Below are 794,932 nucleotides of genomic sequence, written 5' to 3' on the forward strand. Positions count from 1 at the left end.
TAGAACGCATATAAGGCTGGAGCCGTCCACAGCGAAACGCGCTCAGGCATACGGATCGCCATCGATTTAGGCGCCAGCTCACCGACGACAATATGCAGAAAGGAAATGACGAAAAAGGCGAAGAAGAAAGAGATACCATGTATCAGCTCTTGCGAGCTCACACCGATAGTCACCAGCAGTGGCTCCAGCAACCGGGCAAACGCCGGCTCACCGATCCACCCCAAGCCCAGCGACGCCAGCGTAATACCCAACTGACACGCAGAAAGATAAGCATCCAGATGTTGATGCACCGTGCCCAGCAAACGTCCGCGCACTCCACCTGTTTTGGCAATACTGCGAACCCGTGTCTGGCGCAATTTCACCAGGCCAAATTCAGCAGCAACAAAAAAACCATTTAATACCACCAACAACAGCGCGGCAATCACCAGCAAAAGGTTATCCAACACACACTTTCTATAAACGAATAAGCCAATACTGTAGTCGAAAAACAGGGCATTTGCATACCGTCTGTGGAACTTCTGGCAATTATCGGAGGTCGGACTAGAGCCAGCCAATCTGTAAAGTGACCATAGGCAAGAGCTTGACCGGGTATGCGCAGGATGCTGAACAGGTATAGTCCGGACTCACCTGCCGGTTTACTGCTCTGCGTAATAGATACGTAATAGCTACGTAATGGCTACGTAATGTTTAGAGATTCCTTAGCAAAAACGCCAATATAGCCGCCACAATCAATGTCAAATTGACATAAAATCGGACAAAGCTCTTTCGTCCGAAGGAACAGGAGAACATATTGTCCATAGATAGCATCCTCAGCCGTATCGCCGAAGCAAGATTGCAAGATCCCGCGTATCGCGACATCCGTTTTTTACGCGAGCTGATTGCCTGCCTGCGCCCTACCCATCCACATAAAATCGCTCAGGCGACCGATAATATTCGTGCCTTGTGTTACGTCTTGCAGCAGCATCCGGCTCAGGCCAGAGAACTGCGCGAATACCTTGCCTGTGTCCTGACCACACGCAAAACGGTCCATCTGCTGACCGATACCGGCATCACTCAAAACATCGGTTTCTGGGCCGCTGCATCTCAACGATTTGCAGAAAAATTCTTGCCACCACTGGTCAATGACGACTACATCAAGGATGTGTTTGGCCTATTGTTTGATCAAAAGATGGATCACCATTGGGTCGGCGGTGTCGCTGATCAAATCTGGCTGGATCTGTTTCAATGCCTGGGATCCAGGGTCAGCAATCCACGTGCTACCTACGCGGTTCTGACCAACGAAGTGTTGAGTGCGATACAGGTTTTATCTTATCGCATCACCACGATCGGGCTTGAAGCTGAACTGGTCAGAAATTATCCGGATATAGAAAAATTCGAATCGCCCTTCCTGCGCCAAAACGACGCCATCAATGATTACGTGACCCAATATAGCAGCTGGCTGATCGATAAAAAAATCAAGCGTGAGGATAGCTTGCAGATTGAGGTTCTGCTGACGCAATGCGAAGAGGTCGTACAAAAAATCCGCAAAGTAGCCGCACTGCAAGGCGTATCCGTCAGCCTGACGCGTCTGCTGTTACGTCTGACACAAAGTATTCGCCGCTTGAGGACGATACTGAGCTTATTAGATTCTCGCAGTACAAATAATGCCAACAAAATCGGCGTCGGCCTGTTAAAAGAACTGGTACTGGCAGACAACAAGAGCAGCAGCATTCGTGACCTGATGCAAACCAATACCGAACTCCTGTCTCTGCAAATGACGGAGCGCGCCGGCAAAAGCGGCGAGCACTACGTCACCAGCAACCGTAGCGAATGGTACGCCATGATGCGCTCTGCGCTCGGAGCGGGATTCATTGTCGGGTTTATGGCAATGATTAAAATTCTGTTCGGCAAACTAATCATGGCACCGTTTGGTTATGCTGTTTTGTACAGTGTGAATTATTCCTTTGGATTCATGCTGGTACATGTTTTGCACATGACGATCGCAACCAAGCAACCCGCGATGACGGCAGCACTGATCGCCAGATCGATTGATCAGGGCAAACAAAAACTCGATGAACTGGTCGAGCTGATCGTCCGGGTTTTGCGTTCACAGTTTATTGCAATCATCGGCAATATCGGCCTGGCGATACCTACAGCCTACGCAATTGCCTGGACCTGGTATGCGATCAATGGTCATCACCTGGTCTCGCCAGATAAAGCACATCATTTGCTGGAGGATATTGATCCCTTTCACAGCCTCGCATTACCGCATGCGGCGATTGCAGGCGTTTGTCTGTTTTTATCGGGACTTATTTCGGGTTACTACGATAACAAGGCGAGTTATTCGAATATTCCGGCACGCCTGCGTCAACTCGTCTGGCTCAAAAAATTATTAGGAGAGCAGCGGCTACAACGCACTACCGACTATATCGGCGACAACCTCGGGGCTTTGGCAGGTAATTTTTTCTTTGGCGTGATGCTGGGCACGATAGGTCAGCTCGGTGTGTTTTTTGGTTTGCCGATTGATATACGGCACATTACTTTTTCGAGCGCGAATTTCGCTTTTTCTCTGGTCGGGCTGGATCATGTGATGTCCTGGCAAGTCGTTGCCACGTCGCTGAGTGGCATTATGCTGATCGGGGTGGTAAATCTGGGAGTCAGTTTTAGCTTGGCGATGATGGTAGCTCTACGCTCTCGACGAGTCAGTTTTGGTCAGGGCAACACCTTGAACAGATTGCTCTGGAAACGCTTCATTACCGGCACCAGAGATTTCTTCCTACCGCCAAAGGATCTGGTCGCTGAGGTGGCGGACATACCAGCAAAATCCACAGAAAGAACGAACGACAAGCCACCCCGCTAAATGGATCTGTCGCAATCACCTTGACTATTGATCAGGACCAATCGCATGGAAATTTTGTATCAGATCGACGCATGGAAAATCGCCATCACTTTATTGATTTTTTTATTCGTCGTGATTGAATTAAGTTATCGGCTAGGTACCCGTAGTGATCCTCTGGCGTATGAAAAATCCAGTTCGGTATTTGCTACCTTGATGGGGGCTGCGTTAGCGCTACTCGGTTTATTGCTTGCCTTTTCATTTGCCATGGCATCAGCCCGATATGATTTACGCAAAAGCGTCATTCTGAAAGAGGCCAACGCAATTGGCACAAGCTATCTGCGCAGTGATTTGCTCGATCCGGCAGTGAAAGACCAAGTCAAAGCCAAACTGAAAGCGTATGCAAAAGTCAGGCTTGCGGCACATCAGACCGGTATCGATGCAAAAAAACAGCAAGACATCAGTCAGCTCACCAGTAAGCTGCAAGACGATATCTGGAGCATCGCCAGCAGTGAATTACGGCGCGAACGGCAAATCCATCATTCCCTCTTTGTGCAAGCACTTAATGACACCATCGACATCAGTGCAGAGCAAAACGATGCCCGTGAAAATCATGTGCCGGAGTCCGTATTCTGGCTGCTCTTTATCTCGGCCTTGCTGACTGCGGCGCTGAGTGGTTATGCCTGCGGTGCCATCGGCAACCGTAATCTGATGGCGACCAGTGTGTTTGCTTTATTGGTAGCTTTGGTCATTTTTTCCATCATTGACCTCGACCGGCCGCAACGTGGCCTGATTACTGTCAATCAACATCCTATGCAAATCCTGCTCAGCAGCATGCATTAACTCACCGGGCCGCCATACAATCACGGCACGCCTGAGAGTCAACCATGACCAGCTCTGGCGCGTTAATCACAAACGATGATCATCTGAATCGGATGGTCATTATCCTCCGCCTCTCTTTTTTGCTCACACCATAAGGGCATCATCCATGCAATTGCACCAGACCGCACTTACCCGCAGCAGCCTCGCATTCGCCATCGCACTGCTTGCCTCGCAAACCGCATTCGCCAACGACTACAGCGCGTTGTTTAAAGCAAAGAAATATGATGAAGTGGAGCGCCTTGCCAGCACAAAGTTGCGTACGGAGCCGAACAATCCTGATGCCTTGCTGGCGAAAATCGACCTGATTTTAATGGAGAATAAAGAGAGTCGCCTGGATGATGCCAGCAAGCTTGCTGAACAATGTATCAGCGCCAATCCAAGCAATTCAGAATGTCAGGAAAGCCTGGGGAAAGTACTCGGTACCAAGGCAATGATGGGTGGCATTATGTCCGCGATCGGTTACGCAACAAAAATCCGTGATGCATTCCAGAAAGCCGTCGAACTGGATCCGAAAAATTTCTCGGCCCGTGACGGACTTTTACAGTTTTACATGCAGGCACCGGGCATCGCTGGTGGCGGCAAGGGTAAAGCGCAAAATTTCATCAACGAAACCGCAAAGATCAGTCCTGCCGCCAGCGCATTGATGCAGGCTAAACTTGATTTATCTGACGAAAAATTCGCACGCGCCGAATCCTCTGCATTATCTGTCAATGTATCGGGATCTGACATGCTCAGCGACATGCAACGCGGTGTATTACAAAACATCGGCGGGCTGTATGTACAACAAAAAAAATATACTGAGGCAACGCGGATTTTTCAAGAGATTCAACAACGGTTTCCGGATAAGGATACCGGTGCTTACGGCATGGCAAGAACCTTGCAGGAACAAGGATTACACAAAGATGCCTTAAGTTATTTTGAAAAAGCGCTCGCCGTTGAAACGCATGCTCACACCTACTACAGGATGGCGCAATGCTGGCAAGCGATCAGCGATAAAGTGAAGGCGATTGCATCATTCGAAAAAGCACTGAACTTCAAACCACAGTTGCAAAAACGCATGAAAGAAGATGCCGAAACACAACTAAAAACCCTGCGCGGCTAAGCCTGTCTTGCCCGCTATATTTTCCGGGCAACATCGTCACGTATCAAGTGCCTGTCACCGATACGTGACAAATTCCGCACTATTCGGACGTTAAGGTCATTTTTGCATCAAAAAATTTGACCTTAGCTTCTGGTCAATACACAATCTCTGTGTCACGAGGGCATCATCATTGCCCAAAAACAAGAAGTCCTGCTAAGAGCCGTTGCCAAGAGACTTTGCGTGAAGCGAGATGGCTCATTTGGGCTTCACTGCATGCCAGTAGGCAAGACGACTCCCGAACTAACTAAATATTGCCAAGCATTAACTAAGTATTCGCACCAGAATGCTCCGGAAGGTTTTACATGGCACGTCATGCCAGACGATTTGCGAGCACCGCCCTAGCTGCTGTATGTATGAGCGGGATGCTTGCTGCATGCGGCCTGAATGCAACAAAACCGGATCAACAACTCTTTCACGAGAGTGCCCCGCAATGGTATGCAAAAGCCCCCGACGCTAACACCGATACCACTACAGCGGTGCCAGCAGAAACGAGCAACTCTCGCTTGGCAGAACTCAGCCACTGGTGGACAAGCTGGAATGACCCCACACTCAGCGCATTACAAACCTATGCACAGCAACATAGCCATACGCTGGCGCAAGCCACTGCACGTATCACGCAAGCGCGTGCGGATGCCAGCGCAGCAGGTGCGGCACTCTGGCCCAGTCTGAATCTGACTGCCAGCGTGACGAATGGCCGTAATCCGCAATTACTGCAAAGTACAAAACAAACGACCTCCATCGCCGGCCTCGACGCGCGCTGGGAAATTGATCTGTTTGGCGCTGTATCGATCGCCCGCAGCGGGATACTGGCACGCCTCAATGCCCGGGAACTCGAATGGCATGATGCAAGAATCAGCCTGGCAGCCGAGGTGGCAAATACTTACATCAACCTGCGTCATTGCGAAGCGCAAACCGGTTTACAGCAGGCAACCCTCCAATCGCAACGGCTCGCGCTGGAATTGATTGCACAAAAAGCCGCTGCTGGCTTTGTCTCACCACTTGATCTGGCACAGCAAAGAGCGGTACTCGCCAGTGCACAAACACAATGGCAACAACAAACGAGCGATTGCACCATCGTGCTAAAAGCGCTGGTCGTATTGACAGCAATGCCAGAGCCAGAACTGAGGGATTTACTGACCCGCTCACATGGTCAATGGTATGGTCAATTACCGCAGGTCCGTAGCTTCACCGTCGCCGCTATCCCGGCAAATGTATTGCTGAAACGTCCTGACTTACGCGCAGCTTTAGAGACACTGATTGCCAGCGCATCGGAAATTGGTGTTGCAGAAGCCAAGCGTTATCCCTCGATTTCACTACTGGGATCAATCAATGTATTTGGCGTACGCGTTGCCGGTCAGACGGTGCGGGATAATAGCTGGTCATTCGGGCCAAGTCTGGATTTGCCCTTGTTTGATGCGGGTAAGCGCAAAGCCGCGGTGGATAGTGCCTCGGCTCGCTATGCAGAAAATCTCTCTGGCTTTCGTCAGCAAAGTTTAGTCGCCGTCAAAGAAGTCGAGGAAGCGCTAGTCCGACTGGAATCAGCGAATCAACTGCTACTGCATTATCAGGCAATCGATACAGCACGGACACAAGCGTTACAAAGTGCAGAAGCCGGTCTGCGAGCGGGCAGTATCAGCACATTGGAAAAAGAAGATGCACTCAGACAGCAGCTCGCCAGTCAACAACAAAAATTGCAATTACAACGCGATCAGGCCAGTGCCTGGATCGCCTTGTATAAAGCGGTTGGTGGTGACTGGTCCGAGGCGGCCGGTTCACCAGACTCGCCCATCGCAAGCAACGTACAAAAATAAGAAAATTCATCCGGAGTCTGCATATGAAGTACGCACTCAAGCATATTAAATTGATCGCCATCGCAAGCGCCGTCTTGCTATTGTCATTGTTTGTCTTCGCCAGAAAAGCGCAGACGGCCGACCAATCCGCTGGCAGCCAAAGTGCCAGAGGCGTCGTCGGACGTCCGTCGCTGAGCGTCACGCTCGCGCCGGTACAAACAGCAAACTGGGCCAGCAGTTTATCTGCCAACGGCAGCATCGCTGCCTGGCAAGAAGCGGTTATCGGCGCGGAACTCAATGGCATCCGTCTGAGTGACATATCGGCGCAGATCGGTGATAAGGTAAAACGCGGCCAGGTACTCGCCCGCTTTTCAACAGACGCGATCAATACGGAGGTCGCACAGCAAGAAGCGCAATTAGCCGAAGCGGAAGCGAATCTCGCAGAAGCTCAGAGCAATGCCCGTCGTGCCATGCAATTAAAAGAAAGCGGCGCCATCAGCATCCAGCAAATCAATCAATATGCCACCTTGAGGAACACCGCATCGGCAAGAGTCTCCGCTGCAAAGGCCGGCCTGCAAGCGGCAAGGCTGCGCCTCAGACAAACTCATGTGGCCGCGCCCGATGACGGCATCATTTCAGCCAGGTCCGCAACAGTCGGCGCGGTCACACAAAGCGGGCAAGAGCTGTTTCGTCTAATACGTCAGGGCAAGCTTGAATGGCGTGCTGAAATGACCGCAGAAGAAAGCAGCCGGATCAGTATCGGACAAAATGTGACGATGAGTGCCAATGATGGCAGCAGCATCAAGGGTAAAGTCCGCATGCTAGCGCCCACGATCGATCCGCAAACGCGTAAAACTCTCGTCTACGTTGACTTGCCCGAAATAGGAAACACTAAAAACATCCGTGCAGGCATGTTTGCCAAAGGAGAGTTTTTGCTAGGTGAAAATAATGCAGCCTCCGTGCCAAGTGCCGCACTGGTATTGCGCGATGGCTATGCCAGCGTCTTCGTCGTTGATGCCTTGAACAGTAATGGCATAGGCAAAGCCCGGCAAGTCCGCGTCACTACAGGCCGGACGCTGGCTGGCCGCACCGAAATCCTGAGCGCTGCCGGTGATGCCTCAGGCGTCAATAAACTGAGCAAAGTCATTGATAGCGGCGCTGGCTTCCTCGCCGATGGTGACACTGTACGCGTCGTCGATGCTGCGACCATGAAGATCAATGACAACCCATCCGCCAGCGGTAAATAAGACATTCTGAAAACATACTGAAGACGCTCAGAAGACGCACAAAAGGAAGTACAGGGATACCGCATGATTAATTTTTCTTCTTGGTCGATCAAGACACCGATACCGGCGCTGTTGCTGTTCATCTTGCTGACGCTGGCAGGTCTGCTCGGCTTTCATGCGATGAAGGTACAGGATTTCCCGGATATCGAATTACCGATGATTACGGTATCGACCGCACTGCCCGGTGCGGCACCGGCACAGATAGAAACCGAGATCACCCGCAAGCTGGAAAATGCTCTCGGTACCCTGCAGGGCGTCAAGCATTTATATTCGACCGTGCAGGATGGCGTATCGCTGACGACGATAGAATTCGTCCTTGAAAAACCGATCATCGAAGCGCTCGACGATGTACGAAATGCCGTCAGCACTGTGCGCGGTGAATTACCTGGCGATGTCAAAGATCCCGTCATCAGCAAGCTTGAGTTCTCAGGCGTACCGTTTCTGGTCTATACCGTCGCCTCATCCAAGCTCGATGAGGAAGCTTTATCCTGGCTGGTCGACAATCAGGTGACCAAGGCATTGATGTCAGTACCAGGTCTGGGCAAAGTCGCCCGCGTCGGTGGCGTGAGTCGTGAAGTGCTAGTCGAATTACATCCCACAGACATGGCAGCACTGAATGTATCCGCCACAGAAATTTCCCGTCAACTATGGCAAGTACAGCGAGATGCATCTGGCGGCAGAGCCGGCGTTGGCAATAAGGAACAGGCTGTCCGTACCATTGCTACCGTCGCCAGTGCCAATGAACTTGCCAATCTCGAACTGAATTTAAGCGACGGTCGTCGCATCCAGCTCAAACAGATTGCGACAGTAAAAGATAGCGTAGCAGAACGCCGCTCCATCGCTCTGCTCGATGGTAAATCCGTAGTCGGATTTGAAGTCACACGAAGCCGTGGTGCTAGCGAAATCACCGTCGCCAAAGGTGTTCGAGAGGCACTCGACAAATTACTGCTATCACATCCCGATCTGAAGCTGGACGAAGCCTACGACATGGTGGAACCGGTTCAGGAATCGTTTAATGGTTCTATGTATTTGCTGTTTGAAGGCGCTCTGCTGGCGGTGCTGGTGGTCTGGTGGTTCTTGCGGGACTGGCGCGCAACGCTGGTCTCTGCGGCGGCCTTGCCGCTGTCGGTTATCCCGACCTTTTTGGGCATGTATCTTTTTGACTTTACGCTTAATACCGTCACACTGCTGTCGCTGGCCCTAGTGGTTGGTATTCTGGTCGATGATGCGATCGTTGAAATTGAAAATATTGTGCGTCATCTTCGCATGGGCAAGACGCCGTATCAGGCCGCGATGGAAGCCGCAGACGAAATAGGATTAGCGGTAATTGCAACCACCTTCACCCTGGTTGCGGTATTTCTGCCAACGGCGTTCATGAGCGGTATCGCCGGTAAATTTTTTAAACAATTTGGCTGGACCGCGGCACTAGCGGTGATTGCCTCGCTGGTCGTTGCACGCTTGTTGACACCGATGATGGCAGCGTATTTTTTAAAACCAATTGTTCACCCCGCCAGTGACAGCAAGCTGATGCAGCGTTATATGCAACTTGCTGACTGGTGTCTGGAACACCGGCTGATGACGTCGATACTGGCAGGTGTGTTTTTCTTTGGCTCGCTGGCATTAGTCCCCTTCTTGCCAACCGGCTTTGTACCACCGGATGACCGCTCACAAACGGTCGTCAAACTCGAGCTGGCGCCAGGGAGTAGTTTCCAGGACACCTTGGCGATTGCCGAGCAAGCCAGAAAATTACTCGAAAAACGTCAAGATATCGTCAAAATCTATACCTCCGTAGGTAGCGGTAGCGCAGGCTCAGATCCGTTTGGGGAAGGCGGTATCAGCTCAGTCAATAAGGCAAATCTGACGCTGACCTTAAGCCCGCGCTCCCAGCGCAGCGAGAGCAAAACCGCGATCGAAGCCCAACTTCGTCAGAGCTTGCAGGTCTTGCCAGGGGTACGCACCAGCATTGGTCTGGGCGGTAGTGGTGAAAAATTCCAGCTGGCGCTGAGCGGTGATAATCCGGAGACGTTGAATAGCGCGGCAGAGGCCGTATTGCGTGATCTGCGCACACTGCCAAACGTCGGTGCGATCAACTCCAGTGCCAGCCTGCTACGTCCCGAGCTTGTGATCCGCCCTGATAGCGCACGCGCTGCCGATCTCGGTATCAGCACGGTCGCGATTGCCGAAACGATCCGTATCGCTACCGTCGGCGATTACGATACCGGTCTGGCGAAACTGAATTTGCCGGAACGGCAGATACCGGTCGTGGTGCGCTTTCCGGTCACTGCGCGATCGGATATTAATCAGCTCGCACAGCTTTCTGTACCAGGTAAAAATACTCACGTTATGCTGGGTCAGGTTGCTGATCTGAGCATGGGCAGCGGCCCTACCCAGATCAGCAGAATGGACCGGTCTCGTAACGTCACATTCAATATCGAATTGAATGATCAGACCTTGGGTGAAGTCAGTGACGCCGTGGATCAGCTAAGTAGTTTAAAAAATCTGCCTGCAGGGGTTACACGCATGGAAATCGGTGATGCCGAAGAAATGAAAACGCTGTTCGCCAGCTTCGGCCTCGCCATGCTCACCGGTGTCCTGTGTATCTACATGGTGCTGGTATTGCTGTTCCATGATTTTATGCAGCCAGTCACGATTCTCGCCGCTCTCCCGCTGTCTATCGGCGGCGCGTTTGTCGCATTGCTGGTGACGCGTAGCGCCTTCTCGATGCCGTCGCTGATCGGACTGATTATGCTCATGGGTATTGCGACGAAAAATTCGATTCTGCTGGTCGAGTACGCCATCGTCGCCCGTCGTAACGGCATGTCACGCCGGGCGGCATTACTCGATGCCGGTCACAAGCGGGCACGCCCTATCGTGATGACAACCATTGCCATGGGTGCCGGTATGCTGCCGATTGCACTCGGTATCGGCATCGACCCCAGCTTCCGCGCACCGATGGCGATTGCGGTGATCGGTGGCCTGATCACATCGACATTATTGTCTTTGCTGGTGGTGCCGGTGGTGTTTACCTATGTCGATGATCTGCTGCAAAAACTCACGTCCCGGTTCAATAAAAAAGTATTGCCCACATCGTAAATCCGCTTGATTCGACGATCCGACAGGCGGGATAGCTAACGCCTGCGTCGTCAATACGCAATCACGTCCCAAACTACGCCAATAAATCGTTTAAACGATTTTTATGTTTTTTAGCACCAAGTTAGTGCCGGTTGCGCACAAATAATGGTCACTGAGATGTCACAAATTTGTGCATCACAACAAAACGTTTGAAATACGCAACAATATTTAACACTTTTTCTTAAATAAAACGCAAACCCTTGACTTGCCTGTTTAGACATCAGTTAATACGCAAACGTTTGCGCAAGCGATTGCGTATTTGGATAAAAAATCCTCTTTAAGTTGCACCAAAGAAGTTAGCTGATCCATCCGCTGTCACAGACTTTCACACAAACGTTGATAACGCCATGCTCTTTATCTGGCCGTCATGAGGTTCCTATGGACCACCACTATGACATCCGGTGCAGCGCTATTTGCAGTGCGTTATGACTACCGCGTTATCACTACCGGTTTCATAGGGTCGGTATCGGTCTGTAGTTCCGGCAAAAGGAACGCAGTCCACAACAAGAAAAGTCTGCTACGGGATCGCTTGCTCTCCCTCATGCAGTATTGGTCTTGTTGCAGTTTTTAGCAGTGAACTTGCTTCAGATTTACCCATGTAGAAACAAAATCAGTCCGGACGATCCCGGATCTATTTATAAATCGCTTTCAGGGAGAAACAATTCATGCAACATCCAACACAAGGTTTAACACAACATCCGGTACGAGGCAGTAAGCTCAAAAAGCTGGCATATCACCTCAGCCTGGTGTGTGCACTCGGACTCGGCGCAGGCAGTACCGCCTACGCGTCAATCGCGGACCATCACGAGTTTGAAGCGACACTGCACGTACCGTTTCGTGCGGATACCGCACTCCGTGCCGGTAACGAATCACGTTATTTCACCATGGAATTCGACTTTCCTCTGCTGCAAAAAGAGCAGTCCGTTACGTGGCGCCTGGAACTGGTCGCACCGGACGGTAAAGTTGTCGACCGCTGGTATGGCGTAGAAAAACTATTGAAACAAACCGTCACCGCCAAAGTCCTGTGGGCTGGCCGCCGCTTCGGCAGCACGAGTATGGTCGATGGCATCTACCAAGTACGTCTGACTGCAACGGCAAACGACACCGCGAAATTACCAGCACTCACCGCGGGTGCCAGCACACCGGAAAAAATTGTCGAAAACGTTCTGCACAAAGGCAAGGAAGAAATTATCACGCAAAGCTGGCCTATGCTGGTCGGCACCAAAGCTGCGCCAGTCATGCCTGCCTTCAGTGCTTTACCGACCAAGGCAAAAGCAGCTCAGGTCGCGGCAGTAAGTACGAGTAATACTGCGCGCAGTGCCAGCGCAACAACGCGCCAATTCTCTGCGGCCGCACCAAGTTCATTGCCATACACAGTCTACTTCGGCAATCTGCACAGCCAGACCAATCATAGCGATGGCGGCGGCGCACTGAGCTCCTGTACCGGCGCACAAAATCCGCAGTCGGCAGCCCTCGGCCCGACGGATGCGTATCAATATGCATTGAATCGCGGTCTGGACTTTTTGATGACCTCGGAACATAACCACATGTACGATGGCTCGGACAGTACCAATGCCTCGGCCAGCCCGGCTACCGCCAAAAATCTGTTCCAATCCGGCCTGGCAGCCGCGACCAGCTTTAACTCATCTCATCCAAACTTCCTCGGTATCTATGGCCTGGAATGGGGTGTGATCAGCAATGGCGGTCACATGAATATTTTCAATACAACGGAATTGCTGGAGTGGGAATACAACAGTAGCAATCAGCTGATTGGCGATACCTACACAGCCAAAAGCGATTACGCCGCCTTGTACACCTTGATGCGCTCACGCGGCTGGATCGGTCAATTCAACCATCCGTCCAGCAGCGGTCAGTTCAATGCGGGCGGAGTTGACCTCGGCTACACAGCGGACGGCGATCAAGCCATGGTCTTGTGCGAAGTGCTGAATACCTCAGCGTTCTCAACCAATACCACCGAAACGGAAACCAGCCGCAGCAGTTACGAAGGTGCCTGTAACAAAGCCCTGGAAGCCGGTTATCACGTGGCCTTCAGCACCGATCAGGATAATCACTGCGCCAACTGGGGTGCGTCTTATACCAACCGTACCGGCGTTCTCTTGCCAAACGGTAGCGCACTCAATAGCGCCAACTTTATTGCTGCCTTAAAAGCCCGTCGTGTGTTTGCGACCATGGATAAAAATTCACAACTTGTCCTGACCGCAAATGGTCATGTCATGGGTGAGCGCTTCTCCAATAGCGGCAGCCTGAACCTGGTCACCAACTTCGCCAGCAGCACAGGCCGCACAGCAGCGACGGTTGCGGTGTACGAAGGTGTACCAGGCCGCAACGGCACGGTCAGTCTCTTGTCCAGTACTGCATCGACGACCATTACGCCATCCGTCGGTGAACATTTTTACTACGCTAAAATTACCCAGGATGACGGTAACATTTTATGGTCAGCACCAGTCTGGGTAACGCAAACGACCGGTAGCGGTGACACGACACCACCGACCGTCAGCGCCAGCGAAACCGGTACGTCCGGCACGATCACCTTGGCTGCTACTGCCACGGATAATGTTGGCGTCAGCAAAGTGGAGTTCTATGTCGATGGCAGCTTAACCGGAACAGCAACCAGCTCACCATATAGCCTGGCGCTGAACTCGGCAACACTGAGCAATGGCTCGCACACACTGGTTGCCAAAGCCTATGATGCGGCAAACAATGTCGGCACCTCCAGCTCAGTCAGCTTCAGTGTCAGCAACGCTACAGCAGATACAACAGCACCGACGGTCAGCGCCTCGGAAAGCGGCAGCAGCGGCACCATCACTTTGTCAGCAACAGCGACAGACAATGTCGGCGTCACCAAGGTCGAGTTCTATGTCGACGGTACTTTAAAAGGTTCCAGCACAAGCTCGCCTTACTCAATGACACTGGCCTCCTCAACGCTGAGCAATGCAACGCACAGCCTGACTGCCAAAGCCTATGATGCGGCAAATAATGTCGGCACCTCCAGCGCCGTCAGCTTCACTGTCAACAACACCACCTCCACGCAACTGATACTCAATGGTGGTTTTGAAAGTGGCGGCACATCATGGACGGCCACCAGCGGCGTCGTCAGCTCCGATACCACGCAAGCATCACATGCAGGAACCTATAAAGCATGGATGAACGGCTACGGCGCGACGCATACGGATTCGATCTATCAGCAAGTAACGATCCCGTCCGCCAGCACATCGGCGACGCTGAGTTTCTGGTTGAAAGTCGTCTCGGATGAAACAACGACAACGCAGGCCTATGACACTTTGCAAGTACAGGTACGTAACAGCAGCAATACCGTACTCGCAACACTGGCGACCTATTCCAATCTGAACAAAGGCAGCACCTATCTGAACAAAACCTTTGATCTGAGCGCCTATAAAGGTCAAACCATCCGCATCTATTTCCTCGGTGTTGAAGGTTCAGTCACCGCAACTTCATTCCTGGTGGATGATGTCAGTCTGATCGCACAGTAATTGCCATGCGCTGATCATCTCATTCAAATAATGGGATGATCAGACACCAGAAAAACAGGACTTACGCAAATATTCAAACCTCTCACTACAGAGACACGGAGACACAGAGACACAAAGAAAAGGCAGGAGTAAGCGATTTCACGAAATATCGATTACATGGTTTTTAGAAAATTCTCAAAACAACTCCGCAAGCGGAGTGCGCCTGTTGGCACGAAATGTCTTGGAAAGCCGCATTCAGCCTGCGGATTCACTATTTGTGGTGGTAAATCACTTATCGTTTTGCGTACACCCTGAAAAAAATAAAAGCCGTCAATGCAAAACGCATTAACGGCTTTTTTATTGATCGTGGCGGCGAAATGACAACGTTAACCTGCTTGCCTCAATACAGGATGTAACCACACAATTTAGCGAAATCCCCGCACCGGAAATTCAGCACTACGCTGTATCCAGTTCTTTGCTGAATACGCGGTGCACCCGTCGGTCACATGCAAGGTATAGGCATGACGTGACACGGGCGAGCGGTTCGGTGCGCTGTAATGCGGCAGCAATCCATGAAAACACACCAGACTACCTGCCTTGACTTCGAGCGGCACGGCAGTGCTGTCATCAGGCCAGGGCATGGCATCCAGTTTCTCCACACTGACCTGATTGCCCTCACGGATGAACCGTTCACGCAAAGGCGTGCGATGACCGCCCGGCTCCGCCCACAGACAACCGTTTTCCAGCGAGGCATCTTCCAGCGCAAACCAAAAAGTTGTCACGCTGACTGGCGTGGTATCGAAATATGTCGCGTCCTGATGCCAGCGCACCTCGCCACCAATCCCGGGCTGCTTAAAGATATACATCGACTGCCAGATCTGCGGCTCTGCCAAGCCGATATCCGTTGCGATCTGTGCGAGTTTTTCATCTCGTGAAAAAGCGATAAATACGGGATCAATATCATGCAAAGCATGTCCGATCTTATTGATCGACAATGCTTTTGCCTGCTTCAGTTCACCGCGCTCGTCAAAGGCCTCTTCTTCAAAAAAACAATGGATCTTGTCCGCAGACTGTAAAAAATAATCGTCGGTCGCCTTCTCCTGTTCCTGTGTCGTAAAAATCGATCTGCTTTTAGACGGATCAAATTCATCGACAATAAGACCCGCACGCTCACGCAATACAGCGATCTCTGACAACGATTTAAAATCAGGCAAAATCAAATAACCGTCTTGGACGAATTGCTCTTTTTGTGCAGCACTTAACATCGTAATTTTTCCTCAATTCCTTAAAGCTCAATGGCATTCGCATCCCGAATGCCAGACCGAGACCCAGACAGTAAAAACCTGCTCATCTTGCCATGATACGGCAACTCAAATAAGGCAAGGTATTCATGCAAGCTTACAGATCCGTCAACAACCCACAATCAGTTCACCAATATAGTCGCTATGTGAACGGGACTATAACTTGCCATGTGGAACAAGCGCTCTATTCATGGCATGCAATTCCTTAAAGGGAGGCAATTTTGTGTAGAATTGAGCGACATCGTCGCGCAATTTTTTTGCTGCGCCTCCCTTATTATAAGAAAGACATCGAGATGAATACAGTCGTCATCAGCGGTACCGGTTTATTTACCCCATCGCTCTCCATCAGCAACGAAGAACTCATCGCTAGCTTCAATGCCTACGTCAACCAATTCAATATCCAAAACGCTGCGGCGATCGCCAGCGGTGAAGTGACTGCGCTCGAAGAATCCAGTGTCGGCTTTATCGAAAAAGCCTCCGGCATCAAATCACGCTTCGTCATCGACAAAGAAGGTGTGCTCGACATCAACCGCATGGTGCCGCGCATCCCGGAACGCAGCGATGATACGCCATCCGTCATGTGCGAGATGGCCGTCGCTGCCGCCACCCAAGCCTTAGAACGCGCAGGCCGCACCGCTGCCGATGTCGATGCAGTGATCTGTGCCGCCAGCAATATGCAGCGCGGCTATCCCGCGATGGCAGTCGAGATTCAACAGGCACTGGGCATCGAGGGCTTTGGCTACGACATCAATGTCGCCTGCTCGTCAGCAACCTTTGGCATCCAGGCCGCCGTCACCGCGATCCAGAGCGGACAAGCACGTGCCGTCCTGGTAGTGAATCCCGAGATCACCAGCGGTCATCTTAACTGGCGTGATCGTGACAGTCATTTCATCTTCGGCGATGCCTGCACGGCGATCTTGCTGGAGCGCGCCGACCTCGCCATCTCCGACAACCAGTTTGATATTGTCGGCATGAAGCTGAAGACGCAATTTTCCAACAACATCCGTAATAACTTCGGTTTCCTGAACCGTGCCGATGAATCCGGCATAGGCAAACCGGATAAATTATTCCGTCAGCAAGGTCGCAAAGTATTCAAAGAAGTCTGCCCGATGGCTGCCGCCACGATCACCGCCACGGTCCAAGATGCCGGCATCCAGATCCCCGAAGTCCAGCGCTTCTGGCTACATCAGGCCAACCTCAATATGAACCTGCTGATCGCCCGCATGATCCTCGGCCGCGACGCAACACCCGAAGAATCCCCGACGATTCTCGACACCTATGCCAACACCTCATCAGCAGGCTCCATCATCGCCTTCCACAAGTATCAGGCTGACTTAGCCAAAGGTGCAGTCGGCGTGATCTGTTCATTCGGCGCAGGCTATTCAATCGGTTGTGTCGTTGTAAAAAAACGCTGAATTTAAAAAGCAGGCATGCCCAACGCGCACTATTCATGCGGGTTTCCAAGGCAATAGGCTGGAAACCCGCATGAATAGTGCGCGTTATGACATGCGAACTTCTAAAATTTTATCGAATATCGACTACAGGGTTTTTAGAAGCTCCCGGAGGCATGCTTGTATGACGCATGCTCTAGTACACCGCACAACCGGCTATATCTCCATCAAACCAAGATTCCGGTCAAAATTTTGCAAGCGGGGCAGGATCGTATCAGTGGTTGCGGCATCCGCACCAAACCAGCGCGCCAGTTCGCCGTAGATCTGATCGGTTGCGGTACTTGGTATCCAAGAGCCCTGCCCTGCATCATCCCTGCCGCCGATCGTCATCTCAGGAAAACGTCCGATCAGACGGCCTCCTTTAACCGCACCGCCGACCACAATATGATGATTGCCCCAGCCATGATCGGTACCGCCACCGTTCGATGTCAGGGTCCGGCCAAAATCGGATGCGGTAAATAGCGTGACATTCTTCGCCAGACCCAGCTCCGTAGTTGCGGCGTAAAACGCGGCGACCGCTGCACTGATCTCATTAAAATTATCGTTCTGCCTTGGTAGCTGATCGTCGCCATGCGTATCGAATCCGCCGATAGAACAGAAGAAACATTGACGTGTCAGACCCAGACTGCCACGCGCGCTGATCAGGCGGGCGATCATACGCAATTGACGTCCGAGGTCGGTATCAGGGAATATCGTGGCAACCTGACTGCTGCTTAAGGCTCCGGTCAGAATACGTTGATTATCAATACTGCGTCCCATCAGATTGAGCCAGGTCTGCTCAAATGGATCGCTGCGTTTTTCGGCTAATACTTCGGAGATCGCTGCGGACAAGGGATCACCGCCATTAGGATTATAAAAATCAAAACCGAAATTACCGGATGAAGAGACGCGGTAGGGCGACAGGTTCCTATCACTGGTTTCCCAGAGATTGCTACCTGTCACGCTGATCGCGCTATAACCGCGGTTGGCGCTGGATTCGGCAACGGTGCGCTCCAGCAGGCGACCGCCCCAGCCGCTGCGGCCAGGCGCATCGACCAGCGCACTTTGCCAGGCTAATTGCTGATCAGAGTGCGAGAACAAATTCGAGGGCAGGGGCACGCTGCGCGCATCCCATTGCGCTTTGCTGGTCGGTACGATCAGCGGCCCGACATTCGCCACTACGGCGGCATGACCATCGTTAAATAATTTTTGTATACCTCCCATTGCAGGATGCAGGCCATAGGTCGCACCACCCGTGTTGGACGGCTTGACCGGCAGCACTGCATTGCGGTCGAGCGCCAGGTTGGGGCGTATTTTCTGATACTGACTGTAGGGTGTCGTGTCGGTCGGTACGATCAGATTATTGCCATCATTACCGCCAAACATAAACAGGCAGACCATCGCGCGATAATCGCTGCCGGTCGTCGACTGGGCGAGCGCCTGCATCTGCGCCCACGGACCTAACGCGGCACCGAGTCCTGTTGCTGCTGCATGGCGGAGAAAGTCGCGTCTTTGCATGATGTCACCTGGTCTCTCTTTATGGATACGTGCTGCTGATGTTGCGATCTTGGCTTGCCGCTGCGTGCTACTGGTGCTTGCAACCGCTACCTGTTACCGGCATTGCTGTTATCGGTGAATTATTCCGATGTCTAGTTTCTGATTTTTTCATTACTGATTTTTCATTTCTGAATAACGAAATCCGCCGACAATGCCGTCAGCGTCAGTGCTGCCTGTACGCGCTGCTCCGATGATTTGGCAGAGATCGCACCGATCATCCGGGTAAAACGATCGCGGCTACTGGCGCTCATTTGCTGATTAAAAAATAGCAGGTCGATCCGGTCTATCAGTTTGCTGACATCACTCGCTAGCGTCTTTAAGGGCGTGTAATCGAACTCCAGACGCGAATCTCCCCAGCCATAACCGCCGCTGTTAAAGAGCGAAGCAAAGAAATTCAGTGACCCGACAATCGTGGTTTCGCTAGTAATCTGGAACTCAGGTGCCGCCATGCCAGCGACAGTCAGAGGTCCCGCAGGCCGATATGCGGGCGCATAAAAATTGAATACAGACGGTGCCAGTAACGGGCTTTGTCCGAGAGCGTCATCGGCGCTGTCGAGGTAATGAATATTGTTGATGCCGTTTTTACTTTTTGCACCAAGCCCACGTAAAAAATTGGCAAACCGGATCACCGGTTCACGCTGTTTACCAAAACGTGACTGGCTTGCCGCGTTGTCGCCACGTGCCTCGGGATCAAGCAAAATCGCGCGTAGCACTGCACGCAAATCACCGCGCACGCCACTGCCATTATTGTTGAATACACTGGCAACACGACTGATATATGCCGCACTGGGATTGCTGGTGACGAGACGCTGTATCAGTTGTTTGCCCACGAAGGGCCCGACATTCGGATGATTGAAGATGTTATCGAGTGCGTCTTTCATATCCTGCTCCGGGGTTTGTCCGGCAGGCAGGCTGCGGCCATTCAGTAAGGTCTTGCTGTCCGCTGAGTGAAAGCCTGGCCAGGCCTTCATCGGAACAATCCAGAGAGCATTATCGTCAGGATTGTAATCATGAAATTGCGCGGGCTTACTATTGTCCAGCGCACCGAAGCTCCAGCCGGTAAACGCTTTGGCAAATCCTTTAACAACCGATTCGTCGTAACTCGCTATGGCGACGCCAGCGTTGTCGGTTTGCGGGCTGCCATCCTGATTTAACTTGACCAGTCCTATCGAAAATAACTGCAAGACTTCACGTGCATAGTTCTCGTTGGGATGAATGCCGGACGTCGTATCCTCCTTCTCGCTGCCTTGCATATTCAGGTAATAACCCATGGCGGGATGCAGGCTCACGTCTTCGAGCAATTGACGATAATTGCCGAAGGCATTGCGATTGAGCATATCCATGTAACTCGACATCGCATACGGACGGATATCCGGCGCAATATTCGAGATCACAAATAATTGCAGCAGCGCCCACGACATACGGGCACGTAATTGCGCATCGCTGGTGAGCCATTGCTGCCAGATTGCTTCATAGCTCATCTCTTCAGTCGCGCGCTGATTGCTTTCACGCAGTCGCTGCTGCTCCAGATATGCGAGATGCGAATCGGTGCTTTTATTAAACTGATCCGCGATCCAGCGCTCGAATCCATTGCTGCGGACTTGCTCGACTTCATCGGGAGAGCGTATGCCAAAACTCGTTTGCGTCAGAAAGCGGGCAGCGTCGCGGCTGGTCGGTGGATTAGTGGTCACAGGCGGTAATTCAGTGACGGGATTATTAATGGTGCCGCCAATTGCGGTGGCTGTTCCACCACTGCCACCACCGCAGGCTGACAATGTTGTCAGCGCGCTCAGGGCAGCCAGACTGAAGGGTGAAACCGGACTGACCGGAGAATCAGGCGAAATCGTTGCGACCGACGATTGATCCGTTAATGCAGCCGCTGGCGAACTGTCTCGCCTCGCATTTTCCGGTCCATGTTGTATCGCATCCTGCACCAGATCTGTGCCCATATCCGCCTCCCTGTGAGGTGTCAAGAGTAGGAAGAACAGAAAGTATCAGCAAGTACAAAAGCGTAAGGAAATGTTTCGCTTATCTAGCCGCACAGCAATCTTAATAGCATCAAGAAAGTATCACCGGCTTCACAACATCAGAATGGTGGAATGGAAAAAGCAGAGTAGAAATACGACAGAACAAATGTAAGCAAGCGTCACAATTCGCTTAAGCTTTGTAACGCTTTAACACATCTGAGGAAGTGGTTTGATTCAGGTCGCCAGCGCTTTTTCGAGCAAAGCGTGGAGTTCTGCAAAAGAGGGTTCGCCGACATAGCGTTTTAAAATATTGCCTTGCTTGTCGATGACATAGGTAGTCGGAGTCAGCTTAACGTCACCAAATGCTTTCGCTAGTTTACCGTCGACATCCAGTGCCACCTGAAATGGCAACTGACGCGTCTCGGTGTAGTTCAGCACGTAATTTGGCGGGTCATAGCTCATCGCGACGGCGACATATTCCAAACCTTGCTGGTGATATTTATTGTAAGTCTCTATCATGCGCGGCATCTCAGCAACACAAGTCGTACAGGACGTCGCCCAGAAATTCACCATTACGACCTTGCCACGCAGACTCTGGGTGCTGATTTTTTCGCCTTTCAGATTGACGAAGGTCACATCCGGCACCGGAGCCTTGTTCGACAAGGACTGATAAAACAGGGCGGCAAGCGTCACCAGTGCCACAGCGGCAAAGACAGAAAAAATCTTGAATTTACGGGGGGAAGACGGCGCTAACATAGAGGCTCGATCAGATAATTTGATTCAAGCCCTTGATTATACAGAGGATGCGGTAATATCGTTGGCGTGAAAATCAAGAACTTATTGGGGATAGACGCATCAGAGACCAGTACCGCTGGTACATCTGCATACTTAATTCGCCACACTTAGTTCGCTATACTTAATTTGTAACACTCTTATTGGTACAACATGCAATCGGGACAATTACCGCAATATCTACAGCAAACTTCTCTAGCAGCGTCGCTACCATCACTGCCGAATCAATCCCGCAGACGACTGGTTGCAGCCATCGCTGCATTGTGCACCCCAGCGATGGCCTGGTCAGCCAGAGAGCGCATCGTTCTGTTAATCGGAGAAGCCAATCCTGAGAAAAACACACAGATCCCAACCAATACTGGTTTTAATGCCACGCTGAGCTACATACAAAAAGAGCTCGATGCCGATTTCGAGATCCGGCATTACCCGTCAAACCGCTTGATACAAAATATCGTCGAAGGTGAAGGATTGGCATTTGGTTTGTCCAAAACCAAAGAACGACTTCGTACTTTGCATTTTTCGATTCCGGCCTATACGACCTATATCTGGATGGTCACCTTAAGCGACAGCGTATTTCCTTTCAAGTCAGTTCAGGACCTGAAAACCAAGACGATCGGCGTAGTACGCGGCGCCAGTTATGGCGAGGAGTTTGAAGCGCAAAAAAATGGTTTAACACTCGAAGAGGATACCTACTCGATTGTATCGCGCTTACAAAAACTGATACTGCGGCGAACCGACATCATGCTGCTAGGTTACCGGAGTGCAGATCCGGCGCAGGTGGAAACACTGATGAATAGTTTGATTCCTAAACTGATGCTGGAACCCTCGCTGCCTGCCGGCGTTAAATTTGCAGTGATACCAAAACCATTTAGTGTCGATCACATCCATTTTGCGATTGCCGCCAACAAAGATAAGGGCATCATCGATAGAATCAATGCTGCTTTGCGCAACGCAAAAAAATCTGGCGTCCTTGAGTGAGTTCCTGAACATATGACCAATACATTGAGCGCACTCCTCATCAGTTTATTCGTTGATTCAGTGTCACTCATTCCTAAGTCACTCCTCAGTCAGCTCTCATTCAACCCTACAACTTCATTGAGATAAAACAAGCCCGCAGATGAGCCAAACAACCACCACCATTCCACGCGCGATCTGGGTACTGGGTTTCGTCAGCATGCTGATGGATATTTCCTCTGAGATGATCCACAGCCTGCTGCCGATGTTTATGGTGGGCACGCTGGGCATCAGTGTCTTGGTGGTCGGATTAATTGATGGGCTGGCTGAATCAACTACTTTATTCGTGAAAGTATTTTCCGGCGTATGGAGTGATCGCCTGGGGAAACGTAAAGGTCTGGCGGTCTTTGGTTATGGTCTGAGTGCGTTGACTAAACCCTTATTCGCGTTATCGCAAGGCATGGGCTTGTTGCTGACTGCGCGACTGATGGACAGGATAGGTAAAGGCATACGTGGTGCACCACGTGATGCACTGATCGCCGACATTACGCCCGCCGGTATCCGCGGTGCGGCGTTCGGCTTGCGTCAGACTTTAGACACCATCGGTGCCTTCGCCGGACCACTGCTGGCAACTGTTCTGATGCTGTTATGGGCAAATGATTACCGGCGGGTATTCTGGCTGGCGGTCATCCCTGGACTGCTGGCAACTGGCTTACTGATTTTCGGTGTACACGAGCCTAAAACAAGCGCTGCTAAAACAGCCATCAATCCAATTAGCCGTCAGAATCTGCAACGTCTGGGCGCAAGTTATTGGTGGGTCGTGGTGGTCGGTGGCGTATTCACACTGGCGCGTTTTAGCGAAACTTTTTTGATCCTGCGCGCGCAACAACTCTCGATACCCGTAGCATGGGTACCGCTGATCATGGTCGCAATGAATCTGGTGTACGCAGCATCTGCTTATCCTTTCGGCAAACTCTCGGATCGTGTCTCGCACAGCAGCTTATTGGCATCAGGCCTGGTGGTGCTGATCGCATCTGACCTAATCCTGGCACACAACAGCAGCTGGACAGGCCTGTTCGCTGGCGTTGCCCTGTGGGGAGTTCATATGGGGATGACGCAGGGTCTGCTGGCGAGTATGGTAGCAGCTACAGCACCGGCTGACTTACGTGGTACCGCGTTTGGTTTTTTTAATCTGATCAGTGGCGCTGGACTGCTGCTGGCTAGCCTGGTGGCGGGCTTACTATGGGATCAGCTTGGTGCGGCATTTACCTTTTATGCCGGTGCCGGATTCGCAGTATTAACCTTGATCGGCGTGTTACTCTTTCCGCGAAAATATCAGGTTTAAATCCGCTTAAAAATTGCTTGATACCGGTTCAGAATTCATTCAGACCGTTCGGCTGGCGCAGAAATCGTTTTCCCTGATACATGCGTAGTGAGCACAATCGCCGTCGAGGTTGAACCAAAGGTATTGAGCTCATTGATGATCGCTTGCAGATGTTCGACATCTGTCGCCAGCACCCGCATCACCGCACCATCTTCCCCCGTCACTGTATAGCAGTCGATAATCTCCGGACAGTCTGCTACGTATTGCGCATAAGGACGGCCTTGCTGGGTGGACAGGCGTATCATCGCTGTGATCTGATAGCCCAAGGCCTTGGGATTAATCTCGGCGCGGTATGAGCGTATCACTTGCGTGCTTTCAAGCCGCTTGATGCGCTCGGATACAGCAGGCTGGCTCAAATGCACCTGACGACCAATCTCCGCATGCGACATACGTGCATCCTGTTGCAAGAGTTGCAGGATTTTACGGTCGAAATTGTCGATTTTTGGATTCATAAGCATTCAGTAAAAAATTCAAGGCAATCCCATGGTCAATCCCGTTTTTGCTTATGGAAAGCTATTTATGTCACCAGGATTGCTTGTTACATTATAGGTACTTTTTTGACCTTATCAGGGCTTACGAAAAATTATCCCGGCAAAACATCGCAATGAAGACAGCACTTTTAGTACGACTCGCTGGAACATAGCCGAGGCAATTTGGCGTTAATCCTGTAAGTCCCATTTATGCCCAGTAGAGAAATCATGATCACCCACCAGCAAATCGCTCGCATCGCCGAACAATTCCAGACCCCGTGCTGGGCCTACGATGCCACGGTCATCCGTCAGCAAATCGCACGTCTGCGCCAATTCGATGTGATCCGTTTTGCGCAAAAAGCATCGAGCAACATCCACTTGCTCAAACTCATGCGCGAAGAAGGTGTCATGGTGGATTCGGTCTCACTCGGCGAAGTGGAGCGCGCACTGGCAGCAGGCTATGCGCCGAATGCGCAGGCAGGCAGCAGCGAGCATGCGCCGATTGTCTTCACCGCCGATCTGCTCGACAGAACTGCCTTGAAGCGCGTAACCGAGCTAAACATACCGGTCAATTGCGGCTCACCGCAAATGCTGGAGCAATTGGGCAAAGCGCATCCCGGACATCCGGTCTGGCTGCGTATCAATCCCGGCTTTGGTCACGGACATAGTCGCAAAACGAATACTGGCGGCGAGCAAAGCAAGCACGGCATCTGGTTTGAACATCTGGGTGAAAGTCTGGCCATCATCGAGCAATATCAATTAACGCTGGTCGGCCTGCATATGCACATCGGCTCGGGAGTTGATTACGACCATTTGCAAAGTGTCTGTGACGCGATGATAGAGCAGGTCAAAACCTGTGGCCGCGATTTGTCTGCGATTTCGATCGGTGGTGGTTTGTCGATCCCTTACCGCGATGGAGAGGCGGTAGTCGATACCGATCATTATTTCCAGATCTGGGACAAAGCGCGTAAAGAGATCGAAGCGCACCTAGGCCACAAGATTAGTATGGAGATCGAACCAGGTCGTTTTCTGGTCGCCCAATCGGGCCTGCTGATTTCCGAATTGCGGGCACAAAAACAAGTCGGCAATAATTTCTTCGCGCTGGTTGATGCAGGCTTTAATGATCTGGCGCGTCCGGCAATGTATGGCAGCTATCACCGCATTACTACCTATGCCACAGACGGCACGCCACGTACCGGCGCTTTACGCCCGACCGTCGTGGCAGGGCCATTATGCGAATCCGGCGATGTGTTTACACAAGAGGACGGCGGCGTAGTCACCACCCAGGATTTACCGGCTTGTGAGATTGGTGACCTGTTCGTATTTCATGATACCGGCGCTTACGGTGCCAGCATGTCATCGAACTACAATTCGCGCCCGCTGATTCCCGAGATACTGATCGATGGGGAACAAATTAAACAAATCCGCCGGCGCCAGACGGTAGAAGAGTTAATCAGACTGGAACAAATTTAATACAGAAAATTCAATTTAAATCGAATCAGCTTATTCATTAGCAGGAATAATCTAAAATCAATACCGCACTGCTGATGCGGCTTGCGGCATGTTTTCATGCCACAAGCCGCATTCTACTTGGGCTTTTTCAAGGCCATGCCAACCGACGCCGGTGCGGTATGCACGAAGCCAAATTGCGCGTACAAGTCTTGTGCTTTTCCATCGGCGATCAGACTCACATACGCGCTCGGTAGCGCAGTCGTGTCAATGTAGTGGCGAATTTCTTGCATGATTATTTTGCCCAGACCTTTGCCTTGATGAGCGGGCAAGACCGCAATATCAACGACTTGATAAAAACAGCCGCCGTCACCCACTACGCGCCCCATACCAACGGCTAAACCTTCATACAGAATTTGTACCGCGAACAAACTCGCAGGCAAGCCGCGTGCCGCCGCCTCGCTCGTTTTAGGGCTAAGACCAGCGGACACACGTAAATGCCGGTAGGTATCAGCAGAGGGAATTTCATGGCTGACCTGATAGGGAAAAGTGGCGATCATTCATTAGCCTTTATGTGTAAGTTCTACTATGAGCAGTGGTTATCAGCAATTGCGATAACGTGCTGCACATCACGCCTTGATGAACTCGACCTTGCGAAAACGCAGCGCTGACCAGTCGTCATCAATCGCAACCATACGAACACTGTCATAACCCAGCGTGCGGATCACGTCCCAACCGGTATCACGATGGAATTCGCACTGATAGCGTTTCGATGATTTTTTTGGATAGACAAACCAGATAATCGCGTCGCCCTGTGCTTTGGCAGCGATTGCGGCGGACAGTTCATCCAGTTCTTTTTGAGCGATCACGAATGCCAGTGCAAAGTGAATGCCGCCTGCCTCTTTGACGCTGCGCAGTATCGTCAGGTCTGTGGCAGTCTCAGCCTCTCTCAATACGGTCAGCTCTGATTCAAAACTGGCAGGCGCATTCAGAATGACGATCTCAGGCTGATTTTTCCAATTCAGCTTCTTGAATAAGGGGGTCATCTTAGCTCCCTGATGAGGACAAAAAATCTGATTATAGCGTAGCAATACCCAATAAAAATGCGCCTTCTGGCGTGTTTTCGTGCCGGAAGGCGCATAGGGATTGCAGATTCAGTTGTGGAATTATCGTCTTCCAATATCTTCCATTATCTTCAATTAATCAGGTGCTGCCACTGAATTCCTGCTGACCCCAGTTTCTATTCACAACATAATTTCATCAATACTGGCCGAACGAGATCCCGCGACCGGCGGATTGTCCGCAGCCCGGTAAGTCGTCACGAAAGAAAATTTAATTTGCTGCGTCTGATTACACCCTGCGGCATGAAACAGATTGCTATGAAAGAGCAACACGTCACCCTGCGCCAATATCACGGGACGCGCCTGCGCGAGCAAATCTTGATTGCCCGGAAAATCCGTACGTAAAAATTGTGCGGCATCGAGCTGATCTGCATCGATAGACAGACGATGCGAACCGGGGATCACTAGCAGACATCCGTTTTCAAGCGTTTCGTTGCGCAACGCCAGCCAGACCGATACCAGTTCAGCACGCTGAAAATGCCAGTAACGACTATCCCGGTGCCACCCCGTCAGACTGGAAAATCGCGGCTGCTTGGTCATGATGCAATTGTGATGCGCCTGCACCAATCTCAATCCATCGCCTAACAACTGACGCAAAACCTGTACCAGTACATCGCCCGTCACCCAACTAGCGAGAGTCTTGCTACGGGCAACCGCCTGCAATAAGCGCCGTGCCGTCAGACCACCCTCGGCATTACGTGAGACAGGTGCGCCCGGATAACGTGTATCGGCTTCATATTCAATCGGCGCGATATCATCGTCCAATTGCTGTTGCGAAAAAGCGATGATCGCTTCGCACGTAGCGGCATCAACCTGCGCTGGTAAAACCAGGTAACCATCATGGTGAAACTGCTGAAGTTGTTCTTGAGAGAGCATAATCCTAACAAGCCAAATGAAAATCAGATTGCTTATTGTGACATGAAGGAGGGGATTGATAACAGATACAGTCTGCTACTAAAGCGCAAAACAGTTTGGTTAAAATTGTTGTGAAATACGTGCATGGCACACGTTCAATTTAAAACATGCCTACTCTCTATCTGGGACAATTTTATGCTCGGAGAGTAGCAATCTTGGTCCACAACCTAGTTCAGATAATTCGTCCAATGGGTTGCGTAGTTTGCAGGCTACCAGCGATAGGCAGCCACAACCTATGCAACCACTTAATTGCTCACGCAATTGGGTAAGGTTGGCAATTCTTTCGTCCAACTCAGCTTTCCACCTCGCAGACAGTCTGGCCCAATCAGCAACCGTGGGAGTACGTCCTTCTGGTAAAGCCATCAAGGCGTTATTGATCGACGCAAGTGAAATCCCAATTCGCTGTGCGACTTTTATCACCGCAACACGGCGCAGCACGTCGCGGGAATATCGACGCTGATTGCCTGCGCTACGCTTGCTTTTAATCAAACCTTTAGATTCATAAAAATGAATCGCAGAAATTGCCACACCACTACGTGCTGCCACTTCGCCGACGGCAAGACAGTGACTAATATCGCTAGGATGAATTGTAGACATAAAATACTCTTGACCTAAAGTTAAGTTGAGGTTTTACACTAATTCTCGTTGATTTTCAATCTCAATTAAGAAAGCCGATATGAGTACAGTCATTATTCTTGGTAGCGCCCGCAATCAGGGAAATACCCATCAATTAGCAAATTATGTTGCCAACGACACAGCGGCTGCTCTATTCAATTTATCGGACTATGAAATAAGTCCTTATGACTATGACCATGGAAATAGAAGTGATGATTTTTTACCCTTAATGAACGAAGTCCTGAAGTTTGAGCACATTGTCTTGGCTTCACCAATTTATTGGTATGCACCCAGTAGTGTGATGAAAGTTTTTTTAGACCGACTGTCTGATTTAATCACGATAGAGAAGAGTCTGGGCCGTCAACTGAGACAAAAGAGTGGATCGGTGATTGCGACCGGTTGCGATCAGGTACCACCTCTGTGCTTTGAACAAATGTTCCAGTTAACTTTCCGTTATCTAGGTATCTGTTATCGAGAGATGCTCTATTGCCCATGTATTGAGGATATAGAGATTTATAAGCATCACTTAGCGATCAATACTTTTATCAGGAAATCACATGCTAAATGACGTAATGGTAGCGCAATATCTCGAAAGAATCGGTTATCGAGGCAGTACAAGCCTTGAACTATCAACGTTAAGAGGACTTCATCTGGCGCACATGCAATATGTTCCATTTGAGAATCTGGATATTTTCCTTAGTAAACCAGTTAGCTTATCCGTCGATGCGCTTTTTGATAAGGTGGTGCTCAAATACCGAGGCGGTTTTTGTTACGAATTAAATACTCTTTTTTTTGAGCTTCTAACCGCATTAGGCTTTCAAGTCCATATGCTTTCCGCAAAGGTATTCAACGGAAGCTCCTATGGGCCAGACTTTGACCATATGCTGTTGACGGTAGCGGTGAATGACAAGCAAGTGATTATGGATGTTGGCTTTGGAGATTCGTTCCGAGAGCCTGTATTTTTGGACATTAGTCATTCAATTCAGCTCGACAGTGTTTACGATGTTGAGCAACATGGTTTGAACTTTATTTTATACCGGCGGAAAATCGGTATGGCTCGTTCACCGCAATACGGCTTCACTTTGAATACCCATCAAGTTCTTGCATTCCATACTATGTGCGTCTTTCAACAGACCTCTCCCAAGTCTCACTTTACACAAAAATCTGTGTGTTCAATTGCGACGAAATATGGAAGGAAAACAATATCGAATGGCCGCTTCATCATATCCGGCAAAAATAAGCGGACTGAATATATTATTGGTAGCGAATCTGAATACCGAGAAATTTTGAGGAAGAATTTTAAAATAGCGCTTTCAGAAGATTGCTGCCTCGCTAGATTGATGGCTAAATGATGTCTTAGCGAGCATAATTCTCCACATATAAATGTCTTCCCCCTCCCAGCCACAGTGGCAAGATTGGCCAGTATATTTGCAATAGAAATAGCAACCAACGAAGAGGTATCTCATGGCGTCAGGCAAGATTCTGGTGGCACAAGGCGGCGGCCCGACTGCCGTCATTAACCAATCGCTGGTCGGTGTCGTACTGGAAGCCCGGCGCTTCAAACAGGTCGAGCGCATCTACGGCGCGCTTCACGGTGTCCGCGGGATTATCGATGAGGACTTTATCGATCTGACCCAGGAGACCAGTCACAATCTGGAGCTGGTTGCCGGTACGCCGTCTTCTGCCTTGGGCTCTACCCGGGACAAACCGGATGCAGAGTACTGCCAGAAAATTTTTAAAGTCTTGCAAGCGCATGAGATCGAGCATTTCTTTTATATCGGCGGTAATGACTCTTCGGATACGGTGCGCATCGTCAGTCTGGAGGCGCAAAAAGCAGGCTATCCGCTGCGCTGCATCCATATTCCCAAGACGATTGATAACGATCTGGTTGGCAATGACCATACCCCTGGTTTCCCTTCGGCAGCGCGCTTTGTGGCTCAGGCATTTGCCGGTGCGAATCTGGATAATGCGGCGCTGCCCGGTGCGTATGTCGGCGTGGTCATGGGGCGGCACGCGGGCTTCTTAACTGCCGCCTCGGCCTTGGGAAAAAAATTTCCTGATGACGGTCCTCACCTGATTTACTTGCCAGAACGTGACTTTAGCATTGACCAGTTTTTAGCCGACGTCAAACGCACTTATGCGCGTCACGGCCGTTGTGTTGTTGCGGTCTCTGAAGGGATACACGATGCCTCGGGTACGCCGATATTAAGCCTGCTCGCCAAAGAACTGGAGCATGATGCGCATGGCAACGTGCAGTTATCCGGCACAGGCGCACTGGCAGATTTGCTATGTGAAGAAATCAAATCGAAGCTGAATATCAAACGCGTCCGTGGCGATACCTTTGGCTATCTGCAACGCTCGTTTATTGGCTGCGTCTCGGATGTTGATCAGCGTGAAGCGCGCGAAGTCGGTGAAAAAGCGGTGCAGTTTGCGATGTGGGGTCAGCAAGATGGCTCCGTCGCGATCAAACGTACTGGCTTTTATTCTGTTGATTATGAGCTAATCCCACTGGAGGCCGTCGCAGGTAAAACACGGGTCATGGAAGATGAATTCATTACGCCGGAGGGGACTGATGTGACTGATGCGTTCCGGCTGTATTTACGCCCTTTACTGGGCTCAGGTATGCCAGATGCGTTTCGACTGCGTTGTAGCAGGGTCGATAAAATATTGAATCAAGAACTACGCTAAGTCTTCCGGGTCGTTGACGTTCGTAGCATATTATTCATAGCGTGTTATTCCCAGCCCATATTCATATAAAGACTCTATGCAATCCCGACGTGATTTATTGAAAAAAACTCTCATGCTAACCGCTGCCGGCGTAATAATCGGCACCCGCCCGCTGAGTGGATTGGCAGAAGACAAGCCGAAGGAAAAGCCGCACGAGATGGAACCACCACCAGATCTGTTTGACTCGCAGGCGCTGGACATTGAATTTTGGGTCAAGCCACGGACGATTGATCTGATCCGCCCAGCCAGCGGTGAGCGTACCAAACTGCTGTACTGGAAAGATGGCGAGGTTCAGGCCTCCGCATATGAACAACTTTGCCATATTTTGCGCGACGTGAATGGCAAAAAAACCGCGCCCATTGATCCCAAATTAATTGAAACCTTGTGGGCGACTCAGGCGTTTATCGCCCGCTTTGGGATGACAAATCCGCTCGAAGTCTTGTCAGGATATCGCACCCCGGAATCCAATCAGCGCCTGATCGAGGAAGGCATACCGGCAGCAAGAAAATCCCTGCACCTGGAAGGCCGGGCTGCCGATATCCGTATCGCCAAATTGCATGAAGAGGCGCTGGGAGAATTGATACGCAGTTTCCGCCAGGGCGGCGTCGGCTTCTACTACCGCCCCAGTGCAAAAGGCGGCTGGATTCATACCGATACAGGCTTACAAAGAACCTGGAAAGCGTAGTCGCTGGTAGCAGGATTAGCCTGGCTGACGACGCCAGATCGCCCAGCGATGCGTAATCCCATACATCAATACCAGGACAACAAACCAGGCCGCATAACACATCAGCAGCGAGGCATGGTAACCGGCAGGGACAATCTGCTTACCGCCATCAAATTGGACCTGTCCGCCGTACAAAGTCTGCATCGTGATCCAGCCCAGAGCATGTATCAGTGCCACATGTACGCAATAAAAAAACAGCGGATGGCTGCCGAATAAAGACAGAACGGGCACTTCCCCTTTGACTCGCTGATCCATGAAGGCCAGCAACGCAAAACTGATGCTCAAAGTCACGCAAAGATATAGCACTGACGGTGGATACTTATGCACCTTTAAAAACGACATCAGGCTCAGCATCCAGCCACCCGCCTGCATCGTCCATGGTTCGGGATCGCCGTACCAGTTACCGCTACGCAGAGCAAGGAACAGCAACAATAAGCCGACGGAGGCAATCCATAAGCCACGCTGACGTTCGGCAGGCGATTTCAAAAACAAAGGGCCTATGCCATAACCGGCAGCCATCAAACCTATCCATGGCATCAGAGGATAAAGAACAAAGATACCAAAATGTTCGCCCAGCGGTATCCATCCGCCCTGGTGCCACAATTTCATCCACAAACTCGGATCAGGATGATGAAACTGATCAAGTAAATTATGCGGCAACAGCAAAGCAGCGGCGATCAGCAAAATCAAGGGGCGCGGTAAAAAGATCAGACCAGCAAGACTCATCATCCCAACACCGAGAACCCAGATCACTTGCAACATGATGCTCTCGAAGCCAAATTGCCAGCTGAAATTAATCCATGTCAGCTCCAGCACAACCAGCATCGCCCCACGGCTCAGCAGATAACGCGCCATCGCCGGCCGGTCAAATTTTTGTGCCCGTAAGAACCCGGACACCCCCGCCAGCAAAACAAAGGTCGGCGCGCATAAATGCGTCATCCAGCGGGTAAAAAACCAGCCGACCGAGGTCTGCGTCAAGTCCAGTGGATTAAACGGTGTCGGTGCAAAAAAGTCGCGCACATGATCAAGCGCCATCAAAGCAATCACCAAACCGCGCAATACATCGATAGCAGGCAAACGTCCGGGTTTTGTCATCATGTGCTTAGTTCCAGTGATTGATTGGTCGGTCAGACTTGCAGGAATTGGGTGAAATGGCCGTGGACATATTTCACCCTGTATTTCTCGGCTTATAGCCTTTAAGTTTAGTCGATAATATAGCGCTCGATCTGCGTGTTCAGCCATTTTTTTAGTAGCGTGGGTCTGCTACGTCAAGCGGTATCACACTCCTTTGCACATGGATCGGCCAAGCCTCTTTTCCAGTGCGTCCTTGATTTGCGACTGTGATCATGCTGGAGAATGACAGCGTGTTACAGCCGAAGCATGAAGGTCTATCTCGAGGACTTGCCTCAATCACTTACCTGAAACCCGTGCACCGGACACCACATCTGACGGGATCATGCTGAGGCAATTTGTGCCTTGCACAAAACATGGGCGATAATAGGGCTAACTATTGCTTATTTATTTCCCCATTGACACCTATGAACAGCCAAGATTTAGAAAATATTAACGTTACCTCCTTTGATGCGATGCCAACGCCGGAGGATCTGCATGCCCGTCTCCCCCTGACAGAACTCGCCGCCAGCGTCGTGAATGAAGGTCGCGAGCAATTGCGCAATATTCTGGAGCGTAAAGATCCGCGTCTGTTCGTCGTCGTTGGTCCCTGTTCCATCCACGATCCTGTCGCTGGACTCGATTACGCCCGTCGCCTGAAAGCCTTGCAAGATGAAGTGAAAGACCAGTTACTGCTGGTGATGCGTGTGTATTTTGAAAAACCACGCACAACAACAGGCTGGAAAGGCTATATCAATGATCCGTACATGGATGATTCTTTCCGCGTTGACCAAGGCATGGAAAAAGCGCGTCAATTTTTACTCGATGTCTGCGAACTTGGTTTGCCAACCGGCACCGAAGCATTGGACCCAATCTCTCCGCAATATCTGGGTGACCTGATTGCCTGGACTGCCATCGGTGCACGGACCACAGAATCGCAAACCCACCGAGAAATGTCATCTGGCTTATCAACCCCGGTCGGTTTTAAAAATGGAACCGATGGTGATATCAGTATCGCGATCAATGCGATTTTATCTGCATCGCATCCCCACTCCTTCCTCGGCCTGAACGGTCAGGGTCGTGTTTCCATCGTCCGCACCAGCGGCAATCCGCATGGCCATGTTGTCCTGCGCGGTGGCGATGGTCGGCCTAACTACGATACGGTTTCTGTCGCCATGGCAGAACAAGCCCTGACCAAAGCAAAGCTGCCTGCAAACGTCGTCGTCGACTGCTCCCATGCAAACAGCTACAAAAAGCCGGAGCTGCAACCACTGGTCATGGCCGACGTTATCAATCAGGTAGTAAACGGCAACAAAGCGCTGGTCGGTGTGATGATTGAATCGAATATTGTGGCGGGCAATCAAGCGATCCCCGATGATCTGTCGCAGCTCAAATACGGCTGCTCAGTCACCGATGCCTGCGTAGACTGGGCGACGACAGAAATAATGATACGTGAGGCAGCAGAAAAACTGCGTACACATAAGGCGTAAAATAACCAGAATTTATTGATCGACCTATAAAAAAGACGGCAATCATGTGCCGTCTTTTTCTACCATCAGACGATTATTCCATCGTCTCGACCATCTGCTTGATTTTGACTGCTTTCTCAAAATGATCAAGCTGATGCGTCTTGATCCACCACTCAGCAACCTCCATTAACAAAGCCGGATTACTATTTTTATTCGCAAAAAAAGCGTAAAAAGATAGTCCGACACGAGTTCCTTTGGCCGCAATTTTTGCTTCACATATCGCAATAATTTTTCTGCGTAATTCTGTATTCATCCAGCGCTTTCACCTTAGTTCAACTATTTATTCGTAACTATTATTCACGCTTACTACGCATCGCCCGCGTCTGCGTCATCGACTGATCGGCAATGAGTTTTTGATACTCCGCACTTTCCACAGGCACCAGCGCCAGCTTACCCACCGGATTGAAATGCAAACCCCATCCGTAGCTCTTAGCAAGCGGAGAGGTGCGCATGCATGCCATCGGTCTGGCAAAAAAATCCTGCCAGAGTTGCCCGCTTTTTTCTTTGAGCACCTTAGCTGTCAGGCCATGTCTTTGCGCGTACACAGCAAACTGTACGTCTTCTTGGGTGAGCAGATATGGCCGAGGGAAAATCAATTCATATTCCAGAACCGCAATCGTTTTTTTTTCAGAGCGGACTGGTGGCAGCATTCCATGAGATGCTTTGGTATCCGTGGCGACAGCAATAAATGTATTGTAGTAGTTCATCTCATCAGCTTATCCAACCGATTACCAAGGCTGAGTTATCAAAGCATCGCCGCACCCTTAGCCCTGCGTACAGGTATCGCGTCTGGATCTAAGCCGTCAAGACAAAACACATTGATGCCCAGATTGTCAGGCGTGACACGCTTGCGGTGGAAGGGATAAATACCGCAGGTTTTACAAAAAAAGTGTCGTGCCGTCTTGGTGTGAAACTGATATTCAGTCAGATAGTCTTCACCTGCAAGTAGCGTGAACTGGCTCTCATGCACTTTCACCATGAGTGCATTTTTCTTGCGGCAAATAGAGCAATCGCACTGAGTTAACTCCGGAAAATCTGTGGTGATTTCAAAGCGCACTGCGCCGCAGTGACAGCTGCCCTGATAGGTTTTCATCGTACGTTCAGTCATAACATTGTTTAAGTTTGATATCGGAAGAAGAGGTCAAAACATACCATGTAGGTTAGGCGACGTCTCGGGTACGGCTTGCCCTATATCCCATAGCTCGACAATACGCTGATCTGCAAATCTGAATAGATGCATAACCGCAACCTCGGAGTGTAGGTCATGCATTTTAATTTTTGAATGAACAGCGACCAGATCCCCATCCTGCAGCGCTCTCTGCACCTCAACTGTCTTATGTGGATGGCTTACCAAATTCTGCGCCATTGCGTGCTTCAACGCTGCTACGCCAGCAGGAAAGGCGGGATTGTGGTGAATCAGCTGATCGCTGACATAGAGCACATACGCTTGATGTACATCACCGCTTGCCACCAAAGTCAGGAAATGAATTGCACGCTCTTTCAGGGTCATAAACACTCCGGAATATCTAAGGCGATTGAGGCAATTAGGATGGTTGATCACTCAAGAAATACTGACTGGTCTGTTGAGCGTGTAATTGACTTCACTGTGATTTTTCATATCACCGCGCACCCAAGCTTGCAATCCATAAAAGCGATCTGCGCGGGTATTCGCTTGCGTACCTAGTTTGATGTGGTCTGCACCACGCTGAAATAGCCAGCCGGTAGCAAGCGTGAGTAAGCTTTTACCGATACCCTGACCTTCAAATTCAGGCAAAACAAATAGCGCCCAAATAGAATTATCCTGCGATGCGGCGTAAGAAAATCCGACTACCTGCTGATCGATCTCCGCTACCCAGCCATGTCCCAATTGATCCAGATAATCGATACACATCGCTGGCGTAACCGCATTTGGATTGGACAAAATATTTTCTTTGACGGCGAAGCGAATTTCCATAATGACAGGGATGTCGTCGATGGTGGCGTCTCGGTAAGTAATGGGCATGCTATTGACTTTGTTGATTGTAAAAAATCAAACAATAAGCTGTTCTGCCCAATAAAGCAAAAATCCCTTGAACAGCCAATGCTCTTCAAGGGATTTTTATCTCTTAGGTGCTACGTTTGATCGTCTTATTTTTTGCCACTTCCATCCAGACTCAATGCGCCGCTGCCGTGGAGGATGACAAATAGCAGTCCGCCCATCATTGAGATATTTTTCATGAAGTGAATCATTTGATTCTGTGCCTGGTCTGCCGGTACGCCCCAGAAGTTATGAAAAATCACCGCAGCAGATGCCGTAAATACCAGCATCGCAGCAGCGGCCCAACGCGCCTTCCATCCTACAATCACGGCGATACCACCACCCAGCTCAACAATAATGGCAGCGATCGCTGCCAGTTGCGGTAGAGGCAGGCCTTTGCTGGCGATATAAGCGACTGTTCCGTCGAAACCGGCGATCTTGCCAGCACCTGATGCAACAAAAATCAGGGCGATCAGGATACGTCCAAGCAAGGGGCCAAAACGATGTAATGTGTTCATAGTTATTACTTTCAAAAAAATTGATAAAAATTTCTCAAGCTGATAATACTTAAATTACGCAGCCAGTTTCCCTGCTCTGAAATCATTGATCGCCTGAAAAATCTCCGCCTGGCTATTCATGACAAACGGCCCGTACTGGACGATGGTTTCTTTTAAAGGCTGACCGGCAATCAACAAAGCGCGGCTAGGTCCATTTGCGCGCAAAATCACACCGTCGCTATGAGCTTCATTACGCAAAATTGCCATACGTTGTTGTGGCACGGCCTTTTCACCAATCTGCAATTCACCGCGGTAGACATAGACAAAAGCGTTCATGCTGGCAGCCATTGCCTGCAAAAATACTGCGCCATCTTCCAGATGCAAATCCAGATACAGCGGTTCGGTAACATCGCGCTGCATCGCCCCCTTGACGCCATGACTGGCACCGGCAATCACCCTGACTGTCGCGCCGTCAGGTGTGGTGAATTGCGGAATACTGTCGCTCTGAATATCTTTGTACCAGGGTGCGATCATCTTGTCTTTTGCACTCAGGTTGAGCCAGAGCTGAAACCCTTCCATGCGGCCATCTTCCTGCTCAGGCAATTCAGAATGGATCACGCCGCGACCTGCGGTCATCCATTGCACACCACCGTTTTGCAGCAGACCTTCATTACCGGCACTGTCATGATGACGCATGCGACCTGTCAGCATATAAGTGATGGTCTCGAAACCACGATGCGGATGATCGGGAAAGCCGCCGATATAATCCTGGGGGTCATCGGTACCAAAGGCATCCAACATCAGGTAGGGATCAAGCCGGTATTGCAAGCCTTGTGTTAATACGCGAGTCAGCTTGACACCATCACCATCCGATGTCGCTTGTCCCAGCACTAATTGCTCGACCGCACGCGCCTGCGTCACGATCTCTGGCTGCAGTGTGTTAGTTGTTACTGTATCGATTGTTGCTGATGTCATGATGATTTCCTTTGTGTTGCGGTCAGCGCGACGTTTGATGATGAGTACTATCCCTAAAGTCGCGCCTGGCCGATTTATGCCGCTACGGCTACATCAATTTCTGCAATCTGTTCACGGGCAGATGTCAATGCCGCCTGCTCTGCATCTGGCCCCATCGCCAGACCTTCGGCAAAAATAAACTGTACATCGCTCATGCCCAAAAAGCCGAGGAAGGTTTTTAAATACGGTGTTTGCGTATCATTCGGCGTGTTGCGATATAAGCCGCCACGGGTCAATACCACAATCACTTTTTTACCTGTCAGCATGCCTTCAGGGCCGTTTGCTGTATAGCGAAACGTAACCTGCGCACGAGAAATAGCGTCGATCCAGTTTTTCAGTTGGACGGACACGCCAAAGTTATACATAGGCACGGCGAGGACAACCGTATCGGCCGCCTGTATTTCAGCAATCAGTGCATCATCCAGCGCAACGCGAGCGGCTTGCTCTGCTGTCCGCTGATCAGCCGGTGTAAACAAGGCACCTAATGCAGCACCATCCAATGTCGGATGCGGGTTGCTGCCAAGATCGCGCACAGTCAGTGTGGCGTCAGGCGCAGCAGCACGCAAGCGCTCAACGACCGTGTTAGCCAGATTGCTGGAGTGGGAAGCAGAAGCGCGGACGCTGGAGTTAATTTGCAAGATGTTCATGATGGAATCCTTTTCGGTAAATTCGGTAACTTCGGTAACTTCGGTAACTTCGGTAGCTTCGGTAGCTTCGGTAGCTTCGTTTGTCAGTGTGTTCGTTCGCTGATGTAGTCGCGGAGAGGCGATGGACTCACTTTATACGTTCCGAAATCAAAGCAGAAGACCATAAAATGGATATGATTGTCCCATTAATGGCACAATAGAGGAGATACAAACGCACTTTGGAGATCACATGCAACTCGAAGCCAATGATTTATTGCTGTTCGCCCGCGTCGTGGATGAGGGTAGTTTTAGCCGTGCGGCAGAGCGGCTAGGCTTGCCGAAGTCGACCTTATCACGCCGGATTACTGAGCTGGAATCTCAGTTAGGTGAGTGCCTGCTCTTGCGAACAACACGCAAACTCAGCGTGACGGATTTTGGTCATGCCGTGTTATTGCATGCGCATCAGGTTACTGCCGAAGTCGAATCAGCTATGGCTCTGGCGCAGCACCGGCAAATTCAACCCAGCGGTCGCTTGCGTATCTCCATGCCAAACGATTTTGCGAATGATGTATTGGCTCACTTGCTGGCGGAATTCATTGGCCGTTACCCGGCGATATCTTTAGAGCTTGATCTGTCGGCACGGCGCGTTGATCTGATCGGTGAGAATTTTGACCTGGCGATACGGGTAGGCGAACTGGCAGATGATGCCACTCTGGCAGCGCGACGACTCGCCGTGTTTACTGTCGGTCTGTATGCGGCACCGGCCTATCTGCAAAAACGTGGCACGCCCTACGAACCCGAAGCATTGATGGAACACGACAGCCTGCGTATTCTGATGCGTACCGGCGAGCCGGAAATCTGGTCACTGAGTCGCGGAGAAGAAAACTGGCGCGGCTCGCCACCGGCTCGTGCCACGGCCAACTCGCCAGAGACCTTAATCCGTCTGGCACGCTCAGGTGTCGGCATTACGATGCTATCCGATTATTTTGCAGAACAACTCGTCAAAACCGGTGAGCTGGTGCAAGTATTGGGCGACTGGACTTTACCCTCGGTCACGATATCAGCTGTGTTCCCGGGGCGCCGCCTGATGCCAGCCAGAACCCGCGTGTTTCTGGATGCGCTGGAGACCCAGTTCTCCGGGCCACAATGCCAGGCAATTGAAGCTCAGGTAAGTCTGAGAAAAAAACAGTCACGACCTTAAATACAAACTTCATATCCATGAAGGCGGTGACTGTGAACTGGAAATAATCTGCTACTTAGAACTTAAAGTTACCGGCGTCCAGCACTAGAGTCGCTGCACCGCAGGCAGGTGTTACGGCTTCACGGTTGCCGCTGCTTGTGGTCTGATTGCTTTCCCACACATCAGCGACGGCACCATGTTTCACGAACTTATATTGTATGGCGGTCGACGGTGGCAACTGTACGGTGCGTGACCAGGGCACATTGGCACCGCTGCCTTCTATCGTCATGCTGGTAACCGGCGTCCAGTTGTTGAGCTCATTGCGGTTACCGACGACATACACATTTTGACCGACTACCGTATTCGCATTCGCTACGCGGAATTTAACATCCACCGTCGTGCACGTTGTGCCACCGCCGCTACCGCTTCCGGTGACTTTCTGGTTGATGTGCAAAGCCACCGCAGGCACGGTAGTACCTCCGTTAGCGGCAATATTTAGTGCGGCAATACCGTTGCTGCCAACCGTCACACTATCGCTGGTACATGCTGTTTTCGCTGCATTCAGCTGACCATGCACGACATTGCAATAGGTCCCTGCTGGCAATCCTGTTTGCAACGATGGATTCCATGCAGAAGCCTCATTATTGATCGCGACAAAACCGTTAGCACCGCGGCTGAATGCGATCTGGTTGATCGTGCCATTAGTAAAATTACCAACCCCTTGTCCGGAAGTCGCAGCACGGAATGCCACCATATTCGCGATGTCAGACCAGCGATGGATAAAGTCCCAATCGACGTTGATCTTAGGATTGCCGCTGGCATCGTAGGGACTGGCAGATGGCGCGTTCTGGTCTTTGTTACTGAAGCGAAAACCAGAGTGAACCTGGGCATGTCCATAAGGCCAGGCAAGCATGAAAATATTCGCCAGATCATAGCGCTTCGTTCCCTGCGTGTCATTGGTCACGCCGGTAAAATTGCTGGCATTCATTGAGTCGCCATTGCGCTCAGTGTCCCAGTTGTTCACGAATACGGTCGCCTTGGTGCTATCGACGAATCCCCAGGTTCCGCCCCAATTACCCGGCGTCCCCATGTAGGTACGGATTTGGGACAACTGGTTGCCGTTTGTCGAGCGAAAGGTTTCGCGCATCGCCGCGGCGAATTTGAATTCATTGATTGTCCCCGCTGGGAAGTAATCACCACGATTCACGGTACCGTCAGAAATAATTTCCTGCGTTACCCAGACCGGCTCACCTGAACTGGTCGTGCTGGCCACGCTGGTGACAAAGGCTTGCAGATCGGCTGGCTGCATGTGCTTCGCCGCATCAAAACGGAAGCCGTCAACCCCCATGGCGAGCAATTTATTCAGATAATTTTTTACCTGACCGCGCACATAGGTACCATCGGTCTTCAGATCAGGCAGGCCAACCAGGCGACACACGATGACGTTGTTGCGATTGTTATCGTAGTCACTGCCCTGGATATCACAGGCTGGATGAAAATCGCTGCTGCTGAAATTAGGATATTGCAGCGTCGTCGAGTTCCAGGTCGATCCGTCGGTCGCCGTACCGGAGCCAGCCGCCATGTGATTCACTACGACGTCCGCATAAATGCGAACTTTAGCGGTATGGCAGGTATTGACCATGCTCTGAAATTCCGCCTCGGTACCCATATTACTTTTCAGTGAAGTGAAGTTCACCGGCTGATACACGTCATACCAGGCACTCAGGCTCGCAGAGGCTTGCGGCGGCGATACCTGCACCGCACCGTAGCCTTGCGGTCCGAGAAAATTCGTACACTCCTTGGCGATGTCATTCCATTTCCAGCGGAACATCTGTACCGACGTATCGTTGGCATTAAAATTCGCCGCCTGAACAGGCAAAGACGCGCCGAGGCTACTGATTGCCAAAGCGCTGGCAAGCACAGTGCGTCTGACTAAGCGACGGCGGGGTGTTGCAGTTGTATCGATTCTCATGTCTACTCCAAAATTTTTATCAATGTGTGGAAAATATAAATAAAGCACCGTCAGCTGCCAGCCGTCTTTGCGGTGTGCAGATTGCGGTATGCAACAGTGAGAACGAAGAAATGCGTGGCGCGGATGAGGCCAGCATGATCGTCAAGGAAGATGGCAGGAGGGATTACCCGTAAAAAAATTAGCAACTTCCTGAGATTAATGTAGCATAACTACAAATAAATTCTATTGGCTAGGACGAACTTTCCATGCTGCATATGCGAAAAAATGGGGAAATTAGCGGATTAAATGTAACTAATCTACATAAATATTAATCTGCAAAGCTAGTGAAACTGATACAAACGAATCGCCACCGGAATCGCAGCGGCCGGCGTAGTGATAGAACCACTTTGCATTCCTGGCAAGGTTCATCAGGCAGATAGTGCCTATTTATCTTACCCATCTGATGCAATCCGGGGCACGTCAATAAGGCATGTCGCGCTCAGCGGCGAAATCTCTTATCGCTTTGCAACATCAAAAACCCTTATCCGGGCAGCAATCGTGGTGCTGGCCTATTGTGTAAATTGTTGCTTGTTGGTACCTTGCTGATACTTTGTTACAGCTTGCATCATGAGCAATAACTCCGTCCCTCCTCTGCATCACACTTCTGATACTTGATCTTCCCGACCAGGTGAGGCGAGTGTGACGTCCAAGGGGTATGTTTAAGGTTTTTCCAACGCTTCATTACCGATCAAGTCCATGTCGATAGCAGATCCTGCCCAATTACTACAACGTGTTCCAGAACTACACGCCCTGATTGACGATCCAAAAATCAGTCGCGCCATCGAGTCTGGCGACACTTTTAAAGTCTATCGGGCGCTGGTATTGGCAAAACTATTCCGTCGCCTGCCGCAGCACAGCGATGTCTTGCGCCTGCTGACTAGTGAGCGTCGCCTGTTTGCCAAACCGCTAAAAGGCAAACCCTCGCTGGGTAGTATTAATTCCGTCGGATTTGGTTTTATCGGCAAAGCAGAAAAAGATCTGGATGATAGCTATATCGCCCTGCACGCCTTCGTCATTCTGTTCGCGATTCCGCTAGTGCCACTGGGTGCGTATGTGGTGAAAAGTACTGGCACCCGTCAGTGGCAAATTTATGCGCGCGCCCCTCTGGGCATTCTGGGCTGGCTGTATACACGCGGACTCGCACTGCTGGCTGTCGTCCTGGTGTTATCCGGTGCAGCGCATAGCTATCATGAATCGAATACGCAGGATTTGATGATACTGAATGGTTTCGATGTCCCTGTCAGCGTGAGTTTTGACCGGCAGACGCTGAACCTGGCGCCACAGGCAAAAGCCACGATCAACCTAAAGGCAGGGCGGGTACACGGCGTCGCCACCGCAGGTCCCTCAGGTGTTATCGACACCTTAGACGAAACTCTCAACAGCAGCGACCACTATACGATCTGGAACATTGCCGGTGCCGCTCCGTTAGTCCAAAACACGATCGTCTACAGCAAAACTGCGCCCGCCAGTCCCGATACAGGCGGTGCGCAAACCGTGTATTGCGGCAAGCGTTTTCTGGAGCTGGACAACATCAAATATGCGTTTGAAGAACCGCCCAATACCATCAGCATGAGCAAGCACCAGACCAGTGTCAGCGTGAATCATCTGACGATCATTCACAGCGGCGACACACCCGGCGTGATGGCGTGCATGAGCTATGCGTTTGATCAGGGACACGAAAAAGATATGGCGAAGGCGGCAGAAGCGCTGGCGCAATTACATGACTGGGACATGCGTTATGCGAGTACCGCGATCCTTGCTGCAGAGGCCGTGTCTAGCAAAGAAGGCATGCGTGTTGCACAGCGCGTCATGCAAGCAAAACCCGGCCAGGTAATCTATGAGCGGATGGTGCAAGACATGCGCGACGAGGCCGGTCAGCATGATGTGCTGCTGGCAGAATATGCCGAGCGCGCTCGGCTACAGCCCGATTCAGCAAGTGAACAATATCTGTACGCCTCGCTGATGTCAGGGGTCGAAGGTATCAGCACAATGCAGGCACTGGCGCAAAGATTCCCGAAAGATCCGAACATTCTGCGTAGCCTGATCTGGCGCCGGGCAGTCCATGGCGACTATCCGAATGCGATCCGCGACATGGCTCGCCTGCGTCAGATTTCAGCCATTGACGCAGACCGCTTAATCGATCTGGAAGTACGCTTGCTGGTGGCGCAGCGCAAAGGATTCGATGCCATGAATCTGCTCAATGCGGTAGTGCGCGACAAGACCGCAAATAACCGTGCTGGCCATGCAGCGGACTTTGGCCTGGTCGCGAAATATTTCGGTGCCGACCCTGAGCTGTATCTCAAAGCCTTACCCGGTGACGAAAAAAATTCTGTCGCTTTAGATTTTTACCGGGTACGTGCAGGACTGGCACCGATTCTGCCGCAAAACACACTGGCACCGACCGTCAAACTGGCGCTTGCTTTGCGCAATGCACCTGCCAAAGCCTTGCTGGCAGCGCATGACGTCACCCGTTACCAGATCGGCGCACTAGGTACCGACCAGCTGACTTTACTGTATGGAGAAGCCGTCCGTACCGATGACAAAATCGTGCTCGACAAAACCAAGGGTTTGTTACGCTTGCCAAAATCCGAAGACGACTTGCTGCGCCAGTTTATGCGCGGTGATTCGGTGTCGCTCGATGAAGCGGACATTGATCTGGATGTGCAGGCAGCGGCATACCTGATCCGCTCACGGAATCCGCAATTGCCCGCGGCAGAACGGTCGGCTCTGCGTGCCCGCGCAGCAAGAACCGATCTTCTGCATGGCACCGTCAGTACGGCGTTAAACCAATGGCCAGGCTAATGAGTCATGAATGTATGTCGCACCTACTGCTTAGATCAATTGAGACCAATTCAGGTCCATTCAGCACGTATAAAAATTGTTCCAGCGAGAAACTGTAAGGTAACCAGCCGTGTTTAACGGAAGCCATGCAAATCCCAGATTAAATGATCGTTACAGTATTCAAGTCTATGAAAAAAAATGAAAAAAATTCTTCCAGCCGCGCCAATATCGCACAGCGTGCGAGCCTGGTTCTGGCCTTGTGGTTAGGTTTCTGGTTACTCGCGATCGGCTTGGTTTGCGGCTTGCTATGGATACCCTTCGCCCAGTTATCGTATCGCTCGTCGTTGCAATTTACCGGCATTGTGGCTGGCATCGCAGGACTGAGTCTGGCCTATTCACTACGTCCGCGCCGGCGTGCCAAAGAGAGTGCGTCCAGCGTCAAACCTTTGTCACGCGACACTGCAGCTGACTTGTATGCCATGGTTGAACACATCGCAAAAAAACTGGACATCCAGGCGCCAGTGAATATCCACCTGATCGGTGCTGCCAGCGCATTTATCAGCGGCAAACGTAACTGGCAAGGCAAAATAAAATCGCTGGAAGTCGGACTGGGTTTACCCTTGCTGGGCACGCTGTCTGAGCAAGAACTGGGGTCCGTTATTGCGCATGAATTCGGTCACTTTGTTGGCGGTGATCTGTCCCTGGGTCCATGGGTATACCGGACTCGCATGTCGATTGCTAATACGGTAACCGATCTTGATAATTCTCTGTTTTTTCTGGACCTGCTGTTCCGCTATTACGGCAAATGGTTTTTACGTTTATCCGCCAGCGTATCGCGTGAACAAGAATATGCCGCCGATGCGCAGGCAGCACAATATTTCGGCACAGCAGCGACCCGCAGCGCACTGGAAAAAGTCCATCTGATTGATCCTATGTGGTCGACCTATCTCGATCATGAGCTCGGTCCGGCCATTAATCGCGGCGCACGGATGCCGATTTTTGATGGTTTCCGTCGCTTTTGCCGCCCCGGGGTAAAACGTGCTGCGGTTCACAATGCCATCAAGCACGCAGAGTCGCATAAGAGCTCAGAATTTGACACACATCCATCACTGGCGGAACGGGTCAGCGCACTGGTGCCTGGCGCGAAACCTAGCTACCCGCCACTGTCCCAATGTATGCATCTGATTGGTGGAGAAAAAGCGACTGAGGATGCCTGGTATCTTCTGTTCGACCAGAGCAAATTAAGTCCGGCAGACTGGGATACTTTTGGCGAAACAGTCATGCAACCCCAGATACAGCAACGCTTTGCCGGTAGCTGGATGGATCCTGAAAAATTGCCTTTCACCGAACTGGTACAAATGGCCTTACGTCCCGAAGATTCCTGGGAGAGACTCAAGCCTGAAGGCGTAAGTTTCTTATCGCCACAGGGCAAGCGTAATCATGTACTGGAGATTTTAGAAGAGTGGATTGCCGCCTGCTTGATTCATCGAGGATTTTCTATCAAAGCAACTCCGGGACAAGCGATTAGCATGCAGCGACTGCTGCCAGTGCCGCAATCTGTACAGCCGTTTGAATTGTTGCAAATGGGTTTAACCGGCTCGCTGAAATCGACGTATCTGGCGCAATTCAATCTACCGGCAACATCACCAATGCAGGCTGCGACAGCACCAACAACCTCACCACAGCAGACACCTGCGCAAACTCCGGATACGGCAGCGTGATAGGTAGTTCGGGTGGCGGTAACATATTCTTCACCCGTACTACCTATCACCTGAAACTACAATCTACACAGATCTCAAGGTGCGCATGCAATCGAGATACGCAGCCTGTATCGATGCCTGCTGCACATGCCGTCCATGCTCCACCACCAGACGACCGCCGACGCGTACATCCCTGACCAGATTGTCGTTGCCCGCAAAAATCCAGGTATTCAATACCTCCGTAGCGGGCAAACCTTGCAGATTTGGATGCAGATGATCCAGCACCAAAAAATCAGCTCGCATACCACATGCCAGTTGCCCGACACGACGCCCCGCCGCTTGTGCACCACCTTGCAAACAAGCTTGCCATAAATAATCGCCGACACGTCGTTGTCCAAGCTGGCTGGCGATATTGCGGCCTTGAAGACGTAAGCGCTGCCCGTACTCCAGCCAGCGCAATTCTTCTATGGGACTTTGCGATACATGGCTGTCACTGCCGATGCCGAAGCGTCCATTGGCAGCAATAAAATCAGGTAGATCAAAAAAACCGTCTCCGAGATTTCCCTCCGTGGTCGTGCAAATACCTGCGACTGCCCGGCTTGCGGCTACTGCAGCCAGTTCTGCCTTATCCAGATGCGTCGCGTGCACCAGACACCAGCGCTGATCGATATTCTGCGTATCGAGCAGCAACTGCACCGGACGTTGACCGCTGTACGCAAGACAGGCGTCTACTTCTTTTTGTTGTTCAGCGATATGAATATGCACCGGGCGATCAGCGGGTAAGGCAGCAACCAGATCCCGTATCTGTGTCGTGCTGGCGGCGCGCAAAGAATGCGGTGCGACACCAACTTCCACCTGAGCATTACGTGCCGACTCAAGCTGCTGTACCAATTGCAAAATCTGTTCGGGATTGGTCGAAAAACGGCGCTGGTCATCACGCAATGCTGTCTCGCCAAAATCGGCATAGCTATACAGCACCGGTAACATGGTGATGCCCATACCCGTCTCATTTGCCGCAGCGATCACGCGCTCTGCCGTCTCCGCCATGTTTGCGTAAAAAGCACCGTCAGGTGCGCGATGCAGATAATGGAATTCACATACCGAGGTGTAGCCATGACGCAGACATTCGGCATAAAGCTGCGCTGCAATCGCCTGCATCTGCTCCGGCGTAATGCGCAATGCTGTCCGGTACATCAGGTCGCGCCAGGTCCAGAAACTATCCGGCCCTTCTCCTGCGATTTCTGTCATCCCCGCCATGGCACGCTGAAATGCATGTGAGTGAAGATTAATCATGCCGGGCACGATATAGTCTTCCTGCATCTCATGCGGCTCGACCTGCACATCCGGGCTGACCGCGGTCAGGTCGCCCGCATCATTCCAGGACAAGCGCACATTCTGCGCCCAACCGTCCGGCAGATAAGCATGCCGGGCAAAGATACGTCCACTCATACACCCGCTCCTGCCTGCTGCGAAGCCCAGTCAACGCAGGTCGTGAGCAATTGCGTCAGCGTGGGTTGTATCTGTGCGGCGAGATCAGGCCGGTAGGCAAAAGGCGCATGCTCATCCATATAAATACACTGACTCATTTCCAGTTGTACCGCATGGATATGATCATCGGGCCGGCCATACTGTCGTGTGATATAGCCACCTTTAAATCGTCCGTTAAATACATGGCTGTAGACTTGTGCTGACGTGGACTGATTCAGGCAATCTGCCAGCGCTTCTTGCAAGCCGATATGACAAGAACGCTGATCGGCGGTACCAAAATTCAGATCCGGCAATTTCCCCTCAAAGAAACGCGGTACCTGCGAAGCAATCGAATGGGCATCCCACAAAATAGCGATCCCATGCTGCGCTCTGAGCCGCGCCAGTTCCTGCTGCAACTGCTGATGATACGGCTGCCAGTAGCGAGTGATACGGCGCTGCACCTCGGCAGTATCAGGCATATGACCCACAGGATATAAAGCTTGTTTGTCGAAAGTATCGACCGGACACAAGCCCGTCGTATCTTGTCCCGGATACAGGTTGCTATCGTCAGGGGAGCGATTCAGATCAATCACGTAACGAGAATATTCAGCATGAATCACCGAGGCTCCGAGCGCTTGTGCCATGTTGTAAAGCAAGGGCAGATGCCAGTCCGTATCCGCCTTTTCAAACGCGACCGGCTGCAATTGCGCGCTGACCTCAGGTGGAATATTCGTCCCTGCATGCGGCATAGAAATCAATAAAGGCACACTGCCCTGATGAAAATGAAAAACTGGATTCATGATGTCATGCTCTCTAAAAAAATCATATTGCGTTTGTTGTTGCTGCTTGTTGGCAGAGTTACTATTCGGCTTATTGATAAGCTTGTTATGCCACTCCTTAGTCAGAACTGACGAACAACTTCTCTCAGCACCCCACATCCAATCCGCAGACTAGATGCGGCTTCCCAAGGTATTTCGTGCTAACAGCCGCATCCTGCTTGCGGATTCTATTTTAGGCATTTCTCAAAACTTCAAAATTAAAAAATCGTACCGATAGGACTGCCGCAAAAATCAAGACCTCTCACCACAGAGACATAAAAACAGAGGAACAAAGAGAAAAGCAGGAGTACGGTTTCCAAAAAATATCGATTCAAGAGTTTGTAGAAGCTCCACTCCATATCATTCCGGCTAGTGATCACGTAATTTTTGGCCAATGCGCGCTGCCGCTGCCATGGTCATCTGGATATAGTCAGCTTGGCGTTGCTGGGCACGGCTGACGGGTGCCATCAGAGACAGGCTCGCTTCCAGTTTATCTTTCGATGAAAAAACCGGCACACTGGCGCCCCAGACTCCCTCATCAATTTCGTTCTCAGTGATGGCGTAATGTTGCTGGCGTATTAGCAGCAATTGCGCTTGCAATACTTCCCGCTCTTTTTCCGGAAGCGAGCGCATCTGATCATCCTGAACCGCTTGCGGCAAATAGGCCAGCAAGGCTTTGGCTGATGCGCCACGCAGCAGTGAGTTCGCACTGCCTTTTGTAAATGAGCAGCGCAGGGCTTGCTGACTTTCTTGCATATCGAGGCAAATCACCTGACCGTTCACATGCACCAACAAACCGACACTTTCACCAGAACGCTGCACCAGTTGCTCGATTTCTGAGCGCGCCTCCGCCATCAGATACGAATGATGATCAAAACCCCAGGCAAGCTGCATTGCCAGCGGACCCGGCTCATACAAACCACTCTGTCCATGTTCTTGCACCAGCCCCCATTTTTTCAACGGCGTGAGCTGGCGATACACCGTGCTCAGCGGGATACCCGTCTGCGCCGCGATGTCACGTGCGGCAATACTCTGCCCCGCCCGGGCAATACAAACCAGCACCTGCAACAACCGCTCGCTTGATGGGATCGCACTCAATGCCGCCTGATGAATTGGATGAACGCTCATAGGATTACACGCCAGATGAAGATCTCATCCTAACAGTGTATTCCAGAATTTCAAGGATCGATTCCCGCTATGTGAGAATTTAAAACGAATAAATAGTTACGGCAGCGAGATCACAGAGACGATCTGACACAGTGGGATAGGGATTTATCAGGAATTCAGGGGAATTGAATGGTAGAGAAAAGCAAATTCGAATATAAAGCGGAGCACACAGAAACACACGCAGCATTGACGCGGCTTCCCAAGGCATTTCGGCCCGGAAGCCGCGTCGCTATTGCGGAGTCACTTATAAATACCGCAAGCAAAGTACAGATCATCGATCCGTTCTACATAGGTGCTTTTCTTTTCCAGCTCTTTGGTAGTCGGGTTCGGCCATTTATAGTCGACCCAGCCTTTGCCTTCTTTGCTATTGGCGACCTCATTCATTTTGCGGACAAAATAGACACCGTCGACATCTTTCAGATCGCCCAGCGATTTGCCGATCAGCTTAGGATTTGCGCCGTGTGCCATGGTTGGTCCGCCGCTCTTCAGTGCACCAGCAAAAATATATAAATCCTTAACGATAAATTGTCCCTTAGGGTCATTGATTTCCGCAAAGGTCTTATCCTTGCCGTTTGCCTTGTAATACGTGATGACTTTTTTCACCAGATCCGTTGCTTCCTGCGCGGAGCCATGTTCTACGGCGAACGCGGTGTGAGTGAAGAGTAAGCTGAGTAAAACCGTAACAATATATCTGCATGCTATTTTCATGTCGTCTCCTTTTTATCGTTCTGGATAGTCGCCTTTATTTGCTGGCGATTTCAGCATAATCCATAGCCGACAGGGATACAAACTTCTTCTGATTTCTTATGGCAAAGTGACTCAATGCTCATGGGCCAGAGCACAAAGAGGATGCATTTGAGATTTGAGGAGTGACAGAGAACGTGAAATATCCGGTCTGCCAGGAGGGCAGATCGCGGATAATTGAAGAAACAGCGGTAGCTCAGCGCAGGAGTAAAGTCGCTTAGCGGACTGCGTGCGCAAGTTTAAAGGTGCCCACCACTTGTGATAATTTGGCGGCTTGCTCGTGCAGGCTGGAGGCTGCTGCTGCGGCTTGTTCTACCAGGGCCGCGTTTTGCTGCGTCATCTCATCGATATGAACGATGGCGAGATTGATCTCGCTGATACCGACGCTCTGCTCATGTCCGGCTGCGGTAATCTGGGTCATGATCTCTGCCACATCATGCACAGACACGACAATATCGCCCATGGTTTTCCCGGCTTTTTCTACCAGCTGATTACCTGTGTTGACCTGACTCACCGATTCATCAATCAGCGTTTTAATTTCTTTCGCGGCACCGGATGAGCGCTGCGCCAGGCTCCTGACCTCGGACGCGACAACGGCAAAGCCACGACCTTGCTCACCGGCGCGGGCTGCCTCTACGGCGGCATTTAAGGCCAGAATATTCGTCTGAAACGCGATGCTCTCTATGGTCCCGATGATGTCGCCTATTTTGCGCGAACTCTGCTGTATCGTGCTCATCATATCGACCACTTGCGACACCACTTGTTGCCCCTGAGTGGCAACTTGCGATGCGGATGCTACCAGCTGATTGGCGCGCTGTGCGTTGATCGCATTCTGCTTCACGGTGGTAGTCAGTTGCTCCATGGTGGAAACAGTTTCTTCTAGCGAACTGGCCTGTGATTCGGTACGGGCTGACAGATCGTTATTGCCACTGGCAATTTCGCTGGTCACGACCGTCAACTGATCAGTGCCGCTACGTACGCTCCCGACAACGCCGGTCAATCCTGTACCAATGCCGTTGATCGATTGCATCAGCTGACCGATCTCGTCACGACGGCCTATGTGTAATAACATGGTCAAATCACCGGCAGCTAATTTTTGCGCCCCCTTCATCGCATCCCGTAACGGGCGACTAACCATTACCTTGATCAGGCTATTCATCAGCACGGACAATCCGCCCACGGCAACGATTGCTGCCAGCATTGCCCAATTACGCAGGCTGGCAATTTTTTCGCTTTGCTGAGGGACCAGTTCTTGCAGATTCCCGCTGAGAACGGCGATGAAAATGAGAACTAATAAGATGACCAAACCAAAAGCCATCAGGGATACCTTGGTACTGATACCCATCTGCGCCTGGTTACTGACATTGATGCCGACAAACAGAATCCCGATGATCACCCCAGAAGGATCCTTGATCGGGTTATATTGTGTGATGTACTGAATACCAAACAAAGTCGCGTAACCGGTATACGACTCGCCCTGGATCAAGCGCTTGTAACCAGGATGAGCACGGTCCAGCGGCGTACCAATCGCCCGTTCACCGTTTTCTTTTTTGATCGACGTAGATATCCGCACAAAATCATCGCCGTCTTTGACAAAAACGGTAGCGGCAGTGCCTGTCTGTTTAAAGAATCCGTCTACCAGGGAAAAATCCATGTTGATGACGGCAGAGCCATGTTGCAACACCGGCGTTAAACGTCCTCCGACCTCAATTAATTGCGTCCGGTCCAGCCTGATCTCGCCCTTCACAGAGTGCTGAAACTGTCTGGAAAAATGCTTAATCCGGCTTTTTTGAGAAAGGAGTTTATTCATCTTACTTACCTTACCTTGTTGGAATTTTTCTTTAGCAAATCCAGAATCGGGCTAAGACATCAGGACAGTATGGTGGGGCATAAAAATAAATATTTTTTGTGTGCAATAAAGTATCACTGATGCTGATCATTCCAGCAACACTTAAAGCCGCTATTTGTACAGATTTTTTGTGCGATGTGAATTGAAACGCCATTGATCGGACAAGCTCTATGACATGTCAGTGAAAATTGCACGGAAATTGAACGCGCCAGCCCCTAGCATGATCAGATGAATGCTGTAAGGCAAGACTGATGCCAGAATCTGCGCCAAGGGAGTGGTGCAACTATGCAAAATTAGGCATGTACGCTAATTTCATCTAAAAGCCAATGGCGATCTGGCTTTGCATCAGTAAAAACGAGAACGCTGCAACACATCCAGCGCATGAATAAAATTCATATCTTCAATAATCTCATGACCCGCACAGAGCTTAATTACGGCTATACGGTGTGGCCTGGCAGTTGCGGACTTCTTGCCCTGCGAAATCAAGTTTGATGACATCAAAGCGGGATTTTTCATCCGCGTTCAGGGCACGCAATTGGTAGGCGAACTTGTTGGTGGTAATGGTGCGCGGGCCGATGCGGGCGCTGTGTACGCCTTTGTTATTTAAATTGGCAAGGTGTGCTTTGGCGGCTTCTTCTGTTTTAAACACACCTAACGAAATACCAAATCGCAGGTTTGACTGATCTTGTACGATAAAAAAATCGGTAATGCCGAGACGACGTAATTCACCGGCTTTTTTCTCTGCACCTTCTTTACTGCCTTGCGATGGAATGAAGACCATATTGGTTGCGACATCCGCCACGTTAATACGCGATTGCCGGTCACCCAGGGCGAGCGTCTTTAATTTTTCTTCGACTTTTGGGGCATCTGTTTGCGGGAAATTACCGATCTCCAGGCAGGCAACGATATCGTTCTTTTTCTCAGCAGGGACTTCTGAAGGTGCCATGGCGAGACTTGCCGAGATCAGTTGCAGTTGATCGCTCTGGAGCTGCTTCGTCATACGCTGCGGCTCGTGGGTATCCATTTCCCAAGTACCGAGATAGCCTAGATTGAAGGCCAGCAGGGCTGCGTTGAGTACCAGCAAACTCCAGAAAAAAAATCTCAGCATAGGTTTATCAATTCTCGGTTGGGAGAGTAGCAATAGCAGGCACGTCGCCGGGAGCGCTCGTCGATGAGGCGACAAGCGCCAATCCGGTCAAGACCAGATTATCCACATGCTGACAAGAGATGCCAAGATGGGGCAGCAGATATGTTGCCGCCCCACCAGAAATGAGACAGATCACGTCTTGCTGGCGCTGTATTGCCCATCTGGCGACCGCTCGCTCAATCGCACCGGTCTGCGCATTGATGCAACCGCTGACAATCGCGGTCTCGGTGTGGTTGGCAAACAGATTGTCCAGGGTGATGCTTTCTGCGACTTGTGGTAATTGGGCGGTGTTTTTGGCCAGCGACATTGCCATGAGTTTCAGTCCGGGCAAAATCATCCCTCCATGGAATACGCCATCGGCACTGATCGCATCAATCGTGGTCGCCGTACCGCAGGTTGCTACGATGAGATTGTGACCTGGATATAAAGCGTGCGCGGCAATTGCGGCAGCAAACCGGTCTGTTCCCAACTGAGCGGGCTGAAGATAGGCATTATGAAGACCTGCTGCATCGCTGGATGACGCGAACCAGTCAGGCTCTACAGCGGGGGCGGCTAAGGCTAACTGGTCGGCAATACGGCTTTTGACCTCAGCTCCTGCGACATTGGAAATGAGTATCTGTGTAATGACAAACTGGCGCAAAATCACGGCCAGATTGTCGAGTTCGGCATGGCTGACAGAACCCTGATGCTGCCAAACAGGCGGCAGCGTCGCCGGTGAGCCGGGCAGCTCCGATATTGCCCATTTAATGCGGGTGTTGCCGGCATCAATCAATAACAGCATGGTGGCATGACCTTTAAGTATGTTGTCATTATCAGGGCTTACATATAAACCAAAAATTTTTTACCCGGATGGGAGAAAGCGGGAAAGCGAAAATGATGTCCGTTCCCACAGGTTGGCAACCTAAGCCGTACCAACAGAAATTTCCAAAGGGGGAGCTTGTAAAAATCCTTTAATCGATAGGCGATGAAACTGCTTACTCCTATCTTTTCTCTATGTCTCCGTGTCTCTGTGTCTCTATGTTGAGAGACCTTGGTTTTTGTATCAGCCCTATCAATCTAATATTCCAATGTGGAGATTTTTATAGGTTCCAAAAAAGAATCCGCAATCCAGATGCGCCTGTTGGCACGAAATGCCTCTGAAAGCCGCGTCCGGCCTGCGTATTCAATATGTTTGTCGCTAAAAGGCGTAATCAACTAAGCGGACGTAAGGATACATCACCGGCAAGTACGGTGACCTGACTGGCTTCCGTTTGCAGCAACAGACATCCTGACTCATCGACACCCAGTACCGTTCCTTCGTGTAATACCTCGCCTCTATCGACGATTCTGACAGCCTGCCCCGCATAAGCATGCAGAGCGTTCCAGCGCATCATAAACGCAGCAAATCCTTGCTGCTGAAATTCACCAAGCGCTTTTGCTAAGGCATTTAGCAAGTGCGCTAACAAGAGATTCCGGTCCATTTGCGCCAGCCAGGGTGCATCTGCTACGGCTTGTCCGATTGCCTCTTCCAAGGCATCTGGTACACGTAAATTTAAGCCTATGCCGATGACCGCCCACATCGCATCGTCATCCACATGGTCCGCTGCGGTCTCGATCAGGATCCCGGCAAGTTTTTTGTTCTCTTTGAGAACATCGTTAGGCCATTTTAATTGCACTGGTACGCCTAAGCTAATCAGCACTTCGGCGATGACCACGCCTATCGCCAGCGGCAAGCCAGACAAAGCTTGTGCGCTTTTGGTAAAACGCCACGCCAGGGAAAAGGTGAGCATGCCACCGGATACCGAGTGCCAGACGCGTCCGGCGCGACCGCGTCCTGCGGTCTGATTCTCGGCGACACGCAGGACAGGTGCATACAAATGGCCAATCCTGGCCAGCAAATCCGCATTGGTTGAACCTGTTTCCTGCACGACTTCGACATCCACTTGCGATCCGTAGTGATCACGTAGTAACAGAATTTGGCCGGTATTAAAAATACAGTTCATTGAGTTTTTAATCTGCTGGATAAAGATAAAAAAACGGCACCGGAGACTAGCTGCGGTGCCGTTTTGCTGACGATTATCTCGTCAAACGATGTTACGCGTCACCGTCTGCAACATCGGAAGAGGCAACTTCCGGTGCTGGCGCGAATGCCGCTTTTTCAGCTTGCAACAAGGCTGTGCGTTCATCGGCTTCCCAAGTTTCTTTCAACTTGCGAGCGCGATGGAATGCCAGACCTGTACCAGCCGGTATCAGACGACCCACGATGACGTTTTCTTTCAGACCGCGCAGGGTATCTTTCTTGCCCATGATCGCTGCTTCTGTCAGAACGCGTGTTGTTTCCTGGAAGGACGCTGCCGAGATGAAGGAATCTGTCGACAGAGACGCTTTAGTAATACCCAGCAAAATATTTTCATACGTTGCAGGAATACCGCCAGCAGCAGCCACACGATCATTTTCACCCAACAGATCAGAACGCTCAACCTGTTCACCGACGATGTAATTCGCATCGCCCGGATTAACTACAACAACACGACGCAACATCTGACGCACAATAACTTCAATGTGCTTGTCATTGATCTTAACGCCTTGCAAACGGTACACGTCCTGAACTTCATCAACGATGTAACGTGCCAGTGCTTCGATACCCAGCAAGCGCAGGATGTCTTGTGGATCGGCCGGGCCGTCAACAATCATCTCACCTTTATTCACGACCTGACCGTCATGTACCAGGACTTGTTTGTCTTTGGTGATCAGGAATTCGTGTTTCTCGCCGTCCATGTCGGTGATTTCCAGACGTTGCTTACCTTTGGTTTCTTTACCAAACGCAACGGTACCTGTGACCTCAGCCAGCATACCTGCATCTTTTGGTGAACGTGCTTCGAACAATTCAGCAACGCGTGGCAGACCACCGGTAATATCACGAGTCTTTTGTGATTCGGTCGGGATACGCGCCAATACTTCACCCACGTGAACTTGCTGACCGTCTTTCACGGTAATCAGCGCACCCACCTGGAAGCCAATTGTTACTGCATGCTCAGTGCCAGAGATCTTGACCTCTTCACCTTGCTCGTTCAACAGCTTGACTTGTGGACGCAGTGTTTTACCTGCTGCGCTACCACGACGTTTCGCATCAATCGCCACCAGAGTGGACAAACCTGTTACTTCATCAACCTGTTTAGCAACAGTAACGCCTTCTTCGACGTTTTCAAACTTCACGGTACCTGTGTACTCAGTGATAATCGGGCGTGTCAACGGATCCCAGGTTGCCAACGCAGTACCGGCTTTAATCACCAAACCGTCTTTGACGATCAGGGTTGCACCGTAAGGTACTTTATGACGTTCACGTTCACGGCCATGATCATCCGTGATCAGGACTTCGCCTGAACGGGAAATAACGATCTGGTCGCCTTTACCGTTCGTGACGTAACGCATCGTTGCTGTGAAACGAATCGTACCGTTAGATTTAGCTTCAACAGAAGAAGCGATCGCTGCACGGGATGCTGCACCACCGATGTGGAACGTACGCATTGTCAACTGTGTACCTGGTTCACCAATGGACTGCGCAGCGATAACACCAACTGCCTCACCCGCATTGACCAGAGAACCGCGACCCAGATCACGGCCATAGCACATCGCGCACAAACCGTAGCGTGTGTCGCATGTCAATGGCGTACGAACTTTGACTTCGTCGATACCCAGACGTTCGATTTCTTCGACCGCAGTTTCATCCAGCAAAGTACCGGCATCGTACAGATTCGCTTGTGTTTCAGGGTTGACGATATCATTGGCTGCCACACGACCCAGGATCAGATCACGCAAAGGCACATTCACTTCACCGCCTTCAACAATCGCCTTCATTGACGCACCATTCGCTGTACCGCAATCATCTTCGATGACGACCAGATCTTGTGTAACGTCAACCAGACGACGTGTCAGGTAACCGGAGTTCGCTGTTTTCAAGGCCGTATCGGCCAGACCTTTACGCGCACCGTGAGTGGAAATAAAGTACTGGAGAACGTTCAGACCTTCACGGAAGTTTGCAGTAATCGGTGTTTCGATAATCGAGCCATCCGGTTTCGCCATCAGACCACGCATACCTGCCAACTGACGAATCTGGGCTGCAGAACCACGCGCACCGGAGTCAGCCATCATGTAAATCGCATTGAACGATTCCTGTGTGCCTTTAGTACCATCGCGACGGACAACGTCTTCTACTTTGAGTTGTTCCATCATGGCTTTACCGACTTCATCACCGGTCTTGCCCCAGATATCCACCACCTTGTTGTAACGCTCACCCGCAGTCACCAGACCGGACGCATATTGCTGTTCGATTTGTTTAACTTCGTGTTCTGCATTCGCTACCAGAGTGACTTTTTGCGGCGGTACCAACATGTCATCGATACAGATAGAAATACCTGCACGTGTCGCCAAACGGAAACCTGACTGCATCAGTTGGTCGGCAAATACCACCGTTGCGCGCAGACCGCACTTACGGAAAGACGTATCAATCAGCTTGGAAATTTCTTTCTTTTTCAACGCGCGGTTCAGCACGGTGAAAGGCAAGCCTTTTGGCAGAATCTCGGACAGAATCGCACGACCTACTGTAGTTTCGTAACGTTTGATCGTTTTGACGAACTCACCAGTTTCCAGATCTTTTGGATATTCTGTAATACGAACAGTAATACGGGTAGTCAGTTCGACTTCCTTGTTGTCCCAGGCGCGGATCGCTTCTGAAACATCAGGGAACATCATGCCTTCGCCCTTACCGTTGATTTTTTCACGAGTCGCGTAGTACAGACCCAACACAATATCCTGAGACGGTACGATAGACGGTTCGCCGTTGGACGGGAACAGAATATTGTTCGATGCCAGCATCAGGGTACGCGCTTCCATCTGTGCTTCGATAGACAGAGGAACGTGAACCGCCATTTGATCGCCGTCAAAGTCGGCATTGAATGCGGCGCAGACCAGCGGGTGCAACTGAATCGCTTTACCTTCAATCAAGACCGGCTCAAACGCTTGAATACCTAAGCGATGCAAAGTCGGCGCACGGTTCAGCATGACAGGATGTTCGCGGATGACTTCTTCCAGAATATCCCAGACCACAGGTTCTTGAATCTCAACGAGTTTCTTCGCTGCCTTGATCGTAGTTGCCAGACCCATCAATTCCAGTTTATTGAAAATGAATGGTTTGAACAGTTCCAGCGCCATCAGTTTTGGCAAGCCGCACTGATGGAGTTTCAGCTGTGGACCAACCACGATAACGGAACGGCCAGAGTAATCGACGCGTTTACCCAGCAAGTTTTGACGGAAACGACCGCCCTTACCTTTGATCATTTCTGCCAAAGATTTCAGAGGGCGTTTATTCGCACCTGTCATTGCCTTACCGCGACGGCCATTGTCTAGCAATGAATCGACCGCTTCTTGCAGCATACGTTTTTCGTTACGCGTAATGATTTCCGGAGCGCGCAATTCCATCAGACGCTTCAGACGGTTATTACGGTTGATCACGCGGCGATACAGATCATTCAGATCGGAAGTCGCAAAACGGCCTCCATCCAGCGGAACCAATGGGCGCAGTTCTGGCGGCAGAACCGGCAGCACTTCCATGATCATCCAGTCTGGCTTAATGCCTGAACGCTGGAATGCTTCCAGTACTTTCAGACGTTTTGCGTATTTCTTGATCTTGGCTTCAGATTTGGATTCTTTCAACTCTGTGCGCAGGGTTTCTGCGTCACGGTCGATGTCGATGGAGCGCAACAATTCTCGGATACCTTCAGCACCCATAAACGCGGTGAATTCGTCACCGTGTTCTTCGTATTTTGCAGCGTAATCGTCTTCCGACATGATCTGGCACTTTTTCAGCGGAGTCATGCCTGGATCGGTCACAACGTAGGCTTCAAAATACAACACGCGTTCGATGTCGCGCAAAGTCATGTCCAATACCATACCCAGACGGGATGGCAGGGATTTCAGGAACCAGATATGCGCTGTAGGCGAAGCCAGCTCGATATGGCCCATGCGTTCACGACGCACTTTGGCCAGAGTCACTTCAACACCACATTTTTCGCAGATCACACCACGATGCTTCAGACGCTTGTATTTACCGCAAAGGCATTCGTAATCTTTGATCGGGCCAAAAATTTTGGCGCAGAACAAACCATCACGCTCTGGCTTGAAAGTACGATAGTTGATGGTTTCCGGCTTTTTAACTTCGCCGTAGGACCATGAACGGATTTTTTCTGGTGACGCAAGACCAATTTTGATCGCGTCGAATTGTTCATTTGGCTGAACTTGCTTGAATAAATCGAGCAGGGCTTTCATGTATCACTCCAGTTGGTGTGAAAAATTTGTTACTGAACCAGGCTTGCAAATCAACCACGATCATACCCGTGGTTGATTTTTTCCTACCGCATACTCGCTTATTCGCGTTCCAGATCGATGTCGATACCCAGCGAGCGGATTTCTTTAACGAGAACGTTAAAGGATTCCGGCATGCCTGCATCGATAACATGATCACCCTTGACGAGATTTTCGTACACTTTGGTACGACCATTCACGTCATCGGATTTCACTGTCAACATCTCTTGCAACACATAAGACGCACCGTACGCTTCAAGAGCCCAGACCTCCATCTCACCGAAACGCTGACCACCGAATTGCGCTTTACCGCCAAGTGGTTGCTGTGTAACGAGTGAGTAAGGACCTGTAGAACGCGCATGCATCTTGTCATCAACCAGATGGTGCAATTTCAGAACGTGCATATAACCAACGGTGACACTACGCTCAAACGCTTCGCCAGTGCGGCCATCGTACAGGGTGACCTGATTTTTCGATGGCGTCATGCCGAGTTGTTTGGCGATATGGTCAGGGTAAGCCAGATCCAGCATGCGACGAATTTCGGACTCATGCGCACCGTCAAATACCGGCGTCGCGAAAGGCACGCCATTTTTCAGGTTGGCAGTCAACGCCAGAATATCCGCATCAGACAAGCCATCGATATCTTCTGTCTTGCCGGACTCGTTATAGATCTGCTTCAGGAAACCACGCAGCTCTTCAACTTTGGCTTTTGCTTTCAGCATTTCGCCGATACGCAAACCCAGGCCTTTAGCTGCCCAGCCCAGATGCACTTCCAGAACCTGACCAACGTTCATCCGTGATGGAACACCCAATGGGTTCAGCACGATGTCAGCCGGTGTCCCGTCAGCCATGTAAGGCATATCTTCGATAGGAACGATACGGGAAACCACACCCTTGTTACCGTGACGACCCGCCATTTTGTCACCAGGTTGAAGGCGACGCTTAACAGCTAGGTAAACCTTGACCATTTTTTGTACGCCAGGCGGCAGTTCATCGCCTTGTGTCAGCTTGGTGCGCTTTTCTTCGAAAGCCAGATCGAACTGATGCCGTTTTTCAGCGATGGAATCTTTAATTGCTTCCAATGCTTTAGCCGCATCATCATCTGCCGGACGAATATCAAACCAGTGATATTTATCCAAGTCAGCTAAGTATTCCTTAGTGATCTTGCTACCTTTTGCCAATTTAGCCGGGCCGCCATTAGCGACTTTGCCTATCAACATACGTTCCAGACGCTCAAATGCATCGCCTTCAACAATACGTAACTGATCGTTCAAATCAAGGCGATAGCGTTTCAGCTCATCGTCAATAATTTGTTGAGCACGTTTGTCGCGCTGGATGCCTTCGCGAGTGAACACTTGCACGTCGATAACAGTACCGACCATGCCGGATGGCACGCGCAGGGATGTATCTTTGACGTCAGAAGCTTTTTCACCGAAAATCGCGCGCAGCAATTTTTCTTCTGGTGTCAGTTGAGTTTCGCCTTTTGGCGTCACTTTACCAACCAGGGTATCACCAGCGGTGACTTCGGCACCGATATAGACGATACCGGCTTCATCCAGACGCGCTAATTGATTCTCAGCCAGATTAGAAATATCACGTGTGATTTCCTCTGCACCCAACTTAGTATCACGGGCAACAACCGACAATTCTTCGATATGAATCGAGGTGTAGCGGTCGTCAGCAACAACTTTTTCAGAGATCAGGATCGAATCTTCGAAGTTGTAACCATTCCACGGCATGAACGCAACGAGCATGTTTTGACCCAGCGCCAATTCACCCAGATCGGTGGAAGCGCCGTCAGCCAATACGTCACCCTTCGCAACCATGTCACCAACCTTAACGATAGGACGTTGGTTGATATTGGTATTTTGGTTGGAACGTGTGTACTTGATCAGGTTGTAGATATCGACACCGACTTCACCAGCCTGTGCTTCCGCGTCGTTCACGCGAATCACGATACGACCCGCATCAATGTAATCGACTTTACCGCCACGCAATGCCTGTACGGTTGTACCGGAATCGACTGCAACAGTGCGCTCAATACCAGTACCGACAAATGCTTTCTCTGGACGCAGACAAGGAACTGCCTGACGTTGCATGTTGGCACCCATCAACGCACGGTTCGCATCATCGTGTTCAAGGAAAGGAATCAGCGATGCCGCAACAGAGACTACCTGACCGGTTGCCACGTCCATGTACTGGATACGCTCTGGAGAAACCAGAATCGTCTCGCCAGCTTCACGCGCGGATACCAGTTCATCAACCAGTGTGCCGTTGCCGTCAATTGTTGCATTCGCCTGAGCGATGATGTAACGACCTTCTTCAATCGCGGACAGGTAATCAATTTGCTGAGTGATTTTGCTGTCAACCACTTTACGGTATGGCGTTTCCAGGAAGCCGTATTCGTTCAGACGTGCATACAAGGCCAGCGAGTTAATCAAACCAATGTTTGGTCCCTCTGGTGTCTCAATCGGGCAAACACGGCCATAGTGGGTTGGATGAACGTCACGGACTTCAAAGCCAGCGCGCTCACGTGTCAAACCACCAGGTCCCAGGGCGGAAATACGACGCTTATGCGTGATTTCTGACAATGGGTTGGTCTGATCCATAAACTGGGACAATTGTGAAGAACCGAAGAACTCACGAATCGCAGCAGAGATCGGCTTGGAGTTGATCAGGTCATGCGGCATCAGGTTGTCGGCTTCAGCCTGACCCAGACGCTCTTTGACAGCACGCTCAACACGGACTAGACCAGCACGGAACTGGTTCTCTGCCAATTCACCGACGCAACGCACACGACGATTACCCAAGTGATCGATATCATCGACTTCGCCGCGGCCATTGCGCAACTCAACCAGAATCTTAATCACAGCCAATACGTCTTCGTTCGACAAAGTCATGGCGCCTGTCAGTTCATCACGGCCGATACGGCGGTTGAACTTCATACGGCCGACTGCGGACAAATCGTAACGTTCTTCACTGTAGAACAAGCCATTGAACAGGGCTTCAACAGAATCTTCTGTTGGTGGTTCGCCAGGACGCATCATACGGTAGATCGCGACACGGGCAGCCATCTGGTCTGCGGTGTCATCCGTACGTAAAGTCTGGGAAATGTAAGAACCCTGATCCAGATCATTCGTGTACAGAGTTTGAATCGTGCTGATTTTTGCATCGCGCAGACGACCTAACAACTCTTCGGTCAGCTCATCATTAGCGTTAGCAATCACTTCACCAGTGTCGCCATCAATAATGTTTTTCGCAATAACGCGACCGAGCAGGTAGTCTTCAGGCACAGAAATATGCTTGATTCCTGCAGCATCAATTTCACGTACATGTTTTGCATTGATACGCTTATCTTTAGCAACAATCACCTTGCCAGCTTTGTCCGCGATATCAAAACGCGCAACTTCACCACGCAAACGCTCGGAAACGAATTCCATTTCAGCGCCATCGTTATGCAGGGTGAAATTATCAAACACGAAGAAATTAGCAAGAATCTGCTCATTATTCATGCCAATAGCACGCAACAAAATAGTGACTGGCATCTTGCGACGGCGGTCAATACGGAAGAATAAAATATCTTTTGGATCGAATTCAAAGTCGAGCCAGGAACCACGGTAAGGAATAATCCGTGCTGAGAACAGCAATTTACCGGAAGAATGCGTCTTGCCACGGTCATGTTCAAAGAACACACCCGGGGAACGATGCAACTGAGACACGATAACGCGTTCAGTGCCGTTAATCACGAAAGAACCAGTTGTCGTCATGAGCGGCAATTCGCCCATATAGACTTCTTGCTCTTTCATTTCTTTGACGACAGGTTTGGTTGGAGATTCTTTATCCAGAATCACCAAACGCACCTTGGCACGTAAAGGAGATGCAAAAGTGAGACCACGCTGTTGACATTCCTTGACGTCAAAAGCAGGATCACCTAAAACATAGGATAGAAATTCGAGACGTGCGAACCCGTTATGCGACACGATCGGAAAAATGGACGTGAAGGCTGACTGCAAGCCCTCATTTTTGCGTGCTGACGCTGTTTTGTCGGCTTGCAAAAAGCCCAAATATGACTCGAGCTGGGTCGCCAGCAGGAACGGAACGTTGTGAACGTTAGCGCGTTTCGCAAAAGACTTACGAATGCGCTTCTTCTCAGTAAATGAGTAGTGCATGGACACTCCGTTAGTGACAAGGAAGGATGGAGAATTCAGGATTCCAATGGTAATTCAGCATTACAAAAGAAACCTCAAGTCTCAGCCCTTAACCTCGGGAACTTCAGAACCGGCAAAAAAATATTACCGAAACAACAAAACATGAACGACAAAGAAGCCAAAGAGGAACCTTCTCTTCCGAGAGGATTCCTGTCTTTGACTTAGGCAAATCCTGAGACTTGCCATGATACTGCGAAATTACTTGATGTCAGCTTTCGCGCCAGCATCTTCCAATTTCTTTTTAGCTGCTTCAGCATCAGCTTTTGCAACGGCTTCTTTAACAGCTTTTGGTGCGCCATCAACCAGATCTTTAGCTTCTTTCAAGCCCAGACCAGTGATTTCGCGAACTGCTTTAATAACACCAACTTTGTTTGCGCCAACTTCAGACAGAATGACATTGAATTCTGTTTGCTCTTCAACAGCAGCGGCAGCAGCACCAGCAGCTGGACCAGCGGACATTGCAGCAGCGGAAACGCCGAATTTTTCTTCGAATGCCTTAACCAGGTCGTTCAAGTCCATTACGGACATCGCGCCTACGGCTTCCAGGATATCGTCTTTGCTAATTGCCATTTGAAACTCCAATTTATAAATTACATTAATACGGTATTTGACGAAAAATCTTATTCAGCAACCGCTTCAGTAGCTTCCGCTACTGGCGCTGCAGGTGAATCAGATTCTTTCTTTGCTGCGAGAGCTGCCAGAGCACGTGCGAAGCCAGATACAGGAGCCTGCATCATGCCCAACACTTGCGCCAACAATACTTCACGGCTAGGAATGCTTGCCAATGCGATAACGCCAGCTTTATCCAGCGATTTACCAGCATAGTTACCTGCTTTGACAACCAGCTTGTCATTGCTTTTTGCGAAGTCTTGTACAACTTTAGCAGCAGCAACAGCATCTTCCGAGATCGCATAGATCAACGGGCCAGTCATTTCAGAAGCGAGGCTTGCAAATGCAGTTCCCTCAACGGCACGACGTGCGAGTGTGTTTTTCAACACGCGCATGTACACGCCCTGAGCACGTGCGTTAGCACGTAATTGCGTCAAATGACCGACCTGGATACCACGATATTCAGCTACGACGATAGTCTGTGCAGTTGCAACTTTTGCAGAGACTTCAGCGACGACAGCTTTTTTATCATTCAGATTGAGACTCACGGTCAACCTCCAATTATGATATTCAGTCTTTACATCAGGATGAAGTAAAGCCCTCATATCGTTTCGAACACGGCGTCCGAAGTTAGGAGTTTTACTGGAAGGCCAGTATGTAACTACAAAACTTGATCGGGTACACCATCTGCGTTGGGTACTTGAGAAAATTCTCTTGCGATTTAACTTTATGTTTTAGAACGAATTCGACACATAAAGCCCAACGGTCTTTGACTCTCTGCCCACCCAATTACTTGGTCGGACAGCCCAAAGATTCGCCATACATTTTGCAATGTATGGACTTAATTCTTTATTACGCAGCCAGGTTACCGTGATCTACACGTACACCGGCGCCCATTGTGGACGACAGGGATACTTTACGCAGATACACACCTTTGCTGGAAGCTGGCTTTGCTTTATTCAAAGCTTCAACCAATGCCAGCAAGTTCGCTTTCAAATCCGCGTCAGCAAAAGATTTGCGACCGATTGTCGAGTGAATGATACCGGCTTTATCAGTACGATATTGCACTTGACCAGCTTTTGCGTTTTTAACTGCAGTAGCAACGTCAGGAGTGACGGTACCAACTTTCGGATTCGGCATCAGACCACGTGGGCCCAAGACCTGACCCAACGTACCAACGATACGCATTGTGTCCGGGGATGCGATCACGATATCAAATGGCATGTCGCCAGCTTTGATACGCTCTGCCAAATCTTCCATACCAACGATATCAGCGCCGGCAGCTTTAGCTTCTTCAGCTTTAGCACCTTGCGCGAACACCGCTACGCGAACAGTTTTGCCTGTACCAGCAGGCAATACAACGGAACCACGAACAACCTGGTCAGATTTTTTAGGATCTACGCCGAGTTGTACGGAAACGTCGATGGATTCATTGAATTTCGCAGTAGCGCATTCTTTGATCAAAGCAATCGCGTTATCGAAAGAATATACTTTCAGACGATCCACTTTAGTTTTAAGCAATTTTGCTTTTTTGGATAACTTAGCCATTACAGTCCCTCTACCGTGATACCCATGGAGCGAGCAGAACCAGCGATTGTACGCACTGCTGCGTCCATATCAGCGGCTGTCAAATCAGGACGCTTCAAAGTCGCGATTTCTTCTGCTTGCTTACGTGTCAATTTACCGACTTTATCTGTATGTGGCTTAGCGGATCCTTTTGTGATCGCAGCAGCTTTTTTAATCAGATAAGTTGCTGGAGGTGTCTTCATCACAAATGTGAAAGACTTATCCGCAAACGCAGTGATCACAACAGGAATTGGCATACCTGGCTCAACACCTTGAGTCTGTGCGTTGAACGCTTTGCAGAATTCCATGATGTTCAGACCACGTTGACCCAATGCTGGACCGATAGGTGGAGATGGGTTTGCTTTACCAGCTGGCACTTGCAGCTTGATAAAACCGATGATTTTCTTTGCCATGATGGCTCCTTCATTAATTGAGTAGTAGCGCCCAACAAGACATTACTGCTTTGCTGGGCTCCTCTGTTACTTCATTTCAGTTTAAATACCTTACCTACAACGGCATTACGCACTGAAAAGCGCTAATTCTTTATACTTTTTCGACCTGACCAAACTCAAGTTCAACCGGAGTCGCACGACCGAAAATAGTTACCGTTACACGAACTTTTGATTTTTCGTAATTCACTTCTTCTACATTGCCGTTGAAGTCAGTAAATGGGCCGTCTTTAATGCGTACAACCTCACCTACTTCATACAATACTTTTGGCCTTGGCTTTTCAACACCATCTTGCATCTGCTGCAAAATCTTATCGACTTCATGCTGAGGAATTGGCGACGGCTTGTTAGACTTACCACCGATGAAGCCAGTAACCTTGCTTGTATTTTTTACCAGATGCCAAGTGTCATCCGTCATCTCCATCTCAACGAATACATAACTAGGAAATAAACGACGCTCAGTTACTGCTTTTTTACCATTTTTTACTTCAATGACTTCTTCGGTAGGAACCAGAATCTGACCGAACTTATCTTGCATCTCTGCGCGCTCAATGCGCTCAGTCAATGCGCGCTGTACGCTTTTTTCCATACCAGAGTAGGCATGAACTGCGTACCATCTTTTAGCGCTTTTAGGCACAGAAACCACCGGCTCTGTACCTTCTTGATTTTCCTGAATGTGCTCAGTCATTATTTTTTCCATCCAAGAATTACGTCATACAACAGAAACTCGAGAAACTTATCAGTACCCCAGAGGAAAATAGCCATCACCAACACAAAACCAAACACCACAGCAGTGATCTGACCAGCTTCCTTACGAGTCGGCCAGACTACTTTTTTCGTTTCACGCACAGCTTCTTTAGCGAACAAAACGAAATTGCGACCTGTTTCAGACATCGAGATCAAAGCAACTGCCACCAACAAACCTGCAATCAATGCAGCAGCGCGGATATATGCCGGCTGACTAACAAGAACATAAAAAGCAGCAACACCAGCAACCGCAGCAACTACCGCGAGAATGATTTTGTACTTATCATTCGAAGTGCTGACTGTTTGTACAGATTGGTTAGACATACTTTATTTACTTTCGGCGCCCTGCGGCCTTGATGATGGCAGGGGCGGTAGGAATCGAACCTACAACCTTCGGTTTTGGAGACCGACGCTCTGCCAATTGAGCTACACCCCTACAGCTTAGAACCACTTGATGAATATAGCGACCTTGGCAAGTCGCTATATTTATTTAGAACTAATTACCGCTATTTTTATTACTCAATAATTTTAGCAACGACACCAGCACCAACAGTACGACCACCTTCACGAATCGCGAAACGGAGACCTTCTTCCATCGCGATCGGGTTGATCAGCTTCACTGTGATGGAGACGTTGTCGCCTGGCATGACCATTTCTTTGTCTTTCGGCAACTCGATCGAGCCAGTAACGTCCGTTGTACGGAAGTAGAATTGTGGACGATAGTTGTTGAAGAATGGTGTGTGACGACCACCTTCGTCTTTGGACAAGACGTAGATTTCACCCGTGAAGTGGCTGTGTGGCTTGATGGAACCTGGTTTTGCCAACACTTGACCACGCTGGATGTCTTCACGCTTAGTGCCGCGCAACAACACACCGACGTTGTCGCCTGCTTGACCTTGGTCGAGCAGTTTGCGGAACATTTCTACGCCAGTACAGGTGGTTTTGACGGTGTCTTTGATGCCGATGATTTCGATTTCTTCGCCGACTTTGACGATACCGCGTTCGATACGGCCTGTGACGACTGTACCGCGACCGGAGATGGAGAAGACGTCTTCTACTGGCAACAGAAAGGCGCCGTCAACAGCACGTTCTGGTGTCGGGATGTAGGAGTCCAGTGCATCTGCCAGTTTCATGATGGCTTCTTCGCCCAGTGGTCCTTTGTCGCCTTCGAGGGCGAGCTTTGCGGAACCTTGGATGATTGGCAGGTCGTCGCCTGGGAATTCGTATTTGGACAGTAATTCACGAACTTCCATTTCAACCAGTTCCAGCAATTCAGCGTCATCGACCATGTCGCATTTGTTCAGGAATACGATGATGTATGGAACGCCAACTTGACGTGCCAACAGGATGTGTTCGCGAGTTTGTGGCATTGGGCCGTCTGCTGCGGAGCAGACCAGGATCGCGCCGTCCATCTGCGCCGCACCAGTGATCATGTTTTTCACATAATCAGCATGGCCTGGACAGTCAACGTGGGCGTAGTGACGACCGGCTGTTTCGTATTCTACGTGGGCTGTATTGATGGTAATACCGCGCGCTTTTTCTTCTGGTGCTGCATCGATCTGGTCGTATGCTTTGGCTTCGCCGCCGAATTTCTTGGACAATACTGTCGCAATCGCTGCTGTCAGAGTGGTTTTACCGTGATCAACGTGACCAATTGTGCCTACGTTGACGTGCGGCTTGGTGCGTTCAAACTTACCTTTTGCCATTTTAGACTCCTAACGATTTTGATGAGAATGTACAGGCACGCGCCCGACAACTTTTAGATTTGAAAACTTTGAAAACACCTGCGTACATGGTGCCCTTGACGTGGATTGAACACGTGGCCTCTCCCTTACCAAGGGAGTGCTCTACCACTGAGCTACAAGGGCAGCTTGTTTTGTGCACAAACTCTTGCACAAACATAAAACTGGAGCGGGTGAAGGGAATCGAACCCTCGTCATAAGCTTGGAAGGCTTCAGCTCTACCATTGAGCTACACCCGCAGGGGCTACCACTTCAGCCGCATCAATCACGCACACGATTAAGCAATTCTTTTCCTATGGTGGAGGGGGCTGGATTCGAACCAGCGTACTCAGAGAGAACAGATTTACAGTCTGTCGCCTTTAACCACTCGGCCACCCCTCCGTAGGGAACCCCGAATTATGGAGATGTTCGATTTCACTGTCAATACCTTTTTACGAAAAGACGTGAAATTTCGCAGTGAATCGAATCAAAAATGACAATCCCCTTGCTGTCTCAATACGGCAACAAGTCGACAAATTATTGATTTAAAAGAATTATTTCTTAATTTTTGAATGTAGCAGATTAATTTCTAATCATATTGAAGGACTGGTTATGTAAATGTTGGCTGCATATTAGTTGCGTGCATGAGCAAGATGATAATACTCAACGCCCTCGAATTTCGTGAGTTCCTGCGACAATACACTTAAGGGCACGCCAAGTTTGCGGCTGAGCGCGACTGCCACAAAACGCCATTCGGTTTTTTGTTCCTGGCAAGAAATCATGATGGTACCTGTCGCAATCTCATAACCGCGCTTAATGGCAATCGCGCGCAAGGTATTTTCATCGGGCACAAATCCATCCTTAAAGCGCATCGTGATCGCAATCGCCGGGCGGGACGGCAATAGCAATTCAAGCTTCGACACCCAGATCATGCAAGCGGCGGACAATAAGGCAAGCAGAATAGCTGCAGCATAGAAGCCAATGCCAACCAATATCCCAATCGCAGATGACGCCCACAAAGACGCTGCAGTTGTCAGTCCACTGATACTGAAGCCTTCCTTCATAATGACGCCAGCGCCTAAAAAACCGATGCCGGTAACGATACCTTGAATCGTTCGGGAAGGATCCAGATTAACCGGGTATTGCGAACGGGCACCGAACCAGAACTCAGGATAACCGGCAATCACGACTAAAGCGGCGGACGCCATGCACACCAAACCATACGTTCGCATACCCGCAGCACGTCCGTGATAATAGCGCTCGTAGCCAACTACAAATCCTAACAACATTGCCCCTGCCAAATTCAAAAAAATGATGAAGTTGGCATCCAGCTCTGCCGCTGACCAGTAATTCATTAAATTGGCCAAGTTGATCGTCATGATGATCCCGTGCTTGTTATTGACGAATTCAGTTTACTCCGAAGCAGGTAAAGTCTTGTTATTTGATATATATCATTTACTCAAATCGATGCGATAAACCGACAAATTTTTCCCACTTCCGTCATCCTCCGAAAAAATACTCAGGTTGATCAAGCCAAGTTGCCGCGCCAGATCCAGTTTATTTTTTGCACTGATATAGGTAAGAGGACCGGCAGTCCGAACTTTGCTGAAATGCCAGCTCCGCTCCATGCCGTTTGCTTTAAGGCTGAGTAGCGGATGCGTTTTTATGTAATGGATTAACACATCCCGACTGGCATCGGGTGAGGCGTAAATTACTTTAGTACTATCAATTCCCGGAAAGCCTCCGCCGCCACTAGCCCGGTAACTATTCGTCGCCACGATAAATTCCTGCGCCGGAGAAACCGGCTTACCCAAATATTCCAGATGACGGATACGCTGCCCAAGCGCTTGCGTCACATCAATCTCATACCGGATATCCGGAGAACTCAGCATATCGAAGTGATAGCCAGGCCACGGAGCAATCAGATTTTGTGTCGCGGTCTGCTCAGGATCAATTTGGTTGAAGCGCCGGGCAGCATGTTCCAGCCAGTTTTTTAATTCTTCGCCATTCACTTTAAGCGCGCTCACGGTATTCGGGTACAAATACAAATCCGCCGCATGGTTCAGAGCAAGCTCACCTGCCGTAATATCGGTGTAATCTGTCGCACCTGCCACGCCACTTTTAAACGGTGCGCTCATCGATAACACGGGTAAATCCCTGTATTGCGGCAAATTCGTTTTGATAAATGAACGAACATATTCTGTCTGTGCCTGATTCACAATCTGAAGCGCAGACACATCGCCGAGATCTGCGAAATAAGTCGACATCCGAAAATCTGTTTGCCCTATCGGCGTTTTCACATACGCGATAGTCGCCTCGTGCTCAGACCGCACCATGAGCGCTATGTCCGGCTCGGCAGTGACGTAGGATCCGTCAGGCTTTTTAATTCCTCGTGTCTGCACTGTAGTTTGCTGCGGATCGACTTGCCAGTGCTGCCCGTCAAATCTCAAGCCAAGCTTGATCAGACCTAAATTCTGTCCCCAAAAACTCGCCATCACCGCAGGCACGCCATGCACCCAGCCGCTGACTTTATCAACACCAGGCAAATTAAATTGCACGGCCTGACTCTTCGCATCAGGAAAAAGCTGATGCGCATGTCCCAGCAGCAAAGCATCAATTCCCGGCACTTTAGCAAGATGGTAATTCGCATTTTCCATGTCTGCTGAGTAAGCTGCCCCATCAAAGCTGCCATGAGAAATGACAATCACCAGATCCGCACCACGTGCACGCATCTCGGGAATATATTTCTCAGCCTGCTCCCGGATACCAAGGCCAACTACCTGACCGTCCAGCCAGCGCTTATCCCATTGCAGCACAGACGGCGGCGTGAATCCGATAACACCGACTTTGAGATGACTTTTAAAAGTCACGCCATCAGCGCTGGTTGCCTGTATCTCTTTTTCTAAAATCACATAAGGCGGAAAAATCGGCATGTGATCTTTGACGCTCAGAATATTCGCCAGCACAAGAGGAAATTGTGGCCCGGCACAACGCTCCTGCTGCTTATCTGGCAAGGCAGGCAGGTTGAACTGCTGCCCGGTCACCTGCGCCAACACAGGCAGACCGAAGTTGAATTCATGATTACCTAGTCCGGCGGCGTCATAGCCCAGAGCATTCATGACTTTATAAATCGCCAAAGTTTCTCGACATGTCAAAGGCTGTGCCGATAGCTGAAAATCTGCCAGGGCAGTACCCTGAATCGCATCACCATTATCAAATAGCATAGTATTGGCAAACTCCGCTCTAGCTTGCCGTATCAGGTTCGCGGTACGTTCCAAACCGATGCCTGGATTGGCTGCGAGTTTGTAGTAATCATAACTAAGTACATTCGCGTGTAAATCGGTGGTCTCCAGCAACACCAGCTCGGCAGCACTTCCCTTGCCCGCACTGCCTGCAAATGAGCTACAGGCAGAAACAAGCGATAACACGCTCAATAACGCGATGGAATAAACAGATTTCATAAAATTGGATTACAAAAAAGAATGCAGAAGATCATACAGGACAGTTGTGAGTTAACAATCAGACCGGCAGATGCGTTAGCATGCATTCATCCATCGACCAGACAGTCTGGTCTTGTCATTGATTTTTAACCTACCCATGACACCTAAATCGATTTTACTCATCTGCGCCCACCCAGCCTTACACCGCTCGCGCGTCAACCGCCGCATGCTGTCCGCCGTCAGCGATCTGCCGCATGTTCACGTACATGATTTGTATGAGACCTATCCAGACTTTCATATCAATTTACGACATGAACAAGCCCTGCTTGAGGCCGCAGATCTGGTGATCTTTCAGCATCCTATCCAGTGGTACAGCATGCCCGCGTTATTAAAAGAATGGATGGATGTCGTATTGGAATACGGCTGGGCCTACGGCAAAGACGGTAAGGCGTTGCAGGGAAAAGACTACTGGCTCGCGGCTACCACCGGAGGCGGCTTGAATGACTACAGTAGTGAGGGAACGCATCGCCACGCGTTTGATGCATTCTTGCCGCCGCTGGAGCAAACCGCTAATTTATGCGGGATGAACTGGCTTCCGCCATTCATGCTGTTCGGCGCCCTGCAAGTTGATGAGGCGAGTGTCCAGACGCACTGCCAACGTTATCGTGATCTGCTGCAAAGCTATCCAGACTGGACGGCATCGACATCGACATTAGCGTCACCACCGCCATCAACACCAATGCCAGAAATAAAGGAATCGTGATGGAAAATAATTTATTGTTCAACGCCCTGATCTATTTGCTGGCGGCAGTCATTGCCGTACCGGTAGCAAAACGTCTGGGACTGGGCGCCGTACTCGGTTATTTGCTGGCGGGCATGGCAATCGGCCCATGGGGGTTACGACTGATTGAAGATGTACAAGTGATCCTGCACTTCTCAGAATTCGGCGTGGTATTACTACTGTTCGTGATCGGACTTGAGCTTGAGCCAAAACGTCTCTGGTCGATGCGACGCCCTATTTTTGGCTGGGGAGGCGCGCAGGTCATCGGCTGCACCATCGCATTAAGCCTGGCTGGTATCGCACTGGGTGTCGGCTGGAAAACATCGCTGATCGCCGCACTGGGTTTATCACTGTCCTCTACCGCAATTGCTCTGGCAACCTTGGATGAGCGCAACCTGATGGCGACGCCGGCCGGTAGCGCAAGTTTTTCGATTCTGCTATTTCAAGATATTGCGGCCATTCCTATGATTGCCTTAATTCCCTTGCTGGGCGTAGCAGAGACTCAGGGGGAAACGGAGGGTTGGCTGGCCGGCCTCAAAGTCATCGGCGTGATTGCCGCATTGATTGTAGGTGGTCGTTACCTGATACGTCCGATATTACGCATCATTGCTAAAACCGAAATGCGCGAGATCTTTACTGCGTTCGCCTTATTGCTGGTCATTTCGATTGCACTACTCATGGAATCCGTCAATATGTCCATGGCGCTAGGCACATTTCTAGCGGGCGTCTTGCTCGCCGAATCCGAATATCGCCATGCGCTGGAGAGCGATCTGGAACCGTTTAAAGGATTACTGCTTGGCTTATTCTTTATCGCTGTCGGCATGTCGGTGGATTTCGGTTTATTCCTGACAAAGCCTCTGCAAATCATCGGTATCGTCCTGCTGTTTTTGCTGATCAAAATGAGCGTGCTGTACTTTCTCAGCCGTCGTTTCTCGATACCGAAAGCGCAACGCTCCCTATTTACATTTTTACTTGCACAGGGCGGTGAATTTGCCTTTGTGGTGTTCGCTACGGCGACCAGTGCCAAAGTTTTTTCTGCCGAGACCTCCGCATTGCTGGTCGTGGTGGTCGCCTTATCGATGGTCGCAACACCGCTCCTGCTGGTGATATACGATCAATGGCTGGAGCCGCGCTTGCGCAATCTGGAAAAACCGCCCGAGGATGAAATCACGTCACAGGACAACCCCGTGATTATTGCGGGCTTCGGCCGCTTCGGTCAGATTGTAGGCCGCTTGCTCTACGCGAATCGCATACGCTCTACCGTGCTGGATCACGACCCGGACCAGATCGAGTTATTGCGTAAATTTGGTTTTAAAATTTTTTACGGTGATGCTACCCGTGCTGACTTGCTGCATGCAGCAGGTGCGGGCAAAGCAAAAATTCTGGTGATCGCGATTGACGATGTCGAAGATAGTCTCGCGCTGGTCGACATCGCCAAAGAACATTTCCCTCACCTGACCATCGTGGCACGCGCCCGCAATATCAGTCACTGTTACCAGTTAATGGATAGAGGCGTGAGTATTTTTGAGCGGGAAACATTTGAATCTTCTCTGCAAATTGGCCGCCAGGTATTGCAACAACTGGGCTTCCGAGCTTATCAGGCGCGCCTGACTGCCTTGCGCTTTCGTGAACACAATGTCAAGACCATGCATGCCGTGTATCCTCATTACAAAGACCAGCAGCAAATGGTGTCACTGGCCAAACAGGCAAGAGATGAACTCGAAGAGATGTTTGCCAGAGATCGCGAAGCACGCGAAGTCGCGCATAAAAATGGCTGGGACGCATCTTAGCAATAGTCACTGGCATGCATGAGGTATAATCTACTACTTATTTCACTGGGGAGTAGCCCGCTTCAATCATCGGCAAGCTTAACGATATTGAAGTAAACGCATTAACATACTTGACAGCCGTCATGGTGCGTTTGACTGAAGGTTTGAAGATTTTTTTCAACACCAGTCCGGCAAGACCTTTGATATATGCAGCTTTTTGACCAGGGATAGGGCGAGAGGTGCATTTATCATTGCTCAACTCGCCCGATCCGCCTATCTCATGGAAGCTTTCCTCGTCTCTGCCTTAGCCATCACTATCGGTGAAATTGGCGATAAAACGCAATTACTCGCGCTGCTGCTCGCCGCCCGCTATAAAAAACCTTTACCGATTATTCTGGGGATCCTGGTCGCCACGCTTGCTAATCACGCGCTGGCTGCCTGGCTGGGGCAATGGGTCGCATCCCATGTGTCGCCAGATATTTTGAAGTGGGCACTAGGTTTGTCGTTTCTGGCGATTGCCGCCTGGACCCTGAAACCGGACGAAATGGAAGAAAGCACACTCAGCGAGAGTCGTTACGGCGTGTTCCTGTTGACCTGTGTTACATTTTTTCTGGCTGAAATCGGCGACAAAACCCAGCTTGCAACCGTCGCCCTGGCAGCCAAATACAGTAGCCTGGTTTGGGTTGTCGCAGGCAGCACACTGGGCATGCTGATTGCCGATGTGCCCGCAGTGTTTCTTGGTAAGATCGCTGCACCAAATTTTCCCTTCAAGCTGGTGCGCTGGATAGCCGCCACGATCTTCGCCATACTCGGCATCATCGTCTTGCTTGGTCTGGGTAATCGCTTTTTTTAATAAAGAATTCTATGACATCATTTACCTTACCTGCCGGCACTCTGGTGAAATACGGCAGCATCTCCACCAGCCTCTACCCCATATTGAGAAACGGCATTCATGCCGATACCCTACGCACCGGTCTGCATGCTGACACGGATAAAAACAGTGTCGCCAATGGTATTTATGTCGGTGAGCTGATGGCTTACTTTGCCGCCTGTGCCGCATTCTGTCAGGCAACCAGCAGTCTTCATGCAGCACATGAGGCAACGCTGGGGAATTTTGTCCAGGCACTGCAAGACGCGCACGGACAAAAACCACATATGCCGGAGCTGGAAGAAATTGCCTTGCAGGCAGGCTTGCCCGTGATCCTGGAAATCGAACTCGCAGAGGACTGTGCAGTGCATGCCGATGAGTTATTTGTCGATGCAGACAAAGCCGAAAGAAGTTGGAAACAATGGCGCAGCGTAGCGATCGTGCGGGAAGGTGGTATCCCCGCTGGCTGGATCAAGCAATTTTATTTCCCACGCTTACTCGACTACAAAGATGTCAGCAGCTCGCGCAATCCGCGCATGCTGGAGCAAACCACGGACAGCGCCCTGATGGTCGGCGGCCTGATGCAGTCGTGGCACAAGGATACGCCGGGAGATTTGTTGCTCGCCTTTAAAAAGCAATATGGCCACACGAATTTCTCTCAAAGCAGTGCCTTTACCGATACCGCGCTGGAGCGCTTCTTTAACCTGAACGCGATGCTGGATCCGGCGACACGCTTATTGAATCAGATGAGTATCTGGCAGGATCTGGATGCGCTGGCGAAGAAACAGGAAATCCCGTTGGGATAAATAGTTCGAGGGAAAGTCACCCCCGGGATCTTTGGCAATCAACGCTATCAGTCCCGGTGACCAATGCATCAGGTACCGGGGCTGCGCTTTACAAAAAACAAAGCCGCGCCGATCGCCATCAAGACACCACCGAAAAAGCGATTCTGCTTTTTTAATAAACGCGGGTCACGGAAAAATCGTTGCATCGATGATGCGGCAAATGCATAGCTGTGCATCACGACCAGATCAACCATGCACATCGTCACACCGAGTATCAGAAGCTGTGGCAACAACGGCGCATCGTGGCTGATAAATTGTGGCAGCACGGCGACCATAAAAATAATCCCTTTCGGGTTCGTCGCATTAGTAAAAAATCCAATCAAAAACCGTTTGCGCCAATCAGGTATTACCTGGCTCGCCGCCACGATATTGTCAGCCGCTATGTTATCAGCCGCGATGTTGTTAGTCTCCCCGTCGCTACCAGCCGCATCAACCTTGGCGCGCCACTGACTGACACCGAGATAAATTAAATACAAAGCGCCCACGGTTTTGATGACATTAAACGCCAGCTCGGAAGCCATGAGTATAGAACCCACGCCAGCACCGGCAATAGCAAATATCAGCAACAATCCAGCCTGCAAACCCATAATGGTGGCACTGGATTTTTTGACGCCGTATGACAATCCGTGCGACATGGACAGAACAGCACCAGAGCCGGGAGAAATCGCGATCAGACAAGCCGCGAAGAAGAAAGTAAGCCAGGTAGTCAACAACATAATGCATCCCAAAGTCAATCAGACCCTCATTTTAACTGGCCGCCGGCATTCGCGTTGATTCATGCTGTTTAACATTGATCAATGCTGGTTAGTGCTGACTTGCGCTGAGTGGTGCCAACCGAAAACCACACTGATGATTACAGAGCAAAACTAAGGGCGCATCATCGCGGCCAGTAATTGACTCTTCAGGGTTTTGATTAATGCGGTTTCGTCAGGTGGTACGCCTTCTTCCGCGGCGACGGCGCGGTCAGCGTAAAAGAATCCCAGCGGCTTTTTTTGAATCACCAGCGGCAGCACAATAAAGCTGCGCGTATCAGGCAAGAGCTGGTGGTGCCAGGCGGGTAGCAGTTTTTGTATCTTCGGTACGGTCGCATCTGAAATCATCAGATCAACGTTATTGCTCATCGCCAGATGAAAAACATCTTGTTCACTCTTCATCGGAAACACAAAGCCTCGCTGTCGCTCAGCATAGGATTCGCCGACCGACACCCGCGCAACATAGCGCGAGGTTTGTAGCTCACGCAGGCAAGCCGTGGCAAAACGAAAACCCATACTGCTATACAAGGTCTCCAGCACCAGCAAAATCATATCGTTCAACTTGATCTGATCCGACGCCAGCATCTGCGTGACGTCCTGCACGCCCGCCAGCAAGAGATCGCGCGCATTATGCGGCTTGCCGCTGGCATAGCGCTCAGCTTGTTGCATCTGTTCAGAGTCATAGGTCTTCAACAGAAATTCGCTAGGAACTCCCTCGTCATCCGCGGCAGCATCGCCCGCCTGTCCTTCGGCAGGCAGGGCTATGTCCATGCTCTCGGCGAGCTGCCGGGTTTCCTGCACGACTTTACTTAACAGTTCGTCGAGCTTGTGCTGATCAAGCTCCAGTACTTTCCCGAACTTCAGTAACAGAGGCTTACAACGTGCGCTTAGATTGTCGCTACCGGTCGTCAGTACCAGTCCTGCCACTTCGTCGCTGAAGCTGGCGACCTGTTTTAACCACTCGTTGCGGTGCGTCGCTTTTTTTTGCTCGCCCATCGGCAACGGACCGAGCGACTGAATAATCGATTCAGGGATTTTCCATTCCTGCAGCGCCAAACCACCCAACCTGTCGTAGCTGCATCCCATCAACAAGTTTGCTGCATTCCCGGCATCGGCATGACCGCTAAGCAGCATGGCCTCAATACGTCCGAAAAGGACATGATCGAACGAGGCGACCAACAGGCGTCCGATATTTTTGAACAAGGCCGCAACTGCCGCCTCTTCTGCGTCCTGATACCTGCCACGGTGCGCCATTTCACGCCCGATAATACTTGAGCACAAGGCATGCATGAGTTCCTTGCGCACACTTTGTGCCTGGCTTTTATCCTTAAAACAATCAACCAGCAACATTGCCAGCGCACTGGTTTTGACAGTATTAAAACCCAGCAAAAAAATCGCTCTGGAGATGGTCGTAACCGGTACGCCAGCAGCCGTACGGTAATGAATAGTATTGGAGAGCCGCAGAATTTTCTGGGTCAGAGAAACATCGGCCAAAACAAAATGCGCGAGCTTGGAAACCGAATCTTCACCGCTGGAAGTAATCTCAACCACTTTGGTAACCGCAGCACCCAGCGTCGGCAATGCCATGTCCTCGCTGATTTTTCGCATCAGCCGGTCACGCGGCGACTCGGGCGTATGCTGACCTAAATAAACTGAAGTGTCATTAGACATGAATATATTCGCTGGCGAACCCTGCTGGCTGTTGTGGGAATATTCTTCTGGTAGTGGAATACTTTTATCAGGATCATCACCGGAGCAAATGTGCTCTGAAGATCTCCTTATTTTGTATCGCGCTGACCTTAATTAGTTTTACGTATCACATTAATGCCATATTTCTTTTGCAGATCGTCATACAGACCTTGTATCGCTTTAAGTCGCGGATTCATCGGATCGAGGCGGCGTGCCGACTCAATCAGGTGTTTTGCCTGCTCACCGATCTGATGGTCCCAACCCAGGTTTTCCAAACATTTCAGGGTTGCCAGTGCCGCATTCATCACAACCTGCGGATTATCCGGCGACTTGCGTGCTGCGGTGGTCAACAATTCTACTGAGCCACGGAAATCACCCTGCTTGGCTTTTTGCACACCTTGCGCCACCAGGTCCATCACTTCTTTTTGACTTTGTTGCGCCAGTTCCTTGCCGAGATGCCCTTTGCCTGCACTCTCGAATACGCCCAGAGCCCGCGCCATGACTTGCTGATTCGTCGCATTGCGCATCACATCGAGAATAACCTCTGAGGCCTCACCTTCCTGATTATTGTCGAGACAGCTTTTAGCCAGTCCCAGCTTGAGATTGGTGGACAGACCGATGTTTTCTTTGCTGGCTGCAACGGCGGCACCCAGTTCTTCTGTCAGCCGGGCATCACCTGTCGAGGCATGGACTTTGGCAGCCGAAATCGCTCTGCAAGCAGCTGTCTTCTTCAGTCCAACCATGTTTTTTTCCATGTCGCGGATCACGGATTTAGCTTGTTCCGTATCGCCTTTTTTTACCAGCGCATCGACTAGCTTGACATGATCTTCTGGATCACGGAATTCTGAAAATTTGGCTTTCGCAACAACTTTTTTAAAGGTCAGCTCGGCCGTCTCTACATCGCCGGTTTCTAAAGCGATTTCACCGAGCTTGCGCAAGCGGCGCACGGCATGCGGTGAGACGCCGACGGCGGTAGTCAGTACCGTCTGCGCCTCTGGTAATTCGCCGATTGCCTCGTGGGTCTTGGCCAGCCAATCGTAGGCGTCCATATACTTGCTGTTCTCTGCGACCAGATTCTTGAGAATCGCCTCTGCTTCCTGGTATTTGCCTTGCATGAATAAGGTTTTTGCCAGGCCGAGTCTGGCCCAGGCAACTGCCTTCATTTCAAATAAGGCGGTATAGAGTTCTTCGGCTTCGGCAGCCTCGCCAAGGATCACATGTAACTCAGCGCGTATGCGCATGAAGTCGACCAGATAACGTGGAAAATCCCGTTCGCCGTGATGGCAGGCATTGATAGCCTCGACCAGCGCGCCCTGCTCCATCAGGCTATAAACTTCGACGAAGGCTTTACGTTTTTCAATCGCCTTCATCACTCGTTCCAGCAGCATGTCTGCGGTAAACGGTTTGAGCAGATAATCGGATGGCGCCAGCTCCGCCGCACTCACGACTTTGGCGTAGGCACGCTCCGCAGTGACCATGATAAAAATCGTGGAGAGAGGCGTAAGCTTGTGGTGGCGGACATCTTCGAGCAATTGCTGTCCGTCTTGGCCGACACCGAGATCGTACTCACATAAAACCAGATCAAATACTTTAGCCTGGATCGTGCGGATCGCCGTGCCCGCAGTCAGGGCATGTTCAATTTTGTTGATGCCGCATAAATTCAGCATATTGTGCAAACTGACACGCATACCTGCATGCGGTTCAATGAGCAGTGCTCTAATGTCAGCCAGGTCGCTCATGGGCACTTTCGGGAGTATCGTTATTGACAGAACTCATTACAGAGCTAATTACAACACAGATGCAAATTGTTTCCGCAAAGCGCATCGACGAAGACAGTGCAAGGAGTCCGGCGAGGAGATGCGCCACATAGGAGGCAGTTTTGTATCAGTCCCATTATGATGATGAAGGTCTGTAATGTCTGTAATGCCTGTTATGTATGTTTATTATTTGTATCTATTGTTTATATATTGTTTATATCTATTACTCATGCGCTTGCCTGCATCAGGCTCAGGCGACATCCGTCTCAAGCAATTCGTTTTCTTAGCAACGTCAAACCATGCCAATACATAAGGTGTCGTCGCAATTATGCTAAAACTTTAACCGATTCAGGCAAATCGTGAATAGAAATTGCAGCGTTTTTTGCGTCGCGGTTTACCAAAATGCCACGTTGTTATTTTTTCGCAAACTCATTTCAGAAAACGCGCAATCAACAGGACGAACAACGAGAGCAGAATCGTCGAGGCAAAGGGAAATGAAAAATTCCGGCCAAACAGCTTAAATCGCAGATCCCCCGGCAAGCGTCCTATGCCTAATTTTTCCAGCCAGGGCAGCAGAGTGGTGAACACAATCAGGGCCAGAAATATGGTGAATACCCAACGTATCATGTGCCTGCCTTCATGACTAAGGCGCATTCATTATTCATATACTCCCCTTCTATATTGATAAAAAAGGCTCAATCCGCTCATATTCATTAGTGTATTAAAATATACTAAGGGTGAGTATGGATAATTCAATCAAGAATCACAGCCGGTGACTGCGATCATGGCGCAATAACTGCGGATCCAGTTCTACGCCGCTGCCAACAATCAGCACTTTGAACAATTCCCCCATCTCCGCTGGCGAAATCAGCTTTTGCAAGGCATTCGCCTGCGGCAGATACTGCATGGGATCGTCTGCCGGGGTCCGCATCAGGAGTTGCGCAATCCCCGCTTCCAGCAAAAATCCCGCCTGACTCATATACGCCAGAACGTCCAGCCCGCCGGCCTGCGCTACCAGTGCCATCGCCGTGAAGTCAACGTGCGCAGTAATATCTTGCAAACCCGGCAAATAAAACGGATCGGGATGCGAGTGATGCCGATAGTGACACATCAAGGTGCCTTGCGCTCTTTGCTCCAGATAATACTCATACGACGGAAAACCATAATCGACCAAAATCGCAACGGCTGCGCTGCCGGGCTTTGCTATTTCTGGCTCTGCTGTAGTTACTGCGTCGACTGAGGCGCCTTGCGAATCTTGTTCTCCTGCCGTCAGCATTCCTGCCAGACTGCGCATAAATCCGCTACTGACTGCATGCAATTCGGTCAGATAACCCAGCGGCAGCTCGTCGTGATCCGGAATCTGCGCCTGTAATTGCGCCATCAACGCTGCATCACAATCGCGTTCGCTCCAGACAAAAGAGGCTGCCGTCGATGCCATCAATCCTATCAATGCCACCGATTCAGTTGCCGAAGCATCAAGCGCTAAAGCATCAGGCGCTAGAGTATTTTGCTCATCAGCCAGGCTGACGCCAACCTCGCGCCAGCCCTGCTCTGTCTTGCACACCAGTTGCACTGGCATAGCGTCGAGCACTTCATTGCCCAGCACGACGCCATTGAACGAGGCCGGCATTTGTTGCAGCCATTGCACTTGCGGGAAATTTTTCAGCAAATCTTCTTGCCTTGCTCTGAGCTCACCGGACAATTCCACGATAAAATAGCGTTCAATAGCAATGCCTGACACCTGACATTCTGACAAAAAATCGAAGGCCAGCCGCCCGGTTCCTGCGCCGAACTCCATCACATTGGCACTGGTTTGCGCGAATAAAGCGCCTGCCAATTGCGCCAGAGTCGCACCGAAAAGCGGTGACATCTCTGGCGCGGTTGTAAAATCACCGTCTTTACCGAGTTTTGCGGCACCGCCGCTGTAATATCCTAGATCCGGCGCATATAACGCCAGCTCCATGTATCGGGCAAACGAGATCCAGCCCGCCTGTGCCCTGATGTCTTCGCTGATCAGTTGTTGCAAAGCCTGCGACGCCGCCAAGGCATCGTCACCGGGGACAGGGAGTGAAAGTGGTGGTCGTGGAGAATGAGGTAGTCGCATACCCGCATTGTATAAAAATCGTCGCCATTGCAGGTGATAATTACAGGATCAATAAGTGAGAAACCAGTGAAAACGCATTTCCATGTCTAATTTAATCACCGGCGAAAAGCCGCGCGTCGCACTCGTGACCGGCGCGGCAAAACGCATAGGCCGCACGATTGCACTGACCTTAGCGCAGCGCGGCTGGGACGTGGCTGTCCATTACGGACAATCAGAAGAAGATGCACTGACGCTGGTTGCCGAGATCAAGGCACTGGGCCGTCGCTCGGTCGCTCTGCAATGTGATTTAGCCAATGAAAATGCGGTTCAGGCTTTACTACCGCGAGTGATCGCCGCTTTCGGCAGTGTCCATTGCGTGGTCAATAACGCCTCACTTTTTGAAGAAGACCAGATCGATAGCCTCACGCAACAATCGCTGGACAAGCACATGCATGCGAATCTGCTCGCTCCGTTGATGCTGGCAAAAGCCTTGCACGCAGCGACACCGGACGGTCAGCAAAGCTGCGTGATTAATCTGCTAGACCAAAAGCTGCAAAATCTGAATCCTGATTTTTTGTCCTACACCTTATCCAAAGCTGCTTTGCAATGTGCGACCACGACACTGGCGCAAGCGCTGGCGCCCAAGGTGCGTGTCGTCGGCGTGTCGCCGGGCATCACAATGGTGTCGGGTCATCAGACTGCTGCCGATTTTGCTCAGGCACATCAGGTCACGCCGCTGGGTCGCTCCAGCACCCCGGAAGATATTGCACAAACAATTTGCTTCGTTGCGGAGATGCCCGCAATGACCGGCACCACGATTACGGTCGATGGCGGCCAGCATCTGCTGCCATCAGCACGTGACATCATGTATGTCGTCACGGCAGATACCGCATTACCGAATACCCTATCACCCCTTTAATTGAGTCGACCATCTTATGTTATCTGTCCTCCACTACTCACAGCTCGCCGATTGCCGCCGCCTGTTTTTGCGCAACTACGAAGTCATGATCAATATCGGCGTGCATGATTTTGAAAAAAAAGGCGAGCAGCGCGTTCTCATCAACGTAGATCTGTATATCCCGCTGGCGCTGTCTACACCGACTGCTGATCATCTCGACGAAGTGGTGGATTATGATTTTATCCGCGAGACCATCGCCCAGCGTATGGCGCAAGGTCACGTACATCTGCAAGAAACCTTGTGCGACGATGTCGCCAAACACATGCTAACGCACCCGCGTGTACGCGCAGTCCGCGTCTCAACGATGAAGCCAGATGTCTATCCGGATTGCGAAGGCGTCGGCGTGGAAGTCTTCCAGATCAAAGCAGACATCTGATCACTCAGTCCGCCACATCAACTTATTGTTATTCGTATTGTCCGTATTGTTCTATTGTTTATTACAAAAACGTTTATTACAGAAACTGAAGCACCATCATGCAAGTACAAGAAACCAGCTTTGCCGATCCCGACACCGCCGTCACTGAAACTAACGTAACGGCCAGTCAGAAGTCGCAAGAAAAAATCACCTACGAGAACAACAAGCTGCACAAGCGCCTGTGCCGCCAGGTCGGCCAGGCCATCGGTGATTTCAACATGATCGAAGAAGGCGACAAGGTCATGGTCTGTCTGTCCGGCGGCAAAGACAGCTATGCAATGCTGGATATTTTGATGACGCTGCGTGAACGTGCACCGATCAATTTTGAGATCATCGCCGTCAATCTGGATCAGAAACAACCGAACTTCCCGGATCACATCCTGCCCGCATATCTGGAGCAACTCGGCATTCCGTATCACATCGAGAACCAGGATACCTACAGTATCGTCAAGCGCCTGATCCCCGAAGGCAAAACGACCTGCTCGCTCTGTTCACGCCTGCGTCGCGGCATTTTGTACCGCGTCGCCCATGAACTCGGCGCGACCAAAATTGCGCTCGGCCATCATCGTGACGACATCCTGGAAACTTTTTTCCTGAATATGTTTTTCGGCGGCAAACTTAAAGGCATGCCAGCGAAATTGCAATCCGACGATGGTAAACATATCGTGATCCGTCCGCTGGCCTATGTGAAAGAAGCCGACTCCGAACGCTATGCGCAGGTCAAGGGCTTCCCTATCATTCCATGTGATTTATGCGGCTCGCAAGAGAACCTGCAACGCAAGCAGATCAAGAACATGCTGCGCGGCTGGGAAAAAACCAACCCGGGTCGCGTAGAAAGTATTTTTTCTTCGCTGGCTACCGTTGCGCCGTCCCATCTGATGGACAAGAATTTATTCAACTTCAAGGACCTGACAATCGACGGCGTCGCCAATCCTGACGGCGACATCGCCTTTGATGATGAACCCTGTGCAACACCGGGCAAGAATGTGATTTCTCTGCATTTTGGTAATGACGATTAAGCTGACACGCAGCTCATTACGTCGTTAATGACATAGCCAATCAACGGCGTGTTCGCCATATCTGGCGACATTACTTTGCCTACACTAAGCAGTCATTCAATAAAAAAGCCACCTCGCGGTGGCATTTTTATTGGATGCTGTTATTTGATGCTATTTACCTCTTTGCTTCTTTGCTCCGTTTATTTATTCACGGACAAAGCAAGCGTCACACAAATGATATAGCCCGGTACAAATTATTTGCTTTTCGCAGTTTGTACTACATCACCGCTCACACGTGCTGGCGTCGCAGGAGCAAAAGCGACATAAGATTCGCCACCGACAGCCAGACCGTCGTGACGTGCCTGGCTCAATTCTGCCAGTACTTCTGAACGTGTTTTACCGTTAGTCGCATTGCTGGTTGCGATCGTTGTGTACGACTCGCCACCGACTTTTTGACCTTCGGCACGTGCCTGAACCAACTCAGCGCGTACTTCAGCAGTCGATTTAGTCATGCTAGGGATAGGGAAGCTGACATACGCTTCACCACCGACTTGATAGTCGCCTGCAAATGCAGCAGAACCAGTAGTAACACCAGCAGTGATCAGGGCAACAGCAGCAATTAATTGTTTCGCATTCATAATAATTCTCCGATAAATTAGGTTAATGACTCTAGGCAGTGGGACACAGTCCCTATGTTCTGCCTCGGTGAGTCGCGCACTGTTTGCTACTTTTACTGCGGTGTCGTGCTCATCGATGAAGCAAGTCTATACAAGCCGGATCAATCAATAAAGGCGACAAATCACAATGAATTGTTGCGCAATAAGGAATAATTGAACAATCCTTGATGACTGGATAACAAATTTCTTCACCTTATCGTATGATTTGTTCCAACTCCCTCTATTTCCAGACGAAACGGATCCTCAATTGTCCACCACCAAATTAGACTCAGGCCAGCTTCACATCTGGCTGGCAGGCGTAGCGCGCAAAGATGCCGCGGCATTTAAATCGCTCTACGAAACAACTTCGCCGAAACTGTTTGGCTTTGCGCTACGTATATTAGTTAAGCGCGAACTGGCGGAAGAAGTGTTGCAAGAGAGTTTTGTCAACATCTGGAACAATGCCGCCAGTTACCAGTCAAGTCTGGCCGCGCCCATGACCTGGATGACAACCATCGTGCGCAATCGCGCCTTTGACCTGTTACGCAGACTCGATCATGACGTAGAAATTGACGCGGATAACTTCGATATGGATGTCGTGCACGCACTGGAAAGCGGCGAACTCACCCCGATACAGTCACTGGAAATGACACAAGACGCCCAGGCACTCGCGTCCTGCATGTCACGGCTGGAAGGCTTGCATCGTCAGGCCATGGCACTGGCGTTTTATCACGACCTGTCTCATAGCGAAGTCGCCGAACAGATGAAATTACCGATGGGTACCGTCAAGACCTGGATACGCCGCGGATTAGACAAGCTGCGCACCTGCCTTGGCAAAATGGAGTTAGCATGAATATCCAGAACAAGCCCAACCTGCAACAGAAGTTGGCAGCCGAATACGTACTAGGCACCTTACGCGGTGGCGCACGCCGCCGCTTTGAAAGCTGGCTAAACCGCGACGCCCACCTGCAACAAGTCGTGCGTCAATGGGAAAGCAACCTCTTACCCATGGCCGAATTCGCCAAAAAAGCGCAGCCCTCCTCCAGCGTCTGGCACGCCCTGGAAAAACGTCTGGGACTCACATCATCATCATCGTCGTCCCTCAGCGAACGCTGGGCCTACTGGCGCAACCTGCGCGAAGACCTCGCCTTCTGGCGCGGCCTCGGCATGGTCTCCACCACTGCCGCAGTGGTGCTGGTATCGGTACTGATGTCGAAACAGCCAGATCAGGCCTTACCACCGGCCAGCAACTACGTCGCCACACTGTCTGACGACAAAGCACAACCTATCGCCGTCATCACTGGCGACACCAAGCGCAAGCAACTCGTAGTACGCATGGTCAGCGCCCAGAACATCGCCGCCGACAAGAGCCTGGAACTCTGGGCAGTCAGCAAAGAAGGCAAAGTCAAATCCCTGGGCCTGGTCGCCGACAACGGCAGCATCACCCTGCCTATGCCTGAGTACATGAACGCAGAAGCGACACCGCTGCTGGCAGTCACGCTAGAACCAAAAGGCGGCTCGGGCAATCCTGACAAACCGACCGGACCGATTGTGTTTAAAGGGAACTGGTTGCAGATTTAGGGGATGTTTGACCTGAATGTGGAGCGAGTGATATTGGCGGCGAATATAATTTCGCCGTAATTCAGGGCTGATGATTCAAACGGGAACTTCTAAAAACATCCAAATTGAACAATCGCGCTAATAGGACTGTCGCAAAAACCAAGACCTCTCACCACAGAGACACGGAGGCACAGAGAAAAGACAGGAGTGAGCGGTTCTATGCAATATGGATTAAAGAGTGTTTAGAAACTCCCAAACAGAACAACGCAGTATCCATGGGACTTTCAGCGCAAAAATGGCATGTAAGCCTCATGGATATTGCGGATTGTGTTTGATTCAGCAAAAATATGAGAGAAATGTACCGAAAATTGCGCTCCCGCAGAGACGGCGATAGCGATGTTAAAAGCATGATAATTTTTTAAACTACCACCATCTCTGAATTACCCCTCCCGCTTTGGCGCAGCAATTTGTGCATTCCAGAAAATGGATCAGAAGTGTCCGTTGTCTGAGCGCAGCGAGTTTAGGACATTTTCCATTTTTTGGGAGGCGCACATTGTTCAGGAGCCTGCTCCTGAACCCGCAGGGCAAGACTGTGCGGTCGCCTTCTTTTGCTTACTTTTCTTGGCGAAGCAAGAAAAGTAAGTAGCCACCGGGCTACCCCCGGCCGGCAATCTCAAAAGAACAGTACAAATAATTCACGGCCACCTATACAGCACAATGCACTAGGCAAATTGCGTCTGCAAAACATCACCTCGCATCGATACGCCACTTAGCCAATACGACTACCTCATGTTAAAATTTCAACATCACACTATCACCCCACAGGAATTTCCATGAACGTCGTTATTCTCGCTGCCGGTATGGGCAAGCGCATGCAATCTGCTCTGCCTAAGGTCTTGCATCCTCTGGCGGGCAAACCCTTGTTGTCGCATGTGATTGATACGGCGCGTAGTCTCGCGAATGACGGTCAGGCCAGCAATATCTGTGTGATCTATGGGCATGGCGGCGATCAGGTACCTGCGCGGATTGCGGCGGATGATTTGCGCTTTGCGAAACAGGAGCCGCAGCTCGGCACCGGACATGCCGTTGCGCAGGCGGTGCCGGTGCTGGATGAGAGCGTGCCGACGCTGGTCTTGTATGGCGACGTACCGCTGACCACGAGCGCGAGTTTGCAGCGACTGATTGCGGCGGCGGGTCAGGACAAGCTGGCGATTCTCACCGCAGAAATGGACGATCCGACGGGTCTGGGTCGTATCGTCCGTGAAGGTGACAAAATCGTTCGTATCGTCGAGCAAAAAGATGCAAGCGAGGCGGAGAAAACCATCACCGAGATCAATACCGGCATCATCATCGCGCCGACGGTGCAGCTGAAACAATGGCTGACGACGCTATCGAACAATAATGCGCAAGGGGAATACTACCTGACCGACATCGTCGCACGTGCCGTGGCCGATGGCGTGCACGTGGTGTCGGCGCAGCCCGATGCCGTATGGGAAACGCTGGGTGTAAACAGCAAAGTCCAGCTGGCCGAACTGGAGCGCATCTATCAGCGCAATCTGGCACAAAAATTACTGGAACAAGGGGTCACGCTACTGGATCCAAATCGCATCGACATCCGCGGCAGCCTGACATGCGGACGCGATGTGACGATTGATGTCGGCTGCGTATTTGAGGGCAAAGTCAGTATCGAAGACGGTGTGCAGATTGCCGCGCATTGCGTGATCAAGGATGCACATATTGCCGCCGGTGCCGTGATCAAGGCGTTTTGCCACATTGAGGATGCAACTGTCGGCGCGCAATCGCAGATCGGCCCTTATGCACGCCTGCGTCCGGGCACAACCCTGGCAGAAGACGTGCATATCGGGAATTTTGTCGAAGTCAAAAACAGCCAGGTCGCAGCGCACAGCAAGGCCAATCATCTGGCTTACATCGGCGACGCCACTATCGGTAGCCGCGTGAATATCGGTGCCGGTACTATCACCTGCAATTACGACGGTGTGAACAAATCGCGCACTATCATTGAAGATGACGCCTTCATCGGCAGCGACACGCAACTGGTGGCGCCAGTACGCGTCGGCAAAGGCGCAACGCTGGGAGCAGGCACAACCCTGACCAAAGATGCGCCGGAAGGCAAACTGACGGTGTCCCGCGCCAGACAAGTCACCATCGACAACTGGCAGCGTCCGGTCAAAATCAAGAAGTAAAATTGATGATTAAAATTCGGCATTAAGTTAGACATTAAGTTAGGTATAAGCGTAAGAAGTACCTCGTCGCCATCAAAACATCAGCACCCCAGGGGGAGTCATATACTCCCCCTATTTTTTAAAAAAAACAGGCTTACCCGCATTGTTTAATTGATGCGTTGAAATATACTAGAGGTGAGTATATTTATTTTGAAGGTATATTGACAGGCGTACGGGCGCAGATTATGGTCTGATAAAGTGCCAGACTGCCTGCCATGTCTTGCCCGTTTTTTGCATCGTCGCTGTCGTTGCGATTACCATTAAGATTGTCACTACCACGCGATTCTTTCGTTTTTTTTCGTGAGCCCGCCATGAGATCAGTTGTCCGGACGTTTTTTCGTTTTTTTAATTTGTTGTGCATCCTCAGCCTCAGCGCCCCGCTTGCTCTGGCGGGTGACTTTGAGGACGGCGTCGCTTTTTATGAGGAAGAAAACTACGTCGCCGCCTTCGCCGCCTTTACCAAGGCCGCCGAGAAGGGCAATGCCGATGCGCAATTCAACCTCGGTCTGATGTATGTGAATGGCGAAGGCACCCAGCGCGATTATAAAAAGGCGATGGCGCTGTATCTGGAATCGGCAGAGCAAGACAATGTGCGGGCGCAAGTGAATCTGGGGCGTATGTACGCCAAAGGTCTGGGCGTACCGCAAAATTATGGCAAGGCGATCTCTTGGTATAAAAAAGCTGCCGAGGCGGGCTATGCCGATGCGCAATACAGTCTTGGCGTGGTCTATGCAGGCGGCATCGGTGCGCGGCAGGATTTTCGCCTGGCCCTGTACTACTTTCAGCAAGCGGCCGATCAGGGCAACGCCAGCGCACAATACAATATTGGCCTGCTGTATTTCAAAGGTAATGGTGTCAAACTCGATTATGTCGACGCCTATAAATGGTTCACGCTGGCGGGCAGCTACAATGACGCCGTGTTTTATCGCCAGTATGCCGAGCGCAAAATGAGCAAAGAGCAAATCGCCGAAGCCAAGCAACTGGCAGCAGACTGGAAACCAGAGACGGACAAATAATCAGGATCTGCGCATAAAACGCCCGCTACCAATGCGATGCATTGCATTTGTTAGCGGCATTGTGTCATGCCTCATCCATCTCACATCACCCACATCCCCCATATCACCGCTTCACGCCGACTCAATGCGACAGAACCGGCTCTGGCTCTCCACCAGATGATTGCCGCAGCGCAGCATCCCATCTGTTGTTTCCACGCCCGCCCGCCAGACCACTAAAAGCAGTCGAAAGCAAACTGAAAGCTTGCGATCGCTACCATTTGCCTTGACTGTCGCGCATCAGAACCTATAACGACACTATCCTTGCTGAACACTGGCGTCAGGCGCCGCGCTTACCCAGCGTGGAATCCGGCATCCGCGACCAGTCACCTCGTTAGACATCATAGTTATCGTAGTCATTACCGTCATAGCACTTCAGCAAGTTCGGCGTCATTCACCGATTTGTCACTCATAATTATCAGGAGACTCCTCATATGAAACGTAAGGCCATTTTCCAAGCTGTCAGTGTTGCCATGCTGGCACTCGCGGCAAGCGCAGCATCTGCGCAAAGCAACGTCACCATCTATGGCTTGATCGATGCCAATATCGGTTACACCAATAACGCCGATGCCACGAAAAGCAGCGTATTCAAAGTCAACAGCGGCGGTATGAACACCTCACGTCTGGGCTTTCGCGGCACAGAAGATCTGGGTGGCGGACTGAAAACGGTCTGGCAATTAGAAAGCGGCGTCATTCTGGATACTGGCGCGGCAGATGGCGACATCTTCGGTCGTCAGGCCAATGTCGGCTTGCAGGGTGATTTCGGTCGCGTTGTCGCTGGTCGCTCTTACAGCACGACGTATGATTTTATTTTGCCGTTTGACCCAATGGGCTATGCGCCGCAATATTCATGGGCAACCTCAGCCGGTGCGACCGGTGCGCGTAAAGACGGCATGCTGACCGGCACATCCAACATGGTCAAATACCAGTTTGATGGCGATGGTTTTAAAGTCGGTGCGACTTATGGTCTGGGCGAAGTTGCTGGCGACACGACTGCCAGCGCCAAGTATTCTCTGGCAGCCAGCATGGCGAGTGGCCCTTTAGCCGCCGTCGCGGTGTATGACCAGGTCAACGGCGCGCCGACAGCAAACGGCAATATCGATAAAGCAAAGACAATCCATCTGGCAGGCTCATACCAGATCGACGCAGCAAAATTGTTCCTCGCGTATCGCAACTACAAAAAGACACTGGCATCCGGCGCCACTGATCTGCGCAGCGATTTGTTCTGGGCTGGCGTGAACTATCAGCTGACACCAGAATGGATACTGACAGGCGTGTACTACTATCAGGACATCAAGAATCTGCCAGCAGGCACCGACGCTGATCCGCGTATGGCCGTGCTACGTGCGCGCTATGCCTTATCCAAGCGCACAGACTTGTACATTGCCGGCGCTTACTCTAAAGCGTCTAACAATAAACTGGTCGGCGTATCCCGTGACGATGCAGGTTTTGGCTCATCGCAAAATGCAGCGACTGTGGGTATTCAACACCGTTTCTGATGATGCGCTGTCGTTAGTTTAGTTAGTCTCGTTAGCCTCGTTAGTCTGAACCGATGACGAGATTGATCAAAAAAAGCCGGAGCGATGCCTTATCGCCTCCGGCTTTTTTTATCAATACGCCGACCTCACATCAGGTATTACGGCAACAGAAATTAATGCGGCCGGACTTCTTTTTTCAAGGCCGCCATCGTCATCTTTTCGACCAGCCCCGGTGCTAATAATTTCAACCAGCGACCGAGTTTGCCTTTAGCGGACATGACGACATCGCGCTGTCTTTGTTCCATGCCTTTGATGATCAACCCTGCGCATTCTTCGACCGACATCGCGTCATCTTCCTTCAGCCCGCTACTACCGGCGGCAACACCTGAGGCGTTGTAACCGCGATAGCGAATTTGCGTCGCGACCACACCCGGATAAGCCAGCGTGACCGACACGCCTGCGTCTTTGACTTCGGCACGTAGCGCCTCAAAAAATCCATTCATCGCAAACTTGGTCGTGCAATACGCAGTACGTCCCGGCACACCCATCAGTCCGGCCAGTGAGGAGACCGCTACGATATTGCCGCGTGCCACCTTGATGTGTGGCAGTGCTGCGTGAGTACACCAGACGCTGCCCCAGAGGTTAATGCGCATCAGATCCTCATACCAGCCGAGATCTGTGACATCTTCCAACAAGGCTTGCGCCGACTTGCCTGCGTTATTGATCAGCGCATCAATCCGTCCGAATTGCGCGACAGTTTTTTCAATCAAGGCGATACATTGGGCTTGTACACCGACATCGGTTTGCACCACTAGCGTGGAGCAACCGGATTGCTGACAAGTCGCGGCAACGGCGTCCAGCATGTCGGTATTACGCGCTGCCAGCACCAGCGCTAAGTGACTGCCACCGCTGCGCGCAAGCTGGCGGGCAACTTCTGCGCCGATCCCGTCAGAGGCGCCCGTGATGATGATGACCCTGCGCTGCACGCTCATAATTTGTAGCTTTCATCAGCGCGGTCGAGTTTGCGTATCAGCGACGGCCAGACGAAGGCGCCGCCAAGCCCGCCCGTCTGCACCCGCATCGCCTCTGCTACACCTTTGACAATCAGCGGATTTACCTGCGTCAATTCACCACCCGCCTGCGCCGCCAACTGGATCTGGCAAGTCGCTTCGAAGGTGTACATCGACAAGAACGCGTCGGCAATCGATTTACCGGCTACCAGCAAACCGTGATTGCGCAGCATCAAAAAATTCGCATGCCCCATGTCGGCTTGCAGACGCGGTTTTTCTTCATCCCGAAACGCCACGCCTTCGTACTCGTGGTAAGCCAGAGACGCAAGCACAAAAGTCGATTGCTGCGAGATCGGCAGGACACCGCATTTTTGCGCACTGACGGCAACCCCGGCGCGGGTGTGCGTATGCAGGACACATTGCACATCGTCACGCGCTTCATGCACTGCACTGTGAATCACAAAACCGGCAGGATTAACCGGGAACGGACTATCGATGATCTTGTTGCATTGCTGATCAACTTTCACCAGTGATGAGGCGGTGATTTCATCAAACATCAAGCCATAAGGATTGATCAGAAAATGATGCTCAGGCCCGGGGATACGCGCACTGATATGAGTGAACACCAGATCGCTCCAACCGTACATGGCGACAAGGCGATAACAGGCCGCGAGGTCAACGCGGATTTGCCATTCTTCGGCACTGACCTGATCTTTTACTGAGGGAATATGCATGGTGTCTCCTGATGTATTTAAAATGTATTGACGATGTATTGAAGCTTAGGATTGACGCAAAACGACAGACCACTTACCGCAATGTAAATTGAAGCCGCTTTCTGGATGTGGCTTTCAGGCGCATTTCGTGCCAACAGGCGCACCCGGCTTGCGGATTCATTTGATATTTGACGATCAAACTGCGATGCAGCTAGTTGTTCTCTTGGTTTTTCTCTGCGCCTCTGTGTCTCTGTGTCTCTGTGGCCAGAGGTCTTGGGTCTTAGTTTTTGCTTAAGTCCCCTAAAGAGGACTTAAGAGGACTTATTGAGACTAATCTTGCAGTGCTACTTTATAAATCGTATTGCGTGGCCGCGCCAGAATACGTCCGAGCATCGGTTCAAACTCGCTGACCGGCAGCGTCTCGGCATTCGCATCAAACGCCGGATTGTCATACAGCTCGCAAAACTCGGCAGTCCGGTCAAAATGCGCATGGCCGCGAAATTGCTCGCGCATATCCCTGTCCATGCCGATGTGATGAAAGAAGTAATGACCCTGAAAAATCCCATGATGCTGCACCATCCACAGGTTCTCCTCAGAGACAAAAGGCTTGAGAATCGCCGCAGCAATATCCGGATGATTGAAGGACCCCAGCGTATCGCCGATATCGTGCAGCAAGGCGCAGACCACATATTCATCATCTCGTCCGTCGCGCCAGGCACGGGTAGCGGTTTGCAATGAATGGGTATACCGGTCGATCGGAAAGCCGCCGTAATCGCCTTGCAGGATTTGCAGATGCCGTATGACGCGATCGGGCAGCGTTTTAGAAAACTGCATGAACTCGGCACCGATAACTTGCCAGTCCTGCTGCGTGCTGTCCTGCATGCGGACAAAATTTGCGTGATTTGCCATGTGTCTCACTCCGTGGATAAGGATAGTTTTTTTGAACCGTATCGGTTTCATATTGTGCCTACACCTTACAGCCACGTTACACTAACAACTGTCAAATTTTTTACAATTCAGTTTTTCTTACCGGTAGCACCGCCAATGAAATCCCATCTCGATCTGATGAGCGACCTGTCTGCGCATCCCTGGTTTGGCTCTCTGCCTCTGCGGGACAGAAAAGTCATGCTCAATGCTGCCGAGTTATTACGGCTGCGTCCGGGCGAAATGCTGTTCAGGCAGGGCGATGCGCCGGGTGGCTTTTATGCCTTACTGAGCGGTACCTTAAAGATGTCTACCCTGAGCGAAGATGGCAAAGAGGCGATCCTGGTCGTGCTGGAAAGCGGCACCTGGTTTGGCGAAATCTCGCTGATCGATCATCAGCCGCGCACCCATGATGCGACAGCGCTGGGGCAGGCCGAACTACTGGTCTTGCCCAGTAATGTGTTTCAGACACTGATGCAAAGAACCGCTTTTTCACAAGCGATTGCACGGATGCTGGCAGGCCGGATACGCTTGCTGTATGGGATCGTCGAGGATGCAACCTTGCGCTCAACCCGCGGCCGGATTGCTCGTCGCCTGCTGCTGCTCGCGCACGGCGACGCCTCGCTATCCAGCAACGCCCGGCCACGTGTGCCCGTCTCGCAAGAGGCGCTGGCCATGATGCTAGGAATTACGCGCCAGACTTTATCCAAGGAACTAAAATTATTGGTGCAACAAGGCGTGATCAGCCTGGGCTATCGCTCCATTGAGATCGTGTCCCCCGATGACCTGGCTCGGCAAAGCGGTATGGCTTAAAGGCACGACTTGAGGATGTAACGACTCATAGCAGGACTTACCTAAAAACCAAGACCTCTCACCACAGAGACACTGAGACACAGAGAAAGGCAAGAGTAGAGAAGTAGCAGGGGTAAGCTGTTCTGGAGTATTGATTAAAGAGTTTTTAAAGTTCCTCCAAAACGAATCCGCAAGCGGGGTGCGCCTGTTGGCACGAAAACCCTCCGCAAGCCGCATCCAGCCTGCAGATCCTATGTCAGGAACCTCTAAAACCCTTTATTCGATATGTCGTGGAACCGCTTACTCCTGCTACTCCGGCTTTTCTCTGTGTCTCAGTGTCTCTGTGGTGAGAGGTCTTGGTTTTTTTGCGCCAGTCATGAATACGCATGACTATGCAGCTCGGCATTCATGCTTTACAGCAATTTGCACATGGATCAGGAGGCAACACCGGCTGTTCATCAACCGTTGCGCCGGTTCACTAGCAACAAATTTCCTCTTCCCAACGGTAAATTTTCAGGTATTGTTAAGTTATTCCAGCGAATTTTCAGTGATCTCTCAATGATATTTCAATGATATTTCAATGGTATTTCAATGGTATTCCACCGACTTTATCCAGTTCAACCAGTAAGGCCGTGTCCGATGCGCCGCCGTTTACATCTAAAGGTTTTTCTAGCTACTGCCTTGATCGCGGGCATGCTTGCTCATCGCCCTGTCTCTGCCGCCTGTTCGCGAGTCATTCAGGTGCCGGTCTCTGCGGTGGGACAAAGCGTCACCATCGATGGCAATGTGGTCGCCGGCATCTATCCGGACATGTTGCGCGAACTGAAGGATGAATGTGAATTCGCATTTATGGCAGTGCCAAGAGCCCGGCTAGAAAAAATGTTTGAAAACGGTAGCGCCGATTTACTGGTCCCCGCCAGCCGCACTCCGCGACGTGATGACATCGGTATTTTTATTCCCACGGTAGCAATCCGCGCCACGATGATTTCTATTGCGTCTGCGCGTCCGGCTGTCAAAAGCGTGCAAGAACTGCTGGAGCGCCATGATATTAAAGTCGCAGTCGTCCGTGGCTATGACTATGGCACCACCTATCAGGATCTGATTAAAGAATTGGGCAAGCGAGGTCGTCTGACCATGGAGGCGGATCCCGTCTCTATCGCACGCGTGCTAAAAGCGGGTGTCGCCGATGTCACGATCATGGCTCCTACAGTGCTTGTCGGGGCGATCAAAGAAAATAAAAAAATCTCGGACATGCTGGATAAATTACGCTTTGAGCCCATCAACGAAATCCCCTGGGGCCAGAGCGGTATCTATATTTCTAAATCCTCACTCAGCGCCGAAGACTCAGCAACTCTCAAAGACCTGCTGGAGCGCGCCGCAAAATCCGGTTCTGTCTGGAAAGCCTTTCAGCTTTACTATTCACCCGCCGTATTAAAAGAAAGCGCCCGACCGCGCTGACGTCCGGCTCGCATCACAAGCGTCGAGCTTACACAGCCAGCCGCGTCTCAAATTTGCTACGCAAAATAGAAAAAAAACTCCGCACGTTCCGTACATTCGCCTGTCCCGCAAACAAGCGGTGCGCGAGCACATGATAGGCCGCCATATCCGCCACCTGTATCACCAGCACAAAATCCGGGCCCGGCGACACCCGATAACATTGCTGCACCGCTGGCTCTTGCCCCACCCATTTTTCAAACGCGACCAACTGCTCGCTGGCCTGATTGTCCAGCGTGATTTCTACAATCGCGGTCAGTCCGAGTCCGATTTTTTCTGGCGATAAAATCGCGACCTGGCGGGCGATAACCCCCTCGTCAATCAGGCGCTTGACCCTGCGCAGACAAGTCGGTGCCGACGCATGCACCCGCTCTGCCAAGGCCTGATTGCTCAGTGAGGCATCCGACTGCAACTGTTGAAGTATGCGTTTATCCAGCTCATCGAGGAGCGTAGGCGTGTTTTGATCCGACATAATTCACCACAAATAGTTATTTATTGAAATAAAATTTCACGTCGATATTGCATATTCATTTTAATTCAAATTATTCATAATTTTGACAGTTAATTTCATTCGATATGACTTACGATGATAAAAATTCAGAAGATTAGTAATTTTGCAATCATTATCACCAGGACAGCAAAACCTGAACCGCAAAGTGTACGCATCTTCACTTTTATCCACATCGTCATTCAGAGGTCCTTATGTGCGGCATCGTCGGCGCAGTAGCGCAACGCAATATCACTCCTATCTTGCTCGAAGGCTTAAAGCGCCTCGAATACCGCGGCTATGATTCTTGCGGCGTGGCGCTGCATGTCGACGGTCATCTGCAACGCTCACGCAGCACCTCTCGCGTCGCCGAATTGCAGGCACAAGTCGAGCAAACTGGTCTGGCAGGTTTTACCGGTATTGCCCACACCCGCTGGGCAACGCACGGCGCGCCGTCATCGGCCAATGCGCATCCGCATTTTTCACGTGATGGCGACAATGCACGCATTGCACTGGTTCACAACGGCATTATCGAAAACCACGAAGAATTGCGCGCCGAGCTGACTGCGGTCGGTTATATATTTGAGAGCCAGACCGACACCGAAGTCATCGCGCATCTGGTCGATCATTTATATAGCGGCGATTTGTTTGAGACCGTGCAGATCGCTGTCAAACGTCTGACCGGCGCGTTTGCGATTGCCGTATTTTGCCGTGACGAACCGCATCGCGTCGTCGGCGCACGTCAGGGTTCACCACTGATCGTCGGCGTCGGTCAGGGCGAAAATTTCCTCGCCTCCGATGCGATGGCACTGGCAGGCACCACCGATCAGATTATTTATCTGGAAGAAGGCGACGTCGTCGATCTGCAATTGCAACGCGTCTGGATCATCGATGCAGCAGGCAAGCAAGTGCAACGCGAAGTACGCACCGTCCATGCCCACACCGGCGCAGCCGAACTCGGCCCGTATCGCCACTACATGCAAAAAGAAATTTTCGAGCAACCACGCGCACTCGGCGATACGCTCGAAGGCGTGACCGGCATCATGCCGGAATTATTTGGCGACAAAGCCTTTGGCGTTTTCAAACAAATCGATAACGTCCTGATCCTCGCCTGCGGCACCAGCTACTACGCCGGCATGACCGCTAAATACTGGATAGAATCGATCGCCAAAATCCCGGTCAATGTCGAGATCGCCAGCGAATATCGCTACCGCGACAGCGTGCCCAATCCTAACAGCCTGGTCGTCACTATTTCACAAAGTGGCGAAACTGCCGACACACTCGCCGCACTCAAACACGCACGCGAACTAGGCATGCCGCACAGCCTCACCATCTGCAACGTCAGCACCAGCGCCATGGTGCGCGAATGCGCGCTCGCCTACATCACACGCGCCGGTGTCGAAGTCGGCGTCGCCTCCACTAAAGCATTCACGACACAACTGGCCGCACTATTTTTACTCGCGCTGACACTGGCCCAGAGCAAAGGTCGCCTCAGTGAAGAGCAAGAAGCAGAACACATCAAAGCACTGCGCCACCTACCCGTAGCCATCGCCGCAGTCCTCGCACTAGAGCCGCAAATCATCGCCTGGGCAGAAGAATTCGCCCGCAAAGAAAACGCTCTGTTCCTGGGTCGCGGCCTGCACTACCCGATCGCATTAGAAGGCGCACTCAAGCTCAAAGAAATTTCCTACATCCACGCCGAAGCCTACCCCGCAGGCGAACTCAAACACGGCCCGCTCGCGCTCGTCACCAAAGAAATGCCGGTCGTCACCGTCGCCCCCAAAGACGCACTGATCGAAAAACTTAAATCGAACATGCAAGAAGTCCGCGCCCGCGGCGGCGAACTCTACGTCTTCGCCGACGCCGACTCCCGCATCACACCAAGCGAAGGCGTACACGTCATCCGCCTGCCAGAACACTACGGCATGCTGTCACCGATCTTGCACACAGTACCACTGCAATTGCTGGCGTACCACACGGCGCTGGCAAGGGGTACGGATGTTGATAAGCCTCGGAATTTGGCTAAGAGTGTGACGGTGGAGTGAGCGGGGATTTGATTTCTAAAAATGGCACAAGCCCGCTCACATTTATTCGATGCGGGTTGCCTGCCAAATTTGGCGAATTTAAGTTTGAATTATTCATATTGCCGACGCAATGTAAATTGATATGCTGGGCTTTGTAGCTCAGCCTACGATCTGGCCTTTCTTAATTCATTAACTCGATTGCGTATATAAATGTGTTCTTCGTTTTTTTCACGTAACGCCAATCCATAGAAAAACATTGAAAACCAATTATTTTTGGTGCCGTGCTCTTTGTCTGACATTTCAAATCTCTTACACAGCGCTAGTTGTACGTCGGCAGCGTTTACTAAACCGTCATGACCATCAAAAAATATCAAACTCTCGGGGTCTTCTTTCATTTTTTCCCATTTGGCTGACGCCCATTCCAAAATATTCGTCTTACGCACGATTGTATCAATATGAAATTTAACCGCAGAATTAGTCATTTCTTTCAAAGTCAATTCCACAGTTAAGTCTGGTTCCTTGACATCGCCAGAAAACGCGATGTAGGAAAGTCTCGTCGAAAGAATTTCCATGTCGTAATATGGATGCAGAACCCTTTCATCACCATTTCCTTTGAACGCAATACTTTTTTTTCCATTGCAAGAGCAAGCAGGAACCAAGTTATGCGAAAACAAGGCAAATTCTGGATAAATCGCTTTAGGAGCCAAGTGATCAACTTGAGAGCTCCCAAGACTCCCACACATTGGACAAACAGTTGGTGATAATTTTTTTCTAATCTCGCTAATGTATTTAAGAATGACCAATTTCTTTTTGTAATCTTGTCGCATTCCCTCTTTCAAATTTGCATCCATTTCGATGGGCTCATTTAATGCCAAGACGTTTCCGTTAATTTTTTTATAGTGTTTATACTCAGCTTCCACCTCGCTCAATGCATTAGCCAACAGAGGGAAACTGGCTAGATTGTCTTTTTTGGCCAACTCTCTAATGATATCAATGTCATCGTATTCTGGAAGTCCTAAATATTTCATATTTAGCTACCTTTTTTTGTACTTAGTAGCCGCTTAAAATACATTAAAGCTTCTGTTGAGAGTTCTTCAGCAAGCTCTCCTTCCCACGAAGAAGAGAATTCGGATGTTGACCTAATTTTCTCTAAGACTTGTTCACTAAATCGATTTACAAATCCATCTTCAAAAATAAAGTTTGATATCGCTCCTACATCAGCGCCAAATGTTTTAAGTCTAGGTCGATCAACAAAGACATACCCTTCATCGTCAACTGAAATATGATGTACTTGTGTGTTAGGTACCTCTCGAACTAAATATGCCGAGTGCGTCGCAATAATTGCGACAGAATGTGTCACCTCTAAAATACGATTCAACATCACGATAAAATCACTAACTAGATTAGGATGAAGATGAGTCTCAGGCTCATCAATTAAGACTACCGACCCTGGCCCGATGTGTAAACACAATTGGGCGGCCAATCGAAAGAAAGAAAGCTGACCACTACTTAATGGCATTTTTTGAGTATTGACATTTCGCATCAATATTCCGCTTTTATCCAACCTTTTCGCTGCTTCAAGTCGAATTTTTTCCCCTCGCGAATTCAATTCCTTCAAGGTCACGTCACCTACTTCGATATTATTTAATCCGGCAGAATCAATATTTGATGGAGTAACGACAAGCTCATCAAATGGAAGTAGGTTGGATATTGCCCTGTAAAATATATCCCAACGTAACCGTCCGGGTTCAAACTCGGCACGCCTTGATAACTTCTGCAAAACAACTGATAACGGTTCCCTATCTCCACCAGCGCGCTCTCCTGGCAAAGCCGACAAACGAATATAATTCACAAGCTCATTGCCATTTTGAATAGGTGGGAAAGTCGCTTCCGTTTCACCAGGAGTACAAACAGCAATTAAGGTCCGAATGATTGTATTTGTAATTTCCGTCGATGCCGACTTTTCATTGTGGCTCAATATTGATTTGGTTAATTCATGTAAGGTTCTACTTTTCCCAACACCATTTTTGCCAATAATTACAGCAATCCGTTTAGGCAAGAGCCCATCATTGGTAAAAAAGAAATTGAAGTCGTGGCTATTTTTAAATCCAGGCAAGTCAAAAGAAAATTTAAGTTCTGAAGGTGCATAACTCGGTTCTTTCCTGTTCGATACAGAAAAAGATTGGAAGCCGTATGAGTAAGCGATAAAACCTTCAGCGGATCTCAGGAAAGACATATTGAAGGCACCGGAGTTTAGTGCCGAGTCCAGCCAAACAGGGAGCACCTTTTCCCTCTCAACAATAACAAGATCATTCATCGAAAGTAAAATATCTGAAGCTAGCAGTAATCCAAATTCTTCAACCAAGAAATCGTACTTTTCAATGTTCAATTGAAGTGTGAAAAATTGCGGAAAATTATCGACTGCGAGTATTTCCGATGATTGTTGGTTAAAAATATCTTGAACTATCTTATTCTGAGATAGCTCTGCCTCACCTGGAAATGCCAATCTAAATTCATTTGATATCGATTTTTCATTTGTAATAAAAAGGGTATATTCGAATAGGGTCTGGTAACCGAAATCGTTCCAGCTATTATCGACTGGAGAAATCAAGATGGAACCTGGATTCAATCGTGAGTTTGAGTTTTTACTACGAGCAAAGTAAATTTGCGGAGTTCGCGGAAAGTCATGCATTACGAATTTCTTTCATTTCTCAATTTTAAAAAACAGGCTAAACGATAAAAAAACGCTCCAACGCAAAGCGCACTAGTATCTGATTGAAATCAACATTCTCTGATTTAGCTATCGCCAATAACCGGGTGCGAACAGAGGCCGTTAGATCTTTTGTCATTCCATCGCTTCCAGATAGGGACGCATGAGATTGGCGGCGCGACAAATTTTAGCGAAGTGCCATAGCTCGTCACTATTAATTTTCTTTTCGGATCGTGCCTACCGAAGTGCCTCAAGTGCCACATCGAGTCCAATTTTTTTGCGATGTTTAAAGCAGTCGGCGATTGTCTTTGCCACGCTATAGACCCGAAAAGTCACGCGGTCACGCTCAAAAATTTCTATCCCCTCGGAATAGGCTTCACTTGTGAACTGATTCATTTTAATCGGGGGATAGTCGATCTTTGGTGCATGACTACCACGTGGCATCGCAATCCATATTTGGAGCGGCAACTGCGTGGTCAGTTCATGGAATTGTAGTGCACTGAGCAGACAAAATACGGCCTGTGGCACCCTGGTTGCAACAACGAGTAAAGCCTCGTGTTCAGATCCTTGGTTATCAGGCAAATGATACAAACCTCTGCTGACTTTTTCTAATTGGCCGAGAGCAGGCATGCGCGTCAGTACGACACGAGGAACATTAATCTGATCAAGGTCGTTTGGGCGTAGCAGCCCCTTCTGATGCGCCAGAATAAGAACGCGTTGCCGATGACTGTTGGTTTTTTCCATGAATTGATGATGTTCATTTTTTTCGTCGAAATAAAATAAGTGGCGAATAAATGGAACAAATTAATGCAACTAATTGGCGGACTTGGTTCTTGAAACCGCAAAGTATATTGGCTTGATGGCAAGCTGAAAACGATTGCTGTGAGCTACTTTCAAGCAAACGAAGTGTGATGGGACCAACATCAGATCCCATTACCCGATCAGCTTGGAGTGAGCATCAAAATTTGCATTCCCACGGAAGCTTATCCTAAGGCACTAATCACTAAAAAAATGTCTCAAGTCATGGTCGCGCCAAAAGATGCGCATATTGCCAGCGTCACCTCTAATTCAATCCCTTGGCAAACGAAAGGATATCAAACAGAGAATCGGTAACTCCTTGATACCTCCCGAGTATCTTTCAAATAATTAATTCCAAAACGCGTCTTCAGCAGATTGATCTTCAGAAAAAAGCCAAACTTGAGCGATTTTCCCATCGATAACCTCAAACAAATCGCTACCATTCATATCAACTGTTTTAGCACCATTTTTAGCACTGAAACGAACAGGGCAAGAGACAAAATTTCCATTAACCATCATTGCTCCCGCTGGATTAATGACTAATGTCCCTTGTGTCATTTCCATCATGCTGCCAAGTATTTTGCCAATAGCATCGAGTCCGCTTTTTGTTCCAGAAAACTTGTTATCTCCGGGTTGGTGCCATTTTGCATCCGTGCTGAAATGCGAAAATGCGGCAGGGATGTCACCTTTTGAAAGGGCGATTGAATAAGCCACAACTACATCTTTTGCTGTCATTTTAGTTTTTCCTTTATGTTTAATTTATTTGGTCGTGCGTATAGTTAACAAGCTTAATGTCCAATTAAAACATCGGATTGTTATTTCCCCGAACATCAGGCATTGGCATCATGGCATCCCAGTGTTCAGCTAACTTTTCATTCTCTATGCGGTAAATATCGATAAAGCGCCATTCCTTTCCCGCCATTTCATAACGAGAATGAAGGATGACGATATCGTCCTCTGCCACAACGTGCTTAAAGACACTTTTTTGTTTTGGCACACCTTGCGAGATAAGCATTCGTACAAGTGCTTTTACGCCTTCTGGGCCATCCGCTATTGTTGGATTATGTTGTATGAAGTCTTTACTCATATACTCATCTACACCAGTGATATCTAAATCACCAAAAATTCTTTGGTAAGCTGCAGCGGCTGTTTGTTTGTTTGCTTCTGCTTGAGTCATATTATTTTTTGCCTAAATTAAGTGAAAGAACATTGATTTAATCTGTGCTAATCGTTCCTACGGATTACCTAAAGAAGGCTCCGTCGATTTCACTGCTGTTTTCTGTATCATCGTTTCCTTTCAAAAAAATTTATATATGGTTATTATTGGACATCTTAAGGTGATTTAAACGGTAATTTTGCGACAAAAAATGATACTTTTAGGACATTCCGCCCCGCCCACAGGACAATCAAAGCGACATAGTCCGCGTCAAGAAGCATGAAAGTGAACATGGATATTCAGCGACTGGGTTATCGGCCGCAAGCGCCCTACCAACTCGACCTGGAAGTCTTTTCTATGACGGACCTTAGACATCGGGGCAAAGAACAATTACGAATAACCCATAGGTACGAGTTCCACACTTTGGTGTGCGTCACACAGGGTAAATGCACCCAGATGGTCGACTTCAAGTCAATATCCTGTGAGACGGGGTCGCTGCTGGTGTTGCGAGCAGGACAGGCCCACAACTACGGACAGGACGAAGATTGGGACGGCTGGAACCTGCTGTTTCGTCCTGAATTCGTCTTACCCACTTCGACGACTTCGCACGATCTCAAGCTCGCGCTCGACTTAGAGAGACTTCCTGAACATATGATCCTAAGTAGCCAAGAGCAGCGGAAGGTCACGGACTTGCTTCAGCAAATGCGAGAGGACACGCTGATCGATGCACCGCAGGAAGATGTGCACACATTGATGCGCCATCAACTCCATACGCTCTTGACGCGGCTGAGTATTCTGCAAGGCAGACGGCAAGCACAGGAGCCAACGGCGTCTCCCGCATCGCAGCGTTTCAAGCGGTTCCAGCAACTTGTTGAGGAACGCTTCGCACAGTGGCATCAATTGGCTGACTATGCCAATCAACTCGGTTACACCGAGAAGACCCTGGCGCGCGCAATAACGGCATCAATGGGCATGACGGCAAAAGCCTTTATCTCAGCACGAATAGTTCTGGAAGCAAAGCGGCTTTTAGTACACACAGATTTTTCCCTAGTGACCATCGCAGAAAAGCTGGGTTTCGACGAACCTACCAACTTCAGCAAGTTCTTCAAGCGCGAGGCTGAATGCACACCGATGGAATTCCGCCGTCGACAAAAGCTTTCTATAGCGATGTCCGGGCTAAAGCAAGGCAGTAACCCGCACTCAATACGTCAATAGCCGCAGGCGTATTGCATCGTATGACATTGTTCACAGACGACAGACGGCACATTTGTGATTATTAAGTAAACAAGTTTTAAGATTTTTTAAAACAGTACTGCCCGTTCACGCACTATCCATGCGGGTTTGCCGCCACTCTGGCCTGTAAGGCGCGTGGATATTACGCGGTTGCGGTATTTATTTTTGATTTTTTATTTGCAACGGACTCGATATGAGCAATTTGAATTACTCATGTTGCTGACTCAATGTGAATTGAAATGCTGAGCTTTGTAGCACAACCTACAAGCTAATTTGTTTGGCATACAACGCGTAATCTGAGCTCTGGCGATAGGTCACTTTCAACCAGGCGACGACACCCAAGTAACAACAATTCCAGTTTCACCAAAACGCCGTCTTGTGTAATACTCCCCTGACCAAACATCGCGAAAAACGGTCTCTGTATCAGTTTGGCTCTTGAGCCACTCGATCAGGCGACCGCATATACGTCAACCAGCACTTGTGTGAGGTCGGCCAGCGTTTCCCCCGACATTTGTCGGATTTTATTGCGAGCTGTCGTGCTTTTGCCCGACTTGCCCGTATTTACTGGAACGCGCCATGAACCAACCTCTCAGCTTGTCGAAGTCACTAATCCATTCTCACATCATCATTGTCGGTGCCGGTCTGGGCGGCTTACTACTCGCCCGCGTCTTACACGTCAATGGCATCCGGTCGACCATCTATGAAGCAGATGCATCGCCGCATACACGTGCGCAGGGTGGCTTGCTGGATATTCACGACTACAACGGCCAAATCGGGCTAAAGGCCGCAGGTCTTTACGAGCAGTTTCTTGAACTAATACTTCCGAGTGAGGATGCTAAACGGGTGGTCGATAAGTACGGGAATATCTTGCTGGATAAGCCCGGGCTAGGCAGCTCTGCGAAGCCCGAGGTGGACAGAGGCGAGCTTCGCCAGCTTCTCATTGAGTCCTTACCTTTGAATGCCATCCAGTGGGGGCGCAAGCTCGCAAGAACAATGCATGTGGGTGACGGACAGCATCAGTTGCTGTTCGCCGATGGCTCTTCGGTCACCTGTGATCTGCTGGTGGGTGCTGACGGTGCATGGTCAAGAGTGCGTCCGCTTCTTTCTGCAGCAAAGCCGGAGTATGTCGGCACCACGTTTATAGAAACCCGTTTGTTCGATGGCGACACTCGGCATAAAGCGAGCGCGGAGGCAATTGGCACGGGCACGCTGATGGCGGTGGAGCCGGGAAAAGGCATCTTGGCACACCGTTATGCGAACGGGACTTTACACGCCTATATTGCGTTGAACCGGCCAGAGGCGTGGATCAGCACGATTGATTTCAGCAAACCGGTCACGGGGCTACAACGTATCGCAAGCGAATTTGACGATTGGCCGCCTCATTTGACAGCGCTGATTACCGATAGCGAGTCCGAGCCAGTTATCCGGCCGATATGCGCTCTGCCAGTCAAGCACCAATGGGGACGAGTGCCTGGCGTCACATTGTTGGGTGATGCAGCGCATTTGATGTCGCCATTCGCCGGTGAAGGTGCCAACCTTGCCATCTATGACGGCGCTGAACTGGGAAAAGCTCTCTGCGCCTCTCCTGACAACATCGAGGCCGCATTAGAAGAATACGAGCGGGCTTTGTTCACTCGCAGCGAGGCCGCAGCAGATCAAACGTTTCGGAACCATCAGCGCTTCTTTGGCGCAGATGCACCTCAGAGCGTGGTTGAGCTTTTTTCTGGGTATTAGTTAGTTTGAATGGAAATCCGGGACGAACACGATTATGCTTATTTAATACAATTAATCGTTACATAAATTGTTACGATTTTTTGTGTTATTTAATATTTTTACCTATGTATTTAATAAAATAAATCATAGAATAGTCGTTACATGAAAATTTCTAAAACAATCCTGGAAACGCTACGCACCTGGCACCGGCAACAATCCGGAGAGTTATTGACGCGCCTCGGGGTTAGCCGTCCAACTTTGATGCGGGCAATTGCCGGGCTGGATGGTCAGGTGGTCTCACGTGGCCGCGCACGGCGAACCACGTATGCGGCTCGCCGGTCGGTTCGGGGTCAGGTGGCTCCGATACCTTTGTACTACGTTGATGAAGCTGGCCGCACGCACGAGGCCGGGCTGCTTGAGCCTGTTTATCCGGAAGGCTGCGCGATGACTTTTGCGAAGGATTTTCCTTGGCCAATGGATGACGAGATGGTCGATGGTTGGTTTCGCGGATTACCTTATCCCTTGGCGGACATGAGACCGCAAGGATTTTTAGGACGCAACTTCGCACATCAGTTTGCGTCTATCTTGCAGGTAGATGAGGACGTGAAGCGCTGGAGTGAGGATGATGTACTACATGTATTGAGTGTGCTTGGCTGGGATCAGCCAGGTAATTACATTTTAGGCGAGCAGGCTCTGCGCCGTTTCTTAGAGGCGCAACAGCAAGGTAGTCACTTTCTTCGCGATGATGAGATCGAGACGACCTATCCGCTACGTGCTATGCAGGCGCTTAACTTCGGTGTTGCCGGCTCCTCCGCTGCAGGGGAATTTCCTAAATTCACTGAGCACAGGTTGATGGGCGTGCCGACGCATGTCATCGTCAAATTCTCGGGTGCTGATGGCTCACCGCCAGAGCAACGCTGGTCTGATTTGCTCGTGTGCGAGCATCTGGCGCTGACCACGATTGCCGACACGCTACAACTCAGCGCAGCAAAAAGTCGACTCTATCAATTTGGCGACCGTACCTTCTTTGAAGTCGACCGCTTCGACCGTCATGGCGAATTCGGACGCTCAGGGGTGTGTTCATGGCATGAATTGAATTTTGCCTTGTTTGGCGGCACGGGCTCCTGGTCAGATGGTGCAAAGGCGATGCTTGATGCAAGCTACATTTCCGAGGAAACCTCACGACATATTCATCTTTTTGAACATTTTGGGCGCTTGATTGCCAACACCGATATGCATGATGGCAACCTAGCCTTCGTGCCAGGTCTTGGCCTGGCGCCAGCCTATGACATGCTACCTATGTTGTATGCGCCGCAACGGGGAGTTGAGCTGATCGAGCGCAAATTTGCCCCCGCCTTACCGATACCGAGAGAACGCAGTGCCTGGCTGCAAGCGGCAGAGGCTGCCGCGGTGTTCTGGCATCGAGCCGCATGTGATGAACGTATCAGCGAGGAATTCAGGTCTATCTCCCGAGCGAATGCTGCCCAGGTCGAACGCCTGCTTGTGACACAACGGGATTAGCCTACCTCACGCAACTCAGCGCCCAGAGTTGGCAAAGCTTAAAAGTTTGAGTGGAAAATAAAAAAGAACCGAACGAACGATTGTGCCGAGAGTGAGCGGCCCTCTGCCAACAGACTTCATTAGAAATGTGGCTAAAAATTGATCGCAACTTAGGTTTTTATTAATTTACAATACAGTAATTAATTTAAGGGGAGAAATAAATGAATCCACTCACTGACCTATCACCAATCCTCATTCCGATAACGGCTCTGCTGATTCCGATTGTCAGCATTATTGCCTGGGTTATTCTGAAAATTACACGCCTGAATATGCTGCATGAAACAGTACGACTGTTGAGTCAGAACGGACAACCCATTCCACCCGAATTAATGAATAAAATTATTAACGATAAATCTTCTTAATCGTCTGGATTGATGCCGGTGATTTTTCATCAGAAGCAATCTGTCATCCGGTTGAAAAATCATACTGTTATCGCATTATGCATCTGAACTACGTCACACATCTTTGCGCAAATAACAGCGATGCAACGAGATGACTCGCTGGGCTGCACTCTTTCTGCATCAAGAATTTTGTGACGGTTGATTTTTTAATTATTCATGATGGTGCTGGCCCAGCATAAGGTTTTTTGTTCACTCTGACCCGCACAGGCAGTTTGAGCAAAAACTCAAAAAATCCCAGACAATGCCATCCCGGCGCTCCAGTCCGGGCTATTTTGATTTGTGCCTTTTGAGGTGAAGACTCGCAGGCTTACAGCCTCGGTGAACCGGTATGACGTGGCGAGTTCCAGTACCTGATAATAATTGGTGGCGGTTCCCGATGGTTGCGCCATATTAAAGCTGAACGTGGCGTTACTTTTGGATGTCAGCTCGGTGGCGAAGGCAAAATAGCCGGACCAGATATTATTAAAACGGATGTCTTCTATGATGCCGTTGACTTTAATTTTTCCCGGATCACCCAGAACAGAATACTTCACGCCGCCACTGACGACTGCGGTTTCAAACGGATAGCTGGCGGTCAGTCCGACGGTATAGTCGTTCTTACCGGTGCCGAGTCCCTTTGCGCTATCTGCGGTAGCTATCTTCATTTCTCCAACAGCATTCACCGCGATGGCGGTTGCCGGATCGGCGAATATTTCTTTATTGACTGACAGGCTTAGATCGCCAGCGCCGGAGGAGGAGACGATGCGCGGCGTGACTGTGACCACTTTTTTCACTCGGGCGATAATGGTACCGGCAGGTGCCGTCCGTTCGAGATAAAGCGTTGTGAACTGAAAGTCCATGTCAAATGCAGTCCACGACAAGGTCAGATTTTTTACCGTACTTTTGCTCTCAACCGCGGAGGAGTATTTGCCCTGGGTATAGACGTATCCGAACTCAATACCGATCGGATCCCGGCCTGCTCTGTCGATCGGTTCTGCAATGGTCTCATCGCACATGGCCAGATTCGATGCCTGTGCGAGTAGCGCAAAAATAAGCGCTTGCCACAACGAGCGCTTTGTCAGGGTGAGCCTTTGCATAGTTTATGTATTTTTTGTAAAGAAAATTTTTGCAGATGCAACATTTTATAACGAATAGCCGCGCCATCGTTCCGTATCTGCTTACATTTGATTACCTCTGAAACAATTGCGCTGTCGGTATTTGTCGATGCGAGTGCGTTATCTGACTACAAGTATGGAACTTGTCATCAAATGGAGAACAACATGGAACAGAGCCGCACAGTAAGTCGCCTTCACCCTATCGTCGCTACCGCAGCAGGATCGGTGATCCTGGTCAGCCTGCTGGGCGCTGCGGCGATTACGGGACTGTTACCTAGCTCACATGGAACGGTGGCACCTGCGGCAATGCCTGCTACGGCATCCGGTATCACACCATTAGCTCAGACAGCAGCGCAGCCACAGTACGAGGCGCCACAGCGCGTACCAAGCGCACACACGACGCATGCCGTACATCAGTCGCGTCTCGTGCACTCTGGGTCTCCGGTATCTTATGCTGCATCTAATCAGCAGCCTGAACAGGGCAACTCTGGCTACGCGAATTCGATGTCTTCAACACAGGCACCTGTCGCCCGTAATAGCTCGAATAGTCCGAATAGTCCGCTCGGTATAGGCATAGGTGCGGTCATCGGTGGCTTGCTAGGCAATCAGGTAGGTGGCGGCAATGGTCGCACCCTGGCAACGATTGCCGGTGCTGCGGGAGGTGGCTACCTGGGTAACGAGATCGCGAAAAGAAATCCTTGAGCTTGACAACAAGCTTCCGGTATTCATGATCGATCAATGATCCGTCATTGATCGATCAACGACAAAGATAGTGGCTTCACATTGAATTACACGTCCACTATCTTTTTTGATCCGGTTGCTTAGCTCCGTTTTAATTTAAATGTTTTTGAAGTATTCCAGATCCAGTCTAAGTCCTCGCTAATGCAGACTTATTTCACCAGCTCCCGAAAATAATCAACATCGACATTTTGATTTGATGAGTCGGATGTTGATACCAGGTTTGTCTGAGCAACGCTGGACAGTCCCATCTGCGCTGCGCCCCATCACCCAATGCGCCTTGAGTGGCGTACCCACCAAGATAACCGTGTGCTGATCCAGACCATCAGAGAACTGCACCATGCCACCGCTCGTTAACGCCATTCGTAAAAAGATGGGTCAAGTTTGATATCGGCAACGAAGTTCTCAACTTGCGCGATTACGCATGTCTGCCTGGTATCGCCTGAATTTGCCCAGGCTCACCCAATCCCCATTACTTACCTGCATTTGCACAAAAGCCGTGGTTTTAGTCTTAATTGAATTAATTGACGCAATTTATCTTCATCAGATTTATTTGCACTTCAGGAATATAAGTTGTACGATAACGTATAAATAAAACGACGGGCAAGCAATATCGCACCTCATTAAAAACTGGAGACTGTATGCTGAATTACCTCTTTCTATCGACGCATTGCGTCCAGCCTGTCCATACTGACTCCAGAACATTCGCCTTAAACGAGCAGTCATTCACAAGTAATCAGTAAGCACATAGCAAGCAAATAGAGGTTGTGCTCACCGCCTGCCTCTGAAAAAACACCAGTTCGATGCGGCCTGATCTTGTACTGAGATGATCATCCGGCAACTGGCACATTAGATTGTCAAACGTATTGAGATCGTCGCAGGTTTTTTCTCAATAGCAGAACATCAGGATCAGGTATGACTATGAATTCACAAGCGCTAGGAAAATATCGTTGGACCATCTGTGGTTTGCTCTTCTTTGCAACCACAGTGAATTATCTGGATCGACAAGTATTGAGCTTGCTTGCACCCGATTTGTCCAAGGAATTTGGGTGGAGTAATTCTGATTATGCGAATATCACGGCGGTATTTCAGTTCGTGTATGCGATCTCGATGTTATTCGCCGGGCGTGTGGTGGATAAGATCGGTACCAAGCAGGCGTTTATTCTGGCAATCAGTATCTGGTCTGTCGGTGCGATCATGCATGCTTATTCGATTCCGATGGGCAGCGAGATCGCTCAAATTCTCAGTTCATTCGGCATCGCCGCGGTGTCTGTCTCCGTTGCCGGCTTCATGTTGTCACGGGCAGTTCTCGCGCTGGGTGAGGCAGGTAATTTTCCTGCGGCGATTAAAGCAACGGCAGAATATTTCCCCAAAAGAGAACGGTCATTTGCAACCGGCATTTTTAATTCCGGTGCGAATATCGGTGCCATTCTTGCGCCATTGCTGGTGCCCTGGATTGCCGAAAACTGGGGCTGGCAATCGGCATTTATCGGTATCGGTGCGATTGGTTTTATCTGGATGCTGGCGTGGTGGATCTACTACGACAAACCCGAAGAACAAAAGCGCCTTTCGGCAGCCGAGCTGAACTACATCAATGAAACCGACGCGTCCACTGGCAGCACTACGACCGGGTCGTTTACCACGACAGCGGCAACAGCGGATTCAGGTAAAACGGTCTCCTGGCTTGCCTTGCTCGGCTACAAACAAACTTGGGCATTTGTATTCGGCAAGTTCATGACTGACGGCGTCTGGTGGTTCTTTTTATTCTGGCTCCCTAAGTATTTGTCCGCCCAATACGGTATGCAAAAAACCGAGATCACTTTGCCACTGGCGGTTCTCTATAGCATGACGATGATAGGCAGCATCGGTGGTGGCTGGTTTCCGACTTTTTTTATCAATCGCGGACACTCTCCGTATGACGGTCGCATGAAAGCGATGCTGGTGATCGCTCTGTTCCCGCTGGTGGTATTGCTGGCACAACCATTGGGCTACTTGAGCTTCTGGGTACCCGTATTACTGATCGGCATAGGCACGTCGGCGCATCAGGCATGGTCGGCCAATCTGTTCACAACGGTGTCAGACATGTTCCCTAAAAACTCCGTCGCCTCCGTGGTGGGCATCGGCGGCATGGCCGGCGGTCTCGGCGGTGTGCTGGTGTCAAAAATAGGCGGCTGGCTGTTTGATTATTACGGCGCACTTGGCCAAATTCAGACCGGCTATACCATCATGTTCTCAGGCTGTGCACTGGCCTACCTGATTGCCTGGTCAGTCATGAAATTGCTGGTTCCGCGCTATAAAGAAATTACGGATCTTTAAGCGTCAAGCCGATTATGTGAGCGCCATTCGCTAGTCTGAGCTAGTCTGAGTCGCGTCCAGACTAGCGGCAAAACCACATGTTGAACGCGAGAAAAAATACCTGAATCGCCATATGAGCAAGGCCAGCGGAAACAGCAACTCTATGACGCACGCAGGTATAATGCAGCGAATCACTCACTTATCAACCTCCGTTGATCGCTCCGGAACATGACAAATACCACTCCCGCACTAGCACTGCCAGTTCAAAGAAAGAAGCAGAGAAATCTCGCGCAGGGAGTGATTGAGAATATTAGTCACAACATCCAGATCGGCAGCCTCAAGCCCGGCGACAAGTTGCCAACCGAATCAGCGATTATGGAAATGCACGGTGTCAGCCGTACTGTCGTGCGCGAGGCGATTTCTCATTTACAGGCATCGGGCCTGGTAGAAACACGACACGGCATCGGTACCTTCATTCTGGATCAGGCCAGTGCGAATTTAGGCAAAATCGCTGACACCATGCTCACGATGCGTGATGTCTTAGCCGTGCTCGAATTGCGCATCAGCCTGGAAACAGAAGCCGCCTGGCTCGCAGCCTCCCGTCGCACTGACGAACAGATGGTGGCGATCCATGATGCACTCAAGGCGATGCAACATAAAACCAATACCGAAAACAGCTCGGTTGATGCCGACGTCCAATTCCATTTACTGATCGCTCAGGCGACCGACAACCGCTATTTTGTTGAGATCCTGAGTCATCTCGGCAACACGATTATTCCTCGCGCACGACTCAATACTGCCAGCCTGCTGCAGGACGATGCCGAAAAATATCTGGAACGCGTCAATCGCGAACACGAAGATATCTACGACGCTATTCTGCGCAAAGATCCGGAAGCAGCACGTGCCGCAATGCGCACACACCTCAGCAACAGCCGCGAACGCCTCAGAAAAGCCCATGACCTGATGGAATCAGCACGCGCCTGATTGCAGGCCGGTTCTGCCATCGTGTGAATTTACTCCGGTAAGACATGCGTAAAGCGGAAGCTGCTTGCAGGTACTCATCGTGCTTCTAGCAATTTTTAACATCAATCCGTAGGCTGGATGCGGCTTTCCAAGGCATTTCACCCCAAGAGACGCATGGGAATTGCGGATTCGGTTTTAGGGGACTTCTCAAAACCTCCAGCTGGATCCCTGCATTCGCAGGGATGACGACTTTAGGTCTCGGGCTTAAATGAACGGCATTACTGCTTACTCCCGCCTTCAGCCTTCACCTCAGCGCCGGACTCTGCTTTAGTCACACCGGTTCACCAACAAATAAACACCACAAATCCCCGCAGCACAAAATCCTCGAATAAATACTTGTTCAATTGAAGTTTTAGTTGTACGATGACGTATCACTAAATTCTAAAATCAATTAAAAACACCCATACCTTTTTGCCTAATGGAGAAATCATGAATCACCAAGACCTCAAAACCATCATGTCAGCTGGCCTGCTCTCTTTCCCAGTGACGGATTTCGACGAACAAGGGAATTTCAGAGCCAGCACCTATGCCGAACGTCTGGAATGGCTGGCCCCTTATGGTGCCAGCGCATTGTTCGCGGCGGGTGGAACGGGTGAGTTTTTTTCTCTGACACCGAACGAATACTCTGATGTGATTCAAGTTGCGGTAGATACCTGCCGTGGCAAAGTGCCGATTCTGGCTGGTGCCGGTGGTGCAACGCGCAGTGCAATCGCGTATGCACAGGAGGCTGAGCGCATCGGTGCACAAGGTATTTTGTTACTGCCGCATTATCTGACTGAAGCGAGTCAGGACGGTCTGGTCGCGCATGTCGAAGCGGTCTGCAAATCGGTGGATTTCGGCGTCGTTATTTATAATCGCGGGATTTGCCGCCTGACGCCAGACTCACTGGAAAAACTCGCAGCACGCTGCCCGAATCTAATTGGTTTTAAAGACGGTATCGGTGATATTGAGTTGATGGTGTCGATTCGCCGCCGCATGGGTGATCGTTTCACTTACCTGGGCGGCCTGCCGACGGCAGAAATTTTTGCCGGTGCGTACAAGGCGCTTGGTGTGCCGGTGTATTCGTCAGCCGTATTTAACTTCGTGCCTAAACTGGCGATGGATTTTTATCATGCGATTGCCAAAGACGACCATGCAACAACTAATCGCCTGATTGATGAATTTTTCCTGCCTTATCTGGAAATACGTAATCGCAAAGCAGGCTATGCTGTCAGCATTGTCAAAGCAGGTGCACGACTGGTCGGACATGATGCCGGTCCCGTGCGCAGTCCATTGACAGATTTGACCGGAGAAGAGAGTGAACAGTTACGTGCCTTGATTCTTGCTCAGGGCGCGCAATAATCATTGCGGCCGGATCATCTGCAAAACTACGCAGTAACACATCAACATCGTCAGAACTCATTACGTCAATTAATGGGTTCTGATAATTTCAGAAACACAAGGAGTCAGTAATGCACATCAAAGGTGAAATGGTCATCGGCCAACGTAATCTGTTCGGTAGCGCGGGCAGTATTCATGCAGTCGATCCCTCGCTCAACAGAGAAATCGAACCTGCTTTCGGTATGGCAACCGAGGCCGATGTTGCAGAAGCATGTGCATTAGCTGACCAGGCTTTTGATGCGTTTCGCGATACCTCGCCAGAGCAGCGCGCGGTATTTTTAGAAACCATCGCGAATGGCATTATTGCCCTCGGTGCAGAATTGCTGGAACGTACAGCAAGTGAATCTGGTCTGCCGATGGCGCGGCTGGAAGGCGAGCGAGGCCGCACTGCCGGACAACTGCGGCTATTCGCCGAGGTGCTGCGATCTGGCAATTATATGGACGTCACGCTGGATTCTGCCTTACCGGATCGTACGCCACCACGCCCAGACCTGCGCTTGCGCAAAATTGCACTTGGACCGGTTGCCGTATTTGGGGCGAGTAACTTCCCCCTCGCTTTTTCGGTTGCAGGCGGTGATACAGCCTCGGCACTGGCAGCGGGATGTCCCGTCGTGGTCAAAGCCCATAATGCGCATTTAGGCACTTCGGAATTAATCGCTAAAGTCATCCAGAAAGCAGCGGCAGACTGCCACATGCCGGAGGGCGTTTTTTCTCTGCTGATCGGTAACGGTAATCAGATCGGCCAGAGCCTGGTTAGCAATCCGTCGATCAAGGCCGTCGGCTTTACCGGCTCGCGTCGCGGCGGCTTAGCCTTGGTCCACGCGGCAGCACAGCGCAAGGAACCGATTCCGGTCTATGCGGAAATGAGCAGTATCAATCCCGTGTTCCTGATGCCTGGGGCATTGCAGGCGAATGCAGCAGGTCTGGCTCAAGGCTTCGTCGATTCATTGACACTAGGCTCGGGACAGTTTTGCACGAATCCCGGACTGGTCATCGCGATACGTGGCGAGTCCTTTGACAGCTTTGTCGATGCAGCGTCGAACATACTCCGGGCCAAAATACCGACGACAATGCTGACCCCCGGCATCCACCAGGCCTATGTCGACGGCGTCAATCGTTTAGCGGAGGCAGCAGGTGTAACGCATCTGGCAAAAGGAAAAACCGAAGAAAATCCGTGCTCCGCGCAAGCACAGTTATTCCTATGCGATGCGCAGCATTTCTTGAATACAGCAAGCCTGGGAGAAGAAATTTTCGGACCAAGCTCCTTATTCATCGAATGCCGTGACGCAGAAGAAATGAGGCTGGTTGCAGAATATGTCGAAGGTCAGCTGACATCGACGATTCATGCTGCAGCAGACGATCACGCCATCGCCAGACAGCTTCTGCCAGTATTGGAAAGAAAGTCAGGACGCATCCTGTTTAATGGCTTCCCGACTGGCGTCGAAGTCGCTTACTCCATGGTTCACGGTGGCCCGTATCCGGCGACCTCGGATAGCAGATCAACCTCTGTAGGCGCATCGGCAATCGATCGTTTTTTACGTCCTGTCTGTTATCAGAACTTCCCGGCAGATTTGTTACCTGACGCCTTAAGCGATGCTAATCCTCTGCAACTGACGCGACTGATCGATGGCAAGATGACGCTGGCGTCTCGCTCATAACACCAGGCAGCTTATGACTACAACAGAACGTATCACGGACACACTCTGCATCGTCGGCGAAAGTCCGGTCTGGGATGCGGCGCAAGCGGCATTGTACTGGGTCGATATTCCGGCTAAATCGATTGGTCGCTGGGACTCAAGGTCGGGAACTCATCGTCATTGGCAAGTCGATCAGATGGTGGCGTGTATCAGCCTCAAGCAAAGCGGCGGGCTGATTGCGGGGATGGAGACCGGGCTATTCAGCATTGAGCTTGGCGAGGCTGACGAAGTAAGTAGAGCAAGCGAAGCAGATAGATCACATCAATCGTCTGTTGCGACTCAGCGTCTGCTCGCCAGCCCGGCAAACATGCCTGTCGGCACCCGCTTTAATGATGGCCGTTGTGACCGGCAGGGCCGCTTCTGGAGCGGCACCATGTTTCTGGACATGGCGGCGGCAAGAGCCGAAGGCTGCTTATATCGTTATACCTGTGACACGGGTATTTCCGACGCTGTCGTCTCTGATCTCATCGTGCAAAATGGCTTATGCTGGTCGCCAGACGGTCGCACCATGTATCTGTCTGATTCACATGCCAGCCGCCAGCTGATCTGGGCGTTTGACTACGATATCGATGAAGGAGTCCCGAGCAATCGCCGGATCTTTGTTGATATGAACAACTATCCAGGACGCCCTGATGGTGCGGCGATGGATACCGACGGTTGCTACTGGATCTGCGGAAATGATGCCGCCTGTATTCTGCGTTTTACACCGGAAGGCAAGCTAGACAGAAAGATTGATTTACCGGTGACAAAGCCATCCATGTGTGCTTTTGGCGGCGACAATCTGGACACCTTATATGTGACCTCAATCTCCGCGGGCAAACCCGCTGGCGATGATCTGGCGGGTGCTATTTTTGCCGTGCGCACAGGAGTCCAGGGTATGCCGGAGACTGTTTTTAGGGACTAGGTTTGCCTGATTATTCCACCGTCTTGATTAATCAGGACTGACGCAACAACTCCAACCTCTCACCATGATGAAGATACGGAGAAAATGGCGTAAGCGGGTCAGTGAGATATCGATATCAAAATGAACCCGCAAGCGGCATGCGCCTGTTGGCACGAAATGTCTCTGGAAGCCGCATATAGTATGCGGCTTCCATTTAAATTGAGTCACCCATAAAAAAAACAGCAGAATCTTCTGCTGTTTTTTTACATTCAACTTCAACGCAATTCACTCTACGCCGACAGAACTGCATTGACGGTTTTATCGCCGACTTTGATATTTTTCAATGTCAGCCCTTTGACGTTATACAGATAAAAAGCCTGTTCTTGATTGGCTGGGCTACCAAAATCACAATCACTGACCGTGACATTCGAGACCGGGAATATCAGCGGTGATTTTTCATCACCGTTGTAATCAGAAGCGACCGGCCCCAGGATCACAATCGCCTGATAACAAGAGTGCTGGCCGCTCCGGGCTTGCACATTCCCTACCGTGATGTTTGAGATATGAACATCCGACACCATCGGCGGACGGGTGCGGACATTGTCACTAACAGGTGCATAATCGCAGTCGAAGGTAATGATGGCACCCGCAGCCGTCGCTACGGTTTTAGATTGTATCGGTGAGCCAGGCAGCGAGGAATAAAAAGACGGAGAGGTTTGAACACCATGTGGAATAGAGATATTTCTGACATAAAAATGGCGCAGATAACCGCCACGGTTCATATTGGTCTTCAAGCGAATCGCTGTGTTCAGAGGATTCGTTTTCCAGTGTCTGTTTTCGAATAAAAGATTTTGCGCGTAGACATTTTGTATGCCACCCGCCATCTCACTACCTAATGTCACCGCACCATGACCGCTTTGCATGGTGCAATTCTGGATCACGATATTCTGCGACGGGCCGTATTGTGTATCCAGATTTTTACCGGCCTTGATCGCAATACAATCATCACCAGAATCAAACGTACACGTATCGATCAGTACATGGTCACAAGCCTCAGGATCAAATCCGTCACTGTTCGGCCCATGGCTTTTGGCGAGTACGTTCTCGATGACGACATTACGACAATGCACAGGATGATGCTGCCAGAAAGGTGTATTCGTGACCTGATAGCCTTTCATGAAGACATTGGTACAGCCAATAAACTGTATCATCGGCGGCCGCAAATGATGTCCCAGACCAAAGATACGTTTACCCGTCGGGACGCCTGCTTCGGACAATGCTGGTAAATAATTGGCATCCGCCAGCCAGCGGTCGTCATCCCCCTGAATGCGCTTGATATAATGACGATCAAGCTGGGGCGCGAGCTGATCCAGCGCGGGATTATTGAGCGGATTCGCCGTATTCTCTGAGGCTTTGCCCTTCTTGTAATTTGGTGTTGATCCCTGCGCAGCGACTGCATTGATCGTTTTCAGTTTGCCTTTCCATGTCCACCAGCAATCTCCGCTGTCATCAAACGGGACACCGCCCTGTCCATCCACAATACTGGTCCAGTCATCACCGGTCAGTGCAATATGATCCTGGCCGTAGGCATAGATCATTGGTGAAAAATTCAGGCAATCATTACTCTGCCAGCGAGAAATCACGAGGTTGCCATTTTCTCCGCAGGCATAGTCACCGTACTTGGCATAATCGGCTGGATTATTGCTGAAATAAACATGTGCGCCCGCACTCAGATGAACGTTCACATGCGATAACAATACGATAGGACCTGCACAAAACCAGTTACCTGCAGGGATCACAACACGCCCGCCTCCGGCGGCATGACAAGCTGTTATAGCTTTTTTTATCGCCAGATAACAATCTCTGGCATCAGCTACAGGAGTCGCCACTTCCGCCTGTTCTTCAAATGACATCCACGCGATGGTTTTTCTGAGCTTGCAGGTGACCGCACCAAAGTCAGTGATCACATAGTCAACGGCACGAAAGGCTTCGCGCCTGGCGAGCCTGTCGACGATTGCCTGCGCCTTTTGCCAGGGATCCACGACCGGTGTCGCCGCCAATGCCCGCGCACTTCCTGAACCGGCCACCGCCAGACCAGTCGCTGATAATGCTTTCATAAAAGAACGTCGGCTCTGCTGCTTCGCTGATATCTGTTTCATCCAATTTGTCTCAGTTATTTGTTCGAGAATTTGTTCGAAAATTTATTCGAGACTTTTCCGGCACGTTCGCCTGGCTACTCTTGCGTATTATTGAACTCTGCAAGAAAAACTCTATCCGGCATCCATTGTCCTGAGTAGCCCAGCTGACCGACAGGATCAATATTGGCGGAGATCAGATTGTTCCAGTAATCATCTGAAGAAAATTGGGCAGGGCGGAAAGGCAAGGTCCCATTTTTGTTCCAGTTGGACCATGGTTGTATGGCATTGATGTGCACGCCGATACGTGAATTCATGACCACCATTTTGCCTACCGTCTCCAGCGTTGTTTTGCTGATCGTTCCTTTAGGCGGCGTGTATTGATCCACTGCGCCAGGCTCGCACGCATACCCTGGAATCGGTACCTTACCGTAAGGGGTACATTTCTGGTTATTAAACCATTGACGGGCCAGGTAGAATTTTCCGGCGAGCGCATACGGACTGCCATCATGGGTAAAGCGACATTGATCGAACACAAACCCATAGCGGGTCTTCACATTCGTACTCGGCGCGGCAACATAGGAGCTGCTTCTGTCACCCAGAGATTTAATCTCAGTCTGATAAAAATACGCGGTCGCATCACCGAAAATAAAATCAACATCGCCTTCGATGTAGGAATGCTGAAAAAAATTCCGGGTCGTTTCACCCGCTCTGGGTGCACGCATATACAAGGTATCCTGAAAACCCAGCAGCCGGACATGATCAAAATGCACCTTATCAGCACCGTCCAGCATCACCGCCAGCGCTTGATGGTGTACCAACAGCATTTGGGCATAAACACCGGTATCCGGACAGGTACCAGGCTGGCATTCAGCACGCGCATTACCTTTATCCTTGTTGTAGGCATTTTCTATCGTAATATTTTTTGCTTCGAACGCCGGATTTTTTACCCATAAAACTGCCGTACCAAAAGTCCCTAAAGCAGGCTTGCTTTTGATACTGTCATACATTGCTACGATGGTCGGATGGCTTTGCGCAAACTGTGCGCCAAACTGACTTGTGTATGTCGCACCTGGCAGGGCTGCATCAAGGTTGGCAGATATTTTGGTCGTCGCGGCATCCAGACCAAGTAAGGTAATAGGCGTTGCCAGTGCAGGAACATAGACCAACTCCTGATACAGGCCTGGCTTGACCAGGATAGTGATACGCCCGTTTGGATGAGGCGAATTTTCATAATCGATTACAGCCTGATTGACTGCAGCCTGCACTTGTCTGAAGGTTTTTTTGCGATCTTCCTGCGCGCTGGCATCAACAATGTAATCGGCCTTTACGTTCTCGGCTGCTGCAATTGGATGCGAGAGCGGATCCCAGGGATCAATCCGCTCACTGCCCGAGATACCGGTATATTTCAACACTTCGTTAAGCGAAAACTGCTTGGCCTGCGCCGCATCTAATTGCGGCCTTTTCTTCACGACAGCAGCATCAGGAAAAATGACGAATTTGTCCTGACAAGAGTATTCTGATGTCCCGGAAAACATCGTCTTCACATTGACGGTAGACGAGGCATCCAATCCGGCAAACTGAACGTGGTCGAATTGCGTCGTATATTGATCCTCATTACGACCACCTATCACCACGTCATGCAATGTCAGCTTCAACGGGTGCTGAGCATCAAGACCTTGCAGAATAATCCGGCCGGGTGTCACGCTATGAATATGAGACAAAGAAATATCTCTGTATTCAGGAATCAGGCTGCCTGCTGCACTGCGGTTGTAGTGGGTATCAATATCAATCGGTGCGCGGACATTATTGATGCAGACATTGTTATAGCTGACGTGCTCAACCAGACCGCCACGCGATACGTCGCTCTTGATACGCAAACCCGATGTTGCTCCATCGATAGTCAGATCATCAACCAGAATATGTCGCACCCCGCCATTTGTTTCGCTACCGATCGACATGCCATGTCCGGTATAAAAATGATTGTGTAAGATCGAGATATTTTCAGTCACACCACTATTACCCGCCTTGATCGCAATATTGTCATCGCCGGTACGAATATAGCTATGTGCGATTGTAATATTGCGGGAAGAGATGGGATCAATGCCATCCGTATTGCGGGCGGTAGCCGGCGTATCGATACGAATTCCCCATGCGGTAAAGCCATCGACACGATTAAGCGTCACGTGGAAATTCGGTGAATTGCGTAAAGTAATTTTATGCAGGGTGATGTCTTGAGACTGATTAATTTCTATCAGTCTTGGTACGTTCTGATGGCTATTCTCTTTTTGTGCACGACGGGCAATTTGCCACCATGATTCTTCCTGTCCGAGAATACGGCTACCACCCTGACCGTCAATCTCACCCTCACCATAAATACCGCTGGATTTAGTTTGATCGATAGAAATAAAAGGCTTGCAGCCTCGCCCTTGCTGGTCGTTGCTACCGCATGTCGATGTACCACGATCAAATTCTTTGGGATTACTTGAAGCAAACAAGGTGACATCTGCATCAATGATCAGAGAAACACCGCCACGCAATTGCAACGGTCCGGATAAAAAAGCAGACTGTGCCTGAGCGCTCGCAAGGCGAATTGCCTGCCCGCTTTTGCACTGATCAATCGCCTGTTGTATGCGGGCAGTGTCGTTGATATTACTGATGGTGGTGGCTGTTGGACTGCTCAGTTGTGCAGACAACACTTTGCATACCGGCGGTGTCACTGGCTCTTTGATCTGACGCGCATCCTGAGCGCTTGCTGAGAATGCAACGCTCAGACCGAGCATCACCCACAAAATAGTCAGATAGCGTGACGTGTCTGTAGATTTTGTCCAATTAAAAATTGAACTCTGATTCATTTTGCTCATGGCTTCACCTCAGTGCTCAGCTCAGTGCTCAGGTCGGCACGCAGTGAAGGTGCGACGATAAGTAATTCTTTCACCACCATGGCAGAAAAAACCGCAGCGCCTTTTTTGCCGACATGGGTACGATCAAAAGTACTGCGCGCCGCACCTGCTGGCTCAGTCTTGCTGCGATCCGAGTTCGGCATAGCAGCAGTTGTTCCATTGTTTGTATCAGGCGGTGCCACCGCCAGAGTATCCGCCTCTGCCTCGCCCATTGTCTGCACGGCACGGTAGCTGATCGCATTCAGGTCGATCCAGGGGATGTGACGGGATTGCGCAATCTGGATGCTGGCCTCAGCCCAGGGTCGTAAATCGTTTTGTAATACCTGATCGCGGAAACTACGACGCGTCAGAGGCGTTACCAGCACCGGTGTTGCGCCAGTGGCTTTTACTTCATCGACATAACGTGCCATGTTGACCGGAAACTCAGTCACGAGATCAGTTGATCGGCCCGGTTTACCGGGCTGATCATTGTGTCCAAATTGAATGAGTACATAGGTCTGAGCAAAGCTGGCATTGTCTTTCAATAATTTCTGTACCTGCTCCCATGAACCTTCTGCGCGATAGCTACCGGAACTGCGGCCACCCTTGGCAAGATTGAGACAGGTCAATCTGGATGTAAAGGTCTGGCATAGTGCATCGCCGTAACCGCTCCTGGTCGCCATGGTGGAGTCACCGACTAAAATCAAGCGAGCTGATTTTTCTGCGGCAGAGGCGACCGCGGCGGATGAGTTACTAAGTGAGTTGGCGAGTGAATTAATTGGCGAGCTGCTTTGACACGCGCACAAGGATACGGCAGCCATACCCGCCATGAAGCGTAATGTGGCTGCATAAACTGACAGTTTCATAGTGATCTCGATGATCGTAAAGTAGGTAGCGGAATTTTTGACCAGACAATCAAGAATCCCGTCACCGCATTTAGACGGACAATGTTTTATTGAGGACGGCATTGCCGATCTTGACGTTTTTCAGGGTTAAACCCTTGACGTTATAGAGGTAATACGGATTAGCCGCATTCACAGGATTGCCTAAATCACAGTCGCTGATCGTGACATTGGTCACCGGCAGAATCACCGGCGCAGGCTGGGATTTTCCGTTGTAATCCGAGCTGACAGGACCAAGAATCACAATCGCCTGATAGCAGGAAAATTGCCCGTCTTTTGTCTCCACGTTGGCGACCTTCACATTAGAGATATGAATATCTGACACCACAGGTGGACGCGTTCTGACGTTATCGTTATTCGGATCGTAGCCGCAATCAATCGTAATAACGCCACCTGCTGAAGTAGCAACCGATTTATTCGGAATCAGGGAGCCAGGCAAGGTCGAGTAAAAAGCCGGTGTCGTCCGTATGCCGTTAGGGATCGTCACATTACGGATATGCAGGTTACGCAAGAAACCGCCGCGGCTCATATTCGACTTAAGGCGAATGGCGATATTCAGCGGATCTGTCTTCCAGTGACTATTCTCAAACACAAGATTCTGTGCAAAGACGTTTTGAATTCCGCCGGACATGATACTGCCGAAGGTCATTGCACCGTGACCGCTATGCATTTTGCAATCTTGAATAACGATATTCTGCGAGGGACCAAATTGAATGTCCGGTCCTTTTCCAGAATCGACAGCGATACAATCGTCACCCGTGTTAAACGTACAGCCGTTTATCACTACATGATCGCAAGATTCAGGGTCGAAACCATCGCTGTTCGGCCCCATACTATTTGCGTAGATATGGTCGACGCGCATATTCTTGCAATTGACAGGATTATGTTGCCAGAACGGCGTATTCGTTGTCTGGTAGCCTTGGAACAAGACATTGGTGCAGCTAATAAACTGCACCATGTGCGGACGTAAATAATGTCCATGACCAAAGATGCGTTTTTCTACCGGCACGCGCGCTTCTGCCAGGGCGCGTAAATACGCCGAATCACGCCGCCAGCGATCTCCTTCACCTTGTATCATGGCCATTTCTTCAGCACTGAGTTGGGGTGCAATAGCGGCTAGTGATGTCAGGTTATTCGGGTTCACTGATTCTTCAGTCCGACCCTTCAGATGGGGAATATACTGTGCACCATCACCAGCGGCAATATCACCGGAACTGCTCGGTTTTTGCCGGCCTTTCCAGGACCACCAGCACTCTTGCTGCGCATTCCAGTCGACTCCGGCCTGGCCATCTAAAATGCTGGTCCAGTCTTCACCGGTTAAGGCAATATTGTCCTGGCCATATGCATATACCAGAGATGAAAAATTCAGGCAGTCATTGCCTTCCCACCGAGTAATCGATAATTTGCCATTCGCACCGCAATCAAAATTGCCATACTTCGCGTAATCATCGGGATTATTGCTAAAGTAAATATGGGCACCTGCCTGTAAATGCACATGAACGTTTGAGCGCAATACGATAGGCCCGGCGCAATACCAGTCACCTTTCGGAATCACGACACGACCACCGCCTGCCTGATGGCACGCGCTAATCGCCGCTGTAATTGCAAGGTAGCAATCGTGCGCACCGGATACCGGCGTCTGCATCGCTGCTTTTTCAACGAACGAGACCCAGGCCTTGACCGGTACCGTTTTACACGGCTGCGCATCAAAGCGGGTAATCACAAAATCTTCGTTACGAAATTTTAAGGGCTTACTCACACGATCAATAATGGCTTGCGCCTGCTTCCACGGATCTTGTTTTGCCGTCGCCGCCATCACACTGAGCGGTGTAGTACTTGCCAGGGCCAGGCTGGTGGCTGACATGGTTTGTAAAAAATTTCTACGCTTCATACTCAATTTCATACCTGGTTTCATACTTGGCACACTTTTCGTTTGATCATTCTGCATTGTGACGCCACGCCCCTCGAACCGGAGTTCAAGGGGTGGCTCTTGCTGCTCATCGTACAAACTTCGGACATCGACTGGACATCTCAATGATGTCCGAGCGATGGATCAGAAGTTGTAAGTCATGCGAGCATTAAAGGCACGGCCAATCGGGCTGGCTGCACTGCTCAGATAGCCATATGTATAAGCGCTATGGTTTGTCAGTGGGGGTTTGACATTCAGCAAATTCGTGATGCCTGCTGCCAGTGTCATATTTTTAAAACCACGATAAGTGCCAGTCAGGTTCCAGACAGAATACGGCTCGATATCACGGAAATATTGTGCGGCAACCAGATTCTGATCGTGATAACCGGTGTTGTAGTTCTCGGTCAATTGAGCAGTCCAGTCGCCTTTGCTCCAGCGCATTGCCAGCGTGTGTTTCCAGCGGAATGTCAGGATAGGGAAACTGCTGGTTGTGCCGTTACTCGCGACACCGAAACGACCGATATTAGAAACATAAGCGCTGTCTTTTTCAAGCTGATTATCAAACTGTGTCAGGTAAGTACCGTCGAGTTTGAAATTGAAGTCACCGTAAGCAGTTTTAGGAATGCTATACGCGAGTCCTACGTCGATACCGCTAGCTTTTTGTCCACCCAGATTCATCGTGATGTTCTTGATGTAATTCAGTGAGCCATCTGCATTGCGGACGAACAGATCTGCGTATTTAGTTGGATTCAGAAAGTATACTTGCTCAGGCAAATTTGCCAGCATGTCTTTCATTTCAATATGCCAGTAATCAAACGACGCTGTGAAGTTTTTGAGTGGCTCAATCACGAGACCTAAAGTGGCACCGCGTGAAGTCTCCGGCACCAGATCAGGATTGCTGCCAGTCTGGCGTGGCAAGGCAACATTACAGACCGTCGATGCAACCAGCCCCGGCAAGGCTTTACCGGTACCGGCAACCCCTGGCGTACCGCCCGGACATTGCACTGGATCATCCCATTTTGATGCCGTCGTCGTATTTGCACCAGCGACACGATAACCATAACGGTCAAATAATGTGGGCGCGCGGAAACCGGTATTAGCGGAGCCACGGAACATCAGTGTTTTAGTTGGTTCGTAACGGAAGCTGGCTTTAGGATTGATGGTATTGCCAAAATCGCTGAAGTGATCGTCGCGCACCGCCACGTTAAAACTCAGTTGCTTGCTTACCGGGATTTCCATTTCTGCATACAGCGCAGCGACATTACGTGCACCCTGACCATGTGACGGGCCGGATGCGGCATAGGTCACTACTGAGGTAATGTCAGTTTTTGTATCCTCGGTTGTATCACGGTGCAGATCACCGCCAATCGCTAGGGTCAGAGGACCGCCCGCCAATTGTGTGAGTTCCTTGGTCACCGTCAGATCAAGGCCGGTATAGGTGCTGATGGAATGCCTGTTGAGGGCACCGTCAACCGAGATACTGTTCAAATACGCAAGGCCGGTAGCGTCCTGCAACCCAAAAGGATTCAAGCTGCCATTCGCGATACCTTTTAATAATCCTGGACCATTCACATAACCAGATTCATAGTAATTATCGCGTTGACTATGTCCGTACACAAAACCAGCTTTGTACTCCCATCCGGCAAAACTACCTTCGTCGCTTACGCCGATGCGCTGATTGACCTGAATGTCTCTGGTTGTCGCTTCACCGAGATCAGCCACACTCCAGGTGACAGTCAAAGGTTCGCCTTTCAGGCCGGCGACTGCCGGGACACCGCCGCTACCGCCCGGATACCACTTGCTGGTCGATGGCAGTAATGCGCTGACACCGTTTGCCGTGAGACTGGTTGTCGGATTTTTAGTACCGAGAATGAATTCCTGACCGCGTGAATAATCGATGCTGATCGTGTGATCTTCACTAAGTTTTTTTGTGCCTCTTGCGTAGAAGGTAACCTGTTCATTACCGTACAAAGCAGTACCGTACTGGTTCGCATTGATGACGCAAGTGTTCTTCGCTCCCTGTATCGAATAAGGAGCTACGCAACCGGATGTGTAATACGGATTTGCCGCATTCTTATTCGTTGCCGTGGTGAAGTTCGCCGGGTACGCATAACCGCCGCTCGCAAGCGTCGGAGCGCGACCGATACTTGTCAGAATATCGGCATTACTTAGATCGGTACGATCAGAGGCAAGCAGGCGGCTTCTGCGATGTCCGTCTGCCGTCGCAAAGACATTCCAGCCATCCGTTTGTAGGTCCCCTGCACCGACGATAAAGCTAAAGCGCTGCTCATCGGCACCGCCGGTTTTTTCAGGTTTCACCATCTGTGCAGAAACAGAAGCACCTTTAAAGGTTTTCTTTGTGATGAAGTTCACCACACCACCGATCGCATCGGAACCATAGATCGATGACGCACCATCACGCAAAATTTCGACACGATCAATAGCACTCATTGGCAATACATCAAGATTCGCGTAGCCGTCAGCAATCGCTTCGTTTGCCAGGCGGCGGCCATTCAGCAAGACCAGAGTGCGATTGACACCCAGGCCGCGCAAATTGATATTTGTACCGGAGCCGGCATTCGACGGAGCGAGTGAGCTTGACTCAGGCAAGGCCATCATCAGATCGGCAAGCGTCGTCATGCCGCGCTTGTCAATTTCGTCCGAATTGATCATTGTCACTGGCAAAGAAGCTTCACTGGCGAGTCGCTTGATCGATGAGCCTGTGACTTCAACACGTTGGACTTCCTGTGCCTGCACCTGGCTGGCCAGCGTCAGGACAGCCAATGTGACTGCCGACAAGGTAAAGGCTGGCTTTTGTCGGTTGTTAGATTGTTTCATTTTGTCTCCTTCTAATTTTCTTCGTGAAGTTCTTATGTCCAGTTAGCACTGGATCACTAGTCGGAGCACCTCGCGTACTCTGTGCCACTGCAACGAGGATGAAAGCTAGGTTTCACCGAGGTCGCAGCCGGTCAAAATAGAAAATTCTTACACGGGAAATCTGTCGCAAATTATCTATTTTTGCTTTGACTGACTTCTCGCCTTACTACCTGTATTCTTTATTTACGCTTGTTCATCCTCTTGAAAAAGTTCGCGTCACTCTTTCTAAATGGGCTCGCATCGCACGTCTGGCTTCTGCCGGATCGTGCGCGGCGATTGCTTCCAGAATATTCCGGTGATCGGTCAGTGTTTGTTGACGTAATTCCTCGGTTTGAAAATGTTCTTTCAACTTGTGCCAGAGACGACCACGCTGATCCCACAGATATTCAATCGTGCCAACTAATGCACTGTTCCCCGTTGCTCTGGCGATTGATAAATGGAAATTACGATCCGCCTGTTCGTTACTCGAATAATTGGCGTGATTTTTTTCCATTTCCAGCACCGCTTTTAAAATCGCATCAATCGCTGAATCCGTGGCCACTCTGGCGGCAATCGCAGCAACTTCAGACTCAATCAGACGACGGGCGGATAACACCTCAAACGGACCAGGTCCTACTTCCAGCAGATCTGCGGGCACATCAGGTTTTTCACTGACATACACACCAGAGCCGCCGCGTACTTCAATCACTCCGCCCAATTCCAGCGCAATCAAGGCCTCCCGCAACGACGCACGACTGACACTAAGCTTGGCCGCCAGATCTCTCTCGGACGGCAGGCGCTCACCAGGCCCTATCTGTTCATCTGCAATCAGCCCCTGAATCCGGTCGGCGACAACGCGATACAAACGCGGCTCATGCACACCGGCTTCACCAGGGAGACTATTTTTTTTCAACATGATTCCAACTTTTAAAAAGTAAAAGAATGCATCCGGTCAGGCCATTCTAATTTGGTCAGACCAAATTTGCAATGTGGACTAGCCAGATATTTTTTTTGGTGGCATACTCGCCACAATATTTAAAATAAAACGCGCAGATTATTGCATCGTTTCTTCAGAAAAACGTCTATTGCGCTGAGTTATTTTTTGGTTTTCATAGGAAGAATGAACAAGGCACGCAAATTTGTTGTAATTAGTCCCAGATAAAACAAAATGACAGAAAAATTTATCTGGTATGACCAATTACTACAATTGTATTGCGTGACTGAGACATTTTCTTTGCAAATCAGGAAATAATTATGACTAAGGGAATCAGAAAATGACGAACGCCAACGGAAAAACCCCTCTGTACATCCAGATGCATGGCAATGACAACGTTGCGATTGTGGCCAACGATGGAGGGCTTCCCGCTGACACCATTTTCCCTTGTGGCCTGACACTCAAAGAAAATGTGCCTCAAGGTCACAAGCTGGCCTTAACCGATATCGATGCTGGCGCAGCGATCATTCGCTATAACGTCACCATCGGTTACGCAGTAAGACTAATTAAACAGGGTTGCTGGATTGAAGAGTCTCTGGTGCAGCTGCCACCGGCAAGAGGCTTAGAGGATTTGCCTGTCGCGACACGCAAAGCCCCTGCCTCAGACCCATTAGAAGGTTACAGTTTTCAGGGCTATCGTAATGCCGATGGCTCAGTCGGCACGCGAAATATTCTGGCGATTACGACCACTGTTCAATGTGTAGCAGGGGTCGTTGAACATGCCGTCAAGCGCATCAAGGCGGAGCTATTACCCGATTATCCGCATGTCGATGACGTCATCGGCCTGGAGCATACATATGGCTGCGGCGTTGCTATCGATGCGCCAAATGCGATGATTCCTATCCGTACGGTGCGCAACATCAGCCTGAATCCGAATTTTGGCGGACAAGCCATGGTGGTGAGTCTGGGATGTGAAAAACTTCAGCCCACCCGCTTGTTCCCGAAAGGATCAATCCCCATACATAACGGCGGCGACCCTGTCGTGGTTTGCTTACAGGATCAGGAGCATGTCGGTTTTGAATCAATGATCAACTCGATCATGTCAACAGCAGAAAAACAACTGAGCGAATTAAATAAACGCAGGCGCGAAACCTGTCCGGCATCAGATCTGGTGGTAGGCGTGCAGTGTGGTGGCAGCGATGCTTTTTCTGGCGTGACAGCCAACCCGGCAGTAGGCTTCGCTACCGACCTGCTGATACGGGCTGGCGCCTCCGTGATGTTTTCGGAAGTAACCGAAGTGCGCGACGGCATCGACCAACTGACCTCCCGCGCGGAAAATCCTGAAGTTGCCGCGGCGATGGTACGGGAGATGCAATGGTATGACGATTACCTGAAGCGCGGCGGCGTCGATCGCAGCGCCAACACCACTCCCGGCAATAAAAAGGGCGGCCTGTCGAATATCGTAGAAAAAGCCATGGGCTCGATTGTCAAATCCGGAAGCAGCACGATATCCGGCGTGCTTGCACCAGGCGACAAGCTCACACAAAAAGGACTGATTTATGCAGCGACACCTGCCAGTGATTTTATCTGTGGCACGCTGCAACTGGCTGCGGGAATGAATGTGCATGTATTCACCACAGGTCGTGGTACGCCCTACGGCCTTGCCGCCGTGCCGGTCGTAAAGGTCGCGACAAGGAATGAATTAGCCAGTCGCTGGCATGATCTTATGGATATCAACGCTGGCCGGATCGCTAGCGGCGAAGCCAGTATCGCGGATGTAGGCTGGGAATTATTTCAATTGTTGCTCGATGTCGCCAGCGGTAAAGAAACCTGGGCCGAACACTGGAAGTTGCACAATGCGCTGGTTTTATTCAACCCGGCACCGATCACCTGAATATATGCGGCATCAGCGCACTCCGCAGCTACGACCGCAACTACAGCCGCTATTTTTATCTACTTTCTTTGACCATGAATGAATCGCACGGGATTTTTATGACTACGCCTAGCTCAGCTAAACCTTTTAAACGCATTTTACTGACCGGTGCTGCTGGTGGTCTGGGAAAAATTTTACGGGAACGGATAAAAGACTGGGCTGACGTCGTGCGCCTGAGTGATATCAGCGATCTCGGCACAGCGGCACCTGGCGAAGAAATTGTGCAATGTGACCTGTCGGATAAGGCAGCGGTTATCGCGATGATGGACGGCGTCGATGTGGTCTTGCACTTCGGTGGTATCTCGACCGAATCAAATTTTGAAGCCATCATGCATGCGAATATTCAGGGCACCTACAATATCTATGAGGCCGTGCATAAGGCGAATGTGAAACGCGTAATTTTTGCAAGCTCCAATCACACCGTCGGCTACTACAAAACCACCGATGTCATCGATGCCGATATGCCGCCTCGTCCTGACGGCATGTACGGCATCAGTAAATGTTTTGGGGAGTCCCTGTCTCGTTATTACTATGACCGCTTTGGTATTGAGACTGTCTGTATTCGCATTGGCTCCTCATTCCCTGCGCCGCAAAACCGCCGAATGATGGTGACCTACTTTAGCTACGACGATCTGGTTGAACTGCTACGCTGTTCCATTTTCACTCCGAAAGTCGGTCACACCATCACATTTGGCGTATCGAATAATCCGGCAAGCTGGTGGGATAACACAAAAGCGGCACATCTCGGTTTTCAGGCGAAGGACAGCTCACTGGCATTCGCAGAGAATTTCCCTGACAGCGGCACTTATCCGGCTGCGGACGATATTACAACGACGTATCAGGGCGGCGCTTTTTTACTGACCGGGCCGCAATATAAATAGCGGATGAGGGGGCGCGCGCTCTATTTCCAGATGACGCGTGGTTGTCCCGCAATGATTACGGGACAACCAGCCCCTCGGCAACAGCCACACGAAACAGTGCATCTTCGAGTATCGCTCTGGCGTGTCCCGCAGCGTGTTCCAGGTCTTTGTGCAAAATCACGTCTTCCGGCCCGCGATTGGCGCACTCGGCACTGTAGCGCTCAAAAGCACTCATGCTTAGTACCAGCTCCACCAGATGACGCGGACATTCGCAATACACCGTATTGGACGCATTCGTCAGCGCAATTAACTCCTCTTCCGCAAACCGTGGCGGTCGCGGATTGCCAGGTAAAGGTGCCGGCGTTGCAGCAGCCAATTTGGATTCAACTGATGGAATCCGTAGCAAGGCACGGCATAGGGCTTCGATCTCAATCGAATCTGACGGTGCCCTGGCGACCTCATAGCCCACCATACGCAAACGACGTATCACTGCGCTCGGCGCAAACCGGTAAAGAACGATCACCTGGGTAGCACCACAGGCATTTTTGACGCTGGCAATGGCGTCTTGCGATGCCTCATTCAGGATAGGAAATTCTGTCACGAGAATATCGGCATCGACACGCTGCGGCGGATTACTGGCATCCGTCAGATTTACATAACGCTCGGCGATGACCAGCGTACTGTCGTGCAAAGTATTCTCAAACTGACGCGAGGATAACAAAGGGCCGACCAGGACTACTCTGGAAACTCGTGCCGCGACCTCGCCGCTATTACGCGGTGCCTCCAGCGTTTTGGTTGCGCTACGCATCGCGATCAGGGCGTCGGTAGACATTGTGGCGATAGAACCAATAGGGTGTCCCATATCAACCAGTTGCTTAATCAATGCCAGACGACGGATTTCGGCAGACGAATACAAACGCTGTCCGCTGGAACTCATGCTTGGCCCCACGACTTTGTAGCGGCGCTCCCAGACCCGCAAGGTTTCCACTGGCACTCCTGCCAGACGGGCGGCGACGCCACTGCGGTAGGTTGGCGTATGCGGGTCATTTACTGTATTTGTCGTGTTCATCATCGTATCCCATTCAGTTTAAGCAGTTCAATTCATTCAAAATAGATGCAATTGAACCGCTTTATATCATATTTTTCGATTCATTGACTGGACATGAAAAGTTAATCGACTTAAATTGGGAACAAGATTCTTGAATAAAGAATTTTTAAGGGACAAAGCAGAGACAAGGATGTTTCATCTTCGTCATCAAATTCATTTTGCCCCAGAACAACCACCCACCCTCAAGCCACTCGCCAAGGACGCATCATGACCACACGCAGACAATTCATCTTCACGACACTCCCGACCGCTGCCGTTTTATTAGGCAGTTCCGGCATGGCAACAGCACAAGCAGCCAAGCTTGAAGAAAGTGATGCCATCGCCACCGCGCTGGGTTACAAACATGATGCCAGCAAGGTAGATGCGAAAAAGTATGCAACTTTTGCCGCCGGGCGCAACTGTGGCAACTGCCAGTTGTTTCAGGGTAAAGCAGTTGATGCCTGGGGTGTCTGCGGTGCCGTAGGTGGCAAACAAGTAAATGCCAAAGGCTGGTGCAGTGCCTGGAATAAAAAAGCCTGATATGGCAGGCATGTCTTCTTTCAACGCAGGTGGAGTATGTGTCGTCATCGGCTCCACCGGCGGTATTGGTCATGCGCTGCTAACAGCGCTGCAAGCCGCGTCAGCCTTCGATCAGGTCGTTCCTTTGAGCCGGCAGAGCACACCAGCGCTGGATTTGCTCGATGAAGCGCAGATCGAGTCCTGCGCGAACCATGTTGCGGCATTAGGTGAGATACGGCTGATCATCGACGCCACAGGACTACTGCACAACGAACGCCTGCAGCCTGAAAAAAGTTTGCGGCAAATTGATGCGGTTCAGATGGCGGAGTCATTCGCCATTAACGCGATTGGCCCGGCATTGCTGATGAAGCACTTTTTGCCATTGTTGCCACGCGAAGGCAAAGCCGTGTTTGCCAGTTTGTCTGCCAAGGTCGGTAGTATCGGGGACAATCAGCTCGGGGGCTGGTACAGCTATCGCGCCTCAAAAGCGGCATTGAATCAGCTTGTTCACACAGCCGCAATTGAATTACACCGTCGCCAGCCAGCGTCGATTTGTGTCGCCCTGCATCCGGGTACAGTACAAACCCGTTTGTCGTCTGCCTTCAGTAAATCTGGTCTGGACGTGCAAACACCGGCGCTGGCAGCGGAACGACTTCTCGACGTGATTGATAGGCTGTTGCCAGAGAATTCTGGCGGCTTCTTCGATTATCGTGGTGAATCCTTGCCCTGGTAGCAGGCAGGTGCTGAACTTACCCGAGCTTGTTTACAGCGAGGTAAGCCAGAAACATATCGACGGCTGTTTGTATCACTGCCGCCTGTTGCGTATCTGTCAGAGGTGGCTGGCCCATTGCGATTTGAGGCCAAAACGCAAATGCCTTGATCTGCCCTTGTAACATGTGGGCAGCGAATTCCGGATCAATGTCCCGGATCTGTCCGTCGGCCTGCGCGGCGCGCAGCCAAGTGGTGACGCCTTCTTCGCGGGTTCCCATCCGGGCGATCATCTCTTGCGCACGCACCGGATCATGGATGGCTGTGGCAATCGCTACTCTGGCCAAGTCCATAAAGCTTTTGTCGTTCAGCATGCTCATTTTTTGCTGGATCAAGGCCATCAACTGCTCACGCAGCGCTTGGCCCGGCTGATAACGGATCTCGGTGAGCGCGGCGCTACTGTCCCAGAGTTGCAACAAAATTGCCTCAAACAAATCATCTTTGCTGGGAAAATGGTTATACACCGTGCGCTTGGAGACGGCGGCACTGGCCGCAATTTTGTCCATACTGGTCGCATCAAAACCATGCGCCAGAAACTCGGCAATCGCCGCTTGCAAAATAGCTTCGCGCTTACGGTCAGTCAGACGCAGGGGAATCGACATAAGAATGTTTTTGAATGCTTTTTAACCAGGGATTTAAATATTTTACACTGATTAGTTTACTTTTCGTGATTTTGCTTTTAAAATGAAACTACACTGTGTAGTGTAATTTAGGTAAAGCCCGGTTGAGATCGCGTAGATTAAGCTTAGTGAAGCCTAATCAGCTTCCATCATCCTGATCGCCTTTTTATCTCTGGCAACACACACCGGACCAGCAACACATAAATAACTAGCGTCTCTCTGACAGGATTATTGATTATGGCTACCCGCACGATGACCGTCTGCACCACCTCTCCCGCTTACACGGAATCGCCTCAACGCGCCGCGGGCAAATTCAGAAATGCCGCCTCCATGGTGCGCCCGGGATTTGTCAAAACCATGCAGATCATGTGGCGCTTTATGTTTCATAAGCCTGCCGGTACCGTGCCAGCGCAGCCAATTCCTGTGAACGCTCTAAGTCGCGACGATTTGCTCACAGCGCCGGATCGCTCCCTGTACCGCCTCGGTCATTCCACGATGTTGCTGAAATTACGGGGAGAATTCTGGCTGACCGACCCTGTGTTCTCTGAGCGCGCGTCGCCAGTGCAATGGATGGGGCCGCAACGCTTTCATCAGACGCCGATCAGCATTCAGGATCTGCCACCGATTAAAGCCGTAATTCTGTCCCACGACCATTACGATCATCTTGACTATGACGCTATCCTGCAATTATCAGAGAAAGTTGAGCATTTTCTGACGCCGCTGGGCGTGGGCGATACGCTGATCAAATGGGGCATTCCTGCCTATAAAATTCAACAACTGGACTGGTGGGAAAGCACACAGGTGCATGGCGTTCAGCTGGTGGCCGCACCATCACAGCATTTTTCGGGACGCGGACTGTTCGATGGTAACCAGACCCTATGGGCATCCTGGATCATCATGGATGACGATACCCGCGTATTTTTCAGCGGCGATACCGGCTACTTCGACGGTTTTAAAACAATAGGCGATAAATACGGCCCATTCGATCTCACTCTGATTGAAACCGGTGCCTACGATAAGGAATGGCCGGACATCCACATGCAACCGGAGCAAACGCTGCAAGCCCACCTGGACTTACGCGGCAAACAGCTCGTACCCATTCATAACGGCACCTTCGATCTGGCGATGCATGTATGGCAAGAGCCGTTTGAACGTATCGTCGAACTGGCAGAGCTGAAGCAAGTGAAGATCAGCACGCCAGAAATGGGCGAACGATTAGATCTGGCAGCGCCGCATTCAGGCCAGCATTGGTGGAATAAATCATTGAATCAATAGTTGACGGAGTTGGCGGAGATCGCCGCCTGACACACAGGACTGATCGGCGGAGTAGCGACTACCTATCAACATTTTTTACTTGCCACTATTTTTTTACACTCATCTGATTCGACACTTTCTGCACGCCCTCTACACCTTTGGCAACCTCGGTGGCACGTGCGATTTGTGTTTCGCTGTCGACAAAACCGCTGAGTTGCACATCGCCTTTGCTAGTCACAACGCCGATATCAAAACTTTTTACAGCAGAATCGGCGAGTAATACCGATTTCACCTTGGCAGTGATGACGCCATCGTCAATTTTGTTACCGATGGTTCTCGGACTCTCTTTAATCAGCAATTTATTATCAACGCCAGTCACACCCTCCACTACACGGGTCAGCGCAACGCTCTTGTCGATTTGCGTCTGATTGTCGACAAAGCCGCTTAACATTACTTCGCCTTTACGCACCGCAACTTTGATGTCATAGCCCTTGATATCGCTATCAGCCATCAACGCGGAGGATACTTTTGTGCTGACTACGGTATCGTCGACCTGAGTTCCGACAGTAATTGCCGGTGCAGAAGGTCCGGCGATATCCGTCGGTTTATTACACGCGGTCGTTGCTAGCAACAAGGCACTGGCAACACCGAAGGAAAGTACTTTAGTTAATTTTTTCATCGCGGTATGTCCGATCTTTATGAGGTAGGTGACCTGAGGTCTTTGTGCTAGCAGGGGTGAAAATAGTACTAAATCCAATACCAAATCCAATGATAAATATGTGCATCGCCGGGAAAAGTCCGGGCCGAAATAAACAGTGCTGCCCGCAATCGCAGCCTTGATGGAATTTGTGCTTCAGCTTGCAACTATGATCGCTGCTTTCCACATGGCGCTCTGTTCGCTAGCGTACCTACCGGTCGAAATAGTTCTGGCATGCTGCGAAGATGCACTCAATATGTCCGTGCTTCTTATACGCGATCACTATGCCTTTCCACATTCACCGTGCGCTGACATTCACCCCTTGTTAGCGGACTACACGAATCATTCACCTAAAACTGAGCTCCATGACGCCACACTATCGCCGCCTCTTACAACAGCTCACTTCATTCACGCGCACCGTGCGTGACACCATTGTTTTATTACCGACTTCCGTTAAGCTCATGTGCACCGTGATTGGTCGTGCCATCGAACAATGGATACATCATCGTGCAGCGAGCAAAGGTGCGGCACTGGCTTTTTATACCTTGTTTTCCATGGCACCGATTCTGGTTCTGGTACTCGCCATCGCCGGATTTTTTTATGGACAAAAAGCGGCGCAAGGCGAAATATTGAATCAGTTACAAAGCCTGGTCGGACGCAGTGGTGCAGAAGCGATCCAATTGCTATTAGCTGGCGCACGCAATCCTGAGGAGGGTCGGCTGGCAACGCTGTTAGCCACACTATTACTATTAATCGGCGCAACCAGTGTGTTTGCCGAATTAAAAGAAAGTTTGGATGAAATCTGGCAAGTCCCTAAACTAAGACAGCCTGGCCTGTGGCGATTATTGCGTACGCGCTTGCTGTCATTTGGCTTGATACTCGTACTAGCATTTTTACTACTGGTCTCACTCATCATCAGTGCGGCACTAGTATTTCTTGAGCATTACTGGAGCGGTATTCAGATCGATATCGCGCTGCTCCTGATTCCGATTTCATCACTGGTCGGCTTTGCGGTGATTGCCTCTCTGTTTGCCGTCATTTTTAAAATGCTGCCACAAGTGCGCTTATCCTGGCGCGATGTCTGGATCGGGGCGCTGGGTACGGCGGCACTTTTCTCTATCGGCAAATATGGGATTGGTCTCTACATCGGGAATAGCGGTGTCGCAACCAGTTTCGGTGCTGCGGGATCGATGATTGCATTGCTGCTGTGGGTATATTATTCGGCACAGATTTTTTTACTGGGAGCGGAATTCACGCGCCAATATGCGCTGGCATTTGGTAGTTTGCAATCCAGAAAAAAATAACATACTCCTATTCAGTATATTTTAAGTGCCTAATAAAACAATACGGAATCAAGCATATTTATTAAAACTATAGGGGAGTATATGATTTACTCTATAGATGCAATCAGTAGCTTAAGCAATAGTTATACTCATAGATTGCCGTCTACAACAATCTGACTATCTACGCGGTGACCAAATAAAAAAAGCCTCCCTATGACCAACTAGCGAGGCCTGAAAATCGTCACTAAGCTCAGTGACGACCGCTCTTACTCAATGACAATTACTGCACGCGGCGTTCTATCGTAATTTGCTCTACTTCGACGCGACGATTCGGCTCCAGACAAACGATCAGGGCAGCACGTTTTTTCTCTGTACATTGCACAACCGGATTCGATTCGCCCTTGCCTTGCGCGGATAAGCGAGTCAGTGCCACGCCTTTATCGACCAGATAAGCTTTCACGACATCAGCACGCCGTTGCGACAACTTCATATTGTATTTATCCGTACCCAGGCGATCGGTATAACCGCTAATCACGACATCACTGATCTGCACGTTGGTATTGAGGACGCCCGCGATCTCGTCAAGCTTTGGCTGTGGTCCATTCAACGCAGCACTGTCAAAACCAAATAATTCGGTCGCCGACAAGGTCACTTTCTCAAAGCGCGGTGGCATTGGTGCTGGCGCTGGCATCGGCATCGGTGCAGGGCGAGTCTCTGAAATGACTAAGGCGTCAGGTGCAGGAGCTGGCTCGACGCGAGCAGCACGTTGTACTGGCTTATCAAAGCTAAAAACCAGACCGACGTTCAGATAATTGTTATTCGCGTGACTGAATCCCAGGTCATCACCACGAATAAAACCATGCACACGACGCAGATCCGCCTGCATTGCTAGCTGATCAGTAAAGCCGTATTGAAAACCGACACCGGCATTCATATACGGCGATGTCTGTGATTTTTCTACCAGTGGTGTATTGATCTTGTCGTACTGCGCACCCGCGCCGATTAAGAGAAACGGACGCAAACTCTTACGAGAGAACATATACAGAGCATCGACACCCAAGGTATTTTGCTGATAACGCGTACCGTTATCACGCTGACGACCATAGCTGGTGCCAAATTGCAGATCCCAGTCAGGAGAATACGCACGACCAAAACGAATCGCCGCAGCTTCTCCATGACCCGTTACGCCAAAATGGGTATCGGCATCAATCGCACCCAGACTAGGTGCGACATACCATGATGGATTGTATTCATAATTTTCTGGCGAACGTTGTGCCATGCTACTGCCAACGACACCGCATAACAGTGACACGGCGAGTGCGATTTTATGGAATTTTTGCATTTTTAAACCTTTAGATGATGAACAAAACAGGAAATAAATTCGAGCAATACATTGCTGCTCAAAGAGAAAAAGTGGAGTAACTCTTGTCGTTCTCATGACAGCGCATGGGAACGGAGCTTACGGACAGACACACCGGGGCTCTGTTCGGTAACTCACATAGATGTAAAAGAATTCGATATGTAATATCGGTAATGTAGGTGGCATCCGTAGCAATTCATCGCCATGTTTACTCTGGATTTAACAAGCACTCGTAATGTCTGCGCCGCAATACGCAGGCCTCCTCCCTGTCGATGACATGAGTTCTGCGTCTTTGACAAACCAATAGAATCGACCAGACCGACAGGATCAAACTGGATAAACTCGCTGACTATCTGAATAGAGAAAAAATCTATTTCACCATGTAGTCAATGCGTAATTCCACCTGATGATCCTGACCATCATTCACCATGTGAAGCAATGATGACTTTTGTGCGACACCATCAAGCGTCAGCGACATTGCCTCACTCTCGCCGTGGCTCGTGGAGACAGCAATGTGATAGGTAGTCTCTCTGTAGCGATAATGGATTTTGAAATGCCTCCACTCAGCAGGCAGACAAGGATTAAAACGAAGCTGATCACCTTCTAGCGTAATTCCCAACAGAGATTCCAGTATCAGCCGGTACATCCAGCCAGACGAGCCGGTGTACCAGGTCCAGCCGCCGCGCCCTATATGCGGACTGACACCATAAACATCCGCTGCGACGACATACGGCTCGACCTTGTAAAGTGATACCTGATCGGCGGTAAGTGCATGATTGACAGGATTAATCATGTCAAATAACTCCCAGGCACGCTGACTGTCACCGAGCTGTGCAAACGCCATCGCTGCCCAGATCGCCGCATGAGTATATTGTCCGCCGTTTTCCCTGACACCTGGCACATAGCCACGGATGTAACCCGGATTCTGATCGGAGTGGTCAAACGGCGGATCGAGTAACTGAATCAGCAAATCTTTACGACGTACCAGCCGCTGATCGACTGCCAGCATCGCCGCACGGGAACGGACGGGATCACCGGCACCGGATAATACCGACCAGCTTTGCGAGATAGAATCAATCTGACATTCGTCATTGGTGGCAGAACCCAGAGGCGTGCCATCATCAAAATACGCACGACGATACCAATCACCATCCCAGGCATGTTGCTCAATATTTTTTTGTAGTCTCGCCGCCTCACTCCGGCAGCGATCCGAAAATACCTGATCCAGACGCTGATCTGCCAACCCGGCAAAACGCATCAATACCTGATACAGGAAAAATGCCAGCCAGACGCTCTCACCCTTACCTTCTGCACCGACTTTGTCCATGCCGTCATTCCAGTCACACGAACCGATCAGCGGCAAGCCATGTACGCCATAGCGCAAACCATGGGTAATCGCGCGGACACAATGTTCATACAGAGTCGCAGTATCGTTAGACTGGCCGGGTAAGTCATAGTAGGAATCTTCATCAAAATTAACTTGCCGCCCTTCTAGAAAGCTGATTTTTTCATCGAGCACTTTGTAGTCACGCGTGCTGCTCACATAGCGACAAGTCGCCAACGGCAACCATAGATAATCATCAGAACAATGTGTGCGGACGCCGCGATTGGTCGGCGGATGCCACCAATGCTGGACATCCCCTTCAATAAACTGATGGGCTGCACACAGCACCAGATGCTCGCGTGCGAGCTGTGGTTGCGTATGAATCAGCGCCATCACATCCTGCAACTGATCACGAAATCCAAATGCCCCGCCGGACTGATAAAAACCGCTACGCGCCCACAACCGGCAAGCAAGTGTCTGGTACATCAACCAGCCATTCGTCAATATATTCAGAGAAAGATCAGGCGTCTCTACTTGCACCGCGCCTAAAGTCCTCTCCCAATACTGCTTGATAACAGTGAGTGCATCGGCCGCAGCACTGGTTCCGCGGAAGCGTCGTATCAAATTGCTGACATCTGCACTACGCTGCCCTGCCGTACCGAGCAGAAAAATAATTTCACGCTGCTCACCATCGGCCAGATCAAACGGAATCTGGATTGCCGCACACGGGTCTAAACCCGCACCCAGCTTGCCTGACAAGCGTGTACGACTCATTGCGGCGGGATGTCGCAAGCTACCGTTACGACCGATAAACTCGGTACGATCGCCACTCATACTCAATGTCATCGCATCGGCATAGAAGAAGGCAGTGCGATCACAAAATTCAGCGTTATAAGAATTACGGGCAAAGATGGCACCGGTCGCAGGATCAGCCTCGGTCACGATATGCATCACCGATTTTTGCCGCACATCACCAAGCACCCACTCGACATAACCCGTCGCCGATAACAGCCGGGTTGTACCTGAGTCATTGCGTACTTTGAGCACCGAAAATTTAATGGCGTCGTCCAGTGCGACATACACGGACAGCTCAGATTTAATGCCGTCCTCCACATGCTCAAAGATACTGTATCCAAAACCATGGCGGGTCACATACTCACCCTGACCACGACAAGGCAAGGGAGTCGGCGACCAGTAATGACCGCTCTCCTCATCGCGCAAATAAAATACTTCACCGCCGCCATCCGATACCGGATCATTTGACCACGGTGTCAGGCGAAATTCATGCGCGTTCTCACCCCAGGTGTACGCTTGTCCACTTTCGGAGATCACGCTACCGAAATGAGAGTTCGCCAATACATTGACCCAAGGTGCGGGCGTTGTATTGCTGGCCGATGTGGTGATGACGTATTCGCGGCCATCGGGAGAGAATCCACCTAGACCGTTGAATAAAACAAGATCGTTGCGAGCGACCGGCATCGCCGGTACTGCTGTGTGCATCGGTGCATGTGATTTACTCAGGGTCAGTAAAGGCATACGCACTTCAACTTGCGCGCGACGATTAATCTGTTCAGCCAGTGTGCCGCGTGTATCAGATAGGATGGCGCGCGCCACGGATTGTAATAAGATACGATCGTCATTCGGTATCTGATCTGCCAGGCGGACAAAGATTCCACCAGGTCGCTCCATAGCATGCGGCTCGATGCCGGAGGCGACCAAGCCCATGATCTGGTCTTGCAGGATTTGACGATAACCAGCTCTGTCTTCATTCCAGATCACCAGATCAACAGCGAGGCCTTTCATACGCCAGTAAGCATGCGCCTGTACCATCTGACGGACCAGCTCGATGTTTTCAACATCACTAATCTGTAGCAACACAATAGGCAAATCGCCAGAAATTGCATAGCTCCATAAGCCGGACTGGCCGCGCCGGTTCTTGATCAGGATACTGGCGTCGGCACGCAATAAAGCATTCGAATAAATCACCGAATTTGCCAAACGACCATATAACTGGGCGTCGGCCTCGCTCGCATTCAACTGACGCAGGACCACATGACTATGCGTCCAGGCCAGCTCAAATACCCGATCCGCCAGATGCAGATCCTGATACTTATCGATCAGACCTAATACCTGATCACGGGTTTCTGCGACACCCGTGACCATATCAACAATAACGGTTTGCTCCGGCTCCAGCCGGATCTGGTGACGGATCGCGACGATAGGATCGAGTACCGAGCCCTGATTACCGGATAAAGCTTTTTGCGTCATTGCAAAAGGAGCCTGGTTCGTATTACCACGGCCAATGAAAGCCATCCGATCGGTCTCATATGATGTCGCTTCGCTTGCTGCACCGTGTACCGCCATTAAATGAAACATTGACGGCGTAAAGTCACTCTCAGAACGGGGACGACGGCGACAGATGATGGCACTCTCTTGCGGCAAAATTTCTGTTTGCACGAAGAGATTACTAAAGGCAGGATGCATATTGTCTGCCGCTGCCGGTGCTAACACGACCTCGGCATAGCTGGTGATATCAATCGTTCTGGTTACGCGCGACCGGTTGGTGATACGGGTACGGCGCATTTCAATATCGTCTTCGGGAGAGACAACTATCGTGGTGTAGGTCTCTAGTCCGTTATCCTGACGGCGATACTCAGCACGCCCCTCCGAAAAAATGACTTCATAAGATTTTGATGGCTGTAGAGTCGGTTGATGGGCGCTCGACCAAAAACTGTTGTCGGACAAATCTCGCACATAACAAAAACTACCCCAGTTATCGCAGGTACTGTCTTCACGCCAGCGTGTAATCGCCAGATCACGCCACCGGCTATAGCTGCCTCCATTATTCGTGACCATCACGTTATAACGACCATTCGACAGCAACTGCACCTCGGGTATCCGTAAATCGACCTTAGTGATAATGCGCATCGGCATTTCTTGCTCACTGGCGGCCGAACGGATGTCAGCAAGCTCTGTCGTATTGGAATAAAACGCACTAGGTTTTGGAATACGTTCCTTAAGCAGCAATAAGGTTGCCTGAAACAGAGGATCCGAGACGAAACGTCGCTGCATAGGGCGATCCAGCAACACATACTCCAGAGACAATAAACTCATCCCCTGATGGTGTGCCATATACGAACGGATCAGCGCCTGAGTTTGTCCGCGCGGCAGTCGTGAGGGTGTGTAATCAATCGCCTCATACATACCGAAACTACCTTCGGCACCGTCTCGCACCAGCCGTTGCAAGTTTTCACAAGCCTGTTCTGGCGCTACCATCATCGCCAGCATGGATGCATAGGGAGCAACAACCAGATCGTCACCGAGGCCTCGTTTTAAACCCAGACCCGGAACCCCGAAAGCACGGTACTGATAATTCAGACTCGCATCAAATGCATAGTAACCAGACTCAGAAATACCCCACGGAACAGCGCGCTGTGCTCCATATTCTATCTGGCGCTGTACGACGGACTTATATGTCTGATCGAGCAGGGTATTATCAAAATTAGGCATCACTAGCAAAGGCATCAGGTACTCAAACATCGAGCCGCTCCACGACAAGAGAATCGGCTCGCTGCCTGCCAGTGTTAATTGACGACCTAAGGCAAACCAGGTCTCTTGCGGTAACTGTCCCTGCGCAATAGCAACAAAACTGCACAAGCGAGCCTCAGATGCGAGCAGATCATAGCGTCCCGTATCCAGGCGACGGTCTGCTACGTTATAGCCAATCGCTAATAAATGCGTGGTCGGCTCATACAAAAATCCATATTCCATCCGTGCAAACTCCACCGCCTGTAATGCCAGTTGCTGGATCTCTGCAATACGTTCGTTAGCCCGCACGCTTCCCTGCGTCACCAGATCAGAAAGCCTTGCCCATAATTCGGGAGCATCTATTTCTGCGATACCAGAACCGCTCATACGGGCGATCATCGGTGGTATCTCTACGCCAAAGCGTGCCAGCTCACTCAATGTCGGAGCTAGCGTTAATACGGCGATGTCATTACTCATTTGTCTCAAACCAGGCTCCGCCAACCAAGGCGCAAGAAACAATAGGTCATCCCGGATATCCGCGCACTGACGCACCAGCGCCTGAGCCCAATACAGCTGTTGCTGTTTTTTCTCCGGTGCAGTTGGGACAAAGTTGACAGGAATAATCACCGACACAACGGCCTTATCTACCAACTTGTCCGCAACCAGACCACTATGCCTCTCGATCTGCTCCAGAATATCGGCCGCCTTACGCTCTAGTAAATCAAGCATCGCTATCGCAGCATACAAATCCTGCTGAACGGAAGTAGAAGCATTGCAAGCGTCTTCAATGCAGTGATGAAAAGCCTGTATTTCCTCGGTTGGTTCGACATCCATACTCTCAATTAGCACCTGGAACGTATGATTGATCCCCTGGAAAACAGTCGCTGAAAAAACCGGCTGATCCGGCAATTGAAGCAAGCCCACCTTCAGCGTTAACAGGTGGCCGGCAAGATTGCCGCTGTCGACCGTCGACACATAAACGGGGTGCAAGGGTAATAAACTGATCGTGTCATACCAGTTATAGAAATGTCCCTGATAGCGCTCTAGTCGCGCCATCGTCGTCAACGTATGAGTGCTGCGATCGAGTAGCCGTCCCAGCGAAATATACGCAAAATCATAGGCAGACAAATTGGCCAGCAAGGCGAGTCCAATATTCGTCGGTGAGGTTCGGTGAGCGACCACAGCGACAGGCTGCTCCTGCATATTGTCAGGTGGCAGCCAGTTGTCTGCCGGGCCGACATAGCTATCAAAAAAAGCCCAGGTTTTACGTGCAAGACGATGCAAAAATATCAGATGTCCGGCACCAAGCTCGGAGCTTTTTTTCATCACCGGACGGCTCACCCACCAGGCAATGACCGGTGACATCACCCAGAGCAATATAAATGGAAATGCAAACGGAAACGCAACCGGTAATGCCGCGGGGCGGCCCCACAGTAAAATGATGAGCAGGCCAAAGGCAAAAACAGGTGCGCTCCACATGCGCCGCAGGGAAGCGATCAGGCTGCCATTGGTATGCTGATTTGATTCGATGGATGGCTGCCATTCCAGCATGCGCTGATGAGAAACTGCCATACGCCAGACCGTACGCAGGATTGCATCCAGACTGTAAAACGCTTCATACGGCAAAAATGTCAGATGTAGCAATACATGCATCAGATGCCGCTGACTATTTCGTAAAGCGGCGAGCACGTGCTGCCGGATCAATACTTCACGGGATTTATTCAGCAAGGCAAGTAATGAGGCCGCCAGAGAAGGCAGGAACAGAATTACCACGACAGCCACACTGCCAACCCATGGTGATGGCAACAACAGCCAGGAAAAAACCAGCAAGGCGATCAGGACAGGTGCGATCAGACTACGGCGGACATTGTCTAGAATTTTCCAGCGTGACAGAATCGACAACGGATTCACTATCTTACGTGGTCGGACCTGTGTATTGGTCTTGTGGCTCTCAGAACTGAGGGCTGAGTCTAGACTTTTATCTAAGCTCGCGTCTACGTTCATACCTGAACCAGTAACCGCTTTTTCAACCACAGGAATACCTGGCAAGAGCCAGGTCAGTATTTGCCAGTCGCCACGGATCCAGCGGTGGCGGCGACTGACATCGGCGTAATAATGGGACGGATATTCCTCATGTAACTGCACATCGCTGATCAGGCCTGAGCGCGCATAGCAGCCCTCTAACAGATCGTGACTAAGGATGCGGTTTTCCGGCAGCCTGGTACCCAATGCCAGTTCAAAGGCATCAATATCGTAAATCCCTTTTCCAATAAACGAGCCTTCCTGAAACAGATCCTGATAGACGTCGGAGACTGAGCGTGTATAGGGATCGATCCCTGCTTCACCACCGATCAACTTTTCGTATAAAGACGCATTGGCACTCGGCAAGCTCGACACTATACGAGGTTGCAAAATGCCATAGCCTTCCACCACGCGCTGTTTGCTGGCGTCGTATACTGCCTGATTGAGCGGATGTGCAATCGTTGCAATGAACAACCGTGCAGAATCGCGCGGCAACTGCGTATCCGAGTCCAGAGTAATCACATAACGAATATCCGTCAGGAGCGAGACGTTACCAACGATATGGGTAAATAGGACATCGGTGCTACCTCGTAAAAACGCATTCAGATCGGATAACTTGCCGCGCTTGCGCTCATAACCCATCCAGCACTGTTCTTGCGGATTCCAGCGGCGTGGCCGATGCAAGAGAAAGAATGGGCTATGCGTGTCATTGCCATAGGTCTGGTTCAGTAAAGTAATTGCGGTCGCTGCAAGATGAATCAACATCTCATCCTGCGCGGTCGTCTCCGTCGGCGCGTCGGCCAAATCGGTCAGTAAACAGAAAAATAGATTCTCATCACGATTCGCCAGAAACCTAACCTCTAGTGCTTCACACAAACGATCAATCGTCAGTTCATGCAGCAACATCGTCGGCACCACGACAATACTGCGCGCTTTGCCAGGAATTCCCAGAGAGAAATCCATCCGGGGCAAAGGATTAGGCGTAGCCAGTATAGTCGCTACCCAATTGACCAGAGCAACGGCAAGCTGGCTGCCAGCAAAGAAAACCAGAACACTTAGTGTCGCTAAGCTCAGTTCACGCAATCCGTCGTCATAGGATTTTTTAATTAGCAGGATGGTGAACAAAGCAGTCAGTGTAAAGATGAGGCCAAGATAATACGAGGCAGATGAGTCCTTATTTTTATTCAGAATTTTTTTGACATAGCCGTACTGCACATCGATCGCCTGCTCCAGGGCAGGCAATCCCTTACCGACCAAAAAATAACCAATGTGTTCTTTACGCGACGACCCTTGTGCGCCGCTGGCTTGTCTACTATGTTCTGCATCGCCGGATTTCATCGGCGATGACAAACGCAGCGCCCACTCTGAGACCTCAACTTCACTGATCGCAGCATGTTTTGCAAGGCTCTCGATCACATGCCGGTAACGATCTCGCGTTGCGAAATCCATCTCGGCATAAACGCCGGCATAATCGCGTCGCAACACATGCTCGACATGACTCATGGTCTCGACAAAATCTCGCCAGTCCATGGCGCTTAAGAAACGCAGACTGCCGATGCTATTGCTGATGGAGACCTGATCCGCGGCCTGTTGCTGTGTCTCAAGTTGTACTAACTGTTCTATCGTCAGGCCGGTCTCGGATAAGCGTTGGGCGACCCAGGTCAGCGGCAACGTCAATGCCGGGCTCTGCCCTTGCAAACGACGCGCGACCTCAGCGACAAAGGAGCTATCAAGCAGAGGCTCAGACCGTGCCATATCGGCTACAAGCAAGATCAGGTTACTGGGTTCCTTATCAGCCGCATCGATCAGTTCATCAGCCCAGGTATTCGCCAGATTACGGTTCACCCGGCACGTCGCAATCCGTGTCGCCACGCGACGCAAGTTTTCGATTAATGCCAGGCGCAACATAATCGGGATCGCCCACAACTCCCCCAGACGCAGCATCGTGACTTGCTGATACGCAGCAACAAACCGACTTAGCCCCTCAGGATCAACCCGGCCATCTCCATGTGAAATCGTCTCTAGTGCAATGTCATACACACGCGGCTTACCTGCCGATGGTCCATTCGTCAGCCGCGGCAATTCCTTGCTATAGCCTTTTGGTAAATGCTGCTTGGCAATACGTATCTGTTCTTCAATCAGATAAAAATTATCGAGCAGCCATTCAGCGGCGGGGGTGATCTGGCGATTCTCTCTTAATGCAGTCGTCAGCGCGGCGCAGGCATCAATCAGAGCGTCTTCATTAGCGGCCAGACGTGGTAATAACTGATCAGCAGATTTATCGACACCGATTTTATGTCGTCCTGCCAGAACACGACCATGTGTCTCCATCTGGATAACACTGAACAACTCCGACCTCAATGGCGGAAGCTGGGGTTCAGCTTCCGAATAAGAACGGGATCCACTAGTAAGTTTTAACATGGCACTTTGATGAGGAGAAACCTGTAAGTGGCCATCTGACTAAGCAACATTAAGGCCATTCGCCTTTAACTAACGACGTGTTGCGCAATGCCTAGGCAATATGGGAGTCCGGTTCTGTTCTGCCGTCCCGGGACACAGAATGCAGATGTCTCTGTGAATAAAACAGCGATGGATAGTTATAGCCGAGTAAAGGGAGTTACTCAGTGCGTCAGCGCACACAGTGCATCAGATATACCAATGTACGATATCGAACAGACCAGCATCGGCTGGGCGCCTACTCTGATGTCACTGACGCTCTGCGCAGTGCATTTTCGAGGTAATGTCAATTGACCTGCCTTGAAACTGATATGTGTAATCTGTCTCTCATCCAAGGAAAAGATCATGAACAAAGACCAAATCAAAGGCGTTGCCAAAGATATGTCTGGCAAGGTACAAGAACGCGCGGGTAAGCTGGTAGGCAATCGAGAACAGGAAGCCAAGGGTTTATTGAAACAGGCGCATGGCAAAGCAGAGAAAAAAATCGGCGATGCGAAAGAGATCATCAAGAACGCGATCAGCAAGCATTAGAAAAAAAGCTAAGACCGATAGCGCATCAATCTCCCTCGACAAGAGAGATGCGCTGATCGCAACGATCGTGATTAAAAATGTAGTACATAGTCAATATACGAATAAGCAACCAATCTGAGCTTCATGTTTAATTATTACCACCGCGCTGGCCAATCTCGCGGATCAGGCGATAACAATCACAGGTCATATTCATCAGGCCTGATTCATCTAGGATTTTAATTTCACCGCGTGAATAACTGATTAACTGCAATCGCTGCAAGGTGACCGCAGCCTTTGTCACACCGACGCGTCGCACACCAAGTGACTGGGCAATAAATTCGTGCGTCAAATGGAATTCTGTTGATCCCAGATGATCCTTGGTAGTCAATAAATATCTCGCCAGGCGCGCTTCCAGCAAATGAAATTTACTGCACGCGGCAATCTGTATGGTCTGCGCTAAAAATTGATTGATGTACTCAAATAGGGCCATCTGCACCTGAGGATTTTTTTGCATTTCTAGTTGTAAAACGGCAGCACTGATTCTGACTGCGCTGCCAGGTTTTTGTACGACTGCCTTGGTGTAGTCTGGATTTTTTCCTGACATGGCTGTAATACCGACCAAACCATCTTTGCCGATCAAACCTAACTCGTGACTGGAATTCAAATTTAATTTACCTGACAGGCAGACAAGGCAGGTTTCAGGAAAATAGATCGTGCTGACCTCTTCACCAGCTTCATGCAATACTTGTCCGCTTTGCAGAAGCACGCGATCCTGGTCAAAACTGAGAGGATTTAATCCTGTTCGCAACAGGCGTCCCAGCAAGCTATTGACAACAGGTGGCCGGAACAGCTTATTCATCAAATTCTCCTGATGAGCTGCACACGATAATACGCGTTCAAACAGACTCAATATACTAGTCAGGATACGTACTTCATCGCTCGACGTATGTACGATGACGAACCAAAAATACGCTAAGAAATTGAATAGGCGAGTAATCGATCCTTTTCTTAAGCAATCAATCACAATCATAAAAAATCAATGAATCGAGGTACCGCCGACACCACTTCTCAATAAAGCGGTAAATTTTTCTGCTGTTATCGGGTGACAGAATATATAACCCTGTCCTTCCTCACAATGTTGTTCTTTCAAAAACACCAGTTGTGCCTGATCTTCTACGCCCTCGGCAATGACTTTTTGTTTAAGACTATTACCCATCGCAATGACGGCGCTGGCAATGATCCCGTTTCCTTTCACTGATCCGATATCGTGGACAAAAGATTTATCAATTTTGAGGACATCAATCGGAAATTGGTTTAGATAACTCAGACTGGAATAGCCGGTACCAAAATCATCCACGGCCAATTGCACACCCATGCCTTTGAGCTGCTTTAAAATCGTAATACTCGATTCGGCGTCTCGCATCAAGACACTTTCTGTAATCTCTAATTGCAGGCATTCCGGACGTAATCCGGTCTCAGTCAAGATCGCCCGCACGACGTCGATAAAATCATGACGACGGAATTCAATCGCAGAAATATTCACGGCAATCGATCCAGGATTTAATCCTGCCTCTTCCCATCTTTTATTCTGCAAACAAGCTTGACGTAATACCCAGCGTCCGATCTCAACAATGACACCGCAATCCTCGGCAACTGCGATAAAACGACTTGGTGGCACGATTCCCCACTTTGGATGTATCCAGCGTAATAGGGCTTCAGATCCGGTAATGGCACCAGTCATCAGATTAATCTTAGCCTGGTAATGTAAGACGAATTCTTTCCGTTCCAGGGCATAGCGTAAGTTCGCTTCGATCACCTGTCGTTCAACGGCACGAATATTCATGTCGTTTTTAAAGAACTGAAAATTATTTCGGCCTTTTTCTTTTGCCTGATACATCGCCGTATCCGCATTTTTAATTAATGTCTCCGCGTCGGAGCCATCTGCCGGATAAATACTAATCCCAATGCTGGTTGTGATATGAAGCTCATTGTTCGCAATAGAATGTACCGCTGCCAGGGCAGCCAAAATTTTATCCGCAGTTAGTGAAGAATAAGCACCTCCCTGATCTTCAGTTAATAAGATCACGAATTCATCACCGCCCTGACGGCTCACGGTATCAGATCCACGGACGCAGCTGACTAAGCGTTTAGCGACCGATTGTAATAACTTGTCGCCCGTCGCATGTCCAAGTGAGTCATTGATATGTTTAAAATTATCTAAATCCAAAAATAACAAAGCGACCTGCGTACCGCGACGCTTAGCGAGGCCAATGGCTTGCGCAATCCTGTCAGTCAGCAGAACACGGTTCGGTAAATTCGTCAAAAAATCATGTTGTGCCAGGTGCGCCATCTTGATCGCCATCGCTTTGGCGGCGGTAATATCATGGAACACAATCACTGCACCAGCCATGCGACCAGCGGAATCATGAATCGGCGAGGTCGAATCTTCAATCGCAACTTCGCTACCGTCACGCCGGATCATAATCGTTCCCGGCACTAAGATTGTGGGCTTGGCTTGTGCTAACACCACGGTGACAGGGTTCGCTTCAGGCTTACGCGTTTCACCGTCAATCAGAGGCATCACCTCGCTGATCGGCCGCCCGCGGGCTTCCTCACGCGACCACTGTGTCATACGCTCCGCAGCAAGATTAAGATAATCAACGTTATTGGCCATATCGGTGCCGATCACCGCATCACTAATCGAGTTCAAGGTAATTTCAGCGCGTACTTTATCGATATAAAAGCTTTCTTCCACCGCTTTACGCTGTATTACATTACGCAAAGATTGTGGTACCAGGTAGCTGGCAAAATGTCCTTTTGTAAGATAACCCTGCGATCCGCGCTGTACCGCCTCGCGTGCCAGTGACTCGTCCTCAACAGAACTCAACGTCAGGATTGGCAGATAAGGCACCTCAGCGAAGAGGCGAAAAAAAGTATCGATACCCCGGCTGTCGGGTAAGGACAAATCAACCAGCACGGCATCGATATGCCGGGACTTTAATACACTCAGTCCATCTGCAAGTCTGGTTGCGCGTTCTATGTCAAACGGCCCGTCGCTCGCTTTTTTCAATACGCCCTCTAACACATCAGCATCGACTATAACGTTAGTAATAATTAGAATACGGTTCGTCATGGTCGGGTCAATCCTTCAGCTACAGAGTGTAGTTTTATTAGTGAAAATACGAATAAAAATGCGACATGGAGCAGGTACGAAGGTAGTAGGAGAACCCGCATGCGACTCAAGTGCAGCAAAGAATATTTATGCTAACCGTGGCACATAACTCATGTCGAACGCCTGAGACGTGGATGTCTGCTCCAGCAGATTGAGTCGGCAACGCGCGTCCGCGAGGCGAGCGGAGATCAGATTGTGCAGCTCAACGACATCTGTATTCACCTGATCGCTCGTCACTCGCAAAAAAAATTCGGCGTCCGCCATCACCATCTTTATGTCACGAATCATTTTTTCGTTACTTAACAAGCTTGACGTAGTCATCTGAATTCCCCTTTGAAATGAGATCGAGTCTTCACGCTACATTTGTTTTAAAGTAACTTCTGTGCGATATCGAACATATAACCTAGCTGCATTTTTCATGGCTATTGCCTGGCTTATGCCGGACTTTTTCTCATGCCCTAAAGAATTTATTATTTTTACCGACTTATGTGTGCGCTGTCGCGCATAGTTTTTTTTATCTTCGTGATACGCTGCATTGCGTTAATTTTCTTTGCTTGCCTAACTTGTTTCAAATAGTTCTTGGCAAAGATTTCACCCGAAAAATCGTTGATATCAACCACAAATAGTCCGATGCAAAATCATCTTCTGGCAGCCCTGCCTGAGGCCGATTTTGGCCGTATTTCTAAGGATTTGGAACTCGTGCACTTAACGCACAATGTATCCCTGTACGAATCCGGCATGCGTTTACAGCATGTCTACTTCCCGACCACCTGCATTGTGTCGCTGATGTATGTACTAGAGGATGGCGCCAGTGCCGAAATCGCCGTAGTCGGCAATGAGGGGATCGTCGGCGTTTCAATGTTTATGGGCGGGGAGACCACGCCGAATCGTGCCGTCGTGCAAAGCGAGGGTTATGCGTATCGTCTTCGCGGCCAATTATTAAGAGATGAATTTGACCGGGCAGGCACGGTATTACGCATCTTGTTGCGTTACACACAGGCCTTGATTACCCAGATGACGCAAACTGCTGTTTGTAATCGCCACCACACGGTAGAGCAGCAGTTGTGCCGCTGGCTGTTATTGAGTCTGGATCGTCGTTCATCAAACTCGGTTGTGATGACCCAGCAAATGATTGCCAACCTGCTAGGCGTACGTCGTGAGCGCGTCACTGAAGCCGCCGGCAATTTACAACGTGCCGGATTAATCAGCTATAGCCGCGGTGCGATCGAGGTGTTGAATCGGCCTGCCTTAGAAAAAATCGTGTGTGAATGTTACGGTGTAATCAAACAGGAATTTGACCGCCTTCTGGCAGATATCCCCCAAGTCAATCCAGAATATTAAATCCCTTACTGGTGACTGATTCGACTTCTGAGAGTGAACCATTAGTTCATTTGATTGACCGCAAACAAGGGAAAAATAGAACCCGTGCTGGTGGTTCAGATAGTCGACTCTGATTTGAAAAATGCTGGGTAAACTACTACGTGTTTATACATACTAGGTGATGTATATCTTAGTAACGCTGTGCTTAAAGCAGCTTATGCTATATTTTGCTTATACTCCCCAATTTCAATGAGAAAAGATAATTTCCCCTCTTCAAAAAGAGGGTATCTGACTTATATGAGCGATAACGCACATACAAACATGGCGTTTCTGCTATTCTGATTTAAGATCAACCGATCTTGATGCGTCACGCCAAGTCTGCCACATGGACTGTTACTGAAATTCCTCAATGTCCACTCTCCATTCCCCCAAACAAAATCATTTGCTGGCAGCACTTCCTGCTGCGGAATTTGATCGTTTGCTACCCCATCTGGAATTGGCACCATTGAAACTGGGAGAGGCCATCTATGAGTCAGGCGGTAAATTACAGTATGTGTATTTTCCGACGACAGCGATTATCTCAATGCTGTATGTACTTGAGAACGGCTCTTCGGCAGAAATTGCGATTGTCGGCAACGAGGGCCTACTAGGTATTTCTCTGTTCATGGGAGGCGACACTACGCCAAGCCGTGCAGTAGTACAGAGCGCAGGTTTTGGTTACCGGCTTAAAGCGCAATTACTCAAAGATGAATTCAACCGGGCAGGGCCGGTGTTGCGTCTCTTGTTGCGTTATACACAGGCACTGATCACACAAATGAGCCAGACCGCAGTCTGTAATCGTCACCATACGATAGAACAGCAATTGTGCCGTTGGTTACTACTAAGTCTCGATCGGCTGTCATCAGACTCCGTAATCATGACGCAAGAGTTAATCGCGAATATGCTGGGGGTACGACGCGAGGGTGTGACCGAAGCCGCAGGTAAATTACAACGTCAACATCTCATCAAATATAGTCGTGGTCATATCGAAGTCATCGACAGACCCGGTTTGGAAAAAGTCGTCTGTGAATGTTATGCCGTTGTAAAGCTGGAGTTCGATCGTCTGATTTCTGATATTCCGGTTGGTGATCCGCAGCATGTACTGGGGCAGTCCGATCGCCGGCATTCAGCTAAGCGGGCATCCAGAGACGCGGTAGAGTCACGCCGTAAAGCCTGACGTATTGTTATAGCCATATTTTTCAAAGAGCCATTAAAAAAACGCACTTCATCATTAATGAAATGCGCTTTTTGTTTGAACTATCGCTACTATCCATACTCTTTTCAAAGCCTGAAACCTGAACGACAAATCAACAACTACTGTCAGTTCGAGTTCAAATTTTCCAGCTTAGCAAGCTTCTGCGAGTTCTTTTTTCTCTGCTGGCAATTGGAAGATGCGCAAGGCTTTGACTGCGTCACGTACTGCATTGATTTCCTGGGTGCCGTTCATCAGGTCAGAAATGTGATGCTCCAGCGCTGCTGTATCTGTCTCTAACATGAATTGCGCCGGCAATACCGTCTGCATGATGCTCCAGCGTGCGACCGGCGCGTCGCCAGTTTTGTTCAGCAGCGAGCGATCCATCATCCACTTTTCAAAACCACGTGTTGTTAAGTTCGCGTCGATCCAGACCAGATTGTCGGACGTCATTGTATTTTTACCTGAAGAGCGGATTAATAATTCGTAAATCATTTTGTTGTACTCCCTTTTTTATCGGAGCATTCCTTTCTCAGAAATGTCTTACCCTCGCAGCTAAAAGCGTTTATCCCCCCGGCTTGGTTGACAAATAAAGTGGATTTTTTTTGATTTTTTTCAAAAAAACCGCGTTTTATCTGTTTTTTGATGAAATTAAGTTAATATTTTCTGTTTATTTCTCAAATAATTTTGTAAGTATTTGTGAAGCTTGTAAAAATGATGATCAAAAATTAAAGCTAGTTTGCAGAAACATTACCGATGAATTAGAGGGTATTCAAGGTAAATAATTTGTTATTTTTACAAATACTTGCCCGCACTTTTACTATGCTGCGCATTCAAAAATAAGCTGAGCCAGCTAGGCGATGTTGAAAAAAACAAAAATCCGGTGCTCATCACACCGGATTTTTTTGCGGACATTTGCAGATATTGCGTGTATCCGACAGGTCTTGATACCGCGTCTTTAGTTCAAGTTATGGCTGATGGCTGAGTTATTGCGCATTTTCAGCGCATGCAAATCTGCCAAATTGCCTGCCCTTTTGACGAAGCAATTACTTCGCCGGAGAGGCTTTCACTTCTTCTGTTTTCGCCTCAGCTTTTACTTTGGCATGCTTCACATGCTTGACTGCTTTATGCTCATCACCTGGCATTGCTGGCTTGGCTTCTGCAGCGGCGGAAGCGGATGCTGCCGGTGCTGCGGATTTCGCTGGCGTTGCAGCAGATGCGTGTGCGGAGGCAGATGCGCTCACCGCTTTCACTGCTTTGACTGCGGCAGCAGGTGCTGGCGTTGCCGGCACGCTAGCGGCAGCGCTGGCAGCGACTGCAGCAACCGGTGCTGCTGGCGCAACGACCTTTGCCGGAGCTGCTGCTGGAGTTTGTGCGAACGCTGTACCCATGGCGAAGGTAGCAGCAACGAGGGAGGCGGCGATCAGCTTGTTCATGATTAATCCTGTTCTATGTTTGGTTTGTGTTACGTAGTCAATCTACGTATGCCAAGAACGCCACCCGACGCGATTCTGTTGACACACAAATTGTTGCGAATTGTTACGATACGACATCAACAAAAACAACAGGATCCCATTTAATTTCTGTTAGCAAATTTCTCAAGAATAAAAGCAGCGACCACACACATGCTGATAACGCTCGTTGCCACCGATCGCGACTTGCTCTCCTTGTTTTACCCGTTTGCCATTCGCATCCATACGAATATTCATGGTCGCTTTTTTCCCGCAAGCGCAGATGTTTTTTAATTCTTCAATATCGTCGGCGAGTGTTAACAAATATGCCGATCCTGGAAAAGGTTCGCCCAAAAAATCACTGCGCAAACCATAACAAATCACCGGCACGCCTTTGACCTGCGCGAGCTGATGCAATTGCTTGACTTGCTCCGCCGTGAGGAATTGTGCCTCATCGACGAGAACACAACTGAGCTTCGGTGTCGTTGTTAAAAAATTGTAGTCACTGTCAAATACTTCCGCCTCACGCTGCGGTCCGAGACGCGATGTAACCTTGCCTTGTCCATAGCGATGATCAATCGCTGCCGTATATAAACGCACCACCTGGCCTTGCTCTTCGTAGTTATGTGCGACCTGCAACATCGCCGTCGATTTACCTGCGTTCATTGCGGAATATCTGAAATAAAGTTTTGCCACTGTGCTTCCCTGATAAATTTTCTATATGAAATAAAAGCAAAAATAATGCGTTCGAGATTGTAATTATTTTCTTCAAAAAAAGCTCTTGAAATCCAAAACAGGTATGCCCATATCCGTAACAGCAGGTGCTCAGGAGAGGCCTGCCACACTTCATATCGCTTACTTTTATCAAGGATATATCATGCGTAATTTTGACTTTGCTCCACTATACCGTTCTGCTATCGGCTTTGATCGTCTCGCTCATTTATTTAATGAAGCGCAACGCCCCGATGCAACACCAAGTTATCCACCGTACAACATCGAATTGATCGCCGAGGACAAGTATCGCATCACGATGGCGGTTGCCGGTTTTGATCGTTCTGAACTCGATCTTGAAAGTGAAAACGACACACTAAAAATCGTTGGCCGCAAAAAAGTAACGCCCGAAACGCAAAGCACTTTCTTGCATCGCGGTATCGCTGCACGTGATTTTGAACATCGCTTCCGCTTAGCGGATCATGTCAAAGTCGTCGGTGCAAAACTCGACAATGGTTTGCTCAATATCGAACTAATTCGTGAAGTACCTGAAGTCTACAAACCACGAAAAATCGCGATTGATGGCGACAACCTCACCATCATCAAACAAGCTGAATTACAGGCAGCGTAATTAAAAAAGGGCGGCATCTGCAATAGATGTCGCCCTTCATTTTTTCAAGTAGCTTTGTCTGAAACAATAGCCAGATTTAACTAAGATCTGTTTTCAAATTCTCTTCTGCTTTTTGATCCGTCGTATCAAACAAATTCAGATACGCTATTTCAAGCCAACCAGGTTATGACGACCTACTTCACGGATATCCTTGGTCCCCGTCAATGCCATACTGACATCGAGTTCCTTGTACAGAATCTCTAGCATTTTTGTGACACCCTCTTCGCCCATCGCACCGAGTCCGTACAAAAATGCACGACCGATCATGCTGCCTTTAGCACCGAGGGCAGTCGCTTTTAAAATATCCTGTCCGGTACGTATCCCGCCATCGAACCACACCTCAGTCTGATGCCCGACGGCGTCCACAATCGCAGGCAAGGCTTGTATCGAGGACATCGCGCCATCGAGCTGACGCCCGCCATGATTACTGACCACGATGGCATCGGCACCAGCCGCTACCGCGAGCCTGGCGTCCTCTACATCGAGGATACCTTTCAGGACGAGTTTGCCGCCCCATTCCTTTTTAATCCAGGCGACGTCATCCCAATTCAAGGTCGGATCAAACTGACTTGCCGTCCATTGACTCAGCGTCAAAATACCATCACCGCCTTTGACATGACCGACCAGATTGCCAAAGGTTTTTCGTCCGGTCAGAGCACGTAAAGCCCATGCAGGTTTGGTTGCCAGATCGAGAATATTGGCGAGCGTGAGTTTTGGCGGGACCGACATGCCGTTACGGATATCTTTATGGCGCTGTCCCAGAATTTGTAAATCCAGTGTCAGGACTAACGCCGAGCATTTGGCATTTTTTGCCCGTTGTATCATCTCCTTCACAAACCCGCGATCCCGCATGACATATAGTTGAAACCAAAACGGCTTGGTCGTGACGCTGGCGACATCTTCGATTGAGCAAATACTCATGGTGGAGAGCGTGAAGGGAATGCCAAATTTTTCCGCTGCAATCGCGCCTAGCATTTCACCATTCGCCCACTGCATTCCGGTCAGTCCGGTTGGAGCAATCGCAACCGGCATCGTGACATCTTGCCCGACCATTGTTGTGCGAGTGGAGCGGTGGTCGACATTAATCGCCACGCGCTGACGCAACTTGAGCGCCGCCAGATCTTCGGTATTAGCGCGGTAAGTGCTCTCGGTATAAGAGCCGCTGTCGGCGTAATCATAAAAAGCTTTGGGAACGCGTTTTTTAGCGAGTAAGCGCAGATCTTCGACGCAGGTAATGACGGGCATGCTGAAACTCCCAGGTGACCAATAGAATGCGCAAAGTGTAGGTCAAAAGCACACATTCATGGCGGAAAAGCATTCAAGGCGAGGATGAAGTATTTTCACGACTACGTCTGCTTTGGGCAGATTTAATCCGGGTTTCATCCTCATTCAGCAAATTGCTCTGCGATAAAGTGTCTGAGCCATTGATTCCCCTCATCCTGATTGTAGCGGCGATGCCAGAACATATTCGTTTGTAGCGCTGGCAGGCGCAGCGGCGATTTGATGTAGCGCAAATTAAACGGACTTGCCGCGCGTTCGGCAAGTTTTTGCGGGACGGTCACCAGCAGATCCGTTGTACTCACGATATACGGTACCGCCACAAAATGCGGCACCCGAAACTGGGCGCTGGCAATCACGCCTGCCTTGTCCAGCAATTGATTAATTTTGTCGTAAGGACTCTCTTGCGAAGCGACAATCAGGTGACGGGCAGCGATAAAGTCCTTGAGTTCAATTTTTTCTTTCGCCAGCGGATGCTCATTGCGCAGCATACAGACATACTGTTGTTGAAATAAACGACGCTGATACAAAGCACCGGAAACCGTCTCAAACGCACCAATAGCCAGATCCACCCTGCCCGCTTCCATCTCAGTTTTTAAATCAATACTGCTCGCCCTGACCGTTGAAATCTGTAAAGACGGCGCATGTTGACGGCATGACTCAACCAGAGCCGGCATGAAATACACTTCGCCGACATCGGTCATTGCAATCGTGAACTGGCGCTTGCTGGATGCCGGATCAAAACTATCGTGCTGATTCAGCGCGCGCGATACGCTCCCCAAGGCATTGGCAATCGGTTCTGCCAGCGATTCGGCGAACGGTGTGGCCTGCATTCCCTGTGCAGTTCTGACAAATAATTCATCATCAAAAGTCCGGCGCAAACGTGCCAGGGCATTGCTGACCGCGGGTTGCGACAGACCAAGTTTTTTTGCGACAGAAGAAATTTGCTTATCCTGAAAAACTTCCTGAAATACTACCAGCAAGTTAAGGTCAATATCTTTAGGTTCTATCATAGGTAAACCAGTCAAAAATCAGCTGAAGTCAAAAGAGGCCACCGTTACCATTATTCATAAAATCAATGTAGTACATTTTTGTATTCTTATCGCGTATTTTACTAGACTCCACTACAGTAGCGGCTTACTCTGCTCAAACGCTGTGGCTGATGTCGCTAATAAGCTTGCGGTTATTGTTGCTAATAACGTCGTCTGTTTGAGTTCACGCTTCGTCATGAGGTCTTTATGAACACCCCGTCTCAATCATCTCAGCCCTCCCCGGCATTCGGCACTACCGGCAGCGATCGTGCTTATCAAACCGGCTTCGCCAACGAATTTGCGAGCGAAGCTCTGCCGGGAGCATTACCTAAAAATCAGAATTCACCGCAAAAATGCGCGTATGGCTTATATGCCGAGCAAGTATCGGGAACCGCCTTCACCGCGCCGCGCCATGCGAACCGCCGCTCCTGGCTGTATCGCATTCGTCCGGCAGCAATGCATCAGCCATTCGTACAAATCGATAACGGTGCGATAACCAATCAGTTCGATCAGGTACCCAGCACACCGAATCAATTGCGCTGGGATCCCTTGCCACTGCCGCCGTCTGAGGTGGCGACCGATTTTATCGATGGCTGGGTCACCATGGCGGGTAATGGTTCTGCGGATGCGCAAAGCGGTTGCGCGATTCATCTATACGCAGCAAACCGTTCGATGGACGGGCGCTATTTTTATAACGCCGACGCCGAAATGCTGATCATTCCTCAGCAAGGCCGCCTGCACCTGCGCACCGAGCTTGGCATCCTGGATATTGAACCGCAAGAAATCGCCGTCATCCCTCGTGGCATTCGCTTTGAAGTACACCTGCCTAATGGCGTCGCACGTGGCTATGTGTGTGAAAATTTTGGTGCGATGCTGAAGCTACCCGATCTCGGCGTAATCGGCTCGAATGGTCTGGCGAATCCGCGCGACTTCTTGACTCCGAAGGCAAGTTACGAGGATAAAGAAGGTGACTTTAGTTTAGTCGCCAAATTCAGCGGCCATCTGTGGTCGGCAAAGATCGGTCATTCGCCGCTGGATGTGGTCGCATGGCATGGCAATTTTGCGCCGTACAAATACGATCTGCGCCACTTCAATACGATAGGCTCGATCAGCTACGACCATCCCGACCCGTCGATTTTTCTGGTACTGCAATCCCCCAGCGATACGCCGGGGGTCGATACGATTGATTTCGTCATCTTCCCGCCACGCTGGCTGGCAGCGGAAAACACTTTCCGTCCGCCCTGGTTCCATCGGAATATCGCAAGCGAATTTATGGGACTGATCCACGGTCAATATGACGCCAAATCGACCGGATTCCGTCCCGGCGGCGCGAGTCTGCATAACTGCATGAGCGGTCACGGACCAGATGCACCGACTTTTGAAAAAGCCAGCAATAGCGATACCAGCGTGCCGCATAAAGTGGCCGATACCATGGCGTTTATGATTGAAACCCGCAACATCATCAAACCGACACGTGCCGCAATGACCTCACCGCAGCTCCAGCCGGATTACTACCAGTGCTGGATGGGCATCAAGAAAAATTTTAATCCGGAGCAAGCATAAAATGACACTAGCACTTAACGAAACCCATGATGCTCAACTGCGTAGCTGGATCAGCTCAGCGAATGAAGCGCAGTGCGATTTTCCGGTACAGAACTTACCTTATGGCGTGTTTCGCCGTGCAGGTAGCGCAGAGGCATTCCGGATTGGCGTCGCGATTGGCGATCAGATACTGGATCTGAAAGCAGCGCAGGCAGCAGGTATTTTTGCAAGCTTGAAGTCACCGCAATTTGATCATGCCATCACGAGTACCAGCCTGAATGCCTTGATGGATATCGGCAGCACGGCCTGGGGTATTTTGCGCTTGCTGTTGTCACGGGCTTTACGCGAAGGAAGTCCGCAGCAGGCGGAGCTGGCAGCGGCGCTGATCCCGCAAGCCGAGGCGGAATATGCCTTGCCCGCACAGATTGGTGACTACACGGATTTTTATACCTCAATCCATCATGCGACTGCGGTTGGTAAATTATTCCGGCCAGATAATCCACTGCTGCCCAATTACAAATGGGTACCGATCGGCTATCACGGCCGCTCTTCGTCCATCGGCGTATCGGGTCAGCAATTCCGTCGTCCCGTCGGACAAACCATGCCGCCGAATGCGACAACACCGGTATTCGGGCCCGCCAAACGCATGGACTATGAACTGGAAATCGGCATCTTCATCGGCAATGGCAATGCGCCCGGTGAGAACATCCGTATTGATCAGGCAGAATCCCATGTGTTTGGTCTATGCCTGTTAAACGACTGGTCAGCGCGCGATATGCAGGCATGGGAATATCAGCCTCTGGGTCCTTTCCTCGCCAAGAATTTTGCCTCGACAATTTCACCCTGGGTCGTGACGCTGGAGGCACTGGCTCCCTACCGTCATCAATGGCAACGTGAAGCAACTGATCCGCAACCACTCGCCTATCTGGAATCGGCAGACCTGCGTGCCCATGGCGCATTTGATGTCGAACTCGAAGTGCTGGTACAAACCAAGGCCATGCATGAACAAGGTGTGCCGGCGCAGCGTTTGTCCTTATCGAATTTCCGTCATTCGTATTGGAGCGTCTCGCAACTGGTGACGCATCACACGGTGAATGGTTGCAATTTACGCGCCGGAGATTTGCTGGGATCTGGCACTCAGTCAGGGCCTGCGCCGGAAGAAGCAGGATCCCTGCTGGAACTGACCGCCGGTGGCAAGCAGCCGCTGACATTGGCGAACGGCGAACAACGCGTCTTCATCGAAGATGGCGACACGATCATCATGCGCGGCTGGGCACAAAAACCTGGCTTACCGCGCATAGGCTTCGGTGAGGTGGCGGGAACATTGCTACCGGCCCGCACGCTCTAGGCCTTAATATTTTCTGGGTATTGTCTCAATACAGAGTCAACCCATGACACAAAAAAAACGCCTGCCGCTTGATACGGCAGGCGTTTTTTATTAGCGCCAATTTATAACTTGGCGATAGAGACTTCGGTGGCCTTGACCAGAGCCACGACTTCAGTACCGATCACCAGACCCAGATCATTGACGGAGCGTGTAGTGATCACCGAGGTGACGATACCAGCGGGCGTTTCTACATCGACTTCGGAGACGACCGGACCGTCGATAATCGCCTTGATCTTGCCACGGAACTGGTTACGTACATTGATTGCCTGAATACTCATGATGACTCCTGATAGTGTGAAATACAAAAAAACAATAGGAGAAATACATATACTCCCCCTATTTTTTATAAAAACTGCCTTTATCCGCAATAATTTATTAGCGCTTTAAATAATACTCATACCAAGTATGTAAATCCTTTAGACTGCCCAGCTCACCTGACTGACGCTGCGCAACAGCGACAAATCACCAAGCTCCTGATCTGGCTCTGAGGCGGGCCGTTTGAGTATCCGGCTCAGAATCCGCTCTTCCAGTTCAGCAAAAGCCGGGTTGCCACGTGCCCGCGGACGCGGCAAACTCACGCGCTCATCCAAAGTAATCTGACCATCCTCGATCAAAATCACCCGGTCAGCCAAGGCAATCGCCTCCTGCACATCGTGCGTCACCAGAAGCGCCGTAAAACCTCGTTGCTGCCACAAATGCTCGATCAGACTTTGCATCTCGATCCGGGTCAAGGCATCCAGTGCACCCAGCGGTTCGTCCAGCAAGAGCAAGGCTGGTTCATGCACCAGCGCGCGAGCCAGCGCAACTCGCTGACGCTGACCGCCGGATAACACGGACGGCCATTCGTTGGCCCGCTCGGACAGCGCAACCTTGGACAGTGCTTGCTTTGCCAGTGCTTTATCACCAGTCAAACCCAAGGCGACGTTATTCAACACATTTTTCCAGGGCAGTAAGCGTGAATCCTGAAACATCACGCGTGTCTCGGGCCTGGTATCTGATGCGCCAAAACTCAGGTCGCCGCTATCTGCTGTTTCCAGTCCGGCGATTAAGCGTAGCAAGGTGCTTTTGCCACTGCCACTGCGCCCGATCACGGCAATGAATTCGCCCGGCTGGACGTTGAGATCGAGGGACTTCAGTACCGTGCGACCCACATAGGATTTTTTCAAACCGCGTATCTGTATTGCGGTGCTGCCCGGTTTGCCGGCATCAGCAGGCGGCGGTGCCGTAGACAGGTCTGGTTGTTGCGACGGATATTCAGAATTCGCGGTGCTAGTCCAGTCCGCATCCAGTTCTTGCTTGAGCGCGACGATATTCGCTACGCCGCTACCGATCATTTCTGCACGAATAAAACTCATGATGACTTCCTTTGATAACCGGGATGCCAGCGCAGCCAATAATGTTCCAGTGCACGGGACAAGACGTCAGCCAGCTTGCCGAGTAAGGCATACAACAAGATCCCGACCAACACCACATCCGTCTGTAAAAACTCACGGGCATTCATGGTCATATAACCGATCCCAGCCTGCGCTGAAATCGTCTCGGCAACAATCAGCAATACCCAGACAAGACCCAGAGAAAACCGCACGCCGACCAGTATTGACGGCAAGGCACCTGGCAGTATCACGTCACGGTATAAAGCCCAGCCGGATAAACCATAACTACGTGCCATTTCAATCAGGCCCTGATCGACCGAGCGTATGCCATGAAAAGTATTCAGATACACAGGAAAAAACACGCCGACCGAGACCAGAAACAACTTTGCGCTCTCATCAATACCGAACCAGAGAATCACCAGAGGAATCAGCGCAAGTGCGGGGATATTCCGGATCATCTGCAATGTCGTATCGAGCAAAGTCTCTGCAGTTTTAAAACTCCCCGTCAGCAAGCCGAGCAGCAAACCCAGGCCACCGCCGACAGCAAACCCGGAAATCGCACGCCATAAGCTGGTCTTGGCATGCATCCACATATCGCCGGAGACCGCCAGTGTCCAGAAGGCCTTTGCCACGGCAAACGGCTCTGGCAAAATCCGGCTCGATAACCAGCCAATCTGCGCGGCAATTTGCCAGAACATGATCAGCAATACAGGCACCGTCCAGGGTAATAAAATTGGCCAGGACTGAACGATTATTTTCGTATATTTACCTACCTGGCTTGGGTGCTGCACAGCATCGACCTGACCTATAAATGAATATTGATTGCTCAACGAAGGCTCCTCTATGACCTCGGTAACTTCTGTAATGAAAGGCCCCATAAAACCTCATTAACTTTGTGACGCTTGAGGAACAAATTCGTTGGCGACAATTTCACCAAACGGACCGGTCAAGCTACTGACTTCTCGATTACTGCCTTTGCCAATCAACGGGAAAACCAGTTCAGCAAAACGATATGATTCTTCCAGATGCGGATAGCCCGAGAGGATGAAGGTGTCGATGCCCAGATCCGCATATTCCTTCATGCGTGCTGCGACCGTCTCCGGATCGCCGACCAGCGCGGTTCCTGCGCCACCGCGCACCAGACCAACACCGGCCCACAGGTTCGGCGAGACTTCGAGCTTGTCACGCTTGCCGCCATGTAAAGCGCTCATTCTCTTTTGCCCTACCGAATCCATCTTGGCAAACGATGCCTGTGCCCGTGCGATCACCGCATCGTCAACATGACTGATCAACTCCTCGGCCGCTTTCCATGCTTCGGCATTGGTTTCACGCACAATCACATGCAGACGGATGCCGAAGCGCAAAGTACGGCCAAATTTAGCGGCACGGGCGCGCATATCAGCGATCTTCGCGGCCACTGCCGCGGGTGGCTCACCCCAGGTCAGATAGACATCGACCTGCTCCGCAGCCAGCTCGTGCGCCGCCTCGGAGGAACCGCCAAAATACAAGGGCGGATACGGTTTTTGTACCGGCGGATACAAAGTTTTTGCCCCTTTGACAGTCAGGTGTTTGCCTTCAAAATCAAAACCCTGATCACCATTGGATAAAGCACCGCGCCAGATACGCAAAAACTCATCGCTGATCTCATAGCGCTCGGCATGATCGGCAAATACACCATCGGCCTCAAGCTCGCCCTGATCGCCACCCGTGACAACATTGATCAACAGGCGTCCGTTCGATAAGCGGTCAAAGGTCGATGCCATGCGAACCGCCAGACCAGGAGAGCTCAGACCGGGTCGCACTGCGACCAGAAACTTCAGATTCCTGGTGGCACCAATCAGGCTGGAAGCAACCACCCATGCATCTTCACAAGAACGACCTGTCGGCAGTAACACCCCGTCATACCCTTGTGTATCGGCAGCTACTGCGATCTGACGCAGATAGTCGTAATTGATCTCGCGTGCGCCCTTCGTGGTACCCAGATAACGGCTGTCGCCGTGGGTAGGGATGAACCAAAAAACATTCAGACTCATGATTGCTCCTGTATTTTCAATTGACTTTTTAATCTGGTTTTTTAATCTGGTTTTTTAATCTGATATTCAACAGAATTTATACAAAACGACAAACTGTCCGCCACTGCAGAGATTGAACCCGCAGGCTGGGTGCGGCCTCCAGAGGCATTTCGTGCCAACAGGCGCATTCCGCTTGCGGATTCGTTTGAAAATTCTCTAAAACCCTGTATCGATATTTCATGGGGCCGCTAACTCCTGCTCCTGCTCCTGCTACTGCTCCTGCTACTGTTCCTGCTCTGTATCTCGGTGACTCTGCTTCTCCGTGATGCGAGGTTTTAGTTTTGCGTAACCGCTCTGTTCAATACCCTTTTGTTCAATACATTGACAGCTTGCCAGTCGATACGCTGGCAGGTGGCGTCCAGGTTGCGTCTCGCACGTTGACGGACTTAGGAATCAGTTTTTGTTGGTAAAAATTGTCCGCGACACGCTGCTGTTCATCGATGATGTTTTGGGTCAGATAGACCACTGGCGAGCGCGGACGACGCTCCAGAAAAGCGGCGATCGTTGGCTTATCAAGACCGGTACTGGCTGCGACAATCGCAATCGCTTCCGTACGATTTTTTTGCACGAAGGTATCGCTCTTGGTCAGCTCTTCAAACAATAACTGGATGAGCTTAGGATACTGATCGGCGAAACTACGGCTAGACAGATAATGCGACAAATTGTTGACCAGCCCCACTCCTGTCACCAGCACTCGCGGCTTGGTATTTTGTTCAATCGCGGCCCAGTAAGGATCCCAGATTGCCCAGGCATCGACGCTACCGCGCTCAAAAGCAGCGCGGGCATCAGCGGGTGCCAGATACACCGGCGTGATATCCGACCATTGCAATCCTGCTTGTTGCACGGCGCGCAAAACGTGATAGTGGGCGCTCGATCCTTTTTGAAAAGCGATCTTCTTGCCTTTCAGATCCGGTAAATTTTTGATGACAGAATCTTGCTTGACCAGAATCGCACTGACCGCCGGTTTAGCTGGTTCAGCACCGACATACACCAAATTACTGCCTGCGGCCTGCGCAAAAATTGGTGGAGGTTCACCAGTCGTCGCAAAGTCAATACTGCCGACCGATAAGGCTTCCAGCATCTGCGGTCCGGCAGTGAATTCGAACCAGGTAACTTTAACGCCCTTTAATTGTTGCTCCAGTGCTTGTCGATGTTTGAGCAAGGTCAGATTGACCGAGCTTTTTTGAAAACCGATACGTAATTCTTTTGGTGTTTTTGATTGCTCAGCAGATTGCAATGCCGCCAGAGCGCTAACGGGCAATAAGGATGCTAACGTCAACAAGACGACAGGTAATGCCAGAGACATACGACGTAATAGCAACCTCATCGTTAACCTCAGAGCTTGGCTGAAAAAACGGCGTCCTTGATATTGATACGTTTCGGTATCAATTTCAGATCAGCAAAAACATCGGCAATACTTTGCTGCTCGCGAATCACTTGCTCGGTCAAGGGCTTCACGCCAAACGTAGCACGCTGAGTCGCGATATCAACAATGGCGGGATCAAGACCAACCTGAGCAGAAAGAATGCTGGTGACTTCCTTCAGATTCTTTCCACCCCATTCGTCGATTCTGGCCAGCTCTTCGAGCACGACTTTGACGACCTCAGGATATTTTTGTGCATATGGACGTGCTGCCAGATAGAACTGATGGTTGCTGACCACTCCTTTGCCATCAATCAGGATGCGTGCGCCCAACTGCTTTTCGGCAGCAGCAAGGAAAGGATCCCAGATAACCCAGGCATCCACGCTACCTCGCTCAAATGCGGCACGCGCATCGGCGGGTGGCAGGTAGATGATCTCGACATCTTTGTAGGCAATTCCAGCTTTTTCCAGCACTTTGACCAGCAGGTAATGGACGTTCGATCCCTTATTCAGGACAATTTTTTTACCGCGCAAATCAGCGGCAGTTTTTAACGTCGAATTCTTAGGGACGATCACCGCCTCTCCGCCCGGTGCTGGCGGCTCATTGCCGACATAAAGTAAATCTGCCCCGGCGGCCTGTGCAAAAATCGGCGGCGCCTCGCCCGTCGTACCGAAGTCGATACTGCCGACATTTAAACCCTCTAGCAGTTGCGGCCCTGCCGGAAATTCGGTCCACTTCACTTCAATACCTTGCGCTGCGAGACGCTTGTCGAGTGCGCCTGTTCCTTTTAATAAAGTCAGTGTGCCGTATTTCTGATAACCAATACGTAAGGTAGTTGCCTTGTTTTGCGCCAGTGACAGTGCAGGAAAACCGCCTGCGACACCCGCAGCGATGGCGGCAAGTACGCCCAGTGTGCGGCGCTTTTTATTTTGGAATAATGTGTTACTCATGATGTGTACTTTCCGAAAAGTGACAAGCGTCCCTGTCGCGCTTAACAGGAGGCGCAACATCTGGAACAATCAAACGAATGAGGGGACTGACAGTGCGTTGCTGATGCTGGTTACTTAGTGCTCAATTATCTAATTCAATATTTAACTCAATATTTAACTCAATAATCCATCATCATCCTGTGTCAGAGCGACATTGCTTCAGACACTACATCGCAGTGACTCTTGGATTGCCTGCCGGTCTGCACGTCCGCGTAAATTGATGGCGTCGGTATTATTTACTGCGTCGTTACGATCGGCCAGTCCCTGATGCAGTTGGCGCACGCCCTCGTGCAGACGCTCCAAGATGGCTGGATCAATCTTGATGCCTTGTTGCTCAGACCATTCGACCTGCTTGTCAGTGGCATACACGCTGGGCAGAATATGTGCCGCAGCAAGTGAGGCCAGCACAGGACGCAAAGCGTAATCGAGCGCCAGCATATGTGACTGACTGCCACCGGTCGCTACAGGCAATACCAGCTTACCGGCCAGTCCGTCTTGCGGCAAAATATCGAGAAAAGTTTTTAACAAACCGCTATACGCTGCCTTGTAAATCGGCGTGGCAATCACGACTGCCTGCGCTTCTGCCAGTTGCTGCTTTACTGCTAGCAGCTCGGGATTGGCGAAGTCCGCATGCAATAAGGCTTGCGCCGGCAAATCCCTGACCTGGACCGTCGATGTATGCAAGCCAAGCGCAGTAAGACGCTCGCCCACATAATGCAATAAGCGTGCAGAACGCGACGGCAGCGACGGACTTCCTGAGAGCAATAATATGGTCATACGATTTCTTTCACGCTAATTGTCTTTGCGCCGCTCAGTCTGCGTACCTGAACAGGGACCGGGCAGCGCCTTGGTACTGAAATTACTTCTTACCTGGCTGATAGATCTGATCAAACACACCGTTATCGGCAAAGTGTTCTTTCTGTGCTTTTGTCCAGCCACCGAAGGTATCGTCTACCGTAAACAATTTGATTTTCGGGAACTTGCTGGCGTATTTCTTCGCAGCTTTTTCTGTTGCAGGGCGATAGTAGTTATTGCCGATAATGTCTTGCGCTTCATCGGTGTACAGATAATTCAGATAAGCTTCTGCTACTTTGCGGGTACCGTGTTTGTCTGCCACTTTATCGACGACGGATACTGGCGGCTCTGCCAGCACACTGATGGACGGAGCAATGATTTCAAATTTATCTGCGCCGAATTCTTTGAGTGCGAGATGGGCCTCGTTTTCCCAGGACAACAAGACATCGCCGATACCGCGCTCGGCAAACGTCACCGTCGAACCACGCGCACCTGAGTCGAGTACCGGTACGTTTTTAAATAATTTTTGGACATACTCTTTGGCAGTCGCTTCAGAACCACCCGGCGCTTTTAATGCATAACCCCATGCAGCGAGATAAGCCCAGCGCGCACCGCCGGAGGTTTTTGGATTCGCTGTGATGACCGAGACGCCTGGCTTGGCGATGTCCGCCCAGTCTTTAATCCCTTTTGGGTTCCCTTTGCGCACCAGGAAGACGATCGTGGATGTGTAGGGTGATGCATTATGCGGCAGGCGTTTTTGCCAGTTTTTATCAAGCAGACCTTTTTCAGCAATCGCGTCTGTGTCGTAGGCCAGAGCCAGTGTCACCACGTCGGCATCGAGGCCGTCAATGACGGTACGCGCTTGTTTACCCGAGCCGCCGTGCGATTGTTTGATCGACACATTGTCACCAGTCTTGGCTTTCCATTGCTTGGCAAAGCCTTGATTGACTTCCTGATATAACTCGCGGGTAGGGTCGTAAGAAACATTCAATAAAGTCACATCCGCGGCAAATGCGGCACTGGATAGTAATCCGGCAGTAGCAAGAGCACTGACAATACTGAGATTCCGGAGATTAGAGACAAAGTGCTTGAGCTTCATTGAATATCCTTAATACAAAAAAATTGCGAAAAGTAATGAACGACTGAGGAATATAGACTAAAGCTTCACCACCTAAAATAAAACGAATCCTTTCGCGGTTGAATATGCGGTTTACGCATATACGATTGCTGCCGTAGCGCTTTATGTGTAATAAGCCGTATTGAGTTAACATCGTCTTTTCTTCTTTTCAGCCGAGTTAGCCATGAGCAAATACACATTGAACGTCAACGGTCAGGCACATCAGCTAGAATTAGAACCGGATACCCCATTGCTCTGGGCATTGCGTGACAGTCTGAACCTGGTCGGGACGAAATATGGCTGCGGCGTCGGGCAATGCGGCGCCTGTACCGTGCATATTGATGGTGCACCGACACGTTCATGCTTGTTACCGGTCTCTGCATTGGGAAAGAAAAAAATAACGACAATTGAAGGCCTGGATGCCAAAGCAATGCATCCCTTGCAGCAAGCCTGGCAAGAGCTCGATGTGCCGCAATGTGGCTATTGCCAGGCGGGACAAATCATGACCGCTTGCGCGCTGTTAAAAAGCACACCCCACCCCAGTGATGCCGATATCGATAGCGCCATGGCGGGCAATTTATGCCGCTGTGCGACTTATATACGTATCCGGGCAGGCATACACAGGGCGGCGGAGATCAGCGTAGCGAAGAAAGGCAACAAATGAAAACTTCTTCTCTGGAAAAATTATTGCGTGTCTCTATCAGTACATCAAGCAACACCACACCGGCATCATCAAGCCGTCGCCGGTTTTTACGTCACTCCGCGCTGACATCGACCGGACTCGTGCTTGGCCTTTATGTCAATGCAGGCAATGCCGACCAGATCGCCAAACCGGCAACACGGTCAAACACAGCGGGGACAGCCGACTTCACACCGAATGCGTTCATCCGTATCGCCGCAGATGGCAGCGTGACTCTGATCTCGAAACAACCGGAAATCGGTCAGGGAATCAAGACATCGTTGCCCATGGTGATTGCAGAGGAACTGGAAGTGAACTGGAAAGACGTACGTATCGTTCAGGGCGATCTGAATCCCGCCTACGGTAATCAAAGCGCAGGCGGATCGACCTCGACACTCAATAACTATAACGACTTTCATCGACTGGGCGCTACTGCACGTACCATGCTGGTCGATGCCGCAGCCCAGACCTGGGGAGTCCCGGTTAGTGAATGCAAAGCGGTCAGTAGCAAAGTTTTACATACGCCCAGCCAGCGCACATTGGGCTATGGTGCTCTGGCTGCAAAAGCAGCGACGCTCCCGGTACCGGATCCTAAGAATGTCATATTAAAAGATCCGTCCAACTATCAACTACTGGGAACCCGTATCGGCGGGGTCGATAATGCCGCCATCGTCAGTGGTAAGCCGCTCTTTGGTATCGATGTGAAATTACCGGGCATGCTGTACGCCGTATATGAAAAATGTCCGGTGTTTGGAGGCAAAGTGATCAGCGCCAATCTTGACGTGATCAAAACCTTACCCGGTGTGCGTGATGCATTTATGATCGAAGGCACCAGTAATTTGAATGGCCTGGTTCCCGGTATCGCGATTATTGCAACGTCAACCTGGGCCGCATTCAGTGCACGCAAACAACTCAAAGTGACCTGGGACGAGGGCGTATATGCCAAACAGAGTTGGGCTGAATTTGCCATACAGGCGCAAACCCAGTCTACGCAAGCCGGAGCAACGACCTTGCGCAAGGATGGTGATGCTGTCACTGCACTCGCGCATGCCAGCAAAACGGTGGAAGCTGCCTATAGCTATCCATTCATCTCGCATGCCAGTATAGAACCGCAAAATTGCACCGCCTGGTGGAAGCCGGAGGATGGCAGTCTGGAATTATGGGCTCCGACGCAAAATCCCGGTTCAGGACAGAATCTGGTTGCGACGACTTTAAATATTCCGAAAGAAAAAATCCTGATGCACATCACGCGCAGCGGTGGTGGCTTTGGACGTCGGCTCAGTTCGGACTATGTCGTGGAAGCCGCCGCAATCGCGCAAAAGGTTAAAGCACCGGTTAAGCTGACTTGGTCCAGAGAAGATGACATCCAGCATGATCATTTCCGCGCAGGGGGTTTCCATTTTCTGCGCGGTGGCATCGATGCCAAAGGTAAGCTGATCGCCTGGCATAATCATTTTGTCACCTTCGCAAACCGGGTGAATCGTGAGGGCAAGAGCATTCTGCAGCCGGGTAGCGGTGGTAGTTTGAGTGGCGATGAATTTCCGGGACGCTGGGTAGAAAACTGCCTGTTAGAGCAAACCCCGATTGAATGCGGTATTCCGATGGGACCCTGGCGTGCGCCGGGAAGTAATGTTTTTGCCTGGGTCTTTCACAGCTTTATCGACGAACTAGCGCATGCTGCTGGCCGCGATCCTCTGGCATTCCGCTTAGAGATTCTGGGTGACAAAGAGATTATTGCCGGGACAGGTGAACGCGGACAACCGTATCACGTCGGCCGCATGAAACATGTGCTGCAAGAAGTTGCAGAAAAATCCGGCTGGGGTAAAAAAACTCTCCCTCGCGGACAAGGTCAGGGCATCGCTTTCCACTTCAGTCACCGCGGCTACATTGCCCAGGTCGCTGAAGTGACCGTATCTAAAAAAGGTGAGCTTAAGGTAGATCGTGTGGTCGTGGTGTCCGATATCGGCGCGCAAATTGTTAACCTCAGCGGTGCTGAAAATCAGGTACAAGGATCCGTCATCGATGGACTCAGCACACTGATGTATCCTGAGCTAACGGTAGAGCGTGGACGTATTACGCAAAGTAATTTTCATGACTATCCGCTGCTTCGCATCGCGGATACGCCACCTAAAGTTGAGGTACATTTTTTGAAAACAGATTTCCCTGTCACGGGATTGGGTGAACCTGCTTTTCCACCGCTGGCACCGGCAGTATGCAATGCAATTTTTGCGGCGACAGGTAAGCGTGTGCGGCAATTGCCGCTGACGCACACGGATCTGAGTTGGAGTTAAAGAACATCAGCAGATGGTGTTCAGGTGCCAGACAACTGGTATCTGAACATTGCGCGTTAAAATTTAAAATTTCAAAAACTCGGCATTAAACACCAGCCAGTTTTTCTCCAGGCAGGTATCTTATTTCAGGTAGTTCTTACCAGTCCAGATCGCAGAATAGTTTTCCTTATAGTTCAGGATGGAATCAATCTCAGCACCTTTGAGCTGGTTGATCAGCGGACTCGTGATAACGATGGGCTTGCTGATGTAACCGCTAGGTGGCCAGCCAGAGAATGCCCGGTTCAGTTCATCGGCTAGTTGCCAGCCTTGCAGTGCAAAAGGCTCGGCCACCGTGGCTACCTGCTGCGAGATACCGGATTTAATACGGCTCAGCGCGTTATAAGAGCCATCACCCGCGGAGACGTTCTGTATGTCTTTACGATCGGCTCGCACCAGCGGTACGTTGATCGCATCGAAATAGGCATCATTAATTGCCAGCGTATGCGTCCATCGCTTGCCGTACAACTGGTTCAACCTGAGTACCGCACCCGGCATCTCTTGGTTCGCATGACCAATTTGCATATTCTCGACCGAGAGCAGTTTGCAGCGGGCGCAGCGGATAACGATGTCCATCATTACGGCAGTCTTGGCGTTCGCGATGCCAAAGCGATCATCGTTGAAAATAATAACGCCGATCTCGCCTTTGCTATTGTCGATGATAAACTCTGCCGCTTTTTTTCCGACCTCTTCGTATGGCGTCGTGATATTGACGAACAAATCCTTGGTTGGTCCCGGCTTCGCATTAGCATGCCAGCCTGCGAGGATGACTTTTTCCTGCTTTGCCTGCATGCTGAGATCCTGAAAACTGTCGTCAAACTCGATACCCCCGAGGATGATCGCGTCCTGATGCTGGCGCAACGCATCGCTGAAGAGAGAGCGTATCGTGGCTCTGTCATTCTTCCCATCGACAATACTCAGGGACCAGCCCAGCTCAATCGCGGCCAGATAAAATCCGCGGTAAGCAGAAGAGACGCCACCGTTGCGTGAATCCTGGGTGATAAAGGTGATTTTTTTGCCGGTTTGTTTCGGTGGTCCGTCAACCGGACCATCCCAGTTTGATTTTTTTACCGGAATATTGACCACACTCGTGTCGATGGCCGACGAAGTTACACAGCACATGCCAGTGAGCAGTGCGATCAAAATACTGATGCCATGTTTCAAAGAATTCATGATCATTCTCTATCCATGCAAACAGCGTGTTTAGTCCGGATTATCGGTTCACCGGCGCTATTCCGGCTCAACAAAACATCAATCGCTTAGAGGCGCATAATGTCCTGCGAACAGGTCTCTGTGGTTAGATAGTACACCCTGCCGAGCACGCCAGAAAAGCAGATATTGTCAATGAGGAATCGCAGATGCTGATGATTTTAGCTGATGAAGTGGATGAAAATTTCTAATAATAAATGCTGCATTGCGCTTATTTTTTGCATAAGCATATGAAAAAGCAGTCATTCTCAACAGGCGGTGCCTGTGAAAGAATCCGGGTTACTAACTCTTAATGATTCTGTGTAGCGCTACTTTCCCCTTGGATATATCATCATGACGCAATCAACTTCTATTTTCTCCCCGTACTCCCCACACACTGCGCGCAGCCTCAGCCTTACTGCTGCATCTGCACAACGCACGTCGATCAAAACCCTGATTTCAGCAAGCATGCTGGCAGCAATGGCATGTTTTTTCACGGCAAAACCAACTCAGGCAGCAGAAATTAATTTATTAAATGTGTCGTATGACGTAACACGTGAGCTGTTTAAAGACATCAATCCAGCCTTTATCGCGGATTGGAAAAAAACCAGTGGCGAAACCATTACCATCAATCAGTCCCACGGCGGCTCCAGCAAACAAGCACGCTCGGTAGCCGATGGTCTGGAAGCATCAGTAGTGACCATGAATCAGGCCAACGATATCGATTTTCTGGCAGAGCATGGCCTGGTCACGGGCGATTGGGCGAAGCGCTTCCCGAATGGCTCGGCACCGTTTTATTCCACCATGGTGTATCTGGTGCGTAAAGGCAATCCCAAGCAAATCAAGGACTGGGATGACCTAGTCAAACCCGGCATCAAAGTCATCATCCCGAACCCAAAAACCTCAGGCAATGGCCGCTATTCCTATCTTGCCGCATGGGGTGCCGTGATCAAAAAAGGCGGCAACGAAGCTCAGGCTCGCCAGTTTGTTGAAAAACTGTTCAAGAACGTGCCGGTACTCGATGCCGGTGGACGCGGCGCGACAACAACGTTCACGCAACGCGAGATCGGTGACGTGCTTGTGACATTTGAAAATGAAGTGCAATTAGTTCGCACCGAATTTGGCGACAATTTTGAAGTCGTCTACCCAAGTACCTCCATCCTTGCCGAATCGCCGGTTGCCGTTGTCGACAAAGTCGTAGACAAACTCCACATCCGCAAGCAGGCAACGGCGTATCTGCAATTTTTATATTCAGAAGCTGGTCAGGACATCATCGCCAAACACTACTTACGCCCGCGCTCGGCAATCGCCGCAAAGAAATACACGGCCTCATTTAAACCCGTCACTTTATTTACAGTAGATGAATTGTTCGGCGGCTGGAAGTCAGCGCAGAAAAAACATTTTGATGATGGCGGGGAGTTCGATAAGATTTTTAGTAAGAAATAAATTTTTACTGAGGATCATCTGAGGTTGAATAATTGATGCGCATCTCTTTGAAAAAAGGATGTGCATTAATTTTTTGTATGCGCAGGACTTGATAAGTCAAAAATCACGTACAGGCATGCAAATCAAGTAGACGCATAATCATTCAAAAACCTCATATTAAAACGCGAAACGATTCGTTTTCATTTCTAAGCACGCGCACTACTCTTCGCCTCTACAGGATATCGATCGTTGATACTCCGCATTGATCGTCGATAGATGAGGAAAGAACTATGCCGTCTCCAGCGTTGCAACAATATTTAAGTCACCTGAATAGCAGTCACAGTGCGAGCAGCACTATATGCCTCGATGAGACAGGACGGGCGCGTGGGCGGTATTTTAATTCGACGCTGACCAGTGCTTTTCAGGCGATCCGTTCTGCGGATGATCAGTGTGTAGTTGCCTATGAGGCGTATGCGCGCAGTTATTCTAGTGTCGATCAGGGTTTGAATATCTGGCGCTTGCTGGATCATGCGGCGAATGATGCGGAGTCGGTGGAACTTGACCGGCTCTGCCGGATTTTGCATGCGGTGAATTTTTATCGTCAGCCGGATTCGGCGCAGCGCGATCTGTATCTGAGTGTGCATACGCGTCTGTTGGCGGCGATAGAGGGCAATCATGGTATGGCGTTTCGCCGCATTCTGGATTTGCTTGGTTTGCCGCATCAGCAGGTTGTGCTGCAACTGCCACTGATCGCGCCAAGCCAGCGCTGGGTGCTGACGCATGTGGCGGACAATTACCGGCGTAACGGTTTCAGGATCGGCGTCAATGCGGCGAGCCTGGATCAGGCGCGCGAGTTACTGGAACGCGTGCAGCCTGATTCGATCAAAATCGATATTACTCATGCAAACAATGCAGAAGCTCAGCAAGAGTTGCTGGAAAAAGCGCAGCGCTTTAACTGCAAAGTCATCTTCAAACGGATTGATAATGACGCCCGTTTTAATACCCTTCAGCTCAGTAACACGGATCAGTATCCGTATTATCTGCAAGGCTTTTTATTCGATCTGCCACGCGGAAACCTGGCCGATACATTGGACTTGTCAGCGGCGTCACTCGTCAACAGTGCCTTGATCGCCGCCTGAACCGAGTGACTTTGCCGCCCCGGATCAGGCTAATCGCAACAGAAAATTCACTGTGAACCAATCGTTTATGCGTTTTTCATCTATAAACATGCAAAAAGATTCGTTTTTAATATAATAAAATCCTGCAATCATGTGCCATCTATAGTCATCTTCGTAATAAGGACTAAGCATGGCCCATGCTTTACACACAAAATCACGGTTTAAGCGGGTGATTCCGGGGTTTCAGCTCTCCCTGGGATTTACCCTGCTGTATCTGAGCCTGATCGTACTCATTCCGCTGTCTGCCATTTTCCTGAAAACCTTTACCATGACCTGGGAAGCTTTTTGGAATACGGTCACGTCGGATCGGGTACTTGCATCGTATAGGCTGACCTTTGGCGCCTCGTTTCTCGGTGCACTGATCAATGTTGTTTTTGGCGGCATCGTTGCCTGGGTGTTAGTCCGCTATAAATTCCCCGGTAAGCGCCTGATTGATGCGCTGGTCGATCTGCCGTTTGCCTTACCGACTGCGGTCGCCGGTATCACGCTGGCGACTTTGTATGCGCCGAATGGCTGGCTTGGTAAGTTACTCGCCCCCCTCGGTCTGAAAGTCGCGTTCACCCCATTAGGCGTGCTGGTCGCCCTGACCTTTATCGGTTTGCCGTTCGTCGTCCGTACCGTGCAACCGGTGCTGGAAGAGGCGGAAAAAGAATTAGAAGAAGCCGCCATCAGTCTCGGTGCGAGCCATTGGCAAACGTTTGTCAAAGTCATCTTGCCAACCATCTTGCCTGCCTTGCTGACAGGCTTTGCGCTGGCGTTTGCACGGGCAACCGGCGAATACGGTTCAGTGATTTTTATCGCGGGCAACATGCCTATGGTGTCTGAGATCACGCCCTTATTCATGATCACCAAGCTGGAACAATATGATTATGCAGGTGCCACAGCGATTGCCGTCGTCATGCTGCTGCTGTCATTCGTTCTGCTACTGACGATCAACTTATTGCAGGCCTGGAGTCGCAACAGAAACAAAAGTGAGATTGAATAATGACCAGCACCTCTCTCAATGCTACGGCGACAGAATCATCTCGTGCGACTCCGGCAGTACGACGCCGGATTGAGCCGGCAATTACGCCTGCCGCAACGCAAGAACCGCGCTGGGTTCGCGTGTTACTGACCGTCACGGCTTTTATTTTTTTGACCCTGTTCTTATTTGTTCCGCTGGCGGCGGTATTTGCCGAGGCATTTAAAAAAGGTTGGGAAGTTTATCTGAAAGCCATCATCGAACCTGATGCGTTATCTGCGATTCGTCTGACGCTGATTGCGGCGGGTATTGCGGTTCCGCTAAACCTGGTGTTTGGCGTGGCGGCGGCCTGGACGATTGCGAAATTTGAGTTCCGCGGTAAAAACATCTTGCTGACCCTGATTGATTTGCCGTTCTCGGTATCGCCTGTGATCTCTGGCCTGATTTATGTCTTGCTGTTCGGTGCGCAAGGCTGGTTCGGCCCCTGGTTACGTGAGCATGACATCAAGATTTTATTTGCGGTTCCTGGCATCGTACTGGCAACTATCTTTGTGACTTTTCCATTTATTGCCCGTGAGCTGATCCCGCTGATGCAGGCGCAAGGCAGCGAGGAAGAAGAGGCGGCACTGGTGCTCGGCGCCTCAGGATGGAAGACCTTTTGGTATGTGACTTTGCCGAATATTAAATGGGGACTGTTATACGGAGTGATCTTGTGTAACGCCCGCGCGATGGGGGAATTCGGCGCGGTGTCCGTGGTATCGGGACATATCCGTGGCGAGACCAACACCATGCCGCTGCAGGTCGAAATTCTCTATAACGAATATAACTTTACGGCCGCCTTTGCGGTGGCATCGCTACTGACCTTGCTGGCGCTTTTGACACTGGCTTTAAAAATGATCGTGGAATGGCGCACCGATGAGTCGCAAGCCATCCCTCAGGAATAGGAGTACACAATGAGTATCGCAGTGAATCACTTACATAAAAAATTCGGCAGCTTCACCGCGCTGAATGATGTCACGCTGGATTTTCCTAATGGTGAGCTGACCGCTCTGCTCGGTCCGTCTGGCTGCGGCAAGACCACGCTGTTACGCATCATCGCCGGGCTGGAACATGCCGACAGCGGTCAGGTATTGCTGGACGGTCAGGATGCCTCCGACCAACATGTGCGCGAACGTCAGGTTGGTTTTGTATTTCAGCATTACGCCTTGTTTAAGCACATGACGATTTTTGAAAACATCGCTTTTGGCTTACGCGTCAAACCGCGCGCTATACGGCCATCAGAAACGGTGATCAGAGAAAAGGTCAAACAGTTGCTGGAGCTAGTACAGCTTGACTGGCTGGCGGATCGCTATCCACCGCAATTATCCGGCGGCCAGCGGCAACGTATTGCGCTGGCACGTGCGCTGGCAGTGGAGCCTCGGGTTCTCTTGCTCGATGAACCGTTCGGTGCGCTCGATGCCAAGGTGCGTAAAGAGTTGCGCCGCTGGTTGCGCCGTTTGCATGATGAGTTGCATGTCACGAGTATCTTTGTCACACATGATCAGGAAGAGGCGCTAGAAGTAGCAGACCAGATCGTCGTGATGAACCATGGTCAGGTGGAACAGATCGGCGCGCCTGCCGAGGTGTATCAGCATCCGGCATCGCCTTTTGTGTATGGCTTCCTCGGGAATGTAAATCTGTTCAAAGGTCGTTTGCACGAGGGGATTCTCGATGCCGGTGGTGTGGCATTTGACGCGCCGGATCATGCGACTACGCGGGATGCCACAGGCATTGGTTATGTGCGTCCGCACGATCTTGAAATTGATCGCTATTCACCGGGTGCCGAAGGCTTGATGGTGCAATTGCGCCGCGTTCATAGCATAGGCCCGCTGGCACAACTGGAGCTGGAACGTGATGACAATGGTGATCTGATCGAAGCAATGATTTCCAGTGAGCGTTACCACCAGCTCAAATTAAAAGTCGGCGAAGCACTGGTGGTCAAACCACGACGTCTGGCCGTGTTTGTTGATCAGGCTGCAGGATAAAATTATGAATTTCCAACAATTACGCTCGATCAGAGAAGCAGCACGTTGCGGTTATAACCTGACCGAAGTCGCCAATGTTTTATTTACCTCACAACCCGGTGTGAGCCGCCAGATACGCGAACTTGAAGAAGAGCTCGGCGTTGATATTTTTGAGCGTAACGGTAAACGGCTGACCGGTCTGACCGAGCCGGGCAAAGACATTCTGAAAATTATTGAACGCTTATTAATCGAAGCAGAAAATTTACGCCAGGCAGGCGATGACTATTCTGATCAGACCAAGGGCACGCTGACGATTGCGACCACTCATACGCAGGCACGGTATGTGTTGCCTAAAGTGGTACAGGGATTTCGCAATGCCTTCCCGGATGTACGTATCGCCTTGCAACAAAGCTCACCTGAGCATATCGCTGAGTGGGTGTTGTCGGGCAAAGCAGACGTGGGGATTGCGACAGAGGGCTTATCGCAGTTTAAGGATCTGGTATCTTTCCCTTGCTACGAATGGAACCATGTGATCGTGGTACCGGACGGCCACCCTTTGTTGAGAAAAACACCGATCACACTCGAAGATTTATCGAACTATCCTTTGATTACTTATGATGTCGGCTTTACCGGTCGCGGCCATATTGATCAGGCTTTCCAGCAAGCGGGATTGCGTACGGATATCGTGCTCACTGCGATGGACTCTGACGTGATTCAGCAATACGTGGCGCTTGGATTAGGTGTGGGACTGGTGGCAGAAATGGCGGTGGAAACCGGGATCGATACACGCCGCTTCAGCGCGTTGCAAGCGCTGCCTGCAAGCCATTTGTTTGCACCGAATGTTACCCGGCTGGCGGTGCGGCGCGGTGCTTATCTGCGTAGTTATATTCTCGATTTCATCGTGCAATTTGCACCGCAATTGACTTATGAAGATATTCGCCAGGCATTAGCACCAGACGAAACATAAGCATCACGAGATAGTACGAACCGATATGAACCACAAGTAACGACCCCTAAAATATGAGTCGCTGCTTGTGGTTTTTTATTGGTGATAATGCTTTTGTCTGTATCAACAAGCCGTTACAAAAAAACCGGAATAAGTTGCTTTTCACGACATGTTTTATTCTATAATGAGAATTATTATCATTTAGAATGTTTATCTGCTGCCTTGCGACGGATAGCATAAGCGACATGCCCAATACCAGTGCCACGACAAAAGTCGCACATCATCGCCCCGATCCGAGTCAGCAGCAGAAGCGCGCCTTCTGGCTGCGCCACCTGCATCAGTGGCATTGGATCAGCTCGGCACTTTGCCTGATCGCGATGCTGTTATTCGCCGCGACTGGCATCACGCTGAATCATTCTGCGCAGATAGAAGCGCATCCGCAAATCACAAAAAAATCTGCCGAGTTACCACCAGCTTTACTGACGCAACTTCAGCAACATCAGCAAACGCCGCACAGTGATAAAGATCCGCTACCCGCCGAAGTACGTCAATGGCTGGAACAAACGCTGTCCGTTCGCGTCAATACGCAAGCCGCAGAATGGTCACCGGAGGAAGTGTATCTGTCCCTGCCGCGCCCCGGCGGTGATGCCTGGCTGCGCATCGCCCTGGATCACGGAGAACTCGAATTTGAACTGACGGATCGCGGCTGGATCGCGTATTTCAACGATCTGCATAAAGGCCGCAATGCTGGGAACGCCTGGAGCTGGTTCATTGATCTGTTTGCGATTGCCTGTCTGATTTTTTGTATTACCGGTTTATTCCTCTTAAAAATGCACACCGCTAATCGCCCCATCACCTGGCCGATAGTCGGTCTTGGCCTGGTCTTGCCCTTGTTGCTGGCGATCCTGTTTGTGCACTAGCCGCTTCCCGTTTTTTTTACTTGTTTCTTGAGTTTTTCCTGCTTATACGGATTCTATTTTCTTTCATTTTGTGAGGTGTTGTTCATGCGTAAATTGCTCCCTTTTGCGATCACCAGCCTGCTTGGCACAAGCAGCATGGCGGCGGATCTGACCGTCAAAATCGAAGTACCTCGCCTCAATGTCGCGGAATACCATCGTCCTTATGTGGCGGTATGGATAGAGAGTCCGGATCAGACTTTTGCAGGCAATCTGTCCGTCTGGTATGACCTGAAAAAACGCGACAACGAAGGGGCGAAATGGTTGAAGGATTTGCGCCAATGGTGGCGTCGTAGCGGTCGCGATCTGGCGATGCCGGTCGATGGTGTCAGCGGTGCGACCCGGGTTGTCGGTGAACAGAGTTTGAGTTTTTCCGGCGATAAGGGCACGCTGGCAAAGTTGCCTGCCGGTGAGTATCAGCTGGTTGTAGAAGCAGCCCGCGAAGGCGGTGGCCGTGAAGTCGTGAAGCTGCCTTTCCAATGGAATGCCAAAACAGAACAAACGGCAAAAGCCCAAGGCAGTCATGAGCTGGGTCAGGTCAGTCTCACTGTCAAACCATAAAAATTTAAGGCACCGACCTCATTATGAAATTCCATCTTAACATCGTCGCTCTCAAATTCCTCACTCTCGCATTCGCCGTCTCTGCACCATTCGCAGCGCAGGCTCATCGCGCGTTCTTGTTGCCGTCATCGACCGTCACAGCGGCCAATGCGCCTTGGATCACGGTAGATGCCGCCGTCGCCAGTGATATGTTTTATCTTGATCATGTACCGCTGAGACTCGACAGTTTAAAAATTATTGCGCCCGACGGCAGCATGATTAAAGAAGAAAACGCCAATACCAGCAAGCTCCGCAGCACCTTTGATCTGCGCCTGGCAACCACCGGCACTTATAAGCTGAGTATCTTGAACGACAATGTCATGGCAAGCTATAAAGACAAAGGAACGCCAAAACGCTGGCGCGGCCTGGCAGACAACATGAGCAAAGAAATTCCCGCTGATGCAGAGGACGTGCAGGTCACGCAGGCACAAGCGCGTATCGATACCTTTGTCACGAGCGGCAAGCCAAGCACCAAGTCACTGGAGATCACAGGCAAGGGCTTGGAGATGCAGGCAATCAGCCATCCGAATGATCTGGTGGCGGGCGAAAAAGCGAATTTCCGCATGATGCTGGACGGACAACCTGCGGCTAAAATTCAGGTCAGTGTGATCTTGGGCGGTATTCGCTATCGTCAAAAACTGGATGAGCAATTGCTGACCACCGATGCTGACGGCAAGTTCACTATCAATACAGCGAACGCAGGCATGTACTGGCTGGAAGCCACGGTCAAGGACGATAAAGCAACGGTGAAAGGGGCGAAAGAACGACGCGCAAGCTACGTCGCCACGCTGGAAGTATTGCCACAATAATCGCCATCTGGAATGACGAAAAACGATAGCCGACGGTAGCCACTCACGTCGCTACGTATATCGAATCCGCAGTCCGGATGCGGCTGTTGGCACAAAATGCCTCTGCAAGCCGCATCCAGCTTGCGGATTCGTTTTAAGAAAATGTCTGAAAACTCTTTAATCGATACATCATGGCATTGTTCACTCTTGCCTTTCCTCTGTGTCTCTGGGCCTCCATGCCTATGTGGTAAGAGGTCTTGGTTTTTTGTGTAAGTCCAGACCCTAACAAGATTCAAAACAAAGTCCGCTTTAATGAAACAGGTATTTATCCCACTCAGCTTCACTGAACCGCCCGCACTGCCGCCGGATGCGCAGCTTATGCAGTTATCCGGTCACACCATGGGCACTACCTGGTCAGTAAAGCTGGTTGTCTCCGGTGGACCACAGTTGCAGAGCAGGCTTCAGATGCTGGAACAAGGTATTCAGGCACAACTCGATCAGGTTGTTGTGCAGATGAGTACCTGGCTGGCGAGTTCTGATCTCTGTCAATTTAATCAGGCGGCTGCGGGTACATGGCATCACCTGCCTGCGGCATTTTTTAAGGTACTGGATTACGCCGTGTTTATCGCACAGCAAAGCGCCGGCGCCTACGATCCCAGTATTGGCCGGGTCGTGAATCTTTGGGGCTTTGGACCGGATAAACATGATGACTTGCCGGGTGATCCTGCCTTGCAAGAAGCAAAGCAATCCTCAGGCTGGCAGAAGCTTCAACTGGATCGAGTGCAACAGCGTGCTTACCAGCCAGGCGGGCTGGCAATCGATTTATCGTCGATTGCCAAAGGCTTCGGCGTCGATCAGGTTGCCCGATATCTGGAGTCGCAAGCGATCCCATGTTATCTGGTCGAAGTCGGTGGTGAGCTACGCGGCTTCGGGATCAAGCCGGACCATCAGCCCTGGTGGGTAGAACTGGAGCAGCCTCCAGTTACAGTACCAGCCACAACGCCTGCGCAGGACCGGATGAAGATCCTTGCCTTACATGGTTTATCCATCGCCACGTCCGGCGACTATCGTCGTTACAGAGAAAAAAATGGGCATCGTTATTCTCATACGATTGACCCACGCACCGCATATCCGGTCACGCATCCGCTTGCCTCTGTCACGGTATGTCATGCGGAATGTATGGTGGCAGACGCATTGGCAACTGCCATGATGGTTATGGGAGCAGAACAAGGACTAGCCTACGCCAATCAACTGCATGTCGCGGCGCTGTTTTTATCCTATGACGTAGTCCACGACAATACCGACAATCACTTTACCGAGCATATGAGCAACGCCATGCAAGCGATGCTGGAGGCATGAATTCATCTCTATGTTTGAACGATTACAACCATTCTTGCTGACCGGACTTTTTTTATTTCTGAGTTGTTGCGGCATCTATCTGGGTCACCATGCTCTGGGCATGATGCCTGCACAACAGGCTTATGCACTCGCCGCGCTGGTTGTCCTCGCCTATCTGGTGTTTTGTAGTGCGATCCGACAGGCACATCAGATGCGCAAACCCGATGTATTACCGGCACTGACATCCGACCATGCTCATCCGGCGATCGTCGTTGTGTACGCAAGCCAGACTGGTTACGCTGAGCAACTGGCACACCGGACAGCACAAAACCTGCATGACGCCGGCATGTCCGTGCAGCTCATACCGATCAAAGATCTGACGCCTGAGCGGCTCCGGCAGATGTCACTCAGCCAATCGCAAATGCTGTTTATCGTCAGTACCACAGGAGAAGGCGATGCTCCGGATCAGGCAGCAAAATTCACTCGCCATGCGATGAGCCAGCCACTTGATCTGTCTGGATTGCGCTACGGCATACTGGCGCTCGGTGATCGCAATTACCAGCATTACTGTGCATTCGGCCATCAGCTTGATCACTGGTTAAGGCAACATCATGCGTCCGGTTTATTTGACCTGGTCGAGGTCGATAACGGCGATGAAGGAGCGCTGCGTCACTGGCAGCATCATCTCGGCACCCTGAGCGGTCATACCGACATGGCGGACTGGAGCCAGCCCAGCTATGAGCGCTGGACCCTTAGCGCACGCCAGTTACTCAATCCGGATAGTGTTGGCGGTGCGGCGTTCCACATCGTTTTAACACCACCAGCAGACAGCGAGCCGCAGTGGCAGGCGGGCGATATTGTGGAGATTGGTCCAGAATTTCCTCCTGACCATATCAGAGCTTCCAGCGATCCGGTCACACTACCCCATCGTGAATATTCGATTGCGTCGATTCAAGAAGATGGCGCACTTGAGCTTTTAGTACGCCAGGTAAAGCAGGCAAACGGCAAGCTCGGCATCGGCTCTGGCTGGCTGACAGCGTATGCCAGAGTAGGTTCTGACATTGCTGTACGTATCCGTGAAAATCGCAGTTTTCATCCGCCCGCCACCGATCAGCCCATGATCTTGATTGGCAATGGTACCGGCTTGGCAGGACTACGCGCCCATCTCAAACAGCGGGCAGTGAACCGACAACAATCGAACTGGCTGATCTTTGGCGAGCGAAATGAGCATCAGGATTTTTTCTACCGCGAAGAAATCCTCACCTGGCAAAATCAAGGTCTGCTGCAACGACTCGATCTGGCGTTTTCACGCGATCAGGAAGAACGTATCTATGTTCAGGACAAGCTGCTGGACAACGCAGCAACGCTGCTGAGTTGGGTGCAAAACGGTGCCGCCATCTATGTCTGCGGCAGCCTGGCGGGCATGGCAGATGGCGTTGACCGGGCACTGAGACAGATCATTGGTGACGAGGTCTTGGAACAATTATTGGATGATGGCAGATACAGACGCGATGTTTATTAACAGGACCCGGGGAAAAACCAAGACCTCTCACCACAGAACTATTGAGATCCGGGAGACACAAAGAAAAACAGGCGTAAGCAGCTCCATCGAATATCGATTGAAAGGTTTTTAGCATTTCCAGATAATGAATCCGCAATCTGGATACGGCTTCCGGAGGCATTTCGGGCCAGCAGGCGCACCCAGCTTGCGGATTCGTTTTTAAAGTTAGTACATCAACGCTGCTTGCTCTTGTCTTGTGTTTTCTCAGCGTTGAGCGATTCTGGTTTTTGCATCAATCCAGATTACATTCCATCACGCTGGTCGCAATGGATCCAGCAAGGACCGCAGGTTATTGTGATCCAGCTCATACATCAAGGCGATCAGACTACCCAGCTCACCTTTAGGAAAACCCTCGCGCGCAAACCAACCGAGATAATGCCCTGGCAAATCTGCCAGTAAGCGGCCTTGGTATTTACCATAAGGCATCGTGCGCGTTACAAGGAGTTGTAAAGTTTCTGGAAGCATAAAAATAGTTGGAACCTGGTGTCAGCAGGATGCCATCGAATCATCAAACCTTTTTTACACGAAATGGAATGGCAGGTAGTTTAAAGCGCGCCAAACCAATTACACCATTGCACCCACGCCTCTACATGATGGATGCTCATAAAGCCCAGATGCTGCACGAGCAGTAATAGCAGCAATCCGACATACGGCAAGCGGATGCGACCTAGTCGCTTATCGTCTAGCAATAACAATACGACGATGAGTTCGCTGATCAGATAGCTACCGTGAACACCCATCTCAAACGAACTAATTCCTGGGACATAATTACCAAGGAAGCGGGCCAGCGCCGGAGGTAACACCAGTATCGCCGTCGACGCCATAAAGCGTGCATGCAACTGGATATTAGCCCGATAGTAAATCGCCGCAATATACGCAAAGGCAAAGTACAAGACCGTAGTGAGATCAAGAAAAGCTAAGCGCTTACCAAACATCTTAGAAAACGGACTATCACTCGCCAGCATCACGTGCATCACCAGCAAACCCGATACCCAAAACAAGGGAGCGATCACGATCGACAATTTACCGATGCTGCGATGTAGCACCATGTTCTTTTGCCGCATCAGCCACGCCTGTATCACTAGCATCAGCATCCATGCCGAGGCCATGATGCCATGAAAATGGTGAGCCACATCTGTGGAGCCTAAACGTGAAAAATACGAAGGAAAAAAACCGAGGAAGGCAACAAGCGTTGCCAGAGAAAAATAGATGTAAGCGCGCTGATACACAGACGTAAGCCTTTCAATATCAAGGTTGAGGAACGTCTGATTAAGTCACTAAGTGTGTGTAGTCACGGCCTGCTGCGATCAGGTCGACTTCTATACTTTGTCAGAATTTCCTTAAGCAAATAATCTCCATAATCATTGCTAACCATCTGTCAATATTTGGCATAGGCAGGTCAATGAGATCATTGTTCAAATAAATGTTATTCTTTTTTACACAAAAAAGATAGCTTAGAAATTAAAAATAGATAATGCCTCTATTCCGGCGAATGCTTTGTGATGGGATCGGCGACGCTAATCTCAGAATAAATTGCGCTCACTCTCGGACATACTGAAATGATTGAAGCGCTAGACTTTCTTCAAATAACAAGCCTTCAGCATAAAACTACCTGCATCCATTTTGCAATCGACTTCGTGATCGCCGCCGACTAAACGAATACTTTTGACCTTCGTTCCCATTTTCAAGGTGGTCGAAGAGCCTTTGACCTTCAGGTCTTTAATCAACACAACGGCGTCACCATCGCTCAAAACGTTACCGTTAGAATCTTTAACGATCCGGTCGTCGCTGTCCTCTGAGGCCGTACTGGCCACCATTGACCATTCATGACCGCAGTCAGCGCAGATATAGTTGTCGCCATCAGGGTAGGTATTTTCCATGGCGCATTGCGGGCAAGCTGGTAGTGTTGACATACATTCTTTCAAAGTGCGTTAAAGCATAAGCGAATAAGGCCGGTAGTATAACCGGACACTTTTGCTGGCCAGCAAGTTTGTGCGATCACTTTGAGATGAATCAGTCTTTATACAAAAACTGATTCCATATGCATGCTTAGTTTGTCGGACAAGTATCATCGAACGATGTGGGAGTGCGGCTCTGGATAGCATCGGGTGGCGCATACGGATTCTTAAAAGTGAATGCCGCCTCACTTGGCCCTGCGGATCTCAGCAACGCTAATTTTGCGATGGCTTCATCCAGGCCAGGACGATGTCCTTTGCTCACCCACCAGAGCACGACATACGACTCCTGCATGCGTTCGAACCACTCCTTACGACGGCGCATAATGTCCACATGTGCCGATCCGTACACATATTTATTGAGGGATTCAACATCGCGCCAGACCGACATATTAATTAGGGTTTCGTCTCCCAAAGGACGTACCGCAGTCGCATCGCCCTCTTCTGTTTGCAGCCGCCATACGAACCCCTCCGAACTCTCTGCGAGCGCATTAATACGATCAAGGTTCGCGACAAAATCAGCCATCACGGGCGAATCGAGCGGCTCTTTCATGACAGCGATATTCAGTTGTGCTAATTCATAGGCAGACATGCAACAATCCTTTCACGATCTGATTCCGATTCATTCCTATTGATTCGTAGAAAAGTAGCGCAACGTTTTCTAAGAAATACCAAACTCACACAAATACTATTTCTAATTCGCTACAGAAAATGCCGGAACGCACGCTGCAGTTCATTGTGTGCGTCCTGCTCAATGACAGAATTATGTGCCATGACGATACGCTGTATCGGCCACTCCAATATTTTGCCAGCACTCACTTTGGCCGCCGCCTTATCACGCACCAGCATCCTCACCGATCTCGGCACATCAAAGCGCTGGCGAACGCCTGTTAACCCATTCCACAATCTGGATTGCCACGGCAAATCACCCTGCCACCACTGGCACAGATCGGTCAGAACTAAGGTCTTGGTCGGCATGTGAAACCACACCGTTTCGTTGGCAAAAGGGATGCCGTTAAAAAGTAAATAAGCCAATTCCGGCGCCCATATCCCAGGCTCAGGTGCCAAAGTTTGCAAGCGCGTTAAATCAGGTCGCTTATCAGCAAGTCCCGGCGCTCCGAACAAATTGGCAGAAGGATAGTGTTCAGCAAATTTTTTCGCAAACAAATGATGTGCCTTACTCGGAGCAACAATAAATTCGACAGGCCCCAAGGCATCAATCTGCGCTTTAGTTGCGCTATCGACAGGCACTGGTGAATGCACCCAAAGTGCACCACTCGTCAGCCGGATAATCGTCATGCGCGAAGTGATCGGCACACCGCTCACAACAAATGCATGCTGAACATGCCAGATATTGTCGGTCAGAGAAAGGAGCATAAGCAAAACCTGTTAGTCAGGCGTAGGCGAGAAAGTTGATGAAGATTATCTTGCGGTAAAAATATTGATCTACTTTAGCACTTCTCACACTTGTAATCGCACCTGAAGCAAATGGAGAGCTTATTTGTGTAAAGCTAAAAAATTGAAAGCCATTTCGATATCCACAACTCAGATGTACGCGCACATAAAAAATCCCGGAACCAGTCCGGGATTTTTTGCTAACGAGTACAACCGTTTATTTTACAAAGCGTCTTACGCTGACAAACAGAAGCAGACCTAAGCCAAACAAGAACAGACCTGACGGCTCTGGAACGGCGTTAGTTGCAAACAATCTGAATGGAATGTTTAACCCTTGGTTTGGTGCATATCCGGTACCTAATTGAGATGCTCCAATTTGACTACCGTTACCTGTGCCCTGGAAGTGCATATCGTCGCCAGACAAAGACAACCAATAAGTACCTGCAGACAGATTAACGCCTGTCAGAGTAAATGCGGTCGTAATATTGGCTTGGGAATTGATACTGCCTGTGTTCACTGTGTAATAGTCGTTGCTCACAAAATTAGTATTTTTCGTGTACAACAATCCAGTGTTATTACCTGACCAGATTTTAATAATAATGTTTGTGCTCAAAGGATGAAAAAAACTCGCATCCCATTCAACTTGCAAATTGCTGTAAGCGTTCGTCAGCGTGAAATCATCAAACATCGTGTATTGACCCGCAGAACCGCATGAAGAGCAATATCCACCGATATTCGTAGTGTAAGAACCGTTGTTGAAAATTGGCGTAGCATTGGCAGACGCACCAACCAGCATGGCTACAGACAGTAGCATCGCAGCTTTAAATTTAGAAAATAAGGACATTTTTTTCCCTGAGTTTGTTTGATTATTAAAATAATAAAAGCATCTGATCGCCAACAATGAAGCATGCTTTACCTACCCTAAAGCAATAAGCAGACCAATTGTTACATCCCGTAAAAATATCTTTTACAAATCAAAAGCTTACCTCACAAAAAGTGTAACTGACCGGTTACATTTTCATAGAAAATAACTCAGTATGTAAAATTTTCCGACACATTATTTATTTCCTGAATTGCAATGCTCAAATCGAGAAATAACTCATTGATACAAAAAATCCCGGGTTGTCCCGGGATTTTTTTAATTCTTTACCCATCGCTGCAATACTGACACCGATCTCGACCTAGGCAGGATTGAATGCCGAAGGTGCTAAAACTACGCTTCCAGCAGCTTCACGCCTGCCGTTCGTAACGAGTGGCGCAATGATCATGTAGCTTCTATGTCAGCACGGAGCACCATAGATTCCACGGTAGATATCTTTGCAGCCAAGTCCTTATCTAGAGGTTGAAGGTTTCTTTTCATTGAAATTTAACGTTTGACATGAGGGGCAGCTGGAGGCCGGAAGCTGTCCCCTCAATGGAAGGGTTAGGCGTCGGCCCGCCAGCGGAGAGAGTAGCACTTGTGCTTGCCGCGCTATGCGTAGCCTCTTGATACTTGGTGCGCTACATCGCAGTCTTGGTGAATGAGGCGTGTATTCTCTTTCGTGTAGCCATCGACTGCGTTCGTTCTGTCGAGTACGGTGTAACTTTCGGGTAGTTCCTTCCCGCAAATCGCGCAAAGACCACGCTGCTCTTTCCACTTGAAGTCTTTCAGCTTGCGGCGAACCGCTGGCTTGTCGCGTTCGTCGTAGGTGAGTTCCTTGAACACTTTGCGACGATACGCGAACAGAAGCTCTCTGTCCCCGTTGCTCAACGCCTCCAGGCGGACGCGGATCTCCGCGAGCACGGCGTTTGCAAGAACGAGTTCCTCTGGCTTGAGCTGGCGATTCGGCATATTGTTCGACGCCTAACGTTTGACATGAGGGGCGGGCGACAGCTGGCGAAGCCAGATGTCGCACGTCCCCTCGATGGAAGGGTTGGGCGTCATTCGCGGAGAAACAGTTGTATGTCAGGTTCGTTCCGTTGCGACGGATATGGAGACCCAACAGGCTGAAAACCGAACCGCTTGAGCGCCGCATGCATCCGTTCGTTGTTCACCCTGGACGTCGCGTACGCGGGTGCACTGTTGAGCGAAGAAGCGAGTTCTCCGACAAGAACACTTGCGACACCCTTGCCACGTGCAGAAGGGCGAACATAGATCCAACCGAGTTCAAACTCGAATCTGGAAGGGTTCTGTGGCACCTGTGCCTTTGCGAACACGCCGGCACGATAGCCCGGATTCGGCCGCTTGATTGCCCCAACAGCAACAAGTTCTTCGCCGACTCTCGCGAGCGCTAGCGACAGTGCTCGCAAGACAAGGCCAGGCAGAGTTTGCGGATTGACTTCCCCGCCTTCGAGCACGAACTGCCTGAACGCGGAAAGCTCCTCGGCCGAGGCAGCAGCGGGCTCCCTCACGGTAACGATGACAGGTGGACCTGAATTCATGACGCCCAACGTTCAAGGTAACCAGACTGCGCGGCTTTTCGCGCAGGTCCGGTTGACTGCAGGGTTAGGTTGCGTTGTGGTCTGCGGAGCCAAGGTGCACTTTCCGTCTTGATAAGTTCCCCCTGACACTTGGCATTGCTCTTTGGTCGGATTTTGAATGCACCCGAGCTCTTGATGAACTACACCACCGAGCGTTTTGCATTCGTTCTCAGAGACTTTTGCCAAGCAACCGTGTTCTTTGTGCCAGCGTCCTCCTTGGCAGTTGCACTCCTCCTCACCCGGCATATAAATTTCTTTGCCTGTGTATTTTGATTTATCTGCATCGTTAAGCATCAAGCATCCGGCTTTTGTGGATGTGCCACCAACCTTCTCGCATTCAACCTTTGTTAAGTCAGCCGAAAATGCGCTGTGACAGAGAGCAAAGACCAAAATGTATAGCGGGACGTAACGCATAGCAACCTAACGCGATTTAATTTTCATTTTGCAAAGATAACCGACAAATTAAAAATAGACAATTTGTTTCAACTCGCTGGAAAGCCGCATAGATGCTGCGTGTATCTGGTTATATTGATCAAATATCCAGTATAACCAAATGGGCAAAAACATCACCTCCGCAAAACCGCGTTTGCTCGACCTAGTGTGCGAACGTTTGCGTTATAGGCGTTGCAGTTTGTCATCAGGCAAGCTGTAAGAGCATTCGGTACGCTTTTTAACAATGATCTGTTTGCACCATCCTGTTGATGGTGGTGCATCCAGAGTCGAGGCTTTTTTAACGATGCTAGTAATTGAGCGGCATGTTTTTGTGTCGACGCATGAGGTTACTTGAAGCCAAAAGGGTCAGTGCATGACAAACCTGCACATACAACCATTTGCGAGTTGCACCCACCCTATATGGCCAATAACAACTGGCGAGAAATAAACAGTTAGCTCGCAGGTTTCTTGAGTGCACGGTCGTTGCGGCAGGCACTGAGTGGCTTTGCTTTGGCAAAGATAATCTTGGTTACCTCATGTGACTCTGAATTGGCAACAAGCTTGATGCATGCGCAGCCATAGCCATAATTGTTGTTGGTACGAACCCATTGCGACGCCCCGAATTCTGGCCAGTCGCCGTCGGCTTGCGTCCCACCTTGGGTACTGATGAGCCATTCGCCATCGCGGTCAACAAGTGATGCGTTCTGAGGTGATGGATTGTGAAACCAGCCGCACCTGAGCTTAGCGACATCGGCACTCTCACTGGCGCTCGCCGTTAGTAGGAATGTTGCAGTAAATAGCAGTACGAGGATTTGTCTGTGTGCTTGTATCATGATGACTCAGTTTACAAAGGCCAATATAAAAGCAGGATAAGCCGCGCATTATGACTCATCAGATACATCAAAATATCACGGCTTTAAGCCTTGTAGGGCGGTTGCAACTCGCACCGTAAGAATTTTCAAGAATTCACGATGGTGATGTAATGATTGAAAGAATATTTGAACGATAAATCGTTGGGGTGATATACAGCGCAGGTTGCACCCGCCCTACATGGCTCTACATGACTTCGATCTTGCTAAGAGCGATACTACGTTCGTTAGCGACGAGGGACTTACACACGTTACGCAGTAGGTCGAGGTCAAGTTCCGAAGCCCGATCAAGATGAACTTGCACGCGAACCTCTGCAGGTAAAGAGGACATCATTGGTGCAGACGACGCTTGTGGCGTTGGATGGTGGGATGGCATCCGAGCCCTAACATCGAATTGAAAGAAGAGCACACCGATCAGTAACTTTAAAGTAAGCGTTTATGCGCGCATGATTTTCGAATAGCATGTTAAACATTAATTCCAAAATTTCCACCAAGATTTTTTTGACATCAGCCAGTTCGAATAACGCACATCAATTACATTTTTTAGTTTTTGGTAATTTTCTTCTGTAAAAACAACATGGAATTCCGAGGGTAGATTACCTTGAAGAGCTGCCTTGTAGTCTGCAATATATTTACCCTTCTCAAAATCGAAATAAAACATTCCAAAGGCATTTCCCTTATCTGAAACCATGTCACTAATTAAACAACAATCCCACCACTCGTAGAGTGCATGAGCAGAAAGTTGTCTATTCTTGAAAGAAGATAATTGTTCTACGCACTCCAACGTAAAAAAATCACTCATTAAATCGTTCTCAATAAACCATCGAAGGACTGGCACGGTGTGATTACACGCATGAGACTCAGGAAGACCGAGCTGTTCAATACTCTCGTAATGATATTTGGCTTTATCGTAAACGTATGGTGTCGTCATGCTTGATGTTTAACGTTTGACTTAAGCGGCGGGCCGTAGGCCCGTCCGCTTGAAGGAAGGGTTAGGCGTCGCTGTTCGAAGTGCCACTGAAGACTGCCTTCACTGCAGGACAAGGGGCCATTTGGAAGCACAAATGGTATGGAACATCGCGATTGAACCAGCTTCGTTGGCCGTGGAGAAAGTTCTCAAGTAAGTTCGTCATGAATTTTCTGTCTGCGTTGAACAAGGGGGAAGCATTGTCTAGGATGATCACGAGACCTGTCGAGCGGCTGCCGAGCGACAGCAAATCGTCCCACCATCTCACCCAATTGGGTTCGTGTTCTTCATCGTAGGGCGGGTGGTCAGTTCCGGCGGCGTAGCCAATGACATTCGGAATTTCCCACGTCTTGTCCACGTATTCGGCGCAGTCGAGATAGACGACGAGTATTTGCTTGACGCGAAGCTCTTCGACAAGCTCGCGCAGGTCTTCTGCGACTGGCTCTTCGTCGATGAAGTGGACAGACCTTCCTGTCGGTACAGATTGCAGACCGTAGTCACTCATGGGGTGTATTGCGACGCCTAACTTGATTTAATTTTCATTTTGCAAAGATAACCGACAAATTAAAAATAGACAATTTGTTTTAACTCGCTGGAAAGCCGCATGGATACTGCGTGTCTCTGGTTATATTGATCAAATATTCAGCATTGTAGGACGAGTGCGATCCGCGCCGTAAGAATTTTCAAGAACTCACGATGGTGATTTACAGCGCGGCTTGCACCCACCCTACGTGGCTACACGACGGTGGTGTGCCGCTGGCGCTCCGCAGGAGGAGTTAGGCGTCCGATTACCACAGCTCTTCCATCATAATGGGATAGCTTACTGGCCTGAAGGATGAAAAACTGAGGTCACGGACATGGGTGAAACTCGACCATAGCAGACGACCACCTTTCAGTCGCTTTACGGTCTGTACTCGGGCTTCGATGCGCTGCAATTCGTCTTCAGTTGCCGCGCGCAACGGGCCGGCCGTGCCGTAAAGCCGAACGCCCGGCGGACTACTAAATCTACCAAGAACAAGTGAACGCAGCCAGAAGGTCTTTCGTGAGTCAACCGCGAGCAGGCAGATGCGATTATTCGACTCAAGGTTTGCTGCCAACGCGCTCGTGTATCGGTCGAAGAAGAACCCACCAGGAGTCGAGTTCAAAAATACTGTGCCAATCGGCGTGACGTTTGGCACTCCGTCTCTGTCCACCGTTCCGATTGAGCAATACAGAGAGGAGCGCTGCCCAAGTTCGACGACTCGCCGAATCTCCGGCCACTGGCGAATGATAGATTCGTTTGTCACGGGATAAGGCACCTAATGTTTAAATTAAATGGTAAGGGAACATCGTGCGTCCCGGTCGGATGCATTGTTAAGTCTCATTCCGTGCATAATGAAAATGCCTTTTTATTCTGAGCCACAAATTCACTTTCATTTAGACGGATAGCTTTGTAGGGCGGGTGCAACCCGCCGTTTTGAGGATGTAAATTATTACCGAAATCGGCGGGTTGTACCCGCCCTACATTTTTGACTACTACATATTCCTGCGATACTGCCCCCCTACCTCAAACAGCGCCGTCGTAATCTGTCCCAAAGAACAGACGCGCGCGGCGTCCATTAATTTGGCGAAGACATTTTCATCATTGATCGCTGCCTGTTGCAATGCGGCCAGTGCTTTTGGCGCTTCGTGGGCGTGACGTTGATGGAAATCTGCCAGACGAGATAATTGGGATTGTTTCTCTTCATCTGTCGAACGGGCTAGTTCGATTTTTTGTGGGGTATCGTTGGCTTTTGGATTGCGGAAGGTGTTGACGCCAATGATCGGTAAGGTGCCGTCGTGCTTCAGGTGTTCGTAGTGCATGGATTCTTCTTGAATCTTGCCGCGTTGGTAGCCAGTTTCCATGGCGCCTAAGACACCGCCACGTTCTGCGATACGTTCAAATTCTTGCATGACCGCCTCTTCGACCAGGTCGGTAAGTTCTTCGATGATGAAGCTGCCTTGAATTGGGTTTTCGTTTTTCGCCAGGCCCCATTCGCGGTTGATGATGAGCTGGATCGCCAGAGCGCGACGCACGGATTCGTCAGTCGGTGTGGTGATCGCTTCGTCGTAGGCGTTGGTGTGCAGGCTATTGCAGTTATCGTAGATTGCGATCAGGGCTTGCAATGTGGTGCGGATATCGTTGAAGTCGATTTCTTGTGCGTGCAGGCTGCGGCCTGAAGTTTGAATATGGTATTTCAGTTTTTGGCTACGATCATTCGCACCGTATTTGTCGCGCATGGCGACTGCCCAGATACGACGTGCCACGCGGCCTAAGACCGTGTACTCGGGGTCCATGCCGTTGCTGAAGAAGAAGGACAAGTTGGCGGCGAAATCGTCAATATGCATGCCGCGTGCGAGGTAGGCTTCGACGAAAGTGAAGCCGTTCGACATGGTGAATGCCAATTGCGAAATCGGGTTCGCGCCCGCCTCGGCGATGTGGTAGCCGGAGATCGATACCGAGTAGAAATTGCGCACCTGATGATGCACAAAATATTCTTGAATATCGCCCATGACTTTGAGTGAGAACTCAGTCGAGAAGATGCAGGTGTTTTGACCCTGATCTTCTTTCAGAATATCGGCTTGCACTGTGCCGCGTACATTCATCAAGACCCATGCGCGGATTTTGGCTGCTTCGTCCGCTGTCGGTTCGCGCTTATTGTCAGCGCGGAACTTGGCCATTTGCTGATCAATCGCGGTGTTCATGAAGAAGGCTAAAATCGTCGGTGCCGGACCATTGATCGTCATAGACACCGAGGTCGCCGGATCGCAGAGGTCAAAACCGTCGTACAAGACTTTCATGTCTTCCAGAGTTGCCACCGACACACCTGAGTTACCGACTTTGCCATAGATGTCAGGGCGAATCGCCGGATCAGCACCGTATAAAGTCACCGAATCAAATGCAGTGGACAGGCGCTTGGCATCCATGCCTTGCGACACTAGTTTAAAACGGCGGTTGGTACGGAAAGGATCCCCTTCACCTGCGAACATACGGGTCGGGTCTTCGCCTTCGCGTTTGAATGCGAACACACCGGCCGTGAACGGGAAGGAACCCGGAACATTTTCTAACATCAGCCAGCGCAGGATTTCACCATGATCGACAAAACGTGGCAACGCAACTTTCCGGATTTTGGTGCCCGACAAGGTGCTGCTGACAAGCTGGGTGCGGATTTCTTTGTCGCGAATTTTAACGACATATTCATCACCAGAGTAGGCGGCCTGCATGTCGGGCCACATGGCGATGAGTTTTTTAGATTCGGCGTCGAGGTGGGCGTCTTTTTCTTCTGCGAGCGTATTCAGTTCAAACAGAATATCGTTTTCACGTAAACGCGTCTCCAGCGGCGAGCCGGGCGTCTTATCCCCTAACACAGCCGCGTTGCGCCCTACTTTATCCAGCGACTCACGCAGCATGCGGGATGACTCTTGCAATTGCTGGCGCTCGCGGGCAAAGACGACTTGCTTACCGGTGTGCTTATGGTATTGACGTACGGTATCGGCGATTTCGGCGAGATAGCGTGTCCTTGCGGCAGGTACGATAACGTTTTTTCCGCTGGAGAATTTGGCACTGACTGGCGCGAGTTTACTCGGCGTAATTTTCAGGCCGCGCTCAGCCAGCGCAGGCAAGATACCCTGATACAAGGCAGTGACACCGTCATCGTTAAAGCGCGATGCCTGCGTCCCGTAGACCGGCATTTCATCCGGCTTCTTGGTCCACATTTCCCGGTTACGCTGGTACTGCTTTGCCACATCGCGCAAGGCATCCTGTGCACCCTTGCGATCGAATTTATTGATGGCTACAAAATCGGCAAAATCCAGCATGTCGATTTTTTCTAATTGCGACGCAGCACCGAATTCTGGTGTCATGACATACATCGACAAATCAACATGCGGGACGATTGCCGCATCACCCTGACCGATACCAGAAGTCTCGACAATCACCAGATCAAAGCCGGCAACTTTACAGGCGGCGATGACATCAGGCAGTGCCTGAGAAATTTCAGACCCGGCTTCGCGCGTTGCCAGTGAACGCATGAATACCTTGAGCTTGCCGCCCCAGGGGTTAATCGCATTCATACGGATGCGATCGCCAAGCAAGGCACCACCAGATTTACGACGTGAGGGGTCGATAGAGATAAGCGCGATATTGAGCTGATCGTCCTGATCCAGACGTATGCGACGTATCAGCTCATCGGTGAGTGATGACTTACCTGCACCACCCGTACCGGTGATGCCAAAAGCCGGGGCAGTGATGTTGTCGGCGGCCTGATGCAAGGCGTGGCGCAATTCCGGTGCGACGCGATCATTCTCCAATGCAGTAATCAACTGGGCCAGCGGTCGATGAATCGCGACGATGTCATCACTTTGCAAACGATCGATGGTCGTCGGTGCATAGCTCGACAGGTCGGTATCACACGCTTGTATCATCGACAGGATCATGCCGACCAGACCAAGACGCTGTCCATCCTCAGGACTGAAAATCCGCGTGACGCCGTAAGCGTGCAGATCGGCAATTTCGTCCGGCACGATTACGCCGCCGCCACCGCCAAATACCTTGATATGCTCGCCACCACGCTGCTTGAGCAGATCGATCATGTATTTAAAATATTCGACATGACCACCCTGATAGCTGGAAATCGCAATCCCCTGCGCATCTTCCTGCAAAGCGGCGGTGACGATTTCCTCTACAGAACGGTTATGCCCGAGATGAATGACCTCTGCACCATTCGCCATCAAGATGCGTCGCATGATATTGATCGAGGCATCATGGCCGTCGAACAAGGACGCCGCTGTGACGAAGCGGACTTTATTGGCAGGTTTATATTCGGTCAGTTTTTGGGCTACGGACAGGTCGGTCATGTCTTCCTCAACAATCTGGATTTTCTAATAATTTCAGGATGGATACAAAACTGCTCCGGCAGTATTACAGCTCACGGCCATACCGGTCGCACGTGTCAATCTGGCTTCATGCAGGATGGTGCAATTAAGCGCCATGTCAATTTTGCGTCGGTCTCGGGTTGGATCACCTAAGTTATATGACGTTAACGTAAACGTCAATCTAAATAACAACTCAGCGTTTTAAAAAGGAAATACTAAAAAAACTACATTAAACCGGGGACGTCAGACGGCGTTTGCTCACGCCCATATCACCCGCTCGATCAGGTCTTTTTTAAAATTCTTAACATCAATCCGTAATATCCATGAGGCTTTCCAGCCAAAAGCACCTGAAAAGCCACGTCAACATTGCGGATAGCATTAAAAATATCTAAAAAACCTCTCATATTCGTCCTCCCGCAAGCATTTGCCGGAAGACGAATACTCAGACACCCCCAGGCAACTCAGGCAGCGCGGGTGATTTCACCAATCACAGGTGCTTTCGGCTTCTGCAACAGACGTGCCTGTTCAGCATAGTAGTTTTTCATGGCTTTTTCTTTGACATGACCAAAACCACGGACGTGCTCAGGCAAATTGGCAACGGCGACTGCTTTCTCCAGATTGTCTTTATTCAATCCGCTCAACAGGGTCGTGATCGTCTCGCGATAATTGACGATCAGGGCGCGCTCGGCTTTGCGCTCATCGGTGTAAGCAAAGAGATCAAACTTACTGCCGCGCACGCCTTTGCATTTTGCCAGCAGCTTAAACGCCTGCCAGACCCAGGAACCATATTGCGCTTTGATCAGATGACCCTGTCCATCTTTTTTCGATAACAGCGGTGGCGCAAGATTGAATTTCAAAGAAAAATCGCCTTCAAACTGTTGCTTCAGCTTGTCGGCAAATTGACCATCGGTGTACAGGCGCGCAACTTCATATTCATCCTTGTAAGCCATCAGCTTGAATGCATACTTTGCCACGGCGGTTGCCAATTTATTGCCAGCACCGAGCGAGGCTTCTGCTGTGCGAACCTGGCTGACCAGATCTTGATATTGCTGAGCGTAGCCAGCATTCTGGTAAGCCGTCAGATAGTCAACGCGACGCTTGATCAGGCTGTCCAGGCTTTGTGGCATTTGCACGATGACAGGCGAGGACGGGATCGCAATTTTTTCTACTCTTGCCAGATCAACGGCAGCACGACGGCCCCACAGGAAGGCTTTTTTATTCGACTCAATCGCAACACCATTTAACTCGACAGCGCGCATCAAGGCCGCTTCGGATACCGGAATGGCGCCTTTTTGGTAGGCAAAACCCAGCATGAACAGATTCGTCGCAATCGAGTCGCCCATCAGGGCAGTTGCTAACTTAGTGGCATTGATAAAGTCGACCTTGTTACCGACCGCCTCAGCAATCAGTTGCTCGACTGATTCTGCGGGAAACTGCCAGTCAGGATTTTTGGCGAAAGGGCCGGTCGGTTGTTCGTGCGTGTTGACGACGGCGCGAGTGCGGCCAGCACGCATCTTCGAGATCGCATCATGCGCACCGGCAGTCAGCATGTCACAGCCTAAAATCAGATCGGCCTCGCCAGTCGCGATACGCTGCGCACGTAAGCGCGCGACGTTGTCGGCAATGCGGATGTGGGACGTCACCGAGCCATTTTTCTGCGACATGCCGGTCATATCGAGCACCGACACGCCTTTACCCTCCAGGTGCGCCGCCATGCCAATCAGGGCACCAATCGTAATCACACCAGTACCACCGATACCATTCAACAGAATGTTGTACGGTGCTGCGCAGGCTGGCAACACCGGCTCTGGCAATCCGCCGAAATCATCGGTCTTGGCAGTGCCGGTTTTCGACTTACGCAAGGTGCCGCCTTCTACCGTCACAAAACTTGGGCAAAATCCTTTGACGCAGGAGTAGTCCTTGTTGCAGGAGGATTGATCAATCGTGCGCTTACGACCGAATTCGGTTTCCAGCGGCATGATGGAGGTGCAGTTCGATTGCACGCCGCAATCACCGCAGCCCTCGCACACGGCCTCGTTGATAAACATGCGCTGATTCGGATCAGGGAATTCTTTCTTCTTGCGGCGACGACGTTTTTCAGCGGCGCAGGTCTGGTCATAAATCAGCACCGTCGCCCCTTCGATTTCACGCAATTCTCGCTGTACGGCGTCCATGTCCTTGCGGTCATGCAGCGTTAAAAAATCGGTCAAATTGGAGCGGTCAGCATATCTCGATAAATCCTCGGTCACCAGTGCGATCCGCTTCACACCCTCGGCCGCCATTTGCTGTGCCATCATCGGTACCGTAATGGTGCCATCGACCGGTTGTCCACCTGTCATAGCGACAGCATCGTTGTACAAAATTTTATACGTGATATTGACCCTGGCAGCAACCGCAGCGCGGATTGCCAGATAACCCGAGTGAAAATAAGTACCGTCACCCAGATTCTGGAACACATGCGGCAAAGTCGAAAACGCCGCTTGTCCTATCCATGGCGCGCCCTCGCCACCCATATGCGTGGTGAGTTTATTAAATTCGGGATAAATCGCAGTCGCCATCACATGGCAACCAATCCCCGCCAGCGCGAGGCTGCCTTCCGGCACTTTGGTCGAGGTATTATGCGGACAACCGGAGCAGTAATACGCAGGACGCGGCGGCGTGTTCACGTCCTTGTTCAGCACCACATCTTTTGCTTCTAAAAAAGCCAGACGTGCCTTAATCAGATCACTGGTGTGGAAGCGGGCAATCCGAGCTGCAATGACGCGAGCAATTTGGGCGACTGAAAAATCAGCCTTGGAAGTTAGTAACCAGTCACCACGGGGATGGACCCATTCACCTTTTTCATCGAACTTACCGATCACGCGCGGACGCACATCGTCGCGCCAGTTATAAAGTTGTTCTTTGAGCTGATATTCGACCATCTGGCGTTTTTCTTCCACCACCAGAATCTCATCCAGGCCTTGCGCAAATTCGCGCACGCCATCAGGCTCCAGCGGCCATGGCATCGAGACTTTATAAAGACGAATACCGATCTCAGCGGCGAATTGTTCGTCAATACCAAGTTCTTCCAACGCCTCTAGTACATCGAGGTACGACTTACCAGAAGCCACGATGCCGAGCTTGGCGTGCGGGCTATCAATGGTGGTGTGATTCAGCTTATTGGCACGGGCATACGCCAGCGCTGCATAGATTTTGTAATCCTGCATCAGCGCTTCTTGCTTGCGTGCCTGTATTCCCAGCGTGTCCAGCGACAGACGGGTATTCAATCCACCTTCTGGCATCACAAAATCAGAGGGATAGACAATCTTCAGGCGGAAAGGATCGGCATCTACCGAAGAGCTGGATTCAACCGTATCCGCAAGCGCTTTAAAACCGACAGCACAACCGGAGTAGCGGGACATGGCCCAGGCATGCAAACCCAGATCCAGGTATTCCTGCACATTGCAGGGATACAGCATAGGAATCATGCAAGCCGAAAAAATATGATCAGACTGATGCGGCAAGGTCGATGAATATGCACCGTGGTCGTCACCGGCAACCAGCAAGACGCCGCCATGTTTCGAAGTGCCGGCATGATTCATATGTTTGAAAACATCACCGCAGCGGTCTACGCCGGGGCCTTTGCCGTACCACATCGCAAATACGCCATCGTATTTGGCAGGGCCGATCAGATCGACGGTCTGTGTTCCCCAGACTGCGGTTGCTGCCAGATCCTCATTCACACCCGGAACAAATTTAACGTGGCTGTCTTCGAGTAATTTTTTGGTTTTCCACAATGTTTCATCCAGCCCACCCAAAGGTGATCCGCGATAACCAGAAATGAATCCCGCCGTGTTCAGGCCTTCGGCCAGATCACGCTGGCGCTGTATCATCGGCAAACGGACTAAGGCCTGAATGCCGGACAAAAATATCGTGCCGCTATTCGACGTATATTTATCATCGAGTTTGACGTCATTCAATTTGACGTTAGGCGAAACAGGGGAATTCGGGGTTGCGGCGCTATCAGGTACTGACAGTGCTGACAGTGCTGACAGCGCAGACGCTGCAGAGGTTGAGGCGGACGTGAGTCCAGCAGACTCCATCGTGGGGTCAGATGACATAGTGGCTCCAAAATTTGTGATTTAGATCGCAAAGAACATGAGTCGCGTCCGGTAAGACACAATTTTGCTCGTCACCTATAGCGAGGTATCGGGTATAGGTTAGTTTGCGTTGGCTGAGATAGCAGCCATTTTATTCGAATCCGGCAAAAAATTCGATGTCAATCGGGCATGAAAGCGCACGAAAAAGCACATTCTGCATTGCTCATAACAAAGCAACATCTTGCTTATTCCATCGCTTAACAGCTAGTCCAACTGCTGTTCGCCCGACTGTCACCGGCTTCACCGAATCAAAGCAATATCAAAAGAAGCTTCATGAATTTCGCTGCAGCGCTTCTTCGACTTCCTTTGAAATCTGCTGTGTTGACAGTGTAGGTCGCTAAGCTGATTAAGGAAAATACGGAATTAAAATAGGGCTATCATAAATATTGATATCCCCTACTTATCTAATTTTTTGTAGGAATCTGGCATGAGTACTATAGGCCAGGGCTTACGCAAAAACGACAAGTTACCTGTCAGAATGCGCAGGCTGGATGCGGCTTCCAGAGGTTTTTCGGGCCAACCAGCACATTCCGCCTGCGGATTCGTTTTGAGAAATTATAAAAACCCTTGAATCGATATTTCATGGAGCCGCGTTCTCCTGCTAATACTGCTACCTCGGCTTTTCCTCTGTGTCTCAGTGTCTCTGTGTTTCTGTGGTGAGAGGTCTTAGTTTTTTGCGTAAGTCAGTATACGAGCTTATGCGTCGTGCTCTGTTGAATGAGACACCAAAACCTCATGCCGCCCGGGCAATAGGATCGTTGCAATCAAACCGCCATCAGGATGATTTTTTAACTGCAATTCACCCTCATGCGCCTGTACGATACTGCGGGTAATGCCAAGGCCTAAGCCCATGCCTGCGGCATTCTGATGGCGGCCATGCTCCAGCCTGACATAAGGTTCAAATAAACTCGCAAACGCATCTTCAGGTACACCAGGTCCGTGGTCGCGAATCTCAATCGCGATCTTGTCAGCCTGCTCAACAACATGGATCTCGACCTGTTTGCCGTAGTGAATTGCATTGTCCAGCAAATTACCCACCGCACGCTTGATTGCCAGCGGCTTGGCAAAAACGGTCAGGCCGGATTCGTTAAACGAAATCTCATGCCCCGCCAGGTGCGCACCTTTCACCATGCGTCCTAACAAGGCATCGAGACGTATTTCGGTAGGATTTTCGTAAATATCACTGTCTTTCACGCATTGCAGCGCGCCCTTGACCATCATATCCAGCTCATCCAGATCGTCATGAAACTCGGCACGAACAGCGTCATCGTCAAGTAATTCGGTGCGTAATTTCAAGCGCACAATCGGCGTACGCAAGTCATGCGAAATCGAGACGAAGAGACGTTCCCGGTCATCGATATATTTCTGGATACGCTCACGCATTTCACCGAATGCACGCGCGGTTTTGACGAACTCTTTACTACCGGTCTCTGGCAATGGTGGCGCATGCTCCCCCTTACCAAAAGCTTGTGCCGCCTCGGACAAGGCCGCCAGCGGACGCGTAGTCCAGCGCACGACGAGTATCGACAACACCAATACTGCAGCAAGAGACATCGCTTGCAACAGCACACGGTCAGGAGAAAAAGGATCACCGCTTTTGAAGAAATAAGGATTCGGCATCAACGTCGCCATATACAGCCAGCGACCGTCATCCATTTCTGTCTGCAATACGAGTATCGGCGCGGGATTGGGTTCGGTGATCAGGATATGTTGTACCCATTTTTCCGGGACTTCACTGATCAGCGATCCGTCATCAGAGACCACCAGATCGGTAGGCCAGGCAAATCCTATGTGTAGCTTGGATAACTTGGGCAACTCTTCTTTGAGAGAGGTTTGTATCTGCTGTACCGCCAATGTAGTGAGACGGTTGTCCGTCATCTCTCTGAGTTTGACGGGTTGCTGGTTGATATTGACGAAAAACCGGGTGCCACCCATTTCGCGGAATAGCTGAATGGTCAGAGGCCGGTAGTTTGAAGGCAGTCCAAAAAAATAACGCATGGTCGAGGCCGCACTACGGGCAACGTGCTGCGAGGATGCCTTGGTTTCGGCCTCGGATTCTATGCGCACCTGAGAAGTCCAGAAAGCGTTACCGACGACCTGGGTCAGCATGACGCCTGCCACCATCACTACCGTCAGACGTCCGAGCAAGGACTGTGGAAGGATGCGCTGTAACAGGCGCTGAGAAAGCGACTGACTAAGAGACGTCCCAGGAGATGGACTAGGCATGAGTACTGACAACATCGGCAGAAAAAACATAGCCGGCACCGCGTACCGTTTTGATCAATGCAGGCTGTTTGCCGTCATCATGCAAGCGCAGACGCAGGCGGCTGATCTGCACATCAAGCGAGCGGTCCAGCGGCCCCGCATCACGACCGCGCGTTTCTTCGCACAGCACATTACGGTCAAGAATATCGCCGGGATGTTCCACAAAATATTTCAATAATTGAAAATCCAGACCGGTCAGTGCAATCACTTCGCCATGACTGTCGCTGACGGTGCGCTCCACTGTATCAAGAGTAAATCCGACAAAACGATAGTAGCGTGGCGCAGCGGCATTTTCATTGCCTGTACGACGCAGAATCGCCTTGATCCTGGCAAGTAGTTCGCGAGGGCTGTAAGGTTTTGCAATGTAGTCATCGGCACCGAGTTCCAGACCGACAATCCGGTCCGTTTCATCAGAGCTGGCGGTGAGCATAATGATAGGCACATTCGAGCGGTTTCTGACTACCTTACATAGGGCAAACCCATCTGTATCCGGCAACATCACATCCAGAATCACTAAGGACAATTCATCGGCATAGCGCTGAAATTCGGTCAGAAACGATTCCCCATTGTGAGCGAGTTTGACCTCATATTGATTTTTTTCCAGATACGCTTTCAACAAGGTTCTGGTTTTTTGGTCGTCATCGACCACGAGTATCTTGCGTGTCATATTGTGCTACTCATGTTGTGCCACCTAAGTTTTTTTCAGTGACCGGGCAATCGCGCCGAGGCGGCGCTGTGTATCACTTACGGTAATTTGGTCATCCATAAAAAAGCGATAAATCTCCGCGATAATCGCATCTTTAGAAATTTCATCGGTCGCCATGCGATGCGCCAGACTCGGTACTTGTGCGGCACTGCCGCGGGCAAATAATTTCCACGAGGTGCGGGCACAACTATCCATTTTGCTCATATCGGGATTACGCAAAACCGGCACCGATCCTTTGATCTGATTGTAATCTCCCTGCACGGCAGGCGATAAAACGATCTGCGCCAGTTTTTCCTGAGCAGCTTTGTGGGAGCCGTCTCCTGCCAGCATGACCAGAGTGTCAATATCGTAGAGGTGATAATTCTCGGTCTGTGGTACTGCCATACAGGCAAAACCGACGTCCGTCGCCAGCCCCCATGCGTTCAGTTCTGCCTTGACCCAATCACCCATCACCATCATCGCGGCACCGCCATCGGCGAATTGCCTTGCCAGCTCATTCCATGAACGATCTTGCACCGGTGCTGCCATCCATTTTTTCATGGAACGGAAGCGCTTTAAGGCCTGACCGAAACGCGGATCTAAAAAACCAGACTGCTCTTTTTTGACAAAAATATCGTTGTAAAAACCGGCACCTGCTTCTGATAACACCAGCGTTTCAAATAAGGTCGCCAGTTGCCAGGGCTCGCTGCTCTGAGCGAGAGGGGTGACACCGGCTTGCTGCAATTTTTTTGCTGCAATTTCGAAATCATCCCAGGTATCTGGCAGGGCTAAGTCGTATTTTTTGAATAGCTTGCGATTAACGAACAGAGTATTGATGCGGTGAATACCCAGCGGGGCGGCAACTACATGCGCTTTAGATTGCGTCAGCGCCCAGACGCTGGGGAAGAGAATTTTGTCCCATTTATTATTGCTGCCTACCGCATCAAATTCCAGCAACAAACCAAGTTCTGCCCACTCACCGATCAAGACGCCATTGAGTTGCGCGACCTCTGGTGCATTACCGGATAAGACCCGGCTTTTCAGGACAATCCCGGCACTGACACCGGATCCGCTAGGGATCACTGCATCGCGCCAGACGATGTTTTCTTGCGCAAGTTTACCGGCCAGAAAATCGACAGCCTTATGCTCACTGGTGGATTTCCACCAGTGCAGTACCTGCAATGAATCCGCCCATGTTGATGAGCTCGCCACCATCAGCAAAATGAACCAGATCACCACGCGCAGCGCTTGTCTCCATTGCGGGGGGGAAGAAGATATGCATTCTGTATGGGGCAACAATCTTATATTTGTTGTTTGCACCTGAGGGTCCTTCCGGAGTCCTTCCGGGTCTTCTTTGTCTCGGCACAGACTATAGCCCATGTGAATGTTGTTGCGAAGGTAAATAAGCATCGATATTTGTAATGAAGTGTGAGCTTACGTTGCATTTTATTGCAGCTCTCGAAATGCGCCTGCGGACGGACAATTTCCCTATGAACAGATGTCACAACCAGCATGACATCGAGACAATTTTCAAAATCTCCAACGTAAAGTTATGTAACAAGAGCTCTTGTCATCATTTTTCATTTTTCCATATAAATCAATTACTTAACATCCATGCAGAGCGCAAACCACAGTCAGGTGGTGACACATAATCTGCGATGTTAATGTCTGCTCGCCGCAACAAAATGCAGCAACACCGTGAGAAGTTCCGACACGTGTTTTGCGCAAATGATGGTCAGAAAATTCAGGCAGCCATCAGCAATAAATGAATACCTAACCGGGATACACCGGGAATGACCGCATGCTCAACAGCAGCGTCAGCTTGCTAGCGAGCGATTAATTTATAACAAAGGAGACATTATGACCAAGGCCGTATTTCGTGCTGCCCTCAAAGCATTACCCCTCGCAATTTCCCTCACCTTGTCCGCCGGTCTGGCACATGCCAGTGACGCTGAAGGCGAATTCCATGGCTACTTACGTGCTGGTGTAGGTTCCAGCTCCGAAAAAGGACCGCAAAGCTGCTACGACCTGGGTGGCAACACCATGAAGTATCGTCTCGGCAATGAGTGTGACAGCTATTTCGAAGGCGGTTATACCAAAGAATTGGCAAAATCTGACAACGGCGTGAGCTGGGTTGGCACACTGTGGATTGATGCGTACAAAAATGGCTCGGACTTCGGCAACGCCAAACCGGAAATCGCCAAAGCCTATGTGGAAGCCAAAGGTCTGGACTTCCTGAACGGCGGTACGGCGTGGATTGGTAAGCGTTACTACTTCCGTCCTGATATCCATATGCTGGATTTGCAATACATCAATCTCAACGGTACAGGCGGCGGCTTTGATAAAGTCGGCGGTTTCGGTCCGGGTAAATTAGGCTATGCCGTCTTCAAAGACAATGACACAAACGAGATCGATGCGACGACTGGTAAAGTAAAAAATACTCCTGCCGCTGTACGTCAGAATTTCATCTATGAAGGCGTACCTGTCAATGAAAATGGCAGCGTCGATATGGCTTTCACCCTGATCAGTGCTCAGGGCGACAATCGCCACAACGGCTGGCAGTTCTCAGTCTTCCACAAGCAGGATAAAGTCTTTGGCGGTGCAAATACTTTCGGTATTCAGTACGGCGTTGGTCCGGGCACCGGTATTGGCGGCCCTTGCTGCGATCGTATCGGCAGCTCCGGTAGCACAACGCTAGGCTCTGACGTAACACGTTTGCGTATTTTTGATAACTTGGTCATTCAGCCTACCGCGCAATTCAGTACGGAGTTTATTGCATTGATGCAGCGTGACAAATCTGATGCTCAAGGTTCTTCTACCTGGACAACATTAGGCGCAAGACCTGTGTATGCCTTGACCAAGAACTTCAAACTGCAAGCAGAAGTTGGTACCAGCCGTGTCACACAACCAAATGGCGGCGATGCTTTGCGCTTGACCAAATTGACGTTTGCCCCGACGCTGTCCATGGGTGAAGGCTACTGGTCACGCCCTGAATTACGCGCCTTTGTGACCTATGGCAAATGGAATGATGCAGCAACAGCAGCCGTCAATGCGAGCAATAACTCAGGTCCAGTCTATGGCACTAAGACCAGCGGCACCTCTGTCGGTATTCAACTCGAAACCTGGTTTTGATTTGATATTTGATAGAACAGCGGGTTAAGTCAGACACAATAACAAAATCAACCGGAAGGAAGCGTAGTACTGCGCCTCCTTCCGCACATCCAGATCAATCTCATTGCGAACCAGTCAAAACGTCGCAAACTATGGAGAAGACAATCATGAAATTGAAACAAATCGTTCAGGCAACAATGGCAGTGACAGCACTGATCGCTGCCAATGCTCAAGTTCAGGCAGCTGAAGTCGAAGTGTTGCATTACTGGACTTCCGGCGGTGAGGCAAAATCCGTCGCCGAACTGAAAAAAATGATGGAAGCCAAAGGCGTTACCTGGAAAGACTTCGCGGTTGCCGGTGGTGGTGGCGAAAACGCCATGACCGCATTGAAAGCCCGTGTCATCGCCGGTAGCGCACCAACCGCTGCGCAGATTAAAGGTCCGTCGATTCAGGAGTGGGGTAAAGAAGGCGTTCTGGCGAATATCGATGCGGCTGCGACCGAGGGTAAATGGGATGCAAATTTGCCGAAGGTTGTTTCAACTATCATGAAATACCAGGGCCACTATGTCGCAGCGCCAGTCAATGTGCATCGCGTCAACTGGTTGTGGGTCAACCCGGAAGTACTGAAAAAAGCCGGTGCAAAAGCCCCTGGTAACTGGGACGAGTTTTTTGATGCTGCAGACAAGATCAAAAAAGCAGGCATGATCGCGATCGCCCATGGCGGTCAGCCCTGGCAAGATGCGACGGTATTTGAATCCGTTGCGCTGGGTGTAGGCGGTGCTGACTTCTACAAAAAAGCCATCGTTCAGCTGGATCAGGCGAGTTTAACTGGCCCTACGATGATCAAGACGTTTGATACGCTGGCCAAGATCAAAACCTACATCGACAAAGATGCCGCAGGTCGTGACTGGAATCTGGCAACCGCGATGGTCATCAATGGCAAAGCGGGTATGCAGTTCATGGGGGATTGGGCCAAGGGTGAATTCACGGCGGCTGGCAAAGTCGCAGGCAAAGATTTCTTATGCCTCTCTGCTCCCGGAACCGATAAGGCGTTCACCTTCAACATCGATTCTCTGACGATGTTCAAGGTAAAAGACGATCAGCAAAAGTCTCAGCTCACGTTAGCCAGCGCGGTGATGAGCCCGGAATTTCAGGAAGTATTTAATCTGAACAAAGGCTCAATCCCAGCACGGGCTGGTGTATCCCGCGCCAAGTTTGATAGCTGCGCACTGAAATCCATGGATGACATGGATGCGACGAGCAAGAGCGGTGGCCTGGTACCAAGTTTCGCCCACGGTATGGCAATTGATTCTGCCAAGGCTGGTGCGATTCAGGACGTGATTGCGAAGTTCATGAATTCCACCATGACGTCTCAGGCTGCGGTACAAGCTTTGGCCAAAGCGGCAAAAGCGAAGTAATCTGAAAAAAATTGGACGTCGGCTATGCTGACGTCCAACTTAAATATGTATAAGATCAATCAGACGATGTATGCCCATCTGATCGATCCGGAGATTTTTGATGTCAGCGTCTTCCCCCGCAACACCGGGTGTCTCACCCAATAGCAGCCCGCGTAAAACCCCACACGGCTTTGCCAGTTTCGCCGATGTCTGGCTTCCGCGCATCGTATTGTCACCTACCATCATCGCCTCCCTGATTTTTGTGTACGGCTTTATCGGACTGACCGCATATTTGTCTTTGACCGAATCTCGTCTGATGCCGAACTACACGTTGTCCGGATTCTCGCAATACGTCGCTTTATTTGATATTGATCGCTGGTGGGTATCTGCCAGCAATCTCGGTATTTTTGGTGGACTGTTTATCCTGATCTGCCTGGTAGTCGGTCTGTTACTCGCCGTATTTCTTGATCAGCGTATTCGTGCCGAAGGTGCGCTGCGAGCGATCTATCTGTACCCGATGGCGCTATCGTTTATCGTTACAGGTGCTGCCTGGAAATGGATACTCAATCCCGGACTTGGACTGGAAAAAATGGTAAGAGACTGGGGATTTCCGAACTTTACTCTGGACTGGCTGGTTGACTCCGATATGGCAATCTATACCGTCGTCATTGCCGGGGTATGGCAATCATCCGGTTTTGTCATGGCCTTATTTCTCGCGGGTCTGCGCGGCATTGACGACAGTATCATCAAAGCCGCCATGGTAGACGGAGCGAGCCTGCCGACCATCTACCGCCGCATCGTCATTCCATCCCTGCGTCCCGTATTCTTTAGTGTATTGCTGGTGTTGTCGCACATTGCGATCAAGAGTTTTGATCTGGTGATGGCACTGACTGCTGGCGGACCGGGTACGTCATCAGATGTTCCGGCGATTTTTATGTACCAGTTTTCTTTCACTCGCGGACAACTCGGCCTGGGTGCCGCATCTGCAATGATGATGCTGGCAACCGTACTAGCCGTGCTGGTTCCCTTGATTTATCTTGAAGCAAAAGAGGCACGACATGCACGCTAATTCGTCAACATCATCCGGTGTGCGGCTGGGTCGTATCGCTATCTATGTTTTGCTGGTTTTTTGCGCTCTGTATTATCTGGCGCCGCTATACGTCATGGTCACGACCTCATTGAAATCCCTCGATGAAATTCGCAGCGGCAATCTGCTTGATATTCCCTTGCATCCGAATACATCCGCATGGGCCAAAGCCTGGGGAGGTGCCTGCACTGGTGTGCAATGCGAGGGACTGGCGCCCTACTTCTGGAACTCAGTGAAGATGGTGATTCCTGCTGTATTGATCTCAACCTTCGTCGGATCGGTAAATGGTTATGTCCTGGCACACTGGCGTTTTCGCGGGTCTGAAATCGTCTTTACCGCATTGATGGTCGGCTGCTTCATCCCTTTCCAGGTGGTGATCTTACCGATGGCTCGCTTACTTGGCCTGATGCATCTGGCAAACACGACCTACGGCCTGATCCTGGTACACATCATCTATGGTATTGCCTTCACCACTTTATTTTTCCGTAACTACTATGTGTCGGTACCCGATGAATTGGTGAAAGCCGCAAGGATCGATGGTGCAGGTTTTGGCATGATTTACTGGCGCATTATTTTGCCGCTGTCTTTACCGATCTTTATGGTGTGCTTTATCTGGCAATTTACTCAGATCTGGAATGACTTTTTATTCGGCGTGGTGTTTGGCGGCTCTGATGCGCAACCGGTCACGGTGGCATTAAATAATCTGGTGAATACCTCGACTGGTGTGACGGAATATAACGTCAACATGGCGGCGGCCATCATTGCAGCGCTGCCGACCCTGGTCTTGTACTTGGTCGCCGGTAAATATTTTGTCAGAGGTCTGACTGCCGGTGCTGTGAAGGGCTGAGGCTGAGATTAATAGCCAATCACCACACTGATATACCAATTAACATCAATCAAAATAACGTCGTGTATGGCAAGTGCCTGACAAAATCAACGACAACACCTAGTTTCAGGAGACAGCAGGAATGGCAAGTTTATCGATACGCAACGTACGTAAGGTCTATCCAAACGGCGCAGAGATTTTAAAAGGTATTAATTTAGAGATTAAAGAAGGCGAATTTCTGATCCTTGTTGGCGGCTCCGGCTGCGGTAAGTCTACCCTGCTGAATATGATCGCCGGACTGGAAACCGTGACAGAGGGAGAAATCTGTATCGGTGACCGCTGCGTGAATAACGTGCCACCAAAGTCACGGGATATTGCGATGGTGTTTCAGTCCTATGCCTTGTATCCCACGATGACGGTCAGAGAAAATATTTCGTTTGGCCTTGGCATTCGCAAGGTGCCAAAAGATGAGCAGAAGCGTATTGTTGAGCGAGTTGCCGAAACATTGCAGATGACTCATCTGCTGGATCGCAAACCTGCCCACTTATCCGGAGGACAGCGCCAGCGTGTCGCGATGGGGCGGGCAATTGCGCGTAACCCTTCACTGTTTCTATTTGATGAGCCGCTATCGAATCTGGACGCTAAGCTGCGCGTAGAAATGCGTGCTGAAATCAAACTGATGCATCAGCGTCTCGGCACCACCACAGTCTATGTCACGCATGACCAGGTCGAAGCTATGACGCTGGGAGACCGCATCGCAGTGATGAAGGACGGTGTCGTACAACAGTTTGGCAGCCCGCAAGAAATCTACGATCAGCCATCCAATATGTTCGTGGCAGGCTTTATCGGATCGCCCTCAATGAATTTTTTACGCGGGAAGCTCGTCAGCGATACAGGACATGTCGCGTTTATGCTGGAGCACGCGGGTAAGACGACTCTCCTTCCTTTGCCAGAAAAATTAGCTCTGTCCCTGAAACACAATCTGGCTGGCAATGCGCCTGCCGACATCATTCTTGGAATCCGGCCTGAGCATGTCACAGATGCGGTCAGCGCACGCCGTTCTGAAACCGCCGATGGCTACCATCCGACTGAAGTTGACTGCGTAATTGAACTGACGGAGCCAACAGGCCCGGATACGCTGGTGTTCTCACGCTTCAACGGAGCAAGAATCACCTGCCGTACTCACCCGCGCGCAGCGGCAATGCCGGGACAAACAATGCGTCTGGCATTTGATCTTTCTAAGGCGGTATTTTTTGATGCAGTGAGCGAGCTGCGACTGGCTTGAAGCTGAGATTATCAAGTCGGTATTGCAGTCTGGCTTGTAATACATACTAGAGAATCTCTAAAATTGAATCCGCAGACTGGATGGGGCTCTTGAAGGTATTTCACGCCAGAAGGCGCATCCAGTCTGCGGATTCGCTTTAGGAAGTGCACCGCGTTCTTGCATCACTATTCGTTGTTCACTATTTACGATTCAGTATTAATTAATACACCTGCCATAGCATCAACATCGTCATGGTTAGGGTATTAAATTAGTCGTTCCCAGCCACTTACCGCTGACGCAAAGCTCGCGGGTGACGTTCAGCACCAGGTTCTCGACGGCCATTGCGGCATTGGTCAAAGGAATGTTTTTTGAAGCGCAGAGGGTGACGGTGCGCGATAGCTGTACATCGCTGATGGATGAAGCGCGCATCTCGCCGCGCTCGATTTCTGTGAGCAACGGCGACACAGGCAGGATGGTTGCGCCCATATCCGCCATTAACGCAGATTTCAGAATCGCGATTGAGGTGATGTCAATGACATGATCGATTTGCTTGCCTTGCTGCCTGACGACTTGCTCTATCCTGGGCCGGACGCCATGCTGAATACTGGGCAAAATCAAGGTTGCCTGCAACGCCTTTTCCAGGGTGAGACTTTTACGCTTACAGGCGAATTGAGAATCGCTGCGGGTGATATACATCAGCTCTTCTTCTACCAGCGGCTTAGTCGCGAAATTTCCTAGCTGACCATCGTCAAACAAGATCGCCAGATTCAATCGCCCTGAGCGCAACTGCTCGGTCAGGTTGCCGGTTAACTCTTCAGTCAACTGAAAAACAATATCCGGATAAGCGGCGCGGACTGCTTTGAGCAAAGGGAAGGCTAAGGCGCCGGATGCGCTTTGCGGTATACCGAGCGCCACTGTGCCTGTGGGCTTGTCCGTCGATTGTGCAACAGCGGATTTGGCATCACTGACTTGTTTAAGTATGGCTTGTGCATGCTCGTAAAACAGTTTGCCTGCATCGGTTGCCTGCATCCCCTGCGCTGAGCGGTGCAGCAACAACGTGCCCAATTCCTCTTCAAGCTGCTGTAATTGCTGGGTCAATGCGGGCTGCACGATATGCAGTACGCGTGCCGCACGGGACAATGAACCATGATCGACAATGGCGACGAAATAACGGAGTTGGCGTAGTTCCATGCAATTTATCCGGCTAGTTATGGCTGGTTATGGCTGGTTGTGGCTGGTTGTGGCTGTCTGAGTCTGTACAGCATCTATTCAGGTTTGATACAGGAAGCCTGATATAGACGCGGGCTTATAGTAATTAATTATGCAGAAGACGTGACCGGAGTAATCGCTCGCCGCTCTATCGACGAGGAGAGTATCAGGGACGTCGATGTGACGCCGCAGCGCGCCAGACTCACAATCACTCGCTCCAACTCTTTGACGGAGGGCGCAACCACTTTGACAATCACGCAATCTTCACCGGTAATCGCGTGACACTCGATGACCTCGGGCACCTGTTCGGCAATTTTAGTGACCGGAATATCGCTGGAGCGGCTGGCGACGCGGACAAACGCGGTGATGCCATAACCCAGTGCTTCTGGATTCACACGCGCATGGTAGCCCGTGATCACATTCGCGGCCTCCATACGTTTTACCCGCTCGGCGACTGCGGGCTGACTCATATGAATGCGTCGTCCGATTTCAGCCAGCGTGACTCTTGCATCGGCCTGCAAAATATCCAGGATTTTTGCATCCATCTGATCTAAATCCAATTTCATGGAAAATCACCTGTTTTTCAATTAATCTCAAAGTAATGTAACTGATTTACCTTGTTTCATCCATTCATAATCTGGTTTTAGTCACCTACACTAGTTGTACTCAAAGTCGTTTTTCCCGAAAGATTGTCATGTCACGTTTGCCACGCTCTGTTTTGCTTGCTTTACTCACGGTGTATATCGTTTGGGGTTCAACCTACTTTGCTATCCATGTTGCATTGACCTCATTCCCCCCATTTCTACTCATGGGGACGAGGTTCCTGATGGCAGGTGGTTTACTGTTTGCCTGGCAAAAATTTCGTGGCACCGCCAATCCAAGCTGGCGCGAATGGCGCGACGGCGGTGTTGTCGGCGTCCTGATGCTGGGTGGTGGCATGGGATTAACAGCGGTTGCGCAGCAAAGTATTTCGTCCGGCCTGACCGCAGTTTTTATTGCATGCTCACCGATGATTTTATCTTTCTGTGTGGGACTGTTCGGCGACTGGCCAAACAGACGCGAATGGACAGGTATCGTCATAGGATTCGCCGGTGCTGTCCTGCTCTCGCTGGGGGGCGAATTTTCAGCACGTCCTGCCGGCATTATCAGTCTGCTTGGGGCGATTCTTTGCTGGGATATCGGCTCCGTCTTATCGCAACGTAAGTTGAAGATGGCGCCAGGTGCCATGGGATTTGCTAGCGAGATGCTGCTGGGTGGCGTATTCCTGACAGCGGTTGGTTTTTTATCTGGTGAAAAATTCACTGCGCCCATCACCATGAACGCAATGTTCGCCTGGTCGTATCTTGTGGTTGCCGGATCTCTGCTGGCTTTCACGGCCTACATGTATTTATTATCTGCTGTACCGCCCGCTCTGGCTGGCAGCTATGCGTATGTGAATCCGGTCATCGCCGTGGCATTGGGAGTGATGCTGGGAGGGGAGCAGGTAGCGGCTCGTGAAATACTGGCGATGACAATTATTCTGGCTAGCGTATTCATGCTGACAACGGCACGCAGCAAACAACAGAACTGAGTTCAGCAGTACTGGTCCGTCTGCTGGATTTAGAAAAATTCAGCCGTATCGTTTGACTGCTCAGCGTGCAGGTCACCGCTGGTCACCAGGGTATCGTAGTAACAGGTGCGGTTGCGGCCATTACTCTTGGCAAAATACAGCGCCTGGTCAGCACGCCCCATGATTGCGACTGCAGGCTCAAATGCATCAATACGTGCGAAACCCACGCTGACAGTAACTCTGCCGACCTGCGGGAAGTTATATTGCTCCACATTCTCACGAAAACGATCAAAAATATGCTGGGCGTCTTCCTGGGAAGTCGAGCGTAATAAAATCACAAATTCCTCACCGCCAAACCGGAACAAGCGGTCTGTCGGCCGGAACGAAGAGCGCAATAAATTCGCAATCAGAATCAGAACTTCGTCGCCATACAGATGACCGAACTGATCATTCACGCGCTTGAAGTGATCAATATCAAGCACCGCCAGCCAATTTTGTTTTTCTGGTTCACTGGCACGACGATCCTGTTGTATCTCGTCACCTTCTTCACCGCCAACTCCATTCATTTGCTGGGAGCTCGCACGCAAAATTTTTGAGAAGTTATCGTCAAATGTTTTACGGTTAAGTAATCCTGTCAATGAATCGCGCTCGCTGTAATCCAGCAGGTTCTGGAAGTTGCGATAAACGATCAAAATACCTTCCATGACCTGCATGGTATTTTCTGAATATGAAGCGGGGTTTGCAATTTCAAGGCAAGTGTTGAGCTTCTCATTGACCCACATCGGGAGCCAGATCAAGCGCTTGCCGTCTTCTGAACGTCCTTCGATCAAGCTCATATGTTGCTTGATTCCCTCTTCGAGAGCCGGGTATTTACCAATCGCATCGCCGCCCTGACTGGCGACCGCATGTTCGGCCAGAGCGACAACCTTGCCATCTTTAATCGTAATTTGTGGTTGTACAAATATCTGCAAGCCTACCGTCGCAATATCGAGCACGCGCGCGTATTCCGCATTAGTCAACTCGCACAATGCGGAAATCACAGAAATATTGAGGAGATCATGGTCACGATGACCGGTGATTTCCACAAGGTGTTTAATGATGGAATCCATACTCTATCTAAGAGATGTCCGAAAAAAGCAAATAAAGTCGAACGACAATACCTTAGCTGCAACCAGGAAACAATAAGCACGAAAACATTTACAACAATTACAGTGTATTTACTTACGACGTGCAAGCCGGCGCCAAGTTAGGATACTTGCAATTTTATTCACTATCTCAATAAAACCTGAGGAACAAAGGTTTTTACATAGCAATTTTTACACTATTATAACAACGGAGATAGCAAGTAAGCGGTTTAGTCTCTGCAAGAAAACAAAGAAACCAGTAAAGTTGCCTGACACCAATGCAATCTGCCACCATTGTCGACTTCAATGCGCCATACGATAGCCTAATAAGGACAGCCACTATGTTATATGCCAAGAAATTTCAACGATTTGCGGCTATTGCCTTGCTTACGACGCAAATACTCCCTGCGCAGGCAAGTCAACTGGTGCAAGTAGTCGACAGCGCAGGACTGGCCGTTGCGGATGCCGTCGTGTACTTTGAAAATGGTAATGCAGAAAAAATAAAATCTGCGAATGCCGAAATTCAGCAAAAAGATAAAAAATTCATGCCACTGGTCACAGTCGTCCAAACAGGAACATCGATTAGCTTTCCGAACAATGATACCGTCCGGCACCACGCTTATTCATTCTCGCCTGCCAAGACGTTTGAGCTGAAGCTCTATGCGGGCAAACCCGAGGCACCAATTATCTTCGACAAACCTGGCACGATCGTTGTTGGCTGCAATATACATGATCAGATGCTGGCCTATATTCAAGTGGTCGATACACCCTATTTCGCCAAGACAGATGCCAGCGGCAAAGCCCGGATCGCCTCTATTCCCAATGGTAAATACACACTAAAAACCTGGCACTTCAAACAGATGAGCGGCGGCGCTATTAGCGAACAGCTGGTGAATATTAAAGATGACAATGCCACGATTACTGTCAAGCTTGGTTTCAAAGTAAATTAAGAAAACTTTTCTGTTCAGGCATTAAAATAGAAAATCTTTTTTTTTGAGCACTGAACGGCGTGGAAACTATTTATCTGAGCAGGCGACATTAGAGAGAAGCACGCCTGGGGCAGCAGTTTTTTCTGGTCATTGAAATACGTACTAATTGATCATTCACTTCATCACTACATCAAAAGTATTTTGCAAGGAAATTCATGCGTTTGCATAGTCTGGAAAGTCGTGTCGTTACTCTGTTTATCGTCTTGATTCTCGCTGTTCAGCTCGCGGGCTTTTTTGCTATTCGTAATGCGATAGATAGCAATGCACGCGCTGCAATTCAGGAAGAACTCAAAATCAACGAGAAAATTTTTGGTCATTTACTTGATCAAAACAAACAAAAACTAACCGAAGGTGCGCGCGTACTGGCCTACGAATTCGCTTTCCGCGAGGCGATTGCGACCAACGATACCGACACGATTATCTCTGCACTAAGTAACCTGGGTAATAGATTTGGCGCGAGTTTTTCTACCTTAGTCAGGTTAGACAAGACCATCGCAGCGTCTACCAATAATAGTCTCGCAAATAATGCGCTGCCATCGCTGCAACCTTTATTTATTCAGGCAGAACAATCTGAAAATAGTAGCGCCTTCAGTACCGCCATCGTAGAGGGACATCCTTATCAGTTAGTGATGATCTCTGTCAAAGCACCCGTCAGTATTGGATGGGTAGTAATGGCGATTCCTATCGATCAAAAAATCGTTGCCGATATGCGCGAGCTGTCCGCATTGCAAGTCACTTTACTCACCAGCGGTGTCGGTGGCAAATGGAAGCCGGGTGTATCAACATTGAATAACGAACAGGTTGAACAACTGGCTCAACTGGTACCGAGAATCAATGATAAAAGCCAACTCATTGCTGATCTTAAAATCGGAGATGAAGACTACAGCGCCCGGGTAGTGAAGCTTGCTCAAAATGCAGACTCAATGACAGTCGCCGTCTTGCAGATTTCGGTCAGTGAAGCGATTGCCCCTTACAAAAAATTGCAAAGAAATCTTCTGATCCTCACCGTGCTGGGCGTCATTATCGCCAGCATCATCAGTGTGCTCAGTACCAAACGCATTACCGAACCGATGCGGCAATTAGCCGATACTGCGAAACGATTAGGTGCGGGGGACTACACCGCCGCCATTACGGTAAAAAGAAATGATGAGATCGGTGATCTCGCGCAGACCTTCGCAACAATGCGCGACGGTATTGCCAACCGTGAAAAAGAAATCCGGCGACTAGCGTATTGGGACACCCTGACCAATTTACCTAACCGCGCTTTGTTTGTAAGCATGCTGCAAGATGCAATCAAACAGGCCCGTGCCACAGAGCAGGCTTGCTTTGTATTAATGATGGATCTGGATCGCTTCAAGCACGTCAATGACGTGATGGGTCATAGTTTTGGCGATCAGTTGCTCAAGCAAGTTGCTATCAGACTCAGTGATGAATTAGGTCAGGGCGGGACGAAGCCAGCACGCTTAGGTGGCGATGAATTTGCAATTCTTCTGCCAAGTTCTTCCATCAGGGAGGCGCAAGATCTTGCGGCAAGAATTTTACAATCCCTGGAAAAACCGATCTCCATTGAAGATCAGACGGTGGATCTCGGCGCAGGCATCGGCATTGCCGGTTTTCCTGATAATGCGAATGATGCAGAGTCCTTGTTAAGCCGGGCCGAAGTGGCCATGTACACGGCCAAACATGCTAACAGTGGTGCAGTGACTTATACGCCCGCAATAGACAAAACCAGTCAGCAAAGCTTGTCCTTATTAAGCGAGCTGAGAACGGCACTGGAGCAGGAAAATTTTCGCCTGTATGTACAACCCAAAGTCGCACTCGACAGCGGCAAAGTGATTGCAGTCGAAGCACTGATACGCTGGATACATCCTGAGCGTGGCTTCATTTATCCGGATCAATTCATTCCGTTTGCAGAACAAACCGGCTTTATCCGTCAACTGACACGCTGGGTACTGAACGAGGCTGCCCGTGTCTGCAGTATCTGGATTGCCGATGGTCGCCAGCTGAAGATGTCGGTGAACCTCTCTACCCGCGATTTACTCGATCAGGATTTACCCAATAAATTTGCAGATATTCTTGAGCGACACCAGATCACTCCTGCTGCATTTTGTCTGGAAATAACCGAGAGTGCGATTATGGATGATCCGGTTCGTGCGCAAAACACACTGGAACGACTGCACGCAATGGGTGCTGATTTATCAATTGACGATTTCGGTACCGGTTACTCATCGCTGGCATATCTGAAAAGCCTGCCAGTTGATGAACTGAAAATTGATAAATCGTTCGTACTGAAGATGGAACAGGATATTGATGATACAAAGATCGTCAAATCTACGATCGATCTGGGTCACAATATGGGATTGCGCGTTGTCGCCGAGGGTGTGGAAAACAAAGAGGTAATGAGCTTATTGAAAGACATGGGCTGTGATCAGGCACAGGGCTACTACATTAGTAAACCTATGCCGTCCGATCAATTTTTAAGCTGGTTGCAGACATGGGAATCCTCTCCGGACTGAGCCTCAACGGCTTTTTACAGAATGGCTAGCAATGCGTTGTGCTTGGCGTAACGGTTCTGTGTCAGACCAAATGCATTTGTTTATTTTTCCGGTCGCGCTTCCGTTTATACATGCGACTGTCTGCAATCTTAATCAGTCTCACATAGTCATCGCCATCTTCAGGATAACTCGCCCAGCCGATTGATACGCCGACACTGACAATCACGTCATCAAGTGCAATCGGCTCCTCTACCAGGGTAGAAATTTTCTCCACCATATTGTGAATATCGATCGAACTCTTTGTATCCTTCAGTAGCAACACAAACTCGTCGCCGCCATAACGGGCCACAATATCGGTATCCCGGATAGAGGCTTGAAGACGAGCTGCAATAATCACCAGTGCGCGATCACCGGCATCATGTCCATAATTGTCATTGATGTACTTAAACCGGTCGAGATCGACAAATAACAATGTAAATACCTCCAGACCATGCGCCTTGTTCAGGGCATTTTTTTGCAGATAATTAATTTGTGCGAATAAGGATTCCCTGTTGGCGACCTGCGTCAGCTTGTCAAAACGCAGCTTGTTTTCCATTTCAATCAGGGTCTGCGCCAGAATGCCGATTTCGTCATCACGTCGTATATTCAATTCGGGCAGAGGTTGTCCATCACCAAATTTTTCTGCGGCACTGGTCAGCTTGCGGATGTCCCGGATCACCCGATCCACAATCGTCAAGCCGATGGTTAAGGCAAACACGATACAGGCAATAGCGATCACCAGACTCTGGAAAAAACCTTGATTGATACTGCTCATAAAGTCCGAACGCGGCACAGCAACTACCGTCAACCAGTTCAAGCCCTGCCTGGTTCCTAATGATGACACGGCGACATCGACCGTCCCGATGGCGAGCTCTAACTGTTGGGTCGAAGAAACCGTTTTGTCTCCCTGCAAAATTTTGCGTTGCCAGGTGTCGCTTTTCTTATACGTCTCGCTGATCAGTGGCGATTTCATTTCTGAGGCAAGCAAACGCTCAGGCGCACCGTTCACCCGCTTTACCGCCTGCTCTTCACCCGAGGTCGCAACGATGTAACCATCGCTGTCAATGATATAGGCTACGCTGTTTTTACTGATATCCAGCGTACGCAAAAAATCTGACAAGACTTTCAAGGTGACATCCGTCGCGACAACACCAGCGAGGGACCTGTCCTGCTGATACACCGCTTTGGCCAGCGTCACCGTCGGTTCTGCGGACGTAAAATCATTATAAATTTTTGACCATACCGGCTTGTCAGTATGTGCCGCCGCCTGATACCACGGCCGTTTGCGCGGATCGTATTGGTCAGTACGCAATACTTCGGCACGGTCACCGGGAGCATTGACTCGATAAACCTGACGCAAAGCGGTATTTGGCTCATGCCAGTAGAGCTCGACGAAATCATTGCGTATCCGGAAGACGCCGACCATACGACCATCTTCGCCGCCGTAATAGACATAGTTGTTCACATCCATGAACAGGCCGCTGGCAGCCCATAATTTGACTTCAAGATTATGCAGATCATCGGAAAAATTCTGCGTCTTTGGCTGACGCTTGGGATCGGGAGCAACGGATTCCAGTGCGATCAGAGCACCATCAAGATGTTGCTCCGTTGCATGACTAATACGATTGACCATATCAATCAGCACCCGTTGCGTCAGTGTATGCACGGCATCGGTTCCTGCCTTCATCGACACCCAGGCAATCGCTGCGGACACGCCTATCACCAGTACGGTAATGGGCACAACCAGTTCGCGACGTAAGGAAGACTTGCTCATGCCTTTTGGGTTCCTGATGGTAATCCGACGATGTTCTGCTTGCAGTCGTATGAGAAGCAACAGATGCATTTCGCTTTACTTTTCTTTTATAGCAAAATGGCCTTACTTTTTTTACATACGGACAACTGATCGCTCAGCATAGATAGTCACAGCGACGCATCAGAATGTATCGAAATTTATACACAACTCAATAATATAGAGACTTGTCGCTGGCTGGTACGATTTTCCATGAGAGGTGTTGGTATTTTTTGGTAAAGTGTTGTCAAATTCGTTGCCAGATTCTGACTGTTGAAAGATGAATTCACCGAGGGTGTTTAACAGAGGTTCAACTGAACTTCAAATTAGTTTCAATTGCGTTTCAGGAAAAATTTTATCCTCCGGATATTGTTCATAGTACTTTTAGGCAATGACGAACTGGTGTCAAAGCGAGCATAAGCCTGCTACGCTTCATTGCAATGGTTTGCAACCGGCTCAAAGCTTGTTTTTCACGACGCATACAGGGAGTAATGAATGCATCAAAACACATTGCGCTCCATTAAGGTCGCTCTGCTCAGCGTCACACTATGCGGACTCGCAGCAAATGCCGCTGCTGAGAATTTTCCGGCACCGGATATGGGCAAATTCCTCGCCACAGGCGGCGTCAAACAACTTGAGGGAGCTGGCGGCGGCGGTATTACGCCATGGGCCTTGATCACCGGATATGGCACTGAAGATAGCTACGGTGTCAACGCGCACATTACGCAGGTCGGCACTCAAGATTACCGGCTCAAGACTTACGGGGTCGCCGTAGGTTTCGCAGATAAACTGGAAATGTCGCTCTCGAAACAAGAGTTCAGCGGTAGCCTGGCACCGCTCGATCAACTAAATATTCAGCAAGACATTGTCGGCATTAAATTAAAACTGACTGGCGATGCGGTATTTGATCAGGATAAATTACTGCCGCAAATCGCCGTTGGTGTCATGCTAAAACGCAATAACGGTATAGCCGGCTTGGGTGCTTTGGGAGTAAGCAATGTCAGGCAGCTCGGTGCCAGCAATGACACGGGGGTGGATTACTACGTCTCAGCGACCAAACTCTATCTGGATCAAAGTCTGTTGCTGAACGCGACCTTGCGTCTGACCAAGGCGAATCAAATGGGTATTCTCGGTTTTGGTGGCGATAAGAGCAATCATTACCAGGCAATGTTCGAAGGCTCCGTCGCCTATCTTATCCATCGCAAGCTGGTCGCCGGTGTGGAATACCGCATGAAGCCACGCAACCTTGGCGTCGACAATGAAAAAGATTTTTCTGATGTCTTCCTGGCGTATTTTCCGAATAAAAATTTTTCTGTGACTGCCGCCTATGCCAATCTGGGCGACATCACCATTTTTAATCCAAAAAATCAGCGTGGCTGGTACCTGTCGCTCCAGGTTGGTAATTAACAAACCAACAAACGATGACGCCGTCACTATTGGTCATACTGCAAAAAACAAAACCAAACACCAACATGGCTGGCATCGTACCGGTTTTAGTAAAGTAAAGTCACCTCAATTAACACGGATCAGCTTATGCGACCTACTGCTTTGTATCAACCACTAGCCGCCCTGTTCATCAGTCTGCCCTTACTGGTTGCCTCCCGTACGAGCTACGCACAGGCCAACCCTGAAGCCAGCGCCCTATATCAGGCCCTGGGCAATCAGGCGGGTATCGGTCTAATTGTGGATGATCTGATTGTGCTGGTCCTGGCTGATGCGCGCATCAAAGACTCATTTAAAGAAACTAATATCAAGCGCCTCAGTCAATTACTCAAAGAGCAATTCTGTGTCCTCTCTGGCGGGCCGTGTACATATACCGGTGATGATATGAAACTGGTGCACGACAAACTGGGCATCACGGCAAGCCAGTTCAACGCATTGGCAGAAGATTTACAAATCGCTATGGACAAACATCAGATTTCCACGTCAACACAAAATAAACTGATTGCCAAATTGGCACCGATGAAGCGGGATATCGTGACACCGAAAATGTGAAGTTTTATGGCAATGATGGCCGATATACAACGCCTTTCATCAACAGAAATGAGATGCGTTCTATTTGTTGTGATCTTGGCAGGATCTTATTGATTTTCTGCCCTACAGGCGGCGCGCTCTTTCTCAGCTATTGTCTTTTGCCGTTTTTTACTGCTGTTCTCAACTATTTTTCTCAGCTGTTTTTCTCAACCGTTTTTTCTGTTTTCTGCTGATTTATTAATTTTTTAAATTTATTGAATCCGATTTCTGTCCGGCAACGTATGAGTAGTCAGAGAACGCCGTATGTGCGTTGTGCTGACCAATAACCTAACGAGGAAATCAAGATGCTTCTCAGATCACTGCTTTTACCAACTCTCATGCTTAGTAGCAGTTTGTTACTGTGCCAATTCGCTGGCGCGCAAGACCTGACGCCAGATATGGGCAAACTGACCGCCACTGGCGGCGTCAGCCAGCTAGAAGGTGCGGGCGGTGGCGGCTTGACGCCTTGGGCGCTGATTTCCGGTTACGGCTCACGCGATAGCTACGGTGCTAACGTGCACTACACTCAAGTGAAAACGCAAGATTACGGTCTAAAAACCTATGGCGTTGCTGTGGGCATCGCCGATAGAGTGGAGTTATCTATCGCGAAACAGGAATTCACTGGCAGCCTCGCTCCCTTGAATGCGCTCAATATTCAGCAGGATATTGTCGGTGTCAAAGTCAAGGTATTAGGCGATGCAGTCTATGAGCAAGACAGCTGGATGCCACAAATTGCGGTCGGTGCCATGGTCAAGCGCAATAACGGCATCGGCGGATTGGGTGCCCTGGGTGTGACTAATGTCAAGCAACTCGGTGCCAACGATGACCGCGGGGTTGATTACTATGCATCAGCAACCAAAATTTATCTGGAACAAAGTCTGCTTATCAACGGCACCCTGCGCATGACCAAGGCGAATCAAATGGGGATCCTTGGTTTTGGTGGCGACAAGAAAAATAAGTATGAGCCAATGCTGGAAGGTTCTGCGGCCTATCTGGTGAATCGCAAGCTGGCAATCGGTGCTGAATACCGTATGAAGCCACGCAATCTTGGTGTCGATAATGAAAAAGATTACTACGACGTTTTTGTCGCGTATTTCCCGACAAAGAATCTGTCGATCACTGCGGCTTATGCGACGCTGGGCGATATCACTGTATTCAATCCGACCAATCAACGCGGCTGGTATCTGTCGCTGCAAGCAGGCTTCTGATTTCACGTATGTAGCTTGATGATGCGTACCCGCTCATCGAGCTGAACCACACCCCTTATTTAGAAAGACATGATCATGCGCACTCATTTTATCCGTCGTAGCTACTATCTTCTCACCCTGCTCGCCGCCTGTGTCTGCATCAGCACCAGCGCTGTTGCCCAGACGGCACCGGACGCCGTCTATCAAGACCTCGGCGGGAAAACCGGTATCAGTAAAATTGTCGGTGATTTTTTACCGATAGTCTTAGCCGACACACGCATCAATGCCGCCTTCAAAGATACCGATATGGAACGCCTGGCACTCATGCTAACAGAGCAGTTTTGCGAAGTCAGCGGCGGCCCATGCAAATACAGCGGCAAGAACATGACTGAAGCCCACAAAGGCATGAACGTCACCAACGCGCAATTCAATGCACTCGCCGAAGATCTGCAAATCGCGATGGAGAAAAATAATATCCCCTCATCTGTATCGAATAAACTCGTGGCAAAACTTGCACCGATGCAGCGACCCATCGTCAGCAAATAATTGGTGTACATTGGAGGGCACGTCGCCTTCGCGGCAAGATACAGAACGCGACGCGCCCTTCACTTATCTCTCTTACCGGAACCATCATGCTTTCACATCACCGCACCTCCTGGCTCAGGCTCTCTAAAACAGGCTTGCTGCTATGCGCATTAGGTAGTCTAGGATCGATCTCTCCGGCCTGGTCAGCAACGGTATTTGGTCTGGCGATTGATAAAAACAGCGCCGTCATGTCGGACGTCGTGGTGTATGCGACGCCGATAGGCGCGCCGATGCCAGCAACGGCGAAGACCGAAGCAGCGATTGTTGCGCAAAGCGATATGCAATTTACACCATATGTGATGCCGATCCGCGTGGGTTCGCAGGTCAAGTTCCCGAACTACGACAAGATGGAACATCACGTAAAGTCGTTTTCACCCTCCAAAGAGTTCGAAATCAAAACCTATGAAAAAGGGGTGACGCCGCCGCCAGTCTTGTTTGATAAAGCGGGTATCGTCGTGGTCTACTGCCTGCTGCACAACTGGATGCGTGCCTATGTGCTGGTGCTGGAAACTCCTTACTTTGCGAAGACGGATGCCAGCGGAGTGGCAAGAATAGAGAATTTACCCGACGGGCAATACGAGATCAAAGCCTGGCACCCGAACATGGGCAGCATCAAGCCGCCTCTGACGCAGACCGTCACCATCAACAATCAGTCCGCGCCCTTGAAATTTCAATTTGACTTCGTACCCATTCCCAGAAAGCCTGCACAATTACCAAAACCTAATACTGGGTACTAGTATAGCTATAAACAGTACTTTATCCGCATTATTTACGGCGTGATTTAAAAATACTCCCTATATTTCTAATATTACCAATATCAGTAATGGCGATAAAAAAAGCCGCTCAATCACCTTGAGCGGCTTTTTTCCATATCCTCAGTGAGGATGATTTTCATCTACGTTTAGAAGCGATATCCAATGCCGACGCCAAGCAGCCACGGATCAAGCTTAACCGCACTGGCCTTCACGCCACCGATCGTCACATCGCTGCGGATTTGTACTTTTTTCACATCAAAGTTCATGGACCAGTTTTTATCCAGCCTAAAATCCACGCCAGCTTGCAGCGCCAGACCATAACTATGCTGATCCAGGTCAGCAGCGCCATTCAGCAACGAGACGTCAGAAATACGGGTGTAGTTCACACCAGCACCGAGGTAAGGACTGATCTGCGCTTCAGGTGCAAAGTGATACTGAGCCGTCAATGTTGGCGGCAAATGCTTGAACGTACCGATTTTGACACCATCCAGCATCACATCATGCTTTTGCGGATACGTCAGGATCAACTCGGCAGACCAGTTTGGCGTGAAAAAATACGTGAAATCGACTTCTGGAATCGTTTTACTACTGACAGTCAGACGATCCGCTGCACCGGCACCGCCGACAGGATCAGAACCATTTGCCGGGCTAATATTCACCACGCGGGCACGGATTTCCCATGGACTTTGTTGCGCCAGTGCCTGAGTTGAGGCCATACCAAGCAGCGCGAAAGAGAGCAGAGACAATGTAGTCGCGATTTTTTTCATTTTAATTTCCTTTTGTTTTCAACAGTGATGAAGCAAGTGTAGTGCCGCGGTACATCAGACAATTTGCGCTAAATCAAGATTGGTGCGCAGCACAAATTTCGTCTCTTTACTCGTCTTCATTGCGGCATTGAGGTATCCTTGCGGGCATCGACCTCAACCACTAAAAAATTCAAAAAATGGCCAATTACGTCTACACCATGAATCGCGTCGGCAAGATCGTGCCGCCTAAGCGCCAGATTCTGAAAGATATTTCCCTCTCGTTTTTCCCTGGCGCCAAAATCGGCGTGCTGGGTCTGAACGGCTCCGGCAAATCCACGCTGCTAAAAATCATGGCAGGTATCGATAAAGATATTCAGGGAGAAGCGGTACCGATGCCGAATCTGAATATCGGCTATCTGCCGCAAGAGCCACAACTCGATCCTGAACAAACGGTACGCGAAGCAGTGGAATCCGCCTTGGGCGAGGTATTCGAAGCCAAAGCGAAGTTAGAGCAAGTCTATGCAGCCTATGCCGAGCCGGACGCCGACTTCGATGCCCTCGCAAATGAGCAGGCACGACTCGAAGCGATCATCTCCACATCCGCAGGCGACAACGTTGAGCTGCAATTAGAGATGGCGGCTGATGCATTACGCCTGCCACCCTGGGATGCCAAAATCGGCGTTCTGTCCGGTGGTGAAAAACGCCGTGTCGCCTTGTGCAAACTACTGCTGTCCAAACCCGATATGTTGTTGCTCGATGAGCCAACCAACCATCTGGATGCAGAATCCGTCGATTGGCTGGAGCAGTTCCTGTTACGCTTTCCAGGCACTGTAGTCGCGATTACGCATGATCGCTACTTCCTGGATAACGCTGCAGAATGGATTTTGGAGCTTGATCGCGGTGCTGGTATTCCGTGGAAAGGTAACTACTCTTCCTGGCTGGATCAAAAGCAAGCTCGCCTGAAGCAAGAAGAGGCGACCGAATCCGCACGCCAAAAAGCCCTGCAAAAAGAATTGGAATGGTCACGCCAGAACCCGAAAGCCCGTCAGGCCAAGAGCAAGGCACGTCTGGCTCGCTTTAACGAAATGAGCGAGCACGAGTACCAAAAACGGAACGAGACACAAGAGATTTTTATCCCAGTCGCCGAGCGTCTGGGCAATGAAGTCATCGAGTTTAAAAACGTGTCGAAAGCCTTTGGCGACCGCCTGCTGATCGACAACCTCAGCTTCAAGATCCCGCCTGGCGCCATCGTCGGTATTATCGGCCCGAACGGCGCAGGTAAATCGACGCTGTTTAAAATGATCAAAGGTCTGGAACAACCCGACAGCGGCGAAGTCGTGCTGGGCCAGACGGCGAAAATTTCTCTGGTCGATCAGTCACGCGAAGATTTAGGCAATACCAAAACGGTATTCGAAGACGTCGCAAATGGCGCTGATATTTTGAGCGTCGGTCGTTTTGAAATGCCGTCACGCGCCTATCTTGGCCGCTTCAACTTCAAGGGTGGCGATCAGCAAAAGATCGTCGGCAACTTATCTGGCGGTGAACGCGGTCGTCTGCATCTGGCAAAAACCTTGCTGCAAGGCGGTAACGTCTTGCTGCTCGATGAACCGTCGAACGATCTGGACGTAGAAACCTTGCGTGCGCTGGAAGATGCCTTGCTCGAATTCGCCGGCAGCGTCATGGTGATCTCGCATGATCGCTGGTTCCTTGACCGGATCGCGACGCATATTCTGGCGTTTGAAGGCAATTCTCAAGTCAGCTTCTTTGATGGCAATTATCAAGAATATGAAGCCGACAAGAAAAAACGTCTGGGCGAAGAGGGTGCCAAGCCAAAACGCATTCGTTACAAGCCTTTGACAACCTGATTCTTCTTCATCGCCTTGTTTCACTCAACTTATCTTTGCGGCAGTCGATCATGAAAAAAAATAACGCCTTTCACCAAGCTGTTTTATTTTGTGTTTTTTGTGCGTCACTGCTGCTCACGGGACTGGCATCAGCCAATTCCGGCGGTAAAGAAGCCAGTGCGTCCGGCGGCAGTGCAACCACCAAGTTAGAACCTTTCACCGTCAATTTATCGACCTCGGAACGCTATTTGCAAGTCAGCCTGACGCTGCAATTAGCAAACGCGGAGATAGGGGAAAAAATCAAGGTGTACATGCCTGTCGTCCGGCATTTTATTTTGCTTGGTCTGAGCAGCAAAGAACCGGCACCATTGCAGACAGGTGAAGGAAAACGCGAACTGATCGAGGAATTACGTAATGCCGTCAATAAAGCGCTGGACGTCAAAGAGCATGATGGCGTCACCGATATTTTTTTTGAAAATTTCGTTATCCAATAATGTTGGGACGAGATTGACGCCAATGTATTCCAGCGAGCTGAACGTTTTTCCGTAAATCTCGCAGGATGAAAGCATCGAATCGATGTACCAATTAGTCTCGCTGGCTACGGCTGAAATAGAAATTAAAAAAAGCCGTTTTCTCGGGCAACTTTATCCCGTCAATACACGTGCTGAAGCACGCTCCTTGCTTGTCAATATCCGCGCCACCCACCCCAATGCCGTGCATGTGTGCTGGGCTCTGATCTGTGACGGAGACTCCGGACTGGACGATGACGGAGAACCATCCGGCACTGCTGCCAGACCAATCTACAACGTTCTCGTTCACAAACAACTCCACAACATACTGGCTGTCGTCATACGTTATTGGGGCGGTACCAAATTAGGCGCTGGCGGACTGACCCGCGCTTACGGGCAGGCAATTTCAGACGCTTTTAAAACTGCAGAACTACAACAAGTGGAATCATATTGCGAACGCATTTGCCATTTTCAGTTCGCCGATGAATCCAGTCTGCGCCGCTTATGTGAGCAGCATCAAATCAGCATCGTCAGTGCTGACTACAGTGATACCGTAGAGCTGCGCCTTAAGCTGAAGCAGCAGCAAGTACAGGCTTTTGAACAGTTAGCATCCGACTTGTTACGCGGTTCTTTGCAGATAAGTGACCCTAATATCTGCTAAATCAATTACATCCATTTCAATTACATCAATTCACTCCGCCATTCTCTTCATTTCCTAGATCAGCCCCAGCACTGGCAAGCTCAGCTCAAAATGTGTCGGAAAATTTTACATTCCTTTACATTTTTTTCTATAAAAAAACATAAGTGCCTGAAAGAAAACATATTTTCATATATGGCATTGTTTTTGCATTAAGCATTTTCGCGAACAACGCAAACAACACAGATAACAAGCTAGTCTTAAATATCGATCATATAGAACGACCAATCTCAAGGAGAGGCAATGTTACGTCAGAACAATCTTTTTAATAAAGTAGTGGGAGTGACTCTAATCGCGAGTGCATTTTTCGCAGGTCAGACACAAGCATCTCCAATCGTCGGAGGTATTGTTACTCCAACTATTACCTCAGGCGCATTGCCTGATTCACCTGCTGCGCACGTTGATGCCAATACGCCTAATTCACCATTCTCCGGCGTTGTCAGTATCAATATCCGTTACGACGGACAGTCCTTCATTTGCTCCGGTGCATTGGTTGGCAAACGTTCGGTCGTATCTGCCGGTCACTGCGTTGATACAGACGGTAACGGTCATATCATCGACATTAACAAACCGGGCAATGACGTTCGTGTTGTATTCAACAGCAATGGCAATGTGAATGCATTGATTACTGCATCTGCTGTATCAATGAACTCTAAGTATGAAGGCTTCGGTAAATGTCCGGCAGGCGTTAATTCATTCTGCGTGAACGACGATATCTCTGTCATCACTTTGTCGACAGACGCACCTGCCAGCGCAAAAATCTACCGCGTCAGCTCCAATCCAGTGACATCTGGCACACATATCGTGATGGCAGGCTATGGCACATCTGGCGATGGCATCAACGGTTATACCGTCTCACCTAGCTTCACAAAAAAACGTAGCGGTGAAAACTATGTTGACCTGTTTGACGGTGATGATGAGCAGGGTTTTGGCGGCGCGAACGAAGTGTACTATGCTGACTTCGACGGCGTAGATGCTAACGGCGTGTTACAAGATACATTCTGCAAACAATATGGCGTATGCTCACCAATCCTGCCTAACAACAAAGAATCTGGCATCGGTGGTGGTGATTCCGGTGGTCCATCCTTCGTCATTGATCCAAATACTGGCGAATACATTCTGGTTGCCAACAATACTTTCAGCGGTAATTTCCAAGGTCAAGTTAAAGGATCCTTTGGTACTTACTTCGGTGGCATCTTGCTGGCCAGCTACACTGACTACCTGGTAGCTGCAACTGGTGGTGCGATTCAAATCGTTCCAGAACCAGGCAGCATCGCTATTCTGGGACTCGGTCTGGGTATGCTGCTGATGATTCGTCGTCGCTCTAAAGTATAAGTTTTCTGAGCTCTAAAAAAAGCGGCCTCTGGTCGCTTTTTTTACGCCTGCAGTCCTGATACCGTATCTCTATCACCTGTAAATAAAGCGCCACAGAAATTGAAATTGCATTGCGTTTTTATTACGAATCCGCTACGGTGAAGACTCTTCCAACTGGTAGATTTTCTCAACATCATCGCCATGAAAAATATCTCCCGCCATATCTGCCCGCCCCTCGTTCTATCTATTTTTTTTGCAACAAGTGATTGCCATGCACAGGACTTCATCAATACGGTCAAAGCCGTTAAGCCTTCTGTCGTTGCAGTCGGTACATTTAAAAAAACACGCAGTCCCGCCGTCAGCTTTAGCGGCACGGGGTTTATCGTTGGAGACGGTTTAACCGTCATTACCAATGCACACGTAGTCAATGGCAACAGCAGTCTGGAGGCGGATGAAACCATCGGCATATTGACAGGAAAAGACGATACCGCAGAATTTCGTCCGGCCACCGTCGTTGCTGTCGATGAAGAACATGATCTGGCACGATTAAAAATTTCTGGCACGCCTTTGCCTGCATTAATGTTGGGTAATCCCGATACGGTATCTGAAGGTCAGCAAATTGCATTTACAGGCTTCCCTCTTGGTGCTGCGCTAGGCTTTCATCATGCAACACATCGCGGCATTGTGTCATCCATTACCCCTGTTGCCAGACCAGCACAAGACTCCCGTCGCCTAGATCCCAAAGTGATTGCTCAGCTCAGGAAAGCTGCTTATTCAGTATTTCAGCTCGATGCAACAGCCTATCCGGGTAATAGCGGCAGTCCCGTCTACGAACCGGAAACAGGCGCCGTCATTGGTGTCATCAATATGGTATTTATTAAAGGCCTGAAAGAAACCGCCATTACGAATCCCAGCGGAATTTCATATGCTATTCCCGTTAATTACGTCAACGATTTACTCAAACGAAAGAATTAAAAAAGTAAGTTTGAAAAAGGTAAAAGCACTCAAATTCAGAATAAAAATTCTCACTGGAAACATTGCTGTCATTAAAAATTATTAATATAAAGCAAGGACTTAGGCAAAACCCGAGCATCGATATTGTGGCTTTTCTGAGTATCTGTTATATTGTCTGAATATCATTATCAAAATGGAAATCTTATGGATATAGTTGGCGTCGTTGGCTTGGGTTATGTTGGATTGCCTTTAGCCGTAGAATTTGGCAAAAAAATGCAAACCATCGGCTTCGATCTGTCAGCGAGTAAGGTTGCAAGCTACAAGCAATTTATCGATCCGACCGGTGAACTCTCGACAGAAGAATTACGTGCATCCACGCAATTAAGTGTGAGCACTGATCCTGCCGAATTATCACGAGCAAACTATATCGTGATCGCGGTGCCGACCCCGGTCGACCTAGCACACAATCCAGATTTTGGTCCTCTGATCGGTGCAAGTGAAACAGTAGGCAAGCATCTGAAAAAAGGAACGATCGTTGTCTATGAGTCGACCGTCTATCCGGGTGCAACTGAAGAAGTTTGTATTCCTGTTCTGGAGAAATATTCAGGACTAAAATGGAAAGAAGATTTCCACGTCGGCTTTTCACCGGAGCGGATTAATCCGGGTGACAAAGAACATACCCTGACAACGATTTTAAAAATCGTCTCCGGCGACGATGCAGATACATTGGATAAAGTCGCTAAACTGTATGAACGTATCGTTCGTGCTGGCGTGCATCGTGCGACCAGCATCAAAGTCGCAGAGGCGGCAAAAGTCATCGAGAATACCCAACGCGATTTAAATATCGCCTTGATGAATGAGTTATCCATCATTTTTGACATGATCGGTATTGATACGCTGGAAGTTCTGGAGGCCGCTGGCACCAAGTGGAATTTCCTGAATTTCCGCCCGGGCTTGGTCGGCGGGCATTGTATCGGCGTCGATCCTTATTACCTGACACACAAAGCGGACATGTTGGGCTATCACCCGCAAGTCATTTTGGCAGGACGTCGTATCAACGACGGGATGGCTAAATTTATTGCAGAAAAAGTCGTCAAAGAAATCATCAAATCCGGTCATCATGTCAAAGGTTGTATCGTTAACGTATTAGGCTTAACCTTTAAAGAAAATTGTCCCGATCTGCGTAATTCTAAGGTTGCCGATATGATTTTTGAACTGCAATCGTATGGCGTGGATGTGCATATTCACGATCCACTCGCAGATGCCGCAGAAGCGCAGCACGAATATGGCCTGAAGCTAGAAACCTGGGAACAATTACCTCTTGCAACCGTAACGATTGCAGCCGTTTCCCATCAGGAATTAATGCAACGTCCTTTGTCCGACTATCAGGCGAAATCCATTCCGAATGGCTGCTTCGTCGATATCAAATCGAAGTTTGACCGTGCCGCATTGCGTGATGCGGGATTCAGCATCTGGCGTCTCTAAAATATACCGGCATCAAAAACATGGCAACCTACCAAGCTATTCAAGAACAATTACAGAATCATCAGTCAACCTGGCTGATTACAGGTGTTGCAGGATTTATTGGCTCCAATCTCCTGGAAACATTGCTGAAGCTCAATCAAAAAGTAATTGGTCTCGATAATTTTGTAACCGGTCATCAGCACAATCTGGATCAGGTGAAAGAACTTGTCGGGCCGTCAGCCTGGTCAAACTTTCGTTTTATCCAGGGTGATATCCGGCATTTGGCAGATTGCCAGCTAGCCTGCACCGGCGTCGATTATGTTTTACACCATGCTGCGTTGGGATCTGTACCACGTTCGATTGAAGATCCTCTGCTGGCAAATGAAAACAATGTCACCGGATTTTTAACGATGTTGACAGCGTCTCGTGATGCAAAAGTCAAACGTTTTGTCTATGCTGCGTCCAGCTCTACCTACGGGGATCATCCGGACTTACCAAAAATCGAAGACGTCATTGGCAAGCCGCTATCACCTTACGCCGTGACTAAATATGTCAACGAGTTATACGCCGATGTGTATGCACGATGCTATGGAGTTGAATCGATAGGACTACGATATTTCAATGTATTCGGTCCCAGGCAGGACCCGAATGGTGCCTATGCTGCGGTGATTCCGCAGTGGATCGCAGCACTGATCAAAAACTCTACCTTGAGCATCAATGGCGACGGCGAGACCACGCGGGATTTCTGCTATGTCGATAACGTCGTACAAGCAAATTTACTAGCCGCATTGAGTCAGAATCCCGAGGCGGTCAATCAGATTTATAACGTTGCTCTCAATGACACGACAAGTCTGAATCAACTGTACAAAATGATGCAACAGTTATTGATGAGCAGCTTTGCACATATTCAAACACATCAGCCCAAGTACGAACCGTTCCGAGTCGGAGATATCAGACATTCACAAGCTGATATTAATAAAGCCAAAAATTTATTAGGCTATGCGCCAACACATAGCGTTGATGCGGGTCTCAGGGAAGCGATGGATTGGTATAAAGCGAATTTGCAAGCTTAAATTCCCTATTAGCCATCTCAGCAAATATGCCGGGTAACCATATACCGAGATGGCATCGACTATCCCGCTTGCCCTCATGAAGAGGGCGTCTGCATGAAAAATCTCTCCGTCCATAACGGCTTTGATGAATTTATCCAGTCCAATCCAGACGCCGTCACTGCCCGGGATGACGCAGATTTTTTCCTCACACTCATCTGGTTCAATAATTTAGCGAAGACCGCGTCTCCTGAACACCATCATGAACGTATCTATTCGGTAAAAAAATCAACTAACGGCAGCTCTAGCTACACCATCTGTCCAATGTGGGCAAACTACTCGACGATGTTCGGATGGCCTGTACGTCACCTGTGTTCCATGACAAATTTCTATACTTCGCTTTTTCGTCCGTTTGCAGCAGGAGAAAGTCGTGAAGTGATACCAGATATCCCCGATCTGATCGCCGCAATGACAGCGACAACATCGGATTGGGATACGATTCATTTTCACCCCATGGATACGAGCGATCCTTGCTTTGAGACGATCCAGTCAGCACTTGACCATGCTGGCATCGCGATACAAACTTATTTTTGTTTTGGCAACTGGTACCTCAACGTGAACGACAGGTCTTTCGACGATTATTTCATCGCTCTTCCGTCAAAACTAAAGAATACCATCGCCAGAAAAACGAAACAGCTTCAAAAGCAGCATCGTTTGACGCTCAAGATTATTCAAAGCGAAGACGAATTATCTGCGGCATTAAATGTGTATGAGCAGGTATATCAGGCCAGCTGGAAAACAGCAGAAGGTTTCCCGGAATTTATTTCCGGGCTGGTGACTAGCTGCGCTCGTCAAGGATGGTTGAGATTAGGTATCGCCTACATTGATGAACAAGCAGTTGCGGCGCAAATATGGATAGTTCACCACCGCAAAGCATCTATTTACAAACTCGCTTACGACAAACATTATGCGCAATTTTCGATAGGGTCGATTCTGACCGCCCATGTCATGCAACACGTAATTGATATCGATCAGGTAGATGAGGTCGATTATCTGACTGGCGATGATCCGTATAAAAAAGACTGGATGTCTGACCGTCGCGAAAGGTGGGGAATCATGGCATTTAATTTACGCACTATTGTTGGCGTTATCGCGGCGATAAAGCATCTGGGCGGTCGTTTTGCGCAATCCAAAATCAAGCGGATCCGGCAGATAGTCCAGTCGGGCAATTGATATCTTGCCTGGTAGAAAAGAGTATTGCCATGCCGGATACACCCAAAAGGTACATCACGTATTGAACCCATGGTATTTCAGATGCTCGCTATGGGAATCAAATCAAAAATGGTGTAAGCTCAAAAAATAATGACTTTTCATTAATAAAATAAGTTTTTCGCGGATTACGCAAATATTTCCTCATGAGTAGTTTTCTGAGTTAAAAGGATAAAAATATGTCACGCATCAGAAGCAAACGCACATCGATCGCCATACTCTCCGCATCTGCTGTTCTTATCGCAAGCTTAGGCGCATGCAGCAAAACGCAAAGCACGGAAAAATTATTAGCTGACGCGAAGCAATACCAGCAAAAAGGTGACAGCAAAGCCGCCATTATTCAACTAAAAAATGCCTTACAAAAAGATCCAGACAATAAAGATGCGCGCTTTTTATTAGGCTCAATTTATAACGAAACCGGTGATGCACTGTCCGCGGAAAAAGAAATTCGGAAAGCAATCAGTCTTGGCATCAGTCAAAATCTTGTTGTAATGGATCTGGCAAAAGCTTTACTGGCACAAGGCCAATTCCAAAAAGTACTTGATGAGACAGATAAAGATCCCAAATCCAAAACCGATGCTCAATTACTGAGCTTACGCGGAAACGCTTTTCTGGCACTGGGAAAAACGACAGAGGCTAAAGCCGCATTTGAGCTCGCTCTCAAAGACAAAGAAAATTATCCCGATGCGCTGATAGGACTGGCAAAACAGGCATTTGCAAGCAGAGACGTTGCAAGCACGAATGATTATGCCAATCTCGCCGTCGCAAAAAATCCTCAAAATACGGCTGCATGGTTGTTTAAAGGAGACCTGATGCGCATACAGGGCAAGCTTGACGATGCCTTGGCAGCTTACGGCGAAACAATCAAGTTACAGCCCGAGAATGTACAAGCCTTGCTGGTCAGAGCAAACTTGCAAATAGGTTTGAAGAAATTCGAAGATGCAAAAAAAGACATCGATGCAGCAAAAAAAGTATCAGGCGGCAATATTTTGGTGATGTACACACAAGCCTTGCTGGATTTCAGTCAAAATAAAAATACGGAAGCACATGAATCACTGCAACAGGTAATGCGCGTCGCTCCGGATTACATGCCAGCGGTATTGTTATCTGGCGCAGTCCAGTACGCCTTAGGGGCGACCAAGCAGGCTGAACAGGACTTAAGAAAGTATCTCAGCAAGGTGCCAAACAGCGCCTATGCGCAAAAACTCTTAGCCGCAACGCTCCTGAAGAGTAATCAGCCGCAAGAAGCAATTCCTGTAATCGAAAGCGCCTTGAAAATTGCGCCTGAAGACAGTCAGTTGATGGCGATGGCTGGTGAGGCACACATGATGAACCGGGAGTTCACCAAGGCTGCGGAATATTTTGAAAAAGCCAGTACCTTAGCCCCGAAACAAAGTGATTATCATGCAGCACTTGGCATGAGTAAGCTGGGGCAGGGTGATGGAGGTCAAGCGGTTGCGGAGCTTGAAAAAGCCGTGAATCTGGACGAAAAGTCGGTTAAAGCAGGCGTCCTCCTGATCATGACCCATTTAAAGCTAAAGGAATATGATAAGGCGCTCGCTGCCGTCAAGGTCGCTGAAAAAGAACAGCCCGCCAATCCACTGATACAAAACCTCAAAGGCGGAATCTATCTGAATAAAAAAGATATTTCTAATGCTCGCCTGAGTTTTGAGAAGGCAGTATCGTTACAAGCCAACTTCTTTCCTGCGATTGCAAATCTTGCCCGCCTGGATGTCTTGGAAAAAAAACCAGATGCTGCGAAAAAGCGTTTTGAAGCATTGCTGGAAAAAGACAAAAAAAATCTTCCCGCAATGACGGCTCTGGCTAGCCTGGCAATTTCTAACGGAGACAATGAAGGAGGAAAAGTTTGGTTAGAGCGCGCTAATAATGAAAATCCGGACAATCTTCAAATTGTACAATTGCTCGCAACCCATTATTTAAATATGGGCGATAAAAACAAGGCATTAACTTTCATAAAAAAAACACAGTCAACTAATCAAAAGAGCGTTGAGCTTATGAATTTTTTAGCGAAAATTCAAACACTCACAGGCGATAAAGCAGCTGCGCTGGACAGCTATACCAAACTCGCTGCTTTACTACCAGAATCAGCTCCGGCCCAATATCAGGTAGCAACTGCGTATATGGCAATGGGCAACGAAACTGCTGCTGCCGAAGCACTGAAGAAAACCTTACGACTCGATGAAAAATTTCTCGATGCGCAATTAGCAATCGCAAGTCTGGCTCTTAAAAACGGCAAATTTGACGATGCTCTTGGCGTCGCAAAACAAGTCCAGAAACAACAAGAAAAGTCACCTGCGGGTTTCTTGATTGAAGGCGATACACTGCTTTTACAAAAGAAAGCCGCTCCGGCAATTAAGGCTTATGAGCAAGCTATGAAGCTGGGTGCAAACGGTTCAATTGTGATTAAACTGCACAATGCTTTGATTGCTGACGGCAAAATCAAGGATGCCGATACACGCGTTGATCAATGGCTAAAGGCTCATCCCGATGACGGAGGAGTTCGCTTGTATTTAGGAACCTATCAGCTAAATACGCAAAAAAATCGGACTGCCGCCATTGAGCAATTTCAACTTGTTTTGAAAAATGATCCAAACAATATTCCAGCGCTAAACAATATTGCCTGGGCATATTCCGAACAAAAAGATAAGAAGGCGATTGACTACGCGGAGCGCGCTTATAAACTCTCGGGCGAAAGTCCCGCAATTATGGACACTCTGGCGTGGATCTTACTGGAACAAGGTAATACCGAGCGCGCCTTACCCTTGCTTGAAAAAGCAAGCGGCCTTCAGCCTGATGCATTGGAAATACGTTACCACTTCGCTGTCGCACTTGTAAAATCCGGCAATAAAACAAAGGCAAAAAAAGAATTGGAGAGTATTACCGGCCCAGGGAAAACTTTTGCAAAGTCAGACGATGCAAAGACACTCTTAAAACAGCTCTAGACGACCTGGCGGCTACCGAGTGAACCACTCGCCCGCCTTGATTAAAATGCGATGCTCTCTGCCGAAGAAAAGTCTGTCATTGATATGCGCGCTATTGCTTTTATCGCACAACTTTAAATAAGCTTATCTTATGCACAGGCCAGGAATAATATCTGCTTCAGTACAAAGCGATTGAGCTAGGGCCTGTTAACTAGGACTTACGCAAAACGACATATTGCCTATCGCCATATAAATGGAAGCCGCATGCTGTATGCGGCTTTCAGAGGCATATTGCGCCAGCAGGCGCATTCTGCTTGCGGTTCATTTTGATATCGATATTTCAAAGAACTGCTGAGACAGGTTTTTCTCTGCATCTCGTTGGCTCGCAGCCTCTTTCGTGAGCGGTTTTAGTTTTTGCATAAGTCCTGTTAACAATGAAATCAGGAGTGCAATTTCATTGTTAACAAGACTCAGCTCAATACGTTATTGCGATACCCAACACAAATAAAAAAGCCACTTCATCGAAGTGGCTTTTTTATTTAACAACACAGGATCAGAAGAAACTTTGTGGGATAACCAGAACATCACCGGGACGAACCGGAACGTTGGCAGAGATATCGCCGTCTTTAATCAAATCATTCAGGCGCACGTTCAATGTTTGCTGCTTGCCATCGATCGTACGGATGATATTTGCCTTATTACCAGAGGCGAATTCCGTAATACCGCCCACAGCGATCACGACGTCCATTAAAGACATCCCTTTACGATAGGCCAATGCCTGAGGTTTAGCGGCTTGTCCTATCACACGAATTTGTTCGCTATAAGGGCCGGAAAATGCTGTCACGATCACAGTGACCACCGGTTGCTGAATAAACTTTGCTAAGGCTTTCTCGATGTCACGTGCTAATTCGGTCGAGGTTTTACCGATTGCCACCACGTCCTCAACCAGAGGGGTCGTGATTTTACCGTCCGGACGCACCGAAACCACCATCGATACCTCAGGATTACGCCATACAATGACATTGACCGAGTCACCGGCGCCAATAAGGTAGTCATGATTAGGGGCTTGAGATTCAGCCGTCGGTGCAGGAGTGACGTTCGTCGCGCAACCGCTGACGATCAAGACAAATAATGTCGCGGTAAGGCATGACAGCCAGCTGGAAATTTTTGATTGAAGCTTGTTCACGTGAGTCCCCTATGTGAGATGGTTGAATGTCTTCTCACTGAAATTAGCATTCAACAGAAGTTAACATGAAAGCATGATATTACCATCAACGGATGGCAAAACAAGCTCATTTACTTGTTTTTTTTACATAATTATTTTTACACATTTTATGACGATCAGCTTGCTTGCAAAAGTATAGTACAGACCGTCGCAAGAGAACGACTTTCGACCAGCGTTCTGTGTAATTCTGATCAATTTTCCACAGAACACTTAATTTCCATATAGAAATAAAGTGTTTAGAATCCGACACTTAGCAAAATATGACAGGTAATTCTGCTTATCTCAGATTTCTCTACGAATATCATAAAAAGTATGGCGTCTTAATTCAGTAAACATCGAATTTACTTGTTTTTTTTACATTTACATAATATTATGATTCACAAAATATTCGTGCCTTTCCAAGTAATAAACTGGTAAGTTAGCAATATAGCGAATCGTCAATAAAATCACCTCATATGGAGAAGTCAACAAGATGGAGGAGCTGTTAACGCAGTTACAATCGCTGCTGAGGGGCGGATGGAAATATCGCTGGTATGCGGTCACAATCGCATGGCTGGTATCTGCAATCGGGTTCGGTGTTGTCTATACACTGCCAGACAATTATCAATCCTCCGCACGTGTATTTGTTGATACTCAAAGTATTCTGAAACCTTTGCTGGCTGGGATGACTAGCGTACCCAACGTCGAGCAACAGGTCTCCATCATGAGCCGGACACTACTTAGCCGGCCAAACGTCGAACGTGTGATGCGCATGGTTGATCTCGATATCAAAGCGAATACCGGTAAAGACCGTGAATTGCTGATCGAGAATCTCATAGCAAAAATCAAAATCGGCGGTACCGTACAAAACGACATCTATACGATTACCTACAACGATGAAAGCCCAAAATTAGCGAAGGATGTGGTTCAAGCGCTCCTGACTATTTTTGTAGAGGGTAGTTTTGGCGACAAAAAACAAGACTCCACGAAAGCCGTCGTTTTCATCGATGGCCAGATCAAAATTTACGAAGAAAAACTGATCGCAGCAGAAAATGCTTTAAAAGATTTCAAACTGAAAAATATAACTTTACTGCCGCGACAGGGTAGTGACTCGGGTACAAAACTGTCCGAAATGACCGAAAGCCTGAATCAGGCACGTTTAGAATTAGTTGAAGCTGAGCAGGCACGAGATGCGATCAAACGGCAAGTCGCCAGCACTGAAAATTCAATGAAGCCAGATCAGGCAACAGCAACCGTATCCAATCCAGAAATCGATGCACGGATTCAAACACTGAACAAAAACCTGGATTCTTTACGATTACAGTTCACGGACCAACATCCAGACATCGTGTCGACCAAAAGATTAATTGCGCAGCTAGAAGTAAAGAAGGCGGAAGAAGCAAAAGTTCGTAAGCCTGAGTCCGAATTGGTTGCGTCAAATCCTTTATTGCAGCAGCTAAAAATTTCTCTGTCGGCAGCCGAGGCTCGCGTAGCCTCAATGAGAGCACGCGTTGATGAATATTCAAACCGCAGCTCAAAATTAAAAACGCTCAGTATTGCCGCACCTGAAATCGAATCTCAGTTGTCTCAGTTAAATCGCGACTACCAGATCAATAAAGAAAATTACGAAAAATTGGTAGCAAGTCGCGAATCAGCCAAATTATCCGGCGATTTAAGTACCACGACAGAAATGATGACGTTCAGAGTTGTGGATCCGCCAACAGCGCCACTGACACCTGTTGGTCCACATCGTATTCGCCTGCTGTCTATGGTATTTGCCGCAGCAATCGGTATTGGCCTGGCAGGTGCCGTCCTGATGAGCAAGATACGCCCTACCTTCCTCACGCATATTGATCTGCTGGAAATCACTGGCTTGCCAATTCTCGGTACAGTGTCGATGAATTGGACTGAAAGCGAGAAAAGACGTCAAAAACAAAGTTTGTATGGCTTCGCCGCCTCCTCCTTTGTATTACTGGTGTTTTACGCCGGAGTGATGTCGTTCATGTACATCAAGCAATAACATTATTAGTATAAAAATATTTGTTGATCGTCTGGCAGTCGGAAATACGAATCTACTTGGAGTTAGCGTGAGCATTATTGAAAAAGCGGTTGGTAGACTAGAGCAGGGCAAAGGAATTGCAGCACACACCACAGAGGTGCCTGCAGAACCGGCTCCTCAGGTAATCGTTGCGCCAGTCGCTCCGGTTGTCGCACCAGAGTTGCCCGTCAAGACAGTACAAGCCCCAGTTGCAGCGACCGTTGCCCCAACTACGACAATAGCTGCGGCACCAACTACTACGAGCCAGACTGGCACTATTAACGCGTCATCACACTCAGCAGATGTACTTGGGAAAAACAGTCAGCGCAAAGTAGAAATTGACATCGCACAGTTACACCGCTTAGGCATGGTGACACCCGATGCAGAACGTACAGCGATTGCAGAAGAATTTCGCTTAATCAAGCGTCCCTTGATTGAAAAAGCATTCAATCAGAAAAAAGGTCCTCTGCATCACGGCAATCTCATCATGGTGACCAGCTCATTACCGGGCGAGGGAAAAACTTTTTGTGCCGTCAACCTCGCCATCAGTATTGCTATGGAGCTGGATCACACTGTGCTCTTAGTCGATGCTGACGTTGCCCGCCCTTCTGTACCGAGATATCTGAATTTGCTCCCTGGCGATACCAGTTCAGAAATTGGCCTGATGGATGTACTGCTTGACGACAAACTCGATCTCGCCGACGCCATGCTGAGAACTAATATCGATACCTTAAGTCTTCTGAGGGCCGGTAATAGCCACAAACGTGCGACAGAATTATTGGCAAGCCAGAGTATGAGTAGTTTGCTGTCTGAGATAGCCAATCGCTATCCTGATCGTATCGTTATTTTCGACTCACCGCCTTTACTCTTAACAACAGAAGCACGAGTTCTTGCGAACCAAATGGGGCAAATCGTCTTAGTTGTTGAGGCAGAAGCGACGACACAACATACCGTCAAAGAAGTATTGCGTCAGTTGAAATCGAAAGCTAATGTTAACTTAATTTATAACAAAGCTAGAGCATTCTCAAACGGGGATTACTATGGCCATTACTACAGCTAAGGCGATGGGACGCTGGCAAATACGTCCTCTTGCACTTGGGGTGACGTCGGTCATATCCTTGCTAGCGGTGGCGCATGCTAACAGTGTATCTGCGGCTGAATGGAAAGTAATACCGTCAATCAATGTAAGTGAAAGTTATACAGATAACGTCAAACTAACTCCCGTCGCAGAAAGTTCGTACATCACACAAGTCGCTCCGGGCCTGAGTCTCACAGCAACCGGAGCACAACTGCGCTTCCGTGCGGACTACGTGATGCAGAATCTGTACTACTCGGGTAATAACAACGGCATCAAAACCAGTCATCTACTCAACGCCAACGCCAATAGCGAGCTGATCAAAGATCTTTTTTTTTTAGACGGTATTGCGAATATTAGTCAGCAGAGTGTCAATCCGTTTACAGATCAGGCGACCAGCAATCTCAATCTGTCAGCGAACCGGACTGAAGTCAGGACATATAGTGTTTCCCCATATCTCCGGAAAAATTTCTCGCCTGAATTCACTGCAGAATTGCGTTATTCACGCGACTCAGTAAAAACTAGTTCGCAAAAAGTTTTTGATAGCACCGGTGATAAGATTTTGCTCGATCTGAAGAGTGGTTCATCTTATAAAACTATTAGCTGGGGATTTCAATTTGCCGATCAAAAAATTCATTATCCAAATCAGGCAGATATCGAGTTCCAGACGTCAACCGTTAACACCAGCTTTGCTCTTTCTTCACTGTTTAGTCTGACAGCAACAACAGGATATGAAAATAACACCTATGTTGCGTTAGGTGAAAAACCTTCTGGAATTTTCTGGACTACCGGATTTTCCTGGACGCCAACAGAAAGAACCCGTTTCGCCTTTAGTGCAGGCAAGCGTTTTTACGGTTCTACTTATTCCGCAACCATTAGCGAAAGAGCTCGTGCCAGTGTCTGGAGCCTAGGCTATAACGAAGACATCACAACGACTCGCGGCCAATATCTGATACCCGCGACCAACGATACATCCGCATTCCTGAATCAATTATGGAAAGCAAGCATTCCAGATAACAGTACGCGACAACAACTGGTTGATAATTTTATCCGTGACACCAATTTGCCCTCAGCACTTGCGCAGCCATTTAATACGGTGACCAATCGTGTGTTTCTGCAAAAAAACTTGCAGGCATCCGTCGCGTTTACCGGTGCGCAAAATACTGTTCTGCTGAGCGCATTGAACGTCAAAAGAGAAGCACAATCAGCAAGCCAGGCTGATATCCTGCTGCTGGGTATTTCTAATCCTGCTTTATTAGAAAAAGTCAGACAAACGGGTGTCAATGCACTGTGGAACAGGCAATGGTCACCTAGAACCAGTGCCAATCTCAGTACTGGCTATACGCAAACTGTGTCGGCCAATACCGGCATTAAAGACAATACCAAAACCGCGAGAGCATCTGTCTCGCGCCAATTACAAACCAAATTAAGAGCAACGGTTGAAGTACGGCGAGTAGAGAAACAGTCGAATCTCGCCAATGGGGCTGGCAATTTTAATGAAAATGCCGTCACCTTATTCTTGTTGCTAGGGTTCTAGCGGAGTTGATGAAGAGATGTACGAGTCCTACTACGGTTTCAATGCGAAACCATTTCAGTTAAAGCCCGACCCACGTTTTTTCTTTGGCAGCAAAGGGCATAAACGTGCGATGGCATATCTCGAATATGGGATATCGCAGGGCGAAGGTTTTATAGTCATTACCGGTGAAGTCGGTGCAGGCAAGACGACGCTGATGCGTAATTTATTTAACGAATTAGAATCTGACAAAATCCAGGCTGCACAAATTGTGAACACTCACGTCGGCTCAGACGACATTTTACGTCTTGTGGCTGCGGCATTTGGCGTGGAATATGAAAACGCCAGTAAAGCGACCTTATTGACTCGCCTTGAGCAATATTTACGTCAGTGTGATGTACAGGGAAAACGTGCTTTACTGGTCGTTGATGAAGCACAAAATCTGACGCCACGCGCAGTCGAAGAGCTACGCATGTTGTCAAATTTTCAGACCGCAGATAAATCATTATTGCAGACGTTTTTATTAGGACAGCCGGAATTCCGTCGCACCCTGTTGAGCGAGGACATGCAGCAGCTATTACAGCGCGTTATTGCCAGCTACCATCTTGGCCCGCTCGATCTGATTGATACGCGCTCTTACATCGAGCACAGGTTACATACGGTGGGATGGAAAGATGATCCTGTCATCAATACAGAAGCGTTCGCTGCGATTTTTGCTTACACCAACGGCATCCCAAGAAAAATCAATGCGCTCTGCGATCGCCTGTTTTTGATGGGCTATCTGGAAGAGTTACATCACTTTGGTGAGATTGAGGTAAATCAGGTGATTGCGGATATCAAGCAAGAGTTCCAGCTGCCCCCCTCCCATCTTGAAACAGGTAATCAAGTCACAGGCTTGAAAGATTTACCGAATATAAATCTGGAGCACATGGACGACAGAATGGCAAAAATGGAACGATCCATTTTATCCGTGATCGATGCCCTGAAGAAAATGCTTCCCAGCAATAAAGCGAATAACTACTCAGAGAAGGAAAATTAATGCAGGTTTTAAGCCCAAATCAACATGGTCCAAGCGAGATTATCTGCGTGGTGGGCGCTCGTCCAAATTTTATGAAGATCGCACCGATCATGGTCGCGCTCAACGCATTAAAACCGCATCTGAAAGTCACACTACTCCATACAGGGCAGCATTACGACGTTGCTATGAACGAGCAATATTTTGAAGCTCTTGGCATTCCATCACCAGATATTAATTTAGAAGTAGGTTCAGGCAGTCACGCCGTCCAAACTGCGGAAGTCATGTGCCGTTTTGAAACAGCCATGGGTGAAAATTTACCCGCGGCAGTATTAGTTGTAGGTGACGTGAACTCAACCATCGCTTGCGCGCTGGTAGCGACAAAAAAGGGAGTGCCAGTTATCCATGTGGAAGCTGGCTTGCGTAGCTGGGATCGTGGTATGCCGGAGGAAATCAATCGCGTATTGACCGATCAGATCTCTGATTTGTTATTCACAACGGAACCTAGCGGCAAAGATAATTTACTACGTGAAGGCGTTGCCGATAGCCGTATACATTTTGTCGGCAACGTCATGATCGATACACTGCGTAATAATCTGAGCCGTGCCATTGCTCCGGCACAGATTGCTGCCGACGCTGGCAATCCTCATTTCCTGAATGCCGGAAAAGGTTTTGTCGTGGTTACCATGCACCGTCCGTCGAATGTCGATGATCAGGCCATCTTGAGTGAGCTCATCACAACAATTATCAGCATCAGTGAACAAGTCCCCGTTATTTTTCCTGTGCATCCTCGTACCAAATCGATGCTGGAGAAATTTGGCCTGGACCAGAAATTAACTACGCCAAACATCCTCTTGCTGCCACCCATGGGTTATCTGGAAATGCTTGGGCTGATGAAAGAGGCAAAGCTGGTGTTAACCGATTCTGGTGGCATACAGGAAGAGACGACGGCACTGGGCGTGCCTTGCATCACGTTGCGCAACAATACCGAACGTCCAATTACCGTAGAAGAGGGTAGCAATACCATTGCAGGACAAGATCCGAAAAAGATCATGGAAATTTTTCAGGACGTCATGCACACCGGCGGTAAGGGTGGCCGTATCCCGCAATTCTGGGATGGTCACGCGTCCGACCGCATCGCAGCAGTCATTGCGACCCAGCTTGGCATCGCCATTCCTGTAACGGCTCAGTCATCATAAGGTCCCCATGTCCATCATTGCTCCCGCACAGGTCAGTACCCAGCCTATCCGTAATGCCATGACCATTGATGTGGAAGATTATTTCCAGGTCTCTGCATTTGCTCCCCACATTTCACGTGATAGCTGGACTAACTTACCATGCAGGGTTGAGCGGAATATCGACTGCATTCTTGCACTACTGAGCGCATCGCAAGTCAAGGCCACATTTTTTACACTTGGCTGGATCGCAGAACGTTATCCAGCTTTAGTCAAACGCATTGTGGCGGAAGGACATGAATTAGCCAGTCATGGATATGGCCATTTACGTGCGTCAGACCAGACACCGGACGAGTTTCGGGAAGATGTCAGCAGCAGCAAAAAAATTCTCGAAGATCTGGGTGGACAGGCCGTGCTGGGTTACCGCGCCCCAAGCTTTTCTATCGGTACTCAAAATCTGTGGGCACTGGATGTTCTGTTGAATGCGGGCTATCGCTACAGCTCCAGCATCTATCCTATTCAGCATGATCACTACGGCATGCCGAGTGCGCCACGCTTTAGTTTTTATCCTAACGGCCAGGATGGTTTACTGGAATTGCCGATTACCACAGTACGCTTCATGCAAAAAAACTTTCCTGCTGGCGGCGGTGGCTATTTCCGTCTGTTTCCCTACCAGCTTTCACGCTGGTTGTTACGACGGGTGAATCAACAGGATAAGCAATCCGGCATTTTCTACTTTCATCCATGGGAGATAGATCCTGAGCAGCCACGTCAGGAAAATATAGGCTGGAAAACTCGCTTCCGTCACTACGTGAATTTAGACAGAACCGAAAATCGTCTCAAAGCCTTGACCAAAGATTTCCAGTGGGATCGCATGGATCGCATCTTTTTACCCAACACATGAATTCCATGACTGATACATTGACAGCCAATCCAGCTGCCATGACTTTACCCACCTCCGCACCTGCCCAGATTTCTCTCAAGCTATTGCAACCACGAGATTACGCCCGCTGGGATGCCTTTGTGGTGCAATGTCCTGATGCGACTTTTTTTCACCGTGCTGGCTGGCAGCCTGTCATTGAAAAAGCATTTGGCCACCGCACCTGGTTTTATTACGCTGAAGCACACGGCGAAATTCTCGGTGTATTGCCGCTGGCGGAAATCAAGAGCCGCTTATTCGGTCATTCACTAGTTGCCCTGCCCTTTTGCGTGTATGGCGGTGTCGCGGCAATATCTGCCGAGGCCAAGAGTGTGCTAAGCCAAGCGGCACAAGCACTGGCAAAAACACTAAAAGTAGGTCACCTTGAATACCGCAGTATCACGCCACAAGAAAACGACTGGCATAGCAAAGAGCTGTATGTCACTTTCCGCAAAGCGATTGATCCCGACGAAGAAACAAACATGCTCGCCATCCCGCGCAAGCAGCGTGCAATGGTGCGCAAGGGTATTAAAGCTGGTTTGGTCAGCGAAATTGATCAGCAGATTGATCGGTTTTTTTACGCCTACTCCACCAGTGTGCATCGACTTGGCACGCCGGTTTTCTCAAAGAAATTTTTTCGCCTGTTAAAACAGACGTTTGGTGATGACTGCGAAATTATGACTATCGTCAGTCCACAAAGCACAACGGTCGCCAGCGTCATGAGCTTCTATTTCCGTGACGAAGTATTACCGTATTATGGCGGCGGCACGCCTGAGGCAAGGGATGTTGCCGGTAATGATTTCATGTATTGGGAATTGATGCGCAGGGCTTGTGCCAGATCATATAAAGTATTTGATTTTGGCCGCAGCAAAATAGGAACAGGTGCCTTTGATTTCAAAAAAAATTGGGGCTTTGAACCGCAAGCACTGCATTATGAATACCAGTTACATAGCGCAGCATCTTTGCCGGATAACAATCCGCTGAACCCTAAATACCAGCGATTTATCAAGATGTGGCAAAAAATGCCGCTTGCCCTGGCAAATCTCATCGGTCCCCACATCGTCAAAAACCTGGGTTAATCGTCCTATGACACAAAACCCCAAACAAGCTTTGCTATTGTTGGTGCACCGGATTCCATTTCCGCCCAATAAGGGCGATAAGATTCGCTCTTATCATTTGCTCAAACATCTGGCGAAAAAATATCAGGTTCATCTTGCTTGCTTCATTGATGATGCTAACGATATACAGCATATTGATACAGTCAAACAATGGTGTGGCGACACTCATTTCGAGAGTCTGAATCCAGCTACCGCAAAAATAGCCAGCCTGACTGCGTTGTTAAGTGACCGTCCTTTGTCGCTCGATTATTACCGTAGCAAGGCCATGCAGGATTGGGTCAATACCACCGTCAGCAAGCATCAAATCGACAAGCTTGTCGTCTTTTCTTCCGTGATGGCACAGTTTGCCGAACAGATGTCAACGCTCACGCGTGTCATTGATTTCGTCGATATTGACTCTGATAAATGGCGGCAATACGCAGAGAAAAAAAGCTTCCCCATGAGCTGGCTATACCGGCGTGAGGGTCGCTGTCTATTGCATTATGAACGCCGTATCGCACGCGAATGTGATGCGTCCTTGTTTGTATCGGAGGCCGAGGCTGACCTGTTCCGGCAACTAGCCCCTGAAAGCGCAGATACAATCGGCTTCTTCAATAACGGTGTCGATACGGAATATTTTTCACCCGAGCATAGCCTGGACAATCCCTACCACGCGCAAGATCTGGTCATCGTATTCACCGGCGCAATGGATTACTGGCCGAATATCGATGCTGTGACATGGTTTGCGCAAGCAATTTTTCCGCTGATTCGACATAAACATCCCGATGCCTTGTTCTATATCGTCGGCACCCGGCCGGCCGAACAAGTGAAAGCCCTGGCGCAATTACCGGGCGTACGGGTCACTGGCTCGGTGCCAGATGTCCGGCCTTATCTCGCTCACGCTAAAGTTGCCGTTGCCCCTTTACGTATCGCCCGCGGGATACAAAATAAAGTGCTGGAAGCGATGGCAATGGCAAAAACCGTCATTGTGTCACCGCAAGCGCTCGAAGGGATTGATGCCGCCATCGACGAAGAGTTAATTCTGGCGGAAGACGAAAACGGTTTTGCCGATGCTGTGTCTATTGCTTTAGAAAAAACCAATACGGCGCTAGAAAAAGCAGCGCGCCTCAGAGTCATCACCAGATACAACTGGGATGCGAACCTTCAGAAAGTAGATGCTGCATTGGAGTCGATATAGTAGTAAAAATGCAATATAATTAAACTATTCTATTCTTCACGGCAAAGGATCATCCTTGACTGCTACATCAACACCACCTTTGCCCTATCCGGCCTTGCTAGCGATACTAGTCGCATTGCTAGCGCCATTTCTCATTTATTTCAGTACCGCGCAATCGATCGTCTCTGTATGGAATCAATCAGAAACCTTCGCGCATGGCTACATCATTTTGCCTATCAGTCTGTGGCTCATCTGGAAGCGTAAAGCAACCATTCAGCGCATGACGCCACAACCGTATTGGCCAGGCTTATTCGCACTGGCGGCATGTGGATTTGGCTGGTTGCTTGCGGAATTAGGTGATGTACAGGTCGTCAGACAGTACATGTTTGTAGCGATGATTCCAGCAATTGTCATCGTAGTACTCGGCTGGCAAATCGCCTGGGCTCTCGCTTTCCCGCTATTTTTCCTGCTGCTGGCAGTCCCGTTTGGCGAAATATTTATCGCGCCTCTCATTGATTTTACTGCGGACTTTACCGTCATTGCGCTGCAATTTACCGGCATCCCCGTGTTACGTGACGGCAGCAGTTTTTCCATCCCCTCCGGTAACTGGTCTGTTGTCGAAGCATGTAGCGGCGTCAGATATTTGATCTCCTCGATTACTCTGGGATGTCTGTATGCATACCTGACTTATCATTCAGCCTGGCGACGCGTCTGGTTTATTCTGGCATCCATCATTGTGCCTATCATCGCCAATGGCTTGCGCGCCTATATGATTGTCATGCTTGGACATCTAAGCGGCATGAAACTCGCTGTCGGCGTCGATCATTTGATTTATGGCTGGATCTTCTTTGGCATCGTCATGTTCTTTATGTTCTGGCTAGGTAGTTTCTGGCGCGACGATCAGGATAGTGCCAACGATATTCCCGCAGCACTGACCAGCCACTCACTGCCCTCAACAAGTCGCCTTGCGTCCGCATCACTCGTGGCGATCTTATGTCTCGCCCTGTGGCCAGCGTATGCCGCTTATGTCTCGCAACTGAATATAAATCAAACTGCAATTCATATTGATGATCTGCCCGTGTCATGGAAGGAATCATCGTCCCTCACAACATGGCGCCCTAGCTTTTTACCTGGCAGTGCTGTGCTCGATAAATCTTATCTGGATGGCGCTCAGGCAGTCGGCGTACTGATCAACTATTACCGAAACCAGAATCGTGACTCAGCTGTCATCAGCACCCTCAATGAAATGGTGCAGGATCATGACCGTAACTGGCTCAGAACCCATAGCGAAACCCGTACCGTAAATCTGGATGGCCAAAGTCTGACCGTGCGTGAAACCTATATCAAAGGGTCGACAGAATCGCTGCTTGTCTGGGACTGGTATTGGATAGACAGTCAATTTACAGCCAATAAATATGTTGGCAAAGTATTGCAGACTAAAGCGAAATTCTTCTTACACGGTGACGACGCGGCATCCATATTGATCTATGCACCTTATGCAGAAAAACCCGATGAGGCACGCAAAGCCATGCAGCAATTTATGCAGACACACCTGAGCTCGATAACAAAAACACTGCAAGCGAATAAAAAGTAATGGCTGAGGACACAATTCCACTGGTGGTACACCTGATCTACCGGCTTGATTTCGGGGGACTAGAAACCTTGTTGGTTGATTGTATTAACCACATGCCTGTAAAAAAATACCGGCATGCCGTCATTTGCCTGACAAATCACAGCGTATTTTCAGAAAAAATAACGCGTAAAAACGTACCAATTTTTGATTTGAATAAACCAGCCGGATTAGGTTTGGGCACCCACATAACCCTCTGGAAATTGCTGCGCAAGCTGCGTCCGGCAATTTTGCATACGTATAACTTGTCTGCCAATGAATACGCCTTCACCGCTAGCCTGGCTGGCGTTCCTGTGCGTATTCATGCGGAACATGGGCGTGATATCAATGATCCCTTCGGACTCAACCGTAAACATAATCTGTTGCGCCGCTGGATGACACCGTTTATTGATCAATATGTTGCGGTATCACAGGATTTATATCACTGGCTTCAACAAAGCATTCATGTACCAGACAAAAAAAATCTGCTGATACATAACGGTGTCGATACCCAGCGTTTTTCACCTGATAATGACATCACCGCCACCACACCATGGCCTGCGGATTGTTTCGTGATCGGTACCGTCGGCAGAGCACAAGATATTAAAAATCAATCCGGTTTGATACGTGCTTTTATTCTGTTGCGCCATGCATTACCTGAGTATCAGGACAAATTACGGCTAAGCATCATCGGTGATGGCCCTCTGCTTCCCGATCTCCGGCAGCAAGTCGCTGACGCAGGTATCAGCGAGGTAGTCTGGCTGCCAGGTGCACGCTCGGATATTGCCAGCATCATGCGTGGCTTTAGTCTGTTCAGCTTGCCATCGCTGGCAGAAGGTACGCCAGTTACCTTGCTTGAGGCAATGTCCTCAGGATTGGCGGTCGTTGCCTCAAGAGTAGGTGGTATCCCTGAAGTCATACAAGACGGTATTCATGGCGCAATGGTCACTGCGGGTGATGATGCGGCTTTCAGTAAAGCATTCGCCAGCTACTGCCAGCAACCAGCCCTGCTCAAGCAGCATGGCGCCGCTGCAAGCCAATACGTCAGACAAAAATTCAGCGTCACTGCAATGGTGAATTCGTATGCGAATTTATACGATGCCTTATGCAAAACCAAATTCAAGGAAAGTAGTAAGCCATGTGTGGAATCGTAGGCATTTTTGATACGCTGGGAACGCGCGACATCGATGCGCAAGCACTTGCACGCATGAACGAAAGTCAATTGCATCGAGGGCCAGACGAGGGATCCCTGCATCGTGAGCCAGGCGTCGGTTTCGGCCATCGCCGCCTATCCGTTATCGATCTGGCCTTTGGCTTGCAACCGCTGTTTAACGAGGACCATAGCGTCGTCGTCGTATTCAATGGCGAGATCTACAACTACAGAGAATTAATGGCGGAGCTGACCCAGCTTGGGCATGTGTTCCGCACACGCTGCGATACCGAAGTCATTGTTCACGCCTGGGAACAATGGGGTGAAAGCTGCGTATCCCGTTTTCGTGGCATGTTCGCATTCGGCCTTTGGGACAGAAACCAAAAAACCTTATTTCTGGGGCGTGATCATATAGGCGTAAAACCGATGTTCTACGCATTGCTGCCAGACGGCCATTTTGTCTTTGGTTCTGAACTGAAATCACTGATGACCTTCCCAGCGCTATCCCGCAAACTGAATCCTCAGGCGGTCGAAGACTTTTTTGCTTATGGTTATATTCCAGAACCAAAAACTATTTTTCATGATGCGTTCAAACTCAGTCCTGGTCACACCATCACGCTTAAAGCCGGTGACAAGCAGATTCATCAACGACGTTTTTGGGATCTGCCATTCAAGCCCCTTGCGCCACTGACCGCGCAGGAAGCAACAAAGGAACTGGTAGACCGCTTGCGTGAATCGGTTCAAAGTCAGATGGAGGCCGAAGTGCCACTAGGAGCGTTTCTGTCAGGCGGAGTCGATTCAAGTGCTGTGGTTGCGATGATGGCTGAGCAAAATAAAGATATGGTCAACACGTGCTCCATCGCCTTTAATGACCCGAACTACGACGAATCTACGTTTGCCAATCAAGTCGCTCAACGATATCAGACCCGTCATCACACCGAAACCGTTGATACGAACGATTATGGACTGATTGACACACTGGCCGCTCTGTACGACGAACCTTATGCAGATAGCTCAGCAATTCCTACCTATCGCGTCTGCCAGCTCGCCAGAAAGCGGGTCACCGTTGCGTTATCAGGCGATGGCGGAGATGAAAATTTTGCTGGTTATCGTCGCTACCGGTATGCGATGGCAGAGCAAAAAGTCCGCTCGCTGCTACCACTCTCATTTCGTCAGCCGGTCTTTGGTATGCTCGGCAAAATCTACCCAAAAGCAGATTGGGCACCGCGTATCTTTCGCGCAAAGACAACCTTTGAAGCCCTGGCACGTGATTTGGTGGAAGGCTATTTTCACGGCGTGTCCATCATGCCGGACCGGGTGCGGGACCAGTTATTCAGCCCGCACTTCCGCAAGGATTTACAAGGCTATCAAGCAATCGAAGTCATGCGTGCTCATGCTGCCAATTCACCGACAGATGATCCGCTGTCGCTGATTCAATATCTGGATTTTAAAACCTATTTGCCTGGCGACATCCTGACAAAAGTTGATCGTGCCAGCATGGCGCATTCACTGGAAGTCCGTGTACCTTTGCTGGATCACAAACTGGTGGAATGGATCTCGGGATTACCATCGTCAGTCAAATTGCATCAAGGCGAGGGGAAATATATTTTCAAGAAAGCGCTTGAGCCGTATTTGCCAAATGATATTTTATATCGCCCTAAAATGGGTTTCTCGATCCCGCTGGCAAGCTGGTTACGCGGACCACTTAAACAGAGTACACGGGATGCGGTGCTCGGTCCTATGATGGCAGATACAGGTATCTTCAACATGAGCTTCCTGAGCGATATGGTAGAGCAACATCAGTCCGGTGTACGTGATTACACGGCACCGCTATGGACACTGCTGATGTTTGCGGCCTTCCTGAAAAACGTCTTGCCAGACGATGCCAATACCCGCGCCAACATCCGCGATTTGCTTAATCCTCAATTACACTCACTGAATCACCAGGACTGACAACTCTCATGCGTATCCTGCATATCCTCGACCATTCAATACCGCTACATAGTGGCTACACCTTCAGAACGATCTCTATTCTGAAAGAGCAGCGTGCCCTGGGATGGGAGACGTTTCATCTGACTAGCCCGAAACAAACGAATTATACGAAGTCTGAGGAAGACGTTGACGGATGGCATTTTTTTCGTACGCCGCGTAGTGCCGGGATGCTCGCCAAACTACCGGTACTAAATCAGTTAGCAGTGATCAACAGTCTTGCAAAACGTTTGCTGGAAGTTGCGAAAAAAATCAAGCCCGATGTCTTGCATGCTCACTCCCCCGCACTGAATGCGATCGCCGCTCTCCGGGTGGGACGCGCATTAGGCATCCCTGTTGTCTATGAAATCCGGGCCTTTTGGGAAGATGCTGCAGTCGATCACGGCACCAGCACAGAGTGGGGCCTGCGATACAGGCTCACGCGAGCGATGGAGACCTATGCGATTCGTAAGGTCGATGCTGTCACGACGATCTGCGAAGGCCTGCGCAGCGATATCGTACAGCGCGGCATACCGGCATCAAAAGTGACAGTGATCCCTAATGCGGTCAACATCGAGAATTTCCGTGTGGGAGAAACTGCGGACCTGCAACTGTCTAAAGAACTGGGACTGGAAGGAAAAGTAACGCTGGGTTTTATCGGATCTTTCTATGCGTATGAGGGCTTACTGATCTTGCTGCAAGCCCTGCCGCTGATGTTGAAGAAAAATCCGGATATCCGTGTTCTGCTCGTCGGTGGAGGACAACAAGAAGCCGCGCTGCGCACACTGGCAAATCAATTGCATATCGCCAGCCATATTATTTTTACGGGGCGTGTGCCGCATGATCAGGTGCAGCGCTATTACAACCTCGTCGATGTCTTGGTCTATCCACGCCTGCGCATGCGTCTCACTGAATTAGTCACACCCTTAAAACCACTTGAAGCCATGGCACAAGGCCGCCTGCTGGCTGCTTCTGACGTGGGCGGTCATCTGGAACTGATCAAGGACGGCGTGACCGGTGTGCTATTCCAGGCGGATAATCCACAAGATCTGGCAGACAAAGTAGTAGATCTGATTGAAAAACCAGAACGCTGGCCAGGACTACGCAAGGCAGCGAGAGAATTTGTAGAGACAGAAAGAAATTGGAAAGTCAGCGTGGCACGATACCAGACAATCTATCCGGCCCTGATCAAAGCAAAGAAAACCTAAACCTGATCTGAAGAACCGGCGTGAGCAGGGCAAAAAGATCTGAATTAAATGTACGTTGAATTAGCGCTGAATCAGCAATTAATCAGCAATTAATCAGCATGAATGAAACGTTGACAGGTATTGAGCAGGTGTCAAATAAGCGCCCTCACACTGCCATCAAGTTTTATCAAGTTTTCTGAGATTCACATAAGCGTAACAACTAAGGCAGGTGAGCCATTTCGTCGATATACCTGATGACGAATCGCAATTATGAATAAACCGTATTCACTTTATCTCGATATCGTCCGGTTTCTGGCATCGGTGTTTGTCGTGCTCGATCATTTCAACGGACAGCAAATTGTCAGCCGCGAGCTTGGCAAGTACATTCCTGAATTTGGTCGTGAGGCCGTGATTATTTTTTTCGTCTTATCCGGTTATGTGATTGCCTTTACTACCGAGGTAAAACAACAAAATTTGCGGGAATACGTGGTCGCGCGCTGCGCCCGTATCTACTCGGTTGCTTTGCCGCTCTTGTTAGCAGCATTTTGTTTGAATTATCTTTGCAATACCTATTTCAGCAGCCCATCGCAAGCGTATTATGAAGTTTCTAAAGCCTATGTGTACATCCCGTTTCATCTGCTTTTTCTGGGTGAGTTATGGAATTTGTCCGAAGTACCGCCATGGCTTATTCCTTATTGGTCACTGAGTTATGAAGTTTGGTATTACATTTTTTTTGCGACGCTGTATTATTTTTCGTCTTATAAAAGAGTACTTCTGAGCGCATTCGTTTTTCTGGTATTGGGGCATAAGCTATGGTTGTTGTTACCGGTCTGGATGAGCGGCGTTTTTCTTTACCACCAACAAAATAGATTTCCACTGAGTATTGCCACAGCAAGAATCGGCTGGGGTATCAGCATTCTGGTATTTGGTCTTTTTGAGTACCTAGATGCAGACAAAAACCTGACTATAGTAGGTGAAGCAATCTGGCCATTTCCCTCATTAATGCTCGGGAGTGCCAGCCGATATCTTGCAGATTACTTGGTATGCCTCATAGTATTGTGCAATTTTTGGTGTGCGCGTTATGCCAGATTTACGATTCTGGAAAAATTTACCCGCAGTATAAAAACGATTTCGTCCTATACCTTCACGCTATATCTCGCTCACATGCTGGTGATTTCAATCTGGCTGCACTTCTATCGACATGACACTAATAGTGTCATCGACATACTTAGCGTATCTATATTGATTGCCCTGTCCACTTATCTGATCGGCAGAGTGACTGAACATAAAAAGACTTGGTTTGCACGTAGCTTCGACAATTTGTGGGGATACCTGGCTGCTGTATTCAGTAAATCTTCCTCACCAAAACAGTATCAGGATTAAGCCTTGTGAGTCTGCTTGTGCGGAACTGACGGAACGGTTCGATTGAGGTATCGGGACGCCACTAAGGCTTATGTTCTGGTCATGTTTTTGGGCATACCAGTAACCGAATCCGCATTATCCATGCGGCTTTCGGACGTATATGCCTTGGAAAGACGCATCAACATTGGGGGATACGTTTCTTTGCTTGTAGAATTTGAATGAAAATATTGTAGACCATGCTATTTAATTCTTTTAGTTTTTTACTGCTGTTTTTGCCAATCACGGCCGTCGTATTTTTTGCTCTGGCAAAACGCAGTCATCAACTGGCGGCTGGCTGGCTGGCACTGGCATCTTTGTTTTTTTATGGCTGGTGGGACTATCGCTACCTGCCTCTGTTGCTGGCATCTATCGCATTCAATTATTGGATGGGCTGGCGTATTGGTCACACAGAACGCAGCAAGGCAAAACTCTGGCTGGTTGGCGCAATTGCGCTGAATCTTGTGTTGCTCGCCTACTTCAAATACGCAGACTTCTATATCACCAGCATCAATACATTAGCCGGAAGTAATTTTCCAGTATTACACGTCATCCTTCCTATTGGTATTTCATTTTTTACTTTTACGCAGATCGCATTTCTCGTCGATACTTATCAGGGCAAAGTCAAAGAGTATCGCTTCACACACTATCTGCTTTTTGTTACCTATTTCCCGCACCTGATTGCCGGACCGGTATTACATCACAAAGAGATGATGCCACAATTTGGCGATGCAAAAACCTATCGCTGCCTGCCTGAAAATATTGCCGTCGGTATTGCCATTTTTGCGATGGGTCTGGCAAAAAAAGTCTTGATTGCAGACAGCCTGGCTGTCCATGCGACATTCTTCTTTGATCAGACGGATAGTCCGTCTTTATTGGTCGCCTGGGGTGGCGTGCTTGCCTACACTTTTCAGTTATATTTTGATTTTTCTGGCTACTCCGATATGGCGATAGGTTTATCCCGTTTGTTTGGTATCCGCTTACCGCTGAACTTTAATTCGCCCTACAAAGCAGTGAATATCATCGACTTCTGGCGACGCTGGCATATGACCTTGTCCCGTTTTTTACGCGACTACTTATACATCGCACTGGGCGGCAATCAAAAAGGGCCAGTACGTCGCTATGCAAACCTCATGATTACGATGGTGCTCGGTGGTTTGTGGCATGGTGCAGGTTGGAATTTTGTGATCTGGGGTAGTTTGCATGGCGCCTACCTGATGGTGAATCATGCTTGGGCAGGACTAGCGCATCGTCTGCGATTGCCGCTGAGTTCGCGGTGGTGGCGGTTATGTAGTGTCTGCCTGACTTTTGCAGCGGTATGCTTTGCCTGGGTCTTTTTCCGCGCATCAGATTTCAGCAGAGCCAGTGCAATTATTCAGGGCATGTTGAATATGAACGGTATCGGGATTCCCGAAAATATCGGCACCCATCTCGGCGGACTAAAAGCAATGCTAGAGCACATTGGTGTCACGTTCTACCTGGGTGGCGGTACTCGTTTTGTCCAAACCTATATCTGGGTTCTGGTCGCCGCTGCCATCGCCTTTTTTCTGCCAAATACGCAGGAAGTCATGGACAAATTTAACCCAGCCCTGGATCATCAATCAGGGCAAATCCGCAGCTCGTTCGTTACGCGCTACCTGACCTGGCAACCTACCCTGGTATGGGCGCTTTGGATAGGCCTGCTTCTGGTGGCAAGTCTGCTGCTGATTAATCGCCCGGCTGAGTTTCTCTATTTTCAGTTTTAAGGAAACGACATGCAGACTCAACAAGCCTTTGTCCGTTTTCTTCGTCTGATCCTGATCGTTATTGCCTCAGGTATTTTCGCAGTAATAGCGATTGTCGTAACGATTGATCCCTACCGGCTCTATCACGTCGTGGAGATTGCCGGAATTAATCAGATTAAACCGCAACCAGATCGCTATCAGGAAGAAATCAAACTGAGTAACGCCCGGCAGCTTAAAGCTAATGCACTCATTTTTGGCAACTCGCGGGCTGAATATGGCTTGAATCCAGATTACGAGGGATTTGCCAAGGCGGGTTTGTCCGGTTACAACATGGCCTTGTCTGGCACCAAAATGGCAACAACCAGACGCGATCTCGCCTATTTACGCAGCATTGGTCAAAAACCAGATTTTGTCATTCTTGGCGTCGACTTTTTAGACTATCTGGTCGATGGATCGAAGATACCGGTATCACCATCAGTACACGAACTCAACACTCATCCGCATGATGTCAATGGGATTCAATGGCAATTTGATGCCCTATTCTCATTAACTTCAGTCAGCGATGCCATCAAAACGATAGAGATTCAAAACAATACTGAGGCAGAAACAATCAGTCCCCGCGGACTCAATCCTTTGCATGAATATAAAAAAATTGCGCGCGAAGAAGGCTACTACGTTATTTTTCAGCAGCGAGCATTGGAATATGCAAAAACGTTTACCCGTAAGCCGCATGATCTACGTTATCCGCAAACAAATAGCTCGCCAGAGCTCGACGGCTTGCGTGCTACGCTGGCCATGATTGCCACCGATAACTCGGAAGCTCATATCATCATCTATCCCTATCATGCGCAAATTCTGGCTTTATTTGAGGAAGTCGGGTTGTGGCCCTCATTTGAAGCCTGGAAAAAAATGCTGCTCACGGAAGTCAATACCGCGAATCAGGCTCATCCAGACGCCCGACTAACATTATGGGATTTCAGCGGTTACGGAACAGCGCAATGTGAAGTGATCCCGGCTAAAGGCGACATTAAGAGCATCACCAAATGGTATTGGGAAGCCGGGCATTTCAAACAAAGTCTGGGAGACATCATACTGAACCGTGTTCTGGAAAAACGTACCCGCCAGGTAGCAGGAAATACGTTTGGTACACCGCTCAGAGAAGACAATTTCTTAGAAAATCAGATCCGGATCCAAGAGGAAAAAGTTGCCTGCAATCACATTTATCCTGCCATATTCAGCCAGGCGAAGTCCTTGGTCGCAGAGGAATTAAAGAGAAAATAAACGTCGAAATTTTTTACAAACATCCACTGAAAAAATAAGAATTTTCACAAATACCTTTATATTTCAATAGGTTAGGGAATCAGGCTCAATTCTTGCTCTTTTCATATTAAAGTTTTTGTAAAGGAATATCATGAAAAAGCATTTAGTTAAATTAGCTCTGCTCGCCACATTAGCGCCATTATCTGTATGCGCTAGCGCAACGACTATTGGTTTCGATCCTCTGACAACTAGCGGTACAGGGTTCGTCAGTCCGGTCAATTACACCGAGAACGGCTTCTTGTTCACCTCAAATGCTGGCTTCGGCTCTGCCCGTACTGGCGATGTGAATTTTTTGTATAACGGTCACATCATGACCTGGTATTACGGCTCTACAAGCCTGTTTAATGATGGACTGGGTAACGGCGTCACGACACTAAGCAAGGTTGATGGCAGCGTATTCGAGCTGGACTCGATTGATCTCGCATCGTTGAACGATTACTACACGTTTGAAACCGGTAAAGACATTACCTTTACTGGTAACGTACACGGCGGCGGCACCATTACGCAATCGTTCCAGCTGACGACGAACCTGAGCTTCACTACGTTCCTGTTCAGTGGATTCGCAAATCTTGATTCGGTCACCTGGGGTCAGGGGTTTCCTTACCACCAGTTTGACAATCTGGTTCTTGATGCTGGTTCATCAAGCTTGCCAGGTGGGAACCCTCCAGGCAATCCGCCTGGTAATCCGCCCGGCACTAATGTACCGGAGCCGGCATCGATCGCCTTGCTGGGTCTTGGATTGGCAGCACTTGGAATACGCCGTCGTAAAGTAACTGAGTAATCACCAGATAATCAATTGAGTTAACACTTTATTCAGTCAATAAAAAAGCTTGCTCATGGCAAGCTTTTTTATTGCTTTTGGTTATCCGAAACCACATTGATGCAGAGCGTATTACCTATCTTCACGAATCATAACGATCTCTTTGTCAGCTGATTGCTTAATACGCTGCAGTGCGAGTCTGTCAAACCAGGTATCGACTCCTCGCCAAGATAAGGTCAATTCACCAGCGTGCTCTTTGTACAGTTGGTTGACGTGAGGAGGAAGCCCCTTAAGTCCACCCATCTTCAGGGGTGACTTAATCATCTTGTTTTGAAAATGTCTGAGGCTGTAACGAATTTTCCGGCGGTAATACAAGCGCAGATCGTGAAAGGAAAACATTGACAGCGGATCATAGCTAAATCGTGCCTGTTCACAAATAAAAATTCTATGCATATCCCAGCTTTGCTGAGGATTTAAATCCCAATATGCCAGTGCGCCAATCAAAGAATCATCGCCGATCAAACCCACTGGCAGTCGCACATTTGACGAACGCAACTGACCGACAAATCTGCCTGACAAAGCATAAAGATTGCCGCAGAGACCGCCTTCACGTAATAACAAATTCCTGTCTTCATCACCAATGCCATCAGCAGGTAAGGCTGCGGCGGCATGCGCTTCCGGATGTTGGTGCAATGCCTGCTCCAGCGCAGTCAACGCATCCGGTAAGACCTTGCAATCACCGTCCAAAAAATAGTAATGATCTGCTTGTATGTGCAGATCATGGATAAAAACATTCCAGGCATTCGACTTATCCCCGATCTGAATATTTTTCAAATTACAGAAGGGATTTTCTTGAGCGAATTTCTCCACCAGCTCTCCCGTGTTATCGCTACTCCCATTGTTTAACACCAGACACTGATCTCCGTCAGCAATCGCCTTTTTCACACTTTGTAAGCACGCAATAATATTCAGCGATTCGTTATGAGCAAAGATCGCGATAAATTTTCTTATTTTTTTATTTTGAACAAACATTGTGATTACTCCGGCATTCTCGCTAACAATCTCATCTGATCTCATTTCACGTCATTCGACATGACTTTGCTCCATCCATGTAAGGGTGCAGGATTCGCCCATCTCTCATTGAGCCAATGACGTACAGGATTCTCAATCAGGTAGTAAGAAGCAATCCCGCAAACAATAGCTAGGACAAGCGCGATGATGGCCGACAATCCATCCCTATGATGCGCCAGGTAAAAAACCTGCTGCCAAAGATAAATAGAAAAAGACCAAAGCCCTAATGTCTTTAAGGGCCACCATGAGAGGCAACGTTTTACTATGGCTGGCGCAGTACTGAGAATATTAAGGACAACTGCAAACAATCCGACTCCGATAAAACCTCGCAGCGGAATAGGCATAGACCACCAGTAACACATCAGACCAAACACAATCAAAACCGGATAAACCAGAACAGGCAAAACCGGGATTTTTACCTTTTGCAGACATAACAAAAGTAAGCCTGAAAACAGAATGCCGTAAGCGGAAATTTCCGAATGTGCCCACAGCTCAAATTCTAATTTCTGTGCCGGAAATAACATCCAATAGCTGAGGCCAAGAACAACTGAAACGGCCACAGCGATGGCAAGTGCCAAACGGGCGGTGAGATACTGTTTTCTAACGACGACAGCGACCAAAGTCAGGAAAATATAGGTATGTTCCTCTACGGACAAAGACCATATATGGCCGAAAGGCATAACTGCGTGTCCGACTTTTCCGGGGAAATAATTATTTAGGAACAGGCTCGCAACACCGGTCTCCGCCCAATCAATCAGCTTACCCGTTAGAAAAAAATAGATCAGCACTACAATCACAAAGCTGAAAAAAGCAGGAAATATCCGTGATATGCGACGTTGATAAAATGTTGTAATAGGAACTTCTTTGATGAAAAGAAGCCGGCACATCAGAAAGCCAGACAGCACAAAGAAAAAATCGACGCCTACCCGCCCAAAGTTAATTCCCGGTATAGGAAAAAAATGGCCTATTAATAAAAACAGGATTGCCAAGCCTCGCCAGCCATCCAGATAATCAACATGCTGATCGTTCATGACTACAAGCCTTATCTCAATTAGGTTTTACGCAAAAACCAAAACCTCTCACCACAGACACACGGAAACACAGAGAAAAGAACGGAGCAATAAGCGACTCCATGAAATATGGATTAAAAGGTTTTAAAAATTCTGTCAATTGAAACCGCAGGCTGGATGCGACTTCCAGAGGCATTCTGTGCCAGGAGGCGCACCCGGCTTGCGGGTTGTTTTATATAAATACGATAGCGCTATTCTCTTAGTATCCTCTGCTCGTCTTTAGCACGAGGTTTCGGGAGTGAGTTTTGAGATTGCAGTTTTTTATATCGGCCTAATCAATGACTCAATATCTGCGACGCAAAACTTGCTCGACCGTTCTGTGTGCAGTTTTCCACAGAGGTGAAGTAAGTACAGTGGAATGACCAGGCATGGTGTCCATCGACAGCTGCTGAAATCCACGCATCTGGAAGTCCGTTTTATGGTTCGCCATAAACTCACAAAAACGCCGGAAACGTTTGATCATAATCAGGTCGCCATTATTGCGCTGTGCATTCATCAGTTCAAAATTGTGCGAAAGAATTACAAAGGACTGGCGCTGGTTTGTTAAAGCCTGTTGCATCAAGCCTTCCAACTCCAGATTCGAACAGGCACCGAGCTGGGCATGCCGGTGTTTGCCTGTGCCGTCGTCAAAGATCGTCATCGGATATTCAAGCACTCCGTCGCAGAAGACAGGATCATGCAGTACCTGACCTGGCAACACGCCACTTTCTAGTCCCATCATGCTGGCGTTGTAGCTGCTATCGAAGGGAATATGATTCGCCGCCAATGCGTGCAAGGTATCGCGATTAAATCCAAAACTCCCCGCACGAAACGCATTGACGCGACCACCGTTCGCCTCTTCAATCAATTCCACGCCTTTGGCAATCAGGACGGTTTGTTCTTCCAGCGAAAACTGGCGCATGAATTGCCGTTTATGCTCACTGTTTTTGAGCAAGGGTTCACGCGCCTCATCGACCCATTCGGGATGCATGTGCAACTGGACTTCTTGGCCATATTCCTGCACCAGACCAATAATTTCTGCTAAAGGCTCGATACCAAAACGAGTAGCAAACAAAGGTTCAATGAAGAAGACACCATATAAACCGTGATCGCGCAGCTCTTTTAACTGGTAACGTAGACCGTATTCACCTCGCGGCGTACGGCCATATACATATTGCTGAAAAGCCTGCGGAAACCGGGCGTCGAGGTTTTTCCATCCTCCACACCAGATTTCTACGTCAACAGTAAAAAACACATTCAACATAAGCAGATAGCAATAAATTTAGAAAAAAACGGTAGATCGATCGCGTAAACGGTACCGTCCAGTACTTTCAAAGATCGCCAGGAGTTGGACTTATCCGATATTGTTCACTTTGTTAAACAACTGCTCCAACATCAATCCATCCATAAAAAATTTCGTTGCCCAGTTCGGATAACGATACGTCATATAGCCACCGTTAATCGGGTGTGAACCTTTCATCGCACCGCGCACATGCAAGTCACCGGTAGTCAGATTTTGAATACTCATGTTGAAGCGATTGGCTTTTTTTGCATATTCAACTAAGGCGGTCTCACCCGTCAGCTGCGCCAGACGCAACCAGTTGATCGCCATCTGTGAGTTTCCGGTGACACAGCTCCAGCTCACGGCAGTTTTCCATTCCGGCGTGTAGAAGGCATTCAATGCGCCATCGCCCCGCTGTTGCGCTGCGACCGCTTTCGCCATGCGTACTGCACGCTCGATATAATCTTGTCGTCCGGCAGCGACGCCTACTTCTAAAATGCCGCGAATCGAATAGGCAATCGTATGGGTTAATGCGGTCAAATCCTGATTGTCGGATAAACAGTTATCGGGCAACCAGTCGTTCGTATGCGCCCGCGCCAGTGTCCATTCGACATTGGCAATTGCCGCCTCCAGATAACGTGCATTCCCTATGGCTTCGTAAGCACGAACCAGACCGAAGGCTGAGCGTGTGTTGTAGCTATTGAGTTTTGACGTTGTAAAAGGAGATGGAAACCGGCGCCATGCACCGTCTTCGTCTTGTGCAGCAACCAGCCAGTCTGACGCTCTTGCCAGTGCAATGCGGAAGCGCTCATCACCCGTTTCCTGATACGCTTTGGCCCAGCCGAACAGTGCTTGTCCGGTATTAAAAATAGTCGGCGCAACAATCTCCGCATCCATCGTCCCGGCGCGAACACCACCATCCGGAAGCTGGATATCGCACTCCCATACGGTCATCTTGCGAGCGGCTTCTGCGTATTGAGGTGCATTGTAGTGCTTTGCATAATCATAAAGCGTAGGAATAACGTAACCAGTTGTTTCCGGATAAGACGCGAGCCACTTCTTCGCACGGATATCGTAACTATGTGCAACGCCGTCATCCGCTGTACCCAACTGCGCCTGAAGTATCCAGTCTGCCGCTGCTTTTAAATGGGTCTCTATAGATTGCGCAGGGAAAACGCTCAGCCCCAACTTATCTTTTACCAATTGCTTCATGTGATTCATTATCTTGTTCCTGATTCTTGTGCACGGCAGCGCGATTGATCGCTGCCTTGTTCACATATGGATTACCGTTATTAATTAACTTTAATATTGCTAATATGAATTTTACGAGAATCGCTGCGCTACTCTGTCCCACATAAAATATACCCAGGGCACAGGATCATTCCAGCGCCAATACGCATCGGCGACAGGTAATGAGCGCGAGCGCTCGTCAACGACATTTCCACCTTCTTCAAACGCCCAGCGGTCTGACTTAGGGTCGCGCCATACCATCGCCTGATCTGGTCGTTTCGCCGCTTGCGATGCCAAACCGTTCTCATACAAATACGCAGCGAGCGGCATATTGACACCATTGATTGTCGCGACCTCTTCCTGAAAATCTGTCCGGGCTACCGTAGGCTCGATCATATAAAACTGGCCGTCACGTTCATCGCGCTTGTATTCCATACTACCCATGCCGGTGAATCCGACCTGGTCAAAAAATGCCTTGGTCTTTTGCGTCAGTTCCTGATCGTATTCCCATGCAGAGGTACAGCTTGCAGTACCGCCAATACGGATTGGCCATGAGCGAATTTTTCTGCCAGTGAATGAAGCGACCAGTTCGCCCTGCTTGCCCAGATATTGCAGGCAAAAATAAATCTCCGAGTCCTTACCCTCGATCCACTCCTGCACCACCATATCGGCAAGTACGGGGTGAATCTCTGCATACATCGTTCGCAATTCTTCAGCAGAAAGTACTTTATAAGCCTTTTTAAACCGAGCACCGTAGGCATAATTTTTTTCACTGGGTTTTAACACGCAAGGGAATTTCAATTGCTCTGCCTGCGCAAGATCATCCAGACTTTGCAGCCTGACGGTCCTAGGAATAGGCGCATGGTTCGCCTCGGCCAACTCTTGAAATCCTTGTTTGTGCATGAGTGCCATCAGGCGTTCATGTTGCGGCAAACGCAGATGGTAAGCGGTACTCAACTGATCACGGTATTCGGATATTGTTCTGACCGTTTTTTCCTCGGTGGCAAACAACATCAGCGGTACCGCGTAGCCCGTGGCGAAGCGCAATAAGTGATCGACTAAGGCCTGACCTTCCAGCGTCGGTACACGTATTTTTTTACCGTAGCGCGACAGCATTGCCGGCGACTTCATATCATTGTCCATGACCACTACAGCGACACCTGCGCCGCCCAGAGAGCGCACTATCCCTAATGCATTAACGCCGCCACCGAGAACGACTGCTGGCTGATCTGATTTGTGATGTGACATGATGTTATGTAGGTTCTGTGTGGCGAATAAACGGCCAGCGGTTAAGGCGCGTTTCGGATATACCCAGATCAATTAAGGTCTGACGAATCTGAGCCAGCCCCTTTTTATCTAAATAGACTATCCAGAAAAAGTAACTGATCACGCCGCTGACAATCTCCAGAGCAAGCAAAGCATGTACCGAAGGAATAGACGAGATCGTGAGCTCACGCACGGCCAGGACAACTGCTCCCATCGCGACGGTGCCTGACAAGACTGGCAATAGAGTGCGATAGTAGGCCAGCATAGGCATGCCAATCACTGCACTAACATCACGTAATAGCTTGACCGACAATAGTGGATAGATCAGCACCCAGACAATAGACACGCCTCGCAGACCGTCCAGCATGGCACCAACCACAACACCGAGCAACATCACGACACTGCACATCGCGGTGTACGCCGACAGTTTTTTTGCGTTGCCGGTACTGGTGAGCACTTGGGACAATAAGGGATCAACGGATTTAATCAGTCCCATCAGACAGAGTGCGCGAAATGGTATCAGCACATCAATCCAGTCTGGACCAAGCAACACCATAATTAATTCATGTCCACACACCAGCATCCCGATCAGCATGGGATAAGTGACATAGGCAACGCCACGCGTGAGTTGCAACATGACCGACGATAACTCGGCAAGATTTTTTTGTAGCTTGGAAAATAAAGGAGAAGCGACATTGATCACTAAGGTCGTGATCTGGGCGCTGGGCAAAGTTGCTAATGAAAATGCCATGTCATATATCCCCAGAGATTTCGCTCCGAGCATTTTTCCTACAATGGCTTTATCTGCATTGGTGTAGAGATACCAGAAAATCCGCGTGCTCGTCACATGCAATCCGTAGATCACCAGATTGCTGGCTTCACGTATACCGTAAGCACCACGCGGACGCCAGGAAGACAGCAAAAAGAATCCTGTGCTGGTAACGATACTGGCCGTCACAAAACCCCAGACCAGAGACCAGACACCATAACCGAGCAATGCCAGCACCAGACTGACGATACTTTGTATCAGCGTCGCCAGAATATTCACACCGGCAATCGCTTTAAACTGCATGTCCTTGCGCAAGAACGCCATGGGTACTGTACTGAAAGCGCCAAAGATAAAACCGCTTGCCAGCACTGAAATCATTTTTTTTAATTGGGGATGTTCATAAAAATCCGCAATCAAACCACTTGATGCTACCGTCAGGCACACCAGCACGCTGCTGACCATCAAGGCAATCACAAAGCAGCCATTCACCTCGGTCGTGGTCAGCTCCGTTTTTTGAACAATGGCCGAGCCGATACCGACTTCATTAAAGAAGCCGATAAACCCGATAACAATCATCGCAATCGCGATCAGACCATAATCCGCAGGACTCAAAATACGCGCCAGGATCAGGGTCGTACCGAGTGACATCACTTTACCCATCGCGCTACCGAGACCGAGATGCCCCATCGCACGGATAGTCTTCGAGCGTAATTCATTACTCATGGGGTGCGCTCTTCATGATGATGGTCAGAATAAATTTCATCGCTTAATGGTGATGCGACATCATCAAAACAGAGTCAGCAGTGCTTTCACTGGCTTCTTCAAATAATTCAGAAAGCTGACGTGCACGGTGCTTGCGGGAAGAGGCATAGACCACGGCATCACTGGCAACATGAGCCTGCCCTGCATAAATTTTTTCAACGAAACCTAACAAAGCCTCCGTGATCGCATCAGCAGAATTCATCGCCGCCAGGTCATGAAATCCGGCAGCATTCAAGACACTCGCGGTATCGCCGGCAAGATCGAGCAAGCCAAAAATCGGTTTTCTGGCACGAAAGTATTCATAAATTTTTGCAGGAATCTGACGGTTGAAAGGCGTTCCCTGGAATAGCAATAAACCGTCGACTTCCAGCATTTCCGCCAATGCTTCGCGATAAGGAACCGGGTTGGCGACGCGCACCATGCCAGTCAGACCATGCTGCTGTATCATCGTTTCGAAGTGTGCATCATCACCAGGTGCGCGCAGAATCACTTCAAAATTGTTTTGGCTCAGCAAGCCCTTGGCTTTCAGGTTTGCAATTGCCGCAAAAAAAGCGCTTGGATCCCGTCCCTCGGTGTACAGCACTCCGCTATGTAAGAGCGTGATTTTGCTACGCTCTCCATTTACAGGTTGGTGTTTTGCAGCAGCTTCTGCTGCAGCAAAACCATCTTCGTCATAGCCATTTTCGATGACCATGAATTTTTCTTGCGGGATGTCGGGAAACCGTTTTTTATACGAGTTCGATGCACTTTGCGTGGTGAACATTACCCTGGTGCAGTGCTGCATGGTTTGACGCTCTATCCAGGCGTAAATTTTTCTTTGTAATTTACTCTTGGGATACTCGGATTGCAGCATAGGATCGCGGAAGTCGGCCACCCATGGCAAACCGGTCAGGCGCTGTAAACAGAGGCCGATCAGATGCGCAGTTGAAATAGGAAAGGTCGACCAGATCACTTTAGGCTGGTAGCAGCGGATCAGATACAGGCCGACAGGTACTGCCGAAAACAACCAGGAAATCCAGCGATCAGGCAAGGCGATCATTTCAGGATAGCGTCCGGCGATGCCTAGATGACGTTTGGCATCGAGAGCATACGAACGCTTGACAATAGTAGTCGGCGGCAAGTGATTCAGTTGCGAAGAATTCTTTTGCTCATACGCCATAGGATGCGCCGATAACACCATCGGCTCCCATCCGCATTCCGGCAAATTCCTCGTGAAACTCAAGGTACGTTGTATGCCACTACTTGCCGATTGTGGTGGAAAATGGAAGGCAATCAGCAAGGCACGTTTTTTTATATCGTGAATATTCCGGTCACCGTAAGAACCAAGCCCGGCAAGCCAGCGCAGCAAGCGTAGCTGAAACAGGAACGGTGTCACATCCCATGGACGACTGCGTGGAATTTGATAGAAATCGTCATTCTTCGATGCCGCTCCAATCGCGGTCGTGAATGCGGCGACGTAGCCAGCATCCTTCGCCATCGCCAGATGTCGTGCATCAAAATCTTTACCGACTTTGCCATTCGGATAAGCGAATAGACGCAGGGGCTTACCGATGATTTCTTCCAATACTTTTTTGCTGCCAACAATCTCATGGCGAGCGACATCGTCATCGAGTTTGGTCAGGATAGGATGGGTAATCGTATGACCGCCAATTTCAATACCAGCCTTGGTGAGATTGATCAGCATGTCACGCGTCAGCATCAAGCCAGCGCTGGATTTGTCCCCCGTGAGTTTCTCCAGTTTCAGGATGACGTTTAAACGATCGTCTGAGGACAGGTATTTTGAACCGTCGTTAATTTTTTTGATCAGTTGACGGCGGTCAGCAAGGCTATGCAATGCATGGATGCCCATACCGATTTCCTGCAGATCGAGAGGACCGTCGGGCACGCGGCGAATCGCTTCGATGATTCTGTCATTCCACATATTGCCCTCGCCGAGATAGGCCGTCGTAACAAATACGGTGGCGGGCAAATTGAATTCTTTTAAGATGGGCAAAGCGAGATCATGCGTAGACCGGTAACCATCATCAAAGCTAATGCAGACGGCGCGTGGCGGCAGACGATCTTCTTTCATGGCAATGACTGCCTCGTGCAGCGGCAGTACATTGAAGTGCTCTGCCAGAACTTTCATCTGCCAATAAAAAGTAGCGACATCCGGCTCGTTATCCAGCAAAGGATCGGCATGTTCGAGAATCCGGTGATACGTGATGATGCAGACACGCTTTTGTTTGCTCAGACGCGCAATACTGTTGCCCATGATGCGAATAAACGCAGAGGTCAGGAGGCCGTTCTTTGTATGCACAGTCATGTATTGCAGCCCCGCTAGTCAAGCATGGAAGTAAGTTGGCGAAAAGTGATGCGATTCACACCTTCAGCAAGCAATTTATTTGCAAAATGATATGAAACCGTAATGTTACAATAAATGCACGAAAATTCATATGCTCACGATGCAACGGACACGGCAATTGGCGGCATTTCTGTCACCTGCGCAGCGTCCTGCTGGCGCTGCTGGTCAGCCTTGATGACGTCTGGCAAGATTTTATGTTCGAGCACAATCACAATCGCAAAAAGCGCGTAAATCATGTCGAAATAGGCAAAGCTCAATGCAGCGCCACCGATGGCATATGCAAATATCGATAGACGTAACATCGTTGCCAGACTGAACAACCATTCCGGCCCGTTGGCTGCCCGCGTCTTTTTTGCAACGCGGCCTGCGTTCAGGAAAGACAGACCAAGAATAGAAACAAAAATAATCAGACCGCCAAAGCCGTGATCGCCGAGTACCTGAAAATAGATACTATGCGCAGCACGCGACAGGAACGGGTTTGGTACCGCAGAACCAGTATAGAAGAACGAATACAGATCAAAATCCTGAGACAAGGCATACCAGATCTGACCATTCTCCAGGGCTTTGAAACCACCGCCAAACAGCGGATTTTTGGCAGCCAGAATGAACGATAATTTCCAGGCAATCACCCGCCCCATGAACGAGCCGTCCTGACTGGCATTGCTAATCGTATCCATGCGCGAAAACCACTCTGCCGGAATCAAACCGATCATCGCACTGCCGATACAAACGAACAGGAAAGCGAATAGCAGCTTTCTTTTACTCTTGATAAACAGGTAGCCGCCAACCGACGCCAGAGCAATCATACCGCCGCGTGAACTGGTACCGATAATCGCCGTGACCACCAGCACGATCAGTCCCAGCAAACCGAATTTGAGCACCCAGGATTTTTTCCCGTACTCACCCAGTAAATAAAAACAGATAGGCAATAACATCGCCATCGCCAGTGACAGTTCGTTACGATCACCAAGGACATGGCCAGCCATCCCTTCGATATTATGTGCACCGCCGCTGGCGACATATTTCAAGCCTTCGACACCGGCATAAAAACCGACGGAAAAAATCATGCACCAGAGGAAAAAATCAATATGCAATTTCTTTTCCATGATGAGGAGAACGAATAGAAAGAGCGCCAGAACCTTGGCGAGTCGCCCCCAAAAATCCCAGGTCACCTCGGCAATACCGACACAAAAAATACTGCTCAGCGTGGTCCAGATAAAAAATAACAGTACCAGCCCGGCAACGCCGGTGAGTTTGACTTTGGGCTTGTTTTTTGAAAGGAAAAACACACCGATCGTGAGCGCCGCAAACAATAAGTTGTAGCGGATCGTGGTGGCCATGCCATAGACCCAACCGTTCGGATTGAATAAGGCTGTCCAGATCCACAAGCCAAGGCCGATAAACGGACGCCTGAAGATGGAGTAGACCAGGAGCGGCAAGATCGCCAGTAAAAAAATATCACGCATGCGGCTCTCTATTCAACGCTGTGTTCTGCTTGATGTGGCATCTGAGGTTGCGCCTGATGTTCCTCCTGACGCACGGCCCGGGCTTTGGCTAGTTCTGCCTGCGCCTCTTGCTCAGCGTTATCCTGACGAATCGCCCAGAAACACAAATACACCAGGGCTAACAGGTTGATACTCCACAGGGCGCTTTCCACAATATGTCCTCTTCAGATAGCCTGGAATCGACCGTGCGATATCAGGCAGGAGGGGAGGCAATGATCAGACCGTGCATATACTCCCCCTTATTTTTTATAAATTATGCCAATTCCGCACTATTTACCTACGCATTGAAAATATACTTAGTCCAGTATAGTTAACACTGGTTATTCGACTGACAGCAACTACGACCGTTTCCGACGCTTGTTATTCAGAATTTTTTCAAACAGCGCAAGCTGTCCTTGCGTGGTCGCGTCCCAACTGAACTGCTCCGCATAACGACGCGTCGCCGACCGGTCGGGATAATGCTCCTGCAAACGCCGTACCGCCTGCACCAGGCTGGCAGGCGTCCGTTCCACCATCAGCACACCGGCATCCGGCGACGCCACGACCTCCGGCGTACCCCATACAGTACTGGCTACTACCGGCGTACCGCATGCCATGGACTCCAGCAAAACATTCGCCCAACCCTCGCGCTCAGAAGCGAGAATCATAGCATCGGCAGCACCGTAATATCTTCTTAATTCATCTTGCTGCAGAGCACCTAAAAACGTAACCCGGTCGCTGACCATGAGCTCTTTCGCCAAATTTTCTAACGACTGTTTTAAGATGCCATTTCCGGCAATTAGCAACCTCATTTCCGGCAACAAGGGCAAAGACCGGATAATCAGCTCATGCCCCTTGACCGGTACCAGATGGCCGACCGTGAGCAGGGTGAACGTACTTAAACCCAGCTCCTTGCGAGCACTCTCTCTGTCAACCGGACGAAACAATTGCAAATCAACGCCATTGCGCAGAGAAACAACGTGGTCCTGATGCACGCCCAAACGCACCAGCTCATCTTTCAAAGCATTGCAGACAGTGATCACACCGCTGGCATTGGCGGCAGCCTCAAGGATTAATTTCCTGGGACGAGGATACGAGGGTAACAAGGTGATGTCCGAACCACGAGCCGTAATCACGACCGGTTTGTTGAAATACTTCCCCAGCTTGGTTGCGGCAACGCCATCGGGATAAAAATAATGCGCATCAATCAGATCGACGTCATATCCCTCGTCCATCATGCGGCCGATGCAAGGCCTGGCCGCCATTGCCAGCATATATGGTGCAATATGCATACCGACTTTAGGCGGCAAGAAATAACGCGGATGGTCAACCTGAATGCCAAAGCGCGTCTCACGCTCAGGCACTTTGGCAAAACTCGCATATTGACCAAACACGGGATGGGTCGCTGGAAACCACGGCACCGGCGCGACCACCCGCGATGTCGCCTGACCGCTCGCTAGCAGATGACGCAAACGGGTCTCTACGAAGATACCGTGACCTGGTCGCTGTGCGTTCGGGAATAGGGTGCTAAAAGTTAATAGCTGCATCGGTTTTGCATAGGTTTGTAGTTTTGCTCAGGTCGTGCCAGCTGACTTTTGATCCATGATTGGCACCTGTACCAAAACCGGCGCTAAATTAACTCGAAATGGACCTTCAAAGATGATTGCCTAATTTAATATCAAATTATAAACAAATTTGATCTGGCATGGTGAGTTTATGGGCATCGGGCAGTACAAATAAAAAAGCATGAAACCCCGCAGGGATTTCATGCTTTTCGCTATCCGGTACTAGCGAGGAATAACGGCGAATTCTGGATTCGTTGAATAGTCGGGCTTGACGCTACGGTTCATGAATATTTTCCATGCGTCTGCACCACCTGCCACACCAGAGTCCACGCTGTAAGCAAGCGCCGGTTGCATATTGGAAGGAAAGCCCTCTGTGCCGTAAGCGTAGCCCGTCATCTCTCCGACCTTCAGACCAAGATTAGCGGCCATTGCAGGACTATTACACGCCAGCGAAGTCAAGGTCGCAGGGCTGCTGGCGAGATAAGCCTGACCGATCGTCGTGTAATAACTGCTGGTTGCCGTATCACGGACGTTCATCGAATAGATCGCTCCCAGTATCCAGCAATAAGAAGGATCATTCATCCGGCTAATTGGGAATTTTGCTTTCCACTTCAACAGAGGCAAGGCCTGGCTGTAACCCAACTCGGCGGCACGTCCTGCTGCAGAGGTAAAGAAGTCGTCCATCCAGGGGGCAATGCCACGTTTGTCATTGTATTCCGTCGAGTACAGATCAAAGATGGCACCCAGCGTATTGTCTGGTTTCGGATTGTTGGTATAGCTAGTGTTATACCAGTCCAGATTGGTCGCTAAAAAAGTAGCGAACTGGCTCTTCAGGGCATCTTTATCCGGTGTAATAAATGCAGTCTCTGCCAGCGAGCGCAGAATCCAAGCTTGCCCACGTACTGGTGTGCGGTTGAACAAACCTTTGATGTTGTCACGGTAGCCGGGATTACTTTGAAACAGATTCCATATGGTCCAGAATTGCAGTTCTTCTAAGTGGTAATAATCTCCCGTCACCAGATAAGGCAGGTAAGAAAAATCAGGCTCATGGTTGGAGTCTGCGACATTCGGGTTCGTACACACACCGCCGCACGCTGGAAAAGCTTCGAGCTTTTTAGTTGCCGGATTAAAGGTGTCGCCAGAATTACCGAGTATGGTCATGTACGGATAATCGAGCAGGCTGATGGGACGATCGGTATTTTTATCGCGGTAATGCATAGACCAGCTACCCGCCAGATCCGCTGTACCCAAGGTTGCCTGTTTGGCGTCCTTATCCATACTCAATAAATAGCTTGCAGCCCATCCCGGCATGAGGCCGATATCCGGCCGGCCACCGGGGCTCGGCATCGATGGCAAGGCCATACCATTGCCCATGGGTTCAACAGCGGCACCGGTGAACTGAGTTTTAATCGTGGCAAAAGATGGTGTAGAAAATACGATGCTCTGATCGTAATTGGGTACCGCTTTAGACGCGATCAGATAGGCCGTGTTGTGACGGATATGCACTTGTGGCTCTGCGCCCCACCAGAACAGTTTGCGCCAGCGTGCGTGATGGTAGTGTGCCAGGGCAGACTTGGTATAGACCGACTGTCCCGCGACTTTGATTTGCGCATCATAAGTGATGTTTTGCGGAGCTGGTTCGTAAGCCCAGTTATTTTCTATCGTGACATCGACTCTGGCCTTATTTTGTCCGGTATATGAGCGAATCGCAAAACGCGCCGTCAAGTGGGGATGTGTTGCGCCTTGCGCGGTCTTCAGCGGTGCCGACACCAGCCATTCATTGACGACGGAACCTGCCAGCCAATTCGTGTACTGGCCGGACTTCAGTAAGTCGTCCGCCGATGCCGAATAGGTTACGCCGCCAATCACTGCAGTCGCCGATGCCGTAAAACCGGCAGCAAGTAAAGCCGACGGCGTCCCAGAGACGGGAGTGGTATTGGGTGCGGTGTTTTTCAGCAAGCTGATCGTCTCGGTCTGATTTGCCATGAGTTTAGGAAGGACACCCGACACCACGGCATGACGCCAGGAACCGTCGTCATGACTAGCCTTCACGTCAAGCTGCAATGGCAAGACGCTGCCGTCACTGAGCTTGGCACTAATGCTGCTGGAAGCAGGAACATCCCCCTTGGCAAAAACATGCCCGAAGCTGAACGGGACATTGCTTTGATCTGCGCCAGTATTCTGCATCTTGACTGAGGTAATCAAACCCACGGTCGTATCAGGCGCGTTGACCGGAGGAACCGGCGTTGTCGGCGTGGCAGGCGGCGTACTGACGACCGGAGGAATGGCGACAATAGGCGGCGTTGGATTTTGCGGTGTCGCACCGGAAACAGCAGTACCAGCACCGCCACAGGCGACGAGCAGAGCCGATATCATTAAACACATCAAGCGCAATCTGCTGACTCGTTTCAGTACAGTGGAAAATATTGGGGTAATCATAGGAGCTGCTTTACAAGAGGGGGAATATTGACACCTAGTCAGCATAGTTGTCACGGGGATGATGTCAATTGATTTCTTGTCCTGTCAGTGAACCATGATTTCATAAAGCTTTTATGAAGATTCAATGCCGACTCAATGAAAATCCAATCAAGATTCGATAAGTAATCAATGAGATCTGAACAAGAAATAAACATCCGCATGTAACGACTGCCAGAGTAACTTTTATGCGATAGAAATAGTTAACGGCAGGCCAGAAAATTAGTGAAGCAGGGTTACAACTTAGTTGACTCAGACCACTATTTCTTTCGGTCTGGCATGGCCTAAAAAATCAGTCGGACTTGCGGTTAATCCGTAAGCTCCCGACTGAAAAACTGCCACGAGGTCATCAACGTCGGCATGCGCAAGTTCCATCCGGTCGGCCAGCAAATCCAGCGGCGTACACAAAGGCCCGGTGATTGAAGTAACTTCTTTTACATCCGGATACATCTTCGTGGCGATAACGACAGGATAATTTTTACGGATGACTTGTCCCAGATTACCGGATGCCGCCAGGTGATGATTCATGCCGCCATCAGTGATCAAAAACACTTGTCCGCGTGACATTTTTTTATCCACGATTCTGGTGATATAGACTCCCGCCTCACCGACCAGATAACGCCCCATTTCTGTTGCGATACGCATACCAGGCAGACGCGTCGCCAGCTGATTGACCCAATACTGCAAATGCTGCCCGATAGGCGCAATATCCAAAGGCAGCTCGCCAGGAAAATAAGGAATACCGAATCCACCACCGATATTAATCAGTCGTGGTGTCACCGGTGCATCAGCGGATAAAGCCAGCGCCAGCTCAAAAGTCTTCGTCTGAGCTTCAATGATCGCGTCTGATTTTAAATTCTGAGAACCGCTATAAATCTGGAAACCATGCAATTCAACATTCGCCGCAGCTAGCTCCTTCATTAGGGCTGGCACTTGCTCAGCATCCACACCGAATTGCTTGGCGCCACCGGCCATTTTCATACCGGAAGACTTCAACTCAAAGTCCGGATTCACTCTGACCATGACATTGGCCTGAACACCGCAGGCATTTGCCAGCCGGTCTATGCGCCGCAATTCTCCGGCGGATTCCAGGTTGATGACAATACCGGCGGCGATAGCCTGAGCTAACTCGGCATCCGTTTTTCCCGGTCCGGTAAAACTGATCTTTGCCGGGGTAACAGGCGTATCGAGTGCAATTTTTAATTCGCCGCCCGAGGCGACATCCAGACCATCTACCAGACCCGCCATATGCTGCACGACCGCCGGCATCGGATTCGCTTTGAGCGAGTAGTGGAGCAATATTTCTCGTGGCAAATGACTGCGTACATGCGCCACTCTGTTAGTCATCGCCTGTCTGTCGTAGGCAAAGAATGGCGTGCTGCCAACACGTTGCGCCAGGCGACGGATTGACATACCACCGAGCTGCAACTCACCTTCGACGGTTGAAAACTGCGTTTGCATCACATGTACAGGTTTGACTTGCTTCATTGAGATACCGATACGAAAAGTTCATGAAAGCGTAGCTGCAAGAGTTTGCGATCAATCTTACCATTAGGATTGCGCGGCAAATTCTCCGCCGTTACGGCAATATGCGATGGCAGCATATAGCCCGGTAAGTGGCGCTGCATCTCCTTGCGTAGCACATTGATGTCGATACTATCCAGCTTGTCTGGCTGTATCACCAGCACAATGGCCTGACCTGATTCGGGATGCGGAACGCCGATCGCAGCCACTTCGCTCACGTGTTCAAAACCGGAGACCAGTTCTTCGATTTCTGTCGGGCTGATACGATAGCCAGATACTTTAATCATATCGTCAGTGCGTCCGATAAAATAAAGATAGCCCTCTGCGTCACGCCGCACGGTATCACCCGACCACACTGCAATTTCGGGAAAAACCAGCCCTGCAGCAATACCGGGAATCGGTTTGAAACGTTCTTGGGTTTTCGCTTCATCGTTCCAGTAACCTTGTGACACCAGGGCGCCTCTATGTACCAGCTCTCCAGCCTCATCAGGCGCACATTCGCTACCATCAGATCTGAGGACCAGAATCTCTGCATTCGGAATCGCTTTGCCAATCGAATCCGGTCTGATGTCTACCTGATCAGGCGTAAGATAGGTCGAGCGAAACGCTTCGGTTAATCCATACATCAGAAATACCTTCGCCTCAGGTAAAAGTTGCCGTAGTTTGCTCAGTGTTGCCCCCTGCATGGCACCACCAGAGTTGGTGATATAGCGTAAACTCGATTTTTCCGGCCAGCGTAGCTGTGCGAGCTGCAACCACAATGGCGGCACCGCAGCAAGACCCGTAATTCGCTCTTCGGCAACGGCATTGAGAATATCCCTCGGCATCAGATAGTTCATCAGCACGACGCTCGCGCCCACCAAAAACGCTGTAGTGAGCTGACTCAGCCCATAATCAAAACTAAGAGGCAAGACCGACAATATCCGGTCCGATGCGTTGTTATGTAAATACTCTGCAACACTCTCTGCACCGGCAATCAAATTACGGTGAGACAAGATCACCCCTTTGGGCTTACCTGTACTGCCGGATGTGTACAGAATCGCAGCCATATCACGATCAATACACCGGTGCTTCTGTGTGATGCGCGCAGATGCCATAGTCAAGACATCTTGCCAGAGCAGGACACGGCAATTCAATTCGTTAATTTCAGAGATGTGCTTACCGACGACGATCAAGGTTTGCAGCGCGTGGCAATCCTTCAGGACAGGTAACAAGGCAGAGAGGCGCTCGGACGACGTCACCAGAATTTTGACATTGCAATCCTTGAGAATATAAGCGACCTGCTCCGCTTTCAATAAAGGATTGACCGGAACAAAAACAGCGCTAGCAGCAGATGCTGCGAACAGCGCCACCACATTCTCTATGCGTTTTTCGAGGAATACCGCAACGCGGTCATGCCGAACAAGATCCAAGATCTGAAGCGCCTCGGAAACGAGTTGAATCTGCTGCGCCAGGTCAGCGTAACTGAGCCGCTGCTTTTGATAGCACAGAGCTTCCGCCTGCGGCGTGCGTTGCGCTGTATGGACGATCAATTCGTGGACGAGATAACTCATAAGCTCTGCAAGATCGGCGACGATGGATCAGGCATGTTGATGTAGGCCAGACTTATTTAATTGCGTGACGGTTCATTAAATCGTAGAGAGTCGGACGACTGATACCTAATAGCTCTGCAGCCTTTGCAATGTTCCCATCCATCCTGGCTAGTGCTTTGACCACGGCCTTATGCTCTGCCTCTTCGCGTATCTGACGCAGATTGATCGGCGCTTCCTCTACAGGCTCAGACGACAAGCCGAGATCCTCTGCGGTAATCTGTGGACCATCTGCCATGATCACGGCACGCTTGATACAGTTTTCCATTTCGCGCACATTGCCGGGCCAGGTATGACTCTCGATCATGGCCAGCGCATCTTGACTAAAATTTAAGCCAGGACGCCCTTCTTTTGCGTTAAATTTATTTTTAAAATGATGTGCCAGTAATGCGGCATCGCCATCACGTGCAGCCAGTGGCGGGATGTTAATCACGATTTCACTGAGCCGGTAATACAGGTCCTCACGGAATCGCCCGGTGGTAGCGAGTTCTTTAAGGTTCTGATGTGTCGCGCAGACAATACGCACGTCAACCGGAATTTCTTTATGCCCGCCAATACGCTCTACTACACGCTCTTGTAAAAAACGCAGGAGCTTGGCTTGCAAAGGCATAGGCAAATCACCGACTTCATCAAGGAAAAATGTCCCTTCGTTAGCCAATTCAATCTTGCCTAAATTTTGTTTTACCGCACCGGTAAAAGCACCTTTTTCGTAACCGAATAACTCACTCTCTAATAAATTCTCCGGGATCGCCGCACAGTTAATCGCCATAAAACGCTTGTCCTGTCGGGGACTCAACTGATGGAGTGCACGGGCTAATACTTCTTTACCTGTGCCGCTGTCACCTAACAACATGACCGATGCGGACGAAGGCGCTACTTTTTCAATATTCCGGCAAACCTTCAACATACCAGGGTCGCGACTGATAACGCCGGACATCGGTGATGCCGTCTGCATTTGCAGCATGCGGCGGTTGTCTTGTTGCAGTGCATGTAAATAAAAAGCCCGTTCGATCACTAAACCCAACATCTCCGGCTCGAACGGCTTTTGATGAAAATCATACGCGCCCAGCCCGATTGCCTTGACCGCATTTTCTCTGTCCTGATTACCAGAAAGTACGATGACTTTTGTATCCGGTGCTAAGGACAGGATTTGCTGCAAAATCGCCAGTCCTTCTGTCGCACCATCAGGGTCGGGCGGCAACCCAAGATCCATCGTAACGACCGCGGGTTCGTGTCGGCGCACCAGTGCTAAAGCACTTTCTCTGTCTCCGGCAACCAGGACTTCATATGCGTCGAAACTCCAACGCAATTGTTTTTGCAGCCCAAGGTCATCCTCAATAATGAGCAACTTTTTCTTTTCTTGGCTCACGATGTTACCTTTTGTATTTGAGCATCTTGCAACGCATGTGTGTCACCTAAAAAATAGCCGGGCAGAATGATCTTGAAGCTGGTGCCTACCGAGACACGGCTCATGATTTCCAGTTTCCCGCCTAACTCGTCTATATATTCTTTGGTCTCAAAAACGCCAATTCCCATACCAGCAACCTTGGTGGACACAAAAGGGCTAAAGAGTTTGTCCCGGATAAATTCCTCAGACATACCAACACCTGTGTCTTTAATTTCGATCACCGCATGACGATGTTGCTGGGAAAGCTTGACATGCACTTCGCCCTGTTTAGGTGTGGCTTCAATCGCATTCTGAATCAGATGTCCGATAACGCGCTCTAACCGTTCCCTGTTTGCAAACACTTGTACATCTGGACTGTTAATCTCCAATTTCGGCGTTGGCTCATATGGCGATTTGGAATCAACAGCATGTCTCAACAACGCATCCAGAGGAATCACGGCCAATTTATCTACCGATGCACCTCTGCTTAATTTTTGCAGCAATACCTTCATCTTTTGTACTGAGTGATCTATGGTATCGACCATGTCTTTTTGAAACTCAGGATTGTCTTTATGTTTCTCCGCATTTGATAACAGCAGGGATAACTGCGCTACCAGATTTTTTAAATCATGCACCATGAAAGTTGACATACGATTGAATGACTCAAACTGTCGCGCTACCATCAGTGCATTTGCCGACTGTTCTTGTGCAAGATAACTCGCTGCCTGCACTCCGGCGATTTTTAGCAAATCAAGGACTTCCCAGTTCAGTTTTATTTTGCTGCGAGCTTCTGCCAGCAAGATAAAACCAAAGAGTTTTCCATTAAAGATGAGAGGCAATACTAACCAGGCTTTCGGGTAATGTTGCAACCACTCCGGAATAGTCACTTCAGCATAAGGATTGGTCTGATCGTCGGCATGAGATAAGTCGACAACCCACTGCTTTTCTTCGAGCAGCTTGCTGAACGCACTATTTACTGGTTCGGTTGAATTCCCTAAAGGCATATTCCAGTTGTTCACTGGTTCGCACAATCCCGATTCGCGTCTGACAAATAACACGCCAGCAGGACTCTCAACTAAGCTTGCCAGGGCACGAATCACACGCTCACCCAAATCATCACCGCCAATCGAAAGTGTTCTGGTAAATCGTATCCACTCTTCTCGATAGTCGTAATTATAGTTGTAAAAATGCTTACTTATAAAAACTTTAAGCCATGATCTTACTGAACCGGAAAATAAAAGTACCACCAGTAAAATTATCGCGCCAAACAAGAAGGCGACCTGCATGACAGTTCCCCAGTTTCCACCGAAGAATCGCAAGTAATATCCAGCGGCAGCCATCGCGAGCAAATAAAACGCCGCACCAAATAAGGTGGCCGAATGGAAGAGCATACGGCGGGATACCAGAATACCCAGCGACCATTTAGGATTACGCGCAACAGATATCGCGATCAGAGGAACGCTGATCGCATCAACCAGACCGCGTGCCGCCCAGATCTCAGGGTTAATCGTCCGGAATAACATGGCATCGCTATACAAATAAAAATCGTAAGCGAACAGACCACCAATACCCAGACAGGCAAACTTGATACCCCAGCGACCTTGATCCGACATATTGCGAAAAAATTGCTCAACCAGCAGCAGGCCCATTACGGCCAAGGCAACACGGCCAAACGTATCAGCGATTAAACTGATTTTTGCGCTAAGAGGATCGCTGATCGTAGAATGCGCATAGATGGTTGAAAAAAATAACGCGCCCAAAAATATCAGGATGACTTGCTTGTAGGGTTTGCCACTCACCCAGGTAAACACGTTGCCGGAAGTTTGAGGATGAAGAAGTATGAGCAGGAAGATGATCCACGACGCACTTCTTGCAATTTCTAATGCATTGGCAAACGTGGATAGTGGCAAGCCAAAGAGAATATGAAATGCGAGCGTGGCGGCCCACGATGTAGTGATGATGCAGGCAGCGGCAAGCGTTTTCCAATGAAGTCGCCCGCGCCATTTAGTCATCAGAACAACTGACAGAATAAGAAATGCGAAGGCTGCGACAAGATAGCTTAGTGAAACAACGCTAATCAGCATCTACTCTACTTTCTATGAACGAGCATTATCTTGCTCCCTTACCCAATAAAACGACTTGTACTGTTTCCAGCAAAATCAAAACGTCTAAAAACAAGCTATTATTTTTTACGTAATACAAGTCGTACTGCAGTTTCTGCACGGAGTCCTCAACTGAAGCACCATAGGCATAGCGCACTTGCGCCATGCCGGTGATGCCTGGCTTGATACTGTGGCGCATATTATAAAAAGGAACGTCTTTACATAATTGGTCGACAAAGAATGGTCTCTCGGGACGCGGACCTACAAAACTCATTTCTCCGCGTAACACATTTAGAATTTGGGGTAATTCATCAATACGTAATTTACGAATGACTTTGCCGACGCTGGTTGTACGCGGATCATTGTTAGTCGCCCATTGTGGGCTACCGGATTTTTCTGCATTGATTCCCATACTCCGGAATTTCAGCACCATGTAAGTTTTTCCGTTTTTACCTACTCGCTCTTGTTTATAAAAAATCGGCCCGCGATCTTCTATATAAATCAGCAAAGCAGTAATCAGCATAATTGGTGAAGACAGTAAAAATATGATCGCGCTCACGGTCAAATCAAATATCTGTTTACCAAATCGTCTCAAAAAACTTTGATTGAAACCGTCACCGAAAACTAACCAACCCGGCTGCAAAGACTCAACACGAATCTGGCATGCTTCGCGCTCAAAAAATGCCGCAGCGTCAATGACCTTCACACCATTTAATTTACAGTCCAGCAAATCATCAATAGGGAACTGCGCACCGCGACGATTTTGTACAGCAACCACAATTTCATCCGCGTGGTATTTTCCCGCAACTGAACTAAGGCTCACCTCAGAAGACAAGAGATTCGTAACCGGCACCTGACATATCTCATCGGTGACAGGCACAAATCCCAAGATCTCGTACTCATGGTGCGCAGTGTTGCTCAGCGCCAATTCGTAACATTCTTTTGCCAGTGACCCCGAGCCTAGAAAAATGATTCTTGACCGCAGCAATCCTGATTCTGAGGTTTTGAAGATCAAGACCCTTGCTGTCAAGATGCCAATAGCGGCAATCACCAGCACGATGCCCAGTACACCGCGCCCAATGAATAACGTAGGAAGCACATAAAATGTCAACGTAACCAGAATGAGCGCTAAGGCTAAAGAAGGCATCAATCTTAAAAAGGTATTTCTGATGCCTTCTCGAAAATTAATCTGGTACATGCCCAGAGCACTCATGCTGAATACAACAATCGACGCAAAAACCAAAGCCGTACTGAAGAAATTATCTGATTTTTCGGAAAAAGGAAAAGCACTGTCTAATGTGCGGATGATGGCGCCCAAATAAACCGAAGCAAGTGCAATACTAAATTCAATCAATAGAAGAATTGATGTAATACGTGATACATGGTGATTAGCAATTCTGAACATCAACACTCCACAACCCGACAAATAAATTATATTGTAAAAATAACATTCTTTATGTGACAGATTACTATATTTTTGATAATTTTCACAGCGCTTAATGTGACTTGTTTTAAATATCGGAAAATAAATATCTCACAACAACTCTTTAGGCAGACACAAACAAAAAAGCTGCCTGGTTCACACCAGGCAGCTTTTACCAAGGTCGACTTGGATTATTTTCTTCTGCGACGGATACTTGCCAGACCAGCCAAGCCCAAACCGAGCAAGCCAAGTGATGCAGGTTCTGGGATTGCATTACCGCTCACTTGTGAGGAAGACTTCACAGTCCAGCCCAGCGCTGATGCCGCGCCATTTACATCATCATAATTTGTGGACAAAAACAAATCATGCTTACCACCAAGCGGGTCAGACAAAGTGTTTGTATCCAGTTGAGCCAGCCATGAACCAGCCGTCACATCAAGGAAGCCTTGGCCATGACCTGCAAAACTTGTACTGTCAAAAGTTGACTGGTAGGAGCCAGCAGCACCGAACGGTGTCGCATTTACGGCAGGGCTAAACTTGGCACCCAATACTAAGGAACCACTTGTAATACCTGTGTATGTTTGAATGCCAGTACGTCCGCCAGGACCTAAAGCAGGATTCCAGTCAGTCGCATTAGAGTACAGATTAACCCAGCCACCTTGCGAAAACGTATTGGTATTTTGCAATCCAGTAAAAGGATCAACTGGACTGACACCTACCGCATAATCTTTCAAACCACCAAAAAGGCCAGTAAGGTAGTCACCAGGACCTGCACTCCAAATTGTCGTACCAGTTGAAATTTTCGTGATGTTAGTCACAGAAAAAATACCCCATGTATCGTCACCGTAGCTATTCACTGCTGGTGTCGTTGCTTTTGTATCGCAAGAAGCAATGGTAGAGCAAACCAGGCCTGGAGTTACACCGTAGCCAACAGTACCGGAATCATAATTATTTAAGGTAAATTTTAAGTCGCCCGCCGTCAGACTTAAAGCGCTTGCTGAGCCAACTGCGCCTGTCACTAAGGCCAAGGCAACAACAGCTTTTGATATTTGTTTCATGTTCATTTGAGCTTCCCCTTTGATTAGGTCAAATCACTATCTCGACGCATAACTATAAGCACGAGGCGTGCCAGAAATAACTTTATATTATAAGTATTTGATTTTAATAGATAAAATGCTTTTTTTATTTAATCAAAAGATAATTAAATTACAGCCTTGTAAAAATATTCGACATAAAATATTTACCCCGGCCAATAAACAAATTTGCGCTCATAATCCAGCGATTTGCCGTATGGAAAATCATGGTACGGATAGCATATCGTTTCAACTTTTTCATGTGTCGCGGCAATGGCGTTTTGCAGTACCGATGCAATTTCTTGTGGGGAAGTTTTATTTCCATATTGCAATTGAACTTCCCATAACACGCAACCGCCAGTAAGAGTCAAACGAAAAGCCCCGCTCACGTGCACTGAAATTGAGGGATTGGCATAAAGCATGTGTTTGAAATAATCCAGATGCATGCCATCCGGCAGATAATCCTTGGCTCGCCCGTGCAGAGCGATTACAGGTAAAGATGGCGGGGAAATTCCCAGATTTATTTTTTCATACACTTCGTTTAATTCAACCGCACTAAGTAGCCTCGCTTTATCACCGGTTTTATATCGCATCAAAGGAATTGGGACATCCGGATCAAGCATGGAAACCAATAGATCGCCATTACCATGACTGTCCGTGTTAACGACCTCGACGAAAGTTCGCATAGGGTTAAAAACCATAAAGGACGGCACTGGTGCGTCAATTGCGCTGTTGCCAAATAAATCTACCAGCAAGTCCGGCTGAGCCATACATGCCCTGCGCATAGCAATGGTTTCTCTTGTTTCATTAAACAAGTTCAGTCCTAATTCGCCGACACCCATAGAGCTTCCAATCAGGCCACTGGCGGGATGATCAAGGTTGATGTTCAAAGCCAACGCAAGATAATCCCGGAATGACTCGCTAAACGTCTCTTCACCGACAATCACGTTCACTCGGTAACGACGCCAGTCAAGCCCCTTATTTTGAGAAAAATCACACAATTTTTTAAGAAAAATAGGGTCGCCACAAAGAATGATTTGCTCAAAAGCAGCACCCGCTTGCTCGACAATTGCACAAGCCATATCCTCTCTGACGCTGACGTTAGCTACACATACGGTGTCCGATTGAAATGTCACTCCCATCGGCAAACAATTGATCAACAAGGTTTTATAACGATCGATATCAAAAGCTAGCTCAAGCCCCATATCGATCAGAGACGCGGTTGACTTCAATTGCTTTCTGGTGCCGAGCCCAATCGCAAAACCGTTGCTCCCATGACCTGAGCTGGTGAGTATAGAGGCAAGCTGCGACTTATCCGTGTCGCTGGCAATCAATTGATCTATAGAAAAACGACGGAACGTATTAGCTTTTTCCAGCACAGGACAACGTTGCAAAAAATCATCCACAGTAGTAATGTCATTTACTGAAGCACCATGTTCACTCAGCAAAATTTGATAGGCAGATGAACATCTGGCGGCTCTGCGAAATGCACGAATCAACTTCTTTTTACCTAGTTGAATAAGCTGATCAGACGTAGTTCTTGCTAACTGATAGCGAATAATCCGTCTGCATAATCTGGCAAAAATTGGATTCATCTTTTACGTTTTTTAAAAATTGAATTTGTTTTGGCTTTCCTGTATTTCTGCGCTTATTTTTTCTTCTTTACCATCTGCCAAAATGAACCGATCATGGTTCTGATAATCACGTTATAGGGTATTTTTTCATCATTAAACCAGGCAGCCAGAAACTTATTTTCTTTATGCAACCGGTTGTTTAACTCATCTAAATCCACGACAAAAGGCGTAACCGGGCCGTAGTAATCGGTTTGCGGGCCTATCGGCACAAAACGAAATCCCATTTTATCCAGCGATTTTGCCAACGAGCGCTCCATCGCCGCATACCAATAGCGAATGCCATTTTTTCGGCTGTAGCGATACATCTCACGATATAAGCCTAGTAAGAGTAAAGGGCTGTTACCGTCCCGCTTTTTTCCTCCCTGATGCGGATGAATTGATGCGGCATTCCCTTTTTCCCGGAAGTCTTGCGATACACCTTCCATCGAATCGCCTCTGCGACGACGATGTGATTTGCGGACGACTAAGCGTGATATTTCACCCGCAGTTTCTCTGGCTGGCATGACATAGTCTTCAAAAATGCTACAGTGCCCCTCAAAAGGGTAATTCAAATCAGAGGATGGTTGCACTAGGCGCACTGTACCGACAATCTGGTTATCCATCGTGAAGGCGGCAAAATGCGTGGAACACTCGTCAAACTCATCACTTTCTAAACCATCTTTAAATTCTTCAGTCGGCAGAAAGTGACATTCAAGACAGTACACCTCATATCTCAGCTGAAAAATCTCTTTGAGTAGGGTGGACTCAATATTTCCACTTAATTCCTTACGGAAATTAAAGTAAGGAACCAGAATATCGCGCTTGCTAAGTAATCTCTTAATCAGCATGTGCCTTCCGATTTAAGGTTTACTGCTGCGGGTGGGGCGCATCACGATAGACGATGCGTCAACAATATTACGTTGAAACGGGTGGGTCGATTTTTGGTATAAACGATTAATTTTTTGCACGTAATCCATGGTCTCCAGATAAGGCGGAATTCCATGGTATTTCTCTACGGCTCGCTCGCCCGCATTGTAAGCAGCAGCTACCAATGAGACATTACCCCTAAAAAGAGCTAATAGCCAGCGTAAATAGGATAAGCCACCCTTGATGTTATCTTCCGCATCAAACGCATTTTTTACGCTGAAGCGCTGGGCAGTATCAGGGGTCAGTTGCATCAGACCCTGAGCATTTTTGGGAGAGAGAGCCTGCTCGTTAAAACCAGATTCTACAGAGATAACAGCCAACGCCAGATTAGCGTCAACAGAATATTTTGGCGCCCATTTTTCGACTAGCTGCGAAATCCGGCCTTTGGGGTATTTGGGTAAAAAGACCAGATCTTTTTTTTCATCCAGATTGATAATCTCAGAACTCAGGCAAGCAGGCAGTGCCGATATCTCCTCGGTTGACATATTGCCGATCATTCTCCGTGCCAGTTCGTGACCCTGCTCAGCAGCCAATTGAAATAATTGTGCGGCAGTAGCATCGTTGCGCTCAACACCACGCCCGTTAGCGTACATCCAGCCCATCGCATATTGCGCATCAGCATCGCCCAATTTCGCTGCCGCACAATATAAACTTAATGCATGCGAATAATCTTTTGGCACACCTTCTGCATGCTCATATCTGGCCGCCATTATCGTCAAGGCGCGACTATCCCCCATATCTCCAAGCGCTCCATAGAGAGCGCCGGGCGCACTCTCCTCGGCGAGCGCAATACTGCTCGCCAACACCAAGACAGAGAAAAATATAATTGAACGAGCGAACATAAAATACCTTGTATCGATTGAGCGCCTCAATGACATTGATCTGACAAAGATCATTTGTCGTTCTTGAGTGTCAATATCCCGATATTTTTTGTGATTGTTATTATTTTGTATACTACAGGCAAATCGGAATAATACAGTATTAAAAATGCAACTATATTGACTTTATTTCAACCTGATTAGCTATTTATAATTTGCTTTCAGGAACGCTTTGCAAGCAAAGTATTCCCCAAAAAAAATGTCCCTCTTTAAGCATCTCGAGGAGATATAAATGCCTTATGAAATAGATGGCGCAGTAGTAAAAACGGGGGCATACGCAGCCAGTTTGCGCGCACATACAACATATTTCTTGCCGTTTTTGTGAACCAGTCATCACAACTAAGATGGACAGGCAACAAGGCTCGCATAAATAAATGATCCATAAAAGCGACAAACAAGGCATGCGGTGCGCTGTCTTTGGCCTGTGCCATTACGTGTTGAGGAATATCGGCCTGCAGTATCAGGTGCATATAGCGAAGCGCATAGAATAACGGTCGCCCCAGCTCCAACTCCCTTGCCCGCGGAACAAGGGCAGACCAAAAAAATGGATCCTTACCAAAATGCGTAAACAAACGCTGAATATCTATTAAATCTCGCAATCCGTGATGAAACTCACCTTCATAGAATAGGTGTACCATGCTATGCAACACCATATCCACCGGTGCCAGCATCCGAATCTGTGAACCGCTTCCTACGCAAATTGTGGCATCAAGCAATTTTTTTGAATCCGGATGGACCGCGGCAGTTTCGGGCAAGATTGCATGGTGCAGATCAACGACCGTCATCCTCTTTACATGCTGCATGGGAGGCAATTCATGCATCCATTGCCGGTAATAGCGCTGATCATACTCATCGTGATGCGTAGACTCCCAGCCATGCAACATCAAAGCAGCCTCAACGGCACCTAGCGCATCTTTTGAGACGATGATATCAATGTCAGAAAACAGACGCCCCTGCGCTGCCGGTAAATCCGCCATGACATAAGCAGCGCCCTTGAGCAGAACAACAGGTACATCCGCATCCTTCAATGCATTTGCAATCATATGCACTTCCCACTGAACTGCCTGACGGTGTTTTTGTGCGACTTTTTCCGCCCATAACAGATGCCTGAGGGCTTGATCGGGGACTGATGGTAATAACTTTGTTTCTTTCAAAAGGTAATACAAACTGCCCAATATATTTGCAGCACGCGCCTGCCGAATCAGCAAATCCCAATCGGACAATGTGAAAGATTGAATGAGCACTGGCTCACGCAAGCACTGCAACAAAAGTCGTCGCGGATCGATGTCACTCTGGATGTTGTCACTCAAATACACTGTCATCCCTTAGACTCGACTAAGGAATCAAAAAATTGGATCGCCTGCTCAAGAGAGCTATAGGTAAATTCAAATGAGTCAGCACCGTCTATTACTTTAGTTAAAGCATGAAAGCCAGCAGCACCAAGCAAACTATAGTTGAAAGCATTATCTGCAACCCGGATAAATGCACGAGCCTTAGGAACCGTGTTAATGATCGTCTCAGAATTTACCTGAAACTGAGGGAAAATAATCCAAGCCGGGTGTGCCACTTCCCGTCCTCGCACGACACTGTCCAAAGTCGGCTTCATGTGCGCAACCGTGCCTTTAATCGTATCTCTCACAGGATTACTGAAGACTGCATCAGGAATGAATTTTTTTATGACGTCGATGGAAGAATTTTTCAAACTGACCGGCCGCGGCAATGGTGTTACATCGCCGTTATGCAGATTTATCAGCGTTAATTCGTCGGACAACAAACGCCAGCCATGATGTGTCAGCGCAGCACATAAGGTGCTTTTGCCAGATCCTGGCGGAGCAGGCAAGATAACAGCGCGGCCACCCCGCTCTAATACCGCAGCATGAATCATCAGGTAGCTATGCGCGTGACTTGACACGCACCAGTTCATGCCCCACTCGAGCAAAGGAAAGGCTTGATTATATGGTAGGGGTTTAAACGGCAAGGCACCGTCACACTCAAACAGAACTTGTCGTCGCAACCAACGCCGCATGCCACCTGAGGATTTCAACCGGACATGAAAATCAGCAAACTCACGACCGACCAATAAATAGTCAGCATAAATTTTGGCAAAGCTATGTATTGCCGTTGGAATTTGTGTTTGGATGTTGAGGACGAATGCCCCCATCTGCAGAAACAAACCACGCTTCAGTTCACTGCACAGTTCAGGATAAGATAAATCAGCTACTTTCAAATTAAACACGCTCAATCAAAACAAGAGCATGCAGACTAATGAGCACATCACGAACATAACGAACTAAATCGTCGTCGATCTCAACATGCCATAAGTCTGCCATCTTGGTTGCGACTGATTTTGCATCGCCAGGTGAAGTAGTTAGTTGGTCCAGAATTTGTCCTGCTGCGCGATCCAATAAGTGGGTAGCACCGGACTGGTAATTAAACAATACGACTTCATCACCCCAATCATGAGAATTGCTAGCGGTGCTTGCAAGCACTCTCCATTGCATACGAATTATCCACCCGGAACTAAAATTTGTTATTAAATGATAACGCGAAATCTATAGTAAGCCACTGTTGTAAATCAGGTCCAGGTAGCTTTCAAATAGGTAACGATTTGAGCCGCGTTCCAATATACACCAGGAGAGGGAGAGAATTTGCCCTTACTTTGCCACTGCGTGAACATATCACGTATCTTTTGCGTTGTAAGGAATGGCGTCCAATGGCTCAAGGAATTAAGGTATGCCGCCACCAAATACATTCCGACGTAATAATTACTGCTGTCAAATGACAAACCGGCGACCAGATCTGAGCAAGTTACGCCGTAGTATTTAGAAGATTTTGAGCAATCAGTGAAAACTTCCTGGAATTTGGTGCCGTTATTTTTTTTATCCGGATTATCGTGCTTCAAACCACCTGGCCAGCTAGTTGTTCCCGCCCAATAGCATGGCGAACAAGCATAACTAGTCTGAGGAACACCACGATGACTTTGATTGCCGGACTGGAAACCAGAAGGGGATTGAGTAGTACAGCCAAGAACCGGACGACTCGCCATTGTCATCAACACACCGGTGGTAGCCAGGCCAGCCTTTGTAAAGCGACGACGCGCCTCACCCGGAAATTGAGTACCAGGCTCATGCTTCAACTCTGAAGATGATCGCCCGTCGTTTTCTTTATGTTGATCTTGTATGGTCATGACGCTCTCCGTCCTACATTTTGATTTACGTTAAGCAGCATTTGATGTGATTTTAATGTCAGCAATGCGTATCTTCCATTAGATCAAGCAAATTTTATTCCATATTGGAATTAAAATAAATAAGCTTTTATATTCAATGACTTGAAAATAGAAATTAGCATAAATTTATGCGATTTCTATTTTCAAAAAATTTTCGTAAAAATTTTCGACAAGACAATTAAATAGCAAAAAAACACTTCACGTATTTATTTGCACTCAACGAACAGCCTGATTTGCTCTTTTAGATTGTTTTTTTGAAAACACTTGAGAGTTTCGCTTATTTTTTAGATAAAATCTAGTCTCAAATAATAAAAAAGCAATTTTAGCAAGATCAGCATCCAAGCTATCTTCCTGTAAGATTATCTCCACCTATCCTGATCAAATTTGATCGGACGTTCTCTCATTCATATCGTCATCTCTGGATTGCACATGCCATTATTAGAAGAAGTAAAAAATTTACTGTCAGATGTTTTGCAGCTCGGCTCAGAAAAAAATCACTTGGTAGCAGAATCAATTTTGCTTGGCAGTTTGCCAGAGCTGGATTCTATGGCAGTAGTCCATGTGATTACGGCACTTGAAGAACATTTTGGCATCCATGTTGAAGATGACGAAATTAATGGCGCAACCTTTGAGACGCTGGGAAGCTTAACTGCCTACGTCAGCAGTAAGCTGAATTAATGCTGAGCGTCGCTGCCTCATCTGCTGAAAGCTTTTTTCTTGATACCTCGTCAGGATATCGGTTTTGCCTCTATTTTTCACCCAAAAAAGATAAGCCATGTCTTGGCGGTATTGTCTATCTTCATCCGTTTGCAGAGGAAATGAACAAATCCCGCAAAATGGCAGCAATGCAAGCACGACGCCTCGCGGTAAGCGGCTACGGCGTCTTGATAATTGATTTATTTGGCTGCGGAGATAGCAGCGGCGAATTAAAGGATGCCAGTTGGTCTATCTGGAAACAGGACGTCCAGGACGCGATAAATTGGATGCGGGCCAGACTAAAGGCACCCATCAGTCTCTGGGGCTTAAGATTAGGTGCGTTACTCGCACTGGATATGGTTCAAAGTACTGAAAACCCCGTCGAGAAAATCGCACTGTGGCAACCAGTGTTGCAAGGCACCAGCTTCTTAAATCAATTTTTTCGATTACGTCTGGCAGGCGATATGCTGACAGAAAAAAACCCCTCCTCAACACAACCATCAGTCAGAACACTGTTGGATCAAGGACAAATTGTGGAAATTGCCGGCTATGAGATAAGCCATGCGCTTGCAGCTAGCATTGACGCACTTGATGCATCTGGGTGGCATTTTGGAGCAAGTGATCTGCACTGGCTTGAATGTCCTTCGGAGAACAGCACGGCACTACCGTTTGCACGACAAAAAATTCTGACCGGGTGGATGGAGAAAGGGACTCACATCAACATTCAGATGGTTTCGGGTCACCCGTTCTGGATGAGCCAAGAAACTACAGTCAACACGGATTTGGTTGATGCTACGACAGGAATTTTCCGTCAACCATGAAGACGCCCCAGGGAAATGCCATCGCAGAGAAAACCATATGCTTCAAGGTAGGCACGGACCTGCTATATGGCGTAATGTGCTTGCCAGCCAATTCTAGTAAACGAGGCGTTTTATTCATCGTTGGAGGGCCACAATATCGGGCAGGCAGCCACCGTCAATTCACTTTACTCTCACGTGATTTAGCCTTAAATGGTTTTAGTACCATGCGGTTTGACTATCGTGGGATGGGAGACAGCGAAGGGGATGCATACGATTTTTTAAATATCCATGATGATATCCAGTCAGCAATCAACAGTTTTCTCCTCAACAATCCGTACCTGTCAGAAATTGTATTGTGGGGGCTGTGTGACGGTGCTTCTGCCGCCATGCTGTATGCGTCAGGCGATCTAAGAGTTAAAGGACTGATTCTGATTAATCCATGGATAAGAACTGAAGCAGGTAGCGCTAAAGCCCATTTAAAACATTACTATAAAGACCGGCTGACCGATCCCTTGCTTTGGAAGAAAATCCTGCATGGTCAGTTCAGTTATCGTGCAACAGCGAAATCTTTGCTTAGCCAGATAAGTCAAATCCTCAAAACCGACAAAGCTTCAGGCGAAACAGCCCAGCAAGCGCACTTGCCAGACCAGATACTAACGGCAATGCAACAATTTACCGGAAAGACACTGATCATCCTGAGCGAAAATGATTTGACCGCCAGAGAATTCGCAGATGTGCTGCATGGATCCAAACAATGGAAAAACTTATCCATATCGCCTCAATTCCGCGTACATGAGCTAAAAAATGCCAATCACACTTTCTCCCAAAGAGTCTGGAGAGATCAAGTCGCTAGCTGGACAGATGAATGGCTAAAATCGTGGTGAGTGCATTACCGGCTTTACTCCGAGGTTACAATGGATATGTTATTTTTCCTTATTTACCCGTATGAATTCAGACGAATTGTTGCGCACCAAGATCAATCAAGAAACCTCCAGACTGCCTTGGTCAGAGTTACTAAAACATTTTGCATCCGGCACCGTCATTGCTGTTGCGTCAGAGCTGGACCTGGTCGAGGTTGCTTTCCAGATTTCTAGTGACAACAAAGCATTAGTGCAGGAATGGCTAAGTACATGCAGCGTGGCAAAAGTCAGTGATGAGCAGGCAAAAATCTGGTTGGAAACAGATACGCATTTATGGGCGGTCGTAGTGAAACCTTGGATTCTGGTTCAGGTTTGTACTTAAAAACAGTAGCAAGCTGCTACTTTCAAAACGCTACTTTTACAAGAAACACTAAAGGAATCGGGCATACCCAAATTGCTCAGATATAATGTATGACACGAGTAAAATCCTTGTCAGAGAGCAGCATTGTTTTGACACCGCAAAACTCACATCAGTATCCGGTTGTTTCCTGTCACAACACTATCTCAAGATAACGTTCATGAAAAAGAATTCATCACTTTTGTTAGCCGCTTTAATGCTGGCTATTGGTTCTACATCATTACCATTGACTATCTCCAGTGCTCAGGCACAAACCGCAGCGGCTGAGCCAGCAAAGTCCGAAACCGTACGTGCAGAAATGGGTAAGCCACTCGCGGAAATTCAGGATCTGCTAAATAAAAAACAATACGCCGAAGCACTGCAAAAAATCAATGCGCTTGACGCAATGGAAAACAAGACGCCATACGAGCAATTTGCGATGCACCGCTTACGCGCCGTGGTCGCCTCCGGCCTTAACGATACACCGCTACTGGCGACTTCATTTGAGGGTATGCTGAACTCACCATTTTTAAAGCTGCCAGAACAATTACGCCTGATCGAGGCATTGGCAGGCACTTACTTCAATGAGAAGAAATATACTCTCGCAAAGCAATGGGCTCAGCGATATCTTGATAAAGATAGTAATAACGAGCCTATGCATAATCTGATTATCCGTGCGATGTACTTGCAGGATGATTTCACAGGTGCAGCGAAAGAACTGAATCTCGTTTTAAAAGCAGATGACGAAGCCAAACGTGTACCTAGTAATGATAATTTGCGTTTGTTGGGAAGCTGCTACCAGCAGTTAAAAGATAATGCCGGATACACCGCCGTTTTAGAGCGACTGGTTACTCATTACCCTAAAAAAGAGTATTGGGCCGATTTGTTATACCGCGTCGAGCATAAACCTGGATTTGCAGAACGTCTGCGCTTAGATTTATACCGTTTGTTACTGGCAACAGACAATCTGGAAGAAGGTGCTCAATACTATGAGATGGCGCAATTAGCACAGTTAGCTGGCTTACCCGCGGAAGCAAAAAAAGTTGTCGATGCTGGTTTTGCTAACAATATGCTTGGCACTGGAAAAGAAGCTGCCAAACAGAAACAACTACGCGATCAAGTGAATAAGCAGGCGGCTGAAGATGCAAAATCCTTAGACGCTGGTGAGGCTGCTGCAAAAGCCTCAAAAACCGGTATCGGCATGGTTAATATGGGCTACAACTATGTAATCCAGGGTCAAGCAGACAAAGGCATCGCTTTAATTGAACAAGGAATCGTAAAAGGCGGATTAAAGGCGCCGGAAGAAGCCAAACTGCATCTCGGCATGGCTTATTTGCAGGCAAACAATAAGGTAAAAGCTGCCGAAATTTTCAAGACCATTCAAGGCAATGACGGAACAAGCGACCTTGGTAGATTATGGTTATTGGTTCGTTAATACAGCTCTCCGTTCAACTTAACTGACACGGACAACTTAATTCAGGTATTCAAAGGACATGCGCTGCATGTCCTTTTTTTCGTTCGTGATATGAGTAATTATGTAAATTTAACTTCATGTGTGCTGACGATACAATCGCCCCAAAAATACCTACTATATATTCATCTAAGCTCCACCCCATAAGATTCACAGGCATAAAAAAAGGCACCTGTAAAAGGTGCCTATTAAATCAGTCACATGCGCCCTAAACATGCACTGAGGATACTACCCTAGAAAACTGGAGAGCCATTACTGACTCTCTGTAATCGTCAACAATTACGAGTGGTAAGCAGACTCACCGTGGCTTGTGATATCCAGACCTTCGCGCTCTTCATCTTCAGGAACACGCAGACCAACCACCAGATCAACCAGTTTGTACGCAATCACGGATACGATAGCAGACCACAATATGGTTGTGCCGACGGCGGTAGCCTGAGTGGTTACCTGACCAATAATGGAATAAGGATCAGCAGACATTTTGTTTGTCACGTAGTCGAACACACCTTGACCACCAAGTGACGGGGCTGCAAATACACCCGTCAACAATGCACCCAAGATACCGCCAACACCATGCACACCAAAGACATCGAGTGAATCATCCGCGCCTAACAGGCGTTTTAATCCATTGACACCCCACAAGCAAATGACACCTGCGAGCAAACCAATGATCAGTGCGCCCATCGGTCCGACGAATCCGCAAGCCGGAGTAATCGCCACTAAGCCAGCAACTGCACCGGACGCACCACCCAGCATGGAAGGTTTGCCTTTAGACATCCATTCGCCAAACACCCAGGAGACAGTTGCAGCAGCAGTTGCCAATAAGGTATTAACGAATGCCAGAGCAGCTACATCACCGGCCTCTAAAGCGGAACCCGCATTGAAACCAAACCAGCCCACCCACAATAACGATGCACCAATCATTGTCATTGTCAGTGAGTGTGGTGCCATGGATTCTTTACCATAGCCAACACGTTTGCCAATCAGGTAAGCGCCGACCAGTCCGGCAACCGCTGCATTGATATGCACAACCGTACCACCCGCGAAGTCCATCGCACCTTTTTGGAACAAGAAGCCCGCTTTAGCACCTTCAGTAACCGCCGTTGCTGCATCTTTAATAGCGTCAGGACCTGTCCAGAACCAGACCATATGAGCGACTGGCAAATAGCTGAATGTGAACCACAACACCACGAATAACAATACTGCGGTGAATTTAGCACGCTCTGCAAATGCACCAATAATCAAGCCGCAGGTAATTGCCGCAAAAGTCGCCTGGAATGCCACATAAACGAATTCAGGAATAACGACGCCTTTACTAAATGTTGCCGCAGTAGAGAAGGTCGCCTTTGCCGGATCCCAAATACCGTTCAAGAACAAACGATCAAACGATCCGATGAAACGCCCACCTTCAGTGAAAGCCAGTGAGTAACCATAGACACACCACAAAACAATGATGACGGCAAAAATCATGAATACTTGCATCAGTATGGACAGCATATTCTTAGAGCGAACCAAACCGCCATAGAACAGTGCCAGACCAGGAATAGTCATCAAAATAACCAGCAAAGTTGACACCATCATCCATGCGGTATCGCCTTTATTCGGCACAGGTGCAGGTACGGCAGCAGCTGATGCTGCTGCGTCTGTAGTTACCGCTGGAGCAGCGGGTGCCGCAGCAACAGAAGCTACGGCGGGCGCTGCTTCTGCAGGCGCTGATGCGGGTGCAACAACAACGGCAGATGCAGCGGATGCTTCTACTTTAGCCGACGCGTCATCCGCTGCCATAGCAGACGACGATACAAAACCGACCGATAAAAGCAAGGCACTACTGATTAATGCTTTGCAAAATATTTTCTTCATGTGTGATCTCCCTGTGGATCTTAGAATATCGGTCAGAGTGCTTCGTTGCCGGTTTCGCCGGTACGAATACGCACAATTTGCTGTAAGTCATAAACAAAAATTTTGCCGTCACCAATCTTGCCAGTACGGGCCGCGGCTTCAATCGCTTCAATAGCGCGATCAACGATAGCGTCATCAACCGCTGCTTCAATTTTTGTTTTTGGTAAAAAATCGACCACATATTCCGCACCACGATATAACTCGGTGTGCCCCTTTTGGCGACCGAAACCTTTGACTTCAGTCACGGTAATACCTTGTACGCCGATGGCTGACAGTGCTTCTCGCACTTCGTCGAGCTTAAACGGTTTGATAATGGCGGTAATCAGTTTCATGCTGACCTCGATTAGATAATACGTTGCTTAAAATGATTTAAGAGCTGACAAAACGATACTTGTTTTTCCAGTAAATTTGCCTTGAGGTGTCACATATAAAGCACTATCTGCTTTGGTTGCAACCGCAGCAGCACTAAACGTCACGCCAGCATACTCAGTTGTTACACCGACCTTCCAATCTGTGTACGCATATGCCGTGTTGTTTTTTACTGTTTGATGGCCCGCATGTAAGTTCAGCGTATAGCCAGGGGTGAATTCAACATTGGCACCAATATCCAGATATCCACTATTTTTACTGTTGACGAAGCCGAAAAGATTAGTCACTGAGTGAGAATACTTTGCATAAACAGGACCATAACCAACCTGACCATAAATCTCCGTAGTATTCGCATTAGCAAATCCAGGAACGCTGCTCAGACCGTTGGATGGGTATACGTAAGAGAGTACGCCGACGTCGTATGAAATATCTTTGACGATCTCACCGCGCTTACCAGCGTAGATATCCCATTCAACGTTGCCACTACCGCCTGCGTCTTTCGTCCATTTAATGGTAGACAACCAGGTACCCGCATAAAAACCTGTCGGGTTATGGGTATAGTCTGCACCACCTTGTAAAGCTGGATCCAGACGTGTTTGTGAGATACCACGGTAACGGTAATCACTTATTGCACCAATATTGAAACTTACTTCATTGTCAGGCTTTGCATCTTCTGCATGTGCCAAACTGCCTGCTAACGATGCTGCAACTGCTGCGGCGAGTAATAGTTTTTTCATTGCGCGTCCCTTTTTTGGTTAATAAACAGATTAGAAAACGTAAATTCCAAGCTGGTATTAGCAGGAGTCGTGCCAACCAGACAAAGTGACGAAATAAAATTCGCCAAAATCTCAATACTCCCGCAGCAAACACTGACAACAACCGACAAAACGGCGTCATAAGTGCATTTGAGCCAAGGGATGCGCTATGATTCCATTGAAGATAAAATGCCTTTCACTATTTAGCAGACCATTTATTTTGAGTTACATCAGGTCGCCGCACCAATTTAATGCAAAACCTAAATAAATCACCCCACATTACCGCACCAGTATCGTGCAATTTTTAGTTATTACAAGGATTCTTATGAGTAAGCCTGATTTTTTCAATGAGCTTCAATCTAAAATCAATCAGGTTTTAGAAAACTCCCCCGCCAAAGATATAGAAAAAAATGTCAAAGCAATGATGAGTCAAGGCTTCTCCAAGCTAGACCTAGTTACCAGGGAAGAGTTTGATATACAGGCACAGGTTCTGGCTAAAACAAGAACTAAACTAGATGTTCTTGAAGCACGGATTGCAGAACTGGAAACTGCAGCCAAGAATAAATAATATCCTTGGCCGTTCCAAAAAACTGCCCTCCAGAGGGCCGCCTACTACAGTGTCATACAAAACTAATATACTTTTAAACTAATATACCGTTGTACTCAGCCTGCGGCAACTTTGGGCACGGCACGCTAAAAAACTGTTCCCAACACGCCCTAAATTTTATATAGCAAACCTTGAGCGCCCAAGACTTGTAAAGTGGTCTGGTACTACAGGTATGTCTGTTTTTGAATTCATCCGCACGTATTTACTCATTCGATATTGGCCCTCTCAGCGCTCTTGAGAGAGTCAATATTGTTCACGTAATCTGTTTTCGCACTGGCTTGAACAAGGTTCATCTCTATTTATTGGCTTTCGTCGGATAAGGGGCGTCGCTCTGAAACGTACTCGCTAAGCTTGGCGACAATCGCAATCATCAGGAAACCACCATGCTCACCAGCTTAGTATTTATTCTTCGTAAAACCTTTGGCGGGATGGTCATACTCAGTGTCTTCATTGTATTAGTGGTCAATGTGGTATTTAGATACAATCCACCGGATTGGTTTTTTCTGGTCCCCATAGTACTAAGTGCGTTGATTGCTGCCGTGGCATTCTCACACGTACGTCGGGTACGTTTGATTTCTACTGAAGTCATAGCCAGTACACTGGCCAACAGACAGCACCTTCAGATCGAGATTCCTTTAGAAGCAAGTCTAGCGTTTGCTTTAGTGGAGGCGGCGATACGCGAATTGCCCGGTATAGAACAAGTTGAAAGCGCTCACGACAGCCTGCAAGTGCGTGCCAAGATTAAACGCATCAATCCCTATCAAGATCATTTTTTTAATCAGATCAAGTATTTAAATTGGCTGGCGACTAAACGCAACCAGATACTGGCGACTGTCACACCTGGTGATGATGTAGGCAGCGTCAGCTTACTTTGCGAACCAGAAAGAGCCGTGTGGACCGATCTGTTTTTGGTCGATAACGGTACCAACTTAGAAAATATGCAGGCGATCAGTCGCGCTATTTTACGTCGGATGGCAGAACTGCGTCGTCAGGAACAGGCCGCTGTGCAACAAACCGTCAGTGAAAAAGAACTCACCGTCGCCAAACTCAATCTCTTGCATGCACAGGTAGAGCCACATTTTTTGTACAACACCTTAGCCAGTGCGCAAATTTTAACGCGCACCGATCCGGCTGGCGCCGATCACATGCTCGGTAATTTGATTACTTACCTTCGCTATTCCTTACCGCGCACAGAAAATTCTTTATCGACCTTGGGTGAAGAGCTAGAACGTGCCAAAGCCTATTTGGATATTATGAAAATACGCATGGGGTCGCGCCTGCAATTACAAATAGAAGTCACGGATAATTTACGGACGATTTTATTTCCAAGCATGATGCTGCAGACCCTGATTGAGAACGCCATTAAGCATGGTCTGGAGCCACAATCCGGTGGTGGCACGATCTGGATTTTTGCACGTCATAATGAGCAATCTGTTGCGATCACCGTGGCCGATAACGGCCGTGGCTTCAGCGCCGAGGGCGCGGGCACAGGTATAGGTTTGCGCAATATACGTGAACGTCTGCGTCTAGCTTACGACTCCGCGGCCTCATTCGCGATAGCCGCTAATTTCCCTAGCGGTGTCGCAGCCACTATCAATGTACCGGCGAACTTCTTACAGGGAACGAATCATGTCTAATATGTTAAAGGGGCTTAAGTGTGTAGTCGCCGAGGACGAAGATTTGCTTAGATTATCCTTGCTAGAGTCATTGGAAGAAGTCTGGCCTGATCTGAAAATTATTGCGGTCTGTGACGACGGTGGTAGCGCGCTGGAGGCGATAGCGATGCATCAGCCGGATATCGCCTTTCTGGATATCCGCATGCCAGGCTTAAGTGGTTTGGAAGTAGCAGAGGCCATGACAATGATCAGCCCGAAGACGCAAATCGTGTTTGTGACAGCCTATAACCAATATGCTATCGATGCATTTGAAAAGGGTGCGGTCGATTATCTTTTAAAGCCCATCACAAACGAAAGATTATTGAGCACTGCAAAGCGCCTGCAAACGCGCGCCATTAACGGTAATTACAGCGTCACCAATGATAGCGCTACGATGACTACCTTAATCAAGCAGCTTAGTTCCAGCTTATCAAATCCAGCTAGGCCAGAACCGTTGGTGTGGATTACCGCCAGTGCGGGAACAGAAACACGCTTGATCATGATAGATGATGTCGCCTACTTCCAAGCGGACAACAAATATACGGTAGTCATGACAGCTCAAGGCGAAGCCTTATTACGCAAACCCATCAAGGAACTATTAGACTTGCTTGATCCTGCTATTTTTAAACAAATTCATCGATCCACAATCGTCAATATTAAAGCGATCGCCTCCATCACACGTGAAGATACCGGCAAGGGAATTATCAAGCTCAAAACACGACCAGAAACTTTGAGTGTTAGCCAACCCTTTATGATTATTTTCAGGAATATGTAGACCAACAATACGCATGTAAGCCGAGCGTAATATGGATCACTGTATCCAATACAGTTTCAGTCAAGAGCGGTCAAAAACAGGTCATTATCAAATTCAAGTTCAACCGGCACAGACCAGCATCATAGGAATTTTTTATACCTCTTATTTTTGCGGTGGCTTTCGTCGGCAATTTTGCCTTTTAAGTAGTCAACAACTCGGTTTGGTCGGATACCAGATAACAAAATTTTTCTCTTGTTTACAGTAGATCTAATCAATCTTTTTATTGATTACTTTCGTCAGAAAACCGGAGGAGAAATGAAATTTATTCGTCACGCAGCCATTCTGTGCATCGCTCTCAATAGCGGTCTTGCATCAACAGTATTGTATGCACAAATTTTACCAACTCAAATCACCTCTTCCATCATCGGCCAATGGAACTTTGAAACCGCGACCGGAACCACAAGGACGGGAGACAAAGAAATTGATCTCATGGGCAAAGGTCTTATACAAATCGCGTACAAGGGGCAGGTCCTAATTGCCACAATCGGCTGGCTTGATGAACGTGGTGACGTACAGTCATTACGTAAGATGGAAGGGCGTATCAGCGAAGGAAATGCCATCTTTACTCACTCTGGTACAAGGACACATACCAGCCCACGTGGCAAAGAAACCAGTATAGAAGTCAATGTGATCTGGAAACTGCAGGCCAAAGACAATGTCTTAAGCGGCACACGCCTGATAGAGTATGGAGACGACGCGGCCAAGCCTGTCCTTGGGTCACGTTCTACTTATCCGATCAAGCCGCTAGTTATCACGTCGACGGCTCCCGTCGAGCGCGGCCCGTCCACTCTGGAAGAGCGGACACGAGTCGTGAAGATGGCGGCAGATTCAGAAAAAAATCCGACACAGATCCAGGCAGCGAATGACGAATGGTTGACAAATTGGGTGAATGACGTGCCTGACCTGACCTTAAACCGTGCAGCTACAGAGGACTGGCTGGCGAGAGCTGCCAAGCAAGAAATACGTGAGATAGTCAAGTTTCAGTTTATGGCAAGTGTGATGTCTTTTCAGATCCAAAACCCTACTCTGGCAAACAAACAAAGTGCCAACGATCTGGCAGGTATGGAGGGTGTACTACGGGCTTATGAAACGCTCCTTATTCAAAATCTACATCATCGTTCAGCCAAAATGGATGCGGCTTTAGCCGCGCGCGACAAAGGTGAATTACCTATATTTCTGAAAATTGTTTCAGGTCGAGACTAATTTTCAAACTCAGGTACACCTACATCTGGTTGTTCCCGCAAACAAAGAATAGCGAATATCAGCATCCTGAATTTCGCATTCAATCAAAATCTCATCGAATCATTTCCATATCAAGCAATCTCAACCGGAGTCAACATGCGTAGTATTTTTCTTCCCACCATTTTTCTTTTAATAACCAGTGTGGCGCAAGCACAAGATGCGACTGCCAGACGTATCGTCGATCTGGGAAAAACCGATCCACACGTCATGACCTGGCTTGATATGATAAGCAATCGCTTTGGTGGCCGTATGACGGGCAGTGATGCCTATACCCATGCGGCGCTGTGGGCTAAAACACAACTGGGAGTATGGGGACTGACATCTGAACTGGAGGAAGCGGGCACCCTGCCTTTAGGATTCAATCGTGGCCCCTCATCGGGTCGCATGTTGTTTCCTGCGGAGAAACCATTACGCTTTACTACTCCTGCCTATTCTTCAGGTACGAAAGGAGTCCAAAGTGGCGCTGTAGTTATAGCACCGCATACGTTAGCTGAGGCACAAATACGTAAGAATGAATTTAAAAACGCCTGGGTCATGATTGAAGGAGAAAGTACAGGGGAGGGACGCGATGGCAATGATGTGCATCAAACTAAACCGATGACGCGGCTACTCATCGAAGTTGGCGCATTAGGCACCATACAATCTGCCGAAGAACCTTTATTCTCGGCTACAGCAGCACCCACAGACTGGGGAAATTTACCGAACCTGCCCGATATAAAATTAGCCGAAGATCAGTATCTAGAAATAAAGAATCACATCAAACAGAACTTAAGCACACATCAAGAAGTGCGCCTGGAATTCGATATCCGCAACTGGTTTTACCCTGGGCCAGTGCCTTACCATAATGTGCTGGCCAAAATTACAGGAAGTGAGAGACCCGAAGAAATAGTGATTTTGGGGGCGCACCTGGATAGCTTCGATGGCGGTACCGGTGCAGCCGATAATGGTGCTGGTTTTAGCAGCGTGATGGAAGCGATGCGTCTATTAGCAAAGTCCGGTGTCAGACCGCGTCGCACTATTCTGATGATAGGTTTCGCCGGAGAAGAACTGGGCTGCAAAGGCGCGTATGCGTTTGCGCAACGTCATGCTGGCGAATTTGATAAGGTCGTTATGATGCTCAACCGTGATACCAAGCCAGGTGCGATTACCGGCATCACAGTTCCTACGAAGTGGCAAAGCGTGTTTGATCGTGTGGCAAACGATTTACAGGATGTGCATCCCGTGTTTGACTTTCAAGCAACGTTCAATGATATTCCCCGTGATACAGCAAAGGCATTTAGCGGCCGGGCTGGCAGCGATGATGCCGTGTTTACCGTGAACGGTGTACCCACTCCCAAGTTGATTAATACCAGTGATTTTGACTATACCAAGGTGCATCACACGGTGCTAGACACGTATGAACAAGTATGGCCATTTAGAACTGCACAACAATACTCAGCAATTACCTTAGCCATCATTGCTTATGAGGTAGCAAACGCGCCTGAAGAGATCAGCCGTAAAGGATATTACTTACCGCTGACTACTGCAACGAAGCAAATCTCTCCATAGCAGAGACATAACTCATGCGGAATTGCAGGCGGTCATCATGCACAACCGCATGGGCATTGCTTATCAAGTTATCCAGTAACCACAATTCTTTAAATTCAAACTCCAAACATAGAGAAGGCGCAAATAGGTACTACCGCTTTCTTCAGTATTTACATATGCCAGTGCGATATTAGTTGTGTCGCATTATATTGATCATCTCCAAAATTTTTAATCTCAAGACCTCCGCCTTCCTACGGAACTACTGGCGACTATAAAATCTCCTTGCTTGGATCAACATCATTACCTCAATTTTTTGTATAACAACCGTTTTTGACGTTTCAGCCCTGAGTCTGCTATTGTTGCCATTAACATTCAATCAACAACAAAAAACATGAGCTTAGCCGTCCTGAAAAGTCGCGCCCTGACAGGCATGGAAGCGCCGGAAGTTACCGTCGAAGTACACTTGGCAAACGGCTTACCTGCCTTCACGATTGTCGGACTTCCAGAAACTGAGGTCAAAGAATCTAAGGACAGAGTAAGGGCGGCACTGCAAAATGCACGCTTCGATTTTCCTGCGAAAAGAATCACTGTCAACCTGGCTCCCGCAGATTTACCAAAAGAATCAGGACGATTTGACCTCCCTATCGCACTCGGCATTTTGGCGGCATCAGGACAAATCCCCGGGGACGCACTAGATGAATATGAATTTGCCGGCGAGTTATCGCTGTCAGGAGAATTACGCCCTATACGAGGCGCTCTCGCCATGACATTTGCGATCTGCAAAAACACCCAGAGTCCGCGGGCTTTTATCCTGCCCCGGGCGAATGCGGACGAGGCGGCGTTAGTCAGTGAAGCTACTATTTATCCGGCGGATACTCTATTGCAAGTCTGCGCACACTTTGCGGGTTTTGACGCCGATGCAAAGCTGCAGGCACACCGTGTCAGCGCACCGGCACTTCGTCCGGTTTATCCTGACTTTAAAGAAGTCAAAGGTCAGACACAAGCCAAACGAGCGCTGGAAGTCGCCGCAGCAGGCGGTCACAGTGTGATCATGGTAGGGCCTCCGGGCACTGGAAAATCCATGCTAGCCAGCCGCTTTCCGGGGATTTTGCCAGGCATGACGGATCAGGAAGCGCTGGAGTCGGCGGCGGTTCAATCTCTGACTAGCGGGTTCTCGGTGAATAAATGGAAATTACGCCCTTTTCGCTCGCCGCACCACACTGCGTCCGGTGTTGCCCTGGTTGGCGGCGGCGGAACGCCACGCCCGGGTGAAATTTCATTAGCGCATCGAGGTGTCTTGTTCCTTGACGAGTTGCCAGAATTTGATCGCAAAGTTCTGGAGGTGTTACGTGAACCACTGGAATCAGGTCACATTACGATCTCCAGAGCAGCGCGGCAAGCTGATTTTCCGGCTAAATTTCAACTCATTGCAGCAATGAATCCCTGTCCGTGCGGCTTTTTCGGACATTTGAATGGAAAGTGCCGCTGTACTCCGGACAATATTGCACGCTATCAAGACAAAATCTCCGGCCCGCTGCTGGACCGGATCGATATGCAAATTCAAGTTGGTGCATTACCGCACCAGGATTTACTGAAGCAGGCGGATGGCGAGACGACTGAAATCATTTATGCCCGTGTTGAAGCAGCGTTTGAGCGCCAGATTCAACGTCAGGGAAAAAGTAATAATTACTTATCCACCACCGAAATAGACCAGTATTGCAAGCCAGATCAGGCGGCGGAGCAATTGCTGAGAAATGCCATGATTAAATTAAACTGGTCTGCACGCGCCTATCATCGCGTACTCAAAGTAGCCCGTACGATTGCAGATCTCGCCCTTGCCGAACAGATAGCGCAAGCACACGTTGCAGAGGCGATCCAATACCGGCGTGCTTTACGGGAACAATGAGATTTTGGCGATTGCCGTCAAGTCACATTATCACCCTTGAATTGAGCACAAACGCAGCCAGATAGTGTGCATGATCGTCCATTCAAGGAGAACATCATGTCACCAAACGAAATTCAATTACTGCAAACTTTTTTGACACAATTAGTAGCAACGCAGGCTCAGGGCAAAGATCCCCAGGCGCAGGCAATGATTGCCGATGCTGTCAGCAAACAAGCGGATGCCGCCTATCTGCTCGTGCAACGTAGTCTGTTATTAGAACAGGCCGTGGCTAACGCGCAAAATCAAATTCGTCAATTACAAGCAGAAAACGCCGAATTAAAAAATGGTCGCCCCAGCGGCTCCGGCAGTTTTTTACAGCCCGCTGCCAACGCGTGGGGGAATAGCGTCAACAGCCCGCCGCTAACCACCTCGGCAATACCAACATTGGTCACAGGTACACCACTCAATACTCCGGCGACTGCAACCAATATGGCGTCCCCGGTTGTGCAAAATATCGTACCTGCCAGCAGCTTTTTCGGCTCGAGTACCGGGAACATGCTGGGTACTGTTGCAGCGACGGCTGCCGGGGTCGCTGCGGGCGCGTTCTTGTTTCAGGGAATAGGAAATTTACTCGGCAGTGGTCATCACTCGCCAGTCACCGATGGCGCAGCCAGTCTGAATCCGGCAGACAGCAGCCTGCCCCCGAACTACTTTGACAGCGACCAGACCACTACACCGGCAAAGGCGGAAACCAATGATCTTGTCAATGCTGCCGATACGGATAGTCTGGATGATTACGCAGATTCCAGCGACTTTGATGACGCTTAACTATTCGACAAACGCATTACATAACAATTACTGAGCAGCCAGCAAGGCTGCTCGTAATACGCCTGCTGCAGGTCCCTTGTTTGCCCAGGTCTGACTCAAATCCAGATCACCATTGGTGCTGACCATCACCAGATAGACTTCATTCTTGAGATCGATCAGATTCAGCGTGCGCACCCCGCCGATCCAGCCCTGACGCTCAATGATCATACTGGGAACCTGATCAGGTTTCGCGGCAAAGGGATACGACCAGACACCCAGTGCAGCGCCATAATTATTCGGCTTCACCATCTCACTGCGGCTGGTAAGAGACATCAGTTTACCTTGTGTAAAAGCCTGATCGAATGCCAGCAAGTCACGCATGCTACCGAATGCCGCCCCGGCAGCACCATAGCTCGCAAAATTAATAGCAATCTCCGGTGCACCATTCATCATGCCACGTACATGGCGCGGATCGTCATGATAAGTCGCTGTATACATTCCAGAGCTTGTCATCTGCGCTGGTGCAAAGATTTTTTCCTGCAATAAGCTTGCAAAACTAGCACCACTCATTCTCTCCAGCAAAGCGCCCAAAACAATGTAGTCACAATTGTTATAGTCAAACCCAGACCCTGGCGCACGCTGCAATGCTGCAGCGCAGATGCCCTGTGCACTTACCTGCATATCACCGGAGGATTTACTACGTCGGGTGTAGAACTGAGGCACCTTATCCGGATTAGGTAAACCCGACATATGCATCATCAATTGCCGGATAGTGACGGCACGTGTCGCGACATTGGGAAAGTCAGGCCAGTATTTACCCAATGCCTGATCCAGATCGATTTTGCCTGCATCAACCTGCTGCATCACCAGAACCGCTGTAAATTGTTTGGTGATGGAAGCAAAACGAAAAATACTCTCTTTCGTCAGACGTTGCTTGGTACCCGTATTCATCACGCTGTCGCCAACGACAGTCTCTATCAAAATCTTGTCTTTATGTGCTGCCAAAACCAGGCCGCGAAAACCGTCGGCTTCCAGCTGGCTTATAGCAGCTGCTATGCCTGGCTGTACTGCATCGGTTGCGATATCCTTCGCAGCCGCCGCATGTGACAAGCACATACCGATTAAACCCAGCATCCACCGGTGGAACATTCCTCGATTAAAAAACATGCATCACTCCTGACATAGTCATTGCTACAAACACGCGTTACAGGCTGTTACCAAACTTTCAGATTTCTGCACAAGCGGTGATAACTTTTTTGGCAGTATTGCGTTGTATGCTAACACCACCTATATTCTCTTGCGCATACTGCCATCGACCACACTCAAGGCTCACCATGATTTCCAAGCTCCCACAAACATTACGCTGGACTCTACCGTTCAGTGCGGTATTGGTATTAGCAAGCTGTAGTAATCCACCACGTCAGACTTCACAGGTGATCACGCCGGCAGCGCCCGTAAGTCATGTGCTGGAAGCAGCGCATGTTGATCCCGAAAAACTACTGAATCGCATTACCTGGGGTGCCAACTCCACTTCGTCACAGCAACTTCAGATACTGGGAATGGACCGTTATCTGGATCAGCAGCTACGTGGACAAACAACACCACTGCCCGCAGCAATCCAGGCGCAAATTGACAGCATGACCATCGCTCAGCGCCCTCTGGATAAATTGATGATCGACATGGAAACACGTCGCATCACCGCCGAACAGCAAAAAGGAGTCGATGACACCTTGCGCAAAGAATATCAGCAAGAGCTTACCCGACTGGCACGTGAAGCTGCAACCCGTTCACTGCTTCGCGCGGTGTACTCGCCGAATCAACTACAAGAACAAATGACCTGGTTCTGGATGAATCACTTCAACATCCATAATGCCAAGCACAATGTACGCGCCATGCTCGGCGATTTTGAAGAGCGGGCCATACGACCGAATGCGCTAGGAAATTTCCGTGACCTCTTGCGGGCGACGGTATTTCATCCAGCGATGCTGCGCTATCTCGATAATGAACATAACGCCGCTAACCGTATCAACGAAAACTACGCACGCGAGCTCATGGAGCTGCATACCATGGGCGTGGGCAGCGGCTATACACAAGGTGATGTACAAGAGCTGGCGAGAGTGCTGACCGGCGTGGGCGTCAATCAGAATACGGATTCGCCTCGTGTCAAAGCAGAATTGCAACGGCTCTACGTACGTCAGGGAATTTTTGAATTCAACCCGAACCGCCATGACTTCGGCGACAAAATCATTCTGGGTAAAAACATACGCGGACGTGGCCTGGCAGAGGTCGATGAAATCATTAATGCACTGAGCCGCCAGCCTGCAACAGCGCAATTCATCAGCCGAAAACTCGCTACTTATTTTGTCTCGGACACGCCGTCAGATGCGCTGGTGAACCATATGGCACAACGTTTTTTACAAAGCGATGGCAATATCCCGGCGGTGTTACGCAGTATGTTTGAATCTCCCGAATTTATCGCTTCGCTTGGCAGCAAATTTAAAGACCCTATGCATTACGTCATCTCGTCCGTGCGCCTGGCCTACGATGGCACCACGATTGTCAATGCAGCGCCGATGCTGAATTGGATCAATATGCTGGGCGAGCAGCCCAACGGTCGCCAGACGCCTGACGGTTACTCAATGACAGAAAGTGCCTGGGCAAGCCCGGGTCAGATGACGGTACGTTTCGACGTTGCCAAGGCAATCGGCAACGGTAACCCCGGACTATTTAAAATTGAGAATCAAACATCGCAAGAGCGGCCGCCGCAACCAGCACTGGCAAACTCTGCTTACGTCAAAAACTGGGCAAAGAATTTTAGTCAGGGAACCCAACAGGCATTAACGCAGGCAAGCTCAGCACAAGAATGGAATGCCTTCTTCCTGGCGGCACCGGAGATGATGCGGCGCTAAATACCATCCCATGACATGCAGCCGATCACGTCATTCTCATACCGACTCTCTTCGATACAGACAGACTAAAAGAAAGATCCATCATGAACCGCCGCGACCTACTTAAAACTTTGACAGCACTCACTGGCGCCAGCATCAGCGGTATCAGCAGCAGCGTATTCGCCGCACCTGCAACCCAGAACCGATTATTGCTCGTGTTCTTGCGCGGCGGCTACGATGCCAGTAATTTACTGATCCCGACGTCCAGCAATTTTTATTACGAAGCCCGCCCGAATATCGCGATCGCCCGCCCCAGTGCCGATGCCAACAGCGCGCTGGAGATTAATGCCGACTGGGGTCTGCATCCCGCTTTGCGTGACAGTATTTATCCGCTGTATAAAAAAGGCGAAGCCGCCTTTATCCCCTTCGCTGGTACCGACGATGTCTCACGCAGTCACTTTGAAACGCAGAATAGTATCGAACTGGGACAGGCTTTAAATACGACGCGGAATTTTCACTCGGGCTTTTTAAACCGCCTGGCCGAAGTTTTGAATAACAATTCTGCGATGTCCTTCACCGATCAGTTGCCACTCATGATGCAAGGTAATGCACAGATCGCCAATACCAGCCTGCGCTCTTTAGGTAAGGGCAATGTAGATAGCCGCCAGAGTAAAATCATCTCCCAGATGTATAGCAAAACCGGGCTGGGACAGCAGGTCAGCGAAGGCTTTGCGGTACGTGAAGAAGTCGTACGTGAGATGCAGGACGAAATGAATGTCGCTAACCGCAATGCGATTTCGACTAAAGGCTTTGAACAGGAAGCCCGTCGTATTGCCAAACTCATGCGGGATAAATATGCCCTTGGCTTTGTTGACGTCGGCGGCTGGGATACCCATGTCAATCAAGGCGGCGCCAGTGGTGCCCTGGCGACCAAATTCGATGAACTGGGTCGCGGCCTGGTCGCCTATCAACAGGAAATGGGCGCTGCCTGGCGCAACACGACCGTGGTTGTGATCAGTGAATTTGGCCGTACTTTCCGCGAAAACGGCAAGCGCGGCACTGATCATGGGCATGGCAGTGTGTACTGGGTGTTAGGCGGCGGGATTAAAGGCGGGCAAATTGCGGGAGAGCAGGTCAGACTCGATGCGTCTAAACTCTTTCAAAATCGCGACTACCCGGTTCTCAACGAATATCGTGCGGTACTCGGCGGGCTGTTCGCCGGTATTTATGGCTTGAATGCGAAACAACTCGATCAGGTATTCAGCGGCGTGACATCACGCGACCTCGGGTTGATCTGATCCGCCTTGCGCGATAGGCAGCTCGATATAAAAACAGGTACCGTCCGCCACGCCACCGGGCTGATAACCGATCTCGCCCTGCATCTGTTGCATGATGGATTTTGAAATAGCCAATCCCAGACCCGTGCCGCCTTTGGCACGGCTATCGGAAGAATCTGCCTGCGAAAACTTCTGAAAAATCTGTTGCTCAAAATCGCCAGGAATACCGCTACCGTGATCAATCACTTCGACCCGCACCCGTTCCGTTGACAATACCCTTGCGACTACCTGGACATTTTCCCCTTTCGGCGAGTACTTGCAGGCATTTGACAAAAGATTGGCCATCACTTGCTGGAATCGCCCCGGATCAACTCTGACAGGCGCCAGCACCGGTGCGCCCGACAAACGGATACCGACGTTCAGATTCGCGGCAAAAGCCTGATTAGCCTGAACAGCCGTCTTCAGCAAATCATCCAGTGGCCATATTTCATAATTAAAATCCATTTTGCCCGCTTCGATTTTCTGACTATCCAGCAAATCATTAATCAGGCGTGTCAGGCTCTCGCTATTCTTATGTGCAATCGCAATCAGCTCCTGCGCCTTAGAAGGAAAATCGCCTGCAATACCGCCCAGCACCAATCCCAGCGCGCCGCGGATCGCAGTCAACGGCGTCCTTAACTCATGACTGACGGTAGAAATAAACTCACTCTTCATGCGCTCCATACGACGTCTCTCGCTGATGTCACGCACGATCACCAGATAACATTGCTGACCTGAAAAAGTGTATTCGCTGATCGACAATTCTGCGGGAAATAAGCTACCGTCTTTACGCATCCGCTCGTCTTCCATGTGCACGCTACCCTGCTGGATGAATTCTGCATGGCTGCTAGCCAAACCTAATAAATCCCGGCCATTTGGCGGAGAAAAATGACGGCCGTTCTTGCCTATCACCTCCTCTTCGTCATAGCCATAAATGCGCCGCCATGCAGGATTAGTCGCCTCTATCCGCCCCTCCTGATCGATCATGACAATGCCATCTGCCGCACTTTGAAACACCGCCTGAAAGCGATCAGCCGCTTCTTTTAACTCCTGTTGTTGCTTGGTAAGATCTTGTAATAACTGCGCCTGTTTGCGATTGATTACCTCTGCTTGCTGTTTCAGCTCGCTGGTAATCCGGAGATCGGTCTCACGGCGTTTAAGCAAACTTAGCAGCAAGGTAAATGCGACCATCACAGCAACTACGCTACCTGTCGCAACCGCAACGATAACGCGGCTGATTTTGCGCCAGTCCGCCAGATAAATCGCCTCCTCTATCGTAAAATTAATGATCAAAGGATATTTATCCAATACCTGAATAGCAGCCATCCTTGTCGGTGAGTCCTCGCTATCCGCCATGCGCTTGGCATCGGTAATAATGACGCCGGATTTTTTCTTCTGATCGTGTACTAAAGTATAAGTACTACCGGTCAAATTCTTTTTTCCCATCAGGTCGTCGCGCTCCGGCCAGCGTGCCAGGAATGTGAAGTCATCGCGGAGCAGACTGATGGTAGCTCGCCCATTCATACTGATTTTTTCATAAAAACGGGAGTAAAAAGATGGCGACACACCGATACACACTACCCCGATAAACTCACCATCGCTTCCTGTCAGGCGGCGACTAATGAAAAAAGTCCATTTACCTGTCGACTTACTGATCAGCGAACTGCTGACATAGGTTTTATTACTCGCATCGTCACGCTGCACACGAAAATAATCGCGCTCCTCCAGATTGATACTTGGGCTAGGAAAACTACGGGAATTCACAATTACCGAGCCCTTGGTATCCAGCACAAAAATGACGTCAATCTGTGAAGACAGGCTCTTTTTCTCCGCCAGCATCTGATGAAAATCAATATTCTTGGACAAACCACGCAAGTAGTCCTCGTCAATCGTCCAGCGATCCTGAATCCGTTCAACCACATTATCCAGAGCGAGATAAGCCGTGCCCATTTGTTGCGACGTATTTTCGGCCAGCATCAGGCTAAACGCTTCGCTTTGCTCTTTCCATTTTTCGATTTCTTGCTGATGCAAGGCCCATACCGATACGGCAGCAGACACAATAATCGTCAGCACCAGAAAAAAGCCGAGTGCAGTAGCTAAACGAGCCGTCTGTTGTCCCTTACTTTTCATGCATTCTCGTCCGGTTCTGTTTCCAGGGCTGGTGTCATTTTGTTTCCAGATTAACCGAGCCTGAATCCTCAGGCCATATTAGTACTGTCATGCAGTTTGCGAGCGGTAATGATCGTAAACACGCCATCACAGCAGGATTGATTTAGAAATCCAATAAGTAAAGTCTATGCTTATACTATCGTACACCTGCCAAGAATAATGAGACCAGACTTCATGATAAAACGCTTCTTTCTTTTTGTGCTTGTCGTATTGATGTGCCTGATGGTGGCGGTCCTCATTAAAACGGTCAGCACCGGTTCACGTCAGCTATCCGTTCAACCAGCCGCCCCTCTGGCGATCGACGAGAATGCTGCATCGCAACGGCTGGCGACTGCCTTGCGCTATCAAACCATCTCCCGCCTGGGAAAAGCAGGTTTGCCGGAACAAAGCGCAGACGAATTTAAACAACTGCATCAGCACATTGACCAGTCCTACCCGCTGATCCATGCCAGACTGGTGCGTGAAACTGTTGGTGCCGCAAGCCTGCTATACACCTGGCAAGGCAGTGATCCAAAAGCCTTGCCCATCATGCTCATGGCACATCAGGATGTGGTTCCGGTCGCACCGAATACCGAGCAGAACTGGCAACAACGGCCTTTTGACGGCGTTATCAAAGATGGTTTTATCTGGGGGCGCGGCTCATGGGATGACAAAGGTAATTTGTTTGCCATACTCGAAGCGGTAGAAAAACTCCTCGCCAGCGGCTTTCAACCGCGCCAGACCATCTACCTCGCCTTCGGCCACGATGAAGAAGTCAACGGCCTGCAAGGTGCCAAAGTAATGGCCAACCTCTTGCAAAGCCGCGCCGTCAAACTCGACTACATTCTTGATGAAGGGATGCTAATCACCGAAGGCATCCTCAAAGGGCTCGACCAGTCCGCGGCCCTGATCGGTGTTGCCGAAAAAGGTTATGCCACCTTCAATCTCAGCGCCACAGCGACGCCGGGGCACTCCTCCATGCCGCCCGAAAAAACCGCCATAGGCATGATGAGTGTGGCACTCGCCCGACTGGAGGACCAGCAATTCCCAGCGCAGATACGTGGCGTCGCACTCGATATGTTCGACACCATCGCACCAGAAATGCACGGACTCAATCGCATCCTCTTATCGAATCTCTGGCTGTTTCGTCCACTGGTACAGCAGCAACTCGCGAAGAGTGCCAGCACCAATGCCATGCTGCGCACCACCACCGCCCTCACTGTCATCCACGGGGGCGACAAGGACAATGTCTTGCCGGGCCAGGTCGACGCCTCGGTCAACTTCCGCACCTTACCGGGAGACACTCAGACCACGGTAGCGCAACATATTCACACGACCATCGCCAATGACGCGATTAAAGTCAGCGCCATGTCCAGCAATTCAGAACCGTCACCCATATCACCGATTAATTCCGCCGCCTACCAGCATCTGCACAGAACCGTGCGGGAAGTGTTCCCCAATACGATAGTGGCACCCGGCCTGATGCTGGGCGCCACCGACTCACGACATTTTTCAGCCTTGAGCCAGCATATTTTTAAATTTTCGCCAGTCAGGGCGACATCGGAAGACCTGCCACGCTTCCATGGCACGAATGAACGAATTTCGGTCAAGAACTATGTAGAAATGATACGTTTTTACCATCAACTATTGCTGAATTCGAGCAAGTGATTGCCGAGCGCGAATTTATATGCGATGTTTGCATGGAAAGTAAAAGATTGTTAAAAACATTTATCAAAACCGAGGAGCATGTTCAATGAAACCATTTATTCTGGCAAGCAGCTTGATTTTGATCTCCACCAGCAGCATGGCAGCCATCACGCCTTGTGTGGATATAAAAGAAAAAGTCGAGAAAAAACTCGAAGGCAAAGGCGTCAAGAACTACAGCCTGCAAGTCGTCAGCAAAGACGTAGAAACAAAAAACCGCGTCGTCGGTGTTTGTGAGGGTGGCAAAAAGAAAATTATCTACACCAAGACAAAATCTGTGAAGGCGGATAAAGAGGAATAAGCCGGAAGTTTTCTGGGTAGAAAATAAAACAGCGATTGATGGGTCAATCGCTGTTTTATTATGTGGATCTAGAAATTGAATTAATTGCTTCTGTTTTCACCATCTATTAATTTATCACTTCGTGATTTAAACCAAAGCAAGTCAGATTCGATAAAAAAACATACGGATTACACCTATGAACAACAACATATCCGTTACTTTCGTGGTCGGAGCCGGTGCCAGCAAAGAAATCAATATGCCAATTGGCAGTGAACTCAAAAGTTTAATTGCCCGCTCTTTAGACTGCAGACCAAACATTAGCCAACCAAATCAAGCATCTGACAAAATCAAAAGTTCTCTATATGAAATCACACAAAAAAATCAAGGAAAAACTGGCAATATCGAAGATTATTTAAGTGCTTCACAACTGATTAGTCGTGCAATGCCTTTAGCAATATCAATTGATAATTTTATTGACTCGCACAGAGACAATCATCGAGTAGCAGAAATCGGAAAACTTGCAATCACGAATTGCATACTTGAAGCTGAGCAAAAGAGCTTACTTTACTTTGATTCGACAAATAGTAAAAATCACATAAAGTTCCAGACGCTCGAAAATACCTGGTACACAAGCCTATTCCAGCTAATTACACAAAACTCTCAAAAAGAAGAGCTAATTGAAAAGTTAAGGCGCATAAGAGTTGTATCCTTCAACTACGACAGGACACTTGAACATTTTCTTTATAACTCGTTGAGACATTACTATGACTTAGACCTGAGTGAGACCACTAACATACTTAAAAATTTGATTGTCTTACATCCCTACGGAACGGTCGGCAACTTGCCTTGGCAAGATACAAACAATTCAGTGCCCTATGGAGGAGACACTAGCGTCCATGAACTGCTTCGATTGTCACAAGGGATCAAAACTTTCACAGAAGGAACGAGATTGGAAACAAGTCAGATATCAGAAATCAGATCTGTTGTTTGGAATGCCGATACGCTTGTTTTTTTGGGTTTTGCCTACCACGAACTCAACATGAAACTTCTTTTCGACGAGTCACGGGCTCCAGAAACAAGATATACGAACTCTGTGTTCGGCTCTGCATTTGGGATATCAGAAAGCAACAAAAAAGCCATCGCTCTGGAACTTAAAGGGATGGGTAAGTATTCTCAAGAAAAAATAATCCTTAGAAAAGAATTAACTGCAGCACAGTTAATTCCAGAATATTCTCGGAGTTTCAAATTATAAATTAATCATTCTGCATAGATGGCCGTTCATTACTCATCTTAATGAGATTAATCCATGCTGAAGTGACCCGAGGCAAACTATTTCTTACTACGAAATATCGCCAGCCCCTTCGCCGCCTGCGCTTGAATCGCACTTCTGACAATCGGTGTCCATCCCAGTAGCAAGCCTTTTAATCCCAGCGCCTGGCGTGACCATGTCCAGATATCGAAATGATCGTGGTGATTGACGATCTTGCCATCGCGGAAAGCGAAGTTCGCCTGGATGTCGTTGACCACGGTGCGACCGGTTTGCGAAAACGTGTAGGTCGCTACCCAGTGTGCCTGACCGCGCTGGTCATCGGCGCTGATGCCGTCAAAGACGATAGAAAAATTCTGCGCCTTCGAAGTCAGCATGCGCCACATATCACCGGCTTCACTGCCTTGCAGATTCGGAAAAACCGGATCAGAAAATTCAACATCAGCGGCATAACAAGCTGCCATCGTTTCAGCATCCAGACGTTGAAATGCGGAATAAAATTGTTCTAACAACTTGGCATTCGGGTGCATACATAATCCTTTGTGAACGGTAACAGCGATGCTCGCTGCTGTTGATGGTGCGGTCAGAGGTTTTTCCAATACGAAGCAGGCCCGGTGTAGGTCTCCAGACAAGCCTGCTGCTCTTGGTCGAGTTCTGTCTGTTCGGTATAGCCTTGTCGTTGCCAGAACTGACGGGTGCTTTGTACTGATACCAGGCAAGAATACCGCAAACCCATGGCATTCTGCAAAGCTGTTTGTACCAAGCCAGCTCCCGCCCCTTGTCCTGCCGCTCGCGGAGCGACCGCGAGATCATGCAGATACAGGCAGTCGGGGGCAGCAGCAATGGCAAAATCAGCGCCTAAACGTGTGATCTTGCCCCGTATCGAGGGATAGGCAAACAGGTAAGCGCAGATACCTTGCTCATCCTCAGCGACCCAGCTGGTATCGGGCGCCGAACGCCAGCGTGACTGGAGCAGAGCGAGTGGCTCGACCATCGCGGAGACGTAGCATAGGTTTTGTATGGCATAGACCGCGGGGAGATCCGCAGCCTGCATGAGTCGGTAGTTCATCACATGGCGGGGACAAATACTCCCCCTCTTTTTAATAAAATAGGCCTTAATCCGCGATATTTACCTGGTGGCCACAAAAATACTATAGGGGAGTATATAAAATATCCGTCGATGACGATGCAATCCGTGTGGATTTGCGGATTGCCTCGATGAGGCAGCTTGCACCACCTAGCTCAGTCAGCCCGCAAACTATTTAGTGAGAACCTTTTGAGGATTTGGCGCTTGCGCTGGCTGAGGCAGATGCAGAGGCGCTAGCAGAAGCACTCGCGTTTTCGCCTGATTTCGCCGGTGCTTCCAGTTCTTTTTCTGGCTTGACTGTCTCGATCTTGTTTTCACGCATGTAGTCGTTCATTTCTTTCCAGCCGGCGTAGACCGCAGCACGTGATGCATCGGGATTAAGGGCGTAACAATCCTCAATCGCCCTGCCAGAATGACGGCAGGCACTGCCGGTCGCACGGGCATCGGCTTCTTTGATGGCGGCTTCTTTAGCGGGGTCGGGCAGACCAAGACGATCACAAGCCGATAGCAAAGTCATTGCGCAGACGCATAAGCACAGGGAGTAACGGAGTGACATCGCGAGACCGATCAAATATGGGGATATGTCATGGTAACAAATCCTGCAGAGCATTTCATCTTTCTGGTACGAATTGTGTCATCGCTGGTAAAAAGCAGGAAACCCCTGGTAGACAGGTCAGGCGTTTCTACTCAAACCGCTGAAATATGCATCGCCCGAAAATGCCCGCTATAAATCCATCTGAGTTGATGAAGCAGTGTGATGAAAAATCTGGGATGATGTCGGGCTGATGATTAATACGACGATCCCGGTTGACATAGGCTCACACCTTCTGAGCACAAGGGATCATAGAGCCATCTATAAATCAGCTCATTCCAGTACCTCCGGGAAAACCGGAATCAGGTAACCAGTGACCTCAGTCAGCCAATGAAAAACTCCCGATTTCAAGGAGATATCTACATGAAAACTCTACTACCAACAACGACCATGACCATGTTATTTCGCACCCTGCCTCTCTTTTTCTTCAACGACATCACATGCTGAGCGGCGTACTTGCCGCACTAGGCGCAGGCTTGTTATGGGGACTGGTATTCATCACGCCGCTGATTTTGCCGGATTATCCGGGCGTTATTTTGTCGTTTGGCCGTTATGCAGCGTTTGGCCTGATCGCCTTGGTTCCTGCCTGGTTTGACCGTCAGCGTATCTTGCAATTACGTCGTCAGGACTGGCTGGCTGCGCTGAAACTCGCGCTGGTCGGCAATATCATTTATTACTCCGCGCTCGCCACGGCAATTCAGCTTGCGGATGCGCCGCTACCGACCATGCTCATCGGCACGCTACCCGTAGTGATCGCGATCTGTTCCAATTGGTCACCACATCATCCCGGCGACAGCATCGCGTGGAAAAAACTGGCCTTGCCTTTGCTGATTATTCTGGCAGGATTACTCTTTGTAAATGCGGCTGAGATGGCGCATTTCACCGAAGTAAGTCTCAACGGCCAGCGCAGTCTTGCTGATTATGTCAAAGGTGGTCTGATTGCACTGATTGCGGTCGCGGCCTGGACCTGGTACCCGATCATGAATGGCCGCTATATGAAGGTGTATACGCATATCAGCTCAAGCACCTGGGCAACGGCGCAGGGTCTGGCAACGCTGCCGCTGGCACTGATTGGCTATTTGGGATATGGGTTATACGCATGGCTGCATCGGGATGCTGGCGCTGCCGTTAGCGGAGCGGTTTTCGCGTTTCCGTTGGGAAGCACGCCATTGAAGTTTGTCCTTGTCATGACAGCCTTAGGTTTGCTGGCATCCTGGCTGGGAACGCTGCTATGGAATCTCGCCAGTCAAAAGCTCCCCACCAGTCTCGCCGGACAATTGATCGTGTTTGAAACACTGTCAGCCTTGTTGTACGCGTTTATACTGCGCGGCAGTTTGCCAGCACCGCAAATACTGATTGGTGTGATCTTGCTCTGCGCGGGTGTAACGCTGGCAGTGCGGGCGTTTCAGCCGGCACCGCATTGACGACCATTACATCTGCTGAAATAAATGTGAATGATTACGGCTGACTTCGAGTTTTTCAGGATGATTTTTGAGTTGCACTAATTGCCGTCCGCGAAAATCACGGACGACTTCTGTGATCGCATCCACCCGTACCAGGGTAGAGCGGTGGATGCGCCAGAATTCATCAGGATCTAGCTCATCTTCAAGTTCTTTCAGCGTTTTACGGATCAGCACTTCGGTGGTATCGGTTTGCACGCGGGTATATTTTTCATCCGATTGAAAAAATAAAATCTCACGGGTACTGATCATGCGCAAACTACTGCCGACGCTGGCCTGTATCCAGCGCAGATAGTCGCGCTTGGGCTGTTGATGCTGGCTGAGCTGATTCAGCAACCGCATGATCTGTTCGCTTTGCGATGCTGCCTGCGGCTTATTACCAGCGCTGCCGTTGCTAACGTTATTGATACCGGCACTGGTCTGAGACGACACAGCAATTCTCTGACGTATCCGTTCGCAGCTTGTGCGCAGGCGTTCGATATCTACCGGCTTTAACAAATAATCGACCGCGCCTTGTTCAAAAGCCTGCACCGCGTATTCATCATAGGCCGTCACAAAGACAATATGCGCCTGACCGACCAGCTGGCGCGCCGCTTCAATACCGCTTTGCCCTGGCATGCGAATATCGAGAAAAATAATCTGTGGACGATGGAGTGCGGTGAGTTCGACCGCTGCGACGCCGTTTCCCGCCTCAGCAACAATCTGCAATTCTGGCCAGGCCTCGTGCAAACGGGCACGTAACTGCTCGCGCATCGGCGGTTCGTCATCAGCGATCAGGGCGGTAATCAAGGGATTTGTCCTCCTATTTGTGAATGCATTGCGATTAAATCTAGCCCGGTGAATACGGTACAGAAATACTAACTTGCGCACCACCATCCAGCGGCGCCTCGATCAGAAGTTGTGCTTCTTGTCCGTACAGCACTTTCAATCGTTCACGGATATTACTCAAGCCTATACCGTCATCGGCATGTACGTCAAAACCAGCGCCATTATCCTTGACGGTCACCTGCAAATGCATGCCAACCAGAACAGCACGGATATCGATATGACCACCTTCAGTCTTTGGCTCCAGTCCGTGTTTAATCGAATTCTCCACCAGAGTCTGTAGCATCATCGATGGAAACGCCGCATCCGCCAGATACACAGGGACATCAAAACTCACCGTCAGGCGGTCACGCATACGTGCTTGCATGATGTTCAGATATGCACGGGAAAGCGCAACTTGCTGACCTAGCCTGCCGGTATTTTTTTCCCGCATCTGCGGCATGGCAGAACGCAGATACTGAATCAGATGCGTATGAATTTGTGACGCCTGCAAGGGATCGGTCTCAATCAATTGTCCGATCAGGGCCAGCGTATTAAATAAAAAATGGGGTTCTATCTGGGCCTGCAACGCGGCCATTTGCGCCTCCATCAGGCGTCGCTCCAGAGCCTCGACATTGGCCTTGCTGGTAGCTTCTGCGGCTTTCAAATCTGCGCTGCGCTTGCCGCCCGCCAGCACTTTGATGGCGACCGAAATCACCACAAAAAACAAGCCCAGTTCAGGCAATTTCAGCACAGGTGCGGCGATGATAAAGGCGGTCAATACGACCACCCCCAGCGTTTTCCACGACATCACGGCGACCCAGTCGAAGAAACGCCACCACAAGACAGTCGCGGTCTCAAAAATATCCAGAACGACCGTCAGGATATGGTTATCTCCATTGCGGGGATTCATTAAACGCCTTCATCCTTGCCTGCCATGACTGACTCAGCGGGCCGTGAGAACTCTAAACGGGTTCCGCGTTGACGCGCCTTGCGGGTCGCCAGTACGCTGCACAACAACAGCACTTTGATCACCAAAAACACCATGAACAAAGTTAAGGCCAGAGGCAAGATCGTCAGCAGTAATGCGACGCCAATTGCCAGCGATAACAACTGAGGCATAGGCAGACGATTGGCCCAGCGCAAACCGCGACGTGCCAGAGCGACGAATTCAGTCAGCAAGTCACGCAATAAGGCGGTGATTGCCTGTAGCGTCGTTTGTTCCTTGTTTTGTTCCTCATTTTGCTGGCCGCTTTTTTCATTCGCCTGACGATCTTGTTGCTGATTCATGATTCCATTCCTTCGCGTAGTGACATTGTTGAGATGGCATTCAACTGCCAATGAGCACACTGTATTTCAAACAAAAGTCTCTATCCATCGCCATGCGACCAATGGCAGAGTAGGGGGATTGAGCTGTGATTGCAACAGATAAGCGGTAAAGCATGTGAGGACTTATCTATGCGCAACTGCGTCCTCTGCAGGCGGAAAATCCGCTGACAGATGCTGACATCCCTTGTGTGGCATACAATACGTTTATCTTCTCCAGCAAACCGCCTGATAACAGGTGATGAGTTTATCGTGTCTATGCCCTTCTCATTATTCTCACTATCATCCTTGTCTTCGTTATTCTCCACATTCCGTTGCACTGCCCACCATCGCTCCGCCAGCCTCGCAGCACTATGTTGCGCAATGTTGCTCTGCGCCTGCTCACCTAAATTCGATTGGCGCGAAGTGCGCGGTGGCGATGCGCCTTACAGCGTGCTATTGCCGGCCAAGCCATCGACGTATTCGCGTACCATGCAATTGGAAGGTGTATCGCTGACCATGCAAATGACTGGCGCAGACACAGATGGCATCAGCTTTGCGATAGGCAGTGCGAAAATTGACGACGCGACTAAAATCCCCGCCGTATTGGCCGCAATGAAGAGCGGTATGCTCAGCAATATTCACGGTACCATCACCAGCGAAAAAGCCAGCACACCACTGCAAGGCAGCGACATCGAGGCACGCGGCAGTCTGCAAAATGGCCAGCCCGTCATCCTTGCTGCGAAGTTTGTCACACGCGGCCCCTGGGTTTATCAGGTGATTGTGATGGGGCGTGAAAAAGCGGTGACACGAGATGCCATCGACACCTATATGACCTCGTTTAAAATTAATTAGGCCGCCCGCATTTGAAAACCTTCCCCCTGCAAGGCCGCGCTGCGATCCGTGTTTTTCTGTGTTTTGCTTCCGGCTATCTGCTGTCGTACGCCTTGCGTGCGGTCAACGCGGTTATCGCACCGTCCCTGATCGCAGAACTTCATCTCGGCAATGCGGATCTGGGTTTGTTGTCGTCTGCTTACTTCGTGAGTTTTGGCTGCCTGCAACTGCCGCTTGGTATCTGGCTCGATCGATACGGCGCCCGTCGTACCGAATCCACTCTGCTCCTATTCGCGGCACTCGGCGCAGCGATTTTTGCCATGAGCCATAGCTTGCTCGGTTTATGGATAGGTCGCGCCTTGATTGGCGTCGGTGTCTCGGCCTGCCTGATGGCCTCATTTAAAGCGTATCGCCAGTGGTTCGCACCGCAACAGCAGAGCCAGCTCGCCAGCTGGATGCTGGTTGCAGGTACCTCCGGTGCACTGATCGCTACGGTACCGGTGAATGCGGCGCTGCCTGCCATCGGCTGGCGTGGCGTGTTCTGGATTACCAGCGGCTTGTTATTAGTGGTCGCGACCGCCTTGTTTTTCTTGCTGAAAGATGTAGAGCACTCGTTCAGCGCACCGGCGACAACTAGCACCGGCAAAGCGCCCGTGACTGGCGGTTATAGAGAGATCTTTAGCGATCCGTATTTTCGCCGTATGGGCATGCTAGGTTTTGTCGTGCAAGGTATTTTCGTCGCGTTTCAGACCTTATGGGCTGGCCCGTGGATGATCACCGTGCTGGGTATGGATAAAAATGCATCGGCGCAGGCCTTGTTTATGCTGAACCTGGTGCTGTTGCTTGGCTATCTGGCATTGGGATGGTGGGCACCACGCAAGATTGCGGCGCCTGGCAAAGCTGGCTGGCCGGTACCGGTTGTGGTGAGTATCGGTCTGGCCGGGTCGATTCTGACGCAAAGTCTGATCTTGCTGATCCAGACAGACTGGGCATGGATGCTGTGGCTATTGATGGCCTTGTTCTATACCGTATTGACGCTGGTGCAGACACATGTCTGCCTGACGTTTCCGGCAAGCTTGTCGGGGCGGGTCAGCACTGCCTATAACTTATTGATGTTTGTCGGGGCTTTTTCGACGCAATGGGGTGTTGGCATCGCCATTGATTTGTTTCAAAGCGCAGGCTGGACGGTCATCAGTGCCATGCGTGCCAGCTTTGGTGTCTGCGTGCTAATTCAGGTGCTGATCTGGCTGCTGTTTGTGACCAGCAAGGCAAAAGCGAGGGAATTTCACTAAAAAACATCAAGAATTTTGCTTCAAAATGAATAACACAATCTGGAAAGTGTTCTGTCCATTTTTTACAATTTGCTGCATTGCTAAACTTCCTAGTTCGGTTTTTAGGATTATTATTGAAACTAAGGCTGTGGAACTGAGATTCGCTTATCTGTACGGCTTAATCATTGAATGATCAAATCCCGTTTTAGTGACCCATTGAAACAACCCAAAGAGGAGTAGTTCATGTTAATCACTTTCAAATCTAAAGCATCAACCGAAGTCACAATGTATAAGGAGCATGCACGCCGTGTTCTGGAAATGCTCAACAAGAATGTCGATCAGGGCATCATCACACCTGCTGAAACAGCCAACGCGATTGCACTGATTGAAGCGGCCGTTGCCGAGAGCAAGGCGCATCCGGTATCTGAAGAAGTAAAGCGCGATATCGACGCTCATCACAATGACGACCGTGACGATAACGATCATGAAAAAGTAGAAACCGTGAGCTTCTCGACCCGCGTTTATCCTTTACTGGAAATGCTGCATGCCGCACACAAAATGCAACGTGAAGTGATGTGGGGCATCTGAATTCATGACATCGCATATCGATAAAACAGTCGAGTTCGACCTGATCGCCACGGACGGTACGTCTTTATTCGTCCGCGACTGGCCGCTGCCCTTGCAAAACGATAGTACGCCTGTGCATGACGGTATCGTGATCATGCACGGTCTGGGCGAACACTGCGGACGATATGCGCACGTTGCACGATTCTTTAATGCACTCGGTTTTACCGTGCGCACCTTTGACCATCGCGGTCACGGCAAATCCGGCGGCGTTCGCGGCGATTGTCCTGATGAGGAAACGTTGTTACGCGATGCACGCCTGGTCATCAACGACTTCAGCAAGCACCTGAGTGCCCCGCCGCTATTATTTGGTCACAGCATGGGCGGTCTGTTTGCCGCACGTTTTGCGACCGAAGGTCTGGCGCCGATCCGTGCACTGCTCCTGTCGTCGCCTGCGCTGGCAGTCCCGATGTCAGGTTTTCAGAGTGTTTTGCTAAAAGTCGCTAGCGTTCTGATCCCTGGCGTTGGCGTCCCGAATGGCTTAAAAACTAAATACCTCTCCCATGATGCCGAAGTCATCAAAGCCTATGAAGACGATCCGTTAGTCCACGCCAAAATCAGCGCACGGCTACTCAATAGCATGCTGTCTGCCATGGAGTATGCGCATGACCACGCAACACACTTAAAAATCCCGGTTCTGATGCAGGTTGCCGCCGACGATCATCTGGTGGATCCGGAAGGCAGTCAGCGCTTTTTTGCACGATTGCCACAGGACACTGCTCAGGCGTTTTTCTATGAAGGTTTTTATCATGAAATCTTTAATGAACTGGAAGCGACCAGAGTGTTTGACGACTTACGTACCTGGCTTGAGCAGCAGCATTTCACACCGACGCAGCAACATCTGACGAGCTGATGATCCGATGACACGGTCGTACCGGGCTTGTTATCTGAGTTGGCCAGCGATGATGCTAATTCGAATTTTTTACCTTTTTCCGGAGTCTCAAGATGTCTAGTTTCGGCATTGTCAATTTTGGTTTATTTTGTCTGGCAGTCATGCTACTCAATGCAACGCCCGGCCCCGACACCGCATACATTATTGGCCGCAGCGTCGCGCAAGGCCCTGCTGCCGGTCTGGTATCGGCACTGGGCATCTCGGTGGGCTGTTTATTCCATTCAGTTGCGTCGGCATTTGGTCTGACTGCCTTGCTCGCTACGTCAGCGACCGCTTTTGGCATCATCAAACTCGCAGGCGGCGCCTATCTGGTCTATCTCGGTATCCGGATGATGCTGGCTAAACCTGCTCACCCGACCGATGCGCCGGTGCCACAAGATATTCGCCCTTTGCAAAAAATCTTCTGGCAGGCAGTGGTGACAAACATCCTGAATCCCAAAGTCGTCCTGTTTTTTCTCTCCTTCTTCCCGCAATTTGTCCAGGTCGACTCGGATCACAAAACTACGGCATTTTTGATCCTTGGCACGACCTTTGTACTCATGAGCACGGCCTGGAATAGTGGAACAGCCTTTTTGGCTGGTACACTAGCGCGCCGCGCGGGTCGCAATCCGCAAATCAAGGTCTGGCTGGAGCGCACCGTAGGCGCTGCCTTTGTGGCATTAGGACTCAAACTGGCTTTAACTAAGAATTAATATGCTTCCTCCCCCAAGAAAAACCATTACCCGCCCTGTTGGCAAAACGGCAAAGGCAAAGACAACGACGACAAGGACAGCTAGCGGTAAAACCGTAGCTGCAAAAGCCGTTGTCAGCCGCCCGCCCCCGGTTCAGGAGACCCGGCAGAGGGAGATGGCACCAGAGCCGGACATGACCTATCTTGAGATCAAATCAGACTCTCTGGCATTTAGTCTGGTCGGTGCAGCGCAGGCAGTCGCCTACGTCCTGGAGGGCACCGCTTTGCCTCAAGCACTGGCGAAAGTCTTTGCTCAGACCAAAGCCACACCGCAAATACGCGGTGCGATTCAAGATATTTCGTATCGCACCATGCGTCAGGTAGGTCGGGTGGACGCCTTGCTGACAGCGATGACCACCAAAGCGCCTGAACCTGCATTGCTATATGGCTTGCTGTGCTGCGCGCTGACCTTGCTGGTCAAGAGCGACACCAGCGACGATGTGGAATTATCAGAATTGCCTTATGAAGCTTTCGTCGTCGTCGATCAGGCGGTCAATGCCGCTGCTTCGAATCCACATATGGCGCACGCCAAAGGCATGGTCAATGCGATTTTGCGCCGCTTTTTACGTGAGCAAGATAGCCTGCTGCCAAGCGTGATGAAGCAGCCCGCCGCACTCTGGAACTATCCGCAATGGTGGGTCGATCAGTGCAAAGCGGCCTATCCGGCACAATGGCAAGACATCCTGCGCACGGGCAATCAGGCACCACCACTGACCTTGCGCGTCAATCAGCGCTTAAGCACAACCGACGCCTACCTGGCGACGCTACAAAGCCAGCAAATCGATGCCACGCAAGTAGGCACTCACGCCGTACGTCTGGCGAAACCTGTCCCGGTTGCACAAATTCCCGGTTTTGAGCAAGGCGTAGTGTCGGTTCAGGACGCCGCAGCGCAACTGGCTGCCAGTTTATTAGATTTGCAAGATGGCATGCGGGTGCTCGATGCCTGCGCCGCGCCGGGAGGCAAGACCTGCCATATTCTTGAAACCGCTAATGTACAGGTACTGGCGCTGGATTCTGATCCGCAACGGCTGACGCGTATCCGTGAAAATTTATTCCGGCTGAAACTGTCTGCTGATATTAAAACCGGCGATGCTAGCCGCATTAGCTGGTGGGATGGCCAGGCGTTTGACCGGATTCTGGCCGATGTGCCTTGTACCGCATCGGGTATCGTACGTCGTCACCCGGATATACGCTGGTTGCGCCGTAAGGCCGATGCGGTTCAGCTCTCGGTATTGTCGGCACGGATTCTCGATAATCTCTGGAGCATGCTTAAACCCGGGGGCAAGCTGCTGTTAGTCACCTGCTCCATCTGGCCCATGGAGTCAGAATTGCAGGCTGCTGCGTTTGCGCAACGTCATCATGCGATCCGCCTGGATGCGCCAGGCCAATTGTTACCGACAGCATTGCCGGCAACGTCGGATGGCAACAACGATCATGACGGTTTGTTCTATGCTTTATTCCAAAAACCGGCAGTCTGATTCAAGTTCATGCGATTTCAAGGGACTTTCACGCTATGATGCAGCAAATAGCATCTTTCGCCCCTAGACAACCATGATCCTTGCTCCGCCTTTTCATACTCTTATGATCAGACGCTTTTGCTATCCGCTACGTCATGCGTTGCTGATGGCTTGGTTCATCTTGCTGAGTGTGCTTATTCTTCCGGTTGCGAATGCCGCCGAGGCCGAAGTGACCTCCGCCAGACTGGAAAGCAGCGAAGAAGGCTACCGGATCGCCACCAGCTTTGCTTTTGAGCTGGGGCATGGACTGGAAGATGCCATTACCCGCGGCATTCCTATGGTCTTCACGACTGAAGTCGAACTCAGCCGGCCACGCTGGTACTGGCTGGACGAAAAGACCATACGCTCATCACAAACTGTCAAAATCGCCTACAACCTCTGGACTCGCCAATACACGGCGGCGATCAATGGCAGTCTGCAACAAAATTTTAATTCTCTCGATGAGGCGCTGGCTCTGGTCTTACGCCCGCGTCGCTGGCTAGTCGCAGAACGCGGCGTACTGACTAACGGTGCGGTTTATAACGTAGCGGTGCGTCTGCGGCTCGACCTGAATCAGCTTCCCAAGCCTTTTTTAATCAACGCTCTGAATAACAGTGACTGGCGTCTGTCGTCTGACTGGAAAAGATTTACCTTCAAGGCAGAGGATAAGTGACTCGTTTTCTCCGGTACGCCCTGATTATTGGCGGTGCTCTGATGAGCATCTTGCTATTCTTCCTGACCACTGCATCAGAAAATTCTGCCAGCTTTGAGCATTTTTACGGCTGGCTGCTGGGCGCCAACGCCGTCGTCGCAGGTGCGCTGCTGTTATTGGTATTGACCCTGTTATGGCGTTTGTTCAGCCGCTACCGTACCCGGGAATTCGGTTCGCGCCTGATGACCCGGCTGGTGCTGTTATTTGCCATGGTCGGTATCTTGCCTGGCGCCGTCATCTATGTAGTCTCGGTGCAGTTCGTATCACGCTCGATTGAATCCTGGTTCGATGTCAAAGTCGAATCCGCACTGGAATCCGGCCTCACTCTAGGTCACAGCGCGCTCGAATTTTCGCTCTCCGATCTGCAATCCAAAGCGCAGAACATGGCGAGCCAGCTAGCTGAACCCTCAGAAACCTCGCTATCGATCAAACTCGGACGCTTGCGCGAACAGATGGAGGTCCAGGAAGCAACCATCGTCAACGGTAAAGGACGCTTGGTTGCGACTGCGACCGGCAATATGGGCAGCCTGGTGCCAGAACTCCCGACACCGGCAATGATACGGCAGGCGCGCGTATCGCGAGCGTATGCAGCAACCGAGGGAAATACCGAACCTAGCCTGCAAACCGATGACGCCGCCGCCAAAGCAGGTGCCAGCCGACCCGTGCTGGCTGCGGAGCCGCGCAATATCCTGCGCTCAAGGGTCGTCGTTGCGCTGCAAACCTCCAACGGCGGCCTGTCACTACAAAATGAACCTGTTTATCTGCAATTAATCCATCCTGTGCCGGCCTCACTGGCGACTCACGCCGAAGCCTTGCGCAGTGCCTGGGGTGAATATCAGGTGCGATCATTGGGTCGCGGCAGCTTGAAGACCATGTACATCTTCACGCTGACACTGACTTTATTGCTGGCGATTTTCGCTGCGATCACCAGTGCGTTCCTGATCTCTGGTGAACTCGCCCGCCCCTTGCTGCTGCTGGCAGAGGGCACCAAAGCCGTCGCCGAGGGCAATCTCTCACCGCGACCAATCATTACCACCTCGGATGAATTGGGTAGCCTGACACAATCCTTCAACACGATGACGCGCCAGTTGTTCGATGCCCGTGCTGCTGTCGAAAAAAATCGCAATGAACTTGAGAACGCCAAAGCGTATCTGGAATCCGTTCTCGCAAATATGTCAGCAGGCGTGATGGTGCTGGATCAACATTCGCATCTGGTGACCTGCAATGAATCTGTCGAACGTATCTTGCAACGCAGTCTGGAGCAAGAAATAGGCAAACCTATCGCCGAGATCGAAGGCATGAGCGCTTTCGCGGCGGCAGTTGATAAAGCCTTCTCGGAGCAACATGCACAATCCGCAGCAGGCGGTGAAGATCAAAACGCGCAGCACTGGCAACAGCAAATCGAAATTCCGCGTCTGCAAACCAATATGACCGAGAACACTGCCCCCAACAATACCGAAGAGCAGGGCATCACGCTGCTGGCGCGCGGCTCGCATTTGCCGGTCGCTTCAGGTAATGGCTATGTGGTGGTATTTGACGACATCAGCAGCATCATTTCCGCACAGCGTTCAATTGCGTGGGGAGAAGTCGCACGCCGCCTCGCTCATGAAATTAAAAACCCGCTGACGCCGATACAGTTGTCCGCCGAACGCCTGCAAATGAAGTTACGCGACAAACTCGGTGAAACCGATGTCGCCATCCTGAATAAAAGCACCAGTACTATCGTCAATCAGGTCACCTCCATGAAGCGCATGGTGGACGATTTCCGCGACTATGCCAAAACGCCGCCAGCGGTATTGACCCCGCTGAATCTGTCCGGCCTGATCGATGAAGTCTTGCATCTGTATATCGCCGGCGACGGTCGTGATGCGATCAAACTCAGACTCGCAAGCGACTTACCCGCCGTCATGGGCGACGCGACGCAGTTACGTCAGGTGATTCATAATTTACTGCAAAATGCGCAAGATGCCGTCGCGGATAACGCCAAACCTGATGTGTCGCCGCAAATCGATGTTGTCACGGAAGTTGTCCGTTATACCAGTGCAGACAAGGGCGAACGGGCTGCGGTCCGGTTATCGATTGTTGATAACGGACCAGGATTTTCCAGCAAAATTCTGGCGCGGGCATTCGAACCCTACGCGACTTCCAAACCGCGCGGTACCGGTTTAGGACTGGCAATGGTCAAAAAAATCATTGATGAACACGGCGGTAGAATTGATATTCAAAATCGTAGCGATACAAACGGTGCAAAAATATCGATTTTGCTGTTAAAGTTAGCACCGGATTCAAATGTCACTTAATTTGGATCTAACTGTTGCCATGTTTGATGGAACCCGGCAGAGGAACACAACATGGTAATGGCAAGAATTTAATAGGGTAGATTTATGGCAAACATATTGGTCGTTGATGACGAAATGGGTATCCGGGAATTGCTCTCGGAGATTTTGGGCGATGAGGGACACGTCGTACAACTGGCAGAGAATGCACAACAGGCGCGCGAAGCCAGAGCGGCAGCACGCCCGGATCTGGTCTTGCTCGACATCTGGATGCCGGACACGGATGGCGTGACCTTGCTTAAAGAATGGCAACGTGATGGCATGCTGACCATGCCGGTTATCATGATGTCGGGTCATGCCACGATCGATACGGCAGTTGAAGCGACCCGCATCGGTGCGCTGAACTTCCTGGAAAAGCCGATCGCCCTGCAAAAACTGCTGAAAGCGGTTCAACAAGGCCTGACCAGAACGCCCGAAGTCACCCGTCCCGCTCCACCGGCACTGCGTGTGATCACTGGCGAATCCCTCGGAAACGCACAGGGTAATATCAGCAGTAACTTCCCTTCCAGCGTCAGCAATTTTGAATCGCGTAATTTCGTCGCTCCACAAAATCCTGCACCGGTAGTCAATAATCAATTCGCGAACCTGTCGTTTGATCTCCCCTTGAGAGAAGCACGTGATGCGTTTGAGCGTATTTACTTTGAATATCACCTGAACCGTGAGGGTGGCAGCATGACACGCGTGGCAGAAAAAACTGGCTTGGAACGTACTCACCTGTATCGCAAACTCAAACAGCTCGGTGTCGAGTCCGTGAAATACGCCAAGCGCGGCGAATAAATCCTGCCTCCCCCTTGCCGTCACCTACTTCAGTCAACTCAGTAACTTCCGTTACCTCAGTTACTCTGGTCAGTGGCGGCAATTATCAGCAAAGAGAAGCCTTAATTGCGGATTTGATTGCGGACCTGATCGCACCGTCGACCAAGAGCCTCATCGAGACCTCAGTTGCTGATACCGACCTCCACATCCCAAAACACCGCATCGCCGTCATCCTTGAAGGCTTACCTGGCGGAGACTCCGTACTTAATAACTCATCCACACTACTGCTTCAGCGTATCGCACCAGGCTGCATGTGTTGCATTGGCAATCTCGCAATGCGTGTCACCCTGAATCGCCTGCTGCGCCAGCGCCCCGCCCAGCTCTTCATTGGTATTGCCAGTACTGAGCATATCGACAAGATCCGTGCATTTTTATCACAAGCGCCGTATCGCGATTTGCTTAGCCTCAATCCAGATCATCAGATTCTATAAAAAGATTCTATTAAATACGATTAAAGCTCTGCCCACATAACGCCGTAACCAGTAACAAGAGAGCCTTGCCGTCCTCCCTGATCGGACAATGACAGTATGCTGATCGTCGTGAGCGTCGATACACAAAAAATACGTAGACTTGAAATACCGCCAGTCCAGCACCATGTCCTTAACAAGAGAAATCAATGATTTCGTTTTTTGAAAGGATGCACAATGAACCTCATATATAACAGCGAACAATATAGCGTCGTGGAATACGGTGCGGATACCGACCATGAGGCTCTGCGCTTTGGCGGTTATGAAATTACCGACAAATCCGTGCATAAAGAATTATTCATCGGCGGCCCGCAAGTTATTAATTTCCGCAAAGATGTACACGAATTAATCGCCACCGAACCCAGCATCGAAGAAATTGATGAATTTCTTGCCCAGTTCGACGATTACATGGGGCAACGCGTCTGGTCACACTGATTACTCTCGAATCTGGCCGCATCGTATTCTCAGGACTTACTAACATCAGCTCAGGCAATACGCGACATCACTTCCTATTAATGACGGTCTGAGTGAACGGTGTTATCTTGATAAAACACCATTCGGCTCTATCGTCATGCCCACTATTTCACCTCAAAACTGGCTTACCGGACTACAAGCTTTGCCTGCCTCACGGCAAGCGGTGCTGGTCACGATTATCACATCGCACGGCTCTACACCGCGAGGCGAGGGCACGCGCATGCTGGTCAATGCAACTAGTCAATATGACACCATCGGCGGCGGTCATCTTGAATGGAAAGCACTGGCCATTGCACGCTTATGGCTGAACGAAGCGCCGGGACAAACAACGTCGCCACGATATGAGCGACTGGCACTCGGACCCAGTCTGGGGCAATGCTGCGGTGGCGCGCTGGAACTACGATTTGACCGGCTGGATCAATGGAGTGACGCAGAGTTTGACCGGCATCTTCAAGACTACCGGCAGCAGCAAGCGGCAGTCCCCCAACTCTATCTGTTCGGCGCCGGTCATGTCGGTGCCGCGCTGGTCAAGGTTTTATCCGCTACGCCATGCCAAATTCACTGGGTCGATGAACGCGATCATTTATTTCCTCCGGATACTTCCGCCAATGTGACCTGCGAAGCAACTGACACACCCGAAGCCGTGATTGCCCAAGCGCCTCCTGGTAGTTATTTTTTGGTGATGACACACCATCATGGTCTGGATCTGCGCCTCAGCGAACAAATCTTGCGCCGTCAGGACGTCGCCTGGTTCGGCCTGATCGGCTCGAAAACCAAACGCGTAAGTTTTGAGCACAGGCTGCGTGAGCGGGGATTCAGTGCCATGACTTTAGAGAATATGGTGTGCCCCGTCGGCATACCCGGCATCACCGGCAAAGAACCCGGCGTGATTGCCGTCGCAGTGGCGGCACAATTATTGCAACGATGGTCGGATGATGCTGCCGGCAATACCCATGCTACGGTACTGAATTGCAGATTCAGCGACAACAATAACATTCCAACCCACACAATATGATCAGCGAAGAGCGACACAATGACTAGCAACTTACATGACTTCATTCGCGGCTTGCCAAAAGCCGAACTCCATCTGCACATTGAAGGCTCGCTCGAACCCGAATTAATGTTCGCGCTGGCGCAACGCAACGCGGTCCAATTAGCGTATGCCTCGGTTGAAGAAGTACGCGCTGCTTATAACTTCAGCGATCTGCAATCGTTTTTAGATTTGTATTATGCCGGGGCGGCTGTACTACAAACTGAGCAGGATTTTTATGACCTGACCATGGCGTATATTGAGCGAGCTCTGGCAGACAATGTGCGTCATGTTGAATTATTCTTCGACCCGCAAACCCATACGGCGCGTGGTATCAGTACAGCAATCGTATTTGCAGGAATCGCCCGTGCTTTGCGCGAAGCGAAAGCAGCCCATGATTTTTCTGGCAGTATGATCCTGTGTTTCCTGCGTCATCTGAGTGAGGAAGACGCTTTCGCGACACTGGCTGCTGCTTTGCCTTTACGTAGCCAGTACGCGGATCTGTGGAATGGCATAGGGCTCGATTCTGCCGAAGTCGGTAATCCGCCTGAGAAATTCGCCGCCGTCTTTGCCCATTGTCGCGAACTCGGCTTCCGTCTGGTTGCGCATGCCGGTGAAGAAGGACCGCCAGCGTATATTCACAGTGCGCTGGATGTACTGCAAGTCGAGCGTATCGATCATGGTGTCCGCGCCGAAGAAGATGCGGCACTGATGCACAAACTTGCGCAAACCCAGATGCCGCTGACGGTTTGTCCGCTATCCAATCTGAAGCTGTGCGTCGTCAGCGATTTACAGCAACACAATCTGGCACGTATGCTTCGTGCGGGTTTGTGCGTGACGATTAATTCCGATGATCCTGCATATTTCGGCGGCTACATGACAACGAATTTCATCGCGACCGCCGATGCACTGGCCTTGACGCGTGAAGAATTAATCCAACTTGCCAAGAACAGTTTTTGCGCCTCGTTTGCCGCACCGGAGCAGAAACAACAATGGCTCAATGAACTGGATCGCTACGTCCAAAGTCATTAAGTAATACAAGCGATGGTGGACATCTCCTGTTGATAGTTAAGCAAACGACAAAATTTAGCTCTCTGCCAGCAAATACTCACGCGCCATCAGGCGTGCACGATGCAGACGGCTTTTGGTCGCAGCGGTGCTGAGTTGCAGTTCGCTGGCGATTTCGCTGATTGTCAGCTCTTCAAAATCACGCAATAGAATGATCTCGCGATAGTCCTGCGGCAAAGACTCCAGCGTCTGGATTAACTCCAGGCGCAATTGATCGGTGTTGCGAGCCACCAACCAGTTCTCCAGCTTTTCTTCTTCGTAGGGATCGTAGCGCAATGCGATCCGGCCGAGCCGCCGGCATTCTCTCTGTACCACCCGAAACATCCAGCCAGAGAACGCAGCCAGCACACGGATTGCGTCCAGCTTACGCGCCAGTATCAGCATGCTCTCTTGCACGGCATCATCAATATCGCTGATCATGCAGTGACGCTGCGCATATCGCCGGATGTCAGGCTGACACAGCCGCAACAAGCTCTCCAGCGCCACTGGATCACCAATACGGGCGGCGTCCAGCAGCGTGCTATCTTGCTCAGATAAATTCATCATAATGCAGGCAGCTTACCGCTGCCGCCTCTTTTAGTTGAGTGCGATTGTTAAGCCCGTTGCTGAACTGGTTGCCGAACTGCTCATTGAGCCAAATATTGAGCAGTGCATAAAATTACCGGTCACGCCGATCAAGTCGTCGTCCGACCATCGCACACATAGGGCAAAATCCGAATAAACCGCTCATCACCATCCCCGCTGCCGACAACGCCAGCATCAGCGCCAGCTTGCCATCGAAAAAATAGATGCTGGCCGCAATCGCGATGACGCCAGCGAGTATGCGCAAGACTCTTTCCCATCCTGGGACATTTTTTACATACAACATCATGTCATCCTTCTCAATAGTGGCTGAGGACATCCCTCATCTACTAAGAGGCAGCAATGGTATGAATGGATTCGCAGCGATCTCACTATTTTTAATCAACCAGACAATAAATTAAGACTGGCGCAAAAACTAAACCCCTCAGCACCGAGACACGGAAAAATGCAGGAGTATACGGTTCCGTGGAAATGCCTCGGGAAGCCGCACATAGCATACGACTTCATCTGTATGGTGATAGGCAATTGGTCGTTTTGCGTAGGTCCTACAAATGATGCAATACCTATACTCCCCATTATTTTGTCATCAATATACCTTTATCCGCATGTTTTATAAGGTGATGGAAAATATACATAGGTGAGTATAGTCATTTCCAGACACACACTAATCCGGTCTCGACGACACAACAATACCTGCGGCAATCAGCACAAACGCTAACGCGTGAAACCATTGCGGCCAGACACCTAGCATCAGTGCCGATAAGATCGCGGCAAATACCGGTGTCAGATTGCCAAAAAAAGCAGCGATCGTCGGACCGACTTCGGCCACACCCAGACCCCAGCAACGGTAGGCAATCACCGACGGGCCTATCGCCACATACAATAAGGCCAGGATCAGCCAGGGCGTCCAGTGCACGGGCGCGGCCGTTATGTGCTCCAGACCTGCCGCACTCCCCGCAAAAATCAGACCACAACTCGTCTGCACCAATAAAAATTCAGCCCAGCCCCAAACGGGACGCATCGCACCTTGCATCGACAGCGGCGGGCGCGCCAGCAACCAGCTATAGCCAGCCCAGGCCATCACCGCGAGCAGCATATACAAATCACCCGGCACAAACTGAACCTGCGCCAATGCCGACAACTGGCCACGCGACAGCACCAGCGCCACGCCGAGTAAGGAAAATACCGCCCCCAGAATTTGATTACGACGCGGCTTTTCGCGATAAACGGTCGCGCCTAGCAACAACATCCACACCGGCAAGCTCGCCGCAATCAGCGTCACATTCAACGGAGTCGAAGTGCGTAATGCCAGATACTGCAGGGCGTTATAGCAACCCACACCCAGCCCGCCCAACAGCAGCAGATAACGCCAGCGCACCAGCAGGTAGCGGGGATGCTGCAAAGCCCGCCAACCCAACGGCAGCAACACCAGCAGCGCCAGACTCCAGCGACAAGCGTTCAGCAATAGCGGCGGCATGCTGCCCACAGCCAGCCGTCCTACCACAGCATTACCTGCCCACAGCAGCGGCGGCAAAGTTAAGAGCAAAGCGGTGCGGGATGTGATTTTCATGAGCAGGCATCATAGGCAGAGAATCGCCAATATGCCATAGAACCTCAGAACACGAGGCTAACGGTGTCAGGTCGCCATCTCAAAACGATAGCCGACACCATACACCGATTGCAGGCAGTCGAGCTCAGGCAGGCGCTCAGTGATTTTTTTGCGGATATTTTTAATGTGGGAATCAACAGTGCGATCACTGCTATCGCGCAATTCGTCGCTGGAAATCGTCAGCAACTGCTGGCGCGAATAGACTCGCCCGGGATGTCGTATCAACTCCGCCAGAATACGGAACTCGGCAGGCGTCAGAGTTAAGGCCAAACCGCGAACCAGGATCAACATTTTGTCGGCATCGACAACAAATACAGAACTACTTTCCGGCAACGCAACGGCATGCATACCGCTGCGTCTAAGCTGCGCGTTAACTCGCGCAACGACCTCACGCGGACTGAATGGTTTGCAGACATAGTCATCAGCCCCGGCATCGAGGCCAATCAGCTTATCAATTTCTTCCACTCTCGCGGTTAACATAATGATGGGAATGCTACTGAACTGACGTACTGCCTGACAAACCTGTACACCATCAAGTCCCGGCAACATCAGGTCGAGAAGCAGTAAAGAAAACCCGCCCTGCCGCATCGCCGATACAGCATCCAGGCCATTAGCCACATGCTCTGTCAGATACGCACTGGCGTGCAAATAATCCTGCAACACACTGGCAATTTTATAATCGTCCTCGACAATCAGGATTTTGCTTGCTGGCATACGATAGTAGGAATAGTCAGTTTCTGGTTGCTAATGCAATCACTATGTTGACACCACCTAGCGGTGATGGCATCGCCTTTATTTCACCACGGTGCGCCTGAATCATCGCACGACAAATCGATAATCCCAATCCACTGCCGCTGCCGTCTCGCGTCCTCGCCAGATCATCGCGATACAAGCGGTCAAATAATTTCTCATGACTGCCCAGAGCCACGCCGGGAGCACTGTCTTCAATACTGATCAGCGCGAGACCTTTGTTTGTTATCAACTCCAAAGAAACCTGACCACCGGCGTCGGTATATCGCAAGCTGTTTTCCAAAAGATTGACGATAACCTGTGTGATGCGACTGGCGTCTGCGTCAATCATCACTGCTTCAGCCGGTATACGCAACTCGAACTGCAATTGCGCCTTGTGCATGCGCAAGCGGAAGCGCTCGCTTACCCCGGCAATCAATGCGGTCAAATTCAATGGCGAAAAATGAAAAACCAGGTTGCCCGCATCTGCCAGAGTGAGCTGGCGCAGATCATCGACCAGTTTATTTAATTGCAGCACTTCAGCATGCAGCGATACCATCGCCGCACGGTCAAGTACCCGAATACCATCGAGCAGCGCCTCTATTTCGCCCCGCATGACGGTCAATGGGGTACGTAACTCATGTGAAACATCTGCCAGCATCTTTCCTCTATGTTGCTCGTTAAGCTCAAGCGCCTGCGCCATAGAATTGACATGTTGAGCAAGATCGCCGAGTTCATCCTGATTGCCCACGTCAGCTCGTGCCTGTAATTTGCCCGATGCGATCTCGCGAGTGACCCGGCGCAATTCCGCAATCGGTCGTACTAAATGTGAACCCAGCCAGATACTGAAGAGCGTCGCAACCAGAATCAGACAAACCGCAATCCAGAATATATTTTTCAACTGCGCATCCACAAAACTAGCATTGGTCTTGTCCAACACAAACTGCGGTATCGGAGCAATCACCGTGCCGACCTGCTGACCATCCACGACAACCCGACTTTGCATTTGATTAGCCCCCATCCGCAAGGCGCCGAACACTGGCGTGCCATCCGCAGCGATCAGCGATACCCTTGGTGCCACACTAAAAATATCATTTACCGGTGAGGGCGGTAGCTGAGGGCTTGGTAGTGTGAGAGGTGGCTGCCTCACATTCTGAGCATCCGCTTGGGCCGGTGACTCTGCAGCGACTGCAGCAACCGCATCAGCCGCAGGAGCGGGGCGATTTAATGGTGGGCGATGCGGCGGCGGAAATGGCCGATCAGAATTTTTGTTGGCGAGCCTATGCTCTGGCCCAGGCAACACTCCTGGAGAACCGTCAACGGCAGGACTTACATTACCCTGGCCGGTAGCGTCGGGATCTCGTATCTCACGCGTTGCCTGATTGGCAGGATCACGAGGTGGTGGATGATTTTTCTGACGATATGGTTCGCGCTCTGCTCCACTCTCCAGGCCTCGTCCATGCTCCCGTCCTAGTCCGCGATCAATGACCCGCCGCACGCCGACCGAATTATGTTTGAGCCCATCAAAACTCGCATTCTCCCGGTAATAATTTGCCATTGCCGTACTCACAATTTGCAACTCCTGCTCTTGCTTTTGCTGCAAATACGTATTGAATCCCTTTTGCAAGTTGTTACTCGTCAAGCCAGCCATGACCACCACACTGATGACCAGTATCAGAATGACGGAGAAAGAAATTTTCTTTGCTATGGTGAGTCGCATAAAACCGGTTCGTCAGCGGATGGGAGCGTTTAATGGAGGGAATATTCGCACAATGTTCAGTGGGGAAGATTACTCCTCAATTGTGGATAAATCATGAAGCAACCCAAATGCAAAGTAAAATTCGAGTTTAAATGCGTCACGCCAATCTTTTTAATAAATACATCATGCAATTTAATTCTAGTCGGCCAAGACAACTGCGCCATGCGCGTACCATTAACGCCTTGCTCCTCGGTTTATTCAGTAGCTGCATTTTTTCGATGCAATCAGCTATTGCGGAGGTTCAAATTACTGTAACTGGTGGAGAGGATCGTTGGTCGCAACGTGTCAATCAAGAATTTGCACCTCGTAGCAAAAAAGCTTTACAAGCTCTGGAACTATTGGCAAAAAATGATTACGGTGTAGAGCTCGGTGCGCGCTTGCCACTAGTGATCGCAGCAACCCTGAAGGCTTCCTTACCCGACAACGCCGAAAAAAATAAAGTCGTTTATCTAGAAGCAGGTTTGTCGGAAATCGAAATCCGCGAACGCAGTTTGAAACAACCCTTGCGGCAAGGTGTCCATCTATTGATTGACGAACTCACAAAAGGGAACAAAAAAAATCTACCCGACTGGTTTGCGTTTGCACTCGCAGACAACATCGCCGCGAATATCATAGAAGGTTTGCAGCTCTCACCGCTGCCGTCCTATGCTAATGAGTTGCCTGTTGTTCGACCGATTAATTTGAGTGAAAAAAAAGCAGCGCAAAAAATCGCTGAGCAACGTCGGGCGATTCTCGGTGAAAAGGTGCGCCTAGGTATTTTTCAGATTCTACAGCAACAGAACGGGAGCAACTTCCACACGCGTGTAAGAGCCTATTTGCAGGCGTTTGCAGAAAAAGACAGCAATCCGGAACAAGTTTTTAATATGCAATTTGGCATTAGCCAGAATGCGGTATTTTAGCAAGTTGCTGAAACTGTGCTTGCGAATGACAAAGGTGAATACGACTCAAAACCTGCCCGTGGTATCAATCAATTAGATGTGAGTCGAGAACCCATCGAAATGCAGCAAGCATGGGCCGCATTTAAGCAGGCCAGCAAACCTCGTGCGCTCGCATGGTCAGCCAATGGATTTTGGGGATTGGCAGAAAATTCGCCGCGGATTATCGATGCTGCGCTGGCAGTCTGCCACACTAAGGGTGGCAAGAATTGCCGTCTGCTGGCAATTGACGATGAAGTTGCGACGTATGGTGGGCGTTCTTTTGTCGGCGTACAAATGGGTGACTACAACGTCGAAAACTATACCACCACTATTGAGCACGAATGGTTACCGATAGTTCGTCAGGCGGCTGCGCAATTTGATCGACTTGTCAACGACACCTTACAAGTCAAACTGATGCGAGACGCGACCATCTATATCGGCGTGGGTGAGGACGACTACCGACAAATTCTCATCAATGATATGCACGTCACCCCAGAACAAGCGGAACTTACTGCTGAGGTCAGTGGTGGACTATCGGGCCGCGACGGAAAAATCGCGCTTAAATTCACAGGCAAACAATCTCGTGAAATGCAATACTCGTTGGCAGTCAAAACGACTTTGCACGAGCTGACTCACGAATTACAAAAGCAAATAAAAAACAGCAACGCAGGATTTAATCCCCCAGCGTGGATAAAAGAGGGAACCGCAAATTTGATTGCCTATTTGCTTGCGCCACAAATGCAGATTAATGATAGTGCGGCAGAACCGCTACGTAATTGGCGCGTAAGTGCACGCAATTGGTGGCGCTACGAAAATCGGACCAATCTGCAACCGGAGGATATGATCAAAATTAGCCATACGGATTGGTTAAAAATGATGAAAGAAAAACGTGGCAATTATCAAATGGCTGATCTGATGTGCATCTATCTGCAAGCGATTAGCGGCGACGATTTTCTGAAGAAATGGGTGACTTACTTCCAATTATCTGGCGTGCCACGCAGCAACCATAGCACTGCATTTGAACAAGCGTTCGGCATCAATGAAAGCGAATTTCACGCTGATTTTAAACGTTGGTTAGCTCAGCTGTAAATCTTAAGCAAGCTACGTTGCCCTGGGAAATTCTGCTCCAACTACGCCACCCGACAGGCAACTTGTGACGACCACTAATCCATTCGGCAAATAAAAATGACGCCTCCAATACAGAAACGCCATTGATCTGGTTGCTTAGTGTAGCTTAGTTATTCAGCTTAAAAATGGTATTCAACCCTGACCATTGGCGTGCTGGCTTTATAACCTTTGCCAAAGGTCGTGGCAGAGGTATTACCGAATTTATTATTCCAGTACTGGTATTCCAATCCGACACGCAAGGTGTTTTTTGACAGGCTTATTTGCGATCCCAGGTCGTACATGATCTGGGCATCGACATTAGTCTCTGTGCCAGTTTCTGCACCGACTTCGTCCTTGCCTTTACTGGCGATCAGATTCGCATAGCCCTCAAAAGCCAGGCTGTCTGCCAGAGGAATACCCCAGCTCGCGGTCAGCATCGCATGAGTTTTATAGGTATAACGGCTTGATACGATGGATGGAGCATTGCTCTCACTCAGAAGCAGTAAGCTGGTATTCAAAAAACCAGGGACATCCCACATCAACGTAGGACCCGCCACCAGCATGCGTTTGCGTGAATTGTAGCCAGCATCATTTTTGGTGTTCCAGTCAAAACCGATCGTGGCACCGACGCCGCGGACCGGACCGAATTTGATATCACGCCCCTGTAGCTTGCCAAAATCAATGGTATTTCTGTAGACCACATAGGCTTCCTGGGCACCTGACTTTTGGGTCGCTGAAGCGGGGTCCTTGCTGTCCGATTGCAAAAAATCGACATTGAAAAAATTCGTACCGTATTTGTAGCCGCTGACGTGGGTCAGGGCAACAATATCTTTACTGATATCCGCCGGATTGAACGGTTCGGCAAACTGACTACCGTGTCGCCAGCTGATCGCCGTATCACTCCAGTCGGCGGCCAGCACCTGTGCCGTGCTGAGTGCCAGCAAGGTACCAACAAGAGATTTGATGCGGTATGGTTTAAAGAAATTTTTCATTGAATGTCCTTCATGGTTAAGTGAAATACTGCAATGGCCTATGACGTATTACTACGAACTACTGCGGATTTCGACTACAAAACGATCACCAGAAAGGACTTTTTTCAGGCTTCATGAGTTGTGAGCTGTAATGCCACACTCAAAAATAGCTTAGTCATGCACTACGTCCGCCAGACGAAATCCGCCTATTTTAATAATCTGCTCCAGGCATTCTTGTGTTTCAACCTCTTGCGTGGATTCCAGTCGACGTGAAAAATGTTCGATGATGCTATGACGATCATGACCACGTACCGCAATCACAAACGGAAAACCAAATTTGGCGTTGTAGCTGGTGTTCAGTTTTTGTAAAGTTGCAAATTCATCCGCACTGCATTCGCTCAACCCTGCACCACTTTGCTCACGCGTGGACTCTGCGGTCAGCTCGCCACGCACTGCCGCCTTACCTGCCAGCTCGGGATGTGCGCGAATTAAGGCGAGTTGCATTGGAAGCGATGCCGACATAACAACGTCTGCCATAGCTTGATGCAAGTCTCGTACCAGAGCAAAGGGGCGCTGCATGCAAGCACGCTCGGCAACCCAGGGTGAGTGTTCGAAGATGCCGCCCAGAAGTTCGACAAATTGCGCCGGACTAAGTTGATTGATGTCTTGTATAGATCGTTGAATGTTCATGATGGTCGATAGAAAAATTTACAGAACTCAGACGAGCTCAAACAGATGGTGCAGGATGTGTCGCAATCCAGTGTTGTGCGATGTCGATACGGCGACAAATCCAGACCTGATCATGTGACTGCACATAATCCAGAAAGCGTTGCAGCGCGCGGAATCTGCCCGGACGGCCAAGCAGGCGGCAATGCATACCGATGGACAGCATCTTCGGCGAATTTTGCCCAGCCGGATCTCCTTCGGCGTACAACACATCAAAACTATCTTTGAGATATTGATAGAACTGTTCGCCAGTATTAAAGCCCTGTGGGGTGGCGAAGCGCATATCGTTGCTATCGAGAGTGTAAGGAACAACCAGGTGAGAACGCTTGCTGCCATCAGGCAGATCAACTGCCGTCCAGAATGGCAAGTCGTCGCCATAATAATCGGCGTCATACACGAAACCGCCATGCTCGACCACAAGCTTGCGGGTGTTCGGCGAGTCACGCCCGGTGTACCAGCCCAGAGGTGCATGGCCGGTCAGTTCACGCAGGATTTGTACCGCTTCTTGCATATGCGCGCGCTCGCTAGCCACATCCATATGCTGATAATGAATCCAGCGTAAGCCATGGCAAGCGATCTCATGTCCCAGCTCCCCAAGCGCCTGCGTGAGTTCCGGATGCCGCTGCAAGGCCATGGCCACACCAAATACCGTCAATGGCAACTGACGCTGCTCAAACTCACGCAGTATGCGCCAGACACCGGCACGAGAACCGTATTCGTAGATTGATTCCATCGACATATGACGTGCTTCATAAGCCGCAGCGCCGACAATTTCAGATAAAAATTGTTCTGAAGCAGGGTCGCCATGCAGGACACAATTTTCACCACCTTCCTCATAATTGAGGACAAATTGCAGCGCGACTCTTGCCTGTCGCGGCCATTGTGCGTGAGGAGTGTGGCGACCATAGCCGATCAGGTCGCGAGGATATTGAGGGCTGACAGTTGGCTTCATGGAATTCGCAGTCATGATGATTTGAGTTGGGATTGAGCCAGCACGGCTCGCAGGTCGAAGCCTTTTTCTGTTGCCTTGGGTGTGCGGCAGGCGCAGCGATTCAGGTGTAGTGTCATCTCTTGCAAGGCGAGTTTTTTATCTTTACGTTCCAGCGCATTGACCACATTGAGATGCTCGTCAAATGAGCAAGGCTGACTGCCTGCACTTGGCGCTGCGGACTGATGAGAGATGAGTAGTGTGGTGCGCGATACCAGACGACGCAGCATCTCAACCAGCAATTGATTACCGCTCAGCTGCGCCAGTTGAATATGAAAATCTGCGGATAAACGTATCCACTGCGGCTTGTCACCACGCAGATAGGCGTCGCGTTCCCGCTCCACCAGATGACGAAGTGAGGCGACATCGGCGGCACTGGCTGTCGTCAGCACTTTTTCAATCGCTAGTTGTTCCAGCGTCTGACGCAACTCAAACATATCATTCGCCTCCTGTATGCCAGGGCTGGCAATGAAGGCGCCACGGTTCACCTCCAGATCGACCAGCCCATCGGCAGACAAGCGGCCCAAGACTTTACGCACACCATGTCTGGCCAAACCATAGATCTGGCTCAAAGATTGCTCGGTCAATTTGGTACGTGCAGGTAAGCGATGTTCCATGATGGCATCATAGATCTCGTGGTACATACGCTCTTCTGCATCGAGCGGTGCCGTGTCGGATAGAGTGGTCATAAATAAATGCGTGCTGCTCAATATGTAAAGTCGTGATGAGTAACATTTAAATCCAGATTGTCGACAATTGCAAATAATGTTGTAGCATCCCATTATCGACATCGGGTGAAAAATCTTTTTATATCAAGCATTTATTTGACATAAACAAAATTTCATCATTAAGATTGTCAACAATATTGTTCTACAACTAAATGGGGACGCATAACGCCGAGACGATTTGGCAGCAGTCCTGTTCATGCAAAAATGACCTGAAAGTGAGTGAAAAATAGTTATGGGACGAATTACAACGCATGTGCTGGATACCGCGAATGGCAAACCGGGTCAGGGTATCAGCGTGCAATTGCACCGGATCGAACAAGGTCAGCGCACTCTTTTACACAACACCAGCACCAATGCCGACGGTCGTTGCGACCATCCTTTACTCGATGCAGATGCGCTTGTCGCAGGTATCTACGAACTGGATTTCGATGTGGGTCAATATTTTGCACAGGCAGGCAGCAGCACACCCGATCCGGCGTTTCTCGGTGTGGTGACATTACGCTTCGGCGTCGCCCATCCGGAGCAGCATTATCATGTGCCGCTGCTGGTCACACCGTGGAGCTACTCTACCTATCGCGGCAGCTGAGATAAACGTCTTACCCATGTGAATTGACATCATGAGTTATCGCCGTTCACATCGTTTTTTCAAAATTTAGGACAATTGATGGAAGCTTATTTTTTAGACTGGGCCAATCTGCTATTGCGCTGGCTGCATGTGATCGTCGCGATTGCCTGGATAGGCTCATCGTTCTATTTTGTCTGGCTGGATAATCATCTGACACCACCGGTCGATACACAACTCAAAGACAAAGGCGTCGCAGGTGAATTATGGGCAGTTCATGGCGGTGGTTTTTATAATCCGCAAAAATACATGGGTACGCCGCCGACTTTACCGCAAGACTTGCACTGGTTTTACTGGGAGTCGTACAGCACCTGGCTATCCGGCTTTGGCTTGTTCACGGTATTGTATTTATTGAATGCAAAAACCTACCTGGTTGATCCGAATGTGATGTCGCTCTCTTCCAACCAAGCGATTTTTCTTGCTCTGGGATTTCTGGTATCGGGCTGGATCGTGTATGACCTGCTATGTCGTTTTTTCAGCAAGAACGACAAGTTACTCTCCTTGCTGATCGTCGGTGCCGTCATTGCAGCAGCATGGGCAGCGTGTCATGTTTTTTCCGGTCGTGCGGCATTTTTGATTACCGGAGCGATGATTGCCACGATCATGAGTGCGAATGTGTTTTTCTGGATTATTCCCGGCCAGCGCAAAATTATCGCCTCAATGAAAGCCGGTGAGCCGGTCGATCCCGTCCACGGTCAGCGCGGCAAGCAACGTAGTGTGCACAATACCTACTTCACTCTGCCGGTGTTGTTCGCGATGATGTCAAACCATTACAGCATGACTTATACGCATGAGGCGAACTGGCTCGTACTGGTCATGATCATGCTGGCAGGTGTGCTGATACGGCAGTTTTTTATTCTGCGGCATAAAGGAAAAACGCAACTCGTCTATCCGCTGATCGCCATTCTGATACTGGCGTGTGTGGCTGCCTGGATCATGCCAAAACCCACAGCACCGCAGGTTAATGACGTGACTGGGGACAGATTTGCGCAGGTGCAGACCATCATCAATGCGCGCTGCATACAATGCCATGCGACGCACCCGACATTGATGGACGCACCGGCCAAAGGACTGATTCTGGATCAACCCGCATTGATCAAATCCAAAGCCCAGCTCATTTATCAACAAGTCGTACAGACACGGATAATGCCTTTAGGGAATCTGACCCAGATTACCGAAGAAGAACGTACCGTCATTGCGCAGTGGTTTGAACAAAACGCTGGCAAAGATCCAGAACCCGGTCAACGGACAAATAAATAGACCGGCAAATCATCCTTCAATAAGTCAATCAATAAGCCAACAACCGCGAACGAGAACCATATGGCCATCATCACGACCGACCCCAACGCACCAGAATTTACCCGCCGCTATCCGAATCTGGCAGATCCTCGACTGGGTGCCAGGACACTTGCTTGCAGTGACGATTTTTTTGCCGAAATGGCACGCATGCTACATCCTGAACCAGCGGTTTTTATCCCTGGTAAATACGATACCAACGGTAAATGGATGGATGGATGGGAATCCCGCCGCAAGCGGGTGAATGGCTACGACTGGTGCGTTCTGAAACTGGCGCGTACGGGCATCATTCAGGGAGTCGATATTGACACTAGTCATTTCACTGGCAACTACCCGCCAGCGGCCTCAATTGAAGCTGCGATGCTGCCACATGGCGAGCCTGACACCTATACCAACTGGGAAGAAATCCTGCCGTCAGTGAATTTGCAAGGAAATAGCCATCACTATCATGCGATTCAAAGCGACAAAGCATACACACACCTGCGCCTCAACATTTATCCTGATGGCGGTGTCGCACGCCTCCGGGTATATGCACAGCCGCAAACCGATTGGGCAGCGGCCGATCGCCAGCAATTATTCGATCTGATTGCGATGGAAAACGGTGGCCACATCGTCGGCACGAATAATCAGCATTTCGGTCTGGCATCAAGCCTGCTCATGCCTGGCCGCGGTGTCAATATGGGAGATGGCTGGGAAACCCGTCGTCGTCGCGAACCCGGCAATGACTGGTGCATCATTGCACTGGCTCACCCGGGCATTGTGAAAAAAATTGAAGTAGATACCTGTCATTTCAAAGGAAATTATCCCGATCGCTGCATGATACAGGCGGCGTCTATGCAAGGCGGTACCGAGACATCCCTGATCACGCAATCGATGTTCTGGCCGGTATTACTGCCCGAGCAAAAACTACATATGGATCATCAGCATTATTATGTAGATGAGATCAGCGCAATGGGGCCAATTACCCATATCCGCTTCAATATTTTCCCGGATGGCGGTGTTTCTCGACTGCGTTTGTGGAGCCGACTGGAGTGACTATATAGTATGCCTTCCATCAAAATTGAAACACTCAGCCGCGCCGCCTTTGCGCCGTTTGGCGACGTCATCATGCTCAACGGTGCGCGCCACTACCCCATCAACGAGGGGACGACAGAACGCTATCATGCACTGACCTCCGCCGACACAGCAGAGCAGAATGGACAAACGATCCTCAGTCTGTTTCGCGCGCAGGCAAGAGCACTCCCTCTGGAAATTCGCGTGATAGAGCGCCATCCACTAGGGAGTCAGGCGTTTGTCCCCATGACTCATGACACGGGAGAAGAATACCTGGTTGTAGTCGCACCGGCAGGAGAGTTCCGGCTTGAGGGCTTACGCGCCTTCCTGTGTCAGGGATTTCAGGGCGTGAACTATGCCAAAGGCGTCTGGCATCATCCGCTGATTGCTCTGCACAAGATCAGCGATTTCATCGTCATGGACAGGATAGGACAAGGACATAATTGTGATGAACTCAATATGACCACAGACTTGTGGCTGACCGAAGCCGCGCTAGATCAGGCCAGAAACGTATAAAGTCCCTGAACCAGGGGCTGCAAACCATTAAGGTGGGCTTTTGGCTTACTGATTAATCTTCTTAGTTTTTCAGTAAATTTCTCGATAAAGTCACCCATAGACAATATCTTAAAAAAATTTTAAGCAAAAAAAAAGCCCGCTATTTGCGGGCTGAAATCCAAACCTTTGCGGTATTGGAGGAGACAGGTATAACTCTATCGCGATGCAGCAAATTCGTCTGCTTTATTATTCACATATCGGTTATTACTTTAGTGAATAATAGTTTTCACAAAGAAACTCTGCATTAATCCCACATATCAGGAAATTTTCGATTGGGCAAAAAAAAGCCCGCAGAGTGTGCGGGCTGAAATCCAAACCTTAGGAGGTGTTGGAGGAGACAGAGATAACTATATCGCAGTGCAGCAAATAAACCAAACACTATTTTTGCATATCACCCATTCATAAATCGAATATCAAATACGTATTTTTAATTCCACAAGGAAATTCAATTCCTCTCCTTTTTCAGTGTTTAGCCCTACAACATTAAAAACCCAAAAAAAAGCCCGCTACCTTAACGGAGCGGGCTGAAATCCAAACCTTTTACGGTGTTGGAGGAGACAAGTTCAATATATCGCAGTGCAGCAAATTATGCCTCTTTCTTTTTTGTATACCAGACATCACCAAAACAAATAACTTGGATGATTGTGTTTTCCTGACTACGCTCCATCCACATCACCTTAAAAACGGACGATAAATCACTTGGCCGGCGTACCAGGACGGGATAACAGATAGCGGTTGCGGAACGTCGCCACACCCGCTGCATCAATCTCATCTTTGCTCAATACGAACACATTTGCTCCGATCTCCAGCGTGTAGCGGTTGATACCTTTTTCTGAGCGCTTTTCGAATAAGAGCTTGCGACCTTTGTCGGTAACGTCGTCAGCCAGAATCTGATACGTCGACGATGATTTTTCGCTGACGCCACTACTCCAGATCAACTCTTTTTTCAGGGGGTAAATACCGATTTTCTCATACGAATACACAGTCTTCGCAGGACCATCTGCAAAAATAAAATGCAGACTGATCTCATCAGGCGCACTCAGACTAATAAACATCCGGGTAGGCAGCATGACCATTTTGTCGGGACTGCTGTAATCGCGGTAAGTTAAGCTACCGGACCATTCACCTTGTGCAGCAGACATGCTGGCATCCGGTTTTGGATCATATAAAGCACTGGCTGGCGAGACAAGCGTCAGGGACAACATGCCTGCAGCTAGCAGACGACATAGGCTAAAAAAACGAGAAGGCAAATAAGACACGCGAGATCTCCTTACTATGATGCACCTAGGATTAAGCAAACTTAATATAGCCCATAATCAGATCTGGCAGACTCAGTATTTCCGGGTCCAATTGCCTCACACAGTATTCAAATGACAGGCGGAAAAATGCTGTGGCGCAATTTCTGTCAATACAGGCTGCTCTTGCGCGCAGCGCGGCATCGCATGCGGGCAGCGCGGATGAAAATGACAACCAGCAGGCGGATTCAAAGGCGAGGGAATCTCCCCTTGAATAGCAACAAAAGTCGTTTTTCTGACTTCAAGTTTCGGTGCGGAAGCCAGCAACGCTTGCGTGTAGGGGTGATTCGCCTGACTAAAAATCTCTGCTGTCGGCGCGGATTCCACCACGCGCCCCAGATACATAATCACCACGCGATCGGATAAATGACGCACTACCCCAAGATCGTGACTGATAAACAGATACGTAAGCTTGAGCTCATCCCGTAAGCGGATAAACAGATTGAGTACTTGCGCCTGTATCGACACATCGAGAGCGGCCACCGCCTCATCGCAGACTAAAAATTCTGGCTTGACGGCCAGTGCACGTGCAATCCCGATACGGGCACGCTGACCACCCGAAAATTGGTGGGGAAAACGTGTTGCAATAGCCGGATCCAGACCAACTTTTTGCAACAATTGCTCGACATAATCTTGCTGTTCAGATGCCATGATCAACCCATGTACCAGCGGGGCTTCACCAATGATATGTTTAACCCGCATTCTTGGATTCAGCGAAGCATAAGGGTCCTGAAAAATCATCTGGATCGCCAGTTGACTATCGCGTTGCGCCTTCTTATCGAGACCCGTCAACTCCTGACCGCGCCACCAGCGCGAACCTTCCGTCAGACTATGCAAACCCACGGCCATCCGGCCCAAAGTCGATTTACCACAACCGGATTCACCCACTAGGCCCACAACTTCGCCGGCTTGTATGCTGAGGTTCGCGTGATCCACGGCATGCACAACTTGAGGTTGTATATCGGCACCGACGAGTCTGGCTAATTTCGCCGCGGCATCCAATGGTTTTACAAACCGCTTACTGACCTCACGCAATTCCAAAATAGGCGCTGAGATGCTTGTTGAAGTAGGTGCTGTCATCGCATCGGAAAATGGGTTGATTATGTTGGTCGGTGTCTGAGTTTGCGTCAGATTATGAGACTCATGAACTTCGTCCGCGCCAGGCGATACAGCGTGGCTCATGCGATCTGCTCGCTTTTCATCTCATCAGATACTGGATGCCAGCATCGAAGCAGGCGGGCATCGGATTCACGTATAGGAGGACTCTCATAACAGGCCGCATCGGCGCGATCACAACGCTCCCGAAAAGCACAGCCGCCGGGCAAATGCAGCAAAGATGGTGTCATACCGGGGATTTGATGCAGTGGCTGGCCAACCGAATTACGCGACGGGGCGGAGGCGATCAGGCCATGTGTGTAAGGGTGGCGAGGTTGATTCAACACCTGCTCCACAGTACCGCTCTCAACAATGCGTCCGGCATACATCACACTGATGGTGTCTGCCAGGCCAGCGATCACCGATAAATCATGGGTAATCCAGATCAGTGAGGTCCCGGATTCACGACACAGCTTCTGCATCTCAAATAAAATTTGCCCTTGTATCGTGACATCCAGTGCCGTGGTTGGCTCGTCGCAAATAATCAGATCCGGCTTATTCAGTAAAGCAATCGCAATCGCCACTCTTTGTCGCATTCCGCCAGAGAACTGATGCGGATATGAGAGCAAACGTTCGTCAGGTGAAGGAATCCCAACCCGTACCAGCGCATCACGCGCCATTTCACGTGCAGTCGCATGGCTAACCTGATGATGGGCATCAATCGCCTCCGTCATCTGCGTATCAATCCGCAAAACCGGATTCAGGGTCATCATCGGATCCTGAAAAATCATGGCAATGCGGTCACCGCGCACCTGACGCATCTGCTCCGCTGACATCGCGCGTAAGTCGCGTCCCTTGAGCAGGATTTTACCTCCGGCGACTTGTCCCGGCGCATCAATTAATCCCATGATCGAATAGCCGGTCATCGATTTGCCAGAACCGGATTCACCGACCAGTCCCATGATTTGACCCGGCATGACCGAGAAAGAAACGTCATTGACTGCCGTCGCGATGCCTGCGCGGGTGTGGAATTCGGTAGTCAGATTCTGGACGACCAGAGTAGCTTCTTGCGTGTGAGCGTCTTGCTGAGAGGCTGTTGTCATAGCGTCGTCCTTATTGTGTCTGCAAACGCGGATTCAGTACATCACGCAACTGATCCGCCACCAGATTAATCGCCACGACCGTCACCAGCAACGCAATACCGGGAAAAAAACTGATCCAGTATTTTCCCGACAGCAGATACTGAAATCCGTTTGCAATCAGCAAACCGAGTGATGGTTCGGTCACAGGCAAACCCAGTCCGAGAAAGGACAGTGTCGCCTCCAGCGAAATCGCCGACGCGACTTGCAAGGCGGCGATCACGATCAGAGGGGGAAGACAATTTGGCAAGAGATGGCGCAGGATAATGCGCGCCGGTGACAAACCCAAACCTACAGCGGCCTCGATGTACTCTTTCTTACGCTCGACCAGCGCGGCACTTCTGGCAGTACGCGCGTAATAAGCCCACTGGACGGCAACTAAGGCGATGATGATTTTACCGACGCCTTGTCCCGTCAGTGCCAGCAAAATCAGCGCGATCAGGATAGGAGGAAACGATAACTGGATATCGGCAATCCGCATGATCAGTGCTTCAGTTTTACCGCCTGCATAACCGGCGAACAGGCCGAGCGACAAACCGATGAGCAAAGCAATCACGGTACTGATCACACCGACAGCAACAGAAATACGCAAACCATAAATAATCGCCGATAGCATATCGCGGCCTTGCTCATCCGTGCCCATCAAAAAACGCAGCTTGCCATCTGCCGATAACTGACCCGGCTCCAGCCGTGAATCCATGACATCAAGATTGCCAAGATCATAGGGATTTTGCGGTGAAATAAAAGGCGCGAGTATCGCAGCGAATAGAATCAGCAACAGAATCACTAAACCAAGAGTAGCCATTTTGCTTTCAAAAAATTGCTGGACAAAGCGGCGGAACGGCGTGTCCTCCGGCAACGTCTTCCTTGTTGTCTGGTCTGGCGTAGTCATTGTCATATCAAGCCTTCGCTTCAGAAAGTCGGACTCGTGGATCAAGCAGCGAGTACAAGACGTCGACGATCAAATTGATCAGGATAAACAGAGTCACGATAAGTAACAGGTAGGCCACGATCACCGGACGATCAAGCACGCGGATAGAATCGATGATCAGCTTACCCATACCCGGCCAGGCAAATACGGACTCGGTCACAATCGCAAACGCGATGATGGAGCCGAACTGTAAAGCGATCACTGTGACGATAGGGATCAAAATATTTTTCAGTACATGGACACCGATGATGCGGCTGTTACGCAACCCTTTGGCACGGGCGAATTTGACATAGTCCTGCAATAAGGCTTCCTGCGCTCCGGCACGCGTCAGACGAATCACTAAGGCGACGTTGAACAGGGCCAGATTCAATGCGGGCATCAGGATATGCCGTAAGCCATCCCAGCTTAAAAAACTGACCGGTACGCCGAATAGCAAACTGGTCTCACCACGACCACTGGAAGGTAGCCAGCCTAGCTGTACTGCAAACACCATAATCAGCATCAGGCCAACCCAGAACGTGGGTAAAGAGAAGCCCAGTATCGAGACCGCCATAATCGTTTTTCCGGCAAAGCCGTTAGGACGTAAACCTGCCCACAAACCCAGCGGTACGCCCAACAGTATCGCCATCACGATAGCGCAGACTGCCAACTCCAGCGTCGCCGGCATGCGTTCAAAGATCAGTGCCAGCGCTGGCGTCGAAAAGGCAAACGAACGCCCCATATCACCGCTCAAGGCATTTTTTAAAAAGATCCAATACTGTTCTGGCAACAACTTATCTAGTCCGAACGCAACGATGGTGCGCGCTCTTTCTATCTGATCGGCATCGGGACTGAGCAATACGTCAATCGGATTACCAATCGCATAGACGCCGGCGAATACCAGCAAGGACATCACCAGCAGCACCATGACACTCTGTATCAGACGTCGAATAATAAAAACCAGCATGCAATATCCCTGTCACCACGTAAATAGTCGCTCTGTATCACTATGAAACAGGTGAGAGAGCGAACCGAATTTGCTTTTTTCTGAGGACCTGCGCTCGTTGAGAACTTGGCCGGGGCGACTCTTTACACGACACACCCCGGACACGATCGATTTACAGAATTACTTCGCACTAAATTCATAAGCGTGCGTACGCTCGTCAGTGCGCGGAATATAACTGATATTCTTCTTCATCGCCCAGGTCGTTACCTGCTGATGAATCGGAATAATACCGGCATCGTTGATGACAATCGCTGTCGCATCCTGCAATAACTTCAAGCGCGACTTGTCGTCGACAGTATTCAAGGCTTTGCTCAGGAGTTCATTGACTTTGGGATTGCAGTACTTGAGATAATTATTCCCGCCGTAACCTTTTTCCGGTTCATCACACGCGGCGATTGCACGCAATGGCGATGAGGCTTCACCAGTCTGGGCACCCCATCCCAGCAAACCTAATGAGTATTCACGCTTGACGCCACGCGCGGCGTAGACTGACATCGGTGCGCCTTCTACCTTGGCGACGATACCGATTTTGGACAACATCTGCGCAATGGTCTGAGTAATTTTTTCATCATTGATGTAGCGATTATTCGGCGTATGGATTGTGATGCCAAAACCATTTGCATAACCAGCTTCTGCCATGAGTTTCTTCGCTGCTTCGGGATCGTATTTAACGACTTTCAGATCGGGGTTATGACCGAACAAGGTCAGTGGCACCAGATTATTGGTGGGTTGCGACAAACCTTCCATCACACGATCCTTAATTGCCTCACGGTTAATCGCCATCGAGATCGCTTTACGGACGCGGATGTCTTTCAGCGGATTTTTATCCAGCGGCTTGCCATCTTTGTCTGTCACAAAGGGAGATTTGTCGCGGGAGGTGTCTGGATACAAATAGATCAGGCGATGTGAGACTTTAGAGGTCATCGCGAGGTTAGCGTCACTGCGCACACGGGCTATATCCGGCGTCGGCACATTTTCCAGTGCTTGCACATCACCTGCGAGCAAGGCTGCGATACGGGTTGCACCGTTCGGGATGAAACGTAAGGTCACTTTGCTCCAGTTTGCCGGTTTCTTACCCCAGTAGCCATCGAAACGATCCATCTCAATACGGTCATCACGCAAAAATTTGGCGAACCTATACGGACCAGTACCGACCATTCCCTTACCTGAGGCGAAGTCATCGCTGCTCAATCCTTGCGTGGCTTTTTTAGAGACGATGTAGATCGCGGTCAGATCGGATAGCAGGAGCGGATAGGGTTCTTTGGTCGTCAGACGTATCGTGTAAGGGTCGATGACTTTTTTATTAATGATGGCGCGGGTATAGACATCGAATTTGCCCGGACTGTTGACGATGGTCGCCGGGCGTTCCAGTGACCAGATCACGTCCTCCGCGGTCAGGTCGGAACCGTCATGAAACTTCACACCTTTGCGCAGCTTAACTTCCCAGGTCAGGTTATTGATCAGTGTCCAGGATTCCGCCAGACTGGGAATAAGGCGGCTATCGGCATCCATGGCGACCAGCGTCTCAAACATATGATCAGAGACATTCAGATTAGGAAATAAATTATAAAAATGGGGATCCAGTGATGTCGGCGGCGAACTCATCGCCAATTTGAATTCTTGTGCGAAACTGGCAGGTGCCAAGGCAAATAAAGCACTCAGGCTAGCCGCCAGCACAGCGGCACGAGGGGTGATTCGAATTGCGCGGAACATCGACATAGACAACTCCCTAAGGTTCAGAAAAATACGGACAGCAAGATGGCGTCCGTCATCTCGACAAAAAATGCTTTACACTAAAATAGTACAGAGGCTGAAACTCAGTACGACAATATGACAATCAGCCAGACCAAAAATTTACGCAATTACAACATACACTGCGCCCTATTTTGGCGCAAGACTTGAACGTTGTTGCACGGAGACCGACATGCAAATACTCGATCCTATCGACCCCATTCTCGCTTTTCACAGCGAAATACAGCAAATACGACGTGATATCCACGCCCATCCTGAGCTCTGCTTTGAAGAACACCGCACGTCAGATGTCGTCGCCGGCAAGCTGCAAGAATGGGGCATACCGGTTATTCGCGGTCTCGGCACCACCGGCGTCGTCGGTATCATCAAGCATGGCAGCAGTTCGCGCGCGATCGGCTTGCGGGCGGACATCGATGCACTGCCCATGCAAGAAATCAACAACTTCGCTCATACTTCTAAACATGAAGGCAAAATGCATGCCTGCGGCCATGACGGACATATCGCAATGCTGCTCGGCGCCGCACATTATTTATCACGCCACCCGGTCTTTGATGGCACGGTATATGTGATTTTTCAGCCAGCGGAAGAAGGCGGTGGCGGGGCGAAACGTATGATGGACGACGGCCTGTTTGAGCAATGTCCGATGGATGCGGTATTCGGCATGCACAATTGGCCAGGCGCAGCCGCCGGTAGTTTCGGCGTCACCGCCGGGCCGATGATGGCATCCTCAAATGAATTTGAAGTCATTGTCAAAGGCAAAGGCGCCCATGCAGCGCAACCGCATAAAGGTATTGATCCTATTATCGTCGCCATCCAGATCGCCCAAAGCTGGCAGACCATCATCAGCCGCAATGCCAGCCCGCTGGAGTCAGCCGTGCTGTCAGTGACCCAGATTCACTCAGGCAGTGCAACCAATGTAATTCCTGACGATGCAACGCTGATCGGTACCGTGCGCGGTTTTAGTACAGAAATGATTGATCTCATTGAAAGCAGGATGCAAAAGATCGCCGAACACACCGCCGCTGCCTTTGACGCTCAGGTGGATTTCAAATTCAAACGCAATTATCCACCGCTGATTAATCACGCCAGAGAAACGGCCTTTGCTACGGAAGTCATGCGCTCGGTGGTTGGCGAAGCGCAAGTCAATGACAAGGTTGAGCCGACGATGGGCGCGGAAGATTTTGCGTTCATGCTGCAAGCCAAACCTGGCTGCTACGTGTTTCTGGGCAATGGTGATGGCGAACATCGTGAGATGGGCCATGGCCTCGGTCCGTGCAATCTGCACAATCCCAGTTATGACTTCAACGATGATCTGCTGCCTATCGGTGCGACTTATTGGGTCAGGCTGGCGGAAGCCTACTTGAAAAAAACAATTTGATAGCCATCTATTTGGGTAAATTACCTCGACTAACTTACCTCAGCTAAATTTCAGACTTTTTCCCGAAATTTCACACTCACTTCACAACTAAAGCACAAGGGCATACTCATGGCAGACGATAAAGACAACAACGACGCAGCACGCAGCCCTTTTCTCGAAGAAAAAGCGTTTAAATCACGTACCGTACTGGTATTTGGAACGATCAACGACAAACTCGCCTCCGAAGTCAGCAAACGCCTGATTGCGCTGGCTGCCGAATCCAAGGATCCGATCACCATGCTGGTCTCATCACCGGGTGGCCACGTAGAATCTGGCGATGTGATCCACGACATGGTGCGCTTCATCGATGCACCGGTGAATATGGTCGGTACAGGCTGGGTCGGCAGCGCCGCGGTCAATGTCTTTTTATCGGTACCCAAAGAGCGTCGCTTTTGTCTGACCAATACTCGCTTCCTGATTCATCAGCCTAGCGGCGGCGCAGGCGGACAAGCAAGTGACATCGCCATTCAGGCACGTGAGATCGTCAAAGTCCGCGAGCGTATCGCCGGCTTAATCGCCCGCGAATCTGGCCAGACACTGGAAAAAGTAACCGCCGATATCGACCGCGATTACTGGATGACCGCAAGTGAAGCGCAAGACTACGGTCTGGTCTCGAAGATCATTGTCAAGCAAACTGAACTGGCAGGATAGAACATCGTTCAATACTGCGATTATTCATATACTGGATAGCAGTATTATTTCATGTACTAGGTAAGATATGCGGATTAAGGCATATTTTGATGCATAGCAGGGGGAGTATATTCCGCCCTGCTATTTTTTTGCCTGCACTGGGCAGTTTCTACATCGGGCCGGGATTGAGCGCTTCAAGCGCTTTATGCGCAAATGTAGTCACTATTTAAAAGAGCGGGGTTATCTGGATCAGCGGCCAGGGTGTTATTCAACACCACTTAGCCACCTGTCAGCTTTGCAAACTCAGAACTCTTCCCAATCATCTGTTGCCGCCGCGGTGGCTTTGGGTTTAGCTTCTCCGGTGCTGTTGCTACGCTGAGTCGCGACGGACGGCTTTGATAGGGCGCGGGCAGCGGGTTTAGGCTTTCCTGCAGCAGGCGCAGGACGTGCTGCAACGACTGAAGATTTACGGGTGGCAGGTGAATTGACGCTGACCTGGTCGAGTTTAAATACACTGACGACCTCACTGAGGTTCGCAGCCTGATCCTGCAAGGCTTTTGCCGCTGCCGCTGCCTCTTCAACCAGCGCAGCATTCTGTTGCGTTACCAGATCCATCTGGGCAATCGCCGTGTTGATCTGATCAATCCCTGAGCTTTGCTCGGCGCCAGCCGCCGTGATTTCGCTAATGATGTCGCTTACCCGCTTAACGCTTTCGACGACCTCATGCATCGTACTCCCGGCCTGATCCACCAGCCGCGACCCCTGATCCACTTTGTCGACCGAATCATTGATCAGCTCTTTGATCTCTTTTGCCGCACTGGCAGAACGTTGGGCGAGATTGCGCACTTCGGATGCCACCACCGCGAACCCCCGTCCCTGCTCACCGGCACGGGCAGCCTCAACGGCGGCATTCAATGCCAGAATATTCGTCTGAAATGCAATACCATCGATCACACCGATGATGTCGACGATTTTTTTCGATGAGGCATTGATCGACCCCATGGTATCGACCACTTGCGAGACCACATCACCACCTTTCATGGCGACCTGCGTCGCAGAGATTGACAACTGATTCGCTTGCCGCGCGTTGTCGCTATTGTGCCTGACGGTCGAAGTAATTTCTTCCATGGAGGACGCGGTTTCTTCCAATGAACTGGCCTGGGTTTCGGTGCGGTTGGACAGGTCCATATTTCCTTCCGCGATTTGCATCGACGCCGAGGCAATTTGATCGGTACCGCTACGGACTTCAATGACAACTTTCAGCAAACTGGCGTTCATTTCTTTCAGCGCCTGTAGTAACAGGCCCGTCTCGTCTTTGCTGGTGACATCGATCTGGCTGGTCAGATCACCGGATGCCACCGTTTGCGCCACCTTGACTGCATGCTGCAAAGGGCTGGACACAACGTCGGCAATCCAGTAAGCAAGTGTGAGGCCTAACACAATACTCGCGGTCAACACACCGATAATCCACAGACGGGAACTCTTGTACACCTCAGTGCCACGTTGATATGATGCCGCGCCGCCTTCACTGTTGAGCTTCACCAGTTTATCGACCATTGTGCGAATTTGGGCATTCAACTTGGACGACTCATTGCGTAAGATGGCTGTCGCATCCTTGGTGTTACCTTCACGCGCCAGCGTCGCCATTTTTTCAGAGATGGCAAGATAGTTACCCATTAATTTCAGGTACTCATCAAACTCGACTTTTTCTTGCGGTGAGCTAATTAAAGCCTGATATTTTTTTTCGTTTTCTTTGAGTCCGACAACTGCCTCTTTGACCCGTCCGGCATATTTGTCAGCCTCTTCCGGACTTTCAGCAGAGACCACTTGCGCCTCTTGTGAGCGGATGCGCGATACGCGCTCTTTAATACCCATCGCCGCATCGACGCTAGGCATCCAGTTGGTGCCGAGATCGGTCGTTGTCTGATTGACCTGCGCTAATTGATAGATGGAGAACACACCGAGAAAGCAAGTGAGCAACAGTAAGATGATAAAGCCCACAAACAGTTTTGCCGAAATCCTCAAGTCATAAAACAATTTCATGGTGAGTCCTTCCAATGAGGTACTAACAATGGGGAATTGCCAAACAAGATGCCGAAAACAAAAGTGCAGATAATAAATATACGCGTGATTACGGAAAAAATATATGTTTTGCAGCGCGAGATAAGAGTATTTTTCTACTAATACATCTACGAATATGCTGACGTAAAAAAACCCGCCTGGTCTATGTCAGGCGGGTTTTTAGCAAGAAGAATTATAGCTATTTTGATATTAATTTATGACTTTAATCCATCCCTATCGCTCTTGGCCGGTGGCCTTGCGTCTTAACTGCCGGACTCGCTGGACGGGCAATAGGGCCACGGGCGGATGAGGTTGCTGACAGTTTGAATACATCAAGTGCGCTGGTCAGATGATCGGCCTGCTCCTCGAGAGATTCGGCGGCAGCAGCAGCCTCCTCCACCAATGCGGAGTTTTGCTGCGTCATCTCATCCATCTGACCGATGGCAATACTGACTTCCTGGATGCCAGAACTTTGTTCCTGGCTGGCAGAGGTAATCTCAGCCATGATATCGCTGACGCGTTTGACTGATGCGACAATCTCATCCATTGTATTGCCAGCCTGATCCACCAGACTCGAACCGATATTCACTTTATCAACAGAATCACCAATCAGGGTTTTGATCTCTTTGGCTGCCGCTGCACTACGCTGCGCTAAATTACGTACCTCAGCAGCAACAACCGCAAAACCACGCCCCTGCTCACCGGCACGAGCCGCTTCCACCGCGGCGTTCAGTGCAAGAATATTCGTCTGGAAAGCAATACCGTCAATCACGCCGATAATGTCGACGATTTTTTTCGATGAATGATTAATCTCTGCCATCGTCGTGACAACCTGACTCACGACCTGACCGCCTTTTACCGCCACATCCGATGCGCTTTCAACCAGCTGATTCGCCTGACGCGCGTTATCAGCATTTTGCTTAACGGTATCGGTCAGGGTTTCCATCGAGCTTGAGGTTTCTTCCAGACTGCTCGCTTGTGATTCTGTACGACTGGACAAGTCGGCGTTGCCGGATGCGATTTCTGCACTGGCAACTTTGATGGTTTCTGCCGAGGTTTTGATATCTGCAACCATGTGTTGCAAACGCTCCTGCATTTCTTTGAGCGCCGCCAGTAAACTGCTGGTATCGCCCGCATCCATATCGATATTCATGCTCAAATCACCTGCAGCAACCGCTGCTGCAATTTCACGCGCATATTCCGGTTCACCACCCAATTGCTGCCAGATCGTACGCACGACGAAGAATGAGACAATACCAAGAGACACCGTTACGATCAGGGCAACCAAGATGCTGGTGTAAAGTACATTGCGCACATTGTCACCACTTTTTTCAACCCCTGAAGCAAATTGCTTTTGCGCGCTCTCTACCGTTTTTGCCAAATCAGCCTCTAGTATTTTTAAAGCACTTTGCATTTTGCCGATTTCAGCCTGAGGATCGCCTTGCTCAATCTCCATCATGATCTTGGCAACTTTGATGGCAGGTGCGTAGTAGGCGTCAAATTCACCAGTCAACTTATCTGCAATTGCTTTTTGCCCCGGAACTTCACCAAGTTTTTGCAGTTTTTCTTTAACTTTTTTGGCGCTCTCGGCAACCACATCAATACGCTTTTTATCGCCTTCGGATACAGCATCTTTGAGTGCATCGGTCAGGCCACGCACATCGGCAGAAAGAATCTTCGCTCTATCGAGTACCGGATAGTCCACATTTTCAGTTGTCTTAATTGAGGATATAGCTGTCGTAGAAAAATATACACTGACGGCAAGTCCCACGCCAAAGATTACTGTTGCGATGATTGGTAATGCCCAAATTCTGCGTTTGATACTCATATCGTGCGCCTTTAATTATGTCTGTATGTATTGGTTATTATTAAAAAGTGCTGATTAAATTCGTATGGATAAACTTATATGGATTGCATCTGGATGAATCATCAGGGAATAATCAAATCCACCACGCGGCTATGTGATTGATTTGATTGTTGCTTATATCAATCCCTCATCCACGATTGATCTGAGAGATGGCAAAGTCGTGTTCCGAGACGGGCAATACGACTTACACCGGTCATGCATTATTTTTCCATTATGGCAAAGTCGCGACTACTTTAACGGAAGAATCTACTGCTGATTTTTCAATATAACCGATGAGATTAGGGTCTGCAGCGACTGCTTTCTTGACGTCAGCACTCGATCCATACTCTTTTGGCAAAGTCCCTTTACCGGTAAAAACCAGTTTTGACCAGATCGCCTTTACCTGCGAAGCCTCTTTGTCAGCGAGCTTTTTATAAAACTCACCGCGTATCGATGAGCTCTCAGGTTGGTCGACCGGAGTCAGTGCCGTGGACTTACCCAAAAAGTATTGCGCCGCCTGCTCTGAACTCATTTGCGGCGCTGCATTTTTTGGATTGACGACGACGACGACCTCAGCAGCCATCACTGTTGCAGTCGCAGCAGTCAGGGTCATGGCCAACAGTATTGTTTGAATTGTTTTCATATCGGCTCTCTCCTTAAAATACAAAATCAATAGCAGCCGCGAACACGGTCACAGGACCCGTGAAGCCTGGCTTAGGATTGAGAAAAGTTCCAGATCCGCTATCCGGAGAAAAACGATCTAGTTGCAATTTCAGATCCGCAGATTTACTGAAATCCCAGCGCAGACCAACACTGTTGCTAGTTTGAATCGGCGCAAGGGAGGCAAACGTGTTCGCACCAGCAGTCAGCCCAGCAAGAGGGCCTGTCGTTGGCAAACCGGCGATTGTTCTTGGACTATCCTGCTTCACAGAAGCGTGGTGATAGTAAGGTGTAAATTTACCCATGCGATAGCCGAACATCGTGTACCAGGAAGTTGTGTCTGGTAGTGACAGGCTCTCAGATTTGCGAACACCGTATTCCGACTGAACAATCACGTTTTTCCAATCAACCCCTAAACCAAGCGAAGTAAAACTCGCCTTGTTATCGTGAATTTTCAAGCTATTCGCCGCAGACACAAAACCATATTTGGTCAAGCCACCGACAACAGCATTGAGGGATACGGAATCATCAACATCAAATTTGGTGGCGATATGACCAAAACGTACTGTAAATGGACCGTTTTCCAGAACCAGGTTAATCCCGGCAATACTGGTGAATTTAGCCGTATAAGAATTACCGTTACCTTTGGTTTCGGACTTGCCGATTGCGACTTGACTAGTCAGTGTACTGTCGCCAAATGAGGTTTGGTAAATCGCGTCAATACCGTCTACATTTTGCAAATTGACCTGGCTATACATTTCAACCGGAGGACGCAAATACGTATTTGAGTAACCGACATTGAGGTAATCGGAGATCATGTAGACGGGTAAACCCATGCGTCCTACGCGGATGCTCAGATTGTCAGTTGCCTTAAATTTGGCGAACGCCCAGGCCAGTTCTGCACCAAATTCATCGGTAACATGCTTGCTGACCAAGCCCTGTCCGGTCAACGATAACCAGTCATTCATCTTGGCTGTCGCCTGAATGCCAAAGTTAGAATCGACGCCCATTTTTGCACTCGATTTGACGCCGGCCAATTGCCCGACACGCGCGAATTCTGCGTCATCTGTATTTGACCGCGTCAGTGCAGCCGTACCAAAACCGCTGATAGTGACTGTGGGACCATCAGTCGAGTCGGCGTAGGCACTTGAGATTGCCAGAGGCAGTGCCAGCAAAGCCAGATAAGGTGTTAATTTCATTTTCTCTCCTTGAGTTTTTTCGTTCACGCGAATTTCTTCCTTGAACTACAACAATCATTTGCTGGCGGAAGATGCGCAGAAATGAGGTGAAAAGCAGAAATGTGCTAACGGCATTGGCACACTTCGGGCGAAGCCGAAGATTGCCATAAGGCAATTTTATAATCTAGCAAAGTTGACACTTTTTATCATTTCCAGCCCAGATTAGACGATTAGAAGTATTAATCAAGTTAACCCAAATTTTCCTAACCGTTTCACAACAAATTTGTGACTTTTGTTATCCTTTCTGGCCTGCCATTCAAGTTTGGTTTAGAGTAGTTAGTTAAGTATTTCCGGTTAAACCCGCATCCCGCCTCAGGTCTACTTCTGCAATCTGGTTGATCTCTGTTCGCAACATCAATACTCGCTTGCAAACAAATTTACTCCCTATAAATACCCTCATTGAAGTTCAATTATTTTGCTTCAATACGAACTCAATGATCGTTGTTTGCGGACTGGATATTGGCGCATAACGCCATTGTGAGGCCGCGGTGATAACGTCTTTATCAAAGTATTTCAAAGGCTTTGACTTGATAACATCGACCTGATTTACTTTACCATCAATACCAATATGAATACGTGCGCTAACTAGACCCTCAGTCACACCCGCCTGAAGTGCAGTCTGCGAAAATACTGGCTGTACGCTGGACATCAACTTCAATGCATTTTGAAAATTGAAGTCCACCACTTTAGTTTGTGGGGCAGTTAGCGGCGCATATCACCACTGCGATGCTGCGGCAATCACTTCTTTATCAAATACCTTGACTGGCCTCGCCTTAAGGATTTCGACTTGCGTGACTTTACCGTCGATACCGATGCTGAGGCGCGCACTGACACTCCCTTCTGTTACTCCGGCAAGTACCGCCGCAGCGGGAAATGCGGGCGGCGTACCCGAAATCAGCTTCGGCACCACCAGATCCAGTACAGGTTGAACCGATGTAGTTGGTAATGTAGTGGCTGGCGGAAGCACAGGTGCAGGCGGTAAAGCCGCTGGCTGGGGCATCTTCTGTACGTTAGAAGCAGCAGTAGCTGCAGAAAGCTGAACCGCAACTGCAGGCAAAGATTTGGGCTGATCATGCAGCGGCACTGATTTAATATCCGGCGATTTGGCTTCCGGTGCTGACTTGAGCTCGCGTTCTGAGAGAGTATCTTTTAGTTGTTTTTGCTTGGCCTCTTCCGCCAGTTGAGCCGGAGTTTTGGTCGATGCCATTTCCATCCATCTGGTCACATCGGCAGTTTCTTCAGTGTGCCGTATCGCGTTTTTTACCAACCCGGTCGGTGCCGACGGAGCCTGGGAAGAGTTGGACGCCGTGCTGGATGCCGATTCCGTTACGGATTTTTTTTGACATGCTGTCAGGATCGCAATGGTGCAAAAAAAGCACAAGCCTATTTCAACAGAACGTCTCATTGCCCGGCCTCCGTTTATCTTACTTATCGCGCGTTGACATCAACCAGTACCAGATTTTTTATACTTCTATCTATACCTGGCTCGTTGAGTTCATACTAAATCGATAAATGATTTTGAGCAAATAGTGTCGGGAGTGTGAGTTGTTTATCTAACGCATTCTAGTTCTTTAATTATTGTCATTGCAGGGCAACGGGTTAAAACAAAAACCCCTTCTTTTCAGGGAAGGGGTTTCGTATATTTGGCTCTGATCAGTTGTTAGAAATCGGCACTGATCGAAACGCCCCAGCTGCGCTCAGCCTGAAAACCGTATTGATCGAACGCGACACCTTTACTATTGGCAGATACCGACGTCACGTCCTGCTTGTTCAGCAGATTATTGATACCGATCTGTGTCTTGACGTTTTTGACCATGGCTCCGAGTTCTTTCCAGCGATAACCGATGGTCAGGTCGGTGGTCGTGTAGGCAGCGATTTTATATGCTGCCGGTTCACCGTCCTTGCCGTATTGGGATCCGACTTTTTTTGCAATCAGCGATCCATACAAACCGTTAGCTTTGTAAAGGACGCCAAATGCTGAAGTCGACTCTGGCGCTTTCGCGACCTGAAGATTGGTATCTTTGGTTTTTGCGCTGTTAATTGATCCATTCACATGCAAAGAAAAACCACTGCCTACATAGTAAGTCGCCGCCGCTTCCACACCTTTATAAACAACACCACCCTGGTTGTAATACACCAGATCATTGCCGGTACCCGTGGACGCAATTTTGTTATTGAAGTCGATGTAGTACACATCCGCATCAAATGTCAGGTTGTTAGACTGATGCACGGTACCCAACTGATAATTCGTCGAGGTCTGCGGTTTAGGTGTGCTCAGGTTAGGATTGTTCACATAGAACATCGACAAATCCGGCACCAAAAAGCCTTTAGCAACCTGCGCATATGCTGACCATTCTTTACTGACGCTGTAATTCACGGTCAGGAAAGGGAGCGTGGTCGAGTAGGTCTGATCTGCTTGAGTAGGAATACGCGTTGTCTGATTGACCGGGGCGTCCAAAGAGCGCTGGAAATTCACATACTTCACGCCAGGCGTTACTGTCCACTGAGGTGCGACTGCCCATTCAAATTCAATAAAAGGCTGGTACTGCTTCCATGAGGAACGCTGATCGTAAGAAACCGTTTTTGGTGCTGTCGATTCCTTCGGATTGGGCACGCCTAATGTCCAGTCAAGATCATACGTATGACGGTTGGTGTTTGAGCTTTCCAGCCAGATACCAGTGCGCAGCAAACCGGCGTCGAATCTATTCGTTGCCTTGAAAATATCACCGTTCACGCGATACGAATTCAGCTTGTTATAACCGGGAACATTCTTGTTGCCTGCCGGTCCGGCTTTTGTGCCGTTAGCGGTAGCACCGCTGGCATCCTGACCAGAATAGGTATCGTTGTTGTAGGCGTAGGTGTACAACACATTGTCGATGCCCCAACCTGCCAATTTTGTTTGCAGGCGGATATATTCAAAATCTGTTGTCTTATTATTGTAGTTATAACCAAAATAATTCTGGCTTGTTGGATCATTGTTCAAAGCGTAGTTTTTGCCAAACTGCGCAACCTGACTCAGGGTCGCGGGTCCTTTATCCGGCACGTAGCTATGGATTTTGTTATAGGTGGAAAATACCGTAACGACGGTGTCGCTGCCAAAATTGCGCTGCGCCTTAAACTGATAATTGTCTTCGGTCACGCCGCTGTATGACAGATAGCCGTCAGTGCTTAAACGCGAGGCGTTAAACATGAAGCTCATGTCACCGAAATTGGCGAGCTGGCCACTATCAATCTGTGCGCCCAGCATCTTGGTATTCCATGAACCAAACGTTGCGTACGGGGTGAAATGGAAGTCTGGCGATAATTCTTTAGAAAACAGATTGATAGATCCGCCAAAAGTCGCCTGCCCAAGATTGCTGGCGTTACCCGGACCGCGCTCAATCACCATGCCGCCGATAATCCGTGCCGGGAAATAGGAGGTGGAATGATGAGTAGGATTGTTGGTATCGCCAAAAGGGATACCGTCATACGTCATATTATATTCGCCGTCCTGAAAACCACGCAGGGTGACTTTCGTTTCTGCAAGACCAGGGCCATTTGCAGAAACGCCGCCGCCAACGCTAGGGGCGATACGGGCGACCGCATTAAAGTCGGCGAGCGGTGTCACGGCTTGTTCAATAAAGGTGGCGGTGATGATGGACTGCGGTTGCGTCGCTTTTAAGGACGCCTGAACCGGTGCACGATTAGCGGCACTGGAACCGGTAATCACTACTTTGTCCTTAATTGCATTGGCATCCAGTGCAGACCCGGATTCAACTATGGCATCTTGTGCCGGTATCATGCTCTGCGCCTGGGAATAGGTTTGCGCGGTCATTAAGCTGACGGCGACCAATACTTGTGCCGACATGACGCGACGGGTAAATTGCTGCTTGCGATCCATCATATTGCCTTCCTGATTATTTCTCGGTGGGTAAAAATTCCACGAGTGTAGGAAAGCGCTGTGACGTGATGATGAAAAAAAAATGACAATTCAATGACACTACAACAAAAAAACGGAGTACTTGACTCCGCTTTTTTGTTCATTTTTTGGTACAGCTTATACTTTGCTTATTGTGCTATGAGTTTGCATTTTGTCTTGCCATTCGACATCAGACATGCCGTCATGAGTTTGCCCGTCTTGTCCCAGGACTGCATTTTCCAGCCCTCAGTGATCCGCTCCATAGTCATGAATCCGACTTCATTCGAATTACTAAAATGATCGACCTCGGCAGCAGGAAAAGGTGTCGTACCAGCAGGTATCTGATTTGGCAACGCCTGATCCAGAGAGGACCCTCCGTTACCGGAGACGAATTGTGTCGGATGACCGGATGTAAAACTAACCGCCTCAAACAAATGCACATGGCCAGATAAGGTCGCCTGCACTTTACTTGGAAACAGTCGTACCGGATGATAATTTTGCATCAGGCTTTGCAGAGCCGGGTTGCCTGGTCTAAATTCGACGGCTTCCCCTTTTTTCCGGTCTGACGCAAATCCGAGTATCGGATGATGATTGATAAAGAAATTAAAATCCGCCTGCTCTGACAACTGATTTACCATCTGAAATTGTTGCATATAAATTGCATAGGCAGGATCCGTTTTCGCGATTGCTTTACCCGGAATTTTGGCAGAATCAAACACAATGAGTTGTGCGTTTTGTTCTCCAAATTTCCCTAATGGCACGGCATAAGGTGGACTGTAGTCACCGCGCATATCGTCCTGCTCCAGATTACAGTCACGGCCCGCCTGTATAGGTCGCGGGTCCATCATGCGCCACCAGCCTTGTCCTGCGCGGATACAGGATTCATGGTTGCCGCGGACAACAACCCAGGGAGCGACTTTGAGCAAAGGGGCTGCCGGTGTAAAAAAATCTGCCCTCCAGGTATCCCAGCCATAACCCCATGGACTGCCTGCGCATTCAGCGTTACCTTCAGGGCAACGATTCTCACGGTAGTGATAATCGCCGACGTGAATCACCAGATCAGGTTTGAATTCTGCCGCCGTTTTGATCACATCATAAAAAGCCCATTTAGTCGCATCATTGCATGGTTGAAAATAATTATCGGCTTTCTTCAGGCGACAACCGGTATCGCCGATCACCAGAATTTTTTGCGGTACCTGCTTCGGTAAGGGCAAAGCCTGGCCATTGATACTGGCTACTCTGGTTGCCGGATTGAGGATCGCTTCACAAGTCAACACAGGAAAATCTGATGCTTTGGAGTCCTCGGCACTACTCGCCGTCTTACGTTGTGCGACGCTGCCCGAGGCAGCACGTATCGTCATAGTCTGGGCAACGCCGTCTTGTATCAGAACTGGGCAAACAGTTGCTCCGGTAATACTGCGGGCAATCGCCTGGCCTTGTTCACCCAATACGACCCAGTTAAATCCTTGTTCTGAAACAGGCGCAAGTTGGGATACTGCCGATGTTTGTGATGATACAGAGGTGACAGAAGTCACCGGTGCCGTCGTACTACAGGCACTCAGTACGCCAATCAGGCCGACGCTAATGAAACGCTGAACGCGGTATAACGAGGTAAAAGAAAAACCATGCTTCATGAAATATCCCGGGCTATCAATGACGAAAAAAATGTGCAATATAGCTTAACCGTAATTTGTTTCCGGGAGATGAATCGGGATTGTATATTCTTGTAACCTGGGATTATTGATTAATCTGCACAGAGTATGTAATACGTCAGAAAAGTTTTTTCCTGACGACGGGTCAACAAAAAAGGAGCCATTACTGACTCCTTTTTTGCATGGCTCAACATTATTGCATGACCCAGGCGAAAGAAATATTGTCCCATTTATTCGGCTTGCTCTGACTGGCGAGGGACTTGAAATTACATTCTTTCAAGGCCGTGAGAGACGCATTATCGAGGCTGCGATAGCCACTGGATTTGACCACCTTTGCGTCAACCACCTTACCCTCTTCGTTCGTCATGAACTGTAATTTCACCAGACCTTCTTCACTCAGGATGATCGATTTATCAGGGTAAGCAGGAACATCGCAGCTCTTGGTTTCAAACGGATTTTTTGCCTCGCTGGCAAAAGCTTGCGCAGAAACTATAGACATAAACAAGGTAGAGATAACGCACAAACGGCGAGTGGTAATGAACATAAGTCCTCCGAAAATTTGACATGAGAGTGAAGTAAATAGGGCCGCAATAGTGGCTGCAAGATGTTTGATTCGTTCCCTAAAACACTGCAGGTAGATTCACTATAATGAGCAATTCATCTCATTAAAAATTGATTATTCGAATAGGAGGTATTCGCAAAAACCATAATAGTTGCCTTGCATCAAGACGGTGCGAGAAGGCGTAATGCTTGATATTACTTTTCTCCAGGCCAGTGCAGATATCGTCTGCGCGGCACTATTGATGCACTTTTTTTATCTGACTTGGTGCAATAAATTTTTCTGTTTTATTTTAAAAAAGACTGGCTTTTTACCTCAGGCGAATAAACGTGTGCCCTCTAACGCTAACAAGCGCTGCTTGTTTTGTATACCTCCGGCATACCCGGTCAATGCGCCATTGCCTGCAATTACGCGATGGCAGGGGATAATGATGGAAATAGGATTGCGCCCGTTGGCAGCACCCACCGCGCGTACAGCCGCCGGGTGATGAATCTGTTTCGCCAGTTCGCCGTAACTGAGGGTGGTGCCATAAGGGATGCGGCGCAAGACTTGCCAGACCGTTTGCTGAAATGCAGTGCCAGCCGAGCAATCCAGCGGCAAATCAAAGTCTTGTCTTTGCCCCGCGAAGTACTCAGCAAGTTGATGTCGTGTCTGCTGCAAGACAAGATGATCCGCTTGCTCATGCCAGCCTTGAGATCCTTTAAAATGTTTATGCTCTTCAAAATAAACGCCCGCCAAACCTTGCTCACTGGCGGCAATTAATAACGCGCCGACCGGGCTTGGATAATTCAAATAAAACATCGTCGTTTCCTTATTTATTAAATTCAACATTTTCTGCGCATGGACGAACCTGCTGGTCCTTACTCTTACTTATTACTGACTTGTTCCTCACTTATTCCTTGCTTAGCGAGTGCCATAACAGTAAGGCTGCATACGCGCGCCAGGGAGACCATACGGCAGCACGCACCAACAATTGTTTTTCAGTCAGACGGGTATCCGGTGCAATCGCCGCTGCTTTTTGTAAAGCCAGATCACCTGCCGGAAACGCATCGGGATAACGTAGTGCGCGCAAAGCGATGTATTGCGCCGTCCATTCACCGATACCGGCTATGGTTTTTAGCTCAGTGACGACATCGTCAAAACCCCGGCCTGATTGTCTTTGCAAACCTCCGCTCAATGCAAAACGGGCGACGTTTTGTATCGTCGCAGCGCGCGTCCTGGGAACACCAATTCCGGCGATGTCTTCCACCGGCAAGCCGGCAAGCCGCTCCGGGCTGGGAAAATGAAAACCTACTGCAGCAAACGGCGTGCAGAGCGGTTCACCAAATCGTTGCACCAGACGCCCCGAAACAGTCGTAGCACCGGCAACGCTGACTTGCTGCCCGAGTACCGCACGGATAGCTAATTCAAATACATTAAAAGCACCAGGCACCCGCAAACCCGGCGTCCGCGCTAGCTGTACCGCCAATAAAGGATCGGTCGCCAGATGCGCTTGAATCACGACAGGATTAGCCTCCAGATCGCATAATTGTCTGACCTTGGCAATCAGCGGCATCAGCACGGTGGACAGGCCAGGAGACACCTGTAAAGCAATCTGTTGTTTGTCAGGCAGGTGGCTGATTTGCAGCCAGCCGGTTTTACCTTCAAGCTGGACGCTGCGCACGTACGAGGCTTTACCGTTCTGCTCAATCACGGCTTCCAGCCCCGGCATGGCCCGACCGCGCAGATACGCCAGCAGGGCGTCCCAGGCAAACGGTGGCCGGTAAGCCAGGCGCAATACCAGTCCGTCGCTCTCCGCAGCAGCGGTACGGCGTATCGATCCGGGTGCCATTTTGTAACGCTCAGCAAATAAGGCGTTGAAGCGGCGCACACTGCCGAAGCCTGCGGCATACGCGACGTCCGTCATCGGCAGATGCGTCTCCTGCAATAATTTTTTGGCGAATAACAGACGCTGTGTCTGCGCTAATTCGACCGGAGTCACTCCAAACTGTTGCTGCAATACGCGTCGTAACTGGCGCGACGATAGGCCGACCTGCTCCGCAAGCGCTTCAATTCCACCTTCATTCAATGCGCCTGCAGCGATACGTTGCCACACGGCATATGCCAGATTTTGCTGAAGTGCATAGGGCGCTAATTCAGGGCGACAACGCAGACAGGGACGAAAACCTGCGGCTTCGGCTGCCGCTGCAGAGCTGTAAAAACTGCACGATGATGCGCGCGGCGTTCTGACGGAACAGATAGGGCGGCAATAGATTCCTGTCGTACTGACGCCAGTAAAAAAGACGCCATCGAAACGACTGTCTTTGGCAGACAACGCCCGATAGTAATAATGATCACGCTCAGCGTCATCCTGAAAATGTGAGGGGAAAGCGAAAGTATCCATAAACATCTTTATACGGCATTCTCCTGAGACGATCTAGCCGTTTTCGGACAGATCAGGCTGATGATGCCCGACTTTTCTGAGCAGCTGAGCAGCTAAGCATCTGGCTGTTACTGCATCAGATACCGTACCAAAGCGTCATGGTCAAAGCAGCAGTCCACATGACAATGCAGTTTGCGCTACACTCGATTTCCGGCTTTGCTTACTCGTTTTTTGCGAAATCTCTTATGACCTCCTCCACATCCCCCAATTCCACTGCGCCTGTCAGCGCCCCAGATCTGAAAACCGTTCTGCTGGCGAGCGGTTTTATCCTGACCCTGGCAATGGGTGTACGACACGGTTTCGGCTTCTGGCTGCAACCGATCTCACAGGCACATGGCTGGACACGCGAAACCTATTCGCTTGCCAACGCGATGCAAAATCTGATGTGGGGCGTCTTTGGTCCGTTCGCCGGAATGGTGATCGACAAATTTGGTACGGCACGGGTGATTGTGGTTGGCGCGTTCTTATATGTCGCGGGATTATTGTGGATGGCGACGGTTGATCAGCCGGGCTTATTTATCATGGGATCCGGTATCTTGATTGGTGCGGCGCTGGCATGTACCTCATTCGGTGCTGTCAGTGGCATCATCGGCCGCAGTGCGCCCGAGGCCAAGCGCTCATGGGCGTTTGGCATGTCCTCTGCAGCCAGCTCCTTCGGCCAGTTTGTGATGATGCCGGTCGAACAGCAACTGATCAATCACACGGGCTGGCAAAATGCGTTTTATATCTTAGCCGCCATGCTGCTGGCAGTCATGCTGCCTATGGCCTATAAGCTGCGCGAACCGCCGCTGGTGCATGCAAGCGGTCCACAGCAAAGTATCATGGAAGCGATCCGCGAAGCCTTTGCTTACAAGCCTTTTTTGCTGTTAGTCGCCGGCTATTTTGTATGCGGCTTCCAGGTGGTATTTATCGGTGTACATATGCCGGCATATCTGAAAGATAAAGGCATCATGGATCCGAATGTGGCGGTGATCGCTCTGGCGCTGATCGGTTTGTTTAATATTTTCGGTTCTTACTATGCAGGCAAACTCGGTAGCATGTTTCCCAAGCGCTATTTGTTATCGTCAATTTATATCAGTCGCAGCGTCGTCATCGGTCTGTTTCTGCTGGCGCCGTTATCTGCGTATTCTGTGTATGTTTTTGCTGCCGCGATGGGGGTGTTATGGCTGTCGACTGTGCCGCTGACTAACGGCGTCATTGCCGGAATTTTTGGCCTCAAATATCTATCAATGCTGTCGGGCTTCGTGTTCTTTTCGCATCAGGTGGGCAGCTTCCTCGGTGTCTGGCTGGGCGGTTATATCTATACCCGCATGGGTAATTATGATGTGGTCTGGATGGTCGTTCTGGCACTGGGAGTATTTGCGGCATTGGTGAATCTGCCTATCAATGAGAAATCCATCGCGCGCATGGCTGCCGTCGCGGCTTGATATGAAAATACGTCTGACATGGCCAGGCACCCTGTACGCCCTGATATTGGCAGCGGTGCTGTTGTTCACGTTCATGGCGTATTTACAGCCTTCATTTATTCTGGATCTCGCCAACCGTTTTGTACTTTGCTGACATAGCCTATGCAGAACACATCTCGCCTCTATGGATGAAATGTGCTCTCATTATTTGTGAACCAAGATAGTCCGTTTGACTAAGGTAGCTCATGACATTTCCCCAAGCTCGCCCCGTCGTCCAGCAGCTAGGTGCCTCACAAATTCGTGAAGTCGCCAATGCCGGTATCGGTCTCACCGACGTTTTACCGTTCTGGTTCGGCGAGCCGGATCAGGTGACGCCACCCTTCATTCGTGAGGCTGCCAAACAGGCTCTGGATGCAGGCGACACGTTTTATACCCATAACTATGGCATCCCCGCACTACGCACTGCCATTGCAGCTTATCTGTCGCACCTGCATCAAACAATCGCACCTGAGCGCGTCGCAGTAACCTCGTCAGGCGTATCCGCCTTAATGCTGGTGGCGCAAACACTGTTAAATCCTGGCGATCGCGTCGTTGCGGTAACACCGCTGTGGCCAAATCTGATCGAGATACCCAAGATACTGGGTGCCGAGGTAGTGAAAGTCGGTCTGGAGTTTGGTCATAGCTGGGAACTTGATCTGCAAAAATTACTGAACGCCTTAACGCCCGGCACTAAAATGCTGATGGTAAATTCGCCGAATAATCCTACCGGCTGGGTCATGCCGCGACAGCAACAGGAAATCGTGCTCGACCATTGCCGCCAGCATGGCATCTGGATTTTGTCTGATGATGTGTATGAAAGACTGGTGTACGCGGAGCAATCACATCAAGCACACTGCGCCCCGTCTTTCCTGGATATTGCCACGCCAGAGGATCGTCTGGTGTCGACCAACAGTTTTTCTAAAGCCTGGCTGATGACGGGCTGGCGATTAGGCTGGATCGTCGCCCCGGCAAGCGTGATGGATGACTTGGGCAAACTGATAGAATTCAATACCTCATGTGCACCGGGCTTCATCCAGAAAGCGGGAATTACCGCATTGGAACAAGGCGAAGATGTGCTGCGGCATACGCTAAGCCGTTATCAGACTGCCAGAGATTTTTTGTACCAGAACCTGAACGCCTTGCCGGGCATCACGGCACCTCTGCCTAAGGGTGCGATGTATCTGTTTTTTCGGGTCGACGGAGAGAAAAATACCTTAAACCTGTGCAAGCGCCTGGTCAAAGAAGCGGGACTAGGCCTGGCACCGGGAAGTGCCTTTGGCGCGGAAGGAGAAGGCTATGTGCGCTGGTGCTTTGCCAGCTCCGTCGACAGTCTGGCCTTGGGCGTCGATCGCCTGAAAAACTATCTGTTAAAGCGATAATTCTGGTTTTTCTTCATATCACAGGATTGAGTAAATCATCCATGGATGATGAATTCTGCGGAAATAGTCTGAACTCAGCGCAGTCCGACATGTCACAGCATCAGTCAGCATTTTCCATTGCGCAACCTGATGCTATGATGGACTTTCTGTTTTTCCCCTACACAACTTAGAAAAGACCACCATGTCCAAATCCCTGTTCATGTTGCTCTGTTCCAGCCTGGCAATCCATACCAGTCTGGCAGCAGATACTCCGCCAGCCAATCCGGCAAAAATCGATGGCGCAATGGTACGCAGTGCCTTCGCTGGCAACCCTTTCTACGCAGCTAGCACGCTGGCGTATGAAATGCCGGCATTCGACAAGATTCAGGATGCGCATTATGCGCCGGCGTTTGCCGAAGGGATGCGCCAGCATGCCGCGGAGATCAATGCGATTGCCGATAATACTGCCAAGCCGACATTCGAGAATACGATTGTGGCGATGGAGCGTTCCGGTCAGTTGTTGGGCAGAGTATCTACCGTATTTTTTAACATGGCGAGTGCCAACACTAATCCTGCGATTGAAGCGCTCTCCCGCGATCTGGCACCTAAACTGGCAGCACACCGGGATGCTATTAATCTGAATGCCAAATTATTTGCGCGCGTCAACGAGATCTATAACCAGCGTATGCAACTGGCACTGGATGCCGAATCACGTCGTTTGCTGGAACGCTATTACACAGACTTCGTCCGCGCCGGGGCCAAATTGTCTGACGCAGATAAAATCAAACTGAAATCACTGAACGCCGAACTGGCAAGCCTGGGCACAACATTCAGCCAGAACGTATTGAAAGAAACGAATGCGTCGGCCCTGATTGTCGACACCAAAGCAGAACTGAAAGGCTTGTCAGACAGCGAGATCGCCAGCACGGCAGAAGCAGCTAAAGCCCGCGGCCTGCCAGGTAAATACCTGATCGCACTCATGAACACCACGGGTCAACCTTACGAAGCACGCCTAAGCAACCGCGCACTGCGTCAGCGTCTACATGAAGCGTCTGTCGAGCGCAGCAACCATGGCGGTGAATTTGATAATCGTGAAGTCGCGATCAATCTGGCCAAACTACGCGCCGAACGTGCCGTCCTGCTGGGTTATGCCAATCATGCCGCTTATCAGCTAGAAGATGCCACAGCCAAAACAACGGATGCTGTGAATAAAATGTTGCGTGAACTTGCACCAGCGGCAGTCGCTAATGCAAAAAAAGAAGCGGCTGAAATGCAGAAGCTGATCGATGTGAAAAAGGGCGGCTTTAAGCTTGCTGCGTGGGACTGGTCGTTCTATAGCGAACAAGTACGCAAAGCTCAATATAGTTTTGATGATAGCCAGTTGCGCCCGTATTTTGAGCTGGACAATGTGCTGCAAAAAGGGGTGTTCTTTGCTGCAACACAGCTATATGGCATCACCTTCAAAGAGCGCAAAGATCTGCCGGTGTATAACCCGACGGTACGCGTCTTTGAAGTATTTGATGCCGACGGCAAGCCGATGGCTTTATTTCTGGCAGATATGTACGCACGCGACAATAAGCGAGGCGGGGCTTGGATGAATGCCTATGTACAGCAATCCGGATTATTTGCGCAACGCCCGGTTGTTGCCAATCACCTGAATATTCCGCAACCGCCAGCAGGTCAGCCAACCTTGCTGACCTACGATGAAGTCAGGACCGCCTTCCATGAATTTGGCCATGCATTGCACGGCATGTTCTCAAACGTCCGCTACCCGCGCTTCTCAGGCACCAGCGTGCCGAGAGATTTTGTCGAATACCCTTCGCAAGTCAATGAGATGTGGGCAGTATGGCCAGAGATTTTGAAGAACTATGCGCATCACTATCAGACTGGCCAGGAAATGCCCCCAGAGTTGTTGGCCAAACTGTCTGCAACGGCGAAATTTAATCAGGGCTTCGCCACCACGGAATATCTGGCAGCATCCCTGTTAGATCAGCGCTGGCATCAACTTACACCGGCGCAAATTCCAGCCGATGCGCTGGCATTTGAGGCAAACGCATTGAAACAGGCGGGTGTCGATTTTGCACCGGTGCCACCACGTTATCGCAGCACCTATTTTTCACATATTTTTGCGGGTGGCTATTCGGCAGGCTATTACGCATATCTGTGGAGTGAAGTGCTCGATGCCGATACGGTAGACTGGTTTAAAGAAAACGGAGGTCTAAGTCGCAAAAACGGCGACTGGTTCCGCCAGCAACTGCTGTCGCGCGGTGGCAGCGTGGATGCGATGGAATCGTTCCGCAACTTCCGTGGCCGTGATGCGCAGATCGAACCTTTATTGTTACGTCGCGGTTTAAAGGCAGATACGAATGCAAAATAAATTCGGTAACTGCCATGGCAGTTACCCTCTGCTGAACTGTATCGTGAGCGTCAATAAAATCGTATCGATAAAATTAAGTCCATAGCTTGTACGTTGAAGTAACCGTTGATGTTGTCTCGAACCCGCTTTGGCGCTGCCGTTTGAGCGGGTCAGAAAATGGAAAAAAGAAATGTCCGTTGTCTGAGCCGCAGGCGAGTTTCGGACACTTCCCATTTTCTGGCCTGCTCAAACGGGAACCCGAAGGGAAGCGACTGTGCGGTCACCTTCTTTTGCTCACTTTTCTTGGCGAAGCAAGAAAAGTGAGTAGCCGCCGGTCTACCACCGGCCGGCAATCCAGGCAGACAACATCCGTGATTCAACGAAAAAAATGGTGCGCACGGCGCACCTTACGACTGCAACCCAGAACAGATTTTATCCGTCAACATTTCATCATCAAGGACATTTAACGCAAACGGTACGCAACGCTATTACCGTTGCCTTTAAAGTTGTTTTTGAATTTGCAGTTGACCTGCAACCCGCTTTGGCGCTGCCGTTTGAGCAGGTCAGAAAATGGAAAAAGAAGTGTTCGCTGTCTGAGCCGCAGGCGAGTTTCGGACACTTCCCATTTTTTGACCTGCTCAAACGGGAACCCGAAGGGCAGCGACTGTGCGGTCGCCTTCTTTTGCTTACTTTTCTTGGCGAAGCAAGAAAAGTAAGTAGCCGCCGGTCTACCACCGGCCGGCAATCCAGGCAGACAACATCCGTGATTTAATAAAAAGACGGTGCGCACGGTGCAGTAAGCTTATTTAGTATATTTATTTATTACGTTTAGTTAGTTCGTTACCATAAAAAAAGGAGCCAATGGCTCCTTTTTCAACATCAAAATGTACGCAGAATATTTACTCAAGTTTCCAGACGAAATCAACTTTAGTCCAGAGCTGTTCTGCCTTACCGTCCTTGGTTCCGGGCTTGAATTTGCACAAGCTTAATGCGGTCAGCGCAGCTTTATCCAAGCTCTTGGAGCCGCTCGATTTTTCGACTTTAGACTCGGACACTTTGCCGTCGGTGGCAACCAGAAAGCCCAAAGACACCGTACCGGTTTCTTCGTTCATCAACGCTGCCTTAGGATACCTAGGAGGGTCGCAGGACTTATTATCAATCACAGGTGCAACATCTGCGGCCAGCGCGGAACTGGCGGCCGCCGCGAGCAAAAATGCACTGGCGATGGAAGATAAACATGCTTTCATAAGTTAACTCTTCTTTTTCAAATTGAGATCAAAATTGTGCCACAAACTACGCTAAACACAAACTGGCAAGCAAAGCATTGCCAGTTTGTGTGTTAGAACTCCTCCCACTCGTCAGCACTTGGGGCACTGTGACGGCTACCCGCACTGGCAGCACTGGATGCACTTGCTTTAGGGGATGCTGAAGGTGCTTTTTTGACGCTTGCTCTGGCAGCGGGCAAAGATTTAATATTCGATGCTTTTGGCCTTGGTTTAGCAGGTGCGGCAGCTTCTACACGACGAACTTGTGCAGGTGCCTTCTCCATCGCATGTTCAGCGGCATTGAGTTTAAAAATACTGACTACTTTTGCCAGCTCTGCCGCCTGATCCTGCAAGCTTTGTGCCGCAGCCGCTGCTTCTTCTACCAGCGCGGCATTTTGCTGCGTCATACCATCCATTTCAATAATGGCATGATTGACGTGTTCGATACCGACGCTTTGTTCCTGACTGGCGGCACTGATTTCGGCAATGATGTCCGTAACGTGCTTCACGCTGGAGACCACCTGATCAATCGTCACACCTGCCTGGCCTACCAGTTTAGTGCCGATGTCGACTTTCTCTACCGAAGTGCCGATCAGGGTTTTAATTTCTTTTGCAGCTGCTGCACTACGCTGTGCCAGATTACGCACTTCTGCAGCCACTACCGCAAAACCACGGCCTTGCTCACCTGCACGCGCTGCTTCAACTGCCGCATTCAATGCAAGAATATTTGTCTGAAACGCGATACCGTCAATCACACTAATAATATCGACGATCTTTTTAGAGGATTCGTTAATTGCACTCATGGTATCGACGACCTGCGCAACCACAACACCGCCCTGACGAGCAACTTCGGACGCAGAAGCGGCTAACTGATTCGCTTCACGGGCATTGTCTGCGTTCTGCTTCACAGTGGTCGTCAGTTCTTTCATTGACGACGTTGTTTTTTCCAGCGAACTGGCTTGCTGTTCAGTACGGGAAGACAGATCCAGATTGCCGCTGGCAATTTCGCTGGATGCTGTCGCAATCGTGTCTGTGCCCTGACGGACCTGACCAACGATATTGACCAGGCTATCGCGCATGGTTTTCATTTGCGCGATCAGACTGCTGTCATCACCTGAATTACTATCTATTGAAACCGCCAGGTCACCTGCCGCAATCCGGTTTGCAATGTGCGCAGCATAATCAGGTTCACCACCGAGCTGTTTCAGCAAACTGCGGGTAATCACAACACCAGCAAAAATACCGGCCAGCAAAGCTAAGCTGCCGAGGACCAGCATCAGATTACGTGCGGTACCAAAAGCCGATCTCGCGTCCTCTGAGCTTTGCTCATTCACTTTGTCTTTCAAGGTCACCATTTCATCCAGCGCATCTAACCATTTCTTTTGCACGGGGCGGATTTTTTTGATCAGGGTGATCGTCGCGACCTCAGGATTATTCGCCAGACCTAATTCCTGTGCTTTAGCAGGTAAAGATGCAGAGGCATTTTCCTGTTCTTTCAGCTTTGCAAGTAAGGCTTTTTCTTCCGCAGAGGTCGCCGTCTCTGACGCAAACATCGATGCTAATTTCGCTTCAGCTTCGGTGTATTTTTTTGACTGTTCTTTGATCTTGGCCAGCTCTGGCTCCATATCGCCAGCGTCATTCAACAAGGTCAAATTGCGCAGCGATACCATACGATCATAGACAATCGCACGCATCTCAATCACAAGGCGTGTTTCAACGTTATTGACGTTGACGATGCGTTCCAGCCGGTCCTCGATTTGTGACATGCCTCTGATGCCAAGTGCGGTCACGACGATCAGCAGGGTCAACACTAAAGCGAAACCCAATCCCAAACGCTTGCCTACCTTCATTTTTGCAAAGTTCATAATTCAGTCTTAGTGAAGTAAGAAATAAAAATCCACATCAATACTCAAGATGCCATTTCTGATCTGTTCATTTGCTGAACGGTCAGACATTTTTTTCATTGAACAATTGAGTGGCCATGCAATGCAACACATGATGCTTTTGCGACTTTTTTGACACAAATAATTGATTGCTCTTTAGTGTAAGCATAAAACGCTCCACAAGGGGAAATCGCGCATCCGAAGAAAAGAAATATACGCTATTTTTTCCGTGTGGCAAGTTTTTTTCTGTAATTCAAATACAGCGGTAAACGCCTATTTTAAATAATGAAATCAAAAAATATTTACTTTTAGCTACGTGAAAAAAACGACTTCAAGGTAATCCGTTTGCTACAAATATGTGCCCTCAAATCAAGCAATAGAACTATCGCGTCCGATATAACGGCATTACAAAATTTTGTTTGCTGCCGGTGGCCTGATGCAGATCAATTGATACCGTGCATCATCGTTCTGATATGGCAAGGTAATGCATGAGTGATAATCTCTTAAATGTCAAAATGGTGCTGAGATTTTTGGCAATTTTGTGCCAATTTTCGCAGCGAAGCAACACTCTGAAAAAAAATATTGTTGGAGCAATCATGCCGGACCTAATTCACTTTTATTTGCGCGGCAAAAAACATCAAGTGAGTGATGCAGCACCGACACAAACTTTATTGCAATACTTACGTGAAGACCTGCATTGCACCGGTACTAAAGAAGGTTGTGCAGAGGGCGATTGCGGTGCTTGCACGGTCGTTGTCGGGGAATTAAAACAAGACCAATTACAGATGAAATCAGTGAACGCATGCCTGCAGTTTCTACCGACCCTGGATGGCAAAGCTGTTTTCACCGTTGAAGATTTGAGTAACGCAGGATCGCTTCATCCGGTTCAGCAAGCGATGGTAGATTGCCACGGATCGCAATGCGGCTTTTGTACGCCCGGCTTCGTGATGTCTCTGTGGGATTTGTACTTAAGAGAAGTGGACACCGGAATAACAGATACCACAACAAATCGTGATATCGACACAATGCCGCTGGATCGTAAAAAAATCGATATCGCCTTAAGCGGAAATTTATGTCGTTGCACAGGCTACCGTCCGATCATCGATGCCGCTCATCAAATGGCTAAACTGCCAAAACAAAATTTTGATCGTGATGCCTTAAGCCAGACATTACGCGAACTGCAAAGAGAACAGGCTTTATCATACCAATACCGGGATCAGCGCTTTGATGCCCCGCAGACGCTGACAAGCTTACTCTCCTTACGTGCAGCCCGACCTGATGCTGTGCTGCTGGCAGGCGCGACCGATATCGGCCTGTGGGTGACCAAGCAGTTACGCGAGCTGAATGACATTATTTATCTCGGCGAAGTCGCGGAACTACAGCAAATATCTGTTAAAGACAATGTATTGAATATCGGTGCCACGGTCCCGCTTGATGACGCCTATCAGGCGGCGACAAATTACTATCCTCAGCTAAACGATCTCTGGCAACGCTTTGCCTCCTTGCCTATCCGTCATATCGGAACATTAGGCGGGAATGTAGCAAACGGATCACCGATCGGCGACTCCATGCCCTGGCTCATCGTTCTTAGCGCCCGGATCATCTTAAGCAGTTTATCCGGACAGCGCAGCTTGCCTTTAGAAGACTTTTATCTTGGCTACCAAAAGAAAGATTTACGTGCGGATGAGATGGTGACGGCGATCGAATTGCCTTTGCCATCAGCGCAACAGATTTTCCGTACATACAAACTCGCCAAGCGTTTTGACCAGGATATCTCAGCAGTGTGCGCTGCATTCTCCGCTGAATTAAAAGATGGCCGCTTAAGCAATGTACGAATCGCGTTTGGCGGCATGGCGGCAACACCGAAACGAGCCCCTGCAGCAGAAGCCTGTCTGGAAAATCACATCTGGGATGAAGTAAATCTGCTCAAGGCAATGACTGCACTGGTACAAGATTACGCACCGCTGTCCGATATGCGCGCCTCCAGCGAATACCGGATGACAACAGCACAAAATCTCTTACGCAGATTTTGGCTGGAAACTCGTCCTCATGCACCACTGCCAAAAGCTGCTCTCGATGTATTTGCCGCACCTGATCTCGCCCGTGAAGGAGCCCATCGATGAACTCGCTCACAGACATGAATGCATCAACACTGGCAACAGAATGGAAAGAAGTGGGACGAGCACATCCGCATGAATCTGCGATCCTGCATGTTTGCGGTACGGCGACATATACCGACGACATCCCCGAAGTACACGGCACATTGCACGCGGCACTGGGCTTATCACAAAGAGCACATGCAAAAATTATTGCCCTCGATCTGACACCAGTAAAATCGACTGAGGGCGTAGTGGCAGTGTTCACTGCCAGCGATTTTCCCGGTATGAATGATTGCGGCCCCATCTTGCATGACGATCCGATTCTGGCCGACGGCGTCGTTGCCTATGTGGGTCAACCGATCTTCGTTGTTGTCGCCAGCACGCACGACCTGGCAAGGCGCGCAGCACGTAAGGCAGTGATCGTCTACGAAGATTTGCCCGCGATTCTGACGCCACAGGATGCACGTGCCGCACAGTCATTTGTGCTGCCGCCGATGTCGTTGCAACGAGGGAATGCACAACAAGCGATGAACAGCGCTCCGCATCGCTTGCAAGGTCAGTTGCAAGTCGGCGGTCAGGAGCAGTTTTATCTCGAAGGGCAAATCGCCTACGCCTTGCCAAAAGAAGCAAAGGCAATGCAAGTCTATTGTTCGACTCAGCATCCGAGTGAAATGCAACACGTGGTGGCACATGCGCTGGCGATTCCTTCGCACCAGGTGCAAGTCGAATGCCGGCGTATGGGCGGTGGTTTTGGCGGTAAAGAATCGCAATCTGCCTTATGGGCAGCCAGTGCCGCACTCTGTGCAATGCACTTGCAAGTCCCGGTCAAACTACGCGCCGATCGTGATGACGACATGATGGTGACAGGCAAGCGTCATGAGTTTTATTATGAATATGAGATCGGCTACGATGAGCAGGGCTTGATCCTGGCAGCCAGGATCGAGATGGTGTTGCGCGCCGGGTTTTCCGCGGACTTATCAGGCCCGGTTGCTACGCGTGCGGTCTGCCATTTCGATAATGCGTATTATTTATCGGACGTCGACATCAAGGCGCTCTGCGGTAAAACGAACACACAGTCGAACACGGCCTTTCGCGGTTTTGGCGGCCCGCAAGGTGCAATCGCGGTGGAATATGTGATCGATGACATTGCACGTCATCTCGGCAAAGATGCCTTAGATATTCGCAAGATCAATTTTTATGGCCGCAACGACAGTGAAGGTCGCAACACGACGCATTACGGTCAAAAGGTCATTGATAACGTGATTCATGAAATCGTCGCCGAACTAGAGCAAAGCAGCAGCTATCAAGAACGGCGTGCCGCTATTCAGACGTTTAATCAGGACAGTCCGATACTAAAAAAAGGACTGGCGCTGACACCGCATAAATTTGGTATCGCTTTTAACGTCACCCATCTGAATCAGGCTGGCGCTTTGGTTCATGTGTACATCGACGGCTCAGTCTTGGTCAATCACGGTGGTACTGAAATGGGGCAAGGCTTGCATACCAAGGTGGCACAGGTAGTAGCGCATGAACTCGGTATTCCGCTGGCTCAGGTAAAAATGACAGCGACCGATACCAGCAAAATTGCCAACACGTCTGCCACGGCAGCATCGACAGGTGCTGACCTGAATGGCAAGGCCGCACAGCACGCGGCTCGCCAGATCCGGGACAGACTGGCGATCTTCGCATCGAATCTCTTCGGTGGTAATGCAGACGAGGTTCAGTTTTTCTCCGGACAGGTTGTCGCTGGAAACAACCAACTCAATTTTGCTGAACTGGTACAAAAAGCATATCTCGCCCGGGTCCAGTTATGGTCAGATGGTTTCTACGCGACGCCGCATTTGCATTGGGATAGCAAGACCATGACGGGCAATCCTTTTTCGTATTATGCCTACGGTGCTGCAGTATCTGAGGTCATCGTCGATACGCTGACTGGCGAATGGAAATTACTGCGCGCAGATCTGCTCTATGATGCAGGAAATTCGCTGAATCCTGCAATTGATCTTGGTCAGGTCGAAGGTGCTTTTATTCAGGGCATGGGTTGGTTAACGACGGAGGAATTATGCTGGGATGCCAAAGGCAAGCTGACTACGCATGCGCCTTCAACATATAAGATTCCGGCGATCTCGGACTGTCCTGAGGATTTCCGTGTGAAGTTATTCGGCAAGCACAATATTGCAGACAGTATTCATCACTCAAAAGCAACGGGAGAGCCTCCCTTGCTGCTACCCTTTTCCGTGTTTTTTGCGATCCGTGACGCGATAGCCAGTGTAGCCGGTTATCAACGTAATCCGCCTTTACAGGCACCGGCAACTTGCGAGGCGATATTAAAGGCCATCGACGCCATTCGCGTGTAACTCCGCTTTCCATCACGCCTGCTGTTGCGAGCCTCGTCTGGATATTCGTGATGGAGAAAAAGTAGAAGCTAGCTCTGTATTATTGTGATTTTTCTCTATCGGTTTCTGAGAGTTTATTATCGGTACGCAATCAATCACACGATGCGGTTACATAATATTTTTAAACATTTCCATATCAATTCCGCAGGTTTCATGCGCCTCTCAAGACCATTTTGAGCTGAGAGACTTATGAACAGGGCGGATTCAAAGTACACATTATGCATTTACAGTTACCAACAAAGCCGCAAGCCTATCGCGCCAGTCTGCTGCATTTTATTGACGATCCCCTGCTGAGTGATCAGGCGACGCAATGGTGTGAAGATGGATTGCTGATCGTTTGTGATGGACGAATCCAGGCCGCAGGTGATTACGCAATGCTAAAGCCGACCTTGGCTAATGACGTCGTAGTGCAGCATTTCCCCGGCAAGATCATCATGCCTGGCTTTATCGACAGTCATATTCATTACCCTCAGACCGACGTCATAGGATCGCCCGCATCCGGACTGTTGCCATGGCTGGAGCAATATACATTTCCGGCTGAACGACGATTTCAGGACCGTCATCACGCCGGTGAAGTAGCAGAATTTTTTCTCGACGAGCTGCTCCGTTGCGGCACCACGACAGCAATGGTGTATTGCACCGTGCATCCTGAATCTGTCGATGCTTTTTTTGAAGCCAGCTCATCTCGTAATTTACGCATGATTGCAGGCAAGGTATTGATGGACCGGAATTGTTCGGAGTTTTTACGCGATACAGCAGAAGGCGGCATACGCGATAGCGAAGCATTAATTCATAAATGGCATAACAAAGGTCGCCAACTGTACGCAATCACACCGCGTTTCGCACCGACCTCCAGTGAAGCACAGATGCAACTTGCCGGCGAGTTAGCCGCCTCCTATCCAGACACGTTCATACAAACCCATGTCGCAGAAAACCGCGACGAATGTACCTGGGCGAGAAGTCTGTTTCCGCAGGCGCGCAGCTATCTCGACATCTATGATCGCTATGGCCTAATGCGAGAACGTGCGATGTACGGCCATTGCATCTGGCTCGACAATGAAGACCGGGCGCGCATGTCCGCCACCCGTTCCGCAGTGGCGCTGTGTCCGACATCAAATCTGTTTCTGGGCAGCGGCTTGTTTGACTTTACAGCAGCAGAGCAAGACAAAGTCCTCTTGTCATTGGCAACGGATGTTGGGGGAGGCACCTCATTCTCCATGCTGCAAACCATGAATGAAGCCTATAAAGTAGCTCGCATGGGGGGACATCACTTATCCGCCACAAGGATGTTTTATCTGGCGACACTGGGCGCCGCCCGCAGCATGCGGTTAGACGGATGTATTGGTAATTTTACGGTAAATAAAGAAGCCGATTTCGTCGTACTCGATCCGCAGGCAACACCACTAATGGCCCGCCGCACATCACAATGTAATTCACTGGAGGAATTGTTATTCGCACTAGCACTTTTAGGCGATGATCGCCAGATAATCAGCACCTATGCGGCTGGTAAGCAAGTGCATGTGAGAAAGTAAGTGGCGTTAATTTGGTTTTGCATTAACGGCGTAGGTTTGGTGCGTTGTTCAAGTTCGGGTGACTAAAAGCCGTAAATTGCGGCGACGATATACAGAACAAAAGTCAATACAGTAACGACGAACTTAAATGTTTTTACCAATTTAATAAAGTGATTCTCCGGCGTACTTCACATGATAACCGGACATTGTAAAGCCTAGAAAAATCAGTATTTATAAAAAAAGCCCCGGAAGTCCGGGGCTTTTTAAGTTTCTAACTGGCACATCATATAAAGAATGTGATGTGCTCAACTAACATAATTCTATAGGATTAGAACTTGTAGTTGTATTCAGCTGTCAGTTTTGCGCTACGTGGTGCGGAATAGCTCAATACACCTTCGTAGATTGCATAACGTACGTTTGCGGTATTATAACGCTCAACCACTTTTTGTACGGTTTGCGCATCAAATACGTTAAATACGTCAAGCTTCAAAGACAAGCCTTTGACGAACGCTGGCTTGTAGACAACGTTCATATCCAGACGACGATCCCATTCTAGGTGACCTACTGTGCCACGTGGTGTTGGAACGTTTTGTGTACCAGTGACACCAAAGCAATAGTGGGAAGCAGAATTGTAGTTTGGAGAATCTGCCGGAGTAGGATTACTACCCAAACATGAACGTGGACGACCTGCGGCTAACAACAAATTACCACCAACAGTCCACTCAGGTGTCAAATCATAAAAGCCATAGGCTTTAACCTGATGAGTACGATCATTTGGCAGCAAACCATTTGCGTACAGCATCAACTCACGGTAGTCCCATGTCTGAGTAGCAGCAACGTCAGCTTGTCCAGTGTTTGTATCAGACAAAGTTTGACCTTCTGTATTACCTGTACTGCGCGACCATGTGTAGTTGACCTTACCATACCAACCATTACGGTATGGATGTTCTGCAAACAAATCTAATGCAGTGTATTTACGTTCAGCTTTTTCAAAGCCTAAATCCTCAGCCGACAAATGGACCTTGGTATATGATTTACGAGCAGTTGCTGGGTTTGCATCGTTAAAATCGACTAAGAAATCATTAGCCTCACCAGGGTTAAATGATGCACAACCGAAGCCATTCCAATTTGATGTATCGACGTTGTTGCGAGCAGCCCATTTATCAAACGGACGTTGATCACAGAAGTCATCAATTGTTGAACGCAATGTACGGTAAGTAACTTTTGCACCAAAGTTCAAATTAGCTGAGTAAGCTTTTTCGAAACCCAATGTAATCTCGTCCTGGAAACTTGGTTTCAAACCTGTTGCTGTGATCACTTTTGGATCTTTAGCTTGGCCATACTCATTGTTCGCAGACAAAACATTAGTCAATTGTGTCAAGCCAGTTGGCGTGCCATTAGCATCAGTTCCTGTGTACGCAAAGTATTGATTTGTGTTCAAAGAACCGTTTGCACCACGCAAAGCAACGACTGTAGGCATTTGAACAGCGTAACGACCTGCGCTACCAAATACTTTCATAGAAGAATCGCCATTGACGTCCCAAGCAGCACTGAAACGCGGTGCTAATTGGTTTTTCATTTCAATGTACTTCACTTTATCTTGGTTTGAGTTGGAGAACTGCTCATTACGCAGACCCAAAGTCAACAAGACATTTTTTGTGATTTGATAACGATCTTCAATATACTGCGCTGCTTGATCTGCATATGCATTAGATACTGTAGAACTCAAGATTTTTTCAACATAGTAACCTTGAGCAGCTAAGCCACCATACGGTGTCAACGCTGGCACTGTTCCACCTGCAACTGATGTTGGGAGATTTGGTGTAGTAGATTTCAGATACGTCCAGTTACCACCACCAGCAGACGCATCACCTGCATTCAAGGATGTCATGGAATTGTTATCCAGACCACCACGAATTGTATGCTGTCCTAACTTGTACTCCAAATCCAGACGGAATGCTTTAACAGTATCAGTAGACCCTGAAAATGGCAGATTACCTGAAAAACCTTGCGGACTAGCGTAGTTCAAACCTGGAACTTGGTTATTCGCATCTGCGGTAACTTGGAACACACTGGCGTTATATCCAGCTGGCAAATAAATATGCGTCGCCTTGCTTTGTCCATAAGATGCAGTCAAAGTCAGGTTGTCTGTCAAATTACCTGTGTATTTCAGGATCTGAACCTCACCACCATTTGCGCCATTGTTTTCTTGGTGATCAGATGAATTAACTTTTGAGCCAACCGCACGAGTAGTGTAGTCGTATGAATAATATTTATTATCTACTTTTGGCAAATCACCTAAAGCCGTCAATTCCAAGCGGTGGTCGTCAGTAATATTCCAGTCAAATTTGGAATAGTAGCGGTTCAGTTTAGTTTTTTGCTCTTGCCAACCGTTCACAGCATTTGTCGTAGACGTTCTACCGTTGAAAACACCAGAAAAATCCGTTGTCGTAGCTTCAGCAGCTAAGAACATGAACAACTTATCTTTGATAATTGGTCCACCAACATAAGCGCCAATTTGCTTTTGTTCTGTTGAGTTGTCTTGGCGGCGGAAGCGCAAAGTACCATCGGTCGTCTTGGTATTGGAAGCGCCAATAATAGGATAGTAGTAATCTAATGGTGTAGCACGCAAAGCATTAGGCGTAATCGATGCCATCGCACCAACCTCCCAATTGTTTGTACCGCTCTTACCAGTAATATTGACTACCCCACCCACGGAGCGACCAAACTCAGCACCGAAGCCGCCAACCAACACGTCAGCCTGAGCAATTGCACCAAACGGCAATTCAGATGCGCCAAGTTGTGTTAATGGATTTGTGACAGGAAAGCCATTGATGTAGTATGCATTTTCAGATGCACCACCACCTGCAAAGCTAGCACCAGCAGCATAAGTAGGATCACCACGTGTTGTGTTAGGAGCCAACTGTACGATTGCCTCTACGTTACGAGCCACTGGTAATTTTGCCAATTCTTTAGCCGTAAATGTAGCACCGTTGGTTGCAGTAGACACGTCAATGCGACTACGACGAGCAGAAACCTCAATCGATTGCACACCTGCGTTTGCAGCAGCACCAAAATCAGGCTCAACACCTTGACCAGCGAATACATCCAGTTCGGCATTTGCCAGAACTGTAGAGTCCTTCATCAATGTAGCTTTGTAGTGACCCGCAGGTAATGCTGTACCTTGAAATTTACCAGTAGCATCGATTGCGATAGTACGAGTTAAGTTTGTGTCTGTGTTTTTCAAAACAACAGATGTCGCAGAACCGGCAACAACTTTACCGAATACTGTACCAACAGTATTGGATTGCGCCATTGCATTAGGCACAACACCAACAGACAATACACCAACACCAAACGCTACAGTCAGCGCATGCGCGACTAGCGTTTTTCTAAACACAAGATTTTTCTTGGACATGTGATTTCCTAATTATGTAAATCAATAAAGCGTTGCACAACGTCGCGCCGATAAAACTGATCATTATTACAACTGCATGACGGGCAAACCCATACTAAAACCAACACCCTCCTTACGAATACCTCTTCCAGAAACGATATACAACACTAAAAATAAGTGTTTCTTTTGTAATTCAATGTAAATAAGGTCGTTTTTACGATCTTATTTATGTAAATTATTCTGTCAAAAAATACTCATCTCGCATGGAAACATCTTGAGCATATGGGTGTCAATACTGGGTTTTCTCTGATTCACAAAAAAACAACACCACTGTTTTCCAACTAAAATTAGGGAATCAAGGAAAGCATTATTTTTGTGCACCACAACAAATTATTACTTTAGATATATAAGAATTATTGTTTTTACGCATAAATTCTTTTGATATCGCCATCAGCAAAATTATATTTTTGTACTTTTAAAAAAGCTTCTAAAAAATTTTATCGATCAGTTTGTTTTTATGAATTAATTAATGAAATTTACATAAGAATTGAGTATAAAAAAACAATGAAAATATTTATGCTTTCATTTGGTGCATAAATATATTTTATTTATCCATCTTTCTTAATGTTGATCACTGTATGTAATGCAAGGAGAAATTTAACGAATGGGACTCCGATAAAAAAACGCTCAGATTTCTCTGAGCGTTTTTGTTGTACTGATACTTTAGTAATACTTATTAGAACTTATAGTTACCAACTAAGTAGAATTGACGTCCCAAAGGATCTGTGTAGCGACCATCGTAACCCAATTGATTACCACCACCGTTAATACGTTGTGAGAACGGTGGGTCTACATTAAATAGATTTTTGATACCGCCAGTTAAAGTAAAGCTTTTGGTCAGTCTCGCTTTTGTCTGCCAATCGAACACTGTGTAAGATTTAACATCACGCACTGAATCTACGTAATCACCCAATGTGCCATCAGCATTGACTTTACGAACAGCGCCATCATCAGCTGTAATTGGCGCATCGTGGTAACCGGAATGATAATTCGCAGTTAATGTATGCGTGTATGTCGCGGATGGTTTCCATGTCGCTGCAAGTTTAGAAATCACACGAAATACTACATTGTTGTACGCATCAAAACGACCGACACTCTTTTCGACATCAGAACCTGGAACAGCTTGTTCAGCTTTAAGCATGTAAGTACCAGTCCAGTTCAAAGCGACTTTACCAAATGACGTTGCTGTCGTAAATGTGTGATCCCAGTCAATACCTTGATAGTGTGAACTAGCAATGTTGAATGGAGTCAACGCCGCCACCAAAACGTTTTGCTTTTGGATAGGATCGTAGTAAGAAGAGAACAATCCTGCATAAGTTTTAGGATTGTCAAATACCAAACTCTCAGGCAACGTGGCGATCTGATCTTTCAGCTTAACATCCCACAAATCGAAACCAATAGATAAACTCTTTGTCGGTTCGACGCGGAAACCTATCGTTGACTGTGTCGATTTTTCAGGTTTCAGGCCAGCATCCCCAGTAAATGGATTGCCGCCTGTCAACAGACCGTATTCCGCTGTGCCATTACACAATGGCAGCAAAGGACCCGAAGTAATTGGGCAAGGATGGAAGTTAGAAGATCCACCATTTGACAATGGACTAGTGATGTTGGACAAAGACGGTGCTTTGAAACCTGTGCCATAGGAACCACGCAATAACACTTCATCGACCGGGCGATAAGCAACCGCTAATTTATATGTGGATGAACTCGCTTTGTTACCTTGCGTTGCAGGTGCAATCAAATTACCTGCCGTATCAAAGTTTTTGCTGTTTTTTGCTGCGTCATAGCTGTCATAACGAACAGCGGCTGTTACATCCAGATTTTTGATTACTGGAACTAATAATTCGCCGAAAGCGCCCCAGCTATTGCGTGATGTGTCGAAAGGCAATGCACCAGTGCCACCACCGACATTTGTATCTGTCCAGTTTGGTTGCAGGCTGTTAGGGCCTTGAGCAATCGCGCTTGGGCTATCTGCATAATTTTGTTTAGAAAAATCGGCACCAAAACCCAATTGAGAAATACCACCTGGTGCTTTGAAGAGTTCCATTGACCCGCGTGCGCTCAATACATCAAGTTTCGAAACAGTTTCGTCCAGAACTTGATGCAACACTGCTGGCGCCAAAGCGGCTTTAGTAGTAGCAGTTGGTGCGATAAATGGATTATATGCACCAGATGCAAACAACGCGGCCAACTTATCACCGCTGGTATAACCGGCAACTGCGTTATCAACAGATTTATTTTCTGAATGCGTGTATGACAGATTGTAGTCCACACCTTTCAGGTTACCCTCTAGACCGAGCACAACATGTTTTGCGTTAGTTTCCCATCCGTCAGTACGGCCACCAGCATCAACTAGACGAAGATTCATCGTGGATGACGTTACTTTTGTGGGATCTACACCGAGTTTAACAATTGCTGGAACAATATAAGTCTGATACAACGCACTGTTGATATCTACGCCCAATGGCTGCGCTGGCGGAGCAAAGCGTGCTGTACTTGTGAACTTGGAGTACAAAGCTTCTGCATAAAAACTTGTACTATCGTTTATTTTGTAATTCAACAAACCCAAGAAACCATCACGTTTCAACTGAGGCAAAGCTTCAACGGTGCTAGCAAAATTATAACGACAAGAGTTACCGACGTTGAATGTATTTGGTGCTGGGCATGCACCAGTCGTAACAAATGCAGGGTTAAACGATTTCGAAAAACCAGAACCTTTTACGGTAACGTTAGCTGGAATCGAATTGCCACTAGTCTGATACAACGAGTATTGTTGACCGTTGTTCATGAATTTTTGAACGCCGCCATTCGCACTGAACGCGCGATCACTTGCATCTAACTCAGTTTGTTCGTCGTGGCTATATGCGAGTAAAACGTTGTAACCGTCTTTTTCCAGATCGCCAAAGCCTTTAGATATTGCAACATTGGATGTTGCACCTTTAGCTGAGGTCTCAGGTGTGCTGTAAGTTACTTCCAAGTTCAAATCTTGTTGGTTCTTCTTCAGAATGAAGTTGACTACACCAGCAATAGCATCTGATCCGTACAAAGCAGATGCACCGTCGGTCAAGATCTCTACGCGCTCAACAGCTGATAAAGGAATACTTGCCAGATTAACTGCTGAACCTGTGCTGTAAGGGGCAATCCGGTGACCGTTTAGCAACACAAGAGTGTAGCTAGTACCGATCGCATGGATAGAGGCTGTTTGCACACCACCGCCACCACCATTGATCGATGTTGAAGCTGTAACAAAACCTTGCATAGAAGGCAATGAAGCAACTAAGTCGGCAACTGTTGTTGCACCACTTTGTTCAATTTGCGCTTTTGAAAGTGTTTGTACTGGCAAAGCACCTTCAACAGCGATACGTTTAATTGATGAACCAGTAATTTCAACGCGTTGTGGGGCTGCTTCTTGTGAGAATGCTGGTTGGGCAGCAAAGCCCATACCTGCTGCTACGCCGCTCGCGAATATCATTCTGACTGATCGAGACAGAATTTTTTCTTTTGTCATTGCTTAACTCCCTGAAAAGGTGTGGAGATTGATCTATCAAACGCAGATTCTTTGTTGTGTAAAGATTTGCAAATGGTCCCAAGGTTTTTTACAACACATGAAAATTTGTGTATCAAAAAACTTGATACAGCATGGAACCATTTCCTCAATATGACTGTCAATGAACGCTTGATTTCCGTATAACCAAAAAACAACAAGATAAAAGATCAAATAGTGCCGAACTTAAAGCATCCGCATTCTTTTTGTGCAGTGCAAAAATTCAACTTGCATATAATTTTTAGGACTATAGACAAAATTTAATTTTCATTCGTCTAAATAAGTTGAATTTAATTTCACCAGACGTACAAATACAGAACATTCATGTTCATCGGACTATTTTTTTAACTAAAGGAAACTTTTTCTTGATTCGGCATAATCCAATTGGCTGAATAAAGCAGGCATACTAAAGCGAAAAAATTCGTGTTTTTGCACAATATTGGTGCGATATTTGCTGACCGATCGTTACAATTTAATGTGTCGCTAAATGAATAAGTGAAACCTCTTTTTCATCGGTAATGCATTCAAGCAATCTGCCGTCCAGCCTTCCACACCCCCAAAATTACCGGGAAGTTCTCAATCAATCTCACCCGGATAAAATCAGCTCTTAAACCGTTTGCAATATCACCACGATCATGCAAACCCAATAAGGTCGCGGGATTACTTGCTACTGTGGCAATGGCTCTGGATAGCGAAAACCCTTGGCTTTGCAATAAAAATGCGGCGTGCAGCAGGCTAGCGGGGACGTAATCTGAGGATAAAACATCGAGTAAACCGTGTTTGGCCAGCTCTAAAGCGGAGACGTTGCCTGAATGTGAGCCGCCGCGGACGACGTTGGGTGCGCCCATGATGATTTTTAGTTTGTGCTGATGTGCGGCTCTGGCGGCATCTATGGTGGTGGGGAATTCAGACATGGTGACGCCCTCTCCGACACCTTCGCTGACATGCTCTATCGTAGTGTCATCATGCGTTGCAAGAGGAATGGGGGGTGTGGATTCGCGGCAGAGGCGTACGACCTCGCGCCGATTGGCCGCTGCATTTGTTTGCTGCCGCTCAAGCAAATGATCGAGCATGCCGTCGACCTTTTCATTGCTCCAGCCACGTTTACCTGTGACATAGACGCGGTAATGATGCATATCTGTCCATTGGCGCTGACCCGGCGTATGGTCCATCAGTGACACCAGCTTTAGACGGTCATCTTTTAAAAATGGGCTGAACAGGGAAATCAACTCCGGCTCAGCCAACTCCAGTCGTAAATGTAAAAAATGATCTGCACGCAGCATGCCTGCGTCGGCAGCAGTGCGTAGTCCGGCGATACTGGCATGCAGTGTTTTCATCCGCATACTGTCAGTATCAATATCACCGACAGCGATCGCATCGAGCACCGTCGTGATGCCGGACGCCGCAATCTGCGCGTCATGTGCAGCGATGGCAGGCAAAATCGGCCAGCTGACTTTAGGTCGCGGCATCAGATGTTTTTCGAGATTATCGGTATGAATCTCAACCAGACCAGGCAAGAGATAATCGCCGCCCCAATCAGTGCCCGTCAGTCCCTGATGATCTGAGGCGACATCATGAATGCAGCCATCCTCATAGGACATCTGGCCTAAAAATTCTTCATTGACAGTAACGATCCTGGCGTTGCGTACGGTGTGTATCATAGTGTTCTGGTCATCGATTTACGCGGGTACAGGTCAGCCTATAAAAATCTGGAACCCGCCAGGAAGCCTGGTACAGGCTCAGGTTGATTCTCAGATAAGTTCTATAGAGCTGAAGCAGAACCACTCTGGCAACATGCCAGCGCCTGGCTGGGCGCATATTGCGTCAGTCCTGTTTGTTATATAAATATTTTGTTCAAAAGCATAGCATGCGCCAATGACTACCGAATTAACTTCTCGTTATGCTGTGTATTTCAGCCCTGAGCGGCAATCGCCCTGGTTCAGTGCCGGTAATTCCTGGCTGGGCCGGGATGTGGAAACTGGCAATTCACTCGCGCAGCCAGAAATAAATCAGATTCCCCCGTATCGGTTCAATGAACTCACTGCCAGCGCACGGCGGTACGGATTTCATGCCACGATGAAAGCGCCATTCCGGCTCGTTGCAGGAACAAGCGAACAGGATCTTTTTGCTCGGCTTGCGCTATTTTGTGAGCATGCAGGTGCAATCACTGTTGCGCATCCCCGTCTGCATATGCTGGGAGATTTTTTAGCGATTCAGGCGGACGAACAACAGGATGAGATCGCTGCGCTGGCGCAAGCCTGCGTCGTACACGTTGATCCCCTGCGCGCCGCAATGACGAATGCTGAATTACAGCGTCGCCGGCAATCCCGCTTAACTCACCGGCATGAAGAGTTGTTGTTGCGCTGGGGCTATCCTTATACCGAAGAAGCCTATCGTTTTCACATGACGCTGAGTGACTCCCTTGCGCAGGTAGATGCAGATACTATTGAGCGTTTGCAAAATGCTGCCGAACGTCATTTCACTATCGCTGCGCCGATTGAGATAAACAATTTGTGCATCTTCAAAGAAGACACGCCGGGTGCGGCATTCAAGCTGATAAAACGGTGTCGTTTTAGTCATGCGGACGCTTTAGCCAGCCAGGCGTCTATATCGGGATGCGGATAATTTGCAGAAATAAAATTCACGAAATTTCTTACTTTGGCCGACAACAAGCGGCGGCTTGGGTAAACCATGGAGATCGATACTTCGCCCAAAAGAAACTCTGGAAATAAGCGCACCAGACGACCACTGCTGAGATCATCGCCAAGCATAACTGACGGGCGCAATACCAAACCCATGCCAGCTATTGCACATTCTCTGAGGATATCCGCGTTGTTGGAGATGACGCAGCTATGAATCGGGATCTGCTTGGGCGATGCTGGCTGCCCGCGGATGCCCTGGACTGCCCAGTTATCACGCATAAAATCATAGCCAAAATTCAGGCATTTATGATTCGAGACATCTTCGGCATTTTTAGGTGCGCCGTATTTTTTGATGTAGTCCGGTGAGGCACACAGCAGCACTTCCGACGTCACCAGTTTGCGGGCGATCATGCTGCTGTCGATTTTTTGCAGATCGAGGAAAAATCCTACATCAATCCCCTCCTCGACCAGATCGATATTTCTATCCGTGACACGCACGTCGAGAATGATATCGGGAAATTCTTTGGCAAATTTAGGGATCAGCGGAGCGAGCTGGCTTCGGCCAAAACTCGGATGCGAATAGATACGCAAAGTACCACTAGGCTTTTTTGCAGAATATGAGGCAACTGCGTCGGCATCGTCAATGTCAGCCAAAATTTGCCGCACACGCTCCAGATAAATCTGTCCAGTCTCGGTCAGAGACAGCTTGCGGGTTGTCCGGTTCAGCAGCCGCGTACCCAGATGCGTCTCCAGATCCGCCATATAGCGGGTCACCACGGCATTTGACATTTCCATCGCAATCGCCGCTCTGGCGAAGCTGCCTTGCTCGACGACCTTAGAAAAGATCCGCATGGATTGCAGTCTGTCCATATTTCAAGTCCTTTATTATTCCACATTCAGCAATAGTATATTCCTGATTACCACCTTTTTTGTTCAATCCGAAAAGCCTACACTGCTTTCATCGGTGTGCAGTGCAACATAAACAGCCCATCGATGCCGAATCCGAAGGCGTATTGCAGTTGGCATCGGAAGTGATGGCATCTCACTTCTCATGCAAATTGAATACCTGATGCGGACGCCGGCTAAACCGCCCTTTATTATTAATTTTCTGGAGAATGACCATGAACGCTAAACAAATTTTTGCTGCTGCTAGCCTGATCGCTTTGACAACTGGCGCCGCTTTTGCTGCTGACACTACACCAACATCCACCAAAACCCGTGCTGAAGTCGTCGCTGAACTGGCACAGGCACGTGCTGCTGGCGAACAAATCGGCGGTGAAGAATTCGCCTGGTTTGCAACACCAAAAACGGTTATCGCAAAAACAACGACAGAGCCAAAAACTGAAACAGCAACTGCACCTAAAGCAAAATCTGCCAGCACAACAGAGTAAATCTGCTGGTAGATGCAGGCCTGTCTGGCGATCAATTAGTCAGATAAATAGCTCTGCTGCGATGCACACATAAAAAACGCCACCTTCGTGGCGTTTTTTTATTTCTATGCGCGAAGTAAACGGTGAGAGCTCAGGCTCCGCCGCATTAACCGCCATAACAAGGCGTACACTATTCGCAAAATAGATACTCAAGAAGAGTATTTTTTAAACCTCCTTATAATTATTGCGGATAAAACCCTATTTGATTCAATTAATAGGGGAGTATGTGTAAATCTCTAATAAAAAGAGAGGCATAAGGTGATAAAACGGACATCGCTTCAACAAGGACTGTCGTATTAGAGTGCGCAACCTATCCGTAACCTATCCACAATCAGCCGCTCTTGTGTATTCTTGCCCCACACAACCACTCTGAGCGATATGATGCCAAACCAACACTACCCCAAGCTGCTCGCCCCGCTGGATCTCGGCTTCACCACCCTGCGCAACCGCACCATCATGGGATCCATGCACACGGGACTGGAGGACCGGTTTTATAACTATCCTAAACTCGCTGAATATTTTCGTGAAAGAGCGCGCGGTGGTGCTGGCCTGATTGTCACCGGGGGTATTTCGCCCAACCGGCGCGGCTGGCTACTGCCCTTTGGCGGCACGATGAATAGCTTGGGCGATATCTGGAACCACAAAAAAGTCACCCGCGCCGTACATGAAGAAGGCGGCAAGATCGTGATGCAAATCCTGCATTCAGGTCGCTATGGTTACCAGCCTTTCGTGGTGTCAGCCTCTGCCAAAAAATCACCAATTTCGATGTTTCAACCCAAAGCGCTGACCGAAAGCGGCATTGAAAGCACCATACGCTCATATGTGCGCTGCGCCCGGCTCGCCCAAAAATCCGGCTACGACGGCGTAGAGATCATGGGCAGCGAAGGCTATCTGCTCAATCAATTTCTATGTGCCCGCACCAACCTGCGCAAGGATCGCTGGGGTGGCAGCATTGAAAATCGTATGCGTCTGCCAGTCGACATCGTGCGCCGGGTACGCGCTGCTGTTGGCAGCAATTTCATCATCATGTATCGCCACTCGATTCTTGATCTGGTCGAAGGCGGCAATAGCTGGCAAGAAGTGGTCGAAGTCGCACAGGCACTGGAGCAAGCCGGTGTCACGATTCTCAATACCGGCATCGGCTGGCACGAAGCACGCGTACCAACGATCGTCACATCGGTCCCTCGCGCCGCATTTGCCAGCGTTGCGGGCCGCTTGAAAAAAGCCGTATCGATTCCAGTCGTCGCATCCAACCGCATCAATATGCCGGATCAGGGCGAAGCCATCATTGCGCGTGGCGACGCCGACATGGTCTCCATGGCGCGACCGTTTTTGGCCGACCCGGAATTCGTGAATAAAGCCGCCGCTGGTCGTGCTGATGAAATCAACACCTGCATCGCCTGCAACCAGGCCTGCCTTGATCACACCTTCTCGAATAAACGCGCCTCTTGTCTGGTCAATCCGCGCGCCGGACACGAGACTGAATTACGTTACATCAAAACTACGAAGCGTAAACGCGTTGCCGTCATCGGTGCAGGCCCTGCAGGCTTGTCTGCCGCCACCGTTGCCGCAGAATGCGGGCACGACGTCACCCTGTTCGACAGCAGCGACAGTATCGGCGGTCAATTTAAAATCGCCATGCAAATCCCTGGTAAAGAAGAATTTGCTGAAACACTGCGCTACTTCGGTAAAAAAATCGCCTCAACCGGCGTCAAGCTCCAGTTAAATCAGCGCGTCAGCCGAGAGCAATTACTGACACAAGGTTTCGACGACGTTATCGTCGCCACCGGCATCGTGCCGCGCACGCCAAAACTCGACGGCGTCAATCATCCTAAAGTCTTATCCTACATCGACGTCCTACTACACAAAAAAACGGTCGGCAAACGCGTCGCGATTATCGGTGCAGGCGGTATCGGCTTTGACGTTGGCGAATACTTGCTGCACGATCCCGCCATCACCTTACCTGTTCCTTTGCCACACTGGTTCGCCGAATGGGGTGTTGACCCGCAAGCACAAAGCAATGGCGGACTGATCGCACCGGAACCGACACATCCGTACCGCCAGATTTATCTGCTACAGCGTAAAGCCACCAAGGTAGGTGCTGGTTTAGGTAAGACCTCCGGCTGGGTACATCGCGCGACTTTGCAACGTAACGGTGTGGAAATGATGGCGGGCGTTGAGTACGTCAAAATCGACGATCAGGGCTTGCATATCACGGTTGGCGGTGAGGCGCGCCTACTCGAGGTTGACAACGTTATCCTGTGCGCAGGACAAGAGTCACTGACAGAACTGATGCCGGACAACGTCGCTGAGCAGGGTCCGCGTTTTCATAAAATTGGTGGCGCGGCACTGGCGTCTGAACTCGATGCGAAGCGAGCGATTAAAGAAGGGGCGGAATTGGCGGTTAGCTTGTAAACGACTGTAGGATCAGTGCAGGTCAGTGATGCCAAGAACTGACCTGATTCCGTTTGAAAACGTCCGTTCAATCGACCGCCCTCGGTTCCTCTCTCGCACACGGGAAAGGAAAAAATAAGCGGCTACAGAGCCACCTCAGACTTGTTGCATCGAGCATCCGCGCATCAGCGCCCAAAGATCACGATGGCTTAAGCGGATGCTGCAGATCCCACAGAGGTCGCCCCCATCGCCTCCCGCGATGCATCTGCCACAATCCGCCGCAGCCACTGCACTTCGGTCGCGGCATGCGAACGCTCATGCCAGAGCATGAAGAAGCGCATTTTGGGCATCTCAACTGGCATCGGCAACACCGCAATCGGATATTGCCCGACAAAATGCATGGCAAAACTGCGACTCGTGGTGAAGATCAAGTCGGTACGCGCCAGCACGTCCGGCACCATACCAAAATACGGAATCGTCATTTGAATATGGCGCTTTAAACCCTGCTCTGCCAGAGCGCTGTCGATGATGCTGCGGTGTCCCATCATGTAGGGCGTCGGTGCCAGATGTGGCATCTCCAGATAGTATTTGAGCGACAGTCCTTTTTTCACAATCGGATGCTGATGATTAACCATGCAGACCAACTCATCTTCAAATAAATGTGCAAGATGCAGGTGCGGTGGTTGTTCTGGCCAGTTACCGATCACGCAATCGAGCTCGCCGGTTTCTAATGCCGACGCGTAATCAAATCCGGCATTAAGTGAGTGAATCACCAATCCTGCATGCGGTGCCTGACCCCGGATTTTTTCCATGATGAGAGGGATCAGCAAGACGCTCAGATAATCCGGTGCTCCCAGATGAAACACTCTTTGCGTTTGCGCCGGAACAAAGCTTGGCGCCGGATGCGCGATGCTTTCTAAAACACTCAGGCCCTGTTTTGCGAGCAGCAATAACTCCTCGCCGCGCTCGGTTGCCGTCATGCCATTTTTACCGCGCACCAGAATCGCATCACCGGTGATTTCGCGCAAACGCTTGAGCATATTACTAATCGCGGGTTGTGACTGTCCCAGTTTCATCGCCGTGCGTGTGACACTGCGCTCGGTCAGCAAGGTATGCAAAACGCGCAGTAAATTGGTATCAAGATGATCGCTGGGACGGTGACTCATGATGGGATCTGATGGGATCAATAGTGAGATTAAGAATGAAACTAATGAACAGAGGCGACATCACCGTCGACAAAAACCAGGAGTTCGCCCGGCGCGAACTGCGTCCAGGTTTCGTTATTGGTCAGTGGCTCCGTGACGATGACCGCAACGCGATCTTGCGGTGTCGTGACCTCAGAAAAATCCACGGCAACTTCTTCATCCGACAGACTGGCGGTGGCAAACGGATATTTTCTGACGATGTAATGTAACTTGGTTGAGCAATGCACAAACAGTGCCTCGCCATTCGATAGCATCATGTTGAAGGTGCCGTACTGCGCAATCTCAGTCGCAATAATACGGAGAAAATTGGTCAGCTCGGCTATTGAGGGCAAGGCGTCACCGAACCGGCGACGCATCTCTTGCAGCACATAGCAAAACGCCTGTTCGCTATCGGTAGTGCCGACAGGGCGATACGCGCCGTCGAGTACGGGTGTAAAATTTTTCAGGTCGCCGTTATGGGCAAATACCCAATAACGCCCCCAGCATTCACGTACGAAGGGATGGCAATTTTCCAGCGTCACCTGACCCTGGGTCGCTTTGCGGATATGGGCAATGACGTTTTTGGATTTGATCGGATAACGCTTGATCAGCTCGGCGATCGGTGACGCGACAGCCGCCTGATGATCGACAAAATGGCGCACGCCATTGCCTTCAAAAAAGGCGATGCCCCAGCCATCTTTGTGTTCATCGGTGCGGCCACCGCGTGTGGCAAAGCCCGTGAAACTGAACACGATGTCGGTCGGGGTATTGCAATTCATTCCTAGTAGCTGGCACATAGTGTTTGGGGGGGGCGGGCAATGCTGCTATGCATAATATTCAAGCTTAGCATCATTGCGCCGTGCCGACTACGTGGAGACTACGGAGTCTTAGCCGATTGCCATCACCACTCGCGAATTGTGGTGTTGCTGTATCCAGCATCAAGGCGAATCTCATTTTCGCTGAAAGGTATCTTCAGCCAGTTCTTCGCCGCATACCGATCCGTATAGTTAACCGAGCGGACAGAGGCCGGATCGTCGGATAAAGAAAAGGTGAGGAAAGTATGCGCCTCGACCCCGCTGCTAGTAAAAGACACCACCTGCATATAGCTGTTGCCGTTGGGATTGCCGTCCATACTATAACCACCCTGATCCAGACGATTTTCGGAACAGGCAACGGTGAAGTAGCCGGCATTCTCACAGCCGCCAAATAAACCTATCTTGCGTTGATTGCGGGTCACAAACAGCGTATCGCCACGCACAGCGTTCATCGCGTAGCCGCTGTTCTGCACGCGCAACACTGCAGCGCCAAAGGCTTGTTGTAAGACCTGCGCATTCACAGGATTGATGTCACGGGGCGTGTGAATGGGATCGGCTGGATTGAACTGGACTTTGTACAACTGCGCCTCCGGTAGTAAAGAGGCGCGTCGCCAGAATTCATCCCAGACATGTGCGCCGCGTGCGCCGGGATTGCCGGTATTGTCCCAGGCGGACAAAGCGGCACAGGCGCTGCCCAGGCTGACGGAAGTTGATGGCAGGCTCTCACCGGTTTCAGGATCGGCGCTAATCGTGACGCTGGATGTCGCACAGATCAAAGGCAGGACCTGGGTCTTGAATAATTCTGCCGTCAGCACCCGACTGTTTAATACCATTTGTTTGACAATCTCGACGCTGGCTTTATTGCCCGCATAACCGTCAGTACCGTCAAGTCTGCCTTGCGCCATCGTGTGACCAAGCCGTGTGCGCATGCTGAGTGACTCCGTCCCTGCGCTGCCGATGATGTCGGCAAAGCCTGTCAACAGGGATTTGGGGTTGGTGCTCCAGTAGCTGTCGTTCATATTGGCGACATAATCGTTGCGCAGCAGGCCAGGCAATCGGGCGACACCGAACGCGCCTCGCTGTGCGGAGTCGGCATCGGTTTTCCAGTCACAGGCGCTGCGGGCACCGTCAAGAAAAGGAACGCGGGGCAAGTAGGCTGCCAGCGCCTGTCCAGTCGGCGTCGTGCAGCTCGCGGCCTGCGCATTGCTCACGTTCGGTACTGCACCCATGTCGGCATACCATGCCTTGCTGGAGCCACGGCCAATCGCGGTAGTATTGACCCACGGTGTTGCGAGCTCTTCTTTCTGGATACGGATAAAGTCATCCAGCGATTGCGCCTGGTTCCAGCGCATCCAGTTACGGAAGCTGTGATAGTTCGTCGCGTTGACATCGCGGATCGCAAAAGCCGTCGCCGGGTTCCAGGTCAGTGCCGGATTCAGCAAACCCAGATTCAGGAGCGGTCCGTATTCGCTGCGGTACAAGGTGCGCCTGACCACGCCAAGACGACCATCGGCCTGCCTGACGCTGACCGAAATGGTGTTCGCGGTCATGCGTACTTTTTTACCGTCTTTGATATAACTGGTGGTATCGCCGTTCGCCAGCGTCAATTCATAGATACCAAAGCGACGCGCAGTCGACACGGTATGTGTCCAGGCGACATTATCGTTAAAGCCGATCAGTATCACGGGCACACCGAGAAAGGATGCGCCGCTGACATTCAACTGACCCGGGATCGTTAATTGCGCCTGATAAAACCGGTCGCCGCCGCGCCAGTACCAGTGCGGGTTACCGAACAACAGAGGACTATTCGTTGTCACAGATGCGCTGCCATAGGCAATCATATTGCTGCCTACGCCCTGAGTACCGCCGACTTGCATCTGCGGCATGATCGTTTGCTCAGGATCAAAAGGTTGAGCTGCGATAGTTTTGGCCGCGGCATCAGGTGGCACTGCGCTCGCAATACTATTCACAAAATTGCTATAACCGCCTGCCAGATTCGCCGCGTACATGCGGCGATACACGTCGCTGGGACGAATCGGCTGCACCCAATCCGCATAGCGACAGGCGCTGTGGGCGGTATTACCACTGGTTCTCAGCGTGCGCAGATAGCGGTTATAGCCTGCAGCAAAACCTTGCACCATATTGCGTAAATCTTGCGGCTGCGCGCCGATCATGGTGTTCAGCACATCGCTGGTAATTACATGTTTGTGAAAAAAATCCGAGTCCAGATTCCGCGCCAGCTCCAATGTCGATGCCGCTACCGGAATCGCCTCGGCACTAAGATATTTAGAACGTTCGCCACGATACGTTAAAAAGGCATCCGCCATCGTGCAAAGATTGTCTTCAGCCTGCGCATAACCATAGCCATAACCAAGATCTGCCCAACTCGCCGCCTTGATATGCGGTACGCCCAGACTGGTGCGGCGAATATCGGCCTGATAATTACGGCTACTCACTGCATCAACATCATCCCCCGTAACACTCTGGGCGAACGCTGACGTCGTCAGCGACATTAATGACGCCATAGACACCATGGACACCACTGACACCAACGACAGCGCAGGGGGCATTGCGATTCCAAATCTCATCCAGCGTAAGCTCATCTTCACTCCTTGTTGGTCGTACGAAGAAACGGAACACAACACCGGATGACCTGAAACAGCAATCGGCTATTCCGTAAAGTTAGAATTATTGAAATACATTATCAACAAGTAATATGTTTTATGCAATTAATAATTGTTAAGCAAGCTGCAGGAATGAAGATACTCTGATAGAGCAATCCGCAATATTGGCGCGGGTTTTCAGGCAAAAAGACTTGGAAGCCCGCGCCAATATTGCGGATTGTATTGAGGAAGCTTCTAAATAGCGTTAATCCAGATGCCGCGCCAGATGCAAAACATTGCAATACCTGCGATGTGATGCTCTCGGGCAGGGGACTTATAGTTCTTCACGTGAAGATGAAGATACGGCGGGCGTAAGAAATATCACACCGCCCGATCAGCAGAAAAAATACGGCTTACTTGCCGATGCAAAAACGCGAAAAAATCACCCCAAGCAAATCATCGGAGGTGAACTCACCCGTGATGCTGTTCAGGCGGTCTTGTGTCAGGCGCAGCTCTTCGGCAAAGAGATCGAGGGACTGGTCGTTTTGTGCCGCGTAGTCAGCAGCATTTTGTAAATGTTCATGCGCTTGTTTCAGGGCGATCAGATGACGTTCGCGTGCCAGGTAGAGCGATTCACCAGTCTGCTGCCAGCCTGCGATGCGGAGTAATTCTTTGCGTAGCAGATCGATCCCGACATGGTCTTGCGCTGACAGATACACATGGGTGGCGTCATCCATCTCGTCGACACTGGCGTGATGGCCGGACAAATCAATTTTGTTCCAGATGCGGATGACCGGCACCTCATCGGGAAACCGGGCAACGATGCCTTCATCAGCCCGCGTCGGTCCGCGGCTGGCATCGAGCAGATGCAGGATCACATCGGCCTTACTGACCTCGGCCCAGGTGCGCTCAATACCAATACGCTCAACGGTATCAATGGTGCTGCGATGCTCGTCCGGATGCAGCTCGTCATCATCATGGCGGATACCTGCGGTATCAATGATATTCAGCGGAATGCCTTCGATATGGATGGTTTCGGTCACTTTATCGCGGGTTGTTCCGGCGATCGGCGTGACGATGGCGACATCGTCACCCGCCAGCGCATTCAGCAGAGAGGACTTGCCGACATTCGGTTGTCCGGCGAGCACCACATTCAACCCTTCACGCAATAAGGCGCCTTGCGCGGCCTGCTGAAATACGGCTTGCAGCGCTGCCTGTATCGTCGTGAGCTGACCACGCGCGTCTGATTTTTCTAAAAAATCGATTTCTTCTTCTGGAAAATCGAGAGTCGCTTCAACCAGCATGCGCAGGTGAACGACTTTTTCAACCAGTGCATGAATCACTTTGGAAAAAACTCCGGACAAGGACTGCGATGCGGATTTTGCCGCGGCCTCAGTCGATGCCTCGATCAGATCAGAAACAGCTTCCGCCTGCGCCAGATCGAGTTTGTCGTTCAGAAAAGCGCGTTGCGTAAATTCGCCAGGTTGAGCCAGTCGCAGTCCCGCTTCTTTACCGGCTTCGAGGCAACGCGTCAGCAACATTTGCATCACGACCGGGCCACCATGTCCTTGCAACTCAAGTACATCTTCACCGGTGTAGGAATGCGGTCCTTTGAAATAAATCACAATACCCTGATCGATCACGCTGCCATCCGCTTGCGTAAATGGCAGATACGTCGCATGACGCGGCGTCAAGGGCTTGTTCTTTAATACGCCGGCAAACAAGGCGCTGACGATGGGCGATAAATCCTTGCCGGAAATACGGACCACGCCAATACCACCGCGCCCGGGCGCCGTTGCAATCGCGGTGATCGGTGTGTTGTCGTAGTTGCCAGGCGATGTACTGTGTTGGTTCATGATGAAATTCTAACCCTGCACACAAATGGCGCAGAAAAATTGTCAGTCTTGTGACTCAAATGCCACATAAATAGCGTGTCTGACCATGTCGAAAAAAAAGCCCATGATCTGCATGGGCTTTTTAAAACTTAGTTTGCTGCGCGTTGTTGCTTAACTTCTTGCTTAGCTTCTTGCTTATTTTGCGGCTGATTTTATTGCTTATGTCGCTGCTGACATCAGCAGCGACAACATGCTTACTTCGCAGCCACCTTGTGTTCTGGCGGAATCAGCTTGTTATTGATCACCCATTGCTGCGCAATCGACAAGATGTTATTCACGACCCAGTACAGCACCAGACCCGATGGGAAGAAGAAGAACATCACCGAGAACATCAACGGCATGAACATCATCATCTTGGCTTGCATAGGATCCGCAGGTGCCGGATTTAACTTGGTTGTGATGAACATCGAAATTGCATAAATTACTGGCAGGATAAACCAGGGATCAGGTGCCGTCAGGTCAGTAATCCAGCCCATCCAGGGTGCGCCGCGCATCTCAACGCTAGCTTGTAATACCCAATACAAGGATAAGAAAATCGGCATCTGGATCAAGACAGGGAAGCAACCACCGAGCGGATTGATTTTCTCAGTTTTATACAATTCCATCATGGCCTGATTCATTTTTTGCGGATCGTTTTTATACCGTTCACGTACTGCGGTCATTTTTGGTGTGACCACTTTCATCTTCGCCATACTGCGATAACCGGCAGCAGACAGTGGGAACAGTGCGAGCTTGATCGTGAGTGTGAACACGATGATCGTCCAGCCCCAGTTACCCAGTAATTTATGAATCAATTCCATCAAAGCAAACATTGGCTTAGCGATGATCGCGAAGTACCAGTAATCTTTAACCAGATCCAGACCGGGGGCAATTTTCTCTAACTTGTCTGATTCTTGCGGACCTGAATACAGACGCGCGTTCAGACTTGTTGTCGCGCCCGGCGCAATACTGCCCATGGACAAGATATTGCCGACTGCATATAAATTGGTATCGACCTTTTTCGTGAAAATCTCACGTGCTGTTTTGTCTTGCGGAATGAAAGCAGAGACAAAGAAATGCTGAATCACGGAGACCCAGCCATTGTCGGATTTGGTTGCGTGACTGTCTGAACCTTTTTCGATTTTTTCGAAATCGAGTTTCTGGAAGTGCGCATCCTCGGTGTAGACCGCTGGTGCGTAGAACTCGGTCGAACCACTCAGCATACCGCCGCCTTGAGGCTTGGTACCATCATGTATCAGTTGCAAGTACAGCGATGGCGTAATAGCAGCGGCCGTATTATTGGTCACGTCATGTTTGACATCGATTACATAGTCACCCTTTTTGAAGGTGTAGGTCTTGGTCAGTTTGACGCCGTTCAATTCTGATTCGAGCACCAGTTGTACCTGATTGCCGCCATCCAGACTACGTGGCCCTGGTTTTGCGACGAAATTGGTTTTGTGGTTAGGGAATGCACCACCGAGCAAACCTGTCTGCGCCAGATAGGTACGCTGCGCCGTTTCAGTGAACAGCACAATATTATTGGTGGCAACCGGTACTTCTTTTTTGCCCGCCAGTTCAAGGAAAGCGTCATACCAGTGTTCACGGTGGACGGTTTCTTTGTATTGCAAGAGTTCCAGACGCTTCAGCTCACCGCCCAGGCTGTCGATGTCTGCCTTGAACACATCCGTGGTCACGGTAAAGACTTCGTGCTTGGCCGCACTATCCGCACCGGCAACGGCACTGGCGCTACTTGCGGCAGCGGCAGCGCCAGGCGCGGCGGTATTGGTAGCCGTAGCAGCAGATGCCGAAGCACTGGCACTGGCGTTCTTGCTCTGTTGCGTTGCTGGCGAAGGGAATAAAAATGATTGTTTGCCGTTATGACGCATCCAGTTGTCCCAGAGGATCAACAGCGACATCGAGAAAACAACCCACAGGACGGTACGTTTGATATCCATAGTGTGTTTAACAGAGAGATTTAAAAGAAGAACCAGAACGTTTTGACCAGGTCAGCAAACTGCGACTGTGAGCGGAACGTCCGTCGGATGTGGGGATGAATCTATATTTTTCAGATTTTTCTGAGGTTTGCGGCGTTTTTTGTGGCACCAGATCCACGCCACCCGGATGCCAGGGATGACATTTGCACAAACGCTTGCCTGCCAGCACACTGCCTTTAGCGGCACCATGTTCACGAATCGCTTCTGCTGCGTAGTCCGAACAACTGGGATAAAAGCGGCAATTTTGTCCCAGCATGGGACTGATCGCGAATTTATATACCCGCAGCAAGAGCAGCAACAAGGATTTCACGGGATTCATCATGATGCAGGCGGCGCTAATGGAGGTAGCATCGGCTGAGCAGACAATTGCTGCGCAGCGAACAGACGTACAATTTCAGCCCGCAACTCTTGCTTGAGGCGGGCTGTCGTCGCAGGACCAGACTTCGTATTGACCGGCTTGGACAAACGCACAATACAATCCACGCTCACCAGCGACGAACAACGAAAAATTTCTCTGGTGACACGTTTAATCGTATTACGCGTCACTGCACGCGGCGCAAACCGTTTCGCTGCGACCACACCCAATCTGGCATTCGGCAGATCGTTGGGTCTTGCATACAAAACAAAGTGCGCGGTTCTTTGTACCGGGCGCAAACGAAAAACGGATGAAAATTCATCCGTTTTAACGATGCGCCGAGCGCGTGCAAAATCATCGCTTGCGTTTGCTGGTGTCATTGCATTGAGCATAATAGAGTCATGCCAATTCATGCCACCAACCAACGCTGCCGCTGATTATGGCTTGATGGATCAAGCTGCCAAACGCTTGCGGCCTTTGGCACGACGTGCGTTCAATACAGCGCGGCCGCCACGGGTTGCCATGCGTGCGCGGAAACCGTGAGTGCGCTTGCGGCGAACGACGGAAGGTTGGTAAGTACGTTTCATGTTGGTCTCGCTATTTGAGCAAATAAAAAATCGGAATTACGGGTAAAGGCTTAAGTTAATTCCTACGTCAGGCTTTTCACCTTTACTGCCCCAAAACCGCTGCTCGGTGTGCTGCATCTAATTCAACAACAATGCACCATCAACTAAAAGAGGGTAGGGAACCCTGAATTAGACACCATTTTTGGCTTACGTGTCAATCACTTAGCACATTTTTTCATCATGTCATAGTCACTACCGGCAAGCAATCACAAGGTCTTTTGCCCCATTCTCATAGGAAGATATGCTACAGGCACAGACACAAATTAAGTACACAATAGCAACACAGAGCCGCAACACCAGTTTTATACCGGCCTCATAAATTTACTGCTCAGCCTGTGGATAACTCTGGCTGGCAAGGGTAGAATAGCGGATTAGTGTGGCATGACTGATTTGCACTAACGACAACATTTTAAATAACACCCAAGGTCTTGTTTATCTACTCCAGAGTTGCCTTCGATTGACCGAAGCCCATCCAACTGTAGCTTGTTGCCGTTCCAGTCCGCGTGTCAGTCTCATTCCATGTCTTAATCATGCATGTCGTTGTTGTCTCGGTTTAGCTGCCGGGATATTCGCCCGGGCTCGCATGATTTTGAAAGGGAATCACATCAGCATCGAACATAAGTGAATACATGGAAAATTTCTGGCAAGCCTGCTCGTCCCAATTAGAGCAGGAGTTAACGCCGCAGCAGTATAGCGCCTGGATCAAACCGCTGGCACCGCTCGATTTTGAAGACGGCCGGTTGCGTATTGCCGCGCCTAACCGTTTTAAACTTGACTGGGTAAAAACCCAGTTTGCCGGCCGCATCACCGAACTTGCCGCTCAGTTCTGGGATGAGCCCATCGATGTGCAGTTTGTACTCGACCCGCGCGGCAATAAAAAAACTCTCCCAACCGGACAAAGTGGCACCTCATCGAATGGATCAAGCCACCGCGAATTATCGCAACACGACGACGTCTCCGGACACATGCCTCAGCACATGTCCGAGCCTGTGGTTGAACCAACGCCGCGCCGTGATCAGAGCCGTATCAATGTCGATCTGACCTTTGACAGCTTCGTGACCGGTAAGGCCAATCAGCTGGCACGCGCTGCCGCGATTCAGGTCGCGAACAATCCTGGTGTGTCCTATAACCCGCTGTTCTTATATGGCGGCGTGGGTCTGGGTAAAACGCATTTGATCCACGCGATTGGCAACCAGATTCTGGTCGATAACCCTAATGCGCGGATTCGCTACATCCACGCAGAGCAATATGTGCGCGACGTAGTGACCGCTTACCAGCGCAAGGGGTTTGATGAGTTCAAGCGCTATTATCATTCGCTCGACCTGTTGCTGATCGATGATATTCAATTCTTTGGCGGCAAAAGCCGTACGCAGGAAGAATTCTTTTACGCGTTTGAAGCCCTGATCGCCGCCAAGAAGCAAATCATCATCACCAGCGATACCTATCCGAAAGAAATCACCGGCATGGATGATCGCCTGATTTCGCGCTTTGACTCTGGCCTGACCGTCGCGATTGAACCGCCGGAACTCGAAATGCGCGTCGCGATTTTGCTGAAAAAAGCGCACTCAGAGGGCGTGTATTTTTCAGATGACGTCGCCTTCTTCGTCGCCAAACATTTGCGCTCGAACGTACGCGAACTTGAAGGTGCACTGCGCAAGATTCTGGCGTACTCGCGCTTCCACGGCAAAGAAATCACGATCGATGTCGTCAAAGAAGCGTTGAAAGATTTGCTGTCGGTGCAGAACCGCCAGATCTCGGTCGAGAATATTCAGAAAACAGTCGCCGACTTTTTTAATATTAAAGTCGCTGACATGTATTCAAAAAAACGTCCGGCCAACATCGCCAGACCGCGCCAGATTGCAATGTATCTGGCCAAAGAATTGACGCAAAAGAGTTTGCCGGAGATTGGCGAATTGTTTGGCGGGCGCGACCACACCACGGTATTGCACGCAGTACGCAAGATCGCGGCAGATCGCGGCAAGAACCCGGAATGCAACCACGAGTTACACGTACTGGAGCAAACCCTGAAGGGTTAATGAACACGTAGGGTGTGTCATGCGCACCGGCAAACGCTGCGGCACATCCGATGCGTACGGCACACCCTGCAAAAACCGAACAGCCTGTCTAAGGGCGTCGATTAAAGTAAAGCAACAAGTTAGTAAAAACGAATTGCTAAAAATGGATTCGTAAAAATTAAATTGCATCACGCAATGTTGACGCGGCTCCCAGACCATAAATGCTCTGAGAACCGCATCAATACAGCGCAAGGCAATGCCAGGTATAAGTAATAAAAGCAATAAAGCAGCAACGATAAGAAGTTAAGTTCAGCATCCTTTATTAATTACAAATTTAGCGAGGATATACACATGCAATTGGTTAAAACCCACCGGGACACCATACTCCGGCCACTGCAAATCGTGAGTGGTATTGTCGAGCGTCGGCACACATTGCCGATTCTGGCCAATATCCTCATCCGCAAAGACGGCGAAAAAGTTTCCTTCTTGTCGACCGACATCGAAGTCCAGATCACCACGCATGCCGAAATCGGCTCTGGCGGTGACGTCACTGCCACCACGGTTGCCGCCCGCAAGCTGCTCGATATTTTGCGCGCGCTGCCGGACGACAATGATGTCGTGCTCAAGCTCGACAACAAAAAAATGACAGTGCAAGCTGGCAAATCCCGCTTCTCGCTGCAAACACTGGCGGCTGAAGAATTTCCGACGGTTGCGCAAGCAGAGCATTTCAATGCCAGCGTCAGCCTGCCGCAAAAAACTCTGAAGCACCTATTTAATATGGTGCACTTCTCGATGGCGCAGCAAGACATTCGTTACTACCTGAATGGCCTGTTGCTCGTAGTCGATGGCAAAAACGTGATCGCCGTAGCGACTGACGGCCATCGTCTGGCGTTTTGCCAGGTTGAAGTCGAACAGGAATTTCCGCGTCAAGAAGTCATCATCCCGCGCAAAACGATTATCGAATTGCAGCGTCTGCTCGAAGACAAAGACGATCTGGTGCAACTCGACATCGCCAACAATCAGGTCAAACTGACGTTCGCCGATATCGAATTGATTTCCAAACTGGTCGAAGGCAAATTCCCTGACTTCAACCGCGTGATCCCTAAGGGTTACAAAAACAATTTCACCCTGGGTCGCGAACAATTGCTGCGCTCGCTGCAACGCGCAGCAATCATGACCAGTGACAAGTTCAAAGGTGTGCGTTGTGTCGTCACACCAGGCAGCATGCAGATCATGTCCACCAATGCCGACCAGGAAGAAGCTGTCGAAGAAATCGAAATCGACTACGGTGGTGACAGTGTCGATATCGGCTTCAATGTGACCTATCTGCTCGATGTATTGAATAACCTCAAAGTCGATCAAATCAATATCGCTCTGGGTGATTCCAATTCATCGGCACTGATCACGATCCCTGACAACACCGACTTTAAATATGTCGTCATGCCAATGCGGATTTAAATCCTGAGGTAATTCCCCGATCCCGCTTGCGGGACCGGGCTGAAGTATTTTTTTGAATACTTTTGTTGAGTATTTTTAGTAGCCTATATCAGTCAGAACAAGCAACACCCTAATACAGAAGGTAGCCATGTCCGAGAACACCCAAGACAACACAGCAACGCCATCACCAGAAAAACCAGTCACGGAATCTGCCACGTCCGCTGGTTATGGCGCTTCGTCCATTCAAATTCTCGAAGGTCTCGAAGCCGTGCGGAAACGCCCCGGCATGTACATTGGCGATACTTCTGATGGCACCGGTTTGCACCACCTCGTATTCGAAGTTTTAGATAACTCGATTGATGAATCGCTGGCAGGTCACTGTACTGAGATCAACGTCACCATCCATACCGACAACTCCATCTCCATTACCGATAATGGCCGTGGTATTCCGACCGGTATCAAATGGGATGACAAGCACGAACCTAAGCGCAGCGCCGCTGAGATCGTCATGACTGAACTGCATGCCGGCGGTAAGTTCGATCAGAATTCATACAAAGTATCAGGCGGTCTGCACGGCGTCGGCGTCTCTTGCGTGAATGGTCTGTCTAAATTACTCAAGCTCACGATCCGTCGCGACGGCAAGCAATACGCCATGGAATTTGTCCGTGGTGTACCGCAAAATCGCGAAGTAGAAACCATCGACGGCGTACTCTGCTCACCGATCAAAGTCATCGGCGAAACCGACAAACGCGGCACCGAAGTCCATTTCTGGGCCGATGAAGAAATTTTCACGCATGTCGAATTTCACTACGAAATTCTGGCAAAACGTATCCGCGAATTGTCCTTCCTGAATAACGGTGTACGCATTAAATTAAACGACCATCGCACCGGCAAAGAAGAATTATTTGCCTTCGAAGGCGGCACCCGCGGTTTCGTTGAGTACATCAACAAAAACAAGAGCGTCCTGCACCCGACGATTTTTCAGGCAACCGGCGAAAAAGTTTCCGACCAGGGCACCAACATCACCGTCGACGTCTCCATGCAATGGAACGACGCCTACAACGAACAGGTACTCTGCTTCACTAACAACATCCCGCAACGCGATGGCGGCACCCATCTGACCGGCCTGCGCGCCGCGATGACCCGTGTCATCAACAAGTATATTGAAGAACACGAATACGCCAAAAAAGCCAAGGTCGAAGTCACTGGCGACGACATGCGCGAAGGCCTCACCTGCGTGCTCTCCGTCAAAGTCCCAGAGCCAAAGTTCAGCTCACAGACCAAAGACAAATTAGTGTCGTCTGAAGTGCGCGGCCCGGTCGAAGAGATCGTTGCCAAGACGCTGACCGACTACCTCGCAGAAAAACCGAACGATGCCAAAATCATTTGCGGCAAAATCGTCGAAGCCTCACGTGCCCGCGAAGCAGCCCGCAAAGCGCGCGAACTCACCCGTCGTAAAGGCGTCATGGACGGCCTGGGCCTGTCCTCCAAACTTGCGGATTGCCAGGAAAAAGATCCTGCTCTCTGCGAACTGTACATCGTCGAAGGTGACTCCGCGGGCGGCTCGGCCAAACAAGGCCGCGACCGTAAGTTCCAGGCGATCCTGCCACTGCGCGGTAAAGTATTGAACGTAGAAAAAGCCCGCTTTGAAAAAATGCTCTCCAGCGAACAGATCACCACCCTGATCGCTACGCTAGGCACCAGTATCGGCCCGGACGAATTTAACGTCGATAAACTGCGCTATCACCGCATCATCATCATGACCGATGCCGACGTCGACGGCGCCCACATCCGCACGCTATTGCTGACCTTGTTCTATCGTCAGATGCCACAACTGGTCGAGCGCGGTCACATCTACATCGCGCAACCACCGCTGTATAAAGTCAAAGCAGGTCGCGACGAACGCTACCTCAAAGACGACGCCGAAGAAGCCACGTACATGATGACCGTCGCCCTCACTGGTGCTGCGCTCACTCCGAGTACAGGCGCAGACCCGATCTCCGGCGAAGCACTCGGTGAACTGGTGCGTCAATACAATCTGGCTAACGCTATCATGATGCGCCTCACTCGCGTCATTGATCGTGCTGCACTGACCGCCATCATGACCGGCGTCACGCTCAAAATGGACAGCGCAGAACATGCAGAGCAATCCGCCCAAGAACTCACCGCCGCCATCAACGACCCGGCCGTCAACGCCGTCGTACGCAGCGATGAACTCTCAGGCATGTTCAGCCTGCGCATAGAACGTCTGTACCACGGCAATATCAAAGTCAGCAGCATCGACGCCGACTTCGTCGACAGCACCGATTACAAAGTCCTCGAAGCCGCCGCACAAACCTTCAAAGGGTTGTTAGGCGAAGGCGCCTTCATCCGCCGCGGCGAAGGCGAGCGCATGAAAGAAATCGCCGTACAAGATTTCCATCACGCCATGCTCTGGCTGCGCGACGAAGCAGAGCGCGGCGTCAGCAAACAGCGCTATAAAGGACTGGGCGAAATGAACCCAAGCCAATTGTGGGAAACCACCATGGACCCAACCGTACGCCGCCTGCTCAAAGTACAGATCGAAGACGCGATTGCCGCGGATCAGATCTTTACTACGCTGATGGGCGATGATGTAGAACCACGTCGTGCGTTTATTGAGTCGAATGCTTTACGGGCTGGGAATATTGACGTTTGATGTGAAACGTTAGCAAAAAAACCGCCCTATGTGCTGTTTTTTTGTTCGATCTAAATATTAAGAACAGTCCAATTTATAGCGTGCTACTGATGTAGGTTTCTGGCCATGTCACCTTGAAAAGCGCACGGATATTGCGCAGCAATCTGGTACTGTTTTGTTTTTCTGTTTTCGAAAAAATTTCCTGATGCCCCCAGTAGTTCATAAGGAGCATTAACTAAAGGCTAATGAATATCTGACCGATAGACTTGTTGCATGGAGAAAAAATTATGCCACGCGCAGACCTAATTGTTAATCTGGTCAAAGCTGGAAATGAAGGGGACCTGAAGCTATTTCGATCAACTGTCGAAGCGATGGCAGCCGAAGAACGCGCCAAACGTCACCATCAACTTGCAGACAAACTAATAGCAGGTTTAAACGCAACCACCACACGTCCGCGTCCAATAGAGTTGATGCGTGGTGTTGACAGTGGTCACGGTGGACTCCTGTTCGAAATCGAACCGCGCCGCAGCTACGATTCACTCATTCTGGACACAGAGCTTCGAACCTCGCTTATTGAGGTGGCGGAAGAACAACATCGCCGAGATCTGCTTCGATCATACGGTCTGGAACCCCGGCACCGAATTTTACTTTCCGGGCCGCCTGGCAACGGCAAGACATCTATTGCCGAAGCTATTGCTACCGAGCTAATGGTGCCACTTTTTGTTGTACGATATGAAGCGGTGATCGGAAGTTTTCTTGGCGAGACTAGTGGACGGCTAAAACGGTTGTTCGACTATGTACGTACTCGTGAATGCGTTCTCTTCTTTGATGAATTTGATACGTTGGGGAAAGAGCGAGGGGATACCCATGAAACGGGAGAGATTAAGCGTGTGGTAAGTTCGCTACTTTTACAGATTGATGCATTGCCTAGCCATGTTGTCGTGGTTACAGCAACCAATCATGCCGAATTGCTTGATCGTGCCGTTTGGCGACGATTCCAGATACGACTTACGGTTCCGCCACCGTCCTTGATGCAAAAGGAAGAATGGTTTTCCCAGTTTCAAGTCAGGATAGGTCTGGCACTTGGTATAACTCCCAAAGCTCTAGCAAAGAAATTGGATATTGCAAGTTTCTCGGAGCTTGAACAATTTTGTGAAGACATATATCGCCGCTATGTTCTTACTTTACCAAATGCTGAGCTGAAGGTGATCGTGGTTGAGCGCTTGAGGCAATGGCAGCATCGGGCAACAGCTAACTAACACAACTACAAATGCAAGTTAAGGGGAAAGATGGCCGCACATGAATACCCGCTTCTACTGTTTCCAGCTGTAGCCCCCATCGCACGAGATGGCTTACCGCCTGGGTTTCCAAACATGCATCGCCCTGACATTAGTCGCCAACGGGCGCGTATTGCGCCCAAATTCCAAGCGTTGCAACAGACTTTTGATGCTAAACGACTGAACCTTCAACAGGTAGCTCCAGGACAAGATCCCGAGTTGGTGGTTGTGTTTGAAACGATTGGTTCAGTTGATACGTTTGTCAAGGCGGCAGGACACGTAGCAGGACTAGAATGGCTCCTAGAGTCGGCTGAAGAAGGTATAACACCGGACGAGGATTTTTACGATAACAGCAACAGAGATAAATCAATCTCTGGTCGTTTATTTCTGATCGGGAGTAACCAACAGGCCTTGACCCAAGTTTTGTCGTTGTGGGACCGATATCAGGCTAATCCATCAGTACAGTTGCCGCGTGGCTTTGCCCCATGGAAACAGGTATTCGCCCAACTGAAGGATGTCCGTTTTTGGAGTATTCGCGACCGTATGGGCGTCGATGTCCTTGAATATTGGCGTGAACAGGTTGCGGCAGGCATTGATCCTATTCGTTTTGAAATCGAGATCTGGTATTTTCCAAACACCGTAAAAAATGATAGTGCGCGGGATGAAGTTGCAGCTTTGATCGCATCAATGTATGGACGAGTTTTGAGCCGTGCACTCATCTCCGAGATTGGCTACCACGGAATGTTAGTCGAAATGCCTGCTGCATCGGTATCTCAACTACTAGAGGATCAACTACCCGAATTGGTAATGTCTGAGAGAATTATGTTCTTCCGACCAAAAGGACAAGCCGCAGCGCCGTCCAGCGATCAGGAAGGAGCACCGACTGCAGACGGCGAGTTTCATCATGCCCCCACGGCCGGGACCCCAATAGTCGCACTATTGGATGGCCTGCCACTACAAAACCACCCACTGTTGCGTGGGCGTTTGACCATCGATGATCCTGATGAATGGGAAGCTAACTATGCTGTGCAGGACCGAATTCATGGAACAGCCATGGCATCACTAATCACTTATGGAGACCTGAACTCAGGCGAAGCGCCATTATTGCGTCCGATTTATGTAAGGCCAGTGCTGCGCCCCGACCCCAACTCATTGGTTTCCCCTCGTCCCGAGGTCACGCCAGACAACACCTTGCTTATTGACTTAATGCACAGGGTAATCAAACGCATTTGCGAGGGCGAGGCAGGCCAACCGGCGGCGGCTCCGTCTGTTAAGGTTATTAGTCTTTCCCTAGGTGATGCGGCGCGACCATTTGATCGTTACCTTTCTCCATGGGCTCGACTGTTAGATTGGCTGGCATTCAAATATCGGGTTCTTTTTATTATTAGCGCAGGTAACCAAGTTACAGATTACACATTTCAAATTCCTCGCGAATCGCTTGCGAATGTGGCCATCAATGAGAGAAACTTAATGGCGCTCACCGCAATGTGCGAGCATGAAGTTGATCGAACTATCTTGTCACCAGGAGAATCCATCAATGGTTTGACTATTGGTGCTCATCATACGGACTCGGCACAGTTCCCAACGGTACCTCGCTGCTACGATCTTTTTCCGTCTGGTGGACTTAGCCCATACTCGCGCATAGGTACTGGTTTCAGACGATCTCTAAAACCGGATCTGCTTTTTCCAGGTGGACGTATCCTTTTCAAGGAAGAAATTATTAGTCCAACTGAATCAACTCGAGTTTCACCGCTTTGGAGTACATCCGTTGAGCCAGGTCATCGCGTTGCAGCCCCACCCGTCGGACTCAACAACCACACGAAACATACTCGTGGCACTAGCAATGCCACCGCACTTGCAAGTCGTGGTGCCGCCATCGCCCACGAGGTAATCGAGGTGATCCGGGAGAATGATCCGGATCAACTTCCAGCTACCTACGATGCAGTCTTGCTCAAGGCGTTGATGGCGCACGGCGCACAGTGGGGTGATTTATTCGAACAAATAATTGCGACGAGGCCAGATATCACTGATAGAGACGCTCAACGCAAATTCGTCGGGCGCTGGCTTGGCTATGGTCCCGTTGATCTTCAACGCGCACTAATTTGTACGCAACAGCGAGCAACATTGATCGGCGTGGGCGAACTCAATGATGGAAAGGCCTATTCGTTCTCAGCACCGCTCCCGCCGAGCCTTGCCACAAAAGTACTATGGAAGCGCGTGACAATTACACTTGCTTGGCTCACACCAGTTAATCCCGCGCATCAGGCCTATCGACGAGCAAAGTTATGGGTGACGCCACCCGCTGCGCTCGATGTTTCACGACAAGAGGGTGAATGGAGACAAGTTCAAAGAGGAACACTTCAGCACGAAATACTTGAAGGGAATAGCGCTTTGGCTTTTGTTGATGGAGACCGCTTTGTTTGCAAAGTGAACTGCAAAGCCGAAGCTGGCGATCTGAGGGAATCCATTCCATTTGCAATTTGTGTATCGTTAGAAGTCGCTGAGGGAATTAACGTTCCGATCTATCAAGAAATTAAGGAAAGAATTGCTCAGAAGGTCAGCGTCCAGAACTAAAGCAACTAAAAGTGTAACGAAAGGAATCAGCTTCGACTATTTTTCGAAACTGATTCGTGTGTAACTTCAAGTTCAGACCACGCCAAAACATTTACTCCACAACCAATCAAGTACTTATAGGTCTCATCCAGATGTTCTGGGCACGCGCGTCGCGTCTTCTGCATTGCCTAGCGTTACAAAAAACACCATCCCCTGCCGCGCCCTTATCAGCAATACCCGATAAGCATTTTCAAGATAACGTTGCTGCTCTTCTTGCTGTCGCCTTTTCCACGTCGTGCCAGTGAACTTCCAATGTTCGAATTGCCCATTGACGTAACGGTAGTCCGCATCCCAGGCAACCAAACACCAGTCAAACTCTAAACCTTGAATGTCGAACTCGGTCGCCACATCTTCGAGGAAGTGGCAAGAGCGCACATCGTCCTGTTCGTTCAAGAACCAGTCCGCCGCTGACAATCGATTTTTAACGAAGATACCTTCTGGCTTAAGACGAACAGCGCCGGAAGAAGCAATCACGCCTTGCGAGAAGTTCTTTTGACCTCTCTTGGTGGTCATGAATTTTGAAGTATTTTCTTGATCCCAAGCGCGTTACGCTTCATCGAAAATGACTACGTGTTCGATCGGCGCAGATTGGTCTTTAATGTACTCGTCGCGAAACTTATGGATATTCTGTATCGATGCTGATGCAGCTCGAAGCGCGGTCGCTTTGTTTTTGTGCGCATTTCTGGATACTGAATTAGGGGAAGTCCAAAGGTTCAATCCAAAATTTCCAGCCCACAAAAACAAGAGAGCGAAATATTTTCAAATCCCAGAGAATCAGGTCAACTATTTATAGATAAAGAGGTTTTATGGCATTGAATTTAATGAATACGACAGAAACACTGGTGAATTGCTGACAAATTAGCGTCACCGTGCTGAACAGTTTCTACGCAGAGTTTTCATAAAATTCGACAACCTCATAAAACAAATTTATTTAATTCGTAAGCGTACGTTTGGTATAAATCCAACGCTGATTATAAATTTAACTCGTCGATGACCCTAATCAGATCAACTTATTGCTTAAGAGAGTTAGTTACGATACGAATTGAGTACTTTCTGATTGTCATATCAAAAATAAAGATCAATTCAGCAACAGATCCCTTAAGATCACAAGCATAATCTGGTAGCAAATTGCACAAAAAAAACATGAAACAACTGGACGCAGCCTGTTCCATTGAATATTCTTAACTATTCCCATGGAACGGCGTGTCTGCGCAAAGGCTTGCGCGGCGCGTCATCCGCGGCAACGCTGCCACGTAAAGGAAAACGACATGCCCGGCATAGCCTCTTCACCACAGAGCGATGCGCTGGAACAAGGCTTACTGGCACAGCACCAGATGCAGGATCCCGCGCTTCGTGCGCTGTTCCAGATACGCAAGCTTGAACGTGAGCTGATGGCCTTACGTAACGCCCTGACTGACACGCCTGCTCACCCAGCGCCAACAGAATCAATCAATATAAAACAGATGAGAGAACAGATCGCCGACCTGCTTAGCCGCATTGTGCTATTTCGCGTAGCACTCGCCGACCCACCAGCGCGACAAGAAACAGAATCCGACTCAGGTCGAGACGACGCACAATCAGTAGCGGATCGCGCACTGCGCGGATAAGATAAAAATCATTTCCAGGAAATATCTTTCAGGAGTTGCTCATGAGTACAGAAGAAAAAATGGTCGTCTACGGAACAGAAGATCTCTTGACCAGTTTATGCAATTCCGTCACACGCGTATTGAACGTGGCAACACAAAGCAAGATTCATTATTCGGCCATGGTGCAGCGAGTAACCAAGATCGGCCTGAAACCTGATATCGGTTGTTTTGTCTTGTTTGACGGTGGATTTTCTGGCCTGGTCGTACTGAATTTTGCAGGCAACGCCGCCTTGGAAATTTATGAGAAATACATGCTGAGCATGGGCATGCCCAAATCCGAACTCGCCTCCTCGTTCAGCTCTGATGAGGTCTCGAATATCCTGGGCGAACTGATGAACCAGATCGTCGGCGACTTCACCGGCAAGGTTCGCAGAGAACTACAAACCAACATCACCCAGAACCAACCCAAAATGCTGGTACTGAACAAACAAGTCATGCTCAGCGTCGACACCCCGCTAGACCGCCCCGAAATCCGCCGCGTCTCCTTCTTCACCGAAAATAATAATATTTTCTACCTGGAACTCGCCATCGACCGCACAGAATTCATTAAATTGCATGACTTCGACTCCAGCGAAATCACCGACCCAGACGCCTTACTCGACATGCAACAAGCGAGTCTGGCTAGCCAATCCAACGCAACACCACCCGCAGTATCAGCCGGAGACGATGCCAGTGACGAGTTACTGAGGTCTTTGGGGATGTGATTTCAGATGCCCGATACAGGGCTCACGGACAAACATTTGACACAATCAACTTACGATATCAATGTGAGTTGGTTGTACCTCAAATTGAACTAATTCTTACGGCCATGCTTCGTCCCCTCATTCATCACATCAGCATATAACTGGCGACAGACAACTTTGAGATTACTTGTGTTGAAAATGCGGCCCTCGTATTGCCAATTAAGTACTGATACTGCATAAGCACGCACTATAACTACAACGTCCTTTCCGCACCTTGCATTCCAAAAATTTTAGCGAGGCTCGCTGCGCAAACACAACTCAACGATGTGCTATGACAATTCCCATTTTCACCACACGCCATAACAATCTGCCATCTGCAGCAAGCATTATTGATGTACATTTACATACGATTTTTTCGTTTGCACAATCCCACCTGAAAGGATTCTGGTATGCGTTATGTTCTTCGTAGCTGTTTTTTTCTGGTGGCTCTGGCGGGTAGTGAGGCCGGTGCAATTACTCAGTCGCTTGGGATTGCGGCACCTAAGCAAGGTGGGTCGATTGCGAATGATATGAACGCGGCTGGTCAGGTTGCTGTGGTGATCGAGGATGAAAAAGGTGTGCCGCATGCGGCTTTTTTTGACAAGGGCAAGCTGATCGTGCTGGACTCACTGGGCGGGACAGAGAGCGAAGCGAAGCGCATCAATGACAAGGGCGAGCTTGTCGGTTCGTCGAACAAGAAGGACGGTAGCTGGACGGCTTTCCTCTACAGCCGCACCAATGGCATGCAAGAGCTGGGCACGCTGGGTGGTGTCAATAGCCATGGCATGGCGCTGAATAACGCCGGTGCTGCTGTGGGCTTTGCTGATACGGTGAACGGCGACTGGCATGCGTTCTTGTATCAACCCGGGCAGCCGCTTAAAGATCTGGGTACCTTCGGCGGCAAAATCAGCTACGCCAGTGGCATTAATAATGTAGGGCAAGTGGTTGGCACTGCGACGACGCCAGATGGCTCGCGTCATGCTTTCTTTTATGATGCTGAGCGCGGCATGATTGATCTTGGGACGCTGGGTGGCCGCTTCAGTACGGCGACCGCGATTAATGACCAGGGGGTCGTCGTCGGTGCATCGGAGATGAAAGACCGCACCTGGCATGCCTTTGTCTACGACGGCACACGCATGACCGATCTGGGCGCGATCATTGGCCGCGGCGATAGCTTCGCTACTGGCATCAACAATGCGGGCCATGTCGTGGGGACGGTACAACTGACCAACGAGCGTTTTGGCGACCGCCGTCTTTCCTTCGTCTGGCGGGATAACAAAATGCTGCTACACCCAAGCGGTAAGGGTCTGTACCTGACGAATGCCATCAACAATACAGGGCATGTGATCGGTGCGACCTATGACCGCGGCCTGAATGCTGCCACCATGCAGTCCAACGCCGTGCCTTTTGTTGATCTTGGCGGAACCAAAATTCTCGGCTTTAACCTGGTGATGCTGTTACTGGCTGGGACCGTCGTGATTTTTCGTAAGCGCTTCCGTGGATTGTTTTTCGGGAATTATGCGCACTGAGGGCGTACTGATTAGTTGAATCTGATATGAGCTTGCCTCTATGCGGTTGTGGCTTAGCATCTGGGATAGGAAGCTTCTAAAAGACCTCTGATCGGGGCAAGGCAATCAAGTAGTGTGTGCGCAAACACGATCAGAAGGTAAAGTCTACAAGCAGCAAGGTGTCAGCCTTGCTGCTTTTTTGCTTTGTAGAGAGTGGATACAGTTTGCGTACGTTCCGGTTCTGTCGAATTTTTCCTTGATCGCTGGTTGAGCGGGAGTCGATCATGAATCCAGAATTTGTCTGGTAACGATCATTCGGATCATTCATAGGCATGCCGGCTTGATTGCACTAGAATGCTGGACTTTGGTCGCCGCGATTGGTTTGTACAAGATGATGTGGAAAATCGTGCCCGCTGTCGCCTCCAACATGACACCCGCTTAAACCTGCTCCAGATTCCAACCCTGATGTACGTAGTTCTATGACAAAAACCCACTTACCCCATGCAGTATCCCGTCTTCGCACTGTCCGTCTGGAGAAGAGTACGCGGCCTTTTCTGGCGCGTGGCGGGCCGCATGGCGAGCGTTGCGGGGGCTGTCGTCTGATCCTGAGCCATTGCCTGTGCGCCTTGCGTCCGGTGGTGCCTACGCGGGCCGGAGTGTGCCTGCTGATGGCCGAGCATGAGACGCTAAAGCCCAGCAACACGGGCTGGCTAATTGCCGATGTGGTGCCGGACACGATGGCGTTCGGCTGGGCGCGGACTGAGGTGGATCCTGCGCTGCTGGCGGTGCTGGCTGATCCGCAGTGGCAGCCGTATGTGGTGTTCCCCGGGGAATTTGTCGCGCCGGAGCGGGTGGTCACGGAATTGCTGCAAGTACAGGAAGAGGACCGTGCTGGCAGCAAGCGTCCGCTGTTTATTTTGCTGGATGCGACCTGGCCTGAGGCGCGCAAAATTTTTAAGAAAAGCCCTTACCTCGCTCACCTGCCCGTGCTGAGTCTGATGCCGGAGCAGTTGTCACGCTACCGCCTGCGCCGCTCCAAGCGCGAAGAAAATCTGTGCACCTCCGAAGTCACCGCATTGTGCTTGCAACTGGCTGGCGACACTCTGGCCGCACAAACATTAGAGGCATATCTGGATGTTTTCACCGAACATTATCTGCGTGCCAAACTACAGCAAAAGCTAAACTGGGACGACGCCTTGCACCAGCGCCTGCGCGACTTGCGCTTACTTGCGTCTGCCAGCAGCGGCATAAAACAAACGTAAGAAAACCTAAGCAAATTAAAGCAAACGGGTCAGCATCGATAACCGATACTGACCCGCTTTTTACTGTATTTTTTACTGTATTTTGTCTTGATAAAAATCACATTACGGCGAATCTACACGCCACGAATGGCGTCAAAGATTAGCGATAAAACGCTTCGACCTTGCCTTTGACTTTAATCATCAGCGGCTTGCCTTTACGATCCAGGGCTTTGCCAGCGGCGACTTTGATCCAGCCTTCGCTGATGCAATACTCTTCGACGTCGAGACGTTCTTTGTCGTTGAATTTGATACCGACTTCGTGTTCAAACACGGCGGCAATATGGTAGGGGCTGCGAGGATCAATAGAGAGGCGATCGGGCAGGCTTGGAGGTGTCGTAGTATCGTTCATAGATCGGAATTATCCACTAGAAAGCCGATCAGTACAATTGCCTGTTTTTGGGCTGCCGCCTTGCTTGTCGATGAATCCGCTTGCCTGGATGACGTATTGACGACGCCTTGATGACGTCTTTTGAGAAAAGCGAAATCAAAATGTCCAATGAATATGTGGCTGCTGGCGGCTTTTATGCTGCAAACCCCCATGGACAGTGCGGGATCGTATCCGGGAACGTCTGACAACTCCACATTGAAAAATCACATCGACAGGCATCAGCCGTTCCATGGAACAGTGATTAAGCTTTTTAGCAATTTCCGTCCTCAGCTATTCACTCGCCAAACTTAGGCTCACTGACTTTGCCGGATAAGGAAATATCGGCATGCTCGCGGTTCGAGGGGGATTGCAGGTCAATGGCGAAGCGGCCACTGAGTCCGGCATTAGCATCAATCCATACATAGCCGGTAGTAGTGACGAGACCAGCGCTCATGCGGATGTCTCGCACCTGAATGCGATTGGCGGAGTAGGTGAAGTTGCCGCTCATATCGTTGAAGCTGGAACGGCCACCCATCTGCGCGTTTTTAAATGCGTTCATGATATCGACGCCGATAACCTCGCCGCTACCAAGATTGAAACTGCCATCGATACGTGATCCGGCAAAAAGTTTATTGCTGGTTTTGGCCTGCATGTTGTAACGGCCTTTGGCGCGCAACTTGCCGCTGCCAAACAGCCGCGGAGCGATGCCCGGGAGGTTGACTTCGATGGCGTTGAAACTACCGGTAAAACTCCAGCGCGGATCCCATTTCACAACACCACTGCCGCTGATGACGCCGTCATACAGGCCACCGCCAAACTCTTTAATATCGAGACGGTCTTCGTACATCATGCCGATGCTGTGAAACTGCTTCATTGTGACACCCGCGCCAAATAGTACGGCAAACGCATCCGCATTGATGTCGAACTTGACACCCGTGCCATCGGGGATCAGGGCTGCATGAAATTGGTGTTCCGTCGAATCGAGCACCATCTTGGCCCAGTGTCCGTTACGATCAAATTCGGCATGTCCGTCTAACAGCGCCATCGAAAAATTCGAAGACACCAGTTTGAGATCTTCGACATAGACAGGACCGATTTGCTCGTGCGCCTGTGCACGCGACTGGAACAAGAGCCAGCCTGCCGCCTGCTCATTCACTTGCGGGTAGCTGATATCAATACGTCCTAATGCGATCTTGTCATCGAAGAGAGTAGTAAGGTCAATGGCGATGGAAATTTCTTGTACCTGAATCTGCTGTTTGTCGCCAATAGTGACACCTTCGACACGCCAGTGCGGACGCGGCAGGAGCGAGAAATAGACACCATTCATCGTTACGGGTTGTCCGGTCGCGCCTGTGATCGCCCGTTGAAATATGAGCGCCTGACGGTCGAATGAAGTGAAATGCATCATGACCGTCACGACGACAATGCTGGCGACAACAATGACGCCGAGTTTCTTGATCAGTGTGTCTATGACGCTGTTGACAATTGCATCTCTGGTGCGGGCGAATCTGGCTGACCATTTTCTGGCGGCTTCGGCCTTTTTTTCTGCGCGAGCCTCTGCCCGCATTTGCTTGGCGAGCCTGCGCGCCTCGACCTGCGCATGCATTTCTTCGAGCTCTCTGGCTTTGCGGATCGCAGCTTCTTCTGCCTCGACTTTCAGGCGAGCTTCTTTTGCTTCACGCGCAATGCGGTCTTGCTCTTGCTGTTCGTGCTCCAGCTCCTCTTGCTTTGCCAGTGCAGCGATACCGCTGAGCACATCCTGGTCTTTTTCTTTACGGGCACGCTCGGCCTCGGCTTCTTTGGCCAGGGTCAGTTGATGCGCCTGTTCGCGATGCTTTTCCTGCTCGCTTTGTTCTAGACGCTGGCGCTCGCTGGCCTCATTGATGGCGCGTTCTTCCGCCGATTGACGTAGCAATGCTTCTTGTCTCTGGTGCTCTTCTGCGGCAATCTGCGCCTGCTCTTGTTCCAGCTTGACGAGTCGGGCGTGCTCTGCTGCCTCGCGCTCTTGCTGTTCGCGTGCCAGTCGTTCTGCTTCTGCTGTGGCCTCGGCATCTATGCGGGCCTGCAGTTCTGTTGCCTTGCGCTCTTCCTCGGCTCTGACCTGCGCTAACTCTATCGCCTCTTGTCGTGCTCTGGCTTCTGCTTCCTGCCGCAATTGTTCTTCTTGCGCGTGTCTGGCTTGCTCGGCTGCCTGACGTTGTAGTTCCTGATGTTCTCGTACGTATCTTTCTTTTTCCTCAGCCTCAAGACGGATCTGCTCTTCGCGCGCGAGGCGTGCTTCTTCGGCCATGGCATGCTCTAAGGCATCTTGCTCGGCTTTGGCTTCTGCTGCGAGGCGTTCCTGTTCTTTTTGTTGTTCTTGCTGAAGCAGTTCTTGTTCTGCTTTTTCTCTGTCGAGCGCTTCTTGTTGTGCTCTGGCTTTAGCTTCGGCTTCGGCTTTAGCTTCGGCTTGGGCCTCAGCCTCTGCTGCTATGCGGGCCTGTTCCTGTGCGATTCTTGCCTGCTCGGCAGCCGCTCTTTCTTGCTGTTCTCTGGCTTCGTTCTCTAGCCGGATCTGTTCTTCGCGTGCCTGACGTTCTTCGTCTGCTTTGGCTCGGTCCACTGCTTCTTGTCTTGCTTTGGCTTCTGCCTCCTGACGCTGCATTTCTTCACGCGCCAGACGCTCTTGTTCTACCTTTGCTTGCGCCTGGGCCTCTTGTCTGGCTTTGGCTTCTGCTTTGATACGGGCTTGCTGTTCTCTGAACTGTTGCTCTTCTGCGGCCTTGGTACGTTGCAGCGCGTCTTGTTTTGCTTTCGCTTCGGCGGCGATGCGTGCCTGCTGCTCTTCTGCAAGCCTGGCTCGCTCGGCGGCTTCTGCGGCTAAGCGCGCCTGCTCTTGCTCGCGGGCAGTCTGTTCTGCTTTGGCGATCCCGGCAATACGCAGGGCCTCTGCCTCGCGCTGCTGTTGCTCCTCAGCGTGACGTGCTGCCTCAGTTGCGACCTCAGTTGCAACTTTAGCTGCAACCTCGGCTTCTTGTAGCGCTACGAGTTCGCGTTGAGCTTGCTGTTCTTTTTCGATGGCAAGACGTGCTGATTCTGCGGCTGCCTGCTCGGTCGCTCGCTGAGCATGTTCTCCGGCGAGCTGACGGGCTTCTTTATCGGCGTGTTCACGGGCTTTTCTTTTTTCTTCTTCGCGCAGAATTTTCTTTTCTGCTTCCATACGGGCACGTGCCTGTGCGACTTTGCGCTGTAGCTCTTCGGCGACGTGCCGGGCCAGTTGCTCTGCTTCTTTTGGCGAATGCTCTTCTGCCTTGGAACGAGCGTCTTTATGGATTTGCTCGAGTGCTTTGAGTTGCTCTTGGGTCTGCTGTATTTGTTTGAGTGCCAGCTCTTCGGCATCCCGCTGCTTTTTTTCCTGAGCGGCTTTTTCTGCTTGCTGTTGTGCCTGAGCCAGAGCGTCTTTTTTTGCTTTGTCTTCTGCTTCTTTTTGAATTTGTTGTTGCGCTAGTTTTTGCGCGGACTCTTTTGCTTCTTTTTCCTCTGCAGCCTGTTTTGTCGCTAGGGCTTCAGCCTGCAACTTTGCTTGCGCCTGCGCGTCCTGATCGGCACGGATTTTGGCTTTTTTCATCTCAAGTTCTTGCGCTGCACGGGTGGCTTGCGCCTGTTCTTCTTGCAAGGCTTGTAGCTTGGCGAGACGTGACTCTTCGGCTTTTTTGCGGGCTTTTTCTTTGGCGTCTTGTTTGGCGCGCGCTTCGATCTCCAAACGTCCTACGAACTCGGCAAGCTCTTGAATATTCGGATCAATATCGGCAATCGCTTTGGGCAGGCGACTCAGTACGGCGGGATCGAGTTTGGCGGGTGGCGCTTCTTTCGCAGCAGGTGTTGTGGCCGGGATATCCGCGTCCGCAGCGGCACCTGGGTTGCCCTTACTATCCATCGCATCGGCAGCGTTCTGCGCTTCGACGGCATTGTAAAACGCGCTCATCGTGAGCTGGAGTAGCGACTCTTGAAAAGTGCCTATCGTAGAAAAATCAATGTCGTCGGGAGAAGGGGCTTTGCTGGCAATTTCTGCGGGCAGATCTTTTAGCGGACGGCGCTGCGCGTCGAAAATGCGGATGTAATTATCTTTGAGTAGTTGCGCCAGCGCCTTCTCTAATTTTTTGTCGGACAAATGATCGAGACTGACCTGGATCGCGCCCACTGACGCGTTGCCATCAATTTCCTTTAGCAGCATGCGCAGGCCGCGGGACAGTTGCCTGGTTTTACCAATGGCTTCTGTCAGTCCTTTTGCGGTCTTTGTATAAACGATGTGCTTATCCATACCAGTCAGTCCAAACGCTCCCTGTATTTACAACAAATTTCGTTTCACAATGACGCAACATGGTCAGATACATGGTGTATCTGCCTAAAATATCAGCATCAATATTGCATTTAATGCAAAGGATAACGCAAACTACAGCAGATAATCGACTGTTAATTTGTAAAACTGTTTTACCAAACCGCAATGCCGATGCGGGTTACTGAGCCAATTTGGCTGCAAACCCGCATGGAGATTGCGGATGTTGTTTGTTAGCCATGAGAATCCCGCTATACAATCTAAGCAATCTGAGCAAGGTAAGTCATCTGAACAATGTTAAGAAAAATCCGGTCCTTGTTCGGTGTTTACCTCACACCTATTCAGCAAATATAGTAATCCAGGAATACGTTTTTAAACCATGAGAACACACGCTACGGATGCTTCGTCCATGCAATCACGACTTGCCACCGCACTGACGATGCGCTTAATCTGGATCATGCTGGCTGCGCTAAGCTATATTTTGCCGGCGGGGCTGGCATTGGCTAATGGTCAGACAGATCAGACATTTCCAGTCAAACTCAGCCGGAATGACCGGCTCTTGCTGGAGCAGGTGGTCTGCGTCAAAAAATATCAAGTCGGTATAGCAGACATTGACGCACGATCATTTGAGCCACGCGCAGCCAATGCGAATTTCGCCGATGTGAAATGTCTGCCGCATGCCAGGCTCAAAGGACAGCCCTTGTACTACGTTGCGCAGTGCGTGCGCGATCAGGGACAGTGGAGTTGCAGCCGTGCCGAACTGGAAACTTCAGTACCGCTGAAGGAGCGGGAGCTGATGGTGCGGCCCGGGACGGTAGAACCCGGGCTCGCCTACGAGACCATACAAAAAATGAGCCGCTACGGCTATTTCCAGGCGAACTTGCTGAATGATGCGCTGGAATCAACCTGCAATATGGGGATGGGCGACGCGCCGGATCTGATAGAAATTTCTTGCCGCCGCTGGTCGATCACGGTGTCTTTCTGGTGCCCTCAGAAGAACGATCAGTCACCATGCCCGCGCGTGATTTATATGACCAAGCGATCTGGGTGATACAAAACCTTACATAAGTCCACACTCACCAACGTACAAAAACTAAAGCTCCCGGAGGAGCTGTAGTTTTTTGTCGAGTTCTGTCGAGAACGGATCTGGATTGTATGATTTATTACCCTTTAATTACCCTTTACGACGACGTGCTGCCAGGATTGCCAACGCGCTTCCTACTAATAAAATACTGGCTGGTTCCGGAATGGGATTACCACCGTTTTGCTGTAAAAAGCTAAACGTATTCAGCGCGTATATACCGTTGTTATTGAGCGGAGCGTAGCTGGCGCCGCAGAGTGGCTGACCGCATAAACTGGTGGTCGCAATCATGTCAATGTCGGCAATGATAAACAGGGAACCTGAGCCGGGTGCATATTCGCCAGCGTGCCAGAATGCTGAGGTCACCTGATTCTCAACATTGCGGCCGCCTACGTGACCGTTGTGCGCCAAAATAGCGGATTCATCCAATTGACCAACGGCATAAAACTGCTGGACATTGGTCGCGTTACCGAAAGGACCGTTAAACAGCGGTGCACCACCGTTAGAGACGGAGCCCGTGCTGCCCGTCGTGCTCATCCCCAGGGTACTCCCCAAAACGTCGTGACCGGAATCATCCTGCAACAGAAACAGGTCACCGCCACCGAGGAAATAATTCATGATCGCTGCCGAAAAACCAGCGCCTTCGCTATCCGCAACCCAGGTGCCGACAAACATATCGACGCCCGCCAGCGTGCTGCTATTGACCGCAGTGAGATTGGTTGTGGTAATCGTGCGATTGACAATACCAGCGGGCCCAAAGTAGGCCGCATTCTCTAACGCGCCGCGAAAGCCTGTCATGTAAGAACCGTTCCAGGCCCAGTTACCGCTGCTGGGAATAAGGGAGCTGGCAGCACCCCCGACGACGTAGGCATTGGCCGAAAGACAGGTAATCGCCAGCGCCAGGCCGGCAAATAATTTTGATAATGCGTTGGACATAGTATCTCCATTGGGAATTAAAAGGATCTACGCCTGTCAAAACGGCGGGCGCTCAACACGCATTGCATAATTTATACCAGTTTTGTTAAGTGATTGATTTTAATCATCTATTTTAATAATTATTTAACAACAACATGATGTTTGTAAGAACGCCCGACGTTACAAGTTATCGGTAGAACTCAGTTTTCTCACAGCAAGCTGATTTATTTTTAGTTTGTTCAGCTCGTAAGGGGTGAGCGGTTTAATGTGAACGGTTTCAATCGGACGCATGCCAGCTTGTCAATACTCAAATAGAAAACCAAAGTTAAATCCATGTCCTGCTTCTTGTGGTTTTTAGGGCTTTATGACAATGTGCACTACCTCAAATTGTTGCCCCTTTCTGCTGCTCTTTTTTGTCGCTGCTTTTTCTTTGAAATCATTTAATGCCTGTTGTTGATCTATGCCGGTAATTTTTTATCTATTCTGCGCGACCATCGTGGCCTGGTTCTGCCTGGCGGGGCAGCGCGTATGGATGAGTATGTTTGTGCTGACGATAGCGTGGGCGGTAGTTGCATCACATGTCACGCTGGCCGGTTTATTGGCCATTACGTTGATGAGTGCTGCTGGCTGGGCTGCGCTGCAAGCCAAGGGCACACGACGGCAACTGTTGATGACGCTGACAGGTCTGATGGGATTATTGCTGGCATTGCATAAACTGCCGGGATTTCCTGATATCGCTTTACCCGAATTGAGTGTATTCACAGGCACTGACGCCAAGCCATTTTATTTGCATCTGGATAAAGCGATTGCGGGCTTAGTCATGCTGGCGGTATTTTGTCGTGACGATGCCAGCCGGCGCGGCGCGATCTGGCGCAATCCCGGCCTGTGGCGCCTGATGGTAACAAGCCTGACCGGGATTTTTATCATTGCTGTAGTCATTGGCCTGACACTGCCGCAGTGGAAATGGTCCGCCAGCGCATGGGCTTTTCTGGGTGTGAATTTGTTCTTCACTTGCTTGGCGGAAGAAGCGTTTTTTCGCGCCGGAGTGCAACAGGGATTGCTCGCACTGCTGCCGAAACATCGCTGGCTCTGCATCGGTATCGCCGCCCTCCTATTTGGACTGGCACATGCATGGGGCGGCTGGCGACTGATCGTAGTAGCAACGCTGGCAGGCGTAGGATATGGCAGGATCTACGAACGCTCAGGTGCGATTGCGATGGCAATCATTCTGCATTTTCTGGTCAATGCGATTCATTTTGTGGGCTTTGTTTATCCGGCGATTTCTTATTAAAAATTTCCGAGAGCAATGACACCGGCGGCGATACACAAGGCACCGATAATACGTTGCACACGATCTCCTTCACCGAGCAAATGTCCGCCGATCAGGGCGGCAAACAGCATAGATACCTCACGCGCCGGTGCCACGTGACTGAGTGGCGCATTCTGCATCGCATATAAGACAAGCATGTACGAAACCGGACTGATCGTGCCGACAATCAGTGCATATTTCCACTCGCGATTCCATGATGCCCGGGTCGCCTGACGATCGCGTAGCAATGCTGGTGCAAGTAAAGCGATGCGGATGAAATTGCCGACATAATCGATCAAGATCGGTGATATCAACATCACCTTGACGGCATATCCGTCCAGTACGGTATAAGCCGCAATGAATAAGCCCGTCAGCAGACCGTAGACAATACCTTTTCGCACTCTGACATGCTGGACATGATCGCTGACCGAGCGGAACAATTTAGGTCCCCCTGCGATCAAAAATACGCCGCCAACCACGGCGATGATCCCAAGGCCACCGGTCAGGGATACTTTTTCTCCCAGAAACAGAATCGCGGCGGTCGACGACAGCAGGGGACCGAACCCCCGCGCGAGTGGATAAACCACAGTGAGCTCCGCTTTGCGATAACCGCGCAACAGCGTAATGAAGTACAGCACATGGAGGATACCGCTGGCAGTCACAAAACCCCATTCAAGCCAACCCCAGGTGGGCACAACATTCCAGCCAGCATAGATGCCAACCGGTGCCCACACCAGCATCATGATGAGACTGGTGAATCCGGCAAAGCGCACATCACCGCCCGCTTTTTTGGCGGCGATATTCCAGAGTGCATGTATGAGTCCAGCGAGAATGACGAGAAAAAATGCGGTATGGGACACGTAGATAGGGAAGCGATAAACAGGTGAGTCAGCATCACAGTGTAACAAACGACATCAGTAAATAAACTGCACAGAACGATAAAAAATCAGCGGGTACAGTGCTGGACACTACGTCATAGAAACGCTCTTTGCATCTGCATTATCCTGCATCGCCCTTCATAGCGTGAGTCAAACCTGCTGTTTTTTATAGCATGGTTTTTTTCGTCAATTTATGTGAAGTTAACGTCAATTTGCATGATGTATTGGTATTTTCAGATGATTTTGCCTGCTATGTTTGGACAAAACTTCGCTATATACTCATTTCACGTTGTTTGATTTATAAGGGCGCGTCGACAACTCTGTCCCGGCATGCAGCACCAGAAGCAAGATCTCGCAATACCTTCGTATTGCAGTCCTTTGCAAGGAAGTGATGCACTCAGATACAGGATTGCAGATGTTCTCGTAAGGTCCGGCGGGACTACCACATGAGGCGCCGTCCGGCGTCCGTTATTAAAATCTCAGGGAGAGTAATAGCATGCGGCATCATTCACGTTCTACTTTAGCGTCACTCATTTTCCTCGCCTATTCTGGCGTCGCAGTTGCTGGCAGCAGCGCAGTCACTGACAATCTCACCGTCTTCTCAGGTACTAAAGCCAGTTCGGCGCAGGACGTATTACGTCAGGTCGCCGCGCAATATGGTTTGCCAGCGGCACTTGACAATCTGGTGCTGACCAAGGTGCAGGATTCTCTGGTCGGCAAGCATTATTACTATCAGCAAATGCTGCGTGGCCTGCCGGTTGACCGCGCCGAAATTATTGTCTCCATCGGTCGTAATGGCGAGCTTCTGAAAATTTTTAATGAGACCAAGCACATCACCGATAAGATGGATGCTAATGCCGTCAATCAAATGTATGTGCAGGCCAGACTGACGCCCGATCAGGCGATGGATAAGGCTTGGACAAATATGAAAGTCCAGCATCCGCTGGTCGCCACGCCAAGTAGCAATCTAGTCTGGGTTCCGACAAAAGACGGTGTACAGCTCGCCCATAAAGTAGAAATCGCCGCGCAAATGCCCACCGGAGGTTTTATCCAGTACATCCATGCACAAAACGGCGTGCTGCTGGGTTCGCGCTCCACCTCCTTACCGCGTATCGGTAAAAACGGGGACCGCTCAATCGCCGCACGTGCAGAACTGGGAGGGCCAACGCTGGATCGTCAATCGGCGATGCAAGCGATGAATGCCAAAGGTAGCGCAACACTGACCGCGGCCTCGGCAGCGACGGCTACGCTGGCAACTGCAACACTGGCAACAGCCGCCTCTGGCATCAACGGCAGCGGTCTGGTATTTGATCCTGATCCGCGTACGGCGTTGAATACGGATTCGCTGACGGATACTTCACCGGCATCGGCATTTGATGCCGCTTATTCGACCAAGACTTTGCGTGATCTGACCGTGACTGGCGGTGTGTATAAATTATCCGGCCCTTATGTCAACATTACCAATATCGAAGCGCCAAACACCGCACCAAGCACAACCACCAATGGTGTGTGGACAGCTAAGCGGGGTAATAACGCGTTTGATGATACGAATGTATATTTCCATCTCGATCAAAATCAGCGCTATATCCAGTCACTCGGTTTTACCGGTACCAAATCGATCATCAATCGTCCGCTGAATGTCGATACCGATGGAGTGAATGGTGATGACAATTCTCACTACAGCGGTGGTTCCAGCGACTATCTGGCATTTGGTCATGGCTGCGTGAATGACACCGAAGATGCCGACGTGATTTTGCATGAATACGGTCATGGCATTCAGGCCAACATCAATTCCAGCTGGAGTGGCGGCGATACCGGCGGGATGGGCGAAGGCTTTGGTGATTACTGGGCAGCCTCGTATTCTTACAGTACACCGAATGGCAAAATCTATCATCCTGAATGGGCGTTTAGCTGGGATGGTCATGGCGCGTGCTGGGCTGGCCGCATGCTTAATCGTACCGATGCCAAATACAATAGCGCAAAAAGCTATGACGCCCACGTCTCGGTCACTGAAGGCGGCGTGACTTTCCAGTCAGATGAATTATGGTCCACACCGCTATTCCAGGCGATGGTGTCACTGATCGCTGCCGGCAAGCCACGTGCGAATATCGACCAGATTATTCTGGAAGCACATTTTGGTCTGGGATCGAATATCAAAATGCCAGCGATGGCAACCGCGATTGTGAATGCTGCACATAATCTGTTCCCGGCTGATGCGACTTACGAGAACACCTTCAAGGCAAAATTCCAGGCACAAAATATTTTATCGAGTACCACAACAGGTCCTACCATCAGCGAAACAGAAAGCAATAATACGACCGCCACAGCGAACGTGATCAGTACAGCGAACACCACCGTTAATGGCACGATGAGCGCAAGTACCGATGTGGATTACTACCAGATCAGCCTGCCTGCGGGAAAAACACTGACAGTAACACTGACGCCAAACGCGACGTCTGACTATGATCTGGAACTGTACAGCAGCACGGGGACTAAGCTGACATCAAGTACCGCGGGCACCGGTGCGGTCGATACTGTCACCAACAGCAATACCGGCACCACTACCAAAGTGCTGTATGCGAAAGTGATTTACTACGCTGGCGGCACCGGAGCAACTAGCGGTAAATATACCTTACTCGCTGGCTGGTAATGACGGGTAGTTCCTGCTGAATTTGTTGAGTCGGGACAATGACTGAACAGGCAGGGGATACTTAAGAAGATCTTTGCAGTCCAATAAAAAAACGCCGCATATCGTTTGATATGCGGCGTTTTTATTAATTACGGCAAGATGAATTATTTCGCTGATGCGGCTTTTACTGCTTCTGCTTTTGGCTCAGCTTTTTGTTCCGCTTTTGGTTCTGCTTTAGCTGCTTTGGTTGCCTTTGCATGCTTCACATGTTTTGCTTTTTTCTCAGTAACAGGTGTCGCTGTCGCAACAGGTTTTGTCTCTGTTTTCGTTTCAGCTTTAGTCTCTAGCTTAGCATCGGCAATCGGAGCAATCGCTGTTGGCATCGATGTTTTGGTACCAGCGACTGCTGTTGTCGCTGATGCTTTTACTGCACTGGCTGCCGGTGCGGCCTGCGCTACTACGGGTGTAGCAGCTGGCGCAACTGGTTTAGCCGGTGTAGCTGGAGTTTGTGCGAACGCTGTACCCATAGCGAAGGTAGCAGCAACGAGGGAGGCGGCGATCAGCTTGTTCATGATAAATCCTGTTCTATATTTAGTTTGTGTTACGTAGTTAATCTACGTATGCCAAGAACGCGCCCCGATGACGATGTGTTGACAAAGAATGTGTTGCGAATTGTTACGTCACATTTATATCGGATATCTCGCTGTATCTATGTGACAAAGCAAACTGAGAATACCAACTTAAAATATCGACTTAAAATAAAAAGCTACATTCCAAATTCTTATCAACGAACATAGGCATACGATCATGAGCTCTGAAAAAAAACTGGCGATACTTTTTGTCTGCATGGGAAATATCTGCCGTTCGCCAACGGCTGAGGGCGTATTTCGCGCTCGCGCCGACGCAGCGGGCTTAGGTCATCAGTTACAGCTCGATTCCGCCGGCACACATGCGTATCACATTGGCGAACAACCTGACCTGCGATCACAGGAATTCGCGATGAAGCGCGGGATCGATTTGTCCGGTCAACGCGCCCGTAAAGTCGTTGCAGATGACTTCGGCAAATTCGACTTAATCATCGCGATGGATAAACATAATCTCGCCATGTTAGAAAAAATCTGCCCTGCAGCGTATCAACACAAACTCAGTTTGATGATGAGCTACGCCACTCACAGTGATGCGGACGAAGTACCTGATCCCTATTACGGCGGCGCTCGTGGTTTTGATCAGGTACTGGATTACATCGAAGATGCGTCTGATGGTTTGATTGAGGTGCTTAAGATCGGGCGCCATGTTCAATAATGGTCGTTTAATACAAAAATCCGTCTCGCGTTAATCCTAAGAATCGCAGATCCTCAATATCTCTATCTACCGCCAAGTATTTTTTTATTTAGTTGGCATTGAAAATTTCCCTGTCAACTTTTTGTTCTTATTGATGGAGTTGCAGCTATGGGACGAGAAGGAATGAAGCAAGCAGCCGTTCTGATAACGGTAGCGGCAGTTGTGATGGTAGCTACGAAGGATGTAGCTGATTGAAAAACCACGCCGCTGTATTTATACGGCTTCTGGCCCGATATTGGCTTGAGAGGCTTATTTTACCTAGGCATTACAAAATGAAATCTCTTCTATTCCTTTCTTTACAGCACAGGCGCACAGCTTAGAGTAGCATCGCTTGTTAATCGTCAATGATGAAAGCGTTGCCAGTATATGGAAGAAGCACAATTACACTCGCTGTTAGAAGCGCTCATGCCAACACCGGCTTATCTCGCCGGTGCGATCTTGTTCGGTATTATTGGTTTTGCCGCCTACCGATATGGGAAAAAAACTGAGCGCAGTAAAGCCAAATGGACAGGTATCGCTCTGATGTTTTATCCTTACCTGACCGGTAGCGATACGCGCTTACTCTATGCGGTTGGCGCCGCTTTATGCGCCGTGCTGTATTTTTATCGCGATTAATCTGGTCTGTGGTGTTAGTTTACTTTGCCTGCTGTTCAGGTCAGGATTTTTTCCATTTCTTCGAATTGCAGATTTTCAACCAGCATCATTTCTTTGCCGTTATCAGACGGAAAAGGCTTGAAACGGCCAGTTCGGACATAGCCTCTGCGCTCATAGTAGGCAATCAACTCTTGTCGGATGCTGATCACGGTCATCCAGATTTTGTCTATACCCCACCGTTGCTGTGCCCGGGTCTCGGCAGTCTGCATGAACTGCTTGCCGATGCCATTGCCTTGCAACGTCGGCTGCACGACAAACATTCCCAGGTAAGCGGCGCCCTCGGTTTTTTGTAAATGGACACAACCGATCGTGATCCCGTTTTGCACACACAGCAAGATAAAAGACGCCTCAGCCAAAATCAGTTCGCGAACCTCTGCCGCATGTATTCTGGCTCCTTGCAACAAATCCGCTTCTGTCGTCCATCCCTGGCGACTGCTATCACCTCGATAAGCACTATTGACCAGCACCGCGATCTGCTCGGCATCGCTAATCACCGCATCACGGAACTGGATGTCACCCTGGGAAAACGTAATATCTAGACTCATCGCTGTTCGATTATTTTTGTAAAACCACAGGATAGTACAAGAGCGGGCATCTGACCAAGACCTGATCCGATCCTGGATTCTAAAGAAACGATCGCGAGTCTGAGGTCGGAACGGGTCTTTTCAAGAGCCTGGCTTTGCATTTCATGTCGCCAAAACCGCATTTCATCCCACAAAAACTGCAATTCGAAACTTATGCGGTTGAAGCCAGTCTGATACAGGCCGATACTGCGCCATCTGGTTAAGCTAGCCCATTTCCCCTCAATCACCCGCACAGGGATTCATCATGTTACGTAAAACACTACTCGTCCTCGCCATTGCGTCTGCCCTGGCCGCCTGCAGCAAAGAAAATAAAGATGCCGATAAAGCGAGTGCCAGCAACGCTGCAAGCGGAACCGCCAGCGCCAGCGCAACGGGAGACAAAAAATCCGCGGCACCGGTCGCCAAACTGACCATCGCACCAGAAGACATCATGACCGTGCAAAGCAATGCGCTGGCATCGGGGCCGGTCATTACCGGATCGGTCCAGCCAGAGCGTAAAGCTGATCTGCGCGCGGAAGTTTCCGCTGTTGTATTACAGGTCCTGAAAGAAAATGGCGACGTAGTAAAACGTGGCGATATTCTGGTCAAGATCGATGAAACATCGATCCGCGACAATCTCAGTTCTGCCGAAGATAATGCCCGCAATGCCGCCTCCGCACTGGATCAGGCTGACCGCGCCCTACAAAGGCTCAAGACCTTACGTGCGTCCGGCATGACCTCAATGCAGGCGCTCGATGACGCTGAGGTTCGCCGTAACAGCGCGCAAAGCGAGTTATCCGCGTCTAAAGCCCGCGCCGTTCTGGCACGTCAGCAATTGCAACGCACTGTCGTACGCGCTCCGTTTGACGGCGTCGTCAGCGAGCGCAAGGTATCTGCCGGTGATACAGCCTCTATCGGTAAAGAACTGGTGAAAGTCATCGATCCGACCAGCATGCGTTTTGCAGGCCGGGTTTCGACAGACAAAATTGCGATGGTCAAGGTCGGTCAGCCTGTCAGCTTCCGTATCAATGGCTATGCAGGACAAGAGTTCCGCGGCAAAGTCACTCGCGTTGATCCCGCGGCGAATGACGTGACACGTCAGGTCGAGGTGCTGGTCAGTTTTGCCGATACCAACCAGCCACGCGTCTCTGGCCTGTATGCCGAGGGCAATATCGAAGCCGCAACCGTCAGCGCCCTGATGGTGCCAGAAGCCGCCCTGGTCAAGGCTGGTGACAAATCCTATGCATGGAAGGTCAATGGCAAAACCCTGAGCCGTGTCGATCTGCAAATCGGCAAACGCGATCAGCGTACCGGCAATTATGAAATCCGTAGTGGCCTGACCGCTGGCGACATCATCATGCGCAGCCCCAGCTCCAGCTTTAAAGATGGACAGACCATAGAAATGGCTGCCGCTAAAGTCACACTCGCCGCCGCCACTTCAGCGCAAGGGAAATAATCATGTTCTTATCCGACTTCAGTATTAAAAGGCCGACCGCGACCATCGTCCTGATCGTCGCCCTGATGGCGCTGGGGCTGCTGGCACTGACCAAATTGCGGGTCAATCAGAATCCCGATGTGGAAGTACCAGGTTTGTCCGTCATCATCGCTTATCCCGGCGCGTCGCCAGACACCGTCGAACGCGAAATCATCAACCGTATCGAAAAATCTCTGCAAAGCGTCTCCGGCGCAACCGAAGTCTATGCCAGCGCAAGCGAAGGTACGGCACAATTTGACGTGATGTTTTCGTTCAAGAAAAACATGATCGAAGCAACGGATGAAGTACGCAATGTGATCTCCAGTGTGCGCTACAAGTTGCCGAGCGAAATGCGCGAACCCATCATCCAGCGCTGGGATCCGTCCGCACAGCCGATCATTAATATGGCACTGTCATCGGGCAAGCAAACTCATGCGGAGATTTCCCGTCTTGCAGAAGACAAACTCGCCGACCGCTTGCGTGGCATCAGTGGCGTTGCCACGGTCATCGTCAACGGCTCATTGAAACGCGAATTGTCCGTCCTGTTACGCGCAGAAAAATTACGCGAATTCAATGTCTCCGTCAGCGACGTAGTCGGTGCATTGCGCGCACAAAATACTAATGCACCGGTCGGTAAAGTACGCGGCACACTGGATGAAGAAAGCATCCGTCTGGTGGGACGAATCGAATCACCGGAAGAATTTCAGGGCATCGTCGTCAAACGTAACGGCGATCAGATTGTGCGTCTGGCACAAGTAGCGACGATTGAGGACGGATTTGCCGACGTGAACGGCTTAAGTATCCGCAGCGGTAAACCGAATGTCGGGATTCAGATTACACGTTCCCGTGATGCCAGCACAGTTAGTGTCGCCAAGTCAGTACGCGAGGCGGTGAAAGAGATCAATAAGGATCTGGAAAAAGAACAACTGGGTACCAAACTCGACATCACCCGTGACGGCGGTAAGGACGCGCAAAATAGTTTAAACAACGTCATCGAGTCCCTGATTCTCGGTGCGGGTTTAACGATTTTTGTAGTGTATGCATTCCTGAATTCCTGGCGCTCTACTTTGATTACGGCACTGAGTTTGCCGACTTCCGTGATCGCGGCCTTCATCGCTGTCTGGTTGTGCGGTTTTACGCTGAACTTTATGACATTGCTGGGCTTGTCACTCGCAATTGGCGTGCTGATCGATGATGCGATTGTGGTCAGAGAAAACATCGTACGTCATATGCAACGTGGTTCTGACCGTCGCACGGCAGCGCTTGAAGGGACAGCGGAGATCGGCCTGGCAGTAGCGGCAACCACCTTCTCTATCATTGCTGTCTTTATTCCGGTCGCGTTTATGCCAGGTATGCCTGGTGAATGGTTCCGCCCTTTTGCGCTGACGGTGACTTGCTCTGTCCTGGTCAGTCTGGGAATTTCATTCACGCTCGATCCTATGTTATCCGCTTACTGGGGTGATCCTGCCGATCATCACACCGCGCCGAAAAAAGGCATCAGCAAAGTTCTCGCCCGCTTCAATGACTGGTTTGATCATCAGTCAGACCGTTATGGCCATGTGATTGCATGGGCCTTACATCATCGTCGCTGGATGGGTGCGATTGCCCTGATCAGCCTGATCGGTGCGCTGGGATTGCAAGTGAAGTGGGGCGGTACCAGTTTTTTGCCAACGGCAGACTCAGGTAACCTGATGATCGAGGTACGCACTCCGGCATCGTCTTCACTGGAATATGCCCGCCTGAAAATGGAACGTGCCGCAGCGATTGCCCGTACGCTGCCAGAGACCAAGGACACCAATAGCAATATCAACCCTGCCGGCGGTCGTATCTATGTCGATATCGGCAAGCGAACTGAGCGCAAACGTACCGCCAAAGAAATCGCCGTCGAATTACGCGAAAAAGTACGGACACTGGTCGGTGCAGAATATGTCGTTCTTGACGATCTGAATAACGGTGCGCGTAAGCCAGTACAAATTGACTTCACCGGCCCTGATTCGCGCAAGTTATTAGAAATCACCAGCGCCTACATGGATAAATTAAGGCAGGTACCAGGCGCTGTGGACATCGGTTTGTCTGAACAAGATCCGAAAAAAGAACTGAAGATCGAACTCAATCGCGGCCTCGCCAACTCCATGGGTATTTCATCCAACGATGCAGCACAGGCTTTGCGGGTCGCTTTCGCCGGTATTGAAGTCGGTGACTGGGTCGACCCTACCGGTGAAACCCGTGACGTCGCAGTGCGTCTGCATCCGGATGACCGGGTCAGTAAAGAAAATATCGAACGCCTGCCTATCGCTGTGACAGGCACCAATCAGATGATCCCGCTCGACCAGATTGCTACCATCAGTATGGGCAAGGGACCATCCGGGATTGAGCATGCCAACGGCAAGCGTACGATTACCGTATCTGCAAACGCCCAGGGTCGCTCCAACGGTGAAGTCATTGAAGACGCGATGAAACTGGCTAAATCCTTTAACTACCCGCCAGGCTATGGCCTGTCACTGGGCGGCTCAGGTCAGGATCAGGAAGAAGTATTCGGCGCCATGCTGATTGCACTGTTGTCCGGTATCGGTTTGATGTATCTGATTCTGGTCATTCAGTTTGGCTCTTTTACCGCACCTCTGGGTGTCATGCTATCCCTGCCTTTGTCATTAATCGGCGTGGTACTGGCTTTGCTGGTGACGGGCAGCACACTGAACCTGATGAGCTTCATTGGCATCATCATGCTGATGGGACTAGTTGCGAAAAATGCGATTCTGTTACTCGATGCAGCACGTAAGAATGAGTCTGAAGGGATGAACCGTGAGGATGCGTTAATGCAGGCAGGCCGTGTACGTCTGCGTCCTATCCTGATGACAACCTTTGCACTGATTGCCGGCATGACGCCTGTTGCCTTAGGCCTCGGAGAAGGCGGCGAATTCTACCGTCCGCTGGCTATCGCGATTATCGGTGGCACGATCACCTCAACAATTCTGACGCTGCTGATCGTACCCACTTTTTACGACAGCATCGAGATCGCCCGCGATCGCATGATGATCAAGATGCATGCACGGATGGAGCGCTACAACGCTGTATCAGGATTCGCGATGACCATGCTGGAGGCGCTATTCACACTGACATTCTTACGTCTGATCTACCGTAGCCTGAAAAAATTAGTGGCGCTGCTGCTGAGGGGCCGTCGTCGCAAACCGGCACAGCCGATCACAGATACGATGAGCGCTGATCGCGTATAGATTCTCTTCCCTGTGCTGGGTCTGGATCAGGTGACCAAACTCAGCATTTTTTTAGCCTGCGTAGCGCACCCTATGCAGGCTTTTTTATTGCCAGAGTCAATTATGTTCAGGATTTCTATTTAAAGGATTTATACAAAAAAATCTCACCAAAGAGACAAAGAATACCGCTCAAAACCGCATCCAGCCTGCGGGTTCAATGTCTATGGTAGTAAGAAAACTGTCGTTTTCTCAGTCCTGACTTAGCATCGCTATTGCCGGGATTTAGCAAACGGGTCGTCTTTTTTCCAGAGTGGCATGGTCGCTGCGTTGGCAATTTCTCGTCCCAGATTTAAAGTAAATTGCGCCTGCTGCACCATGCCAGATAAATCCCAGGCAGGATCATATTCATCGGTCACCTGATGATAACGTTTGCCGTAAGCTCGGGCTTTTTCTGCGGAGGCTTGCGGATCATGTGAATAGTCACGACCACTCCCGACCGAAAAAGCCGGCACACCCGCTTTGGCAAAATTAAAATGATCACTGCGGAAATAACCACCGGCCGTATCAATTCTGGCTGGGGCAACCTGTAGCGACATCTCTTTGGCGACTTTAGCTGCGATTGTTGCCAGCTCGGTGCGCTCGCTACCCTGGGCGCTGATATCTCGGGTAGGCCCGACAAAATTCAGTGTATCGAGATTCAGATTCGCCGCAGTCTTTGCCAGCGGCCAGAGCGGATTCGCTGTATATGCCGCACTGCCCAGCAAACCTTGCTCTTCGGCCGCGACCCATAAAAACATCTGGCTACGTCTGGCAGGTTTTGCCACGCTTGCCTTCGCCATTGCCAGTAAAGCCGCAGTGCCAGAACCATTATCAATCGCGCCGTTATAAATCACATCGCCGCTGCCCTCTTGTTTGCCGAGGTGATCCCAATGTGCGCTGTAAATTACCAGCTCATTTTTTAATACCGGATCAGTGCCGGGGACGATACCTGCTACGTTAAATTGTACTAACTGGCGTACTGTCGATTTTGCCTCGCCCCTGACGAATGCGGGTAAAACGACAGGGACGAAATCAGGACGTTCAGCCGCTATACGCAGGCTGTCCAGATCCTTACCAGTTACCGCAAATAAGCTACGCGCCGAGGTCTCGGTAATCCAGCCTTGCAGACCAGTGCCGCCTTCGCTCGATGCTAATTGAAAGTGTTCGCTCACGCCTCCGTTTTTCACAACAGACCAGCCGTAGCCTGCCGAGGCGTCTGTGTGTATCAGCAAAACACCGGCGGCACCGCGTCGCTTGGCTTCTTCATATTTGTATGTCCAGCGCCCGTAATACGTCAGTGCCTTACCGCCAAAGCGATCCGGCTGTTCGGCGGTGGGTTGCGGATCATTGACCATCATCACGAGGATCTTGTCTTTGACATCCACCCCTTTGTAATCGTCCCATTGTTCTTCCGGTGCCGTGATGCCATAGCCGACAAAAACCAGCGGATGATCAAATTGTCGCTGCGCCTTGCCACCTCCCGTGTTCCAGACCCAGTCATCACCAAATGTCAGATTGAGTGACCGGCCATTGACGTTGATATGCAATGTACTTAGTAGTGGCTGTGCCTTGACGCCGGCGATCTTGACTGCCTGTTTAAAATCCTTGCCATTCGCGGCTTGCAGCCCCATTGCCATTGCCTGCGCCTCAAGATAGGCGACGGTCAGATCGCCGCCACGCTGCCCTGTGCCACGACCTTCAAACAGATCAGAAGATAACAAAGCCAGATGCGCCCGCAATGGCGCCTCTTCGACCAGTGGGTTGGCAGTCTCTGCATGTGCAGGCAAACCCGCAGCGAGCAAGCAACTGAAAGTGAAAGTTTTAAGAATAGGAAAAGTGCTTTTTTTCATGGATGTATGATGGATCTATAAGGAGCGGTTAAGGCGGCGCTTTGCTGAGATTAGATGGGATGACATTCATCAGATTCAGATGACGTATTTAATCAAAGTCCTTCCTGGCAATACCATCAACAGAGTGAATATGATCGAGTCGCACCGTCGTTACGCCGTCCAGCGACAGCCAGTCGGCACCGGATTTCGCGAACACATCGGTAATTACCGATTCCGCGCTGCGCAAGCTGCCGTCACCTGCATGATAGTGGACAACAATACGCTTTCGCCTGGTCGCGAGGGATTCCAGTACGTCATGGAATTCACAATTAACTGGTAAATAATCGTTCATCGGTGTCGTCCTTTCAGGAATGAGCAAAGTCCTGTTCAGCAGGTCAGGTTTTGGCAGGGCTTGCTCCTCATTTACCAAATTAACTTTCCAAACTTACTGGTTCAATTTATTTTCTAAACGCGCTTACTCAAAACAGTTCTGGCTATGATTTCGTCGCATCTTTGGCGTCGTCTTTGGTTGACTCTTTAGCTGTATCTTTAGCTGTATCTTTTGCGATATCCTTAGGCGGATCTTGCGGCATAGGCTTGCGAGGTAGTAACTCATTACGGTTTGCTGTATGCGCGACGAAGCTTGCCATAATCAGAGATGCCTGCATCAGATCACCCTTCTGGACTTTATCGTAGACGTCCATATTGGTATGATGCGTCCGTGTCATGTAGTCCATCTCATCCTGGATAAACTGAAAGCCCGGCACGCCCACCGCATCAAAACTCACGTGATCCGTGCTCCCCGTTTTACGCAAGCTTGTGGTAGTCGCACCCAGGTCATGAAACGGCGCTAACCAGGCATCAAAAATCGGTTTGACTGCGGCATTATTCTCGCCATATACACCACGGATCTTGCCGCCGCCATTATCGAGATTGAAGTAGGCTGAAATTTTCCCGTGCATCGGTTTGATGCTCAATGGTCCCGTTGATTTACGTAAAAATGACGGCATCTCTTTTTCTTTGGGATCGGTCGATTCAGGACGTGCCGCAATCCACTGACTGACATAGGCTCGCGATCCCAGCAGCCCTTGTTCTTCACCACCCCATAAAGCGATGCGTATCGTCCGGCGTGGCTTGAAACCGATTGCCTTCAACATACGCACGGCTTCCATCGCCACGGCGACGCCAGCCGCATTGTCTGTTGCGCCGGTTGCGCCATGCCATGAATCAAGATGCCCGCCTAGCATTACGATTTCATCTTTTTTATCGGTACCCGGGATTTCCGCCAAAACGCTGATAGCTGCGGCCGGGTCTTCATCAGTAAAACTGACTTTGACATCGACTTCCAGCTCGACATCTTTTTTCTTCTCTACCAGACGATACAGCCGGTTATAACTCTCCGCCATCACCACCAGATTGGCTGGGCCGGTGACTTCACCCTTTTTATACGAACCGCCACCCTGAACAAAAATCGTACCGTCCTCGCCGCGCGACCAGTTTAGCGTGGCCAGCACTTTTTCTTCCATCAGGAAAGGCATGAGTTTTTTACGAAATTCCAATTGCTTAACGATCATCGCCAACTCAGCGCGACGCGATGGTGCCGCATCCAGATCGATTTTGACCAGCTCCTCCAATTGCTCATCCGTATAGCGAGTCGCATCCGCTTTACTATGCGGCTTAGTCGCCTGCGGTTCATCCAGCATGACGATTGCACCTGCCAGCTTACCCTTCCATTTCGCCAGATCCTCTTCCGCCGCTAATTTGGCATATACCAGCTTGCCCTTGTGCGCACCATCGGTACCAGGTGTCCAGGCTTTGGGAATTGCCACGATATCGAGCTTATCCGGTGTCACCATGCGCAAACTTGCGTGTTCTAAAGTCCAGCTACGGCCAAACGGTGCAAAGCTCTCGGTATGTACATTCTGCAATCCCCAGTCCGACAGCCGTGTCTTTGCCCAGTCGCCCACTTTTTTTAATCCTGGCGATCCCGTCAGGCGCGGCCCCAGTTCATCGGTCAGCACGCCCAGCGTCTCCATGACCTTAGAGCGGCTCATCTCTTCATCGCGTAATTTTGTGACCAGATCGAGGTCGGCACGCTCCTCCGCGGCCTGAGCTGCACGAGCTACATGAACTGGCAAGGTGGAGGCAATCAATAGTGAACCCATTACTACGCATAGCAGTCGCATCGGAAAATTCCTTTAAACAGGATAAATAAGATGTTGGGATAAGGCTGTTGGATGTTTATGTCGGTGTTTTATGTTGGATTCTGAGTTTTAATTCTTGCTTTGACTTCTTCAGAGGGTATTTCCTGCCAATGCGATTTGTGATGATTATTCGTTCGCACCATGGCCGAGCGCTATTAGACGCGCTTTGCCTGATTTTGTTCCTTGCTTATGAGAAATTTGTTGAAGGCGTCAAGCCAGATCAAGATGATCGTTCAGCATTTTAAAAACCACCCCGGCCAACGCGCACTGTTTATGCGCCTCTCCAGCCGCTCTGCCTTAAGAGCCGCGAAATGATTGGGCGCTGGGCCTGCCTGCTTTAGATTGTTAAATACTGCATGAAGGTAGCGGTATTCGGATGTTCAGCCTGATCGCCTCCCGCTGGTTTGTCCCCATGCGGAAGGCCTGTTGACGATGCCTATTTGGCCGGTGCGGCGGCGGGACTTGCCAGGGGCTGACCTTTTTCAACGACGTATACACCGGTCAGCCTGGCGGCTACTGTGCCAGCGTTTCTGGCGTTATGAGCGACACCTGCGGGTATCACAAAGCCTTCACCCGCTTTAACGACGCGGGTAGCCTGACCTGCAACCATCAGTTCGGTCTCGCCTTCATTGACGTAGCTGATCTCGTCGCCGGGATGGGTATGCCAGCCAGACACGCCGCCCGGTGCAACCTCAACCCTGGCGATGACAGCTTCACGCCCGGGCACAGATACATCGGCCTTGGTGACCAGAGTACGGGTCAGACCGGTACTTTGTGCTGAGGCTGTTGTGCTCAAGAATAAACTGGCAACGCTGAAGCCAGCCAGTACGATCAATTTTGTGTTCGATGTCATGGGATCTCCTTTGATGAATCAAATCAATTTCGCGACTTTGTCTGCTGGCCTTGGTGTCGCCTGTTATGTAGACTTTTTTGCCATTTGGCGGATGTATTGTGTCTGTTCGGGGTGGCTGTGTCGACTGAATTATTCTCACTCTTTTGGCTCAAACATCCAGCGACTCACCCGACGCAAAAATCTATAGTGCACGGACGAATTTATTGTATTATCAAAAAGTTACTAATTTATCCGTATAACCCATCCCTTCTTTGAGGAGAGTTACATGAAACATCTGCACTTATCCAGTCTGTTACTCGCATCGTCTCTGACCATTGCCACGCCGGCTCAGTATGTTTTTGCCGCAGACGTAGCACCAGCAACAACGGGCAAAGCCGCCCCCAGCCAGGTGCATATCGGCAAGCTCGAACAGGATCTGGGGCTGGTCACACAAATTGGTACGCAAGTCACCGGACCGCGCGACTGGAGCGTGCGGCGCGACAGCAATATGCTGGTACTCGATGCGCCTGAAGCAGATACTCACGTCGCGCTGATTGATCTGGAGGCGGAGAATGCGGCGGCTGCCGTCAAGGCGGCCTGGCTGCAATATAAACCTGGCGAAAAACATCCGGTCAATCTGGTTACCAACCGGGCCGCCAAAGATGGCTGGGAAGAGCGCAAAGTCAGTGACTACGAAACATCGCCCAATGAGCGTATCGTGATCGAGGCAATCGCCCATCGTCGCGGCAAACAATGGAGCGTTGTACTGCTGGACGGGTCAGAACAAACTTTTGAAAAACGCGGCGCAGCGATTTCGCTGATTGTCCAAAGCGTGCGTCCTGCCGGCTACACCCGCGAGTCGTTTGCCGGTCGCACGCCACATCATATGGATGCCTCACGAGTTGCCTTATTACGCAGTTTTCTCAGCGATTCTATGAAGCAGCTAGGTGTGCCGGGTGCCTCGTTCGCCGTACTTGATGGCGGCAAAGTGGTCTATGAAGGCGGCGTCGGGGTACGCGAATTAGGTAAGCCCGCACCGGTGGATGCCAATACCTTGTTTATGGCCGCGTCGAATACCAAGGGCATGAGTACCCTGATGCTGTCGAGTCTGGCGGATGAAGGCAAATTGAAATGGGATCAGCCCGTCACGCAATTGTATCCGGGCTTCAAACTCGGTGATGCGGAGACCACGCAAAAAGTCTTATTCAAACATCTGATCTGCGCCTGTACCGGATTGCCACGACAAGATCTGGAATGGATATTTGAATACAAAAATGCGACACCAGAAAGCTCGCTGGCACTGCTCGCTACGAATAAACCGACCAGTGGTTTTGGCGATATTTTTCAATACAATAATCTGATGGCATCAGCCGCTGGCTATATCGGTGGTCATCTCGCGTATCCGGAAATGCCACTGGGTGCGGCCTATGATCTGGCGATGCAAAAACGGATTTTTGACCCGCTGGGTATGTCATCCACGACCTTTGACATGGCAAAAGCACTCAAAGGCAATCACGCCAGTCCGCACGGCATGGACGTGAATGGCAAGACCGCACTGGCAGGCATGGAAATGAATTATTCCATCATGCCGCATCGTCCGGCTGGCGGTGTCTGGACCACGGCGCATGACTTTATCCGCTACGTCAAGTTTGAGGCGGACACGGGCAAAGTCGAGAACGGTAAACAATATATTTCTGCTGACAATGTGCTGGCGCGCCGTCAGCCGCAAGTCAATGTCGGCGAGAACGCGACCTACGGCATGGGATTAGAGACCGAAGTCGCCTGGGGCGTACCGATACTATTCCACGGCGGTAGTATGTTTGGCTTCAAAAGTAACTTTTACTTATTACCGGACAGCGGCATCGGTGTGGCTCTTCTGACGAACTCGGATGAGGGAGGTCGTCTGCTACGTCCGTTCATGCGCCGTTTTATGGAAATCGTTTTTGATGGCAAACCCGAAGCTGCCGCCGACATCAAGGCGGCCGTCGCAACCACCAAAGCAGGATTGGCGCAGTTCCGCGATCGTCTCGTAATCCCTGCAGCAACGCAGCCTGTCAGCAAACTGGCAAAACGTTACCAAAGTCCTGAACTCGGCGAACTCATCGTGAGTAAAAAAGGGCGCGATACCATCTTTGATTTTGGTGAATGGAAAAGCGTCGTTGCGTCCCGCAAAAACGATGATGGCAGTATCTCCTTCATCACAACAGAACCGACCCGGCTTGGCTTTGAAATGGTGGTCGGTGAACGCCAGGGCAAGCGCGTCCTGATCACGCGTGACGGTCAGCATGAATATGTGTTTACCGAGGGTAGCTAATCCGGATTAGTGGATGGCGACATCCATTTTTAGCCAAATTTGTCCAGTCTTATCCGGACTTATGTAGATAAAAAGAACCGCCCGGGACTTAATTTCCCGGGCTTTTTATTGCTCCATCTGAACTGGCAAAAACCCATTTTTGCAGTCGAATAGGCTATTTCAGCTCGATTTAAGCGTATTTTCCGCGTAGTAAGCTGCTTCCCGGCCATATTCTCAGCCCTTTCGCAGCGCAAGAGAGTAAACTACGCGCCATATTGTTTCGCATTTGCGATACGAGCCCTAACGTGAATTGCTGAGAACGCCATGTCTGACACACCCATCCCCTTATTTTCCGATTTACACCTGAGCGAGCCCTTATTGCGTGCCCTCAGAGAAGTTGGCTACGAAGCACCGTCACCGATTCAGGCGGCGACCATCCCGCCTTTGCTCGCGAATCGCGATGTACTGGGACAAGCGCAGACCGGTACCGGAAAAACTGCGGCCTTTGCTTTGCCGATTTTGTCCCGTATCGATATCAAGCAAACCTCGCCGCAGGCACTGGTGTTGGCACCGACCCGCGAGCTCGCGATTCAGGTTGCAGAAGCGTTTCAGCGTTATGCGACACATATCCCCGGCTTTCATGTCTTGCCTATTTACGGCGGCCAGAGTTACGGTCCGCAATTATCCGCGTTGCGTCGCGGTGTGCACGTCGTAGTAGGTACGCCAGGCCGTGTTATTGACCATCTGGATAAAGGTTCGCTCGACTTATCCAAGCTCAAGACACTGGTGCTGGACGAAGCCGACGAAATGCTGCGTATGGGTTTTATCGACGATGTCGAACGGATTTTGCAAGAGACACCTGAGACGCGCCAGACTGCCTTGTTTTCGGCAACCATGCCGTCGGTGATCAAACGGATTGCCCAGACCTATCTGAACAAGCCTGCTGAAATTACCGTCGCGGCCAAAACCGGCACTGCAGACAATATCCGTCAGCGCTATTGGCTGGTCAGCGGTATGCATAAGCTTGATGCCCTGACGCGGATTCTGGAGGCGGAAACCTTCGACGGGATGATTATTTTTTCGCGTACCAAACTCGGCACAGAAGAACTCGCCAGCAAACTCGAAGCAAGAGGCTTCTCTGTCGCAGCGATCAACGGCGACGTCCAGCAACAGCAACGTGAGCGCACGATACAACAACTCAAAGATGGCAAGATCGATATCCTGGTAGCGACCGACGTTGCTGCCCGTGGTCTGGACGTGGAGCGTATCAGCCATGTGGTCAACTACGACGTACCGCATGATCCGGAAAGCTATACCCACCGTATCGGTCGTACTGGCCGCGCCGGTCGTAGCGGCGAGGCGATTTTGTTTATCACACCGCGCGAAAAGAATTTGCTCAAGGCCATCGAGCGCTCTACACGCCAACCTATTTCACCACTGGAATTACCAACGATTCAGGCCGTCAATGATGTCAGAATCGCCCGTTTCAAAGAGCAGATCACCGCAACGATCGCTCTCGGCGAACTCGAATTATTTCAGTCAGTCATCGAAGACTACGAACAGGAAAACAATATTCCGGCAATAGAAATCGCGGCTGCCTTAGCAAAAATGGCGCGTGGTAACGAACCCCTGCTGCTCGATAAAAATAAAAAAGTAGCCGGCGACGATAGCTGGGACAAAGAACGCGCAGCACAAACAAAATTTGACCGCCCTGAGCGTGGCGACCGCAATGACAGGGGTGACCGATTTGAACGCAGTGAGCGTGGCCCGCGTCCCGGCTATGAGCCAAAAGAACGCATCATCCGCGAAGCCGATCCTGGCATGCGTACCTTCCGTATCGAAGTCGGCTATGCCCATGGCGTGAAGCCGGGCAATATCGTCGGAGCGATCGCGAACGAAGCAAATCTTGATTCAAAAAATATCGGTCGCATCGAAATCTATGATGACTATAGCGTACTCGATTTGCCGCAGGACTTACCGCAGTCCACGCTGGACCAGTTACAGTCTGTTCGTGTTGCAGGCCAGCAGTTACGCATTCATGCAGACGGTGCCGCCAGCAAAGCACCAGCAAGCAGAAGTGCCCCGGCAGCAGCACCTGAACGCGCCATCAAACCGCGAGCCAGCAAACTCGATAGTACTGTAGAGCGCGCTGTACATGCGGATCCACGTGATGACCGTTTTGCTGACAAACACAGCGATGTCGCAGAGCGTCCGGCCAAATCAAAAAAAGACCGCCCTGCGAAAGCGATTGCACCGACCCAAAGTTATCGTATTGAGGTCGGTCGTACTCACGCCGTAACGCCGTCCAATATTGTCGGCGCGATTGCCAATGAGGCAGGCCTGGAAGCCAAACATATCGGCCGTATCGAGATTTTTGATCACTACAGTTTGCTCGATCTGCCACAGGGTATGCCGAAAGAATTATTGAAGCAATTGAAAACGGTCTGGGTGGCAGGCAAGCAGCTGGATATCAGCGAATCTGCTGAAAAACCATCGGAGTTCACCAACTCAGCACCGAAAAAACCGGCATTCGCAACAGAAAAACCACGTAGCAAACCGGCCGCAAAATATAAGACCGACCGCAAACCCGACGCAGCAAAACCGCACCGGAAAAGCGCGAAGTAATCACGGAAACTGAGATGGAACGGCTACGGTAAACTGATTGCCTATGACAGTACCAATCAACGTACTGTCATAGGACTATACGGTTATGCGATCAGGTGAGTGAGGTAACTGGGGCAGTTGGATTTCAGTTCTGCGGGAAAAATACTAAAGTGACGCTGCCGGCGACGGCGTCATACTTCCAGCGGCAAATCCAGATAAAAACTGGTGCCTTCACTGAGTACACTTTTGACCGTGATATGTCCGTGCAGGATCGATGTGACGATGTTGTAGCAAATGTTCAGACCCAGTCCACTGCCACCTTGCCCGAGTTTGGTTGTAAAAAACGGGTCAAAAATGCGCTTCAGATTTTCTTCAGGAATACCGACACCGTTATCCGCAAACTGAATCAGCACCCGATGAGGCTCAGGACGGGTTGCGCTGATCCTGAGTTTGCCGGGACCGCGCAGGTCAAATGCATGCAGAATCGCATTTTCAATCAAATTGGTAATCACCTGTCCCAGCGAGCCGGGATAACTGTCCATGCGAATGCCCATAGGAATGTCCTGCATCACCATATGTCCGGCATGCGCAATCCGTATATTCAAAGTCGCAATGATGTCGTGTACCACCTGGTGCAATTCAAACGGACGACGATGTTCTGAGGTGCGGTCAACTGCGACCTGCTTAAAGCTGCTGACCAGCGTCGCAGCACTGCTGAGGCCACGCATCATGATATCGGCAGAAAGCTTGGCCTCTTCACAAAACTGACTTAAATCCGACCGGCGTAAACTTTGCAGGGCAAGTTTTTGTACCAGCGTATTGGTACTATCCTGCAAGGTGGAGGCGACTAGCAGGCAGTTACCGATTGGTGTATTCAGCTCATGCGCGACCCCGGCAACAAGGGAACCCAGTGCCGCGAGTTTTTCCTGTGCGACCAGATGCTCCTGCGTCTGGGTGAGTCGCTGGTAGGCATCGGCGTTGGCCAGAGCAATCGCGCCATAAGCACACAGAGTACGAAAAATCATACGTTCTCTTTCGCCATACGCATGCTCACGTGAGGACTGGATGGTCATCACACCAAGTACCGTATCAGCACTCATCAGCGGAGCAAACAAGGTACTTAATACCGGCTCCGTGCCGGGAATCAGGCCAGGGATCTCGTTCCCCGGGGAGATCTCAACCAGGATATCGCGGCGCTGCTTGATACAGCGTACCGAGTTTGACACCATGCTCGACATATACACCGTATCCGGTGCAATCGGCTCACCATTTTCTACACCATAAGCAGAGGTCATACTTTGCTGGTCAGCATCCATCAGGTAGATCACGAATGCCGTGACATGCAGCAAACCATGGACATGACGGTTGAGTGCCTGGAATACAGCATTCGCGTCCAGACTACCGGTAATCTCCTGACCGACCTGACCAAGACGCTCCAGAATGGCACTCGATTGCTGTAAAACTTCCGCCCTTTCTGCTTCTGCGTTGGCGAGTTCACGTAAATGCTCGCCTTCGGCACGCATGCGTTCGGTCTGATGACTGATCTGCATGGCAGTGGCACGGTTGGTCGCTTCCTGGGTATGAATTTTTTCGCGTGAACTGATCGCCAGACGACTGAGGTTAAACGCCTCTTCAAAATGGCCAATCGCAGCCTGCGCATCAGCGACTTCGTCGAGCAGTTCACCGGTGACGTTGTAGCCACTGATGTTGGCCGCTAAATCCAGGGCTTGCTGAAGATAATGCAGCGGCGCGCTGGGCGCACTCATGTCCGCAGGCGCAGGCAAACTGTCCCGCATATGAATCGCCGCCAGCACACGCAATACATCAATCCGGCGATAATTATCTTTGCTGTACTTAGCCAGCATCAGAGCATGTTCAGCAATATTGATCGCCTCTTGAGGCTGTCCAAGCAAGGATAAGGCGCGAGCCTGTCCGCGCCGTGAGCCGATTCTGAAATCCAGCTGATCGCGCGCGTCTGCTTTTTCCTGCAATAAGCGAAAAGATACCAGTGCTTGTTCGTTATCACCGAGGTCAAGTGACAAATCGCCCTGATAACGCAAAGCCATCAAATAGATCCTGGCCTCTGACATCGGTGCCAGCGTCTCCAGCGCATCGCTCAGCAATTCTTTGGCAGCATCAAAACGCCCCAGCCTGCGCATGGTTTCAGCCATCTGCACCAGAGTGCCGCCGACATTGGCTGGCCATGCTTTGGGTTTCGCCAGGTCATGCGCTGTTTGCAGCCATTGCAATGCGGCCTGATGATCGTTCAGGCTATTAAAACCATCACCGATATTGCTGAGTAAGGTCACGGCACGCCTGAGTTCGCCATAGTTGAGACAAAATTCATAGGCTAGTATGGCATGCGAAATTGCATTGCCAAAATCACTCGATAACGACCCCACATAGAAAAAATATTCTTGCGCACAGGCTGCGACGATGGGACGCGGATCGTCGAGTTCGGTTTTGTAGCGGGTATTCCAGCGCTCTATGGCTTTGGGTAAATCACGAAAAATCATTTGCGTCGCCAGAAACGCATTTGCCATCGCTTCACGGTCGGCATCGCGGCACATTTGTGCATGGGCAATCGCCAGCTCTAATTGCTCAACCAGGGTGGTGATCTGACCACGGTTATGCGCAATGGCGGCCATCAAATAGTGCGCATCGCTACTACCTTGTTCGCGCTCAACGGCGTGAGCAGCATCAATTGCGGAAAACGCCTGCAAAGCCTGTGTAGCGAGGCGTTCTGCTTCATCGAACTTAGCGTACAGCCATAATGCTTCCGCTCTGACCAGCAGCAAGCGCGCCCGGGCAGCGGCACCTGCGCTGTAGGCTAATGCCTGGTCGTCGGATAAGACATAGTTCATCATTGCATCAGCATCGTCTGCCAGCAAGACTGCTCGCTGCGCGTCACGCTGTCGTAAGTGCCATGCCAATGTCACCATCTTGTCCAGACGCGGTATGCCCTGCAGGAAAGGAAGTTCATCCTCCCAGCAAGCGATTACGTCATTAGTAACAAGCAAATCCATAGCGGTCTGACCTGAGAAAATATCGTGGTAATACCTGATCGTGTCGAATCAGCACCATTCAGCACCATTTGATGTATTTACAAAATCAGCAAAAATAATAGGCGATCCAGTAACAGACGCTAGTGAATAGTACCGTGATTAATGCATCAGGGCTATGCCAATGGCATGGCGATATTCCTGACTTGTCTGGCGCTCAGTCAAAGCGCAGTAAGAGGATGTTAAATTAGGAAATCAAACGCGGTAGTTAATCCAAAACGCAGGACAGCAAGCGCATCATGTTTTTAGAAATTCCCGTTTAGAAAATCCTAAAGACCTATATTAAATGCACCTTACCCGACCAAATCAGGCTACGACCCGCATGAAACATGCGGATTATGTTTTACGAGCACCAAATTTGTTCAGATACATATTTCTGTCAGCGGTTTTCAGCAAGCTGATTGCGTCGTCGCCATCCATCGGAAAATACGCATCACCGATGGCGCCGCCCAGTAGCTGAGCGCTTTGTCCCTGCATAGTAGCCTCTCCCAGCCAGGGTGCATGCAAGGCATCCTCAATGTGCTGGCGGATAGGTTCCAGCGCCTCACGATCAGCGACGCCGTTGAGCATCACTACAAACTCATCCCCCGCATAGCGAGCGACCAGATCACCGGCGCGGATATTGGCTTTCAGGCGCTCACTGATCTCGATCAGCGCGCGGTCGCCAATGTCGTGGCCGTATTGATCGTTAATGAGTTTAAAGCCGTTCAAATCGATGAACAGAATCGCAAAAGGCTGGGCACGTTTATCGTGCTTCGCTTCTGTGATTTTATTTTCCAGCCGGCGCACAAAATTCTCGCGATTTGACAGCCCTGTGAGCCGGTCTGTTTGCAAGCGGTGCTGCATGAGTTCAAAACTTTTGGCGAGTTCGCCAATTTCATCACGCCGGTGGATACCAACCGGTGCATCGAGCTGACCATCACCCACCATCCCGGCGGCGACTGACAGGCGCTTCAGATCATTGGCGACCCAATTCAGGATCCTGAAACCAACCGCAACAGCGATCAGCGCGGCGATCACGCTGATCAGCACATTCAACATGACGTTCTCAATCACGCCGCCCATAAAGTCCTTGCGCGGCATCGCGACCACGTTAATCCATTCGAGTCCGGCACTGTCTACAATGCGGTCAAAGGCGACATGGATTTTTTGTCCGTCTTCTGTATAAAAACTAAGTGTTCTGGCGCCGGAAGGTCCCTCTGCCGTGCTCAGCGCATGTTGCACTTCGGTATATATCGCGGATTGCAGGGCATTGCCGCTATCGGCTGCGCTGATGCGTACATAGCTGCCATCCGGCAAAGGTTTTACATTTTGAGTCACCGAGGAGGCAATCAGATTGCCGTTCGGTTCAATGATAAAAGCCAGGCCATTCGGCGAGACTTTGAGCTTACGCACAAAATCATTCAGCGAGCGCAAGGACATGTCGGTCGCAACAACGCCTGCGGTTTCGCCATGGCTATCCAGCACACGGCGGGCGCGGGTGGCAACCAGATCCTGGGTGCCGAAATCGATATAGACCGAAGTCCAGGTGTCTTTCAGATTGGCTTTGGCAGCCTTATACCAGGGTCGTTCGCGCGGATCGAATAATTTGGTCTCACGGGAAGCAAATTTCAGCTCGCCGTCGATGCCGCTAAACCGGTATTTGGTCCGCATTTCTTCCGGCTTGATCTTGACGCGTAATTCGCCGTCTTGCATGGAATGACGGAACAAACCGATCGCCTGCCCATTTTTATTACCGTAATACACATAATTATTCGGATCAATATGCAACGAGGTCGCGATCCAGAAGCGCGTGCGCAAGTTATACATGTCGGATTCGATCGCTTCCGGTGCCACCATGCCATTCGGGAATGCCGCTTCGAGCGTCGCGCCTGAGCCGACCACATGGCGATCAATCGCCTGACCGATACGCCCCACCGTCTCTAGCAACAAATGCTCGGAAACCGTCAACACCGCGCGGCTACCGGCGCGATAAGACAGCAGGCCAATCACGATCGCCAAACCCAGCACCAAGGCCACATACGGGACAATCAATACCGTGCGTAAAGAAAAAGACGTACTAGACTGGGATGCTGCGGTCATTCAAAATCCACCAAAAAAAAGAGCGCACAGGTTGAACGCGCGAGCTCGCGTGTTCAGGGAAATCTGCAGGCAATAAACAGATCTTGAGGAACAACAGATCCAAAGAAAAGAACCCAGCGAGTTTATTTCGCCGCTGGCAATACCGTGACGCTAATCGTTTTGCTCATGCCGGGGCCATACGACTGATGCGCGCCGTTGCCGAATTGCAGGGTCAGCGTGTGCTTGCCTGGCGGCAGAGACAATTCCACCTCGGTCTGGCCTTTGCCAAAGTGCATATGCTTTTCATCGAAAGGCACCGGCGTCCCTGATGTCACCGCCACACCGTCGATGATCAGATGATGATGACCGGTCTTATCCGTCATATCGCCAAGCGGGGCGATCTTCATGCCCTCCAGACCAAATTTCACTTTAAACGGTGAAGTCACCTCTGCATTATCAGCAGGTGCCTCAAAAAAAGTCCGCTCTGCAGCCAGGGCTGACATGGTGGACAAACTGCTGATCAGCAACGCGGCGGCGGACTGACGGAACAAACGACGCAGTAGCGGTGAGGATAGTAAAGTTAGGGACGCAGTCATGATGATGGTTCTCCTGAATTAATATAATTAGTATAGCGAGCCCGGTGCTGGCACCAGAAATGAGCAAACTCAAGGCATATAGCTTTACTCAAGTTCTACTTGCGAGCTATTTTGCGCTTTTTTTTTACAAAATTCTTTACAAAACGATAAATCTTGCTAAGTTTTGCAATTACGCACTGTATCCTTGCCGAATATCGTCTATCTCGCCTTGAATGAAGAACATCATGAATAAATCCGAAGCCATCCAGATTGCCAACGACTCTCTGCAATTGAATCTGCTCAACGAAGGCAATACACAATTCTCCAAGGTCGTGCGCTACGTTAGCGATGAGGGCTGGTGGCTGAACATTCCGCTGGCGAATTTTCGCAAGGAATGCCACTTTCTGATCTGCAATGAAAAAGCCAAAACCATTCGCCACTTATGTATTAAAGCAAACAATATCCTGAGCCCGGCAACCAAATTCCGGGTCAAAGACGGTATCGCTGATATTTTTATTTCGGCAGCGAATCCGAAGAAGATGGTGGATGTTTTACAGGGCGGTACCAAATACAGTTTTACCAAGCATCTGGTGGATGAGCACCGGTATTAAAACTAGGACTTAAGCGGGTTCTGGCGGCGTTGCGTCAGTCGCTGCCAGCCGGTTTTTTTCGGCGATCCATTGCGACATATACTGCGTGCTTTTGTGCTGATGATGGCGCAACATCAATCCGACGAAATTCGCTTGCCGCCGTTCTGCGCAATGTTGCACGGCATCTTCCAGTGCCATGAGTAATTCAGCCGCAATACGCGGACGATCAAAGCGCTGCTGCACAATCTGGTCGCCGCGGGTCTGCGCCTGTTGCCATGCAGCGCGGTCCTGATACAAATCGACCGCCGCCTGCACAAAATGTTCCGCGTCATCGGCAATCACTCCGCCCCAGTGCGCGTCAGCACTGTTACCCGCCATGCCTTCGCACCCGATCGTGGTCGTCACACTCGGCGTACCACATGCCATGGCATCGGCTAATTTGCCTTTGATCCCCGCACCGAAACGCAGAGGCGCGAGACAAACCCGCGCTTGCCGCATGGCAGCGTGGGCATCAGGTACCCAGCCAATCATATGAAATCCCTGTGCCGGATTGTGCAAGGCGCTGGCCTTGGGTGGGGGATACGAACCGGCAACATGCAGTTGCGCCTGTGGCAGGCGCTGCCGCAATGTAGGCCAGAGCGCATGCTTCAGCCATAAGACCGAATCCCAGTTCGGCGCATGCCGGAAATTACCGATCGTCAGGAAATGCGCACGCTCATCAAACTCCGGGCGCGGCATGTCGCCAGCCGGTGAGATCAGCATTAGGGCACAGTGATGCAACAGATAAGCAGGGACGCCAAATTCGGTTTGCAAAAAAGCCTGCTCCACATCCGAGATCATCAAGCTGAGATCGCACCGGTAAATCGCAGCAATCTCGCGTTGGCTATGATCGTCACTTGCCATCACATGACGTAATTCAGCAAGGCTGGCTGTCACCGGCGGGACACTCTGACGCGTGATCTCGTTATGGCAAGACTGCTGCGACTGCTTCAGCAATAACTGGCGCGCGTGACGCAGGCTATGCAGATCCTGGGTGTCCAATACCCGCAAGGCCTGCGGACAAGTCCGCGCCACCCGCCAGCCGAACTGCTCTTCAGTAAAAAAACGGTCAAACACGACCATATCCGGCTGATACTCCGCCAGCATCCCATCGAAACTGTCGCAATTGAGTTGAATACTTTTTTCCTCGACACCCAGCGCCGACAAATCCGCACGGTGCTCCGACAAGGTCGCTGCCGAAGCAAACACCACCTGCCAGCCCTGCGCACGAAACAGTGTCATGAATTCCAGAGTGCGGCTACCTGCCGCCGATGACGCTGGCTCGGCCCAGACAAAACCGAGGATCAGGACTTTTTTACTCTTTTGCATAAATGCCGATGATGAATGTGGGTAAAGGATAGTGAATGAAGGTGACTATTGGTGATTTTCAGAACTCGTTTTACGGGTGATTAGTGATTGAGTTACATAAGAATAAGGGGAGTATTTTTTAATCCCTAGGTAAAACCTGCGCAATCAGCACTATTTTAAGCGATACACCTACTCAGTATATAAATTACATCAGCATAGTCGCCTCACAAAAATATTCCCTGGATACAGAACTGACGAAAGTCACGCCTGCTATTCCACTTCAGCGGAGGCTGCGGCTGGGACATCTCCCTTAATATCATTAGCAAACTTACCCATGAGCCGCACCAGATCCTTCACGTCCTGCTCATCCCAAGTGGCGAAAATAGCCTGTCCGATCCGTGCACGCGCTTCATCGATACGATCCGTCATCGCTTTGCCGCTCGCCGTAACAACGGCCACGCGTACACGGCGATCCGTCGTACTTTCCTGGCGGTCAATCAAGCTGAGACTTTCCAGCTTCGCGACTTGCCGGCTTACCGTGGTGTAGTCCCGCCCGACACGATCCGCCAGCTCAACTACACCGATGGGACCGAGCCGCTCCACCAGCACCAGCAAAGGAAATAAGGCGCGATCCAGAGATATTCCTGCCTCCCGGACCATTGCCTCATCTCGCTGAGGACGGTTCATCACGCTGACAATCTCAAGCAAAGCCCCATGAAGTTCGCGAAGCTGAGCATTAATATGTGTATTTTGCACTTTTTTTCTTGACGCCATTTTTCCTCCCGATTAATATGTGCATATTACACATATGAAGGTAGTGATGAAAGAGAAAGTTACAACCGACGTGCTGATTTGTGGTGCAGGTACAGCCGGATTGGCACTGGCGATCGATTTGGCGCGAAGAGGGATGTCCTTTCGTCTCATCGAAAAGATAGCGCATCCGCTCCACGGTTCGCGGGGTAAGGGTAAGCGGTTTTCACGAATACCTGGCGACGCTATGGCACTCAACATTAACGCAATAACGCATCATCAATCCCTAAAGGACTAGTCAACTTATGAACATCCAGGATCAGCTGCCGCCTTGGGCGGACTTCCAGGCTGCGAATCGCTTTCGCCGGGCAATTCGCGAATTTAACTCTACCCCGGTTCCTCAGGAGGACGTGGAGGCATTGCTGGCGGAGGCGGTGTATGCGCCCTCAAGCGGGAATCTGCAACCTTACGAGTTGCACTGGATTCGCACGCCGGCTCTGAAAGAGCTTATTGCAAAGGCTTGTAACGGTCAGAAAGCGGCGGCATCAGCCAAAGAGTTGATCGTCGTCGTCGCCAGTCCTGCAATAGCCCGGAAAACCGCCGCAACGCAACTCGCCCATCTAGATTCGTCCTCTACGCTGGCAGAAAAGTCCAAAAACTACCACCGCAAGCACATCGCTAAATTTCTAAAGATTATTGGCATCGGAGGACTGCCAATCTGGACGCCGCTTGTTTCTGTCGCCGCAATGATACGCCCAACATTGTCCTTGCTACCGGTTGGTCACATTGGCAGCCGCCATTGGGCTGCGCGTAATGCGGTTTTTGCTGCTCAAACGATCATGCTGGGGGCGGCAGCGAGAGGAATAGACTCATGCCCGATGGAAGGCTTTTCTGCAACGAAGGTCGCCAGGCTTTTAGGTCTGCCACGCGGTTCTGTCATTCCATTAGTTATCGCACTTGGATATCGTCATGATGACGCAAGGATTGAAGAGCGCTGGCGCCGTCCGATGAACGACGTTGTGATATCACACTAGAGCTTATTGGCATTCAAACGACGCGCTCCCGTCCGCAATATAGGATAGCAAAGTAAGCCCGTGGTCCATCAAGCAAAGAGGAACTTCCAAGAGCCATTTAATCGATATTTCATGGAACCGCTTATTCCTGACTGCTCTCTTTGTCTCTGTGCCTCTGTGATGAGCGGTCTTGATTTTTGCATCAGTCCTATCGGTGTGATTTTCACTATGGAAGCTTTAGAGGCTCGCAAAGCCACGGGCGCCTTGTAAACCGCCGGTATGCACCATCAGCACCCGCTTCCCGCCTTGCCACTGGCCGCTCTGGCACAGCTGCATCAGCGCATACAGGACTTTGCCGGTATAAACCGGCTCGATCGCGATCCCCGTCTCGGCGGTAAACGCATGACAAAATTCACGTAATACCGGTGGTGCTTTACCGTAGCCGCCGTGATGATGTTCCGTGAGCAAGGCATAATTCTCATAGGCCGGATAAGCTGCACGTCTGAGCAGATCGGCAATCTCGTCATGCAAATACGCCGCGTTTTTTAAAGCAGCAATACCAACGACCTGAGAGCGACCACGCAAACCGGCGAGGACACCCGCCAGTGTCGCGCCGGTACCACACGCGAGCACAATGCTATCCGGGACAAAACCGGTTTGCGCAATCGCCTCATCAACCAGCTCCGCCACTCCGTGCAGGGCATCGGCAGTACTGCCACCTTCAGGCAGCCACACGTAATCTGCCTCTGCGGTCTTAGCTCCCACTGCCACATCTGCCCGTATGTGCGATGCCAGCTGAGAACGCCAGGCCTCCGTTTGTTCACGCAGTACACGGTAAGCATCTCGTGTCACCGGAACGATCTGCATTCCTAAGGCACGACAATCATTGAGCGTCGCCGTCTGCATTTCAGGTGCTGCACGCACCAGGCCAATAGACGACCAGCCAGCCAGCGCCGCCGCATGCGCAGTGGCATGCAGGTGATTCGACCAGGCACCGCCCATGGTGACCAGCGTCGGCGAACGACCTGCGAGTTGTTGTAACGGGTATTTGAGTTTGCGGAATTTATTGCCCGAGACCTGAGGATGCAGCAAGTCATCGCGTTTCACCCAGAGCTCAATCCCCGGAAAAAAACGGGAGACCAGAAGCTGGCAAGGTGAGACAGAAAAAGTAAAAAGCGACTGGGGTTGCATGGAAAATTGCTGACAGCAAACATCAAAATGGTAGAGTAACCGTATTATCACCTGACTTATTGCCTGACACGCGCCTGATGCCAGGTTTACATCCGACCAGGCGTCTGACAATGAAGGTATCTGGAGAACCCAATGTCGAATGACAAAACCCCACCAAACCGGAAAGCTGAGCTGCAATTATCACAAGCCATTCATCAGCTCAAAAACGGCGGTGAAAAAGAAGCCGTGCTGCCTTTGCTGGAAACGGTAATGGCACATCTGGAGCGCATGACCAGACACGATCCGCTGACCGGCGCACTGAACCGTAATGCACTGATCGACAGTCTGAATGCTGAGCTAAACCGCTCACACCGTACCGGACACACCTTCTCGGTAGCGATTATCCGTATCGATGGTTTTCAAGAAATGATGGAGCGCTATGGCCGTCCCGTCGCGGTGCAGATTCTGCGCCGGCTCACACAAGAAACCCAGCTACTGTTGCGCACTCTCGATTCCTTCGGTCGCAATAATGCCGACGAATTCGTGATCGTCATGCCAACGACCTGGATAGATCAGAGTATCAAAGCGATTAATCGCCTCAAGCAAACTTATGGGGCAATTGACTGGACCGGTATCGCTGAACAAGTGCAGATTTCTTTTTGTACCGGCCTCACTACGAATGCGCAAGGCGACAGCGCCGAAGCCATGCTGGACAGGGCCCGTCAGGCGCTGCTGGCTGCGCAAGCTAAGGGACGTGACAGCGTCAGTCAGATCGAACCTGGCTTACCGGATTTTGACCCGGAAAAACTCTGAACAAGATCCGCTAAATTTTTTGCTGCACGGAACTTGTGCGCAGTGAGAAGACCTAAGGCCTGTTGATAACGAAATCGAATTGCGATTGCGTTATCAACAGGCCTTAAACCAATATAAATACCAAAGCAAACACCACAGGGAGAAGTGCATGAACAAAGCGTCACGCTTGTCATGGATCATTGCGGGCCTCGTCATGAGCGCTGCCTCGCCGCTGATCCAGGCTGGCACTATCGTTGGGAAAAGCGATCAGAGTAATGAGCAAGCACTCGATGAGCGCAGTGAACAGATCAAACTGCGCAGCGACTATGTGAGAAAAAATTACAGTAAGTTTGAATACCGCATCCCTATGCGTGACGGCAAGCACCTGTTCACTGCGGTGTATATTCCGAATGATGCCAGCGCCAGCAAACGCTATCCGATGCTGATGCAGCGCACACCGTATTCCGTCGGCCCGTATGGCAGTTCACAGTACAAACGCTTTTTAGGAGCGACTGCGGACTATGAGAAAGAAGGGTTTATTTTTGTTTTTCAAGATGTGCGCGGCACCACGATGTCCGAGGGCGATTATGTGAATATGCGCCCGCAGATCGACAAGAAGTCCAAGACCGATTTTGACGAAAGCACCGACACCTACGACACCATCGACTGGCTAATCAAAAACATCCCGAACAACAATGGAAAAATCGGCCAGTGGGGTATTTCTTACCCGGGATTTTATACTTCGGCTGGCGCAATCGATTCGCATCCGGCATTAAAAGCTGTCTCTCCACAGGCACCGATTGCCGACTGGTTCCGTGGTGATGACATGCATCGTAACGGCGCCTTTAATTTACAAATGGCCTTCGGTTTTTTTAGCGGCTTTGCCAAACCAAGACCAGTACCGACCGATGTCGACAAGGACAAGCCGTTTGACTACGGCACGCCAGACGGCTATCAGTTTTTTATCGATCTCGGCGCTCTGTCGAATGCCAATCCCAAGTATTTTAAAAATGCGATCCCGTATTGGAATGAAATTGCGCAGCATCCGAATTACGACAGCTACTGGCAAAGCCATAATCTGCTGCCGCATTTAAAAAACATTAAAGCCGCTGTACTGACCGTCGGCGGCTGGTATGACACAGAAGATTTGTATGGTCCTTTGCAAACCTACAAAGCCATAGAGAAGCTGAACCCCGGCATCAGCAATACGCTGGTGATCGGTCCGTGGACACACGGAGGCTGGACCCGTAGCGACGGGGATAAAGTGGGGGATGCACATTTCGGTTTTAAGACCGCATTGAGTTATCAGCCTGTCGAATTCGCGTTCTTCAAACATCATCTCAAAGGTGGCGATAAACCAAACCTGCCTGAGGCCTGGATGTTTGAGACCGGTGCCAACCGCTGGCGTGGCTTTGATGCCTGGCCACCCAAAAATGTGACGCCGAAATCGCTGTATTTTCACGCAAATGGCAAACTCGATTTCAGCGCGCCTGACGACAAGTCAAACAATACGGCATTTGACGAATACATCAGCGATCCGGCGAAACCTGTGCCTTACACCACAGAAATTTCGACTCGCTGGAGCAGTCAGTACGTGGCAGCAGATCAGCGTTTTGCTTCACGTCGTCCTGATGTCGTGAGCTACCAGACCGAGGTACTGGAACGCGATGTCACCCTGGCAGGGCCGCTAACTGCCGATCTGTTTGTCAGCACGACGGGAACGGATGCGGATTTCGTCGTGAAACTGATTGATGTGAACCCGGCTGAAATGACCACGCCAGAAGGAGAGATTAATCGCGGTGCGCAACAAACACTGGTGAGGGGAGAGCCTTTCCGGGCGCGCTTCCGCGAGAGTTTTTCTAACCCTAAACCTTTTGTGCCGGATCAGGTGACGAAGGTGAATTTCAGTATCAACGATGTGCTGCATACCTTCCAGCGCGGTCACCGGATTATGGTACAGATACAGTCAAGCTGGTTCCCGTTTATCGACCGCAATCCGCAAACCTATGTGCCGAATATTTTTGACGCCAAAGACAGTGATTTTATTAAAGCAACACACAAGATTTATCACGTCAAAGGACAGGCTAGCGCCTTGCAGGTACAGGTGTTGCCCGCACTCGATGAATAGACCGGCATAGAAAATTTTACGCTCTAAAAAATCAGGGATGTGGCACTGTTTTATCAAACAGCATCACATCCCTGATTTTCTTGATACCGGCAAGGAACTTCTACAATTCTCAAAACGAATCCGCAAGGAGAGTGCGCCTGTTGGCACGAAAAACCTTGGGAACCCGCATCCGGCCTGCGGGTTCCCATTGACGCCTCTTTTATTCCTTATCGCCTAACAATAAACGCTTGAGTTTATTATCTGCGACGTTTTCACCCAACCAGATTTTCAAAATCGCTTGCATGGTCAAATCGTCTTTCAGGGTTTCGCCGATTTGCTTATTGTTGGAACGAAATACCGTACCCTTGCCGCGAGTCCAGTCTATCGTCATGACGTCGCCGACTTTCCAGTCGCCGATTGTTGCAAAACCTTCCCCCAGCGCCAGCAACTGATGCACCAGCTGATTACGCTCTTCCTTGGTGGTACTGGAGCGGATGTCTGCCAGAAAGCGACGGCTCATTAATTCGCTTTCGACTTCTTTCAACATCACCAGCTTGATACGGATGGGACCGGTAGATGCTAACAATTCCTGGCTCGTGGTTCTGAGCTTCGGTGTGTAGATACCGATATTAAAAATCTTTACACGCTTGATCACATGCGGGCCGCTGCCGTTCAATAACAGGGTTTGTCCGTCAAGCTGTTGTGTCTCTTCCAGCGTCGCTGGTACAGGATCCTTGCCAGCATGCGCTGCTGGCACAGCTGTCAGGGATAAAAATAAGGCGATGCATGCAGTACGCATTGTCTGCACGAGGTAATTTGATGTGGTCATGATGTGTCCTTACTGTCCTGCTGCAACTGATCCCAGTGGCAGCAGGCGCTGGCTGATTAAAACAAACGACTCAAGGTCAACAGGGCGAAGCCGCCTGCCGGACGTGCGCGTGCGGAAAATTCCTTCAGATATTTGAATTCCACCTGTGTTTTCAAATCATCGGTCTGGTAGCTGACGATAGGGCCAAGCGATGCAACGTGGGCGCGATTGCCGTTCACGATGGTTAAGGCGCTAGTGCCGTTAGGATCCTGATCGTCCGTCACTTGTTGCAGGTAATACCCTTGCAGGCCTGCTTTGACATTGTTGGAGAACTGATAGCTGCCGATATATTCGAGATGCACGTACTGACCCGACTTGTAATCGGTGTCGCGGTTCGCCGTGCTGTAGTTATAAGCCAGCGATGCCGCCAGATCAAAACCAGAGTCAGTAGACCATGCCGCAGATACCAGAGGACGGAAAGAATAAGAATTCAGACCCAGATTAACCTGACTGTTTTTATCGAAAGAGCCGGTAGGCACATCGATGTTCATGGCGGCGACCAGAGACAAGCTTTCAAACTTCCAGCTGATGAAGCCGGCGAGTTCAACGTCACCCACACCACTGCGGCTACCGCTGGCGGCGGCGGATGCATCGGTGCTGATTTTTTGTTGTAAAGCGACTGGCAACGGCGTGTTGATATTGATGGTGATGTCGCGCTTTTTATTCAATAAAGGGACTGCAACGTAGCCACCGTAACGACCGCCCAAGATGGCGTCTTCGCTGACATAGACGAGTTTTGGAATAATCGCATCAACCTTGATACTCGCTTTGACAGAACCGTTCAGGACCACGGGAATGCCGGGTACCGATTTACGGAATACCAGATCATCGCCATTGCTATCTTTGACGGTATCAGAGCGGTAGCTCGGTGCAACGATCTGGCCGTACACGCCGGACAGCGGCAGGATAGCGGAATCCAGACCCCAGATGCCCATAGGCACGGCGACTTCGTTATTTTCAGCAGCAAATGCAGCAGGTGCGAATGCGCTCATACCGACAATGATGGAGCCGGTAGCAAGGCCTGCGATTGAAAAGCGAGATTTCATATTTTCTCCAGAACGTTGATGCCATCGACGCATCAGCAACGAGGCGAGCCAAAGCTGACGCCATTGCCTGCGACCGACCGCAAGTAAATTAAAAAGGAATAGCAAAGACACGAAACGCAGAGGAACTATCTAAAATGACAGAAGACCATTCAACGCATGTCTGTCTGATTGCGCGATTGGGAAGTCGATAAGCATCGACCATATTGCAGAGTAAGCGGGTACCACCTGATCAAAACGGTGGTCAACATTCCGGTTTTCGGGAAGAACTGACTAATGCAATAACGAATGCAAGTAACGTCTTTAAAATAATTCAAACAAACTTAGTGTGTTGCTTGGGCGTAATGATAACGTGATCCTCGTCAATACCGAAGCTGGCAAACCGGGCTCTGGGCCGGAATCATGCCCGGATACGTAGACGGATATTGAGCTCAAGGCAATATTCGTGGTTTTTTTGAACACCATTGAATAGGGCTTTCCCTAGGCAAACCGTTTGCCGCACGACGAACGTATTGGTCGCACCATCAAAATTTGGTTAACCCTACTAATCGCCCCAAAAGAATGCAAACTATTGTGATAAATCGCAAAAATGCGCTAAATCATGGCATTTTTTATTTTTTCCTGGGAAATCCCTGGTTTGGGGAATCCTGATAATCAAGAAAAAACACGACTTTTTTTTTAACCTGCATGAACTGGGTATCAGAAAAAAAAACCAAAAAATTCCAAAAAAATTCCAAAAACCACATGTTTATTCCATGTTTGCAAAACGCCTTTTGTTGACGCCTGGCAACGATAGTCTTTTTAAGCAACTACCGCTATCATTGATACAGCATCAGGCGAAATCTGCCTGGAGAATTCCTGATATTTCACCATCTAACTGATACGGCTTCGTGATTCAACAGCAAAGAAAATTATGCCAATCGCTGCGGGTCAGTATTGAAGATTTGCGCCTGGGTATGTTTATCTCGGAGCTCGACCGGCCCTGGGTAAATTCACCGTTCATGATGCAAGGTTTTTTACTTACCGAGACACTGGACTGGCAAACCCTGCAATCACTGGTGCGCGAAGTCGTGATCGATCCACGGCGCAGTGATCCTGCGTCTTTGTTGCATCTGCCCTGGGATGTGGTACACGAAGCACTCGGAGCGCCAGAACCGGTGAGAGCCCCATTAGCAAAAGCAGGACTAAAAGAAACCCTGGTGGCGCGCAAACGGTCTCCCGCTGACTCTGTTTCTAAAAAATATACGACCGAACTGACGACTCATGCCCTGATTGCCTGGGTCAGCAATCTGTTTAGCAGTGCTGCAAAACCAGCTAAAAGCACTAATCAGCGCCCCAAGCAGCCCAAGCCTTATTACCTGCGTTATGCCAGTTCTGAACGCCATCACAACAGCAAATCCGGCAACCGGCATGGCAGGAATGTACGCGCAGATCGTGCCAGTAAGCTAACGCCGGGATCCAGTCCACAGTTCAGCGCCCTGATCGCCAGCTTATACCCGCGCGACACCATTTTTGCGCCTTTGAGCTGGATGGAGCGCTGGCAAAACTGGCGCCAGCAACGTAGTCACGGCAAAGTAACTCAGCGGGGTAATAATTTCCGTAAATTGCCCGCCCGCAAACGCAAACACGATTACTTACCAAGTTCGATCCCTCTGGTTAAATACCAGGATGGCATGCCAATCGAGGAAGAACTAAAGTATGCACGCAGCGGTATCACGCAAGCCGATGCCATGCTGAAAAAACTCTCGCTGGATCTCAACAACGATCGCAGCATTGTTCTGGAAGAAGTACAGCCCGCAGTCCAGTTGCTGACGGAAAGCGTGATCTCGAATCCATCGGCTTTGATGTGGCTGATTCGCATGCAATCCGAAAACGCGAACGCCTATGCGCATAGCCTGAAAGTCGCGATTTATATGATGGCCTTGGGTCGTCATCTCGGTTTTTCACGCCAGCAATTAACCGAGCTTGGCTTTATTGGCTTGCTACTCGACATCGGCAAACTCGAACTGCCCGATGCGTTGCTCGAAAAACCGGAAAAACTCTCCGAAGATGAAAACTCACTGATGCAAACCCATGTCAGTGCAAGTATCGACATTCTGGAGAGTAAAGAACCATTAGCAAAAAACGTCATGCTCGGTATCAGTGAACATCACGAGCGCCTGGACGGTAGCGGTTATCCGAATGGACTGACGGGTAATGCAATCAGTATTTTTGGCCGTATGGCGGCGATTGCTGACAGTTTTGCCGCGATGACCTCAGCACGTCCGTATGACATCACCCGTTCCGCATTTGATGCGATGAAAGAATTGTTCAAACTGGCGGGTACACAGTTACATGCACCGCTGGTCGAAGAGTTTGTTCAGGCAGTAGGGATTTTCCCTGTAGGCAGCATGATAGAACTATCCACTGGCGAAGTAGGTATCGTGCTTGAGCATAATAAAATCCGTAGACTGGAGCCAAAAATACTCTTGCTGACTGCCGCAGATAAAAGTTTATTGGCAAAACCTGGTCTGATGGACTTAATGTTGCAGGAAAATGTCTCAGAAAATGAGAGAATGAAGATACTGCGCGGTTTGCCTGACGGTGCCTATGGTCTGGCTTGCCGAGATTATTATCAGGCTTAATCCTTCAGAAAAACTGAACAAACCCGACAGACCCAATCAAGCTCACCTGAGCGTAATCAGGCTAAACCGACCTCATCAGGCACTATGCATGTCTAACTCAGCAACCACGCCGGCAGTATCCCTGACTGAACTTGCATCCGTCAGCGTGTTTTTTTCCGAATTACAAAAAGAGATGGCGGCCGCGAATGAAACCTCGTCTGTTGCCGTACTGGTCATGTCGCTGCAACGCTCGGACCGGATTGCCGCACTCTTACTTGATGAATACGCTGAAGAAGTGAAACAACAGTTTTTACTGCGCGTCCATCCGGTCTTACGCAGCAAGGATAAGTTTGTCTTTGTCAATGAAAACGAATGCTGGTTCATTCTGCCACAACTGTCGTCCGAAGCCCTGTCTGTACTGGCTGTACACAGATTGCTCAGCGAATTGAATGTGCCGATCAAGGTCAATGACCACACTGTATTTTTAACCCCAAGCATCGGCATTGCCTGCGCACCTATGCATACGCATTCGGCATTTGCCTTATTACGTGCCGCAGACACCGCGCAAAAACATGCGCATGCTGCGAATCTGAAGTTCCTGATGGCCGCGACGGAAGAAAGCAATCAGGTCATTGCCGCCGATCTGCCGAAAATGCTGGGTGAAGTCTTAGATGCCAATAGTTTGATGGTGGTATACCAGCCGAAAGTCGATCTGGCCTCACGTCGCATGATTTCTGTCGAGGCACTGGTGCGCTGGCCTGGCGACCACCCGAAAACGGTACCGACAAATATTCTGATCGATGTCGCGGAACGTACCGGCATGATTGAGTCGCTGACGCTCAGAGTACTGAATAATGTCATGCGCGACTACTGCACCTGGAAAGCCGCAGGACTTGAGGTACTGATCTGGGTCAATTTATCGACCCGTCTGCTGGAGCTGGAGCAACTCCCAAAAATCCTGCAACGCGTGTTGAACATCTGGGATGTGCCAGCATCGGCAATCGGTTTGGAGATTACCGAAAGTGCGTTTATCCACGACATAGAACATAGTACCGACCTGCTGTTTGAATTAAAAAAACTCGGCTTCCACTTATCGATTGATGATTTTGGAACTGGGTATTCGTCACTTGCCTATCTGCGTCGCTTCCCGATTGATGAGCTGAAGATTGACCGCATGTTCGTACATGGGATGGCAAGCTCGATGCAAGACAAGCAAATCGTGCAAAGTATTATTGATCTGGGACATAACTTCGGTTTGCCGGTCATTGCAGAAGGAGTAGAAACTGCTGAGACTCTGGCTGAGCTCGACGCTCTAGGCTGCGATCAGGTACAAGGCTATTTCTTCGCCAAACCCATGCAAGCAGAACACATACTCGGCTGGCGTGAGCGCTTTCATGCGCAGGCTACTGACGATTAATTGATCAGTTCAGTTCATTCTTTTTACTCTGCTTCTTCAGCTCTGTCTTATGACTCAAGATTTCACACGTTCTACACGCCGCCTCCGCATCGGACTGATCGCCAATCGCGGTCATCAGGATGCGCCTGACTCTGCATTAGTCCAGTTATTGCGTGGTGCGAAAGCCGCTTTACAGACCCTGCAACCAGAAATGATCGTCGTCGGCCGCACTCTGGACGCGATGATTTCGCATGGTTTAATCGATTGTTGTCCTGTCCATGAGCGCTTCCCTTATGGCCGCGACGGCGGTTTGATGAAGCTGGTCTCACGCGTCGTCGACAGTGACCCGGCACGTGCCGTTGACGCGGTAATTTATCTGATCGATCCGGTCGATCCTTCGTCAATTTTCCCGGAAGCGCTGGCTCTCAAGCGCCAGTGCGTGATTCATGGCAAACCCTTTTTATCGACGCTGGCAGCAGCGCGTGAATGGCTGGAGCTTGAGGCCTATGCCTTGCAGGCGCCAGTCGATATCAGCGTAGATGCCAGCCTGAATTCCAGCTTCATATTTGCCAATGAAGGTATTGCGCTGATCGCCCACGACGCCATGAAAAACCGTATGCTGGCGCTGGCTGAAAAACACTTTACCTTGCTCGATCAGTTTGCCCACCGTTATGCCACCGGTACTACGGGCGGGCTATTGAATCAGCTCGCACAAAAAATCAAAGGGCAGGAAGCGGGCAAGCACTGGGTCCAGCCTTTTCTCTCCGGCCCTCTGGGCGGTGATGCGCAAATTGCCGAACTGGTACTGGACAAGCAAATACGCCGTATCCTGTTCCTCGAAGATCCCCACGTCGCCCGTCAGCATGAAGCAGATATCCAGTTGCTAGAACGCGCGGCACGCACAGTCACTGCCTACGCCACCGTGATCAGCGATGCCGACGGCAGCGACCGCTGGCTCAGTTTGCTGACCCGACGCGCTGCTCATTCTTAAAGCTGACCAATCACCCCAACGCGCCGACAGAGGCAGTGGAGATGTAAAACGTAATGACGATACAAAAAAGATGCAATCCGTTTTTACGAATTGCATCTTCATTCAAACAACCTCAAACTATTTCAAACTATTTCAAACCACCTCAGGCAATGACTCAACTAGGCGGCGGCGCTGATCTCCGCAGGTTTAGCTGACAAGCGCTGCAAGCGTTGCAAAGTGGTTTCACCGGCAGTATCTGCCTGACTCACCGATTTACGGATAGCCTCAATTTCTGCTGCCTGGTCAAGCGGCTTCTGACCGATGTCGGCGACGATGCGCATTCCTGCTGCCTCGTTGCTGACGGTTTGTGCACGACGGGTCAGGGCGTCCAGCGCGCTTGATTGCCCCTTCATTCCAGACAAATTCGCCAACTGACCCTGACGCTCTACACGCAATTCCTGCAAGTCTTTTTGCGCTTTGGCGCTGGCCAGATTTTGTAAGGCTTTCTTCGCTGCCGCATCGAAATCCGCCAGTTGTCTAGACAGAGCATCAACGATTTTTTGCAATTCGTTCATATACTCTTGTGCGTCAATTTCTTCTTGCAACTCTAATGGCAAACGCGATTTATTGGCTTCGAGCTCATCGCAAAACAGGCTGACGGTGGCTTCAGAAATCTGACCAGACGCCAGTCGCTCGGCCAAAGTACCAGAAGCTTTTTCGTCATTGGCAATCAGCTCACGCAGTTTGACGACGTCGGTGTGTTCTTTATCGAATGCAGCGCGTGCTGTCGCGAGTTTTTGGGCGCTTTCTCTGAGTGTGTCAGCCAGCCGATCACGGTCTGCTTCTGTTGCGGTCTCCGGGTCGAAATTGGCAATCGCTTCGGAGACTTTGTCGCCTAATACGCCAAAGTGTTTGGAGATCAAGCGTGCTGTCAGGCCCCAACCATTCAAATTGCTCATTTTGTATCCTCTCAAGGAAGTAAAGGTACTGCGTTGTAATATAAAAAAAGACCGCTCTGCTGTTGTATTGCCTTGCTACTTAACGATTACTGATGTGCCGCTTATTGGATCAGCAACCGATCCAGTTCTACTGGAATCCCTATCATGAAATCGACGTGAATCTGGCGGCGACTGCTGTCACCATCCTGACTTCTGACGATCTCGGTACTAATTAATAAACTCTCGCGCTGTCCGTCCAGTGCACGGCTATATGGCATAAAGATCAGATCCTGTATCAGTCCATGCTGACCGCCAGCGTCGTCGATCCGGCTTTCCTGCGCCTGAAACGGTGTGACAAAATCACTCAGCGGATCACCGGCATCACGGCTATAGTCGAGATGACCGGCATCACCGAAAATGCTATCCAGACTGGCCTCATCCCAAGCCAGGCCAGTAAGCTGCTCACGCCATAAGGTGTAGCTCCGGTCACCCAGACCGTAACCCGCTGATCCCGAATAGGCTTCCTGATCTTCACTACTTTCAGGTATCAAACGAGTCAGGCGGCTGTAGTACATGAGTTCAGAAATATCGCCTGCATCGTTTTGATACAACTGAATAAAACACTCCTTATCGTCCTGATCACCGGTCAGCAGGTAATAGCGGTACAAGCTACCTGCAATGTCCAGCCGTACCCGGCTGATGGCGCAGATCAACGAGTCTTTCTCTTCCGGCATGCTGATCAGCGAACCCTGACTTACTGCACGGATAAACGGTGTTTTTTGTAAGTTCACAACACCGCCGATACGGGCGCGTAAAGGCAGGTTCACATCTTCACGCGCTGCCTGCTGATGCTGACTTTCAGCACTGGCAACCGCGTTATTGCTATGTTTGCCGAATAATTTTCCGGCATATTGATAGGCGTCTTTCCAGGCCATGATGCGGTTTATACCTTTCCTAAAGTGTAGTTACTGCGAACTTCCTGGCGATGCTTGCTAACTTGCCTCCATTTGTAAATCATCCAGCCCAGCCCGCCTAGCAAGGCTGTCCAGAGCGTGACGCGTAATAGTGACCAGCCCAGGGATTCGGACTCTTCTGGTTTAGCTTTGGCATTCGTGGCTTGATCTGCGGTTTCCTTATTCGTCACACCGGAGGTCTGGCTGCTGCTGTTAGTGTTGTTGCTATCTATGGGGAGCGTGTCACGCGGACGGTTATCTACATTCACCGTGGTATGCGGACGGCTCAAAGCCTGACCCAGCATAAAGCCCATGAACATACCGCCCATCGAACTGTGTTCACGCTGGACGATGATGGTCTGCGGCGCTGCTGATATTGCTGGTGTCGCTACAGGCGTTGCTGGCGCGCCCGCGTTTGCATTACCAGTCCAGTTAGCATTCGCACCTGCGCCTGCTTGCGCTGCCGGTGGCGTATTACCGAAGCCAGTTCGTACTGGTTCCAAAGGCTTACCCGTCACGCTGAGGTTGCGCTCCGCATCACTATTTTTGCCATTGCGTGCATCAAGGTTTTTCATTGCAGTCGCTTGCGAGCGGCTATTGTCCATGTCGCGGTTCAGAGCTGAGGTCGATTTAGCCGGTGTGGCCGGTGTTACCGCAGACGACGAGCCAAAACTGCCGAAACTGCTGTTGCCCGCTTTGCGGTCGTTTGCGACATTGCCGTTACTGCCACTGATCGTGCCGTTATTACTGCTGCGGCTCATCGCACTTTTTTGCGAAGAGAAGCCACCTTTAAAACTATGTGAGGAACCACTCGAACGACTCGCCGTACCGGCATACGCGGCATGGCTGATCGAGATCACCGGCATCAGAACGATCAGGCTGGTGATCATCGCTTTGCTGAGCTGGGTTTTCAGTAAGTTCATTGCGTGCGTCCGTGGTTAAGTTATCTGCAACTCTGTACAATCTGTTCACTCAAAACATTGTGTGAAGATTTGTTAAAACGAAGCATAGTGAGCAAAAAGACAAATCGCATCGGTAATAAAAAGGGAAAATCACCATGACGCGTAAGTACTCGGATATGAATCAGCATGACGCTCTGTATAAAGTGGCGCGTGCCTATCCCGGCGGGCTGGAAGCGCTGGCTGCGCGCCTGGAAGTGTCAGTGAATGTGTTGCGAAATAAACTCGCGCCCGGCATCGAATCGCATTACCCATCATTTGAAGAGTTATCGCAAATCGTCGAACTATGTCGTCAGGCAGGGGTCAAAGATGCGCTGCTACCCTTGCATGCCTTGTTAGGACGGCATGGAATGGCCGCTTTTGTGGTGCCGGAACCGGATCAGATCAGCGACGACGATTTATCACAAACTGTTTGTCGCGTGATGAGCCAGGTCGGTAGTGTCGCCGAGGTCGTGTCAGATGCCTTGATGGATGGGGTCATTACCGTAGCAGAGGCTGACCTGATCGAACGTGAATTCCAGGGTGCGCTGACGGCGCTGGGAGAATGGCGTGCCAGAATCCGTGCTCACCATAAGCGGGAAGATCATAAAAAGTAAGCCTATTTTTACGTCGCCCGCATGGCCCTTGTCATCATCCCGGTATGCCAGAGGGCGGTATGTTGTCCGGCTTGCAGGGATCAATGATTTGCAAAAGAAATACGCGCCTGACGAGACACTCAGCGCTGCTTTACAATGAGAGATTACCGTCATTCTGCACCTCTCTGCAAGGATATACTCCATCTTAGTATATTTTAAATCCCTATATAAAACGTGCGGATTAGCCCTCTTTTATATAGTCGTAAGGGGGAGTATAGTAAAAATTCGATCTTGCCACAGTCATTGTAGCCGCAGTTTGCGCTTTTTTAACCGGAATTGTGCGTGAGGATTTGAGAAATGACGGACGTATTTGCCGAGGTGGTTTTGGCGTGATTTTGGTGTATTTAGCGTAAATGAGGCGTGCACGGCAAGTCATATGCAACAGAGAACGTCAGCATTCAAATCCTGTTTTGGATGCGCCTGATGAAAAAAATGGAAAATTCCGGTTTAAGTCTTATCTTCAGCGTCAACGCTTAGTTTATGAATCCAGATCCCGTCGTACCCCGCCCGCAACCAGCTTCTGTCCGCGATTTATTTATTTCCTTTACCTTACTCGCGCTGCAAGGCTTTGGCGGAGTGCAGGCGATCGTGCAGATGGAATTGGTCGAACGAAAACGCTGGCTAAGCCGCGAAGAATTCATCGAAGACTGGGCTGTCGCGCAGATCATGCCGGGGCCGAATGTGGTGAATCTGTCGATGATGATAGGCAACCGGTATTTTGGCCTGGCGGGTGCGATGGCGGCGCTGGCAGGCATGCTCACCATTCCTCTGCTGATTATCTTATTGCTGGCGTTGGTATATGCGCAGTTTGGCGATCACCCCGGTGTTACCGGTGCATTGCGCGGCATGAGCGCTGTCACCGCCGGTTTGATTATCGCGTCCGGCTTGCGCCTGTTTCCAGCGCTCAAATCCAATCCCGTCGGACTGACAATCTGCGTGCTGTTATGCGCGCTATGTTTCGTCGGGGTCGCCTTGCTGCATCTGCCGCTGGCCTACGTCCTGCTGGGTCTGGGCAGCATTGCCTGCACACTGGCGTATCAACGCCTGGGGAAATAAATGAGCAGCCCTGCAATCACCGGCCTGGTACAAAGCGCAGCCGCAGTCGCTCCCGCCTTACATTTCAGCATGCAAGCCAGCGACTGGCTCAACCTGCTGCTGCATTACATGATGCTGTCGATGCTGTCAGTAGGCGGAGCGATTTCTACCTTGCCCGACATGCACCGGTATCTGGTCACACAACAACACTGGCTGACCGATGCGCAATTCAATTCCTCCATCGCCCTGGCGCAGGCCGCACCCGGCCCCAACGTACTGTTCATCGCCTTGATGGGGTGGAATGTCGGCATGAACACCGGCAATAGCTGGAACGCTTTGCTCGGTATGCTCGTGACCATGAGCGGCATCATGATACCGAGCACGACGTTGACCTACATGGCGGCGAGCTGGGGTCACAAGAATCGTGATTTGCGCGGTGTGCGGGCGTTCAAATTAGGGATGGCACCGATTGTGGTCGGACTCTTGCTGGCAACTGGCTGGATCATGGCTGCCGCGCACAATATCCCGTCTGAAGATTGGCCCTTGTGGCTGCTGACAGCGGTCTGTTGCCTGGTGGTGTGGCGCACCCGTTTGCATCTGCTATGGCTGCTGGCACTGGGTGCGGTTCTTGGCTGGTTCGGGTTAGTTTGATAAAAGTGAATCCGGCTTTATTCAGCGTCTCATCAGCGTTGTACATTTACCTTAGTTGCTGATGTTAGTGACGACCTTAACAGTGACTTTAGCGACAACTTGATGGCTGAATTTATCGATAAATTTTGTTACATGTGTTTAGGCGGCAATCGGTTATCCTTGCCCCTTCTGAATTGGGTTTATTTTAGGTTTGGCATTATCACTACATGAAGTTTTACGTCGAGAGCAATCAACAGGAATTAGCTGAACCGGGCGAAATCCATCTGCACATCCGTTTCCGCCCAGCCAATGGCCTGGCGGTTTTGCTCGCGTTGCTGATCCATGCGCTGCTGCTCTACTTCATCCTGACCCATAAGCTGGTAAAAAAAGAAGGCGACAAGGAACAGCCTGAAAGCGCCATCGTACTGATGCTGGATAAAGATACGATGACCAAAATGGCAAACATCGAAAAACAAAAAGAACAGCCCAAGCCACGTCCGGCAGTTAAACCAAAACCGATCACCAAACCGCAACCACCGCAAGAAGCCGTGGCCGACGCGCCGCCAACACCTACGCCGCCGCCCGATGCCATTCAGCAGCCAGACATGATGAGCATGCTGACCGCCGCCCGCGAACGCCGCCGCGCCGCCGAAGAGGCTGCAGCCCAAGAGAATGAAGCTGCACGCCAGGGACCACGCGGCATGAGCCCGCAAGAAGTTGCCGAAGCCAATGTCCGGCGCAGTATGCAGCAAGCAAATAACCGCGAGGGTACCAGCGGAGTCTTCCAGATCCTGAGCAAGAGCACGCGCATGGCGACTTTCTCTTTCCGGGGCTGGAAACCAAGCCGTCAAAACAGCTTCAAAAAAGTCATCGAAGTCGATGCCGGTCTCGGTGGCAATATCGAACTCGCGATCATCCGTCGTATGATTTTACTGATCCGTGAAGAATATCAGGGCGACTTCAGCTGGGACTCACGCCGCCTGGGTCGCGTCATTAACCTGTCCGCCCGTCCGCAAGATACAGCCGAGCTGGAGAACTTCATGATGAAAGAGTTTTTCGGTAATCCGAACGAGCGCTAAGTCTATATGGCCGGAGCAAAAATATCCGGGCTGCACCCTACAAACAATACGACATTTACTCCTGCCGCTGATCCGGCGTGATATGACTAAACGCGGCATCGCCGTAAGACCGTATCACTTCAGAAATCACGATATGGAAGCCCGCATACCAGCGGGCGTATTGACGCTTGGCTTCCATATGCCGGGGATGTTCCGAAAATGCTGTAAGCGTATCCAGATCTTTCCAATAATAAATCGCATTATTCTTCTTGCCATCCGGCGAGCGCCAGACTTCTGCACCGAGAAAACCAGGTAAGGCATGTGCGACTTCTTCGATCAGTTGGTCCAGACGATGGTATTCATCGTCCAGATCTTTTACTTCGTAGATAAATGATGCAGAGTACATCGTTCTCCTTCAGGATAGGCGGGTGATTTGCATGCGTGCTTCATGCACAGAATGATCTTGCTGGCCTTGCTACACTCATTATGCATGCGTGCGCGTTGTCTGACTGTGCTTTCACTGGATTTTTAACAATCACCCACTAAGCACGCGCCCACAAGATCATGCAGCCAAACTTATGCAGCATCATTGCAGAATGACTCAAGCTCATTCAAGCGACTTATCCCAGACGAAGACGACGCGTGACGATGGCAAGGCCTTTGAGCGCAGTTTGTTTCATCCGTTGCAGTAGCAAGCTTGTCATGCCTGGTTCAGGCAATTCAATCAAAAATTCACAGGGTTTTTGCGCACAGATTTGCAGCCAGCCGCTGCGCTGCATCGTATAAGTTGATCCCTCGGTCAGCACAATCTGCGGCACATAAGCACAAGCATCCAGACTGCGTGAGGCCTCTTTGATGACGATGCTACCGACGCTCAGATGGAGTTGCGAGCCTTGGGTTAAATAGGTCTGATAGGACTGTGCGGACTGCAAGGTAGTGATGTGCATGAGGTGCTCCTGTTCTGGAAATCATGTGAATAATCATGTAAATGAGTCTGTCAGCGTGGTGAAAACAGATGTTGATCAGAATAGGGAAAGCCATGCGCACATAACAGGCACAAGAAAGTGCTAACTGCATCGGTGCAAACAGGGATTTTTACATCTGTTATTGTATGCATTTAGATCAACTGTATCTGTTCAGTCCACGTGACCGGGCGCATGATCACTGCATGAACAAACACCACACATTTCAGTCGCAGGCTCAGGAGTTACCTCTGTACCGGCGTCTGGCAGCGCATTATCTGTCAGCCATCAAAGCCGGTACGCTGACTACCGGTGAGCGTATGCCGTCGGTGCGCAAGCTGATGCAATTACACGATGTCAGCCTGTCGACTGCTTTGCAAATGTGTCGTCAGCTAGAAACCGAGGGCTGGCTGGAGGCGCGTCCGCGTTCCGGTTATTTTGTCCGTCAACCACGTCGCGTGAGTCTGGTGCCGGTGGCTGAGCCTGTGGTCAATGCGCCGATCGATCCGGCACAGTTTGTCGGGATACACGAGCGGGTGTCCGCCATCATTGCGCAGGGACAAAGGCCGATAAAAGTGAATCTGGCCAGAGCCACTGGCGCACCGGATATGTACCCGCAAGAAGAACTCAAAAACCTGGCGATACGCACGCTGCGTCAACGGCCGCAATTGCTCACCAAGGCAATCTCTCCCGGCGGCAATAAAGAACTCAAAACCGCCCTCGCCAAACGTGCGCTCGGTATGGGTGTCAGTATTGCCCCCGACGATGTGGTGGTGACGCTCGGTTGTATTGAGGCACTGAATCTGGCGCTGCGCGCCGTCGCCCAGGCTGGTGACATCATCGCGGTCGAATCGCCGACCTTCTACGGTTTGCTGCAAGTGCTGGAAAGTCTCGGCATGAAGGCATTGGAAATCCCGACCAGTCCGCAGACCGGTATTTCGATAGAAGCGCTGGAACTGGCGATGCAGACTTACGACAACATCAAAGCCGTGGTGGTGGTACCGCATTTGCAAAATCCACTGGGCAGCATCATGCCCGACAGCCATAAACAGCGGCTGGTTGAGCTCTGCGAAGCGCAACATATTCCGTTGATCGAAGATGATTCCTACAGCGCACTGGCAAACGTCGATAACGCCCTGACCAGCGCCAAACATTGGGATAAAACCGGCAATGTCATTTATTGCGCATCGCTACATAAAATTCTTGCTCCCGGTCTGCGCATAGGCTGGATGGTCGCTGGTCGCTGGCATGCGCGGGTCAGCATGCTGAAATATGCACAAACCCGCTATAACGAAGAATGGTCGCAGATTGTCCTGGCAGAATTCATCAACTCCAGCGCCTACGACCGTCATCTGCGCCGTCTGCGTCATATTCTGACCCAGCAACGAGAGCGGATAGCCGAAGGGATTGCCGCCTATTTTCCGGAAGGAACCCGACTCACCGTACCGGATGGCGGTATCTCGGTGTGGGTAGAAATGCCACATAAGCTCTCGTCCAAAGCGGTATTCGACGCCGCGCTGGAGCGGGGGATCTTGGTATCACCGGGCTTGTTGTATTCCAATTCAAATCGTTTTAACCATTTTTTACGTTTGAATTGCGGTATGCATTACTCCGACGAACTCGACAGCGCCTTACGCAGCTTAGGCCAGATCATCACCGGGTTGGCACAGCAGAGTCTGCATATCGCCGCCTGAGACAGCCAGCGGCCCGCACGATCTGTTTGTACGATTACTTGTGGCCAGATACGAACTTTCCGCAGTAACACGTGTGGAAACCCACAATAGGCACGATGTCACGAAGTTTTCATAATGGCGGCAGTTCAGGGATCCGTTCCCGACCACACTGTCGCGACAAGCTTGTAACAAAACCCTGTCAGCGGCAACCGATAACAACACTGGAGACACCAGATGAAAAAACCGCCGCTGTACCGTTCCCTCTATTTCCAGGTCATCACTGCCATCATCATCGGCGTGTTGCTGGGCCACTATTATCCAGAGTCTGGCGCTGCCATGAAGCCGATTGGTGATGGCTTCATCAAGCTGATCAAGATGATGATTGCACCAATCATTTTCTGTACAGTCGTCGTCGGCATCGCCGGCATGGAAGACATGAAAAAAGTCGGCAAAACCGGTGGCATGGCTTTACTGTATTTTGAGGTCGTCAGTACACTTGCCCTGATCGTTGGCCTGATCGTGGTCAATCTCTGGCAGCCTGGTGCAGGTATGCATATTGATGCGTCGGCGCTGAGCACGAAAGAAATCGCCAGCTATACGGCACCTGGCAAGATGCAGACAACGACAGACTTCCTGATGGCGATTATTCCGACGACACTCGTCGATGCCTTTGCCAAAGGGGAGATTCTGCAAGTCCTGCTGATCGCGGTCTTATTCGGTTTTGCCCTGCATCGCTTTGGCGGTCGCGGCACACTGGTGTTTGATGTGATCGAAAAATTCTCTCATGTGCTGTTCGTAATCGTCGGCTACATCATGAAAGTCGCGCCTATCGGTGCCTTCGGCGCGATGGCCTACACGATAGGTAAATTCGGCATCGCCTCGCTGCTACCGCTGGCGCAACTGATGGCGGCTTTCTATACGACCTGTCTGGTTTTTGTGTTTGTTGTCTTGGGTACGATTGCCAAAGTACATGGCTTCAGCATCTGGAAATTCGTTAAATACATCAAGGAAGAATTGCTGATCGTACTCGGCACCTCGTCCTCAGAATCCGCCTTGCCGGGCATGATCGCCAAGCTGGAAAATCTTGGTGTAAAAAAATCCGTAGTCGGCCTGGTGATCCCAACAGGTTATTCATTTAATCTTGACGGCACATCTATCTATCTGACCATGGCTGCTGTATTCATTGCGCAAGCGACTGATACGCCGATGAGCCTCATGCAACAGGTGACCTTGCTGGCAGTCTTGTTGCTGACATCAAAAGGCGCTGCGGGGATTACCGGTAGTGGTTTTATCGTACTGGCTGCAACCTTATCAGCCGTCGGTGGTATTCCGGTTGCGGGTCTGGCCTTGATCCTCGGTATCGACCGCTTCATGTCAGAGGCACGTGCACTGACGAATCTGGTTGGTAACGGTGTTGCAACGATCGTCGTCGGCAAATGGGGCAATGATGTCGATGAGCTGAAACTTCATCAGCGTCTGAACGGTGAAGTCGAGAATATGGAAGAACGTGACGACCTGAATATTCGCCTGACGACAGGTCACTAGAGCTTTACGTTGAAACAGCGGCAAGTGTGTATTTGATGAACTGGTTCGGCTGGTTGATCTGCTTGGTCCGATACGCAATTGCTGCTGTAACACCCACACTCGATTACAGCGCGATGTTAGTACTTCCCTCAACACGGCATGCTATCTGCGTTATTACGACGTATAAAGTAATCGCGATCTGACAGAAATCCGGGTTTAAGACAGGCGCCGCCCTGTGGAACTGTCGGTATTTCTTACGCCTCTTCAAAATTCCCTTCCTTTACTAAAGCCAAGATATCCTTCTCATAGGATAGTTATATTTTTGGCACCATTTTTGCTTTACGCCTGATAGCTCAATTCCAAGGCGAATTTCAGTCGGCATTCAGTCTGTGATCGCTCAAGACTTGATCAGTGCATCGGTCTCAGATATCCCACTTTGGCTCAAAACAGGAGTACTAACATGGCTCAACCTATCGTTTCCCGTTTGTTTTGTGCAGTCGCAGGCTTTCTTATATTCAGCAACGCACCTGCGTTCGCCATCACTGTCTCAAACGCAGCACATACCTTCTCTTTTGTCCGCGATTGCAGAAGCGCCGCCAGCCGGGCACTAGGCTCGACGGTGCCGGATAAATGCGAAGCTAGCGGTGATTTTTCCTCGACCAAAGTAGAAGAAACTTACGATGGCAATTATGGTGGCCTGGTCGCGTCGAATCTCACGACCAGTACGCTGGCAAGTTCGGGCACGGATCAAACCCGTTCCTATGTCGATGCCTCGGGCGCTCTGGGTGTGCTGACCATCAAGCAAGGTGCCTTCACTTCTCTACCATATGCACGCGTCTCTTCCCATTCAGAAGCCTTGCAAAGCTATAGCTGGGACGGTCTGGGCAGCAGCAATCGTACGCTCAATGCGGCGATTAATTTCACCGCCACCGGTTTGATCGGCAAATCCTTGTTTGATACCTCGGGGGATACCGCTGCCAGCTTCGTTACGGGTACGGTGCGGGTATTCTCTTTGCTAACTGCGAGTTTTGATGTGACGCCGTCTGCGGAATTTCAAAACTTTTCAGACCAGGCATTTTTGACCGGAACAGGGTATCAGCTGGAAGCGTCCTTTGATTCTGCCGACGTGCTTGGCAGCCCTTTGAGTAATAATCTTAATTTTAATCTTCAGACTGGCCGGTACTACTTCATTGACTCATATCTTGGCTTATGGGCCAAGTTCGGCGCGAGTATCGATGCGACGCACACTTTTACGACGACGATCGGTGACATGACCGGTTTGACTGCGGCCAGCCCATCGGATCAACCATTGGAAATTACCAACAAGGTGCCTGAGCCTGCTTCTATGGCATTATCCTTACTAGGTCTGTGCTCACTGATTGCTGTATCGCGTCGCCGAAAAGGATCTGACACGTCTTCCTAATTTTTTAGCTAAAAACGTGTCGTTAATAATCTTCAAGTCAATCTCGGCCTGGCAATAGCGCATTCAATAAAAAAGCCTGTCGGATACGTATTCGGCAGGCTTTTACGATTTGACAATACCGTAGCAAAGTCAGAAAAATATTCAGGTAGTAGCGGGTTTATACAAATGCCGTAATGCCAGAACCAATGCAATCATTTGCACGGTCGCCGCCATAAAAAACGGTGCGCCGAGCAGCAAACTCCCCTTGGGCTGGTGACTCACCTGACCCAGCAACGACGTCCCCGCCAGCGTAGCTGCCACACTCATGATACTGGCCAGTGCCGTCAGCGATCCCATTGCGACGCCTTGCGAACGAGCATCCACCGCGCGGGAGAACATTGCCTGTAACGCCGGTCCCGTCGCAAACGCCAGCACATTACACAAGATGAGGCCGTACATCATCCAGCCCTGATTCGCCAGTCCATACAAAGTTAATGCCGTTGCTGAAGACGCCAGCCCGATCAGAATTGCATTCGCATCCCCAACCCGTTTGATGTAGCGGCCTAAAAATACCCCTTGCATCACCACACTCGATATCCCGACGCAGAATAAAGAAAATCCATTTTGCATCGGCGTCCAGCCAAAGCGCAATTCGGTCGACAGTACCCAGGTCGTCTGCAAGGTAAATTGGGCAAACATCGTGAACGCATAGACCCAGACCAGGGCACCGACACCGCGCAAATGACCCAACCCCGATAAACCGGCAAACGGGTTTGCCGATGTCAGAGAAAAATTCTTGCGATTCTGCATCGACAGGGATTCTGGTAAAGAAAAATATCCGTAGATCACATTCGCCATGGAGATGGCTGCGGCCAGATAGAATGGATAGCGGATATTCGCCTCTCCCAATACCCCGCCCAACACCGGACCGCAAATAAATCCCAGTCCAAACATCGCACCGATTTTCCCCAGCGATTTGCTGCGCTCACTTGGCGCGGACACATCGGCGATATACGCACTGGCAACCGAGATATTTCCCGCAGTGACACCACCGATGGCACGAACCAGCAGCAGCCAGTAAATCGAGGTGACCGCGGTCATCATGAGAAAATTCATTCCCAGACCAAATACACAAACCAGCAACACCGGACGCCGGCCAAACCGATCACTCAGAGCGCCGATCACCGGTGCGCAAAAAAACTGCATCACGCCATAAATCGCCACGATTGCGCCGTACCAATACGCCTGCATGTCGGCTTGCGGCAAATACGCCCCAACCAGTCTCGGCAATACCGGAATGATGAGTCCGATACCGAGAATATCCAGAAATACGGTAATCAGTACGAAGCGGATATTGGTGGGTAAAGCCGGTGGTGCCGGGGGTGTCGCAGCGCTTGTTGGAGCAGAGTTCGCAGTCATGCAATCAGACTTTCAGGCAATTTGGGGAAGCTCAATAGTATATGATTCAAACAATGTATTTTGTAACGGAGTATGTATGGCTTTATTCGACCATTTCTTAATTATCGCCCTTCTGGTCGCGATCAGCGCCTTTTTTTCTATGTCAGAAATTTCTCTGGCAGCGGCACGCAAAGTCAAATTGCAAGTGCTTGAATCCGAGGGAGAGGCGCGCGCAGCAAGGGTCTTAGAGCTGCAAACCCAGCCTGGTCACTTTTTTACGGTGGTCCAGATCGGTCTGAATGGCGTCGCCATTCTTGGCGGTATTTTGGGCGAACAGGCATTGACTCCGTATTTCTCCAGCGTGTTCCACTCGGTGTTTGGGAGTGCAAGCTGGGTGGATACGGCGAGTTTTATGACCTCGTTTGTATTTGTGACCTCGCTGTTCATCCTGTTCGCCGATCTGATGCCGAAAAAACTCGCGATGACCGCGCCGGAAACAGTCGCAATGACCGTCGTCGGGCCGATGTTGTGGTGCGTGCGCCTGTTCAAGCCGCTGGTGTGGATATTCAATGGCTTATCAAACCTGATTTTCAAGTTGTTTAACGTATCGACGACGCGAGACGAACAAATCACGTCCGATGAAATTTATGCGATGTTCGATGCCGGGGCCGAAGCCGGGATATTGCAGGAACGCGAACATCATATGATCGGCAATGTATTTGAGCTGGAGAGTCGCACGGTTCCCTCAGCAATGACACAACGCGACAGCATCGTGTATTTCAGTTTGCAGGACAGTGACATCGTCATCCGTCAAAAAATCGCAGAACATCCGCACACCAAATTCCTGGTATGCGATGGACAAATCGATAATGTAGTTGGCTATGTCGAATCCAAAGATATCTTGAAGCGAGTTCTGACCAATCAGGCTTTTTCTAAAGTCCAGGAACTGTCTTTGCGTACCGCGCTGGTGGTGCCGGACTCTCTGACGCTGTCCGATATGCTGGAACAATTTAAAGGTACCCGGGAGGATTTCGCTGTCATCCTGAATGAATATGCGCTGGTCGTCGGCGTCATTACCCTCAATGACGTGCTCAGCACCCTGATGGGGAATCTGGTGCATCCGTTCATGGAAGACCAGATCGTGCAGCGGGATGCAAACTCCTGGCTGATCGACGGCGCGACGACCATTGAAGATGTCTGTCGGGCGCTGGAAATCGATGCTTTACCGGAACAGGGTAGCTATGAGACTATTGCTGGCTTCATGATGACCATGCTCAAGAAGATCCCCAAACGTACGGATTGCGTCATGCTTGGTCATTACAAGTTTGAGGTGGTGGACATCGATCACTACCGTATCGATCAGTTGCTGGTGGTCAGAATCGATAATGCAGGCAAGGTATCAGAATAATTCCCTCCGGGTTTAAATACACTATAATCGCTCCCCGCGTTTTTCATCAGGAAGTTTCATGTCGCATGCTTGTGGAGTAGATTTCGGTACCTCAAATTCAACCGTGGCCTGGCATAAGCCAGGTCAGCCTGAGCACACCCCAAGCTTGCTGGCACTCGAAGATGAAAAACTCACTTTGCCGTCTGTCGTATTTTTTAACGCCGATGAGGATGAGGTCAGTTATGGTCGTGCGGCATTAACAACCTATCTGGCAGGCTACGAAGGGCGCCTGATGCGCTCGATGAAGAGCTTACTCGGCACCAGCCTGATGGAAGGCCAGACCGAGGTGCTGGGCCGTTCGCTGCCGTTTCGTCAGTTATTAAGTCAATTCATCACTGAGTTGAAACACCGGGCAGAACGCTCGGCAGGCCAGCACTTTGAGCGCGCCGTGATGGGCCGCCCCGTACACTTCATTGATGATAATCAGGTCGCCGATCAACTCGCCCAAGACACGCTGGAAGAAATTGCCCTCGCTGCGGGTTTCAAAGAAATCCAGTTTCAGTACGAACCGATCGCCGCCGCATTTGACTATGAATCACGTATCAGTAAAGAAGAACTGGTCTTAATCGCCGATATCGGCGGTGGTACGTCAGACTTTTCTCTGGTCAGGCTGGCACCCGAGCGGGCGCACCGCATCGACCGCTATGACGATATTCTGGGGAATGGCGGCGTACATATCGGCGGTACTGATTTTGATAAATACCTGAGCCTGGCTCACATCATGCCGCTGCTGGGTCTGGGCGGGCGACTGGCGAGCAGCAGTGATATTCCGTCTAGCTATTACTTCAATCTCGCCACCTGGCACACGATCAACCTGACTTATACCCAAAAAGTCTGGCGCGAATTGCAAGATGTTTACCGCGATATCGGGGAAACAGAAACCCGGCTGCGCTTTGAACGTTTATTGCATCTGATCGAGCAACGTGATGGCCACTGGCTGGCAATCCAGGCCGAAGAAGCCAAAATACAATTGTCCGGCAATGCCACGATTGAGCTGGTACTGGAGCGCCTGCGCGGTAAGGTACGGCCTACAGAACCTTGCCTCCTGAGCCTGGACCAGGCAGGTTTTCAACAGTCGATCCAGCATCTGACCGGGCAAATCGGCAGCACCGTCAGTCAGGTGTTGTCTCTGGCGGATGTCAGTCCTGATGAAGTCGATACCGTGTTTTTTACCGGCGGATCGAGTGGTGTGCGTGGCCTGCGTGATCGCATCAGCGCGATCGTGCCGGATGCTAAAAAAGTCGAAGGCGACTTGTTCGGCAGTATTGGCGCGGGACTTGGGCTGGATGCGTATCGCCGTTATGCCTGACAACAGACTTTTGTGATGGGCAGGCCGGGCTTATCGGATATACTAAGAACTACCGACTTACATGTCATTCAAATAATCTTTTAAAACATCATTTCCTAATCCTTTCAGCGGGGGAAACATGTCTACGATGCCAGGTGATCCGGATGACGAGTTAGTCATCCTGGAAGACCACCAAGAGGTTTCTCCCCCGAATTTGCGTACCTGGAAAATCGCTATCGTTGACGACGATGAAGATGTGCATCACACCACTAAGTTCGCCCTGCTCGACACCAAAATTCTGAATCGCCCGCTAGAATTTATCCACACCTATTCCAAAAAACAAACCCGCGAAGTCTTTGCCCAACACAGTGATATCGCCGTCGTCCTGCTCGACGTCGTGATGGAAACCGAACATGCAGGTCTAGAGCTTGTCAGCTTCATCCGGAATGAATTGAAATGGCACGACACCCGCATCATCTTACGCACTGGCCAGCCCGGTTATGCTCCCGAAGAAGAAGCTATCCGCGATTACGATATCAACGACTACAAGACCAAAAGCGAGCTGACCCGCAAAAAGTTACTCACAGCACTGACCGCCGCAATCCGTTCGTATGAACAGATACGCACCATTGATGCAAGCCGCCGTGGACTGCACCAGATTATTACGTCCAGCGCCTCATTCACGGTGGAGCACGGGATACAGGCGTTCGCAGCAGGAGTGATTACGCAGATCGCCGCACTGTGCGGTGTACCGCCTGAAGGCTTGTTATGCGCGCAGGCCGATGAGCTTGATCACACTGGCAATAACCCGCGTTTCAGCGTGATTGCTTCGGCTGGTCATTACAGCAGCTTGATGAATTGCTCTATCGATGCGATTGGCGATAAAAAAATCCGGGAATCTCTGCAATATGTGCTGACACATCGTGTCCCTCAGTTTGGTGAACACGACATGACCTTGTTTTTTTCCGGTCAGGGTAATCGCCCCTTGGCAGCGTATATCGATTTACCTTATGCACTATCCGAAATCGATCAGCAGTTGCTAGAAGTGTTTTGCTCGAATCTCGGGGTCTGCCTGGATAATCTGAGTCTGGTCAGCCAGCTCAAAGTACATGCCTATCGCGATCAGTTGCTGATGCTGCCGAACCGGCTCAAATTTATCGAACAAATTGATCTGGCGCTCCATCAGGCACAATCGAATCGCGCTCTGGTCGCCCTGATCGATATTGACGATTTTGCTGAAATCAATGATGTACTCGGTCATCATTATGGTGATCTGTTATTGAAAGCCGTCGCCGATCGCCTGCGCACGGATCTTGGTGATACCAACTTCCTGGCACGCATCTCCGGCGATGTATTCGGACTGCTGGGTCTAGAGAGCGTATTGCATCCGGATAAGCTGAAACAGGTATTTGCCGACCCCTTCATCATCGAAGACACCGCGCATGCTGTATCCATGTCGATCGGCATGGTCGCTCTGCAAGGTTATGAGAGTGACGGCGCTGACGTCTTAAAAGACGCAAGTATTGCGCTCAAACGTACCAAAGGTCATCAACGCGGTAGCTACACTATTTTTACCCGTGAAATGGGGGTGGAAATCCGGGAGCGCGCGCGCCTGATGCAGCACTTGCACAAAGCCTTTGATGCTGAGCGCTTATTCCTGATGTATCAGCCGCAAGTCGATCTGCACACCCGCAAAATAACGGGACTGGAAGCGCTGATACGCTGGCGTACCGATGAGGGGCACATGATCCCGCCTGGCGATTTTATCCCGCTGGCAGAGCATTCTGGCTTGATCATCAGCCTGGGTGCCTGGGTATTACGGACGGCCTGTTTTACCATGGTACGCCTGCAACGTGCCGGTACAGCGCCGGACAAAATTGGTGTGAATGTGTCGGTGATTCAGTTTCGTCAGCCAGATTTTATCTCCGTTGTAGAAACCGCCTTACGTGACAGTGGACTGAGCCCTCACAACCTGGAGCTGGAAATCACCGAATCCGTCACCATGGCGGGCGTCAATGTGTTTGAAGAGTCTCTCACTAAACTCAAAAAAATCGGCGTACAAATTGCAATTGACGATTTTGGCACTGGTTTTTCTTCGCTGAGTTATCTCGATAAATTGCCGGTAGATCGCCTCAAAATCGACCGGGCATTTGTCAATCAGATCGATACGCCGGAAGGACCAAGAATCGCCGAACTCATCACTCAATTAGGAAAAAAACTGAACCTGCATGTCATCGCCGAGGGCATAGAAACCGAACACCACTGGGATGTTTTACGCACTATGGGCTGTCATGAGGGACAGGGATTTTTTATTGCCCGACCGATGGTCGAAGATCAGTTAAAAGACTGGCTCAGCAACTGGCGGTAAGCACGCCATTCGCCTCAACAGGTATGTCCCGCCTCATCTGCACCAGATGAAAAAAATAAGACTATGCTGCATGACATGAACGCATGGGATGGCTCCGGCTTGACAATCACTGTCTTGATCATAAGAGTCATAGCAAATACCAATTGACTTCATAATTTAAATTGAATTGATCTATCGTCAGTCGCCCCCTAGAATCAGTTTGGTAATAAATTTTTAATCAATTTAAGGAGATACGCATGTCAAACGAAGCAAAATGCCCTTTCTCAAGTGGCGCCGCTAAAAACACGGTCGCCAGAGGTGCGCCAGCCAATGCGGACTGGTGGCCAAATCAACTCAAACTCAATATCCTGCACCAGCACTCCGCCAAATCTGACCCTATGGGCGAAGAGTTTAACTACGCTGAAGCCTTTAAAAACCTGGATCTGCACGCCGTCATCAAAGACCTGAACGCGCTGATGACAGATTCACAGGACTGGTGGCCGGCCGACTATGGTCACTATGGTCCCTTCTTCATCCGTATGGCATGGCATGCCGCGGGTACTTACCGTATCGCCGATGGTCGCGGTGGCGCAGGCTCCGGCTCGCAGCGCTTCGCACCGTTGAATAGCTGGCCTGATAACGGCAATCTGGATAAGGCACGTCGCTTACTCTGGCCGATCAAGCAAAAATACGGTCGCAATCTGTCATGGGCAGATCTGTTCGTCCTGACGGGTAACGTGGCACTGGAATCGATGGGCTTCAAGACTTTTGGCTTTGCCGGTGGCCGTCCGGATATCTGGGAACCGGAAGAAGACATCTACTGGGGACCGGAAGGTAAATGGCTGGGCGACCAGCGTTATACCGGCGACCGGGATCTGGAAAATCCACTCGCTGCCGTGCAGATGGGCTTGATTTACGTGAATCCTGAAGGGCCGAACGGCAATCCAGATCCGCTCGGTTCAGCCCGCGACATCCGTGACACCTTCGCCCGCATGGCGATGAATGACGAAGAAACCGTCGCTCTTACCGCAGGTGGTCATACTTTCGGCAAGACTCACGGCGCAGCTGACCCGGGTAAATATGTCGGCGCAGAACCAGAAGGTGCGGACATTGAAGAACAAGGCCTGGGCTGGAAAAACAGTTTTGGCAGTGGCAAAGGTGTACACACCATTACCAGCGGTCTGGAAGGTGCATGGACGCCAAATCCGGTCAAATGGGACAACGGCTATTTTGAAACGCTGTTCGGCTATGAATGGGAGCTGACCAAGAGCCCTGCCGGCGCACATCAATGGAAACCCAAAGGTGACACTGGTGCTGGCACCGTACCCGATGCCCATGATCCCGCCATCCGTCACGCACCAATGATGTCCACAGCGGATATGGCGATGCGCATGGATCCGGCTTACGAAAAAATCTCACGCCGCTTCATGCAAAACCCGGCCGAATTCGCGGATGCATTTGCCCGTGCCTGGTTCAAGTTGACACATCGCGACATGGGACCGATCACCCGTTACCTCGGCCCGCTGGTACCAAAAGAAGAACTGATCTGGCAAGATCCGGTTCCGGCCGTGGATCACAAACTGGTCGATGAACAGGACATCACAGCACTGAAAGCGAAGCTGCTGACCTCTGGCCTGTCGATCTCCCAATTGGTGAATACCGCCTGGGCATCTGCCTCCACGTTCCGCGGCAGCGATAAACGCGGCGGTGCGAACGGTGCACGTATTCGTCTGGCACCGCAAAAGGATTGGGAAGCCAACCAACCGGCAGAACTGGCAACGGTATTGGCGAAACTCGACGCAATCCAGAACGACTTCAATGCGGCGCAATCCGGCGGCAAGAAAATTTCTCTCGCTGACCTGATCGTGCTGGGCGGATCTGCTGCGGTAGAAGCTGCGGCTAAAAAAGCAGGGCATGAGGTCAAAGTATCGTTCACCCCAGGTCGTACGGATGCCTCACAGGATCAGACCGATGTCGAATCGTTCGCGGTGCTGGAACCGGTTGCAGATGGCTTCCGCAATTACATCCGTAAAGGTCTTGAAGCACATGCGGCCGAGCTGCTGGTAGACAAAGCACAATTGATGCGGCTGACTGCCCCCGAGCTGACCGTGCTGATCGGCGGTTTGCGCGTTCTGGATGCGAATGTCGGGCATGCAAAACACGGCGTGTTCACCAAGCGACCAGAGACTCTGACCAATGACTTCTTCGTGAATCTGCTCGATATGGGTACGAAATGGCAAAAGTCCGCCACGTCGGCGGGCGTGCTGGAAGGCCGCGACCGGACAAGCGCTGGTACGGGTGACATCAAGTGGACTGGCACCGTAGTAGATCTGGTCTTTGGTTCTAACTCGCAGCTAAGGTCTTTGGCAGAAGTGTATGCATCAGGCGATTCGCAACAAAAGTTCGTCAATGACTTTGCAGCCGCCTGGACCAAGGTAATGAATCTGGACCGTTTCGATCTGGCTTAAAAGCTGCACCGGCTTTTCTCTGGCGTCCGTTGGCATGATGTTGTAGTGTGCCGGAGAGAAGCTAGAAAGCTCGCCCATCCGGTCAGGCAAAGTTCTTCCGACCAAATAAAAACTCCACCAAAACACCGCATGCGGCAGCCTGGTGGAGTTTTTTTATTCAGCGGCTAGCAAGAACGAGTGAGATTCAACACCAGCGCTGACGAATTTTTTAACAAGGTTTGCTGGCATGTTTGCCAGCGATTCCCGCTTATTTTTTGTCCATCATCGGCTGATCCGGTTTGCCGTCCTGTCCCATAGGACGACGCAACCCATGTTCCATGTCGCCGCCCATGCGGTGATGCATGTGACGATGGCTTTCATCAAAAGTTTTTTTCTGCTCCGGAGTCAGTACGCCGTAAAAAGTTTTCAAAGCCGCCAGATGCGCTTCGGCTTTGGACTGACGATCCTTCATCATGCCCAGCATTTTTTCCATACGTTCTGGGGTGCTTAATTTGTCCATTTCTTTAGGATCTGGGCGCATTGGCGGCGTGCCTGCCGGTGGTTTGACCGCGTCGATAAAAGTTTTCCAGGCAGGTTCTTGTGCTGCGCTGAGTTTCAGCTTGTCATGCAGTTCTGCCTGGTGCTTGGCCATACGCTCTTGCATTTTTTCGCCCCACTTGGCATGATCCATGGCGCCTTTATCATGCATAGATGGCGATGGCGGCGGGGCTGATGGGGCAGCAGGTGCTGACTGCGCAAACACAGCGCTGGTCATACTCAAAGAGATTGCCGTCAAAGCGAGCATCAGTGGTTTTTTCATTGTTTTCATTCGTTCCTCACGTGGTAATTGGATGCATGGGTATCGATGCATTGATGTCAAAGTTTGCCAGTGAATAGGGTGAGCCTTACTTTGCAATAACGCTCTGGTGTTCATCGCAAACTTTATGTGCCCTGCACATGGAACGTATGTTGGATCAATGATGTAACCGGCAAGTGTCGGTACCTACCTGCTTTGTATCGCACTGTAACAACCCGGGTGAATAGGCGACCCGCGTGTTTCGCATTGTTTCCACAAGGGTTTATCATAACAAGTCGATACAAAATCCATTTCTACGCTAACTTCAGACGGTCATAATGAGAACCATGGATACTTCAAGCAAAATTTTGATCGTTGATGACGATCGTGACATCCGCAGCCTGCTGGCAGATTATCTCGACGGACATGGTTACAGCACCATGATGGCCGCCGATGGTAATGCTATGTGGACTACGCTGGACAATAACCAGATCGATCTGGTGGTACTCGACTTGAATCTGCCTGGCGACGACGGACTGACTCTGTGCCGCAACCTGCGCGCCAAGTCGAGTATGCCGGTGATCATGCTGACCGCCCGCAGCGAACCGCTGGACCGGATTCTGGGACTGGAAATGGGGGCCGATGATTATCTGCCAAAACCTTTTGAGCCACGCGAATTGCTGGCACGCATACGCAGTGTATTACGCCGTACCCAATCTGCTTCGCTAGGCAGTAACGGTGAGCAGATTCAGCGACTGAAATTTGCCGACTGGACACTCGACCTGACCGCACGCCATCTGATTAGTCCTGACGATATGGTCATCGCTCTGTCGGGTGCTGAATTCCGTATGCTGACTATTTTCCTCGATCATCCGAACCGGATTCTGAACCGCGATCAGTTGCTGAACATGACGCACGGCCGCGATGCCGATCCATTTGACCGATCGATCGATATTCAGATCAGCCGTCTGCGCCAAAAGCTGCGCGAGGATGCGCGATCTCCACAGATCATTAAAACCGTGCGTAACGGCGGCTATGTCTTATCCGTCACCGTCACTGCGGAACACGGCGCATGAAGATCATGAAATCGATGTCTAGCCGCATCTTCGGCATACTCCTTCTCGGTGTCGTGAGTTCCACGGTATTGACCTGGTGGCTGGCGTTCGGCGAACGGCAAAAGACGATCGAACAATTTCGCGATTCACGTGCGGTAGAACGTGCCGAACAACTGGTGCTGGCGATGGATGCCTTGCCCGAAGCTAGCCGTGAAGCATTCCTGACGACGGCACCACGACTGGGTTTGCGCGTGACGAACCTGCCGATAACGAGTTCGACCGAGGCACCGCGTTCGGCCTATGCAGCGGCATTGAGCGAACGGCTGGGCAAGACTTTTCGCGTGCTGTCTTTGCCGCCAAATTCAGAGGGATGCACCAATCTGCCAGCGGAAGCGCGCACCACACGCGGCCCCTGTGAAGAACTGGGCATTACCCTGCATGATGGTACCGCTCTGCGCCTGACGGTATTACCACCACGCGGTCCTTTGCCGCCGTTGCGGCCGGATTTCGTGCTGTATTTGCTGCTGTTCCTGCTGAGTATTGCCGTGCTGGCCTATCTGGTATCGCGGATGACGATACGACCTTTAAAACAACTGGCGCAGGCCGCGACCGATCTGGGTAACGACATCAACCGTCCCGCTTTGCCAGAAAATGGCACGACTGAAATTTTGCAGGCGACCAGAGCGTTTAATTCGATGCAGTCGCGGATACGCCAGCACATCCAGCAGCGCACGCACATGCTGGCGGCGATCACACATGATTTGCAAACCCCGCTGACACGCTTGCGCCTGCGTCTGGAAAAAGTCGGCGACACCGAATTGCGCGATAAGCTGATCGGCGATTTATCGGCAATGCAAACCATGGTCAAAGAAGGACTGGATCTGGCGCGCAGCATGGACAGCAACGAAGCGCTGCGCCCGATGGATCTTGATTCGCTACTCGACAGCGTCTGTAGCGACGCCGCGGATGCGGGGCAGGACGTGAGCTTTTTCGGCAAATCCGGCATCACCGTCATGGCGCGACCACAGGCTCTGCGCCGCTGCCTGACCAACCTGATCGACAATGCCGTGAAATACGGCCAGTTCGCCAAAGTGAGTTTAGAGACCAGCAATGAGGCCGGTAAAAAACTCATGCACATACTGATACGCGACGGCGGCAACGGCATTCCCGAGGATCAGTTAGAAAAAGTGTTTGAGCCGTTTTATCGCACCGAGACATCGCGCTCACGCGATACCGGCGGTACCGGTCTTGGTCTGACGATTGCACAAAATATCGCCCAGCAACATGGTGGTAGCGTACAACTGAAAAATCTGCGCGAAGGCGGGCTGGAAGTGCAACTGATACTACCGGCTAAGCCAGCGTTATAGCAATTCTTCAAACTCAAATAAATCGCGATACCAATGCTACAGATATTAGATATTAAAATTAGATACTCCTATCTAGTATTTATAGCATCCGCTTATAAACAGTGCGGACTAAGACATATTTAACGAGGAAAACAGGGGAGTATCCTGTTTTCTGCTAAGCTATCTCCGCGGCTCAGGACACCAGAGCCGACATCATGCTGATCGCCCCGAGTTCCATCCCCTCGGTTGCGATCTCCAGTTTATCATCGGCAGATTTAGCGCCCAGCACATACAGCAGCGGTAAAAAATGTTCCGACGTAGGCACCGACAAACTCGCATCCTGACCCAGTGTCTGATAATTCACGACCTGATCAAAATCCCCGTCCAGCATCGCCTGACGCATCGCGTCGTTAAACCGTATCGCCCAGTCATACCCATTTGAACGCGGATCCATACGGCGCAGATTGTGCACGACATTGCCACTGCCGATCAGCATGACACCTTGTTCGCGCAAGGCCGCAAGTTTTTTACCTAGCTCAAAATGGAAGGCCGCAGGCTGATTCATATCCAGACTCAATTGGAGTACCGGAATATCGGCAGCCGGATACGCCTTGACCAGCACCGACCAGGTACCGTGATCAAGCCCCCATTGCTGATCAAGCTGCACGGGCAGAGGCGCCAGATGCTCCGCAATTTTGGCTGCCAGCGCTGGATCCCCGGGAGCCGGATACTGCATGTCAAACAATGCCTGCGGGAATCCGCCAAAATCATGGATCGTCGGCGGTGCGGCCATCGCCGTCACGCCGATGCCATAAGTGGTCCAGTGCGCCGAGATCGCCAGAATCGCTTGCGGTCGCGGGAAGCGTTCGGCAAAGCCGCGCCAGGCCTTGGTGTAGCGATTATCTTCCAGCGCATTCATTGGACTGCCGTGACCAAAAAAGATGGCGGGCATGCGAATGGTTTCAGCCATGATGTATTTCCCCTGATAGAGTGCAGATAGTCAGGAGTATGTCGGATTTTGCACAAATGTGTGCATCACGGCACAAAGATGCGACAACCGCTTCGCAGTCAGTTGAGCTTGCGCAAATCAGCACTCATTTCGCCGCGGTCCGATGACGTGGCGAAATGAGTTCTCAGACCTTGTTAGCTTCCCAGACGCACTTGCATTCCGGTGTCGGTATAGACCGGTGTTGCCGTAAAACCGTCCACGACGACACTGGTGAATTTGCCTTTAAAACTTGCGGCATTAATGATCGTCAACGTATCGCCCGCCGCTGGCTTATAAGGGCTTTGGAATTTGATATGCAGCGTGCCGCCGGCAATCGTGACCAGGCCGGTGGCCGTCAGTCTGCCTTGCTGGGCACTGCCTACATTCAGCTCCAGACTTGAACCGCTCAGTTGCGTGTATTTGCCGGTAATGGTTACCGCAGCCGCCGCGTTAGTGATCAGCGTACCGCCGCTGACATACACATCGCCCTTACCTAAGGCCGACGTTGCATCGGCCTGCAGCACACCAGCGGTTAATTCTGTTCCGCCGGTCCAGCTATTATTACCTGTCAATTTTAAGACGCCGCTACCTTGTTTGATCAATTTGCCCGTACCGGAAATATCGTTGCGCCAGCTATCTGCTGCACTGAAGCCACCCTGGCTCGCATCCATCAGCACCACCACATTGCCGGTGAACGTGCCGTAGCCATCAGCCGCCGCAAATAAATTCAGTCGCCCCCACCCCTCGGCATCGTCCATCACCGGATAGCCCGATGCAATCGCGGTTGTTTTCAGCACCACACGACGCTGTGCATCGCTTAGATAAGGCAGGCGGGTTTCCAGCAAGACCTCTGCGCCTTTCGGTACAACAGCGGGTGCCGTAGTCGCGCCAACCGGTGCAAAACCATAGGTCATGCGACGCAGATAATTTGCCTTGTTAGTCGCATAGTCGGCAAAGCGATCGTTGTCCACGCTAGCGGAATGCGCAAAAGCGTTAAACGTATCAGCACTAGTGCCGGTCTGTGCGATCAGCGCGCTATGTGCCTGCGCGACTGCCGCACTTTTTTTTGCGGCATTGGCAGAATCAAACAGATTGGCGGCAACGACGGCCTGTCCCTGTATGCGACCACTAATGACGTCTAGCGGTGAGTGCATGCCGGCCAGAATACGGTTTTCACCCAGCTCCAGACCACGGGTCAGAATTTCCTGAAAACGCTCAGGTACGGCGTAGGCCATTGCGACGGTATCGCGTGTCGCTTCCGCCGCATGGCCACTGGTAAAACCACCGTCTGTGGCGGGCGTTGCGCTTTTTGCCGGCACCAGAGCAGGGACAACGACAACACTGGTACTCCAGCGATAAGGGCGGGCGTATTTATAAAAACGCTTGGCTGGTTCGGTTGAGCCATTGGTACTCATCAGACCGATGAAATCGACCACGTTGCCAAATGTCGCATTGGCGCTGCCACCAACACCAATATTGTTGCCGCTATCGTTATACAAAACGCTGGTGGCATCTGCTGCAATTGCGGTAATGCTGGTGGTCTGCTGTGCGGCTGTGCGCCAGGCGCTTGTCAGCGGCCCCATGCCATCGGTCACGCTATATCCCTTGCCACGACGGTCATCGAGATAGGCTGCGGTCTCTTGCGCCGAAGTACGCGCAAGCGTTGCTGCGACAACGTATTGGATATTCGCATTATGGACGGACGTATTGAGTATCGTGCCGCCCGCAGTGCCATCATTTGGCAAACCTGTCCAGACTGAAGGCACGACAGCAGGAAAACTTCCGACCGCAGGAGCCGTGACACCCGCATCGACGATCTCGGTCAGTGGTTGCCAGATATCTTTAAAACCAGCCAGTACGCGCACCCCGGCGTTGGTGCTAAGCGTCGCATAACGCGCATCGCCACGCTGATTGCTCGCAACATTGTCAACAAAAGCCGGTACCGATGCAGCAACGGGTGCCGTATCCACAAAGCCCTGATCAAGCGGCGCGGCTGGAATCGTCAACGGGACTTCCGCCTGATTTGTACTGCCACCGCAGCCAGCCAGCGCCAGTGCGGTACTGATTGCCAATACGAGAGATGTCAGAGGTAGCAGCGGGAGTTGTCGGGTCGTGAATCTGTCTTGCATGTGAATACCTCTTTGGTTGCTATTGGTTACCGTTAGTTGCCGTTGGTCAACAGGTCTTAGGAAAGAGGTATCTTAGTTGTACGATGTTACAGACTCATGACGGGCGCATTGGTCGTTCGATGAATGACGCCAGGGATTAGTGGTATTAGCACTGAGGGTGCTGTGGGTGCTGTGCACCTTATTCACGTAATGTCAGCATTTTTTGCCTTCTGGCTCAGCAAAAGCACGATGCAAACTCAAGGCTGCTAAAATTGCGCATCGTCTTCAACCGTCTTACCACTACACGGAATCACTGTGATCAACTTACAACTAGGCGATGTCAGCCATATTATTCAGCTCGCGATTGCACCGGTATTTTTACTCACTGGTGTGGGTACCAACCTCACCGTGTTGACGAATCGTCTGGCGCGGATTATCGACCGCTCACGCCGCCTGGAAGATGTCTTTCAAGCCGATGCCAGCGCCATCGACAAACCAGGGCTACGTGAAGAATTGAATGAACTCTATGAACGTTCTCACCTGATCAACCGCGCCATCACGCTGAGTACCGCATGCGGCCTGCTGATCTGTCTGGTCATTGCGACCTTGTTTATGGGGGATGCGACGGATCTGCGTCTGGACAAACTGATTGCCGCGCTATTTGTCGGTGGCATTCTCGCGTTGATCGGCAGCTTTGTGTATTTTCTGCGCGAAATTTTTGTGGCCACCAGAACCTTGTCCAGACAACGCGAACTGGGATTAAAAAACCATCCCGATTCGCTGAGGAAGAACTAAAGCCGGTGCAGAACTAAAAACAATTTAACTAAAACAGTGTTCGGGAGACGCATGATTGCCATTCTCAGTGTCCCCGTCGGGATCCCTGTCGAGTCAATGCATTACGGCGTCACCTGCACCAACACATCCGTAGACACTGAGCCAGGGTTTGCCGTCGTAATCGGCTGATAACTCGCACTGACGCGAAATACCAATAAGGTCTTCGAGGTCACCGTCGGGGCAATAAAACCCGCATTGCTAGAACTGGCACTCGCCAGCACGACGCCAGGTCCTGAGATCTGGGTCCAGCTGTAATACACCGTATGTCCCGTCGCAGCAGATGGTGTAGCCGCCGTCAGCGTGACATTATTCCCGGACGCCACGGTCTGGGTCGGTACATACGAAGTAATCGACAGTGGCGGCAGACTATCGACAAAATACACAACATCTACCTGTTGTACCGGCTCAGTCGAGTTGCCACTGGCGTCGATAGGCGCATTCGATACGTTCAAGGTGAACAGGAAGGTAGTCTTGGTCACGATATCGCTAGGCAAAGCAACTGTAGCAATCGCACTGTTCGCATTGACAATGCTCACGGCAGGTCCTGATTTTTGTGTCCATAAATAATAAATCGCACCGGTCGTGACCTGATTGCCATTCACATCAAACCGCATGGTTTTACTGCCATCCAGTGATACGGCAGCACCCGCTTGCGCTACGCCACCGCTATACGAAATCGGCACGATGGTCGGCTTGATGACAGGATTAATCGTGACCGTCTGAATGGCGGTACCGGTTCTCGGTTTATCATCGGTAACACGACATTCAAACTTGACCACGGTTGGCGTCGTCACGATAGGTGCCGTAAAGTCGGTTATGGCGCTGCTTGCAGACGTAATTTTCAGCGTCAAATTCGCCGCATCGCTGATCACCCATTGATACGCGTACACGCCGGTATTCGTCGTGCCGCCGTTGCCACTGCAGCTGAGCGTTGCCTTACTGCCCGAGGTCACTTCTGAATTCGCTGCAACCTTGACCGCCGGATTCAGCGTGACTGAGGCTTCTTTACGCACGATCAGGTTCGTGCTGCTGGACGTCGAATTATTTTTAGCATCCACCACTGTAACGGTGAGTTTGTAAGTGTAATCTGCAGTGAGTTTAGCGGGGGGGGTCAGATTAACGACACAACTCCAGTCGCTGCCTGAAGTGCTTTTGGTCGCGACTTTGCAATCGGTATTCGACGAGGCGGCTAAGGCTGTGGCATCCAGCGTCAAGGCGTCTACGCGCCAGGTCACCGAACTAATCGCCGCCGCACTGCTGCTGACGCTGGCAGTAAAAGTCAGCGGATCGCCGGTACTCACCGAAGCAGGGCCGGCAAATGCAATCACAATCGGCGAACTGCTCGCGCCGCTGCCAGAACCTGAGGAGCCGCCACCACATGCAGCGACACTAATCAATAAAATGAGCGCGAAAATTCGGAAAAAAACTGACACCACATAGACTCCGTCTTAAAAGTTTGCTGCTTGTTAGCTAGCTGTTTGCTGCTAATTAGCTACTTATTAGCTACTTATTAGCTACTTCATTGTAACTTTAATCGATCTGTAGTTAAACCCAAGGCTTGCCAGGCCAAGATTTTTTACATTCCGGCCAGCCATCCGGGGCGATATGAATACGTCGTTGTAATTTGCGAACGCTCGTGCCAAAATGGGACTTAGGGGCAGCACTCTAAAAGCAAAATCCGAACGGAGACAAGACATGAACACCAAGCACTATGCGCACTGGCCACCTGGTCTGCCATATCATCTGATCGCACCGGAAACCAGCGTCTATACCAATCTGCACATTGCTGCCCTGCGCTATCCAGACAAACCTGCGATTATTTTTTATGACAGTGTACTGACGTATGCGCAACTGCATGCAGAAGTGCTGGCTCTGGCCGGCTATCTGCAAAAGGCCTGTGGCGTACAACGCGGCGACCGCGTCTTGCTCGATATGCAGAACTCACCTCAGTTCATCATTGCGTATTACGCGATCATGCGCGCCGACGCAATGGTGGTGCCGGTCAATCCTATGCTGATGACCGATGAACTTGCCCATTACATCGACGATAGCGGTGCGAAAGTCGCGATTGCGTCACAAGAAATTTTCTCACGCCTGCAACCTCTGGTTGGCAGTACCAGGCTAAAACATGCGGTGGTCGCCACCTACTCCGACCAGCTAACCACAGACACCACACTGACGGTACCGGACTTTGTCCGCGCGCCGCGTGATGTAGCCGTGCAAACAGGCGTCACCACGTGGAAAGACGCAATTGCGCAAGGCAGTCAGGCGGAGCATCAAGTTGGCCCGCATCTGGCGACACCCGACGATCTGGCGTGTATGCCCTACACCTCAGGTACTACCGGCAAGCCAAAAGGTTGCATCCACACGCATCGCTCGGTGATGTTTAATATTGCGGCCAGTCCGGTCTGGTCTGGCTCTATCGTACCGACCCATGTTGCCCTCGCGGTGCTGCCGTTCTTTCACGTCACCGGCATGCAATCGGTGATGAACAGCATGATCTTTTGCGGCGGCGCGCTGGTCATACTGCCGCGCTGGGACCGCGATGTTGCAGGTCAACTCATCACGCGCTACAAGGTCACCAACTGGACGCTAGTACCGTCCATGATGATCGACTTCCTGTCGAATCCACGACTCGCCGAATACGATATTTCCGGTCTGAACCGGGTCTCAGGCGGCGGCGCAGCAATGCCAGCGGCTATCGCACAAAAGCTGCTAGAGCTGTCGGGTCAAACCTATATGGAAGGTTATGGTTTGTCAGAGACAATGGCACCGTCCCACCTGAATCCGCCGCAACGCATGAAACAACAGTGCCTGGGAATTCCACACTTCAACACGGACTCACGCATCGTCGATCCGACGACCCTGCAAGAAGTACAGCAGGGCGAGACCGGTGAAATATGGATCAACGGCCCGCATGTCTTCCAAGGTTATTGGAACGATCCGCAAAAAACCAGGGAATCGTTTGCCGACCTTGATGGCAAGCGCTTCTTCCGTAGCGGTGATTTAGGTTATATGGATGAAGAAGGTTTCTTCTTTTTTACCGACCGGCTCAAACGCATGATCAATGCCAGTGGCTTTAAAGTCTGGCCAGCCGAAGTTGAATCCATGATGTACCAGCATCCCGCAATACAAGAATGCTGCATCATCGCCGCCCGCGACGCCTACCGTGGTGAAACCGTCAAAGCCGTCGTCGTCAAAAAACCCGGCGTCGAAGTCAGCGCCGAAGACATCATGACCTGGGCGCATGAAAAAATGGCGGCGTATAAGGTACCGAAGTTTGTAGAATTCGTCGACAGTCTGCCTAAGTCAGGTACCGGCAAAGTCATGTGGCGCTCGCTGCAAGAAAAAGAAGCAGCAAAATAGCCTTAGCAATTCTCTGCTTGGTTTTTTTGCTTCGCTTCTTGCTTCGTTTTTTTCACGTCTAAAAACGCAAAAAGCCCGCCAAAAGCGGGCTTACCATTCATTGCAACGACTCACCAGCAACCCATGCTATCTGCGTGGTGCCACTGGCCAGGTCAACAACCCGTGCTATCTGCGCGGTGCCATTAACGGATTGAGTCGCTTTTTACTGCTTATCCATATTCTTGCGAATATGTTGACGGTAGAACGAATGTTTTTATTTCACAAATCAACTAAACCACTTTCCGGTGCCACCGATCACTCACTGGCACGGCCGGTTAGAATTGATGCACGTTTGAAAATCAGCGCTGACATCATGCCAGTACGAATTTTCGCTGCGGTGACAACTCACTGAAGAACTAAACCATTTCCCAACAACCCATGCTATCTGCGTGGTGCTACTGGCCGGTAAGAATTCCTCTGCGCATTAGAAATCAAGCTTACGATCTTGTTCTAACTCGTGAAATCTTTGTCTTGCTGTGACAATCTTTTTTCACCGCCAGCCCATGCTATCTGCATAGTGCCAGCGGCCGGTATTACTGATTAAAGATAATCACCGCAAGACGACTACTTAATCTGCTGCGCGGCGACCAGTGATCGCCGCTGCCATCAATTAAGAAAGAATTTGAATATTGCCAGCTTTGTCGCCTTTAGGACCAACAGCAGCTTCGTAGGAAACGCGTTGATTTTCTGACAGACTCTTAAAGCCGGAAGATTGGATGTCTTGAAAATGGGCGAATAAATCCGGACCACCTGCATCTGGTGTGATAAAGCCGAAGCCCTTAGCATCATTGAACCATTTGACTATGCCTGTTTGCGTGCTCATGTTATTTCCTTTTATTTTAAATATAGGCTAGCTTGCCTGAGAGGCACTTGAAACCAAGAGATGAAACCGGAGGAAGTAAAACAGAACGACTAGAGGAACAGCCATGCAGAATTGGGACCAACAATATGACAACTTGATGCAAGTACAGGGCGGAATATACACGTTTACTTCTTAATCACCTAATTATATTTTCAGACGTCGTTTTATTTATCCGGCGACAAAATACTTGGCTGTGCCCAGAAATTTTCTGAGCACGAATGTGAAAAAGATAAAACTTGAATCTGGAAAAATTATTCAGCGTGTGGCATAAACGCACGCCCGGCGATTAGGCTATACGCCATCCACAACATGACTGCGCCGTAAAATATTTTCGGTAACCAGTCGGCCATTTGCTGTTGCAACGCCGATAGCGCGGCTGTTTCGCTGTTCGCATGGTGCAATATCATCTCAGGTAAAGTGCCACTGCTTTCACCTGTCTGTATCAATCCTATCGCCTCGGTGCTTCCCAGATAGCGGCACGCAGCCAGGGCGTCTGCGAGCGTCATGCCTTGTTGCAGGCGGGGTAGGATGTGAGAAAAGTCAGCGCGTATAAGCTGATTGCTGATGGTATTGCAGGCTTGGGGTAAGGCATCGAATACGGGTAGCCCAGCCTCAAGCATTAAGCCCAGGCTTTCAAAAAAATCTCTGGCATTGCGCCTGATATGCATCGCACCAAGCACTGGCAAGTTGATCAGACCTTTTTCTACGCTATGACGCAATGCAGAGCCGGCGTTACCATCTGACCAGTTGAGTAAAAAACGATAGCCTGCGAGGCCGAGAGCAAGTAGCAGAAACGGGCGCAACACGCTCCATAGATAAGAGGCCTTGCTGATCGTACCTGCGACAAGGGCCGGTAAAGGCTGCACCAGTAAGGCCAGGCCGAGTACCAGCAGCGGCATCCTCATGCGGGCTTTCACGGCTTTTTGCAGCCGGTCTTTTTCGGTGTAGGTTTCTGCCAGCCGTCGGTACATTGTCGCAGGACTACCGGCGCTGACGGCAGCGCGTAGCAGTTGCGCCTCGAGATCGCTGAATAAACCGGATTGCTGACCCGCAGTCGCAATGTCTTTGCCCCGCGCCAGCAACTTGCGGGTCGCGTCCACGCGAGCTTGCGCACCCGACGGTAACCTGATCAAAGTAAAAGCCCGTGCAGCGGGCAAACCAGCCTTTTCCAGCGCCGCGAGATGCGTGAATAATCCGGCACGAATGCTATAACGGAGAGGGGAAAAGTGATGGGATGACATGGGCAACTATTCTAGTTGAATGCTGCTCTGCCCTGACAGATTTTTAGCGTCGATTCACCGCAAAAGTTGAGAACGGAGAGGACGTGCGTAAAAAATCAAGACCGCTCACCTCAGAGACGCCGATACGCCTAGATACCGAGACACGGAGAAAAGCAGGAGTAAGTGATTCTTTGGAAGATCGATTACAGAGTTTTTAGAAGTTCCCCGTATTGAATCCGCAGGCTGGATGCGGCTTTCAAAGGTTTTTCGTGCCAACAGGCGCATTCCGCTTGCGGATTCGTTTTAGAAGTTCTCTTGATATTGATATTCGATGGAACCGTTTTCTCCGGCCTCTTCTTTGTGTCTCGATGTCTCCGTATCTCTGTGATGAGAGATCTTGGCTTGCGCGAAAACCCAGATGAGCATCTGCCGGCAATCAGTTTTTATGCCGCTTGTATTTCACGCAGCATAAACAGCTTATCGTTGCTGCGTGTACGCGTGCGTGCAGCCACTTCGTCATACCAGTAGACGGCAGTGTGCTGGATTTCAGTGGTCGGTTCAGCGTTGTCAGCATGGTCAGCGCGGTCATGCTGATTCAGTTCATTCCAGGTTTGTTCGCAAGCCTGCACCAGCCGGTCTGCAACGCCGTGTTGCATCCAGTCCTGCGCCAGTCCGCTTAAGTTCTTTTGATATAAGGATCCTAACCACAGTTGATGGTCAACGTCATGCGTCAATGGCAGCACCGCGCCATCTGCTTGCACAATCAGGATAGGTGCGGCGTCGGTGATGTTCGCCAGCGGATAAGCAGGGACCAGATGACGATGATAAGCGCTGAGTTGTTGCAGGCTGATAGCATCGACATGGACGGCAACGCCGAGTTGTTGTCCGATTCTTTTTGCTTCTGCAATGGCGACCAGTAATTCGAGTCCATCCGGTCTGGCATCGCTTAAGCTTGCTGCCGCACGCCCATACAAGGTCAGCGGATGCACCTGAACACTGCGGGCGCCTTGCTGTGCGGCGAGCTGTACCACGAACTCAAGGCTATCGACGTTGTGCTGCGTCAGCGTAAAGATCAGGCCAAAGGCTACGCCGGACGCGCGTATCACGGCCAGATGTGACAATGTTTTGGCGAAGGCACCTTGCTGGCCGCGCATCAGGTCATGTTCGGCCTCGGTGCCGTCAATCGATATGGCAACCACATCGAGCTGATCGCTAATCTGCGACCAGCGTTGCGGTGTCGCCAGCATGCCGTTTGTGGTAATGCTGGTCAGCATGCCAAGTGCGCGTGCCTGCTTCAACAAGTCCGGTAATCGCTTGTATAAAAGCGGCTCACCGCCGGACACGGCAAGCTGCCGGTAACCCAGCAGCGCCGCATCTTGCACACATGCCGACAACACATCCCAATCGAGTTGCTCACTCACCGCTGGCGCAGACAAGGTGTAGCAATGCGCGCATGCCAGATTGCAGCGGCGGGTCGGATGCACCTGCAATACCGGCGCAATGCCGGTCGGGCTTTCGAATAACTGTCCGCCGGATTGCGCACCGAAATGCGCATCGAGATGTATGTCGGTCGTCATCATGCCATCAGCCGCCAAAGCTGCCGCTACGGCCCAGCTTTGCCCCGATATCCTGTATCTCTGGCAAACCCGGCGTGACATCGCCAAAGTTCAGCTCCATCCTGACCAGATCCGGAAAAGGTGTGCCGTCGATAATGATTTTTGGCGGATGAACCTCACCACCATGCATGCGATGCCATTTCAGCCAGAACAAAATATCGTTGCCGCAGCGTGGCGTATCGTCGCCTGCATAGCTGAGCGACAGTTGCACACCGGTTGCGCTGCTACCACCGACGACGCGGGCACCCAGCACATGGGCAGGCGACTCGTCGAGAGCACGGGCAATTTCGCGTACCGAGTCCTCAGTCAGTGTCCGGTTTTTCCAGGCACTTAATAGTTTTTCCGAACCGCGTAATTTTTGGTTCGATATGTCGTTTGTCATCACAATCTCCTCGTGAAAAAAATTTCTGGAACACCAGCTTGCACAAATGCCCGCTGACGTGCTTCACATTAGATGATAAAAATGACAATGCAAATTAATTAACTAAATGACACCGGAGGATTGGATAGCTTTTTTTCAACTTTCCGATCTTGAGATGACGATGCTCAACGCAACTCTTTACGCAGAACAAGTTTGAGGCCAGACCAGACTTCATCGACGGCGCAGACCTTGATATCGACGAAGCCAACAGGCAAAGCGAACTCACGTATCGTATCCTCGGTCACGGTGCTCGGCACTTTAGACGCTTTTTTCGGCCAGGAGACCCAGATAACCGCATCCGGTTTCAACGTACCGCGAAAAGCCGCCAAAAGCGGCGCCAATACTTCTTTTTGCGTCACAAAGACATGCACCAGATCAACCTGCACATCAGGCTGAGTAACAAACTCCACCAGAGACGGGAGCGGCGCAAGAAGACTCAGGTAATGAGATGGCGGGTCCATCACGTACAAGCGATGCGACTCTTTGATACCGAGTTTTTTTGCCAGAGGCGTGCCGGAATAGCCGGAGGATAAAGGAGAGTTAGGAGAGTTCATGGGTCGCCTTTGCATTGATTGGCTGGAACGAATGAAGTCGCGCATGCCGCACGTCGGCTTATTCTCCCCAAATCGGTCATCTGAGTTTCTCAGAAGCAGGTAATAATGAGCAAACCTAAGAACTAATGTAACGGATGATCAAGCCTACAGCCTCTTATCAGTGACGACAAGCGACTGCGCGAATAAATTCCGCAGGACAAATTGCAGAGACGGTTAATCTTGCTCTGAATGAGCCTCGTGACATGTCTTCGCCTAACTTATTTAGTTTCCGAAAACTAAACGATAGATGTTCTTTGAAGGCACATTGCAGATTATGCTTAAACTATTGTTCGGCCAGCGCTAACTGGCAATCAACTACCAAACCAAATTTTCCAGCGACCCGAAGTAGCGACAAGTAGAAGATAAAATACGCCACCTACGACACAAAAATCTGCTAACCCTATGCCTGATCAAGTTTGGCCGGGGAAATATTTTAGTGCCGAGATACGGTTAATTTTCATAAGTTAATATCGTTTGATATTTGGATTGAGGATCCGCTCCTGTCCATGAATTTAATGTCCTATAATCTGCTGAACTAAGTCGTCAAGCCTTATATGTTCATCCACCCCATTCCAAGCTCCCAATAGTTCAGAGAGTGATTCAAGTTTCCAAGCGTCTGTCATGGAATTCATTTTGATGCAAATATTTGCTTTAGACAGCTCGCCGAAATCTTGCCTTAGCTCTGATAAAAAGAGCTCCAAAGAATCTACGTTACGAGTAGGCCAATCATTGATAGCAGCGGCCAATGCTGAGCTGATTCTGCGCACGCCAGGAGGCACAGAGACGTCAGAGGCTAGCTCTTCTAATTTTTTTAAGTTGATCAAATTTCGTACCTGTCTACTAAAGGCTAAAAGTGCCAAATCCCAACAAACGTCAACGTTTAGTCAAATGAGGAATTTATCCACAACCTCAAAATCATTGCTAAGAGTATGTCGTAGCATTGAAAAAAGTCCCTGCGAGAATGGCCGTCTGTTCTGGGGCGAATTATGTTAGCGACTATATAAAATCTAGAATTCAATTTGCATTTCGACCGAATATACCCGTTGTGTTTTTTGCCGTCTGTAGAACGCTAATCCATTCTGGTTTTTCAACTTAGTCTGGATCAGTAAGGTTCTCCTAAATTCAGACCCACTCGATATCATATTTTCTTAGACATTAACAATAAGTGGATTAATTAGATCATACGAAGACTCCGGAAGCACTTCGCCAGAGAACACTCCAAGCATTGCATGCTGAAATCTCTCTGTGAAAGCAATGAGTTCGTCTGGAGCCAAATTCTTGATCTGGAACGAATCATTCATGTTGTAATGAGCAGAAATTAAATTGAAGATTTTTGAGTAAAGTGTAACGACGCCCCACGCCAATTCTCTACTGATGACCACAGCCGAACCACCAATCTTTGCTGTCTCAATTAAATCTAAGTGGAGTTTCCAGAACTCATCGACAGACCAATTTCCATATTCAGTCAAGGTTTCATAAAACGAGCCTTCCCAATTGGGGTTTCCTGGTAGATTTCTAAATATTTGTTCGTACATGATAGTAATTGCGAAAAAGTGGTGGTATCTAACGAAGGCAACACTAATTTATCTAGACAAAATAGCGATAGCATACATATCCATATCCCCGACACATCCTTCAGGTTTTATCTTCTGCTCAAACTTTAGCCCAAGCTTTTTCAATACATGAACCGACGCGTTGTTGGCGGGCTCAACCAATCCGATAATTCGCTTGAGATTGTGCTCGCGAACGCCATGATGCATGAGCGCCAAAGCGCTCTCAGTCGCGTAGCCTTTGCCCCAGCAATCTGGAAGAAACCGATATCCGACGTCGACTTCTTTGAGGTCTTCCAGATACTTCAGGCCGCTGAATCCCACAAGGCGCCCAGACTCTTTTTCGATGCAGGCCATACGGCCAAATCCGTGAACCGTATAATCGCGTAGAGAGCGATTCAAAAGAGTTTGACGAACATCATCCAGCGACTCCAATGGACGCTCTCCCGTGAAACGCAAAATGTCAGGATGCGAAGCCAGCGGCATAAATTCCTCTGCGTCATCTACGGTAAAAGGTCTGATAAAAAGGCGTTCGGTATGCATAGACGATGAATATAGGACATGGCGTTATAGTGTATCTTGCCATATAAAAACTGACAATTAAGCACCCAATTCACGCAGTACCAGGATGGCTGTTTTTGGTCAGCCTGAGACCAGATCCAAGCTATCTGCGAGTTATACTTCATCAGGGATTAACAACACCAAGTCTGTCGCACCAACGTCGATCCCCGCTTGGGTCAGCATCGTTGTTATCTGTCCGCGATGATGAACTTGATGATTGAAAAAATGCATGATTAATCCGTAGAAGTCTTTTCTGCACTCGCCGCCTGACTTACGCTGGTAAGCCAGGACATGGTCTAAATCCTTATCGTTGATGGAGCTAACCCATTTCGAAATTGCTACGTCCAGCATCTTTCGTTGTGCGGACAATTCTGCGAAATCAACAAACAGAATTTGATCAAGCGACTCGGGCTTCGCAAGGCCTAATACTGGATTCAATTCTTGATAGTTAGCCGGGTGAGTAGCGAAGCGTCTTAACCACAAAATGTCTCCTACCATGATGTGATTTAAGGTGCCGAGGACGGACCGGAAAAATCCGCCATTGTCCTTTGCCAAATCCTCAGCCGACAAGGTTCCTGCCGCATCAACTATTTTCGAATTCATCCATTCGTTGTAGGAGGCCATGAGGATTAAATGTTGCGTTATTTTTGACAAAATCGGTTTTCCTTTTTAATTGAATCGACATCCGTTTAGCTGCGATCTTCTATCAGCAGCTCGTGGACAAAAATGCTCGTTGTTTGTACGTACTTTACACGAACGTACTTCATGCAATCGAAAGGGTCAGGTTCATTTTAAAAATTAATACAGCACGGTATTGATTTGCAACTAAAAGTGACCCACTTTGCCGCATAGTTTGCACACAAAACTGACGCACGTTTAAGACACAATCCTGCTCAGACGTTGAGTGAGGAATTGGAGTGATCGACGTGGTACTACTAGGCATTATTCGACGCTGGCACATTCGCGACCAAGTCCCACTAAGAGAAATCGTCGGACGCCTTGGCATCTCAAAAAGCATCGTCCGGCGATACCTTCGCTCGGAAACCATAGAGCCGTCCTACCCCGACAGGCGCACACTCAGCGCAATCGACAAGTATGCGTTCCAGCTATGGAGATGCTAAAGACCGAGAATGTCAAATCACGCAAACAGCGGTGCAATTTTGAAGCGGCGTCACGAGGACCTAAGGGAGTTGAACTTTGAGGGGTCTTATGACTGGGTTACGGCGTTCGCTCTGGTATGGCGGGCGGGTCAACCCTGCAAGCAAACGAACACATTATGATCCAAGGATGCAATCCTACCGTATGCCCACTCATGCGAAAAAATCGCGAACTTAGAAACAAAAAATAGTTCTACCGTCTAAAAATACTGCGCCAGTAAAGGCTTTGCAGTTTACTTAAAATGAAGCATTGAAGAACGATTAAGAAATTGCGCTTGCGCTTTAAAGCCAGCGAAGCGCTGTTCGCCGCTTATCTCAATACCAGCCCATAAAAGGTGCAAAAATTGGTGTAAGGGCAAAACATCCAAACGGCCCGTCATTAAAATTGCTAAATTTGGTTGATCGAAATGGATTGGAGTTGCTGGCTTAGTAATTGAGAAAAAGGAGCATCACAAAAAATTAATTGCGGTGCCGCCCCTTTTAGTTGTTGATTAATATTAGGCTCATGTGCCTAGCACAACCTTCTCCCGTGCTGGCTTGCAAGTTTCGACTAGGAAAATTTTATCTTCTGAATCACCGATTTCGTAGCTTTCCAAAATATTTTCAATTTCTATTTTGCAGCCATCACCGACCTTTGCAATAAGCATTGCGACTGCTAGCTCCTCTTGATCACTCACCACAAAATAAATTTGTGATATTCCATCGCCACCGTTTAGGGACGGGATCGTCACCTTAAAATACCATCCATTCATCATTTAATTTATTCCTGGCCAAAAATTTATCTATAAGTCAAAACAATATCATTGTTACCTCAGTTGCTATATTACTGGTTAGCGGTTTCCAAAAGAATTTTCATCCTCGCCTTATTCGAATCAATAATACAAGTCGCATCTCTGCAATTGTTTAGCGTATTTTTTAACCATTCCCGTTGATCTTGCCTCCACTTCGATAAATTTTTTGTCGTGTGTGTACCCATTACAAAAACCTCAGCCATTTTTCGATCCGATTCCGCGCTTTCCACATTAGAGCAAATGAGCTTTTCGCGTACACCAATTGCTCGGGCACAATCAAAACTTGCGTTTGGTGTATTAATTATTGTTGTCGATGCAGTTTGAGCGATAGGTGTTGGTGTTGGTGTTGGTGTTGGTGTTGGTGTTGGTGTTGGTGTTGGTGTTGGTGTTGGTGTTGGTGTTGGTGTTGGTGTTGGCGTCGGTGTTGGTGTTGGTGTTGGCGTCGGTGTTGGAGTCGGAGTCGGCGCCTCTGCGACAACTGTTGTTACTAACGCTGAAGAAGCGATCTGATTGTCTGCGCTAACAGAAGCAACACTGGGTAGTGTTTTGACTGGTGTTTCAGCGATTTTTTTTCGTGCACTGCCAATTGCTTCAACATAAGTTTCGAATGATCTAATCGCCTGTACGGTGTTCTTTTCAAATTGAACCTTTATATCAAAATTCTTTCCATTTGTAGCCTTATCTAGTTTGGAAATATTGAACGCAACATCGAAGTCAATTAATCGAGTTTCATTGTCCACGGTATTTAATACGTTTTGCAAAGAATTAAATCTTCTTTCGATTTCTATGGAATTCTGTGTGCCAGTTGAAGCTATTTGCATGATTACAATCATCGCGTCAGTATTAGGGTCGAGCCCATAACTGCGATTAAATTCACGCAAATATTCTGCTGCTTTCACTTTATTTTTGTTAGCATCTGCCTCATAAAAATTTTTCAACTCTATGTCGAAATCTTCTTTGATCGGCAAATCATTATATTTTCTCCAAATTTTTCCAAACTCTTTGGAGAGTGGTGATTCGGATGAAATATCTGTGGACCTAGAAATTTCAGTCATTTTTTTATCAAACGTGTAATGCGCTTTTGCTGTACAGCTTGATGCCTTTACATTTTCGTTTTTAGAAATAGTGATTACATTGTCTATTTTTAAATTAATACGACTCCTAATTGTTTTTTCTGCCTCTCCAGTATTCTTTGCGATAGCATTACTTAAAGCTTCGACAACCCCTTCAGTAGCTAAGTTATCTCCACACTCGGGCACGCGACTGCATGCAGTGACTAATAAATATGTGAGCGTCAAAAAGAATATTTTTAAACATTTGGTCATTTTTAATCTTTCTGGATTTATTGAAGAACGTGAATTTAAAATTAATTACTTTTTAATATATTGATTTAACGATGAGGCAATTGCAAAATTCTAGAATCAAGTCGAATTAAGTACTGCCAAGAGCTAAAAGAGGGAACGGGATTTGACCACAAACGTAGCAAAATGAATACTATCCTACGCACCTACTTAACGCAATTCCAGCCAAAGAGGTCGAGTTCGCTTTAAAAATCAGCAGTAAAAAAGAGGCAGCATCGCTCTAAATTTAAGCCGATGCCAACCCCGGCAGTTAGTGAAATAATTCTTAGTAGCTAGGATTGTCGGTAGCGTGATGTTCGATTTCTTCGTCACGCAATTTCCCCGTTATCACTGACGTGAGTGAAGGTTTGCAGATGCCATTTTTTAGCGCCACTATTTCAGCCATGATGGACAGAGCGATTTCTGCCGGCGTCTTGCTGCCTATGTACAGACCTGCTGGTCCATGTAGGTTTTAGAGTGCGAGTTCTGAGATATCGAAGTGGGTGTGTAGCCGTTCGCGGCGTTACTCGCTATTGCGCAGCGAGCCGATTGCGCCTACATAAAATGCCTAGTCACGCCATCGCGTTGGCCTGGGTGCAATTCAACCGTGCCGCTGTTTAAGTCCAATATCCGCTCGGTGCTGCGGCGCTGTTCGCAGGCCAGTAATAACTCATCCAGACAGCTAAGTGCAGAAACCGACTCCAGCACCAATTCTACCGTGCCACCACAGGGCAGGCCGAAGCGATGCGCCTGATCGGCCGAGATGCCATAGCGCAGTAATACCCGCAAATTGCCGGTGCAGACGACTGGCATGCCTTCTTCTTGAGTGCGGTAGATGAGATCGTCTTCGATGCAACCACCGGATACCGAGCCCACGGTTGCGCCCCGCCCATTGATTGCCATCAGTGAACCCGGTGGACGCGGGGACGAACCCCAGGTGCGCACCTCGAAAAGGTTTTTAGAAATCTCCCTTATCAAGCCTTACTGATCCATCTTGTTGATCAATGCCGTTGGCACCTCCTCCAAACGTATTTATACATACTTACTATCGTTAAATCGATGTTTACTTGCGTTTTTAAAATACTTGATATACATTGAGAGTAACAATTGATCACTTAAAAGATAGTAAGTACCCAAAATGAAAACATCCAAATCCCAGCAAGAGCAAACCCGGCGCCAAGTGATTCGTACTGCGGTCGATCTGATGACGGAGCATGGTTATGAGGCGACGACCATGAAGCAGATTGCGCGGGCGGCGGGGATTGGTGATGCGACGATTTATAAGTATTTTCCGACCAAAGAAAAACTTCTGCTCGCCTATTACGAGTTATATATCGACATCGTGCTGGAAGTCACGCTGGAGACGCCGGGTCTGGCGCAATTTAGTTTGCAAGAACGCTTGCAGAGACTGGTTGATGCCTTGCTCGAACTCTTGCTGGCGGATCGTGAATTTGTCGAGATCACGCGCACGGTTGTCGGCAAATCGCCGCTCCTGATGATGCGGGATCAGATGCCGGGACAGCAAGCATTGAAGACACAGATCGTGGCTTTTATCGATGCGGCGGAGCAGAGCGGTGAGATCGCTGCGTGCGATTTTAAAAACTTGTTAGGTGGTTTGTTCGCGGATTATCTGTTTGCGGTGATCGCCTATTGGCTCAAGGATGAGTCCGAAGAATTTTCTGACACTACCCAGCTAGTGGATCTGACGCTGGCAGTACTGGTACTGGCATTGAAGAGCGGCGTTGTGAATAAACTGTCGGAACTGGCCAGCTTCTTAATCCGTAATCAATTGTCGCGTGTGATGCAAAACGGCTCAGGTTTGCTGACTATGCTGAAGCTGGCTAAACACGGCCTCGGCGCTTGAGTAGATGTCAAAACACGGATCTGATTTGATGAGCAAAAATCCTCCTTCCAGCAAACTCGGTCGCAGCGCGGTCAGCGGACTGGCACTCGCACAGGTTGGCATCAGCCATGTCGGCCACAAAGCACGTCAGCTCACGCGCAGTGACGAGGCCAAAATCACGGCTCGGGATGAGCATGAAGCCGAGCTGGGGCGCATCTTATTTCGCGCTCTCAATCAGCTAAAAGGCACGGCGCTTAAAATCTCGCAATTGCTGAGCATGGAGGCAGATTTTCTGCCGGCTGGCATCCGGCGTGAATTAGCCAAAGGCTGCTATCAGGTGACGCCGCTGAACCGGGCACTGGTGCATAAAGTCTTCAGCCGCGAATTCGGACAAGCACCCGAACATGTGTTTGCTGAATTTGACGCGACCTCGTTTGCGGCGGCTAGTCTGGGACAGGTTCATCACGCGAGTCTGGCCGACGGCACGCAACTCGCTGTCAAAATTCAATATCCCGGCATTGCGGCGTCGATCAGCAGCGACGTCCGTATGTTGCGCGGCTTGCTGCATACCATGTCGCTTGGCTCTGATCTGATTCCGCGTAAGGAGCTGGTGGATCGCATCATGAGTGAACTCGAACATAAGCTCGCCGAAGAACTCGATTACGAACATGAAGCCGGGCAACTGCGCTGGTTTGCCCAACACGTGCGCTTGCGGGGCATCGTGATTCCGGTGCCGGTCGCAAGTCATTCCAGTCAGCGCATATTGAGCATGCAACGACTGGACGGATTGCATCTCGATGAGTGGCTGGCGACCAGCCCCGATCAGGCTGCGCGTGATCATTTTGGACAATTGCTATTCGACTGGTTCTGGCACAGCGTCTGCGAACTTGGTCGTCTGCATGCCGACCCGCATCCCGGTAATTTTTTGTTCATGGCGGATGGACAATTGGGGGTGCTGGATTTTGGTTGTACTAAATCGATCTCTGAGAGTTTTTGTACCTCAATGGCGAAAGCCTGGCGCGGATTATTGGATCAGAACAGAAGCTCGTTTGCCCCGGTGCGGCTCGCATATATCGAACTCGGACTGATACGAGCCGAGCTGAGTCTGGAGGATTTTGAATCACAATTAATACCCGCCGCGACCGCGCTGGTGGAGTGGCAGCTTCAGCCGTTTACGATGCAGCGTTTCGACTTCCGGCATAAAACATCCTACCCCGCACCAGATACCGGTCATGGAAAAATCCTGGTCAAACTCGCGCTGAGCTATCACGAGGACATGCCGTATTTTGACCGTGCTTACATGGGCATGATGCATATGCTGAAAAAAATCGGTGCCGTCGTTGATACCCGCAACCCCTGGCTGAATCCTGAGTTGCACTGATTAAATCACCACCACCGTTATCAAGGGAGTACTCATGCGTCGCGTCTATCAATATGCTTACCACGATGCTATCGCCAGCGATTTGCCAGAGCACTCGCGCATCGCCCATGTGTACGACAAGCCGGATCTGGCCGATGCGTATGCTGTGCGCCTGCCAGTAAACGCCATCGACAATCCGGAACTGCTGGCACGATTTATCTTTGCCCAGCAAGCGCCCTGGGTCACGTCGCTGATGGGTCTGCGCGATGTGCTAGTCGCAGGTTTTGGGCTAAAGACCTCACGCCAGCTAGGAGCTGCCGGTGCCAGTACCAGTGCCAGAGATGGCCAGCATATTCAGATCTTCAGGATCATAGAAAAAAGTGCTGATGAAATCGTCTTAGGTGAGAACGACAAACATCTGGATTTTAGACTATCGGTCATGTTGCATACGACAAGCACACATAATGAACTGCAACGGTATCTGACATTGTCGACTGTCGTGCATTGCCATAACATATTGGGCCATACCTACATCCGGCTGATCGCACCATTTCACCGTGCGATCGTGCAATCGTTCTTGCGCAGAGCGGCGTTAAAGGGGTGGCCGGTAGTCAAAGCGGACTAGGATTTATCTCTGTTTTATTGAAATAAATTCTAAAGGACGTATCGCTCTGGATCCTGCAATACCTCAGCGAATCTGCTCGACCAGATGCCGGCGATTCGCCGGTGCTGGGTAGGGTTCCGGCCAGTATTCGCGGATCGCGGTGATTTTTCCGTTCACTACTGTAAAGAAAGAAATCGCATGCGGATGCTGGACCCCATCCGTAATACTGACGTCGGACACGACCTCAACATCATTGCCAAGCAATTGATTGATAGTAAAAATCCAGCGCCCGTTGCAGGGATACTCGGCATTCATACGAGCAAAGTTATCTTTGCCGCGAATCCGCTCGTTCGACTGCGGCCAGTCTAGTAAAAAATCATCCGACAGCACCGCACCGACAGACGAAAAATCATTACTGGCCATTAGCGCCCAGAACTGACGTACAACGTCGGTAGCGGCCGGTATTACTTGTATTACACCTGCTTGTGTTACACCTTTTGTGTCGATGGTATTCATCAGCGTGATCGTTTGAGCGAATCAGTGGATTAAGAACGCTCAAAAGCATACCTGATTTATGGCAGTGGAAACACCAGGCAAGTAGTGGTCGCATGCGCATAGATTTTGCCGCTGGCGTCCACGATGCGGCCTTCGGCAGTACCGACCTGACGGCCGACCTGGATCACTTTGCCTTCAGCACGTACCGGTCCGGTTTTATCGGTTAATGCACGGATCAGATTGACCTTGATTTCCAGCGTCGTGTAACCCACGCCTTTTGGCAACATCGACTGCACCGCGCAGCCCACGGCGGAATCGAGCAGCGTACAAAAATAGCCACCGTGCACGCTACCTAGCGGATTGTAATGCTGACGTCCCGGTGTACCCTGAAACACGATGCGCCCAGCCTCGCCTTCAACCGGAAAAAAATCCAGCGTCTTGCCGATGTGCGCTACCGGAAAATCGCCTCTCAGGATGCCTTGCAAAAATTCCAGGCCGCTGAGTTCTTTCATTTTTTCCAACGGAATCACGCCGGGCTCTTGCATCCGTGCGCGGACTTCTGCTTCTTTTGCCAGCCATTGTTCGAGGACGGTGGTGTGGGCGTCAGTCATTTTGCTTCCTTCGGGAATAAGACCATTTGCGTGCAGCGGAATAAGGCGATGGTTTTGCCTTGGTGACTGACAGTGGCATCCCAGACCTGGGTCGTGCGTCCCAGATGAACCGCCTGGGCTTTAACCTCGACCAGGCCTTCGCGAGCAGTGCCGAGATGATTGGATTTAAGCTCAATCGTGGTAAAGCTGCTGGCGCCTTCCGGCAAATTGCTGATGCAGCCATAACCGCAAGCGGTATCGGCCAGCGTCACCACACTGCCTGCATGCAGGAAACCGTTCGGTGCCAGCAATTGTGGCGTGACAGTCAGTTCGGCGCTGACGGTATTACCTTCCAGCGCGGTGATGCGTATGCCCAGATGTCCGGGCAAGAACTGGCTGCCGAATTGGTTTAAGCCTTCAGGTGTGAGGCTGCGTTTGGTGTGCGCTGTATCCATGGGGTTCCTGGCGATAATGTGGTTGGGAGTCATTGTAGATATTGCGGAAAGGCTCGCATAGTGTCAGTATTGACGCAATTAGTGCAAATACTGACATACATTGAATTACTCCGTCAGGTTTTATGTAAAAACTAAGGCCTGTCAACAACCAACACAAGCACTCAATGACTCATATCGCCGTCTGGATTTACCCGCAATGTATGGCCTCGCCGGTGACTGCACCGCTGGATGTGTTCGCGATTGCGAATGCGATCTGGATCGCGCAGGGGCAGGCGAAGGAGCAACGCCAGCCTTTGTTTAGCTGGTCTATTCATTCTGCCGACGGAGCGGCGGTAAAGACACCGACCGGCGTGGTGCTACAAGTCGATGGCGATTTCACTGGCGATGTCAGCAACGATATCAAGGCGGATGTGCTGATGTTGCCGGGTATTTTTCTTGGAAACGGCATACAGGACCTGTGGCGTACGCTGGATGAGTTGCGTCCTTATTTTCCACTGCTCCGGAAAAAACATGCGCAAGGCAGTTTGCTGGTCAGTAATTGCAGCGCGAGTTTTGTGTTTGCCGAGGCCGGTTTGCTGGATCATGGCCATGCGACTACCGCCTGGTGGCTGGAACGGGTGTTTAAAGCACGCTATCCGCAGGTGGAGTTGCGTTTGGGTGAGGTGCTGGATGACTACCGTGACATCGTGACCAGCGGTGCCGCGAGTGCGTATATGAATCTGGCGCTCGATATCGTACGCCGCTTTGCCGGTCCTGAGGTCACCGCGAGCGTCGCAAAAACCATGCTGATTGATGCGAACCGGGCGACCCAGACACCGTACATGAATTTATCCGGCATGACCCAGCAAGAAAATCAGTCACATGCCGACGACCTGGTGATCCGGGCACAAAAATGGTTGCGGCAACACCGGCATCTGGCTTTCCGTTTGCCCCCGCTGGCCGCTTATCTGGCGGTCAGTGAACGCACGGTGATACGACATTTTCATCAGGCGCTCGGTACGACACCGGCGAGTTATGCGCAGTTACTGAAAATTGATCTGGCCAAGCGTTTAATGGAAACCACTACACTGACATTAGACGAAGTTGCAGAGCGCACCGGCTATACCGACCTGAGCTCGTTCCGGCGCCTGTTCAAGCGGCATACCAGCCTGTCGCCCGCGGCCTATCGCGAGCAATTCAAACCACAAAAATCAGTCGCCACCGCCACCACAGCCGCCGCTACAACCTGAAGAACCGCTGTCACCGCCACTGTCGCCGCCACCACCGAAATCATTGCTGTCGCTAAAGCTATAAGGACTGTCACTGCTATCCAGATTGCCCGAACTACCGCCAGCACCACTATCAGAAAAATCCCCACCGCAATACACGGTGCCATCACCGTTTTTACGCAACGCGCTGCAATCAGGTTCATAGCGAAAGCCATCGGCGATATTCCATTTGCCATCAAGCGCAAACAACAAAGGCAGACGCGTCGCACGACGCGGGTTGATGTTTTCTTCGAGACAGGCAAACCACCAGGTCCGGCGCAAGCCATCATTATTACGCTGGCTGGCACCTAATACTGCTGCCGGCGTGTGATGCATATAACGTCCAAAGGCTTTATTGCAAAACTGTTCGTAATGCTTGGTGTAGAGAATAAATTCATGCCACAGATCATCGACGACTTGCGAGGGCATCGACACATGCCGATAGCCGCTCTTCAGATACACCAGAAAATACTGCCGCAAGGCACGCGCCACGAGTTGCCGGTCTTTCAGCGATAACTCTGGCCGCAGCTTTATCAGGCGCTCCAGCAATCCGGTCGGAAACATATACGTGCGGATATAGTCGGCTCTGACGGCCGCGCGCCATTTCGACCACACCACGAACAATACAATCGACACAAGGACCAGCAAAACAATAAAAATAGGCATAGCGCAAGAGTTCGCAAAAGTTGAGGGTTATCTAAGGCCGGTGACAGCGAATGCAACAGAATAATGACACAGACAACACATATCCAGACAAGCCTAGTGCGGCGCAGTAATATTTGTCGTAACATGAAGATGGAAGCAAATTCAACAAGCAAATCTGGTGAGCCATAGCTTGTTTGCTGATCCGTACCTGATTCGAGATTTTCTACGCTATAAACTCTGTTACGTTATTGTAATGCGCATCGCCTGAGCTGCGATGAAGCGACATTCTTACATTAGGGAGCTGCTATGAATTTGCGCAATCTACGCATAGGAACCCGCCTCGCCGTTGGCTTTGGTGCAATCCTGGCGATGTTGATACTGTTGCTTATTACAGACAGTTTTTTTAGCGCAAGTAATCGCCGTCAAATGATTGCCGGTCTCGAATACTCAAATAGCAAAACCGCACTTGCTGCTGCAATGAAAAGCGGTTTGCTTGAGGGCGGCCTGGCATTGCGCAACATCGGCCTGCAAACCGACATCGCCGAAATCGACAAACAAAAAGCCATCGTCAAAACCCAACGTGCCCGCTTTCTGGAAGCCCGCGACAAACTCATCGCACTCGGCCTCAGCGATGGCGAAAAAAAAATCATCGATACCATTAATCAACTGGATCAGCAAACGGATGAGCCAAATAAAGAGGCTTATAAAATGATCCTGAATTTCAACAGCGAAGAAGCCGTTAAGGTCATTGCGACCAAGATTGATCCTTTGCAACAACAAGCTCTGGTAGAGATCAATAAGCTCGTTGATGTCCAGAGCAAAGCAGCGCAAGAATTATCCGGCGATATGGAAAGCAAAGGTAAGCGTCTGTCCACTCTGTTGTTTGGTGTCGGTGCTGTGATGCTGGTGATGGGCGCAGCGTTTTCTATGCTGATGACACGCAGTATCACAACACCGTTACGAGATGCGGTCGAGATTGCGAAACGCGTTGCAGCAGGAGAATTATCATTCCGTGAAACGACCAGCGGTTCAGATGAAATCAGTGAGTTACTGAACGCGCTGAAAGAAATGAATGACAACTTGCATCACATCGTAAGTGAAGTGCGTTACGGCACGGATGCAATTGCGATTGCATCGGCAGAAATTTCTACCGGCAACGCAGATCTGTCCTCACGTACAGAAACACAAGCCGGCGCACTGGAAGAAACGGCCAGCTCGATGGAAGAAATTACCGCCACCGTGCGACACAATGCGGACAACGCAAGACAAGCCAATACCCTAGTGGTGTCTGCGTCGAACTTTGCGGTCAAAGGTGGTCAGGAAGTCGGTCAGGTCGTCAACACCATGAGCTCGATTAAAGAAAGCTCACGCAAGATTGTCGACATCATTGGCGTGATCGATGGCATCGCTTTCCAGACCAATATTCTGGCGCTGAATGCCGCAGTCGAGGCAGCACGGGCAGGCGAACAGGGTCGTGGCTTTGCCGTGGTTGCGTCCGAAGTGCGCAATCTCGCACAACGCAGCGCCAGTGCGGCTAAAGAGATTAAAACCTTGATCGGTGACTCGGTCGAAAAAGTCGATGCCGGTGGCAAACTCGTTGACGCCGCTGGCAAGACCATGGGCGATATCGTCAGCTCAGTCAAGCAAGTCGCCGACATCATGGCAGAGATTACGGCCGCTGGTCAGGAACAAACTACCGGTATCGAGGAAGTTAACCGTGCGATTAATCAGATGGATGAAATGACGCAACAAAATGCGGCGCTAGTGGAACAAGCAGCGGCCGCGGCAGAAAGTATGGAAGAACAGGCCGATGCGCTGGCTAAAACTGTATCGACATTCAAACTGGATAACAATGCGCAACCTGTCCGCAAAACACCCATGGTGACATCATCTGTTGCCGCCAAGAACCATGAACCGTCTTTGGTTGTCAGTACGGCAAATAAGCTGACGAGTAAGCTGACGAAAGCATTGAAATTTGACAAGAATTTCTGACAATTTCCCTTGATTTGAGCGTTTTCGCTACGCTGATTACGCATGCGCGAGAGTATAATTTTACGCATGAAAAAGTCCGAAGCACTCAAAAGTATCGTAGTAGAAGCAAATCAAGGTGAGTTAGTTTTCCCCACCAATGTGAACGCATCTCTCAAAATCCAGCAATTGCTCGATGACCCGAATTGTAGTCTGGAGGCCGCTGCCAAACTCACCCTGACCGAACCCCTGCTGGCTTCACGCGTTGTCGCCATTGCGAACTCTGTTGCTTACTCGCGCTTCGGTGGCGGCGTGACGAATGTGAGAACTGCGGTCACGATACTCGGCTTCAGCACCCTGCGCTCTATCGTCGCCTCGGTCGTAGTCAAACAACTCAGTTGTGCTATCAACGACCCTGTTTTACGCCAAAAAGCGCATCAGTTGTGGGAGCATTCAGCGCACGTCGCAGCACTTTCACACATATTGGCGCGCAAGGTCAGTAACACCGATGCCGAGACTGCAATGTTCGCCGGTATCGTGCATGAAGTCAGCGGTTTTTATCTGCTGTCACGTGCCGATCAGCTGCCTGCATTGATGGAACCAGATAGTCAGGAAAATACAGACAGTAACGGCGAGCTCGCTGAGCCGGATGAAGTTGTGATCGGTCGTGCCGTATTAAAAAAACTGATGCTGCCAAAACGCATCATCACCGCCGTAGAAGCGCTATGGTCAGGCATCCGTGTCATGCCTCCGGAAAGTCTCGGCGATACACTGGTGCTAGCTAACGACCTGGCATCCGTCCCTTCGCCGCTGGACACCCGTTCAGAAGCAACTATCCGACAAGCTGCATCGGAAATAGATTTTCTGGTCGGCGACGGCACTATTCATCACATCCTTGAAGAGTCCGACAGAGAAGTCAAAGCACTGACCGTTTCGCTGATGACCTAGGAATCTACCCGCAGCTCAAAGAAACCGGTCGCGCAAAGCAGCAAATTCCGAAAGTCGGCATAATGGCGCCACGCTATTTTGCGCATATCGGAGATTTAACGTGACTACAGTTCACCTCACTAACCGTTTTTTGCGCGCCAGCAGTTTGGCGCTGATCACCGCTACGACCTCGTTCTCTCTCGCTGCATTTACTGCCGTCATCGCACCGGCAGCACACGCCGCCGCACCGATGGTCAAAACATCGGCGCCGGGCTACTACCGCGTCATGCTGGGCGATTTTGAAGTCACGGCCTTGTCTGATGGCACCGTGCAATTGCCGGTAGATAAACTGCTGACCAATTCTTCACCGGAAAAAATTGCCAAGGGTCTGAGTAAATTTCACCAGAAAAGTCCGCTAGATACCTCGGTCAACGGCTACCTGATTAATACCGGCACGAAGCTCGTATTGATCGATACCGGTGCCGCTGGTCTGTTCGGGCCAAGCTTAGGCAAGCTTGCCAGTAACTTGAAAGCTTCGGGATATCAGCCAGAACAAGTTGATGAAATCTATATCACTCACATGCACCCTGATCATGTGGGCGGTCTGGTCGATGGCGACAAACTGGTATTTCCGAATGCTGTCGTTCGCGCCGATAAGCATGATGCTGATTTTTGGCTGAGTCAGGCAAATCTGGATAAGGCTCCGGCAGAGTCCAAAGGCTTTTTCCAGGGAGCGATGGCGTCATTAAATCCCTACGTCAAGGCAGATAAGTTCAAGGCCTTTGAGGGCAACACCGACCTGGTACCGGGGATCAAAGCGATTGCCAGCCACGGTCATACAGCTGGTCACAGCATCTATCTGGTAGAGAGCAAGGGTCAAAAACTTATGCTCTGGGGCGATCTGATGCATGTGGCAGCGGTTCAGTTTGACCATCCTGAAGTCACTATCCAGTTTGACTCTGATAGCAAATCAGCCGCGGCAGAGCGTAAAAAAGCGTATGCCGATGCAGCAAAACAAGGCTATATGGTTGGCGCATCGCATTTGTCTTTTCCTGGCTTAGGCTATGTGCGTAATGAAGGCAAAGCGTATGCATGGACACCGCTGAATTACGCGCCTGCGCAGTAATCTGTTTTGATACCAAATAAAAAAGGAACCTTGATGGTTCCTTTTTTTACTAAATGAAATAGACAGATAGAGTCGTATTAGAGTCGCATTAAATTTCCTTCAGGTTTTTTAATAATGCGGCGGTCTTTCATCAATAATCCGCTGCTGGCTGGCATTGATCGCCATTTCTTTCATGCGCCCGACCAGCGCCGTACATAAGGCCTCCAGCTCAGCAATTTTTTTCTGTTGCTCATAAACGAGCTGATTTAAGGTATCTACGACATCTTCCTGGCGCGATATTTTGATTTCTAATTCTTCTAAACGATGATCGATTGCCTTGACGTCCATGATCTTACTTTCTGATGTAACAAACCACGAAGTATAAGGTAAATGCGATCCGTATCATGGATGCCATGGAACAAACGCATCCTGGCGGATAAGTGACATGCCAGATACCAGCCTTGGAGAGAAATCGTCTGGTATTACCCGAAACGACATCGCCAGCACGGAAAATTGGCACTGGTATGCAGCTCCCGAAAACAATCCAAAAATCTGTTGACCGGCCTCTGCGGACACCGCATTCTCACCATGTTAATGATGCGCTGTAACCCGATTGCAGCGCCAGTCAAGAGAATGAAACGTATGCGTCATCCATTTCTGCTTAATTTGTTATTACTCACAGCAACCCTGATGCCACTTACAGGCTTTGCTGACACTCACACTCGCCAGCATGTGGTGATCGGCTATTACCTGCTCGAAAAAGAGCAGATTAATCACTACCCAGAGGCTGCAGAATTTCCGGTGTCGTACATTACGCCGCGCAAAGCAGCGATGCTGACACACATCAATTTCTCCTTTATCAATATAAATGCCAACGGCGAATGCGATCTGCCCGAGGGAGTGGAGAAAGACAAAGCAGCAAAGGTATTCAGCGAACTAATGGCGTTAAAAAAGCATCATCCCAAGCTGCGTATTTTGTTCTCTCTGGGTGGCTGGACGTATAGCAATGACAGCAGTCCTACGGTAACGCGCTATCGCGATGCAGTCAGCACGCCAGAGCACCGGTTAAAGCTGGCGAACTCCTGTGTCGCATTCATGAAACATTACGACTTCGATGGAATCGATATCGACTGGGAATATCCACGCCCGCAAGACGCCGATCAGTTCGTCGCCCTGCTCACAGAAATCCGTCGCCAGCTGACGCAAGAGAATCTGCAAAGACAGAAGAAACCTTATCAGCTCACCATTGCCGGACCAGGCGATGTAGCAAATATGACGCGGTATTATCCGCAACTACCCGCAATCGTAGCGCAACTCGATTACATCAATTTGATGAGCTACGACCTGAACGGTGTCTGGCAAGCACGCAGTAATCACAATGCGCCCCTGTTTGGCCACCCCGATGAGCCGCTGATCACCAATCCCTTACGCAGCTTGTCTTCTGTGGCAGGAATCAGTCAGGCTAGTCTGGACAAACTATTTCCATCTCCTGTTGCCAGCACGATCGATACGGCCGTGACGCATTATTTACGTGCCGGTATTCCGGCGAAAAAGATGGTATTGGGCGTACCATTTTATGGCAGGGCATTTTTTCAGGTGACGCCGGCGAACCATGGTCTGTATCAGACATTTGTCACTGAATCCGCAGAAAATTATCAGGGTGATCCGGCTCTGCTGATCGGTTGCGATAGTTGTACCCGGCGCAAAGAACCTCGCATGGCAAGCTATGCCGAAATCCAGACCATGCTCAAAGCATCACTGGGCTACGTACGTTATTTCAGTCATGAGACGAAAGTTCCCTGGCTCTGGCATCCGGAAAAACATATTTTTGTCAGTTATGACGATACGGTGTCTCTGGAATACAAAATTGCCTACCTGAAACAACAAGGAATGGCGGGTGTCATGTTCTGGCATCTAGGTCAGGATGACCGGCAAAGCAGCCTGCTAGGCGTATTGCATCGAGGTTTGACGCAGAACGAAGCTCGCCCCGTCACGCGATCTGGCGGATTAATTCATTAATAATTTCCACGCAGCAATTTATGAGGTGTTTAAATACGTGACCTCGTGATCCGCAAGCTGAGATCGGCTCACAGTTCTCGCCAAACTTGTTAAATCACGAAAAATGAGGCTTGTGATAAAAGCGACATTGAGGAATACTTTGCTTTCTGCAATGAGATTTCTTTTGCAATACATCTGGCGCCACTATGACCTCATCTCTACCTGTTAGCTTCTACAAGAATAACGTCTTCATGCTCGCAGAACGGTTTTTCGTCCAGGATGAAAGTACCACCTTAAAACTGCATGCACACAAATATAATTTTGACATTATTTTTTTCAGTCAGATAGATCCCTTTGTTAAGGCAATCGCAACCGCAAATGATGACGATTTATTCGTTGTTGATTTAGACGTGCTACATGATTTGCATGCGGTAAAAGACAAACGCAATATGTTCCTGCAAGATCTGTTAAAGCCTTTACCGGATAACCGTCAATACGTTTATCTGGAGACCGCGAAGCAGGGCAGCCGGTATCTGTTGCAAAAAATGTTGCTCGATACGAATTGCATGGCATATGCAGAAAAACCGTTCAGCAGCGAGGATCTGGTCGACAACCTGTTTAATCTTTTTGCCCAGCGCAAACGCGACGATCAGGGCAAGATTCTGTTCCACGGCACCTCTATATGGCTGGATGAGTCGATGCTGGCAGAACACAATATCAGCCTGATCCGGCACGATGATTATCAGACCTTGCATACGCAGGTAAAATTTTCACTGCCGGATGTGGTGGTCATCGACAGTGAGAGTTATAAAAATGCTGAATCGATTGCCGAAATTATTCAAAAAAATATTGCCGCAGATCCGAGTTTAGAAATTGTCATGCTGCAGACAAGCAACGATAACGCGCTGTCTGAACGCGGTGTCAAAGCAGGATTTGATGTCGTGATGATGCATCAGACGAATCAGATTACGACTGCGCAACTGATCAACCGTATCAACAAAATCCGCACCAATAAAAACCTGATTTCGAGAGACCGGGCAACTGGTTTGCTGAATAAAGTCGGCTACAAAAAACGCGCGCAAGAAAGAATCTACGAAGCAGGCCAGGCAAAGGTTTCGCTTGCTGTTGTCATCTTCGATATCGATAAATTTAAAACGATTAACGACACCTGGGGACATCATTTTGGTGACGTCGTCATCAAGCGTCTGTCTATGTATTTAGGGCAGTTTTTAGAAGACAAATACTTGCTAAGCCGTTTTGGTGGCGAGGAGTTCGTAATGTTGTTCTGGAATGCCGATCATGACGCGGTGATGCGCAGCTTGGACGATATCCGCGAAGGCTTTAATCAGATCGAATTTGAAATCGCACCCGGCGAGATCAAACGCTTTTCGATTAGCGGCGGGGTAGCGTTTTATCCTAAACACAAAACTGAAAATGCCTTGTTTTTGCAGGCCGACGAAGCACTCTACCGGGCAAAAACAGGCGGCCGCAATCAGATTTGTGAATAGGCAGGAACCGGCATTTTATTCAAGATGCCGCCTGATTGCCGGTGACAATGAGGCCATGAAATCTTCAACGGCCTGCGTGTAAGAATTCTCCAGACCAAGCTGCTGATTAATATCTCCGTGACTGCGAGCCTGCGGCAATACACTGGCCCGCATGCCGATGGCGTTGGCACGCTTCACAAAATAGTCGGCCTGATCGCAAGGATGATCCGGACGTTTGCTGGAGCAGACTGCCAGAAAAGGCGCACCGGCAGTACTGAGCGCATGCAGAGGAGAGCTACGTCGCCAATAGACCGGATCGGTACCAAAGGCTTTGTCGTAGAAGCTGTAATGTTTGGTCGCCATGATCGCCGGAATATCATACGCGGCGCTGTCCAGCGATACACTACCCAACCAGGGGTGTACGCCGAACTGCGCGACCATATCCGGTGACGTGCTCAGCAAAGAAATCAGATGCGCTCCCGCAGAATGCCCCATGATAATAAACTGATCTGGATCGCCGCCCCATTCGGCTGCCTTGGATTGCGCCATTGCCAGAGCCCGTGCAACGTCCTCGGCCTGTTCTCTGGCCAATAACTGCGGCAACATCCGGTAATTAATCGAGATGAAAATGAAGCCTTTCGGAAGCCAGCGGGCGACTTTGTTTTCGACGACTTTATTATGGGTTTTACTACCGATGGCCCAGGCACCTCCATGAACCATAAAAATCACCGGCAACCTGACAGCGCTGTGATCACCTGCACTGGCCGGGAGATAGATATCCATTTTTTGTTTGGGATCGCTGCCATACGCGACATCGTCGAGCACTCGCGTTCCCGGTGGCAACTTAAAGCGGGGGCCGTTGGCAGCCGCCTGTTCTTCTTCCATCTCCGACTGCTGAGCGCGGCGCTCCATGAGTTTGTCGCTAATCACGCCAGCCTGGCTTAACTGACCGACGAACTGACCTACGATTAATGCTGCACAGCACATCAGCAATCTGCTGCTTTGACCTGGTCTGGACATGGTATCCCCTTTCAGATTGGTAATGAAACGACACATTAGCCTGACGATAGCAACAGGCTAACGCGGGTGAGGAAATTAAAGTTACACTGCACAAGACATCTCAGCAGCACCTGGCAAGCCTGTCTCATGACGAACTGAAAGGGATATTGTGCAGAATTTCCTGTCCAAGTTGTTCAATCAAGTGTTCAGCAAAACACCGCCGGCCGAAACCGCTCCCAGTGCAACTACGCCAGCGGAGGCTGCAGAGACACTGGCAACACCAGCCGCGGTATCCACGCCATCACAAGCCCTTATCGTAGCGCAAAGCGCGCCAGAGGCAAGTCATTCTGTAACAGCCATTACACCTGTTACAACTGCGGCAGCAGAAACTAAACCCGCCGTAACAGAAATCGCCCCTCCCGTATTGCAGGCATGGCGTCCGCAGATTGCAGTTGATCCTCTGTTTTTTTCCTGGCTCATGGGCAATCCCGGCGAAGGCAGCAATATGGACATCGAGCAAAAAGTGCTGCAAGCCTTATACGCTTTACTGGCATCCGATCTGAACGATGCGGTGGTCGTTCCCCGTGTGCCCACCGTGATCCCGCAATTACTAGGCAGCCTGCGCAATAAAACCGTGTCGGCAGGCGAATTGTCTTCGCATATTGTCAAAGACGTGGTGCTGGTAGGTGAGGTCATCAATGCCGTGAACAGCGCGCTCTATAACCCGGCAGACCGTATTAATAGCCTGGAGAAAGCCGTAATGGTGCTGGGAGAGGATGGCTTGCGCCTGTTGATCGCAAAAGTCGCTTTCCGTCCCATCATTAATCTGAACGCCGGCAACTTCACCCGCAGAGCCGCACCACATCTCTGGAACCAGTCTGAAAAATGTGCTCTGGCTTGCTATCAGCTCGCGACCGGACTCGATCCTTTTCAGGCGTTTCTGACTGGCTTGATGAAAAACGTGGGATTGATCATTGCGTTCCGCTTACTCGATCAGCAATGTGATAAGCCGAAATTCAACTACTCCGGCAGTTTTTACCATGCATTCACATCCGTCGCCGCAACCCTGTCATACCGGATAGCGCAGCGCTGGGAATTTCCTGCGACGGTAATACAAGCCTTGCAACAACAGGCGGGCGGCAGCAAAGCGCCTGTCTGGACGCCGTTAGGGCATCTGCTGCACAGCGCCGACCTGCTGGCAAAAATGCGTGTGATGGTCAATCACGGTCAATTGAAGTCAAGCGATGAGCGGCTCCTCGCCGGACTTCCGGCTGATGCCGTCGACTGTTTCGCTATGTTGAACCATGTTCAGTTATACGATACTGCGTCGGCACTACAAAAAAACCATGCCACCTCAGGCGCATGAGCGACCCGGGCGGCATCGTTTGTCTCGTGAAAGAAGTAATCAGGACGGTCTTGGTTCATGTCCAAATCAAAATCATCTGAATAAAAATGGCTTTGACTTGGATACGAACTCGTCTTACTGTGCCGTCCCGCCAGTGGCGATTATTTCTATATTCTTCACCGCGATGGTGCTGACGCTTTCGTTCACATTTTTTTGCATCTGATGGCTCTTGTACGCGCGGTGTTTAACCATTGTTTTGGGAAGTACGGATCGCTTTAGCGGCAATACCGTGCAATACCTGGTCTTCTTGAGCCATCGCCATTTTTTGTTCCTCAGTCAAACGTTTTGCGCTGATCACGACTGTTTGTACTCCGGCGGCTTCTGTATCGAAAGCCAGTTTTTGATCAGCACTCATGCGTTGAGCAACGATAGTGACGGTCTGTATCTGTGCTACTGGAGCAGGGGCGCTGACGGCAACCGGCTGGAAAGCTGCACCGACAGCGAAGATACCGGCAACTAAAGCTGTGCTCAATATCGCGGATGTTTTAAAAGTTGTTTTCATTTGATTTACCTCTGTCATTTACGGTTAATGTGGATCGATAGCGCCTGGTCTGAATCTGTATTTGCTCTATCGATGTATGTACTGTAGACAATGTGTTTGTCACTTGCGATGGCAATGCGACGAAATGCAAAAAGTGGAGGATGAAAGTCGCGAATCTGCGGCCGAGCCGTTTTGACAACAATGGGATGTCGCCCGGATTTCGCGATAGAGCAGCGTACAATACGGGCTTCCCCCTTATTGATCGCTGTACGCCCTGCCTCATGACCATATTGCTTTCCACTCTCAACGCCCGCTACGCCCACGCCTCACTGGGTCTGCGTTATCTGCTCGCGAACATGGGTGCCTTGCAAGAGCAGACCCGGTTGCAGGAATTTGTGACCGGCGCGAAAACCACCGAAATCGTGGAAAAACTCTTGTCTCATCGCCAGGCCGGAGAAAAACTCATCATCGGCTTCGGCGTATATATCTGGAATATCGAAGAAATCACCAAGGTCGTTGCCTTGCTGAAACGCGTGGCACCCGAGGTCGTCGTCATCCTCGGCGGACCAGAAGTCTCTTACGAAACCGCCGAACAAGACATCGTCAAATTAGCGGATTACGTGATCACAGGCTGGGGCGATGTAACGTTCCCGGAGATTTGTCGTCAGGTGTTACATGGTCCGCAACCCTTGATGAAAATCCACGCCGGTGTACAGCCGCCCATGGCCGACATCAACTTGCCCTACGATCTTTACAGCGATGAGGACATCAAGCACCGCACCTTGTATGTCGAAGCCTCACGCGGCTGTCCGTTTAAATGCGAGTTCTGTTTATCAGCGCTGGATAAAACTGCCTGGCCGTTTGACATTGACCGGTTCCTGGCCGAGATGGAACATCTGCATGCCCGCGGAGCACGGCTGTTTAAGTTTGTTGACCGCACCTTCAATCTGAACATCAAAACCAGCCTGAAGATCATGCAATTCTTCCTCGATAAACTGGAAGCACATCCAGAGGATCCGGTATTCGCGCATTTTGAAGTCGTGCCGGATCATCTGCCCGATGCCTTGAAAGAGGGCATTAAAAAATTTCCGCCGGGGACACTGCAATTTGAACTTGGCATCCAGAGCTTCAACCCGGAAGTGCAGGCACGCATCAGCCGCAAACAGGATAATCAAAAAGCCGCCGATAACATCCGCTGGCTATGCGACAACTCAGAAGCCCACTTACATGTCGACCTGATCGCCGGATTGCCCGGAGAAACCGTAGAAAGCTTCGCCGCAGGCTTTAACAAGCTGTACGCGCTTAAACCGCATGAGATCCAGTTCGGCATCCTGAAACGCCTGCGTGGTACACCGATCATCCGTCATACCGAAGAGTGGGGTATGGTCTTCGATCCTTATCCGCCTTACACCATTCTGGCGAACAGCACGATTGATTTCAGCACGATGCAACGCCTGGTACGCTTCGCCCGCTACTGGGATCTGGTGGCGAACTCCGGCCGTTTCGGTCATACCTTGCCGCATGTGCTGGGCGAAACGCCGTTTGAACACTTTATGGATTTGTCCGACTGGCTGTATCAGCGCACCGATGCTACTCACCGGATCGCGCTGGAACGTCTGGCGGCGCTGGTAGGAGAATGGTTACGCAGCGAACGCCATATGGAGGATGCCTTGGTTGAACAGATCCTGGGCAGCGATTACGCGGGTCAGGCGAATCGTAAAAATGTCAGCGATAAGTCTGCCGCCAAATTGGACAAGGTAGATAAAGGCACGCAAAAAAGCGCAGAGAAAAAATCCGATACCAAATCCCTGCCACAACGACAGGCAAGACATCTGGCGGCCTGATCACCTGTTAGCGTGATAGCTTGACCGTAAGGCGAATCAACGCCGGATCTTGCCAAACGCGTCGCCGGTCTTCCAGGTTGCCATGCGCGGCGCGTTAGCGACGGCATAGCCCAGATTCAGGGTAAATTGCGCCTGCTGCACCATGCCGGATAAATCCCATTTAGGATCGTAACGGTCCGTTTCCTGGTGATAATGCCTGGTGAAACCGTGCATGATCGCATTCGAGGCTGCATCGTTTTGTTCAAATTCAAAATGACCGTCGCCTGAAAATACGGCGGAACCCACATTGAATGCCGGAATCCCGGCACGCGCAAAGTTAAAATGATCGGCACGGAAATAACTGCCGGACAAGTCAGGCACTTGCGGTGCCAGATGCATGCCCATCTGCTTCGCTACGATCGCGGCGGTGGCATTGAGGCTGCTGCGCTCACTGCCTGCCACGCCGATATCGCGGGTCTTACCAACGAAATTCATACTGTCGAGGTTGAGATCGGCACTGGTTTTTGCCAGCGGCCAGAGCGGATTTTTCACGTAGGCGGCGCTGCCGAGGAGATATTGCTCCTCCGCGCAAGGCCATAAAAATATCAGGCTGCGGCGGGCCGGATGCGCCACTGCAGCCTGCGCCATCGCCATGAGAGAAGCCGCACCTGAGGCGTTGTCGATCGCGCCGTTCCAGATGTGATCCGCCTTTTCACCGACAGCAGCAGACACTTTGCCCAGATGATCCCAGTGGGCGGAATAAATCACGGCCTCTTCTTTCAGCTTGGGATCGGTTCCCGGCACAATTCCTACCACGTTGAATTGCTCAACCGTGCGCACTGCGACTTTCAACTCTGCCTGTACCGTAGCATTCAGCAAAACCGGCTGAAAGTCGCGGCTCTCCGCCTTCGCACGTAACACATCCAGATCCTGTCCGGCCGCGCTGAACAAGGCTTTGGCGGTATTTTCATGCAGCCAGCCTTCCAGCGCATTGCCCACACCATCAAGATGGAAGCGCTCATGGCTGAAACTATTTACCGGCACGCTCCAGCCATACGATGCTGACGCGTTGGTGTGGATCAGCAGCACACCTGCCGCCCCCTCGCGCAACGCCTGTTCGTATTTGTAGGTCCAGCGTCCGTAATAAGTCAGTGCCTTACCGCCAAAACGCTCCGGCTCAGCCAGCGTCGGTTGCGGATCGTTGACCATCATGATCAGCAGCTTGCCTTTGACATCGGCATTTTTATAATCATTCCAGCGCTCGTCATCAGCACGGATGCCGTAGCCGACAAACATGACCGGGGCATTGACACTGACCTCAGCCTGATTCCCGCCTGTACCGTACACCGCCTGCGTACCAAATTCCGTATTAATGCGCGTGCCGCCGCTCTCGCCAACATCAAAGCGCAGACTGCTAGCAGGTAAGGTTTGTACGCCCGTCAGCACTACCGACTGACGATAAGTATGCCCTGTCAGCGGCTGCAATCCTATCGCTGCTGCCTGCGTCTCCAGATAACGTACTGCCAGGTCACCGCCACGCTGACCCGTGCCACGACCTTCCAGCAAATCATCGGCGAGAAACGCCAGATGAGCGCGTAAAGGCGCTTCCTTCACGGTTTGTGCATGCACGGCACATGCGGTCAGGCAAAGCCCAGCAATCGCCGTGCGCAAGACTGCCACAGGAATTTTAAAATCGTTCATAAAAACCTCGTGAGATCGTGAGAATGAGTCTTGAAAGTGAGTCGTGAGAGCGAAACTAGCGGATGTGTTGATGAGTGATGTTGGGATATCACGCTGTTGCAGACAAAAGACCAGCAGCACTCCTGAGAAAGAACCGGTCTGGCAATATCCAGACACTCGCAGGACGGGATAAACGGACTAGCCTACACATCTGACGTCGCACAGCGTAAGGGCAATCAGACCGGCTTGTTCTGTCTCAGGCCTGGCGATCACGCCTGCAAGCCTGAGCAGACTACAAAGAATACATCAGGCAAATTTATCCAAAAAGGCAGATAAATGTTTCGCGCGTTCAACCGCGTCCTCAACGTTGGCAGATTTTTCCGCATGCGTGACCATGGAACTGGTCAGCAAAGTGACGAAAGAGCGATCCAGCGCCTTGCGCGCCGCCGACATTTGCTGAGCAATACCATCGCAGTCAGCCGGTTCCGCGGCCTTGGCAATCAGTTTCTGAATGCCACGTAACTGGCCCTCTACCCGCGCCAGCCGGTGCAGCAAATCTTTCTTCTGTTGCTCGGTTAATGCGGTGCCCTGAACGATCTTAAGTGGGGGAGTATCTGCCATAGTAGTGCTCCTGCGATTAGTTGATGTGCGGAAATAAGGTAATACAAGTCATACTCTACTGAGTATCGTACCGCATTTAAAAGCAGAACAGCAAACTAAGATTTAGCTGGCGATGTACAAAGGCATCAACACAGTCAGCCGTAAACCCGCTCCCTGCGCAACATCGTCCAGATGCAATTGCCCCTGATGAAGCGCCACAATATCCCGCACGATACTCAGCCCCAATCCCGCACCACCCGGGTTCATCTGACTTGAGGAAGCCGCGCGGTAAAACGGTTCAAACACCTTGTCGCGCTCGCTCATCGCGATACCCGGCCCGCTATCTTCGATCTCCAGCACGGCATAGTGCGAGCGGGACTTCACTTCGGTTCTTACCTGTATCGCAATCCTTCCATGTTCCGGTGTATAACGGATAGCGTTATCGAGCAGGTTTGTCACCATTTCATGCAACAATAATTCCTGTCCAGGCAGGACAATATCCTGATCGGCATCAAGCGATAAATCGATATGTTTTTTTACGGCGGGCAGGGCAAGCTCTACACAAACCTGCCGCACCACCTGATTCAGAGCGACCGGACTCATCGCCGCTTCTGCCGCGCCATGACCGGTACGGGCCAGACTCAGCAAGCGGTTTGCCAAGTGCACGGTTGCATCGGTGGTGTTGGCAATACTTTGTACGATGTGGCGCATGGCGACCACGTCATTTTCACGTAATGCCAGCTCTGCCTGTGTTTTTAACACGGTCAGCGGCGTACGCAGCTGATGGGAGGCATCGGCAATAAAGCGTTTTTGTCCGCTGATCAGGGCTTGCAGACGTGCCATATAACCGTTCATGGCATTAATCAGCGGCCGTATTTCCTTGTGCACCAGACTTGCATCAAAATCGGATAAGTCCGTAGGCTCACGGGTTTCCACCTCTTCTTTCAACTGCATCAGAGGATGCAGAACAAAGCGCACTGCAACCCAGACCATCAGTGCAACCGCCAGCACCAGCGCTGCCTGTCTCAACAAGGTATCAATCAAAATAGTCCGGGACAAACCGCGTCGTGCATCCAGAGTTTCGCCAACCTCGATCAAGGCAATGCCGCGCATCTGATCGTCATACACAGGCTGCAACAACGCTGCAATACGGATAGGCTGGCCTTGATAATCGGCATGAAAAAAATGGACTAGCGCCGGATAAATATCTGAGCGAGGTACATTCTTTGGCAAGGTCGGCAAATCTTCGTAACCTGAGACGAATTCTCCATTGACGCCGGTGACTTTGTAGTAAAGCCGTCCTAATGTGTCGGTTTCAAAACTATCCAGAGCCACATAAGGCACATTGGCCACGACTTTGCCATCCACAATAGCAACCCGCTCAGCCAGCGCCCGTGCGGACGAGAGCAGAGAACGGTCATAGGCAAGATCGGCGGCATCCAGTGCATTGCGATAGACAGAAAAGGCATTCAGCGCGACCAGAACAACCAGAGGTATGAGCAACCAGCGCAGAAACTGGCCACGCAAACTGCCTACGGTATCGGTCTTTCCCGGGAAGAGCCAGCGCATGAAAATGGATACTCCCGGTTCAGGATTTATTATGGTGGGAATTATTTTTATAAGACTTGATCTTCTGCCCCAGGCTCGAATCACGCAGTGCCCAGCGCGCGCGCAGATAGGCGTGTTTCGCCTGCCGGAGCAGGTCGGGATTACTGATCGCCCCTTCGCACAAAGCGACGGTACTAGTCGCAAAGCGCGTCTTATATGGCTGCTCGCCGCGACCAAGATCAATCACGCTCAACCCAGTTTCCTGCGCATGACTTGCGCACTCTTTCAGCAAGATCAGACCCGCTGAATACACCGCATAATCAAGCCGGTACCAGGGAAACCAAAAATGCAGCACCTTCCCCGCACGCATGCCAAAATGCGCAGCGATTAATTCGTCGCCGACATGCAACGTCGATAGCATGCCGCCGAAATCTGCCGTAGTGCGGGCACGAATCTGATCCAGCATTTGCCTGACCCAGGGAATCGCAAAAGTATCCCGCCCCTCACCGAGGGTGCGGATATATTGCGCCGACTTACCTTGCAAAAGCTGCTCATAATCCTGATCGCTGAAACTTTGCATCGTAAAGCGTAATTCGCCACGCTCGCGCAAAAGCTTTCTCTCCATCTGCCTGATGGTTTTCAAGACACCGGCCTGCTTCACGTTTTGCAAGCTTGCGAGTCGTTCGGCATATGCATCAAAACCGCCGTCGAGATCCAGCACTTGCGAGCGGCTGTGCTGCCACGCATACGCGCTAAAGTCCTGACGCGTTTGCGGCATATGATCAAAGCCCATATAACGCACATCCATCGCCCGCAATAGGGGCCCGGCTGGCAGCCGCACACCGGACGCCGTAACAGGTCCCTGATAATCGGCCAGGAATAAACCCAGCGGGCGGGCGTGCAGGGCGTCTAAGTGATGAAACGGCAAAAATCCCACTACTTGTCCGCCATCTTCACAGACCACAAGCCGCGTATCGTCCCGGACGTCCGCAGCAATTTGGGTAAAAGCAGGATGATAGTAAGGACTCTGATATTGCTCAGACGCCGTCCGCAGCACATGCCAGCGAGCGATCAGCGTTGCATCAAGTTCTTTACCGTGGATCAGGCTATATTTCATTTCAATATTAATCAGGTGACAGGGAGCAGATAATCAACGCACTTCAAGTAAATACCCTATCCCGCGTAAAGTCGTGATTGCCACGCTACCGGCACTAACTGCTTCTAGTTTTTTTCGCAGGCGATGGATATAGATTTCTATCGCATCCAGGTTTGCCTCATCGTCTAAAGCAAATACTTCATCAAATAATTTTTCCTTGGAGACGGCTTGTCCGCGACGTGTGATCAGCGCCTCTAGCACCGCATGTTCTCTTGGTGTCAGGGACAACGAGGCTGCATCATACGAGAATAAACGGGTGACGGTATCAAAACTCAGTGCACCGCAGGTCAGGGTCACGGCTTCGTTTCCCTGAGAACGGCGTAGCAAAGCCTTGACGCGGGCTTCGAGTTCTTCAAGTTCAAACGGCTTCGCCATGTAATCGTCGGCCCCCAGATTCAGTCCCTGCACACGATCATGCAAACCGCCGCGGGCGGTGAGTATCAGCACCGGCGTTTTGCTGCCCCGCGCGCGCATACGCTTGAGGACGTCGAGTCCATCCATTTTGGGTAGGGTCAGATCAAGTATCACCAGGGCATATTCCTGCGTATGCAATAAGGCATCCGCATCTGCGCCATTCATCGCGCATTCGACGGTCAGATGCGCGTCACGCAGCGCTTTGGCAAGCCAGCGGGACAGTTCTACATGGTCTTCGACGAGCAGGATGCGCATGTTGAATACTAAAAAACGGGTGTAAGAGAATCATTTCTGTTCTACATTATGCAATGACCGGGCGACGAAGCGCGGGTGACAACACGAATGACGAGAAATGGAATAGGGGAGTAACGCGTCTTTTTTATGATACAGAACTTCTGTGCCGTAATTCCACTGAAATGTATCTCCGCTACGCTTTGTTGATGCTGCATTGCACCCGCTGGCCGCAGATGTGAGATGAAAGCTTACTGAAAGACTGGAACGCGTACACTCTGCTGCGAACTTGAAAATTGTCTTTGCTGTGACTATTGTGATCCAACTTACGTCTGCCAACATGCCTCTATCAGCATCAAAATTTGCAGTATCCCTGGCAGGTTGCCTGCTCAGCCTGCTGGCATTACAGGCACTTGCGGGTGTGCCTGCGCAGTGCATCGTACCGGCAAAACCCGGCGGCGGCATGGATCAGACCTGCAAACTCGCACAAAAAGCGCTGGGCGCACATGCGTTGCAAGTCAGCTATATGCCCGGCGGCGTCGGCGCCGTTGCGTGGACCTCGATCATCACTCAGCGCAGTGCCGAAGCCAATACTCTGGTCGCCTACTCTGGCGGTTCCCTGCTGAATCTGGCAGAAGGCAAATTTGGCAAATCAACGACCTCCAATGTCCGCTGGGTGGCAGGCATCGGTACCGATTACGGCATGATCGCGGTACGTAGCGACTCCCCCTATAAAAACTTGCGTGAACTGATGGCCGCCATTAAAGATAAGCCGTCACAAGTTTCCATCGGCACTGGTGGCACCATCGGTAGCCAGGACTGGCTGAAAATGGCGCAGATTGCCAAACAATCGAATGTAGATCCAAAATCCCTTCGATTGGTAGCATTTGAAGGTGGCGGCGAATCCTTTACCGCCCTGCTGGCCGGACATGTTCAGGCAGTATCCGGTGATGCATCAGAAGCCAGCCTGCATGCGGTCGGCGACAAAATCCGTGTCCTCGCCGTGCTCTCCGATGCACGCCTGCCAGGTGCGCTGGCGAACGTGCCGACTGCACATGAGCAAGGCTATGACGTGACCTGGCCGATTATTCGCGGTGTGTATATGGGGCCGCAGGTCAGCGATGCTGACTACAAAAAATGGGTCAACGTATTTCAACATGCCATGGCACAGCCGGGTTTTGATGAAGACCGTAAATTACATGGTCTTTATCCATTTGCGATGACAGGCCAGGATTTGACGAATTATATTGATAAGGCCGTCATTAACTATCGCCAGCAGGCGAAAGAATTTGGTTTAGTGCGTTGATTAAGTATGTGGATTTAGTGCGTAAATTTACTGCGTCGATTTAGTAAATGGGTTCATCAGATAAGGTCGCACGAGAGAATTTCGTACGGAAAAATCTGATAGTAATCGAGTTAATTTGTTTCATCAGTTTTTATAAAAAACAACATTGGAGAAGACACATGATGTCAAAAAAATGGATTGTCGCCAGCATCGCAAGTATCGGTCTGGGCTTAGCGGGTTTCAGTCTTGCGCAGGTACCGGCAGGTTATCCGGCGGATTACAGCAAGATCATTGATGCGGCAAAAAAAGAAGGCAAAATCGTTATCTACAGCGCGACGGATACCAAAGCGGTCGAACCGCTGATTAAAGATTTCAAAAGTATGTATCCCGAAGTTCAGGTCGAGTACAACGACATGAATTCGACCGAGGTCTACAACCGCTACATTTCCGAAATGGCCGCTGGCGGTAACAGTGCTGACGTAATGTGGTCGTCCGCGATGGATTTACAGACCAAACTGGTGTCTGACGGTTATGGCTTGCAATATAAATCGCCAGAAGTCAGCGGTATTCCGCAATGGGCTGTCTGGAACGACTCCGCTTACGGCACCACATTTGAACCGGCCGTCTTTGTATATAACAAGCGCCTGGTCAGTGCCGATGAAGTCCCGAAAACACATGCCGAATTTGCCAAGCTGATCAATGCCAAACTGGACAAATTCAAGAACAAAGTCACGACCTATGACATCGAAAAATCCGGCGTAGGTTTTATGTTTATTACGCAAGACAGCCGTGAGAACAAAGACTTTTGGGAATTGGCCAAAGCCTTCGGTGCTGCCAGCGTCCGCGTACAGTCATCCACAGGCACGATGCTGGAACGTATTTCGTCCGGCGAAAACCTGATTGGCTATAACATCCTCGGTTCATATGCGCTGGTACGCGCAGCAAAAGATCCGTCAATCGGAGTTCAAATACCAAAAGATTACACTCTGGTGTTATCGCGCGTCATGTTCATCAGTAAGGCCTCCAAACATGCCAATGCGGCCAAGCTCTGGCTCGATTACACCTTGTCTAAACGTGGTCAGACACTCATCGCCAATGAAGCCAAACTGTATGCGATCCGTGCCGATGTGAAAGGCGAAACGACCTCATCCGATCTGGCAAAGCAAATTGGAATTGGCCTGAAACCTTTGCCGGTCAATCCTATGCTGCTGCAATATCTGGATCAGGGAAAACGCCTGGCTTTCCTGAAACAGTGGAAAGACACTGCAGGTAAAAAATAATCCTGTTGCTTGTTCGTGGCAGTCCTCCGTAGAGATTCATCCATCAGGACTGCTGCGAATCGATGTGACATTGATACCTTACTCCATCGCGCTCATCCTACTCATCTCCTACTCATCCCAGGTATCCACGTTCAAAACAGGATGCCGACTTTGAGTTGATGATACGGCGCAGGTAGAGTCTCTTTGCCGCTCACAAGACAGCTGATATCCATAAGGTCATTATGCAAACCCTCTCCCTCCCGCGCCACAGTAAGTGGTCGCAAGTCAACTGGCCACGCGGCGTGGTCGTAGTGCTGGCCTTGCTGGCGATTTTTACACCTCTCTCTTTAATCTTGTTCCAGAGTTTTTTATCAGCGCCCTTCTTTGCGCCGATCAAAATCTTTGGACTGGATTCTTACCGTTTTATTTTTGATGATTCCGATTTCCGCGATGCATTCTGGAATGGTCTGATCCTGGCAACCGGGCTGGCAGTAATCGCTGTGCCACTGGGCGGCTTGCTGGCTTTTCTGATGATACGTACCGATCTGCCTGGCCGTAGCTGGATAGAGCCGGTATTGCTGGTGCCGATTTTTGTGTCACCGATGGTGATGGCGTTTGGTTATGTGGTGTCGATGGGCCCGGTTGGGTTTTATACTCTATGGATCAAACAACTAACCGGTGTGGAACCGTGGAATATTTACTCATTTATCAGCATTGTCATCATTGCCGGTCTGACCCACGTGCCGCATGTTTATCTGTACTCATCTGCCGCGCTGAAAAGCCTGGGTTCTGATGTGGAAGAAGCAGCGCGTATCGCAGGCGCTTCGCCGTTTCAGGTGGCTCTGCATGTATCCCTGCCGATGATCATGCCTGCACTGGCGTTTGCCGCCGTGCTGGTGTTCTTCCTGGGTTTTGAAGTGTTCGGCCTGGTGCTGGTACTGGGCGACCCTGAAGGCCATCTGGTGCTGGCGACATATCTGTACAAACTGACTAACAAGCTCGGTACACCGTCTTACCATCTGATGGCCGCTGCGGCTGTCTGTCTGGTTGCCGTTACGATGCCACTGGTGATGGTGCAGCGCTGGATGCTGAAATCAGCAAACAAATATGTGTCCATTAAAGGCAAGGGCTCACGCCAAAAACCTCTGCCGCTCGGCAAATGGAAATGGTTAGCGTTTGCGGTACTCGCAGCCTGGCTGATCTTCACGGTCGTGATCCCTTTATCCGGTATCGTCTTGCGTGCGTTCGTCTCGTATTGGGGCGAAGGTGTGAAGCTTGCGGATGTGATTACGCTGCAACATTTCCGCGACATTCTTGAGCAACCGTCCCTGATGCGCGGGATCCTGAATACCGTATTAATCGGTATCATCGGTGGTGCTCTGGCGGTGATTTGTTATGCCGCGATTGCACTGGCAATGCATCGCAAACCCGACGGCACTACCCGCGTTCTCGACTACAGCGTGCTGGTTCCGCGAGCGATTCCGGGCTTGCTGGCTGGCCTCTCCTTCCTCTGGGTATTTTTGTTTGTTCCCTCATGGCTCGAGGGTGGTTTGCAGCACTTTGACAATGTTGTCGCGACCTGGCTGATCGATAATCTGATTCCGCAATTACGCGCCTTGCGTTCGACCATTTTCTCCGTCTGGCTTGCTTATTCTGTGGTCTGGATGGCATACGGTCTGCGCCTGATCTCTACCGCCTTGTTGCAAGTTGGTCCGGAACTGGAAGAAGCCGCCCGCGCCGTCGGTGCGAACCGCGGGCAGGTGACCCGTGATGTAACTCTGCCGCTGGTCAAATTCGGTCTGCTGGGTGCCTGGCTGATGGTGTTCCTGATTTTTGAACGTGAATATTCGACGGGTGTGTATTTGCTCTCACCAGGAACGGAAGTAATTGGCGCCCTGATTGTATCGCTCTGGGCGGGCGGTTCGGTTGATCTGGTAGCGGCTTTGTCCTTCATCAATATTGCGCTGGTCGCGATAGGGCTGGGACTGGCGTTGCGCTTTGGTGTGAAGTTAAGTCACTGATGGTGAGCTAATTTCACAGATCATCACAAACGATAAAAAATTATTTAAAAAATATTGAGACTACTGAGAGAACACTATGTCCGAATTAAGCGTAAATGAATTGACCCTGGAATACGGCTCAGGTGCCACTGCAAACCCGATTCTCAAAGGCGTATCGATGGAGTTGAAGCGCGGTGAAGTAGTTGCTCTGCTTGGTCCGTCGGGCAGCGGAAAAACGACCTTGCTACGCGCCGTCGCCGGTCTGGAATCACCAAAGACCGGCACCATCCATATCGGCGAGCGCAATGTCTTTGACGGTAGTAAAAACTGGGAAATGCCAGCCGAGCAGCGTAATCTGGGACTGGTGTTTCAATCCTATGCATTGTGGCCGCACAAGACCGTGACTGACAACGTCGGTTACGGTCTGAAGCTGCGTAAAATGAATTCCAGCGACATCGCTGCCAAGGTCAAGGATGTGCTGTCACAACTCGGCCTGGGACATCTGGGCGAACGTTTCCCGCATCAGTTGTCCGGCGGTCAGCAGCAACGCGTAGCGATTGCACGTGCGCTGGTCTACAACCCGCCCGTGATTTTGCTGGACGAACCCTTGTCAAATCTGGACGCCAAACTGCGCGAAGAAGCCCGTGCTTTTTTACGCGAGCTGATCGTCAGGCTGAACCTGTCCGCGCTGATGGTGACACATGATCAGGGTGAGGCGATGGCCATCTCTGACCGTATTCTTTTGCTCAACAACGGTGTCATCGAGCAGCAAGGTACGCCACAAAGCATGTACGAAACGCCGAACACCTTGTTCACCGCCGAATTCATGGGTAGCAATAACAAGTTGCGCGGCAAGATCATCAGCCGCGATGGCAACTTCGTCACGCTCGATGTCAATGGCAGTCAGCTCAAGGCAAGCCTGCGCGGCAAGAATGTCGCCGACGATGCGACAGCGATTATCCGCCTGGAAAAAGTCCGCCTGTCCGATACTCAGACCGATAACGCCATCAAGCTGCCGCTGACTACCTGCATGTATCTGGGCGACCGCTGGGAATGTCTGTTCGGGCATGCCGGTAGCGAAGGTAGCTTGCGTGCTTACTCACCGCATAAGCTGGAGCAGGGTGAGTATTGGTTGCAACTGGATGCGGATAAGTTGTGGGTATATTGAGTTCTTGCTTTAGCCTCAATATCTGACATATCAGGCGGATTAAAGCGCTGCAAATATGGCTGGTTTTGAGTTGGCTCCGGACCTTCATTCGCTGCGGCGCTGCCGCTTGTGATCGCTGTCCACGTTCCAGGAACGGCGTTTCTGGTGTTAAGTACCGGTCTCTTGTTTGTATTCGTACAACGGTAGACGCAGCGCAGCGCCAGCAAGTGATGGTGAAATTCCGAAATTTGTTGGTTCAGGCAAAGTTTGTCGCATAATGAGTGTGCACATCTGTCACTCATAGCTTGCCCATGCCATGTTCAAGATTCCAGCATTACAACTGACGGCTCCAAAAAACCTTCATGCGTTCATGGGACGCTTTTTGGTGTTGATTGTTGCTTATTTTTTCGCAGGGCGACTTGGCTTATTGATCCCCTACGTCAATCCCAATGTCAGCCTGTTGTGGCTACCGGCTGGTATCGCCGTCGCGGGGCTCATGCGTTATGGCAACCGCATGCTATTTGCGATCTATCTCGCCTGCGTCGGGCTGGAACTCAGCGCCGGCTTCAACATCCCGATCGCTCTGACCATGTCACTGGGGAATACCTTAGGTCCCTTGCTGTGTACACTCATTCTGCGACATCTGAAGTTCAACCGTCATTTTGTCCGGCGCAAAGACGTCGTCTGGTTCACCCTGGCATCGATGGCAGGCATGATGGTCTCAGCAACCGGGGGCAGCCTCACACTCTGGCAACATGGATTGATTCATGAAATATCCACCGTATGGCTGACCTGGTGGGCTGGCGATGTCGTAGGTACGCTGCTTATCGCGCCACTCTTGCTGTCGGTATCGCTACAATCAATCGCCTTATTGCACAATCGCGGCAAAGAAGTCATGGTCTTCATGGCTATCCTGTACGCGATCAATTGGTCCATTTTTTTAATGCAGCAGCACCAGCTTCACCTGACCTTTGTTGCTGTCGCGGCGATTGTCTGGCCCGCCCTGCGCTTTGGCGTAACCGGTGCGTCATTAACTGCACTGGCGTCTTCTATATTTGCGGCGTGGGCAACCTCGACTGGTCACGGGCCTTTTACCAGCACTGATTTGCACGGCAATCTGCTGATACTTTGGGTGTACATGACAACCATGGCAATCCTGGCGCTGCTAATCACTGCTTTACAGGCGGAAAGCACCAAGGCCACACACGAGGTAAAAGAAGCGTTTGAACGTATCAACAAAGTGGCATCCCGCTTGCCGGGTCTGGTCATGCAATACCGCATCCGGCCTGATCGCAGCGCCTGCATTCCGTATGCCAGCGATGCAATATTAAGCATCTTTGAAGTCTCTCAGGCGCAAGTGGCACAAGACGCCTTGTTCCTGTTTAAACGTATTGATGAACGGGATATAGAAAACGGCACCAACGCCATTCGCGAAGCCACCAGAACTCAATCAGCATGGCAGAGCGAATTCCGCTTTCACCGTCTGGATGGCTCGGTACGCTGGCTATACATCGACGGTTTACCGGAGCCTGAACCTGACGGCGCCATGTTGTGGCATTGCTTCGTGACCGACATCACCGACCGTAAGGATGCCGAAAGAGACCTCAGGATCGCCGCGTTTACCTTCGAATCACAAGAAGGAATTTTTGTCACCGATGCGCGATGGCATTTGCTACGTGTGAATCACGCGTTCACCTCAATTACCGGATTTGACGGTGAAGAGCTATTACATCAAAAACTTCAGCATTATTACACTCAGCAGCAAAACGACAATTTCTACGATGCCGTGCTCGATTCGCTGAAAGAACATCAGTTCTGGCAAGGCGAACTATGGAACAAACGTAAAAACGGCGAGATATATCCCCAGATGATCACGCTCACAGCGATCTCGGACAGCCGGGGAGAAGTCACCAACTATATTGGCTCTTTCACAGATATCAGTCGTCACAAAGGTTACGAGGCAGAAATCCGTAATCTGGCTTTCTATGATCCGCTGACACAACTGCCAAACCGGCGGCTGCTGATGGACAGGCTGCAACACCTGATCTCGCGCAGCAGCCGCAGCGATACACACAGTGCAATTCTGTTCATCGACCTGGATAACTTTAAGACCCTGAACGACACACGCGGTCATGATGCCGGCGATGTTTTACTGGTAGAAACCGCCAGCCGCCTGCAAACCTGCATGCGCGAAAGCGATACGGTCGCACGTCTGGGCGGCGACGAATTCGTCGTGGTACTCGAAGAACTCAGTACCAGCCGCGACGAAGCGATTCAGCAAACCGACCGCATCGCTGAAAAAATCCGCCAGCTATTGAGCCTGCCGTATCAGATCATGGATTTTGAACATCACGGCTCCAGCAGCATCGGCGTCTGTTTGTTCCAGGGCAACGACATCACGGTCAAGGATTTGTTCAAGCGTGCCGACACCGCCATGTATGAGGCCAAAACGTCGGGGCGCAATGCCGTACGCTTCTTCGATCCGGCGATGCAAGCCGTACTCGTCGTACGTATGATGCTCGAATCCAATCTGCGTCTGGCACTGGCAAATAATCAGTTTGAATTGTATTACCAGGTGCAGGTCAATTCTGACGGCAACCTGATCGGCGCAGAAGCGCTGCTGCGCTGGATCCATCCTGACCGCGGCTTTATCTCACCGGCAGATTTCATCCCACTCGCCGAAGAAACCGGCCTGATTATCCCAATCGGTTTGTGGGTGCTGGAAACAGCCTGCGCCCAACTCAAACAATGGGAAAACAATGAAGACACCCGCGACCTGAGCCTGGCCGTCAACGTCAGCGCCAAGCAATTTAAGCAAGCGGATTTTGTCGATACTTTTAGCGAAATCGTATCCCGGCACGGCATCGATCCTACCCGCCTGAAAATCGAACTGACCGAAAGCACCGTGCTCGACAACGTGGATGCCACTACCGAAAAAATGCATGAACTAAAAAAGCTCGGCATCTCATTTTCCATGGATGACTTTGGTACCGGCTATTCCTCACTCGCCTACCTGCAACGCCTGCCGCTAAACCAGCTCAAGATCGATCAATCGTTTGTACGCGACTTAAGCGATGACGAAAACGACGCGACCATCGTCCGCGCCATCATCTCACTCGGAACCAATCTGGGACTGAACGTAATCGCAGAAGGCGTAGAAACCTCGGCCCAGCGCAGCTTTTTGATCGAACATAACTGCTACGCTTTCCAAGGCTATCTGTTCTCTAAACCAGTACCGATGGACGGCTTCCTGAAACTGCTGAAACGCCCTGAACTCTTAAAATAAAGATCGTATTTTGGCGAGTCTGGCAGGCTTGCTACAGAACGTCGGTTTGATCGTCGCATTACGCATAGCCGACCGCTCCGGTCGCCAGCAAGTCTGACCCACCGATGCCCGCTTTCATCCCAGACTACTCAGCGAAGAACATATTTTGTCCAACATGATGGGACAATATTGGGGATTTCCAGATCAGGTCATCACCGCAATTACCGACCAGACCGACGACCAGCAAAACACCCCAACTGACCAACAAAATCCCTGGGGAAATTGTTACGCGACGCAGATGAACTCAGCCAGATTTGCCTCTTACAAAAATCCGGCATCGTAGAAGACGACGATGGTCGTATCAGTGAGGGTTTATCAATCAGCGCCAAACGGTGTTTACGGGCAATCAGTAAAAAAACATCTCATTACTCGATGTAGTTATCATCCATACAATTACACTTCATTTAAAAATTGTAGCCTTTTATGCTTCGATAGTAGTTATATAAGCTACATGAATGCTATCGCTGAATCCACACCTGTATAAGAAAATAATACGCGGAACAAAGGAAATTATTTAAGAGGGTGTTGTTTGTGATGCCTGCCATTCAGCTATGGTTCTGTCTTGAATTTCTTGAGCACACTCAGCAAACGATTTTCCTGATTTCTAACTTGATGTAATCCGGCGTAACCGCTATTAAATAATGCACCGAATTAGGCGGCATTGGATCAGGATCGTATAAGTCTAGATTATCGTTAGGTGAAGGAATGTTCACCTTTGCCTCGTGAGAAAATTTTATCAAATTTTTTGTATTTGACTGTTTCGGTAATCTTCAGCTGATAACACAGTATTGTATAGTCCAACAGACCTGTCTTTGTGCTTAGTGATACCTGTGTATTCTAAACTTGCGTCCTCGTAGCGTTTAAATTTATATACCGCATCGTTCATTAGACCACTATTAAATACCCCAAGGCTAACTAGTAATTCAAAGTCTTTTTGTATTAGACCTGTTACTTTTTTAAATAATGCGGGTTCAAGTTGAATAATCACATCCTTCAAACTACGTTCGCGATAATCTGTCAGATACATAAAAACAGGGACACGGGTAGCAAACTTAATTAATTTTTCCTGAATCTGTTTACGTATTAACTTGTATTCTTTTTCCTCTTCCGTGAGTTGTTTTTTCTCTGGCTTCGTTAAGTCACGCTCATTCGCCTCCGCCTTAGTTTTTTTAACTGAATCAGATTTATTGATAATAGTTTCAATATCCTGATTGAGATTACGAAAACCCTCAATACTCATCAATGCTCGCATAGCATCTTCGTTCTTCATGAGCTTTTCAAGCGTGCCATTGTCTACGTTAACTAATAGCGCGCTTTCCCAACGTCGTGCTAGCAGAGTCGCTGTGGTGCCGCTCATTGCCATGTCCAGGATTCCAGCAGCATCGATTTGCCTCATAGAGCTGCCGTCATAAGCTAACACCGGCAAGAAGTGAATGAACTCTGCCACTTTAGCTTCAGGATTAGATTCGTTCACATTCAGGCGACAACTGTAATCGGCGATCAGGGGCGAAGTCAAATACGTAGCATTCGTTTTTGACGATCAGTTCATTGTTCGGATCATTGGCGTCATGCCCGCGCACCACCCACGGCGTTTGCACGCGAAATGCTCCTTGAAAATATGTCTCGGGGCTAGTGACATTGCGTAGCATTAAAATCCCCGTCCACGGTGCGACCGATACGCCCGTGGTCAGCTTGCCGCAGGACAGCGTAATAGATTTGGTATTAAGGCCATTACCCAAAGCTTTTTTTACAGGTGGCAAAGCGGCCACACCTATTCCTGCATCACTGCCCGCTGCAACCACGACGCTGTAATCGTGATAAAACTTGTTTTGTCGTTGCGCGAGAAGATTGCCCATCGCATGGCATGCTGCCACGGATGGTAGAAACCAAAACGTGTGTGACAGCACATGTAGCAAACGCACATCAGCAAACGGCATCGGCGGCTTCTCTGCACCTAGTTTTAGATTATCAACGGTGGTCTCCAACATCGCGCCACGAATTAAATCTAGCCACTTTTGTACTTCATTTTCATACTTGAATTTCGCAACAATATCTTCGCCGTCAGCTTTGAAAAATTCATTCAAATCAAATTCATCAAACTCACCTTTTAACGCCACATCACGAATCGCAGGTGGCAATTGATACGTCAACATCACCATGCGCGGTAAGGCTGCGTAAGGATTGATCTGTACGGTAGGCCAGTTCTCTTTGGCGCGTTGCTCGTCAGAATATGTCCAGTTATAAATCTGCTCTTCGATAAACTCACCGGATGCAATCGCCCGGAACGGCGTACCAGACAAATACAAATACGCTCGGGTGGTAATCGGCATATTGCCTTCTTCAAAATACGCAATGCCTTCGCCTTCGGCAAAACCAATTTCGTTTTTATCCTCCGCCTCAAATAAATCTTTAGCATTCGTACGCCACGCGCCGTAATGGTATTCATCAAACACCACGCAATCCCAGTTGGTGGTGTGTACCCATTCATTTTTCGCCTTGATACCGCCAGCAGAATTTTTACCCAAATAATCTTGAAACGATCCAAAACAGACGATCGGTTTGTCTGTGTCGGCATCTCCGAACGCCAAGCCGTCACGTACAATAAACTGCCAACCTTCAAAATCCAGATGGTTCGCCAAATCCTCTGCCCACGCGTTTTGCACCGCAGGTTTAAAAGTCAAAATCAGAATTTTTGACCAACCCATTTTTTTCGCCAACTGATACGCGGCGAAAGTTTTGCCAAAGCGCATTTTGGCATTCCATAAAAAATGCGGCGTTTTATCAGGATTCTCAGCACTGTAACTATCAAAATACTGTCTCGCTTTGTCAACTGCCGCCTGCTGCTCCGGGCGCATGCCAAAATTCAAGGTGCGCCTGTCTTGATTGATACGACCTATTTTCACTTCCAAAATTGCCGCTTGCACGGCAGCTATATCACAGACAAACCACTCACCATTATCACGTCGCACCTGCTGACGTGCCAACACACGATGGACATCGTGATCGGTAAAGAAACTGCCATCTTCACGCATCGCCACTTCGTCCAGCAATATGGTGTAAGACTGATTGGGCAGTTTGACGGGATACTGCGCTTCTACCCGCTCCGACACGCTCTTGCTGGTGTAGCCGACTTTCAGGCAATCGGGATAACGACTGTCAGCATAAGCGTAGATTTTTGGCGTGCCGGGTGCTGGGAAGAAATCGTTGGCTTCGTTATGCATCCGTTGCCTCTTGCGATAAATCCATCGGGCGAATCATGGATTCGATGAACGCGATTTCATCGGACGTTAGGCCGTATTTGGCATAAAGTTTTTCGTCTGACCAAGGTTCGCTGTAATCTTGAATTGGTACGAATGAAAATCTATCTTTAGGATTGTCTTGTGATATTTTTCGTAGAAAGACCATAAACCTAAAGAAGCGCGTGCAAATGTAGCTACTCAAATTTTTTGCGTGCACGATATTTCCAAGCACATCGCAAACTATATAAGTCTCTGTGCAGCAGCTACCAGCTTCCGCAATAATTGGTTTGCCTATGATCTGATGTGGGTAAGTGTAGCCGCCGTTGTAGGAACGACTAACAATGACTTTATGCTTGTCTATCCAATGTGCATTTTGGACGACCTTTACTCTCTCAATATGGCCTACTTCCTTAAATGCAAAAATTTTCACGCTTTCAGGAAATGAGGTTTTTTTATAGTCTCTGAAATTCGTCCTAAATCCAAACGGCTTTTGTGATGACATTTTGGTGTCAAAGCTTGGCTCTGATAAACGCTGGACTTTTTCTAAAATTGGTACGGCGTCATTTAGCCTCACGAACACGTCATACGTTCCAATATCACGAATCAATGAAGGCTTGTATTCGTTGTTGATGACGGGTGTGACTTCGCAGTTACCTGAGTTATCTTTGTCCCATAAAAAATAGCAAACACCACCCTTTATCTCAACGCCAGGAAAACAATCTGCGGCGTTATGGAAGTCCACAATTTTCCTGATGCGCTTGTCCGCCAGCATGACTTCACGGAACGTATCTAGCCCCTTGCCGCCCGCAAACCATCGCGAGGGAATAATCATGGCTAAGTATCTTGGGCTTAGTTTTTTGGCTTGCTCCACAAATTTATGATAAATCGGCGACGCACTTGCTTGTGCTCCCCCATCACTTAACTGGTATGGCGGGTTGCCAATAATCACATCAAATTTCATGTCTGTTCCAAAGTGTTCTACGAGGTTGTCTGTGTGAATAAAAGGGTAAGCGTGGGTTTCTAAATCGCCTGCGCGGTCGTATACCTCTTGGCTCGCCCCGCAGTAGCTACATTTACCACTGGTCCATGTGTGTGCAATCCGTGCATAACGGATGTTGCCCTGCTCGTCATCAAAATTGTTACAGATCGACAGTGGGCTATTGGCGGCTTTAGCGCAGTACACGCTGCGCCGCGCCAGCAGACTGGTCAGCTCGGTAATGGCGATGCCGTACAACTGTTGTTGGAAAATATGGTTGGTGCGCGTTTGCAGGTCAGGCATCTGTCCTTCTAGTCCCTTAATCAAACGCTTGGCGATCTCGCGCAGGAACACACCTGATTTCGTAACGGGATCTAAAAATTTTGCATCGGGGTTTTCCCATAACTCAGCTGGCAAGGTATCGAGCATGTGGTTGACCAAGGCGGGCGGGGTGAAAACTTCGTCATTGGACAGATTCGCCAGGCAGGTGAGTACGTCCGGGTTGTAGTTGGTAGTGGCGCTTTGGGCTTCTATTAACTCGGTGTGAACTATGCTTGTGCTATTGGTTACGTCATTCATTTCTAGACTCCACACCAAGCGCTAAAAAATGGATCAGTGGATAGTCTTTAACGGGGTGAACTTCATATGAGTAATCGCCTTGATCAGACTGCTGCAAGCTGCCATTACTGTTGTGGTTGACCGTCTTATTAATATTTTCCGACGAAAACAAATCGTCTGGTGGAGGTGGGGTAGATAGTCTGACCAAATCGTCATATACAAAATCACGCCGCTTTAGCAGGCTGCCGTTAACAGCTGACCACTCTGCAAAGACGATAGATCGAGGTGGTTTATTGGCGTCTCCGACAGTTTTCAGCGTCAATGCGTCGCCATGCAAAATATTACAGCGCAGTAGGTAGCGAACGGCGTGGCGGCATTGCTCTTTGGCTTGGGTTTTGAAGAGCGCGCTGTATGCAGTGTTAAACATATCAAAAAGGCGCGTCTGGCAAGCCGCTACATTGTCGGCAAGAATATCAATTCCATAAATCGACGCCACCGCAATGACCGCATAGCGCTCGTATTCCAGCTGTGATTTGGCGTAGCGCATAGCGATAACGCTTAATTTTCGATTGAGTATTTCCACCAAAAAATTACCTGTACCACACGCAGGTTCTAAAAATCGGGAATCAATCCGTTCTGTTTCTGACTTAACGAGATCCAGCATGGCGATAACTTCACGTGGGTTTGTGTAAACCTCGCCATGGTCAGCGACACGCTGTTTAGAAACGACTTGCCGACACAGTTCTGTAGACGAAAGTTTTTTACCTGATATTTCGTTCAGGTTTAGCAAAGAAACTCTTGCTGAACTATCGGCACTTTCTAAAACTTCTGCTGCATTTTGATAACCATTAGAAATGCTTTCGGGTGGTTGCTCAGGCAGGCTATTAGACATTTTTATTGGGACATTAATTAACGTAACCAATAGTTTAGTTTATAACGTAACTAATTCGCCAGTTACGTAACTAAAAGCTGTCGCTAGTAACGTAACTACATGGATAACAAAAAAGAAAAATTCGCAGCCAGATTAACCGAGGCAATGAGGGCGCAGGGCTACAATGCAGAACCTGCTGTGCTTGAGAGGGAATTTAATTTGCGTCATTATGGAGAGCCAATGACGTTACATGGGGTACGTAAGTGGTTGATTGGCACATCAATTCCACCGTACGAAAAAATTGTAACGTTAGCAACATGGCTGAACGTGCCGCCTGAGGATTTAATTTTTGGTTTGGAAATAAAGCAAAAAATTAAACAAAAAAATGCGAACTGGAAGGACGCTATTTCATACAACGAGCGCGAGACTTTCGAAGCGTTTCTCAACTTACCAGCACCTCAACGAAAAATCGTGCGTGAAGTTATTTTAGCTTTCGCTATGGCTTATCCCCTATCAAACTGATACTTTAGCAATAGTTAAACGTATCGAATTATTCACTAGTTCAAAATCAGTATTTTGAAGTTCTGCATAACTAAAAAATAAGTGTAAATTTGTCTCTACCGAATAAATTTGCCTAGTGCTCTCCCATTTAAATACACCAAGCTCATTTCATCTTTTACGCTAGGAATCAGTGATTTTCTCCACTTTCATTTATATAAATTTTTTCTGACTGTGACACCATTGCTTCAAGTAAGAATAGTTATCAGTGCTAAAAAATTAATTTTTAGCCCTATTTATCAAGCAACGACAAATCAACCCGTCCGTCTCTCATCGCCGGACACCAGAAATAGTTGCCACTTACCGGATGGCTGAACTTGAACAGGGCATCGACGATGCCGTCTTCTGCGCCTGACATGCGGCGTAATTGTGCTTCAAATGCATAGAACGAATTGCCGAATGAGACGAAGTTCAGGCCTGCTTTGCCTTGTTCCGTCCAGGGCATGGAGCGGCGCAGTGAGAATGCTTCCGGGGCAAAATCTTCTTGTGCTGTGCGTTTGACATGGGCGGATTCTGGTGCGTCCTCTAGTTCTTCGTTATCGCTTTTGCGGCGGCCAATGGCCTTGTCCTGATCCTCGCCGGGCATAGCGTCAAATTTCTCAAACTGATGTAGCCATTGCTGTACGGCGACCATGCTGCTGCCGTCTAGTCCTGCGCCTTGTTCTTGCACGATGGCGGCGGTAAAAGCGGCGTCGTCATGAGGGTTTTCTGTGCCATCTTCGTAGCCGGTCAGATCGCGGCCGGTGTCGTATTTGAAGGCATCTAACTGATGCTGTAATTCAAAGGCATCTTGCAATGCGGTCTGGATGTGGCGAGCATGATGGACCAGTGCGCCGCGTTCAGGGGCGCGCAGCCAGCACCAGAGGTCGGCGGGGGTGGATGGCAGACGGACGCGACTGCCATCTATGCCATCAAAGTTACGTAATCCATTGATCGTGGCACCGAGTTTATCGGCCAGATTGGCACCAATACCCAGAACAATCTGTTCGCCGTCAACAAGCTTTGTCAAAGCGGCTAAGGCTTCGCGTATCGCGGTGGCATCGGCGCTCGCTTTGGCATGAAATGTGAGGTAGGACGCATGAGCGGATAACGCTTGTAGTATGCCTTTTTGCATAAGATATTCCGTAAAAATAGATGTGGTTTTTTTGGTGTGAGCGGCTGGCGGCTAGCGATTGATCGTTGGCTATTGGCAGTGGAGTATTTGTACTGAGCATTGACGACAGCAAGCGCGAATTTATGTACAAAGTCATTGGGGAGGCCGCTGGTAATACAAATCCCATTCGGTCTCGTGACTGAAGATAAAACCATGCTTGCGATAAAACCGGTTTGCCTCGCTATCGCGCAAGGCACCGACATGCAAGATTGCGCCTTGCTGATCAATGTCGCTAAAAATCTGCTGTAGCACCTGAGTACCGATTCCGCGTCCGTGGAATGCGGGATCGATGTAGAGATGGTCAAGCAAGATGCCGCCTTCGCAGGGTTGTAATGCGACAAAACCGACGCGTTGCTCATTGTGGATGATATGTCGGGTCGCTGCCGGATCGTAGCTGGCACGCAGGCGCTCACGCGCACGTTGCGGGTCAAAGCGACCCAGACGTTCCAGACTCGGCTGCATGGCGCGGATGCGCAGGGCGAGCAGGTCTTCAAAATCCTCTTTGCTGGCGGCGACCAATTTCACGATGCCGGACATAGGTTTATTCTTCTGGCCAGGCTGCGTTGACGATGTCTTCAATGTTGTCGGTGTTGCCGATTTTTTTGATTGCGTCATCCCAGGCCTGCGGCGCGGGCTTTTGGCGTGTGGTTTGTTGCGGCGGGACTTTATTAAATTGCAGGTCATACCATTTCGGTGACTCTAGCGTCATCTTGATCGCGAATACAACGGTGCCACGGGCGACAGAGAAGGCCTGGATTTTTTTCGCGGCGGTCAGTATATCGTTCTCGATCGCCTCGCTTACCGCTGGCTCCATGTCAAGCCAGGCAGCAGTTTTGCCATCGTCACGCACGGCCATCACGAGGTAGCCGCTGGTGGTGTCGACATTGGCTTTTTTTAATGCTTTCCAGATGAAGGACTGGACCTTGTTCGAGTAGCGGACGATTTCGTCGTTCTTGATTTGTTTGGCTTGCAGCACGTCTTCTGGCTGGAAAAAATATAGCTGACCAAAACGTACTTCTGCCGCCTGCGCCAGCGCAGCACAGGTCAGCAATACAGAGGCGAGGAGTAGTTTCATAGCGGTTCAGACGGGCGTTGGCAATTTTGATAAATGCTTAGTAGGCGGTTAGTAAGTAACTAAGCAGGATTGGTGACGAACACACCGGCAGTGCGATTTTTCTGTACATTGTTCCAGTTAAATACCTGTCCGTTCATGGCGACATACACGCCTGCCGGCAACAACTGTGCGACGCCGCAGGCGAAGCCGAGATTGAACAAGGCATCAGAATTGGCGATCTCGTAAGGGATCATCGCGCCGGTGAATACAATCGCTTTGTCGAGATTGGCTGCGCCTAAGACTTCGGCGGTTTCGCGCATGGTGTCGGTACCGTGAATGATCACGATGGCACGCTCAGCCGCTTGCTGGCAAGAGTTCAGAATACGTTGACGGTCTCCATCAACCATATCGAGCGAATCCATAAGATGGTCGGCTTCCAGAGCCACAGGTACGGTGATCCGTGCGCGCTTGAGCACGTCGGGTAAGTGGCTTTCGGCAAACCCGAGTTTGCCAGCCAGTTCATCATAATGTTTGTCGAAGGTTCCGCCGGTGGCAATGATGCGTAATGTCATGATGGTAGTTAAAATGAATGAAGAATAAATAAAGAATACGTCGATAAAAAATTCGTGCACTACCTGGTGCCGGTCAGCGGTAACAATCAGTGTGACATTTAAGTGTCACACCAGGTTGTCACATCAGGCTGTAACATCAACTAGATCAACTAGATCAATTAAGCCGATTAGCTGTTTCAATCAATCGTGTCAATCAACATCGTCGGCAAATATTGGTCATATTGTAGCTCTGAAGTTTGCTGTCGGCGACTTGGATTTGGATTAGACTAAGACCTTATTATTTGTTTGACCGTTTAATTTTCATCCTTTGCAGTCTCATGAAACCGATCGCTCCAGGTACTGTTATTTTTCATCGTCATCGTGGCTATGGCGTGCTGACCGCTGTCAATCTGTTGACGGGCTGGGTGGCGGCACGCTTTGGCAATGAGTCACGGACGCTAGACCTGAATTTATCGACGGATGAGATTCAACATGCCGATGGCGAGGCGATCCTGTTTCGCCGGCAGCCGCCAGAGCGCATGCCGCATGCGCGTCTGATGGCAATGGTGCGCGAGCTGCATGGCGCCGGTTATCAAAAACTGTACCTGTACAGCTGGCCGAAACCGTCAGGTCTGCACTGGCGCTGGCAATTATTTACCGGACCACGGCACTGGATGCAAAGACCGTGGCGCGAGGGCTGGTATGGCTCTGGAGCTGATTACAATTTTAACCCGGTGATGGGCTGGGGTGACGCGCCGGGTGCCACTACGGCAGAGCTGATCGCTGCGCTGGCACGGTTCGATCCTGCCGGTCTGGCGCAGGCTCTGGGACGAGATGAAGATCATACGCAATGGTTCGCTCAGATCTGCGATGCCTTGCTGCCAAATTATGCCTACAGCCTGGGTGCCGATACACCGGATGCCCCTTTGCCCGTGCACTTGCCGGTGTTTGCCGTGCGTCAGCGCATGCCGGATTATGCAGGTGAGCCGCTGACCTGGCCACCGGGATGGGAGCGCATCTGGGGGCCAAATGCCTTGTCCGGTCAGACCTCGCGCTACCCGGTCGTACGGCACGATGTGCTGCCTGCGGGAATGAATCTGTCTTTATTGCCTTAGCGGCTGTTGACATATACTCCCCCTATTTATCATTAAAATAAGGCTTACTCCGCAGGTTTTATAAGAACATTAAAAATATACTTAGGGCAGTATATTAATTTCTCTTCAGCGCCGGAGCAGATTGTCAGGATCTGTCTTCGTTTTTTCTTAGAAAAATCGGGTAAGCCAGACCATGACGACGACGCTCATTTCGCTACACCGCCTCCGGACTTTACAGCTGTGCTGGCTGGCTATCACGCTCTGTTTGTCCGCCAGCATTCACGCGCAGACCCTGGATATTTATACCGAAGACTGGCCGCCAGTCAGCTACGCCAATGCGGGTAAAGCCGAGGGCATGGCCGTCGAGGTGGTGCAAGCCTTGCAGGCGCGCCTAGGCAGCAGCCAGCCGATCCAGGTCGTCCCATGGGCGAGAGGCTACAAAGCCGTGCTCGAAGAACCTAACGTCATGCTATTCACCATGGGTCGCTCTGAGGAACGTGAAAAACTGGTCGTCATGCTCGGACCGATCGCGATTTCCAATACCGCATTGTTCACTCGCAAGGGCAACGCCGTGGTGCTGCGCAGATTGCTTGGCAATGACTTACGCAAATACACAGTGGGCGCATATCGCTCCAGTATTTTTGCCGATACCGCCAGAAAAAAGGGTTACCTGAATATCGATCAGGCCGCCACGCCGCATGTCATTGCGAATATGTTGCTGGCAAAGCGTTTTGATCTGTGGGTGGAGGGAAGTCTGGTAGTACCGTCGATTTTGAAAGAAATCGGTCATGCGCCCGACGAGGTCGAACAAGTGCTGGTACTCGATAGTCTCGAATTGTATTTAGCCTTCTCCAAAAAAACACCGTCCAGCATAATCAAGGCCTGGGAAGACGCGTTGCGCTGGCTGAAAAAAGAAGGTACCTATGCCAAAATTCATCAAAAATGGCTGCCGAACGACACGCCGCCAATGGACGTGATCCGTTTAGGTACATCGGATCTGCCTTAATGCAAATGCTGGGTTGGTTTTGCAGCGGGCTACCATGAACTGTCGTTACGCCATGTCCACGCAATCGTCTGTCTGTTTTGTCCTTTCCTTAACCAAGATGTTCTGTCACTGACCGTCACTCCGGAGCTTCCATGTTGCGTTTTGCCTCACGTCCTGCCGTTATCGCCAGCCTTCTGGCCTTTCCCTTGCTATCAGTCCAATCCATCATCGCAACAGCACAGAATGACACGACTGCGCTAACGCCCGTTGCTCGTCAGCCAGCAATTGAACAGATCGTCAAAGAAATTTCTCCGGCGCGGATTAACGCCTACATCAACAAGCTCGTCAGCTTTGAAACCCGCCACACCATGTCCGATACCGTATCCGACACCCGAGGTATTGGCGCAGCACGGCGCTGGATCAAAGCCGAACTGGAGCGCTGTGGTACGGTAAAAGGCAGCCCCGGACTGGCGGTCCGCTTTGACAGTTATATCGAACCCGCAGGCCGCCGCCTGACGCAGCCAACCGAGATCGTGAATGTCGTCGCCGAGTTAAAAAGCGCCGTACCAAGCGACCGCTACTATGTGGTCAGCGGCCACTACGATTCGCGGGCGACAGACGTCATGGATGCCACCTCATTTGCACCGGGCGCCAATGATGACGCCTCCGGCACGGCGGCCGTGATGGAAATGGCCTGTGTCATGGCGCAGGCAAACTACCCGCTTAACGCCAACCTGATTTTTATGGCTGTTGCAGGCGAAGAACAAGGTCTGTTCGGCGCGGCGCATTTCGCCAAGACTGCCCGCGCTGGCAAGATGAATATTGCCGGCATGTTCACCAACGACATCATCGGCAGCTCACGCGCGGACGACGGCCATCTCGATAACACCCAGGTACGCCTGTTCGCCGAAGGCATCCCCGCACTGGCAGACATGCCAGAAGCCTTGCGGACCCTGATCAGTACCGGTGGCGAAAATGATTCCCCATCACGCCAGCTGGCACGCCATGTCAAAGCCGTCGGCGAAGCCTATGTATCCGGCTTTAAAGTCACCATCGTCAACCGTCGCGATCGCTACCTGCGCGGCGGCGATCATATTCCGTTTCTGGAGCAAGGCTACGCCGCATTGCGCTTTACCGAACCGAACGAAGACTTCAATCACCAGCATCAAAATGTACGGGTAGAAAACGGCATCAAAATCGGCGACCTGCCCGAGTATGTCGACGTCAATTACACCGCCCAGGTCGCCAGAGTCAACGCTGCCGCCTTAGCCTCATTGGCAACCGGACCAGCAGCACCGGCACAAGTAAAAATACAGACTGCCCAGCTAGAAAACAGCACAAGCCTGGTCTGGCAAGCCAATACAGAAGCTGACCTGGCAGGCTACCGCATCCTCTGGCGCGAAACCACCGCAGCGAACTGGCAACACAGCCTGGACGTCGGCAACGTCACCAGTTACACGATGAAAAATGTGTCGAAGGACAATGTGTTTTTTGCGGTGCAGGCTGTGGATAAAAAAGGAAACGTCAGCGTTGCCAGTTATCCTCTGCCCTTGCGTTGAAGTTGTTAGAGGTTAGTAGCATTTGTCGGATTTTGTTGCTGGAGAGGGAGTTGCGCGAGTAATGTGCGAGTCCCTTATTTTGTTGTGCTGGGTATGTAGACAGATTCAGCGTTAGTGTTCATCCCAGCATCACAGCGTACGACATGCAGTCAACTGTGCATGCCTACGATTACGCGACGCTAATCGCATCGACATGAGCGGTTTAAGCATGTGTCAAGTTCACGCATGGTCGCTATGCCATGCCGCAATCAGTGCGTCAAAATTTTCAGGATTCCCCGTATACCGGAGCGCTTTTTCATCAATATGAATCCATTCCTGTTTGCTGTCAGTCCAAATATGCCCGCACGGTACTAAGTCTTTCGTATTGTTTAGTGTGCCAGGCTTAATACTGAGAATGTCGGATCCTATAACTTGATGAAATACGCGTGTACCGCATACCCCGCAGAAGCGACAAGACATTTTGCGGCCAGAAGGCATATGCCTGACCCATTCTTTTAGTTCCCCGCTTAGAACCTCAACTTGGGCATTCTTTATCCAGAGTGCCATGCCGAATGCACTTGCCGACTGGCGCTGGCAATCCGTGCAATGACAGGCAAACAGCGTTGCAGATGTTCCGGTCACAAGATAATTGACGGCAGCACACTGACATTGGCCGACAAATTTTTCTGTCATGATTTTTCTCCACGTGGAAGATGCGTGAACCGCACCTTTGTTTTGCATATGTACGATGATGCGGCGCTAGTCTTACCTAAGCGGACTTTTGTGTAAGACCCGTTGAATGATGGCTTAGGTGGCGGCATCAACATGGCGACTCAATGCTCGCAATGAAATCAATTTCGACCGAGGCGTTTTTGGGTAACTGATATACACCGACTGAAGTACGTGTGTGTGCACCAGCAGGACCAAGAACATTGAATAGCACGTCAGATGCGCCGTCTGCGACTTCACTCTGCTGAGTGAACTGTTTATCTGACTGTACGAATACGGTAATGCGCTGAATGCCTTTCACACGTTCCAGTGTACCCAGCGACTGCTTGAGTAGCGCAAGCGCTCTCATTGCACAGACCTTCGCACCGAGCTGAGCGTGCGCCAGTGAAGTCTCGGCACCGACAGCGCCTGTGACAACAACATCACTTCCGACTCGCGGAATTTGACCGCTGATATAGATGCGGTCGCCGTCCCGCACCAAGGACGCATAGTTGCCCCCGATCTTGATTTCGCCGTCGAAGCGGTATCCGAGTGCTGCTGCTTCTTCCACAAATTTTGTGTCGCGGGACATTATTGCTCCATGAGATTTGTGAACACAGATTCTGACGCCCGACCGTGAATTGATTGGCGCGCTCCATCCGAGTTGATTGTTGAGTTATGCATCGCTACCAATGTCATGTTTCTTTGCACCTGAGAGACGATGCATAACAGCGAGAAACATGACGACAGCAACAGAAATAATAATAAATGACCCGCCAAATTTTTCTCGTCACATATAGGCTTTTGGCTTGTGATTGCCAGATTAAAATTTACTAAGTAGTGCGCAAATGCTTCCATAAACAACACATTCAATAAGGTGATTCAAGTTAATGACACGAGTCTTTTTCGCATATGTTAAAGCTGCGTATTGAGTTGCATAGCGCTGAGTTACCGAGATCGTCGCCACTAGATAATTAATAGAGAAAAAATTGTCATTGGCGATTCTCTTCCGGCCGTCATGTTAATCGTCGAATTTACGTCCGTGCTATTTGCGACGACTCACACTTGAGTTAAGCCTCGCCGCGAGACAGCGTCGGCTTGGGCGAATTGTTAGCCCTTGCGTGCGGCACGGCAATATCCGCTTGCCTGGTGAAATAGAAGCCCCGGTTGACGACCGTAAACGCACAGGCCGCTGCAAGGTAGAACAGCCAGCCCGTCGAGCCACCGGGAAGGCTTCCGCCGTCTACAGAGGGCAACAGCACACGAAGAATGTCGGGATGCGTGTTGGCTGCCCAGTGGAGTGCAACCGCGGGCCAGACCGAGCCGCGCGCACGCTGCACGAGGAATACCGCAAAGATGGACCAGGTTTCCAGATAGGTCAGGAAGCGCAACGCCGAGGCCGGAGCAGCAAACACCGAATCACGGTAGAGAGCGCAGTGCCAAGCCCACCAGATGAGACCCGTCACGAGCGCGGCCCAGAACGGAGCCAAGCGACGCAACAGCGCTGGCTGGACATACCCGCGCCACCCGAACTCCTCGGCGAGTGGGCCGGTGACTAGAGCGGCGCCGAGCGAGAGACTTAGCATGGCCGCCGGTGACAGGACAACACTTGAAACGGGCACGCCTGTTGTGAACAGGTAGCTAAAGCCCAAGGCCAGCGGAATAAGCACCGCGACCAGCACGTACCGCGGGACCGATAAAACACCAAACACCCGCTGGCAGAATGCGACAAGACCTTGTGTCCCGCCGTCCGCAAATGCCGCAGCGAACCCAGCGATACTGGCGAAGAGTGGAAAAAGCCAAATGCTTAAATCCTCGTTCTGCACGAACAGCCATCCTATCCACGGAATACCGAACGCGACCAATACGAAAGTGAGTGGGCCGGCCATTGAGCTACGAGTCATGAACTTCCTTGTATTGAGTAATACCTAACGTTTGATATGAGAGGTTAGATTCGCGTCTTGGCAAGTGCGCTGACCATGAAGTCATTGGCATTCAGGCCACCGACCTCCTCTGTGCCCAGCGCCTGAGGGGTCACATGCGGGGCAGGCCAGAGAGCATGGATGCTGAAGCGCTCTATTCCCGCTTGATCGAGTTGCTCGGTTAACTCGTCTCTTGCACTTCGCGCCACCGCAGTGGCGAAGTAGGCAGCGGCACCAGCTAGCAGATCTGAAACTTGGAGTTGAGGAACGTTGCGAGAGTCGGAAAAGTTCAGTGTTCGGGCTCTCAACGGGAACTCAAATTTCCGGCGGTCATAACCAATCATTGTCGGAGCCACATCAGGATTTATCATTGCCGCCAGATTCTCGCGCTCGGCAAAGACTGGCTTGGACTCGTCGTGCGTAGCAACGAACGCTTGACCAATCTGAGTGCCCCACACGCTGAGTTGATGAAACAGCGTGCCGATTGCTGGGTCTAGGGCGATGTAGTTGACGCCCTGGAGTATTTTGTCAATGTCCCGCTCGGCGACGAGATACGGGGCGAAGGAGGCTTGATGCCGAGGGCTGCTGCAATTCTCGTAGAGCGCTCTTACTGACGCGAAGAAAGCAGCCTTCGTAGCTGTACTCGGAGTCCTGATCATCGCTACGAAGGTGGACAAGAAAAGATCGAACCGCTCTGCGCCGCAGAAGACCGGTGTCACATAGTAGTGAAGGTTTGCAATTGCAATGTTTGCACCCCTCGCGTACAGATCAATACCGTCACGATGAGCAAGTGTCTCTTCGATTAGGTCAACCGCTTTACAGATCGCCATGTAGCGCTTGTGCGTAATCGATACTTTGACTCGCTCTGGAGTCAAGAGAGGCGACGAGAGAAATTGCAGCAGCCTGCTCTTTCCGGCTGCCGACTTCTTCAGCGATGTGAACTTAACTTCACGAGTTTGTGGCGTTCGAACAAGATTCAGTAGCTCGTCCGCCTCCTCGCGACTGAAGTTAGTTGAAGCAAGTACGAAGACGGGTTGATCGGGATCGAGCAGCGCAGCCCCAGTATTTCCCGCTTCGTCGAAATGAACTTCGGATGCCATTGTGTAGTTGCGAATCTAACGTTTGAGATGAGAGGCGGCGCCCGGCTTGCCGGGTGACGTCCTCTCGATTGAAGGGTTAGGCGGCTCTGCTCGCATTGCCATGACTAAAGGGAATTCCATTCGTGCACCACGACCTGAAAGGCATCTTCGTAGTGAACTTTGCCAGGATTCTTGGAGCGCAGCATTCGTACTTGCAGGCCATGCTCTTCGAGAAGTGTGCCGATCGCGCGCAGGCGACGAATGGGTTCGACGGCGGTGTCTTTGAACCAAGCGGCGACAGTTTTCGGCCAGTTTGAAGATGAGTAAGGCGGACAAGGCAAATGCTTGTTGAGCCATTCGTAGTGCTCTTCGAGAATGGCTTCCTCGTTGGCGGTGAGCACACCGGACTTCCGTAGTAGCTTGGCTTCAGCAACGAGGCCAGTTAGGTGCTTGTGGTTTTCATGGTCGGCGCCGACAACTAGACGGATGAACATTTGAGACGCCTAACGTTTGACTTAAGCGGCGGGACAAGGGCGCAGCCCTTGGCACGTCCGCTTGAAGGAAGGGTTAGATTCATTCCGCGGCATCATCGGCTGCGGTATTTCCTGGCTTCTTGTCCCTCGCAACCTTGCTTCCAAAGTAGAAGCCGAGGATCGTAGTCAAGGCGTGGCTCAGGATTGTTGGTGGAGGTTGATCAACATGCGTGATCGCCAAGTAGCAGATGGTGACTGTGATGCCAATGGCAATAACTGCAGGCGCACCACCAACGGTAAACAACTCGCGGAGCAATGAAATAAATGGATTGCGCTGCCGCCGACCATTTAGAAAGCGGAACAGTTCAGGACCGTTGAAGAAGAAGTGCTCTTTGTCTCCGTCGAAGAAGACAAAACTGTCAACGGGTCGATTCTCCTTGCCGCTTTGCCATGTGACAGTGAAGATCGTCCCACCGAACATATCGGCAAGCTCGCTTCGGATGAATGCGTTCGACGGATCAGCGGTCTTGTGCGTCCTTAGAGTTAACGCCACTGCGCGTTCTTGTTTCTCTTGTGGGGTCATGGCAGTCTCCATATGAATCTAACGCTGAGCTGACTGGAACTGCGCACAACACACAGAAATCAGAGAGCAAGTAATCAAAAAAATGCCAAACGTCGAAATGCCTACATGCGCAGTTTCCGCGTCGAGCGTCGTGTTAGGTGGCATTGGCAGCTACCCCGTCCTTCATGACCGCAGTTCCATTCTTCACCTTGTAGCGCACGATCAAGTACCAGGGAAATCCGACAATCCAAAAGAAGGCGATAGCGATGAACAGAACTGGTGGCGAATAGGAAATACCGGACTTGTACTGATTGAGCCGCAACTTTGACGAATCGATGGAGGCCCACAGTGCGGTCACAAGAATCATTAACCAAGTCAGATTGAAACCAGCCAGCGCGGACGCCAGCAAGACTCCAACGAGCAATAGCAGTGTGAGCAATAGAGCAAGCCACGGTTTCATTTATGTTTCCTCCCAAAGAACCTTGAGCGCCATCTAACTTGATTTAATTTTCATTTTGCAATGATAACCGAAGATGCAAAAATAACAAGCTTGCTCTACATCTCTTGAAACCCTCATGAGCGCGAGCTGTATTTAGTTATACTGATTAAAAATACAGTATAACCAAATGGACAAAAACGTCACCCCGTAAAACCGAGTTGACTTGACCAAGTGCGCGAAAGTCTGTTCAAAAAACCTGAAACCTTTAGAGCAAAAAATAAGTCTATTTGGCGTTCTCAAAACGAGTCAGTTGCTGATTCGTTCTGGTTTGCGGTGAGCCGTCTGCGCCGAAGGATTCGAAGGTGGTCTGTACGCTTGATTTGGTGTCGGGGCTGTACCAGACGATATTTTGTGTGGTGCCGGATGACGTTGGGTTGTCCATGGTCCAGCTATTTTTGTAGACAATCTTGAGGGCTTTAAATTTGCCTGCGGGGACTTCGATGGTTTCCCAGCCGATGACTTCTGCTTTGGTGTTGGTGATCGATACCTGGATCTGCGCGCTGTTGGTGGCGGACGGGAATTCTTGTTTGTACTGGAACTCCCATTTTTTGCCTGGCTCGAGCGGCCATTTGTACCAGATCTGTTCCATCTTATCGTTCTTGAACATGACGGTCATGTTAAGGTCGGTGCGTACGGTGCCTTCTGATACTTGTGGTTTGACGAATTCTTCGCCTTTGCCCAAGGTGCGGGTTTCGTAAAACATGCGGGCATATTCACCGGATATGCCGATAGTTTTTTTACTGAACTGGGAGATCGGTTTGGATGACCACATATTGAGCGTTCTGAATTCCCAGGTGTCGCCTTCGGCAATCGCTGGTGCACGCACGCTCTGCGCCTGCACGGGTTGTGCGGCTAAGGATACGATGGAAAAAAGAGCAGAGACTACGGATAAGTGAATGAGTCGCATGGATGACATGTGTTTTCTCAAAAAAAATTAGTGGGGTTAATAATAGGACTTAGTAATTGTGCTTAACAATTGTGCTTAACAATTGTGCTTAAAAAATTATGCTTAACAATAGGTATTAATAACGGGTGTTCAGCAGGCATCGATGCTGATACGAATGCTAAGACTGACATCGTTTTGGCATCGATATCAGACAGCAATGAGTGTAATGCCAATAATGATGCTTTATTGCTCAGGGGTTAAAAATATTCTTTGGCGTGCCGTTGGCAAAGTCGACGACGTTCTGAAAGGCGGCGCGAAAATATAATTCATAACTGTCGCGCTCTACATAGCCGAGATGCGGTGTGGCGAGGACATTTTCCAGACGCAGCAGCAGATGCTGAGGAGCAAGTGGTTCGCTTTCAAACACATCCAATGCGGCAAAGCCGGGGCGTGGTTGAGATGCGGCGAGAGCGGCTTCCAGCGCACCACTTGCGACGAGTTCTGCGCGGCTGGTGTTGACGAAGAGGGCGTCTGTTTTCATCAGCGCGAGATCGGCTGCGGTAACGCTGCCGCGGGTTGCATCATTTAGGCGCAGATGCAGGCTGAGGATGTCACTCTGGGCAAAAAAATCTTCTTTTGAATTGGCAGCCTGATAACCATCCTGTAGTGCCTGTGTGCGACTGGCTTCGCGACCCCAGATCAGGACGTTCATCCCAAATGCGTTGCCATAGGCGGCGATCATTTTACCTATTTTGCCGTATCCCCAGATACCGAGCGTCCGGCGTTTTAGTACCCGTCCGAGAGAATTAGCTGCGGGATGAATTGAGGCGGTTTGCCATAAGCCTTGTTGGAGGTTGCTGGCGTAGTGCGGGATCTTGCGTGAGGCGGCCATGATCAGCGCCCAGGTCAACTCAGCGGGTGCAGTGGGATCACCGATACCTTCGGCGATCTTGATCCCCTGTTCGCTGGCGGCAGCGACATCGACATGACTGGCGAGTTTGCCAGTTTGTGAGATGAGCTTGAGATTCGGTAATTTGCTGAGTAAGGCACGTGGGAAAGCGGTACGCTCGCGTATCAGTATCAGGACATCAAAAGGCGCAAGGCGGATCGCTAGCTGGCCCAGACCGACGGCGGTGTTGTTAAAGACTTTGACCTCATGGCCTTGCAATAAATCGAAGCAGGCGAGTTGGCGTACGACATCTTGATAATCATCGAGAATCGCGATTTTCATGGAAATTCCTTTGTGGTTTTGGCTACTTTTTGCATTAATTCAAGCCAAGCTTGCAATTCGCTTTCAAATATCATGCATAAGTAATAACAATTTTGAAGCAAAATTCGCTCTGATCGAGTTGCGAGTGTACAATTACTGCCCACGTAGCTTTTTGATTCTTCCGCCTGCAACATCATGTCGGGCGTAAGTCTGAATGCAATATTACATTGTTGCTTTCGTAAGAGTGGGTCCGGCGTCAAAAACGATTAGCCAGATCAATTCTTCATCCGACAGAACCGCCGTCATCGAGCCTGTCCGCGCTGTGCTTGAGCCCGCTTTTTTAGCTGTTGCTCGCACCGCCCGACACCCCTAACGACGATCCTGCCGTGCCGCTACACAGATTTCTATTAAATGGCATTGGAGGTAGTATCGTGAATCAACCTATCATGCGTGGTGTGGCGACATTGAATGTCCCTGCCTACGTCAAACAGCAAAAGCTCATCAACTGGGTCGCCGACATGGCGGCGCTGACTAAGCCAGACAATATCTACTGGTGTGACGGCAGCGAAGAAGAATACGACCGTCTGTGCGCACAAATGGTTGCCGCTGGCACCATGAAAAAACTCAACGAAGCAAAACGTCCGAACAGCTATCTGGCTTGCTCTGATCCATCTGACGTGGCGCGTGTTGAAGATCGTACTTATATTTGCTCCGCCAAAGAGGAAGATGCAGGACCAACGAATAACTGGATGGCACCGGCAGAAATGCGTACGACGCTGAATCCTTTATTCGACGGCTGTATGCAGGGTCGCACTATGTATGTGGTGCCATTCTCCATGGGCCCGCTGGGTTCGCCAATCGCTCACATCGGCGTGGAATTGTCTGATTCGCCTTATGTCGCAGTGAATATGCGCATCATGACGCGCATGGGTAAAGCGGTATTCGACGTGCTCGGCACAGACGGTGATTTCGTCCCTTGCGTACACACGGTTGGTGCGCCATTGAGCGAAGGTCAGGCAGATGTTGCATGGCCTTGCAATCCGACGAAATACATCGTGCATTATCCCGAGACACGTGAGATCTGGTCCTACGGTTCAGGCTACGGCGGCAATGCCCTGTTAGGTAAAAAATGCTTTGCATTACGCATCGCATCAACCATGGGTCGTGACCAGGGCTGGCTGGCTGAACATATGCTGATTCTGGGTGTTGAATCTCCCGAAGGTAAAAAGCATTATGTGGCAGCGGCTTTCCCATCCGCCTGTGGCAAAACTAACTTCGCCATGTTGATCCCTGCGATCAAAGGCTGGAAAGTCACCACCATCGGCGACGACATCGCCTGGATCAAACCTGGTGCAGATGGCCGCTTGTATGCGATCAATCCGGAGGCTGGTTACTTCGGTGTTGCACCTGGTACAAACACGGCGACAAATTCGAACTGCATGTCTTCGCTGACACACAATACGATCTTCACCAACGTTGCATTGACGGACGACGGCGATGTCTGGTGGGAAGGCATGACCAAAGAAGCGCCAGCGCATGTCATCGACTGGCAAGGCAAGGACTGGACTCCGGCAATCGCTAAAGAAACCGGTCGTAAAGCCGCGCATCCGAATGCCCGCTTCACTGTTGCCGCAACACAGAATCCGGTGATCGATGCGGCTTGGGATGATCCTGCCGGTGTACCGATTTCTGCGTTCATCTTTGGTGGTCGCCGCTCAACTACCGTACCGCTGGTTACCGAAGCACGTGACTGGGTCGAAGGCGTCTACATGGCGGCGACCATGGGTTCCGAAACCACTGCTGCCGCTGTCGGACAACAAGGCGTGGTGCGTCGCGATCCGTTTGCGATGCTGCCATTCATGGGTTACAACATGAGCGATTATTTCCAGCACTGGCTGGACATGGGCAAAAAAATCGCGGCGATCGGCGCCAAGCAACCGGCAATCTTCTGCGTCAACTGGTTCCGTACGGATGCGAACGGCAAATTTGTCTGGCCAGGTTTTGGCGACAATATGCGCGTGTTGAAATGGATGCTGGAACGTATCGAAGGCAACGCCAACGGTGTTGAAAATATTTTCGGTATCACGCCAACTTTTGATGATCTGACTTGGGACGGTCTGGATTTTACACAAGCTCAGTTCGATACCATTACCTCGATCGACCGGGCGGCATGGCAAGCAGAGCTGGCGTTGCATACTGAGTTGTTCGATAAGCTAAACTATCATTTGCCAGCCGAACTGGTGGCAACGAAAGCAACGCTGGAGCAACGTCTGTCAGCGTAACGGCTTGATTGCAACACGATTACCCTGTGATCAGGTAGTCCGTTTTACATAAAAAGCGCAGCTAAATAGCTGCGCTTTTTTTATTACTGAGAAGTAAAGTCAACAGGACTTACGCAAAAACTAAAACCACTCGCCACAGAGACACATAGACACGGATACCCGGGCCACCGAGAAAAGCAGGCGCAAGCAGTTCCGTGAAACATCCATATTAAAAAGAACCCGCAAGCAGCATGCGCCTGCTGGCACAAAATACCTCTGGAAGCCGCATACAGCATGCGGTTTCAATTTAAATGGTGACAGGCAATTTGTCGTTTTGCGTAAATCCTGGTCAACATATCTAGTTGATAAGTTTTGTTATTTTTACTTTATTTGTTAAACTTATTACCACACCTTCCCAGGCGGGGTCACTTATGAGTGCATCGCGATATCTCAGCAAACTCTCGACAGTACTGCCACTGACGCTCTTGGCAGTAATCTTGTGTGCAAACCTTGCCTGTGCTGACACTCCACTACAAATTGGCGTTCTCGACGGAAACCGGCCAAGTATGACCGCAGCAAAAGAGGTCATGCGAATTGCGTATGCCCGCGCAGGTGTACCTGTCCAGTTCGTGACAGGTTCGGCAAAACGGCACACGGGCTTGCTTCAGGCGGGCAAACTCGATGGTTTTCTGTTCAGGCTGACGTTTGAACCGGACTACGATCTGCGTACAATCACCGTGCCGATTACCCGGGAAGATCTGGTGGTGTATTCAGCCGGCGTCAGTTTCGCAGTCAAAGGTTTTCAAAGTCTGGCACCATATTCTGTCGGCTATGTCGCTGGTGTCCATGTCATTGCAGAACAATTAAAAGAAGCGCAGGCAGAGGCTGCACCGTCGATTGACTCTCTATTCAGAAAACTAGATGCGGGAAGAACCGATATTGCAGTAGATTCACGCTTCAGCCTGTGTAACGTCAGACAGTTGGGACTCTCCCACATCGTGATTCTGGAGCCATCGCTCGCACAGCTTAATGGCTATCATGTACTGCACAAAAAATATCAGGATGTGTATCAAAAGCTGGATACTGTTTTACAAAAAATGGAAAAAGACGGCGAGATCAAAAAAATTAATGACACTGTCTTTCAACAATATGAAGAGCAATGTAAAACCCGACATCCATAAAAAAACCGCACCTATGTGCGGTTTGATCTGCTGTAAAAGCGTATATCACCGATGAACGAAGGGTTGCTGCAGCAGTTTCAGAGGCGCTGTCCGGTTGGCATGCTGAGACGCGGAATGTACGTCATGAAGAGATAAACCTTTGGGGCTGGTGATAACGACCTCAGGCTCAGCTACTTGGCTGACGCCACGGCTCAACCGATAAACCACAGGTTTCACCATGTAGGCAACCGGAAAAGCGATAGGCCAGGTAGTCAGCCATGCTTCCATCCAGGCGCCGAAGAAGTCATTGTTAAAACCTAGCCAGAGTAAACGCATGACCGCAGTCGCCACCAGAGTGATGACACCCGTAGTAAGGATGGTCGGCAGCATCGATGCCAGACTTTTGGATCCGGCGACAGCACGCACTGGCTGATTTTTACGATACCGCAACAACGCATCTGTGGAGTAAGTCGATTGCATGATTGTTTCCGTTGGGCTCTGGATTGGCTGCTAAATCAAGACTGAGACTGAAATCGATTTAACCGATTTAACCGCGTGCGGCTAAAGCACGCAACTCTGCAGCCATATTTGGCGATGTCGCATCCAGATCGCTGGCGATACGACGGATCGTCAGGATGTTGCGCAAATTGCGGTTGGCGCTTTTTTGCTCACGGGTCATTCTAGGCTTCAGTACGACCAGAGCAGCGCGCAGCATGCCGGCGATCATTGGCTTGAATACAACCAGCATTGTTGCCAGGATACCGACGCCTAACAATGGACGTGCGGCGGCGATCACGGTGCTGACAGCCATTTCTGCAACAGGGATGGCACTTGTCACTGGGAAAGCGATATTGAGGAAAGTCATAATATTCTCAGCATTTCTGTCTATTTATTTGATGATGGAATAATATTGCAGTGCAATATATAAATCTAATTTTGATTTCTCATATCTACTATGCAGTTTGTGAATAATTGTGCAAAGATTAGGTTTACTTATTTAGCGGACTTACACACCATCGCTGCGGTAACAGGCAATGACGAAGATACTCGCAATTAATACGGCAAAGCCTTGTACTAACGTCGAACTGATGATGGATTGCCAATGAGTAAGCCCTAACTTATGAAAGCTGCCTGGAGCATCGTCAATGAACTTTCTGACACTTGACTTGAATTTGTTACGGGTTTTTGATGCCGTAATGATTGAACAAAACCTGACCCGTGCCGCCGATAAACTGGCGATGACGCAGCCTGCCGTCTCCAACGCACTCAAGCGCCTGCGTCACTCACTCGGCGATGAACTCCTGATACGCACGGCATATGGCGTCAAGCCGACACCACGTGCGGAGACGCTGTGGCCGTCGATACGGCTCGCGCTGTCGAATCTGGAGGCAGCGATTGCACCAACCAGCTTTGACGTATCGAAAGCACAGGCAACCTTCCGGATGGCAATGGCCGATGCAACTGCCGCACTCTGGATGCCGACCCTGGTGCGCGCCATCGAGCGCGATGCTCCCGGACTCAATGCACGCATGGTACCGCTGACAACACGCGAGCCACGCCCGATGCTGATACGCGGCGATATTGACATTGCGGTCGGATTCTTCCCGGGCGTGGTCGCCCAACTCGCTGGCGGGCAGGGCGCGTCCAGCAGTCCGATACGCCATGAGCGCCTGTACTCAGGTCATTATGTCTGCGTGATGCGCAAAGACCATCCTCTGGCCGATAAAGAGTTGACGATGGATGGCTATTGCGACGCCAACCATTTGCTAGTGAGTTTCTCTGGACGTGCGCACGGGCTGGTGGATGAGGCCTTAGCCCATATCGGACGTGAGCGTCGCATTTTACTGACGGTGAACCAGTTTTTTACCGGCGGCAAAGTTGTCGCCAATTCCGATCTGATTACCGTATTACCGCGTCATCTGATTGAATCTACCGGGATGACTGATGCGCTGGTATGGAAAGAACTACCGTTTGATTTGCCTGAGGTTCATATTGACATGTTGTGGCATGAACGCGATGGACGTAATCCTGCCCATAAATGGTTGCGCGATAATCTGATCACTATGACCCAGTCAAACCTGATCCCTACTTTAGAACACGATACACGCCTGGATACCTGAACGGTAAAAACGCAAGGAGGACATCATGAGCAGCACAACTCTTCTGATATCATTATTTGGCTACAAAGCATGGGCGAATAAAGAATTATTCGCCTGCGTTGCCAGCATCGACGCATCGTCAGGCAAGGATGCCGCAGATACCGCGCAGGCGTCGGCACGGCACGCGGCACTCCGTCTGCTGAATCACATTTATGTGGTGGACTGTATTTTCTTCGCCAACCTCCAGCAACAAGCACACTCCTACACGGCGACCAATACACCGGAAACACCTCCGCTGAGTGATCTACAACAAGCGGTAGAGCAACTGGACACAGAATATAAGCGCTTTATTGAGAACATTCGTCCCGCCATGCTGGAGGAAAACATCATGTTCACCTTCACCGACGGCGACAAAGGATGTATGTCGCGTGAAGAAATGCTGATGCATGTCATTGCACACGGCACCTATCATCGCGGCGCAGTTGGCCGTATCCTGTCGCAAATTTCCATCGCGCCACCACGTGATCTCTATACCAAGTTTTTACATACCTCGGAACCTCAACGCCGTCAGTAAATCGTAAGTCCATACAGGCAAGTAGCATGTGCTGATCATGCGCAATCATGACCAAATCATTCAAAACAGATTGTGGTTGAAGTGAGCCTGCCCTGCTACCAGTAATGCTTTTAGGTTGCGCATCGATATAAATCTTGTTAGTCTGGTTTTTTCTTTTGCCACGATATCAAGCGCATGCGCATATCCAGCAAACTCTCAGTTTATCTGATCGCGCTAGTCGCTTGTTGCTTGATGACTAGTCCGGGGTTTTCCGCAAACCTGGAAATTAAAGCCGATACCCGGCGGCTTTCTCTCGATTCCCAATTCGATGTACTGGAAGACAAGTCAGGGCAGTTGTCTATTCAGGATGTGGTGCAGCCCGGGACAGCACATAATTTCAAAGCGCTTAAAGGCAATTTGAACGTTTCTTATACACGTTCAGTATATTGGTTGCGCTTTAGTCTGCAAAAAACCGATATCACGAGCGCCTCTGAGTGGTGGCTGGAAGTAAGTCCAGTGATGCTGGACGACATACAGTTATACCAGGTCAGTAGTGATGGGCAGATAGAAGCCAGCAGAGCCGGTGACCGGCAGCATTTTTCGGCGCAGGAAATGCAGCTTCGCCTGCCTACTTTCCGGCTGCATCTGAACGATCATCAAAGCAAATTCGTTTATCTGCGCATACAAACCACCAGTTCTTTATTCCTGCGCGCCAAACTATTCACGCCACAAAGCTATGCGGAAGAGTCGAATTTCATCTCGAATCTGATGGGCGTGTACTACGGCGCCATGCTGGCAATGATCGCCTACAACCTGATACTGATGCTGTCGTTTCGCGACAGAACCATGTTTTATTACCTGCTGTTGTCACTGAGTATTTTGTTTGCAGGCCTGAGCGTCAATGGACATATAGGGCAATACTTTGCGCAGGACTGGCCGTGGTTTGTGGATATCACTCCGGGCCTGTGTGTGCCGCTGATTATTTTGTTTGACTCGCTTTTCATTACCCATTTTTTGCAGTTACCTAAGCGCATGCCGCACATTGCAACAGTATTCCGGGTTATTCAGGTTTTATCGATGCTCGCTGCACTTGTTGTACTCGTTGGCTATAACCATGTGGTGGCGCCTTCTGTGCAGTTACTTGGTTTTTTACAGATTTTCCTGATACTGCCAATTTGCGTACTTAGTGCCAGGCGTGGTTACCGGCCTGGCTGGATTGTTTTTTTTGCGACGATCGCATGGATCGCTGGCGCGATGATGGTCGCTTTACGAAATTTGGGTATGATCGAAAGTAGCTGGTTCGCTGATTTTGGATTCCAGATCGGCTCAGCAATAGAAATTATTTTGCTGGCGCTGGCACAGGCGGACAAGATCAATATCATCAAACAAGAACGGGCATTGGCACAACATCAGTTACTTAGCATGGCGCAAAAAGCCGAGCAGGAACTAGAATCAAAAGTCTTGCTGCGTACGGGTGAATTAGCTGACGCCGTACAGCGTCTGAAGCAGCTCGATAAAGAGAAAAATGAATTTCTCGGTATCGCCTCTCATGACCTGAAAAATCCCTTGACCTCTATTATCGGCATGAGCGATTTGCTTCGCAAACTTGATCAGCAAATAGAGCCTGCGTTGCGTCACAGTTACCTTGAGCGTATTAGCAAAAGCGGGCATCGCATGATGCATATCATCACCAATTTGCTTGACGTCAACGCAATTGAAACTGGTTACTCCCCTGTTGCATTACAAACGGTGAGCCTGCACAAAATGCTGCAAGAAATCGTGCCACAGTTTGAGGCTCACTTAAAAGAGAAGAACCTTGATCTGCTTATTACGGCAGACGCGACCGTCAATGTCATGGCGGACGCCAATGCCACCGTACAGATTATTGATAATCTTTTATCCAACGCAATTAAATACTCGCTGGCAGGCCGGCATATCTGGATCACCATCTCGGCACAGGCCGAGCTTGGCAGGATTGTTGTCAAGGACGAAGGGCCGGGATTATCGGAAGAAGATCAGCAACATCTTTTTGAAAAATTCACCCGTCTCTCTACCCGGCCTACGGCAGGAGAACATTCAAGCGGATTAGGTTTGTCGATTGTCAAAAAACTCAGCGAAGCAATGGGTGGCCATGTCCATTGTGAGAGCGTCGAGGGACAAGGTTGCACGTTCACGGTAGATTTGCCTGTCGCTAAAGGTCATTTTTAAGCAGCAGTAAGCAAACACGTTAATGCAATGAATCTGTATGGTCATGGCAAACCAGCGAATCGTTTACAATGACATTGCCTTGGTGACCAGCATGTAAATCGCATGAAGCGCATCAGGCAGGCATATATTTCCCCAATTCTTGAATACCACTCCCCATGTTTACTGGCATCGTACAAGGCATCGCCCGCATTGCAACACTATCTGACAAACCCGGCCTGCGAACATTTAAGCTCGATTTCCCTGAAGGCTTCTGCAAAGATCTGGAAATCGGTGCCAGTGTTGCCGTAGATGGCGTGTGTCTGACGGTCACCGCCCTACCCGACGATAGCAGTGCAGAGTTTGATGTCATGCAACAAAGCCTGGCAATCACCACACTAGGCGCCTATCAGCAAGACGGGCGGGTTAATGTGGAAAGAGCCGCCAGAGACGGCGCAGAAATAGGCGGTCATCCGCTGTCTGGTCATATTGATTTCAAAGCTACGATCGCAGCGATCCGCGAGCTGGAAAACAACTATGTTATCCGCATCGCCGTACCACCAGAATGGTTACGCTATATCTTTGCCAAGGGCTATATTGCCATCAACGGCGCCAGCCTCACAGTTGCCGAAGTCAACCGCGAAGAGGGCTGGTTCGAAGTCTGGTTAATCCCGGAAACCCTACGCATGACCGTGTTCGCCGAGAAAAAAACCGGTGCCGCCTTAAATATCGAAATCGAGCGCGCGACCCAAGTCGTCGTCGATACCGTACGTGCCATGCTGACAGAAACCTTGGGGCCATTGCTGCCTGCGCTAGAGGCGTTATTAAAACAGCAGGGGGTTGCGTTAGAAGAGTTGGTGAAGCCAGGATCGATTAAGCCCTAGTATTTTGCCTGATCAGTCACTTCCCTGCGGGCGTGGATAAAGCTTATCTCCGTCCCATTGGTGAGATAAGTTCGACAAATAAAGTAAAAACAAATCGCCCATTTTTGAGTGATCTTGTCAGACCAGACAATTAACCTGGATCTTCACCCTCCCAATACGCCATCACTGCAGCTTTGTCATACCCTTCGCCAGTCAAACGCACGCTGACACGGTTGCTATCTGGATAGACAATCACATCATGTGGATTGCGGTCACCGATCAACACATAACGGCAGACCTTGTCTGTGTGATTAAAAATACTGTGTCCCAATTTTTGTCCCGCCGGAAAAACCACGTAGCTGCCTGCTGACATGACATAGGTTTTGTCACCCAGACGTAAAGTCAGGCTTCCTTCCATCACCATGAGCTGCTCTTCCTCAAGGTAATGATAGTGGTTAGGACAAGCGCGCATGCCAGGTGCCAACTCCTCGATGCAAACTCCGATGCGCTGACAGCCGCCATATTCCCCGATTTGCTTGTAGCGGGAACCAAAACTAGTGCCGTGCGCATAGCCGTCCCATGGGACATCATCGATTAAAAATGGCTCAGTATGTCCCTCGACATTGATCGCTTTTGCTTTGCTCTCGTTCATACAGACTTTTCTACGCCGGGGATCAACCCCATTTCTGACAAGACTTCTTGCGCGGAGCGAAATGCATCAATCGCCAGCGGCATGCCGCAATAGACGCTTGCGTGTAACAGCACTTCCTGTATCTCTTTCATCGTCGCACCGTTGTTGACAGCGCCACGCACATGGCCGCGAATCTCATGCGCGCGGCCGAGCGCTGTCAGCATGGAGAGCGTAATCAAGCTGCGGGTCTTCATATCGAGTCCGTCTCGGCACCAGACGGTACCCCAGGCGTTGCGTGTCACGAACTCTTGCAACGGTGCGGTAAAAGCGTCAGCGTTCGCAAAGGCTTTATCGACGAATGCATCGCCCATCACTTGTTTGCGCTTGTTCAAACCATCATCAAATTGCTGATCTGCTTGTTGTTTTGCTTTTTGATTTATTTCTTGATCCATTTTGTCTTCCTCCGCGGTCATGATGCTTTATCGTCAGGACTTACGCAAAACAACATATTGCTGATCTCCCTACATATTGAAACCGCAGGCTGGATGCGGCTTGCAGAGACATTTTGTGCCAACAGGCGCACTCGGCTTGCGGATTCATTTTGACATCGATATTCCACAAAACTGCTTACTTCTGCTTTTTCTCTGTGTCTGGGTGTCTCTGCGGTAGAGGTTTTAGTTTTTGCGTAGTCCTGATGATTGCGCTCATGGTAGCCAGCAGAATAGCCAGGGTCAAGGCTAATGCTAAGCCGGTCAGGCGAGCATGATTATCCGGCGATCTTGATCATCCTGAACACAATCGCCGCCACAATCATCCAGCACACCGCCATACCGGACAGGTACAAAATCGCACGCCAGGGTTGCAGGCCGCGCAAATAGACGATGGTATGTGCGTAACGAATCAGCACATAGCTGCCAAATAATCTTGATGCCGTATCTGGTTCCCCGCCGACTAACACATAGCTCAGTGCCAGCATTAAAAAAAACGGCAAGTTCTCCACATCGTTACGCCAGACATTGGCGCAACGTTGCACAAATGCGGACTCGCTTGCGACCGGAGTGGCTCTGGCCAAGGCAGCGTCTTCTGGCAATAAAAACCGCCGGCTACGAAAACGGCTGATGATCTGTATGACACTGGTGATGCTGGCTTTTACAAAGAGCGCCAGCAAGCTCAACACAAAAATAGACAAGGCAGGATAGTAGGGCATCAATGGCTCCTTAAAAAATCGATGTATATAGGCGAGATAGATAGACTTATTTTTGACTCGCTGCGGCATCGCGTAAAGCCACAAACTGGGCAATTGAGGCACTGTCTGGCCGGAGCTCACCCAGCGCGAACGATTCCGGTGGTCGCTCGTCAATACTGACCCATACCATCTTACGAAAATCAGGATTGCCGCCACCTTCGATATCGACCAGGGCATCGCTTAAGCGGGTAATCAAAGCTTGTTTTTGCTCAGAACTGAGCAGACCGCGAATCGTCGTGACATTGACATAAGGCATGAGGAACTCCTGTAATGATTGAATGAGAGTTCACATTATCGGCAGAGCATATCGCCACGACCATTGGCGCAATTGACATAATTATGATGTAATTCGCCAATGACTCCTTCTCAGCACATCATACGCATCGGAATCCTGGTCTATCCCGGCTGCCTTCTGAGTGGCGCGGTGGTGCCGCGTGACGTATTCTCGATTGCGAATACCCTGATGCAGTTGCGACCGCCGGGGCAGCAGATCCGGCTGGAACCGGTCTGGCTCAGTGCGCGCGACCAGCCAATAGAAAACCAGCATGGACTCAGCTTTGCAACCCAGCGACTGGACGGGCAGCGGCTTGACGCTCTCATGCTGCCGGGAATTGATCACCAAAGCGCTTATGACATTACCGAACGCATCGCATTAATGACGCAAGAGCAACTTGCGCTGCGTGACTACCTGTCGCGGGGCAAGTTGCTGATCGCGAGTTGCTCGGCAACCTGTCTGCTGGCAAATACTGGCGTGCTGGATGGTAAACGCGCTACGACGAGCTGGTGGCTGGCCGCTTATTTCCGACAACAGTATCCCAAGGTCATCCTCGAAGCCGAGGAATTAATCGTGCAGGACGGCAATCTGGTGTCCTCAGGGGGACTGACGTCGTATATCGACCTCTCTCTGTGGCTAGTCGCTCATTTTTGTGGTGAAACCTTGCGTCAGCTATGCGCCAAGATGCTGGTGATTGACGCCAACCGTAATAGCCAGGCCCCGTATATTGCGAGTGCCATGATACAGAATCAGGGGCATGTCATCGTAGAGCGGGCGCGTCGCTGGCTGAATAAACGACTGGATCAGCCGTGGTTAATGGGCGAGCTGGCAGAACATTGTCATACCAGCCAGCGCACCCTGCTGCGTCGCTTTCAAGAGAATGTGGGTCTCAGCCCTGCTCAATATGTTCAGCAATTACGCATAGAGCGCGCCAAAGCCTTATTGGAAACCACAAAAATCTCCCTCGAAGAACTGGCCGGACGTTGCGGTTATCAGGACGTGTCCAGCCTGAGTAAGGTGTTTAAACAATGGACTCAGGTAACGCCAAAAGAATACCGGCAACGGTTCGGCTTACGTAGCTAAGGTAGCTAAGACAATTATTACGGCTAGTGGGGTAATGCAACAATTAACTGTTTTCGTCTAGAAATAGTTTCGACAGAGACAACTCAAACAAGTAAAATAGTAGATTGACATGGAATTTGATGTAACTCTGTCAAATCGTTATGTGGCTCAGTCCAGCTGAGTACGTCCATTACCTATCATATAAATAATTGAGAATTACATGATCAAGAAAAATATCCTTGTTGCAGCACTGATGCTTGCCGGTATCGCTTTAAGCGCAACTGCTTCTGCACAAACCTATGTTGCCGCGACCGTTGGTCAGGCGAAAGCAGATGCAGATTGCGTTGGCGTGACTAACTGCAAAACGTCTGACACAACCGTCAAACTGCTGGGTGGCTACAACGTTACACAAAACCTCGGCGTTGAAGCCGGTTACTTCTCCTTAGGCAAAGCAACTGCGAGCATAGGTGGTATTGCGGGAGAATTTAAAGCAACTGGTGTTGATGTCGTTGGCGTGGTAAAGAGTACACCATCAAACGGCTGGGTTGGTTTCGGTAAAGTAGGTATTGCTTACATCCGGGCAGAATCCACTATAAACTCAAGCACAATCAAAGGTACCGTTACTAAAAACACTGCTAAGCCCGTGTTTGGTCTGGGTGCAACATACCAGGTCTCCAGTAACGTGAACGTCCGTGCTGAATACGAACGTCGCCAGGTGAGCGTAGTAGATGGCGTCAGCGATACAACGGTATCCAACTTCTCCGTAGGCGTTGAATACATCTTCTGATGCTGTGATTGCGTTACGCAGTCGATGATGTGAAAAAAGGTATGCTACGGCATGCCTTTTTTGTTTCTGCCTGATCACGGCATTGTTTTCGAATTCGCTCTTGGTTTTTTACAGGCTTTGCATCCTAGTGATCGTATTCTTCCGGCGGCTCTTCACCTGCCAGCACCCCCGTCGTTACTGGCAATCCTTCCCCTTTGCGTACCAGCTCATCCGCGTATTCAAATACGTTGGGACAGCCCGTTACCGTGATCAGGGTTTTGACGATGGTGACTTTCCATGCATCGACACCAGCAGCTTGAAACTGACAGACCAGATAACCCGGTGCTGTACCGTAATGATCGACCAGCAGGCCTGGCAGGCCGTCTTGTTCTGCATTAATCAAGCGACGTTGTTTGCCATCCGCTTTGACCGGCATCGGCTGTTTTGCCAGCGCCGCTTGCACACGCCGTTTAATAAAAGCATGATCAATCGCCTCAGTCTCATCAACACTCCAGACCCTCGCCTGTATCTGCGATTTCGGGCTCCAGGCAGCGCGGGCTAAAAATTGCCCCGATGATGAGCGGACCAGAGCGGTTGCTCCTGCTTTCATTTTTTCGTCATACTTGCCATCAACCCGCGCCACCATGGACACATAGATCCATGGCTCACCTTGCAGTATGCTTTTTTCCTTGCCTTGTTTAATCGTGATGATCAGCATGTGCTTGTCCTGTCCGGGTAAAAATGGTGTGGGAGCGGAATATACACCAATGCAAAAAGAATGAGGCTATTTATGCAGTATAGCCGCTGCAGACAGGTGATACTCGGGAATGAATCCGCAGTATTCATGCGCTTTTCCAAGCAAAAAGCGTCTGTGAGCCTCATAAACAAAGCGGATACGGATTAGGGGGTTCTAAAAACCTCCAAATTAAAAAATCACATCGACGGACTTATACAAAAACAAGACCTCTCACCACAGAGACACAGAGACACAGAGACACAGAGATACGGAGAAAAGGCAGGAGTGCGAGAGTAAGCGGGTCCGTAAAATATCGGTTCAAAGTTTTTTAAACGTTCTCTAAAACCTAATCCGCAATATCCATAGGCCTCATGGCGTGAAAAGCGTCTGTGAACCGCGTAAACAAAGCGGGTACGGATTAAAAATATTAGAAATAAATGCACTACTTATTGCAGGCAAGCCATTCTGCCCACATGTCAGGCTCTGTTAACATTGTTAACATATAGGCTGGATAATACATTTCATATAAACATCTGCCGCAACGACGTTCATCACAAAGGACCATTTATGTATCTCACTTATTTCAAAGGTAGCTGGAGCGAGGGCAATACGCCCCTGTTTGGCGCAATGGATCATGCTGTATGGCTGGGATCCAGCGTGTTTGACGGTGCCCGCGCTATCCGCGGTAAGACGCCGGATCTGCGGCTGCATCTGGCGCGCGTGGTGCAATCGGCGCAGCGTCTTGGCCTGCATTGTCCCTACCACGTTGATGAGCTTGAAGCCTTATGCCGCGACGGGATCAGACAATTTCCCGCTGATGCGGAGCTGTACATCCGTCCGCTGGTCTTTGGTACCGACGGTTTGCTGATTCCCGATGCAGATCAGTCGAGTTTTGCGCTGACGCTGTTTGATGCGCCTTTGCCACCGTTCTCAGGATTCTCGGCCTGTCTGTCTGCCTTGCGCCGGCCAGACCCCAGCATGGCACCAACTGATGCAAAAGCCTCGTGTTTATACCCGAACTCAACCAAGGCACTGCGTGAAGCCAAGGAGCGGGGATTTGATAATGCCGTGGTCTGCGACAGTCACGGCAAGGTCGCGGAATTTGCAACGGCAAACATCTTTTTGGTGACGGAATCCGGCGAAGTCGTTACGCCAGTTGCGAATGGCAGTTTTTTATCTGGCATCACCCGTGCACGCGTGATTGACTTGCTGAAAAACGATGGCACGCAGGTTATCGAACGCAGCGTGACAACGGAAGAATTATTGACGGCGACCGAAATATTCAATACCGGGAACTACGGCAAGGTAACGCCCTGCATTCGCTACGAGGATCGCAGCTTAGCCATCGGTCCGGTCGCAACGCGCGCCAGAGATTTGTATTTCAGCTGGATGGAAGCGCAGTAAATCGCAAAAAAAAGCCCCGCGCTCACGACAGACGCGGGGCGCTCATGCCAAACCGGACATCAATCAAGAAAATCCGAATACTCTTTTTGCGCATACCCTTTCAAATTCTGCCAGGGTAATTCACGTGTCAGCGTCGCAAGCGGCTTAACGTCAACGCGACGATAAAATGTTGCTGCCTTGTCGCCACTCTCGATCACCAGAGGAATCTGTTTTTTCTCATCCCACAATACGCGCTGATAAACACCATTTTTTTCACGTTCACGCCAGCGCGCACCCGCTACGGCGGAGACTTGCGCAGAGTACGGAATCGTTTGAACCAGCTTGGGATCCAGCAGGTAAAAACTATTGTCCCAGGAACCGTCGAAATTTACATTCTCATATTCGGACGGTGGAATTGCGACGACATCTTTACTATGTGCGTCGACGTATTCAACCCGGACTTTGTTATTCTCGAGGATGACATGACGTGGAATTACGACATGATTGAAATGCTTATGTTCTGTCGCACTGCTAGCCGGTGCTGTGCTCAACGCGACTTTTTTCTTGCTTACCGTCTTGTCGTCGTCATGAGATTCCATCGCATTTTTTGGCAAGACACGGACAACCCAGACATGACCAGGGCGACGTAACATTTTCTCTTCATAACGCGCCTCGCGTGTAACACCTTCAGCGGTCAATACTTTGCTGTAATACTGAATAGTCAGGTCGAGATCCGGCGCAGCGGCGCTCTGTGTACCTGGTACCGCTGGTGGAAAAGGTGCAGCCTGCACCGGGGGAGTGGACAGAATAAACAACGCAGTGATACTTGCTAACAATAATTCAGAGACCTTCGATACGGATTTCATACTTATCTTTCAAAAAACGAAAGGTGAGCCCAGGTTTTGAGGCTCACCTTATTGTCCAAGCGGCTTTTATGACCGCAAAGATCAGACTAACAAGAACTTAGAAACCAAACGCAGACTTCAACAAACCGAAGACCTTGGTATTGTCCAGTGTGCCTTTAAATACTTTGGCACCAGCACCGGTTGCAAACAATTTTACATCGCCGCCACCGTGCGTTTCGCTGGCCAGACGCACACCGGTTTCTTGCAGATAGTTATCTGCCAATACGGTGGCGCTATCGAGGCTGGTGCGCAGGTTAGGACGGTTGGGACCGTTGCCGAATACCAGTGTTGTGTAGGTATTGCCATCCGCATCCAGACTTGGCGTGCCGTCTTTGTAGTTGCGGTTGATATCCAGAATTGGATTGCCACGCTTGCCGTAACCGTTGAATGCCAGAGTGTGGTCATGATCAGCAGTAACAACGATCAGGGTATTTGCCAGTGTCGGGTCAGTCAGTTTTGCTTTATCGAGTGCGGCTTTAATCGCGTCGTCAAATGCGATCGTGTCAACCAGCGCGCGCTTGGCATTCGTGCCATGCAGGGCGTGATCAATACGGCCACCTTCTACCATCAGGAAATAACCGTTGGTATTTTGCGATAACAGATCCATGGCTTTGGTCGTCATCTCTGCCAGGCTTGGCTGTGTTGCACCTTCGCCTACCGGTGGTGTCGCAGAGCGGTCGAGTTCATATTCCAGATGGCTTTTACTGCTATACAGACCGATGAATTTTTTGTTGTTTGGGGCTGCGACCATATCCGCTTTTGTTGCTGCGACGGTATAGCCTTTTGCTGCGAGTTCGGTCAGCAGATTGCGTCCATCAACACGACCTAATTTACTTATGCTGGTCGCCGCATCGTAAGGCAGAAAGTGATTACGGCCACCACCCATCAACACATCGACACCGTCGCCCAGTGCCGTGTTGTAACCCGCTCCACCGGGTACTGCCTGCGCAGCAATCGCATATTGCGCGTTACGGTTGCAAATGTGAGAGTAAGTCGCAGCCGGTGTTGCATGTGTCAACTCTGTGGTCGTGATTGAGCCGACTGCTTTGCCTTTGGCTTTAGCGAGTTCGAGAATCGTTGCGACCGAAACGCCGTTACCTGTAGCTGCGCAGTTATTGATGCCGAGATTGCCGTTCGCATCTTTGGACGGAGGCGTAGCAACCGTGTCTGCTGACATGGAGATGACTTCGTTGTTCATCTTGACGCCAGTCATATACGCGGCCATTGACGGTGCGCTGTCAGTAGTTTGCGCATCGTTTGAATATGTCTTGATACGTGCTGTACGCTCCAGCTTGTCCATATTCAGGCTACCGTCTTCACCGTATTTGTAGATGCGGGATGCCGTAACCGTGGACGGGCCCATGCCGTCGCCAAGGAAGAAAATAATGTTCTTGGCTTCGCCTGCTGCATAAGCAGACGTGTTGGCGAATGCGGAGGCCAGAGCCAGTCCCAGCAAAGAGAACTTGAGTGTGTGTTTCATGGTGTTTTCCAATTCTTAATATGTGCGGACCGATTACAGACCAGAGGCCGTTTTGACCAGAGTGAATACCTTGGTGTTATCGATCGTGCCGAGGAAGGTGTCTGAGCCTTTGCCAATCGCGCCGAGGAAGACGTCGGTACCGCCATGCGTTTCGCTACCGACCGCAACACGCACAACCGCTTCCTGATGGTAGGTGTTGGCGCTGGTCACGGTTTCATCGAGGCTGGCCATGGTAGAACGGCTGCCCTGTGTGCGATTTTCACCGTTACCAAAACCGATGATGGAATATGGCGCACCATCCAGATCTTTGTCAGGAACACCGGTGACATAGTTTTTCACTACACCGAGCACGCCAGGATTGTCGGCGGCAGTCTTGCCTGTACGCTTGGCGTAACCGTTCAATACCAGAGTGTGATCATGGTCAGCGGTGACAACGATGAGGGTATTTTTCAGGTCAGGGTCAGCAATCTTGGCTTTCGCAATCGCGGCTTTGATGGCGTTATCAAAAGCGACGGTGTCTTGCAATGCTTTTTTCGCGGTTGTTTCATGCAGGGCATGATCGATACGACCACCTTCGACCATCAGGAAATAACCTTTAGAATTTTTTGCCAGGACATCCATAGCCTTAGTCGTCATTTCGGCCAGACTAGGTTCTTTAGCAGGATCACGGTCGAGGTCATAGCTCATATGACTGGAGGTAAACAAACCAAATAATTTGTCCGTCTTGGTACCGTCAATCGCATTGAATTCTGTGCTGTTGCTGGCGTAGGCGTAATTTTTTGCCTTCATTTCAGCGACCAGATCACGTCCGTCAGAACGCTTGCCGCCATCTTTAAACGGAGTAAAAAATTGCTTACCACCGCCCAGCAACACGTCCAGGCCGGTTGTGCCTAATGCGGTGTTGTAACCAGTACCGCCAGGTACTGCCGCTGCTGCAATATCGTTTTCCAGATCGCGATGGCAGATGTGGGAGTAGGTCGCAGCCGGTGTTGCATGCGTCACGCGTGTTGTCGTGACGACGCCCGTGGACAAGCCTTTTGCTTTCGCCAGCTCGAGCAAGGTGGTTGCGGGTGTGCCGTTCTTGGTACCGCAGTTGTTGACCAGCTTATTCCCGTTTGCGTCTACCAGCGGATCAATTGCCAGTGTGTCGGGCGACATCGACAACACTTCGTTGTTCATCTTTACGCCGGTCATGTAAGCTGACATGGACGGTGCGCTATCCGTGACCTGTGCGTCGTTAGAGAAAGTTTTAACAAACGCTGTTTCAGGCAATGTGTCCATGGTGAGTTCACCGTCTTCACCGACCGAGTAGATACGCGCTGCTGTCATGGTGGTCATACCCATGCCATCACCCAGGAAGAAGATCACGTTTTTTGGCGCATCGGCGACGGGTTCTGTGACGGGAGTATTGCTGCTGCAGGCAGCGATCAAAGTGCTGATTGCGACGCTGATTCCAGCGGCGTAGAAGGGTCTGCGTGTCATGTCGTCCATCCGGCTAGTGTGAAAAACCGAGACTGTAACAAGGCTGTGTGACTGGTTCGTGACGGACTTATTAAATTTTCATGACATGATTGCGCAGCGAATGATTTATGGACACACAATCTTTGTTATATTGAGGCTTGCGTTCAAGCAGTTAAGAGCATCAAAAATTCTTCACCGTTCTTTTCACTTACGTTCTGCGTAACAAGGATTGATCCGTATGGCATTCTTGCAATCGTCGTCCAAACTCCCTCCCTGGAAAGTTCTGCTTGTTGATGACGAGCCGGACATTCATGATGTCACCAAGCTGACCTTGAGCCGCTTCCGGCTGGACGGCCGCTCCTTACAATTCCTGCATGCGTATAACGGACCCGAGGCCAAAGCTGTGTTGAGCAAGGAAACAGATATTGCGCTGGTGTTTCTGGATGTTGTGATGGAAAGCGATGACGCCGGATTAGAAGTAGCCCGCTGGATGCGTCAGGATCTGGGCAACCAGTTCACCCGCATCGTCTTGCGCACCGGTCAGCCCGGACAAGCACCGGAGGAAAGCGTCATTGTGAATTACGACATCAATGACTATAAAGAAAAAACCGAACTTGATCGTACAAAGTTATTCACCACTACCTTCGCTGCCCTGCGTGCGTATCGCGACATTATGCAAGTCGAAGAAGCACGCCGCTTCCAGGCGACCTACCGCGAAGGCCTGGAACGTGTCATCGAAGCGTCGGCACATATTTTTCAGCAACGTAATCTGCATGATTTTGCAAACGGTTTGCTACAGCAAGTCGTTGCGTTATTACGTTTGGAGCAGAGTATGTTATTGCGCTTGCGTGGAGCCAGTGGCATCTCGGGTCAGCAAAGTTATGAGGTACTTGCCAAGATCGGTAATTTTGATGATGACCACCAGTTGTTCAGTCAGGATTTACTGACTCAATTAAATGATGCCACGGTCAACCGTATCTCGCGTTTGTATGGAGACGTGTATGTCGGTTACTTCCCGAATAGCAGCGGCAAAGCGTCTTTATTGGTGTTAAAGGGTGTGGAACAAGTCGGCGAAATTGACGCAAAATTGCTTGAGGTTTTTTCCTCCGGTGTTGCGATTGCGTTTGACAATATCTTGTTGAATCAAGAGATCAGCGACACGCAGGGTGAACTGATCATGCGACTGGGTGATGTGGTCGAATCACGTTCACATGAAGCGGGCAATCATGTACGACGCATGGCCGAAGTCTGCTATTTACTAGGACTTAGCTCGGGGATGTCGGCGGAAGAAGCGGGCGTCTTAAAGCAAGCCGCACCGATGCATGACATCGGTAAAATCGCCACGCCGGATGCGGTGTTACTCAAGCCTGGCAAACTCAATCTCGATGAGTGGAACATCATGAAAATGCATCCGCAAGTCGGCATGTCGATACTGGATGGTTCACAGCGCCCCATCCTGAAAGCTGCCGCGATTATCGCGTATCAGCATCATGAAAAATTTGATGGCTCTGGCTATCCGCAAGGTCTGGCAGGTAATGAAATTCATCTCTATGCACGTATCGTTGCTGTGGCCGATGTATTCGATGCACTGATGCATGCGCGGGTCTATAAACCTGCATGGCCTATCGATCAGGTGGTGCAACATTTGCGCGAGGTTAGCGGTACGCATCTCGATCCTGTTTTTGTTGAATTGATGATAGCGAATATTGATAAAGCCATAGAAATTAATCTGCGCTTTCCAGACTAGTTCAGACAAAATATGACGGCCTAAAACCTACGCCGGTTTGACGGAATTTTTTGCCACCATCGGAAAGCGTATCTGATAACTTAATCCGCTGCCTGGCTGGCTACTTGCCTTGACCGTTCCGCCAAGCACGCCGGTAATCAGGTTATAAATGATATGCGTACCGAGACCGCTACCTCCTTGGCCACGTTTGGTGGTGTAGAACGGATCAAATAATTTATCTAGTCCATCCTGATCGACACCGATGCCGTTGTCGGTGTAATCGAATTTTAAATTGCTGCCATCGGCTTCTGCGGTAATCCTTATCTGTCCCTCGGCATTATTCTCAAAAGCATGGTGTATTGAGTTCATCAGGAGATTCGTTACCACCTGAGATATGGCGCCCGGATAACTGTCGAGACGTATCTCTTCAGGACAATCAATCTCAACGAGGATAGGTCGCCCTTTGAGCTTGGGCTGCAAAGAGAGCAGGACTTCGTCGAGATACGTTTTTAACTGAAACAGCCGTTTGTCGTTCGATGTCTGGTCAACCGCCACTTGCTTGAAACTGCGCACCAGCGTGGCGGCACGCCGGGTATTGCTGGTCAAAATACGCAGCGATTGATCGACGATATCCAGAAACTCCTCCAGACTCTCTTGTGTCATGGTATCGGCTGCCATGTCTTTGCGCGTGAGCTTGAGCTCGTCAACCAGATGGCTGGTTGCTGTGACGCAGATGCCCAGCGGGGTATTAATTTCATGCGCAACACCCGCAACCAGGCGTCCCAGGGACGCGAGTTTTTCTTGTCTGACTAATTCTGACTGAGCTTCTTGTAGCGCAAGCAGCGCCTCGTTCAGCGTGGTGTTTTGTTCTTCCAGACGGGCTTTGGCATCGCGCATTTCGCGGTCGGCCTCAAGACGGGTAACAGCTACTGCAACATGGCTGGCGACGAAGGCAAGTAATTCGAGATCGGTCTCGCTGTACAAAATATGCGGATCATAACTTTGCACCACAATCACACCGTGGACGTGATCATTAGCAAGGATGGGCGCGCCCATCCAGCTGTATAACTCCATATTGCCCAGAGCTTGCCTGATCTGGCCACCGGCGACTAATTCAGCCAGACGCGTCTTGTCGATCAACTGGGCATGTTCGCAATGAATTACAAACGAGGTCATCCCGACCCCCAGCGGGAAACGCTTCATCGATGGATGTTCATCCTTTTCATCGACAAAATACTGAATACTGATTTCTTCCGTGTCCTGATGATACAGCGCAATCATAAAATTCCGCGCCACCAGTAGCTGACCAATGATCTGATGTAATTCGGCATACAGACTATTCGGGTCTGCTACAGAAAAAGACAATTCGGCGATCTGATACAAAGCCCGTTGCAAGGTCTCGGTACGTCGTCTCTCTGCGACCTCGTGTGCCAGTAACGCGGTACGTTCCTGTACCGCACGCTCCAGGCGATCTACACTCTGAAATCCTTGCAAGGCATTTGATACATGATTGGCGATGAGGCCGAACAGCGCCTGATCTTCCTGACTAAAAGTATGTTCGGTGTCATAGCTTTGAATAACTAAAGCACCCAGGGATTTTTTTTCGTGATCCAGCAAAGGATAACCCATCCAGTGCTCAGCCCGGGCGCCGCTACCCCAGGAATTTCCGGCAGCCTCTTGAGCGGCGTCTTCTTCGGCTGTCATAATCAGGGGCTGACGATGATAGATCACCCAGGCAGTGGGCGACGCCTCAGGCGATTCTAAAATAACGGGAATTGCCGGGTCCGGAGAGGGGTCGAATTCATCGACATGATAGGCAAACTGAATGCTGTTTTGCTCTGCCTTGTATAAGGCAACATAGAAATTCGCCGCGTACATAATACGGCTCAGCGCCTGATGCACCGCATGTAAAAATTCATTGATATTGTTGCAGTGGTTAGAAATCTGACCGATTTCCAGCACCATGACTTGTACAGCTTCAAGACGACTCAGACGGCTTTCCATCTTTCAACCTTTATGCTTTATAGGCAATGGGTCTCAACAAACATCACATCAATAAACAGGACTGACACAAAAGGAAACTTCTAAAAACTGCCAGATTAAAAATTACATGAATAGAGCTTACTTAAAAACCAAGACCTCTCACCACAGAGACACGGAGATACAGAAAAAAAGCAGGCGTAAGCGGCTCCATAAGATATCGATTCAATCGCTTTTAGAAGTTCCTAAAAAACGAATCCGCAGGCTGGATGAGGCTTCCAGAGGTTTTTCGTGCCAGCAGGCGCACTCCGCTTGCGGATTCGTTTTGCGTAAGTCCTAATAAAAAGGAACTCGCTGCCCGGGAGTTCCTTTTTGATTACTGCTTTGATGCTCAGTTTTTAATCAACAATATCTGGTGATGCCTGATCAGCGAATCGGCAGATTGGTCGTATTTTTGACTTCTTCCATCACCGCATAAGTATGCGTCTCGCGCACTCCATTCAATTGGAGAAGAGATTTACCGAGGAAGTCGCGATAAGCGTTCATGTCTTTGACACGGGCCTTGACCAGATAATCAAAACCACCGGCGACCATGTGGCATTCCAGAACTTCGGGAATCGCTTGCACGCCACGCTTGAAGGCATCGAAAACATCGGGTGTCGTTCTGTCCAATACCACTTCGATGAACACCAGCAGGGCAACATCAAGCAAATGTGGATTCAGTTGTGCGGTGTAGCCCAGGATGTAGCCGGACTCTTGTAATTTACGCACACGCTCAAGACAAGCGGCGGGGGACAGGTTGACCCGGGTCGCTAGTTCTACGTTACTGATGCGGCCGTCATTTTGTAATTCGGCCAGAATTCTTTTACTGATTTTGTCGAGCATAAGAAGTCAGAGTAGTGGTTAATAAAATTCGGTGTAATTTTCTCACAAAATAGAAAATTCCGATATACCTTGATATTTCCAGAATTAATCATCTACGTTCATCTATACAATCAAATCAAATTTGTTTTGATAAAAATTATATGAATCTCACTCAGACCTCTATGCCTGCCCAGACACCTTTCCAGCAATTACAAGCCGAAATTCTTCCAGAACAAACTGCATTAAGAACGGCAATTACTGAAGTATACCGCCGCGACGAAGTCAATGCAGTCCAATATTTACTTGCACATATTAATCCACATTCTGATTCGCAACAGACAGTGCATCAATTAGCGCATCAACTTGTGAGTTCGGTACGACAACAGCGTACCCGTGCATCAGGCGTTGATGCGCTGATGCATGAGTTTTCTTTATCGTCCGAAGAGGGCGTTGCCTTGATGTGCCTGGCAGAAGCCTTATTGCGTATTCCCGATCATCAGACCGCGGATCGCCTGATTGCAGACAAAATCAGCAAAGGTGACTGGGCAAAACATCTGGGTGAATCACCGTCCTTATTCGTCAACGCGGCAACCTGGGGTCTGCTGGTAACCGGTAAGCTGGTCAGTACAAATAGCGAACAGGGTTTAGGTTCGGCGCTGACACGCCTGATCGCCAAAGGCGGAGAACCTTTGATACGCAAAGGTGTGGACCTCGCCATGCGTATGCTGGGCAATCAATTCGTTACCGGTCAGACGATACAGGAAGCGATCAAAAATAGTCAGGACAACGAGAAGCGCGGCTATCGCTATTCCTACGATATGCTGGGGGAAGCAGCACTGACTGCACATGATGCGGCGTTTTATCTGAAATCCTACGAGACCGCGATTCATGCCATCGGCAAGGCATCAAATGGTCGTGGCATCAAAGATGGCCCGGGTATTTCAGTCAAACTATCCGCCTTGCATCCACGGTATTCACGCGCACAAAAATCACGTACCTTGAATGAACTATTACCGATTCTCAAAAATCTGGTACTGCTCGCCAAGCAATACAACATCGGCTTGAACATCGATGCTGAAGAAACGGATCGCCTTGAATTGTCTCTTGATCTGATGGAGGCATTAGCATTCGATCCGGAATTAGCTGGATTTGACGGTATCGGTTTTGTCGTACAGGCGTATCAAAAACGTTGTCCGTATGTGATCGATTATCTGATTGATCTGGCTCGCCGTAGTGGCCGTAAGTTCATGGTGCGTCTGGTAAAAGGCGCCTATTGGGATGCCGAGATCAAGCGTGCGCAAGTCGATGGTATGAGCGGCTTTCCTGTCTATACACGGAAAGTCTACACGGACTTATCCTACCTGTTCTGCGCACAAAAATTGCTGACAGCGACTGAGGTCATTTATCCGCAATTCGCTACGCATAATGCATTGACGCTCTCTGCGATTTATACCTGGGCGCAAAAAGCCGGTATCACCGATTATGAGTTCCAGTGCTTGCATGGCATGGGCGAAACTTTGTATGATCAGGTCGTCGGTAAAGACAAACTCAATAAGCCTTGCCGTATTTACGCCCCTGTCGGATCGCATCAGACTTTGCTCGCTTATCTGGTGCGCCGCTTACTGGAAAACGGTGCTAATTCTTCTTTCGTGAATCAGATTGTCGATGAAGCTGTCTCAATTGAATCGCTGATTGCCGATCCGATTGACGTAGCAAAAAAACTGGGCGGAGTTCCACATACAGGGATCAATTTACCTAGGGATTTATTCGGTCTAGAGCGTAAAAATTCTTCCGGCCTGGATTTCAGTAATGAGATTGAATTGCAAAAAATCAGTCGTCATTTTATTCAGGCTAGTCAAATCCAAATCCAGGCACAGCCTTTATTACAAGGTCAGGTCTCAGCAAGCCTGGCCCGCGCTGTGATTAATCCAGCCGATCATCAAGATATTGTCGGTAGCGTTATTGAAGCCGATGTGCAAGATGTACAGACGGCGCTGGCACAGGCTGAAGCGTATGCAATTGACTGGCAAACGGCAGCCCCTTCAGAACGCGCAGCTATCCTGAAAAAAGCGGGCGATTTGCTGGAAGCGCACACCCTGGATTTTATGGCCTTAGCAATTCGCGAAGCAGGTAAATCCTTACCGAATGCTTTGGCAGAAGTACGTGAAGCAGTGGATTTTTTACGTTATTACCCAGCGCAAGTAGAACACTTACCGAATACCCTCGCACTTGGCCCTGTCGTTTGTATTAGCCCGTGGAATTTTCCTCTGGCGATTTTTATCGGTGAAGTCAGTGCCGCTCTGGCGGCCGGTAACGTGGTTCTGGCAAAACCAGCGGAGCAAACACCGGTCATCGCTTATCGCGCAATCCAGCTTTTACATGAGGCTGGCATACCACGCGGTGCTTTACAATTCTTGCCCGGTACAGGCGAAGTCGTTGGTGCGCAACTGGTTGCCGATAGCCGTGTCAAAGGCGTGATTTTTACAGGGTCTACGGAAATCGCACAGATCATCAACCGCACCTTGACTAAACGCTCAGTCGCAGAAAACATTGACATTCCGCTGATTGCAGAAACAGGTGGGCAGAATGCGATGATTGTGGACAGCAGTGCTTTACCAGAGCAAGTCGTCAATGATGTTATTTCATCGGCATTTGACAGCGCAGGCCAGCGTTGCTCTGCCTTGCGTGTACTTTGTCTGCAAGAAGATATCGCGGACAAAACCATAGAGATGCTAAAAGGCGCCATGCAAGAACTGCGTATCGGCAAACCTGATCAGCTCGCCATTGATATCGGACCGGTTATCGATGCAGACGCACAGAAAGCACTGCAAGCGCACATTGATCAGATCAAACAAAAAGCCACAGCAAGTTATTCACTAAACCTTGCAGAATCCTGCAATAAGGGTACCTTTATTGCACCGACTGTCGTCGAGATTCAGTCATTATCTGAATTAACTAAAGAGGTATTTGGTCCGGTGCTACATATCCTGCGCTATCAGCGTGATCAGTTACCACAATTGATCGACAGTATTAATGCGACTGGCTTTGGACTCACATTAGGCATTCACTCCCGTATCGATGAAACGATCAACTTCATCAGTTCACGTGCGCATGTCGGCAATATTTATGTGAACCGCAATATCGTCGGTGCTGTTGTCGGCGTGCAGCCCTTTGGCGGTGAAGGTAAATCTGGCACAGGACCAAAAGCAGGCGGCCCTCTGTATCTGAAACGCTTACAAAAAAATCCTTCCGGCAATCTTGGCGGGCATACCGTATATGAGCGTCAATCACCATCAGCGTTAGAAGCACTCTTGGTCTGGGCTAAAACACATGGTCACGAAAAGATCGCCGAACTCGCCGATCACTATGCACACGCCAGTCCTTACAAAATTACTTTGGTATTGCCAGGACCAACTGGCGAGCGCAATACCTTGTCATTCGCACCACGCGGCAAGGTATTTTGTGCGGCAAGTAGTGTGAATTGTCTGCTAAATCAAATTGCAGCATTGCTGGCAACAGGCAATACCCCCGTTTTGCCTGCACAAACCTTGGCAATTCTGCCATCTGGCTTACCGGCAGAAGTTCGTGATTTAATCACTCAGGCAGAAGCGGGTCAGGAAGAGCTCCAGTTCGCTTTAGTTGAAGGCAACCTCCTGGGACACTACAAACCTGTCTTCGCAGCTCAGAACGGCGCTATCGTCTCTGTAATCGAGATGCATGAAGAGACTGAAGCTCCTTTATGGCGCCTGGTCGCTGAACGAGCCTTGTGTGTGAATACAACCGCAGCTGGCGGAAACGCCAGTTTGATGACCTTGCAAGATTGATGTTCAGATGATTTAGACAGCTTGATGAGGTCAGTAAGCGATTATTTGTAACTGTTACTGACCAGGATATGAAAAAGGTGAACATGCTTATCGGTATGTTCACCTTTTTTATTGCTCTGAGACTTAGTCTTTTTAGTTAGCACAAATTACATGCTTTGCCCAAGCTGGTATTTTTTTAAAAAACACATGAAATCCGTCGGAAAAACTAGCCATAGTATATCCATACCGTTGAGCAAGAATCATCAGGCTATTTTTTGAGAAAAGGCTAATGTGTCCATTACGAGGTGAAGCGTACCACCAACTTAATCTTTCATTTTTACGAATTTGTCCATCAGTTAGTAACGTTGAGAAGAGGAGTATTCCATTATTAGACAGTAACGAGCTTATGTTTGACATTAAATGATGAGGATCAGGCACGTGTTCAAAAACTTCATATGCTGTAATCAAGTCAAACTTTCCAAGCTCATTTATGTTAAAACTTCTATCAACAAAAGGATCATAGGTTGTCGATTGCCAATTAGATTCGTTAAGAATACTTGAGAGAAGACCACTTCCTCCTCCGTAATCAAGATGCTTAATAAAACGAGCTTGGCTGCCAAACATCGCAATTAAGTTAGCTGCGTTGCCTTTAGGTCTTACTTGTACATAATCAGGATCAACATTTATATAATCATTGTTATATATTTTTTCTTCGAATTCTTCTAACGACCAATTTGAAATTTCAGGGGAAAAACAAAATCCACATTTGCTACAAAGCGCGTAGTAGACAGGATTTCCTGACAATTCAAGAAATTTTCCTCTTGGTTCTTCGCACGATTTATTAAAATCTACAACATCGTATAACGGGCTTAGAGCACCGCAAACCGTACACTTTATATTTTTTTGCATGATGGTCCGTAAGCTCAATCAAATATTTTTATGTTGACTATGTCAGATAAAAAAATATAGCTTCTTTTATACAATTTATAAAAATTATTTCTTCTTAGCTTTTTCCATATCTACTGCAAGTTCTTTTGAGGCTTGTTCCATTTTTTTCATCATCGGCAGCATTTGTTTTTGCATTAAACCCATTGAACTTTGCATGATTGTTGGCATTTTTTTTATTAATGCAATACCAGCTTTAGATTGGTAAAAAACAATCATGCCATCAACTTCTTCTTGTGTCAGGCTATCTGAATAGATTTTGATAAAAGTGGGTTCTAGTTTATCCCAGCTCATTTCTTCTTTAAAAATTACAACTATTTTCTTCTGAAATTTATCCAAAGCTTTTTCTTGTTCTTCAGTCGGTTTAGAACCTTTAAGTGATTTGTCCCTGACGCTTTTCATCATTGCATCAAGTTGACTACTGACACTTTGAATTAGTGATCCGGTATTTGTCATAACAAAAAGCTGCTTAATCGATTCTTCAGTTGGCTTCGTGTCTTCCGCATGAGCATTGCTTAGAAACACACCGAGAGTCAGTAAAAAAACTAATTTAATTGATGTCATTTTGAGTAAAGGATGGTCTTTGCAAAAGTGCTTATTAATTTTATATGAATCCATCTCTTTTCAGGATTTTTCTGCTTGGTTTGCTTTTCTTTGTTTAAAACAATAAAGGTATATATATAAATAGTAGTAATAGTTAACGTAGCAATGTTTCTGTGGATAACCTGGCTTTTATCAACAGAATCAATGCACTGCGAAAAAGATAAACCCATGAAGAAGTCTTGTATGACGACAGAACAGTTATTGGATAATTTTTTCTGTTCTTGTTTATTTCATGGTTTCGCACATGCTATGCAGTGGATATCCTTAGACTTATCCACAATTGAATTTACGATATAGCCTTTTTCTATCTTATTTTTGCTTCAGTAGCTAAATTTACTGGTTTTTTTAAAACGACCTGATGGTAAAAAGTTGATCAGAGCCCTGCGCATGCAGTTCCCGACTACAGCGTCACTATCCTCTTTGGCTCACTGATCCGTGATCACTCGAATACGGTTGATGATTTTCATGATCATAAAATCTAGTTTTGTGGACATGCTGAAATTTTCTATATCGATTTTTTGGTCTTTAGCTACGCATTTTTTATTTCTCATATCGCTAGCCGGGTATTTGGAGTGGCATTTGATGTAAATGATTTTGATAGATTGGGTTTTTAAAAACAAAAAGAACAGAAGTCTTTGTTGTTTACATTAAGGTATATATATACATAGTAGTAATAGTTAACGTAGAGGTGTTTCTGTGGATAACCCGGTTTTTATCAACAGAATCAATCTTTTAGAGAAAAGATAAATACCCTGATAAGCCCTGTACTGTAAAAGAATAGATTTGGGATAAATAATTGAGCGTTGCAAAAGTCTGGGGTTTTGCATAGACTGTCCTGTGGATATGCAGACACTTATCCACAGTTGAATTCTAGGTTTTCATTAGATATTTATTCTTTTACAGAAATTCAGAAATAGCATAGATGCTATGACGATAGCGTCAGTACTGGTCAGCTTTGCGCAGTATGGCTGGCGCCAGCTTTTGTAGGGTTGTTGCCCACATTTGTGTCATGCATTGCTGATATCGGGATAAATGGCCGGTGAATACGGCGCTATATTCGAGATGTGCTTCACCGCCGCGAGCGCGTTTGAATTGACTGGCACCCGAACTGTAGTGAAGTTTTGCTTGTCTTTGTTTTGCCTGCTGCAACAGTAAGGCCATGAGGCGACGGTAAAGTCCTAATTCTTGCGGCAGGCTAGTGTCGTAGCCGATTAGTGGCGTTGTCATCCAGCCAGATTCAGGGTGATGATAGATACCAATGACACCAACCAGACGCTCGTGCCAGCGCAAGGCATACAGATCAAGGAAACCTGTTTCCAGACAAAGTTCAAAGAAAGCTGGCGTGAAGTCTGGATTTAGTCTCGAATGTTTATCGATAAACAGCTGGCGGAATAACGCACGCATCTTAGGCAGATCGCTGCTGCGTATTTGTTCTGGCGGAATAATCTGTATCTCAGTATCTTGTAATAGACGGGCGTCTTTTTTAATGTGATTGTGTTTCCAGACCGCGCTGTGACCCGGATCGCAGGTGTAAATCATGCGCGCCGGTATTAGTTGCCATGCTTGTTGCTGCAACGCTTTTGCCAGTTGCGGGCTAATCTCTGGACAAATATTGCGCATCATGAAAGGTCGGTCTGGGTAGACCTCACGTAAATGATTGGTCAGATCCTTGATGTCGTTCTCTTGCCAGTCGGGATAAAGATTGGTCGACATCAGGTGATTGCCGACAATCGCGGCACGGTCGATGCCGCTGGCGCTGATCATGCCGGCCATTGGACTAAACGCCAGTGTGCTGGCCATGGAGGCTAGCGTTTGCGTATATGCGGGAGCATGCCGTATTGCCTCGTCCCTGGCATAACGTAGCCAGGCAGAGCGCGGACTCGCTACATAACTGGTATTGCGGTTGCTGATGTCGAGTAAGCTGACCGGCTGCGTACTGTCAGCAATACTTACGCATTCAATCTTGCAATCAACATTACTCAGCCAATGCGCACCGCCACGGGCTTTTGCTGCGAGCAGCCATAGAGCATCAGCGCGGAGTTGAGGTGAAAGTGTCAAAGCGGCAGCGTCAAATACATGAGATGAATCAAACGAAGCAAACAGATTTAACTAATTAAGTGAATCGAATAAACGAATCTAATTAGATCGCTCAGACTTTTTGATATAAATGCATACCACCGTAAATCGCTGAACGATCCGTTGCATACAGAGCGCGATTATGTGCGACATCGGTGTGCCAGGCGGAGATCAGATGAGCAGGTAATTTCCCCTCCAGCGGAGATTCTTCGCCACCGGTACGGAACACGACTTTGGCACCCGGTGCGGCGGTACGGGTAACTTCTTCCCATAAATCTGTCAATTGCTGCTGATCCATCCAGTCTTGTGCATCAAGGAACAGATAGGCATCCATTGAGGCATTCGTCTGCTTGCGTAAAAATTCAGTCAAGGTAATGTGATGGGCATGCACCCGGTCAATGTTCAGGCGCAGGCTGGTGAAATACTGTTTTTGTAAATACATAGGTAACGCTGCTTGCTTACTCGTATCGTGGCGGCGTCCGAACGCTTGCTGGGCGAAGCAATTTTCTTCAATCGGAAAATCGCAGGCAAGGTGACGCATTCTTTCTTTAAATAACAGATGTAAGCCTTGCTTGGCATCATGTTTCAGCGCGGCGAATTGCGATGGTGGTATTCCTAGGCTATACAAAGCCACAGGCTGACGTGCGATGAAGCGGAAGATGGCGGTATCAAATACCGGTGCCAGATAACGGTCAAATAAACGACTTTGCTCCTCCGGTGTGCGCGCTTCCAGAAGTTTTTTCATATTGCCGCCCATTACGCGAACGAACATATGAGCAAAGCCGATGAAGTCGCCTAACAAACCATATTGATAAGCATTTTTGCTGAAATAACGATAGCGTGGCTGACCCAGTAAGGAACGGCTTTCCCAGAATGTGCTGGCTTCTTCACTCAGATGCGGACGAATATGGCGCTGATACCGTTTCAGATTATCGCTATGCGCTGCATTGCCCAGATAAGCCAGAACCGAATCGTAGTCCGGTAAATGCTTGATGGCTTTTTTCTTCATCTCCAGCATCGCCAGGTGGGCCGCGTTCAAATCCACCGCGTGCACCGCGGCCGGATTCGCCGACAGATACGCAAGCGCGTTGCAGCCACCCGATGAGATGGTCAGGATATTGGCGCCAGGCTTTAGTTGTAATGCATCAAGATCCGACTTTGGATCTTCCCAGATCTGTGCATAGACCAGGCGACTAAACCAATGCGTGAACAAACGATCAGCTAAACCTTTGCTACCTGACGTGGTAGAGTTGATAATTGCAGTATCGATAAGTGTCTTGGTGTTCATGCCATCTCCGCATATGGATAGAAGTTTTGTGAACTGTAGGTAATCAAGGTGACAGGCAAGTGACAGCTTGATGAAGAATTGATGAAATGACGGTCAATATGACGGGCGAACAACAGGATCAGTATGATTAGTCAAACCACGGTACCAGAAGCAAGCAATATCGCAGACTATGCGTATGACTCTGATTTTCAGCACGCATTTGCGATGAGCGTGGGGAGTTACAAAAAATCCGCGCTCGATTTGTATCTGGATCTGGTGGCGAAAACCCCGGCGTGGATCGATTTTGTCATCACGTCACGGAATAAGCTTGTGCGCCTGTTCGGCTTAAAGCATCTGGGAAATTTTCGCGGCATAGAACGCCGTCGCAAAATGTATAAGGTCGGCGATAAACTCGGTATTTTTTCTATCCTGGCAATGTCCGAACAGGAGGTGATACTCGGCGATTGCGACAAACATCTGGATGTCCGGGTATCGGTGTTTAAGTCTGACGAAGACGACACCGCGATTGTTTCAACCGTTGTCCACATTCACAATCTGGTCGGGCAGATGTGCCTGTTTTTTGTGGTCCCAGCGCATAAACAAATTGTTCCTGCACTGCTCAGGAAATGGACAGACCCGGGTAGCCGTTCGCGTCGATTTAACCGGGTGACGGATAGAACATAACTTTATCAAAAAGAGTAACTAATGCGTAGATTGCTGGTAATAGGAATACTAATTTTGACATCTAATTTAGCAATTGCTACGAAGGAGCAGTCCGTGCAAGTCAGACCCAATGCTGTCCATCAACTACAGATGCTTGTGAAAAGGGATAACTTCGCTTCAGATGATTTTCTTTACACGGGTGTGATTGATCCTATTTTTCGGGCAAAATTAAATTCTCAATTTAACTCAGTGGTCGCTAACTTTATTTCGGCGGTGGAGCGCCAATATTCAAAAAAAGAGTACTTAGCCTTGCTTGTTTCTGAAATTGAAAAATTTAACCGCGCTGAACTCGATACAGAGGATGCGGAACAAGTGGCGACCAATTTTGAAAAAATAATGGATTGTATAGGGCTAGAAAGTTCCGAAGGAGCACTGAATGAATGGATGTATGGGTTCAATCCTAATAAATTCTGAGGCATTATTAAATCGTTACGTGGAAGTTTTAGATTTTATTAGAGTTAATCCGCAATTAAAGACTGGCGTCGCTTGCGGAAATGACTGATCGATTTGACGATACGATTACGCCACCAGCCTTGTTCGGCAAACTGAATTTCGACATAGCTTGTGAGTTCCGGCCCCCAGCGGGTTTTTGATACATCTTCTCCCACCGACAGATTGATGCGCCGCAGTTGCGCGTCCATCGACCAGCAAATCACTTCGACCAGTAGCGTCGTCATTACACTGTACTTCGCATAAGCGAGATCGTAGCCGGAGTAATAGAGATACAGTTCATCCCCCATCAAAAATCCCAGGCGTACTGCGACAACTTGTTGATCGACATGCAGGCAAAACAGATGCATGCGGCTGGCGAAGGGCGATGCCAGCAGGGCAGCGATAAAATCTTTGTGCTGCGGATTTAAAAAATAGTCGGGATGTTTGACCGACGTGTCTGCTGCGGCCCGTGCCCCATGTAATTGGTAAAACAAACCGAGTTGCGCCGTGATCGCCGTTTGCCCTTGCAGTACTTGCAGGTGCGGTACTAACTGGTCGCGTGCCAGCGAGTTATAACAACGTCGTATCGATTCTTTGATATTGCGTTTTAAGCCAGCACGGAACTGATCCCAGTTAGCGGCCAGCGGCAAAATGAAATTAGGAACATGACGCTGATCAAGCTGATGTAATGACGGACGCTGTCTCAGAATTGGCGCTTGTGATGCTTCAGCGATGAACTGACGTTCTACAAGTCCTGCCGAGTATTGTTCATGCAGATCCAGAATCGCATTCGTCAATGCGGCCTCATAACCGGGTAAGACTAGCGGAATACGGATTTCCGTCAGATTGGGGTCAGAACCAAACGGCCGGACGTAGCGATACAGCGTCGCACCCGCAATACCAATGCGTGAAATGAGCAAAGGAGCGATCCCGACCAGACGATCCTGATCGTACAAAGTGACGATGGCTAACTGATCTTTGCGAACCAGCGTCTGGACAGCAAACACGCGCCACCAGCAACGGTTCCAGTCATAGGTCTGGAAGGGTAATAGCTGAATAAGTTGCTGCTCAAGGCTGCGCCATGACGGTTCTACAGCATCAAATTCAGCATCCGTCGTAAGCAGCAATGTTTGCATCGTGAAGAAGTAGAAGGAAAAATAAGGCGAATCTGTTATGGAACTGTTCAGAAACAAGGCGATTACGGTGAACTAAAAACCGGAACTAAACGAATACTACATGTACCAGAAGCACTAACTAATTAGCGTGTTTTCAGTACAATCGCAGATACTCCCCCTGTTTTTTCTTAAAATATGCTTGTTCCCGCGCTTATATCGGGAGCAAAAAATTATACTAGGAGCCAGTATATAAGCGCAGCTGATGAAAACTGCGCGTATCCGCCACAACAAACCGCCTGAAGATTGCAGCTTTCGCAACAAAGCTTGCTATTCTATTTCTATTCAACAAGTTTCTTCAAGTTATTTAATCCGGCGTCAAAATCTGGTCCTATCAGTTTGTCCATGAACGGTACAAATAATTTGGTAGACACGCTGCCCTCGCTGGTCCCTTTCATGGTCCAGGTGATTTTGGTGCTGTTGCCTTGCGGTTCAAAGATGAAGCTGCCGGTCGATGGTTTGCCCATGCCTTCGAAGTGCAGTTCGTAATCGATTTGCTGGTTCGCGATTACGTTGGTGAACTTCATACCACCATTGCCCTGACTTTTACTCTGCCAGTCCCAGGCAGCATCCTTGCCTGCTTCGGGACCGGTGAATGTCATGACCATAGCGGGATCACGCTGATTCCAGACCGACCATTTTTGCCATTCTTTAGTCGTGACGATCATGGGATAAATTTTTTCAGCAGGCGCTTTGATCACGATACTGCGTGATACGCCGTAGTCATTTGGCAGCGCAAAGGCAACGGCGAGAATAATAACAATCAGTGCAAGCAGAGTACCCAGAACGCGTTTTAGTAATTTCATCGTAATCTCTCCAGTGGAATTGACAGGACTTAAGGCGAAATCATTCTGCGCACATTTGGCAAAAATAACAAGTGTCATGCGGTTTTACAAAGGATTACAGATGACACATCTCTCGTCTATGTTTTGAACACAGGGACTTCTATACTAGGCTTGTTACAACTACAAAGGTCAAATATGGAAAACACATCATCTCCACGTCGTATCCACCCTTTGCTGGCCGCTGCTGCGGTATCTGTTACTTTGGTGTCTCTGGTCGGCGTCGCCGCAATTACAGGCGTGATTCCTAGCTCGCAAGGACATGGCAACCCACAAGATCCAATGGCCTCTGGTAGCAATCTGTCACAGCCGGAGAACATGACGCAAAATATAGCGCAAAACGGCACTGCCCCTGGCGACAATATGCGCGCGCCAGTAGTAGATCGCTCGCCATATCCGGTCGATGCACCGCGTCGTAATTCAGGCGCGTCGCATCAGTCCGCCGCTAATGCCGGAAATAATCAGCTCGCGTCTACCACGTCCAACGACACCGTAAGCAATCAAGCGATGTGCGCGAATTGCGGTCGTGTAGAAGCGATCCATACCGTTCAGCAACAAGCCAAACCGAGCGGTATCGGCGTTGCAGCGGGTGCGGTTTTAGGTGGCATTCTGGGTCATCAGGTGGGTAATGGCAACGGCCGGACGCTGGCCACGGTTGCCGGTGCTGTCGGCGGCGGTTATGCCGGTAATGAAGTAGAAAAAAGGTCAGGTACGAACACGGTTTATCAAGTCAAAGTCCGCATGGACGACGGCAGCCTGCGCACCTATCCACAAAACGGCTGGCGCGTCGGTGACCGTGTGAAGGCAGTCAATGGTGCACTGGAATCTTTGGGCTAATCGACATAGGTGCAGCACGAATAGCTTTTTGCCGGTGTGGTCTTTATCGTGTCTTATTGAATCAAGATTAGGGAACACGTAGCGAACATTTAGCGCACACGACCCACCGCGACATCCCACTGCTGCATCAATTCACCGGCCTGATCGCGGCTCATGTCTGGTAAAAATGTCCGTTCCATTTGCCATTGTGCCGCGCATTCTTCCACGCTGTCGTAGATACCCACACCCAGACCGGCAAGATATGCCGCGCCCAGCGCGGTGGTCTCGGTAACTTTGGGTCGTATCACCGGAATACCTAATAAGTTCGCCTGAAATTGCAATAGCAGATTGTTCGCTGCGGCACCGCCGTCAACCCGTAATTCGGTGATCGGCGCGACGGCGTCCCTGGTCATGGCCTGCAACAAGGCGGTGCTCTGAAACGCGATTGACTCCAGTGCGGCGCGGGCGATATGTGCGACCGTGGTACCACGCGTCAGGCCGAGGATCGCGCCTTTTGCGGACGGTACCCAATATGGCGCACCCAGTCCGGTAAATGACGGTACAAACACCACGCCACCCGAATCCGGCACGGTCGTCGCCAGATCCTCCACGTCCGGTGAATGCTGTATCGCTTTTAATCCGTCGCGCAGCCACTGCACCACAGCACCACCGATAAACACGCTGCCTTCGAGTGCATATTGGCGCTGCTCGCCGGTCTGACAGGCCGAGGTACTGATCAGGCCATTATGCGAGGTCGCACAGACGCTGCCAGTGTGCAGCAACATAAAGCAGCCTGTACCATAAGTATTTTTTGCCATGCCGGATCGAAAGCAGGCTTGCCCGAACAAAGCGGATTGCTGATCGCCAGCAATACCGGCAATCGGAACCGGCTGGTCAAAAATTGTCGCATTGCCGAAGCAATGACTCGATGCATGCACCTCAGGCAAAATCGCGCGCGGTATATCAAAACAACTGAGTAGCTCATCATCCCATCGACCCTCATGGATATTCCAGAGCATCGTCCGCGCAGCATTGCTGACGTCGCTGACATGCAATTGACCTTCGCTGAGTTGCCAGGCCAGCCACGTGTCGACAGTACCGAACGCCAGTTCACCCCGCTCAGCTTGCTGGCGGGCATCGTGGACGTGATCGAGCAGCCATTTGATCTTGCTGGCGGAAAAATACGGATCCAGAATCAATCCGGTTTTTTGCTGTATGCGTTCTGCCCAACCCTGACTGCGGAGCTCATCACAATACGCGGCGGTGCGGCGATCTTGCCAGACAATCGCATTCGCTACCGGCATCCCAGTCTTGCGGTTCCACAAGATACTGGTTTCACGCTGATTAGTGATGCCGAGGGCCGCAATCTCACTGGTGGCGATACCACTTTTATGTAGGACCTCCTTGCAGGTTGCCAACTGGCTTTGCCAGATTTCCATCGCATCATGTTCGACCCAGCCCGGTTGCGGAAACAGTTGCCGGAACTCTTGCTGCGCGGTCGCCACGATCGTCCCGGCGCGGTCAAACAAAATACTACGAGAGCTGGATGTGCCTTGGTCGAGAGCGAGCAGATAGGTCATGGTCAGTGCCTGTGGAGTTGATGGTTTTTTGTATTCAACCAGTAAGTGTAAGAAGTCAGTGTAAATCGTGCGAGGCACTTTAGATGCTGCACCGCAGAATCGATTGTTCGCGGATAACAACACAAATCATAATAAAAAAGCTAGCAATAATAACCAAGTTTGTTATAGTAAATTATCAAGAGTTTTAACAAACTTGATGAAAATGACAAGACCGACCGGCGTGATGCGCATTGAGACAGCTGCGAGACAGTTGCCACTGACACCGCAAGGATGTGGCTACATCCGGTTTAGCGAATTTATAGCAAACAGAAAAGAAAGGGGGACATCATGTTAGAAGCGATCAGTTTTACCTTGTCTGTGATGGTACTTGGCTGCCTGGCTGTCGGTGTATTACAGAAAAAACAGCGCCTGCTGAATTTCTCTTACGGCGGGATGATGGCGATGAGCATCATAGCCTGGTATCAGGCGATTTTCCCGACCGGATTAAGCTTCTGGTTTTTTGCCGGAACGATCATTACCGTGGTTGCGATCTGCGCTTTTTTTTACGCGATTTATTCAAACGAAATCATCTGGCAAAAACAGCGATAAATGCGACATGAGCTTATTGCCCTTTCGCCGCATTCAGACGACGAAGCAAAGCTCGGTTGATGTCTTTGGTATGACTGTTCCAGCGCTTCATGAGCTGATCAATCTCGGTCTGTAACTTGCTGGCAATCGCTGTATCACCGTTGTCGTATGCCCAGATGGCGTATTCGGCAGCGACTTCAAAACCGCCAAAATGATGCATGGCCGATTCGAACTCTGTCTTGGCATCGGCATGACGACCGGCTCCGGCCAATGCCCGTGCGAGTAGCAAGCTGACCTGGGAGGCGCGGAATCCAGCGTCTTTGTTGCGGATCTCTTGCAGATGGGTGATCGCCGTGGCATAACGGCCACTCTCGGTCAGTGCGCGGGCGGCGCAAAATTTGATCTCCGGGTCGGCAGCGAAAGGGCCTTTGAGGCAAGCCTCGTAGTTACTTGCGGCTTCTTCTGCGTTGCCTGTTTCCAGTAAGGCCAATGCCAGTCGCATTTGATTTTGTGCGGTGGGTGTGTACTCAAAAGCGGTACGGGCTTCGCGCAATTCGCGGGTCGGATCGAGCGTTTTTGCTGCTGCGGCAACCACTTTTTTTGCACCGAACTCCAGTCCGGAATTTGGCATATAGATGGCGAAGAAATAGACGATACTACCAAGCAGCGGGAAAGAAAAAAGAATCAGCAACCAGTAAATTTGCTGACCCGAGCGAATCGCATGCACAGCAAAGAACAGCGCGACTAAGACGTGTAAACCAATACCAAGAAATGGCATGCTTGCTCCTGTAGGATGAAAGAAATACGGTGCGTGAAGAAGAAAAATTAAGCCTGAAATTGTACCAATGTTCAAATCAGTATAATTATTTTTCTTGCAACAGCGACTTACATCCCGTAATCAAATTCCACTTTGCTAATCCGTGTTTTATACGAGGAATACCATTTTTCTTTGCCCAATTGTTGCGCCTCCAGATGGTCGGCATTGGCTTTCCATTGTTTAATGGCGTGCAAATCTGCCCAGTAGGAGACGGTAATCCCGACTTCTGCACGGGCGGATTCTACGCCCAGAAATCCGGGTTGCTGCACGGCCAGTTTTAACATGCGATCAGCCATGTCGTTATAGCCGTCGTCGCCCTCTGTGCGGTTAGATGTGAAGATGACGGCGTAGTAAGGAGGTTGCGGAGTGTTGGCAATCATGCTCATCAATGTCTTGCTTGTAGGTTGTCAGCTCCAGACCTCACCGCCGAAGGCGTCGATCTGTGTCAGGTAGAGCCGCAAATCCAGTTCGTACTGGTGATACTGCGGTTCCATGTAGCTGCATAGTTGATAGAAGGCTTTGTTATGCTCTTTTTCTTTCAGGTGAGCGAGCTCATGCACGACGATCATTTTTAAAAATTCTTCTGGCACCTGTTTGAATAAAGTGGCAATGCGAATCTCGTGTTTGGATTTGAGCTTATTACCCTGTACCCGGGAAATGAACGTGTGCTGCCCCAGCGCATGCTGGATCACTTTGATCTTGCTGTCGAAATGTACTTTGCTGATCTGATCGCCATTGCGCAGATGGGTGTTCTTTACATCTTGTACGTATTGATAGAGCGCTTTGTCGGTACGGATCTGATGCGCGCAGGCGTATTTTTTACGGAGCAGAGCGGCTAGCTGCTCGCTTGCGATCAGGTCTTGAACCTGCTGCTGAATTGCAGCAGGATATGCCGTCAGATAATTGAGTTCCCGTTTTTGCATGCGCCGCCGTGCGTCTTATTTGGCTATTGAACTATTTGACTTCAAGTAATTCAATATCAAAAATCAAATTCGCATACGGGGGAATCCGGCCGCCAGCACCACGCGCGCCATAACCAAGATCTTGCGGAATGATAATAGTGCGTTTGCCGCCGACTTTCATCCCGGCGACGCCCTGATCCCAGCCCTTGATGACGCGACCGGTACCTAACGGAAAAGTGAATGGTTTATCGCCGACCGAGCTGTCAAACATCATGCCGTGTTGTTTGTCGGCTTTCGGGTCAAGCAGCCAGCCGCTGTAATGCACGGTTACTGTATTGCCTGCGACGGCTTCTTTGCCGCTGCCGACCTTGGTATCGATTTTTTGCAAGTCCATTTTTTTCGGACCGGCATCGGCAGGCGCTGCGGTTTGTGCGCTGGCTGGTGCGAGCGCGATGAGACTGGCGATACCGAATGCGAGGCTGGTGACGACATTGATGACACGACGGTTCATGAGGCAACTCCTTAAAGTTTATTGCGTAATTTTGCTTCGAAAGCGATATCGAGTTTGCTGGCTTTTTTCGGTGCTTGTTTGCTGATGCCGTTGACGAAGGCGACGAAGGCATCCAGTTCTAAAGGTTCATTGAGTTTGTCATTATCGCCAGACGCATTGGCGAGTACCAGATAGAAGCGTCCGTCGGCAGTGCTGACCATGGAATACGGGGCATTATTGCTTCGGTCTTTCAGGCGCATGACGGCGGCACTGGCGCGCGTTGAGCGTAAGCTGGCCATTATCTGGCCCCGTAATTGCGAGTGATTTTTTCCATACTGCCTTCGCGATCAATTTCTTTATTCAGCTCATTAAACCGGTCAATGCGCTGCTTGTCCATTTTGGCATTGCAGAGCATATACAGATCCACATTGCGCCATTTGATGGCGCGTCTGATGTCACTCCAGAACCCTTGTTCCTGCGCCATTTGCATGCCGTGTAATTCGGACGTGATCCAGTAGTCGATCCTGCCATTCACCAGCAAACGCGGATTGTCATCATCTTCGCTGGCGAATTCTATTTTGTAACCTTGTCTGGCGAGCTCCAGGGCGGTCGCCGCATTTTTGTAAGAGCCGATGCTAAAAGACTTCGCGTCTTCAAAGCTTTTTAAACTGCGCGTATCGGATTTTTTGGTGTACAACACCCAGGTATCCGTGGTCAGCGGACCGACCCATTTAAACAGAGTTTCGCGCTCCGGTGTCCGGCGAAAACCAAACAGGCAGGTATTCTCTTCGTTTAACGTAGCCTGATAGCCGCGGGCCAGTGAGGTACTGACGATGCTTGGAGATTCGCCAGCGCGCTTCATGATTTCCATCGCTTTATCGGTCAGAAAACCTTTAATCTCATTGGTCTTCGGATCGGTATAGGTGAACGGGGCAAATTCCTGAATGACCAGACGTATGCTTTCTGCATGTGCCAGCAAGGGCAAGCTGAGCAGCAGGGCTGCCAGTGCTTTTACTTGCAGTTTCCTCCTTGAGCACATCAATAAGTACATCAGTAAGCCTTTTGTGGAACGCGAATTTGGAACGCGAAATCGATGAAGGATTATAGGGCAGAAATGAGGCCTTGTCTGTGTCCTTATTGGCATCGTTTCAGTCGCGTTATGCCTGATTGTTCGTGCTTATTCACGCTTATTCCAGACCCCAGCACAGTTTAAGCAAGGCAAAAACGGCGGCAATAGTTGCCTCGTTCCGGCGCTTTTCCAGACAGATAAAACTGAGTTCGGTCGACAGGCTGACGGCATCGGCAATGACTAGTCCATGTGCGTGCGCTTCACGGATGGCAATCGCGTCACGTAGCAAACTCAGGCCAACACCAGATTTAACCAGGTCGAGCATGGATGGCTCCTGATCGACCAGTGCTACTTTATTCGGCGTCACATGGTGGTCGGCAAAGACTTTGCTCAGCAGGCGGTTGTGTGTTGATTCGGGTGGCGTCCATATCCATGGCAGTTGCGCCAGCGCTGCCCAGTCCTTGCCGGCGACCCGGTTTTTCCAGCCCTCAGGTGCAACTACCCGGTAGGTGAAATGGGTCAATGTCAGCGAGTGGAAGTGCGTTTTGCCATCGTCCGGCGGCTGGCCCAGATAAAAGCCGACATCAAGCAAGCCCGCGCGTATTTGCTGGAGGACGGAGCCTGACATGCCGTGTTGTAATCGGGTGGAAAGCTGGGGATAAGATTCCACCAGTCGTTTCAAAAACACGCCTAGCCGTGTGAACTCAGGATCAAGTATGGTGCCGATCGCCAGTTCGCCTGTCAGGGTTGAATGCAGGGTATCGGCGGCTTGCTGAAAATCGGCCATACTCGCTAGCACGCGCTCCGCATGGGGTAAGAGTTTTGCGCCGTCATTGCTGAGGGTCATGCCGCCGGCTGAGCGATGCAGTAGTTGCAACCCCAGATTCTGTTGCAGCGATTTGATTTGCAGGCTCACGGCAGGCTGGGTCACATGCAGGCGCTCCGCCGCCCGCGTCAGGTTGCCCTCTCTGGCGACGGTGACGAAGGCTTTGAGTTGAACGAGATCCATCGTGCGGTCTCCATTATTGGTTAGGACTTAGGCAAAAACTAAAACCACTCACCACAGAGACACCGAGACACGGAGAAAGGCAGGAGTAAGCAATTGCGTGAGAGATATATATATCGATATCAACATTGGACCCGCAAGCAGTATGCGCCTGCTGGCACCAAATGCTTCCAGAAACCGCATCTAGTATGCGGCTTCAATTGGTAGGGTGATAGGGAGATAAGCAATTTGTCGTTTTGCGTAATTATTATTAGTGTTGCTTATATTGGATTTGATAATAACTCATTGGATTTGGCTTGAACACTGGGTTAGTCTCTATGAACATTTAAAAATTACCTAAAAGGTTTTCTTATGTCCATCAGCCCTTCCTCCAGCCCTTTGATCAAGCATTTTATAAACGGTGTTGTTCATCTATCCTCGGGCGAGCGTCAGCAAGAGGTGTTTAACCCTGCAACGGGGGCGGTTAGTGCGAAGGTCGTGCTGGCGACAATGGATGACGTGAATGCCGCCGTGGCGGCTGCCAAAGCTGCCGCACCTGCCTGGGCAGAGACAGCACCGCTGAAACGCGCGCGCGTGATGTTCAGGTTCAAAGAGTTACTTGATCAGCATCACAAGCAGATCGCAACGCTGATCACGCACGAGCACGGCAAGGTGTTGTCGGATGCGATGGGGGAAGTGACGCGTGGGATCGAGATCGTGGAATTTGCCTGTGGTATGCCGCAACTTTTGAAGACGCAATTTTCCGACAACATCGGTGGCGGTATTGATAATTACAACCTGCGTCAGCCGCTCGGTGTGACTGCCGGGATTACGCCGTTTAACTTCCCGTTCATGGTGCCGATGTGGATGGCGCCGCTGGCGATTGCGACCGGTAATACGTTTATTTTAAAGCCGTCAGAACGCGACCCTTCCTGTTCTTTATTGATCGCTGATTTGCTCAAGCAAGCGGGTTTGCCGGAGGGTGTTTTTAATGTGTTGCAAGGTGACAAACTGGCGGTGGATGGCTTGTTGCAGCATCCCGATGTGTCGGCAATTTCCTTCGTGGGATCGACCCCGATTGCAGAATATATTTACAGTGAAGGCACGCGCATGGGCAAGCGAGTGCAAGCGCTGGGCGGCGCGAAAAATCATCTGGTGGTAATGCCAGACGCGAATCTCGATCAGGCGGTAGACGCTTTGATGGGCGCGGCTTACGGCTCCGCTGGCGAACGTTGCATGGCGATTTCTGTGGCCGTCGCAGTGGGTGATGTGGCGGATAAATTGGTCGATGCATTAGTCCCGCGCGTGAAGGCGTTGATCGTCAAAAACGGCATGGAAGCTGATGCGGAAATGGGGCCGGTCGTGACCGCAATCCATAAGGCAAAAATTGAAGGCTATATCGCTGACGGTATCGCTGAAGGTGCAACGATGTTAGTCGACGGTCGCGGTTTGACGGTGCCAGGACACGAAGGTGGTTTCTTCCTCGGCGGTACGCTGTTTGATCATGTGAAAGAGGGCATGAAAATCCATCGTGAAGAAATTTTCGGCCCTGTGCTGTGCGTAGTCCGGGTACCGGATTTTGCCAGCGCCGTTGAGCTGATTAACCGTCACGAATTTGGTAATGGCGTGTCACTGTTCACTTCTGATGGCAACACGGCGCGTGAATTTTCTCGCCGGATTCAGGTCGGTATGGTGGGTATTAACGTACCGATTCCTGTGCCGATGGCGTGGCATTCTTTTGGCGGCTGGAAGCGCTCATTGTTTGGCGATCAGCACGCGTATGGCGAAGAAGGCATTCGTTTCTATACGCGATATAAATCGATTATGCAGCGCTGGCCTGACAGCATCGCCAAGGGCGCCGAGTTCACCATGCCGGTTGCGAAATAAGGTATTTTAGGGGAGTATCGCTAATTAAATGCCCATTCCGCTTTGTTTATATGCGGAATTGGACTAATGATACTGATACTCTCCCTTAGTATATAAAAATCGTGCCGGACGCTTACTCTGGAGTCAAATGCCATGAAGATCACGCAACTTTGTTCTCATCCGATTATTCAGGCGCCAATGGCTGGTGGTGCTACCACGCCTGAACTAGTCGCTGCGGTGTCGAACGCCGGCGCGCTCGGATCGCTTGCTGCGCCCTTGTTGACGCCGCTGGCAATCATTGAGCAGGCCGAGCATATCCGCCGTCTGACCGATAAGCCCTTCGCGATTAATTTGTTCGTCCAGACGCGACCACAAATTGATTATGCGGCGCTGGAATCCGCAAAACAATTACTGCAGCCGATCTGGATGTCGCTGGGGTGGAATGGCTTGCCGACGCCGACACGCTGGTGCGAGGACTTTGATGCCCAGCTTGATGCTTTGCTGATTGCACGTCCGGCAGTTGCCAGCTTCACATTTGACATCTTGCATGCGAGCCAGATTCAGCGTCTGCATGACGCAGGGATTCTGGTAGTCGGCACGGCGACCAACCTGGCGGAGGCGCAGGTCTGGCAAGCCATGGGCGCTGATGCGATCTGTCTGCAAGGCATTGAAGCTGGTGGTCATCGCGGCACTTTTATTGGCAAGCAAGAAGATGCAAGCCTGAGCGCTATGGCCTTATTGCAGCAAGTGAAACCGCATAGCGATGTGCCGCTGATTCTGGCGGGTGGCATCATGCATGGCGGCGATATTGCAGAAGCCTTGCGAGCGGGCGCCCAGATGGTGCAGATGGGCACGGCATTTTTAACCACCGACGAGGCGGCGATCCATCCTGCGTATAAGGCAAAGCTGCTGGAACTGGCTAACGCGAATGCCGCGGAGGGCAAAAATGCAACCATGCAGACCCGTGCCTTCTCCGGTCGACTTGCCCGTGGCGTGCGGAATCGTTTTATGCAAACGATGCAGGCGGTTGCAGAACAAGTTCCTGCTTATCCGGTACAAAACGCGCTGACAGGCAGCCTGCGTGCGCATGCCGCCAAGACCAATGACACCGAATTGATGTCGATGTGGGCAGGTCAGGGCGCGCATCGCGTGCGCAAGATGTCAGCTGCGAACCTAATCGCCACGCTGGCCGCCGAATTACAGCAACACCAATAAAATAAGAGACTATGCAATCCGCTGGCAAATACGATTACATCATCATTGGCGCTGGTACGGCAGGTTGCGTGCTGGCGAACCGCTTATCGCAGAATCCCGATAACGAAGTCTTGCTGCTGGAGGCTGGCGGCAAGGACGATTATGTCTGGATACATATTCCGGTCGGTTACCTGTATTGCATTAATAATCCGCGTACCGACTGGATGTTTCGTACCGAGAGCGAGCCGGGTCTGAACGGCCGCAGCCTGATTTATCCGCGTGGCAAAGTATTGGGTGGGTGCTCGTCGATCAATGGCATGATTTATATGCGCGGACAGGAACAGGATTACCAGCACTGGGCAGAGCAGAGCGGTGACGCAAGCTGGCGCTGGGATCAGGTATTGCCATTGTTTAAAAAAAGCGAAGATCATTATAGCGGTGCCAGCGCAATGCACGGCGCAGGCGGTGAATGGCGGGTCGAAAAGCAAAGATTGTCGTGGGAGATTCTGGATGCATTTCGTGAGGCGGCATCTCAGGTCGGCATTCCGAAAACTGACGACTTCAACCGCGGTGATAATGACGGTTGCGGCTATTTTGATGTGAACCAAAAACGCGGCATACGCTGGAATGCCTCCAAGGCATTTTTAAAACCAGCAGCAGGGCGCGGCAACCTGACCATCATGACGGGCTGCCAGGTCAAACGTCTGCAATTCACGGACAGTGCGCAGGGCAAGGTCTGTAGCGGCGTAGAGTTTATCGGGGGTGGTAAGGAGTGGTTCGCAGAATCCGCGCGCGAAGTCGTGCTGGCGGCTGGTGCGATCGGCTCTCCGGCGATTCTTCAGCAATCTGGCATCGGAAACGGCGCCCATTTACACCAGTTGGGCGTGCCTGTGGTCCATGATTTGCCGGGTGTGGGTGAAAACCTGCAAGATCATTTGCAAATCCGTTCTGCATTTAAAATCCGCGGTGCCAAGACGCTGAATATGATGGCGAATAGCTGGCTTGGCAAGGCCAGTATCGGGCTCGAATATCTGCTCAGGCAGAGCGGTCCGATGTCGATGGCGCCATCGCAGCTGGGGGCGTTCACCCGCTCCGATGCGAGTCAGGCCACACCGAATTTGCAATATCATGTTCAGCCATTGACGCTGGAAAAATTTGGCGACCCTCTGCATCCCTTCCCTGCTTTTACGGCGAGCGTCTGCAATCTGCGTCCGACATCGCGCGGCCATGTACGCATCGCCAGCAGCGACCCTTTATCCGCACCGAAGATTACGCCGAATTATCTGAGCACGGCCGAGGACAGAAAAATTGCAGCTGACTCGCTGACACTCACACGCAAAATCGTTGCTGCACCGGCCTTACAAAAATATGCTCCAGAAGAAATGAAACCCGGCGCGCAGTTCCGTACCGAGGAAGAATTAGCCCGTGCCGCAGGCGACATCGGGACGACGATTTTTCACCCGGTCGGTACGTGCAAGATGGGTGTGAGCACGGATAAGCAGGCGGTGGTCGATAGTGAATTGCGGGTAGTCGGCCTGCGTGGTGTGCGGGTTGCTGACGCATCCATCATGCCGACCATTACCTCGGGCAATACCAATTCACCGACATTGATGATTGCAGAAAAAGCCGCCAGAATGATACTGGCAGTTGCGTCTGCATAGTGTTTTGATGATGTCCATAAATAGACAATGCAACAGATGATTCAGCAAACAATTAAACAAGCCTTTCCTCATGGGACACCAGGGGATAGTATGTTTTAATACTTCAGGAAAACAGGAATAAAATCCTGTGGTTACTACTTACAGTAGTTATACCGTATTGTTGAATACTTACGGCGATGGGTAATATAAAAGGTAATAAAAACGCGATAAAAATCGCTAAAAATAGAATAAAAAGCCCCTTTGGTCATTAAAAAATAAAAAACCAACAGGGTTGTCATCGTGCAGTTCGTAATGAAACTACGCAGGCAAAAAGGAGACCAGATGACCGATGTCATCCTAGAGACAAAGCATTTGACCAAAGAGTTCAAGGGCTTTACCGCAGTGAGCGATGTTAACCTGCAAGTGCAGCGTGGACACATTCATGCATTGATCGGCCCCAACGGTGCCGGCAAGACGACCTGTTTTAATTTGCTCACCAAATTTCTGGTGCCAACCTCGGGACAGATCCTGTTTAACGGTCGCGACATCACGGCCGCCAAGCCAGCGCAGATTGCCCGACAGGGCATCATCCGGTCATTCCAGATTTCGGCGGTATTCCCGCATCTGAGCGTGATGGAAAATGTGCGGATTGGCTTGCAACGTCAGCTTGGTACATCTTTCCATTTCTGGAGGAGCGGGGCAAGTCTGGCGCGTCTGAATGATCAGGCCATGGCGTTATTGGCGCAAGTAGATTTGACCGAGTTTGCCGACACGATTACCGTTGATTTACCTTATGGACGAAAGCGCGCGCTGGAGATCGCCACGACCCTGGCGATGGAGCCGGAAATGATGTTGCTCGATGAACCGACGCAAGGGATGGGGCATGAGGATGTACACCGCGTGACGGAGCTGATCAAGAAGGTATCGGCAGGGCGTACGATACTCATGGTGGAACATAATATGAGCGTGGTCTCCGGTATCTGCGACAAAATTTCCGTCTTGCAGCGTGGTGCCATGCTGGCGGAGGGGCGCTACGAAGAAGTGTCTAAAAATCCGAAAGTCATGGAAGCCTATATGGGCAGCACCTCAGCCGAACTCGAAGGAGCACACGCATGAGTGTCGCAACGATGTCAGCGGACACATCCGCGAGTTCTGCCACATCCGGTACAACGCCAGCGTTACAGATCACGAATTTGCAAGCCTGGTATGGTGAGTCGCATATCTTGCATGACGTCAATCTGGTCGTGAATCCCGGTGAGGTCGTGACGCTGCTGGGGCGCAACGGCGCTGGCCGTACTACCACGATGCGCGCCATTATGGGTTTGACCGGCGCGCGCAAAGGCTCGATCAAGATCAATGGGGTCGAGGCAATTGGTCTGCCCACTTATAAAGTCGCTCATCTGGGCGTCGGTTATTGCCCCGAAGAACGCGGCATTTTTTCATCTTTGTCGACGGAAGAAAATCTGATGCTGCCACCGTCGGTATCAAGCAAAGATCAGGGTATGTTGATCGATGATATCTACGCGATGTTTCCGAATCTGGCGGAGCGAAAAAACAGTCAGGGTACGCGCTTGTCCGGCGGTGAACAGCAGATGCTGGCAGTGGCGCGTATCCTGCGCACGGGCGCCCGTCTGTTACTGCTGGATGAGATTTCTGAAGGTCTGGCACCGGTGATCGTGCAGGCGCTGGCGCGCATGATTACGACGCTGAAAGCCAAGGGTTATACGATCATTATGGTGGAACAGAATTTCCGTTTCGCAGCACCGCTGGCGGACCGGTTTTATGTGATGGAGCACGGGCAAATTGTCGAAACTTTTGCCGCAGCCGAGTTGCAGGACAAGATGTCGGTGCTGAATGAATTATTGGGTGTGTGATGAGGTTTGGAATCAGGTAGGCGATCAGTTTGGTAATAAGGTTGGTAATAAGGTTGGTAATAAGTTTGGTGATAAGTTTAGTAATGAGCACGGGTTGTGCGTAGTTGACTTAGTTTTCGTACTTCAGTTTTGTGCTTGGTTCTTGTAATGCATAAGCAGTTCAAATTGATAAAAATGATTGGAGAAGACACATGAAAACAACATATAAAGTAGCAGCACTGGCGGTCTCTGCCGCACTGGCAACATTATCCGGTACCGCCTCTGCACAGGTTTCTGGCGACGTCGTAAAAATCGGTTTTATTACCGACGTTTCTGGCCTGTATTCCGATATCGACGGTCAGGGTGGCGCCGAGGCGATCAAGATGGCGATTGCGGATTTTGGCGGCACGGTCTTAGGCAAAAAAATCGAACTCGTGACCGCTGACCATCAAAACAAAGCAGATATCGCAGCGAGCAGAGCGCGTGAATGGTTCGACCGCGACGGCGTTGATATGCTGATCGGCGGTACCAATTCTGGTACAGGTCTGGCCATGTCCAAGGTTGCTTTGGAAAAGAAAAAAACCTTTATCTCCATCGGTGCGGGCACAGCGCGTCTGACCAATGAAGAATGCTCGCCTTACACCATTCACTATGCGTATGACACGGTGGCACTCGCAAAAGGCACAGGCTCTGCGGTCGTCAAGCAAGGCGGCAAAAGCTGGTATTTCCTGACGGCGGATTATGCGTTTGGCGCATCGCTGGAAGGCGATACCACGGCCGTCGTGAAAGCGGCTGGCGGCACTGTCGCGGGCGCTGTGCGTCATCCGTTGTCGGCATCGGATTTCTCATCTTTCCTGTTGCAGGCACAGGCCTCTAAAGCGCAAATTCTGGGCTTGGCTAATGCCGGTGGCGACACCATCAATGCGATTAAAGCCGCGAATGAATTTGGCGTGACCAAAACCATGAAGCTGGCAGGTCTGCTGATGTTCATCAATGATGTGCATTCCCTGACGTTGAACCTGACTCAGGGCATGTATCTGACGGATAGCTGGTATTGGGATGCGAATGAAGAAACCCGCACCTGGGCACGTCGTTACTTCGGCAAAATGAAAAAAATGCCATCGAGCCTGCAAGCGGCTGATTACTCCGCTACCTTGCAATATCTGAACGCTGTGAAAGCAGCTGGCAGCGATGACACAGATAAAGTATTAGCCAAATTGCGCAGTATGAAGATCAATGACATGTATGCCAAAAACGGCACGATCCGTGGCGACGGCAGCATGATTCATGACATGTATCTGATGCAGGTTAAATCCCAGTCCGAGTCCAAGTACCCATGGGATTACTACAAAGTGGTACAGACGATTCCGGGTGAACAGGCATTCACGACTAAAGCGGAAAGTAAGTGCGCTGCCTGGAAGTAATGGGCTGCAAGTAAGTAAAAATAAGTGCGTGCTGAAGCCTCTCTTCTCTTATTTTGTCAGGACTCGGTTCTCTCTCCCGCTGGCGGGAGAGAGTTGGGATGAGGGTAAATAGAAGAGTGGTTTATTAGCGCAACATTTAGCAAAGCGCTTGGTATCGGAAGTCGAAAACGTCACTGCAATACGGGTGATCAACTGGTAATCATGTTGTAAGTCGCGTATCAATCTGCGTCAGGATGATTTGCCCGGATCAGGTTTTTTGAATCAGCTATCTATCCCGTTTGTTCGGGTTATTTTTCTTTAGAGTGCCATGGAAATATTTGGTATCCCGCTTCAAGCGATGCTCAGCCAGTTGTTGCTGGGGTTGGTAAATGGCTCTTTTTACGCCATGTTGTCACTCGGTCTGGCCGTGATTTTCGGTCTGCTGAATGTGATCAATTTTGCGCATGGTGCCTTGTATATGATGGGCGCTTTTCTGGCATGGATGGGCATGAATTACTTCGGTATTAATTACTGGATCATGCTGATTGCGGCGCCTTTGCTAGTTGGGATCTTCGGCATCGTCATCGAAAAAACCATGCTGCGCTGGTTATATAAACTCGATCATCTGTACGGGTTGCTGCTGACTTTCGGCCTGACCTTATTGCTCGAAGGTTTATTCCGTTCTTTCTATGGTGTGTCAGGACAGCCTTATTCAGTACCCGATGCGCTGATGGGGGCGACCAATCTCGGTTTTATGATTTTGCCTAACTACCGCGCCTGGGTAGTGGTGGCCTCACTGACGGTGTGTTTTTCGACCTGGTTTGTGATTGAAAAAACCAAGCTCGGTGCGTATCTGCGGGCCGGTACGGAGAATCCTAAACTGGTAGAAGCCTTTGGTGTCAATGTGCCTTTGATGGTAACCCTGACCTACGGCTTTGGCGTGGCTTTAGCGGCGTTTGCAGGCGTGCTGGCGGCACCGGTGATACAAGTGTCACCCCTGATGGGATCCAACCTGATTATCACGGTATTTGCTGTGGTTGTGATAGGTGGCATGGGTTCTATTCTCGGCTCTATCCTGACGGGGCTTGGCTTGGGCATTATCGAAGGTCTGACCCGCGTGTTTTATCCGGAACTGTCCGCGACGGTGGTATTCATCGTGATGGCAATTGTCTTGATGATCCGCCCTGCCGGTTTGTTCGGCAAAGAAAAATAATCGGAGCTTTTATGAATAAAAAAATTGGCTACGGCATCGCATTCGCCGTCTTGCTGGCAGCGCCGTTATTGATTTATCCGGTCTTCCTGATGAAGCTGCTGTGCTTCGCTTTATTCGCTTGTGCATTTAATTTGCTGATTGGTTTTACCGGTTTGCTGTCGTTTGGTCATGCGGCTTTTTTCGGTGGTGCAGGTTATGTCGCCGGATGGGCGATTCGTGATGCGGGGTTACCGACGGAACTGGGTATTGTATTGGGCGTCGGTGCTGCGGCCCTGATCGGTCTGGTGATGGGCTTGCTGGCAATTCGCCGCCAAGGTATTTACTTCACGATGATCACGCTGGCGCTGGCTCAGATGCTGTATTTCGTGTTTTTACAAGCTAAGTTCACGGGTGGCGAGGATGGTTTGCAAGGTGTGCCGCGCGGTAAGTTGCTGGGCACTCTGGATCTGAGTTCTGATCTGACTTTGTACTATGTGGTGTTGGCGATTGCGATTGCCGGATTCGCACTGGTAGTCAGGACGATCCATTCACCGTTTGGGCAGGTATTGAAAGCGGTGAAAGAAAATGAGCCCCGCGCAATCTCGCTGGGTTACGACGTGGATAAGTACAAGTTGCTGGCCTTTGTCTTGTCTGCGGCGCTGGCAGGTCTGGCGGGTGCGACCAAAACACTGGTACTCGGTTTTGAGACCTTGACCGACGTGCACTGGACGATGTCAGGCCTAGTCGTATTGATGACCCTGGTGGGCGGTTTGGGTACCTTGGCGGGGCCGATTGTCGGTGCCATCATTATCATCGCTTTAGAAAACAAACTCGGCGACCTAGGTAACCTGATCGCGGATCTCACGTCGGTTGACTGGTTCCGCAGCCTTGGTGATTCAGTGACCATCGTGACGGGATTGATTTTCATCGTTTGTGTACTGGCGTTCCGTAAAGGCATCGTGGGCGAACTGGGTGCTTGGCTGAGCCGATCGGAAAAGACCAAGACAAGTTAAATTGGCGCCGATTTAGCAGAGTTAGATAAGAGGTGAGTCAGATAAACAAAAGAGCCCCGCATTAGTCGGGGCTTTCTTGTTCTTAGCCGTCGATATTGGTTATTGTTGAAGTAGTCATGTGAAGTCAGTTTCTCAGAGTAATGGATGTTGTTACTGTAGTGGGAATGATTGCCTTACTGTTTGATCCATGTGAAAGCGTATTCAATGATCCGGTCTATTTTTGTTCTTGTCTTATTCCTGCTTGCTACTGACCCGGCTTGTGCGGCTCAGGCTCAAGTGCATATTTTCTACAATCCGGCCATGGATTCTGCATGTTCATTTTTGCGTGGCGCTACGATTAAGGATGAATGGAAAGCAGAACTGAGTTTGCGTAAGGCGGAATTCGAGGGAATCTGGCAGGAGCATGGTCCCCGCATGATTCTGGCTGCTGAGACGATCATTGGTAAGTCTTTCCCCGATGCGGATATCGATGCGCACTTGTCGCTGTGCGATCTGCCATCGCAATCGATGGTCGGAGTCCGTATCAATATGCGATATGCATTGAAGAGTTTTACCTCAACGCCTGTGCCGTTGCGTTACAAAGTGGATACTCTGTTCCACGAACTATTGCATGTGTTGTTAGGCCCTTACTCTTTGAACAACTCTAGTTTGCTGGCGCAGCACGCGACTGAACACGAAAGAGTGCGCTCGCATCTTCATTTGCTTGCGCTACAAAAAGCGGTTTTGATACAGCTTGGCGAACCCGACATACTGAAGCAGCTTATCGCCATAGACAGCCAGCTTCCCGGCGGTCATTACCGGCGCGCCTGGGACATCGTTAACGCCACTGATACGACGTATCTGAAATACGTCGAAGAGCTCAGGAACTGATCGGTTTTTATCGTGCGGGGCTGGTGGTCGGGTGGATGCAAGGCGCAGAGGTGTCAAGGCAGTCAAAATAGTGCGGTTGTACATTGAGCAGCCCTGAAGCGCACTATCCATGCGCCTTCTGGCAGGGACAGGCTGGAGAGGCGCATAAACATTGCGCGTCCAGCCACCCTTCTCATTTATCGCTTTTTATATCAACAGACTTTAGAGCGCTGCAGCGTAAATCGCACGGGCATCGGCTAAGCTGACCTCTCTCGGGTTGTTGCCTAGCAAACGGGTCTGTAGCATGGCATCGTTCGCCAGTTGGTCCAGGTCATTGGTCGTGATGCCGACTTGCCGCAATTGCGTTTCTATCCCAACCCGTTGCGCCAGCGCTTCCATCGCATGGATCAGGGCGGAACTCCGGGCTTCGTCACTACCTTCTGCACTTGGTGCAATGATGCTGGCGAGCTCGGCATACTGTCCCGCTGCATTCGGTGCGTTGAAGCGCAATACGTGGGGTAAGACCAGTGAGTTGGACAGACCATGGGGGACATGAAAGATGCCGCCGATCGGGTACGCGAGGGCGTGTACCGCGGCGCACGGCGCATTGGCAAAGCATTGTCCCGCCAGCATTGCTCCCAGTAACATGGCCTGGCGGGCGGCGAGATTGCTGCCATTCGTGCAGGCTTCGTCAATATTTCCCCAAAGTAAAGTCAGTGCCTGACGTGCCAGCATATCGGATAAGGGATTCTTTTTATGCTTGGTGGTATAGGCTTCGATTGCATGCACCATGGCATCGATACCTGTTGCCGCGGTGACTTTAGCCGGGAGTCCTATCGTCAGTTCTGCATCGAGAATGGCGATGTCTGCATACAGCTGCGGAGCGACTACCCCCATTTTTGTTGTCGCCCCGGTGGTGACGATGGAGATGGGCGTCACTTCAGAACCGGTGCCTGCTGTCGTTGGAATCTGGATCAAAGGCAGGCGTTGGCCTTTGACATTGCCGATGCCGTACATACTGCCGAGCGCCTGGGTGCTGCCTGACAATACGGCGATTAGCTTTGCCACGTCCATGGAGCTGCCGCCGCCAAAGCCAATGACCAGTTCGATCTCTAATTTTTCTGCGCTGCTGACGGCGTGAAGCACTACGGCTTCTGGCGGATCTGCGACTACGTCGGCAAATACACTGACGTGCAAGCCGCGTTGCTCCAGATTGGCAATCGCCGGCGCTATCAGACCAGTCCTTAAAAAGCCTGCATCTGTCACTATTAATACCCGTTTGATCTCGGGATAATGTTGCGTGATGATATCGCCCAATTGCTTGGCAGCGCCGGTCTGGCTGATGAGATAAGGGACGGTACGAAAATCAAAATTGTTCATGGTCAGGCTTCTCCTCTTGAGTCTTATTGTAGCAAGACTTGCTATGCTGTTAGCTTGAATAGAATTCAACTATTTGCCATCCGATGAGGATTGGCTTTGCGTAAATATTAATAAAAATGACAGATATCTTATTACTTGGTGGTGCCGCCTTTTTTGCTGGATTGGTTGATGCGGTAGTTGGTGGTGGTGGGCTGATACAGCTTCCTGCCTTGTTCGTGGCCTTACCGAATGCGGCTCCTGCAACTTTATTAGGTACCAGTAAGCTTGCGGGAATTTGGGGTACTACGGTTGCTGCCCGGAATTATATGAAGACAGTGAGAGTGCGCTGGGCGATGGTGCTACCTGCTGCTTTGGTCGCATTTGTCTTATCGTTTGCCGGTGCATTTACGGTAACTCATTTGCCGCCGACATATCTGCGTAAGGCCTTGCCATTCATTCTGGTGGCGGTAGCACTGTACACATTTAAGAAGAAAGATTTTGGTACGTCACATACACCTTTATTCAATGCGGATAAAGAACGCTGGATGGCGATGCTGGTGGGTGGCGGGATTGGTTTTTATGATGGTTTTTTCGGTCCTGGAACGGGTAGCTTTTTAATGTTCCTATTCGTCCGTTTGTTTGGATATGACTTTCTGAGCGCCTCAGCTGTTGCTAAAATTATCAATGTTGCGTGCAATGCGGCAGCTTTGTTGTGGTTTGGTTACAGCGGACACATTATTTGGCAAACAGGTTTAGCCATGGCGGTTTGTGGAGTGTTAGGATCGTTGTCTGGTAGCCGCATGGCAATTAAATATGGCAGCGGCTTCGTCCGAAAGATGTTCTTGCTGGTAGTGCTGGCGCTGATTTGCAAAACAACTTACGATGGTTTTATTAGATAACGATTTGTTTCACGTGAAACAATAACAAAGGGACGGACGTGGCATATTCAGATGCAGTCATATTTCAGCGTACGGATTTAGGTAAGGCAGAAATTAAAAATAAGCAGCATGGCTTAACGCAAAGTGAGCGCCTGGTACTGATTATTGCTGATGGCGTCAGCTCTTATGCCGAGTTGCGGGCTAAGTTGAAAAGCCTGGTAAAAGAACGATTTGACCGCGCGCTGCGCAGTTTGTCGGACAAGGGACTGTTGTATGAAGTGATGTTTCCGCTGGATAACCAGATGCCTGATATTGTTGAGGCAGATGCGATGGATCGCTTTCTGCGTCAAGAGGATTCTGATCCGGTCTCGGTGCTTTCTTTTCAGCCGGAGGAGGAATACGGCAGCGATGATTTGCGCGCTCAGGGTTTGGTGCCGCTGGATGAGGTTGAAGAGGTGGAGGTCGGTGAGCCTGTGCCGCCATATCCCGATTTGATTGAGAATACGATTGATCGCCTGGAAGAACCGATTATCTATACTCAGGAAAAGGTTTCGACAAGAATTGAGACTGCACATACGGCTGAGCCTGAGCAGGCAGGGCAGTTATCCGAGGTTGATTTTTATCTGCCGCTGACACTGCCATCCCCTGAAGTTCAAGCTCAGTCCCAGCCCCAGCCTGTAGTTTCGCCTGTAGAAAAAATAGCACCATCAGAACCGGTGTTGATTAAAGAACTGCCGGTCAAAACGATCATTGCTCCCGTGGCTGAGTCTAAGGTTCAGCCTGTGGCTGCCAGTAAGCTGCCAGAGCAAACCATAAAAAAGCCGCCGGTAGTGATACAAAAATTTCCGGAACCAAGGCCACCAAAGCCGGTTGTTCAGATAAAGAAAAAGACGTCCTTGCTCGATTATCTGGACTCTCGTTATTCCTTGTTGCTGGTATTGCTGGGTTTACTTCTTGCGTTCATGCCAGCTCTCACAAAATTCCTAAATAAATAGACTCGTAGATTTCACCGTCATAATGTAGATGTTTCACGTGAAACATCTAATGATCGATTTGATTGAAATTATTGATCAGCGAAGAATTTAAGCAAAAAACCTCTATAATCGTGCCTCCCTGAGAAATCCAAAAAAAGCAGATATTTCCTATGTATTATCCAAAAGAATTCGATGTCATCGTGGTTGGCGGCGGTCATGCCGGAACTGAGGCGGCTTTGGCTTCGGCTCGTATGGGGCAAAAAACCCTGTTGCTGACGCATAACATTGAGACTTTAGGCCAAATGTCTTGCAACCCGTCTATTGGCGGCATAGGAAAAGGTCATCTGGTTAAGGAAGTTGATGCCATGGGTGGTGCCATGGCAATTGCAACCGACGAGGCGGGCATTCAGTTTCGCATTTTGAATTCGTCTAAAGGGCCTGCAGTACGGGCGACCCGCGCTCAAGCAGACCGGATTTTGTACAAGCAAGCGATACGTAGCCGCCTGGAGAATCAGCCAAATCTCTGGCTGTTCCAGCAGGCGGTAGATGATTTGCTGGTTGAGGGTGACCGGGTGGTCGGTGCGGTAACGCAGGTCGGCATCCGTTTTCGCAGCCGTTCGGTAGTGCTGACGGCAGGGACTTTTTTAGACGGAAAAATTCATGTTGGCCTGAATAACTACTCTGCTGGTCGTGCTGGTGATCCTCCTGCGGTTTCCTTGTCGAATCGCTTGAAAGAACTGGCTTTGCCGCAAGGACGTTTAAAAACTGGTACGCCACCACGTATAGATGGCCGTAGTATTGATTTTTCGGTCATGCAAGAGCAGCCGGGTGATCTCGATCCGATTCCGGTGTTTTCTGTCATGGGCAATGTGGCGATGCATCCGCGTCAGTTGCCATGCTGGATTACCCATACGAATGAACGTACTCACGACATTATTCGGGCTGGTCTGGACCGTAGCCCAATGTACACCGGTGTGATCGAAGGAGTGGGACCGCGTTATTGTCCGTCGATTGAAGATAAGATTCATCGTTTTGCCAGCAAAGAATCGCATCAGATTTTTCTTGAGCCTGAGGGAATGACCACCAACGAATTTTATCCAAACGGTATCTCAACGAGCTTGCCGTTTGATGTGCAGCTGGAATTAGTGCGGTCTATGCGTGGCATGGAGGACGCTTATATCCTGCGCCCTGGCTATGCGATTGAATATGATTATTTTGATCCGCGTGGTTTAAAGACTTCGTTAGAGACACGTCAAATTCAGGGCTTGTTTTTCGCGGGGCAAATCAATGGCACCACTGGCTACGAAGAAGCGGCTGCCCAAGGGATGCTGGCCGGCTTGAATGCCGCCTTGATGACACAAGGTCGTGACGCTTGGGTACCACGCCGTGATGAGGCTTATCTTGGCGTGCTGGTCGATGATTTGATTACTAAAGGTGTGCAAGAACCTTATCGTATGTTCACCAGCCGCGCCGAATTCCGCCTGAGTCTGCGTGAAGATAATGCAGACATGCGCTTAACTGAAATCGGACGTCAGCTTGGCTGTGTCAGTGATGCGCAATGGCAGATGTTTGAGAAAAAGCGTGAGGCTGTCTCACGTGAAATGGAGCGGCTGCGGTCGACCTGGGTTAATCCACGTATTGTGGCCGACGCAGAAGCGGAGCGCATTGTGGGCAAGGCGCTGGAACGTGAATATTCACTGGCGGACTTATTGCGTCGTCCTCACGTGACTTATGCAAATTTGATGAGTATGCAGGGCAGTGAAGGTCAGGCATTAGCTGGCCCGGGCGTCACTGATGATGCGGTCAGAGAGCAGGTTGAAATTCAGGTCAAATATTCTGGCTACATCGACAGGCAGGCAAAAGAAGTGGAGCGTCACGCGCATTTTGAGAATTTAAAGATGCCTGCCGGATTTGATTACCTCGATGTGAGCGGTCTATCCATTGAAGTTAAACAAAAATTAAATAAACATCAACCGGAAACTCTGGGGCAATGCGGACGTATCTCCGGTGTGACGCCGGCTGCCATTTCGCTGCTTCTGGTGCATTTAAAAAAACGTGGTTTTAAAGGCTTTGCGTCAGCACCTGAATTGAGTGTTGCAGGTGAGGACGTATGAGTGGATTTGATGCCGTTGCATTGAGAGCTTCATTAGCGGAAGGTGTTCAGGCTTTACCACTGACCCTGAGCGATGCGCAGCTCGATCAAATGATTGCCTATTTAGCATTGTTGTCAAAATGGAATAGTGTCTATAATTTAACATCTATTCGCGATCCCAAAGAGATGGTAAGGCAGCATGTGCTGGACTCCTTGTCCGCCGCCGCTGCATTTAAAGATGCTCGCAATGTTCTGGATGTCGGAGCGGGCGGTGGTTTGCCCGGCATGATACTGGCGATTGTTTATCCTCACATCCGTATTTCCATGATCGATACCGTCAGTAAAAAGACGGCATTTTTGAACCAGGCAAAAACCGAATTAGGACTGAGCAACGTCACGGTATACACCAATCGAGTGGAGTCATTACAGCTCGCTGATAAATTTGACGTGATTACTTCACGTGCTTTTTCAGAGCTGAATAATTTTATTAACTGGTCGGAGCATTTGCTGGCAGACGGTGGTATTTACATCGCTATGAAAGGGGTGTCGCCCGATCAGGAAATCGAGCGTATGCCAAAAGGCTGGCAAGTGCAGGCAATACAGCCTTTATCCGTTCCAGGCATGGATGCAGAGCGGCATCTGGTATTCATTCACAAAACGATTGCTGAGCTTTGATTTCTTTCTCACGTAAGCTTATTTAAAGTGACTATGGCCAAAATTTTTTGTGTCGCCAATCAAAAAGGTGGCGTGGGTAAAACGACGACGACGGTAAATCTTGCCGCAGGACTTGCCAAACTTGATCAACGTGTTTTACTGGTGGATCTGGATCCTCAGGGCAATGCCACGATGGGCGCAGGGATCAATAAAGCCAAACTGACCTCATCGATTTATGAGGTTTTGCTCGGGATGTCGGATGTCGCCACAGCGCGTCAGCGCTCTGAAGCAGGGCAGTTTGACGTCTTGCCAGCCAACCGTGAACTAGCCGGTGCCGAAGTCGAAATGGTCGAGTTGGAAAACAGAGACAAACGTCTGCGTGATGCCTTGAGCAAAGTGAGCGCTGACTATGACTTCATTTTGATCGATTGCCCACCTGCTTTATCCATGCTGACATTGAACGGTTTATGTGCTGCACATGGTGTGATTATTCCTATGCAGTGCGAATACTATGCATTGGAAGGTTTGTCCGACCTGGCCAATACGATTAAAAAAGTATCCGTGAATTTGAATCCCGATCTGAAAATCGTCGGTCTGTTACGCGTGATGTTTGATCCCCGGATGACTCTGTCGCAGCAAGTCTCTGATCAGCTCGAGCAGCATTTTGGCGATAAAGTCTTTAAGACGGTGATTCCTCGTAATGTGCGTCTCGCGGAAGCGCCATCCTATGGCATGCCAGGTGTGGTGTTTGATCCAGCCTCGAAAGGTGCGCAGGCGTATATCGCTTTTGGCGCAGAGATGGTTGAAAGAATTAAATTGTTAGAAACTCAGTCGGATACAAAGTAATGGCAACGAAAAAGCAAAAGGGTTTGGGACGCGGCTTGGAAGCCTTGTTCGATGGTGCCGGTGATTTTAGTGAGGCGGTGCCAACGGTTGCCGGTGCGCCAAGCAGTCTGCCGATAAGCCAGATGCAAGCCGGTAAATACCAGCCTAGAACCCGCATGGATGAAGGTGCCTTGACTGAACTAGCCAGTTCGATCAAGGCGCAAGGATTGATGCAGCCGATTCTGGTGCGGCCAATCGGTCAGACAAATGGTGTTACCCGCTACGAAATCATTGCGGGTGAGCGTCGTTTCCGTGCATCGCAAATGGCTGGTCTGGACGAAGTACCTGTTCTGGTCAAAGATGTCGACGATCAGGCTGCGGCGGCGATGGCCTTGATTGAGAATATCCAACGCGAAGATCTGAATCCGCTTGAAGAAGCGCAAGGCATCCATCGTTTAATTACTGATTTCAGTTTTACACATGAGCAGGCGGCCAATGCGGTGGGGCGCTCGCGCAGTGCGGTGTCTAATTTATTACGCTTGTTGAACTTAGCGAAACCGGTTCAAACCATGCTGATGGCAGGCGACATTGATATGGGACATGCACGCGCACTTTTAGCGACGGACGCAGCGACCCAGATACAACTTGCCAACCAGGTAGTCGCGAAACGTATGTCTGTGAGAGATGCCGAAAAACTCGTCACCCGGACGACAGCAGAAATGAGCGCGCCAGCCAAAACACGCGACAAAGCCGAAAAATCACGTGACATCACTCGCCTGGAAGAAGAGTTATCTGATTTGCTCGCCACGCAAGTTACTTTAAAAATGGGCAGCAAAGGACGCGGGCAAATGATCATTGATTTTGCTGATCTGGACAGTCTCGACGGCGTCATTTTAAAAATTCGCGGCCAATAAAAATCGCCACAAACGATGAATATTCTCTTGCTCCCCGGTTTATATAACTCTGGCCCATCCCATTGGCAAAGTCTGTGGGAGCAACAATACCCCGGAGCCGTAAGAGTGCAGCAACAAAATTGGGATCAGCCAGATCGTCAGACCTGGCTGACCGGATTGACTGAGGCCATTAATCAAGTCGATGGCCCTGTCGTGCTGGTTGCCCATAGCCTCGGTTGTGCGCTTGCTGCTTGGTGGCTTAGTCTGGGAATGCCAGGTATTGAGCATAAGGACCGGATTAAGGGAGCTATTCTGGTTGCGCCACCTGATGTAGAACGCATTGAATTTCCGGCAAAAAGTTTTGCGCCTATGCCCAGAACGGCATTCAACCTCGATGTTCTGGTCGTTGCGTCAGACAACGACCCCTGGTGTGATATCGCTGTTGCCCGAGAATGGGCACATGCCTGGCGCGCTGATTTTCACTGTATTGGTGCAAAAGGACATATCAACGGAGATTCTGGCTTAGGAGCCTGGGAGCAAGGCCAGCATTGGCTTGCCGAGCTGATTGGCAAACACTGAAACGCACCAATGTCTCTTTTTGATGCATCGCATCAAACGTTTGACGATAAGACGCACTACCACGTATAATTCCGTGGTTTTGGTTGGCGCATAGTTGTGCTGGCTCAAACGAAGTGGTGGTTTTTTAGTTCTTATCAAGTACCATCAGCAAAATAAAGAGGAAATAGCATGGCGCGTATCGTCCTGCTGCAACTACTGGCAACGATTGTGGTTGCCGTACTGGCAGCGTTAATCGCTGGCACTTCCTCCGGAATATCCGCATTATTAGGCGGCTTGTGTTGCGCAATTCCCAATGCTTTGTTTGCTGCACGGCTTTATGCCAGTGCCAAAAAGCCCGGAGGCGCGAACCCGATGACGTTCTTCATCGGTGAATTTGTCAAAATTACGTCAACAGTTGCGCTCATGGCGGCAACTGTTTATTTGTACCATGATGTGAATTGGCTGGCGTTCGTCGCTGCCTTCATCCTGGTCTTGAAAAGTTATTTCATCTTACTCTTTAGGCATTGATCATGAGCTCAGCTGAACAAGTCACTCCGTCAGAATATATAGCCCATCACCTCGGGCACTTGACTAACCACGGCCATCAGGCGCAAACGTCCTTGTGGGACATGTCGTATGTCAATATTGATACGGTCATCTGGTCAGTCGTTTGCGGCTTGCTGGGTTCTTTCATTATGTACATGGCTGCACGCAAGGCAACTTCCGGTGTACCTGGCCGTTTTCAATGTGCAGTTGAAATGCTGATCGAAATGGTGGACAACAACGCAAAAAGCATCGTTCACGGCAATACCAGTTTCATTGCCCCTATGGCTTTGTCGGTGTTTGTCTGGGTTGTGTTGATGAACTCCCTGGATTTCCTGCCAGTTGATTTATTTTCTCAATGGTTGTTCCCGGCGCTTGGCCTGGATCATGAAATGCCACACCGTGTTGTTCCTACGGCTGACTTGAACGGTACTCTGGGTATCTCCATCGGTATCTTTGGCCTGATGATGTATTACAGTTTCAAGATTAAAGGCGTAGGTGGCTTCATCAAGGAATTGTTCAGCGCACCGTTTGGCCCGATGATGTTCCCGTTTAATTTTTTGTTGAACGTAGTTGAATACGCAGCGAAAACTTTCTCGCTTGGTATGCGGTTGTTCGGCAATATGTTTGCCGGCGAATTGTTGTTCTTGTTGATTGCAGCTTTGCTGGGTGCATCCGATTCCATTTTGGGCGGTATTGGTCATTTGGTACTGGGTTCTGCATGGTCTATCTTCCACATTCTGATCGTACCTCTGCAGGCATTTATTTTCATGATGCTGACCCTGGTGTACATGGGGCAGGCTCACGAAGCGCATTAATTTGAGTTTCAGGTTTATATGGTTTTTGGTTTTGTTATTTGGTTTGGTATTTTAATTTTTAACTTTTAAGGAGTTTTCTCATGACTAACGTCGCTTTCGTTGCTTTGGCTTGTGGCTTGATTATCGGTTTGGGCGCTTTGGGTGCATGTATCGGTATCGCTATGATGGGTGGTAAATATCTGGAAGCATCTGCTCGTCAACCAGAATTGATGGAAAAACTGCAAGGTAAAATGTTGTTGTTGGCTGGTCTGATCGATGCTGCGTTCATTATCGGTGTTGGTATCGCTATGTTCTTCGCAACTGCAAATCCGTTCAAAGGCTAATTGATTTTCCTTTTCCTACCGCAGACTTTGTCTGCGGAACGATCGATCTGATAAGGAAACAACTATGAATCTTAATCTATCAATGTGGTACCAGGCAGGGGTGTTTTTCATCCTTGCTCTGGTGACTGCAAAATTCATCTGGCCGCCAGTGATCGGCGCCATTGATGAGCGCATGAAAAAAATCGCGGACGGATTAGCAGCAGCCGATCGCGGTCGTGCTGAGATGCAAGCGGCTGAAAAACGTGTGCAAGCCGAATTGGCCGGTGCTCGTGATGAAGGTCAAAAGCGTATCGTTGACGCAGAAAAACGCGCTCAACTGATCATCGAAGAAGCTAAAAATACAGCCTCCGCTGAAGCCGCACGCATTCTTGCCGCAGCTAAAGCAGAAGCCGATAATCAAGTGACTAAAGCACGTGAAGAATTGCGCGACCAGGTTGCCACTCTGGCAGTCAAAGGCGCAGAGCAAATTCTGAAACGTGAAGTCAACGCGTCAGCTCACGCTGATTTGTTGAACCAACTGAAAATCGAGCTGTAATCATGGCCGAACTCGCAACGATCGCTCGTCCTTACGCAGAAGCATTGTTCCGTGTTGCTCAGTCCGGTAACCTGTCCGCCTGGTCGGAACTGGTTACCGAGATGGCGCAAGCTGCAGCACACCCGGATGTAGTCGCTCTTGCTCACAATCCAAAAGTCTCCGCTAGTCAAACAGCTGAGGCTTTCTTGTCTGTGTTGAAATCCCCGGTGAACGACGAGGCGAAGAATTTCGTCAACGCACTCACTGAATATGATCGCTTAACCCTGTTGCCTGAAATCGCTGCTCAATTTCAAGCTCTGAAAAATGCGCAAGAAGGCGCAGCAGATGCTCAAATTATCAGCGCATTTGAATTATCGGCAGCCCAGGTAAGCGATCTGGCGACAACGCTGGAAAAGAAATTTGGCCGCAAATTGCACCCGACCGTCACAGTGGATAATTCCCTGATCGGTGGCGTGCGTATCGTGGTTGGTGATCAAGTGTTGGATACGTCGGTTCGTGCCAAGCTGCAACAGATGCAAGTCGCCTTAACAGCTTAAATTCGCTGCGTAAATTGCACGAGCAAGTACTGAAACAATTTTAGGAGTTAGTATGCAACTCAACCCATCAGAAATCAGTGAGCTGATCAAGAGCCGGATTCAAGGCCTTGGCACCAGCGCTGAAGTTCGTAATCAAGGTACGGTTATTTCCGTTACCGACGGTATCTGCCGCATCCACGGTCTGTCTGACGCGATGCAAGGCGAGATGCTGGAATTCCCAGGCAACACATTTGGTCTGGCATTGAACCTGGAACGTGATTCCGTCGGCGCCGTTATTCTCGGTGACTACGAGCACATCTCCGAAGGCGATACAGTCAAATGTACCGGCCGTATTCTGGAAGTGCCTATCGGCCCGGAATTACGCGGTCGCGTAGTGAATGCGCTGGGTCAGCCTATCGACGGCAAAGGTCCTATCAACGCAAAAATGACAGCACCGATCGAAAAGATCGCGCCTGGCGTTATTGCTCGTCAATCTGTTTCTGAGCCTATGCAAACGGGTATCAAATCAATTGATGCGATGGTTCCGGTTGGTCGTGGTCAGCGTGAATTGATCATTGGCGATCGTCAGACTGGTAAGACAGCCGTAGCGATTGATGCGGTCATCAATCAAAAAGGCCAGAACGTTACTTGTATCTATGTAGCGATCGGTCAAAAAGCGTCTTCCGTGAAAAACGTTGTGCGCGCTTTAGAAGCACACGGCGCGATGGAATACACCATTGTTGTTGCTGCGACAGCGGCGGAATCTGCAGCGATGCAATTCGTTTCCGCTTACTCCGGCTGCGCGATGGGTGAATACTTCCGTGATCGCGGCGAAGATGCACTGATCATTTACGATGATCTGTCCAAACAAGCTGTGGCTTACCGTCAAGTGTCCCTGTTGCTGCGCCGCCCACCAGGCCGTGAAGCATATCCAGGTGACGTGTTCTACCTCCACTCACGTTTGCTGGAACGCGCTGCTCGCGTGAACCCTGACTACGTTGAAGCCTTCACCAAAGGTGAAGTCAAAGGTAAAACCGGTTCATTGACAGCATTGCCTATCATTGAAACACAAGCGGGTGACGTTTCTGCTTTCGTTCCAACCAACGTAATTTCGATTACCGACGGTCAGATCTTCTTGGAAACTTCCTTGTTTAACGCCGGTATCCGTCCTGCGATTAACGCGGGTATTTCCGTGTCACGTGTTGGTGGTGCTGCTCAGACTAAGGTCATCAAAAACCTGTCCGGTGGTATCCGTACTGACTTGGCGCAGTATCGTGAATTGGCTGCGTTTGCGCAGTTTGCTTCCGATCTGGACGAGTCCACACGTAAGCAACTGGATCGTGGTGCACGCGTTACTGAATTGCTGAAACAAGCACAATATGCTCCTTTGTCGATCTCCCTGATGGCCGCTTCCCTGTTCGCAGTGAATAAAGGTTACTTGGATAACGTCGAAGTGAAGAAAGTATTGGCTTTTGAAGCCGGTCTGCACAACTACCTGAAAACTAGCCACGCAGCATTGCTCGCTAAGATTGAAGAAACCAAGCAACTCGACAAAGATGGCGAAGCCGTTTTAGCCGCAGCTGTTGCTGATTTCAAAAAATCTGGCGCGTATTGATTCTTAACTCGAGCAGAAGGAGTAAGAACCGATGGCCTCAGGTAAAGAGATACGTGGCAAGATCAAAAGTGTAGAAAACACGAAAAAGATCACGAAGGCGATGGAAATGGTCGCCGCATCCAAAATGCGTAAAGCGCAAGACCGGATGCGTGCAGCCCGTCCCTACAGTGAGAAGATTCGTAATATCACTTCGAATTTGTCACAAGCGAATCCTGAGTACACGCATCCTTTCATGGTCCAGCAAGATCAGTCCAAGAAGGTCGGACTGATCGTTGTGACGACAGACAAAGGTTTGTGCGGTGGCTTGAATACGAACGTATTGCGTTTGGTCACCAGCAAGTTGCGTGAACTCGAAGCGAAGGGTTCAAAAATTGAAGCGGTCGCAATTGGTAATAAGGGTCTCGGCTTCCTGAACCGGATTGGCGCTAAAGTCGTGTCGCACGCAGTGCAACTCGGCGATACACCGCATCTGGATAAACTGATCGGTCCAGTGAAATTGTTACTGGATGCGTATCAGGACGGTAAGTTGGATGCAGTCTACCTGTCTTACACCAAGTTCATTAACACCATGAAGCAAGAGCCAGTGCTGGAGCAATTATTGCCCCTGACGGCGGACAAACTGGCAGCAGATAAAAACACCCATACCTGGGATTATATCTACGAGCCAGATGCGAATGCGGTGATTGATGAATTGCTGGTACGTTATGTTGAAGCGCTGATTTTTCAAGCAGTAGCAGAAAACATGGCATCTGAACAATCGGCTCGTATGGTAGCGATGAAATCAGCCAGTGATAATGCAGGTAATGTGATTGGTGAACTGAAACTGGTTTACAACAAAACCCGTCAAGCTGCGATTACCAAAGAGCTTTCCGAGATCGTCGCCGGCGCGGCAGCGGTCTAAACGAATTTTAATATTATTGAAGGAACGAACATGGCTAATGGCAAAATCGTTCAGTGTATCGGCGCTGTTGTGGACGTTGAATTTCCACGTGACGCGATGCCTAAGATTTACGATGCCTTGAAAATGGAAGGCTCCGAACTGACATTGGAAGTTCAGCAGCAATTGGGTGACGGCATTGTCCGTACGATTGCTCTGGGTACGTCTGATGGTCTGCGTCGCGGCATGATGATTTCAAATACTGGCAAACCTATCATGGTACCAACCGGCAAAGCAACGCTGGGTCGTATTATGGACGTATTGGGTAATCCAATTGATGAATGTGGTCCGGTCAGCCGTGAAACCACTGCATCGATTCACCGTAAAGCACCTGCTTACGACGAACTGTCGCCATCGCAAGAATTGCTGGAAACTGGCATCAAAGTGATTGATCTGGTTTGCCCGTTTGCAAAAGGCGGTAAAGTTGGTTTGTTCGGTGGTGCTGGTGTTGGTAAAACCGTCAACATGATGGAATTGATCAATAACATTGCTAAAGCACACAGCGGCTTGTCCGTGTTTGCTGGTGTTGGTGAACGTACTCGTGAAGGTAATGACTTCTATCACGAGATGGCCGACGCAAAAGTGGTTGATCTGGAAAATCCAGAAAATTCCAAAGTAGCGATGGTGTACGGTCAGATGAATGAACCACCAGGTAACCGTCTGCGTGTTGCTTTGACTGGTTTGACGATTGCTGAAGGTTTCCGTGACGAAGGCAAAGACGTTTTGTTCTTCGTCGATAACATCTATCGTTACACTTTGGCTGGTACTGAAGTATCCGCGTTGCTGGGCCGTATGCCTTCCGCCGTGGGTTATCAACCTACACTGGCTGAAGAAATGGGCCGTCTGCAAGAGCGTATTACATCCACTAAAACTGGTTCGATCACATCGATCCAGGCCGTGTATGTTCCAGCCGATGACTTGACCGATCCATCTCCTGCAACGACGTTTGCTCACTTGGATTCCACCGTTGTGTTGTCCCGTGACATCGCTTCCCTGGGTATCTACCCTGCGGTTGATCCACTGGATTCAACATCCCGTCAGCTGGACCCACAAGTGGTTGGTACAGAGCACTACGAAACAGCCCGCGCTGTTCAAGGTACTTTGCAGCGCTACAAAGAATTGCGCGACATTATCGCGATTCTGGGTATGGACGAATTGGCTCCTGAAGATAAGTTGTTGGTGGCACGTGCACGTAAAATGCAACGTTTCCTGTCTCAACCTTTCCACGTTGCTGAAGTATTTACCGGTTCCCCAGGTAAATACGTGTCACTGAAAGATACGATCAAGGGCTTCAAAATGATCGCTTCCGGTGAACTCGATCACCTGCCAGAACAAGCGTTCTACATGGTAGGCACTATCGACGAAGCAATCGAAAAAGCGAAGAAAATGGCTGCGTAATATAAGCCTTAGGGTGTAACAAGCTGCGTAGTTACATAACCACGAGTTACACCCTTCGTTTTTTGATCGAATGAAAAGGTCCGATATGGCACACACTATTCACGTTGACGTGGTTTCCGCAGAAGAGCTGATCTTCTCCGGTGAAGCCGAGTTCGTCGCGTTGCCGGGTGAGGCTGGTGAGTTGGGTATCTATCCAAAGCACACGCCATTGATCACTCGCATCAAGCCAGGTGCGGTACGCATCAAGATCACAGGTCAGGCAGAAGATGAGTTTGTCTTCGTCGCCGGTGGCTTGCTTGAGGTGCAACCGGATGCGGTTACTGTTTTGGCCGATACTGCGATTCGCGGTAAAGATCTGGACGAAGCAAAAGCGAACGAAGCGAAGAAAATGGCAGAAGAAGCCTTGGTCAATAAAGATTCTAAAATTGACTACGCGCAAGCACAGGCTGAACTCGCAGCGGCAATAGCGCAACTGGCAGCAATTCATAAATTGCGTTCCAAGCGTTAAAGTTAAAGCAAGCTGATTGATGTAGGACGTCATCATCTTACTCAGCCAGCACGCAGTACAATAAAAAGGCAGCTCAGGCTGCCTTTTTTGTTTTCTTTTACGCTTAATCACGAGCAGACTAAATTTTGCGGAGGCTACACGATGTCAGAGCAGGCACAGATTGCGCAACTACTACAGCACAGCAAGGTCATTGCCATCGTTGGTATATCCGCCAATCCGCAACGGCCCAGCTATCAGGTGGCCGCTTACCTGCAAAGTCATGGCTACACTTTGCTGCTTATTAATCCGCTGGAAGCAGGCAACACGATCTTAGGTTTGCCGTGCTACGACAGCTTGACCCAGGCTATACAAAAAACAGCTATCCAGATCGACATAGTCGATTGCTTCCGTCGTTCAGAGTCGATACCTGACATCGCTGAAGAAGCGATTCTTGTGAAGGCCAAGGCGGTCTGGATGCAGCAAGGCGTAATCAACGAGCTCGCTGCTGATATGGCACGTAATGCGGGTCTTATGGTCATCATGGATCGATGCATCAAAATCGATCACATGCTGTTATCCTGATCAAGTAGAAACAAAAATCCACCGGAGTCTCCATGAGCGTCAGTCAGCTATTTCGCACTAAAGAAAAATTAGTTTTGCAGGACGACAATGCCTCACTGAAGTTAATGCCTGCCAGCAAAGACGCCAAGCCCGACAGTAAAGCCGCCGATAAGCTCGCTACGATAAAGATCGCGGAAGACATCTCCGCCATGCAAGAGATACTGTATGCAGAGAAAAAGCATAAATTACTCATTATTTTGCAAGGCATGGACACCTCCGGCAAGGACGGCACGGTACGCGGCGTGTTCGGTCAGATCAATCCCCTCGGCGCACGTACGGCGGCATTCAAGGCGCCAACGGCGGTAGAAAAAGAGCATGACTACTTGTGGAGGATCCATCAGCAAGTTCCGGCTAATGGAGAAATCGTGATTTTCAACCGCAGCCATTATGAGGACGTACTGATTACCCGCGTGCATGACTGGATTGACGACGCCGAATGCAAGCGACGTCTCGCACAGATAAGAGATTTTGAGAGAATGCTGTCAGAAACTGGCACGGTCATCCTCAAATTTTTTCTGCATATCTCAGCCAAAGAACAAAAAGAGCGACTTGAAGAGCGTCTGGCTGATCCGGCTAAAAATTGGAAATTCGACCCGCAAGATCTGGTCGAGCGTGGCTTCTGGGACAGTTATCAACGTCAGTACGAAAAAGTGATCATGGCAACCGATGCCGATCATGCTCCCTGGTATGTGATTCCGGCGGACTCTAAAACTCAACGTAATCTCGCCATTGCCAATATCGTGCAGGAAAAATTAGTCAGCCTGAAATTAAGCTATCCGCCAGGCAATCCGGAATTAAGCAAAATCAAGGTAGTCTGAGCCATGCTGAGTGCCTATATGGCTGAACTGATCGCATTACCCCTGCTACCGTTGCTGAGCTGGCAGGGCAAGCGAACCAGAGCAAATACACCACGCTTACCCGAGGCAAGCGGACTACCCCACGGTCTTTGCAAGTTCACAGGAACTAACAATGCAAACTACCAAACTCTGCGACTCATCAGCATCGGCGAATCGACGGTTGCCGGCGTCGGTGTAGATACCTATGAGCAATCCATCACCGGACAATTTGCACATCAGTTATCGACCCAGCTAAAAACCAATGTTGCCTGGCAGGCGCTGGGTAAAAATGGCGCAGACATCGCCGAAGGAATCGCGACCTTGCTGCCGCAATTACCGGACGCATCCCCGAACCCTGACATTTTGCTGATTGCCTTTGGTGTCAATGACACGACGGCCTTCAGATCGAATGCGGCTTTTCGCACGAACCTCACGCAATTGACAGATGCACTAGAGAAGCGTCTCTCGCCTAAACTCATCTTGATTTCCGGCGTGCCGCCTATGCATGCGTTCCCGGCTTTGCCGCAGCCCCTGAGAATGGTACTGGGGCTCAAAGCCCGGTCACTGGATAAGGTGGCTCGCCAGCTTGCCAAAGAGCGGCCCGGGCTGCTACACGTGCCCACCACTCTCGATATTCAAGATACGACTTTGATGGCGCACGATGGCTATCACCCGTCTGCTAAAGGTGCACAGGCATGGGGTCGGCAATTGACAAATGCTTATTTAGACGCGCAAGCAAACCCGGCAATCAATAGGGGAAAAAATCCTTAAGCGAAGAAACTTATACACATTCTGAATAAGTAATTTATTTTCATAAATAGAAGCTATCGCAATAGTCCAAAGGAAATAGTGAACAAAAACAATGTGTTAAGGAGCAATATTCATTGCTTACTTTATTAATTGGATTGAGCGACTAGCTTGAGTAAATCTATCCACAAAGTTATCCACAGTTTCTTTGCTGAAATTTCCATGAAAATCAGCCTCGTTTTCAAGAGATTGTGTCAGATCAGATGCCAGCGTCCTGTGCATAGGCGATAATGTCGGTTTACCGCAATGAATCTGCCAACTTGTCCAAACCTGTCGCACATCCGGCATGGATTTCTTAGTTTGTAGCAACGATCTGCGCCCGGCATTCCCGCATCTGTTTTATCGAAAGTATTTATGTCTACACCCTTTGCTGCACTCAAGAACGACACGTTTCTCAAAGCCTTGTTACGCCAGCCGACCGACTACACGCCTTTATGGCTAATGCGCCAGGCAGGCCGCTATTTGCCTGAGTATCGTGCCACGCGCAAAGGTGCCGGATCCTTCATGAGTCTGGCAAAGAACCCTGATTTCGCGACCGAAGTCACGATACAACCACTGGACCGTTTCGAGCTCGATGCTGCGATCCTGTTCTCCGACATCCTGACGGTGCCGGACGCCATGGGCCTCGGCTTGTATTTTGAAGAAGGTGAAGGACCTAAATTCGAACGTCCCCTCAAAGACGAAAAAGACGTCCTTGCTTTAAAAGTACCGGAGGCAGGCAGTCTGCAATATGTGTTTGACGCCGTAACGCAAATCCGCCGCACCTTGAATGGCCGCGTTCCCCTGATTGGTTTTTCCGGCAGTCCGTGGACGCTCGCTTGCTATATGGTCGAAGGGCAGGGCTCGCGTGAGTTCCACACCGTTAAAACCATGATGTACAAGCGTCCCGACTTGATGGAGCACATCCTCAAAACCAATGCGACCGCCGTTGCCAGCTACCTCAATGCGCAGATTGACGCCGGTGCCCAAGCCGTCATGATTTTCGACAGCTGGGGTGGGGCGCTGGCAGACGGCGCCTATCAGCGTTTTTCACTGAACTACATGCAAGACGTCGTCAATCAGTTGCAACGGGAAAAAGACGGTCAGCGTATTCCGGCGATTGTATTTACCAAAGGTGGCGGATTATGGCTGGAGCAGATTGCCGGCATCGGTGCCGACGCGGTCGGCCTCGACTGGACCGTGAACCTCGGACAAGCCCGCGCCCGTATCGGAGACAAAGTCGCTCTGCAAGGCAATCTCGACCCGGCTGTGTTATTTGCCGATCATGATCAGATTCGTCAGCAAGTCATCAGCAGCCTGCAAGCCTACGGCACACCTGATGCAGGTCACGGTCACGTATTTAATCTGGGGCACGGCATCTCACAATTCACGCCACCGGATGCGGTGAGTGTGCTGGTCGATACCGTGCATGAATATAGTCGCCAGCAGCGCCAAAATATAGCGTAAACCGTAAATCAGGCACTTATCAGGGATGGTAAATTCGCCATCACAAAATGATAAGTCTCGGGATCGCTTGATATTTCGTCATGGTGCTATGCAACACCTACTATTCATGCGCCTGCCAGCCCATTATCGCTGGCAGAACCAATGAAATAGACGCAACAAAATCCTCATTTACATGCACACTTTTCGTTAGTTATGCACAAATATGAGGAGAATAAAAAAATCGCGAAAATTTATTTTCAAGCCTTTATGTGATTTTGCAAGTCATTGATTTTAAAAGAATTTATTTTTGCTTTTAGAATGGGCAGTTTATTGAAACCCGCATAAAACCTAGCGCAAAGCCATGTCAATACACCTTTGTCCACAAAGTTATCCACAGAATCTGTGGATATGTCAAAAAGCACTTATGAAACCGTTAGTTAGCGCACATCCTCACGAGTTACATTAAGTTCGTGGAACATTGCATCCTCCAAATCGTGCTTGACACGCCTCTCGACACCAGCTTCGATTATCGATGGCTGTTGCGCGAAACTGGGGCGGATTCCGACGTCTCCGCCACGCCAGCCACGCCCCACATTGGGCAGCTTGCGCTGGTTCCGTTTGGTCGCCAGCAAGTCATGGGATTGATCGTCGGCATCAGCGACCACACCGATGTTCCCGCCAGCAAACTTAAAGACGCGCTCGAAGTCCGCACCCAACTCGTGCCTTTGCCACAGGCCTGGCTGGACCTGTGCCGCTTTGCTGCCGATTACTACCAGCGACCGCTGGGCGAGGTTGCCTTGCCCGCTTTGCCAAAAAATCTCCGTGCTGCCAAAGTCGGCTCGCTGGAGCGCAATCTCAAAAAAGTCGCCAAAGACGCCACGTCCCAAGACAGCAGCCCCAACCCGGAACCCGCGCTCAATGCCGAGCAGCAACTAGCGGTCGATGCGATCGCCAGCGCCCGGAAGTTTTCCCCGCATTTGCTCTACGGCGTCACCGGTAGCGGCAAAACCGAAGTGTATTTACAGGCAGCCGCCAAAGTGCTGGCGCAAAGCCCCGATGCGCAAGTCCTGATTCTGGTGCCAGAAATCAACCTCACACCGCAATTAGAGAACCATCTGCGCCAGCGTTTTTCAGGTATCCAGATCGCCACTTTGCACAGCGGCATGGCCGAAGGTGAGCGTGTGCGTCACTGGTTGTCGGCCCATTTAGGGCAAGCCCGCATTATTCTTGGCACGCGTTTAGCGATCCTCGCGTCGGTGCCCAACTTAAAAATGATCGTGATCGACGAAGAGCACGATCCTTCTTACAAGCAACAAGAAGGCTTACGTTATTCGGCCCGCGACCTCGCCGTCTGGCGCGCGCGTCAGCTCGATATTCCCGTCGTCCTCGGCTCCGCCACGCCCTCGTTAGAAAGCTGGCTGCATGCCAAAACCTTGCGCTACCGCAAGCTCAGCCTGACCGAGCGTGCCGTCAAAGACGCGGTATTACCTGTCGTCAAGATCATCAATACCGAACACGAAAAACCCAGCGAAGGGCTGACGCAACGATTAGTTACCGCCATCCGCCTGCGTTTAGAGAAAGGTGAGCAATCACTACTATTTCTAAACCGGCGTGGTTATTCCCCCGTCATCGCCTGCGATGCCTGCGGCTGGATCAGCAACTGCACCCGTTGCACAGCGCATCTGGTCATGCACAAACTTGACCGCAAACTGCGCTGCCATCATTGCGGCTTAGAACAACGCATCCCAAGATCCTGCCCGACTTGCGGCAATATTGACTTACAACCACTAGGTCGCGGTACCCAGAGAATCGAAGAAAGCCTCGCTCAAATTTTCCCCGAGGCAAGAGTATTTCGCATCGACGCCGATTCAACCCGGCTCAAAGGCAGCGCCGAAGCCGCCTTCGACACCGTGCATCGTGGCGAGGTCGATATCCTGATCGGCACCCAGATGGTTGCTAAAGGCCACGACTTTAAAAACCTCACGCTGGTCGCCGCGCTCAATCCCGACTCAGCCTTGTTCTCGCAAGACTACCGTGCCAGCGAGCGCCTGTTCGCCCAGCTCATGCAAGTCGCCGGACGCGCCGGACGTGCCGCTCGCAAAGAAGGCGGCAACCTCAGCGAAGTCCTGATCCAGACCCGCTACCCCGACCATCCTCTGTACCACGCCCTGATGGCGCACGACTACGACAGCTTCGCCAACGACCTGCTTGAGGAGCGTGAGCAAGCCAGTATGCCGCCATTTATTTACCAGGCCTTGCTACGTGCCGAAGCCAAAGAGCTGCAAATCGCCCTCGACTTCTTGCATCAAGCCGCCGCTCTTGCTACCGATCCCGGCATCACCGTCAACGACCCCATCCCCATGACCATGACCCGCATCGCCAACGTCGACCGTGCCCAGCTACTGGTCGAATCCACGTCCCGTCCCGCCTTGCAATACTTCGTCAAAAACTGGATCAACGACCTGCGCGCCCTGAAATCCCGCGTCAAATGGTCGGTCGAGATTGATCCGGTCGATATTTAAGGCAGATTTACGTTTTGTAAATTGATCTGCCCCGACGCGCAACACTGGCGCGGGTCTTCAGGCACATGGCTGGAAACCCGCATGGACAGTGCGGATTGAGGCAGGTTGCGGATAACACCATCACCATGCTCTTTTGACCTCACTACACGGCATGCGTAGAATGCGATACATAGCAGCGACGTCCCGGTGATCTTCTAATACGCTTCCAATAAGTTTGCGACGAGGTTCCAATAACAAGCGCTGCCGCCCAATCATACGCACACGCCAACGCAGTTCAGCAATGAGAGGAGACGCATCATGCCAGCGCTTGATCACATCATCATGAAGGTCAACGACCTCCAGAGCAGCATTGCCTTCTACACCGAGATTCTTGGATTTACCGCCGAGGACACTGGCGGCCCGTTCACGCTGATCCAGGTGAACCCCGAATTTCAGATCCAGCTCGCCCCATGGGGAACCCCTGGCCTTGAGCACTACGCATTTGCGGTCTCACGCGACGATTTCACCAGCATATTCCAGCGCATCCAATCCGCCGGCATCGCCTACGGTCCGACATTCCATGCCGTCGGCACGAACACCGGACCCGGCGAAGAATCCGGCGCACGAGGCCGTGCACCAACGCTGTATTTCAACGACCCAAACAAGCACCTGCTAGAGATCAGAACATATGACGAATAGTTGGGTCGCGTAGTCACCGTCACACAATTCTCGTCGCACCGTGTACAAATGAGTACAACAAAAAGAAGCAATCCGCATTAGCAGTCTAGGGAAGTTGCCTCCGTATTGCTGATTTTGCACGAACATGTTAACGTCGGTTTTTTACTTTTAAACAAGTCAGGCGTCATCTGTATGCGCCCAGAGAGAGTCATGAATTCACGTCCTTCATTCATCGTATCGACTGGCGACTTGCCAGAACGTAGCCACATCTATCCGCAAAGCAACGAGGAGATGGGTCCGGTTCGTGCTGCTGGCCGCGCCGCAGGTCTGGTCCGTATTGGCATCAACCTCCAGCACCTGCCACCCGGCAAGCGTTCTTCATGGCCTCATGCTGAATCAGATGAGGAAGAGTTCGTCTACGTCATCGATGGTGAGGTCGACGCCTGGATCGACGGAGAACTTCATCCCATGCGCGCGGGTGACCTGGCAGCCTTCCCCGCCGGCACGGGAATCAGCCACTGCTTCATCAACAACAGCGAGAAAGACGCGTTACTCCTGGTCGGAGGAGAACCCGCAAAGCCCACCAATCGCATCGTCTATCCACTAAATCCCTCGCGCCGCGCAGACCTCAAGCCAGCCGACTGGTGGCACGATGCACCGTCAAGAGAGCTAGGAGATCATGATGGCCTGCCAGATCAACTGCGTGTTTCAAATCTATCGGGTAATGCCGTCTGATCCTTTCTTCGACACTGACGCGCCGCGTCAGTCAGGGAGCAATATGTCCGAACCGCACGATCTTGAGGATTGGTTGAATCGATGGGATATGCAATCTGTTCCGGATCTCGACGATAAGGTTCGAGAATGTGAATTCTTCTTTGAGTTGCTAACTGCAGAGGGAGATCGTAATAAATTCAGATGGTTCTTGTCGGGATTCCTGAATGCCGCTTATAGCTTCTTTGAGTCCTCAGCGCTTACCGCGTATTTTCGCTATACGGACCCGGAGGGCGAGTCTCACGAAGATGATGAAGGATTGGCAGTACTGAGTCGTCACGTGAAGGTGACGCAGAACAAGAAGAACCCGATTTTCGTAAAGACGGCAGGTATTACTCCACTAACAAAACAGCTCTACGATATTCGAAAGAAGAATACGCATCACTTTCCTCTTTCGATCATGGCAACAGGCGCTTCGCTACCAGAAGACTTTCATCTTGGTAGTATGCAAGGCGAAGGTATTCCTGCAATGCCATTTTGTCGAGACGTACTCCATTTGATCCGGATTGTCTATGCAGATCAATGAATAGGCGAAAACCTCGGATAAGTACGATTAGCTTCGCCTAATCGCACTTATTTGCTATCCCCCACCAACCTCAAACCTTAGCCAGAAATCCGAACATGAAAGCGGACAATCATGAGTAAAGTATTCGTCAACATTGGACTGAGCCTTGATGGCTACATGGCACCGGAGGGCATGACCATGAAGAATCCCGGATATAAGAACTGGGGTGCCAAGTGGGGTGCGTTGATGACCTGGCTTCTCAATACGCAGTACTTCCGCGAAAACCTCAAGTTCGGACCTGGGGGCGAGACTGGTCCGGTCAATGACCTGGTGCGCACCACCACGGAACGCATCGGTGCCAACATCATGGGCAAGCGCATGTTCGACCAGGGCGAGGTCGCCTGGCCGGAGCGCGCTCTGGTGCTGGCGCGGGAATCCGCAGGCAGCCGTGATATCCGCATCGCGGGAGGTGCCGATGTGATCCAGCAATACCTGAATTTGGGTGCCATTGACGAGTTGGAAATCGCCCTGGCACCGGTGTTTTTCGGTGGTGGACGGCGGCTCTTCGAGAACCTGCGCGAGCCCGGGCCGCAGTTTCGCATTGACAAAGTTCTTGATGGTTCTGCTGCCACACACTTACGCTATGTGCGTCAGTGAAATTGAACAGAGATCAAAGCCGGAACAGCGATGCGCACGCGCCCTAGCCATCCGTTCACCATTACCACCGATCACAGGAAGAATTAATGAAACTATCTGTCACCGAAGAGCAGCAACATGAGATGCGCTACGCCCACTATGACGGCGCGCCTGGCGTTTTGGTATCGGGCTTAGTCTGGATTGCTGCCGCGTTGGTGTGCTATCAGCTCGGCATAAACAAGGCCGTATGGACTCTGCTCATCGGCGGCGCATTCATTTATCCCCTGAGCCTCCTTGTGACAAAGGTGATGGGGCGTCCCGCGAAGACAAGCAAAGACAACGCGTTGAATCAGCTTGGCATGGCGTCGACAATTTGGCTGATCCTTTGCTGCGCTATGGCCTATGGTCTGTTCCTGCTAAAGCCAGAACTATTTTTCCCGGCAATGATGGCAACGATTGGAAGCCGCTACCTGATCTTTGCGAGCATCTACGGCAGATCAATTTTCTGGGTGATGGGCGTGAGCCTGATAGTCGCTGCAAATCTCGTCTTGTTCTTAGCGATAACACCTGTTGTAGCCGCAGGGCTTGGTGGATTGATTGAGATGCTATTTGCTGTCCTCGTGTTTTCAAAAGCTTCCAAGCCAGCGGTTTTATAATGAAATCAAGCGGACGCCCGATGTTGTTCCTCGCTCAAATCATCATTGGTGGCGCGCATTGTTTATGTCGTCATCAGACCTTTGGAAAGGGTATGCAATTGATTCGAATGGTAACTCTGGTGGCTCTTGTCGTCACAGCGCAGATGCCTGTACAAGCAGTCGCCCAGACTTTGGGTTACTCCGATGCAGACAATCCAAGTCAGGCGGTAGGGATGATGAAAACCAACGTCTTTTCGGCTCAGGTGTTATTGCGTGAGTGCTCGGCACGATTGCCGGGGCAAGCTGTTGATATGGCTGGTCAGCTAAAGTGGTGGCAGACGGTGGAGGCACACGACATCGAGAGAGCTGAACACTATTGGGCTGAAATGGCCGAGAAGCAGCCTGCATTTCGAGAGCAACTCGTGCAAACCGAAGCTTACCTAAAGTGAAATTTCACGCTTATCGAGAAAATGAACCCGAGCAATAAGGTCTATGCCGTGTCCATTTTTTGCCGTCAGCATTTCGCCTCTTTAGTTGACATGAATAACCAACATAATTTTTCATTCATGCCTGACGTTTATATCGACTTACAACTTAAATGATAAGAATTAAAATATTATGCGCATAAAATTTAACCTGTACCTTCTGGAGATAGCCGTAGTATGTATTGGGATTTTCCTGTCCGTTGGTGCATATTTTGTCGGCAAACATGTGCTTCGTATTCCGCCTGCAGAGTTGACTTACGTCTCAATAGCCGTATCTGGGCTTCTATTCGTTTTGGGTCACGTCTATAGCCGTCTCAAAGATAGACGAGACGGGAAGAGAAAGCGAGCTCAGGAACTTTTCCTCGAATGGCATTCGAAAGACATACGCGATAGTCGAATCTTCGTAAGTCGCTGGATTGAAGCTAGGGGGGAGTCAAACCTTCAGGCACTCAGAACTCTTGAAACTCTAGCCACACAGGCATACATTGACGGCGAAAGTTGGAAACCAAATACATCAATAGACAAGCATCCGTTAGATGATCCGGAGGCGAAGGAATTCCACTTTTTTAAGATCTATCAATTCTTTGAGAGATAGGCTGCCTTGATCGATCAGTATGACATCGACCCGGATCTAGCGAATCGCTATATGTCGTCCTACAAGCCGTGGTATCTGTCCACGTTTGTAAGACACTGGTACAGATTAGAAGATGACCAATGGATTAAGGCAAGCCTTCATAATATTCTCCTTAAGGTTTTTGCTGTCCGTGTTGATACCTAAGCCTATCAAGCGGACTTCCGCCAGCAGATTAGTACGTACCTCATAAACACCCACCGCTTCAAATTAACTAACAGAACTCAGGAGACATACATGAAAAGAGTCACAGGTATCGGAGGAATCTTCTTTAACGCGAATAACCCGGTCGAATTGCGTGCCTGGTACAAGCAGCATTTGGGGATTGATGTGCAGGAGTGGGGTGGTACGGCGTTCACCTGGGCTGATGCCGCGGGCAATCCGACGAACGGGACGACGGTGTGGTCTATCGGTGCTGCTGATGGGTCGCATTTTGCACCCAGCAAGTCGGCCTTCATGATCAATTACCGCGTCGAAGATCTGGATGCTGTGCTTCAGGCGCTGCGGGATGAGGGATGTAATGTTTTGGAAAAGGCGGACGATTCCGAGTATGGCAAGTTTGGCTGGGTCATGGATCCCGAGGGGAATAAAGTCGAACTGTGGCAGCCACCTCCGGGACAGTGAGCACCATGGCTGCGCGCCAAATGCCGGAGCGTGATCGCTTGTCCGGAATTACCACGCTTGGTATTAGGTTTGGCGGGTCACGGCCTGAGATGCAAGCCCAAGCTCTAGTTGATAGCACATAGAATTTTTCTAACGATCCCGGCACTTTTTTTAGTTACTAATCATAAGGAGACACCATGAAAATTACTGTAGAAACCATTGTCAACGCTCCCATTGCTAAGGTCTGGAGCGCGTATACAACGCCCGAGGATATCAAGCAGTGGAATACGGCGTCTGAAGACTGGCACACAACCAAGTCCAGTGTCGATTTGCGTGTTGGCGGCGTGTTTTCCTCACGTATGGAGGCAAAGGACGGTAGCTTCGGTTTTGACTTTGCCGGAACCTATACCAAGGTCGTGCAGAACGAATTAATTGAATATGCCTTTGGAGACCGCACGGGGATTGTCGAGTTTGCCCCTGCCTCAAATGGTGTGACAGTACGCGTGAGCTTCGATGCAGAATCCGAACATTCAATCGATCAGCAGCGTCACGGGTGGCAGGCAATTTTGAATAATTTTGCCAAGCATGTCGAAGCGCATCAGTGACCTAGTCACATCCGCTTACAGGTAATTCCGGAGTACGGATCTCTCAATTTATTCTTCATATATCCTTGAAACTATTCGGTTCGGTCTGCTTCTATATTCTTGCCTTTGGCATCGCAGGCTATGCGGCCTTTGCCTATGGCTTTATGCCGTTGGGGTCGCTGGTTCATCCTGACATGACGCTTAATTTTCTTGCGCATAAGACGGGTATTTATCTGCATGTATTTGCATCGCTGATTGCGCTATCGCTTAGTCCATTTCAGTTCTCTGGCTGGCTGCGGACAACCCGCCCACGGTTGCACCGCTTTATTGGCCGTATTTATCTCATTGGCGTTACTCTGGGTGGTCTGTCTGGTTTGTATATGTCAACATTGGCTTTCTGCGGACTGGTTGCTAAACTCGGCTTTGCTTGTCTTGCTGTGTGCTGGTTATTGACAGGCCTGCGCGCTTTCCAGACGATCCGCAGGGGTGTAGTACAAGAGCACCGCAAATGGGTCGTCCGTAATGTTTCGCTTACGCTGGCCGCCGTTACCTTGCGTATTTATTTGCCGTCGTCGATGATCGTTGGCATTCCCTTTGAGATTGCCTATCCCGTCATCGCATGGCTTAGCTGGGTTCCAAATTTGCTGGTAGCGGAGTGGATGTTGACCGGGACGTATCGCAATTTATCTCAGCCTCAAGCATTCCGGGGTTCTGCTTAATCCAACTTAGCGAATAAAACCATGTCTTCAGGCGAGATTCACCTAATGCACCTTATACACCTTATACGTCGATGGAAAAAAGCTGCATTCGCCTGCATGCTTTTGAGTTCAGTTTTTTGCTCATCAGCTCATGCTGCGGAGTCTGTCTCGGAATTACCCAGGCATCTGCTGATTGCCCGCGAACTGGCTGAGAATATTAAGCCTGCGAATAATCATTACAGTCTGGGTGGCCAATCGGTCGGTTTTCCCGGAGATGTATTTTCCAGCGATTATGTGATGCGGGCGGATTGCTCGGGGTTTTTGCTGGCGGTGATTGAGCGGGCGCATTATCCGGTGCGGACTCAGCTTGCTTTTTTGAACTGGACGCCGAGCAAAAAAAGGCCGGTTGCTGAGGATTTTGTTTTTTCGATTGAGACCGGTAAGGGCTTTCAGCAGATCAGCGATGTGCGCCTGATACAACCCGGCGATGTACTGGCGCATGCGATGCTGAATGCCGGTGACAAGGCGCAGACCGGGACCACAGGGCATGTCATGTTACTCGACAGCGCGGCCAAAAAAATCGAGCCGCGTAATCCGGTTGTTGAGGGCACCGAGCAATACGAGGTCGCGATCATTGATTCCAATGCAGAGTATCTGGGGGCGGACGACACACGGCTCGCTGATCCCGCGAATAAAATCACCGGCCTGGGACGCGGCACGATACGCTTGTATGCAGACGCCGACGGTGTGCTGGTCGGCTGGGCGAGAAACTTTAAAAATACCAACCGGTTCTTTTCTTACACACCCAGATTTCCATCCGATACCAAAGAGCGTAAAGCGGCGATCGGACGCTTGATCAGCCAAAGGTCGGGCGAGCATTGATCAGTGCTGATTCCAGCATGCAAGGATGCGTTAATTTTGTCTGGAAAAACTTGATTAAGTTGCTACAATTGTTTGTCTTGTGTAGTCCAGTGGATCAGCGAATCTGTGCAATATCCGAGATGCCCGTCAGATCCGTTTGCGCTACAGCATCGCCATCGACATTGATTCCGTACAACCAAGAGACACCCTGAACTTCAAAGCTGAGCACATGAAAAAATCAGAACCGGACGACAGCCAGTCAGCATCAGAACTCATCTCAAAAAGAATCACCGAACTCGGCGACTGGCGCGGCGAAACCCTAGCCAGAGTGCGCGAGCTGATACGGCAAGCAGATCCTGATGTCGTTGAAGAGTGGAAGTGGATGGGTACACCAGTCTGGTCGCACGACGGCATCATCTGCACTGGCGAATCCTACAAAGATAAAGTGAAGCTGACCTTTATGAAAGGTGCGTCACTGCAGGATCCGGTCCATCTTTTTAACGCAAGCCTCGACGGCAACGCACGCCGCGCGATCGATATCCATGAGGGTGAAAGAATTGACGAATCTGATTTCATGACACTCATTCGCCAAGCGGTCGCTTTCAATAGTGCGGGTAAGTCAAAAGCACCGAAGAAGGTCACATCCTGAGAGTTTGGGTGTGCGGATGTGCTATAGACGGATCTGCTCAAGGTGACGCGCGTGTGATTACGTTATCCTAATCGTCCCTATGTTCTGAATAAATCCGGTAGCGATACTGTCTATTGAAAATCGGGCAATCATCGCAGCAGAATAAGAGCTTCCAAAAAATTTAATCGAGACCAGATATCCATGCTAGCGTTCAACAACCTGCAACTAACAACCGAGCGACTGCATTTGCGGCCTTTGTGCATGGACGATGCGCCTGCTTTGTTCGGGATATTTTCTGATGCGCGGATCATGACGTATTGGAGTACGCCGCCGTGGACTACGATGGAGACGGCGACTAATCTGGTGGAGCGAGACCTGAAGGCCTTACCTGCTGGCGAGTATTTGTCGTTCGGGATTGTGCGGGTAGCTGATCAGCAATTGCTGGGGACTTGTAGCTTGTTCCGTTTCGTTGAGCAATGCCGGCGGGCTGAGATTGGTTATGGACTGGCTTATGATGCCTGGGGACACGGGTATATGCATGAAGCGCTGACGGCGCTGGTGGACTATGGGTTTGCCGCATTGGACCTGAACCGGATTGAGGCGGATATTGATCCCCGGAATACGGCGTCGGCGCGTAGCCTGGAGCGGCTTGGTTTTCAGCGTGAGGGTTTTTTACGTGAGCGCTGGTTTGTCGATGGGGTGGTGTCGGATTCGGCGTTGTATGGTTTGCTGTTAAGTGACTGGTCAGCGCGTAAGTGAGATCGTACAGCGTGGCCGGGATCGGTTTTGTCTCTGAAAGCACATATACTCTCCCTATGTATATTTTAAACTCCTAATAAAACAGTGCGGATTAAGGCATGTGTATAGAGAAATGATGGGGAGTATATGAATTGGCAGATTTTTTAAGCGTCTGCATCTTTGATCAGGCGACCCGCCGCATAGCCCGCAATACCGGCAACCGCGCTGGCAACCGCACCCCATAAGATATCAATCACCGTCAGCGATGCCGACCAGCCATGCAAGGTGGCGAGGTTGCTGAGGTCGTACGTGCCATACGCCACCGCGCCAAGCAGCGCGCTTAAACGCATCGCCTGTTGCCACTGACGTGTGCGCAATGCCGGAGCGATGGCGAATACCAGCAGGCCGAACAGATAGACTACATAGAACGCGACGGCTGGAATGAGCCTCGGTTGGGCCAGCATCAGCGATCCCAGTTCCGCACGATAAAAATCGATGGCAAGCACCGTCAGCCAGACAAAATCACAAAGGCAAAATACGACTGCCGCCACGGCGTAAGCGAGCAGGTATCGGCGCAGTGAGCTTGTCATGGCGGACTTTACTTGTGATGGATCGTGGCGGTTCTTTAACCGATTGTTGACTGGATTCCTCAGGCGAGTTCGGATTCACGCTTGAGACGGCGTACCACCTCCCAATCTAATTCGGTGTCGCGTTTTTTCTCCAGGGCGTCGATGTGTTTGAGCTTTTTGTCCTCGACAAATTTACCGGACAATAAGTGACGCGGCTTGGTCGGTGCAGACACAAAGCCCTGAGTCGGCCATAGTGAGCGGCGCAACGTGGTGCCCGCCAGAATTCCGAAGTCGTCACCGCTGGTGATGCCTTTTTCTGCTACGACAGATTCGCCAGCCTTGATGTAACGCGCTGCATAGATGGTCGCTTTGGTCGCGATCCAGCGACCGGCGTGGATCTCGCCGTTGAGGCTGCTGATCTCGCCTGTAGCGCGCAGGCTGCCCCAGGTGCTGATGTCGCTCTGACTGATGATGGCACCGGTTTCCAGATTACCCTGACAGGTGACGTTGCCTGCAAACAGGCTGCCGGTAACGGTGATATCGGTTTCGCTAAAGACTTCGCCTTTGCAATTACCGTCGCCTGCAATCAGGATTTCACTGGCGCTGAGGTGACCGCCGATGTACTGGACTTCGATTACATCGAACACATCGTCGAGCTGCACGCTGCCGTGGCAATCAAGCACGTCACAGGCAAGATAACCGAGTGCCTGAATATCGCCGAAACCGCCAAACATCTCATGATGGGCATCGCGTTGCAGGATCGCCGGATGTACGAATTTATCCATGTAGCTGCTGCCGTCTTTGCTGGCTTTGGCCTGATCGAGTTCCAGCATGCGTGCCATCCATTCGGCGCTGCAACCGGTCTTTAATAAAAATTCGACTTCAATATCGCCGCCGCAATCGAGCGCCTGACCGACGTAGAGCGACTGGACGCGGATATTGCCGGTAACAGTGAGTTTGCCCAGACAAAAGACTTCTTCTGCTTCGAGATCGCCGTCGACCAGCAGGTCGCCACCGACCAGAAGCTGGGTCGCAATGATCAGGTCGCCTTGAATATGCACGTCGCCAGTGCTGGCGAATTGCTTACGTTTCAGGCGTTTGGATTGAAAAGGAATGGGAGCGATCAACTTGGACATAGCGACTTTCGAAAGGCAATGAAGTCGCTATTATCCTCGCAGCGTGCGGCAGTTGGGAAGTTTCGTGCAGCGGGAATTTCTAAAAGCGCCTACTTGGGGGCATCGCGTCGTTTTGCTGGCATTTTTTTATTCTCGCAATACCACGGCTAAGCAAGTACTGGTGTCGCCGGTCTGAGCTTGAGCGCAATGATAAATTCAGAGTGCGTGACTAAATCTTGATGGAAAAGTGTTGCAGTTGTTCGCCATCTTCGCTGCGGCGTGAGGCCCGGCGTCTGACGGTTTTGGCACGGGTATCGAACATGACAGCGACCGACGAGGGTGCTCTGTCGTTGCGACGGCGATCACCGCCCTGACGACGGTCGCTGCCGCTGCGCAGGCTGCGGATGACGTCGTTTGCTTCGTTTGTATTGCCAGCTCTGGCTTGCCTTTCACCGTTGGCTGGCGGTGTTGTGTCGCTGCTAGCGGTTCTTTGATCCGATGGCTGAACCTGGGTAACGCGGGTGAAGGGAAACAGTTTCATACTACTCTACTAAAGGTGTTGCGCAACATTGCTTAAAGAATTAGCACCTCTAACGACAGAATTAGCGATAACTTGAATGATGTTTTAGTGGAAATACCCAAATAAGGACGAAGTTAGCGGATTTTTCCTATCAAAAAAGAGTGTTTCGATAGATTTTATCCGTGGTGCGTCGTCGCACGGCACTGATATCAGGATTGTCGATTACAATGCGCTAGCGCAAAATTAACGCTGCTATGGCAGTGTTTTTCATTTCCACATCATCTATGTTTCAGGCGAGAGCCGCGACGACATGTGATGTGAAAAATGGACTGATAGACCGACTTCTGGTACCACTTTTCATTATGACCATGCACCTTCAAGACCTCCCCACGGATATTCACGGCAGTTTGCCCGAGCAGGCCATTGCCACGGCGACCCGTCATATTGCCGATATTCTTGCCCTGGCGATCGAGCATGGTTCCGGACACAAGGCGCTGATTGTGGCCGATAGCGGCTGCGGTCTGACGCTGGCATTGAGTGAGGCATATCGACGTTGTTTACCGGATGCACAGTATGTCGATTTTGAGCAGGTCAGTCCGGATGAAATACACGCGATTTTTGAAACCATGGCGCCGTCTGATCTGGTGGTGCTGGTACAGACCACGAGTTTTCGTCTTGATGCTTATCGGGTACGGGTCGAATTATTTAAACGTGGTTTGAAAGTCATTGAGCATTTGCATCTGTCACGTCTGACGCAGCAAGAGGCGCTAATTTATATCGACAGTCTGGCCTATGATCCTGCGTATTTCCGCGGCGTTGGCCGGGCACTGAAGAACAAGATCGATCGTGCGCAGAGCGCCGTGGTGGATAGCGGCGAGGGCGCGCGTCTGGTGTTCGCTTCGCCTCTGGAGTCTGCCAAACTGAATATCGGCGACTATAGCGGCATGACAAATGTCGGCGGACAGTTTCCGATTGGTGAGGTGTTTACCGAGGCGCAGGATCTGGAGGCAGTCAGCGGTCGCGTGCGGATTTTTGTATTTGGCGATACCAATTTTCTGGTCAATAAACCTGCTAAACCGATTACGCTGATTGTGGCCCGGGGGCGTGTCGTGGATGTCGAGGATTCCACACCGGAGTTTGATCAGGTACTGGCAAATATCCGTGCGGTGGAAGGCGAGGTCTGGCTGCGCGAACTGGGATTCGGCTTGAATCGCGCTTTTTCGGCGGAGCGCACGGTGTGCGATATCGGTACCTATGAGCGCATGTGCGGCATTCATCTGTCGCTAGGTGCCAAGCATGGCGTGTATAGCAAGCCGCAGCTCAAGCGCAAAGACTCACGTTTCCATGTCGATGTGTTTGCCGTCACTGAGACGGTATTGCTGGATGATGAAGTGGTTTATCGTGACGGTGCCTGGATCGCATAAATCCGGAGCATTCTTCACTGCGTATGCTTATAGGTAATAGACGTATCGAGCAACTATCTCAAGTGCGGGTATGACGCAACAAGAGCAAGATCCGCTTGTGAATGTTCAGCATGCGCCTGTTCCACAGCCGGTTGTCCTGCGCTTTAAATGTGTGCAATGAGCGCATGTCCTTGATCTTGTCGTAGATATTTTCAATCAGCTTGCCCGTGGGTTTGCCTGCCCAGCTTGCGAGGTCACTTTTCTCTATTCCTTCATACGCCGGAATCGCATGGCGTTGTACAGAGTCAAAATCAAAGCCGCTCGCATTCAGGCGATCAAACACCACCGTAGAAAACGCCGGGATCACATCGGCAGGCGGCACCTTGTCTTGTACCACGCGAAAACATAGGCGGGAGTTCTCTTTGATCTCTTCGATCAGCGCGCGGACCTCACCTTTGTTTTTGGCACTCACATCCCGGAACCACTGCATTGCTTTCGCCGCAGTCGAGATGACGTTTAAAAATGGCAGGATATTTTCTATCATAGGGCGCAAGGGGGAAAAGTCAGCTTGAGCATAGCTTACGTAAAGATGATTTGCTTGTCTATTGGCGACGCCAGTGCGCTGTATATCTGGTGCTAGCCAACTTAGAGCACGTCATTCACCGATTTTTCGCCGCTCACCGAAGCACTGCTGTCACTCGCCGAAATCCGCGAGACATTTGATTCGCCAGCGATTATCTTGAGCCTGTCGACGCAATAAGCCAATAACTCAATTCTGCGGAACTTGCCAACAGCGAGCCGCACACGGACAAAGGAAGGAATCATGATGTGCTCTGATATAACGCAAACCAAGTTACAACAAACCATAAACGATGCCCGCAATGAGAAGCAGCGCGAATATATCGTCTGGGGTATCGCACTGATCGCCGTCGGTAGTCTGTTTTTTCTGGAACGCCTGGGCTTACTGGATTTACGCCCCTACATCGGCGACAAAATCCGCTGGTGGTATTGCTGGCCGCTGTTAGTTGCTCTGGTTGGTGTGGTGAAAATGCTGAGCGCCAGTACCTTTGAACAAGTCATGAAAGGCACCACACAAGTCATCATCGGTTTATGGTTATATGTCTGCCTGACCGAATTATGGGGCTGGACATTCAGAACCAGTTGGCCGATCATCCTCATCGCTTTCGGTGCAAGTACCTTGATCAGCGGTATCTATAATCTGACGAACAAATCAACTACAAATTCTGACAAGGAGTCACAATCATGAGCCGCTCATCTAACTCACATAACCAACGTCGCGTCCTGTTCGGTGCCATCGTCGTGATCTTTGGTGTACTGGCCCTGGTAGATAATCTGCACTGGTTCAATGCCCGCGACTATATTCAATTCTGGCCTATGGTGTTCATCGCGTTTGGTAGTTTAAAAATATCGCAAACCCGTAATGACTCCGGTTATCTCGTCGGCGGCGCTTTGGTTGCTGCGGGTGTGCTGATGACTTTATCGAACCTGGGTATTGTGTATTTCCGTATCCGTGACTGGTGGCCGATGTTTATCATTATTGCCGGTCTGGCCGTGGTGTTTAAAGGTGTACGCAAGCAAAAAGACAATAGCAGCAACGGCTCTGGTATCTCCGGTTTGTCCGACATGAGTGCCATGACGGATACCACGATTGATGCAATCGCTTTCATGAGTGGCAATAATATGAGCGTGGTGTCGCAGGATTTTCGTGGTGGTGAGGCGACTGCTGTGATGGGCGGTGTCGAGATCGATTTACGTCAGGCATCAATACAGTCAGAAGCGGTATTGCAGGTCTTTGCGATGTGGGGCGGGATTGTTTTAAAAGTACCGGCAGACTGGACTATCGTCAGCAATGGTATTCCTATCATGGGTGGTATCGATGATAAAACCGTACCACCGATGGCACCAACCAAGCGTTTAGTGATTGAAGGTTATGTAGTCATGGGTGGTGTCGAGATCAAAAACTGATCAGACAGTCACTCATCCGATAATGCAGACAAGCGCAACGACTGCTTTTTTAACTCACTCGCCAGACCATCATGATGAAACCGATGACCTCGACTATGCGTAAGCTGATGTGGTATCTGATGGCATGGCTGTTGGTGGGTGTGGTGATCGCTGCGCTGCTGGTGACGACGGCGAATACCAGCTGGCTGGCGGGGCTCGGGTTTGCAATACCGGTGAGTCTGATTTACGGATTTGTAGCTGCATCTGCTTACTATGTCTGCCGCTCTCTGCCCATGGCGAAGCGGCAGTTTTTTTTGACACTGCTGATCTTCGGCGGAGCGTCTCTGATCTCGGGGCTGATGTGGCTGGCGCTGTGCTATGCCTGGAATTATCTGGCCTTCGCTTTACGTCAGCTGATTGGTTTCGGACCTGTTGCGGGCAGCATGACGTTGTCAGGTAATCTGATCCCGGTGACATCGCAGATGTCGGTGATGTTGTTTGCTGCTGGTAGCTGTCTCTATCTGTTGTCAATTTTTGCCCATGATGTAGTGATCGCTTTTGAGAATGTCCGTCTGGCAGACCGTCGTGCTGCCGAGTCGCGGATACAGGCCAGGGACGCGGAATTGCAGGTATTACGTACACAGATTAATCCGCATTTTTTATTTAATAGTCTCAATTCCATCAGCGCACTGACCTCGCTTGATCCGGCTGCCGCACGCAATATGACGCTGGAGCTGGCGCAGTTTTTTCGCCAGACTCTGGCGTCCTCTGAGAAAGAACTAATTTCTCTTAACGAGGAGATCCGTCTGTGTGAACATTTTCTGACGATAGAAAAAATCCGCTTCGGTAAAAAATTGCAAAGCGATATCCAGATAGCCGATACCGCCCAGACTGCCTTGTTGCCACCGATGTTATTGCAACCGTGCATAGAGAATGCGATCAAGCATGGTATTCGCGATTTGACCGAGGGCGGCGTCATCGTCGTGCGCGCGCTGATCAGGGGCGACTGGCTACATATCACGATTGAAAATCCGGTCGATCCGGTGCCTGGCGACACGGTTGGCAATGGGCACGGCCTCAAAAATAGCCGTCTGCGTTTACAGTCTATGTACGGTGATAAAGCCCGTATCAACTGGACCCGCAGCAATGACACTTTCCTAGTAGAGATCGCCGTACCACAGGCGGTTAACTGAGCTGAGCGAATATGATGAACCCGATACAAGTACTGATCGTTGATGATGAAGAGCTGGCGCGTCGCCTGATGCGCGAGTACCTGAGCAAGCATACAGATATCGTCGTGATCGGTGAGGCCGAGCATGGACTCGATGCCGTAAAACAGATCAACGCACTAAATCCGGATCTAGTGTTTTTGGATATCCAGATGCCCAAGTTGACCGGACTGGAAGTGCTGGAGCTGACGGGGCGACAGTCCGGTGTGATCTTTACCACGGCTTATGATCAATACGCGCTGAAAGCATTTGACCTCCATGCGATTGATTATTTGCTCAAGCCGTTTTCACAGAGTCGCTTTGACGAAGCGCTGGCACAGGCGCGTAAATCACTCGGTCAGGCAGTGACGCCGCAAAGCATCGCGATCCAGCAAATGCTGACCGATACCAGCAAGCAGCTTGAGCGGATCTTGATCCGCGACCGCAGCCAGGTACATGTGATTCCTGTTGATAAGCTCGAATATGTCGAAGCGCAGGATGATTACATCAGCATCGTCAGTGAAGGAAAGTCCTACCTGAAAACCCAGGCGTTATCCGAACTCGAAGCCCAGCTCGATCCGGCAAAATTCGTACGGGTACATCGTTCTTATCTGATCAATATCGAGCAATTACAAGGCATTGAGCGCTATACCAAGGACAGTCATGTCGCGCTGATGCGTTCTGGCAAACAGATTCCGATCAGCCGGACCGGCTATGAGCGGATTAAGGACATCATGTAGGCGCAGCCTGAGGCAGAGGCCCGCTACTGAATGTTGCGTAAATCAAACGCCCTGTATGCATAACGGGGCGCTGAATGGCAAAAAATGCGGGAATAAAAATGCAGGGAATCTGGTCGTTCTGACCTGGCTTGCTGGCGGCAGCCTAAGAGTAATTATTTTTTGAATAGTTCAAAAAAATTATCAGGAAACGCGAAAAAAATCAGTTTCCTCGTCAGACTGACAATAAACTCAGGAAAACAAGCTCATTATCCCGGTTTTTGCATCGATTCCACATGAAAAATCAGGTAAATCAAATGTAAGTAATTGTATTGACTTCATTGTTTGGCGAACTGATACTGCGATGTTATGAATTTGAGACCTTCAATTTCACACCTCTTTGTTTAACAACAATCCCATAAAGATGTCGAGACCCAGATGAAAAAATCACTCGTATTAATGACGGCAGTCACTACGCTGACTGCATTAAGCAGCGCCATGAGCGTCGCTTATGCAAACGAAGGCATGTGGATGCCACAACAGTTGCCAGCAGTCGCTGCGCAATTAAAAGCGGCTGGTTTGAAGCTGGATCCGAAAACCCTGACGAAACTGACGGAGTTCCCGATGGGCGCGATCGTCAGTCTGGGCGGTTGCTCCGCGTCATTCGTATCGGATCAGGGTCTGGTCATCACGAATCATCATTGCGCCTATGGCAGTATCGCGCAAAACTCCACACCGGAAAAAAATTATCTGGCGAACGGATTCTTGGCAAAAACATTGGCAGAAGAATTACCGGCTCAGCCAGGCAGCCGCGTTTTTGTCACGACGGATGTCAATAACGTCAGTACCAAAATCATCTCACCTGAAGTCGCCAAACTGGCAGGTAAAGCACGTGTAGATGCAATCGAAAAAAATGAAAAAGCTCTGGTTGCCGAATGCGAAAAAGACGCTGGTCACCGTTGCAATGTGTATCCCTACTATGGTGGTCTGGAGTACTACCTGATCAAGCAATTAGAGATCAAGGACGTACGTCTGGTGCATGCACCGGCTGAAGGCGTCGGCAAGTTCGGCGGCGATACCGACAACTGGATGTGGCCACGTCACACCGGCGATTACAGCTTCTTGCGTGCATATGTCAGCAAGGATGGCAAATCCGCTGATTTCAGCAAGGACAATGTGCCTTACAAACCAAAGCATTACCTGCGTCTGGCGAAAGACGGCGTTAAAGAAGGCGATTTCGTGATGGTCACTGGCTATCCTGGCCGTACTAACCGTCACCGTTTGCCATCAGAAGTATCAAACACATTTGACTGGAATTACCCTGCCTATGTGAAAGCCTCCGGTGAACAACTCGCTATCATCGAACGCGAGACCAAAGGGAACGAAGACAAAAAACTCAAATACGCAGGCATGGTTGCAGGCGTCAACAATTACTACAAAAACCGTCAGGGCATGCTGGATAGCTATGCTGGCAGCGACTTCCTGGTACGCAAGCAAAAAGAACACGCTGCGTTGAAATCCTGGGTCAATGCCGATGCCGGACGCAAGCAGATGTTTGCGGCTGATATCGATGCAATCGAAAAACTCATCGCCGAACGCGATGCAGAAAATCGCCGTGATTTCTTGCTGGCATATTCTTCACCGCGTTTGCTGAGTTCAGCCCGCAGCCTGTATCGCCTGGCTAATGAATCCACCAAACCGGATACAGAGCGCAAATCAGGCTTCCAGACACGTGACTTGCCACGCTTTAAAGCAGGCGTTGCTGCAGTTGAACGTAGCTACGACGAAGCGGTGGATAAAGCCTTGGTTCTGAACTTCATGACGAAGTATGCAGCGCAACCGAGCAAGGACCGCAATGCGAATTTTGATGCAGCGATTGGCATCAAAGATGGCATGAAAGAAGCCGACATCAAAGCATTGCTGGACACGATGTATGCAGGCAGCAAACTCGGTACCAAAGAAGAGCGCGCACCTTGGCTGGAACGCAAGCCAGACGACTTCAAAGCAAGCAGCGACAGCTTCATCAAAGTTGCCGTGGCGATGTATGACGAGAGCCTGAAGCGTGAAGCCCGTGACGAAGAAATGTCAGGCAAAATCCAGCAAGCCTATGCGAACTACATGAAGGCAAAAATCGCTTTCATGAACAGCAAAGGCCAGGCTGTATATCCAGATGCGAATAGCACGCTGCGGGTAACCTTCGGTAAAGTTGCCGGTCGTCCAAACGGTGCCGATGGTACTAGCTGGACAGCCTTCACTTCCTTGCATGGCATCACGAAAAAAGCGACTGGCACGGGTGAATTCAATGCACCTCAGAACCAACTCGATGCAATCAAATCCAGTAACTTCGGTGCAGACAGCAAGTACTACGACGCTAAGCTGAAATCGGTTCCGGTCAACTTCCTCGCGACCTTGGACATCACTGGCGGTAACTCAGGTTCTGCTGCATTAAATGCAAAAGGCGAACTGGTCGGCCTGGCATTTGACGGCACGCTGGATTCCATCATCTCTGACTGGGATTTCAATGATGCGAACACTCGTGACATCCAGGTGGATTTGCGTTATATCTTGTGGGAAATGACGAATGTCGACAAAGCAAACAACTTGCTTAAAGAAATGCATGTCGAATAAATCTGTTTCCTGATACTCAAAAATGGACATCGTTTGGTGTCCATTTTTTGTTCTGGTCTGGCTTATTTTTGTGCTTATTTTTGTTTTTATTGTTGTCTCGGTTTTATTCTCCTGTCGTCACGTAATAAGGCAGGTTGCAAAGAGGAATCATCATGTCGTCAAAATTACTTTCCGCCAGCATTGCACTGGCATGGGCGGGCACTATCTCACTGGCTCTGCCACAAGAAGTCGCGATGGCCACGCCGTCCGCACTATTCATGTCTGCCAGCTCTTCTGCGGCTGTTACGCCGCTAAAACCTGCGGACCTGACGCTGGAACAACTGTACCGCGCCAAACCCTACGCTGGACAAACAGCCCGTCTTCTCAGCTTCAGCCACGATGGACGTTACCTTGCGTATATCTGGAATCCTTATGGCGAAAACGGTTCTGATCTGTATGTGCATGACATTCAGACCGGTGAATCCAGACGTGTCACTTCGCCAGCGGTGATGAAGAGTTTTGACGCACCCGAGGTCTGGGACAGATTTGATAAAAAAGCCGGTCAAAAAGACAAAGAAGACGCCGAGCGCCAGGCCAAGGCAGAGGCGCATGCCGCTTATCTGCGAGGTGAAAAAGTCGATCTGATGCAATGGGAAACCGCGGCACTCGATATCGTAAAAAAAGAACTTGCCGATAAAAAAGCCAAAGACGCAGCAAAGAAAAAAGAAACAGATGCCGAAGCTGCAAAAGAAAAAGCCGCCGTTGCCGCAGCGATCAAGCGTGGCGACATTAAAGCCGGCAGCGATACCGATAAAAAAGATAGCAGCAAAGATAGTACGGCCGACAAGTCTGACACCAAGTTAGCCAGCAGCGCTGACGATAAGTCCGATGGCAAATCAGACGCAAAAGAGGCGAGTAAAGACAGTAGTAAAGACAGTAGTAAGGACAGCAGCAAGGACAAAGCCAAAGAACTCTGGGAACTGCGAGACGAGCTTAAGAAAAAGCAGGAAAAAGATAAGCTCAAACTTAGCGATTTATATCTCGGCGTAGAAGCACTGGTCTGGGCTGAGAAAAAGAACGAACTGATCTTTCAGTACCGTGGCGATTTATTCCGTTTGCAAGCCGCAGATGGCAAGCTGGAGCGCCTGACAGAGACTGAAAAGAACAAGCGCATTCTCTCGTATCTGGCTGACGATAGCGGCTATCTGTTCATGGATGACAAGCGTATTTACAGCGCGCGCTTTGACAGTAGCGCCGTGCGTCAGCTGAACCATGAATTAATCCATCCCGATGATGCCGAGAAAAAATACAGCATCGTCGATACCGTCCTCAGCGAGAACAAACAATGGATGGCGATTTCCGCTACTGCGCCAGAAAAAGCAGAGCCGGGTAAGCCAGCACCGCCAGCAGATCGTCAGGTAGAGATCATGAACTACAACACGCGTTTTGCGACAGCGAAGAAGGTCGACCGTGAGGTCTCGGACGACAAGCGTAAAGTTCCGGCCAGCGCTTTATACATCCGTCGTGTCGGTGATATTAATGTGCGCCAGCCAGAGCCGGTGTTCACCAATGCAGGAGGTGACGTCTGGTTTGAAATGAGTAAGCTCAGCTGGGCCAAAGACGCAAGTCGTTACACCTTCTCTACCTGGGAACGTGAAAAAGAATTACTGCGTATTTATGTTGGTAAAGCAGAAGAGGGTGTCAAGCCAGTACTGGTGTTCGAGCGTCGCGGCAAGGTCGGGCATGAAGTCGTGAATGTACTCGCGCCACAGTTCACGCCGGATGGTAAAAACCTGATCGCGGTATTGGACGAGCAGGGTTTCCGTCAGCCTTATGTGATCAGTACCGATGCTGCGCTGCCAGGCACGGCGCGCCCGCTGTTGAAAGGCGATTTTGAAGCTCATAGCATCACCGGTTTTAGCGAAGACAGCAAATCCATGTTTGTGCTCGCCAACCGTGATGATTTTGCCGCGATGAATATGTACCGCGTGGATATTGCCAGCGGCGCAATGACGGCGCTGGGACTGCAAGGAGACTTCCATCGCGTCAGTGCGGTTACGGATGACGGTAGCAAAGTCGCCAGCGTGGCAGGGCAATGGAGTAGTCGCCCTGAGCTGAAACTGATGCAACTCACTGATGGCAAAACATCGGCACGCAAGACACTGACCCAGAGCCATGATCCGCTGTGGAATGCTGTCAGCCTGTTACAGCCGGAGCGCTTCAATTATCTCAACCGCCATGGCGATGCGATACAAGCCTATGTGTTTAAGCCGCCTCACTGGAATGCCGCAGACACGCGTCCGGCGATTGTCTACACCTATGGCGGCCCGCTGAATGATCGTCACATTATCGAGACCGACAGCTTCCAGCAAACCGCCTATGTGTTCGGCATGTACATGGCGGCAAAGCATGGTTACGTCACGGTTGCCGTCGATCCGCGCGGGCATTCGAATTACGGTCGTAAATTCAGCGATGCCAACTGGGAACAGCCAGGCAAACCGCAAACCGAAGACCTCGAAGACCTGGTCAAGTACATGGATAAAAAATTCGGCGTCGATCCTAAACGCATCGGCCTGACGGGCTGGAGTTTTGGCGGTTTCCAGACTCAGTACACGATGTACACCAGTCCTGATACCTTCGCCGCAGGGATTGCCGGTGCAGGACCGACCGAGTGGGAAAATTACAATAGCTGGTACAGCGGCCGCACTCTCGGCAAGACCGAGCGCAGCAAAGCCTCGTTGCGCCGTTTTTCCTTGCTGCCGCTGACCGTAGGTTTAAAAAAGCCGCTGTTACTGGTACATGGCATGCAGGACCCGAACGTCTTGTATCAGGACACCGTCAACGTCTATCGTGCCTTGCTGGAAAACGGTAAGGAGGGGCTGGTCGATCTCTTCCTCGACCCTGACGGCGAACACGCACTTGGTGGTGCAGTAAAACCGAAAGCCTTGCACAAGAAGTACGAAAGCTTCTTCTTGCAGCATCTGGGTAAGGCGCGTCAATAATAAGACGGATTTTCGATATTTTTAAATTCAAACCCGCTTATTTCATGCGCCTTCTGGCGTGAAATACCTTTGAAACCCGCATCCAGTATGCGGGTTTGTTTTTGCGAGTTGTAAAAATCTCTCAGTCAATATTGTATGAAGTCGCTTACTCCTAATGCTGTTCAGTCAAACCGTGCCCTTTACCTGGTCGTTCCGGCGAAGACCATAATCGAGTGACGTCGACGTCATTGCCAAAAGACAAAAGGCGCTGGATCCCTGCTTACTCCGGCTTTTCTCTGTGTCTCCGTGTCTCTGTGTCTCTGTGGTGAAAGGTCTTGGTTTTTTCGTCAATCCTGTCGACAGGGTTTTGCAATTGATAGATTTTTAGACGCTCCCTTTCAATCTTCAGATTTCGCTGAGAAGGTTTTCCTAGCCTCATTAATAATAAAACCACAAAAATACTTCTTTTCTCGCCTTATTCTTGTTCCCATGGATTTGCATTGTTATAATTGGAATCATTCTCATTTACATTATCGATTCTGGAACATTTTTCCACATCGATCCAACGGAACCAATAATGTCGCATCATTTCTCCAGGTTTCTGGCCGGTCGACCAGGCCATGTTTTACAAATTGTGGCTACACCAACTACGGCTTCACCAACTACCGACAGCAAGGTTTTTTTGTCTTTGGTCAGAACCAGCTTGTCCGCATTGATGTTCGGTGCCGCGTTGAGCCTGACCGCTTGCGGTGGCGGCTCAGGCAGCAGCTCAGCGGTTGCGGCGCCGGGCGCAGATGCCGGAATGAGCGCTGCAGCGTCCTTGGGTGAAAAGATTTTTAAGGATGTCAGTCTGTCTGCATCCGGCAAACAATCTTGCGCGACTTGCCACAATCCCGATAATGCCCATGCCCAAAGTAACGACCTCAGCGTGCAATTGGGTGGGCCGAATCTGGATGTCCCGGGTTTTCGTGCGGTGCCTTCACTGCGCTACCTGAACCTGACGCCGACTTTTTTCTTTGCTGCAGATGGCACGCCTACCGGTGGCTTCAACCGCGATGGTCGTGCACTGAATCTGGCTGCACAATCGGAACGCCCGTTTTTAGCGCCGCACGAAATGGCGAACGCTAGCAGGGGCGATGTCGTCGCCAAACTGCAACGCGCAGCGTATGTTGCCGAGTTCAAGAAAGCGTTTGGCAGTACGATTTTTGATAATCCCGATGTCGCTTTTGATCGTATTCAATTCTCTTTGCAGGCGTATCAAAAAGAAGATGCAGATTTTCATCCGTATGATTCCAAGTACGACCAGTTTCTGGCCGGACGCGTCAAACTCGATGATGCCGAATTGCGCGGATTGGCCCTGTTTAATAATCCGGCCAAAGGTAATTGCGCAGCCTGCCATATCAGCAACAAAACTACAGATGGAGCGTCGCCATTGTTCACCGATTTTACCTACGACAATATCGGTGTGCCGCGCAATTATGCGATCCCTGCAACTGCTGACGCGACGTATTTCGATCTGGGCTTATGCGGACCTGACCGTAGTGACTTGAGTGGACGTACCGATTTGTGCGGCGCTTTTAAAGTCCCGACATTACGTAATGTCGCCACCCGCAAAGTATTTTTTCACAACGGACGTTTTAAAAATTTGCGTGATGCCCTCGGCTTTTATGTACGTCGCGATACCAATCCAGAAGAATGGTATCCAACCGCCGCCGATGGCAGCGTACTGAAATTTGACGACTTGCCTGCGGCTTATACCGGCAACGTGAATGTCACCGAAGTACCCTACAACCGCAAGCGCGGTATGGCGGCCGCACTGACACCGGCTGAGATCGAGGACGTGATTAAATTCCTCGGCACCCTGAACGATGGCTACAAGCCGTGAGCATGACTGATTAAAAAATATTCCTATTCAAACGAAAGACCACGATGAAAAAGACCCTAGTAGCCCAAGCCTTGTGCCTCGCTTTTTTAGGCAGTGCCGTTGCGCTGCCTGCACATGCCGGTGAAGCTGAATTATTGCAAAAGATAGAAAAACTCGCAACGGAACTTGAGGCCATCAAGGCTGAGCTGGTTGCCACACGCAAGAAGACCGATAGCGTTGAGAAAAAGCAAGAAGACTTGATCGACACCGTGAATACCGCCGTCGCTAATAACGCCGTAGCAGCCAGTGCGGCTAGCACCACAATGGCATCGGCTGCCAGCAGCATGGCGCAAAAAACCGTGATCAGCAGCTATGGTGAAATCAATTATTCACGCCCGACCAACGCCACTAACCAAGCGCAGGCAGATGTGGGACGTGCGGTGATCGGTATTACCCATCGCTTTGACGAAAAAACCAAAATGGTGGCTGAGTTTGAATGGGAGCATGCGATTGCATCTTCCGGCGACAAGGGCGAGACAGAAGTCGAGCAGCTGTATATCGAGCATGAACTGAACAATAATCTGCGCGCTAAAGCAGGGTTGTTTCTGATGCCAGTAGGTTTGCTGAATACGGCTCATGAGCCGACGGCTTACTACGGTGTGCATCGCAATTTTGTTGAAACCGCGATTATCCCGACGACCTGGCGTGAAGTCGGTATCGGTTTATCCGGCTCGTATGATAATGGCCTCAGCTGGGATGCTGGTTTGACCACGGGTTTTGACCTGAGCAAATGGGATGCTGCTGCCAGCGAAGGCACAGAATCCCCATTGGCCAGTATTCATCAGGAGGGTCAGTTTGCCAAATCGCGCGACCTGAGCCTGCATGCGGCGCTCAACTGGCGCGGTATTCCGGGTCTGCTGGTGGGTGGTTCCGTGTTCAGCGGTAAAGCCGGTCATGCAACGACTGATTTTGCCGGTAACGATGCGCGGGTCACTTTGTGGGATATGCATGCCCGCTTCACTCCTGGCCGCTGGGATTTGTCCGCCCTGTACAGCCGCGGCACGATCAGTAACACAGAGGCACTGAACCTGACTTTTATCGGTCAGCCGACACCGGTACCGTCTTCATTCTACGGTTGGTATACCCAGGCCGCCTATCAGTTGTGGAAATCGAATGACTACAGCCTGACCCCTTTCCTGCGCTATGAGCAATTCAATACCGCGAACAGCTATGCCGCGGTACCGCAAGGTCTGGGCGTTGCCCCTGCAGGTACAGAGAAAGTCACGACACTGGGTGCGAGCTTCAAGATTGGTGAGGGTGTCGTATTGAAAGCCGACTACCAGAAATTTAAACTCGATAACAACCGTGACCGCCTGAACCTGGGTGTCGGTTATTCGTTCTAAGCGCTATGACGTGGGGGGCTGATAAAATCATGGTATGAATCAAAATACCTTTGCCCCCCTTATCCTTAGCGCGCTTGCAGGCGTCAGCGGCACGGCGTTCGCCACCCAATATCTGACTGCCGAGCAAGCGCAGCAAACGATCTTCCCCGAAGCGACCAGTTTTAAACCGGTCAACTTGCAACTGAGCCTAGAGCAGATGCGTCAGGTTGAGAAGCTGGCTGGCCTGCCAGCACGCTCTGTTGCCTGGCGGGTCGCGGCGGCGTATAAAGACGATAAATTATTAGGACATGTTGTTTTCGACGAAGTGATCGGTAAGTTTGAACTGATCTCCTACGCAGTGGGTTTGCAGGCCGATGCCAGCATTCGTCAGATCGAGATCATGACCTACCGCGAAAGCCACGGCATGGAAATCAAAAACGCTAACTGGCGCAAGCAATTCGCTGGTAAGACTGCCAGCAGCAATCTCGCGCCCGGTGACGGGATTGCCAATATCAGTGGCGCTACGCTGTCATGCAGCCACGTCACGGATGGTGTGCGACGCATCGCAGCGATCGCGCAAATCGCACTACTTCCGGCAAAAAAATGAAGCGCCGCGCCCAACCATGGTTGGGAACGCTGGTCGACATCCGTATTGCTGATGCGCTGCAGGACAGCGTTTTGCACGAGGCTTTTCATGCGGCCTTTCAGCGCATTGCCTTACTTCACCAGCTCATGAGTTTTCACGCAGCGGACAGTGAGCTGACGCGTATTAACCGGGCGACGACCGGCAGTGTGCTGGCGATTCATCCGCATACGTATGCGGTGCTTGAGGCCGCGCTGCATGTAACGCAGCTCAGTCAGGGATTGTTTGATGTGCGTGTCGCAAGCCGCTTGATGGCATGGGGTTTATTGCCACATCAGGATGCTGCACCTGCCTCTGTGCAGCCCTATCTGCCGCAGGTAGTCGCCTGTGAATTATTGCCGGACTACCACTTAAAAAAACTCAGCGCAGATTGGCTGGATCTGGGTGGTATTGCCAAGGGCTATGCGGTTGATCAGGCCATTGCTGTATTGCAGGAATACGGAGTCCGTGAGGCCTGCGTCAATGCAGGCGGCGACTTGCGGGTGATCGGCGATCAGGTGATGGAGATCGCGATCCGTCATCCTGCTGATCCGGCGCGGATGGCATATACAATCGGTTTGCAAAATGCAGCAATGGCGACCTCCGGCATCTATTTTTCTCAACGTCAATCCAGTTTGTATCAAAAAGAGAAACCCGGCGAACAAACCGCCATGCCTCAGGAAGAGATCGTCAGTGCCCTGATACACGGCATCAGCGGTGCGCCTTTAAGCAATCCGGGCAGCGTCTCGGTCAGAGCTGCCAGCTGCCTCTGGGCCGATGCGTTGACGAAGGTAGTCGCGGCGAGTGGCGATGCGCAGCATCCCTGCTTAGACGCCTTTGCCGCGAATGCTTTTATAATCCACGCTTAGTCCACATTTAATCCATATTAAATCCGCCGTCGCCTCATCCCACAAGCTTGCCCTATGCGCACCCACAAACACAGCCTGCACCACCCCGTATTACCGAGAAATCGCCATCAGCATTTTCGGCTGGAGCGCTGGCACCGGATTTCTCTGTATCTTCTGGGAGGTTTGCTGACCGCATCAGGCCTGGTCTGGCTGATTGCGCATTTTTTGCTGAAGCACAGTAACGAGTTTGGCGACAGCGTGCATCCGCTTGAACATCCCGCAATGCAAGTACACGGCGCGCTGGCGATGCTGACTTGTTTTGCCATCGGCACGCTGCTACAAATGCATATACGCCGTGCACACAGAGCGCACCGTAACCGCTGGAGCGGCTGGAGTATGATTAGTGTACTCGGCTGGCTGGTACTAAGCGGCTATGCCCTGTATTACCTGGCCAGTGAAGAGAGTCGGGGGATATGGTCCGTGGGCCATTGGAGCATCGGTCTGGCTTTGCCCCTATTGCTGATACTGCATATCGTGCTAGGCCGCAGATCCGGTGCTTGATCGAACTGACGTAAAAACCAAGACCGCTCACCACAGAGACACCGAGACACGGAGAACAGCAGGAGTAAGCTGCTCCATGGGACACCGATTAAAGGATTTTTAGACATTCCCCCAAACCACTCCGCAAGCAGAGTGCGGCTGTTGGCACCAATTACCTCGGGAAGACGCGCCCAGCCTGCAGATTCGAGATTAGAAACGTCCAATCAACTTGTAACCGATATTTCATGGGAACCAATCCAGCTTTTTTCTGTGTCTCGGTGTCTCTGTGGTGAGAGGTCTTGATTTTCGCGTCTGTCCTAAAAAATATCTCGTCTCTTTACGAAGGCAAGGCATTCAAACGACCAGCCTCAGCCATCTCGCGGATGATGCGGATGGTGTCTATATCGGACTCCTGATAGGCCGAGCGGCGATAGTCGTTGTACATCTCGTTTGCCGCGTCTTCCTCCTCGCTATGACCGTCGTCATACGCAAAACGTACAAAAAAAGCCTCAGGTACCGGTTCTTCTATCGTCATACGCAGCGAGGATTGCGGAATATCGTTTTGCGCTGCCACGTCGTAATGTATGTGTTCCAGATGTACAAAATTTACCTGATCGTTAATCACCAGATCGCCGTAGCGCAAGGTCCGTGTCATACGCGCTTCGGTGCGTTCTGTGATGTTGCATTCATCCAGATACGGCACGAACAGTTTCGGTGATTCTGCCCGCATCACCAGACCGCGCCAGAGTTGCTCGCGTGTGATGAAATCATTCAGCGGATTGGTCAGGTCGTTAATTTCAATTAAATGTTCAAATTTCATACGCATATTCCTATTAGATGGCGCTTAGTTTACTCCGCTTCCGTCGCAATTACCAAGGGGCCAAGTGAAAACTGACAATCCTGTCTCCTACGCGCCAGTGCTGGTGCGGTTCTCAGGGCAATGCTCTGGAAACCCGCATGAACAGTGCGCGCTGGCAGGGGTCTTTTTGCGTATCAGTACAGAACGGTGACAATCGCGGTGACCGGGCGGATTGCGGCTACAATAGCGCCTGCTACTACGTCACCCCTGCTGTTTATCCCCAGAAGCGCCAATATGTCCCACGGTCTGAACCAACCCCAACGCGATGCAGTGAATTATATGGATGGCCCCTGTCTGGTGCTGGCCGGTGCAGGGTCGGGTAAGACGCGGGTCATTACGCAAAAAATTGCGAATCTGATCGAGAAGCACGGGTATGACGCCAGACATATCGCGGCGCTGACTTTTACCAACAAGGCCGCACTGGAAATGCAGGAGCGGATTGCAAAATTATTGCAAGAGCCGAAAAAAGCCAAACAACTGACGGTCTCGACCTTTCACTCGCTCGGCGTCAAAATTTTGCGCCAAGAAGCGCAGGCGCTGGGCTTGAAGGATCGTTTTTCCATCATGGACAGCGACGATTGCTTTTCACTGGTGCAGGATCTGGCGATCACGACGGACAAGCAGTTGATACGGCGCATCCAGACCGATATGTCGCTGTGGAAGAATGGCCTGATCGATCCCGAGCTGGCTTTGCAGCAAGCCAAGGACGAGGAAGAGGCGATCTCGGCACGGATTTACCGCAGCTATGTGGCGACGCTTTCAGCTTATCAGGCAGTCGATTTTGATGACCTGATCCGCTTGCCGGTTGAACTGTTTCGTAGCAACGAAGCTGTGCGCGACAAATGGCAACGTCGCCTTCGTTATCTGCTGGTAGATGAGTATCAGGATACTAATACCTGTCAGTACGAACTGGTGAAGCTGCTAGTCACCGGTATCGGCAAGAAACCGATGTTCACTGCGGTGGGCGACGATGATCAGGCGATCTACGCCTGGCGCGGTGCGACCATCGAGAATTTAAAAACTCTGGGCATTGATTTCCCTGATCTGAAATTGATCAAGCTCGAACAAAATTATCGTTCCAGCACCCGTATTCTGCAAGCCGCAAACGCGGTGATCGGCAACAATCCCAAGTTATTCGAAAAATCCTTATGGTCCGAACACGGGCTCGGTGATCCGGTCAAAGTGCTGGGGATGCAGGATGATGAACAAGAGGCGGATCAGGTCGCGATCATGATTTCGGCGCATCGTTTTGAGCGTCGTGCCAAATGGTCGGATTATGCGATCCTCTACCGCGGCAATCATCAGGCGCGGGTAATCGAGAAGGCATTGCGTAAAGAGCGCATTCCGTACACGATTTCCGGCGGACAGAGTTTTTTCGATAAAGCCGAGATCAAGGACATCATTTCGTATCTGCGCCTGATTGCCAACGAGGACGATGATCCGGCGTTCATCCGTGCGATTACCACGCCGAAGCGCGGCGTTGGTCAGGCCACGCTCGAAGTGCTGGGAGCCTTCGCCGGACAATGGCAATGCTCGCTGTTTGAGGCGGTTTTTAAAGGCGGCATCGAGGCTAAACTCACCGATCGCCAGCTCACACCTTTACGCGGTTTCTGCAACTTCATTAATCAGGTCGAGGCCCACGCGCACCGCGAAGGACATGCGAGTTCGCTGCTGGACGATCTGATGAAAGAAATCAATTACGAAGGGTATTTGTACGATAGTTTTGATGACCGTGCAGCACAGGCCAAATGGCAAAACGTGCTGGATTTTACGAACTGGTTAAAAGAAAAAGGCAGTGGCGGCAAAGAAGGCACTGACGATCACCGTAGCCTGCTCGACCTGATGCAGATGGTCGCGTTGATGACCATGATGGAAGGCAAGGATGAAGAGCCGGACGCCGTGCGCATGTCTACCTTGCACGCGTCCAAAGGACTGGAATTTCCTCACGTGTTTCTGGTCGGTGTCGAGGAAGGCATCTTGCCGCACAAAGGCGACCCCGATGCCCCGGTCGAAACCATCGCCGCCCGCATCGAGGAAGAGCGCCGCCTGATGTACGTCGGTATCACCCGCGCCCAGCGCAGCCTGCACATCACCTGGTGCAAAAAGCGCAAACGCGCCGGCGCACCGGTACATTGCGATGTCTCGCGCTTTATCAAAGAGATGAAATTGGACGAAGGCACAGCAGTACCCACCGAAGAAGAAGCGATCACGCCGCAAAACCGCCTGGCGAATTTGAAGGCTTTGTTGAACCGGCCGAAGGAATGAGGTTGGTAAATTCGAAAAGTTTAGATATACTGAATGAATAACCAGTGTACTTGGTATTAAAATCCCTCATAATCTAAGTGTTAACTCTTGGAGAATCCTATGGCATACGACGCAAGAGCTATAGCTAATTACTTCTTGGATTTAGCTAAGCAAAAGGGTGTTCCTTTGACGCCCATGAAGTTGCAAAAATTAATTTACTTCGCTCATGGATGGAGACTTGGTCTTAATAATGAGGCTTTGATCGTAGATCCGATTCAGGCTTGGCAATACGGGCCTGTAATTTCTTCGGTTTACCAAGAATTTAAACACTTTGGTAGCGGTGCAATTACGAGTAATGCATCTTCTTTTGATTTCGATAAATTAGAGTTTGTGACTCCAGAAGTAAAATTGGAGGATAAAGAAACCCGTGCCTTGTTAAACCGTATTTGGGATGTTTATGGAAAGTATTCTGCGATGAAGCTTTCTAATTTAAGTCATATTCCAAATGGACCTTGGGATAAAGCTCGTAAGAAGTCTTCAGTACAAAATGTTGTAATTGATGATGAGTTGATTGGAGAATATTTTAGAAGTCTCGTAGCAAAAAATAAAGCGGAAGTCGCATGAGCGATATTAGAAATGTCGACGATTTGTCATTGATTGAAAGCGAATCGCTAGGTCCAATACCTAGCGATTCGTCTTTGTACGATCAAGAAGTCTTGTCATTAGAAGCGGATAGATCCTCTCCATCAAAATCGCTTGAAGATTTTGAGGCGAATCTAAGAGCTTGTGAACTTAGGCAAGTAGAACAAATAATTGAAGCTCGAAAAACTTATGCAGATAAAGTGTTTTCTTTGGTTCGAATTTGGTTAATTGTTGTAGGGAGTATTTTAATTGGTCAGGGTTTTAATCGATACGTTGGATTCGAACTATCAGATAAAGTATTGATAACTTTAATTGGTGGAACGACATTAAATGTAATTGGTATTTTTACTATCGTCGCGAATTTTCTATTCCCAAAGAATGGACATTCCCCTCACTCACTACTTCAAAATAAAGCTAAATCAAAAACCAAGCCAAAAACTAAAGCAAAAAATGAGGATTAGTAATAGTTGAAAACTACCTATGCTTGATCCTCATAATCATTCGCCTAACTTTCCCGACCATCCCTGGATCTCGCTAGAAACTCCGCAAGATGTAGAGGGCTGGATGGATTTACAGAATCGTGAATTACAGGAAGCGATAGCGAAGTTACCGGGTCATACTCAGCAATACGGGCAAAGTCTTGGTCAAGGCATTGCGTTTCGCCTGGGGCTGGGCGGCGATCTGTTTATGCATACCAATTCGGATGGCGATGTGCTGCTGTATGTGACGCCGGAGGCCGCCTGGGTGATACCCGTGATCAGTGCGGTGACGCAGGTTGATGTACCACGTGGCCAGGTCTGGATTTTACCTGCGCATGTACTGACGCAATTGGTTCTGGGCTTGAATAGCTTGATTGACTCTAGCTGGCTGGTATTGGGGCATCGCTTCCGGATGAAGTAATACTGCTTGTGCGCCGACGGTGCATGGCCGTTTATGTGTGATGTTTTTCGTTGTTCAGGGCTTGCCGCGAACAACTCATCCATACCAAAACTGTTCCGGCAAACGTCACAAACATCACAAACATCACAAACATCACAAACATCACAAACATCACAAACATCACAAACATCACAAACATCACAAACATCACAAACATCACAAACATCGCTGTCCTTGTTCCCAGGTCAAATCGGACTGACGCAAAGCGACAAGTTGCTGACAAGGGACCTTCTTAAAACCTTTTAATCGATATTTCATGGGGCCACTTACGCCTGTCTTTCCTCTGTGTCTCCGTGTCTCTGTAGCGAGAGGTCTTGGTTTTTGCGTCAGTTCTATTAGTCAGTCCTATTGAGATGAATGTTTAATTTGAAGGTTTTTGGTAGCTCTCACAAGTCGAATCCGCAGGCTGGATGCGGCTTTTAAAGGGTTTTCGTGCCAGCAGCCGCACCTAGCTTGCGGATTCGTTTCGTGTTTTTTCATAAATCCTGTCAAATTAAATAGAAATTCCCGGTTTAATTGACTAAACCATTTCTATCAACTCTAACGATGCGTGAGCCACCATCGCCGGTTTTGCTACCTGCGGCAGGATTTTGTTTGACGTTGACTTCCGCTACACCAGTGCCGGTCGCGTTGACTTTGGCACGTTCGACTAATAATCCGCTGGCATTCAGATCACCGCTGCCACTGAGTTTCGCAACCAGCAATTGACCTTTGCCGGATAAATCAAGATTCGATGTGCCTGTGATCAGCACGTCAATCTGCGGACTCTGGATATCGTTTGCCTGCATATCGCCGGAACCATGCAGCTCAATACTGAGTTTGTCGCGGATGGTATTGCTGCTGATGCCGCCTGTGCCGTGTGTTTTAAATTGTGCTTTGCCTGCGTGCAGACTCTTGCCATCAAAATCGCCGGAACCATTGACCTGCACATCGAGTTCGCTGGTGTCACCTGCCAGGCTCAGGTCGCCGCTGCCGTTCATGCGTACGGTTGTGCTGCCTGCTTTCAGGCCGCGCGCTTCCATGTCGCCGGAGCCATCAAGTTGCGCACCTAATTGTTTGATCTCGCCCACCAGTTTGACATTGCCGGATCCGCGGATGGTCGATTTAACTTGTGCCGATTTCAATTCTTTGACGCTGAGGTCGCCTGAGCCGTTGATATCGCTGTCGAGGCTGTCGCTGACGATACCCAGAGTCAGATTGCCGGAGCCATTAATCTGCACTGTTGCTTTGGTGGTTTGCCATTGGCTCAGATCCATGTCGCCGCTGCCATTGACATTGGTTTGCAGTTCTTTGCTTACCCCATTAGCGTGAACATCGCCGGAGCCATTGACGGATAACTCGAGCTTGTCGCCTTTGAATTTATTCAATTCCAGATCACCGGAGCCATTGACGTTGATACGATTGAGTTTGCTGGCGGCGACCTTGACGGTTAGCTGGCGAGAATTGAAATTGGTTGAAAGATGGATGATCGTTTTACTTTTTGAACGAATATGCAGGGTGTTACCGGTGACGACGGTTTCAACTTCTTTGACGAGTTTTTCGTTGCCGACGATTTCTAATGAAGGACCACCTTCGCCGGTGACGACGACATCATACGGACCTGTCATATCGATTTCAGTAAATTCGGTCACATCGCGTTTTTCCTGGATGACCGGACCATAATTAACGCTCGAGTCGCCGTCATGGAACTCGACGTTGCAAGCGCTCAGGGCGAGTAACAAAATAAGGCTGCTGTGTTTTAACATGATATTCCTCGTTTTATTCAATATGCCGCTAGCATACGTTAGCATTCTGTCAAATGGAATCAGGATGCGACAGACCGCAAAACCCGGCGACTAAAATGCGAATCTTTGGGATATGCGGTGGTCGGCGGTGGTCGACGTGATGACGGCTGGGGACTGAACCGATGGTGATGCACGGTGATGTGTTGTGATTACGCTCTGAGCGAACGGGTTTCCCAGATGGCGACCAGCAATAGGATGGCCGACATGCCGCCCGCCAGTCCGGTTGCTGTCATCGCTGGCCACACGAATGCCAGCGCACTCAAAGCGGCCATACATCCGAGTCCTGCTAAATGGGACAGCGGCGCATGTCGCTTTCCTGAGCTGATCCATTTAAATGGTAAATTTCCCAGTAAAAATAGCAGGGGGCCAGCAATCATGGCAATGCTGTGAGCCGGATCATCAAGTGAGGCATGCGGATGCGCCAATACCAGTTCGTCACCAACCGCACCAGCGATGATGCCCGCGACAATTAACAGATGAATGTACGTATAAACCAGACGGGCCAGACGGCCGGGATCGGCTGATTGAGCGATGTGTTCGCTGCCGCGTTCTGCACCGATGTTGAAATAAATCCACCACATGGCGACGCTGCCGATAAAGGCAAAGAAAAAGGCAAGTGTGTTGCTGGTAGTCCAATCGAGTTCGGCGAAGGTAGCACCGGTGACCAGGATCGATTCACCAAGAGCAATGATGATAAACAAGGAGCAGCGTTCTGCCAGATGCGCGCCCTCAACATTCCAGTCAGAGGTCAGGGAGCGTCCTAGCCTGGGTGTCCAGAAGCCCAGACTCGGCGAGATATATTCGATGCCTAAGGCGATGGTCCAGAGCAATAAGCGATACGCCTCATCGGCCAGGCCGCCACAGACCCAGAAGATGCCCGACAAGACTAACCACGCTGTAATGCGCTGGAAGTTGCGGATGACCGCGCCGTCCTCATGACGCAATGCCCATAGCATGAAGAGAGACCGGCCTACCTGCATTGCGACAAAAACGAGTGCAAACGCCAGTCCCTTATTACCGAACGCCTGCGGTAACGACGCCGACAACAACAGTCCTGCCAGCATCATCGCAAACAATAAGATCCGCACCGGAGTTTTTTCCGGGTCCAGCCAGTTTGTGACCCACGAGGTGTAGACCCAGACCCACCATACCGCCAGGAATAACAAGCTGGTTTGTATGGCGCCCATGAGGCTGAGATCTTTAAGCAAACGATGCGATAGTTGCGTCACCGCAAAGACAAACACCAGATCAAAAAACAATTCGATGTTGGTCACCTTGGCATGACCATGACGTTGTCTTAACAGCTTGTTGTGCGTAGATGTCATTGGAATAAGATCAGAAGAATAGGGAGAGCAGGATAGTGCAGGATTTACGCAAAACGATACTCTAATTATCACCAGTCACATGGAATCCGCAGGCTGGATGCGGCTTTCAGACGTTTTTCATGCCAACAGGCACACCCAGCTTGCGGATTCGTTTTGGGGAATTTCTAAAAAACCTTTATTCGATATTTTATCGATATTTCATGGAGCCGCTTACGCCTGTTTTTTCTTTATGTCGCTATATCTTTGTGTCTCTTTATCTCTGTACCTCAGGGGCGAGAGATCTTGGTTTTTGCGTCAGTCCTATTATTGCTAATAGTTGTTGCGTTGTTCAGCAGATTATAGGCGTGCCGCGAGTCTGGCGATAATTTGCTTGAAATTTTTACTGGCTGTTGCACAATCCCCTATACTGCTAAACGTTTTTTGTACCTACCGTTCACTACTACTCACTACCGCTAACAGAGTCGCATTAAGTCTGATGAATCCAATAATCTTGCAAGCCCAGGATGGTGCACAAGTTGCCATCACCGCGCATGGTGCGCACATCTGTTCCTGGATCCCGGCTGGTGGCGAGGAACAGCTATTTTTTAGTAAAACTTCCGAGATACGCGAAGGCGTGGCAATGCGTGGCGGTGTGCCAGTCGTTTTTCCGCAATTTGCTAATTTGGGCGCTTTGCCGAAGCACGGATTTGCCCGCACGGCGATGTGGCGTCTGGTCAAGGCCGGGCAGACCGCCAGCGGTGTTGCGCGGGCTGAGTTTGAGTTGCACGAGAATATCGCCAGACTGCAAATCTGGCCCTATGTGTTCCGTGCGGAGCTGGTGGTGACGGTGGTCGGCTCCAGTCTGGATATCCGTTTATCGATACAAAATACCGGCGACACCGGATTTAGCTTTACCGCAGCGCTGCATACTTATTTTGCGGTTGAGCAGATTGCCGATGTGACGGTGCATGGACTGGAAGGTTTGCAGTATCGTGACTCTGTCACGGGTGCTACAGGCTGTGTCGATCACGATCCTGTGCTGCGGATTCATGGTGAAATTGATCGTATTTATGCTAATGCGCCTCGTCTGTTGCTGTGTCAGCCGAAACAGACTACCTTGATACAACAAAACGGCTTCGCCGATGCCGTGGTCTGGAACCCGGGGGCAGAAAAGGCCGCGACGCTGCCGGACCTGGAGCCAGGTGGTGACCAGCGCATGCTCTGCATCGAGGCGGCGGCGATTATGCAGCCGGTGGTGTTAGCGCCCGGAGCATCCTGGTCGGGGAATCAATCGCTGACCGTCAAGCGCACCTGACACAATCTGGCGCTTACATTTGCCTGAACTGATGCTGATAAGCTTGCGATACACTCATCCAGTCCTTGCTGCCATGCAGGCGTAACGCAAGCCCGCCGTCGATTCTTTGTACCGCATCAATCGCGGCGACATTCACGATCGCGCTGCGTGATATCTGCCAGAATTTATCACCGTCGAGTTGCGTTACCAGGTCTTTAATCGGTGTCCGTATATGTGCGTCGAACTTTGCAGTGATGACGCCGGTGTATTTTGCATCCGCGCGAAAGCACAGCACATCATTGATATTAATGAAGCGTAGCTGATGCCCCGAGGATGCTTGTATCCAGCTTAATTGATTGACGGACTGACTGACGGGTTTGCGATCCTCAAGGGCGGATAAGTCAGCAGGCTGTCGCGCCAGCGTCGATTTCAGCCGCTTTACGGTGACTGCCAGCCGCCCCAGATCTACTGGTTTGAGCAGATAATCCACCGCACCCTGATCAAAGGCTTTTACCGCGTAGTCGTCAAAGGCGGTTAAAAATACGATATGCGATTGTTTCCCCGCCAGTCTGGCGACTTCAATGCCGGATAAGCCCGGCATACGGATGTCCAGAAAGGCAATATCAGGGCGTAATTCTTCTAATAATTTTGCCGCACTAATGCCGTCGTTCGCCTCCGCAACGATCTGAAGTTCTGGCCATAACTGATGTAAGGCGTGACGTAATTCCTGACGCAGCAAGATCTCATCTTCGGCCAGAATCGCCGTGGGTTTGTCATGGGGACTCATACCAGATCCTGTTCATGCTGTGTCATGGCGGGCAAGCGAATGCAGGCAGTGACGCCGCCTTCTGTACCGGCCATCATACTGAGCTCTGCCGTCGTGCCAAATAAGGCTTGCAAGCGCTCCTGTACATTCAGCAATCCTATGCCATTGCCCATTTCATTTTTAAAACCGGCGCCATCGTCATGTACGGCGATGCTGAGTATCGCCTGTTCGCAACGGGCGGTGATCCTGACATTGCCGCCATTCACTTGCGGTTCTATACCGTGTTTAATCGCATTCTCGACCAGCGTCATCACCGCCAGCGGCGGGATCAGACAAGCCCGGGCCTGCTCAGATGCCTCGATCTGAAACTGCAGCCGGTCACCAAGCCGCAGCTTCAAAATATCCAAATACGCATGAGCACGTTGCAGCTCCTGATCGAGTACGGCGGTATTTGCGCGCAGGTCAGGCATCGCTGCACGCAGATAGGCGATCAGATGATTCAGCATGGTTTCTGCAGCATGGGCATCTTGTTTGATCAGCGCCCGCGTATTTGCCAGAGTGTTATACAGAAAGTGAGGCTCGATCTGTCCTTGCAACGCGGCTAGCCTTGATTCGAGTAACTGACGTTCTATCCGGTGTCTGGCCTGTTCTGCGTCGAGAACGAGTCTGGCGCGACGTGCTGCTTCCAGGTTCATCTCCGCCGGAGCCAGATGAAATAAAACAAAAATGAGTCCCATCGCCGGCACCAGCCAGTCAGGGTGACGCATCTGACCTGCTGGCCAAAAAATTCGTTGCAAGCCAACAGCGGCAGTGATGGCAATCAGGATACCGGTGCAGAGCACCAACCAGCGCCAGGCAGGTCGTACAGTCCACTGTGCCCACCTCAGCTTCCCTACACTGACCCATATTATTTGTGTGATGGAGAACACCGTCAGCAGAGCAATCAGATCTGCCAGCCAAGTAGCGCGCCATCGCAGCAACTGGGAGGCCGATATCGCGATCAATACCAGCAATCCGGGAAGAACAGGCCAGGCGTTTTCGCTGATCGCTGGCGACGTGTCGGTTGTGATGTGTGTCATTCGATAAACTGTAAATTAGTCAGAGTTGTGGTGACAGGCCCTAGTGGGATTTCCTGATCAATCCGGCGTTTTTTTTCCAGTTCCTGTTTGGTCGATGCAGGCAGCGCCTGGAATTTGATTTCTCTTATCCAGATTTTTCCTGTGCCACGTAGTCCGAAACCAATTTGCAATTGACTGACTTTTTCGTCGATCACCATGCCTATCTTGGTTTCTTTCCAGCCTTTGCTGTTTAGTTTAGATGTGGCAACGCTGTTAAAGTGGCCAAGTCCTGCTGCACCATCACTTCCCCGCATCCACATTTCTGCTGCGGATGTGTCGTCGAGGGCTTTTGACGTTACGGTCAATTCAACCAGTTGTCCGTGCCAGGGCGTTGCATCTATCGTCTGAGTCAGTGCACCAACCTGATCTTTTACCCCTGGGTTACTTTCAATAAAAACGGCGTGATGACCTTCATTCTGTTCTGAGGGATCAATGCCAGTTGAGAAGTAAGTGCCAATGGCTTCACTGGTGGCCCATCCTTTTGGCGCACCCGGCTTGATGGCTCCGGCAAAGGATACATTCATTGCCGCGGAGATGGCGACAGCTGTCAGAATGATTTTCGCGTGTTTCATGGAATTCTTTCGTTCAGTGAGGGGAACCGTGAGCTTAGACAAAAGAGATGACTGGCGTAACATCCTTGCGATGAGTGAGAGGAAATGCGCGATCGTCAGGGAAATTTTTGCGATAAGCACTAATAAGTACTAGTTAGGAAATAGTCGGAGAGTAGTCGGCAAGCTATGCGAGCAAAAGCGTTGTTATCGCTGTTTGATAGAAGTGTGACGGCGTTTATTTGTACTTATTTTCTATCGCAGCAACTGTCCCGTCCTTCTCCATTTCACGCAGGATGTGATTGAAGCGGTCAATCCGGCTTTGCGCTATTGCAGGATTACAGGCCAGATAAAGCTCCACCTGATTGAACTGAAACAGCGGGACAATTTTCCCCGTCAGTCCCTGATTTTTGATCAAGGTCAGGCCAAGCCTGCCTCCGGTCGCCCAAAAATCGAAACGCCCGTACAGGAGTTTGCGAGGATTTTCTGCATCGTAGTTCGCAATATCGATATTAAATCCGTTGTAGGTCAGATATTCGCTGACCGCACCTTTACGATAGGCACCGATGACATAGTTGCGTAAGTCATCGAGCTTTTTTGGATGGCGCTTGTCATCGGCCCGTGCAAAAATGACCCAGTTATTTTTCACCAGCGGGCCTACCCATTTGAACAGGTTTTCGCGCTGTGGTGTTCTGGTGGTAGAGAAGACGCAGGTATTCGGATCCTTTTGTCCCATCTGGTAAGACCTGGCCCAGGGATAGGCATTGATGGTGATGCGCTCACCGGCACGGCGCATTAATTCGATGAGTTTTTCGGTAGAGATGCCGTTGATTTCCTGTGTATCTGGATTGATGATGTTAAACGAGGGATAGTCTTCGGTAGTCAGTATCAGTGTCGGCTCTTGTGCCTGCACGGTATTGTCAATCAACGCGCTACTCAGCAACAGAGCAATGAGACAATGACTACCGAAACGCGAGACACTGGAACAGCAGATACAAATCAGGCTTGATAGTAGTATCGACGTCATGCAGCGGGACATACGGTCTCCAGTGGTGTGCTCGAAAAAAGTTCTTCGCTTGCAATAATAATGCATCGTGTCCCCGAATTGATCATCGACCTTGCGCCATACGAAAAAATGCATGTAAAGATTATTCTGGAAGCTCTCTGTTTCGCAAAAAATGACCACGGGCACGGTTACAATAAGCGCATTTGTCCGCCAGGGAAGCAAGATGCAAATTGATCATTTGTCTTACGGGTCCGATCTATCCGGACTGATCTGTGGTTATGTGTTTGTGCAAGGGCAGGCGGGGCAGGGGATTCATACGCCGGAAGCGTTGGCGTGGTTAAAAAAATCACCGGCGGAGCAGGCGAATGCATTTGTCTGGCTGCATTTCAATCTCAGTAATGCGGCTGCTGAAAAATGGCTGCATGAGCATACACAATTGCCCGAAGAATTTTATGAGACCTTGCATGAGGGTTCGCGCTCGACCCGGATCGAGCGTACAGATGCCAGCCTGGTCGCGGTGGTCAATGATGTACTGCACGACTTTGCCTTTGAAGCATCGGACATTGCTACCTTGTGGCTGAGTCTGACGAATAACGTATTGATCAGCGCCCGCCGCAAGCCCTTGCAGTCTGTGGACCGGCTGCGCAATGCGGTGAATCATGGAGAACGCTTTCACTCGCCGACCGAATTACTGACACATCTGCTGCGTGATCAGGCCGATGTATTGACCGGCATCGTGCGCAATGCGATCAAAAAAGTCGATGATATCGAAGACAATTTGCTGGCCGACCGGCTCAACCATAAGCGTGCCAACTTGGGCGAATTGCGCAGGGTGCTGGTTCGCTTGCAACGCTTGTTAGCGCCAGAACCTGCGGCTTTATTTCGTCTGCTGCAAAAACCACCGGCATGGGTTGCCGAAAGCGATGTCCAGGAATTACGGCAATCGACCGAAGAATTCGCTGTGGTACTCAGCGATATGGCATCACTGCAAGAGCGCATTAAATTACTGCAGGAAGAAATTGCCGCCAGCGTCAATGAACAGAATAACCGTTCCCTGTTCGTCCTGACGATCGTGACCGTGTTAGCCTTGCCGATTAATATTATCGCGGGTTTGCTGGGGATGAATGTCGGCGGTATCCCGCTGGCGCAGCACGAGGACGGATTCTGGATCGTGGTGGCGATCGTCGCGAGTTTTACGGTGATTGCCGGATGGCTGGCATTTCGTAATCGTGACTGAGTTTGCCCCGCGTTGCAAAAACCAAGACCTCTCACCACAGAGGCACGGAGACACAGAGGAAAAGCAGGAGTAGCAGGAGTGGCAGGAGTAAGTGCTTCCATGAGATATGGATTAAAGGATTTTTTAGACGTCCCCATGTTAAATCCCTAAGCTGTATGCGGCTTGCCGAGGCATTTCACGCCAGCAGGCCCATCTGGCTTGCGGATCCGGTTTTGGAGTAGATAGTTTGTCTTATCAATGCAATCCAAATGGCGGGATATTATTTCCGCCATCATGTGAGGAGAAACTGGTGTGGTGAATCGCAGATACAGCTGGCACGCGGCAGCCGGTGCTATGGGTTTTTGTTTGATGCAATCGGTGTGCGCGGCGCTGCCTGAGCAGGATGATCTGGTGAGCCTGTCTCAGCAAATGCAGCAAGGTAAGCAAACGGCGGTTGGTTTATTGGATCGCTACACGCAGCGTATTCAGCGCCAGAATCCGGCATTGTATGCGGTCATTGCCATGAACCCTGAGGCCAGATCGCAGGCGCAAACGGCAGATCAGAAGAAGTCTCATCGCTCGCCTTTGCACGGTATACCGGTTCTGATCAAAGACAATATCGATGCGGCAGGTATGCCGACCACGGCTGGTTCCCTGGCACTGGCAGAGAATGTCGCGACAGCAGATGCGCCGCTGGTCGCACGTTTGCGCGCAGCCGGTGTTGTGATTGCGGGTAAAACGAATCTCAGTGAATGGGCGAATTTTCGCTCGACGACGGCGACCAGTGGCTGGAGCAGTGTTGGCGGGCAGGTGCGCAATCCGTATGCGACCGATCGTAGTCCTTGCGGCTCCAGCTCTGGCTCGGGTGCTGCCGTTGCGGCACGTTTGATCCCTGCGGCGATTGGCACCGAAACCGACGGCTCCATTGTTTGTCCTGCTGCTGTCAATGGACTGGTCGGCGTGAAGCCGACGCTGGGGCTGGTGAGCCGTTCGGGGATTGTGCCTCTCAGCCATAGTCAGGACACCGCGGGACCAATGACCTTGACGGTACGCGACGCCGCATTGTTATTGAATGTCATGGCGGGTAGCGATCCGGCAGACGTGGCGACCAGGGACGCTGACCGTTTGCGTACTTACGACTACACGATGGGCTTAAGTAAGACCGGCTTACAAGGCAAGCGGCTGGGTGTGGTGCGTAAATTAGTCGATAGCTATGATGCAGAGACTAAGGCGGTGTTTGAACGGGCATTAAAGACGCTGAAATCGCGCGGTGCGGTCATCGTTGATCAAGTGGAATTAGCGTATCTCGATGAGTTGGAAAAAGATGAATTGACAGTGCTTTTATATGAATTTAAGGCCGACCTGAATACCTATCTGGAACACGCACCGGCCAGTGTACAAACGCGCTCGATGGAACAGGTAATCGCTTACAACAAGCAGTATGCGGATAAGCTGATGCCTTATTTCGGCCAGGAGCTGATGGAGCAGGCACAGGCAACAGGCGACCTGAACACACCGGAATACCGCGAGGCAAGTGCCCGCCTGAAACAACGTGCGGGTACTGAGGGAATTGATGCCACACTCAAAAAATATCAACTTGATGCTTTAATTGCGCCAACTACCGGTACGGCCTGGGCCATTGACTACAAGGCCGGAGACGTGATCGAGGGCAGCGCCAGTTCACCTGCAGCGATTGCCGGTTATCCTCATGTCACGGTACCGATGGGTCTGAGTAAACAATTGCCGGTGGGACTCTCATTCTTTGCCGAGGCCTGGAGTGACGCTAAATTGTTGAAACTGGCGTATGCCTATGAACAGGCGAGACCCGCTTTGCCTGCACCGAAGATCGCTAAGTAACAGCTTATAGCGCGGGTAATTAGCTTATTTGCCACAAATTTTTCGTATTTTTTTAGATGCAGGATAAAGGTAAGCAGAAACTGTCAATCAGTCCAATCAAAAGAATGATTAACAGAATAGTCAGAGAGCGATCAGGAAAGCGATCAGGAAAGCGATCAGGAAAGCGATCAATCATTCGTGCTTTTCCGCACGAGTTGAATTGACCGTGCGGGCAACTAACAGCCACAATGTAGCCTTTGCAGCTCTGATGTTGATATTTATCTTTATGCGTTTTTTTCTCCTTACTTATGTTTGTGTCAGTGTGTTCGCCGTATGCGGGCATGCTGTCGCAATGGACAACAAGATCGTTCCCGTGCTGATGAGCGAGGAGCTGGACGAAAAAAATCAAATAATTCCGCTGTCGCAAGATAATCTGCGTTTGTTTTCTTATCTGGAAAAGACCAGCGGTTTGCAGTTTGACCTGCGCCGTTTTCCCTGGTTGCGTGCTTTGGAGAATGCTTACCGCGGCGATGGGGTGATTTTTGGTATTTCAAAAACACCCGAACGACAAAAACTGCTGCGGTTTTCTGAGCCATTGTTTGCTGAACAGGTCGTATTGATCAGCCGTTGCGACAGCGTCTTTCCGTATTCGACTCTTGCCGATCTGCGTGGCAAAGTCATCGGCGTTGCCCGTGGAGCGAGTTATGGCAATGAGTTTGATCAGGCAGCCAATCAAATATTCAAGGTGGAATACGATACCAATTCGAACGCCGCGCGTTTAAGAAAACTCTATACCCGCCGTATGGACGCGATCGTTTTTTTCAGCAGGTCGGTTGCAGCACAACGCCTGGTCGCGGAAGTGAACGCCGTTGCATATACAACGCTGGGAGCGGATCAGGCAGCGGGTAAGGCTTTTTGTGTATTACCGAAACCGATTACGTCGGTCGATATCCACTTTGCGATACGAGCAGACGCCGACCACGGCGTGATAGCTAAACTGAATGCGGCAATTTTGCGCGGCAGGTCGAGCGGAGAACTGGCCAGAATTTTTTCAGAAAAATCTGGCCAGTCCAGGCAGTAGAAAGCTTATCCAGTACGTCGCCTGTTAAGCTGGTTGCTGGCGTAGCAGATCGGCTGCTTTTTCTCCTATCATCATTGTCGGTGCATTGGTATTCCCGCCAATCAGGGTCGGCATAATGGAGGCGTCCACGACACGCAATCCCATCAAGCCATGCACCCGCAACTCGGGGTCGACGACGGCCATCGCATCAATTCCCATTTTGCAGGTGCCTACCGGGTGATAAACCGTGTCGCTGTATTGCCGCAAGGCGGCGCGGATATCATCATCGGTTTTGACCTTGGCGGTTTGAAAATCGCTGGTGCGCATCGATGCTAGTGCAGGGGAATCCATGAGTTGACGGGTGAGTTTAAAGCCTTTCAGTAAGGTCTCAATGTCGTCTGGATGTTCCAAAAAGCGCGGGTTAATTAATGGGGCTGCCAAAGGATCTGTATTTGCCAGGCTTAGTTCACCAATGCTCTTGGGACGTAACAGACAAACATGACAGGAGTAGCCGTGTCCCAGATGTAGCTTGCGAGCATGGTCATCAATCATTGCCATGACAAAATGCAGCTGTATATCCGGCGCGGGCAGGTCTGGGTCTGTTTTCAAAAAGCCGCCGCCTTCGGCTGCATTGGAAGTGATCATGCCGCGGCGCTGGGTCTTGTATCGCCAGGCTTCTTTGGCTAAATGTGCTGAACCACCTAGTGAGATGCCGACCAGGTCTGTGCTGCGTGAGCGATACTTGAAGACGAAGTCAGGATGGTCTTGCAGATTCTGTCCCACACCCGGCAAGTCATGGATCACAGGAATTCCCATTGCCTGCAAGGCTTTACCATCACCGACGCCGGACAGCATCAGAATTTGCGGGGTTTGCAACGCACCTGCTGCAAGCAGAATCTCGCGCCGGGCACGCAGGCTGCGTCGCTCTCCATGCTGGATAAATTCAACCCCTACGGCACGCTTTCCTTCAAACAGAATCCGCGTTACGTGGCAGTCGGTTTCCACATTGAGGTTAGTGCGTTTGCCCATATGCGGATGCAGATAGCCGCGAGCGGCGCTCCAGCGTTCACCTTCGTGTTGCGTTACCTGATAAATGCCGATACCTTCCTGATCTTCGCCGTTGAAATCATGGTTAATCTTAAAGCCCGCTTGCTTCGCTGCCTCCAGATAGAGTTGCTGAAACGGGTTGTCAGAGCGCAGATCGCTGACGCGTAAAGGACCTGACTGGCCATGCAGGGCGCCGCCCAGACTGGCATTGTTTTCTGAGCGTTTGAAGTAGGGCAGTACCTCATCAAATGACCAGCCGGTATTTCCCAGCGATGCCCAGTGATCGTAGTCCCAGCGATGGCCTCGTATATACACCATAGCGTTAATGGCAGAGGAGCCGCCTAATGTTTTACCGCGAGGCTGGTAGCCACGGCGATTGTTTAAGCCCGGCTGAGGCAGTGTTTCAAATGCCCAGTTATTCAGCTTGGTGGGTAGCATCGCGACCACTGCGAAGGGAGTTTTTACCACCCAGCTATCACCGTCGTTGCCAGCTTCTAATACGGTGACAGTGGTATCGGGATTCTCTGTCAGCCGGCCCGCAACGGCACAACCGCCCGCGCCACCGCCAACGACGATGTAATCTGCTATTGCTTCACTCATAGTGTCTCGTCCTCTGGATCAATTGATGTGTAAATGGTGGCGTCTTGTGCGCATGCTTCGTCAGCGGACTTGTTGCGTCGCATATTGATGCTTCAGCGAAAGCCGTGTACGTTAGAACCTATCTTATTTCTAAACGATGGTGGTGGTAAGGACATTTGCTGCCAACGACTGTGGTATTGATTTTAATCTTGGGAACCTGGGTCTGTTAATACATCGGCATCAACATCAACTTCAAGCCCAATCGAGTGATGTGCTTATTCCACAAGACAGGGTGGTAAGGCGCGAGCCATCACTATTGTCGGTACAGGATGTGTTTGTTCCTATGCATCCGTTTTCTGGCTTGTTTGCGATCGGTCGCGAACAGCAGTGGCGTTTGCATGAGATGTTTCCCGCTTTTTTCCGAGCAACAACACTCAATTACCCGTTGCCGCAAGAGTCAGTTATACCCAGGCACGGGAGGGATTGCTGCAGGCCAGACGACTTGGTGGTGCGGATATCGCGCTATTGTCCGGCAGCCGTAAGTCCATCGCGCATCTTGGCGACATGGGGGAGGGCATGCTGGCTCAGCCTAGTCTGGGGCGTGCACTGGCATTTGGCCTGGAATATCAGCTGATTGCCGGATCCATGTTGCAACTTACCCTGGAGACCGAGGCGATTGATATGAGTAAGGTGCGTGAAGTGCGGCAGGCTGCACTGGTATCACATGCTCTGTTTGATGATCAGGAATTACAAGATTTTCTGGATGTTGACCATCTGGCGACTGCGCTGAACGCCGCACGTAAGTTATCTTGCAAAAAATTCCTTCTCAGCCGTGTTGAATTACGCGGTAATTTAAATGCGAGCCGATCCATGCTGGAAGTTTTTTTTGCTTGTCCGGTGATCCTCGGTGCGGACAGCAGTCGTATGGTGTTTTCAAGCGCGATGCTCGATATTCCATTATCAGAGCGTAGCGATCATGCACAACGCATTCGCGATGCTTGCGACAGAGAGTTGGCTGGCATTGGCGTCCTGGGTAAACAAAGTCTGATACGCAAACTGGTTGCCATGCAGTGTGAATTTTTTAATGCGCAGGATATAGCATTTGCGCTGGGATTAAGTCCGCGATCCTTGCACCGCTTATTAGTCCGCGAAGGTACTTCTTATCAGCATGTGACCGAGATGGTCAGGATGGAACGGGCAAAGCGCTTATTGATCACGACATTAAGCATGGAGGACATTGCAGAGAAGCTCGGATACTCGGATGCACGCAGTTTTCGCCGCGCCTTTCAGCGCTGGACTTCGCTCACGCCTTCAGAATTTCGTCTCAGGTGCTAAGAGTCCGGAAAACTGAGCGCAAAAAGAAAGAGCCCGACATCTTGCGATGCCGGGCTCTTTCCGTCGAGACTGATTTTGTATTGCTTATGCAGCGTTTTTACGTTTGCGCAGAGATGCCAAACCAGCGATGCCCAAGCCTAACAGTGCCAGGCTGCCTGGTTCTGGAACGCCAACTGAGCCCAGTGGTACGGATGCAAAACGGAATGAACCACCAGCTACCAGGAATTCGCCAAAACCATCACCCCAGAAATCGATTGAAGTGAAAGTACCGGATGAGTCAATTGCACCGATGAAGTTAGTGAAACTACGGTCTAACGCATAGCCAGGATTGTCGTTTGCAGACAATGCGTTTGCTGGCAATGTTGCCGCGCCACCATTAAACGCAATCCATAAACCTGAGCCAAACTTAGGTACACCAGGAGTAGGGCGTGGGCCGCTGCTTGTGCAGCATGTTGCCCAGTCACCAATTTCGAAACCAAATGCATTTACAGCACTGGAGAAAGAAAAGTGCAAACCGCTGCTTTGGCCTGGAATAGCATCAGTACCATTGTTGCTTGGGTTGATGTTGTACACAGAACCGCTCAGAGAGTGGCTGCCGCTGGTATAGCCGCCAGATGCGACTGCAGCGCTGCCGTTGGCGCGGGTAACTGTCAATGTTTGTACAACGTTGTTGCTGTCGAGATAATGATAAGCAGCAGAACCGTTAACAACTTGTACAACCTGAACTGTTGAACCTGTTCCTGTGATTGTATTGTCAAATGTGCTGATATTTGGCAATGCCAAATCGTATACAACTGGTGAAGCATGAGATACCGCTGGCAGCATGGCAGCTAATGTCGCTACCGCTGTAATTAATTTTTTAACATTCATTTTTTGCTCCTGAGTTGACAAAGTTACTTCGTTACCTACAATAATTTATTGCTGATTATGATGTCTTTTTATATAGACATTCATCAACGACAATGAACATAAGCAAATCGTGTGCCAGATAAAAATATCTTTATTTATCATGTAGTTATATAAGTTTCTTTAATCCATTGTAAAGTGGGTCGACACTTATTTAATTAGTGATCAAACTTATCTAATGCCTTAGTTCAACTTATCGAATTGATACTATTATGTTTTGCTATATTGATATTTATTTTATTCGTTATGGCTGTGGCAGGCGCGGCCGATGTGACATTCTTTATTAACTAAAAAGATAGTGTTCGGACTGATGAGGAAGTCGTTTGGATTACAGTCAATTAAGAGGTAATGCTTGAGGCTTGATGTCGGATGGAGTGGTATGTGTTGTGATCTGGGGAGATTAAATTAAGCGGACAGCTTATTGAGTGAATACAACAAACTCGCACCAAAACTGAGTACCACTCCCAGACCCGGTCGTAAAACCCAATTGACCATTCATCTTTTCCACCAGAGTTTTGGTAATCGGCAAGCCCAGGCCGGTACCGCCCCGGCGGCGGGTGTCGGTGCCGTCTGCCTGAGTAAATGGCTCATAAAGATGGCTCTGGAATTCGGGCGGAATACCCGGGCCTTTATCGCTGACGGTGATGCGATAGCTTCGATGTTCATCGCGGGAGATGCCGGTGATCTCAATATCGACTACCTCGCCCTCCGGCGAGAACTTTGCAGCATTAGACAGCAAATTGGCCATCACTTGCATCAGCCGGTCGGAGTCTGCGAGCACCCAGGCAATCTCAGTGCTGGCAACAAATCGCAGACTGACTTTTAAGGTCTGCGCATAGGCTTGATTGGCCTCGATAGCGTTTGCCACCAGGCTTACCAGATCGACTGGTTCGGATTTAAAACGCATTTTTCCGGAAACCAGCTTGTCCATATCGAGGATATCGTTGACCAGATCGATCAGGCGCAGACTATTGTTATGGGCGATTTTGATGAGTTGCCCGACTTTTTCGGGCAGTACGCCGGCGATGCCGGAATCGAGGATGCCTAAGGAGCCGCGTATCGAGGTCAGCGGGGTACGTAATTCATGGCTGACTACCGAAATAAATTCCGATTTCAATTGATTGATGCGATGACGTTCGCTGATGTCCATGGCAAAAACGACCCACTCGCTGCGAGAATTTTCCAGATGACTAAGGCCGACCAGGATCGGTATGTCGTGACCGCCAGGATGTTTCAGGGTGACCTCAAACGGGGCAGTTGTCCCCGCACTCAATAACTCGGCGTAGGCTTGCCGGCACACCAGGATGTCTGCCTCTGACAAGAGTAATTCCCAGACTCGTTGCCGACTCAGTAAATGCTCACGTGCGTGGCCGCAGAGTTGGGCAAAGACATCGTTGACATCATTTAGCTGACCGTTCTCACCACCTTGTGCTATGCCAATCAGACTGGAATTGATCAGGCGTTGCAAGCGCTGCTCGCTCTGTTTCAAGGCATCCATGGTGCGTCTCTGGTCGGTAATATCCTCCAGCATCCACACGGTACCGCGTACGTAGTTTTCCGGTGGCAGGGCACGACCGGCGATCCGTGCCAAAAACGGTTCGCCGTCAATCCGCTTCACTCTCCATTCGATCTCAACCGGTTCATCCCTTTGCAGCTGCGGAATAACTTGCGCCCCAAAAGCCTCATAGTCAGTTTCATCGGCATACAGGAACGTCGTTTTTTTGCCGATCATCGCCTGCGCGTCGTCGAATCTGCATAAATCAGCCAGTACTTTATTGGCGCGGATGATCACGCCGTCACTGACAAACATAATCCCGACCGGCGCATTATTAATCAGGATATCGAGTTCCCGTGCCAGGAGTTTGTAGCGGTCTTTGCTTGCCTGCAGCAATTCCTGATTGACGCGCAACATCTCCTCACTCACTTTTCGCTCGGTGATATCGATGTGAGTGCCTTGCATGCGCACAGCTCTACCCTGACTATCACGTTCGACAATCCGGCCGCGTGACATGATCCAGATCCATTCGCCGGATTTGGTTTTTTGCCGGAATTCCGCCTGATAGTCGCTACCGTCCTTGGCCTTGATGTGGTTGCGTAACGCGGTCTTCAGGCGCGGTACGTCATCCGGGTGAATGCCTGACTTCCAAAAATTATTCCAGAACTCCGGCTGACCGGCGAACTCGTCCGCATCGTAGCCCAGCATCTTCGCGTACTCGGGACTGTATTGACCTTCGCCAGTCAGAATATTGACGTCATACAGCCCCTGATTCGAGGCTTTTAAAATCAGGCGGATTTGCTGTTCGGCTTTATACGCGCGCTCTTCCGCCTGTTTGCGTTCAGTGATGTCGCTTAAAAAACCATGCCACAAAATGCTGCCGTCAATCATGCGTTCCGGTATGGCATTACCCACATACCAGCGCACGGTAGCGTCATGTTGCAAGACCCGGTATTCGTGATGCCATTGCGATAGTTCCATTGCCGATACTCTGACGCCGTTCACCATTGCCGGTAAATCGTCAGGATGAATTTTGCTGAACAGCGCACTCGCATCTTCACGTAATTGTTCGGGCTGGATGCCGAAGACATCGACGACGGCCTGACTTGCATAAGGGAAGCAAAAGCGTCCGTCCGGGAAGCGTTGAAACTGATAAAACACGCCCGGCAGGTAGCGGGAAAAATTCGAGAGCAGCGTGTGGCTCTCTTTGAGCTGATCCGTCAGTTGACGGTTTTGCGTGATGTCGGTAATCAGACCCATCATCCTGACCGGCTGCCCACTGGCATTACGTTCAACAACGGCACCGCGTGAGCGTACCCATTTCCAGCTACCGTCACGGCACCGCATACGGTGCTCGTCCTCATAGTCGGGTGTTTGACCTTCCAGATGTTGTCTGGTGGCCTCCATCGCATGACCAACATCATCCGGGTGCACATGAGACAGCCAGTCGTCGATATGATGACCCAGCTCATGTTCGGCATATCCCAGAATTTTTTTATAACTACGAGAAAAAAAAGTCTCGTTGGTGATCAGATTCCAGTCCCATAAACTATCTCCGATGGCCTCCAGCAAAGCGCGCAAACTACTGCCCGCAGCACGCTCGCCAGTCTGCACCAGCGGACTAGCAGCATCGCTGGAGCCGGTGGTGCCAGCATCTGGCGGTCTGGATGGCATGATCAGAGAGACTTATGGATGCTGACTTGCAACCTGGCTGAAGAAATCATAAATACCCTGATCGCTCATCTTGCGTGCGTTCGACAATTCACCCGCTTTAGTCGCATACAGCAGAGTGTTATCCGGCTTTAATACGACGGCGGCAGGGATGCCTTTTTTGATGGGATTCTCGTAGCGGGTCGCGATGCCGAGATTGCGGTCAAATTGACCGACGTCCACTTTGACCACAATAAATTTGCTCGCAATCAATGCAGCACTTTGTCCTTTGATGGACTTGTCGAGTTCCAGACAATCTTTACACCAGTTAGCCCCAAAGATCACCAGCACCTTTTTATTCGCAGCCTGCGCTGCCGACAAGGCTTTAGTCAATTCTGCCTGAGCATCGGCGGCTTCATCATAAGGCTGGGCGGGATTGGCGAGTGCTGCTGTAAAAAACAGGCTAAGGCAGATAGCAATTAATTGTTTCATAGGAATTCTCTTTACACGATGCGCTCGCAGCGTTTCTGTCCGGCTGCCAGCATAGACGAGTGGAAAAACACACCGGAGTGATACTCCTGTCCGGTTTTACATGATGACGCAATTATCTGCATTTGTCATGAGCCGCCACACTCTGTGGTGAACCGCACAGAACGATGCCGGATTGCAGTTTATAAACTGGCTTATGGTCAAGTATTTCTCAAGCATCAGAAATTAATCCGTCTTGACCCTGTTGTTTAACGACGTACTTGCATTCGCAAGCTAATCAAACCCATTAAAGCTCAATAGAGCCGAGGAAATCATGAGCAATATATCAGAGCTTCAAACCAGAGATTTTCACTACGATCCAGATAATTTATTGGATACGCTGATCCACCAATTACATTTTAAAAATGACGCCGCCTTGTCGCGTGCGCTAGAAGTAGCTCCGCCTGTAATCAGCAAAATCCGCCATCGTCGTTTGTCCGTTGGTGCATCCTTGCTGATACGCATGCATGAGATTTCGGATTACAGCATCAAGGACTTACGTGCCTTCATGGGTGACAGACGCACTAAGTTCCGTATCAGTCCGCAACAATTTAAACCGAAGCAAAGCCACCTCGCGTCGGTCTCTCAGACCTGACCGTTTTTTTTGTGGGGGAGGTCAGTCAGGAGGTGCGATGTTAAGCGAGCTTGCTACGCAATACAGTGGATGTATTTACTGATCATATATACAGTTGATAGAGTAAAATACCGATTGTCTCGCACAGCCTAGCGTGTCATTACCGTGCCCCCTGTTTCCCGAAAAATTATCCACTGCGATTGTGATTGCTTTTACGCTGCTATCGAAATGCGGGATGATCCGCGTTTGCGTGATAAACCCCTGGCAGTCGGTGGTCGTGCTGATCAGCGTGGTGTCGTTGCTACCTGCAATTACGAGGCGCGACGCTATGGTGTGCGTTCTGCCATGCCGACATCATTGGCGCTGCGCCGCTGTCCTGATCTGGTGGTCATGCCGCCGACCATGGAAAAATACCGCGTCGCCTCCAAAGCCATCTTATCGATTTATCGTGATTACACCGATCTGGTTGAGCCTTTGTCGCTTGATGAAGCCTACCTCGACGTCAGCGACTGTACCCAGCACAAAGGCAGCGCCACACTGATTGCACAAGAGATACGCGCACGCATTGCCGCGACAGTCGGTATCACGGCATCAGCGGGTGTCGCCAGTAATAAGTTCCTCGCCAAAATCGCCAGTGACTGGAATAAGCCAGATGGCTTGTTCGTGATTTTGCCGGACCAGGTTGATGACTTTGTCGCAGCCTTGCCGGTCGCCCGCCTGTTTGGTGTTGGCAAAGTCACCGCGGCAAAATTGCATGCGCTTGGCATACAAGAATGCCGTGATCTGCGTGCCTGGTCTGTGCAGGATCTGGTGCAACAGTTCGGTAAGCTGGGCAATAGCCTCTACATGCTATGTCGCGGGATTGACCGGCGTGAGGTGATCGCTCATTCAGAACGTAAATCCATCAGCGTCGAGGAAACCTATACAAATGATTTGCCCGATCTGGCGGCTTGTCTGGCAGAGCTGCCTTTGCTCTATGCGTCACTGGTTGCCCGGGTGCAGCGAGTGCAGCCCGAAGAATCGATACAAAAATTAAACATCAAAATTCGTTTCAGCGATTTCCGGCAAACCACCGTCGAGTGCCGCAGCCATGAACTTAACGATCAACTGTTCCGGCAACTGATGGAAACCGGCTTCTTGCGCCGTAATTTGCCAGTACGTTTGTTGGGGCTGGGTGTTGGTTTGGGAGCCGTTCTGAGTACGCAGCAGGCGGCGATGAGAGCGGAGCAGATTCCCTTGTTTAACGTAGATGATTGCTGGTAATTCTCTATATGTCAGTAAAGTCAGTAGCGCTAGTAAAGCCGGTAAATATATATACTGCTACCTAGTATATTTATAAGCACTAATAAATTAATGCGGATTACAGGTTTTTTTTCAAAAAAATAGGGGAGTATATGTTTTTTGAGCGACGATCAGCGGCTACCCGTAGCGTCGGTTTGCTTAAAATAGGCATTCTCTAATTTTTTGATATCGACCTTTTCTAGCGCTGCATTAAAGCTTTTGCGCATCGCCAATCCACGCTCGGTATGCTGAAAGCAAATATGCATGGAGAAGTTCGTCAGTTCCTGAGTATGGAATTCAATCTGATCCCGATTGGCCTGCAAACCCGGTTCGGTGATCAGTAGCTGCCGTAAGACGTTTTTATCAATCACGATCACATCGATTCTTTGTACCAGCAGCTTGCGCAGATTGCTGACATCAGACGGAGCGGCATCGGTTCTCAGCAACCCTTTTTTGATCATGGCATCAAACTCTTCACCATTCGCATAGTCCTGCACGATACCGATTTTGTACGCTTGTAAATCACTCAATTTTAACCAGTCAAACGGTCGCTTTTTAAGGTAGGCAAAGCCGACAATGCTACGACCTAACAGACCTGAAAAATAACAGCTACTCTCTCGCTCTTTGGTATAAAAAGCCGGAAAATATCCTGCATAGGCAGGGTCGTTGCCGCCAACTTGTACGGTGCGGCTCCATGGCGCATAGCTGATTTTTGTATCAATACCGATCTGACGGGCAGCGACTTTCACAATCGATGCCGTCAGACCTTCGTCACGTAACTGTGAGCCGACATAGGGCGACCATTCCAGGCTGGCCAGACGCATCACCGTATCGTCGGCGGTTGCTGGCGATACGGCTGTCAGCACAATCATTCCGGTAATGGCGGTGAGGAGAGAGAACGCCCGGATTTTCATGGAAGAATCGAGTGAAAATAATAGGGCAGTGTAGCGTAATTTTTCTGGCTATCGTCAGGTCTGTTGGCAGCATGCATCGCCTGCAAGATATATGAATATCAACAGACCTGAACTTCTATCCGTCACTCTTAGCGCCCGACCCAAAAACCGAGTCAAGTTGTCCAGAGAATTTCTTCCGGACTTTTGTACTAGCTATGCAATCTGCTGAGCGGATCGCATAGACGCTGTGAAGGCATTGCTCTATTTAAAATCACCGGCAAAGACCGTCAGCATCTTGTCATAGCCCAGATATTTATTCATGGCTGCTTTGACATCGGCATTAGTCAGCGCCATGATTTTTTTCTCCAGCGCCGCATCGAATTGCATGGTGCGGCCGAGATACAGGTTTTGCACCAGTTCTTGCGCAAGTCCTGAGTCTTGACTACGACCTAGCTGCGATTGCTGGATCAGGCTCTTTTTACCTTCTGCCAATTCCGTCGCGGTAAAACCGTCTTTGAGCACGCGCGCGATTTCCTCCCGGAAGCCCGCTTCGAGTTTAGCGCGGTTTTGTGGCGCAAAAATCGCACCGGCGGTGAAGCTGGCGACCTCATCAATGGACGACGCATTAAAGAACGAGCCGCCACCATAACTGATGCCGTCTTTTTGACGGATACGATCCAGTATGCGTGAATTCGCGCTACCGCCGAGCAGATAATTCCCCATTGTCAGCGCCGCATAATCAGGATGCTGATCGCTGACAGGCAGGTTCAGCGTACCGAAGAAAAACGCATTTGCCTTATCCGGCGTGATCTGGCTCAAGGCCGCCGGTTTCACTGCCATAAAAGGTTTCGCCAGTCGGGTAAATTTTTGCCGGGCTTGCCAGTCACCGAAATCACGTTGTAACTGCGCTTTGATCGCGCTCGCATCGAAGTCACCAACCACCGCAAGCTGCGCATTATTTGCCCCGTAAAACGCCTGCCAGAATGCTTTGGCATCCGCTAATTTTGCGGCCTTGAGCTGCGCGATTTTTTCATCGGTGCTGCGGTAGTAACGCGCGTCATCGGCAGGCCAGGTGTTGGTTGCCTTGCGCGCCATATCAATCGCAATGGCTTGCGGATCTTTACGGGATTCTTCCAGCTGCGCTAATTGCGCCGTGATGAGTTGCGTAAATTCCGCCTCGCCAAAAGCGGGTTTGCGCAAGGCGTCGCGTACCAGTTCGAGGGCGCGGGTCAGATTTTCCCGTGTTGTTTCCAGGGTGATACTGACAGAATTCGCCGATCCGGAAATTTGCAGCTTGGCTTTAAGCTGGTCGAGCTGTTCTGAGAACTGCTGATGGCTTAAGCTCTCGGTACCGCGGCTTAGCATGGCTGCTGCAAGTCCGGCGTCATTCGCTTTGCCTTTCAGGCTGGTTTCGTCACCGAGATTGATTTCCATATTGAGAACCACGGTGTTGCCGCGTGTGGTTTTCGGCAGCAAGGCGTATTTCAAGCCATTGCTCAGGGTACCGGTCTGGGTACGTTTATCGATATTCTCTGGCGTCGTGACAAAGTTCTCTGCCTGTGCCATCGCGACACCGGGTTTGAACGTGTTGATTTGCTCTTGCAATGCAACCTTGGCAGGCGCGGGGGCACGTACTGGCTGGACTTCGGGAATGAAGCGGCCGGTGGTGCGGTTGCTTGATTTGAGCCAGGTTGTCGCGACGCGTTGCACATCGTCCAGCGTCAATGCGCGCACACGGTCGCGGAATAAAAAGAACAAGCGCCAGTCGCCGTTCCCTATGCTGTCAGACAACGAGACGGCAAATTTTTCAGGGTCGTTAAACACTTGCGCAAGATTGTTTTCCAGATTGGCTTTGGCACGCTTTAATTCATCCGCAGTGACTGGCTCTTTGGTAAATCCTTCAATCGTATCGATCAGGATTTTTTTCGCTTCATCGAGATCCTGTTCACTACGTAAATTCGCTCCCAGCAGGATGAACCCCGGCTCTTCGAGATTGGCCGCCCATGGGAATACGTCGGCGGCTTTTTTACTCTCGACCAGCGCTTTGTATAAGCGTCCGTTGGGAGAATCGCCCAAGATCACTGCCAGCGCCTCGGTCGCTACATAATCAGGATGAGCGGCTGGCATCGTGTGGTACAGCGCCATCACCGACGGCGACTCACCTACACGGCGCACGACGACATCGCGTTCGCCATCTTGTACCGGATCCAACGTGTAGGTCGGCTCGATGACGCGCTTGGGTTTCGGGATTTTGCCGAAATGCTGGCTGATCAATTTCAGCGTAGCCTGGTGATCAAACGCACCGGAGACGATCAGGATCGCGTTGTCCGGCTGATAGTATTTACGCCAGAAGGCTTGCAGATGCGGGATGCTGACATTCTCCACGTCGCTGCGCGCACCTATCGTGTCTTTGCCATAGTTATGCCACTGATGCGCGGCAGACATGACGCGCTGCATCAAGACCGAGGTCGGCGAATTTTCGTTTTTTTCCATCTCATTGCGTACGACAGAAAATTCCGTTTTCAGATCCTCGCCCGAAATACGCGAATTCACCATACGATCCGCTTCCATCGCAATGGCCCATGCCAGCGTCTCGGGTTTCGCCGCAAACGTTTCGTAATAATTGGTGCGGTCCAGCCAGGTCGTACCATTAAAGTTCACGCCACGCTGCGACATCTCTTCCCACAAACGCGGATGCGCTTTGCTTCCCTTGAACATCAGATGCTCCAGCAAATGCGCCATCCCTGTTTCACCATAATTTTCATGCCGGGAACCGACACGATAAGTGATGTTCACGGTAGTGGTCGGCTTACTCGCATCCGGCACCAGCAACACGCGCAAACCGTTTGGCATCAGGTATTCCTTGATCCCTTCAACATCCCGCACAAAGCTCAGACCTGCCGGCACGCTGGCAGTAGTGGCCGCTTTAACATCCGTGGGGGCTGCGGCCCCGGCCGCCCAGGTCGCCGGACTGGCACTCATAAAAGCGATTGCGATGGACAAGCTCAGGGTAGATAACTGCAAACGTGACGATGTCATATGAAGTCTGGCCTATGTAGAAGGTCGATAAAGAGTCAGACTTGGATATTAGCAGATAGACAAAATAATTTGTCGTTACGACTCGATGATGAAGATGACGTGCTAAGCGCCTCGTGCACAGAGCATGACAAGAGCAGAAGTCGGTATAAGGGACAAAAGACGAGGTAAGGGGATTTGGTGCGACCGACAGGAATCGAACCTGTATCGCCAGCTTCGGAGGCTAGCATCCTATCCGTTGGAAGACGGTCACATGCGCAAATATTTGCAGACCGCCATTGTAGCCGTTTGGGTTCTACTATGTTGGTAGAAAATGGACTAAATCTTTATTTCAACAGCGACTAATCAATCTTTTTGTTATTTTTTGCGCTATCCAAAACCAGTTTCCCCGTCGATGCACGAGATAATGTCGATTTCATCTCACCATAGGCAATTTTTTAACCCCCAACCTTGGGGCGTTAGCTGTCGGTCGAAAAAATGCAATTCTGTTAAGTTCACTGATAAAATAATATTTCCACGTTATGCACTTTTTCACGATTTGGTTATCACCAATATTTTTAAGGGTTAACCGATTTGAACTAGGAAACATAAGGGTTTCAAGGGGAAAGAAACCGACGGTTCTTTTTTTTATTGTCGGTTAATTTTGCAAAATGAAAATTAAATCACGTTAGGGCTTATTTCTGTCGCTTTGTTTAAGTAACTTTTTAGCAACTCAACTTTAGGATTTAGAAATTCACATGAAACGATACTTTGTTCTGATTTTTGTCATTGCTCTTGGCGCATGTTCAAAACCCACGGACACCGTGGTGCCGACCTCGATAGACAAGATGGAAAGCATCAAGCCGCAGATAGAGAAGCTGACATCCGAAGAGAAGGAATTGTTTGCCAAATACGTAGTGCGTCACACCATGGGCAGTGCAATGGGGGGGATGTTCGGCATCAAGGCCGACCCAATTCCTGAAGGGATAACCATCGGTAAAGCCATCGATGAGGAGCGTAAATTCCTGCAGCAGGCAGGCGAGTTGTTGAAGAAGCTTCGGGCTAAACGAGAAGAATGGCAATTCGAATCCACGGCAGATAAATTCACTGATGAGAAGACGGCATTTGCTTCAATCATGGCCGAAGAGGATGGTAAGGATGGGTTTATCGACGTTCGTTGTTTCCCTAGCGGAATTGAAGTCAAAATCGGTACTGGCAAGTACATTGGCGATAAGGAAATCTCTGATAACGTCAAATATAGAGTGGATAGCAATAATTATGTTGTCACCAAAATGAAACCGACATCGAAGGAATATGTGTATGAGAATGACAAGGATTCTAAATTTTTAACGGCATTGATGTCAGGGAAAAAAATCATCGTTGAGCTTACAAGTTACGATTACGATACATCGTCAGCCACCTTTTCATTAAATGGAGCAGAACCTGCAATCAGCAAAGTGCTAGCCCTCTGTAAAGATAGAAAGTAACAACAAGACAGCATGTTGAAAGTGCATATGCAGAAACAAATCAAGCTGGTATCAAAAGTATTTTTAAAAATGCTATGAAAAGTGCTTCCCTCAATTACAAAATCCCTAACCTAACATTCGAGAGCGACAGGCCAGAAGCGGCCTGCCCTTCAATTTGACGTTAGGCACCAGTAGATACGAACGGAGTGAAATGAAAGGCTCGCATAAAATCTCAGTCGAATCTGAGCCACAACCTAGCGACATGCATGCCGTCATCAAGGGGCTTACGGAGTTCAATGCACAACACACCGGTGGTGCAGTTCACCAGTACCTCCTCGTCACGGTTCGAGACAGTGAAGGCGCTCTTGTCGGTGGTTTGCTCGGCGCAACCTACATAGGGTGGCTGCAAGTGCAAGCGGTCTGGCTCTCCGACAGTTTGCGCGGGCAAGGCTACGGCCGCGTGCTCATGAAGCAGGCGGAGGACGAAGCTCTCCGGCGCGGGTGCGATAGGGCGCATTTGGAGACCTACAGCTTTCAGGCGCTGTCGTTCTACGAGAAGTGCGGCTATTCAGTGGTCAGTCGAATCCCTGACTTCCCGAAGGGTGGGGCCCGATACGCCTTGACAAAGACCCTTACGGAAGTTTTGCCGGCATGAGGCGCGCGGCACTGGTGCCTAACCCTTCCATCGAGAGGACGTCGCCCGGCAGGCCGGGCGCCGCCTCTCATGTCAAACGTTATCCATCATGAAAAACTCGACGCGTAGTTGGCTGTTTTCTGAAGGCGCTTCATCGACTACTCTTCGCGAATTGAGTTTACAGGTCGGTCCTTTACCGGATTCTTATCTAGAGTTACTTGGTCAAGGAAATGGCGGTGAGGTTGGGCTCAAAGTGAGTCCATTCAATTTCTGCCTAGACACTGCTGAATCCGCGCTAGACTACTGGAAAAGTGGAACGTACACTGCTAGTGGAGTATTTGTTTTTGGCTGCGATGGAGGCGGCTCACTGTTTGCATTTGATCTGAGTACCTCAGGTAAATGGCCAGTAGTGTGCTTCGATCCGATTGATCCTGAAGGTAGCATGGAAGCCGTTGCACCCGACTTTGAGAGTCTTATAGGGCAGTTGGCGGAAAATGGATAACAGGACTTTCGACGGGGAATCGCCAATGATGAGTTCATCTTTATTCACAAATATGGCGGCGACCCCGTCAAATCTGCGTTATCTTTATTTCTCTCCCAACATTTAAAGGAACCTATGAATCTCCCTCCAGAAGTTAAAAAAGTTTCGTCTTTATCTTACACGCCAAAATGTCCACACTGTAAGAAAGAAGCTAATTTTGATGTTGTACAAGATGAACATACATCAGGCGCTAATGGTATTTATGAGCTTGTTCTTTGCTCAGAATGTCATTGCGTTGTGGGATGTAGCTTAGCGAACAAGAAACTAGCTTCAGATTAAATATATCTTCTGGGCAGTTTTCTATAGGTGTAACGCAAGCGCCAAATTGCCCATATTCTGTCTGATCTTGTCTCATTAAATTACAGGCGTGTACTTCTGCATCAGACTCAGTGTTAAAAACCGCTTTAATCTTATCTCTTTTAACATTACTTACTGCAAATACCGTTTTAATCATTTGTCACTCCTTGTTAATTAATTTATAAGTTACTTACAGGTTTATAAGATAACCTTACAGTCGAAGGGACGCTTTGCGCCCTTCATCTACACGTTAAGTTTCACACAACATCGAGCATCAATATGACGCTGATCATCGCAGGCCATGAACAGGCGGCCGACCCTTGGCAAAAAGTCTGGGCAAAGTCCGACGAAGCTACGGAAACCAAGCTTGCAAAAGACGGCCTCTTTGCGGTTGCCGACAGTGTCATCACCATAATGGGTTCTGGCGGGCTTACGCCGATACTTAGCGGCCACCGGAAGATTCACGGTATTCCAATAAAGCTATGGAAGCCGTACTTCGTTGGCGAATATTTCAGGAGCTATCCTTCACCGCACGTTGAGACAGAGTGCTTCATGGCGTTTGCTGGTAGCACATTGACCGCCAGCCACTGCCTTAATTTGGTTTCAGAACACCTTTCGCAGTTGCGGATTAGCTATAAGCGCGCAACAACTCCTCTAACGCCTGGCACGTACATTGTGCAGCGTCACTGCGAATACAACATACTGGAAGACCCAAAGGTCTCAGGCCTCTGGAGCGAGGACATGTTCCTTGACTCCGACATTGAAGGCATCTTGACAGCCGAACATATTGCGCAAGTCGTAGAGCACTCTTTGAATAAAGCGGTTGAATCTGCAAGAAAACATCGCCTAAGTGAAGAGTCCCTCAGGAACATGCACACCGATTTTTTGTTGGGCGTTCACTGCCCCAGGAATAAAACGCATCATCTATTCACTTATCGAATGAAAACCAAGCTCGTTGAGGGCGTTTATGAGCCGTATATGGAGCGCGAAGAGATTGAGGAACAAAAGGTCGCAGTTTTAGGTCTTCGCAAAGAATTTGAAGATCATGCCCAGGTTGCCTTGAATACCGCACTTGCATCGGGAAAATCAACAGGAAATGCCATGTTCTCATTCCTAAACGATGCGATCACAAAGATCACAGCGACGGGCAGCCTCGCCATCGATCGCCCGGCTTTCCACAAACACTTCAATGGCGGGAAGTTAAAAAAGGTGCAAGTTACGCAATGAAACCTAACTGGTCGTTCAACAGGACGCCAACGTGCTGCGCACGTTGTCGTCTGTTAACTATGGCGTTAGGCGCCAAGGAGACTCCACATGGAACTTTCATTCTCGATCGGAAGCATTCCCGCAGTTCTAAAGCGAGGGCATTTTCTCGGTGGAATGAAAGTCGTCACTGAGAAGGAAGATGTTTGGCTTCAACATCCCCTGCAGCCGAGTACGCATTTTTCGTTGAAGATCGAGCGTAACTGGCAGCGCACTATTGAAGGCCACAATGTACGAATCGAGAAGAGTCGACCAGCGCTACTCGCCTTCGCTCGCCCGCATAGCTATCGAGTGCTCGTCGATGGAATGCTTGTCGCCGAAGCTCGCGGCTTCTAGGTAGAGAGTTCTCATTGACAGCGAGTCTGTGCGCGTTGGCTACTAACCCTTCTTCAAGCGGATCCGCCTACGGCGGTCTGCTTAAGTCAAACGATAAAACTAAACATGAAAATACCCAGCACCCCCATTACCGCAATGAACAACATAAAGTAGACTGAATTGCATTTGGCTAGCGCAAAACAGAGCTGCTTGTTACCCCATAATAGCGCTGCGCTTTCTGGCAAATGCCCGAAAATTGTCGGAATTTCGGCGTTTGTCACGTCATTCTTGTGGTGAAAGCGTGGGTTTTTCGTTCCAAACGGCACGCTTTGCCTCTATAATCACAGGTTTGATAGGCTGAACAAGCAATCTTTTCAGCCCGCAGCCAGTTACTATAAATTGCAATGAGGACACCATGAGCAACGCACACGACGAACACGAATCAGCGATCAAGACCCCAAAACAACTTATCGTTGCGATTGCGGCAGGTTTTATCGTTCCGATTATCATCATCGTTTTGCTGGTGAAATTTGTTTCCAGTGACAATAAAGTGGGTGCAGGTTCTGATGCACTGACACCTGAGGCGATTGCTGCCCGTATTCATCCGGTAGCTGATGACGGTTTCACATTTAAAGACGCTAGCGGCCCTAAGCAATTGCAATCTGGTGAAGCCGTGTACAAAGCGATTTGCTCTGCTTGTCATGATTCTGGTGCTGCTGGTGCGCCTAAGTTCGGTGATGCAGGTGCCTGGTCTGCCCGTATTGCGCAGGGCTACGACAAAGTGGTGGAACATGCGATCCTGGGTTTGCGCGCGATGCCAGCTAAAGGTGGTAACCCGGATCTGGACGATGTCGAAGTCGCCCGTGCGGTTGTTCACATGGCGAATGCCGGTGGTGCGAAATTTAAAGAGCCAGAAGTGAAAGCGGCTCCGGCAGCAGCGTCTGCTGAGGCTTCTGCGAAGTAATCCGTCGCTAGCATAATCAAAAAAAGCCAGTCGATTGACTGGCTTTTTTATTTCTCTAAATGTTAAGTTAAAATCAAGTCGTCAAGTCGTCAAGTCTTGAGCTTTTTCCCCTCATCCTCTACAACGCAGATTGATCTATTTGTGAGCAGCCAACATAAACCTGTCCCGAATTTGTTTGAAGTCGCCGGCATTATCACGATCTGTTTTGGATGGTTTATTTATTCCTCGGTTGCGGCGGCAGGTATTGATGTTCAGGAGCGTAGCAGCGGTGGCGGATTTTCGGACGCCAGCTTTGTGTATCTGATCCTGATGGAACTGAGTATGGCGGCAGTTGCCCTGCTGGTTTTACGCAGCCGCTCGTATCCTTTGTCGACGCTGTTACCCGTGCCCTCGATTGAGGGAACGATGATGGGGATGGTGCTGTATTTCGCCACGGTGCTGGCGAGCTGGATGGCCGTGATGCCATTTAGTGCGGGTCATGCAACGCAGCCGATTACCGAGATCATGAGGCAGTCGACACCGACCTTGCCGTATATTTTTGCTGTAGCGTTGGTGAACGGTACGTATGAAGAAGTGTTTTTACTCGGCTATCTGGTGCGTGGTTTCAGCACCTATAGCCGCTCATTTGCGATTGGCCTGAGTCTGCTGGTGCGCTTGTTGTATCACATTTATCAGGGGCCGCTCGGCGTGATGTCGGTGGTCGGATTTGGTCTGGTGGTCAGCTTGTTTTATCTCAGGACGCGGCTGCTATGGCCCACGGTTGTGGCGCATATGCTGGGTGACATACTGCCCTTTTTGTAAAAAACAGAATTGGAATCACATTGAACCCGCAAGCAGCATGCGCCTGCTGGCACGAAATACCTCTGGACGCCGCATGTGATGTGCGGTTTCAATTTATATGGCGATAGATAGGTAATTATCGTTTTGTGTAAGTCCTCATCATAAGCGGTGAAGCCCATGATCCTTAAACGCATCCATCACGTTGCCTTGATTTGTGCAGACTATCAGCGGTCAAAATATTTTTATACCGATATTCTGGGCTTGTCCGTGCTGGCAGAGCATTACCGCATAGAACGGGATTCTTATAAGCTTGATCTGGCCTTGCCGGACGGGTCTCAGCTTGAATTGTTTTCTTTCCCCGGTGCGCCACCACGCCCATCGCATCCCGAGGCGCAGGGCTTGCGGCATCTGGCTTTTGAGGTCGATAGTGTGCATGACTGGAAAGCCCGGCTTGAACATCTGGGTATCGCAGTCGAAGCCATCAGGATGGATGAGTACACCAAACGGGAATTTGTATTTTTTGCCGATCCTGACGGCTTGCCTCTGGAACTGTATGCTTCTGCTTAGGGTCTGTTCTTCATTGTGAAATCACATGATGTCCAACAGCTGCCATTCATCTTATGTAAGTTATGTAAGGATCACGCATGAAAATTCCTCCCAATTTGCCTCTCTGGTCAATCGCGGTACCGGTTGCTGCCTGGTTATTTTTGGCGGGTAGCCTGCTGGATCTGGGCGCGTTTTATGCGGTCTTTTTGACGCTGGCTTTATTCGGCGGGGTATTGACGGCGGTCTATCATGCTGAGGTGGTTGCGCACAGAATCGGCGAACCCTTCGGCACTTTATTACTGGCATTGGCGGTGACGCTGATTGAAGTGGCTTTGATTGTGTCGCTGATGCTGGCCGGTGGTGAAGTGACCGCCGGTCTGGCACGCGACACGGTATTTGCTGCAATCATGGTGATCCTGAACGGCATTATCGGTCTGTGTCTGCTGGCAGGTGCCAGCTTGCATAGAGAACAGAGTTTTGGCTTGCAAGGAGCGAGCACGTCACTGGCAACCCTGGCTGCGCTGGCTATTCTGACTCTGGTATTGCCGAACTTCACATCGACCCTTGCTGGTCCTTATTACAGCCCTAGCCAGTTAGCGTTTATCGCCGTGATTTCTCTGGTGTTGTACGGAACCTTTGTGCTGGTGCAAACCGTACGTCACCGCGATTATTTTTTGCCGGAAGTCGCGGCTAGTGATGAGGACGTGCATGCGCCTTTGCCGTCGAATAAGATGGCATGGATGAGTACCGTTCTTCTGTTGCTGTGCCTCGGCGCTGTGGTTCTGCTGGCGAAGGCACTGGCACCGACGCTGGAGCATGCCGTAGCTGCCGCAGGTGCGCCGAAAGCGCTGGTGGGGATCATCATTGCGATGGTGGTGTTGTTGCCGGAAGGCGTTGCGGCTTTTCGGGCGGCGCGGGCGAACCGCCTGCAGACCAGTATTAATCTGGCCTTGGGTTCGGCACTCGCAAGTATTGGATTAACGATTCCCGTGGTTGCTGTGATTTCGCTGGTAACGGGCTGGTCCTTGTCTCTCGGTATCGACGCCAAATCCACCGTGCTGTTGCTGCTGTCACTGATGATTACGACGATCTCGCTCGGTACCGGCAGGACCACGATCATGCAGGGAACCATTCATCTGGTGATCTTTGCGGTATATCTGTTCACGACGATCGTGCCCTAACGTTCCTCTTCATAATCGAATCAATCAAATTAATCAAACCGGTTCACGGATAAAAAAATGGCTGACAAATGTGTCAGCCATTTTTTATGTGATGCCGTAGTAATCAACAGATCAATAGATCAATAGATCAACATCAGTAGCGCGCTATGTAGTCTGGGTAGCAGCCAGAGATTTAACCCGGTACCTTGCCTTCAACACCTTCTACATAATAATTAACATTGTGCAGGAATTTGTCGTCACCGACCACATCTTTGCCCAATACTTCTTTGCCAGTATTGTCTTTAAGCGGACCTTTCCAGACCGGTGCGCTGCCGTCGATGACGCCTTGACGTTTATCTGCGACCAGCTTCTTCACTTCGTCAGATAAAGTCGCGTTGAAGTTCTTCAGGTCGATCATGTTTTCTTTCAGGCCCCACCAGGTCGTATCGGTTTTCCACTTGCCTTCCAGTACGTCACCGACGCGCTTGGTGTAATACACGCCCCAGTCAATGACCGATGCCGCCAGGTGCGCTTTTTCACCGAACTTCGTCATGTCGCTATCCCAGCCGAAAGCCAGTACCCCTTTTTCCTGTGCGGTCTGTACGACGGCAGCGGAGTCGGTATTTTGCATCAACACGTCAACACCCTGGCCGATCAGGGTGATCGCAGCTTCACGTTCTTTGCCCGGATCAAACCATTTATTCACCCAGACGACTTTGGTTGTCGCTTTGGGATTAACCGAACGTGCGCCCAGCGTGAAGGAATTGATATTTCGCAAAACTTCAGGAATCGGTAACGAGCCTACGACACCGAGCTTGCCGGATTTGCTCATTTTTCCTGCAACCACGCCTGCCAGATAAGCGCCTTCATAAGTGCGGACGTCGTACTGCGCCATGTTGTTGGCGGTCTTAAACCCTGTGGCATGTTCAAACTTCACATCAGGAAAATCTTTAGCGACTTTCAGCATGGCCTCCATGTAGCCAAATGTGGTGCCGAAGATGACTTTGTTGCCCTGGCTTGCGAGATCACGGAATACACGTTCGGCATCGGCGGCGCTCTCCGGAATGCTCTCGACAAAGCTGGTTTTAACTTTGTCACCAAACTTGGCGTCAATCGCTTTACGTCCCGCATCATGCGCAAAAGTCCAGCCTGCATCGCCAATCGGGCCGACATAGACGAAGGCGACTTTTAAGGGTTCGGCTTTGGCTTCTGCGGCAGCTACCGGCGTGGATGCAACGGAGGCGACTTCGGCTTTTTTGCCACAGCCAAACAGGCTCAGTACCGCCACAGACAAGGCGGCTGCCAGTATATGTCTACGTGTAAATTTCATGGATGCTTTCCTTGCTTAGTGAAGTGAATAACATGAGGTGAACGACAAACTAAAAAATCAAAAATAACAGAATAATTCGTAATGGGGATTACGCAGATCCAGGGCGAAACGGCTTGCCTAGCGAGGCGGGCATGTTCAATCGTATCCAGTCAGGATTACGCGAGATCAGCACCAGCACTACAATCGTTGCGAGGTAAGGCAGCATCGATAAAATTTGCGAAGGGATGGCGATCCCGATTGCCTGAAAATGAAATTGCAAAATCGTGACACTACCAAACAGTAAGGCACCGAGCAAGACCCGTGCCGGACGCCAGGTCGCAAAGGTCGTCAGTGCCAGTGCGATCCAGCCGCGACCGGCAACCAGACCCTCCACCCACATGGGCGTGTAGACCAGCGACAAATATGCACCGGCGAGGCCACAACATGCACCGCCAAATAGCAGCGCTGCGAAGCGTAATGTGCGTACCGGATAGCCGAGCGCATGAGCCGATTCCGGTGATTCGCCGATAGCGCGCAAGATCAGTCCGGCACGGCTGCGATACAAGAACCAGGTAATCGCAACACATAAGGCAAAGCTGAAATACACCATCCAGTGATGACTGAAAAAAGCCACACCAACGAAAGGCAGCGCCGATAAATACGGCAAAGCTGTGACTTGATTGGTAATCGACATTCCGACAAAGGACTGCCCGATAAAGGCCGACAGGCCAGCACCGAAAATAGACAAAGCGAGCCCGGTCGCTACCTGGTTCGTCGCCAGCATCAGCGCTAGCCAGGCGAACAGACTTGCCATCAGCATACCGGCAATGGCACCCGCAATAAACCCGAGTACAGGGCTATGAGTCTGGTAACCAACCGCAAAACCAACGATGGCCGAAACCAGCATCATGCCCTCGGCACCCAGGTTTAAGACACCCGCACGCTCATTGATCAGCAGGCCCAGCGCGGCGATTAAGAGCGGTGTGCCTGAGTTGATTGACGCAGCAATCAGTGCAGCAAAATTTTCCATCGTTACCTCTGGTTATCTCTATGTGATCTCTATTTTTCATCCGCTCCATTGAGCAGTGAGCGGGCGAGGGAGGAGCGTTCCCTATTTCCAGCGCAGGCGATAGTGAATCAAGGTATCGCAAGCCAGCAATAAAAACAGCAACATCCCCTGGAATAAGCCGGTGATCGCAGACGGCAAACCCAGACGTGACTGCGCCATTTCACCACCAAGATAAAACAGCGACAAAATGATGCCGCCAAACACAGTACCGACAGGATGCAGTCGCCCGATAAAGGCGACGATGATCGCGGCAAAACCGTAACCCGGAGAAATCGATGGCAAGACCTGACCGATAGGACCGGCAACTTCAAATGCCCCCGCCAGTCCCGCAAACCCGCCAGAGATCAGCAGCGAGGTCCACAGCGCTTTTCGACTGGAAAAACCGGCATAGCGCGCCGCCAGCGGCGCGAGTCCGCCGACAGTCAGACGATAGCCTGCAAAACTGCGATAGATAAAAATCGTCATGCCCGCCGTTGCGACCAGCATCACGATAAAACCAATATGCAAACGGCTTCCTGTCAACAATGTCGGCAGAAGATAGTCGCTTGAAAACACCTTCGACTGCGGAAAATTCATGCCATGCGGATCTTTCAGCGGACCGTTCACCAGATACATCAGCAAGAGTTGCGCAATGTAGGTCAGCATCAGCGATACCAAGATTTCGTTCGCATGAAAACGGTCTTTGAGTAAGGCCGTGACAGACGCCCATAATGCGCCACCCGCTATCCCTGCGCCTGTTGCGAGCACCAGGACCATGCCGCCGGACAGTGTGTGCAGGCCATTATCAAACATCAGAATCGTACTGCCTGCTGCAATTCCACCGGCGATCAACTGACCTTCTGCACCGATATTCCAGACGTTGGCCCGGTAACATACCGAGAGACCTAATGCGCACAAGACCAGCGGCGTTGTCTTGAGCAAGAGTTCTGCAATCGCCGCTTTACTCTTAACCGGTTCCAGCAAAAATACCTGTAGCCCGCTCACAGGATCTTTACCTAACGCGATAAACAAGAGTGCGCCTAGTAACAGTGTCAATGTGAGTGCCAGTAGCGGTGATAGATAAGCCCACGCTCTGGACGGTGTCGCGCGTACTTCCAGTGCGAACAGCGGCCTGCTCATACAGAGCCTCTGTCGGCGCTATGCGTCACTGCTTCATTGCTGGTTGCGTCTATATTTTGCTTACTTTGTTTCGCTTGCTTATCTTCCGCTGTGCCCGGCGTATTGATCCGTTCGTTCCATAGACCGCTCATCCACACGCCTATTTGTTCTAGTGTTGCGTCCGCTATCGGGACTGATGGAGAGAGCTTGCCTTTAGCGATGACGTGCAGACGATCGCATAGCGCAAACAATTCGTCGAGTTCTTCCGAGATGATCAGCACGGCGCAACCTGATTCTCTGAGCAGGCGGATCTCTTGATGAATTTGTGCGGCGGCACCGACATCGACGCCCCAGGTAGGCTGGGCGACGATGAATACATCGGGTTTGCGCATGATCTCGCGACCGACAATGAATTTTTGCAGATTGCCACCGGACAGGCTTTTTGCTAATGCATCCGGTCCGGATGACTTCACGCGGAAGCGATCGATGATCTGTGCCGCAAGCTGCGTCACCTGACGGAACTGGATCATTCCATGGCTGACCAGCGGGGCGGTCTGATGCGATAGCAACATATTGCCGGCCAGGCTCATCTCAGGTACCGCACCGCGTCCCAGGCGTTCTTCCGGCACCAGGCTTTGACCTGATGAGCGACGGGCTTTCGGCCCCAGATGCCCGACAGCTTTACCTTTGAGGCGCACCATATCGGGCTTGGCGCGCCGGTCCTCACCGGATAGCACGGCTAGCAATTCTTGCTGACCGTTACCGGATATCCCGGCGATGCCGACGATTTCTCCACCAAATAGATCTAGGTCAATGTTGTCTAATGCCGTGGCGAAGGCATGCGCTTTTGGCAGACTGAGCTGAGTGATTTTTAAGCGCAGATCGCCTGATGTTTGCGTGGTGCTGCGCGGATGCTGTTCCGGTTCGGCACCGATCATCATGCGTGACAAACTGGCAGCGCTCTCCTGCCGCGGGTCGCAAGTGCCCGTGACTTTGCCACCGCGCATGACGGTCGCATGATGACAGAGTTCGCGAATTTCATCGAGCTTATGGCTGATGTACAAAATGCTGCATCCTTCCGCCGCGATTTTTCTCAGTGTCACAAATAATTTTTGTACGGCCTGGGGTGTCAGTACCGAGGTCGGCTCATCGAGTATCAATAACTGCGGCCTGGTCAGCAAAGCACGCACAATTTCTACGCGCTGTCTTTCACCCACCGACAGCGTGTGCACATGCCGGTGCGGTTCCAGCGTCAGTCCGTAGTCGTCACCTGTCTGGCGTATTTGCATCGCGAGTTCAGCCATATCGATACCGGATGGCAAACCGAGCGCGATATTTTCCGTGACGGTCAAGGTATCAAACAGGGAAAAATGCTGAAACACCATGGCGATGCCAAGCTGGCGGGCTTCTTGCGGATGATGGATGCGGATTTCCTGCCCGTTCCAGCGCATCACACCGGCATCGGGTTTGACTGCACCAAAGATGATCTTCATCAGCGTCGATTTACCTGCACCGTTTTCGCCAAGTACCGCATGGATTTCTCCTGGGCCGACTTGCAGGTTAACCTGATCGTTGGCAATCACCGCCGGGTAGCGCTTGGAAATCCCCGTCAGTTCCAGCCTTGGCGGCGGTACTGGCGGCGTGCTGATAGCGGATTCAGGCAATATCAAAGTGAGCTTTCTGAAGCGACATAAGGGGAATGAGGGGGATGAACAAAAGGGGATGAACAAAAACCGGTTGCTGGCATTATAAATTGCAGCCAGCGTTTTTCGTTCTCTACACCGTGCTTATCCATTGATACGCCCCATTGCTGACGCAAGATTTGCGCCAGAGTGCAATGGTCGGTGTGATGAACTCGGCGCAAAAAGTAATAAATAGACATGATCTTTGTTAAAATGACAAATTCAAATTATTTGACCGCCGGATACGGCCTTTTTAACTACTCACGGACCCTTATGAAGACTTCTTTGCTCACCACGCTGTTCGCTACTTTATTACTGGCAACAGCTACGTCCCAAGCGGCTACTCCCGCACCAAAATCACCTAGTCCTTATGCAGAAATGTGCATGACACAAGGGATCAAGATGCCTGTCGAATATGGCGGCGAAGCAGATCTGAAGGGGAACCCGAAGCTCCAGGAATATTGCGAATGTTTTTCAGAATTGTTTACCGAGAGAGCGGCACGCGCTGCCAAGAACGCTGGCAATCCGCCGCCGCTGGAGCAGAGCATGAAAGAAGAAAAACAAATGCGTACCACTTGCCGTGCAAAATTCAACTTGCCTGCACCTAAATAATTACGGTCCGCATCGATAACATCGTCATCAACATCACTACCGGCGAACAATATCTGCGCACATTGCACTGATATCGTTCGCTGTAAAAAATCTGGGCTATCAGGGCTATAAGGGTGATCATGGCTGACACCTGTCAATCATGCCGGTTTTCCGTTGTACAGCATCATTGTGCAGCGTCGTTCTGCAGAGTGGTTAAGTAATCAGTATCGCTCTGAAATCATTCACATTGGTCAGCGTCGGTCCGCTGACAATCAGGTCGCCAAGCGCTTCAAAAAAACTATAGCCGTCATTATTGTCCAGCATCACCGCTGGCCGCAAACCCAGACTGGCTGCGCGTTTCACCGTGTCCGGGGAGCAGATTGCACCGGCATTATCTTCTGAACCGTCGATACCGTCGGTGTCACAGGCCAGCGCATAAATTCCCGGATGTCCATCGAGAGTGTTGACCAGACTCAGCAGAAATTCAGCATTACGCCCACCGCGACCTTTGCCTCGCACGGTGACGGTAGTTTCCCCGCCGGACAAGACCACACAAGGTTTGCTGAAGGGCTGATTTTTATCGGCAATCTGCCTTGCCAGTGCCGCATGCACCATGCCGACATCGCGTGCTTCCCCCTCAATTCCGTCTGACAATATGTAGGCTGTTATACCAGCGGCACGCGCTGCTGCTGCCGCCGCATCCAGCGCATTTTGGGCGGTGGCGATGATGTGGTGCTGATGACCGGCGAATAAGGGATTGTCGGGTTTCGGTGTCTCCGCTTGACCTGAGCGTAAGTGCTCTTGAACTGCGTCGGGGATGGTAATCGCATATTTATGCAGGATCGCCAGCGCCTGCTCACAGCTGGTCGCATCGGGCAGGGTCGGGCCGCTGGCGATCACGCCTGCCTCATCACCTGGTACATCCGAGATCAGTAAGGTTACGACTTTAGCGGCGCCACAAGCCAGTCCCAACCTACCGCCTTTAATTGCCGACAGGTGTTTGCGTACACAATTCATTTCACCGATGCTGGCACCGCTTTTTAACAAGGCTTTATTGATGTGCTGTTTCTGTTCCAGTGTAATCCCGGCGGCGGGTAAGGCGAGTAAAGCCGAACCGCCACCGGAGATCAGGCAGAGCACCAGATCGTCTGCCGTCAATCCTTGCACCATCTGTAAAATACGTGCGGCGGCCTGCTGGCCCGCGGCATCCGGCACGGGATGCGCTGCTTCGATGACCTCTATGTATTTGCAATCGGCACCATGTCCATAGCGGGTAACGACCAGACCCGACAGATCCGATGCCTGACCCTGCCAGTGCTGTTCAACGACTCGCGCCATCGCTGCTGCCCCTTTACCGGCACCGATCACCAGCGTGCGGCCATTGACGGGTGGTGACGGCAAAAAAGCCGGCAGGCATTTTTCTGCACTGACAGCGTCAACTGCGACCTGGTACAGAGAACGTAAAAAAGATTCGGGATTGTTGATCGTCATCGCGGGTTTTGGTCAGGGTGGGAGGGCTGGTGCGCACGCTCTGTGCTGCGAGAACAGGCTGAACAGTGGCGTCAAAGTTCAATTCAACAGTAGACGAGCCATCATAAACCAAACCAGGTGCGAACTGTCACGTACCTGACGTCAAGCAACCTGCGGCGTGTTTTGCCAGTGAGATGAACCCGATGTGAATAAGCGTTTATATGCTTTACCAAAGCGGATTTCTAAAACTCCTGCTTTCTTCCGTGTCTCCGCGTCTCTGTGGTGAGAGGTTTTTGGTTTTTGCATAAAGTTATCCATGTGATTTTTAATTGGGACGTTTGTAGAAACTCCCAAAATCAATCTTCAAGCACCAATCCGCAAGCCAGATGCGCCTGCTGGCCTGAAATGCCTTGGAAAGCCGCATCCAGCCTGCGGATTCAATATAAGAATCCTCAAAAACTTATATTGGAGCGCCGCCATGTTATTGAGTTCCTGCGTTGCTGAATTTTGCGTCTAGCTGTTATAGATTCGCAGAAACAACCAGGCTGGCACGCCAAGGTAAAGTATCGCCAGCCCGCACCGTTCGAGCACGCGGCGGACGCTGATGGCTTGCTCTGGTCGCACGAGTGCGCCGAGCAGAGCCAGTCCTTCAATCGTGGCGCGTAGCGCGGCACCCCCCAGCGCTACGCCGATTGTCCAGGCGGCCCACCAGAGTGCGAAACCCATGAGATAGGCCTTCATGCCGAAGCTATAGTATTCGCCGAAACCGCTGCCGTAAGCGATGTGCTGATGCAGATGAAAGGCCGGAAGCACGAGCACCAGAGGCAGCAGGACGAATTTCACCAGCGTCTGATCCAGACGTCCGCGTCGCATCGCAAGCCGGGCTTGCACATACATCGTTCCGCGTGAGCGGGTGTCCTCTTGCGTCGCGGTACTGCCTGCCATCCGCAGTGCGCGGATAAAGGCAGATGGATTGGCAAGTGCCAACCCGTAATGCCAGCGCTCACCGGAGTTGAGCCAAAGCGAAATGCCCGCGCCGGGGACGGGCAAGCGCCAGGCATCGGCTTTAGCAATATCGGTAACCGCGATCTCCATGCGCTGCGAACCGCGCGTGATTACCAGCATGCCGTTTTCGATAGTGAGCTGTGCGGCAAAGGCGAACAGGACACACCAGGCAATCGCCTCGGGGAGCAGGAAGATCGCCGTAAAAACGCGAATTTGCGCCAAGGTATTTCCCTGCAAAGTATCGCTGAACAGCATCATGGCTCCCATCCAGAGCAGTCCGCCACGCGCGATGCTGCGTAATATGCCGGTGGTCACACGGGCAGCCGGCGGCAATACCGTCACCCTCGCTGGAAATCGCATGACCTCGTTCGTTTCGGGTGCGTTTGCCAGCTCTTGTGTGCTGTGTCTGAGCCATGAAGAGAATGCGGCTAATACGGTCAGCGATATGAGAAATACGCTGCCTGCCAACCCCACCCAGTTACCCCATTTCACCATCAGCGTGCTCGGTGGTACAGGTACCGGGACATCGGCAATCACCAGCGTGCGTTCGCCCATACGTGCACCGGCCAGGATGCTGCCGCTGGCATCGATCACGGCGCTGTAGCCGTTGGTGGTGACCCGAAACTGAGGGAGCCGCGTTTCAATACTGCGGAAGGCCGCCACCGACTGATGCAGCTCTGCACCCTGCGGATAATTGGTGAACCAGGCATCGTTTGACATCGACAGGATGGCCTGTGCACCGAGCCGTGCGCCGTCGATGGCGAGGCCGGTATCGACATCATCAAGACAAATCAAAGGCAATACCGGAATATCGCGACCATCAGCGAGACGCAACGGAAAGACGCGGGCACCGTTACCGGGACGCCATGTACCTGTCCATGGCAACCAGCGCCGCAGCACTGCGCTGTCAAGCCATGCAGGCACGTATTCGGTAAGCGGAAACAAGCGGGTTTTCCGATAGAAACCTAGCAGACCCGCTCCGGGTACGACGAACGCCGCGGCATTGTATTCTCCGGCCGTATCGCGATCATAGGTGCCGAAGACGAAGGGTACGCCGGCCGCATTGACGATGCCCAGGATTTCCTGATCCAGTTCGGCTCCCGCTTCGCTTTTGGGATGGCTGAACGTGGTTGGATAAATAGTCTCCGACCAGAGTACCGCGTCTGCTCGCTGACGAACCACCGCGTCGTAAGTCATCGCAAAATGTTTGTCGAGCACCTCTCTCACGACGGCATGGGCGCCTTTCTCTTGCCGCTGGCGTTCGTAGTCTACGATATTCGCCTGGATCAATCCCATGCGCAGCGGTTTGCCAGCAGTTGCGGGTGCAGATATTGAGGAAAGTATGCTCAGGCTGTAGCCTGCCAGCAGTAGTGGCAACAGCGCGCTGAGTGCGAGGGGCTTGACAGTGGCGCGCCAGCCCTGCGCGCGACGCGCGATGGCAGCAGCGATGCCTTCATTCGCCAGTAATAACATGACCGTCAGACCTGCCGCACCGCCAATATCGGCAGCCTGGCGCAGCAGCCGGGATGGATAAAGTCCGTATCCGAGCGTGTCACCGAGGAGCTTCGGCACCAGCCATTCTGTCGCTACCCACGCCGCGGCTGCTGCAAATGCGCGGAGCACCGGACCATGCTGGCGGCCAGCCAGATACCGTACTATCGCAAAGGCCAGAAACTGCGGTTGAAACAGTGGCGCTGCCAGCAACAGCACCGACAAGCCGGTGACCGCGCCGAGCTGCGTATAACTGCCGATAGCAAATCCGAACCAGGCAAATACCGCTGCGGTATAGGCGACCGACATCAGATAGGCGGACACCAGCGTACCGGTCATTGTCTGCTGGCCGTTTAGCGTAAGCAACCAAGGCACAAAGAGAATAAAACCAAGCAGCCAGCCAGCGCCGCCAAGTGCATACAAACAAGACAGAAGCGCACTGGCGAGAATGCCCGTGGCAATACCTACGATGGGAGAAGAAAATAAGATCATGGAGTTCAGTGTCCGGATTTTTGTTGTTCGACAGGTGCAGGGATAACGATGTGCCGGATAGGAAAGCCGGGTGGTGCGAGTTCGGCCGGTACCACGCGATTCGCCGGGATCACGACGGGCTGTTTATTGGCGTCAAAAAACTGGTGATCAGGCGCAAACATCAGAATCGCTTCAATGCGCTGTCCGTCATCGGTGGCCTGATGATGGCGCACGTAGCCAGCAGGCAGCACGAAGTCTTCCGGTACCGCAAGCCCGGTCATCGGTGGACGGGTGCCAGGCAAAGAGAAGGCACCCAGACCCGAGTGAATACCAGCCTGATGCAGGCGTTCTATTACCTCGGGCATGGTCGGATTTTCACCGCGCATGACATAGCTGGACAGATCACGCGTCGGATCGGCATCACCTTCCGGTAAAGTCTTCGACATATCTTGCGCCGGGGTTATTGGCGTTACAGGCATCGGCGGTGGCCAGCTAGCCATACCACTTGCCGAGTTTGGCTGGGCGGCCATCCTGGCGGCGATATCGGCTGGATCCTCTGCTGAGGACAGCAACAAAAACACCAGACCGCCAGCGATTAACGCCAGCGCAATGGCGACAGCGAGGTAGGCGACGGACGGTCGCCAGGTGCGCCCGCCAGCGCCCTGTTTGGACGATGGCGGGCCAGAACGGCGCGGTGCGTTCATGGGATGGCTTGCTCCGGGTGATTAAGGTGTTGCCGGATTAAACGTCGATACCGCCCAGCCCATACGCTCATGCCCATACTGGTTCCAGATCGGATTTTTACCGCCAGTAATTGTGGTGTAGCGTGGTGCACCCGTGCCAGTGGTACTGCTAAACAGACCGGCGGAGACCGTACTGCCGTTATAAGTCGGATGGGTATCGTCAGACTGGATGTAGTCGTAGCTGCTGCTGGCCGAGACAAAGTGTGTGTTGGCGTCGCGGATAGTAGAGCGTAGTGTTGAGGTAATACGAGTGACGTAACTCGATTCGCTCTCGCCGTTCACATAGCGCAGCGCGTCGGAGTCGATCAGCCCGTCGCCATTGCTGTCGTAATCTGCACCCATGTACTGGGCAAAGTTATCCGCACACTGGAAACCTTTTTGGCGCGCAGTGTCGCACATCATGAAGTTCATCCGCGCGAGCACAGGCAGAAATTTGTCTTGCATCTTCACCGTCGCGCCGCTTGTTGCGTCTTTACATGAACTCTGTGTATTGTCCGCAGCATAGCCAGGATAATGCAGGTTCGAGACGACCTTCAGCTTGACACCGGCATAGGCGTTGGCGTTGATGTAATCCATCGCTGCCGCCACATTCGCTTTGCAGTTACTCTCTGCTGTTGTCAGCACGGTGTAATCGCAGGTGCCGGTCTGACCTTTGAAACTGGTACGTGCCTGCAAGCCATCGTTGCCACACATTTCGAACGTGACGACGCGGGTAGAGCTGGCCTGCATGTAGGATTTTTCCGCGACGATCTTGTTTTGATAAACATCTGAAGCAATTGCCCCGGATTTGGTGCGGCGTACGCTTTCGATATCGGCGTTCCATAATGCAGAGAGATATTCCGCGTCTACCGTCGGTGCTGAATATTTCGCCGCATTGCTGATCGAACCGTTGTAACCGGCATAGATAGAATCGCCATAGGCCACCACGCGGTATTTGGAGGTAGTGCCAGCCCGGTCAATGGTCCAGGAAACGTTTTGGTTCAGGGTGCTGGCCATTGCCTCCGGTCCAAACGCAAGCAGGGTAGGCAAGACAAGTGCGGGTAAGCATGTGTGTATCGCGGTACGGAATTTCCTATTCATGTTGTGTCTCCTTTGAGTGAATCTCTAGGTGGTATTTTTATCGTTATGTCGTAGTCCTATTTGCTGGCGGTTTAGTTATTGAAGATGGTCTCCTTTCAATTTTTTAGTGTGTCTGTAGCGCGGTAAAATTTTTAATTCCAGAAACGGACATGAGTACAAAAATCATCCGGTATCTGACCGGATCTGACCAGGTAAGATTTTTTTGATACGCTGTGACGTAGACCGGTGGCACAAAGACGTGGCTCGCCGATGTAGTTCGCTATCCGCGTTAGGGAGAGAGGCCTTTACCAGGGATAATTTGTGTAGCGCTTGCGGGCATGTGCGCACGGGCAGTGGCAAAGGCCTTACCGGATGTGGCCGGGGATGCGATGAACAGTACTTTTGTAAAAAGACGTATCAGCTTCATTATCAAGCTCCTGCGTGTAAACCATGGAAAGAAAAACCAGGTAAAACCGTAGAACAGAAACAGGAAAAGTGATCAGGAAATGCGTCTTTTTAGTGAGGAGATTTTTATTGGATTGAACGTGCATTCATCTCTAATCGCTGGCAAGTATCGAAACGAAGCAGCCATGTTGTCAATTTGCAATGCAACAAAAACCAGAAGAAAAAATGCCTATTTTGGACGAAAGCTTTATTCACAAACACTCTGCGTTGATTTAGTGCATCACCTCTAAACATGAATGCCGACGTTTTGATGAGTAAGCCTTGCAGTTGCAGGCGTGCGGATAGGACAAGCTTTTTTTGTACAAGCTAGGATGGCGAAGGGACAGATGAATGAAGGCAGCAAGTACTCAATTCTGTGAGAGCAAGATACATAACAATCAGAATAGTCAAAAAAATTTAAGAGAGATAAATCAAGGCAACCTATGACAAATCAGACTAAGCACGATTTTAGTAAAGTGCACCATGCCATGCAGCGTTACATCGATAAAGACATCCTGGCGGGGGTGTCAACGGCGATTCTGGCCGGACAGGATCTGCTTGATGTGCATTGCGCCGGATGGGCGGATAAAGAGAATCAGATTGCTTTACGCGAGGACCATTTATTCCGGGTGTTTTCGAATAGCAAACTGGTGACCTCGATTGCCGTATTGCAGTTAATGGAAGCCGGAAAATTACAGCTTGACGACGCCATCGAGCACTATCTGCCGCAATTAGCGCGGCGCCGCGTATTGCGTCCGGGTGCTACGAGTATTGACGATACGGAACCGGCACAATCTTCTATCACGATACGTCAGTTACTCAGCCATACGTCTGGTTTGAGCTATGGCTTACTTGATCATGGCAGTACGATTTATAAGGCGTATGTCGAGCGTAAGGTGATGAATGCGATGACGCCTCTGTCGGCGATGATTGATGTGCTGGAAGATTTACCTCTGACTTTTCATCCTGGTTCTCAATGGGAATATTCGATTGCGACCGATGTCTTGTCGCGTCTGGTTGAGGTGGTCAGTGGCATGCGTTTTGATGCATACCTGAAAGCCCATATTTTCGACCCGCTGGGTATGCATGACACGGGCTTTGTCGTTCCAGCTGATAAGCTGGACAGGCTGACGGCCTATTACGCTGGCAGCGATCCGGCCAATATTTTGCAGCGTGGCCTGAAACGTCTGGAAAAATCACCTTACCCCGGTGCTTTCGTCACGCCCGTACCTCGTTTATCGGGCGGCGGCGGACTGGTCTCCAGTTTGCATGATATGGTCGCCCTGATGCGCAGTCTGATGAATGGCGGTCCGCGTCTCTTGCGTGACGAGACCATGACACTGATGATGCAGAATCATTTACCGGAGGGCAGCGGTATCGCTTTTCCCGGGGTTGGCAATGTGCCGGGTAAAGGGTTTGGCCTCGGTGGTGCAGTGACCCTGCAACCTTCATCGATTGATCCTGCTGGTTCTGCCGGTGAATTTGAGTGGGGCGGTATCGCCGGTACGCACTGGTGGATTTCTCCGCGTCATCAGATTGCGGGTTTGCTGATGACGCAGCGCCAGATGAGTTTCTGGCATCCGTTTTCGTTTGAGTTTAAACGCCTTGCCTATCAGGCACTTGCGGTAGGTTGAGCACAGCAGCTTGATCGGATTGGCTAACCGGTTGGTTCGCATCCTGCAATTGTGAATGAGCTTGTTTGATTTTTGCCAGACCAAATAGCGGACGCAAGATCGCTATTCTGCGTACGATTTCAAACAAGCCGAAACTCAGCGTGATCGTTAGCGTGATCAGGATCACGCCTTCAAGTACGGGATTTAGTTTGGCTGGTTTGAAGAAATGCGCCATCGCGATGATCAGTGTCTGATGCAGGATATACACAGGGAAAACCGCTTCGGTTAAATAACGGCGTTTGCTACTGTCGAATTGCAGGTGCCGGTGGGCAAAGCCGCATACGGCGAGGATGGCACTCCACTGGCATAGCGCATACACCACACGTTGCAGGTGACGCCAGAATTCGATTTGCGCAGGGGGGATGATCTTGTCGCCGATGGCGTAATACACCATCAACAAGCTCCAGCAGCTCAGGGCAAGACCAAGATTTATCCAGCGTTGCTGATCGACATTGGCCCAGAATGTGGTCTGCGTCGCCATGAGTGCACCGAGTAAAAACACCATAAAATAGTTCGCATGGTTATACCAGTCGTTCACCAGCGCATGGGTAGACGGGAATTGCGAAAACAAGGTGATCCGTTCCAGTGCCAGGATTGCCAGCGGAATCAGAATAATTTTCCAGCCACACAACCAGCGTCCGAGAAACTCTGAGAACGCGTCAAAGCGCTTACCCAGACTCAGCATCAGTGCACCAAGTAATATGCTGTAAGTCCAGAGGTAAACGACGAACCAGAGATGATTCCAGGTGGGCAGGCGCAGGCAGCCGTCTTTGTCGCAAAAGCCGTGGTAGCCCTTCAGATACAGTTGCATGAAATCGAGATAGCTGCCCTGATACGCAATTTTCTCTACGACCTCAAAATAGGATTGAGGCGGCACGATTACCAGCATGCCAAACAGGAGTGGAATCAGCAGGCGACTGCTGCGTTGTCGCATGAACTGGCTGGCACTCAGCTTTTTCAGCATAAAAGCAGATGCCACACCTGAGATCATAAACAGCAGGCTAAGCCGCCACGGCGACGACAGCATCATCAGCGGCTCTATCGCATCGCTGGCAAAATCACTTTTGATATGAAAACCCCAGGTCACGTAATACATACCTGTGTGATACACGATCAATAGCATAAAGGCGACAATGCGTACCCAGTCCAGAAAGTACAGACGGGATGCCGATGTTATCGATAACGGTGTAGCGTGTTGATTCATGGTGATCACTTCTGAGAGGTGAGAACGGATTTCAGAATAAGTGCCACGATGCGACTGATCCAGCGGAATGGGGCGAAACGGGTGCTAGTTGGGGCGAGACGGATTCGCCTGTATTTTTTCGATGAGTTCTAGCCGGTACTGGCGGCTGCAAGCAACATGTTCACCAGAGCGCAGTACGATTTCTGCATCGCCTTTTTCCAGCGAAATAATCCGGTCTATCCAGTCTAACTGCACTGCAGCGCGGCGATGGCAGCGGGCAAACTGCGTACCCAAAGTGTCGAGCAGGCTGCTCAGGGTCTGACGCATCAGGGGATGCTCATGTTCACAATGCAGAACTACATAATTATCGGCAGTTTCTATCCAGCGTATCTGTTCGGTACGGACCACACGGGTGACGCCGCGCTCCGTGATCAGTAATTGCTGTACCGGGTACGCCGCCGTTGGCGGTGTTAGCAAAGGGAGCTGGTTATCTGACAGACGTTCTTGCAACCGGGTTCGTACTCTCATCAAGGCGCGCTGTAAACGCGCCTGATCATAGGGCTTCAGCAGATAATCAATCGCATTGGCATCAAATGCGCGGATCGCATATTGATCATAGGCCGTCACGAAGACGATCAGCGGTGCAGGCGAGGGGAGAGACGCCGCCAGCTCAATGCCAGTGACCTCGGGCATCTGGATATCGAGGAAGGCGACATCCGGTTGAAATTCTGCAATGATGTGCAGCGCTTCATAGGCGTCCCGTGCTTCCTGTATGGCGCTGATACCGGTTTCATGATTCAATAGCCTGCGCAGTTTATCTCTGGCCGGACGTTCGTCATCTACGATCAGTATGCGCATGGCAAACGCATTTCCGCCTGCACACCGGCAGGCTCAAGTTGCACGAGCGTCAGGCTGGCGGCATCACCATACATCAGCGCCAGTCGTTCACGTATATTGCGCAATCCAAATCCCGGATTAGCGCTGCTGGCTTTGAGCGTACCCTGATCGTCACTTAATCTGATTAGCAGCGACTGACCTTCGCGCTGCGCCACAATCCGTATCTGCGTGAGCTGTCGGCATTGCTCGACCGTGTGTTTGAAAATATTTTCCAGCAAGGGTTGCAGACTCATGACTGGCAATGTGCAGGCCAGTGCATCCTCGTCGATCTGCCATGTGATGGCGACTCTGTCTGCATAGCGTTCTGCCATCACCTGAGCGTAACCGCGCACCAGTCGTAATTCTGTAGCCAGTGGCGCTTCATGTAGTTCACTGACTTCCAGCGTGGCACGTAAGACATCGGCTAACTGGATTAAGGTCGCATCAGCGCGCTCGACATCGGTATGCATCAAGGAGGAGATCGTGTTCAGGGCATTGAATAAGAAATGCGGCTGCATCTGCTGCGACAGTCTTTGCAATTGCGCCTGGCGGAATAAAGCATTTGAGCGTTCGGTGGCGAGTTTTTCTTTGATCAGGTTAAAGTAAGACAAAATCCCGAACAGGATCACGGTAAACAATCCAAAAAATATCGAGAGTTTTAATGACTCATAAAAATATAACTGCGGCCAGGAGTCGTGCCGGTACGTGGTAGCCATCCAGTAATACACCAGATGGCGTATTCCAAACGTGAGAGGTACAAAGCTTAGGCATATCAGCGGCATGCACAGCAATTGCACGCCGAACCAGCGCCATGGGGTTGCCAGCAGATAGTCATACTTTTGCGTGAAGCATCTTTGCGTCAACCACAGCGACAGGCCGACCACCGCAGAGGAACTCTCCCACAAGATCGGTTGCCATATGGCGGTGCCGCCTTCACGGCGATAGTCCTGGATGGCGACCAGCACCATCAATAAGGTGAATAGTAGCCATGCAATACCGGTCGTGATTTTGCTACGGGTTGAGAACATGGCTGCCTGATCTTGGTTTCAGAAAATGATTAAACTTGAAATGATTCGACCTGCGACGACGTAAGCGTTTTCTGGCCGGATTGGCTGGCGATTTTATCCAGTGCCGATTGCCAGGCACGCATATGCCACTGGCAGTCGATTGTACCGATGACTTCACCTGTTTCGGCGATGCCCTCGACAGGACCATGAAACACGGCAAACATGACGGTACCTTCCGGACTGACAGGACGGTGTATTGCGCCATCTTTTTCAAGCAGATAATCGCCTGCAACAAAGCGAGTCACCGGGTCGTCGTGGTAATGGAAGCTACCTTCGAGAATATAGCCTTCGACCGCACCGACATGGCGATGTAAGGGTGCCAGGCTGTCTTTTTCGACTTTGATCATCAATGAGAAACGCCCGCTGTCCGGATCAGCGCTGAGTAATTTGAATTGCGCGCCAGGCATCGCCCAGCGCACCCAGGGTAAATCGGCGCAGTGGGTAGAGAATAATGTGGCAGAGGTACTGGCAGAGTGACCGCCAGGACTATGTAAGGTATTTGTATTCATAGCAATATTTTCGCATGTCAGCAGGGATTTCGGTCAGAAAGACGCTGTTACAAATATTTTGGTGCAGCGCACAAAAAACCGCTTGACCGTTAAAAATAAGCGTGTAGAATAAGAATTGTTGCGGTGCACCATTTGGTAAATGAGATGGAAAGCGCTGTGAAAATCCTCATTTTTTTATCATTTTTCCTCAGGAGAACACCATGTTTACAACACCAGAACAATTTATCGCTGCGACTAAATCCAGCCTCGAAGCGCAATTCGCTTCTTTGACAGCATTGAACAAAAAAGCATTTGAAGGTTTGGAGCAACTCGTTGCTTTGAACGTCAATGCGGCTAAAGCAAGTATCGAAGAAGGTACTGCCGCTGCTAAGCAACTCGTTAGTGCAAAAGATCCAAAAGAATTCTTTTCTTTGACAGCTGCTCAAGCACAACCAAGTGCAGAAAAAGCCTTGGCTTATGGCCGTCACCTGGCATCGATCACTTCCGCTACTCAAGCTGAATTCACTAAAGCAGTTGAAGCCCATATCGCTGAGACAAACACGAAAGTTGTCGCTTTGATCGACGAAGTCACAAAAAACGCACCGGCTGGTTCCGAGCAGGCAGTAACGGCGTTGAAAGCTGTTGTCGGTAATATCAATGCAGGTTACGAGCAATTGTCTAAAACTAGCAAACAAGCAGTACAGACGCTGGAAGACAATCTGGCAAAAGCAACTCAGCAATTTACACAAGCTGCTGAAAAAACTACTCGCAGCAAGAAGTAATCTGACGCAAGTCATGACTGTCAGGTGATTGTGCTGCGTTAATTAACGCTAATACCAAGGTAAGCACAAATTATCGCTACATCACTGACACTTCGCATCAAAAAAATAGGCCCACGGAAACGTCGGGCCTATTTTTTTGCCTAAAACGTCGATCCCACAGGCGCTATCTGCGCGCTGGCATTAAAATACCGTCACACATCAGGCTCTATGAAGAGCATTTCAACTAGGAGAATCAAATGCAAGACGTCGTCATCGTTGCTGCAGGTCGCACCGCAGTAGGCAAATTTGGTGGTTCACTGGCAAAAATCGCCGCATCCGATCTGGGCGCGCATGTTATCAAAGGCTTGTTAGCCAAAACGGGTTTGAGCGCTGATCTGATTAATGAAGTGATCCTGGGTCAGGTTCTGACCGCGGGCGTAGGACAAAACGCAGCGCGTCAAGCCGTCATCAAAGCGGGTTTGCCGACTATGGTGCCTGCATTCACGATCAATAAAGTCTGCGGTAGTGGTCTCAAGGCGACACATCTCGCCGCCCAGTCGATCAAAGCCGGTGACGCCGATATTATTATTGCCGGTGGACAGGAAAACATGAGCGCATCGCCACACGTGCTGAATGGCTCGCGCGACGGTTTCCGCATGGGTGACACCAAACTGGTCGACACCATGATCGTCGATGGCTTGTGGGACGTGTACAACCAATACCACATGGGTATCACTGCCGAAAACGTCGCCAAGAAATATGGTGTGACTCGCGAAGAACAAGACCTGTTCGCACTGGCATCACAAAACAAGGCAGAAGCTGCACAAAAAGCAGGTAAGTTTGCGGATGAAATTATTCCGCTGGAAATCGCCAGTAAAAAAGGCACAACCGTGTTCGATAGTGACGAGTTCATCAAACACGGTGCAACGCTGGAATCTCTGGCAGCATTGCGTCCGGCATTCGACAAGAACGGCACCGTCACCGCAGGCAATGCCTCCGGCCTCAACGATGGCGCAGCCGCTGTCATCATGATGTCAGCACGCAAAGCCGAAGAGCTGGGTCTGCCAGTACTGGCGCGTATCAAAGCCTACTCCTCCGCCGGTGTTGATCCGACCATCATGGGCATGGGCCCGGTACCCGCAGCACAACTCTGCCTGCGCAAGGCTGGCTGGACTCATCAAGACCTTGATCTGATGGAAATTAACGAAGCCTTCGCTGCACAGGCAATCGGCGTGAACAAAGAAATGGGCTGGGACACCAGCAAGATCAACGTCAACGGCGGGGCGATCGCAATCGGCCATCCTATCGGCGCATCAGGTGCTCGTATTCTGGTAAGCCTGATCCATGAAATGATACGTCGTGACGCCAAAAAAGGCCTGGCAAGTCTGTGTATCGGTGGTGGTATGGGCGTCGCACTGGCGATTGAGCGCTGATTTTAGTGGCTGAATTTTACTCAATACGGCCCAGTATTGCTTAGCCTTAACGGTTGTTGTTTAGTGTCAGCTAATTGCTGACCAGATATTAAAAAATCCCCGCCAGTGAACTGAGCGGGGATTTTCTTTTGATGCGTTGGACGACCTCTCTGAGGATACGTCAAACGCAAAAGCTGGTGGATGGTATTAGTGAATACCGTGCATTTTTCTATGCATCCATTTATTCAGCATCATGAATACCAGGCCGGCTGTAATCGGGATGATGGTAAAAATCAGGAAGAACGTCGACAAAGAATAAGTCTCAGAAATGTGATCGATATAGCTTCCGGTAAAACCAGCGAGTTTGTTCGCGATGGCCGTATTCACATACCAGACGCCAAACATCAGGCCCAGCAAACGCGGTGGCGCCAGCTTACTGATGTAGGACAGGCCGACAGGGGAGATACACAATTCACCCATCGTATGGAATAGATAGGCAACAATCAGGAAAACCATGCTGACGGACGCGGTTTTCGCACCTGCCGGGATGCTCGCTGAGCCGTAAGACAAGGCTGCGAAACCCAGACCCAGCAAAATCAAGCCGACCCCGAACTTTACCGGGCCGCTAGGATTCCAGTATTTTTCCCAGATCTTGGAAAACATCGGCGCGAGAATCACGATAAAGAAGGAGTTCAGAACACCGAACCAGGTGGCCGGTACGCTAGATTGATCAAGAGAAAATTCACGTGACAGCATCCAGATTACCAGCGACCAGATCAAGGCCATACAGACCACTAGCAGTATGTTAGACATCAGGTATTTTTTCGCGGTACCGCCGAATAATTTCACCAGCAACCAGGACAGGATGAAGGTCGGGATGATCGTGATCAGCGTATTGATGATTTTAAAAGTCATGCCGCTGGTACCGGCTAAAGTACGGTCGGTGTAGTCAGCCGCAAAAATCGTCATAGAACCACCGGATTGCTCAAACGCAAACCAGAAGAAGATCGTGAAGAATGAAAAGACGCAGATAGCTTTCAGGCGATCGGCAACAATATGGGGTTCGGCTTCTTCATGCACGACTTCTTCAGTTTTTTGCGATTTGGATAAACCGATCTGACCAAAAATACCTTGTGCAAAATAGAATTGCACCGCGCCCAGCATCATGAAGGCACCGGCGAGACCGAAGCCCAGTGACCAGGAGATTTTTTCGCCAATATAACCGCACAACAAAATACCGAAGAACGCACCGGAGTTCACGCCCATGTAGAACAGTGTGTAACCACCGTCGCGGCCGCCTTCATTGTCCTTGGTGTACAACTGACCAACGATCGCCGAGATATTTGGTTTAAACAAACCTGTACCGGCAACGACCAGACCCAGGCCGGTATAAAACATGGTCGGTGTGTCAAACAGCAAACACGCGTGACCGGCAGCGATTACGAAACCACCCAAAACCACGGCTCTGCGGCTACCGAGGATACGGTCGGCGATATAGCCGCCCAGAATCGGCGTCAGATAAACCAGGCCGGTGTACCAGCCATATAAGGCTGTCGCATCAGCGCGGGTCCAGCCCCAGCCGCCTTTTGCCACTTCCGTGACCAGGAACAGCACGAGCAAAGCGCGCATACCGTAGTAAGAAAACCGTTCCCACATTTCTGTGAAAAACAGGACAAACAGACTATCTGGATGCCCCAGGATAGTGTGCGCACCTGGCGTTTGAATTTTGTTCAAAGTGCTCTCCGTGATTTATTTTGGATAAAAAATTTGCGTTGTTCGCAAAGTTATTTTCATTAAAAGCTTCTAAATGATGTGAATTAGGTCAATTCGGCGCGTAGCTTAACATGCCAGTAAAAGCGGCTGAAACTAGATGTGTTGCGTCGCAACAAATACGTCGAATAAAAGACGCGAATTGTTGCGAAAGTGCAGGTAACGTGGATCATTTACCTAAACTAGATAAAGATAAACATTGCCATTTAGTTACTGCTCTGAAATAATCGTCCGCACTCTTGCTGACAATCTGGTGCTGGATTGTCATTAGCGTTACCAAATTGCGCATTGTGGAAAGTGTTCCACATGGTTTTCTTTCACTTGTAAGGCAGATGCTGCACATGAGTTCTTTGCTCCCACGTCCTTCTTTACCTTATGTCCAGCTAGAAGAGGGGCGGGATTACTGGATATTAGACAACGCGCTGGCTGATCCCGACGCGGTCAGGGCGCGTATTCTGGCGCGCAATGACTGGCAACTGGGTTTGCCCTATGCGCAAGAGACCTGGCCGGGCAAACGCGTACATGAAGCACTGCTGCCGGATGAAATTGCGGTCATCGAAGACTGGGTGAAGGCCGCGACAGGCAAAGATAAATTGTGGGTCACCACAGCACCGGGCGGACTAAAGCTGGATCACAATGTCGCGCAAATGGTCGGCGAAACCGAAAGTGTGGCTCGCCCTCATACGGATAGCCGGATATTTTGCCGCTATGCCGCGGTTATCTATCTCAATCCCGATGCACCGGAGGACGCTGGTACCAGTGTATTTCGCTTGCGTTATCCCGACGGCACTCTGAGCGGTAATCTGTGTCCCGCGCCACACAGAAACTTGGTCGATGCCCTGAAAGTCCGGTTTTTACCGCCACAAGCCTGGAAAGAGGATTTGCGGGTTCGAAATGTGTACAACAGGCTGATCGTGTACAAAGCCAATCTGGTACACAGCGCGACCCGTTATTTTGGTCATGATGATCAGAGCAAACGCCTGACCACGGTTTTTTTCTGGATGACTGACGACTAGACTCGCGATTTTTACCAGGTGAGGATTTACGCAAAATGACAGTTTGTTGACTATCCTACACATTGAATCCGCAGGCTGGACGCGGCTTTCCAAGGGTTTTCGTGCCAATAGGCGCACTGCGCTTGCGGATTCGTTTTGTGAATTTCTAAAAACCCTTTAATCGGTATTCCATGAAGCCGCTTACCCCTGTCTTTTCTCTGTGTCTCCGTGTCTCTGTGGTGAGAAGTTCTGGTTTTTACATAAGTCCAATGCTAATGAGTCACAAAAAGACGGAACGAATCCGTGTCCTTCCGTTCCAATAAGAGCATCGCTTTATCAACAAAGACATCAACAAAGACATCAACAAAGACATCAACAAAGACATCAACAAAGACATTAACAAAAATATCAACAACGTATTAATAACAACATCAACAAAAAAGGACATCAAGATGAAGTGGAAAACCCTACTTGTCTCCGGCAGTCTGCTCGTGAGCATGGCTGGTCTGGCGGGCAGTGCCCAGGCGTTGAGCGCCGATCAGGTCAAAACCTTTACGCTGCCGAATGGCATGAAATTTCTGGTGTTGGAGAGTAGCACCATCCCGAACGCGAATATGTACACCTACTGGAAAGTCGGATCGCGCAATGAAGTACCGGGCATCACCGGCTTGTCGCACTTCTTTGAACACATGATGTTCAATGGCTCAAAAAAATTCGGCCCCAAACAGTTCGATCGCGTCATGGAAGCCAGTGGAGGTGCCAATAATGCCTACACCAATAATGATTTGACGGTATATCAGGACTGGTTCCCGGCGGCGGCATTACCGACAATTTTTGATCTGGAAAGCGACCGTATCGCGAACCTGTCGATTGATCCAAAAATGGTTGAGAGTGAACGCGGCGTGGTGCTATCCGAGCGCAGCACCGGCCTGGAGAATTCGAACCTGCGCGCCTTGTGGGGAGAAGTTTATTCCGCAGCTTTTACCGCACACACTTACGCGATTCCGACAATCGGTCATGAGTCTGATATCAAATCATGGACGCAAGACGATCTGCAACGCTATTTTAATGTCTACTACGCGCCGAATAATGCGGTTGCCGTTATCGTTGGCGACGTCAAAGTAGATGAAGTCAAACGTCTGGCAGAACAGTATTTTGCCAAAATCCCGCAGCGTGCCTTGCCTCCGGCAGTACGGACCGTCGAGCCTGAGCAAAAAGGCGAGCGTCGTGTGTTTGTCCTTAAAGAATCCGCGACCAGCGCGAATCTGATGGTGTCTTATAAGATGCCAGCGACCAATCATCCTGACTACTACGCACTCAGCGTTTTATCCAGCATCCTGACCGATGGTAAAACGTCGCGCCTGTACAAGGTACTGGTAGATACGCGCCTGGCAACCAGTGTCGGTGCCGATCATGGCAAAGCTTTTGATCCTGGCCTGTTCAATTTCTTTGCCGTAGCTGCGAACAAAGTACCGGCTGGCAAAGTTGAGCAAGCGCTGCTGGCTGAGCTCGACAAGCTGATGAAAGACGGTGTCAGTGAAGACGAATTGCAAAAGGTGAAGAATCAGAAGCTGCTGAATTTTTATCGCGCACAAGAAACCATCAATGGTAAAGCCGCCCAGCTCGGTGAGTATGAAGTGTATTTCGGCGACTTCAAAAAATCCTTTGAGGCACCGGATGCCTATCGCAAACTGAGTGTGGCCGATATTAAAAATGTCGCTACAAAATATTTCAAAAAATCACAACGCACCGTCGGTGTATTAGCGGCGAGTGAGGAATAAGACAATGACTAATAAATTACTCAATATTCTGGTGCCGGGCATGACGTCCGTGATTTTGCTGAGTGCGGCGACTGTGATGACATCGGCCACTGCGGCTGATTTTCGCTTGCCGGCATTTGAAACCAGCAAACTGTCGAACGGTTTGACTGTCTATTTGATGGAACGCCATGATGTTCCCTTAATCGCAGTGCGCGCTGTAGTCAAAGCCGGCGCGGTCAGTGACGCACAGCAGAACGGTCTCGCCAACCTGACCGGAGATGCTTTGTTACTTGGCAGCGCCAGGTTTGATAAAAAAACGATCGATCAAAGTTTCGATTTTCGCGGAGCACGAATCAGCAGCGCGACCGGAGCAGAGTCAACGTCGCTGGTAGCGGATTTTGCCAAAGACGATGCTGCAGTGCTGATGCCGATTTTTGCGGATGTACTTCAGCACCCACAATTTGATGCGGAAGAATTTGGCAAACTGCGTGCGCGTACGGTCGATGGTCTCAAGCAAATGAAAGAGAGTCCGCGCAACGTTACACAGAACTATTTCCGCAGCATGTTGTTTGGCAACGGTGCCTATGCGAATGCCGGTAGCGGAACGGTGAATAGCGTCACCGCATTGCAAACCGCCGATGCACAACTATTCCATAAGAACTTCTATCGTCCTGATAATGCGGCACTCGTCGTGGTCGGTGATTTCAAGGCCACGGCAATGCGTGCGCAACTGGAAAACCTGTTTGGCAAATGGCAATCAGCAGGTACTCTGCCCAAGCCTGCCGACAATGGCAAAGTGCAGGCTGACAAAGCGCGGGTCTGGCTGGTGAATAAATCTGACGCGGTAGAAACGACTTTCCTGTTCGGTGGCGCAGGGATTGCCCGTAACGATCCTGACTATGTCCCGCTGCAAGTGCTGAACACGATTCTGGGCGGTCGGTTTACCTCCTGGTTAAACGACGAATTACGCGTTAATTCTGGCCTGACTTATGGCGCAAACAGTGCGTTTTCTCCGCTATCTCAGGCCGGAACGTTTGCCGTATCGAGTTTTACGGCCACGCCAAAAACCGAGGCGGCGCTGGCATTGGCCTACAAAACTTATCAGCGTCTGTGGAATAAAGGCGCTGATGCGGGCATTGATATAGCAACGCTGGATTCTGCCAAGGCCTATGTCAAAGGACAATATCCGCCACGCTTTGAAACCAACCAACAACTGTCTGGTTTGCTGAGTGAAATGTATGTTGCCAGAGTCGGTCGTGAACAGATCGACAATTTTATGCGCGACGTCGATAGTCTGACGCCAGAAAAAGCCAGACAATTAGTGGATAAGCACTTCCCTAAGGATAAGCTGCAATTATTATTAATCGGCAAGGCAGAAGCGATACGCGGTATTGCAGCGCAGTACGGCGAGGTCACTGAGCTGGATATTACGGCGAATGGTTTCGCACCGCCTGTGACAAAATAAAGGCATGTTAATGCGGCAGAATCTGACAGAGTTTTCCGCATTGACCCGTCTTGTTTTATGGTTCCGGTTGATCGGTTCGCCGGACCCAGTTTGCATCTAACCCGAATTAGATTCGAATCTAATTCGAATCTAATTCGAGCCTAAGGCGAGGTTAACAAAGGCAACGGCGGCAGCTCGCTGCCGTCTTTTCTTTTTCGAGGCATGATCATGATGGTTCCCACACCGATTCAATTATTTTTACCGCTGCTGACAGGCCTTAGTCTGTTGTTGCCCGCCTCAGCAAGCGCCGCCGAAAGTCCTGCCGTGAATACTACTTATCAGTTACCTGCCGCCGAATTACAAGCCGTAGTTGACGCGCCGCGTGGCCCGTCATTCCAGATGGGGCCGCAACGTAAAGTCGCCTTGCTGGTGAGCTTGCCTGGCTTGCCCGGGATTGCCGATGTTGCGCAACCGGAGCTAAAGCTGGCAGGTTTGCGCATTAACAGCAAACTCCGCACCGCCAGCCGTTTCGAGTTTGGTGACGGCATGTCCTTGCTGGATGTGGCTTCCGGCAAGATACGCACTATCACCGGGCTGCCTGCCAATCCGCGTATCGCCGATACTGCCTGGTCGGCAGACGAGCGCTGGATTGCGTTTAGTCGCTGGAGCGACACGGGTGTTGAGTTATGGTTGCTGGATGTAGACAAGGCCAGTGCACATCGCCTGATCAAAGAGCCTTTGAATGCCGTCGCGGGAGCCGGATTTAGCTGGCTGAACGGCCTTAGCCGTGCTGATAAAGCAGAAGCGCCACAAAAATTACTGGTACGTCTGAATCCGTTGAAGCAGGCTGCTGCCCCCGTCGCGCCCATCGCACCGGCTGGTCCGAATACGCAAGAAAGTCTGGGTGGCAAAGTCACGCAAAACCGTACCTATCCCGACATGCTGAAATCACCCGCTGACGCTGATCTGCTGGACTGGCAATTGCAAAGCCAGCTTGCCGTCGTCACGACTAAAGGCGAGGTGCAACGTATCGGTCAGGCCACGGTTTTGCTAGCGGCGCAATCTTCTCCGGATGGTAAATATATTCTGGCGACACAGCTGCGCCGTCCGTATTCCAACATGCTGCCGATTTCGCGTTTTCCGCAATTGGTTGAGATGTGGGATATGCAGGGGAAAAAACTGAAAACCATGACCGAGCGTCCATTACGTGATCGCCTGCCGCCGGGCAATGATGCGGTGCAGACCGGTCCGCGTAATTACGGCTGGCGCAGTGATCAGCCTGCTACCTTGTATTGGGCCGAGGCACAGGACGGAGGCGATCCGAATGTCGAGGCGACAATCCGCGACAGTCTGTTTCAGCAAGCCGCCCCGTTCGATGCAGCACCACAAAAATTACAAGATCTGGCAACACGTTTCGCGGATGTGGACTGGGGTCGGGATGATCTCGCTCTGGTGACAGAATTCTGGTGGAAGACCCGCGACCTCAAGACCTGGCGGATTTCGCCCGGATCGTCAGCACAGCAGGCACAGTCCACGCCGCCCGAGCTACTGTTTTCGCATAAATCTGAGGACCGTTACGCCGATCCCGGCAGTCCGTCCAAGCGTATCAATGAGTTTGGTCGTGCCGTGCTGCGTACGGCGGCGGATGGTCATAGCCTGTTCCTGATCGGTGCCGGTGCCAGTCCTGAGGGCGATCGTCCTTTCCTCGATAGCTTTGATATGAAGACCAGACAAAGCACGCGTCTGTGGCGCTCTGCCGCACCGTATTACGAGCATGTATTGACGGTATTGGATGATGCTGGCAAGCAGGTTATCACTAGCCGTGAAGCTAGCGATGAGCGGCCTAATTTTTACTTGCGCGATCTGACGGGTCATGCCGAGCTGCGCGCATTGACGCAGTTTCCGCATCCGACGCCGCAATTTAAAGGAGTGCAAAAACAGCAGATCAATTACACCCGCGCTGATGGCGTTGCTCTGTCGGCGACCTTGTATCTGCCACCTGGCTACGATCCCAAACGTGACGGCCCTAGACCCATGCTGATGTGGGCTTATCCGGAAGAGTTTAAATCTGCCGCAGCAGCAGGACAGGTCAAAGATTCGCCTTATAAATTTAACCGTATCAGTTACTGGGGGCCGCAAATTATGCTGGCGCGCGGTTACACGGTGCTCGATCATCCGGCAATGCCGATCGTCGGGGAAGGTAAACAAGAACCGAATGACACTTACCTGCCGCAACTGAAAATGGACGCCGAGGCTGCCGTCAACGAGGTCGTGCGTCTGGGCGTGGCGGACCGTAACAAGATCGCAATCGGCGGTCACAGCTACGGTGCGTTTATGACCGCGAATCTGCTGGCGCATACGCGCTTGTTCCGCGCCGGAATTGCCCGCTCAGGTGCCTACAACCGCAGCCTGACGCCCTTTGGTTTTCAATCCGAGGACAGAAATTTCTGGGAAGCGAAAGACGTATATCAGGCCATGGCACCATTCAATTTTGCGAATCAGATCAAAGACCCGATTTTGTTTATCCATGGCGAGCAGGATAATAATTCCGGGACCTTTCCTATCCAGAGCGAGCGCATGTATCAGGCTTTGCAAGGTCTGGGGGCAGTCACCAAACTGGTCATGCTGCCTAACGAGAGCCACGCTTACCGCGCGCGTGAATCGATTTTGCAGATGCTGTGGGAGCAGGATCGCTGGCTGGACAAGCATGTGAAAAACGCCCCACCACTAGTTGAGACAACAAAATAAGCATCAAGCCAGGTCTCAAACCTGGGCTGAAGCAGCGCTCCGGTGTGCTATCACCAGCTCAGGTTGTTACTATATGAGTGATGAATAGCGAAAAATAGGGGAGTATGTTGATTTCATCGTCGATTCCGCACTGTTTATATGCGGAATCGACGTGTTGTTATTGATACTCTACCCTAGTACCATTAATATCGTTGATCGATTTGTGTCTGGTACAAATTGGCACAAGTCGATGCTTTTCATTTATGATGTTTCTGACACCACAAATCCTATCTGCCATGCTAAAAGCGGTCATCCTAGATAATCAAGCGGTCGCACGTAATTTGCTGAGTTCGGTATTGACCAACGGCGGTCATGAAGTGATCGGTGACGGCAACATCAGCCCCGCATCCCTGGCGCGCATGGTCAAGCTCAGGCCTCAGGTAATTTGTGTTGATATCGGTGAAACCGATCAGGGTGGATTAAACGTACTCGATACCATCCGCGCGGAAATACCCAAGGCGCTAGTTTTTCTGGTCTCGGCAAAGATCGATGCGCAAACGCTGGAAGCCGCCAAGCAGCGCGGTGTTCAGGGTTTTATCGTGAAACCGTTTAACTCAGTCGCCGTCCTGACCTCGATCCGCAATACCATCATCCGCCTCGCCAAACAGCAAAGTACCAAGCCCGCTGATGAAACGGGTGGAACGGGAGGGGTAGCGGATAAGCTCAATAAACTGGATGAAAGCCCCGCCGCAGAATAAGTCCTCTGCTTCCGTCCCGACTTTGTGCAGGTTCATCCTGCCAGAGCAGATTTCATCGCATTCTTCCAACAGTCTCTTTCATTGCCTTACATTGGCAGCATCAACGTAAGGATTAGCCATGACAACGATTTTGCCCAATACTGATACTGAACGCCGTTTGCAAGACCAGCCCTTGCCCTCAGAAGTTTCGCTGCAAAGCGATACCTGGCTAACCCGTGCGCGTAACTATCCTGTGTTTTCCCGCACCTGGTATCGTTACCGCTCGCTGGCATGGTTTGGCGTGCTTGCACCGGCGCTGGTGGTGATTGCCGGTATCGCGTGGGTGCTGAGTTCCGATATGCGAAAGTTTTTGACGGTCGCGATTCCGACGACCTTGGGCTTTACCACCTTACATTTGCTCGGCACCGCCGGAGCGGTATGGGTCAGGCAAAAAGCCTATAAAGAAACCAAAGAAGCCATCCTGCTGATCGGCATCTTGTTACTCGGCGCTGCCGTGAGTTACGGCATATTTGACGGTACACGTTATCTCGCTAAATACATTTCTTATGGCGACGGCAATATCACCATCAGCATCGGCGCATCGTCAGGATCTGGTAGTAAATCGAAACATGCGGGCAATAAGCTGAATTCAGCATCAGCATCAGCATCAGCATCAGCATCAGCATCAGCATCAGCATCAGCGAGTGGTGGTCCGGCGACATCTTTAGATAGTAACGCCGATACCAAAGCCGAGACGGAAGACAAAGAAGAAGACCCCGCAGATGCCGGTGTGATGGTCGGTAAGTTCGTGAGTTTTGTCCTGATGGCGAGCGTCTTGCTCTATGTCGGTGGCGGCGTCGACTTCTGGCTATTTTTTCGTCAGCGTAAACGCCTGCTGGAAGCTTTGCAATTACAAGAGCTACAACTGGAGCAAAGTGCCAGGCGCGAGGCGGAATTGCGTTTATCGGTATTGGTTGCGCAGGTCGAGCCACATTTTTTATTCAATACGCTGGCAGGAGTGCGTTCGGCGATTTTGACCGAGCCTGCCCGTGCTACGGCGATCGTGGATCATCTGGTCGATTACTTGCGCGCCACGATTCCGCAGATGCGCAGCGACGGCAGCTCTGAGCAGGCGCGGCTGGCACAGCAGCTGGAGGCGGCGCGTGCGTATCTGGCGTTGATGCAAGCCAGGATTCCACGCCTGAGTTTTAGTGTGGAGTCTGATGTGAGCGATGCCGCCTTGCCGCCGCTTATGCTGATTTCGTTAGTCGAGAATGCGATCAAACATGGTATTGAACCCAAGATTGGCCCAGCCCATATCGCCGTCACAGCCCGCAGCATTATGCAGCAAGGCGAAGCGATGCTGGAACTGGTTGTCGCCGACGACGGCGTTGGTTTTGGCGGCTCGACTTCGGGCAGCGGCATTGGTCTTGCCAATATCCACGAGAGACTGAGCGCCATGTACGGCAAGCGTGCCGAACTGGTGCTGAAGGCCCGTGCCGAGGGCGGTGTTGCCGCGATTATTCGCCTACCTCTGACTCAATAAATAAGGACAGGTTATGACTACCGCTATCATTGCTGACGACGAAGATCTTCCGCGTAAAGAGCTGCGCCGTATGCTGGCCGAGATCTGGCCAGAGCTGGTGATTCTGGCTGAATGCGAGCACGGCGCTGATGCACTGGAAGCGATTCATCAACATGCACCGGATATCGCATTTCTCGATATCCGTATGCCCGGCATGTCGGGACTTGACGTTGCCCACGCCGTCAAAGGACGCTGCCATGCGGTATTTACCACGGCGTATGACAGCCATGCGCTGGATGCTTTTGCCGCCGGTGCTGTCGATTATTTATTAAAACCGGTTTCTGCTCCACGCTTAAAAGAGGCCGTGGCCCGCTTGCAAGAGCGCTTTGCCAGCAAACAGGTCGCCCCCGATGTCAGTCAGCTCATGCTGGAATTAGACAAGCGTCTGCGTGCCCCCGCGGCGGAGCGGATACGCTGGATCAGCGCCAGTGTCGGCGATACGATTAAGATGTTCCCGGTAGAGAAAATTCTCTTCTTCAGCTCGGACGAAAAATATACGCGCGTTGTCAGCACCGATGATGAAGCCCATGTACGCAAGCCCTTGAAAGAAATTGTCGATGGTTTGGATCCGGAATCGTTCTGGCAAATTCATCGCAGCGTCGTCGTACGCGCCGATGCGATCTCTAGGGCGCATCGGGATGAGATGGGTAAATACACCGTTGAATTACGTGGTTGCAGCGAAAAACTCAAAGTCAGTCAGGCCTATGCATGGCGCTTCAAGCCTATGTGAATTTGTGTCGTTGCCTTAATCCGGTTTTTCTCATAGACGGCATCATCTCCTTTAAAATTCCGGTTATATTTTTACTTAGAAATTAACTTACATGACCATACTCACTACTCAACGACTACGTCTGGAACCGATGACAGATGCGCATGCCGATGGTTTATTCGCGATGAACAGTGATCCTGAGGTGATGCGTTATATCACAGGCAAAGCAGATACCCGCGACGACACGCTCGCCATGATAGAGCGCGTCAAAGCACGCTGGCTGGAGTTCGGGTTTTCCTGGTGGAGCTTTGTCGAACTGGAGAGCGAGCAAATTATCGGCGCCGGCTGCATTCAGCATTTGGGCAGAGATCCGGCCAATCCTCTGGAGACCGGCTGGCGTTTGCGTCAGGATAAATGGGGTCAAGGCTTCGCATCAGAAGCAGCAGAGGCCATGGCAAGCTTTGCATTCGATACCCTCAAAGGCGACTTGCTCTGCGCTGTCTGCCATCAGGATAACAAGGCATCCGCTCACGTCATGAAAAAACTGGGTATGCAGTATCGCGGTATCGAACGATGGTACGAGATGGACACGGCGGTGTACGACATCACGCGTGCTGCCTGGAAGGCTCGCTCACATTAAGGTCTGTGTAAAGATAAAGAGACGTTGCTCTTTGTTGTTTAAACTTTTAACTACCAAGGTTACGCAAAGGTAAGACCGGAGCTATACGTTTTTCATTGCTTTCTTTGATTTTATTGACCGGAAAACTATATAACCCGTTAGTGACATAAAAAAGGTCAGTAAAGGGGTATTGCCATAACGCATAAATGGTGTCGACCCAGTAAACAATTGCACAGAGCCATCCAATACACCCGTCATATCCGCCGGCAATATATCGTGAATGATGCCATGCGTGTCGATGAGTGCGGTCATTCCTGTATTCGATCCTTGAATAAACCAACGCCCAGTTTCCAATGCGCGCATTCTAGCTGCCTGCAAGTGTTGAGCTGGTGCATAAGTTTCCGTGAACCAGCCAAAATTAGTGATATTTAATATTACTTCTGCATCTTGCGCCTTGCGTGCCATTGTTGTGTCAAATAAATCTTCAAAACAGATACTAAGGGCGACAATGGCACCTGGCAAAATTAATGGTTTCTGCATTTCTTCGCCTGGCACAAATGTCCCAAAATTTAAGTTCAACCGTTTTCCTATCCACTCGGCACCGCTTGGTATTGTTTCACCAAATGGTACGAGATGAAATTTATCATATCGGTAGTTGTAGGAATTCTCGGTAGCCTCTGGAGTGACTACGACGGCGCTGTTGGTGGTGTCGTCCGTTCCTCCGGATGAACCAGGTTTGGCGACTACTGTACCAATCACGATCGCCGTATTGCGGTCGCGTGCGATTTTTTTCCAAGTTGGCACCACGCTTTCTGGTAAAGAAAACCATTCAAAAGGTAAGGCCGTTTCAGGTAGTACAGTTAATTGAGCATTGCTATTGTTGGCTAAATTTCCGTACAGTGACAAGGCGCGATTGAAACCTTCTTGCGTAAATTTATCGTGCTGAGCCAGATTACCTTGTAACAGGCGAACAGATAAAGTACGACCCGTATCGTTGGTCCAGCTAATTGATTGCAGGTGTAAGCCTCCCATCCCAATACTTAAAATTACAAGGATGCAAAACGCCATTTTTTTCTTCCAGTTTTTCAGATCCCCCAGAATATTGGCGAATAAGGCAGCGACCAGTGCGTTTAAAAAACTCAGCCCAAATGCGCCGATTAGCGGTCCGAAACCAGCAAAAGGGCCGCTCACCTGCGCATAACCTGTTATAAGCCAAGGCATACCGCCAAACAGGCAGCCACGCAACCATTCCATGGATGTCCATACGACGGCAATCGCCGCACAATGTAATGTGGTTTCGGTAAGCTTAGTAGTTTGATTCCAGTGGTAATAACTTGACAGAGCTGTGGCTAGTGCCGGGAATAGGCTGAGATATAAAACCAGAATACTGGTTAAGAAAAATGAAAATACTAGACCACTTGCAGAATAGTGATTCAGTGCTGGTACCATCCACCAGAAACCCGAGGCAAACCAACCTAAACCAAAACTAAATCCGATTAAACTCGCTTGCCATACTGATGTCTCTGCTAGCAAAAGAAATAAACCCATCAGACAAAATGGTGAGAACCACCAGGCGTCCGACGGTGCAAAAGATAACGTCAGTGCAGTGCCAAACACGACTGCTAGTAGAATCTTTACCGACAGCCAGGACCAGTTATTCAAATTCTTTGAGTACGAGTACATAGGCTTATGCAAACTGGAAACACGGAAAAATCAAGCAAAGTTAAGGTGCTGCCGGTGCAAATTAGGGCGACGCCATACAATTGCCTCGGTATGGTAATGCATGAAGGTAAGCAGATAGATGATTGTTGCAAATAGCCAATGATGACTTGCCTGTAATAGGTAGGCGAGTGTGATAGAAATTGAAGGTAAGATCAGAAAAAAAGGTAATGGTAGGGATTGTGTAAGTCGGTATAAGTAGTTGTGCGGCGTGCACGCATTCCGGTTGCGGTCATGGTTGGCGTAGATTAAAAATGCTGTCAGATCGTGAATCACGCGTGGGATGATGACGATAAAAATCGTGTATCCGAAAACAAACGCAAAAAACACACTCCCTATCATTGCCACATTCGCCCATAGATAGCGTGCGCCGACGGGCGCAGTCACGGTCTTTAACAGAAAAAAAGAAGACCCGGTCAACAACAACAAACTGCTACCAGAAAAAATCACGCAAAGCGCATACGGATCATAACCGCCGATGGTGGCATCAGGAATATTCGCACCCACATACACTCCGGCATAGAGCAAAAAACCAGTGAGTAAGATCATCCACTTCCAGAACAGCATCAGGCGTGACGGGCGTAACATCGTGAAGCTTAACCCAATCTGTTGCGTCAGCAGATGGTAGATCGTATAGATGCCGAGCCAAGAGGGTACCAGAACACGCACTAGGGATGGTCCCAAAACGCCTGCCAGAGCAACCGTGCTATATAGGATTAGCGGTAGGATAAATTGCTTTCGGTAGTGCCGCAAATAGTCACTATCTACCATGGTCAGCGTGCCTGCCACCACGTGGGGCAAGCCAAAGATGATTACCCATAGTGGCCACTGCTCTGGCATAACTGGCAATATAGCGACACGTAGTATTTGCCCAAACACCCAATGATCAAGCACGATGGTAAGTACTGTAGCAGGAACAATTAGGTAGACTGCCAACAGCCAGCGTCGGTCAAGGCTCGCCATAACGGCGAGCCCGAGATATTGTGGCTGGACACAATCGCTGACGGAACCGCTTGTCTGCTTCTGCGTTAACATTTTCCAGTTGTGTCAGTGAGAATCAGGCGCTTGGGAAGGTCATGGTGATGACCAATGGAGTTACATTTCCATTGGGCGTGGTCACTTGAATTACGGCATTGCCTGTGGTGCGATTCGGACCGCCAACCACGCAGACGCCCGCACTTGGTTTCACAGGAATAAAGTGCACACTGCCTTGGTCGCCTGTCACGATACCGCCAACAAATTGAGGACTAATACTTGGAATGACTGACGGAAAAATATCGCTGACGTCCAGATTATCCAACGCGCCTGATGAAAGATTTGTCCCGCTAGGTAAAGGATTCAGGCGGCTATCGCTTAGACGTAGACGAACCGGCATAGAGCTGCAACCGTTATTGGTCAAGGCAATTGAGCCATTGACTGGGTAGGACGAGCCGTCTTCCAGAATCCGCGTGATGTTGGATGCAAAACTGCCACTCAGGAAAATCGCCAGTTTTCCGGTCAACGGTACATTGCTATTGTCAGAGGCAGACACGGTAATAGAGGCCAAACCTGCACGTTTTTGCGGTGCGGTTGCATCTGATGCATAGCGTGGGTTTTGGCTACGAAATACTGCCGTGCAACCACCGTTGACCGTCGTACATCCGCCACGATCGGAGCTGCCAATTGCACCGCTGTCGGTTTGGAATACAACAGCAGTTCCATCAGCAATAGGATTACCAAATTGATCGGCTAGCAAGATGTTCACATCTGTTTGCGTATTATCGTAATTGAAGCCTTCGATGTTATAGCTTTTTGCGCTCAATGAAAACGCGGCTTGTGTCGGTATGCCTGTCGTGACTGAAATGGTGTCGGAAATAGTAGACAAACCGTTTGGTAAAGTCGCCTGTACGCGCACAGCCGTTGGCTCAGTACCGGAATTGACTACGGTCACGACTTGGCCGGATGCGTCTGTGGTGTCAGACGTTTTATTCAGGGTGACTGCTTTGGTAGAAATCGTGTTGAAAGTGACTAGTTGATTCGCCAACGGATTACCAAACTGATCCAATACTTTAAATTTGATGATCGCTGTTTCTGTACGTCCGCTGGCACCCGCGCCTTTGATCACGATTGAGCGGTCGGCAGGCACGACGCTGTTAACTTCAATCGAAGCAATGTTAGGACTGCCGATCTGAAAATTAGTCGTGATAGATGCGTCGGTACCTGCCATTGAGGCTATCAGTGTGTCGTTCTGGGCGCAACCTTGATCACGATAAACGAATTGGGCGCGACCATTTATTGTCGTAACAGCGGTAGGTACTGTCGCTTTACCAATAGAACCGCACACAGACGTGATCGTAAGAGAAACAGGATCGGTCAGTAGCACGCCGTCGCTATATACATCCATCGTCACAACGGTTGAATCGTAGGCTTTTAGAACCATTGTATTCGTTGTAGGTGTCACCAGTTTCAGGGTGATTTTGCTTGCACCAACAGAGAAAACAACTTGCTGTAATACGGTCTTGTCACCGACCATCGCAACCGCTTTGAGCAAACCACCGCCCGCAGCACTCATTGATACCGGAGTTATTTTGACTCTTGCGATACCAGATGCATCGGTGGCGACCGTACCTGAAGAGGGAGAAAGCACTGCTAATGATGCATCTACATTAAATGCCACTAATGTATTCGAGACCGGCTGACCACGCTCATCCACTACCGTTGCTGATACAGACAAAGGCTTGGCACTAGTCATAGTGTTTGCAGGCAAACCATTCACATCTGTCAGAGTGAGTGTGACTTTAGGCGACTGTGAGCTTGTTGTAGGAACTCCCTGACCAGAATTGATTCCCGGAACCGTGCCCGCCGGGCCACTGCCGCCACCGCAAGCGACCAGTGCTAATGCGGTAATACTGGCCAGTACACTACGTATCACGACTAACTTGTTATTCAATGCATTCAATTTCATACACTTATCCAATAAAAAATCATTACTTGTTTTTTTGTAAAAGAGCGTTTGCTTTTTTTCGTTTAATTTTTTTCTTCTTGTCGCCGAAAATCGGATGGCAGATCAAGGACTAACTCGTTTGCTTCTTTATCGCATACCCCCGAGCTCGCGCTTCAGGGCTGCGATGTTTATCTGATGGCGATGCACGATATCTTCCGTCGCCCTCTGCGCCAAGGCTGTACTCAGAGCTTGCTCCTCAGACATTAATTCCTTGCGTAGAATGTCCTTACGTTCGACATCACGTTCCTTCTGGACTTCTGCACTGATGCGGGGGAAATTTGCTGCCACGTTTGTCACCGCACTGTTCACTGTGCTACCCGCTGCCCGAAGACTCACGGGCGGGATTGCATGCTGTGACAACCGCGCGTCTGTCATCTTGTCTGCAGCAGAACGAGCAGGTGTGTTGCTTACAATAGTGACGCCAGAACTGGCATCAACGTAGGTATAAATCGCCGCGTTTGCACTGATACAAAATAATGGCGGTATAAAAAACACCGCTGTAAACATTCTTGCGACATGGTGTAATGAGACTCGACGTTTTTTTTGTATATTCATGGTTACGTCACTTAATCAACTGCTGCCCAGGCTCTAAACCAAGGCGCTCGGCATTGCCACTGCTCAACTCAAGGCAGGAATGCGCGCGGCGTGCTACAGCAGCGCGCCAGGGGCGTAAACCGGGAACGATAGAAACGATAGTTCCGGCTTTGTCCAGAAATACGACGTCAATAGCAAACCGCATGAACCCCGTGTGTACGCTAGAACAGGGGGATAACCATAGTCCTTGATCCGTTGGAAGAGTGCGACGCCCCATCAAGCCAACCAGTCGTTGCCAGAAATGATGTGCGTGAATAACGTTCACGCCCTGTATGCAAATATTGGCTCTCATCAGAAATTGCTTTGTAAGGGCGGGGTCGTCATTCGGACAACTGCTTGGGAAATGATAGGAATTCCACGTAAATTATTTGGCGGTTTTCTGGCCATACATGCCAATTCGGCCGGCGAAAGAATTGCCGGTAGCTGAGTTAGCGGGTTAATTGTCATTGCCTTATAAATTAACTCGTCGATCACAGGAAATACCATTTCATAGCAATAACGCACCTGCACTTTCAGCAGCAGAGCATCGGCGCGGGTTTGATGTGACTTCGCACCCACTGCGTTATCGTTCAGAATATTGGTTGTTGGGATAATGCGGTTACCGCTCCTATCGGTGACCCCGAAATCGGCAAATGAGTTAGCCGTAGGATTAAGCTTGGTAATACTGTTATATGGCATAGAGACATCCGTTCTGGCACGTAGATAAGCAACACCCATGATTTGCGCATAATTACCATTGCTGACATCAGTAAACCCTGCGTTATTTAAAGCGCCTATCCCTTTTGCCACATACAGAGGAGACAAGGCCGTAGCGAAGGCTGTTGCCATTTCACCTTTATGCCCTTTAGATGCCGCGCCAGCGCGCGCTGTCGCCAGTGCGGCTAGGTTGACCGTATTTTTAGCGACCATGAACATGCCCATCTGCATCATTCCCATAATCACGGGAATGAGAACAAAAAATGACACAACATAGAACTCCACTGTGGCCGCTCCCAGTTGACGGCGAGCGGTGCTCATCCAGTAAAAGCGGCCAGCTCTCATTTGCTCACCGCTGCCGGTGTACTGGCGACGGGGCTCATTGTGTGGTCAACATCACGCAACAATGATTTGAGCGCGGCACGATTGGCTTCACTGACTTGGTCACTGTTGATTGCGGCAGTCGCTGCTGCGCGAAATTGGGTGATATGCACTAACGCTAAGTTCGCAAACGCCTTAGTCATATTCGGGTCAGCGCGCAGCGCCTGCTCAAACGCTTGTTGCGCGAGAATGGTTTGATTACTGCGGATGTACACCGTCCCTAACCGGAACCAGGCTGGCGCATTGTCTGGGTGTGCCGTCAGCACGCGCTTATACATCGCAATTGCACTGACCAAGTTATTCATCGTAATCGCTTGTTCCGCATTGGCGACTAACTGATCCATCTCTATACGCGACATGCTTTCATTTGGCGCAACTGATGCAGTTGGCGCTGTAACACACGCGGAGATCAAACCAGACGTCGCGACGACCGTTGCCGCCAACATAAATCGTTTTACTTTCAACATACAGTCTCACTCATTGAAATGCACTCATCATCTTCATCCCGATTGGGAAGCCGATTACGACGAAAGTGCAGGGAAAAATACATAAAATTAAAGGACCTAACATTTTTACCGGTGCTTCCATCGCCAATTTTTCAGCGCGTGAGAAACGTTCGTTGGTACGCTGGGTGGATTGCGCACGTAATACCGTTCCTAGGCTGGCACCGGTTTTTTCTGCTTGTACCAATGCACTCGTTAGTGATGTCACCGCAGGGATATCTAAACGCTCTTCCAGCGTGCGTAAGGCGTCTACCCGGGTACGCCCAGAACGTATCTCGCGCAACAAACGGGCAAATGCACGACGTAAAGGATTATCAGGCGTTTTTTCAACACCGATGGCAATGCCGACAGTGAGATTACATCCGGATTCAACCGCCAGGGTTAACATGTCCAGGAAGCTCGGTAGATTTTTCAGGATTTGAATTTCTACCGTTTTGGTCTGATCGCGTAACCAGATTTCCAGATAAAAAAATCCAAATAAACTGCCGACTAAAGGCACTGTCATACTGCGCGCCCCGACCCACAAGCCCATCAGAAACATGAATCCGCCTATCAGCAAAGCAAAAACAATCTTTGCAGCAAACCATTGCTGTGGCGACAGCGCATAATCCAACTCAACCTTACGTAAGCGCCGGATGGTTTTTTCGCGATACTCAACGGACAAATAAGGCCCAACATAGAAGGTGACGATTTCAATCAAAGGCCAAATGCGATTTAGTAACGGTGGTGGCTTATCTGCGTATGTCCGGTCTTCGCTTTTGACTGCGTTGACGATACGATATACGAACAAAATAATCGATACCACTGCCAAGGCAAACAAGGCGGGTAAAAGGAATTCAATTATGGTTGTCATGGCTACACATCAATCTTCACTATTTTTCGGATTAAAATAAAACCAATAAATTCCAGTAAAAAAATAACGAACAACACCATATACCCCATCAAGGTATTAAATAGCGGTGCCATTGATTCTGGTTCCATGATATTCAAGACCCACATGAGAAAAAGCGGAAGGCACCCAACGATAATGCCCTGTAGTTTTCCTTGTGACGTCAGTGCATCGATCTTGTCTTCCATGGCTAATTTTTTTCTCATGGTATCGGCCAGCCGTTCCAGAGATTCGGTCAAATTACCACCCACTTCACGAGCAATACGCATGCTTGTCGTGAACATGGTGTACTCCTGAGATTCAATCCTTTTTTCCAGCTCTTCCAGCACGTCATCCAGCGAGACACCCATACGTAATTTCCGCACAACCAAACCAAATTCTTGATTAGATGGCTTCGGTAACTGTTCCGATAACAAACCCAAGGCTTGCTGCAAACTCATACCGGAGCGTAATGCGCCGACCAATGAGTCGAGGGTATCTGGTAGTTGTCGAATCAAGGATTTGCGACGATTGGTTTTCAGTCTTTTATGAACAAAACCGGGGCCAAACAGGCAGACCACCGCACCACCAATCGCAACAAGCGGATTACGGGTCAGCAGTAATAACAAAATTGGTACGATGATGGTCGCTGTAATACTGACTTTCATCAGATAAGCAGTATCCAAAAAGATGAACATGTCAGACAATTTGACGCTGGTTGTACCTAATACATTGTCTCGATATTGGCTGGCAAAGCGACGAGCTACTGCCCAGATCGCAATTACCAACAGCACCGCCGTCAGCGCAAAGCCAAAGGCAAGTACACTAGGGAGAAATTCTTCAGCCATTGATGACATGTCCATTGGCAGTACGGTTCTTTACTTCATCCGCATCACCAAAAATGCTGAGATCCAGATCTACGCCAAATTCACGCAACTCTTCATAGAAGGTCGGAACATAACCGCAAGGCATGAACTGTCCGCGGATCTTGCCGCTATCGTAAAATCCCATTCGCTGGAATTTGAAAATTTCTTGCATCTGTATTACGCCGCGCTCCATACCGGTAATCTCCGTAATGCTAGTGACTTTTCGGGTACCGCAGGCAAAGCGGGTTTGCTGCACAATAATTTGTACTGCAGATGCGATCTGTTCGCGAATTGCAGTTACCGGCAAATCCATACCCGCCATCAAGACCATGACTTCCAGACGAGATAGCATGTCACGTGGGGAGTTGGCATGTGCCGTTGTTAAGGAGCCGTCATGGCCAGTATTCATCGCCTGTAACATGTCTAACGCTTCCCCGCCGCGACACTCACCAACTACAATCCGATCAGGACGCATCCGTAACGCATTTTTTACTAGTTCGCGGATCGATACTTGACCGCGACCTTCCACGTTAGCGGGACGCGCTTCCAAGGTAACAAGATTATCGTGATACAGCTTCAGCTCAGCAGCATCCTCAATGGTGACAATCCGTTCAAATGGGGGGATCAGATTAGAAATGATGTTGAGCAGGGTGGTTTTACCAGATCCGGTACCGCCAGAAATGATAATGTTCTTTTTTTGCTCAACACAGATTTTCAGAAAACGTACCATCTGTTCGTCTACCGAATCGTACTTGACCAGATCGTCGACTCCGAGACGGCGCTGAGCAAATTTACGAATCGAAATGGAGGGGCCTTTTAAAGCAATTGGCCGAATCACGATATTGACGCGGGAGCCGTCCTTCAGACGTGCGTCGCATAGCGGTGTTGACTCATCTACGCGGCGACCGATCGGCGAGACAATACGTTCAATGACGCCCATCATCGCTTTCTCACTACTGAAGGCGATATCGGAGCGACGAGTCTGACCGGCACGTTCAACAAAAATATCTTCCGCACCGTTGACCATGATCTCTGTAACGGATTCATCTTCCAGCAGACTTTCCAATACACCTAGTCCGACTGCTTCATCCAATACGAATTTAGCTAATTCATCTGGATCCGTTATTGCTGGTAATGGTATTTTCCTAATCAGTTCATCAATTAATTTACTGGCCATCATACGTAACTCTACATCGCCCATACGGGTAACGTCCTGACGGCGCAAGTCTAAAGTCTTGATGAGTTCGTTATGAAGAATTTCGGCATTTGTCGATAACGCGAGCTGATGCGCGCGCGCTTCATCACTGAACTGCATGGTGATGTGCGGTTCTGCTTTAGGCGTCACCGGTGCTGTAGCTACCAATTTGACCGGTTCCGCAATTACCGGCGCTGTACCCGCCGTGCGGGGTAATTGCACCACGGGGGCTTTTGCTGCTGTGACCGATGTTGCAGGTGCCATAGCAGGTTTTACTGGTTCTGGCTGGCGATGTGCTCCCAGCGTTTTTACACGTAATACCTGGCCAGCAAGCGTGATACTGTCATCGACTCGCAAGGGACCATATCGCACTATACGTTCACCATTCACAAACACGCCTGACGGACACCCGAGATCAGTCACTGTTGCTATGCCTGCGTCATCAAAAGTCACGCGTAAAGCGCGCTTGCCTACATTGGATGGCAGCGGAATTTTTGAGTCACTTTCGCTACCAAGGATTGTGCTTTGTTCCAATGAATAGTCGATTAACTGTCCATCTACACGCCTGTACTCAAAGGTCAACAAACTTACCATGGTTTTATTCCGTTATTGTCAAAGTAGACGGTGCATACGGTAGCAATTCGCGATCACGCACCCTCTTATCGAACTCATATAGTTTTTGAGAGTTCAGGTCTTTTGGCTGGTTATCCATATTTAAGGTAGGCTGAACTAAGCGCGGCGTAATGATGATGGCGACTTCCCGTGTTGATGTCGTGCTTCCCTTATTGCGGAACAGACCACCTATCAGCGGCACATCGCCAGCACCGGGTACCTTCTGTGTGTCACTGGATTTTTCATAGGAATACAATCCGTTTAACACTACGGTCTCACCTTCGCGCGAATTGAATTCAGCCGTCGATTTACGTTTTAGGAAGCCAGGGACACCCAGCACTGTCACTGATCGATCAATACTGCTAACTTCCACATCTACCTTGGCGTAAATCGCACCAGATTTATCGGTTACCGGAGTTACTTCAAGGATGATCCCGTATTCTTTATATTCAACGGACGTTTGTCCAAAGCTACTTACCTGAGGAATCGGAATTTCACCACCAGACACAAAGCGTGCTTTAGAACCACTGCGTGTTGTCAGGCTAGGCGCAGCTAATACCTGTGCTTCACCATCCTGAACGAGTAAATTGATTTTGGAGGTAATCAATGACGCCATCGTGATGAAACCTTTTGGTGGCCAGACGTTCCCTGGTAAAGGCACGTTAGTAAAATCTAAACCGCTTGATTGCACACTAGGCACATACCGATATAAAGGATTGCTATAGATATCTGCCAGTACCCCAGCGTGAGGCCCATTGATCGATGAGTCCCAGCGAATACCCAAGTCTCTCGAGCCTTTGCTACTCAGTTCGACGACTTTGACATCGAGATAAATCATTTTTTCCCAACCAACCTTACCGATGAAATTCACTACTTGTTCGGGATACATTTTGGAAATAGATTGCGCACGTTCCTGATTGATGTCGCTGACCATTTCACCTTCAAGAACAATTTTTGAACCGGCAATCCGCGCTGTGACATTGTCTACATTGCTCAATAAACGTTTGATATCTGCCAAAGTTCGTTCCATATTGGCTTCTTGCACAAACACAGTCAGATCTTTTTGTGAACCATCCTTGAGCCACAAATGCAGTGTAGATATACCCACACCTTCTGCCAAAATCAGCAACTGGTTATTGGCAATGATTGATACCGAAATCACTTTGCCGCTACCAATTGCCACACGAGTCACTGCTAACGGAAAAACCCGAGCCTGACCACTAAACATTTCAATTTCGTTTTGCGCGTTGTTGTTTGCCGCGCTGACATCCAAAGTAAACAAAATGCTCAATGCCAATACAAATGCTTTTATCACGTCACACATCCGATCATTACTTCAATTTAAAAGGGGAATTTTCAGCACGCGGTGGGGAATTGATTCCCAAGCGATTTTTGACGTCCAACGCACTAGCTTGTGGCTTCTCAGTGCTTGATGCTGGTAAGCGACCTGCACCGAGCATATCGCCCAACAAACGTTGACCTACTTCTGATTTCAATTTAACGCCACCAGCTGCACCCGTACCACCAATAATCATTTCCACATAATTGCCTACGCCCGCTGCCGGTGGTCCATCAACCAACTTGAACGTTGTTTCGTCTAACACCATTTTGCCCAATTCACCCTTGTCGTCCGGATTACGCAATACTGCAGAAAGTTGTCCTAGTTTTTGTGCGATCAATACTTGTTCGGCCTGCTGCGGGTTGACCTTTAAGGTGACGGTAGTAAAGTCCATATTGACTTCTTGCTGACCACCATTTTCTGTACGAACCATACGTTTTTGGGTTGTCTTACCAGTCGCCATGACGGGAACTGATTGCATGATCAGGCGCACGTGCATTAGATCTTTGGGGCCAGCACTAGTGCTTTCTCCTGAGGTAGCCGCGCCAGTGTTATACGAATTTTTAGTGGTGCCCGGTCCGGTGTAGAGCAAGTCAATCATGTCACCAGGAACTAACATTCCTGAGATAGAGCTAATTTCATCCACAGGAAAGGTAATCGCGCGCTCACCCACACCAACTGTTGTAGATAGGGCGGCACGGTCTGCACGTTCTAGCGCTCCACGATCAATTGGATCACCCGGTTTGACTGCCACCATAATTTTTTGCCCAGCAACCATATCTAAGGATTCCGGATCGACTACCGTACTGGCCAGATAGCGTTCGGGAATTGTACGAACGGCGAGATTGTCAGCTGATAGCACACCGCCAGCAGGGATTTCTACCGCAGCAACGACCACTTTTTTTGTCTTGTAAGAACCTGCCAAGCGCTCTTCTGCCTGCGATAAATAGGTTCGAAAATAATATTGCGCACCCACAAAACATAAGATGCCCAACGTGACGGCTCCGCCAAGTAACAGAGTATTTTTCGAGATTTTCAAGGGGAATATAGGAATGAAGTTTAAAAAACGGATACGAGAAAACTATAACCACGGAAAAAACTGCGTACCGCCTGAGCGATATATTCTGCTGGCGACAGATTGTTGGTGATCGCGTGCGGCGTAAACATCACAAGCACCATGACACCCGCCACAACGATGTATTCAATCATCGCCTGTCCACCTTCGTTGCGATGGAATGCATTTTTTAAGATACTAAATTTGTTTTTCTTGCCGACCATATCACGCACCTTGCTTATTATTTACCTTGGATAATCGTATTCATCATGACCAATGACCCTGCTTTTTGCCCACTTAATGTAGCGTCAAATTCTTGGGTACCTTTGTTTGCAGATAACAGGATAGAATTTCCATTTTTTTTAAACGCATGGCGTTCCCATCCGCTAGCTGTCAAGCTTGCTTCCAGAGCGTTGGCAGTTGCGTCAACCGAACGCGGTGACACGGCTATTACCTGTTGTGAAATCCGACCTTGATCAATTGAATCAATAATAGAAATTGACTGCATGTCATTCGGTAAACGCACAGCAAGTTTGGGTTCTCGCTTTAATTGTGGGGACGTGAGAGCGACATACCCCTCTGCTCTTGAAGGCGCTGTTTCTTTAATCTGGAAACTGCGATGTTCGTTGCCAACCGTTTGATTTAGTACGGTCCAGGTTCCTACTTTTGATCGTGTTACAACATTGCGGTCACGCGCCCGCTCCCAGCTGTCCTGAACTTGCTTAAGCACGGTTTCCATCGGTAGATCTGTAGTGAAGGCACGTATTTTCATCGGCGTGCCATTTAACTGCATATCTTCCCCAACAGCTTGTACGCTCAGGGTATCCGGCGTGTCTTGCCACCCCGCGTATACGGATGTCACGGCAAACGAGGCCGTGACGAAGAACAACAGTTTGGCGAACGATGTTTTCTTTGAAATTGGTTTGCCCTTTTGTTTTCGCAAGGCTAATAGCATCGTGATACACCTGAAGCTGGACCTCGATACACGGGCAAAATGCCATTCCCAACCCTGTCGTTTGGGACAATATCTGGACAAATCTGACCCGGTTTAAAGTCTTTAAACGCTGGCTCTATCCATGACAAAGCCCAAGTGATGGGTGCCAGAATGGTATTGACGCGTTGGAAAGCAGACGCCGGTGCAAAAGAACGCGTACGTAAGGCTGTCTGCGGCGCTCCATCTGCGTCCCAGCTATCTGTGACGAGTGCAGATTTTTCTTTGAGAACAAGAGGCGCAAAATTAAAGTCGGCTGGCTTTGTCGTTGGCAAAGCGGCGGCGTTCAATGCAACGCTGACTTCGCTGGTGTATAAACCATCTGCCTCCAGTGCTTGGCCACCAGTAATTGCGCCTAAGACGCCACTAACTTTACTAACGATATTCGTGATCGCACCTGCCGCATTACCCGGCAACTTACCTGCCGTTGCCGGTGTCGTTACGGTTACAGCAGCCGGATCTTTGATGAGTAGCTTAGAAGCAGAATCCGAATGGTTTCTCCACATTCTCGATTGTTGGCCCCATGCCTGGGTCCCCGATTTGCTGTCGGCCGCAAAAAATGCATTCTGATTCCACGTAAAAATGCGGGCACGGGTTTGATTTTCCAGCGTCGTGTTGCTAAGCGTAGCAGGCGTATGTACTGTACGCTCCCACGCAGCATAACGTGCTGCCTGAATCGTACTCGCCTGAATATCGTGGAATTTCCCGAGATACCAGACCCCAAGGAAAAGAGCGATGATAACGCCCGTCATAACGACGACTTCAACCATGGCTTGCCCGCGTTGCGTCGGTTTAATGGCTGGGATAGTCATTGTTTTGCGACGCCGATGGAAAAAACGGAAGGGTTAACCTGAATGCCAATTTTTGCCGAGACCGGCTCGGTCAACATCGCACCTTCTGCATCGTTGGTTGCCAGGCTACGTACATAAGCAGGAATAGGTTGTTGATCAAATGTCGTCAGCGCAACACCAGCCTCATCTTTGACAATACAGAATTCTGTTGCCAGACCTGCTAGCAGGTCATTGGTGTCAAGACAGCCCAGCGAAACGTTGTTGATTGCTTTGGCAAGTTTGTAAGCGCTTTTGTCTACCGCTGCAGCAGCAGCTATGTTGTATTGCTCAGGCGATGAGGAATTACTATGCCCATCCTTATCGATATCGACTGCATAAATATAGCCGTCATGAACGGATTGTGTTGATACTGTGTGTGCAATGCTGGTGGCACAGCCTTTATCCGGCTGGGTGTCGCTGATATCGATGCTCCAAGTGTCTGTTTTTGTATAAAACGCTTTTCCATCGCTGATATAGGTATCTTTTTGTCTGATGAAAGACGCGGGGATCGTCACAAAAGGTTTGTAAGACAGTTTGCTCAGTTGCGCTGAGCTGACGCAACCATCGTAGATTACTTTGGCGATCGCCTGATATTTGCTGATTGTTTCTGGTCGAATCGTTGTGACCACTTCGTAACTACCGGAAGCTACCGGTGGTTGTGGCGTATTTGCGGCTGCTGGTGAGTGACTGCCGCTGCCGCAAGCAGTCAAAAACACGATACTGAAAACTGAGCCAAATCGTGCTTTGTTAGTGGTTGTCAGGAACACGTGCTATTGCCTCCAAGGAGTGCGCCGATAGGTGGCAAAGCTTTTGCTGCGCCGACAATGGTGCGGGTTAATCTGCTATCTGTGGCAAGCGAGGCGCGCCAGTAAGGACTAAATAAACTTGGTAATTCTGTTTTGCCGTCTACGCGATCTGAACGATACGGGCGCTCGAAACTGACACAACCTGTAGCGATCGCATAAACACCAGCGTTGGCAGGGAAGTTGGGATCATGTTCCAGTGTGGTACCGTTGGGCAGCACGGCTTTTGCGTTGAATGCACTATTCGCTGATGGAATCGAACTGTTTGGGATGACTACTTCAATGGGGTAGGCCAGTTTGAATGACGGTTTTGTTGTCCCTTTTAAATCTGCCAGATCGCGGTAATTCGGGAATGGGTTGTTCAATTTTTTTGCATAAGTATTATTATTCGCATCGTTTCTTGCCAGGCGCCCATCAGTATCATTCCATTGGTTGAACTGCCCGTGGGTGCCAATTTTGGTGACTTTGTTTGGGTTGTATGCTTGTGCGCCACCCCAGCCTACTGGCACTTTGGTCGTCCAGTCGCCTTTAAGAGGGTTGTAGACTGTGCGTAGCTCAGCGGAGTCCAGACCTTTCCAGGCATCAAAATCGATCAGGTCGGTACCGCCTTGCTTTCTGATTTCAAATACCCAACCAAGGCCCATGCTCCAATCGCGTTCTGCGGTAAATCCATCGCGTGAATTCAGTGTGACCTCGCGTAAGCGGGTGCGACCATCTGTTCCAACCCTACCGCTAGATTTATTGTAATCTTTGGTGAAATTTAAAAAGTCGATGGCATTTTTTGCGAGTAATAGGTTGCCACCGTGACTCACTGTTGCTCCGTTTAAATTAGCGACTTTAGTTGCCAGATCAGCGGCAACGGGACCCGTGAAGTTAAAAGTAACTTGTAAAACGTTTTCTCCAACGTTTATAAAACGCAATCCCTGTTCTGCTAACGGAAGGAAATTTTGTACTTGGGTATTTACCTGCGACAGCACTTGCTGAATCGCCTGGGTTACCGTACCGGCATAAGGAATAAACCGGGTGATGTAATTGATGTTAGTGACAAACCGGGCGATGTAGTCGACCCAAGATCGTAAGCTGACCGACTGTGCGATAGTGACTTCATTGACGACCATGGCGCGATTCATGTATGCCTGAAAATTGAGTGTGCGGGCTTCCCATACTGCGCCACTGTAGGCTGCGGCATCGGCTGCATTCATCGCGCGCATTTTTGCGTTGGTTACCTGCCCCGAGTTAAAAGCGACCAACAGTAGCCCGACCATCGCAGCAGCAAAGCCCAAAAATACGATTAGTGCTTGTCCTTTGTCTTTTAACGTACGGCGTCGCATCACTTGACCTTCACATTTCTCGTTCTCAAAAAAAGCCGGAGGAATATCCTCCGGTTCACGTGCATTTCCCTTATGAAAACAGGGGAAAGCCGATTATTTTTCGAAATCTTTGAGTGTTTTTGCTTTAGCAGCGTTGTTTGCATTGGTTGTTTCTGTAGTAACCAATGTACGTGCCTGTGTGCTTGCTCCACCAGCCAGTGTTGATGCAGCTACCGAAGTTTGACCACGAATAACACCACCGAATGCTTGATATACGCCGATTGCTGCAATAGCGATCAAAGCAACAATAATGATGTACTCAGTCATACCTTGGCCGAGTTGACGATTACGCAAATTTAAATGTTTCATAATTTCTCCATGGGAATGTTTGAACTTGAGCGACATAATGAGGCTACGTCGAGCCGGATACTAATAAATAAAAAACAATTGTTTTTAAACAATTACATATTGTTACAATGTAATTATTTTTTTACATTTGTTTTTGACAACGCCGTGTTTTTTGCTGGATAATTTTTATCACTTAAATAAATTTAATTCACCGTAAAATTTATAAGCTATTGAATTTACATAGTAATATTTTGCTTTTAAGTAATAAAATTAGACTGAAACTATTTTGATTTTCTTGCCTTGACTCCATTTTTTACCTACAAGGACAAGCCTTATTACCCATGTTTTTAACTAAAAATTTTTATTTATGATCATTTCCAAGAAATTGCTTTATGGAACTTTCTTTTGTTTTGTGCTAGCACTTAATGCTTGCAAAGCAAAAAATGCAGAAGCACCCGCTAAAGCCGGCACGCCCACCCAAGAGATAGCGGAAAAAAATGGTAATTCAACAGCCGCTAACCCAGCCAACAATGCCTTTGATCCGGGATCCGTTCCGCGCACGACGGCTGTTTTACCGGCTTTTCCTTATGTGGATTACCCGACTAAGCTTGATGAGAGTTATCACCATATCGTTACCGATACGCAATTCGATAAGGCCTACATCGTTGCGGGTAATGAGCTGCGAGCGGTTGAGGGTAGAATTTCTCACCGTACGTTTCCTCATAACACCTTGAACATGTCGGCGTTGGCATCGCAGCGCAACTATGAAGACGTAATCAAATCGATTGGTGGGGTAAAGGTCAATAAATCCCAGCCGTCTGATGAATCGTTTGTGAAACAGCAGGGAGGTGATATTGAAGCAGTCTTTAAAAAATTACGCCTGGGCTATGCTGGCGCCAATTTTCAGGGTGGCGGTGTTACTTCGTATGATGTTTACCTGATACGCACAGATAAAACCAATATCTGGATTGCTGTTGCGACGTTTGATGATGGCATCAACACGAGTTTATTGGTGATAGAAGAAAAAGCACTGGAGCAAAATGTCGGTCTGATTAAGGCCGATACGATGGCATCTAGCTTGCAACAACAAGGTCATATCGCTTTGTACTTGTCGTTCGATACAGACAGCGATGTCATCCGTCCTGAAAGTACGCCAGTTGTTGATGAAATCGTGAAGTTGCTACGCACAGACGGTACGTTGAAACTGAAGGTTCAAGGGCACACCGATAACGTGGGTGATGCTGTCCATAATAAGACTTTGTCACTGGCACGAGCGAAATCGGTGATCAAGGCGATTACGGCGCAGAAAATAGAAGAGTCCCGCCTGATGGCTGCCGGAATGGGAGCGGAGCATCCGCTTACAGACAATTCAACAGAGAGCGGGCGTGCCAAGAATCGTCGGGTCGAATTAGTCAAATCTTGATGTGAAATCTTATTGAATCTGGAAGCAACAAATGGTGCTATCTCTCGATATCGAGACCGCACCATTATTAGTTTATCTGGCTGTTAGTCGACTGATGCTAATGCTGTGGGACACAGTTTGACCGGCGTCAGACTACCCGATCAGTGCTGATGATGTAGCGGCAGTCCTGGCATCACTTTGCGATACCAGGCTTCAAAATCATGGACCGACAGGGCCGGTGAATACAGATAGCCTTGTAGTTCGTCGCAGCCCAGGGTCTTGAGCTGGGTGCGTTGTTCTTCTGTTTCTACTCCCTCAGCAATGACTCTGAGTTTCAGCGCGTGTGCCAGGCTGATAATTGCCGTGACGATGGCGACGTCACTCTCGTCGTCTGGCAGATGCATGACAAATGAACGGTCGATTTTGAGTTTGCTGATAGGGAAGCGCTTCAGATAACTGAGGCTGGAATAGCCGGTGCCAAAATCGTCAATCGCGAGTTTGATGCCTAGTACAGAAAGCGATTCAAGTTTAATAATCGCTTCTTCTACATCACGGATCAGTATCGATTCGGTCAATTCTAATTCCAGGCAATCGGGCGTCAGGCCTGCATCGGCGAGCGCTTTGGCGACGTTGTCGACAAAATCGCTTTGCTGGAATTGTAGCGCCGATACGTTGACCGAGATGCGAAGTTTTCTGTCCAGATTCCACAGGGCTGCCTGACGGATAGCTGTGTGCATGACCCAGTTACCGATGGCGACAATCACACCGGTTTCTTCAGCGATGGGGATAAATTGTGCCGGACTGACTTCGCCCAGATCTTTGTCATGCCAGCGTATCAGCGCCTCGGCGCCGAATACTTCGCCGCTATCAATATTCACCAGCGGCTGATAATGCAGGCGGAAACCGTCATGCTCAAGCGCCTGACGCATTGCATGATCGAGCTTCATGCGGGATAGCAGACCGACATTCATCTGACGCTGATAAAAGCGAAAATCCGAGCGGCCTCTTTCTTTGACGTGATACATCGCGCTGTCGGCATTCTTGATCAGGTCGTCCATGTTATTGCCGTCTGCCGGATACAGCGCAACCCCGATGCTGCAGCTGACCGAGAAGCTCATGCCATCCAGAGTAAACGGTGCATTGAGTTCTTCCAGCACACGTCGTGCGCAAATTTCGGCACCGTGAGCATCAGCCTGATGCAAGAGTAAGACAAACTCGTCGCCGCCCAGGCGTGACGCCGTATCCACCTGGCGGATACATTTTTTTAGCCGTTCGGTTACATCAATGAGTACCCTGTCGCCGAAAGGATGGCCGAGCGAATCATTGATTTGCTTGAAGTGATCAAGGTCGAGGAACAGCAGCGCAAAGCTGGAGCTATTACGGCTTGCCGCACTGATCGATTGCTTGATACGCTCGGCGAGTAACAGGCGATTGGGCAGACCGGTCAGTACATCGGAGAACGCGAGCTCTTCGATTTTTTGTTTTGCAGTATGAGTCTCGGTCCGGTCTTTGAAGAAGCCGATGTAATGCATGGTGTTGCCGGTTTCATCCTGCACCCGGACCAGAGAAATCATACAAAGATAGGCGTGCCCGTTTTTACGCCGATTCCAGAGTTCGCCTTCCCAGAACCCTTTGGTTTCCAGATCTTCTAGTAGCTGTTTTACCAGCACCGCATTGCTCTCTTCGGAAAAGAAATCACTCGGCGATTTGCCGATCATTTCTTGTTCCGTGTAGCTGGTTAGCTGCTCAAAGCTAGGATTGGTGGTGATGATTTTTTGTTCTGCATCAGTGATGAAGATCGCATCCGTACTCGATTCAAATACCTTGGCGGCGAGCTGTAAGCGCGCCTCATCGGCAAGTCGCTGGGTGATATCGCGATAAGAATACACTCTGCCGATGGCCCGACCACGCGCATATTGTGGCAAGGTCACACGCTCCAGAATTTTGCCTGAACGCAGCACCAGCACATCGGTTGCTTCCATCAGCGGCGAGCGGTTGATGGCACCGAGCCGCTCACTGTAATGGCTGGCGTCGACCATGCATTTATCCATCCATGCATAGATTGCCTGATCGTCTCTCTGGGTCAGCAACTCGTCGGGCAACGTCCACAATTTTGCAAACAGATGGTTATAGCTACGGATACCTCCTTCGAGATCCGTGACCAGAATCCCGTCGGCGGTCGATTCCAGTGTTGCGCGTAGTTCAGCGATCAGTTTTTCAAGTTCATTTTCGACATGGCGCTGATTAGTGTGATCGCGAATCGCGACCACATACATATTGCTATCCATGCCGGTACGTACCAGCGTGACGCGACGCTCGACTTGAATCGTCCCGCCATCGGCGCGTTGCAATACCGTTTCGGAAAAAATATTATCCGACAGACCGGCCGCCGCGTCTTCCCAGAAAAATACATCTTCGGGAGCAGCTGCGAGGTCGATGACGGCTTTACCGATCAGCGTACCGCCAGGCACTTGCAACAGATCATGTGCGGAGCGGTTCGCCGCCAGCACCAGCAACTCAATAGGATCGACCAGTAACACGGCTTCCAGCATGCCTTCGATCAATGCCTGCCATTGCTGGGTTTTCATGCGCCGCCTTCCAAAGCTTCGATTTCCCGGCCGCGCTCAAAGAAATAGCACAAACGCTTACGCGGCGACAAATAGTCATAAGCGGCTTTGGGTAACTGCAAGGGTTTCAGGCTGCGATGGATGCCCAGACTTTGCTCGTATTCGAGATTGATCACCAGGGCATCGTCGCGCGGTATTTCGGGATTGTGGATCACGACACGCGGCTTGATCGGACGCGAGGAATTTACAGATACCACCAGCGCATATCGCTCATCGGTCAGTTGCACCACGGAACCCGGCGGATAAATGCCCATCATGCGGATAAACGCCGTCATGGTCGGCGCGTGGAATTGCGATTTATGCTGGGTGAATAATTGCGATAAGGCCTCATGCGGCGTAATCGCCAGCGCCGGATTACCGGGATTGCACAAGTTATCGTATTGATTGACCAGCGACACGATCTTGGCAAGCGGTGACATTTTATCCGCCAGAATCCGGGTCGGATAACCCGAGCCGTCGATATGTTCATGATGCTGCGCGACCAGCAGCGTTGCATTCGCAGAGAGCGCCAGTTTACGCGCCAGATTGACGCCATGCATGACATGGCTCTGATACAACTGACGCTCAGCGTGACTGAAATGATCTTCAGGCCAGCGCAGACGATCTGGTAATTCCATCTTGCCGATATCATGCAGCAACGCACCGATACCCAGTTCTAGCATATCGACTTTGCTCAGTTCCATCGCCTTACCTAAGAGCAGCGAAATAATTGTCACATTGATCGAATGCAATGAGGTGCGTTCACCGGCTTTTTCGGATAGCAGGCGAATCGCTGCCTCATCCTCGCCCAGCATGCCAGCCAAAAAGCCTTTTATCAGATTCTCGGTTTGCTCTCGGGCGACTTGAGGCTGAGCATGCACAATCTCGGTCACATGCTTGAAGGTCTGGGATGCCTGGCTGAACTGACGTTCGCACACCAGCAGGCTGGCTTGCTGATCGGCCAGCATCTCACGCCGCTTGCGCGCCTCGATCGATTTTGGTGATTCTGCGGGGGATGTGCTGGCTATATCAGTCGCTGCAGGACTTGTTTCCGCATCGGGATCCGGAGAGCTCTTGTCCGGTGCATAACGTATGCGCTCCAGGCCTAACGAACGTATCGTCGTAATCTGATCCTGATTACGAATTTCGAAGCTGTTCACCGGAAAAGGGTGATCCATCCAACCCATGTCGAGATAAACAAACATCCCTATCCGGAGCTGCGAAACGTCGATAAATTGTGTGTGAATATCAGTCATAGAGCTCGTCGCAGAATACCTAGATTCAAGAGCTGTTTTGTACAAGTTGTACTATTAACACGACACTTCTGAAAAATCCATCTTTTTCAACATGTCGACCCAGAAATAGTGAGAAACAAACAATGCCCCAAACGGCGAACCACAATCATGCTGCAGGTGCCGCAATATCGGCTGTTATCTCATATATAAAATCGAATCCGCAAGCCTGATGCAGGTTGTGGCGTGATTTCAGTCTGCAGGCCGCATGCAGACTGCGGGATCATTTTTGGAAATTTCAAAAAACCTCAAAATCATATCAATAGGACTGACGCAAAAACCAAGACCTCTCACTACAGAGAGATGGATACACAGAGAAAAGAGTAGAGTGGTTCGAGTAAGTGGTTAACTGAAATAGGGATTAAAGAGTGTTTAGAAGTTCTCTTTTCGATGTCTCTCAGAACCTGATAATCAGATATGTTGCGCTGTCTGTGATCTCGTTTTGAGACAAAACAGACACGAGCCATCATCCCGTTTATTCACGTCGGATATGTGACAGACGGTCAGTCATGACGTGCTCGCATAATTTAAACAGCACATAAAAAGCCATCGCTCCCAGCGCACTTCCGCATAACTCTAGGAACTGCTGCAACCCGCCATCCATCAGACCTGACCAGCCGTTACTGACGATATAGCTGGCATTCAGTGTCAGCACACGCACCAGATCCAGCGTCAATATGCCAAACAGTAAAAAACTGATGGTCATCAACATGAAGGTCAGCAAGATATGACGGTTTAAGCGGCGATACAGTTTGCTATGGGTGCTCATAGAAGTCTCCTGATGGGCTTAGATGTTGTTGTGTGGGTGCTGGAAGGATTGTGAATTGTAGCGCTTAGAATTGCCAGGGTTGGGGATAATGTTGCGGGAAGTTGCTTCCGTTCTGGTATGTGTAGTTTGCACTTCGTGCTGACAAGTCGGGAGTGGCCCGACAGACACTTACTTTTCTTTGCTTCGCCAAAGAAAGAGTAAGCAAAAGAAAGGCGACCGCAGACTTGCCCTTCGGGTGCTTACGCTACGCTTCAGCACAATTTGTGTGACGTAGAAAATGTGGAAGCTTCGAAACTGAGCTGAGGAGCATCTGCTTGTAAGCGGATGTCGTTACGCAGGCAAGATGCATGCATCTCGAAACCGCTGCTCTACCTCAGACAACGAAGCTTTCTTATCCATTTTTCGCCTCACATAAATTGCGTCGTCCCCAGCGGTTGAAAATCAACTACCACGTCAAAACCTAATAACTAATCTCGCAGTAGTCGTGCATTAATGAATCACATTTCCTCCTTATCCCCCTTACGGGAGAGGGACCGAGTGTGGCCGATGATCTGAAGCCTAAGGAATACAGTCAGAGCAGTGTTTGATTGCCTCCGCTCCTGCGCACCGTTTTGAGTAAAGGAAAATTGTGAGCTTATTGAGCGCCAGCAATCTGTGCGCATGGCGCACTATACAAAACCATAAATACGCACGCTACGCTTGATAACACACCCTAGAGGACTACGAATTTATCAGCAAAATCAAATCTTTTACGAACGATCCTACGGTAGAGATATTTCCTAGGATAGACAACGATTTACTGATTTTGGATTTGTCAAAATCTTTTGAATTCAGAATTCCTTTTAGATCACTTACCGCTAATGCGCCTTCCATTGCATCTTTCTTGCATATTGTGTCGTCTTCTTCGAGTTTTCTTTGAATTTCGTCTAATTTTTGTTTTATTTGAACTTTCCTAGTTTCATTTGAGCTGCTATTGATTTGAGTACCAATTACTAGATTTGTTATCTTCGAATTGAAATTATTGATAGTAGCCATATCTCTTTAGTCCTCTATTTTTTGGTTAATAATTTCAGAATCGAAGTTATTTATCGAATCACTTCCGCCGACATTTACAGTATCGATCATTACAAACGTTTCCCCAGAATCTTTGGCGTTCATTGACGTTTTTATGGCGGAATGCGCTTCGCTGATGCGAAGTTTGTCATATGAAAATATCGTCGATCGACTTGCCGCAGAGGTCTCAAGAACAAGACCATACAAGATTGGTGGGTTGTCTTTTTTATGCTTCCAAATTTCTGTCTCTTGAACGTATTTTTGTTGTTCAGCCACCCAGTCTTCGCGTGACCTTTGAACTTTTCTACGATAACTCTGCAAGTACAAACCGAAGCAGGCTACGCAAAGTAGCGTAAGCACTGTAAAAATTATTTTGTTGAACATGGACAGCGTTATTGTTGCAAATAACAGCACTATCAATGCCCAAAACGGAAACTTGAATTTTGGTTCTGAAATCTTGAAAGTTGGTGCAGTATCGTTAAAGTGAATGACTTTCTTGGTGATAGCAATGGCTACAAGGTTAGGTACAGACCAAACAACATCATTGAGTTCAATAATTTTGCCAGTAATCCGCAGCTTAGACTGCGCTCTTGAATCGAAATGTGCTCTGTCCATAGAAATGTCATTCGCTAAGTTAGAATTTGCAAATGATAATACTTAATAGTTTTATATTTGTCACCATCACAAATTCGGCGCCAACCAACGCTCAACTTCGTCCTTAGCCACCCCACGCCGTGTGGCCATATCCACCACCTGATCATCTGCAATTTTACCGACGCTGAAGTATTTCGATTCAGGATGTGCGAAGTAAAAGCCTGATACCGCGGCACCCGGAATCATTGCCCATGATTCCGTAATGTACATCTCAATCTCTTCACACTGCATCTGCTTAAACATCGCCGTCTTCACCGTATGTTCAGGGCAGGCCGGGTAGCCTGGTGCCGGGCGTATGCCTTTGTAGGATTCTTTGATCAGATCTTCGTTGCTGAGCGTTTCGTCCGCCGCATAGCCCCACAGATCTTTGCGGATGCGTTCGTGCAGGTATTCGGCGAAGGCTTCTGCCAACCGGTCGGCGAGGGATTTGAGCATGATGCTACTGTAGTCATCGTGCGCATCTTCGAAGCGTTTTTCGTGCTTCTCTATTCCCAGGCCTGCGGTGACGGCGAACATGCCGATGTAATCAGCGATGCCGCTGTCTTTCGGTGCGATGAAGTCGCTCAGGCACTGGTTCGGTCTTTGCACGCCGTCGATGACAGGTTTCTCGGTTTGCTGACGTGTGCCGTAGTAGGTGAGTGCGATTTCGCTGCGGGTATCGTCGGTGTAGATTTCGATGTCGTCATCGTTGACGGTATTCGCCGGTAACAGAGATACCACACCGTTCGCGGTCAGCCAGCGACCTTCGATGATTTTTTTCAGCATCGCCTGACCTTCTTCAAATACTTTGCTCGCTGCCTCGCCTACGACTTCATCAGTCAAAATTGCGGGGAATGGACCGGCCAGATCCCAGGTCTGGAAGAACGGGCCCCAGTCGATGTAGTGGGCGATGGTCGCCAGATCGACGTTTTTGAAGACGCGGCGGCCGATGAACTTGGGTTTGACCGGCGTATTTTTTCCGCTGAAATCGACGCGCATTTTGTTGGCGCGTGCTTGAGCCAGTGTGACCATAGGCACAGCTTTTTTATTGGCATGTTGGGTACGGATACGGTCATAGTCAGTCGCCAGTTCGTCGATGTATTGTTCGCGGCTTTCTGGTGTTAGCAGTGATTGTGCGACCGATACCGAGCGTGAAGCATCGGCCACATAGACGACGGGACCTTCGTAATTCGGTGCGATCTTGACGGCGGTATGTGCGCGGCTGGTGGTTGCGCCGCCGATCAGTAGCGGAATTTTTAGCATGCGGAAATGCGGATCACGCTGCATCTCTTTGGCAACATAGGCCATCTCTTCGAGCGACGGAGTGATCAGGCCAGACAGGCCGATGATGTCGGCATTCTCCGCTTTGGCTTTGGCCAAAATTTCGGAGCAGGGCACCATCACGCCCATATTGACGACTTCGAAATTATTACATTGCAAAACGACGGTGACGATGTTTTTACCAATGTCATGCACGTCGCCTTTGACGGTGGCGATAACGATTTTACCTTTGGGTTTATTGTCGCCGCTGAGACGTTTTTCTTCTTCGATATACGGCACCAGATGCGCAACGGCTTGCTTCATGACGCGGGCGGATTTGACGACCTGCGGCAAGAACATTTTGCCCTGGCCAAACAGGTCGCCGACGATATTCATGCCCGCCATCAGCGGACCTTCGATCACATGGATAGGGCGACCGCCGCTGTTCAACACATTCAGGCGTGCTTCTTCGGTATCTTCGACAATCCAGTTGGTGATGCCGTGCACCATCGCATGCGACAGGCGTTTTTCTACCGATTCATTACGCCATTCCAGCGTGGCTTCTTCGCGCTTGCCACCGGCTTTGAGTGTGGCTGCGAATTCGATCATGCGCTCGGTTGCGTCCTCTCGACGATTCAGAACAACGTCTTCCACACGTTCACGCAATTCAGCATCGAGTTCGCTGTACACGCCGACCATGCCGGCGTTGACGATACCCATGGTCATGCCAGCCTGAATCGCGTGGTAAAGAAATACCGTATGAATCGCTTCACGTGCGGGGTCGTTGCCGCGGAAGGAGAAACTGACATTCGATACGCCGCCGCTGATTTTTGCGCCGGGCAAGTTTTGATGAATCCAGCGTGTCGCTTCAATAAAGTCGACCGCGTAATTATTGTGTTCTTCGATACCAGTGGCGACCGCAAAAATATTCGGGTCGAAGATGATGTCATAAGGATCGAACGCGCATTCGTTTACCAGTAAATCATAGGCACGTTTGCAGATTTCGATTTTACGTTCGTAAGTATCAGCCTGACCTTTTTCATCGAAGGCCATGACGATCACGGCAGCACCATAACGTTTGCACAGTCTTGCATGATGCAGGAATTGTTCTTCGCCTTCCTTCATCGAAATCGAGTTGACGATGGCCTTGCCTTGCACGCATTTCAGGCCAGCTTCGATGACACTCCATTTGGAGGAGTCAATCATGATAGGTACACGGGCGATATCGGGTTCAGACGCGATCAGGTTAAGGAAGCGTGTCATTGCTGCCAGTGAATCCAGCATCGCTTCATCCATATTGATGTCGATGACCTGGGCACCGTTTTCTACTTGCTGACGCGCCACTGCTAGAGCTTCGTCGTATTGCTCATTCAGAATCAGACGGGCAAAGGCTTTGGAACCGGTGACATTGGTACGCTCGCCGACGTTCACAAATAGGGAGTCGTCGTCAATCGTAAAGGGTTCCAGGCCAGACAAGCGCATTGCCGGTGCGATCACCGGAATCGCTCGTGGTGTCTGGGTTTGCAGGATGTCTGCAATCGCCTTGATGTGCGGTGGCGTGGTGCCGCAACAGCCACCGGCAATATTGATAAACCCCGCTTCGGCAAATTCTTTGAGGAGTGCCGAAGTATCTGCCGGTAATTCATCAAAGCCGGTATCGCTCATCGGATTAGGCAAACCGGCATTCGGATAAATACAGACGAAAGTATCCGCAATCTTGGATAGTTCTTCCGCATACGGACGCATTAACGCGGCACCGAGAGCGCAGTTGAGGCCGATGGTCAGTGGCTTGGCATGACGAACGGAATTCCAGAAAGCCGGTACCGTCTGACCGGACAGGATACGTCCGGATGCGTCTGTCACCGTGCCGGAAATCATGATCGGTAAGCGGGTCTGGGTTTCTTCAAAATACTGATCAATCGCGAATAGCGCGGCTTTGCAATTAAGCGTATCAAAAATCGTTTCGACTAACAGGACGTCAGCGCCGCCCTCGACCAGACCGCGTACCTGCTCGTGATACGCGGCGACCAGCTGATCAAATGTCACGTTACGTGCAGCAGGGTCATTTACGTCGGGGGAAATCGATGCGGTCTTTGGTGTAGGACCAAGTGCACCTGCGACATAGCGCGGCTTATCAGCGCTTGAGTATTTATCACAAGCGGCACGGGCAATTCTGGCGGAGGCGACATTCATCTCATACGCCAGATGTGCCATGTGGTAATCATCCTGCGCAACGGTGGTTGCGCCGAAGGTATTTGTTTCGATCAGGTCAGCACCGGCGGCCAGATATTGCTCGTGGATTTCTTGAATCACATGCGGCTGCGTCAGGGACAGTAATTCGTTATTGCCTTTGACGAAAAGTTCACGCACACCCTCTGGACCAGTGAAGTCTTTGAAGCGTGCACCGCGATAATCTTCTTCAGTCAGCTTATAGCGCTGGATCATAGTGCCCATCGCGCCATCAAGGATCAGGATGCGTTGTTGTAACAGCTCGCGGAGACGGGTTTCGGTGGCGGAAACGGCAGGGGTCGTGGTCATGATGATTACTCGCAAAAACGAAAAACCCGATCGGCTCATGCATGCTGGCGGATCGGGCGACGTCCTTTTAGCAGCACTTATTACGCGCCCGCAATCTGAATCTCAAATCGGCGCTGTTGAGCGTGGATTATACCAGTTAGCCACCCGTTTCCGCCGCGCCGGGTAGCTGACGTCATCCGGTCTGAGGCGATGATCATGTCCGTCTGATAATTTTTGTGGAGATATTCACCGCTACCGCTCGGTTTCATCATATTAAATAAATATCGAAAAACCAATAAAAAAGGGCATGTCATCAACATCGATAACATGCCCAAAAGGGAACTGCCGGGTAAAACTTATTGTTTTTTACGTGTTGCAATCAGGCTGGCAACGATGGAGCTAATCAGAATGCTGGCAATGACGGTCAGTGAAATGGCGGTTGGTATATGCATCCATTTAACGATGAGCATCTTGACGCCGACGAACATCAGGACAAAGGCGAGGCCGAATTTGAGTAAATGAAACCGGTTTGCCATGTCAGCCAGCAGGAAATACAGCGCACGCAAGCCCATGATGGCAAAGATGTTGGAGGTAAACACTATAAACGGATCGGTTGTCACCGCAAAAATCGCTGGAATCGAATCCACTGCAAAGATGACGTCGGAAATTTCGATCAGGATTAACACCAATAGCAGAGGCGTGTAGATACGTTTACCTTGCTCAATAAAGCTAAATTTCTCACCGTGTAATTCGTTGCTGAAAGGTAGCCATTTTTTTGCAAAACGTAATATCGGATTCGCATCGAGATCGGGTTCCTTGTCGACAGCAACCAGCATACGAAAGCCAGTGATCAGCAGAAAAATTCCGAACAGGTATAAGACCCAGGCAAATTGGGTTACTACCCAGGTGCCAGCCAATATCATCGCAATACGCAAGATAATTGCGCCGAGCACGCCGTAGAGCAAGACTTTACGCTGGTACTGCAACGGTACCGAGAAGTGACCGAAGATCATTAAAAAGACGAATACATTGTCGACCGACAGCGATTTTTCGATCACATAGCCAGCCAGGAATTCCATCGCTTTGGCGTCGGCGATCGTGCGGCCTACGGTATCGCTCAGATACATCCACAGACCCAGGTCGAACAGTAAGGCCAGACTGACCCAGACTACTGACCAGATCGCGGCTTCTTTGATGCTGACTTTATGTGAGCGTGAACCGCCCAGGGCGAACACGTCGAGTGCAAGCATGCCGAGGACAAATGCAATGAATACGCCCCACATCCAGGGCTGGGCAACACTGTGTAACATAGTAAATCCTATTATTTTTATAAAAACCTGAGATCAAATTCGAAAGACCAATCTGCAATAAAGAGATTGCCGGATTGTTTTGACCATTCTTCTATCGACAAGAAAATTTGTGCGGCTGTGTCGCTTTGACTTGTACTGCCAATCTATGACAATTCCGCACCGGACGCTGCATTGATGCGGAATTGTGTGACTGATGAATCAGCTAGATTTATTCTTCATTGACGAAACCCAGTAATTGCAACAGGCTCATGAATAAGTTAAAGATCGTGATGTACAGACTCACCGTTGCCATGATGTAGTTGGTTTCCCCACCACGGATGATATTGCTGGTTTCAAACAAAATCATGCCGGACATCAGCAATACCATTACCGCTGAAATCGTCAGTGAGAGTGCCGGGATCTGGAAGAAAATCGCACCCAGACTGGCGACAAAAGCAACCAGCATACCGATCATCAGGAAGCCGCCCATGAAGCTGAAATCCCGTTTGCTGACCAAGACATATGCCGACAAGCTCAGGAAGATCAAACCAGTCAGGCCCATTGCGCCCATTACGATTGCACTACCGCCTGGCATGCCCAGATAACGGCTGATGACCGGTCCGATGGTCAGTCCCATGAAGCCAGTCAGGGCAAACACGAACAACAGGCCGAGACCGCTGTTGCGGAATTTTGTCGTCAGAAACAGCAAACCAAAATAGCCAACCAGAGTGATGATGATGCCGGGGCCGGGCAGCGCAAAGGCGACACTTGCCGCTGCGGTCAGAGCACTGAATAACAGTGTCATCGACAATAACATATAGGTATTGCGTAACACTTTATTGCCAGTACTGGCGCTGGAGTCGATGTAATCGACAGTCTGCGCATTGCGCAAGGCGGAACGATCTAGAATTTTCATACTTTTCTCCTGAAATGTTGATGATCTGAAAGAGAACGAGTCAGATCTTCACCTTCCCAACAGAAGGTAGCAACAGTGTAGTTCGCGTTAATCAACAATAAAAGTCGAATATAATTGATAAATTATTCGATTTATTCGATGTATTCTGCGTATTTGATCTATTTAATCTATTTGCCGTGTTGGTAAATTTTTACCCTAAATAGTTACTAGCCAGGGCCTTTCTGATGAGCAATCTTAATTACAAACATCTCCATTATTTCTGGACTGTCGCCAAAGCAGGCAGTATTGCGCGGGCCAGTGAGCAGTTGCATCTCACACCGCAAACAATCAGCGGCCAGATTAGTTTGTTTGAAGAAGTTCAGGGCGAACAGCTGTTTAAAAAACATGGCCGCAATCTGGAGTTGACCGAAGCCGGTCGCCTAGTTCTGGGTTATGCCGAAGAAATTTTTTCGCTGGGACAGGAGCTCGAAGAAGTTCTGCATCACCGGCCAACCGAGCGCACGGTGCAATTGCGGGTTGGCGTCTCAGATGCCTTACCAAAAGCGCTGGCTTATCGTCTGTTAGAACCGGCGCTGAAGCTGCCGCAAACCTTGCGCATCAATTGCCGCGAGGGAAAACTCGAATCTTTGCTTGCAGACCTGGCTATGCATAAGATCGACGTCGTCATGTCTGACAGTCCGATGCCGCCCACGGTGAACGTGCGCGGCTTCAATCATTTGCTCGGTCAGTGCGGTATCAGTTTTTTTGCCACGGCTGCTTTACGGCAGCAATATCCAGCCCCTTTTCCTGCTTGTCTGGAAGCGGCACCTCTGCTCTTACCTGGCGAGGACGCCGCCTTACGCTCTAAGCTCTTACATTGGCTGGACGCGCAGCAATTGCATCCACGCATTGCTGGGGAGTTTGACGATAGCGCCTTGATGAGTGCCTTTGGCCAGGCGGGGGCGGGATTTTTTGCTGCACCGTCAGCGATTGCCGATATGGTGATGCGCCAATATGACTTGATCCAAGTTGGACAGACGGATGAAATTGAAGAACAGTTTTATGCCATCTCGGTTCAGCGAAAACTAACGCATCCCGCTGTGCTGGCGATCAGCCGTGCTGCGCAACAAGATTTATTTGGTAGCGTGAGTAGCAACAGATCGCCGCACTTAAACCCAGAGAGATGAACGTTTTCTGATCCGCTTATTTCCTCTTATTTCAGGAAATTTCGGACAAGCTCGATTTGCTCAGGGACATTCAGTGCTGGTGCATGGCCGCAGCCTGCCACCGTAAATAAGTGTGCTTTAGGACCGCGCTCCGTCATGGCCTGTGCGACATCTTCCAGTAATAAATCAGAGTGCTCTCCGCGCAGTACCAGGGTTTTACAACTGAGGCTGTCGTATTCGTTCCAGCGCAGATAATCGTTATCGTGTTCAGTAAATTGCATGACCATTTGCGGATCGTAGTGCGGCGTAATCCGTCCGTCAGGTAAGCGGCGTACCGAGCTCTCCGCCATGCGTCGCCATTGCACATCGCTCAGCCAGCCATAGGGGGCGTAAATCTGGCGCAGATATTGTTCAAACTCAGTAACGTTTGAAAAGCTTGCAGGGGAGCCAGCATAGCTGCGGATACGCTGGATGGCTGCATCGGCCAGTTGCGGACCATTGTCATTCAATACCAGGTGAGTAATACGGTTTTTTAACACATTAGCCGCAGCGACTGTACCGATCGCTCCTCCCATCGAGGTACCGACCCAGCGCATGGTCGGGATATTGAGTTGATCTACTAAGTCGTTCGCCAGCCGCGCATAAAAATCGAGGCAATATTCCTGTGCTGGCAGAGGGCTCCATTGGGATAAGCCACGGCCGATCGTATCCGGAGCGATGACGTAATACTCTTCGGCGAGCACCATGGCCAGGTCATCAAAATCGCGGCTGGTTCTTGCCAGTCCGTGCCATAAGATCACCGCGGGTTTGTCTGCCGCACCCCATTCCATCATATGGAGTTCGCGGTCGCAACAACGGAGGTAGCGTGATATCGGTGTCATGAGATAGCTATCTAATAGGGGGTAACGCAAGTTGGCAAGTTGAATGGAAACGTAAATAGCGGTGAAAAAAATTCAGGATTTTCTGAGCTTGCCAACAATGCCCAGAGGCAGGTAATACACCGATAAGACAAACAAAACACCCAGCCACAATAACCAGCGATCAGGATGAAAAAAGTTCGCAACGAATGGCGCGCTTTCCAGACTCCCGTACAGGAGCTTCATGCCGTCTTGCAGATAATTTTGCGAGATGACTAAAATGGCGGCACCCAGTGCCGCGCCATACATCGATCCCATACCGCCGATGACGACCATCAGGAGAATGTCGATCATGATGTCAAAACTGAGCGCGGTATCCGGACCGGCATAACGTAACCAGATCGCATATAAAATACCCGCGCAGCAGGCCAGCAGCGCGGATAAGCAATTACCAACAGTACGATATTTCACCGGGTTAAATCCGATCGCAGCAACCCGGAAGTCGTTTTCACGTACCGCCTGTAAGACCCTGCCAAACGGAGAGTTCACGATGCGCAGGCAAAATAAAAACAGGAGCAACGCACAAAAATAGATCAGGTAATAGCTCAGTGTTTTACCCGTCCAATCAATACCGAACACCGGATTGTCGAGCAACTGAGTTGCCGGTGACAGCAGCTCGGGTAATTTAAAATTCAAGCCATCTTCGCCACCGGTAAAGTCCGAAAACTGCGAGGCCAGAATCGCAAAGAAATTTGCCAGTGCGAGTGACATCATGGCGAAAAAAATCGTTCGTACACGCAGTGATAACATACCTAGCATCAGTGCCAGTAGCAGCGTCAGCGTTAAGGCGCTGGCAGCTCCCCCAAATAGTACCAACCAGCTAACCTCGAAGCGGGACATGGCAATTCCGACTCCATACACACCGATACCAAAAAACATCGTATGCGCAAAAGAAACAATACCGGTATAGCCAAGCAAGAGGTCGTAGCTACTCGCCAGCACAATAAAGACACAAATTTTAGCCGCGACATTCAGTGCTCTGGTGCCCGGAAAGATCACCGGTGTCAGCAACAATCCGAATAATAACGCCAGCATCAGTATCGCTAGCACGCGGCTTCGCGGCGTATCGCCCGACAGAAGAGTTGAGGTAATCGATTTCATCGTGATGCCACCGGAAAAAGGCCTTGAGGGCGCCATAACAAGATCAAGACCATTAGCAAGATATTCGCACCCAAGGCCACTTTGGGTGCGAGGAAGCCGACATAGTTTGCCAGCAATCCAACCAGTAAGGCACCCGAAAAACAGCCACCAACCGAGCCTAGCCCACCAATAATAATTACAATGAAGATTAAAACCATGAGCTGCGCCCCCATCGTGGCGGTGACCGTTTCCTGATACAGGCCCCACAGTACGCCACCGACACCTGCCAGTGCTGAACCTGCGACAAATACACCGACAAACAGGCGACGTATTTTGTAGCCCAGCGTTTCGACCATCTCTGGATTCTCCACACCGGCGCGTACCAACAAACCCAGCTTGGTACGATTCAGTATCAGCCACATGGCAATAAAAATCAGCAGACCGAGTACGACAGCGATGACGCGAAATTTTTCAATCGCGACATCCCCAAAAATCCAGGAGCCACGTAAGCTCGCTGGACGTGTCAGCGGGATTTGCTCCGGCCCCCAGATCACATGAATCAATTGTTCTGCAATGATCAGGCCGCCGGTCGTGATCAGAATCTGTGTCAGATGCATGCCATACACAGGACGGATAATCACGCGCTCAAAACCCCAGCCGAGCAAGCCTGCAACGATTGCGGCAGCGGCCATTGCTATGCCAATTGCCAGCAAGTTGAGCGCTACATTATCGGCCTGTATCCAGCCCGCCAGCGGCAACATCACGCTGGTAGCAACGAAGGCGCCGATCGCGATAAATACGCCATGACCAAAGTTCATGACATCCATCAGACCAAATACCAGCGTCAAACCGCTTGCCATGATAAAAATCATCATGCCCATCGCCAGACCGGCGACCGTCAAGGTGATCCAGGTCGGCAGGCTGGGAAGTAAGACCAGCGAGCCTAGCATGACCGCGGGGATTAGTAATTTTGGCAAATTTTTCGTCATCAGGTTCATGCATGTGCTCCGGTTGCAGATCCTACGTTCAAACCCAGGTTCAAGTCCAGGTTCAAGCCCAGTAATTGCTGTTGCAGCTCCGGGTTATCGGTCAGCTCTTGCATGCTACCGTGATGCAGAATTTTGCCGGAATCCATGACCGCAACCTGATCGCCGAGGGCTTGTGCTACCGCGAGATTTTGTTCGACCAGTAAAATACTTGCGCCTTCTTTTTTGAGCTCACGCAAAGCGCTGATCATGCTGTTGACCATAACAGGTGCCAGCCCTTTTGATGGTTCGTCGAACATATAAAGGTGACGTTTTTCGATGATGGCGCGGCTGATGGCGACCATCTGCTTTTGGCCGCCCGAGAGCTTGCCTGCCGGTTTTTGCCAGAACTGCTGAAGTGCCGGGAACAATGAAAAAATCCAGTCCAGGCGCTGCTGGTCGATAGGCCCCGACCGTGCTGCCAGCAGCATGTTTTCCCGTACGCTGAGATCACTGAAAATACCCATGTTTTCCGGCACATAGGTGATGCCCTGTACCGCGATGTCGGCCGTGCTCATGTGTGTGATTGACGTCTGATCCAGCGTGATGCTGCCAGCGCTGGCGTGCCACAAGCCCATGATGGTGCGCAATGTGGTGCTCTTGCCTGCACCGTTGCGCCCCAAGAGCATCGTGAGCTGCCCACGTTGCACGGATAAGTCGACACCTTGCAGGATGTGATAAGGACCGATATGTGTGTGGACGCCGCTGAGTTGCAACAAGATATCGCTCATGCTGCGACCTCCCCAGATGCTGCGGCAACCCCGAGGTAGGCTTCTTGTACCACTGTCGATTGCATGACTTCGGCAGGTTTGCCATCAGCGACTAATTGTCCTTGGTTCAGGACGATGATGCGGTCTGCCAGCCGTTCTACTACATCCATTTTATGCTCTACTAAGAGGATGGTTTTATCCTGTTGCTGCTGTATGTCCGCGATTAAGTCGAGTATCACCGGGGCTTCGTCGTGGCTCATTCCTGCGGTTGGCTCATCGAACATAAATACGCTGGGTTGCATCGCGAGTAGCAAGCCGACTTCCAGCTTGCGCTGATCGCCATGCGGTAATTCGGCGGCACGCATATCGCGCCGCTTGATCAGCGCTATACGGGTCAAAATTTGGTCTGCTTCACTGATCCAGTCTGCATGAGAGAACCAGGTTGAGAGCAGTTGCAGGCCGCGCTTTTCCCGACTTTGCACGCGTGCCTGTATCGCCAGCCTCACGTTTTCCATGACTGTTAACCGGGGAAATAAATTCGTTAATTGAAAGGCGCGTCCCAAGCCATGTTGAGCGCGCGTAGCGGAATTGGCGTTACTGATGTCCTGACCGTGCAATAGTACCTGACCGCTGGTGACCGGTAGCTGACCTGAGATCAGATTGAAGTAGGTCGTTTTGCCTGCACCATTAGGGCCGACGATTGCGGTCAGTGTGCCCGGTGAAAACGCACAGGACACCCGATCAACCGCGATATGCCCGCCGAAATTGACTGTCAGCGCGCGGGTTTCTAGTGAAATGCTCATGGAGACCTTTGATGGGATACCGCAGCGTTCAGGCAGGTACGCAAGTCAGTCTTTGACTGGTACATATTGAGAACCTGCATCCGGTAAGAACAGACGTAGGTCGTATGCGCTGACTGCTGACATTGATTGCCATGTGTCAGCGCTGATACGATTACGCGGTTCGTTTTAGCGCTTGTTTTAGCGTTTGTTTTTTACCGGAACGGCCATCTCTTCGATCTTCAGCTCGCGTACCAGTTCCGGGACGCCCCAGGCAAATGCGGGATCGACTTTGATCTTGAAGTGATACATGGATTGCAGCGCCTGGTGATCTTCTTTACGGAATATCATTTTGCCTTTTGGCGTCTGAAATTCCATACCTTCCATCGTCTTGATCAGGTTTTCTGTGCCGGTATCTTTGCCTGCTCTGGTCAGCGCTTCTACTACGGCAATTCCTGCCGTCATACCGCCTGCGGTGAAAAAATCAGGTGGTGTTTTGTACTGCTTGTAGTGGTTAGCCACCAGCCACTCATTGACCGGATTTTTGGGAATGCCGAAGTAGTAATACGTCGCGCCTTCCATGCCGGGGAATTGTTTATAGGCTGTCATCGCTGGCAGGATATTGCCGCCAGTGGCGATCTCGATGCCGTAACGTTTCAGATCCAGATCGGCGATTTTGAATGGATTGCCTGCACCTGCCCACAGTACAAAAATGACTTTGCGACCTGGCTGATCTTTGAGTTTATCGATCAGGCGCTGCGCACCGGCGGTGAAATCGGTGGTGGATGTCGGCAGGTATTCTTCATGGATCAGTTTGGCGCCTTTGCCCGACAGCGATTGCTTAAATGCTTTGACGCCGTCGCGGCCGAATGCATAGTCTTGCGCCAGAGTGGCAATCACGACGCCCGGTTTGTCGAGCGCGACGGCGTTGGAAATCGCATCCTGGGATGAGTTGCGACCGGTGCGAAAGATATAGCGGTTCCATTTGTCACCGGTGATTGAGTCGGCAACAGCGGGTTCTACGATCAGCAGTTTTTTGTATTCCTCGGCAACGGGTAGCATCGCCAGTGCAACGCCTGATGAGGTGGGACCAATGGCCAGATCGACTTTGTCATCACCATAAGCCTGTGCGAGTAATGATTTGCCCATGTCGGGTTTGCCCTGGCTGTCTTTTTCAATCACCAGGATCTTGTTGCCATTGACCATCATGCTGCCTTTGGTGGCGTAATCCAGACCCATCATCAGACCGATCTGAGTTTGCTTGGCGTAAGCTTCAAGCGGTCCGGTTTTGTCGTAGACGTGGGCAATTTTGATGTCTTTGGCGCAGACATTGAGGCCGCAGGCGCTCAGGGTGAGCAAGGCAATCGTGCTGAGGGCAAAACGTTTCATGAAGTCTCCTGTCTTGATAGCAGTTGTAATGATTTTATTGTTTTGTATTGATCACTGTCGATGGCGACATGGGGACTCCGCGCTCATGCGTCGCAGAGGGACTCGGCAAGCAAATGGCTGCGCGTCTTTAGGGATGATGAGTGTCCCCGGTCTCCTGTTGCTCTTGTCTTTAAGATTATTCTGCTAACAAAAAAATATCAGGCGGTGCAGAATTTCCTTAGCTTGTTTTGTGCTTTTCGATACTATATTTGGCAACTGGCAAAGACAATACAGTAGAACTACTTGGTACGCGGGATTTGTTGCGCAGGAAGCGGGATGCTGGCTACAGCTATTGATAGTGAATTACTGTACCTTGACTACTTCACCCGCGGTGATCGCTAGTATTGAGAAGTAACAGAGGGAGTATGTGATAAAACATGCCTTCATCCGCATGTTTTATATAGGAGTGATGGATATACTTAGTGGGAGTATATCCATCATTGCCATAGGTAACAGCCTTTAGCTAAAACTTTGACTGGACTCGATTGGAAAGCCCTTGAGGAATTCGCTGGCAGGCAGTCGTTTGCCTCCCGGCTTTTGTAACTCTGTCAGACGCAGGCTCTGAGTACCGCAGGCGACAAGGACGCCTTCCTGTGCGTTGGCGCTGATGATGCTGCTAGGCGGTTTTCCTGAGGTGACATCGACGGCTTGTGCATGCCAGATTTTGACAGTTGTGCCAGCGATCGTGGCGTGCGCTCCCGGGAAGGGATTGAAGGCACGAATTTTTCTGTCGAGTTGTTCTGCGGGCAAATTGAAATCCAGGCCAGCTTCTTCTTTGCTGATTTTGGCTGCATAGGTAACACCTTGCTCTGGTTGTACCGTCGCGGGTATTGCACCTTGTTGTAGCTGACGCAAAGTCTCTACGATCATTTCACCGCCGAGTTGCGCAAGCTTGTCATGCAGACTGCCGGTAGTGTCATCTGCGGCAATCGGAACGCTTTGCATGTGCAGCATCGGACCGGTGTCCAGTCCTTCTTCCATGTGCATAATCGTGATACCGGTTTGCTCATCGCCACTTTCGATGGCCCGATGGATGGGCGCGGCACCGCGCCAGCGTGGCAGCAAAGAGCCATGGATATTGATGCAGCCGAGGCGAGGGATATCCAGCACCGAGCGCGGCAGAATCAGTCCATACGCTGCTACCACCATGACATCATGCGGTGTATTGCGCAGCAACTCATGTGCTTCCTGTGCTGTGTCAGGATATTTTCCGTCGAGTTTTAATGATATCGGCTGTGCCACCGGAATATCGTATTGCAACGCAAATTGTTTGACCGCCGAAGCGTGTAATTGCATACCCCGGCCAGCTGGACGGTCGGGTTGCGTCAGTACCAGCGGAACCGTGAAGCCCGCAGCATGGATGGCCTGTAAAGCAACCGCGGCAAATTCAGGCGTGCCAGCGAAGATGACGCGCATCAGCGACCTTTCGCTTTGCTGCGCTGCTCTTCGCGTTCTTCTTTGATCATCTTGGTTTTGATGCGATTACGCTTTAAAGGCGATAAATATTCAACAAAGACTTTGCCTTTGAGATGATCCATTTCATGCTGGATACAGACGGCCAGCAAGCCATCTGCATGGAGTTCAAATGGTTTGCCGTCGACATCAAACGCACGGACTTTGACCTCGGCAGGACGTTCGACACCGTCGTAAATGCCGGGAACGGACAGACAGCCTTCGTCGTAAACTTTCTTTTCTTCACTGGCCCAGATGATTTCCGGGTTGATGAATACCTGCAATTCGGTATTGGTTTCTGAGGTGTCGATGACCACCAGTTGTTCATGTACATCGACTTGCGAGGCAGCCAGGCCGACGCCCGGTGCGTCGTACATGGTGTCGGCCATATCGGCGGCCAGTTGCTTGATGCGGTCGTCAAAAATGCTGACGGGCTTGGCCACTTTATGCAAACGTGGATCGGGATAACGCAGGATATTTAGTATAGACATAAGGCTTTTCACAACAACGATAGGGCGTTGCGATGCGGTTTTTCTTGCTACTTCAATGATTTATAGGCAAAATTTGATTCACTTTGGCAAGTTAGTGCCTGCCTATTCGCTTCATCATCCTGCAGCATGCATCGGACAACATTCATGAAAAAGTTTAGCACAATCGCCTTGCTTATCGCTGCCGCCTTCCCAGTTATGGCAAGTTCTCAGGCTTTCGCGCAAGAAGCTGTCAACGCAGCCAAGGCGGGTAAATGCACATTTTTGCCCGATGCACCGGACAAACATGTGGTGGTGAAGGGCGATACGCTGTGGGATATTTCGGCCAAATTTTTGAGCAATCCATGGTGCTGGCCTGAAGTCTGGGGCATGAATCGCGACGAAATCCGTAATCCGCACTGGATCTATCCCAACCAGATCGTGTACTTTGACCGCGTCAATGGCCGCCTGCGTTTGGGGCAGACTGTCGGTGGCTCGGGTGCCGATGGCTCGGCTAAAGATGGCGGCAGACTGCAACCTCAGGTTCGCACTGAAGATACCGGTAAAAATGCGATTACTGCAATACCGTCGAATCTGATCGAACCATTTTTGTCGCAGCCTCTGGTCATAGAAAAAGACACCTTGCTGACCGCGCCACGCATCGTCGCAACCCAAGAGGGGCGTGTGATTCTGGCGAAGAATGATAAAGCCTATGTGCGCGGCGACCTGAAAGGCGGTACGTCATTCCAGGTATTCCGCCCAGGCGTTCCGCTCAAGGATCCTGAAAACAATACCGTGATTGGCTATGAAGCGGTCTATCTGGGCACATTGAAGCTGGAACGCACGGCGAAAACCCCTGATGGCGTGGATAGTTTTATTGTCGCCAGTGCCAAAGAAGAAATGGCCGTTGGTGACCGCCTGATGCCGATTCCGCCTACGCCGATCCAGAATTATGTACCGCATCCACCAGAGCGTGACGTACGTGCGCGTATCGTCTCGATTTATGGTGGCGTCAGTCAGGCGGGACAGAATCAGGTGGTCAGTATCAACAAGGGTGCGAGTGCTGGTCTGAATATCGGTACCGTACTGGAATTGTCCCGTTACGGAAAAATAATTCAGGACAAAACTGACGAGAAAAAACCGATTCGTCTGCCGGATGAGCACTACGGTAGTCTATTTATCTTCCGCGTTTTCGACAATATTTCTTATGGTCTGATTATGACGGTGACGGACACGGTTGCCGTTGGTGATCTGGCGACATCTCCAGAATAAACCGTCTGAAGCCGGGCCGTCAGTGACTCCACACAATGCGCTTGCCAGCGACTGGGCGGAGTGGCTGCGGCTAGAACAGACGCCCGGCGTCGGTCCCGAAACAGCACGTCAGCTATTGGCAGCGTTTGGGTTACCTTCACAAATTTTTGCCGCCGACTTTACGACTCTCAGTAAAGTTGTTTCTGCCAAAGTCGCTAAAGCCCTTTTGCAACCCGACTCCGGGCAATTGCAGCAGCGTATCGAGCTAACTCGGACCTGGTGCGCTCAACCAGGTAATCAGGTATTGACCTGGGCGGATGCCAATTATCCGCGTGCTTTGCTCGATATCCCTGATCCTCCTGTGCTGATTTATGTCAAAGGCCGCCTGGCTTTGCTGGATGCGCCGACGATCGCGGTTGTGGGCAGCCGCAATGCAACTGCGCAAGGAATTCGTAACGCCGAGCAATTTTCTGAAGCCTTGAGCAAAGCCGGCTTGACGATCAGTTCCGGCATGGCTGCCGGGATCGATGCGGCAGCCCATCACGGCGCCTTACGCGGCGCGGGTTCAACCGTCGCGGTGATTGGTACCGGTGCTGATATTGTTTATCCAGCGCGCAACAGGGCGCTTGCTCACCTAATTGCTGATGGCGGATGTATTGTCAGTGAGTACCCGCTTGGCATGCCTGCGATTGCGTCTAACTTTCCGCGCCGCAACCGCCTGATTTCCGGTCTGGCAAAAGGCGTGCTGGTGATCGAGGCTGCCGCACAGTCGGGATCGCTGATTACGGCACGCATGGCTGCTGAGCAGGGGCGCGATGTATTCGCCATCCCCGGCTCTATTCATTCGCCGCTCGCCAAAGGTTGTCACCAGTTGATCAAGCAGGGCGCGAAGCTGGTGGATACGGCACAAGATATTTTAGACGAATTACGTTTTTTACCCCTGATGCGCCCGGTCGCTGCCTCGTCAACGCAGGCGACGTCGGCATCTTTGTCAGACATCGTAAGCGCGGATCAGCGTCTGCTGGATGCGATAGGCTATGACCCGGTTCATGTTGATCATCTGGTTGAGCGCATCGCGATGGATGTCGCAGAGCTGAGCGGTGTATTGTTGACACTAGAGCTCGATGGCCATATTGAGCAATTGCCAGGCGGAATGGTAAAGCGTATCGGTTAGTGATGCGTACACTCGACTTCGGAAAACAGATAATTTCGTCGACTAAACACCAGATCAGGGGGGGTATAGGTAAAAACAAGGCTTGAGCCGCATAGTTTGCAGCGTGCTGTTAAAATACTGGGATATAGTATCTTTAAATAAGCAAGTTCTGCCTGAAATCCGTTCAAACGGGGCTTGTTTCGAATTCTCCTTGAGGCTACAGTAACGACATGTTCGATATTCTTGTATACCTCTACGAAACCTATTACCGTCCAGATGCTTGTCCGGATACGGCGGTTTTAGCTAAAAAACTCTCTGCCGTCGGCTTTGAAGAAGATGAAATCTCCGAGGCGCTGGATTGGCTCACGGTACTGGCCGACACCACTAACGAATTAGATAAGTTGCCCGAGCAAGATGCGCTTGCCTCAAAAGGCTTCCGCGTCTATGCTGCCCGTGAAATTGCTGCCCTGGGTACGCCTGCAATGGGATTTCTGCATTTCCTCGAATCGGCTGGATTAATTAATTCACAACAACGTGAGATTGTCATTGAGCGCGCTGTTGCCATTCATGATTCGCCAGTTCCTCTGGATAAACTCAAAGTCATCGTATTGATGATGTTGTGGAGCCAGGGTAAAGAACCTGACATGCTGATGTTCGACGAGCTCCTGTTGTCGGACGAAGAAAGCGAGCCTCGTTTACTGCATTAGAGACAAAATGATCGCCATGTGCTGTTTTGTGGCTAAAAAAGCATCTCATTGCAGTTTTTTGTAGTTCACGTTTATCATTCGCCTTTAATATACCTGCTGACGCACATGCTTGGTGCGCCTGCCGCAATCCTGATTTAGGCAAGTCTTGCTTGGTTTGGCTACATTTGCCCCGATCGAGTCCGCCCCCATACAGAGTCAATATAGAAACGACTGAGAAATAACACCATGACCAAAACCCTCATCATTGCCGAGAAGCCTTCCGTCGCCAACGACATAGCGAAAACGTTGGGCGGCTTCACTAAACATGATGATTACTTTGAGTCTGACGACTACGTGCTGTCCTCGGCGGTTGGCCATTTGCTGGAAATCACGGTTCCGGAAGAGTACGACGTCAAACGCGGCAAATGGAGCTTCACGCATTTGCCGATGATCCCGCCGCATTTCGCGCTGAACCCGATTGCAAAAACAGAATCGCGCTTGAAAGTACTGAACAAGCTGATCAAGCGTAAAGACGTGACCGCCCTCATCAACGCCTGTGACGCGGGCCGCGAAGGGGAGCTGATTTTCCGTCTGATAGCACAGCATGCGAAGGCCAAGCAACCGGTCAGTCGCCTGTGGTTGCAGTCAATGACACCGGCCGCGATCCGTGAAGGTTTTACTAAGTTACGCAGCGACGAATCAATGCTGCCGCTGGCCGATGCCGCTCGTTGCCGCTCCGAGGCGGACTGGCTGATCGGTATCAATGGCACCCGCGCCATGACAGCTTTTAACTCCAAAGAAGGCGGTTTTTATCTGACCACCGTAGGCCGGGTGCAGACGCCAACATTGTCGATTGTGGTTGAGCGTGAAGAAAAGATTAAAAAATTCGTGTCCCGCGATTTCTGGGAGGTGCGTGCCGAATTCGTTTGTGCGGCCGGTATTTACGAAGGTCGCTGGTTAGATCATCAGTTTAAAAAAGACGAGCACGATACCGAGAGAAAAGCCGAACGCTTGTGGAGCAAAGCAGCCGCAGAATCGATAGTGGCGGCTTGTCGTGGCAAGCAGGGTAATGTCAGTGAAGAATCCAAGCCAGCGACGCAAATGGCGCCAGCTTTGTTTGATCTGACGAGTTTGCAGCGCGAGGCCAACTCACGTTTTGGCTTCTCCGCGAAAAACACCCTCGGTCTGGCGCAGGCTTTATATGAGAAGCACAAAGTGCTGACTTATCCACGTACCGATTCCCGTCATCTGCCAGAAGATTATCTGGACACGGTGAAACAGACGCTGGAAACAGTGTCAGAAAATAATAATTACTATCAATTCGCTGCTCAGATTTTGAACAACAACTGGGTCAAGCCGAATAAGCGGATTTTTGATAACGCCAAGATCAGTGATCACTTTGCGATCATTCCGACAGGTCAGGCGCCAAAGAATTTATCTGAGCCAGAGCAAAAATTATATGACTTGGTGACACGCCGCTTTATGTCGGTGTTTTTCCCCGCTGCGGAATTTCAGGTTACGACCCGCATTACCGAAGTATCCGGTCATCAGTTCAAGACCGAAGGTAAGGTCATGACCAACCCTGGCTGGCTGGCAATTTATGGTAAAGAAATTCTTGACGACAATGATCCCGAAAACAAAGGCAATCTGGTTGCAGTCGCCAAGGGAGAAAAAGTCAAAACTGAGAAAGTCACTGCCAATAGCCTGGTGACCAAACCGCCTGCCCGCTATTCAGAGGCGACCTTGTTGTCCGCAATGGAAGGCGCCGGCAAGCTGGTCGATGATGAAGGATTACGCGAGGCAATGGCTGGTAAGGGCTTGGGCACGCCTGCGACGCGTGCGGCCATTATTGAGGGTTTGCTCAATGAAAAATATCTGCTACGCGAGGGCCGTGAGTTAATGCCGACTGCCAAGGCGTTCCAGTTGATGACGCTGTTACGCGGACTCGGTGTGGACGAATTGACCTCGCCTGAATTGACCGGTGAGTGGGAGTACAAACTCTCGCAAATGGAGCGAGGCAAGATCAGCCGCGAAGAATTCATGCGCGAAATCGCCCAGATGACACAAATCATCGTGAAGCGCGCTAAGGAATATGATAACGACACCATTCCCGGTGACTATGCGACCTTACATACGCCTTGCCCGAACTGCGGCGGCGTTGTCAAAGAAAACTATCGTCGTTTTGCCTGTACTAAGTGCGAATTCTCGATGAGCAAGACGCCTGGCAGTCGCCAATTTGAGGTGGCTGAAGTTGAAGAGGTTCTGAGCAAGCGCGAAATCGGACCGCTGCAAGGTTTCCGTTCAAAAATGGGCAGACCTTTTGCGGCGATTCTGAAGATCGTGCGTGACGAAGAGCATAATAATTTCAAGCTGGAATTTGACTTTGGTCAGAACCAGGACGATGAGGATGCAGAGCCGGTCGATTTTACTGAACACACATCACTAGGCCCCTGTCCTAAATGCGGCAGCGGTGTGTATGAAATGGGATTGACCTATGTTTGCGAAAAAACCGTCGCCAAACCAAAGGCATGTGATTTCCGTAGTGGCCGCATCATTTTGCAGCAAGAGATTTTGCCTGAGCAAATGAGCAAGTTGCTCAACGACGGTAAAACCGATTTGCTGCCGGGCTTTATCTCGCAGCGCACACGCCGTCCGTTCAAGGCGTTTTTGGTGCGCGGTAAAGATGGCAAAGTCAGCTTCGAATTTGAAGAACGCAAAGCGAAAGCACCTGCTAAAGCAAAAGCGGCAGCTGCTTCTGATGAGGCCGTCGCGAAACCCGTCAAAGTGGCTGTAAAGGTGGCCGCCAAACCAGCTAAAAAAACGACGGCTACCAAGAAAAAAGTAGCTTGACGATATTTAACAAAAATTATTAGCGGTTCGTCCGTATTGCCATATACATAATATAAGTATCTGGTTTATAGTTTGGATTGTTCTCCATGCAAGCCGCCCTGGCTGAGACTCAAGGAAGAATATGGATCCAAATGGTTTACTGGCGACCACGCGCGCAGAATTTATGCGCGCCTTCATTGCTGCCGTTCAAAAAACTTTACCTCGTAGCATAGAAGAGCTATTTAATAAAGCAGACGCGAGCTACTCGTCGTCTGAGCAAAGCCGTTATCTGAATGCCCGCACCTTGTTGCAGGACAAGGGCGAGTTCCTGGTTCAGCAAATGGCGCATAGTATGGAACATCTGCTAAACCGCAGCTTCCAGACAACCTACAACACATTCCGGCCCTCATCTGCATTAGCTGCCAACGCTGACAGCCTGTCTTTAATTGACTCGTCGGCATTTGAAGATGAATTGCGCATTAACGATATTACCAAGCGCTTCCGCAGTGAGGCCGAAGAGCAGTTGCGTGACCTGAATATCCGTGTCGCTCTGCTATTTGAGCAAGACACCATCAAGGAGCGGGAAAACCCGTTTCGACCTTATCTGTTTTCGCGCTGCATCGCGTCTGCGCTTGAAAATTTTGGTCTGACTGCTGAGTTATCTGCTGTTTTGCTGGAGCAATTGGCATCCAGTTTTGCGAGCTTTGTTGTTGGTATTTACAAGGATGTGAATACGCATCTGGCACAACATGGCCTGGCTGCACAATTACAATTCAAGATAAAAAAATCGCCGACCTCGGTTGTTGGTGACACGCTGCCTGAAGAAGCTTTGGCCGAAGAAAGTGAAGAACAGGTTTTTCAGAATAGCCGCGCAAGAATGGATGCCGCCAATTATGATATTGGTGGTAAGTCCTATAACGTTGATGCAAGAGCCGTATCGACGGATACGCCGAAGCGCAGAATGGAGCAACTATTTGCGTCGGTACGTAGCATGGCATCGGGCGTTTCCAGACGTAACGCTGAGACGGCAACCGGTACTTCCGCTCAACAATCTGGCACTTATCCGTCTTCGCAAGAACCTTCGCCAGAAGATATGTCCCAGAGTAAATTTGGCTGGTTATCCGGAGGGCAGGCGGTTGGCAGTGTATTGAGAAAATTCTTTTCCAATGATGTTGCCTTACCCGAAGATCGTGCAGCCGCCGCGGGATTTCGTCATAGCGGTATGAACGGTATGTCGGGAATGCCGCATATGTCTGGAGGACATGAGCCGGATGCTTCCGTGTATGCCAATACTGCAGGACAGGCTGGCGATTATGCCTCGGCAGGCAATCCGGCGCATTCTGCAGCTCAGACCCAGACTGGCCAGGGAGTATCTCAGCATGGCCAGGCAGGCCATTCGCAGGCACATGGCGGCATGTCTGCAAACGGATCACCTCTTGCTCAGTCCGTACACGGCATGCAAAGAGCGCAAACACCTTTAACGACAGAGATGCTGGACGGACATGGTGAAGTACGTAATCTGATCCTGGAGCAAAGATCTGCATTAAACGAGATGACTAAGGATGTCGATGAGCAGATGACGATCGACATCGTGGCAATGCTGTTTGAATTTATTCTCAGAGATAATCAGGTTCCGGCAGAAATTCGCGCCCAGCTAGGTCGTTTGCAGTTTCTGGTATTGAAAGTGGCTTTGCGTGATACCTCTTTACTCACGCAAAAAGGCCATCCGGCACGTATGTTGGTGAACCGTATAGGCTCTATTTCCTTGGGCTTAAAACAGCTTGATCCTACTGGCGTACATATTACGGCGGAGATTTGCCGTATCGTTGAAGCGTTATTGCAGGATGATAGTGAGGGTGTGATTCTGTTCGCAAAAATGCTGGATGAATTCGATGCTTTTATCGCCAAAGAATTACGAGCCAGTGATAAAAATATCGAACGTACGATTGATGCCGTCGAGCAAGTTCAAAATCGTACCTTGCGGTTCGCGCACACTGCCGCACAGCTGGCCGAGGCCTTGCTTGGGCTGACGATTGATAGCTATCTGAAGGATTTTTTGGAAAATACCTGGGTGCATGCGATCGAGCAGGCTGAGCGCAAGGACGTTAAGCGCGCACGCCGCTACCGTTTGCTGGTTCCCGATCTGCTATGGAGCATTATTCCGAAACTGAAAGAAGATGACAAAACGCAGTTATTTGCTTTGCTGCCCATCATTCTTAATACGCTGAGAGAGGGATTGGCTCTGGTGAAGTGGGATCCGGTCGCGCAGCAAAAATTATTGAACTGGTTAGTTGATGCGCATACCAGTGTATTGAGGGCTTCGCATTCGCAGACGTTGACGCATGTACCAACCTTGTCAGCGATTCACGAGCATTTTACCAATTTTGTAAATAATCCCGAGGCTACGGAGCAAGAGACTAACGAATATAAGGATCTGGCTAAAAATCAGAAATATCTGGATCAGGCGATTAAAGATCTGGATCTCAAAGTGCAGATGCTGGATCAGGTGTTTGACCAGGAGCTGCCGCATGAGAGCAAAGATATTTTGTTGCGCGAGAACCAGGTTGAATTAACCCCAGCGCTGATTCAGGAGCGGCTACGCAGTGGCATTGCCTTAGAAATTAATCTTGGTGGAAAGCCTAGTCAAGGAAGGTTAAATTGGGTCAATCCTAATTTGAGTAATCTGGTTTTGAGTCTCGAAGGGCAGGATGAGCCATCGATGGTCAGCATCCGTATGTTCCAGCGCATGATGAACCATGGTCGCGTCCGCTTTATGGAAAAAGAACCTTTGTTCGAACGGGCAGTACAATCATTGCTGGTGTCTGCAGATCAGATGGATAAAACGCTGAGTGTGTAATTCTCGGCGTTTTATCTAGCGAAGTCATTGCCGACTGGGGAATACTTTCCTATTACTTCCCGCTTATTCTTTGCTCGAGTCGATGTCCGGTTCAAAAAAGCACCATTTTGCCTGCGGCCATTCTTTTTGCAGGCTTTCTTCTACTTCGTTAATCGCATCAATCAACGCCCGGTCAGATGTTTGTGGCTGCATTTTTGCTTGTACCGCAATCATTAACTGCTCACCCCATTGCAAGGTAATAAGGTTGATGACATGATCGACCTGAGGATGACTGTTTATATGGCTTTTGATCGCCGCATTGACTTCAGGTGCTGACGACTCACCAGTAATCATCGCCTTCACTTCTCTTATCACAAAGAAGGCGACCACCATTAAGAGAATACCCACCAGGATAGAGCCTGCCGCATCCCAAAAAGGATTGTCTGTTACAACCGTGAGCACGACAGCAAAAAAAGCGATCGCCAAACCAGCGAGCGCAGCGATATCCTCACCGGCAACCACCATAAGTTCGGATTGACGTGTTTCGCGAAACCATTTGAAGAAGGATTTGCCACCAGAAATTTTACGAATTTCCTTCATTGCACCATATAAAGAGAAGCCTTCAAGCAAAACTGAAATACCTAATACGGCGATTGCTACTAAGGGACTCTTTATTGGCTCGGGATGTTCGAGATGCTTAATGCCTTCAATGACGGAAAAAGCGCCGCCCATAAAAAACAGTAAAAGAGCTACCATCATTGCCCAAAAATAGACGACTCGACCGTAGCCCATAGGATGAGAGGCGTCTACGGGGCGCTGAGCCTCTTTTAGACCAACGAGTAAAAATATTTGATTGACGCAGTCTGCCAGGGAATGAATCGCCTCAGCAAGCATTGCGCCTGAGCCGGTAAAGGCAGCGGCGGCAAATTTTGAGATTGCGATACCGCCGTTAGCACCTAAGGCATAAAAAATTGCTTTAGTAGAACCTTCAGATTGGGAAGACATAGGTGACTTTGCAGTAAGTAGTAAACAAGCTGACAACATACCGACTTCTTAAGCAGGCTGCAACCAGTCAAGTCTGTACAAAATCATGTTTAATTACAAAAACGCTTGCCAATGGCGGAAGGAATTTGCTATAGTTCGGCTCCCGTCGAGAGGCGGGAAGGTAAGGAAGAGAAAGAGAAGCGGTTGATACGGATGTTAGAAGTGGGAGTTAGGGGCGCGTAAGCGTGTTTA

676 protein-coding genes, 5 tRNA genes, 2 pseudogenes and 1 riboswitch (1 of these 684 only partly in view) are annotated in these 794,932 nt (G+C 50.1%); of the genes and pseudogenes, 328 read left to right on the forward strand and 355 right to left on the reverse strand.

The features are described 5' to 3' along the window. Nucleotides 1-443, reverse strand: the 5' portion of a protein-coding gene (locus ACO0K4_RS01115) for a hemolysin family protein (protein WP_422955412.1). It extends 859 nt beyond the left edge of the window; only the first 443 of its 1,302 coding nucleotides appear in the window; its start codon is at nt 441-443; its stop codon lies off the left edge, out of view. Between the two features lie 347 nt (nt 444-790). Here ACO0K4_RS01115 and ACO0K4_RS01120 point away from each other — a divergent pair, with 347 nt between their 5' ends. The 7 genes from ACO0K4_RS01120 to ACO0K4_RS01150 all read left to right on the forward strand — a co-directional run bounded on the left by ACO0K4_RS01120 (nt 791) and on the right by ACO0K4_RS01150 (nt 14,558). Further along, nucleotides 791-2,839 carry a site-specific recombinase gene (locus tag ACO0K4_RS01120; RefSeq protein ID WP_422954757.1) on the forward strand — a complete coding sequence of 683 codons (2,049 nt, stop codon included), beginning with the start codon at nt 791-793 and terminating at the stop codon, nt 2,837-2,839. Between the two features lie 45 nt (nt 2,840-2,884). Continuing rightward, on the forward strand, nt 2,885-3,658 hold the full coding sequence (locus ACO0K4_RS01125; protein WP_422954758.1) for a hypothetical protein: 774 nt from the start codon (nt 2,885-2,887) through the stop codon (nt 3,656-3,658). 145 nt (nt 3,659-3,803) lie between these two features. Next, nucleotides 3,804-4,799, forward strand: coding sequence for a tetratricopeptide repeat protein (locus ACO0K4_RS01130; protein WP_422954759.1), 996 nt, complete (start codon nt 3,804-3,806; stop codon nt 4,797-4,799). Nucleotides 4,800-5,140: 341 nt separating this feature from the next. Beyond that, nucleotides 5,141-6,649 carry an efflux transporter outer membrane subunit gene (locus ACO0K4_RS01135; RefSeq protein WP_422954760.1) on the forward strand — a complete coding sequence of 503 codons (1,509 nt, stop codon included), beginning with the start codon at nt 5,141-5,143 and terminating at the stop codon, nt 6,647-6,649. Nucleotides 6,650-6,672: 23 nt separating this feature from the next. Beyond that, nucleotides 6,673-7,875, forward strand: a complete 1,203-nt coding sequence (locus ACO0K4_RS01140; protein WP_422954761.1) for an efflux RND transporter periplasmic adaptor subunit — start codon at nt 6,673-6,675, stop codon at nt 7,873-7,875. Between the two features lie 63 nt (nt 7,876-7,938). Further along, nucleotides 7,939-11,007 carry an efflux RND transporter permease subunit gene (locus tag ACO0K4_RS01145; RefSeq protein ID WP_422954762.1) on the forward strand — a complete coding sequence of 1,023 codons (3,069 nt, stop codon included), beginning with the start codon at nt 7,939-7,941 and terminating at the stop codon, nt 11,005-11,007. 704 nt (nt 11,008-11,711) lie between these two features. Next, a complete protein-coding gene (locus ACO0K4_RS01150; RefSeq protein WP_422954763.1) occupies nt 11,712-14,558 on the forward strand; it encodes an Ig-like domain-containing protein in 2,847 nt (948 codons plus the stop codon). A 404-nt stretch (nt 14,559-14,962) separates the two neighbouring features. On the opposite strand, the gene ACO0K4_RS01155 is transcribed toward ACO0K4_RS01150, so the two are convergent. Next, the gene (locus tag ACO0K4_RS01155) at nt 14,963-15,802 is read right to left on the reverse strand and encodes a phytanoyl-CoA dioxygenase family protein (RefSeq protein WP_422954764.1); all 840 of its coding nucleotides are present in this window, start codon (nt 15,800-15,802) and stop codon (nt 14,963-14,965) included. A gap of 329 nt (nt 15,803-16,131) precedes the next feature. Here ACO0K4_RS01155 and ACO0K4_RS01160 point away from each other — a divergent pair, with 329 nt between their 5' ends. Next, nucleotides 16,132-17,253 (forward strand): beta-ketoacyl-ACP synthase III, encoded by a 1,122-nt coding sequence (locus ACO0K4_RS01160; RefSeq protein ID WP_422954765.1) that lies wholly within the window; start codon nt 16,132-16,134, stop codon nt 17,251-17,253. Between the two features lie 192 nt (nt 17,254-17,445). Here ACO0K4_RS01160 and ACO0K4_RS01165 read toward each other — a convergent pair whose 3' ends face one another. The 3 genes from ACO0K4_RS01165 to ACO0K4_RS01175 form a co-directional block, all read right to left on the reverse strand. Beyond that, entirely contained in the window at nt 17,446-18,786 is a 1,341-nt protein-coding gene (locus ACO0K4_RS01165) for a DUF1501 domain-containing protein (RefSeq protein WP_422954766.1), read from the reverse strand. 161 nt (nt 18,787-18,947) lie between these two features. After that, on the reverse strand, nt 18,948-20,774 hold the full coding sequence (locus ACO0K4_RS01170; protein WP_422954767.1) for a DUF1800 domain-containing protein: 1,827 nt from the start codon (nt 20,772-20,774) through the stop codon (nt 18,948-18,950). A gap of 252 nt (nt 20,775-21,026) precedes the next feature. Beyond that, on the reverse strand, nt 21,027-21,548 hold the full coding sequence (locus tag ACO0K4_RS01175; RefSeq protein WP_422954768.1) for a TlpA family protein disulfide reductase: 522 nt from the start codon (nt 21,546-21,548) through the stop codon (nt 21,027-21,029). 189 nt (nt 21,549-21,737) lie between these two features. Between ACO0K4_RS01175 and ACO0K4_RS01180 the strand changes: the two genes are divergently transcribed. Both ACO0K4_RS01180 and ACO0K4_RS01185 read left to right on the forward strand, forming a co-directional pair. Then, complete coding sequence (locus ACO0K4_RS01180) at nt 21,738-22,562, forward strand: substrate-binding periplasmic protein (protein WP_422954769.1); 825 nt, start codon at nt 21,738-21,740, stop codon at nt 22,560-22,562. Between the two features lie 139 nt (nt 22,563-22,701). Further along, nucleotides 22,702-23,883 carry an MFS transporter gene (locus ACO0K4_RS01185; RefSeq protein WP_422954770.1) on the forward strand — a complete coding sequence of 394 codons (1,182 nt, stop codon included), beginning with the start codon at nt 22,702-22,704 and terminating at the stop codon, nt 23,881-23,883. Nucleotides 23,884-23,918: 35 nt separating this feature from the next. On the opposite strand, the gene ACO0K4_RS01190 is transcribed toward ACO0K4_RS01185, so the two are convergent. After that, nucleotides 23,919-24,374, reverse strand: a complete 456-nt coding sequence (locus ACO0K4_RS01190; protein WP_422954771.1) for an Lrp/AsnC family transcriptional regulator — start codon at nt 24,372-24,374, stop codon at nt 23,919-23,921. A 246-nt stretch (nt 24,375-24,620) separates the two neighbouring features. Between ACO0K4_RS01190 and lysA the strand changes: the two genes are divergently transcribed. Next, a complete protein-coding gene (gene lysA, locus ACO0K4_RS01195) occupies nt 24,621-25,865 on the forward strand; it encodes a diaminopimelate decarboxylase (protein ID WP_422954772.1) in 1,245 nt (414 codons plus the stop codon). Between the two features lie 113 nt (nt 25,866-25,978). Here lysA and ACO0K4_RS01200 read toward each other — a convergent pair whose 3' ends face one another. The 4 genes from ACO0K4_RS01200 to soxR all read right to left on the reverse strand — a co-directional run bounded on the left by ACO0K4_RS01200 (nt 25,979) and on the right by soxR (nt 28,474). Beyond that, the gene (locus ACO0K4_RS01200; RefSeq protein ID WP_422954773.1) at nt 25,979-26,401 is read right to left on the reverse strand and encodes a GNAT family N-acetyltransferase; all 423 of its coding nucleotides are present in this window, start codon (nt 26,399-26,401) and stop codon (nt 25,979-25,981) included. Nucleotides 26,402-26,470: 69 nt separating this feature from the next. Further along, nucleotides 26,471-26,887: a hypothetical protein gene (locus ACO0K4_RS01205; protein ID WP_422954774.1), complete on the reverse strand. Its 417-nt coding sequence runs from the start codon at nt 26,885-26,887 to the stop codon at nt 26,471-26,473. Nucleotides 26,888-27,085: 198 nt separating this feature from the next. Beyond that, nucleotides 27,086-27,838 (reverse strand): phytanoyl-CoA dioxygenase family protein, encoded by a 753-nt coding sequence (locus ACO0K4_RS01210; RefSeq protein ID WP_422954775.1) that lies wholly within the window; start codon nt 27,836-27,838, stop codon nt 27,086-27,088. 150 nt (nt 27,839-27,988) lie between these two features. Beyond that, nucleotides 27,989-28,474 carry a redox-sensitive transcriptional activator SoxR gene (gene soxR / locus ACO0K4_RS01215; RefSeq protein ID WP_422954776.1) on the reverse strand — a complete coding sequence of 162 codons (486 nt, stop codon included), beginning with the start codon at nt 28,472-28,474 and terminating at the stop codon, nt 27,989-27,991. 79 nt (nt 28,475-28,553) lie between these two features. Here soxR and ACO0K4_RS01220 point away from each other — a divergent pair, with 79 nt between their 5' ends. From ACO0K4_RS01220 to ACO0K4_RS01235, 4 genes are all read left to right on the forward strand, one after another. Next, nucleotides 28,554-29,060 carry a flavodoxin family protein gene (locus ACO0K4_RS01220; protein ID WP_422954777.1) on the forward strand — a complete coding sequence of 169 codons (507 nt, stop codon included), beginning with the start codon at nt 28,554-28,556 and terminating at the stop codon, nt 29,058-29,060. Next, nucleotides 29,050-29,844: an arylamine N-acetyltransferase family protein gene (locus ACO0K4_RS01225; RefSeq protein WP_422954778.1), complete on the forward strand. Its 795-nt coding sequence runs from the start codon at nt 29,050-29,052 to the stop codon at nt 29,842-29,844. Before ACO0K4_RS01220 ends, ACO0K4_RS01225 begins: the two co-directional genes overlap by 11 nt. Before the next feature lie 112 nt (nt 29,845-29,956). After that, on the forward strand, nt 29,957-31,180 hold the full coding sequence (locus ACO0K4_RS01230) for a 6-phosphofructokinase (RefSeq protein ID WP_422954779.1): 1,224 nt from the start codon (nt 29,957-29,959) through the stop codon (nt 31,178-31,180). Between the two features lie 76 nt (nt 31,181-31,256). Next, nucleotides 31,257-31,904, forward strand: coding sequence for a YcbK family protein (locus ACO0K4_RS01235; RefSeq protein ID WP_422954780.1), 648 nt, complete (start codon nt 31,257-31,259; stop codon nt 31,902-31,904). Nucleotides 31,905-31,919: 15 nt separating this feature from the next. Here ACO0K4_RS01235 and ACO0K4_RS01240 read toward each other — a convergent pair whose 3' ends face one another. Further along, nucleotides 31,920-33,041, reverse strand: coding sequence for a DUF1624 domain-containing protein (locus ACO0K4_RS01240; RefSeq protein WP_422954781.1), 1,122 nt, complete (start codon nt 33,039-33,041; stop codon nt 31,920-31,922). Between the two features lie 440 nt (nt 33,042-33,481). Here ACO0K4_RS01240 and ACO0K4_RS01245 point away from each other — a divergent pair, with 440 nt between their 5' ends. Next, nucleotides 33,482-34,543 (forward strand): 3-deoxy-7-phosphoheptulonate synthase, encoded by a 1,062-nt coding sequence (locus ACO0K4_RS01245; protein WP_422954782.1) that lies wholly within the window; start codon nt 33,482-33,484, stop codon nt 34,541-34,543. A 73-nt stretch (nt 34,544-34,616) separates the two neighbouring features. Here ACO0K4_RS01245 and ACO0K4_RS01250 read toward each other — a convergent pair whose 3' ends face one another. From ACO0K4_RS01250 to ACO0K4_RS01285, 8 genes are all read right to left on the reverse strand, one after another. Next, complete coding sequence (locus ACO0K4_RS01250; RefSeq protein ID WP_422954783.1) at nt 34,617-34,835, reverse strand: DUF6500 family protein; 219 nt, start codon at nt 34,833-34,835, stop codon at nt 34,617-34,619. Nucleotides 34,836-34,875: 40 nt separating this feature from the next. Further along, complete coding sequence (locus ACO0K4_RS01255) at nt 34,876-35,289, reverse strand: DUF6157 family protein (protein WP_422954784.1); 414 nt, start codon at nt 35,287-35,289, stop codon at nt 34,876-34,878. A 38-nt stretch (nt 35,290-35,327) separates the two neighbouring features. Next, nucleotides 35,328-35,675 carry a GFA family protein gene (locus tag ACO0K4_RS01260; protein ID WP_422954785.1) on the reverse strand — a complete coding sequence of 116 codons (348 nt, stop codon included), beginning with the start codon at nt 35,673-35,675 and terminating at the stop codon, nt 35,328-35,330. Nucleotides 35,676-35,723: 48 nt separating this feature from the next. Further along, complete coding sequence (locus tag ACO0K4_RS01265) at nt 35,724-36,092, reverse strand: nuclear transport factor 2 family protein (RefSeq protein WP_422954786.1); 369 nt, start codon at nt 36,090-36,092, stop codon at nt 35,724-35,726. Between the two features lie 51 nt (nt 36,093-36,143). Further along, nucleotides 36,144-36,584, reverse strand: coding sequence for a GNAT family N-acetyltransferase (locus ACO0K4_RS01270; protein ID WP_422954787.1), 441 nt, complete (start codon nt 36,582-36,584; stop codon nt 36,144-36,146). 125 nt (nt 36,585-36,709) lie between these two features. Next, nucleotides 36,710-37,117 (reverse strand): DoxX family protein, encoded by a 408-nt coding sequence (locus ACO0K4_RS01275; RefSeq protein ID WP_422954788.1) that lies wholly within the window; start codon nt 37,115-37,117, stop codon nt 36,710-36,712. Nucleotides 37,118-37,171: 54 nt separating this feature from the next. Beyond that, complete coding sequence (locus ACO0K4_RS01280; RefSeq protein WP_422954789.1) at nt 37,172-38,071, reverse strand: pirin family protein; 900 nt, start codon at nt 38,069-38,071, stop codon at nt 37,172-37,174. Nucleotides 38,072-38,145: 74 nt separating this feature from the next. After that, nucleotides 38,146-38,757, reverse strand: coding sequence for an FMN-dependent NADH-azoreductase (locus ACO0K4_RS01285; RefSeq protein WP_422954790.1), 612 nt, complete (start codon nt 38,755-38,757; stop codon nt 38,146-38,148). 229 nt (nt 38,758-38,986) lie between these two features. On the opposite strand from ACO0K4_RS01285, the gene ACO0K4_RS01290 reads away from it, so the two are divergent. Then, nucleotides 38,987-39,937 (forward strand): LysR family transcriptional regulator, encoded by a 951-nt coding sequence (locus tag ACO0K4_RS01290; RefSeq protein ID WP_422954791.1) that lies wholly within the window; start codon nt 38,987-38,989, stop codon nt 39,935-39,937. Between the two features lie 55 nt (nt 39,938-39,992). Here the strand turns inward: ACO0K4_RS01290 and ACO0K4_RS01295 are convergent, their stop codons facing one another. Next, on the reverse strand, nt 39,993-41,888 hold the full coding sequence (locus tag ACO0K4_RS01295; RefSeq protein WP_422954792.1) for an alpha-amylase family glycosyl hydrolase: 1,896 nt from the start codon (nt 41,886-41,888) through the stop codon (nt 39,993-39,995). A 26-nt stretch (nt 41,889-41,914) separates the two neighbouring features. Between ACO0K4_RS01295 and ACO0K4_RS01300 the strand changes: the two genes are divergently transcribed. The 3 genes from ACO0K4_RS01300 (at nt 41,915) to ACO0K4_RS01310 (ending at nt 46,429) form a co-directional block, all read left to right on the forward strand. Further along, entirely contained in the window at nt 41,915-42,061 is a 147-nt protein-coding gene (locus ACO0K4_RS01300; RefSeq protein WP_422954793.1) for a hypothetical protein, read from the forward strand. Nucleotides 42,062-42,623: 562 nt separating this feature from the next. Next, complete coding sequence (locus ACO0K4_RS01305; protein ID WP_422954794.1) at nt 42,624-44,729, forward strand: hypothetical protein; 2,106 nt, start codon at nt 42,624-42,626, stop codon at nt 44,727-44,729. A 167-nt stretch (nt 44,730-44,896) separates the two neighbouring features. Continuing rightward, nucleotides 44,897-46,429 carry a M48 family metallopeptidase gene (locus ACO0K4_RS01310; protein WP_422954795.1) on the forward strand — a complete coding sequence of 511 codons (1,533 nt, stop codon included), beginning with the start codon at nt 44,897-44,899 and terminating at the stop codon, nt 46,427-46,429. Between the two features lie 63 nt (nt 46,430-46,492). On the opposite strand, the gene ACO0K4_RS01315 is transcribed toward ACO0K4_RS01310, so the two are convergent. From ACO0K4_RS01315 to ACO0K4_RS01425, 23 genes are all read right to left on the reverse strand, one after another. Continuing rightward, complete coding sequence (locus tag ACO0K4_RS01315; RefSeq protein WP_422954796.1) at nt 46,493-47,857, reverse strand: formimidoylglutamate deiminase; 1,365 nt, start codon at nt 47,855-47,857, stop codon at nt 46,493-46,495. Continuing rightward, the gene (gene hutG, locus ACO0K4_RS01320; RefSeq protein ID WP_422954797.1) at nt 47,854-48,675 is read right to left on the reverse strand and encodes an N-formylglutamate deformylase; all 822 of its coding nucleotides are present in this window, start codon (nt 48,673-48,675) and stop codon (nt 47,854-47,856) included. The genes ACO0K4_RS01315 and hutG overlap by 4 nt, the downstream gene beginning before the upstream one ends. A gap of 387 nt (nt 48,676-49,062) precedes the next feature. Continuing rightward, nucleotides 49,063-49,821, reverse strand: coding sequence for an IclR family transcriptional regulator (locus tag ACO0K4_RS01325; protein ID WP_422954798.1), 759 nt, complete (start codon nt 49,819-49,821; stop codon nt 49,063-49,065). A gap of 279 nt (nt 49,822-50,100) precedes the next feature. Beyond that, nucleotides 50,101-50,568, reverse strand: coding sequence for a cache domain-containing protein (locus ACO0K4_RS01330; protein ID WP_422954799.1), 468 nt, complete (start codon nt 50,566-50,568; stop codon nt 50,101-50,103). A 253-nt stretch (nt 50,569-50,821) separates the two neighbouring features. Continuing rightward, nucleotides 50,822-52,414 (reverse strand): methyl-accepting chemotaxis protein, encoded by a 1,593-nt coding sequence (locus ACO0K4_RS01335; protein ID WP_422954800.1) that lies wholly within the window; start codon nt 52,412-52,414, stop codon nt 50,822-50,824. Between the two features lie 466 nt (nt 52,415-52,880). Beyond that, nucleotides 52,881-53,561 carry an SPOR domain-containing protein gene (locus tag ACO0K4_RS01340; protein WP_422954801.1) on the reverse strand — a complete coding sequence of 227 codons (681 nt, stop codon included), beginning with the start codon at nt 53,559-53,561 and terminating at the stop codon, nt 52,881-52,883. A gap of 7 nt (nt 53,562-53,568) precedes the next feature. After that, on the reverse strand, nt 53,569-54,381 hold the full coding sequence (locus ACO0K4_RS01345) for a type III pantothenate kinase (RefSeq protein ID WP_422954802.1): 813 nt from the start codon (nt 54,379-54,381) through the stop codon (nt 53,569-53,571). Between the two features lie 409 nt (nt 54,382-54,790). Beyond that, the gene (locus tag ACO0K4_RS01350; protein WP_422954803.1) at nt 54,791-55,582 is read right to left on the reverse strand and encodes a biotin--[acetyl-CoA-carboxylase] ligase; all 792 of its coding nucleotides are present in this window, start codon (nt 55,580-55,582) and stop codon (nt 54,791-54,793) included. 91 nt (nt 55,583-55,673) lie between these two features. Continuing rightward, on the reverse strand, nt 55,674-59,903 hold the full coding sequence (gene rpoC / locus ACO0K4_RS01355) for a DNA-directed RNA polymerase subunit beta' (protein ID WP_422954804.1): 4,230 nt from the start codon (nt 59,901-59,903) through the stop codon (nt 55,674-55,676). 98 nt (nt 59,904-60,001) lie between these two features. After that, complete coding sequence (gene rpoB, locus ACO0K4_RS01360; protein ID WP_422954805.1) at nt 60,002-64,108, reverse strand: DNA-directed RNA polymerase subunit beta; 4,107 nt, start codon at nt 64,106-64,108, stop codon at nt 60,002-60,004. A gap of 237 nt (nt 64,109-64,345) precedes the next feature. Then, the gene (gene rplL, locus ACO0K4_RS01365; RefSeq protein ID WP_262838747.1) at nt 64,346-64,717 is read right to left on the reverse strand and encodes a 50S ribosomal protein L7/L12; all 372 of its coding nucleotides are present in this window, start codon (nt 64,715-64,717) and stop codon (nt 64,346-64,348) included. Between the two features lie 50 nt (nt 64,718-64,767). Next, the gene (gene rplJ, locus ACO0K4_RS01370; RefSeq protein ID WP_422954806.1) at nt 64,768-65,304 is read right to left on the reverse strand and encodes a 50S ribosomal protein L10; all 537 of its coding nucleotides are present in this window, start codon (nt 65,302-65,304) and stop codon (nt 64,768-64,770) included. Nucleotides 65,305-65,608: 304 nt separating this feature from the next. After that, a complete protein-coding gene (gene rplA / locus ACO0K4_RS01375; RefSeq protein WP_422954807.1) occupies nt 65,609-66,304 on the reverse strand; it encodes a 50S ribosomal protein L1 in 696 nt (231 codons plus the stop codon). Further along, nucleotides 66,304-66,735, reverse strand: a complete 432-nt coding sequence (rplK, locus tag ACO0K4_RS01380) for a 50S ribosomal protein L11 (RefSeq protein WP_262838750.1) — start codon at nt 66,733-66,735, stop codon at nt 66,304-66,306. The genes rplA and rplK overlap by 1 nt, the downstream gene beginning before the upstream one ends. A gap of 130 nt (nt 66,736-66,865) precedes the next feature. After that, complete coding sequence (gene nusG / locus ACO0K4_RS01385) at nt 66,866-67,459, reverse strand: transcription termination/antitermination protein NusG (RefSeq protein WP_422955413.1); 594 nt, start codon at nt 67,457-67,459, stop codon at nt 66,866-66,868. Next, entirely contained in the window at nt 67,459-67,842 is a 384-nt protein-coding gene (gene secE / locus ACO0K4_RS01390; RefSeq protein ID WP_422954808.1) for a preprotein translocase subunit SecE, read from the reverse strand. The genes nusG and secE overlap by 1 nt, the downstream gene beginning before the upstream one ends. A 36-nt stretch (nt 67,843-67,878) precedes the next feature. Next, nucleotides 67,879-67,954, reverse strand: a tRNA-Trp gene (locus ACO0K4_RS01395). A gap of 79 nt (nt 67,955-68,033) precedes the next feature. After that, the gene (gene tuf, locus ACO0K4_RS01400; RefSeq protein ID WP_422954727.1) at nt 68,034-69,224 is read right to left on the reverse strand and encodes an elongation factor Tu; all 1,191 of its coding nucleotides are present in this window, start codon (nt 69,222-69,224) and stop codon (nt 68,034-68,036) included. Between the two features lie 87 nt (nt 69,225-69,311). Further along, a tRNA-Thr gene (locus ACO0K4_RS01405) sits at nt 69,312-69,386 on the reverse strand. A gap of 39 nt (nt 69,387-69,425) precedes the next feature. Then, nucleotides 69,426-69,499, reverse strand: a tRNA-Gly gene (locus tag ACO0K4_RS01410). A gap of 57 nt (nt 69,500-69,556) precedes the next feature. Further along, nucleotides 69,557-69,641 (reverse strand) — tRNA-Tyr (locus tag ACO0K4_RS01415). A gap of 230 nt (nt 69,642-69,871) precedes the next feature. Further along, a complete protein-coding gene (locus ACO0K4_RS01420; protein ID WP_422954809.1) occupies nt 69,872-70,618 on the reverse strand; it encodes an MgtC/SapB family protein in 747 nt (248 codons plus the stop codon). A 72-nt stretch (nt 70,619-70,690) separates the two neighbouring features. Then, nucleotides 70,691-72,700, reverse strand: a complete 2,010-nt coding sequence (locus ACO0K4_RS01425; protein WP_422954810.1) for a bifunctional 2',3'-cyclic-nucleotide 2'-phosphodiesterase/3'-nucleotidase — start codon at nt 72,698-72,700, stop codon at nt 70,691-70,693. A 136-nt stretch (nt 72,701-72,836) separates the two neighbouring features. On the opposite strand from ACO0K4_RS01425, the gene ACO0K4_RS01430 reads away from it, so the two are divergent. The 4 genes from ACO0K4_RS01430 to ACO0K4_RS01445 all read left to right on the forward strand — a co-directional run bounded on the left by ACO0K4_RS01430 (nt 72,837) and on the right by ACO0K4_RS01445 (nt 76,903). Next, a complete protein-coding gene (locus ACO0K4_RS01430; protein ID WP_422954811.1) occupies nt 72,837-73,442 on the forward strand; it encodes an NAD(P)H-dependent oxidoreductase in 606 nt (201 codons plus the stop codon). Continuing rightward, on the forward strand, nt 73,442-75,250 hold the full coding sequence (gene kefC / locus ACO0K4_RS01435; protein ID WP_422954812.1) for a glutathione-regulated potassium-efflux system protein KefC: 1,809 nt from the start codon (nt 73,442-73,444) through the stop codon (nt 75,248-75,250). The genes ACO0K4_RS01430 and kefC overlap by 1 nt, the downstream gene beginning before the upstream one ends. A 35-nt stretch (nt 75,251-75,285) precedes the next feature. Further along, nucleotides 75,286-75,431, forward strand: a riboswitch (yybP-ykoY riboswitch). A 78-nt stretch (nt 75,432-75,509) separates the two neighbouring features. Further along, on the forward strand, nt 75,510-76,082 hold the full coding sequence (locus ACO0K4_RS01440; protein WP_422954813.1) for a TMEM165/GDT1 family protein: 573 nt from the start codon (nt 75,510-75,512) through the stop codon (nt 76,080-76,082). A gap of 11 nt (nt 76,083-76,093) precedes the next feature. Further along, entirely contained in the window at nt 76,094-76,903 is an 810-nt protein-coding gene (locus tag ACO0K4_RS01445; RefSeq protein WP_422954814.1) for a hypothetical protein, read from the forward strand. A 68-nt stretch (nt 76,904-76,971) separates the two neighbouring features. On the opposite strand, the gene ACO0K4_RS01450 is transcribed toward ACO0K4_RS01445, so the two are convergent. The 5 genes from ACO0K4_RS01450 to ACO0K4_RS01470 form a co-directional block, all read right to left on the reverse strand. After that, nucleotides 76,972-77,658, reverse strand: coding sequence for a LysE family transporter (locus ACO0K4_RS01450; RefSeq protein WP_422954815.1), 687 nt, complete (start codon nt 77,656-77,658; stop codon nt 76,972-76,974). A 150-nt stretch (nt 77,659-77,808) separates the two neighbouring features. Next, nucleotides 77,809-79,365, reverse strand: a complete 1,557-nt coding sequence (locus ACO0K4_RS01455; protein WP_422954816.1) for an HDOD domain-containing protein — start codon at nt 79,363-79,365, stop codon at nt 77,809-77,811. Nucleotides 79,366-79,493: 128 nt separating this feature from the next. After that, nucleotides 79,494-81,122, reverse strand: coding sequence for a tetratricopeptide repeat protein (locus ACO0K4_RS01460; RefSeq protein WP_422954817.1), 1,629 nt, complete (start codon nt 81,120-81,122; stop codon nt 79,494-79,496). A gap of 447 nt (nt 81,123-81,569) precedes the next feature. Further along, nucleotides 81,570-81,767: a DUF2905 domain-containing protein gene (locus ACO0K4_RS01465; RefSeq protein ID WP_422954818.1), complete on the reverse strand. Its 198-nt coding sequence runs from the start codon at nt 81,765-81,767 to the stop codon at nt 81,570-81,572. 136 nt (nt 81,768-81,903) lie between these two features. Then, nucleotides 81,904-83,244 carry a class I SAM-dependent methyltransferase gene (locus tag ACO0K4_RS01470; protein WP_422954819.1) on the reverse strand — a complete coding sequence of 447 codons (1,341 nt, stop codon included), beginning with the start codon at nt 83,242-83,244 and terminating at the stop codon, nt 81,904-81,906. Nucleotides 83,245-83,326: 82 nt separating this feature from the next. On the opposite strand from ACO0K4_RS01470, the gene ACO0K4_RS01475 reads away from it, so the two are divergent. The 3 genes from ACO0K4_RS01475 to ttcA all read left to right on the forward strand — a co-directional run bounded on the left by ACO0K4_RS01475 (nt 83,327) and on the right by ttcA (nt 85,615). Next, a complete protein-coding gene (locus tag ACO0K4_RS01475; protein WP_422954820.1) occupies nt 83,327-84,142 on the forward strand; it encodes an SDR family oxidoreductase in 816 nt (271 codons plus the stop codon). A gap of 16 nt (nt 84,143-84,158) precedes the next feature. Next, nucleotides 84,159-84,557, forward strand: coding sequence for a dihydroneopterin aldolase (locus ACO0K4_RS01480; RefSeq protein WP_422954821.1), 399 nt, complete (start codon nt 84,159-84,161; stop codon nt 84,555-84,557). 98 nt (nt 84,558-84,655) lie between these two features. Beyond that, entirely contained in the window at nt 84,656-85,615 is a 960-nt protein-coding gene (ttcA, locus tag ACO0K4_RS01485; protein WP_422954822.1) for a tRNA 2-thiocytidine(32) synthetase TtcA, read from the forward strand. A gap of 233 nt (nt 85,616-85,848) precedes the next feature. Here the strand turns inward: ttcA and ACO0K4_RS01490 are convergent, their stop codons facing one another. Continuing rightward, nucleotides 85,849-86,232: a DUF4148 domain-containing protein gene (locus ACO0K4_RS01490; RefSeq protein ID WP_422954823.1), complete on the reverse strand. Its 384-nt coding sequence runs from the start codon at nt 86,230-86,232 to the stop codon at nt 85,849-85,851. A 286-nt stretch (nt 86,233-86,518) separates the two neighbouring features. Between ACO0K4_RS01490 and ACO0K4_RS01495 the strand changes: the two genes are divergently transcribed. The 5 genes from ACO0K4_RS01495 (at nt 86,519) to ACO0K4_RS01515 (ending at nt 92,604) form a co-directional block, all read left to right on the forward strand. Further along, a complete protein-coding gene (locus tag ACO0K4_RS01495; protein ID WP_422954824.1) occupies nt 86,519-87,103 on the forward strand; it encodes a sigma-70 family RNA polymerase sigma factor in 585 nt (194 codons plus the stop codon). After that, a complete protein-coding gene (locus tag ACO0K4_RS01500; protein ID WP_422954825.1) occupies nt 87,100-87,831 on the forward strand; it encodes an anti-sigma factor in 732 nt (243 codons plus the stop codon). Before ACO0K4_RS01495 ends, ACO0K4_RS01500 begins: the two co-directional genes overlap by 4 nt. 812 nt (nt 87,832-88,643) lie before the next feature. Then, nucleotides 88,644-90,014, forward strand: coding sequence for a bifunctional UDP-N-acetylglucosamine diphosphorylase/glucosamine-1-phosphate N-acetyltransferase GlmU (glmU, locus tag ACO0K4_RS01505; RefSeq protein WP_422954826.1), 1,371 nt, complete (start codon nt 88,644-88,646; stop codon nt 90,012-90,014). Between the two features lie 350 nt (nt 90,015-90,364). Further along, entirely contained in the window at nt 90,365-91,069 is a 705-nt protein-coding gene (locus ACO0K4_RS01510; protein WP_422954827.1) for a tetratricopeptide repeat protein, read from the forward strand. Between the two features lie 470 nt (nt 91,070-91,539). Further along, a complete protein-coding gene (locus tag ACO0K4_RS01515) occupies nt 91,540-92,604 on the forward strand; it encodes a porin (protein WP_422954828.1) in 1,065 nt (354 codons plus the stop codon). Between the two features lie 152 nt (nt 92,605-92,756). Here the strand turns inward: ACO0K4_RS01515 and ACO0K4_RS01520 are convergent, their stop codons facing one another. From ACO0K4_RS01520 to ACO0K4_RS01530, 3 genes are all read right to left on the reverse strand, one after another. Further along, nucleotides 92,757-93,575 carry an SDR family oxidoreductase gene (locus ACO0K4_RS01520; RefSeq protein ID WP_422954829.1) on the reverse strand — a complete coding sequence of 273 codons (819 nt, stop codon included), beginning with the start codon at nt 93,573-93,575 and terminating at the stop codon, nt 92,757-92,759. After that, nucleotides 93,572-94,327: a class II aldolase/adducin family protein gene (locus ACO0K4_RS01525; protein WP_422954830.1), complete on the reverse strand. Its 756-nt coding sequence runs from the start codon at nt 94,325-94,327 to the stop codon at nt 93,572-93,574. The genes ACO0K4_RS01520 and ACO0K4_RS01525 overlap by 4 nt, the downstream gene beginning before the upstream one ends. Before the next feature lie 309 nt (nt 94,328-94,636). Further along, nucleotides 94,637-95,215, reverse strand: coding sequence for an HD domain-containing protein (locus ACO0K4_RS01530; protein WP_422954831.1), 579 nt, complete (start codon nt 95,213-95,215; stop codon nt 94,637-94,639). Between the two features lie 135 nt (nt 95,216-95,350). Between ACO0K4_RS01530 and ACO0K4_RS01535 the strand changes: the two genes are divergently transcribed. Next, nucleotides 95,351-96,043: a Crp/Fnr family transcriptional regulator gene (locus tag ACO0K4_RS01535; protein ID WP_422954832.1), complete on the forward strand. Its 693-nt coding sequence runs from the start codon at nt 95,351-95,353 to the stop codon at nt 96,041-96,043. A 618-nt stretch (nt 96,044-96,661) separates the two neighbouring features. After that, on the forward strand, nt 96,662-97,480 hold the full coding sequence (locus ACO0K4_RS01540) for a substrate-binding periplasmic protein (protein ID WP_422954833.1): 819 nt from the start codon (nt 96,662-96,664) through the stop codon (nt 97,478-97,480). Nucleotides 97,481-97,508: 28 nt separating this feature from the next. Here the strand turns inward: ACO0K4_RS01540 and ACO0K4_RS01545 are convergent, their stop codons facing one another. Next, the gene (locus ACO0K4_RS01545) at nt 97,509-97,988 is read right to left on the reverse strand and encodes an Lrp/AsnC family transcriptional regulator (RefSeq protein WP_422954834.1); all 480 of its coding nucleotides are present in this window, start codon (nt 97,986-97,988) and stop codon (nt 97,509-97,511) included. Between the two features lie 230 nt (nt 97,989-98,218). Between ACO0K4_RS01545 and glmS the strand changes: the two genes are divergently transcribed. After that, the gene (glmS, locus tag ACO0K4_RS01550; protein WP_422954835.1) at nt 98,219-100,048 is read left to right on the forward strand and encodes a glutamine--fructose-6-phosphate transaminase (isomerizing); all 1,830 of its coding nucleotides are present in this window, start codon (nt 98,219-98,221) and stop codon (nt 100,046-100,048) included. A gap of 143 nt (nt 100,049-100,191) precedes the next feature. Here glmS and ACO0K4_RS01555 read toward each other — a convergent pair whose 3' ends face one another. The 5 genes and pseudogenes from ACO0K4_RS01555 to ACO0K4_RS01575 form a co-directional block, all read right to left on the reverse strand. Continuing rightward, the gene (locus ACO0K4_RS01555) at nt 100,192-101,055 is read right to left on the reverse strand and encodes a hypothetical protein (protein WP_422954836.1); all 864 of its coding nucleotides are present in this window, start codon (nt 101,053-101,055) and stop codon (nt 100,192-100,194) included. A 2-nt stretch (nt 101,056-101,057) separates the two neighbouring features. Next, the gene (locus ACO0K4_RS01560; RefSeq protein WP_422954837.1) at nt 101,058-102,719 is read right to left on the reverse strand and encodes an AAA family ATPase; all 1,662 of its coding nucleotides are present in this window, start codon (nt 102,717-102,719) and stop codon (nt 101,058-101,060) included. A gap of 153 nt (nt 102,720-102,872) precedes the next feature. Beyond that, a pseudogene (locus tag ACO0K4_RS01565) lies at nt 102,873-103,481 on the reverse strand (type IV toxin-antitoxin system AbiEi family antitoxin domain-containing protein). A 402-nt stretch (nt 103,482-103,883) separates the two neighbouring features. Further along, nucleotides 103,884-104,270: a nuclear transport factor 2 family protein gene (locus tag ACO0K4_RS01570; protein WP_422954838.1), complete on the reverse strand. Its 387-nt coding sequence runs from the start codon at nt 104,268-104,270 to the stop codon at nt 103,884-103,886. 64 nt (nt 104,271-104,334) lie between these two features. After that, a complete protein-coding gene (locus ACO0K4_RS01575; RefSeq protein WP_422954839.1) occupies nt 104,335-104,712 on the reverse strand; it encodes a nuclear transport factor 2 family protein in 378 nt (125 codons plus the stop codon). Nucleotides 104,713-104,982: 270 nt separating this feature from the next. Here ACO0K4_RS01575 and ACO0K4_RS01580 point away from each other — a divergent pair, with 270 nt between their 5' ends. The 4 genes from ACO0K4_RS01580 to ACO0K4_RS01595 all read left to right on the forward strand — a co-directional run bounded on the left by ACO0K4_RS01580 (nt 104,983) and on the right by ACO0K4_RS01595 (nt 109,559). Beyond that, nucleotides 104,983-105,906: an AraC family transcriptional regulator gene (locus tag ACO0K4_RS01580; RefSeq protein WP_422954840.1), complete on the forward strand. Its 924-nt coding sequence runs from the start codon at nt 104,983-104,985 to the stop codon at nt 105,904-105,906. Between the two features lie 594 nt (nt 105,907-106,500). Then, nucleotides 106,501-107,658 (forward strand): FAD-dependent oxidoreductase, encoded by a 1,158-nt coding sequence (locus ACO0K4_RS01585; RefSeq protein WP_422954841.1) that lies wholly within the window; start codon nt 106,501-106,503, stop codon nt 107,656-107,658. A 141-nt stretch (nt 107,659-107,799) separates the two neighbouring features. Further along, the gene (yjjJ, locus tag ACO0K4_RS01590) at nt 107,800-109,158 is read left to right on the forward strand and encodes a type II toxin-antitoxin system HipA family toxin YjjJ (RefSeq protein ID WP_422954842.1); all 1,359 of its coding nucleotides are present in this window, start codon (nt 107,800-107,802) and stop codon (nt 109,156-109,158) included. A 200-nt stretch (nt 109,159-109,358) separates the two neighbouring features. After that, the gene (locus ACO0K4_RS01595; protein ID WP_422954843.1) at nt 109,359-109,559 is read left to right on the forward strand and encodes a hypothetical protein; all 201 of its coding nucleotides are present in this window, start codon (nt 109,359-109,361) and stop codon (nt 109,557-109,559) included. A 263-nt stretch (nt 109,560-109,822) separates the two neighbouring features. On the opposite strand, the gene ACO0K4_RS01600 is transcribed toward ACO0K4_RS01595, so the two are convergent. After that, nucleotides 109,823-110,674: a hypothetical protein gene (locus ACO0K4_RS01600; RefSeq protein WP_422954844.1), complete on the reverse strand. Its 852-nt coding sequence runs from the start codon at nt 110,672-110,674 to the stop codon at nt 109,823-109,825. Between the two features lie 183 nt (nt 110,675-110,857). On the opposite strand from ACO0K4_RS01600, the gene ACO0K4_RS01605 reads away from it, so the two are divergent. The 6 genes from ACO0K4_RS01605 (at nt 110,858) to ACO0K4_RS01630 (ending at nt 118,729) form a co-directional block, all read left to right on the forward strand. Beyond that, complete coding sequence (locus ACO0K4_RS01605; protein ID WP_422954845.1) at nt 110,858-111,394, forward strand: glycine zipper 2TM domain-containing protein; 537 nt, start codon at nt 110,858-110,860, stop codon at nt 111,392-111,394. A 957-nt stretch (nt 111,395-112,351) separates the two neighbouring features. After that, nucleotides 112,352-113,746: an MFS transporter gene (locus tag ACO0K4_RS01610; protein WP_422955414.1), complete on the forward strand. Its 1,395-nt coding sequence runs from the start codon at nt 112,352-112,354 to the stop codon at nt 113,744-113,746. A gap of 207 nt (nt 113,747-113,953) precedes the next feature. Further along, nucleotides 113,954-114,709: a FadR/GntR family transcriptional regulator gene (locus ACO0K4_RS01615; protein WP_422954846.1), complete on the forward strand. Its 756-nt coding sequence runs from the start codon at nt 113,954-113,956 to the stop codon at nt 114,707-114,709. Nucleotides 114,710-115,177: 468 nt separating this feature from the next. Beyond that, entirely contained in the window at nt 115,178-116,089 is a 912-nt protein-coding gene (gene kdgD / locus ACO0K4_RS01620; protein WP_422954847.1) for a 5-dehydro-4-deoxyglucarate dehydratase, read from the forward strand. A gap of 110 nt (nt 116,090-116,199) precedes the next feature. Continuing rightward, nucleotides 116,200-117,786, forward strand: coding sequence for an aldehyde dehydrogenase (NADP(+)) (locus ACO0K4_RS01625; RefSeq protein ID WP_422954848.1), 1,587 nt, complete (start codon nt 116,200-116,202; stop codon nt 117,784-117,786). A 13-nt stretch (nt 117,787-117,799) separates the two neighbouring features. Continuing rightward, nucleotides 117,800-118,729: an SMP-30/gluconolactonase/LRE family protein gene (locus ACO0K4_RS01630; RefSeq protein ID WP_422954849.1), complete on the forward strand. Its 930-nt coding sequence runs from the start codon at nt 117,800-117,802 to the stop codon at nt 118,727-118,729. 269 nt (nt 118,730-118,998) lie between these two features. On the opposite strand, the gene ACO0K4_RS01635 is transcribed toward ACO0K4_RS01630, so the two are convergent. From ACO0K4_RS01635 to ACO0K4_RS01660, 6 genes are all read right to left on the reverse strand, one after another. Continuing rightward, nucleotides 118,999-120,825, reverse strand: coding sequence for a glycoside hydrolase family 28 protein (locus ACO0K4_RS01635; protein WP_422954850.1), 1,827 nt, complete (start codon nt 120,823-120,825; stop codon nt 118,999-119,001). Nucleotides 120,826-120,941: 116 nt separating this feature from the next. Next, nucleotides 120,942-123,707, reverse strand: coding sequence for a pectinesterase family protein (locus ACO0K4_RS01640; protein WP_422954851.1), 2,766 nt, complete (start codon nt 123,705-123,707; stop codon nt 120,942-120,944). After that, nucleotides 123,704-124,591 (reverse strand): rhamnogalacturonan acetylesterase, encoded by an 888-nt coding sequence (locus ACO0K4_RS01645; protein WP_422954852.1) that lies wholly within the window; start codon nt 124,589-124,591, stop codon nt 123,704-123,706. The genes ACO0K4_RS01640 and ACO0K4_RS01645 overlap by 4 nt, the downstream gene beginning before the upstream one ends. Before the next feature lie 70 nt (nt 124,592-124,661). After that, nucleotides 124,662-126,518, reverse strand: coding sequence for a glycoside hydrolase family 28 protein (locus ACO0K4_RS01650; protein WP_422954853.1), 1,857 nt, complete (start codon nt 126,516-126,518; stop codon nt 124,662-124,664). A 162-nt stretch (nt 126,519-126,680) separates the two neighbouring features. After that, the gene (locus ACO0K4_RS01655) at nt 126,681-129,374 is read right to left on the reverse strand and encodes a TonB-dependent receptor plug domain-containing protein (RefSeq protein WP_422954854.1); all 2,694 of its coding nucleotides are present in this window, start codon (nt 129,372-129,374) and stop codon (nt 126,681-126,683) included. 232 nt (nt 129,375-129,606) lie between these two features. Then, nucleotides 129,607-130,308: a FadR/GntR family transcriptional regulator gene (locus ACO0K4_RS01660; RefSeq protein WP_422954855.1), complete on the reverse strand. Its 702-nt coding sequence runs from the start codon at nt 130,306-130,308 to the stop codon at nt 129,607-129,609. Nucleotides 130,309-130,666: 358 nt separating this feature from the next. Here ACO0K4_RS01660 and garD point away from each other — a divergent pair, with 358 nt between their 5' ends. Further along, a complete protein-coding gene (gene garD / locus ACO0K4_RS01665; protein ID WP_422954856.1) occupies nt 130,667-132,220 on the forward strand; it encodes a galactarate dehydratase in 1,554 nt (517 codons plus the stop codon). A 98-nt stretch (nt 132,221-132,318) separates the two neighbouring features. After that, entirely contained in the window at nt 132,319-133,140 is an 822-nt protein-coding gene (locus ACO0K4_RS01670) for an NAD-dependent epimerase/dehydratase family protein (protein WP_422954857.1), read from the forward strand. A gap of 55 nt (nt 133,141-133,195) precedes the next feature. Here ACO0K4_RS01670 and ACO0K4_RS01675 read toward each other — a convergent pair whose 3' ends face one another. Then, nucleotides 133,196-134,191, reverse strand: a complete 996-nt coding sequence (locus ACO0K4_RS01675) for a MerR family transcriptional regulator (RefSeq protein ID WP_422954858.1) — start codon at nt 134,189-134,191, stop codon at nt 133,196-133,198. Nucleotides 134,192-134,434: 243 nt separating this feature from the next. On the opposite strand from ACO0K4_RS01675, the gene ACO0K4_RS01680 reads away from it, so the two are divergent. Together ACO0K4_RS01680 and ACO0K4_RS01685 are read left to right on the forward strand one after the other, a co-directional pair. Beyond that, nucleotides 134,435-134,746 carry a high-potential iron-sulfur protein gene (locus tag ACO0K4_RS01680; protein WP_422954859.1) on the forward strand — a complete coding sequence of 104 codons (312 nt, stop codon included), beginning with the start codon at nt 134,435-134,437 and terminating at the stop codon, nt 134,744-134,746. A 10-nt stretch (nt 134,747-134,756) separates the two neighbouring features. Continuing rightward, nucleotides 134,757-135,458, forward strand: coding sequence for an SDR family NAD(P)-dependent oxidoreductase (locus ACO0K4_RS01685; protein WP_422954860.1), 702 nt, complete (start codon nt 134,757-134,759; stop codon nt 135,456-135,458). A 16-nt stretch (nt 135,459-135,474) separates the two neighbouring features. Here the strand turns inward: ACO0K4_RS01685 and ACO0K4_RS01690 are convergent, their stop codons facing one another. Next, nucleotides 135,475-136,095 carry a TetR/AcrR family transcriptional regulator gene (locus ACO0K4_RS01690; RefSeq protein ID WP_422954861.1) on the reverse strand — a complete coding sequence of 207 codons (621 nt, stop codon included), beginning with the start codon at nt 136,093-136,095 and terminating at the stop codon, nt 135,475-135,477. 255 nt (nt 136,096-136,350) lie between these two features. On the opposite strand from ACO0K4_RS01690, the gene ACO0K4_RS01695 reads away from it, so the two are divergent. Continuing rightward, nucleotides 136,351-137,388: an MBL fold metallo-hydrolase gene (locus ACO0K4_RS01695; protein ID WP_422954862.1), complete on the forward strand. Its 1,038-nt coding sequence runs from the start codon at nt 136,351-136,353 to the stop codon at nt 137,386-137,388. 85 nt (nt 137,389-137,473) lie between these two features. On the opposite strand, the gene ACO0K4_RS01700 is transcribed toward ACO0K4_RS01695, so the two are convergent. Further along, a complete protein-coding gene (locus ACO0K4_RS01700; protein WP_422954863.1) occupies nt 137,474-138,046 on the reverse strand; it encodes a BON domain-containing protein in 573 nt (190 codons plus the stop codon). 479 nt (nt 138,047-138,525) lie between these two features. On the opposite strand from ACO0K4_RS01700, the gene ACO0K4_RS01705 reads away from it, so the two are divergent. Next, on the forward strand, nt 138,526-139,368 hold the full coding sequence (locus ACO0K4_RS01705; RefSeq protein ID WP_422955415.1) for a YihY/virulence factor BrkB family protein: 843 nt from the start codon (nt 138,526-138,528) through the stop codon (nt 139,366-139,368). Nucleotides 139,369-139,627: 259 nt separating this feature from the next. Here the strand turns inward: ACO0K4_RS01705 and ACO0K4_RS01710 are convergent, their stop codons facing one another. After that, the gene (locus tag ACO0K4_RS01710) at nt 139,628-140,689 is read right to left on the reverse strand and encodes an OmpA family protein (RefSeq protein ID WP_422954864.1); all 1,062 of its coding nucleotides are present in this window, start codon (nt 140,687-140,689) and stop codon (nt 139,628-139,630) included. A 388-nt stretch (nt 140,690-141,077) separates the two neighbouring features. Next, a complete protein-coding gene (locus ACO0K4_RS01715; RefSeq protein WP_422954865.1) occupies nt 141,078-150,002 on the reverse strand; it encodes a GH36-type glycosyl hydrolase domain-containing protein in 8,925 nt (2,974 codons plus the stop codon). 381 nt (nt 150,003-150,383) lie between these two features. On the opposite strand from ACO0K4_RS01715, the gene ACO0K4_RS01720 reads away from it, so the two are divergent. Further along, entirely contained in the window at nt 150,384-150,569 is a 186-nt protein-coding gene (locus tag ACO0K4_RS01720; RefSeq protein WP_422954866.1) for a CsbD family protein, read from the forward strand. Nucleotides 150,570-150,696: 127 nt separating this feature from the next. On the opposite strand, the gene ACO0K4_RS01725 is transcribed toward ACO0K4_RS01720, so the two are convergent. From ACO0K4_RS01725 to ACO0K4_RS01735, 3 genes are all read right to left on the reverse strand, one after another. Next, entirely contained in the window at nt 150,697-151,407 is a 711-nt protein-coding gene (locus ACO0K4_RS01725; RefSeq protein WP_422954867.1) for a Crp/Fnr family transcriptional regulator, read from the reverse strand. Nucleotides 151,408-151,584: 177 nt separating this feature from the next. Then, entirely contained in the window at nt 151,585-153,681 is a 2,097-nt protein-coding gene (locus tag ACO0K4_RS01730) for a putative bifunctional diguanylate cyclase/phosphodiesterase (RefSeq protein WP_422954868.1), read from the reverse strand. Nucleotides 153,682-153,807: 126 nt separating this feature from the next. Next, the gene (locus ACO0K4_RS01735) at nt 153,808-154,041 is read right to left on the reverse strand and encodes a DUF883 family protein (protein ID WP_422954869.1); all 234 of its coding nucleotides are present in this window, start codon (nt 154,039-154,041) and stop codon (nt 153,808-153,810) included. 309 nt (nt 154,042-154,350) lie between these two features. Here ACO0K4_RS01735 and ACO0K4_RS01740 point away from each other — a divergent pair, with 309 nt between their 5' ends. Together ACO0K4_RS01740 and ACO0K4_RS01745 are read left to right on the forward strand one after the other, a co-directional pair. After that, nucleotides 154,351-155,061 (forward strand): Crp/Fnr family transcriptional regulator, encoded by a 711-nt coding sequence (locus ACO0K4_RS01740; protein WP_422954870.1) that lies wholly within the window; start codon nt 154,351-154,353, stop codon nt 155,059-155,061. Between the two features lie 388 nt (nt 155,062-155,449). Continuing rightward, nucleotides 155,450-156,256, forward strand: coding sequence for a Crp/Fnr family transcriptional regulator (locus ACO0K4_RS01745; protein ID WP_422954871.1), 807 nt, complete (start codon nt 155,450-155,452; stop codon nt 156,254-156,256). Nucleotides 156,257-156,424: 168 nt separating this feature from the next. On the opposite strand, the gene ACO0K4_RS01750 is transcribed toward ACO0K4_RS01745, so the two are convergent. The 3 genes from ACO0K4_RS01750 to ACO0K4_RS01760 form a co-directional block, all read right to left on the reverse strand. Then, nucleotides 156,425-156,766, reverse strand: a complete 342-nt coding sequence (locus ACO0K4_RS01750; RefSeq protein WP_422954872.1) for a hypothetical protein — start codon at nt 156,764-156,766, stop codon at nt 156,425-156,427. A gap of 551 nt (nt 156,767-157,317) precedes the next feature. Continuing rightward, nucleotides 157,318-157,707, reverse strand: a complete 390-nt coding sequence (locus ACO0K4_RS01755) for a hypothetical protein (protein ID WP_422954873.1) — start codon at nt 157,705-157,707, stop codon at nt 157,318-157,320. Nucleotides 157,708-157,869: 162 nt separating this feature from the next. Beyond that, nucleotides 157,870-158,418 (reverse strand): thymidine kinase, encoded by a 549-nt coding sequence (locus ACO0K4_RS01760; RefSeq protein WP_422954874.1) that lies wholly within the window; start codon nt 158,416-158,418, stop codon nt 157,870-157,872. A gap of 181 nt (nt 158,419-158,599) precedes the next feature. Here ACO0K4_RS01760 and ACO0K4_RS01765 point away from each other — a divergent pair, with 181 nt between their 5' ends. Then, the gene (locus ACO0K4_RS01765) at nt 158,600-159,064 is read left to right on the forward strand and encodes an Hsp20 family protein (RefSeq protein WP_422954875.1); all 465 of its coding nucleotides are present in this window, start codon (nt 158,600-158,602) and stop codon (nt 159,062-159,064) included. A 144-nt stretch (nt 159,065-159,208) separates the two neighbouring features. Here the strand turns inward: ACO0K4_RS01765 and ACO0K4_RS01770 are convergent, their stop codons facing one another. Together ACO0K4_RS01770 and ACO0K4_RS01775 are read right to left on the reverse strand one after the other, a co-directional pair. Then, nucleotides 159,209-160,348: an alpha-hydroxy acid oxidase gene (locus ACO0K4_RS01770; RefSeq protein ID WP_422954876.1), complete on the reverse strand. Its 1,140-nt coding sequence runs from the start codon at nt 160,346-160,348 to the stop codon at nt 159,209-159,211. 140 nt (nt 160,349-160,488) lie between these two features. Further along, complete coding sequence (locus tag ACO0K4_RS01775) at nt 160,489-161,394, reverse strand: LysR family transcriptional regulator (protein WP_422954877.1); 906 nt, start codon at nt 161,392-161,394, stop codon at nt 160,489-160,491. 225 nt (nt 161,395-161,619) lie between these two features. On the opposite strand from ACO0K4_RS01775, the gene hmgA reads away from it, so the two are divergent. Next, on the forward strand, nt 161,620-162,975 hold the full coding sequence (hmgA, locus tag ACO0K4_RS01780) for a homogentisate 1,2-dioxygenase (RefSeq protein ID WP_422954878.1): 1,356 nt from the start codon (nt 161,620-161,622) through the stop codon (nt 162,973-162,975). Between the two features lies 1 nt (nt 162,976). Continuing rightward, a complete protein-coding gene (gene fahA, locus ACO0K4_RS01785; RefSeq protein WP_422954879.1) occupies nt 162,977-164,302 on the forward strand; it encodes a fumarylacetoacetase in 1,326 nt (441 codons plus the stop codon). 101 nt (nt 164,303-164,403) lie between these two features. On the opposite strand, the gene ACO0K4_RS01790 is transcribed toward fahA, so the two are convergent. The 8 genes from ACO0K4_RS01790 to ACO0K4_RS01825 form a co-directional block, all read right to left on the reverse strand. Continuing rightward, the gene (locus ACO0K4_RS01790; protein WP_422954880.1) at nt 164,404-164,619 is read right to left on the reverse strand and encodes a TOBE domain-containing protein; all 216 of its coding nucleotides are present in this window, start codon (nt 164,617-164,619) and stop codon (nt 164,404-164,406) included. A gap of 138 nt (nt 164,620-164,757) precedes the next feature. After that, nucleotides 164,758-165,696 carry an ATP-binding cassette domain-containing protein gene (locus tag ACO0K4_RS01795; protein ID WP_422954881.1) on the reverse strand — a complete coding sequence of 313 codons (939 nt, stop codon included), beginning with the start codon at nt 165,694-165,696 and terminating at the stop codon, nt 164,758-164,760. Beyond that, nucleotides 165,693-166,592, reverse strand: a complete 900-nt coding sequence (gene ssuC / locus ACO0K4_RS01800) for an aliphatic sulfonate ABC transporter permease SsuC (protein ID WP_422954882.1) — start codon at nt 166,590-166,592, stop codon at nt 165,693-165,695. Before ssuC ends, ACO0K4_RS01795 begins: the two co-directional genes overlap by 4 nt. 9 nt (nt 166,593-166,601) lie before the next feature. Then, nucleotides 166,602-167,747 (reverse strand): FMNH2-dependent alkanesulfonate monooxygenase, encoded by a 1,146-nt coding sequence (gene ssuD / locus ACO0K4_RS01805; RefSeq protein ID WP_422954883.1) that lies wholly within the window; start codon nt 167,745-167,747, stop codon nt 166,602-166,604. Between the two features lie 352 nt (nt 167,748-168,099). Beyond that, nucleotides 168,100-169,113, reverse strand: a complete 1,014-nt coding sequence (locus tag ACO0K4_RS01810) for a sulfonate ABC transporter substrate-binding protein (RefSeq protein ID WP_422954884.1) — start codon at nt 169,111-169,113, stop codon at nt 168,100-168,102. A gap of 8 nt (nt 169,114-169,121) precedes the next feature. Continuing rightward, nucleotides 169,122-170,099 carry a sulfonate ABC transporter substrate-binding protein gene (locus tag ACO0K4_RS01815; RefSeq protein ID WP_422954885.1) on the reverse strand — a complete coding sequence of 326 codons (978 nt, stop codon included), beginning with the start codon at nt 170,097-170,099 and terminating at the stop codon, nt 169,122-169,124. Between the two features lie 198 nt (nt 170,100-170,297). Beyond that, complete coding sequence (ssuE, locus tag ACO0K4_RS01820) at nt 170,298-170,915, reverse strand: NADPH-dependent FMN reductase (RefSeq protein WP_422954886.1); 618 nt, start codon at nt 170,913-170,915, stop codon at nt 170,298-170,300. An 82-nt stretch (nt 170,916-170,997) separates the two neighbouring features. Further along, nucleotides 170,998-172,032 carry a sulfate ABC transporter substrate-binding protein gene (locus ACO0K4_RS01825; RefSeq protein ID WP_422954887.1) on the reverse strand — a complete coding sequence of 345 codons (1,035 nt, stop codon included), beginning with the start codon at nt 172,030-172,032 and terminating at the stop codon, nt 170,998-171,000. 202 nt (nt 172,033-172,234) lie between these two features. On the opposite strand from ACO0K4_RS01825, the gene ACO0K4_RS01830 reads away from it, so the two are divergent. Together ACO0K4_RS01830 and ACO0K4_RS01835 are read left to right on the forward strand one after the other, a co-directional pair. Next, nucleotides 172,235-172,714, forward strand: a complete 480-nt coding sequence (locus tag ACO0K4_RS01830; protein ID WP_422954888.1) for a (2Fe-2S)-binding protein — start codon at nt 172,235-172,237, stop codon at nt 172,712-172,714. Continuing rightward, nucleotides 172,711-175,020, forward strand: coding sequence for a molybdopterin cofactor-binding domain-containing protein (locus tag ACO0K4_RS01835; RefSeq protein WP_422954889.1), 2,310 nt, complete (start codon nt 172,711-172,713; stop codon nt 175,018-175,020). The genes ACO0K4_RS01830 and ACO0K4_RS01835 overlap by 4 nt, the downstream gene beginning before the upstream one ends. Before the next feature lie 120 nt (nt 175,021-175,140). Here ACO0K4_RS01835 and ACO0K4_RS01840 read toward each other — a convergent pair whose 3' ends face one another. Continuing rightward, nucleotides 175,141-176,229 (reverse strand): substrate-binding domain-containing protein, encoded by a 1,089-nt coding sequence (locus ACO0K4_RS01840; protein ID WP_422954890.1) that lies wholly within the window; start codon nt 176,227-176,229, stop codon nt 175,141-175,143. Between the two features lie 483 nt (nt 176,230-176,712). Here ACO0K4_RS01840 and ACO0K4_RS01845 point away from each other — a divergent pair, with 483 nt between their 5' ends. The 11 genes from ACO0K4_RS01845 (at nt 176,713) to ACO0K4_RS01895 (ending at nt 187,961) form a co-directional block, all read left to right on the forward strand. Beyond that, nucleotides 176,713-177,690 (forward strand): sulfate ABC transporter substrate-binding protein, encoded by a 978-nt coding sequence (locus ACO0K4_RS01845; protein WP_422955416.1) that lies wholly within the window; start codon nt 176,713-176,715, stop codon nt 177,688-177,690. 269 nt (nt 177,691-177,959) lie between these two features. Beyond that, nucleotides 177,960-178,808, forward strand: coding sequence for an EAL domain-containing protein (locus ACO0K4_RS01850; RefSeq protein WP_422954891.1), 849 nt, complete (start codon nt 177,960-177,962; stop codon nt 178,806-178,808). 169 nt (nt 178,809-178,977) lie between these two features. After that, entirely contained in the window at nt 178,978-179,832 is an 855-nt protein-coding gene (gene cysT / locus ACO0K4_RS01855) for a sulfate ABC transporter permease subunit CysT (protein WP_422954892.1), read from the forward strand. After that, on the forward strand, nt 179,832-180,752 hold the full coding sequence (cysW, locus tag ACO0K4_RS01860) for a sulfate ABC transporter permease subunit CysW (protein WP_422954893.1): 921 nt from the start codon (nt 179,832-179,834) through the stop codon (nt 180,750-180,752). Before cysT ends, cysW begins: the two co-directional genes overlap by 1 nt. A 9-nt stretch (nt 180,753-180,761) precedes the next feature. Then, nucleotides 180,762-181,832 carry a sulfate/molybdate ABC transporter ATP-binding protein gene (locus tag ACO0K4_RS01865; RefSeq protein WP_422954894.1) on the forward strand — a complete coding sequence of 357 codons (1,071 nt, stop codon included), beginning with the start codon at nt 180,762-180,764 and terminating at the stop codon, nt 181,830-181,832. A 4-nt stretch (nt 181,833-181,836) separates the two neighbouring features. Then, the gene (locus ACO0K4_RS01870) at nt 181,837-182,778 is read left to right on the forward strand and encodes a CysB family HTH-type transcriptional regulator (RefSeq protein WP_422954895.1); all 942 of its coding nucleotides are present in this window, start codon (nt 181,837-181,839) and stop codon (nt 182,776-182,778) included. A 224-nt stretch (nt 182,779-183,002) separates the two neighbouring features. Next, nucleotides 183,003-183,677, forward strand: coding sequence for a PepSY-associated TM helix domain-containing protein (locus tag ACO0K4_RS01875; protein WP_422954896.1), 675 nt, complete (start codon nt 183,003-183,005; stop codon nt 183,675-183,677). 84 nt (nt 183,678-183,761) lie between these two features. Further along, nucleotides 183,762-184,274 carry a DUF2271 domain-containing protein gene (locus tag ACO0K4_RS01880; protein ID WP_422954897.1) on the forward strand — a complete coding sequence of 171 codons (513 nt, stop codon included), beginning with the start codon at nt 183,762-183,764 and terminating at the stop codon, nt 184,272-184,274. A gap of 23 nt (nt 184,275-184,297) precedes the next feature. Next, nucleotides 184,298-185,122, forward strand: coding sequence for a DUF4198 domain-containing protein (locus ACO0K4_RS01885; protein ID WP_422954898.1), 825 nt, complete (start codon nt 184,298-184,300; stop codon nt 185,120-185,122). A gap of 291 nt (nt 185,123-185,413) precedes the next feature. Beyond that, nucleotides 185,414-186,460: an FAD:protein FMN transferase gene (locus ACO0K4_RS01890; RefSeq protein ID WP_422954899.1), complete on the forward strand. Its 1,047-nt coding sequence runs from the start codon at nt 185,414-185,416 to the stop codon at nt 186,458-186,460. Between the two features lie 10 nt (nt 186,461-186,470). Then, nucleotides 186,471-187,961: a sulfite reductase subunit alpha gene (locus ACO0K4_RS01895; protein ID WP_422954900.1), complete on the forward strand. Its 1,491-nt coding sequence runs from the start codon at nt 186,471-186,473 to the stop codon at nt 187,959-187,961. Between the two features lie 291 nt (nt 187,962-188,252). Here ACO0K4_RS01895 and ACO0K4_RS01900 read toward each other — a convergent pair whose 3' ends face one another. The 17 genes from ACO0K4_RS01900 to ACO0K4_RS01980 form a co-directional block, all read right to left on the reverse strand. After that, the gene (locus tag ACO0K4_RS01900; protein ID WP_422954901.1) at nt 188,253-188,465 is read right to left on the reverse strand and encodes a DUF3820 family protein; all 213 of its coding nucleotides are present in this window, start codon (nt 188,463-188,465) and stop codon (nt 188,253-188,255) included. Nucleotides 188,466-188,545: 80 nt separating this feature from the next. Then, a complete protein-coding gene (locus tag ACO0K4_RS01905; protein WP_422954902.1) occupies nt 188,546-189,229 on the reverse strand; it encodes a hypothetical protein in 684 nt (227 codons plus the stop codon). Nucleotides 189,230-189,571: 342 nt separating this feature from the next. Continuing rightward, on the reverse strand, nt 189,572-189,913 hold the full coding sequence (locus tag ACO0K4_RS01910; protein ID WP_422954903.1) for a zinc ribbon domain-containing protein YjdM: 342 nt from the start codon (nt 189,911-189,913) through the stop codon (nt 189,572-189,574). A gap of 136 nt (nt 189,914-190,049) precedes the next feature. Beyond that, the gene (locus ACO0K4_RS01915) at nt 190,050-190,547 is read right to left on the reverse strand and encodes a DUF3291 domain-containing protein (protein ID WP_422954904.1); all 498 of its coding nucleotides are present in this window, start codon (nt 190,545-190,547) and stop codon (nt 190,050-190,052) included. A 110-nt stretch (nt 190,548-190,657) separates the two neighbouring features. Then, nucleotides 190,658-191,332: a DUF4336 domain-containing protein gene (locus ACO0K4_RS01920; protein ID WP_422954905.1), complete on the reverse strand. Its 675-nt coding sequence runs from the start codon at nt 191,330-191,332 to the stop codon at nt 190,658-190,660. Between the two features lie 235 nt (nt 191,333-191,567). Then, on the reverse strand, nt 191,568-192,194 hold the full coding sequence (locus ACO0K4_RS01925; RefSeq protein WP_422954906.1) for a PEP-CTERM sorting domain-containing protein: 627 nt from the start codon (nt 192,192-192,194) through the stop codon (nt 191,568-191,570). A 627-nt stretch (nt 192,195-192,821) separates the two neighbouring features. Then, the gene (locus ACO0K4_RS01930; RefSeq protein ID WP_422954907.1) at nt 192,822-193,181 is read right to left on the reverse strand and encodes a hypothetical protein; all 360 of its coding nucleotides are present in this window, start codon (nt 193,179-193,181) and stop codon (nt 192,822-192,824) included. Between the two features lie 89 nt (nt 193,182-193,270). After that, nucleotides 193,271-193,771 (reverse strand): GNAT family N-acetyltransferase, encoded by a 501-nt coding sequence (locus tag ACO0K4_RS01935; protein ID WP_422954908.1) that lies wholly within the window; start codon nt 193,769-193,771, stop codon nt 193,271-193,273. Between the two features lie 923 nt (nt 193,772-194,694). After that, on the reverse strand, nt 194,695-195,075 hold the full coding sequence (locus tag ACO0K4_RS01940; RefSeq protein WP_422954909.1) for a DUF4087 domain-containing protein: 381 nt from the start codon (nt 195,073-195,075) through the stop codon (nt 194,695-194,697). Between the two features lie 508 nt (nt 195,076-195,583). After that, nucleotides 195,584-196,042 carry a hypothetical protein gene (locus tag ACO0K4_RS01945; protein ID WP_422954910.1) on the reverse strand — a complete coding sequence of 153 codons (459 nt, stop codon included), beginning with the start codon at nt 196,040-196,042 and terminating at the stop codon, nt 195,584-195,586. A gap of 61 nt (nt 196,043-196,103) precedes the next feature. Beyond that, nucleotides 196,104-196,583 carry a hypothetical protein gene (locus tag ACO0K4_RS01950; protein ID WP_422954911.1) on the reverse strand — a complete coding sequence of 160 codons (480 nt, stop codon included), beginning with the start codon at nt 196,581-196,583 and terminating at the stop codon, nt 196,104-196,106. A gap of 283 nt (nt 196,584-196,866) precedes the next feature. Continuing rightward, nucleotides 196,867-197,364, reverse strand: coding sequence for a pyridoxamine 5'-phosphate oxidase family protein (locus tag ACO0K4_RS01955; RefSeq protein ID WP_422954912.1), 498 nt, complete (start codon nt 197,362-197,364; stop codon nt 196,867-196,869). Between the two features lie 229 nt (nt 197,365-197,593). Then, nucleotides 197,594-200,953: a fused isobutyryl-CoA mutase/GTPase IcmF gene (icmF, locus tag ACO0K4_RS01960; protein WP_422954913.1), complete on the reverse strand. Its 3,360-nt coding sequence runs from the start codon at nt 200,951-200,953 to the stop codon at nt 197,594-197,596. Nucleotides 200,954-201,432: 479 nt separating this feature from the next. Further along, on the reverse strand, nt 201,433-205,071 hold the full coding sequence (locus tag ACO0K4_RS01965; RefSeq protein WP_422954914.1) for an indolepyruvate ferredoxin oxidoreductase family protein: 3,639 nt from the start codon (nt 205,069-205,071) through the stop codon (nt 201,433-201,435). A 735-nt stretch (nt 205,072-205,806) separates the two neighbouring features. Beyond that, a complete protein-coding gene (locus ACO0K4_RS01970; RefSeq protein WP_422954915.1) occupies nt 205,807-207,336 on the reverse strand; it encodes an ATP-binding protein in 1,530 nt (509 codons plus the stop codon). Next, nucleotides 207,329-208,042, reverse strand: a complete 714-nt coding sequence (locus ACO0K4_RS01975; protein WP_422954916.1) for a response regulator — start codon at nt 208,040-208,042, stop codon at nt 207,329-207,331. Before ACO0K4_RS01975 ends, ACO0K4_RS01970 begins: the two co-directional genes overlap by 8 nt. 24 nt (nt 208,043-208,066) lie before the next feature. Continuing rightward, nucleotides 208,067-209,299, reverse strand: a complete 1,233-nt coding sequence (locus tag ACO0K4_RS01980; protein ID WP_422954917.1) for an ABC transporter substrate-binding protein — start codon at nt 209,297-209,299, stop codon at nt 208,067-208,069. Nucleotides 209,300-209,920: 621 nt separating this feature from the next. On the opposite strand from ACO0K4_RS01980, the gene ACO0K4_RS01985 reads away from it, so the two are divergent. From ACO0K4_RS01985 to ACO0K4_RS02005, 5 genes are all read left to right on the forward strand, one after another. Further along, nucleotides 209,921-211,192, forward strand: a complete 1,272-nt coding sequence (locus ACO0K4_RS01985) for a maltoporin (protein ID WP_422954918.1) — start codon at nt 209,921-209,923, stop codon at nt 211,190-211,192. A 146-nt stretch (nt 211,193-211,338) separates the two neighbouring features. Continuing rightward, on the forward strand, nt 211,339-212,589 hold the full coding sequence (locus ACO0K4_RS01990; protein ID WP_422954919.1) for an ABC transporter substrate-binding protein: 1,251 nt from the start codon (nt 211,339-211,341) through the stop codon (nt 212,587-212,589). 100 nt (nt 212,590-212,689) lie between these two features. Further along, nucleotides 212,690-213,637 carry a carbohydrate ABC transporter permease gene (locus ACO0K4_RS01995; RefSeq protein WP_422954920.1) on the forward strand — a complete coding sequence of 316 codons (948 nt, stop codon included), beginning with the start codon at nt 212,690-212,692 and terminating at the stop codon, nt 213,635-213,637. Next, nucleotides 213,627-214,502: a carbohydrate ABC transporter permease gene (locus ACO0K4_RS02000; RefSeq protein ID WP_422954921.1), complete on the forward strand. Its 876-nt coding sequence runs from the start codon at nt 213,627-213,629 to the stop codon at nt 214,500-214,502. The genes ACO0K4_RS01995 and ACO0K4_RS02000 overlap by 11 nt, the downstream gene beginning before the upstream one ends. Nucleotides 214,503-214,623: 121 nt before the next feature. Further along, nucleotides 214,624-215,766: an ABC transporter ATP-binding protein gene (locus ACO0K4_RS02005; protein ID WP_422954922.1), complete on the forward strand. Its 1,143-nt coding sequence runs from the start codon at nt 214,624-214,626 to the stop codon at nt 215,764-215,766. Nucleotides 215,767-216,000: 234 nt separating this feature from the next. Here ACO0K4_RS02005 and ACO0K4_RS02010 read toward each other — a convergent pair whose 3' ends face one another. Both ACO0K4_RS02010 and ACO0K4_RS02015 read right to left on the reverse strand, forming a co-directional pair. Continuing rightward, nucleotides 216,001-216,936: a LysR substrate-binding domain-containing protein gene (locus ACO0K4_RS02010; RefSeq protein WP_422954923.1), complete on the reverse strand. Its 936-nt coding sequence runs from the start codon at nt 216,934-216,936 to the stop codon at nt 216,001-216,003. Between the two features lie 128 nt (nt 216,937-217,064). Beyond that, nucleotides 217,065-217,520, reverse strand: a complete 456-nt coding sequence (locus ACO0K4_RS02015) for an Lrp/AsnC family transcriptional regulator (protein ID WP_422954924.1) — start codon at nt 217,518-217,520, stop codon at nt 217,065-217,067. Between the two features lie 128 nt (nt 217,521-217,648). Between ACO0K4_RS02015 and yedA the strand changes: the two genes are divergently transcribed. After that, entirely contained in the window at nt 217,649-218,524 is an 876-nt protein-coding gene (gene yedA, locus ACO0K4_RS02020; RefSeq protein WP_422954925.1) for a drug/metabolite exporter YedA, read from the forward strand. A gap of 29 nt (nt 218,525-218,553) precedes the next feature. Here yedA and ACO0K4_RS02025 read toward each other — a convergent pair whose 3' ends face one another. Further along, a complete protein-coding gene (locus ACO0K4_RS02025; protein ID WP_422954926.1) occupies nt 218,554-219,612 on the reverse strand; it encodes a GGDEF domain-containing protein in 1,059 nt (352 codons plus the stop codon). 293 nt (nt 219,613-219,905) lie between these two features. Here ACO0K4_RS02025 and ACO0K4_RS02030 point away from each other — a divergent pair, with 293 nt between their 5' ends. Together ACO0K4_RS02030 and ACO0K4_RS02035 are read left to right on the forward strand one after the other, a co-directional pair. After that, a complete protein-coding gene (locus tag ACO0K4_RS02030; RefSeq protein WP_422954927.1) occupies nt 219,906-220,577 on the forward strand; it encodes a methylamine utilization protein in 672 nt (223 codons plus the stop codon). Between the two features lie 194 nt (nt 220,578-220,771). Further along, complete coding sequence (locus ACO0K4_RS02035) at nt 220,772-223,132, forward strand: EAL domain-containing protein (protein ID WP_422954928.1); 2,361 nt, start codon at nt 220,772-220,774, stop codon at nt 223,130-223,132. A gap of 61 nt (nt 223,133-223,193) precedes the next feature. On the opposite strand, the gene ACO0K4_RS02040 is transcribed toward ACO0K4_RS02035, so the two are convergent. Continuing rightward, nucleotides 223,194-224,924, reverse strand: coding sequence for a diguanylate cyclase domain-containing protein (locus ACO0K4_RS02040; protein ID WP_422954929.1), 1,731 nt, complete (start codon nt 224,922-224,924; stop codon nt 223,194-223,196). Between the two features lie 510 nt (nt 224,925-225,434). On the opposite strand from ACO0K4_RS02040, the gene ACO0K4_RS02045 reads away from it, so the two are divergent. From ACO0K4_RS02045 to ACO0K4_RS02065, 5 genes are all read left to right on the forward strand, one after another. Beyond that, the gene (locus ACO0K4_RS02045; RefSeq protein ID WP_422954930.1) at nt 225,435-226,346 is read left to right on the forward strand and encodes a DUF3034 family protein; all 912 of its coding nucleotides are present in this window, start codon (nt 225,435-225,437) and stop codon (nt 226,344-226,346) included. A gap of 126 nt (nt 226,347-226,472) precedes the next feature. Then, entirely contained in the window at nt 226,473-226,934 is a 462-nt protein-coding gene (locus tag ACO0K4_RS02050) for a group I truncated hemoglobin (protein ID WP_422954931.1), read from the forward strand. Between the two features lie 356 nt (nt 226,935-227,290). Then, nucleotides 227,291-228,160 (forward strand): DUF3034 family protein, encoded by an 870-nt coding sequence (locus ACO0K4_RS02055; protein ID WP_422955417.1) that lies wholly within the window; start codon nt 227,291-227,293, stop codon nt 228,158-228,160. Between the two features lie 75 nt (nt 228,161-228,235). Beyond that, nucleotides 228,236-228,685: a group I truncated hemoglobin gene (locus ACO0K4_RS02060; protein WP_422954932.1), complete on the forward strand. Its 450-nt coding sequence runs from the start codon at nt 228,236-228,238 to the stop codon at nt 228,683-228,685. 86 nt (nt 228,686-228,771) lie between these two features. Continuing rightward, a complete protein-coding gene (locus ACO0K4_RS02065; RefSeq protein WP_422954933.1) occupies nt 228,772-229,461 on the forward strand; it encodes a methylamine utilization protein in 690 nt (229 codons plus the stop codon). Between the two features lie 164 nt (nt 229,462-229,625). Here the strand turns inward: ACO0K4_RS02065 and ACO0K4_RS02070 are convergent, their stop codons facing one another. Next, nucleotides 229,626-230,246, reverse strand: coding sequence for an OmpW/AlkL family protein (locus ACO0K4_RS02070; protein ID WP_422954934.1), 621 nt, complete (start codon nt 230,244-230,246; stop codon nt 229,626-229,628). Nucleotides 230,247-230,422: 176 nt separating this feature from the next. On the opposite strand from ACO0K4_RS02070, the gene ettA reads away from it, so the two are divergent. The 9 genes from ettA (at nt 230,423) to prsT (ending at nt 242,288) form a co-directional block, all read left to right on the forward strand. Next, nucleotides 230,423-232,090 carry an energy-dependent translational throttle protein EttA gene (gene ettA, locus ACO0K4_RS02075; protein WP_422954935.1) on the forward strand — a complete coding sequence of 556 codons (1,668 nt, stop codon included), beginning with the start codon at nt 230,423-230,425 and terminating at the stop codon, nt 232,088-232,090. 50 nt (nt 232,091-232,140) lie between these two features. Beyond that, nucleotides 232,141-232,563: a flagellar basal body-associated FliL family protein gene (locus ACO0K4_RS02080; protein WP_422954936.1), complete on the forward strand. Its 423-nt coding sequence runs from the start codon at nt 232,141-232,143 to the stop codon at nt 232,561-232,563. A gap of 82 nt (nt 232,564-232,645) precedes the next feature. Then, entirely contained in the window at nt 232,646-233,239 is a 594-nt protein-coding gene (locus tag ACO0K4_RS02085) for an IMPACT family protein (RefSeq protein WP_422954937.1), read from the forward strand. Between the two features lie 279 nt (nt 233,240-233,518). Next, nucleotides 233,519-234,610 carry a trypsin-like serine protease gene (locus tag ACO0K4_RS02090; RefSeq protein ID WP_422954938.1) on the forward strand — a complete coding sequence of 364 codons (1,092 nt, stop codon included), beginning with the start codon at nt 233,519-233,521 and terminating at the stop codon, nt 234,608-234,610. A gap of 180 nt (nt 234,611-234,790) precedes the next feature. Then, nucleotides 234,791-235,564 (forward strand): S1C family serine protease, encoded by a 774-nt coding sequence (locus tag ACO0K4_RS02095; protein WP_422954939.1) that lies wholly within the window; start codon nt 234,791-234,793, stop codon nt 235,562-235,564. Nucleotides 235,565-235,747: 183 nt separating this feature from the next. Next, nucleotides 235,748-237,028: a nucleotide sugar dehydrogenase gene (locus ACO0K4_RS02100; RefSeq protein ID WP_422954940.1), complete on the forward strand. Its 1,281-nt coding sequence runs from the start codon at nt 235,748-235,750 to the stop codon at nt 237,026-237,028. Between the two features lie 20 nt (nt 237,029-237,048). Then, complete coding sequence (locus ACO0K4_RS02105; RefSeq protein WP_422954941.1) at nt 237,049-238,080, forward strand: SDR family oxidoreductase; 1,032 nt, start codon at nt 237,049-237,051, stop codon at nt 238,078-238,080. Between the two features lie 93 nt (nt 238,081-238,173). Then, nucleotides 238,174-239,289: a GNAT family N-acetyltransferase gene (locus tag ACO0K4_RS02110; protein ID WP_422954942.1), complete on the forward strand. Its 1,116-nt coding sequence runs from the start codon at nt 238,174-238,176 to the stop codon at nt 239,287-239,289. Nucleotides 239,290-239,504: 215 nt separating this feature from the next. Then, complete coding sequence (gene prsT / locus ACO0K4_RS02115) at nt 239,505-242,288, forward strand: XrtA/PEP-CTERM system TPR-repeat protein PrsT (RefSeq protein WP_422954943.1); 2,784 nt, start codon at nt 239,505-239,507, stop codon at nt 242,286-242,288. A 532-nt stretch (nt 242,289-242,820) separates the two neighbouring features. On the opposite strand, the gene ACO0K4_RS02120 is transcribed toward prsT, so the two are convergent. Then, on the reverse strand, nt 242,821-243,390 hold the full coding sequence (locus ACO0K4_RS02120; protein ID WP_422955418.1) for an XrtA/PEP-CTERM system exopolysaccharide export protein: 570 nt from the start codon (nt 243,388-243,390) through the stop codon (nt 242,821-242,823). A 574-nt stretch (nt 243,391-243,964) separates the two neighbouring features. Here ACO0K4_RS02120 and ACO0K4_RS02125 point away from each other — a divergent pair. The 16 genes from ACO0K4_RS02125 to ACO0K4_RS02200 all read left to right on the forward strand — a co-directional run bounded on the left by ACO0K4_RS02125 (nt 243,965) and on the right by ACO0K4_RS02200 (nt 264,617). Beyond that, nucleotides 243,965-245,491 carry an XrtA system polysaccharide chain length determinant gene (locus ACO0K4_RS02125; RefSeq protein WP_422954944.1) on the forward strand — a complete coding sequence of 509 codons (1,527 nt, stop codon included), beginning with the start codon at nt 243,965-243,967 and terminating at the stop codon, nt 245,489-245,491. 67 nt (nt 245,492-245,558) lie between these two features. Continuing rightward, nucleotides 245,559-246,569, forward strand: a complete 1,011-nt coding sequence (locus ACO0K4_RS02130; protein ID WP_422954945.1) for an XrtA-associated tyrosine autokinase — start codon at nt 245,559-245,561, stop codon at nt 246,567-246,569. Further along, entirely contained in the window at nt 246,550-248,121 is a 1,572-nt protein-coding gene (locus tag ACO0K4_RS02135) for a TIGR03016 family PEP-CTERM system-associated outer membrane protein (RefSeq protein ID WP_422954946.1), read from the forward strand. Before ACO0K4_RS02130 ends, ACO0K4_RS02135 begins: the two co-directional genes overlap by 20 nt. A gap of 16 nt (nt 248,122-248,137) precedes the next feature. Then, on the forward strand, nt 248,138-249,136 hold the full coding sequence (locus ACO0K4_RS02140) for an XrtA/PEP-CTERM system-associated ATPase (protein ID WP_422954947.1): 999 nt from the start codon (nt 248,138-248,140) through the stop codon (nt 249,134-249,136). Continuing rightward, entirely contained in the window at nt 249,136-250,311 is a 1,176-nt protein-coding gene (gene wecB / locus ACO0K4_RS02145) for a non-hydrolyzing UDP-N-acetylglucosamine 2-epimerase (RefSeq protein ID WP_422954948.1), read from the forward strand. Before ACO0K4_RS02140 ends, wecB begins: the two co-directional genes overlap by 1 nt. A 7-nt stretch (nt 250,312-250,318) precedes the next feature. Continuing rightward, nucleotides 250,319-251,191, forward strand: a complete 873-nt coding sequence (locus ACO0K4_RS02150) for an XrtA system polysaccharide deacetylase (protein ID WP_422954949.1) — start codon at nt 250,319-250,321, stop codon at nt 251,189-251,191. Nucleotides 251,192-251,196: 5 nt separating this feature from the next. Beyond that, on the forward strand, nt 251,197-252,285 hold the full coding sequence (locus ACO0K4_RS02155; protein WP_422954950.1) for a FemAB family XrtA/PEP-CTERM system-associated protein: 1,089 nt from the start codon (nt 251,197-251,199) through the stop codon (nt 252,283-252,285). Between the two features lie 7 nt (nt 252,286-252,292). After that, nucleotides 252,293-253,501 (forward strand): TIGR03087 family PEP-CTERM/XrtA system glycosyltransferase, encoded by a 1,209-nt coding sequence (locus ACO0K4_RS02160; protein ID WP_422954951.1) that lies wholly within the window; start codon nt 252,293-252,295, stop codon nt 253,499-253,501. A 55-nt stretch (nt 253,502-253,556) separates the two neighbouring features. Beyond that, nucleotides 253,557-255,074, forward strand: coding sequence for an exosortase A (gene xrtA, locus ACO0K4_RS02165; protein WP_422954952.1), 1,518 nt, complete (start codon nt 253,557-253,559; stop codon nt 255,072-255,074). Next, on the forward strand, nt 255,074-256,243 hold the full coding sequence (locus ACO0K4_RS02170) for a TIGR03088 family PEP-CTERM/XrtA system glycosyltransferase (RefSeq protein ID WP_422954953.1): 1,170 nt from the start codon (nt 255,074-255,076) through the stop codon (nt 256,241-256,243). Before xrtA ends, ACO0K4_RS02170 begins: the two co-directional genes overlap by 1 nt. Further along, nucleotides 256,228-258,192 (forward strand): XrtA/PEP-CTERM system amidotransferase, encoded by a 1,965-nt coding sequence (locus ACO0K4_RS02175; RefSeq protein WP_422954954.1) that lies wholly within the window; start codon nt 256,228-256,230, stop codon nt 258,190-258,192. Before ACO0K4_RS02170 ends, ACO0K4_RS02175 begins: the two co-directional genes overlap by 16 nt. A gap of 8 nt (nt 258,193-258,200) precedes the next feature. Next, nucleotides 258,201-259,415 (forward strand): TIGR04063 family PEP-CTERM/XrtA system glycosyltransferase, encoded by a 1,215-nt coding sequence (locus ACO0K4_RS02180; RefSeq protein WP_422954955.1) that lies wholly within the window; start codon nt 258,201-258,203, stop codon nt 259,413-259,415. A 249-nt stretch (nt 259,416-259,664) separates the two neighbouring features. Further along, nucleotides 259,665-260,777 (forward strand): acyltransferase family protein, encoded by a 1,113-nt coding sequence (locus ACO0K4_RS02185; RefSeq protein WP_422954956.1) that lies wholly within the window; start codon nt 259,665-259,667, stop codon nt 260,775-260,777. Between the two features lie 215 nt (nt 260,778-260,992). After that, entirely contained in the window at nt 260,993-262,537 is a 1,545-nt protein-coding gene (locus tag ACO0K4_RS02190) for an MBOAT family O-acyltransferase (protein WP_422954957.1), read from the forward strand. Between the two features lie 9 nt (nt 262,538-262,546). Further along, nucleotides 262,547-263,797: a hypothetical protein gene (locus ACO0K4_RS02195; protein WP_422954958.1), complete on the forward strand. Its 1,251-nt coding sequence runs from the start codon at nt 262,547-262,549 to the stop codon at nt 263,795-263,797. A 130-nt stretch (nt 263,798-263,927) separates the two neighbouring features. Further along, nucleotides 263,928-264,617 carry a PEP-CTERM sorting domain-containing protein gene (locus ACO0K4_RS02200; RefSeq protein WP_422954959.1) on the forward strand — a complete coding sequence of 230 codons (690 nt, stop codon included), beginning with the start codon at nt 263,928-263,930 and terminating at the stop codon, nt 264,615-264,617. A 111-nt stretch (nt 264,618-264,728) separates the two neighbouring features. On the opposite strand, the gene ACO0K4_RS02205 is transcribed toward ACO0K4_RS02200, so the two are convergent. The 25 genes from ACO0K4_RS02205 to ACO0K4_RS02325 all read right to left on the reverse strand — a co-directional run bounded on the left by ACO0K4_RS02205 (nt 264,729) and on the right by ACO0K4_RS02325 (nt 295,977). Further along, a complete protein-coding gene (locus tag ACO0K4_RS02205) occupies nt 264,729-265,673 on the reverse strand; it encodes a glycosyltransferase family 2 protein (protein WP_422954960.1) in 945 nt (314 codons plus the stop codon). Then, nucleotides 265,670-266,698 (reverse strand): acyltransferase family protein, encoded by a 1,029-nt coding sequence (locus ACO0K4_RS02210; RefSeq protein WP_422954961.1) that lies wholly within the window; start codon nt 266,696-266,698, stop codon nt 265,670-265,672. Before ACO0K4_RS02210 ends, ACO0K4_RS02205 begins: the two co-directional genes overlap by 4 nt. Before the next feature lie 322 nt (nt 266,699-267,020). After that, on the reverse strand, nt 267,021-267,980 hold the full coding sequence (locus ACO0K4_RS02215; protein ID WP_422954962.1) for a polysaccharide deacetylase family protein: 960 nt from the start codon (nt 267,978-267,980) through the stop codon (nt 267,021-267,023). 90 nt (nt 267,981-268,070) lie between these two features. Next, nucleotides 268,071-269,210, reverse strand: coding sequence for a pectate lyase (locus ACO0K4_RS02220; protein WP_422954963.1), 1,140 nt, complete (start codon nt 269,208-269,210; stop codon nt 268,071-268,073). Nucleotides 269,211-269,321: 111 nt separating this feature from the next. Next, a complete protein-coding gene (locus ACO0K4_RS02225; RefSeq protein WP_422954964.1) occupies nt 269,322-270,476 on the reverse strand; it encodes a carboxylate--amine ligase in 1,155 nt (384 codons plus the stop codon). 4 nt (nt 270,477-270,480) lie between these two features. Continuing rightward, the gene (locus ACO0K4_RS02230; protein WP_422954965.1) at nt 270,481-271,986 is read right to left on the reverse strand and encodes a lipopolysaccharide biosynthesis protein; all 1,506 of its coding nucleotides are present in this window, start codon (nt 271,984-271,986) and stop codon (nt 270,481-270,483) included. A gap of 43 nt (nt 271,987-272,029) precedes the next feature. Continuing rightward, nucleotides 272,030-274,330 (reverse strand): polysaccharide deacetylase family protein, encoded by a 2,301-nt coding sequence (locus tag ACO0K4_RS02235; RefSeq protein WP_422954966.1) that lies wholly within the window; start codon nt 274,328-274,330, stop codon nt 272,030-272,032. Between the two features lie 134 nt (nt 274,331-274,464). After that, a complete protein-coding gene (locus ACO0K4_RS02240; RefSeq protein ID WP_422954967.1) occupies nt 274,465-275,835 on the reverse strand; it encodes a putative O-glycosylation ligase, exosortase A system-associated in 1,371 nt (456 codons plus the stop codon). 8 nt (nt 275,836-275,843) lie between these two features. Further along, complete coding sequence (locus ACO0K4_RS02245) at nt 275,844-276,026, reverse strand: hypothetical protein (protein WP_422954968.1); 183 nt, start codon at nt 276,024-276,026, stop codon at nt 275,844-275,846. A 186-nt stretch (nt 276,027-276,212) separates the two neighbouring features. After that, the gene (locus tag ACO0K4_RS02250) at nt 276,213-277,400 is read right to left on the reverse strand and encodes a glycosyltransferase family 4 protein (protein ID WP_422954969.1); all 1,188 of its coding nucleotides are present in this window, start codon (nt 277,398-277,400) and stop codon (nt 276,213-276,215) included. A 240-nt stretch (nt 277,401-277,640) separates the two neighbouring features. Then, a complete protein-coding gene (locus ACO0K4_RS02255) occupies nt 277,641-279,857 on the reverse strand; it encodes a hypothetical protein (RefSeq protein ID WP_422954970.1) in 2,217 nt (738 codons plus the stop codon). Nucleotides 279,858-280,145: 288 nt separating this feature from the next. After that, nucleotides 280,146-281,381, reverse strand: coding sequence for a pyridoxal-dependent decarboxylase, exosortase A system-associated (locus tag ACO0K4_RS02260; protein WP_422954971.1), 1,236 nt, complete (start codon nt 281,379-281,381; stop codon nt 280,146-280,148). After that, nucleotides 281,378-282,970 carry an acyl-CoA ligase (AMP-forming), exosortase A system-associated gene (locus ACO0K4_RS02265; RefSeq protein ID WP_422954972.1) on the reverse strand — a complete coding sequence of 531 codons (1,593 nt, stop codon included), beginning with the start codon at nt 282,968-282,970 and terminating at the stop codon, nt 281,378-281,380. Before ACO0K4_RS02265 ends, ACO0K4_RS02260 begins: the two co-directional genes overlap by 4 nt. 52 nt (nt 282,971-283,022) lie before the next feature. After that, nucleotides 283,023-284,375, reverse strand: a complete 1,353-nt coding sequence (prsR, locus tag ACO0K4_RS02270; protein WP_422954973.1) for a PEP-CTERM-box response regulator transcription factor — start codon at nt 284,373-284,375, stop codon at nt 283,023-283,025. Next, nucleotides 284,372-286,477: an XrtA/PEP-CTERM system histidine kinase PrsK gene (gene prsK, locus ACO0K4_RS02275; RefSeq protein ID WP_422954974.1), complete on the reverse strand. Its 2,106-nt coding sequence runs from the start codon at nt 286,475-286,477 to the stop codon at nt 284,372-284,374. Before prsK ends, prsR begins: the two co-directional genes overlap by 4 nt. A gap of 25 nt (nt 286,478-286,502) precedes the next feature. Further along, nucleotides 286,503-287,900 carry a TIGR03013 family XrtA/PEP-CTERM system glycosyltransferase gene (locus ACO0K4_RS02280; RefSeq protein WP_422954975.1) on the reverse strand — a complete coding sequence of 466 codons (1,398 nt, stop codon included), beginning with the start codon at nt 287,898-287,900 and terminating at the stop codon, nt 286,503-286,505. A gap of 209 nt (nt 287,901-288,109) precedes the next feature. Next, entirely contained in the window at nt 288,110-288,982 is an 873-nt protein-coding gene (locus tag ACO0K4_RS02285) for a PEP-CTERM sorting domain-containing protein (protein ID WP_422954976.1), read from the reverse strand. Nucleotides 288,983-289,158: 176 nt separating this feature from the next. Next, nucleotides 289,159-290,586, reverse strand: a complete 1,428-nt coding sequence (locus ACO0K4_RS02290; protein WP_422954977.1) for a hypothetical protein — start codon at nt 290,584-290,586, stop codon at nt 289,159-289,161. Between the two features lie 53 nt (nt 290,587-290,639). Next, nucleotides 290,640-291,452 carry a PEP-CTERM/exosortase system-associated acyltransferase gene (locus ACO0K4_RS02295; RefSeq protein WP_422954978.1) on the reverse strand — a complete coding sequence of 271 codons (813 nt, stop codon included), beginning with the start codon at nt 291,450-291,452 and terminating at the stop codon, nt 290,640-290,642. A 12-nt stretch (nt 291,453-291,464) separates the two neighbouring features. Further along, nucleotides 291,465-292,373 (reverse strand): transglycosylase SLT domain-containing protein, encoded by a 909-nt coding sequence (locus tag ACO0K4_RS02300; RefSeq protein ID WP_422954979.1) that lies wholly within the window; start codon nt 292,371-292,373, stop codon nt 291,465-291,467. Between the two features lie 245 nt (nt 292,374-292,618). Then, nucleotides 292,619-293,719: a nucleotidyltransferase domain-containing protein gene (locus ACO0K4_RS02305; protein WP_422954980.1), complete on the reverse strand. Its 1,101-nt coding sequence runs from the start codon at nt 293,717-293,719 to the stop codon at nt 292,619-292,621. Between the two features lie 8 nt (nt 293,720-293,727). Beyond that, a complete protein-coding gene (locus tag ACO0K4_RS02310; protein ID WP_422954981.1) occupies nt 293,728-294,645 on the reverse strand; it encodes an HprK-related kinase A in 918 nt (305 codons plus the stop codon). Then, on the reverse strand, nt 294,638-294,910 hold the full coding sequence (locus ACO0K4_RS02315) for an HPr-rel-A system PqqD family peptide chaperone (protein ID WP_422954982.1): 273 nt from the start codon (nt 294,908-294,910) through the stop codon (nt 294,638-294,640). Before ACO0K4_RS02315 ends, ACO0K4_RS02310 begins: the two co-directional genes overlap by 8 nt. Before the next feature lie 74 nt (nt 294,911-294,984). Further along, complete coding sequence (locus tag ACO0K4_RS02320; RefSeq protein WP_422954983.1) at nt 294,985-295,596, reverse strand: hypothetical protein; 612 nt, start codon at nt 295,594-295,596, stop codon at nt 294,985-294,987. 255 nt (nt 295,597-295,851) lie between these two features. After that, complete coding sequence (locus tag ACO0K4_RS02325; RefSeq protein ID WP_422954984.1) at nt 295,852-295,977, reverse strand: hypothetical protein; 126 nt, start codon at nt 295,975-295,977, stop codon at nt 295,852-295,854. 87 nt (nt 295,978-296,064) lie between these two features. Here ACO0K4_RS02325 and ACO0K4_RS02330 point away from each other — a divergent pair, with 87 nt between their 5' ends. The 5 genes from ACO0K4_RS02330 (at nt 296,065) to ACO0K4_RS02350 (ending at nt 299,823) form a co-directional block, all read left to right on the forward strand. Then, complete coding sequence (locus tag ACO0K4_RS02330) at nt 296,065-296,313, forward strand: acyl carrier protein (protein WP_422954985.1); 249 nt, start codon at nt 296,065-296,067, stop codon at nt 296,311-296,313. Beyond that, nucleotides 296,313-297,152: a hydrolase 2, exosortase A system-associated gene (locus ACO0K4_RS02335; protein ID WP_422954986.1), complete on the forward strand. Its 840-nt coding sequence runs from the start codon at nt 296,313-296,315 to the stop codon at nt 297,150-297,152. Before ACO0K4_RS02330 ends, ACO0K4_RS02335 begins: the two co-directional genes overlap by 1 nt. Then, nucleotides 297,149-298,015, forward strand: a complete 867-nt coding sequence (locus ACO0K4_RS02340; RefSeq protein WP_422954987.1) for a hydrolase 1, exosortase A system-associated — start codon at nt 297,149-297,151, stop codon at nt 298,013-298,015. Before ACO0K4_RS02335 ends, ACO0K4_RS02340 begins: the two co-directional genes overlap by 4 nt. A gap of 61 nt (nt 298,016-298,076) precedes the next feature. Next, on the forward strand, nt 298,077-298,373 hold the full coding sequence (locus ACO0K4_RS02345; RefSeq protein ID WP_422954988.1) for a DUF2288 domain-containing protein: 297 nt from the start codon (nt 298,077-298,079) through the stop codon (nt 298,371-298,373). Nucleotides 298,374-298,569: 196 nt separating this feature from the next. Beyond that, the gene (locus ACO0K4_RS02350; RefSeq protein ID WP_422954989.1) at nt 298,570-299,823 is read left to right on the forward strand and encodes a tetratricopeptide repeat protein; all 1,254 of its coding nucleotides are present in this window, start codon (nt 298,570-298,572) and stop codon (nt 299,821-299,823) included. Between the two features lie 315 nt (nt 299,824-300,138). On the opposite strand, the gene ACO0K4_RS02355 is transcribed toward ACO0K4_RS02350, so the two are convergent. From ACO0K4_RS02355 to ACO0K4_RS02365, 3 genes are read right to left on the reverse strand one after another with little or no spacing between them, the layout of a single operon-like run. After that, nucleotides 300,139-301,719 (reverse strand): ammonium transporter, encoded by a 1,581-nt coding sequence (locus tag ACO0K4_RS02355; RefSeq protein ID WP_422954990.1) that lies wholly within the window; start codon nt 301,717-301,719, stop codon nt 300,139-300,141. A gap of 32 nt (nt 301,720-301,751) precedes the next feature. Beyond that, complete coding sequence (locus ACO0K4_RS02360) at nt 301,752-302,090, reverse strand: P-II family nitrogen regulator (RefSeq protein WP_422954991.1); 339 nt, start codon at nt 302,088-302,090, stop codon at nt 301,752-301,754. A gap of 27 nt (nt 302,091-302,117) precedes the next feature. Then, nucleotides 302,118-302,864, reverse strand: a complete 747-nt coding sequence (locus tag ACO0K4_RS02365) for a TorF family putative porin (RefSeq protein ID WP_422954992.1) — start codon at nt 302,862-302,864, stop codon at nt 302,118-302,120. A gap of 343 nt (nt 302,865-303,207) precedes the next feature. Here ACO0K4_RS02365 and ACO0K4_RS02370 point away from each other — a divergent pair, with 343 nt between their 5' ends. The 7 genes from ACO0K4_RS02370 (at nt 303,208) to ACO0K4_RS02400 (ending at nt 311,440) form a co-directional block, all read left to right on the forward strand. Continuing rightward, nucleotides 303,208-303,450, forward strand: a complete 243-nt coding sequence (locus ACO0K4_RS02370) for an accessory factor UbiK family protein (RefSeq protein ID WP_422954993.1) — start codon at nt 303,208-303,210, stop codon at nt 303,448-303,450. 422 nt (nt 303,451-303,872) lie between these two features. Then, nucleotides 303,873-305,126 carry a sensor histidine kinase gene (locus ACO0K4_RS02375; RefSeq protein WP_422954994.1) on the forward strand — a complete coding sequence of 418 codons (1,254 nt, stop codon included), beginning with the start codon at nt 303,873-303,875 and terminating at the stop codon, nt 305,124-305,126. Next, entirely contained in the window at nt 305,119-305,919 is an 801-nt protein-coding gene (locus ACO0K4_RS02380; protein ID WP_422954995.1) for a LytR/AlgR family response regulator transcription factor, read from the forward strand. Before ACO0K4_RS02375 ends, ACO0K4_RS02380 begins: the two co-directional genes overlap by 8 nt. Before the next feature lie 294 nt (nt 305,920-306,213). Next, nucleotides 306,214-307,161: a hypothetical protein gene (locus ACO0K4_RS02385; protein WP_422954996.1), complete on the forward strand. Its 948-nt coding sequence runs from the start codon at nt 306,214-306,216 to the stop codon at nt 307,159-307,161. A gap of 135 nt (nt 307,162-307,296) precedes the next feature. Beyond that, nucleotides 307,297-308,748, forward strand: a complete 1,452-nt coding sequence (locus tag ACO0K4_RS02390; protein WP_422954997.1) for a M20/M25/M40 family metallo-hydrolase — start codon at nt 307,297-307,299, stop codon at nt 308,746-308,748. A 370-nt stretch (nt 308,749-309,118) separates the two neighbouring features. Then, the gene (locus tag ACO0K4_RS02395; RefSeq protein ID WP_422954998.1) at nt 309,119-310,633 is read left to right on the forward strand and encodes a YifB family Mg chelatase-like AAA ATPase; all 1,515 of its coding nucleotides are present in this window, start codon (nt 309,119-309,121) and stop codon (nt 310,631-310,633) included. Between the two features lie 96 nt (nt 310,634-310,729). Continuing rightward, nucleotides 310,730-311,440, forward strand: a complete 711-nt coding sequence (locus ACO0K4_RS02400) for a DUF2076 domain-containing protein (protein WP_422954999.1) — start codon at nt 310,730-310,732, stop codon at nt 311,438-311,440. A 27-nt stretch (nt 311,441-311,467) separates the two neighbouring features. Here the strand turns inward: ACO0K4_RS02400 and ACO0K4_RS02405 are convergent, their stop codons facing one another. Continuing rightward, on the reverse strand, nt 311,468-312,586 hold the full coding sequence (locus tag ACO0K4_RS02405; protein ID WP_422955000.1) for a serine hydrolase domain-containing protein: 1,119 nt from the start codon (nt 312,584-312,586) through the stop codon (nt 311,468-311,470). Between the two features lie 167 nt (nt 312,587-312,753). Between ACO0K4_RS02405 and ACO0K4_RS02410 the strand changes: the two genes are divergently transcribed. Together ACO0K4_RS02410 and ACO0K4_RS02415 are read left to right on the forward strand one after the other, a co-directional pair. Further along, a complete protein-coding gene (locus ACO0K4_RS02410) occupies nt 312,754-314,328 on the forward strand; it encodes a DUF1800 domain-containing protein (protein WP_422955001.1) in 1,575 nt (524 codons plus the stop codon). A gap of 83 nt (nt 314,329-314,411) precedes the next feature. After that, nucleotides 314,412-315,605 carry a DUF1501 domain-containing protein gene (locus ACO0K4_RS02415; RefSeq protein ID WP_422955002.1) on the forward strand — a complete coding sequence of 398 codons (1,194 nt, stop codon included), beginning with the start codon at nt 314,412-314,414 and terminating at the stop codon, nt 315,603-315,605. Here ACO0K4_RS02415 and ACO0K4_RS02420 read toward each other — a convergent pair. Further along, the gene (locus ACO0K4_RS02420; RefSeq protein ID WP_422955003.1) at nt 315,582-317,753 is read right to left on the reverse strand and encodes an ATP-binding protein; all 2,172 of its coding nucleotides are present in this window, start codon (nt 317,751-317,753) and stop codon (nt 315,582-315,584) included. The two genes, ACO0K4_RS02415 and ACO0K4_RS02420, sit on opposite strands and share 24 nt — an antisense overlap. A 213-nt stretch (nt 317,754-317,966) precedes the next feature. Between ACO0K4_RS02420 and ACO0K4_RS02425 the strand changes: the two genes are divergently transcribed. The 3 genes from ACO0K4_RS02425 (at nt 317,967) to ACO0K4_RS02435 (ending at nt 321,007) form a co-directional block, all read left to right on the forward strand. Continuing rightward, nucleotides 317,967-319,439 carry a M20 family peptidase gene (locus tag ACO0K4_RS02425; RefSeq protein ID WP_422955004.1) on the forward strand — a complete coding sequence of 491 codons (1,473 nt, stop codon included), beginning with the start codon at nt 317,967-317,969 and terminating at the stop codon, nt 319,437-319,439. A gap of 85 nt (nt 319,440-319,524) precedes the next feature. Beyond that, nucleotides 319,525-319,776, forward strand: coding sequence for a DUF1161 domain-containing protein (locus ACO0K4_RS02430; protein ID WP_422955005.1), 252 nt, complete (start codon nt 319,525-319,527; stop codon nt 319,774-319,776). 175 nt (nt 319,777-319,951) lie between these two features. Beyond that, entirely contained in the window at nt 319,952-321,007 is a 1,056-nt protein-coding gene (locus ACO0K4_RS02435; RefSeq protein ID WP_422955006.1) for a hypothetical protein, read from the forward strand. 77 nt (nt 321,008-321,084) lie between these two features. On the opposite strand, the gene ACO0K4_RS02440 is transcribed toward ACO0K4_RS02435, so the two are convergent. From ACO0K4_RS02440 to ACO0K4_RS02450, 3 genes are all read right to left on the reverse strand, one after another. After that, nucleotides 321,085-321,552 (reverse strand): nuclear transport factor 2 family protein, encoded by a 468-nt coding sequence (locus tag ACO0K4_RS02440; protein ID WP_422955007.1) that lies wholly within the window; start codon nt 321,550-321,552, stop codon nt 321,085-321,087. A gap of 53 nt (nt 321,553-321,605) precedes the next feature. Then, the gene (locus ACO0K4_RS02445) at nt 321,606-322,091 is read right to left on the reverse strand and encodes a GNAT family N-acetyltransferase (RefSeq protein WP_422955008.1); all 486 of its coding nucleotides are present in this window, start codon (nt 322,089-322,091) and stop codon (nt 321,606-321,608) included. Between the two features lie 193 nt (nt 322,092-322,284). Then, nucleotides 322,285-322,626: a hypothetical protein gene (locus tag ACO0K4_RS02450; RefSeq protein ID WP_422955009.1), complete on the reverse strand. Its 342-nt coding sequence runs from the start codon at nt 322,624-322,626 to the stop codon at nt 322,285-322,287. 515 nt (nt 322,627-323,141) lie between these two features. Here ACO0K4_RS02450 and ACO0K4_RS02455 point away from each other — a divergent pair. Further along, a complete protein-coding gene (locus tag ACO0K4_RS02455; RefSeq protein ID WP_422955010.1) occupies nt 323,142-324,125 on the forward strand; it encodes a DMT family transporter in 984 nt (327 codons plus the stop codon). 6 nt (nt 324,126-324,131) lie between these two features. Here the strand turns inward: ACO0K4_RS02455 and ACO0K4_RS02460 are convergent, their stop codons facing one another. From ACO0K4_RS02460 to ACO0K4_RS02470, 3 genes are read right to left on the reverse strand one after another with little or no spacing between them, the layout of a single operon-like run. Further along, entirely contained in the window at nt 324,132-324,950 is an 819-nt protein-coding gene (locus tag ACO0K4_RS02460) for a LytR/AlgR family response regulator transcription factor (protein WP_422955011.1), read from the reverse strand. Nucleotides 324,951-324,990: 40 nt separating this feature from the next. Continuing rightward, nucleotides 324,991-325,878: a sensor histidine kinase gene (locus ACO0K4_RS02465; protein ID WP_422955012.1), complete on the reverse strand. Its 888-nt coding sequence runs from the start codon at nt 325,876-325,878 to the stop codon at nt 324,991-324,993. Further along, nucleotides 325,878-326,255 (reverse strand): hypothetical protein, encoded by a 378-nt coding sequence (locus ACO0K4_RS02470; RefSeq protein ID WP_422955013.1) that lies wholly within the window; start codon nt 326,253-326,255, stop codon nt 325,878-325,880. The genes ACO0K4_RS02465 and ACO0K4_RS02470 overlap by 1 nt, the downstream gene beginning before the upstream one ends. A gap of 399 nt (nt 326,256-326,654) precedes the next feature. On the opposite strand from ACO0K4_RS02470, the gene ACO0K4_RS02475 reads away from it, so the two are divergent. From ACO0K4_RS02475 to ACO0K4_RS02535, 13 genes are all read left to right on the forward strand, one after another. Next, entirely contained in the window at nt 326,655-327,125 is a 471-nt protein-coding gene (locus ACO0K4_RS02475) for a hypothetical protein (protein WP_422955014.1), read from the forward strand. 11 nt (nt 327,126-327,136) lie between these two features. Next, on the forward strand, nt 327,137-328,396 hold the full coding sequence (locus tag ACO0K4_RS02480) for an MFS transporter (protein ID WP_422955015.1): 1,260 nt from the start codon (nt 327,137-327,139) through the stop codon (nt 328,394-328,396). A gap of 222 nt (nt 328,397-328,618) precedes the next feature. Next, nucleotides 328,619-328,963, forward strand: coding sequence for a DUF1840 domain-containing protein (locus ACO0K4_RS02485; protein ID WP_422955016.1), 345 nt, complete (start codon nt 328,619-328,621; stop codon nt 328,961-328,963). A gap of 4 nt (nt 328,964-328,967) precedes the next feature. Next, entirely contained in the window at nt 328,968-329,852 is an 885-nt protein-coding gene (locus ACO0K4_RS02490; protein WP_422955017.1) for a lysophospholipase, read from the forward strand. Between the two features lie 92 nt (nt 329,853-329,944). Then, the gene (locus tag ACO0K4_RS02495) at nt 329,945-330,583 is read left to right on the forward strand and encodes a LysE family translocator (protein ID WP_422955018.1); all 639 of its coding nucleotides are present in this window, start codon (nt 329,945-329,947) and stop codon (nt 330,581-330,583) included. Between the two features lie 172 nt (nt 330,584-330,755). Continuing rightward, entirely contained in the window at nt 330,756-332,099 is a 1,344-nt protein-coding gene (gene rsmB, locus ACO0K4_RS02500; RefSeq protein WP_422955419.1) for a 16S rRNA (cytosine(967)-C(5))-methyltransferase RsmB, read from the forward strand. Nucleotides 332,100-332,244: 145 nt separating this feature from the next. Continuing rightward, nucleotides 332,245-332,790 carry a DUF4390 domain-containing protein gene (locus ACO0K4_RS02505; protein WP_422955019.1) on the forward strand — a complete coding sequence of 182 codons (546 nt, stop codon included), beginning with the start codon at nt 332,245-332,247 and terminating at the stop codon, nt 332,788-332,790. Beyond that, nucleotides 332,787-335,129: a sensor histidine kinase gene (locus tag ACO0K4_RS02510; RefSeq protein ID WP_422955020.1), complete on the forward strand. Its 2,343-nt coding sequence runs from the start codon at nt 332,787-332,789 to the stop codon at nt 335,127-335,129. The genes ACO0K4_RS02505 and ACO0K4_RS02510 overlap by 4 nt, the downstream gene beginning before the upstream one ends. 84 nt (nt 335,130-335,213) lie before the next feature. After that, entirely contained in the window at nt 335,214-335,942 is a 729-nt protein-coding gene (locus tag ACO0K4_RS02515; protein WP_422955021.1) for a response regulator, read from the forward strand. A 14-nt stretch (nt 335,943-335,956) separates the two neighbouring features. Further along, a complete protein-coding gene (locus tag ACO0K4_RS02520; protein ID WP_422955022.1) occupies nt 335,957-336,412 on the forward strand; it encodes a GTPase in 456 nt (151 codons plus the stop codon). A gap of 213 nt (nt 336,413-336,625) precedes the next feature. Then, nucleotides 336,626-336,883: a BTH_I0359 family protein gene (locus ACO0K4_RS02525; RefSeq protein ID WP_422955023.1), complete on the forward strand. Its 258-nt coding sequence runs from the start codon at nt 336,626-336,628 to the stop codon at nt 336,881-336,883. Between the two features lie 136 nt (nt 336,884-337,019). Then, nucleotides 337,020-337,937 (forward strand): xanthine dehydrogenase accessory protein XdhC, encoded by a 918-nt coding sequence (xdhC, locus tag ACO0K4_RS02530; RefSeq protein ID WP_422955024.1) that lies wholly within the window; start codon nt 337,020-337,022, stop codon nt 337,935-337,937. 18 nt (nt 337,938-337,955) lie between these two features. Further along, on the forward strand, nt 337,956-338,984 hold the full coding sequence (locus tag ACO0K4_RS02535) for an adenosine deaminase (protein WP_422955025.1): 1,029 nt from the start codon (nt 337,956-337,958) through the stop codon (nt 338,982-338,984). A gap of 54 nt (nt 338,985-339,038) precedes the next feature. Here ACO0K4_RS02535 and ACO0K4_RS02540 read toward each other — a convergent pair whose 3' ends face one another. The 5 genes from ACO0K4_RS02540 to ACO0K4_RS02560 all read right to left on the reverse strand — a co-directional run bounded on the left by ACO0K4_RS02540 (nt 339,039) and on the right by ACO0K4_RS02560 (nt 343,660). Continuing rightward, complete coding sequence (locus tag ACO0K4_RS02540) at nt 339,039-339,566, reverse strand: RNA polymerase sigma factor (RefSeq protein ID WP_422955026.1); 528 nt, start codon at nt 339,564-339,566, stop codon at nt 339,039-339,041. Between the two features lie 112 nt (nt 339,567-339,678). After that, nucleotides 339,679-339,921, reverse strand: a complete 243-nt coding sequence (locus ACO0K4_RS02545) for a YgaP family membrane protein (protein WP_422955027.1) — start codon at nt 339,919-339,921, stop codon at nt 339,679-339,681. A 345-nt stretch (nt 339,922-340,266) separates the two neighbouring features. After that, nucleotides 340,267-341,172, reverse strand: coding sequence for a DMT family transporter (locus ACO0K4_RS02550; RefSeq protein ID WP_422955028.1), 906 nt, complete (start codon nt 341,170-341,172; stop codon nt 340,267-340,269). Nucleotides 341,173-341,238: 66 nt separating this feature from the next. Beyond that, on the reverse strand, nt 341,239-341,925 hold the full coding sequence (locus ACO0K4_RS02555; RefSeq protein WP_422955029.1) for a response regulator: 687 nt from the start codon (nt 341,923-341,925) through the stop codon (nt 341,239-341,241). 16 nt (nt 341,926-341,941) lie between these two features. After that, nucleotides 341,942-343,660, reverse strand: coding sequence for an ATP-binding protein (locus ACO0K4_RS02560; RefSeq protein WP_422955030.1), 1,719 nt, complete (start codon nt 343,658-343,660; stop codon nt 341,942-341,944). A gap of 164 nt (nt 343,661-343,824) precedes the next feature. On the opposite strand from ACO0K4_RS02560, the gene ACO0K4_RS02565 reads away from it, so the two are divergent. Next, a complete protein-coding gene (locus tag ACO0K4_RS02565; RefSeq protein ID WP_422955031.1) occupies nt 343,825-344,598 on the forward strand; it encodes a hypothetical protein in 774 nt (257 codons plus the stop codon). Between the two features lie 15 nt (nt 344,599-344,613). Next, nucleotides 344,614-345,705: a hypothetical protein gene (locus ACO0K4_RS02570; protein WP_422955032.1), complete on the forward strand. Its 1,092-nt coding sequence runs from the start codon at nt 344,614-344,616 to the stop codon at nt 345,703-345,705. 158 nt (nt 345,706-345,863) lie between these two features. Here ACO0K4_RS02570 and ACO0K4_RS02575 read toward each other — a convergent pair whose 3' ends face one another. The 4 genes from ACO0K4_RS02575 to ACO0K4_RS02590 form a co-directional block, all read right to left on the reverse strand. Continuing rightward, nucleotides 345,864-346,715 (reverse strand): outer envelope protein, encoded by an 852-nt coding sequence (locus ACO0K4_RS02575; protein ID WP_422955033.1) that lies wholly within the window; start codon nt 346,713-346,715, stop codon nt 345,864-345,866. 150 nt (nt 346,716-346,865) lie between these two features. Further along, on the reverse strand, nt 346,866-347,384 hold the full coding sequence (gene uraD, locus ACO0K4_RS02580) for a 2-oxo-4-hydroxy-4-carboxy-5-ureidoimidazoline decarboxylase (RefSeq protein ID WP_422955034.1): 519 nt from the start codon (nt 347,382-347,384) through the stop codon (nt 346,866-346,868). Nucleotides 347,385-347,421: 37 nt separating this feature from the next. Beyond that, nucleotides 347,422-348,387 carry an allantoinase PuuE gene (gene puuE / locus ACO0K4_RS02585; protein WP_422955035.1) on the reverse strand — a complete coding sequence of 322 codons (966 nt, stop codon included), beginning with the start codon at nt 348,385-348,387 and terminating at the stop codon, nt 347,422-347,424. Further along, nucleotides 348,384-349,097, reverse strand: a complete 714-nt coding sequence (locus tag ACO0K4_RS02590; RefSeq protein WP_422955036.1) for a GntR family transcriptional regulator — start codon at nt 349,095-349,097, stop codon at nt 348,384-348,386. Before ACO0K4_RS02590 ends, puuE begins: the two co-directional genes overlap by 4 nt. A 271-nt stretch (nt 349,098-349,368) precedes the next feature. Here ACO0K4_RS02590 and uraH point away from each other — a divergent pair, with 271 nt between their 5' ends. From uraH to ACO0K4_RS02610, 4 genes are all read left to right on the forward strand, one after another. Beyond that, nucleotides 349,369-349,722, forward strand: coding sequence for a hydroxyisourate hydrolase (gene uraH / locus ACO0K4_RS02595; RefSeq protein WP_422955037.1), 354 nt, complete (start codon nt 349,369-349,371; stop codon nt 349,720-349,722). A gap of 78 nt (nt 349,723-349,800) precedes the next feature. Then, entirely contained in the window at nt 349,801-351,018 is a 1,218-nt protein-coding gene (locus ACO0K4_RS02600) for a urate hydroxylase PuuD (protein ID WP_422955038.1), read from the forward strand. Nucleotides 351,019-351,078: 60 nt separating this feature from the next. Then, nucleotides 351,079-352,089, forward strand: coding sequence for an allantoicase (gene alc, locus ACO0K4_RS02605; RefSeq protein ID WP_422955039.1), 1,011 nt, complete (start codon nt 351,079-351,081; stop codon nt 352,087-352,089). 9 nt (nt 352,090-352,098) lie between these two features. Then, a complete protein-coding gene (locus tag ACO0K4_RS02610; protein WP_422955040.1) occupies nt 352,099-352,623 on the forward strand; it encodes an ureidoglycolate lyase in 525 nt (174 codons plus the stop codon). A gap of 734 nt (nt 352,624-353,357) precedes the next feature. Here ACO0K4_RS02610 and ACO0K4_RS02615 read toward each other — a convergent pair. From ACO0K4_RS02615 to ACO0K4_RS02640, 6 genes are all read right to left on the reverse strand, one after another. Then, nucleotides 353,358-353,921, reverse strand: a complete 564-nt coding sequence (locus ACO0K4_RS02615; RefSeq protein WP_422955041.1) for a hypothetical protein — start codon at nt 353,919-353,921, stop codon at nt 353,358-353,360. Between the two features lie 96 nt (nt 353,922-354,017). After that, the gene (locus ACO0K4_RS02620) at nt 354,018-355,037 is read right to left on the reverse strand and encodes an ABC transporter ATP-binding protein (protein WP_422955420.1); all 1,020 of its coding nucleotides are present in this window, start codon (nt 355,035-355,037) and stop codon (nt 354,018-354,020) included. Between the two features lie 98 nt (nt 355,038-355,135). Beyond that, nucleotides 355,136-356,155, reverse strand: coding sequence for an ABC transporter ATP-binding protein (locus tag ACO0K4_RS02625; protein ID WP_422955042.1), 1,020 nt, complete (start codon nt 356,153-356,155; stop codon nt 355,136-355,138). Between the two features lie 10 nt (nt 356,156-356,165). Continuing rightward, nucleotides 356,166-357,083: an ABC transporter permease gene (locus tag ACO0K4_RS02630; protein WP_422955421.1), complete on the reverse strand. Its 918-nt coding sequence runs from the start codon at nt 357,081-357,083 to the stop codon at nt 356,166-356,168. A 7-nt stretch (nt 357,084-357,090) separates the two neighbouring features. Then, nucleotides 357,091-358,068 carry an ABC transporter permease gene (locus ACO0K4_RS02635; protein ID WP_422955043.1) on the reverse strand — a complete coding sequence of 326 codons (978 nt, stop codon included), beginning with the start codon at nt 358,066-358,068 and terminating at the stop codon, nt 357,091-357,093. A 159-nt stretch (nt 358,069-358,227) separates the two neighbouring features. After that, nucleotides 358,228-359,820, reverse strand: a complete 1,593-nt coding sequence (locus ACO0K4_RS02640; protein WP_422955422.1) for an ABC transporter substrate-binding protein — start codon at nt 359,818-359,820, stop codon at nt 358,228-358,230. Nucleotides 359,821-360,031: 211 nt separating this feature from the next. Between ACO0K4_RS02640 and ACO0K4_RS02645 the strand changes: the two genes are divergently transcribed. Beyond that, nucleotides 360,032-361,237 carry a M20 aminoacylase family protein gene (locus ACO0K4_RS02645; RefSeq protein ID WP_422955044.1) on the forward strand — a complete coding sequence of 402 codons (1,206 nt, stop codon included), beginning with the start codon at nt 360,032-360,034 and terminating at the stop codon, nt 361,235-361,237. A 108-nt stretch (nt 361,238-361,345) separates the two neighbouring features. Beyond that, the gene (locus ACO0K4_RS02650) at nt 361,346-361,927 is read left to right on the forward strand and encodes an ATP-dependent Clp protease proteolytic subunit (RefSeq protein ID WP_422955045.1); all 582 of its coding nucleotides are present in this window, start codon (nt 361,346-361,348) and stop codon (nt 361,925-361,927) included. Nucleotides 361,928-362,209: 282 nt separating this feature from the next. Here ACO0K4_RS02650 and ACO0K4_RS02655 read toward each other — a convergent pair whose 3' ends face one another. From ACO0K4_RS02655 to ACO0K4_RS02705, 11 genes are all read right to left on the reverse strand, one after another. Continuing rightward, nucleotides 362,210-363,949 carry a methyl-accepting chemotaxis protein gene (locus ACO0K4_RS02655; RefSeq protein ID WP_422955046.1) on the reverse strand — a complete coding sequence of 580 codons (1,740 nt, stop codon included), beginning with the start codon at nt 363,947-363,949 and terminating at the stop codon, nt 362,210-362,212. A gap of 241 nt (nt 363,950-364,190) precedes the next feature. Beyond that, entirely contained in the window at nt 364,191-365,795 is a 1,605-nt protein-coding gene (locus ACO0K4_RS02660; RefSeq protein ID WP_422955047.1) for a methyl-accepting chemotaxis protein, read from the reverse strand. A gap of 250 nt (nt 365,796-366,045) precedes the next feature. Next, the gene (locus tag ACO0K4_RS02665) at nt 366,046-366,426 is read right to left on the reverse strand and encodes a hypothetical protein (protein WP_422955423.1); all 381 of its coding nucleotides are present in this window, start codon (nt 366,424-366,426) and stop codon (nt 366,046-366,048) included. Nucleotides 366,427-366,469: 43 nt separating this feature from the next. After that, complete coding sequence (locus tag ACO0K4_RS02670; protein ID WP_422955048.1) at nt 366,470-367,672, reverse strand: hypothetical protein; 1,203 nt, start codon at nt 367,670-367,672, stop codon at nt 366,470-366,472. Nucleotides 367,673-368,117: 445 nt separating this feature from the next. Beyond that, a complete protein-coding gene (locus ACO0K4_RS02675) occupies nt 368,118-368,360 on the reverse strand; it encodes a TonB family protein (RefSeq protein ID WP_422955049.1) in 243 nt (80 codons plus the stop codon). 66 nt (nt 368,361-368,426) lie between these two features. Then, the gene (locus ACO0K4_RS02680; RefSeq protein ID WP_422955050.1) at nt 368,427-369,116 is read right to left on the reverse strand and encodes an energy transducer TonB; all 690 of its coding nucleotides are present in this window, start codon (nt 369,114-369,116) and stop codon (nt 368,427-368,429) included. A 255-nt stretch (nt 369,117-369,371) separates the two neighbouring features. Then, nucleotides 369,372-371,594 (reverse strand): TonB-dependent receptor, encoded by a 2,223-nt coding sequence (locus tag ACO0K4_RS02685; RefSeq protein WP_422955051.1) that lies wholly within the window; start codon nt 371,592-371,594, stop codon nt 369,372-369,374. A gap of 164 nt (nt 371,595-371,758) precedes the next feature. Continuing rightward, nucleotides 371,759-373,243 (reverse strand): metallophosphoesterase family protein, encoded by a 1,485-nt coding sequence (locus tag ACO0K4_RS02690; RefSeq protein ID WP_422955052.1) that lies wholly within the window; start codon nt 373,241-373,243, stop codon nt 371,759-371,761. 211 nt (nt 373,244-373,454) lie between these two features. Further along, nucleotides 373,455-373,805, reverse strand: a complete 351-nt coding sequence (locus ACO0K4_RS02695) for an energy transducer TonB (RefSeq protein ID WP_422955053.1) — start codon at nt 373,803-373,805, stop codon at nt 373,455-373,457. A gap of 330 nt (nt 373,806-374,135) precedes the next feature. After that, nucleotides 374,136-374,621 (reverse strand): methylated-DNA--[protein]-cysteine S-methyltransferase, encoded by a 486-nt coding sequence (locus tag ACO0K4_RS02700; protein ID WP_422955054.1) that lies wholly within the window; start codon nt 374,619-374,621, stop codon nt 374,136-374,138. Nucleotides 374,622-374,712: 91 nt separating this feature from the next. After that, on the reverse strand, nt 374,713-376,203 hold the full coding sequence (locus ACO0K4_RS02705) for an AlkA N-terminal domain-containing protein (RefSeq protein ID WP_422955055.1): 1,491 nt from the start codon (nt 376,201-376,203) through the stop codon (nt 374,713-374,715). Between the two features lie 224 nt (nt 376,204-376,427). On the opposite strand from ACO0K4_RS02705, the gene ACO0K4_RS02710 reads away from it, so the two are divergent. From ACO0K4_RS02710 to ACO0K4_RS02725, 4 genes are all read left to right on the forward strand, one after another. After that, complete coding sequence (locus ACO0K4_RS02710; RefSeq protein ID WP_422955056.1) at nt 376,428-377,669, forward strand: MFS transporter; 1,242 nt, start codon at nt 376,428-376,430, stop codon at nt 377,667-377,669. 224 nt (nt 377,670-377,893) lie between these two features. After that, on the forward strand, nt 377,894-379,066 hold the full coding sequence (locus ACO0K4_RS02715) for a pyridoxal phosphate-dependent aminotransferase (RefSeq protein ID WP_422955057.1): 1,173 nt from the start codon (nt 377,894-377,896) through the stop codon (nt 379,064-379,066). Nucleotides 379,067-379,247: 181 nt separating this feature from the next. Then, complete coding sequence (locus ACO0K4_RS02720; RefSeq protein WP_422955058.1) at nt 379,248-381,422, forward strand: M3 family metallopeptidase; 2,175 nt, start codon at nt 379,248-379,250, stop codon at nt 381,420-381,422. Nucleotides 381,423-381,789: 367 nt separating this feature from the next. After that, nucleotides 381,790-382,173, forward strand: a complete 384-nt coding sequence (locus ACO0K4_RS02725) for a hypothetical protein (RefSeq protein ID WP_422955059.1) — start codon at nt 381,790-381,792, stop codon at nt 382,171-382,173. A 127-nt stretch (nt 382,174-382,300) separates the two neighbouring features. On the opposite strand, the gene ACO0K4_RS02730 is transcribed toward ACO0K4_RS02725, so the two are convergent. Beyond that, a complete protein-coding gene (locus ACO0K4_RS02730) occupies nt 382,301-382,648 on the reverse strand; it encodes an energy transducer TonB (RefSeq protein WP_422955060.1) in 348 nt (115 codons plus the stop codon). Between the two features lie 92 nt (nt 382,649-382,740). Beyond that, on the reverse strand, nt 382,741-384,531 hold the full coding sequence (locus ACO0K4_RS02735; RefSeq protein WP_422955061.1) for a methyl-accepting chemotaxis protein: 1,791 nt from the start codon (nt 384,529-384,531) through the stop codon (nt 382,741-382,743). 614 nt (nt 384,532-385,145) lie between these two features. Between ACO0K4_RS02735 and xdhA the strand changes: the two genes are divergently transcribed. The 3 genes from xdhA to guaD all read left to right on the forward strand — a co-directional run bounded on the left by xdhA (nt 385,146) and on the right by guaD (nt 390,576). After that, nucleotides 385,146-386,672 carry a xanthine dehydrogenase small subunit gene (gene xdhA / locus ACO0K4_RS02740; RefSeq protein ID WP_422955062.1) on the forward strand — a complete coding sequence of 509 codons (1,527 nt, stop codon included), beginning with the start codon at nt 385,146-385,148 and terminating at the stop codon, nt 386,670-386,672. Then, on the forward strand, nt 386,669-389,005 hold the full coding sequence (gene xdhB, locus ACO0K4_RS02745; protein WP_422955063.1) for a xanthine dehydrogenase molybdopterin binding subunit: 2,337 nt from the start codon (nt 386,669-386,671) through the stop codon (nt 389,003-389,005). Before xdhA ends, xdhB begins: the two co-directional genes overlap by 4 nt. A gap of 257 nt (nt 389,006-389,262) precedes the next feature. Beyond that, complete coding sequence (guaD, locus tag ACO0K4_RS02750) at nt 389,263-390,576, forward strand: guanine deaminase (protein WP_422955064.1); 1,314 nt, start codon at nt 389,263-389,265, stop codon at nt 390,574-390,576. Nucleotides 390,577-390,883: 307 nt separating this feature from the next. Here guaD and ACO0K4_RS02755 read toward each other — a convergent pair whose 3' ends face one another. The 3 genes from ACO0K4_RS02755 to ACO0K4_RS02765 form a co-directional block, all read right to left on the reverse strand. Next, the gene (locus ACO0K4_RS02755; protein ID WP_422955065.1) at nt 390,884-393,973 is read right to left on the reverse strand and encodes a TonB-dependent receptor; all 3,090 of its coding nucleotides are present in this window, start codon (nt 393,971-393,973) and stop codon (nt 390,884-390,886) included. A 715-nt stretch (nt 393,974-394,688) separates the two neighbouring features. Then, nucleotides 394,689-397,520: a TonB-dependent receptor domain-containing protein gene (locus tag ACO0K4_RS02760; protein ID WP_422955066.1), complete on the reverse strand. Its 2,832-nt coding sequence runs from the start codon at nt 397,518-397,520 to the stop codon at nt 394,689-394,691. 560 nt (nt 397,521-398,080) lie between these two features. Next, a complete protein-coding gene (locus tag ACO0K4_RS02765; RefSeq protein WP_422955067.1) occupies nt 398,081-399,217 on the reverse strand; it encodes an alpha-D-ribose 1-methylphosphonate 5-triphosphate diphosphatase in 1,137 nt (378 codons plus the stop codon). Between the two features lie 214 nt (nt 399,218-399,431). Here ACO0K4_RS02765 and ACO0K4_RS02770 point away from each other — a divergent pair, with 214 nt between their 5' ends. After that, nucleotides 399,432-400,181 carry a DUF1045 domain-containing protein gene (locus ACO0K4_RS02770; protein ID WP_422955068.1) on the forward strand — a complete coding sequence of 250 codons (750 nt, stop codon included), beginning with the start codon at nt 399,432-399,434 and terminating at the stop codon, nt 400,179-400,181. Here the strand turns inward: ACO0K4_RS02770 and ACO0K4_RS02775 are convergent. Continuing rightward, a complete protein-coding gene (locus tag ACO0K4_RS02775) occupies nt 400,133-401,068 on the reverse strand; it encodes a LysR family transcriptional regulator (RefSeq protein WP_422955069.1) in 936 nt (311 codons plus the stop codon). The two genes, ACO0K4_RS02770 and ACO0K4_RS02775, sit on opposite strands and share 49 nt — an antisense overlap. A gap of 251 nt (nt 401,069-401,319) precedes the next feature. Between ACO0K4_RS02775 and ACO0K4_RS02780 the strand changes: the two genes are divergently transcribed. Together ACO0K4_RS02780 and ACO0K4_RS02785 are read left to right on the forward strand one after the other, a co-directional pair. After that, nucleotides 401,320-401,589, forward strand: coding sequence for a DUF4148 domain-containing protein (locus ACO0K4_RS02780; protein ID WP_422955070.1), 270 nt, complete (start codon nt 401,320-401,322; stop codon nt 401,587-401,589). Between the two features lie 420 nt (nt 401,590-402,009). Continuing rightward, nucleotides 402,010-404,043, forward strand: a complete 2,034-nt coding sequence (locus ACO0K4_RS02785) for an FAD-dependent oxidoreductase (RefSeq protein ID WP_422955424.1) — start codon at nt 402,010-402,012, stop codon at nt 404,041-404,043. Between the two features lie 188 nt (nt 404,044-404,231). On the opposite strand, the gene ACO0K4_RS02790 is transcribed toward ACO0K4_RS02785, so the two are convergent. The 8 genes from ACO0K4_RS02790 to rpmH all read right to left on the reverse strand — a co-directional run bounded on the left by ACO0K4_RS02790 (nt 404,232) and on the right by rpmH (nt 413,434). Then, nucleotides 404,232-405,188 carry a LysR family transcriptional regulator gene (locus ACO0K4_RS02790; protein ID WP_422955071.1) on the reverse strand — a complete coding sequence of 319 codons (957 nt, stop codon included), beginning with the start codon at nt 405,186-405,188 and terminating at the stop codon, nt 404,232-404,234. Between the two features lie 41 nt (nt 405,189-405,229). Beyond that, a complete protein-coding gene (locus ACO0K4_RS02795) occupies nt 405,230-406,003 on the reverse strand; it encodes a class II glutamine amidotransferase (RefSeq protein WP_422955072.1) in 774 nt (257 codons plus the stop codon). A gap of 104 nt (nt 406,004-406,107) precedes the next feature. After that, nucleotides 406,108-408,624, reverse strand: a complete 2,517-nt coding sequence (locus ACO0K4_RS02800) for a penicillin acylase family protein (protein ID WP_422955073.1) — start codon at nt 408,622-408,624, stop codon at nt 406,108-406,110. Nucleotides 408,625-409,037: 413 nt separating this feature from the next. Then, the gene (gene mnmE / locus ACO0K4_RS02805) at nt 409,038-410,480 is read right to left on the reverse strand and encodes a tRNA uridine-5-carboxymethylaminomethyl(34) synthesis GTPase MnmE (protein ID WP_422955074.1); all 1,443 of its coding nucleotides are present in this window, start codon (nt 410,478-410,480) and stop codon (nt 409,038-409,040) included. Nucleotides 410,481-410,713: 233 nt separating this feature from the next. Continuing rightward, a complete protein-coding gene (gene yidC / locus ACO0K4_RS02810; protein ID WP_422955075.1) occupies nt 410,714-412,453 on the reverse strand; it encodes a membrane protein insertase YidC in 1,740 nt (579 codons plus the stop codon). 7 nt (nt 412,454-412,460) lie between these two features. Further along, complete coding sequence (gene yidD / locus ACO0K4_RS02815; protein ID WP_422955076.1) at nt 412,461-412,814, reverse strand: membrane protein insertion efficiency factor YidD; 354 nt, start codon at nt 412,812-412,814, stop codon at nt 412,461-412,463. Continuing rightward, nucleotides 412,811-413,227, reverse strand: a complete 417-nt coding sequence (locus ACO0K4_RS02820) for a ribonuclease P protein component (RefSeq protein ID WP_422955077.1) — start codon at nt 413,225-413,227, stop codon at nt 412,811-412,813. The genes yidD and ACO0K4_RS02820 overlap by 4 nt, the downstream gene beginning before the upstream one ends. Nucleotides 413,228-413,299: 72 nt before the next feature. Continuing rightward, complete coding sequence (rpmH, locus tag ACO0K4_RS02825) at nt 413,300-413,434, reverse strand: 50S ribosomal protein L34 (RefSeq protein WP_061535510.1); 135 nt, start codon at nt 413,432-413,434, stop codon at nt 413,300-413,302. Nucleotides 413,435-414,102: 668 nt separating this feature from the next. On the opposite strand from rpmH, the gene dnaA reads away from it, so the two are divergent. The 5 genes from dnaA (at nt 414,103) to ACO0K4_RS02850 (ending at nt 423,432) form a co-directional block, all read left to right on the forward strand. Further along, complete coding sequence (dnaA, locus tag ACO0K4_RS02830) at nt 414,103-415,509, forward strand: chromosomal replication initiator protein DnaA (RefSeq protein ID WP_422955078.1); 1,407 nt, start codon at nt 414,103-414,105, stop codon at nt 415,507-415,509. Between the two features lie 330 nt (nt 415,510-415,839). Next, on the forward strand, nt 415,840-416,946 hold the full coding sequence (gene dnaN / locus ACO0K4_RS02835) for a DNA polymerase III subunit beta (RefSeq protein ID WP_422955079.1): 1,107 nt from the start codon (nt 415,840-415,842) through the stop codon (nt 416,944-416,946). A 127-nt stretch (nt 416,947-417,073) separates the two neighbouring features. Next, nucleotides 417,074-419,602, forward strand: coding sequence for a DNA topoisomerase (ATP-hydrolyzing) subunit B (gene gyrB / locus ACO0K4_RS02840; RefSeq protein ID WP_422955080.1), 2,529 nt, complete (start codon nt 417,074-417,076; stop codon nt 419,600-419,602). Nucleotides 419,603-419,868: 266 nt separating this feature from the next. Continuing rightward, the gene (locus ACO0K4_RS02845; protein WP_422955081.1) at nt 419,869-420,840 is read left to right on the forward strand and encodes an AAA family ATPase; all 972 of its coding nucleotides are present in this window, start codon (nt 419,869-419,871) and stop codon (nt 420,838-420,840) included. A 30-nt stretch (nt 420,841-420,870) separates the two neighbouring features. Continuing rightward, nucleotides 420,871-423,432 carry a S8 family peptidase gene (locus ACO0K4_RS02850; protein WP_422955082.1) on the forward strand — a complete coding sequence of 854 codons (2,562 nt, stop codon included), beginning with the start codon at nt 420,871-420,873 and terminating at the stop codon, nt 423,430-423,432. Nucleotides 423,433-423,555: 123 nt separating this feature from the next. Here ACO0K4_RS02850 and ACO0K4_RS02855 read toward each other — a convergent pair whose 3' ends face one another. After that, nucleotides 423,556-423,984 (reverse strand): DNA/RNA helicase domain-containing protein, encoded by a 429-nt coding sequence (locus ACO0K4_RS02855; protein ID WP_422955083.1) that lies wholly within the window; start codon nt 423,982-423,984, stop codon nt 423,556-423,558. Nucleotides 423,985-424,739: 755 nt separating this feature from the next. Between ACO0K4_RS02855 and ACO0K4_RS02860 the strand changes: the two genes are divergently transcribed. From ACO0K4_RS02860 to ACO0K4_RS02870, 3 genes are all read left to right on the forward strand, one after another. Beyond that, on the forward strand, nt 424,740-425,078 hold the full coding sequence (locus tag ACO0K4_RS02860; RefSeq protein WP_422955084.1) for a hypothetical protein: 339 nt from the start codon (nt 424,740-424,742) through the stop codon (nt 425,076-425,078). A gap of 41 nt (nt 425,079-425,119) precedes the next feature. Then, a complete protein-coding gene (locus tag ACO0K4_RS02865; RefSeq protein ID WP_422955085.1) occupies nt 425,120-425,821 on the forward strand; it encodes a DUF3334 family protein in 702 nt (233 codons plus the stop codon). Between the two features lie 428 nt (nt 425,822-426,249). Next, nucleotides 426,250-427,368 carry an HAF repeat-containing protein gene (locus ACO0K4_RS02870; RefSeq protein ID WP_422955086.1) on the forward strand — a complete coding sequence of 373 codons (1,119 nt, stop codon included), beginning with the start codon at nt 426,250-426,252 and terminating at the stop codon, nt 427,366-427,368. A gap of 130 nt (nt 427,369-427,498) precedes the next feature. Here ACO0K4_RS02870 and ACO0K4_RS02875 read toward each other — a convergent pair whose 3' ends face one another. Further along, nucleotides 427,499-427,675 (reverse strand): hypothetical protein, encoded by a 177-nt coding sequence (locus ACO0K4_RS02875; protein ID WP_422955087.1) that lies wholly within the window; start codon nt 427,673-427,675, stop codon nt 427,499-427,501. 151 nt (nt 427,676-427,826) lie between these two features. Here ACO0K4_RS02875 and ACO0K4_RS02880 point away from each other — a divergent pair, with 151 nt between their 5' ends. Continuing rightward, a complete protein-coding gene (locus ACO0K4_RS02880; RefSeq protein ID WP_422955088.1) occupies nt 427,827-428,609 on the forward strand; it encodes a tRNA-uridine aminocarboxypropyltransferase in 783 nt (260 codons plus the stop codon). A 139-nt stretch (nt 428,610-428,748) separates the two neighbouring features. Here the strand turns inward: ACO0K4_RS02880 and ACO0K4_RS02885 are convergent, their stop codons facing one another. After that, nucleotides 428,749-428,997 (reverse strand): DUF3297 family protein, encoded by a 249-nt coding sequence (locus tag ACO0K4_RS02885; RefSeq protein WP_422955089.1) that lies wholly within the window; start codon nt 428,995-428,997, stop codon nt 428,749-428,751. Nucleotides 428,998-429,310: 313 nt separating this feature from the next. Next, on the reverse strand, nt 429,311-433,315 hold the full coding sequence (locus ACO0K4_RS02890; RefSeq protein WP_422955090.1) for a hypothetical protein: 4,005 nt from the start codon (nt 433,313-433,315) through the stop codon (nt 429,311-429,313). A gap of 424 nt (nt 433,316-433,739) precedes the next feature. Between ACO0K4_RS02890 and ACO0K4_RS02895 the strand changes: the two genes are divergently transcribed. Further along, nucleotides 433,740-434,381, forward strand: coding sequence for a hypothetical protein (locus tag ACO0K4_RS02895; RefSeq protein WP_422955091.1), 642 nt, complete (start codon nt 433,740-433,742; stop codon nt 434,379-434,381). A 123-nt stretch (nt 434,382-434,504) separates the two neighbouring features. Here ACO0K4_RS02895 and ACO0K4_RS02900 read toward each other — a convergent pair whose 3' ends face one another. After that, on the reverse strand, nt 434,505-435,347 hold the full coding sequence (locus ACO0K4_RS02900; RefSeq protein WP_422955092.1) for a PEP-CTERM sorting domain-containing protein: 843 nt from the start codon (nt 435,345-435,347) through the stop codon (nt 434,505-434,507). A gap of 439 nt (nt 435,348-435,786) precedes the next feature. Between ACO0K4_RS02900 and ACO0K4_RS02905 the strand changes: the two genes are divergently transcribed. Further along, a complete protein-coding gene (locus ACO0K4_RS02905) occupies nt 435,787-436,617 on the forward strand; it encodes a lysostaphin resistance A-like protein (protein WP_422955093.1) in 831 nt (276 codons plus the stop codon). Here ACO0K4_RS02905 and ACO0K4_RS02910 read toward each other — a convergent pair. Continuing rightward, a complete protein-coding gene (locus ACO0K4_RS02910) occupies nt 436,614-437,495 on the reverse strand; it encodes an EamA family transporter (protein WP_422955425.1) in 882 nt (293 codons plus the stop codon). The two genes, ACO0K4_RS02905 and ACO0K4_RS02910, sit on opposite strands and share 4 nt — an antisense overlap. 514 nt (nt 437,496-438,009) lie before the next feature. Here ACO0K4_RS02910 and ACO0K4_RS02915 point away from each other — a divergent pair. Next, entirely contained in the window at nt 438,010-440,163 is a 2,154-nt protein-coding gene (locus tag ACO0K4_RS02915; RefSeq protein ID WP_422955094.1) for a hypothetical protein, read from the forward strand. Between the two features lie 143 nt (nt 440,164-440,306). Here the strand turns inward: ACO0K4_RS02915 and ACO0K4_RS02920 are convergent, their stop codons facing one another. Further along, a complete protein-coding gene (locus ACO0K4_RS02920; RefSeq protein ID WP_422955095.1) occupies nt 440,307-440,714 on the reverse strand; it encodes a hypothetical protein in 408 nt (135 codons plus the stop codon). A 235-nt stretch (nt 440,715-440,949) separates the two neighbouring features. On the opposite strand from ACO0K4_RS02920, the gene ACO0K4_RS02925 reads away from it, so the two are divergent. Then, on the forward strand, nt 440,950-441,444 hold the full coding sequence (locus ACO0K4_RS02925; protein WP_422955096.1) for a low molecular weight protein-tyrosine-phosphatase: 495 nt from the start codon (nt 440,950-440,952) through the stop codon (nt 441,442-441,444). A 405-nt stretch (nt 441,445-441,849) separates the two neighbouring features. Next, nucleotides 441,850-442,098, forward strand: coding sequence for a hypothetical protein (locus ACO0K4_RS02930; protein ID WP_422955097.1), 249 nt, complete (start codon nt 441,850-441,852; stop codon nt 442,096-442,098). 35 nt (nt 442,099-442,133) lie between these two features. Here ACO0K4_RS02930 and ACO0K4_RS02935 read toward each other — a convergent pair whose 3' ends face one another. Continuing rightward, nucleotides 442,134-442,682, reverse strand: coding sequence for a GNAT family N-acetyltransferase (locus tag ACO0K4_RS02935; protein WP_422955098.1), 549 nt, complete (start codon nt 442,680-442,682; stop codon nt 442,134-442,136). 283 nt (nt 442,683-442,965) lie between these two features. Between ACO0K4_RS02935 and ACO0K4_RS02940 the strand changes: the two genes are divergently transcribed. Both ACO0K4_RS02940 and ACO0K4_RS02945 read left to right on the forward strand, forming a co-directional pair. Then, entirely contained in the window at nt 442,966-444,156 is a 1,191-nt protein-coding gene (locus ACO0K4_RS02940; protein ID WP_422955099.1) for an efflux RND transporter periplasmic adaptor subunit, read from the forward strand. Between the two features lie 2 nt (nt 444,157-444,158). Next, nucleotides 444,159-447,407 (forward strand): efflux RND transporter permease subunit, encoded by a 3,249-nt coding sequence (locus ACO0K4_RS02945; protein WP_422955100.1) that lies wholly within the window; start codon nt 444,159-444,161, stop codon nt 447,405-447,407. Nucleotides 447,408-447,655: 248 nt separating this feature from the next. Here the strand turns inward: ACO0K4_RS02945 and ACO0K4_RS02950 are convergent, their stop codons facing one another. From ACO0K4_RS02950 to ACO0K4_RS02965, 4 genes are all read right to left on the reverse strand, one after another. After that, nucleotides 447,656-449,275: a M28 family peptidase gene (locus tag ACO0K4_RS02950; RefSeq protein ID WP_422955101.1), complete on the reverse strand. Its 1,620-nt coding sequence runs from the start codon at nt 449,273-449,275 to the stop codon at nt 447,656-447,658. A gap of 88 nt (nt 449,276-449,363) precedes the next feature. Then, entirely contained in the window at nt 449,364-449,606 is a 243-nt protein-coding gene (locus ACO0K4_RS02955; RefSeq protein ID WP_422955102.1) for a hypothetical protein, read from the reverse strand. Between the two features lie 142 nt (nt 449,607-449,748). Beyond that, on the reverse strand, nt 449,749-451,440 hold the full coding sequence (locus ACO0K4_RS02960) for a M20/M25/M40 family metallo-hydrolase (protein ID WP_422955103.1): 1,692 nt from the start codon (nt 451,438-451,440) through the stop codon (nt 449,749-449,751). Nucleotides 451,441-451,894: 454 nt separating this feature from the next. Next, nucleotides 451,895-452,311: a cupin domain-containing protein gene (locus ACO0K4_RS02965; RefSeq protein WP_422955104.1), complete on the reverse strand. Its 417-nt coding sequence runs from the start codon at nt 452,309-452,311 to the stop codon at nt 451,895-451,897. 865 nt (nt 452,312-453,176) lie between these two features. Here ACO0K4_RS02965 and ACO0K4_RS02970 point away from each other — a divergent pair. Next, a complete protein-coding gene (locus ACO0K4_RS02970; RefSeq protein ID WP_422955426.1) occupies nt 453,177-454,604 on the forward strand; it encodes a serine hydrolase domain-containing protein in 1,428 nt (475 codons plus the stop codon). 303 nt (nt 454,605-454,907) lie between these two features. Next, nucleotides 454,908-457,208: a DEAD/DEAH box helicase gene (locus ACO0K4_RS02975; RefSeq protein WP_422955105.1), complete on the forward strand. Its 2,301-nt coding sequence runs from the start codon at nt 454,908-454,910 to the stop codon at nt 457,206-457,208. Between the two features lie 170 nt (nt 457,209-457,378). Here ACO0K4_RS02975 and ACO0K4_RS02980 read toward each other — a convergent pair whose 3' ends face one another. From ACO0K4_RS02980 to ACO0K4_RS02990, 3 genes are all read right to left on the reverse strand, one after another. Then, the gene (locus tag ACO0K4_RS02980; RefSeq protein WP_422955106.1) at nt 457,379-460,213 is read right to left on the reverse strand and encodes an ATP-binding protein; all 2,835 of its coding nucleotides are present in this window, start codon (nt 460,211-460,213) and stop codon (nt 457,379-457,381) included. A gap of 372 nt (nt 460,214-460,585) precedes the next feature. Then, nucleotides 460,586-462,331, reverse strand: a complete 1,746-nt coding sequence (locus tag ACO0K4_RS02985) for a diguanylate cyclase domain-containing protein (RefSeq protein ID WP_422955107.1) — start codon at nt 462,329-462,331, stop codon at nt 460,586-460,588. A gap of 122 nt (nt 462,332-462,453) precedes the next feature. Next, a complete protein-coding gene (locus ACO0K4_RS02990) occupies nt 462,454-462,906 on the reverse strand; it encodes a DUF4399 domain-containing protein (RefSeq protein ID WP_422955108.1) in 453 nt (150 codons plus the stop codon). A gap of 224 nt (nt 462,907-463,130) precedes the next feature. Here ACO0K4_RS02990 and ACO0K4_RS02995 point away from each other — a divergent pair, with 224 nt between their 5' ends. After that, on the forward strand, nt 463,131-463,496 hold the full coding sequence (locus tag ACO0K4_RS02995) for a hypothetical protein (protein ID WP_422955109.1): 366 nt from the start codon (nt 463,131-463,133) through the stop codon (nt 463,494-463,496). A 9-nt stretch (nt 463,497-463,505) separates the two neighbouring features. On the opposite strand, the gene ACO0K4_RS03000 is transcribed toward ACO0K4_RS02995, so the two are convergent. Further along, entirely contained in the window at nt 463,506-464,843 is a 1,338-nt protein-coding gene (locus ACO0K4_RS03000) for a glycosyltransferase (RefSeq protein WP_422955110.1), read from the reverse strand. Between the two features lie 249 nt (nt 464,844-465,092). After that, a complete protein-coding gene (locus ACO0K4_RS03005; RefSeq protein ID WP_422955111.1) occupies nt 465,093-465,596 on the reverse strand; it encodes a MarR family winged helix-turn-helix transcriptional regulator in 504 nt (167 codons plus the stop codon). Between the two features lie 46 nt (nt 465,597-465,642). Here ACO0K4_RS03005 and ACO0K4_RS03010 point away from each other — a divergent pair, with 46 nt between their 5' ends. Together ACO0K4_RS03010 and ACO0K4_RS03015 are read left to right on the forward strand one after the other, a co-directional pair. Then, nucleotides 465,643-465,870, forward strand: coding sequence for an FAD-dependent monooxygenase (locus tag ACO0K4_RS03010; RefSeq protein WP_422955112.1), 228 nt, complete (start codon nt 465,643-465,645; stop codon nt 465,868-465,870). A gap of 7 nt (nt 465,871-465,877) precedes the next feature. Continuing rightward, a complete protein-coding gene (locus ACO0K4_RS03015) occupies nt 465,878-466,606 on the forward strand; it encodes a nitroreductase family protein (protein ID WP_422955113.1) in 729 nt (242 codons plus the stop codon). 216 nt (nt 466,607-466,822) lie between these two features. Here ACO0K4_RS03015 and ACO0K4_RS03020 read toward each other — a convergent pair whose 3' ends face one another. After that, complete coding sequence (locus tag ACO0K4_RS03020) at nt 466,823-467,776, reverse strand: 1-aminocyclopropane-1-carboxylate deaminase/D-cysteine desulfhydrase (RefSeq protein ID WP_422955114.1); 954 nt, start codon at nt 467,774-467,776, stop codon at nt 466,823-466,825. Nucleotides 467,777-467,908: 132 nt separating this feature from the next. On the opposite strand from ACO0K4_RS03020, the gene ACO0K4_RS03025 reads away from it, so the two are divergent. Together ACO0K4_RS03025 and ACO0K4_RS03030 are read left to right on the forward strand one after the other, a co-directional pair. Continuing rightward, nucleotides 467,909-468,568 (forward strand): GGDEF domain-containing protein, encoded by a 660-nt coding sequence (locus ACO0K4_RS03025; protein ID WP_422955115.1) that lies wholly within the window; start codon nt 467,909-467,911, stop codon nt 468,566-468,568. A 148-nt stretch (nt 468,569-468,716) separates the two neighbouring features. Continuing rightward, nucleotides 468,717-470,675 carry a CocE/NonD family hydrolase gene (locus ACO0K4_RS03030; RefSeq protein ID WP_422955116.1) on the forward strand — a complete coding sequence of 653 codons (1,959 nt, stop codon included), beginning with the start codon at nt 468,717-468,719 and terminating at the stop codon, nt 470,673-470,675. Nucleotides 470,676-470,874: 199 nt separating this feature from the next. Here the strand turns inward: ACO0K4_RS03030 and ACO0K4_RS03035 are convergent, their stop codons facing one another. After that, nucleotides 470,875-471,483: a chalcone isomerase family protein gene (locus ACO0K4_RS03035; RefSeq protein ID WP_422955117.1), complete on the reverse strand. Its 609-nt coding sequence runs from the start codon at nt 471,481-471,483 to the stop codon at nt 470,875-470,877. Between the two features lie 56 nt (nt 471,484-471,539). After that, entirely contained in the window at nt 471,540-472,568 is a 1,029-nt protein-coding gene (locus ACO0K4_RS03040) for a SphA family protein (protein WP_422955118.1), read from the reverse strand. Nucleotides 472,569-473,455: 887 nt separating this feature from the next. On the opposite strand from ACO0K4_RS03040, the gene ACO0K4_RS03045 reads away from it, so the two are divergent. The 3 genes from ACO0K4_RS03045 (at nt 473,456) to ACO0K4_RS03055 (ending at nt 477,555) form a co-directional block, all read left to right on the forward strand. Then, nucleotides 473,456-475,189, forward strand: a complete 1,734-nt coding sequence (locus ACO0K4_RS03045) for an HD-GYP domain-containing protein (RefSeq protein ID WP_422955119.1) — start codon at nt 473,456-473,458, stop codon at nt 475,187-475,189. An 88-nt stretch (nt 475,190-475,277) separates the two neighbouring features. Further along, nucleotides 475,278-476,585, forward strand: coding sequence for a putative bifunctional diguanylate cyclase/phosphodiesterase (locus ACO0K4_RS03050; protein ID WP_422955120.1), 1,308 nt, complete (start codon nt 475,278-475,280; stop codon nt 476,583-476,585). 49 nt (nt 476,586-476,634) lie between these two features. After that, nucleotides 476,635-477,555 carry a methylglyoxal synthase gene (locus tag ACO0K4_RS03055; protein ID WP_422955121.1) on the forward strand — a complete coding sequence of 307 codons (921 nt, stop codon included), beginning with the start codon at nt 476,635-476,637 and terminating at the stop codon, nt 477,553-477,555. 158 nt (nt 477,556-477,713) lie between these two features. Here the strand turns inward: ACO0K4_RS03055 and ACO0K4_RS03060 are convergent, their stop codons facing one another. From ACO0K4_RS03060 to ACO0K4_RS03070, 3 genes are all read right to left on the reverse strand, one after another. Then, the gene (locus tag ACO0K4_RS03060; protein ID WP_422955122.1) at nt 477,714-478,493 is read right to left on the reverse strand and encodes a hypothetical protein; all 780 of its coding nucleotides are present in this window, start codon (nt 478,491-478,493) and stop codon (nt 477,714-477,716) included. Nucleotides 478,494-478,594: 101 nt separating this feature from the next. Continuing rightward, on the reverse strand, nt 478,595-479,407 hold the full coding sequence (locus tag ACO0K4_RS03065) for a DUF2491 family protein (RefSeq protein WP_422955123.1): 813 nt from the start codon (nt 479,405-479,407) through the stop codon (nt 478,595-478,597). Nucleotides 479,408-479,415: 8 nt separating this feature from the next. Continuing rightward, nucleotides 479,416-480,348 (reverse strand): hypothetical protein, encoded by a 933-nt coding sequence (locus ACO0K4_RS03070; RefSeq protein ID WP_422955124.1) that lies wholly within the window; start codon nt 480,346-480,348, stop codon nt 479,416-479,418. 134 nt (nt 480,349-480,482) lie between these two features. Here ACO0K4_RS03070 and ACO0K4_RS03075 point away from each other — a divergent pair, with 134 nt between their 5' ends. From ACO0K4_RS03075 to ACO0K4_RS03090, 4 genes are all read left to right on the forward strand, one after another. Further along, complete coding sequence (locus ACO0K4_RS03075) at nt 480,483-480,980, forward strand: phage regulatory CII family protein (protein WP_422955125.1); 498 nt, start codon at nt 480,483-480,485, stop codon at nt 480,978-480,980. Nucleotides 480,981-481,499: 519 nt separating this feature from the next. Beyond that, nucleotides 481,500-482,075 carry a chromate transporter gene (locus ACO0K4_RS03080; RefSeq protein WP_422955126.1) on the forward strand — a complete coding sequence of 192 codons (576 nt, stop codon included), beginning with the start codon at nt 481,500-481,502 and terminating at the stop codon, nt 482,073-482,075. Nucleotides 482,076-482,144: 69 nt separating this feature from the next. Further along, nucleotides 482,145-482,705, forward strand: coding sequence for a chromate transporter (locus ACO0K4_RS03085; RefSeq protein WP_422955427.1), 561 nt, complete (start codon nt 482,145-482,147; stop codon nt 482,703-482,705). Nucleotides 482,706-482,911: 206 nt separating this feature from the next. Further along, nucleotides 482,912-483,763, forward strand: a complete 852-nt coding sequence (locus ACO0K4_RS03090; protein WP_422955127.1) for a hypothetical protein — start codon at nt 482,912-482,914, stop codon at nt 483,761-483,763. A 55-nt stretch (nt 483,764-483,818) separates the two neighbouring features. Here the strand turns inward: ACO0K4_RS03090 and ACO0K4_RS03095 are convergent, their stop codons facing one another. Together ACO0K4_RS03095 and ACO0K4_RS03100 are read right to left on the reverse strand one after the other, a co-directional pair. Next, nucleotides 483,819-484,148 (reverse strand): antibiotic biosynthesis monooxygenase family protein, encoded by a 330-nt coding sequence (locus ACO0K4_RS03095; protein WP_422955128.1) that lies wholly within the window; start codon nt 484,146-484,148, stop codon nt 483,819-483,821. 214 nt (nt 484,149-484,362) lie between these two features. Beyond that, nucleotides 484,363-484,689, reverse strand: coding sequence for a hypothetical protein (locus ACO0K4_RS03100; protein WP_422955129.1), 327 nt, complete (start codon nt 484,687-484,689; stop codon nt 484,363-484,365). 221 nt (nt 484,690-484,910) lie between these two features. On the opposite strand from ACO0K4_RS03100, the gene ACO0K4_RS03105 reads away from it, so the two are divergent. The 3 genes from ACO0K4_RS03105 (at nt 484,911) to ACO0K4_RS03115 (ending at nt 489,324) form a co-directional block, all read left to right on the forward strand. Continuing rightward, the gene (locus tag ACO0K4_RS03105) at nt 484,911-486,398 is read left to right on the forward strand and encodes a PLP-dependent aminotransferase family protein (protein ID WP_422955130.1); all 1,488 of its coding nucleotides are present in this window, start codon (nt 484,911-484,913) and stop codon (nt 486,396-486,398) included. A gap of 213 nt (nt 486,399-486,611) precedes the next feature. Further along, nucleotides 486,612-487,922, forward strand: a complete 1,311-nt coding sequence (locus tag ACO0K4_RS03110) for a dicarboxylate/amino acid:cation symporter (protein ID WP_422955131.1) — start codon at nt 486,612-486,614, stop codon at nt 487,920-487,922. Between the two features lie 439 nt (nt 487,923-488,361). After that, nucleotides 488,362-489,324, forward strand: coding sequence for a PEP-CTERM sorting domain-containing protein (locus tag ACO0K4_RS03115; protein WP_422955132.1), 963 nt, complete (start codon nt 488,362-488,364; stop codon nt 489,322-489,324). 141 nt (nt 489,325-489,465) lie between these two features. Here ACO0K4_RS03115 and ACO0K4_RS03120 read toward each other — a convergent pair whose 3' ends face one another. Next, the gene (locus ACO0K4_RS03120; RefSeq protein WP_422955133.1) at nt 489,466-490,722 is read right to left on the reverse strand and encodes a TCR/Tet family MFS transporter; all 1,257 of its coding nucleotides are present in this window, start codon (nt 490,720-490,722) and stop codon (nt 489,466-489,468) included. A 76-nt stretch (nt 490,723-490,798) separates the two neighbouring features. On the opposite strand from ACO0K4_RS03120, the gene ACO0K4_RS03125 reads away from it, so the two are divergent. From ACO0K4_RS03125 to katG, 4 genes are all read left to right on the forward strand, one after another. Then, nucleotides 490,799-492,109: a hemolysin family protein gene (locus tag ACO0K4_RS03125; protein WP_422955134.1), complete on the forward strand. Its 1,311-nt coding sequence runs from the start codon at nt 490,799-490,801 to the stop codon at nt 492,107-492,109. Between the two features lie 58 nt (nt 492,110-492,167). Continuing rightward, complete coding sequence (locus tag ACO0K4_RS03130) at nt 492,168-493,457, forward strand: Hsp70 family protein (protein ID WP_422955135.1); 1,290 nt, start codon at nt 492,168-492,170, stop codon at nt 493,455-493,457. 118 nt (nt 493,458-493,575) lie between these two features. Further along, the gene (locus ACO0K4_RS03135; RefSeq protein ID WP_422955136.1) at nt 493,576-495,804 is read left to right on the forward strand and encodes a bifunctional diguanylate cyclase/phosphodiesterase; all 2,229 of its coding nucleotides are present in this window, start codon (nt 493,576-493,578) and stop codon (nt 495,802-495,804) included. A 236-nt stretch (nt 495,805-496,040) separates the two neighbouring features. Next, entirely contained in the window at nt 496,041-498,251 is a 2,211-nt protein-coding gene (katG, locus tag ACO0K4_RS03140) for a catalase/peroxidase HPI (protein ID WP_422955137.1), read from the forward strand. A gap of 247 nt (nt 498,252-498,498) precedes the next feature. Here katG and ACO0K4_RS03145 read toward each other — a convergent pair whose 3' ends face one another. Further along, complete coding sequence (locus tag ACO0K4_RS03145) at nt 498,499-499,059, reverse strand: Spy/CpxP family protein refolding chaperone (RefSeq protein ID WP_422955138.1); 561 nt, start codon at nt 499,057-499,059, stop codon at nt 498,499-498,501. A gap of 314 nt (nt 499,060-499,373) precedes the next feature. Between ACO0K4_RS03145 and ACO0K4_RS03150 the strand changes: the two genes are divergently transcribed. Next, the gene (locus ACO0K4_RS03150) at nt 499,374-500,102 is read left to right on the forward strand and encodes a response regulator (RefSeq protein ID WP_422955139.1); all 729 of its coding nucleotides are present in this window, start codon (nt 499,374-499,376) and stop codon (nt 500,100-500,102) included. After that, a complete protein-coding gene (locus tag ACO0K4_RS03155; RefSeq protein WP_422955140.1) occupies nt 500,099-501,448 on the forward strand; it encodes an ATP-binding protein in 1,350 nt (449 codons plus the stop codon). Before ACO0K4_RS03150 ends, ACO0K4_RS03155 begins: the two co-directional genes overlap by 4 nt. A 172-nt stretch (nt 501,449-501,620) precedes the next feature. Here ACO0K4_RS03155 and ygiD read toward each other — a convergent pair whose 3' ends face one another. Together ygiD and ACO0K4_RS03165 are read right to left on the reverse strand one after the other, a co-directional pair. After that, nucleotides 501,621-502,397 carry a 4,5-DOPA dioxygenase extradiol gene (ygiD, locus tag ACO0K4_RS03160; RefSeq protein WP_422955141.1) on the reverse strand — a complete coding sequence of 259 codons (777 nt, stop codon included), beginning with the start codon at nt 502,395-502,397 and terminating at the stop codon, nt 501,621-501,623. 173 nt (nt 502,398-502,570) lie between these two features. Beyond that, complete coding sequence (locus ACO0K4_RS03165; RefSeq protein ID WP_422955142.1) at nt 502,571-504,544, reverse strand: phosphatase PAP2 family protein; 1,974 nt, start codon at nt 504,542-504,544, stop codon at nt 502,571-502,573. A gap of 297 nt (nt 504,545-504,841) precedes the next feature. On the opposite strand from ACO0K4_RS03165, the gene ACO0K4_RS03170 reads away from it, so the two are divergent. Beyond that, on the forward strand, nt 504,842-505,318 hold the full coding sequence (locus tag ACO0K4_RS03170) for a DUF2721 domain-containing protein (protein ID WP_422955428.1): 477 nt from the start codon (nt 504,842-504,844) through the stop codon (nt 505,316-505,318). Nucleotides 505,319-505,419: 101 nt separating this feature from the next. On the opposite strand, the gene ACO0K4_RS03175 is transcribed toward ACO0K4_RS03170, so the two are convergent. Then, nucleotides 505,420-506,790, reverse strand: a complete 1,371-nt coding sequence (locus ACO0K4_RS03175) for a PKD domain-containing protein (protein ID WP_422955143.1) — start codon at nt 506,788-506,790, stop codon at nt 505,420-505,422. 262 nt (nt 506,791-507,052) lie between these two features. Between ACO0K4_RS03175 and ACO0K4_RS03180 the strand changes: the two genes are divergently transcribed. After that, nucleotides 507,053-508,723: a long-chain fatty acid--CoA ligase gene (locus ACO0K4_RS03180; protein ID WP_422955144.1), complete on the forward strand. Its 1,671-nt coding sequence runs from the start codon at nt 507,053-507,055 to the stop codon at nt 508,721-508,723. 100 nt (nt 508,724-508,823) lie between these two features. Next, nucleotides 508,824-509,114, forward strand: a complete 291-nt coding sequence (locus ACO0K4_RS03185; protein ID WP_422955145.1) for a hypothetical protein — start codon at nt 508,824-508,826, stop codon at nt 509,112-509,114. Between the two features lie 258 nt (nt 509,115-509,372). Here ACO0K4_RS03185 and ACO0K4_RS03190 read toward each other — a convergent pair whose 3' ends face one another. The 13 genes from ACO0K4_RS03190 to ACO0K4_RS03250 all read right to left on the reverse strand — a co-directional run bounded on the left by ACO0K4_RS03190 (nt 509,373) and on the right by ACO0K4_RS03250 (nt 519,749). Next, on the reverse strand, nt 509,373-509,585 hold the full coding sequence (locus ACO0K4_RS03190) for a cold-shock protein (RefSeq protein ID WP_262837176.1): 213 nt from the start codon (nt 509,583-509,585) through the stop codon (nt 509,373-509,375). Between the two features lie 290 nt (nt 509,586-509,875). Then, complete coding sequence (locus ACO0K4_RS03195; protein ID WP_422955146.1) at nt 509,876-510,865, reverse strand: type II secretion system F family protein; 990 nt, start codon at nt 510,863-510,865, stop codon at nt 509,876-509,878. Nucleotides 510,866-511,287: 422 nt separating this feature from the next. Further along, nucleotides 511,288-512,424: a radical SAM protein gene (locus ACO0K4_RS03200; RefSeq protein ID WP_422955147.1), complete on the reverse strand. Its 1,137-nt coding sequence runs from the start codon at nt 512,422-512,424 to the stop codon at nt 511,288-511,290. Between the two features lie 4 nt (nt 512,425-512,428). Next, the gene (locus ACO0K4_RS03205; RefSeq protein WP_422955148.1) at nt 512,429-512,842 is read right to left on the reverse strand and encodes a hypothetical protein; all 414 of its coding nucleotides are present in this window, start codon (nt 512,840-512,842) and stop codon (nt 512,429-512,431) included. Nucleotides 512,843-513,006: 164 nt separating this feature from the next. Beyond that, entirely contained in the window at nt 513,007-513,435 is a 429-nt protein-coding gene (locus tag ACO0K4_RS03210) for a DUF3052 domain-containing protein (RefSeq protein WP_422955149.1), read from the reverse strand. A 551-nt stretch (nt 513,436-513,986) separates the two neighbouring features. After that, nucleotides 513,987-514,298, reverse strand: a complete 312-nt coding sequence (locus ACO0K4_RS03215; protein WP_422955150.1) for a hypothetical protein — start codon at nt 514,296-514,298, stop codon at nt 513,987-513,989. A gap of 324 nt (nt 514,299-514,622) precedes the next feature. Next, the gene (locus ACO0K4_RS03220) at nt 514,623-515,009 is read right to left on the reverse strand and encodes a hypothetical protein (RefSeq protein WP_422955151.1); all 387 of its coding nucleotides are present in this window, start codon (nt 515,007-515,009) and stop codon (nt 514,623-514,625) included. Between the two features lie 48 nt (nt 515,010-515,057). Beyond that, nucleotides 515,058-515,567 carry a GNAT family N-acetyltransferase gene (locus ACO0K4_RS03225; protein WP_422955152.1) on the reverse strand — a complete coding sequence of 170 codons (510 nt, stop codon included), beginning with the start codon at nt 515,565-515,567 and terminating at the stop codon, nt 515,058-515,060. A gap of 132 nt (nt 515,568-515,699) precedes the next feature. Beyond that, nucleotides 515,700-516,209 carry a DinB family protein gene (locus ACO0K4_RS03230; RefSeq protein ID WP_422955153.1) on the reverse strand — a complete coding sequence of 170 codons (510 nt, stop codon included), beginning with the start codon at nt 516,207-516,209 and terminating at the stop codon, nt 515,700-515,702. A 1,036-nt stretch (nt 516,210-517,245) separates the two neighbouring features. After that, on the reverse strand, nt 517,246-517,497 hold the full coding sequence (locus ACO0K4_RS03235; protein WP_422955154.1) for a hypothetical protein: 252 nt from the start codon (nt 517,495-517,497) through the stop codon (nt 517,246-517,248). 68 nt (nt 517,498-517,565) lie between these two features. After that, nucleotides 517,566-518,858, reverse strand: coding sequence for a lysozyme inhibitor LprI family protein (locus tag ACO0K4_RS03240; RefSeq protein ID WP_422955155.1), 1,293 nt, complete (start codon nt 518,856-518,858; stop codon nt 517,566-517,568). 301 nt (nt 518,859-519,159) lie between these two features. Then, nucleotides 519,160-519,324, reverse strand: coding sequence for a hypothetical protein (locus tag ACO0K4_RS03245; RefSeq protein ID WP_422955429.1), 165 nt, complete (start codon nt 519,322-519,324; stop codon nt 519,160-519,162). Nucleotides 519,325-519,428: 104 nt separating this feature from the next. Continuing rightward, the gene (locus ACO0K4_RS03250) at nt 519,429-519,749 is read right to left on the reverse strand and encodes a hypothetical protein (RefSeq protein WP_422955436.1); all 321 of its coding nucleotides are present in this window, start codon (nt 519,747-519,749) and stop codon (nt 519,429-519,431) included. 262 nt (nt 519,750-520,011) lie between these two features. Here ACO0K4_RS03250 and ACO0K4_RS03255 point away from each other — a divergent pair, with 262 nt between their 5' ends. Genes ACO0K4_RS03255 through ACO0K4_RS03265 form a run of 3 tightly spaced genes read left to right on the forward strand, consistent with a single transcriptional unit; the run spans nt 520,012 to nt 522,701 of the window. Beyond that, complete coding sequence (locus tag ACO0K4_RS03255; protein WP_422955156.1) at nt 520,012-520,737, forward strand: TetR family transcriptional regulator; 726 nt, start codon at nt 520,012-520,014, stop codon at nt 520,735-520,737. 28 nt (nt 520,738-520,765) lie between these two features. Beyond that, nucleotides 520,766-522,097: an ABC1 kinase family protein gene (locus ACO0K4_RS03260; RefSeq protein ID WP_422955157.1), complete on the forward strand. Its 1,332-nt coding sequence runs from the start codon at nt 520,766-520,768 to the stop codon at nt 522,095-522,097. A 34-nt stretch (nt 522,098-522,131) separates the two neighbouring features. Next, a complete protein-coding gene (locus tag ACO0K4_RS03265; protein ID WP_422955158.1) occupies nt 522,132-522,701 on the forward strand; it encodes a DUF2867 domain-containing protein in 570 nt (189 codons plus the stop codon). A 63-nt stretch (nt 522,702-522,764) separates the two neighbouring features. Here ACO0K4_RS03265 and ACO0K4_RS03270 read toward each other — a convergent pair whose 3' ends face one another. From ACO0K4_RS03270 to ACO0K4_RS03280, 3 genes are read right to left on the reverse strand one after another with little or no spacing between them, the layout of a single operon-like run. Beyond that, nucleotides 522,765-523,196: a nuclear transport factor 2 family protein gene (locus ACO0K4_RS03270; protein ID WP_422955159.1), complete on the reverse strand. Its 432-nt coding sequence runs from the start codon at nt 523,194-523,196 to the stop codon at nt 522,765-522,767. Between the two features lie 56 nt (nt 523,197-523,252). Further along, nucleotides 523,253-523,786, reverse strand: coding sequence for a PaaI family thioesterase (locus ACO0K4_RS03275; RefSeq protein ID WP_422955160.1), 534 nt, complete (start codon nt 523,784-523,786; stop codon nt 523,253-523,255). Next, nucleotides 523,783-524,220: a PaaI family thioesterase gene (locus tag ACO0K4_RS03280; RefSeq protein WP_422955161.1), complete on the reverse strand. Its 438-nt coding sequence runs from the start codon at nt 524,218-524,220 to the stop codon at nt 523,783-523,785. The genes ACO0K4_RS03275 and ACO0K4_RS03280 overlap by 4 nt, the downstream gene beginning before the upstream one ends. Nucleotides 524,221-524,384: 164 nt before the next feature. On the opposite strand from ACO0K4_RS03280, the gene ACO0K4_RS03285 reads away from it, so the two are divergent. Continuing rightward, the gene (locus ACO0K4_RS03285; RefSeq protein ID WP_422955162.1) at nt 524,385-525,449 is read left to right on the forward strand and encodes a GlxA family transcriptional regulator; all 1,065 of its coding nucleotides are present in this window, start codon (nt 524,385-524,387) and stop codon (nt 525,447-525,449) included. On the opposite strand, the gene ACO0K4_RS03290 is transcribed toward ACO0K4_RS03285, so the two are convergent. Further along, nucleotides 525,411-526,133 (reverse strand): glycine-rich domain-containing protein, encoded by a 723-nt coding sequence (locus tag ACO0K4_RS03290; protein ID WP_422955163.1) that lies wholly within the window; start codon nt 526,131-526,133, stop codon nt 525,411-525,413. The two genes, ACO0K4_RS03285 and ACO0K4_RS03290, sit on opposite strands and share 39 nt — an antisense overlap. Before the next feature lie 285 nt (nt 526,134-526,418). Between ACO0K4_RS03290 and ACO0K4_RS03295 the strand changes: the two genes are divergently transcribed. From ACO0K4_RS03295 to ACO0K4_RS03305, 3 genes are all read left to right on the forward strand, one after another. Next, nucleotides 526,419-528,104: a methyl-accepting chemotaxis protein gene (locus tag ACO0K4_RS03295; RefSeq protein ID WP_422955164.1), complete on the forward strand. Its 1,686-nt coding sequence runs from the start codon at nt 526,419-526,421 to the stop codon at nt 528,102-528,104. A 66-nt stretch (nt 528,105-528,170) separates the two neighbouring features. Further along, nucleotides 528,171-529,028 carry an HDOD domain-containing protein gene (locus ACO0K4_RS03300; RefSeq protein WP_422955165.1) on the forward strand — a complete coding sequence of 286 codons (858 nt, stop codon included), beginning with the start codon at nt 528,171-528,173 and terminating at the stop codon, nt 529,026-529,028. A 229-nt stretch (nt 529,029-529,257) separates the two neighbouring features. After that, complete coding sequence (locus tag ACO0K4_RS03305) at nt 529,258-530,133, forward strand: MBL fold metallo-hydrolase (protein ID WP_422955430.1); 876 nt, start codon at nt 529,258-529,260, stop codon at nt 530,131-530,133. Nucleotides 530,134-530,241: 108 nt separating this feature from the next. On the opposite strand, the gene ACO0K4_RS03310 is transcribed toward ACO0K4_RS03305, so the two are convergent. Next, nucleotides 530,242-530,460, reverse strand: a complete 219-nt coding sequence (locus tag ACO0K4_RS03310; RefSeq protein ID WP_422955166.1) for a SlyX family protein — start codon at nt 530,458-530,460, stop codon at nt 530,242-530,244. 294 nt (nt 530,461-530,754) lie between these two features. On the opposite strand from ACO0K4_RS03310, the gene ACO0K4_RS03315 reads away from it, so the two are divergent. Together ACO0K4_RS03315 and ACO0K4_RS03320 are read left to right on the forward strand one after the other, a co-directional pair. Beyond that, nucleotides 530,755-532,131, forward strand: coding sequence for a glycoside hydrolase family 18 protein (locus tag ACO0K4_RS03315; RefSeq protein ID WP_422955167.1), 1,377 nt, complete (start codon nt 530,755-530,757; stop codon nt 532,129-532,131). Between the two features lie 185 nt (nt 532,132-532,316). Beyond that, on the forward strand, nt 532,317-533,618 hold the full coding sequence (locus ACO0K4_RS03320; protein WP_422955168.1) for a GGDEF domain-containing protein: 1,302 nt from the start codon (nt 532,317-532,319) through the stop codon (nt 533,616-533,618). A 15-nt stretch (nt 533,619-533,633) separates the two neighbouring features. On the opposite strand, the gene ACO0K4_RS03325 is transcribed toward ACO0K4_RS03320, so the two are convergent. Then, nucleotides 533,634-534,617: an alpha/beta hydrolase gene (locus ACO0K4_RS03325; RefSeq protein ID WP_422955169.1), complete on the reverse strand. Its 984-nt coding sequence runs from the start codon at nt 534,615-534,617 to the stop codon at nt 533,634-533,636. Nucleotides 534,618-534,765: 148 nt separating this feature from the next. On the opposite strand from ACO0K4_RS03325, the gene ACO0K4_RS03330 reads away from it, so the two are divergent. After that, the gene (locus ACO0K4_RS03330) at nt 534,766-535,962 is read left to right on the forward strand and encodes an HDOD domain-containing protein (protein ID WP_422955170.1); all 1,197 of its coding nucleotides are present in this window, start codon (nt 534,766-534,768) and stop codon (nt 535,960-535,962) included. 223 nt (nt 535,963-536,185) lie between these two features. Here the strand turns inward: ACO0K4_RS03330 and ACO0K4_RS03335 are convergent, their stop codons facing one another. After that, nucleotides 536,186-536,503, reverse strand: a complete 318-nt coding sequence (locus ACO0K4_RS03335) for a hypothetical protein (RefSeq protein ID WP_422955171.1) — start codon at nt 536,501-536,503, stop codon at nt 536,186-536,188. 260 nt (nt 536,504-536,763) lie between these two features. Between ACO0K4_RS03335 and ACO0K4_RS03340 the strand changes: the two genes are divergently transcribed. Further along, the gene (locus tag ACO0K4_RS03340) at nt 536,764-538,326 is read left to right on the forward strand and encodes a DUF4080 domain-containing protein (protein WP_422955172.1); all 1,563 of its coding nucleotides are present in this window, start codon (nt 536,764-536,766) and stop codon (nt 538,324-538,326) included. A 36-nt stretch (nt 538,327-538,362) separates the two neighbouring features. Here ACO0K4_RS03340 and ACO0K4_RS03345 read toward each other — a convergent pair whose 3' ends face one another. The 5 genes from ACO0K4_RS03345 to ACO0K4_RS03365 all read right to left on the reverse strand — a co-directional run bounded on the left by ACO0K4_RS03345 (nt 538,363) and on the right by ACO0K4_RS03365 (nt 543,958). Continuing rightward, complete coding sequence (locus tag ACO0K4_RS03345) at nt 538,363-540,006, reverse strand: M28 family peptidase (RefSeq protein ID WP_422955173.1); 1,644 nt, start codon at nt 540,004-540,006, stop codon at nt 538,363-538,365. Between the two features lie 285 nt (nt 540,007-540,291). Beyond that, nucleotides 540,292-540,606 carry a metal-sensitive transcriptional regulator gene (locus ACO0K4_RS03350; protein ID WP_422955174.1) on the reverse strand — a complete coding sequence of 105 codons (315 nt, stop codon included), beginning with the start codon at nt 540,604-540,606 and terminating at the stop codon, nt 540,292-540,294. Nucleotides 540,607-540,708: 102 nt separating this feature from the next. After that, nucleotides 540,709-542,154, reverse strand: coding sequence for a sensor histidine kinase (locus ACO0K4_RS03355; protein WP_422955175.1), 1,446 nt, complete (start codon nt 542,152-542,154; stop codon nt 540,709-540,711). Nucleotides 542,155-542,173: 19 nt separating this feature from the next. Next, nucleotides 542,174-543,250 carry a GNAT family N-acetyltransferase gene (locus ACO0K4_RS03360; protein WP_422955176.1) on the reverse strand — a complete coding sequence of 359 codons (1,077 nt, stop codon included), beginning with the start codon at nt 543,248-543,250 and terminating at the stop codon, nt 542,174-542,176. A 33-nt stretch (nt 543,251-543,283) separates the two neighbouring features. Beyond that, nucleotides 543,284-543,958 (reverse strand): response regulator, encoded by a 675-nt coding sequence (locus ACO0K4_RS03365; RefSeq protein ID WP_422955177.1) that lies wholly within the window; start codon nt 543,956-543,958, stop codon nt 543,284-543,286. A 316-nt stretch (nt 543,959-544,274) separates the two neighbouring features. Here ACO0K4_RS03365 and ACO0K4_RS03370 point away from each other — a divergent pair, with 316 nt between their 5' ends. The 5 genes from ACO0K4_RS03370 (at nt 544,275) to ACO0K4_RS03390 (ending at nt 552,911) form a co-directional block, all read left to right on the forward strand. Continuing rightward, on the forward strand, nt 544,275-545,240 hold the full coding sequence (locus tag ACO0K4_RS03370; protein ID WP_422955178.1) for a Bug family tripartite tricarboxylate transporter substrate binding protein: 966 nt from the start codon (nt 544,275-544,277) through the stop codon (nt 545,238-545,240). Nucleotides 545,241-545,398: 158 nt separating this feature from the next. After that, on the forward strand, nt 545,399-546,499 hold the full coding sequence (locus ACO0K4_RS03375) for an ABC transporter substrate-binding protein (protein ID WP_422955179.1): 1,101 nt from the start codon (nt 545,399-545,401) through the stop codon (nt 546,497-546,499). Between the two features lie 221 nt (nt 546,500-546,720). Next, nucleotides 546,721-548,499, forward strand: a complete 1,779-nt coding sequence (locus ACO0K4_RS03380; RefSeq protein WP_422955180.1) for an ABC transporter permease — start codon at nt 546,721-546,723, stop codon at nt 548,497-548,499. A 76-nt stretch (nt 548,500-548,575) separates the two neighbouring features. After that, nucleotides 548,576-549,646, forward strand: coding sequence for an ABC transporter ATP-binding protein (locus ACO0K4_RS03385; protein ID WP_422955181.1), 1,071 nt, complete (start codon nt 548,576-548,578; stop codon nt 549,644-549,646). A gap of 295 nt (nt 549,647-549,941) precedes the next feature. Then, nucleotides 549,942-552,911 (forward strand): bifunctional diguanylate cyclase/phosphodiesterase, encoded by a 2,970-nt coding sequence (locus ACO0K4_RS03390; RefSeq protein ID WP_422955182.1) that lies wholly within the window; start codon nt 549,942-549,944, stop codon nt 552,909-552,911. Nucleotides 552,912-553,686: 775 nt separating this feature from the next. Here ACO0K4_RS03390 and ACO0K4_RS03395 read toward each other — a convergent pair. From ACO0K4_RS03395 to ACO0K4_RS03410, 4 genes are read right to left on the reverse strand one after another with little or no spacing between them, the layout of a single operon-like run. Then, the gene (locus tag ACO0K4_RS03395; protein ID WP_422955183.1) at nt 553,687-554,424 is read right to left on the reverse strand and encodes a hypothetical protein; all 738 of its coding nucleotides are present in this window, start codon (nt 554,422-554,424) and stop codon (nt 553,687-553,689) included. Further along, complete coding sequence (locus ACO0K4_RS03400) at nt 554,411-556,171, reverse strand: GIY-YIG nuclease family protein (RefSeq protein WP_422955184.1); 1,761 nt, start codon at nt 556,169-556,171, stop codon at nt 554,411-554,413. Before ACO0K4_RS03400 ends, ACO0K4_RS03395 begins: the two co-directional genes overlap by 14 nt. Continuing rightward, on the reverse strand, nt 556,164-557,744 hold the full coding sequence (locus ACO0K4_RS03405; protein ID WP_422955185.1) for an Eco57I restriction-modification methylase domain-containing protein: 1,581 nt from the start codon (nt 557,742-557,744) through the stop codon (nt 556,164-556,166). The genes ACO0K4_RS03400 and ACO0K4_RS03405 overlap by 8 nt, the downstream gene beginning before the upstream one ends. Next, a complete protein-coding gene (locus ACO0K4_RS03410; RefSeq protein WP_422955186.1) occupies nt 557,737-558,615 on the reverse strand; it encodes a hypothetical protein in 879 nt (292 codons plus the stop codon). Before ACO0K4_RS03410 ends, ACO0K4_RS03405 begins: the two co-directional genes overlap by 8 nt. A gap of 99 nt (nt 558,616-558,714) precedes the next feature. Between ACO0K4_RS03410 and ACO0K4_RS03415 the strand changes: the two genes are divergently transcribed. Beyond that, entirely contained in the window at nt 558,715-559,116 is a 402-nt protein-coding gene (locus tag ACO0K4_RS03415) for an XRE family transcriptional regulator (protein ID WP_422955187.1), read from the forward strand. 268 nt (nt 559,117-559,384) lie between these two features. Here the strand turns inward: ACO0K4_RS03415 and ACO0K4_RS03420 are convergent, their stop codons facing one another. The 4 genes from ACO0K4_RS03420 to ACO0K4_RS03435 all read right to left on the reverse strand — a co-directional run bounded on the left by ACO0K4_RS03420 (nt 559,385) and on the right by ACO0K4_RS03435 (nt 561,931). Beyond that, nucleotides 559,385-560,266, reverse strand: coding sequence for a Dyp-type peroxidase (locus ACO0K4_RS03420; protein ID WP_422955188.1), 882 nt, complete (start codon nt 560,264-560,266; stop codon nt 559,385-559,387). A 132-nt stretch (nt 560,267-560,398) separates the two neighbouring features. After that, nucleotides 560,399-560,920 (reverse strand): GNAT family N-acetyltransferase, encoded by a 522-nt coding sequence (locus tag ACO0K4_RS03425; RefSeq protein ID WP_422955189.1) that lies wholly within the window; start codon nt 560,918-560,920, stop codon nt 560,399-560,401. After that, on the reverse strand, nt 560,847-561,380 hold the full coding sequence (locus ACO0K4_RS03430; protein ID WP_422955190.1) for a hypothetical protein: 534 nt from the start codon (nt 561,378-561,380) through the stop codon (nt 560,847-560,849). Before ACO0K4_RS03430 ends, ACO0K4_RS03425 begins: the two co-directional genes overlap by 74 nt. Before the next feature lie 59 nt (nt 561,381-561,439). Next, nucleotides 561,440-561,931, reverse strand: a complete 492-nt coding sequence (locus ACO0K4_RS03435) for an asparaginase domain-containing protein (RefSeq protein ID WP_422955191.1) — start codon at nt 561,929-561,931, stop codon at nt 561,440-561,442. Between the two features lie 317 nt (nt 561,932-562,248). On the opposite strand from ACO0K4_RS03435, the gene ACO0K4_RS03440 reads away from it, so the two are divergent. The 3 genes from ACO0K4_RS03440 (at nt 562,249) to ACO0K4_RS03450 (ending at nt 565,548) form a co-directional block, all read left to right on the forward strand. After that, nucleotides 562,249-563,025: an L-asparaginase gene (locus ACO0K4_RS03440; RefSeq protein WP_422955192.1), complete on the forward strand. Its 777-nt coding sequence runs from the start codon at nt 562,249-562,251 to the stop codon at nt 563,023-563,025. A gap of 172 nt (nt 563,026-563,197) precedes the next feature. Next, entirely contained in the window at nt 563,198-564,010 is an 813-nt protein-coding gene (locus ACO0K4_RS03445; protein WP_422955193.1) for a substrate-binding periplasmic protein, read from the forward strand. Between the two features lie 131 nt (nt 564,011-564,141). Further along, on the forward strand, nt 564,142-565,548 hold the full coding sequence (locus ACO0K4_RS03450; protein ID WP_422955194.1) for a M20/M25/M40 family metallo-hydrolase: 1,407 nt from the start codon (nt 564,142-564,144) through the stop codon (nt 565,546-565,548). A gap of 219 nt (nt 565,549-565,767) precedes the next feature. On the opposite strand, the gene ACO0K4_RS03455 is transcribed toward ACO0K4_RS03450, so the two are convergent. From ACO0K4_RS03455 to ACO0K4_RS03495, 9 genes are all read right to left on the reverse strand, one after another. Next, on the reverse strand, nt 565,768-566,220 hold the full coding sequence (locus ACO0K4_RS03455; RefSeq protein ID WP_422955195.1) for a GFA family protein: 453 nt from the start codon (nt 566,218-566,220) through the stop codon (nt 565,768-565,770). 127 nt (nt 566,221-566,347) lie between these two features. Next, complete coding sequence (locus ACO0K4_RS03460; protein ID WP_422955196.1) at nt 566,348-566,827, reverse strand: RidA family protein; 480 nt, start codon at nt 566,825-566,827, stop codon at nt 566,348-566,350. 478 nt (nt 566,828-567,305) lie between these two features. After that, nucleotides 567,306-568,139 carry a lysostaphin resistance A-like protein gene (locus tag ACO0K4_RS03465; protein ID WP_422955197.1) on the reverse strand — a complete coding sequence of 278 codons (834 nt, stop codon included), beginning with the start codon at nt 568,137-568,139 and terminating at the stop codon, nt 567,306-567,308. Nucleotides 568,140-568,183: 44 nt separating this feature from the next. Further along, the gene (locus ACO0K4_RS03470; RefSeq protein WP_422955198.1) at nt 568,184-569,257 is read right to left on the reverse strand and encodes a DUF3800 domain-containing protein; all 1,074 of its coding nucleotides are present in this window, start codon (nt 569,255-569,257) and stop codon (nt 568,184-568,186) included. Between the two features lie 104 nt (nt 569,258-569,361). Further along, the gene (locus ACO0K4_RS03475; RefSeq protein WP_422955199.1) at nt 569,362-569,730 is read right to left on the reverse strand and encodes a hypothetical protein; all 369 of its coding nucleotides are present in this window, start codon (nt 569,728-569,730) and stop codon (nt 569,362-569,364) included. Nucleotides 569,731-569,809: 79 nt separating this feature from the next. After that, a complete protein-coding gene (locus ACO0K4_RS03480; RefSeq protein WP_422955200.1) occupies nt 569,810-570,292 on the reverse strand; it encodes a hypothetical protein in 483 nt (160 codons plus the stop codon). Between the two features lie 133 nt (nt 570,293-570,425). Continuing rightward, a complete protein-coding gene (locus ACO0K4_RS03485) occupies nt 570,426-570,731 on the reverse strand; it encodes a hypothetical protein (RefSeq protein ID WP_422955201.1) in 306 nt (101 codons plus the stop codon). 262 nt (nt 570,732-570,993) lie between these two features. Then, the gene (locus tag ACO0K4_RS03490) at nt 570,994-571,677 is read right to left on the reverse strand and encodes a hypothetical protein (RefSeq protein WP_422955202.1); all 684 of its coding nucleotides are present in this window, start codon (nt 571,675-571,677) and stop codon (nt 570,994-570,996) included. A 229-nt stretch (nt 571,678-571,906) separates the two neighbouring features. After that, the gene (locus ACO0K4_RS03495) at nt 571,907-572,887 is read right to left on the reverse strand and encodes a D-2-hydroxyacid dehydrogenase family protein (RefSeq protein ID WP_422955203.1); all 981 of its coding nucleotides are present in this window, start codon (nt 572,885-572,887) and stop codon (nt 571,907-571,909) included. A gap of 410 nt (nt 572,888-573,297) precedes the next feature. Here ACO0K4_RS03495 and ACO0K4_RS03500 point away from each other — a divergent pair, with 410 nt between their 5' ends. Both ACO0K4_RS03500 and ACO0K4_RS03505 read left to right on the forward strand, forming a co-directional pair. Next, nucleotides 573,298-575,148 (forward strand): phosphoenolpyruvate carboxykinase (GTP), encoded by a 1,851-nt coding sequence (locus ACO0K4_RS03500; protein ID WP_422955204.1) that lies wholly within the window; start codon nt 573,298-573,300, stop codon nt 575,146-575,148. Between the two features lie 410 nt (nt 575,149-575,558). Then, complete coding sequence (locus tag ACO0K4_RS03505; protein WP_422955205.1) at nt 575,559-576,308, forward strand: substrate-binding periplasmic protein; 750 nt, start codon at nt 575,559-575,561, stop codon at nt 576,306-576,308. A gap of 45 nt (nt 576,309-576,353) precedes the next feature. Here ACO0K4_RS03505 and ACO0K4_RS03510 read toward each other — a convergent pair whose 3' ends face one another. Beyond that, nucleotides 576,354-576,767 (reverse strand): DUF2798 domain-containing protein, encoded by a 414-nt coding sequence (locus tag ACO0K4_RS03510; protein ID WP_422955206.1) that lies wholly within the window; start codon nt 576,765-576,767, stop codon nt 576,354-576,356. A 67-nt stretch (nt 576,768-576,834) separates the two neighbouring features. Then, the gene (locus ACO0K4_RS03515; protein ID WP_422955207.1) at nt 576,835-577,152 is read right to left on the reverse strand and encodes a hypothetical protein; all 318 of its coding nucleotides are present in this window, start codon (nt 577,150-577,152) and stop codon (nt 576,835-576,837) included. 280 nt (nt 577,153-577,432) lie between these two features. Between ACO0K4_RS03515 and ACO0K4_RS03520 the strand changes: the two genes are divergently transcribed. The 4 genes from ACO0K4_RS03520 to ACO0K4_RS03535 all read left to right on the forward strand — a co-directional run bounded on the left by ACO0K4_RS03520 (nt 577,433) and on the right by ACO0K4_RS03535 (nt 582,007). Continuing rightward, nucleotides 577,433-578,407 carry a LysR family transcriptional regulator gene (locus ACO0K4_RS03520; RefSeq protein WP_422955208.1) on the forward strand — a complete coding sequence of 325 codons (975 nt, stop codon included), beginning with the start codon at nt 577,433-577,435 and terminating at the stop codon, nt 578,405-578,407. A 25-nt stretch (nt 578,408-578,432) separates the two neighbouring features. Beyond that, nucleotides 578,433-578,960: a DinB family protein gene (locus ACO0K4_RS03525; RefSeq protein ID WP_422955209.1), complete on the forward strand. Its 528-nt coding sequence runs from the start codon at nt 578,433-578,435 to the stop codon at nt 578,958-578,960. Between the two features lie 174 nt (nt 578,961-579,134). Beyond that, complete coding sequence (locus tag ACO0K4_RS03530) at nt 579,135-581,147, forward strand: sensor histidine kinase (RefSeq protein ID WP_422955210.1); 2,013 nt, start codon at nt 579,135-579,137, stop codon at nt 581,145-581,147. Between the two features lie 155 nt (nt 581,148-581,302). Beyond that, nucleotides 581,303-582,007, forward strand: coding sequence for a riboflavin synthase subunit alpha (locus ACO0K4_RS03535; protein ID WP_422955211.1), 705 nt, complete (start codon nt 581,303-581,305; stop codon nt 582,005-582,007). A 130-nt stretch (nt 582,008-582,137) separates the two neighbouring features. Here the strand turns inward: ACO0K4_RS03535 and ACO0K4_RS03540 are convergent, their stop codons facing one another. The 4 genes from ACO0K4_RS03540 to ACO0K4_RS03555 form a co-directional block, all read right to left on the reverse strand. Further along, complete coding sequence (locus ACO0K4_RS03540; RefSeq protein ID WP_422955212.1) at nt 582,138-582,638, reverse strand: cupin domain-containing protein; 501 nt, start codon at nt 582,636-582,638, stop codon at nt 582,138-582,140. Next, complete coding sequence (gene pcaC / locus ACO0K4_RS03545; RefSeq protein WP_422955213.1) at nt 582,635-583,069, reverse strand: 4-carboxymuconolactone decarboxylase; 435 nt, start codon at nt 583,067-583,069, stop codon at nt 582,635-582,637. Before pcaC ends, ACO0K4_RS03540 begins: the two co-directional genes overlap by 4 nt. A 314-nt stretch (nt 583,070-583,383) precedes the next feature. Continuing rightward, nucleotides 583,384-583,824: an MAPEG family protein gene (locus tag ACO0K4_RS03550; protein ID WP_422955214.1), complete on the reverse strand. Its 441-nt coding sequence runs from the start codon at nt 583,822-583,824 to the stop codon at nt 583,384-583,386. 46 nt (nt 583,825-583,870) lie between these two features. Beyond that, on the reverse strand, nt 583,871-584,119 hold the full coding sequence (locus ACO0K4_RS03555; RefSeq protein WP_422955215.1) for a tautomerase family protein: 249 nt from the start codon (nt 584,117-584,119) through the stop codon (nt 583,871-583,873). Nucleotides 584,120-584,218: 99 nt separating this feature from the next. Here ACO0K4_RS03555 and ACO0K4_RS03560 point away from each other — a divergent pair, with 99 nt between their 5' ends. Beyond that, a complete protein-coding gene (locus tag ACO0K4_RS03560; protein ID WP_422955216.1) occupies nt 584,219-585,220 on the forward strand; it encodes a GlxA family transcriptional regulator in 1,002 nt (333 codons plus the stop codon). A 199-nt stretch (nt 585,221-585,419) separates the two neighbouring features. Next, entirely contained in the window at nt 585,420-585,986 is a 567-nt protein-coding gene (locus ACO0K4_RS03565; protein ID WP_422955217.1) for an outer membrane beta-barrel protein, read from the forward strand. Nucleotides 585,987-586,110: 124 nt separating this feature from the next. On the opposite strand, the gene ACO0K4_RS03570 is transcribed toward ACO0K4_RS03565, so the two are convergent. Then, nucleotides 586,111-586,683 (reverse strand): SAM-dependent methyltransferase, encoded by a 573-nt coding sequence (locus ACO0K4_RS03570; RefSeq protein ID WP_422955218.1) that lies wholly within the window; start codon nt 586,681-586,683, stop codon nt 586,111-586,113. A gap of 585 nt (nt 586,684-587,268) precedes the next feature. Here ACO0K4_RS03570 and ACO0K4_RS03575 point away from each other — a divergent pair. Next, a complete protein-coding gene (locus ACO0K4_RS03575) occupies nt 587,269-588,105 on the forward strand; it encodes a branched-chain amino acid aminotransferase (RefSeq protein WP_422955219.1) in 837 nt (278 codons plus the stop codon). Between the two features lie 59 nt (nt 588,106-588,164). Here the strand turns inward: ACO0K4_RS03575 and ACO0K4_RS03580 are convergent, their stop codons facing one another. The 3 genes from ACO0K4_RS03580 to ACO0K4_RS03590 all read right to left on the reverse strand — a co-directional run bounded on the left by ACO0K4_RS03580 (nt 588,165) and on the right by ACO0K4_RS03590 (nt 591,951). Further along, entirely contained in the window at nt 588,165-588,950 is a 786-nt protein-coding gene (locus tag ACO0K4_RS03580) for a hypothetical protein (RefSeq protein ID WP_422955220.1), read from the reverse strand. Nucleotides 588,951-589,047: 97 nt separating this feature from the next. Next, complete coding sequence (locus ACO0K4_RS03585; protein WP_422955221.1) at nt 589,048-590,469, reverse strand: alkaline phosphatase; 1,422 nt, start codon at nt 590,467-590,469, stop codon at nt 589,048-589,050. A gap of 33 nt (nt 590,470-590,502) precedes the next feature. Further along, entirely contained in the window at nt 590,503-591,951 is a 1,449-nt protein-coding gene (locus ACO0K4_RS03590; protein WP_422955222.1) for an alkaline phosphatase, read from the reverse strand. Between the two features lie 217 nt (nt 591,952-592,168). On the opposite strand from ACO0K4_RS03590, the gene ACO0K4_RS03595 reads away from it, so the two are divergent. After that, on the forward strand, nt 592,169-593,677 hold the full coding sequence (locus ACO0K4_RS03595; RefSeq protein ID WP_422955223.1) for a DUF3369 domain-containing protein: 1,509 nt from the start codon (nt 592,169-592,171) through the stop codon (nt 593,675-593,677). Nucleotides 593,678-593,704: 27 nt separating this feature from the next. Here the strand turns inward: ACO0K4_RS03595 and ACO0K4_RS03600 are convergent, their stop codons facing one another. Beyond that, a complete protein-coding gene (locus ACO0K4_RS03600) occupies nt 593,705-595,660 on the reverse strand; it encodes a GAF domain-containing protein (protein ID WP_422955224.1) in 1,956 nt (651 codons plus the stop codon). 402 nt (nt 595,661-596,062) lie between these two features. After that, nucleotides 596,063-596,521, reverse strand: coding sequence for an Lrp/AsnC ligand binding domain-containing protein (locus ACO0K4_RS03605; RefSeq protein WP_262837253.1), 459 nt, complete (start codon nt 596,519-596,521; stop codon nt 596,063-596,065). A 140-nt stretch (nt 596,522-596,661) separates the two neighbouring features. Between ACO0K4_RS03605 and putA the strand changes: the two genes are divergently transcribed. Continuing rightward, on the forward strand, nt 596,662-600,324 hold the full coding sequence (gene putA / locus ACO0K4_RS03610; RefSeq protein ID WP_422955225.1) for a trifunctional transcriptional regulator/proline dehydrogenase/L-glutamate gamma-semialdehyde dehydrogenase: 3,663 nt from the start codon (nt 596,662-596,664) through the stop codon (nt 600,322-600,324). A gap of 132 nt (nt 600,325-600,456) precedes the next feature. Here the strand turns inward: putA and ACO0K4_RS03615 are convergent, their stop codons facing one another. From ACO0K4_RS03615 to ACO0K4_RS03630, 4 genes are all read right to left on the reverse strand, one after another. Then, complete coding sequence (locus ACO0K4_RS03615) at nt 600,457-601,212, reverse strand: class I SAM-dependent methyltransferase (protein WP_422955226.1); 756 nt, start codon at nt 601,210-601,212, stop codon at nt 600,457-600,459. A gap of 84 nt (nt 601,213-601,296) precedes the next feature. Further along, nucleotides 601,297-601,866, reverse strand: a complete 570-nt coding sequence (locus ACO0K4_RS03620; protein ID WP_422955227.1) for a DUF2059 domain-containing protein — start codon at nt 601,864-601,866, stop codon at nt 601,297-601,299. Between the two features lie 924 nt (nt 601,867-602,790). Then, nucleotides 602,791-603,909, reverse strand: coding sequence for a hypothetical protein (locus ACO0K4_RS03625; protein ID WP_422955228.1), 1,119 nt, complete (start codon nt 603,907-603,909; stop codon nt 602,791-602,793). A 91-nt stretch (nt 603,910-604,000) separates the two neighbouring features. Beyond that, on the reverse strand, nt 604,001-605,215 hold the full coding sequence (locus ACO0K4_RS03630; RefSeq protein WP_422955229.1) for a DUF3419 family protein: 1,215 nt from the start codon (nt 605,213-605,215) through the stop codon (nt 604,001-604,003). Nucleotides 605,216-605,338: 123 nt separating this feature from the next. On the opposite strand from ACO0K4_RS03630, the gene ACO0K4_RS03635 reads away from it, so the two are divergent. Then, complete coding sequence (locus tag ACO0K4_RS03635; protein ID WP_422955230.1) at nt 605,339-605,878, forward strand: DUF2867 domain-containing protein; 540 nt, start codon at nt 605,339-605,341, stop codon at nt 605,876-605,878. A gap of 93 nt (nt 605,879-605,971) precedes the next feature. After that, nucleotides 605,972-606,331: a DUF4844 domain-containing protein gene (locus ACO0K4_RS03640; RefSeq protein ID WP_422955231.1), complete on the forward strand. Its 360-nt coding sequence runs from the start codon at nt 605,972-605,974 to the stop codon at nt 606,329-606,331. A 44-nt stretch (nt 606,332-606,375) separates the two neighbouring features. On the opposite strand, the gene ACO0K4_RS03645 is transcribed toward ACO0K4_RS03640, so the two are convergent. After that, nucleotides 606,376-607,485, reverse strand: coding sequence for a GNAT family N-acetyltransferase (locus ACO0K4_RS03645; protein WP_422955232.1), 1,110 nt, complete (start codon nt 607,483-607,485; stop codon nt 606,376-606,378). A 317-nt stretch (nt 607,486-607,802) separates the two neighbouring features. After that, on the reverse strand, nt 607,803-608,327 hold the full coding sequence (locus tag ACO0K4_RS03650; protein ID WP_422955233.1) for an SRPBCC family protein: 525 nt from the start codon (nt 608,325-608,327) through the stop codon (nt 607,803-607,805). Between the two features lie 174 nt (nt 608,328-608,501). On the opposite strand from ACO0K4_RS03650, the gene ACO0K4_RS03655 reads away from it, so the two are divergent. After that, nucleotides 608,502-609,200 (forward strand): glycine zipper 2TM domain-containing protein, encoded by a 699-nt coding sequence (locus ACO0K4_RS03655; RefSeq protein WP_422955234.1) that lies wholly within the window; start codon nt 608,502-608,504, stop codon nt 609,198-609,200. Between the two features lie 89 nt (nt 609,201-609,289). On the opposite strand, the gene glpK is transcribed toward ACO0K4_RS03655, so the two are convergent. After that, nucleotides 609,290-610,759 (reverse strand): glycerol kinase GlpK, encoded by a 1,470-nt coding sequence (gene glpK, locus ACO0K4_RS03660; RefSeq protein WP_422955235.1) that lies wholly within the window; start codon nt 610,757-610,759, stop codon nt 609,290-609,292. 327 nt (nt 610,760-611,086) lie between these two features. Between glpK and ACO0K4_RS03665 the strand changes: the two genes are divergently transcribed. Further along, on the forward strand, nt 611,087-611,347 hold the full coding sequence (locus ACO0K4_RS03665; RefSeq protein WP_422955236.1) for a hypothetical protein: 261 nt from the start codon (nt 611,087-611,089) through the stop codon (nt 611,345-611,347). 13 nt (nt 611,348-611,360) lie between these two features. Here the strand turns inward: ACO0K4_RS03665 and ACO0K4_RS03670 are convergent, their stop codons facing one another. The 7 genes from ACO0K4_RS03670 to ACO0K4_RS03700 all read right to left on the reverse strand — a co-directional run bounded on the left by ACO0K4_RS03670 (nt 611,361) and on the right by ACO0K4_RS03700 (nt 615,613). After that, a complete protein-coding gene (locus ACO0K4_RS03670) occupies nt 611,361-612,104 on the reverse strand; it encodes a hypothetical protein (RefSeq protein WP_422955237.1) in 744 nt (247 codons plus the stop codon). 107 nt (nt 612,105-612,211) lie between these two features. After that, on the reverse strand, nt 612,212-612,529 hold the full coding sequence (locus tag ACO0K4_RS03675; RefSeq protein ID WP_422955238.1) for an antibiotic biosynthesis monooxygenase family protein: 318 nt from the start codon (nt 612,527-612,529) through the stop codon (nt 612,212-612,214). Nucleotides 612,530-612,550: 21 nt separating this feature from the next. Continuing rightward, the gene (locus ACO0K4_RS03680; RefSeq protein ID WP_422955239.1) at nt 612,551-613,066 is read right to left on the reverse strand and encodes a M48 family metallopeptidase; all 516 of its coding nucleotides are present in this window, start codon (nt 613,064-613,066) and stop codon (nt 612,551-612,553) included. Nucleotides 613,067-613,097: 31 nt separating this feature from the next. Beyond that, nucleotides 613,098-613,556 carry an FKBP-type peptidyl-prolyl cis-trans isomerase gene (locus ACO0K4_RS03685; RefSeq protein WP_422955240.1) on the reverse strand — a complete coding sequence of 153 codons (459 nt, stop codon included), beginning with the start codon at nt 613,554-613,556 and terminating at the stop codon, nt 613,098-613,100. Between the two features lie 11 nt (nt 613,557-613,567). After that, nucleotides 613,568-613,834: a hypothetical protein gene (locus ACO0K4_RS03690; protein ID WP_422955241.1), complete on the reverse strand. Its 267-nt coding sequence runs from the start codon at nt 613,832-613,834 to the stop codon at nt 613,568-613,570. Continuing rightward, nucleotides 613,834-614,586 carry a substrate-binding periplasmic protein gene (locus ACO0K4_RS03695; protein ID WP_422955242.1) on the reverse strand — a complete coding sequence of 251 codons (753 nt, stop codon included), beginning with the start codon at nt 614,584-614,586 and terminating at the stop codon, nt 613,834-613,836. Before ACO0K4_RS03695 ends, ACO0K4_RS03690 begins: the two co-directional genes overlap by 1 nt. A gap of 136 nt (nt 614,587-614,722) precedes the next feature. Next, nucleotides 614,723-615,613: a LysR family transcriptional regulator gene (locus ACO0K4_RS03700; RefSeq protein ID WP_422955243.1), complete on the reverse strand. Its 891-nt coding sequence runs from the start codon at nt 615,611-615,613 to the stop codon at nt 614,723-614,725. Between the two features lie 348 nt (nt 615,614-615,961). Between ACO0K4_RS03700 and ACO0K4_RS03705 the strand changes: the two genes are divergently transcribed. The 9 genes from ACO0K4_RS03705 to ACO0K4_RS03745 all read left to right on the forward strand — a co-directional run bounded on the left by ACO0K4_RS03705 (nt 615,962) and on the right by ACO0K4_RS03745 (nt 626,620). Further along, on the forward strand, nt 615,962-617,476 hold the full coding sequence (locus ACO0K4_RS03705; RefSeq protein ID WP_422955244.1) for a CoA-acylating methylmalonate-semialdehyde dehydrogenase: 1,515 nt from the start codon (nt 615,962-615,964) through the stop codon (nt 617,474-617,476). 132 nt (nt 617,477-617,608) lie between these two features. After that, the gene (locus ACO0K4_RS03710; protein WP_422955245.1) at nt 617,609-618,670 is read left to right on the forward strand and encodes an NAD(P)H-dependent flavin oxidoreductase; all 1,062 of its coding nucleotides are present in this window, start codon (nt 617,609-617,611) and stop codon (nt 618,668-618,670) included. An 11-nt stretch (nt 618,671-618,681) separates the two neighbouring features. Next, the gene (locus ACO0K4_RS03715; protein ID WP_422955246.1) at nt 618,682-620,310 is read left to right on the forward strand and encodes a GMC family oxidoreductase; all 1,629 of its coding nucleotides are present in this window, start codon (nt 618,682-618,684) and stop codon (nt 620,308-620,310) included. Between the two features lie 321 nt (nt 620,311-620,631). Further along, nucleotides 620,632-621,405, forward strand: a complete 774-nt coding sequence (locus tag ACO0K4_RS03720) for an ABC transporter ATP-binding protein (protein ID WP_422955247.1) — start codon at nt 620,632-620,634, stop codon at nt 621,403-621,405. After that, nucleotides 621,402-622,163: an ABC transporter ATP-binding protein gene (locus ACO0K4_RS03725; RefSeq protein WP_422955248.1), complete on the forward strand. Its 762-nt coding sequence runs from the start codon at nt 621,402-621,404 to the stop codon at nt 622,161-622,163. Before ACO0K4_RS03720 ends, ACO0K4_RS03725 begins: the two co-directional genes overlap by 4 nt. Nucleotides 622,164-622,354: 191 nt before the next feature. Then, nucleotides 622,355-623,566 carry an ABC transporter substrate-binding protein gene (locus tag ACO0K4_RS03730; RefSeq protein ID WP_422955249.1) on the forward strand — a complete coding sequence of 404 codons (1,212 nt, stop codon included), beginning with the start codon at nt 622,355-622,357 and terminating at the stop codon, nt 623,564-623,566. 307 nt (nt 623,567-623,873) lie between these two features. Beyond that, nucleotides 623,874-624,758 carry a branched-chain amino acid ABC transporter permease gene (locus tag ACO0K4_RS03735; RefSeq protein ID WP_422955250.1) on the forward strand — a complete coding sequence of 295 codons (885 nt, stop codon included), beginning with the start codon at nt 623,874-623,876 and terminating at the stop codon, nt 624,756-624,758. Between the two features lie 11 nt (nt 624,759-624,769). Then, nucleotides 624,770-625,750, forward strand: coding sequence for a branched-chain amino acid ABC transporter permease (locus ACO0K4_RS03740; protein WP_422955251.1), 981 nt, complete (start codon nt 624,770-624,772; stop codon nt 625,748-625,750). 204 nt (nt 625,751-625,954) lie between these two features. Then, nucleotides 625,955-626,620 carry a hypothetical protein gene (locus ACO0K4_RS03745; RefSeq protein WP_422955252.1) on the forward strand — a complete coding sequence of 222 codons (666 nt, stop codon included), beginning with the start codon at nt 625,955-625,957 and terminating at the stop codon, nt 626,618-626,620. A 201-nt stretch (nt 626,621-626,821) separates the two neighbouring features. Here ACO0K4_RS03745 and ACO0K4_RS03750 read toward each other — a convergent pair whose 3' ends face one another. After that, complete coding sequence (locus ACO0K4_RS03750) at nt 626,822-627,979, reverse strand: iron-containing alcohol dehydrogenase (RefSeq protein WP_422955253.1); 1,158 nt, start codon at nt 627,977-627,979, stop codon at nt 626,822-626,824. Nucleotides 627,980-628,095: 116 nt separating this feature from the next. Here ACO0K4_RS03750 and ACO0K4_RS03755 point away from each other — a divergent pair, with 116 nt between their 5' ends. From ACO0K4_RS03755 to ACO0K4_RS03915, 33 genes are all read left to right on the forward strand, one after another. Beyond that, complete coding sequence (locus ACO0K4_RS03755; RefSeq protein ID WP_422955254.1) at nt 628,096-628,857, forward strand: sulfite exporter TauE/SafE family protein; 762 nt, start codon at nt 628,096-628,098, stop codon at nt 628,855-628,857. Between the two features lie 38 nt (nt 628,858-628,895). Then, nucleotides 628,896-629,831 carry a hypothetical protein gene (locus ACO0K4_RS03760; protein ID WP_422955255.1) on the forward strand — a complete coding sequence of 312 codons (936 nt, stop codon included), beginning with the start codon at nt 628,896-628,898 and terminating at the stop codon, nt 629,829-629,831. Nucleotides 629,832-629,980: 149 nt separating this feature from the next. Next, nucleotides 629,981-631,924, forward strand: coding sequence for a tRNA uridine-5-carboxymethylaminomethyl(34) synthesis enzyme MnmG (gene mnmG / locus ACO0K4_RS03765; RefSeq protein ID WP_422955256.1), 1,944 nt, complete (start codon nt 629,981-629,983; stop codon nt 631,922-631,924). Beyond that, nucleotides 631,921-632,577, forward strand: a complete 657-nt coding sequence (gene rsmG / locus ACO0K4_RS03770; protein ID WP_422955257.1) for a 16S rRNA (guanine(527)-N(7))-methyltransferase RsmG — start codon at nt 631,921-631,923, stop codon at nt 632,575-632,577. The genes mnmG and rsmG overlap by 4 nt, the downstream gene beginning before the upstream one ends. Nucleotides 632,578-632,610: 33 nt before the next feature. After that, entirely contained in the window at nt 632,611-633,402 is a 792-nt protein-coding gene (locus ACO0K4_RS03775; protein WP_422955258.1) for a ParA family protein, read from the forward strand. Continuing rightward, entirely contained in the window at nt 633,402-634,295 is an 894-nt protein-coding gene (locus tag ACO0K4_RS03780; protein ID WP_422955259.1) for a ParB/RepB/Spo0J family partition protein, read from the forward strand. The genes ACO0K4_RS03775 and ACO0K4_RS03780 overlap by 1 nt, the downstream gene beginning before the upstream one ends. Nucleotides 634,296-634,310: 15 nt before the next feature. Then, complete coding sequence (locus tag ACO0K4_RS03785) at nt 634,311-634,853, forward strand: RBBP9/YdeN family alpha/beta hydrolase (RefSeq protein ID WP_422955260.1); 543 nt, start codon at nt 634,311-634,313, stop codon at nt 634,851-634,853. Nucleotides 634,854-635,021: 168 nt separating this feature from the next. Beyond that, nucleotides 635,022-635,360 (forward strand): ATP synthase subunit I, encoded by a 339-nt coding sequence (locus tag ACO0K4_RS03790; protein WP_422955261.1) that lies wholly within the window; start codon nt 635,022-635,024, stop codon nt 635,358-635,360. A gap of 2 nt (nt 635,361-635,362) precedes the next feature. After that, a complete protein-coding gene (gene atpB / locus ACO0K4_RS03795) occupies nt 635,363-636,193 on the forward strand; it encodes a F0F1 ATP synthase subunit A (RefSeq protein WP_422955262.1) in 831 nt (276 codons plus the stop codon). A gap of 80 nt (nt 636,194-636,273) precedes the next feature. Then, on the forward strand, nt 636,274-636,516 hold the full coding sequence (gene atpE, locus ACO0K4_RS03800; RefSeq protein ID WP_110254369.1) for a F0F1 ATP synthase subunit C: 243 nt from the start codon (nt 636,274-636,276) through the stop codon (nt 636,514-636,516). Nucleotides 636,517-636,580: 64 nt separating this feature from the next. Next, nucleotides 636,581-637,051 (forward strand): F0F1 ATP synthase subunit B, encoded by a 471-nt coding sequence (locus tag ACO0K4_RS03805; RefSeq protein ID WP_422955263.1) that lies wholly within the window; start codon nt 636,581-636,583, stop codon nt 637,049-637,051. Nucleotides 637,052-637,053: 2 nt separating this feature from the next. Continuing rightward, the gene (locus tag ACO0K4_RS03810) at nt 637,054-637,587 is read left to right on the forward strand and encodes a F0F1 ATP synthase subunit delta (RefSeq protein ID WP_422955264.1); all 534 of its coding nucleotides are present in this window, start codon (nt 637,054-637,056) and stop codon (nt 637,585-637,587) included. A gap of 52 nt (nt 637,588-637,639) precedes the next feature. Beyond that, complete coding sequence (gene atpA, locus ACO0K4_RS03815) at nt 637,640-639,181, forward strand: F0F1 ATP synthase subunit alpha (protein WP_422955265.1); 1,542 nt, start codon at nt 637,640-637,642, stop codon at nt 639,179-639,181. Nucleotides 639,182-639,212: 31 nt separating this feature from the next. Further along, the gene (gene atpG / locus ACO0K4_RS03820) at nt 639,213-640,082 is read left to right on the forward strand and encodes a F0F1 ATP synthase subunit gamma (RefSeq protein WP_422955266.1); all 870 of its coding nucleotides are present in this window, start codon (nt 639,213-639,215) and stop codon (nt 640,080-640,082) included. Nucleotides 640,083-640,112: 30 nt separating this feature from the next. Beyond that, complete coding sequence (gene atpD, locus ACO0K4_RS03825) at nt 640,113-641,516, forward strand: F0F1 ATP synthase subunit beta (protein WP_422955267.1); 1,404 nt, start codon at nt 640,113-640,115, stop codon at nt 641,514-641,516. 85 nt (nt 641,517-641,601) lie between these two features. After that, the gene (locus ACO0K4_RS03830; protein ID WP_422955268.1) at nt 641,602-642,024 is read left to right on the forward strand and encodes a F0F1 ATP synthase subunit epsilon; all 423 of its coding nucleotides are present in this window, start codon (nt 641,602-641,604) and stop codon (nt 642,022-642,024) included. A gap of 141 nt (nt 642,025-642,165) precedes the next feature. Next, nucleotides 642,166-642,585: a CoA-binding protein gene (locus tag ACO0K4_RS03835; protein ID WP_422955269.1), complete on the forward strand. Its 420-nt coding sequence runs from the start codon at nt 642,166-642,168 to the stop codon at nt 642,583-642,585. A gap of 32 nt (nt 642,586-642,617) precedes the next feature. Continuing rightward, on the forward strand, nt 642,618-643,442 hold the full coding sequence (locus ACO0K4_RS03840; protein ID WP_422955270.1) for a PPK2 family polyphosphate kinase: 825 nt from the start codon (nt 642,618-642,620) through the stop codon (nt 643,440-643,442). A gap of 18 nt (nt 643,443-643,460) precedes the next feature. Further along, the gene (locus ACO0K4_RS03845) at nt 643,461-644,231 is read left to right on the forward strand and encodes an SGNH/GDSL hydrolase family protein (RefSeq protein WP_422955271.1); all 771 of its coding nucleotides are present in this window, start codon (nt 643,461-643,463) and stop codon (nt 644,229-644,231) included. A gap of 390 nt (nt 644,232-644,621) precedes the next feature. After that, nucleotides 644,622-645,713: a uroporphyrinogen decarboxylase gene (hemE, locus tag ACO0K4_RS03850; RefSeq protein WP_422955272.1), complete on the forward strand. Its 1,092-nt coding sequence runs from the start codon at nt 644,622-644,624 to the stop codon at nt 645,711-645,713. Between the two features lie 449 nt (nt 645,714-646,162). Further along, nucleotides 646,163-648,214 carry a primosomal protein N' gene (locus ACO0K4_RS03855; RefSeq protein WP_422955273.1) on the forward strand — a complete coding sequence of 684 codons (2,052 nt, stop codon included), beginning with the start codon at nt 646,163-646,165 and terminating at the stop codon, nt 648,212-648,214. Nucleotides 648,215-648,511: 297 nt separating this feature from the next. Beyond that, a complete protein-coding gene (locus ACO0K4_RS03860; RefSeq protein ID WP_422955274.1) occupies nt 648,512-648,892 on the forward strand; it encodes a VOC family protein in 381 nt (126 codons plus the stop codon). A gap of 189 nt (nt 648,893-649,081) precedes the next feature. Next, nucleotides 649,082-649,606: a cupin domain-containing protein gene (locus ACO0K4_RS03865; protein ID WP_422955431.1), complete on the forward strand. Its 525-nt coding sequence runs from the start codon at nt 649,082-649,084 to the stop codon at nt 649,604-649,606. Nucleotides 649,607-649,649: 43 nt separating this feature from the next. Further along, nucleotides 649,650-650,168 (forward strand): hypothetical protein, encoded by a 519-nt coding sequence (locus ACO0K4_RS03870; RefSeq protein ID WP_422955275.1) that lies wholly within the window; start codon nt 649,650-649,652, stop codon nt 650,166-650,168. 111 nt (nt 650,169-650,279) lie between these two features. After that, nucleotides 650,280-650,804 carry a dihydrofolate reductase family protein gene (locus ACO0K4_RS03875; RefSeq protein WP_422955276.1) on the forward strand — a complete coding sequence of 175 codons (525 nt, stop codon included), beginning with the start codon at nt 650,280-650,282 and terminating at the stop codon, nt 650,802-650,804. Nucleotides 650,805-650,890: 86 nt separating this feature from the next. Beyond that, the gene (locus tag ACO0K4_RS03880) at nt 650,891-651,439 is read left to right on the forward strand and encodes a DUF7010 family protein (protein WP_422955277.1); all 549 of its coding nucleotides are present in this window, start codon (nt 650,891-650,893) and stop codon (nt 651,437-651,439) included. Nucleotides 651,440-651,531: 92 nt separating this feature from the next. Next, nucleotides 651,532-651,867: a hypothetical protein gene (locus ACO0K4_RS03885; RefSeq protein WP_422955278.1), complete on the forward strand. Its 336-nt coding sequence runs from the start codon at nt 651,532-651,534 to the stop codon at nt 651,865-651,867. A 904-nt stretch (nt 651,868-652,771) separates the two neighbouring features. Further along, nucleotides 652,772-653,158, forward strand: coding sequence for a VOC family protein (locus ACO0K4_RS03890; RefSeq protein ID WP_422955279.1), 387 nt, complete (start codon nt 652,772-652,774; stop codon nt 653,156-653,158). A gap of 176 nt (nt 653,159-653,334) precedes the next feature. Then, nucleotides 653,335-653,742: an SRPBCC family protein gene (locus ACO0K4_RS03895; RefSeq protein ID WP_422955280.1), complete on the forward strand. Its 408-nt coding sequence runs from the start codon at nt 653,335-653,337 to the stop codon at nt 653,740-653,742. Nucleotides 653,743-653,807: 65 nt separating this feature from the next. Then, the gene (locus tag ACO0K4_RS03900) at nt 653,808-654,440 is read left to right on the forward strand and encodes a DUF2306 domain-containing protein (RefSeq protein ID WP_422955281.1); all 633 of its coding nucleotides are present in this window, start codon (nt 653,808-653,810) and stop codon (nt 654,438-654,440) included. Between the two features lie 96 nt (nt 654,441-654,536). Continuing rightward, nucleotides 654,537-655,301, forward strand: coding sequence for a hypothetical protein (locus ACO0K4_RS03905; RefSeq protein ID WP_422955282.1), 765 nt, complete (start codon nt 654,537-654,539; stop codon nt 655,299-655,301). Between the two features lie 208 nt (nt 655,302-655,509). Next, nucleotides 655,510-655,929 carry a DUF1801 domain-containing protein gene (locus tag ACO0K4_RS03910; RefSeq protein ID WP_422955283.1) on the forward strand — a complete coding sequence of 140 codons (420 nt, stop codon included), beginning with the start codon at nt 655,510-655,512 and terminating at the stop codon, nt 655,927-655,929. Nucleotides 655,930-656,109: 180 nt separating this feature from the next. Beyond that, nucleotides 656,110-656,667, forward strand: coding sequence for a GNAT family N-acetyltransferase (locus ACO0K4_RS03915; RefSeq protein WP_422955284.1), 558 nt, complete (start codon nt 656,110-656,112; stop codon nt 656,665-656,667). A gap of 143 nt (nt 656,668-656,810) precedes the next feature. Here the strand turns inward: ACO0K4_RS03915 and ACO0K4_RS03920 are convergent, their stop codons facing one another. From ACO0K4_RS03920 to ACO0K4_RS03930, 3 genes are all read right to left on the reverse strand, one after another. After that, complete coding sequence (locus ACO0K4_RS03920; protein ID WP_422955285.1) at nt 656,811-657,236, reverse strand: DUF2177 family protein; 426 nt, start codon at nt 657,234-657,236, stop codon at nt 656,811-656,813. 59 nt (nt 657,237-657,295) lie between these two features. Beyond that, nucleotides 657,296-658,351 carry a polymer-forming cytoskeletal protein gene (locus tag ACO0K4_RS03925; protein WP_422955286.1) on the reverse strand — a complete coding sequence of 352 codons (1,056 nt, stop codon included), beginning with the start codon at nt 658,349-658,351 and terminating at the stop codon, nt 657,296-657,298. Between the two features lie 208 nt (nt 658,352-658,559). Next, nucleotides 658,560-658,871: a hypothetical protein gene (locus tag ACO0K4_RS03930; RefSeq protein WP_422955287.1), complete on the reverse strand. Its 312-nt coding sequence runs from the start codon at nt 658,869-658,871 to the stop codon at nt 658,560-658,562. A gap of 347 nt (nt 658,872-659,218) precedes the next feature. Here ACO0K4_RS03930 and ACO0K4_RS03935 point away from each other — a divergent pair, with 347 nt between their 5' ends. Next, on the forward strand, nt 659,219-660,274 hold the full coding sequence (locus ACO0K4_RS03935) for a hypothetical protein (RefSeq protein ID WP_422955432.1): 1,056 nt from the start codon (nt 659,219-659,221) through the stop codon (nt 660,272-660,274). Between the two features lie 58 nt (nt 660,275-660,332). Here ACO0K4_RS03935 and ACO0K4_RS03940 read toward each other — a convergent pair whose 3' ends face one another. Both ACO0K4_RS03940 and ACO0K4_RS03945 read right to left on the reverse strand, forming a co-directional pair. Continuing rightward, complete coding sequence (locus tag ACO0K4_RS03940; protein ID WP_422955288.1) at nt 660,333-660,797, reverse strand: hypothetical protein; 465 nt, start codon at nt 660,795-660,797, stop codon at nt 660,333-660,335. A gap of 101 nt (nt 660,798-660,898) precedes the next feature. Beyond that, complete coding sequence (locus ACO0K4_RS03945) at nt 660,899-661,078, reverse strand: hypothetical protein (protein WP_422955289.1); 180 nt, start codon at nt 661,076-661,078, stop codon at nt 660,899-660,901. On the opposite strand from ACO0K4_RS03945, the gene ACO0K4_RS03950 reads away from it, so the two are divergent. From ACO0K4_RS03950 to ACO0K4_RS04000, 11 genes are all read left to right on the forward strand, one after another. Further along, nucleotides 661,077-661,520 (forward strand): LiaI-LiaF-like domain-containing protein, encoded by a 444-nt coding sequence (locus tag ACO0K4_RS03950; RefSeq protein ID WP_422955290.1) that lies wholly within the window; start codon nt 661,077-661,079, stop codon nt 661,518-661,520. The genes ACO0K4_RS03945 and ACO0K4_RS03950 overlap by 2 nt on opposite strands. Further along, nucleotides 661,517-662,239 carry a LiaF transmembrane domain-containing protein gene (locus ACO0K4_RS03955; protein ID WP_422955291.1) on the forward strand — a complete coding sequence of 241 codons (723 nt, stop codon included), beginning with the start codon at nt 661,517-661,519 and terminating at the stop codon, nt 662,237-662,239. The genes ACO0K4_RS03950 and ACO0K4_RS03955 overlap by 4 nt, the downstream gene beginning before the upstream one ends. A 71-nt stretch (nt 662,240-662,310) precedes the next feature. Further along, the gene (locus ACO0K4_RS03960; protein WP_422955292.1) at nt 662,311-663,411 is read left to right on the forward strand and encodes a sensor histidine kinase; all 1,101 of its coding nucleotides are present in this window, start codon (nt 662,311-662,313) and stop codon (nt 663,409-663,411) included. An 11-nt stretch (nt 663,412-663,422) separates the two neighbouring features. Further along, complete coding sequence (locus ACO0K4_RS03965; RefSeq protein ID WP_422955293.1) at nt 663,423-664,166, forward strand: LytR/AlgR family response regulator transcription factor; 744 nt, start codon at nt 663,423-663,425, stop codon at nt 664,164-664,166. A 414-nt stretch (nt 664,167-664,580) separates the two neighbouring features. Then, nucleotides 664,581-666,770 carry a S46 family peptidase gene (locus ACO0K4_RS03970; protein WP_422955294.1) on the forward strand — a complete coding sequence of 730 codons (2,190 nt, stop codon included), beginning with the start codon at nt 664,581-664,583 and terminating at the stop codon, nt 666,768-666,770. Between the two features lie 152 nt (nt 666,771-666,922). Further along, nucleotides 666,923-669,751, forward strand: coding sequence for a prolyl oligopeptidase family serine peptidase (locus ACO0K4_RS03975; protein ID WP_422955295.1), 2,829 nt, complete (start codon nt 666,923-666,925; stop codon nt 669,749-669,751). A 556-nt stretch (nt 669,752-670,307) separates the two neighbouring features. Further along, complete coding sequence (locus tag ACO0K4_RS03980) at nt 670,308-671,615, forward strand: cytochrome-c peroxidase (protein ID WP_422955296.1); 1,308 nt, start codon at nt 670,308-670,310, stop codon at nt 671,613-671,615. Between the two features lie 44 nt (nt 671,616-671,659). Next, nucleotides 671,660-672,997: a hypothetical protein gene (locus ACO0K4_RS03985; RefSeq protein WP_422955297.1), complete on the forward strand. Its 1,338-nt coding sequence runs from the start codon at nt 671,660-671,662 to the stop codon at nt 672,995-672,997. A 34-nt stretch (nt 672,998-673,031) separates the two neighbouring features. Then, on the forward strand, nt 673,032-673,583 hold the full coding sequence (locus tag ACO0K4_RS03990) for an FMN-binding protein (protein WP_422955298.1): 552 nt from the start codon (nt 673,032-673,034) through the stop codon (nt 673,581-673,583). After that, a complete protein-coding gene (locus tag ACO0K4_RS03995) occupies nt 673,580-674,467 on the forward strand; it encodes an FAD:protein FMN transferase (RefSeq protein ID WP_422955299.1) in 888 nt (295 codons plus the stop codon). The genes ACO0K4_RS03990 and ACO0K4_RS03995 overlap by 4 nt, the downstream gene beginning before the upstream one ends. A 54-nt stretch (nt 674,468-674,521) precedes the next feature. Continuing rightward, entirely contained in the window at nt 674,522-675,007 is a 486-nt protein-coding gene (locus tag ACO0K4_RS04000; RefSeq protein ID WP_422955300.1) for a DUF4405 domain-containing protein, read from the forward strand. Between the two features lie 316 nt (nt 675,008-675,323). On the opposite strand, the gene ACO0K4_RS04005 is transcribed toward ACO0K4_RS04000, so the two are convergent. After that, nucleotides 675,324-675,806 (reverse strand): SRPBCC family protein, encoded by a 483-nt coding sequence (locus ACO0K4_RS04005; RefSeq protein WP_422955301.1) that lies wholly within the window; start codon nt 675,804-675,806, stop codon nt 675,324-675,326. 273 nt (nt 675,807-676,079) lie between these two features. Here ACO0K4_RS04005 and ACO0K4_RS04010 point away from each other — a divergent pair, with 273 nt between their 5' ends. The 4 genes from ACO0K4_RS04010 (at nt 676,080) to ACO0K4_RS04025 (ending at nt 679,631) form a co-directional block, all read left to right on the forward strand. Beyond that, nucleotides 676,080-678,110 carry a UvrD-helicase domain-containing protein gene (locus ACO0K4_RS04010; protein WP_422955302.1) on the forward strand — a complete coding sequence of 677 codons (2,031 nt, stop codon included), beginning with the start codon at nt 676,080-676,082 and terminating at the stop codon, nt 678,108-678,110. 99 nt (nt 678,111-678,209) lie between these two features. After that, entirely contained in the window at nt 678,210-678,713 is a 504-nt protein-coding gene (locus tag ACO0K4_RS04015; RefSeq protein WP_422955303.1) for a Panacea domain-containing protein, read from the forward strand. Further along, nucleotides 678,710-679,192 carry a hypothetical protein gene (locus ACO0K4_RS04020; RefSeq protein ID WP_422955304.1) on the forward strand — a complete coding sequence of 161 codons (483 nt, stop codon included), beginning with the start codon at nt 678,710-678,712 and terminating at the stop codon, nt 679,190-679,192. Before ACO0K4_RS04015 ends, ACO0K4_RS04020 begins: the two co-directional genes overlap by 4 nt. A gap of 19 nt (nt 679,193-679,211) precedes the next feature. Beyond that, a complete protein-coding gene (locus ACO0K4_RS04025; RefSeq protein WP_422955305.1) occupies nt 679,212-679,631 on the forward strand; it encodes a hypothetical protein in 420 nt (139 codons plus the stop codon). A gap of 31 nt (nt 679,632-679,662) precedes the next feature. Here ACO0K4_RS04025 and ACO0K4_RS04030 read toward each other — a convergent pair whose 3' ends face one another. From ACO0K4_RS04030 to ACO0K4_RS04040, 3 genes are all read right to left on the reverse strand, one after another. After that, nucleotides 679,663-679,836, reverse strand: coding sequence for a hypothetical protein (locus ACO0K4_RS04030; protein WP_422955306.1), 174 nt, complete (start codon nt 679,834-679,836; stop codon nt 679,663-679,665). 346 nt (nt 679,837-680,182) lie between these two features. Further along, nucleotides 680,183-681,415: a GIN domain-containing protein gene (locus ACO0K4_RS04035; protein ID WP_422955307.1), complete on the reverse strand. Its 1,233-nt coding sequence runs from the start codon at nt 681,413-681,415 to the stop codon at nt 680,183-680,185. Nucleotides 681,416-681,603: 188 nt separating this feature from the next. Next, the gene (locus tag ACO0K4_RS04040; protein ID WP_422955308.1) at nt 681,604-682,779 is read right to left on the reverse strand and encodes a low temperature requirement protein A; all 1,176 of its coding nucleotides are present in this window, start codon (nt 682,777-682,779) and stop codon (nt 681,604-681,606) included. A gap of 475 nt (nt 682,780-683,254) precedes the next feature. Between ACO0K4_RS04040 and ACO0K4_RS04045 the strand changes: the two genes are divergently transcribed. Further along, nucleotides 683,255-684,073, forward strand: coding sequence for a D-hexose-6-phosphate mutarotase (locus ACO0K4_RS04045; RefSeq protein WP_422955309.1), 819 nt, complete (start codon nt 683,255-683,257; stop codon nt 684,071-684,073). 13 nt (nt 684,074-684,086) lie between these two features. Here the strand turns inward: ACO0K4_RS04045 and ACO0K4_RS04050 are convergent, their stop codons facing one another. The 4 genes from ACO0K4_RS04050 to ACO0K4_RS04065 form a co-directional block, all read right to left on the reverse strand. Then, complete coding sequence (locus ACO0K4_RS04050; protein ID WP_422955310.1) at nt 684,087-684,839, reverse strand: LytR/AlgR family response regulator transcription factor; 753 nt, start codon at nt 684,837-684,839, stop codon at nt 684,087-684,089. Further along, nucleotides 684,836-685,897, reverse strand: coding sequence for a sensor histidine kinase (locus tag ACO0K4_RS04055; RefSeq protein ID WP_422955311.1), 1,062 nt, complete (start codon nt 685,895-685,897; stop codon nt 684,836-684,838). The genes ACO0K4_RS04050 and ACO0K4_RS04055 overlap by 4 nt, the downstream gene beginning before the upstream one ends. Beyond that, complete coding sequence (locus ACO0K4_RS04060) at nt 685,894-686,508, reverse strand: hypothetical protein (protein WP_422955312.1); 615 nt, start codon at nt 686,506-686,508, stop codon at nt 685,894-685,896. The genes ACO0K4_RS04055 and ACO0K4_RS04060 overlap by 4 nt, the downstream gene beginning before the upstream one ends. 214 nt (nt 686,509-686,722) lie before the next feature. Beyond that, complete coding sequence (locus ACO0K4_RS04065; RefSeq protein WP_422955313.1) at nt 686,723-687,523, reverse strand: substrate-binding periplasmic protein; 801 nt, start codon at nt 687,521-687,523, stop codon at nt 686,723-686,725. A 190-nt stretch (nt 687,524-687,713) separates the two neighbouring features. Here ACO0K4_RS04065 and ACO0K4_RS04070 point away from each other — a divergent pair, with 190 nt between their 5' ends. The 3 genes from ACO0K4_RS04070 to ACO0K4_RS04080 all read left to right on the forward strand — a co-directional run bounded on the left by ACO0K4_RS04070 (nt 687,714) and on the right by ACO0K4_RS04080 (nt 691,623). Then, on the forward strand, nt 687,714-688,727 hold the full coding sequence (locus tag ACO0K4_RS04070; protein WP_422955314.1) for a transporter: 1,014 nt from the start codon (nt 687,714-687,716) through the stop codon (nt 688,725-688,727). 291 nt (nt 688,728-689,018) lie between these two features. Beyond that, nucleotides 689,019-690,563: an amidase gene (locus ACO0K4_RS04075; RefSeq protein ID WP_422955315.1), complete on the forward strand. Its 1,545-nt coding sequence runs from the start codon at nt 689,019-689,021 to the stop codon at nt 690,561-690,563. A gap of 247 nt (nt 690,564-690,810) precedes the next feature. Next, nucleotides 690,811-691,623 (forward strand): substrate-binding periplasmic protein, encoded by an 813-nt coding sequence (locus ACO0K4_RS04080; RefSeq protein ID WP_422955316.1) that lies wholly within the window; start codon nt 690,811-690,813, stop codon nt 691,621-691,623. Nucleotides 691,624-691,647: 24 nt separating this feature from the next. Here ACO0K4_RS04080 and ACO0K4_RS04085 read toward each other — a convergent pair whose 3' ends face one another. Continuing rightward, entirely contained in the window at nt 691,648-693,249 is a 1,602-nt protein-coding gene (locus ACO0K4_RS04085) for a GMC family oxidoreductase (protein WP_422955317.1), read from the reverse strand. A gap of 441 nt (nt 693,250-693,690) precedes the next feature. Here ACO0K4_RS04085 and ACO0K4_RS04090 point away from each other — a divergent pair. Together ACO0K4_RS04090 and ACO0K4_RS04095 are read left to right on the forward strand one after the other, a co-directional pair. Further along, a pseudogene (locus ACO0K4_RS04090) lies at nt 693,691-694,176 on the forward strand (AraC family transcriptional regulator ligand-binding domain-containing protein); the annotation flags it as partial. 117 nt (nt 694,177-694,293) lie between these two features. Continuing rightward, nucleotides 694,294-694,563: a helix-turn-helix transcriptional regulator gene (locus tag ACO0K4_RS04095; RefSeq protein ID WP_422955433.1), complete on the forward strand. Its 270-nt coding sequence runs from the start codon at nt 694,294-694,296 to the stop codon at nt 694,561-694,563. An 84-nt stretch (nt 694,564-694,647) separates the two neighbouring features. Here the strand turns inward: ACO0K4_RS04095 and ACO0K4_RS04100 are convergent, their stop codons facing one another. The 3 genes from ACO0K4_RS04100 to ACO0K4_RS04110 all read right to left on the reverse strand — a co-directional run bounded on the left by ACO0K4_RS04100 (nt 694,648) and on the right by ACO0K4_RS04110 (nt 699,106). Continuing rightward, complete coding sequence (locus ACO0K4_RS04100; RefSeq protein WP_422955318.1) at nt 694,648-695,433, reverse strand: PEP-CTERM sorting domain-containing protein; 786 nt, start codon at nt 695,431-695,433, stop codon at nt 694,648-694,650. 454 nt (nt 695,434-695,887) lie between these two features. Then, entirely contained in the window at nt 695,888-698,638 is a 2,751-nt protein-coding gene (locus ACO0K4_RS04105; RefSeq protein WP_422955319.1) for a PAS domain-containing protein, read from the reverse strand. A 12-nt stretch (nt 698,639-698,650) separates the two neighbouring features. Next, nucleotides 698,651-699,106: a thioredoxin family protein gene (locus ACO0K4_RS04110; RefSeq protein ID WP_422955320.1), complete on the reverse strand. Its 456-nt coding sequence runs from the start codon at nt 699,104-699,106 to the stop codon at nt 698,651-698,653. 310 nt (nt 699,107-699,416) lie between these two features. Here ACO0K4_RS04110 and ACO0K4_RS04115 point away from each other — a divergent pair, with 310 nt between their 5' ends. Both ACO0K4_RS04115 and dinB read left to right on the forward strand, forming a co-directional pair. Beyond that, nucleotides 699,417-699,737 (forward strand): hypothetical protein, encoded by a 321-nt coding sequence (locus tag ACO0K4_RS04115; RefSeq protein WP_422955321.1) that lies wholly within the window; start codon nt 699,417-699,419, stop codon nt 699,735-699,737. Between the two features lie 138 nt (nt 699,738-699,875). Continuing rightward, on the forward strand, nt 699,876-700,979 hold the full coding sequence (dinB, locus tag ACO0K4_RS04120; protein ID WP_422955434.1) for a DNA polymerase IV: 1,104 nt from the start codon (nt 699,876-699,878) through the stop codon (nt 700,977-700,979). A 149-nt stretch (nt 700,980-701,128) separates the two neighbouring features. On the opposite strand, the gene ACO0K4_RS04125 is transcribed toward dinB, so the two are convergent. The 3 genes from ACO0K4_RS04125 to ACO0K4_RS04135 form a co-directional block, all read right to left on the reverse strand. Beyond that, the gene (locus ACO0K4_RS04125) at nt 701,129-701,911 is read right to left on the reverse strand and encodes a substrate-binding periplasmic protein (RefSeq protein WP_422955322.1); all 783 of its coding nucleotides are present in this window, start codon (nt 701,909-701,911) and stop codon (nt 701,129-701,131) included. 240 nt (nt 701,912-702,151) lie between these two features. Further along, the gene (locus ACO0K4_RS04130; RefSeq protein ID WP_422955323.1) at nt 702,152-704,929 is read right to left on the reverse strand and encodes a M16 family metallopeptidase; all 2,778 of its coding nucleotides are present in this window, start codon (nt 704,927-704,929) and stop codon (nt 702,152-702,154) included. A gap of 175 nt (nt 704,930-705,104) precedes the next feature. Next, a tRNA-Arg gene (locus tag ACO0K4_RS04135) sits at nt 705,105-705,179 on the reverse strand. Nucleotides 705,180-705,663: 484 nt separating this feature from the next. Here ACO0K4_RS04135 and ACO0K4_RS04140 point away from each other — a divergent pair. The 3 genes from ACO0K4_RS04140 (at nt 705,664) to ACO0K4_RS04150 (ending at nt 707,507) form a co-directional block, all read left to right on the forward strand. Then, the gene (locus tag ACO0K4_RS04140; RefSeq protein ID WP_422955324.1) at nt 705,664-706,392 is read left to right on the forward strand and encodes a hypothetical protein; all 729 of its coding nucleotides are present in this window, start codon (nt 705,664-705,666) and stop codon (nt 706,390-706,392) included. Nucleotides 706,393-706,582: 190 nt separating this feature from the next. After that, complete coding sequence (locus tag ACO0K4_RS04145) at nt 706,583-707,026, forward strand: GNAT family N-acetyltransferase (RefSeq protein WP_422955325.1); 444 nt, start codon at nt 706,583-706,585, stop codon at nt 707,024-707,026. An 88-nt stretch (nt 707,027-707,114) separates the two neighbouring features. Then, nucleotides 707,115-707,507: an SMI1/KNR4 family protein gene (locus ACO0K4_RS04150; RefSeq protein WP_422955326.1), complete on the forward strand. Its 393-nt coding sequence runs from the start codon at nt 707,115-707,117 to the stop codon at nt 707,505-707,507. A gap of 229 nt (nt 707,508-707,736) precedes the next feature. On the opposite strand, the gene ACO0K4_RS04155 is transcribed toward ACO0K4_RS04150, so the two are convergent. Next, nucleotides 707,737-708,000, reverse strand: coding sequence for a hypothetical protein (locus tag ACO0K4_RS04155; protein ID WP_422955327.1), 264 nt, complete (start codon nt 707,998-708,000; stop codon nt 707,737-707,739). 122 nt (nt 708,001-708,122) lie between these two features. Here ACO0K4_RS04155 and ACO0K4_RS04160 point away from each other — a divergent pair, with 122 nt between their 5' ends. The 6 genes from ACO0K4_RS04160 (at nt 708,123) to ACO0K4_RS04185 (ending at nt 712,892) form a co-directional block, all read left to right on the forward strand. Then, nucleotides 708,123-709,070 carry a hypothetical protein gene (locus ACO0K4_RS04160; RefSeq protein ID WP_422955328.1) on the forward strand — a complete coding sequence of 316 codons (948 nt, stop codon included), beginning with the start codon at nt 708,123-708,125 and terminating at the stop codon, nt 709,068-709,070. Nucleotides 709,071-709,157: 87 nt separating this feature from the next. Further along, complete coding sequence (locus tag ACO0K4_RS04165; protein ID WP_422955329.1) at nt 709,158-709,442, forward strand: hypothetical protein; 285 nt, start codon at nt 709,158-709,160, stop codon at nt 709,440-709,442. A 394-nt stretch (nt 709,443-709,836) separates the two neighbouring features. Continuing rightward, entirely contained in the window at nt 709,837-710,385 is a 549-nt protein-coding gene (locus ACO0K4_RS04170; RefSeq protein WP_422955330.1) for a c-type cytochrome, read from the forward strand. Between the two features lie 141 nt (nt 710,386-710,526). Beyond that, nucleotides 710,527-711,186, forward strand: coding sequence for a CPBP family intramembrane glutamic endopeptidase (locus ACO0K4_RS04175; protein WP_422955331.1), 660 nt, complete (start codon nt 710,527-710,529; stop codon nt 711,184-711,186). A 156-nt stretch (nt 711,187-711,342) separates the two neighbouring features. Next, nucleotides 711,343-711,732 carry a VOC family protein gene (locus ACO0K4_RS04180; protein ID WP_422955332.1) on the forward strand — a complete coding sequence of 130 codons (390 nt, stop codon included), beginning with the start codon at nt 711,343-711,345 and terminating at the stop codon, nt 711,730-711,732. A 77-nt stretch (nt 711,733-711,809) separates the two neighbouring features. Beyond that, a complete protein-coding gene (locus tag ACO0K4_RS04185) occupies nt 711,810-712,892 on the forward strand; it encodes a calcium:proton antiporter (protein ID WP_422955333.1) in 1,083 nt (360 codons plus the stop codon). Between the two features lie 172 nt (nt 712,893-713,064). Here ACO0K4_RS04185 and ACO0K4_RS04190 read toward each other — a convergent pair whose 3' ends face one another. The 4 genes from ACO0K4_RS04190 to ACO0K4_RS04205 form a co-directional block, all read right to left on the reverse strand. Then, the gene (locus tag ACO0K4_RS04190; RefSeq protein ID WP_422955334.1) at nt 713,065-714,201 is read right to left on the reverse strand and encodes a BMP family ABC transporter substrate-binding protein; all 1,137 of its coding nucleotides are present in this window, start codon (nt 714,199-714,201) and stop codon (nt 713,065-713,067) included. Nucleotides 714,202-714,289: 88 nt separating this feature from the next. Then, nucleotides 714,290-715,210: an ABC transporter permease gene (locus ACO0K4_RS04195; protein WP_422955335.1), complete on the reverse strand. Its 921-nt coding sequence runs from the start codon at nt 715,208-715,210 to the stop codon at nt 714,290-714,292. 81 nt (nt 715,211-715,291) lie between these two features. After that, nucleotides 715,292-716,368, reverse strand: a complete 1,077-nt coding sequence (locus tag ACO0K4_RS04200) for an ABC transporter permease (RefSeq protein ID WP_422955336.1) — start codon at nt 716,366-716,368, stop codon at nt 715,292-715,294. Further along, complete coding sequence (locus tag ACO0K4_RS04205; protein WP_422955435.1) at nt 716,365-718,011, reverse strand: ABC transporter ATP-binding protein; 1,647 nt, start codon at nt 718,009-718,011, stop codon at nt 716,365-716,367. Before ACO0K4_RS04205 ends, ACO0K4_RS04200 begins: the two co-directional genes overlap by 4 nt. A gap of 291 nt (nt 718,012-718,302) precedes the next feature. Between ACO0K4_RS04205 and ACO0K4_RS04210 the strand changes: the two genes are divergently transcribed. Beyond that, nucleotides 718,303-718,641, forward strand: coding sequence for a hypothetical protein (locus tag ACO0K4_RS04210; RefSeq protein WP_422955337.1), 339 nt, complete (start codon nt 718,303-718,305; stop codon nt 718,639-718,641). Between the two features lie 192 nt (nt 718,642-718,833). Here the strand turns inward: ACO0K4_RS04210 and ACO0K4_RS04215 are convergent, their stop codons facing one another. The 5 genes from ACO0K4_RS04215 to ACO0K4_RS04235 form a co-directional block, all read right to left on the reverse strand. Continuing rightward, complete coding sequence (locus ACO0K4_RS04215) at nt 718,834-720,111, reverse strand: glycerate kinase type-2 family protein (protein ID WP_422955338.1); 1,278 nt, start codon at nt 720,109-720,111, stop codon at nt 718,834-718,836. A gap of 492 nt (nt 720,112-720,603) precedes the next feature. Next, nucleotides 720,604-723,078, reverse strand: a complete 2,475-nt coding sequence (gene lnt, locus ACO0K4_RS04220; protein WP_422955339.1) for an apolipoprotein N-acyltransferase — start codon at nt 723,076-723,078, stop codon at nt 720,604-720,606. A gap of 5 nt (nt 723,079-723,083) precedes the next feature. Next, nucleotides 723,084-723,761, reverse strand: coding sequence for a hypothetical protein (locus tag ACO0K4_RS04225; protein WP_422955340.1), 678 nt, complete (start codon nt 723,759-723,761; stop codon nt 723,084-723,086). Nucleotides 723,762-723,782: 21 nt separating this feature from the next. Further along, complete coding sequence (locus ACO0K4_RS04230; RefSeq protein WP_422955341.1) at nt 723,783-724,880, reverse strand: SGNH/GDSL hydrolase family protein; 1,098 nt, start codon at nt 724,878-724,880, stop codon at nt 723,783-723,785. A 268-nt stretch (nt 724,881-725,148) separates the two neighbouring features. Beyond that, a complete protein-coding gene (locus ACO0K4_RS04235) occupies nt 725,149-725,286 on the reverse strand; it encodes a hypothetical protein (RefSeq protein WP_422955342.1) in 138 nt (45 codons plus the stop codon). 460 nt (nt 725,287-725,746) lie between these two features. Here ACO0K4_RS04235 and ACO0K4_RS04240 point away from each other — a divergent pair, with 460 nt between their 5' ends. Then, on the forward strand, nt 725,747-726,937 hold the full coding sequence (locus ACO0K4_RS04240) for a serine hydrolase domain-containing protein (RefSeq protein WP_422955343.1): 1,191 nt from the start codon (nt 725,747-725,749) through the stop codon (nt 726,935-726,937). Here the strand turns inward: ACO0K4_RS04240 and ACO0K4_RS04245 are convergent. The 4 genes from ACO0K4_RS04245 to ACO0K4_RS04260 all read right to left on the reverse strand — a co-directional run bounded on the left by ACO0K4_RS04245 (nt 726,900) and on the right by ACO0K4_RS04260 (nt 730,611). After that, nucleotides 726,900-728,180 carry an acyltransferase family protein gene (locus ACO0K4_RS04245; RefSeq protein WP_422955344.1) on the reverse strand — a complete coding sequence of 427 codons (1,281 nt, stop codon included), beginning with the start codon at nt 728,178-728,180 and terminating at the stop codon, nt 726,900-726,902. The two genes, ACO0K4_RS04240 and ACO0K4_RS04245, sit on opposite strands and share 38 nt — an antisense overlap. An 84-nt stretch (nt 728,181-728,264) precedes the next feature. Continuing rightward, a complete protein-coding gene (locus ACO0K4_RS04250) occupies nt 728,265-729,017 on the reverse strand; it encodes a LytR/AlgR family response regulator transcription factor (protein ID WP_422955345.1) in 753 nt (250 codons plus the stop codon). Further along, nucleotides 729,005-730,063, reverse strand: a complete 1,059-nt coding sequence (locus ACO0K4_RS04255; RefSeq protein ID WP_422955346.1) for a sensor histidine kinase — start codon at nt 730,061-730,063, stop codon at nt 729,005-729,007. The genes ACO0K4_RS04250 and ACO0K4_RS04255 overlap by 13 nt, the downstream gene beginning before the upstream one ends. 29 nt (nt 730,064-730,092) lie before the next feature. Continuing rightward, entirely contained in the window at nt 730,093-730,611 is a 519-nt protein-coding gene (locus tag ACO0K4_RS04260) for a 2,4'-dihydroxyacetophenone dioxygenase family protein (RefSeq protein ID WP_422955347.1), read from the reverse strand. Between the two features lie 200 nt (nt 730,612-730,811). On the opposite strand from ACO0K4_RS04260, the gene ACO0K4_RS04265 reads away from it, so the two are divergent. After that, nucleotides 730,812-731,372, forward strand: coding sequence for a phasin family protein (locus tag ACO0K4_RS04265; protein WP_422955348.1), 561 nt, complete (start codon nt 730,812-730,814; stop codon nt 731,370-731,372). 236 nt (nt 731,373-731,608) lie between these two features. After that, nucleotides 731,609-732,784 carry an acetyl-CoA C-acetyltransferase gene (locus ACO0K4_RS04270; RefSeq protein ID WP_422955349.1) on the forward strand — a complete coding sequence of 392 codons (1,176 nt, stop codon included), beginning with the start codon at nt 731,609-731,611 and terminating at the stop codon, nt 732,782-732,784. A gap of 186 nt (nt 732,785-732,970) precedes the next feature. Here the strand turns inward: ACO0K4_RS04270 and ACO0K4_RS04275 are convergent, their stop codons facing one another. Beyond that, entirely contained in the window at nt 732,971-734,497 is a 1,527-nt protein-coding gene (locus ACO0K4_RS04275; protein ID WP_422955350.1) for a peptide MFS transporter, read from the reverse strand. 377 nt (nt 734,498-734,874) lie between these two features. Between ACO0K4_RS04275 and ACO0K4_RS04280 the strand changes: the two genes are divergently transcribed. The 8 genes from ACO0K4_RS04280 to ACO0K4_RS04315 all read left to right on the forward strand — a co-directional run bounded on the left by ACO0K4_RS04280 (nt 734,875) and on the right by ACO0K4_RS04315 (nt 745,130). Beyond that, the gene (locus ACO0K4_RS04280; protein ID WP_422955351.1) at nt 734,875-735,549 is read left to right on the forward strand and encodes a DUF6445 family protein; all 675 of its coding nucleotides are present in this window, start codon (nt 734,875-734,877) and stop codon (nt 735,547-735,549) included. Between the two features lie 431 nt (nt 735,550-735,980). Continuing rightward, complete coding sequence (locus ACO0K4_RS04285; RefSeq protein WP_422955352.1) at nt 735,981-737,309, forward strand: M16 family metallopeptidase; 1,329 nt, start codon at nt 735,981-735,983, stop codon at nt 737,307-737,309. Between the two features lie 4 nt (nt 737,310-737,313). Further along, nucleotides 737,314-738,753, forward strand: coding sequence for a M16 family metallopeptidase (locus ACO0K4_RS04290; protein WP_422955353.1), 1,440 nt, complete (start codon nt 737,314-737,316; stop codon nt 738,751-738,753). 207 nt (nt 738,754-738,960) lie between these two features. Then, nucleotides 738,961-741,480, forward strand: a complete 2,520-nt coding sequence (locus tag ACO0K4_RS04295) for a prolyl oligopeptidase family serine peptidase (RefSeq protein WP_422955354.1) — start codon at nt 738,961-738,963, stop codon at nt 741,478-741,480. 242 nt (nt 741,481-741,722) lie between these two features. After that, nucleotides 741,723-742,217, forward strand: a complete 495-nt coding sequence (locus ACO0K4_RS04300; protein ID WP_422955355.1) for an ANTAR domain-containing response regulator — start codon at nt 741,723-741,725, stop codon at nt 742,215-742,217. 118 nt (nt 742,218-742,335) lie between these two features. After that, the gene (locus tag ACO0K4_RS04305; RefSeq protein ID WP_422955356.1) at nt 742,336-743,742 is read left to right on the forward strand and encodes a sensor histidine kinase; all 1,407 of its coding nucleotides are present in this window, start codon (nt 742,336-742,338) and stop codon (nt 743,740-743,742) included. Nucleotides 743,743-743,755: 13 nt separating this feature from the next. Then, the gene (locus tag ACO0K4_RS04310; RefSeq protein ID WP_422955357.1) at nt 743,756-744,511 is read left to right on the forward strand and encodes a LytR/AlgR family response regulator transcription factor; all 756 of its coding nucleotides are present in this window, start codon (nt 743,756-743,758) and stop codon (nt 744,509-744,511) included. Nucleotides 744,512-744,602: 91 nt separating this feature from the next. Beyond that, on the forward strand, nt 744,603-745,130 hold the full coding sequence (locus tag ACO0K4_RS04315; RefSeq protein WP_422955358.1) for a GNAT family N-acetyltransferase: 528 nt from the start codon (nt 744,603-744,605) through the stop codon (nt 745,128-745,130). An 81-nt stretch (nt 745,131-745,211) separates the two neighbouring features. Here ACO0K4_RS04315 and lnt (ACO0K4_RS04320) read toward each other — a convergent pair whose 3' ends face one another. The 18 genes from lnt (ACO0K4_RS04320) to ACO0K4_RS04405 all read right to left on the reverse strand — a co-directional run bounded on the left by lnt (ACO0K4_RS04320) (nt 745,212) and on the right by ACO0K4_RS04405 (nt 762,222). Next, nucleotides 745,212-746,771, reverse strand: a complete 1,560-nt coding sequence (lnt, locus tag ACO0K4_RS04320; RefSeq protein ID WP_422955359.1) for an apolipoprotein N-acyltransferase — start codon at nt 746,769-746,771, stop codon at nt 745,212-745,214. A 51-nt stretch (nt 746,772-746,822) separates the two neighbouring features. Then, nucleotides 746,823-747,863: a hypothetical protein gene (locus ACO0K4_RS04325; protein ID WP_422955360.1), complete on the reverse strand. Its 1,041-nt coding sequence runs from the start codon at nt 747,861-747,863 to the stop codon at nt 746,823-746,825. Nucleotides 747,864-747,885: 22 nt separating this feature from the next. Further along, nucleotides 747,886-749,772: a hypothetical protein gene (locus ACO0K4_RS04330; RefSeq protein ID WP_422955361.1), complete on the reverse strand. Its 1,887-nt coding sequence runs from the start codon at nt 749,770-749,772 to the stop codon at nt 747,886-747,888. Nucleotides 749,773-749,898: 126 nt separating this feature from the next. Further along, the gene (locus ACO0K4_RS04335; RefSeq protein ID WP_422955362.1) at nt 749,899-750,366 is read right to left on the reverse strand and encodes a hypothetical protein; all 468 of its coding nucleotides are present in this window, start codon (nt 750,364-750,366) and stop codon (nt 749,899-749,901) included. 7 nt (nt 750,367-750,373) lie between these two features. Then, nucleotides 750,374-750,697, reverse strand: a complete 324-nt coding sequence (locus tag ACO0K4_RS04340; protein ID WP_422955363.1) for a DUF192 domain-containing protein — start codon at nt 750,695-750,697, stop codon at nt 750,374-750,376. Continuing rightward, nucleotides 750,697-751,422 (reverse strand): TadE/TadG family type IV pilus assembly protein, encoded by a 726-nt coding sequence (locus tag ACO0K4_RS04345; protein ID WP_422955364.1) that lies wholly within the window; start codon nt 751,420-751,422, stop codon nt 750,697-750,699. The genes ACO0K4_RS04340 and ACO0K4_RS04345 overlap by 1 nt, the downstream gene beginning before the upstream one ends. Before the next feature lie 20 nt (nt 751,423-751,442). Beyond that, complete coding sequence (locus ACO0K4_RS04350) at nt 751,443-751,949, reverse strand: tetratricopeptide repeat protein (protein ID WP_422955365.1); 507 nt, start codon at nt 751,947-751,949, stop codon at nt 751,443-751,445. A 10-nt stretch (nt 751,950-751,959) separates the two neighbouring features. Continuing rightward, nucleotides 751,960-752,838: a type II secretion system F family protein gene (locus ACO0K4_RS04355; protein WP_422955366.1), complete on the reverse strand. Its 879-nt coding sequence runs from the start codon at nt 752,836-752,838 to the stop codon at nt 751,960-751,962. 2 nt (nt 752,839-752,840) lie between these two features. Continuing rightward, nucleotides 752,841-753,701, reverse strand: coding sequence for a type II secretion system F family protein (locus tag ACO0K4_RS04360; protein WP_422955367.1), 861 nt, complete (start codon nt 753,699-753,701; stop codon nt 752,841-752,843). Beyond that, nucleotides 753,694-755,508, reverse strand: coding sequence for an ATPase, T2SS/T4P/T4SS family (locus tag ACO0K4_RS04365; RefSeq protein ID WP_422955368.1), 1,815 nt, complete (start codon nt 755,506-755,508; stop codon nt 753,694-753,696). Before ACO0K4_RS04365 ends, ACO0K4_RS04360 begins: the two co-directional genes overlap by 8 nt. A gap of 4 nt (nt 755,509-755,512) precedes the next feature. Beyond that, nucleotides 755,513-756,841: a type II and III secretion system protein family protein gene (locus ACO0K4_RS04370; protein WP_422955369.1), complete on the reverse strand. Its 1,329-nt coding sequence runs from the start codon at nt 756,839-756,841 to the stop codon at nt 755,513-755,515. A 16-nt stretch (nt 756,842-756,857) separates the two neighbouring features. Continuing rightward, nucleotides 756,858-757,904 (reverse strand): Flp pilus assembly protein CpaB, encoded by a 1,047-nt coding sequence (gene cpaB, locus ACO0K4_RS04375; protein ID WP_422955370.1) that lies wholly within the window; start codon nt 757,902-757,904, stop codon nt 756,858-756,860. 20 nt (nt 757,905-757,924) lie between these two features. Then, a complete protein-coding gene (locus tag ACO0K4_RS04380; protein WP_422955371.1) occupies nt 757,925-758,143 on the reverse strand; it encodes a hypothetical protein in 219 nt (72 codons plus the stop codon). 17 nt (nt 758,144-758,160) lie between these two features. Next, nucleotides 758,161-758,874 carry a hypothetical protein gene (locus tag ACO0K4_RS04385; RefSeq protein WP_422955372.1) on the reverse strand — a complete coding sequence of 238 codons (714 nt, stop codon included), beginning with the start codon at nt 758,872-758,874 and terminating at the stop codon, nt 758,161-758,163. Then, a complete protein-coding gene (locus ACO0K4_RS04390; protein ID WP_422955373.1) occupies nt 758,865-759,722 on the reverse strand; it encodes a hypothetical protein in 858 nt (285 codons plus the stop codon). Before ACO0K4_RS04390 ends, ACO0K4_RS04385 begins: the two co-directional genes overlap by 10 nt. Next, complete coding sequence (locus ACO0K4_RS04395) at nt 759,719-760,507, reverse strand: hypothetical protein (protein ID WP_422955374.1); 789 nt, start codon at nt 760,505-760,507, stop codon at nt 759,719-759,721. The genes ACO0K4_RS04390 and ACO0K4_RS04395 overlap by 4 nt, the downstream gene beginning before the upstream one ends. Next, entirely contained in the window at nt 760,498-761,874 is a 1,377-nt protein-coding gene (locus tag ACO0K4_RS04400) for a pilus assembly protein TadG-related protein (RefSeq protein WP_422955375.1), read from the reverse strand. Before ACO0K4_RS04400 ends, ACO0K4_RS04395 begins: the two co-directional genes overlap by 10 nt. A 93-nt stretch (nt 761,875-761,967) precedes the next feature. Then, complete coding sequence (locus ACO0K4_RS04405; protein WP_422955376.1) at nt 761,968-762,222, reverse strand: hypothetical protein; 255 nt, start codon at nt 762,220-762,222, stop codon at nt 761,968-761,970. Nucleotides 762,223-762,613: 391 nt separating this feature from the next. On the opposite strand from ACO0K4_RS04405, the gene ACO0K4_RS04410 reads away from it, so the two are divergent. Next, nucleotides 762,614-763,624, forward strand: coding sequence for an OmpA family protein (locus tag ACO0K4_RS04410; RefSeq protein WP_422955377.1), 1,011 nt, complete (start codon nt 762,614-762,616; stop codon nt 763,622-763,624). 140 nt (nt 763,625-763,764) lie between these two features. On the opposite strand, the gene ACO0K4_RS04415 is transcribed toward ACO0K4_RS04410, so the two are convergent. The 8 genes from ACO0K4_RS04415 to ACO0K4_RS04450 all read right to left on the reverse strand — a co-directional run bounded on the left by ACO0K4_RS04415 (nt 763,765) and on the right by ACO0K4_RS04450 (nt 775,938). After that, complete coding sequence (locus ACO0K4_RS04415; RefSeq protein ID WP_422955378.1) at nt 763,765-766,191, reverse strand: sensor domain-containing protein; 2,427 nt, start codon at nt 766,189-766,191, stop codon at nt 763,765-763,767. After that, a complete protein-coding gene (locus ACO0K4_RS04420) occupies nt 766,188-767,465 on the reverse strand; it encodes an HD-GYP domain-containing protein (protein WP_422955379.1) in 1,278 nt (425 codons plus the stop codon). Before ACO0K4_RS04420 ends, ACO0K4_RS04415 begins: the two co-directional genes overlap by 4 nt. A gap of 511 nt (nt 767,466-767,976) precedes the next feature. Then, nucleotides 767,977-768,270, reverse strand: a complete 294-nt coding sequence (locus ACO0K4_RS04425) for a hypothetical protein (RefSeq protein ID WP_422955380.1) — start codon at nt 768,268-768,270, stop codon at nt 767,977-767,979. A gap of 720 nt (nt 768,271-768,990) precedes the next feature. Further along, nucleotides 768,991-769,305, reverse strand: a complete 315-nt coding sequence (locus ACO0K4_RS04430) for a hypothetical protein (RefSeq protein WP_422955381.1) — start codon at nt 769,303-769,305, stop codon at nt 768,991-768,993. Nucleotides 769,306-769,311: 6 nt separating this feature from the next. After that, nucleotides 769,312-769,938 (reverse strand): hypothetical protein, encoded by a 627-nt coding sequence (locus tag ACO0K4_RS04435; RefSeq protein ID WP_422955382.1) that lies wholly within the window; start codon nt 769,936-769,938, stop codon nt 769,312-769,314. A gap of 66 nt (nt 769,939-770,004) precedes the next feature. Further along, nucleotides 770,005-773,754, reverse strand: coding sequence for a methionine synthase (gene metH, locus ACO0K4_RS04440; protein WP_422955383.1), 3,750 nt, complete (start codon nt 773,752-773,754; stop codon nt 770,005-770,007). A gap of 335 nt (nt 773,755-774,089) precedes the next feature. Next, complete coding sequence (locus tag ACO0K4_RS04445) at nt 774,090-775,043, reverse strand: TerC family protein (RefSeq protein ID WP_422955384.1); 954 nt, start codon at nt 775,041-775,043, stop codon at nt 774,090-774,092. Nucleotides 775,044-775,251: 208 nt separating this feature from the next. Next, on the reverse strand, nt 775,252-775,938 hold the full coding sequence (locus ACO0K4_RS04450; protein ID WP_422955385.1) for a Bax inhibitor-1/YccA family protein: 687 nt from the start codon (nt 775,936-775,938) through the stop codon (nt 775,252-775,254). A 224-nt stretch (nt 775,939-776,162) separates the two neighbouring features. On the opposite strand from ACO0K4_RS04450, the gene nhaR reads away from it, so the two are divergent. Next, entirely contained in the window at nt 776,163-777,104 is a 942-nt protein-coding gene (gene nhaR / locus ACO0K4_RS04455; protein WP_422955386.1) for a transcriptional activator NhaR, read from the forward strand. A gap of 26 nt (nt 777,105-777,130) precedes the next feature. Here nhaR and ACO0K4_RS04460 read toward each other — a convergent pair whose 3' ends face one another. The 8 genes from ACO0K4_RS04460 to def form a co-directional block, all read right to left on the reverse strand. Next, a complete protein-coding gene (locus ACO0K4_RS04460) occupies nt 777,131-777,964 on the reverse strand; it encodes an alpha/beta fold hydrolase (RefSeq protein WP_422955387.1) in 834 nt (277 codons plus the stop codon). A gap of 72 nt (nt 777,965-778,036) precedes the next feature. After that, nucleotides 778,037-779,101, reverse strand: a complete 1,065-nt coding sequence (locus ACO0K4_RS04465) for a branched-chain amino acid ABC transporter permease (protein ID WP_422955388.1) — start codon at nt 779,099-779,101, stop codon at nt 778,037-778,039. Further along, nucleotides 779,098-780,078, reverse strand: a complete 981-nt coding sequence (locus tag ACO0K4_RS04470) for a branched-chain amino acid ABC transporter permease (protein WP_422955389.1) — start codon at nt 780,076-780,078, stop codon at nt 779,098-779,100. The genes ACO0K4_RS04465 and ACO0K4_RS04470 overlap by 4 nt, the downstream gene beginning before the upstream one ends. Continuing rightward, nucleotides 780,075-780,836: an ABC transporter ATP-binding protein gene (locus ACO0K4_RS04475; RefSeq protein WP_422955390.1), complete on the reverse strand. Its 762-nt coding sequence runs from the start codon at nt 780,834-780,836 to the stop codon at nt 780,075-780,077. Before ACO0K4_RS04475 ends, ACO0K4_RS04470 begins: the two co-directional genes overlap by 4 nt. Further along, nucleotides 780,833-781,618 carry an ABC transporter ATP-binding protein gene (locus tag ACO0K4_RS04480; protein ID WP_422955391.1) on the reverse strand — a complete coding sequence of 262 codons (786 nt, stop codon included), beginning with the start codon at nt 781,616-781,618 and terminating at the stop codon, nt 780,833-780,835. Before ACO0K4_RS04480 ends, ACO0K4_RS04475 begins: the two co-directional genes overlap by 4 nt. A gap of 177 nt (nt 781,619-781,795) precedes the next feature. Then, a complete protein-coding gene (locus ACO0K4_RS04485) occupies nt 781,796-782,983 on the reverse strand; it encodes a substrate-binding domain-containing protein (protein WP_422955392.1) in 1,188 nt (395 codons plus the stop codon). A gap of 498 nt (nt 782,984-783,481) precedes the next feature. After that, nucleotides 783,482-784,438: a methionyl-tRNA formyltransferase gene (fmt, locus tag ACO0K4_RS04490; protein WP_422955393.1), complete on the reverse strand. Its 957-nt coding sequence runs from the start codon at nt 784,436-784,438 to the stop codon at nt 783,482-783,484. Further along, nucleotides 784,438-784,965 carry a peptide deformylase gene (gene def / locus ACO0K4_RS04495; protein WP_422955394.1) on the reverse strand — a complete coding sequence of 176 codons (528 nt, stop codon included), beginning with the start codon at nt 784,963-784,965 and terminating at the stop codon, nt 784,438-784,440. The genes fmt and def overlap by 1 nt, the downstream gene beginning before the upstream one ends. Before the next feature lie 144 nt (nt 784,966-785,109). Here def and ACO0K4_RS04500 point away from each other — a divergent pair, with 144 nt between their 5' ends. The 5 genes from ACO0K4_RS04500 (at nt 785,110) to ACO0K4_RS04520 (ending at nt 793,717) form a co-directional block, all read left to right on the forward strand. Then, nucleotides 785,110-786,213 carry a LysM peptidoglycan-binding domain-containing protein gene (locus tag ACO0K4_RS04500; RefSeq protein ID WP_422955395.1) on the forward strand — a complete coding sequence of 368 codons (1,104 nt, stop codon included), beginning with the start codon at nt 785,110-785,112 and terminating at the stop codon, nt 786,211-786,213. A gap of 22 nt (nt 786,214-786,235) precedes the next feature. Further along, a complete protein-coding gene (gene dprA / locus ACO0K4_RS04505) occupies nt 786,236-787,366 on the forward strand; it encodes a DNA-processing protein DprA (protein WP_422955396.1) in 1,131 nt (376 codons plus the stop codon). Between the two features lie 209 nt (nt 787,367-787,575). Further along, nucleotides 787,576-788,052, forward strand: coding sequence for a DUF494 family protein (locus tag ACO0K4_RS04510; RefSeq protein ID WP_422955397.1), 477 nt, complete (start codon nt 787,576-787,578; stop codon nt 788,050-788,052). Nucleotides 788,053-788,277: 225 nt separating this feature from the next. Then, nucleotides 788,278-790,881 (forward strand): DNA topoisomerase III, encoded by a 2,604-nt coding sequence (locus ACO0K4_RS04515; protein ID WP_422955398.1) that lies wholly within the window; start codon nt 788,278-788,280, stop codon nt 790,879-790,881. A 121-nt stretch (nt 790,882-791,002) separates the two neighbouring features. Continuing rightward, on the forward strand, nt 791,003-793,717 hold the full coding sequence (locus tag ACO0K4_RS04520; protein WP_422955399.1) for a DUF1631 family protein: 2,715 nt from the start codon (nt 791,003-791,005) through the stop codon (nt 793,715-793,717). 63 nt (nt 793,718-793,780) lie between these two features. Here ACO0K4_RS04520 and ACO0K4_RS04525 read toward each other — a convergent pair whose 3' ends face one another. Then, nucleotides 793,781-794,701, reverse strand: coding sequence for a cation diffusion facilitator family transporter (locus ACO0K4_RS04525; RefSeq protein WP_422955400.1), 921 nt, complete (start codon nt 794,699-794,701; stop codon nt 793,781-793,783). Nucleotides 794,702-794,932 lie beyond the last annotated feature (231 nt).

Origin of the sequence: Undibacterium sp. RuTC16W (genome assembly GCF_049339445.1) — a bacterium.
Taxonomy (GTDB): domain Bacteria; phylum Pseudomonadota; class Gammaproteobacteria; order Burkholderiales; family Burkholderiaceae_D; genus Undibacterium.

Bases quoted from the DNA above. Each gene is read 5' to 3' on its own strand.
- ACO0K4_RS02155 (WP_422954950.1), top strand. From the start codon at position 251,197: ATGACTGATACATTGACAGCCAATCCAGCTGCCATGACTTTACCCACC.
- ACO0K4_RS03480 (WP_422955200.1), bottom strand. From the start codon at position 570,292: ATGACCCCACAAGAGAAACAAGAACGCGCAGTGGCGTTAACTCTAAGG.
- ACO0K4_RS02290 (WP_422954977.1), bottom strand. From the start codon at position 290,586: ATGAATCCAATTTTTGCCAGATTATGCAGACGGATTATTCGCTATCAG.
- ACO0K4_RS03050 (WP_422955120.1), top strand. From the start codon at position 475,278: ATGTCTAACTCAGCAACCACGCCGGCAGTATCCCTGACTGAACTTGCA.
- ACO0K4_RS02240 (WP_422954967.1), bottom strand. From the start codon at position 275,835: ATGCGTGATATTTTTTTACTGGCGATCTTGCCGCTCCTGGTCTACTCC.
- metH (WP_422955383.1), bottom strand. From the start codon at position 773,754: ATGACCACGACCCCTGCCGTTTCCGCCACCGAAACCCGTCTCCGCGAG.
- ACO0K4_RS04080 (WP_422955316.1), top strand. From the start codon at position 690,811: ATGTTGATATTTATCTTTATGCGTTTTTTTCTCCTTACTTATGTTTGT.
- ACO0K4_RS03690 (WP_422955241.1), bottom strand. From the start codon at position 613,834: ATGGCCAGCTTACGCTCAACGCGCGCCAGTGCCGCCGTCATGCGCCTG.
- ACO0K4_RS01900 (WP_422954901.1), bottom strand. From the start codon at position 188,465: ATGCTTCCAGAAACTTTACAACTCCTTGTAACGCGCACGATGCCTTAT.
- ACO0K4_RS04005 (WP_422955301.1), bottom strand. From the start codon at position 675,806: ATGAAATTTGAACATTTAATTGAAATTAACGACCTGACCAATCCGCTG.
- ACO0K4_RS03080 (WP_422955126.1), top strand. From the start codon at position 481,500: ATGAATCCAGATCCCGTCGTACCCCGCCCGCAACCAGCTTCTGTCCGC.
- ssuE (WP_422954886.1), bottom strand. From the start codon at position 170,915: ATGACCATATTATTGCTCTCAGGAAGTCCGTCGCTGCCGTCGCGTTCT.
- ACO0K4_RS04180 (WP_422955332.1), top strand. From the start codon at position 711,343: ATGATCCTTAAACGCATCCATCACGTTGCCTTGATTTGTGCAGACTAT.
- ACO0K4_RS04350 (WP_422955365.1), bottom strand. From the start codon at position 751,949: ATGTTGAAAGTAAAACGATTTATGTTGGCGGCAACGGTCGTCGCGACG.
- ACO0K4_RS03010 (WP_422955112.1), top strand. From the start codon at position 465,643: ATGAAAGAGAAAGTTACAACCGACGTGCTGATTTGTGGTGCAGGTACA.
- ACO0K4_RS03075 (WP_422955125.1), top strand. From the start codon at position 480,483: ATGACGCGTAAGTACTCGGATATGAATCAGCATGACGCTCTGTATAAA.
- ACO0K4_RS02685 (WP_422955051.1), bottom strand. From the start codon at position 371,594: ATGATGGATCGCAAGCAGCAATTTACCCGTCGCGTCATGTCGGCACAA.
- ACO0K4_RS01910 (WP_422954903.1), bottom strand. From the start codon at position 189,913: ATGTCAACACTACCAGCTTGCCCGCAATGCGCCATGGAAAATACCTAC.
- ACO0K4_RS01200 (WP_422954773.1), bottom strand. From the start codon at position 26,401: ATGATCGCCACTTTTCCCTATCAGGTCAGCCATGAAATTCCCTCTGCT.
- ACO0K4_RS03585 (WP_422955221.1), bottom strand. From the start codon at position 590,469: ATGAAACACACACTCAAGTTCTCTTTGCTGGGACTGGCTCTGGCCTCC.
- ACO0K4_RS03200 (WP_422955147.1), bottom strand. From the start codon at position 512,424: ATGATGACGACCGACATACATCTCGATGCGCATTTCGGTGCGCAATCC.
- ACO0K4_RS03095 (WP_422955128.1), bottom strand. From the start codon at position 484,148: ATGTACTCTGCATCATTTATCTACGAAGTAAAAGATCTGGACGATGAA.
- dnaA (WP_422955078.1), top strand. From the start codon at position 414,103: ATGGAAAATTTCTGGCAAGCCTGCTCGTCCCAATTAGAGCAGGAGTTA.
- ACO0K4_RS02300 (WP_422954979.1), bottom strand. From the start codon at position 292,373: ATGTTCGCTCGTTCAATTATATTTTTCTCTGTCTTGGTGTTGGCGAGC.
- atpD (WP_422955267.1), top strand. From the start codon at position 640,113: ATGGCTAATGGCAAAATCGTTCAGTGTATCGGCGCTGTTGTGGACGTT.
- ACO0K4_RS03255 (WP_422955156.1), top strand. From the start codon at position 520,012: ATGAAAACATCCAAATCCCAGCAAGAGCAAACCCGGCGCCAAGTGATT.
- ACO0K4_RS01940 (WP_422954909.1), bottom strand. From the start codon at position 195,075: ATGATACAAGCACACAGACAAATCCTCGTACTGCTATTTACTGCAACA.
- ACO0K4_RS03845 (WP_422955271.1), top strand. From the start codon at position 643,461: ATGGCTGAACTGATCGCATTACCCCTGCTACCGTTGCTGAGCTGGCAG.
- ACO0K4_RS02870 (WP_422955086.1), top strand. From the start codon at position 426,250: ATGCGTTATGTTCTTCGTAGCTGTTTTTTTCTGGTGGCTCTGGCGGGT.
- ACO0K4_RS01170 (WP_422954767.1), bottom strand. From the start codon at position 20,774: ATGGGCACAGATCTGGTGCAGGATGCGATACAACATGGACCGGAAAAT.
- uraH (WP_422955037.1), top strand. From the start codon at position 349,369: ATGGGACGAATTACAACGCATGTGCTGGATACCGCGAATGGCAAACCG.
- ACO0K4_RS03650 (WP_422955233.1), bottom strand. From the start codon at position 608,327: ATGAAATTACTAAAACGCGTTCTGGGTACTCTGCTTGCACTGATTGTT.
- yidD (WP_422955076.1), bottom strand. From the start codon at position 412,814: ATGATGAATCCCGTGAAATCCTTGTTGCTGCTCTTGCTGCGGGTATAT.
- ACO0K4_RS01755 (WP_422954873.1), bottom strand. From the start codon at position 157,707: ATGAACAAGCTGATCGCCGCCTCCCTCGTTGCTGCTACCTTCGCCATG.
- ACO0K4_RS01845 (WP_422955416.1), top strand. From the start codon at position 176,713: ATGCTGGCAGCAATGGCATGTTTTTTCACGGCAAAACCAACTCAGGCA.
- ACO0K4_RS03275 (WP_422955160.1), bottom strand. From the start codon at position 523,786: ATGACTGACGCCCACACCACCGTCCTCGAACAATGGCTGGCAAAAGAA.
- ACO0K4_RS02935 (WP_422955098.1), bottom strand. From the start codon at position 442,682: ATGAGTCTAGATATTACGTTTTCCCAGGGTGACATCCAGTTCCGTGAT.
- ACO0K4_RS03595 (WP_422955223.1), top strand. From the start codon at position 592,169: ATGGCATTCTTGCAATCGTCGTCCAAACTCCCTCCCTGGAAAGTTCTG.
- ACO0K4_RS04215 (WP_422955338.1), bottom strand. From the start codon at position 720,111: ATGACGATCAACAATCCCGAATCTTTTTTACGTTCTCTGTACCAGGTC.
- ACO0K4_RS01580 (WP_422954840.1), top strand. From the start codon at position 104,983: ATGGATATTCAGCGACTGGGTTATCGGCCGCAAGCGCCCTACCAACTC.
- ACO0K4_RS04330 (WP_422955361.1), bottom strand. From the start codon at position 749,772: ATGAAATTGAATGCATTGAATAACAAGTTAGTCGTGATACGTAGTGTA.
- ACO0K4_RS01930 (WP_422954907.1), bottom strand. From the start codon at position 193,181: ATGCCGAATCGCCAGCTCAAGCCAGAGGAACTCGTTCTTGCAAACGCC.
- ACO0K4_RS03745 (WP_422955252.1), top strand. From the start codon at position 625,955: ATGATCCGGTCTATTTTTGTTCTTGTCTTATTCCTGCTTGCTACTGAC.
- ACO0K4_RS04230 (WP_422955341.1), bottom strand. From the start codon at position 724,880: ATGAATAGGAAATTCCGTACCGCGATACACACATGCTTACCCGCACTT.
- ACO0K4_RS01795 (WP_422954881.1), bottom strand. From the start codon at position 165,696: ATGAGTTTTATTCGTGCAGAAATGATCGGTAGCGGCGTAGCGAATATC.
- ACO0K4_RS04200 (WP_422955336.1), bottom strand. From the start codon at position 716,368: ATGAGCAGGCCGCTGTTCGCACTGGAAGTACGCGCGACACCGTCCAGA.
- ACO0K4_RS02370 (WP_422954993.1), top strand. From the start codon at position 303,208: ATGAGTAAGCCTGATTTTTTCAATGAGCTTCAATCTAAAATCAATCAG.
- ACO0K4_RS03040 (WP_422955118.1), bottom strand. From the start codon at position 472,568: ATGAAATCTCGCTTTTCAATCGCAGGCCTTGCTACCGGCTCCATCATT.
- ACO0K4_RS03520 (WP_422955208.1), top strand. From the start codon at position 577,433: ATGAACTTTCTGACACTTGACTTGAATTTGTTACGGGTTTTTGATGCC.
- ACO0K4_RS01670 (WP_422954857.1), top strand. From the start codon at position 132,319: ATGACTACGCCTAGCTCAGCTAAACCTTTTAAACGCATTTTACTGACC.
- yidC (WP_422955075.1), bottom strand. From the start codon at position 412,453: ATGGATATCAAACGTACCGTCCTGTGGGTTGTTTTCTCGATGTCGCTG.
- ACO0K4_RS02845 (WP_422955081.1), top strand. From the start codon at position 419,869: ATGCCACGCGCAGACCTAATTGTTAATCTGGTCAAAGCTGGAAATGAA.
- ACO0K4_RS03485 (WP_422955201.1), bottom strand. From the start codon at position 570,731: ATGAAACCGTGGCTTGCTCTATTGCTCACACTGCTATTGCTCGTTGGA.
- ACO0K4_RS03695 (WP_422955242.1), bottom strand. From the start codon at position 614,586: ATGTACTTATTGATGTGCTCAAGGAGGAAACTGCAAGTAAAAGCACTG.
- ACO0K4_RS01185 (WP_422954770.1), top strand. From the start codon at position 22,702: ATGAGCCAAACAACCACCACCATTCCACGCGCGATCTGGGTACTGGGT.
- ACO0K4_RS01545 (WP_422954834.1), bottom strand. From the start codon at position 97,988: ATGTCGGATCAAAACACGCCTACGCTCCTCGATGAGCTGGATAAACGC.
- ACO0K4_RS02760 (WP_422955066.1), bottom strand. From the start codon at position 397,520: ATGACAAAAGAAAAAATTCTGTCTCGATCAGTCAGAATGATATTCGCG.
- ACO0K4_RS02055 (WP_422955417.1), top strand. From the start codon at position 227,291: ATGCTTAGTAGCAGTTTGTTACTGTGCCAATTCGCTGGCGCGCAAGAC.
- ACO0K4_RS01530 (WP_422954831.1), bottom strand. From the start codon at position 95,215: ATGGCAAATCACGCAAATTTTGTCCGCATGCAGGACAGCACGCAGCAG.
- rplK (WP_262838750.1), bottom strand. From the start codon at position 66,735: ATGGCAAAGAAAATCATCGGTTTTATCAAGCTGCAAGTGCCAGCTGGT.
- ACO0K4_RS02915 (WP_422955094.1), top strand. From the start codon at position 438,010: ATGCGGCATCATTCACGTTCTACTTTAGCGTCACTCATTTTCCTCGCC.
- ACO0K4_RS01165 (WP_422954766.1), bottom strand. From the start codon at position 18,786: ATGCAAAGACGCGACTTTCTCCGCCATGCAGCAGCAACAGGACTCGGT.
- ACO0K4_RS04310 (WP_422955357.1), top strand. From the start codon at position 743,756: ATGACTACCGCTATCATTGCTGACGACGAAGATCTTCCGCGTAAAGAG.
- ACO0K4_RS01735 (WP_422954869.1), bottom strand. From the start codon at position 154,041: ATGACTACGTCAAGCTTGTTAAGTAACGAAAAAATGATTCGTGACATA.
- ACO0K4_RS01770 (WP_422954876.1), bottom strand. From the start codon at position 160,348: ATGCCCGTCATTACCTGCGTCGAAGATCTGCGCTTACTCGCTAAAAAA.
- ACO0K4_RS02090 (WP_422954938.1), top strand. From the start codon at position 233,519: ATGTTACGTCAGAACAATCTTTTTAATAAAGTAGTGGGAGTGACTCTA.
- ACO0K4_RS04040 (WP_422955308.1), bottom strand. From the start codon at position 682,779: ATGACATCTACGCACAACAAGCTGTTAAGACAACGTCATGGTCATGCC.
- ACO0K4_RS01305 (WP_422954794.1), top strand. From the start codon at position 42,624: ATGTCGATAGCAGATCCTGCCCAATTACTACAACGTGTTCCAGAACTA.
- ACO0K4_RS03630 (WP_422955229.1), bottom strand. From the start codon at position 605,215: ATGAACACCAAGACACTTATCGATACTGCAATTATCAACTCTACCACG.
- ACO0K4_RS02280 (WP_422954975.1), bottom strand. From the start codon at position 287,900: ATGTTCAGAATTGCTAATCACCATGTATCACGTATTACATCAATTCTT.
- ACO0K4_RS02895 (WP_422955091.1), top strand. From the start codon at position 433,740: ATGCAATCACGACTTGCCACCGCACTGACGATGCGCTTAATCTGGATC.
- ACO0K4_RS02265 (WP_422954972.1), bottom strand. From the start codon at position 282,970: ATGAGTTATCTCGTCCACGAATTGATCGTCCATACAGCGCAACGCACG.
- ACO0K4_RS03970 (WP_422955294.1), top strand. From the start codon at position 664,581: ATGAAAAAATCACTCGTATTAATGACGGCAGTCACTACGCTGACTGCA.
- ACO0K4_RS01235 (WP_422954780.1), top strand. From the start codon at position 31,257: ATGCAATCCCGACGTGATTTATTGAAAAAAACTCTCATGCTAACCGCT.
- ACO0K4_RS03260 (WP_422955157.1), top strand. From the start codon at position 520,766: ATGAGCAAAAATCCTCCTTCCAGCAAACTCGGTCGCAGCGCGGTCAGC.
- ACO0K4_RS01830 (WP_422954888.1), top strand. From the start codon at position 172,235: ATGAGCAAATACACATTGAACGTCAACGGTCAGGCACATCAGCTAGAA.
- ACO0K4_RS01455 (WP_422954816.1), bottom strand. From the start codon at position 79,365: ATGTCTAATGACACTTCAGTTTATTTAGGTCAGCATACGCCCGAGTCG.
- ACO0K4_RS01810 (WP_422954884.1), bottom strand. From the start codon at position 169,113: ATGAGGTTGCTATTACGTCGTATGTCTCTGGCATTACCTGTCGTCTTG.
- ACO0K4_RS03415 (WP_422955187.1), top strand. From the start codon at position 558,715: ATGGATAACAAAAAAGAAAAATTCGCAGCCAGATTAACCGAGGCAATG.
- ACO0K4_RS01480 (WP_422954821.1), top strand. From the start codon at position 84,159: ATGTTATCTGTCCTCCACTACTCACAGCTCGCCGATTGCCGCCGCCTG.
- ACO0K4_RS04365 (WP_422955368.1), bottom strand. From the start codon at position 755,508: ATGGTAAGTTTGTTGACCTTTGAGTACAGGCGTGTAGATGGACAGTTA.
- ACO0K4_RS04210 (WP_422955337.1), top strand. From the start codon at position 718,303: ATGAAGACTTCTTTGCTCACCACGCTGTTCGCTACTTTATTACTGGCA.
- ACO0K4_RS02925 (WP_422955096.1), top strand. From the start codon at position 440,950: ATGAGCTCTGAAAAAAAACTGGCGATACTTTTTGTCTGCATGGGAAAT.
- ACO0K4_RS02860 (WP_422955084.1), top strand. From the start codon at position 424,740: ATGCCCGGCATAGCCTCTTCACCACAGAGCGATGCGCTGGAACAAGGC.
- guaD (WP_422955064.1), top strand. From the start codon at position 389,263: ATGCATTTACAGTTACCAACAAAGCCGCAAGCCTATCGCGCCAGTCTG.
- ACO0K4_RS01945 (WP_422954910.1), bottom strand. From the start codon at position 196,042: ATGACGACACCATACGTTTACGATAAAGCCAAATATCATTACGAGAGT.
- ACO0K4_RS02475 (WP_422955014.1), top strand. From the start codon at position 326,655: ATGTTGCTCTGCGCCTGCTCACCTAAATTCGATTGGCGCGAAGTGCGC.
- ACO0K4_RS03785 (WP_422955260.1), top strand. From the start codon at position 634,311: ATGAATATTCTCTTGCTCCCCGGTTTATATAACTCTGGCCCATCCCAT.
- ACO0K4_RS03115 (WP_422955132.1), top strand. From the start codon at position 488,362: ATGGCTCAACCTATCGTTTCCCGTTTGTTTTGTGCAGTCGCAGGCTTT.
- ACO0K4_RS03935 (WP_422955432.1), top strand. From the start codon at position 659,219: ATGCACCTTCAAGACCTCCCCACGGATATTCACGGCAGTTTGCCCGAG.
- ACO0K4_RS02620 (WP_422955420.1), bottom strand. From the start codon at position 355,037: ATGACAGCACCTACTTCAACAAGCATCTCAGCGCCTATTTTGGAATTG.
- ACO0K4_RS01470 (WP_422954819.1), bottom strand. From the start codon at position 83,244: ATGCGACTACCTCATTCTCCACGACCACCACTTTCACTCCCTGTCCCC.
- ACO0K4_RS03540 (WP_422955212.1), bottom strand. From the start codon at position 582,638: ATGAACGAGAGCAAAGCAAAAGCGATCAATGTCGAGGGACATACTGAG.
- ACO0K4_RS02295 (WP_422954978.1), bottom strand. From the start codon at position 291,452: ATGCTGATTAAGAGATTACTTAGCAAGCGCGATATTCTGGTTCCTTAC.
- ACO0K4_RS02255 (WP_422954970.1), bottom strand. From the start codon at position 279,857: ATGATTACCCCAATATTTTCCACTGTACTGAAACGAGTCAGCAGATTG.
- ACO0K4_RS04140 (WP_422955324.1), top strand. From the start codon at position 705,664: ATGAAACGATACTTTGTTCTGATTTTTGTCATTGCTCTTGGCGCATGT.
- ACO0K4_RS01330 (WP_422954799.1), bottom strand. From the start codon at position 50,568: ATGAAAATAGCATGCAGATATATTGTTACGGTTTTACTCAGCTTACTC.
- ACO0K4_RS02885 (WP_422955089.1), bottom strand. From the start codon at position 428,997: ATGAACGATACTACGACACCTCCAAGCCTGCCCGATCGCCTCTCTATT.
- ACO0K4_RS01475 (WP_422954820.1), top strand. From the start codon at position 83,327: ATGTCTAATTTAATCACCGGCGAAAAGCCGCGCGTCGCACTCGTGACC.
- ACO0K4_RS04430 (WP_422955381.1), bottom strand. From the start codon at position 769,305: ATGGCTACTATCAATAATTTCAATTCGAAGATAACAAATCTAGTAATT.
- ACO0K4_RS02230 (WP_422954965.1), bottom strand. From the start codon at position 271,986: ATGAGTAATGAATTACGCTCGAAGACTATCCGTGCGATGGGGCATCTC.
- ACO0K4_RS01140 (WP_422954761.1), top strand. From the start codon at position 6,673: ATGAAGTACGCACTCAAGCATATTAAATTGATCGCCATCGCAAGCGCC.
- ACO0K4_RS02175 (WP_422954954.1), top strand. From the start codon at position 256,228: ATGTGTGGAATCGTAGGCATTTTTGATACGCTGGGAACGCGCGACATC.
- ACO0K4_RS03295 (WP_422955164.1), top strand. From the start codon at position 526,419: ATGAATTTGCGCAATCTACGCATAGGAACCCGCCTCGCCGTTGGCTTT.
- ACO0K4_RS02015 (WP_422954924.1), bottom strand. From the start codon at position 217,520: ATGAAATTGGATTTAGATCAGATGGATGCAAAAATCCTGGATATTTTG.
- ACO0K4_RS02380 (WP_422954995.1), top strand. From the start codon at position 305,119: ATGTCTAATATGTTAAAGGGGCTTAAGTGTGTAGTCGCCGAGGACGAA.
- ACO0K4_RS04480 (WP_422955391.1), bottom strand. From the start codon at position 781,618: ATGAGCATTTCACTAGAAACCCGCGCGCTGACAGTCAATTTCGGCGGG.
- ACO0K4_RS03925 (WP_422955286.1), bottom strand. From the start codon at position 658,351: ATGTCCAAGTTGATCGCTCCCATTCCTTTTCAATCCAAACGCCTGAAA.
- ACO0K4_RS02410 (WP_422955001.1), top strand. From the start codon at position 312,754: ATGATTTCCAAGCTCCCACAAACATTACGCTGGACTCTACCGTTCAGT.
- ACO0K4_RS01730 (WP_422954868.1), bottom strand. From the start codon at position 153,681: ATGACGAACCGTATTCTAATTATTACTAACGTTATAGTCGATGCTGAT.
- ACO0K4_RS01585 (WP_422954841.1), top strand. From the start codon at position 106,501: ATGAACCAACCTCTCAGCTTGTCGAAGTCACTAATCCATTCTCACATC.
- ACO0K4_RS02010 (WP_422954923.1), bottom strand. From the start codon at position 216,936: ATGGAACTACGCCAACTCCGTTATTTCGTCGCCATTGTCGATCATGGT.
- ACO0K4_RS03270 (WP_422955159.1), bottom strand. From the start codon at position 523,196: ATGAATACCATCGACACAAAAGGTGTAACACAAGCAGGTGTAATACAA.
- ACO0K4_RS01130 (WP_422954759.1), top strand. From the start codon at position 3,804: ATGCAATTGCACCAGACCGCACTTACCCGCAGCAGCCTCGCATTCGCC.
- ACO0K4_RS04105 (WP_422955319.1), bottom strand. From the start codon at position 698,638: ATGCCATCCAGACCGCCAGATGCTGGCACCACCGGCTCCAGCGATGCT.
- ACO0K4_RS02160 (WP_422954951.1), top strand. From the start codon at position 252,293: ATGACACAAAACCCCAAACAAGCTTTGCTATTGTTGGTGCACCGGATT.
- ACO0K4_RS03830 (WP_422955268.1), top strand. From the start codon at position 641,602: ATGGCACACACTATTCACGTTGACGTGGTTTCCGCAGAAGAGCTGATC.
- wecB (WP_422954948.1), top strand. From the start codon at position 249,136: ATGCAGGTTTTAAGCCCAAATCAACATGGTCCAAGCGAGATTATCTGC.
- ACO0K4_RS03350 (WP_422955174.1), bottom strand. From the start codon at position 540,606: ATGGCAGATACTCCCCCACTTAAGATCGTTCAGGGCACCGCATTAACC.
- ACO0K4_RS03890 (WP_422955279.1), top strand. From the start codon at position 652,772: ATGAAAAGAGTCACAGGTATCGGAGGAATCTTCTTTAACGCGAATAAC.
- ACO0K4_RS04415 (WP_422955378.1), bottom strand. From the start codon at position 766,191: ATGAAAACCCAGCAATGGCAGGCATTGATCGAAGGCATGCTGGAAGCC.
- ACO0K4_RS02865 (WP_422955085.1), top strand. From the start codon at position 425,120: ATGAGTACAGAAGAAAAAATGGTCGTCTACGGAACAGAAGATCTCTTG.
- ACO0K4_RS01950 (WP_422954911.1), bottom strand. From the start codon at position 196,583: ATGAGTGACTACGGTCTGCAATCTGTACCGACAGGAAGGTCTGTCCAC.
- ACO0K4_RS04270 (WP_422955349.1), top strand. From the start codon at position 731,609: ATGCAAGACGTCGTCATCGTTGCTGCAGGTCGCACCGCAGTAGGCAAA.
- ACO0K4_RS02235 (WP_422954966.1), bottom strand. From the start codon at position 274,330: ATGACTGTGCATACAAAGAACGGCCTCCTGACCTCTGCGTTTATTCGC.
- yjjJ (WP_422954842.1), top strand. From the start codon at position 107,800: ATGAAAATTTCTAAAACAATCCTGGAAACGCTACGCACCTGGCACCGG.
- ACO0K4_RS04450 (WP_422955385.1), bottom strand. From the start codon at position 775,938: ATGAAAATTCTAGATCGTTCCGCCTTGCGCAATGCGCAGACTGTCGAT.
- ACO0K4_RS04000 (WP_422955300.1), top strand. From the start codon at position 674,522: ATGCGCACCCACAAACACAGCCTGCACCACCCCGTATTACCGAGAAAT.
- ACO0K4_RS01600 (WP_422954844.1), bottom strand. From the start codon at position 110,674: ATGCAAAGGCTCACCCTGACAAAGCGCTCGTTGTGGCAAGCGCTTATT.
- ACO0K4_RS03145 (WP_422955138.1), bottom strand. From the start codon at position 499,059: ATGAAAACAATGAAAAAACCACTGATGCTCGCTTTGACGGCAATCTCT.
- ACO0K4_RS03880 (WP_422955277.1), top strand. From the start codon at position 650,891: ATGAAACTATCTGTCACCGAAGAGCAGCAACATGAGATGCGCTACGCC.
- ACO0K4_RS03720 (WP_422955247.1), top strand. From the start codon at position 620,632: ATGACCGATGTCATCCTAGAGACAAAGCATTTGACCAAAGAGTTCAAG.
- ACO0K4_RS03495 (WP_422955203.1), bottom strand. From the start codon at position 572,887: ATGAAAATCGCGATTCTCGATGATTATCAAGATGTCGTACGCCAACTC.
- ACO0K4_RS02625 (WP_422955042.1), bottom strand. From the start codon at position 356,155: ATGACAACAGCCTCTCAGCAAGACGCTCACACGCAAGAAGCTACTCTG.
- ACO0K4_RS02260 (WP_422954971.1), bottom strand. From the start codon at position 281,381: ATGAAGCAAGTCAAACCTGTACATGTGATGCAAACGCAGTTTTCAACC.
- ACO0K4_RS03285 (WP_422955162.1), top strand. From the start codon at position 524,385: ATGACTCATATCGCCGTCTGGATTTACCCGCAATGTATGGCCTCGCCG.
- ACO0K4_RS01155 (WP_422954764.1), bottom strand. From the start codon at position 15,802: ATGTTAAGTGCTGCACAAAAAGAGCAATTCGTCCAAGACGGTTATTTG.
- ACO0K4_RS03805 (WP_422955263.1), top strand. From the start codon at position 636,581: ATGAATCTTAATCTATCAATGTGGTACCAGGCAGGGGTGTTTTTCATC.
- ACO0K4_RS02420 (WP_422955003.1), bottom strand. From the start codon at position 317,753: ATGAAAAGTAAGGGACAACAGACGGCTCGTTTAGCTACTGCACTCGGC.
- ACO0K4_RS03190 (WP_262837176.1), bottom strand. From the start codon at position 509,585: ATGAGCACGCAAACAGGCATAGTCAAATGGTTCAATGATGCTAAGGGC.
- ACO0K4_RS02680 (WP_422955050.1), bottom strand. From the start codon at position 369,116: ATGAGACGTTCTGTTGAAATAGGCTTGTGCTTTTTTTGCACCATTGCG.
- ACO0K4_RS04170 (WP_422955330.1), top strand. From the start codon at position 709,837: ATGAGCAACGCACACGACGAACACGAATCAGCGATCAAGACCCCAAAA.
- ACO0K4_RS03365 (WP_422955177.1), bottom strand. From the start codon at position 543,958: ATGCGCATCCTGCTCGTCGAAGACCATGTAGAACTGTCCCGCTGGCTT.
- ACO0K4_RS02565 (WP_422955031.1), top strand. From the start codon at position 343,825: ATGCAATTTAATTCTAGTCGGCCAAGACAACTGCGCCATGCGCGTACC.
- xdhA (WP_422955062.1), top strand. From the start codon at position 385,146: ATGCCGGACCTAATTCACTTTTATTTGCGCGGCAAAAAACATCAAGTG.
- ACO0K4_RS03360 (WP_422955176.1), bottom strand. From the start codon at position 543,250: ATGAAATATAGCCTGATCCACGGTAAAGAACTTGATGCAACGCTGATC.
- kdgD (WP_422954847.1), top strand. From the start codon at position 115,178: ATGAATCACCAAGACCTCAAAACCATCATGTCAGCTGGCCTGCTCTCT.
- ACO0K4_RS02125 (WP_422954944.1), top strand. From the start codon at position 243,965: ATGGAGGAGCTGTTAACGCAGTTACAATCGCTGCTGAGGGGCGGATGG.
- ACO0K4_RS01180 (WP_422954769.1), top strand. From the start codon at position 21,738: ATGCAATCGGGACAATTACCGCAATATCTACAGCAAACTTCTCTAGCA.
- alc (WP_422955039.1), top strand. From the start codon at position 351,079: ATGGCCATCATCACGACCGACCCCAACGCACCAGAATTTACCCGCCGC.
- ACO0K4_RS04110 (WP_422955320.1), bottom strand. From the start codon at position 699,106: ATGAAACAATTAATTGCTATCTGCCTTAGCCTGTTTTTTACAGCAGCA.
- ACO0K4_RS02555 (WP_422955029.1), bottom strand. From the start codon at position 341,925: ATGCCAGCAAGCAAAATCCTGATTGTCGAGGACGATTATAAAATTGCC.
- ACO0K4_RS01650 (WP_422954853.1), bottom strand. From the start codon at position 126,518: ATGAAGCGTAGAAATTTTTTACAAACCATGTCAGCCACCAGCCTGGCC.
- ACO0K4_RS04185 (WP_422955333.1), top strand. From the start codon at position 711,810: ATGAAAATTCCTCCCAATTTGCCTCTCTGGTCAATCGCGGTACCGGTT.
- ACO0K4_RS02465 (WP_422955012.1), bottom strand. From the start codon at position 325,878: ATGAATCCCCGCAATGGAGATAACCATATCCTGACGGTCGTTCTGGAT.
- ACO0K4_RS01935 (WP_422954908.1), bottom strand. From the start codon at position 193,771: ATGAATTCAGGTCCACCTGTCATCGTTACCGTGAGGGAGCCCGCTGCT.
- glmU (WP_422954826.1), top strand. From the start codon at position 88,644: ATGAACGTCGTTATTCTCGCTGCCGGTATGGGCAAGCGCATGCAATCT.
- ACO0K4_RS03550 (WP_422955214.1), bottom strand. From the start codon at position 583,824: ATGCCCTACTATCCTGCCTTGTCTATTTTTGTGTTGAGCTTGCTGGCG.
- ACO0K4_RS02540 (WP_422955026.1), bottom strand. From the start codon at position 339,566: ATGATGAATTTATCTGAGCAAGATAGCACGCTGCTGGACGCCGCCCGT.
- ettA (WP_422954935.1), top strand. From the start codon at position 230,423: ATGGCCAATTACGTCTACACCATGAATCGCGTCGGCAAGATCGTGCCG.
- ACO0K4_RS02285 (WP_422954976.1), bottom strand. From the start codon at position 288,982: ATGAACATGAAACAAATATCAAAAGCTGTTGTTGCCTTGGCCTTAGTG.
- ACO0K4_RS03410 (WP_422955186.1), bottom strand. From the start codon at position 558,615: ATGTCTAATAGCCTGCCTGAGCAACCACCCGAAAGCATTTCTAATGGT.
- kefC (WP_422954812.1), top strand. From the start codon at position 73,442: ATGGAAAATAATTTATTGTTCAACGCCCTGATCTATTTGCTGGCGGCA.
- ACO0K4_RS01150 (WP_422954763.1), top strand. From the start codon at position 11,712: ATGCAACATCCAACACAAGGTTTAACACAACATCCGGTACGAGGCAGT.
- ACO0K4_RS03320 (WP_422955168.1), top strand. From the start codon at position 532,317: ATGACCTCATCTCTACCTGTTAGCTTCTACAAGAATAACGTCTTCATG.
- ACO0K4_RS03400 (WP_422955184.1), bottom strand. From the start codon at position 556,171: ATGCATAACGAAGCCAACGATTTCTTCCCAGCACCCGGCACGCCAAAA.
- ACO0K4_RS03940 (WP_422955288.1), bottom strand. From the start codon at position 660,797: ATGATAGAAAATATCCTGCCATTTTTAAACGTCATCTCGACTGCGGCG.
- ACO0K4_RS01635 (WP_422954850.1), bottom strand. From the start codon at position 120,825: ATGAAAGCATTATCAGCGACTGGTCTGGCGGTGGCCGGTTCAGGAAGT.
- ACO0K4_RS01705 (WP_422955415.1), top strand. From the start codon at position 138,526: ATGTGCACCGTGATTGGTCGTGCCATCGAACAATGGATACATCATCGT.
- ACO0K4_RS02665 (WP_422955423.1), bottom strand. From the start codon at position 366,426: ATGACCCTGACTGCTGCGACTGCAACAGTGATGGCTGCTGAGGTCGTC.
- ACO0K4_RS03945 (WP_422955289.1), bottom strand. From the start codon at position 661,078: ATGATTCCTTCCTTTGTCCGTGTGCGGCTCGCTGTTGGCAAGTTCCGC.
- ACO0K4_RS03060 (WP_422955122.1), bottom strand. From the start codon at position 478,493: ATGAGCAATTTGAATGGTTGGGGCCTGACAGCACGCTTGATCTCCAAA.
- ACO0K4_RS01690 (WP_422954861.1), bottom strand. From the start codon at position 136,095: ATGTCGATTCCCCTGCGTCTGACTGACCGTAAGCGCGAAGCTATTTTG.
- ACO0K4_RS02140 (WP_422954947.1), top strand. From the start codon at position 248,138: ATGTACGAGTCCTACTACGGTTTCAATGCGAAACCATTTCAGTTAAAG.
- ACO0K4_RS04385 (WP_422955372.1), bottom strand. From the start codon at position 758,874: ATGCTATTAGCCTTGCGAAAACAAAAGGGCAAACCAATTTCAAAGAAA.
- ACO0K4_RS01630 (WP_422954849.1), top strand. From the start codon at position 117,800: ATGACTACAACAGAACGTATCACGGACACACTCTGCATCGTCGGCGAA.
- ACO0K4_RS03235 (WP_422955154.1), bottom strand. From the start codon at position 517,497: ATGATGAATGGATGGTATTTTAAGGTGACGATCCCGTCCCTAAACGGT.
- ACO0K4_RS02045 (WP_422954930.1), top strand. From the start codon at position 225,435: ATGCATCAAAACACATTGCGCTCCATTAAGGTCGCTCTGCTCAGCGTC.
- ACO0K4_RS03655 (WP_422955234.1), top strand. From the start codon at position 608,502: ATGGAAAACACATCATCTCCACGTCGTATCCACCCTTTGCTGGCCGCT.
- ACO0K4_RS03535 (WP_422955211.1), top strand. From the start codon at position 581,303: ATGTTTACTGGCATCGTACAAGGCATCGCCCGCATTGCAACACTATCT.
- ACO0K4_RS01840 (WP_422954890.1), bottom strand. From the start codon at position 176,229: ATGAATTCTTTGAAACATGGCATCAGTATTTTGATCGCACTGCTCACT.
- ACO0K4_RS02730 (WP_422955060.1), bottom strand. From the start codon at position 382,648: ATGAAAGCATGTTTATCTTCCATCGCCAGTGCATTTTTGCTCGCGGCG.
- ACO0K4_RS04030 (WP_422955306.1), bottom strand. From the start codon at position 679,836: ATGTTTGTGATGTTTGTGATGTTTGTGATGTTTGTGATGTTTGTGATG.
- uraD (WP_422955034.1), bottom strand. From the start codon at position 347,384: ATGAACATTCAACGATCTATACAAGACATCAATCAACTTAGTCCGGCG.
- ACO0K4_RS02795 (WP_422955072.1), bottom strand. From the start codon at position 406,003: ATGTGCCAGCTACTAGGAATGAATTGCAATACCCCGACCGACATCGTG.
- ACO0K4_RS03205 (WP_422955148.1), bottom strand. From the start codon at position 512,842: ATGACAAACGACATATCGAACCAAAAATTACGCGGTTCGGAAAAACTA.
- ACO0K4_RS01985 (WP_422954918.1), top strand. From the start codon at position 209,921: ATGACCAAGGCCGTATTTCGTGCTGCCCTCAAAGCATTACCCCTCGCA.
- ACO0K4_RS04145 (WP_422955325.1), top strand. From the start codon at position 706,583: ATGAAAGGCTCGCATAAAATCTCAGTCGAATCTGAGCCACAACCTAGC.
- ACO0K4_RS02425 (WP_422955004.1), top strand. From the start codon at position 317,967: ATGATAAAACGCTTCTTTCTTTTTGTGCTTGTCGTATTGATGTGCCTG.
- ACO0K4_RS01270 (WP_422954787.1), bottom strand. From the start codon at position 36,584: ATGCCCATTACTTACCGAGACGCCACCATCGACGACATCCCTGTCATT.
- ACO0K4_RS03430 (WP_422955190.1), bottom strand. From the start codon at position 561,380: ATGAAACTACTCCTCGCCTCTGTATTGCTGACCTGTGCTGCGCTGGCG.
- ACO0K4_RS04510 (WP_422955397.1), top strand. From the start codon at position 787,576: ATGTTCGATATTCTTGTATACCTCTACGAAACCTATTACCGTCCAGAT.
- ACO0K4_RS03210 (WP_422955149.1), bottom strand. From the start codon at position 513,435: ATGAACTCTCCTAACTCTCCTTTATCCTCCGGCTATTCCGGCACGCCT.
- ACO0K4_RS03420 (WP_422955188.1), bottom strand. From the start codon at position 560,266: ATGCAAAAAGGCATACTACAAGCGTTATCCGCTCATGCGTCCTACCTC.
- ACO0K4_RS04380 (WP_422955371.1), bottom strand. From the start codon at position 758,143: ATGGTCGGCAAGAAAAACAAATTTAGTATCTTAAAAAATGCATTCCAT.
- ACO0K4_RS01285 (WP_422954790.1), bottom strand. From the start codon at position 38,757: ATGAACATCTTGCAAATTAACTCCAGCGTCCGCGCTTCTGCTTCCCAC.
- ACO0K4_RS02080 (WP_422954936.1), top strand. From the start codon at position 232,141: ATGAAAAAAAATAACGCCTTTCACCAAGCTGTTTTATTTTGTGTTTTT.
- ACO0K4_RS04195 (WP_422955335.1), bottom strand. From the start codon at position 715,210: ATGGAAAATTTTGCTGCACTGATTGCTGCGTCAATCAACTCAGGCACA.
- ACO0K4_RS01340 (WP_422954801.1), bottom strand. From the start codon at position 53,561: ATGCTGAGATTTTTTTTCTGGAGTTTGCTGGTACTCAACGCAGCCCTG.
- ACO0K4_RS02710 (WP_422955056.1), top strand. From the start codon at position 376,428: ATGACCTCCTCCACATCCCCCAATTCCACTGCGCCTGTCAGCGCCCCA.
- ACO0K4_RS01610 (WP_422955414.1), top strand. From the start codon at position 112,352: ATGAATTCACAAGCGCTAGGAAAATATCGTTGGACCATCTGTGGTTTG.
- ACO0K4_RS03385 (WP_422955181.1), top strand. From the start codon at position 548,576: ATGTCCGAATTAAGCGTAAATGAATTGACCCTGGAATACGGCTCAGGT.
- ACO0K4_RS01655 (WP_422954854.1), bottom strand. From the start codon at position 129,374: ATGAAACAATCTAACAACCGACAAAAGCCAGCCTTTACCTTGTCGGCA.
- ACO0K4_RS01245 (WP_422954782.1), top strand. From the start codon at position 33,482: ATGAACAGCCAAGATTTAGAAAATATTAACGTTACCTCCTTTGATGCG.
- ACO0K4_RS03475 (WP_422955199.1), bottom strand. From the start codon at position 569,730: ATGTTCATCCGTCTAGTTGTCGGCGCCGACCATGAAAACCACAAGCAC.
- ACO0K4_RS02855 (WP_422955083.1), bottom strand. From the start codon at position 423,984: ATGACCACCAAGAGAGGTCAAAAGAACTTCTCGCAAGGCGTGATTGCT.
- ACO0K4_RS01685 (WP_422954860.1), top strand. From the start codon at position 134,757: ATGTCTTCTTTCAACGCAGGTGGAGTATGTGTCGTCATCGGCTCCACC.
- ACO0K4_RS02775 (WP_422955069.1), bottom strand. From the start codon at position 401,068: ATGGACAGACTGCAATCCATGCGGATCTTTTCTAAGGTCGTCGAGCAA.
- lnt (WP_422955339.1), bottom strand. From the start codon at position 723,078: ATGATCTTATTTTCTTCTCCCATCGTAGGTATTGCCACGGGCATTCTC.
- pcaC (WP_422955213.1), bottom strand. From the start codon at position 583,069: ATGGATCAAGAAATAAATCAAAAAGCAAAACAACAAGCAGATCAGCAA.
- ACO0K4_RS01265 (WP_422954786.1), bottom strand. From the start codon at position 36,092: ATGACCCTGAAAGAGCGTGCAATTCATTTCCTGACTTTGGTGGCAAGC.
- ACO0K4_RS02975 (WP_422955105.1), top strand. From the start codon at position 454,908: ATGTCTGACACACCCATCCCCTTATTTTCCGATTTACACCTGAGCGAG.
- atpE (WP_110254369.1), top strand. From the start codon at position 636,274: ATGACTAACGTCGCTTTCGTTGCTTTGGCTTGTGGCTTGATTATCGGT.
- ACO0K4_RS03280 (WP_422955161.1), bottom strand. From the start codon at position 524,220: ATGGATACAGCGCACACCAAACGCAGCCTCACACCTGAAGGCTTAAAC.
- ACO0K4_RS02360 (WP_422954991.1), bottom strand. From the start codon at position 302,090: ATGAAACTGATTACCGCCATTATCAAACCGTTTAAGCTCGACGAAGTG.
- ACO0K4_RS03335 (WP_422955171.1), bottom strand. From the start codon at position 536,503: ATGAAAACAACTTTTAAAACATCCGCGATATTGAGCACAGCTTTAGTT.
- puuE (WP_422955035.1), bottom strand. From the start codon at position 348,387: ATGACTGCGAATTCCATGAAGCCAACTGTCAGCCCTCAATATCCTCGC.
- ACO0K4_RS02955 (WP_422955102.1), bottom strand. From the start codon at position 449,606: ATGAACGATTATTTACCAGTTAATTGTGAATTCCATGACGTACTGGAA.
- ygiD (WP_422955141.1), bottom strand. From the start codon at position 502,397: ATGGCTGAAACCATTCGCATGCCCGCCATCTTTTTTGGTCACGGCAGT.
- ACO0K4_RS01255 (WP_422954784.1), bottom strand. From the start codon at position 35,289: ATGAACTACTACAATACATTTATTGCTGTCGCCACGGATACCAAAGCA.
- ACO0K4_RS04345 (WP_422955364.1), bottom strand. From the start codon at position 751,422: ATGAGCACCGCTCGCCGTCAACTGGGAGCGGCCACAGTGGAGTTCTAT.
- cysT (WP_422954892.1), top strand. From the start codon at position 178,978: ATGGCCCATGCTTTACACACAAAATCACGGTTTAAGCGGGTGATTCCG.
- ACO0K4_RS02070 (WP_422954934.1), bottom strand. From the start codon at position 230,246: ATGAAAAAAATCGCGACTACATTGTCTCTGCTCTCTTTCGCGCTGCTT.
- ACO0K4_RS03895 (WP_422955280.1), top strand. From the start codon at position 653,335: ATGAAAATTACTGTAGAAACCATTGTCAACGCTCCCATTGCTAAGGTC.
- ACO0K4_RS03165 (WP_422955142.1), bottom strand. From the start codon at position 504,544: ATGCAAGACAGATTCACGACCCGACAACTCCCGCTGCTACCTCTGACA.
- ACO0K4_RS02345 (WP_422954988.1), top strand. From the start codon at position 298,077: ATGAATTCAGACGAATTGTTGCGCACCAAGATCAATCAAGAAACCTCC.
- ACO0K4_RS01675 (WP_422954858.1), bottom strand. From the start codon at position 134,191: ATGATGAACACGACAAATACAGTAAATGACCCGCATACGCCAACCTAC.
- ACO0K4_RS02650 (WP_422955045.1), top strand. From the start codon at position 361,346: ATGGCAGACGATAAAGACAACAACGACGCAGCACGCAGCCCTTTTCTC.
- ACO0K4_RS01660 (WP_422954855.1), bottom strand. From the start codon at position 130,308: ATGTTGAAAAAAAATAGTCTCCCTGGTGAAGCCGGTGTGCATGAGCCG.
- ACO0K4_RS01135 (WP_422954760.1), top strand. From the start codon at position 5,141: ATGGCACGTCATGCCAGACGATTTGCGAGCACCGCCCTAGCTGCTGTA.
- ACO0K4_RS02065 (WP_422954933.1), top strand. From the start codon at position 228,772: ATGCTTTCACATCACCGCACCTCCTGGCTCAGGCTCTCTAAAACAGGC.
- ACO0K4_RS04260 (WP_422955347.1), bottom strand. From the start codon at position 730,611: ATGAATACAAATACCTTACATAGTCCTGGCGGTCACTCTGCCAGTACC.
- ACO0K4_RS01965 (WP_422954914.1), bottom strand. From the start codon at position 205,071: ATGTCATCTGACCCCACGATGGAGTCTGCTGGACTCACGTCCGCCTCA.
- ACO0K4_RS01740 (WP_422954870.1), top strand. From the start codon at position 154,351: ATGCAAAATCATCTTCTGGCAGCCCTGCCTGAGGCCGATTTTGGCCGT.
- ACO0K4_RS03860 (WP_422955274.1), top strand. From the start codon at position 648,512: ATGCCAGCGCTTGATCACATCATCATGAAGGTCAACGACCTCCAGAGC.
- ACO0K4_RS01210 (WP_422954775.1), bottom strand. From the start codon at position 27,838: ATGCTCTCTCAAGAACAACTTCAGCAGTTTCACCATGATGGTTACCTG.
- ACO0K4_RS04470 (WP_422955389.1), bottom strand. From the start codon at position 780,078: ATGAACCTGATGACGAAAAATTTGCCAAAATTACTAATCCCCGCGGTC.
- ACO0K4_RS03000 (WP_422955110.1), bottom strand. From the start codon at position 464,843: ATGCAAAAGAGTAAAAAAGTCCTGATCCTCGGTTTTGTCTGGGCCGAG.
- ACO0K4_RS02400 (WP_422954999.1), top strand. From the start codon at position 310,730: ATGTCACCAAACGAAATTCAATTACTGCAAACTTTTTTGACACAATTA.
- ACO0K4_RS02335 (WP_422954986.1), top strand. From the start codon at position 296,313: ATGCTGAGCGTCGCTGCCTCATCTGCTGAAAGCTTTTTTCTTGATACC.
- ACO0K4_RS01515 (WP_422954828.1), top strand. From the start codon at position 91,540: ATGAAACGTAAGGCCATTTTCCAAGCTGTCAGTGTTGCCATGCTGGCA.
- ACO0K4_RS01220 (WP_422954777.1), top strand. From the start codon at position 28,554: ATGAGTACAGTCATTATTCTTGGTAGCGCCCGCAATCAGGGAAATACC.
- ACO0K4_RS01880 (WP_422954897.1), top strand. From the start codon at position 183,762: ATGCGTAAATTGCTCCCTTTTGCGATCACCAGCCTGCTTGGCACAAGC.
- ACO0K4_RS02225 (WP_422954964.1), bottom strand. From the start codon at position 270,476: ATGTCACATCACAAATCAGATCAGCCAGCAGTCGTTCTCGGTGGCGGC.
- ACO0K4_RS01725 (WP_422954867.1), bottom strand. From the start codon at position 151,407: ATGAATAAGCTGTTCCGGCCACCTGTTGTCAATAGCTTGCTGGGACGC.
- ACO0K4_RS03085 (WP_422955427.1), top strand. From the start codon at position 482,145: ATGCAAGCCAGCGACTGGCTCAACCTGCTGCTGCATTACATGATGCTG.
- ACO0K4_RS01745 (WP_422954871.1), top strand. From the start codon at position 155,450: ATGTCCACTCTCCATTCCCCCAAACAAAATCATTTGCTGGCAGCACTT.
- ACO0K4_RS03055 (WP_422955121.1), top strand. From the start codon at position 476,635: ATGACTCAAGATTTCACACGTTCTACACGCCGCCTCCGCATCGGACTG.
- ACO0K4_RS02415 (WP_422955002.1), top strand. From the start codon at position 314,412: ATGAACCGCCGCGACCTACTTAAAACTTTGACAGCACTCACTGGCGCC.
- ACO0K4_RS03780 (WP_422955259.1), top strand. From the start codon at position 633,402: ATGGCAACGAAAAAGCAAAAGGGTTTGGGACGCGGCTTGGAAGCCTTG.
- ACO0K4_RS03375 (WP_422955179.1), top strand. From the start codon at position 545,399: ATGATGTCAAAAAAATGGATTGTCGCCAGCATCGCAAGTATCGGTCTG.
- ACO0K4_RS03725 (WP_422955248.1), top strand. From the start codon at position 621,402: ATGAGTGTCGCAACGATGTCAGCGGACACATCCGCGAGTTCTGCCACA.
- ACO0K4_RS03985 (WP_422955297.1), top strand. From the start codon at position 671,660: ATGAAAAAGACCCTAGTAGCCCAAGCCTTGTGCCTCGCTTTTTTAGGC.
- ACO0K4_RS03065 (WP_422955123.1), bottom strand. From the start codon at position 479,407: ATGGCCTGGAAAGACGCCTATCAATATGCCGGAAAATTATTCGGCAAA.
- ACO0K4_RS02385 (WP_422954996.1), top strand. From the start codon at position 306,214: ATGAAATTTATTCGTCACGCAGCCATTCTGTGCATCGCTCTCAATAGC.
- ACO0K4_RS04155 (WP_422955327.1), bottom strand. From the start codon at position 708,000: ATGATTAAAACGGTATTTGCAGTAAGTAATGTTAAAAGAGATAAGATT.
- ACO0K4_RS01560 (WP_422954837.1), bottom strand. From the start codon at position 102,719: ATGCATGACTTTCCGCGAACTCCGCAAATTTACTTTGCTCGTAGTAAA.
- ACO0K4_RS02720 (WP_422955058.1), top strand. From the start codon at position 379,248: ATGTCCAAATCCCTGTTCATGTTGCTCTGTTCCAGCCTGGCAATCCAT.
- ACO0K4_RS02250 (WP_422954969.1), bottom strand. From the start codon at position 277,400: ATGCAGCTATTAACTTTTAGCACCCTATTCCCGAACGCACAGCGACCA.
- ACO0K4_RS02655 (WP_422955046.1), bottom strand. From the start codon at position 363,949: ATGAAATTGTTTTATGACTTGAGGATTTCGGCAAAACTGTTTGTGGGC.
- ACO0K4_RS01260 (WP_422954785.1), bottom strand. From the start codon at position 35,675: ATGAAAACCTATCAGGGCAGCTGTCACTGCGGCGCAGTGCGCTTTGAA.
- prsT (WP_422954943.1), top strand. From the start codon at position 239,505: ATGTCACGCATCAGAAGCAAACGCACATCGATCGCCATACTCTCCGCA.
- ACO0K4_RS04255 (WP_422955346.1), bottom strand. From the start codon at position 730,063: ATGTTCTCAACCCGTAGCAAAATCACGACCGGTATTGCATGGCTACTA.
- ACO0K4_RS04050 (WP_422955310.1), bottom strand. From the start codon at position 684,839: ATGAGTCCCCATGACAAACCCACGGCGATTCTGGCCGAAGATGAGATC.
- ACO0K4_RS02190 (WP_422954957.1), top strand. From the start codon at position 260,993: ATGCTATTTAATTCTTTTAGTTTTTTACTGCTGTTTTTGCCAATCACG.
- ACO0K4_RS01915 (WP_422954904.1), bottom strand. From the start codon at position 190,547: ATGTCTGCCTATGAATTAGCACAACTGAATATCGCTGTCATGAAAGAG.
- ACO0K4_RS03685 (WP_422955240.1), bottom strand. From the start codon at position 613,556: ATGAACCGTCGTGTCATCAATGTCGTCACCAGCCTCGCATTCGGTATC.
- ACO0K4_RS03265 (WP_422955158.1), top strand. From the start codon at position 522,132: ATGCGTCGCGTCTATCAATATGCTTACCACGATGCTATCGCCAGCGAT.
- ACO0K4_RS02445 (WP_422955008.1), bottom strand. From the start codon at position 322,091: ATGAACTACCGACTCATGCAGGCTGCGGATCTCCCCGCGGTCTATGCC.
- ACO0K4_RS01625 (WP_422954848.1), top strand. From the start codon at position 116,200: ATGCACATCAAAGGTGAAATGGTCATCGGCCAACGTAATCTGTTCGGT.
- ACO0K4_RS03705 (WP_422955244.1), top strand. From the start codon at position 615,962: ATGTCCATCAGCCCTTCCTCCAGCCCTTTGATCAAGCATTTTATAAAC.
- rsmG (WP_422955257.1), top strand. From the start codon at position 631,921: ATGAGTGGATTTGATGCCGTTGCATTGAGAGCTTCATTAGCGGAAGGT.
- gyrB (WP_422955080.1), top strand. From the start codon at position 417,074: ATGTCCGAGAACACCCAAGACAACACAGCAACGCCATCACCAGAAAAA.
- ACO0K4_RS01895 (WP_422954900.1), top strand. From the start codon at position 186,471: ATGTTTGAACGATTACAACCATTCTTGCTGACCGGACTTTTTTTATTT.
- ACO0K4_RS02820 (WP_422955077.1), bottom strand. From the start codon at position 413,227: ATGACACCAGCAAACGCAAGCGATGATTTTGCACGCGCTCGGCGCATC.
- ACO0K4_RS02515 (WP_422955021.1), top strand. From the start codon at position 335,214: ATGGCAAACATATTGGTCGTTGATGACGAAATGGGTATCCGGGAATTG.
- ACO0K4_RS02705 (WP_422955055.1), bottom strand. From the start codon at position 376,203: ATGGATACTTTCGCTTTCCCCTCACATTTTCAGGATGACGCTGAGCGT.
- ACO0K4_RS01790 (WP_422954880.1), bottom strand. From the start codon at position 164,619: ATGAGTATTCAGGCAATCAATGTACGTAACCAGTTCCGTGGCAAGATC.
- ACO0K4_RS01765 (WP_422954875.1), top strand. From the start codon at position 158,600: ATGCGTAATTTTGACTTTGCTCCACTATACCGTTCTGCTATCGGCTTT.
- ACO0K4_RS04335 (WP_422955362.1), bottom strand. From the start codon at position 750,366: ATGAATATACAAAAAAAACGTCGAGTCTCATTACACCATGTCGCAAGA.
- ACO0K4_RS02005 (WP_422954922.1), top strand. From the start codon at position 214,624: ATGGCAAGTTTATCGATACGCAACGTACGTAAGGTCTATCCAAACGGC.
- ACO0K4_RS03615 (WP_422955226.1), bottom strand. From the start codon at position 601,212: ATGCAAAAAAATATAAAGTGTACGGTTTGCGGTGCTCTAAGCCCGTTA.
- ACO0K4_RS01510 (WP_422954827.1), top strand. From the start codon at position 90,365: ATGAGATCAGTTGTCCGGACGTTTTTTCGTTTTTTTAATTTGTTGTGC.
- ACO0K4_RS04390 (WP_422955373.1), bottom strand. From the start codon at position 759,722: ATGACTATCCCAGCCATTAAACCGACGCAACGCGGGCAAGCCATGGTT.
- ACO0K4_RS03435 (WP_422955191.1), bottom strand. From the start codon at position 561,931: ATGACATTACGCATCATTGCCACCGGCGGAACCTTCGACAAACATTAT.
- ACO0K4_RS02035 (WP_422954928.1), top strand. From the start codon at position 220,772: ATGCGTTTGCATAGTCTGGAAAGTCGTGTCGTTACTCTGTTTATCGTC.
- ACO0K4_RS03225 (WP_422955152.1), bottom strand. From the start codon at position 515,567: ATGCATACCGAACGCCTTTTTATCAGACCTTTTACCGTAGATGACGCA.
- ACO0K4_RS01555 (WP_422954836.1), bottom strand. From the start codon at position 101,055: ATGAAATATTTAGGACTTCCAGAATACGATGACATTGATATCATTAGA.
- ACO0K4_RS02900 (WP_422955092.1), bottom strand. From the start codon at position 435,347: ATGTCCAACGCATTATCAAAATTATTTGCCGGCCTGGCGCTGGCGATT.
- putA (WP_422955225.1), top strand. From the start codon at position 596,662: ATGAATCTCACTCAGACCTCTATGCCTGCCCAGACACCTTTCCAGCAA.
- ACO0K4_RS04400 (WP_422955375.1), bottom strand. From the start codon at position 761,874: ATGCGACGCCGTACGTTAAAAGACAAAGGACAAGCACTAATCGTATTT.
- ACO0K4_RS02590 (WP_422955036.1), bottom strand. From the start codon at position 349,097: ATGACCACTCTATCCGACACGGCACCGCTCGATGCAGAAGAGCGTATG.
- ACO0K4_RS01290 (WP_422954791.1), top strand. From the start codon at position 38,987: ATGCAACTCGAAGCCAATGATTTATTGCTGTTCGCCCGCGTCGTGGAT.
- ACO0K4_RS03930 (WP_422955287.1), bottom strand. From the start codon at position 658,871: ATGAAACTGTTTCCCTTCACCCGCGTTACCCAGGTTCAGCCATCGGAT.
- ACO0K4_RS02095 (WP_422954939.1), top strand. From the start codon at position 234,791: ATGAAAAATATCTCCCGCCATATCTGCCCGCCCCTCGTTCTATCTATT.
- ACO0K4_RS03380 (WP_422955180.1), top strand. From the start codon at position 546,721: ATGCAAACCCTCTCCCTCCCGCGCCACAGTAAGTGGTCGCAAGTCAAC.
- glmS (WP_422954835.1), top strand. From the start codon at position 98,219: ATGTGCGGCATCGTCGGCGCAGTAGCGCAACGCAATATCACTCCTATC.
- ACO0K4_RS02050 (WP_422954931.1), top strand. From the start codon at position 226,473: ATGCGACCTACTGCTTTGTATCAACCACTAGCCGCCCTGTTCATCAGT.
- ACO0K4_RS02435 (WP_422955006.1), top strand. From the start codon at position 319,952: ATGAACAACAACATATCCGTTACTTTCGTGGTCGGAGCCGGTGCCAGC.
- ACO0K4_RS04405 (WP_422955376.1), bottom strand. From the start codon at position 762,222: ATGAAACATTTAAATTTGCGTAATCGTCAACTCGGCCAAGGTATGACT.
- ACO0K4_RS02135 (WP_422954946.1), top strand. From the start codon at position 246,550: ATGGCCATTACTACAGCTAAGGCGATGGGACGCTGGCAAATACGTCCT.
- ACO0K4_RS01500 (WP_422954825.1), top strand. From the start codon at position 87,100: ATGAATATCCAGAACAAGCCCAACCTGCAACAGAAGTTGGCAGCCGAA.
- ACO0K4_RS02930 (WP_422955097.1), top strand. From the start codon at position 441,850: ATGGAAGAAGCACAATTACACTCGCTGTTAGAAGCGCTCATGCCAACA.
- ACO0K4_RS03125 (WP_422955134.1), top strand. From the start codon at position 490,799: ATGGCTTTATTCGACCATTTCTTAATTATCGCCCTTCTGGTCGCGATC.
- ACO0K4_RS04425 (WP_422955380.1), bottom strand. From the start codon at position 768,270: ATGAGCACCCATAGCAAACTGTATCGCCGCTTAAACCGTCATATCTTG.
- ACO0K4_RS03090 (WP_422955127.1), top strand. From the start codon at position 482,912: ATGAAGTTTTACGTCGAGAGCAATCAACAGGAATTAGCTGAACCGGGC.
- ACO0K4_RS02630 (WP_422955421.1), bottom strand. From the start codon at position 357,083: ATGACTACGCCAGACCAGACAACAAGGAAGACGTTGCCGGAGGACACG.
- ACO0K4_RS02735 (WP_422955061.1), bottom strand. From the start codon at position 384,531: ATGAACTTTGCAAAAATGAAGGTAGGCAAGCGTTTGGGATTGGGTTTC.
- prsK (WP_422954974.1), bottom strand. From the start codon at position 286,477: ATGCTGATTAGCGTTGTTTCACTAAGCTATCTTGTCGCAGCCTTCGCA.
- ACO0K4_RS04020 (WP_422955304.1), top strand. From the start codon at position 678,710: ATGAGCGATATTAGAAATGTCGACGATTTGTCATTGATTGAAAGCGAA.
- ACO0K4_RS02185 (WP_422954956.1), top strand. From the start codon at position 259,665: ATGAATAAACCGTATTCACTTTATCTCGATATCGTCCGGTTTCTGGCA.
- ACO0K4_RS02980 (WP_422955106.1), bottom strand. From the start codon at position 460,213: ATGGATTTGCTTGTTACTAATGACGTAATCGCTTGCTGGGAGGATGAA.
- ACO0K4_RS03515 (WP_422955207.1), bottom strand. From the start codon at position 577,152: ATGACTTTCCTCAATATCGCTTTCCCAGTGACAAGTGCCATCCCTGTT.
- ACO0K4_RS02715 (WP_422955057.1), top strand. From the start codon at position 377,894: ATGACATTTCCCCAAGCTCGCCCCGTCGTCCAGCAGCTAGGTGCCTCA.
- ACO0K4_RS02060 (WP_422954932.1), top strand. From the start codon at position 228,236: ATGCGCACTCATTTTATCCGTCGTAGCTACTATCTTCTCACCCTGCTC.
- ACO0K4_RS02365 (WP_422954992.1), bottom strand. From the start codon at position 302,864: ATGAAAAAACTATTACTCGCCGCAGCAGTTGCAGCATCGTTAGCAGGC.
- ACO0K4_RS03875 (WP_422955276.1), top strand. From the start codon at position 650,280: ATGAGTAAAGTATTCGTCAACATTGGACTGAGCCTTGATGGCTACATG.
- ACO0K4_RS01310 (WP_422954795.1), top strand. From the start codon at position 44,897: ATGAAAAAAAATGAAAAAAATTCTTCCAGCCGCGCCAATATCGCACAG.
- ACO0K4_RS02315 (WP_422954982.1), bottom strand. From the start codon at position 294,910: ATGCAATGGAGAGTGCTTGCAAGCACCGCTAGCAATTCTCATGATTGG.
- ACO0K4_RS03590 (WP_422955222.1), bottom strand. From the start codon at position 591,951: ATGACACGCAGACCCTTCTACGCCGCTGGAATCAGCGTCGCAATCAGC.
- ACO0K4_RS03345 (WP_422955173.1), bottom strand. From the start codon at position 540,006: ATGAACGATTTTAAAATTCCTGTGGCAGTCTTGCGCACGGCGATTGCT.
- ACO0K4_RS01250 (WP_422954783.1), bottom strand. From the start codon at position 34,835: ATGAATACAGAATTACGCAGAAAAATTATTGCGATATGTGAAGCAAAA.
- ACO0K4_RS04245 (WP_422955344.1), bottom strand. From the start codon at position 728,180: ATGAATCAACACGCTACACCGTTATCGATAACATCGGCATCCCGTCTG.
- rplL (WP_262838747.1), bottom strand. From the start codon at position 64,717: ATGGCAATTAGCAAAGACGATATCCTGGAAGCCGTAGGCGCGATGTCC.
- ACO0K4_RS02040 (WP_422954929.1), bottom strand. From the start codon at position 224,924: ATGAGCAAGTCTTCCTTACGTCGCGAACTGGTTGTGCCCATTACCGTA.
- ACO0K4_RS01850 (WP_422954891.1), top strand. From the start codon at position 177,960: ATGCCGTCTCCAGCGTTGCAACAATATTTAAGTCACCTGAATAGCAGT.
- ACO0K4_RS01225 (WP_422954778.1), top strand. From the start codon at position 29,050: ATGCTAAATGACGTAATGGTAGCGCAATATCTCGAAAGAATCGGTTAT.
- ACO0K4_RS03195 (WP_422955146.1), bottom strand. From the start codon at position 510,865: ATGTCATCCCATCACTTTTCCCCTCTCCGTTATAGCATTCGTGCCGGA.
- ACO0K4_RS03665 (WP_422955236.1), top strand. From the start codon at position 611,087: ATGTTAGAAGCGATCAGTTTTACCTTGTCTGTGATGGTACTTGGCTGC.
- ACO0K4_RS03870 (WP_422955275.1), top strand. From the start codon at position 649,650: ATGTCCGAACCGCACGATCTTGAGGATTGGTTGAATCGATGGGATATG.
- def (WP_422955394.1), bottom strand. From the start codon at position 784,965: ATGTCTATACTAAATATCCTGCGTTATCCCGATCCACGTTTGCATAAA.
- ACO0K4_RS04315 (WP_422955358.1), top strand. From the start codon at position 744,603: ATGACCATACTCACTACTCAACGACTACGTCTGGAACCGATGACAGAT.
- ACO0K4_RS02525 (WP_422955023.1), top strand. From the start codon at position 336,626: ATGAACCTCATATATAACAGCGAACAATATAGCGTCGTGGAATACGGT.
- ACO0K4_RS04500 (WP_422955395.1), top strand. From the start codon at position 785,110: ATGAAAAAGTTTAGCACAATCGCCTTGCTTATCGCTGCCGCCTTCCCA.
- rsmB (WP_422955419.1), top strand. From the start codon at position 330,756: ATGACCTATCTTGAGATCAAATCAGACTCTCTGGCATTTAGTCTGGTC.
- hutG (WP_422954797.1), bottom strand. From the start codon at position 48,675: ATGAATCCAGTTTTTCATTTTCATCAGGGCAGTGTGCCTTTATTGATT.
- ACO0K4_RS04265 (WP_422955348.1), top strand. From the start codon at position 730,812: ATGTTTACAACACCAGAACAATTTATCGCTGCGACTAAATCCAGCCTC.
- ACO0K4_RS04025 (WP_422955305.1), top strand. From the start codon at position 679,212: ATGCTTGATCCTCATAATCATTCGCCTAACTTTCCCGACCATCCCTGG.
- ACO0K4_RS04095 (WP_422955433.1), top strand. From the start codon at position 694,294: ATGCAGTGTGAATTTTTTAATGCGCAGGATATAGCATTTGCGCTGGGA.
- rpmH (WP_061535510.1), bottom strand. From the start codon at position 413,434: ATGAAACGTACTTACCAACCTTCCGTCGTTCGCCGCAAGCGCACTCAC.
- ACO0K4_RS03405 (WP_422955185.1), bottom strand. From the start codon at position 557,744: ATGAATGACGTAACCAATAGCACAAGCATAGTTCACACCGAGTTAATA.
- ACO0K4_RS02210 (WP_422954961.1), bottom strand. From the start codon at position 266,698: ATGAACGATCAGCATGTTGATTATCTGGATGGCTGGCGAGGCTTGGCA.
- xdhC (WP_422955024.1), top strand. From the start codon at position 337,020: ATGCCCACTATTTCACCTCAAAACTGGCTTACCGGACTACAAGCTTTG.
- ACO0K4_RS01160 (WP_422954765.1), top strand. From the start codon at position 16,132: ATGAATACAGTCGTCATCAGCGGTACCGGTTTATTTACCCCATCGCTC.
- ACO0K4_RS02505 (WP_422955019.1), top strand. From the start codon at position 332,245: ATGGCTTGGTTCATCTTGCTGAGTGTGCTTATTCTTCCGGTTGCGAAT.
- ACO0K4_RS03575 (WP_422955219.1), top strand. From the start codon at position 587,269: ATGTATCTCACTTATTTCAAAGGTAGCTGGAGCGAGGGCAATACGCCC.
- ACO0K4_RS01450 (WP_422954815.1), bottom strand. From the start codon at position 77,658: ATGTTGTTGACTACCTGGCTTACTTTCTTCTTCGCGGCTTGTCTGATC.
- ACO0K4_RS04325 (WP_422955360.1), bottom strand. From the start codon at position 747,863: ATGTTAACGCAGAAGCAGACAAGCGGTTCCGTCAGCGATTGTGTCCAG.
- ACO0K4_RS03865 (WP_422955431.1), top strand. From the start codon at position 649,082: ATGAATTCACGTCCTTCATTCATCGTATCGACTGGCGACTTGCCAGAA.
- ACO0K4_RS01295 (WP_422954792.1), bottom strand. From the start codon at position 41,888: ATGAGAATCGATACAACTGCAACACCCCGCCGTCGCTTAGTCAGACGC.
- xdhB (WP_422955063.1), top strand. From the start codon at position 386,669: ATGAACTCGCTCACAGACATGAATGCATCAACACTGGCAACAGAATGG.
- ACO0K4_RS04360 (WP_422955367.1), bottom strand. From the start codon at position 753,701: ATGGCTGAAGAATTTCTCCCTAGTGTACTTGCCTTTGGCTTTGCGCTG.
- ACO0K4_RS01775 (WP_422954877.1), bottom strand. From the start codon at position 161,394: ATGATAGAACCTAAAGATATTGACCTTAACTTGCTGGTAGTATTTCAG.
- ACO0K4_RS03580 (WP_422955220.1), bottom strand. From the start codon at position 588,950: ATGAAATCCGTATCGAAGGTCTCTGAATTATTGTTAGCAAGTATCACT.
- ACO0K4_RS03470 (WP_422955198.1), bottom strand. From the start codon at position 569,257: ATGGCATCCGAAGTTCATTTCGACGAAGCGGGAAATACTGGGGCTGCG.
- ACO0K4_RS01970 (WP_422954915.1), bottom strand. From the start codon at position 207,336: ATGCCTAGTCCATCTCCTGGGACGTCTCTTAGTCAGTCGCTTTCTCAG.
- ACO0K4_RS02645 (WP_422955044.1), top strand. From the start codon at position 360,032: ATGCAAATACTCGATCCTATCGACCCCATTCTCGCTTTTCACAGCGAA.
- ACO0K4_RS01430 (WP_422954811.1), top strand. From the start codon at position 72,837: ATGACACCTAAATCGATTTTACTCATCTGCGCCCACCCAGCCTTACAC.
- ACO0K4_RS03100 (WP_422955129.1), bottom strand. From the start codon at position 484,689: ATGCACATCACTACCTTGCAGTCCGCACAGTCCTATCAGACCTATTTA.
- ACO0K4_RS02800 (WP_422955073.1), bottom strand. From the start codon at position 408,624: ATGAGCTTACGCTGGATGAGATTTGGAATCGCAATGCCCCCTGCGCTG.
- ACO0K4_RS03955 (WP_422955291.1), top strand. From the start codon at position 661,517: ATGAGCCGCTCATCTAACTCACATAACCAACGTCGCGTCCTGTTCGGT.
- ACO0K4_RS04465 (WP_422955388.1), bottom strand. From the start codon at position 779,101: ATGAAATCGATTACCTCAACTCTTCTGTCGGGCGATACGCCGCGAAGC.
- lysA (WP_422954772.1), top strand. From the start codon at position 24,621: ATGATCACCCACCAGCAAATCGCTCGCATCGCCGAACAATTCCAGACC.
- ACO0K4_RS04290 (WP_422955353.1), top strand. From the start codon at position 737,314: ATGACTAATAAATTACTCAATATTCTGGTGCCGGGCATGACGTCCGTG.
- ACO0K4_RS01460 (WP_422954817.1), bottom strand. From the start codon at position 81,122: ATGAGCGACCTGGCTGACATTAGAGCACTGCTCATTGAACCGCATGCA.
- ACO0K4_RS03920 (WP_422955285.1), bottom strand. From the start codon at position 657,236: ATGACAAGCTCACTGCGCCGATACCTGCTCGCTTACGCCGTGGCGGCA.
- ACO0K4_RS03755 (WP_422955254.1), top strand. From the start codon at position 628,096: ATGACAGATATCTTATTACTTGGTGGTGCCGCCTTTTTTGCTGGATTG.
- cysW (WP_422954893.1), top strand. From the start codon at position 179,832: ATGACCAGCACCTCTCTCAATGCTACGGCGACAGAATCATCTCGTGCG.
- ACO0K4_RS04485 (WP_422955392.1), bottom strand. From the start codon at position 782,983: ATGAAACGTTTTGCCCTCAGCACGATTGCCTTGCTCACCCTGAGCGCC.
- ttcA (WP_422954822.1), top strand. From the start codon at position 84,656: ATGCAAGTACAAGAAACCAGCTTTGCCGATCCCGACACCGCCGTCACT.
- ACO0K4_RS02100 (WP_422954940.1), top strand. From the start codon at position 235,748: ATGGATATAGTTGGCGTCGTTGGCTTGGGTTATGTTGGATTGCCTTTA.
- ACO0K4_RS01695 (WP_422954862.1), top strand. From the start codon at position 136,351: ATGGCTACCCGCACGATGACCGTCTGCACCACCTCTCCCGCTTACACG.
- ACO0K4_RS02940 (WP_422955099.1), top strand. From the start codon at position 442,966: ATGTTACGTAAAACACTACTCGTCCTCGCCATTGCGTCTGCCCTGGCC.
- rpoC (WP_422954804.1), bottom strand. From the start codon at position 59,903: ATGAAAGCCCTGCTCGATTTATTCAAGCAAGTTCAGCCAAATGAACAA.
- ACO0K4_RS01835 (WP_422954889.1), top strand. From the start codon at position 172,711: ATGAAAACTTCTTCTCTGGAAAAATTATTGCGTGTCTCTATCAGTACA.
- ACO0K4_RS03015 (WP_422955113.1), top strand. From the start codon at position 465,878: ATGAACATCCAGGATCAGCTGCCGCCTTGGGCGGACTTCCAGGCTGCG.
- ACO0K4_RS03910 (WP_422955283.1), top strand. From the start codon at position 655,510: ATGAAAAAATCAGAACCGGACGACAGCCAGTCAGCATCAGAACTCATC.
- ACO0K4_RS03130 (WP_422955135.1), top strand. From the start codon at position 492,168: ATGTCGCATGCTTGTGGAGTAGATTTCGGTACCTCAAATTCAACCGTG.
- ACO0K4_RS03240 (WP_422955155.1), bottom strand. From the start codon at position 518,858: ATGACCAAATGTTTAAAAATATTCTTTTTGACGCTCACATATTTATTA.
- ACO0K4_RS03700 (WP_422955243.1), bottom strand. From the start codon at position 615,613: ATGGATCTCGTTCAACTCAAAGCCTTCGTCACCGTCGCCAGAGAGGGC.
- ACO0K4_RS02030 (WP_422954927.1), top strand. From the start codon at position 219,906: ATGCAATCTGCCACCATTGTCGACTTCAATGCGCCATACGATAGCCTA.
- ACO0K4_RS04150 (WP_422955326.1), top strand. From the start codon at position 707,115: ATGAAAAACTCGACGCGTAGTTGGCTGTTTTCTGAAGGCGCTTCATCG.
- ACO0K4_RS02085 (WP_422954937.1), top strand. From the start codon at position 232,646: ATGTACCAATTAGTCTCGCTGGCTACGGCTGAAATAGAAATTAAAAAA.
- ACO0K4_RS03355 (WP_422955175.1), bottom strand. From the start codon at position 542,154: ATGCGCTGGCTCTTCCCGGGAAAGACCGATACCGTAGGCAGTTTGCGT.
- ACO0K4_RS03750 (WP_422955253.1), bottom strand. From the start codon at position 627,979: ATGAACAATTTTGATTTTCGTACCGTCCCTTATCTCATCAGCCAGACC.
- ACO0K4_RS02205 (WP_422954960.1), bottom strand. From the start codon at position 265,673: ATGAGATCAGATGAGATTGTTAGCGAGAATGCCGGAGTAATCACAATG.
- ACO0K4_RS01335 (WP_422954800.1), bottom strand. From the start codon at position 52,414: ATGAATAAACTCCTTTCTCAAAAAAGCCGGATTAAGCATTTTTCCAGA.
- ACO0K4_RS02960 (WP_422955103.1), bottom strand. From the start codon at position 451,440: ATGCGACTGCTATGCGTAGTAATGGGTTCACTATTGATTGCCTCCACC.
- ACO0K4_RS01420 (WP_422954809.1), bottom strand. From the start codon at position 70,618: ATGACGATCAACTTGGCCAATTTAATGAATTACTGGTCAGCGGCAGAG.
- ACO0K4_RS02105 (WP_422954941.1), top strand. From the start codon at position 237,049: ATGGCAACCTACCAAGCTATTCAAGAACAATTACAGAATCATCAGTCA.
- ACO0K4_RS03340 (WP_422955172.1), top strand. From the start codon at position 536,764: ATGACCATATTGCTTTCCACTCTCAACGCCCGCTACGCCCACGCCTCA.
- ACO0K4_RS04015 (WP_422955303.1), top strand. From the start codon at position 678,210: ATGGCATACGACGCAAGAGCTATAGCTAATTACTTCTTGGATTTAGCT.
- ACO0K4_RS01240 (WP_422954781.1), bottom strand. From the start codon at position 33,041: ATGATGACAAAACCCGGACGTTTGCCTGCTATCGATGTATTGCGCGGT.
- ACO0K4_RS02470 (WP_422955013.1), bottom strand. From the start codon at position 326,255: ATGAATCAGCAACAAGATCGTCAGGCGAATGAAAAAAGCGGCCAGCAA.
- ACO0K4_RS04055 (WP_422955311.1), bottom strand. From the start codon at position 685,897: ATGACACACATCACAACCGACACGTCGCCAGCGATCAGCGAAAACGCC.
- ACO0K4_RS04160 (WP_422955328.1), top strand. From the start codon at position 708,123: ATGACGCTGATCATCGCAGGCCATGAACAGGCGGCCGACCCTTGGCAA.
- ACO0K4_RS03965 (WP_422955293.1), top strand. From the start codon at position 663,423: ATGATGAACCCGATACAAGTACTGATCGTTGATGATGAAGAGCTGGCG.
- ACO0K4_RS03460 (WP_422955196.1), bottom strand. From the start codon at position 566,827: ATGTCCCGCGACACAAAATTTGTGGAAGAAGCAGCAGCACTCGGATAC.
- dnaN (WP_422955079.1), top strand. From the start codon at position 415,840: ATGCAATTGGTTAAAACCCACCGGGACACCATACTCCGGCCACTGCAA.
- ACO0K4_RS04280 (WP_422955351.1), top strand. From the start codon at position 734,875: ATGAGTTCTTTGCTCCCACGTCCTTCTTTACCTTATGTCCAGCTAGAA.
- ACO0K4_RS01890 (WP_422954899.1), top strand. From the start codon at position 185,414: ATGAAACAGGTATTTATCCCACTCAGCTTCACTGAACCGCCCGCACTG.
- ACO0K4_RS01885 (WP_422954898.1), top strand. From the start codon at position 184,298: ATGAAATTCCATCTTAACATCGTCGCTCTCAAATTCCTCACTCTCGCA.
- ACO0K4_RS01325 (WP_422954798.1), bottom strand. From the start codon at position 49,821: ATGAGCGTTCATCCAATTCATCAGGCGGCATTGAGTGCGATCCCATCA.
- ACO0K4_RS04100 (WP_422955318.1), bottom strand. From the start codon at position 695,433: ATGAATGTTAAAAAATTAATTACAGCGGTAGCGACATTAGCTGCCATG.
- ACO0K4_RS01525 (WP_422954830.1), bottom strand. From the start codon at position 94,327: ATGCATATTCCCTCAGTAAAAGATCAGGTCAGTGCCGAAGAATGGCAA.
- atpB (WP_422955262.1), top strand. From the start codon at position 635,363: ATGAGCTCAGCTGAACAAGTCACTCCGTCAGAATATATAGCCCATCAC.
- ACO0K4_RS02560 (WP_422955030.1), bottom strand. From the start codon at position 343,660: ATGCGACTCACCATAGCAAAGAAAATTTCTTTCTCCGTCATTCTGATA.
- ACO0K4_RS03035 (WP_422955117.1), bottom strand. From the start codon at position 471,483: ATGACCACATCAAATTACCTCGTGCAGACAATGCGTACTGCATGCATC.
- ACO0K4_RS01440 (WP_422954813.1), top strand. From the start codon at position 75,510: ATGGAAGCTTTCCTCGTCTCTGCCTTAGCCATCACTATCGGTGAAATT.
- ACO0K4_RS01490 (WP_422954823.1), bottom strand. From the start codon at position 86,232: ATGAATGCGAAACAATTAATTGCTGCTGTTGCCCTGATCACTGCTGGT.
- ACO0K4_RS03600 (WP_422955224.1), bottom strand. From the start codon at position 595,660: ATGGAAAGCCGTCTGAGTCGTCTTGAAGCTGTACAAGTCATGGTGCTG.
- ACO0K4_RS03155 (WP_422955140.1), top strand. From the start codon at position 500,099: ATGAAGATCATGAAATCGATGTCTAGCCGCATCTTCGGCATACTCCTT.
- ACO0K4_RS03510 (WP_422955206.1), bottom strand. From the start codon at position 576,767: ATGCAATCGACTTACTCCACAGATGCGTTGTTGCGGTATCGTAAAAAT.
- ACO0K4_RS03025 (WP_422955115.1), top strand. From the start codon at position 467,909: ATGTCGAATGACAAAACCCCACCAAACCGGAAAGCTGAGCTGCAATTA.
- ACO0K4_RS03730 (WP_422955249.1), top strand. From the start codon at position 622,355: ATGAAAACAACATATAAAGTAGCAGCACTGGCGGTCTCTGCCGCACTG.
- ACO0K4_RS02170 (WP_422954953.1), top strand. From the start codon at position 255,074: ATGGCTGAGGACACAATTCCACTGGTGGTACACCTGATCTACCGGCTT.
- ACO0K4_RS01145 (WP_422954762.1), top strand. From the start codon at position 7,939: ATGATTAATTTTTCTTCTTGGTCGATCAAGACACCGATACCGGCGCTG.
- ACO0K4_RS01615 (WP_422954846.1), top strand. From the start codon at position 113,954: ATGACAAATACCACTCCCGCACTAGCACTGCCAGTTCAAAGAAAGAAG.
- ACO0K4_RS01535 (WP_422954832.1), top strand. From the start codon at position 95,351: ATGAAATCCCATCTCGATCTGATGAGCGACCTGTCTGCGCATCCCTGG.
- ACO0K4_RS03810 (WP_422955264.1), top strand. From the start codon at position 637,054: ATGGCCGAACTCGCAACGATCGCTCGTCCTTACGCAGAAGCATTGTTC.
- ACO0K4_RS04060 (WP_422955312.1), bottom strand. From the start codon at position 686,508: ATGAAACACGCGAAAATCATTCTGACAGCTGTCGCCATCTCCGCGGCA.
- glpK (WP_422955235.1), bottom strand. From the start codon at position 610,759: ATGACCTATCTGCTCGCTCTCGACCAAGGCACATCCAGCTCTCGTAGT.
- ACO0K4_RS03135 (WP_422955136.1), top strand. From the start codon at position 493,576: ATGTCTACGATGCCAGGTGATCCGGATGACGAGTTAGTCATCCTGGAA.
- ACO0K4_RS03465 (WP_422955197.1), bottom strand. From the start codon at position 568,139: ATGACTCGTAGCTCAATGGCCGGCCCACTCACTTTCGTATTGGTCGCG.
- ACO0K4_RS01280 (WP_422954789.1), bottom strand. From the start codon at position 38,071: ATGACATCAGCAACAATCGATACAGTAACAACTAACACACTGCAGCCA.
- ACO0K4_RS01925 (WP_422954906.1), bottom strand. From the start codon at position 192,194: ATGTCCTTATTTTCTAAATTTAAAGCTGCGATGCTACTGTCTGTAGCC.
- ACO0K4_RS04070 (WP_422955314.1), top strand. From the start codon at position 687,714: ATGCAAATTGATCATTTGTCTTACGGGTCCGATCTATCCGGACTGATC.
- garD (WP_422954856.1), top strand. From the start codon at position 130,667: ATGACGAACGCCAACGGAAAAACCCCTCTGTACATCCAGATGCATGGC.
- ACO0K4_RS01680 (WP_422954859.1), top strand. From the start codon at position 134,435: ATGACCACACGCAGACAATTCATCTTCACGACACTCCCGACCGCTGCC.
- ACO0K4_RS04165 (WP_422955329.1), top strand. From the start codon at position 709,158: ATGGAACTTTCATTCTCGATCGGAAGCATTCCCGCAGTTCTAAAGCGA.
- ACO0K4_RS04125 (WP_422955322.1), bottom strand. From the start codon at position 701,911: ATGAAAATCCGGGCGTTCTCTCTCCTCACCGCCATTACCGGAATGATT.
- ACO0K4_RS02200 (WP_422954959.1), top strand. From the start codon at position 263,928: ATGAAAAAGCATTTAGTTAAATTAGCTCTGCTCGCCACATTAGCGCCA.
- ACO0K4_RS01315 (WP_422954796.1), bottom strand. From the start codon at position 47,857: ATGAGTGGACGTATCTTTGCCCGGCATGCTTATCTGCCGGACGGTTGG.
- ACO0K4_RS03070 (WP_422955124.1), bottom strand. From the start codon at position 480,348: ATGAACTTACTGAAAACCCAGCTCAGCAAAGCGATGATCACCAGCCTG.
- ACO0K4_RS04435 (WP_422955382.1), bottom strand. From the start codon at position 769,938: ATGGACAGAGCACATTTCGATTCAAGAGCGCAGTCTAAGCTGCGGATT.
- ACO0K4_RS02985 (WP_422955107.1), bottom strand. From the start codon at position 462,331: ATGACCGCAGCATCCCAGTCTAGTACGTCTTTTTCTTTACGCACGGTA.
- ACO0K4_RS03670 (WP_422955237.1), bottom strand. From the start codon at position 612,104: ATGCCATTTCTTGGTATTGGTTTACACGTCTTAGTCGCGCTGTTCTTT.
- ACO0K4_RS02780 (WP_422955070.1), top strand. From the start codon at position 401,320: ATGAACGCTAAACAAATTTTTGCTGCTGCTAGCCTGATCGCTTTGACA.
- ACO0K4_RS04235 (WP_422955342.1), bottom strand. From the start codon at position 725,286: ATGAAGCTGATACGTCTTTTTACAAAAGTACTGTTCATCGCATCCCCG.
- ACO0K4_RS02390 (WP_422954997.1), top strand. From the start codon at position 307,297: ATGCGTAGTATTTTTCTTCCCACCATTTTTCTTTTAATAACCAGTGTG.
- ACO0K4_RS03110 (WP_422955131.1), top strand. From the start codon at position 486,612: ATGAAAAAACCGCCGCTGTACCGTTCCCTCTATTTCCAGGTCATCACT.
- ACO0K4_RS02755 (WP_422955065.1), bottom strand. From the start codon at position 393,973: ATGTCCAAGAAAAATCTTGTGTTTAGAAAAACGCTAGTCGCGCATGCG.
- ACO0K4_RS02610 (WP_422955040.1), top strand. From the start codon at position 352,099: ATGCCTTCCATCAAAATTGAAACACTCAGCCGCGCCGCCTTTGCGCCG.
- ACO0K4_RS01875 (WP_422954896.1), top strand. From the start codon at position 183,003: ATGCCCAATACCAGTGCCACGACAAAAGTCGCACATCATCGCCCCGAT.
- ACO0K4_RS02150 (WP_422954949.1), top strand. From the start codon at position 250,319: ATGTCCATCATTGCTCCCGCACAGGTCAGTACCCAGCCTATCCGTAAT.
- ACO0K4_RS04035 (WP_422955307.1), bottom strand. From the start codon at position 681,415: ATGTTAAAACACAGCAGCCTTATTTTGTTACTCGCCCTGAGCGCTTGC.
- katG (WP_422955137.1), top strand. From the start codon at position 496,041: ATGTCAAACGAAGCAAAATGCCCTTTCTCAAGTGGCGCCGCTAAAAAC.
- ACO0K4_RS01710 (WP_422954864.1), bottom strand. From the start codon at position 140,689: ATGCAAAAATTCCATAAAATCGCACTCGCCGTGTCACTGTTATGCGGT.
- ACO0K4_RS03555 (WP_422955215.1), bottom strand. From the start codon at position 584,119: ATGCCTTATGTCAATGTCACGACGATTCGCGGTCTGCTCAGTTCTGAG.
- ACO0K4_RS02965 (WP_422955104.1), bottom strand. From the start codon at position 452,311: ATGACATCGAACACAAAATTGATCGTACTGGCTGGCTTCAGCGTTGCC.
- ACO0K4_RS03445 (WP_422955193.1), top strand. From the start codon at position 563,198: ATGACGACGACGCTCATTTCGCTACACCGCCTCCGGACTTTACAGCTG.
- ACO0K4_RS04190 (WP_422955334.1), bottom strand. From the start codon at position 714,201: ATGAAATTTACACGTAGACATATACTGGCAGCCGCCTTGTCTGTGGCG.
- ACO0K4_RS03565 (WP_422955217.1), top strand. From the start codon at position 585,420: ATGATCAAGAAAAATATCCTTGTTGCAGCACTGATGCTTGCCGGTATC.
- ACO0K4_RS04520 (WP_422955399.1), top strand. From the start codon at position 791,003: ATGGATCCAAATGGTTTACTGGCGACCACGCGCGCAGAATTTATGCGC.
- ACO0K4_RS02025 (WP_422954926.1), bottom strand. From the start codon at position 219,612: ATGGATTCCATCATTAAACACCTTGTGGAAATCACCGGTCATCGTGAC.
- ACO0K4_RS03030 (WP_422955116.1), top strand. From the start codon at position 468,717: ATGAACAAAGCGTCACGCTTGTCATGGATCATTGCGGGCCTCGTCATG.
- ACO0K4_RS04130 (WP_422955323.1), bottom strand. From the start codon at position 704,929: ATGACATCGTCACGTTTGCAGTTATCTACCCTGAGCTTGTCCATCGCA.
- yedA (WP_422954925.1), top strand. From the start codon at position 217,649: ATGTCACGTTTGCCACGCTCTGTTTTGCTTGCTTTACTCACGGTGTAT.
- hmgA (WP_422954878.1), top strand. From the start codon at position 161,620: ATGAACACCCCGTCTCAATCATCTCAGCCCTCCCCGGCATTCGGCACT.
- ACO0K4_RS03995 (WP_422955299.1), top strand. From the start codon at position 673,580: ATGAAGCGCCGCGCCCAACCATGGTTGGGAACGCTGGTCGACATCCGT.
- fmt (WP_422955393.1), bottom strand. From the start codon at position 784,438: ATGCGCGTCATCTTCGCTGGCACGCCTGAATTTGCCGCGGTTGCTTTA.
- atpG (WP_422955266.1), top strand. From the start codon at position 639,213: ATGGCCTCAGGTAAAGAGATACGTGGCAAGATCAAAAGTGTAGAAAAC.
- ACO0K4_RS03635 (WP_422955230.1), top strand. From the start codon at position 605,339: ATGATTAGTCAAACCACGGTACCAGAAGCAAGCAATATCGCAGACTAT.
- ACO0K4_RS02455 (WP_422955010.1), top strand. From the start codon at position 323,142: ATGCTGAGCGGCGTACTTGCCGCACTAGGCGCAGGCTTGTTATGGGGA.
- ACO0K4_RS04295 (WP_422955354.1), top strand. From the start codon at position 738,961: ATGATGGTTCCCACACCGATTCAATTATTTTTACCGCTGCTGACAGGC.
- ACO0K4_RS01990 (WP_422954919.1), top strand. From the start codon at position 211,339: ATGAAATTGAAACAAATCGTTCAGGCAACAATGGCAGTGACAGCACTG.
- ACO0K4_RS03620 (WP_422955227.1), bottom strand. From the start codon at position 601,866: ATGGATTCATATAAAATTAATAAGCACTTTTGCAAAGACCATCCTTTA.
- ACO0K4_RS02660 (WP_422955047.1), bottom strand. From the start codon at position 365,795: ATGAGTATCAAACGCAGAATTTGGGCATTACCAATCATCGCAACAGTA.
- ACO0K4_RS01570 (WP_422954838.1), bottom strand. From the start codon at position 104,270: ATGACAGCAAAAGATGTAGTTGTGGCTTATTCAATCGCCCTTTCAAAA.
- mnmE (WP_422955074.1), bottom strand. From the start codon at position 410,480: ATGAACCAACACAGTACATCGCCTGGCAACTACGACAACACACCGATC.
- ACO0K4_RS02485 (WP_422955016.1), top strand. From the start codon at position 328,619: ATGTTAATCACTTTCAAATCTAAAGCATCAACCGAAGTCACAATGTAT.
- hemE (WP_422955272.1), top strand. From the start codon at position 644,622: ATGTCTACACCCTTTGCTGCACTCAAGAACGACACGTTTCTCAAAGCC.
- ACO0K4_RS04305 (WP_422955356.1), top strand. From the start codon at position 742,336: ATGACAACGATTTTGCCCAATACTGATACTGAACGCCGTTTGCAAGAC.
- ACO0K4_RS02490 (WP_422955017.1), top strand. From the start codon at position 328,968: ATGACATCGCATATCGATAAAACAGTCGAGTTCGACCTGATCGCCACG.
- ACO0K4_RS01865 (WP_422954894.1), top strand. From the start codon at position 180,762: ATGAGTATCGCAGTGAATCACTTACATAAAAAATTCGGCAGCTTCACC.
- nusG (WP_422955413.1), bottom strand. From the start codon at position 67,459: ATGACTGAGCACATTCAGGAAAATCAAGAAGGTACAGAGCCGGTGGTT.
- icmF (WP_422954913.1), bottom strand. From the start codon at position 200,953: ATGACCGACCTGTCCGTAGCCCAAAAACTGACCGAATATAAACCTGCC.
- ACO0K4_RS01995 (WP_422954920.1), top strand. From the start codon at position 212,690: ATGTCAGCGTCTTCCCCCGCAACACCGGGTGTCTCACCCAATAGCAGC.
- ACO0K4_RS02000 (WP_422954921.1), top strand. From the start codon at position 213,627: ATGCACGCTAATTCGTCAACATCATCCGGTGTGCGGCTGGGTCGTATC.
- ACO0K4_RS03450 (WP_422955194.1), top strand. From the start codon at position 564,142: ATGTTGCGTTTTGCCTCACGTCCTGCCGTTATCGCCAGCCTTCTGGCC.
- ACO0K4_RS02770 (WP_422955068.1), top strand. From the start codon at position 399,432: ATGACTACCGAATTAACTTCTCGTTATGCTGTGTATTTCAGCCCTGAG.
- ACO0K4_RS04340 (WP_422955363.1), bottom strand. From the start codon at position 750,697: ATGAGAGCCAATATTTGCATACAGGGCGTGAACGTTATTCACGCACAT.
- ACO0K4_RS04285 (WP_422955352.1), top strand. From the start codon at position 735,981: ATGAAGTGGAAAACCCTACTTGTCTCCGGCAGTCTGCTCGTGAGCATG.
- ACO0K4_RS03315 (WP_422955167.1), top strand. From the start codon at position 530,755: ATGCGTCATCCATTTCTGCTTAATTTGTTATTACTCACAGCAACCCTG.
- ACO0K4_RS03425 (WP_422955189.1), bottom strand. From the start codon at position 560,920: ATGACGCAATCAAAAAAATCGGCAACACCGACAACATTGAAGACATCG.
- ACO0K4_RS03960 (WP_422955292.1), top strand. From the start codon at position 662,311: ATGATGAAACCGATGACCTCGACTATGCGTAAGCTGATGTGGTATCTG.
- ssuD (WP_422954883.1), bottom strand. From the start codon at position 167,747: ATGAGTCTGAATGTTTTTTGGTTCATCCCTACCCACGGCGACAGCCGT.
- ACO0K4_RS01205 (WP_422954774.1), bottom strand. From the start codon at position 26,887: ATGACCCCCTTATTCAAGAAGCTGAATTGGAAAAATCAGCCTGAGATC.
- ACO0K4_RS03885 (WP_422955278.1), top strand. From the start codon at position 651,532: ATGCAATTGATTCGAATGGTAACTCTGGTGGCTCTTGTCGTCACAGCG.
- ACO0K4_RS03915 (WP_422955284.1), top strand. From the start codon at position 656,110: ATGCTAGCGTTCAACAACCTGCAACTAACAACCGAGCGACTGCATTTG.
- ACO0K4_RS03840 (WP_422955270.1), top strand. From the start codon at position 642,618: ATGAGCGTCAGTCAGCTATTTCGCACTAAAGAAAAATTAGTTTTGCAG.
- ACO0K4_RS03675 (WP_422955238.1), bottom strand. From the start codon at position 612,529: ATGAGCATGATTGCCAACACTCCGCAACCTCCTTACTACGCCGTCATC.
- ACO0K4_RS03645 (WP_422955232.1), bottom strand. From the start codon at position 607,485: ATGCAAACATTGCTGCTTACGACGGATGCTGAATTTGATGCTGTAGAA.
- ACO0K4_RS03715 (WP_422955246.1), top strand. From the start codon at position 618,682: ATGCAATCCGCTGGCAAATACGATTACATCATCATTGGCGCTGGTACG.
- ACO0K4_RS01520 (WP_422954829.1), bottom strand. From the start codon at position 93,575: ATGAGCGTGCAGCGCAGGGTCATCATCATCACGGGCGCCTCTGACGGG.
- ACO0K4_RS01345 (WP_422954802.1), bottom strand. From the start codon at position 54,381: ATGCTGTTATTGATTGATGCCGGCAACACCCGCATTAAATGGGCAATA.
- ACO0K4_RS02785 (WP_422955424.1), top strand. From the start codon at position 402,010: ATGCCAAACCAACACTACCCCAAGCTGCTCGCCCCGCTGGATCTCGGC.
- ACO0K4_RS02535 (WP_422955025.1), top strand. From the start codon at position 337,956: ATGACTAGCAACTTACATGACTTCATTCGCGGCTTGCCAAAAGCCGAA.
- ACO0K4_RS02675 (WP_422955049.1), bottom strand. From the start codon at position 368,360: ATGTCCAGCGTACAGCCAGTATTTTCGCAGACTGCACTTCAGGCGGGT.
- ACO0K4_RS02320 (WP_422954983.1), bottom strand. From the start codon at position 295,596: ATGACCATACAAGATCAACATAAAGAAAACGACGGGCGATCATCTTCA.
- ACO0K4_RS03180 (WP_422955144.1), top strand. From the start codon at position 507,053: ATGAACACCAAGCACTATGCGCACTGGCCACCTGGTCTGCCATATCAT.
- ACO0K4_RS02995 (WP_422955109.1), top strand. From the start codon at position 463,131: ATGAATAAATCCGAAGCCATCCAGATTGCCAACGACTCTCTGCAATTG.
- ACO0K4_RS02990 (WP_422955108.1), bottom strand. From the start codon at position 462,906: ATGACTGCGTCCCTAACTTTACTATCCTCACCGCTACTGCGTCGTTTG.
- ACO0K4_RS02405 (WP_422955000.1), bottom strand. From the start codon at position 312,586: ATGTTTTTTAATCGAGGAATGTTCCACCGGTGGATGCTGGGTTTAATC.
- ACO0K4_RS03390 (WP_422955182.1), top strand. From the start codon at position 549,942: ATGTTCAAGATTCCAGCATTACAACTGACGGCTCCAAAAAACCTTCAT.
- ACO0K4_RS01445 (WP_422954814.1), top strand. From the start codon at position 76,094: ATGACATCATTTACCTTACCTGCCGGCACTCTGGTGAAATACGGCAGC.
- rpoB (WP_422954805.1), bottom strand. From the start codon at position 64,108: ATGCACTACTCATTTACTGAGAAGAAGCGCATTCGTAAGTCTTTTGCG.
- ACO0K4_RS04250 (WP_422955345.1), bottom strand. From the start codon at position 729,017: ATGCGCATACTGATCGTAGATGACGAACGTCCGGCCAGAGATAAACTG.
- ACO0K4_RS02690 (WP_422955052.1), bottom strand. From the start codon at position 373,243: ATGAAGCATGGTTTTTCTTTTACCTCGTTATACCGCGTTCAGCGTTTC.
- ACO0K4_RS02905 (WP_422955093.1), top strand. From the start codon at position 435,787: ATGCCGGTAATTTTTTATCTATTCTGCGCGACCATCGTGGCCTGGTTC.
- ACO0K4_RS04460 (WP_422955387.1), bottom strand. From the start codon at position 777,964: ATGACACCGATATCACGCTACCTCCGTTGTTGCGACCGCGAACTCCAT.
- ACO0K4_RS01575 (WP_422954839.1), bottom strand. From the start codon at position 104,712: ATGACTCAAGCAGAAGCAAACAAACAAACAGCCGCTGCAGCTTACCAA.
- ACO0K4_RS01645 (WP_422954852.1), bottom strand. From the start codon at position 124,591: ATGAAACTGTCAGTTTATGCAGCCACATTACGCTTCATGGCGGGTATG.
- ACO0K4_RS01190 (WP_422954771.1), bottom strand. From the start codon at position 24,374: ATGAATCCAAAAATCGACAATTTCGACCGTAAAATCCTGCAACTCTTG.
- ACO0K4_RS04045 (WP_422955309.1), top strand. From the start codon at position 683,255: ATGAATCCAATAATCTTGCAAGCCCAGGATGGTGCACAAGTTGCCATC.
- ACO0K4_RS02440 (WP_422955007.1), bottom strand. From the start codon at position 321,552: ATGCACCCGAATGCCAAGTTGTTAGAACAATTTTATTCCGCATTTCAA.
- ACO0K4_RS03300 (WP_422955165.1), top strand. From the start codon at position 528,171: ATGAAAAAGTCCGAAGCACTCAAAAGTATCGTAGTAGAAGCAAATCAA.
- ACO0K4_RS03230 (WP_422955153.1), bottom strand. From the start codon at position 516,209: ATGGCCTCCTACAACGAATGGATGAATTCGAAAATAGTTGATGCGGCA.
- ACO0K4_RS03370 (WP_422955178.1), top strand. From the start codon at position 544,275: ATGCCTCTATCAGCATCAAAATTTGCAGTATCCCTGGCAGGTTGCCTG.
- ACO0K4_RS02340 (WP_422954987.1), top strand. From the start codon at position 297,149: ATGAAGACGCCCCAGGGAAATGCCATCGCAGAGAAAACCATATGCTTC.
- ACO0K4_RS01595 (WP_422954843.1), top strand. From the start codon at position 109,359: ATGAATCCACTCACTGACCTATCACCAATCCTCATTCCGATAACGGCT.
- ACO0K4_RS01350 (WP_422954803.1), bottom strand. From the start codon at position 55,582: ATGAACTGTATTTTTAATACCGGCCAAATTCTGTTACTACGTGATCAC.
- nhaR (WP_422955386.1), top strand. From the start codon at position 776,163: ATGAGCAATCTTAATTACAAACATCTCCATTATTTCTGGACTGTCGCC.
- ACO0K4_RS03105 (WP_422955130.1), top strand. From the start codon at position 484,911: ATGAACAAACACCACACATTTCAGTCGCAGGCTCAGGAGTTACCTCTG.
- ACO0K4_RS04355 (WP_422955366.1), bottom strand. From the start codon at position 752,838: ATGACAACCATAATTGAATTCCTTTTACCCGCCTTGTTTGCCTTGGCA.
- ACO0K4_RS04525 (WP_422955400.1), bottom strand. From the start codon at position 794,701: ATGTCTTCCCAATCTGAAGGTTCTACTAAAGCAATTTTTTATGCCTTA.
- ACO0K4_RS01465 (WP_422954818.1), bottom strand. From the start codon at position 81,767: ATGATACGTTGGGTATTCACCATATTTCTGGCCCTGATTGTGTTCACC.
- ACO0K4_RS02350 (WP_422954989.1), top strand. From the start codon at position 298,570: ATGAAAAAGAATTCATCACTTTTGTTAGCCGCTTTAATGCTGGCTATT.
- ACO0K4_RS03605 (WP_262837253.1), bottom strand. From the start codon at position 596,521: ATGCTCGACAAAATCAGTAAAAGAATTCTGGCCGAATTACAAAATGAC.
- ACO0K4_RS02635 (WP_422955043.1), bottom strand. From the start codon at position 358,068: ATGCTGGTTTTTATTATTCGACGTCTGATACAGAGTGTCATGGTGCTG.
- ACO0K4_RS01750 (WP_422954872.1), bottom strand. From the start codon at position 156,766: ATGATTTACGAATTATTAATCCGCTCTTCAGGTAAAAATACAATGACG.
- ACO0K4_RS03150 (WP_422955139.1), top strand. From the start codon at position 499,374: ATGGATACTTCAAGCAAAATTTTGATCGTTGATGACGATCGTGACATC.
- ACO0K4_RS02550 (WP_422955028.1), bottom strand. From the start codon at position 341,172: ATGAAAATCACATCCCGCACCGCTTTGCTCTTAACTTTGCCGCCGCTG.
- ACO0K4_RS02110 (WP_422954942.1), top strand. From the start codon at position 238,174: ATGAAAAATCTCTCCGTCCATAACGGCTTTGATGAATTTATCCAGTCC.
- ACO0K4_RS03290 (WP_422955163.1), bottom strand. From the start codon at position 526,133: ATGCCTATTTTTATTGTTTTGCTGGTCCTTGTGTCGATTGTATTGTTC.
- mnmG (WP_422955256.1), top strand. From the start codon at position 629,981: ATGTATTATCCAAAAGAATTCGATGTCATCGTGGTTGGCGGCGGTCAT.
- soxR (WP_422954776.1), bottom strand. From the start codon at position 28,474: ATGTCTACAATTCATCCTAGCGATATTAGTCACTGTCTTGCCGTCGGC.
- ACO0K4_RS01815 (WP_422954885.1), bottom strand. From the start codon at position 170,099: ATGAGTAACACATTATTCCAAAATAAAAAGCGCCGCACACTGGGCGTA.
- ACO0K4_RS04225 (WP_422955340.1), bottom strand. From the start codon at position 723,761: ATGAACGCACCGCGCCGTTCTGGCCCGCCATCGTCCAAACAGGGCGCT.
- ACO0K4_RS03775 (WP_422955258.1), top strand. From the start codon at position 632,611: ATGGCCAAAATTTTTTGTGTCGCCAATCAAAAAGGTGGCGTGGGTAAA.
- ACO0K4_RS02920 (WP_422955095.1), bottom strand. From the start codon at position 440,714: ATGAACAAGCTGATCGCCGCCTCCCTCGTTGCTGCTACCTTCGCTATG.
- ACO0K4_RS02545 (WP_422955027.1), bottom strand. From the start codon at position 339,921: ATGTCCTCAGCCACTATTGAGAAGGATGACATGATGTTGTATGTAAAA.
- ACO0K4_RS04065 (WP_422955313.1), bottom strand. From the start codon at position 687,523: ATGTCCCGCTGCATGACGTCGATACTACTATCAAGCCTGATTTGTATC.
- ACO0K4_RS02880 (WP_422955088.1), top strand. From the start codon at position 427,827: ATGACAAAAACCCACTTACCCCATGCAGTATCCCGTCTTCGCACTGTC.
- ACO0K4_RS03490 (WP_422955202.1), bottom strand. From the start codon at position 571,677: ATGCGACTCATTCACTTATCCGTAGTCTCTGCTCTTTTTTCCATCGTA.
- ACO0K4_RS03120 (WP_422955133.1), bottom strand. From the start codon at position 490,722: ATGACTGCGAACTCTGCTCCAACAAGCGCTGCGACACCCCCGGCACCA.
- ACO0K4_RS02575 (WP_422955033.1), bottom strand. From the start codon at position 346,715: ATGAAAAATTTCTTTAAACCATACCGCATCAAATCTCTTGTTGGTACC.
- ACO0K4_RS01975 (WP_422954916.1), bottom strand. From the start codon at position 208,042: ATGACACGCAAGATACTCGTGGTCGATGACGACCAAAAAACCAGAACC.
- ACO0K4_RS03980 (WP_422955296.1), top strand. From the start codon at position 670,308: ATGTCGCATCATTTCTCCAGGTTTCTGGCCGGTCGACCAGGCCATGTT.
- ACO0K4_RS01720 (WP_422954866.1), top strand. From the start codon at position 150,384: ATGAACAAAGACCAAATCAAAGGCGTTGCCAAAGATATGTCTGGCAAG.
- ACO0K4_RS04445 (WP_422955384.1), bottom strand. From the start codon at position 775,043: ATGTTACACAGTGTTGCCCAGCCCTGGATGTGGGGCGTATTCATTGCA.
- ACO0K4_RS02355 (WP_422954990.1), bottom strand. From the start codon at position 301,719: ATGAAGAAAATATTTTGCAAAGCATTAATCAGTAGTGCCTTGCTTTTA.
- ACO0K4_RS04115 (WP_422955321.1), top strand. From the start codon at position 699,417: ATGAGCAATATATCAGAGCTTCAAACCAGAGATTTTCACTACGATCCA.
- ACO0K4_RS02375 (WP_422954994.1), top strand. From the start codon at position 303,873: ATGCTCACCAGCTTAGTATTTATTCTTCGTAAAACCTTTGGCGGGATG.
- ACO0K4_RS04420 (WP_422955379.1), bottom strand. From the start codon at position 767,465: ATGACTGATATTCACACACAATTTATCGACGTTTCGCAGCTCCGGATA.
- ACO0K4_RS02450 (WP_422955009.1), bottom strand. From the start codon at position 322,626: ATGACTTTGCTATCGGCTTGTGATCGTCTTGGTCTGCCCGACCCCGCT.
- ACO0K4_RS03530 (WP_422955210.1), top strand. From the start codon at position 579,135: ATGCGCATATCCAGCAAACTCTCAGTTTATCTGATCGCGCTAGTCGCT.
- ACO0K4_RS02890 (WP_422955090.1), bottom strand. From the start codon at position 433,315: ATGGATAAGCACATCGTTTATACAAAGACCGCAAAAGGACTGACAGAA.
- ACO0K4_RS03905 (WP_422955282.1), top strand. From the start codon at position 654,537: ATGCTTTTGAGTTCAGTTTTTTGCTCATCAGCTCATGCTGCGGAGTCT.
- ACO0K4_RS02700 (WP_422955054.1), bottom strand. From the start codon at position 374,621: ATGTTTTATTTGAATTATCCAAGCCCGGTCGGCGCGTTATTAATTGCC.
- ACO0K4_RS01230 (WP_422954779.1), top strand. From the start codon at position 29,957: ATGGCGTCAGGCAAGATTCTGGTGGCACAAGGCGGCGGCCCGACTGCC.
- secE (WP_422954808.1), bottom strand. From the start codon at position 67,842: ATGTCTAACCAATCTGTACAAACAGTCAGCACTTCGAATGATAAGTAC.
- ACO0K4_RS03990 (WP_422955298.1), top strand. From the start codon at position 673,032: ATGAATCAAAATACCTTTGCCCCCCTTATCCTTAGCGCGCTTGCAGGC.
- rplA (WP_422954807.1), bottom strand. From the start codon at position 66,304: ATGGCTAAGTTATCCAAAAAAGCAAAATTGCTTAAAACTAAAGTGGAT.
- ACO0K4_RS01425 (WP_422954810.1), bottom strand. From the start codon at position 72,700: ATGAAATCTGTTTATTCCATCGCGTTATTGAGCGTGTTATCGCTTGTT.
- ACO0K4_RS02640 (WP_422955422.1), bottom strand. From the start codon at position 359,820: ATGTTCCGCGCAATTCGAATCACCCCTCGTGCCGCTGTGCTGGCGGCT.
- ACO0K4_RS01920 (WP_422954905.1), bottom strand. From the start codon at position 191,332: ATGCTCCTTTCTCTGACCGACAATATCTGGCATGTTCAGCATGCATTT.
- ACO0K4_RS01125 (WP_422954758.1), top strand. From the start codon at position 2,885: ATGGAAATTTTGTATCAGATCGACGCATGGAAAATCGCCATCACTTTA.
- ACO0K4_RS03560 (WP_422955216.1), top strand. From the start codon at position 584,219: ATGACTCCTTCTCAGCACATCATACGCATCGGAATCCTGGTCTATCCC.
- ssuC (WP_422954882.1), bottom strand. From the start codon at position 166,592: ATGGGGCCTTTCATTACAGAAGTTACCGAGGTCATAGAGGAGCCTTCG.
- ACO0K4_RS02970 (WP_422955426.1), top strand. From the start codon at position 453,177: ATGGATGCCTCACGAGTTGCCTTATTACGCAGTTTTCTCAGCGATTCT.
- ACO0K4_RS03305 (WP_422955430.1), top strand. From the start codon at position 529,258: ATGGTCAAAACATCGGCGCCGGGCTACTACCGCGTCATGCTGGGCGAT.
- ACO0K4_RS02330 (WP_422954985.1), top strand. From the start codon at position 296,065: ATGCCATTATTAGAAGAAGTAAAAAATTTACTGTCAGATGTTTTGCAG.
- ACO0K4_RS02495 (WP_422955018.1), top strand. From the start codon at position 329,945: ATGTCTAGTTTCGGCATTGTCAATTTTGGTTTATTTTGTCTGGCAGTC.
- ACO0K4_RS01825 (WP_422954887.1), bottom strand. From the start codon at position 172,032: ATGAAGCTCAAGCACTTTGTCTCTAATCTCCGGAATCTCAGTATTGTC.
- ACO0K4_RS01870 (WP_422954895.1), top strand. From the start codon at position 181,837: ATGAATTTCCAACAATTACGCTCGATCAGAGAAGCAGCACGTTGCGGT.
- ACO0K4_RS02950 (WP_422955101.1), bottom strand. From the start codon at position 449,275: ATGAAAAAAAGCACTTTTCCTATTCTTAAAACTTTCACTTTCAGTTGC.
- ACO0K4_RS03570 (WP_422955218.1), bottom strand. From the start codon at position 586,683: ATGCTGATCATCACGATTAAACAAGGCAAGGAAAAAAGCATACTGCAA.
- ACO0K4_RS03020 (WP_422955114.1), bottom strand. From the start codon at position 467,776: ATGCAACCCCAGTCGCTTTTTACTTTTTCTGTCTCACCTTGCCAGCTT.
- fahA (WP_422954879.1), top strand. From the start codon at position 162,977: ATGACACTAGCACTTAACGAAACCCATGATGCTCAACTGCGTAGCTGG.
- ACO0K4_RS01175 (WP_422954768.1), bottom strand. From the start codon at position 21,548: ATGTTAGCGCCGTCTTCCCCCCGTAAATTCAAGATTTTTTCTGTCTTT.
- ACO0K4_RS02430 (WP_422955005.1), top strand. From the start codon at position 319,525: ATGAAACCATTTATTCTGGCAAGCAGCTTGATTTTGATCTCCACCAGC.
- ACO0K4_RS03005 (WP_422955111.1), bottom strand. From the start codon at position 465,596: ATGGCGTCAAGAAAAAAAGTGCAAAATACACATATTAATGCTCAGCTT.
- ACO0K4_RS02765 (WP_422955067.1), bottom strand. From the start codon at position 399,217: ATGATACACACCGTACGCAACGCCAGGATCGTTACTGTCAATGAAGAA.
- ACO0K4_RS04515 (WP_422955398.1), top strand. From the start codon at position 788,278: ATGACCAAAACCCTCATCATTGCCGAGAAGCCTTCCGTCGCCAACGAC.
- ACO0K4_RS03440 (WP_422955192.1), top strand. From the start codon at position 562,249: ATGAAACCGATCGCTCCAGGTACTGTTATTTTTCATCGTCATCGTGGC.
- atpA (WP_422955265.1), top strand. From the start codon at position 637,640: ATGCAACTCAACCCATCAGAAATCAGTGAGCTGATCAAGAGCCGGATT.
- ACO0K4_RS03710 (WP_422955245.1), top strand. From the start codon at position 617,609: ATGAAGATCACGCAACTTTGTTCTCATCCGATTATTCAGGCGCCAATG.
- ACO0K4_RS02875 (WP_422955087.1), bottom strand. From the start codon at position 427,675: ATGAATGATCCGAATGATCGTTACCAGACAAATTCTGGATTCATGATC.
- ACO0K4_RS02725 (WP_422955059.1), top strand. From the start codon at position 381,790: ATGGTGCGCACGGCGCACCTTACGACTGCAACCCAGAACAGATTTTAT.
- ACO0K4_RS04300 (WP_422955355.1), top strand. From the start codon at position 741,723: ATGATGTTTCTGACACCACAAATCCTATCTGCCATGCTAAAAGCGGTC.
- ACO0K4_RS02180 (WP_422954955.1), top strand. From the start codon at position 258,201: ATGCGTATCCTGCATATCCTCGACCATTCAATACCGCTACATAGTGGC.
- ACO0K4_RS01700 (WP_422954863.1), bottom strand. From the start codon at position 138,046: ATGAAAAAATTAACTAAAGTACTTTCCTTCGGTGTTGCCAGTGCCTTG.
- ACO0K4_RS01275 (WP_422954788.1), bottom strand. From the start codon at position 37,117: ATGAACACATTACATCGTTTTGGCCCCTTGCTTGGACGTATCCTGATC.
- ACO0K4_RS03790 (WP_422955261.1), top strand. From the start codon at position 635,022: ATGGCGCGTATCGTCCTGCTGCAACTACTGGCAACGATTGTGGTTGCC.
- ACO0K4_RS02670 (WP_422955048.1), bottom strand. From the start codon at position 367,672: ATGAAATTAACACCTTATCTGGCTTTGCTGGCACTGCCTCTGGCAATC.
- ACO0K4_RS01540 (WP_422954833.1), top strand. From the start codon at position 96,662: ATGCGCCGCCGTTTACATCTAAAGGTTTTTCTAGCTACTGCCTTGATC.
- ACO0K4_RS03735 (WP_422955250.1), top strand. From the start codon at position 623,874: ATGGAAATATTTGGTATCCCGCTTCAAGCGATGCTCAGCCAGTTGTTG.
- ACO0K4_RS01605 (WP_422954845.1), top strand. From the start codon at position 110,858: ATGGAACAGAGCCGCACAGTAAGTCGCCTTCACCCTATCGTCGCTACC.
- ACO0K4_RS03455 (WP_422955195.1), bottom strand. From the start codon at position 566,220: ATGACAGAAAAATTTGTCGGCCAATGTCAGTGTGCTGCCGTCAATTAT.
- ACO0K4_RS02945 (WP_422955100.1), top strand. From the start codon at position 444,159: ATGTTCTTATCCGACTTCAGTATTAAAAGGCCGACCGCGACCATCGTC.
- ACO0K4_RS02695 (WP_422955053.1), bottom strand. From the start codon at position 373,805: ATGTTCATTACCACTCGCCGTTTGTGCGTTATCTCTACCTTGTTTATG.
- ACO0K4_RS03525 (WP_422955209.1), top strand. From the start codon at position 578,433: ATGAGCAGCACAACTCTTCTGATATCATTATTTGGCTACAAAGCATGG.
- ACO0K4_RS02600 (WP_422955038.1), top strand. From the start codon at position 349,801: ATGGAAGCTTATTTTTTAGACTGGGCCAATCTGCTATTGCGCTGGCTG.
- ACO0K4_RS04085 (WP_422955317.1), bottom strand. From the start codon at position 693,249: ATGAGTGAAGCAATAGCAGATTACATCGTCGTTGGCGGTGGCGCGGGC.
- ACO0K4_RS02395 (WP_422954998.1), top strand. From the start codon at position 309,119: ATGAGCTTAGCCGTCCTGAAAAGTCGCGCCCTGACAGGCATGGAAGCG.
- ACO0K4_RS02850 (WP_422955082.1), top strand. From the start codon at position 420,871: ATGGCCGCACATGAATACCCGCTTCTACTGTTTCCAGCTGTAGCCCCC.
- ACO0K4_RS01715 (WP_422954865.1), bottom strand. From the start codon at position 150,002: ATGTTAAAACTTACTAGTGGATCCCGTTCTTATTCGGAAGCTGAACCC.
- ACO0K4_RS03950 (WP_422955290.1), top strand. From the start codon at position 661,077: ATGATGTGCTCTGATATAACGCAAACCAAGTTACAACAAACCATAAAC.
- ACO0K4_RS03220 (WP_422955151.1), bottom strand. From the start codon at position 515,009: ATGTACGAACAAATATTTAGAAATCTACCAGGAAACCCCAATTGGGAA.
- tuf (WP_422954727.1), bottom strand. From the start codon at position 69,224: ATGGCAAAAGGTAAGTTTGAACGCACCAAGCCGCACGTCAACGTAGGC.
- ACO0K4_RS03740 (WP_422955251.1), top strand. From the start codon at position 624,770: ATGAATAAAAAAATTGGCTACGGCATCGCATTCGCCGTCTTGCTGGCA.
- ACO0K4_RS03310 (WP_422955166.1), bottom strand. From the start codon at position 530,460: ATGGACGTCAAGGCAATCGATCATCGTTTAGAAGAATTAGAAATCAAA.
- ACO0K4_RS03975 (WP_422955295.1), top strand. From the start codon at position 666,923: ATGTCGTCAAAATTACTTTCCGCCAGCATTGCACTGGCATGGGCGGGC.
- ACO0K4_RS02195 (WP_422954958.1), top strand. From the start codon at position 262,547: ATGCAGACTCAACAAGCCTTTGTCCGTTTTCTTCGTCTGATCCTGATC.
- ACO0K4_RS02220 (WP_422954963.1), bottom strand. From the start codon at position 269,210: ATGAAGCAATTGGTAAAAGATAAGTTGGGGCTGAGCGTTTTCCCTGCG.
- ACO0K4_RS03505 (WP_422955205.1), top strand. From the start codon at position 575,559: ATGAGTGCATCGCGATATCTCAGCAAACTCTCGACAGTACTGCCACTG.
- ACO0K4_RS02790 (WP_422955071.1), bottom strand. From the start codon at position 405,188: ATGAGTCACCGTCCCAGCGATCATCTTGATACCAATTTACTGCGCGTT.
- ACO0K4_RS02215 (WP_422954962.1), bottom strand. From the start codon at position 267,980: ATGTTGAATGTGTTTTTTACTGTTGACGTAGAAATCTGGTGTGGAGGA.
- ACO0K4_RS03325 (WP_422955169.1), bottom strand. From the start codon at position 534,617: ATGTCCAGACCAGGTCAAAGCAGCAGATTGCTGATGTGCTGTGCAGCA.
- ACO0K4_RS04475 (WP_422955390.1), bottom strand. From the start codon at position 780,836: ATGAGCGATATCTTGTTGCAACTCAGCGGCGTCCACACACATATCGGT.
- ACO0K4_RS03680 (WP_422955239.1), bottom strand. From the start codon at position 613,066: ATGCAAAAACGGGAACTCAATTATCTGACGGCATATCCTGCTGCAATT.
- ACO0K4_RS01640 (WP_422954851.1), bottom strand. From the start codon at position 123,707: ATGAGCAAAATGAATCAGAGTTCAATTTTTAATTGGACAAAATCTACA.
- ACO0K4_RS03835 (WP_422955269.1), top strand. From the start codon at position 642,166: ATGTCAGAGCAGGCACAGATTGCGCAACTACTACAGCACAGCAAGGTC.
- ACO0K4_RS04240 (WP_422955343.1), top strand. From the start codon at position 725,747: ATGACAAATCAGACTAAGCACGATTTTAGTAAAGTGCACCATGCCATG.
- ACO0K4_RS04010 (WP_422955302.1), top strand. From the start codon at position 676,080: ATGTCCCACGGTCTGAACCAACCCCAACGCGATGCAGTGAATTATATG.